835 protein-coding genes, 9 tRNA genes, 4 pseudogenes and 2 riboswitches (2 of these 850 running past the window's edge) are annotated in these 922,746 nt (G+C 35.6%); of the genes and pseudogenes, 482 read left to right on the top strand and 366 right to left on the bottom strand.

What is annotated here, in order from left to right; translation table 11 throughout:
- On the bottom strand, positions 1-587 hold the beginning of the coding sequence (locus EG344_RS05015) for a tetratricopeptide repeat-containing sensor histidine kinase (RefSeq protein ID WP_123908591.1). Its footprint begins 1,387 nt before the window's first position; only the first 587 of its 1,974 coding nucleotides appear in the window; its start codon is at positions 585-587; its stop codon lies off the left edge, out of view.
- Positions 588-790: 203 nt separating this feature from the next.
- Between EG344_RS05015 and EG344_RS05010 the strand changes: the two genes are divergently transcribed.
- Entirely contained in the window at positions 791-1,207 is a 417-nt protein-coding gene (locus tag EG344_RS05010) for a hypothetical protein (RefSeq protein WP_123908590.1), read from the top strand.
- A 298-nt stretch (positions 1,208-1,505) separates the two neighbouring features.
- On the top strand, positions 1,506-3,185 hold the full coding sequence (locus EG344_RS05005) for a helix-turn-helix domain-containing protein (RefSeq protein ID WP_123908589.1): 1,680 nt from the start codon (positions 1,506-1,508) through the stop codon (positions 3,183-3,185).
- 32 nt (positions 3,186-3,217) lie between these two features.
- Here the strand turns inward: EG344_RS05005 and EG344_RS05000 are convergent, their stop codons facing one another.
- Complete coding sequence (locus EG344_RS05000) at positions 3,218-3,424, bottom strand: hypothetical protein (protein WP_123908588.1); 207 nt, start codon at positions 3,422-3,424, stop codon at positions 3,218-3,220.
- A 572-nt stretch (positions 3,425-3,996) separates the two neighbouring features.
- Here EG344_RS05000 and EG344_RS04995 point away from each other — a divergent pair.
- The 3 genes from EG344_RS04995 to EG344_RS23790 all read left to right on the top strand — a co-directional run bounded on the left by EG344_RS04995 (position 3,997) and on the right by EG344_RS23790 (position 5,801).
- On the top strand, positions 3,997-4,461 hold the full coding sequence (locus tag EG344_RS04995) for a hypothetical protein (protein ID WP_123908587.1): 465 nt from the start codon (positions 3,997-3,999) through the stop codon (positions 4,459-4,461).
- A gap of 19 nt (positions 4,462-4,480) precedes the next feature.
- Entirely contained in the window at positions 4,481-5,482 is a 1,002-nt protein-coding gene (locus tag EG344_RS04990; RefSeq protein WP_123908586.1) for a T9SS type A sorting domain-containing protein, read from the top strand.
- Positions 5,483-5,576: 94 nt separating this feature from the next.
- Positions 5,577-5,801, top strand: a complete 225-nt coding sequence (locus tag EG344_RS23790) for a hypothetical protein (RefSeq protein ID WP_164464393.1) — start codon at positions 5,577-5,579, stop codon at positions 5,799-5,801.
- A 109-nt stretch (positions 5,802-5,910) separates the two neighbouring features.
- Here EG344_RS23790 and tyrS read toward each other — a convergent pair whose 3' ends face one another.
- Entirely contained in the window at positions 5,911-7,206 is a 1,296-nt protein-coding gene (gene tyrS / locus EG344_RS04985) for a tyrosine--tRNA ligase (protein WP_123908585.1), read from the bottom strand.
- 209 nt (positions 7,207-7,415) lie between these two features.
- Between tyrS and EG344_RS04980 the strand changes: the two genes are divergently transcribed.
- Entirely contained in the window at positions 7,416-7,976 is a 561-nt protein-coding gene (locus EG344_RS04980) for an RNA polymerase sigma factor (RefSeq protein ID WP_068941830.1), read from the top strand.
- Between the two features lie 293 nt (positions 7,977-8,269).
- Here the strand turns inward: EG344_RS04980 and EG344_RS04975 are convergent, their stop codons facing one another.
- Positions 8,270-8,899, bottom strand: a complete 630-nt coding sequence (locus tag EG344_RS04975; protein ID WP_123908584.1) for a hypothetical protein — start codon at positions 8,897-8,899, stop codon at positions 8,270-8,272.
- A gap of 114 nt (positions 8,900-9,013) precedes the next feature.
- On the opposite strand from EG344_RS04975, the gene lipA reads away from it, so the two are divergent.
- On the top strand, positions 9,014-9,880 hold the full coding sequence (gene lipA, locus EG344_RS04970) for a lipoyl synthase (RefSeq protein WP_123859484.1): 867 nt from the start codon (positions 9,014-9,016) through the stop codon (positions 9,878-9,880).
- Positions 9,881-10,138: 258 nt separating this feature from the next.
- Here lipA and EG344_RS04965 read toward each other — a convergent pair whose 3' ends face one another.
- Positions 10,139-11,044, bottom strand: a complete 906-nt coding sequence (locus EG344_RS04965; protein ID WP_123908583.1) for an AraC family transcriptional regulator — start codon at positions 11,042-11,044, stop codon at positions 10,139-10,141.
- 177 nt (positions 11,045-11,221) lie between these two features.
- Between EG344_RS04965 and EG344_RS04960 the strand changes: the two genes are divergently transcribed.
- Positions 11,222-12,424, top strand: coding sequence for an MFS transporter (locus tag EG344_RS04960; protein WP_185145590.1), 1,203 nt, complete (start codon positions 11,222-11,224; stop codon positions 12,422-12,424).
- Between the two features lie 121 nt (positions 12,425-12,545).
- Here the strand turns inward: EG344_RS04960 and EG344_RS04955 are convergent, their stop codons facing one another.
- Both EG344_RS04955 and EG344_RS04950 read right to left on the bottom strand, forming a co-directional pair.
- Complete coding sequence (locus EG344_RS04955) at positions 12,546-12,890, bottom strand: mannan-binding lectin (protein WP_123908582.1); 345 nt, start codon at positions 12,888-12,890, stop codon at positions 12,546-12,548.
- Positions 12,891-13,063: 173 nt separating this feature from the next.
- Positions 13,064-13,444, bottom strand: coding sequence for an STAS/SEC14 domain-containing protein (locus EG344_RS04950; RefSeq protein ID WP_123908581.1), 381 nt, complete (start codon positions 13,442-13,444; stop codon positions 13,064-13,066).
- Positions 13,445-13,560: 116 nt separating this feature from the next.
- Here EG344_RS04950 and EG344_RS04945 point away from each other — a divergent pair, with 116 nt between their 5' ends.
- A complete protein-coding gene (locus EG344_RS04945; RefSeq protein ID WP_123908580.1) occupies positions 13,561-14,766 on the top strand; it encodes an NAD(P)/FAD-dependent oxidoreductase in 1,206 nt (401 codons plus the stop codon).
- A gap of 174 nt (positions 14,767-14,940) precedes the next feature.
- Here the strand turns inward: EG344_RS04945 and EG344_RS04940 are convergent, their stop codons facing one another.
- The 3 genes from EG344_RS04940 to EG344_RS04930 all read right to left on the bottom strand — a co-directional run bounded on the left by EG344_RS04940 (position 14,941) and on the right by EG344_RS04930 (position 18,708).
- Positions 14,941-16,128: a VWA domain-containing protein gene (locus EG344_RS04940; protein ID WP_123908579.1), complete on the bottom strand. Its 1,188-nt coding sequence runs from the start codon at positions 16,126-16,128 to the stop codon at positions 14,941-14,943.
- A gap of 18 nt (positions 16,129-16,146) precedes the next feature.
- Complete coding sequence (locus tag EG344_RS04935) at positions 16,147-17,745, bottom strand: DUF4139 domain-containing protein (RefSeq protein WP_123908578.1); 1,599 nt, start codon at positions 17,743-17,745, stop codon at positions 16,147-16,149.
- A gap of 288 nt (positions 17,746-18,033) precedes the next feature.
- A complete protein-coding gene (locus EG344_RS04930; RefSeq protein ID WP_123908577.1) occupies positions 18,034-18,708 on the bottom strand; it encodes an SIMPL domain-containing protein in 675 nt (224 codons plus the stop codon).
- A 392-nt stretch (positions 18,709-19,100) separates the two neighbouring features.
- On the opposite strand from EG344_RS04930, the gene EG344_RS04925 reads away from it, so the two are divergent.
- From EG344_RS04925 to EG344_RS04900, 6 genes are all read left to right on the top strand, one after another.
- On the top strand, positions 19,101-20,882 hold the full coding sequence (locus EG344_RS04925) for a histidine kinase (RefSeq protein WP_228412858.1): 1,782 nt from the start codon (positions 19,101-19,103) through the stop codon (positions 20,880-20,882).
- 10 nt (positions 20,883-20,892) lie between these two features.
- Positions 20,893-21,618, top strand: a complete 726-nt coding sequence (locus EG344_RS04920; RefSeq protein WP_123908576.1) for a hypothetical protein — start codon at positions 20,893-20,895, stop codon at positions 21,616-21,618.
- A gap of 111 nt (positions 21,619-21,729) precedes the next feature.
- Entirely contained in the window at positions 21,730-22,428 is a 699-nt protein-coding gene (locus EG344_RS04915) for a DUF4386 domain-containing protein (RefSeq protein WP_123908575.1), read from the top strand.
- 6 nt (positions 22,429-22,434) lie between these two features.
- Complete coding sequence (locus EG344_RS04910) at positions 22,435-22,851, top strand: DUF6326 family protein (protein WP_123908574.1); 417 nt, start codon at positions 22,435-22,437, stop codon at positions 22,849-22,851.
- Positions 22,852-22,935: 84 nt separating this feature from the next.
- Positions 22,936-23,670, top strand: a complete 735-nt coding sequence (locus tag EG344_RS04905; RefSeq protein WP_123908573.1) for a LytR/AlgR family response regulator transcription factor — start codon at positions 22,936-22,938, stop codon at positions 23,668-23,670.
- A gap of 74 nt (positions 23,671-23,744) precedes the next feature.
- A complete protein-coding gene (locus tag EG344_RS04900; protein ID WP_123859499.1) occupies positions 23,745-24,287 on the top strand; it encodes a lipocalin family protein in 543 nt (180 codons plus the stop codon).
- Positions 24,288-24,341: 54 nt separating this feature from the next.
- Here EG344_RS04900 and EG344_RS04895 read toward each other — a convergent pair whose 3' ends face one another.
- On the bottom strand, positions 24,342-24,815 hold the full coding sequence (locus EG344_RS04895; protein ID WP_123908572.1) for a hypothetical protein: 474 nt from the start codon (positions 24,813-24,815) through the stop codon (positions 24,342-24,344).
- Between the two features lie 104 nt (positions 24,816-24,919).
- On the opposite strand from EG344_RS04895, the gene EG344_RS04890 reads away from it, so the two are divergent.
- The 4 genes from EG344_RS04890 (at position 24,920) to EG344_RS04875 (ending at position 34,353) form a co-directional block, all read left to right on the top strand.
- Positions 24,920-26,170, top strand: a complete 1,251-nt coding sequence (locus EG344_RS04890) for a CinA family nicotinamide mononucleotide deamidase-related protein (RefSeq protein ID WP_123908571.1) — start codon at positions 24,920-24,922, stop codon at positions 26,168-26,170.
- A gap of 89 nt (positions 26,171-26,259) precedes the next feature.
- Complete coding sequence (locus EG344_RS04885; RefSeq protein WP_123908570.1) at positions 26,260-29,658, top strand: polysaccharide deacetylase family protein; 3,399 nt, start codon at positions 26,260-26,262, stop codon at positions 29,656-29,658.
- 254 nt (positions 29,659-29,912) lie between these two features.
- The gene (locus EG344_RS04880; protein WP_123908569.1) at positions 29,913-31,970 is read left to right on the top strand and encodes a M13 family metallopeptidase; all 2,058 of its coding nucleotides are present in this window, start codon (positions 29,913-29,915) and stop codon (positions 31,968-31,970) included.
- Positions 31,971-32,256: 286 nt separating this feature from the next.
- Positions 32,257-34,353: a M13 family metallopeptidase gene (locus tag EG344_RS04875; RefSeq protein ID WP_123908568.1), complete on the top strand. Its 2,097-nt coding sequence runs from the start codon at positions 32,257-32,259 to the stop codon at positions 34,351-34,353.
- Positions 34,354-34,417: 64 nt separating this feature from the next.
- On the opposite strand, the gene EG344_RS04870 is transcribed toward EG344_RS04875, so the two are convergent.
- Entirely contained in the window at positions 34,418-35,464 is a 1,047-nt protein-coding gene (locus tag EG344_RS04870) for a hypothetical protein (RefSeq protein WP_123908567.1), read from the bottom strand.
- Positions 35,465-35,935: 471 nt separating this feature from the next.
- Here EG344_RS04870 and EG344_RS04865 point away from each other — a divergent pair, with 471 nt between their 5' ends.
- From EG344_RS04865 to EG344_RS04825, 9 genes are all read left to right on the top strand, one after another.
- Positions 35,936-36,382: a type VI secretion system contractile sheath small subunit gene (locus tag EG344_RS04865; protein WP_164464392.1), complete on the top strand. Its 447-nt coding sequence runs from the start codon at positions 35,936-35,938 to the stop codon at positions 36,380-36,382.
- Positions 36,383-36,402: 20 nt separating this feature from the next.
- Positions 36,403-37,767: a DUF5458 family protein gene (locus EG344_RS04860; protein ID WP_123859507.1), complete on the top strand. Its 1,365-nt coding sequence runs from the start codon at positions 36,403-36,405 to the stop codon at positions 37,765-37,767.
- 77 nt (positions 37,768-37,844) lie between these two features.
- Positions 37,845-38,300, top strand: a complete 456-nt coding sequence (locus tag EG344_RS04855) for a hypothetical protein (protein WP_123908566.1) — start codon at positions 37,845-37,847, stop codon at positions 38,298-38,300.
- A gap of 156 nt (positions 38,301-38,456) precedes the next feature.
- Positions 38,457-39,491 (top strand): A/G-specific adenine glycosylase, encoded by a 1,035-nt coding sequence (mutY, locus tag EG344_RS04850; protein ID WP_123908565.1) that lies wholly within the window; start codon positions 38,457-38,459, stop codon positions 39,489-39,491.
- A gap of 44 nt (positions 39,492-39,535) precedes the next feature.
- Positions 39,536-40,093: a gliding motility lipoprotein GldD gene (gldD, locus tag EG344_RS04845; protein ID WP_123908564.1), complete on the top strand. Its 558-nt coding sequence runs from the start codon at positions 39,536-39,538 to the stop codon at positions 40,091-40,093.
- 27 nt (positions 40,094-40,120) lie between these two features.
- Positions 40,121-41,044, top strand: a complete 924-nt coding sequence (locus tag EG344_RS04840; protein ID WP_123908563.1) for a PfkB family carbohydrate kinase — start codon at positions 40,121-40,123, stop codon at positions 41,042-41,044.
- A gap of 86 nt (positions 41,045-41,130) precedes the next feature.
- Positions 41,131-42,498, top strand: coding sequence for a peptidylprolyl isomerase (locus EG344_RS04835; protein ID WP_123908562.1), 1,368 nt, complete (start codon positions 41,131-41,133; stop codon positions 42,496-42,498).
- Between the two features lie 80 nt (positions 42,499-42,578).
- Positions 42,579-43,076: a hypothetical protein gene (locus EG344_RS04830; RefSeq protein ID WP_123908561.1), complete on the top strand. Its 498-nt coding sequence runs from the start codon at positions 42,579-42,581 to the stop codon at positions 43,074-43,076.
- Between the two features lie 76 nt (positions 43,077-43,152).
- Positions 43,153-44,142 carry an NAD(P)H-dependent flavin oxidoreductase gene (locus EG344_RS04825; RefSeq protein WP_228412857.1) on the top strand — a complete coding sequence of 330 codons (990 nt, stop codon included), beginning with the start codon at positions 43,153-43,155 and terminating at the stop codon, positions 44,140-44,142.
- A gap of 33 nt (positions 44,143-44,175) precedes the next feature.
- Here EG344_RS04825 and EG344_RS04820 read toward each other — a convergent pair whose 3' ends face one another.
- Positions 44,176-44,637 (bottom strand): Lrp/AsnC family transcriptional regulator, encoded by a 462-nt coding sequence (locus EG344_RS04820; protein WP_123859514.1) that lies wholly within the window; start codon positions 44,635-44,637, stop codon positions 44,176-44,178.
- A gap of 188 nt (positions 44,638-44,825) precedes the next feature.
- On the opposite strand from EG344_RS04820, the gene EG344_RS04815 reads away from it, so the two are divergent.
- Positions 44,826-45,599 carry an alpha/beta fold hydrolase gene (locus EG344_RS04815; protein WP_123908560.1) on the top strand — a complete coding sequence of 258 codons (774 nt, stop codon included), beginning with the start codon at positions 44,826-44,828 and terminating at the stop codon, positions 45,597-45,599.
- Between the two features lie 459 nt (positions 45,600-46,058).
- On the opposite strand, the gene EG344_RS04810 is transcribed toward EG344_RS04815, so the two are convergent.
- A complete protein-coding gene (locus tag EG344_RS04810) occupies positions 46,059-46,676 on the bottom strand; it encodes a hypothetical protein (protein ID WP_123908559.1) in 618 nt (205 codons plus the stop codon).
- Positions 46,677-46,703: 27 nt separating this feature from the next.
- Positions 46,704-47,003, bottom strand: coding sequence for a rhodanese-like domain-containing protein (locus tag EG344_RS04805; RefSeq protein WP_123859517.1), 300 nt, complete (start codon positions 47,001-47,003; stop codon positions 46,704-46,706).
- A gap of 170 nt (positions 47,004-47,173) precedes the next feature.
- Between EG344_RS04805 and queG the strand changes: the two genes are divergently transcribed.
- The 8 genes from queG to EG344_RS24500 all read left to right on the top strand — a co-directional run bounded on the left by queG (position 47,174) and on the right by EG344_RS24500 (position 56,342).
- Complete coding sequence (queG, locus tag EG344_RS04800; RefSeq protein ID WP_123860670.1) at positions 47,174-48,112, top strand: tRNA epoxyqueuosine(34) reductase QueG; 939 nt, start codon at positions 47,174-47,176, stop codon at positions 48,110-48,112.
- 359 nt (positions 48,113-48,471) lie between these two features.
- A complete protein-coding gene (locus EG344_RS04795) occupies positions 48,472-49,155 on the top strand; it encodes a TIGR02117 family protein (protein ID WP_123908558.1) in 684 nt (227 codons plus the stop codon).
- Positions 49,156-49,221: 66 nt separating this feature from the next.
- Positions 49,222-49,674, top strand: a complete 453-nt coding sequence (locus EG344_RS04790) for an SRPBCC family protein (protein ID WP_123908557.1) — start codon at positions 49,222-49,224, stop codon at positions 49,672-49,674.
- Between the two features lie 349 nt (positions 49,675-50,023).
- Positions 50,024-50,356, top strand: a complete 333-nt coding sequence (locus EG344_RS04785) for a hypothetical protein (RefSeq protein ID WP_123908556.1) — start codon at positions 50,024-50,026, stop codon at positions 50,354-50,356.
- A 59-nt stretch (positions 50,357-50,415) separates the two neighbouring features.
- Complete coding sequence (locus tag EG344_RS04780; protein ID WP_123908555.1) at positions 50,416-51,504, top strand: efflux RND transporter periplasmic adaptor subunit; 1,089 nt, start codon at positions 50,416-50,418, stop codon at positions 51,502-51,504.
- 28 nt (positions 51,505-51,532) lie between these two features.
- Entirely contained in the window at positions 51,533-54,655 is a 3,123-nt protein-coding gene (locus EG344_RS04775) for an efflux RND transporter permease subunit (RefSeq protein ID WP_123908554.1), read from the top strand.
- Complete coding sequence (locus tag EG344_RS04770; RefSeq protein ID WP_123908553.1) at positions 54,636-56,078, top strand: TolC family protein; 1,443 nt, start codon at positions 54,636-54,638, stop codon at positions 56,076-56,078. The genes EG344_RS04775 and EG344_RS04770 overlap by 20 nt, the downstream gene beginning before the upstream one ends.
- A 171-nt stretch (positions 56,079-56,249) precedes the next feature.
- Positions 56,250-56,342 (top strand): bacteriocin-like protein, encoded by a 93-nt coding sequence (locus EG344_RS24500; RefSeq protein ID WP_410493994.1) that lies wholly within the window; start codon positions 56,250-56,252, stop codon positions 56,340-56,342.
- Positions 56,343-56,530: 188 nt separating this feature from the next.
- Here the strand turns inward: EG344_RS24500 and EG344_RS04765 are convergent, their stop codons facing one another.
- The gene (locus EG344_RS04765) at positions 56,531-56,953 is read right to left on the bottom strand and encodes a cold shock domain-containing protein (RefSeq protein ID WP_047420468.1); all 423 of its coding nucleotides are present in this window, start codon (positions 56,951-56,953) and stop codon (positions 56,531-56,533) included.
- A gap of 714 nt (positions 56,954-57,667) precedes the next feature.
- Here EG344_RS04765 and EG344_RS04760 point away from each other — a divergent pair.
- On the top strand, positions 57,668-58,423 hold the full coding sequence (locus EG344_RS04760; protein WP_123859524.1) for an SDR family oxidoreductase: 756 nt from the start codon (positions 57,668-57,670) through the stop codon (positions 58,421-58,423).
- A 74-nt stretch (positions 58,424-58,497) separates the two neighbouring features.
- Here the strand turns inward: EG344_RS04760 and lgt (EG344_RS04755) are convergent, their stop codons facing one another.
- Positions 58,498-59,334: a prolipoprotein diacylglyceryl transferase gene (gene lgt, locus EG344_RS04755; protein WP_123908552.1), complete on the bottom strand. Its 837-nt coding sequence runs from the start codon at positions 59,332-59,334 to the stop codon at positions 58,498-58,500.
- Between the two features lie 199 nt (positions 59,335-59,533).
- On the opposite strand from lgt (EG344_RS04755), the gene EG344_RS04750 reads away from it, so the two are divergent.
- The 11 genes from EG344_RS04750 to EG344_RS04700 all read left to right on the top strand — a co-directional run bounded on the left by EG344_RS04750 (position 59,534) and on the right by EG344_RS04700 (position 70,101).
- Positions 59,534-60,280 (top strand): polysaccharide deacetylase family protein, encoded by a 747-nt coding sequence (locus EG344_RS04750; protein WP_123908551.1) that lies wholly within the window; start codon positions 59,534-59,536, stop codon positions 60,278-60,280.
- Between the two features lie 138 nt (positions 60,281-60,418).
- Positions 60,419-61,114: a VIT family protein gene (locus tag EG344_RS04745; RefSeq protein ID WP_123859527.1), complete on the top strand. Its 696-nt coding sequence runs from the start codon at positions 60,419-60,421 to the stop codon at positions 61,112-61,114.
- A gap of 211 nt (positions 61,115-61,325) precedes the next feature.
- Positions 61,326-61,733, top strand: coding sequence for a type VI secretion system tube protein TssD (gene tssD, locus EG344_RS04740; RefSeq protein WP_123859528.1), 408 nt, complete (start codon positions 61,326-61,328; stop codon positions 61,731-61,733).
- Positions 61,734-61,982: 249 nt separating this feature from the next.
- Positions 61,983-63,842, top strand: a complete 1,860-nt coding sequence (locus EG344_RS04735; RefSeq protein ID WP_123908550.1) for a type VI secretion system Vgr family protein — start codon at positions 61,983-61,985, stop codon at positions 63,840-63,842.
- A gap of 4 nt (positions 63,843-63,846) precedes the next feature.
- Positions 63,847-64,146 (top strand): hypothetical protein, encoded by a 300-nt coding sequence (locus EG344_RS04730; RefSeq protein WP_123859530.1) that lies wholly within the window; start codon positions 63,847-63,849, stop codon positions 64,144-64,146.
- 163 nt (positions 64,147-64,309) lie between these two features.
- Positions 64,310-65,302: a DUF2931 family protein gene (locus tag EG344_RS04725; RefSeq protein ID WP_262697854.1), complete on the top strand. Its 993-nt coding sequence runs from the start codon at positions 64,310-64,312 to the stop codon at positions 65,300-65,302.
- A gap of 10 nt (positions 65,303-65,312) precedes the next feature.
- On the top strand, positions 65,313-67,145 hold the full coding sequence (locus tag EG344_RS04720) for a phospholipase effector Tle1 domain-containing protein (RefSeq protein WP_123908549.1): 1,833 nt from the start codon (positions 65,313-65,315) through the stop codon (positions 67,143-67,145).
- Between the two features lie 2 nt (positions 67,146-67,147).
- Positions 67,148-67,852: a hypothetical protein gene (locus EG344_RS04715; protein WP_123859533.1), complete on the top strand. Its 705-nt coding sequence runs from the start codon at positions 67,148-67,150 to the stop codon at positions 67,850-67,852.
- Positions 67,840-69,198, top strand: coding sequence for a glycoside hydrolase family 19 protein (locus tag EG344_RS04710; RefSeq protein WP_123859534.1), 1,359 nt, complete (start codon positions 67,840-67,842; stop codon positions 69,196-69,198). Before EG344_RS04715 ends, EG344_RS04710 begins: the two co-directional genes overlap by 13 nt.
- A complete protein-coding gene (locus tag EG344_RS04705) occupies positions 69,179-69,658 on the top strand; it encodes a hypothetical protein (protein ID WP_123908548.1) in 480 nt (159 codons plus the stop codon). Before EG344_RS04710 ends, EG344_RS04705 begins: the two co-directional genes overlap by 20 nt.
- A 62-nt stretch (positions 69,659-69,720) precedes the next feature.
- Positions 69,721-70,101 carry a hypothetical protein gene (locus EG344_RS04700; protein WP_123908547.1) on the top strand — a complete coding sequence of 127 codons (381 nt, stop codon included), beginning with the start codon at positions 69,721-69,723 and terminating at the stop codon, positions 70,099-70,101.
- A 133-nt stretch (positions 70,102-70,234) separates the two neighbouring features.
- Here the strand turns inward: EG344_RS04700 and EG344_RS04695 are convergent, their stop codons facing one another.
- Complete coding sequence (locus tag EG344_RS04695; protein ID WP_123908546.1) at positions 70,235-70,717, bottom strand: DUF6438 domain-containing protein; 483 nt, start codon at positions 70,715-70,717, stop codon at positions 70,235-70,237.
- Positions 70,718-71,014: 297 nt separating this feature from the next.
- Here EG344_RS04695 and EG344_RS04690 point away from each other — a divergent pair, with 297 nt between their 5' ends.
- The 5 genes from EG344_RS04690 (at position 71,015) to EG344_RS04670 (ending at position 76,708) form a co-directional block, all read left to right on the top strand.
- Positions 71,015-72,955 carry a tetratricopeptide repeat protein gene (locus EG344_RS04690; protein WP_123908545.1) on the top strand — a complete coding sequence of 647 codons (1,941 nt, stop codon included), beginning with the start codon at positions 71,015-71,017 and terminating at the stop codon, positions 72,953-72,955.
- A gap of 6 nt (positions 72,956-72,961) precedes the next feature.
- Positions 72,962-73,717: a LytR/AlgR family response regulator transcription factor gene (locus EG344_RS04685; protein ID WP_123908544.1), complete on the top strand. Its 756-nt coding sequence runs from the start codon at positions 72,962-72,964 to the stop codon at positions 73,715-73,717.
- 367 nt (positions 73,718-74,084) lie between these two features.
- Positions 74,085-75,185 (top strand): hypothetical protein, encoded by a 1,101-nt coding sequence (locus EG344_RS04680; RefSeq protein WP_123908543.1) that lies wholly within the window; start codon positions 74,085-74,087, stop codon positions 75,183-75,185.
- A gap of 133 nt (positions 75,186-75,318) precedes the next feature.
- Positions 75,319-75,519 carry a hypothetical protein gene (locus EG344_RS04675; protein WP_123908542.1) on the top strand — a complete coding sequence of 67 codons (201 nt, stop codon included), beginning with the start codon at positions 75,319-75,321 and terminating at the stop codon, positions 75,517-75,519.
- 697 nt (positions 75,520-76,216) lie between these two features.
- Positions 76,217-76,708 (top strand): DoxX family protein, encoded by a 492-nt coding sequence (locus tag EG344_RS04670; RefSeq protein WP_123908541.1) that lies wholly within the window; start codon positions 76,217-76,219, stop codon positions 76,706-76,708.
- Positions 76,709-77,009: 301 nt separating this feature from the next.
- Here EG344_RS04670 and EG344_RS04665 read toward each other — a convergent pair whose 3' ends face one another.
- Positions 77,010-77,255 carry a hypothetical protein gene (locus EG344_RS04665; RefSeq protein ID WP_123908540.1) on the bottom strand — a complete coding sequence of 82 codons (246 nt, stop codon included), beginning with the start codon at positions 77,253-77,255 and terminating at the stop codon, positions 77,010-77,012.
- Between the two features lie 262 nt (positions 77,256-77,517).
- Here EG344_RS04665 and EG344_RS04660 point away from each other — a divergent pair, with 262 nt between their 5' ends.
- The gene (locus EG344_RS04660) at positions 77,518-77,706 is read left to right on the top strand and encodes a bacteriocin-like protein (protein ID WP_123908539.1); all 189 of its coding nucleotides are present in this window, start codon (positions 77,518-77,520) and stop codon (positions 77,704-77,706) included.
- A gap of 62 nt (positions 77,707-77,768) precedes the next feature.
- On the opposite strand, the gene EG344_RS04655 is transcribed toward EG344_RS04660, so the two are convergent.
- Both EG344_RS04655 and EG344_RS04650 read right to left on the bottom strand, forming a co-directional pair.
- Positions 77,769-77,848, bottom strand: a tRNA-Leu gene (locus EG344_RS04655).
- 93 nt (positions 77,849-77,941) lie between these two features.
- A complete protein-coding gene (locus tag EG344_RS04650; protein ID WP_123908538.1) occupies positions 77,942-78,709 on the bottom strand; it encodes an MBL fold metallo-hydrolase in 768 nt (255 codons plus the stop codon).
- A 54-nt stretch (positions 78,710-78,763) separates the two neighbouring features.
- Between EG344_RS04650 and EG344_RS04645 the strand changes: the two genes are divergently transcribed.
- Positions 78,764-80,191: a TonB-dependent receptor gene (locus EG344_RS04645; protein ID WP_123908537.1), complete on the top strand. Its 1,428-nt coding sequence runs from the start codon at positions 78,764-78,766 to the stop codon at positions 80,189-80,191.
- A gap of 11 nt (positions 80,192-80,202) precedes the next feature.
- A complete protein-coding gene (locus EG344_RS04640; RefSeq protein WP_123908536.1) occupies positions 80,203-80,652 on the top strand; it encodes a GAF domain-containing protein in 450 nt (149 codons plus the stop codon).
- A 49-nt stretch (positions 80,653-80,701) separates the two neighbouring features.
- Here EG344_RS04640 and EG344_RS04635 read toward each other — a convergent pair whose 3' ends face one another.
- From EG344_RS04635 to EG344_RS04620, 9 genes are all read right to left on the bottom strand, one after another.
- Positions 80,702-81,169 carry a cupin domain-containing protein gene (locus EG344_RS04635; RefSeq protein ID WP_123908535.1) on the bottom strand — a complete coding sequence of 156 codons (468 nt, stop codon included), beginning with the start codon at positions 81,167-81,169 and terminating at the stop codon, positions 80,702-80,704.
- Positions 81,170-81,183: 14 nt separating this feature from the next.
- Complete coding sequence (locus tag EG344_RS04630; RefSeq protein WP_123908534.1) at positions 81,184-81,939, bottom strand: ABC transporter substrate-binding protein; 756 nt, start codon at positions 81,937-81,939, stop codon at positions 81,184-81,186.
- 447 nt (positions 81,940-82,386) lie between these two features.
- Entirely contained in the window at positions 82,387-83,709 is a 1,323-nt protein-coding gene (gene mgtE, locus EG344_RS04625) for a magnesium transporter (RefSeq protein ID WP_068942060.1), read from the bottom strand.
- Positions 83,710-83,869: 160 nt separating this feature from the next.
- Complete coding sequence (locus EG344_RS23785; RefSeq protein WP_164464391.1) at positions 83,870-84,043, bottom strand: hypothetical protein; 174 nt, start codon at positions 84,041-84,043, stop codon at positions 83,870-83,872.
- Positions 84,044-84,073: 30 nt separating this feature from the next.
- Positions 84,074-84,223 (bottom strand): bacteriocin-like protein, encoded by a 150-nt coding sequence (locus EG344_RS23780; protein WP_164464390.1) that lies wholly within the window; start codon positions 84,221-84,223, stop codon positions 84,074-84,076.
- A 150-nt stretch (positions 84,224-84,373) separates the two neighbouring features.
- Positions 84,374-84,520, bottom strand: coding sequence for a bacteriocin-like protein (locus tag EG344_RS23775; RefSeq protein WP_164464389.1), 147 nt, complete (start codon positions 84,518-84,520; stop codon positions 84,374-84,376).
- Positions 84,521-84,553: 33 nt separating this feature from the next.
- A complete protein-coding gene (locus EG344_RS23770; protein ID WP_164464388.1) occupies positions 84,554-84,697 on the bottom strand; it encodes a bacteriocin-like protein in 144 nt (47 codons plus the stop codon).
- Positions 84,698-84,716: 19 nt separating this feature from the next.
- A complete protein-coding gene (locus tag EG344_RS24495; protein WP_410493993.1) occupies positions 84,717-84,860 on the bottom strand; it encodes a bacteriocin-like protein in 144 nt (47 codons plus the stop codon).
- 384 nt (positions 84,861-85,244) lie between these two features.
- Positions 85,245-85,793 (bottom strand): pyruvate decarboxylase, encoded by a 549-nt coding sequence (locus tag EG344_RS04620; protein WP_123908533.1) that lies wholly within the window; start codon positions 85,791-85,793, stop codon positions 85,245-85,247.
- 173 nt (positions 85,794-85,966) lie between these two features.
- Between EG344_RS04620 and rpsO the strand changes: the two genes are divergently transcribed.
- Positions 85,967-86,236, top strand: coding sequence for a 30S ribosomal protein S15 (gene rpsO / locus EG344_RS04615; RefSeq protein WP_045494446.1), 270 nt, complete (start codon positions 85,967-85,969; stop codon positions 86,234-86,236).
- Between the two features lie 89 nt (positions 86,237-86,325).
- On the opposite strand, the gene EG344_RS04610 is transcribed toward rpsO, so the two are convergent.
- A complete protein-coding gene (locus EG344_RS04610; RefSeq protein WP_123908532.1) occupies positions 86,326-86,685 on the bottom strand; it encodes a DUF4260 domain-containing protein in 360 nt (119 codons plus the stop codon).
- Between the two features lie 406 nt (positions 86,686-87,091).
- Positions 87,092-88,504: a sugar MFS transporter gene (locus EG344_RS04605; RefSeq protein WP_228412856.1), complete on the bottom strand. Its 1,413-nt coding sequence runs from the start codon at positions 88,502-88,504 to the stop codon at positions 87,092-87,094.
- 439 nt (positions 88,505-88,943) lie between these two features.
- On the opposite strand from EG344_RS04605, the gene EG344_RS04600 reads away from it, so the two are divergent.
- Positions 88,944-91,205, top strand: a complete 2,262-nt coding sequence (locus EG344_RS04600) for a polyribonucleotide nucleotidyltransferase (protein WP_123908530.1) — start codon at positions 88,944-88,946, stop codon at positions 91,203-91,205.
- 454 nt (positions 91,206-91,659) lie between these two features.
- On the opposite strand, the gene EG344_RS04595 is transcribed toward EG344_RS04600, so the two are convergent.
- On the bottom strand, positions 91,660-94,074 hold the full coding sequence (locus EG344_RS04595) for a TonB-dependent receptor (RefSeq protein WP_123908529.1): 2,415 nt from the start codon (positions 94,072-94,074) through the stop codon (positions 91,660-91,662).
- 7 nt (positions 94,075-94,081) lie between these two features.
- Complete coding sequence (locus EG344_RS04590) at positions 94,082-94,522, bottom strand: MarR family winged helix-turn-helix transcriptional regulator (protein ID WP_123908528.1); 441 nt, start codon at positions 94,520-94,522, stop codon at positions 94,082-94,084.
- Positions 94,523-94,770: 248 nt separating this feature from the next.
- Here EG344_RS04590 and EG344_RS04585 point away from each other — a divergent pair, with 248 nt between their 5' ends.
- A complete protein-coding gene (locus EG344_RS04585; protein WP_123908527.1) occupies positions 94,771-95,115 on the top strand; it encodes a TfoX/Sxy family protein in 345 nt (114 codons plus the stop codon).
- Positions 95,116-95,189: 74 nt separating this feature from the next.
- Here EG344_RS04585 and EG344_RS04580 read toward each other — a convergent pair whose 3' ends face one another.
- Together EG344_RS04580 and EG344_RS04575 are read right to left on the bottom strand one after the other, a co-directional pair.
- Positions 95,190-96,269 (bottom strand): DNA polymerase beta superfamily protein, encoded by a 1,080-nt coding sequence (locus EG344_RS04580; RefSeq protein ID WP_123908526.1) that lies wholly within the window; start codon positions 96,267-96,269, stop codon positions 95,190-95,192.
- A gap of 6 nt (positions 96,270-96,275) precedes the next feature.
- On the bottom strand, positions 96,276-97,028 hold the full coding sequence (locus EG344_RS04575; protein WP_123908525.1) for a DNA polymerase beta superfamily protein: 753 nt from the start codon (positions 97,026-97,028) through the stop codon (positions 96,276-96,278).
- 300 nt (positions 97,029-97,328) lie between these two features.
- Between EG344_RS04575 and cobT the strand changes: the two genes are divergently transcribed.
- The 3 genes from cobT to EG344_RS04560 are packed head-to-tail and all read left to right on the top strand — an operon-like array spanning position 97,329 to position 99,655.
- Positions 97,329-98,333, top strand: a complete 1,005-nt coding sequence (gene cobT / locus EG344_RS04570) for a nicotinate-nucleotide--dimethylbenzimidazole phosphoribosyltransferase (protein ID WP_123908524.1) — start codon at positions 97,329-97,331, stop codon at positions 98,331-98,333.
- A complete protein-coding gene (locus EG344_RS04565; protein ID WP_123908523.1) occupies positions 98,334-99,116 on the top strand; it encodes an adenosylcobinamide-GDP ribazoletransferase in 783 nt (260 codons plus the stop codon).
- The gene (locus tag EG344_RS04560; RefSeq protein ID WP_123908522.1) at positions 99,101-99,655 is read left to right on the top strand and encodes a histidine phosphatase family protein; all 555 of its coding nucleotides are present in this window, start codon (positions 99,101-99,103) and stop codon (positions 99,653-99,655) included. The genes EG344_RS04565 and EG344_RS04560 overlap by 16 nt, the downstream gene beginning before the upstream one ends.
- Before the next feature lie 195 nt (positions 99,656-99,850).
- On the opposite strand, the gene EG344_RS04555 is transcribed toward EG344_RS04560, so the two are convergent.
- The 3 genes from EG344_RS04555 to EG344_RS04550 all read right to left on the bottom strand — a co-directional run bounded on the left by EG344_RS04555 (position 99,851) and on the right by EG344_RS04550 (position 103,465).
- Entirely contained in the window at positions 99,851-101,605 is a 1,755-nt protein-coding gene (locus tag EG344_RS04555; protein WP_123908521.1) for a hypothetical protein, read from the bottom strand.
- A 239-nt stretch (positions 101,606-101,844) separates the two neighbouring features.
- Positions 101,845-101,953, bottom strand: a tRNA-OTHER gene (locus EG344_RS23765).
- Between the two features lie 129 nt (positions 101,954-102,082).
- The gene (locus EG344_RS04550; RefSeq protein ID WP_123908520.1) at positions 102,083-103,465 is read right to left on the bottom strand and encodes an RtcB family protein; all 1,383 of its coding nucleotides are present in this window, start codon (positions 103,463-103,465) and stop codon (positions 102,083-102,085) included.
- Between the two features lie 164 nt (positions 103,466-103,629).
- Between EG344_RS04550 and EG344_RS04545 the strand changes: the two genes are divergently transcribed.
- The 3 genes from EG344_RS04545 (at position 103,630) to EG344_RS23760 (ending at position 105,273) form a co-directional block, all read left to right on the top strand.
- The gene (locus EG344_RS04545) at positions 103,630-103,962 is read left to right on the top strand and encodes a HopJ type III effector protein (RefSeq protein WP_123860678.1); all 333 of its coding nucleotides are present in this window, start codon (positions 103,630-103,632) and stop codon (positions 103,960-103,962) included.
- Positions 103,963-103,986: 24 nt separating this feature from the next.
- On the top strand, positions 103,987-105,006 hold the full coding sequence (locus EG344_RS04540) for a helix-turn-helix transcriptional regulator (RefSeq protein ID WP_123908519.1): 1,020 nt from the start codon (positions 103,987-103,989) through the stop codon (positions 105,004-105,006).
- 129 nt (positions 105,007-105,135) lie between these two features.
- The gene (locus EG344_RS23760; protein WP_164464387.1) at positions 105,136-105,273 is read left to right on the top strand and encodes a hypothetical protein; all 138 of its coding nucleotides are present in this window, start codon (positions 105,136-105,138) and stop codon (positions 105,271-105,273) included.
- Between the two features lie 91 nt (positions 105,274-105,364).
- On the opposite strand, the gene EG344_RS04535 is transcribed toward EG344_RS23760, so the two are convergent.
- Both EG344_RS04535 and EG344_RS04530 read right to left on the bottom strand, forming a co-directional pair.
- The gene (locus EG344_RS04535; RefSeq protein WP_123908518.1) at positions 105,365-106,549 is read right to left on the bottom strand and encodes a DUF1501 domain-containing protein; all 1,185 of its coding nucleotides are present in this window, start codon (positions 106,547-106,549) and stop codon (positions 105,365-105,367) included.
- Positions 106,550-106,595: 46 nt separating this feature from the next.
- The gene (locus tag EG344_RS04530; protein ID WP_123908517.1) at positions 106,596-107,975 is read right to left on the bottom strand and encodes a DUF1800 family protein; all 1,380 of its coding nucleotides are present in this window, start codon (positions 107,973-107,975) and stop codon (positions 106,596-106,598) included.
- A gap of 216 nt (positions 107,976-108,191) precedes the next feature.
- On the opposite strand from EG344_RS04530, the gene EG344_RS04525 reads away from it, so the two are divergent.
- The 7 genes from EG344_RS04525 to EG344_RS04495 all read left to right on the top strand — a co-directional run bounded on the left by EG344_RS04525 (position 108,192) and on the right by EG344_RS04495 (position 114,802).
- Positions 108,192-109,169 carry an alpha/beta hydrolase fold domain-containing protein gene (locus EG344_RS04525; RefSeq protein ID WP_123908516.1) on the top strand — a complete coding sequence of 326 codons (978 nt, stop codon included), beginning with the start codon at positions 108,192-108,194 and terminating at the stop codon, positions 109,167-109,169.
- A gap of 212 nt (positions 109,170-109,381) precedes the next feature.
- Positions 109,382-109,945, top strand: a complete 564-nt coding sequence (locus tag EG344_RS04520; RefSeq protein WP_123908515.1) for a hypothetical protein — start codon at positions 109,382-109,384, stop codon at positions 109,943-109,945.
- A gap of 116 nt (positions 109,946-110,061) precedes the next feature.
- Positions 110,062-111,111, top strand: a complete 1,050-nt coding sequence (locus tag EG344_RS04515; RefSeq protein WP_123908514.1) for a glucokinase — start codon at positions 110,062-110,064, stop codon at positions 111,109-111,111.
- A 141-nt stretch (positions 111,112-111,252) separates the two neighbouring features.
- Positions 111,253-111,819, top strand: coding sequence for a YceI family protein (locus EG344_RS04510; protein ID WP_123908513.1), 567 nt, complete (start codon positions 111,253-111,255; stop codon positions 111,817-111,819).
- A 78-nt stretch (positions 111,820-111,897) separates the two neighbouring features.
- The gene (locus EG344_RS04505; protein WP_123908512.1) at positions 111,898-112,524 is read left to right on the top strand and encodes a YceI family protein; all 627 of its coding nucleotides are present in this window, start codon (positions 111,898-111,900) and stop codon (positions 112,522-112,524) included.
- A 185-nt stretch (positions 112,525-112,709) separates the two neighbouring features.
- Positions 112,710-113,351, top strand: a complete 642-nt coding sequence (locus EG344_RS04500; RefSeq protein ID WP_123908511.1) for an alpha/beta hydrolase — start codon at positions 112,710-112,712, stop codon at positions 113,349-113,351.
- Positions 113,352-113,458: 107 nt separating this feature from the next.
- On the top strand, positions 113,459-114,802 hold the full coding sequence (locus tag EG344_RS04495; RefSeq protein WP_123908510.1) for an ammonium transporter: 1,344 nt from the start codon (positions 113,459-113,461) through the stop codon (positions 114,800-114,802).
- A gap of 48 nt (positions 114,803-114,850) precedes the next feature.
- Here the strand turns inward: EG344_RS04495 and EG344_RS04490 are convergent, their stop codons facing one another.
- Positions 114,851-115,474 carry an FMN-dependent NADH-azoreductase gene (locus EG344_RS04490; RefSeq protein ID WP_123908509.1) on the bottom strand — a complete coding sequence of 208 codons (624 nt, stop codon included), beginning with the start codon at positions 115,472-115,474 and terminating at the stop codon, positions 114,851-114,853.
- Positions 115,475-115,534: 60 nt separating this feature from the next.
- Positions 115,535-116,113 (bottom strand): Crp/Fnr family transcriptional regulator, encoded by a 579-nt coding sequence (locus tag EG344_RS04485; RefSeq protein ID WP_123908508.1) that lies wholly within the window; start codon positions 116,111-116,113, stop codon positions 115,535-115,537.
- Positions 116,114-116,298: 185 nt separating this feature from the next.
- Between EG344_RS04485 and EG344_RS04480 the strand changes: the two genes are divergently transcribed.
- A complete protein-coding gene (locus EG344_RS04480) occupies positions 116,299-117,717 on the top strand; it encodes an L-serine ammonia-lyase (protein WP_123908507.1) in 1,419 nt (472 codons plus the stop codon).
- Between the two features lie 249 nt (positions 117,718-117,966).
- Here EG344_RS04480 and EG344_RS04475 read toward each other — a convergent pair whose 3' ends face one another.
- Genes EG344_RS04475 through EG344_RS04465 form a run of 3 tightly spaced genes read right to left on the bottom strand, consistent with a single transcriptional unit; the run spans position 117,967 to position 120,506 of the window.
- Positions 117,967-119,619 (bottom strand): serine hydrolase domain-containing protein, encoded by a 1,653-nt coding sequence (locus EG344_RS04475; RefSeq protein ID WP_123908506.1) that lies wholly within the window; start codon positions 119,617-119,619, stop codon positions 117,967-117,969.
- A gap of 6 nt (positions 119,620-119,625) precedes the next feature.
- Positions 119,626-120,207: a YIP1 family protein gene (locus EG344_RS04470; protein WP_123908505.1), complete on the bottom strand. Its 582-nt coding sequence runs from the start codon at positions 120,205-120,207 to the stop codon at positions 119,626-119,628.
- A gap of 26 nt (positions 120,208-120,233) precedes the next feature.
- Positions 120,234-120,506, bottom strand: a complete 273-nt coding sequence (locus EG344_RS04465) for a DUF2089 family protein (protein ID WP_123908504.1) — start codon at positions 120,504-120,506, stop codon at positions 120,234-120,236.
- A 170-nt stretch (positions 120,507-120,676) separates the two neighbouring features.
- On the opposite strand from EG344_RS04465, the gene EG344_RS04460 reads away from it, so the two are divergent.
- Entirely contained in the window at positions 120,677-121,348 is a 672-nt protein-coding gene (locus EG344_RS04460) for a hypothetical protein (protein ID WP_123908503.1), read from the top strand.
- A 122-nt stretch (positions 121,349-121,470) separates the two neighbouring features.
- Here EG344_RS04460 and EG344_RS04455 read toward each other — a convergent pair whose 3' ends face one another.
- The 8 genes from EG344_RS04455 to EG344_RS04420 form a co-directional block, all read right to left on the bottom strand.
- Positions 121,471-122,313 (bottom strand): prephenate dehydrogenase, encoded by an 843-nt coding sequence (locus EG344_RS04455; protein ID WP_123908502.1) that lies wholly within the window; start codon positions 122,311-122,313, stop codon positions 121,471-121,473.
- A gap of 229 nt (positions 122,314-122,542) precedes the next feature.
- Complete coding sequence (locus EG344_RS04450; protein WP_123908501.1) at positions 122,543-123,022, bottom strand: hypothetical protein; 480 nt, start codon at positions 123,020-123,022, stop codon at positions 122,543-122,545.
- A gap of 16 nt (positions 123,023-123,038) precedes the next feature.
- Positions 123,039-123,584, bottom strand: coding sequence for a hypothetical protein (locus EG344_RS04445; protein WP_123908500.1), 546 nt, complete (start codon positions 123,582-123,584; stop codon positions 123,039-123,041).
- Positions 123,585-123,900: 316 nt separating this feature from the next.
- Positions 123,901-124,506 (bottom strand): hypothetical protein, encoded by a 606-nt coding sequence (locus EG344_RS04440; protein ID WP_123908499.1) that lies wholly within the window; start codon positions 124,504-124,506, stop codon positions 123,901-123,903.
- A gap of 21 nt (positions 124,507-124,527) precedes the next feature.
- Positions 124,528-125,490 (bottom strand): tetratricopeptide repeat protein, encoded by a 963-nt coding sequence (locus tag EG344_RS04435; protein WP_123908498.1) that lies wholly within the window; start codon positions 125,488-125,490, stop codon positions 124,528-124,530.
- 2 nt (positions 125,491-125,492) lie between these two features.
- Complete coding sequence (locus EG344_RS04430; RefSeq protein ID WP_123908497.1) at positions 125,493-128,549, bottom strand: hypothetical protein; 3,057 nt, start codon at positions 128,547-128,549, stop codon at positions 125,493-125,495.
- A gap of 18 nt (positions 128,550-128,567) precedes the next feature.
- A complete protein-coding gene (locus EG344_RS04425) occupies positions 128,568-129,416 on the bottom strand; it encodes a PAAR-like protein (RefSeq protein WP_123908496.1) in 849 nt (282 codons plus the stop codon).
- A 1-nt stretch (position 129,417) separates the two neighbouring features.
- Positions 129,418-130,440, bottom strand: a complete 1,023-nt coding sequence (locus tag EG344_RS04420) for a LysM peptidoglycan-binding domain-containing protein (protein ID WP_123908495.1) — start codon at positions 130,438-130,440, stop codon at positions 129,418-129,420.
- A gap of 199 nt (positions 130,441-130,639) precedes the next feature.
- On the opposite strand from EG344_RS04420, the gene EG344_RS04415 reads away from it, so the two are divergent.
- Positions 130,640-131,281: a hypothetical protein gene (locus tag EG344_RS04415; RefSeq protein ID WP_123908494.1), complete on the top strand. Its 642-nt coding sequence runs from the start codon at positions 130,640-130,642 to the stop codon at positions 131,279-131,281.
- 156 nt (positions 131,282-131,437) lie between these two features.
- Here EG344_RS04415 and EG344_RS04410 read toward each other — a convergent pair whose 3' ends face one another.
- The 8 genes from EG344_RS04410 to tsaE all read right to left on the bottom strand — a co-directional run bounded on the left by EG344_RS04410 (position 131,438) and on the right by tsaE (position 138,777).
- Positions 131,438-131,974, bottom strand: coding sequence for a hypothetical protein (locus EG344_RS04410; protein ID WP_123908493.1), 537 nt, complete (start codon positions 131,972-131,974; stop codon positions 131,438-131,440).
- Between the two features lie 25 nt (positions 131,975-131,999).
- Positions 132,000-132,482 carry a hypothetical protein gene (locus EG344_RS04405; RefSeq protein ID WP_123908492.1) on the bottom strand — a complete coding sequence of 161 codons (483 nt, stop codon included), beginning with the start codon at positions 132,480-132,482 and terminating at the stop codon, positions 132,000-132,002.
- A 94-nt stretch (positions 132,483-132,576) separates the two neighbouring features.
- Positions 132,577-134,859: a cation:proton antiporter gene (locus tag EG344_RS04400; protein WP_123908491.1), complete on the bottom strand. Its 2,283-nt coding sequence runs from the start codon at positions 134,857-134,859 to the stop codon at positions 132,577-132,579.
- A gap of 400 nt (positions 134,860-135,259) precedes the next feature.
- Entirely contained in the window at positions 135,260-135,970 is a 711-nt protein-coding gene (locus tag EG344_RS04395) for a LytR/AlgR family response regulator transcription factor (RefSeq protein ID WP_123908490.1), read from the bottom strand.
- On the bottom strand, positions 135,945-136,718 hold the full coding sequence (locus tag EG344_RS04390) for a histidine kinase (RefSeq protein ID WP_123908489.1): 774 nt from the start codon (positions 136,716-136,718) through the stop codon (positions 135,945-135,947). The genes EG344_RS04395 and EG344_RS04390 overlap by 26 nt, the downstream gene beginning before the upstream one ends.
- 19 nt (positions 136,719-136,737) lie before the next feature.
- Positions 136,738-137,109 (bottom strand): DUF4258 domain-containing protein, encoded by a 372-nt coding sequence (locus EG344_RS04385; RefSeq protein ID WP_123908488.1) that lies wholly within the window; start codon positions 137,107-137,109, stop codon positions 136,738-136,740.
- Positions 137,110-138,300, bottom strand: coding sequence for an alanine dehydrogenase (locus EG344_RS04380; protein ID WP_123908487.1), 1,191 nt, complete (start codon positions 138,298-138,300; stop codon positions 137,110-137,112).
- 69 nt (positions 138,301-138,369) lie between these two features.
- A complete protein-coding gene (gene tsaE / locus EG344_RS04375) occupies positions 138,370-138,777 on the bottom strand; it encodes a tRNA (adenosine(37)-N6)-threonylcarbamoyltransferase complex ATPase subunit type 1 TsaE (protein WP_123908486.1) in 408 nt (135 codons plus the stop codon).
- Positions 138,778-139,378: 601 nt separating this feature from the next.
- On the opposite strand from tsaE, the gene dnaG reads away from it, so the two are divergent.
- Entirely contained in the window at positions 139,379-141,364 is a 1,986-nt protein-coding gene (gene dnaG / locus EG344_RS04370) for a DNA primase (RefSeq protein ID WP_123908485.1), read from the top strand.
- Positions 141,365-141,476: 112 nt separating this feature from the next.
- A complete protein-coding gene (gene clpP / locus EG344_RS04365) occupies positions 141,477-142,163 on the top strand; it encodes an ATP-dependent Clp endopeptidase proteolytic subunit ClpP (protein ID WP_123908484.1) in 687 nt (228 codons plus the stop codon).
- Between the two features lie 177 nt (positions 142,164-142,340).
- Here the strand turns inward: clpP and EG344_RS04360 are convergent, their stop codons facing one another.
- Positions 142,341-143,456, bottom strand: a complete 1,116-nt coding sequence (locus EG344_RS04360) for a T9SS type A sorting domain-containing protein (protein WP_123908483.1) — start codon at positions 143,454-143,456, stop codon at positions 142,341-142,343.
- 65 nt (positions 143,457-143,521) lie between these two features.
- A riboswitch (cobalamin riboswitch) is annotated at positions 143,522-143,715 on the bottom strand.
- A 257-nt stretch (positions 143,716-143,972) separates the two neighbouring features.
- On the opposite strand from EG344_RS04360, the gene EG344_RS04355 reads away from it, so the two are divergent.
- A complete protein-coding gene (locus tag EG344_RS04355; protein WP_123908482.1) occupies positions 143,973-145,241 on the top strand; it encodes an esterase-like activity of phytase family protein in 1,269 nt (422 codons plus the stop codon).
- 601 nt (positions 145,242-145,842) lie between these two features.
- Here the strand turns inward: EG344_RS04355 and tpiA are convergent.
- From tpiA to EG344_RS04320, 7 genes are read right to left on the bottom strand one after another with little or no spacing between them, the layout of a single operon-like run.
- Positions 145,843-146,601: a triose-phosphate isomerase gene (gene tpiA, locus EG344_RS04350; protein WP_123908481.1), complete on the bottom strand. Its 759-nt coding sequence runs from the start codon at positions 146,599-146,601 to the stop codon at positions 145,843-145,845.
- Between the two features lie 13 nt (positions 146,602-146,614).
- A complete protein-coding gene (locus tag EG344_RS04345) occupies positions 146,615-147,019 on the bottom strand; it encodes a hypothetical protein (protein ID WP_123908480.1) in 405 nt (134 codons plus the stop codon).
- Positions 147,020-147,024: 5 nt separating this feature from the next.
- Complete coding sequence (locus EG344_RS04340; protein ID WP_123908479.1) at positions 147,025-149,151, bottom strand: S9 family peptidase; 2,127 nt, start codon at positions 149,149-149,151, stop codon at positions 147,025-147,027.
- A gap of 25 nt (positions 149,152-149,176) precedes the next feature.
- The gene (locus EG344_RS04335; RefSeq protein ID WP_123908478.1) at positions 149,177-149,524 is read right to left on the bottom strand and encodes a TerB family tellurite resistance protein; all 348 of its coding nucleotides are present in this window, start codon (positions 149,522-149,524) and stop codon (positions 149,177-149,179) included.
- A gap of 5 nt (positions 149,525-149,529) precedes the next feature.
- Positions 149,530-150,201 carry a DUF6058 family natural product biosynthesis protein gene (locus EG344_RS04330; RefSeq protein WP_123908477.1) on the bottom strand — a complete coding sequence of 224 codons (672 nt, stop codon included), beginning with the start codon at positions 150,199-150,201 and terminating at the stop codon, positions 149,530-149,532.
- 8 nt (positions 150,202-150,209) lie between these two features.
- A complete protein-coding gene (locus EG344_RS04325) occupies positions 150,210-151,319 on the bottom strand; it encodes a BT_3928 family protein (RefSeq protein WP_123908476.1) in 1,110 nt (369 codons plus the stop codon).
- A gap of 1 nt (position 151,320) precedes the next feature.
- Positions 151,321-151,887, bottom strand: coding sequence for a DUF1599 domain-containing protein (locus EG344_RS04320; protein WP_123908475.1), 567 nt, complete (start codon positions 151,885-151,887; stop codon positions 151,321-151,323).
- A gap of 238 nt (positions 151,888-152,125) precedes the next feature.
- Here EG344_RS04320 and folP point away from each other — a divergent pair, with 238 nt between their 5' ends.
- The 7 genes from folP to ilvA all read left to right on the top strand — a co-directional run bounded on the left by folP (position 152,126) and on the right by ilvA (position 160,482).
- Positions 152,126-152,992, top strand: coding sequence for a dihydropteroate synthase (folP, locus tag EG344_RS04315; RefSeq protein ID WP_410493992.1), 867 nt, complete (start codon positions 152,126-152,128; stop codon positions 152,990-152,992).
- A gap of 364 nt (positions 152,993-153,356) precedes the next feature.
- Positions 153,357-154,229 (top strand): branched-chain-amino-acid transaminase, encoded by an 873-nt coding sequence (gene ilvE, locus EG344_RS04310; protein WP_123908474.1) that lies wholly within the window; start codon positions 153,357-153,359, stop codon positions 154,227-154,229.
- Between the two features lie 179 nt (positions 154,230-154,408).
- A complete protein-coding gene (gene ilvD, locus EG344_RS04305; protein WP_185145589.1) occupies positions 154,409-156,085 on the top strand; it encodes a dihydroxy-acid dehydratase in 1,677 nt (558 codons plus the stop codon).
- 11 nt (positions 156,086-156,096) lie between these two features.
- Positions 156,097-157,821, top strand: coding sequence for a biosynthetic-type acetolactate synthase large subunit (ilvB, locus tag EG344_RS04300; RefSeq protein ID WP_123908472.1), 1,725 nt, complete (start codon positions 156,097-156,099; stop codon positions 157,819-157,821).
- A gap of 14 nt (positions 157,822-157,835) precedes the next feature.
- Entirely contained in the window at positions 157,836-158,117 is a 282-nt protein-coding gene (locus tag EG344_RS04295) for an ACT domain-containing protein (protein ID WP_123908471.1), read from the top strand.
- A gap of 42 nt (positions 158,118-158,159) precedes the next feature.
- The gene (ilvC, locus tag EG344_RS04290; RefSeq protein ID WP_123908470.1) at positions 158,160-159,206 is read left to right on the top strand and encodes a ketol-acid reductoisomerase; all 1,047 of its coding nucleotides are present in this window, start codon (positions 158,160-158,162) and stop codon (positions 159,204-159,206) included.
- A 13-nt stretch (positions 159,207-159,219) separates the two neighbouring features.
- A complete protein-coding gene (ilvA, locus tag EG344_RS04285; protein ID WP_123908469.1) occupies positions 159,220-160,482 on the top strand; it encodes a threonine ammonia-lyase IlvA in 1,263 nt (420 codons plus the stop codon).
- Between the two features lie 132 nt (positions 160,483-160,614).
- Here the strand turns inward: ilvA and EG344_RS04280 are convergent, their stop codons facing one another.
- The 5 genes from EG344_RS04280 to EG344_RS04260 all read right to left on the bottom strand — a co-directional run bounded on the left by EG344_RS04280 (position 160,615) and on the right by EG344_RS04260 (position 168,334).
- On the bottom strand, positions 160,615-162,084 hold the full coding sequence (locus tag EG344_RS04280) for a M28 family peptidase (RefSeq protein ID WP_123908468.1): 1,470 nt from the start codon (positions 162,082-162,084) through the stop codon (positions 160,615-160,617).
- A gap of 6 nt (positions 162,085-162,090) precedes the next feature.
- Positions 162,091-162,327, bottom strand: a complete 237-nt coding sequence (locus tag EG344_RS04275) for a hypothetical protein (RefSeq protein WP_123908467.1) — start codon at positions 162,325-162,327, stop codon at positions 162,091-162,093.
- Positions 162,328-162,351: 24 nt separating this feature from the next.
- The gene (locus EG344_RS04270; RefSeq protein WP_123908466.1) at positions 162,352-164,748 is read right to left on the bottom strand and encodes a hypothetical protein; all 2,397 of its coding nucleotides are present in this window, start codon (positions 164,746-164,748) and stop codon (positions 162,352-162,354) included.
- 225 nt (positions 164,749-164,973) lie between these two features.
- On the bottom strand, positions 164,974-166,788 hold the full coding sequence (locus tag EG344_RS04265; RefSeq protein ID WP_123908465.1) for a cytochrome-c peroxidase: 1,815 nt from the start codon (positions 166,786-166,788) through the stop codon (positions 164,974-164,976).
- A 64-nt stretch (positions 166,789-166,852) separates the two neighbouring features.
- Positions 166,853-168,334, bottom strand: a complete 1,482-nt coding sequence (locus tag EG344_RS04260; RefSeq protein WP_123908464.1) for an alkaline phosphatase PhoX — start codon at positions 168,332-168,334, stop codon at positions 166,853-166,855.
- Positions 168,335-168,668: 334 nt separating this feature from the next.
- Here EG344_RS04260 and EG344_RS04255 point away from each other — a divergent pair, with 334 nt between their 5' ends.
- On the top strand, positions 168,669-169,715 hold the full coding sequence (locus tag EG344_RS04255; RefSeq protein ID WP_228412855.1) for a serine hydrolase domain-containing protein: 1,047 nt from the start codon (positions 168,669-168,671) through the stop codon (positions 169,713-169,715).
- A gap of 102 nt (positions 169,716-169,817) precedes the next feature.
- Here the strand turns inward: EG344_RS04255 and alaS are convergent, their stop codons facing one another.
- On the bottom strand, positions 169,818-172,421 hold the full coding sequence (alaS, locus tag EG344_RS04250; protein ID WP_123908463.1) for an alanine--tRNA ligase: 2,604 nt from the start codon (positions 172,419-172,421) through the stop codon (positions 169,818-169,820).
- A gap of 608 nt (positions 172,422-173,029) precedes the next feature.
- On the opposite strand from alaS, the gene EG344_RS04245 reads away from it, so the two are divergent.
- From EG344_RS04245 to msrB, 4 genes are all read left to right on the top strand, one after another.
- On the top strand, positions 173,030-173,581 hold the full coding sequence (locus EG344_RS04245) for a sigma-70 family RNA polymerase sigma factor (RefSeq protein WP_123908462.1): 552 nt from the start codon (positions 173,030-173,032) through the stop codon (positions 173,579-173,581).
- A 2-nt stretch (positions 173,582-173,583) separates the two neighbouring features.
- Entirely contained in the window at positions 173,584-173,853 is a 270-nt protein-coding gene (locus EG344_RS04240) for a hypothetical protein (protein WP_123908461.1), read from the top strand.
- A gap of 80 nt (positions 173,854-173,933) precedes the next feature.
- Positions 173,934-174,392 carry a DUF417 family protein gene (locus EG344_RS04235; RefSeq protein WP_123908460.1) on the top strand — a complete coding sequence of 153 codons (459 nt, stop codon included), beginning with the start codon at positions 173,934-173,936 and terminating at the stop codon, positions 174,390-174,392.
- A gap of 10 nt (positions 174,393-174,402) precedes the next feature.
- Positions 174,403-175,503 (top strand): peptide-methionine (R)-S-oxide reductase MsrB, encoded by a 1,101-nt coding sequence (msrB, locus tag EG344_RS04230; RefSeq protein WP_123908459.1) that lies wholly within the window; start codon positions 174,403-174,405, stop codon positions 175,501-175,503.
- Positions 175,504-175,536: 33 nt separating this feature from the next.
- Here msrB and EG344_RS04225 read toward each other — a convergent pair whose 3' ends face one another.
- Positions 175,537-176,199 carry a hypothetical protein gene (locus tag EG344_RS04225; RefSeq protein ID WP_123908458.1) on the bottom strand — a complete coding sequence of 221 codons (663 nt, stop codon included), beginning with the start codon at positions 176,197-176,199 and terminating at the stop codon, positions 175,537-175,539.
- Positions 176,200-176,394: 195 nt separating this feature from the next.
- On the opposite strand from EG344_RS04225, the gene EG344_RS04220 reads away from it, so the two are divergent.
- The 4 genes from EG344_RS04220 to EG344_RS04205 all read left to right on the top strand — a co-directional run bounded on the left by EG344_RS04220 (position 176,395) and on the right by EG344_RS04205 (position 181,048).
- Complete coding sequence (locus tag EG344_RS04220) at positions 176,395-177,744, top strand: AAA family ATPase (protein WP_123908457.1); 1,350 nt, start codon at positions 176,395-176,397, stop codon at positions 177,742-177,744.
- A gap of 108 nt (positions 177,745-177,852) precedes the next feature.
- Positions 177,853-178,968 (top strand): NAD(P)/FAD-dependent oxidoreductase, encoded by a 1,116-nt coding sequence (locus EG344_RS04215; protein WP_164464385.1) that lies wholly within the window; start codon positions 177,853-177,855, stop codon positions 178,966-178,968.
- Positions 178,969-179,154: 186 nt separating this feature from the next.
- On the top strand, positions 179,155-180,267 hold the full coding sequence (prfB, locus tag EG344_RS04210) for a peptide chain release factor 2 (protein ID WP_123911753.1): 1,113 nt from the start codon (positions 179,155-179,157) through the stop codon (positions 180,265-180,267).
- A gap of 85 nt (positions 180,268-180,352) precedes the next feature.
- Positions 180,353-181,048: a DedA family protein gene (locus EG344_RS04205; RefSeq protein WP_123908455.1), complete on the top strand. Its 696-nt coding sequence runs from the start codon at positions 180,353-180,355 to the stop codon at positions 181,046-181,048.
- A 254-nt stretch (positions 181,049-181,302) separates the two neighbouring features.
- Here EG344_RS04205 and EG344_RS04200 read toward each other — a convergent pair whose 3' ends face one another.
- The gene (locus EG344_RS04200) at positions 181,303-182,178 is read right to left on the bottom strand and encodes an alpha/beta hydrolase (protein WP_123908454.1); all 876 of its coding nucleotides are present in this window, start codon (positions 182,176-182,178) and stop codon (positions 181,303-181,305) included.
- Between the two features lie 119 nt (positions 182,179-182,297).
- Entirely contained in the window at positions 182,298-182,783 is a 486-nt protein-coding gene (locus EG344_RS04195; protein WP_123908453.1) for a tetratricopeptide repeat protein, read from the bottom strand.
- Positions 182,784-182,938: 155 nt separating this feature from the next.
- Between EG344_RS04195 and EG344_RS04190 the strand changes: the two genes are divergently transcribed.
- Positions 182,939-183,820 carry a DUF808 family protein gene (locus tag EG344_RS04190; protein WP_123908452.1) on the top strand — a complete coding sequence of 294 codons (882 nt, stop codon included), beginning with the start codon at positions 182,939-182,941 and terminating at the stop codon, positions 183,818-183,820.
- A gap of 69 nt (positions 183,821-183,889) precedes the next feature.
- Here the strand turns inward: EG344_RS04190 and EG344_RS04185 are convergent, their stop codons facing one another.
- The 6 genes from EG344_RS04185 to proS all read right to left on the bottom strand — a co-directional run bounded on the left by EG344_RS04185 (position 183,890) and on the right by proS (position 191,393).
- Positions 183,890-184,894 carry a hypothetical protein gene (locus EG344_RS04185; protein ID WP_123908451.1) on the bottom strand — a complete coding sequence of 335 codons (1,005 nt, stop codon included), beginning with the start codon at positions 184,892-184,894 and terminating at the stop codon, positions 183,890-183,892.
- A 72-nt stretch (positions 184,895-184,966) separates the two neighbouring features.
- The gene (gene dnaJ / locus EG344_RS04180; protein ID WP_123859840.1) at positions 184,967-186,085 is read right to left on the bottom strand and encodes a molecular chaperone DnaJ; all 1,119 of its coding nucleotides are present in this window, start codon (positions 186,083-186,085) and stop codon (positions 184,967-184,969) included.
- 101 nt (positions 186,086-186,186) lie between these two features.
- Positions 186,187-186,723, bottom strand: a complete 537-nt coding sequence (locus EG344_RS04175) for a nucleotide exchange factor GrpE (RefSeq protein ID WP_123859841.1) — start codon at positions 186,721-186,723, stop codon at positions 186,187-186,189.
- Between the two features lie 293 nt (positions 186,724-187,016).
- Positions 187,017-188,354: an Nramp family divalent metal transporter gene (locus EG344_RS04170; protein WP_123908450.1), complete on the bottom strand. Its 1,338-nt coding sequence runs from the start codon at positions 188,352-188,354 to the stop codon at positions 187,017-187,019.
- A gap of 113 nt (positions 188,355-188,467) precedes the next feature.
- Positions 188,468-189,799: an OmpA family protein gene (locus tag EG344_RS04165; protein WP_123908449.1), complete on the bottom strand. Its 1,332-nt coding sequence runs from the start codon at positions 189,797-189,799 to the stop codon at positions 188,468-188,470.
- Positions 189,800-189,917: 118 nt separating this feature from the next.
- Complete coding sequence (gene proS, locus EG344_RS04160; RefSeq protein WP_123908448.1) at positions 189,918-191,393, bottom strand: proline--tRNA ligase; 1,476 nt, start codon at positions 191,391-191,393, stop codon at positions 189,918-189,920.
- A gap of 142 nt (positions 191,394-191,535) precedes the next feature.
- Between proS and EG344_RS04155 the strand changes: the two genes are divergently transcribed.
- Positions 191,536-192,615 (top strand): prolyl-tRNA synthetase, encoded by a 1,080-nt coding sequence (locus tag EG344_RS04155; protein WP_123908447.1) that lies wholly within the window; start codon positions 191,536-191,538, stop codon positions 192,613-192,615.
- Positions 192,616-192,647: 32 nt separating this feature from the next.
- The gene (locus EG344_RS04150; RefSeq protein ID WP_185145588.1) at positions 192,648-194,081 is read left to right on the top strand and encodes an OmpP1/FadL family transporter; all 1,434 of its coding nucleotides are present in this window, start codon (positions 192,648-192,650) and stop codon (positions 194,079-194,081) included.
- Positions 194,082-194,161: 80 nt separating this feature from the next.
- Here the strand turns inward: EG344_RS04150 and EG344_RS04145 are convergent, their stop codons facing one another.
- Both EG344_RS04145 and EG344_RS04140 read right to left on the bottom strand, forming a co-directional pair.
- A complete protein-coding gene (locus EG344_RS04145) occupies positions 194,162-194,872 on the bottom strand; it encodes a ZIP family metal transporter (RefSeq protein ID WP_123908446.1) in 711 nt (236 codons plus the stop codon).
- Positions 194,872-195,597: a class I SAM-dependent DNA methyltransferase gene (locus EG344_RS04140; protein ID WP_123908445.1), complete on the bottom strand. Its 726-nt coding sequence runs from the start codon at positions 195,595-195,597 to the stop codon at positions 194,872-194,874. Before EG344_RS04140 ends, EG344_RS04145 begins: the two co-directional genes overlap by 1 nt.
- A 137-nt stretch (positions 195,598-195,734) precedes the next feature.
- Between EG344_RS04140 and EG344_RS04135 the strand changes: the two genes are divergently transcribed.
- From EG344_RS04135 to EG344_RS04125, 3 genes are all read left to right on the top strand, one after another.
- Positions 195,735-196,898 (top strand): class I SAM-dependent RNA methyltransferase, encoded by a 1,164-nt coding sequence (locus tag EG344_RS04135; protein WP_123908444.1) that lies wholly within the window; start codon positions 195,735-195,737, stop codon positions 196,896-196,898.
- A gap of 10 nt (positions 196,899-196,908) precedes the next feature.
- On the top strand, positions 196,909-197,076 hold the full coding sequence (locus EG344_RS04130) for a hypothetical protein (protein WP_164464384.1): 168 nt from the start codon (positions 196,909-196,911) through the stop codon (positions 197,074-197,076).
- Between the two features lie 171 nt (positions 197,077-197,247).
- A complete protein-coding gene (locus tag EG344_RS04125) occupies positions 197,248-198,252 on the top strand; it encodes a glycosyltransferase (RefSeq protein ID WP_123908442.1) in 1,005 nt (334 codons plus the stop codon).
- A 103-nt stretch (positions 198,253-198,355) separates the two neighbouring features.
- Here the strand turns inward: EG344_RS04125 and EG344_RS04120 are convergent, their stop codons facing one another.
- Entirely contained in the window at positions 198,356-199,582 is a 1,227-nt protein-coding gene (locus EG344_RS04120; RefSeq protein ID WP_123908441.1) for an aminotransferase class I/II-fold pyridoxal phosphate-dependent enzyme, read from the bottom strand.
- A 157-nt stretch (positions 199,583-199,739) separates the two neighbouring features.
- On the opposite strand from EG344_RS04120, the gene EG344_RS04115 reads away from it, so the two are divergent.
- A complete protein-coding gene (locus EG344_RS04115; protein ID WP_123908440.1) occupies positions 199,740-200,198 on the top strand; it encodes an Lrp/AsnC family transcriptional regulator in 459 nt (152 codons plus the stop codon).
- A 71-nt stretch (positions 200,199-200,269) separates the two neighbouring features.
- On the opposite strand, the gene EG344_RS04110 is transcribed toward EG344_RS04115, so the two are convergent.
- From EG344_RS04110 to EG344_RS04100, 3 genes are all read right to left on the bottom strand, one after another.
- Complete coding sequence (locus tag EG344_RS04110; protein WP_123908439.1) at positions 200,270-201,301, bottom strand: bestrophin family protein; 1,032 nt, start codon at positions 201,299-201,301, stop codon at positions 200,270-200,272.
- Positions 201,302-201,509: 208 nt separating this feature from the next.
- Positions 201,510-203,582 carry a thiamine pyrophosphate-dependent enzyme gene (locus EG344_RS04105; RefSeq protein ID WP_123908438.1) on the bottom strand — a complete coding sequence of 691 codons (2,073 nt, stop codon included), beginning with the start codon at positions 203,580-203,582 and terminating at the stop codon, positions 201,510-201,512.
- Between the two features lie 433 nt (positions 203,583-204,015).
- Positions 204,016-206,145 (bottom strand): S8 family peptidase, encoded by a 2,130-nt coding sequence (locus EG344_RS04100; RefSeq protein WP_123908437.1) that lies wholly within the window; start codon positions 206,143-206,145, stop codon positions 204,016-204,018.
- A 272-nt stretch (positions 206,146-206,417) separates the two neighbouring features.
- Here EG344_RS04100 and dnaE point away from each other — a divergent pair, with 272 nt between their 5' ends.
- The 3 genes from dnaE to EG344_RS04085 all read left to right on the top strand — a co-directional run bounded on the left by dnaE (position 206,418) and on the right by EG344_RS04085 (position 216,877).
- Positions 206,418-211,085, top strand: a complete 4,668-nt coding sequence (dnaE, locus tag EG344_RS04095) for a DNA polymerase III subunit alpha (RefSeq protein WP_123908436.1) — start codon at positions 206,418-206,420, stop codon at positions 211,083-211,085.
- A gap of 342 nt (positions 211,086-211,427) precedes the next feature.
- Positions 211,428-214,361, top strand: coding sequence for a T9SS type A sorting domain-containing protein (locus EG344_RS04090; protein ID WP_123908435.1), 2,934 nt, complete (start codon positions 211,428-211,430; stop codon positions 214,359-214,361).
- A gap of 125 nt (positions 214,362-214,486) precedes the next feature.
- Positions 214,487-216,877, top strand: coding sequence for a T9SS type A sorting domain-containing protein (locus EG344_RS04085; protein WP_123908434.1), 2,391 nt, complete (start codon positions 214,487-214,489; stop codon positions 216,875-216,877).
- A 102-nt stretch (positions 216,878-216,979) separates the two neighbouring features.
- Here the strand turns inward: EG344_RS04085 and EG344_RS23755 are convergent, their stop codons facing one another.
- Positions 216,980-217,138 carry a hypothetical protein gene (locus tag EG344_RS23755; RefSeq protein ID WP_164464383.1) on the bottom strand — a complete coding sequence of 53 codons (159 nt, stop codon included), beginning with the start codon at positions 217,136-217,138 and terminating at the stop codon, positions 216,980-216,982.
- Positions 217,139-217,181: 43 nt separating this feature from the next.
- The gene (locus EG344_RS04080) at positions 217,182-218,009 is read right to left on the bottom strand and encodes an ion transporter (RefSeq protein ID WP_123908433.1); all 828 of its coding nucleotides are present in this window, start codon (positions 218,007-218,009) and stop codon (positions 217,182-217,184) included.
- A gap of 61 nt (positions 218,010-218,070) precedes the next feature.
- Here EG344_RS04080 and EG344_RS04075 point away from each other — a divergent pair, with 61 nt between their 5' ends.
- Entirely contained in the window at positions 218,071-219,168 is a 1,098-nt protein-coding gene (locus EG344_RS04075) for a Nif3-like dinuclear metal center hexameric protein (protein ID WP_123908432.1), read from the top strand.
- Between the two features lie 2 nt (positions 219,169-219,170).
- The gene (locus tag EG344_RS04070) at positions 219,171-219,947 is read left to right on the top strand and encodes a zinc ribbon domain-containing protein (RefSeq protein ID WP_123908431.1); all 777 of its coding nucleotides are present in this window, start codon (positions 219,171-219,173) and stop codon (positions 219,945-219,947) included.
- A gap of 165 nt (positions 219,948-220,112) precedes the next feature.
- Here the strand turns inward: EG344_RS04070 and EG344_RS04065 are convergent, their stop codons facing one another.
- Positions 220,113-221,891, bottom strand: coding sequence for an AMP-dependent synthetase/ligase (locus EG344_RS04065; protein WP_123908430.1), 1,779 nt, complete (start codon positions 221,889-221,891; stop codon positions 220,113-220,115).
- Between the two features lie 367 nt (positions 221,892-222,258).
- On the opposite strand from EG344_RS04065, the gene EG344_RS04060 reads away from it, so the two are divergent.
- Complete coding sequence (locus EG344_RS04060; RefSeq protein WP_068942298.1) at positions 222,259-223,398, top strand: acyl-CoA dehydrogenase family protein; 1,140 nt, start codon at positions 222,259-222,261, stop codon at positions 223,396-223,398.
- Between the two features lie 22 nt (positions 223,399-223,420).
- A complete protein-coding gene (locus EG344_RS04055) occupies positions 223,421-223,786 on the top strand; it encodes a hypothetical protein (protein WP_123908429.1) in 366 nt (121 codons plus the stop codon).
- 600 nt (positions 223,787-224,386) lie between these two features.
- Here EG344_RS04055 and EG344_RS04050 read toward each other — a convergent pair.
- The 4 genes from EG344_RS04050 to EG344_RS04035 all read right to left on the bottom strand — a co-directional run bounded on the left by EG344_RS04050 (position 224,387) and on the right by EG344_RS04035 (position 228,850).
- Entirely contained in the window at positions 224,387-225,337 is a 951-nt protein-coding gene (locus EG344_RS04050; RefSeq protein ID WP_123908428.1) for a DUF4349 domain-containing protein, read from the bottom strand.
- Positions 225,338-225,633: 296 nt separating this feature from the next.
- Entirely contained in the window at positions 225,634-227,229 is a 1,596-nt protein-coding gene (locus tag EG344_RS04045) for a peptide chain release factor 3 (RefSeq protein ID WP_123908427.1), read from the bottom strand.
- A 192-nt stretch (positions 227,230-227,421) separates the two neighbouring features.
- Positions 227,422-228,126, bottom strand: a complete 705-nt coding sequence (locus EG344_RS04040; protein ID WP_123908426.1) for a hypothetical protein — start codon at positions 228,124-228,126, stop codon at positions 227,422-227,424.
- A gap of 1 nt (position 228,127) precedes the next feature.
- Complete coding sequence (locus tag EG344_RS04035; RefSeq protein ID WP_123908425.1) at positions 228,128-228,850, bottom strand: hypothetical protein; 723 nt, start codon at positions 228,848-228,850, stop codon at positions 228,128-228,130.
- 94 nt (positions 228,851-228,944) lie between these two features.
- On the opposite strand from EG344_RS04035, the gene EG344_RS04030 reads away from it, so the two are divergent.
- The 8 genes from EG344_RS04030 to EG344_RS03995 all read left to right on the top strand — a co-directional run bounded on the left by EG344_RS04030 (position 228,945) and on the right by EG344_RS03995 (position 241,738).
- On the top strand, positions 228,945-229,775 hold the full coding sequence (locus EG344_RS04030) for a CPBP family intramembrane glutamic endopeptidase (protein ID WP_123908424.1): 831 nt from the start codon (positions 228,945-228,947) through the stop codon (positions 229,773-229,775).
- Between the two features lie 30 nt (positions 229,776-229,805).
- Positions 229,806-230,390, top strand: a complete 585-nt coding sequence (rdgB, locus tag EG344_RS04025) for an RdgB/HAM1 family non-canonical purine NTP pyrophosphatase (RefSeq protein WP_410493991.1) — start codon at positions 229,806-229,808, stop codon at positions 230,388-230,390.
- Between the two features lie 134 nt (positions 230,391-230,524).
- Positions 230,525-231,439, top strand: coding sequence for a ribonuclease Z (locus EG344_RS04020; RefSeq protein WP_123908423.1), 915 nt, complete (start codon positions 230,525-230,527; stop codon positions 231,437-231,439).
- Positions 231,440-231,445: 6 nt separating this feature from the next.
- Entirely contained in the window at positions 231,446-232,216 is a 771-nt protein-coding gene (locus tag EG344_RS04015; protein WP_410493990.1) for a TIGR02757 family protein, read from the top strand.
- Positions 232,217-232,227: 11 nt separating this feature from the next.
- On the top strand, positions 232,228-232,782 hold the full coding sequence (locus tag EG344_RS04010) for a DUF1003 domain-containing protein (RefSeq protein WP_123859892.1): 555 nt from the start codon (positions 232,228-232,230) through the stop codon (positions 232,780-232,782).
- Positions 232,783-232,987: 205 nt separating this feature from the next.
- Complete coding sequence (locus EG344_RS04005) at positions 232,988-235,348, top strand: choice-of-anchor L domain-containing protein (RefSeq protein WP_123908422.1); 2,361 nt, start codon at positions 232,988-232,990, stop codon at positions 235,346-235,348.
- Between the two features lie 169 nt (positions 235,349-235,517).
- Positions 235,518-239,102, top strand: coding sequence for a choice-of-anchor L domain-containing protein (locus EG344_RS04000; RefSeq protein ID WP_123908421.1), 3,585 nt, complete (start codon positions 235,518-235,520; stop codon positions 239,100-239,102).
- A gap of 362 nt (positions 239,103-239,464) precedes the next feature.
- Positions 239,465-241,738, top strand: coding sequence for a choice-of-anchor L domain-containing protein (locus EG344_RS03995; RefSeq protein WP_317126488.1), 2,274 nt, complete (start codon positions 239,465-239,467; stop codon positions 241,736-241,738).
- A gap of 90 nt (positions 241,739-241,828) precedes the next feature.
- Here the strand turns inward: EG344_RS03995 and rsmA are convergent, their stop codons facing one another.
- On the bottom strand, positions 241,829-242,599 hold the full coding sequence (gene rsmA / locus EG344_RS03990) for a 16S rRNA (adenine(1518)-N(6)/adenine(1519)-N(6))-dimethyltransferase RsmA (protein ID WP_123908419.1): 771 nt from the start codon (positions 242,597-242,599) through the stop codon (positions 241,829-241,831).
- Positions 242,600-242,691: 92 nt separating this feature from the next.
- Here rsmA and EG344_RS03985 point away from each other — a divergent pair, with 92 nt between their 5' ends.
- The 5 genes from EG344_RS03985 to rluF all read left to right on the top strand — a co-directional run bounded on the left by EG344_RS03985 (position 242,692) and on the right by rluF (position 246,276).
- A complete protein-coding gene (locus tag EG344_RS03985) occupies positions 242,692-243,591 on the top strand; it encodes a cell division protein FtsX (RefSeq protein ID WP_123908418.1) in 900 nt (299 codons plus the stop codon).
- Positions 243,592-243,593: 2 nt separating this feature from the next.
- Positions 243,594-243,890, top strand: coding sequence for a DUF3098 domain-containing protein (locus EG344_RS03980; protein ID WP_123859904.1), 297 nt, complete (start codon positions 243,594-243,596; stop codon positions 243,888-243,890).
- Positions 243,891-243,988: 98 nt separating this feature from the next.
- The gene (locus EG344_RS03975; RefSeq protein ID WP_123908417.1) at positions 243,989-244,807 is read left to right on the top strand and encodes an undecaprenyl-diphosphate phosphatase; all 819 of its coding nucleotides are present in this window, start codon (positions 243,989-243,991) and stop codon (positions 244,805-244,807) included.
- A 21-nt stretch (positions 244,808-244,828) separates the two neighbouring features.
- Entirely contained in the window at positions 244,829-245,527 is a 699-nt protein-coding gene (gene truB, locus EG344_RS03970) for a tRNA pseudouridine(55) synthase TruB (protein WP_123908416.1), read from the top strand.
- Positions 245,528-245,553: 26 nt separating this feature from the next.
- Positions 245,554-246,276, top strand: a complete 723-nt coding sequence (gene rluF, locus EG344_RS03965; protein ID WP_123908415.1) for a 23S rRNA pseudouridine(2604) synthase RluF — start codon at positions 245,554-245,556, stop codon at positions 246,274-246,276.
- Positions 246,277-246,379: 103 nt separating this feature from the next.
- Here rluF and EG344_RS03960 read toward each other — a convergent pair whose 3' ends face one another.
- Positions 246,380-247,663 carry a helix-hairpin-helix domain-containing protein gene (locus EG344_RS03960; RefSeq protein ID WP_123908414.1) on the bottom strand — a complete coding sequence of 428 codons (1,284 nt, stop codon included), beginning with the start codon at positions 247,661-247,663 and terminating at the stop codon, positions 246,380-246,382.
- Between the two features lie 152 nt (positions 247,664-247,815).
- Positions 247,816-248,160, bottom strand: a complete 345-nt coding sequence (locus EG344_RS03955; protein WP_123908413.1) for a MerR family transcriptional regulator — start codon at positions 248,158-248,160, stop codon at positions 247,816-247,818.
- Positions 248,161-248,341: 181 nt separating this feature from the next.
- On the opposite strand from EG344_RS03955, the gene EG344_RS03950 reads away from it, so the two are divergent.
- Together EG344_RS03950 and EG344_RS03945 are read left to right on the top strand one after the other, a co-directional pair.
- On the top strand, positions 248,342-251,020 hold the full coding sequence (locus tag EG344_RS03950; protein ID WP_164464382.1) for a reprolysin-like metallopeptidase: 2,679 nt from the start codon (positions 248,342-248,344) through the stop codon (positions 251,018-251,020).
- Positions 251,021-251,146: 126 nt separating this feature from the next.
- On the top strand, positions 251,147-252,025 hold the full coding sequence (locus EG344_RS03945; RefSeq protein ID WP_123908411.1) for an AraC family transcriptional regulator: 879 nt from the start codon (positions 251,147-251,149) through the stop codon (positions 252,023-252,025).
- A gap of 110 nt (positions 252,026-252,135) precedes the next feature.
- Here EG344_RS03945 and ccoG read toward each other — a convergent pair whose 3' ends face one another.
- Positions 252,136-253,578, bottom strand: coding sequence for a cytochrome c oxidase accessory protein CcoG (gene ccoG, locus EG344_RS03940; RefSeq protein ID WP_123908410.1), 1,443 nt, complete (start codon positions 253,576-253,578; stop codon positions 252,136-252,138).
- A gap of 258 nt (positions 253,579-253,836) precedes the next feature.
- On the opposite strand from ccoG, the gene EG344_RS03935 reads away from it, so the two are divergent.
- Positions 253,837-254,730, top strand: a complete 894-nt coding sequence (locus EG344_RS03935) for an SMP-30/gluconolactonase/LRE family protein (protein WP_123908409.1) — start codon at positions 253,837-253,839, stop codon at positions 254,728-254,730.
- An 88-nt stretch (positions 254,731-254,818) separates the two neighbouring features.
- On the opposite strand, the gene EG344_RS03930 is transcribed toward EG344_RS03935, so the two are convergent.
- A complete protein-coding gene (locus EG344_RS03930; protein WP_123908408.1) occupies positions 254,819-256,126 on the bottom strand; it encodes a DEAD/DEAH box helicase in 1,308 nt (435 codons plus the stop codon).
- A gap of 267 nt (positions 256,127-256,393) precedes the next feature.
- Between EG344_RS03930 and EG344_RS03925 the strand changes: the two genes are divergently transcribed.
- A complete protein-coding gene (locus tag EG344_RS03925) occupies positions 256,394-257,083 on the top strand; it encodes an MBL fold metallo-hydrolase (protein WP_123908407.1) in 690 nt (229 codons plus the stop codon).
- 8 nt (positions 257,084-257,091) lie between these two features.
- On the opposite strand, the gene EG344_RS03920 is transcribed toward EG344_RS03925, so the two are convergent.
- On the bottom strand, positions 257,092-258,357 hold the full coding sequence (locus tag EG344_RS03920; protein WP_123908406.1) for a carcinine hydrolase/isopenicillin-N N-acyltransferase family protein: 1,266 nt from the start codon (positions 258,355-258,357) through the stop codon (positions 257,092-257,094).
- Positions 258,358-258,788: 431 nt separating this feature from the next.
- On the opposite strand from EG344_RS03920, the gene rpsA reads away from it, so the two are divergent.
- Positions 258,789-260,579: a 30S ribosomal protein S1 gene (gene rpsA, locus EG344_RS03915; RefSeq protein WP_123908405.1), complete on the top strand. Its 1,791-nt coding sequence runs from the start codon at positions 258,789-258,791 to the stop codon at positions 260,577-260,579.
- A 522-nt stretch (positions 260,580-261,101) separates the two neighbouring features.
- Complete coding sequence (locus EG344_RS03910; RefSeq protein ID WP_228412854.1) at positions 261,102-263,702, top strand: T9SS-dependent M36 family metallopeptidase; 2,601 nt, start codon at positions 261,102-261,104, stop codon at positions 263,700-263,702.
- Positions 263,703-263,808: 106 nt separating this feature from the next.
- Here the strand turns inward: EG344_RS03910 and EG344_RS03905 are convergent, their stop codons facing one another.
- Positions 263,809-264,711, bottom strand: coding sequence for a hypothetical protein (locus EG344_RS03905; RefSeq protein ID WP_123908403.1), 903 nt, complete (start codon positions 264,709-264,711; stop codon positions 263,809-263,811).
- A 470-nt stretch (positions 264,712-265,181) separates the two neighbouring features.
- Here EG344_RS03905 and EG344_RS03900 point away from each other — a divergent pair, with 470 nt between their 5' ends.
- The 12 genes from EG344_RS03900 to EG344_RS03850 all read left to right on the top strand — a co-directional run bounded on the left by EG344_RS03900 (position 265,182) and on the right by EG344_RS03850 (position 277,470).
- Positions 265,182-267,797 carry a T9SS-dependent M36 family metallopeptidase gene (locus tag EG344_RS03900; RefSeq protein ID WP_228412853.1) on the top strand — a complete coding sequence of 872 codons (2,616 nt, stop codon included), beginning with the start codon at positions 265,182-265,184 and terminating at the stop codon, positions 267,795-267,797.
- A 127-nt stretch (positions 267,798-267,924) separates the two neighbouring features.
- Positions 267,925-268,911, top strand: coding sequence for an EamA family transporter (locus EG344_RS03895; RefSeq protein ID WP_123908401.1), 987 nt, complete (start codon positions 267,925-267,927; stop codon positions 268,909-268,911).
- An 86-nt stretch (positions 268,912-268,997) separates the two neighbouring features.
- Positions 268,998-269,993 (top strand): alpha/beta fold hydrolase, encoded by a 996-nt coding sequence (locus tag EG344_RS03890; protein WP_123908400.1) that lies wholly within the window; start codon positions 268,998-269,000, stop codon positions 269,991-269,993.
- Positions 269,994-270,141: 148 nt separating this feature from the next.
- Entirely contained in the window at positions 270,142-270,807 is a 666-nt protein-coding gene (locus tag EG344_RS03885) for a hypothetical protein (protein ID WP_228412852.1), read from the top strand.
- 6 nt (positions 270,808-270,813) lie between these two features.
- Positions 270,814-271,134 (top strand): hypothetical protein, encoded by a 321-nt coding sequence (locus EG344_RS24210; RefSeq protein WP_228412851.1) that lies wholly within the window; start codon positions 270,814-270,816, stop codon positions 271,132-271,134.
- Between the two features lie 47 nt (positions 271,135-271,181).
- Positions 271,182-271,658, top strand: a complete 477-nt coding sequence (locus EG344_RS03880; protein WP_123908399.1) for a DUF4280 domain-containing protein — start codon at positions 271,182-271,184, stop codon at positions 271,656-271,658.
- 2 nt (positions 271,659-271,660) lie between these two features.
- Positions 271,661-274,399: a hypothetical protein gene (locus tag EG344_RS03875; protein WP_123859950.1), complete on the top strand. Its 2,739-nt coding sequence runs from the start codon at positions 271,661-271,663 to the stop codon at positions 274,397-274,399.
- Complete coding sequence (locus tag EG344_RS03870) at positions 274,389-275,078, top strand: hypothetical protein (protein ID WP_123859952.1); 690 nt, start codon at positions 274,389-274,391, stop codon at positions 275,076-275,078. Before EG344_RS03875 ends, EG344_RS03870 begins: the two co-directional genes overlap by 11 nt.
- Positions 275,079-275,080: 2 nt before the next feature.
- Positions 275,081-275,863, top strand: coding sequence for a hypothetical protein (locus EG344_RS03865; RefSeq protein WP_123859954.1), 783 nt, complete (start codon positions 275,081-275,083; stop codon positions 275,861-275,863).
- A gap of 24 nt (positions 275,864-275,887) precedes the next feature.
- The gene (locus EG344_RS03860; RefSeq protein ID WP_123908398.1) at positions 275,888-276,598 is read left to right on the top strand and encodes a hypothetical protein; all 711 of its coding nucleotides are present in this window, start codon (positions 275,888-275,890) and stop codon (positions 276,596-276,598) included.
- Positions 276,595-276,867, top strand: coding sequence for a hypothetical protein (locus EG344_RS03855; protein WP_123908397.1), 273 nt, complete (start codon positions 276,595-276,597; stop codon positions 276,865-276,867). The genes EG344_RS03860 and EG344_RS03855 overlap by 4 nt, the downstream gene beginning before the upstream one ends.
- An 84-nt stretch (positions 276,868-276,951) precedes the next feature.
- On the top strand, positions 276,952-277,470 hold the full coding sequence (locus EG344_RS03850) for a DUF3592 domain-containing protein (RefSeq protein WP_123908396.1): 519 nt from the start codon (positions 276,952-276,954) through the stop codon (positions 277,468-277,470).
- Here EG344_RS03850 and EG344_RS03845 read toward each other — a convergent pair.
- Positions 277,467-278,615, bottom strand: a complete 1,149-nt coding sequence (locus EG344_RS03845) for an MFS transporter (RefSeq protein WP_123908395.1) — start codon at positions 278,613-278,615, stop codon at positions 277,467-277,469. The genes EG344_RS03850 and EG344_RS03845 overlap by 4 nt on opposite strands.
- Before the next feature lie 76 nt (positions 278,616-278,691).
- On the opposite strand from EG344_RS03845, the gene EG344_RS03840 reads away from it, so the two are divergent.
- Together EG344_RS03840 and EG344_RS03835 are read left to right on the top strand one after the other, a co-directional pair.
- A complete protein-coding gene (locus EG344_RS03840; RefSeq protein ID WP_123908394.1) occupies positions 278,692-279,474 on the top strand; it encodes an AraC family transcriptional regulator in 783 nt (260 codons plus the stop codon).
- A 189-nt stretch (positions 279,475-279,663) separates the two neighbouring features.
- On the top strand, positions 279,664-280,107 hold the full coding sequence (locus tag EG344_RS03835) for an SRPBCC family protein (protein ID WP_123908393.1): 444 nt from the start codon (positions 279,664-279,666) through the stop codon (positions 280,105-280,107).
- A 438-nt stretch (positions 280,108-280,545) separates the two neighbouring features.
- Here EG344_RS03835 and rplS read toward each other — a convergent pair whose 3' ends face one another.
- Positions 280,546-280,902: a 50S ribosomal protein L19 gene (gene rplS, locus EG344_RS03830; protein ID WP_068942389.1), complete on the bottom strand. Its 357-nt coding sequence runs from the start codon at positions 280,900-280,902 to the stop codon at positions 280,546-280,548.
- A gap of 295 nt (positions 280,903-281,197) precedes the next feature.
- Between rplS and EG344_RS03825 the strand changes: the two genes are divergently transcribed.
- Positions 281,198-283,945: a fibronectin type III domain-containing protein gene (locus EG344_RS03825; protein ID WP_123908392.1), complete on the top strand. Its 2,748-nt coding sequence runs from the start codon at positions 281,198-281,200 to the stop codon at positions 283,943-283,945.
- Between the two features lie 365 nt (positions 283,946-284,310).
- Here the strand turns inward: EG344_RS03825 and EG344_RS03820 are convergent, their stop codons facing one another.
- Entirely contained in the window at positions 284,311-285,846 is a 1,536-nt protein-coding gene (locus tag EG344_RS03820; RefSeq protein ID WP_123908391.1) for a membrane-binding protein, read from the bottom strand.
- 376 nt (positions 285,847-286,222) lie between these two features.
- Between EG344_RS03820 and EG344_RS03815 the strand changes: the two genes are divergently transcribed.
- On the top strand, positions 286,223-286,924 hold the full coding sequence (locus EG344_RS03815) for a CoA transferase subunit A (RefSeq protein ID WP_123908390.1): 702 nt from the start codon (positions 286,223-286,225) through the stop codon (positions 286,922-286,924).
- A 497-nt stretch (positions 286,925-287,421) separates the two neighbouring features.
- Here the strand turns inward: EG344_RS03815 and EG344_RS03810 are convergent, their stop codons facing one another.
- Complete coding sequence (locus tag EG344_RS03810; RefSeq protein ID WP_123908389.1) at positions 287,422-289,224, bottom strand: ABC transporter ATP-binding protein; 1,803 nt, start codon at positions 289,222-289,224, stop codon at positions 287,422-287,424.
- A gap of 250 nt (positions 289,225-289,474) precedes the next feature.
- On the opposite strand from EG344_RS03810, the gene EG344_RS03805 reads away from it, so the two are divergent.
- Complete coding sequence (locus tag EG344_RS03805) at positions 289,475-290,128, top strand: CoA transferase subunit B (protein WP_045494942.1); 654 nt, start codon at positions 289,475-289,477, stop codon at positions 290,126-290,128.
- A 468-nt stretch (positions 290,129-290,596) separates the two neighbouring features.
- Here the strand turns inward: EG344_RS03805 and EG344_RS03800 are convergent, their stop codons facing one another.
- Entirely contained in the window at positions 290,597-291,436 is an 840-nt protein-coding gene (locus EG344_RS03800) for a DUF4197 domain-containing protein (protein WP_185145587.1), read from the bottom strand.
- A 309-nt stretch (positions 291,437-291,745) separates the two neighbouring features.
- On the opposite strand from EG344_RS03800, the gene EG344_RS03795 reads away from it, so the two are divergent.
- The 6 genes from EG344_RS03795 to EG344_RS03770 all read left to right on the top strand — a co-directional run bounded on the left by EG344_RS03795 (position 291,746) and on the right by EG344_RS03770 (position 298,197).
- Positions 291,746-294,010, top strand: coding sequence for a family 20 glycosylhydrolase (locus EG344_RS03795; RefSeq protein WP_123908388.1), 2,265 nt, complete (start codon positions 291,746-291,748; stop codon positions 294,008-294,010).
- Positions 294,011-294,029: 19 nt separating this feature from the next.
- Positions 294,030-294,656 carry a Crp/Fnr family transcriptional regulator gene (locus tag EG344_RS03790; RefSeq protein WP_123908387.1) on the top strand — a complete coding sequence of 209 codons (627 nt, stop codon included), beginning with the start codon at positions 294,030-294,032 and terminating at the stop codon, positions 294,654-294,656.
- Positions 294,657-294,812: 156 nt separating this feature from the next.
- Entirely contained in the window at positions 294,813-295,607 is a 795-nt protein-coding gene (locus EG344_RS03785; protein WP_123908386.1) for a sulfite exporter TauE/SafE family protein, read from the top strand.
- Between the two features lie 85 nt (positions 295,608-295,692).
- Complete coding sequence (locus tag EG344_RS03780) at positions 295,693-297,105, top strand: MBL fold metallo-hydrolase (RefSeq protein WP_123908385.1); 1,413 nt, start codon at positions 295,693-295,695, stop codon at positions 297,103-297,105.
- Positions 297,106-297,120: 15 nt separating this feature from the next.
- The gene (locus EG344_RS03775; protein ID WP_123908384.1) at positions 297,121-297,684 is read left to right on the top strand and encodes a YeeE/YedE family protein; all 564 of its coding nucleotides are present in this window, start codon (positions 297,121-297,123) and stop codon (positions 297,682-297,684) included.
- Between the two features lie 24 nt (positions 297,685-297,708).
- Positions 297,709-298,197, top strand: coding sequence for a YeeE/YedE family protein (locus tag EG344_RS03770; RefSeq protein WP_123908383.1), 489 nt, complete (start codon positions 297,709-297,711; stop codon positions 298,195-298,197).
- 65 nt (positions 298,198-298,262) lie between these two features.
- On the opposite strand, the gene EG344_RS03765 is transcribed toward EG344_RS03770, so the two are convergent.
- From EG344_RS03765 to EG344_RS03750, 4 genes are all read right to left on the bottom strand, one after another.
- Positions 298,263-299,663 (bottom strand): TolC family protein, encoded by a 1,401-nt coding sequence (locus EG344_RS03765; protein ID WP_123908382.1) that lies wholly within the window; start codon positions 299,661-299,663, stop codon positions 298,263-298,265.
- A gap of 1 nt (position 299,664) precedes the next feature.
- Positions 299,665-300,822: an HlyD family secretion protein gene (locus EG344_RS03760; RefSeq protein ID WP_123908381.1), complete on the bottom strand. Its 1,158-nt coding sequence runs from the start codon at positions 300,820-300,822 to the stop codon at positions 299,665-299,667.
- A 5-nt stretch (positions 300,823-300,827) separates the two neighbouring features.
- Complete coding sequence (locus EG344_RS03755; RefSeq protein ID WP_123908380.1) at positions 300,828-301,187, bottom strand: DUF3302 domain-containing protein; 360 nt, start codon at positions 301,185-301,187, stop codon at positions 300,828-300,830.
- 215 nt (positions 301,188-301,402) lie between these two features.
- Entirely contained in the window at positions 301,403-302,008 is a 606-nt protein-coding gene (locus EG344_RS03750) for a Crp/Fnr family transcriptional regulator (RefSeq protein WP_123908379.1), read from the bottom strand.
- A gap of 108 nt (positions 302,009-302,116) precedes the next feature.
- Here EG344_RS03750 and EG344_RS03745 point away from each other — a divergent pair, with 108 nt between their 5' ends.
- The 6 genes from EG344_RS03745 to EG344_RS03720 all read left to right on the top strand — a co-directional run bounded on the left by EG344_RS03745 (position 302,117) and on the right by EG344_RS03720 (position 309,456).
- Positions 302,117-303,112, top strand: a complete 996-nt coding sequence (locus EG344_RS03745; protein WP_123908378.1) for an isoaspartyl peptidase/L-asparaginase family protein — start codon at positions 302,117-302,119, stop codon at positions 303,110-303,112.
- A 155-nt stretch (positions 303,113-303,267) separates the two neighbouring features.
- Positions 303,268-303,834: a hypothetical protein gene (locus EG344_RS03740; RefSeq protein WP_123908377.1), complete on the top strand. Its 567-nt coding sequence runs from the start codon at positions 303,268-303,270 to the stop codon at positions 303,832-303,834.
- A gap of 15 nt (positions 303,835-303,849) precedes the next feature.
- Positions 303,850-304,512 carry a copper homeostasis protein CutC gene (locus EG344_RS03735; protein ID WP_123908376.1) on the top strand — a complete coding sequence of 221 codons (663 nt, stop codon included), beginning with the start codon at positions 303,850-303,852 and terminating at the stop codon, positions 304,510-304,512.
- A 993-nt stretch (positions 304,513-305,505) separates the two neighbouring features.
- Positions 305,506-305,892: a GxxExxY protein gene (locus EG344_RS03730; protein WP_123908375.1), complete on the top strand. Its 387-nt coding sequence runs from the start codon at positions 305,506-305,508 to the stop codon at positions 305,890-305,892.
- A complete protein-coding gene (locus EG344_RS03725; RefSeq protein ID WP_123908374.1) occupies positions 305,885-308,365 on the top strand; it encodes a beta-mannosidase in 2,481 nt (826 codons plus the stop codon). Before EG344_RS03730 ends, EG344_RS03725 begins: the two co-directional genes overlap by 8 nt.
- A gap of 182 nt (positions 308,366-308,547) precedes the next feature.
- A complete protein-coding gene (locus EG344_RS03720) occupies positions 308,548-309,456 on the top strand; it encodes an AEC family transporter (protein ID WP_123908373.1) in 909 nt (302 codons plus the stop codon).
- 13 nt (positions 309,457-309,469) lie between these two features.
- On the opposite strand, the gene EG344_RS03715 is transcribed toward EG344_RS03720, so the two are convergent.
- Positions 309,470-310,219, bottom strand: coding sequence for a sulfite exporter TauE/SafE family protein (locus EG344_RS03715; protein WP_123908371.1), 750 nt, complete (start codon positions 310,217-310,219; stop codon positions 309,470-309,472).
- 102 nt (positions 310,220-310,321) lie between these two features.
- Here EG344_RS03715 and priA point away from each other — a divergent pair, with 102 nt between their 5' ends.
- The 3 genes from priA (at position 310,322) to EG344_RS03700 (ending at position 316,417) form a co-directional block, all read left to right on the top strand.
- Complete coding sequence (gene priA / locus EG344_RS03710) at positions 310,322-312,769, top strand: primosomal protein N' (RefSeq protein WP_123908370.1); 2,448 nt, start codon at positions 310,322-310,324, stop codon at positions 312,767-312,769.
- 162 nt (positions 312,770-312,931) lie between these two features.
- Positions 312,932-314,401, top strand: a complete 1,470-nt coding sequence (gene dacB, locus EG344_RS03705; RefSeq protein ID WP_123908368.1) for a D-alanyl-D-alanine carboxypeptidase/D-alanyl-D-alanine-endopeptidase — start codon at positions 312,932-312,934, stop codon at positions 314,399-314,401.
- Positions 314,402-314,488: 87 nt separating this feature from the next.
- Positions 314,489-316,417, top strand: coding sequence for a M1 family metallopeptidase (locus EG344_RS03700; protein WP_123908367.1), 1,929 nt, complete (start codon positions 314,489-314,491; stop codon positions 316,415-316,417).
- Positions 316,418-316,445: 28 nt separating this feature from the next.
- Here EG344_RS03700 and EG344_RS03695 read toward each other — a convergent pair whose 3' ends face one another.
- Positions 316,446-317,324 (bottom strand): cupin-like domain-containing protein, encoded by an 879-nt coding sequence (locus tag EG344_RS03695; protein WP_123908365.1) that lies wholly within the window; start codon positions 317,322-317,324, stop codon positions 316,446-316,448.
- 158 nt (positions 317,325-317,482) lie between these two features.
- Between EG344_RS03695 and kbl the strand changes: the two genes are divergently transcribed.
- From kbl to gldG, 4 genes are all read left to right on the top strand, one after another.
- Entirely contained in the window at positions 317,483-318,679 is a 1,197-nt protein-coding gene (kbl, locus tag EG344_RS03690) for a glycine C-acetyltransferase (RefSeq protein WP_123908363.1), read from the top strand.
- 193 nt (positions 318,680-318,872) lie between these two features.
- Positions 318,873-319,424, top strand: coding sequence for a CopD family protein (locus tag EG344_RS03685; protein WP_123908361.1), 552 nt, complete (start codon positions 318,873-318,875; stop codon positions 319,422-319,424).
- 64 nt (positions 319,425-319,488) lie between these two features.
- On the top strand, positions 319,489-320,217 hold the full coding sequence (locus EG344_RS03680) for an ABC transporter permease (protein WP_123860017.1): 729 nt from the start codon (positions 319,489-319,491) through the stop codon (positions 320,215-320,217).
- Between the two features lie 3 nt (positions 320,218-320,220).
- Positions 320,221-321,891 (top strand): gliding motility-associated ABC transporter substrate-binding protein GldG, encoded by a 1,671-nt coding sequence (gldG, locus tag EG344_RS03675; RefSeq protein ID WP_123860019.1) that lies wholly within the window; start codon positions 320,221-320,223, stop codon positions 321,889-321,891.
- A 44-nt stretch (positions 321,892-321,935) separates the two neighbouring features.
- Here the strand turns inward: gldG and EG344_RS03670 are convergent, their stop codons facing one another.
- From EG344_RS03670 to EG344_RS03660, 3 genes are all read right to left on the bottom strand, one after another.
- Positions 321,936-322,232, bottom strand: a complete 297-nt coding sequence (locus EG344_RS03670; protein ID WP_123908359.1) for a hypothetical protein — start codon at positions 322,230-322,232, stop codon at positions 321,936-321,938.
- Position 322,233: 1 nt separating this feature from the next.
- Complete coding sequence (locus EG344_RS03665; protein ID WP_228412850.1) at positions 322,234-323,427, bottom strand: serine hydrolase domain-containing protein; 1,194 nt, start codon at positions 323,425-323,427, stop codon at positions 322,234-322,236.
- A 129-nt stretch (positions 323,428-323,556) separates the two neighbouring features.
- Positions 323,557-324,411 (bottom strand): hypothetical protein, encoded by an 855-nt coding sequence (locus EG344_RS03660; RefSeq protein WP_123860025.1) that lies wholly within the window; start codon positions 324,409-324,411, stop codon positions 323,557-323,559.
- Positions 324,412-324,731: 320 nt separating this feature from the next.
- On the opposite strand from EG344_RS03660, the gene EG344_RS03655 reads away from it, so the two are divergent.
- Positions 324,732-326,129, top strand: a complete 1,398-nt coding sequence (locus EG344_RS03655; RefSeq protein ID WP_123860027.1) for a phosphatidylinositol-specific phospholipase C — start codon at positions 324,732-324,734, stop codon at positions 326,127-326,129.
- 129 nt (positions 326,130-326,258) lie between these two features.
- On the opposite strand, the gene EG344_RS03650 is transcribed toward EG344_RS03655, so the two are convergent.
- The 4 genes from EG344_RS03650 to EG344_RS03635 all read right to left on the bottom strand — a co-directional run bounded on the left by EG344_RS03650 (position 326,259) and on the right by EG344_RS03635 (position 329,293).
- Positions 326,259-327,017: a T9SS type A sorting domain-containing protein gene (locus tag EG344_RS03650; protein WP_123908355.1), complete on the bottom strand. Its 759-nt coding sequence runs from the start codon at positions 327,015-327,017 to the stop codon at positions 326,259-326,261.
- A gap of 244 nt (positions 327,018-327,261) precedes the next feature.
- Positions 327,262-328,080, bottom strand: a complete 819-nt coding sequence (locus EG344_RS03645) for a DUF2314 domain-containing protein (RefSeq protein ID WP_123908353.1) — start codon at positions 328,078-328,080, stop codon at positions 327,262-327,264.
- Positions 328,081-328,117: 37 nt separating this feature from the next.
- A complete protein-coding gene (locus EG344_RS03640; RefSeq protein ID WP_123860033.1) occupies positions 328,118-328,756 on the bottom strand; it encodes a hypothetical protein in 639 nt (212 codons plus the stop codon).
- Between the two features lie 108 nt (positions 328,757-328,864).
- On the bottom strand, positions 328,865-329,293 hold the full coding sequence (locus EG344_RS03635) for a DUF4268 domain-containing protein (protein WP_123860035.1): 429 nt from the start codon (positions 329,291-329,293) through the stop codon (positions 328,865-328,867).
- 140 nt (positions 329,294-329,433) lie between these two features.
- On the opposite strand from EG344_RS03635, the gene EG344_RS03630 reads away from it, so the two are divergent.
- The 4 genes from EG344_RS03630 to EG344_RS03620 all read left to right on the top strand — a co-directional run bounded on the left by EG344_RS03630 (position 329,434) and on the right by EG344_RS03620 (position 331,322).
- Positions 329,434-329,841 (top strand): RrF2 family transcriptional regulator, encoded by a 408-nt coding sequence (locus EG344_RS03630; RefSeq protein WP_109712849.1) that lies wholly within the window; start codon positions 329,434-329,436, stop codon positions 329,839-329,841.
- An 88-nt stretch (positions 329,842-329,929) separates the two neighbouring features.
- Entirely contained in the window at positions 329,930-330,061 is a 132-nt protein-coding gene (locus tag EG344_RS24365) for a hypothetical protein (protein WP_262697739.1), read from the top strand.
- Entirely contained in the window at positions 330,055-330,942 is an 888-nt protein-coding gene (locus EG344_RS03625; protein ID WP_123908351.1) for a sulfite exporter TauE/SafE family protein, read from the top strand. Before EG344_RS24365 ends, EG344_RS03625 begins: the two co-directional genes overlap by 7 nt.
- Before the next feature lie 89 nt (positions 330,943-331,031).
- The gene (locus tag EG344_RS03620) at positions 331,032-331,322 is read left to right on the top strand and encodes a putative quinol monooxygenase (protein WP_089733115.1); all 291 of its coding nucleotides are present in this window, start codon (positions 331,032-331,034) and stop codon (positions 331,320-331,322) included.
- A gap of 76 nt (positions 331,323-331,398) precedes the next feature.
- Here the strand turns inward: EG344_RS03620 and EG344_RS03615 are convergent, their stop codons facing one another.
- Together EG344_RS03615 and EG344_RS03610 are read right to left on the bottom strand one after the other, a co-directional pair.
- Positions 331,399-332,691: a T9SS type A sorting domain-containing protein gene (locus EG344_RS03615; protein ID WP_123908349.1), complete on the bottom strand. Its 1,293-nt coding sequence runs from the start codon at positions 332,689-332,691 to the stop codon at positions 331,399-331,401.
- A 184-nt stretch (positions 332,692-332,875) separates the two neighbouring features.
- Entirely contained in the window at positions 332,876-333,691 is an 816-nt protein-coding gene (locus EG344_RS03610; RefSeq protein WP_123908347.1) for a T9SS type A sorting domain-containing protein, read from the bottom strand.
- A 94-nt stretch (positions 333,692-333,785) separates the two neighbouring features.
- Between EG344_RS03610 and EG344_RS03605 the strand changes: the two genes are divergently transcribed.
- From EG344_RS03605 to EG344_RS03565, 9 genes are all read left to right on the top strand, one after another.
- Positions 333,786-335,900: a TonB-dependent receptor plug domain-containing protein gene (locus EG344_RS03605; protein WP_123908345.1), complete on the top strand. Its 2,115-nt coding sequence runs from the start codon at positions 333,786-333,788 to the stop codon at positions 335,898-335,900.
- A 12-nt stretch (positions 335,901-335,912) separates the two neighbouring features.
- Complete coding sequence (locus tag EG344_RS03600) at positions 335,913-337,046, top strand: HmuY family protein (protein ID WP_123908344.1); 1,134 nt, start codon at positions 335,913-335,915, stop codon at positions 337,044-337,046.
- Positions 337,047-337,067: 21 nt separating this feature from the next.
- On the top strand, positions 337,068-337,946 hold the full coding sequence (locus EG344_RS03595) for a hemin ABC transporter substrate-binding protein (protein WP_123908342.1): 879 nt from the start codon (positions 337,068-337,070) through the stop codon (positions 337,944-337,946).
- On the top strand, positions 337,930-338,970 hold the full coding sequence (locus tag EG344_RS03590) for a FecCD family ABC transporter permease (protein ID WP_123908341.1): 1,041 nt from the start codon (positions 337,930-337,932) through the stop codon (positions 338,968-338,970). Before EG344_RS03595 ends, EG344_RS03590 begins: the two co-directional genes overlap by 17 nt.
- Positions 338,970-339,743, top strand: a complete 774-nt coding sequence (locus EG344_RS03585) for a heme ABC transporter ATP-binding protein (RefSeq protein WP_123908339.1) — start codon at positions 338,970-338,972, stop codon at positions 339,741-339,743. Before EG344_RS03590 ends, EG344_RS03585 begins: the two co-directional genes overlap by 1 nt.
- 2 nt (positions 339,744-339,745) lie before the next feature.
- Positions 339,746-340,396: a class I SAM-dependent methyltransferase gene (locus tag EG344_RS03580; RefSeq protein ID WP_123908337.1), complete on the top strand. Its 651-nt coding sequence runs from the start codon at positions 339,746-339,748 to the stop codon at positions 340,394-340,396.
- 4 nt (positions 340,397-340,400) lie between these two features.
- Complete coding sequence (locus EG344_RS03575; RefSeq protein ID WP_123908336.1) at positions 340,401-341,432, top strand: hemin-degrading factor; 1,032 nt, start codon at positions 340,401-340,403, stop codon at positions 341,430-341,432.
- Positions 341,433-341,569: 137 nt separating this feature from the next.
- Positions 341,570-342,442 (top strand): ChaN family lipoprotein, encoded by an 873-nt coding sequence (locus EG344_RS03570; protein ID WP_123908334.1) that lies wholly within the window; start codon positions 341,570-341,572, stop codon positions 342,440-342,442.
- Positions 342,443-342,699: 257 nt separating this feature from the next.
- Positions 342,700-343,329, top strand: a complete 630-nt coding sequence (locus EG344_RS03565) for a peptide deformylase (protein ID WP_123908332.1) — start codon at positions 342,700-342,702, stop codon at positions 343,327-343,329.
- Between the two features lie 63 nt (positions 343,330-343,392).
- On the opposite strand, the gene EG344_RS03560 is transcribed toward EG344_RS03565, so the two are convergent.
- From EG344_RS03560 to EG344_RS03545, 6 genes are all read right to left on the bottom strand, one after another.
- Positions 343,393-344,283: a chitinase gene (locus tag EG344_RS03560; RefSeq protein WP_123908330.1), complete on the bottom strand. Its 891-nt coding sequence runs from the start codon at positions 344,281-344,283 to the stop codon at positions 343,393-343,395.
- 3 nt (positions 344,284-344,286) lie between these two features.
- Positions 344,287-344,454 carry a hypothetical protein gene (locus EG344_RS23750; protein WP_164464380.1) on the bottom strand — a complete coding sequence of 56 codons (168 nt, stop codon included), beginning with the start codon at positions 344,452-344,454 and terminating at the stop codon, positions 344,287-344,289.
- A 63-nt stretch (positions 344,455-344,517) separates the two neighbouring features.
- Positions 344,518-344,667: a hypothetical protein gene (locus EG344_RS23745; RefSeq protein ID WP_164464379.1), complete on the bottom strand. Its 150-nt coding sequence runs from the start codon at positions 344,665-344,667 to the stop codon at positions 344,518-344,520.
- A gap of 37 nt (positions 344,668-344,704) precedes the next feature.
- A complete protein-coding gene (locus EG344_RS03555; protein WP_123860063.1) occupies positions 344,705-345,130 on the bottom strand; it encodes an organic hydroperoxide resistance protein in 426 nt (141 codons plus the stop codon).
- The gene (locus tag EG344_RS03550; protein ID WP_123908329.1) at positions 345,131-345,565 is read right to left on the bottom strand and encodes a MarR family winged helix-turn-helix transcriptional regulator; all 435 of its coding nucleotides are present in this window, start codon (positions 345,563-345,565) and stop codon (positions 345,131-345,133) included.
- A gap of 30 nt (positions 345,566-345,595) precedes the next feature.
- Complete coding sequence (locus tag EG344_RS03545) at positions 345,596-346,228, bottom strand: NAD(P)H-dependent oxidoreductase (protein ID WP_123860067.1); 633 nt, start codon at positions 346,226-346,228, stop codon at positions 345,596-345,598.
- Positions 346,229-346,472: 244 nt separating this feature from the next.
- Here EG344_RS03545 and EG344_RS03540 point away from each other — a divergent pair, with 244 nt between their 5' ends.
- The gene (locus tag EG344_RS03540; protein ID WP_123908327.1) at positions 346,473-347,228 is read left to right on the top strand and encodes an SDR family oxidoreductase; all 756 of its coding nucleotides are present in this window, start codon (positions 346,473-346,475) and stop codon (positions 347,226-347,228) included.
- A gap of 23 nt (positions 347,229-347,251) precedes the next feature.
- Here EG344_RS03540 and EG344_RS03535 read toward each other — a convergent pair whose 3' ends face one another.
- The 14 genes and pseudogenes from EG344_RS03535 to EG344_RS03465 all read right to left on the bottom strand — a co-directional run bounded on the left by EG344_RS03535 (position 347,252) and on the right by EG344_RS03465 (position 359,050).
- Positions 347,252-347,563, bottom strand: coding sequence for a hypothetical protein (locus EG344_RS03535; RefSeq protein WP_123908325.1), 312 nt, complete (start codon positions 347,561-347,563; stop codon positions 347,252-347,254).
- Positions 347,564-347,631: 68 nt separating this feature from the next.
- The gene (locus tag EG344_RS03530; protein WP_123908323.1) at positions 347,632-348,591 is read right to left on the bottom strand and encodes a protein-glutamine glutaminase; all 960 of its coding nucleotides are present in this window, start codon (positions 348,589-348,591) and stop codon (positions 347,632-347,634) included.
- Positions 348,592-348,797: 206 nt separating this feature from the next.
- Complete coding sequence (gene lipB / locus EG344_RS03525; RefSeq protein WP_123860075.1) at positions 348,798-349,526, bottom strand: lipoyl(octanoyl) transferase LipB; 729 nt, start codon at positions 349,524-349,526, stop codon at positions 348,798-348,800.
- 31 nt (positions 349,527-349,557) lie between these two features.
- Complete coding sequence (gene trpA, locus EG344_RS03520; RefSeq protein ID WP_123908322.1) at positions 349,558-350,292, bottom strand: tryptophan synthase subunit alpha; 735 nt, start codon at positions 350,290-350,292, stop codon at positions 349,558-349,560.
- 78 nt (positions 350,293-350,370) lie between these two features.
- Positions 350,371-351,549 (bottom strand): tryptophan synthase subunit beta, encoded by a 1,179-nt coding sequence (gene trpB / locus EG344_RS03515; protein WP_123908320.1) that lies wholly within the window; start codon positions 351,547-351,549, stop codon positions 350,371-350,373.
- 4 nt (positions 351,550-351,553) lie between these two features.
- On the bottom strand, positions 351,554-352,099 hold the full coding sequence (locus EG344_RS03510) for a GNAT family N-acetyltransferase (protein WP_123908318.1): 546 nt from the start codon (positions 352,097-352,099) through the stop codon (positions 351,554-351,556).
- 93 nt (positions 352,100-352,192) lie between these two features.
- A pseudogene (gene tnpA, locus EG344_RS23740) lies at positions 352,193-352,645 on the bottom strand (IS200/IS605 family transposase).
- A 98-nt stretch (positions 352,646-352,743) separates the two neighbouring features.
- Positions 352,744-353,454 (bottom strand): phosphoribosylanthranilate isomerase, encoded by a 711-nt coding sequence (locus tag EG344_RS03495; protein ID WP_123908315.1) that lies wholly within the window; start codon positions 353,452-353,454, stop codon positions 352,744-352,746.
- 65 nt (positions 353,455-353,519) lie between these two features.
- Positions 353,520-354,293 (bottom strand): indole-3-glycerol phosphate synthase TrpC, encoded by a 774-nt coding sequence (gene trpC, locus EG344_RS03490; protein ID WP_123908313.1) that lies wholly within the window; start codon positions 354,291-354,293, stop codon positions 353,520-353,522.
- A gap of 44 nt (positions 354,294-354,337) precedes the next feature.
- Positions 354,338-355,324, bottom strand: a complete 987-nt coding sequence (gene trpD, locus EG344_RS03485; protein ID WP_123908311.1) for an anthranilate phosphoribosyltransferase — start codon at positions 355,322-355,324, stop codon at positions 354,338-354,340.
- A 68-nt stretch (positions 355,325-355,392) separates the two neighbouring features.
- A complete protein-coding gene (locus tag EG344_RS03480; RefSeq protein WP_123908309.1) occupies positions 355,393-355,995 on the bottom strand; it encodes an anthranilate synthase component II in 603 nt (200 codons plus the stop codon).
- A 35-nt stretch (positions 355,996-356,030) separates the two neighbouring features.
- Positions 356,031-357,458, bottom strand: a complete 1,428-nt coding sequence (locus EG344_RS03475) for an anthranilate synthase component I family protein (protein ID WP_123908307.1) — start codon at positions 357,456-357,458, stop codon at positions 356,031-356,033.
- A 257-nt stretch (positions 357,459-357,715) separates the two neighbouring features.
- Positions 357,716-358,360 carry a hypothetical protein gene (locus EG344_RS03470; protein ID WP_123908306.1) on the bottom strand — a complete coding sequence of 215 codons (645 nt, stop codon included), beginning with the start codon at positions 358,358-358,360 and terminating at the stop codon, positions 357,716-357,718.
- 252 nt (positions 358,361-358,612) lie between these two features.
- Positions 358,613-359,050: a cupin domain-containing protein gene (locus EG344_RS03465; protein ID WP_228412849.1), complete on the bottom strand. Its 438-nt coding sequence runs from the start codon at positions 359,048-359,050 to the stop codon at positions 358,613-358,615.
- A 219-nt stretch (positions 359,051-359,269) separates the two neighbouring features.
- On the opposite strand from EG344_RS03465, the gene EG344_RS03460 reads away from it, so the two are divergent.
- From EG344_RS03460 to lysS, 4 genes are all read left to right on the top strand, one after another.
- The gene (locus tag EG344_RS03460; protein WP_123860088.1) at positions 359,270-359,488 is read left to right on the top strand and encodes a hypothetical protein; all 219 of its coding nucleotides are present in this window, start codon (positions 359,270-359,272) and stop codon (positions 359,486-359,488) included.
- On the top strand, positions 359,488-359,853 hold the full coding sequence (locus EG344_RS24125; RefSeq protein ID WP_123860089.1) for a c-type cytochrome: 366 nt from the start codon (positions 359,488-359,490) through the stop codon (positions 359,851-359,853). The genes EG344_RS03460 and EG344_RS24125 overlap by 1 nt, the downstream gene beginning before the upstream one ends.
- 3 nt (positions 359,854-359,856) lie before the next feature.
- Entirely contained in the window at positions 359,857-360,780 is a 924-nt protein-coding gene (gene rlmF / locus EG344_RS03455; protein ID WP_185145586.1) for a 23S rRNA (adenine(1618)-N(6))-methyltransferase RlmF, read from the top strand.
- A 172-nt stretch (positions 360,781-360,952) separates the two neighbouring features.
- On the top strand, positions 360,953-362,650 hold the full coding sequence (lysS, locus tag EG344_RS03450) for a lysine--tRNA ligase (RefSeq protein WP_123860091.1): 1,698 nt from the start codon (positions 360,953-360,955) through the stop codon (positions 362,648-362,650).
- A 36-nt stretch (positions 362,651-362,686) separates the two neighbouring features.
- Here the strand turns inward: lysS and EG344_RS03445 are convergent, their stop codons facing one another.
- Genes EG344_RS03445 through EG344_RS03435 form a run of 3 tightly spaced genes read right to left on the bottom strand, consistent with a single transcriptional unit; the run spans position 362,687 to position 365,553 of the window.
- Positions 362,687-363,202, bottom strand: a complete 516-nt coding sequence (locus EG344_RS03445; protein WP_123908302.1) for a ClbS/DfsB family four-helix bundle protein — start codon at positions 363,200-363,202, stop codon at positions 362,687-362,689.
- A 6-nt stretch (positions 363,203-363,208) separates the two neighbouring features.
- A complete protein-coding gene (locus tag EG344_RS03440) occupies positions 363,209-364,213 on the bottom strand; it encodes a cytochrome d ubiquinol oxidase subunit II (protein WP_123860093.1) in 1,005 nt (334 codons plus the stop codon).
- Positions 364,210-365,553 (bottom strand): cytochrome ubiquinol oxidase subunit I, encoded by a 1,344-nt coding sequence (locus tag EG344_RS03435; protein WP_123908300.1) that lies wholly within the window; start codon positions 365,551-365,553, stop codon positions 364,210-364,212. Before EG344_RS03435 ends, EG344_RS03440 begins: the two co-directional genes overlap by 4 nt.
- A 234-nt stretch (positions 365,554-365,787) precedes the next feature.
- Here EG344_RS03435 and gyrB point away from each other — a divergent pair, with 234 nt between their 5' ends.
- The 6 genes from gyrB to EG344_RS03405 all read left to right on the top strand — a co-directional run bounded on the left by gyrB (position 365,788) and on the right by EG344_RS03405 (position 374,392).
- A complete protein-coding gene (gene gyrB, locus EG344_RS03430) occupies positions 365,788-367,722 on the top strand; it encodes a DNA topoisomerase (ATP-hydrolyzing) subunit B (protein ID WP_123908299.1) in 1,935 nt (644 codons plus the stop codon).
- An 80-nt stretch (positions 367,723-367,802) separates the two neighbouring features.
- Positions 367,803-368,225 (top strand): DUF5684 domain-containing protein, encoded by a 423-nt coding sequence (locus EG344_RS03425; RefSeq protein WP_123908297.1) that lies wholly within the window; start codon positions 367,803-367,805, stop codon positions 368,223-368,225.
- Positions 368,226-368,739: 514 nt separating this feature from the next.
- A complete protein-coding gene (locus tag EG344_RS03420) occupies positions 368,740-370,632 on the top strand; it encodes a DUF3857 domain-containing transglutaminase family protein (protein WP_123908295.1) in 1,893 nt (630 codons plus the stop codon).
- A 3-nt stretch (positions 370,633-370,635) separates the two neighbouring features.
- The gene (locus EG344_RS03415) at positions 370,636-372,567 is read left to right on the top strand and encodes a transglutaminase-like domain-containing protein (protein ID WP_123908294.1); all 1,932 of its coding nucleotides are present in this window, start codon (positions 370,636-370,638) and stop codon (positions 372,565-372,567) included.
- A gap of 101 nt (positions 372,568-372,668) precedes the next feature.
- Positions 372,669-373,496 (top strand): RsiV family protein, encoded by an 828-nt coding sequence (locus EG344_RS03410; protein ID WP_123908292.1) that lies wholly within the window; start codon positions 372,669-372,671, stop codon positions 373,494-373,496.
- A 44-nt stretch (positions 373,497-373,540) separates the two neighbouring features.
- Positions 373,541-374,392, top strand: coding sequence for a diacylglycerol/lipid kinase family protein (locus EG344_RS03405; protein ID WP_123908290.1), 852 nt, complete (start codon positions 373,541-373,543; stop codon positions 374,390-374,392).
- 8 nt (positions 374,393-374,400) lie between these two features.
- Here EG344_RS03405 and EG344_RS03400 read toward each other — a convergent pair whose 3' ends face one another.
- The 3 genes from EG344_RS03400 to ggt all read right to left on the bottom strand — a co-directional run bounded on the left by EG344_RS03400 (position 374,401) and on the right by ggt (position 378,065).
- On the bottom strand, positions 374,401-374,904 hold the full coding sequence (locus EG344_RS03400) for a hypothetical protein (protein ID WP_123908288.1): 504 nt from the start codon (positions 374,902-374,904) through the stop codon (positions 374,401-374,403).
- 5 nt (positions 374,905-374,909) lie between these two features.
- Positions 374,910-376,190, bottom strand: coding sequence for a dicarboxylate/amino acid:cation symporter (locus EG344_RS03395; RefSeq protein ID WP_123908286.1), 1,281 nt, complete (start codon positions 376,188-376,190; stop codon positions 374,910-374,912).
- A gap of 186 nt (positions 376,191-376,376) precedes the next feature.
- The gene (gene ggt, locus EG344_RS03390; protein WP_123908284.1) at positions 376,377-378,065 is read right to left on the bottom strand and encodes a gamma-glutamyltransferase; all 1,689 of its coding nucleotides are present in this window, start codon (positions 378,063-378,065) and stop codon (positions 376,377-376,379) included.
- 315 nt (positions 378,066-378,380) lie between these two features.
- Here ggt and EG344_RS03385 point away from each other — a divergent pair, with 315 nt between their 5' ends.
- Both EG344_RS03385 and EG344_RS03380 read left to right on the top strand, forming a co-directional pair.
- Positions 378,381-379,346, top strand: a complete 966-nt coding sequence (locus EG344_RS03385) for an NAD-dependent epimerase/dehydratase family protein (protein WP_123908283.1) — start codon at positions 378,381-378,383, stop codon at positions 379,344-379,346.
- A gap of 84 nt (positions 379,347-379,430) precedes the next feature.
- On the top strand, positions 379,431-380,183 hold the full coding sequence (locus EG344_RS03380; protein WP_123908282.1) for a polysaccharide deacetylase family protein: 753 nt from the start codon (positions 379,431-379,433) through the stop codon (positions 380,181-380,183).
- Positions 380,184-380,301: 118 nt separating this feature from the next.
- Here EG344_RS03380 and EG344_RS03375 read toward each other — a convergent pair whose 3' ends face one another.
- Both EG344_RS03375 and EG344_RS03370 read right to left on the bottom strand, forming a co-directional pair.
- Positions 380,302-381,507, bottom strand: a complete 1,206-nt coding sequence (locus EG344_RS03375; protein WP_123908281.1) for a metallophosphoesterase — start codon at positions 381,505-381,507, stop codon at positions 380,302-380,304.
- Between the two features lie 70 nt (positions 381,508-381,577).
- Entirely contained in the window at positions 381,578-382,645 is a 1,068-nt protein-coding gene (locus EG344_RS03370) for a 3-oxoacyl-ACP synthase III family protein (protein ID WP_123908280.1), read from the bottom strand.
- 101 nt (positions 382,646-382,746) lie between these two features.
- Here EG344_RS03370 and EG344_RS03365 point away from each other — a divergent pair, with 101 nt between their 5' ends.
- The 9 genes from EG344_RS03365 to EG344_RS03325 all read left to right on the top strand — a co-directional run bounded on the left by EG344_RS03365 (position 382,747) and on the right by EG344_RS03325 (position 389,548).
- On the top strand, positions 382,747-383,316 hold the full coding sequence (locus tag EG344_RS03365) for a hypothetical protein (protein ID WP_123908279.1): 570 nt from the start codon (positions 382,747-382,749) through the stop codon (positions 383,314-383,316).
- A 72-nt stretch (positions 383,317-383,388) separates the two neighbouring features.
- A complete protein-coding gene (ubiE, locus tag EG344_RS03360; protein WP_250253397.1) occupies positions 383,389-384,051 on the top strand; it encodes a bifunctional demethylmenaquinone methyltransferase/2-methoxy-6-polyprenyl-1,4-benzoquinol methylase UbiE in 663 nt (220 codons plus the stop codon).
- Between the two features lie 3 nt (positions 384,052-384,054).
- The gene (locus EG344_RS03355; RefSeq protein ID WP_123908277.1) at positions 384,055-384,840 is read left to right on the top strand and encodes a porin family protein; all 786 of its coding nucleotides are present in this window, start codon (positions 384,055-384,057) and stop codon (positions 384,838-384,840) included.
- A gap of 139 nt (positions 384,841-384,979) precedes the next feature.
- Entirely contained in the window at positions 384,980-385,282 is a 303-nt protein-coding gene (locus EG344_RS03350; RefSeq protein ID WP_068942564.1) for a hypothetical protein, read from the top strand.
- Positions 385,282-385,569, top strand: a complete 288-nt coding sequence (locus EG344_RS03345) for a cell division protein ZapA (RefSeq protein ID WP_089733225.1) — start codon at positions 385,282-385,284, stop codon at positions 385,567-385,569. The genes EG344_RS03350 and EG344_RS03345 overlap by 1 nt, the downstream gene beginning before the upstream one ends.
- 231 nt (positions 385,570-385,800) lie before the next feature.
- Positions 385,801-387,366 carry a ribonuclease Y gene (rny, locus tag EG344_RS03340; RefSeq protein WP_185145585.1) on the top strand — a complete coding sequence of 522 codons (1,566 nt, stop codon included), beginning with the start codon at positions 385,801-385,803 and terminating at the stop codon, positions 387,364-387,366.
- A 74-nt stretch (positions 387,367-387,440) separates the two neighbouring features.
- On the top strand, positions 387,441-388,682 hold the full coding sequence (locus EG344_RS03335) for an MFS transporter (RefSeq protein WP_123908275.1): 1,242 nt from the start codon (positions 387,441-387,443) through the stop codon (positions 388,680-388,682).
- Between the two features lie 139 nt (positions 388,683-388,821).
- A complete protein-coding gene (locus EG344_RS03330) occupies positions 388,822-389,007 on the top strand; it encodes a hypothetical protein (RefSeq protein ID WP_123908274.1) in 186 nt (61 codons plus the stop codon).
- A 358-nt stretch (positions 389,008-389,365) separates the two neighbouring features.
- Complete coding sequence (locus EG344_RS03325) at positions 389,366-389,548, top strand: hypothetical protein (protein WP_123908273.1); 183 nt, start codon at positions 389,366-389,368, stop codon at positions 389,546-389,548.
- Between the two features lie 77 nt (positions 389,549-389,625).
- Here EG344_RS03325 and EG344_RS03320 read toward each other — a convergent pair whose 3' ends face one another.
- From EG344_RS03320 to EG344_RS03300, 5 genes are all read right to left on the bottom strand, one after another.
- A complete protein-coding gene (locus tag EG344_RS03320; RefSeq protein WP_123908272.1) occupies positions 389,626-390,561 on the bottom strand; it encodes a YeiH family protein in 936 nt (311 codons plus the stop codon).
- Positions 390,562-390,845: 284 nt separating this feature from the next.
- Positions 390,846-391,721 carry a LysR family transcriptional regulator gene (locus EG344_RS03315; protein WP_123908271.1) on the bottom strand — a complete coding sequence of 292 codons (876 nt, stop codon included), beginning with the start codon at positions 391,719-391,721 and terminating at the stop codon, positions 390,846-390,848.
- Positions 391,722-392,004: 283 nt separating this feature from the next.
- A complete protein-coding gene (locus tag EG344_RS03310) occupies positions 392,005-393,312 on the bottom strand; it encodes a voltage-gated chloride channel family protein (protein WP_185145584.1) in 1,308 nt (435 codons plus the stop codon).
- Positions 393,313-393,343: 31 nt separating this feature from the next.
- A riboswitch (Fluoride riboswitch) is annotated at positions 393,344-393,411 on the bottom strand.
- Positions 393,412-393,637: 226 nt separating this feature from the next.
- The gene (locus EG344_RS03305; protein ID WP_123908270.1) at positions 393,638-394,477 is read right to left on the bottom strand and encodes a GLPGLI family protein; all 840 of its coding nucleotides are present in this window, start codon (positions 394,475-394,477) and stop codon (positions 393,638-393,640) included.
- Between the two features lie 169 nt (positions 394,478-394,646).
- Positions 394,647-395,114, bottom strand: coding sequence for an acyl-CoA thioesterase (locus EG344_RS03300; protein ID WP_115971082.1), 468 nt, complete (start codon positions 395,112-395,114; stop codon positions 394,647-394,649).
- 118 nt (positions 395,115-395,232) lie between these two features.
- Here EG344_RS03300 and EG344_RS03295 point away from each other — a divergent pair, with 118 nt between their 5' ends.
- From EG344_RS03295 to EG344_RS03285, 3 genes are all read left to right on the top strand, one after another.
- Entirely contained in the window at positions 395,233-395,589 is a 357-nt protein-coding gene (locus EG344_RS03295; RefSeq protein ID WP_123908269.1) for an arsenate reductase family protein, read from the top strand.
- The gene (locus EG344_RS03290) at positions 395,586-395,933 is read left to right on the top strand and encodes a hypothetical protein (RefSeq protein WP_123908268.1); all 348 of its coding nucleotides are present in this window, start codon (positions 395,586-395,588) and stop codon (positions 395,931-395,933) included. The genes EG344_RS03295 and EG344_RS03290 overlap by 4 nt, the downstream gene beginning before the upstream one ends.
- Positions 395,934-396,012: 79 nt before the next feature.
- Complete coding sequence (locus EG344_RS03285) at positions 396,013-396,201, top strand: hypothetical protein (RefSeq protein WP_123860121.1); 189 nt, start codon at positions 396,013-396,015, stop codon at positions 396,199-396,201.
- A 53-nt stretch (positions 396,202-396,254) separates the two neighbouring features.
- Here EG344_RS03285 and gcvT read toward each other — a convergent pair whose 3' ends face one another.
- From gcvT to idi, 3 genes are read right to left on the bottom strand one after another with little or no spacing between them, the layout of a single operon-like run.
- Positions 396,255-397,331, bottom strand: a complete 1,077-nt coding sequence (gene gcvT / locus EG344_RS03280) for a glycine cleavage system aminomethyltransferase GcvT (RefSeq protein ID WP_123908267.1) — start codon at positions 397,329-397,331, stop codon at positions 396,255-396,257.
- A 9-nt stretch (positions 397,332-397,340) separates the two neighbouring features.
- Entirely contained in the window at positions 397,341-397,811 is a 471-nt protein-coding gene (locus tag EG344_RS03275; protein ID WP_123908266.1) for a hypothetical protein, read from the bottom strand.
- A 2-nt stretch (positions 397,812-397,813) separates the two neighbouring features.
- Positions 397,814-398,323: an isopentenyl-diphosphate Delta-isomerase gene (gene idi, locus EG344_RS03270; protein ID WP_123908265.1), complete on the bottom strand. Its 510-nt coding sequence runs from the start codon at positions 398,321-398,323 to the stop codon at positions 397,814-397,816.
- A 314-nt stretch (positions 398,324-398,637) separates the two neighbouring features.
- On the opposite strand from idi, the gene EG344_RS03265 reads away from it, so the two are divergent.
- A complete protein-coding gene (locus EG344_RS03265; protein WP_123908264.1) occupies positions 398,638-399,048 on the top strand; it encodes a phosphoheptose isomerase in 411 nt (136 codons plus the stop codon).
- 85 nt (positions 399,049-399,133) lie between these two features.
- Positions 399,134-400,093 (top strand): D-2-hydroxyacid dehydrogenase, encoded by a 960-nt coding sequence (locus tag EG344_RS03260; RefSeq protein ID WP_123908263.1) that lies wholly within the window; start codon positions 399,134-399,136, stop codon positions 400,091-400,093.
- 75 nt (positions 400,094-400,168) lie between these two features.
- Here the strand turns inward: EG344_RS03260 and mscL are convergent, their stop codons facing one another.
- Positions 400,169-400,549, bottom strand: a complete 381-nt coding sequence (gene mscL / locus EG344_RS03255) for a large conductance mechanosensitive channel protein MscL (protein WP_123908262.1) — start codon at positions 400,547-400,549, stop codon at positions 400,169-400,171.
- 249 nt (positions 400,550-400,798) lie between these two features.
- Here mscL and EG344_RS03250 point away from each other — a divergent pair, with 249 nt between their 5' ends.
- Positions 400,799-402,316, top strand: a complete 1,518-nt coding sequence (locus tag EG344_RS03250; RefSeq protein ID WP_123908261.1) for an NAD(P)H-hydrate dehydratase — start codon at positions 400,799-400,801, stop codon at positions 402,314-402,316.
- Positions 402,317-402,413: 97 nt separating this feature from the next.
- Here the strand turns inward: EG344_RS03250 and lgt (EG344_RS03245) are convergent, their stop codons facing one another.
- Complete coding sequence (gene lgt, locus EG344_RS03245; protein WP_250253396.1) at positions 402,414-403,202, bottom strand: prolipoprotein diacylglyceryl transferase; 789 nt, start codon at positions 403,200-403,202, stop codon at positions 402,414-402,416.
- 510 nt (positions 403,203-403,712) lie between these two features.
- Positions 403,713-403,928, bottom strand: a complete 216-nt coding sequence (gene yidD, locus EG344_RS03240) for a membrane protein insertion efficiency factor YidD (protein ID WP_228412940.1) — start codon at positions 403,926-403,928, stop codon at positions 403,713-403,715.
- Between the two features lie 139 nt (positions 403,929-404,067).
- On the opposite strand from yidD, the gene EG344_RS03235 reads away from it, so the two are divergent.
- On the top strand, positions 404,068-405,345 hold the full coding sequence (locus tag EG344_RS03235; RefSeq protein WP_123908260.1) for a replication-associated recombination protein A: 1,278 nt from the start codon (positions 404,068-404,070) through the stop codon (positions 405,343-405,345).
- A 51-nt stretch (positions 405,346-405,396) separates the two neighbouring features.
- Here EG344_RS03235 and EG344_RS03230 read toward each other — a convergent pair whose 3' ends face one another.
- The 5 genes from EG344_RS03230 to EG344_RS03210 all read right to left on the bottom strand — a co-directional run bounded on the left by EG344_RS03230 (position 405,397) and on the right by EG344_RS03210 (position 410,740).
- Complete coding sequence (locus tag EG344_RS03230) at positions 405,397-405,816, bottom strand: hypothetical protein (RefSeq protein WP_123908259.1); 420 nt, start codon at positions 405,814-405,816, stop codon at positions 405,397-405,399.
- 113 nt (positions 405,817-405,929) lie between these two features.
- Complete coding sequence (locus EG344_RS03225) at positions 405,930-408,161, bottom strand: DUF2339 domain-containing protein (protein ID WP_123908258.1); 2,232 nt, start codon at positions 408,159-408,161, stop codon at positions 405,930-405,932.
- Between the two features lie 106 nt (positions 408,162-408,267).
- A complete protein-coding gene (locus tag EG344_RS03220; protein WP_123908257.1) occupies positions 408,268-408,975 on the bottom strand; it encodes a hypothetical protein in 708 nt (235 codons plus the stop codon).
- Between the two features lie 359 nt (positions 408,976-409,334).
- A complete protein-coding gene (pheA, locus tag EG344_RS03215; RefSeq protein ID WP_123860132.1) occupies positions 409,335-410,183 on the bottom strand; it encodes a prephenate dehydratase in 849 nt (282 codons plus the stop codon).
- A gap of 128 nt (positions 410,184-410,311) precedes the next feature.
- The gene (locus EG344_RS03210) at positions 410,312-410,740 is read right to left on the bottom strand and encodes an acyl-CoA thioesterase (protein WP_123911744.1); all 429 of its coding nucleotides are present in this window, start codon (positions 410,738-410,740) and stop codon (positions 410,312-410,314) included.
- 136 nt (positions 410,741-410,876) lie between these two features.
- Here EG344_RS03210 and dnaA point away from each other — a divergent pair, with 136 nt between their 5' ends.
- The 6 genes from dnaA to EG344_RS03180 all read left to right on the top strand — a co-directional run bounded on the left by dnaA (position 410,877) and on the right by EG344_RS03180 (position 415,418).
- On the top strand, positions 410,877-412,331 hold the full coding sequence (gene dnaA, locus EG344_RS03205; RefSeq protein ID WP_045495212.1) for a chromosomal replication initiator protein DnaA: 1,455 nt from the start codon (positions 410,877-410,879) through the stop codon (positions 412,329-412,331).
- Positions 412,332-412,446: 115 nt separating this feature from the next.
- Complete coding sequence (locus EG344_RS03200) at positions 412,447-412,899, top strand: low molecular weight protein-tyrosine-phosphatase (protein ID WP_123908256.1); 453 nt, start codon at positions 412,447-412,449, stop codon at positions 412,897-412,899.
- Between the two features lie 2 nt (positions 412,900-412,901).
- Positions 412,902-413,402, top strand: a complete 501-nt coding sequence (locus EG344_RS03195) for a nuclear transport factor 2 family protein (protein ID WP_123860134.1) — start codon at positions 412,902-412,904, stop codon at positions 413,400-413,402.
- Between the two features lie 4 nt (positions 413,403-413,406).
- Positions 413,407-414,105 carry an SAM-dependent methyltransferase gene (locus tag EG344_RS03190; protein WP_123908255.1) on the top strand — a complete coding sequence of 233 codons (699 nt, stop codon included), beginning with the start codon at positions 413,407-413,409 and terminating at the stop codon, positions 414,103-414,105.
- A 7-nt stretch (positions 414,106-414,112) separates the two neighbouring features.
- On the top strand, positions 414,113-414,403 hold the full coding sequence (locus EG344_RS03185; RefSeq protein WP_123908254.1) for a hypothetical protein: 291 nt from the start codon (positions 414,113-414,115) through the stop codon (positions 414,401-414,403).
- 4 nt (positions 414,404-414,407) lie between these two features.
- The gene (locus EG344_RS03180; RefSeq protein WP_123908253.1) at positions 414,408-415,418 is read left to right on the top strand and encodes a DUF2931 family protein; all 1,011 of its coding nucleotides are present in this window, start codon (positions 414,408-414,410) and stop codon (positions 415,416-415,418) included.
- A 59-nt stretch (positions 415,419-415,477) separates the two neighbouring features.
- Here the strand turns inward: EG344_RS03180 and EG344_RS03175 are convergent, their stop codons facing one another.
- Positions 415,478-416,332: a DUF4349 domain-containing protein gene (locus EG344_RS03175; protein ID WP_123908252.1), complete on the bottom strand. Its 855-nt coding sequence runs from the start codon at positions 416,330-416,332 to the stop codon at positions 415,478-415,480.
- Positions 416,333-416,422: 90 nt separating this feature from the next.
- A complete protein-coding gene (locus EG344_RS03170) occupies positions 416,423-416,896 on the bottom strand; it encodes a DUF962 domain-containing protein (protein WP_123908251.1) in 474 nt (157 codons plus the stop codon).
- Positions 416,897-416,969: 73 nt separating this feature from the next.
- Here EG344_RS03170 and EG344_RS03165 point away from each other — a divergent pair, with 73 nt between their 5' ends.
- The 7 genes from EG344_RS03165 to EG344_RS03135 all read left to right on the top strand — a co-directional run bounded on the left by EG344_RS03165 (position 416,970) and on the right by EG344_RS03135 (position 426,257).
- Positions 416,970-417,815, top strand: a complete 846-nt coding sequence (locus tag EG344_RS03165; protein ID WP_123908250.1) for a helix-turn-helix domain-containing protein — start codon at positions 416,970-416,972, stop codon at positions 417,813-417,815.
- An 89-nt stretch (positions 417,816-417,904) separates the two neighbouring features.
- Positions 417,905-419,215 (top strand): TolC family protein, encoded by a 1,311-nt coding sequence (locus tag EG344_RS03160; RefSeq protein WP_123908249.1) that lies wholly within the window; start codon positions 417,905-417,907, stop codon positions 419,213-419,215.
- A 25-nt stretch (positions 419,216-419,240) separates the two neighbouring features.
- Entirely contained in the window at positions 419,241-420,359 is a 1,119-nt protein-coding gene (locus EG344_RS03155; protein ID WP_123908248.1) for an HlyD family secretion protein, read from the top strand.
- Positions 420,360-420,462: 103 nt separating this feature from the next.
- Positions 420,463-422,055 carry an MFS transporter gene (locus tag EG344_RS03150; RefSeq protein ID WP_123908247.1) on the top strand — a complete coding sequence of 531 codons (1,593 nt, stop codon included), beginning with the start codon at positions 420,463-420,465 and terminating at the stop codon, positions 422,053-422,055.
- A gap of 259 nt (positions 422,056-422,314) precedes the next feature.
- Positions 422,315-424,528 carry a TonB-dependent receptor gene (locus EG344_RS03145; protein ID WP_123908246.1) on the top strand — a complete coding sequence of 738 codons (2,214 nt, stop codon included), beginning with the start codon at positions 422,315-422,317 and terminating at the stop codon, positions 424,526-424,528.
- A gap of 108 nt (positions 424,529-424,636) precedes the next feature.
- Positions 424,637-425,446 (top strand): siderophore-interacting protein, encoded by an 810-nt coding sequence (locus EG344_RS03140; RefSeq protein WP_123908245.1) that lies wholly within the window; start codon positions 424,637-424,639, stop codon positions 425,444-425,446.
- A 106-nt stretch (positions 425,447-425,552) separates the two neighbouring features.
- A complete protein-coding gene (locus tag EG344_RS03135; RefSeq protein ID WP_123908244.1) occupies positions 425,553-426,257 on the top strand; it encodes a class I SAM-dependent methyltransferase in 705 nt (234 codons plus the stop codon).
- On the opposite strand, the gene EG344_RS03130 is transcribed toward EG344_RS03135, so the two are convergent.
- Together EG344_RS03130 and metG are read right to left on the bottom strand one after the other, a co-directional pair.
- Positions 426,230-426,895 carry a hypothetical protein gene (locus EG344_RS03130; protein WP_123908243.1) on the bottom strand — a complete coding sequence of 222 codons (666 nt, stop codon included), beginning with the start codon at positions 426,893-426,895 and terminating at the stop codon, positions 426,230-426,232. The genes EG344_RS03135 and EG344_RS03130 overlap by 28 nt on opposite strands.
- Before the next feature lie 149 nt (positions 426,896-427,044).
- Positions 427,045-429,081 (bottom strand): methionine--tRNA ligase, encoded by a 2,037-nt coding sequence (gene metG, locus EG344_RS03125; RefSeq protein WP_123908242.1) that lies wholly within the window; start codon positions 429,079-429,081, stop codon positions 427,045-427,047.
- A gap of 334 nt (positions 429,082-429,415) precedes the next feature.
- On the opposite strand from metG, the gene EG344_RS03120 reads away from it, so the two are divergent.
- The 9 genes from EG344_RS03120 to EG344_RS03080 all read left to right on the top strand — a co-directional run bounded on the left by EG344_RS03120 (position 429,416) and on the right by EG344_RS03080 (position 441,687).
- Positions 429,416-432,259 carry a SusC/RagA family TonB-linked outer membrane protein gene (locus EG344_RS03120; protein ID WP_123908241.1) on the top strand — a complete coding sequence of 948 codons (2,844 nt, stop codon included), beginning with the start codon at positions 429,416-429,418 and terminating at the stop codon, positions 432,257-432,259.
- A gap of 12 nt (positions 432,260-432,271) precedes the next feature.
- Positions 432,272-433,864 carry a RagB/SusD family nutrient uptake outer membrane protein gene (locus EG344_RS03115; RefSeq protein WP_123908240.1) on the top strand — a complete coding sequence of 531 codons (1,593 nt, stop codon included), beginning with the start codon at positions 432,272-432,274 and terminating at the stop codon, positions 433,862-433,864.
- Between the two features lie 22 nt (positions 433,865-433,886).
- The gene (locus tag EG344_RS03110) at positions 433,887-434,957 is read left to right on the top strand and encodes a SusF/SusE family outer membrane protein (RefSeq protein ID WP_123908239.1); all 1,071 of its coding nucleotides are present in this window, start codon (positions 433,887-433,889) and stop codon (positions 434,955-434,957) included.
- 81 nt (positions 434,958-435,038) lie between these two features.
- The gene (locus EG344_RS03105; RefSeq protein ID WP_123908238.1) at positions 435,039-437,192 is read left to right on the top strand and encodes a glycoside hydrolase family 97 protein; all 2,154 of its coding nucleotides are present in this window, start codon (positions 435,039-435,041) and stop codon (positions 437,190-437,192) included.
- A gap of 86 nt (positions 437,193-437,278) precedes the next feature.
- Complete coding sequence (locus EG344_RS03100) at positions 437,279-437,497, top strand: hypothetical protein (protein ID WP_123860153.1); 219 nt, start codon at positions 437,279-437,281, stop codon at positions 437,495-437,497.
- A gap of 30 nt (positions 437,498-437,527) precedes the next feature.
- A complete protein-coding gene (locus EG344_RS03095; protein WP_123908237.1) occupies positions 437,528-438,814 on the top strand; it encodes a radical SAM protein in 1,287 nt (428 codons plus the stop codon).
- Positions 438,811-439,644 carry a hypothetical protein gene (locus EG344_RS03090; RefSeq protein WP_123908236.1) on the top strand — a complete coding sequence of 278 codons (834 nt, stop codon included), beginning with the start codon at positions 438,811-438,813 and terminating at the stop codon, positions 439,642-439,644. Before EG344_RS03095 ends, EG344_RS03090 begins: the two co-directional genes overlap by 4 nt.
- Positions 439,645-439,649: 5 nt before the next feature.
- The gene (locus EG344_RS03085) at positions 439,650-440,522 is read left to right on the top strand and encodes a hypothetical protein (RefSeq protein ID WP_123908235.1); all 873 of its coding nucleotides are present in this window, start codon (positions 439,650-439,652) and stop codon (positions 440,520-440,522) included.
- A gap of 19 nt (positions 440,523-440,541) precedes the next feature.
- Positions 440,542-441,687, top strand: a complete 1,146-nt coding sequence (locus tag EG344_RS03080; protein WP_228412847.1) for a hypothetical protein — start codon at positions 440,542-440,544, stop codon at positions 441,685-441,687.
- 92 nt (positions 441,688-441,779) lie between these two features.
- Here EG344_RS03080 and EG344_RS03075 read toward each other — a convergent pair whose 3' ends face one another.
- Positions 441,780-442,772 (bottom strand): sterol desaturase family protein, encoded by a 993-nt coding sequence (locus EG344_RS03075; protein ID WP_123908234.1) that lies wholly within the window; start codon positions 442,770-442,772, stop codon positions 441,780-441,782.
- A gap of 396 nt (positions 442,773-443,168) precedes the next feature.
- On the opposite strand from EG344_RS03075, the gene EG344_RS03070 reads away from it, so the two are divergent.
- The 14 genes from EG344_RS03070 (at position 443,169) to EG344_RS03005 (ending at position 460,576) form a co-directional block, all read left to right on the top strand.
- Positions 443,169-445,031, top strand: a complete 1,863-nt coding sequence (locus tag EG344_RS03070) for a glycoside hydrolase family 13 protein (protein WP_123908233.1) — start codon at positions 443,169-443,171, stop codon at positions 445,029-445,031.
- A 9-nt stretch (positions 445,032-445,040) separates the two neighbouring features.
- Positions 445,041-445,562: a nuclear transport factor 2 family protein gene (locus EG344_RS03065; protein WP_123908232.1), complete on the top strand. Its 522-nt coding sequence runs from the start codon at positions 445,041-445,043 to the stop codon at positions 445,560-445,562.
- Positions 445,563-445,576: 14 nt separating this feature from the next.
- The gene (locus EG344_RS03060) at positions 445,577-446,959 is read left to right on the top strand and encodes an MFS transporter (RefSeq protein WP_123908231.1); all 1,383 of its coding nucleotides are present in this window, start codon (positions 445,577-445,579) and stop codon (positions 446,957-446,959) included.
- A 308-nt stretch (positions 446,960-447,267) separates the two neighbouring features.
- Positions 447,268-448,797 (top strand): GMC oxidoreductase, encoded by a 1,530-nt coding sequence (locus EG344_RS03055; protein WP_123908230.1) that lies wholly within the window; start codon positions 447,268-447,270, stop codon positions 448,795-448,797.
- Positions 448,798-448,801: 4 nt separating this feature from the next.
- Complete coding sequence (locus EG344_RS03050; RefSeq protein ID WP_123908229.1) at positions 448,802-449,968, top strand: MFS transporter; 1,167 nt, start codon at positions 448,802-448,804, stop codon at positions 449,966-449,968.
- A gap of 201 nt (positions 449,969-450,169) precedes the next feature.
- A complete protein-coding gene (locus EG344_RS03045; RefSeq protein ID WP_123860163.1) occupies positions 450,170-450,898 on the top strand; it encodes a pirin family protein in 729 nt (242 codons plus the stop codon).
- Positions 450,899-451,001: 103 nt separating this feature from the next.
- Positions 451,002-451,553, top strand: a complete 552-nt coding sequence (locus EG344_RS03040; RefSeq protein WP_123860164.1) for an NADPH-dependent FMN reductase — start codon at positions 451,002-451,004, stop codon at positions 451,551-451,553.
- A 279-nt stretch (positions 451,554-451,832) separates the two neighbouring features.
- The gene (gene purM, locus EG344_RS03035) at positions 451,833-452,825 is read left to right on the top strand and encodes a phosphoribosylformylglycinamidine cyclo-ligase (protein WP_115971124.1); all 993 of its coding nucleotides are present in this window, start codon (positions 451,833-451,835) and stop codon (positions 452,823-452,825) included.
- A 66-nt stretch (positions 452,826-452,891) separates the two neighbouring features.
- A complete protein-coding gene (locus EG344_RS03030; RefSeq protein WP_123908228.1) occupies positions 452,892-453,314 on the top strand; it encodes a hypothetical protein in 423 nt (140 codons plus the stop codon).
- Positions 453,315-453,390: 76 nt separating this feature from the next.
- On the top strand, positions 453,391-453,957 hold the full coding sequence (gene purN / locus EG344_RS03025) for a phosphoribosylglycinamide formyltransferase (protein ID WP_123908227.1): 567 nt from the start codon (positions 453,391-453,393) through the stop codon (positions 453,955-453,957).
- A gap of 175 nt (positions 453,958-454,132) precedes the next feature.
- Entirely contained in the window at positions 454,133-455,650 is a 1,518-nt protein-coding gene (gene purH / locus EG344_RS03020) for a bifunctional phosphoribosylaminoimidazolecarboxamide formyltransferase/IMP cyclohydrolase (RefSeq protein ID WP_123908226.1), read from the top strand.
- Positions 455,651-455,738: 88 nt separating this feature from the next.
- Positions 455,739-456,977 (top strand): phosphoribosylamine--glycine ligase, encoded by a 1,239-nt coding sequence (purD, locus tag EG344_RS03015; RefSeq protein ID WP_123908225.1) that lies wholly within the window; start codon positions 455,739-455,741, stop codon positions 456,975-456,977.
- A gap of 162 nt (positions 456,978-457,139) precedes the next feature.
- On the top strand, positions 457,140-458,669 hold the full coding sequence (guaA, locus tag EG344_RS03010; RefSeq protein ID WP_123908224.1) for a glutamine-hydrolyzing GMP synthase: 1,530 nt from the start codon (positions 457,140-457,142) through the stop codon (positions 458,667-458,669).
- A 398-nt stretch (positions 458,670-459,067) separates the two neighbouring features.
- On the top strand, positions 459,068-460,576 hold the full coding sequence (locus tag EG344_RS03005) for a bifunctional GNAT family N-acetyltransferase/carbon-nitrogen hydrolase family protein (RefSeq protein WP_123908223.1): 1,509 nt from the start codon (positions 459,068-459,070) through the stop codon (positions 460,574-460,576).
- A gap of 118 nt (positions 460,577-460,694) precedes the next feature.
- Here the strand turns inward: EG344_RS03005 and EG344_RS23735 are convergent, their stop codons facing one another.
- The 3 genes from EG344_RS23735 to EG344_RS23725 all read right to left on the bottom strand — a co-directional run bounded on the left by EG344_RS23735 (position 460,695) and on the right by EG344_RS23725 (position 461,627).
- A complete protein-coding gene (locus tag EG344_RS23735; protein ID WP_164464377.1) occupies positions 460,695-460,856 on the bottom strand; it encodes a hypothetical protein in 162 nt (53 codons plus the stop codon).
- A gap of 301 nt (positions 460,857-461,157) precedes the next feature.
- Positions 461,158-461,325: a hypothetical protein gene (locus tag EG344_RS23730; protein WP_164464376.1), complete on the bottom strand. Its 168-nt coding sequence runs from the start codon at positions 461,323-461,325 to the stop codon at positions 461,158-461,160.
- 134 nt (positions 461,326-461,459) lie between these two features.
- Entirely contained in the window at positions 461,460-461,627 is a 168-nt protein-coding gene (locus EG344_RS23725; RefSeq protein ID WP_164464375.1) for a hypothetical protein, read from the bottom strand.
- Positions 461,628-461,850: 223 nt separating this feature from the next.
- On the opposite strand from EG344_RS23725, the gene EG344_RS03000 reads away from it, so the two are divergent.
- From EG344_RS03000 to EG344_RS02990, 3 genes are all read left to right on the top strand, one after another.
- Positions 461,851-463,500, top strand: a complete 1,650-nt coding sequence (locus EG344_RS03000; RefSeq protein WP_123908222.1) for an ABC1 kinase family protein — start codon at positions 461,851-461,853, stop codon at positions 463,498-463,500.
- 95 nt (positions 463,501-463,595) lie between these two features.
- Positions 463,596-464,105, top strand: a complete 510-nt coding sequence (locus EG344_RS02995) for a hypothetical protein (protein ID WP_228412846.1) — start codon at positions 463,596-463,598, stop codon at positions 464,103-464,105.
- A gap of 130 nt (positions 464,106-464,235) precedes the next feature.
- Positions 464,236-465,588, top strand: a complete 1,353-nt coding sequence (locus EG344_RS02990; protein ID WP_123908221.1) for a DEAD/DEAH box helicase — start codon at positions 464,236-464,238, stop codon at positions 465,586-465,588.
- A gap of 64 nt (positions 465,589-465,652) precedes the next feature.
- Here the strand turns inward: EG344_RS02990 and EG344_RS02985 are convergent, their stop codons facing one another.
- From EG344_RS02985 to EG344_RS02965, 5 genes are all read right to left on the bottom strand, one after another.
- The gene (locus EG344_RS02985) at positions 465,653-466,618 is read right to left on the bottom strand and encodes a tetratricopeptide repeat protein (protein WP_123908220.1); all 966 of its coding nucleotides are present in this window, start codon (positions 466,616-466,618) and stop codon (positions 465,653-465,655) included.
- A 9-nt stretch (positions 466,619-466,627) separates the two neighbouring features.
- Entirely contained in the window at positions 466,628-467,284 is a 657-nt protein-coding gene (locus EG344_RS02980) for a GDSL-type esterase/lipase family protein (RefSeq protein ID WP_123908219.1), read from the bottom strand.
- Positions 467,285-467,349: 65 nt separating this feature from the next.
- Positions 467,350-467,826 (bottom strand): lipocalin family protein, encoded by a 477-nt coding sequence (locus EG344_RS02975; protein ID WP_123908218.1) that lies wholly within the window; start codon positions 467,824-467,826, stop codon positions 467,350-467,352.
- A gap of 289 nt (positions 467,827-468,115) precedes the next feature.
- Positions 468,116-469,279, bottom strand: a complete 1,164-nt coding sequence (locus EG344_RS02970; protein ID WP_123908217.1) for an iron-containing alcohol dehydrogenase — start codon at positions 469,277-469,279, stop codon at positions 468,116-468,118.
- 146 nt (positions 469,280-469,425) lie between these two features.
- Positions 469,426-469,836, bottom strand: a complete 411-nt coding sequence (locus EG344_RS02965) for a winged helix-turn-helix transcriptional regulator (protein WP_123908216.1) — start codon at positions 469,834-469,836, stop codon at positions 469,426-469,428.
- Between the two features lie 100 nt (positions 469,837-469,936).
- Here EG344_RS02965 and lpdA point away from each other — a divergent pair, with 100 nt between their 5' ends.
- Positions 469,937-471,337 (top strand): dihydrolipoyl dehydrogenase, encoded by a 1,401-nt coding sequence (lpdA, locus tag EG344_RS02960; RefSeq protein ID WP_123908215.1) that lies wholly within the window; start codon positions 469,937-469,939, stop codon positions 471,335-471,337.
- Positions 471,338-471,445: 108 nt separating this feature from the next.
- Here the strand turns inward: lpdA and EG344_RS02955 are convergent, their stop codons facing one another.
- From EG344_RS02955 to EG344_RS02945, 3 genes are all read right to left on the bottom strand, one after another.
- Positions 471,446-472,051 (bottom strand): hypothetical protein, encoded by a 606-nt coding sequence (locus EG344_RS02955; protein WP_123908214.1) that lies wholly within the window; start codon positions 472,049-472,051, stop codon positions 471,446-471,448.
- A 64-nt stretch (positions 472,052-472,115) separates the two neighbouring features.
- Positions 472,116-472,697: a peptide deformylase gene (def, locus tag EG344_RS02950; protein WP_123908213.1), complete on the bottom strand. Its 582-nt coding sequence runs from the start codon at positions 472,695-472,697 to the stop codon at positions 472,116-472,118.
- A gap of 56 nt (positions 472,698-472,753) precedes the next feature.
- Positions 472,754-473,320, bottom strand: a complete 567-nt coding sequence (locus tag EG344_RS02945; RefSeq protein ID WP_123908212.1) for a Crp/Fnr family transcriptional regulator — start codon at positions 473,318-473,320, stop codon at positions 472,754-472,756.
- A 235-nt stretch (positions 473,321-473,555) separates the two neighbouring features.
- Between EG344_RS02945 and EG344_RS02940 the strand changes: the two genes are divergently transcribed.
- Positions 473,556-476,090: a phosphoenolpyruvate carboxylase gene (locus EG344_RS02940; RefSeq protein ID WP_123908211.1), complete on the top strand. Its 2,535-nt coding sequence runs from the start codon at positions 473,556-473,558 to the stop codon at positions 476,088-476,090.
- Positions 476,091-476,186: 96 nt separating this feature from the next.
- On the opposite strand, the gene EG344_RS02935 is transcribed toward EG344_RS02940, so the two are convergent.
- Positions 476,187-477,791 carry a S8 family peptidase gene (locus tag EG344_RS02935; RefSeq protein WP_123908210.1) on the bottom strand — a complete coding sequence of 535 codons (1,605 nt, stop codon included), beginning with the start codon at positions 477,789-477,791 and terminating at the stop codon, positions 476,187-476,189.
- A gap of 87 nt (positions 477,792-477,878) precedes the next feature.
- On the opposite strand from EG344_RS02935, the gene EG344_RS02930 reads away from it, so the two are divergent.
- From EG344_RS02930 to EG344_RS02915, 4 genes are all read left to right on the top strand, one after another.
- A complete protein-coding gene (locus tag EG344_RS02930; RefSeq protein WP_123908209.1) occupies positions 477,879-479,003 on the top strand; it encodes a DegT/DnrJ/EryC1/StrS family aminotransferase in 1,125 nt (374 codons plus the stop codon).
- A 469-nt stretch (positions 479,004-479,472) separates the two neighbouring features.
- Complete coding sequence (galE, locus tag EG344_RS02925) at positions 479,473-480,492, top strand: UDP-glucose 4-epimerase GalE (protein WP_123908208.1); 1,020 nt, start codon at positions 479,473-479,475, stop codon at positions 480,490-480,492.
- A 20-nt stretch (positions 480,493-480,512) separates the two neighbouring features.
- Positions 480,513-481,277, top strand: a complete 765-nt coding sequence (locus EG344_RS02920) for a methyltransferase domain-containing protein (protein WP_123908207.1) — start codon at positions 480,513-480,515, stop codon at positions 481,275-481,277.
- Positions 481,278-481,290: 13 nt separating this feature from the next.
- Positions 481,291-481,743, top strand: a complete 453-nt coding sequence (locus EG344_RS02915; RefSeq protein ID WP_123908206.1) for an adenylyltransferase/cytidyltransferase family protein — start codon at positions 481,291-481,293, stop codon at positions 481,741-481,743.
- A gap of 40 nt (positions 481,744-481,783) precedes the next feature.
- Here EG344_RS02915 and EG344_RS02910 read toward each other — a convergent pair whose 3' ends face one another.
- The 5 genes from EG344_RS02910 to pnuC form a co-directional block, all read right to left on the bottom strand.
- Positions 481,784-484,390, bottom strand: coding sequence for a TonB-dependent receptor domain-containing protein (locus EG344_RS02910; protein ID WP_123908205.1), 2,607 nt, complete (start codon positions 484,388-484,390; stop codon positions 481,784-481,786).
- A gap of 133 nt (positions 484,391-484,523) precedes the next feature.
- Positions 484,524-485,549, bottom strand: a complete 1,026-nt coding sequence (mltG, locus tag EG344_RS02905) for an endolytic transglycosylase MltG (protein ID WP_123908204.1) — start codon at positions 485,547-485,549, stop codon at positions 484,524-484,526.
- 31 nt (positions 485,550-485,580) lie between these two features.
- A complete protein-coding gene (gene dapF, locus EG344_RS02900) occupies positions 485,581-486,348 on the bottom strand; it encodes a diaminopimelate epimerase (protein ID WP_123908203.1) in 768 nt (255 codons plus the stop codon).
- Between the two features lie 105 nt (positions 486,349-486,453).
- A complete protein-coding gene (locus tag EG344_RS02895; RefSeq protein WP_123908202.1) occupies positions 486,454-487,122 on the bottom strand; it encodes a hypothetical protein in 669 nt (222 codons plus the stop codon).
- Positions 487,123-487,126: 4 nt separating this feature from the next.
- Positions 487,127-487,798, bottom strand: a complete 672-nt coding sequence (gene pnuC, locus EG344_RS02890; RefSeq protein WP_123908201.1) for a nicotinamide riboside transporter PnuC — start codon at positions 487,796-487,798, stop codon at positions 487,127-487,129.
- Positions 487,799-487,962: 164 nt separating this feature from the next.
- Between pnuC and EG344_RS02885 the strand changes: the two genes are divergently transcribed.
- From EG344_RS02885 to hemN, 3 genes are all read left to right on the top strand, one after another.
- On the top strand, positions 487,963-489,483 hold the full coding sequence (locus tag EG344_RS02885; protein WP_123908200.1) for an amino acid permease: 1,521 nt from the start codon (positions 487,963-487,965) through the stop codon (positions 489,481-489,483).
- 49 nt (positions 489,484-489,532) lie between these two features.
- Entirely contained in the window at positions 489,533-490,543 is a 1,011-nt protein-coding gene (locus EG344_RS02880; protein WP_123908199.1) for a WD40/YVTN/BNR-like repeat-containing protein, read from the top strand.
- A 259-nt stretch (positions 490,544-490,802) separates the two neighbouring features.
- Positions 490,803-492,161 carry an oxygen-independent coproporphyrinogen III oxidase gene (hemN, locus tag EG344_RS02875; protein WP_123908198.1) on the top strand — a complete coding sequence of 453 codons (1,359 nt, stop codon included), beginning with the start codon at positions 490,803-490,805 and terminating at the stop codon, positions 492,159-492,161.
- 89 nt (positions 492,162-492,250) lie between these two features.
- Here hemN and EG344_RS02870 read toward each other — a convergent pair whose 3' ends face one another.
- Complete coding sequence (locus tag EG344_RS02870) at positions 492,251-493,630, bottom strand: PQQ-dependent sugar dehydrogenase (RefSeq protein WP_123908197.1); 1,380 nt, start codon at positions 493,628-493,630, stop codon at positions 492,251-492,253.
- A gap of 216 nt (positions 493,631-493,846) precedes the next feature.
- Here EG344_RS02870 and secD point away from each other — a divergent pair, with 216 nt between their 5' ends.
- The 5 genes from secD to EG344_RS02845 all read left to right on the top strand — a co-directional run bounded on the left by secD (position 493,847) and on the right by EG344_RS02845 (position 501,540).
- A complete protein-coding gene (gene secD, locus EG344_RS02865; protein WP_123908196.1) occupies positions 493,847-496,741 on the top strand; it encodes a protein translocase subunit SecD in 2,895 nt (964 codons plus the stop codon).
- Positions 496,742-497,374: 633 nt separating this feature from the next.
- The gene (locus EG344_RS02860; protein WP_123908195.1) at positions 497,375-497,866 is read left to right on the top strand and encodes a hypothetical protein; all 492 of its coding nucleotides are present in this window, start codon (positions 497,375-497,377) and stop codon (positions 497,864-497,866) included.
- A gap of 169 nt (positions 497,867-498,035) precedes the next feature.
- On the top strand, positions 498,036-499,301 hold the full coding sequence (locus EG344_RS02855) for a hypothetical protein (protein WP_123908194.1): 1,266 nt from the start codon (positions 498,036-498,038) through the stop codon (positions 499,299-499,301).
- A 183-nt stretch (positions 499,302-499,484) separates the two neighbouring features.
- The gene (locus EG344_RS02850) at positions 499,485-500,726 is read left to right on the top strand and encodes a TCR/Tet family MFS transporter (RefSeq protein ID WP_123908193.1); all 1,242 of its coding nucleotides are present in this window, start codon (positions 499,485-499,487) and stop codon (positions 500,724-500,726) included.
- Positions 500,727-500,745: 19 nt separating this feature from the next.
- Positions 500,746-501,540 (top strand): arylamine N-acetyltransferase family protein, encoded by a 795-nt coding sequence (locus EG344_RS02845; protein ID WP_123908192.1) that lies wholly within the window; start codon positions 500,746-500,748, stop codon positions 501,538-501,540.
- Positions 501,541-501,628: 88 nt separating this feature from the next.
- On the opposite strand, the gene EG344_RS02840 is transcribed toward EG344_RS02845, so the two are convergent.
- Positions 501,629-502,573: a hypothetical protein gene (locus tag EG344_RS02840; protein WP_123908191.1), complete on the bottom strand. Its 945-nt coding sequence runs from the start codon at positions 502,571-502,573 to the stop codon at positions 501,629-501,631.
- A gap of 348 nt (positions 502,574-502,921) precedes the next feature.
- Between EG344_RS02840 and EG344_RS02835 the strand changes: the two genes are divergently transcribed.
- The 4 genes from EG344_RS02835 (at position 502,922) to EG344_RS02820 (ending at position 505,190) form a co-directional block, all read left to right on the top strand.
- Complete coding sequence (locus tag EG344_RS02835; protein WP_123908190.1) at positions 502,922-503,260, top strand: twin-arginine translocase TatA/TatE family subunit; 339 nt, start codon at positions 502,922-502,924, stop codon at positions 503,258-503,260.
- 3 nt (positions 503,261-503,263) lie between these two features.
- A complete protein-coding gene (locus EG344_RS02830) occupies positions 503,264-503,830 on the top strand; it encodes a phosphatase PAP2 family protein (RefSeq protein WP_123860202.1) in 567 nt (188 codons plus the stop codon).
- Positions 503,827-504,639, top strand: a complete 813-nt coding sequence (locus EG344_RS02825) for a tetratricopeptide repeat protein (protein WP_123908189.1) — start codon at positions 503,827-503,829, stop codon at positions 504,637-504,639. Before EG344_RS02830 ends, EG344_RS02825 begins: the two co-directional genes overlap by 4 nt.
- A 95-nt stretch (positions 504,640-504,734) precedes the next feature.
- Complete coding sequence (locus tag EG344_RS02820) at positions 504,735-505,190, top strand: tRNA (cytidine(34)-2'-O)-methyltransferase (protein ID WP_123908188.1); 456 nt, start codon at positions 504,735-504,737, stop codon at positions 505,188-505,190.
- A gap of 37 nt (positions 505,191-505,227) precedes the next feature.
- On the opposite strand, the gene EG344_RS02815 is transcribed toward EG344_RS02820, so the two are convergent.
- Both EG344_RS02815 and EG344_RS02810 read right to left on the bottom strand, forming a co-directional pair.
- Positions 505,228-505,701, bottom strand: a complete 474-nt coding sequence (locus EG344_RS02815) for a 23S rRNA (pseudouridine(1915)-N(3))-methyltransferase RlmH (RefSeq protein WP_123908187.1) — start codon at positions 505,699-505,701, stop codon at positions 505,228-505,230.
- 100 nt (positions 505,702-505,801) lie between these two features.
- Entirely contained in the window at positions 505,802-506,791 is a 990-nt protein-coding gene (locus EG344_RS02810) for a GlxA family transcriptional regulator (RefSeq protein WP_123908186.1), read from the bottom strand.
- A gap of 116 nt (positions 506,792-506,907) precedes the next feature.
- On the opposite strand from EG344_RS02810, the gene EG344_RS02805 reads away from it, so the two are divergent.
- Both EG344_RS02805 and EG344_RS02800 read left to right on the top strand, forming a co-directional pair.
- Entirely contained in the window at positions 506,908-507,357 is a 450-nt protein-coding gene (locus tag EG344_RS02805; protein WP_123908185.1) for a DUF1569 domain-containing protein, read from the top strand.
- A gap of 251 nt (positions 507,358-507,608) precedes the next feature.
- Positions 507,609-508,622, top strand: coding sequence for a YihY/virulence factor BrkB family protein (locus tag EG344_RS02800; protein ID WP_123908184.1), 1,014 nt, complete (start codon positions 507,609-507,611; stop codon positions 508,620-508,622).
- Here the strand turns inward: EG344_RS02800 and nhaA are convergent.
- The 12 genes from nhaA to EG344_RS02740 form a co-directional block, all read right to left on the bottom strand.
- The gene (gene nhaA / locus EG344_RS02795) at positions 508,619-509,797 is read right to left on the bottom strand and encodes a Na+/H+ antiporter NhaA (protein ID WP_123908183.1); all 1,179 of its coding nucleotides are present in this window, start codon (positions 509,795-509,797) and stop codon (positions 508,619-508,621) included. The two genes, EG344_RS02800 and nhaA, sit on opposite strands and share 4 nt — an antisense overlap.
- A gap of 2 nt (positions 509,798-509,799) precedes the next feature.
- The gene (locus tag EG344_RS02790) at positions 509,800-512,010 is read right to left on the bottom strand and encodes a RelA/SpoT family protein (protein ID WP_123860208.1); all 2,211 of its coding nucleotides are present in this window, start codon (positions 512,008-512,010) and stop codon (positions 509,800-509,802) included.
- A gap of 109 nt (positions 512,011-512,119) precedes the next feature.
- On the bottom strand, positions 512,120-512,485 hold the full coding sequence (locus EG344_RS02785; RefSeq protein WP_123908182.1) for a hypothetical protein: 366 nt from the start codon (positions 512,483-512,485) through the stop codon (positions 512,120-512,122).
- Positions 512,486-512,888: 403 nt separating this feature from the next.
- Positions 512,889-514,796 (bottom strand): acetate--CoA ligase, encoded by a 1,908-nt coding sequence (gene acs, locus EG344_RS02780; protein WP_123908181.1) that lies wholly within the window; start codon positions 514,794-514,796, stop codon positions 512,889-512,891.
- A gap of 57 nt (positions 514,797-514,853) precedes the next feature.
- On the bottom strand, positions 514,854-516,740 hold the full coding sequence (locus EG344_RS02775; RefSeq protein ID WP_123908180.1) for an AMP-binding protein: 1,887 nt from the start codon (positions 516,738-516,740) through the stop codon (positions 514,854-514,856).
- Positions 516,741-516,807: 67 nt separating this feature from the next.
- On the bottom strand, positions 516,808-517,167 hold the full coding sequence (locus EG344_RS02770; protein ID WP_123860212.1) for a response regulator transcription factor: 360 nt from the start codon (positions 517,165-517,167) through the stop codon (positions 516,808-516,810).
- 9 nt (positions 517,168-517,176) lie between these two features.
- Positions 517,177-519,879, bottom strand: coding sequence for an ATP-binding protein (locus EG344_RS02765; protein WP_123908179.1), 2,703 nt, complete (start codon positions 519,877-519,879; stop codon positions 517,177-517,179).
- Complete coding sequence (locus EG344_RS02760) at positions 519,872-520,066, bottom strand: hypothetical protein (RefSeq protein ID WP_123908178.1); 195 nt, start codon at positions 520,064-520,066, stop codon at positions 519,872-519,874. The genes EG344_RS02765 and EG344_RS02760 overlap by 8 nt, the downstream gene beginning before the upstream one ends.
- A 67-nt stretch (positions 520,067-520,133) precedes the next feature.
- Positions 520,134-520,361, bottom strand: a complete 228-nt coding sequence (locus EG344_RS02755; RefSeq protein WP_123860215.1) for a DUF6814 family protein — start codon at positions 520,359-520,361, stop codon at positions 520,134-520,136.
- A gap of 43 nt (positions 520,362-520,404) precedes the next feature.
- Complete coding sequence (locus tag EG344_RS02750; protein ID WP_123908177.1) at positions 520,405-521,985, bottom strand: MFS transporter; 1,581 nt, start codon at positions 521,983-521,985, stop codon at positions 520,405-520,407.
- A gap of 251 nt (positions 521,986-522,236) precedes the next feature.
- Entirely contained in the window at positions 522,237-523,616 is a 1,380-nt protein-coding gene (locus EG344_RS02745; protein ID WP_123908176.1) for a porin, read from the bottom strand.
- A gap of 227 nt (positions 523,617-523,843) precedes the next feature.
- Positions 523,844-524,260, bottom strand: a complete 417-nt coding sequence (locus EG344_RS02740; protein WP_123908175.1) for a helix-turn-helix domain-containing protein — start codon at positions 524,258-524,260, stop codon at positions 523,844-523,846.
- A gap of 160 nt (positions 524,261-524,420) precedes the next feature.
- On the opposite strand from EG344_RS02740, the gene EG344_RS02735 reads away from it, so the two are divergent.
- The 8 genes from EG344_RS02735 (at position 524,421) to argH (ending at position 533,011) form a co-directional block, all read left to right on the top strand.
- Positions 524,421-525,059 (top strand): GNAT family N-acetyltransferase, encoded by a 639-nt coding sequence (locus tag EG344_RS02735; protein ID WP_228412845.1) that lies wholly within the window; start codon positions 524,421-524,423, stop codon positions 525,057-525,059.
- Complete coding sequence (gene argG, locus EG344_RS02730) at positions 525,031-526,227, top strand: argininosuccinate synthase (RefSeq protein WP_123908174.1); 1,197 nt, start codon at positions 525,031-525,033, stop codon at positions 526,225-526,227. The genes EG344_RS02735 and argG overlap by 29 nt, the downstream gene beginning before the upstream one ends.
- A gap of 54 nt (positions 526,228-526,281) precedes the next feature.
- Positions 526,282-527,247: an N-acetyl-gamma-glutamyl-phosphate reductase gene (gene argC / locus EG344_RS02725; protein WP_123908173.1), complete on the top strand. Its 966-nt coding sequence runs from the start codon at positions 526,282-526,284 to the stop codon at positions 527,245-527,247.
- A gap of 73 nt (positions 527,248-527,320) precedes the next feature.
- Positions 527,321-528,466 (top strand): aspartate aminotransferase family protein, encoded by a 1,146-nt coding sequence (locus EG344_RS02720; protein ID WP_123908172.1) that lies wholly within the window; start codon positions 527,321-527,323, stop codon positions 528,464-528,466.
- 43 nt (positions 528,467-528,509) lie between these two features.
- Positions 528,510-529,463 carry an N-acetylornithine carbamoyltransferase gene (locus tag EG344_RS02715; protein ID WP_123908171.1) on the top strand — a complete coding sequence of 318 codons (954 nt, stop codon included), beginning with the start codon at positions 528,510-528,512 and terminating at the stop codon, positions 529,461-529,463.
- Positions 529,464-529,539: 76 nt separating this feature from the next.
- Positions 529,540-530,334, top strand: a complete 795-nt coding sequence (argB, locus tag EG344_RS02710; RefSeq protein WP_123908170.1) for an acetylglutamate kinase — start codon at positions 529,540-529,542, stop codon at positions 530,332-530,334.
- Positions 530,309-531,391, top strand: a complete 1,083-nt coding sequence (locus tag EG344_RS02705) for a M20 family metallo-hydrolase (RefSeq protein WP_123908169.1) — start codon at positions 530,309-530,311, stop codon at positions 531,389-531,391. Before argB ends, EG344_RS02705 begins: the two co-directional genes overlap by 26 nt.
- 315 nt (positions 531,392-531,706) lie before the next feature.
- Positions 531,707-533,011 carry an argininosuccinate lyase gene (gene argH / locus EG344_RS02700; RefSeq protein WP_123908168.1) on the top strand — a complete coding sequence of 435 codons (1,305 nt, stop codon included), beginning with the start codon at positions 531,707-531,709 and terminating at the stop codon, positions 533,009-533,011.
- Positions 533,012-533,217: 206 nt separating this feature from the next.
- Here argH and EG344_RS02695 read toward each other — a convergent pair whose 3' ends face one another.
- A complete protein-coding gene (locus EG344_RS02695; protein WP_123908167.1) occupies positions 533,218-533,679 on the bottom strand; it encodes an Lrp/AsnC family transcriptional regulator in 462 nt (153 codons plus the stop codon).
- A 239-nt stretch (positions 533,680-533,918) separates the two neighbouring features.
- On the opposite strand from EG344_RS02695, the gene EG344_RS02690 reads away from it, so the two are divergent.
- From EG344_RS02690 to EG344_RS02635, 12 genes are all read left to right on the top strand, one after another.
- Complete coding sequence (locus EG344_RS02690) at positions 533,919-534,809, top strand: aspartate carbamoyltransferase catalytic subunit (protein ID WP_123908166.1); 891 nt, start codon at positions 533,919-533,921, stop codon at positions 534,807-534,809.
- 89 nt (positions 534,810-534,898) lie between these two features.
- The gene (locus tag EG344_RS02685) at positions 534,899-535,972 is read left to right on the top strand and encodes a carbamoyl phosphate synthase small subunit (RefSeq protein WP_123908165.1); all 1,074 of its coding nucleotides are present in this window, start codon (positions 534,899-534,901) and stop codon (positions 535,970-535,972) included.
- 40 nt (positions 535,973-536,012) lie between these two features.
- The gene (locus EG344_RS02680; RefSeq protein ID WP_123908164.1) at positions 536,013-536,366 is read left to right on the top strand and encodes a four helix bundle protein; all 354 of its coding nucleotides are present in this window, start codon (positions 536,013-536,015) and stop codon (positions 536,364-536,366) included.
- 60 nt (positions 536,367-536,426) lie between these two features.
- Positions 536,427-539,609: a carbamoyl-phosphate synthase large subunit gene (gene carB / locus EG344_RS02675; protein ID WP_123908163.1), complete on the top strand. Its 3,183-nt coding sequence runs from the start codon at positions 536,427-536,429 to the stop codon at positions 539,607-539,609.
- Positions 539,610-539,767: 158 nt separating this feature from the next.
- Entirely contained in the window at positions 539,768-540,229 is a 462-nt protein-coding gene (locus tag EG344_RS02670; RefSeq protein ID WP_123908162.1) for a pyridoxamine 5'-phosphate oxidase family protein, read from the top strand.
- Between the two features lie 20 nt (positions 540,230-540,249).
- Entirely contained in the window at positions 540,250-540,678 is a 429-nt protein-coding gene (locus EG344_RS02665) for a hypothetical protein (RefSeq protein ID WP_123908161.1), read from the top strand.
- A gap of 139 nt (positions 540,679-540,817) precedes the next feature.
- Positions 540,818-541,612, top strand: coding sequence for a hypothetical protein (locus tag EG344_RS02660; RefSeq protein WP_123908160.1), 795 nt, complete (start codon positions 540,818-540,820; stop codon positions 541,610-541,612).
- 68 nt (positions 541,613-541,680) lie between these two features.
- Positions 541,681-542,517: a hypothetical protein gene (locus tag EG344_RS02655; protein ID WP_123908159.1), complete on the top strand. Its 837-nt coding sequence runs from the start codon at positions 541,681-541,683 to the stop codon at positions 542,515-542,517.
- Positions 542,518-542,645: 128 nt separating this feature from the next.
- Entirely contained in the window at positions 542,646-543,140 is a 495-nt protein-coding gene (locus EG344_RS02650) for a hypothetical protein (RefSeq protein ID WP_123908158.1), read from the top strand.
- A gap of 200 nt (positions 543,141-543,340) precedes the next feature.
- The gene (locus tag EG344_RS02645) at positions 543,341-545,512 is read left to right on the top strand and encodes a TonB-dependent siderophore receptor (RefSeq protein WP_123908157.1); all 2,172 of its coding nucleotides are present in this window, start codon (positions 543,341-543,343) and stop codon (positions 545,510-545,512) included.
- A gap of 242 nt (positions 545,513-545,754) precedes the next feature.
- Complete coding sequence (locus tag EG344_RS02640; protein WP_123908156.1) at positions 545,755-547,029, top strand: PepSY-associated TM helix domain-containing protein; 1,275 nt, start codon at positions 545,755-545,757, stop codon at positions 547,027-547,029.
- Positions 547,013-548,068, top strand: coding sequence for an alpha/beta hydrolase (locus EG344_RS02635; protein ID WP_123908155.1), 1,056 nt, complete (start codon positions 547,013-547,015; stop codon positions 548,066-548,068). The genes EG344_RS02640 and EG344_RS02635 overlap by 17 nt, the downstream gene beginning before the upstream one ends.
- A gap of 100 nt (positions 548,069-548,168) precedes the next feature.
- On the opposite strand, the gene EG344_RS02630 is transcribed toward EG344_RS02635, so the two are convergent.
- Positions 548,169-549,173 (bottom strand): hypothetical protein, encoded by a 1,005-nt coding sequence (locus tag EG344_RS02630; protein ID WP_123908154.1) that lies wholly within the window; start codon positions 549,171-549,173, stop codon positions 548,169-548,171.
- A gap of 230 nt (positions 549,174-549,403) precedes the next feature.
- Here EG344_RS02630 and EG344_RS02625 point away from each other — a divergent pair, with 230 nt between their 5' ends.
- From EG344_RS02625 to EG344_RS02585, 9 genes are all read left to right on the top strand, one after another.
- The gene (locus EG344_RS02625; RefSeq protein WP_123908153.1) at positions 549,404-549,922 is read left to right on the top strand and encodes a Crp/Fnr family transcriptional regulator; all 519 of its coding nucleotides are present in this window, start codon (positions 549,404-549,406) and stop codon (positions 549,920-549,922) included.
- 53 nt (positions 549,923-549,975) lie between these two features.
- Positions 549,976-550,524 carry a DinB family protein gene (locus tag EG344_RS02620; protein WP_123908152.1) on the top strand — a complete coding sequence of 183 codons (549 nt, stop codon included), beginning with the start codon at positions 549,976-549,978 and terminating at the stop codon, positions 550,522-550,524.
- A gap of 42 nt (positions 550,525-550,566) precedes the next feature.
- Entirely contained in the window at positions 550,567-551,079 is a 513-nt protein-coding gene (locus tag EG344_RS02615) for a methylated-DNA--[protein]-cysteine S-methyltransferase (protein ID WP_123908151.1), read from the top strand.
- Between the two features lie 218 nt (positions 551,080-551,297).
- The gene (locus EG344_RS02610; RefSeq protein ID WP_123908150.1) at positions 551,298-552,062 is read left to right on the top strand and encodes an isocitrate lyase/phosphoenolpyruvate mutase family protein; all 765 of its coding nucleotides are present in this window, start codon (positions 551,298-551,300) and stop codon (positions 552,060-552,062) included.
- Positions 552,063-552,064: 2 nt separating this feature from the next.
- Positions 552,065-553,108, top strand: a complete 1,044-nt coding sequence (locus tag EG344_RS24420) for a bifunctional transcriptional activator/DNA repair enzyme AdaA (RefSeq protein ID WP_123908149.1) — start codon at positions 552,065-552,067, stop codon at positions 553,106-553,108.
- A gap of 29 nt (positions 553,109-553,137) precedes the next feature.
- Positions 553,138-553,740: a DUF2911 domain-containing protein gene (locus EG344_RS02600; protein ID WP_123908148.1), complete on the top strand. Its 603-nt coding sequence runs from the start codon at positions 553,138-553,140 to the stop codon at positions 553,738-553,740.
- A gap of 2 nt (positions 553,741-553,742) precedes the next feature.
- Positions 553,743-554,270: a GNAT family N-acetyltransferase gene (locus EG344_RS02595; RefSeq protein ID WP_123908147.1), complete on the top strand. Its 528-nt coding sequence runs from the start codon at positions 553,743-553,745 to the stop codon at positions 554,268-554,270.
- On the top strand, positions 554,267-554,626 hold the full coding sequence (locus tag EG344_RS02590; RefSeq protein ID WP_123860246.1) for a cupin domain-containing protein: 360 nt from the start codon (positions 554,267-554,269) through the stop codon (positions 554,624-554,626). Before EG344_RS02595 ends, EG344_RS02590 begins: the two co-directional genes overlap by 4 nt.
- A gap of 450 nt (positions 554,627-555,076) precedes the next feature.
- A complete protein-coding gene (locus EG344_RS02585; protein ID WP_123908146.1) occupies positions 555,077-555,460 on the top strand; it encodes a PEGA domain-containing protein in 384 nt (127 codons plus the stop codon).
- Between the two features lie 89 nt (positions 555,461-555,549).
- Here the strand turns inward: EG344_RS02585 and EG344_RS02580 are convergent, their stop codons facing one another.
- The 8 genes and pseudogenes from EG344_RS02580 to EG344_RS02545 form a co-directional block, all read right to left on the bottom strand.
- Positions 555,550-556,293, bottom strand: coding sequence for a dienelactone hydrolase family protein (locus EG344_RS02580; protein WP_123908145.1), 744 nt, complete (start codon positions 556,291-556,293; stop codon positions 555,550-555,552).
- Between the two features lies 1 nt (position 556,294).
- The gene (locus EG344_RS02575; RefSeq protein ID WP_123908144.1) at positions 556,295-556,639 is read right to left on the bottom strand and encodes a hypothetical protein; all 345 of its coding nucleotides are present in this window, start codon (positions 556,637-556,639) and stop codon (positions 556,295-556,297) included.
- Positions 556,640-557,469: 830 nt separating this feature from the next.
- Positions 557,470-557,721 (bottom strand): annotated as a pseudogene (locus EG344_RS24195) (thrombospondin type 3 repeat-containing protein); the annotation flags it as partial.
- 135 nt (positions 557,722-557,856) lie between these two features.
- Positions 557,857-558,738, bottom strand: a complete 882-nt coding sequence (locus EG344_RS02565; RefSeq protein ID WP_123908142.1) for a hypothetical protein — start codon at positions 558,736-558,738, stop codon at positions 557,857-557,859.
- Between the two features lie 83 nt (positions 558,739-558,821).
- A pseudogene (locus EG344_RS24190) lies at positions 558,822-559,085 on the bottom strand (thrombospondin type 3 repeat-containing protein); the annotation flags it as partial.
- Positions 559,086-559,278: 193 nt separating this feature from the next.
- Positions 559,279-559,893 carry an HAD family hydrolase gene (locus EG344_RS02555; protein ID WP_123908140.1) on the bottom strand — a complete coding sequence of 205 codons (615 nt, stop codon included), beginning with the start codon at positions 559,891-559,893 and terminating at the stop codon, positions 559,279-559,281.
- 117 nt (positions 559,894-560,010) lie between these two features.
- Complete coding sequence (locus EG344_RS02550) at positions 560,011-560,430, bottom strand: hypothetical protein (protein WP_123908139.1); 420 nt, start codon at positions 560,428-560,430, stop codon at positions 560,011-560,013.
- Positions 560,431-560,523: 93 nt separating this feature from the next.
- Positions 560,524-560,955, bottom strand: coding sequence for a type I restriction enzyme HsdR N-terminal domain-containing protein (locus tag EG344_RS02545; RefSeq protein ID WP_123908138.1), 432 nt, complete (start codon positions 560,953-560,955; stop codon positions 560,524-560,526).
- A 7-nt stretch (positions 560,956-560,962) separates the two neighbouring features.
- On the opposite strand from EG344_RS02545, the gene holA reads away from it, so the two are divergent.
- The 5 genes from holA (at position 560,963) to EG344_RS02520 (ending at position 566,698) form a co-directional block, all read left to right on the top strand.
- Entirely contained in the window at positions 560,963-562,000 is a 1,038-nt protein-coding gene (gene holA, locus EG344_RS02540; protein ID WP_123908137.1) for a DNA polymerase III subunit delta, read from the top strand.
- A 268-nt stretch (positions 562,001-562,268) separates the two neighbouring features.
- Positions 562,269-563,210 (top strand): thioredoxin-disulfide reductase, encoded by a 942-nt coding sequence (gene trxB, locus EG344_RS02535; protein WP_123908136.1) that lies wholly within the window; start codon positions 562,269-562,271, stop codon positions 563,208-563,210.
- A gap of 410 nt (positions 563,211-563,620) precedes the next feature.
- Complete coding sequence (locus tag EG344_RS02530) at positions 563,621-563,998, top strand: VOC family protein (RefSeq protein ID WP_123908135.1); 378 nt, start codon at positions 563,621-563,623, stop codon at positions 563,996-563,998.
- Positions 563,999-564,136: 138 nt separating this feature from the next.
- Complete coding sequence (locus EG344_RS02525) at positions 564,137-564,952, top strand: AraC family transcriptional regulator (protein ID WP_123908134.1); 816 nt, start codon at positions 564,137-564,139, stop codon at positions 564,950-564,952.
- 69 nt (positions 564,953-565,021) lie between these two features.
- The gene (locus EG344_RS02520; protein WP_123908133.1) at positions 565,022-566,698 is read left to right on the top strand and encodes a hypothetical protein; all 1,677 of its coding nucleotides are present in this window, start codon (positions 565,022-565,024) and stop codon (positions 566,696-566,698) included.
- 78 nt (positions 566,699-566,776) lie between these two features.
- On the opposite strand, the gene EG344_RS02515 is transcribed toward EG344_RS02520, so the two are convergent.
- A complete protein-coding gene (locus EG344_RS02515) occupies positions 566,777-567,625 on the bottom strand; it encodes a hypothetical protein (protein WP_123908132.1) in 849 nt (282 codons plus the stop codon).
- A 176-nt stretch (positions 567,626-567,801) separates the two neighbouring features.
- Between EG344_RS02515 and EG344_RS02510 the strand changes: the two genes are divergently transcribed.
- Entirely contained in the window at positions 567,802-568,182 is a 381-nt protein-coding gene (locus tag EG344_RS02510) for a VOC family protein (protein WP_123908131.1), read from the top strand.
- A 78-nt stretch (positions 568,183-568,260) separates the two neighbouring features.
- On the opposite strand, the gene EG344_RS02505 is transcribed toward EG344_RS02510, so the two are convergent.
- Complete coding sequence (locus tag EG344_RS02505) at positions 568,261-568,833, bottom strand: ferritin-like domain-containing protein (protein ID WP_123908130.1); 573 nt, start codon at positions 568,831-568,833, stop codon at positions 568,261-568,263.
- 229 nt (positions 568,834-569,062) lie between these two features.
- On the opposite strand from EG344_RS02505, the gene EG344_RS02500 reads away from it, so the two are divergent.
- Positions 569,063-569,377 (top strand): VOC family protein, encoded by a 315-nt coding sequence (locus EG344_RS02500; protein ID WP_250255204.1) that lies wholly within the window; start codon positions 569,063-569,065, stop codon positions 569,375-569,377.
- A 38-nt stretch (positions 569,378-569,415) separates the two neighbouring features.
- Here EG344_RS02500 and EG344_RS02495 read toward each other — a convergent pair whose 3' ends face one another.
- Both EG344_RS02495 and EG344_RS02490 read right to left on the bottom strand, forming a co-directional pair.
- Positions 569,416-570,024: a hypothetical protein gene (locus EG344_RS02495; RefSeq protein ID WP_123908128.1), complete on the bottom strand. Its 609-nt coding sequence runs from the start codon at positions 570,022-570,024 to the stop codon at positions 569,416-569,418.
- A gap of 76 nt (positions 570,025-570,100) precedes the next feature.
- Positions 570,101-570,391, bottom strand: coding sequence for a DUF1272 domain-containing protein (locus tag EG344_RS02490; RefSeq protein WP_123908127.1), 291 nt, complete (start codon positions 570,389-570,391; stop codon positions 570,101-570,103).
- 78 nt (positions 570,392-570,469) lie between these two features.
- Between EG344_RS02490 and EG344_RS24490 the strand changes: the two genes are divergently transcribed.
- The gene (locus EG344_RS24490) at positions 570,470-570,616 is read left to right on the top strand and encodes a pentapeptide repeat-containing protein (protein WP_410493989.1); all 147 of its coding nucleotides are present in this window, start codon (positions 570,470-570,472) and stop codon (positions 570,614-570,616) included.
- Positions 570,617-571,212: 596 nt separating this feature from the next.
- On the opposite strand, the gene EG344_RS02480 is transcribed toward EG344_RS24490, so the two are convergent.
- The 6 genes from EG344_RS02480 to EG344_RS02455 form a co-directional block, all read right to left on the bottom strand.
- Positions 571,213-571,575 carry a hypothetical protein gene (locus EG344_RS02480; protein WP_123908126.1) on the bottom strand — a complete coding sequence of 121 codons (363 nt, stop codon included), beginning with the start codon at positions 571,573-571,575 and terminating at the stop codon, positions 571,213-571,215.
- Positions 571,576-571,579: 4 nt separating this feature from the next.
- Positions 571,580-575,224 (bottom strand): DUF6443 domain-containing protein, encoded by a 3,645-nt coding sequence (locus tag EG344_RS02475; protein ID WP_123908125.1) that lies wholly within the window; start codon positions 575,222-575,224, stop codon positions 571,580-571,582.
- A 6-nt stretch (positions 575,225-575,230) separates the two neighbouring features.
- Positions 575,231-578,647 (bottom strand): hypothetical protein, encoded by a 3,417-nt coding sequence (locus tag EG344_RS02470; RefSeq protein WP_123908124.1) that lies wholly within the window; start codon positions 578,645-578,647, stop codon positions 575,231-575,233.
- A gap of 13 nt (positions 578,648-578,660) precedes the next feature.
- Positions 578,661-580,202 carry a T9SS type A sorting domain-containing protein gene (locus tag EG344_RS02465; RefSeq protein ID WP_123908123.1) on the bottom strand — a complete coding sequence of 514 codons (1,542 nt, stop codon included), beginning with the start codon at positions 580,200-580,202 and terminating at the stop codon, positions 578,661-578,663.
- 856 nt (positions 580,203-581,058) lie between these two features.
- Positions 581,059-581,274: an Arm DNA-binding domain-containing protein gene (locus EG344_RS02460; RefSeq protein WP_123908122.1), complete on the bottom strand. Its 216-nt coding sequence runs from the start codon at positions 581,272-581,274 to the stop codon at positions 581,059-581,061.
- Positions 581,275-581,566: 292 nt separating this feature from the next.
- Positions 581,567-581,651: transfer RNA gene (locus EG344_RS02455), tRNA-Ser, on the bottom strand.
- A 303-nt stretch (positions 581,652-581,954) separates the two neighbouring features.
- Here EG344_RS02455 and EG344_RS02450 point away from each other — a divergent pair.
- From EG344_RS02450 to EG344_RS02425, 6 genes are all read left to right on the top strand, one after another.
- Complete coding sequence (locus tag EG344_RS02450) at positions 581,955-582,539, top strand: hypothetical protein (RefSeq protein WP_123908121.1); 585 nt, start codon at positions 581,955-581,957, stop codon at positions 582,537-582,539.
- A gap of 179 nt (positions 582,540-582,718) precedes the next feature.
- Entirely contained in the window at positions 582,719-583,462 is a 744-nt protein-coding gene (locus tag EG344_RS02445) for a hypothetical protein (RefSeq protein ID WP_123908120.1), read from the top strand.
- Between the two features lie 63 nt (positions 583,463-583,525).
- Complete coding sequence (locus tag EG344_RS02440) at positions 583,526-584,548, top strand: sensor histidine kinase (protein WP_123908119.1); 1,023 nt, start codon at positions 583,526-583,528, stop codon at positions 584,546-584,548.
- 3 nt (positions 584,549-584,551) lie between these two features.
- Positions 584,552-585,319, top strand: coding sequence for a LytR/AlgR family response regulator transcription factor (locus EG344_RS02435; RefSeq protein ID WP_123908118.1), 768 nt, complete (start codon positions 584,552-584,554; stop codon positions 585,317-585,319).
- A gap of 541 nt (positions 585,320-585,860) precedes the next feature.
- Positions 585,861-587,450, top strand: coding sequence for a sensor histidine kinase (locus EG344_RS02430; protein ID WP_228412844.1), 1,590 nt, complete (start codon positions 585,861-585,863; stop codon positions 587,448-587,450).
- A 5-nt stretch (positions 587,451-587,455) separates the two neighbouring features.
- Positions 587,456-588,103, top strand: a complete 648-nt coding sequence (locus tag EG344_RS02425; protein ID WP_228412843.1) for a response regulator transcription factor — start codon at positions 587,456-587,458, stop codon at positions 588,101-588,103.
- A 477-nt stretch (positions 588,104-588,580) separates the two neighbouring features.
- On the opposite strand, the gene EG344_RS02420 is transcribed toward EG344_RS02425, so the two are convergent.
- The 4 genes from EG344_RS02420 to EG344_RS02405 form a co-directional block, all read right to left on the bottom strand.
- The gene (locus EG344_RS02420; protein WP_123908115.1) at positions 588,581-590,086 is read right to left on the bottom strand and encodes a hypothetical protein; all 1,506 of its coding nucleotides are present in this window, start codon (positions 590,084-590,086) and stop codon (positions 588,581-588,583) included.
- 198 nt (positions 590,087-590,284) lie between these two features.
- A complete protein-coding gene (locus tag EG344_RS02415) occupies positions 590,285-590,683 on the bottom strand; it encodes a VOC family protein (protein ID WP_123908114.1) in 399 nt (132 codons plus the stop codon).
- A gap of 222 nt (positions 590,684-590,905) precedes the next feature.
- The gene (locus EG344_RS02410; RefSeq protein WP_123908113.1) at positions 590,906-591,709 is read right to left on the bottom strand and encodes a DUF4249 domain-containing protein; all 804 of its coding nucleotides are present in this window, start codon (positions 591,707-591,709) and stop codon (positions 590,906-590,908) included.
- A 3-nt stretch (positions 591,710-591,712) separates the two neighbouring features.
- A complete protein-coding gene (locus EG344_RS02405; protein ID WP_123908112.1) occupies positions 591,713-594,046 on the bottom strand; it encodes a TonB-dependent receptor in 2,334 nt (777 codons plus the stop codon).
- A gap of 457 nt (positions 594,047-594,503) precedes the next feature.
- Here EG344_RS02405 and EG344_RS02400 point away from each other — a divergent pair, with 457 nt between their 5' ends.
- The 4 genes from EG344_RS02400 (at position 594,504) to EG344_RS02390 (ending at position 596,574) form a co-directional block, all read left to right on the top strand.
- Positions 594,504-595,067 carry a TlpA family protein disulfide reductase gene (locus EG344_RS02400; RefSeq protein WP_228412842.1) on the top strand — a complete coding sequence of 188 codons (564 nt, stop codon included), beginning with the start codon at positions 594,504-594,506 and terminating at the stop codon, positions 595,065-595,067.
- 34 nt (positions 595,068-595,101) lie between these two features.
- On the top strand, positions 595,102-595,275 hold the full coding sequence (locus EG344_RS23720) for a hypothetical protein (RefSeq protein ID WP_164464374.1): 174 nt from the start codon (positions 595,102-595,104) through the stop codon (positions 595,273-595,275).
- The gene (locus tag EG344_RS02395) at positions 595,275-595,760 is read left to right on the top strand and encodes an SMI1/KNR4 family protein (protein WP_123908110.1); all 486 of its coding nucleotides are present in this window, start codon (positions 595,275-595,277) and stop codon (positions 595,758-595,760) included. The genes EG344_RS23720 and EG344_RS02395 overlap by 1 nt, the downstream gene beginning before the upstream one ends.
- A gap of 223 nt (positions 595,761-595,983) precedes the next feature.
- Complete coding sequence (locus EG344_RS02390; RefSeq protein ID WP_123908109.1) at positions 595,984-596,574, top strand: hypothetical protein; 591 nt, start codon at positions 595,984-595,986, stop codon at positions 596,572-596,574.
- 123 nt (positions 596,575-596,697) lie between these two features.
- Here EG344_RS02390 and EG344_RS02385 read toward each other — a convergent pair whose 3' ends face one another.
- Positions 596,698-597,633, bottom strand: a complete 936-nt coding sequence (locus EG344_RS02385; RefSeq protein WP_123908108.1) for an alpha/beta hydrolase — start codon at positions 597,631-597,633, stop codon at positions 596,698-596,700.
- A gap of 65 nt (positions 597,634-597,698) precedes the next feature.
- Positions 597,699-598,289, bottom strand: a complete 591-nt coding sequence (locus EG344_RS02380; protein ID WP_123908107.1) for a Crp/Fnr family transcriptional regulator — start codon at positions 598,287-598,289, stop codon at positions 597,699-597,701.
- Positions 598,290-598,363: 74 nt separating this feature from the next.
- On the opposite strand from EG344_RS02380, the gene EG344_RS02375 reads away from it, so the two are divergent.
- The 4 genes from EG344_RS02375 (at position 598,364) to EG344_RS02360 (ending at position 603,889) form a co-directional block, all read left to right on the top strand.
- A complete protein-coding gene (locus EG344_RS02375; protein WP_123908106.1) occupies positions 598,364-598,927 on the top strand; it encodes a Crp/Fnr family transcriptional regulator in 564 nt (187 codons plus the stop codon).
- 98 nt (positions 598,928-599,025) lie between these two features.
- Positions 599,026-599,415: a RidA family protein gene (locus EG344_RS02370; RefSeq protein WP_123908105.1), complete on the top strand. Its 390-nt coding sequence runs from the start codon at positions 599,026-599,028 to the stop codon at positions 599,413-599,415.
- Between the two features lie 93 nt (positions 599,416-599,508).
- Positions 599,509-600,297 (top strand): SDR family oxidoreductase, encoded by a 789-nt coding sequence (locus EG344_RS02365; protein WP_123860296.1) that lies wholly within the window; start codon positions 599,509-599,511, stop codon positions 600,295-600,297.
- A 106-nt stretch (positions 600,298-600,403) separates the two neighbouring features.
- Positions 600,404-603,889 carry a DUF2723 domain-containing protein gene (locus tag EG344_RS02360; RefSeq protein WP_123908104.1) on the top strand — a complete coding sequence of 1,162 codons (3,486 nt, stop codon included), beginning with the start codon at positions 600,404-600,406 and terminating at the stop codon, positions 603,887-603,889.
- A 201-nt stretch (positions 603,890-604,090) separates the two neighbouring features.
- On the opposite strand, the gene EG344_RS02355 is transcribed toward EG344_RS02360, so the two are convergent.
- The 7 genes from EG344_RS02355 to EG344_RS02325 all read right to left on the bottom strand — a co-directional run bounded on the left by EG344_RS02355 (position 604,091) and on the right by EG344_RS02325 (position 609,791).
- The gene (locus EG344_RS02355) at positions 604,091-604,543 is read right to left on the bottom strand and encodes a hemerythrin domain-containing protein (RefSeq protein WP_123908103.1); all 453 of its coding nucleotides are present in this window, start codon (positions 604,541-604,543) and stop codon (positions 604,091-604,093) included.
- 76 nt (positions 604,544-604,619) lie between these two features.
- On the bottom strand, positions 604,620-606,863 hold the full coding sequence (locus tag EG344_RS02350; RefSeq protein WP_123908102.1) for a nitric-oxide reductase large subunit: 2,244 nt from the start codon (positions 606,861-606,863) through the stop codon (positions 604,620-604,622).
- 13 nt (positions 606,864-606,876) lie between these two features.
- Positions 606,877-607,602 carry an iron-sulfur cluster repair di-iron protein gene (gene ric, locus EG344_RS02345; RefSeq protein ID WP_123908101.1) on the bottom strand — a complete coding sequence of 242 codons (726 nt, stop codon included), beginning with the start codon at positions 607,600-607,602 and terminating at the stop codon, positions 606,877-606,879.
- A 40-nt stretch (positions 607,603-607,642) separates the two neighbouring features.
- The gene (locus EG344_RS02340) at positions 607,643-608,065 is read right to left on the bottom strand and encodes a c-type cytochrome (RefSeq protein WP_123908100.1); all 423 of its coding nucleotides are present in this window, start codon (positions 608,063-608,065) and stop codon (positions 607,643-607,645) included.
- Positions 608,066-608,083: 18 nt separating this feature from the next.
- Positions 608,084-608,860: a class I SAM-dependent methyltransferase gene (locus tag EG344_RS02335; RefSeq protein ID WP_123908099.1), complete on the bottom strand. Its 777-nt coding sequence runs from the start codon at positions 608,858-608,860 to the stop codon at positions 608,084-608,086.
- Entirely contained in the window at positions 608,841-609,302 is a 462-nt protein-coding gene (locus tag EG344_RS02330) for a hypothetical protein (protein WP_123908098.1), read from the bottom strand. Before EG344_RS02330 ends, EG344_RS02335 begins: the two co-directional genes overlap by 20 nt.
- Positions 609,303-609,359: 57 nt before the next feature.
- Positions 609,360-609,791 carry an RrF2 family transcriptional regulator gene (locus EG344_RS02325; RefSeq protein WP_123908097.1) on the bottom strand — a complete coding sequence of 144 codons (432 nt, stop codon included), beginning with the start codon at positions 609,789-609,791 and terminating at the stop codon, positions 609,360-609,362.
- Positions 609,792-610,080: 289 nt separating this feature from the next.
- Between EG344_RS02325 and EG344_RS02320 the strand changes: the two genes are divergently transcribed.
- Entirely contained in the window at positions 610,081-610,584 is a 504-nt protein-coding gene (locus tag EG344_RS02320) for a hypothetical protein (protein ID WP_123908096.1), read from the top strand.
- Complete coding sequence (locus EG344_RS02315; RefSeq protein ID WP_123908095.1) at positions 610,565-611,170, top strand: hypothetical protein; 606 nt, start codon at positions 610,565-610,567, stop codon at positions 611,168-611,170. The genes EG344_RS02320 and EG344_RS02315 overlap by 20 nt, the downstream gene beginning before the upstream one ends.
- Positions 611,171-611,216: 46 nt before the next feature.
- Here EG344_RS02315 and EG344_RS02310 read toward each other — a convergent pair whose 3' ends face one another.
- Positions 611,217-612,014: an AraC family transcriptional regulator gene (locus tag EG344_RS02310; RefSeq protein WP_123911740.1), complete on the bottom strand. Its 798-nt coding sequence runs from the start codon at positions 612,012-612,014 to the stop codon at positions 611,217-611,219.
- 132 nt (positions 612,015-612,146) lie between these two features.
- Here EG344_RS02310 and EG344_RS02305 point away from each other — a divergent pair, with 132 nt between their 5' ends.
- The 5 genes from EG344_RS02305 to EG344_RS02285 all read left to right on the top strand — a co-directional run bounded on the left by EG344_RS02305 (position 612,147) and on the right by EG344_RS02285 (position 618,030).
- The gene (locus EG344_RS02305) at positions 612,147-613,469 is read left to right on the top strand and encodes a TolC family protein (protein ID WP_123908094.1); all 1,323 of its coding nucleotides are present in this window, start codon (positions 612,147-612,149) and stop codon (positions 613,467-613,469) included.
- A 4-nt stretch (positions 613,470-613,473) separates the two neighbouring features.
- Positions 613,474-614,532 (top strand): HlyD family secretion protein, encoded by a 1,059-nt coding sequence (locus EG344_RS02300; protein WP_123908093.1) that lies wholly within the window; start codon positions 613,474-613,476, stop codon positions 614,530-614,532.
- On the top strand, positions 614,532-616,124 hold the full coding sequence (locus EG344_RS02295) for a beta-carotene 15,15'-monooxygenase (protein ID WP_123908092.1): 1,593 nt from the start codon (positions 614,532-614,534) through the stop codon (positions 616,122-616,124). The genes EG344_RS02300 and EG344_RS02295 overlap by 1 nt, the downstream gene beginning before the upstream one ends.
- 181 nt (positions 616,125-616,305) lie before the next feature.
- Entirely contained in the window at positions 616,306-617,307 is a 1,002-nt protein-coding gene (locus EG344_RS02290) for a GlxA family transcriptional regulator (RefSeq protein ID WP_123908091.1), read from the top strand.
- Positions 617,308-617,424: 117 nt separating this feature from the next.
- Positions 617,425-618,030 (top strand): DJ-1/PfpI family protein, encoded by a 606-nt coding sequence (locus EG344_RS02285; RefSeq protein ID WP_228412840.1) that lies wholly within the window; start codon positions 617,425-617,427, stop codon positions 618,028-618,030.
- Between the two features lie 179 nt (positions 618,031-618,209).
- On the opposite strand, the gene EG344_RS02280 is transcribed toward EG344_RS02285, so the two are convergent.
- Complete coding sequence (locus EG344_RS02280) at positions 618,210-619,244, bottom strand: S66 peptidase family protein (RefSeq protein WP_123908089.1); 1,035 nt, start codon at positions 619,242-619,244, stop codon at positions 618,210-618,212.
- Between the two features lie 395 nt (positions 619,245-619,639).
- Here EG344_RS02280 and EG344_RS02275 point away from each other — a divergent pair.
- The 9 genes from EG344_RS02275 to EG344_RS02235 all read left to right on the top strand — a co-directional run bounded on the left by EG344_RS02275 (position 619,640) and on the right by EG344_RS02235 (position 625,658).
- Positions 619,640-619,712, top strand: a tRNA-Lys gene (locus EG344_RS02275).
- Between the two features lie 69 nt (positions 619,713-619,781).
- Positions 619,782-619,854 (top strand) — tRNA-Lys (locus tag EG344_RS02270).
- 69 nt (positions 619,855-619,923) lie between these two features.
- Positions 619,924-619,999, top strand: a tRNA-Lys gene (locus EG344_RS02265).
- 244 nt (positions 620,000-620,243) lie between these two features.
- Positions 620,244-621,311 (top strand): glycosyltransferase family 2 protein, encoded by a 1,068-nt coding sequence (locus EG344_RS02260; RefSeq protein WP_123908088.1) that lies wholly within the window; start codon positions 620,244-620,246, stop codon positions 621,309-621,311.
- Between the two features lie 166 nt (positions 621,312-621,477).
- A complete protein-coding gene (locus EG344_RS02255) occupies positions 621,478-621,960 on the top strand; it encodes a T9SS type A sorting domain-containing protein (RefSeq protein ID WP_123908087.1) in 483 nt (160 codons plus the stop codon).
- 19 nt (positions 621,961-621,979) lie between these two features.
- Positions 621,980-623,437, top strand: a complete 1,458-nt coding sequence (locus EG344_RS02250) for a collagen-like protein (RefSeq protein ID WP_123908086.1) — start codon at positions 621,980-621,982, stop codon at positions 623,435-623,437.
- Positions 623,438-623,553: 116 nt separating this feature from the next.
- Entirely contained in the window at positions 623,554-624,357 is an 804-nt protein-coding gene (locus tag EG344_RS02245; protein ID WP_123908085.1) for a helix-turn-helix domain-containing protein, read from the top strand.
- A 250-nt stretch (positions 624,358-624,607) separates the two neighbouring features.
- Positions 624,608-625,309, top strand: a complete 702-nt coding sequence (locus tag EG344_RS02240; protein ID WP_185145582.1) for a DAPG hydrolase family protein — start codon at positions 624,608-624,610, stop codon at positions 625,307-625,309.
- A 273-nt stretch (positions 625,310-625,582) separates the two neighbouring features.
- Positions 625,583-625,658, top strand: a tRNA-Lys gene (locus tag EG344_RS02235).
- Between the two features lie 36 nt (positions 625,659-625,694).
- On the opposite strand, the gene EG344_RS02230 is transcribed toward EG344_RS02235, so the two are convergent.
- Entirely contained in the window at positions 625,695-626,177 is a 483-nt protein-coding gene (locus EG344_RS02230) for a GNAT family N-acetyltransferase (protein WP_123908084.1), read from the bottom strand.
- A 398-nt stretch (positions 626,178-626,575) separates the two neighbouring features.
- On the opposite strand from EG344_RS02230, the gene EG344_RS02225 reads away from it, so the two are divergent.
- Positions 626,576-628,006, top strand: a complete 1,431-nt coding sequence (locus EG344_RS02225) for a tetratricopeptide repeat protein (RefSeq protein ID WP_123908083.1) — start codon at positions 626,576-626,578, stop codon at positions 628,004-628,006.
- A 118-nt stretch (positions 628,007-628,124) separates the two neighbouring features.
- Entirely contained in the window at positions 628,125-629,546 is a 1,422-nt protein-coding gene (locus EG344_RS02220; protein WP_123908082.1) for a tetratricopeptide repeat protein, read from the top strand.
- Positions 629,547-630,502: 956 nt separating this feature from the next.
- Here EG344_RS02220 and EG344_RS02215 read toward each other — a convergent pair.
- Both EG344_RS02215 and EG344_RS02210 read right to left on the bottom strand, forming a co-directional pair.
- Positions 630,503-631,669: an FAD-dependent oxidoreductase gene (locus EG344_RS02215; protein WP_123908081.1), complete on the bottom strand. Its 1,167-nt coding sequence runs from the start codon at positions 631,667-631,669 to the stop codon at positions 630,503-630,505.
- 25 nt (positions 631,670-631,694) lie between these two features.
- Positions 631,695-632,450 carry a helix-turn-helix domain-containing protein gene (locus tag EG344_RS02210; RefSeq protein WP_123908080.1) on the bottom strand — a complete coding sequence of 252 codons (756 nt, stop codon included), beginning with the start codon at positions 632,448-632,450 and terminating at the stop codon, positions 631,695-631,697.
- Positions 632,451-632,732: 282 nt separating this feature from the next.
- Here EG344_RS02210 and EG344_RS02205 point away from each other — a divergent pair, with 282 nt between their 5' ends.
- Genes EG344_RS02205 through EG344_RS02195 form a run of 3 tightly spaced genes read left to right on the top strand, consistent with a single transcriptional unit; the run spans position 632,733 to position 638,443 of the window.
- Positions 632,733-633,881 carry an efflux RND transporter periplasmic adaptor subunit gene (locus EG344_RS02205; protein ID WP_123908079.1) on the top strand — a complete coding sequence of 383 codons (1,149 nt, stop codon included), beginning with the start codon at positions 632,733-632,735 and terminating at the stop codon, positions 633,879-633,881.
- Positions 633,882-633,886: 5 nt separating this feature from the next.
- Entirely contained in the window at positions 633,887-637,051 is a 3,165-nt protein-coding gene (locus EG344_RS02200) for an efflux RND transporter permease subunit (protein WP_123908078.1), read from the top strand.
- A gap of 3 nt (positions 637,052-637,054) precedes the next feature.
- Positions 637,055-638,443 (top strand): TolC family protein, encoded by a 1,389-nt coding sequence (locus EG344_RS02195; protein WP_123908077.1) that lies wholly within the window; start codon positions 637,055-637,057, stop codon positions 638,441-638,443.
- 236 nt (positions 638,444-638,679) lie between these two features.
- Here the strand turns inward: EG344_RS02195 and EG344_RS02190 are convergent, their stop codons facing one another.
- From EG344_RS02190 to EG344_RS02150, 10 genes and pseudogenes are all read right to left on the bottom strand, one after another.
- Positions 638,680-641,115 carry a TonB-dependent receptor gene (locus EG344_RS02190; RefSeq protein WP_123908076.1) on the bottom strand — a complete coding sequence of 812 codons (2,436 nt, stop codon included), beginning with the start codon at positions 641,113-641,115 and terminating at the stop codon, positions 638,680-638,682.
- Between the two features lie 29 nt (positions 641,116-641,144).
- Positions 641,145-641,663 carry a GNAT family N-acetyltransferase gene (locus EG344_RS02185; RefSeq protein ID WP_123860325.1) on the bottom strand — a complete coding sequence of 173 codons (519 nt, stop codon included), beginning with the start codon at positions 641,661-641,663 and terminating at the stop codon, positions 641,145-641,147.
- A 5-nt stretch (positions 641,664-641,668) separates the two neighbouring features.
- Positions 641,669-642,439, bottom strand: a complete 771-nt coding sequence (locus tag EG344_RS02180) for an ABC transporter ATP-binding protein (RefSeq protein WP_123908075.1) — start codon at positions 642,437-642,439, stop codon at positions 641,669-641,671.
- Complete coding sequence (locus EG344_RS02175) at positions 642,436-643,374, bottom strand: FecCD family ABC transporter permease (protein ID WP_410494007.1); 939 nt, start codon at positions 643,372-643,374, stop codon at positions 642,436-642,438. Before EG344_RS02175 ends, EG344_RS02180 begins: the two co-directional genes overlap by 4 nt.
- Positions 643,343-643,426: pseudogene (locus tag EG344_RS24485) on the bottom strand (hypothetical protein); the annotation flags it as partial. The pseudogene EG344_RS24485 and the gene EG344_RS02175, both read right to left, overlap by 32 nt.
- A 19-nt stretch (positions 643,427-643,445) precedes the next feature.
- Positions 643,446-644,459, bottom strand: a complete 1,014-nt coding sequence (locus tag EG344_RS02170) for an ABC transporter substrate-binding protein (protein WP_123908073.1) — start codon at positions 644,457-644,459, stop codon at positions 643,446-643,448.
- Entirely contained in the window at positions 644,449-644,925 is a 477-nt protein-coding gene (locus tag EG344_RS02165) for an urease accessory protein UreE (protein WP_123908072.1), read from the bottom strand. Before EG344_RS02165 ends, EG344_RS02170 begins: the two co-directional genes overlap by 11 nt.
- Before the next feature lies 1 nt (position 644,926).
- Complete coding sequence (gene hypB, locus EG344_RS02160) at positions 644,927-645,640, bottom strand: hydrogenase nickel incorporation protein HypB (protein ID WP_123908071.1); 714 nt, start codon at positions 645,638-645,640, stop codon at positions 644,927-644,929.
- A gap of 1 nt (position 645,641) precedes the next feature.
- Positions 645,642-645,995, bottom strand: a complete 354-nt coding sequence (locus EG344_RS02155; RefSeq protein ID WP_123908070.1) for a hydrogenase maturation nickel metallochaperone HypA — start codon at positions 645,993-645,995, stop codon at positions 645,642-645,644.
- Between the two features lie 117 nt (positions 645,996-646,112).
- Positions 646,113-646,475, bottom strand: a complete 363-nt coding sequence (locus EG344_RS02150) for a hypothetical protein (RefSeq protein WP_123908069.1) — start codon at positions 646,473-646,475, stop codon at positions 646,113-646,115.
- A 295-nt stretch (positions 646,476-646,770) separates the two neighbouring features.
- On the opposite strand from EG344_RS02150, the gene EG344_RS02145 reads away from it, so the two are divergent.
- On the top strand, positions 646,771-647,319 hold the full coding sequence (locus EG344_RS02145; protein ID WP_123908068.1) for a hypothetical protein: 549 nt from the start codon (positions 646,771-646,773) through the stop codon (positions 647,317-647,319).
- A gap of 392 nt (positions 647,320-647,711) precedes the next feature.
- On the opposite strand, the gene EG344_RS02140 is transcribed toward EG344_RS02145, so the two are convergent.
- Positions 647,712-648,269 carry a GNAT family N-acetyltransferase gene (locus EG344_RS02140; protein ID WP_123908067.1) on the bottom strand — a complete coding sequence of 186 codons (558 nt, stop codon included), beginning with the start codon at positions 648,267-648,269 and terminating at the stop codon, positions 647,712-647,714.
- Positions 648,270-648,422: 153 nt separating this feature from the next.
- On the opposite strand from EG344_RS02140, the gene EG344_RS02135 reads away from it, so the two are divergent.
- The 4 genes from EG344_RS02135 to EG344_RS02120 all read left to right on the top strand — a co-directional run bounded on the left by EG344_RS02135 (position 648,423) and on the right by EG344_RS02120 (position 653,212).
- The gene (locus tag EG344_RS02135) at positions 648,423-650,084 is read left to right on the top strand and encodes a GIY-YIG nuclease family protein (protein WP_123908066.1); all 1,662 of its coding nucleotides are present in this window, start codon (positions 648,423-648,425) and stop codon (positions 650,082-650,084) included.
- 240 nt (positions 650,085-650,324) lie between these two features.
- Entirely contained in the window at positions 650,325-651,119 is a 795-nt protein-coding gene (locus EG344_RS02130) for a class I SAM-dependent methyltransferase (protein WP_123908065.1), read from the top strand.
- Positions 651,120-651,334: 215 nt separating this feature from the next.
- Complete coding sequence (locus EG344_RS02125; RefSeq protein WP_123908064.1) at positions 651,335-651,913, top strand: Crp/Fnr family transcriptional regulator; 579 nt, start codon at positions 651,335-651,337, stop codon at positions 651,911-651,913.
- A gap of 363 nt (positions 651,914-652,276) precedes the next feature.
- On the top strand, positions 652,277-653,212 hold the full coding sequence (locus tag EG344_RS02120) for a ketopantoate reductase family protein (RefSeq protein ID WP_123908063.1): 936 nt from the start codon (positions 652,277-652,279) through the stop codon (positions 653,210-653,212).
- A gap of 99 nt (positions 653,213-653,311) precedes the next feature.
- Here the strand turns inward: EG344_RS02120 and EG344_RS02115 are convergent, their stop codons facing one another.
- The 7 genes from EG344_RS02115 to EG344_RS02085 form a co-directional block, all read right to left on the bottom strand.
- Positions 653,312-654,196 (bottom strand): alpha/beta fold hydrolase, encoded by an 885-nt coding sequence (locus EG344_RS02115; protein WP_123908062.1) that lies wholly within the window; start codon positions 654,194-654,196, stop codon positions 653,312-653,314.
- Positions 654,197-654,302: 106 nt separating this feature from the next.
- The gene (locus tag EG344_RS02110) at positions 654,303-654,653 is read right to left on the bottom strand and encodes a 4Fe-4S dicluster domain-containing protein (RefSeq protein WP_123860339.1); all 351 of its coding nucleotides are present in this window, start codon (positions 654,651-654,653) and stop codon (positions 654,303-654,305) included.
- A gap of 132 nt (positions 654,654-654,785) precedes the next feature.
- Complete coding sequence (locus EG344_RS02105) at positions 654,786-655,109, bottom strand: 2Fe-2S iron-sulfur cluster-binding protein (protein WP_123860340.1); 324 nt, start codon at positions 655,107-655,109, stop codon at positions 654,786-654,788.
- A gap of 5 nt (positions 655,110-655,114) precedes the next feature.
- The gene (locus EG344_RS02100; RefSeq protein ID WP_123908061.1) at positions 655,115-656,167 is read right to left on the bottom strand and encodes an NAD(P)/FAD-dependent oxidoreductase; all 1,053 of its coding nucleotides are present in this window, start codon (positions 656,165-656,167) and stop codon (positions 655,115-655,117) included.
- Position 656,168: 1 nt separating this feature from the next.
- The gene (locus EG344_RS02095) at positions 656,169-656,738 is read right to left on the bottom strand and encodes an NADPH-dependent FMN reductase (protein ID WP_123908060.1); all 570 of its coding nucleotides are present in this window, start codon (positions 656,736-656,738) and stop codon (positions 656,169-656,171) included.
- 6 nt (positions 656,739-656,744) lie between these two features.
- Positions 656,745-657,245: a DUF2480 family protein gene (locus EG344_RS02090; protein WP_123908059.1), complete on the bottom strand. Its 501-nt coding sequence runs from the start codon at positions 657,243-657,245 to the stop codon at positions 656,745-656,747.
- 21 nt (positions 657,246-657,266) lie between these two features.
- Positions 657,267-657,893 (bottom strand): superoxide dismutase, encoded by a 627-nt coding sequence (locus EG344_RS02085; protein ID WP_123908058.1) that lies wholly within the window; start codon positions 657,891-657,893, stop codon positions 657,267-657,269.
- 192 nt (positions 657,894-658,085) lie between these two features.
- Between EG344_RS02085 and EG344_RS02080 the strand changes: the two genes are divergently transcribed.
- Both EG344_RS02080 and hxpB read left to right on the top strand, forming a co-directional pair.
- Complete coding sequence (locus EG344_RS02080) at positions 658,086-658,706, top strand: helix-turn-helix transcriptional regulator (protein ID WP_123860345.1); 621 nt, start codon at positions 658,086-658,088, stop codon at positions 658,704-658,706.
- Between the two features lie 31 nt (positions 658,707-658,737).
- Positions 658,738-659,379 (top strand): hexitol phosphatase HxpB, encoded by a 642-nt coding sequence (hxpB, locus tag EG344_RS02075; RefSeq protein ID WP_123908057.1) that lies wholly within the window; start codon positions 658,738-658,740, stop codon positions 659,377-659,379.
- 71 nt (positions 659,380-659,450) lie between these two features.
- On the opposite strand, the gene EG344_RS02070 is transcribed toward hxpB, so the two are convergent.
- Positions 659,451-660,077, bottom strand: coding sequence for an RNA polymerase sigma factor (locus tag EG344_RS02070; RefSeq protein ID WP_123908056.1), 627 nt, complete (start codon positions 660,075-660,077; stop codon positions 659,451-659,453).
- A gap of 242 nt (positions 660,078-660,319) precedes the next feature.
- On the opposite strand from EG344_RS02070, the gene EG344_RS02065 reads away from it, so the two are divergent.
- The 9 genes from EG344_RS02065 (at position 660,320) to EG344_RS02025 (ending at position 672,040) form a co-directional block, all read left to right on the top strand.
- Entirely contained in the window at positions 660,320-661,267 is a 948-nt protein-coding gene (locus tag EG344_RS02065) for a FecR family protein (protein WP_228412839.1), read from the top strand.
- Between the two features lie 53 nt (positions 661,268-661,320).
- Complete coding sequence (locus EG344_RS02060) at positions 661,321-664,608, top strand: TonB-dependent receptor (protein WP_123908054.1); 3,288 nt, start codon at positions 661,321-661,323, stop codon at positions 664,606-664,608.
- 44 nt (positions 664,609-664,652) lie between these two features.
- Complete coding sequence (locus EG344_RS02055) at positions 664,653-665,942, top strand: hypothetical protein (protein WP_123908053.1); 1,290 nt, start codon at positions 664,653-664,655, stop codon at positions 665,940-665,942.
- 336 nt (positions 665,943-666,278) lie between these two features.
- Positions 666,279-667,577 carry a hypothetical protein gene (locus EG344_RS02050; protein ID WP_123860351.1) on the top strand — a complete coding sequence of 433 codons (1,299 nt, stop codon included), beginning with the start codon at positions 666,279-666,281 and terminating at the stop codon, positions 667,575-667,577.
- 76 nt (positions 667,578-667,653) lie between these two features.
- On the top strand, positions 667,654-668,580 hold the full coding sequence (locus tag EG344_RS02045; protein ID WP_123908052.1) for a T9SS-dependent choice-of-anchor J family protein: 927 nt from the start codon (positions 667,654-667,656) through the stop codon (positions 668,578-668,580).
- Between the two features lie 177 nt (positions 668,581-668,757).
- Positions 668,758-669,498, top strand: coding sequence for a hypothetical protein (locus tag EG344_RS02040; RefSeq protein ID WP_228412838.1), 741 nt, complete (start codon positions 668,758-668,760; stop codon positions 669,496-669,498).
- 6 nt (positions 669,499-669,504) lie between these two features.
- Complete coding sequence (locus tag EG344_RS02035; protein ID WP_123908051.1) at positions 669,505-670,851, top strand: S41 family peptidase; 1,347 nt, start codon at positions 669,505-669,507, stop codon at positions 670,849-670,851.
- Between the two features lie 35 nt (positions 670,852-670,886).
- Entirely contained in the window at positions 670,887-671,156 is a 270-nt protein-coding gene (locus EG344_RS02030) for a hypothetical protein (protein WP_123860354.1), read from the top strand.
- 161 nt (positions 671,157-671,317) lie between these two features.
- On the top strand, positions 671,318-672,040 hold the full coding sequence (locus EG344_RS02025) for a sterol desaturase family protein (RefSeq protein ID WP_123908050.1): 723 nt from the start codon (positions 671,318-671,320) through the stop codon (positions 672,038-672,040).
- A 237-nt stretch (positions 672,041-672,277) separates the two neighbouring features.
- Here EG344_RS02025 and EG344_RS02020 read toward each other — a convergent pair whose 3' ends face one another.
- Entirely contained in the window at positions 672,278-672,700 is a 423-nt protein-coding gene (locus tag EG344_RS02020; RefSeq protein WP_123908049.1) for a MarR family winged helix-turn-helix transcriptional regulator, read from the bottom strand.
- Between the two features lie 53 nt (positions 672,701-672,753).
- On the opposite strand from EG344_RS02020, the gene EG344_RS02015 reads away from it, so the two are divergent.
- Complete coding sequence (locus EG344_RS02015) at positions 672,754-675,003, top strand: ATP-binding cassette domain-containing protein (protein ID WP_123908048.1); 2,250 nt, start codon at positions 672,754-672,756, stop codon at positions 675,001-675,003.
- A 212-nt stretch (positions 675,004-675,215) separates the two neighbouring features.
- On the opposite strand, the gene EG344_RS02010 is transcribed toward EG344_RS02015, so the two are convergent.
- From EG344_RS02010 to EG344_RS01960, 11 genes are all read right to left on the bottom strand, one after another.
- Positions 675,216-676,259 carry a phytase gene (locus EG344_RS02010; protein WP_123908047.1) on the bottom strand — a complete coding sequence of 348 codons (1,044 nt, stop codon included), beginning with the start codon at positions 676,257-676,259 and terminating at the stop codon, positions 675,216-675,218.
- 4 nt (positions 676,260-676,263) lie between these two features.
- On the bottom strand, positions 676,264-679,074 hold the full coding sequence (locus tag EG344_RS02005) for a TonB-dependent receptor (protein WP_123908046.1): 2,811 nt from the start codon (positions 679,072-679,074) through the stop codon (positions 676,264-676,266).
- A 118-nt stretch (positions 679,075-679,192) separates the two neighbouring features.
- Positions 679,193-679,576 (bottom strand): hypothetical protein, encoded by a 384-nt coding sequence (locus tag EG344_RS02000; RefSeq protein WP_123908045.1) that lies wholly within the window; start codon positions 679,574-679,576, stop codon positions 679,193-679,195.
- A 156-nt stretch (positions 679,577-679,732) separates the two neighbouring features.
- A complete protein-coding gene (locus EG344_RS01995) occupies positions 679,733-680,092 on the bottom strand; it encodes a nuclear transport factor 2 family protein (protein ID WP_123908044.1) in 360 nt (119 codons plus the stop codon).
- The gene (locus EG344_RS01990; protein ID WP_123908043.1) at positions 680,089-680,679 is read right to left on the bottom strand and encodes an FMN-dependent NADH-azoreductase; all 591 of its coding nucleotides are present in this window, start codon (positions 680,677-680,679) and stop codon (positions 680,089-680,091) included. The genes EG344_RS01995 and EG344_RS01990 overlap by 4 nt, the downstream gene beginning before the upstream one ends.
- Positions 680,680-680,724: 45 nt before the next feature.
- The gene (locus EG344_RS01985) at positions 680,725-681,558 is read right to left on the bottom strand and encodes a sigma-70 family RNA polymerase sigma factor (protein ID WP_123908042.1); all 834 of its coding nucleotides are present in this window, start codon (positions 681,556-681,558) and stop codon (positions 680,725-680,727) included.
- Positions 681,559-681,809: 251 nt separating this feature from the next.
- Entirely contained in the window at positions 681,810-687,449 is a 5,640-nt protein-coding gene (locus EG344_RS01980) for a hypothetical protein (protein ID WP_123908041.1), read from the bottom strand.
- 99 nt (positions 687,450-687,548) lie between these two features.
- A complete protein-coding gene (locus EG344_RS01975) occupies positions 687,549-688,391 on the bottom strand; it encodes a tail fiber domain-containing protein (protein ID WP_164464373.1) in 843 nt (280 codons plus the stop codon).
- 61 nt (positions 688,392-688,452) lie between these two features.
- Complete coding sequence (locus EG344_RS01970) at positions 688,453-688,989, bottom strand: TetR/AcrR family transcriptional regulator (protein ID WP_123908039.1); 537 nt, start codon at positions 688,987-688,989, stop codon at positions 688,453-688,455.
- A gap of 184 nt (positions 688,990-689,173) precedes the next feature.
- Positions 689,174-689,896: a hypothetical protein gene (locus EG344_RS01965; RefSeq protein WP_123908038.1), complete on the bottom strand. Its 723-nt coding sequence runs from the start codon at positions 689,894-689,896 to the stop codon at positions 689,174-689,176.
- A gap of 87 nt (positions 689,897-689,983) precedes the next feature.
- Positions 689,984-690,865, bottom strand: a complete 882-nt coding sequence (locus EG344_RS01960) for a cupin-like domain-containing protein (protein ID WP_123908037.1) — start codon at positions 690,863-690,865, stop codon at positions 689,984-689,986.
- A 336-nt stretch (positions 690,866-691,201) separates the two neighbouring features.
- Here EG344_RS01960 and EG344_RS01955 point away from each other — a divergent pair, with 336 nt between their 5' ends.
- The 5 genes from EG344_RS01955 to EG344_RS01935 all read left to right on the top strand — a co-directional run bounded on the left by EG344_RS01955 (position 691,202) and on the right by EG344_RS01935 (position 697,590).
- Positions 691,202-693,769, top strand: coding sequence for a M1 family aminopeptidase (locus tag EG344_RS01955; protein ID WP_123908036.1), 2,568 nt, complete (start codon positions 691,202-691,204; stop codon positions 693,767-693,769).
- A 239-nt stretch (positions 693,770-694,008) separates the two neighbouring features.
- Positions 694,009-695,505 (top strand): sodium/proline symporter PutP, encoded by a 1,497-nt coding sequence (gene putP / locus EG344_RS01950; RefSeq protein WP_123908035.1) that lies wholly within the window; start codon positions 694,009-694,011, stop codon positions 695,503-695,505.
- Positions 695,506-695,752: 247 nt separating this feature from the next.
- A complete protein-coding gene (locus EG344_RS01945) occupies positions 695,753-696,109 on the top strand; it encodes a winged helix-turn-helix transcriptional regulator (RefSeq protein WP_123908034.1) in 357 nt (118 codons plus the stop codon).
- Positions 696,110-696,390: 281 nt separating this feature from the next.
- Positions 696,391-696,957: an AAA family ATPase gene (locus EG344_RS01940; protein WP_123908033.1), complete on the top strand. Its 567-nt coding sequence runs from the start codon at positions 696,391-696,393 to the stop codon at positions 696,955-696,957.
- Between the two features lie 72 nt (positions 696,958-697,029).
- Positions 697,030-697,590: a DUF6624 domain-containing protein gene (locus tag EG344_RS01935; protein WP_123908032.1), complete on the top strand. Its 561-nt coding sequence runs from the start codon at positions 697,030-697,032 to the stop codon at positions 697,588-697,590.
- Positions 697,591-697,813: 223 nt separating this feature from the next.
- On the opposite strand, the gene EG344_RS01930 is transcribed toward EG344_RS01935, so the two are convergent.
- Positions 697,814-698,152 (bottom strand): nuclear transport factor 2 family protein, encoded by a 339-nt coding sequence (locus EG344_RS01930; protein ID WP_123908031.1) that lies wholly within the window; start codon positions 698,150-698,152, stop codon positions 697,814-697,816.
- Between the two features lie 309 nt (positions 698,153-698,461).
- Positions 698,462-699,610 (bottom strand): tetratricopeptide repeat protein, encoded by a 1,149-nt coding sequence (locus EG344_RS01925; RefSeq protein WP_123908030.1) that lies wholly within the window; start codon positions 699,608-699,610, stop codon positions 698,462-698,464.
- A 183-nt stretch (positions 699,611-699,793) separates the two neighbouring features.
- Here EG344_RS01925 and EG344_RS01920 point away from each other — a divergent pair, with 183 nt between their 5' ends.
- From EG344_RS01920 to EG344_RS01905, 4 genes are all read left to right on the top strand, one after another.
- Positions 699,794-700,297 (top strand): DinB family protein, encoded by a 504-nt coding sequence (locus EG344_RS01920; protein ID WP_123908029.1) that lies wholly within the window; start codon positions 699,794-699,796, stop codon positions 700,295-700,297.
- Between the two features lie 76 nt (positions 700,298-700,373).
- The gene (locus EG344_RS01915) at positions 700,374-702,149 is read left to right on the top strand and encodes a S41 family peptidase (RefSeq protein WP_164464372.1); all 1,776 of its coding nucleotides are present in this window, start codon (positions 700,374-700,376) and stop codon (positions 702,147-702,149) included.
- A gap of 507 nt (positions 702,150-702,656) precedes the next feature.
- On the top strand, positions 702,657-703,007 hold the full coding sequence (locus tag EG344_RS01910) for an immunity 51 family protein (RefSeq protein WP_123908027.1): 351 nt from the start codon (positions 702,657-702,659) through the stop codon (positions 703,005-703,007).
- Positions 703,008-703,141: 134 nt separating this feature from the next.
- Positions 703,142-703,636, top strand: a complete 495-nt coding sequence (locus tag EG344_RS01905) for a hypothetical protein (protein ID WP_123908026.1) — start codon at positions 703,142-703,144, stop codon at positions 703,634-703,636.
- 77 nt (positions 703,637-703,713) lie between these two features.
- On the opposite strand, the gene EG344_RS01900 is transcribed toward EG344_RS01905, so the two are convergent.
- The gene (locus tag EG344_RS01900; protein ID WP_123908025.1) at positions 703,714-703,896 is read right to left on the bottom strand and encodes a hypothetical protein; all 183 of its coding nucleotides are present in this window, start codon (positions 703,894-703,896) and stop codon (positions 703,714-703,716) included.
- A gap of 24 nt (positions 703,897-703,920) precedes the next feature.
- Positions 703,921-704,172: a hypothetical protein gene (locus EG344_RS01895; protein ID WP_123908024.1), complete on the bottom strand. Its 252-nt coding sequence runs from the start codon at positions 704,170-704,172 to the stop codon at positions 703,921-703,923.
- Between the two features lie 242 nt (positions 704,173-704,414).
- Here EG344_RS01895 and EG344_RS01890 point away from each other — a divergent pair, with 242 nt between their 5' ends.
- Positions 704,415-705,194, top strand: a complete 780-nt coding sequence (locus EG344_RS01890; protein WP_123908023.1) for a hypothetical protein — start codon at positions 704,415-704,417, stop codon at positions 705,192-705,194.
- Between the two features lie 93 nt (positions 705,195-705,287).
- The gene (locus tag EG344_RS01885; RefSeq protein WP_123908022.1) at positions 705,288-705,599 is read left to right on the top strand and encodes a hypothetical protein; all 312 of its coding nucleotides are present in this window, start codon (positions 705,288-705,290) and stop codon (positions 705,597-705,599) included.
- Positions 705,600-705,695: 96 nt separating this feature from the next.
- On the opposite strand, the gene EG344_RS01880 is transcribed toward EG344_RS01885, so the two are convergent.
- The gene (locus tag EG344_RS01880) at positions 705,696-706,619 is read right to left on the bottom strand and encodes an alpha/beta hydrolase family protein (RefSeq protein ID WP_123908021.1); all 924 of its coding nucleotides are present in this window, start codon (positions 706,617-706,619) and stop codon (positions 705,696-705,698) included.
- Between the two features lie 355 nt (positions 706,620-706,974).
- Here EG344_RS01880 and EG344_RS01875 point away from each other — a divergent pair, with 355 nt between their 5' ends.
- The 5 genes from EG344_RS01875 to EG344_RS01865 all read left to right on the top strand — a co-directional run bounded on the left by EG344_RS01875 (position 706,975) and on the right by EG344_RS01865 (position 711,041).
- Positions 706,975-708,297 carry a hypothetical protein gene (locus tag EG344_RS01875; RefSeq protein WP_228412837.1) on the top strand — a complete coding sequence of 441 codons (1,323 nt, stop codon included), beginning with the start codon at positions 706,975-706,977 and terminating at the stop codon, positions 708,295-708,297.
- A gap of 242 nt (positions 708,298-708,539) precedes the next feature.
- Positions 708,540-708,683, top strand: coding sequence for a bacteriocin-like protein (locus EG344_RS23715; RefSeq protein ID WP_164463846.1), 144 nt, complete (start codon positions 708,540-708,542; stop codon positions 708,681-708,683).
- A gap of 33 nt (positions 708,684-708,716) precedes the next feature.
- A complete protein-coding gene (locus EG344_RS24480) occupies positions 708,717-708,863 on the top strand; it encodes a bacteriocin-like protein (RefSeq protein WP_410493988.1) in 147 nt (48 codons plus the stop codon).
- Positions 708,864-709,017: 154 nt separating this feature from the next.
- Positions 709,018-709,842, top strand: coding sequence for a GyrI-like domain-containing protein (locus EG344_RS01870; RefSeq protein ID WP_123908020.1), 825 nt, complete (start codon positions 709,018-709,020; stop codon positions 709,840-709,842).
- A 71-nt stretch (positions 709,843-709,913) separates the two neighbouring features.
- Positions 709,914-711,041 (top strand): agmatine/peptidylarginine deiminase, encoded by a 1,128-nt coding sequence (locus tag EG344_RS01865; RefSeq protein ID WP_123908019.1) that lies wholly within the window; start codon positions 709,914-709,916, stop codon positions 711,039-711,041.
- A gap of 135 nt (positions 711,042-711,176) precedes the next feature.
- Here the strand turns inward: EG344_RS01865 and EG344_RS01860 are convergent, their stop codons facing one another.
- Together EG344_RS01860 and EG344_RS01855 are read right to left on the bottom strand one after the other, a co-directional pair.
- The gene (locus tag EG344_RS01860) at positions 711,177-711,881 is read right to left on the bottom strand and encodes a LytR/AlgR family response regulator transcription factor (protein WP_123908018.1); all 705 of its coding nucleotides are present in this window, start codon (positions 711,879-711,881) and stop codon (positions 711,177-711,179) included.
- 66 nt (positions 711,882-711,947) lie between these two features.
- Positions 711,948-713,018: a sensor histidine kinase gene (locus EG344_RS01855; RefSeq protein ID WP_123908017.1), complete on the bottom strand. Its 1,071-nt coding sequence runs from the start codon at positions 713,016-713,018 to the stop codon at positions 711,948-711,950.
- Between the two features lie 255 nt (positions 713,019-713,273).
- Here EG344_RS01855 and EG344_RS01850 point away from each other — a divergent pair, with 255 nt between their 5' ends.
- Positions 713,274-714,356, top strand: coding sequence for a hypothetical protein (locus EG344_RS01850; protein WP_123908016.1), 1,083 nt, complete (start codon positions 713,274-713,276; stop codon positions 714,354-714,356).
- Positions 714,357-714,587: 231 nt separating this feature from the next.
- Here the strand turns inward: EG344_RS01850 and EG344_RS01845 are convergent, their stop codons facing one another.
- The 3 genes from EG344_RS01845 to EG344_RS01835 form a co-directional block, all read right to left on the bottom strand.
- Entirely contained in the window at positions 714,588-715,445 is an 858-nt protein-coding gene (locus EG344_RS01845; protein ID WP_123908015.1) for a hypothetical protein, read from the bottom strand.
- A 208-nt stretch (positions 715,446-715,653) separates the two neighbouring features.
- Entirely contained in the window at positions 715,654-718,140 is a 2,487-nt protein-coding gene (locus EG344_RS01840; protein ID WP_123908014.1) for a hypothetical protein, read from the bottom strand.
- A gap of 52 nt (positions 718,141-718,192) precedes the next feature.
- Positions 718,193-720,646 carry a hypothetical protein gene (locus tag EG344_RS01835; RefSeq protein WP_123908013.1) on the bottom strand — a complete coding sequence of 818 codons (2,454 nt, stop codon included), beginning with the start codon at positions 720,644-720,646 and terminating at the stop codon, positions 718,193-718,195.
- A 356-nt stretch (positions 720,647-721,002) separates the two neighbouring features.
- Between EG344_RS01835 and EG344_RS23710 the strand changes: the two genes are divergently transcribed.
- The 4 genes from EG344_RS23710 (at position 721,003) to EG344_RS01820 (ending at position 724,129) form a co-directional block, all read left to right on the top strand.
- Positions 721,003-721,152, top strand: coding sequence for a hypothetical protein (locus EG344_RS23710; protein WP_164464371.1), 150 nt, complete (start codon positions 721,003-721,005; stop codon positions 721,150-721,152).
- Positions 721,153-721,270: 118 nt separating this feature from the next.
- Entirely contained in the window at positions 721,271-722,140 is an 870-nt protein-coding gene (locus EG344_RS01830; RefSeq protein WP_123908012.1) for a helix-turn-helix transcriptional regulator, read from the top strand.
- Positions 722,141-722,240: 100 nt separating this feature from the next.
- Complete coding sequence (locus EG344_RS01825) at positions 722,241-723,125, top strand: hypothetical protein (protein ID WP_123908011.1); 885 nt, start codon at positions 722,241-722,243, stop codon at positions 723,123-723,125.
- Between the two features lie 35 nt (positions 723,126-723,160).
- Complete coding sequence (locus EG344_RS01820) at positions 723,161-724,129, top strand: MBL fold metallo-hydrolase (RefSeq protein ID WP_123908010.1); 969 nt, start codon at positions 723,161-723,163, stop codon at positions 724,127-724,129.
- Between the two features lie 700 nt (positions 724,130-724,829).
- Here EG344_RS01820 and EG344_RS01815 read toward each other — a convergent pair.
- Positions 724,830-725,651, bottom strand: a complete 822-nt coding sequence (locus tag EG344_RS01815) for a helix-turn-helix domain-containing protein (protein WP_123908009.1) — start codon at positions 725,649-725,651, stop codon at positions 724,830-724,832.
- Positions 725,652-726,184: 533 nt separating this feature from the next.
- Here EG344_RS01815 and EG344_RS01810 point away from each other — a divergent pair.
- Entirely contained in the window at positions 726,185-726,667 is a 483-nt protein-coding gene (locus tag EG344_RS01810) for an RteC domain-containing protein (RefSeq protein WP_123908008.1), read from the top strand.
- Positions 726,668-726,926: 259 nt separating this feature from the next.
- Complete coding sequence (locus EG344_RS01805) at positions 726,927-728,411, top strand: DUF11 domain-containing protein (protein WP_123908007.1); 1,485 nt, start codon at positions 726,927-726,929, stop codon at positions 728,409-728,411.
- 230 nt (positions 728,412-728,641) lie between these two features.
- Here the strand turns inward: EG344_RS01805 and EG344_RS01800 are convergent, their stop codons facing one another.
- The 4 genes from EG344_RS01800 to EG344_RS01785 form a co-directional block, all read right to left on the bottom strand.
- Positions 728,642-728,848: a hypothetical protein gene (locus EG344_RS01800; RefSeq protein ID WP_123908006.1), complete on the bottom strand. Its 207-nt coding sequence runs from the start codon at positions 728,846-728,848 to the stop codon at positions 728,642-728,644.
- A gap of 445 nt (positions 728,849-729,293) precedes the next feature.
- Positions 729,294-729,833 (bottom strand): hypothetical protein, encoded by a 540-nt coding sequence (locus EG344_RS01795; RefSeq protein ID WP_123908005.1) that lies wholly within the window; start codon positions 729,831-729,833, stop codon positions 729,294-729,296.
- A gap of 17 nt (positions 729,834-729,850) precedes the next feature.
- Positions 729,851-731,335 carry a DUF11 domain-containing protein gene (locus EG344_RS01790; RefSeq protein WP_123908004.1) on the bottom strand — a complete coding sequence of 495 codons (1,485 nt, stop codon included), beginning with the start codon at positions 731,333-731,335 and terminating at the stop codon, positions 729,851-729,853.
- Between the two features lie 137 nt (positions 731,336-731,472).
- Positions 731,473-731,775 (bottom strand): hypothetical protein, encoded by a 303-nt coding sequence (locus EG344_RS01785; protein WP_123908003.1) that lies wholly within the window; start codon positions 731,773-731,775, stop codon positions 731,473-731,475.
- A gap of 138 nt (positions 731,776-731,913) precedes the next feature.
- Between EG344_RS01785 and EG344_RS01780 the strand changes: the two genes are divergently transcribed.
- The 27 genes from EG344_RS01780 (at position 731,914) to EG344_RS01650 (ending at position 761,215) form a co-directional block, all read left to right on the top strand.
- Positions 731,914-732,639 (top strand): hypothetical protein, encoded by a 726-nt coding sequence (locus tag EG344_RS01780; protein ID WP_123908002.1) that lies wholly within the window; start codon positions 731,914-731,916, stop codon positions 732,637-732,639.
- Between the two features lie 52 nt (positions 732,640-732,691).
- Positions 732,692-733,441 (top strand): hypothetical protein, encoded by a 750-nt coding sequence (locus EG344_RS01775; protein ID WP_123908001.1) that lies wholly within the window; start codon positions 732,692-732,694, stop codon positions 733,439-733,441.
- Between the two features lie 20 nt (positions 733,442-733,461).
- Complete coding sequence (locus EG344_RS01770; RefSeq protein ID WP_123908000.1) at positions 733,462-734,193, top strand: hypothetical protein; 732 nt, start codon at positions 733,462-733,464, stop codon at positions 734,191-734,193.
- 1,186 nt (positions 734,194-735,379) lie between these two features.
- On the top strand, positions 735,380-736,339 hold the full coding sequence (locus EG344_RS01765) for a hypothetical protein (RefSeq protein ID WP_123907999.1): 960 nt from the start codon (positions 735,380-735,382) through the stop codon (positions 736,337-736,339).
- 257 nt (positions 736,340-736,596) lie between these two features.
- Entirely contained in the window at positions 736,597-737,349 is a 753-nt protein-coding gene (locus tag EG344_RS01760; RefSeq protein ID WP_123907998.1) for an SDR family NAD(P)-dependent oxidoreductase, read from the top strand.
- Between the two features lie 14 nt (positions 737,350-737,363).
- Positions 737,364-737,798, top strand: coding sequence for a MarR family winged helix-turn-helix transcriptional regulator (locus tag EG344_RS01755; RefSeq protein ID WP_123907997.1), 435 nt, complete (start codon positions 737,364-737,366; stop codon positions 737,796-737,798).
- Positions 737,799-737,992: 194 nt separating this feature from the next.
- Positions 737,993-738,886, top strand: a complete 894-nt coding sequence (locus tag EG344_RS01750; protein WP_123907996.1) for a helix-turn-helix domain-containing protein — start codon at positions 737,993-737,995, stop codon at positions 738,884-738,886.
- 128 nt (positions 738,887-739,014) lie between these two features.
- Positions 739,015-739,881 (top strand): AraC family transcriptional regulator, encoded by an 867-nt coding sequence (locus EG344_RS01745; RefSeq protein ID WP_164464370.1) that lies wholly within the window; start codon positions 739,015-739,017, stop codon positions 739,879-739,881.
- A 15-nt stretch (positions 739,882-739,896) separates the two neighbouring features.
- Positions 739,897-740,328 carry a transposase gene (locus EG344_RS01740; RefSeq protein ID WP_123907994.1) on the top strand — a complete coding sequence of 144 codons (432 nt, stop codon included), beginning with the start codon at positions 739,897-739,899 and terminating at the stop codon, positions 740,326-740,328.
- Positions 740,329-740,336: 8 nt separating this feature from the next.
- Positions 740,337-740,654, top strand: coding sequence for a helix-turn-helix domain-containing protein (locus EG344_RS01735; protein WP_123907993.1), 318 nt, complete (start codon positions 740,337-740,339; stop codon positions 740,652-740,654).
- Positions 740,655-741,564: 910 nt separating this feature from the next.
- Positions 741,565-742,407 carry a hypothetical protein gene (locus EG344_RS01730; protein WP_123907992.1) on the top strand — a complete coding sequence of 281 codons (843 nt, stop codon included), beginning with the start codon at positions 741,565-741,567 and terminating at the stop codon, positions 742,405-742,407.
- 102 nt (positions 742,408-742,509) lie between these two features.
- Complete coding sequence (locus tag EG344_RS01725) at positions 742,510-742,797, top strand: RteC domain-containing protein (protein ID WP_228412836.1); 288 nt, start codon at positions 742,510-742,512, stop codon at positions 742,795-742,797.
- Between the two features lie 466 nt (positions 742,798-743,263).
- Entirely contained in the window at positions 743,264-743,380 is a 117-nt protein-coding gene (locus tag EG344_RS24475; protein WP_164464369.1) for a hypothetical protein, read from the top strand.
- A gap of 32 nt (positions 743,381-743,412) precedes the next feature.
- Positions 743,413-743,754, top strand: coding sequence for a helix-turn-helix domain-containing protein (locus EG344_RS01715; protein WP_228412835.1), 342 nt, complete (start codon positions 743,413-743,415; stop codon positions 743,752-743,754).
- A 679-nt stretch (positions 743,755-744,433) separates the two neighbouring features.
- The gene (locus tag EG344_RS01710) at positions 744,434-746,245 is read left to right on the top strand and encodes a polysaccharide biosynthesis protein (RefSeq protein WP_228412834.1); all 1,812 of its coding nucleotides are present in this window, start codon (positions 744,434-744,436) and stop codon (positions 746,243-746,245) included.
- Positions 746,246-746,317: 72 nt separating this feature from the next.
- A complete protein-coding gene (locus tag EG344_RS01705; RefSeq protein ID WP_123907991.1) occupies positions 746,318-747,106 on the top strand; it encodes a polysaccharide biosynthesis/export family protein in 789 nt (262 codons plus the stop codon).
- A gap of 9 nt (positions 747,107-747,115) precedes the next feature.
- Positions 747,116-749,467: a GumC family protein gene (locus EG344_RS01700; RefSeq protein WP_123907990.1), complete on the top strand. Its 2,352-nt coding sequence runs from the start codon at positions 747,116-747,118 to the stop codon at positions 749,465-749,467.
- A gap of 15 nt (positions 749,468-749,482) precedes the next feature.
- Entirely contained in the window at positions 749,483-750,787 is a 1,305-nt protein-coding gene (locus EG344_RS01695) for a nucleotide sugar dehydrogenase (protein WP_123907989.1), read from the top strand.
- 23 nt (positions 750,788-750,810) lie between these two features.
- A complete protein-coding gene (gene wecB, locus EG344_RS01690) occupies positions 750,811-751,932 on the top strand; it encodes a non-hydrolyzing UDP-N-acetylglucosamine 2-epimerase (RefSeq protein ID WP_123907988.1) in 1,122 nt (373 codons plus the stop codon).
- Between the two features lie 4 nt (positions 751,933-751,936).
- Positions 751,937-753,145 (top strand): UDP-N-acetyl-D-mannosamine dehydrogenase, encoded by a 1,209-nt coding sequence (gene wecC, locus EG344_RS01685; RefSeq protein ID WP_123907987.1) that lies wholly within the window; start codon positions 751,937-751,939, stop codon positions 753,143-753,145.
- 3 nt (positions 753,146-753,148) lie between these two features.
- The gene (locus EG344_RS01680) at positions 753,149-754,513 is read left to right on the top strand and encodes a lipopolysaccharide biosynthesis protein (RefSeq protein ID WP_123907986.1); all 1,365 of its coding nucleotides are present in this window, start codon (positions 753,149-753,151) and stop codon (positions 754,511-754,513) included.
- Between the two features lie 447 nt (positions 754,514-754,960).
- Positions 754,961-755,857: an oligosaccharide repeat unit polymerase gene (locus EG344_RS01675; protein ID WP_123907985.1), complete on the top strand. Its 897-nt coding sequence runs from the start codon at positions 754,961-754,963 to the stop codon at positions 755,855-755,857.
- Positions 755,830-756,960, top strand: coding sequence for a hypothetical protein (locus EG344_RS01670; RefSeq protein ID WP_123907984.1), 1,131 nt, complete (start codon positions 755,830-755,832; stop codon positions 756,958-756,960). The genes EG344_RS01675 and EG344_RS01670 overlap by 28 nt, the downstream gene beginning before the upstream one ends.
- Positions 756,961-756,974: 14 nt before the next feature.
- Positions 756,975-758,102, top strand: a complete 1,128-nt coding sequence (locus tag EG344_RS01665) for a glycosyltransferase family 4 protein (RefSeq protein ID WP_123907983.1) — start codon at positions 756,975-756,977, stop codon at positions 758,100-758,102.
- Positions 758,103-758,253: 151 nt separating this feature from the next.
- Entirely contained in the window at positions 758,254-759,489 is a 1,236-nt protein-coding gene (locus EG344_RS01660; RefSeq protein WP_123907982.1) for a glycosyltransferase family 4 protein, read from the top strand.
- Between the two features lie 431 nt (positions 759,490-759,920).
- Positions 759,921-760,526, top strand: coding sequence for a sugar transferase (locus EG344_RS01655; protein WP_123907981.1), 606 nt, complete (start codon positions 759,921-759,923; stop codon positions 760,524-760,526).
- An 80-nt stretch (positions 760,527-760,606) separates the two neighbouring features.
- Entirely contained in the window at positions 760,607-761,215 is a 609-nt protein-coding gene (locus EG344_RS01650) for an acetyltransferase (RefSeq protein WP_123907980.1), read from the top strand.
- 153 nt (positions 761,216-761,368) lie between these two features.
- On the opposite strand, the gene EG344_RS01645 is transcribed toward EG344_RS01650, so the two are convergent.
- The 3 genes from EG344_RS01645 to EG344_RS01635 form a co-directional block, all read right to left on the bottom strand.
- On the bottom strand, positions 761,369-762,202 hold the full coding sequence (locus EG344_RS01645; protein WP_123907979.1) for a glycosyltransferase family 2 protein: 834 nt from the start codon (positions 762,200-762,202) through the stop codon (positions 761,369-761,371).
- 90 nt (positions 762,203-762,292) lie between these two features.
- A complete protein-coding gene (locus EG344_RS01640) occupies positions 762,293-762,607 on the bottom strand; it encodes a helix-turn-helix domain-containing protein (RefSeq protein ID WP_123907978.1) in 315 nt (104 codons plus the stop codon).
- Between the two features lie 20 nt (positions 762,608-762,627).
- A complete protein-coding gene (locus EG344_RS01635) occupies positions 762,628-762,990 on the bottom strand; it encodes a hypothetical protein (RefSeq protein WP_317126486.1) in 363 nt (120 codons plus the stop codon).
- A gap of 615 nt (positions 762,991-763,605) precedes the next feature.
- Between EG344_RS01635 and EG344_RS01630 the strand changes: the two genes are divergently transcribed.
- Complete coding sequence (locus EG344_RS01630; RefSeq protein ID WP_123907976.1) at positions 763,606-764,400, top strand: helix-turn-helix domain-containing protein; 795 nt, start codon at positions 763,606-763,608, stop codon at positions 764,398-764,400.
- Between the two features lie 111 nt (positions 764,401-764,511).
- Here the strand turns inward: EG344_RS01630 and EG344_RS24185 are convergent, their stop codons facing one another.
- Complete coding sequence (locus EG344_RS24185) at positions 764,512-764,865, bottom strand: hypothetical protein (protein ID WP_228412833.1); 354 nt, start codon at positions 764,863-764,865, stop codon at positions 764,512-764,514.
- 594 nt (positions 764,866-765,459) lie between these two features.
- Complete coding sequence (locus tag EG344_RS24470; protein ID WP_410494006.1) at positions 765,460-765,633, bottom strand: helix-turn-helix domain-containing protein; 174 nt, start codon at positions 765,631-765,633, stop codon at positions 765,460-765,462.
- A gap of 263 nt (positions 765,634-765,896) precedes the next feature.
- Between EG344_RS24470 and EG344_RS01615 the strand changes: the two genes are divergently transcribed.
- A complete protein-coding gene (locus EG344_RS01615) occupies positions 765,897-766,730 on the top strand; it encodes an AraC family transcriptional regulator (protein WP_123907975.1) in 834 nt (277 codons plus the stop codon).
- A gap of 637 nt (positions 766,731-767,367) precedes the next feature.
- Here the strand turns inward: EG344_RS01615 and EG344_RS01610 are convergent.
- Positions 767,368-767,452 (bottom strand) — tRNA-Ser (locus EG344_RS01610).
- Between the two features lie 483 nt (positions 767,453-767,935).
- A tRNA-Ser gene (locus tag EG344_RS01605) sits at positions 767,936-768,020 on the bottom strand.
- A 432-nt stretch (positions 768,021-768,452) separates the two neighbouring features.
- Here EG344_RS01605 and EG344_RS01600 point away from each other — a divergent pair.
- Positions 768,453-769,325: a helix-turn-helix domain-containing protein gene (locus EG344_RS01600; RefSeq protein ID WP_123907974.1), complete on the top strand. Its 873-nt coding sequence runs from the start codon at positions 768,453-768,455 to the stop codon at positions 769,323-769,325.
- Between the two features lie 138 nt (positions 769,326-769,463).
- Complete coding sequence (locus EG344_RS01595; RefSeq protein ID WP_262697616.1) at positions 769,464-770,447, top strand: alpha/beta hydrolase; 984 nt, start codon at positions 769,464-769,466, stop codon at positions 770,445-770,447.
- A 104-nt stretch (positions 770,448-770,551) separates the two neighbouring features.
- On the opposite strand, the gene EG344_RS01590 is transcribed toward EG344_RS01595, so the two are convergent.
- Both EG344_RS01590 and EG344_RS01585 read right to left on the bottom strand, forming a co-directional pair.
- The gene (locus EG344_RS01590) at positions 770,552-771,784 is read right to left on the bottom strand and encodes a TCR/Tet family MFS transporter (protein WP_123907972.1); all 1,233 of its coding nucleotides are present in this window, start codon (positions 771,782-771,784) and stop codon (positions 770,552-770,554) included.
- A 161-nt stretch (positions 771,785-771,945) separates the two neighbouring features.
- Positions 771,946-772,818: a helix-turn-helix domain-containing protein gene (locus tag EG344_RS01585; protein WP_123907971.1), complete on the bottom strand. Its 873-nt coding sequence runs from the start codon at positions 772,816-772,818 to the stop codon at positions 771,946-771,948.
- A 296-nt stretch (positions 772,819-773,114) separates the two neighbouring features.
- On the opposite strand from EG344_RS01585, the gene EG344_RS01580 reads away from it, so the two are divergent.
- The gene (locus EG344_RS01580; RefSeq protein WP_123907970.1) at positions 773,115-773,321 is read left to right on the top strand and encodes a hypothetical protein; all 207 of its coding nucleotides are present in this window, start codon (positions 773,115-773,117) and stop codon (positions 773,319-773,321) included.
- 191 nt (positions 773,322-773,512) lie between these two features.
- Here the strand turns inward: EG344_RS01580 and EG344_RS01575 are convergent, their stop codons facing one another.
- Positions 773,513-774,187 carry a suppressor of fused domain protein gene (locus EG344_RS01575; protein WP_123907969.1) on the bottom strand — a complete coding sequence of 225 codons (675 nt, stop codon included), beginning with the start codon at positions 774,185-774,187 and terminating at the stop codon, positions 773,513-773,515.
- Positions 774,188-774,459: 272 nt separating this feature from the next.
- Here EG344_RS01575 and arr point away from each other — a divergent pair, with 272 nt between their 5' ends.
- Positions 774,460-775,203 carry an NAD(+)--rifampin ADP-ribosyltransferase gene (gene arr, locus EG344_RS01570; RefSeq protein WP_123907968.1) on the top strand — a complete coding sequence of 248 codons (744 nt, stop codon included), beginning with the start codon at positions 774,460-774,462 and terminating at the stop codon, positions 775,201-775,203.
- Positions 775,204-775,270: 67 nt separating this feature from the next.
- Here arr and EG344_RS01565 read toward each other — a convergent pair whose 3' ends face one another.
- Positions 775,271-776,215, bottom strand: a complete 945-nt coding sequence (locus EG344_RS01565; RefSeq protein WP_123907967.1) for an MBL fold metallo-hydrolase — start codon at positions 776,213-776,215, stop codon at positions 775,271-775,273.
- 167 nt (positions 776,216-776,382) lie between these two features.
- Here EG344_RS01565 and EG344_RS01560 point away from each other — a divergent pair, with 167 nt between their 5' ends.
- Positions 776,383-776,925 (top strand): hypothetical protein, encoded by a 543-nt coding sequence (locus tag EG344_RS01560; RefSeq protein WP_123907966.1) that lies wholly within the window; start codon positions 776,383-776,385, stop codon positions 776,923-776,925.
- Positions 776,926-777,014: 89 nt separating this feature from the next.
- On the top strand, positions 777,015-777,266 hold the full coding sequence (locus tag EG344_RS01555) for a hypothetical protein (protein WP_123907965.1): 252 nt from the start codon (positions 777,015-777,017) through the stop codon (positions 777,264-777,266).
- A gap of 54 nt (positions 777,267-777,320) precedes the next feature.
- Here EG344_RS01555 and EG344_RS01550 read toward each other — a convergent pair whose 3' ends face one another.
- Entirely contained in the window at positions 777,321-778,304 is a 984-nt protein-coding gene (locus EG344_RS01550; protein WP_123907964.1) for an MsnO8 family LLM class oxidoreductase, read from the bottom strand.
- A gap of 90 nt (positions 778,305-778,394) precedes the next feature.
- On the bottom strand, positions 778,395-779,027 hold the full coding sequence (locus EG344_RS01545) for an NAD(P)H-dependent oxidoreductase (protein ID WP_123907963.1): 633 nt from the start codon (positions 779,025-779,027) through the stop codon (positions 778,395-778,397).
- Between the two features lie 153 nt (positions 779,028-779,180).
- On the opposite strand from EG344_RS01545, the gene EG344_RS01540 reads away from it, so the two are divergent.
- A complete protein-coding gene (locus tag EG344_RS01540; protein ID WP_123907962.1) occupies positions 779,181-779,537 on the top strand; it encodes a winged helix-turn-helix transcriptional regulator in 357 nt (118 codons plus the stop codon).
- 106 nt (positions 779,538-779,643) lie between these two features.
- Here the strand turns inward: EG344_RS01540 and EG344_RS01535 are convergent, their stop codons facing one another.
- Positions 779,644-780,846 (bottom strand): winged helix-turn-helix domain-containing protein, encoded by a 1,203-nt coding sequence (locus EG344_RS01535; RefSeq protein ID WP_228412832.1) that lies wholly within the window; start codon positions 780,844-780,846, stop codon positions 779,644-779,646.
- Positions 780,847-780,962: 116 nt separating this feature from the next.
- Between EG344_RS01535 and EG344_RS01530 the strand changes: the two genes are divergently transcribed.
- From EG344_RS01530 to EG344_RS01515, 4 genes are all read left to right on the top strand, one after another.
- Positions 780,963-782,456, top strand: a complete 1,494-nt coding sequence (locus tag EG344_RS01530; protein ID WP_123907961.1) for a serine hydrolase — start codon at positions 780,963-780,965, stop codon at positions 782,454-782,456.
- A gap of 108 nt (positions 782,457-782,564) precedes the next feature.
- The gene (locus tag EG344_RS01525) at positions 782,565-783,113 is read left to right on the top strand and encodes a hypothetical protein (protein ID WP_123907960.1); all 549 of its coding nucleotides are present in this window, start codon (positions 782,565-782,567) and stop codon (positions 783,111-783,113) included.
- A gap of 530 nt (positions 783,114-783,643) precedes the next feature.
- Positions 783,644-784,903 (top strand): hypothetical protein, encoded by a 1,260-nt coding sequence (locus EG344_RS01520; protein ID WP_123907959.1) that lies wholly within the window; start codon positions 783,644-783,646, stop codon positions 784,901-784,903.
- A gap of 467 nt (positions 784,904-785,370) precedes the next feature.
- Positions 785,371-786,315, top strand: coding sequence for a diguanylate cyclase (locus EG344_RS01515; RefSeq protein WP_228412831.1), 945 nt, complete (start codon positions 785,371-785,373; stop codon positions 786,313-786,315).
- Between the two features lie 54 nt (positions 786,316-786,369).
- On the opposite strand, the gene EG344_RS01510 is transcribed toward EG344_RS01515, so the two are convergent.
- A complete protein-coding gene (locus EG344_RS01510) occupies positions 786,370-786,789 on the bottom strand; it encodes an EamA family transporter (protein WP_123907958.1) in 420 nt (139 codons plus the stop codon).
- A 597-nt stretch (positions 786,790-787,386) separates the two neighbouring features.
- On the opposite strand from EG344_RS01510, the gene EG344_RS01505 reads away from it, so the two are divergent.
- Positions 787,387-787,977 carry a DUF1062 domain-containing protein gene (locus tag EG344_RS01505; RefSeq protein WP_228412830.1) on the top strand — a complete coding sequence of 197 codons (591 nt, stop codon included), beginning with the start codon at positions 787,387-787,389 and terminating at the stop codon, positions 787,975-787,977.
- Between the two features lie 86 nt (positions 787,978-788,063).
- Here the strand turns inward: EG344_RS01505 and EG344_RS01500 are convergent, their stop codons facing one another.
- A complete protein-coding gene (locus EG344_RS01500) occupies positions 788,064-788,990 on the bottom strand; it encodes a Dyp-type peroxidase (protein ID WP_123907956.1) in 927 nt (308 codons plus the stop codon).
- A 209-nt stretch (positions 788,991-789,199) separates the two neighbouring features.
- Between EG344_RS01500 and EG344_RS01495 the strand changes: the two genes are divergently transcribed.
- The 9 genes from EG344_RS01495 (at position 789,200) to EG344_RS01455 (ending at position 796,554) form a co-directional block, all read left to right on the top strand.
- Positions 789,200-789,949: a sulfite exporter TauE/SafE family protein gene (locus tag EG344_RS01495; RefSeq protein WP_123907955.1), complete on the top strand. Its 750-nt coding sequence runs from the start codon at positions 789,200-789,202 to the stop codon at positions 789,947-789,949.
- 20 nt (positions 789,950-789,969) lie between these two features.
- Positions 789,970-790,212: a MoaD/ThiS family protein gene (locus EG344_RS01490; RefSeq protein ID WP_123907954.1), complete on the top strand. Its 243-nt coding sequence runs from the start codon at positions 789,970-789,972 to the stop codon at positions 790,210-790,212.
- 94 nt (positions 790,213-790,306) lie between these two features.
- The gene (locus tag EG344_RS01485) at positions 790,307-790,723 is read left to right on the top strand and encodes a molybdenum cofactor biosynthesis protein MoaE (RefSeq protein ID WP_123907953.1); all 417 of its coding nucleotides are present in this window, start codon (positions 790,307-790,309) and stop codon (positions 790,721-790,723) included.
- A gap of 46 nt (positions 790,724-790,769) precedes the next feature.
- Entirely contained in the window at positions 790,770-791,642 is an 873-nt protein-coding gene (fdhD, locus tag EG344_RS01480) for a formate dehydrogenase accessory sulfurtransferase FdhD (protein ID WP_123907952.1), read from the top strand.
- A gap of 124 nt (positions 791,643-791,766) precedes the next feature.
- A complete protein-coding gene (locus EG344_RS01475) occupies positions 791,767-792,117 on the top strand; it encodes a DUF7009 family protein (RefSeq protein WP_123907951.1) in 351 nt (116 codons plus the stop codon).
- A gap of 22 nt (positions 792,118-792,139) precedes the next feature.
- Positions 792,140-794,533 (top strand): FdhF/YdeP family oxidoreductase, encoded by a 2,394-nt coding sequence (locus EG344_RS01470; protein WP_123907950.1) that lies wholly within the window; start codon positions 792,140-792,142, stop codon positions 794,531-794,533.
- Positions 794,534-794,551: 18 nt separating this feature from the next.
- Positions 794,552-795,037 carry a molybdopterin-dependent oxidoreductase gene (locus EG344_RS01465; protein ID WP_123907949.1) on the top strand — a complete coding sequence of 162 codons (486 nt, stop codon included), beginning with the start codon at positions 794,552-794,554 and terminating at the stop codon, positions 795,035-795,037.
- A gap of 31 nt (positions 795,038-795,068) precedes the next feature.
- Positions 795,069-795,986 carry a bestrophin family protein gene (locus EG344_RS01460; RefSeq protein WP_123907948.1) on the top strand — a complete coding sequence of 306 codons (918 nt, stop codon included), beginning with the start codon at positions 795,069-795,071 and terminating at the stop codon, positions 795,984-795,986.
- A 22-nt stretch (positions 795,987-796,008) separates the two neighbouring features.
- On the top strand, positions 796,009-796,554 hold the full coding sequence (locus tag EG344_RS01455; RefSeq protein WP_123907947.1) for a DUF488 family protein: 546 nt from the start codon (positions 796,009-796,011) through the stop codon (positions 796,552-796,554).
- Positions 796,555-796,689: 135 nt separating this feature from the next.
- On the opposite strand, the gene EG344_RS01450 is transcribed toward EG344_RS01455, so the two are convergent.
- The 5 genes from EG344_RS01450 to moaA form a co-directional block, all read right to left on the bottom strand.
- Complete coding sequence (locus EG344_RS01450) at positions 796,690-797,727, bottom strand: HesA/MoeB/ThiF family protein (RefSeq protein WP_123907946.1); 1,038 nt, start codon at positions 797,725-797,727, stop codon at positions 796,690-796,692.
- 259 nt (positions 797,728-797,986) lie between these two features.
- Positions 797,987-798,592 (bottom strand): NTP transferase domain-containing protein, encoded by a 606-nt coding sequence (locus EG344_RS01445; RefSeq protein ID WP_123907945.1) that lies wholly within the window; start codon positions 798,590-798,592, stop codon positions 797,987-797,989.
- Complete coding sequence (gene moaC / locus EG344_RS01440) at positions 798,573-799,049, bottom strand: cyclic pyranopterin monophosphate synthase MoaC (RefSeq protein ID WP_123860463.1); 477 nt, start codon at positions 799,047-799,049, stop codon at positions 798,573-798,575. The genes EG344_RS01445 and moaC overlap by 20 nt, the downstream gene beginning before the upstream one ends.
- A gap of 157 nt (positions 799,050-799,206) precedes the next feature.
- Positions 799,207-800,409, bottom strand: a complete 1,203-nt coding sequence (locus tag EG344_RS01435) for a molybdopterin molybdotransferase MoeA (protein WP_123907944.1) — start codon at positions 800,407-800,409, stop codon at positions 799,207-799,209.
- A 2-nt stretch (positions 800,410-800,411) separates the two neighbouring features.
- Positions 800,412-801,401 (bottom strand): GTP 3',8-cyclase MoaA, encoded by a 990-nt coding sequence (moaA, locus tag EG344_RS01430; protein WP_123907943.1) that lies wholly within the window; start codon positions 801,399-801,401, stop codon positions 800,412-800,414.
- A 339-nt stretch (positions 801,402-801,740) separates the two neighbouring features.
- Between moaA and EG344_RS01425 the strand changes: the two genes are divergently transcribed.
- On the top strand, positions 801,741-802,607 hold the full coding sequence (locus EG344_RS01425) for a helix-turn-helix domain-containing protein (protein ID WP_123907942.1): 867 nt from the start codon (positions 801,741-801,743) through the stop codon (positions 802,605-802,607).
- Between the two features lie 3 nt (positions 802,608-802,610).
- On the opposite strand, the gene EG344_RS01420 is transcribed toward EG344_RS01425, so the two are convergent.
- The 4 genes from EG344_RS01420 to EG344_RS01405 form a co-directional block, all read right to left on the bottom strand.
- Positions 802,611-803,519 carry a PhzF family isomerase gene (locus EG344_RS01420; protein ID WP_185145581.1) on the bottom strand — a complete coding sequence of 303 codons (909 nt, stop codon included), beginning with the start codon at positions 803,517-803,519 and terminating at the stop codon, positions 802,611-802,613.
- A gap of 199 nt (positions 803,520-803,718) precedes the next feature.
- Positions 803,719-804,120 (bottom strand): DoxX family protein, encoded by a 402-nt coding sequence (locus EG344_RS01415; protein ID WP_123907941.1) that lies wholly within the window; start codon positions 804,118-804,120, stop codon positions 803,719-803,721.
- A gap of 11 nt (positions 804,121-804,131) precedes the next feature.
- A complete protein-coding gene (locus EG344_RS01410; RefSeq protein ID WP_123907940.1) occupies positions 804,132-804,752 on the bottom strand; it encodes a hypothetical protein in 621 nt (206 codons plus the stop codon).
- Positions 804,753-804,817: 65 nt separating this feature from the next.
- Positions 804,818-805,417 carry a Crp/Fnr family transcriptional regulator gene (locus EG344_RS01405; RefSeq protein ID WP_123907939.1) on the bottom strand — a complete coding sequence of 200 codons (600 nt, stop codon included), beginning with the start codon at positions 805,415-805,417 and terminating at the stop codon, positions 804,818-804,820.
- A gap of 177 nt (positions 805,418-805,594) precedes the next feature.
- Between EG344_RS01405 and EG344_RS01400 the strand changes: the two genes are divergently transcribed.
- From EG344_RS01400 to EG344_RS01390, 3 genes are all read left to right on the top strand, one after another.
- A complete protein-coding gene (locus tag EG344_RS01400; RefSeq protein ID WP_123907938.1) occupies positions 805,595-806,047 on the top strand; it encodes a hypothetical protein in 453 nt (150 codons plus the stop codon).
- 553 nt (positions 806,048-806,600) lie between these two features.
- Entirely contained in the window at positions 806,601-807,926 is a 1,326-nt protein-coding gene (locus tag EG344_RS01395) for a tetratricopeptide repeat protein (RefSeq protein WP_228412829.1), read from the top strand.
- A gap of 387 nt (positions 807,927-808,313) precedes the next feature.
- Entirely contained in the window at positions 808,314-808,727 is a 414-nt protein-coding gene (locus tag EG344_RS01390; protein ID WP_228412828.1) for a hypothetical protein, read from the top strand.
- A 94-nt stretch (positions 808,728-808,821) separates the two neighbouring features.
- On the opposite strand, the gene EG344_RS01385 is transcribed toward EG344_RS01390, so the two are convergent.
- The 6 genes from EG344_RS01385 to EG344_RS01360 all read right to left on the bottom strand — a co-directional run bounded on the left by EG344_RS01385 (position 808,822) and on the right by EG344_RS01360 (position 815,570).
- The gene (locus EG344_RS01385; RefSeq protein WP_228412827.1) at positions 808,822-809,256 is read right to left on the bottom strand and encodes a hypothetical protein; all 435 of its coding nucleotides are present in this window, start codon (positions 809,254-809,256) and stop codon (positions 808,822-808,824) included.
- A 7-nt stretch (positions 809,257-809,263) separates the two neighbouring features.
- Positions 809,264-809,611, bottom strand: a complete 348-nt coding sequence (locus EG344_RS01380) for a DoxX family protein (RefSeq protein ID WP_123907936.1) — start codon at positions 809,609-809,611, stop codon at positions 809,264-809,266.
- Between the two features lie 261 nt (positions 809,612-809,872).
- The gene (locus EG344_RS01375; RefSeq protein WP_123907935.1) at positions 809,873-810,286 is read right to left on the bottom strand and encodes a hypothetical protein; all 414 of its coding nucleotides are present in this window, start codon (positions 810,284-810,286) and stop codon (positions 809,873-809,875) included.
- A gap of 197 nt (positions 810,287-810,483) precedes the next feature.
- On the bottom strand, positions 810,484-811,695 hold the full coding sequence (locus EG344_RS01370; protein ID WP_228412826.1) for an MFS transporter: 1,212 nt from the start codon (positions 811,693-811,695) through the stop codon (positions 810,484-810,486).
- A 264-nt stretch (positions 811,696-811,959) separates the two neighbouring features.
- Positions 811,960-812,571, bottom strand: coding sequence for a response regulator transcription factor (locus EG344_RS01365; protein WP_123907934.1), 612 nt, complete (start codon positions 812,569-812,571; stop codon positions 811,960-811,962).
- Positions 812,568-815,570, bottom strand: coding sequence for a sensor histidine kinase (locus EG344_RS01360; protein ID WP_123907933.1), 3,003 nt, complete (start codon positions 815,568-815,570; stop codon positions 812,568-812,570). Before EG344_RS01360 ends, EG344_RS01365 begins: the two co-directional genes overlap by 4 nt.
- An 896-nt stretch (positions 815,571-816,466) precedes the next feature.
- On the opposite strand from EG344_RS01360, the gene EG344_RS01355 reads away from it, so the two are divergent.
- From EG344_RS01355 to EG344_RS01320, 8 genes are all read left to right on the top strand, one after another.
- Complete coding sequence (locus tag EG344_RS01355; protein ID WP_123907932.1) at positions 816,467-816,826, top strand: helix-turn-helix domain-containing protein; 360 nt, start codon at positions 816,467-816,469, stop codon at positions 816,824-816,826.
- A 396-nt stretch (positions 816,827-817,222) separates the two neighbouring features.
- The gene (locus EG344_RS01350) at positions 817,223-818,479 is read left to right on the top strand and encodes an aminotransferase class I/II-fold pyridoxal phosphate-dependent enzyme (protein ID WP_123907931.1); all 1,257 of its coding nucleotides are present in this window, start codon (positions 817,223-817,225) and stop codon (positions 818,477-818,479) included.
- Positions 818,480-818,485: 6 nt separating this feature from the next.
- Positions 818,486-819,118, top strand: coding sequence for a TetR/AcrR family transcriptional regulator (locus EG344_RS01345; RefSeq protein WP_123907930.1), 633 nt, complete (start codon positions 818,486-818,488; stop codon positions 819,116-819,118).
- Between the two features lie 98 nt (positions 819,119-819,216).
- The gene (gene dnaX, locus EG344_RS01340) at positions 819,217-820,302 is read left to right on the top strand and encodes a DNA polymerase III subunit gamma/tau (RefSeq protein ID WP_123907929.1); all 1,086 of its coding nucleotides are present in this window, start codon (positions 819,217-819,219) and stop codon (positions 820,300-820,302) included.
- Positions 820,303-820,511: 209 nt separating this feature from the next.
- Complete coding sequence (locus tag EG344_RS01335; RefSeq protein WP_228412825.1) at positions 820,512-820,916, top strand: hypothetical protein; 405 nt, start codon at positions 820,512-820,514, stop codon at positions 820,914-820,916.
- Positions 820,917-821,311: 395 nt separating this feature from the next.
- Entirely contained in the window at positions 821,312-822,394 is a 1,083-nt protein-coding gene (locus tag EG344_RS01330) for a chorismate mutase (RefSeq protein ID WP_123907928.1), read from the top strand.
- Between the two features lie 122 nt (positions 822,395-822,516).
- The gene (rsgA, locus tag EG344_RS01325) at positions 822,517-823,443 is read left to right on the top strand and encodes a ribosome small subunit-dependent GTPase A (protein ID WP_123907927.1); all 927 of its coding nucleotides are present in this window, start codon (positions 822,517-822,519) and stop codon (positions 823,441-823,443) included.
- Positions 823,444-824,033: 590 nt separating this feature from the next.
- Complete coding sequence (locus EG344_RS01320) at positions 824,034-824,450, top strand: nucleoside-diphosphate kinase (RefSeq protein ID WP_048507564.1); 417 nt, start codon at positions 824,034-824,036, stop codon at positions 824,448-824,450.
- An 80-nt stretch (positions 824,451-824,530) separates the two neighbouring features.
- Here EG344_RS01320 and EG344_RS01315 read toward each other — a convergent pair whose 3' ends face one another.
- Positions 824,531-826,378 carry an alpha-L-fucosidase gene (locus EG344_RS01315; protein ID WP_123907926.1) on the bottom strand — a complete coding sequence of 616 codons (1,848 nt, stop codon included), beginning with the start codon at positions 826,376-826,378 and terminating at the stop codon, positions 824,531-824,533.
- A 153-nt stretch (positions 826,379-826,531) separates the two neighbouring features.
- Between EG344_RS01315 and EG344_RS01310 the strand changes: the two genes are divergently transcribed.
- Genes EG344_RS01310 through EG344_RS01300 form a run of 3 tightly spaced genes read left to right on the top strand, consistent with a single transcriptional unit; the run spans position 826,532 to position 828,383 of the window.
- Positions 826,532-826,756 (top strand): hypothetical protein, encoded by a 225-nt coding sequence (locus EG344_RS01310; RefSeq protein WP_123860486.1) that lies wholly within the window; start codon positions 826,532-826,534, stop codon positions 826,754-826,756.
- A gap of 3 nt (positions 826,757-826,759) precedes the next feature.
- Positions 826,760-827,857 carry a DUF692 family multinuclear iron-containing protein gene (locus tag EG344_RS01305; protein ID WP_123907925.1) on the top strand — a complete coding sequence of 366 codons (1,098 nt, stop codon included), beginning with the start codon at positions 826,760-826,762 and terminating at the stop codon, positions 827,855-827,857.
- A gap of 40 nt (positions 827,858-827,897) precedes the next feature.
- Positions 827,898-828,383 carry a DUF1772 domain-containing protein gene (locus EG344_RS01300; RefSeq protein ID WP_228412824.1) on the top strand — a complete coding sequence of 162 codons (486 nt, stop codon included), beginning with the start codon at positions 827,898-827,900 and terminating at the stop codon, positions 828,381-828,383.
- Positions 828,384-828,601: 218 nt separating this feature from the next.
- On the opposite strand, the gene rpe is transcribed toward EG344_RS01300, so the two are convergent.
- From rpe to EG344_RS01285, 3 genes are read right to left on the bottom strand one after another with little or no spacing between them, the layout of a single operon-like run.
- Positions 828,602-829,252: a ribulose-phosphate 3-epimerase gene (rpe, locus tag EG344_RS01295; RefSeq protein ID WP_065397539.1), complete on the bottom strand. Its 651-nt coding sequence runs from the start codon at positions 829,250-829,252 to the stop codon at positions 828,602-828,604.
- Positions 829,253-829,279: 27 nt separating this feature from the next.
- A complete protein-coding gene (locus EG344_RS01290) occupies positions 829,280-829,579 on the bottom strand; it encodes a hypothetical protein (protein ID WP_123907923.1) in 300 nt (99 codons plus the stop codon).
- A 2-nt stretch (positions 829,580-829,581) separates the two neighbouring features.
- Positions 829,582-830,655 carry a M28 family peptidase gene (locus EG344_RS01285; protein WP_123907922.1) on the bottom strand — a complete coding sequence of 358 codons (1,074 nt, stop codon included), beginning with the start codon at positions 830,653-830,655 and terminating at the stop codon, positions 829,582-829,584.
- A 51-nt stretch (positions 830,656-830,706) separates the two neighbouring features.
- On the opposite strand from EG344_RS01285, the gene EG344_RS01280 reads away from it, so the two are divergent.
- Entirely contained in the window at positions 830,707-831,411 is a 705-nt protein-coding gene (locus tag EG344_RS01280; RefSeq protein ID WP_123907921.1) for a DUF4294 domain-containing protein, read from the top strand.
- 23 nt (positions 831,412-831,434) lie between these two features.
- Here the strand turns inward: EG344_RS01280 and EG344_RS01275 are convergent, their stop codons facing one another.
- A complete protein-coding gene (locus tag EG344_RS01275; protein WP_123907920.1) occupies positions 831,435-831,851 on the bottom strand; it encodes an NUDIX domain-containing protein in 417 nt (138 codons plus the stop codon).
- 111 nt (positions 831,852-831,962) lie between these two features.
- On the bottom strand, positions 831,963-832,637 hold the full coding sequence (gene mnmD, locus EG344_RS01270) for a tRNA (5-methylaminomethyl-2-thiouridine)(34)-methyltransferase MnmD (RefSeq protein WP_123907919.1): 675 nt from the start codon (positions 832,635-832,637) through the stop codon (positions 831,963-831,965).
- A gap of 85 nt (positions 832,638-832,722) precedes the next feature.
- Here mnmD and EG344_RS01265 point away from each other — a divergent pair, with 85 nt between their 5' ends.
- The 5 genes from EG344_RS01265 (at position 832,723) to EG344_RS01245 (ending at position 837,405) form a co-directional block, all read left to right on the top strand.
- Positions 832,723-833,793, top strand: coding sequence for a branched-chain amino acid aminotransferase (locus tag EG344_RS01265; protein ID WP_123907918.1), 1,071 nt, complete (start codon positions 832,723-832,725; stop codon positions 833,791-833,793).
- Between the two features lie 386 nt (positions 833,794-834,179).
- On the top strand, positions 834,180-834,692 hold the full coding sequence (locus EG344_RS01260) for a hypothetical protein (RefSeq protein WP_123907917.1): 513 nt from the start codon (positions 834,180-834,182) through the stop codon (positions 834,690-834,692).
- An 81-nt stretch (positions 834,693-834,773) separates the two neighbouring features.
- Positions 834,774-835,811 (top strand): peptidylprolyl isomerase, encoded by a 1,038-nt coding sequence (locus tag EG344_RS01255; RefSeq protein ID WP_228412938.1) that lies wholly within the window; start codon positions 834,774-834,776, stop codon positions 835,809-835,811.
- 111 nt (positions 835,812-835,922) lie between these two features.
- On the top strand, positions 835,923-837,089 hold the full coding sequence (locus EG344_RS01250) for a retropepsin-like aspartic protease (RefSeq protein WP_123907916.1): 1,167 nt from the start codon (positions 835,923-835,925) through the stop codon (positions 837,087-837,089).
- A 94-nt stretch (positions 837,090-837,183) separates the two neighbouring features.
- Positions 837,184-837,405, top strand: coding sequence for a hypothetical protein (locus EG344_RS01245; protein ID WP_065394710.1), 222 nt, complete (start codon positions 837,184-837,186; stop codon positions 837,403-837,405).
- Between the two features lie 99 nt (positions 837,406-837,504).
- Here the strand turns inward: EG344_RS01245 and EG344_RS01240 are convergent, their stop codons facing one another.
- Entirely contained in the window at positions 837,505-837,735 is a 231-nt protein-coding gene (locus tag EG344_RS01240; protein ID WP_123907915.1) for a hypothetical protein, read from the bottom strand.
- A 550-nt stretch (positions 837,736-838,285) separates the two neighbouring features.
- Here EG344_RS01240 and EG344_RS01235 point away from each other — a divergent pair.
- Entirely contained in the window at positions 838,286-838,738 is a 453-nt protein-coding gene (locus EG344_RS01235) for a hypothetical protein (RefSeq protein ID WP_123907914.1), read from the top strand.
- 335 nt (positions 838,739-839,073) lie between these two features.
- Here EG344_RS01235 and EG344_RS01230 read toward each other — a convergent pair whose 3' ends face one another.
- The 7 genes from EG344_RS01230 to EG344_RS01200 all read right to left on the bottom strand — a co-directional run bounded on the left by EG344_RS01230 (position 839,074) and on the right by EG344_RS01200 (position 847,125).
- Entirely contained in the window at positions 839,074-840,432 is a 1,359-nt protein-coding gene (locus tag EG344_RS01230; RefSeq protein ID WP_123907913.1) for a M20/M25/M40 family metallo-hydrolase, read from the bottom strand.
- A 2-nt stretch (positions 840,433-840,434) separates the two neighbouring features.
- Positions 840,435-841,796 (bottom strand): M28 family peptidase, encoded by a 1,362-nt coding sequence (locus EG344_RS01225; protein ID WP_123907912.1) that lies wholly within the window; start codon positions 841,794-841,796, stop codon positions 840,435-840,437.
- 1 nt (position 841,797) lies between these two features.
- A complete protein-coding gene (locus EG344_RS01220; protein ID WP_123907911.1) occupies positions 841,798-843,204 on the bottom strand; it encodes a M28 family peptidase in 1,407 nt (468 codons plus the stop codon).
- Positions 843,205-843,259: 55 nt separating this feature from the next.
- The gene (locus EG344_RS01215; RefSeq protein WP_123907910.1) at positions 843,260-844,504 is read right to left on the bottom strand and encodes a DUF1015 domain-containing protein; all 1,245 of its coding nucleotides are present in this window, start codon (positions 844,502-844,504) and stop codon (positions 843,260-843,262) included.
- A 2-nt stretch (positions 844,505-844,506) separates the two neighbouring features.
- Positions 844,507-845,472, bottom strand: coding sequence for a D-2-hydroxyacid dehydrogenase (locus tag EG344_RS01210; RefSeq protein ID WP_123907909.1), 966 nt, complete (start codon positions 845,470-845,472; stop codon positions 844,507-844,509).
- A gap of 124 nt (positions 845,473-845,596) precedes the next feature.
- Positions 845,597-846,661, bottom strand: a complete 1,065-nt coding sequence (gene serC / locus EG344_RS01205) for a 3-phosphoserine/phosphohydroxythreonine transaminase (protein WP_123907908.1) — start codon at positions 846,659-846,661, stop codon at positions 845,597-845,599.
- 113 nt (positions 846,662-846,774) lie between these two features.
- Positions 846,775-847,125 (bottom strand): 4Fe-4S binding protein, encoded by a 351-nt coding sequence (locus tag EG344_RS01200; RefSeq protein WP_123860506.1) that lies wholly within the window; start codon positions 847,123-847,125, stop codon positions 846,775-846,777.
- A gap of 59 nt (positions 847,126-847,184) precedes the next feature.
- On the opposite strand from EG344_RS01200, the gene EG344_RS01195 reads away from it, so the two are divergent.
- From EG344_RS01195 to EG344_RS01185, 3 genes are read left to right on the top strand one after another with little or no spacing between them, the layout of a single operon-like run.
- Entirely contained in the window at positions 847,185-848,219 is a 1,035-nt protein-coding gene (locus tag EG344_RS01195; RefSeq protein ID WP_123907907.1) for an acyl-CoA reductase, read from the top strand.
- A gap of 47 nt (positions 848,220-848,266) precedes the next feature.
- Entirely contained in the window at positions 848,267-848,713 is a 447-nt protein-coding gene (locus EG344_RS01190; RefSeq protein ID WP_123907906.1) for a peptidylprolyl isomerase, read from the top strand.
- 27 nt (positions 848,714-848,740) lie between these two features.
- Complete coding sequence (locus tag EG344_RS01185) at positions 848,741-849,430, top strand: Bax inhibitor-1 family protein (protein WP_123907905.1); 690 nt, start codon at positions 848,741-848,743, stop codon at positions 849,428-849,430.
- 608 nt (positions 849,431-850,038) lie between these two features.
- Here EG344_RS01185 and EG344_RS01180 read toward each other — a convergent pair.
- The 5 genes from EG344_RS01180 to EG344_RS01160 all read right to left on the bottom strand — a co-directional run bounded on the left by EG344_RS01180 (position 850,039) and on the right by EG344_RS01160 (position 855,668).
- Positions 850,039-850,287 carry a DUF6952 family protein gene (locus EG344_RS01180; protein ID WP_062161170.1) on the bottom strand — a complete coding sequence of 83 codons (249 nt, stop codon included), beginning with the start codon at positions 850,285-850,287 and terminating at the stop codon, positions 850,039-850,041.
- A complete protein-coding gene (locus EG344_RS01175) occupies positions 850,287-850,595 on the bottom strand; it encodes a thioredoxin family protein (protein WP_123274739.1) in 309 nt (102 codons plus the stop codon). Before EG344_RS01175 ends, EG344_RS01180 begins: the two co-directional genes overlap by 1 nt.
- A gap of 126 nt (positions 850,596-850,721) precedes the next feature.
- Positions 850,722-851,354: a peroxiredoxin gene (locus EG344_RS01170; RefSeq protein WP_089733937.1), complete on the bottom strand. Its 633-nt coding sequence runs from the start codon at positions 851,352-851,354 to the stop codon at positions 850,722-850,724.
- A 145-nt stretch (positions 851,355-851,499) separates the two neighbouring features.
- Positions 851,500-854,439: a M16 family metallopeptidase gene (locus tag EG344_RS01165; RefSeq protein WP_123907904.1), complete on the bottom strand. Its 2,940-nt coding sequence runs from the start codon at positions 854,437-854,439 to the stop codon at positions 851,500-851,502.
- Between the two features lie 35 nt (positions 854,440-854,474).
- On the bottom strand, positions 854,475-855,668 hold the full coding sequence (locus tag EG344_RS01160) for a pyridoxal phosphate-dependent aminotransferase (RefSeq protein ID WP_123907903.1): 1,194 nt from the start codon (positions 855,666-855,668) through the stop codon (positions 854,475-854,477).
- Between the two features lie 172 nt (positions 855,669-855,840).
- Here EG344_RS01160 and EG344_RS01155 point away from each other — a divergent pair, with 172 nt between their 5' ends.
- The 6 genes from EG344_RS01155 to EG344_RS01130 all read left to right on the top strand — a co-directional run bounded on the left by EG344_RS01155 (position 855,841) and on the right by EG344_RS01130 (position 863,797).
- Positions 855,841-856,686, top strand: a complete 846-nt coding sequence (locus EG344_RS01155; protein ID WP_164464368.1) for a GLPGLI family protein — start codon at positions 855,841-855,843, stop codon at positions 856,684-856,686.
- 84 nt (positions 856,687-856,770) lie between these two features.
- Positions 856,771-857,406: a 16S rRNA (guanine(527)-N(7))-methyltransferase RsmG gene (gene rsmG / locus EG344_RS01150; protein ID WP_123907901.1), complete on the top strand. Its 636-nt coding sequence runs from the start codon at positions 856,771-856,773 to the stop codon at positions 857,404-857,406.
- A 62-nt stretch (positions 857,407-857,468) separates the two neighbouring features.
- Positions 857,469-857,873: a hypothetical protein gene (locus tag EG344_RS01145; RefSeq protein WP_123907900.1), complete on the top strand. Its 405-nt coding sequence runs from the start codon at positions 857,469-857,471 to the stop codon at positions 857,871-857,873.
- Positions 857,873-858,409: a DUF922 domain-containing protein gene (locus EG344_RS01140; protein ID WP_123907899.1), complete on the top strand. Its 537-nt coding sequence runs from the start codon at positions 857,873-857,875 to the stop codon at positions 858,407-858,409. The genes EG344_RS01145 and EG344_RS01140 overlap by 1 nt, the downstream gene beginning before the upstream one ends.
- Positions 858,406-861,093 carry a PD-(D/E)XK nuclease family protein gene (locus EG344_RS01135; RefSeq protein WP_123907898.1) on the top strand — a complete coding sequence of 896 codons (2,688 nt, stop codon included), beginning with the start codon at positions 858,406-858,408 and terminating at the stop codon, positions 861,091-861,093. The genes EG344_RS01140 and EG344_RS01135 overlap by 4 nt, the downstream gene beginning before the upstream one ends.
- Positions 861,094-861,430: 337 nt before the next feature.
- The gene (locus tag EG344_RS01130) at positions 861,431-863,797 is read left to right on the top strand and encodes a patatin-like phospholipase family protein (protein ID WP_123907897.1); all 2,367 of its coding nucleotides are present in this window, start codon (positions 861,431-861,433) and stop codon (positions 863,795-863,797) included.
- 159 nt (positions 863,798-863,956) lie between these two features.
- Here EG344_RS01130 and EG344_RS01125 read toward each other — a convergent pair whose 3' ends face one another.
- From EG344_RS01125 to EG344_RS01090, 8 genes are all read right to left on the bottom strand, one after another.
- Positions 863,957-865,093: a cytochrome-c peroxidase gene (locus EG344_RS01125; RefSeq protein WP_123907896.1), complete on the bottom strand. Its 1,137-nt coding sequence runs from the start codon at positions 865,091-865,093 to the stop codon at positions 863,957-863,959.
- A gap of 9 nt (positions 865,094-865,102) precedes the next feature.
- Positions 865,103-866,617, bottom strand: coding sequence for a DUF6850 family outer membrane beta-barrel protein (locus EG344_RS01120; RefSeq protein WP_123907895.1), 1,515 nt, complete (start codon positions 866,615-866,617; stop codon positions 865,103-865,105).
- Position 866,618: 1 nt separating this feature from the next.
- A complete protein-coding gene (locus EG344_RS01115; protein ID WP_123907894.1) occupies positions 866,619-867,839 on the bottom strand; it encodes a DUF4876 domain-containing protein in 1,221 nt (406 codons plus the stop codon).
- Between the two features lie 20 nt (positions 867,840-867,859).
- A complete protein-coding gene (locus EG344_RS01110; RefSeq protein ID WP_123907893.1) occupies positions 867,860-870,652 on the bottom strand; it encodes a TonB-dependent receptor plug domain-containing protein in 2,793 nt (930 codons plus the stop codon).
- 548 nt (positions 870,653-871,200) lie between these two features.
- A complete protein-coding gene (locus tag EG344_RS01105) occupies positions 871,201-873,156 on the bottom strand; it encodes a T9SS type A sorting domain-containing protein (RefSeq protein WP_123907892.1) in 1,956 nt (651 codons plus the stop codon).
- Between the two features lie 160 nt (positions 873,157-873,316).
- Positions 873,317-874,495, bottom strand: coding sequence for an acyl-CoA dehydrogenase family protein (locus EG344_RS01100; protein ID WP_123907891.1), 1,179 nt, complete (start codon positions 874,493-874,495; stop codon positions 873,317-873,319).
- Positions 874,496-874,623: 128 nt separating this feature from the next.
- The gene (locus EG344_RS01095) at positions 874,624-875,412 is read right to left on the bottom strand and encodes an NUDIX hydrolase (RefSeq protein WP_123907890.1); all 789 of its coding nucleotides are present in this window, start codon (positions 875,410-875,412) and stop codon (positions 874,624-874,626) included.
- A gap of 16 nt (positions 875,413-875,428) precedes the next feature.
- Positions 875,429-876,622, bottom strand: a complete 1,194-nt coding sequence (locus EG344_RS01090) for an MFS transporter (RefSeq protein WP_123907889.1) — start codon at positions 876,620-876,622, stop codon at positions 875,429-875,431.
- 178 nt (positions 876,623-876,800) lie between these two features.
- Here EG344_RS01090 and EG344_RS01085 point away from each other — a divergent pair, with 178 nt between their 5' ends.
- The 6 genes from EG344_RS01085 to EG344_RS01060 all read left to right on the top strand — a co-directional run bounded on the left by EG344_RS01085 (position 876,801) and on the right by EG344_RS01060 (position 887,304).
- Positions 876,801-879,716, top strand: a complete 2,916-nt coding sequence (locus EG344_RS01085; protein WP_123907888.1) for a SusC/RagA family TonB-linked outer membrane protein — start codon at positions 876,801-876,803, stop codon at positions 879,714-879,716.
- Between the two features lie 11 nt (positions 879,717-879,727).
- Complete coding sequence (locus EG344_RS01080) at positions 879,728-881,281, top strand: RagB/SusD family nutrient uptake outer membrane protein (RefSeq protein WP_123907887.1); 1,554 nt, start codon at positions 879,728-879,730, stop codon at positions 881,279-881,281.
- A gap of 2 nt (positions 881,282-881,283) precedes the next feature.
- Entirely contained in the window at positions 881,284-882,708 is a 1,425-nt protein-coding gene (locus tag EG344_RS01075; RefSeq protein ID WP_123907886.1) for a glycoside hydrolase family 30 protein, read from the top strand.
- Between the two features lie 10 nt (positions 882,709-882,718).
- Complete coding sequence (bglX, locus tag EG344_RS01070; RefSeq protein WP_123907885.1) at positions 882,719-884,941, top strand: beta-glucosidase BglX; 2,223 nt, start codon at positions 882,719-882,721, stop codon at positions 884,939-884,941.
- A 76-nt stretch (positions 884,942-885,017) separates the two neighbouring features.
- Complete coding sequence (locus tag EG344_RS01065; RefSeq protein WP_123907884.1) at positions 885,018-885,827, top strand: family 16 glycosylhydrolase; 810 nt, start codon at positions 885,018-885,020, stop codon at positions 885,825-885,827.
- Positions 885,828-885,864: 37 nt separating this feature from the next.
- Positions 885,865-887,304, top strand: a complete 1,440-nt coding sequence (locus EG344_RS01060; RefSeq protein WP_123907883.1) for a glycoside hydrolase family 30 protein — start codon at positions 885,865-885,867, stop codon at positions 887,302-887,304.
- Positions 887,305-887,385: 81 nt separating this feature from the next.
- On the opposite strand, the gene EG344_RS01055 is transcribed toward EG344_RS01060, so the two are convergent.
- The gene (locus EG344_RS01055; RefSeq protein WP_045496151.1) at positions 887,386-888,195 is read right to left on the bottom strand and encodes an enoyl-ACP reductase; all 810 of its coding nucleotides are present in this window, start codon (positions 888,193-888,195) and stop codon (positions 887,386-887,388) included.
- A 120-nt stretch (positions 888,196-888,315) separates the two neighbouring features.
- Positions 888,316-888,615 (bottom strand): hypothetical protein, encoded by a 300-nt coding sequence (locus EG344_RS01050; protein ID WP_123855610.1) that lies wholly within the window; start codon positions 888,613-888,615, stop codon positions 888,316-888,318.
- A 138-nt stretch (positions 888,616-888,753) separates the two neighbouring features.
- On the opposite strand from EG344_RS01050, the gene EG344_RS01045 reads away from it, so the two are divergent.
- Both EG344_RS01045 and EG344_RS01040 read left to right on the top strand, forming a co-directional pair.
- Positions 888,754-889,311: a DNA-3-methyladenine glycosylase I gene (locus EG344_RS01045; protein WP_123907882.1), complete on the top strand. Its 558-nt coding sequence runs from the start codon at positions 888,754-888,756 to the stop codon at positions 889,309-889,311.
- Positions 889,312-889,567: 256 nt separating this feature from the next.
- Positions 889,568-890,842 carry a hypothetical protein gene (locus tag EG344_RS01040; RefSeq protein ID WP_123907881.1) on the top strand — a complete coding sequence of 425 codons (1,275 nt, stop codon included), beginning with the start codon at positions 889,568-889,570 and terminating at the stop codon, positions 890,840-890,842.
- A 194-nt stretch (positions 890,843-891,036) separates the two neighbouring features.
- On the opposite strand, the gene EG344_RS01035 is transcribed toward EG344_RS01040, so the two are convergent.
- Genes EG344_RS01035 through EG344_RS01025 form a run of 3 tightly spaced genes read right to left on the bottom strand, consistent with a single transcriptional unit; the run spans position 891,037 to position 892,912 of the window.
- Positions 891,037-891,549, bottom strand: coding sequence for a hypothetical protein (locus EG344_RS01035; RefSeq protein ID WP_123907880.1), 513 nt, complete (start codon positions 891,547-891,549; stop codon positions 891,037-891,039).
- Positions 891,550-891,555: 6 nt separating this feature from the next.
- Positions 891,556-892,410 carry a nucleoside phosphorylase gene (locus tag EG344_RS01030; protein WP_123855614.1) on the bottom strand — a complete coding sequence of 285 codons (855 nt, stop codon included), beginning with the start codon at positions 892,408-892,410 and terminating at the stop codon, positions 891,556-891,558.
- 19 nt (positions 892,411-892,429) lie between these two features.
- Complete coding sequence (locus EG344_RS01025; RefSeq protein ID WP_123907879.1) at positions 892,430-892,912, bottom strand: hypothetical protein; 483 nt, start codon at positions 892,910-892,912, stop codon at positions 892,430-892,432.
- Positions 892,913-893,141: 229 nt separating this feature from the next.
- On the opposite strand from EG344_RS01025, the gene EG344_RS01020 reads away from it, so the two are divergent.
- The 3 genes from EG344_RS01020 to EG344_RS01010 all read left to right on the top strand — a co-directional run bounded on the left by EG344_RS01020 (position 893,142) and on the right by EG344_RS01010 (position 898,465).
- Positions 893,142-894,971, top strand: coding sequence for a cytochrome-c peroxidase (locus EG344_RS01020; RefSeq protein WP_123907878.1), 1,830 nt, complete (start codon positions 893,142-893,144; stop codon positions 894,969-894,971).
- A 285-nt stretch (positions 894,972-895,256) separates the two neighbouring features.
- Positions 895,257-897,422 carry an alkaline phosphatase PhoX gene (locus EG344_RS01015; RefSeq protein ID WP_123907877.1) on the top strand — a complete coding sequence of 722 codons (2,166 nt, stop codon included), beginning with the start codon at positions 895,257-895,259 and terminating at the stop codon, positions 897,420-897,422.
- 143 nt (positions 897,423-897,565) lie between these two features.
- The gene (locus EG344_RS01010) at positions 897,566-898,465 is read left to right on the top strand and encodes a leucine-rich repeat domain-containing protein (RefSeq protein ID WP_123907876.1); all 900 of its coding nucleotides are present in this window, start codon (positions 897,566-897,568) and stop codon (positions 898,463-898,465) included.
- 2 nt (positions 898,466-898,467) lie between these two features.
- On the opposite strand, the gene EG344_RS01005 is transcribed toward EG344_RS01010, so the two are convergent.
- Positions 898,468-898,791 (bottom strand): translation initiation factor, encoded by a 324-nt coding sequence (locus tag EG344_RS01005; RefSeq protein WP_068943063.1) that lies wholly within the window; start codon positions 898,789-898,791, stop codon positions 898,468-898,470.
- Positions 898,792-898,951: 160 nt separating this feature from the next.
- Here EG344_RS01005 and EG344_RS01000 point away from each other — a divergent pair, with 160 nt between their 5' ends.
- The 6 genes from EG344_RS01000 to EG344_RS00975 all read left to right on the top strand — a co-directional run bounded on the left by EG344_RS01000 (position 898,952) and on the right by EG344_RS00975 (position 904,927).
- Positions 898,952-899,881 (top strand): DUF2268 domain-containing putative Zn-dependent protease, encoded by a 930-nt coding sequence (locus EG344_RS01000; RefSeq protein WP_123907875.1) that lies wholly within the window; start codon positions 898,952-898,954, stop codon positions 899,879-899,881.
- A gap of 182 nt (positions 899,882-900,063) precedes the next feature.
- Positions 900,064-901,605 carry a 2,3-bisphosphoglycerate-independent phosphoglycerate mutase gene (gpmI, locus tag EG344_RS00995; protein ID WP_123907874.1) on the top strand — a complete coding sequence of 514 codons (1,542 nt, stop codon included), beginning with the start codon at positions 900,064-900,066 and terminating at the stop codon, positions 901,603-901,605.
- 150 nt (positions 901,606-901,755) lie between these two features.
- Positions 901,756-902,733 carry an acyl-ACP desaturase gene (locus EG344_RS00990; protein WP_123907873.1) on the top strand — a complete coding sequence of 326 codons (978 nt, stop codon included), beginning with the start codon at positions 901,756-901,758 and terminating at the stop codon, positions 902,731-902,733.
- 99 nt (positions 902,734-902,832) lie between these two features.
- Positions 902,833-903,264, top strand: coding sequence for a BT0820 family HAD-type phosphatase (locus EG344_RS00985; RefSeq protein WP_123855622.1), 432 nt, complete (start codon positions 902,833-902,835; stop codon positions 903,262-903,264).
- An 86-nt stretch (positions 903,265-903,350) separates the two neighbouring features.
- Positions 903,351-904,160 carry a type I methionyl aminopeptidase gene (gene map / locus EG344_RS00980; protein WP_123907872.1) on the top strand — a complete coding sequence of 270 codons (810 nt, stop codon included), beginning with the start codon at positions 903,351-903,353 and terminating at the stop codon, positions 904,158-904,160.
- Positions 904,160-904,927, top strand: coding sequence for a class I SAM-dependent methyltransferase (locus EG344_RS00975; protein ID WP_123855624.1), 768 nt, complete (start codon positions 904,160-904,162; stop codon positions 904,925-904,927). Before map ends, EG344_RS00975 begins: the two co-directional genes overlap by 1 nt.
- A 112-nt stretch (positions 904,928-905,039) precedes the next feature.
- On the opposite strand, the gene EG344_RS00970 is transcribed toward EG344_RS00975, so the two are convergent.
- Entirely contained in the window at positions 905,040-905,372 is a 333-nt protein-coding gene (locus EG344_RS00970) for a DMT family transporter (RefSeq protein ID WP_045496196.1), read from the bottom strand.
- Between the two features lie 339 nt (positions 905,373-905,711).
- Positions 905,712-906,275, bottom strand: a complete 564-nt coding sequence (locus EG344_RS00965; protein ID WP_123855626.1) for a Crp/Fnr family transcriptional regulator — start codon at positions 906,273-906,275, stop codon at positions 905,712-905,714.
- A gap of 426 nt (positions 906,276-906,701) precedes the next feature.
- Between EG344_RS00965 and era the strand changes: the two genes are divergently transcribed.
- The 3 genes from era to EG344_RS00950 all read left to right on the top strand — a co-directional run bounded on the left by era (position 906,702) and on the right by EG344_RS00950 (position 910,627).
- A complete protein-coding gene (era, locus tag EG344_RS00960; protein WP_123855627.1) occupies positions 906,702-907,577 on the top strand; it encodes a GTPase Era in 876 nt (291 codons plus the stop codon).
- A 67-nt stretch (positions 907,578-907,644) separates the two neighbouring features.
- Positions 907,645-908,073: a DoxX family protein gene (locus tag EG344_RS00955; RefSeq protein ID WP_123855628.1), complete on the top strand. Its 429-nt coding sequence runs from the start codon at positions 907,645-907,647 to the stop codon at positions 908,071-908,073.
- Positions 908,074-908,224: 151 nt separating this feature from the next.
- On the top strand, positions 908,225-910,627 hold the full coding sequence (locus EG344_RS00950; protein WP_185145580.1) for an alpha/beta hydrolase family protein: 2,403 nt from the start codon (positions 908,225-908,227) through the stop codon (positions 910,625-910,627).
- 115 nt (positions 910,628-910,742) lie between these two features.
- Here EG344_RS00950 and EG344_RS00945 read toward each other — a convergent pair whose 3' ends face one another.
- A complete protein-coding gene (locus tag EG344_RS00945; protein WP_123907871.1) occupies positions 910,743-911,432 on the bottom strand; it encodes an HAD family hydrolase in 690 nt (229 codons plus the stop codon).
- 76 nt (positions 911,433-911,508) lie between these two features.
- Between EG344_RS00945 and EG344_RS00940 the strand changes: the two genes are divergently transcribed.
- The 3 genes from EG344_RS00940 (at position 911,509) to EG344_RS00930 (ending at position 913,577) form a co-directional block, all read left to right on the top strand.
- Complete coding sequence (locus EG344_RS00940) at positions 911,509-912,069, top strand: Crp/Fnr family transcriptional regulator (protein WP_123907870.1); 561 nt, start codon at positions 911,509-911,511, stop codon at positions 912,067-912,069.
- A 444-nt stretch (positions 912,070-912,513) separates the two neighbouring features.
- Complete coding sequence (locus tag EG344_RS00935; RefSeq protein ID WP_123907869.1) at positions 912,514-913,017, top strand: GNAT family N-acetyltransferase; 504 nt, start codon at positions 912,514-912,516, stop codon at positions 913,015-913,017.
- 17 nt (positions 913,018-913,034) lie between these two features.
- A complete protein-coding gene (locus EG344_RS00930; RefSeq protein WP_123907868.1) occupies positions 913,035-913,577 on the top strand; it encodes a hypothetical protein in 543 nt (180 codons plus the stop codon).
- Positions 913,578-913,656: 79 nt separating this feature from the next.
- On the opposite strand, the gene EG344_RS00925 is transcribed toward EG344_RS00930, so the two are convergent.
- The 8 genes from EG344_RS00925 to EG344_RS00890 all read right to left on the bottom strand — a co-directional run.
- A complete protein-coding gene (locus EG344_RS00925) occupies positions 913,657-915,018 on the bottom strand; it encodes an MATE family efflux transporter (RefSeq protein ID WP_123907867.1) in 1,362 nt (453 codons plus the stop codon).
- Between the two features lie 101 nt (positions 915,019-915,119).
- Positions 915,120-916,304 carry a sigma-54-dependent transcriptional regulator gene (locus EG344_RS00920; protein WP_123907866.1) on the bottom strand — a complete coding sequence of 395 codons (1,185 nt, stop codon included), beginning with the start codon at positions 916,302-916,304 and terminating at the stop codon, positions 915,120-915,122.
- 56 nt (positions 916,305-916,360) lie between these two features.
- Positions 916,361-917,020, bottom strand: a complete 660-nt coding sequence (locus EG344_RS00915; RefSeq protein WP_123907865.1) for a YggS family pyridoxal phosphate-dependent enzyme — start codon at positions 917,018-917,020, stop codon at positions 916,361-916,363.
- A 105-nt stretch (positions 917,021-917,125) separates the two neighbouring features.
- Positions 917,126-917,986, bottom strand: a complete 861-nt coding sequence (locus EG344_RS00910; protein ID WP_123907864.1) for a polysaccharide deacetylase family protein — start codon at positions 917,984-917,986, stop codon at positions 917,126-917,128.
- 319 nt (positions 917,987-918,305) lie between these two features.
- Positions 918,306-919,034, bottom strand: a complete 729-nt coding sequence (locus EG344_RS00905; RefSeq protein ID WP_123907863.1) for a DUF72 domain-containing protein — start codon at positions 919,032-919,034, stop codon at positions 918,306-918,308.
- 4 nt (positions 919,035-919,038) lie between these two features.
- Complete coding sequence (locus EG344_RS00900; protein WP_123907862.1) at positions 919,039-921,918, bottom strand: heavy metal translocating P-type ATPase; 2,880 nt, start codon at positions 921,916-921,918, stop codon at positions 919,039-919,041.
- A 253-nt stretch (positions 921,919-922,171) separates the two neighbouring features.
- Positions 922,172-922,732, bottom strand: a complete 561-nt coding sequence (locus EG344_RS00895; RefSeq protein WP_123907861.1) for a helix-turn-helix domain-containing protein — start codon at positions 922,730-922,732, stop codon at positions 922,172-922,174.
- Positions 922,729-922,746 carry the end of an acyl-CoA thioesterase gene (locus EG344_RS00890; protein ID WP_123855640.1) on the bottom strand. The gene runs 378 nt beyond the window's last position, so only the last 18 of its 396 coding nucleotides appear in the window; its start codon lies off the right edge, out of view; the stop codon is at positions 922,729-922,731. The genes EG344_RS00895 and EG344_RS00890 overlap by 4 nt, the downstream gene beginning before the upstream one ends.

Raw genomic sequence — 922,746 nt, 5'->3', positions numbered from 1 at the left:
ATTTTTAAAGCTTTAGTATTATACTCCTCAGATTTTTTAAATTCTGCATTGTAAGTAAGGATAACGGCAAGCTGAGTGTATAAAAGTCCAAGATTCCTGCTATTTTCATATTTTTTAGCCAATGGAATACTTTTTTCAAGAATCGTTTTCACTAAAAAAGGATAACCTTCCTTGTCTTTCTGTGTGACCCCATAGCTATACCAGGCTGCTGCCTGAAGAAGATCAGATTCTTCATTTTTGAATTTTGATAATGCTTTAATCGCTTTTTGGTAAGAAATGGCGGCTTTCTCTTTATTTCGATCAAGATTATATTGTGCTTCGTAAAAATTATATTTAGCTGAAAGAAAAGCATCACTTTTGATAAGAGTTTTTGCACTTTCCAGATACTTTTTACTTAAAAGAGAATCAATATTTCTATAATAATTTGACAAAAGAAAAGTGGTATTTACTTTTGCTGCCGTAGTTCCGCCACTTCTTAGTACGTTTTGTAAGCTGTCCAAATAAGGTTTCTCATTAAGGGGAATCAATTGTTGTGATTGTAGGCCAAAGGACAGTAGTATGCTTAACAGGATCAGTAATCTCTTCATCAGGTATCAGTTCTGTAGAATATATTTTTTATAAACGGTCAATTTACTTAAAAATTTTAGCATAAAAAATACCAGAATTTAGGTAGAAAAAATTACACAATTTTCAGGATTGATAAAGTTCAATGACTCCAATAGCTTTGCAGGTACGGAATCACTAATCATAGAATATCAAATAAAGTAACTAAAATTTAAACAAAAAGATTATGAAAAAAACAGGAATAAGCCAACTGTTGAAAGGTACATTTGTAGTGCTTCTTGCAACAATATTATTAGGGTTTGTAGCGTCTTGTAGTAAAGATGACGATGATAATGTAAATGGAGCAAAAAAGAGCCATAAAGTAGTTTTTAAGGCTATTGCCTCTGCGGGAACTAATATTGATGCAGCTGTGTACGGAATTGACGGGAATGCTACAACGGCTTCAAGCCTTAGTGGAACAACATGGTCAAGTCCTGAAGTGACATCAGAAGCAGGTGCTTACAATGCTAATGTTGTGGTAAATGCAATTGGTGTCGATGCATCTTCTACTTTAAAAGTTCAAATTTGGGTAGATGGTGAACTGAAAAAAGAAGGAACTTCCAGTGGTCAGTATTTATCCGCTTCTGCAAGTTATATATTTTAAAAACTAATAATACTTTCAAAATAAAAGCCGGCGCTGAGATTTATCTCAGCGCCGGTTCTTTATATCGTTTTAAAATTAAATAACCTTCACAATGAAATAGCTTTTCTTTCCTTTTTGAAGCAATAAAAACTTGCCATCAATAAAGTCTTATTTTTTGATTCCAGATCAATATTGAATGCTCATTACAATATTTTATAGCTATAATCTCCGTATTAATGCCATAAAAAAATAAAGATTAATGTATTTACGTAGTAAAGAGTAAATTAAGTATATTGATGTACTATTTAAATACAAAAAGATGGAAAAAAGAATTACCGTATTTTTATTCTTGATTGTATTTTCTGTTGTGTTTTCACAGAAAAAGGATATCCAATTTTACAAAGATAAATTCTTTATCTATCAAAAAATAGGGGTGGACAGTGCACTGGTATATGTGGATGAAATTTTTTCTTCCCAAAATGATGCGGACCAGGCTTTTGGTTACGCAGCAAAAAGATATTTGTTGACCATTACGGGAAAAAAGGAGAATACACAGCCTTACCTCTTAAAAATTAATCATTATCTGAATAGGATCCCTGAGATAGAGAATAACTACAGAAATTTATCTCATATATATAATATTTTGGGCAATACTGATATGGCTAACCACCAACCGGAAGAAGCCCTTAAAAAATTTATAAAAGCAGATTTCTTTGCCCAAAAGAATAATGATATCTGCCAACATATTAAAATCAAAGGGAATATTGCTTATGTAAAGCTCAATATCAAGCAGACGGACGATGCTATTGTAGAGACTCATGAGGTTCTCTCTCTTTTGAAAGAAAATAAAAAACTATATGAGCCGCAAACCTTTGAGGTGATTTATAATAATATATTTTCCAACCTGGGACATTTATATTCTGATAAGTTTATTTCAGATCCTCAAAAAAACAGGGTATATGCAGATAGTGCTCTACAAAATTTTAACCAGCTGCTTCGTTCTACAAAAGATAAAAAGCTTCTAGCGGTTACGTATCTGAAACTGGGTACACTCAATAATAAGAAGAAGAACTATTCTGAAGCAACCCAATATTATTTAAAAAGCCTGAACATCTACCAGGATTTAAAGTTTAAGGATGAAATTTTCAATCTTAAATATAATTTAGGGGTCAACTTTTATGAGTCTGATGATTATGAAAGATCCAAACATAATTTTCTTGCACTTTCCCAGCAAATGGAAAAAGATTCCCTAATAAATACCGATTATATCTTTGCCCAGGATTATTTATCCAAAATATATCTTGCAGAAGGAAAAACAGACTCTGTAGCGTTTTATAATAGTAAATTTATTGGGCTTTATAAGAGAAATTCTGAAATCGAGAAAAAGAATATTGCAGATATCTACAAAGAAATTAATTCTAAAAATCTGAATGATGAGATCGATAAAAGTTCTTCGATGTTAAGAGAACGTTTGCTTTTTATCATTATCCTGTTTTTACTCTTAGGTTGTATTATTGCCTATCTCTTCTATCAAATCCGTAAAAAGAAAAAAATTAAAAAACATCTTGATGATATTTTGCTGCAGGTAAAGAATAATAGTTTAAATATACAAGCCAAAAGAAATCAATTTACAATCAGTAATGAAAAAGAAGCTGAGATTATGGAAAGGTTTCTTGAGCTGGTGGAAAAAAAACTCTACCTCAAAAAAGAATATAACCAGGCTTATGTGGCAAAAAAATTAGGTACCAATACTACTTATCTCTCACAAACAGTTAATAAATATATAAAAAAATCGTTCAGTGAATATACCAATGAATTAAGAATCAATTATATACTGAAAGAGTTGTCAGAAGATAAAAAATTAAGGCATTATACTACCCAGGCACTGGCTGATAGGGTGGGGTATAGAAATGGGATTTCCTTTGCAAGGACATTCAAAGAAAAAACGGGAGTTACTCCGTTTCAGTATATTGAAAAATTAAACGATGAAAATTTATAAGTACTGTTTTTCACGAATGAAGAGATATTTGTTTAGCACTGGGTAACATATTCTTGTTTACATTTATTATAAGAAAGGCATTTAGTAATCTTATCAAGACACGGGTTCAGAATATTTCCTGAACCACTACCGTTATTGGTCCCTCCTCCGTTAGTTCCCTCTTCATTTAGCTTTGTATTTCCGGCAATGATGCTTAACTTTTCTTCTCTAGATAATTTTTTAATGTGTTGTGTTTTCATAATGGGTATTTTTATTTATTAAAAAGTGTTGTTAGGGTCGGAATTTTGAAAATTTCCTTTTTCATCAGGTAGCCAATAAGATCCGGATAATATGCACTATTTCCTGAGCTTCCGACATTATTGTGTCTCTACCATTATTACTTATTACTGTCACCTGTATCTTCATCAACAAATCCCGAACCGGTAATGGTTTGCAGTTCTTTCTTGATAACTTTTTTGAATTAAGCTTGGTCCGGCTTTCTAATGATTTCATTATCTGGATGTAATTTTTATTCATAAGAAACTTTGAAGCCCCGGCTTTTGTTTTATAGTTGAATAATAATATAAAATTAAGAATTAAAGACTCATATTAAATCATAATTCAAATTAAGAAAGATATGAGAATGTTTTATTGTGTTTAATATATTGTTTATTAGTTGTTTATATTGTTTTTTTTGAGGCTTACTTTTTATAAAAAGTTCTGTTGTTTTTTATAAAATATTCACTGATATAGTTTTTTCCTGACTCGGATTAAACAAAATTTGTATTACAAAATAATTATAAAAACTCTACTAATCTTTAAACTGAATAATATGAAAAAAATAGTACTAATGAGTTTTGCCTTATCCGTGATCGGCATCTCATCCGCAAAAGCACAGAGCTTTTTAGACAAAATAGATAACGCAGTAAGTAAAGTAGATAATGCATCCAATACTGCGGACAGGGCTTCTAAAACAGGAGGGAAAATAAGTTCGTTATTTGGGAAAAAAAACAAGCAGAACAAAGTCACTGCTAAGGCAGATGAAAACCAGACAATCATAAAGATTTCCAACATAGACCTTACCAATCTGAAAAAGCTCAATGCCATCATTGAAGGGTCTGAAGGAGTTACTGGCAGCAGTATGAAATATAATGCTTCGTTATCTACAGTTACGGTAAAGCATTCCGGGAATTCTGAGAAGCTGCTGGAAAGTATACAGCCCAAAGCAAAGAATATCTTTACAGACAAAAATGTTGAAAGTTTTGATGAAGGAACTATAGAGATTCGAATAAAGTAAACTGAATAATAAGATCATTATGAAAAAAATATATTTTACTTTTTTAATTGTGACTATGGCGAAACTGATGGCCCAGCCGGTTATTTCAGCTGATCATGCCATCCAGCCGGGAACCACTACTTACCAGCATGCAGATCCTACAACATTAGGCAGCTTAGCACCAGGTCCATCGGGAGCCAATGTGTCATGGGATTTTTCTCAATATTCTTCTGCTGCAACAATATCGCAGACGATGTACAATTGTCCCGGTAATGCTAATTGTTCAGATTTTCCCGGAGCTAATAAAATGACAGGGGCTGGAAGCGGAAGTTCATATACATATGATTACATGTTGTATTCAAATAATGAGCTTTCCACAATTGGTAATAAATCTACTAACCCGAGTGGAGCAACTTTATACACTTTTGATGATCCTAAACTGGAACTTAAGTTTCCGGTTACCTATTTACAGTCGTTTACAGATTCATGGACCGCACATAGCACTCCTGCGGGAACATCGGAAACCGGGAATCATACCGTGACGGTAGATGCTTACGGAACACTTAAGACGCCGTTAGGTACTTTTCCCAATACCTTAAGAATGAAAAGAGTAATGAATATATCTACCAATGTAACAGGAAGTCCTTTTACTAGTTCTGTGATTGAGATGTATACCTGGATTTCGTCCGGTTATTCGGGGGCTTTACTAACAATAGCTTTTGCTGATACAACAGTGACAGGATATCCTACCGTTCATAACCGTAGCTTAAGCTATGGAAATAATAACCTTGTTTTATCTGCGGATGACATAAAAGTGGATAGGAAAATTAATATTTATCCCAATCCAAGTTCAGATTTTATTACCATAAAAAATAATGAACTTATTGACAAAGTAGAACTTAGCAATGCAGAAGGTAGAAAAATTTATGAGTCGGATACAGCAGATAAGGTTGATATTTCAGGATTCCCTTTAGGAGTTTATTACCTGAAAATGAGCTTTAAAGATGGAAAAACACAGATCAGGAAAGTTATTAAAAAATAATCACGATCAGTTTTATTCAAATCCGTTTCAAAATTATTGCTAAACTCGAACAAAGGTATTCCGTTTACAGATTGTATGTATAGTAATGATTTTCATGGCGGGTTTTATATTTTTGACTGCGTTTTCTTCCCAAAACAAAAAGAAATTTGATGAAATTGATGTTGTACGCATCAATATTCTTCAAAAGGATGGTCGGCTCAGGGTGACGATTTCGAACAAAGAGCGCTCACCAGTAGCAGGAATGACAAAAATAGATTTTCTTGATGAAAAAAGGAATGTCACTTACAGTCTTCCTAATTCTGTTAAGCAAATAAAGTAAAAACGGTGTTGATACAGGAGAAATATAAAATTAAAAGAATAAGAACTTTATTTTTAGATAAATTATCAATACAAAGAGGCGGTCTTTCGAACCGCCTCATTTATTAAAATTAAATAACCTTCACAATGAAATAGCTTTTCTTCCCTTTTTGAAGCAATAAAAATTTGCCATCAATAAGATCAGTTTCATTAGCTGTAAAAGTATCATTTACTTTTTGCTTGTTGACAGAAATTGAATTTCCTTTGATTTCTCTTTGTGCTTCACTCTTAGATTTCAAAAATCCTGATTTTTCAGAAAGAAGGTCAACAATGTTTATTCCTAATACATCTGCTTTTGCAACTTCCTTTTGTGGAACTCCGTCAAAAACTTCAAGGAATGTTTCTTCATCAAGGCTTACCAAGTCCTCCGCTGTAGAACGTCCGAAAAGAATTTCAGAAGCTTTAAGTGCTTTTTCGTATTCTTCTCTTCCGTGTACCCAAACGGTAACTTCTTCCGCTAATTTTTTCTGAAGCTTTCTTTCGTGAGCGGCTGTTTTATGCTCTTCAATTAATGCTTCAATTTCTTCTTTTCCAAGGAATGTATAGAACTTAATGAATCTTTCAGCATCTTCATCCGTAGCATTTAGCCAGAACTGATAGAATTTGTATGGTGAAGTTTTCTTTTTATCCAACCAATAGTTTTCTCCGCTTTCAGATTTTCCGAATTTAGAACCATCAGTTTTTGTAATCAAAGGAACTGTTAAAGCGAATGCTTCACCCTGAGCTTTTCTACGGATTAATTCTGTTCCGGTAGTGATATTTCCCCACTGGTCAGAACCTCCCATCTGAAGCTTTACATTGTTGTTTTGGTATAGGTGAAGGAAATCATATCCCTGGATCAGCTGGTAGGTAAATTCTGTAAAACTCATTCCATCTGCACCAGATTCTCCCGAAAATCTTTTCTTTACAGAATCCTTAGCCATCATGTAATTAACTGTGATGTTCTTTCCCACATTTTTAGCAAAATCAAGGAAAGAAATATTCTTCATCCAGTCGTAATTGTTTACCAGTTCCGCTTTATTCGGTTCATTTCCTGCAAAATCCAAGAATCTTGAAAGTTGGTTTTTCAAACAATCTACATAATGCAAAAGCGTTTCCTCGTCCAAAAGGTTTCTCTCTGCAGATTTTCCTGATGGATCACCGATCATTCCTGTAGCTCCACCTACCAAAGCAATCGGCTTGTGACCATGTTGCTGGAAGTGTGCTAAAATTTTTATCTGAATAAGACTTCCGATATGTAAAGAATCGGCCGTTGGATCAAAACCAATATATGCAGTAGTTACCTCTTTATTCAGTTGTTCATCGGTTCCAGGCATCATATCAGCAAACAGACCACGCCATTTCAGTTCTTCTATAAAGGAATTCATTGATTTTTTCTTTAAAATTTTAAGTTGCAAAGATAATAAATTCAAAAGTATAAAGGCGAAAGCCCGGAAAGGTAAAATGGCAAAAGGACTGAAATAGTAGATAAAATTAATACATTTCCTGACTGACGATTCACTTGTGAAGCAAAATTCACTATTGACAGTCATGTACGCTTTGCATTTTCAACTCAAATAATCTATATTTGTTATTAATGAACGACGAACAGCTATTTCTGCTCATTCAAAAGGCCAAAGATAAAGACCAGAAGGCCCAAACTAAACTCATCAATGTTTTTTGGGTGGATGTTTTCTCTTTTGTGATGAAAAAAGTAAAAGATGAAAACGATGCCGATGAGATTACCGTGAATGTCTTTTCCAAAGTCCTATCGAAATTGGATATGTTCGATCCGCATTTTCAGTTTAAAACCTGGATTCTCACAATTGCTCAGAATACAGTTATTGATTTTTGGAGAAAAAAGAACCGTGAAAACGAGGACGCTGTTGAAAACCTTGATGAGGTAAAAAATCAATATGCAAAATCCCCCGAAGAACTTCTCATTTCTGAAGAAGAGCAAAAGAAAATCATTAAAACCATTGAATCTCTGGATGCCAATTATCAGGATATTATTAAGCTGAGGTTTTTTGAGGAAAAAAGTATCAAGGAAATAGCTGAAGAACTGGGAATTTCTGTTGCCAATACCAAAGTTCGGGTGATGCGAGCTAAAAAAGTTCTTGCTGAGCTATTGAAAAACAATGAATTTGAAGACAATTAACAGTTTCGGAAAACTCTAAGACATTTGTTTTGCCACTAAAGATTTATGTTTGAACTTTAAAGCTTTGGGCCTATATGTTTCCATATTTTAAACCACATAGATCCATAGGAAATAGTAAAATATTTTATTAGAGACCTTTTATGGGAGATGTATAGAATTATTCGGGCATTAATGGTAATTAATATGTATTCATAATTTTATCTCAGATCAATTCCTTGCGCCTTATCAATAACCTGAAAAAGAAAACTCGCACCTTTAGGTTTCCTAACATTCATGTAAGAATTCTTGGCAAGCTATATAAAAATTTCTTCCTTGGTCTTGGGAAGTATAATTTTTACACTCTTATCATTTCTGTTCTGAAGATTAATCTTGATTCCCTTTTTAATATAAGTTTCCTTTTGCGAAGGGCCATATTCTTTAGTGTTATCAACGTCATTTCTGAAATTAATTTGCCCTGTGGAAAGATTAAAATCTACTTCTTTGATATAATCTCCCGGCCTTCCCGAACTTGAAGTATGTCCTATCAACTCAAAATGACCATTTTGATATCTGTATTTATCCGTATAGGCCCATTTCCAGCTGCTGCCACCGAAATGATTGATAATCAAAATCCCTTTCTCTATACTGGTTCCGGAATAAGGATCACCCATGATGCCTCCGGATTCACTATCAAGAATGGCATTTGTTGATTTTTCAAGAATGGTCCATTGGTTATTTATTTTTTTCAGGATTTGAATTTCGCGAACCTCACCAAGTTCACCAGTGTCTTTGGTATTATAGATGATTACTTTTTCAGGAATTTTATCTCCATCCAGATCTCCATCCACCGTTTGAAGAATAGTAGAACCTTTCGGTTGGAACTTTTGTTGCGCAAAACAATAGGTGCTGGCAACAATTGATAAAAGGAAAAAGCATCTTTTCATGGAATGGATTTTGAGCTTAAATGTACAATGATATTTTGAATTATAAGTTTCATCAATGTCTTCGGTTGATGGTTTCCATTAAAAAATCCTTAACTTTGAACTTCAATTTTAGAAATGGAAAATTCAGTTCAAGACACTACCGTTCAAAAACCAAAGTGGATTCGTGTAAAACTTCCTACGGGAAAGAACTACAGGGAATTGAGAACCTTGGTTGATAAATATAAATTAAACACCATTTGCCAAAGCGGAAGCTGCCCGAATATGGGGGAGTGCTGGGGAGAAGGTACGGCAACGTTCATGATTTTAGGAAATATCTGTACAAGAAGCTGTGGATTCTGTGGAGTAAAAACAGGAAAACCGCTTGATGTAAACTGGGATGAACCTGAAAAAGTGGCCCGTTCAATCAAATTAATGAAGATTAAACACGCTGTTCTTACTTCTGTAGATCGTGATGATATTAAAGATATGGGATCTATTCTTTGGGCAGAAACAGTGAATGCTGTAAGAAGAATCTCTCCGGGAACTACAATGGAAACATTGATTCCGGATTTCCAGGGAATCACCAAGCATATTGACCGATTGGTTGATGTTGCTCCTGAAGTGATCTCTCACAATATGGAAACGGTAAAACGTTTGACCCGAGAAGTGAGAATCCAGGCAAAATATGAAAGAAGCCTTGAGGTATTAAGATATTTAAAAGAAGCAGGACAGAGAAGAACTAAAACCGGGGTTATGCTTGGTTTAGGTGAAACTAAAGATGAGGTTTTCCAAACAATTGAAGACATCAGAAATGCGAATGTAGATGTTATCACTCTTGGACAATATTTACAGCCCACTAAAAAACATCTTCCTGTAAAGAGATTTATTACTCCGGAAGAGTTTGATGAGTTGGGTGACTTTGCAAGAAGCTTAGGTTTCAGACATGTGGAAAGTTCTCCTCTTGTTAGAAGCTCTTATCACGCAGAAAAACATATTCATTAAAATAAAAGACCGCTCAGTAATGGGCGGTTGTTTTTTTGTAATAATAAGTAATAGGTAATGGTAATAGGGTGGAAGCAGCAAACTTCTTTAACCACAACAAATAAGCAACGGCCTCCATCACTCTCATCCTCTGGAGGGGGGCGAAAATTCAAAGAATTTTCGAGGGGGTGGTTTACAATAACCTGATATCAAAACTATTCCCATTCATCTGTGAAAATCTGTGCGATCTGTGGTAGAAATCAATAACTGAAGATAATATCAAAACGATTTATTACAAGAAGACTCCCGGTTAATCACCCCGATCCGGCCATTAATTTCAATAGGTTTAAAATGCTTTTTCTTAAATTCTGAAGGCGTTTCACCCGTATGCTGCTTAAACAGTTTATTAAAATAGGAAAGGCTTTCAAATCCTACCTGAAAACAAACTTCAGTGACAGAAGAATCTTTTAACAGATAAATTTTAGCCTGATTGATTCTGTAATTATTGACAAAATCTGTGAAAGTCATATTGGTTTGCTTTTTAAAATACCGACAGAAAGCAGGTGTGCTTAAACTGACAATCTGGGCAATCTCGTTTACATTAGGCTTTTTATCATGATTTTCATGAATATAATCGTAGATGGTTCCCATTCTGATCTTATCGTTCAGGAACCATTTGATTCTTGTATCTTCTTTATTGAGCTCATTTACCTCAGTGGAATTGGCCAGAATCTGTAATATTTCAAGGAGTCCTATTAATGATTCAAATGAGTTTTTACTCTTAAGAATCTGAAGTTTTTCAACAACGATGCTTTTGGTTTCCCCGGAGAATGATAATCCAAGGTAGGAACGTTCTAAAAGATTTTTAATATCCTCAAACTCAGGAACAGGAAGAATGATATCCTGGAGAAAATTTTCGCGTATTTGCAATACTAACTGTTTACATTCTGTCTGTATCCCGTAATCAAAATTGAGATGAGGAACATTCGCACCTATCAACAGAAGTTCACTGTCTGTAAACCCTGAAATATTTTTTCCAACATGCCGGATTCCGTTTGAAGCTTCTACATAAACCAACTCTATTTCAGGATGGTAATGCCAGAAAAAACAATTCTTTAAGGAAGGGGCAAATAGTTTAAATGATTTCCCTTTTTCAAACGTTATGATTTCTTTCTGGATCTTCATTTTGTTCTGTTTTGATTGTTTATAGAGTTAAAATTAAATAAAAAGGTTAATATGGAGCAAATTTTTATCATTCAAAGACGTGTGAAATTCAATCTTTCTTTCGAATTTTGCACTTTCAAAATTAAAGATGGATTACCATTATTAATTTCAATACATTAATTCAGAAAAGAAAGTACAATGAAGATTGATAAAAGAATAATACCGTTGGCGATTGGCGGGTTGGGAATAGGAACCACAGAATTTACCGTTATGGGGCTATTGCCAGATATTGCAAAAACACTGGAAATCACTATTCCGCAAGTGGGGCATCTGATTTCTGCCTATGCAATGGGAGTGGTAATCGGAGCACCGCTTCTGATTGGATATTCGGTGAAATTTCCTCCCAAAAAAGTTTTGATTGCATTTATGATCCTGTTTACTTTATTTAATGGTCTTTCTGCTATTGCTCCCAATTATGGAATAATGCTGATTATAAGATTCATGTCCGGACTTCCTCATGGAGCTTTCTTCGGAGTAGGAACTGTAGTAGCCGCTAAAATGGCAGGAAAAGGGAAGGAAGCATTCTATATATCCATGATGTTTACAGGACTCACCGTGGCCAATCTGGTGATGGTTCCTTTGGTAACCTATATTGGGCATACTTTCCATTGGCGACTGTATTTTGCTATCGTAGCTTTAATTGGTGTTTTTGCGCTGTTATTTTTAAAATTATGGATGCCTGCAATGGAAGCCAATCAGGATACCCACTTTCTGGATGAACTGAAATTCCTTAAAAAGAAACAGTCGTGGCTGGTATTGGCAATTACAGCCATTGGGTTTGGTGGTCTTTTCACATGGTTGAGTTACATTACTCCATTAATGACCGGGATTTCCGGAGTGGAAAGCAGTCAAATGGCCTATGTAATGGTTCTTGCCGGAGCAGGAATGGTCGTAGGTAACCTTGCTGGAGGTATTATTTCAGATAAATTAGGTCCGGAAAAAACTTGTGCAGTCTTGATATTCTTAATGATGATTTCCCTGGTAGGAGTATTTTTACTTTCCGAGCATCAGAATATTGCTTTCATATTGACATTTATGTGTGGGGCATTATCAATGTCTATTGCAGCACCCATTAACATTATGATGATGAAAGCGGCACCGAAAAGTGAAATGATGGCTGCAGCTTTTATGCAGGCCGGTTTTAATATAGCCAATGCAATGGGAGCCTTCTTTGGTGGAATTCCTTTAGAATATGGATTACCATTCAATTATCCGTCATTGGTAGGAGTGGGGATGACCTTTATCGGATTTGCAATCAGCGTAAGGTATATGTACTTGTATGGTTCACCAAAAGCTAACGAAGAAGAAGTGATGACAGAGCGTGTTTCTTGTGATAAATAGGATTAATAATTTCTTATATCTGTGAGGATACAAAACAGTAAAACATAAAAAAGGCTGTCTCAAAGTTAAAAAATAGACTTGTGAGGCAGCTTTTTTAAATTAATACATTATTCTTTTTATACTAGAATTTAAATACACAGCTGCAAACGCTCATTTTGCCTTCTACAACTGTTGTCCATTGTCCGTTCCATGTACCGCCATACGATGCACAGATAGCAGGACAAATTGCCTTAGCATCTTCGTCGCTCCAAATAGGACCTGCCAATACATTTAAAGTATATTCTGTATTGCCTGTTGGTTCCGTATTTAATTCAACTTCTATAACGCTCATTTGTCCTTCTACAATGGTAGTCCATTGTCCGGTAAACTTTCCTAGGTGTGCCGCAGCAATACGTGGTCCTAATTTTTGTGCTTCGTCATTGCTCCAAAGTGGACCTGCGATAATGTTGGTTTTGAATGTTGACATGGTGTAATTTTTTGTGATTAGTATGACAAATGTAATCACTATTTAGGGATATAATTACAGTATAATGTACTAAATTTGGGATTAGGTGTTTTTACGTATCTGTTTGATATTTATTGATATATAATTAAAAAGACTGCCTTTTCAGACAGTCTTTCATTATTGTGTAAGGTTGGTTAAACTTCAACCTCATTCCCGTTTTTGCACCAGTAAAGTGCATTGTATAAATTTTCTTTTGGAAAAGATTTGAACTCTCCCGGCATCAGGACACTGAAAATCTCCGTAAAGTCCCGTACGCCTTCTTTGTCTGTAACAATAGCTGCCCGATTCCATTTTGCAAGGTTTTTTAATCCCAGCAATAGATCCTCGAGCCATGCTCCCATGGTAAATTTATCCAGATCGGTATCCAAATACAGTAAGTAATTCAGCTCACCAAATTGGTCTACTTTCTCTTTCACACGCGGAATTACCAGTTTTTCAAAATCTTCTTTCGTCACTTCCCCGGTTGCGTTAAATGCCGCAACATTCTCCGGAGCTTCTGGAATAATTGTTATCATAGTAAATATTTTATGGTGGTTGGAATTTAATAAAGCAAACAATAATTGAACCATAAATTCCTCTAAAATTGTTAAAATAGGTATAAATATTGTTATTTTTAATGTAAAATATCAATATGGATCTCAAATCAAATGAACCTTTTTGGCTATTAAAGAACGGATTGATTGCCAGTTACCCTTCTTTAAAATCGGATGAAAACTGCGATGTTTTAATTATAGGAGGTGGAATTACAGGAAGTCTTATTGCCCATCAAATGATAAAGGATGGATATGAAACCATTCTCATTGATAAACGTGAGTTGTGTAATGGAAGTACTTCTGCCACCACTTCAATGCTGCAATATGAAATAGATGTTCCTCTTTATGAATTAATAGAAAAAATAGGAGAAAAAGGGGCTGCTGCAAGCTATAAAGCATGTTCAGATGCTATTGATACTATTGAAACCCTTTCAGGGAAAATACGGTCTGGTGCTGGTTTTAAGCGTAAAAAATCACTATACTTTGCTTCCAAAAAGAAAGATGTCGAATGGTTAAAGCAAGAATATGAAGCCAGAAAAAAAGCAGGATTTGAAGTGAAATGGCTACAAGCGGATGAGGTGCTGGAGAAATTTGGATTTGAAAATACTTATGGAGGTATCCTGTCAAAGCAGGGAGCCAGCATTGATGCCTTTCTGTTTGCCCATGAATTATTTCAATATAATGTAAGGAAAGGATTGAAAATCTTTGATAAAACTGAAATGATAAAAGTAGAATATCACAAAGGTTTTAATCTTGCTAAAACAAACAGTGGCTTTCAGATAAAGGCGAAAAAAATAATCTACTGTATCGGGTATGAAAGCAAAACTTTATTGAAAGAGAATTTCGTTAATTTGAAAAGTACGTATGCAGTGGTGTCCGAAGTGGATAAAGACAAATTTAAAAATATTACGAGTACATTAGTTTGGAATACCGATGAACCTTATCTCTATATGCGGACTACTGATGATGGGAGGCTGTTGATAGGCGGTGGAGATGAAGATTTTTATGATGCCGAAAAACGGGATGCCATTCTCAATAAAAAAGAAAAGGAAATTTTAAAAAGTCTAAAGAAAATAAAACCGGATTATCACTTTTATCCTGATTTTGTATGGGCCGGGACTTTTGGGGAAACAAAAGATGGGCTTCCCTATATTGGAGAACACCAAAAGTTCAGAAACTCTTATTTTGTGTTGGGTTTTGGTGGAAACGGAATTACTTTTTCAGCAGCAGGGATGGAAATGGCTTCTTTATTTATGAAAAATAAAAAGCATCCGTTATCCGGATATTTTAGATTTGGAAGATAGAACATCTTTAATCATCATCAGAAAGGTTTTATTTTGAACACTTTAGTCCGCTAAATTATATTGAAATAAGCAGATACAAATAAGAACACTTAAGTAGAAAATCAAAAGATTCAAAACTTAAGTGTTCTTGATTTAAAAGGATTTGTTACTTAAAGAGATTTAAGGTTAATCCCTCTACAAGGTATATCCATTCTTTTTGGCCAGCTCCTGTATAGAACTTTCAATGGCTTTTCCAAGATCATCAGAATCATCAGTGCCTCTTTTTTTCATTTCACCATCAATGTAGGTCTGACGTTTTTTAGAAAGATTGTCAATTTCTCTTTGAATCTTTTCGCGCTCTGCTGATTTTATGGCCACTGCTTTTTTAATTTCCGCTTTGCTTTTCCCTTTCAGTTCATCAGGAAGTTCACTTTCTTTTATATTAGCAATAAAGCCGGCATCTTTTTCAGCTTTATCAATCAGATCCCAATGTTCATTTTTGTAAGCATTCTTTTTAGATTTGGAAACTGCTCTTTCTACCAGATTAGAAACGGATTGTACTTCTGCATTTTTATCCTGTGTAATTTGTTTCAGTTTATATTCAGAACCTCTGTTTCCATAGTAAATATAGGTGTCATTCAATTTGGCATTGCATTCGGAAATTCTGATATCGTAAGGTGTTTCAATATAGATCACTTTTTTATCACTGTCGATATTAAAGTATTTTCCACCTCCGGTTGTTGCTCCATTTTGCCAGTAGCTCTGGATTCCTTCTTCCCGGCTTCCACAGAAAATGGTATTGGTATAGATATTTTTACTTTTTGCTTTTGAGATCACTTCTTTATAATCAATCCTTCCCTGATTGAACGGCTCGTTCCCTGCAATATACATCAGTTTCATACTTTTCTCATTGCCATCCCAGTTGAGATTGGCTGAAGCATCCCGGATCACGGCACCACAATATTCACTTCCACCATTGGTTCTTAAAGCAAATAACTTTTCAGAAACCAGATCAAGATCCTGAGTGAGTGGTGTGACCTGACGGATGTAGTTTTCATCACGAATGCCATCGTTTCCATATTCATAAAGTGCAATTTCAACTTGCGGAGCCTGTCCGTTGTACTTTAAAGTGGTTAACGTATTGACGATGTTCCAGAGCCTCGATTTTGCCTGGTCAATCAATCCGTCCATACTGTTAGAAGTATCAAGTAAAAGGGCTACCTGGATTTTATTGTCCTTTGATATCCTATTTACTGTAGGTACAGAAGCATTTTGTACGGTTAAGCTTCTGTTTTCCGGATCACTTTTCGAGCAGCTAAGGGGTGCTGTTGCCCCGAAGTTTAAAAAAGCTGCTGCAATGGCTAAGATTTTTAAAGTTGTCATATTATTATTTTTTATAGGTTATCTGCTGTAATATTGGATCTGCATTTCTTTCGGATACTTAACTTCATAAGAGAAATTGATCTTATCATAACCTCCGGAACTTATATTTTTGTTCCAAAGAATGCTTCCTGTTTTTTCATCAAGGCTTCCGCCTCCAGTTTCTATAGCTTTCACTGATATTTTAGAATTTTCACTGATAGGAAGCTGATCCAGTACTTCCAGTTCAATACTTTCTTTGGTATTATTTCTGATGCTGATCTGGTAGGTTTCAGTTTCCGATTTGTTCGAGTTCATGGGCTTTTGAGAAGCTTTATCTTCCAGTTTGATTCTTTTTACCGTGATTCTTTCATCTACTCCAAGAGAAATCGGGAACTCATCTTTTACATAATGGCTGGTAATATTGGTTTTTCCGATATAATTGTCCTCAAAATAGATATTAGCTTCGCCATTAATAAGGTTGAGGTTTTGCCAGTTTTTTACGAAAGCCATCAGGAAGACCTGATTGTTAAGTTTTGGAACTGTATGGTACTTGTAAGTAGCATCAATTTGTTTTTTATCCAGAATCACATACTGTTCTTTTTCCTGACTTAAAATGGTTTGATTATAATTCAGTTCATAGATCACATTCATCTGATTATCGGAAACAGAAGTAATTGGAATCTGATTTGGTTTTGCAGCGATTTCCTGTCTCATTTGATAAACATTCATCAGTGCAGACTCTTTTTTAGATTTGTAATCGGCAACTTCAAGTATTGGATTAGGAATTGTATATTCCGCAACATACAATGGAGAAAGAATAGGGCGGTTCTGATTGTATGACGGTCTGTAAGTAGAGACAAACAATTTTATGTTGTTCCAATCCTGTCCGGTTTTTTGATATATCTTTCCTTTGTAAACCATTTCAAGAGGTTTCTTTACAGATTGAGCGCGCAGATCGTAAGACGGAATCCAGCCTGCATCAGAAACGATATAGCTGAGCCCCAGATTCAAGTTGGTATCATTATCAGCAAGAATTTCAAGCAGGAGCTCTTTTCGGTTGGTATTTTTATGGGTTTGTTCCTCATCCGATTGTTTATTAAGCTTTGCAATACTTTCGTCTAGTATACTTTTCTGCTCATTCAGTAAAAAGACCTGATTATCAATTTCCAGCATCCTTTTTCTATAAAACTCAGTAAGCTTAATAAGCTGCTCCTGAGGAGTGGATTTATCATTGGCTGATACTTTTAAATTATCATTGATAATATTCTGTTCTCCCGTAAGATTTTTAACCTGGATAGTGAGCAGACTTGCCTGTCTTCGAAGTTTTTTTCTTTCATCATCCAGTTTTTTCTCACCATCAGAAAGCTGATCTTCTTTCAGAAAATTACTTTGTGGAGTGATGGATAGAAGAGTCGTATTTTTTTCCAGATTGATTTTATAGGTGTTTTCATCCAAATTATTGGGCAGATTGACAATTCTTACCTTATTATGTCCTTTCTGAAGATTGATATTGGTACTTCCGAAGACTTTTGCTCCCTGAAGAAATACAGTAGCCTGCTTTACCTCAATTTCCTTCTTAATTTCCTGGGCCTTAAAGAGAACCACTGAAAATAGTGTGATTAAAAGATAACGTTTCATCGTTTATTATTTTAAATTATGAAGTAAAATTACCCCTATTGAAGCCTGAAATTTGGGATACTTGGTGAAGAGAGCTTTTCACTTGGTGAATAGATAAACTTATATTTTCTAGCCACGAATGCACGAAAAGGGACTTAAAAATATTTGATTCCCAAATCTATGGGGTTCAAAAAGATAAACCACATAGCCCCATAGAATTATAAACCAGCAATAATAATGGTATTCGTGCATTCGTGGCAAATCAAAAAAGGCTGCCAAAAGTATGACAGCCTCTTTTAAATTTGTAATTTAAAGGATTTCGTATCTTGTTTTGATACTGTATTTCAGTTTGATGTTTTCGATATTGTCAAAAGAAAGGTCTAAAGAAGCATCTGCCATTTCCATCTGTACATTACTCATTCTGCTTTTGTAAGCAACAGGCATTACAGTGTCGCTGGTATAGTCCTCTATTTCTGTAATTTCAAGAACATTCCCCACCTTTTTACCCATACTTTCTAATAGATAATCTGCCTTTTCTTTCGCTGCTTTTAAAGCATTGATCTTTACTGTCTTTCTGAAATCTGCAATTTTGGTATTCTTTACTTCTGAAATGTTCAGGCTGCTTACCCATTTTTGATTCAGGTCTTCAAATACTTTACTAAGGTTTGCTTTTGCATTCGCTTTAAACTCATAGTTCTTAGTAAATTTTCCGTTTTTTGCGTAAATGTTCTGATACGTTGACTTAAATTTGATATCCTCGTTTTTTATTCCTGCATTCTTTAAGATGTCAAACATCTTTTTTTCATTGTCTGCCAGATCGTTTTTGGTATCTCCTTTTATTCCAAGGCTGAAGAATACTTCATCCGGTTCTACTTCCATTTCAGCAACACCAGTTACTTCAATTGCGTTTTTCTTTACTTCCTGAGCGTTTACAAAACTTCCCAGCGTTAAAATCCCGATTAATAAAAAATGTTTCAATTTCATAATTTCTTGTTTTTACTTTTAAATTCTGATGTAAAATTAGTTCGATTTAAAGCGGAAAACCGGGAGACTTGGTGAAATGGAACTTTCACTTGGTGAGTCATACAAATGGTATTTTGATTGTATGCTTTCTGAATGAGAAGAATAAAAAGAAAGTACAAATACACTATATAGTTTCAAGTGCAAGATTTATTCTGATAACATTGATTTCTAATTATATTTTCTCGCAGATTTGTCAGATCTCGCAGATACTTTCGGATATGAACATCTTTGATTTTCAAAACTTATGTGGACTTCTTATGGATTATAACTTGGTGAAATCATGTTTTGGCTTGGTAAAGAATAGAAGCTGATCGATAAAGTTTTACTTACTTTGCAATAAAGATTTGAAATCCGTGAAATTAGTTTTTAACATACTCTTTATTTCAATGTTTGCTCTGGGAAATGTTCTCATGGCACAGGATTCTACAAAAGTTTCCCAAGTCCTGAAATCTGCTGCAAAGCTGAAGAAAGCCGTAGAAAAGAATGATGATAAAGGGGCCGCAGATGTATATGTAAACATGGGTACTGATTATTATAATCAGGGAAACTACGCCAAGAGCGAGGAATATTTTAGCAAAGCTAAAGCGCTTTACCAGAAACTTAATGACAAAAAAAATCTGGAATCTGTTACCCGGAAATTAGCCCAATCACAGGAAAAGCAGAATAAGATAACCCCAGCGCTCAGCAATTACAGTATGGCAGCGCAGATGAGCTATAGTGAAAAAAGTAAGGCTGTCAATGCTAATGATGTTGCAAGGCTTTCTTCTCCTACCCCTGAGCTTAGAGCAGAAGCCATTCAGAGTAATATTAATATAAGCAAAAAAGAAAACGAACAAGTCAATGTAGCGGAAGGATACAGCCAGTTGGCAGATGTAAATATACAACAGAAAGATCTTTATAAAGCGGAAGAAAACCTTAATAATGCGTATAAAATTTCAAAGCGGGAAGCTCCACAACAGGCATTGGCTATTAACCAGAAATTAGCTGATCTGTATGTAGGAAATAAGAATTTTGATAAGGCGATTGAAGCTAAAAAGAAAGTTCTTAAGGAGGATTTTGTAAAGGATAATTCTCAGGAAAAAGTGAATCAGATTCAGGAACTGGCGGATATTTATATCAAGAAAAATGATCCTAAAGAGGCGGTTGATCTTTTGAAGAATGCGTATGGAATCGCTTTGGATAAAGGACATACACTGGAAGCGCAGAAAAGTGTGAAGAAACTGGACAGTTTGTATGCCATCTCAGGAAATGTGGATGCTTCAGTTCAATTGTACAGAGACTTTTTGGGAAAACTCCCCAATCTGGTTTCCAAGGACAGAAGCCTCGTAGATAATAAGATTCTGGAAGATACAGAACAGAGAATTTCTCAGCTGGAGAAGGAAAAAGAATTGAAAGATGAGCTTATCCGTAAGAAAAATATTTTCAATTATGGACTGATAGCAGCTTTAATCCTGCTGACCGGTCTGATTATTTTTATTTTCAGAACCTTGAAGAAAGTTCAGGTTAAAAACAAAAAAATAGCACTTCAGTCGCTTCGGCGGGAGATGAATCCCCACTTTATTTTCAACAGTCTGAATAGTGTCAACCACTTTATTGCCACCAATAACGAACTGGAAGCCAATCAATATTTGACTAAGTTCTCAAAGTTGATGCGTGGAGTGATGGAAAATTCTACCGATGATTTTATTCCTTTACAACAAGAGCTTGATCTTTTGCAGAACTATCTGGCATTGGAAAAAACACGTTTTGCAGATAAATTTGATTATGAAATTGAGATAGATGAAAATCTGAATATGCAAAGCCTGCAGGTTCCCGGAATGCTGGTACAACCGTTCCTTGAAAATGCCATTTGGCACGGACTGCGTTACAGAGCAGAAAAAGGCTTTTTAAAATTAAGCTTTGAGAAAAATGAACGCTACTTAAAGGTCATTGTTGAAGACAACGGAATAGGAATTGAAGAAAGTAAAAAACAGAAAACCAAGCATCAGAAAACCCGCGAAGGAAGAGGTATGAAAAATACTTTAGAGCGGATTCAGCTGCTGAATGATCTGTACAAAAAAGATATAACCTGTTCTGTAAAGGATAAGGAAAATCACAATGGAGTTTTAGTCATTATTCAAATTAATCTGGCATAGAAACTTTACAATGAAAAAAAATATATTTCAAATTATACTGATGATGAGCCTGTTTTCCGGAACTATAGCAGCTCAGGATATTGACAGTGTCAGACTGACTCATATTCTTAACAGTCTGAAACTTGACAAAACCAAGATAAAGGAAGAACTCTGTACTGAAAAGAAAATGCCCAATGTTGAAGACTCTTATATTGTGGTTATTCCTGTGGTTGTGAATCAGGACGAAGAAGATTATGTTTTTACAGTTCAGAACTATATTTTAATTACAGACCGTAACGGAACCATAAAGAACAAATATCTCGATCCAACAGAACTGAATTCTGATGCTATAAGCCTAAGAAGTTTTGCTATAGATACTGGTTTATACAACATCAGTACGAACATCCGGGCATTTGGCGTAAAGGCAGATTTTGTAGGAAGTAGCAGACCCAATCCTTATGCTTCAGGCACGCTTTCAATGTATTATCCGGAAGGGAAGGCTCTTAAAAAGGTTCTTGATCAGTTTGAAATGGATTCTACAACAGGAGAATGGGATACCCGATGCAATGGAGAGTTTAAGGATGACCATTCCTATATCATTATGACTACATCCAAAACGAACCATTTTACAGATCTTAAAATTAAGACCATTTCTGTAACCACTGTAAACAAAGAAGTGAAGGGAGAATGCGGGGGAAAAGAAACTTCCAAAACAACTTATAGCACATTGAAATTCAAAAACGGAAAATATCAGTAGTTTTCCAAAATTATATTCTAAAGAAACTTTTATTATTTTTTTTTCATATAATTACTTTTTATTGTAACAAAAATTAAATAGATATTGTCTTATTAGTTTAAAACTAATCAGATGAATGTCAATAATAAAACAGCCCGATTAGCAGGATTTATTTATCTTGTTGTCATCATAACCGGTTTTTACAGCTTAATGTATGTACCATCACAATTGATTGTGTGGGAAGATCCGGAACTTACTTTTCATCATATTTCTTCGTCATCCTTATTCAGGTTGGGCATTGCAAGCAGTATGCTTTGCTATATTGCTTTTGCATTCCTTCCTTTAGTTTTGTATCAGCTGTTGAAAGAAACTGACAAAAATGCAGCAAGGCTGATGGTTATTTTTGCACTTATCAGTGTACCCATTTCTTTTATTAATCTTCAAAGTAAGTTTTCTGTACTTACCCTTGTTGAGGGAGCTGATTATTTAAAAATATTTGATACCCAGCAGCTACAGGCTCAGATGATGCTTTTACTTAATAATTATAATAAAGGAATTTTAATTGTTCAGATTTTCTGGGGACTTTGGCTGTTTCCATTGGGGTATCTGGTTTATAGGTCCGGATTTTTACCCAAAATTTTAGGTGTTTTTTTAATGTTGGGCTGTTTAGGATATGTTCTCAATGTTTTTGGAAGAACTACGATTCCTCATTTTCCGGATTATGCAATATCAGGGTATATAACATTACCCGCTTCAATAGGGGAAATAGGGATGTGCCTGTGGCTATTGATTGTAGGGGTGAAGAGTAAAACCATTAATAATCAAAACTAATATACCATGAACAATTCTACCCAACTTGAAGACATCCAGGTAAACGTCAAAATTATACTTGCCGGCCTTTGGACCTCTGTTACATTGTGTTATTTATACGGTGATTACTTTGAACTGTATACTCCGGGAAAAACACAAGGGCTTGTAGATGGCCATAATCTATTGAATGCTCCACTGAATTTGTTATTGGCGGCAGTTGTTTTGGCAATACCTGCGGTTATGGTATTTCTTTCCCTTATTCTGAAACCGGTGATCAACAGAATCCTTAATATTGCTTTCGGAATCTTTTTTACTGTGGTGATACTCCTTATTGGTATTTCATCCTTTTCAGAATGGTATCTGTTTTATGTTTTCCTTGCAGTAGTGGAATGCATTATAACAATTTTGATTGTAATGTATGCCTGGAAATGGAAAAGAGTATGACTTGATTGGTAAGATTGCATGGTTAGCCAAATATCCCTAATTTGCATCTGTAATCTATTACCTGCCATTTAATATTTAAATCCAATGAAGATCAAAGCTGTAATTGTAGATGATGAACTGATCGCAAGAGAAGTATTGAGAAGCTATCTCACCAAATATTGCCCACAGGTAGAAATTCTTGGTGAAGCGGAAAATATTAAAGAAGCCGTTCCTTTAATTGCAGAGAAACAGCCTCAATTGGTTTTTTTAGATGTAGAAATGCCTTTCGGAAATGCCTTTGACGTATTGGAAGCTACCAAGGAGTTTGCCTATGAAACCATTTTCATTACTGCATTTTCGCAATATTCTTTACAGGCTTTAAACAAATCAGCAAGTTATTATATTTTAAAGCCTATTGATATACAGGAACTTATTTTGGCTGTAAACAAGGTTGTTGAAAGCATAGAAAAAAAGGAAGAGCTTAACCGGAATAAAATTCTGTTGGAGAATTTAAAGTTAAAACCTGAAAAACAACAGCTTATCCTTCCTACTTTACAAGGATTTGATGTCGTGAAAACAGAAGATATTCTCAGACTCCAGGCAGATGGGAACTTTACTCAGGTGTACCTTACCGATGGTTCAAAGAAAATGGTCTGCCGGTTTTTGAAACATTTTGATGATTTGTTGGAAAACCCTTTTGTAAGAGTTCACCGTTCTCATATTATCAATGCAACCTTTGTGAAATCTTACCATAAAAGCGGAACCGTAATGCTTGCTGATGATACTGAAATTGAGGTTTCAGGAAGTTTTAAAGATAACTTTCTAAAGGTGTTTTCCTAGAATTTATCGTTCTTTAACAGGCCAAAGGCATTATTTTTGACGTTTTCATTACAACCACACAAAATATTTCTATCATGAAAACCCTTCATAAAATAATACTTCCCGTTTCGTTAGGAGCTTTGGCGTATATGGCTTTTCATTCTTATTCCGTAGGCATTCCGAGAGGAACTCGGGCAGTCAAGAATTTTGATGTTAAAAAATATCTCGGAAGATGGTATGAAATAGCCCGTTTTGATTACAGATTCGAGAAAAATATGGATAACGTTACTGCAGAATATTCAGAGAATCCCAATGGCAGTATTCAGGTGAGAAATAAAGGGTACGATTATCTCAAAAAAGTATGGAATGAGTCTATTGGGGAAGCTAAATTCGTTAAAGATCCCACCGAAGCAAGGCTTAAAGTATCCTTTTTCAAGCCCATTTGGGCCGGTTATAATGTCATTGATATTGATGAAGACTATCAATATGCTCTGGTAGCAGGAAGCAGCTTAAAATACCTCTGGATTCTCTCCCGAACGACAACCATTCCGGAAAGTATCCGGCAACGTTTTATTGAAAAAGCCAGAAAAATCGGTTATAATACTGATGAACTCATCTGGGTGAAACATAATCAATAATAAAGCAGAAAGGCAAATCATAACATTACGATTTGCCTTTTACTTTTTTATATTTTATCCTTTAATATATTCCTTCCATTCCTCAAAACGATAATCAATGACCTGCTTCATCAGATCATAGTTTTCGTAGGTATCTTCTATATGGTAGAAAGTTTCATATTCATAATCGTTTTCCTCGGCTTTAGTATCAAAAAGATTGACGAAATCATCAGCAAAAGAACTGTATCGGTTTCCAAAATCGGTTTCATCAGCATAATAATCCTTTGCAAAACTGTTTCCAAGATCATTCAGGTCATATTCAGAGAATTTTCCATCACAAGAATCCATAATGAATTCTGCACCTGTAATCTCTCTTCGTTTTAATTTTTCAATTTCCTCTTCATGATCTTCCTTCAGTTCATCGGAGATCAGATCATTCTGAATACACCAGTTCAGGAACATACCGGTATGCGTTGCTCCGTTTTTCTGAGGAAGCCCTTCAGGAAAATCACCACCATAATGCCATGAAGCATCATCATATTTAGACATAACTATAACTAATTTCTGTCAAAAATAGAAAAAATCAATTTATATTGCCACAGCCGCATATTTTTCCGTCATTTGCAACACAATTTTTTTCAAGAATCTCATATATGGAAAAAGCAGTCCTAATCACTATTGGTGACGAAATCCTTTCCGGAAATACGGTAGATACCAATTCCAATTTTATTGCCTCTGAACTTAAAAATATCGGAATAAAGGTTGTACAGATCTTTACTATTTCAGACGAAATAGATACCATTAAGAATACATTAAGTGCTGCCTTTCAATTAGGTGATCTCATCATTACAACTGGCGGATTGGGTCCTACAAGGGATGATAAGACCAAAAAGGCACTTGCAGAATTTTTCAATGACGAAATTGCTTTGGATGAGGTAACTTTTAACCACCTTAAAGGATACATGGAAAGACGTGGAAGAGCAGATATTCTGGAAAGAAATAAAGAACAGGCTTTTGTACCTACAAAATCTATTGTTTTTCAAAACCATTTTGGAACTGCACCCTGTATGATGATGGAACTGGATGGAAAACTGAGCTACAGTTTGCCTGGTGTTCCTTATGAAGTAAAACCATTGATAAAAGATCAGATTATTCCTTATTTACAGGAAAAATTCAATCTTAACTATATTCATTCAAGAATTGTTTCTGTAGTGGGGATTCCGGAGAGTATTCTCGCAGATACCATTGAAGACTGGGAGCTTGCCCTTCCTGAAAACATCTCATTGTCTTACCTTCCGGTAGGAACCAGGGTAAAATTGAGAATAACAGCATCAGGAAACAATGAAGAAGCTTTAAAACAACAGACAGAAAATGAAATCCAGAAACTGCTTCCTCTTATCAAGGATCATGTGATTGCGATGTCTGAAGATAAAATAGAGAAGATTCTGGCAGAAATTCTTACAGAAAGAAAACTCACTATTTCAACCGCAGAAAGCTGTACCGGAGGAGAATTGGCAAAAATGATTACTTCAGTTTCCGGAAGCTCAAAATATTTTCTTGGGGGAATGGTCGCTTATGCTACAGAGAAAAAAATCAAAATTTTAAATGTTTCCAGAGAAACGGTAGATCAGTTTACTGTAGTCAGTGAACAGGTCGCCCAGGAAATGGCAAAAGGATGTCAGGAATTATTTGATACCCATATTTCCCTTTCTACTACTGGTGTGGCAGGCCCTGGAAAAGGGGAGGATGGTAAAGATATAGGAACCGTTTTTTATACGATACGAATTAATAATCAGGAAGTAACTTCAAAATTATACTTGCCTCATCTGGAAAGAGTAGACTTTATGGATTTCGTTTCCCAGAAGGTGATTCAGGATCTTGTAGGGCTTTTGATAAGTCACTAAGTAAATGGTTATATTTTTAATTTTTTTTTAATTAATTTTAATGTGCTTTTTCACACTTTTTGAAAATCATTCATTAAAATTTTAAAATCGTGGAAAATTCCAAACAGATTTTTCAGACCAACAGCAAGAAACGTTGGAAAAGTGTACAATGGGGAAGCCGTATCTTTATTTTTGTTGCGGCGCTCCTTCTTTTAGCGTTAGGTTTGATGATGACCCTGGACAGAAGTCCAAAAATTCCTTTTAAAGAAGATTATAAAGCAGTAATTACAGCGAATAAACCTTATCTTCAGGAAAATAAAATTTCTAAAGAGTATAAAGGCTTCAGAAGCTTCATCTCTGAAAAAAACATTCATACCAGTCTTGCCAAGATTCAAAAGGCAAGAGCAGAACGATATAAAAATCAAAATAGAAACTGGGCTCAGTTTCCCGGAGGAATTCGTTCCGCCTTCTATGTAGCATGGGATCCACAGTCTCTGATGTCTTTAAAAAGAAACATCAGACACGTCAATCTGGTATTTCCTGAATGGTTTTTCCTTGATCCTAAAACAGGAGACCTGAAAACCAACGTTGACCCGGAAGGATATAAAATAATCAAAAGAACAGGAGTGGCAGCCATGCCTATTTTGAGCAATAATTCTAATCAGGAATTCCGTGCTGAAGGGCTGGGAAAAGTTTTGAATGATCCAAAGAAAAGAACGGTTCTTATTCAAAAGCTTACCCAACAGTGCCTGAAATATCATTTCAAAGGCATCAATATCGACTTTGAAGATATGAACCTTGATTCTGATGAAAACCTGATTGCTTTTATGAAAGAACTTTCAGGAACTTTTAAACAGAATCAACTGTTGGTAACCATGGATATTATGACGGACAATGATGATTATAACATTCCGAGATTAGATCCTTATGTAGATTACTTTGTATTGATGGCTTATGATGAATATTCTGCAGGGAGTGATGCTGGTCCTGTTTCTTCACAGAAATGGATCGAAGCTCAGACGGGTAAAGTCGTTAAGCAAACCTCTCCTCATAAAATTATTCTTGGGTTGGGAGCGTATGGTTATGACTGGAGTTCCAACAAGGATGACAATACTTCAGTAACGTATATGCAGGCGATCACTAAAGCAAGTGCCAGTAAAGCGGTGATTGATTTTAATGACAATACCTTTAATCTAAACTATTCTTATACAGATTCAAAAAATAATAGCCATACTGTATTTTTTAATGATGCAGCGTCCATTTTTAACACCATGCGTTTCTCTTCTGAATATCCATTAGCCGGAACAGCCCTTTGGAGACTGGGAAGTGAAGACAGCAGAATCTGGAACTTCTATGATAAGGACCTTACATTTGCCGGGCTTTCTAAGTTAAATTTAAAAACACTGGAAAATGTAAAAGGACAGACCATGGTGGATTATATCGGGGATGGGGAAGTATTGGATGTTCTAAATACGCCCCATGATGGTAAAATTGCATTGGAAATAGATCCGAAAGAGAAAATCATCACAGATGAAAACTATATTACGTATCCAAGTTCTTATGAAGTAAAAAAATATGGAAGTGCTCCGCAGAAAGAACTGGTACTGACATTTGATGATGGGCCCGATGAAACTTACACGCCTCAGGTATTAGATATATTGTCCAAATACCATGTTCCGGCAGCCTTCTTTTTAGTAGGTTTAAATGCAGAAAAAAATCTTCCGCTGGTTAGGAGAATCTATCGTGAAGGTCATGAAATAGGAAACCACACTTTTACGCATGAAAATGTAGCAAAAGTAAGCCCGGAGAGAGCTTTACTTGAACTGAAACTTACAAGACTTCTCATAGAATGTGTAACAGGACACAGTACAATCCTTTTCCGTGCCCCTTATAACGCAGACTCTGAGCCTACCACTTCAGAAGAGATCATCCCGGTGGCATTGGCAAGACAGCAAAACTACCTGGACATTGGAGAAAATATTGATCCGGAAGACTGGCAGCCCGGAATAAAAGCAGATGAAATTGTGAAACGTGTAATGGCTGGAATCAAGCAGCAAAGAGGGAATATTATATTGCTTCATGATGCTGGTGGTGACACCAGAGAAGAAACTGTAAAAGCGTTGAAGATTTTAATTCCAACCCTTCAGAAACAAGGCTATCATTTTACCAATCTTACCAGTATTCTGCATAAGAGCAAAAGCGAACTGATGCCTGAAGTTCCTAAAACCAGATCTTATTATATCATGCAGCTTAATTTAGTATTGGCAACCGTGATCTATGGAGTGAGTCACTTTTTGGTGGCACTGTTTACTATTTTCATTGTGCTGGGATTGATAAGACTATTGTTAATGGCGTATTGGGCTTTTAAAGAAAGAAAAAAAGAGAAAAAACTGGGTGAATTTCCAACGCTTGAATTGTATCCAAAGGTTTCCATTATTGTGCCTGCTTACAATGAAGAAGTAAATATAGTATCTTCATTGCATAATCTGTTGAAACAAACCTATCCGAATTTTAATATCATCATGGTAGATGACGGAAGCAAAGATTCAACATTTGAAAAGGCGAAAGAAGCTTTTCCGAATCATCCGAAGTTGGAAATATTTACAAAAGAAAACGGTGGAAAAGCAACTGCTCTAAACTTTGGGATTTCACAAACTGATGCTGAATATGTAGTGTGTATAGACGCAGATACTAAACTGCAACAGGACGCAGTAAAATATTTGATCGCAAGATTCCTGAATGCAAGTCCTGAAGAAAAAATAGCAGCAGTAGCAGGAAATGTAAAAGTAGGAAACACTGTAAACTGGCTGACCAAATGGCAGGCAATAGAATACACGACAAGTCAGAATTTTGACAGATTAGCCTATGCTCATATCAATGCAATCACTGTAATTCCTGGTGCTATCGGAGCCTTTAAAAGATCAGTAATTCTTGAAGCAGGAGGGTATTCTTCCGATACTTTAGCTGAAGATTGTGATATTACAGTAAAAATCTTAAGAGCCGGTTATACCGTTGCTAATGAGAATCAGGCTATTGCAGTAACGGAAGCTCCGGAAAGCGTAACACAATTCCTGAAACAACGTTTCCGCTGGACTTACGGAATCATGCAGATGTTTTGGAAACAGAGACAGACGTTCCTTAATCCTAAATATAAAGGACTGGGACTTTGGGCGATGCCGAATATTTTATTGTTCCAGTATATCATTCCGTTTTTCTCACCATTGGCAGATCTTATTATGTTCTTTGGAATTCTATCAGGAAACGGAAGTAAAATATTCGGTTATTACCTGATCTTCCTTTTGGTGGATGCATCCCTGGCATTAATAGCATTTATTATGCAACGGGAAAAACTAGTGAATCTGCTCTATATCATTCCGCAAAGATTTGGATATAGATGGCTGATGTATATTGTATTATTTAAAAGTTTAAGAAAAGCATTGAAAGGCGAAATGCAGTCCTGGGGCTTCCTGAAACGTACAGGAAATGTAAAAGAGATAGCAACTACTTAAAAGAATGGAGGCAGAAAGTGGGAGGTTAGAAGTTACTTTTAGTTGTATTAACTGAGAGTTCCAATAGACTTTTTTAAAAAGGAGAAAATGAGTACAATAGCCATTTTTGTGACTTTTATAATCTCCATCTTTCATCTTCCATCCTGCCAATTTATAAATTCTTATTCTGCTCTGATATTATTTGTTTAAATTTATTTGATGAAAAAGTAACAAATAAGAAATAAATCATACATATTGTATAAATTGTTATCATAATGAAAAAACTAACGCTTTCTTTGTTTCTAATAGCAGGGATCTGTTCTCAAAATACAGTGAGTGCACAAGCTAAAGCTGCTAAAGTAGCAGTAAACAATACGGATAAAGGTTTAGACCTTAGCTTAATGGATACTTCAGTGCGTCCACAAGATGATTTTTATAATTATGTGAGTGGAACATGGATGAAAACAGCTAAAATTCCAGCTGATAAGCCAACTTGGGGAAGCTTCAATAAATTAGGAGAGGATACGGATAACAATTCCATGACCATCCTGAACTCGCTTTTGAAAGATAAATTTACTGACGGAAGTGAAGGGAAGAAGATTCAGGATCTATATGCTTCTTACATGAATATGCAGAAGAGAAATGCTGACGGAATTAAGCCTATTCAGGACCATCTGAATAAAATTGATGCGATCAAAAATATGGCTGACCTTCAGAACTATCTGACTTCTGTAACGAAGGAAGGTGAAAATCTTTTCTACGGATGGGGAGTCTATGCTGACTTAAAGAACTCTAATATGAATGCTGTTTACTTAGGTGATGCTTCTCTTGGTTTAGGGAGAGACTATTATCAGAAAGTAAATGAAAAAAATACAGAAGCTATTGCTGAATATCAGAAATATGTAGCTTCTATGCTGAAGGAATTAGGATACAAAAATGCTGACGAAGCTGCAAAAAATATCGTTAATTACGAAAAAAGCATTGCAAAGACGCTCTTAACAAACGAGCAAAGTCGTGATAATACTCTTCAATATAATCCTAAAACGATGGCTGAGCTTTCAGCGTTAGTAAAAGGGGTAGATCTTCCGGCTTACCTTAAAAAAGTAGGAGTAAATACAGATAAGGTAATTATCGGAGAACTGGAATATTATAAGAACTTTGATAAATTGGTGAATGCTGAGAATCTTCCAATCATTAAAGATTATCTGAAATTCCATATGATTAATGGAAGTGCCTCTTACCTGAGTGAAAAACTTGGAGATATGAAGTTTGCTTTCTTTGGTAAATATTTAAGAGGTCAGCAGGAGCAGAGAGCACTAAACAAAAGAGGTTTCGAATTAATCAATAGAAACTTAGGAGAAGCTTTCGGTAAACTCTATGTTGAAAAATACTTCCCGGCTGAAGCTAAAGCTCAGATGGTGGAATTGATCGATTACTTAAAGAAGAGCTTTACACTCCACATCAATAACCTGACTTGGATGTCTTCTACTACTAAGGAGAAAGCAATGCAGAAATTGAATAAATTCACTGTAAAAGTTGCTTATCCGGACAAATGGAAAGATTATTCAAAACTGGAGATCACTCCTGAGTCGAAAGGAGGTACATTATACAAAAACCTTCAGAATATCGGGGAGTGGCAATACAATAAAGATTTAGCAAAAATCGGAAAACCGGTGGATAAAACAGAATGGGGAATGACGCCACAGACTGTAAATGCTTATTACAACCCGGTATATAACGAAATCGTATTCCCTGCAGCGATTCTTCAGCCGCCATTCTTCAATCCTAAGGCTGATGCAGCAGTAAATTTTGGAGGAATTGGAGCTGTTATCGGTCACGAAATAAGCCACGGATTCGATGATTCAGGTGCTCAGTTTGATGCAGATGGTAACCTTGTAGACTGGTGGACTCCGGAAGATAAGGCGAACTTTGAAAAAGCGACTAAAGCCCTTGCAGCTCAATATGACAAATATGAACCTGTAAAAGGAACATTCGTAAACGGAACCTTCACAAACGGTGAAAACATTGCTGACTTAGGTGGAGTAAACATCGCTTACGATGCTCTTCAAATGTACTTAAAAGATAAAGGAAATCCAGGAAAGATCAGTGGATTTACTCAGGATCAGAGATTCTTCTTAAGCTGGGCAACCGTTTGGAGAACTTTATCAAGTGAAAAATACATGGTCAACCAAGTGAAGACAGATCCGCACTCTCCGGGTTACTTCAGAAGTTTCGGTCCGCTAATCAATGTTGATGCATTCTACAAAGCATTTGATGTGAAAAAAGGAGACAAATTATACAAAGCTCCGGAAGACAGAATCAAAATCTGGTAAAATATATAAACCGCTCAGCAATGAGCGGTTTTTTTGTTTTTTTACAACATAGGATAAGATAACAGAATGGAGTTTACACAATATTTTAACCACAATCCCATTCTTTCGGAGGGGTGTCAAATATTTAAAGCATTTTTAACAGGGTAGTTGACATTTCCACAACATCTCTTCTCCAAACCAAACCCAAAAACTTACCACTTTCTTATCAATTATCAGTTATCCTTCATTACATATCATTAAAGTTCGTATATTTGATAAGTTTGTGTAAAATCAAAAATTATCTTCAATGAAAAAGCTAAATATTGGTATACTTGCCTTTTCGGGTATAGTATTGCTAAATTCGTGTGGTGCTGCAAAAACTGCAGGGACAGATACAAAAACAGAGGCTACAGCAACCGTTGCAACGCCGGCAAAAGAAGAAGTAAAAGAGGAAGGGATCAATTTATCTTATATGGATACAGGTGTCCGTCCACAGGATGACTTTTTTAGCTATGTGAACGGAAATTGGGTGAAAACTACTCAGATTCCTTCAGATAAAGCCAATTGGGGATCTTTCAATGCGTTGAGAGAAAATGTGGATGACGCTTCATTGGATATTTTAAATAAGATCCTTACCGAAACTTATCCTGCCGGTTCTGAAGGACAGAAAATCCAAAGTCTTTATGCTTCCTTTATGGATACTGCGAAAAGAAATGCTGATGGATTAAGCCCAATCAAAGCAGATCTTACAAAAATTGATGCGATTAAAAATCTAAATGATCTTCAAAAGTATCTTTTAGAAGCTACCAAATTAGGAGATAATTCTTTCTATGGATGGAGAGCAGGAGCAGATATGAAAAACTCTAAGATGAATGCAGTATATCTGGGAGGTCCGGATCTTGGTCTAGGAAGAGATTATTATCAGAAAGTAAACGAGGCCAATACTAAAACTTTAGGGCAATATCAGGCGTATGTTGGAAAGTTGTTCGGGGTTTTAGGCTATAAAAATTCTACTCAGGCTGCACAGAATGTAGTGGATTTTGAAAAGCAACTGGCGAACTACTTGTTGACATTAGAGCAGAACAGAGATGCTAATTTAAGATACAACCCTAAAAACGTTTCTGAGTTAGCAGGAGTAGTGAAAAATGTTGATCTTGCAAAATACCTTAAAGATGCAGGAGTAAATACTGACAGGGTAATCATCGGAGAACTGAAATACTACCAGAACATGGATCAGTTCATCACGCAGAAAAACCTTCCTTTATTAAAAGACTATCTGAAATATCATCTGATTAATGGTAATGCCAGTAACCTTGATGAAAATCTTGAGCAGATCAGATTTGATTTCTATGCAAAAGATTTACAGGGGCAAAAAGAACAACGACCTATGAACAAAAGAGGGCTAACCCTTGTGAATGGTGTTCTGGGAGAAGCATTCGGTAAATTATATGTAGAGAAATACTTTACTCCGGAAGCCAAACAACAAATGGAAACTTATATTGATTATCTTTTAAAATCATTTAAAACCCATATTGCAAATATCGATTGGATGTCTCCTGAAACAAAAGTAAAGGCTCAGGAAAAACTATCCAAGTTTACAGTAAAGATTGCTTATCCGGATAAATGGAAAGATTATAGCCAGTTAAAAGTGGAATCTCCAAAACAAGGCGGGTCATTGTATGCTAACTTACAAAATGTATCTGCATGGCAGTACCAGAGAAACCTTGATAAGGTAGGAAAACCGGTTGATAAGGCTGAATGGGGAATGTCTCCGCAAACGGTAAATGCTTACTATAGCGGATCAAACAACGAAATCGTATTCCCGGCAGCAATTCTTCAGCCGCCTTTCTACAATCCTAAAGCAGATGCTGCTGTAAACTTCGGTGGAATTGGAGCGGTAATCGGTCACGAGATCTCTCACGGTTTTGATGACAGTGGTTCCCGTTTCGATGGAGATGGAAACCTTAACAACTGGTGGACTGATGCTGACCGTAAGAACTTTGATGCAAAAGTAGCTCAGTTAGCAGCTCAGTACAGTTCTTATGAGCCTGTAAAAGGAAGTTTTGTAAATGGTAAATTTACAAGTGGAGAAAATATTGGTGACTTAGGTGGAGTAGCAGTAGCTTACGACGCTCTTCAGATGTACCTTAAAGATAAAGGAAACCCAGGAAAGATCAGCGGATTCACTCAGGATCAGAGATTCTTTATGAGCTGGGCAACTGTTTGGAGAACAAAAGCAACCAATGAATATATGATTAACCAGGTGAAAACAGATCCGCACTCTCCGGGAATGTACAGAGCTTTCGGTCCATTGGTGAATCAGGACTCATTTATTAAAGCATTTGATATCAAATCGGGGGATAAAATGTATAAAGCTCCTGAAGACAGAATAAAAATTTGGTAAGAGTACCAAAAAATTGTTAGAAAAGAAAGAATCCATCTCATTCAATGTGAGATGGATTCTCTTTTTAATAGGCTTTCTTATAATTCCGGATAACAAACTTTATTCCGGTTTCTATAATGTCTCCCATGGTTTTACAATACTTGAAATTGACATCGTAGGTAAGCTTTCGCAAAGCCGTTTTAAGCTCTGTAACATTGGCTTCCGGCGCAATATTTTCTTTTTTCATAATAGAAATGAGTTCATCAAATCTGTTTTTGCTGCTGGTCACTCTTTTTACAATTTGTGAACGTACTTCTTTACGATATTGTTCTATAGAATTAGGCTTTAGCTTTTCCATTACCATAGTAACCATCGGGTTATTTTCTTTGAAATATTGGGGAAGATACACTTTTAGGTTTCCTTCATAACTTTGCTGATCAAAATCAATGGGGCGAATTCTGTAAATAACCTGATCAAAATCGTGGATAGGAATAATAACATAATTATACGAGCGCATGTCACCCAGAAGCCCAATGAGACAGCGTTCATTGAACTTTACAAATTCTTTGGAAATTTGTGCCTTTTCTTGCTCTGTGCAGCTGGACATGTGTTTTTGAATAAATACATCTCCGGGAATTCCTAGAATATGTTCTTCAATCAGAGTGTTTTTATAAATCAGAAAATTAATCCGGTTGGGAGAAAGAAGATCTTCAAGTTCCAGTCCATATATCCGTGAAGCATCCGCCTGTTTGATATAAAAATTAGTATAATTATCGTTCAGAATATTTCTTACCCGAATTCGAAAAGGTTTAGAATTTCCAAACGTACAAAAATCAATGGTATCTACTGTAAGATAAGGCAAAGTGGCTTCATCTCCGTCAGAATGAAGAAGAGTATAAATTTTATTTAAATTAGCCTCTATTTCTTTAAACTCATATTCAGGATACATTACTCCGAGCCATAAAGTATCTTTGCCTTCTTTATCCAGAATATTCACACTATCTGTGAATCTTAGCAGGTCTTCATACAGAAACTTAATTTTGGTAGTTCTGTTATGTTTTTCCAGATACTGTTCTAATGCTTCTGAAACAGGATATATGGGTTTCCTAAACGCGATCTTTACATCTTTCATATTCTGTTTTCTTTATTTAAATATAAAGAATATTTTTTCTTCAGGTTGCAGAAATTCTTATTTTAATTTAAGTTCGGGATAAGATATTTCGTTTTTGATGATATCAGAAAGCCGAAAAAGGGGGGATTGAAACTAAAAACAAAACTGAAAGCAGTATTATTAATTTTTTTGTTTTCTATGCATGTCAACGTTTTAAACCTTAGCATGCACAACTTCCAACCTCTTGTCGGATAATATTAATTTCTAATTCTTGTTGCTTAAGTTTATTAATTTTTTCATAGCTTAGTGACATTGTAAGATTGTGATTTTATGCTAAATAAGCGTAGATAAAATTAAATAATTTAAGAAAAATTTTGTATGTTACAGTTTTTTTTTAAATTTAAACTTTGGATTAGTAGTATATTAGAATAATTTGTAAATTACTCAAAGACAGATCCAAAACCAAATAGTAAATCTCAAAATAATAATAATATGGCAATGTTTAATTATGGTGTTGGCGGAAACGAGGTAAAAGTAGACGCTAATGAAGCTATTCAGGAAATACAGGAAAATAAATCACTGATAGTAAGCCAGCTTACAACAGACGAATCTTATACCCCTGAAATTGTAACAGGATTAAAAACTGTGGAAGATGTCTTCAAACATTTTCAGCCTTCTGTGGCAGTACAACACGAAACAGAAGATGGAGGAGTGGTTGATGAAGAATTCCGTTTTCAGAATCTTGGAGACTTTACTCCTAAAAGCCTTACTCAGAAATCTGACTATCTTCAGCAGCTGAGCATGGAGCAGGAGCAGTACAATAAAATTGTACGTCAGTTAAAAACCAATAAAATTCTTCGTAATATGTTAGAGAACGACCAAACTAGAGCGGCGTTCATCGAAGTATTGAAGGATGTAGCACAAGAACTTGAAAAATAATTAAAGACTTACATTAAATCATGGATAGCAAATTACAGGCGCAAGAAAGCCAGCAGCAGGGACAGCAGCAGCAACACTCAGGTCAGCCGAAAGGTAACCCGCTTGCGGAACTCAATAAAATGGGAGGTTTTGGCTTTGTTGAATCCGTTGTAGACGGTATCGCCAATATGAACCCAACAAGAAAAGCAAGGAAAGAAATCTTTCTTAACGATGGCAATAAAGCAGAAGAAAGAAAAGAGCTTCTTCAGAAGATCAATCTTTGGGTAAGCCTTTTAGAAGGTAGCGAATCGGCAGATAAAATGGCAGATACGTGCAAAACCAAAGCACAACAAGCTGATCAAAATTTAAAGAAAAACTTAAAAAGTACATTAGATGCCGTTCGTTTGTTAGAAACTAACTATAGAACTGTAGCTCAATTCTACAAAAATACAGAATTGGATAAAGTGGATAATGTAAGTATTGTTAATGCAAGCCTGGATCAGGTTTCAGACTTAGACAATCCTTTATTCATTGATGCCATTTCTGAAGAATTTAAAAATTACTATGACCGTTTGGACCTTAGAGATAACTACTCAATCCTTGCTATCCCTGGATATTTAGGATCAAATAAAGTTATTGAAAAGTGGGCTAAAATCTGTAACGAAAACAAAGTAATGATGGTTACAGACTTTGCTAATCTTGACAAGCCGGATGATGTAGTAGACCTATTCCATTCTGCGAATCTTACAGGTGGTGAACTTCACAGAAGTAACGTTATTATGACGTGTAACTGGTTGGTAGGACGTGGAAAAGCAGAAGAAGTAGGAGAAGAAGAAAACGTGGAACTTCCTCCTTCCACTTCATTAGCAGGAAAAATTCACAAAACCCTGATGTCTCAGGTAGCAGCAGGTAAAAAACATGGTAATATCAACGAGGTAGACGCTGTAAAATTCGAATTGAAGAAAAGTGAAATTTCTCAGTTGGAAAAAATGGGTCTTGTACCAATGGTTAACGAATATGGTAAAATCATGGCTTTCTCTGCGAAGACATTATTTACAGGAGACAACATTGGTCTTCAAACCTATTCTGTAGTTCGTGTATTCGACTATGTAACAAAGGTATTACTGGACTTCCTGAACAGAAGAGCCTTCGAAAACTGGAATGCTAAAAACGAAGACGATTTGAGAAGACAAATTGTAACATTCCTTGATAATATCAAAGGACCGGACAAATTGATTGAGAAATTCAAGATCGTTCGTTTCGAACAGGATAGAGTAAACAAAGACAGAGTATGGCTTGATATCCGTATGACCCCTTATTTCCCTACAAAAAGTTTCGTTATTAAACTTGACGGACACAAAGGAGATGATGGTAACGAATGGGATGCAGAATACGCTCAGGAATAATAACACCTTATTTTTAATATAAAAACCGATGCATTTTTTACATCGGTTTTTTTCTACCAATACCTATGAATATTAAAATGAATATTAAACTGGCCATCGGTATGCCTATACTATTAATGGCAGTATTAGCAAGTTGTGAAAAAAAATATCAGAGTCCTGATCAATATGAAGATGACCTTTTTGCAGCCGAACGTCAGGAAGGGAAAGCTTATATTATGGATGAGGAAGAATGTTTTGATGGTAGTGAACTGGTTTTAGCAAGTTCGGAAGTTAAGTTAGCGGACAGTTCAAAGGGCCGTGGAAAACCATTTTTTCTCTATAAAGTAAAATCAGGAAAAGTTTTAAAAACAGTAAGAGATTCTGTGCTGGATATGCCAATGATGTTCTTGTCTCCTCACAAGCTAAAGCTGAAAGAAGATTCCATGTATCTGTACCTGAAAAAATTGGATGGTTATCGTTTTATCGCGAAGGACAGAAACCTGAAATACCAGTGGTTAAGAGGAGCTTCTGTATATTCTGTGAAGAAAAAATAAGCAAGATTCATTGTTACGATACAACTTAATAAATAAAGAATAGAAATTAAAAAATTAGATAGAATTTGAAAAAATAAAATAAACCTATCTTTGCGTTCCTGAAATGATACAGGGCGAAGAGACAAAACCTCTTCAGCGACTTAAATTGATTGGTTTTTGGAAAAGAATATTGCAGCCTCAGAATTTCTTCATGTAGGAAACAGGCTTTTGGAATGGTATCGGAATAATGCGAGAGATCTGCCTTTCAGACAGACAAAAGATCCGTATAAAATTTGGATCTGCGAAATTGTATTTCAGCAGACAAGAATCAATCAGGGGCTCAATCACTATAATAATTTCATTAAAAGATTTCCGGATGTAAAAACCTTAGCTGAAGCTGATGAAAATGAAGTCTTGCTTTATTGGAAAGGACTAGGCTATTATTCCAGAGCCATCAATATTCATAAAGCTGCCCAGCAGATCATGAATGATTACAATGGTATATTTCCCAATCAGTACGAAGAAATTTTGAAACTGAAAGGAATTGGAAAGTATACAGCAGCAGCGGTTTCAAGTATCTGCTTTGGTGGAAAAATGCCAGCAGTAGATGGAAACTTTTACCGTGTGCTGAGCCGTTTCTTTGCTGATGATTTTGATATTTCAAACTCAAGGGCGTTTACTTATTTTTCAGAATTGGCGACTTTGGTAATGCCTGATAATGTGGGAGATTTCAACCAGGCGATGATGGATATTGGTTCAGAAATCTGTAAACCTAAAAATCCATTATGTGGAGAATGTCCGATAAATGAAGACTGTCTTGCTTTTTCTTTACAAAAAATTTCAGATTACCCTGTCAAAACAAAAAAAGTAAAGGCTGAAGATCTGGCTTTAACTTATTATTTTGTTCATAGAAACGGGGAGTTTCTGATCCGTCAGCGAAAAGATGATTTTATCTGGAAGAAATTATTTGAGTTTCCGTCTTCTATTTCTCCTGAAATGAAGCCCTTTATTACCGGTTCTAAAACGGTTAGCCATAAACTGACACACAAGAATTTAACTATTGAAATATTTAAGGTTGAGGTATCTTCAGAAGACATCTGGAATCGTTTTATTACTGAAAATCAATACCAGATTACGGACGTGCAGGGTTCTCATGATAAATCCTTTCCGAAGCCTTTGGAAAATTACATTCAAAACTCATTGAAAGACTGAAATTTGTCTTCCGAAATCTGAAATCTAATTTGTACTTTTGCAAAATGATTAAAAAAGTCATTTTTATTTTTGTATCACTGCTTTTAATTTCATGTGGAAAAGACCCGGTTCCAAAACCGTATGGAGAACTGCGTCTGGAATATCCGGAACCGAAATACCAGAAGTTTGAAAACAACTGTGCGTATACCTTCGAGTATTCGGATTTCGCTAATATTACCGCAGCGAAAAAGCCTTGCTGGTATTATCTGAACTATCCAAAGATGAAAGCAAAGGTTTTTGTAACCTATTACCCGATACAGAATGACTTTGCAGAACATATCAAGGAAGCTGAAAAAATGGTATACGAACATACCATTAAAGCCAGTTCTATAGACACAAAATCATTTGAATACCCTGAAAAGAAAGTATATGGGAATTTCTATGAGCTGAAAGGGCAGAGTGCTTCCAATCTTCAATTTTACATTACAGACAGTACGAAACATTTCGTGACTGGTTACTTATACTTTAATACGAGACCGAAACCGGACTCTCTGGCTCCTGCTGTGAACTATATCAAGAATGATATGAAACATATGCTGGACTCTTTTGAATGGAAAAAATAATTACTTTTAATATACATTGAAAAATATATGAAACTTTTAGTTGTAGGAAGTGTTGCATTTGATGCAATTGAAACACCATTTGGTAAAACGGACAAAATTTTAGGCGGAGCTGCTACTTATATTGGGATCACTTCATCTATTTTAGGCGTTAAATCCGGTATCGTTTCTGTAGTAGGAGGAGACTTTCCACAGGAACATCTTGATATGTTCACGAACAGAGAAGTAAATATCGAGGGAATTGAAATCGTAAAAGAAGGAAAAACATTCTTCTGGTCAGGAAAATATCATAATGATCTGAACACTAGAGATACGTTGGCTACAGAAGTAAACGTATTGGAGAACTTTGATCCGAAAATTCCGGATTCTATGCAGGATGCCGAAATTTTATTACTTGGTAACCTACACCCTGGAGTTCAGTTATCCGTATTGGAAAAAATGAACAACCGTCCTAAACTTGTAATCCTTGACACCATGAACTTCTGGATGGATTGTGCTTGGGATATTTTGATGGATATGATTGCTAAAACTGACGTAATTACCATCAATGATGAAGAGGCAAGACAACTTTCAGGAGAATATTCTCTGGTAAAAGCTGCTAAGAAGATCCATGCAATGGGACCTGAATATGTCATCATTAAAAAAGGAGAGCACGGAGCTTTACTTTTCCACGACGGTAAAGTATTTGCGATCCCGGCACTTCCGTTAGAAGATGTTTTTGATCCAACTGGTGCAGGAGATACTTTCGCAGGAGGTTTTGCAGCTTATTTGGCTAAAAAAGGTAAAATTGATTTTGATACCATGAAGTCTGCATTGATCGTAGGATCTGCAATGGCTTCTTTCACGGTAGAGAAATTCGGAACACAAAGAATAGAAGAAGTAAACGAATCAGATATGTTCAGCAGATTGAGACAATTCAAAGAATTGACGACATTTGATGTTGAACTGCAGTAAATAAGTCTTTTTAAGAAATATTTATAATAAAAAATTGAGTGAAATTCGTTAAGAATTCTAAATTTGCAACTTGTTAAAATAGTAAAATGACAAATAAACTAAAAATCACTTATCTTCTTGGGATTTTCATCATGATATTTTCTTCTAATATGATGAATGCCCAGCTAAAACCGGGAGATTTAGTGGATGGTATTGCTGCTGTGATCGGAAATGAAATTGTTTTGGAATCAGATGTTACGGAGCAGATGAATTATGGGAAACAGCAGGGAGCTACCAACACAGATAAATGTGAGTTTCTTGAAAGCCTTATCAACAACAAACTTCTTGTATACGAAGCAAAAAAAGATACGTTAATTGAAAACCGTTCTGCTGCGATCAAAGAGCAGGCTAATCAAAAATACCGTCAGTTGCTTTCTCAATTTCCGGATGAAAAAGCATTATTAACTGCGTATAAATTCAGAAATTCTTACGAAATGAAAAACGCTATCGAGAAAATCGATACGGATCAATATTACGGACAGGCGAAATACCAAAGAGTTACTGATAAAGCAGACGTTACTCCTAATGAGGTAACTGATTTTTATAATATGTATAAAATGCAGCTGCCACAGGTAAAAGATGAGGTTACTTTAGCTCAGATTATGATGTATCCTACCTTAACGGAAGCTCATAAGCAGGATCTTATCAATAGACTGAAAAAGATCAAACAGGATATTCTTGGCGGGGAAACTTTTGAAAGCCAGGCAAGAATTTACTCTGAAGATGAAGGTTCCGCTACGAATGGAGGACTATATAAAAACATCAACAAAGGACAGATGGTGAAGCCGTTTGAAGCAGCAGCTTTAAACCTTCAGGAAAATGAAATCTCAGATCCTATTGAATCTGAATTCGGATACCACATCATTCAGTTGTTGAAGAGATCAGGGAAAGTATATGACGCAAGACATATTCTTTTGAAAGCAACTCCTACAGATGAAGAACTTAAAACAGCAAAAGCAAAATTAGACAGCATCAGAGGTTTAATCATGGACGGAAAGATGACGTTTAAAGATGCAGCGTTCAAGTTCTCAGATGATAAAAGAACCAAGTTCAACGCAGGTATAATTCCTGGAGGTGACGGTTCAGACAAAATCGAAAGAGAAAGTATTCCTGGAACAATCAGTTATGAATTGGCAGGTTTGAATAAAGGAGATATTACTTCTGCTTTTGAAGATGAAGATAACAGAAGAAAAGCTGTGAAGATCATTAAACTTGAAGATGTTATTCCTGCACACCAGATCACTCTGGAAACAGACTTTAGCCGTATCAAACAGATGGCGCTCAATAAAAAGAAAAATGAAATGGTTGAGAAATTTGTTAATTCCAAGCTACCAACCACTTTCATCTCCATTGATGGACGTTACGATAATTGTAATTTCAAATCCAACTGGAAGAAAGACTCAATCAAAAAATAAAATCAAAACCTTCAGAATTTCTGAAGGTTTTTTTTATACATCTGAATCTTAGTATTTAATATCTTTATAAAAAATAGGAGATGGATTATACTTTTTATACAAAACAATTTCATTCAGCTATAGCAAAGATTTCTAAAGAAAAATTTGAAAGTTTAGGTTTGAAAGTATCAATAGAAGTTGTTTTAGAATCTGTTGCATTAAAAGTTTATAAACCGGAATGGGCAGCAGATCAGAAGGCTCCATTAGACTCCGCCGGGAGAATTTTCTTTTCAGTCTGGATTAATGATAAGGCTTTGCAAGAAGAGAAATTATACTACAATATTCATGCTTTAAAACTTAGAGAATTTAAAAACCATAAAATAGCCAGCAGAGATTTTGCTCAGGATTTTAGAAATGAATTTTCGAAATATCAAAAAGGCTGGCCCAATATAAGCCTAAAATTTGGTCCACTTACTCTGATGCAGGGTTGGGTTAGCTTTAAGCCGGATAATATGCAGGAAAATATTCATGAGCTGGTTCAACACTTTCTGAATATAAGCTTTATTATTGATGAGGTTTTAGAGCAGTATAAAAAATAATAATATTTAGCCCTTTTAAATATATTTTTAATTGATGGAAGGATCTGATAATGGTTGTTTTTAGTATTTTTACAGCATGGGCAATTTTATAGATTTCAACGCGGCAAAAAAGCTACATGATATGCAGGCCAGTCAAAATAGAATTTCAGAACTTTTTAATATCAAATATCCGATTATACAGGCAGGGATGATCTGGCATTCCGGATGGAAGCTGGCATCAGCGGTTTCCAACTGTGGAGGATTGGGATTAATTGGAGCAGGAAGCATGTATCCTGATATCCTCAGAGAAAATATCCAGAAATGCAAACAGGCTACCAATAAACCTTTTGGAGTAAATGTTCCAATGCTGTATCCCAATATTGAAGAAATTATTCAAATTATTCTTGAAGAAGGAGTGAAGATTGTTTTTACGTCAGCAGGAAACCCCAAAACTTATACGGAAACTTTACAGAAAGAAGGCATCAAAGTCGCTCACGTAGTATCTTCTACCAAATTTGCAGTAAAATGTGAAGATGCCGGAGTAGATGCAATAGTTGCTGAAGGTTTTGAAGCCGGAGGACACAACGGAAGAGATGAAACTACCACATTCTGCCTTATTCCTAACGTAAAAAAACATATCTCAAAACCATTAATTGCAGCTGGAGGAATTGCTTTAGGCTCCCAAATGAAAGCAGCAATGATTCTTGGGGCAGACGGAGTACAGATTGGTTCCCGTTTCGCTGCTACTACAGAGGCAAGTGCTCATGAAAATTGGAAAAAGAAAATTACAGAACTTCAGGAAGGAGATACCCATCTTACTCTAAAAGAATTAGCTCCGGTAAGAATGGTTAAAAATAAATTCTTCAATGAACTGGAAGATATTTATCAGGCGGGAAGAAATAAAGAGGCATTAGTTGCTTCATTAGGAAGAGCCAGAGCAAAACGTGGAATGTTTGAAGGTGACATGGAAGATGGTGAACTTGAAATAGGGCAGGTTTCAGCTTTGATTGATGATATTCTTCCGGTGGAAACGGTTTTCAATCATCTGTTAAAAGAATTTGATGAGATTAAAATGCCAACACTATAATATTAAAGAATCCTTATAAGGATTCTTTTTTTATTAGAAATGAAGTTCAGTAGATTGCTTGATATTGCTCATTACAAATGAGCTTTTTATTTTACTAATATGGGGAATAACAGATAATTTCGTAGCAATAAAATCACTGAAAGCTTCAGGACTTTGTACAATGACTTTTAATATGTAGTCAAAGATACCTCCTGTCACATATGCTTCTACCACTTCATCAAGAGTTGCTATTTTCTTTGAAAATTCTTCCACATATTCTATTTGCTGGCTGTTAAGAGACACCGTTATGATTACTGTAAAATTTAATCCTACTTTCTTAGGATCAATTAATGCAACATAATTAGTGATATATCCTTCGTTTTCCAGCTTTTTTATTTTGTCATATATGGATGTCCGGGACATGTTAAGTTTCTCTGTAAGATCTGTAATGTCGAATCTTGAACTTTTCTGAAGAACTCTTAGTAGTTCCAATTCCTGTTTCCCTAATTTTTCCATGTGGACTTTTTCCTATAAAAGTATAAAAATAAATTTATTTTTGAACATTGTCTGGTTTTATGTTTTTATAATGGGATTTTTTACATATTTTCTTTTTAAATTTCGTATTTATTTTAGCGTTTTATATTTTTGTCCGGATTTAAATCGTTGTTGTTTTTGGAATTTCAATTTTTAAAGCCTTAAAGAAAATGGTTGAGAATAAAATAGTAAATATTGGAGATAAAGCCCTTTACGTAGAATATAATAATTCATTTGAAAATAAACCCACTCTTGTTTTTTTACATGACTCGTTGGGGTCTGTACAACTTTGGAGGGATTTACCCGCTAAGCTTTCAGAAGAAACCCAATGTAATGTCCTTGTCTATGACCGTTTAGGATATGGGAAATCTTATCCAATGCCTACTCATATAAGACCAGTAAATTATATGGAATTGGAAGCTGATCTATTAAACGACCTTTTAGTAGAGCTTAATATCAACAATTCAATTTTATTTGGACACAGCGATGGAGGAACCATTGCTTTAATTACAGCTGCAAAATATCCGGAAAGGGTAGAAGCTGTAATTTGTGAAGCCGGACATATCTTTGTAGAAGAAGTAACCTTAAAAGGCGTTTATGATGCCTGGGAAGCTTATAAGACCACAAATTTGCCTGAACGTCTGCAGAAATACCATGCTGATAAAGTAGACATGTTATTCAGAGCCTGGACAGAAACATGGACCCGTGATGATTACAGATCCTGGAATATCGAATATCTTTTGAAAGATATCACCTGCCCGCTTCTGTTCATTCAGGGAGAAAATGATGAATATGGAACTTTGGATCAGGTTGATAAGACCGTTACCCAGGTAAGTGGGAGTGCTGAGAAATACATTATTCCTGGTATTGGACATACGCCACACAAAGAAGCTCCGGAGCTGGTATTGGAAAAAGCTATAGAATTTATCGGGAATAACTCTTAGCCCTAAATAAATTTAGCAAAATAAATACATTAAGCTATCTCAATTTGAGATCGCTTTTTCTTTTTACAAACTAAGGGGAACATAGATTTTATGTATTGCTAAATCTGCATATTGGCTTTGATTTGTACAATATGTATGCATGTTTTTCGTAAAGATCCTCCTTATTGTAAAATTTGATTTGAGACGAATTAAATTATTTCTTTATTTCTAAAACAAGCTTAAATAATTTTTTAATATTTAATTCAAAGAATGAACGACATTAACTAATATCTCAGTACCTCTCCAGCCTGAAAATTACAACAAATACGCAATAAATATCTCTTCTAAGGGATATAATATTTTCTATTTTTGAAAATAAGATTTAGTGGTTGAGAAAATTAATGATGCAAATCATTAAATATTTTGTTTGATCTGAATGTGTGAAGAGATGCAATTTGCATCTCTTTTTGTTTCTAAAAACTATAATAATTGGATTTCAGCAGCAATATTTGATCTTGCCTGTATCTCATACTTTTCCTTAAAATAATCTGTCTTAAAAATACTGTCGAGCTCCAGAAAATGAGTAAGCACTTTTTTTCTGCCTGGTTTATAAAGAAGATCAGGATAAATAGAATATTCTTTTCGAATTTTACGGGTATACTCCATATAGACTTCAAAATCTTTCCCAAGGATGGAAAGGTCAGTATCTAAAAGGTAATTGGTGTCTTTATTTTCTGATTTCTCATGAAATTGGGTAGCCAGGATCTGGTCAGAAATAATTTTTATATTATTTTGATGTAAACCAAGTTCGGAAAGTCTTTCCGCGGCTTTCAGAGCACTTTTTTCCTCATTGGATTTAGAGGTAGCCTTATAGATAATATCATGATAGAAAACAGAAAAAGAAACTCCATTGAAATCAGAAAGATCACTTTTTACACTGCCAAGTTCCCTGAACATATTTTCAAGATGAAGAAGATTGTGATAATGCCTGTTTTTTTCAGCGTATTGAGTTTCAATCTCTTTCCATAAGTTGCTGATTAAGTCTGGGTCATCAGTGAAAAGTAAACAAAGCTGTTCAAATTGATCTTTTAGATTCATGGTGAATAGGTATAAAAAAAGGAACTTTTAAAAAGTTCCTCTGTTTGCTTCAAGAACAGCTTTCAGCTCAGCCCAGCCTCCGCCGTTATAACCGTCCTTTAATCCTTGAGCGCTTAGGTATTCCAATGCTTTTCCGCTTCTGTTTCCACTTCTGCAGAATAAAATTACCGGCTTTTCAATAGAAAGGATCTCGTCCTGTCTGTCTTCTACTTCACCCAGTGGAATATTTTTGGCACCATCTATATTTCCGTCCATTTCAAGCTCCATAGGCTCACGAACGTCGATCAATTCATAGTTTCCAGATTGTATTACTTCTATTAAAGACATAGTTGTTTGTTTTAAACATTAAATTATAGACGAAATTACGTATTTTTTTTTTGAAAAAAATCTTAATGAAACTATAAATTTAAGAAAGGATGTTGCATTCAGAAGAAAGTGATGAAGACGGACAAAACTAAAGATTGATAAAATAATCTTAATTTTGCAGTGTGAAATTAATGAACGCTGGTGCTGAAAAATATTCCGAACTGATAAAAACCAAGGCTAAACGTTTTGGCTTTCAGGGTTGTGGCATATCTAAAGCAGATTTTCTGGAAGAAGACGCCGGACACCTTGAAAAATGGTTGAAAAACAACTGTAATGGGGAAATGAAATATATGGAAAATCATTTCGATAAAAGGCTCGATCCAAGACTGCTGGTAGAAGGTTCTAAATCCGTTATTTCACTTTCTTATAATTATTTTCCTGAAGAAAAAATCTCCATGCTGGAGAACTTTAAAATATCAAAATACGCCTACGCTGAAGACTATCATGAAGTTATTAAAGAGATTCTTCGTGAAATGGTGGCTGAACTGCAAGAAGAAATCGGAGAATTCGGATTCAGAGTCTTTGTAGATTCAGCACCGGTATTGGAGAGAAGCTGGGCCAGAAAATCAGGAATTGGCTGGGTAGGGAAAAATGCGAATCTGATTACCAAACAAAACGGATCTTTCTATTTCCTGGCTGAGATCATTTGTGATCTGGAACTTATAGCAGATCATGAAACCACAGATCATTGCGGAACTTGCAGAAAATGTATTGATGCTTGTCCTACAGATGCCATTGTTTCTGAAAAAATTATTGATGGAAGCAAATGCATTTCCTATGCTACCATAGAATTGAAAAATGACATTCCGGATCATTTCAAAAATAAAATGGAAGACTGGATGTTTGGTTGTGATATCTGTCAGGATGTTTGTCCCTGGAATCGTTTTGCAGCTCCTCATCAGCAAAGCAGATTCAAACCCAATGAAGCCCTGAAGAACTTCAAAAAAGGAGAATGGAAAGAAATTACTCAGGAAATTTTCTCCGAGATCTTCAAAAAATCACCTGTGAAAAGAACCAAATTCGCAGGTTTGAAGAGAAATATTGAATTTTTAGAGCGGTCTTCAGATTAAATTTTGCTTACCTATTTGGTGACGATTCCTGTGTTGGAAATTGTTAAAGTTCCAAACAAAAGCTGACAACCGACCATTCCTTAGATTTTAAAAGCTAAAGAGGTTTAGATTTAATTGAATAAACTGACTAAAAAGTCTTTCCTAAAAAGAAAAATTGACCTTCAGGAGATTAAATCTCACCGAAAATCAACGTTTTTTTTGTATTCTTTTTGGAGCAGTTTTTACTCTTACTTTAAATCTTTTTTGGGATTTGGTATTTTTACGCATATTTGTGAATATTTCGTAATTAAATATAGCCAATTTTTCGATTAAAACAAATACTTTTACGAAAAATTATATATTAAATTTTATTCAAAAACATGACTGTGAAAACCATATTAATATACACGTTGAAAATCCTTGGAGTGATTCTGGGAATTGTAATTGTTTATGTTCTCCTGGGACTATTGATTCCGTTCATTCCGGTTTCTGCCAAAGATGATGGTGAAAAGAAAGATATTCCCATTTATATCTATACCAACGGTGTTCATACCGATATTGTAATGCCTGTAAAGAACGATCTGAAAGATTGGAGCTTGATGATTCCTTTTGCAAATACAAAATCTAAGAAAACAGATTATCAATATATTGGAATAGGATGGGGAGATAAAGGCTTTTATCTGGATACTCCAACCTGGGCTGACCTGAAATTTTCAACAGCTGTGAAAGCAGCTTTTTGGCTAAGCGATTCAGCCATGCATTGTACTTACTATTATGCAATGAAAGAAGGTGAAGATTGTAAGATGATTATGATTAGCAGAAGCCAATATCAAAATTTAATCAAATTTGTAGAAGATAAATTCGATAGAGATCAGAATGGAAAATTCATGTTGATTCCTACCAATGCAGTGTATGGTGATAATGATGCATTTTATGATGCCAGAGGAACATACAGTTTCCTTTATACCTGCAACACCTGGAGCAATAATGCATTGAAGGCTGCAGGACAGAAAGCAGCACTTTGGACACCATCAGATTTTGGAATTTTCCAGCATTATAAATAAGCGTGAAACCTCTTTTTTTGTTTTGTGCTATGACTTTATAGAGAGAGATAATTAAGAAGAAATAAAATGAAACATAAGCTTTTCCGTGAACAACAGCTAAACTGTGATGTAGAAACTGCCTGGAAATTCTTTTCCTCAGCCAATAACCTTTCAGAAATTACTCCGAAAGATATGGGGTTTACGGTATTGACAGAAATGAAAGATGATGAAATATATGAAGGAATGCTCATTGATTACTATGTTTCCCCATTATTTGGGATAAAGATGAAATGGCAGACCGAAATTACCCATGTGGATTTTCAGAAAAGCTTCATAGATTTCCAAAAAAAAGGTCCCTACAAATTATGGAATCATCACCATGAGTTTATCCCCAATGATGAAGGAGTAATGATGAGAGATTCTATAGATTATGAACTTCCTATGGGATTCTTAGGCGAAATTGCCCATTCCTTATTTGTGAAAAAGAAACTGGAATATATCTTTGATTATCGGTTCAGAGTTTTAAGCAGACTGTTTTAAAGAGTTCAGTTATTGTATATAGTTTGTCCTTCTGACAAGGGAAGAAATATGATTTCTCGCAGATCCCATAGATCTTGCAGGTTTTTAAAGATTTATTATCTGCCATATCAGCTTAATCAGCGAGATTAAAAAAATCAACAAGGTCTTTGTTATTGTAATGAAAGAAGAATCTTTTTTACGACTTTATGCTTTGCTATCTTCCTCAGAAAACCTTACTCATCCTAAGAAAAATGTGATTTTATCAGCATTGTTTAAGTTTTTTTAACAGTTAAAAGACAGTAACTCCATCAAAATTTCTTATTTTTGCAGCACTATCGTTTTTACTAAAAAACTAAGTATTCTGATTGACATGGCAGGTCTGAGGTCACTTTTCTATTTTTATATCATATTGGTTTTTTCCCTTTTCAATTCGAATTGGGCAGAAAAATCATTACAGAATATTCCTCACCTTCCACATGTAAACAATATCCATTTGCTGGATGTTTACGAAGAAGCAGATATGAATACGCATGCATTGCCTGCAGCGTCTAAAATTGTAAAGCATTCCCTACGCAAGGATGATTCTGCAGTTGGAGATTTTTCAGCAGCTTTAAAAGTTGCTCCAAAAATCATACTTCCTGATATTGCAGTCTCCATTATCTGTGGAGTAAAGTCTTTTCTCCATCTCCTCCAATTGTACTAGTTTAAGTTATTGAATTTCAATTTATTTTAACGAAAATTTTATAACCTAAACATTCAGAAATGTATTTTAAAAATGTAATAATTTGCAGCCTTGCAATATTATTCGCAGTGTCATGCAATAAAGACAAGAAAAAAAATAACCAAAAAGAAAAAGAAGTTCCTATACTGGAAATCAAGGAAAAAGATACCTTGGTAAGCAATCAGTTTGTAACGGATATTCAGGCTAAAAAAAATGTGGAGATGCGTTCCAGGATTGGTGGAATTATTCAGCATATTTATGTTAATGAAGGGCAATTTGTTCATCAGGGGCAGCCTTTATTTAAAATCAATGATGCCGAGCTACAGATGGAACTTTTAAAAGCCAACGCTGCTTTGAAACAAACTCAGGCAGATGTTCGTATTGCGGAAGTGGAGCTGAAACAGATTCAGAGCCTTCACGCTAAAAAGTTTGTGGCTAATAATGAACTGGAATTGGTAAAGGCTAAGCTTTCATCCGCACAGGCTAAGCATGCTTTTGCTGATGCAGAAAAAAGAACGGTACTTCAGAAGATCAGTTTCACAAAGATTACAGCACCTTTTGATGGAGTAATAGACGTGATTCCTCATAAAGATGGAAGCTTGGTGGAAAATGGAACTTTACTGACAACATTATCCCAGCTTAATGAGGTCTACGCTTACTTTTCAATCCCGGAAAATCTTTATTTTGAGCTTTTGGCCAATGACAAGATTGGAAACCATCAAAAGATTGAATTAACCCTACCAAACGGTGTAAATTATCAGTTTAACGGAGCCTTAAAGACAGCGGAAGGAGAAATCGACAGAACTACTGGATCTATCCGTTATAAAGTCCTTTTCCCGAACCCTGACCGCTTGATTAAGCACGGTACTTCAGGAAAATTGATTATTTCCGAAAATCAGGATAATGCCATTTTGATTCCGCAGAAATCTACATTCTCCATTCAGGATAAAACCTATGTTTTTGTAGTGGATAAACAGAATAAGGTGAAAATGACAAACATTAAGATCGGAAGCACACTGAGAGATTCTTATATGGTGGAAAGTGGTCTTAAAAAAGGAGATTTAATCATTTATGAAGGTACTCAGTCCCTAAAGGATGGTGATATTATTAAAATCAAAAAGAAGTATTAACCTTTCATAATCTTTAAATCAACTTATTATGGTAGAGATGTTTATAAGACGAAAGGTTCTTTCGTTGGTTATTTCCATATTATTTGTATTACTGGGAATTATGGCCTTATTAAAGATGCCCATAACCCAGTTTCCGGATATTGTACCACCTTCAGTAACGGTAACAGCAAAATATACAGGGGCTAATGCTGAAGTTTCCGCTAATGCGGTTGCTCTTCCCTTGGAACGTGCCATCAACGGAGTTCCGGGAATGACGTATATGTCAACAGTAACGTCCAATGATGGGCTTACCCTGATCCAGGTGTTCTTTGAAGTAGGAACAGATCCTGATGTGGCGGCAGTAAACGTTCAGAACAGGGTAACAACCATCCTTGATGAGCTTCCTGAAGAGGTAATTCGTGCCGGGGTAACTACTGAAAAGGAGGTAAACAGTATGCTGATGTACCTCAACATTACGAGTACAGATCCGAGCCAGGATGAGCAATTCATTTACAACTTTACAGATATTAATGTTCTTCAGGAACTGAAACGTATTGACGGAGTAGGACGTGCAGAGATCATGGGACAGAAAGAATATTCCATGAGGGTATGGCTTGATCCGCAGAAGATGGCAGCCTATAATATTTCTGCTGATGAAGTGATTACTTCATTGCAAAAACAGAATATTTCAGCAGCACCCGGAAAAGTAGGAGAAACTTCAGGAAAAACTTCCAGTCAGCTTCAGTATGTAATCAAATATAAAGGGAAATTCTTTGAGCCTAAGCAATACGAAGAAGTTCCGATCAGATCCGATGTAGACGGAACAATTTTAAAGCTTAAGGATATTGCTAAGGTAGAATTCGGGGCAATGAACTACGGAATGGTTTCCAAAACTGACGGAAGGCCTTCTGCATCCATTATGATGAAGCAGCGCCCAGGGTCCAATGCATCAGAAGTAATTGAAAGCGTAAAAGCTAAAATGGAAGAATTAAAAGGCACTTCATTCCCTCCCGGAATGGAATTTAATATGGCCTACGATGTTTCCAGATTCCTTGATGCTTCTATCAGTGCAGTATTAACAACCCTTATCGAAGCCTTTATTCTGGTAGGAATTGTAGTATTTATTTTCCTTCAGGACTGGCGTTCAACGTTAATTCCGGTATTGGCGGTTCCGGTAGCATTGATTGGAACCTTTGCCTTTATGAATATGATGGATTTCTCAGTAAACCTGTTGACATTATTCGCTTTGGTATTGGCTATTGGAATTGTGGTGGATAATGCCATTGTCGTCGTGGAAGCCGTTCATGTAAAAATGGAAGAAGGGATGAACGCTATGGATGCTACCATCAGTGCTACCAAGGAAATTGCAGGAGCAGTAGTGGCGATCACCATTGTAATGTCTGCCGTATTTATTCCTGTGGCGTTTCTGGATGGTCCGGTAGGAGTATTTTACCGTCAGTTTTCATTAACACTGGCGATCAGTATTGTTATTTCAGGGGTGAATGCATTAACGCTTACTCCGGCATTGTGTGCGATTATTTTGAAACCTCACGATCACAATAAAAAGAAAACAATTATTGATAGGGCTTTTCAAAGTTTCAACACAGGCTTTGAAAGATTGACTAATGGCTACGTAGGGATTTTATCAAAATTTGCGACAAGAACTACCGTTACTTTTGGGTTGTTATTCCTGTTTATAGGGTTAACTTTTGTAACGAGTAAATTCCTTCCAACCGGATTTATTCCCATGGAAGACCAGGGAATGGTATATGTAAGTGTAACTACTCCACAGGGAGCCACCGTAGAAAGAACGGAAAAGGTATTGGATGAAGTAACGGTTATTGCCAAGAAAATAAAAGGGGTAGAAAACGTAACAACCCTTGCAGGATACAGTATTGTTACAGAAATCGCAGGTTCATCTTACGGAATGGCCATGATTAACCTTAAAGATTGGAAAGAAAGATCCATTTCTGTGAATGATCTGATTGCTGAACTTTCAGAAAAGACAAAAGGAATTGCTGATGCCCAGATTGAGATCTTTGCTCCCCCTACTGTTCCTGGATTCGGAAATACCAGTGGTTTTGAATTGCGTTTGCTGGATAGAACAGGAGGAACCATTGAAAATACCGATAAGATCACTAAAGATTTTGTCAAAAAGCTGAATGAAGCGCCTGAGCTACAGAACAACTTTACTAGTTTTGATGCCACTTTCCCGCAATATATGATTAATGTGGATTATGATATGGCAGCGAAAAAGGGTGTGTCTGTAGACAATGCAATGTCAACCTTACAAACCATGTTGGGATCCTATTATGCTACCAATTTTATCCGTTTCAGTCAGATGTATAAAGTGATGGTTCAGGCAAGTCCGGAGCACAGAGATACTCCTGAAAGTATCCTGAATTTATATCTGAAGAATGATAAAGGAGAAATGGTTCCCTTTTCAACATTTATCACGATTGAAAAAGTATATGGTCCTGAAGTACTGACAAGGTATAATATGTATATGTCCGCCATGATTAACGGAGAGCCTGCAGAGGGGTACAGTTCCGGTGATGCTATTGCAGCGGTAGAACGTGTAGCCAAAGAAGTACTTCCAAGAGGTTTCGATATTGAATGGTCGGGGATGACGAGAGAAGAGATCTTATCAGGGAATCAAACTGTATATATATTCCTCATCTGCCTATTGTTCGTCTATCTTTTGTTAGCAGCCCAATATGAGAGTTTCCTTCTTCCGTTACCTGTATTATTAAGCCTTCCGACAGGAATCTTCGGATCCTATATCGCTTTGGTACTGGCAGGGTTGGATAATAATATTTATGCACAGGTTGCGCTGGTCATGCTGATCGGACTTTTGGCTAAAAATGCCATTCTGATTGTAGAATTTGCGGTAGCCAGAAATAAGCAGGGATATGATATTGTTCCAGCTGCAATTGAAGGAGCAAGACAACGTCTGAGACCTATCTTGATGACTTCCTTTGCCTTTGTGGCCGGGCTTATTCCATTGTGTATCGCATCTGGAGCTGGAGCAATCGGTAACCGTTCCATTGGTACTGCTGCGGCAGGAGGAATGCTTATCGGAACTATTTTCGGATTGGTTGTAATTCCGGGACTATATATATTCTTTGCGAAACTTGAAAATAAGAAGAAAGATGAAAAGATTAAATCATAGACATATATTGTGCGGAATAGCTGCATTAAGCTTAGTTTCATGTGCTGTTCCAAAGGTTGCTGATATCAAAAAGGCTCAGACACTGCCGGAAATACCTGCTAAAACGATCAATTCGGGAGAGTTTCAGCAGCTTGATCTGAAAGCTTATTTCACGGATGCTCATTTATTAGAGCTTTTTAATAAAGTGGTGCAGGCCAATCCTGATTTTCAGATTGCACAACAAAGAGTGGAAATCGCTAATAGTTTCCTGCAAAGATCAAAAATGGATCTTTTGCCTTCTCTTGAAGTAGGAGCGGAAGCTAGCGGGAATCGCTATGGAAAATATACCATGGAAGGTGTGGGGAATTATGATACCAATCTTTCCCCCAATATTACAGAAGAGCAGAAAATCAACCGTGATTTTACGCCTAATTATTGGTTGGGAGTAAGGAGCAGCTGGGAAATTGATGCCTGGGGTAAACTGAAAAATAAAAAAATTGCTGCTCAGAAGAAATATCTGGCTTCCACGGAAGGGCTGCGATTACTTCAGGTAGAACTTTTCACGGATATTGCGAACCTGTATTATCAGTTGGTAACTTTAGACAACCGTTTGGCCATTTATCAGAAGAATTATAACCTTCAGCAGAGAGCTTTTGAAATTGTCCTGGCACAGCGTGAAGTGGGAAAAGCTACCGAGCTTGCCGTACAACAGTTCAAAGCACAGAATAACAACTGGCTGGCAGAAATCGAACATATCAAAGTGGAGATCGTTACTGTTGAACAGGCAATTACCACTTTGACGGGAAGTTATGGTGGAGAGGTAAAGCGTGGTAAAGTGCTTATGCCAACCAATATGGATGTTTTAAACAAAACCATTAATGTAGAAGCGGTCATCCATTCGAGACCGGATGTAGCTGCTAATTATTATGTACTGGAAGCTTCCCAGGCAGATGCGAAGGCCGCAAGAGCTGCATTCTATCCGAAAATTGACCTTGGAGCCGGAATCGGGATGAATTCTTTTTCTGTGGAAACGCTTTTCAAACCAAGTTCATTGGCAGGACAGCTGTTGGGGGGATTAATGGTTCCTGTTTTTAATAAAGGCCAGTTGAAATATGAGTTTAAAGTAGCCAACAAGGAGCAGGAGATTGCTTTTTTAAATTATCAGAAGAGTATTACCACCGCATTTAATGAACTTCAGTCTATTTTGAAACAAACCAGGATTTATGAGAAGGTTTTAAAATTAAAATCTGAAGAGGTTGGTTTTCTTGATCGGGGTGTAGAGGTTTCCAATGATCTGTATCTCACAGGATATGCCAATTATTTTGAACTGATTAATTCTCAGAAAAGTAAATTGACCGCAGAACTGGATCTTTTACAGTTTCAGCATCAGAATACCAGAAATAATGTTCTGCTGTTTAAAGCTTTAGGAGGAAAACTGAATTAGAAATTCTATAGTTTAAAACCATAGCTTTTTCGGTTTTGTAAACCGACCATTTTTATTTTACGATGAAGAAAGAGGCTGTCTCCGTGCGAGGCAGCTTCTTTTGATTTTGATAAATAATTCTCTGTTATTGGAATATTATTATATTTATAACATCATTAAAACTATTTAATTATGAAAAATTTGAAAAAAGTATCAAGAGAACAACTAAAAGCAGTACAGGGGGGTGGAATTATGGATTATCCGAAATGTGGACCTAACAATTAAGATGTTACAGCATAGAATATTGTGATCCTGAATTTTCAGATGATTGTCAATGTGTTTGTGTTAGAATCTAATTCCTGCAAAATATTGAAGCAGGCTCAATTTTAATAAAAAAAGAGACAGTCTGTAAGACGGTCTCTTTTTGTATAGTTTAAAAACATAGCTGCAATATAATGCAGTATGTATTGATCTTATTTGACAATCTGGATTTCAACTGCAGAAAATCCTTTTGGAGATTTCTCCTTTTCAAAAGAAACTTTGTTTCCTTTCTTTACCGGTTCTACACAGTTATTATTGTGGAAGAAGATATTTTCTTTAGAATTATCTTCAGTAATGAAACCATATCCTTTTTCACTAAGGAAGGTAACGATCCCTGTTTTTCTTGGATCTTCCTCAATAATAGGAGCAGCCCCTAATTGAATATCATCAAGGTTTACTTCCTGTCTTTGTTCTGGTGGAGTAGAAGTTAATCTTCCGAATTCATCTACATACATGAATACGTCCTCCGCTCCTTTGTTGTTGTTCGTTTTACGTTCTTCGCGTCTTAGCGCCTTTTCTTTTTGCTTTTGAATTTTTTTCTTGAAATTTTCCTTTTTAGAAAAAGAATCTGCCATAAATTATTTTTAGTATTTAGTTTCTATAAATTGTATTGTTCACTCTGGTCTGCCTTAGACCTTAAAGCCCGTCGATGTTTCCTGTTCTGGGTTTCCCTAATCATACAGAGCTTTAAAATTCCGACAAGTATTGTTCTGGGTAGAAGAATAAAAGTTAAAAATATGGCTGCTCAAAAAGCAAAGACTGAATATATATATTCTAAGTCGTTACAGAAAACAAAGTAGTGACTTTGGTTAATAATATGCAAATATACAACAATAAAATGAATAAAACTGTTTTTAAATGATTGATTATCAGAAATGGATTTTATAGAAACCAGCCCGGATCTCCTTATTTACAGAGGAATAAAGAAGTATTGAGTGATTTTCACAAAAAAATCCTCAGTAAGCTGAGGATTTAAAAAAATATATTAAAAATGAAATGGTGTGTGTTAATACGGGTGGGAAGGTATCAAATGCTGTGCCTAAAACTCACTTTATCAGGAAAAGTTAAGCGTTTGTTTAATATCTAAAACAGGATGCAAACTCTATCTGTCTGGCAGATAATAGGATATTGAGAAAAAATATGTTTATATAAATTTTAAATATTTTACAGGATTTTTAAGCTCTCAATTGAGCCAATCTGAAATTTTGATGAATTCCCGAAAATTTCACCATGTTGAGACCGATGATATTGTCCAACTTTGTTTCATCAACCATTAAAAATTAAAAATAATGTCAACACAAGATGTCAACGGAAAAGTTGTTTTAATAGCCGGAGGAGGTAAAAACCTGGGCGGATTATTGAGTAGAGATTTTGCGGCAAAAGGAGCGAAACTGGCAATCCATTATAACAGTGAGAGTTCAAGAGCTGAAAGTGAAAAAACACTGGCTGAAGTTCAGGCATTGGGTGCTGAAGCATTTCTGTTTCAGGGGGACCTTACCAAAGTAGATAATATTGCAAAGTTTTTTGACGAAACCATTTCCCGTTTTGGCGGAGTGGATATTGCAATTAACACCGTAGGAATGGTATTGAAAAAACCGTTTTCAGAAACTACGGAAGCAGAGTATGATACTATGTTCAATGTGAATTCAAAATCAGCCTATTTCTTTTTACAGGAAGCTGGTAAAAAAATAAATGACCACGGTAAGATTTGTACCATTGTGACTTCATTACTGGCTGCATATACCGGGCTTTATTCCACATATGCAGGCGCAAAAGCTCCGGTAGAGCATTTTACAAGGGCTGCTTCTAAAGAATTTGGAGCCAGAGGAATTTCTGTAACGGCTGTAGCGCCAGGCCCGATGGATACTCCTTTCTTCTACGGGCAGGAAACAGATGATGCCGTTGCTTATCACAAATCAGCCTCTGCACTGGGTGGACTTACCAATATTAAGGACATTGCTCCATTAGTAGAATTTCTGGTCACTGACGGATGGTGGATTACAGGGCAGACAATCTTTGCCAATGGGGGGTACACAACAAGATAAGCTGAAACTTATTAAAAAAAGAAACTCACTGAAAACAACTTTCAGTGAGTTTTTTATGATTTGAGGAAGAAAGACTATAAAGTTTTCATCTTTCCTTTTTCCAATACACTTTTGATAATGAAGAAAAGTCCCAGAAGCACAAAAGGAATACTTAAAAGCTGTCCCATATTTAAGCTCATCCCATGTTCAAATTCTACCTGGTCTACTTTTATAAACTCAATCAGGATTCTCATAATAAAGATTAAAAGAATACTGATCCCGAAATAAAAACCTTTTCCGATTTTAAAGATATTTTTCTTATAAATAAGATAAACAATAAGGAAAATAATAAGATATGAAATCGCCTCATACAACTGAGCAGGATGTCTTGGAAGGTTATCTACCTGATGGAATATAAAAGCCCATGGAACATTGGTAGGAGTCCCGATGATTTCAGAGTTCATAAGGTTGGCAAGTCTGATAAAAACACCTGCCAGCGGAAGAACAATAGCGATGGCATCCAAAACAGTCATTAATGGGATTTTAAACTTTCTGGCATAGATCAGCAGCATAATCATCAACCCAATTCCACCACCGTGACTTGCAAGCCCTGCATAACCGGTAAAGTGATAAGCTCCATCCGGACCTCTCTGGATCGGTAAGAAGATTTCTAACGGATGCTGGGAATAATAATCAAAATCATAAAAGAGACAGTGTCCCAATCTGGCACCCACTAATATTCCGATAAGTGCATATGAAAATAAGGCATCGTGTGCCTGTGCGCTTAGATTTTCTTTTTTATAAATGCTTTTTACAATATTAAAGCATAAAACAAGTCCTGAAAGAAACAACAGGCCATAGTATTTAATAGAAACACCTAAAATATTGACGATCTCAGGATTGACATCCCAGTTGATATATAATAAACTCATTGATATTGTTATCGGATTTTACGTTTGCAAAGATAAGAAAATAGGATTTTTCGATAAATAGATGGGTTTTTGGAATCTTTATGTTTGATTTATAGGTTTTTAATGGTAATTTATGTTGCCTAGCGGGAAGGTGTAATGCATACAAAATCTATGGTTTTTATTCCATGATCCTTATTATATTTGTAATAAACTGATTTGTATGAATAAACTAGTTGTTTTCCTTGCTGGTTCACTTTTATTATTGAGTAATACTTTATATTCCCAAAAAACGATGCCTCAGTCACTCAATAAATGCTATATCTACCTAACATTCGATGATGGCCCACTTAACGGAAGTGAAAATATCAATGATATTATTCTAAAGGAAAAAATTAAGATCAGTGTTTTTATGGTGGGAGAACATGTGATTAAGGATAAACAGATGGATACTTATGCCAAATATTACGATCAGAATCCCTACATTGATGAATATAATCACAGTTTTACTCATGCCAACGATCATTATGAAGCGTTTTATAATAATGTAGACAAATCAGTACAGGACATCGTGTATAATCAGAATTTATTGAAGCTGCCTTATAAGATTGTCCGTCTTCCCGGAAGAAATATCTGGAGATTAGGCGGAAAGTCAAAAAATGATATCACCAATGGAATACAGACTGCAGATCAACTGGCTGCAATGGGGTATAAAGTAGTAGGCTGGGATGTTGAATGGCAACATCGCCCTGCTGACGGAACACCCATTCAAACTGTCAACGATATGTATACTTCTGTTCAGAAACTCTGTAGTTCTGATAAAACATTTACTAAGAATAATGTGGTGATGCTGATTCATGATGAAATGTTTCAAAAAAGCTGGGAAGAATCAGAATTAAAAGAATTGATTGATCTTCTAAGGGCAAATCCCAATTATAGCTTTGAACAGATGAGGTTTTATCCCCAATAAAAGTCATGTAATTTAAAATCATTCTTGAATAAACATTTTATAACTTTAAACTGAGTTTGGAAAGAAGACGATTTTAAAGTTATATATCTTTCGATTCCAGACTTATATTTAAAATAACACCAACACACAGATTATTGTATGCATCATCAACTGGAAAAGCACTATGTAAATAGAGTGGGCTGGCTTCGGGCAGCTGTTTTGGGAGCTAATGACGGACTGCTATCTACTACAAGTATTGTCATTGGTGTGGCAGCAGCAGAACCTGAGCGGCATATCATTATCTTGGCTGCTTTGGCAGGAATGATTGCAGGAGCAATGTCTATGGCTGCTGGAGAATACGTTTCTGTAAGCTCACAGGAAGATACTGAAAAGGCAGATCTGATCCGGGAGCAAAGGGAACTTGAAGAAATGCCGGAAGTAGAACTAAGGGAATTGGCTAAGGTCTATGAAAGAAGGGGGTGTACGAAAGAAACAGCAATGCAGGTTGCTATTGAACTTACAGAGCATAATGCATTGGAAGCGCATGCCCGTGATGAACTTGGAATCAATGAAATTACTCAGGCAAAACCTTTACAGGCAGCAATCGCTTCATTCGGATCATTTGCAGTAGGAGCATTATTACCATTTACCGTTTCTCTTTTAGCTCCTATCAAGCAGATGGTATATTTTCAATATGGTTTTTCTATTATATTTCTGATGCTTTTAGGAGCAATCTCAGCCAGAGCAGGAGGTTCCAGTATTAAAATAGCAGTGTTGAGAATCTGCTTCTGGGGTACGGTAGCTATGGGAATTACTGCTTTGGTGGGGCATCTTTTCGGGGTGAATATATCCTGATCAATAATGAACTTTTAGATACGTGTTAAAGAAAAATGCCAAGAGTAAGTATGTGATTTTCAGATTATATTTATCCTAACAAGTGTTAGTCGTAGTATTACTACACTTTTTTAAATTTCTTATCAATTTGTATTTTGCTATTGCAATTAGATCTATATTTGGTGATATAAAACAACAAATCACACAATATTAACGATTAAAATTTACAATCATGGCAGAAAGAAATTCAAGAGGAATTTTAAAATTCAACAACGGAGAAGGACAAAAATTATTAAAGCTTAACTACAGCGTATCAAGATCTACAGACGTTTCAGGACGTGTAGCATCAGATCCTTCTAACGCTCTTATCAAAATCACAGTGGAAGCAACAGAAAAATCAGACATTCTTGAAAGCTTGCTGAACGGAAAGTACAAGCCAACTGTAGGAGAAATTACCTTCAATAAATCTCACGAAGAAGGAACATTAACAACATTAAAGTGGCAGAATGGATACGTGATTCAGCACGAAGTAGACTTCGATGCAGTAGACGAAAACAGTATGTATATTACTTTTGTTGTAAGTGCAGAACAGATTGATCTGGGGAACTCTGCTTATCACGGAGCTTGGCCTAGCGCGTAAGAACCTGGTCACTTAAAAAAATCAAGTACATATAAAACAGAATGGTACAATAGATACTGTTCTGTTTTTTTGGCTCTGATGAATAAGTCAGAATCCAGAAAAATACTCTTATCAGTTTTCTGTAATTGTTAAAATAAATCGGGTAAAAGTGGATTTTATATTGTAAAAAATTTATAATTTTATAGAAAGGATATTATTTTTTAGATTTTTTTTCTGAAAATAAAAGCCTGTCAAACACCTTGCATTAATATGAATAAAAATACCTCGAATTCCGAAAAGATTTCGGAGAATCATATTCCTGGAATCAACCGTGTGGTGAAGCTGGATATCGTGATTGAAGGCAAAATACTCAAACATTTCAAACACTTCCGCTTACAGCAGAGTGTAAAGAAACACCATAATTTTGAACTGACATTGGCACATGATACCTTAGATGGGGTACAAAACCATGATCTGGAAGAAGCTCAGCAGTTTTTAGGAAAACGTTTGACTGTAGTTTTTAAATATAAAGATGTAGAAGGAAGCCCTGAAAGAACTTTTGTAGGGGTTATTACAAAAGTAGGATTCAGTCAGGAAAATCACAGTCTTGGAAATATTGTCCTGAAAGGATACAGCCCCACCATTCTTTTGGATGCTGCTCCTCATACCCAAAGTTTTGGGGGTGACCAGCCTGTCAATATGGGAATTATTGCTACCGACGTTATAAAACAAGGGATCGAAAACAGTAAATTTGATGTAAAAGTGAATGCTAAAGCATCTGCTCAGATTCTTTACAGTTCCCAATACAACGAGACCCACTACAATTATCTTTGCAGAATGGCAGAAGCTTATGGTGAGCAATTCTTTTATGACGGTGAAATCCTTCATTTCGGAAATATGCCGCCTCAAAATAAAGCTGTAGAACTCATCTATGGAAGCAATGTTTCTGATATTAATGTAGAAATGAAAGCTGTTCATATCAAGCCTCGATTTTATGGATATAACAGCAGTTCCAATACGAAACTTATTTCAGGAGAAACTCCCATTAAACATGTAGGAAATCTGGCAAAAACAGCCTATCAGAATAACGATAAAATCTTTAAGACTTCATCATTGCAGGTTGCTCCTATAAAGGCAGCCACCGATATGGACGTGGTGATTTCTCAAACCAGTACTGCCGGAAGCAGAGCGGTTGATGTTTTTACCGTTTCAGGAGGGACTACCATCCCGTTTTTACATCCGGGATGTGTTGCGGACATCAAAATGCGGAAAACCGACAGTAATCAAACCTCTTATTTTACCAAACTGATGGTCACAGAAGTGACTCATGAAGTAGATACACTGGGGCGTTATAAAGGAAGGTTTGAGGCGATCGCTTCAGATACAGGGTATATTCCGACTCCGGATTTTACACTGCCCATTGCAGAACCTCAGATCGCAACAGTTATATCCAATACAGATCCGCTGGGGCAGGGAAGAGTTACCGTAAGATTCGATTGGCAGCTGAATGATACTACCAATTTTATACGAATGATGGCTCCCGATGCCGGAGGAACAGATCAGATCACTCAAAACAGAGGATATGTAGCCATCCCTGAAGTAGGAGATCAGGTAATGGTAGGTTTTGTACACAATCATCCGGACCGTCCTTTTGTCATGGGCGGAATGTTTCATGGTGGTACAGCTATGGGAGGTGGTGTGGATAATCACTTAAAATCCATACAGACAAGAAGTGGAATCCGGGTTTTGATGAATGATGCTGAAGGAAGTGTTACCATCATTGATCCTAGTGGAAATAATTATTTCATGGATGGAAAAGGAAATATCATCGTGACAGCTCCAAAGAATATGACATTCAATGCAGGGGAAAATCTTACCATAAATGTTGGACAGGATATGAAGACCACGGTAGGAAATGATAACGCCATTAATATTACCAATAACCATAAGTTTACTTCAAGGAATTATAAACAGACCATTAATGAAAATAAAACCATTAATGTAACGGGTGATTTGAAAGAAACTACTTCCACAACCACTCATAAAGCAAAGAATGGCGACATTTTGTTACAAAGCTCGGGAGTGGCTAAAATGCTAGGGAAGATAGATGCCAAAGTGAATAAAGGATAAATATATGTTGAAAAAAGGACTTATTGCTCTGTTCTTATCTGTAGTTTTTGTCATCCTCACTGGTATCATTACATTAAGTGTTATGGATCTTACCGGGTATAGTGACGGTGATTGCGGCTGGTTGGCTGTATGGCTTTGCGGTGCTTTTCTACCCGTATTGTTTTTTCTGCCATTTATAATAGCAGCTCAGAAGAAGAAAAAAGGGATAGGTGATTTTACATTATTCGGTATCTATTCAGGGGGTATAGGTTTTATCATCATATCCGTGATCCTGTTAATTATAGTTCCCCGACTATGCTCTTGAAAACAGAAATTGTTGTGTAAAAATTAATTATGTATGGTAGTGGAGTACATAATTACTTTATAAGATTGTAAGAATGAATAAAATATTAAAATATCTCTTAAGCTTTTTATTTTTTACCCAGATGTCGTGTCAGGAAAAAAAAGCTCCTAAAAAAACTGAAACTATGACAAAATATGAATGGACTGAAGGAACTTCTGCTCCTCTGGGATATCCGATGGAAGTATATAAAGGAGGGATAGAATGTGAAGGTGGAGAATGGGTAAGTTTAGGCTTTGGGATGATACCTGGAAATGGTGCCTGGGGCTCCATCAATCATGGGATGGGAAATGGTTTTAAAAGTCTTCCTTCCCGACTGGATTTTGTATGGATATCTTATATGGAAAACCAGTTTTACATGATCGATACTACCATTGATATTGCTAAAATTAAAGAATACTTCAGTAAAGGGTATGAAACAAAAGTGACGAATGGAAGTGGTGAGACTGAACATTTAAATTATGATGAAATTGGCGTTGGAATGGCTCCCGGAGGTGTAGTAGTAGTTTGGATAGCCGGCGTCGGAATTCAGAAGGAAGTAGGACGGTATCAGGCTAAAAAAGTAACAATTCCGGAATCAGAAATTGCCCAGTTGGATAGCCATCAGAACCGTTTCTGGAGGAAAGATTACCTTGATGATGTGTTTAATAATGGTAAGGTTATCCCTGCAGAGGTAAAAGAAAAAAATAAAGGAAAAGCTATTCCATTTGGTTTATGGGATACCTATAGAATCCGATACAGCTGGAAACCTGTTTTCGAGCTGCCGGAAAATGCCAAGCTCAATTCATTAGTTAATGTTAAGGTATCTACAATTAATGGAGAAAAAGAACAATTTGACACGGCAAAAAACATATTGGCAGTAAATGAACAAAGAGCCATCCCGGTAAGGATTATGTTTGACTATATAGGAGCGGATCATAAAATGTATGGTGCTCACTGTGACCTGAATGAAAACTCAGGTTTGGAAGCTTTTAAAGCAGTGTTTGGTGATGATCCTGATTCAACTAAAGCGGACATTATCGTTAAGGTTAATGAGGCTAACAGCTATTTCACAATAAAGCTAAGAGGTGAAAATGGTAAAGAAGCCTTTATAAAGACTGATAAAGTAGAGGTTTTCTAAAAACAAAACTATGGGAAAAACTTTTGTATACAACACAGGCAATCCTAAAACTCCTCTAGATGAGCTGTATCTGGAATTCGGAGTATTCTTTGATGGTACTCTGAATAATTTGAAAAACAGCGAATTAAGGATGGATTACAGGGATGGAAAGAATAAAATGAGCAGTACTGATACGGATGATCAGATCAAGGAAAAAGAAAAGGCAATTAAAGAGACAAGAATCTTACAGGAAGAAGAATATGAAAGACTGAAAAAGAAAAAGATGCTGGATGATAATTCTGAATATCATCAGTATCTTAAATCTAGCCATCAGGGATGGTTGGATAAAAAGGGGGTTGATAATAGTTTTAGTAACGATTATACCAATGTCGCCAGAATGTATAAATGTTGCCAACAGACTACCTATGGAGTGTATGTAGAAGGAATCGGAACACTGGATAATAACAGAGATGTAGATGATGGATTTCAATATGGGTCCGGTAAAACCGGAGTGCGGGGGAAAGTAAGGAAAGGATGTGAAATGACCGCTGACCGCATTAAAAAACTTATTGCTGAGACAAATGGTAAAGTAAAATTAATGAAAATTACCATTGATACTTTTGGGTTTAGTCGTGGAGCTGCTGCTGCAAGAAATTTTGCTTACGAAATCAATGGAAATAAAAGACCCAAAGATGTTGAGATCAAAAAATCGAGAAAGATCATAGGATATACTCAGGTTAATTCTCCTTATGGTCCGGCAGCGATTCCTGAATATGGAGATATCTGGATAGATAAAGATAATATTGAAGTAGATCCGAAATATATCAAAGATGGTAAACTTCCAAAATTTGGTTTTCTGGGATATTATCTTTTAAGTAAAAAAGTTTTATCTGAGCAACAACTTGAAGACTTAGATCTTGATGTTCGTTTTATCGGGGTATATGATACGGTATCTTCTTATGAAGAATTTGGTGATATGGGAGGGCTCAGACGTGTAGGATGGGAAGGGATGAAGCATTCTGCTTTAGGACCTAAATACAATTTCGGAGATGATATAGAGCAGTTACAGCTCAAAAATCCGGGGCCTTACTTTAAGGCTGTTCATTTTACAGCAGCCAATGAGCACCGGGAAAATTTTTCATTAACGAAGTTTCCGGGAAGTATTGAAAAAGAATTTTCCGGAGTACACTGCGATATTGGTGGTGCTTATGAAAACGGAACAGAGAAAGTGGATGAAATAGAAACTTCCAATCACAAACCCGTATGGTTTCTCAATAAACGCAGACAACAACTGATTGATGAATATTGGTTTGATGGTAATCAGATCGAAATCAATAATAGCTTCCTGAATGTCCTTACCTTAGGAGGGGTGTACCGTAAAATAACCGGAACCCGATTTCTAAGGAAAGAATACAGCTATATCCCTTTGCATTTTATGGAAGAACATGGTGAAAATCTGTACGATCACCAGTTAATGACGAAAACAGAGACTACTTTTTCCATAGAAAATGATAAATATTTGCCTCATGCAAAAGATCTTTTACATGGCTATGTATTTGAGAATGATGGTAAATGGGATTTCAAATCTGATGAACAGGTTGAAAAAGAAAAACAAGAGAAAGCATTGCAAAGACTGCTACATCCTGAGCCAGTACAGGAACCTGATCCGCAAGAACCTCCTGAAGAAAAGTTGGATGAAAACGGGAATAAAATGAAAACGACAACATTGGAAGAAGTGACGGTTACCGCTTATCATCCGCAAACATTATTACGGATTATACGTAAGCAATACCTTCACTGGTCGGCCAACAGAGACTGGATGGGAATGGATCCCAATAATGATTATCAAAGAATAATATATTAAATATGATACCCAATATATTGCAGAACTTCCATCAGAAAACGTACAGACTGGAAAACATTGTAACCGAACAGAAAAATCCTGCTTACAAAATCACCAAAAGCTATGCCAGGCAGGTTGAGGTCTACTACCTTGGAAAAGTAAAGGAAGAATATCGGTTTCAGCTTTTGGTGGTAGAATTTGATTTTTCTGATGATGAAGATGCAATGGGAAAATTTATTAAAAAAATAAGCTATCTGTTTGATGAAATAGAATGCAGGGTAGATGATGAAGGGAATATTACCGCAATAGATAATTTACTTTTCTTACGGTTAAGATGGGCAAAAATTCAGGCACATTTGTCTGAGACGCATAAAGGCGATGCTGTAGACCGCTATTTCAGCCAGATCAGTGATTTGTTGGAGGATGAGACAAAGCTGATCGTCTTTTTAGGAAGTTATAAAATGTTTGGATTGCTTTTTAATGGCTTATTGAATTCATTTGATACTAAAATGAAAAGAGAATCTTCCGAAGGCTTTACAGAAATCATAAATCCTGTAAAAGACGGGAATATATTGGCTTTGAAAATATCTGCCGAAAACCTGGAAGAATCAAACATTGAACAATTCAGAGGGTTGTTTGTCTGGAAGGAAGATCGATATGAAGAAGGTTTCATAGAAATTAAAAAACAAAATTCTCATTTAAAACATTCATTATTATGGATAGGGTAAAGAATGAAGGAGAGGGAAATACTCCTGAAACTCAGAATCAGGCTCCTGCTCAGGATAATGAGCAACAGAAGGCAGAGAACAGTAAAAAACTGGACGATCAACGTGCAAAAAATGAAGAGAAGGATAAAACTGAAGAAGGTCTATTGTTGGCTATAGATGGAGCAAAAATTAAATTCAATGCGCATTTGGGAACATTCAAAGTGTTGAATAATGTACCGACCACGCAAGACAAACTTACCGGGACTGTAGTAGAAAAACAGATCCCCAATTTTATCTTTGATGATGGCTTTCAGATGATTTCTCTTACAGAGTGGCAGGATTTTGGAACTGCAAAAGTTCAGGAAAACTATGTGCTGTTAAAAAAATCCACTTTACCGGGAACAGGCAAAATGCCAGGTAACATACCGCCTGAGACAGGAAAAATAGAATTTGTAACCTCCGGACAGGTCAATGCTCCGGAAAGTATTGATGGAAAAGGGGCACCTGTACCGGATCCGGAGGAAGATAAAAAATGCTATTGCGAGAAAGAATTTACAGAAGAAGATATTAAAGGGTTTTATAACTCAAAGAAATTATTTACAGCTAAAAACTGTCCATTGCCAGAGGATAAGAAAAGCTATACAGAATTCACAAAGGCACTGAATAAAGCCATGAAAGATAATGATATAAACAGTTGTCTTCGTAAAGCTCATTTTCTGGCACAGGTGGAAGCGGAAACAGGACTGGATACCACCTTAGAATATGCTGATGGCTGGGATTACGACCCTACCACGCATCTTGAAAATTATAATAAATACCTCTTATTCAAAAAAGATAAGATAAAATATAAAGAAAATGGTACGGCCCGAATATTGAGAGGTCATAACAGGTATCTTGAATGCTTAAGCCGTGAGAACGATACAAAAGGAGACGGTCCGAAATATAAGGGAAGAGGATTAATTCAGCTAACATGGAAAGATACTTATAAAGCATATTTTGCAAAGATCAAGAAACCGGACACTCAGGACCCGGATATTGTAGCCAATGATTTGGAACATGTATGTAATTCGGCTGCATGGTACTGGAGAGAACGCTCATCATGGGGTGATTTGAATAAATTTGCTGATACCGATGATTTTATCTCAGCAGCAGTTGGGGTAAATGGAGGATTGACAGGATTTACACATAGAAAGGAAAACCTAAAAAGGATTTTGAAGAATATGAAAGTAAAGGATAACTGTAAAAATCAGAAAATAGAAAATCTGGGAGTTTATACTTACGATACAAGTGCCATAAAAGACACCAAGTGGGGGAAAAGAGAAAAAAACAAAAAAGAAATACAGGAATATGATGATAAAGAAAATTAATATATTAAGTATAGTATTTTTATCTACCTTTTTCTCAGCTCAGGAGGTTGTAGGGGATTTTAATAATGATAAAATTGATGACACTCTTATGTATAAATGTTATAAGGTTGGAGAAATTAAGGAGATTAACGAGCCGACCTGTAAAGCGACTTTGGTACTGGGTAAATCAAAAAAGAATTATAATTTTAATTTAAATTATGTCTCTTCTCCTGTTATCAGTAATTGTGGCCCCGGATGTATTATATTGTATGATGCCTCTGCTGATACAGAATATATACAAGAATACACCTATTTCCCTAAATATAACAATTGGATATTAACCAAAGATGAGACGCTCTATAAAGATGAAAACGGGAAAATAGAAAATAATCTTCCGAAAAATTTTTTGTTGTCTATTGACAATAAAAAATATCCAATAAAAAAAAATACTAAGGTTTCAAAAAGAAAGGTATCCAAATAATATAAATAGCTTGATGAAAGAACAGTATTATAAATCCTAAATGTTGCATTCCATGTATCATTATGAATTTTAAAATAAAAATAATACAGTTTTTTATTCTGAGTAGCATTAGTATTCATGCTCAGGAAATAAAGATTTTAAATAAGACGTTGAAGAATTATATTATTATTCATCAGAAAATAACTGACGATAGTACCTTTGTCTCCATAGACAGAACAGAAAATATGTGGCTGGGCAAAAATGTAAGCATAAAAACGGTTAATTACTGGAGTAATGTTCCAATAGAGATTACTGCATATTGTTGCAAAAAAAATACGTTGATACTCAAACGAGCCTTCCTTGGAAATAATATTGTTGGTGATAAAATTTATTTTAGGAAAAATAAGGAGAAATATTACTTTAATGCCCTGAAAGAGTTTGAACAAAAAGGAGAGCAATGGTAATATACAGAAGTAAGAATACAGTTTAGAAAAAAATATTCACTGGGTTAAAAAACAGAGTCAATAAAGCATATAAAACAAAATTCCTGAGACATCCTCAGGAATTTTTATATTTAAATTAAATATGATCATTATCTCAGAAACGATGAGGTTGTGTTGATTGCTTTACTTTTTTCCAGCGCAGCTTAATGAAAAGCAGATCTATGTGTTCATATAATTTTATAAGCTCAGGGGTGCCATGATTATCATGATCATGTACTTTTTTAGGTTTTCTTTTAGAAAAATAAATTTCAAGATCGGTAGAAGGAAAGTCGACATACCCAATGTTTCCATAAGACTTCTTTAGCGTAGTAAAATCCATGTGGGTAATTACTTCCCAGTCTAGATAGCCCAACGTTGAGGTGTAATCACCATTCATGTTCTTGGGTATATTTCTTCGGGCATTCAGTTCAACTTTACCATTTTTATGAATAATGATCGTATAAGTAGGGCAATCCCCAGTCATACAATCATTCTTTTTAATGATGATCTTTTCTACGGAATTATTGGAATTTGTTTTTTTCTGACTGTTGCAGACAGTAGCGAGTAAAAGAAAAATAAATGAAACGAAATATTTCATATGGTAATCTGTGTTGGTGTTGAAAATGAGGTTAAAGATACAATAATATGGGGAAGATAAAAGAGATGAAAGAATGGGAAAAGATTATTTGAGTGGCCACGAATATTTTTGTATGATAATGGACGAATATTTAAATTAAAGTTTATCTCTAAGCTTAATTTTAATTTATATATTGCGCTCCGATTTATATAATATGGAAAATACTTAACGAAAATTTAAAGAAAAAAGAAATCGGAGGAGATATAAGCTCCCAAATGCTAATTTTTGTGTCCAAAATACAATTCTTTCTTTTATTTTATGTCTAAAACTAAACTAATAACGGTAACCACATTTCTATTTTTAATTTTTTCAAGCTCTTATGGTCAGGATAGAACTATTGATTCTTTGAAGAAGGTTTTGCAGAATTCGAGAATTCATGATACAACCAAGCTGATGGGGATTGCTACTGTCATGGACCAAATACCGGCTAATGATAAGAGAGTACAGATCTTGAATGAGATGATGGGAAAATTGGCTTCGAAAAATTTAAAAAGTACAAACTCGCAGGATTTACATGTAAAATACACCAAATATCAGGCTGCTTATTATTCCAATCTAGCAGGACAATGTACCTTAAAAAGAGATGTAGTAGGAGCTGTGTCTAATATGGATAAAAGTATGTCATTGTTTAAATCCGTAGGAGCCTATGACGAAATGAATTATCTGATGGTGAATAAAGGTATCTTTTATTCTCATATTAATGATAAGGAAAGAGCTGTACAGTGTTTGTTTACCGCACTAAGGTATTTTGAGAAAAATCCGGAGAAAAATCCGGATGGAATTTCCTATATAAATAATACATTGGCAACCCTGTATGGAGACCAGAAAATGTATGATAAAGCCATTGCTTACTCGAAAAAAACCATTGATTATTTTAATTCCAAGAAAAAGCTGGCTGGAGAAGATGAATACCGGTTGAGTGAAGCATTGGTCAACTGCGGGACCTTCTACCTATCTTCAAAGAGATATGAAGAAGCTCTCAGTTATTTTAATAAAGCACTTTCTTATTTCAGGAAGGTGAAAAATGAGGCTTTTACCGGGATATGTCTGGGCAAAATTGCACAGGTAAAAATGGCGGAAGGAAAATACGAGGAAGCCGAATTCTTTCTGAAAGAAGCTCTTAAAAATAATGATGACGAACTATCAAAAGCCAATACTTATATCAATTTAGGAGATTTATATTACCGGAAAAAAGAACTGAATAAATCAGAATCCTTTTTGTTAGAAGGCTTTCATATAAGTAAGAAAATCAAGAATTTACAGCTTCAGGAAAACGCTTCAGATTTGCTGCTGAAAGTACTCAAAGAAAATAATAACTTCAAGAAAGCGCTGGAAATATATGAATTTCAGGCTAAGTTAAATGATTCCAGTAATATGGAAGCTTCAAAAAATGCATTAGCACAACAACAACTCAAATATAATTTTGAAAAAAAACAATTAGATACCGAAAAGAAAACAGCGGTTAAGAACAACTGGCTGATTGCGGTTTCAGGAATCTTACTATTAGTAGTATTGGGCGGATATTTTTACTACCGAAATAACAAACAGAAGCAAAAAATTACGATTCTTGAAAAAGACAGAATAAAACAAAAGCTCTTACTTTCTCAAATGAATCCGCATTTTATTTTCAACTCAATAGATAACATTCAGAGCCTTATTATCAACGGGAAAGAAACTATTGCAATATCCTATTTGAATAGTTTTTCTAAATTAACAAGACAAATTCTGGAAAATTCTAATGAAAACTATATCTCTTTACAAGAGGAAATTGATATGGTTGAAAATTACTTATCCATACAACAGCTCCTTTATAATAACAGGTTTAATTATAGCATTAATATGGTAAATGTATCTGATACAGAATCTTATTTTATACCACCAATGCTAACACAGCCGTTTATAGAAAATGCCATTAAACACGGGATTAGAAATAAGGATGAGAAGGGAATGATTGACATAGTTTTTTCTTTTAATCAAGAGAAATTAATTTTTGAAATAACTGATAACGGGTTAGGGTTTAATGATGAGAAAAAACAGTCCGGACATAAATCAATGGCTATGAAAATAACCAAAGAAAGATTACTGAACTATACCCAGAATAAAGATTTTGAAGTCAGCTCAGAAAATAAAATTGATGCAGAAGGAAACATAAAAGGAGCCAAAATTGTATTTGAAATACCCTACATTCACGAAAACTAATACACCATGTTAAGAGCCATTGTAATTGATGATAATCAGGAAATCAGAAAGAAAAATTGTACTTTAATTAAAGCCAATTGTCCTAATATTACAATAATTGGTCAGGCAAATTCTGTAGAATCCGGAATTGAAATAATCAGACAGTTATCACCCGATATAGTTTTTCTGGATATTGAAATGCCAGACGGTACCGGTTTCGACTTACTTCAAAAGCTAAGTCCCATTACCTTTAAAACAATCTTCATTACAGGGTATGAAGACTTTGCCATAAAAGCGTTCCGTTTTTCTGCTATTGACTATTTATTAAAGCCATTAAATGCCGGTGAATTGGTGGAAGCCGTAAAAAAAGCTGAAGAACTACTGAGTAAAGAAATTTTTGATATAAAACTCAATAATTTATTTGCCAATCTTGAACGTCCGAAGAATCTTCAAAATTTAATCCTGAAAACTTCAGATAAGATCTATTCCGTTAATATCCAGGATATTGTCAACTGTGAGTCGGATAAAAATTATACTACTTTTTACTTTATTAATGCACCTAAACTGGTGGTTTCTACCAATTTAAAGGAATATGAAAGCCTATTGACACCCTTTAATTTCTTTAGAACGCACCAATCGCATTTAATCAATATGGCCTATTTTGATCACTATATCAAAACAGATGGCGGGAATACCGTTGTGATGAAAAACAAGGTGGCCATTCCACTTTCGGTACGAAAAAAAGAAGACTTTCTTCTTTTGCTGCAAAACCTTCAGGTTTAATTATTTTGAACAGATTTATTTAAAAAACCAACGAATTTCCTCTCAATTCCGGCAAATATTCATTTGTCGGAATTATCATGATGTTTTATCCTATTATTGCATTGTAAAGATGGAAAAATAACAAGTATAAAGTCATAGATCTTTAATTGTTAAGTTCCTAAGAAAAAACAAAAACTAATAACCTTATCCCAGGCTCTGATTTTATGGAGTTTGGGATTTTTCTTTTATAAAATATCAGAAGCCGAACGAATTTCCTCCAAATCCCTACGAATATTCATTCATTAAAATTATGATTTTCTTTTGATTTATCATTGCATTGTAATTCTATTAAAGGATAGTTTATCAGTACAATAAAAAACAATATCATATGAAAAAACAAACTTTACTGTTTGGGTTGTTACTATTATCGTTTAGTAATACCAATGCTCAGCTGCTCAACAAAATTATGAATGCAAAAACTCAGGTGTCTCAAGCATCGAAGGTAGTAGAAAAAGGAGCAGAAATTGTCAAAGGAGACAAAAACAAAAAGGGAAGCAGTTCAGCGGGGTTAAAATTAGATTGGAGTACTTTCAAGCAGACTCCGGCTGTTACTTTCAACTCCCTTCTTTATGGAACTACTGCAGGAACAATTGATAGCTATACAGCAACTTTTATCCCTAATAAAACAGTAGACGGAAGAACGGTAAGTCCAATCACTGATCAGGCGGAATATTTAAGAATTAAGGTATATAAAAATAATCAATACATGAATTATTTTGAATATTCCGGGGATCAGGTTTTTGATGATGGTAAGAAAACGAAATTCAATGCACCGAGCAGCCGCTACAAACGTGATGGTGAATTTGTGGGAAGATCTGAATCGTTTATAACACAATGGGGACCAGGAAATTACAGGCTAGATTTTTATGCTGGTGATAAAATGTTTTATTCATTTGATTTTGAATTGGTTAAGTTAACGAATAATGACCCTTATGCAGCTATCAATGAAATGTATGTGACGCGTGGCCCATGGAATAATTTTGCCTACATAAATTATGCTGATACAGGAAATCTGGTGTTTGGATATTATATCACTCACGAAGAGTTTCAGCCCAATCCTGCGAACAACAGAAAAACCAACAAAAGCGTAAAATGGTCTGTAAAAATGTTTAAAGACAATAAACCGTATGCGCAGAATTATGGGAATGGTCCAAGTACGGCTCAGGTAGAGCAGGGAAAATGGAACGATGTCTCTTGTGCCTTCAAACTCATTGATAAGCCTGGTGAAGTTAAATTTTCGAGCCTTACGGACGGTGCTTACAAAATTGAACTTTCAGTAGAAGGAGAAAATAAGCCTAGAGTGTACAATTTTACTGTTAAAGATAAAAGAATCGTTCAGATTCCGGAGCAGGATAGAAGCAAAAATACTGATCCAACCAGATTAATTGAAGGGTGGAATGACTTCTTTTGGTTAAAATTGGAAAAATAATCACTTTTTCCATCAGTATCTTATGGAGTAAAAGTAACATCAGATAATAAACTCAGAGAATAAGTGCTGACTGCACTTATATGAATTATAAAAAAATTACATTTGAAAAAGTTCATACAGAATTAAATTAAAAATGGATACATTATCAATAATAGATATGATATTAATGTTTTTAGGATTTGCAAATACAGCTTGGATTGGGATACTTTATGTGTTATCACAAAGCATAGTTGGAGAAACTAGAGTTTCAAAGAAGGTAGGAACAACAAATGAAAAAATAAATGAACGCCTTGAAAAAAGAAAATTAATTTCGAATAAATTATTAAAGAACTGATCTGAGATGAGGAGAATAGGCTGCATAGGATGACCAATATTTTATACAGCAACAAGACATTTTTTAATAAGGTAAAGTCCTTCTGAAGATTTTCAGAAGGATTTTTTATGGATGTGGGATCTTTGTTTTTTATGTGGTTAAACCAGCCATTAATATTTTACTATATTTGTGTCAGTGGAAAGGTGGATTATAGGGAAACAAACTGATTTATTGCATTATATAAAGATAGCGGGTCTGTTTTTAATGTTATCCCTTTTGTTTATTCATAAAGCAGATTATAGTAGATTCTCCACAACGGTTTTAAATATTTTTCAAACCAATTCCAATCAGAAATGTAACAAGATTTATCTTGAAGAAAATAATAAAACTCCAATAAAATGCAATAGCAATTATTGTTCAAATTTCTCACTCTTTTTTACAGCTTCTTTTCCTTCTTTTGGATTTGAAAAATTTATAGGTAAAGAAGTGGGTGACCGATTCTTTTTGTATGATGATCCGCTCTATTGTTCGTTTTTTAACTCTATCTGGATTCCCCCTAAAATTTAACTTAATCGTAAGATGCAATTAATAAGGATCTTACATTGTAAAATTTTTCCGGACAATACAACAATTATATCATTCAGGATTACATGATTCACCAAGGTTCATGGGGTAAACCTGTGACTATGAATAGGTAATCAAAAAAAGAATTTAAAAAATGAAAAAAATAATATCAAACTTCGAAAAAAACAGCAGCAACATTTACATCATATGCAGGATTTTAATTGGTCTGTTCTTCTTTATTGCAGGATTTAATAAACTCTTTCACCCTATATTTCAGGGATACATGTTCAATACCATCAGTAGTATAGGATTTCCTTTTCCTCAGTTTACTGCCCATTTCACGGCTTTTTGTGAATGTATATTCGGTTTATTCTTAATGCTGGGTTTTTGGACACGAATAAGTTCTGTGTTTTTAATCATTATCATCCTGGTTGCTTTGTTTACCCACGATCTGAATTCAATTCCTAAGGAACTGAATCCTATTAAGGAGGAAACAGGAATCTATGCAATGGATCCTTTTACATGGCTGAGTTACTTCCTTTATCTGCCTCAGACATTATACCTGATGTTTTTGACGCTATTTCTGTTTGAAGGGTGTACAGGATTGGGGATTGACACTTTGAGGAAGAAAATTCATAACAAGTAAGTAAATATTCATTGAAAAGAGGCTGTCTCAAAAGGGCAGTCTTTTTTATACCTGTAGTGAATGCAGCGGCAACGATTGTTGATAATAGTAAGAAAGGGTTGATTTTATGCTTGAAATCTTGAGGCTAAATAAACATAAAAAATTGCAATGGAAATGCTAAGGCTTAATTTGTTTTTACAATTATGTATTGCTTAAAAGTAATGAAAAAGTTATTCTGAAAAAATAAACCATTAAAGTTCAGAATTTTCAGAATAACTTTTTAAACTCGCACAATTGCTGAGGTTCTGTTCTTTTCATAGCCTTATTTTTGATCTCTATTCATTCCAAACATGGAATCAATCATTTTATTAGCTACTTCCCAAGCGTCTTTAAAGCTGTCTATTATTTCATTCCAACCTCCCACAAGGTCGTCTTTGATTAATAGTTGAAACCATCCTTCCTGAGTTGCATCTTCATTGTTTCGCTTTTGGGTTTCAATGTAATTTTTGGCATGTTCTACCAAATCCATTTTGCTCTGTTCTTCTTGATTGGTGTTTTCTGAATTCATGGGTGTGTTATTTTATAAGTTTATCTCAAAGTTAGGAATATTTTGAAATGTTTTTATTATTATGACTAAATAACTAAATCCTAATTTGAAAACCGATTCTCAATTTTTACACAAAATAAATTGCAAGAAATAGAAATTAAAGGATTTATAGGTTTTATAAATAATTTTGATATTGTGAATATAAATTCACTAATTTAGGTTATGATTTAAGCGAAATACAAAAAGCTTAACCCATAGTAAGAACCAAAAAAAACTAATTATTATGAAAAATCTAAAAGAACTTTCAAGAGAAAACCTAAAAAATATACAGGGAGGATATACTCCAGAATGTGTAGCGAGTATGTATTCTTTTGGTTGCCAGCTAAACCCAGGGCCTGGTTTAACGTATATATCTGTTCCCGGTTGTCCAGGTGTTAAACGATATTGTATGATAGAAATAAATGAGGATTAACGGGAAAGTATTTCTTAAAAATCAAAAACCTCTGAAAATCAAATGATTTCAGAGGTTTTTTGTACCCAGGACCGGGATCGAACCGGTACTCCTAAGAACTGGTGTTTGAGACCAGCGCGTCTACCAATTCCGCCACCTGGGCTTGATGTTTACTCCAAACGTGTTGTTTGTTTCAAATTGGTGTGCAAATATAGGAACTTTTTTCAATGTTCAAAAGCTTTTTGAAGAAAAATTTTTAAAAATTAAGTTCCAAACCATCGTAGGCAAGGTGCATTCCCGATGGAAGTTGTTTATCTTCAATATCATGCAAGCCTAAATGGTGACTAATGTGAGTTAAAAATAATTTTTTAGGTTTTAGTTCTTCGAATAGTTTTATAACATCGGGAAGGATAAAATGAGCCGGATGTGGATCAAATTTTCTGATGCAATTTAAAATCAAGACATCCAGATTCTTTAATTTTTCTTTCTCGGTATCAGAAATAAAACCTGCATCCGTAATATAGGCCAGGTTTTTAAACTTATATCCAAAGACACTTATTTTAAAATGGATTACCTCAATAGGGGTCACTTCCGTGTCCAAAACCTGGAACGGTTTGTTTTCAATTTCATGAAGTTCAAAAGCCGGAGCTCCCGGATATCTTACATCTGCAAAAGCATAAGGAAAACGGTTTTTAATCTCATGTGCTACCCTTGAATAACAATAGAGTGGAACATCCTTTCCGCTTTTAAAAATAAGCGGACGCATATCATCTAATCCAATTACATGATCGTTGTGCTCATGAGTAATCAGGGCAAGATCTACCGTATGCTCATGGTTAGTAAGCATTTGCTGCCGGAAATCCGGACCACAATCAATGAGTATTTTTTTATTTTCATCCGTTGTTACCATAACGGAAGAACGAAGACGTTTGTCTTTGGGATTTTCGGAAATACACACCTCGCAGGTGCAGCCAATAACGGGTACACCCTGGGAAGTACCGGTTCCTAAAAATTTCAACTTCATTTTGTTTTGAGGTTGGTTTAATTTTGGTAAATTTACAAAAAATTTAATGTCCTAATGTATCAGAAACTAACTCCTAAACAAAAAGCATTAACAATTAATCTAGATCCTACTATTTATGGTACTTTCGCAGAAATTGGAGCAGGGCAGGAGACTGTTCGTCACTTTTTTAGAGCAGGGGGAGCTTCCGGTACGATTGCTAAAGCGATGTCTGCTTATGACAAAGATTTTAGTGATGCCATCTACGGAAAAGAAGTAAAAAACAGGTATGTTACCCAAAATAGACTTCGTAAAATGCTCCGTTATGAAGTAGCATTGATCGAAGAGAGAATTTCAAGGGATAACAATCCGGACAGAAAGTTCTTTTCCTATGCCAATACAGTAACCACCATCAACTTCGACAAAACAGTAAAAGGCCACGGCTGGGTGGGAATCCGTTTTCAGACTAAAGAAAATGAAGATTACAACGAAATCGTAATCCATGTGAAATTCAAAGAAAATGATGCTACCCTTCAGCAGGAAACTCTGGGAAATCTGGGTGTAAACCTTATTTTCGGTGCTTTTAATTACTTTGATAATCCAAGAACTTTAGTAGAATCTTTATACGACGATATTGCAAAAGACAACCTTGAAATTGATATGATCGATTTCAGCGGGCCTGCTTTTTCTTATGTTGATAACAGATTGATGTCTCTTCAGCTGGTGAAGAACGGAATGACTGATGCGGTGATCTTCAATTCTCAGGGAAACAATATGCTTCCTGCAGATGTTTTGTATAAGAAAAATATCTTTGCGGTAAGAGGAAGTTTCAGGCCTGTAACGAAAGTAAACATTGATATGCTTCGAAACGGGATGGATATGTTTTTTAAAGACGCTATCTGTACTCATGAAGAAACCGAGGTCCTTATTGAAATTACGATTTCCAACCTTCGGGCAGATGGAGATATTGATGAAAGAGACTTCCTGGATAGAGTAGATATCCTGGGCAAATTAGGATATACTGTTATTATTTCAAACTTCTCGGAATACTATAGACTGATTGATTACTTTGCTTCCTACACCACTGGAGATATCGGAGTAGCGATGGGGGTAAACAATTTATTGATGGTATTTGATGAGAAATACTATAAAAATCTTTCAGGAGGAATTCTTGAGGCATTCGGTAAGTTTTTCCGAAACGGAATGAGAGTTTACCTGTATCCTTATAAAGATCCTGAAACTCATCAGCTATTGGATTCTACCAATCTTAAAGTAGAAGAAAATCTTAAGGAGTTGTATAAATATTTCATGCGAAACAAACGTATTGTAGATATTACAAACTATAATCCTGAGTTCTTGGAAATCTACTCAAGAGAGATTTTAAGAAAAATAGCATGTTGCGTTAAAGGCTGGGAAACACAAGTTCCGGAAGGCGTAGCAGAAATGATTAAAGAGCGTGGAATGTTCGGTTATAAAGAAGAACTTCCTTTAAAACAATTCTCTTAAAAATTAATATAATGTCAGAATTAAAGAAAAGACTTTCCTCAATTCTTGAAAGTCCAAAACATAATACGGAAGAGAAACTTGAAAAAGTTTGCCATTTGTTGGATCAGGAAATCTCTTATTTCAACTGGACAGGTTTCTATTTTAAAAACGGAGATAAAGACGAATTGATCTTAGGACCCTATGTAGGAGCTCCAACAGATCATACGATCATCCCTTACGGAAAAGGAATTTGTGGTCAGGTAGCTGTTTCTAATGAAACGTTTGTAGTACCTGATGTGCATGAAGAAAGCAATTATTTAAGCTGTTCAATTGATACGAAGGCTGAAATTGTCGTTCCGATCTTTAAAGACGGGAAAAACATCGGTCAGATTGATATTGATTCTCATACAATAGATCCTTTTACGGCGGAAGACCGTGAATTGTTGGAATGGCTTTGTAGCGAAGTGTCCAAAATTTTGTAATTAAACACCCAATAAAAATATAGACTCCGGCTCGCATAGCCGGAGTTTTTTATGGAGTATTGGTCGTAATAACAAACATAATTAAAGGATCATCACCTGTATTTTCAATAGAATGATAGCCTATAGAGCTGATAGCGGTAATATCTCCTTTCTGAAGTGTTTTTTTACGAACCGGGCCGTCTGTTCCGGTTCTCTCCCGATATTCACCGGTTCCATGTACAACGACGTACAATTCTTCCTCGTTTCTTTCATGATGAGTATGAAACCCGGATTCATCACCTTTATTTAATAAAACCATATAAGCAGCCAGACGATTATTAGCCAGTTCTTTCTGCTCGAACATTTGTATCATATGCACAGTTCCGTTTCCACCATACATGTTTTCCCTTTTATCGATGCGGGTAATGGTTCGTTCTTCCTTTCCAAATGGCATTACATAAAGATGGATATATTTTGAAACTTCGTGTATCACGTGATCAAATTCTGCTCCTTCAGATAATATAACAGTACCAGACATATAAAGTTCAATGTTTAATGTTTAGAGTTTATGCTTTGCTGCATCATTTGAATTTCAGTCAGCAATTCTTTAAAGTAATGCTCACATTTGGCAATATGCGTTCCATACCATGAAAAGGCTTCTCCATCTACGATCATAATCTTTTTCTCAGGATAAAATGTGCGCAGTTCTTCAATATGCTTCTCTTTGAATGGGAAGGGTTCGGAAGATAGCATAATGACATCTGCTTTCTTCAGGTCTTCAGCTGTAATCTCCGGATATCTGGTTTTATCTTTAAAAATATTTTCAACACCTATTTCCGCTAATATTTTATGAATGAACGTATCTGAACCAATAGTCATATAAGGATTTTTCCAGATCAGGTATGCTGCTTTTACAGGAGTATCAAGTTTGGACTGATTGAGAATATCATAGATCTTAAGATTGAAAAGCTGGGCTCTTTCTTCTTTTCCAAGAAGCTGTCCCAGGTTTTTAAGCAGGTAATAATTATCTTCAATTGTTTCCACGTTGGTTACCATGACCTTGAAATCATCCATGAGTGCTTCTACCTGCTCTTTGATGTTTTCTTCTTTATTGGCAAGAATCAAATCAGGTTGAAGAGCCCTGATTTTATCAATATTAATATTTTTTGTTCCACCAATAACCGGAACATTTTTTATTCTTTCTTCGGGATGGATACAGAATTTTGTTCGCCCGATAACTTCATTTTCCGTAAGGCCTAAATCAAATAATGCCTCTGTGATGGATGGTACTAGAGAGATCACTTTCATATTTTAAAGATATGAAATTATATAAGTTTTAGGGTAAGAACTGAGGTTAATTTGCTTTTAATTTGAATTGAATGGTTTGGAATACGGGGATATTTTCAAGTATGTATTGCTAAATTTTCACTAATGAGTGATTGGTATTGATTAATTTATTATTTTGGATGACAGATAATAGCGTTATCCGAAAAGCTTATAGAGTAGGAAAATTAACCAAAAGAAATTTTAAATATGAAAAATCTAAAAAGTATTAAGAGAAATGAACTTAAAAATATTAAAGGAGGTGAAATAATTCCACCAAAAGGGGAATGTACAATGTTTTGTGAAATTACAGGAACTAATGTACCATGTAGGTTTATGAGTATATACTGTCCTCAACCTTAGACAATAATCATTAGCTCTTCATGATCTAGTATGTTGGTTATGAAGAGTTAATCTGATAACGTAAAGAAACTAGAGAAGTTTTCCGGTTAAGAAAAATCCAGCTACTGTAAAATAGATGATTAATCCGGTAACATCTACTAAGGTTGCTACAAATGGAGCAGAAGATGTTGCGGGGTCTAGCTTTAACTTCTTTAAAACAAACGGAATCATAGACCCTGATAAAGTTCCCCATAGCACAATTGCAATCAAAGAAACAGATACACTGAGTCCTACATATACCCAATATTGGCCATAATCAAAAAGGCCAACTTTCTGCCACAGCATAATTCTGATAAAACCGATAAGTCCCAGAATAGCACCCAGACATAATCCGGAGATGATTTCCTTCCTCATCACATACCACCAGTCTTTAAGGTTGATCTCCTGAAGGGCCATCGCACGGATAATCAATGTTGCAGCCTGTGATCCTGAGTTACCACCACTGGAAATAATCAATGGGACAAATAAGGCAAGAACTACTGCTTTTTCAATTTCTTTATCAAAATATCCCATTGCAGAGGCAGTCAGCATTTCGGAAACGAATAAAATAATCAGCCACGTTGCCCTTTTTTTAATCATTTCTGTCCATGAAGTTTGAGTGTAGGGAAGGTCTAGTGCTTCCAATCCCCCAAACTTCTGAATATCCTCGGTGTTTTGTTGTTCAATCTGGTCAAGGATATCATCAATGGTTACAATTCCCACTAAAACTCCAGCTTCCGTAATAATAGGTAATGCACCACGGTCATATTTTTCGAAATACGTTACCGCATCCTCTTTTGACGTTGTGGTGGTAATTGCTACAAAGTGATTATCTGTAATATCAGAAACCAAAGTATCTTCCTCCTCTAATAATAATGTACCGATGGCAAGGTCATCAATCAGACGATTTCTTTCGTCTACTACATATAGGTAGTTCATAGTTTCTACTCTTTTTCCTACCTTTTTGATCTGTTGAAGACATCTTTTTACGCTCCATTCCTTACGGATCTGGATGTAATAAGGGGTCATCAGACGGGCAATAGAATCCGAGTTGTAACCTAATAGTTTTAAGGCAATCCTTCTCTCCTGTGGATTAAGGTGATTGATTGAATACTTAATCAATTCATCAGGAAAGTCCTCAAAAAGAGCAGTCCTGTCATCAGGAGTCATGGCATTCAAAATTTCGGAAACCTCGTCGCTTCCGATACTTCTGATTGTATCTTCCTGAAAATCTGGATCAAGATGAGAAAAGACCTCCGCTTTGTACTCTTTCGGAACCTTCAGAAACGCGAGCAGCCGCTCGTCAGCTGGAAGTTCGCTGAGAGTTTCGGCAATATCGGCAGGGTTGAAGATAAGTTCGTCTCTAGAATTCAAAACGTTAAATTTTTAGGATATGCAAAAATAATTCAAATTTTTAAGACTGAGTAATAAACTGGGAAATTTAAGGATTTATTAAAGCTTACTACCCTACAAATAGAATAAAAAAACACCCACCGAAGCGGATGTTCAAAAATTAAATTTAAAAAATATCCTTTTAATCAAGAATAGGTTCACATTCTGTAATAGGGGAGAGAAGACAGAAACCTCCGGTACAGCATTCACCAGGATCACACGTAGGGTAGGTGTTTCTGCATTTTTTCACTTGCAGACTCCCTTTTATTTCTGTTTGCTCCTTTCTGCTGAGCTTTTTAAGATTTGAATTTTTCATGAGAATTGATTTTAAAATGTTAATAAAATACTATTCTCTATCATCAATACAGGCAAATTCCATACATACACCTTTACAGCAAGCTCCATAAATACATTGTGAATTGTCAATGCATTTTTTAGGGCCTGCTCCCTGGATTTGTTTTGCAGCTTCTCTGTTGAGTTTCTTTAAATTTTTCATAGTTTTTTAGATTTAAAATGTTATACTAAAATAATAAATATTTTCTAATTATTCATTTGATAGTGAAAATTTTTATTCGAAAATAAGTATTTGATTTTTATTGTTTTGTATAAATAAAAGCGCCTGAAATAGGCGCTGTTAGTTTCTGGTTTATTCCAATGGGCATGGATATGTAACACATGTATTTCGGCAGCATGATCCTCCCGGACATTCAAAATGTTCTGTACATCTTTTGATGATTCCACTGCCTTGAATTTGTTTTTGTTCTTGACGATTGATTTTCTTTAAATTTTTCATGTGATTTGTTTTAAATAGTTAGTTTTAATGATGCTAGAATTCAATACAAATGAATGGTGAACAGATTCCATTGCAGCACCATCCCACGACACATGGATTGGTATCACTGCATCTTTCCATCTTTCCGCCATTAATTTGTTTTGCGGTTTCTCTACTGATTTTCTTTAGATTTTTCATGTGATTTGTTTTAATGATTCTAATTTTCAATACAAGCCCGGGGTGAGCAAACACCATTACAACACCAGCCCACAGTACATGGATTGGTTCTACTGCATTTTCCTATTAATCCACCATTGATTTGCTTGGCGGCTTCTCTACTGATTTTCTTTAAATTTTTCATATAATTTAGATTTTATTGTCAGACTAAAATAGTAAATAATTTTCAATTATTCATGTATTGGTGAAATTATTTAACTGTAAATCAATCAAATGCAAGATAGTTTGTGAGTTTAGAATAGATTTAATAAAATCGAATAGAGGTGATTTTATCGAAGGTAGAATCCTTACCGTTTAGCAGTAGATCGATATATTATCATTGAATGTCTTTGGGTTTTTTGAACAAAGACAACAAATTTATTTTGAGAATTGAAATAAAAGGGAAAAAGAAAATGCAGCAATCATTGATGATTCACTTATGAATCAAAATTGCTTATAGACAATGCTTTAATAGAATGATATGCTCGGTAGAAGAGCAGTCCTAACATTGAATTTAGAACTTTAAATGCTATAGTTCTGCCTCTGTAGGCTTAAGTTTTCTTAGTTTTTTAATAATGCCTTTGATAGCACCTTCTGTACCAATTTTCACCGAATTTACGGTAGAACCTAGAAGACGCATGTTTTTACGATAAGTGTCATGATCTGTTTCTGTCACAAGATTTCCATCTGCTCCAAAAAGTTTCATGCTTACTACCACCTGATTAGAGAACACGTATTTTCCAAAACCAACTTTGAAGTAACGGACTTTGGAAACAATGGCAAAATCAGCATCATTATTGGAACAGTAATCCATAATAGTCTGTTTGTCTATGCTGTCAAAGGGAACCTGAACTTCTGCACGAAGCATTTTATTTCTTTTACTGTTAAAGTTATCGGAAACAGCATCAAAGAATGCATTGTTGGTAGGCTCCTTTATTTCATCAATATCAGGCTCTACCTCGGGATTGAAGTATAGAACTTTCTTTATTTTATCATCAGCATTTCTTTGTGCTTTTACCGAAGTAAGGCCAATGAATAAAAAAGTAGTAACTGCTGTAAAGAATATAAATTTTCTCATTTGTAATTCGAATGCAAAATTACTGCCTTTTCGTTGAATTGTGTAAAATTTATTAAGAATTTTTTAACATTTTTTTCTATCAAATTTGATTTATGAAATCAATAATGTTTGCAGATTCAAAAAATAGTCGTAATTTTGCACCCGTTACATAATAATCATTAAACAATATTGGAATGTACTTAACAACAGACAAAAAGCAGGAAATTTTCGCACAACACGGAAAATCTGCACAAGACACAGGAAGCGCAGAAGGACAAATCGCTCTTTTCACTTTCAGAATTAATCACTTATCTCAGCACTTAAAGGCTAACCGTCACGATTTCAACACAGAGAGATCTCTAGTGAAATTGGTAGGTAAGAGAAAAAGTTTACTAGATTACCTTAAGAAAAAAGATATCGCAAGATACAGAGCAATTATTGCTGCATTAGGATTAAGAAAATAATCTATAAAGATTTTCAAAATAAAGCAACTTCGAAAGAGGTTGCTTTTTTGTTGTAATATAATTAGAACCAATCACAAACTTGCTTTAGATCACTCCACCTTCTTTCCAATCTTTCCCAAATGCGTATTCTGAAAACTATCCGGGTATTTCAATCCATATCCTAATATTCTGTCAAAAGCAGAATGGGAGAATAGTATAGTCCCAATCATTTGTAAATAGGGGAGTGATAGGGCTGTTCCTATAAGATAAACAGCAATGGCTACTCCAAAATGATGAAATAAGTTGTAGCAGAATGCACCTACTTTATTGTTAACTGTATATCCCAGCATAGAAATATCTGGAGCAAGGAACAATCCAGCAAACCACCACCAGGAATATCCTGTTTGGGAAAATGCGAAAACTCCAAGGAGTAAAAAGGCTGCGTATTCAAGTTTTAATTGGGTCTTCATCAGGATTGATAATTTAAGGGATCTATAAAGTAAGTCGGTATTTTGAAAGTAATGTTACATACGGAGAATGTTGAAAGGCGAAATATTGTTCTTTATTGCAAGCGTAGATAAATAATAATGTTGGGAAATGCTAAGTTGTTAAGATTTTGAGGGGCTTTCTGTTGTAAAACGTAAGGATTTTATCTCTCATGAAATTGATTATTGATAAATGCTCTCGCAGATTTTGCAGATGATGCAGATGCTTTAAATTACTTTTTAATCATCACGAATACAATAATGATTTTAATCTATGTACCTATCTGGTTTAAAAATAAAAGATGTATTGTTCACCACATAGAAAAATGTTGGAGAAAGAGAAAGGCTGCTCCAAAGATGAAACAGCCTATAACTTTTATATATGTATTATTTAATGTCCAGATTTCGCTTCAGTAGTTTCTACATGCCCAAGATACTTGGTACAGTAAGCTCCGAAAATTAAAATCACCATATAGCAGAATACAGGAATGATGAAGGAGTGTTGTACTCCAAACTGATCGGCAAGGTAACCCTGGAAAATAGGGACGATAGCACCTCCCAAAATGGCCATTACCACTAGTGATGAACCTTGGCTTGTATATTTTCCTAATCCTGAAATTGCCAGCGTATAGATATTAGAGAACATGATGGAATTGAAAATACCGATTCCTAAAACACTGTACATAGCCATTTCTCCATGGTTAACCATCGTTGAAATCAATAAAATAACATTGATAGCCGCAAAAATAGACAACGTTCTTGCTGGCGCTGCTTTGCCCACAAAGAAGGCTGCAAAATTCAGTAAGATAAATACTAAGAAGAAGCTTATTTGTTCAAAGTTAAGGTTTACAATGCTGAAAATGACCAGGAAAACTAATGTTGCGGCCCCTAACATGAATACTGCTTTTTTAGCCTGGCTAATAGATTGGTTTAATGAAATGGCTCCTAAGAAACGTCCAATCATGGCACCCCCCCAATATAAGGAAAGGTAATTTTTACTGATCGCTTCGTTAAACTTCATGGTTTCTTCAAGGAAACTGATAATGAAACTTCCTACTGCCACTTCACCACCCACGTAGCAAAACATAGCAAAAACCCCAAATTTTAAATGGTTGAATTTCAATGCTCCCCAGCCCTGTACCGTTTCTTCGGTTTCTGTTTGAAACGAAGGCAATTTTACTCTTGAAATTAATAATCCTACCAATAGAAGGATGGCCGCAAAAATTAAATAGGGAATTCTGGTAGCAACTGCACTGAAAGTTCCATCCGGCTCAGAAAACAGTTCAAAAATTAAGTGTCCTCCCAATACCGGGGCGATCGTTGTACCGAAAGCATTGAATGCCTGTGTCATATTCAATCGGCTGGATGCAGATTCTTCTGAACCAAGTAAGGAAACATAGGCGTTGGCAGTGATCTGTAATACGGTAAATCCTAATCCTAAAATGAACAATGCTCCTAAAAATAAAGGATAATAAGAAAATGTTGCTGCCGGATAAAACAGAATACAGCCTAAGGCAGCCAAAGCAATTCCAAACAAAATTCCTTTTTTGTATCCCACTTTGTTGATGGGATCACCTTTAGAAATGGAAATCAGAAAATAAATCAGAGATCCGATAAAGTAAGCTCCGAAGAAACAGAACTGTACCAGCATGGACTCAAAAAAGGTGAGTTTGAAAAGTTGTTTCAGATAAGGGATCAGGATATCATTCATGCAGGTGATAAATCCCCACATAAAAAACAGCAGGGTGATGGTAATCAATGGAACCGTGTAATTCCTGCTTTGAGTTTGTACTTCTTTATTCATAAACATTATTTATCTCTATAAGGGTAAGTCCTTAACTTTTTTGCCTACAGCATTGTATTTGGTGAAGTAGGGCAAATATAGGGATCAACCTATGGTTTTGCAATTATTTTGATGGTTTTTATAAAGAGATGTATACTTTTTATCAAATTAAAATGTTATTTTCATTTTTTGAGACAATAATACAAAAACAACAGGATTTTTCAACACATTAACTCAAAAAAACAGATTTTTATTTTCATAAATAATGAACAGCTTTGCATTACCGATGGAAAATTTTTAAATCTTTCATCCACTGATAGCCAAAATTTTGTATTTTGAAGGCCTATTTATGCAATTGAAAAATTTAATATATCATTATTATATAGTACCTTTGCACACGAAATTTAAAGAGTTTAAATATTAATTCATACTCAATACGGAGTATTAAGAAGACAAATTTATGAGTATACCTCAAGCGTTTACAGAAATGATTACTCTTGCTGATGGCAGAGAAATCACTATTGAAACAGGGAAGTTAGCTAAGCAGGCTGATGGATCTGTGGTAGTAAAAATGGGTGGAACAATGCTTTTAGCAACTGTTGTAGCCAATAAAGAAGCAAATCCTGGTGTAGATTTTTTACCATTAACAGTAGATTATAGAGAGAAATTCTATGCAGGTGGAAGAATTCCTGGAAACTTCTTCCGTAGAGAAGCAAGACCTTCAGATCAGGAAATTTTAACAATGCGTTTAGTAGACAGAGTACTACGTCCGCTTTTTCCTGAAGACTTCCACGCAGAAGTTCAGGTGATGATTTCTCTAATTTCTTATGACGGAAAAACAATTCCTGATGATTTAGCAGGTTTAGCAGCTTCGGCAGCTATTGCCATTACTGATATTCCTTTCAACGGACCAATGTCTGAAGTAAGAGTGGTAAGATTTGACGGACAACTTTCCATCAACCCAAGCTATGAAGAATTGAAAAATTCTGAATTAGACATTATGGTTGGAGCTACTAAAGACTCTATCGTAATGGTAGAAGGGGAAATGAAAGAAATTTCTGAACAGGAAATGTTAGAAGCTATTAATTTTGGTCATGCTGAAATTAAAAAGCAAATTGAAGCTCAAGAAAGATTAGCAGAAAAAGTAGGTAAAGCTTTCCCAAAAAGAGAATATTCTCACGAAAATCACGACGAAGAAATTCGTGAAAAAGTTTGGAAAGAAACTTACGATAAAGTATATGAAGTAGCAAGAACTCCATCTGGTAAAGAAGAGAGAGGTGAGAAATTCAAAGCGGTTCGTGAAGAATTCCTTGCTCAATATGCTGATAATGAAGAAGAATTGGAAAGAATAACACCTTTCGTAAAAGTATATTATCATGATGTAGAGAAAGAAGCAATGCGTCAGATGATCCTTGAAGACAATATCCGTCTGGATGGTCGTGATCCTCAGACGATCCGTCCGATCTGGTCAGAAATTGACTACCTTCCGGGAGCTCACGGTTCTGCAGTGTTTACAAGAGGTGAAACTCAGTCATTAACAGCTGTAACTTTAGGTTCTGTTAAGGATGCAAACATGGTAGACAGCGTTATCACGCAACATGACGAGAAATTCTTCCTACACTATAACTTCCCTCCATTCTCAACAGGTGAAGCAAGACCTTTAAGAGGTACTTCAAGAAGAGAAGTAGGACACGGAAACTTAGCTCAAAGAGCATTGCAGGCAGTTATTCCTGAAGAAAATCCATATACGATCAGAATTGTTTCTGATATCCTTGAATCAAACGGTTCATCTTCAATGGCAACAGTTTGTGCAGGAACATTAGCATTAATGGATGCAGGGGTTCAGATTACAAAACCAGTTTCCGGTATTGCAATGGGATTGATCACAGATGCAAAATCTGGTAAATTTACAGTGCTTTCTGATATCTTAGGAGATGAGGATCACCTTGGAGACATGGACTTCAAAGTAACAGGTACTGCAGATGGTATCACTGCTTGTCAGATGGATATCAAAATTCAGGGGCTTTCTATGGATATCATGGAAAAAGCTTTAATGCAAGCTAGAGACGGAAGATTACACATCTTAAATAAAATCACTGAAACTATTTCTGAGCCAAGAGCAGACGTGAAGCCTCACGCTCCGAAGATGGTAGTAATGGAGATCGCAAAAGACTTCATTGGTGCTGTAATCGGGCCTGGTGGAAAAATCATTCAGCAGATGCAGAAAGATACGGATACCGTTATTGCTATTGAAGAAATTGGTGAAATCGGACGTATCGAGATTGCAGGAACAGACAGAGAGAAAATCAATGCTGCTGTTGCAAAAATCAACGAAATTACTTTTGTACCGGTTGTAGGAGAAGTTTACAACGGAAAAGTAGTAAAAGTAATGGATTTCGGTGCTTTCGTTGCGATTGCTAAAGGAACGGAAGGGCTTCTTCACATTTCTGAAATTGAGTGGGCTCGTTTAGATAAAGTTCCTTATGCTGAAGGTGATGAAGTAGAAGTGAAGTTTATGGGTTATGATGACCGTAAGAAAATGAAGCTTTCCCGTAAAGTTCTTTTACCAAGACCTCCAAGACCAGAAGGACAAGGAAGACCGGAAGGACAAAGAAGACCAGATGGACAGAGAAGACCGGAAGGACAGAGAAGACCAGAAGGACAAGACAGACCACAAGGTGAAAGACCTGTAGAAAATCAGGAACCTTCTTCAGAAGCATAAGAATTATTCTTAGATATAAAAAGATCCCTCAACTTTGAGGGATCTTTTGTTTTTTGATGGTTTAATTATACTTATTGTGCTTGTTGGATTTTAGGCAAGGGCAAAAAGAGTTTAAAGTATCATGCTGGTTTAAGGCGTAAGAAAATCAAAGATTTTCAGTGAGTACATTTTTTTTGCCACGAATGCACGAATTATTTTATTTACAAATAAATTCTATGTTATATGTGGTTACAATTAAAATGTTTTTTAAATTACCTAGTAACATAGAATAAGGTCATTGGTGCATTCGTGGCCATTAAACTTTTCCTATATCTATGTATTCAGAAAATCTTCGAGAAAATCTAACCATAATCAATTGTATCGGAGATGAAATCCGAGCGCCTTAAAGCCTACATCTTATCAGAAATCTTTGACTTATCGTTCTCCAACAGACTACCAAGTAACTCTACAAGTCCTAGCTTCCCACTCTCTGCTTAAGATCCTCAGCACCGCCAGTTTTTCTAGGTTGTCCATTTTTAGAAGAACCAAAATTGTAGGTGTAGGATAGTGTCACGACACGAGTATCTCTTTTTACTGCAAAATTTTCAATATAATCATTATAAATAGTCTGTCCTTTCAGATTACTTGTAAAGAATATATCTGTGAAGGAGAATTTAAGAGTGCTATTATTTTTGAATTTCTTTTGCGCTCCGATATTCAGGTACCAGTTTGGGCTCATATTCAGGAAGGCATATACTTCTCTCGCTTTATAATTTCCGGTAAGTTCAGCACTAAAACCATTTCCAAGTTTAAATGAATTGATACTGTTGATATTGAAAGTGAAGTTTCCTTTGTTGTTAATTTGTGTTCCGGAAACATTTCCAGTGTAGGAACCATAATAAAAATTGGCACTGTTGTTCATATCCCACCATTGGGTAACTTTTACAGGAGCTATAAGATATAATCCGTAATACGAAGCTGAATTCAGGTTCTCAAAGGTCTGAACTGTTACATTCTGATTATTTTCAAAGGTAGGTTTTATAATATTTGTAATGTTGTCTGATGTCCTGCTATAGCTTAATGTGGCAAAATATTTATTGCTCAGGCTATAGGTGAGTTCATAATTCATTGTTGTTTGTGCATTAAGGTCAGGGTTTCCGGAGCTCATGGTTGTTGGATCAAGATAAAGCTTAAATGGGTTTAACTGATTGTAGCTAGGTCTTGTAATCCTTCTGCTAAGATTTACTTCCAGATTGCTTTTTTCCGTCAGGTCATAGGATAATACAGCACTTGGAAAGAATTGAGTATAATTTCTTTTGTTCACCTGATTGGTGGCAAGCTGAGTCCCTTTTACATTGGTGTTTTCCAGCCTTAAGCCTGCTGTTGCTTTAAATTTATCCCATTTTTTTGAGACATTTCCATAGACCGCATTGATATTCTCTTCATAAATGAAATGATTGGTTTTTGAGAGATCAGGGATTAAGTTTTCATTGTTGACGCTAAAGAATTTCAGATCATTATCGGTTTTTACAAAGCTGGTTTTAATTCCGCTTTCAAGTTTCCAGTCATTTTTGAAATTCTTGGTAAGGTCAGATTTTAATGAATAGATATTCAGTTTTCCATCCATATCTCCCTTCATGATATCAAGTTGGTTCATTCCATCGGCTATTTGATGAGTTCTTGTTTCAAAATTCTGTAAAGAAGAGTTAGAATAGTTGATATAGTCAAAATCCGTAGAGATTTCTGAGCCTAAAGAATCAATCGTGTATTTATGGTTTAAATTAACTGAAATATTGGTCCATTGGTCATTGGAAGTATTTTGAGTATTAAAAGTGCTTTCCGGAGTGTAAGAATTTCCCATTGTTGTATTGGCATTATCACCATTAAGATTGAATTTGTTAGAAACTAATCCTACAGAAAATCCAAGTACATTTTTATCATTCAGGTAATAATCCATTCCAGCTTTAGCAATATGATTGTTGAATTTGAACTTCAAATAGTTATCCTGAATATAGGCTTTCTTGAAATTATTATTCTCATAAAAATTTCGATCCAGTACCAATCCGTTGTAAGCTTCCCTGTAAGCAAAGCTGTAGTTGGCAAAAATATTGATCTTTTTATTTCGGTGATTGATGCTGAGGCTGTTATTGTTTTTCACATATTTACCCATTCCCAAAGAGGTAGATATACTTCCGTTTGTACCTTTTCTCTGCTCTTTTTTAAGTTTGATATTAATAATGGAAGATCCGGCCGCATCATATTTTGATGAAGGATTGGTAATAAACTCTATTTTATCAATTGTTGATGATGGAATTCCTTTAAGATAGTTGGCCAGATCACTTCCGGTCATTGGGGTATTTTTTCCATCAATCTGAATGAGAAGATTTCCTTTTCCGCGGAGGCTGATATTATCATTGTTGTCAATACTGATTCCCGGAGCTTTTTCCAATACTTCAAAGGCAGAATTTCCGGTGCTGACTATACTGTTTTCTACGTTCATAATCATTTTGCCATCCTGTCTTTCGATCATAGGCTTGGTTTTAGTGATTGTTACTCCTTCAATAGATTTTATAGTAAGATCAATGGAAGGTAATGTTGTATTGTTAACTAATGAAATATTGTCTGAATGGTATACCTCAGATCCGTTTCTGCTGATTTTTAAGTGGTAAGTTCCACCTTTAAGACCGTTGAATCCGAATTTTCCGTTAGAGTCAACAATTTCGGTTTTAATCAATTTATGATCAGCATTCAACAGGTTGATTTCCATTTGTTCTGCTTTGTCCGATTTAATATTTCCTGAGAGGGAAAAATTCTGCATAGTCTGGGCTGACAATAAGCTGGTGAACAGCAGCAGTATCCAGATAAAAATGAGGGCGAATATTCTGGTCATGGCGTTTTTATTTTTTAGGGTTGAGACAGTTTTCTGAAATTTTCAGTAAAGCTGAATACATCATTTCAAGCTCATCTTTTGAAACTCCCTTCAAAGCAATCTCGCGATTATTTTCTACGATATTCTGAACCTCTTTGATGACTTTTTTTCCGGAATCTGTTACTTCCAGATTTGTTTTTCTACGATCATCAGGGTGAACATGCCTTGTGATGTATTCGGATTTTACCATTAGATCAATAATTCTCGTTACAGACGCATTGTCCTTGAAAACAAGATCACCAATTTCATTCTGTGTAATTCCCGGGTTTTCCAGAATTGCTTTGATGATAAGCCACTGATCGATAGTGATTGTAAAACCGCTTGCTTTCAGTTGGCGTTGGGCATAGTTTCTATAGGCTCTGATGGCTCTGTCTATGTTGTAGAATATGATTGAATTTAATTTTTCCATGTTTTTAGATTAATATGACTTATCAATTATTGATATATCAATTAATTAGTTGGTGACATTTGTTCTTTGTTACAACTTTCTGAAAATATTTTTATTAAAAATTAAAAACACTTGATAGAGTAGGGTGTTTTTCTGATTCAAAAAGTGTCCAAATAAGGGAATCACTAGGTGATGTAAAATAAATTCAGTCAAAAAAAATAAATAGAATATAATTTTTAAATAGCTTTGAAAGATAAAATATAATCATCATGGCTTATACTATAGAATTGGCTGACAGGGTTAGAGAATGGCTAGCCCAAGTGAATGATATTAAAGTGGAAGAAAAGAAAATGTTTGGTGGCCTGGCATTTTTGGTGAATGACAAAATGTGTATCAATATCAGTCACGACAACCTGATGTGCCGTTACAATCCTGAAAAGGAAGAAGAAGTAGCGGAGAAAACAGGTTTTCTTCCTATGATGATGAGGGGAAAGCAACTAAAAGAATACTGTTATGTAGAACCTATTGGTTTTCAGAAACCCGAAGATTTTGAGTATTGGATGAGACTTTGTCTTGATTACAACAAAATTGCCAAGGCTTCAAAGAAGAGGTAGGTTTGAAGGTTTGAGAGTATTAGAGTATTAGTTAGAGTGGGAGGGCACAGTTGTAGCTTCCCACTATATATTACTTATTGCTCATTATTTATGATTTCCTCATATAGTTTTTCTCTTATTTCAACCAGAATTTTGGTGGTTTTTTCCAGATCAGGGCTTTCAGGAAGATGAGAAGCGTAATGATGATGCTCAATGGATTGAATAAGATTTTCAGCCTTTTGCATTACTGCTTCATACGACCAATTTCCGGCTTTGATATCTAGCAGTTCATCCCGGTTCTCTACACGGGTTTTAAGAAATTGGGTTCTAAAAATCTGTTCACATGACTGCAATAAACGGATGGTGTGCATCATATTTTTGCTGTCGTAGTTCTGCCCATGCGTTTGGTTAACATTGTATCGGTCTTCATTGCGTTCTTCTACCCACTTCCAATATTCTCTATAGTCTTTGCAGTATGTAGAGTAAGCATCCAGGTTACAAAACAGATAAGCATCAGGCTTTTCATCCTTGGGAACAGAAGATACTGAAACCTGATTCGCTTCTTCATGCTGGATAATTCCTTTATAACCCAATATTTGAGAGTCATCATAAAATAACGCAAACATTCCTTTGGTATGGTCAATATTTGTTAAACCACATCTTTCCTGAACTTTTCCGTTTTCCAACAACCATCTTTTCAAAGGAAGAGAACCTTGTCCGTCAAGAATAAAGCAGAAGTCAAGAACGGATTTTCTTTCTTTGTCAATAGGATTCAGTATCTTTTTGTTAAGACCTTTTGATTTTTTAATCTGGGAAATGGCATATCCGGCAAAGGTGTCCTTACATAATTTAGAGAGGAAATCCTCAGGTTTAAGCAGATCCATCAACGGATCTTTATGAAGAATACAATTCTCAGGACTTGCCAAAACCTCCAGAATATTAGGGTTATTCTTTTGCAACAGTTCCACAAACCTTCCGATCTCATAATAAGTAATATCATTCGTCTCATTGGAAATCTGCGGAATGTAGTTCAGCCCGAAGAAATCTTCCTTCGGTAAGTAGTACACTCCGCGGATATCCGTATCCGAAGTTTCCGTTGCCAGCCCGAAAGCACGGCTTCCGGAGATGGCTTCGAAGAGGAGGAGGTTGTGCGTTTTTAGGTCTTGGATGGTCATGATAATTTATTTTTTATTTAATATTTCCCTAAAAACCCTCTCCATCTCCTTCTTATCAGCATTTCCACCTTTCAAATCCTTAGACTTTTCCTCATTCTCAGCTATCGTTTTCTCTAAAAACTCAAATAATTCCCAATCATTCGGGTGATAATAAGCTTCTCCTTTGGTAGCTTTTAGGGTTACTAGGTCTTCTATTTTGGTTTTCGTTTTATCATCAACTAAAACAAGTAATTCACTGAACAACACTGGTGGAACCGTTCCTTTCTCTATGATCCATTTTCCGGTTAAGGCAGTTCGCAGACAATAAAAATAACTTTTTAATTTTACTTCATCAGCTCTGCAGGCTTCCAGATATTTTTTACTCATGCTTAAATAATGATATGAAACTGCTACCGGTGAAAAGCAGGCATCAGCCAATGGTTTGAAAAGCTCTACAAACTTTGTATTTTCTGTATAAACGATAGGAGAGTAGAACCAGCTCAGTAAAGCGGCATTTGATTTCAGCAAAAGATGAAAGGTTTTCCTAAGATCCCATCCGGAACCATCCAGGTCATCTTCGGTCATAAATTCTATCGTTTCATCCTTACCCCAAGGCGAAAGATACCAGTCTTTTTCATGCCGGTATATAAAACGTATATCATAATCACTGTCCGGAGAGGCAAAACCCCACGCTCTGCTTCCGGATTCAACGGCAAGAAGGACTTTTACCCCTCGTGTCGCTTCTACTTCTTTTATTTTTTCTAGTATTTTTGGTGTCATTGTTTTCAATTTTATACTGCAAAGTAAAGTGGATTGTGCGCAATGTTATTACGTAGTTGTTTTGAGTTTGAGAATGGTAGGGTTTGAGAGTAGGAGTGTTCTGGAGTGCTAAGTTCAAGGTTTAAGGTTTAAGGTTGGTGGGCATTGAATAGGCTCATTATCTAAAATCCGGGATTTTTGTCTTTCATCTCTTCGTCTATTTTCTATTTTCTCACCAATACCTCCTTGAGCCATTACCCAAAATACTCCTTATTTCACTAATATTGCATTTTCTCTATTTAACATAACTACTTTATATCCATGTTGACAACCGAACTACAGCATAAAATTGATTTCAAGACCAAACCTTTAGGTGCATTAGGACATCTGGAATACCTTGCCCACAAAATAGGAATGGTTCAAAATACCACGTCGCCTCAACTTACAAATCCTCATCTGGTGGTTTTTGCAGCAGATCATGGAATTGCAAAGGCAGGTGTAAGTGCCTATCCACAAGAAGTTACGTATCAAATGGTGATGAATTTCTTAGGCGGTGGAGCAGCGATCAATGTCTTTTGTAAACAACATAATATTGAAATCAAGATTGTAGATGCAGGAGTCAATTTTGATTTTCCGGAAGGATTGGAGTTAATCGATCATAAAGTCAGAAAATCCAGCCGTAATATCCTGGAGGAACCTGCCATGACTTCTGAAGAATATCAACAGGCTTTACAGAATGGAAGCGCAGTAGTGGCAGATATTGCTAAAACAGGCTGTAATATCATTGGCTTTGGTGAAATGGGAATCGGAAATACTTCCGCTTCTTCTCTGATGATGAGTCAATTGTTTGATCTTCCTATTGTAAGTTGTATTGGACGTGGCACAGGACTGAACGATGACCAGTTTCTGAATAAAATCAATATTTTATCAGCTGCCATAGAGAAATATCCGGATAGTAGAACTCCGGACGAAATTGCGCAGACTTTTGGCGGACTGGAAATTGTGCAAATGGTTGGTGCTATGGAAGAAGCTTTCCATCAGAATATGTTGATTATGGTAGACGGATTTATTGCTACCGTTGCAGTAGCCACCGCATGGAGAAAGAATCCTGATATTCTGAATAACTGTATATTCTGTCATGTAAGTGATGAGAATGCGCATCTCCAGCTTTTGGAATTATTGGGACAGAAAGCTTTACTCAATCTTAATTTACGCCTGGGCGAAGGAACGGGCTGCGCATTAGCTTATCCAATTATTCAAAGTGCCGTAAATTTCCTGAATGAAATGTCCAGTTTTGAAGATGCTCATGTTTCAAATAAAGAATAAATGAAGACCTTAAAGAATGAATTGATCTACTTTGCAACGGCTCTGATGTTCTTCACCAGAATTCCCGTTCCGTTTACCATTCCGTATTCCGGTGAGATCATGAATAAATCCCAGAAGTATTTTGCGTGGATCGGACTTTTGGTAGGGTTGATTAATGCAGGGATTTTATATCTTTCTTATCAGCTTTTTAACCTGGAAATAGGAATTGTTCTGATGATGATTAGCAGTGTTTTGCTTACAGGAGCCTTTCATGAAGATGGCTTTACAGATATGTGTGACAGTTTTGGAGGTGGATATGGAAAGGAAAAAATTCTTACCATTATGAAAGACAGTAGAGTAGGAGCTTACGGAACCATCGGAATTATTTTATTGTTTGCTTTAAAATTTCTCAGTATTCAGGCCTTGGTAGCTATGGATCTGTTAAAGACCCTGGGAATTATCGTCCTGGCACATACTTCAAGCCGTTTTATTTCCGGAACGATGATTTACACTCATCAGTATGTGACGGATATTGACGTAAGCAAATCAAAACCTCTGGCCAATAAACCTTTGGATGGAATGGCTCTGTTGGTAAGTTTTATCGGGGTTGTAATTTCTTTTGCTTTGATTCCGGACTGGCGCTTGATATTGGCTTTTGCATTGGCTTATTTTGGAAAGATCTGCATGGGATGGTATTTTAAAAAACATATCGGCGGCTATACCGGAGATTGTTTAGGAGCTGTACAGCAGGTTACTGAAGTTTTATTGTATTTAGGAACAATGATCGTATGGAAATTCATCTGATTCGTCATACTGCGGTAGATAATCCGGAAAATCTGTGTTATGGATTTGCCGAAATGCCTTTACGAAAGGAGTATTCGGATGATTTTAAAAACTTAAATCTGGATAACGGTTTTGAGCTGGTAATTTCAAGTCCGGCACAACGTTGCTGCCTTTTGGCTGAACATTTTAAGTTTAAGTTTTCAACTGATGAAAGGATTCGGGAGATGAATTTTGGAAATTGGGAATTAAAAAAATGGACAGAGATTCCTGAGGAAGAAATTAATCCCTGGTATAAAGATTTTATTAATATAAAAGCTTCAGGGGGCGAAAACCTTATTGAAATGCAGACCCGCGTTATCAGTTTTTGGAACGAATTGGTTGCTAAAAAAGATATTGGAAAAGTCCTGATTATTGCTCATGCAGGGGTCATCCGTCTGATTCTTCAGGCTGTACTGCAGTTCCCGCTAGAGAATATATTTAAGATTCAGATCGGATACGGAAAGAAAGTAATTATTCAGGAAAATGATGGACATCTTTCTATTGTAAGTATAAATGTATGATAAGCAATTAGTTTTAGAATAAATCTGTGTTATCTGCAAAATTTGCGAGAGTAAAAATCTATGACATCTGCGCGAAATAAAAAGCTCCCACAGATCACACAAATGTTTATGCTTAAGAAAATCTGTTCAGTCTTTGAGAGATAAAATCATCTGTTAAAAGAAAAAACGCCATTCAAAATTTTGAACAGCGTATTTTTATTTAAAGACTTTAATAAAACTATCTTTTTCAAGCGTTTCCAGTGAAAAATCAAAATCAGCTTCCGCTTTTTCTGTGGTAATCTCTGCTCCAAGCTCTTTTATAAGCTCATTGAAAGACATCGCTTCATACCATTGTTGATATAATGCACTGGTTGCCATCATAGACACTTCATTATTTCCGGAAACATGAGAGTGCCCTGCTCCGAAATTCAACAATACGAAACATTGCTTTCCACCTTTTGGTAAAAGAATTCCCAGAATCGTTTGTTTCTGAACCGAGTTACATCTGGCCTCAGCAAAGAGATTATTCGGATTCATCATATAGTCATAGGAAATTTGATCTCCTTTTCCGATGACAATTTTATACCCACAATTTGCATCTCCGCTGAAGACATTATTCATGACAAGCGTTGGGGTGCTTAAGCCTTTATCGGCATAAAGATATTCAACAGCACCGTTGGGAGCAGAAGTCATATCTCCGGAATACATCAATTGTCCTTCACCATAATTATAAGCTGCATTCCAACCTATTTTTCCGGAAATATTCAATCCTGAAAGGTCAAGGTCACGAGCACCCCATCTATCTTCCCAATAAATACCAACAGCCAGTCTATCCCCATAGAAACGGGTTCCGGTAGGAATATTCCCAACAAACATTTTTTCAGAAGTTGGTAATGCAAACTCTACATTCTCAGGGAAATAGAATTTCTTTCCGGAAAAGCTTTCATATTTCAGTTTCAGAAAATCTAAAATAAAATCATAGTTGAATTGATTCACATAAGTTTCCTTACCCTTTTTAACCCACGATTTTCCATTTCTGATTCTATACACAAAAGTATCCTGACCATACATTCTTGAGTGGCATGCTGACAATGCTTTGAATAAGGCAAATGGTGTTGCATTTTCTAACCAATGCCAATCGGTGGCTTCTAATAATGTATGAGTAGCATCATTCAATGGGTTTGAAATTAATGGCTTATGACAAACTTTAGATAGCTTCGAAATTTTATTAATTGTTTTCGGAGCCCTGTTTTTATAAGCAAGAAATAATGGTTTAAATCTGTTGAAAATTTCTCCCAGTTTTTCCAGTCCGAAGTTTTCGAACAGATATGCTGGATTAAATTTGCTTTGTTTAATTAAGCCAATCAATTCATCGTTTTTAATTAAAAGCGTTGTTTGAGTGGTTTTATAAATCACATAACGGAAAAACTCAACAGGATGTTCTGGATAGATCTCATATAAATCGGCTATTTTTATAATAGCTTCCTTATTTCTGATATTTTCTGTTCCTGTAAAATCATAATCAAGCTCTTCTGTAAGGATATATAAAAGATCATTGATTGTTTCTTCTTTTAAAGCAATTCCGGATCTCAGCAGAGAAAGGCACTTTTCCTGCATTTCTTCTACAGTATAAGCTTTGATCACTTTAAAAATCATCTTCACATCAGGAACATTCAGTATTTCCTGAGGAATATAGATTTCACTCTGGAAATTACTTCCATAGGTTGAAATATAATGCTGAATCTGTTCAAAAAATAACTCAATTCTGGATGTATTTTTTATTTTCTCCCAGGATTTATGAAAAGTTTTATTCAGATCATTTCCATTCAGTTTTTCCTTTGCATAATAAGAGATGATCTCTTTTTTAGCCCAAAGAGCATCAGATTCAATAATGAAACCTTCATTGGAAATAAATGGCGTTTCATCTGATTTTTTAGCCAATACAGCATTGAATAATTGTAATGTTTTCATTGTTTTAAGTTTAAAAAATAAGTGAGGAGTAGGTTCATTAAAAGTGAAGTGTATAGGAACTCCTTTTACCTATAGTTTATAAAAAGCGGGGAGTAATTTATCCAAAAAATAGAGGAACCCCCTTTGCCTTGTATTTTGAAAAAGCGGAAAGTAAATCAGGAAATATAGGAACTTTCTTTGCCTTACATTTTTTAAAGTATGAAATGACAGATACGGGTATATACCATTTCATTCTATTGAGGAGCAGACAGGACTCGAACCTGTGACACACAATTGGGATTCATAGGAACTTTATATGCCTGTAGCGAAAAGTAATTTTGTTGCTCTAACCATCTGAGCTACTGCCCCTGCCGTTATGAAAAGTTTTCATGAACCTTACAGGCTTTTACCCCGGTAAGGTTTTATTATTAGTTTTTTGACAACCTTATAGGTTTCTAAAACCTATAAGGTTTATATTGAGTCATATTAAATAAGAAATTATGCCTTTCTATATTTCTTCTTTTTCTTCCATGGTGCATTCTTCTGAACATCACCTGCCATGATACATCCATAAGGCATCACTTCATCCAATACTTCACAAAGTCCGTATTCCTCAATCTGTGCTCTTACATTCGCTGCACTTTTATAAGCAGTTGGTAATTCGGAAATATCAATTTCATTCGAATAGAATCGGATATCCAGTCCTGCCGTTTCCTCTTTGAAGATCTCTTCAGTGGTTTTATGAGCCAAAGACTTTTTATGCTGGCTTCTGCTGAAATTTCTTCCCGCTCCGTGTGGGGCAAAACCAAGGTTTCTTTCATTGGTTTTTCCCTGAACGATCAATACCGGTTCTGCCATATTCAATGGAATCAGTCTTGGTCCTGTGATATCAGGCATAAATTTATCATCCAGAGGAGTTGCTCCTTTAGCATGATAGAAAAGGTCACCATCCTTGAAAACAAAATTATGTTCATTCCAATATCTGTCTTCTTTTTCAATTCCTATTTTATTTAAAACAGCATCGTGAATATTGGTATGGTTTTCCTTCGTCCATGTTCTTATCAGCTGAAGGGCTTCCCAATAAGATTTTCCTTCCTCGGTATCATAAGGGATCCATGCGTTTTCTTTTAATGTTTCAGGAGAAATATCCTGTCTGAAACGGTTGGCAACCTTCATTCCTTTATCATATAATGCAGCTCCCGGTGCTCTGGAACCGTGATGGGTTACCATCATTGTATTTCCCGTATTTTTAGAAATTCCAACAAATAAGAAATGATTTCCGTCTCCCTGTGTTCCCATATGAGAACGGGCAATACTGATTAATTTTTCATCATTTAAGAATGCATTTTCTCTGAAAGCATCCATCAGCTCCTGAGACATTGGCATCTGTTCCCCTCTTGGTCTTCCTCCATATCCAAAATGGGTCACAGAATGAGCAGCATCCAGAATATCTTTAGGATTAACCTTTCCAAAATCAGTCAGCATTACAGAACAACAGATATCTGCGCTATGAAACCCTGGATGAATGGCATTTTTTGCCACCACTACACCTCCAACAGGAATCTGACCTTCAGGACCTGTAGGACAGGCATCAGGCATCAAAGCTCCGGCTGTTAGTGTAGGTGTTTTCATCAGCACTTTCATCGTTTTGATTACTTTTTCTACATTGTCAGTCTCATTTTCATGTTCAGCTCTGATATTTATAATAAACTCAGGAGCGGTTTCTTGAAGCGGAATAAGTTCAGGTTGTTTGAACTGTTCCAGATATTCTTTGATCTGAATTTCATCCAGATGATTTTCATTAATATAAATAATGGCATCTTTAAACCATTTAGCAGGTCTATATCCCAATTCGATTAAGTGATTTCCATTAAATTCCATTGTTATGTCATTTTGTTGATGCAAAGTAAATACCCTATTGCGCAATAGTTTTGCGTAGATAAAATATTTTTGATTATTTTTACAAAAAATTTTAAAAAGACCAATTCAATGATTTTAAAATTAGCGTATTGGCTTATGTAAAGAAAATTAAACTTACAACTATGATGTTATTAGAACAATTAAAGCATTTTCCGGAAACCGTTCAATTCAATGATGTGATTGCTCATATAGATGCGAATTACGATTTTACACCTACAGCATTCAAAAACGGAAATACAAGAAATGAAGAAGGACAGAATAACGGATCATGTAAAATATTTGGTTTTGCATCTTACCATGGGCTGTCTAAAGAAGAAACACTTCCTCTTTTCGGAGAGTTTTATAGAGAAGATGTTCTTAAAAATCCTGATGGAACAGATCATCAGAATATCAGAAACTTCATGGAATTCGGATGGGACGGATTGATCTTTGAAGGAAATCCGCTGACAGAGAAATAGTTTTTTAGACGAAAAAGAATAATCATGTCATCTAATAAAAACGCTCTGATCCGTTATAAAACATTAGATAAATGTCTTAAAAACAAATACCGGAAATATACTTTGGAAGACCTTATTGATGAGTGTTCCGAGGCGTTATTTGAATTTGAGGGTAAAGAATCTTTTATAAGCAAAAGGACGATTCAGCTGGATCTTCAGAATATGCGGAGTGAAAAATTCGGGTATGAAGCTCCCATTGAAGTATATGAAAGAAAATATTACCGATACAGTGATCCCGAGTATAGCATCCATAATATTTCTGTGAACGAAAGCGATCTGAAGGCGATGAATAATGCTGTTCAGATCCTGAAACAGTTCAAAGATTTCTCCATGTTTAAAGAAATGAATGGTGTGATCCAGAAGCTGGAAGACTCTATTCATTCTACCAGCCAGAAATCAATTATTCATTTGGATAAAAACGAACAGCTGAAAGGGTTGGAGCATATTGATATTCTGTATGAAGGTATTCTCAATAAAAAGGTACTTCAAATTTTATATAAAAGTTTTACTGCAAGGGAGTCCAATATGTACACCGTTCATCCACAGTTATTAAAAGAATACAACAACCGTTGGTTTTTGATCTGTCTTTATAAACAGAAAATGTATAACCTGGCTTTGGACAGAATGGAAAATATAGAAATTGATGAAAAATCCTCTTATATTGATAAAGATCTGGATGGCGATGAATATTTTAAAGACATTGTAGGGGTTACCGTTGCAGAATCAATAGTTCCCAAAAATGTCACTTTCTTTGTAGATGCTGCTAATGCTCCTTATGTAAAAACAAAACCATTGCATAAAAGCCAGGAAATTGTCAGCGAGACCAACGAAGGAACTGTTTTTAAAATCTGTGTACAGATCAACTATGAATTAGAAAGGCTATTACTGGGATTTGGAGACTCTCTGGTTGTCCATAAACCTCAAAAGTTAAGATTGAGGATGGAGGAAAAATTTAAGGCAGGAAGCAAAAATTATCAGGAGTTGGTAATTCCCGAAAAAAAATAATTTTATATAGGTTTAATGGGATTGTATATCAATTAATGCTGTTATTTTTAAATTGATGATTCATTAAAAATATACCACATATTTCTATATTGGCTTGGAAATTGTAGTGATTAGGTACAAAATCACCCTATGAAATCAAGAATATTTAAAGCACTTATTGCCATTATAGCACCTATAGCGATAGAGTATATCGTTAAAAAAATATCTGAGAAACTTGATAAAAAAGAAGATCAGAAAGGGAAAGAACCTAAGCAGATTACTGCTTAAACGTAAAAGTAGTTTAAAATTTAAAATTATTGAAAAGAGACTATCATATGGGATGGTCTCTTTTTTTATGGTTACATAGAGCTGGGTCTATTTAGATAAAATCATAAACCCCGTTTTTCCATCCCAATACTTTGGAAGAATCGGCCTTTAACCAGTTTTTAAGAATGGTCGCGTATACTTTTCTGAAATCTTCAGTGTAGATGAGGTCACCTTCCTTCAAATTCTGTAAATCAGGAAGACTATTCAATAATCCTTTCTTTTTAAGGTTTCCGCTGATGAAGAACATCTGGTTGGCTGTTCCGTGATCCGTTCCATTGCTGGCATTTTGAGCTACGCGCCGACCAAACTCAGAGAAGGTCATCAAAAGAATATTATTAAAGAGTCCATTACTTTTCATATCAGCAACAAAAGATTTCACTGCTTCATTAATATCACCGAATAGTTTTTTCTGTCTGTCATTCTGATTCACATGCGTATCAAAACTACCAATAGAAAGATAGTAGACCTGAGTGTTGATATCTGATTTAATTAAGGAGGCTACTGTTTTGAAATCCTTTCCCAGCTGAGAATTAGGATAAATCTGATCCGTTTTTTTAGCTTTACTTTGATCAAAAATATAGCCCGCATTATTAATGGTGGAACCTAAAGTCTGATAAAGATAGGAAACGGTTTCATCATCGTGATGATGGTCATACAATGATTTGAAATATTTTTCCTGGCTGGTCTGATATAATCTTTTAGGATCTTTAAAGGCAAAAGCTTTATTGTTTTGTCCCTTCAGGGCAAGGCTGAGCATGTCATCTACTTCCAGTGCCTGAGTAGGATGTTCACAACGGTAGCATTCCTCATCCAGGAAGCGGCCCAGCCATCCGGTATCCAGGAATTCATCACTTCTGCTTGCAGATTGCCAGATATCCATACTGCGGAAATGAGACTTGTCCGGATTGGGATAGCCTACATTATTCATCACAGAAAGCTCTCCATTATCAAAAAGCTCTTTAAAATAAGATAGAGAAGGATTGATCCCTGCTTCATCCGTCAGAGATAAAGAGTCCTGAACAGCCAGTGTTTTTCTTTCTCTGAAATAGATGTCATTTTTGGCAGGAATAATCGTATTCAAACCATCATTTCCACCTGTAAACTGAAGAACCACCAGTATATTTTGGTTTGGATTTAAGGCTTCATCCAGCGTCATAGCCTTCAGGAAATTAGGCATTAAGAACGATGCTGTAGCGAGTGAACTTATTTTGAGGAATTCTCTTCTTTTGATTAACATAGTGTTGGATTTAGTGGATGGGTTGCAAATGAATAGGGTATATACATTACATTAACTGATATTCCGGAGTTGACATCAGATTAATAATGGTCATTTTCGTGCTTTTATCGGAAAAATTATTCACGGTATTCATGTCCAGACTTTGGGTGTTTTGAATTAGATAATCTTCACAGTTTTTATGGGTGAAAATCTGATCTACACGGTTCCAGTCTATAGTGATATTGGGATTTTTAAAGCTTTTGTTCAAAGCTGTTTCTTTAGATTTCATTCCCATATCAATGTCATCATCCTGTCTTGGACTGTATTCCAATGGGCGTAGTCCCGACCAGATCTGTGGTACCTGAAGTCTCAGCATCAGTGTAGAGCTATCAATCCAGGACCTTCCATTGGGCCATCCTGCAACATTAGGTGGATAGAGCAGCATTTGTCCTAATAGCTTTTGATAGATGATGAGGTTTTCAGGATTCTGAATATGCATGGGAAGCATCCGCATCATCCCTGCCATCAGTTCTATGGGGGATTTTATCCTGTTTCCGATATTTTTCTGATCGTAAAACCATGAGCTTGAAAAAATATCCGTCATCAGCTTTTTTATATCATAGCCGGAATTGTAGAAGCTTATACTCAAAGTGTTCACAATATTCTGGTCTACATTTTCATTGACAAAAAACTTATAGATTTTGGCTGTGATAAATGTTGCGGTCGCTTTTTGTTCTAGAATGATATTTAAAGCATCAGTTCCGTCAAAATTACCTGTTTTTCCTAAAAAGTTTTTGGTTCCCTCGTCATGCTGATTTTTTCTTTCCTTAAAGTTTCCTTCTTTATCATAGCTCCATCCCGTAAATGCTCTTGCTCCTTCTCTCACATCTTTTTCCGTATAGTTTCCTCTTCCCATGGTAAAAAGTTCCATGACTTCCCTTGCAAAATTTTCATTCGGATGATCTTTTTTATTTTGCTGATTATTCAGGAAATTGAGCATGGCTGGAGACTGGCTTACTTCAAAAAGCAGATCCTTGAAGTTACCTAATGCATTTTTCCGGATGGTATTTAATAATTGTCGATTGAATTTTGGGTTAAGAACTCTTGACGCAAAATGTCCATGCCAGAAAAAAGCCATTTTTTCTTTCATTTGTTCCTGGCTGTTCACCATTTTATCCAGAAAATTGAGATTCAACTCTTCGTTTTGTGCTCTATAGATTCTTTGCATTTCCTTCTTTTTTTCCGCAGGAACCGTACTGTTCATATAGTCTGTCGTAGGATCTATATCTGGTGTATCATAAGAGACTTCTGTAAAATTTCCTTCTTTAAATAATTCATTAATGAGCGTTTTAGTGTTTTTATTTTTCAAATCGTCGATTTGATTAATTCCAACGCCGAAGCCTGAACGCCAAAAGAGATGTTTGTTTTTTAATAATGAATCTGCCATGGTGAGAACATTTATTTTTTTGATGTTTTTGATGAAAAAAGGTTAAAATGATAACGAGTTAAGGATTGTTAATATTTCTTTCCGATCATTTCAAATTACTTTTCAGAGTCTTTTTTTTGTAATTTTAATACACAGAAAGACTAAATAATAAGCCGAATTACGGATACTTTCAAAGGCAAAAAAACTAGTACTAAAAAAACTACAAATAAAATAATTATGAAAAAATATTATTTAACCCCTGAATTTTCCCAAAGAATTCAGGGAATGCAGCAAATGATTGCTGCCGCAGGGATCAAAATAAGTTTTGAAACCCTTGAAGATCTTAAAATGCTTCGACAAATGGAAGAGGCTTCTGCAGGAGAACCCATGCAGATGGAAGGGGTAAGCTTTTATGATAGGTTCATTCCAGGGCCGATAGGTGATATGAAAGTTAGAATTTATAAACCGGATCAGCCTGCTTCTGAACGTCCTGCTTTTTTACTTTATCATGGAGGGGGAACGGTAATTGGTGGTCTTAATACGGAACATGCGAGGGCATTGCATCTCAGTAAGGGGTGTGGTGCTGTAGGAATAAGCGTAGACTATCATTTGGCACCAGAATATCCGGCACCGGCAGGACAGGAAGATTGTTATGCAGCTTTAAAATGGGTGAATGATCATGCGGATGAACTCAACATCAATTCTAAATATATAGGAATCACAGGAGGTAGTGGAGGAGGAATGCTTACCCTGTCTGTTGCCCAGATGGCCAGAGATAGAAAAGAGGTAACTCCGTTTATCCAGATTCCTCTTTATCCCAATACCGATGATAGGGAGCAGGATAAATTTCAGAGCCGCATTCATGGAGAAGATACCTATATTATCAACCGCGGGAATATAACGCATGTGATGAAGCATATACTAGGAGATAAGCTCAATAACCCACCAAAATATGTCATTCCTAACCGGATGGAAGATCTGTCTGGTCTATGCAGGTCTTGTTTTGTCCTTAGTCAGAATGATCCGATGATTGATGAACAGATGGATTATATACAAAAACTTCTAAGAGCTGAGGTCGTTACAGAAGTTCATCTGATGCCGGGCATTACCCATGCTTTTGACGGAGTCGGATGGGACACAGAAATCACAACTGATATCCTGGATATTATTTGTAAAGCTTTTACCAGAGCAATAAAGGAGAGTGAAAGTGTTTAAATGAATGGATTGGATAATCTAATTGAGGAGTTATTGTCGTTTTTTGTATTCTTTTTTGATAATTTTTGTTAAACAAACATTTAAATTTTGTTAAAAATAAAGTATTGATATTCATTATTTTATGGTTTTTTTGAGTGTTAAAATCAAAAGAAAAGCCTTGCTTGGCATGATTTTTACATCCTCTTGTTTAGTAAAATTTAAAAATTAGAGTTATGAAAATGTTTAAACAAGCAATATTGCTGGCTGGAATTTTAACAGCAGGTATAGCAAGCGCACAGAGTTCACAAATGAATAATATGATTAAAGTGGGTGCGAATGTTGGTTTAGCAGTTCCCGCAGATAACCTTTCTGCTGCAGTAGGGGTAGATGTATCTTATCAAAACCTGATTACACCTGGATTTGGATTAGGTATCGCATCTGGATATACTCACTATTTTGGAAAAGAAAACAATGGGTATAAAAATAATGATGTAGGCGTAGTTCCTGTAGCAGCTTTAATCAGAATTTACCCTAAACAAACAGGTTTCTATTTCGGAACTGATTTAGGATACGGATTCTTAGTTGGAGACAAAACGGTTGCTTCTAACACGAATGTTGAAAGAGCAAGCGGAGGTTTCTACCTTAAACCGGAAATCGGATACCACAACAGAGACTGGAATTTCTTCGTACAATACCAAAAGGTTTTTGTAGGAACTAAAGGAGATCTAGCTGGTCAGGACTATAATGTGGGGAATATCGGAGTAGGATTCGGTTATAATATTCCATTAGGAAAGTAGTTAGATTTAATATATAAACAATTATTAACCAAAACCTTTTCACGAAAGTGGAAAGGTTTTTTTGTTCTGTGCAGGATTTACGAAAACAATTATTATATTTGGTAAAATTTGAGGTTATGATTCTGAATCCAAAATTTCCACTTTATTTACCAGGAGTAGAGAACAGTAATAATGATAATGTTTCTATCATTGGAGCAAGTCTTCGTGAAGATATGACAATCTTAGGCTATTTTGTTTCCGGTAACGGAGGTCTTGAGATTAAAGTACAAAATACATATTCTACCAAGCAATATGCTTCTTTTAATGACATCTTAAAGAAATTTATTGAAGATAATCAGTTGGAGAATGTAAAACGTCTGGGAATGGCTGTGCCAGGACCTGTAATTGACGGAAAAAGTAGCCCGGCAAGATTAGGCTGGAACTTAGATGTTGAAGAATACAAAAGAGATTTCGGTTTTGAAAAAGTAGAGATGCTGAATGACCTGGAAGCTTCTGCTTATGGGATGGCTCTTCTTGAAGATGATGATCTTGAAGCCATTTATACCAGCGGTCATCTTGAAAAAGGGAACGTAGCGATTCTTGCTCCAGGAAATGGACTGGGAGAAGCTGGGTATTTCTTTGACGGGAAAAATTTAAGACCTTTCGCAACAGAAGGTGGGCATTCTGAATTCTCACCAAGAACGAATGTGGAAGTTGAGTTTTATCAGTTCCTTAATAATATCTATGGGATTGTAAGCTGGGAAAATGTATTATCAAAATCTGGATTATTCAATATTTACAGATTTCTGAGAGATGTAAAAAGACATCCGGAGCCTGAATGGCTGGGAGAGCGCCTTGCTAACGGTAATTTCGTTGAAGAGCTTTACAAAGCGGCAGTAGAAGATAACGTATTAATATGTAAAATTGCGCTGGATACTTTCCTTGAGTTCCTGGCAAGAGAAGCTAATAACTTAACGTTAAAGGTAAAAGCTACCGGAGGGCTTCTGATTGCAGGGGATATTCCTCAGATGGTAAGAGAATATATTGATAAAGCCAAGTTCTACGAAAAATTCAAGATCAGTGACAAAATGGAAGGAATGCTTAGAAATATTCCGATTTACCTGGTCAAACAAAATCATACAGCATTGAAAGGTATGGCACTCTATACAGCCTACTATCAAGAATAATAAAAAGCTCCGAAGAAATTCGGAGTTTTTTTATGGGATGATATTATTCATAAAAATAATTGATATTCTTGATATACATCAATGAAATCTATCAAATAAGTTGGCTACCTTTGTTAAACTTAATTAAAATAATTCTAAACAATGAAAAAAATATTTTTATTAGCAGTATTAGCTGGTGGTTTAGCTTTCGGACAGTCCAAAAAAGTAGTAGCATCTGATGTTCACTGGTGGGGATATAAAGTTGCAAAATCTGAAGCAAGTTCTCACGATGGAACTGTGAAAGTAAAATCAGGTGATATGGTAATGAAAGGGAACCAGCTTGTAGGAGGAAACTTCGTATTGGATATGACTTCTATTAATGCTACGGATGTTTCAGGTGATTCTCAACAAAAATTGAACGGACACCTTAAAAATGGTGATTTCTTTGAAGTTGAAAAATTCCCTACTGCTAGTTTTACCATTACAGGAGTAAAGAAAAACAACGATAAAATTTACAACTCTTTAGTAACCGGAAATCTTACGGTAAAAGGAAAAACAAACGCAATTACTTTCCCTGCAAAAATTGCTTACAGTAAAGGAGTTGTAAGCTTAGTTTCAAACAAATTCTCTTTCGACAGACAGAAGTTTGACGTTTCTTACAAGTCTTCTATGCAGGATGTATTTTTGAAAGATGACATCGATATGCTTGTTAAGGTAACTGCTCAATAAATTAATCAAAAAAAGATTATTAAAAGTGTAGAAGTTCTACACTTTTTTTTATTTTTGTTGAATTGTAAATAAAAAAGAATGAAAAGATTACTATTGTTTGCTGTGGTGTGCGCAAGTATATCATTTGTTTCTGCCCAGAGAAAATTTGATAAGGTTTCGAAAGTGACTTCATCAGAGATCAGGTGGTGGGGATATAAGGTTGTAAAAACTGAGGCTTCCTCCCATTCAGGAACGGTAAAATTAAAAAGTGGAAAATTCAACTTCGATCATACTGTACTGGTAGATGGTGAGTTCATCATAGATATGAGAAGTATGATGGCGGGTGACGTTTCTGATGAAGATCAGATCAAACTTACCAATGATCTGAAAAGTACCAACTTCTTTGAAGTAAAGAAATTTCCGGTTGCGAAGTTCCACCTGACTAAAATTATTCCATTAGCAAACAGTGAGTATAACTCTACCGTATACGGTGACCTTACCCTTAAAGGAGTAAGAAAAACAATTTCTTTCCCTGCGAACGTGTATGTCACTCAGTTTACAACATCTATTGAATCTGCGAAGTTCTCTCTGAACAGAAGAGATTTCAAGGTATTCTACCAGTCTTCTCTGAAAGATTACTTCATCAAGAACGAAATGGATATTCAGTTCAAAGTATCTACTGAAAAGCTGGATAACGAAAATAGAGTTCCTGCAAAGAAGAAATAAAATTAAATAATGTTGATAAAAAGAGCGGTTCCCTGGAACTGCTTTTTTTGTGTAATAGTTTGAGGATTAGTGGAGTCAAATCTCTAATGTATAAAATTAGTCTCTAAAGGAGTGTTTAAAATGATAATGGTTTTGTCAATCAATTTTTTTAATCCTAATAGTAGCTTTTTTTATAAATTAGTAGGATGAAAATTTATGTTGTAAGCGGTCTTGGAGCAGACTTCAAGGTACTTGAAAGATTACAGTTTCCTAAAGATTGTGAACTCATTTTTATTGACTGGCTCATTCCGGAAAAAAATGAACCTTTTCATGCTTATGTGGAAAGAATGGCAGAAAAAGTAGATTCTTCAGAGCCATTTTATCTGTTGGGATATTCTTTTGGAGGTATTATGGTGCAGGAGATCAATCGTTTGAAGCCCGCTGAGAAAGTCATCATTTTGGGAAGCATAAAATCTGATAAGGAAAAATCAAAATTTATAAAGACAGGAGAAATAACTAAAATCCCTAGACTATTACCCGTAGGGCTATTTAACACAAGGGCAGCCAATGTATATGCTGTTCTCAGAAAGTTGTTTGATCCAAAGAATCCAAGAGTTCTTCAATATTTCAGGGTAAGAGATCCTTATTATCTGAAATGGTCTGTAGAAAAGGTTGCTGAATGGAAATTTGAAGAAAATCCAAAAGTGATTCAGATTCTGGGAGACAAGGATATTGTTTTTCCCATTCGAAATTCAAAGCCTGATTACATAATCAAAGGAGGAACTCATCTGTTTCCGGCGACAAAAGCAAAAGAAGTTTCTAAAATTCTGAATGAAATATTTAGTTAAAAAGTAATAATATTATTTTTTGAATAGTTTTTTATGGGGTATATTTTTAATTAAATATATTTTTATAAGATTTATGTGTAATTTTGATAGGGTTAAATATAAATTTTATGAAAATAGGTTTTAAATGGATCGTTTCATTCTCTATGATAGCATTGGTTGCCATTGGAGGTTTGTTCTGGCATCCGGCTACAGATATTTCCGGTAAGGGCGCATTTTTAACTGAAGATAAAATTGTAGGAGCAGATGTAGCCTGGATTCTGGCAGCAGCAGGACTTGTATTATTAATGACACCGGGATTATCCTTCTTTTATGGAGGAATGGTAGGTAAAAAGAATGTAATTTCTACGATGCTGCAAAGCTTTATTGCTTTAGGAGTGATCTCTATCGTATGGGTGGTGGTTGGTTTTTCATTATCCTTTGGTGAATCTTTGGGGATTACCATTGCCGGGAAACATTATGGAATCATTGGAAATCCTTTAAGCTATCCCTTTTTTAATGGAGTGGGAAGTCTGCCACATCGCATGATGGCACCTACTATTCCTTTTATTCTGTTTGCTTTATTCCAGATGAAATTTGCTGTGATTACCCCTGCCATTATTACAGGGTCTTTTGCGGAGAGGGTTCGCTTCATTTCTTACCTTTTATTCATTGTTCTGTTCAGTATTTGTATTTATACTCCGCTATGCCATATGGTTTGGCATCCTGATGGCCTTTTAAATAAATATTTCGGAGTGAAAGATTTTGCCGGTGGAACTGTTGTACACATGAGTGCAGGTTTTGCAGCACTCGCAGGAGCTTTGGTATTGGGAAAACGGAAAAATCCGCATCATGAACCTTCCAATATTCCTTATGTGCTTCTGGGAACAGGAATGTTGTGGTTTGGATGGTTTGGGTTCAATGCAGGATCTGCTTTAAGTGCTTCTGCGTCTGCAGCAACAGCTTTTGGAACAACCACCATTGCTTCGGCTTCTGCCATGATGACCTGGATCTTTTTTGACAGGATTAACGGGAGAAGTGTATCTTCTTTGGGAGCCTGTATCGGTGCAGTGGTTGGGCTTGTAGCGATAACACCCGGATGCGGATTTGTCAGCATTCAGGAGAGTCTTTTTATAGGGTTTATTTCTGCCATTGTTTCTAACCTGATGGTCAACTGGAAAGCTTTAAATAAGGTAGATGATACCCTGGATGTTTTTGCCTGTCATGGAGTAGGTGGTATTATGGGAATGATTCTGACTGCTATTTTTGCTCATGGTGAGAACGCCAGTCTTCTTCATGGAGGAGTTGATGTATTTCTTCATCATCTGGCTGCATTATTTCTGGTGTCTGTATTTACTTTTTTCGGGTCTTTATTGTTGTATAAAGTGACCAATGCGATGATTACATTAAGGGTTTCGGAGGATTCTGAAAATATGGGGTTAGATCTTTCCCAACACCGGGAGCGTTTTAATTAATAGATAAAAACTAGAGCCTTCAGGAGACCCTAGTTGAAAAGTAGTGTCTTATTCAATAGAGTGAATGGCCTTAAAGATTTCATTTTTTGAATTTTCAAAAATTTCACCACCAAATTCTTCATTATCCAATGAAAAGGTAGTAACGTCTGTAACTCCCATAATCCCTAAAATATGTTTCAGATAGGTAGTCTGAAAATTGATGTGTCCGTTTTTTTCATTTTCACCATATCCAGTGTCACCACGCGTTGATAATAGAAAAGCTTTTTTGTTTTCCAGCAGCCCCGCATAATCACCATCAGGAACTCCGGATCTGAATTTCCAGGTTTCATTAATTCTCATTATCTGATCGATATAGGCTTTTAATCCTGCTGGAATAGACCAGTTGTACATTGGAGTTCCTATTACATATATGTCATGTTCTTTGAGTTCTTTTACCAGCTCATCGCTTAACTGTAAGGCTTTATGGTTTTCTTCTGTTCTGTCTGAGGGCTTTTTAAAGGCACCGGCAATCCAGCGTTCATCTATATTAGGAATACTGTCAATTCCGGTTTCTCTATGAGTGAATGTATCGGATGGATATTTCGTTTTCCAGTTTTCAACAAAAAGTTGGGTTAATTTTCTGCTGTAAGATCTTCCGTTTCTTACACTTGCATTGATAATCAGTACTTTCATTTGTTATGATTTTATAACCACAAAATTCATGATTATTCATTGGGAAAAAATTGATCTAGTTCAAGAGGATTTATTTTTTTTCCTGATCCTGCTTATAAATTCCGCAGATACTCCTAAGTAGGATGCTATTAAATATTGAGGAACTCTGGAGGCCACATCCGGATAGGTATCCAGGAAATCATAATATTTCTGTTCGGCTTTATACATGTGATTAAAAACAATTCTTTTCTCAAGAGTTCCCAAATAACCTTCTAAAATAATCCTGAAATATTTTTCCAAAGAGGGAATTTGTTCCAGCATTTTTTGAAAAGAGAGATGACTGATCTGTAGGAGTGTTGTTTTTTCAACTGCCTGTATGTTGTAAATGGATGTTTTTTGTTTGGAGAAACTGGAGATATCGGTAGCCCACCAATGGTCAATTGCTAAAAAGAGGATCTCTTCATTTCCATTTTCAGAATTGATACAAAAAGCCTTTAAAACCCCTGAAATAATATAGCTGTCATGCCGACAGATCTCTCCATTTCTTAAAAGAGATTCCCCTTTTTCCAACGTTCTTTCTGTCCAAAAACTTTTACAAAGGGAAATCTCTTCCGGACTAAGCTTAACATGCTCTGTAATGCTTTTAATTAATGTTTCCATTCAAAATAATTTAAAGAGAACTTGGTGCTGGCTCTGAATAAGGTAAATGATATTGGCTAATTTACAAAAATACGGGTTACCTATTTATTATATTCATGATGAAGGGCTGCTAATTGTGAGATTTTACTATGCTTATTATAAGATTTATCATGTATCTTTGCTTTGAGGAAAATGAAGAATCATTTATGGAATCAATATCGGTTTTTGAGATTATTAAAGTAGGGATAGGTCCATCCAGTTCGCATACGATGGGGCCATGGAATGCAGCATCTGCATTCATCAGGATTATAAAAAGAGAAAGATCAATAGAAGAAGTGAAAGAAGTCTTTCTTGAATTCTTCGGTTCACTTGCCAAAACGGGAATAGGGCACGGAACAGATATCGCAGGAATGCTTGGTCTCAATGGTGAAGATTATAAAGTGATTGATACCACCAAAATTGATGAAAAAATAGATTATATCAAGAGTACTCAAACCCTTAATCTTGGAGGGGAAAAGGTGATTCCATTTATTTATGGACATCATTTGATTCTCAATATGAAAAAATCTCTTGATTTTCACCCGAATGGGATGATTTTCAGAGCTGTTTTTGAAGATGGAACCGAGCTTGTTCAGGATTTTTATTCTGTAGGAGGAGGTTTTATTGCCAGCCAGGAAAAAAACTCAATTCAGAAGCAATGTGTAAGAACATTGTACCCTTGCCATAAGGCTTCAGATATTGCAAAATATTGTGAAAAACTGGGCCTTAAAAAGATTTCAGACTTAATTTTTATTAATGAAGAAAGCTGGAGAACCCAGGAAGAGACGAAAGCAGAAGCATTGTATATCTGGCAGCAGATCAAAGAATGTATTTATAAAGGAGTCAATAAAGAAGGTATTCTTCCCGGAGGATTAAATGTCACCAGAAGAGCAGCGGGAATCAACAGAAAGTTGTTGGGAGATAAAATTTATAAGAATAAGGATGAATGGTTCCAACAGGTTGTGGATGCTGAAGAAAATTTCACCAATATCAATAAATGGATTGCCTGTTTTGCACTGGCAGTGAATGAGGAAAATGCAAGCTTTGGAAGAATTATCACAGCACCTACCAATGGAGCAAGTGGCGTAATTCCGGCAGTTTTGATGTATTCTCAGGCGTTTACAGATTCTATCAGTGAAGATGATATCATTCGTTTCTTATTGGTAGCAGGAGAAATTGGGACATTATTCAAGAAAAATGCAACCATCTCTGCTGCAATGGGTGGATGTCAGGCAGAAATCGGAGTTTCATCTGCAATGGCTGCAGCAGGTCTTACAGAAATTTTAGGAGGAAGTGTAGGACAAGTATTGATGGCCGCAGAAATTGCGATGGAGCATCACCTTGGACTAACATGTGACCCTATCAGAGGACTTGTACAGATTCCATGTATTGAAAGAAATACAATGGGGGCAATGAAAGCTATTACAGCCGCCAATATCGCACTGGAAAGTGATCCTGCCAAAGCAAAAGTAACTTTAGATGAGGTAATTCAGACGATGTGGGAAACGGCTCTTTCTATGAGTGACCGCTTCAAAGAAACTTCTGAAGGAGGCTTAGCGATTGCGGTGAATGTTCCGGAATGCTAGTGTAGCATGTATTTAAGGGTATATATAACCTATTATCAACCAATTTTGTTCTGTCATTCTGATGAATGTAACGAAGTAAGATGAAGAATCTAAATGAAAAGAGATTCCTCCTTCGTCGGAATGACAATAGCTATAAAATTGTATATCAACTCCATTATTTAAAATAAAAAAATCCTTAGAGAATAATCTAAGGATTTTTTGTGGGTTATTGTTAATGGTTACGTCTCCAATTATGGTATTGGGCATAAACTATTGGTCAGAAGTCTTTTTACTGAACAAAAACGTTTTTCCGCCTTGGGTCAAGTTGAGTTGTTTCTTTTCCGGTATGAAAGAGATTTTTAGGCCTGCTTTTTCAAAGGTGAACTGGTCTTTTTCTGTTGCAGTGAGTGGAAATTCCGGCTGGTTGGTGCCCTGGGCGTATAATGTTTGATCTTTAATCAAAATCTTTAAGCCTAGAGCAATATCTTTTGAAGTGTAATCGCCTATATATTTTTCAAGATCAGCAACAGGTATTTTAGCAGTATTAAATACCGGATATTGATAATCTTTGCCGTATATAAGGTTCATAAGGGCAATATAGAAATTATTATGAGGAAAGTTTTGCCCATTAATGGTTACAGCGTAAGATAGTTGATCTGTCGGTTCGAAGGTTACTATTGAATGACTTCCTGCCGTATCACCGCCATGTCCGTAGGAAATTATATTGTAGAACGGAACTTTCATGATTCCCGAACCAAATACTTTTTCTTTTGGATTGGAAATCATCATATCAACAGTTTCTTTCTTGATCAATTTACCATTGAATAGCGCATTGATAAAGGTATTCAGGTCTTCAGGAGTAGAAGTAATGTCTCCTAAGCCGATACAATTATGAAAATCAAAATCTTTTACTTCTGTCCAGGTATCTTTTTTAAATTCATACGATTTAAAAATATTCTTTGGATTGTCAAGAACAGAAAACGTGTTGGGCATTGAAGTTCTTTCCAGAATATTTTCCTTTAAAACTTCATTATAAGGCTTGTTATGGATTTTTTCCAGTATCCTGCTTAATAGAAAATAGGCAGAGTTGGAATATCTCAGTTTCTCCCCGGGTTTAGATTTTACCCCTTCTTTTTTGATGACTTCGATAATGGCCTTATCACCTACTGCTTTTCCAAAAAGCCAGTTGTCTTTAATAGATTCACCTGCATAATCTCCCAATCCGCTGGTATGGTTCAGCATGGTCTGGATAGTAATGTTTTTAGCATTGGGAATTTCAGGATAGAATTTGGAAAGAGGATCGGAAAGGTTTAATTTTCCCTTTTCTATAAGCTGAAAAAGCATCACAGCAGTAATAAGTTTACTGATAGAGCCTATCTGATACCCTGTGTTTTGATCATAAGTAGTGTTTGCGGGTAAAAGATTCTGACCGAAGTCTCTTTTATAGATGGAGATTCCGTTTCTGAAAATGGCTACACTTCCGATTTCCTGATTATTCTGAACCATATAGTTTAAAAAATCATCAATCTTTTGTGTGTTGATTGATTTCTCGCCAAGATAAGCGACATCAGAAGTTTCCGGCTTTTTATCCCTGTAAAGGTTTAAAGAAATGGTTCTGCCATTCTGAATTAAATTTCCTTCAAAATGATCTGTTTTATAAACTCCTTTGTAGCCTGCATTGATGCTGCCTATTTCAAAACTAAGTTCATTATTATTGAAATCTGTTTTCTCTACAGGGATTTCTCTTGAACTTTGTTTTGGGCTTACAAGAATGGTAGTATAAGCTTTTGATTTCTTTGTTATTGTAAAGATAACAGGAAGTTTCATATTCTGAGTATCCAACTCACCATTCCAGACTCCTTCAATTTGGGCGTAAGAAAGCTGTGCCAGACTCACCAGCACTAATAATAATTTGATTTTCATGGTATTTTAAATGATTTTATTAATGAGAATTTGGCAGACTAAAGTGCTGATCAATGAAACAATACAAAAGAGTACAATATGCTGCCATTTTTTAATATTGGTTGCTGTTTTGAATCCGTTATAGAAAAGGGTAATGCTATAGATAAGTGTGGTAATGGAAAAAACCGTCATGCAAATCATAATCATAAAATCAAGAAAGGGAAATGCTCCCGAAGGATCAGACTGATACTTGATGATATTTTTTCCGGCCAGCCTAATGGATGATATTTTTCCGATGCATTGAAAAAGGATCAGAACAAGCTGAGAAATTAAAACCGTATTGACAATGTCAATAATCCTTGTCTTGCTATTTAGAATTTTGCCTAAAATAAAAAGAACCGCAATGGCCGCTATAAAGCTTAATAAAGTAGAGATTACAATGGTCTGAAATGATGCATTTTCTACAGAGCTGATTCTGTATATACTGGTGAATGTAGTACCTGTCCAATATCCTGCAACTATAGACAGAGCGATTGCAAGGATTCCGACAAGAAGTAAAAGTTTTTCATCGAATCTTTCAAACGGATTAAAAATGGTTTTCCAGTTCATTATGAATTGAGTTTACAGGTTGTTATTTATAGTTTATTTTTCAATTGTTCCACCTTTGTGATCAGATCATCCATTTTATTTCTCATCGTAGGATAGGATAGACCTGCTTGTTTAGCCATTTCTTTAATGCTTCCACTAGACAGGAAGAAATTGAGTACAAAATCCTGCTCATCACGATTGAGTTTAAGCAGAACAGGAAGTTCATAATCTCCACTTACTTCCGTTTTACAACTTGGGCATTTCATCTGGCTTACATTAAGTGTGCTATCACAGCTTGGGCAGACTATCGGTAACTTCATTGAATTTATTTTTTTACTAAAGTAATAATATTTTTAATAAAGTTAAAATTATTTTTAATAAAATTAAAAAATGCTTGTAAAAATGAAGAGTATATTAATTTCTTATTAAGGTAAATAAAAGTATTGGCTATTAAAACAAAATCAAATATTTTTGCCGAAAACTAATTAATATGAAAAAAGCCTTAACCCTTCTGTTTATTGTATCATCATTGGCTGTATATTCACAGATCAGTATTCCGGAATCTTCAGCAAAAGGGATCATTATTACCCAAGATAATCAGAAGATATTTTATACTAAATTAACCTATAGCAAGGGAAAAGTTACCTATACCAATGCTCAGAATGGAGCGGAGGAGTTTCTTTATGACAATTCTGTAAAAGGAATCCAGGAAGATGGGAAGGCTGTGATAGGAAATGTATCTGAAGAACACCTTGCCGGAACTGTTAAAAATACTGAAGCTCCTAAACTGACCTCTAAAAAAGAGATCAAAGAATACCTGATTCAGACCAATAATGTGCAGTATAAGAAAGGAAGAACTGTAAATAACATTGGGACAGCTCTTGTTGCAGGTGGTGCAGCCTGTTTTGTGGTTGGAGGAATATTGAATCTCTCAAAGTCGGACACGAATACAACGAGTGGCTTAAAGAATGGGGAAAGTACAGGATCTTCAGTACCACTTGTTATTGGGCTGATAGGTGCTGGTGTTGTTCTTAAATTGGTGGGACATTCACAGATGAAAAACGCTATCAATGATTACAGGACTGCCGATATCAAAAGGTTTAAGCCTGATTATTATGTGCTTAATGACAGAAATGGTGTGGGAATGATGATGAAGTTTTAAAGTAAGAAAGAGCCAGCTTTTAGAGAGTTCTTAATAGCAAAAGTCATAAAACCTTAGTAGTAAAGTTTTATGACTTTTTCTCTTGAATATTTTGTTTTTAAAACAGAACTGATAAAATAGCTTTACCTTAATATCCCTCTGATTCTATTCGCATTGGTAATCAATTCTTCAAGATATTCATAGTTTTCTTTTTCTAAAGCAGATTTGAATTTTCTCAGCTGGGTAATATGTTCATTCAAAACATCTAATACATTTTCTTTGTTTTGCTTAAAAATGGGAACCCACATTTCAGGGTGTGATTTGGCAAGACGAACCGTACTTGAGAATCCGGAACTGGCAAGCTGGAAGATGGTTTCTTCTTCGCGTTCCTTTTCCAGGACGGTATTGGCCAGGGCATAAGAGGTGATGTGAGAGATATGGGAAATATAAGCCGTGTGGATGTCATGGTCTTCAGCATTCATATAAATGGTGTGCATTTCAAGAGCATTCACAATACCTTCAACGATGTTCAGTGCATCTTCTGCGGATTCTTCTTTGTTGCAGATTACTCCGGCTTTGCCAGAGAAACTTTCAGCAATGGCAGATTTTGGTCCATTATTTTCGGTACCCCACATAGGGTGAAAGGCTACAAATCTTGATCGTTTAGGATGGTTTTTAACGGCACCCACAATTCCTGCTTTGGTAGATCCGGCATCCATAACGGTTTGATGGTCTGATACAAGATCCAAAACATTGGGCAACAGTTTTCTTGCAGCATCTACAGGAATGGCCAGGATAATAAGATCTGAATCTTTCACTCCCTGTTGCAGATTTGTTTCGGCATCAATTATTTTTAAATCCAATGCTTCGTCAATATGCTGTTTGCTGTTATCAATTCCATAGATGAAGCTGGCGATGTTTTTTTCTCTCAATTTCAAGGCCATTGAACCTCCGATTAATCCTACTCCAATAATACTTATTTTCATCTTTCTAAATTTTTTTAAATAAAAAAACCTCGTCCTAGGACGAGGTTTTAAATTATGTTCATAAGAATCCCTATCCCAGATCTGAGTTAAAAATTCTATAATAATATGTTCCGTTGTTAAAATTCACAAAGCAAAATTAAAAAATATTTTTTAAAGTTGAGAATTTTTTATGATATCTTTTTGAAGTGAATTGAAGGATTCTATTATCAAGCGTTGTTTGGAGTGGTTCTTAATCAGCGCTGTGAATGATCGTTCTTTTTACATGGTCCTCTTTCTGCTCCAATTCAAGAGTGGTAATGCCACCAGCAAATAAGAATTCAATTTCAACTTTATTGGGAGATACTTTATAGGTAATGGTTTCCAGACCATCCTGATGAATTTCTTTTTCATTGCTTTGTTTTGGTAATTCTGCAAGAAGAAGGTCTGCTTTTTCCACTTCTTTTTCCTTAATCGTTTTCCGGTATACCTCTGCCATTGTATTTTTAGGGAAAAGACATTCCTGCTGCGTTTCATACTCAACCGTTTTTTCCGTACATTCTTTTAATGTAGGAATTTCCTTGCTTTCTTCAGTGAGTTTTTCTGCTACCGGTACTTTTGCTACAGAGCTGTCTTTCTGTATAGCCTCTGTTTCGTTGACCGATTGTTTTGGATCGTTTTTACATCCTGTCATCAGGAATAAAGTAATAGCAATTACGCTTATCTTTTTCATTAATAATGGGTTATAATTATCTTGTAAATGGTTTTTTTCTGCCTATGAAATGGTACCCTCTGATTGGTTTTGGAACATCTTTGTACAAATTGCAAATTTCAGGAATGGAAGATTGTTCAGAGGATTGTATCAACTGCCACACCATTTCATCGTAATTCGCATTCCAGCTTGAAAGCTCTGCTTTCCCTTTACGGGCATTAGGATTGGAAGGGTTGTAAAATTCTACTATCATCTTTCCATCGGTTATGATTCCGGTCATAATGCCTTGCTCCAACTTTCCTTCAGCAGTAAACTGGTAAGTTCCTGTTACACTGTCATTGTTTTTTACAGTTTCTAACTTCATCTTGAATAGCTCAAACTGATAAGTAGATAGAGCTTTCCAGGTTCCGGATATCGTATCTTTAATCCGATGGTTCATGATCTGCTGAAAGTAGCCCTGAACAGCCGTACTGTCTCGGGTATTGATTTTTTCTTCCGTTGTCATAGGCTTATTTTCCATGGATTTATTACAGGAAAGCATTCCTAAAATGAACACTATAAGTACAATTTTTTTTATGTTCATATTGTGCTGGCTATGAATTTTAATGATGGATGATTATCGGACCATGGTCTTCAAATGTTATTTTCTGAAGAATGAGTTTGGAGGTTTCAGTTGCTTTTAACATCATGTTTCAGTAATAAAAAAACAGAATGGAATTATCTTTTTCATGGGGTTCAATATACCCTTTTTTATGAATAGACTTATTCCCTGTTTATGGGGATTTTTGCCTTTTAGCAGTATAGGGCTAAGATTAAATGCCCTTCTCAGTACTTTTTATGCTGAGAAGGGCAGATGATGTTGATTATTTAATATCAACTTATATATTTCCTGGGGAATTTTAAATTTTTGAAATTTTACCGTTGGTGGCAATTTTATATTTTTCCTTTTTCTTCTTATTTGAACTGTCTGTAAAGCTAATTTCATAGATGTCAACAGTCATATCAGGGTTCATAATAAATGTTTCGTAGGTTTCCTCTTCAGGCATAGCGTAGCCTATTGACTGACGGCTGATAATTTTATCATTATTTACCGTAACCAGTTCTTGTGAATTAGAATCACCTTCAAAGTTCAAAACATATATATTGATAGGGCTTCCGGAAGCGGACTGTATTTGAAAAATAGACTCAGGGCTGCCTTCTGTAATGCCTATAATTTTAATTATTTTATCAGATTCTGATTGACCCAAAACCGGATATTTTTTTGAACAGTCCGGAGAGCCTTCCTGTATACAGGTTTTTTTATATTCTTCATAATTAAAGGGAAGAGAGACATATTGAGTGTTGGCTGAACTTTCATTTGCTGGTTCAGCAGTTTCTTGGGCAGGTTTTGAAGAGACTAAGGTATCCTGTGCTTGTACAGCATTTTGATTTGTATTATTAGGTTCAGGTGCTTTCTTACATGATATCAATGCAAAAAATACAAATGGCAATACTAGTTTATTCATATATAATATATTATTTCTAATTTATTTAGTTCGGTCGTACACTCTTTGAGGAATTTTTGAAGTATCTTTTTTCTGACTTTTCATCAAATCAATATATTTAAGATATGCTTCTTTTGCTTTTTCTTTATTGTCAAAGGTCCAATATGAATCTCCTAAATTTAAATAGGCTACAACTCTGTTTGGATATTTTTCAATGATTTCCTTTAACAAGAAAATAGAGGAGAGATTCCCATCTTTGGTATAAGCATTATAATAGGCAATATCATTATAATCATTTAAATTATTTTCATTGAGAGGATTGAAATAAAGCCATTCAGCAATTGTTTCAATATCTATCGTATTTTGCTTATTTAAGGCATTGGTTTTACTTGCTGATTTCAATAATACTAAGGATTTACTGAAATTTGATAATGAGTTTTCTTTTGATTCCTTGATATCTTTATTGTAAATATCGTTATTGTCCGCTGTTTTATTATCAATGCTGTTGGATAAATTATTCATATCCATTGTAATGTTAGGAATGAAATCATCATCAACTGTTGAGATTGATGTTTTATACAAATACCAGTTATCCTTAATAAATTTGTAATAGTGGGTTTCTGTTGTTTTAAAATTTCCACAACAAGAAGCTCCGACGATTATTTCACCAGGCTTTATGCTTGAAATAAATAAATTGTTGACAGGATCTTCTACCTCTGTGAAATCATCATTATTGACCATAAAGGATTTTGTTTCCGAAAACTTATTGTTGGCACCTTGTAAGAAAATTTTAACTTGTTTTTCTTCTGGTGATTTATCCAGAATCTGAAGATAATCAACTTTATTGTCTTTATTAAAATCTCCTCTTACAGTATCTTTTAGAGGTTGATGGTTTTCAACCTCTTTCTTAGAAGATAGATTGTCATTTTTTATAGGATTGTTGTCTGCCTGTTTACAGAAAACAAACTGAGTCATTACTGCTAAAAATAAAATAGGTTTAATCATTTTTATTTCTTTAAATCATTTAATCTTTTTAAAGCTGCTTTTCTTACGTTTACAAATTTCTTTGTTTTTTTGTCTACTATTTTTGTGGTTACTAAATCAGAAAAGTAACTTAAACCTTGAATTCCGTAGTAATTCGTTGTGGTGTCAGTATCTTTAGTTAAATCAACAACTCTTTGGTAACCCTCAATGGCCAGTTGTTTGTCTTTTTTGCAGCCTTTTTTATCAAATTGAGGATCATGCCATAGTCCCCAGGCGAAAGCTGCTTTTTTATTATCGTAAGCCTTACTGTCTTTAAATTTATAATCTGTGGTTTTTCCTTTACTTGTGGTACATTTAGAATATAATGATTCAAATCCATTTTTTACACTCTCAAGCCTGTCGTCAATATGATTGAATCCTCCGTTTACACAATAGCAAATGTAAATAAAATCATTATTATCAGCATGACTGTTGAGAACAGCCCTTTTGTCCCAGAACCAACCTGCTGAATAGGTAGCATAAGGAGATTTAGCAACTTTATCTCTAGCCTCTGCACTTGAGGTTACATCTTCTCCAATTGCAGCTTGAAAGGCTTCATAGTTTTCTTTACCTGTTAACTGAATTAACCCTCTTCCATGCCAGCCTTTGTATGGGGCAAGATAAGCGGCGTCTCCCAACTCAACATTATACTTGAAACCTTCCGATTCTTTATTAATCTGAGCTAAGAAATGTATTTTTTGTAAACAGGAATTGATATTAAACTTCTTGAATGTTTGATTGAAACCATCGAAATATTTATCAATATTGGCTTGGCTGGCACCTGTAGCAATGCCTTTCAATTGTTCTTTTGTTATATCCTTATTACATGCACAACTTCCAGCAGCTTGTGGTGCCGCTGCCTGGCTTTGATAGCTTGAATAACAGCTGCAGGTATTGGCATAACCTGCTTCAATAGCTAATTGAACAATACTTTTTCCGTTTAAAGCGGTTAAGCTCTTGCAGAAATATTTATCTTCAAGATATTGAGCATCAAACTGTCTTACATCCATGTGAATCCAGCTGAAAGTATGGTCAAATCTTACTTTTCCTTTACTATTGTATAATAAGTCAATAGGTTCTATTGAAAATAGGTTGGTATTAGGCCATTCTTTTTGAGCACCAAGATATTTAACAAATAGAGTATCCCTCATATTTCTTAATTCTACAAGGTTCTTTTTGTTTTCACCTCTAATCGCCCAAGTGCCTTTACTGAACTGCATATCAATAGCCTTCCCCTGGTGATTGGTGGTTGAATAGTTTTTGAATCTACATCTGTATCCTGAGGTAAAATGATCTATTTTGTAAGTCGTTTGTTTACTAAAGTAGAATTGCAATGCCTTGAATCCGAATAAAAGGGATCTGTGAATTCCAGGATATTCATATTTATGATAGGCTTCCGTTTTACTTGTACTTTTATAGGTTCCTTTTCCGGTTCCGTCTCCAAATCCGTCACAGCTGTTGGTTTCCTGAATACCTCTTAAAACGCTGGTTGCTTTTTTTCCTTTTGTAGAGCAGTCACACTTCATCTGGTTCCAGAATGTAGTACTGATATCAAAGTTTTTAGAAAACTCATCAATGGCTCTTAATACATTTCCACATACTTTACCCGTTTCAGGAACTTTCATATAATCCTTCTGAAACTGTTTCACCATTTTCTCTGACCGGTCTGTAAATTTATCCGTAGGTACATTTCCTCCAAATCCGGATAAACGGATATTGATTTCTCTTATCAGTTCGCTAGGCGGAGAGTTTTTGTCAATACAGAATTTCCCGCCACAATTTTTTGGATCAGCTTTTGGCTGATTTTGTACTCCACTTGGGGTCGTTCCATTATTTTGTGGTTTCGGAGCTTCAATAATATCCACATCAATAGTCTGAGACTTGGATGAAAGATTCAGGAAGATAACTTCTGCAAAGATTTCCTGTTGTCCTCCTTTCCAATATTCACCACTATCAGGGTTTCTCGGATTGTTTCCTACTTCTCCCGTTTTTTGCATAGCAGGAGTGAGTGGCATAGAAAGGTTTATTTTATCAGCCAGGAAAGTATGCTCATGACTATATAACAGGTCATTATCTCCTATAAGGTCATGTTCCCATATTTTAAGAATATATTTTTTGCCTACAAGATTTTTTGATTCTATATGGACGATTATGGTTTCTCCATATTTAGGATTTTTGCCAAATTCTTTACCGTTTTTATCCGTTAGTTTTACCTGGGTAATTACTCCTTTCTTATCTGGCTGGTTATTAGGAGAATTAGGTCTGGTGGATCCTTTTGGAGAATTGGGATTAGGCTGAGGTTTCGGAGCATTGGGTTGTCTGGACGGTGCAGCAGGAGCTTTATATTCCGGATTGTCAGCAGTAGCATTATCTGAAGCTTTCAGTTTTCCATTATATTCTGCTGTCACATAATATTCATGCTGCTTTTTATCATCTTCCCTTTGATTGGCAAGAGCAATATAAGTATTAAGAAGTGTAAAATTCCAACGGGCATTTCCCTGGCTATCCACCAGTACGGGAGGAGATTTTACGATAGATTGATTTTTGTTATTGTGCCCATCACCATTTTCATCATCTTCCCATAAGGTAAAGACAATATGTTCTCCTTCCAGACCCTGGCATTTAGCTGTTGCTGTCAGGCGATCTTTATAGCTTAGTTTTTTATTGACAGCTGTTCCATCCTGAAAAGTGAGTTTTACCTCAAGAATATTTTTTTCTGTGGAAGGCTGCTGCTCATTTTTTTGAGGCTGTACAATAATAGACATAGGTTCCTTACCTTCAGGGCTATTAAGATACCCTTCAACTCTGAAAGTTTCCTGCCAGGAATCTTTGCCAAAAGTAAATTCTCCGACTTTTTTCTTAATGTTAGTAGTGGTAAACTGCCCATCCGGCCTTTTCCTGAACAATTCCCAGGTGACAAGAGCTTCATTTTTTTCATTAGCAGGGGTATCAGGATACCATTCTGTTACTTTATAGAAGGTTTTTTCTCCTGTTTTAGGAGAAGTATTGCCGGAGATTCTTAAAACGCCTTTTTTTGCCATGATCTTTAGTTTTTAGGGTTACCAGGCGTATGCCTCCTTTCCATCAGTTTCTGCCTTGAATTTGTCAAAATTTACAACAGGGTTATACACCTGTTGCTCTTGACTATCAGCATTGTTAACCTGACCTTTTCCCGTCTCGTTTTGTTGACCATGTTTTAAGATGGTAATCTTTCCTCCTGTAGTACACATCAATTCAGATATTTCAGTCAGGCAGCATTTCCCCATAATCTTTACTTTTTCGTAAGGTTTTTGCCATTTTCCTGCAGGGGCATAAGCACAAGGAAGATATCCTCCAGGAGTGGGCTTAAGCTTACATTGTCCAAAAGGCTGCGCAGGAGGGTCAAGCTGTACATCATCTTCGGTTACCGCAAGATAATCTGCTTCTCCTTCCTTATTGTTCCAATAGTGTTTTTGCTGGCTGGTTACCTTAAATTTAGGAAACTTGAAGCCCTGGTTACACTGTACAGTTCCTTTTTGTATGATAAAATATTTTCCATCATGCGGGCTTGAACTGCTTTCGCCAGCTTTATCTTTCTTCTCTTCTTTTTGTTCTTGCTTTTCGTCTGCTTTTTCAGAGGATTGATTTTCACCAGATGACTCTTCTGAAGAAGGTTCTTCGGGAGTTCCTTTATCCTCAGTACTTTCCTGAGATCCGGCAGCAGATGAAGTTTGGGATTCCTTTTCCTCTGCGATAAGCTGAGGATCTTCCGGAATTATTATTTTCTTTCCCGGAATAGGTTCCTGCATCATATCCTCCTCTGAGCAGTGGAGATTGTGATAGGTCTTTAAAATACCTTCGTTTTTCAGCTTAAATTGCTGAGCCAGCGAGCTGAATGTGTCGCCTTGCTGTATGACATAACTTTTCATATTATCCTTGTGTTATCGTGATTGTGTGTTTTTGAACTGACTCTGCTTCACGCCATAAGTTGATAGTAGCTGAGGCCTGAAGAAGGTTTTTATTTTTCTTATGAGTGGTGTATTGAATAATAATGCTTCCAGAAACGGGATCATCAACCGGTTTATTGTATTGGTTTCCTGTTCTTAGTTCCTGTAAGCTGTAAAGCGCTGTAATATTTCCCGTTAAAATGGTTGTAATATGATCCTGATTTTCATCTTTTTGCTCAATTTCCATAGTGCATTGAACAGGAAAAGAGTTTTGTAAGAAATAAAATGATTCTGCCCATGCTGTTTTCTTATGAAACCATTCCATTCTGGGGAACAGGGTCTGAAAGAGTAGGGTACTTTGTAATTGACGTAGGAAAAAAATTTCATCTGAAATATTTTTTTCAAAAGTATCCATATAACGTTCAGAAATTTCTCCGACAAAGAAATCAAGGTCTTTTCGTTTGCCAGCAAATTTTTCAGTAATTTTTTTATGATCTGCAAATCCGGTTATTTTGCCTGAATCATTTAGGATAATATCAATAGGCATAATGCTCTTCATACAGGTAATTGATAGATTACTCATGGTTGCATCCGGAGGGTTTCCGTTTGATGTAAATTGATCCTGGTTATAAGACAATATATAATGATTTTGTTTTTGGTCTTTATATACATCAAGATTTACATGATAATCTATTTTTAAAGGAGACTCAAATGGACTTTCAAAAGCTTCAGTAACTTTATAGGCTTTTTCAAAAAATGAATCGGACAGTTGTGAAGAAGGAAGTAGGTTTTTTCTTTCCAGATTTTTTTGTTTTTCAGTTTTAATATGGATCGGAACGAAAACATTTTTAACTTCATTAAGGTTTTCAAACCAAATTCTGTCCATTCTTTGGCAATGAGAATTATGAAATAGCTTGAGTTCCTCTCCGGTTATGCCCAACCGGGAAGCAATGGAATTCAGGGTGTCCCCGTTGCGAACCTTATATTCTAAAAAATCAATATCCATTCAACGTGAATTATAGTATAAAGCTATTAAAAAACTATATTTGAAATTAATTTTTAAGGTTAAATTTGAAAAATTGTAGTAAAACTACGACAAAGAATCCTCAGGAATTTTGACCCAAAATCATCAAAAGATTTGATAATTTTGTGAGAAAAGCAAGTAATGATGCTCAATATAATCCCATTCCCATAAACATAATGATATGAAAAATAAATATTTACAAAGCATTTTTATTCTATTGATAACATTCCATTGGGGATATGCCGGGAGTTTTTCTGATGAATGGTTTTCAACAAAAGAAGATACGATCAGCATTAAGGAAAGTCTTAACGAAGAAGATATTGAAACTAATGAATACCTGAAAGATCGTTTGAAACCTATTCAGTCTAATTTTAAAAGAATCAATTCTATTTTAAAATGGACTTCCATTAAAAAGAAAAACATTGAAGGCGAGTCAGCTGAAGGTGGAGAAGCTACCTATTACTATAAGAATAAGCGTCTGGAAAAAATTATGGCCAGACATTATGGAGAAATGGGACAAGTTTTGATTGAATATTATCTACTCAACGGAAAGTTATCTTTTGTTTTTGAAAAAGAGTATCAATACAATCGTCCGCTTTTTTATGATACAAAAGCTATGAAGGAGAATAATGATACGGAAGCTTTTGACTTTGAAAAATCAGAGATTACAGAGACGAGAAATTACTTTGAAAAGGGATCTCTGCTGCATATTGTGAACAGCCAGGACTGTGTTGCTCCTTTCAGTGGGGAGTACATGAGAGAAGAGGATAAAAGCATACAAAATGATTTTAAAAGGCTTTTAAAGCTGGAGAAAACAAAGTAATATTTTTATTTTACCAGATATGATGGAAGTGTTCATTTTTACAACTTTAGTGATCTTTTCATGCATGAAAATTTAAACTTAAAAAACTTTAGAGTTTAAAATTCTTTTGTGACTTTTGACTTCTTCAAATCTTCGATTTGTGGTTGAAAAAATAAATTATTTGGTTTCTTTAATAAGAGTAAGACGTTCCTCAACCTCTTTGATCTTCGTGATCCAGTAATTAATTCCTTCCTGATTCGTCACTGTTTTCTTAAATGCATTGCGGCTCACCGTCCATAGCTTAGAACCATTTTGCTGATATTCAATTTCACGCTCCCTTTTGGTTTCCGGTTCTATGCGGTATCTCCAATACACCAAGGAGTGCATGTATTCTGCACGGATTTTTTCAAGATAGGAGATGATGGCTTTTCGGTCCTGGGGAATATATCCCGGCCCTGAACATCCACAGGAATGAAAGGTAATTCCTACAGTGTATAGATCTTTAATATGTGCCCATTGCTTATGGTCATTTTTTGCCGGTGATTCAAAGTCCAGGCCCATATTGGCCATAAGATTCCCACATTCGGGGCACTTGGCTTCCACGGAGATCTGAGCATCTCTGTCTACATCTTTTAAAACACGACGTTTGAAGGTTTTCTGACAGTTGAAACAAGCATAATGACATTTATAAACCATCATGGCATATCGGCACATAGTTAATCTTTTGTTTTTTTAGTTATTAATTATTTTCTTCTTCTTCATAGCTGATTCCCATAAAGCTGTTGGCACTTCTCGGGTCATAAACAGACCAGATATTTCCCCATGGAAAGTTGAAAATACAGCTTGGGTAAGGCATTTTCTTTTTCCGGGTGGGAGGGGCTCCCAAAATTAAGCTCAGAAACTTATTATTCCGGTGGAATACCTGCATTTCTTTTTCTTCCGTCCATTCATTCCAGTCTTTGGCGTCCGTACTTTCCCATGTATTCATGTGAATGCTGTGCAGCTGATCTCCCAAAAAACAGAGACTGAAGGAAAGCTGATGGCCTTCAACTTCTATAGTCTTGAAATAATACCAAAAATATCCGGTTTTTACATCCCATCTATTTAGATATTTCTTCTTATAAAAATCAGTCTGTTTCAGCTGTTCAAGCAACATTCCCTTATGCAATTGAGTATGGAAATCTATCAGTTCCAGGCTGCCATTTTCATTGTTAACCAGCATATTCAAAAAAAATGAAGCTATAAATATACCCGTTTTTTCTTTACAGACAACGAATAATATTTACAGCTTCCAGTAGAAATAGAAAATATCGGTGTTACGGATTTGATATAATTAATGTTGAAGGAATATCGGAGAGCCAAAGACTCTTCGTATCGATCAGGTTTTTCCAGCTTTTGCTGCTGATGAGCATCAGATTCTGAGAGTTCAGGAATTCTTTTTCAATTTTTTTCTCGTTATACAACGTAATATGATTAGGAGCTACCTGTTCAATACTTCTGATCAGTTCTTTTACCTCAATATTGTTACGAATTTGTCCTGCGGCATCCAGAATGATAATCTGTGAATTATTATTGTTAATCAGTCTTTTGGCATATTCAAGAAGGTAAAAATCACTTAAATTGAAGATCGGAACGAATACTTTATCAGCAGCAGTGAAGCCTTTCTCTACCAAAACTCCTACAGGAATATTGGTTTTATCCAGGATCTGTAGCGTGAAGTCATCAAAAGGAGAATTGTTAAAGATATTTCCTTTGCCTTTTACTGTATTCAAAAGTTTTTCAGGATTAATAATCTTGGTAGTGAAACCTAATAATCTTCCCAATAGACTTCCTTCATACATAGATTTTCCAAGCATGATAAGGAGAAGGTCATAATGACCTTTGTTGGTAATGCTGGTCAGATCATTTTCTATATCTGTAGAGGCTTTAAAAAGAGTAGTGACCTCCAGATTCAACTCATGTGATTTTTCAATGACGTTTTGAAACTGAGATTCTTCATATTCATCCATATCATAAGCATGCATTTCATCAACAGGAGCAATATTCATAGCGGTAATACTTTTATTGCCATTCATTTTATGGGTGAAATCATGAGCCAGCTTCAATAAAGTGCTTCCGGATTCCGGTTTGTCAAAAGATAATAATACCCTGTATTTTGAATCGTTGGCTGGATCAATAGGTTCATCTGCCTCTTTTTTAGATTTGAAAACAAAATTAATGAAGTCTAAAGCCGGACCCGTCATAAAAGTTGTAAACAGGGCCATAATCACAAGCATTGCAAAGATTTCTGGACCTAATACTCCCAGGTCATATCCAATATTCAGAACAATAAGCTCCATTAACCCTCTGGTATTCATCAAAGCACCTATGGTTAAGCTTTCTTTCCAGTTGATTCCAACAAACTTGGCGGTGAGTGCACTTCCTGCAAATTTTCCAATAACAGCTGTTAAAATAATAAATCCGGCGGTCATCCAGAGGTGGCTGTCATTCAATAATCCGATTTGTGTACGCAATCCTGTGAAGACAAAGAATAAAGGAAGAAGAAGAACCAGCGCTACATCTTCTACTTTATCAATAAAAAGGGTACGGAATTTTGCATTTTCCGGCATGATAGCTCCTGCCATAAATGCTCCGAATAAAGCGTGAATTCCAATGACTTCAGTGATGTATGATGATAAGATCAGAGTAAGGAAGAAAATGGCTACCATCGGTTTACTGATGGTGTTTTTTCCTGCCTGAAGATCCCCGATTCTTTTCAGGAACGGCCTTACGATTTTAATCATCAGGAAAACATAGGCAATAGCCATGATAATAACATAAATTGAACTTGTAAAAGAACCTGCTTTTACAATAGCAATTACCGCTGCAAGAATACACCACGCTGTAATATCATCTGCTGCGGCACAAGTAATAACGATAGTTCCGAGCTTGGTTTTCTGAAGGTTTCTTTCCTGAACGATCCTTGCTAATACCGGAAAAGCCGTGATACTCATGGAAATAGCAATAAACAAAGCAAATGATGTAAACTGAATTCCCGCAGGTGAAAATTCCTGATAAATGAAATAAGATAAACCAATTCCCAGTGCAAAAGGGATAATAATACTGGCATGACTGATGACTACAGCATCATGAGCTTTCTTTCTTAAAACACTCAGATCCAGTTCCATTCCTACGATATACATGAATAGGATAAGTCCTATCTGGCTCAAAAATTGTAAGTTGCCCAGTGATTCTTTTGGGAAGAGAAAGGCAGAGAATTCAGGAAAATACATTCCTAAAAGTGATGGCCCCAAAACAATACCGGCAATCATTTCTCCAATAACAGAAGGCTGTTTGATCTTCATACAAATCCATCCGAAAAGCCTTGCGGTAAGGATGATCGTAACAATCTGTGCTAGTAATAATGCTAAAGGGTGATGAAGATTTGTTTTAAATGACTCCTGAAAATTATCCCAGGTAGATCCTGTGCTGGTTTTAGCAACAATATTCTCCTTAATTTCCAATGTTTGTCCTTCAATAATGAAGAAATACATCAGACAGGAAAAGATCGCTATGGTAGTGATGTAGAAAATTAAATTTCTGTATTTCCCCCAATTCATGATTCCTTTATTTTGATGCAAAGGTGATAAGAAAATGTTTACAGTAAAAGAGCTTGTTTTTAAAATGTAATGAATACGGTGAAAAATGTAATAAAATCCTGGTGTTGAAATTTTTTTGAATTTTGTGATTTGAGTATGACTTAGGAAACTGGAGCGTTAAGAAAATGAAGTCTGTGAACGTTAAGAAAACTTTATTGTCTGAGTGTGGGACTATTTTTGATAATAAAAATACAATGCTACCGCACGAGTTTAGAGCTTTTAGAGAACTGATTTCATTTTTAGCGGAAGGGTCCAGGTCTTGAATTTTTCGTTCTTTTGTTTCAAGACAAAAGAACATATAGAATAAGATTCCGTAATTTGATAATAAAAGAGTACTGCGTTAGGAAAACAGAAAAAAGTGTTATTTTGTAAACAATTCCATTAATGAGTTTTTGTAAGCATCACCCATCTGAAGCTTTAAAAAATGGCCATCTTCTGAAAGAATGGTAGTGATAATTTCATTGGTTCCTAAAACTTTGATAGAAGAAAGGGCAACGATCTCTTTTTTATTAATTTGTGCAAAATCCTTGGCAGGAAGCATTTCCAGTAGGCTTTTAAAATTGAGATTCTTTAAAACGATGGTGATTCCGTCATTCAGAATAATATCCTTGTCACGACTGTCGATTTCTGAAGTCTTGATATAGGCTATCTGTTCTGTGAGAATAACGGTTTTCCCGATATTGCTATTCCACTCAATAAATGTTTTTTTCTGAGGGGTGCTGATTTGTTCTTTAGCCTTTTCAAAAGCCTGGATCAAACGCTCTTTTTTGATGGGTTTTCTCACATAATCCACAACGTTGAGGTCAAATGCTTCCGCTGCATATTCTTTGTAGGCGGTAGTGAAGATTATTTTTTTAGAACCGGAGATAATTTCCGCTACCTGAAGCCCTGTCATTCCGGGCATTTCAATATCCAGAATACAGAGGTTGCAGTCCAGAGAATCAATTTCACTTAAGAATATTTTAGGATCATTAAATGCCTTTACGACTTCTACGTCATCAATCTGTTCACATAGAAGTTTCAAATAACTGATGGCTAATAATTCATCATCCAGAATAACGCATTTTATCATAGAATTCTCCTAAATTGATTTTTAATTCTGCCGTGAAGATACCGTTTTTTGAACTTTTTTCAAGCTGGTAATGGGTGTTGTAGATCATTTTTAATCTCTGATCCAGAGATTGGCTTCCAAAACCACTTTTTTCCTTTTCCAGACTATTCTTTAATGAAGCCTTATTACTTACTTTCATAGTAAATACCCGGTTTTCCAGTTCCATGAAAATGGAAATAAAGGAATCCTGTGCCAGAAAATCCGTATGTTTAAAAGCATTTTCTATAAGATCTACGGAAATAAGAGGGGCAAAAACCTTTTCCTCATATATCGAATCCGATTTATTGATCTTGAATTTGATTCTGAAGTCGAAGAGAGGGTTTACCTTAATTTTATTGATCTCAATAAGGCTTAGGGCAAAGTTTAATTCCTCTTTTGGACTTACATATTTATTATTGCTTTCGTATAAAATATAATCCAGTACATTCGCCAGTTTATCCAGAGACATATAAGTCTGGTAAGCATGAGACTGAACAGAATTGAGGATGTTTTTAAACAGATGTGGATTTAGTTTTGTTCCGATATGTTCCAAACGAACTTCATTCAGCCTCTGTTCGATGATTTTATTGGATTCTGAAAGCTTGATATTTCTCTGATTCAGCTTTTGATTTTTACTGAAGAGATAGATACTTACGGCTAGAAAAAGGAAAATGGCAAAAACTCCGATGAATATCAGATAATCATGAATCATGTAGTAATTACCTTCCATAAAGCTATGATTTTTGAAACTATTTTAGCTTCTTAAGAGCATTTACAGTTACGGTTTCCTCACACTTTTCAAAAGTAATCTCGTAAGACGGATTTTTTTCAGGATAGGTTATAAGATAATTGGGGCATGGCTTCTTTTGGGCATGACTTCTGTCAAAATCTACCTTTCCGTTGGTAATGATGCTGTCTTTTATAAACTTCTCATCAATCTTATAAGTGCTCATCTCTGTTTTAGCCTCTTCAGAGTATTTGAATTCTTTAGAAAGGGATTCTGCAATCACACGGCTGTTGGGTAAGTAACCGCTGCAGCTTGCCCCTTTTTTGTTTAATATAAAAAATACGATAAGTAGCCCCGGAAGGAAGCCTATTGCATAAAATTTAAGTTTTTTCATTTAGAAAATTAAAAGATTGATATCGTGGTACGTAAGTCCGAAACGGTCACAGATGATCTTTTTGGTATGTCTTCCCTTGTACATATATAAGCTCTGCTTCATTTCATTTTTGCGGATCAGCATGTTTTCAAAGCCGCCCTCTTCGTCATAATTTAAAATATAGGAAAGGAAGAAATTCGAGATAGCCTTGGTAGTGGTTCTCGGCATTCTTGAAGTAAGGTTTGGAAGTCCGCAGTGGATCACTCCGTGTTTGATAATATAAGGGTCTTCCATTGTGGTAAGTTCAGAGGTTTCAATAACCTTACCGTTGTCTATGGTAATATCGATGATGACACTGCCTTTTTTCATTTTCATGACCATATCTTCAGTCACAATAGGCGTCATATTTAATCTTGGAAGAGCTCCAATGACTACATCAGCACGTCTTAAGCTTTTGCTGAGTTCTTTAGGATCAATGATGGAAGTAGGTACACGGCTGTCTACCATGGTGTGGAGTCTTCTTAACTTTGACAATGAGTTGTCGAATACTTTTACACTTGCTCCCAAGCCAATGGCAGCTTTTGTGGAAAATTCTCCTACAATTCCAGCTCCCAGGATCACTACCTCAGCAGGCCTTACCCCTGTAATTCCGCCAAGCATTAATCCATTGGATAGTGCTAATAATTCAGAAGCATATAAAATAGAAACGGTTCCTGCAATTTCACCGATTAATCTTACCAATGCCAGCTGCTTATATTCATCCACGATAAATTCAAAGGCAATGGCATTGACCTTTTTCTCTGCAAGCTTAAGGAAATACTCCTTGTCTCGAAGATTGATCTGAAGAGCTGACACCATATAGGTATTAGGTTTCATATAATCAATTTCATCCAAGGTAGGAGGGTTGATTTTCAGGATCAGGTCCTGTCCGAATGCTTCTTTAGGATCATTGGTAATCTTTGCCCCAGATTCAGAATACTGTAAATCTGTAAAAAATGAACCTTCTCCGGCTCCGGCTTCTATGATAATTTCATGGCCGTGCTCTACCAATACTTGTACAGCGTCCGGAGTAATGCAGGTTCTCCTTTCGTTGAGACAAGTTTCCTTAGGAATTCCAATACTGAACTGTTTTCCCTTCTTTATAACCTCCAATTTTTCCTCTTTCGGCATCAATTCTTCTTCTGTGAAAGGAGTAAAAATATTTGTACTCATCCTTAAATTAAATTATGTCTTACAGATTGTTATTTTAATACTGAATTAATAAGCAAAGATACATAATATTTAATCGAATGACACTTCTCTGTTTTCACCCGTATTCACGATGCTCATTGTGTGGTAGTTAAGGCCATACAGCTCTTCTTCATACACTTCAGGCCACTCAATAATGCATAGAAAAGAGTTATCAAGGTATTCTTCGATTCCAATATCATATACTTCTTCAATGTTTTTTAAGCGGTAAAGATCGAAATGGAATACTTTTCCTTTAGAAGTATTGTATTCATTAACGATAGAATAGGTAGGAGAATTTACTTCGTCCTCGCTTCCCAGATTTTTTAGCAGAAATTGAGAGAAAGTAGTCTTTCCAGCTCCAAGATTTCCCTTAAGCAAAAGGATATTATGTTTTAATTGAGGAAGAATACTGTCAACAACTTCCTGCCAGTCTTCAATTGTATGTATAGTGAATTGCATAGGCTAATTTGTTTGCAAAAATAATGAAATAAGTTTTAGAGTGGAAGGTTTGAGAGTATTAGAGTGAGAAGGTAATAGTGTTTTAGAAGTAAGCAAGTCAATAATATGAAAATTACCATATACGATTTTACCCCATTGTCATTGACTACGTCGAATCTTCGATTTCTGAAGAAGGAAGAACTTCATATATATCTTAGATTCTTCATTTCACTTCTGAACTACGTTCGCAGACCTTCAGCCTGTATTCAGAATGACAAGGTCATAATAAGAAGATTTGTATAAAATTGTATGTCGGCTCCTTATTTTTTAAAGATAAAAAGTGTAGCTGCTTAAGATTTTTTTAGATCCAAACTTTAAACATAATAAGAACATCTAGGTTTTGCGAAAATTTCTAACTCTTCATCTTATGTGAGCTTTTCTGCAGAATTATTTTAAACTTACTTATGTGAACTAAAGTATTTTAAAATAAAACTTTTGTGACTTTTGTGGCTTTGCAAAGTTTAAACAACTTTGTTATTTGATGCCCAAAGTCTATGATTTAAAGTTCACGAACTTTTGGCAAACTTCACAAACTTTTGCTTAAAATACCTAATTTTGCAATATGATTTCGAAGCAGACAATAGACAAAATTTTCTCAACGATACGAGTAGAAGAGATAGTAGGAGAGTACGTTCAGTTGAAGAGAGCAGGGTCTAATTTTAAAGGACTCAGCCCTTTTCACGAGGAAAAGTCTCCTAGTTTTGTAGTCTCTCCAAGTAAGCAGATCTGGAAAGATTTCTCTACAGGAAAAGGAGGGACAGCCATTTCTTTCCTGATGGAAATTGAAAACTTCACTTATCCTGAAGCCCTTCGTCATGCTGCCAAGAAATATGGAATTGAAATAGAGGAAGATCTGCGTGAAATTTCTGAAGAAGCAAAACACGCCCAAACAGAAAAAGATCTGTTATATAAAATTCATGAAGTTGCCAATACTTATTTCCAGGAAATCCTTTGGGATGATGAAGAAGGCAGAAGTATAGGGTTTGCTTATTTTAAGGAAAGAGAGCTTAAGGATGATATTATTAAAAAATTCCAGCTTGGATATTCTCCTGAAAAAAAGAATGCTTTTACTACTTATGCAATAGAGAAAGGGTATACTAAAGAAATTCTTGAAAAATCCGGACTTTCTATTTTTCCCGAAAATACTCCGGCAGGGGTTGACAGATTCCGGGAAAGGGTTATTTTCCCGATTCATAGTTTCTCAGGAAGGGTTTTAGGTTTTGGTGCCAGAATTCTTAAGAATAATGTAAAAACAGCAAAATATCTTAACTCACCGGAAACGGAGATCTATCATAAATCCAATGTTCTTTATGGATTAAACCAAAGTAAGCAGGCTATTTCAAGAAAGAATGGCTGTCTTTTGGTAGAAGGGTATATGGATGTGATCTCACTTCATATGTCCGGAATTGAAAACGTTGTAGCGAGTTCGGGAACTTCCCTGACTACGGAACAGATCAAACTTATCAAGAGACTTACAGAAAACGTAACGATTCTTTTCGATGGAGATAATGCCGGTATTAAAGCTAGTTTCCGAAGTATTGATATGTTGCTGACAGAAGGGATGAACATTCGTGTTCTGCTTTTCCCGGATGGTGATGACCCGGATTCTTTTGCCAGAAAACATCCGCAGGAATATGTAGAAAAATACATCGAAAATGAAGCGATGGATTTCATCGACTTTAAAGCAGAAATTCTGTTGCGGGATGTAGGAAATGATCCTATCAAAAAAGCAGAAGCCATCCGTGATATTGTAAAATCGGTTTCCTTTGTACAGAATGCACTGAAAAGAGAGGTATACCTGAAGGAGGTTTCCAATAAATTCGGACTCTCTGAACAGAGTCTTTTCAATGAACTGGATGTTCAGAAGCAGATTACCCAGAATCAGACCCATCATGTTCAGCAACAACAGAAGGAAAAAGTAGCACCAAAGCTGGAGATTGTTCCTTTGGATAAGGAAAAGGAAGATCCTTTTTTATTCGATGTTCTGTTTATGGAGAATAAACTGGTAGATCATATGCTGATGTTTGGAGATATTGTCCTGAAAAGAAGAAATGAGAATAATGAAGAGTATCAGATTACAGTCATTGAAGAGATTCTTCATCATTTTGAAGAAGAGCAGTACGCATTTTTAGTCAAAGAAAATGAGATCATTATCAATCAGGTAAGAGAGGGAATTCAGAAAGATGAGTTGAGAAGTGGAAACTTTTTTGTATCTTTTATGGACGAGGAAATTACCACAAAGGTTGTAGATGCTTTGATGCCACTGGATGAGCTGGAAAACTGGGCTTCAAGAAACATTTATCCGCCTAATTACGGGGATAAGGTGGCAGATCAGATTCAGGGTGATGTTTTACTGCATAAATACAGATATATTGATTATCTGATCACAGAAACAGCTAAGGAACTGGATCAATATAGCAATACTGATGAAGTAAAATACTATGAGCTGATTAAAAAAATCACTTTGTTGAAACAGGCTTCCATCAGATTAAGTAATATCATTGAATATTCCCCGATCAAAGGAATCTATGGGAATAGAAAAAGATAGGGCAAAGACAAAAAAGTTCCGGATTCTGTGACAAAAAGTCCTATAAAATTTTAGGAATAAATATTGTAATTTAAACGTTGAAAATAGTATTAAAATAATACATAATATAAATATGGACATTAAAAAAGAATTCAGAGATTTCTCTGTAAAACATTTAGGAAACAACGGTCTGGTTACCGATCAGTATATGGGAATGTATGGACCAACGAATCTTACTCCATACATCATGGAAGAAAGAAGATTAAACGTTGCTCAGATGGACGTTTTCTCTCGTTTGATGATGGACAGAATTATCTTTTTGGGAACAGGAATTGACGATCAGGTAGCGAATATCGTTACTGCTCAGCTTTTATTCTTAGAAAGTGCAGATCCTTCTAAAGATATTCAAATCTACATCAATTCTCCTGGTGGTAGTGTGTATGCAGGATTAGGTATTTACGACACTATGCAGATCATTAAGCCGGATGTAGCAACAATCTGTACAGGTATAGCTGCTTCAATGGGAGCTGTATTATTGGTGGCAGGAGAAAAAGGAAAACGTTCTGCACTTAAACACTCAAGAGTTATGATTCACCAGCCTTCAGGAGGAGCTCAGGGAGTTGCTTCTGATATGGAAATCAACTTAAGAGAGATGTTGAAATTGAAGCAGGAGCTTTATGATATTATCGCTCTTCATTCAGGACAGACTTATGAGTGGGTAGAGAAATCTTCCGATAGAGATTACTGGATGACTTCTGAAGAAGCTAAAAACTTCGGAATGGTAGATGAGGTTTTACAGAGATCTACAGAAAAAAAATAATTGATTGTATAATCATATTGAAAAACGCATCCAATTTGGATGCGTTTTTTTTGTTTGCCACGAATGCACGAATTGCTATAACGAAAATAACAATTGAAGACGTGATATTCCCCTCCTCCGGAGGGGTGTCAAAAATTCAAAGAATTTTTGACGGGGTGGTCCAAACCATAGCCCTTTCTACTTCTTCACAATTTTATGCACCGTAGAGCCACTTTTCGTCTTAACCTCAACCCAATAGATTCCGGTATTTAAGGCTTTAAGATTAATCTTTGTTGCCTGTGAAGTCATTACTTTCTGCCCTAAAGAAGAATAAATATTTACTTCTTTCACCTTTTCAGAACTTTCAATCTGAATAAAATCACTCGTTGGATTAGGATAAATATTGAATAAGGCCTTTTTATTTACAGAAGAGACGGATAGTGTAGCGTTACTTGCCTCAGTAGGAGTGAAAGGTCTTCTTTCTCCGAAGCTTAATCCCAACCAGCTATTGTTACTCAATTGTATCTGGCTAAGATCATTCTTTTTCTGCCAGCTGGAAAGATCTTTTCCTGTATATAATTTCCAGTTTTCTGCTCCAGAGTTGTTTCCCGTGAAGGCATTTAATGACAGACTGGAAATTTGATTATTGCCAGAAGTGAAATGGAAATATGAAGCTTGGGATTGAATTAGCTGTAAAGCCTGTGCTGCTGTTATACTGCCATTATATTGAATTCCAAAAACGAAGGAGTTGGCTTCACCATGAGAGTTATTGGTTCCAAAATCTACAACAACAAGACTTTTATTAGTTCCTGTACCAATCCAATTGGTAATTTGAGATGAGGTATACCATTGGGAGCTGTAAGCCGGTACAGGAGCTGATGGTGGAGTGTCGATTTCATCAATACCATAGGTAATACCAAACCACAATCCATCTGTTAAAGCAGTATAACCTACACCATTATTTTGATTGGACATATTCCCGGCATTGGGACCAGACCAGGTAATCCAGTAATCATCTGTACTTGGAGTATGGTTATTGTATGCGAAACTGTATAAAAACCCTGAAGGAATATCAGCCTCTATTGCAGGTTCTGCCGCCGCAATCGCATTAATCATGTCTTCCGCCATTAAATTATTACCATCAAAACGATAGCCCCACGCATAGGAGGCAGGTGTATTAGTGTCATTGAAATCGGCAATGAAGTAAGCCTTTTTGGAGCCGGTTCCTACCCAAAACTTAATGTCGTTTTCAGTGAATTGAGCAAAGAAAAACTGCATACAAAGCAGTAAGAAAAAAAGAGAGATTTTTCTCATAATATAATTAAATTAAAGTTTTATTCCCGAAACTTATTTATTGACAGGATGATTTTTCATCCTGAAATTAAATGGGTATTTAAGGCAGGTCTCCTGGCTCGCATCCTATAGCCAACCTTCCCGGATGTTGATCCAGTGGTATAATTAATAGCTATAGGTAAAAACAGCTTACAGTTGCGGGTACAGCTCAAGATTTGAATAATATTCTCACTTGATTCCCTATTGTGAACAGTGTTCAACCTTAAAAACGGTGCAAATATATCATATAAATTTTTGATGTCTGTTTTGTGAATTACATAGCAATGTTCAGTTTTTTCTGATGTTGAATTGTATTTTTAATAATGGGTTTTATTGATTGATAATGAATTGGGTTTTAATTTTGGGTTTTCGAAGTTAAATTTCAATTTTTATTGTTTATATTGAATTCATCTCAAGGTTATATTGTTAAAATACAATTAGCATTACATTTAAGATCAGTTTATAATCAAGTTATACTTTCGCGCCATAAAAGTTAATATGAAAAAACTACTATTATCTGCTTTGATGATGGCTTCATTATGGTCATGCAGTAAAGATGATGACAACAATGTAAATAACCAGGATATTAATTATTCTAAGCTTCCTCAGGAGTTTCCGTTTTCAAAAATGGCAACAATAAACGGAGTGGATGTTATTAATGGCGGATTTGGATCCGGCGCAGCCGCCCATCCTACAAGAAAAGGAGAATTTTATGTCATTACAGACCGTGGCCCGAACACAGATTACCTAAGTGGGAAAAAGTTTTTAACCCCCAATTTTACACCAACGATAATGCATTTTAAAATTAATGCAGAAGGGAATGTGGAAGTCATTAAATATATTAAACTTAAAAACCCATCCGGTCAGCCTATTACAGGACTTCCAAATCCTGTAGGAATGGGAAGCACGGGAGAAGTGGCTTATGATGCGGCTGGAAATATTCTGGGTACGGATAAATATGGTTTAGACAGTGAAAGTATTGTGGCAGCACCCGACGGGACATTCTGGGTTTCTGATGAATACGGACCACACATCGTTCATTATAACGCTGATGGAGTAGAGTTAGAAAGAATAAGTCCGATTGGGGTAAATACAGGAAACAGAAAACTACCTGCAGTGTTAGCTAAAAGAAGAGCGAACAGAGGGATGGAAGGCCTTTGTATGACTCCGGACGGAAAAACACTGGTAGGAACCATACAATCGATGATGTTTGTTCCTTCAAAGGCGCTGGCAACGAATACAACCTTAACGAGAATCGTAACTTTCGATATCAGTACGGGGCAAACGAAACAATATCTATATAAACAAGATGGTGGAGCTTCCGATTCGGTTTGTGATATTACAGCATTAGGCAATAATGAATTCCTTGTCATTGAAAGAGATGGTAATTTCGGAACACAGGGCGGAATTAAAAAAGTATACAGAATCAACCTAAGTGATGCAACAGATGTAACCGGAACCGACCTTGCAGCGGTAGATGGGATGAAGGTAAACGGAAAAGCCCTGGAGCAGTGTACATGGGATGAGCTTACCAAAGCAGGAATTAAACCTGTTTCAAAAAAAATAGCCGCAGATCTGGTTGCAAAATTAGGATATGAACATGATAAATTTGAAGGGATTGTTTATTTAGGAAACAATAAACTAGCTGTTTTCAATGATGATGATTTTGGGGTGGTAGATGATGGAAACGGAAATCCTAAAGCGAAGATACTACCTAAAACGGGGAAGGTAGACAAGGGAACTATGTATATAGTCGATATTCAATAATTAGATTTTTTTAACGGAAAGCGGCGGGATTTATCCCGCCGCTTTTTATTGTATAGATTAATAGAAATGGACTTTATCCTGTTTTAATAAGAATAGATCTTCCAGAATCTTTGTCATTCCGTCGGAATCTAAAACGGAATGTTTAGAATAGCTGTGTAGAGATTCTTCCTTCGTCAGAATGACAAACTGTATGGTTATTTTTTAGTTTTTAAATTGAATGTTTGAAGAATATATTCAATAGAAACGGGCTTTAGCCCGTTTACATGATCAGTGAAATTTCCATTGGCTTTAGCCAAAACCTAAAAAAGCCCCTACAATTATCTTCCAAGAGTTTTATTTTGCAGAATCTTTGTCATTCCGTCGGAATCTAAAACGGAATGTTTAGAATAGCTGTGTAGAGATTCTTCCTTCGTCAGAATGACAAACTGTATGGTTATTTTTTAGTTTTTAAATTGAATGTTTGAAGAATATATTCAATAGAAACGGGCTTTAGCCCGTTTACATGATCATGAAATTTTCCATTGGCTTTAGCCAAACCTATAAAAGAAGCCCCTGAAAGTAATTCTCAGGGGCTTTTGTATATATATTGTTCTTCTCAATATTAATTGAAAGCCTCAATAATCTTAGAGAAATCCTCCAATTTCAAAGCAGCACCTCCAATCAGACCTCCGTCAATATCAGGCTGAGAGAAGATTTCTTTCGCATTATCAGGTTTCACAGAACCTCCGTAAAGGATGGAAACCTCATCAGCAACCTCTTGCCCATATTTAGCAGCAATGATATTTCTGATGTGTGCATGAATTTCCTGAGCTTGCTCCGGACTTGCTGTTTCTCCTGTTCCGATAGCCCAAACCGGTTCGTAAGCAATAACTACTTTTTTGATCTCTTCAGCAGAAAGCGTGAAAAGAGCTACTTCAGTCTGGTTTTTCACCACTTCAAGGTGTTGTCCTCCTTTTCTTTGTTCAAGAGTTTCTCCGTTACAATAGATTGGAGTAAGACCTCTATCTAAAGCTAATTTTACCTTTCTGTTGCAATGAGAATCTGTTTCTCCGTGGTATTGTCTTCTTTCAGAGTGACCGATTAAAGAACCTGTTGCATCGATAGATTCCAGCATATCCGCAGAAATTTCTCCTGTGTACGCTCCGCTTTCGTGCTCACTCATGTCCTGAGAAAATACCCCGATCTCATCCTTTTCAAAGATGTCTTTAGCCATCATTAAGTATAATGAAGGAGGAGCGATCCAAACCTCACAGTTGGTAGCATTGTTGTTTTTATAGCTTAGCAATTGAATCATTAATTGTTGTGCATCAATTACATTTTTGTTCATTTTCCAGTTGCCTGCAACTATTTTTCTTCTCATAATTATTTTTTATTTAATCTTCGTTTATTTTTGTATCAATAAAAGTATAGGTAGTGTCTTTTTTACCCATCGTTTCAATAGATTGAAACTCAACATCACCAGTAGGTAGTACTTTATAATTATAGATATCAGTAACATTATCAGTGTTATGAAGTTCGTAGTACTTTCCATCTTTAGTCCACCAGCTACCGTTTTCAGTATTCTGTATTACTTCACCATCCTGATTAATGGCTACGAACATTAAGATGCTTTTACCTTTTTCAAGTCTACATGATACCCAATATTTTGAAAGCCCTTCTTGTTGCTGGTTTACCTCAGAACCTTTATAACATCCCATTACTTTTGGATCGTATTCCTTCTTTTGTGCAGTGAGCCCCATTGCAATGGAAAACAGAGCCAAGACTAGTATTTTTCTCATTTAGATTATTTATTAATTCCTTCCAATTTAAACATGAAAGCATAGACCAAAGCAATATCCTTCAGATAATCAAATCTTCCGGAAGCTCCTCCGTGACCGTAATCCATGTCTGTTTTTAACAATAAAACATTTTTATCTGTTTTCATATCTCTAAGTTTCGCCACCCATTTTGCAGGTTCAAAATATTGCACCTGAGAATCATGAAGACCTGTTGTTACCAATAGATTCGGATAGTTTTTCTTTTCTATATTTTCGTAGGGCGAGTATGATTTCATATAGAGATAAGCTTCCTTGTTGTTTGGATTACCCCATTCGTCATATTCGTTGGTTGTTAAAGGAATACTTGTATCAAGCATGGTGTTAATAACATCTACAAAAGGGACCTGTGAAATAACACCGTTCCATAGGTTAGGGCTCATGTTAGCTACAGCTCCCATTAAAAGACCTCCGGCACTTCCTCCCTGAGCATATAAGTGTTTAGGAGAGGTGTATTTCTCTTTTACAAGATATTCTCCGGAATCAATAAAGTCGGTAAATGTATTTTTCTTTTTCATCATTTTCCCGTCTTCGTACCATTGTCTTCCCATTTCCTGTCCTCCACGGATGTGAGTAATAGCATAGGCAAAACCTCTGTCTAAAAGGCTTAATCGATTGCTGTTGAAGGTAGCATCCATAGAGCTTCCGTAAGAGCCGTAAGCATACAGTAATAACGGACTGTTACCATCTTTCTTGAACCCTTTTTTATAAACAATTGAAATAGGAATCTTAGTTCCGTCTTTTGCCGTGGCAAAAAGTCTTTCAGTAGTATAGTTTTCTTTATTATAACCGCCAAGAACTTCCTGTTGTTTCAGAAGAGTTCTTTTTCCGGTCTTTAAGTCTTGTTCATACTGAGAACTTGGAGTAATCATGGAAGTATATCCGAAACGGAAATTATCTGTGTTATACTCAGGATTTCCTGATGGATAAACAGTGTAAGCAGCTTCATCAAATTTCAGAAAATCTTTTTTACCTGTTTTTCTATCATAAATCACTAATTGAGCAAGCCCGTTTTGTCTTTCACTGAACACCAGATAATTTTTAAACTCGGAAATTCCTTCCATCAGAACCTCTTTTCTGTGGGGTATAAAATCTTTCCAGTTCTCAACACCTGTTTTGTTTAAAGGAGTTTCTACAACTTTAAAGTTAAGAGCATCCTTATTGGTGGTGATCAAAAATTTATCTTCCAGTGGAGTGACCTCATACAGGACATCTTTTATTCTAGGCTGGAAAACCTTAAATGTTCCATTGGCATCATTGGCATCAAGATATCTTGTTTCGGAAGAAGTAGTAGCTTGAGAATAGATCATGATGAATTTCTCATTCTTGGATTTTCCTACACCAATATAGTTGGTTTTATCCTTTTCCTCATATACAAGGACATCCTTTGAAGAATCAGTTCCCAGAGTATGTCTGAAAATCTTCTCCGTTAAAAGAGTTTCAGGGTTTTTGGAAGTATAAAATATTGTTTTGTTATCATTCGCCCATGTGGCTGATCCTGTGGTGTTTTTAATGCCAAGATCAACGGTTTTTCCTGTTGACAGATCTTTTAAAAATAATTTATACTGTCTTCGGGATACATCATCCACACCATAAATCATTTTCGTATTATCCGGACTGATGCTGAAGCCTGAAGCTGAATAATAAGAGTGACCCTCAGCCTGTTGGTCTACATCCAGAAGAATTTCTTCAGGAGCAGTAAGGCTGCCTTTTTTTCTACAATATTTAAAATACTGTTTTCCTGCTTCTGTACGGGTATAGTAATAATATCCGTTTTTAAAAACCGGAACCGATTCGTCTTTCTCTTTGATTCTGGCTTTCATTTCCTGGAAAAGCTTTTCTCTGAAAGGTTCTGTATCTTTCATCATGCCTTCCCAATAAGTGTTTTCAGCTTTTAAATAATCAACAACTTTGGTAGAATCTTTTCCTTTTTTGAAATAATCGATCATCCAGTAATAAGGATCATTGACCTTATCACCGTGAATTTCTCTGATATGTTCCTGCTTTTCTGCAACAGGAGCTTTCAAATCCGGAAATTTCTGAGATTGAAATGTAGATGCACTCATTACTAATAATCCTAGGTAAATTTTCTTCATGGTATTTTTTTGTTTTTGGGAGAAATTATAATCCCCATAAGTTTTTCAGCAGAACATAGAAAGTGTGTTCTTCTTCAGTAACCTTATTGTCTGCTTTAATCAGTGACTTGGCAAACTGAACAAACTTTACACGTTCATCCTCTGTAGAATCATCAAGGAAACATCTTCCATGAAATTCAAAGTGATCTTTCCATTCTTCAGGTTGTAAAAGAGCCAATGTTTCCAGCTCATTGTCAAGGTTCATTCTGAAGGGGAATTCATCCGCCAGATATTGCTGTACCAGCATTCCTTCTTCAGGAGCAAACTCTCCGTCTACAGAAGAAAGGATCATTAGTAAGTGGTAACCTGCGATTGATTTATTTGATTTTTGCATAATGTTTAATATTTCTTTATTAAATAGCTTAAGCTATTGCTTTCTAAAATTTTGTCGAGGTATTTACCTCTGCTACTGGACGCTCTTTGGTAAGGAGCAAATCTCTCAGCGACTTCATTGAATTCTTTATTCAGCTGTATAAGTTCTTCAGTCTCATTTTCATTCAGTGTTTTTTGAGAAAATAAGGTGTTGAAATGTATTAATTTTTTTACAGAAATTTCCTTCTTTACAATTTCTTCTTCAGTAGAATTGATGGTACATATTCCATATATCCCGTTACAATAAGCTTCCCATTCACTCTCAAAGATCTCCTCAAGTTTTTCCTGATCATTATTAAAAACATTATGATAGGCAACGTTTCTATCAGGATGCTTCATGAGATTTTGAATGAATTTTTCTCTGAATTCTGCTTTATATGTATGGAAATCTTTCGTTTCTTTATTCTTCTGAATCAATGAAACACAGTTTTTACTAAAGTACTTCTCCGTAATTTCAGCTTGAAATTCATCATTAAGAGGAGAGGTAATTTTTATACTTCTGGAGACTACATAAGAAGCTTCCGGAACCAAATGATTTTTAATAAGTACATTCAGTTTGTCCTTCGTAATTTCTGTTATATCACATAGTTTTTCTTCTGTAATATAATTTCCGCTGATGTATTCAAAATTTGATTCCATAACTTGGCTTATTTAATGTAATCTTTAGCAGGTTGCTTGTTAATTATTTTTCCATTTTGAAGAATCAATACAAATGGATTGCTTCTTGCGATGGTTTTAATGGCAGTACCATCCATCATTGCATTTTTAATCGTTTTGAAAGTATTCTGATCCGTTGAAACTCCGTAGATAAGGGCTCCTTTCTGAGCATTTACTTTAGCTTCTACCTTTTGAAGAAGATCCGCAGAAACCTCTTTCGGATGATAAGAAAATACCAGAATTGCTTTTGGAGCTTTGATGATTTCATCGGTAAGTTCCATTCCTGTAGGATCTTCAATCTTGAATTTTACAATCTCAGATTTATATCCTTCCTTTACAAGAACAGATTCATTTTTTCCATCTTCAATTTTCCATGGAGAACCTTCTGCCCAGTATTTTGTTTCTTTGATGTAATCATCCTGGTTTACCTTTACAACTTCCCCTGTTTTTTGATTTTTAAGGGAGTAAAAAGTCTTGTACTCAGAAGGGTTTTTATTGATTTTTTCTTTCTCCCCTTTAATATCTGTCCCGATTTTATAATCACGGAAATCAATCATTGGTTCATGCATAATTCCCTGAGCCATAATGTAGATCATCACCAGAGAAAACGCAGCGAAAATATAATATTTGAATTTGCCTGTAGATTCTTTTCTGTTAGTACCATATTCATCCGTTTTACGGAAATCTTTTTTATACAAAACAAACAGAAGAATAAGCCCTATAAGGAGGGCTACATCTTTAAAGAAGCTCTGCCAAGGCGTAAATTTAATAGCATCTCCGAAACATCCGCAATCTGTAACCACATTGAAATAGGCAGAATAGAAGGTAAGGAAACCGAAGAACACGCAAAGGGCTATTAAAGCTGATAAGGTAAATTTAAGCTTCATTTTCAGCAGTAGCATAAATCCAAGGAAAAGCTCCAGTACAACAACGATAATTGAAAACAGCAACGCAAATTTTTCAAAAAACGGCATATTGAAGACTGCAGGTGAAAAATACTCCTCCATCTTAAAGGAGAATCCTACCAGATCCACAGCTTTTACAAAGCCGGAAAGGATAAAAATGACAGCAATAATAAAGCGTAATAAACCTTTGATCATGTTAAATAGTTTTGGGGTCGAATTGGTTTTTTTGTTCAGAGAATTTAATCAGGCAGAAAACAGCATAATTCAGCATATCGAAATAATTGGCGTCAAGGCCTTCAGATACAATAGTTTTTCCCTGGTTATCCTCAATTTGTTTGGTTCTTAATACTTTCTGATAAATCAAATCTGTAATTGAAGAGATTCTCATATCCCTCCATGCTTCCCCATAATCATGATTTTTTCTTTCCATTAAAGCCTGAGCCTCCTGGGAATATTTGTCATACAAACTTAAAATTTCTTCTTTGTTTTCATTGAAATCATTGGAAAGCCCTTTTTCAAGCTGAATAAGTCCAATGATAGAGTAGTTGACAATCGCAATAAATTCATCTTCCTCACTTTCATCCACCATTTTTACATCAGTCATTTGCAGTGTACGGATTCTGTTGACTTTGATATAAATCTGATCCGTAATGGAACTGGGTCTTAAAACCCTCCACGCTGGCCCGTAATCCTGTAGCTTTTTACTGAAAAGATCACGACACTGACTGATAATTTTCTCGAACTGTACTGATGTTTTTGACATAAAATTTCTTAATCTTCCAAATATACGAATTCGGTTTTGTTTATGAAACGAGTCTGAGGGGAATCATGTTTGAGAGTTATAGGGTTTTAGAGTAGGAGTGTAAGAGAGTGTGAGAGTATCGGGTGGAAATAAGTAATTAAAGAGATCTAATTTCTGGACATTAGCTTCGCATTCCAAGTGCAAATCACTAATTTTGCAGGAGATAAAATCATTTATCATTCATCATTTATAAACTCCTATGATTTCAAACCCTCAAACCCTCGAACCCTTAAACCCTCAAACCCATTCTATTAACTGTAATGGCCGACTGGTACAACTGGATACTCCAAAGATCATGGGAATCCTGAATCTTACTCCTGATTCATTCTCAGATGGTGGAAAATTTAACAAGGAGAAAAGGGCATTGGAACATGCCGAGAAGTTGTTGAAAGAGGGGGCAGAAATTATTGATATCGGCCCACAGTCTACACGTCCCAACGCTGAGTTTTTGACGAGCGAGGAGGAGATTGATAGGATTGGAAACCGTATTTCTCAGATCAAAAAGACGTTTCCTGAAGTACTGATTTCTTTGGACACATTCTATGCTGAAACGGTAAGATTCGGTTTCAATGAAGGAATAGACATCATTAATGATATTTCAGGCGGCCAATATGATGAGAAAATGTTTGATGTAGCGGCAGAAACAGGACTTCCTTATATTTTGATGCATGTGAATCCATCTTATGAAGCCATGCATGATAAAATAAAGTTTGAAGATATAACATTGGAAGTGAACCGGTATTTTTCTGAAAAGACCGATAAACTGTTACAAAAAGGGGTTAAAGATATTATTCTGGACCCTGGTTTTGGCTTTGGAAAAACGGTAGAAGATCAGATGAAAATGATCAATGAAGTGGAATATCTTGGGTTTGGTAAATTTCCTTTGTTGATCGGAATCTCAAGAAAATCATTTATCTATAAACCTCTTGAGAAATCTCCACTTGATATCAATGAGGAAACGCAGAAATTACACATGAAAGTTTTGGAGCAGGGCGCTAAAATTGTAAGAGTTCATGATGTGGCTGAAGCAAAGGAAACAGTCAATCATTTTTTACAGAAAAAATAAAAAGTGATAAAAAAACTTGTGGGTTTTTAAAAAGTTTATACATTTGCAGTATGAATTTTACGAATCAGAAAAATATTATTGTCATTTCTATTGCAGCTGTTGTCATTTACAACAGTCAGGAAACGGCATTTTAGAATAGATTTTTCTTTAAAATATATAAGCCGTTTCTTATTTGAAGCGGCTTTTTTTTGTTTAATTTTTTAGAGTACAACTATGTATCAGTTATTCGCAGTAATTATTATCGTCATTATTATTCCCTTACGTGTGTGAGACGGAAGATGTATGACTGTACATATATTGAGCCCTCTCACACTGTGAGAGGGCTTTTTTTATTCCCTTTTATTAATTTTTAACCCTCTATAACATGTATTACAACGACGACACGGTCATCTATTTTGATGGAAGCTTTATGAAAGCCAAAGACGCAGGAACCAATCTTTACGGACAATCTCTTCACTACGGATATTCAGTTTTTGAAGGCATTAAATCTTACAGCACGGCTCATGGAACCAGAATTTTCAAGGCAAAAGAACATTATGAAAGATTGAAAAGATCAGCAGAACTCATGCATATTCCCTTCAATTATTCCGTAGATCAGCTTACAGAGCTTACTTATGAACTATTGGAGTTGAATGGCTTTGCAGATGCGTATATCCGTCCTCTGATCACCTGTTCGCCCAATATGTCACTTTCAAAAGGCAAAGAATCTTACCTATCCCTCTTGGCTTGGGAATGGAGCAACGGCTATCTCGCAGATAAAATGAAGATCATGACTTCTGGTTTTCAGCGTCCCAATCCTAAGGCCTTTAAAGTAGAAGCCAAAGTCGGCGGACATTATGTGAATTCAATTTTAGCTTGTCAGGATGCAAAGGACAAAGGGTATGATGAAGCTTTAGTACTCGATGAAAATGGAAATGTGGCAGAAAGTTCAGGGGCCAATGTTTTTTATGAAAAAGACGGGACATTATTTACTCCGGCAAAGGGAAGTATTCTTCCCGGAATTACCCGTCAGACTGTCTTTGAAATATGTGATGAACTGAATATTCCGGTTAAGGAAACCTTCTTTAAACCTGAAGAAATGAGAGGTGCTGATGCTGCATTTTTCTGTGGTACGGCGGCTGAGATTGTGGCATTGGATTCATTGGATGATGTGCCTTTCACTAAAGAATGGGAAGATACAGCAAGTGAAAAAGTACAACAGGCTTATTTGAAATTAGTAAGAGTTTTGTCATTGTAAATTTTTAAATTTTAAATTATTGATTATTAATATGATATGTCTTTTTTCTGAACGATTGGATATTGTAGTTTTCCTGAAAATTGAAAATGAGGAAAATATTACAAGCAGTAGTTTTGAATGAAATTTAAACAAAAAAAGATCATTTTAAGAGATAATAAGAATAGTAAATGTGGGATAATATGTTAAATAAATATTCAAAAACATTCACACAAAATAGTGAACAGCCAGCCGCAAAAGCAATGCTATACGGGATTGGTTTTACAGAAGAGGACATGCAGAAAGCACAAATCGGCATTGCAAGTATGGGCTATGATGGAAATACCTGTAATATGCACCTCAACGATCTAGCCAGGGTGGTGAAGAAAGGGACATGGAATCATGGATTGGCAGGGCTGATTTTTAACACGATTGGAGTAAGTGATGGGATGAGCAACGGAACTGATGGGATGCGCTATTCACTCGTAAGCAGAGATGTGATTGCAGACAGCATTGAAGCTATTTGTGGAGCCCAGTATTATGACGGACTTATTGCTTTACCCGGATGTGATAAAAATATGCCGGGAACTATCATTGCAATGGGAAGACTGAATAGACCATCACTGATGGTATACGGTGGAACCATTGCCCCAGGATGCTACAAAGGAGAAACTTTAAATATTGTTTCAGCTTTTGAAGCCTTAGGGAAAAAGATTGCAGGAGAGATCTCTGAAGAAGACTTTGATGGGGTGGTCAAAAATTCCTGCCCCGGGGCAGGTGCATGTGGCGGAATGTATACGGCTAATACAATGGCATCTGCAATAGAAGCACTGGGAATGAGCCTGCCGTACTCATCTTCTAATCCGGCTTTAAGCAAAGAAAAACAGGATGAATGTCTGGAAGCCGGAAAATACATAAAGATTCTTTTGGAAAAAGATATTAAACCCTCAGACATTATGACCCGAAAGGCTTTTGAAAATGCCCTTCGTGTGATTGTTGTTTTAGGGGGTAGTACCAATGCTGTTCTTCATTTTATTGCCATGGCCAAAAGTGTAGGAGTGTCCCTTACTCAGGATGATTTTCAGACCATGAGCGATGGTACCCCTATGTTGGCAGATCTTAAACCCAGTGGGAAATACCTGATGCAGGATTTACATGAGCATGGTGGAATACCTTCCGTAATGAAATATCTGTTGGAAGAGGGTTTGTTACATGGAGATTGTCTTACTGTTACAGGAAAAACACTGGCTGAAAACTTAGAACATATTCCGACGCTGGATTTTAATACCCAGAAGATTATAAGACCCTTATCAAGCCCTATAAAACCTACCGGGCATTTAAGAATTCTATATGGAAACCTTGCTGAAAAAGGAAGTGTTGCCAAAATAACAGGTAAAGAAGGAGAGCGGTTTGTAGGAAAAGCCCGCGTATTCGACGGAGAGAAGAACCTCATCAAAGGAATTGCAGACGGAACAGTACAACACGGAGATGTGATTGTGATCCGTAACGAAGGGCCTAAAGGAGCTCCCGGAATGCCGGAAATGTTGAAGCCTACAAGTGCTTTGATAGGCGCAGGGTTAGGAAGCAGTGTCGCTTTGATTACGGATGGCAGGTTCAGTGGTGGAACTCATGGTTTCGTGGTGGGGCATATCACTCCCGAAGCTCATGAAGGTGGTCTGATAGCCTTTGTAGAAGATAATGATCTTATAGAAATAGATGCTATACGCAATACGATACAACTTAAGGTTTCAGAAGAAGAAATCAAAAAAAGAAAGGAAGGCTGGCAAAAACCTGCTCTGAAAGTTAAGAAAGGATTGCTCTATAAATATGCATTAACCGTATCATCCGCTGCTGAAGGCTGTGTAACGGATGAAATTTAACCTCAAACATCATGAAGAATTTAAATCAATCAACAGCAACAGAACTGAGCGGAAGCCGGATTATTCTTGAAGCATTTCTTCAGGAAGGCGTGAAAACTGTTTTCGGGTATCCCGGCGGGGCAATCATTCCTATTTATGATGCGCTTTATGATTATAAAGATCAGTTGGAGCATATTCTTGTTCGTCATGAGCAGGCAGCTGTACATGCAGCACAAGGATTGGCCAGGGTTTCCGGAAAAGTAGGAGTCGTTATGGCTACCAGTGGTCCGGGGGCTACCAATCTTGTGACAGGATTAGCAGATGCTTTATTGGATAATACACCATTGGTATGCATTACGGGACAGGTGTTTGAACATCTTTTGGGAACAGACGCGTTTCAGGAAATTGATGTGATGAACATTACAAGCCCTGTTACCAAATGGAATTACCAGGTAACAGATGCCAATGAGTTGCCCGAAGTTCTGGCAAAAGCATTTTATATTGCAAAATCGGGTCGACCGGGGCCGGTACTTATTGATATTACAAAAAATGCCCAGTTACAGAAAGCTTCATACAAAGGATATCATCCTTGTCATTCCTTAAGAAGTTATAAACCTGATCCTGTTCCATCGCTGGAAAGTATTGAACAGGCAGCGGAACTTATTAACCATGCAGAACGTCCTTTCATTATTGCCGGGCAGGGAATTATGCTGGGGAAAGCAGAGCGTGAGTTCTTGGAGTTTGCTGAAAAATCAGGAATTCCGGTAGCGTGGACTGTTTTAGGAATGGGTGTTCTTCCTACAGATCATCCACAGGCAGTTGGAATGGTAGGAATGCATGGAAATTACGGCCCTAATATTCTTACCAATCAATGTGATGTACTGATTACCATAGGAATGCGTTTTGATGACCGGGTGACCGGAAGGCTGGATCAATATGCAAAGCAGGCCAAGATTATTCACCTGGAAATTGACTCATCGGAAATCAATAAAAATGTAAAAGTGGATGTTCCGGTTCTCGGAAATTGTAAAGAAACCTTGCCACTTCTTACAGCATTGATCCAAAAAAGAGAACATCCGGAATGGCATCAAAGGTTTAAAGACTGCATGGAAGTTGAAAGCATCAATCTCATCAATGATGAGCTGTATCCTAAGGAAGAAGAGATCACGATGGGAGAGGTGATCAGATGTCTCAATGAAATCACAAAAGGGGAAGCGGTTATTGTAACCGATGTAGGACAGCATCAGATGATAACATGCAGGTATTCCAATTTTCAACATTCAAGAACCAATATTACCAGTGGTGGATTGGGAACCATGGGGTTTTGTCTTCCTGCGGCAATAGGAGCAACTTATGGAGAGCATCATTTCCCTGTTATTGCAGTAATGGGAGATGGTGGAGCTCAGATGAATATTCAGGAATTGGGAACGATTATGCAGTATCATCCTGAAGTTAAAATTTTAATCCTGAATAACAGCTATCTGGGAATGGTAAGACAGTGGCAGGAGCTGTTTCATGAAGAGCGCTATTCTTCCGTGGAAATTCAGAGTCCGGAGTTTGTAAAGGTAGCAAACGGCTATCATATTCAGGGAAGGAAAGTGACCCAGAGAGAAGACCTAAAAGAAGCGCTTGATGAAATGCTTACTCATAAAGGTGCATTTCTGCTGGAAGTAATGACAGGAAAAAAACACAATGTTTTTCCGATGATTCCTCAGGGGAAAAGTGTTTCGGAGATTGTATTAAATAATCAACCATAAAATAAATAGAAAATATGAAAACAGAAAATAAAGAATATACCATAACAGCCTATACAGAAGATTGTTTGGGACTGATTAGCAGGATCAACGCTATTTTTTCAAGAAGGAGAATTTCGATGACAAATTTTAATATGGGACCCTCTGAAACGGAGAACATAAAAAAGTTTGTGATTACGATCAGAGAATCCGAAGAATCTGTTCAGAAGATCACCAGACAAATGGAAAAACAAGTAGATGTACTGGAGGTTCATTATCATAAAAATCCATATTTCACAGCAATAGAACACGCTAGCTAAGGCGAAATCAAAATTATAAACAATAAAATAAAATTATAGAAAATGGCAAAATTAAATTTCGGAGGAGTAGAGGAAAACGTAGTAACAAGAGAAGAATTTTCGTTGAAAAAAGCTCAGGAAGTATTAAAAGATGAAGTAGTAGCGGTAATCGGGTATGGTGTACAGGGGCCGGGACAGGCACTGAACCAGAAAGACAATGGAATTAATGTGATTGTAGGACAAAGAAAAAATTCTAAATCCTGGGATAAAGCAGTGGCGGATGGCTTTGTTCCGGGTGAAACTTTATTTGAAATAGAAGAAGCTTTAGAAAAAGGAACGATTATCTGTTATCTGTTGAGTGATGCTGCGCAGATTGAATACTGGCCAAAAGTAAAGCAACATCTTACCCCTGGAAAAGCTTTGTATTTCTCTCATGGGTTTGGAATTACCTTTAATGAACGTACAGGAATTGTTCCTCCGGCAGATGTAGATGTCTTTTTGGTAGCTCCAAAGGGGTCAGGAACTTCATTAAGAAGAATGTTCCTTCAGGATAGAGGACTGAATAGCAGTTTTGCCGTTTATCAAGATGCAACAGGAAAAGCAAGAGAAAGAGTAACGGCTCTGGGAATTGCCATAGGAAGCGGATATTTATTTGAAACAGACTTTAAAAAAGAAGTGTATAGCGATCTTGCCGGAGAAAGAGGAACCTTAATGGGAGCGGTACAAGGAATATTTGCAGCACAATATGATGTTTTGAGAAAAAATGGTCACAGCCCATCAGAAGCTTTCAACGAAACGGTAGAAGAACTTACCCAATCATTGATGCCACTGGTAGCAGAAAATGGAATGGATTGGATGTATGCGAATTGCAGTACGACTGCTCAAAGAGGAGCTTTGGATTGGTGGAAGCGTTTCAGAGATGCAACTTCGCCTTTATTTGAAGAATTGTATGATAATGTGGCTAAAGGAAATGAAGCACAAAGGTCCATTGACAGTAACAGTAAGCCTGATTACCGGGAAAAACTGGAAGTTGAATTAACAGAATTGAGAGAGAGTGAAATGTGGAAGGCAGGAAAAACTGTACGAAGCCTGAGACCAGAAAATAATTAATATCAAAAGAAAAATGAAGACGGGAGAAACCTATTTATCTGTATTGGATAAAGTTTACCAAGCGGCCGAAAGACTTAAAAATGTTTGTGTCAGAACTCCTTTAGCTGTTAATAATAATTTATCAGGAGTTTATAATGCTCAAGTACACTTCAAAAGAGAAGACCTTCAAAGAGTAAGGTCTTATAAAATTCGTGGGGCTTATAACAAAATGTCAACCATGCCAGAGGAAGAACTTTCCAAGGGAATTGTTTGTGCCAGTGCAGGAAATCATGCTCAGGGAGTTGCTTTTGCATGCAGTACCATGAAAGTGAAAGGAACTATTTTTATGCCTTTACCCACTCCGGGTCAAAAACTGGAGCAGGTTAAAATGTTTGGTGGGAACTACATTGATGTTGTTTTGCAGGGAGATACCTTTGATGAAGCAAAAGATGCTGCGATGAGGTTTTGTAATGAAAATGACGGAACATTCATCCATCCATTTGATGATCCTGCGATTATTGAAGGGCAGGCCACAACAGCATTGGAAATCCTTGAACAGTCTGATGAATCCATTGATTATCTTTTTGTACCAATAGGAGGTGGTGGATTGGCGGCAGGCATTTGTTCCGTCTTTAAAGAATTGTCTCCCCAAACCAAAATCATTGGAGTAGAACCTTCCGCAGCGGCAAGCATGAAAAAGGCTCTGGAAAATGGTAAACCCGTTCACCTTGAAAAGATAAGCCGTTTTGTAGATGGTGCAGCAGTGCAAAAGGTAGGGAGTCTCACGTTTGAATTTTGTAAAAATAGATTGTATGATGTAGTTACGGTAGAAGAGGGGCTTGTATGTGAAACGATTCTTTCCTTATATAATAAAGATGCTATTGTGGTGGAGCCGGCCGGTGCTCTTGCTGTGGCTGCCTTGGAAAAGTATAAAGATAAGATTGAAGGAAAAAATGTGGTTTGCATTATCAGTGGAAGCAATAATGATATTACCAGAATGGAAGAAATTAAGGAGAAAGCTTTGCTGTATGCTAACTTAAAACATTATTTTCTGGTAAGGTTTCCACAGCGTCCCGGAGCTTTGAAAACCTTTGTGATGGATGTGCTTGGGCCTAATGATGATATTACTTTTTTTGAATATACCCAGAAAAATTCAAAAGAAAAAGGAATTGCAGTAGTAGGAATTGCACTGAAACAAAAAGAGGACTTCACACCACTAATGGACAACATGAAAAGGCAGGATTTTTTTGTCAACTACCTGAACAATGATCCGTCTTTGATGAATCTGCTGATTTAGTTGTTATAAAGATGATTCTAAAATCTAACCCTATTTTTATTAACCACGAATGCCCTAATAATTTTATTGGTGTACCCGTGGAATTAAAACAAAAAAAATCCGGCTCACTGAAGTGAGCCGGATTTGGTCATTTTATCGTTCAAGCGTAAAATTTGAAATTATTTTCGGACGTTCAGTCTCATTGGCAACTTTCCAGGAAGTTCTGTACATCCATTCTGTCATTTTATATAATTTCTTGTAATTGATGTTTTCAGATTCATCCTGTGGAGTGTGGTACTGATCATGCAGTACACTGGTGAAGAATATGGCGGGAATACCCACTTTAGCATACGGAAGATGGTCACTTCTGAAATAAAAATATTCAGCATGATTAGGGGAATCCCAATCTTTTAAATATTTAAACTTGGTACTCTCGTTATTGGCATCTTCAGCCATTTTTACAAGTTCCTCAGAGTTTTTATGGGGAGCATTTCCTCCTAATAAAGCCGCTTCATTATTATCATTTCTTCCGATCATATCACCATTTAACACAGCTACAATACTCTCCTTCGGAACTACGGGGTGAGAAGCATGCCATCTTGAACCTAGTAAACCTCTTTCTTCAGCCCCATGGAAGACAAACAGGATACTTCTTTTTCCTGGTTGCTTTTTGTAAGCTCTTGCCATAGCTAACATCGCGACGCAGGTACTGGCATTATCATCAGCACCGTTGTAAATGGTGTCATTTTTTACAGGATGTCTGATCCCGTCATGATCCTGATGTCCGCTTAATAAAACATATTCTTTTTTAAGAACAGGATCTGTTCCTTCAATTTCCCCAATGATGTTTACTGAAGGATATTTGTACGTTTCAGTCATCAGGTTAAGAGCAACTTTAGGGTTGTTTTTTACCCAGGCAGCATTCTCTTTTTTGATCCAAAGAACAGGAATATTGTTCGTTATTTTTTCTCTAAGTCCTTCTACACCATAGGTTCCTCTGGTCATTTGAGGAAGAACTTCTACCCAGCTTTTTTCAGAAATATCATCTGTGATGAAAATGATTGCTTTTGCTCCCAGTTCAGTCGCTTTGTTGTAGTATTTTGTTCTCACAAATCCTGGATATCTTCTTACAAAAAGAGTCATTTCTTTATCAATGTTTTTGTCAGAAGCATTTACTGCAAGAACTTTTCCTTTAAGGTTGAGTTTAGAAAGATCTTCCGGCTCTGTATTTCCTGCATATACAACTTCAGCATCTATAGAAGCGTTGACAGGTTCCGCAACAAGAAAATCCTTCCATAATTTCAATGGAGTATCTCCGATTTTTAAACTGCTTTGTGGAGTAGTCTGATGTCTGTACATATCAAAAAACTGGAAAAAAGTTCCATGATCACCCGCTGGCTTCATTCCAGCCTCCTTGGCTTTATCTGCTAACCACATCGATACTTTTAACTCATCCAGTGTTCCTGCTTCACGGCCCCAGAACTGATCCGCAGCCAGTTCATACATATCTTTCCTGAGATCAGCTTCTTTGATGGCTGAAACTAAAGGCTTTTTATAGCTCTGAGCATTTCCGATACTGAATACAAGGAGACCCAGTAAAGAAAAAATATAATTCTTATTCATTGGCTTTTAATTTAGGCTACCAAGTTTATCAGCAAACTGTTTGGAGAACTCTTTTCTATCTTCTTCCAGTTTTTCTGCATCAGCTGGTAAAATATAGTTGAAAAGGATCTTATCCTCTTTATCTAAAAATATAATTTCTTTTTCATTCCCATCAATCATCTGTGAGAAAATAGCCCACATGGAAGTATCTTTTAATTTTAATAATTCAAAAAAGTCTTCCGCTTTTATTTCTATTCTTTGCATGTTCTTGTATGTATAATTTTTTGATTAAAACTCAAGGAATTTTAATTTAAACTGTATCGCAAAATTCTGTTTAAATTGTGGAGTAGCATAATAACCCACTCTGTAGAATAACCCCAGATTGAAATAGCTGGAAAGGAAGTTATTCCATTCCAATCCGACTTCCTGATACAGGTGATCCAATTTTTTAAACCTGAACTGGTGGTATTCCGGATGCTTCATGTCTCCAATCGTTCCACGAAGTACAAAATCAAAGCTGGAAACATTGTGTCCGAAGCTTTTAAAGTACAAAGGCAGTTTGTGTGTGAAATAATAAGCAACAAATTTATCGTTGTAATATTTTCCGCCTTCCAAAGTAGCAAATCCGAGGAATGAAGTAAGGTTAAAATTAAAATCTTTGCCGGGAGAGGCTAGCCCGTTCATCGTAAAGTTCTTCCAGATAGGAGCTTCTCCTAAAACCACTCCACCATACAACCTGAAACCTGTTGTTCCGATTGCTGTTTTAAAATTATGAACAAAAAGGGCATCAAAACGGGAATAATTGAAACTTCCACCTGCCATTTTATAACTTTGTTCATAATTGAAATACAATTCCGGATATTTCTGATCAATCAGAGATTTTCCCTGAGGGGTCATAATATTGGTAGAATTCGGTGAATACTTTAAAGTAAATAAGGTATTGAAATTCTTGAATGAAGATCCGGCATCCATGAACTGATAATCAAACTGAGCTTCCTCAATATTTCTTCTTACGGCAAGTGCAAGGGTAAGACCGTTTGTTACATCATTCAGGTAAGATATAGAAGCACCTTTGAAGTGGAAATATTTATCATTGTTAAGGTTATTTCCAAAATTCATCATCCTCATCTTGAAATTCCATAGTCTTCTGTAAAATTCCCCTGAAGCCGTTACATCATCATAAAAATCAAATCTGAAAAATGAATTTTTTTCCAATGTTGTTTTGATATCTATTCCCATTCCGTATTTCCATCTTCTATCTTTTACTCCGTAAGCAAAATAATAATCAGGAGAGAAATAAGGATTGAAGTTTTCATTGATCTTTGCCTTCAATCCCAGTCTGAATCCTTCGTAGGAGTTATAATTGGCAATTTCATCCACGGCAAAATCTACAACACCCACTCTGATCTGTCCGTTAAGCAATCCGGAAATGATCTGGGCTTTACTGTCAATTTTATACTTTTTACCAAGACTGTCAATGGTTTTATAAGTATTCTGTTCCCTTTCAGTGAGGGGTTCGGCTCTGTATTGGTCAAGAGAATGCCCGTCAATACTTTTTACAGAAAAGGTATATCCCTTAAAATCCTGGGCTTTTTCTTCAATAGGAGACTTGAAATCAAAATATTTTGAGGTAAGAAAGGCATAGGTGCCAAAACTTTTTTTATCCTTTTTATCGGTATGCTCCTTGTCATCCATTGCCATTTTACCCATTTTAAGCTTGGTGGTTTCATGGGCAAGGAACCATTTGTTGTTATAAAAAATCCAGGTGCTGGTAATGATTCCGTCGTTTTTACTTTTACTGAAGTTCTCAATCTTCTTGATTCCATACGTCTCAGTATCAATATAGATGGCTCCGGTGTATTTTCTTTTTTTATCAGGATTTTTATAATTAACCTCACGAAAGCGGATTACAAAGTTTTTTCTTCCGTCAAGTTCTATGGTATCGGAAAGGAAGTATCTGTAAAGACCTCTGTTTTCCGGTTTTACCTGTTCCGGAACAATATCTCTGTTACTTTGCTGAAGAGCGATCATTTCATAGACCGGCTGCTTCAGGCCTGAAATTCTGTTATCAAGGATATTGATTTTTTCACCATATTTTTTAGAGTATAAAAACTCCTGAGCTCTTTCCCAAAGGAAGAGTTTACTGTTTGCAAAAATTTTTCTTGCACTGATGTTATTCAATGAATCCTTTTCTCTTTTTTTCTTGAAGAAGTTTAGGTCATTAAAATATTGATTGAACTGAGTCAGACTGTCCTGATCAATATCAAGAGAAATTTTTTCGTAAGATTTATAAGCGTAAGAACCTAAGCTTTTAGGAGAATTTTCATTGAAGAGTTTATTCACCTTTTTAAGGATTTCTAAAGCTCTCGGATCACTTTTATCTTCAATGACTACCGTTTCAATATTGGTAGTTTTTGAAGTTTTTTTGGTCAGAAAAACTTCCATACTACTTTCTACAGTGGACGTTTCCTTTTGGTATGATTCTGCTTCAACTTCTATGTTTTTGCATTCCGCTTTAAATTCCAGAATTCCCTGTGTGTCGGTATAGCCAAGAACGGTACTGCCACAGAAAATCTTTGCTTTGGAAACGGGCTTTTGACTGGCAGCATCAACAACCTTAATTTTAAGCTGTGAATACCCCAAAAAACATATCAGGAAAAAAAATAATTGTAAACCCTTTTTCATGTAAAAAAACTATGTCAAAATTAATAATATTTATTGTGCTAGAAAAGTTTTTAACAGAGTATAACATTGATTTCATCTAATATAAGGATGAATATTTTCCTAAAACACTCGTTTCAAATTCTGCCTTTAGATGGTGTTTCTATATTTTCTTAGAAATTCCAATAAAAAAACTCCTGAATTCTGTCTGTTCAAGAGTTTTTTACCGTTGTTTAAATACCGGATTATTTATTGGTCATCTAAAGCCTTCATAAATTCAATAATATCATCTATTTCAGGATCAGTCAGCTGCAGTGGGGTATCAGAAAGTGTTTGGTTTTCTACCTTAAATCCGAAACCTTTTCCACCACCCTTATTGTAAAAATTCATGACCTCTTTCAGTGTTGTATAGCCTCCGTTGTGCATATAAGGAGCTGTTTTATGAATGTTTCTGAGAGTAGGCGTTTTAAAGGAATGCTGTAAGGCAGCTACTGTTTCATGAAACTTTCCTCTTCCCAGATCATTATCAAATGTTTTATTTTCTCCATTGATAGCTATTCCCAATACTTCCTGCTCTGTTTTTTTGAAAGTTGGGGGAACGGTACCATTAAATAAGGGAATAAAATGACATATCGCGCATTGGGCTTTCCCGACAAATAAATTAAAGCCACGCTTTTGACTTTCGGTCATTGCCGATTTATTTCCCCGCATATATTCATCAAAATTAGAATTGAATTTTGCTAAAGAACGTATATAACTTGCCAATACATTCTGAAGCTGCCACACCTCAGCCTTTTGTGAATGATAAATCTTTTTAAATGCCGCCTGATAGTTTTTATCTTGGTTAATTTTAGCAAGAATGATCGTTAAATCTCCATGCATTTCTTCTTTATTAGAGATAACATCTGAGCTTTGCCCCTCCAGGTCATCCTTCCTCATATCCCAAAACTGACCATGCTGAAACCCTGCATAGTTGAGGGAAGGAGCATTCCTGGCAAGTTCTGAATTTTCGAGCGACATTGATTTCGCAAGACCATCAGTAAAAGCTTTTTCAGGAATATGGCATGTTGCACAGCTACGGTTGTTGTTATTTGATAGCATGTTATCTTTAAAAAGCTGCTGTCCAAGAGCTGCCTTTTCTTCAGAAAAAGCATATTCTTTTCCAGGAGTGAAAGCATTAGGGTTGAAGGCATTTTTAGAGAAAAATGTAGCTGCATTTTTGTTTAATGCTGTCGTTACCTCCACATCCGGGATTTTTTCCTGATTTTTAAAATCAAGCAACAGCGTAGTGATCTTATTGAGATGATCCGGGATGAAGTTGACATAATCGAATGTATTTTTATCCGTATTTTTTTTCAGGATTTCTGTAGCTGCATTAATCTCCGTGATAATACTTTTCAGGGCTTTATTTTTTGATCTGTCGGTAGATATTTGTTCCAATGTTTCTTTAATGCCTTCCAATGAAGAAGGGATTTCTTTTAAAAACACTCCAGAAATGGGGGTGTCAAAACCTGAAATTCCCAGGCTGGAAATTCTGAAAGCTTCCTGCCTCAAAGCATCAAAAACCTGATCTTTACTAATGGTTATGACCTGGAAATTAGTTTTTATGGTATTGCTTTTATTGATGAGTTTGTTGAGCATTCGGTTCACCTCATCTTTATTCTCTTTCTGGTAAGGATAAAACATTTCCTCTAAAACCTGCAGTCCTTCAGGTTCTATTTCTGTATGTTCATCCATTTCTATTTCAGGAAGTGCCGGTCCGTTGATGAATCTGGCAGAGTGGGGAAGGAAGTACTCTATAGCCCATTCCATTTTTTTATAAGTCTTTCTGATACTCTCAAACTTCTCCTGAAGAAGCTTTTCATCAGAGTCTTTAGAAACAAGGGCTTTCAGTTCATTGATCTGTTTTTCAAAATCAGTGTTGGTGGTAATGATCCTGCTTTTTACAGAACCCAGGTCTTCATATATTGGCTGCTGTTTTTCACTTTTACAATAGGAAAGGACAAAAAGAGCTGTTGCAGAATATAAAAGAAGAAGTATCGGATATTTTGAAAGTTTCTTCATAAGTATGAAAAAGTATCAACAGTGATTTTCTGTTGATACTTTGATTAATAGAGAGTAATTAAAACTATTTTTCTACGTTTCTGATAATTACGATTTGCCCACCTTCTTTATTGGTGTTAACTCCGGAACCGTCAGGATTTTTAAATTTATCCAGCTGCCATGTGTGAGAGTGAATATTCACAGCAAATGTATTAGGAACGCCGATGATATCAGAAATATCAACCATTGCTCCATATTCCCATGAACCGAATTTCTGAAGATCTCCGGATTGGTTGTATGCTGTATTCCATGCAGAATTCCCTCTGTTATGTTTCATATTCAGCCATGGCTTATATTGCTTTGTAGCGATATTCAATTGCCAGATATAAGAATCATGGTTCGCTGCTTTGTAATAGGAGTCTCCATCTTCCTGAATGTAAACATAGTTTTCAGTTACACATAAATTATCAGGATTAATCAGGTTATTACCCGGGTTAGAATCTCCTTCCGCAACTACTTCTAATTTTCCTGTCAGCATATTTCCGGAGTTAAGAACAAGTTTGTAAACTCTTCCCCACATCGTTAATCCCGGCTTTGGATTTACACCGTCAGAAGATTCTCCAGTTGCAGTAAAGTAGATCTCTCTTCCTTTTCCTGCCCCTTTTCTATAATCTACATCTTCAACCCTTGAAAAACGGATAGCATTATTATCAATGTTTTTCTGATTGATTTGAGCTCCGGTAAGGTTTTTGGCGTTAGGAATCTCAACAAACTCTACATCGTAAGAGCTTCCTTTCGTCATATCCGTTTCAGTATAGTTGTTATTTGTTCTCTTCAGCGCATATAATTTACCATTGTTCAGGTCTCCCTGAGTGTCTGCTACATACATGATAAGCTGTCCTGCAGACTGGTGAGAAGAAGAATAAGACTGATCTTCCCCAATTAAGATATAAGATTTTCCATTAGAAACATCTTTAGGAAGAGGAACTGCATTTTCCATAGAAGCTTTTCCTAAAGCAGGTTTTACTCTGGTTTTATCCGATGCTTGGGAGGCTGGTGCTAATGGATCCAGCGCATGGACCATACTTTCTTCACCAGATTCTCCGGCAGTAAGAAATGCACTGAAGCCATGAATTTCAGGAGTTGCCAAGGTAGCAGAGCATAATCTTGTCATTCCTCCGGTCCCATTTAAAATATATTCTCCTTTTACAGGTCTGAACGTTTTATCCAGATATACTCTTGATACAGATTGTTTGATCTCGTGGTTGGTAATCATCAGATAACCGTCGGATTTAGGATCTTTCATAATTCCCATTCCGTCCGGCTGTCCTCCAAAAACGAAATCAGGAGAACCTGGAAGAACATCAGAACTGGAAATAAGCGTGGTAATATTTAAGTTCTCAAAACCAGTCATCCCATACACAAAAGCGGACTCTTTAGAGAAGTTTTCAATCTTGATTTTGTCGTTAGCAGAAGAATTATTGTCACTTCCGTTATTGTCTTCACTGCAGCTCTGGAAAATAAGAGCGGCAAAGAACAAAGCTCCAATAGTTTTGTTAATTTTCATAATTACTTTTTTTGAATTTCGATTATGACAAAACTAAAGACCTAGTGTTAATTAGACTTTACGGCGAGAAAACAAATAGTTTAAGATTAGGTCAGGATTTGTTAAGCGAAGTTCAATAATTAGAACGGTTATAAATAATTTACTGCCTGTTGTAGCAAAATCAGGATTTCCACTATCACCTTTTTTGCAAGGCCCTTTACCCTAAGTGAATAAAATTACTTTCTTAATGGATAATTATTTATTTTTAACAAATTTATAATTTGGATTAACGCATTGCCGAAAATCAAATATTATGTACTCTTTAACCGCTTAATCAGAAAACTAAATTCTAACCATGAAATATTTTATCCCTATTTTATTTTTATCCCTAGTCGGGTGTAAAAGTGTCCAGCAAGTCAGTAAACAGAATGTTGAAAATGCAATAACAAAAAATGCTCTTCAGCTATTAGAGGACAAAAGATTTCATTCTGTTTCCGTTGCAGTGCTTAAAAATGGCGAATCCACCATAAAGCATTTTGGAGAATTAACGATTGGAAAAGGAAATAAACCCGACGATTCTACACTTTATGAGTTAGCTTCTGTAACTAAAACCTTTACAGGTTATATAGCCGCTAAAGCTGTGCTTGATAAAAAAATAAATATGGATGATGATATTAGAATCTATCTTAACGAACCTTATCCCAATTTAGAATTCAAAGGGGAACCTATAAGAATTAAGCATCTTATCACGCATACAAGTGGATTTCCTAATTTTCCAATAAAAAGCGAAAATAAAGAGGCCTTTTTTGAAGGATTAAAGCTTATCAAAATTGAAACGAAACCTGGAGAAGTATATTATTATTCAAACACAGCTCCTGAGGTGACAGCGTATATACTTGAAAAAGTGTATCAAAAACCTTTTGAGGAATTGGTCACTGAATTTGTTTTGAAACCCAATAAAATGAACCAAACCAAGTTTACACTCAATGAAAATGATAAGACAAGATTGGTAAAAGGCTATAACGATAAAAACGAATTAATGCCTAACTTCAAAAGAACTTTATGGGGTGGAATTTCAGGATTGCACTCTACGGCTCCGGATTTAGTGAAATATATGAAATTACAACTTGACCAATCCAATCTTATTGTCAATGAATCTCATAAAAAATTATATAAAGAAGGTTCTGATTTTTGGGAGGGTTATCATTGGTACATCATAGAAAATGGGAATAAATTAATCTATAGACATCATGGAGGCATATACGGAATGCAGAATTGGTTTGTGATTTATCCTAAACAAAATATAGGAATATCCATATTGACCAATACCAGCTTTAATGAAACGGGAGAAATTCTAGAAAAAGTAGTTGATAATTTGTATGATGACTTACAGGTAAACTAAATTTAGCAAATACAAATAATCCCTTTCAATTTTTGAAAGGGATTATTGTTTATATTAAATTAGGATAATGAAATCCTTAAAACCGCAAAGGGTAAGAATTAATTAAATATTCAAAGCTTTCTGATAAGCGTTTTCCAATCCATCAAGGTTTTTACCACCTGCCGTAGCAAAACCAGGATTTCCACCACCACCACCTTGGATTTCTTTAGCAAGATCTTTCACAATAGCTCCTGCCTGATAATCTGCTGCCAGATCATCAGAAACTCCTACGGTAATCATTGGTTTGCCATCCGCATCAGAAAGAATGATCGTTACTGAAGTTGGAATCTCTTTCTTCAATTGGAATACAATATCTTTAACAGATCCAGCATCTAAAGAAGTCTTTTTTACTAATAACTGTTTGTTACCTTTCTGCTCATAAGCATTTTTCCAATCACCGATTTCTCCTTTTGCCTTTTCTTTTTTAAGAGCGTCAACTTCAGATTTTAATGATGCATTTTCCTCGATTAATTTTTCGATAGATCTTACAACATCTTTAGACTTCAGCAATTGAGAAAGTTCAATAATCTGTTTTTCAAGACCCTTGAAGTATTCTTCTGATTTGTCTCCTGAAATAGCTTCAATTCTTCTGATTCCCGCTGCTGCAGAACCTTCAGAAGTAATTTTGAAGTGACCGATTTCACTGGTATTTTTTACGTGAGTCCCTCCGCAAAGTTCCTTAGAACTTCCGAATTGGATCATTCTAACATTATCTCCATATTTTTCACCAAATAAAGCCATTGCTCCTTTCTCTAAAGCTTCTTTAATTGGAATACTTCTGAATTCCTGTAATGCAATACTTTCTTTGATTTTGTGGTTTACTTTTTCTTCAATTAAGGCGATTTCTTCTTCAGTCATTTTATTAAAGTGAGAGAAGTCGAAACGCAGATAATCAGGACCTACGTAAGAACCTTTTTGCTCCACGTGAGTTCCTAAAACATCTCTTAATGCCTCATGCAAAAGGTGAGTTACAGAGTGGTTACCCTGAGAGTTCTTTCTGTCTGTTGCATTTACTTTAGCATAGAAAAGAGCTCCTGCATCTTTCGGAAGACCGTTAATCAAAGAAATGATTAATCCATTTTCTTTTTTAGTCTCCAGTACTTCGAAGCTTTCAGTGGCATTCTCAAGAACACCTTTGTCTCCAACCTGTCCACCACCTTCAGGGTAGAAAGGAGAGCTGCTTAATACCACCTGATAAAATTCTCCGTCTTTATTTTCTACCTTTCTGTATCTTGTAATATAGGTTTCAGATTCAATCTGGTCGTATCCAACAAATGTTTCAGGTTTTTCTTCCAATGTTACCCAGTCATAAACTTTCTGAGCAGAATCCGCTTTTGAACGAAGCTTTTGTTTCTTCATTTCAGCTTCAAATCCTTTTTCATCAATCGTTAATCCTTTTTCCTCGGCAATAATTCTTGTTAAGTCATCAGGGAAACCATAGGTGTCATACAATTCAAAAACCTCTTCGCTTGGTAATACTTTCAGATGATCAGCAATGGTCTGTTGAATCAATTTATCAACTCTGATCAGACCATTTTCAATAGTTTTTAAGAATGAATCTTCTTCACTTTTGATGACTTCTGTTACCAAAGTTCCTTGCTTTTCAAGCTCAGGGAAGAAAGCTCCCATTTGTTCCTGAAGAACAGCAACCAATTTGTAAAGGAAAGGTTCTTTCATATCTAAGAATCGATAAGAATAAGAAATTCCTCTTCTCAAAATTCTTCTGATAACATAGCCCGCTCCTCCGTTTGAAGGCAATTGTCCGTCTGCAATCGCAAAAGAGACAGCTCTGATGTGATCGACAACTACACGAATGGCAATATCTTTTTCATCTTCTAAAATTCCTGTATATTTTTTCCCTGAAAGTTCTTCAACCTTCGCAATTAATGGAGTAAAAACATCAGTGTCATAGTTGGATGATTTCCCTTGAAGCGCCATACAAAGACGCTCAAAGCCCATTCCTGTATCTACATGTTGAGCAGGTAATTTTTCCAGAGAACCATCTGCTTTTCTGTTAAATTCCATGAAAACGAGATTCCAAACTTCCACCACTTGAGGATGATCGTTGTTCACTAGTTCCAAACCAGAAACTTTAGCTTTTTCTTCCGGAGTCCTTAAATCAATATGAATTTCTGAACAAGGTCCACAAGGTCCGCTTGCGCCCATTTCCCAGAAGTTATCCTTCTTATTTCCGTTGATGATTCTATCCTCTGCAATATGAGATTTCCAGAAATCATAAGCATCCTGGTCTCTGTTAAGGTTTTCAGATGCATCTCCTTCAAAAATCGTTACGTATAAATTCTCTTTTGGTATTCCGTATACTTCAGTCAGTAATTCCCAGGCAAAAGCAATAGCCTCCTTTTTGAAGTAATCCCCGAAAGACCAGTTCCCCAACATTTCAAACATGGTGTGGTGGTAAGTATCTCTACCTACATCATCCAAATCATTGTGCTTTCCTGAAACTCTTAAACACTTCTGTGTATCGGCAATTCTTGGGGCCGTAGGTGTTTTGTAGCCAAGGAAAAAATCCTTGAACTGCGTCATTCCTGAGTTGGAAAACATAAGGGTAGGGTCGTCTTTCAGCACAATAGGAGCTGAAGGAACGATAAGGTGCTCCTTACTTTTAAAATAGTCTAAAAATTTTTGACGTATCTCTTGTGATGTCATAGTATTGCTTTTGCTTTTTTTAATATCAAATTTTGATAAGATGCAAATTTAAGATTTTTAGGTGATTTAATATCCAATATTTGATATTTTCAAGGATGTTTTATCAAATGCCGGATATAATATTTACTTATGGTTAGGAATATATGCTCTTATTAGACTCTTAAATTTTTATGGTAACTCTAATTTTATATTAATTTATTATCTCGCTCTGTCATTCCGAATGTAACGAAGTGAAACGAAGAATCTAAATTCATCAATGAGATTCTTCCTTCGTCAAAATGACAATAGGTAAAAACTACCTATTGAATATCATTTTTTATTTTACGGATACATGCAAAGACCAGCATTAATTTTTGCCATAAATGCACGAATTATCTTCTTTACATAAACCCATAGAATAAGGTTATTTGTACATTCGTGGCCAATATAACAGTGTATAATTTTACCGGAGATAAAATCCTTGTGCCTTAAAAACAGTCTCATGATCTGAAATCTTGCGTCTTTACGTTTTCCAACAACAAGCATTCACTCCAAGAAAATTTTTGTCATTTCCATTTAACTTATTACCTTCGTTAAGATCTGAAATAAGATAAGAACAACCTATTATAATGATGAAAAACGAAATTCTGAAAAGCTGGATAGATCAATATTCCGGACCGCTTTTGAAGAAAGCTTTATATATGCTTTCCAATAAAGAAGATGCTCAGGATGTTGTTCAGGATGTTTTTATTGCTGCCTTTTCCAATTATGATTCTTTTGAAGGGAAGAGCCAGCCACTCACCTGGCTTATGGCTATTCTTCAGAGAAAAATTGCTGATTTTTACCGGAAAAAATATAAATCTGAGCCTAATGTAAGGCTGGATCACTTTTTTGATGAGTCAGGGTCATGGAAAAATAATGATGTGTTGAATGACTGGAATGTTTCTACCGAATCTGAATTGTTAGACAATCAGGAATTTAATAAAACCCTTGAAGAATGCATCGAGGAATTGCCTGCCAGATGGAAAATTTTACTAAAAATGTATTATCTCGAAGAAAAAAAAGCACCCGATGTGAGTCAGGAATTGAATGTTTCCACGACTAATCTTTGGAAGATCCTTCAAAGAACCCGGATGCAGCTTAGAGAATGTCTGGAGTTTAACTGGTTTTCAAAAGTATAGAGATGATAAGAAAGATTCTACATATATTATTTTTACCATGCAGTGAAGCCACTTTGCTGATGGAAAAGCGTAATGCCCAAACAATCTCTCCCAAAGAAAACAGGAGATTGAGCCTTCATATTGCTGTCTGTAAATGGTGTAAGGCCTATAATGAAAAGCTGAAGTTACTGGATAAGATTTTTAGAAAGACACTGACAGAAAAAAATGCTGAAATTAATGAATCTGAAATTCAGGATTTTAAAAATAAAATGATTGAAAAACTAGATTTCTAAGAAAAATTTTGTCAGGATTTTGAAATAGTTCCGACTATACTTTTGAAAACAATAAAAGTATTAATTCAAAATCTAAAAAAATGATCGGAACAGTAAATCAATCGGATAAACATTCATCAAGGTATTCCCTGGGATATTATATTTCTCTTTTCGGAGCAGCGCTTATATTGCTTTGGATCGGGGTTTTCAAATTTACTCCAACTGAAGCAGCAGCTATAAAGCCTTTGGTGGAAAACCATTTCTTAACCTTTTTCGTATATAAGATAATGAGCGTCCAAACTGTATCAAATCTTATCGGAGTGATAGAAATTATCATTGCTTTATTACTGATATTTAGTGCGAAATTTGCTGTACTAAAAAGATATGCAGGAATAGGAATGGTGGTTACTTTTCTGGTGACATTAAGTTATTTATTTACGACTCCGGGAATGTGGAAAATAGTAGATGGAGTTCCTGTTACAGACTTTTTTATTTTAAAAGATCTAATGCTTTTAGGATTTGGATTCATGATATTAGAAAAAAAAATAAATAATGAATAAAAAGCTAAATATGAAAAATATATTAATTGTACTCGGAATTGTTCTGGGTATTGCAGTCTTTGCTGCCGGAAGCGGGCTTTTTAAAAAGAATAAGCCTAATGAAACAGACATAAAAAAAGAAAAACAGGAAATTATGGATAATAAAAATGTCAGGGAAATTTATTTTGCAGGTGGATGTTTTTGGGGAACAGAGCATTTCTTTCAGCAGATTCGTGGGGTTGTAGGAACAGAAGTAGGATATGCCAACGGAAAAACTCAGAATCCAACCTATGAAGAAGTGGTGAGCCACACAACAGGATTCGCAGAAACAGTGAAAGTGAAATATGATCCTGAGCAAGTAGATTTGAAGCTGTTAATTGATTTATATTTTAAAACGATTGATCCTACGAGCCTTAATCAGCAGGGAAATGATAGAGGAGACCAATATAGAACAGGAATTTATTATACTGATAAAGCCGATGAGGCTCTTGTAAAAAATGAAGTTCAGAAATTGGCAAAGGGATATAGCAAACCGGTTGTAGTAGAAACTATTGCTTTGAAAAACTTCTATAAAGCGGAAGACTATCACCAGGATTATTTAGATAAAAACCCTGGAGGATATTGCCATATTGAACCGGGACTTTTTGAAATGGCGAAAAAAGCCAACCCACTTCCAAAAGCAACAACGTATCAAAAGCAGGATAAAAAAGCTTTAAAGCAAAAACTGACAGCAGAACAATATAACGTAACGCAGGAAAATGGTACCGAAAGAGCTTTTCAAAATGAATATTGGAACGAAACCCGTGAGGGAATTTATGTAGACATTACTACAGGAGAGCCTTTGTTTGTTTCTACCGATAAATTTGAATCAGGCTGCGGATGGCCAAGCTTCTCAAAACCAATTACCAAAGGTCTGATTGATGAAAAGCTAGATCGTACTCACGGAATGACAAGGGTAGAGGTAAGAAGTAAAACCGGAGACGCTCACTTAGGACATCTTTTTACAGATGGGCCAGAGGATAAAGGAGGACTTCGTTACTGTATCAACAGTGCTTCTCTGAAATTTATTCCCAAAGCTGAAATGGAAACAAAAGGATACGGAAAATATCTTCCGTTGTTAGATAAAAAGTAAATTGAAAGAAAGAGGCTGCCACATGGCAGCCTTTTATTTTAAATGGTATGTAAAGGATTGATATCTTTCTTTACAACTTAAGATTGAAAGATAAGATAGGATAAGGAATCCCATTATCAAAAAATAAGCTTCTTTGGTCAGGTGAGAGAAAAATGCCTGTGTTTTTTCAAAAAAATTAGGCTTTGGAATATCGCTGACAATGGAACCGTCATCTATTCTGTAAATAACATCATCACAAAGTTCACAAGGTCCTGTTGGTAGATTTGGATAAGCAATAGTAATAGGAACAAGTAAATTTCCTGTTTTTTCCAGATCCACCGCATATTCTTCATGTTTAGAAATATGCATATCATTAAGCAGAGAAACAAAATCTCCATAGGTATTTTCATTCCCTAAAATAAACTCTATGCCGGTGTATTTCTCATTTTTTCTTTGTAAGGCATTGACTTCTGAAACATATAAGTCTGAGTTTTCTTTTGCTTTACCAGCCGGAACCTCTATTTTTTTGAGATTCCAGCTTCTGAATGGTTCAAGACCACCATTAGGGTTGCTTTTGTCTTTATCTAATTTAGGAGGAATGCTGATATCCACCACTGAAGTAGTTATTTCTTCAATTTTTCGGTTTCCGAAATGCCAAAGCAAAATAGGAATAACTAAAGCACTGATAAGCCCCGGAAAGTAATATGTTTTTTTCATTCCTTTCGTTTTAATAAAATTAGAAAATAATGTCCGAATGAAAAAGTAAATTACCAGATCACTTTACTATTTAATGGAATTGAATACAAAATAGAGTTGTTTTGATAAAAAACAAATTAAAATGATATTAAATTCTGATACTTTCATAGACTTTCAAGATTAAAATATTAAATTTGATAGAACTAATAGGGAATTATGAAGTTAATTGAACTCGCAGAAGAACTCAATGTCTCTGCAGAAGCGATAAAACAGTTTATACAGGATTTTGATCTTGAATTAGTAGACTGCGTCAGTACCAACTTTGAAGTTAAGGAAGATTTTGAGAAATTTGCCCGTGAAAATGTAGATTTTTTAAGGCTATACGAAAAGGACCTGGATAAAGATAAAACCTTGGAACAGATTGCTGAAGTTATCAATCAACCAAAGGAGAAAGTTGAAAAAGTGATAAAAGATAATAATCCTAATATTTTTGACAATGGCTTTTTCAAATCTTCGATTTCAAGCTATGGCATCGATAATAAACTGGGTGGAAATTATCAGTTTGTGTATGATTATTTCGGACACAAAACCAGTCTGCAGAAAAGAGATTTTATAGGCTACAGAGATTTGTTTTTCTACACATCAGCGGTTCTTGAACCATTTTTAAATCCGCAGCAGATCAAAGATTGGGGCATCAATAAACCGGCAGGAATTATTCTGTATGGCCCTCCCGGAAGCGGTAAGATTTTCTGGGCCAATAAAATTGCTGAAATCATAGGCTATCAGTTTAAAGAAGTGAAAAAGCATTATCTGGGGACTTCACTGATTGACGGAAACCATATCAATTTTAGTGATTTTCTTTTAACCATGATGAAAGAAAATAAGATGCTGCTTTTCCTTGATGATTTTGATGAAATTATGATGGAAAGAAAGGTAGATAATGATATTGCGTCCTGTAACCTGGAAGCTCAGGAACTGATTCTTCATTATATCGGAAAATTTGAAAAAGAAGGCGTACTAATGGTGGGTTCTGCTAATTCTGTATCCGAAATTGATGAAGAAATTTTAGCACCCGGAAGGTTTGATGTGATGATTCCAATATTTCCACCTAATGCCTCCGAGCGTTCAGAAATTATTTTATATGCGATGACCAGAGGGCTTGAAGAAGACTCTCTACTGTATAAAATCCTAAAAAATAATAAAGCAGATAAGGTTCCTTTCTGGCATGAAGTTTCATCAAGAATGAAAGCCTTTAGTAATACCATGCTTATTGATTTTACCCAAAGTTTAAAGAAAAGAATCAAAAACCTTTACCAAAGAACCCGAAATGAAAAACTAAAAATTGACCAGAAACTTATTAATGGAGCTTTACGGGATGCTGCAGCAAAACTTACAGAAGAATATCTGGATCAGGTAGCTCGGTTTTTGGCAGATGCTATCATCAATAACTTTGACGAATTCCAGTTTAGAATTCAAGCTCTGAAAAATGAATTAGAAACTTACAAAGTGGTTGAAGAACCCAGACGTGCCATTGGGTTTCAGCATAACGGAGAGAAAGAAGAGTAGGCGAGATTCTGGGGTTCAGGGATCTAAGATACAGGCTATAAGATGCTAGGATCTCTTTGTCTATTATCTTTTTTGTCTCATTATAAACACATCAATTACTCATCACTCATGATCAGCATTTGGGAACAGGAAACCTTTTATCGTAAAAGAGATATTGTCATTATTGGAGCAGGATTCTCCGGACTTTGGACGGCTATTTCCATTAAGGAGAAATCTCCTGAGAAATCTGTATTGATTATTGAGAGAAATGCCGTGCCATTAGGTGCTTCAACACGGAATGCAGGTTTTGCATGCTTTGGGAGTCTGACAGAAATTATTGCCGATTCCCAAAAAATGGGTTGGGACAAGACATTAGATATCGTTAAAATGCGGTTTGAGGGACTTCAGAAGATCACACGATATTTTAAAAATAAAGAAATAGATTTTGAGTTGAATGGAGGACATGAAATTTTGAATAATGAAGAATCCCTGCAGCATATCAAGCAAGTTAATCAAAAGCTTAAATCTATAACCGGACTTCAAGAAACCTATTCCTTACAACAGCATAAAATAAAAGAATTTGGACTGCATAAATCTCAATTTTTGATTGAGAATCCCTGTGAGGGAAGTCTGCATTCTGGAAAGCTAGTACAGAAACTTTTAGAAAGATGTCATGAATTGAAAATTGAGTTTTTGTTTGGAACTGAAGTGAGACATATTGATGAGACATCCCAGCAATTGAATGTTGGTCTTTCGGAAGAACTTTCCATTCAGGCTAATCAATTAATTCACTGTACCAATGCATTCAGCTCACCATTTTTGGAAAATGAGAATATAATTCCTGCCAGAGGACAGATTTTACTTACTGAGCCTATAGAAAACTTAAAGCTGAAAGGTACTTTTCATTATGATGAAGGGTTTTATTATTTCAGGAATGTAGGAAACAGAGTTTTGTTAGGCGGCGGAAGAAATCAGGATTTTAAAACCGAAGAAACTACAACACTTGAAACCACAGAGTTCCTGCAGTGTCATTTAGAAAACTTCTTACAGGAAGTTATTTTGCCTAATCAGGATTTCAAAATTGCACTTCGATGGTCAGGAATTATGGCGATGGGGAATGAGAAAACTTCTATCGTAAAGCAAGTTTCAGACAGACAGTTTTGTGCTGTACGACTTTCCGGAATGGGAGTAGCATTAGCCCCGAAGATTGGAGAGATTGTGGGAGAAATGATAGGGGAGAGATAATAGACAGAAGACGACAAATAAGAGATAGAGAAAAGAAGGCTAAGATCTACAATTTTATACTCTTTATACCCTTAAACTCTAACCCTTGAACGTTAAACGTCAAACTTTAAACTTTAAACCCTGAACATTGCATGCTTAGCTTTCCACTCTGAAAGAAAACCCTTATTTTTGCAAAAAGAAAAAATCGTGATTAACAACGACCAGATAAAAGAAGTTCAATCCAGAATTGGTGAATTACACAAATACCTTCAGATTGAAAAGAAGAAGATAGAAATTGCCAATGATGATGAAAAAACTGCAGCACCTGAGTTTTGGGATAATCCTAAAACGGCGGAGGCTTTCCTGAAACAGCTTCGTTCCAAGAAAAAATGGGTAGAAAGCTATGATGAGATTCATTCACAGTTTGAAGATATGCAGGTATTGGTAGATTTTGCCAAAGAAGATCCTGACTCTGAAAAGGAACTGGATGAAACATTCCCTCAATTGGTAGAAAAAATCGAAGATCTGGAGTTCAAGAATATGCTTTCCAATGAAGGAGATGAGCTATCTGCAGTTCTTCAGATCACTGCTGGTGCCGGTGGAACAGAAAGTTGTGACTGGGCATCCATGTTGATGAGAATGTATACCATGTGGGCAGAAAAACAAGGGTATAAAATCCGTGAACTGAATTTCCAGGAAGGAGATGTAGCCGGAGTAAAAACCGTTACCCTTGAAATTGAAGGTGAGTTTGCTTTTGGATATTTAAGAGGCGAAAACGGAGTACACAGATTGGTAAGAATTTCACCTTTTGACTCAAATGCCAAACGTCATACCAGCTTTGTTTCTGTATATGTTTATCCTTTAGTAGATGATACGATCGAAATTAATATCAATCCTGCTGATATATCCTTTGAAACGATGAGGTCTTCCGGAGCCGGAGGTCAGAACGTAAACAAGGTAGAAACAGCTGTACGTCTTCGTCACGCTCCAACCGGAATTATCATTGAAAACTCAGAATCCCGTTCGCAGCTTCAGAATAAAGAAAAAGCGATGCAGCTCTTACGTTCCCGATTATATGAAATGGAATTGGAAGAACGTATGAAGGCCAGAAATGAGATTGAAGCTAACAAAATGAAAATCGAGTGGGGAAGTCAGATCAGAAACTACGTCATGCATCCTTACAAACTGGTAAAAGATGTACGCTCAGGTCATGAAACATCAGATGTGGATGCTGTAATGAATGGAAACCTTACTCCTTTCCTTAAAGCATTTCTGATGGCCGATGGTACCGCGGTTTCCGATGATGACTTAGACTTATAAATATCATATAAAATTTTAGTTAAAATCTTATAATTAATTTTTGTTTCAGACATTTTAGACTTATTTTTGTTGTTCATCAATATATATGGAAGATTTCAATAGCTGGAAGGATTTATTAAACCCTGAGTTTTACATTAAAATGGGAGGGTTTTGGCTTATTTTATTTATTGTGTTTGCTGAAACAGGTCTTTTTGTAGGATTTTTTCTACCTGGAGATTCACTATTGTTCGTTTCAGGAATTTATGCCGTTGAAATCATCAAAGAGACTTTTGGTTCTACAGGAAGTGACTTCTTAGATACAACAATTCTTGCCTCCGGAGTAGCTCTTGCTGCTATTATTGGAAATGAAGTAGGATATTATTTCGGAAGAAAAGCAGGACCTGCTTTATATAAAAGACCGGACTCTATGCTTTTCAAGAAGAAGTATCTGTATCAGGCTCATGACTTCTTTGAAAAACATGGAGCGCTGGCAATCATTATGGCAAGATTCTTACCTGTGGTGAGAACCTTTACTCCGATTGTAGCAGGAATCGTAAAAATGGACAAAAAAGAATTCTTAAGAGATAATATTATTGGGGCCGTTTTGTGGTCATTTATCCTGATCTTCGCAGGACATTATCTTGATAAACTTTTCATGGAACAGTTTGGAATCAATCTGAAAGAAAAACTGGAATACATCATCATTGTTATTGTATTGGTAACAACGCTTCCGGTGATTATCAAATTTATGTTTGGAAAGAAAGAAGATTTCTCTAAATACGAAAATAAAGACTTTGAATAATATTCAAAGATCTACATACAATGTAAGGCTATCCCGAAACGGATAGCCTTTTTTATGGGAATTAAAGTATACTCTATTGTTTAGAGTGAGCTAAGAAGAAATCGAATCAACTCCATTCTTTGCTTCCTAAAAGTATACATGGAGATGATAAAACCTTTGCATGACAAATTGAAGGCATTACACCATTAAGAAAGATGAATTAAGAAGGCTTATCCTTTTAATTATTTTAATTATTCTAAACCCTTTAAACAATCTTAATGGTTCTTTTGTATCCAATCCAGAATATTCGGGTAAATAATACTGTCTCTTTTTCTTTTGCTGAAAAATCTGGGAGCATGCCCAGTTTTCTCCATAAAGATAAATTTATGAGGAACATCCATACGGGTCAATGCCGAATCCAGCGCAATTCCCTGGTGTTGATTCACCAAAAAATCATGATTTCCCTGAAATAAAAGGGTAGGAACATGGGTAATATTAGCAATAGGACTGGCTTCTTTAAAGGCTTCTGAGAAATTTTTACGATCAAACTTGGTTCCCACTACTTTTTGAAGAGTAGGTGAAGTATATTTTGAATAAAAAGAATTCAGATACTCCGGGCTATAAAAATCTGTAGGACCGCTTAAAGAAATGATCTTTTTAATTTGGTCCGGATGCTGGTAGCCATACAATAAGGCGAGGTGTCCACCGGCACTTTCACCAAGAATAATATAATTGTTGGGTTGAAGCTCTGCTTTTTCAGCTAAAGAATTAAATTTCTCAATCACCGAACCAATATCTTCAAGCTGTTGTTTATAAGTGATTTTTTTCCTTTGGGAAACCAGGCGATAATTCATATTGATGCTTGGAATTTTATGCTGGAAAAGCATTTTCTGAATCTGGATCATGTGCTCCTTTTTTCCCAATGTCCAGGCTCCACCATGTACAATAAGAATAACCGGAGAATCTACAGCGTAATCTTTGGGTAGAAAAACATCCATTTTCTGTCTTTTGTGCTCTCCGTATTTTAAGTTGTAGATTTTCTGCTGACCATCAGGGCCAACCCAAACTCTGAATTTTGTATTACAGGATTGCAAAAGGAAACTGATGCATCCCATAACGAAAAAATGATACCTGAGAATGAGCTTTTTCATAGAGTAAATGTACAGAAAAAGAAACAGCAGAAATAACGAAAAGATATGATTTTTATGATGTTTTTATTTGTTTTTCAGGATGTTGTACGGTGTTTTTTATTAAAGAATATTTTTTAGTATCATTCTTTATGCAAAGCATTCGCGTAATTATACAAAGATCGGTTATATCGGGGTAAATGTTGAGAAATTGCTTTTAAGGTGAGTGATAATGCCTCCTTATATTGTCCTGCTGAAGAAAGGGAAAGAGCTAGGAAAGAGTCGATAGCATCATTAAGCTCATCAGAATAGTTTGCTTTTTCTTCTCTCAAAATATGAATGCTTTCTTCTATTTTTCCATTATTCCTTAGGGTACTTGCCAGTTGAATCCTTGCTCTTCTTCTCCGTAAACCTGATAATCCCAGATCTAATGCTCTCCTATATAAGGGCTCTGCCTCCTTTTCATATCCGGTTGAATCAAAAGCACATGCCATTTCAAAATCTGCAATAGCTTGCGAATCTACAAGTAGGAGTATATGATCTTTAAGTTGTTGAATAAATTCTTCGTTATTTATTGTTCCAAGCTTCTGCCATATAGCTTGTAATTGAAATTCCCAGTTTTCATTCATTGCATAGAATTTAAACAAAGATATAAAATATTGAAAGGGAAGTGCTGCTTTATGATTCTCATCATTCTTAAAATTATTGTCATATTATGAATCAGAAAATCGAATTAAATATTTATTTTTGCTGAACTTAACAAAGATTAAAAAAACATTAAAATATGGCATCAGGCTTTTTTGCAATTTTAGATGATATTGCAGCATTGATGGATGATGTAGCTGTTACCAGTAAGATAGCTACACAGAAAACAGCAGGAATTTTGGGAGATGACCTGGCTGTAAATGCAGAAAAAGCCACAGGCTTTCTTTCTTCCAGGGAACTTCCTGTATTGTGGGCTATTACTAAAGGTTCCTTTATCAATAAATTGATTATTCTTCCCGTAGCGTTTCTGCTCAACTGGCTTTACAAACCTGCCATTGAAATAATCCTTATTTTGGGAGGTCTATACCTTGCTTTTGAAGGAGTAGAAAAAATTATTGAGTTTCTATTTCACCGTTCTAAAAAAGGTCATGAAGTAGTGAAGGAGAGTAAAGAAGAAGAAAACTCAGAAGCTTCTGAAAAGGCAAAAATTAATTCCGCAATCAGAACAGACTTTATCCTTTCTATTGAGATTGTCATCATTGCTTTGGGAACGGTAATCCAACAAGAGCATCCACTTCTTACGCAAATTCTTACCGTAACTTTTGTTTCATTCATTGCAACGGTAGGGGTTTACGGAATCGTTGCTCTTATTGTGAGAATGGATGATGCAGGTTTTAAATTAATCAAAAAAAGTCACGATAAAGGATTCTTTTCCAAACTTGGACATTTTTTGGTAAAAGCGTTACCGGTAATCATTAAAATCTTAGGAGTGGTCGGAACAATTGCCCTGATTTTAGTCTCAGGAGGTATTTTTGCTCACAACATTCACTACCTGCATGAATTATTACCAACGTGGCCAGCTATGCTAAAAGAATTTACTTTCGGAATCGTAGGCGGACTCGCTGCAGTTCTTGTTTTTACAATAGGGAAAGCGATCTATTCACTGGCTACGAAAAAATAAAAAGATACTTTTAGATAATAAAGAAATCCTGTACTATTTTCAGTATAGGATTTTTTTTGATTAATCATTTTACTTCATATTGGCTTTGATGAGCTCAATCGCTGTGATAATTTTTGATCCAAACATATCCTTTGCCCAGGTTTTAGAAGCTTTTAGTCGTTCTAAAATTAAGAAAAGAGCCAGCCCTTCCTCCTGTGACCACCATTTTTTATTCCGTCTGACTCCATCCAGCGCAATATTTTTATCCATCTTAGCACCTTTAGGATGGATCAGCCATAAGTACATGGAATATTGTCCCATCCCTTCCATGGTAAGGAAAATATCATCTATTTCTTTTAGTCCTTGATATTGATCTTTAAAATACTTTGTCTGTCTGTCATTAATTAAGGCCAATCCTTTTATAAGTTGCTCTGTATTCAGTTCCTTATCCCTAATACTGTTATAAAGAGTATTTATTTCTGACTGGTATAGATCAAGATAATCTTTATTTTCACTAAAAATAGCTTGAACCATGTCATCATTGAAAGGGACTCCAAAATTATTTTGTTTTTCAAGTTGGGTAATAATCTTTCCAAAGTTTTGCATTTGTTGAGTATGGGAAAACTCATGAATGAAAACTCCTGTGATTAAATTATCCAGCCCCAGTTCCTTGCTTTCGACGCCTGCTTTTTTCCAGAAACTAGGTAAAGGCATTACAAAAAATGATTTTTGACCCAAAGGGGCTTCTGATGCAAATGATATGACTCCTACAGGAATAGTCTTTTTATTAGGTAGGGTAAGGGAATTATGATGAGGCTTTTTTTTCCAGTTTAATTTCAGATTTAGGAGATTATAACCTTTTATTGACTCACCTTTAGGAATGGTTACCGAAGAGGTTGAGTATACATAGGTTTCATCAAAAAATACAAACTGTACAGGATGAATTTTGTCAATTTTATAAATGTCTTTATACAATAATGACCATGCAGAAAACCACTGATTCACGGCAGTATTAAACTCTCTGTTATTATTTTGTTGTCCAAATGCTTTTAATGAGATTGTAAAAAGCAATAAAAAAAGTACTATTCTTTTCATTTCCGGACTTTTAATAAAGAGCTAATATACAAATAGATGAAATAAAAAAGAGACCCTAAGGCCTCTTTTATATTAATTGAATAAATCTTTTACTTTATCAAAAAAAGTTTTTTCCTTTCCGGATGGTTCTGCAACCATTTCTCCGCTGGACATTTGCTTTTCAAAGAAGTCTTTCTGCTCCTTAGTAAGCTTTTGAGGTGTCCATACATTGATATGAATGAACATGTCTCCTTTACCATAGCTGTCAATGCTTGGAAGACCTTTTCCTGCTAATCTTAAAATTTTTCCGGATTGAGTTCCTGGATCAACGGTAATTTTCACTTTTCCGCCTACTGTAGGAATTTCTTTTTTCGTTCCTAAAGCAGCTTCAGCAAATGAAACATACAATTCCTGGTGAAGGTTATCACCTTCTCTCTTGATGGTTTGGTCTACTTCCTCTTCAATGATGACTAATAAATCACCCGGAACTCCACCAAATGGAGCGTCATTCCCTTTTCCTCTTACATTAAGCTGGATGCCGTCTCTTGCTCCTGCTGGAATATTAATAGTAATTTCCTCCTCATCTTTGATAAGACCTTGAGCATTAGCTCCGGCAGGAATTTTATCAGCAACCTTTCCGATTCCCTGACAAGTACTACAAGTAGTCTGAGTCTGCATTTGACCAAACATCGTGTTCATCACTTTAAGCTGAACACCGGAACCGTTACAGGTAGGACACGTTTTTGAAGTGGCACCTTCTGCCACCTTCATTTTTTTTACTTTAATGGTTTTGTGAGTTCCATTTACCATTTCTTCAAGGTTCAGCTTGATTCTGATTCTTAAATTAGAACCTTTCACCTGCTGACGGCCACCGCCGCCACCGCCAAATCCTCCGAAACCACCACCGAAAATATCTCCAAACTGGCTGAAAATATCTTCCATGTTCATTCCGCCTCCGAAGCCTCCGCCTCCGAAACCACCATTTCCACTCATTCCGGCGTGACCGAATTGGTCATATCTGGCACGTTTCTGATCGTCGCTTAATACTTCGTAAGCCTCAGCAGCTTCTTTAAATTTTTCCTCAGCCTCCTTATCCCCTGGATTTTTATCCGGGTGGAATTTAATGGCCATTTTACGGTATGCTTTTTTTATTTCGTCGGCAGATGCAGATTTGCTGATCTCAAGAACCTCGTAATAATCTCTTTTTGACATGACAATTTAATAATTGATTGTTGATAAATGATAAAAGATATTGTAAAGCTAATAAGTGAAACATTCATCAATTATCACTCATCATTTATCATTTATGAATTCTAGTTTCCTGTTACTACTTTTGCAAAACGGATTACCTTATCATTCAAAGTATATCCTGTTTCAATAACATCTACGATTTTCCCTTTCAGCTCTTCTGATGGAGCAGGAATTTGAGTAATAGCTTCATGGAAATCTACGTTGAAGCTGTCACCAGCATTCACATCCATAGCTTTTAGTCCTTTTTCTGTAAGTTTATTTTTGAACTTCTGATAGATAAGCTCCACCCCTTGAAGGTCAGATGGATTTCCATTTTTAGCGATTTCTTTTAATGCTCTTTCAAAATCATCTAAAACGCCCAACATAGAAACCATCATATCCTGATTGGCATATTGGAAGAATTCTATTTTTTCCTTAGAAGTTCTTTTTTTATAGTTTTCGAATTCAGCATATAATCTGATGTAACGGTCTTTTTCTTCTGCCAAAAGTTCCTCAGCAGAAGGAGTTGCTGTCACATTGTCCTGAGACGTTGCCTCATTCTGAATGTTGTTATCTTCCTGATTATTGATGCTTTCTTCGTTGATATCCTGATTTTCCATAATTCAATATTTATTTACTGAATTGTTTGACAAAGACTCTGCCAAAGGAAAAAAACAGGACATTAAGGCAGAAAAACAACGGGAATAAATGGGCTATTTTGACAAGAGATGATTAGACATGAGGTAGAAAGATAATAGATGAATAAATAAAAGATAAAAGACTGGGAAAGAAGGAAATGAATTCTAATTTTAAATTTAAGTAGATTGAATAACCCACACTTAAACACTAAACCTTAAACCTTAAACTTTGAATCATCATACCCTAAATCTCAAATCATAAAATCCGATATCAATTATTGCTGTCCTGTAAACGTCTGATACAACAGGTATAGGTTTAAAACAATGATAATTGCCGAGATTACCCAAACACAAACCTTTAAGAACGGTTTATTCACAAATTCACCCATTTTAGCTTTGTCATTGGTGAACATGACTAACGGAACTACGGCAAAACTTAACTGCATTGATAAAATAACCTGGCTTAAAACCAATAATTCTGTTGTTCCCTGCTCTCCATAAAGAATAGCAACAATTAATGCAGGAATAACTGCAATAAGTCTTGTGATCAATCTTCGTAGCCATGGTTTTAATTTAATATTTAAAAAACCTTCCATGACGATCTGACCTGCTAAAGTTCCTGTAAGGGTAGAATTTTGCCCGGAAGCCAATAACGCAATTGCAAATGCAATACTGGCCATTGAAGCTCCTAAAATTGGAGTTAGCATTTGGTAAGCATCATGGATGTCAGCAACATGTTGATTTCCTGTAGTATGGAAAGTTGCAGCTGCGAGGATCAAAATGGCAGCATTGATAAAAAATGCCAACATCAAAGATACTGTGCTGTCTAAAGTGGCAAATTTAATAGCTTCTTTCTTACCCTCCGTATCACGGGTGTAATCCCTTGTTTGTACAATACTGCTATGAAGGTACAAATTATGCGGCATCACAGTAGCTCCTAAAATACCAATTGCAATGTAAAGCATCGCAGGATTTTGAATGATCTCTTTTTGTGGTACTAATCCACCTAGAATTTCACTAAAAGCAGGCTTGGAAATAACAATTTCATAGGCAAAACAGGCTAGAATTACAAAAATAAGTCCACCTACAATACTTTCGATCCATCTGAAACCCTTTGCCTGAAGGAGAAGAATAACAAGTACATCTACCGTCGTAATTACAATTCCCCAGGTCAACGGAATATGGAATAACAGATTTAGGGCTATCGCTGAACCAATGACCTCGGCGAGATCACAGGCGGCAATAGCTATTTCACAGAAAACCCAGAGAATAAAATTGGTAGTAGGATTGAAATGATCCCTACAGGCCTGTGCTAAATCCCTTTCTGCCACTACACCAAGCTTAACAGATAAGTGCTGTAAAACCACTGCAAAAATATTGGAAATAAGAATGACCGAAAGTAGGGTATATCCAAACTGAGCCCCTCCGGCAATATCTGTAGCCCAGTTTCCCGGATCCATATATCCTACAGCTATCATAAGTCCGGGCCCTGCAAACGCAAGGTACTTTCTCCAGAAGCTGGCTTTTTTAGGAACTTTAATAGAAGAATAAACTTCTGATAAAGAGTGTGATGTTTTATCTTTTCGCCAGGCGCTTTTTAAATTGAAATTCATAAATGTTAGAAATGACTAACAAATTTAATTAAATAAATGTAAACACAAAAATAAGGACATAAAAAAATCCCGGAAAGTGATTCCCGGGATTTAATTTTTATTGATTCTAAAGATTATTTAGAAAATCTTACAGACATTTTTCTGTCAGCAGCTCTTTCAGCATCAGAAGCTTTTGCATCTACTTTAGCAAATTTACTTCCGTACCCTTCCGCTCCAAGTACCTGAGCACCAACACCTGCTTTTGCTAAAGCAGCTTTGATATGATCAGCTCTTGCCTGAGATAGTTTTACGTTAGAAGCTTCGTTTCCTGTTTTATCAGTGTATCCACCAATTTTAATTTTTGCATCAGGGAAAGCCTTAAGAATAGCTACTAAGTTATCCAACTGTCCTTGTGATCCAGTTTCTAATTCAGTAGAGCTACCCATTTTGAAGTTTACATGGTCGAAATCGTACCATTTATCTTTCAATGCTGCATCATCAGCTGCATTTTTGTATCCGTCAGATTTCAGGAATGCAATCATCTGATCTTCCATACCTCCTTTGTATCCTTTCAGCATTACTCCGTTAAGGTCGATGTTTTCATCGGTTTTAGTTGCAGGAGTAGCTGTGGTAGCTGGTGTGGATGTCGTTGCAGAAACTGTATCTGTGTGTGTTCCTGTGGAGTCTGAGGTTGAAGTCATTGTAGTTGTCGTTTGCTTCTTCTCACACTGTTTCCAAAGGAAATATCCAGCTGCGATTAATAATAAAAGCGGAAGCAACCATTTCCAGATTGAGCCTCCGCCTTGATTATTATTGTTATTATTTTCAAATTGTTCTCTTATTTCTCTTGCTCCTTCACTCACGTTTTCTCTTGCTGTAGCAACACCTTCAGCGATGTTATCCTTAGCAGTAGATGTTACTGAAGAAACGGTTTCTTTAGCCTGACCAAACCAATTTTCAGCTCCTAATCCAAAAGAAGCTAAAGAAAGACCTGCCGGCAGTAAAGAAGAAATAATGCCTTTCTGATCATTCAGTAAGCTGGAAATACCCGAAGCCCCCAAGTTATTGTCGGCTGCATATTTTCCTACTGTGCCTACTGTAGCCCCGGTAACCAGGTTTAACAAAGAACCTGCAGAATTGTTGCTGATTCCTGAAAAACTGGCAATGGAATTCACTAATCCGCCTACTTTATCTCCAAATAGAGAAGATAATAAGTTAGTAATGATAGGATTACTAGACGATCCGCCTATTAGATTTCCTAAGATTCCACTTGAAGAAGCTTTTGTGATAGCATCCACAACGCCAGGGTTGTCTGCGTTATTGGCTAATCCACCTACTACAGCAGGCAATAAGCCACCAATTGCTTTAGAAATACCGGATTCGCTTTCTCCAAACTGTGATGCAGCCTGTGAAACCAAAGCGGGACCTAATTGTCCTTTAATTAAATCAATGACATTTAAAGACATAATAATAAATTTTTTTGATTAATGTTGAGATAAATTTAAACAAAAATCCGTCCAAATGTCACTTTTTTTTGAATATTTCTTTGAAAATTAATGATTTTTTTTAAAATTGTTAAAATTATTAATACGCTTTTGCGAATAATACACGTCTCGTAGAAGGTTTCCCAGAAATCAACGAAATACCTTCTTCGATATCATCATCTAAAGGAATACATCTGATTGTCGCCTTCGTTTCGTTCTTGATTTGTTCTTCCTCTTCAGCTGTACCATCCCAATGTGCGTAGATAAAACCTCCTTTTTCTTCAAGAACTTTTTTGAATTCTTCGTAAGTATCCACTTTGGTAATGTTATCTTTTCTGAAATTGGCTGCCTTGTTATAAATATCCTGTTGAATGGTTTTCAGTAAATCTTCAATATAAGAGTCTAAACCTTCGATGGAACGAACTTCTTTAGTAAGATTGTCTCTTCTCGCAATTTCCACAGAATTATTTTCAAGGTCTCTTGGTCCCATTGCAATTCTTACCGGAACACCTTTCAATTCATATTCAGCAAATTTCCATCCCGGTTTGTTCTGAGTATCATTGTCAAACTTCACAGAAATGCCTTTAGCTTTTAATTTAGCCTGAATTTCCAGAGCAACTTCGCTGATTTGAGCCAATTGTTCTTCCCCTTTGAAGATAGGAACAATTACGACCTGAATTGGAGCCAATGTTGGAGGCAGTACCAATCCGAAATCATCAGAGTGCGTCATAATTAAAGCTCCCATCAAACGGGTAGAAGTTCCCCATGATGTAGCCCATGCATGTTCGATTTTTCCTTCTTTATTAGTGAATTTTACGTCAAATGCTTTTGCGAAATTCTGACCTAAGAAGTGAGAGGTTCCTGCCTGAAGAGCTTTTCCGTCCTGCATTAATGCTTCGATACAATATGTTTCATCTGCCCCTGCAAATCTTTCAGAAGGAGTTTTTAATCCTTGAATGACTGGTATTGCCATAAAGTTTTCTGCAAAATCTGCATATACTTTGTTCATTTTTTCAGCTTCTTCAATTGCTTCATCTTTTGTAGCGTGAGCAGTATGTCCTTCCTGCCATAAGAATTCTGCTGTTCTAAGGAACAGACGGGTTCTCATTTCCCAACGGACAACGTTTGCCCACTGATTGATAAGAATAGGTAGATCTCTGTAAGACTGGATCCAGTTTTTATAAGTATTCCAGATAATTGCTTCAGATGTAGGACGAACAATAAGTTCCTCTTCCAGTTTTGCATCCGGATCTACAATCAGTTTAGAAGGATTATCAGGATCCGTTTTTAATCTATAGTGAGTAACTACCGCACATTCCTTTGCAAAACCTTCTGCATTTTTTTCCTCAGCCTCAAATAAGCTCTTGGGTACAAAAAGCGGGAAGTATGCGTTAACGTGACCTGTTTCTTTGAATTTTTTATCCATTTCATCACGCATTTTTTCCCAGATTGCATAGCCATACGGTTTGATTACCATACATCCACGCACTCCTGAGTTTTCAGCTAAATCAGCTTTTACAACCAGCTCATTATACCATTTGCTGTAATCTTCGCTTCTTGAGGTTAATTTTGCCATTATCTTTTAAAATTTTTTTAACTTTTGCACATTATTGTTATCTAAAAATAAAAATCTATTTTTGATAGATTTTTTAATCAGTATTGGTACATTTTTGGTACAGATTGCAAATATAATTTAAATTAAAAATTTTTACGTTATCATGAAAAGAAATATACATAAAAATTTGCTTGGTCTGCTAAAATCTAAAGGGATATTAGCAATTTCAGGCGGATTATTGCTTATGTCTTGTGGTGCTCAGATGGGAGGGTATAGCGAGACAGATGGGGTATATTATGACCCCAATAAGGATACGCTGCCAGAAGGAGTTATCATTAATGGTGGCGGAAATAGAGTAGGAGATTATTACGACTACTATCAGGATTCTAATGTGATTCAGAATGCACAGACGAATTCCAGAGAACAGCAAAATAGATATAATGAATGGAGTGATGTGAATGCCAACTGGGGAACTGCAACCAACTCTGATTGGGGAATGTATGCAGGCTCACAAACCAATTACTATGACAACTCCTGGGGATGGGGATCTCCTTGGGGCTGGTATGGAGGATATAGTCCTTATTGGGGCTGGAACCGTGGCTGGGGCTGGGGTGCTGGTCTTTCATGGGGTTGGGGCGGATCATTCGGCTGGGGCTGGGGAGGTTCTTTCGGATGGGGAAGCCCATGGGGTTACGGATATTCTCCTTATTGGGGAGGATTCTATGATCCGTTCTGGGGCGGTTATTATGGTAACCCATACTGGGGCTACGGAGGTGGCTACTGGGGTGGTTATAACAGACCTTATAGAAGAAGTGGTACTGACAGCGGCTTCCGCAATTCAGGTATAAATAATGCTGTATATAGAACAAATACAGCAAATACAGGATTTAGAAGTAACGGTTTCAGAAATACCAATGACGGTGGTTTCAGAAACTCTAATTCTAATGGTGGTTTCAGAGATGGAAATACAGGTGGATTCAGAAATGGTAATTCAGGAGGATTTAGAAATGGAAACTCCGGTGGTTTCAGATCTGGTGATGCAGGTGGATTCCGTAATTCTAATCCTCAAACAAGACCGAATTACCAACAATCACAACCAAGATATAATAATGGTGGTTTCAGATCTAATGATTCAGGAGGTTTTAGATCCGGCGGTGGATTTAATTCAGGCGGCGGTGGCGGCTTCAGATCTGGTGGTTCATCAGGTGGAGGCGGTGGCTTCAGATCCGGCGGATTTAGGTAATTTAAAAATTAATAAAAACTATTAAGAAAATAATGTTAAAAAAATCTTTAGTATTAATGAGTATTTCTGCTGCTTTTTTTGCGCAGGCTCAGGATATATCAGTGATTAGAAACTCTGCTGAGATTTATTCAAATTCTCCTAATGTTGGTTCTTCTAAGTTTAATGCAATGGCAGGAGCAAATGGAGCATTAGGAGGTGATGCAAGTTCATTATTAACAAACCCTGCAGGTTTAGGAGTTGCTATTTCAGGAGATGCTTCAGGGACGCTATCAATTAACAGTAATAAAAATACCAGTTCATTAGCAGGATCTTCAGTAAATTATACTTCTAATAAAACAGATATTGGAAATGCAGGTGGAGTAATAGCTATCCCATTGATGTCAAAGACCGGATGGAAATTTATCAATATTGGGGTTAACTATTCTAATCAATCTATTGAAAACTATGTAGAATCTCCGGGAAATCAAAATGTAATAATTTCTAAATCACTTAAGGATTCCAATGGGAATAATGTGAATGGAAAAATGTCTTATCTAGGACATAATTACGATAGATTGGGGAATCAGTCTAAAATGAATATTGGTGTTGGTGCAAACTATGAAAATCGTTTATATATAGGTGCGGGATTAAATTTCCACTATGCCAGCATTGACCAAAGTGAACATGCTTTATTCGGATTGGATTTAGATAATTCTGTAGATAGCTATAAAAAACAGTTTACTCCTTATTCTGAACGTTCAAATGGATTTTCAGCAAGTATTGGGGTTATTGGGAAGATCAGTAATCAATTAAGATTAGGAGCCTCTATAGAAACTCCTACCTGGTGGAATATTGACAGAGCATACAGTGAGTATTATGTAAATAAGGACGATAATAATAATATTTATTATAATAATTATGGTGAGGACAGATCGTTCAGATCACCTATGAAAGCTACAGTGAGTGCTGCTTTTGTTCCTAATAAAAACTTTGCATTGAATGTGGATTATACTTTAGGACTTACTAAGCCTAAATATACAGTAAGAGGTGGTGCTGAAGCAGACTTGAATTCATTTTTCAATGACCTTTACAAAAATGTATCGGAAGTAAAAGTTGGAGCAGAATATAGAATTCAAAATTTCAGACTAAGAGGAGGTTATGCTTATGCTTCAAGTCCTTTTGATGCCTTTTCAATTAATGCATATAACAATGCGGGGGCAATTGGAAATACCAATTACAGTGATATGATCCTAGGTTCAAGAAATACAATAGGAGCTGGTATTGGATATGATTTTGGACAGTTTTATGTAGATGCAGCATATCAGAATATTACTTCTAATTATAAAAATGTATTTTTATATGGAGATGCAGATGCGGGGACAGGATATTATTCCGGTAATTTTGATGTGGCATCCCCTGCCTCAGTAGTATCAGACGTTAAAAATAACAGAAATAACTTCTTTGTTACTGTCGGTTGGAAATTCTAATTTCCAGTTGAGATAATGAAATAAAAATAAAAGCTCTGAATTTCAAAATTCAGAGCTTTTTTTATGTCTAAAAATAAGTTTTAATGATGATGGAAAATATGTATAAACAGAGCTAGAGAAACTCCTAATACCACCAGTCCTATTTTAATCCAATCAATATTGTGATTTTTATTGCTTTCAAAAATAATTACCGATGAAATGTGAAGGAATATTCCGCCCACAATCGCCAGGAAATAAGGTTGAAGATCCGGATTGAAATAATTTCCCAATAACATTCCCATAGGGGATGCCAATGCAAAAAGAGCTACAATCAATAGGGATGGGTAAGAAGATGAACTCTTTGATTCTCCTTTTCTGTTGAATAAGAATGCGCCCAGAATAAATGAAATAGGAAGATTATGAAAAACGATTCCCAAAAGATAAGGAGATAATTCATGCTCTTCATTGGCCAATGGAATTCCTTCAATAAATGCATGAATGAAAAGCCCTACCATTAAAGCCATGGGTAGAATATTGTGCTCACTATGATGATGGAAATGCCCATGCTCAAACCCTTTGGTAAGTGCTTCCAGGATCATTTGGAGAAGAACTCCTGCAATAACGAATATTCCCAGACTGCTGCCTGCTGAAGAGGTATAAACTTCAGGGAAAACTTCGTTCAGGCAGATCGTAATCAGGAAACCTGCACTTAATATCAATAGATTTTTAGCCAGCTTTTCCTTTTTACCAAAGTGTTTTCCCAGCACAACTCCGGCTATTACACTTACAATCAGTAAAAGTACTGTTACCATTATTTTTTCTTAAATAAATTGATGCAACGTGGGGAACTTTCTTTATTAAACTCATTGAGCTGATAATCTCCCCATATTTTTATTCTTTCAAAACCACATTCTGAAGCATAAGCATGAATAGCATCCAATGTGTGAAGCTTTACTTTTTCAAAGAAATGAAATGACTGACCTTCTGTTTCAAAACGAATATCTTTAATCACATGTCTGCCTTCGATTTTTTTCAAAATCTTAAAATCAATATCACCACGGGTAATTACTGTTTCGGGAACTATTGAGTTTCTGACATATTCTTCATTCAAATAATCTAAAACAAAATATCCTCCCGGTTTCAATACATTGTACACCGACTGAAATACTTTTTTGTCATCATTTTCATTGTCAAAATACCCGAAACTTGTAAACAGGTTGAAAACAGCATCCATAGGATCTGCATCAATTGGGTTTCGCATATCATGTACCTGAAAAATCAGGGTTTGATTTTCATATTGTTTATCAGATTCAATACTTTGTCTTGAAAGATCCAGACCTAATACATCATACCCCAATTTGTTGAGGAAAACAGAGTGTCTTCCTTTTCCACAGGCAAGATCAATGATCTTGGATTGAGGCGGAAGCTGTAGATCCGCAGTAAGTTTTGTAATGAAGTTTTCAGCTTCAGTATAGTCTCTATTGCTATACAACAAATGATAATAAGGGGTATCAAACCAAGATTCAAACCATTCCATAATGCAAAAATAACTAAATTTGTGGTCTTAAAAGCAAAGTATTTTACAACATGGAAAGATTGAAAAATTCAATTGAACAATAAGTTGGATGGTTAATCTTTTAATTATTAATGCTTTAAAACTTTTAATTCAAAATTATGGATATAGAAAATCTACCAATACAGATCAAAACATTCTTCGGACTTGAGCAGATTCTGGCGGAAGAAATCAAAAAACTAGGGGGAAGAAAGGTTGAAATTAAAAACAGAGCGGTTAATTGTGAAGGAGATCTTGGTTTTCTTTATAAGATCAATTATTCTGCAAGAACAGCGTTGAAGATTTTAGTGCCGATTCACGAGTTCAAAGCTTTTAACCAGCATCAGTTTTATGACCGGTTATTCAAATTTGATTGGGCTGAATTCATGGATGTCGATCAGTCTTTTTCGATTGATGCTACCGTAAATTCTGAAACCTTCAAACATTCTCAGTTTGTAACCTTAAAAATGAAGGATGCTATTGTAGATTATTTTCAGGATAAATTTAAAAGACGTCCGAATGTAGAAACCCGAAATCCGGATATTAAATTCCATCTTCATATTGACAGAGAATTGGTAATGATTTCTATGGATTCTTCCGGTGATGCTTTATTTAAAAGAGGATACCGAAGAGAGCAAGGAGAAGCACCAATTAATGAAGTTCTTGCAAGCGGAATGCTTCAGTTGGCAGGCTGGGATGGAAAAGGGAATTTCCTTGATCCGATGTGCGGTTCCGGAACATTACTGATTGAAGCAGCAATGATTGCTATGGACCTTCCGGCTCAAATTTTTAGAAAAAGATTCGGATTCCAGAATTGGAAAAACTATGATGCTGATCTATTTTCAAAGATTAAAGAATTCAGAATCAATAGAGTGAGACAGTTTGATGGAAAGATTGTAGGCTATGATATTGATGCAAGAATGCTGAATGCTGCCAGAATGAATGTGGAAGCCGCAGAAATGGAAGATGTGATTGAGATCAAAAAGCAGAATTTCTTTGATTCCAAAAAAGAACTTTTCCCATTATTGATGGTATTTAATCCGCCTTATGATGAGAGGATTTCGATCAATGATGATGATTTCTATAAAAAGATAGGAGATACGTTTAAAACGAATTATCCGAACACACTTGCATGGTTGATTTCATCTGACCTTGAGGCTGTGAAGAAAATCGGATTACGTCCTTCAAGAAAGATTAAGCTGTTCAACGGAAAGTTGGAAACAAGATTCCTACAGTACGAGATGTATGAAGGAACAAAGAAAGTACATAAATTGGAAAATAAATAAAGATTTAGATATGTCCTGGAATTTGTTAGAGATATTTGATATTGTTTTGGATGTATTTGGTCTGTTTAGTTCCGGATCAAAATCATCACGTTCAAAACCTAAAAGACAGGCTTTAAATCATAATGTAATATCTCAAAAGAAAGAGCTAAAAGATCCTGATATTTCACAGAAAAAATAACTGCAACAGGTTTAAGTTTAATTAACGGCTGTAACTATAACAGAAACCATTCTGGAAGTATTATTTAATATTTTTATTATTTACAATTGATTGAAAGTAAATTTACTTGAATAAGCTGTTAAACTGTTTGTAGGTTGTTCTGCGAATAACTAATTTTGAAAAATTTTCAATTTGAAGCCTAGTATTTCTATTATTGTTGCCATTTACAACCGAAAGGATGAACTTTTCGAGTTGCTGACTTCTTTGACTCAACAGACTGACAGAGCGTTTGAAATTATTATTGTTGATGATGGCTCAATCATTGATCTGAAACCTACCATCAGGAATTTCGAAGAGATACTGGATATTAAATATTTCAGGAAAGATAATTCTGGACCAGGGCTTACAAGAAATTATGGAGCACAAAGAGCAGCTAATAAATGGCTGGTATTTGTAGATAGTGATGTGATTGTAGAAAAAGATTATATCGAACATATAAAAAATGATATCCTAACGATTCCTTGTGATGCATTCGGAGGAGCAGATAAGGCTCACAAAGGCTTTAATCTGATGCAGAAAGCGATTTCATATTCCATGACTTCTGTTTTTACTACCGGAGGAATCAGAGGAAGTAAAAAGGCGGTTTCAAAGTTTCAGCCCAGAAGTTTTAATATGGGAGTGAAAAAGTCAGTTTTTGAAAAAGTAGGCGGTTTTTCTGAGATGAGAATAGGAGAGGATCCGGACTTGTCGATGACGCTATGGGAAAACGGATTTACAACTGCTTTTTTTGATGATATTGCAGTGTATCATAAACGTAGGGTAGACTTTGGAAAATTTTCCAAACAGGTATATCAGTTTGGCTGTGCAAGGCCAATTCTTAATCAGAGGCATCCGAACTATGTGAAAATATCCTTTGCATTTCCTACCTTGTTTATGTTAGGCTACGTTATGGGATTTATTGAATATTTTATGCTTGGAAAAGGATTTATTCTTTCTTTCTATGGATTGTATACATTTTTGGTGTTTTTCCATGCTTTATTATTGACTAAAAATATCAGCATTGCCGGAATGGCGGTGATCTCCACCTATATTCAGATGTTTTCCTATGGATATGGATTCCTGAAATCCTGGGTTCTGCTAAATGTTTTCAGAATGAAACCTGAGGATGCATTTCCAAATCATTACTATAAGAAATAGTATTTGCCTCCCACAGATACACGGATTTCACAGACGTGGATTTTACAATAAAAAATAAAGAAGGCTGTTTCAATAGAGACAGCCTTCTTTTGTACAATAAAATTTAGGATATAGAGATGTTTTCATGGGTAAGAACTCCTACTTTCAGCATACATTCTTTCATTTTATGATAAGTTCTTTTGATGTCGTGGTCCAAACCGATCGAGAATCTGATTAATCCATCAGAAATACCGATTGATGCACGTTCTTCTTCCGGAATTTCGGAAGAAGTTGATTTTCCTGAGCAGGAGAACAGGGTTTTATAGAAACCTAAGCTTACCGCCAGATACCCAAGGTTTTCTGTCTGCATCATTTCCATCAGTTCATTGGCTTTTTCTGTAGTTCCTGCATCTAGGGTTAATAATCCTCCGAATCCATACTCATCATCAATCATGCTTTTCATGAGTTCATGATTCTTATGAGATGGTAAGCCTGGATAAGAAACTTTTAAGCCATCCTGTTCAAATCTTTCTGCAAGATACATGGCATTATGGCTGTGTTGTTTTATTCTGATATGAAGGGTTCTCAGGTTTTTCAGGATGCTTGATGCTCTTAAACTGTCCATTGTTGGTCCCAAGAGCATACATGCTCCGGAGTTTACATTTTTAGTATCATCAATAAACGCCTGCGAGCTGCAATATACACCCCCCACAGTGTCACTGCTTCCGTTGATGAATTTCGTTAAGCTATGAATGACAACATCTGCTCCAAATAATTGAGGGGAAATAGAAAGCGGTGAAAATGTATTGTCTACAATCAGTTTTAGATTATGTTTTTTACAGATTTCAGAAAGTTTTCTAAGGTCTGCCACTTCAAGTAAGGGATTACTCACGCTTTCGCAGTAAATCACCTTTGTATTGGGAGTAATAGCGTTTTCAATAGCATCAAAATTATTAATATCTACAAAGGTAGTCGCTACATTAAATTGAGGTAAAAAGTTTTTAAGGAAAGCATAGGTTCCCCCATAGATGGTTCTGCTTGAAATGATATGGTCACCACTTTTACATACCTGCATCAAAACCGAAGTAATAGCTCCCATTCCGGATGCTGTAACGTTGGCAGATTCTGTATTTTCCATTTTTGCTAAAGCCTGAGCCAGATAAAGATTCATGGGTGATGAATGTCTGGAGTACAGGTAGCATCCTTCTGCGTTTCCTTCAAAAGTGTCAAACATAGTCTTTGCAGAAAGGAAAGTATAGGTAGAGCTATCAGAAATAGAAGGGTTTACTCCTCCGAATTCGCCGAAATACTGAAGATCCTGGATTTCGTTGGCTGCGTTAAAGTTTTCCATAAACATTGTTTTTATTTTACGAGCCTAATTTGCATCATTTTCCTAATTATTACAATATAAATTTGAATTTATAGAATATAAAACTGTGAAATGTTGTTTATTTAGAAAATATAATTGCTATCTTCGGAAATATTAAATTTTCACCAAAAATTTATCTATGGAACTTGATGATACTGATAAAAAACTGTTGCTGTTTTTGCAGGAAGACTGTAAACAAACTACCAAACAGCTAGCCGGTAAGCTTGGGCTATCGGTAACAGCTGTTTATGAGCGAATAAAAAAGCTGGAAAATGCTGGTGTTATTTCAAAGTATGTAGCCTTATTGAATAAAAGCAAGGTGCAGCGTAATTTTATTATTTTGTGTCATATAAAACTAACGCAGCATAAGAAAGAGTTTGTTTTGCAGTTTGAAAAAGAAGTGATGAACCTCCAGGAAGTCACAGAATGTTTTCATGTAAGTGGAGATTACGATTATATTCTTAAAATAGGAGTAAAGGATATTGAAGACTACCGGAATTTTATGTTGACGAAGCTTACGACACTTCAACACATCGCAAGCACGCACAGCTCATTTATGATTTCCGAAGTAAAAAATACAACTGCAATTGTTTTGTAAGTGATTATAGTGATAAAATTTCCTATGAAAAGTCACTATTATTATTCATTACCAATTGCTTATTATTTATCTTAAACTAAGACTCCGTTTTTAGAGGAAATCGGATCAGGTAAATCTGTTTCGCCCACCATTTGTAAAAGATCAATTTCAATGGTTCGGCAGATGGAAAGCATCGGAACATCAAACATAAGTCCTGCAAAGGGATTTTCCGAATAATCTCCTACGAGTTCCATGATAATGTAGATCCATCCAATAATAATACAGAAAGGAATAGAGGTCCAGATTCCCCAATCTCCTAATTTTGCAAATTCGTTCACCAGTCCAAGAGGAAGGAGTGTAATAAACAGAATATTAAATACGAAAGCAGTGCTGGCAAACTGTCTTGGAGAAGGAAATTTTTTAATTCTCTCTGCCTGCCCCTGAAAACCATAAAACTCATTCAGGCTGTTTTGTAGCTGTGTCTGATTGAAATCTGTGATGGCATTCATATTTTTCAACTCATTGATATCTTTAGCCTGTTGTGAGATGAGGTAAGTCGCAAAGTTTTTATAGGTGCTTTTCAGATCATATTCTTCTTCTGAAAGATACTTATGTAAGAAAATAGGAGCTCTTCCATAATCTGGAAAGCCTGCTTTAATTAATCTGTTTCTTCTGAGATTGATATTTCCGAATTTATTATTTTCACTACTGATGTGTTCCCATTCTGTAGGAACTAAAAGTTGTTCGCGGAAAGTATATAGCCATGCAATATGACGGTTGATGATTTTTTTCTTACGATCTTCAAGATCAAAAACACCTATTTCTTCATTTTTGGTATCGAAGGCCTGTACCATTGATGCAAATGAACGACTGGAGTTCACGATTCCGCCCCATATTTTTCGGGCTTCCCAAAGTCTGTCATAGGCCTGGTTATTTTTAAAACCTACTAAGAAGGCTTCCGCAGTACCAATCAATGCTACAGGAACCCATGGAATGGTCATCCAGTGCCAGTTAAAAAAATAAAAAAGTACAGCGATCAGGGTACACCAGATAGAAATTAAGATAAGATGTAAACCGGATAGATTGAGAACCTGTTTATAATTGACATATTTGGTTGTAATCATAAAAATGAATGTGTTTTGCGTGTACAGACAAAATAAGTACCAAACTTTTTAAGAGTTTATCGAGAAATGTCTGTTATAAATTTAATTTCAGTTTTTGTTCAGGTTTAATGTTCTAGGATTGAGTTTGATAAATCCTAAATAAAAGTAATGAAAAAAATGCATAAAAAAACCTCTAAATAATTTTAGAGGTCTCATATTTTATATTGAATTAATATTGTAGCATTTCTTCGATCTTTTTGGAGAGTTTTTCAGCATTTGGAAGCATTTCTTTTTCCAATACAAGATTGATAGGAACGGCAGGTACATCTAAAGATCCCATCGTTTCAACAGGAGCGTCAAGATATTTAAAGCAATTCTTAGAAATTCTGTGTGCGAATGCTTCTGCAAAAGAGTTGTTTAATTGCTCTTCTGTCAATACAATACATTTTCCGTGAGCTTTTGCTCTTTCAAAAACCAATTCTTCATCCAATGGAATGATCGTTCTTAAATCAATTACTTCAACCCTTCCGTTAAAGTTCTTAGCTGCTTCTTTCGCCCAGTAAACTCCCATTCCGTAAGTTACAACTAATAAGGTTCTGCCTTTTTCCGTTTCATCTTTATCAGCTTCTATGATGATTTTTCCTTTTCCGAAAGGTAAAACGTAATCTTCAGCCGGTTCAATGGTTTTAGCATCCTCTGTTCCAGGAACTTTACTCCAGTATAATCCTTTGTGCTCTAGCATAACCACCGGGTTCGGATCGTAGTAAGCTGCTTTTAATAATCCTTTGAAATCTGCAGCATTACTTGGGTAGGCTATTTTGATTCCCTTAATATTGGCCAGAATGCTTTCAACACTTCCACTATGGTAAGGTCCACCGCCTCCATAAGCTCCGATAGGAACACGGATAATGTTGCTTACTGGGAATTTTCCTCCACTTAAGTAGCTTGATTTTGATATTTCTGTGATTAATTGGTTGATTCCAGGGTAGATGTAATCTGCAAACTGAACTTCAACAATTGGTTTTAAACCTACGGCACTCATCCCGGTTGTAGACCCGATAATGTAAGCTTCCTGAATTGCCGTATTGAAAACTCTTTTGCTTCCGAATTTTTTACCAAGAGTCACTGTCTCACGGAAAACACCACCAATTCTTTCTCCTACATCTTGCCCATAAAGGAGAGCTTCAGGATGCTTCCACATTAGTTCCTGTATGGCATGAATGGCAGCATCTACCATCACGATCTTTTCTCCGTTAGCAGGTTCACGAGTTCCTGTTTCCTCTGTAATTGGAGTAGGAGCAAATACATGCTGCATTACGGTTTCAGGTGTTGGATCTTCAGCATTTTTAGCTTTTTCAAAAGCTTCTTCAGCCTCAAGACGTGCCTTTTTTGTGATTTGTTTTAAAAGATCTTCGTCTGCACCTGTTTCCAGTAGGTGTTTTCTAAGGATTTCTCCCGGATCTTTAGCTCTATGTTTTGTTAAATCTTCTTCGTCTCTATAAAATTCTCTTCTTACTCCTGAAGTGTGGTGTCCGATTAATACTGTTTTTGCACAGACAACCAAAGGTTTTCTCTCTGTTCTTACAAAGTCTACAGCCTTTTTCATAGCTTCGAAACTTTCCACGAAATCAGTTCCATCAACTCTCATTCTGCTTAATCCGGTAAATCCTGCTACAAAGTCATAAGCATCACAAGTTCTTGCTTCCTCTTTGGTTACAGAGATTCCCCATTCATTATCCTGAACAAGGAAGATGATAGGAAGTTGATGTAGTGCTGCAAATTGTAATGCTTCACTTACTTCACCTTCAGTTACAGAGTTGTCACCAAGACTGCAGACCACTACAGGATTATTTTCAAACTGTTGAAGATCGAAATCCTGGATGTATTTTATTCCTTGCGCAACACCTGTTGTAGGAATAGTCTGCATTCCGGTTGCAGAACTCTGGTGAATAATCTTTGGTTTATTTTCATCCCTGCTTGAAGGGTGGGAGTAATAGGATCTGCCTCCTGAAAAAGGATCATCAGCTTTAGCCAGTAGTTGAAGCATCAATTGGTAAGGCTCAAACCCAATTCCTAAAAGAATGCTTTCATCTCTGTAATAAGGGGAAACCCAGTCTTCCTTTTTTAATTGGTAAGCCGTTGCTAATTGGATGGCTTCGTGGCCTCTTGAAGTACTGTGAACATATTTACAGATGTTTCTGTTTTCCTCATAAATGTCGGCCATTGCTTTAGCAAGCATCATATGATTGTACGCTTTAAGTAAAATATCCTGAGAAACTTTTTCGTGAAGTGCATTTTCCATAGGAAGCAAATATATATAAAAAAAACAAAATACTAACAAGTGTTAGTATTTTGCAAAAAAAATATGAATTCATTGATTATTCTTCAATGAATTTTTCAGAAATAACGTCTTTGTTAGGTTTTGCTTTATGATGTGAATTTATTTTGTATGAGCTTATAAATTAACTACTTGCTTATTACTGTTGATTTCGCTGTTATCTATTTTTGGGGAAGCTGGTCATCAGGTATCAAAGTAGATTTTTTAGGAACTTGCTGGGTGTTTTTTATGTCTTTTGTAACGAAAAGATAGATGTTTAATCTATTTAAAACCCCCAATTTAGACTCTTTGAATTCTTTTTGAAGGAAATTCGATTGAAGGTTGGACTCTGGTAAAAAAATAAAAAAAGGATACCAACATTTGTTGGTATCCTTAATAGATTTATAATGTGTTAAGATTACTCTTTAATCACTTTTTTAACTACTACATCTTTATCAGATTTTACTTCAATAATGTAAATTCCTTTTGGATGAGCGGATAAATTAATTGCTTCTTTATCACTATTAATATTTCCGTTTTGCAATTTCTTACCAGACATATCATAGATAGTGAATGTTGATTTCTTAGGAGCGTTTAAGATATTGGTTACATCTTTGGTCACAGAAGGAGCAACAGCAAAATTGCTTAAAGCGCCTTTTGTGTCTTCTTTAGTTCCTAATACTTCAGTATATCCTGTAACTATAATTGAATAGTTTTGAGGAGCTGTTACGCTTGGAGTAGCGTTATTAACCAATGTACCTTTGTGAAGGACTTCAATCTTGTAATTTCTTCCTGCTACTGGAGCATCAATGATTACTTGTTCTACGTTATCTACAGTATTGTCACCTTTAGTTGCAGGAGTCATAGGATTGATTGCGTTAAGCTTCCAAGGCATGTATACTGTATTATTGGATGTATCCGTAATTCTTAAGTCTAGGTCATTTACAAGTCTAGAGTTTCTGTTATTGTATGCGCCTTCCCAATCAATATTTTCAGGAATCTTAAATTCTGGGTCAATCCATGAGATCGTCACTTTAAGTGGTTCACTTCCTGAAGCTTTTACTACTTGAGAGTTTGTGGTTCCATTGTTTAGTACCTCATCTTTGAAGATTACTGATCCGTTAGATTTCCCAACTAGAAGTTCAGCTCCCTTTTTTGCGTTAATGAATCCCCACCCGAACCATGGATCTGGTCCTACATTTCCTGCTTCAGAAGCAGAGTGAATCATTAGGGTTTTTGCAGAAGCAGCTTTTAATTCAGCGTTTTGAAATAACTGCTTGTTGATCTGTGTCCATAGACCGATGATACCAGTAACTACTGGTGCAGAATACGACGTTCCGCTACCTACTGTTAAGCTAGCACTACCAGTTGTATTTTCTGCCGTTGATGCACTACCAACGTCAGTTCCAACTGCTGCGATGTCTGGTTTTATACCACCATCATCTCTTGGACCTGCACTACTGTAGTCTGAGTGAATAACATTTGCAGCGGTAACATATCTGCCATCATTAGCTGTGATTCTATCTGTAGCTGCTACTACGATAATATTTTTTGCCAATGATCCAGGGCCAATACAGTCAAAACCTTGGCTGCAGTTTTGCGTAGGAAGGGTATCTGTTGCTGTAAAGGCAACATTGGTATTGTTGCTGCCTCTATAATATGACGTAGCAGTGCTTCCGGCAGCTGGTCCCATTCCAAAATAGTTACCTGATGATTTTACGATGATGTAGGTTGGGTTATTGTAAACAATGGCATCATAACTTTCATCATTGTCAAAATAGGTACCTTGTAAATCCATAGAGGTGCTTGGGCTGGTGAATGCACCATTCCATACCCATGAGTTAACTCCGTTAACTGCTTTTTCTGCCCATCCTTGGTTAGTTCCATAAGAGTGATTGGAAATCTTTGGCTGAGCAATTAGTATTTTTTCAAATACAGTGCTAAGGGCTGTGTTTCCAGGTAATACAGAATCACTGAATGCATAAGAATCTATTGTAGAATTTTTTGCAATTCCTTGGAAGTTTACTGATCTGGATGTCCCGTCTGTGAAATTTAATGTCTGAGTATGGGCTCTTGCTCCCATAAACCCGGAAACCGCAGTAGAATGAGCACTGTAATTCATTGTACTCGCTTCTTTATTCGTAACTCTTCCGGTCATGTTATCAAAGAAAGGGTGTGCCGCATATACTCTTCCGCCATCAAAAAGTGTGTATTTGATGTTTTCTCCATTGAATGAACCTGTAAGTCCGGTAATCGTTCCGTTTTGAAGAAAATCGGAGTTGGAGTTTTTAATCTGATCCATATCTTCTACTTGATTGAAGTATGGAATTCCACTTGGTGTAAAGCCTGCAAGGTTGTTTCTCTGTTCTTGAAGTTCCTTTAAAACCACTGAATTTTTGCTTGTTGCAGAAATTCTTCCTACATAAGAGTCAAACTTAGCGCTGTTCTCTTTGTTTTGTCTTTCAAATTCTCTTTTTAATCCTTCATTGTTTTGCGCACTTATCATCGAAATGGCTAAAGTGCTGACCAAAAGTAAATGTTTCTTCATAATGGTTAGTAAAATATTAAAAATTGTAACGGTTCAAATATAGTGTAAAATATTTTTAAAATGTCTTTTTAGTGAATTAATGTTATTTTTTTTATTATTCCTTTTTCTTTTTACTGCTTTTTATTGCTTTGTTTTGTTTGAATTGTTAATTGTGTTTTATTTCTATATTTTTAAATTGATTTATTGTTTTTAAGTGATGTTTTAAAGACAGTAAATTCGAAAAAATGAAGTAACTTTACATTCTCTTTTTTATAAAAAAGTTAGAAAATTATATGTATTTAATTTTTGACACAGAAACAACAGGTTTACCAAAAAATTTCAATGCTCCGCTTTCAGATTCTGATAACTGGCCAAGAATGGTTCAGATTGCATGGCAGGTGCACGATGATGATGGTAATTTAATTGAAAATCAGGATTATATAATAAAACCTGAAGGATATGATATTCCCTTTAACGCTGCTAGAATTCACGGGATTACGACGAAAATTGCTAATGAGGAAGGACGTGATCTGGAGGAAATCTTAGAAGAGTTTTCTAAAGTTCTTGAAAAAGTAAGGGTAGTTTCCGGTCACAATGTTGAATTTGATTACAATATTGTAGGAGCAGAATTTTATAGAAAAAATATACAAAACAACCTGCAAGAAAAGCCCAGAGCTGATACGATGATTCTGGGAACTGATTTCTGTCAGTTAGGAGGAGGTCGTGGAGGAAGATATAAATCTCCAAAACTTGAGGAGCTTTATGAAAAACTTTATGGGAGTAAATTTGATGAAGCCCATAATGCGGCGGCTGACGTAAATGCTACTGCCAGAGCTTTCTTTGAAATGATAAGAATTGGAGTAGTTCCCGCTGAAACGTTAAAGATTTCAGAGGATCAGTTAGCTTATTTCAAGAGTCTTTATCCGGATCCGATCAAGCCTTTCAATATTGTCATCAGAAGGCAGGTTGCAGATTTTCATAATAAGAAAAAGCAGCAGGATTTTGGAAGTATTGATGAAATTGATTTAGGAAAATATTTCAATTTTGATAATCACAGTGTTTTTTCAACATTAACAGCTACTTCAAGTATTAATGATCTGATTAAAAAGGCTTCTGATGAAAACTTTCCAGCGGTCGGAATGGTGGATCTGGGAAATATGATGGGAGCTTTCAAGTTTGTTTCTGCAGTGGAAGGAGCTAATGGAGACAGAGCTAAAAAGCATAAAGAATATCTGGCTAAAAAACAGGAGGCTGAAGAAAATGAAACCGAATTTAATGAAGAAGAACCTGTTTCTGCTCCGTTAATTCCTGTGGTAGGATGTGAATTTTATATTTCAGAAAGGTATGAACAAAAGCAGTTTACCAAAGATGACCCGGACAGGAGAACTCAGGTGGTACTTTTGGCAAAAGACTTTAATGGGTATAAAAACTTAGCAAAACTTTCAAGTATTGGTTTCTTAAAGGGGTTCTATTTCGGGGTTCCGAGGATCAGCCGCGAACTGATTGCTGAGTATAAAGAAGGTATTATTGCCCTGACTTCCGGAATTATGGGAGATATCCCTGATGCTATTTTAAATACCGGTGAACAAAAAGGGGAGGAACTTTTCAAATGGTGGAGTGATACTTTTGGTGATGATTTTTATGTTCAGCTTCAAAACCACAATCTGCCTGAAGAAGAACACTTAAATGAGGTTCTGCTGTATCTGGCAGATAAATATAGCGTTAAAATTCTGGCTCAGAACGAAACTTTTTATACCAATAGAGATGATGCTAATATTCAGGATATTGTAAGCTGTATCAAAGACGGTGAAAAGCTTACAACGCCTATCGGGAAAGGGTTTGGAAAAAGGAGAGGGCTTGCTACCGAAGAGTATTATATGAAAAGCTCTGATGAGATAAAAAAAGCTTTCCTTGCTTATCCGGATGCATTTGAAGCATATGAAGAGTTTTTTGCAAAATTTAGACCTTATACCTTAAAACGAGATGTTCTTCTTCCGAAATTTGATATTCCTGAAGAGTTTATCCATGCAGAAGATGAGGTAGATGGAGGGAAAAGAGGGGAGATGGCTTATCTTACCCATTTGACCTATGAAGGAGCGAGAAGAAGATATGGAAATGATGGAATTACAGCTGATGTCAAAGAACGTCTGGATTTCGAATTGGAAGTAATTGCCAATACCGGATATCCTGGGTACTTCCTTATTGTTCAGGATTTCTGTAATGAAGCCCGTAATATGGGGGTTTGGGTAGGACCGGGAAGGGGATCTGCAGCTGGATCTGCCGTTGCTTACTGTATCGGAATTACCAATGTTGACCCTATTAAATATGATCTCCTTTTTGAGAGATTCCTGAATCCGGAAAGGGTTTCAATGCCGGATATTGATATTGACTTTGATGATGAAGGTAGAGATCGTGTTATCAAATGGGTAATTGAAAAATATGGGCAAAGCCAGGTAGCACAGATCATTACCTATTCCGTATTGGGAGGGAAATCTGCCATTAAAGATGCCGGAAGGGTACTGGATGTTCCAATTCCTGATACGAACAATATTGCTAAACTTATCCCTTCTACACCAGGGATGAATATTGCGAAAGCATTAGCAAAATATGATAAACTGAAACCGGAAGAACAGATGCTTGTTGATGAGATGAGGTATGTTCTTGAGAGTCCTGATGATTCACGTCATGGAGTACTGGCAAGTGCTAAAAAGATGGAGGGATGTATCAGAAATACCGGAATTCATGCCTGTGGGGTAATTATTACTCCGGAAGATGTAAGTAATCTGGTTCCGGTAACTATTGCTGCTAAAGATGCTGATATTCTTGTATCTCAGTTTGATAACTCGGTGGCGGAAAGTGCTGGTCTTTTGAAGATGGACTTCCTGGGTCTTAGAACTCTTACAATCATTAAAGATGCTCTAAAACTGGTGAAAGCAAGATATGGGTTAGATATTGATCCGGATCTTATTCCATTGGATGATGCTAAAACATATCAGTTATTTAAAGAAGGGAGAACGGTCGGGATTTTCCAGTATGAAAGTCCGGGTATGCAAAAATACATGAGGGAGCTTAAGCCTACAGTTTTTGCGGATCTTATTGCCATGAATGCATTGTATCGTCCGGGACCCATTAAATATATTCCAAACTTTATTAACAGAAAGCATGGTGTTGAAGAGATTGTTTATGACTTACCGGAAACGGAAGAATATTTAAAGGAAACTTACGGAATTACTGTTTATCAGGAACAGGTAATGCTTTTGTCTCAGAAACTGGCCAACTTTACAAAAGGTGAGGCAGATACGTTGAGAAAAGCAATGGGTAAGAAGCAGATTGATGTTCTTAACAAAATGTATCCTAAATTTATTGAAGGAGGAAGAAAAAACAATCTTAATGAAGAAAGGCTGGAGAAAATCTGGAATGACTGGAAAGCCTTTGCAGAATATGCCTTCAACAAATCTCACTCAACATGTTACGCTTTTATTGCTTATCAAACAGCCTATTTGAAAGCGAATTATCCTGCAGAATATATGGCGAGTGTAATGAGTAATAACATTAACAATACTGACTCGATTACCATGTTCATGGAGGATTGTAAGAGTATGGGAGTGGATGTTCTGGGCCCAGATGTGAATGAATCTCAATATAAATTCTCTGTAAACGAAAAAGGTCAGATCCGTTTTGGTCTGGGAGCTATTAAGGGGATCGGAGAAGGGCCGAGTGAGGCGATTACGAGAGAAAGAGAAAACGGAAGGTTCAAAAATATTTATGATTTTTTTGAAAGAATATTGCCTTCACAAATGAATAAAAGAGTAGCTGAAAGTTTAGTGGTTGCCGGAGCGTTTGATGAATTGGATGCTTTTCATAGAGGTCAGTATTTTGATATTGATATGGCGGGAAGAACCAATCTTGAAAGATTGATCAGATACGGACAGAGCTTTCAGGAAAGTAAAAACGAAATGGAGTTTTCTCTGTTTGCAGATTTTGCAGATGAAGTTCAGATTGAGCAGCCTAAATTACTGCCTTGTCCGGAATGGCCGAATATGCATAAGCTAAACAAGGAAAAGGAGACCATTGGATTCTATCTTTCTGCCCATCCGCTGGATGAATTTAAGTATCAGTTCCAGTTTATGCAGGGAAGACTTTCTAAGAAATCAGTTCTGGAAAAAGATGAAGAGGAAAAAACAGTAACCGATGAAGCTCCTGTTTTGGAACAGGATTCACAGGATGAAACTACCGACATTACTGAAATTGTTTCTGATGAATTATCTGTAGGAGAAGAAGAAGTGATAGAGGAAACCACTAAAAAAGCAGAGCCAAAAGGAAATTTCTTATTCTTAAATCTGGATGAGGTAGATGCTTACAAAGAGCAGGCTTTTGCCAATAAACAGGAAGAATTGTTTGAAGAAAAAAAGAAAGACTGGAAAACACTTCAAAAGGAAAGAGAAAATGGTGGTGGTGGAAAAGAATATACTGTAGCAGGTCTTATCACGGAATATAGAGTTCAGGATGGTTTCAGAAGTGGTGAAAAAGTAGCTTTTGTGACCTTGGAAGATTATTCCGGTTCTTATTCTTTCAGATTGGGGGATAGGGATTATATGAGGCTAAAGGAAAAGCTTGAAGTACAAAGATTTGTTATCTTTAAAATCAAATTTGCTCAGGTAAAAGATGGAAGGGTCTTTGTGAATGTAAATGATGTGATTGAGCTTCAGGAAGCATTTGAGAGATTTGCTAAGAGTATTTCTTTAGTGATGGATGTGATGGATGTAAGATCGGAGGATCTGGATTTCTTCAGGACGGTATTGGATAGAAATAAAGGAAATCAGAAATTAAAATTCTTTATTAAGAATATTGAAGATGATTCCCAAATTGAAGTTCAATCTATGAAGCATTCTGTAGATTTAAATGGAGATCTCATTAAAGAAATACAATTACTTAATAAATATGAGTTCTATTTGAACTAAAAAGATAAATTAACGAATAAAAAAAGTGGCCTAAAGCCACTTTTTTTTGGTAGATGACCTAAAGACTTGATAATATTTGTTTTATGTGGAAAATATTATTTTATGTTAAGTTGTAATTTTTTCACAGGTAGGGTTTTAATTTTATTTATTGTAATAAATTGATAATTAATATTTTAAGTGGTTTATTTTAGATTGATAAATAATTGTTAAAATTAAATAATTGTTTAATTTTATTCAAAAATAATAGATATTTATAATTCACTAATTAATGTTTTTTAATATTTTATGATATTTATTTAAATATTTTTTACTTTTACCGCCCTAACTATTATTATTACTATTATGAAAAGAATTCTACTGATGTGCATGATGGCTCTTGGTATGGGAGCCTCAGCACAGATCCTCGTTAATGAGGGATTTGAAGGTGGGTCGTTATCTCCTGGATGGACCTCTTCTGCGTTACCTACTACTGCATCACAGACACCATCAATAGGAATGTGGTCGTCTGGTACTGCTTGTGCAGGATCAAATATGGCTTATAGGAACCTTTACAGCAGTGTAACGTCTTATAATCTTGTTTATTCTTCTCTCAATTCCAATGGCCTGGCTCTTGATTATTCATTCCAGTATGCAGCTAAAGGATATTCATCCACCGCAAGTACCAAAGGAAACTTCACAGCTGAGTATTCCTTAGATGGTGGAGGGAATTGGACCACTTTGGTTGCTCCTGTCAATCTTGATAGTCCGGGCACTACTCCCATTTCTTGTACTACTGTTTCAGGAACAATTCCTGCGGGAACAATTCCTGCCGGGGCGGATTTTAAATTCAGAATTACGGCGAACTATGTCTCTCCTGGGGATTTTTATTTAGGATTTGATGAAATCAAATTAAGCCAGCCAATTACAACGCCTCCAGGATGTACCACGTTAGTGGCGCCTGCAGCAGCGGCAACCGGAGTTTCCAGAACTCCTACACTAAAATGGAACAGTGCAGCCGGAGCTACCGGGTATTTGATTAATATAGGAACTACTCAGGGTGGAACCGATGTATTGAATAATGTAAATGTGGGAAATACGCTTAGTTATACTCTTCCTGCAGCAAATATCCTGAATTATTCAACAACATATTTTGTAAAGGTAATTCCTACCAATGATCTTGGATCTAATACAGGCTGTTCAGAAAGTTCTTTCACGACTTTGAATATTGGTTGTCCTACTGTTTCAGCACCTAGCTCAGCGGCAACTGGAGTTTCTGTACTTCCTGCTATTACCTGGTCATCAGTATCAGGAGCTACCGGGTATAAGATTTCGATAGGAAGTACAACAGGTGGAACTGATATCATGAATAATGTAGATGTAGGAAATGTTACCACTTATACTCTTACAACACCATTGTTGTTTAATACTAAATACTATTATACGGTTAGTAGTTATAGTCCTACATCTGTAAGTTCAGGTTGTACAGAAAGAACCTTTACAACAGCTACTTTATGTCCTTCCGTTTCAGCACCTAGCTCGGCAGCAACAGGTGTATCGGTACTTCCTACTTTCACATGGACTGCAATTGCTGGCGTTACCGGTTATAGAATTACGATTGGTACTACCACTGGCGGAAATGATATTATGGATAATTTTGATGTAGGAAATGTTGCAACTTATACGCTTACTACACCATTGGCTTTCAATACGAAATATTATTATAAAGTCATTGCTTATTCAGGAAGTACGGTAGGAACTGCTTGTTCGGAAAGAACCTTTACAACGACAGTTCTTTGTCCTACAGTTTCTGCACCTAGTGCAGCGGCAACCGGTGTATCAGTGCTTCCTACTTTTACATGGACTGCAATAGCCGGGGTTACGGGATATAGAATTACTATGGGAACTACCGCAGGAGGAAATGATATTATGGATAATGTGGATGTAGGAAATGTAGCTACCTATACGCTTACTACACCATTGGCTTTCAATACGAAATATTATTATAAAGTCATTGCTTATTCAGGAAGTACCGTAGGAACTGCATGTGCGGAAAGAACCTTTACAACAAGTACTTTGTGTCCGGTAGTGACAGCACCTAGTTCATCAGCTACTGGAGTTTCAGTATTGCCTGCCTTCACTTGGGATGCAATAACAGGAGCTACAGGTTATAGAATCTCTATGGGAACTACTTCTGGTGGGGTAGACATTTTGAATAATGTAGATGTAGGAAACGTTACAACCTATACACTTACCACGCCACTAGCTTTCAGTACGAAGTATTATTATACAGTGACTGGTTATGCTGGAGGCTTAACGGGAAGTTCTTGTACAGTAAGAAACTTTACGACCCAAGGAACATGTCCTTCTGTAACTTATCCGGCAGATTTATCTGCTATTCAACCGGTAAAACCTACATTCAAATGGAGTCCAATTGTGACAGCGACTTCTTATACCTTAACGATTGGAACTACTGCTGGTGGCTCTGATATCATGAATAATGTAGATGTAGGAAATGTTACATCATATACACTTACAACAGCTTTGACGCCAGGAACAAAGTATTACTATAAAGTAAATACAACTACTTCAACAGGCTGTACTGAAAGATCATTTACCGTAAATGCTAATCCTGCACCAGTTAATGATGACTGTGTAGGAGCTTTGGTAGCGTCTTCTTTACCATATACTTATTCTCAAACTGATGGGGCAGGCTCTACCAATGGAACCGGATTTATTACTGCCTGTTCTTCTGCTTCTAATGATGGTATGTGGTTTAAATTTACAGGAAACGGAAATGAAATCACGGTAGCGGCAAAAAATACTACAGCGTGGGACCATAAGATATCTGTATATAGTGGAAGCTGTGGTGCTCTTACTTGTGTAGGCACTGCGGATGCAGTGTTCTCAAGTGTAGGTAGTACAGAAACCTACACCTTTAATTCAGTGGCGGGAACTGTATATTATGTAAATGTGGGATATTATTCTTCGTCAGTAGACAATCCGGAAGGAAATTTTGACCTCAATATTACAAGCAGTTCACTATCAACATCTGAAGTGGTTTCTGAGAAAGTAAAAGAAATAAAAGTTTATCCTAATCCATTTACTGATACACTTAATATTTCTGATATTTCTAAAGTGCAATCTGTTTCTGTTATTGATCTTGCGGGAAGAGTAGTGAAAACAATTGAAAAACCTTCTTCTGAACTTCAATTAACAGACCTGAAACAAGGAATGTATTTGATCGTGTTACATCTGAAAGACGGATCAAAACAAGTGGTTAAATCAATTAAGAGATAAAACCAATTAATATAAGAATTTAAAGCAGTAACTTAACGGTTGCTGCTTTTTTTTAATATTTTTTTAATGTTGTATTAAAATTATTATTAATTTGGTAATATATTAACACCTTAAAAAAATTGTATATGAAGAAAATCTTACTCTTGTGCTTGCTGATGGTAAGCATGATTTTAAATGCTCAAATCACCTTAGGTGGAGGAAGCTCAATGGTTGGAAAAGTTCCAATCGATAACTTTTGGGAATATTCCTATTCCCAACAGATATTCAAAAAACAGGAAATTAACACGAATGCTGCAGGAAATATTACGGGACTTAAATTCTATGTGAATCCCAATGTAAATATAACTGACGCATCAGATTGGGTTGTCTACCTGGGGCATACTTCGAAGTCTGAATTTGCTTCTGAGTCTGATTGGGTTGCTCTTTCAGATCTTACAGAAGTATATGCTGGTACAATCAGTGCTGTAAATGATGTGGTAGAGCTTACATTTTCAGTTCCTTTTCCTTATAACAATACGCAGAATTTAGTCGTTGCAGTTGATGAAAATAATCCGGAATATAATTATTCAGAAGATCGGGCATTTTATGTTCATAATCTTAATAATGTCCCTAAAAGTGCAATTAGTACAGTAGGTTATTTTGAAGATTGTGATCCTGCTGATCCTAATGAAGGTGAATTGTTAGGGTATAGATCTGTTATTACTTTTATAGGGCTTACTCCCAATGCAGTGCCTTCCTGTACTAATGTGATGTCTCCGATAAACAATGCGGTGCTAGTTCCTATATCTCCTGAAATTAGTTGGTATGCATCATCCGGGGCTACAAGCTATAAAATCTCCATCGGAACCACTCCGGGAGGATCAAATATTGTGAATCAGCAAATTGTAAGCACTACAAGTTTTACTCCGTCAACTCCTCTTTCTCTTAATACAACTTATTACGTAAGAGTAGTGGCAGTGGGATCTGGAGGTGAGTCTTCGGGTTGTTTTGAAACAAAATTTACCACTACACCACCGCCGCCATCTAATGATGAATGTGCTGCTGCTATTACTTTGACGGTGAACCCGGACTTAAGCTGTAGTGCCGTCACTGCAGGAACTACCATTGCTGCAACAAATTCAGGGTTAGATACAGACCCTTGTTATGGAGCTGCTGATGATGATGTATGGTATAAATTTACTGCAACAGAAGCCAGCCATATTATTTCACTTAGAAATGTAACCTCTGTTGGATCAGAATTCGATGACAGTGCTTATTTCCAGGTGTTGAGCGGTGACTGTACAGGTTTAGCAAATGTTGTATGTTCCTCATATACTGGATCAAGTGTTGTTACAGGGCTTAATGTAGGTGAAACTTATTATGTAAGAGTTTACAGTTACAGTGAAGGGGGAGAGTATGCTCAAAGTTTTAATATATGTGTAGGTACATTGCCACCACCTCCAACCAATGATGATTGCGCTACAGCGGTTACATTGACGGTAAATCCAAGTATAAGCTGTGGAGCAGTAACTGCTGGGCATACCCTTGGCGCAACAGACTCTGGAGTATCTTTGGATACCTGTTCAGGTAATCCTGATGATGATGTATGGTTCAAATTTACCGCTACTTCAACTAAACATGTTATTACACTGAGTGATGTAGTTTCTATTGGAGATTACAATACTACGGATACTTATTTCCAGGTTTTCAGTGGAGATTGTGCTACTGGATTGACAAATGTTGTATGTTCAGATCCATTATCAAAAATTGTTGATGGGCTTACCGTAGGTACTATTTATTATGTAAGAGTATTTTCTTATGGCGGAACAGGTCGGGCTATAGGCTTTAATATATGTGTAGCAACACCACCTCCACCTCCGGTAAATGATGATTGTTCAGGAGCTTTGATTGCATCTGTATTTCCTTATAGCTATACACAGGCTGATGCATTGGGAGCTACTAATAATAATGGTGTGATTGATATTTGTTCAGACAATATGAATGATGGAACATGGTTTACTTTTACAGGAGATGGTACTGTTTATGATATTAAAGTTACGATGCCTGCAGGAATTGGTTTTGACCCTCAGATAGGGGTGTATAGCGGTACATGTGGTAACTTATCTTGTGAAAATACGGTTGATAATGCTGGTGCGGGAGGTGCAGAAACAATTTCGGTATCAACGGCCGCAGGAACTGTATATTATGTGAATGTAGGACATTATGATAATACGGACGATCAGGCAGAGGATGTGTTTACCATTACTATTAATAAAGAAAGTCTTGGAACTTCAGAGGTATCTAAAGCTAAGAATGAAATTAAAGTATATCCAAACCCATTTGCTGATGTTCTGAATATTGCAAGAGCAGATCAGGTGAAGTCGGTATCTGTTACAGATGTTTCAGGAAGATTGGTGAAAACGATTGAAAGCCCTTCATCTGTCCTTCATTTAGGAGACTTGAAACAAGGTCTGTATATGGTGATTTTGAATATGAAAGACGGAACCAAACAAACAGTGAAAGCAATTAAAAAATAAATATGAGTCTATCATTCATTATACAATGAATCTTTTATTTAATTCAAAAAAAGATGAGCGAAAGTTTCGCTCATCTTTTTGTTTTTAAAGATCTATCCCTTATTATTTGTCCGGTACTGGTTGTATGTCTCCTGTATTCATAAGGTCGAAAACAGTTGGGAAGAACATTACAAGGATAAAGTAAATAATAATCATCAGTGCTATTAATGCGAAAAGAATAATTACTAAACTATTCGGTTTATTTTTCTTTTTTGGTTCCATGACTTTGTGGTATTTGGTGAATAGATTAAACTAATATTCACTATCAAGCTAATTTCTTGCCACATTGTTTGCAGTATCTTGCATCATCATCAATATCTTCATTACCACAACGGTCACATACCTTTTCCAGGTTTTGTCTTTTGTTTCGCATTTCTGCCGTTACAATTCCCGTAGGAACAGCAATAATGGAATAACCAGCCAACATTAGAACGACTGCGAAAAACTTTCCCAGTGGAGTGATCGGGGAGACATCTCCGTATCCTACGGTAGTCACAGTTACTACGGCCCAGTAAATTGATTGTGGGATGGTTTCAAAGCCCTGTCGGCCGCCCTCCACCATAAACATGAGAGAGCCTACAATCACTGAAAATATAATCAGAAACAGAAGGAATATGTAAATTTTTCTTGAGCTGTTTTTTAAAGCCCTTACAATAAGATATCCATCATTCATGAAATCCAGCAAATTGAAAATCCTGAAAACCCTCAGCATTCTCAGCATTCTGAAGATCAGAAAATATTTAGTAACGGGAAAGAAGAAACTTAGATAAAACGGAACTAAGGCAAGGAAGTCTATGATTCCGAAGAAACTGAAGATATAATGTTTTTTATTTTTTAATACGGAAATCCGCATACAATATTCTGCGGTAAAAAAAATAGAAATAATCCATTCAATAATCAGGAATGTATAATGAAATCTTTTGTCAAGCTGAGGTACACTTTCCATCATAATAATGGCGGTACTTGCAAGAATTAAAGATAATAAGATGATGTCAAATAATTTTCCGAGCCTGGTATCAGAACGATAAATTATCCGGTAAAGGTATCTTTTCCAAAGCCTATCTTCAGGAACAAGATTATGCTCTCTTTCCATTTTGAATGTTTTTTAAAATTAACAAATTATCGTTATTTTCGTAGCAAACATACAGAATAAAATGACAATAAGAAAAGTAATTGCAGAAATAGATAAACTCATTCCTTTACAACAGGCAGAAGGCTTTGATAACGTAGGTTTGTTATGTGGAGTTCCCGATCGTAATGTTTCAGGAATTTTGGTTTGCCATGATGCATTGGAAAATGTGGTAGATGAAGCTATTAAGAAAAACTGTAATCTGGTTGTATGTTTTCATCCTATTATATTTTCTGGGCTAAAATCTTTAACCGGGAAAAATTATGTAGAAAGGACGGTTTTGAAAGCTATTGAAAACAAAATTGCTATTTATGCCATTCATACGGCTTTTGATAATGATTTCTTTGGGGTGAATCATGGGATTTGCAGTCAATTGGGTTTAAAGAATATGAAAATTCTTCAGCCTAAAGAAAATAACTTAAAGCAATTGACAGTTTTTGTTCCTAAAGATTATTCTGAAAAAGTAAAAGAAGCAATGTTTTCTGCGGGAGCCGGAAATATAGGATTTTATGATGAATGCAGCTTTACAATCAATGGAAACGGAACATTCAGGCCTGTTGAAGGATCAAATCCATTTTCCGGACAGCAGAATATTCGGGAAAATGCTAATGAAGATATGATCTCTGTAATTTTTGAAGCTTATAAAGAAGGTCAGATCATTGGAGCAATGAAGACGGCACACCCTTACGAAGAAGTGGCGCATCAGGTCTATAGCTTAGATAATAAAAATCATCATGCCGGACTCGGAATGTATGGTGAACTGGAAGAAGAAATGGATGAAAAAGATTTCTTAGGATTTGTGAAAGAAAAATTCGGGCTTGACATCATAAAACATTCTGCTTTTAATAACAAAAAAATTAAAAGAGTAGGAGTGCTTGGAGGTTCCGGAGCCAGTGGAATACGTTCTGCAATTTCCAAAAAATGTGATGCTTATCTTACCGGAGATCTTAAATATCATGACTATTTTTTAGCAGAGACTAAAATGCTGATTTGTGATATAGGACATTATGAATCAGAACAATTTGTAAGTCAACAATTATTTGAAATTTTGTCACAAAAATTTAGTACATTTGCAATTTCAAAATCTATTGAAAAAACAAACCCAGTAAATTATTTCATTTAAATATGGCAAAAACCAACGATATTTCAGTTGAAGAAAAATTAAGAGCTTTATACGATTTACAGATCATTGATTCAAGATTGGATGAAATCCGAAATACTAGAGGAGAATTGCCAATTGAAGTTGAAGATCTTGAAATCGAGATTGAAGGTCTTGAAAAGAGAGCTGAAAAATTTCATGCAGACATCAAAGATCAGGACGATCAGATTAAAACAAAGCATGAAGTTATTAACCATGCAAAAACTTTAATTGAGAAATACAAATCTCAGCAGGATAATGTAAGAAACAATAAAGAGTTTGAAGCATTAGGGAAAGAAATGGAATTCCAGGATTTGGAAATTCAACTTGCTGAAAAAAGAATTAAAGAATTCGGAGCTAAAATTGCTCACAAAAACGAAACTTTAAGCGAATTAACTTCAAAGATCGACGATTTAAAAAACCACTTGAAATTCAAGAAAGAAGAATTAGAAGGGTTGATCTCTGAAACGCAGAAAGAAGAAGAATATCTTATTGAGCAGTCTAAAGAATTCGCAGGTAAAATTGATGAGAGATTATTAGCTTCTTATAACAGAATCAGAACAAACTCTATCAATGGTCTTGCAGTAGTAGGATTAGAAAGAGGAGCTCCAAAAGGATCTTTCTTCACCATTCCACCACAAAAGCAAATGGAAATCGCTCAGAGAAAGAAAATCATTATTGATGAACACTCTGGGAAAATCCTTGTTGACGATGAGTTGGTAATGGAAGAAAACGATAAAATGAAATCTGTAATTAAATTCTAATTATTGATTTTCAACAATACAAAAGCTGTTTCATTTTGAGACAGCTTTTTTTGTTATTATTTAAAAAAATAAAAAAATCCATTAGCTTTAGCCAAAACTTAACAATGTCCATTGCTATTAAAACCCACAAAAAAAACCGCTTCAAACGAAGCGGTTATATTTTATTTAATCCTGATGCTCATACATTTTATTGTAAAGACTCATAAACTTCTCTTTTACGGCCTTTCTTTTCAGTTTCAGCGTAGGAGTCAGAAGTCCGGTTTCAATGCTCCAAACCTCAGGAGTCAGTTCAATTTTCTTGATTTTCTCCCAATTTCCAAGATGTTCGTTAATTCCGTCAATTTCTTTTTCAATTCTCTGTTTCAATTCTGCACTTTTTGCAATTTCTTCAGGAGTAGAACCAATGTTGAGGTTATTTCTCATGGCCCAGCTTTTAGCAAATTCAAAATCAGGCTGTACCAACGCACACGGCATTTTTTCACCATCACCTACCACCATAATTTGCTCAATAAATTTCGAAGCTTTGGCTAAGTTTTCAATCGTCTGAGGAGCTATATATTTTCCACCGGATGTCTTGAACATTTCTTTCTTACGGTCGGTAATCTGTAGGAATCCATCACTGTCAATATGACCAATGTCTCCTGTTTTAAAGAATCCGTCTTCTGTAAATGCTTCTTTGGTCATTTCTTCATTCTGAAAATACCCTTTAAACACAGAAGGTCCTTTTACTGTAATTTCACCGTCCTCCTGAATTTTCACCTGTAAATTATCCAACGGAATTCCAACGGTTCCAACTTTCATTTTTTCAAAGCTGTTTACAGAAATTACGGGTGATGTTTCCGTTAATCCATATCCTTCCAAGACAGGAATTCCTGCATTCTGGAACATTAAATTAAGCCTTGTAGATAAAGCTGCTGACCCTGAAACCAAGGTAATGATTTCACCGCCTAAACCTTCTCTCCATTTTGAGAATACCAGTTTATCAGCAATAAGTTGCTGGATTCCTGATGGCTTGGAAACAGTCTTCTTTTTGGTAATTAAATTTAAAGCCCAGAAAAATATTTTTGATTTTAGTCCTCCGGCAGAAGAACCCGTATTATAGATTTTATCATATACTTTTTCTACCAGCCTTGGAACAACAGTCATGTAATGAGGCTTCACCTCCTTTACATTTTCACCCATTTTTTCGATACTTTCAGCGAAGTAAAGAGAAAAACCGTTATATTGATAAAGGTAAAAAAGCATTCTTTCAAAAATGTGGCAGATCGGAAGAAAGCTTAATGCTCTTGTTTCCTTATAATCCAGGCTCTTTTTCTTAGGAATCCTTGGGATGGAGCCTAATACGTTGGAGACAATATTATTATGGGTAAGCATTACCCCTTTCGGTCTTCCTGTAGTTCCTGAAGTATAAATAATAGTAGCTAAATCTTCTGTATTAATAGCATTGGAAAGGTCTTCCACTTCAATTTGTGTAGATTCATCCTCACCAAGATCGAGAATTTCGCTCCAGTTGGCAGCACCACTTATTTTATCAAAAGTAAAGATCCCCTGTAGAGTGGGAATGTTGTGCTTTACTTTCATGACTTTATTAAGCAGTTCTTTGTCAGAAACAAAACAGTATTGTATTTCAGCATTGTTGAAGATAAATTCATAATCTTCCGGAGAAATACTTGGATAAACCGGTACTGAAACAACACCGATTTGAGAAAGACCAAAATCCATAATAGCCCATTCCGTGCGGGAATTGGTAGTGATCAAAGCGATCTTATCACCCGGTTTTATACCTAGCTTCAGTAATCCTCTGGATATCTTATTTCCCTCATTAATAAACTCCTGTGTAGAAGTTTTTTTCCATTCACCATGATACTTCGTTACAAACATATCCGTTTTAGGATATTTAGCTAAAGCGTAGTGCGGAATATCGAATAATCTCTTGATCGTCATGATTTTTTAAATAATTTATAAAGAAATCTAAATATAAGCATTTTTTTTAATTGTATACATCTGAATACAATAATTAGAGATAAGTTAAATGTGTGCCATAACAGTTTTGGCTGAAAGCGGCTCTGGAGGCTGTAAAACCGGATTAACGATCTGGTGACACCAGGAAATATCTCTTCATCACCAATGGGTTTTATAAATCATATCAGTATCCATTTTGTAAGTCATCAACATGATAAATGCTGCATCCCAAACCTTGTATCCAGGATCACTTCCATCTCCCTTTCCATCAGTATTTTCCCTACTTTTAATTTATTCTTTCAGATTTGCTTAAAAAGTGTAAATTTACGGCTATCTAATTATTTTTTTTATGGACTTTAATTTATCGGAAGAACAGCTGATGATTCAGCAGGCGGCAAGAGACTTTGCACAGAACGAACTATTACCTGGGGTTATTGAAAGAGACCGCGACCAGAAATTCCCTGTAGAGCAGGTGAAGAAAATGGGAGAAATGGGACTTTTAGGAATGATGGTGGATCCTAAATACGGTGGTGCAGGTATGGACAGCGTTTCTTACGTGCTGGCAATGGAAGAAATTGCAAAAGTAGATGCTTCTGCGGCGGTTGTAATGTCTGTAAACAATTCATTGGTTTGTGCCGGTCTTGAAAAATTTGCTTCTGAAGAGCAAAAAGTAAAATATCTTACCCCTCTTGCAAGCGGGCAGGTAATTGGAGCATTCGCTTTATCTGAGCCGGAAGCAGGTTCTGATGCAACATCTCAGAAAACAACTGCTGAAGACAAAGGAGATTACTACCTTTTAAATGGTATTAAAAACTGGATCACCAATGGTGGAACAGCTACGTATTATATCGTTATTGCACAGACTGACCCTGAGAAAAAACATAAAGGAATCAACGCTTTCATCGTAGAAAGAGGTTGGGAAGGTTTTGAAATCGGGCTAAAAGAAGATAAATTGGGAATCAGAGGAAGTGATACACACTCTTTGATCTTCAACAACGTAAAAGTTCCAAAAGAAAACAGAATCGGTGCAGACGGGTTTGGTTTCAATTTTGCAATGGCTGTATTGAATGGAGGTAGAATCGGTATCGCTTCTCAGGCATTAGGTATCGCTTCAGGAGCTTACGAATTGGCCTTGAAATATGCTAAAACAAGAAAAGCGTTCAAAACGGAGATCATCAACCACCAGGCTATTGCATTCAAATTAGCAGATATGGCGACTCAGATCACGGCAGCAAGAATGTTATGTTTCAAAGCAGCTTGTGAAAAAGATGCTGGAAAAGATATCTCTGAAAGTGGTGCTATGGCAAAATTATACTCTTCTCAGGTAGCTATGGATACTACTATTGAAGCGGTACAGATTCACGGTGGATACGGATATGTGAAAGAATACCACGTAGAAAGATTAATGAGAGATGCAAAAATTACTCAGATCTACGAAGGAACTTCTGAAATCCAGAAAATTGTGATCTCAAGAAGCATCGCAAAATAAATAATAATAAAACACACACTCTATGAAAAAATCTTTGTGGATCATCCTCGGTGTCGTACTGCTATTGTTAGGAGTATTTGTATGGTATAAGTTCTTCTTCGTTTTCGGAGAAGGGGTAAAATCCGGATACCTGAATTATGCCATGAAAAAAGGCTATGTCTTCAAAACGTATGAAGGAAAATTGATTCAGGAAGGATTTGGAAAAGGAAAAACAGGAGGTATTACAAGCTATGAGTTTGAATTTTCTGTAGATGACCCTGAGGTTTTCAAACAACTGGAAACCAATAGTGGTAAAACCTTTGATCTTCATTACAAAGAATACAATGGCGCTCTTCCGTGGAGAGGAAACACAAAGTTTGTCGTAGACAAAGTTGTGAACATGAAATAATAGAAAAGGCTTCCGTTTTGGAGGCCTTTTTCTTTTTAGGAGCTTTTCCCGCTATCCACTCATACTCCTCGCGCCATGCTGCCTCTTTGAGGGCTAATCCATGCTGTGGGGTAACCGTTCTAGTTTATGAGTAATGAGTAATGATTGATGAATGATAAATGATATTGCGGTTAAGTATCAATATTTGCTTTACTATATTAGTCGAAGAGTGTTCGCATCATAACTTTTATATCTCTCTCCAATTTTGTCATCCTGTAAGGATCTCACCCCATTCATTTTTATTAAATACCAATTATCCATCCGCATATCAACATCAATAGGAGTGGGCTTTAGCCCGCTCAAATAAATCATATTCTTTCGGCTTTAGCCAAAACCTAAAATCAAACACAGATCCCACAAATAGTTTCACAAATATCACAACCTGTCATTGCTGGTGTTGTGAAACAATTTCATCTCAGAATTCCAGACACAAATTCCTTGTCGCCTTATCCATTAAAAAAATCAGAAACATCTGTGAAAATTCGTGCCATCTGTGGTTTAAAATAAGCTTCACTTAAAGATAAAAACAAAAAATCCATCACAAGGATGGACTTTGAAATTCTAGTGAGAATCCTGATTAGGAATATTGTTGTTTTTTTTCTTTTTATAAAAATAGTATCCAATACCACCAATCAGAAATACCGGCCATAAAGGAAGAAGAAAAAGAAAGATTGAAGTAATTACATCCCAGCCCGATTCAATAGCAGCCAATGATTTTCCACCAAAAGTTTTAGGCTCTTTTTCTGATGCTGTTTTATCGGTGATATTGATATCGATGCTACAGATGGTGTTGTCTGCATAATTACGCCCTGTAACCTGAATATCTCTGGTTTCAATATCTCCTATATTGCTGTTTAATGCTTCCATTAATCCATCAAAATGCTGGATTGGAACTTTGATGTTCAGACTGTAAACCTTTTGATTTTCATCACGAGGATTGGCTGATTCAATATAAGACTGGTTTTCACTTTTAACATATCCATTGTTCTTGATAGCTTCTTCTCGGATAATTTCTTTTACCGTTTCAGCATTATCTGCTCTTACGACAAGATATCCTGTTTTTACCATTTTATCTTTTGGCATATTCAGTTCATAGCTATCATTCTTCGGTTTCTCTTTGTAAATGATTTTGGTTTCCTTAATTACCTTAGGAGCCGGAACATTTGTGGCCACTTTCTCAGCCTTTTTGACTGTAGAATCCTTTTTCTCAATCTTTGATTCCAGTTTGGTAGATGCAATTTTATCAGATAGTGAATCTACCATTTTGGAAGTGCTTTCTATTTTATCCTGGATATCATTTTTAGCCCCTTCAATATCTTTTATTCTGATACTTGCTGAATCAAGAGCCTGGTTTGCCGTTTTGCTGGCATTATCAATAGCGTCTGAAGCAACAGAAGCAACACTGTCTATACTGTGGGCTGCATCCTCAATATTGGATTGAGAAGCTCCACCTTTTTGACTACACGCAATAAAAGTACCTGATATAGCAACGAGTAAGATGAACTTTTTCATAACATTATTTTTTTGATGAAGTAAAATTACTCACGAAGATTCTGAAGTATTTGTAAATGGGATGTATTCTGGTCGTAAAATGATAACTATAATATTTTCAGTGTTTTGTATTTGTTTTACAAGGGATTTACAAAATGCTTTTTATACTCAATTTAAGACAATTGCGATTTAGATGATCTTTTTCCGAATAGTAAAGTTGGAGATATGAACATTCCATTCCTTTGGAGGAGTGTCAAAAAAAAATCCGCAGAAATTTTTCTGCGGATCTATTATATTTTAGCTGTTTACGCTTTTAATTATATTTCTCTGAACTCACTGATAAAGTGAAGCTTCACATTCGGGAATTTCTCTTGTGTCATATGAATGGTGAAAGAAGAATCTGCTAAAAATACAAGTTGATTGTATTTATCTCTGGCAAGGAATCTTTGCTTTAATCTTGCAAACTCCTTAAACTCTTCAGACTTCTCATCAGCTTCTACCCAACAAGCTTTATGCATAGATAGTGGTTCATAAGTACATTTTGCACCATATTCATGCTCCAAACGATATTGGATAACTTCGTACTGAAGGGCTCCCACAGTTCCGATGATCTTTCTTCCGTTCATTTCAAGAGTAAATAACTGGGCAACTCCTTCATCCATCAGCTGATCAATACCTTTAGCCAATTGCTTAGCTTTAAGTGGATCGCTGTTGTTGATATAACGGAAATGTTCCGGAGAGAAACTTGGAATTCCTTTGAAACTTAGTTTTTCACCACCCGTTAACGTATCACCAATTCTGAAACTTCCCGTATCATGAAGACCTACAATATCACCAGGGAAACTTTCCTCTACTACCTCTTTTTTATCGGCAAAGAAAGCATTGGGTGAAGAGAACTTCATCTTTTTACCTTCTCTTACCAATAGATAATTTTCATTTCTTTTGAAAGTACCGGAAACAATCTTTACGAAAGCCAGTCTGTCTCTGTGCTTAGGATCCATGTTTGCGTGAATCTTGAAAACAAATCCTGTAAAAGTGCTTTCCTCAGGTTTTACCATACGGGTATCACTTTCTTTAGGCTGTGGCATTGGAGCAATGTCAATAAAGGCATTCAATAACTCACGAACCCCAAAATTATTCAATGCAGAACCGAAGAATACCGGCTGTAAGTCACCTTTCATATAATCTTCACGATTAAATTCAGGGTAAACAGACTGAATCAGATCAAGCTCTTCTCTTAAAGTAGCCGCTGCTTTTTCTCCAATTACATCATCAATTGAAGTATCGTTAATATCATCAAACTTGATAGACTCCCCAACTTTTTGCTTTTTCTCCTCTAAAAATAGCTGAATATTGTTTTCCCAGATATTATAAATTCCCTGGAAATCACTACCCATACCAATTGGTAGAGAAAGTGGGCAAACTGTTAATCCTAATTTCTGTTCCACTTCATCCAAAAGATCGAAGGCATCTTTACCTTCACGGTCAAGCTTGTTGATGAATACCAACATCGGAATGTTTCTCATTCTACAAACCTGAACCAGTTTTTCAGTTTGTTCCTCAACCCCTTTTGCAACGTCAATCACAACAATTACCGAATCTACAGCCGTTAATGTTCTGTAAGTATCCTCAGCAAAGTCTTTGTGACCAGGAGTATCTAGAATGTTGATTTTATGATCTCTATATTCAAAAGCCAATACGGAAGTCGCTACCGAGATCCCTCTCTGTCTTTCGATTTCCATAAAGTCGGAGGTAGCTCCTTTTTTTATTTTGTTGGATTTTACCGCACCCGCTTCCTGGATTGCACCCCCGAAAAGAAGCAGCTTTTCCGTAAGGGTTGTTTTTCCGGCATCCGGGTGGGAAATGATCCCGAAGGTCTTTCTTTTTTGTATTTCTTTGATTAAGTCTGACATATCGTATTTTGAAGTTGCAAAAATCGTGATTTTTTGCGAGGTTTTCAAATTTAAATGAGGACAATATTAATCAGAGGAAAAAGAGAGATTTGATAATAAGAAGTAAAAGTTGAAATGATAAGCAATTTTTCGTTTTGTTACGGTCTGTTTTACTTTGCAATTAAAAGATGTGATGAACCTCTCAATATAATTTTAACGCCATATAAGCAGCGAAATAGAGTAAATTAACGCAAGAATAGCAAAAGTAATAAGAAATGCGATAAGAAATTCTAATAGACGGGGATCTTTTACCGGCGGAAAGTCCGGTGTAAGACTATATTGTTCAATCGTTTGTGGGTTTATCCTTAGATCTGGCCGGAAACACTGGATTCCTCTTAAAAACTGACGGTACATTTCAAATTGATTACTCAGAATAACATACTCAAAGTTGAAATCTATACGGGTCATTGCAGTTTCACCTGATGGATTTTTAAGATATATATTCAAATACGTTTTGGGATACTTTCCACCTGTGCTGTATATATAAGTGTCGTATGATCCATTTTTAGCCCTTTGCAGGTCATGATATGAAACGGTATTGATAATATTGCCTGAATTACTATAAAAAGTAACCCCTTTTTTATCTATAATAGCGGTTCGGATGTGTTCTTTTTTCCGGTCCATTAATCCCATAATCAAAGCTATCAGACAAAATGCCAGTAAGAACTGGGCAAAAATAAGAATGAAAAAAGTACTGAGGGAATTTTGTAAATAGTCTTTAAAGTGGCTGTACATATTTTCAAAAATAACTCCGATGATGACAACAATAATGAGGACAACTACCCACATCAGTCCCATCAAAAGATAAGTGATGGGTTTATCAACTTTAGAGGTGACGGTCTGGAACTTTTCTGTCATATCAGTTTTTAAATTTATACAATAAGAATGGAATTCCCACAAGGATGCAGGTAATAACAATCATAGCCAAAATAAATAGCCAACCGCCCAATGAAACTCCTTTTTTACTGTTAATATGCCAGGTGTTTGGGTCAATGGAAAAGCTTTTAAGAGCTATTGGATCTATTTTTAAATCTTGACGAAAAATTGAGATTCCATACAAAAAATGGGTGTACAATGTAACTTTATTTTTCAGAACACGAAGAGGAAGGTTCATATCTATACGTCTGGTTTCGACATCATTTTTTTCTTGTTGGACGGTGACTTCCAGTAAGGGAATAATGCTTGAACCTATTGGATTCACTGTATAAATGTCAAAATTTTGTTTTGAAGAGCAAAGCTCTGTATACAATATTTGTTGTATGATTTTATTTTTTGCATTATAAAATAAAAGACCTGTATGGTCTATAACAATTCTATTGGCAATATTCTCTCTTCTTATGATGTATTGTCTGATGACAGGAATTAAAATCAAAATCGAGGATCCCCAGGATATTAGCGCTACAGAAAGCATCATTTTAGTCCCTTTGTTATAGATTCCATAAGCTGGGCCTATAATGAAAAGACAGAAGAAGAAGATAAGCATTCCCCAATAGGTGGTCTGTAGAATAAAAGTAACCCATCGGTTAATTTCAGATTCAACGCTGGGGAAAGGGATTTCTGTATTTGTTTTGGTGATATTCATGGTAGTGTGGCTAAATTAAGTATTTTATTTTTTAGTTGCCTGTGGCATTCAAAAAAATTATCTTTGTTTCAATAAACTTTTACAGAGAAAAAGAATGGAAAATAGCAGGTATCCGAAGTTTACTTTCACATGGCTGGGCGCTGTTACTTTAGTGGTTGGATTGTTTGTGGGGACGATGGCTGTGTCTTTATTCAGTACCTTTTGGAAAGTAGTATTCAAAGAAAATCTTGAATTGAAAGACTGGTTCCTGATGGTAGCCAATTCTGTAGGATTTGTTATGGCAATTGCTTTCTTTGATTTTTTTATTGTAAGAAGAACCACCCAACAGAAACTTAATTTTAACCTTTCCTCCGTTAACTTTTCTACGTATCTCCTTATTTTTCCAATGATGGCCGGGATGATGTTTATATCAGAGTTTACCACAACACTGATTCCAACTTCAGGGCCTTTTTTTGGAGATTTCTATGAATATTTCACTCAGCTTATGAGCCAATTAACAGATAATCCTGTCGTTATGATTATCATGACGGTGATTATGGCTCCTGTTTTCGAAGAGATTATATTTAGAGGAATTATTCAAAAAGGATTGATTAATAAAGGAGTTGCACCTTGGAAAGCTATTTTATATGCATCTATTATTTTCGGAATCGTTCACGGAAATCCCTGGCAGTTTATCAGTGCTGTAATGCTGGGATGTGTTTTGGGATTGGTATATCATAAAACCAAGTCTTTATTGATGCCCATATTATTACATGCATTTAATAACCTGACGCTATCCTTATTGGTGCTGTATGGTAAAGAGGAAAGTTTTGCAAAAGTTTTTAATGTTTCAGAATGGCTGATTTTAGCCGTAGGAATTGTACTTTTTTCTTTGTTCTACTATCTTTTTATGAAGAAATATAAAGTACATTACTCTGAGATGTAATCAACAGCAATTATAAAAGTAAAATTGAAAATGAATATAGAAATGGAATTATTGGTAGCTACCCACAACGAGCATAAAAAAGAAGAGATTCAGCAGATTTTAGGCGATGACTGTATTGTTAAAAGCCTTACAGATTATAATATTCATGAAGAAATTGTAGAAGATGGAGATTCTTTTCATGCCAATGCTTTGATTAAAGCTAAATACTGTTTTGAAAAGACAGGCGTTCCCAGTTTAGGCGATGATAGCGGACTTGTGGTAGAATCTTTAGAGGGAAGACCGGGAATATTTTCTGCCCGTTATGCCGGAGATCACGATTTTGCTAAAAATATCGAAAAAGTGTTGGAGGAAATGCAGGGAATAGAAAACAGAAAAGCTTATTTCGTGACTGTTTTATGCTACTATGATGAAAATGGAGCCCAATATTTTGAAGGAAGAGTTCATGGAAATCTATTAATGGAAAATAAAGGATTTAAAGGATTTGGATATGATCCGATATTCGTTCCTGAAGGGTATGAGAGAACCTTTGCAGAAATGGATCCAGCAGATAAAAACAAGATTAGCCACCGTAAGCAGGCACTAGATTTGTTTATGGATTTTTTAAAAGTAAAGTAATCCGTATTACAGATAAATATAAACCATTTCCTTTTTATAGGAAGTGGTTTTTTTATGCTTTTCCTGCTTAAATTTAGCGGTAAAATATATGTTTTAAAATTTCTGTCGTACATTTGTTACAATAAACAATTGATTTGAGTACTTATTTAACAATATTAGGTTTTAATTCAGCAATTCCTACGGTCAATACCTCACCAACAGCCCAGTTACTGGAAATGGAAGAAAGGAACTTCCTGATCGATTGTGGGGAAGGAACCCAGGTGCAGCTGAGAAAAGCCAAAGCCAGATTTTCAAAGATCAATCATATTTTTATTTCTCATCTTCATGGAGACCATTGTTTTGGACTTCCGGGGCTTATTGCTTCTTTCCGTCTTTTAGGAAGGGAGAACCCATTACATGTTTATGGTCCGAAAGGAATAAAGAAAATGTTGGAGACGATCTTTCAGATTACAGAAACACATCGTGGCTTCGAAGTGGTTTATCATGAACTGGATAAGGATTATTCCGAAAAAATCTATGAAGATAATAGAGTAGAGGTATATACGATCCCATTGGATCATAGAATCTACTGTAATGGCTATCTTTTTAAAGAAAAACCAAAGGATAGACATCTGAATATGAAAGAAATTGCCAAATACAGTGAAATCGAAAGCTGCGATTATCATAACATAAAAGCAGGAAAGGATTTTGTATTAAGCGATGGTTATGTTCTTAAAAATGAAGTGCTGACCCTTGATCCGGCTCCACCAGTATCATACGCATTTTGCAGTGATACTCGTTATCTTGAAAGTGTAATTCCAATCATTAAAAATGCTACGGTTCTGTATCACGAATCTACTTTCCTTCATGATCTGAAGGAAATGGCAGATTATACGGGCCATACCACTGCATTGGAAGCGGCTACAATTGCCCAGAAAGCCCAGGTTGGAAAACTGATTTTAGGTCATTTCTCCAACCGATATGCTGATCTGACGGTATTTACCGATGAAGCAAGAAATATTTTTCCTAATTCGTTTCTTCCAAAAGCGTTGGAAAGTGTAAAAATTTAAATAAATATGTTGAAGTTTGAAGAGCTTAGAAGCTTTCTGGATGAAAAGGCAGATCAATATAATGCTCCTGATTTTATAGAAAATGACCCCATACAGATACCCCATCGTTTTTCATTAAAGCAGGACATTGAAATAGCAGGTTTTTTAGCGGCAACTATTTCGTGGGGAAACAGAAAGTCAATCATCAATTCGGCTAATAAAATACTTGATATCATGGGAAATTCTCCCTATGATTTTGTATTGAATTATTCCGAAAAAGATTTAAAAGATATTCAGGATAAAAGTATTCACAGAACTTTTAACGGAGAGGACTTTTCTTACTTTATTAAACAGTTCAACAGGATTTATAAAGAAAATGAAAGCCTGGAAGAACTGTTTAAGGTAAATGACTCTGAAACCAACTTCCAGCATGCGATAGAAAGATTCAGAAGTGGTTTTCTGGAAACGGAAAAACATAGAAGTCATAAGCATATCAGTTCACCTTACAAAAATTCTTCGGCCAAAAGAATCATTATGTTTCTGAGATGGATGGTACGTAAGGATAAGCGCGGTGTAGACTTTGGAATCTGGAAAGATATTGATCAGAAATACCTGTCTATCCCATTAGATGTACATACCGGAAATATTTCAAGAAAACTGGGATTGCTGGAAAGAACACAGAATGATTGGAAAACGGTGGAAGAACTGGATATAGCCATCAGACGATTTGATGATAAAGATCCTGCAAAATATGATTTTGCCTTGTTTGGATTAGGCGTAACTAAAGAACTGTTGTAAAAATATAAAGGATGAAAAAATATAGCGAAAAAGGTGAAGTTCTTGAGAAAATAGCAGATAGTATTACATCATGGATAGGATCTATTCAATCTCTGATTGTACATACTCTATTGTTTGTGACTTCGTTTTTGCTTCCGATGCTGAATATTGTTGATTTTGATAAAATGCTGCTGATTCTTACTACGGTACTTTCCCTGGAGGCTATTTATCTCGCAATCTTTATTCAGATGTCTGTCAATAAAAGCCATGAGAAAATTGAAGATATCCAGGAGGATATTGAAGATATTCAGGAAGATATTGAGGAAATTAGTGAGGATATCGAAGAGATTAGTGAAGATATTGAGGAGATTAATGAAGATATCGAAGATATTCAGGAAGACATTGAAGAAATCAGCGAGGATATTGAAGAAATTAACGAAGAAGAAGAGGAAGAAGACCACAATGAAAAGGCTAAAAATGCTATCCTGAAAAGCAATGTAAGTTCAAATAAAAATGAAATAAAGGCTTTAAAGGATATTATTGCTCAACTAAAAAATGAAATCGATCAATTAAAAAATGAAGAGTAAATAATTTTTGAAAAAAAAATCAGAAATACAAAAACAGGTCAATGCGATTGATCTGTTTTTTTGTGATCGAATTTCTTTTTATTTGCAATTTGTTTAAAAATAAAATATATTTATTGTTGATTTTTATGGAAAAGTGAATAATAAGTGTCTGGAATGCTGATTTTATATCGTTATTTTTGCTACATTTGGGCAAAATCATATCAAAATGTTGCATTATAGATTTAAACACTACTTTTTTCTTTTCACATTTTTACTGACTTCTGCTTCTGCATTCTCACAGGTAAGTCCCAATAGAAAAACTGCAAAAACAAAGCCTACAGGACCAAGTGCGAAAGCAGGTAACTTTATAAATGTAAATGTTGCACCCTATCCGGCTACAGGGTATTTTCCGGAACAGTTAGTAAAAGATATTCTGATTAATGGGGGAAGTACCTGTACAACAGCAAATATTAGCAATGTTACAGTGTCTCCTAACCATACCATATTTAATCCCGATAGATTTTGGGGGTATTTCAATAGAGGAACAGCAGATTTTCCCTTTAAAGATGGGATTGTACTGACGACCGGTTATGCAAAAGATGCCGGAAATAGCTTTACTACTGATATGAGTGGACAAGTAGATTCAGGAAGTGATCCTGATCTTGTAGCTGCTACTAATCCTACTGTAGAATTGAAAGACGCAGTTTCTCTTGAATTTGATTTTGTACCTAATTCTACTCAGGTAAGATTTAATTACATATTTGCTTCTGAAGAATATTCCGGAGGCTACCCTTGCCAGGGATTTTCTGATGCTTTTGCACTTTTGTTGAAAAAAGTAGGGGATCCTACTTATACTAATTTAGCAGTATTGCCTGGAAACGCAGGACCGGTGAGTGCAACGAATATTGTTCCGAGCGGACCAGGGTTTTCCTGTGGTCCTATCAATGAAGCTTATTTTGCTGGAATTAATGTGCCGCACTTAGGAATCAATTATGCTGGGAGAACAATCCCTTTAACTGCTATTGCGACTGTAATTCCTGGGGAAACCTACCACTTCAAAATGGTTATTGCGGATGGGAAAGACCAAAGCTTAGATTCTGCAGTTTTCCTGGAAGGAGGATCGTTTGATGTTGGGGTTAAAATTGTAGATGAAAACGGAGCAACTCTGCCAGGTACAATCAATATGTGTGATAATACCCCTAAGACATTGAAAGCTCTATTGGAACTCGTGCCGGGAATGACCTTCCAGTGGTATAAGGATGGCGTTTTGATCCCTGGAGCAACCAGTGCGATCTATGTTGCTACTGAGCCGGGAGTATATTTGATAAAAGTAATGACTCCGGGAAGTCAGTGTCCTGGAGAAGCTACGGTTAAAGTTATTGGGGGAACAAGCCCTACGGTACAGGATGCTGTACTTAAGCTTTGTACAACACCTGCGGTAACTACTTTTAATCTAGACGCAGCAATACCTATGATTACTACGACACCGGGAGCGGTAGTCCGTTTTTATTCTAAATTGCCAGATGCACAGGCTCAAAATAATAATAATATTAAAAATACGACCAGCTATAACGGAAATGATGGGGAAGTGTTACATGTTCTTGTCACTAATGGAGGATTCTGTAGCAGGATCGCAACATTGACCCTGAATAAAGAAGCAACGCCTACAGCTGGTCTGAATGTCGCAAAACTGAAAATCTGTTTAGGAGAATCTGTATTGATGACTGCAACGGGTGGAGTAACATATGAATGGAAGGATACAGCATCTGTTACAGATGGAACCAGAACAGTGAGTCCAACTAAAACAACCACTTATTCAGTATATGCAATCGGAGCACAGGGATGTAAGTCTCCAACGCCTGCAGAAGTTACCATAGAGGTAGTACCAGCTATTGTTTCTACCTTGAAGGGTGGTCATATCTGTGAAGGTGACAGGATTACTTTAGATGCAGGTTCAGGGCCTGGATATACCTACGAATGGAATACTGGTGATACTACACAGAGTATTTCGGTTAATAAGCCGGGAGAATATACAGTAACAATTAAGAATGGAGTTTGTTCTAAAGAATTTAAAACACAGGTTATAAAGGCTGTAGTTCCTGAAATTATTAAAGTTAATTATAATGACAGAGGAACTATGATTCTTACGGCAAGCAATCCTAGTAATGGGGTGCTGGAATATTCAGTAGATAATGGGCTGACATGGCAGGCTTCCAATACGTTTACCAATGTGCCTAAAAACGAGATTATTTCTATTCGTGTAAGAGTGAAGAATACAAGCTGTGTAGGCTTCCTTGAATACTTTACTTTTGTGATGAAAAATGTAATTACTCCAAATGGGGATAACATTAATGATATTATTGACTTCAGAGGAATTGTAAAGTATAAAGGATTCAGTGGTATGATCTTCGATCGATACGGAAAAGAAGTCTTCAGAGCAGAGAAGTTCAGACCATATTGGGATGGTTATTTCCAAGGAAAGCGACTGCCGTCCTCATCCTATTGGTATCAGGTTACCTTCGAAGACCCTGCAAGTAAATTACCAACGGTAAAAACAGGTTGGATCCTGCTTAAGAATATAGAATAATTTAAAATCATAATTGAAAGACTGACTGCTTTGTCAGTCTTTTTTTATGATATTAAAATAAATAAAGTTGATATTCTACGATTAATAAATTTGAATTAGTAATAATGTAAATAATGTTAAACTGCATTTCAATCAAAAAAAATAGTATTTTTGTTTAAAATAATATAAAATGTTAAATAGGAGGAAAGGAAGTTTATTTTTAGTGTTATTTTTTGTTTTTATAGGGAGCTTTATTTTTGCCCAAAATAGGGTGGTAAAAAAAGGAGTGCCCTCAAAAAATAACAGTGCTACTGCAAAAGCTGGAGCTTTTATAGATGTAAACACTTCCAATTATCCTGAGTCTTCTTACAGTATTACTCAGTTGGTAAAAGATGTCCTTATATCAGGCGGAGGATGTGCTAGTAACAATGTAAGCGGTGTGGTGGTATATCCGAATTTGCCTCCATCTAATCAGAACCGAAGCTGGGGGTACTTTAATAAAGGAACTACAAATTTTCCATTCAATAGAGGAGTTATTCTTTCTACAGGATTTGCCAAAAATGCAGGGAATTCTTTTATAGCTGACCTTAATGATGATCTGGGAACAGGCGGAGATTTAGACTTGGCGACAGCTTTGAATATTCCTAATGACAAGCTGGCTAATGCTACTTATATAGAATTCGATTTTGTTGCTGTTTCCTCTGAAATAACCTTTAAATATATATTCGCTTCGAAAGAATATCAGGATAACTTCCCATGTAATATTACGGATGGTTTTGCTTTGTTATTGAAAAAAGCCGGAGATCCTACATATACCAATATGGCGGTATTGCCGGGGGGAGCAGGACCAGTAAGTGTAACGAATATTCGTCCCGCATATCCTAATTGCGGACCTAAAAATGAGGCTTATTATGGAGGAACAAATACCGCTCAAATAGAAACCAATTTTAATGGCCGTACAATTCCATTAACAGCAAAAGCGACGGTAATTCCTGGACAGAGTTATCATTTTAAAATGGTATTGGCTGATTTTCAGGATGCTAATTATGATTCGGCGGTGTTTTTAGATGCTGGATCGTTTGATTTAGGGGTAAGCATTCTGGGGCCAGGGGGAGTGAAGCTTCCAAGCTCAGTAAATATGTGTGATAATACACCACAAACTTTTACAGCTTCTGTTCAGGTGCCTAATGTAACCTATCAATGGTTTTTAAATAATAATCCTATTGCTGGAGCTACCAATGCTAGTTATACGGCAACTCAACCTGGAGTGTATACCGTTAAAGTGTATATACAGGGAAGTTCTTGTCCTGGAGAGGCAACCATCACTGTTGTGGGAGGAACTTCTCCTACGGTACAGAATGCTACATTAACGGCTTGCTATGCTGCTGGAAATGCTACATTTAATTTACCTGTAGCACAGCCCGCAATAAGTACAACAGCAGGAGCGGTCTTTACTTATTATACAACACTGGCTGATGCTAATGCAGGAAATGCCAATACAATTCCGAATCCCACTACTTATCAAAGTGCGGGAGGAACTGTTTATGTAAGAGTCAGAAATGGTTTCTGTGCTAAAGTCGCTGAGTTGACTTTGGTAAAAGCTCCGCAAATGACAGGATCTATTGTACCTCCTTCAGTATTGACTTGTGCTAACTCTCAGATTACCTTGGATGCTTCGGCTTCAGTTTATCCTACGGGGGCTACATTTAGCTGGACTACTACAGGAGGAAATATTGTTTCAGGAGGAAATACGCTAAATCCTGTAATTAATGCACCGGGAACATATACATTAACGATATCACAGGTATATCAGCCTGGAAATATCAACTGTACAGCGACTGCAACAGTAACGGTGACGGGAAACAGTGCGCCACCCAATCCATCCCTTACAGCTCCTAAATTAAAGATTTGTAAAGGAGAATCTATGACATTAACAGCTTCAGGAGGAGCAACATATAATTGGGGAGGAGGTCTTCCGGGAAATGGAAATACACAAACTGTATCACCAACAGTTACTACAACATATACTGTGACTGCTATTGGTGCTAACGGATGTGCTTCTGCTACACCTGCAACGCTTACTATAGAAGTGTCAGAACCCTTTACCGCACAAAATGCAATTCTACATAAGTGTTATCAGCCAGGATTAACCTATAACCTTAAAGAATCGGAAGGACAAATTACTACAGCCACAGGGGTAACATTTACCTATTATGTAATTCAGGCTGATGCTAATGCCGGTAATGCTAATTCTATTGCAGCTCCTACAACATATTCACCTACTTCAGCAAATCAGACAATCTATGTAAGGGTTAGCAACGGCGGTTGTAGCTATGTAGTTTCTCTACAATTATTGAGAACAGCAGAAACAACCCTGACAATTGCAGCACCGCAGACTATTACCTGTACAACTCCTCAAATTACACTTAATGCATCAGCTTCTGTACTGCCAGCTGGATCTACAATTACCTGGACTACAGTTGGAGGTAATATCGTGTCAGGGGCTAATACACTTACCCCAGTCGTGAGTGCAGGCGGAACTTATACATTGACTGTTGCCAATGTGTTTCAGCCTGGAAATCTGAGTTGTTCCTATAATTCCACGGTAACAGTAACTCAGGATAAAGTAGCACCGGTTGCAGCGCTTGTATCGTCTCATTCTCGTATATGTGAGGGGGAATCAGTAGTTTTAACTGCCTCTGGTGGGACTACCTATGCTTGGGGGAATGGGCTTACAGGTACCGGAAATACACAAACTGTATCTCCAACAGTTACTACGACATATACCGTAACTGCTATAGGAGCTAATGGATGCCCTTCTGCTACACCGGCAACTGTTGTAGTTCAGGTAGGACCTCCAATAGCGGGAGTTTCAGCGGATAAAATGAAAATATGTGCCGGTGAATCTGTTACTCTTACCGCTACAGGTGGAATTACTTATAATTGGGTAGGTCTTGCCGGGAATGGAGATACGCAGGTAGTAACTCCTACAATCACTACAGAATATTCTGTATTTGCACTGGGAGGAAACGGGTGTAGTTCTCTTGTTGCTGCTAAAGTGAAAATTGAAGTAGTTCCTGCTATTGTGTCTACATTAGAAAATGTATATGTATGTGCTGGAGATAATGGAATTCTTGATGCAGGAGCAGGGCCAAATTATACCTACCTATGGAATACGGGAGCTACTACCCAGACGATTACTACAAAAGTTGCAGGAACTTATTCTGTAACAATTAGTAACGGAGTATGTTCTAAAGTCTTTACTGCACAGCTTATCAATCCTGATCTTCCTGAAATTATTAATGTTGTATATGATAAGAATATATTAACACTTACAGCGAGTAACCCAACAGGAGGTACCTTAGAATACTCTATTAATAATGGAGTGACCTGGCAAAGCTCAAATGTGTTTAATGGAGTTCTGGATAATACAATGTATCATTTAATGGTTAGAGTAAAAAATGCAAAATGTGGAACTTCAATAGATTATTTCACCTTTGTACTCAGCAATGCCATTACTCCTAATATGGATGGGATAAATGACACCATAGATTTTAGTGGAATCAGTGGATATAAGGATTTTGCAGCTTCTATTTTTGATAGGTATGGAGCTGAGGTTTTCAAGGCAACAAAAGGAGACGTTATATGGCGAGGATCTCTAAAAGGAATTAATTTGCCTACAGGGACTTACTGGTATAGAGTTCAGTGGGAAAATCCTGCCAATAAGAAACTGGAACAACGTTCAGGTTGGATTTTATTGAAAAACAGAAATTAAAATTATTTATAAATATTAAATAAACAGCAAAACCTTCCTTTTTTTTGGAAGGTTTTGTTGTTTTTGGTATTGAACTTTAATTGTTATTTTAATATTTTCCAGATTGGTGATGAATTTTATAAATTATATTTGGAATTTGAATTATCATTTTATTAAAAACGGTTTAATTATTGGTAAATGTGTATTGTTGCTTGAAATGTTGTAGTTTTTTTATAAAAAACATAAATATGTGTATGGTATATTTAAAAAAAAATTAAATTTGTTGAAACAAAAATATTATGATAAGATACCTACCGCTTTGTTTGTTTTTTTTATTCATCTCGAATTTTTCGTTTTCTCAGAATCATCAGCCTAGGCCATTTATGAAAAAGCAGGCGACTGCTCAGTCTAAAAAGGCCGGAGCTTTTATTGATGTGAATGCTCCGGGATACCCGGAATCCAGTTTTAGTATAGAAAAATTGGTAAAAGATGTATTGATTTCATCTGGAACAAATACCTGTATTACTCCTAATGTAACCAATGTGAAAATCACACCTAATCATGCTGTAGGTGATGCAAACAGAGCCTGGGGATACTTCCATAAGGCAACAACTAATTTCCCTTTTAAAGACGGAATTGTTCTTTCGACGGGATATGCAAGAAAGGCTGGTAATAATTTTGAAGCCAGCAATAGTGATACCAATGGTGGTGGAACGGATACTGATTTGGCACAGGTTATTGGAGTGCCGGAAGCTGATTTAAATGACGCGGTACTTCTGGAGTTTGACTTTGTTCCTACCACTTCTCAAATTAAATTTAATTATTTACTTGCATCTGAAGAATATACGGGGACATTCCCATGTAAATATGCGGATGCTTTCATTATATTACTGAAGCCTACATCGGGAGGCCCTTACACAAACATGGCAATATTACCGGGAGGAGCCGGACCGGTAAGTATTACCAATATTCACCCTGCAATCGGAACTACTTGTGGAGCTGTAAATCAACAGTATTTTGGAGGGTATAATACTGCCAATATTGAAACAAACTTTAATGGAAGAACGGTTCCGCTTACAGCAGTAGCTGATGTAGTAGCAGGACAGCAATATCACTTCAAAATGGTTATTGCTGATTATCTTGACCATAGTTATGATTCCGCAGTATTTTTGGAAGGAGGATCCTTCAATATAGGCGTAGATCTTTTAGGCCCTGGTGGAACAAAATTACCTAGCGATATTAATGTATGTGATAATGTACCTCAGATACTTACCGCTTCTGTAAATGATCCGAACTTATTATACCAGTGGTTTTATAACGGAACTTTGATTCCTAATGCTACCACCAATGTAGTTACCGCTACACAACCCGGGACCTATACTATTCAGGTAAGTGTCCCTGGAAACCCTTGTCCGGGTAAAGCTTCCATAGAAATTCATGGAGGGACAACACCTCAGGCAAATGATGCTACATTACTGCTTTGTACTACGCCGGATATTACCACTTTTGATTTAAGTAGCATTAAACCAACAATTAGCACAACTCCGGGAGCTATATTCAAGTTTTATGAAAATAAGACGGATGCTGTTGCTGAGAATAATAGTTATATCCAAAATATCCTTAACTACAATGGTAATGATGGTCAGATATTATATGTGGTTGTTTCCAACGGAGGTTTCTGTAGCAAATTGGTTGAGTTGAAATTACTTAAAGAAGAAACCCCAGTTGCTAAACTGAAAACATCTTCTATACAGATATGCCCGGGAGAATCTGTAACACTTACGGCTGAAGGAGGAGATACTTATCTTTGGAGCAACTTCCCGGGAACAGGCAATATGCAGACGGTTACCCTACACCAGACTACCGTATTTACTGTATATGCAATAGGAGCAAAAGGATGTAAATCTCTTAATCCTGCAACCATAAGAATTGAGGTTGTTCCTGAAATTAAAAGTACATTGGCAGACGTTGAAATATGTGACGGAGATCGTGTTACTCTTGATGCAGGAGCCGGACCTAAATATAAATACAAATGGAGTACAGGAGCTACTACCCAAAAGATAGATGTTGAGAAATGGGGAATCTATACCGTTGAAATTGATAATGGATATTGTAAAAAAATCTTCTCTGCTAAAGTATTAGGAGCTGCCATTCCTTATGTAACCGGAATAGATTATCAGACATCTAAAAAAACACTGACAGTTACTGCAGAAAATCCTCCAATGAATAATACGCCAAGCAGTCTGGAATATTCTATTGATAATGGAATTACATGGCAGGAATCTAATGTGTTTTCTGGACTTTTAGATAATGTGAATTATACCATTCTGGTAAGAAGAGTAGGAACTCACTGTGTAGGAACTTTTGACTTCTTTACTTTACAGATCAATAATTTTATTACTCCCAATAATGATGGAATTAATGATGTATTAGATCTAAAGGCTTTGGGTCAGTTCAAAAACTTTACAGGTTCTATCTATGACAGGTATGGAGTAGAGATGTTCAGGTTCACAAAAGAAACACCAATTTGGGATGGTACTTTACTGGGTAAGAGATTGCCATCTGCAACGTATTGGTATAAGTTTACTTATGAATATCCAAAATCTAAAACTCAGATGAACTGGTCCGGTTGGATCATGTTGAAAAACAGAGAATAATATAATAAAAGAAAGCCTTTCATCTGAAAGGCTTTCTTTTTATAGAAATACTGATAAAAGCTCCTCATTAAAGGAGTTTTTTTATATATCTTATTGGTTTTCTTTCCAGAGGTTAGCAAAGTGGATGAAGTCAGAAACACTAAGTTCTTCTGCTCTTTTATCTAAAAATTCATGACCTTTCAAAGCTTCAGGAATGTTCAGTGTCTTTAATGCATTGGAGAGTTTTTTTCTTCTTTGATTGAAACCTGTCTTTACAATCTGCTTAAAAAGAATCTCATTACCGGTTAGTCCTTCTTTAGGATTTCTTGTAAGGCGGATAACGCCCGATTTTACCTTTGGTGGTGGATTAAAGACATTCTCATGGACCGTAAACATATAGGAAACGTCATAATAAGCCTGAATAAGAACGGAAAGAATACCATAATTTTTAGTTCTTGGAACAGCAGCGGTTCTTTCAGCTACTTCTTTCTGGAACATTCCCACCATTTCAGGAATCAGCTCGTAATAATCAACGATCTGGAATAATATCTGCGATGAAATATTATACGGGAAGTTCCCGATAATCGCAATCTGCTCATCTTTGATAAAATTAAAATCCTGCTTCAGGAAATCTCCTACAAAAGTACTTTCCGTAACCTTAGAATAATTATTTTTCAGGTATTCTATAGATTCCGTGTCAATTTCGGCAAGATAAATGTTCTGATCTTTTTCAAGAAGATATTTGGTAAGAACCCCCATTCCGGGACCTACTTCCATGATGTTATTATAGTTCTCAAAACTAAGACCTTCTACAATTTTTCTTGCGATGTTTTCATCTGTCAAAAAGTGTTGACCAAGATGCTTTTTTGCTTTTACACTCAATGTTTTTTATGATTTTATTAACAGTGATTTTCTCTTTTTCGTTCCCAAATTTCGGAAGATTTTTTCTATTTTAGCCAAAAATTTTAATATTAATGGCTAAATCTGTAGATGAGTTTAATAAGAAAAGGCTTCGGTCCAGCAATATTACAGTAGTGATAAGTATTGCCTTAGTGTTATTTTTGTTAGGATTAATGGGACTTATTTTAATTAATGCCCAGAAGTATTCTGACTATATCAAAGAACAATTGGTGGTGAACGCTTACTTTGATGAAAATTATGACGCTAAAGATTCTGTAAAAATTGCAAAACTAGAGGAAGAAACTTTTAAAAAGGTACAGACGTTAGCTCCTGTAAAAAAAGCAACCTATATTTCAAGAAGCATGGCTGCAAAGGAAGCTAAAAAGAGTATGGGGATTGATAGTGATGCGTTATTTGAAGAAAATATCTTCCCATCATCTATTGAAGTTGCTTTAAAACCTGAATATGTAGATCCTGCGAAAATTGATGAAGCGATCAAAGTCATAAAATCAGTTCCTGGCATTATCGATGTAAAGAATGACAGTACTTTGATGGTAGATGTGTACAATAACCTGAGCAGAATTTTAAAATGGATCTTTGGATTTTCATTGTTGTTTTTAGTATTGGCTGTAGTGTTAATTAACAATTCTATCCGTCTTAAAATTTTCTCCAAGAGATTTATTATTAAAACGATGCAGCTGGTGGGCGCAAAAAGAAGATTTATTCTTAAGCCTTTTATCATTGAAGCCATTGTTTTAGGGGCTATTGGTTCTGTAATTGGTCTTATTGCCTTAGGGGGTGTTTGGTATTATTTTACAAGCCAGATAGGATCCGCTTTTGTACAGGACAATAATCAGTATTTCTGGTTGGTAATCTTAGTATTGGGAGTAGGAATTTTTATTTCCGTCTTAAGTACTATTTTTGCAACATGGAGATTCTTAAAATCAAACGTTGACGACTTATATTACTCTTAAAAATGAGCAAAAAAACAAATAAATTTTCTGCTTCAGACTTCGGAAGCGAAGCAGAAGTGCCACAGGAAAATACATTCTACTTCGGAAAAGAGAACTTTAAATGGATGCTGATCGGGCTGGCATTTATTGTGGTTGGATTTCTTTTGATGATGGGAGCTGATGCCAATACCGTAGATGGTAAATTTGACCCCAATTCTTGGAATGACGATATCTTTTCTATCAGAAGGATCAGAATTGCTCCGTTATTTGTTGTGATAGGTTTTGTAATAGAAGTCTACGCTATTTTAAAAAGAAAATAAATTAAAAATTTATATTTTGAGATTAAGAGATTAAGACATTTAGAGTCCAGTACTTTAAATATCTCAATCTCTTAATCTTTTAATTTTTGTAAAAGAATATGGATTTAATCAAAGCAATTATTATTGCCATTGTAGAGGGATTAACAGAATATCTTCCTATCTCATCTACAGCACACATGGGATTCACTGCCAATTTATTGGGAATGCCCGATGATGAATTTTTGAAAATGTTTCAGGTTTCCATTCAGTTTGGGGCTATTTTGTCAGTTGTAGTGGCGTATTGGAAGAAGTTTTTCGATTTGAATAATATTCAGTTTTATTTTAAACTGGCCTTTGCAGTAGTTCCTGCATTGGTATTAGGATATTTATTCGATGATAAAATTGAAGCCGTTCTGGGAAATCAGATTGCTATTTCTTCAGTATTGGTTTTAGGTGGAGTAGTTTTATTGTTTGCTGATAAATGGTTTAAAAACCCTAAAATTGATGATGAAAAAGGAATTACGATAAGAAAGGCGGTAACCATAGGATTCTGGCAGTGTCTGGCAATGATGCCGGGAACAAGCCGTAGTGCAGCATCTATTATTGGAGGGATGACACAGGGACTTACCAGAAAAGCAGCTGCAGAATTTTCTTTCTTTCTTGCAGTGCCTACTATGTTGGCGGTAACAGTGTATTCTGTTTTTGTAAAGACATGGGGAAAAGAAACGGCTAATCCACAGAAAGGATATGAAATGATTATGGCTTCACAGGATCACATTATGATCTTCGTGATAGGAAATGTGGTGGCATTTATTGTAGCTCTTATTGCTATCAAAGCATTCATTGGTGTACTTAACAAATATGGTTTCAGACCTTGGGGATGGTACCGTATTTTCGTAGGAATTGCTTTACTAATCTATTTTTATTTCTTTAAATAAAAAACATTCATATATCCATTAATGACGGCGGAAGAACTGAAATCAGGATACATTTTTTTATTGGATAAGCCTTTGGACTGGACTTCCTTCCAGGCTGTCAATAAAATGAAATATAAACTTAAAAGGGAGTTTGACCTTCCTAAAAAATTTAAAATCGGACATGCAGGAACCCTGGATCCAAGAGCAACCGGGCTTCTGATTGTTTGCTGTGGAAAATTCACGAAAAAAATTCCTGAAATTCAGGATGCTCCTAAAGAATACTGGACAGAGATTAAAATAGGAGTACAAACTGAATCTTACGACACTGAAAAGCCTGAAATCCTTCATCAGGATATTTCGCATATCACTGAAGAACAGGTAAAAGAAGCATTGGAAAAATTCGTTGGCGAAATCGAACAGAAACCACCGGTTTATTCTGCAATAAAGATTGATGGTGAAAGAGCCTATAATCTGGCTAGAGCAGGAGAAGAAGTGGAAATGAAGTCCAGAAAAACAACCATTCATTATCTTAAAGATATTGTAATAGAGTTTCCTTTGATAAGCTTTACAGTGGGATGTTCAAAAGGAACCTACATCAGAAGTCTCGCTCATGATATTGGGCAGGAATTAGGAGTAGGAGCTTATTTAACACAATTGAGAAGAACAAAAATCGGAGATTATAAAATCGAAGATGCTACAGCTCAGTTTTTAAATAATGATTTTAGATTTCAAGGAGAATAAAATAATTCCGGTTACGGAAAGAATTCATGGAAAAGACACGTATCAATAAATATTTATCAGAAGTAGGTTACTGTTCAAGAAGAGCAGCTGATAAGCTGTTGGAAGAAGGAAGAATAACAATTAACGGTAAAATTCCTGAACTGGGAACCAAAGTTTCTGATGAAGATCTGGTAGAAGTAGATGGCAAGCCCATTAGAGAACCGCAGGAAAAACCAGTTTATATTGCTTTCAATAAACCTGTAGGAATTGTATGTACCACAGATACCAAACGTGAAAAGAATAATATCGTAGATTATATCAGCCACCCCAAAAGAATTTTTCCAATCGGAAGGCTGGATAAACCCAGTGAAGGACTTATTCTTTTAACCAGTGATGGTGACATTGTAAATAAAATTCTACGAGCCAGAAATAATCACGAAAAAGAATACTTGGTCCGTGTAGACAAGCCGATCACTCCAAGGTTTCTGGAAAAAATGAGAAACGGAGTTCCTATTCTGGATACTGTGACCAAGAAATGTGAAGTGGAGAAGATTGATGAAATGAATTTCAGAATTATTCTTACCCAAGGTTTAAACAGGCAAATCCGCAGAATGTGTGAATACTTGGGCTATGATGTAAAAAAGCTGAAAAGGATTCGTATCATGAATATCAAACTGGATCTCCCAATCGGAAAATGGAGAGACTTAACCGAGGATGAGCTTAATGCATTAAACGGTTTGCTTACAGACTCAAGTAAAACAATTGATTAAGATTCAATAATTAATAAGTTATCAATAAAAAAGTAGGAAGTGGTTTTCCTACTTTTTTTATGACGTATGGGTAATGTTTTATATAAGCAAGGATGACTTGTTTTTATTTTAAGTATAATTTCATTTTTTCTTCATATTCAGGTTTTAATTTCAGAAATTTCAAAATTTTCTTGTCATCAGGATAGGTGATGCGATAGAAGATAATTTTGTCAGCAGAATATTTAAAATAAGGATGATCTTTCAACCATTCTTCAGGAGCATCTGTTAATGTGTATTTAGGAACGCTGGAAGTATCCAATGGGGCAATGGATATTAATTTTTGAACCCCTTCCTTATCAATATTATAGGTATCCAGAATCTGTTGTTTATTAACAAATCCCCTCAGCTTTTTTCTAAAGCCAATCATAGAGCCGGCACTCTTTTCATCCAGTCCAAACTCTATAAGCTGCTTAAAGGTAATGGTATTGAGATCTGTTTTTGAGAAATCAGTTTTTTCTTGCTGTTTCTCTTCTTTCTTTACAGTCGCTGGACTGAGCTTGATAAAAGGTTTCATCTCCTGAAATTTCTCGGCAGAAATTACAAAGCATTTTTGTAGATCATCAATATCTTTAAAGCTACCTCCGAGATTTCTATCGCGGTAATTCACAATAATCTGAGCCTGTTTCTCAGAAAAACCAAGTTTTTGCCATCCCTCAACATCCAGACGGTTCGGATCAAAAGTATGATATTGTATTTTTATCTTTTCAGGATAACGGGCTCCAGAGGCTTTAAAGTTCTCAGAAGTTTTTGCCGGCAACAGTAAATAAGATTCCAGCTTATTATAATTTTCAGGAGAAATGATAAAGCATTCTCTGAACTTTTCTTTACTGATAAAGCTTCCTCCAAGATAGTTTTTATATTTTAGAATAGCTTCCGCCTGTTTTTCACTGAATCCCATTTTAATCCAATCACGGACAGTTTTCATATCTGGATTAAACTTTCCGGAAACCTTAATTTCTTTCTTATCAAAGTTGTTAGCAGGTTGGGAATTATTCTTTTCAGAAGCTTCAGGAAGCAGAATGAAGGGTTTCAGTTCTTCAAATTTTTCATCTGAAATAGCATAACATTTTTTCAGTTGTTCTTTTGATATAAAAGTCCCGCCTACAATGTCTTTATATTTAAGAATAGTAGATACCTGTTTTTCAGAAAAGCCGAGCTTTTGCCAACGTTCCGGACTTAAAATATTGGGGTCAAAATCTGTTAAGTTGACATTAACTGAAGTTTCGGCAATGAATTTTATCTTCGAAAAAGGCTCCTTATCTTTTCGGGTATATTTCTGAAAAGCTAATAGAATAGCCAATACAATGACCATAAAAGCCAGTTTTTGGTAATAGTTTTTTCTCATCATGTGTATATAAAGTATAAACATATTGATAAAAACCATACTTCACAATAACGAAGGTTGTAATGGTTGATATTAGAATATAAAAAGTACAGTCTGTTAAAAATTAAGACCTTAATATTCTTTGGGGTAGAATTATTTAAAGGAAGGTGAAGAAACTACTCAGTGTCCCTATCACCCAATGATTCTTTCAGTTTTAAAAGTTCGGCTTTTACAAATTCGAGACGGTCAATGATAGTAATGGTTTCTGAAATCTTACTGTTGGTAGTTAAAGCAACACGGGCTCCATCAAGTGTGTATCCCTTCTCTTTTACCAAATGATAGATCATCTGTAGGTTTTTGATATCCTCAGGAGTGAAGTAACGATTTCCTTTTCTATTCTTTTTAGGTTTGATGATAGGAAATTCCTGTTCCCAATATCGTATTAATGAAGTATTTACATCGAATGCCTTAGCGACTTCTCCTATAGAATAATACAGTTTATCAGGTAAGTTTATTTTCATTTTACAGCTCCTAAACTTCAAAGATAAAAATTTTTTAAAGTTTCATCCAAATATATCTTGCAAAGTCCTGTGATAACCTGGTTTTTAATTGAAATAAAATATATTTTCATGATGTTGTGAAAAAATATAAAACAAATGTTTTTTTTTATAACTTAGTGAAACACATTAAAATATGACGATTATGAAATATTATTTATTCATTTTTGCACTGGTAATTCCTTTCTTTGGGTCTTCACAGTGGACAAGAACCGAACTTCGGGCTCAAAAAGTTAAAAAATCACAGGAAAAGCTTGAATTTGCAGGACTTTATTCTCTGGATGCCAATCAGCTTAAACAGCTTTTAAAAAATGTACCGGCCCGTTTTTCAAGTCAAAAAGGAACTATTATTTCTCTTCCTACAGCCCAGGGGAGATTGGAAAAATTCCAAGTTTGGGAGTTTTCCAATATGGCTCCTGAATTACAGGCAAAATATCCAGATATTAAATCTTATGTAGGTACCGCATTGGAAGATCCAAGTGTCTATTTAAGATTTAGTTTATCTCCTGTAGGATTTTCTTCTATGATTACCCGTTCCGGGATATCAGAGTTTATAGAACCTTATACTGAAGACAGAACAATTTATGCTGTTTTTGATTCCAATGGAAGAAGAGGACAGGAAAAAGAACCTTTCGAATGTTCCACAGTAGAGGAGGTGGAGAAGAACGCTACCGAAAAAAAAAACGATGCTGTAAATAAAAAAGCAGTTGGTTTTAATATTTTCAGATTGGCATTATCCTGTACGGGAGAATATGCACAGTATCATTTAACGGCAGCCGGAACCCCTACAACAGCTACAGATGTAGAGAAGAAAGCTGTAATTCTGGCCGCAATGAATGCTAGTCTTACCCGTCTTAACAGTGTTTTTGAAAAAGATCTTTCTTTTCATTTTAATCTGATTGCGAATAATGAAACTATCATTTTCTTAGATCCTGCATCTGATCCTTATATCAATGGTGGCCCTAGCGAAGCCCATGCCCAGATATCAGCAAGAATCCCTACTGAAGATTATGATATGGGACATCTGATTGATAAGAAAGGCGGTAACGGATCTGCCTTCGTAGGAGTTATTTGTGGGAGTAGCTCAAAAGGAGGAGGATGGACTGCTCACAATTTTCCGGAAGGAGATAAATTTGATATAGACTATGTCGCTCATGAAATGGGGCATCAGCTGGGAGCCGGACATTCTTATACCTACAGATCTTCGCAGGCAGATCAAAAAGTAGAACCTGGAAGCGGAAGTACCATAATGGCATATACCGGAATTACTACGGCTTCTGATGTTCAGTTTAATTCTAACGATTATTATCATACCAATAGTATCACCCAGATCAGAACTAAATTAAACAGCCTAAGCTGTGGAACTAATACCCCTTTTATAGATCCTGCTCCTACTATTAATGCCGGACTCGATTATACAATTCCTAAATCAACAGCATTTGTTTTAAAAGCATCTACTAACGATGTTAATACTATTTCTTATACCTATAACTGGGAGCAAACAGATCAGGCCGCAGCGGCTCAAATTGGAGCGGGAGATATTTCCTCAGCTTACCCTGCAAAGCCAACAGGCCCTACTTTCAGATCTTTTCCTCCGGTAAACTCATTAGTAAGATATTTTCCGGATTTCAATAAAGTATTGGCCGGTGTTTTATCAACCCGTTGGGAAAGTGTATCAAGTGTAGCTAGGAATCTTAATTTTGCAGCTACTGTAAGAAATAATAATCCATTACAGCCACAAGTTTCAAAAGATGGAATGGTAATAACCGTGGATGCTGTATCAGGACCTTTTCAGGTAACAGCTCCGGTGTTTGGTCAGTCATTGAGCTCCGGTGCAACTGTGAATATTACCTGGAATGTTGCCGGTACAAATACAGCGCCGGTGAATACAGCAAATGTAAATATCAAATTATCTAAAGATGGTGGAAAGACATTTAGTATTATTGCCGCTAATACCCCTAATGATGGTAATGAACAAATAACGATTCCTGTTGGTTCTACTTCGTCCAATGCTTATATTTTGATTGAAGCAGTGGATAACATCTATTATGCAGTAAGCCCTAGTTTTGTGATTGATTATAATGTGACAGGTGAAATTTGTAATACTTATACCTATAGCGGAGGTCCTGTAGCCATTACAGACGGTCCAGGCGGTAGCGGTATATCAGCTCCAAGAATAACAATTCCTTTAATGGTTAATAATACGGGAACCATTACCAAAATAAAAGTGACTCCAGCGGTTACCCATCCAAGTGTAAGCCAATTGGCGATTGGTATTGAAAGTCCGGTTGGATCATCAGCTCTTTTCTGGAACAGACAGTGTTCGGGACAATCGGGTATTACGGCTTCATTTAGTGATACAGGAGCTGCAGTTACCTGTACTTCTCCAGTTCAGGGAGAGACCAAATCAAATGAATCTTTGGGTATATTTAAAGGACATTCTGCACAAGGAGAATGGAAGCTTTTTGCAACAGATAATAACGCAGGAAATGCTGGAACTATTACCGGATGGTCGCTTGAAGTATGTACTCAGGAAACCCAGAATCAGAGCCTTGCAACCAGAGAGGTATCTTCTCTGTTAGCTGATGATATTAAAGTGTATCCTAACCCAAGTGACGGTAATTTCTTTATCAAATCTCAGAATATAAAAGGGGAAGTGAAAGTCACTTTATTTGATTCAAGTGGAAGATTGATTTATTCATCAGTCTATCAGAGTGAAGGAAATAATACCAAAGAACTGAATGTTAATGTACCGAAAGGAGTATATGTAATCAGTATCAGTTCTTCGAAAGGAGTATACAACAGCAAACTGGTTATAAAATAATAATCATTACATTGTATAAAAAGGATCGGCAATAGTCGGTCCTTTTTTATGTCGTAATTTGTAGCTTGGTTTTATTTATAGTATTTTTATCCCCCATTTATTAATCCTTTTCTTATAAAATATAGGATGAATTCAATTTCTGTTCTTCATATTGATCTTTTTCAGGGTAAGAATCCTTCTGATTTTTATTTTAATACGATGAAAAACCATTTGATTGTAGGGCATCAGCATATAGAAAAACCTCATAGACATGACTTTTATGCTGCTGTGCTTTTTACACAGGGAAATGGAATTCATGAAATAGATTTTCAGCGGTATGAGGTTTCAGAAGGAAGCCTTTTTTTTCTATCACCAGGACAAATTCACAGCTGGGAACTTTCGGAAGATATAGAAGGATATATTTTCTTTTGTTCTCAGGAATTTTATGAAATGCATTATGTGAATCAGAAACTGAGAAATTTTCCTTTCTTCGGATCAGTTTCTTTTCCTAGAAAATTGCAGTTGGATGCCATAGAACTGCCAAAGAAAATTCATTTATTTAAGGAACTGGAAAAAGAACAGCAGTCTAACCATCTGATGAAAAATGGACTTATCCTGTCATTAATGTCGCAGATTTTTATCAATTCAACCCGTTTGTTTTCAAAAGACTTTGATACGCTGACTTCTTCTGCCGGCCTTTCTTATTTTAAGCATTATCAGGATTTTGAAAGCCTTATAGAGCAGTATTTTACGGAACATAAATCCATTGCTTATTATGCGTCTTTACTAGGGATTTCATCAAAGCACCTGAATAGGACTGTACAGGCTGTCGTACAGAAAACAGCTACAGAAGTTATTACCGAAAGGGTAGTGCTTGAAGCCAAAAGAATGCTGATGTACCTCGATGAAAACCTTGTTGATATTGCTTTCAGACTCGGCTATGAAGAATATTCTTACTTTGTAAGAGTCTTCCGGAAAAGTTCCGGAATGACCCCTACTCAGTTTATGAGGAAATATAAGGCCTAATTTGGTTTGAAGTTCAGGGCTCAAGGTTTAAAATTTATAGTGATGGTTATCAGTGAATGGTTTTATAATACCTGTTCAAACCTAAAAACCCCGAACTTCACCTCTCTCTATTATAACGCAAGCTTAAATGGTCCCTCAAAAGTAGTTTCAAATGAATCTACCAGTTTTCCTTCTTCATCAAAAACCCCAATGACCATATTTTGTTTAGAGAATTTGATTTTGTCTTCAGGGAAGGATATGTTGATATTTCCTTTTAAGATCTGGTCACCCTTCAAAATGATTTTTTCAGATCCGAAATAAGTGATTTCAGCATCCTCAGGACTGACTACTTTAATGGTTAGAATCTTTTTCTCATTTGATTTATTCAGAAGTGTATAAATGAAAGTATTGGTGATTTTACCCTCTTTGATAAAGAACGTAGAGCCCGCTGGTTTAATAAACTTTGCTTCCATAGATCCACGATCATACATTAAAAAGCCAAGAAATCCGATCAATAGGGCTAAAATAACAGTGGTAGCCTTCATTCTTGACGTAAATTTGAATTTCTCACGATTTTCAATTTCAGATTCAGTAGCATAACGGATCAATCCTTTAGGCAAGCCCACTTTATCCATTACTTCATCGCAGGCATCAATACATGCCGTACAGTTGACACATTCCAATTGCTGCCCGTGTCTAATGTCAATTCCCGTAGGACAGACTACAACGCATTGATTACAATCTATACAATCTCCTTTACCAGCCGCTTTTCTATCTTCATTATTTCTCCATTTTGAACGGCCTTCCCCTCTTTTAAAATCGTAATATACGTTGATGGTCTGTTTATCAATTAAAACTCCCTGAAGTCTTCCGTAAGGACAAACCAGAGTACATACCTGCTCACGAAGCCATGCAAAAACAAAGTAAAAAGTCATCGTGAAAAAAATCATTGTGATAAACTTTAAAGGATGTTCTGCCGGCCCTTCAATCATAATCTGAAAGACCTGTTCGTAACCTACGATATACATGAACATAAAAGTAGAAATGACCATTGAAATCAAAATAAATACAGACCATTTCGTAACTCTTTTTCTGATCTTTTCAGCATCCCATTCCTGTCTGTCGAGCTTCATTTGTTTGTTCCGGTCTCCTTCAATCCAGTATTCTATTTTACGGAATACCATTTCCATAAATAAGGTTTGCGGACAAAGCCAGCCACAGAATATTCTTCCGAAAACTACAGTAAATAACATGACGAAGATCACAGAGGTAACCGCTCCCAGGGCAAGAATGAAAAAGTCCTGAAGATAAAATGGCTGCCCAATAATAAAGAACTTTCTATCAATAACATTAAATAGGAAGAAAGGATTGTTATTGATCTTCATAAAAGGCAATCCAAAGAAAAGGGTAAGTAAAGCATAGCTTGTATAGTTCCTGTAATTGGTATATTTTCCTTTTGGTTTTCGGGGGAAGATCCATTTTCTTTTTCCGGTTTCATCCATTGTTCCTACCGAATTTCTAAAATCTTCATTTTCAATTTCCAGGGATTTGATGTTGTTGGACTCTGCGCTCATTATCGTATGCTATAAAAGTATTTTGGTAATATTTTTCATCCGGAACAATACCTGTTTTCAAACTGAACTTCTATAGATAAAACGGTATCGATTCCTCTACTGCAAAGCTCTGAATTATATCCTTCAACTACTAATATGATCTACTTCAAAAATAGGACAATTGGGACATTATATGTTTTGGAATACAATGCATCAAAATGAGAAAATATTTTTGAAACTGATAAAGCATGTTGTAAATTGCAGGTCTAAAAATGAAGTATGAAGAATATCAGTAAAATAGGTCTGATTGGTTTGGTTTTCGCATTGGTAAACTGTCAATCAGTAAATAGTAGTAAAATGTTTTATGAAGGTTCAAAACCACAAATGGTTTCTGACAAGTTTAGCTTTACAGAAGGCCCATCAACCGATAAAGAAGGGAATGTATATTTTACCGATCAGCCTAACGATAAGATCTATTACTGGGACTGGAGAAGCAATCAGATTATAGAATTTTTAGGCAAAACAGGAAGGGCAAACGGAACTCATTTTGATAAAGACGGCTTCCTGATTACCTGTTCAGATGATAACGGAGAGATGTGGAAGATCTCAAAAGATAAAAAAGTAGAAATTTTATTCAAAGATTTTGAAGGGAAAAGATTAAATGGTCCTAATGATGTATGGAATGACGTTTTTGGAGGAATGTATTTTACCGATCCGCTATATGAAAGAGATTATTGGATAGGTTTTAAGCAGGAGCTGTCTAATAAAAGCCTTTATTATAGAAATAAAAATGGAAAGATTAATAAATTAGACACTTTCACGCAGCCTAACGGAATTGTAGGAAGTGAGACTTTAAAGAAATTATACCTTTCTGATATTGATGCCGGAAAAACCTATGTTTATGACATTCTAGGAGAAGGAAAACTATCTGAAAAAAGATTGTTTTGTGAAATGGGTTCAGATGGGATGACACTGGATAAACACGGAAATCTTTATTTAACCGGTGATGGAGTACATGTCTTTAACCGTGAAGGAAAAAAGATATATCACATTTCTATTCCTGAAAAATGGACGTCCAATGTAACATTCGGGGGAGAAAATAACGATGTTTTATTCATTACTGCTTCAAAATCGGTGTATACTTTTCCGATGAGAGTGAGAGGAATAAAATAAACGGTAAGATCATTTTAAAATATTTCTATGTGCTTATGTGGTTAATTTTTACCACATAAACACATAGGTTTTTAAGAAGTCGTTAAGCTTAATAAGCAACCTCCATCTTCACTTTTTTTCCTTTCAGTTTTTCATTCTGAAGTTTTCTTAAAAGAGCATTCACTTTATTTCTCGAAACGGCAACATAAGACGTAGTATCTTTTACTTCAATAACACCAACATCCTCTTTTTGTAGTTCCCCTTTTTTAAGCAAATAGCCTACAATATCCACTTTATTCACCTTGTCTTTTTTTCCGGCGCTGATGTAAATCGTCTGGAAAGGTGTTTTTTGCGGAACTTTAGTAAATCCGGCAACGCTTTCTTCAGGGGTATCGTTTTTGATGAACGGGAAATTTTCCTCTTCCGTCATGATAAGGTAGACAAAACCTTTGGCATTCATCCTCGCAGTACGTCCGTTTCTGTGGATGAAAGCATCTTCTTTTGGAGGCAATTGATAGTGTACAATAGATTCTACCTCAGGAATATCAAGCCCACGGGCTGCCAGATCAGTTGTGATAAGAATTCTTGCTGAATCATTTCTGAATTTCAGTAAGGCACGTTCTCTTTCATCCTGTTCCATTCCTCCATGGAAGGTTTCTCTGTCGATTCCCATCTGATGAAGAAGCTCAGAAATACGGTCTACTGCATCACGGTGGTTACAGAAGATCAACGTTCTTTTATTCCCTATTTTACAAACCAAATTGAAAAGTGTATCTAGTTTTTCTTCTGAGATAGTCATTACTTTTCTCAGTTGAATATCCGGTTTTACTTCATTTTCTTTGAGGAAGCTGATGATTTTTTCATCTTTTAATCCTGTAAATGCAGGAATTTCATCCATTGCTGTTGCAGAGGTTAAAATTCTTTGAGAAAGGCCTTTTAAAGAATTACAAATAAACTCCATATCATCATGAAAGCCCAGTTCCAAAGCTTTGTCAAATTCATCCAGAACTAATGTTTTGATGGTTTTTGGATCAAAATTATTATTCCTTACGTGATAGGTAATTCTTCCCGGAGTTCCGATTAAAACAGCCGGAGCTTCAATTAAATTATTGACTTCAATCTTTTTATCATGTCCACCATAGCAAACAGAAACCTTAAAATCCGTTCCCATCGACTTGAAAACCTGTTCAATCTGTAACGCCAATTCTCTGGCAGGAACTAATATTAATGCCTGAACACCCTGCACATCCTTTTTCAGATTTCTGAGAACAGGAAATAAAAAAGCAAGGGTTTTTCCTGATCCGGTAGGAGAGAGCAGAACAATATCCGTATTGTTTTCAGATGCTTTATAAGTAGATTTCTGCATCTGATTCATATCCTGAATCTGCAGCTTTTGATAAATTGATTGTAGTTCCATGGGTGCAAAGGTAAAATAAAGTAATGGTTAAATAAAACAAACTGCTTTTATTAGTTTAATACCTTACTCTGGTTGTGATAAATTTTATGATCAGTTGCTGTAAGACTTTTAAAAAAAATATATTTGTGTAATAATTTGATTTTCATATTTTTAAATAGTATTTAAGGAAAGGTGAAGGCTCCGTATTATTAGAGATGTTCTGAAAGGGTTCACTGCTTTAGATAAGAGCTCAACCAAAATAGCAATGGAATAATTAAAAATCATACAATGAATACACTTAAAAGATTAATACTGCTCATTGTTTATTTACCTTGTATGTTTGCATGCAAATCAAAAACAGATACCCTTTATACTAAGTTGTCTGAAAATATTTATGAAATTAACAATCAATATTTTTATGATGAAAAAGTACATATTTACCTGATAGTGTTGAAAGATAAATTACTATTATTTGATATTCCTGCCTATTCCGAGGATTTGGAAACGTTTATTACTTCGTTCAAAAAACCAGTATATGCTATTCTATCCCATGGGTCTTGTGGTATAGAAGATGGTACAAAATGGCAGTCCAGAATTAATTTAAAAGTTTATGCCCATAGTAAAGATGAGAATCATCCCTGGTTAAAAATGAAACCAGATTTTTTCTTTTCAGAAATTCCTTTTTTTGCTGACAATATAGAAGTTATTTATACTCCTGGCCATAGTAGAGGGGCGATTTGTCTTCTGGAAAAGAAATCGAAATCCTTATTCACCGGGGATACTGTCTATGGGGATAAAACAGGAAACATCAAAGATTTTAGAAAGGAAAGTTATACTGAATATGAAAATCTAAACGATAGACTCTCAAGCTGTAAAAAATTACTTAAATATGACTTCGAAAACATCTATCCATTTCATTATGAAATGATAAAAAAAACAGCAAAAGAACGTCTTCAAATTTATCTTAACGTTAAATAGAAAAGCATTTATTTATTTAACCTGTTCATGATTTCGTTTCCTCTAAGTAAAGTGACTTTATAGGTTTCATCCGGATTACAGATTGATTTACTATAAAATTCTTTCGCGGTCGCTGTCTTTCCCTGTGCCAGATTAGTAAAGCCAACGATTTCGTACATGAAATTCCGGAGTTTAAGATCTGTAGTTTCTTTTGAAGATAAATATTTTAAAAGCTTTTCTGCTGAGGTAAGTTTTGGGTCTTTGTATTTCTGGATATCATATCCATCAGGTTTACTGAACCAATAATCCCATGAACTGCCATAATGATGTTCGTTCCATGAATATTTAATAAGCTGTAGTGCTACTTCCAATAATGCAGAATTTATTTTTTCATTTTTTGGAGATAGTTTCTCGCTTTCCATAATGTAATGATCAATGGTTATATCTATACCTTTCTCTTTCATTTCCTGAAAAATAGATTCTTTAAGATATAGAGAATGATTTTTTGAAAAGCTTTCATAAGCAAATGTCGGAGAAAAATGATCTGCCAGATTTTCTATCCTGTATCCTTTTTTCAACTCAGCTTTCAAGTCAATTTTATATACCATATTGTAATCATGGAAAAGATAGACATAGATTATTCCGTTTTTCAAATCGCAGATTGTAGAATATAATGTGTTCAATTCTCCTTCCTGATGGGTTTTATCCAGAATACTTTTCAGGAAATTAATATTGTTTTCCTTAGATCCGGAAAGCATTTCATTGGCAATTTCTGGTCTTCTGCATGCTAATTTTCCATTGATCATATTACAATTTGAGTTGATCTGGAAGTCTCCTTTTTTTTCGATAATCCCCTTAGGGTTAATCAAGATGGAATTTCCTTCTTTATCGGCTAATAAGACCTGGGACTGAGAGATGTAGTCATATTTTTTTAAAATGACCATTGCCTCCTTTACATTTTTACATTTTCCCAGAACCTCCCACATAATATCACTTTTATAAGGATTTGTCAGGTTAAGTTTGCTTAAATCATAGTTTGCTGCTGCATAATCAAAAAATAATCCATGTTCATTCATTGCGGCTGCAATCTGCATATCCGGTGCACCAAAACAAATGGAAGCATAACGGTCTTTAGTTGCCGGGTTGTACCATATTCTTGTAAAGGGTGTTGTATCGTCTTCATTAGCTGCTGCAAATACTTCGCCTCCTCTGGAACAAGATAATATAGTACATGCTTTTAGTGTATGTACGCACCCTGACAGACTGATTAAAATTAAAAGGAAATACTTTTGCATTACATAGTTTTTATAGGTTTCCTTGTTTTGATTGATAAAAAAATATTTTGTTAAAAGATTTTTTGGAAATTTTACATTTGGTTAAAGAATAAATCATTCCAGATTAGGATGTAATCAACAGAAAAACGCTTTTAAAAATAGAAAATAAGATATTCAAGATCCTAGTGGCAATATGTTTTGCATGATGATCTCAATTTTTGGTTTTTTATTCTTTTCATAAAAATAAATAGACCTTGACAATCAGTTGTTTAGTGGAAGGTTTGGTAAAAGAAAATCTCTTGTTTATCTCAAATAAAATTTTTATCTTTGCACCCACTTTTTGTGTGAAAGGTTTGAAAAGGTAAAATATTAAAAATTAATTACTTCCGTATTTTTTAGATCCACATTTATTCGAACCATTAAAAAAGAAGGAATACAAATTTTATTAGAAAATGTCAAAAGAGACAAATTCAGCAGAGGTTTTATTAAACCAAAACGTAGCACCAGAACAATTTGATTGGGATTCTTTCGAATCAGGTCTTGATGCAGATGCGAGAAAAGAAAAAAGCGATTTAGAAGAAATCTACAACGGATCTCTTAACAGTCTAAACGATAATGACGTTTTAGTTGGTAGAGTTGTAAGATTAACTGACAAAGAAGCTATCGTAGACATCAACTTCAAATCTGAAGGTGTTATTTCTCTTAACGAATTCCGTTACAACCAAGGCCTAAGTGTAGGTGATGAGGTAGAAGTAATGGTTGACAAAAGAGAAGACAAAACTGGTCAATTACAATTATCTCACAGAAAAGCTAGAACGCTTAAAGCTTGGGATAAAGTAAACGAACTTCACGAAACTGGAGAAATCGTTAACGGTTTTGTTAAATCAAGAACTAAAGGTGGTATGATCGTTGACGTTCACGGAATCGAAGCATTCTTACCTGGTTCTCAAATTGACGTTAAGCCAATTAAAGATTACGATCAGTTCGTAGGAAAAACTATGGAGTTCAAAGTTGTGAAAATCAACCCTGAGTTCAAAAACGTAGTTGTATCTCACAAAGCATTGATCGAAGCAGATATCGAAGGTCAGAAAAAAGAAATCATCGCTCAACTTGAAAAAGGTCAGGTTCTTGAAGGTACTGTTAAGAATATCACTTCTTACGGTGTATTCATTGACTTAGGTGGTGTAGATGGATTGATCCACATTACAGACCTTTCTTGGTCTAGAGTGAACCACCCATCTGAAATCCTTGAGGACGGACAAACTGTAAAAGTTGTAATCCTTGATTTCGATGATGAGAAAACAAGAATCCAATTAGGTATGAAGCAATTAGAAGCTCATCCTTGGGATGCTCTTTCTGCTGACATGAAAGTTGGAGACAAAGTAAAAGGAAAAGTAGTAGTTCTTGCTGACTATGGTGCATTCGTAGAAATCGCTCCAGGTGTTGAAGGATTAATCCACGTTTCTGAAATGTCTTGGTCTACTCACTTAAGATCTGCTGGTGACTTTGTGAAAGTAGGTGATGAAGTAGAAGCTGAAGTATTAACTTTAGATAGAGAAGAAAGAAAAATTTCTCTTGGTATCAAGCAATTATCTAAAGATCCATGGGAGAACATCGAAGCTAAGTATCCGGTAGGATCTCAGCATGTAGGAACTGTAAGAAACTTCACTAACTTTGGTGTATTCGTAGAGTTAGAAGAAGGTATCGACGGATTAATCTACATCTCTGATCTTTCTTGGACTAAGAAAATCAAGCACCCATCTGAGTTCTGTGCAGTAGGTGATAAATTAGATGTTGTAGTTCTTGAATTAGATATCCAAGCTAGAAGATTATCTCTAGGTCACAAGCAATTGACTGAAAACCCATGGGATAAATTCGAAACTAAATATGCTGAAGGAACTATCCACGCTGGTAAAGCTGTAGAAGTTCACGATAAAGGAGCTTCTGTACAATTCGAAGATGCTGAGGTTGAAGCATTCTGCCCTTCAAGATTATTAGAGAAAGAAGATGGATCTAAAATCAAAAAAGGTGAAGATGCTCAATTCAAAGTAATTGAATTCAACAAAGAATTCAAGAGAGTTGTAGTTTCTCACACAGGGATCTTCAGAGACGAAGAAAAGAAAAACGTTAAAGAATCTTCTTCTAGAAACGTATCTTCTTCTTCAAACAACGAAGAAAGATCTACTCTTGGAGACATCGATGCATTAGCAGAGTTGAAAAGAAAAATGGAAGAAGGTAAATAATCTTTGAACCATTTATAAATAAGGAGCCGCTCATTTGAGCGGCTTTTTTTTTTGTTTCAAAAAGAATTGGTTGTAGATAGATCAGGGTTTCCGAAAAGAAGAAGTATATATCGTTACTATAATAACAGATAAAAATGAAACCTATTCAGAAAGAATCATTAAGAAATAAATAAGAGTTAAACTGTCCATCTGGACAGTTTTTTTATGCTGATAAATGTTCATACTGGATAGAGATGTTTTAGGAAAATATTAAAATAAAATTAAAATTTTCAAAAAAATACTATATATAAAGTCTGTGTTTTTATGTTTTTTTTCTCTGATATGTGAGAATGTTATAATAGAAATCATTGTTATATATTCTGTTTTAGGGAATAATATAGAATTGGATTCTCCTTATTGAGATATATTTTATTTTAATGTAATTTTAATTTTTCATTTATTATTTCTTATTGTTGATTATGATTTAATGTAATTGAATTTTGATTACGAAATATTTGTAGATTAGCAACTTTAATAATGGATATGAAAAATAAAACTCTACCTATTTTGTTTGCGGTTTTCTCTGTTTTTCCTGCTTTTATGTTCGGACAGGATAATGAAAGATTGCTTAAGGATTATATTTCTCAAAATAAAACGAGAGAATATAAAAAATCTGATTTAAATAATATTATTATTGATAATGTAGATCCGTCAAAGTCTTTGAATGGAAATGTCGTAAAATTTTTACAAACCTATAATGGACTTCCAATATATAGTTCTGTGGGAACTGCACTTATTCGGGATAATAAGATTGTTTATTATACGGATAATTTTGTAAAAGATTATAAGGAGTCTGCTTCAGGTAGTGCTTCTGTTACTGCAAAAGATGCTTTACAGAGAATTGCTGACCATTTAGGGAAGGATGAGGTGAAGTCTTATTATATTCTTGGATATTCAGACACTGATCCTGAAAAGGGATATGCGGCAAAGCAGAGGTTAGTATATGCTGAAGATAAAGGAAGTTTGAAACTGGCTTATCAATTCTCATTTCAGGATCCAAAATCCCCAAGTTACTGGGATATTCTTATAAACGCGAAAACCGGGGAAATTATTAGTGAATCTGATCTCAATCTTTCCTGTAATTTCAGACACGATGCCTTTTCACATGATGAATCAACACTTGCGCACAATGGTTTTATAGGACCTGTGCAGATGAGTGCTCAGCCGGCTTTATTGGCACCGGATATGGCAACTTATAATGTGTTTCCATTGCCTATAGAATCTGCAACATTTGGTTCCAGGTCAATAGTGACAAATCCATGGCTGCCTACTGCTTCTCCGGAAGGATGGCATTCTGATGGAACAAATCATTATACATATACACGAGGAAATAATGTGTTTGCCTACGATGATAAGGCTAATACTAATGCTCCCGGTACTTATGCAGATGGAGGGGCAAGTAGAAATTTTGATTTTCCATTCAATATTAATGGTACTCCGGCCAACAATTTAAATGCTGCTATTACCAATTTATTTTATATTAATAACAAGGTACATGACATCTTTTACAAGTTTGGATTTACCGAAACCTCAAAGAATTTTCAACAAAATAATTTTGGATTGGGAGGTTTAGGAAATGACTATGTAAATGCTGAAGCGCAAGATGGTGGAGGTACAGACAATGCGAACTTTGCAAGCCCTGCAGATGGTAGTAAACCAAGAATGCAAATGTATTTATGGAGCGCGATAAACCAAAAATTCTATTATAATGCACCAAGTGTGGCTGTTCCAAGAGCTCCTTTAGTGGGAACGGCGGATTTTGGTAGTCCTTTGAATGCTAATGGGGTTACAGGTAGTGTAATGTTATCTGCGGTTTCTGACGGATGTACAGCTTTACCTGCAGGATCGCTTACGGAGAAAATTGGACTGGTGGAAAGAGGGACGTGCTCATTTGTGGTTAAAACTAAAAATCTTCAGGATGCGGGGGCTATCGCTACTATTATTTATAATAACGATGCTAATGGTAATTCATTGAGTAATATGACTGGAGTTGATGCAACGGTTACTATTCCTACTGTGCTGATTGCAAAATCTGAAGGTGATTATATTAAAGGCTTACTTGCTGCAAATACACCAGTAAATGTGACTTTAAAAAATGATCCCGCTACCAGCATGACTCCAGATGGAAGTTGTGATAATGGTATTATTACTCATGAGTATGGACATGGTATATCTAACAGGCTGACCGGAACAGGATCGAACTGTTTAAATGCGAGTGTTAGTATGGAACAGATGGGAGAAGGTTGGTCTGATTTCTTTGCTCTTATGGTAACGAACAAGCCAGGAGATAATGCTTCTGTGGCCAGAGGTATGGGTACTTACGTAATAGGACAGCCTACAACAGGTTTAGGAATCAGACCTGCTAAATATTCTCCTGATTTTACAATCAATAGCTACACTTATGGAAACACAAATGGAATGGTATATACCAATGCAAGTGGTGGTTTGTCTCTTGATGTTCACTCTATAGGGTTTGTATGGGCAACTATGTTATGGGATCTTCATTGGAAATATGTTGAAAAATACGGATACTCTTCTGATGTATTGTCTGGTACGCCTAATGGAAGTACTAAAGTATTGCAACTGGTTACGGATGCTTTGAAGCTGCAGGGTTGTAATCCAAGTTTTGTTGATGGAAGAAATGCTATTTTAGCTGCAGAAATGGCAACTACAAACGGACAGGATAAATGTATGATCTGGAAGGTTTTTGCAAAGAGAGGGCTGGGGGTAAATGCTTCGGCAGGTCTTAAAAATAATATCTATGATCAGGTTGAGAGCTTTGACTTACCGTCAGAATGTGCTTCATTATCAACTGATGAGGTGAAGTCAATTAAAGAAAATAAAATTTCTGTTTATCCTAATCCGGCTAGAGATGAGTTCTTTATCAGTTTCCCGGTTAATACCATTGGAAAAGTAAGTGTAGAGATTTATGATATGTCAGGTAAGATGGTTTCTTCAGAAGATAAAATTTCACCTGATGCTAAGAAAGCAATTTCTACAAGCCGTTTGGTAGATGGTACTTATATGGTAAAGGTGAAAGGGTTGGGCTTTGAAGCAACATCAAAAGTGATGGTAAGAAAATAATTTGAAAAGATTATTGAATAATAATAAGTAAAAGAAGCTGTCTCCAAAAGGGATAGCTTCTTTGTTTTATATTGATTTTTCTTGTTAGGATATGCATTAATCTATACTATTCTACAATAATATTCAATGCATTAGATTGTGGGCTTATCCTGTTTTTTGTGCGCAAAACTTCCTCCGGGCCAAGCATTTCCTCTCGGAAAGCTTCTTCATAAGGATAAATTTTATAATCGAAATGGCTTTTAGGTATGCTAAAAGTGCCTTTTTCTTTAGCCGTCATTTTTATATAAAAAATCAGGTTTTTTATATAAGATGTACCATCTAGTGTGGCCATCTGCTTGCCTGCATCGTTTACATTCCAGTGATAAGTTGCTACCTTAAAATTGGCGTCTATGTATTTTTTGAAACCCACAATGCCTACTTCATAATCTACATTTCCTGCATCAATCACTTCAAATAAAGCCTCGGGTGCGCCTTTTTTAACCAGATCTGCCGGAGTAAATTTAGAGATCTGAGAGAATTTAGAATATTCATACAGGGAGAGCTTAATCGTGTCATTCACATGGTAACGGCTTTTATCGGTTTCCAATACCAGTCTTACTGCATTATTGTCTACATCTTGTTTTTTCACAACCTCAATGGTTGCCGCTTTGCTTTTGTAGGTTTTTCCATTTATTTTTGCTTCTACAACGGGGAGATCTGATTTGCCCAACGCTCCCGCTTCAAAAAAGATATCATAGAAATAATATTCCCCATCCGATTTCATTTCTTTTTCGATTTTTGAACCATCTAGTTTTGTATCTGTCTTTGAGGAAGCAGAGAGGACTTTGATGCTTCCGTTATCCGGTTTGCTCCTAAAGAACAATTTTAGGGTTACTGATTTGTTCTGTTCTACTTTAGGTTGAAATACCAGCCATATTCTTTCCTCATCCTGAGTCTGTGGTGATCCGCTGCAAGACAGCAGGCTGAATAAGAAAAATAAACATAAAAATTTAATTGTGATATTCTTCATTTTTTCGGTGATTAAAAAAAATTATATAATGCTTTGTGATCTTCATTTCGAGATTAAGTGTACCTAAGATATTAAAAGCAAGTGAATAAGAAATCATGAAAACTCAGAAATAAAGAAAAACGTCGGCTTCTGTAAAGGTTTTTTAAAGTAAATATTCCAATTTTAGAGTCTTCTCTTTAGCCATTTTTATAGGTTTAGTTTTATGCTTGTTGTTGTTTGAGGTGCTTTAAGCATCTTATGATAAGGGAAAGGGGGAGGTTATCTCTAAAAGTGAGATGAGCTTTTTAGAACAAAAGAAAGATAATTTTATTGTCAGGTAGTTGTAAATGAAATCGATATTTATGAAAAAATAATAATTTTTATAAATAAGATGGGGGCTCAGATCAGAAAGTTATTTTTTTTATTCATTATTTATTAATATTGATCTTTTTATATAAAATATTTGTAGATTCGCGTCTTTAATAATAGATATGAAAAATAAAACTCTACCTATTTTGTTTGCGGTATTTTCTGTTTTTCCGGTTATTGCATTCGGACAAGACAATGAAAAGCTTATTAAAGATTATATTTCTCAAAATAAAATAAGAGAATATAAAAAATATGATCTCAATAATTTTATTATAGATAATGTAGATGCTTCAAAATCTTTAAATGGGAATGTTGTGAAATTTATACAGACTTATAAAGGCTTGCCAATATATAATTCTGTGGGGACAGCACTTATTAAAGATAATAAAGTAGTTTATTATACAGATAATTTTGTGAAAGATTATACTATATCTGTAATTGGTAATGCCACTGTCAGCAAAACCGCTGCGCTTCATACCATTGCAGAAGATTTGAAGAAAAATAATGTGAAAGACTTCCTTATTCATGATTTTTCCGGAGAATCTGCTGACAGCAAAAAAGTTGCAAAACAAAGACTTGTATATGTAGATCATAAAGGGAGTTTGAAACTTGCTTATGAATATCTGTTAAGAGAACCAAAATCACCAAGCTATTGGAACTATCTAATAGATACAAATACCGGTGAAATCATTGAAAAAACAGACTTGAATTTATCTTGTAGTTTTCATCCAGGTGCTTATTCTCATAGCCATGAAGAGATGGATTTTATCCAAAATAAGCAGGAGGGACCGCAAAATAATATGGCTCAATTTACCCCTTTCCTGGCACCTGATAATGCCAGTTATAATGTTTTTCCTTTACCAGTAGAAGCCCCTACATTCGGTTCAAGGCAATTAATCTCTAATCCATGGAATTTAGTAGCTTCACCAGAAGGATGGCATTCCGATGGAGATATTCATTATACTATTACAAGGGGGAATAATGTATATGCTTATGAAGATACAGGAGATGTAGACGCTGGTCTTTCTCCTGATGGTGGAACGACCAGAAATTTTGATTTTCCATTCAGTATCAACGGAACACCTGCTGCTAATCAAAATGCGTCTATTACTAATCTGTTTTATTTGAATAATAAAATTCATGATGTATTTTATAAGTTTGGATTTACAGAATCAGCGAGAAACTTTCAGAAAAATAATTTTGGATTGGGTGGGCTCGGTGATGATTATGTAGAAGCGGAAGGTCAAGATGGAGGTGGACTTAATAATGCCAATTTCGGCACCCCTCCGGATGGAAATAATCCGTACATGCAGATGTATTTATGGTCACCCGTAAATCAGATGTTCTTTTACAATGCTCCGGGAGCTGCTGTTGTACGTACACCTATTAATGGAACTGCTGAATTTGGTCCTGCATTAACAGCTACCGGCGTGACAGCCAACGTGCAGTTGTCATCAAATATATATGCCTGTACAGCGTTACCAGCTGGATCACTTGCAGGGAAAATAGGACTTATTGAAAGAGGAGGAGGCACAAATTGTGGTTTTGCTGTAAAAGCAAAAAATGCCCAGGATGCCGGAGCTATTGGTGTTGTAATATATAATAATGCAGCTGCTACCAGTTTTCCGTGGGGAATGGGTGGGACGGATCCTTCTATTACAATTCCTACAGTTTCCATCGAAAACTCAGAAGGAGAGTATATAAAAACTCAACTTGCTGCTAATACAACAGTGAACATTACCCTTAAAAATGATCCGGCTACCAGTATTACTCCGGACGGAAGTTTTGATAATGGAATTGTAACCCATGAATACGGACATGGAATATCAAACCGATTAACGGGTACAGGTTCTGGATGTTTGTCTACCTCTGCAAGTAGAGAGCAGATGGGAGAGGGCTGGTCTGATTTCTTTGCTTTGATGTTGACCAATAAGCCTGGTGATAATGCTTCGGTGGCAAGAGGTATGGGAACTTACGCAGGAGGAGAGCCAATAACAGGAGGCGGTATCAGACCTGCTAAATATTCCCCTAATTTTTCAGTGAATGCTTTTACGTATGGAACTACCAATCAAATGCAAGTTACCAATACCAATGGGAGTGTATCTACAGATTCTCATTCTATTGGTTTTGTTTGGGCTACTATGTTGTGGGATTTGCATTGGAAGTATGTTGAAAAATATGGATATTCATCAGATGTAATGTCAACGACTCCTAATGGAAGTACAAAAGTACTGCAACTAGTGGTGGATGCCTTGAAGCTTCAGGCATGTAACCCTAGCTTTATTGATGGAAGAGATGCGATATTGTCTGCAGATATGGCAACAACAAACGGTCAGGATAGATGTATGATCTGGAAAGTCTTCGCAAAAAGAGGGCTTGGAGTAGGAGCTTCCGCAGGCGTGAAGAGTGTGGGTACGGATCAGGTAGAGAATTTTAATATACCTGAAGACTGTGCTTCACTGGGAACTGATGAAGTAACTTCAATTAAAGATAATAAAATTTCTATTTATCCAAATCCTGCAAAAGATGAGTTTTATATTAATTTCCCAAGCAAAACTCTTGGAAAAGTAAGTGTAGAATTATATGATATGTCTGGTAAATTGGTTTCTTCAGAAGATAAAATTTCACCTGAAAATAAAAAGTCAATTTCTACAAGCCGTCTGGTAAGCGGTACTTATATTGTGAAAGTGAAAGGACTTGGTTTTGAAGCTAATTCTAAAGTGATTGTGAAAAAATAACTAACTATATAATCAATTGGAGAGATCGCCGCAAGCAAAGCTTGCGGCGATCTTATTTATCTATCATAACAACACTCCAAGGTATTTTAATTTATATGTTGTACCTTTGCAGGCTGTTAAAAAAATTATGAAGAAGAAAAATATACTAAAAGGTGTTTTATTTGTAGGGATTGGTGCTAGTATATACGGAATGTTGGCCACTTTTGTGAAAATGGCCTATCATGATGGTTTTACAACGTCTGAAGTGACGACCTCCCAATTTGTATTAGGTTTAATAGGGCTTTTGATCCTGAATCTTATTCAAACGTTAACCTCGAAAAAGAAATTATCAATGCCAAGCTCCAAAGAGGTCAGAATGCTGATGCTTGCCGGAACGTCATTGGGAGGAACAAGTTTGTTTTATTATATAGCAGTGCAGTATATCAACGTTTCTATTGCGATTGTATTGCTGATGCAGTCTGTTTGGTTCAGTGTAGTAGTGGAAAGTATTATCACCAAAAAGCTTCCTAATGCAAGGAAAATTGTTGCTGTAATTATTGTATTACTGGGAACGGTTTTAGCGACCAACCTTATTAATATGGAAATCGAACTGGATTGGCATGGAATCTTCTGGGGATTGATGGCCGCAGCTTCATATACATTAACGATGTTTACTTCCAATACTTTGGCGACGCATTTACCTGTTTTCAGAAAGAGTATTATTATGTTGGCAGGAGGTTCTATTGTTGTTTTTGCCTTTCTGTTCTTCGCACAGATAGGACCCATGTATTTTGATGGATTAAAAGCTTTTTATCTGAATTTTACAGAAAATACAGAGCATATCCACTCTTTCAATTATTCAATATTTTTAACATACGGTTTTGTATTGGCTTTATTCGGAACCATCATTCCACCCATTCTGTTCAATATCGGTTTCCCGAATGCAGGATTAGGATTAGGAAGTATTGTTTCTTCACTGGAACTCCCGGTTTCCGTAACCATGGCCTTTGTTCTATTGGGTGAACAAGTATTTTTAATACAATGGGTAGGAATTATATTGATTCTTTTTGCCATTGTTTTAATGAATCTTCCTTCCAAAAAAGAAAAAGAAGTTTCTATGGCAGAAGTCTCTTAAAAAATAATATTTAACTAAAAATAACAGTTGAAAACCGTTCCTTTTGGAGCGGTTTTTTTAATTTTAAAAACTTAAAGTAAAATATAATGAGATATTTCAGAAATATAGCGACTGCAATAGTATTAGTAACCGGATCAGGAATCCTGTTTTCACAAATAAAACCGTTGGATGCCATGCTATCTGAGTATCAATATCCTTATGAGGTACATTTTAAGGACTTAAAATCTCAGGATAACAATCTGAAGATGGCTTATATGGATGTAAAACCTCAAAAGGGCAATGGGAAAACCATTCTTCTTCTCCATGGTAAAAACTTTAACGGAGCCTATTGGGAAAGAACTGCAAAAGATCTTTCGGAAAAAGGATTCAGAGTGATTATTCCGGATCAGATCGGGTTTGGAAAGTCTTCAAAACCGCATAGCTATCAGTTTTCCTTTTCGCAACTGGCAGAAAATACAAAAGCTGTTTTGGATGAATTAGGAATTGATAAAACCATTGTTCTGGGACATTCAATGGGGGGGATGGTAGCTACAAGGTTTACGTTGCTTTATCCTGAAAAAGTTCAGAAGCTGATCCTTGAAAATCCTATCGGACTTGAAGATTATAAAACGTTTGCTGCCTACCAGAATATAGATCAGGCTTATCAATCGGAGCTTAAAAATACAGCGGAAACTTATAAAAATTATCAGTTAAAGTTCTATTATGATAATAAATGGAAGGCGGAATATCAACCTTGGCTTGACCTTGTTGCCGGATGGACATTACATAAAGACTATCCACAGGTAGCGTGGGATGCTGCACTGACCTCTGATATGATCTATAACCAGCCTATTTGTTATGAATTTAAAAATATAAAAGTTCCCACTTTACTCATCATTGGTACCAGAGACAGAACTGCAATAGGGAAAGATAGAGCTCCAAAGGAACTTCAGCCTAAAATGGGGCAGTACCAGGAACTGGGTAAGAAAACCCAGCGTGAAATTGCAGGATCTCAACTGGTGGAATTAGAAAACGTTGGTCATCTTCCGCATATTGAAGTCTATCCTAAGTTTTTTGAGGCTTTATATAACTTTATTAAATAATCTGAAGAGGGTTTTTAACGACATCATTTTTACGCAATCAGGTTGTAACAGAGAGCTCAGGCGGTTGTGTGGATTTCTATTTATCCAAAACAGGTGATAAAACAGAAATTTGTTAACTTTGGCGATATAATAAAGTCACACTGAGTTAATGAAGTCGGAGATAAGATTATCTAAAAAACAAATTCTACACAGATTAAATACGATCAAAATAAGACCTTCCGGACTTCAAGGGAGAAAGTATGGAGTGTCTGTAAAATATTTTTCCGGTAACGATGAAAAGCCCTCCAAAAGGATAGATTATACTGTAGCTGCTAATCTGAACATTGAATACGGCAAGGGAACATTAAGCATCAATAAGGAAGATATCTTGTACAATCAGCATGAACCGGATAAGATCAGTGAAATTATTTCATCAGCATTATCAGCCACCATTTACCCTGTGGAAGTAGATATTAATGAAAAAGGAACAGGTACAGGCGAGATTATCAATCACGATAAGATGCTGGAAAGATGGAAGATACAAAAATCAAAAATAGCTGATAAATACAGCAGTAAAGAACTGGATATTTTTATTGATAACTTTGAAAATAAGCTTCAAAATAAAGCCGTTATTGAACAAAGTCTGCACAATGACTGGTTCTGGAACCTGTTTTTTCATCCTAAGTTTATTGATTACGGAGATACCAGAAAAGTTAAAAGAGATCTGTATCTTTCCGTGATTCCTTATCGTGGACCGTTGAAATTTTCAGGAATACAGACTATCGATAAGTTTCCTACAGATTACCATTCCTTTGTCATAAAATTTGAAAGTTAAGAATTATTGGCTCCAAGATACTTTTATCCTGAAGGCCATGCTGATGATGGTACTCTTTATATGACCCTTAAAGTGATCTTCGATCATGATCTGTATCATCATTTTCCAATGCATACAAGAGCTTATTTTGAAGTATTCTCCAGAGATTGGTCGGGGAAGAAAGTATTCGTGAAAAAGATTCATTATACCCAATATCAGTTGGGATCAGAGGAATATAAAGGCAAAATATTAGATGAAAGCAGTCCTTTTATTACGGGTGGTCTTGTCAAAGTTCCGCCTAATAAATGGGGATTTGATAATTTCGAAAGGATCGAAAATGACTGGTAACGCTTATCGGTTCAGGAAAAAGACTTATTTTTACAAAAACACACCAAATGTCACTAAAAGAAAAAGTAGTACAGGGAGCAATCTGCCAATGTAAATTTGGCTCTGCTCCGGATAAACTGAAAGTGCTTACACAAACCAAATATTATGTGAATGATAATGCAGGCAGCAGTAAGCTTGCCGCAACTCATAAAGATATCGGAGCTACCTTTGAGAAGAATACTTTCGGTTCATGCTCCAAAAAAAATAATACCCCATGTTCAGCCGTAGTCACCCAATGGAGTGGTTATTACGAAAAAGAGCTCTACGATCCACCCGGAGGTTATATCCTGCTGCAAGACAGCAAAGCAACCTGTCCCATCGGAGGTACAGACTGTATTTCTATTATTAAATCCGGACAAATGGGAGAACCTACCAAAAAGAATCTTCAGAATTCGGATAGTGAATTGCAGTCGCATGTGAATCCTTTGATGGATATGAAGAACCTTGATAAAAAAGATCCTTACAAATTCTTAAATGCTGAATAATTATGCCGGATAATATTGAAAATACAGTCGGACTACAGTTTTGTCTATGGAAAGAAAACAATAAGGTAAACTCCGTCCCTAAAGGAAATACCTATCCATTATATTTAAATAAGCGGAATGAATTTTTTGTTGATGAAAGCTGTGTGGGAAAGAAAAGCAAAAATCCCAAACATACGGTGGAGCAGGCTAGATGGGCTTTTATTTATGACTTTTTTTATAAAAATTTAGAGAAAGCTAAACAGGAAGATATTACTGAAAACTTATGGGGCCCCTTGAGTGGAGGTAAGGAAAAGATAGCCAAATATGGACTAGGACTAAAATATAAACAAGGGAGCAGCCTTGTCTTTAATCCTCAGGCCTATAGCTATTATTTTGGATTTAAACAGAGGGTGGAACTTTTTAGTGAAAATCCAGGAACGGGTTTTTATTTTTATATTGTTCCCGTAGATAAACCTAAAATATCCTATGCCTATTTTACCAAGAGTGAAGAAGTGAAACACTATGGAGAAAGTGTTACACTACAAATTATGCTTCATGCCTATAATTTGGATGAGAAGAATAAATATAAGGCAAAGTTATATCTGTTAGAAGAAACCTCAGCAAAAGGACTTACGGAAACTGATGATTTTGAAGATAATAATCTTTGGAAAGAGCCTAAGGTGTATAATATCTCAAATAATGTGAGGGCAGATGATGATTGGAATTCTTATATCAATACTACATTCCCTATAGAAATTGAATGGAAAAAGAATCAAAATGTAAAGAAGAATTTTACGGTTATATTGGAAATCTATAGATATTGGAACGAGCCAGGTATGATTTATGGAACCAATTCCAAGGAAGAAAGGGTAAATTATAAAAATTATGCAGATGATCCTACAAGTGATCTTATAGAATACGATCCCAAGGTATTGGGCTTGAAGGATATCGATGATAAAAATTCGATTTCCAGTAGATTCATTGTGTCTGAAGAATTGATGGATCATTATCTTACTCGTATTGAACAGGAGAAAAATAATATGATTCAATATATTGGGGATATTGAGTACAATCAAAGGGAGTTTGATCCATGCGGATATTCAAAGATTACGGTAAAAGATGAGGATGATAAAGATAGAGAAACTTTTGTCATATTTGATGAAACGGCAACCGTAGGTCCGATAGATAAAAGTAAGGAAAGTTTTAATATTATAACCGGAGATAGCCGGAAGAATATTTCCATTACTTTAGACAAACTTACTACTCAAGATACCTTTTGTCAAGGATTATTGCTGGATGAAGGGCAAAAACATTCTGAGAAGAAGAATGTCTTCCAAGTAGACAAAGTTTATGCTGCCTTAAAAAATGGAGCTACACATGTAAGACAGGCAGATACTACCCATCATGAACAGCAGAGAAGTGCAGGAGTTGCAACAACCAAAGAAAATGAAAGTGATACAGATGTTTTAAAAACAAATAATGCATATCAGGTAGCTGTAGCTCAGCAATGGAAAGAAGGAGTTGACTATAAGATTGACAGCAATGAGAAGATTACCTTGATGTTGAGGTATATGTATAATAAGACTGCTTTTGAAAGTTTTCAAAACCCTGATAATACAAGAGCAAATAATGCAATAAATTTATTATGGATTTTCAGATACTTTTGGTTTACGGATAAAACTGCCCAAGTTTATTTTTTACCTGTATCTACTTGCAGATATCCCAATCAATTGGTTAAGATAAATGTTTGGCCGGATATTGAATGGGAAGTTTCATTCATTATTTCAACCAATGAATCTCATACTTTGAGTTTCGGAAAAAAGGAGGATTTAACTAGTTATCCTGCAGGACAAGGATTGAGATTCTCAGATAAGTTTAAGTTCAAGAGTGAATATAAAGGATTTAGCTTTTCTACAGATATTTCTGTAAAGGTGAATGGTGATGTTCACAAATTTGGAATGGAAAAGATTGAAAATATCATAAAAAAACTTGCTGATTTGAAGTCGTTTTTAGATAAATTTAATCCTGAAAATTCAGCAAATGCTAGTACTGGAGGCTTTAAGGAATATTTTAGCTTTAAGCTTGTCTCTCCAAATGTGGTATTGGCTTTTAAATGGAACCTAGGGAGTGTTGTTGAAAAGGAAAATAACCATAAAGTTGTAACAATGCTTAACGGAGCTTTCAAATTGGCTCCTCTTATCGGAATAAACTTTGAAGTGGATTTATTTGTTATTACAGATAGTATCAAAGTGTATGGTATTGGTGATATTACAAAATTTATCAGAAAAGCTATTGAATGGGTGACTGAAACAGACATATATTTGCTGGCTTATGTAAATATTGAATTGAATGGAGAATTCACTATAGTATATAATTCAATCAATGGTATTGATGATAAGAAATCTAACAAGAAGGCTATTTTAAGTATTCCATTCGGTGTTAAAGGAGGTATAAAAAGTAATGAGGAAAACGTCATCATACTGCCTACAGGTGAGAAAAAAGAAAGATTCGAAGCAGAAATCTCCATCAACTCAGGAATTGAGATTGTAGAAGAATTAGGAACCGATAATACTGGCCCTTATAAAAAGAATAGCTATGTTTTCAAAGGTTTGAACGTAAAGGTTGTTATAGTGGAAAATGTCTTCAGTAGAAATAGAATCTCAGTAATACCAAAGATTGACGAAACTTTTGAGGTAATGAAAGAGGACAAGATCGGTCCTGAAAGTATTGAATATTTAAATAATAAAAAAGATGAGAAATAAAAATAAGTATATTGCTATCCTTCTTCTGAATCTAAATCTAATAATGATTTCTTGCCAATCCAAATCAGAAAAGGTTGATTTGAACATTGTACAGGAATCTTATGTAAATCTTGCAAACGGTAAACAAGCTAATCAATTAAGATACCGAGATTATGTTGATCATCTGCACAGTCGAATCGTTTTGCAAGGAAATCAAATCCAAGAGAAATGGCAGCCTTTTAAAAATAATGGTAAGCTGGATTACATGGATGTTTATTTCAACAAAGAGAAAATCATTGGATTTAAAGGATATTTTGCTGATTCAAAGAATAATTCTGATGAGATATATAAAGATATTCTTAAGAAAATCTCAAGTGATAAGCAGTATCAGGAAATTGAATTAAAGAATGAAGATTCCAATATTGTAAGGAATGAATGGGAATCAAAGGAAATGATAGTAGGTGTCAAATATGAAAAAGTAAATAAAAGTATTGCTTTAATTGCTGTTAACAAAAATGAACTCCCTTATTTCTTTGATAAAATTTTTTATAGTGAGTTTTTAGATTTAACGAAATTCAGAAATAAGAATTCAGCTATTCATTTGAAGGAATTGCAAGTTCAACCGTCAAGCAACGATAAAAGCTTTTATAAAGATAAGTTCAATGAACTAAAAGGTGAGTACAATAAAAAAACAAAGTAAGAATGAACCAACCTATCTATAAAGTTGAAGTGAAAGCCTTTCTATGTTCAATAGAAATTGAAGTTAACGGCATACCTTGCTTTTCATACTTTAATGAGCCTCAAATTGCCACGGATATTCCAATTAATAATTTATTGTTTTCTTCCGGTGAACAAGACCTTAAATTTAAGATTTCACCGCTTTTCAATAATAAGGACTTCCATAAAGATGCTCAAATTGAATTGAATATTTTTGTAAAAGAAGCAAATGATTTTTATTTGAAGAAACAGGTAATACATTCTTTTGTACTTGATGAATCCCTTGAGAATAAACCCTTTTATGAAAACATTCTAAACTTTGATGCCAGTTTTCCATACCATCTGGATGTCAGTAAAATAAAGTATGATTTTTCCAGAGAAGAGCAAGATGAGTTGTTTTCTGAAGTATATCAGCAATATGAAATGTTGGCGAGCTATATTAAAGATGATGATTTGAAACAATATAATCAGTTTACGACAATTCGATTTGATGACTTTGTTAAGGCTCATTATTTAGAGAAAGATAGAAGACAGTATTTTTTGAATAAGGCGCTTTTTTCATATAAGGACTATGAACTGTCGTTGGTTCCAAAAGAAGAATATACTTTGAAATATTGCTTTAATAATAGATTAGTTTATCTGGAAAAATTGAATAATGCTCCTGGATTGGTATTGGAGGACAAAAATTCAAAAGAAGAAGGACTGCATTTTATAGAAAGTGCAATATTTTTTAGGAATAACCAAGGTCACTTAGAATTATTCAGATAAGGATAGTTTTCAAACTAATATATTTTGACAACTAAATCACAGCATATTTTAAGCTTTATGGCAAGAAACTTCTTGCTGTTCTTCCAGATATATGCAATTGTATATGTTTTTATAAACTCTTATATCGATGTATGGTTTACCTTGAATAAGGAAACCTTCTTTGAATTTGAGAAGGTGGTTGTCATCAATTTTTTTCAAGCAGAAGCGTTATTTCTATATATTCTCTATCATAAAATTAGGAACAAGAACTATGATGAGTTAAAAACCATGTATTTGAACTATCAGAAAGATATGGAGAGTCAAGGCTTCAACAAGCGTAAAGCAGCCATGGGAATGCTGGTGGCAATCCTCATTTTTGTAACTCTTTTTGGTGTTGTGATATTCAAATCTCCGCTTGGGGGTGTTATAGAGGTTGTGATAGGACTTAACCAGATCCTTTTGACTAATATGGAGATATTGATACCGTGCTTGTTATTAGCAGTCTTTCTTTATCTTCAACTGAAATCTGAAATCAAGGATTCTTCTTTTAACAATGCTATTGTTAGATTAGGAGGCATAATATATAGTTTTAAGATTTCAATATTCATATTCATTGTTCTATTTGTGATAAGGATTCTTTTCTCAGGGAGGGCAGAGGATTCCTTTGCCCCAGCAGGATTGTTAGCCATTAATATTGCTTTTTTGATTACAATTATTAAGCAAAAGTCATTTAATGCAATCAATAGTAAATCATGAAAAGGTTCTATTCTCCAATAATTAGCTATTATGATGCTTTCAATAGATCTTATAATTTGTATGCTGATTATAGCAGTAACAGCAAAGAATGGTCAAGTGAAGTAACCATTTATTATGATAAAGAAATTCCTTCAAAAGCTATTCGGGGTGGACTTTGGTATTTATGGTTTTCACCATTTATCGTATTATGTCTGTCTTTGATTCCATTAGTGTTGGGATTATACCTGCTTAAATATAATATCAGATTGATGATGGGTGAAAAACAATAATAATTTACTTTTTAACATGAGCGAAAATAAGAGTTCTAACTTTTTAATTGATTTGAATAATGTTGAAAGATCTGAAAAAGGAATATGGAAGTAAATAGTACAAAAAATCAATACAAAACAGAGAAAAAAAGAGATAGTCGTTTAGTCGCTATTCTCGCTACTGTATTTACACTTTTATTCCTGGCAATGGGGGTTGGGGGAGTCTATTACAATGGTAGCAAATTGTACAGGCATATCAATTTAGTATTTGGTGGAGTCAAAACGGAAGCAAGGATTACAGGATATAAAGAAAGCTGGTCGAAGGATGGTGACGAGATTAATTATACCAAAATGTATTCTCCGGTTATCACTTATTATGATTCTTCCAATCATTCGTATATCCTTCATGCAGATTATAGCAGTAATAGCAAAGAATGGTCCAATGATGTAACCGTGTATTTTGATAAAAAAGATCCTTTCAACGCTATTCGTGGAGGATTTTGGCATCTTTGGTTCTGGCCATTTCTATTCCTGTGTCTTTACATGATCCCACTAGTAATTGGATTGTTTGTTATAATATATTACATGGGAACATTAAAAAAGAAAAAACCGTTTATAACTTAAACGGTTTTTTCTTTTGGTTTGAATGCCAGTAAAGTGATTACTCCAATTCCTGAAAAAATAAGGCATGAAATTCCCAGATGTTGAATGAATCCTATACTTACCAATCCGCTTCCTATCAGTACATAATAAATAAGCCCCAGCAATGCTCCTGCACTTCCGGTTTCATTTTTATAATTGATCAGTGCGGTACTCAGAATATTTGGAATAGCAATACTGAAGGCCATTACAATAAAGAAGTACGGAATCAGGAAATAAATACCATGATCAATCAGGAGCCATACAAAAACGGAAGCTATGAATGATCCTATTACACTTGATGTTACTAAAATCTTAGGAGTCCTATTTTTCAGAAGTAAAAATCTGTTAAGCTTAGCTCCAACAAATGTTCCTGCTGCTAATACAATGCTGCTGTATCCAAAAACATACGATGAATACTGCTGTTCTTTGAAAATAAAAGGAGCCAATGAATAATATGAAAACAACAAGACATTAAAACTCATAATCAATAGGCAGCATCTGATGATTTTCCGGTCTCCAAGCATCCGTCGTAATAAATCAAATAACATTTTAAAACTGATTACCCTTTCGGAATGATGGGTTTCAGAAACGTTTTTTCTGGAAAGAATGTAAAATACAATTGCCGTCAGGCATAAAGTGATAAAAACTCCCTGATGACCTGTTGAAGAAGCAAGAACTGAACCTGTGGTCATTCCAATTACCGGACTGATGGATAAGCCAATCCCAATCCATGAAAATACTTTGCTGATATGGTCTTTGTCATAAGTATCCCGCAAGATGGTCTGAGTAACGATGGACCCGACAGCAATACCAAAAGCGGAAGTAATTCTGGCAGCCAGTAAAAGGGTAAAAGTGGGCGCGAAAATAGCGGCTAAAGTTCCAACTCCATAAGTGAGTAGCCCATATTCCAACGACTTTTTTCTTCCAATTCTATCACATTGTACACCCCAAAATGCAACTCCCAAAGCAAAAGCAATAAAATAAAGGCTTATCGTTAAGGTAGCAGATTCTTCATTCACCCTAAATTTCTCCTGAACCATTGGTAATACAGGACTGTAAATTGTTTCCACAAACTGGGGAAGCATTACCAGAAGTGTCAATAGCCATAGAGGATTTGTCTTTTTCATTTTTTTTCTGCAAAGTTTTGAAAAAATCACTGTATATTTATAATGATATAAAAACAAAAAATATCGAAAATAGGACATGGCGATATTGAAACAAAATGAAGAATTTGATGCAGATGCTCTAAAAGAAAAAGTGATTGGAATAGCATCCGATATGGTCATGCACGATTCCGGATTTCACGACCACAAAACCAAAGCACAGCTGTTGTATGCGCCTTCAGGATGTATGACCGTAACGACTTCTGACAGGCAGTTTGTATTACCACCATTCAGGATGCTGTGGATACCAGCATGTGAAGTTCATAGGGTGAATTTCCGGAATATTGTAGCCTATAGATCTATTTATTTTGATAACGAATATGCTGAAAAGTATATGAATTCCAGTCTCAGAGTTTTGCATGTAAACTCTTTATTAAAAGAAATTATTGAAAGAATCTGTTTCTGGGAATGGAGCTCGCTGAAGGTTGACCAAAAGAATGTTTTAAACGTATTTTGGGATGAAATAGCAAAAGCTCCTGAAGAAAAACTGGAACTTAAAATGCCTGTTGACAGACGTCTTAAGAGAATCGTAGAGGAGTGGACAATACGGACTTCCACACCACCCATGCTAAAAAAACTGGCAGAAGAAACCGGAGCTGTTGAAAAGACTATTACCCGTATTTTTAAAAAGGAAACCAGTCTTTCTTACCAGGAATGGAGACAGCAGTGGCGACTTCAACGGTCTATTGAACTTTTGGTAGATGGAAATACAATAGGAGAGGTATCTCATATTTTAGATTTCTCTTCAGACAGTGCTTTTATTGAATTTTTTAAAAAGCATACTGGTTCTACACCCCTACAATATCTAATAAAAAACGAGTAAATCTATTATTTATCCATAACATTCCAGTTGAATACGGAATCATTCCCTTCCTCTGGAGGGGTGGTAAAAATTCAAAGAATTTTTAACGGGATGATCAATGCATTGTTCATCAATCTATTTCTTGTCCTATGTAAAGCCCATTGGTAATTAATTTCCATAAAATTGTATAACCAAACTAAAATAAATACCATGGATAATTATACCAATACAATAGAAGTAAAAACTACTGCAGACAAATCTTATGGTGCTTTAGCTCGTCAGATTCCACTTTGGTGGACTGAGATGTTTGAAGGTTCCTCCGCTCAAACCGGAGATGTATTCACCATAAGATTTGGAGTTAATATTCACAAAACAATGCGGGTGAAAGAATCGATACCCAATTCAAAGATAATCTGGGAGGTAGAAGACTCGCTGATTGCTCTTCCAGAGTTAAAAAATCAGACAGAATGGATTGGAACCACCATCGTTTGGGAACTAGTGCCAACGGGAGAAAATACACAAATAAAAGTTACCCACCTTGGTCTAAATCCGGATATTGAATGTTATGATATCTGCTCCAATGGTTGGGTGCAGTTTCTGGGCAGCCTAAAACTCTTCCTGGAAACTGGAAAAGGAACTCCATACAAAGAATAATAGCATATTCAGGATGTAAAGATTAGGTGTAAATATTACCTATTACTCATATTATTAACCACAGATGACACAGATTTTCACAGATGTTTGAGAATCGGAGTAAGGGGAGCTCTCCATCGACCTGGGAATTAGGAGCGTTGGGGAAATTTCAATTAATCCGTTAAAAAATTTCCACGGTCTGGGTATGACTCTAGTCTTGAATCGAAAGAGTACCAACTGGACTATACGAGTTTGGAAATTTTAGAAGTCCGTTTAAATTTTTAGCGGATAATTCCAGTCTTGAACTTTTGTATACTTTTGTTTCAAAACAAAAGTATAAAGAGATAAAAAATTCTACACAGAAATAATATCATCATTTATTACGCATTACCAATTGCCCATAAAAAAAGAAGCTGTTTACGTGTAAACAGCTTCCTTTTGCATTTATTGTTGTCTGAATTATTTCTTCTTGTAAGCAGCGTCTTTAATTCTCGCTTTTTTACCTCTAAGATCTCTGAAGTAGTAGATTCTAGCTCTTCTAACTCTACCTCTTCTGTCAACCTCAATTTTTTGAAGTGCAGGTAAGTTGATAGGGAATACTCTTTCTACACCTACATCACCAGACATTTTTCTGATGGTAAAAGTTTTTGTAGAACCAGTACCTCTTAATTGGATAACTGTCCCTTTGAAGAACTGAGTTCTAGTTTTTTGTCCTTCTTTAATTTCGTAATACACAGTAATTGTATCACCTGCTTTGAATTCAGGGAATTCTTTTTTCGCAATGTACTTGTCTTGTACGTACTTTAATAAATCCATTATTAATAAAATAAAATGTTAAAGCTAAGCAACTTACACGTTTATCGTCAGAGGTTGAATAACAGGTTGCAAATGTACAAAATAGTTTTTGAATATACCAAATATTTAATGTGGTAAAAACTATAAATTTTTCATTCCGGTTTCATCAAAAAATTAACAGATTCTTTAAGATTCCATCAGGCAGAGTTTATATGGGACTTCTACTTTTGCCCGAAATAAAAATCAGCATAATGATTTTTTTAAATTATTGATTTACAAATTAAAACTCTATATGTCATTTTAAAATTAAGCGATTATGAAACATTATTTCTTCTTTTTTTGTTTCGCGGCCCAAATGGCATTCGGACAGGTTTTGTTCCCATATCTGCAAAACCCGACTCCGAATTCCATGATCGTTAATTGGAAGACCGCTTCCGATAACGAAACAACCGTGATCTACGGGGATTCCCCAACTAATCTGAATGTAACGGTAACCGGTACTACTAATATTTTTTCAGATACAGGCTACAACAATAATTACTATTATCACACCGCAAAAATTGGTAATCTTCAACCGAATACCAAGTACTATTATAAGATAAAAACCGGAGGTAATGAATCTGCGGTATACAATTTTAGAACACTTCCTTTACCAGGACAGCCGGTAACAGCCAATGGAAAGATCCGTTTTCTGATTATGGGGGATAACCAGATCAAAGCAGAACCTAGATACGACAGTCTTACTTTGAATGCTTTTAAAAAATTAAAAGAAAAATTCGGAGCGGGTTCTGATCCATCGGATAATATTGCTCTTACTTTCATGGTAGGAGACCAGGTGGATGTGGGAACACTGGATCATTATGAGAATGTTCACTTCAAAAAGAATATTAAACTATCACCATACCTGCCTATCCAGACCACTGTAGGAAACCACGAAACCTACGGAACTCTCGGAATGAATTCTTATTATGCCCATTTTTATATTGATGAGATTAAGTATAAAGGGATTACTTCAGGAAACGAAAATTATTACGCTCAGCAGGCAGGAAATGTATTGTTTATCAGTTTAAGTTCAGAACATACCGGATCTGCTCAACAGACTTGGCTGCAACAGATTTTAAATGAAGCAAACAATGATTCTACAGTAGACTGGATCATCTCGTTAAGCCACAGACCTTATCAGGCAGAGCAATATGTAGGTGATATTTCCACATGGGTAAGAAATAATGCCGTTCCGCTTTTGGTAACATCTGATAAATACCTGATGCACGTTGGGGCACACCACCATTTATACCACAGAGGACAGTTGAAAAACACGCCGAATTACCAGATTATTTCAGGAGGAACAGCCTGGGATCAGTATTGGGGAATGTCTAATGAACAGGATTTTGATGATGTTCAGAAAACACTGACAGACTGGACTTATCAGATCGTTGAGGTAGATATTCCAACAGGCAAAGTAGATGTAGAATGTTATTCTATTGGTGGAAAATATACCAAGAAAAATAATGTACTGGTAGATTCATTCCACAGGTATAAAAATCAGCCAAAGCCGGCAAAACCTTCTGTTACAAATACCTTCTCAGGGCCAATTACATTGCCTTTAACCTTGAATGGAAGTGCCTTTTCATCATCCAATGGAGAACTTTTGAATACAACCCAGTTCTTAATTAGTAAAGCAGCAGATTTTTCTGTAATTGAAAAGGAATTCTATCGTGATTTTGAAAACTGGTTCGGAAAAGATGGAAACGGAAATCCGGATAAAGCCAAGAATTTAAATGAAGGAGTAGATATTACAAAGGTGAGTTTAGCTGCGAATGCAATCCCGAACGGAATTTATTATGTGAAAACCCGTTACAGAGACAGAAATCTGGAGTGGAGCGACTGGAGCGAGGTGAAACAGTTTGAAATTACAGGAAGTGTGGTTTCGAATCCTACCTTCACTTTAGATAAAACGGAATATTCCCAAAATGAACCTATTGTTGCTACTTTCACCGGTGGCCCTGGAAATCAGCAGGATTGGGTGGGAATCTATAAAAAAGGCCAGACACCAGGAGGATCTACAACTTCACAGACCTATGTTTACACCAATGGGCAAACAGCTGGAACGGCTACTTTCAATAATGGTTTACCTAATAAAGGTCAATATTTTGCAGGCTTTTTTGCCAATAACGGTTACACAGATATTACTGCAAGAAAAAGCTTCTATGTAGGTCCGAAAGTTCAATTACAGGCTACAGCAGATACGTATCCGGTAGGGGGAACAGTAACGATCAATTTTACAAATGCTCCAAGTCTTCAGAAAGACTGGATCGGAATTTATAAAATGGGACAGACTCCGGGAACGACAACCTCAATAAAATGGAGTTATGTAACCACAGCATCGGGAACCCTTAATTTTACAGGGCTTCCAAAAGGATATTATTATGCTCAGTACTTATTGGAAGACGGATACAATGGAATTGGAGAAAAAGTATTCTTTAAAGTAGGAGATATCGTTACCGAGTTGTGGATCAACAAGCCTGTGTATTCATTAGGTGAAAATATTACAGCTTCCTGGACGGATTCTCCGGGAATTATTAAAGACTGGTTAGGAATCTATCCTCAGAATATTCAGACACCGGATGATAATTTTGTTTCTTATACGTATTTTGATGGGGTAACACAGGGAACCAAAGCAATTACAGGAAGTGTGAACGGCGTGCCAGCCACACCTGGAAATTATTATATGGTGATGTTTACCAACGATTCTTATACGGAAGTTTCAAACAGGGTACAGTTTCAGGTAAGTTCAGGATCTTTAGGAGTAGAGGAGGCAAAAAGTACAGAGAAAAATGTAATCCTGTATCCAAACCCTACAAAACCGGGTGAGCCAACCTTCATCAAAAGTGATTATCCCATTGATAAAATTGAGCTGGTATCAGCAGCAGGAGAATTACTGTATGAATCAAAGAATATTCATAATCAGCGCTTCTCTTTAGTGAATGAAAACCTTCCAAAAGGAGTGTATTTTGTAAAAGTTCACGCAAGAAAACTATTTACTTTAAAACTGATTATTCAGTAACGACATAACATAACCATGAAGTATACAGGCTGTCAAAAAATGACAGCCTGTTTTGTGTTGTATTAAATTTCCCACAGATTTAGAATCTTACATCTCCCTATTAAGACACCTCTTAAATGAAGTTTCACTTACCTTAAAATTTCATTTTCTTAATGATTCAAATCCTCATAGACATCTGCGAAATCTATGTGTTTGCTAAAGAATTAAAATATTCCATTCTCAATAAAAACTTTAGGTGTGAGCCTTGTCAAGGTTTTAAACCTTGACAAGGCTACATCATCTGCGAAATCTGAGTGATCTGCGAGAACAAAATAAAAAAGCAGTTCCAAAAACTGAAACTGCTCTATATTCAAATGATCTGTTGATTAATCAACAACACTGTACAATTGATCTTCCTGAATGACAGTATTGCTATCACTAGACAAGTAATTATCACCGGTGTCGGCCAGGATTTTAGAATCCTGAACAAGTTTTCCGTCTGCATTATAAACCTTTAATAAAATCCATTTTCCATTACGTTCAAGCTCCTTTGCTCCATAATAGTCTTTTATTCTGATTTTTCCGCTTTGAAGAATACCTCCTTTTACAGAAGACTTGTTGGCAGGTTTACCTTTTACATATTGTACAATCTGAGCCGTGAAGCTGTAGTCATACTCTTCTTCATTTACAGGTTGGTTATAAGTATATAAAATAGTTCCTTTATTGTCATATACTGTTGCATCATAAGCGGTTTGCTTAGCGTTTAGTTTCTTTTCAAACTTCAGCTTATTCTCATCCGTATAATTTCTTGTATTTACCAGAACACCATCTTTATACTGCATTTCGGTAAGACCTTCGTGGGCAATACCATTGTAAGGCATATCATCCTTATACGTTAATGTAGATTTTAGCTTTCCATCCGGAGCATAATATTTAATCTCCTGGGTTGAGCCCTCTTTTAGGATTTTTTCTGTAGTAAGTTTTCCATCTTCATTAAATTCTTTATTAAGAACCTGTAAACCTCCTTTATAAATATCTACGGTTGAGATATGGCTGTAATCATAGGCGAACTGATAATCTTCACCATCCATAGGTTTGTAGGTATCATTCTCTTTTTCATATTGATAAGTAAGATCGGCTATTTTCTTTCCGGATTCATCATAGGTTGTTTTAGAGCCATCTTTTTTACCTCTTTTCTGCTCCTGTAGAACTTTTCCGTTTTTACCATAAATTATTCCTTCTTTGATGCTTCCGTCGCTTTTATACTTTTCGATTTTAGAAACCCTCATCGGATTATAATAATAGTCTACCTGGGTACTTTCACTATTGGATTCAGAGTTACCGCTGCCAATATATTTGCCTTTTTCACCATAGTATTTATTTTCGTATCTGCCGTCTTTACCTATAATACTTTCGGTTCTGATTCCTTTGATATCCTCATCATAAATAATTGTTTGGGTAGGAGTAGAGTTCTCATAGACTGTAAGGGTATTATAATAATACTCATTTTCCGGATCTTTATAGCTGAATGATTTTCCTGAAAAAGTACCATCAGCCTTATAAACCAGGTCTTCAATTAATTTCCCTTTAGCATCATAATTCTGAGAAGCTCCAAGCTGTTTCCCTTTAGAATAGTTCACCACACTCATTACTTTTCCTTCGGGAGTGTACCAGGTTACTTTACCATCAAAAACTTCGTTGCTTGGAGTGATATCAGAAGCCAGACCTTCCATTTGAAGTGTTCCGTTTTTATAAAAGTCTTTAATTAGAGTAAGTTTTCCTTTAGGAGACGTTTCACGGTAATACTCCATTTTTTCCTGAGTTGTCTTTTCCCAGTTTTCATCGAAATAAGTTTTTTCTTGCGCATATACGTTGATGCTGAGTACTAATGCAAGCAACGCTGACGTAAATAGTTTTTTCATGTTTTATATTAAGTTCTGATTTTAGGGTTGTGATGATTTACTTTTGTGTACCAATACGAAGAAAGTAAGAGGTAAAAGCATTGGAGAGACAGCGGCTACACTGTCAGAAATAATTTTTATACTAATATTGTGTTTATATCCGAAGATTAAAAGTGTGATGTTTTTTTGAATTTAAAACCCCAAATATAAATCAATTTTACGAGATATATAAAAAAAATGAACCGATTTGTTCACTTTTGGCTGTAAATGTTTGATAATTATATTTTTAATACAAAAAATGGCTAGTCAGGATGGGATAGGGATTAGGAACTTTTTCCAATCATCGCAGATACGATATTTTTTATTAAATTTAGCCAACAGAAAAATCTAATATTTCATGATAGATAAAAGAGTAAAAAATGCAAAGGAGGCCATCGAAGGAATTAAAGATGGAATGACACTGATGCTGGGCGGATTTGGACTTTGCGGAATTCCTGAAAATTCAATTAATGCCTTAGTGGAAAGTAATGTGAAAGATCTTACCTGCATTTCAAACAATGCCGGGGTAGATGACTTTGGGCTGGGATTATTGCTTCATAAAAGACAAATCAAGAAAATGATCTCTTCTTATGTTGGGGAAAATGCTGAATTTGAAAGACAAATGCTTTCAGGAGAGCTGGAGGTTGAACTTACTCCACAGGGAACTTTAGCAGAAAAATGCAGAGCAGCACAGGCCGGAATTCCTGCTTTCTATACTCCTGCAGGTTATGGAACTGAAGTAGCGGAAGGAAAAGAAGTAAAAGAATTCAAAGGAAAACCACATATTTTAGAACATGCTTTTGATGCAGATTTCTCTATTGTAAAAGCATGGAAAGGAGATTACGCAGGAAACCTTATTTTCAAAGGATCTGCCAGAAACTTCAACCATCCGATGGCTGGTGCTGGAAAAATTACCATTGCTGAGGTAGAAGAATTAGTAGAACCGGGAGAATTAGATCCTAATGAGATTCATATTCCGGGTATTATGATTCAGAGAATTTTTCAGGGAGAAAAATTTGAAAAGAGAATTGAACAAAGAACCGTTAGAGCTAAAGAATAATTTCTGAAGAGATACGATTGACAATATAAAAGGCGCTGAATGTATTTTCAGCGCTTTCTTTATTGAGTAAACTTAACTTTTTTTAGTGTCTTTTTGTTGTGCTGTCATTCTGAATATAGGCTGAAGGTCTGCGAACGTAGTTCAAACACGGAATGAAGAATCTCTTTTTTTAAGCGTGTGAATATACATCCAGCTTCATAGGCGACTTGTCGCTTCTCTTTTGCTTCCTTAAAATAAAGCAGGAGAATCATTAGAACTTTGCGTTTAAGCTTATTCTCACAATTTTAATGACTAATAAGACATAATTTTGTTCTCTGTCATTCTGGATGAAGCGATGTGGAATGAAGAATCTCAAGATAAAAGTTTCTCGCAGATCTCACAGATCCCGCAGATTTTTAAACGCCACGAATGCACGAATTCTTTTTTATTCGTGCATTCTTGGCAAAATATAATACAGCTTAATCAGCGACTTTATCACCATCTTTACTCATTTATTTCTAAGATTGTGGAACAGTTGTTTTCCTTTCTCCAATCTGTTGTCTCCACATCGCATAATAAAGACCTTTTTCAGCAATCAGATGATCGTGAGAACCGGTTTCTACAATTTGTCCACGTTCCAGGACATAGATTTTGTCTGCATGCATAATGGTACTCAATCGGTGGGCAATCAGAACCGTAATTTGTTCTCTTTCCTCTGAAATATCTTTTATGGTAGAAGTAATTTCTTCCTCAGTAATACTGTCCAAAGCGGAAGTGGCTTCATCGAAAATCAATAAATGAGGTTTTCTTAAAAGGGCTCTCGCAATAGCAATTCTTTGTTTTTCACCACCACTCAGTTTCAATCCACCTTCACCAATAACGGTTTCTATTCCTTTCTCAGCTCTTTCTAACAAGGCAGTACAGCTCGATTTCTGTAAAGCAATGGCAAGTTCCTGTTCTGTAGCATGGGGATTCACGAAGAGAAGGTTTTCTTTGATGGTTCCAGCGAAAAGCTGGGTATCCTGAGTGACAAAGCCAATCTGATTTCTCAGTTCATCAAAATCAAATTCCTTTCCATTAATCTCATTGTAAAAAATATTCCCTTCCTGTGGCCTGTAAAGACCAACTAGTAGTTTTACCAATGTACTTTTTCCTGATCCGCTTGGGCCCACAAAAGCAATCGTTTCTCCATTTTTAACATCAAAAGAAATATTATTCAATGCTTTATATTGAGCCGACTGATGTTTGAAAGAGACATGTTTGAATTCCAGTTCTTCAATAGCACCAATCTGCTTGGGATGAAGTGGTTTTTCTTCCACATCTTTTTTCATTAAACGATCGAAATTCTGAAGAGAAGCCTCTGCCTCCCTGTAAGAGATAATGATGTTTCCTATCTCTTGCATAGGGCCAAAAATAAAGAACCCATAAAACATCAGCGAAAGGTATTGCCCCGGAGTCACAATATTTTTAAAGATCAGATACAAAAGCGTCAGGGTAATCATCTGTTGAAGAAAATTAACCATTGTTCCCTGAATAAAACTCAAAGAACGGATGCTTTTTACCTTTCTCAGTTCAAGTCCTAAAATCTTATACGTATTGTTATTCAAACGGATAACTTCCTGATTTGTCAACCCTAAACTCTTAACAATTTCTATATTTCTAAGACTTTCTGTAGTACTCCCGGCTAATGCTGTCGTCTCTGAAACAATATTTTTTTGAATGCCTTTTATTCTCTTACTCAATAAATTAGTAATGAAAGCAATCAGAAAAATTCCACAAATGTACACCGGCATGATCGACCAGTGCAGACGGATAGCATACACCGAAACGAAAATAATACTTACTAAAATCCCAAAGAAAATATTGATGAAATTGGTGATAAACTTGACAGAATCCTCTCTTACTTTAGTTAAAATTGATAAGGTTTCACCACTTCTTTGGTCTTCAAACTCCTGATAAGGCAATGCCATTGAATGTTTTAGACCATCTGTAAAGATCTTAGCCCCAAATTTCTGAGTAATGACACTCACTACATAATCCTGAAAAGCCTTAGCAATTCTACTTACCATGGCAGTTCCGATAAGTAAACCTAAAAAGTAGAAAGCACCATGATACACTGAATTCCCATAAAGGTATTCATCTATATTTCTGGGTAAAAGTTTTTCCTTGTCGAAAAAATTAGGATGAGTGACCAACTGGTCCAGTATATTCCCTGTAATTGCAGGAGCAAATAAAGAGAAAACCTGGTTAATGGTTGCCAGAAGCAAAGAAATAACAATCAGCCATTGATAAGGTTTAAGGTATCTTAAAAGTATTTTCATTCTGTTAAATAAGGATACAAAATTAATGATATTATTTTTACTAACGATGTTAATTATTAATGACAAACATCTGTTGTTGAGGAAGATTTGAAACTGGATGCCGGAAGGCATAAAATATATAAGTAACTGTATTTCTTTTCTGGCTCAAATTAACCTTCAGCTTCCTTCTTTCAACTTCCAGCCTCCTTATCCACAGAAATCCCTTTTGTATTCGGTTGAAAATAATTAAATTGCAGTCTAAGTTTTAATTATGCTTACAAAAGAACAAATTGCCAAAAGAATTTCAAAAGAACTGAGAGATCGTTATTATGTAAACCTGGGAATCGGAATTCCGACTTTGGTTGCCAACTATGTTCCGGAGGGTATTTCCGTAGAATTCCAGAGTGAAAACGGAGTTCTTGGGATGGGGCCTTTCCCCTTTGAAGGAGAAGAAGATGCAGATATCATCAATGCCGGAAAACAAACCATTACTATTTTAGAAGGAGGTTCATTCTTCGATTCTGCCTTTAGTTTTGGGATGATCCGCGGTCAGAAAGTAGATCTTACCATCCTTGGAGCGATGGAAGTTTCAGAGAACGGAGATATTGCCAACTGGAAGATTCCGGGAAAAATGGTAAAAGGAATGGGAGGAGCAATGGATTTAGTAGCTTCTGCTGAAAATATTATCGTTGCCATGATGCACGTAAATAAAGCTGGAGAAAGTAAGATCCTTAAAAAATGTACACTTCCTTTGACAGGTGTAAACTGTGTGAAAAAAGTAGTGACTGAATTAGCCGTATTGGAAGTGACTCCAAAAGGGTTCAAACTGCTGGAGAGAGCCCCGGGCGTTTCAGTAGAAGATATTATCAAAGCAACAGAAGCAGACCTTATCATTGAAGGTGAAATTCCTGAAATGCAATTCTAAATACAATACAAACCTTGCCCACCGCAAGGTTTTTTATTTCAATTTCCATAATATTCCAGAAATAAAAGAGAATTTGAATCAGGAATTTTTCTGTCATTCTGAATGAAGCAATGCGGAATGAAGAATCTCTTAAAACTACATTTTTATCTCGCAGATTTTGGAGATTACGCAGATTTTTAATCGTCACGAACGCACGAATAAACTTAATTCTATGTGACTATGTGGTGAAAAAATTAAACCACATAGGTTTCACATAAGCTTGTTTTTTAACTGACATAGGAGCTTGGAGCGTTAAAAAAATAATTTCTGTGAACGTTAAGAAAATTTTTAGAGAACAGAATTTATTTTTAGCGTAGAAATCCAAGTCTTGAATTTTTGTTTCTTTTGTTTCAAGACAAAAGAAATTAAAGCATAAAAAAGGTTGTTTCACAAAAGAAACAACCTTTTTAGTATTTAGAGTTACCTTCTCTATCTGTTAGCATCCTGCGCTCCGAAAACCTTCTGCAAAATGCTTGTAGTTCTCATAGCTGGTGTATTTCTGATTCCGCTTTCCTTATCCGCAACCATTTTGAATACTCCATTGATGGTTTCTGTGGTCACATATTCGTTAAGATCAGTGGTTACAGCTTGTCCTGTAAAGGTGTTGTATTTTGAAATCAAATTCTTCCAAACTGCATCAGCACCCACTTTTCCTAAAGAAGCTTTTACTTTCGGTTGGAAAGCGGTAAATAACTGAGATTGGGTTTTGCCTTGTAAGTAACTTGTTGCGGCATTATTACTTCCTAACAAAATATTTTTAGCATCTGTAATGGTCATAGAAGTAATGGCATTCGTAAAAATAGGTGCCGCTTCTGTTACAGCATCTTCAGCTGCTCTGTTTAATAACTTTACCCCTTCATCCGCCAGACTGCCTAGACCTACAGAACGCAGCGTTGCATCCACCTTTCTTAATTTTTCAGGCATTAAGATTTTTACCGCCTCATTTTTCAGAAAACCGTCTGTTAATGCCAGTTTCTTTACCCCATCTGTGACTCCGATACTTAAAGCTTCCTTTAATCCGGAAGAAATCTGTGTTGAAGTAAGATTTCCAACATTAAGAGGAGATGTTTTAGTTGAAGTAGAAGTGGGAATCGTGGTAGTGGTGTTCGTATTTGTCGTTGTAGCGGTTGTGGAACCTTTGGGAGCCTGTGGATTATTGATATCAATTCCTGTTTTGTCTTTAACTGTTGATTTTAGAATATCAAGAAGTTGTGCCTGTGTAGAAATTGAAAGGAATAATCCAGCTGCTATAAAAATGCTTTTTCTCATTGTATTTTTTTACAAATTTAGATGTTTAATCTTTTAAGTGACGTAAGCTTATCAAAAAATAAACCACAATTTTTTTTGATTAAAAAAAAGAGGTTTTTATTAATGTAAATGTTTGATTTTTAAATTTATAGAAAGTTAAATAATTATTGTGTATTAATTGAGTTATTTACGGGGACAATAGGTTTTTTAAGTTAGTTTTTATCATTTTTCAGGCAGTTAAATCCCGGTTTTTAGGGCTAAAATATAGAATGTGAACCATTTGAAAGTTTTGAAAAATAAGTATATTAGCTAAAACTTTAACCCCATCCAATGGTCCGAACCTTTTTAGTATTTTTTGTGTTGATTTCAAACCTGCTATTTGCTCAAAATAAATTGAATGTTATTCCTTACCCTCAGAAAATTGAATTTTTAAAAGGAGAATTCATCATTCCTAAAACTTTTAAATTTGAAGACAATACTCCAAAACCGGAAACGGAATACTTCAAAAAACACTTTGCAAAGCTTTTCACTTTTGGTTATGGAAAAAAAGATGGAGCTAATTTGGTAAGGGTATTGTTTCCGCCATCGTTGGTTCCTTTAACTCCTGAGCAGGAAAAAGAAAAATATGCCATTGAAGTTTCACCCAGAGGCTTTGCCATTCAGGCCTATACAGATCAAGGCTATTTCCTGGCACTTCAGACTATCATTCAAATCATTGAACAATATAAAGAAGTAGGAAAAATTCCTGCTATGAAAATAGAGGATCAACCAAAATTTGCATGGCGTGGAATGCATCTTGATGTCTGCCGTCACTTCTTTACAGTAGATGAGGTAAAACAATACATTGACTATCTGGCAATGTATAAGCTGAATACTTTTCACTGGCATTTAACCGATGACCAAGGATGGAGAATTGAAATCAAAAAATACCCAAAACTTACACAGGTTGGTTCCAAACGTAAAGAATCAATGATTGGAGCTTATGTGGATAATACATTTGATGGAAAGCCTTATGGTCCCTATTTTTATACTCAGGAACAGATCAAAGATGTGGTGAAATATGCTCAGGAAAGACATATAACAGTAGTTCCGGAGATTGAAATGCCTGGTCATGCTTTAGCTGCCTTATCAGCATATCCGGAATTAGCCTGTACCAAAGGACCTTTTGAAGCTGCTACAAAATGGGGCGTCTTTGATGATGTTTTCTGCCCTAAAGACGAAACATTTAAGTTTCTCGAAAACGTGTTAGATGAGGTTATCAAGTTGTTTCCATCTCAGTATATTCATATCGGAGGAGATGAATGTCCTAAAACAAGATGGAAAGAATGTGCCCATTGCCAGGAATTAATCAAAAAGAATAATTTAAAGGATGAGCATGGATTGCAAAGTTATTTCATTCAGAGAATTGAAAAATACATCAACAGTAAAGGACGAAAAATTATAGGTTGGGATGAAATACTGGAAGGTGGATTGGCTCCTAATGCAGCGGTAATGAGCTGGACAGGTGTACATGGAGGAATTGAGGCTGCAAAATCAAAACATTTTGCTGTGATGACACCGGGAGCATACTGTTATTTTGACCATTATCAGGGAGATCCACAGTCTGAACCTAATGCATTCGGTGGATTTACACCATTGGATAAAGTGTATTCATATAACCCGATTCCTGCTGAGTTAAATGCTGAACAGTCTCAATATATTTTAGGGGTTCAGGCTAATTTGTGGACAGAATATATTCTGGATTTCAAACAGGTGCAGTACATGATTTTTCCAAGGTTGATGGCGCTTTCTGAAGTGGGATGGGGAACTTCAGACCCCAAAAATTATAAAAACTTTGAAAACAGAGTCATCAGCCATTTCAAAATTCTGGACAACATGAATATTAATTATGCTAAAAGTATTTATAATATTTCAGGAAAAGTAATTCCATCAAACAACGGGATTGCCTACGAACTTTCTACTTCACAAAATCCAAACGGTATCAGATATACATTGGACGGAAGTATTCCAACAATACATTCTAAAGTCTATGAAGGTCCTGTTTCCATACCCAACTCTTTGACTGTAAAATCTGCTTATTTTGAAGACGGACAATTGAAAAGTGCTGTTTCTTCACAACCATTTACGGTGTCAAAATCAACAGGTAAATCAATTACCCTTGAGCAGCAGCCTAGTGAAAATTACTCATTCGGTGGAGCTTTTACTCTGTTAGACGGAATTATCGGAAATGTAAAACAATTAGGTAAAACATGGCTGGGTTTCCAGGGAAAAGATGTAGTAGCCACCATTGATTTCGGGCAGAAAACCGATTTTTCAGAAATCTATTTTAATACACTGGAAAACAAAGGAAGCTGGATTCATCTTGCAAAGTCTGCTAAAATTTTTGTTTCTGATAACAATAAAGATTTTAAAATCATCAAAGAAATAGGAAAGGAGGAAATTCAAAATGCCAAAGGAAAGATACAATTGAATTTCGGAAAACAACAGGCGAGATACCTGAAAGTGATTATTGAAAATGCAGGCATTATTCCAGCCGGAAATCCTGGGGCTGATTCAAAAGCGTGGCTGTTTGTTGATGAAATTGGCGTAAATTAGCCCTATTCAATATAACAAAATGCAAGATAACATACTTTCTTCTGAATTCTCCTCTTCACCTGATCTGGTAGAAAAACTATACCAGTATGGCATTACCAAAAACTACCGTGAAGGAGACATTATTTTAGACGAAAATGCATCTGTACGTTCTATTCCCATAGTGATGAAAGGAATGCTGAAAGTGATCCGGACGGAAGAAGATGGACGTGAAATTCTGCTATATTATATCAAAGCAGGCGAGAGCTGTATCATGTCTTTCCTGGGCGGAATGCATAATGAAAAAAGCATTGTAAAAGCAGAGATAGAAGAAGAAGCCGAAATCCTTTTCCTTCCTGTAGATAAAGTTTCATCATTCATTAAAGAACATCCGGAATGGCTGGATTATATTTTCAGGCTTTATCATAAACGGTTCGAAGAATTACTCGATATTATCAATGCCATTGCCTTTAAAAAAGTAGATGAAAGACTGTTGAATCTTCTCCGGAAAAAATCTGAGCTTACAGGTTCTGATAGGATTGTAATTACCCATGAACAGCTTGCCAACGAATTGGGAACTGCCAGAGTAGTAGTATCAAGACTTCTGAAACAACTTGAAGATGACGGAAGACTAAAGCTGGGAAGAAACAAAATTACCCTTCTTGTATAACTACAAAAAGCACAAAAGTGTTATAAAAATAAACTTGTGTGTTTAGAACAAACAGATAAATATTAACGGTATCTGTATTCAAAATTCTGTTATGTAACAAAAGTAACTGTAGTTCTCCCCAAACAACTCCATTTTTGCATCAGAATATTGGAGCAAATGGAAATTATAGGGTATGCGGCATCTGTTTTAATCGGTGTCTCTTTAGGTTTAATTGGTGGAGGCGGAAGTATTCTGACCGTTCCTGTACTAGTATATCTTTTCGGAATCGATGCCTTACTGGCTACAGAATACTCTCTTTTTATTGTGGGAGTGAGTAGTGCGGTAGGTTCAATCACGTATTTTAAAAAAGGGCTGGTCAACTTTAGAGTAGCTTTGATATTTGGAATTCCTTCTGTTATTTCCATTTTTTTAACCAGAATTTATCTTCTTCCTCTAATTCCGGAAGAACTTCTCAGTATAAAAGATTGGAGACTAACCAAAAACATTTTTCTACTGTTAATTTTTGCCGTTTTGATGATTCTGGCTTCTTATAAAATGATTAAGAATCAGGCTTCCGGAGAAATGGATGATAATGAATTGAATAAAAATAAAGCTTTGCTGGCTGCCGGCGAAGGAATGTTAGTCGGTATTTTAACCGGACTGCTAGGTGCAGGAGGAGGATTTATGATTATTCCGGCATTGGTGAATCTACTGAAAGTTCCCGTGAAAACAGCAATAGGAACTTCATTGGTTATTATTTCTCTAAATTCTTTGATAGGATTTTTTTCATCCATGAATAACGCAAAAATAGAATGGGATTTCCTTGTTTCCATCGCAGGTATTGCTATTGTTGGAATTATCATTGGCTCACAAATTTCAAAAAATGTTGATGGAAAAAAATTAAAACCTGCTTTTGGATGGTTTATTCTGGTAATGGGTGTTTATATAATCACCAGGGAAATATTTCTTTAAACCTTTCTTATGTAACAAAAGTAGCTGTAGAGGAGAATAGAAACCAGGAAATTTGTATCTGAAAACAAAATCTAAAATAAATAAGATGAAAATAGAACAAATGTATACAGGATGTTTGGCGCAGGGAGCTTATTATATTACTTCAGCCGGAGAAGCTGCCATTATCGATCCTTTACGCGAAACCCAGCCTTATGTAGAAAGATTAGAAAAAGATGAGGTACAGTTAAAATATATTTTTGAAACCCATTTTCACGCTGATTTCGTTAGTGGACATATTGATTTAAGCAATAAAACAAATGCTCCAATTGTCTATGGGCCTACTGCAAATCCCGAATTTGAGGCTATTATTGCCGAAGACAATCAGGTATTTGAAGTTGGAGATGTTAAGATCAAAGTGATTCATACTCCAGGACATACCTTGGAGAGCTCTTGCTATCTGTTGATTGATGAACAAGGAAATGAGAAAGCTCTTTTCAGTGGAGATACCCTTTTTCTAGGTGATGTAGGCCGTCCCGATCTTGCCCAAAAAGCAGCAAATAGGACACCGCAAGAACTGGCAGGGCTACTGTATGATAGTTTATACCATAAAATATTACCTTTAAATGATAATATTACGGTCTATCCGGCTCATGGGGCAGGTTCGGCATGTGGTAAGAATATGCAGAAGGAAACTGTTGATACATTAGGGAACCAAAAAGAAACAAATTATGCGCTTAATCAGATCGATAGAGAAAGTTTTATTCAGGCGGTAACAGACGGGCTCTTCCCGCCACCAGCTTATTTTGGAATGAATGTTATGATGAATAAAAAAGGATCCCATAGCTTTGATGAAGTTTTGTCGAAAGGATTAAAAGCTCTTACCACTCAAAGGTTTGAAGAAGTAGCCGAAGCTTCCGGGGCTTTGATACTGGATGTGAGAAACAATGGTGAATTTTCTAAAGGATTTATCCCGCAATCTGTCAATATAGGATTAGATGGTGATTTTGCTCCATGGGTAGGGGCATTGATTGCAGATGTAAATCAACCTATTCTGTTAGTAACAAAACAGGGAGATGAAGAAGAAGCTGTAACCAGATTAAGCAGGGTGGGGTTTGATCATGTTCTGGGCTTTTTACAAGGCGGCTTTGAAGCATGGAAGAATCATGGAAAAGAAACTGATACTGTGAACCGTATTTCTGCTGAAGAGTTTGAAAAAGAAATTGAAGGCAAAGAAGTAAAAATTATTGATGTAAGGAAAGAAAGTGAATATGCAGCCGAACATGTGAATGAAGCTTACAGCAAACCTTTGATGTATATTAATGAATGGATTAATGAGGTTCGGCCAGAGGAGCATTTCTATCTGCATTGTGCCGGAGGATATAGAAGCATGATGGCAGCCAGTATCCTTCAGGCTAGAGGATATAGAAATTTTACAGAAATTGAAGGGGGCTTTAAAGCGATTGCTGCTACTGAAGTTTCCAAAAGTGATTTTTTGTGTCAAACTAAAGTTTTAAAATAAAATAATACAATAGATATGTTGGAGATTATAAAAGAGCCGTGGCCATGGTATATTGCAGGCCCGTTAATTGGGCTTACCGTTCCTGCCTTACTGATAATGGGTAATAAATCCTTTGGGATCAGTTCCTCATTAAGGCATATTTGTGCAGCTTGTATACCGGCTAACGTCAACTTTTTTAAATATGACTGGAAAAAAGAAGCCTGGAACCTGTTTTTTGTACTAGGAATATTCTTCGGAGGAATGATTGCAAATAATTTTTTAATGAATCCATCTGAAATGAGTGTTAATCCCGGTCTGAAAACTGAATTAGCACGCTACGGAATTACAGATTATACCAATCTTGTCCCGTCTCAGTTAATGAATTTTGAAAGTCTTTTGACCCTAAGAGGATTCATCATGATGGTAATAGGAGGATTTCTAGTAGGTTTTGGAACCCGATATGCCGGTGGATGTACCAGTGGTCATGCTATTATGGGACTTTCCAATCTGCAATGGCCCTCTTTGGTAGCGACTATTTGCTTTATGATTGGTGGATTTTTAATGGCCAATCTTATTTTACCAATAATCCTAGCCCTGTAAGTTTAATTTTTAAGAATCAAATCAATGATAAAAGAACAAGAGCAAAATATGAGTCATCAGGATACTCTTTGCGTCAATGAAAGTACATTAAAGCATCCGTGGTATTACCACTTAAAATATTTGGCAGCGGGAATTATATTTGGAATTATTTTCGTGAAGGCTGAAGTCATCAGTTGGTTCAGAATTCAGGAAATGTTCCGCCTGCAATCATTTCATATGTATGGAATTATTGGAAGTGCTGTTTTAGTGGGAATGCTTTCAGTGTGGCTGATTAAGAGATTCAATATCAAAACAATGTACGGAGAACCCATTACATTTACCTCTAAAAAATTCAATAAAGGTCAGATTTATGGAGGATTGATCTTTGGTTTTGGCTGGGCGATTACCGGAGCTTGCCCAGGGCCGCTTTTTGCCCAGATCGGAACAGGAGCCTTGGCAGTATCTGTTACTCTTTTAAGTGCTGTTGCCGGAACCTGGGTGTATGGGTATTTCAGAGATAAACTTCCCCATTAAAGCTAAAGGAATAAAATGAATAAAGACTGGTGATAATATTTCAACAGTCTTTATTGAGTATAAAATTATGAAAATATGAAGTTCTTGGCACCCAGAGCCATATAAAGGTTGATGCGTTCCATTTTGTCCTGAAGCTCAAGATTGATGAGGTTCATTTCATTTTTAAGAAGATCCCGTTGTTTCCGGATCAGGATAAAACTGTTATTGGTTCCTACCTTAATTTGCTTTTGGGTAAGGTTTATATTAGTGTTCAGCTCATTGATGGCTTTTCGGCTGAAATCACTTTGTTTTTCAATAGAGTTCAGATTGGCTAATGATGATTCCACTTCGTTTAACGCATTTAGAACTGCTTTTGAATACTCTTCAACAATCTGTTTTTGCTGAGAAGTTTTTATTTCTACATTCTTTTTAAGTTTTCCATTATTGAAAATAGGAGAGACCAATCCACCACCCACTCTTAATAATGGGTTCGAGAATAAAGAGTTGATCGCTTCTACATTACTTCCCGCGGTTCCTAAAGAAGTATTTATATTAAGAGAAGGAAGCCTTGCTGCTTTAGCCTGCTGTACTTCGTAAAAAGATTTTTCTATCTGAAAATGATAAGCCTGAATATCAGATCTGTTTTCCAAAAGCTCTAATGGAAAAGTCGAAGGAATGTTGTTCTGTACAGGAATGAAAAAATTCTGTGTTTCCAGTTTTCCTTCAGGATATTTTCCGGTTAAAAGCTCAAGAGATCTTCTGGACTGTGTGTTGGCATTTCTGATTTTTTCAAGATATCCTTCCAAAGAAATAATTTCGGCAGCAATATTAGATAGATCCAACGCATTGGCTGTTCCTACTTTCTTCTGAATAGTATACAGCTTTTCAAGTTCTTTGGTTTTCTGAATATAACCTTCAATCTTATTCTCCTGAATATTCCCTGCAATATTAAGATAATATGCTTTGGCAATCATGGCAGCAATTGACTGGTATAGGAGTGTATTCTGATGTTTGGCAGAGAAATAATCACTCGTACTGGCCATTTGCGCAGATTTATTTTTACCCCATAAATCAATTTCCCAATTGGCCTTCAATGCAAGACGGCGGATCTGACTTTCGCTCACCAGATTATTAGAGGTATTAGCTACAGCACTCACACTTGGATAAAGATTACTTCCCGCAATTTCCATTGCCAGCTCAATCTGATTGAGCTTTTCTTTAGCAATGATGATGTCAGCATTATATTGCATTCCTTCATTGATAAAAGTTTCCAGCTGAGGAGTCTTAAGATCTGTAATCCAGTCATAAGAAAGTGATCTTATGTTGGCATTTCGGTCAAAAATCCAGTCATCCGGAATCGTAATAGGAGACGCTATTTCACTATTTTTCTTCAACTGGGCAATATTTTCTTTGGTAGGTTCTTTGTAGCCAATGCATGAACTAAGTCCCAAAGAAAGCATTCCCAGTATCATTAATCTTTTATACATATTAGTGAAGTTTAAGGATCAGGAAGTTGATTTTACTGTTGATTCGTACCATTACTTTTCGGATAAGATGTAAAGGTTTGATATGGTCCGAATAGATCACCGCAGTTCCTCTGGCACCCACAGTCAATTGTTTTTGATGGTCTTCCAGTATAAATTTGGCAATGAGTTTTCCGTCTGTTTCCGGCAGTTGTCTGGCAGTATCAGGAAGACCTGCAGTAGAGCCATTTCCACCCAGCATTCCTCCGGCATTATTCATAATTCCCTGGCTGGTAGCATCAATAACGTATTCTAGTTTGGCTTTAACCACCTTTCCCGGTTCCGTTTTAAGAGCCAGCTCTACTTCATCACCGTTTTTTACCGCTTCAAGTTCATTCTGTGCAAAGAATCCGATAACAGATTGTTGTTTCTGGATCAAAACAAAAGCAGATTTAAATGGAGCCATAATTGCTCCTTCATTAAGCTGAACATTCGGGATGGTTCCATCTGTAGGAGCTAAAACAACAGTTTGAGACAGATTCCATTTTGCCTGATCCAGTTTTGCCTGAATCTCAGATACTGAAGAGTTTTCTCCATTGTAAGAAGCATTAGATTTTGTTTCCAAAGATTGTTGTTGTGCTTGAGCTGCACTGATTCGCGACTGAAGATCATTTACGTTGGTTATTGCCTGTTCCAGATCAAATCTGTTAGCAGCGCCTGCATCCACAAGTTCCTTATATTGATTCACTCTCTTATTAGCTAAATCCAACTGTGATTGTAATCCTGCAATATTTTTTTGGGAAGCAGAAATATCTGTATTGTAAGAGCTCACGGTAGCTTTCATATTGCTGAGTTTCGCTTCCAGCGATTTAATTTCCTGTACATAGGGCTCTCTGTCTAATACAAATAAAGTATCCCCTTTCTTTACTTCCTGATTGGTTTTTACGTATACCTTTTTTACCTTTCCCAGCACCTGAGTAGTAATATCAACACTTCTGTTCCCGACCTTCACGTCAGAAGTAATGGGACAATAGTAGTTGAGGCTTAATATTAAAGCGATAGATCCAAAAATGGGAAGAGAGTATACCACAACCTGAGTGGTAAATGTCCAGGGAATTAATTTTAACTTTTTAATGAGAAGCCAGCAGATTCCGGCATATATCGCAATGAGTAATTCTAGCATGTTGGTTAATTTTCAATTGTGTTAATTTCTTCAGGTTCAGTAGTCTCCGAATCTTTTTTTTGTTCATTCTGATTGGTGTAATCATAATTCGCCCAGATTAAGGCAATCGGCCATAAAAGGCCTCCAAAAACAAGGGAAAGGAGGCACATACTTTTTATGGCGTTGAGCTGAGGATGATTCTTTTTTTCGGCTACTTTCTCCGGATAAATGTGAACTTTCCAGAAAAGGTAGATCCCGGCAAAAGGTAAAACAAGTAAGATGAGCCAGGATGCACCATCAGCTATATGATCTTCTATGCCGCCTGTAGATGCCTGAACAAAATTGCATGAAAGTAACAGGCAGAGAAGTATGGATATTCTTTGCATAATATAATTGTATAAGGTAGAATGAAATGTAAAACAAGATGGTAACCGAAACATTAATCAATGTCAGTTGGTTAACTTAAAGTCCTAATAATATTTCTATAATAGATAGTGTTTTGTAAATGATATTTTTCTCATTTTTGCTTTTAATAATTTGTGTAACAGTATTTTGAGTAAGCAAAAATAGATCGAATAAAGTGAGAAAAAGTATTCCTAAGTTATTTTTTTCTTTCGTTTCTTTTTTTATGAACCCTTGCAGTCATCCTTGAAAGCGAATTGGGAGTGATGCCCAGAAAATTAGCAATATACTTTCTATTGGCGTTTTGAGAAGTGAAAGGACGGGTTTCCAGAAAGTCTTCATATCGTGAATGAGGAGAGGTGGAGCAAAGCTGCTCGGTGCGTACCTTTAAAGTGTTAATGATCTGTTTTAAAGATTTCAGATACGCGTTATAAATTCCTCTGTGCTGGAATGCCAATTCTTCAAATTCAGTTTTGTTAAATAAAAAGATCTGAGATTCTATAACAGCTTCAATCGTATATTTTCTTTCACTTTTTTCCGAAAATGATTCCGGACTCTCCATAATAGCAGCTTCTTTTTCTGAAGGTAAAAAAAGATTAGTTTCAATACCATTTTCATCATCAAAGAAAAATCTCAGTAATCCGTTGGAAAGAATAAATAACTGATTAAAAGACTGTCCCGGTTCTGCCAGTATTTCTTTTTTTCGAAGAAGTTTGGGCGTACTGATGCTTACCAAAACATTAATTTCCTCATCAGATAAATCCTGAAAGAAAATAATATTCCTGAAAGTTTTAAACGCATCCATTACAGCAGTAAAGATAGCTAAAAATAGTATATCAATATTCGTTAAGCGAGACTAAGGATTTCAGAGAAGTTTTTTTTAGATTTGTTCATACTATAATTTTGATATACAATGAATAATAACCGAAGAAGTTTTATCAAAAAACTGGGAATCGCTACAGCAGCACTGGCTGTAAATCCATTGGATCTAATGGCGAAAGAATTACCTGAAAACAATACCGTTGCCAATAAACCTATCGTTCTTTCAACCTGGAATTTTGGGATCAAAGCCAATGAAGAAGCCTGGACAATCCTTGGAAAAGGAGGAAAAGCTCTGGATGCGGTTGAAAAAGGAGTCCGACTGGTAGAATTAGATCCTAAAGAAAGAAGTGTTGGGTACGGTGGACGCCCAGACAGAGATGGCAGGGTAACATTGGATGCCTGTATCATGGATGATAATTACAATATCGGTTCAGTGGCTTGTCTGGAACATATTAAAAATCCTATTTCCGTAGCAAGAGGGGTAATGGAAAAGACACCTCACGTCATGTTGGTAGGAGACGGAGCATTACAATTTGCCCTTTCACAGGGCTTCAAAAAAGAAAACCTTCTTACGGAAGAATCCGAAAAAGAATGGAAAGAATGGTTGAAAACAAGTAAATATAAACCTATTGCTAATATTGAAAATCATGATACCATAGGAATGATTGCTCTTGATGCGCAAGGAAACCTTTCAGGAGCTTGTACAACCAGTGGAATGGCTTTCAAAATGCATGGAAGAGTAGGAGATTCCCCTATTATCGGAGCAGGGTTATTTGTAGATAATGAAGTGGGAGCTGCAACAGCAACCGGACATGGGGAAGAAGTGATCAGAACAGTAGGAACACATCTTGTGGTAGAATTGATGAGACAGGGAAGAAGTCCACAACAGGCTTGTAAAGAAGCGGTAGATAGAATTGTAAAGATCAACCAGAGAAGAAATAAAAACCTTAAAGATATTCAGGTAGGCTTTATCGCTATCAATAAAAAAGGAGAATATGGTGCCTATTGCATCCAGGATGGATTTAATTTCGCAGTATATGACCAGAAAGGCAATCGCCTGGAAACACCTGAGTTTGCAGTGAAATAATACACAATTTTTCTATGGCCACGAATGCACTAATGAATTATTCTTGTATTCATGGTTAAGAAAGCAGGAAATCTTTAATTTACCTGTATCTGCATATAAACCAATACATATAAACTAAATATAAGCGGCATTGCCAAAAAATAGACCAATAGAATATGAAAAGAACGATCATCGCTTCATTATTTTTAATAATAGGATGTAAAGAAGAAAAGAAAGAAGCAATTGCAACCCAACCAGAACCTGAAGTGAAAGAAAAAGTGGTACTGCATACGAAGGCTCAAACTAATGAAGCAGAAGAAGCGAAAAAATGGCTGGAAAAAAGTATTGAAGAGTACTTTAAGTCAGATCTTGGTAACCTGGATAAGAATATGCAGAAAATAACCACCAAAGAGTATTACGATTATAAAGGTGATGCGATGAGTGTTGATATGGATGTAGATGGAAGTCTTACAGAAAAAGAATTCAATGACAAATGGAAAGGGAAGTTCGATACTAAAAAGGCGGGCATAGGAGTTGGATTCTTAATCGCAGGCCAGGATTGGGATAAAGTGCAGGTAACAAAATGCCAGTTGATCTCTGAAAATGATAACAGCTACTTGTTTGATGTTGTTCTTAATGATAAAGCATTAAAAGCTATATATCCTGTAAAAGTTAAAGTTAGAAAAGATAAGGATTCTTTTTTGATAGCCGATGTACTGCAAGATATTCCCGAATTTAATTAAAAGATAAAAAAGACGATGTCAAAAATAGAAATAGCATGTTTTAATCCTGAATCAGCAATGATTGCTTTTGAAAATGGAGCTGATAGAATAGAACTTTGTTCAGGATTAAGTGAAGGAGGAACAACTCCCGATTTTGAATCTACAAAAAAATTAAGAGAGAAAATAAATATTCCAATCTTTGTGATGATCCGTCCCAGAGGAGGTGATTTTACTTATTCGGATAATGAATTTGAGCAGATGAAGACCGACTTAACCGCATTGAAATCATTGAATATTGATGGTTTCGTATTCGGTATTCTGGATGAAAATGATGAGGTGAATAAGGCACAGAATAAAGCTTTGATTGAATTGGCTTCACCACTTCCTTGTACATTCCATCGGGCCTTCGACAGGGCAAAAGGCCTGGAAGAATCTTTGGAAAAAGTCATTGAATGTGGTTTTACAACCATTCTCACATCAGGGCAGAAGCCTAATGTTTCAGAAGGAAAAGAAAACCTGAAAAAATTAGTTACCCTTTCCAATGGAAGAATTGAAATTCTTGTAGGCGGTGGTCTTCGTTCCTCAAATATTGAGGAGATAAGACAAGCTACAAAAGCCGGTTACTTCCACTCTTCAGCGATTACTGATGGAGGATCTTTTGCTAATCCTGATGAGGTGATTGCTTTGAAGAATAAATAATCACTAAATATCTAATTTGTCATTCTGAGCATAGCGAAGAATCTGGATTCCTCCGTCCCTCGGAATGACAAAACTACTATTAGTTTTTTGGGAGATTATTTTTTGAAAAGTAGATAATATTGAAAATATATTTAAACGCAAAGTTTTATCTAATAGTGTATTATGTTTTAAGGAAGCAAAGTAAGGCGGCAAAGCCGCTAAATAAGCAGATGGATAATATCCGCTTCATCATAATCGATTGCAAATCGATTCCCTCTTAGCCCACTTAAAAGGAATACGTACGCAAAATAAAACTTTGCGTTTAAAAAAATATACAAACACAAATGACCGAGAATAAATTATTTTACAAAATAATAGGAGCAGCTATAGAGGTTCCTAAGAAATAAGATGTAGGATTATTAGAAAATGTATATAAATAGCCTACTATAAGAGGAAGTTTATTTGAAAAGTATACGATATTAGAATTAATTTAGACGCAAAGTTTTATCTAATAGTGTATTATGTTTTAAGGAAGTAAAGTAAGGCGGCAAAGCCGCTAAATAAGCAGATAGATAACATCCGCTTCATCATAATCGATTGCAAATCGATTCTTTCTTAGCTCCCTTAAAGATAATGCGTACTGTAAATAAAAACTTTGCGTTTAAAAAAATATACAAACACAAATGACCGAGAATAAATTATCTTACAAAATAATAGGAGCAGCTATAGAGGTTCCTAAGAAATAAGATGTAGGATTATTAGAAAATGTACATAAATAGCCTACTATAAGAGGAAGTTTATTTGAAAAGTATACGATATTAGAATTAATTTAGACGCAAAGTCTTATTAATATATTTTTAAGGAAGCAAAGTAAGGCGACAAAGTCGCTAAATAAGCAGATAGATAACATCCGCTTCATCATAATCGATTGCAAATCGATTCTTTCTTAGCTCCCTTAAAGATAATGCGTACGCAAAATAAAAACTTTGCGTTTAAAAAAATATACAAACACAAATGACCGAAAACGAATTATCTTACAAAATAATAGGCGCCGCTATAGAAGTCCATAAAAACTTAGGTGTTGGGCTACTAGAAAACGCTTATGAAACAGCATTAGCTTACGAATTAAGAACCTTAGGTTTTAATGTTAAACAACAAGTTGCTTTATCACTTCAATACAAGGAAATCTCGATAGAAAATGCATATAAAATTGATTTGATTGTAGAAGATAAAGTAATCATCGAAGTTAAGGCTGTCTTGGAACTGCATCCTATTTTCAATGCTCAGGTGTTGACTTATTTAAAACAAACTAATATAAAACTCGGACTTCTTATTAATTTCAATAGTGAACTTATTAAACACGGAATCCATAGAATTGTAAACAAAATCATTGATGCGTAAAACTTTACTTTTTGCTTTCCTTTTTATTCAGAATATTCTTTTTGCTCAGTATTCGGAAAGAAGCCTGTCCTCTGAAAACTGGCAGTTCAAAAATTCAAAAGATAAAAACTGGTTTCCGGCTAAGGTTCCAGGAACTGTTCATCTGGATCTGATGGCGAATAAGCTTATTCCGGATCCTTTCAAGGATGAAAATGAAAAGAAGGTTCAATGGGTAGAAAATGAAGATTGGGATTATCAGACTAATTTTGATATATCATTCAAGGATTTTGATTACGACAATATTGATCTTGTTTTTAACGGATTAGATACATTTTCTGACATTTATCTTAATGGGAAACTACTGAAGAAAACAGATAATATGTTCAGGATTTGGGAGATTCCAGTGAAAGAATATTTGAAGCAGGGAACAAATCTGTTACAGGTAAAGTTTAAATCTGCGGTCAATGAAGGAAAAGAACGGGCAAAAAAGGTTCCGTTTACCATGCCGGAATCGCCACGAAGCTTTGTAAGAAAAGCACAATATCAGTTTGGCTGGGATTGGGGTCCAAGATTAGTAACAGCAGGAATCTGGAAGGATGTAAAACTGGAGTTTTGGAGAAACGCAAAAGTTAATCATATTCAGGTTGAGCAAAAGTCACTTACTGATTCATTGGCTCAGGTATCATTTAATATGAACATTTTCGCTGAAGAAGAGGGGGAGTACTTTACGTGGTTTAACTTAAATAGAGGAATGCATAAATTTCATCTTAATAAAGGTTTTAATACAATTAGACTTCCTTATAATATCAAAAATCCGAAGAGATGGGAGCCTAATGGAAGAGGAAAGCCTACTGTATATACTACAAAGATTTCCTTATACAAGAAAGGAGGGCGAATTATTAGAGATATCAATGTTACGTATGGTTTGAGAGATATTGAACTTATTCAGGAGAAAGATGAAAAGGGTAAATCTTTTTATTTTAAAGTTAATGGAAACCCATTATACATCAAAGGAACAAACTGGATACCTGCAGACAGTTTCTCTCCAAGGATTACGAAGGAAAAATATCAAAAATTAATTAAGGCTGCCAAAGAAGCCAATATGAATATGATCCGGATCTGGGGCGGTGGGATCTATGAAGATGAAGAATTCTACAAAGCCTGTGATGAAAACGGAATTTTGGTGTGGCAGGATTTTATGTTTGCAGGAAGTTTTTATCCGGCAGATAATGAATTTCTGGAGAATGTAAAAGAAGAAGTGAAAGATCAGGTCAACAGACTGCAAAACCATCCATCCATTGCCTTATGGTGTGGAAATAATGAAATTGATGAAGCGATTGTCAATTGGGGATATCAGAAACAGTTTAAATACTCAAAAGCAGATTCTTTGCAGGTCTGGAAAGATTATAAAAAGCTGTTTCATGAAGTTATTCCTAATACATTGAAACAAAGCCTTACGCCGGATAAAAATCTGTATTGGCCAAGCTCACCATCTATCGGATGGGGACATAAAGAAAGCCTTACAGAAGGAGACTCTCATTATTGGGGTGTTTGGTGGGGTGAACAGCCTTTCGAAATGTATCATGAAAAAGTAGGCCGCTTTATGTCTGAATATGGTTTTCAGGGAATGCCAACTTTAGCTACCACAAAGTCAATGTTTTCAGGAGTTGCTGATCTGGACTTACAAAATCCCACTATTAAAGCCCATGAAAAACATGCAAGAGGCTGGGAGATTATTAATAAATATATGGGACGGGACTATGCAATACCCACAGGTTTTGTGAAGTATAATTATGTATCCCAACTGCTACAGGCGAGAGGAATGCAGATTGCAATAGAAGCTCATCGTAGAGCAAAACCTTATAATATGGGAACATTGTACTGGCAGCTTAATGACTGCTGGCCGGTAGTTTCATGGTCGTCCATTGATTATTTAGGAAATTGGAAGGCTTTTCACTATCAGACAAAAAGAAGTTTTGAGCCTGTACTGATTTCTGTTGCTGAAAATAGTAAAGCTTATGAAATCTATCTGATTAGTGATGTATTGAAAGAGATAAAAGCTGATATAAAATTTGAGCTCATTGATTTTGAAGGAAAACAGCTATGGAAATCTAATATTAATAAAGAGTTGAAAGCTGATGTGAGTGAGAAAATTTTGAGTATTAACAAAGCTGATCTGGCAAAATTTGATGTATCGAAAGCTGTTTTGAAAATAAGTTTAGATAGTGAAGATGTGAAATTTGAAAAGCTTTTCTTTCCTGCTAAACCTAAAGATTTGAAACTCTCAAAACCTAATATCACCATTAAAAAAATATCGCCAACAGAAATTGAAGTATCAACAGATGTTTTGGCAAAGGACGTATACCTGATCGGAGATACTCATTTCAGTGATAACTTCTTTGATCTGTTACCTGTGACATCAAAAAGAATTACCCTTTCGAAATCTTTGGATAAGGTTGAGGTGATGAGTTTGTTTGAAATTTTTGAAAATTAATGAAGAAGTTATTTAACAGTACCAAAACGTTATGGGTTTCAAAAACCTATAACGTTTAGAAAAACTAAGCTATTTATCTAATTAATGTTGTTTTCAATCGAACTCTTACTCAAAAAAATATAAATTTTCCTATTCCCAACTCAGAAATCAGCCGTAACTTTGCAGCATATTTCTTTATAGTTATGGTAAATTTTGTTCTGATTGCAGTGTGCATTATTGCAGGAATGATATTCAAAGCAACAAAATCTATCCACCCGGATGCCCACAAGGGGATCAATACCTGGATTCTTTATCTTGCTCTACCGGCAGTTTCATTCAAATACCTGCCGAAAGTACAATGGACAACGGAAATGCTTTTTCCGATTGCAGCCACTTTCTTAGTGTCTGTATTTTGTTTCTTTTATGTAATGTTTTACAGTAAAAGTAGAGGATATTCAAGGCGGTCAAGAAGCACGTTGGAGTTGGCCAGCGGTTATAGCAATACTTCTTTTATCGGATTTCCTTTGATCAGTGCTTTTTATGGGGAAGGTCTTTTGAGTATCGCGATTATTTGCGACCAAACGATGTTTTTTGCCCTTTCAACGTTGGGAATTATTGCAGCTGTGAAAGGAGGAAGTAAGTCCGGAAGAGTAAACGCCGTATTTATTCTGAAGCGTCTGATTACATTTCCACCATTAATAGGCTGTATTTCAGCATTGGTATTATCTCAATTTATAGATTTAACTGTTGCAGAACCTCTTTTTGATAAATTAGCCGCTACTGTAAGCCCGTTAGCTCTGTTCTCAGTTGGATTACAATTGAAATTTAATGGCTGGAAAAAGCTTATTCCTCAGATGTCAGCTTCCATGTTATATAAATTAATTCTGGCACCTGCAATTGTATTGGGAATGGCTTTATTGTTAGGAATAAAAGGAGATGTCGCAAAAATTACCATATTCGAAGCAGCCATGCCAACATTAGTGACTTCAAGTATCATTGCAGAACAGTTCAGGCTGAATACAAAGCTAACCAACCTGATTATCGGAGTCAGTATTATTGTAGGGTTTTTTACCTCTGCAATGTGGTATGAGATAATAGATATTATATTCTAAATATAGGTTTCTACTAAGAAAAAGTTTTAATAAAGAAAACGAAGGTAATCAGAAAATTGAAGAATATAATTCCGGTTCTTAACTTTACCGGATCAAGTTTTTTGGTGAAATGAGCACCAAAATAACCGCCTAAAATTGTAGCAACCATCATGGTACAGGTTTCCGGCCAATATATTTTACCCGCTGAAATAAATAAAATAACTGCTGCAGCATTAGCTATTCCTGTAAAAAGTGTTTTATTAGCATTGATGATTTTGATGTCTGATAAGCCGAATAATGCCCATACAGCCATCATCATAATTCCTACTGCACCACCAAAATAACCGCCATATATTCCTAAAATAAACTGAGCACCTAAAACTAATCCGGAACCAATCTTAATTCTTTTTCTAAGCCAGTTACCGGCTTGTTTTCCAAATGCAAATGCGAGAGAACCTAATAAAAGAAGCCATGGAACTATTAGCTTAAAATCTGCTGATGGAGTATATAAAAGAAGAAAGCCTCCTGCACATCCCCCCAAAAGAGTAAAAATAATCATTGTCGTTATTGAAATATTGGGAAAAGGCTGAATATACTCTTTGAACTTCCAGGCACTGGCTAAACTACCAGGAAATAATGCTACAGTACTGGATGCATTAGCCTGAATCGGAGGAACGCCTGCATAGATAAAAGCTGGAAAAGTAATGAATGATCCACCACCAGCTGCCGCATTCAAAGCACCAGCTATAAGTCCTATCAAAAATAATAAAATGTAATTTTCCATGAAAAAAATGGTGAATAAAGATAATACAAAATAGGCGTAATCATTAACAAAAAATTGCAGTTCTCTTCAGAAACATCTAATTTTACACTTTAAATATTTCCCTTGCAATACGCTCAAATTGTTTTACCACTTAATTTAAAAGGATCCTTCACCTATAAGGTTCCAGAAGAACTAATGCCTGAAATTCAATTAGGAATGAGGGTTCTGGTACCATTTGGAGGAAAAAAGATCTATACGGGAATTGTTTTTGAACTTCATGATAATGCTCCGGATAACTTTGTGGCGAAGGATGTCATCAGTATTTTGGATGAAAGACCTATTCTTCCGGAAGAACAAATTCGTTTCTGGAACTGGCTTTCCGATTATTATCTGTGTAACCTCGGAGAGATTTACAGGTTAGCTTTTCCATCTTCCTTAAAACTGGAGAGCGAAACGTATTTAAAATTAAAACCCGGTGTAGTTATTGACTTTGAAAACCTGGATGTCAATGAAATGTACTTGGTTCAGGCGCTGGAAGTAAGACAATTGGTCAATCTTACAGATATTGAAGCATTTATTCCCAAGAAAGAAATTATTAAAACCATCAATTCTCTGATCGATCTGCAGTATATTGAGATTGATGAGAAAATTGCCGAAAAATATAAGGCGAAAGAAGTAGCTTATGTAAGAATTAATGATAGTGTTTTAAACAATCAGAATCTTACAGAAATTCTTTTAAAGCTGAATAAGGCTCCTAAGCAAAAAGATCTGTTCCTTTTAATTTTAGAAAAGCAGACTGAAAACCCTGATCTTCATATTAAAAAAGCCGAATTGTTTGAAGACGGCTATTTTGGAAGCTCTCATTTCAAGGCATTGGCAGACAAAGGTCTTGTGGAGGAATATTATATGCAGAAAGACAGGATTGAAAGTTATGAAGGCGAAATTGAAGAGATAGAAGAACTTTCCGAAGAGCAGAAAATAGCAAAATCTGAGATCGATGAAGCTTTTGAAGAAGGAAAAAATGTGCTGCTTCATGGCGTAACATCGTCAGGAAAAACGCATATTTATTTAGAGAAAATTGAAGAATGTATCAGAGAAGGGAAAAACGTTCTCTTTTTACTTCCTGAAATTTCTCTGACTAAACAGATTACCCAAAGACTTGAAAAAAAATATGGCAGGCAGTTAGGATTTTACCATCAGAAACTGACAGATTTCGAAAGGGTAGAGGTGTGGAGAAGAATTAAACAGAATGATATCCGTATTCTTGTGGGAACCAGAAATGCTTTGTTTTTACCTTATCAGGATCTGGGATTGATTGTAGTAGATGAAGAACACGATTCTGCTTATAAACCAAGGGAAGTTACGCCCTATTTTAATGCTAAAGATGCTGCACTGGTTTTGGGTGGTTTGTATAAAGCCGGAGTTATTCTGGGCTCTGCAACCCCTTCTGTTGAAAGTTATTACAGAGCCAGAAAAGATAAAATGAAATACATTTTCCTGAATGAAAGGTTCGGGAATGTGAATCTGCCTGAATATGAACTGATTAATTTCAAAGAAGCTCAGGAATCTAAAAACGTATCTGGAAATTTTTCTACAAGGCTTATTGACGCCATTAAGCACACAATTGATGAAAAGAACCAGGCTATCGTTCTTCACAACAGACGTGGATATGCCAATGTTATAGAGTGTGAAACCTGTGGTTATGTTAATTATTGCTCCAATTGTGATGTGGTAATGACGTATCATAAGGCGGCCAATGAAATGAAATGTCATTATTGTGGTCAAAGAGCTTCAAAGCCTAGAACCTGCCCGAAATGTAACTCGGAAAACCTGAATGAAAGAGGAGTAGGAGTAGAGCAGATTCACGAAGAAGTATCCAAACTGTTTCCTGAAAATGAGGTGGACAGGATGGATGTAGATTCTATGCGTAAGAAGTTTGCCTATGAAAAGCTGTATGAGAAAATTGAAGATGGAGAAACCGATATTGTAGTAGGAACACAGATGATTTCCAAAGGTCTCGATTTTGACCATATAGAATTGGTAGCTATTCCTAAAGCTGATTCCTTATTATATGTACAGGATTTCCGGGCAGAAGAAAGGGCCTATCAGTTAATTACACAGGTTTCCGGAAGAGCGGGAAGAGTTTCAGGGAAAGGTAAAATCCTGATTCAAACTTATAATCCTGATCATTCCGTATTTCAGCTGATTAAAATGAATAATCCGGCGAAAATCTATAAGTATATTCTTACCGAACGTCAGAAATTCCACTATCCGCCGTTTACCAAACTGATTATGATCGAACTGAAACACAGGAGAGATGATAAGGTAGACCGTGCCTCTCAGTTTCTAGGTTCTATTCTGAGAAAATATCTTCCTGAAGAATGTATTTTGGGACCGGAAAGAGCTCAGATTGCCAGGTTAAATAATTTATATCAGTTCCAGATTTTACTGAAGTTACCCCGTGGGAAAAACTATGAAAAGTTTAAAAACATGGTTTTGATAAGTTTGAAAGAATTCGATGAAATTACTGCTTATCAAAGCATTAAAAAGGATGTTTTTGTTGATTTTTAACAATTTTTAACAAACTTTACACTCTTTTATAAGACCTCTGTGGTCCGTTGTATAACAATAATTTCTACTTTTGGACGTTGATTAAGTGTTTGGCTTTTTTATTGAATGATTTAACTTATCATTTTCTACAGGCTCAAACTATAGAAAACAAAAAAAGGATAGATGGTAAATTTCAGAAAATATATTTCAAGTGCAGCGGTGTTGGCTTCCGGTTTCTTCCTGGCTCAATCTACCGTTTCTACTGTTCTTTACTCTCAGAATTACGACAATCAGAAAAACAGCTTAAACCTTCCGTCGCCTGTAAGTTCGATGGTGGAGAAAAGTGTTTTGTCGGCTAAAGAACTTGTAGACATTAATGTAAACACAATGATGGCGGATCCTGTGCTGAAAAATGCAACCTGGGGATTCGTAGTGTATGACCCGAAAACGAAGAAGGTCATTTCTTCGTACAACGAAAGCTCGCCGTTAGTCCCAGCTTCCACAACAAAATTACTGACTACTGAAACAGCATTGAATCTCCTAGGGGAAAACTATCGTTGGATGACTCAGTTGGAGTATTCAGGAACTGTAGATGAAAACGGAACGTTAAACGGAAATTTGTATGTAGTAGGAAGTGGAGATCCATCTCTGGGAACAAACAAAGCAGGAGCAGGATCTTATAGAGACATTATTTCAGATTTCATAGGTGGACTTTCGCGTGAGGGAATCCAAAAGGTAAATGGTGATATTATCATTCAGACAGCGCTTTTCAAAGGCAATATTGCAATGCTTCCGGAAAATGTTGTATGGTTGGAAAATAATAATTATTATCTGCCTGCAGGAACCACACATGCCATTAATCCGGCTAATGAAAAACTCATCGTAAAGAAATCCGGTTTTTCTACAGAAAAGAAATTTTTCTACGTTTCACCTTATGCTCATCAGATGGTATATGCTGAAAAATATGATGGAGATGGAATTTTAACAACAAAACTTCCAGATGCACCAGCATATCTGGCAAATTCTTTCAGAACTACCTTGGTGAAAAGCGGAATTCCTGTTACCGGAAAAGTATCTGCAAAGATGACGGACCCAACTCCGGAAAACAGAAAAATGATTTCTGCTTACAAATCTCCAACATTGGGTGATATTGTATATTATACGAATCAGCATAGTGATAATTCATTGGCAGAAGCGTTATTGAGAACAGTAGGTTTTCAGAAATTAGGAGATCAGACTTCAGAATCAGGAAGAATTGTAGTGACAGATCACTTAAAGGATGCTGGTTTTGACATGTTGGGTCTAAATTATATAGATGGAAGCGGACTTTCAAGAAGCAATAATGTGACTCCCATTTCTCAGGTGAAGTTTTTGACTTCTTTAATGGATGAAAAATATTACAGATCTTACTTAACATCTTTACCTATCGGTGGACAATCCGGAACCTTGAAAAGAATGTTCCTTGGAACGGGGAACGGACAGGTTTTTGCAAAAACAGGAACTTTAAATAAAGTGAAAACACTGGCTGGTTACCTGAAGACCAATTCTGGTAAAACCTTAGTTTTCTCTTTAATGGTGAACAATTATTCAGGATCAGTAGATATGGTGAAGAAAAGAATGGAAAAGATTCTTGAACCGGCTCTGGATCTTTAGAACCCGTTTATTTTATATATTATAAGAACCTTTTAATCAATGATTAAGAGGTTTTTTTTATATTTGAATATTACAATATTTCTGCATATGAGAAAATTTTACCTGCTGATGTTGAGCTTTTTGATGGTTCAGCAGCTTTATAGTCAAAAAGAGATTCATACTATTGAAATGAAAGGATTGGTAGAACAGGAAATGAAATCTTTTACCAAAAAAATGGGAATCGGAAGTGTGAATCCCAATACTCTGAATTATGATTTACAATACCAGAGAATGGATGTGAGTGTTGATCCTGCTGTTCATTATATTTCCGGATCTGTGACCTCGCATTTTAAGCCTAATCAGAGTATGGCGAGTATTTATTTTGATCTTACCAATCTTCTGTCGGTTTCTCAGGTACAATACCATGGCAGCAATATTCCGTTTCAGCAGCTTTCTACCCAGGAGATTAAAATTGATTTTCCGGCTTCTATTCCGGCAAATACCTTAGATTCACTGACAATACATTATTCCGGTTCCCCGGCAAATAATACGGTCAGAATTGGAACTCAGGGATCTAATATACCTGTCTTTTCTACTTTAAATGAACCGTATGGTGCACAGGACTGGTTTCCTACTAAACAAAGCTTAAATGATAAGATCGAAAGATTTGATTTTAAAGTGACTACGCCATCACAATATAGTGTAGCTGCCAACGGAAAATTAATGTCTGAAATCATTTCTACAACAACCGGGAAGAAGCTGACTTTTTGGAGAACGATGTATCCTACTGCTGCTTATCTTATAGCACTATCTATCACAAATTTTGCTAAAACGAATAGCACCATCGGAAACCCTCCATTTCCATTTGTCAATTATATTTACCCATCAACAGCCGGAGATCCTGTAAAAGTATCCAATATTGAATGGACAAAACAGATAATGGATATTTTTGAAACGTATTTTGGATCTTATCCTTTCCGTAATGAAAAATATGGGCATATGGAATATCTTAATGGCGGCGGAATGGAACATCAGACCATGTCTTCCATGAGTGGTTGGACTAAGTCTCTTATTGCCCATGAACTCGCTCATCAATGGTTTGGAGATAAAGTGACTTGTGGAATATGGAATGATATATGGCTGAATGAAGGTTTTGCAACTTTTGGAGAACATGTTGCCAATGAAAAACTGATTATGACCCATGATGAGTTTATGAATTATCTTGTTAATCAAACAGCTTTAATTACCAATAATGTGGGGGGAACTACTTATGTTCCTGATACCGGACTTAATGATATCTACAGAATTTTTGATAGTAGGCTAACCTATGCGAAAGGGGGGTATGCTTTAAGAATGATAAAATGGATCTTAGGTGATGATATTTTCTATCAGGCACTTAAAGATTATCACGGAAGACCTGCTTTGGCTTACAACTATGTGAGAACTGCAGACTTTAATGCATCTTTACTTCAGTCTACCGGAAAAGATTTTACAGAATTTTTTAATGACTGGATCTATGGAGAAGGGTATCCAACTTATGCGATAAAGTGGAAGCAAACGGGTAATCAGATTACATTGAATGTTTCTCAGACACAAAGCAGCCCTACAGTAAGCTTTTTCGAAATGCCTCTGCCTGTAAAAGTTACCGGAACAGGTGGACAGACTGCTGATTTAGTATTGAATAATACTTTCAATAACCAATATTTTGCTGAAAATATATCGTTTCCTATAGCAAGTGTTCAGTTTAATGCTGAACATCAGATTCTGGAAAAGAATTCTACTGTCGTCCAGGATAATACATTAAGTGTATCTTCTGTAGAAAAGGATAGCTTTGGTTTATATCCTAATCCAGCAAAAAATGAACTTTATATAAAGGGAATAGATAAAGCAACCGAGTTTTCTATTCATGCTATAGATGGAAAATTAGTAAGAAAAGCTATTTATCAACCAGGAAAAGCTATACAGATCGGAGAACTGGTTCCGGGAGCCTATGTTATTACAGTGAATGAAAAACATATCAAATTCATTAAGCATTAAGGAGACGCTACAGAATATAAAAAAGCTTTCATATCAGAAAGCTTTTTTGTTTTTTAAAAGCTTTTGTGCCCCTTTTCTTTGCTGCTTTTACTTTGTACCTGAACCATTTTTCTTTAAAGATATTTCGCATAATATTATCAAAATTTCTTGTGATGACCAGGTTTTTAAACCCACGCCACTTTTCAAGAAGGCTTGATGGCAGCGCTCTGACTGATACGGAATATCCTCCGGTTTCATATTGTATATAATGCCACCATCCGGACGGAATATAAAGGGTTTCCCCTGGATGAAGGATGGCTTCATACCCATTTAAATAAAGTAAGGCTGGATACTGCCGGTAATCTGGTGTCTTTATATTAGGCAAACTATGGAAATTATAAGGTAATTTATACATCAGATCAGATTGTTCCCAAGGAAATAGCCAGATTCTTTTAATTCCCTCAAACTGCGTGATAAAAACATGGGACATGTCAATGTCAATATGATTCCGGGTAGCAGAACCCTGGCCTCCGAAGAACATAAAAGGTAACCATTTTAATATTTTACCATTGGTAACATCATTATAGATGATATCATTTTTAAGCTCCGGTTTTATGCTTAGTAAATTAAATAGAAATAATCGATGCTCAGTAGGAGTGGAGTCTATCAGGTCAAGATATTCTGAGAATGTAGTCTGTGCTATAGGCTGGCTGGCCACTCTGTCCATAGAATCCATTTCACTGCCGTAAATATCTACCTTTTGATTGCCTGCTATATCTTTGAAATATTCATAGTTCCATTTTTTGAAGGCCGGGCTTTCGGGATCTACAAAATCTTCAATAATGACAGGAACCTGAGCTTTCATGTGGTGGGTTATAAAGTTTCTTGAAACGAGTTTCTTTGTTTTCTTTACCGGAATCAATTGCATATTCAGAAATTTTAAACAAATATAAATATTATCCTACTAAATTAGTAGACTAATAATGTTAAAAATGAAACTAAAGATCAAATTTTAGAATTAAGGGGATAAAAGGTTTTATTTTACTGCCTTTTTAGTAAATTAGCACATCTAAAAAATTACTAAAAATGATTTCTGAAAAATACCTTCAACATTTACAGAACGAACTTCAAAATATTGAGAATGACGGACTTTTTAAAAGAGAAAGAATCATTACTTCTCAACAAAGTGCAGAAATTGAAGCCAACGGAAAAAAGCTTTTGAACTTTTGTGCCAATAATTATCTTGGATTATCCAACAATCCGGAGGTCATGAAAGCTTCCCAGGATATGATCCAGTCTCATGGTTACGGAATGTCATCTGTACGTTTCATCTGTGGAACTCAGGATATTCACAAAGATTTAGAGAAAAAGATTGCTGATTTCTTAGGACTTGAAGATACCATTCTTTATGCTGCCGCTTTTGATGCAAATGGTGGTGTTTTTGAACCTTTATTTACAGAAGAAGATGCTATTATTTCTGATGAACTGAACCATGCCTCAATTATTGATGGAGTACGTCTTTGTAAAGCAGCAAGATATCGTTATAAAAATAACAATATGGCTGACCTTGAAGCTCAATTAATTGCTGCTTCAGAAAAAAATCACCGTTTCAAAATTATTGTAACGGATGGTGTTTTCTCAATGGACGGAATTGTGGCAGACCTGAAAGGAGTTTGTGATCTTGCAGATAAATATGATGCTTTGGTAATGGTTGATGATTCCCACGCAACCGGATTTATCGGGAAAACAGGGAGAGGAACGCATGAAGCGAATGAAGTAATGGGTAGAGTAGATATTATTACCTCTACTTTAGGAAAGGCTTTGGGTGGCGCTTTAGGTGGATTTACTTCTGGTAAAAAGGAGATCATCGATATGCTGAGACAGCGTTCCCGTCCTTACTTATTCTCCAATTCATTAGCACCTGGAATTGTAGGAGCTGCTTTGAAAGTATTGGATATGATTTCTGATGATACTTCTCTTCGTGATAAGGTAATGGAAAATGCAGACTATTTCAGAACAGAAATGAAAGCTAAAGGATTTGATATTCCTGATGGAGATGCTGCGATTGTTCCGGTAATGTTGTATGATGCACCGCTTTCTCAGAAAATGGCTGAAAAACTAATGGACGAAGGAATCTATGTGATTGGATTCTTCTATCCGGTAGTACCAAAAGGAAAAGCAAGAATCAGAGTTCAGCTATCTGCTGCTCATACCAAAGAACATTTGGATAAAGCGATTGCCGCTTTTGAAAAAGTAGGAAAAGAATTGGGAGTGATCTCTTAATTTCTGAGTTGAATAAAATCAATGAAATATAAGCTTCGGTTCGGGGCGGCAAAGCCGCCCCGAACCGAAGCATTTTTTTATATAGATATAATTTTAAATGACTTTTGATCGGAATATTAGCTTTTCCCAATCAAAAGAAAATTATTTTTAAAAATTATAGAATAAGCTTATCTTTGCTGTTAATTTTTTCTGAATGCTTTATACAATCATCAAAGCGCTGCACATCATTTTTATGGTAAGTTATTTTGCGGGAATTTTTTATCTCGTAAGACTTTTTGTTTACTATAAGGATACCGATGAATTTCCTGAAGAAAAAAAGAAAATTCTGAGGGAGCAGTATACATTCATGGCCAGAAGGCTATGGAATATTATCACCGTGCCTGCCGGAGTCATTATGGCAGTATGCGGATTGGTTATGATCTTTTTAAATCCGGGGCTGATGAAAATGGGATGGTTTCATTTAAAGCTGACCTTCCTGATCGGGCTTGCCGTCTACCACTACTGGTGCTGGAAAAAAGTGTTGAAACTGAAAGCGTTGAACGGAAATACACTGGAAACAGCGAACATCAAGTTAAGACAGGCTAACGAAATTGCTACTTTTATTTTATTCCTGGTGGTGTTTACTGTAATCCTGAAATCGATGGCAATTGAATACTGGTGGCAATTAATTGCAGGATTTTTCGTTCTTGTATTTCTGATTATGATGACCGTAAAACTTGTTAATAAGAATAAAAAAAACAAATAATTGTTTAAGTAAAAGAATAAGTGTGTCTTACGCTTTTTTACTTTTTACATTTTACTAAAAAACTATGATTGCAATTTTAAAGAAAGAACTTTGGAGTTACTTTGGAAACTGGAGTGCATGGGTAATTATTGCCGCTTTCAGTTTAATAGGAACTCTATTTCTGTTCTTTTTCGACAACGATTCTAATATTTTTGAGATCGGGGCAGCGTCGCTGCAAAGCTATTTTGTGTTGGTTCCATGGCTTTTGATGTTCATTATTCCGGCGCTTTCCATGAAAACTTTTGCTGAAGAACAACAAACGGGAACGCTGAACTGGCTGTTTTCACAACCTTTAAAAGTTTCAGAACTGGTAACAGGAAAATTCCTGTCTGTATGGATTGTTGGGATTTTATGCCTGATTCCATCACTAGTTTACCTTTATACTGTATATGTTCTTGGAGTTCCGGAAGGTAATATTGACCTTGGAATGACCTTGGGAAGTTATATCGGGCTGATTATTTTAATCGCAGCTTTTTCAGGAATCGGAATTTTAGCTTCTTCATTATCACAGAATCAGATTATGGCTTATCTGCTAGGCGTTTTCATGTGCTTTATCATGTATTTTGGAATCGAACAGCTGGCAAGTTATAAACTTTTGGGCGGAGCAGATTTTATCCTGCAGAATATAGGCTTTTACCAGCATTTCCTGGGCTTCACAAGAGGTCTTATAGATGTAAAGGATGTTGCCTATTTTATTCTGGTCATCAGCGCGTCATTAGTATTGTCTAATCATTTTATTAACAAAAAGAAGTAGCATATGAAGAAGATCAATACTAAATCTCCGTTGGGGATTTTCTTAATTGCGATTATCCCTTTGGTTATTATTCTTACCTATTCAGGAATAAGATTTGATTTAACAAAAGAAAAAAGATATACCCTTTCTGAGAGTACCATTAAAGTACTGGAATCCGTTAAAAAACCTTTGACTGTAGAGGTTTATCTTGAAGGTGATTTCCCGGCAAGCTTTAAACAGCTTCAGGGAGAAACGAAGTTTATGCTGGAGGAATTCAGGAAAATTAATCCGAAAATTGATTTCAAGTTCATAGATCCATTGAGACCTAAAATCCCGGAAGATAGTTTGGCAGCAATGGGTATGCAGGCTTCTTTCCTGCCAGATTCTAAGGATGGAAAATTTACTCAGATTACAATTTATCCGTATGCAGTGATCAGGTATAATAAAACAGGAGTTTCTATTCCTTTGATTGTACAGCAGACAGGAATAGATGCAGATCAACAGCTTACAAGATCTATAGAAGGATTAGAATATAACCTGGTTTCAAACATCAAGAATATTGCTGCTGATAAAAGGAAAAAAGTAGGTGTTCTGATCAATCAGGACGAATTAAGTCCGGATGAGTTTCAGGGATTTATGCAGCTGGCATTGGAAAATTACGATGCAGGACCTATTATTCCTAAAAATCAAGTCGAACTTAGCCTTCAGGACCTGCCTTTATTGAAGCAGATGAGTGCTTTAGTGATTGCAAAACCTAGAAAAGCCTTTACAGATAATGAAAAGGTAATTCTTGACCAATATATCATGAATGGTGGGAAAACACTTTGGATGATTGATGCGGTAAATGCTGAAATGGATACCCTGACAAGATCTAAAAAAGTAATGCCTTTCCCGGTGGATATCAATATGACTGACTTCTTTTTCAATTACGGACTAAGAATCAATACTGCGTTGGTGAAGGATGTGAAGAAATATGCACTGCTGAAGCTGGTAACGGGAGAGGTAAGTGGAAATCCTCAGTTTACAAGCCTGCCATGGCCTTATTTCCCTCTTGGAATTGCTGAAAATAATAATCCGATTACTAAAAATATCAACCCGGTAAAATTCGAATTCCCAACTTCTATTGATACATTGGGGGGAAGAAAGAATATTAAAACAAAAGTTCTTTTCGAATCCAGTGAAAGAACATTGCTGAAACAGGTTCCGAATTATGTTGATCTGAAAGAAATTGCCACTGTAGACAGCCTCGGGCAAATGGAGAAACCAAGTACTCCAAAGATCTTTGCGGTAGCATTGGAAGGGAAATTTAACTCTGCGTATGCTTCAAGGATTGAAAGAAAATCGTATCCTGGTTTTAAAGCAGAAAGTCCTGAAAATAAAATGATCGTTATTGCAGACGGAGATATAGGACGTAATAAAGTCATTAAAGGAAAACCACTTCCATTGGGAGTAGACATGCTGACAAATGAACAGTTTGGAAATGAACAGTTCCTTAGAAATGCTTTGGATTATCTGTTGGATGACAGTAATCTGATGGAATTAAGAAACAGAAACATCGAAGAAAGACTTCTTGACAGACACAGGATAGAAGAAGAGAAAACCAATTGGCAATGGCTGAATTTATTGCTTCCATTGATGGTTATTGGCCTTATCGGAGGATTATTCTTCTGGCTGAGAAAGAAGAAATTTGGATAGAAATAATAAAAGAGAAGCTATTGAGCTTCTCTTTTTATTTATAGTTAATATAGTTTATCATTCATGATCCCAAGATCTACATTTTTTCCTTTTTCATCTCCCTTCCATCCATTCGAGATTCCATATTCAATAACTTTTCTTACCACTTCAGGAGTAATTTCCATCCGAATATTTTCATGTTCTGTTAAAGTCATATAATCGAAATGAGCAAATAATTTTTGCCCGGAATTTTCTTTGAGTGTAATAATCAAGTTAATAATATCATCATTTCCTGAAGCCAGCCAACTGTATTCAATATCATTAATTATTATATTTCTTGAAGCCTTTTTTGGAAGTCCCATTTTAATTGTTTTTCTTATTCAAATGTAACTGATATTTCTCCAACACATTCCATATTCCATAAAAAGCATCATTGCCTTTCTTGTCCGAGAAATTAGTATTGAAGATCATAATTCTACCTAAATTATTTTTAGGATCAAAAAATAGCATTGACATTACCCCAGGATCTCCACCTGTATGACCAATATAGCCTGTATAACCAAATCCCATGAATATTCCTACATTGTAAGATTCGTTGTAAGGATTTTGAGTATTTCTTTCGGTAAAATTCGTAGCAGTAAGTTGTGGTGTGAAGTATTCTTTATAGCTTTTTGGGTTCAGGATTGTACCTTTTCCATTGTATCCTTTGATTAATTCAGTTAAATATTTACTTAAATCAGAAATATTGGTGATAAATCCTCCGTCAGGATAAGTTGCTGAAAGGTAATAAGGCAGAACCGTTTTAGGATTTTCATAAAGTCTTGAGAATTTAGAAAACTGAATATCTTCGAATTTCCATCCTGAATCGTTCATTTGTAAAGGTTTCAGAATATATTCTTTGGTAAACGCACTGAATTCCTGACCGGTTGCCTGCTCAATAATAAAAGCAGCTAATGCAGTTCCCACATTAGAATATTCATAGATTTCTCCTGGTTTATGAGTGGAAAAACTATTTTCATTCCATTTTCCATGTTCTGATAACACATTTTCTAAAAAAGAACCCATTGTCAGGATAGAATCAGAAGGATTGAATACTTGCTCATCATCAAAAGTAAGCTTTGCTCCATTCAGGTTTTGTTTGGGCTTTAGAAAGTAATTTTTTGATAAATAAAATTCATTATCCAGAATAGAAGAAGTATGGGTAGCAAGTTGGCGGATAGTGATGGTTTTCTGAGGAAAATTAGGATTCACAGTTTTAAATGGTAAATACTTTTGTATCGGATCATCCAATTTCAGTTTTCCCAATTCCTGAGCTTTCAAAAGAGCGATTCCAACTAATGTTTTAGAAACAGAAGCAATATTTTGAATGGTATTGAGGGTGTAGGGTTTCTTTTCTTTTATATCTGAAAAGCCAAATCCTTTTTGATAAAGAGTGGATTGATCATTAACTATAGCCACTGAAAAACCATTAAAATTTCCTTGTTGATATATTTTGTTGATTTCCACATCTAAAGAATTTTGAACTTTATGATAAGCAGAAGTTGAATTGTTTTTCATGCCGTGACATGAAATCAAGGAAAGAGAAACTATTAAAAAGATGATAATTTTTATCATAAAATTTTAATAATAAGACATTTGAGTAATATGTTTTGTTACGGGTTATTAAGAAAATACTTCTCTACTGCATTAATATAATTCTTTTTTAAAACCTGAAAAATAATCCTTTTTTAGTTTTTCAGCATGCTTTAGTGAAGGCAGTCCTATGCTTTTTCTGTGTTTGTTTATGGTTGTAGAATCTATTTCTTTTAGAAAGGAACGTCCCATTCCATAGTAGGTACTTTTACCTAAAGAATGTTTGCCACCATCAACCATCATAGAGTAATATAGCGGCGGGCAGTCTCCTGATTTTATATATTCAAGTACCTTCTTTTCGAAATAAGGGTAAGAACTTTTAGAGTCGGCTATATGACTTAGCAATGTAAGCATAGGAAAACTGCCTATCTTCTGTTGTGAAGGGAACCCAAATTTTTCAAAGGTCCATTTGAAAAGAGCTGCATTTTTTTCTACATTTCTTCTCACCAGTGCTGTATCAAATGGTCTTCCTAGTTGGTCTCTTTTGAAGGCAACACGAAAAGAATCTATTAATTGCTGATTCAATTCTTTTTTCCAGTCTGCTATTTTCTGTATAACTTCTGTACTGTCTATATCATATTTTTTAAATAAGGGTAAGTATTTTTTATATTCATTATCGTAGGGAGATATCAAGGGAATTAATTTATATAGGCTTTTTTTTCCTCCAAAATCTTTATTGTATTTGTCCGAAAGTATAAGATAAGTGGAATATTCTTCAATTCTTTCCTGATTTTTAGGTTCGAATTCTTTAAAAAGTTCTTGATATTGCTGAATGGCCAAATTAGGATTATTAGCCATTCTGTAAATGCTGTCTATTTGATTTACTTTGTTATAATAAATAATATAGTTCTTTTTACATGAAGTTAATGTAAAAACAAAAATGACTAATATATAGAGAGAAAATTTCATATTATTAAATTAATTAAGAAAAGACTTTAACAGGTCTCTTTTAAGCTTTTATAATTGATTTTGTGGGCAGACTAAAAATATAAAATATTATTCAATTAATTCTAATAGGGTGTGAAAAATATACTGTATTAAATTGTTTATAAATAAGCAAGAAAAAGGAATAAAATGAGTTATGGTTTTTATTTATAATTAAGTAAAAATACCCGAATTCAAAACACGTATTTATACGCTATGAAAGTGCTTGTATTCCATCTAATTTTGTCTGGCAGGATAGGCTAATCTATCTGCTTTCTTCGGAAATATCACTAAATCATCATATCATGCCAACAAAACAACACAACAGATTTCTTCTCCAGATGATGGAGGGAGTGAGTAACTTAAAAATGGTCATTACAGATCATAGCGTTTCCTCTGGGCAACCTTGGGAAAATACGCCGGATATTATTCAGAAATCCGGAAATACTTGGGAAATTGACGTCCAGGCCGGAAGACACGGCACCGATACGGTGGCTCAATGGTTCAAAAGTAAGATATCAGGAGGTGATGCTATTGGATGCAGCTCTAATGATGCTTTGCCGGCTAAATTGAACTTTGCATTTACCTGCATCTTATCTTTCGATTACCAGAACAGGCATTGTGAGCTTCGTGATGTACAGATTGGGCAGGGGCACAATTCAAAATTGGAGAATAACTGGTGGATTGGGAGCCGAAATATTAAAAAGATATCGGGTACCTATATCTTAAGAACAGATGGTAATATGCATTTTAACTGTAATGTTTCAGTGTCCGGTGTGAACCAGTTTTATCTTAAGTTAAATGAGTCGGAGTGGATGAGTAAATTGGATCAAAATGTCTCACTGAAAGCTTTAAGTATCCCCGGAACACACGATTCAGGAACGTATAAAATCTCTTCTGCATCATTTGGAGCAAGGTGTCAGAACTATGACATTAGACAACAATTGGAAAATGGGATTCGTTTTCTGGATATCAGACTCGTGAATTCGTCCAATTCTTCTGATCCGCTAGATCTTTATCATGGTATTATTTCCTGTGGAGTTACTTTTGGTAATGTATTGGATGCCTGTCAGGCGTTTTTAAAGGATCATCCGTCTGAAACTATTTTAATGTCTGTAAATAATGAGAAAAGCGGCCAGGACATTTCTGATAATTTCATTCAATACCTTAAAAAATACAATACCCTTTACTTTCAGGGAAATGCCATTCCAAACTTAAATGAAACGAAAGGAAAAATTCTCTTTTTATATAGATTCGAACTTAATGCAGGAAACTCAGGAATTGATAAAAATAAAGTAGGAGTGAGGTTTGGAGCATGGCAGGATGATACGACTTTTGAAACAACGAATGCCAATGGACAGAAATTCTATATTGAGGATAATTATGAAAGTTATGATACCCACAAAAAAGTAAAATATGTACAGGAAAACCTGGAACGGGCTATGCAGAAAAATGCTAATAATGATGCTGTTCTGTATGTAAGCTTTAACAGTATTGCCTATGGCGTCTTCCATCATACTCCTTATCAATATGCGTGGGGAGGCTCAGGAGTTGATCCGGCCATGAATCCATGGCTGAAACAGTATACCCAATATTCAGGAAAGAAAAGATTGGGAATCATCCCGCTTGATTTTTATAACAACGGTGGTGGAAATCCAATTGAAAACGGGTTGGTTGATAATATTATCCAATCCAATCATTAATTTTTTTAAGCACAAAATTGGTTAAAAATACTTTACTCAAACGTTATATCTGTGGTTTTATATCATAATATGTAGATAAAAAAAGAGAAACGTTATAGTTTCTCTTTTTTGTTAATGAGTATTTTAATTTTATTCTTTGATAAACTTAGAGCTTAAATCTCCGATTTTATAAATGTAAAGACCATTAGTTAGGTTTTGTACATTCAGGGTAATAAGATCATCATGGCTGGAAAAAGTCTGGTTAATCACCAACTTTCCTGTTGTATCAAAAACTTCAACTTTACTAGCATTGTTTTGAGGATTATTGATCTTTAATGTAGTTTTCGCAGGAATAGGAAAGGCTGCTAATTTATTCTTTACCGTCATAATCTCTTTGTTCGCAAGAACCGTCGTAGGTAATGAATAAATTTCTGTTTGCTGAGTCGTCTCGTTAAGTAGTTTTATCTTGTTGGTGTTATCTATTGGATCGTGATAGATTTTGGTATATTCAACCCTGTAAGTTCCTGGGAAATCTTTGATAATGGTACCATCTTCGTCAATGATTTTTAGCTTCGAATCAGGTGTGCCACTTTTATGGAAATAGACGATAAACTCAAGTTTGTCATTCGTATTGAATATATTTTTAGAAACCTGATAATCTAAATCAGGATGAAAAATCATCCATTCATAGCCTGCTGGCATTGTGATATTAAGCGTTTTGATATAATCGTAGTTTTGTCCGTAAATTTTTATGATAGGTTGATCTATCACTTGTGTACAATACAATAACTGATTGTCATTAATGTAAACGGCAGCATCTTCGTTAGCCGGAAAAGTATGTACTAAATTTATTTGTCCAAAAGCAAATCCTGTCGCTAGTAAGGCGATCGAAAATAAAAGTTTTTTCATGGTTAAGAATTTAATGAAATATTGAAATTTATTTGTTTTGAGTGTTTATAGAATGATGGAAGTAATGGTTATGTTCTTTCACGATTTAGTTTCACAAAAATAGTAAAATAATTAGAATTAATCATGGATCAAGCAGCTTTGACGATGAAATTAAATGTATTTAGTTCTTAATAAAAAAGAGAAGCTGTAAAGTTTCTCTTTTATTTTGTCTAATATTTTTCTAAGTTTTTACTCCTAATAGTTATTAATAATTTTCCAATACTGGAATAAGATGTTCCCAATTCAGCTGTTTAGCATAATCCAGTGCGGTTTTCCCCACTTTAGATTGAACCGTTTTATCTGCCCCGGCCTCCAGTGCAGTCTGTACTGTGGTTAAGTTTCCGGCAATAGTTTCTCGGTGAAGAAGGGTCTGTCCATTGTCATCAATAAGTTTGATTTCATCCGGGTATTCCTGTAAGAATTTCGCAAAATCGTCTTTCATATTTCTGCTCATAGGATGCTCTACAAGATTTTCAGGCTCTTCTTCCTGGTTGTTTACCATAAGAATATTGTTGAAATCACCAAAATCCAGCTGCCAGGCATTGTCATGATCCTTTCTCTCTGAAGCAGACATATCTGAACGCATTTTCTGAATGGTAAAACCACCATAAGCTTTAGGAAGAGGTTCTGTAGATGATGAGAATAATTTAGAAAGACCTTTAGGCTTCTTTACATTGGGAGTAATGGCGAAAAGCCAGTCACTGATACCAGTAAGAGGAATATCAATATAATCTCCCACCTGAACATTCTTTAAGGTGTTGGGTTCATTGATCAGATATCCTGTTACACGCTCACCGTCAAATCCAATATCATTGATCCACATGTGTTCAACGATAGTTTCTCCCGTTTCGGTGGTATCTGAAAAAAGAGCTTTTACACATGATACATTAAGTCCCGGAATGATTCTTCTGTATTCCCAGGATTGTTCACGCCAAAAATATTTAAAAGTTTCCTGTGCTTTCTTGTACGCTTCAATCATTTGCGGATCATCTCCATCCGCCCAAAATATAGGATTTTCTTCCATATAATAAATTGTGGTTTGGTGTATTGTTGAAATGTTTTTAGTTCTGATAGGTTTCCTTTGGAAGTAATGCGGCCGTTTTGTAATAGGTTATATCCACGGGGAATTGTTTCTGAAGCTCATGAAATGTTTCATAATCATAATGAGCCCAGTTCTGTTCGTTATCGGGATCTGAAGTTTTATCAATAGCAAGTTCCAGTTTTCCGTCTTCCTGATAACTGCACTCTATAGCGGCATATTTTTCTCCGTTTTCATCCTTAGTATACCAGCATTTTACTGTTCTTTCAAGCTGTGGCTCATGAGTTTCATTGTCAATCACCTGTGAGCATATAAAATTTTCAGGGTCGTCAGTTTTAAAAACAGTTTTGGAGATTAGAGGTTTCTCGTCTACAGACAGTGAATATAGTTTATTGGTAGTAATGATAAATCCGTCAGCAGTTTCCTTTTTTTCGATGTCAAAAAAATCAGATTTTTCCTTTAGGTATTCCAGAACTTCATCCTCATTGTCTCCTTCATTTAAAAAATAATTGATGTTATATATACTTTCATCGTTGATGAATTCAATTTCTTTCAGTATATCGGAGTCATTTTCGTAATAATAAAGATGGTATTCATCTAGTTTGGTAGCTTTGCTTTTGGAGATGACTTCTCCAAAAATGTTTTTGTACACTTTTCTCATTTTTAATCATGTTTAGTTTCATCTATTAGTTTAAGTGGTATAGAGCAAAGATAGTTTTCTTTTTTATCTTCTTCCAAAGTGTAAAACGGTATTTATTTCGTAATTATTTTATATGTCCTTTATAAAATCCTCATATTCGTAATAAAACCTTTCGAATCCATCCATTTTTTCGACAAAGAATTCAAAAATTTCCTGCCATGTGTTTCTATTGAAGACTGAAACCCCATGTTTTTCTACCCAAATACGGCTGATGACCTTTCCATTTTCCAATGTAAAATATTCGTCTTTCTGAAAATCTCCGATAAAGTCTTTTAAAATATCTTCCAAAGACCATATCTTTTCATAATAAGCATTACGAAAAATCTCATCTTTCATTTCGATTTCAAGAGAAACCTCTGCTTTTTTGTTGTCTGCAGAGAATTTAAATGACATATCCTTGATCTTAGTATCATACAGGATCCATTTTCTTGGAAAGGATTTTCCAAAAGCTGTCCAAAATTCCTTTTTGAGTTGTTGTGCTTCTTGTTTACTGAACATAGGACAAACATAGCAATTTAATAGGAAAAAGGCAAAACTGCAATGCAACAAAACGATAAAAAATAATGCGATTAATGAGCTCTTTTGCAATTTTACCTTTTCGGTTAAACATGTTAAACAATTTTCTTATTTTTGCTGTGATGCTATCAAAAAAATCTCAATATGCGTTTAAGGCACTTTCATATCTTGTAGAAAAAAGAAATGAAGGTCCGGTTCTTATTTCCGAAATAGCGGAACACAAAAAGATACCTTTAAAGTTTTTAGAAAATATCCTGCTTGAACTGAAAAAAGCGGAGATCCTTGACAGTAAAAAAGGAAAGGGAGGAGGATACTTCTTGAGGGAAAATCCTGAAAATGTGAAATTAGCCAAAATTATCCGTCTTGTGAACGGTCCCATTGCCATGCTTCCGTGTGTAAGTCTCAACTTCTATGAAAAATGTGAAGACTGCAACGAAGATCATTGTGGCTTACATGATGTATTGATAGAGGTTAGAGATGCCTCACTGAATATTCTTGAGAAAAAAACTTTAATGGATTTGGTCGACTGACCTGATCCTTTTTTTTGAAATAATAGTCTACTTGTTTTGTAGGATAATATTTTTATTGGATATTTGCATGACTTCAAAAGAATAAATTATGATTCCAAAAGAAGATGCAGGTACTATAAACCCATTGCGGGCAGGAGATTTGCTGAACAGAACTATTGTTCCGGTAAACAATTCAGGGAGTGATAAACAAAACAAACTTACAATTTCAGAGCTATGGTGATTACAAAAAAGATTCAGATAAGGCTCAATATATTGTTAGTAACGATTGCCCTGGTATCAGCAGCCGTTTTTTCCCTATATGAGCTGGGCTATTTTGATGAGTTGCAGCAGATGTTGGCAAAAGATCATTATATTTTTTACTGGATGCTTTTGGTGGGTGTTTTTGCAGAGATTGTAGCAGGATCAATGGGGATGGGCTATGGCGTGATCTGTACCACCACACTGATGTTTCTGAACATTCCGCCTCATATTGTAAGCGCCAGTATTCATTCTGCGGAAAGCTTTACTACAGCAGCAGGAAGCACAAGTCATATTAAGCTTAAGAATGTAAGCATAAGCCTGGTGAAGAAATTAGCTGTTCCTGCGGTCATTGGAGCAATTATAGGGGCTGTTAGTCTTACTTATCTTGGAGAGTATTACGCAAAGATCACTAAAACAGTGATTGCTTTTTATACCTTATATCTTGGATTCCAAATCCTTTCCAATGCTTTTAAAGACAAACAGAGTAAAGCATTGAAAAGAAAGACTAACCTGACAAGACTTGGCGTGATTGGAGGATTTATAGACTCTTTTGCCGGTGGTGGTTGGGGGCCTTTGGTAACCGGAACACTTATTAAAAATGCTTTTACTCCAAGATTTGCAGTGGGAAGTTCTACTGTTGCGAAATTTATCCTGACCATTACAGCCGCTGTTACCTTTTTCTTTACTCTTGGAATTCAGCACTGGAATATTATCCTTGGGCTTTTAATAGGTGGAATTATTACCGCTCCTTTTTCCGCAATGCTTACTGCAAAGCTTCCGGTGAAGAAAATGTTTCTGGTCATTGGAGTTTTGGTGATTGTGATGAGTTCTATAACTATTTATAAATCAGTGTTCAGTTAAAAAATATGCTTGTGGATGTAAAAATAAATGGATCAAAAATAAATTTGATTTTGAAAATATTCTACTTTTACATCAATAAATATTAGAATATGAACTTACATATCATTGCACTTTTTAAGTTTAATGAAAATTATCTGATGGAAGCGGTAGAGCTTTTTCAAAATCTGGTGAAGGAAACAAGAAAAGAAGAAGGATGCCTACAGTACGACCTTGTTGAAGATAAAGACAATAAAGGAACATTTTTCCTGATTGAACTTTGGGAGAGTGTGGATCATCACAACAGACACAACGGTCAGGATCACCTGCTGGACTTCCGTAAAGATGCTTCCAAAATCATGGAAAGCGGGGTGGAGGTTTACAAAGGATTTAAAATATATTAATGAAAATAAAAGGCGGCTTCAGTATTCTGAAGGCCGCCTTTTTATTAGAAAAAATAGAAAGTATTTGAGTAAAATATTATTTTACGATAAGTTTTTTCGTTTCCGAAGTTCCTCCAAAGTTAATTTTTACAAGATAATTTCCTGAAGGAAGATGAGCCAGGTTCAGATCTTGTCTGTAGAACCCTGTCTGATTGGTTAATTCAGCAGCATGTACCTTTTTTCCGGTTAGGTCATATACTTCTATACTTCCTTTATTGCTTGCTTTTTCTTTAACATCAAATAGAACCGTTACTTTTTTATCCGCAGTGGTAGGGTTCGGATAGATTCCAAAAGAAGCTTTTTTACTTACCTCTGTAATTCCCAGTGATCCGGTAATCTTTTTGTATTTAAAATACATGTTTCCAGTGCTTGAACCATCACTTTGTGTGAAGTACATTCTGTAATAATCATTCCCTTTTTTGACATAATACACAACGTTATTCTTCAAAGTAGTAATCACTTTCCATGAATGCCCAATTGTAGTAATATTGGATGAAAAATTACTGGCTGCAGGAATGTTTCCATCAGCTACCTGTTGAGTTTCAGGATCTACCATGGCAACTTTCAGACCTGGGCCCTGAATGGCTCCTGCAACAGGATACATCTGAACTCCATTATAGAAGGTGAAATATTTTGTAAATACTAAGTCCCACGCATTTTTTGAAGGTTCCATATTAGGAACTTTTGCTCCGGTATCAAATGAGAAATAGTTGAAATAAGCGTCATCAGTTCCGTTAGCTAAAGTTCTTGTTTCAGTTGGTGTCCATGCAGTACCATCCCACTTGGAATATTTAAAAGTGTATCCTGAAAATGCATCTTCAATAGCAAATTTAATATAAGTTCCTGAAGCATATTTTAGAACAAAAATTGCTTTTCCATTAATATGGTGGTTCACCGGATTATAAACTCCCCATCCTGTAGAAGGAATATTGGGGTTAGGACCTGTAATAGGACCCTGTTCAAAGGCTCCCTGACTCCAGTCCGTAATTTGATCAGGGTTATAAAGTGGCTCTCCCCAAGAAGCTTCATTGTTTATATTGATATTATCCCATTCTGCTAAACTGGTTGCAGCGGTATATACTTCAATGTTCTTAGCATCATTAATTCTTGTTCCTGTTGCATAAGGAGAAACTCTATAGAATGCTACATCCCATGTAGTAGCAGATTGAGAAACGATATTTCCATCAGAAAAATTAAAGAATGAACGATTTTGATACCCACTTCCCAACGTCATATTTGCTTGTGTGTACCCTAATGCATCTGTCTGCGCTAACACAGTCTGTTGAACAGTAAGAGCAAGCAACGATGCCAATAATAGTTTTGTTCTCATAATTTATTTTTTAAATTCTTATTTAGAATGATTCAACAAAAGTATATAATTATTTTTAATCATTCTAAATAAAAACATGATTTTTATCGTGTTTTATTAGAATGATCTTAGAACTTGGCTATAAAAAAGCCGAAAGGAATGATCCCTCCGGCTTTATTAAAGGCAAATAATAGTCTGATAAACCTTATTTTTTGATGAATTTTGATTGGATGGTTTTTCCTTCAGCAGTTTCAATAGCGATGAAGTAAACCCCGGTCTGAAGTCCATTGATATTAAATCTTAGTCCGTTCAGTTTTCCTTCTGCTACTTTTAACCCAGCAGAAGAATAGATCTGGATGTTTTTAGGATCTTTTTTCGCTACAAAGTCAAGGGTCATATTATCTTCATTAACAAAGAACTTAACTTCATTTTGGGCAACTGCCTTGTCATTAACTGCCAAAGAACCTGTTGTATCATAGACAACATCATCAATTTGTACAGCTACGTGCATCGCTGAAGGTGTAAATTTAAACACAAGATATGACGATGTAGATGCTGGTATAGGTACATTTATATTCAGAATCGTTCCAATTGCAGATACTGTAATAGGATTTCCAACAGGAACAAAAGTTGACATATCTGTAGGATTAGAAGCTAATCCTATCTGAATAGTTCCAGGACCAGGGGATGGAGATACCAAAGTTGTTGTAAACTTCAGTGTTTTGTCTCCTGCAGGAGCCTGGATCTGTGGAGAAATTAAATAAGATGGATTTGTAGGGTTTGTTCCTGAATATGATTGAACAACTCTGTTGGAACTAGTGTTCGTTACGATCATTCTTGGTGGAACTGGGAATGGGGCTTCATTCATAACCAGTGGGGCTACCACGGTAGACCAGCCAAACTGAGGGAAAGTGGTGTTTCCCGCAGTGAAGTTATCGAAGTTTTCGTTGATAGTTGATACTTGTGCCTTAGCGGTAAAGGCTGTAAGTATCAATGCTCCTAAAAGTAATTTTAGTTTCATGCTGTTATATTTATTTAGAATTATTACACAAAAGTATATATTTATTTTTAATCATTCTAAATAAAGTTTTATATTTGTCGAAATTTTTACCCTTATGAAGAAGAAGGTGCTTTCCGTTCTGTCATTATCCATTGTTTTTTGGATGAATGCACAAGAAAAGGATTCTCTTAATCAAAAGAAAATAGAAGAAGTTGTCATTACAGGGCAATTTACACAACGATCCATTAACAAATCTATATATAAGGTTGAAGTAATAGATGCTGAACAGATCAAAAACATGGCGGCAACCAATGTAGCTGATGTTTTAAATCAAAGTCTTAACATTCAAATCACTCCGGATACCCGTTCAGGAAATTCTACAGCCACTATGATGGGATTGGATGGAAGCTATGTTAAAGTTCTTATTGACAATATTCCGGTCGTAGGAGATACAGGTTTAGGAAGTAATATAGACCTTACCAAACTGTCATTGAATAATATCGAAAGAATCGAGATTGTCAAGGGAAGCATGGGGGTAGAATATGGAAATGGAGCACTTGCCGGGGTGATCAATATTATTACTAAGAAAGGCAGCTCAAAAAAGATCAGTGTAAGAGCTTCTGCTCAGGAAGAGACCGTAAGAAACAACTATGATATCAAGAAAAAAGGAAATGGAAGGCATATCCAGAATATAAATATTGATTATAATATTGATAATAACTGGTTTGCGAATATCAACTTCAACCATAATCAGTTTATGGGCTATGAAGGAAATAAAATGGGCTATAAATATCTAGAAACTGATCTTAAAAGAGGATATGAATGGAATCCTAAAGATCAATATGATGCCTCTGCTTTGATTCGATATTCAAAAAATAAAACTTCCTTCTATTATAAACTTTCGTATTTGAATGAAGGATTCAATTTCTACAATCCTGAAGTGAATGTAGAGTCACTTAATGACGGAAACGGTGGGGCTTTGTATCGAAGTATGGACAGAAAATATAATACCAACCGATGGATTCACCAGTTTAATATTCAGACAAACCTGGGGCATATTCAGTATATGGGAGATTTTTCTTACCAAAACCAGGATAGAAAGTTTCAGGATTATAATTATGATATTCCAAACAGATCTATTCTCAATAAAGAAGAAGAGCTGTCTTACTATAAAACAAATGTAATCTATTCAAGAGGGATGTTCAGTAATTTCCTTGATAATAAAACTTTCGACTTTCAATTGGGGTATGAATTAGATTATACGGATGGTTATGCTTCATTAATTGCCGGTAAATTTTTTACTAAAGCTATCAACAGAACTCTTTTTACCTACTCAAACTTTATTTCGGGAGAATGGAATATTTCTGATAAGTTCTCTGTAAGACCAGGTGCAAGGCTTTCAGTAAGTGAAAAATTCAATAATCAGTTTAATTATTCCCTTTCTGCAAGATATAAAATTTCTGAGAATTCAAACTTGAGATTAGTGGCTGGTACAGCAAACCGTTTTCCTACTTATGAAGAGCTTTATACATATTTTGTAAATCTTAATCATGACATTCAAGGAAATCCTGACCTGAATCCGGAAAAAGGTTTCTCTACAGGAGCATTTTGGGATCAGAGTTTTACAACAGGAAATGATTGGAAGATTGCCTATAGTGTCAGTGGTTTATATCTGGATGTAAGGGATAAGATAGAAATGCTTCTTATCAAAGAACCTTCTACTTACCAGTTTAGAAATATGGATAAATATAGAAATATGTTATTCTCAGCAAATGTTGATTTCAAAAAGGACCAATTGGCACTTTCCCTGAGAAGTGCTTTAGGGGGAACTTCGGTATCCATGAACTCAATGTATCATACTTCACCTACAGATTATCAGTACCAGGTACAGGCAGGGGCCACAGTTAACTATAAACTGAAAAATCCGGGAACTTCATTTGCCCTTTACTATAAATATACAGGTCCTGGAAGGATTTATGTATTTGAAAATGAAACGAGTGGATTTAAGCTTGGAAGAACAGATGGTTTTCATATGATGGACTTTATTGTAAGCCAGCCGTTCTGGAAAGATCATCTGGAGCTTTCAGCTGGAGTGAAAAATATCTTTGATGTTACCAGTATTAATTCTACAGCGATGAAGGCTGATGCTCATGCTACAACAGCTCCTACAGGTATTGTGAATTTATATTATGGCAGAAGCTATTTTGCCAGATTAACGTTTCAATTTTAAATAAAAGTTACTATGAAGTATTTAAAAATATTTTCGATTCTTTCTGTAATGCTAGCGGCACAGTCTTGTATTTCTGCCGATGAAGACAAAGTTCCTGCGCCCCCTATTACCGGTTCTTCGGTGAATGTACCTGTGGGAGGAGCTACTGAGCCCAATCAGGTGTGGATTGATCTGAGTGATATGGTTAAGGAAGAAAAAGAGCCTAGAAAAACTATTAATAAACGAACGGATTGGGACTTAGGATTTTATACAGGCGATGATTTCAGGGTAATTATGAACGGGTCTCTTGCCATGACGGTCATTAAAATACCTAATGCTAAAGATATCAGCAAGGTAAAAGAATCAGATGTAACCAACTTAAAAGATATTGCGCAGGTTGGAACATTTGATGCTGAAAATATGAAGTATGTAGATAATCCAAATGGTCAATTCCTGACTCAAACTTCTGGAATTGAACCGATCAAAGAAAATGATGCGGATAATCCTGTTTATTTAATTAATTTAGGAAGAGAAATTCCTCCTGCCACTAATATTGGAGCGGGTTCTGTCTCATTATCAGGTGAGCCGAGAGGATGGAAGAAAGTCCAGATTCTAAGGGCTACTAACGGCTACAAAATTCGTTATGCAGATCTTAATGCCGGAAGCGATGGGATTAGAGAGTATATCATAACAAAAGACCCTGAGTATAACTTTGCTTTTTTCAATCTTAAAACAGGAACTCCTGCAAAGATTCAGCCTAAGAAAAAAAGCTGGGATTTAGCCTTTACTACATTTACTAATGAAGTATTTATGAGTCCAGGGAACAGCGCAGGTAGTTACTTTTATGCAGACTTTGTAACTATTAATAGCCTAGATGGAGTGAAAGCATATCAAGTAAATGTTACAGGAAATCTTGAACAAGCGTATGCCGCATTTAAATTAAAGGATGTGGACAATAATAAGTTTATTTTAAACGATCACAGAGCGATTGGAGATAAATGGAGAACAACTACCGGGACAGCAGATAATCCTGTTCCATTTGTATATTCAGATCGTTTCTTTATTCTGAAAGACCCAAACGGTTTTTATTTTAAACTGAAATTCACTTCTATGAAGAATTTAAAAGGAGAGCGTGGCTTTACATCTTTCGCATTCGATCCATTATAATAAATCAAATAATAGTATATCATGAAGAAATTTATCCTTGCAGCTTCTGTTCTTGTAGCAGTATATTCTTGCAAAAAAGAAGAAGGTGCTCAAAAAGAAAATACAACGGAAGCGACTTCTGAAGCTCCAAAAAGCAACAATAAAATCGTCACCTTAAATGGTGGAATTACAGAAATTGTAAGTGCCTTAGGTCACGAAAAAGAAATTGTAGGAACAGACGTTACCAGTACGTATCCTGTAAGTTTAAAAGCTACAGCCAAAGATCTTGGACATGTAAGATCAATGACTATTGAGCCGATCATGGCAGTAAGTCCTACTTTAATTCTAGCTTCCGATAAAGATATCAACCCTGAATTGATGGGGAAAATCAAAGCTTCTGGCATTAAAACAGAGATCTTTAAGCAGGAATATACTGTTGATGGTACTAAAAAACTGATTGAAGATGTTGCAAAAGCCATTGGAAATACAGATTATAAGAAATTAACTGATAAAATTGATGCAGATTTGAAGCAGGTTCAGCCCTTAGCTAAAAAACCGAAAGTATTATTTATCTATGCTAGAGGAAATATGCTAATGGTAGCAGGTAAAAATACTCCAATGGCCTCTTTAATTAATCTGGCAGGAGGTGAAAATGCAGTGAATGAATTTGAAGATTTCAAACCATTAACTCCGGAAGCGGTTGTAAAAGCTAATCCTGATGTGCTTTTCTTTTTTGAAACAGGATTACAGGGAGCAGGTGGAAACGAAGGAGCATTGAAGATGCCGGGAGTTTCCCAGACCAATGCCGGAAAAAATAAGAAAATCATCGCAATGGATGGAGGGTTAGTTTCAGGTTTTGGACCGAGACTAGGAGAAGCAGCAGTTGGATTAAACAAACTTTTAATTGAAAACGCAAAGTAAACTATACTTTTACATGACAATAAGTACCATACTGCTTATTATTATAGCAGTATGGTCTATTAATACAGGGGTTTACGATTTTGGTGGTAAATCTGCATTTAACGTTTTAGGAAAAGTGATACAAGGAGATTCCAGTTTGTCATTGAGTGATAAATATGTAGTATGGGATGTAAGGGCAGCCAGAATTATTATGGCTGTTTTAATTGGAAGTATGTTGTCTGTTTCAGGAACAAGCCTTCAGGGATTATTCAAAAACCCTTTGGCAACAGGAGATTTAATAGGTCTTACCTCAGGTGCGACCCTATTGGCTGCCATTGCCATTGTTTTAGGAGGACATTTTAAAGAATATCTTCCTGAAGCCGTACAATTTTCGCTGGTAGGAATTTCTGCTTTCATAGGATCTTTTTTATCCATGATGCTGGTATACAGAATTTCAACAAGCGGCGGAAAAACCAATGTGGTTATGATGCTGTTGACCGGTGTTGCTATTACAGCAATAGGATTTTCTATTACTGGTTTCTTAATATATGTATCAAAAGATGAACAGCTTAGAGATTTGACATTTTGGAATTTGGGAAGTTTAGCTGCAGCAACATGGACGAAGAATATTATTCTTGGCATTGTCATGATGGGAGCCTATATTATTTTACTGCCTAAAGGAAAAGCTTTGAATGCCATGATGCTGGGAGAGAAAGATGCGCAGCATTTAGGAATCAATGTAGAAAGGCTGAAGAAGCAGATCATTATTATTGTTGCATTGATGGTGGGAAGTTGTGTTGCATTTTCAGGAACCATTGGCTTTGTAGGTCTTATCGTACCTTATATCTTAAGACTTTTGTTCAAATCCAATTATACTTTTATCCTGCCTTTGTCTGCCGTATTTGGAAGTATTTTGCTTCTGACAGCAGATACCTTCAGCAGAAGTATTGTAGAACCTTCAGAATTACCGATCGGGATTTTGACCGCTTTAATGGGGGGACCTATTTTTATCGCTATTTTGGTTAAATTTAAAAAATCACTGTAATGATCAAAGCACATCAAATTAACTATAAACATAAAGAGTTCTGTATTCTGGATGGGGTAGATGTCTCATTGGATTACGGAGAATTTTTAGCCATTGTAGGTCCTAATGGAGCTGGAAAATCAAGTCTTTTAAGTGTTTTGGCTCATGAAGTGAAATCTGAGAAACGAAAAGTATTATTTAAAGATAAACCTATTGAAGACTGGAATGTAAAAGAACTTTCTATGCATAAAGCAAAGTTTTCACAGCATAACAGTAATGATATTCCTCTTGAAGTAAAAGATGTAGTCATGATGGGAAGGTATCCTTATTTTGATGCACAGCCCGGAAAAGAGGATCTTGAAGCCATGAATAATAAGATGTATGAAACAGATATTTTTCATCTGAAAGAAAGAGAATATAACTCTCTTTCAGGAGGAGAAAAACAACGGGTGCATCTTTCAAGAGTAATGGCGCAGCTGGAAAATAATATTGCCCACAAATTGGTTTTTCTGGATGAACCTCTGAATAATCTGGATGTAAAACATCAATATAAGGCACTGGAAATTATCAAAAATTTCACCAAAAAAACAAACAGTGCGATTGTTGTTCTTCATGACCTGAATCTAGCCGCTCAATTTGCGGATAAAATTTTATTAATGAAATCAGGACAGGTTTCAGCTTATGGAACACCACAGGAAGTTTTTACAGCAGAAAATATCAGCCATGCTTATAACTTTCCATGTACCATCTGTGAACACCCTGTTACGAATAACCCAATGATCATTTTCGGATAACCATGGAAAAAGAAGAATTAAAAATCCTCGCAGAGAATCTTGCCAATCCTCAGGGAGAAAAAGGCGTAGAGATCGGTGAAATGATGAATGCCACTAACATCGGTATGACGTTAGAAAGTATCAGAACCCTTTTGATAGAAGACGATGAAAGAATCCTTGAAATAGGACATGGAAATGCAGATCACGTAAAAAGTATTCTCAATCTGGCCAAAGGGCTGAAATACACGGGTATCGATATTTCTGAAACCATGCATCTTGAAGCCAAAAGACTGAATCAGAAGTTTGAAGATCAGGCAGATTTTGTTCTGTATGAAGGGGAAATACTTCCTTTTGCAGATGAGACTTTTGATAAAATATTTACTGTAAATACTGTTTATTTCTGGGAAAATCCGGTTGGTTTTTTAAATGAAATCTGCAGAGTTTTAAAGGATAACGGGACTTTTGTTCTGACTTTCGGACAAAGAGATTTTATGGAGAAACTGCCCTTTACAGCCTATAATTTCACTCTTTATAATAATGATGATATGGAAGAACTGGTTTCAAAAAGTCATTTCAAAAGAATGAAAACTTCAGAAAGAGAAGAAGAAATAAAAAGCAAAACAGGAAACGAAACAATACAAAGAATCTATACAATTTTAACTATAAAAAAATAAAATAATGAGCATATTAGTGAATGATTTAAAGGAAAAATGGGAAGCTCTGAAAGCAGAAAATCCACATATAAGAATAAGAAATGCTGCAGCACAGTTTGGCGTAAGTGAAGCTGAATTACTGGCAACAGGGATTGGAGAAGGAGTAACTGTATTAAACCCTGATTTTCCGGGAATTCTTACAGAAGCAGAGAAATTAGGAAAAGTAATGGCTCTTACCCGCAATGATGAATGTGTTCATGAAAGAAAAGGAATTTACCAAAACGGAGACTTCAGCAGCCCGCATGCTCAGCTTTTCGTAGGAGAGGATATTGATCTTAGAATTTTCCTTAACCACTGGAAATTTGCATTTGCAGTAGTGGAAGGAGACAAAAAAAGCCTTCAGTTCTTTGGAAAAGACGGGTTGGCATTGCATAAGATTTATTTAACTAAAAATAGTGATGAAGCTGCCTTCGATGTTATCGTTGAAAAATTCAAAGCAGAGGATCAGAGCCAAGCTTTCACATTTGAGGCAGTAGCTCCGAAACAGGCAGAAAAACCGGATACAGAAATTGATGTTGAAGGATTTAAAAAGGCATGGACAGGATTAAAAGATACTCACGATTTCTTTATGATGACCAGAAAGTTTGGGGTAAGCAGAACTCAGGCTTTAAGATTGGCTCCGGAAGGCTTTACTCAGAAAATTGATAACTCAAAAGTAGTTAACATCCTTGAAGAAGCTTCAGAAAAGGGTACACCAATTATGGTTTTCGTTGGAAACAGAGGAATTATCCAGATTCATACCGGAAACGTAAAGAAAACCCTTTGGCATCAGCAGTGGTTCAATGTAATGGACCCTGATTTTAACCTACACTTAGATGTAACGAAAATTGCAGAAGCATGGATCGTGAAAAAACCGACTGAAGACGGAGAAGTTACAGCGATTGAAGTATTCAATAAAGAAGGAGACTTTATCGTTCAGTTCTTTGGAAAAAGAAAACCTGGAATTCCTGAACTTCAGGAATGGAAAGATCTTGTAGCAACTCTTGAACAACAATAATAATTAGATGATTTTAAGAGAGGCCGTTTTGTTTGTAAAATTCAAGGCGGTCTTTTTCTTTTAGATTTTGGGAAGCATGATAAAAAGCCCCAAATATTATGTAATTTGTCATTAAATTAAAATACTAAAGATAAAAAATGAAGAATCTTTTAATAGCGGTTTTGCTGGCGGGTTTCTGTTCACTTAAGGCACAGAACTTTAAAGCATATCAGTTCTATGACCAAAAAGGTAAAGAAATAAAAACGGATAAATTGGTGAAGGAATTGGCAGATTATGATGTAGTTTTCTTTGGTGAAAATCATAACAGTTCTATCAATCACTGGCTTCAGCTTAAAATAACAGAAGCTTTATTTGAAAAGAAAAACGGACAGCTTATTCTGGGTGCTGAAATGTTTGAAAGAGACAATCAGGCTCAGCTGAATCAGTATCTGAGTGGAAAATTTGATGCTAAAACATTGAAAGATTCTGCCCGCCTTTGGAATAATTATGCAACAGATTATAAACCGTTGGTTGATTTTGCTAAAAATAAAAAAATTAATTTCATAGCAACCAATATTCCGAGAAGATATGCCTCACAAACGGCAAAAGAAGGAATTGAATCTTTGAATAAGCTAAGCGATAAAGAAAAAACATATATTGCTCAATTACCCATCAAGGTAACCTTAGATACTCCGGGATATCCGGAAATGAAAGCCATGATGGGGGATCATGCGGAAGGAACTAAAGTAATGAACTTTATTTCAGCGCAGGCTACAAAGGATGCTACCATGGCTGAGTCTATTCTGAAAAATATCCAGTCAGGAAAGACGTTTATTCATTATAACGGTAATTATCACAGCAAGGAATTTGGCGGTACCTATTGGTATATCAAACAGAAAAATCCAAACTTAAAAATGGCGGTGATTTCTGTTTTTGAATCAGAAAATCCTGAACTGAAGGTTCCTTCAAAGGATTATATTCCAACAGAATTTAATCTGATTATTCCGAGTGATATGACGAAGACTTTTTAATTTTGTTTCCCGCAAATCACACAGATTACGCAGATTTTTAAATAATCAGAACAATATCAAATTCAATAGGAACGGGCTTTAGCCCGTTCTTCTTTTATATAAAAATCCAATGGCTTTAGCCAAAACCTAATCACCCATAAAATCAAAGCTTCAACAGTAATTTCCAGCCTCCCTCTTTCAGCTTCCTATTCTAAAACTCCAAAACAATGATCCATTTTCAACAGACAATCTCTACCTTTGCATCACATTCAATTTGTATGAAAAAACTATCTATTCTATTGATACTTTTTGCAGGAGTATGTAATGCTCAAAAATTCACTTCAGATGAAATTTCCCTAATCAATAAAGGGGATGTAAATGCGGCATTACCAATTTATCAGACTACAGACGCTCATCAGCATAAAACCTTGTTGAATCTCTCCTCAGAAATCAACCCAACTGATCCTAATACGGCTGTTCTCGTGAAAAGGATGAAGGAATCTCTTCTTTCAACTGATGGTGGAGTAGGTATTGCGGCTCCGCAAGTAGGGATCAACAGAAAAGTGATTTGGGTACAACGTTTTGATAAAGAAGGAACCCCTTTGGAATATTTCATCAATCCGGTGATTGTATGGAGATCTGATCTGCAAAATCTTGGACCCGAAGGAGATTTGTCAATTCCTGATTTCAGAGATCAGTTTTACAGAAGTAAAGTCATTCAATTCGAATATGTGGATTTGAAAGGACAAAAATATTCAGAAATCGTAGAAGGATTCACCGCTGTTATCTTGCAACACGAAATAGATCACCTTTTCGGAATCTTGATCTCTGACAAAAAAGAAAAAGAGAAAAATGATTCCTATAAAAAGGTAGATGCCTATCAGAAAAGTGATTTGAATAAGAGATAGATTCCAGATAATATAATAAATTCTATAAAAAAGGCTACAAGCATTATGTTATAGTCTTTTTTCTTAATTGCCAAATGGCTTTTGCGTACTGCAGCTGATGTTTTTTCCGGGATCCACTCCAAAATATTGACAAAAATAGCGGTAGTATTCATAGCGGTATTGTGTTTTGGGCTGTGTGGTAGATTGCCCACATTCAATACCACCATTGATAATATTTACTGTAGTTCCAAAACCGGGAATTCTTCCGTTTTCTTTGTCTTTTTCTGTAGGCAGCCATTTTCCGGTCATCACTTCATGACAAGAGGGCTTAGGAAATTGGGGAGTCATCCAGAACCAGATGGCAGAGGCAAAAGATAAAACATTGTTTTCAGCCAGAAGTCCGGGATTTTTTAAAAGTATATTTTTATCACCAAACCAAGCTTCACTAAATTGTCCGTAGTTGTAATTCCAACTCAGCTGCTTAGGACCACGGCCGTAATAAGCCTGTCCTGCTACCGGCGGATAGTTAACCTTAGAAGGATCAGAATAATTATTTCCATTTCCCTTATTGTTTTCTTCGATAAAATAAAGTCCCCACTTATAATAGCCTCCCGGAGCATCATCCCAGCCGCCACTTGTTTCCTGAGCGATATTGGCCAGAAATGCAGCGAGCTCTCTCTTCTGATCCTCCTGTGTTCCTTCATTCAGAAAATGAGGGAAGTGGGCAGCTGCTTTTATAAATGCCTGATAAGAATAAAAATCCTGGTGATTCCTGTTTTTTCCCTGGATATTATTCCTGTTGGGGAATAATAGATTCCAGGTTTTAGCATCTATAAGTTGGTTAATATGCGTTGCTGCTTTAGTATCATTAATCTGTTGCAAAGGGGTGTCATTCTGCCGGGATTGGGCACAAGACCGGCTGTAAGAAGTCAAAAAAAGACCTAAAGAAATTATTATGAATGGTAATGTTTTCATTATTTATTTGTATTCGATACTTTTCTGATATCTTAAAACAAAATCTTCACCATTTTCATAATCCAGCGGATTCACGAATGAAATAATTCCTGTATTGGACTGTAAAACATCTTTAAGTTTATTGAAATATTCTTTTCCTGTTTCCAGACTTGCATCCAGAGTTAAGCTCATAATTAGTTTATCATCATTAGTAATATTGGCTCCAATCATTATTCTATAAGGATTATTATGAGATTAATTCCAATAAAAGGTTTGATCCAGTCCTTTATTTTCAATAAAATAGTTTACCATTTCATCTTCGGTGGTAAATACATACTCTTCATATCTGTGTTCATCTGAGAAAATCTGTGGTAAAAAATAAAAATGAGCTGTTTTGAATTTCAAAACAGCTCATTTCAAATATAATTATAAAAAAATTGGATTAATCATTGTTGGTTACAGAAAGCTTAACCTCAATATTGTTTCTTGTTGCATTAGAATAAGGGCAGATCTGGTGAGCTTTCTCTGTTAAAGACTGAGCTTCTTCGATAGAAACTCCCGGAATGTTTACATCCAGTTCCACAGCCAATCCGAAACCTCCGTTTTCAATCTGACCGATGCTTACCTGAGCAGTCACAGTTGTTTCACCAGTTGTTACTTTACCTAAGCTGATTACTCTGTTCAAAGCACTGTCGAAGCAAGCAGAATATCCCGCTGCGAAAAGCATTTCAGGATTAGAGAAGTCATCATTGGCTCCTCCTAGTGCTTTTGGCATTTTTACTTCAAGATCCAAGACTCCGTTTTCACTTTTTACATGGCCATTTCTTCCACCTGTAGCAGTAACTTTTGTTGTATATAACGTTTTCATTTATTTTTCGATTTTGTTTAATATTTTTAAAACTGTTTCTTTAAGCTCCAACAGTTCTTCAGGCTGTATCCCGATTTTTTCCTGGATCTTACCCGGAATTTCGCAGGCCTTTTTCTGAAGCTGTTTTCCGGCTTCATCTAAAAATACTTCAACAACTCTTTCGTCTTCTTTTTTTCGTTTTCTTGTAATAAACCCTTTTGCTTCCAGCCTTTTGAGAAGTGGAGTTAATGTTCCGCTGTCCAGAAACAGTTTTTCTCCGATATGGCTTACCGTAAGTCCGTCACCATTCCATAATACCATCATGACCAGGTATTGCGGGTAAGTGATGTCCAGCTCATCAAGAAAAGGTCGGTACAATCCTGTGATTTCCTTAGCAATTACATATAACGGGAAACAGATCTGGTTTTCTAATTTGGGTGTATTTGAATGTTCCATAAGATTGAATACGAAAGATTCGTGAAGGTATTACTTTTTAATGATAAATTCATCCATTGGAATACGGACTTTTTTCATAGAAGACAGCCAGTCATTGGCTTCGTCACGGTATCCAAGATATAAAAGGCTTACACTTTTCAAGCCTAATTCTTTTAATCCCAATACTTCATCTACTACTGCATTACTGAATCCTTCTGCCGGAGTACTGTCGATTTTAAGTTCAGCAGCCTGTGCAAGAGCAATTCCTAAAGCAATATAAGTCTGGCGGGCTGTGTGAGCAAAATGTTGTTCAGGAGTTTGTGCTCCATACATCTCTTTGATCTTATCTGTATAGCTTCCAAAACGTCCTCTCGGAAGATCTCTTACATCAGTATGATGGTCATATACTTTGTCGATTTTATCATTAGAATAGCTATCCCATGCAGCAAAAACCAATACATGAGAAGAATCTCTCATCACTTCAGGGTTTAAAGCACCGGCAACCATTTTATCTTTTAATTCCTGATTTTCTACTACGATAATACGGAAAGGCTGTAGCCCTGATGAAGTAGGAGCCAGTCTTGCTGCTTCAAGAATCGTATTTAAATCTTCGTTTGATACTTTTTTAGTCGGGTCATAAGCTTTTACGGCGTGTCTCCAGTTTAAGTTTTCTATTAATGACATTTTCTTTTATTTTAAATTAAACTATTTGTCAATTGTTGAGTTCCAAATTTACTTTGTGTTGAATTAACTATGCAAATATATAGACAATTAAATTGTGTGCAATTTAATTTTGAAAGATTTTATTGATGACTATTATTTATTTTATAAAATGGATAGAAATAGATTTATGTTTTTCCGCATGTTTCGGATTTTTTACCATGATAAGTATTCCAATCTTTGTCACACAATTTTAAACTAAAAAACGATGCAGAGATTTAAAAACAAAACAGCAATTATTACTGGTGGAACTAATGGGATGGGCTTAGCAACGGCTCAAAAATTCCTGGAAGAAGGTGGTAAAGTTATCATCACCGGGCGAAGTGAAGAAACGGTTAATAATGCTTTGAAGAAGTTAGGGGAAAATGCTTTCGGAATTATATCCAATGCAGGAAATATGATAGACTTGTTAAAATTACAGGAAGAGGTAAGAAAATATACTCAACAAGTAGATGTTATTTTTGCCAATGCAGGCTATGGAAAGTTTGCACCCGTTGAAAGTGTAAATGAAAGCCATTTTGATGAACTCTTTAATGTATTGGTAAAAGGACCCTTTTTCACAGTTCAGCAGTTGTTACCATTGATGAAAACAGGAAGTTCAGTTATTTTTAATACTTCTGTGGCTACAGAGATTGCTATGAATAGCTTTTCAGTATATTCTGCAGCAAAATCAGCCGTACAGTCGTTCATTAAAACATTTGCGGTAGAACTTACAGAACGTGGAATTCGTGTGAATGGAGTAAGCCCGGGGCATATCAAAACCAATATTTTTAACAATACAGGGTTGGCTCCTGAACAAATTGATGCTGCAGTTCAGGATATTATTCCTACCATCCCTTTCAAAAGACAGGGTGATCCTGATGAAATTGCCAGTGCAGTTCTGTTCCTTGCTTCAGAAGACGCATCTTATATTCATGGTGCAGAGATCAAGGTAGATGCCGGAATTTCTGTAATAAGGGCATAGGTAGAAGAAAATGAAGAAAAAAATTATTTCACCTCATTGATCTCTTTGACCATATTGGTTTTACTTTCAACCCCTATATTATAGGTTTTACCTTTTTTAAAACTTAGATTAGCCTTTTCCATCAAGGTTTTATAATCAGAAGACTTTTTTGAAATATAAAAAACCTGAGCACTTATTCCAATAGCGATACGTACAACTTCTTCCGGCTTATCCGGGTCTTCAAGAATATTGTTGATGGTTGCATTATTATACCAGGTTAATTTCTGGGATTCAGGGTTGGAAGAACAGGATGTAATCATGGTAAACAGTAACAATAAATAGGTCCAGGCTTTCATAATAATAAAGTATTTGTAAAAAGCTCCTGCAATTTATCAATACATGCAGGAGCTTCTATAAAAGTGAGTTAGAATCCGCAATGTGCTGTACTAGGTACTGGAGCTGAACAGCCTGAAAGGGCTGAAAAAGCTGTTAATGTACAATTGGTATTGACCAGGTTGTTATCATATAATAAAGATCCTGATGGACTTCTGTAGTAAACATTTCCTGCTGTGTTAGTAAAAGATGAAACAGAAGTAGAACCACAAGTAGAGTTGGTGCATGCCGCTCTCCATGCAGTATCCGTGATAGGACCTGTTCCATTTAGAGAAGGGTCAATAATTCTTTTTTCAACCACTCCGGAAGCATTTTTAAAGCTTACAAGGATAGCCACGTGATACACCCATGATACACAACAAGTTCCGGTAGAAGCTCTTAAGTTTCCATAGACGAATTGCTTTTCACATTCATATCCGGCATTGTTTAAGATCTGTCTCATTTTGTGTGCTCTTGCATAGCAACCGTCTACAGGATATCTGAACGTAATACATGGAGAAGATGCTGTAGAAGTTCCACAAGATTGATTTTTGATCTGTGTAAATAAGCTGTTCAAAGTGGCCAGATCAGGAATAACACTGGCTAATTTTCTGGTTACCTGATTTCCTGCTTTTTCTTCTTTTGTTAAAGCAGATTTAAAGAAACGAATATCTTCCAGTGTTGGACTTTCTACCTTCGCAATTTCATTGGAATTGGCCTTAAGGAAAATATGAACCGGGGATTCATTTTTTACAGCCTCGCTAATCATAGAAATATAAGCCTCATTCTCCTTAGTATCTTTAATTTCATAAGGCTGGGCTGAAAGAATAAAGGAAACCTTATATTTTTCCCCTTCTTTATCTATCCCTACAGGAACAGTTCTTCCGAACTCTTTCATCGCAGTTTCTTTGGTCTGTGAATTCACAGCTTCCTGATTCGCATTGGAATCTGAACAGGAGTTGATGGACAGTACGGATACAAATACCATCATGGATAGCAAAAATTTTTTCATAGTTCTCATATTTTGGTGGTTAATGATTTTTAAGCTAAACAGTGTTTTCTTTATTCACTATTTAGTGATATTAAAATTATGAAAAATTTAAATATCTGCAAGTTTTTTTTGAAAAAAATAATTTATAATTCATTTTTGTGAATCATATTCATAAAAAATCCCTATGTATTGGCTACATAGGGATGATATCTTGTATGTTGTTAAAACTACTTATAAATCAGTTCTGCTTGAAATACATCCGCAAAATGCTTTCTGATTTTTGCTTTTACATCTTCCATTTCTTCCGGTGTCAATTCTCTTTCCAGTTCTCTTTTTAAAGAAGTAACCTGCTTATCCTTGATTCCGCATGGAACAATGTATTCAAAGTAACGCATATCTGTATTCACATTCAAAGCAAAGCCATGCAAAGTTACCCATCGGGAAGCTTTTACGCCCATTGCACACATCTTTCTGGCATAAGGTTTCCCAACATCCAGCCAAACACCGGTTTCTCCGGGAGAACGTTCTCCTTTCAATCCATATTCGGCAATCGTTCTGATGATAACCTCTTCAAGATTTCTCATATATAAATGAATATCTGTAAAGAAATTTTCAAGATCCAGAACAGGATAACCCACAATCTGACCATAGCCATGATAGGTGATGTCTCCGCCACGATTGGTTTTTACATAAGTGGCTTCTATTTCCTTCAGTTTATCAATTCCGGCCAGCATATTTTCTTCGTGTCCGCTTTTTCCCAATGTATACACATGCGGGTGTTCTACAAAAAGAAGGTGGTTCGGGGTGGTAATATGCTGTTCTGCAGGCAGGTCGCGGTTCTTTATTTTGGTATCAATAATACTCTTCATCAGCTGTTCCTGATAATCCCAGGCGGGCTGATATTCTTTAATACCTAAATCTTCAAATTCTACTGCTTTATTTTGATTTGTATTCATTTCAATTTTTGATATACAAATTTAGTGAATTTTAAGCTTTTATGGAATGGATAAAATCTATGGCATTCTTCTTCCAATCTTTATCCTGCAGCAACACATTCACAAAGGCTGTTCCAATGATTCCGCCATCTGCTTTTTCAGTTACATTTTCAAAATCTTCTTTTGATTTTATTCCGAAACCGATCATTACCGGATTCTTAAGAGGAAGATCCGATAATCGGGTCAGATAATTTTCATTCTTTAGAACAGTGTTTTCATTTCCTGTAGTGGAAGATGAGCTTACTGCATATAAGAATCCTGAGCTTAATGAATCCAGATATTGTATTCTTTCATCAGACGTTTCAGGGGTAACCAAAAAGGTGAAATTAAGGCCGTAGTTTTTCAGAATATGCTGATAGTTTTTCTCAAATTCAATAGGAGGGAGGTCAGGAAGAATAAGTCCTGAAACTCCGCTTTCTGAGCATTCTTTACAAAACTTTTCAAAACCAAAGCTCAGTACAGGATTGATGTATCCCATTAAGATGACGGGAACTTTTATTTTATCTTTTATGGTTTTTAATTGAGAAAAAAGTTTCTCAATAGTCATTCCGTTTTGTAAAGCCAGTTCGTGGGCTTTTTGAATCACAGGTCCATCGGCTACGGGATCAGAATAGGGCATACCGATCTCAATCATGTCTGCTCCGGAGTCCTGGATAAGTTGTATGATGTCAGCAGTATCTTCCAGTTCTGGGATTCCTGCGGTGAAGTATATATTTAGTTTTTTCATTTTTTTATTGTATTGATGTATTCATGCAAAATGTATTTATGATCTGGTTTGTCATATTACATGAATACTTTTTACATTTTACAAATTTTTAAGATAGGTCTCCATATCCTTATCTCCGCGCCCACTTAAGCAAATAACGACAATATCCTCTTCATTGAATTTTTTCTTGTCCAAAACTGCAAGAGCATGAGAACTTTCAAGAGCAGGAATAATTCCTTCCAGTTTGGTTAGTTCAAAAGCACATTTCAAGGCTTCATCATCATTAATACTGAAAAACTCAGCTCTTTTTTCCTTGAATAAATTCGCGTGAAAAGGTCCGATTCCAGGATAATCAAGCCCCGCAGAAATTGAATGAGGTTCAATGACCTGTCCATCTTCAGTTTGCATTACAAGGCTTTTGCTTCCATGAAGTACCCCCAGCGTTCCTAAGAAGGTCGTAGCTGCGGATTTCCCAGAGTCCACTCCATGACCTCCAGCTTCAGCAGCAATGATTTTTACTTCTTTTTCATCTACAAAATGGTAAAATGTTCCGGCAGCATTGCTTCCTCCACCTACACAAGCAATCACATAATCTGGATTTTCTCTCCCGATTTTTTCTTTAAGTTGCTCCTTAATCTCTTTTGAAATGATGCTTTGAAATCTTGCTACAAGATCCGGGAAAGGGTGAGGTCCTACCACACTTCCAATCACATAATGAGTCGTAACAGGATTATTGATCCAATCTCTTAGAGCTTCATTGACTGCATCTTTCAGTGTTTTTGATCCTGAAGTGGCTGCTATAACTTCTGCACCCAGCATTTTCATTCTGGCTACATTGGGCGCCTGTCTTTGGATATCAATTTCTCCCATATATACGATACACTCAAGACCAAGCAAGGCACAGGCTGTTGCTGTTGCTACACCATGTTGTCCGGCTCCGGTTTCTGCAATAATCCTTGTTTTTCCAAGGCGTTTTGCCAGAAGAACCTGTCCTAAAGCATTATTAATCTTGTGAGCTCCGGTATGGTTGAGATCTTCCCGTTTTAAGTAGATCTGTGTATTGTATTTGTTACTTAAGTTTTTAGCAAAATACAACGGAGTTGCCCTGCCTACATAATTTTTAAGCAAATCCTGGTATTCATTCTGAAAATCTTCCGACTCAATGATTTCAAGATAATTCTTTTGCAGTTCTTCTACATTCGGATAAAGCATTTCGGGGATAAAAGCTCCTCCAAATTCTCCATAATATCCATGTTCATCAGGGTTTTTATAATTCATTTCTTTATTCTTTAGTAATTAAATAAGCATTATTTTGTGGGCTCAATGTAGTGAGCTGTTCTTTTTCTTTTTGAGAGATATTAAATATTAAAATATCATCATCTTCCGAATTGATCCATTCCGAACCTGTATGTTCCTTAATAGCTTTTGCTTTATCATAAAGGATTTCAATACTGCATTTTTCATAAAACGGACGAAGGTCAGTATGGCAAAAACCTATGGTCTCCATCTTTCTTTGGGTAATATTTTCTTTAAAATATTTTAACAGCTTTGCTCCATATCCTTTTTTTTGATGGGCAGCAACCAATCCTACAACTTCTGCGAAAGGGTATTGTTCCCCGGAGATTTCCAGTGCAAAATCAAAATTAAGCCGGAGAACGGCCAGAATTTCAGAATGTAAATCCATCAGAAAATGAAACTCCGAATCTTTAAAAAAGGTGCGGAAATAGGCAGGTTTCATCGTGTTCCATGCAGAAACATCCCAGAGCGACAGAATATGTTCAATTTCTTTATCTGTTATTTCGTTGGCTTGTTTAATCTGATATTTCATAGTTTATTACATAATAATCAAAATTCATAAGGATTCTCGAAGGGACGACTTAACCCTAGCAAAGGATAAAATCCTTAGCCATAATCATTGCATCTAATCCCACAAAAATTTTTCATCATAATCCATTTTATGTTTTTCCAATATCTCCACAAGTTCATTTTTAAAATCCTGTTTTTGATGATGCTGGCGTTGATTTTTAATATATTTTGACACAATGTGAACATCTTTGTCACCTACTGAAAACGCACCATAACCATCCTGCCAAAAGAAATTCTCATATTTCCTGCCTTTTGTTTTGATCCATTTTGAGGAATGTGCCTTTATTTCCTGAACCAATTTCATTAATGCAATTTTCCTGGACAATCTACAAAGAATGTGAATATGATTGTCTGTTCAGCCAATCTGTAATGCATAGCTTTCAAAATCTTTACATAATGTAGCAATGTAGGCGTACAATTCATTTTCTATGTTTTCATCTATAAAATCATTCCGGTATTTTGTACTGAATACGATATGAATGTAATTTTTGACTAATGATTGTGGCATTTGTGTGTTTTTTGGTGGTTGGTATTTATGTTGTCATGAATGGGTTGGTCATTGATATATTGGTTGCTAATATTGATTGGAATGTTTCCAATTCTGGGTTAAATCGTCCTGTTGGGACTCTTTGGAATGATGGTTTTAAATTTTTTAATCCTGTTTACATCCTTATCACCCGGAGCTATCTCAAATTTTGAATTAATATCTAAGGCAAATGGCTTCTGTTTTAATCCTTCCATATTCTTGATATTCTCTTCTGAAATACCACCACTCAGGAAATAGGGTAGTAGAATATCAAAGTCATTTAATAAATTCCAGTCAAATAGTTGACCTGTTCCTCCAAATGCCTTGCTGTCTGTATCAAACAGGTAGTAGTTGATAGGTTGTAGGTTGTGGGTCGCCGCATTATCATTGAAGATCTTTGCTATTTTCTCTTTGTTTTCAGCTGTATTATTTCCGATTCTTATCACTTTGATGATTTTAACATCTGGGTTCAGTTGTTTTCTTAGTTCAGTAATTAGGCTGTCATCCTCATCACCATGCAATTGAATCAAATTAAGCTTTCCTTTTTCAGCTATTTCAACAATGGTTTCAATTTTTTCATTGACAAAAACCCCAACTTTTCCCTGATGATTAATCTGTGCAATATCTTCAATGCTCAAATGATTCAGAACATATCGTGGCGATTTTTCGTAAAAAATAAAGCCTAAGAAATCTGTATTGATGTCAATCAATTCCTGTATCTGGTCGAGATTTGTCAGACCACAGACTTTAAGGGCAGGAGAGGTGTAATGGGTTGCTTGCTGTTGGTTCATGATAGTTATAGACTTTTGATTATCCAGAGTGAAATCCATTTTCAAATTTTCAAATTGACACATTTTCAAATTAGTAAAGAAAACTCTTCAAATGCTTTTGCCGGATCTGTATTCCTCATAAAATATTCTCCCATCAGGAAACCATCAAACCCTTTTTCCTTTAAATATTTAAAATCTTCAAGATTATAAATCCCACTTTCTGCAATAGATAATGTGTCTTTAGGAAGTTGATCTTTTAGCTGAACAGAATGTTGTAAATCAACTTTAAAATCCTTTAAATTTCTGTTATTAATTCCGACTAAATCAATTTTAGAATTAAAATGTTTCAGTTCCTCTTCCGTATGAATTTCCAATAAAACTTCCAGATCCAATTCATGAGCCAATTCTGTAAACTCCTGAACTTGATTAGGAGAAAGACAGGCTGCTATCAGTAAAATAACATCAGCTCCCATGCTTTTGGCCTCATAAAACTGGTATTCATCAACCATGAAATCTTTTCGTAAAATTGGTACGCCAAGATGATTTCTTACGGCCAGAATATCATTAGAACTTCCTCCAAAAAAGTCATTATCCGTAAGAATGGAAATCCCACTTGCCCCAAAGTTCTCATAAGCAGAAGTAACTTCTAAAGGCTGAACTTTATCATTGATGATTCCTTTTGACGGAGATTGCCTTTTAAACTCAGCAATAATTCCGCTTTTATTTCTAATGGATTCTTTTAATGAAGAGCTCTTTCTTCCAAAAAATGCTGTATTTTTTAACTGATCGATGGAAATATTAGCCTTTGAAACCAAAATCTCTTCTTTTTTTCTTTCAATAATTTTATCTAGTATGGTCATGAGTAAAGATTAGAAATTAGAATGTTATTAGGTAAATTAAATTCTTAATTAATTAAAAGATCAAATGTTTTTAATGCTTTTCCACTTTCTAAGCTTTCCTTAGCCAACATAAGACAGTCCTCATACGTCCCGAATTTATGAGTATGATAAAGTGCTACGGATGCATTGGCTAAAACCACGGAGTTTTGTTGTTCCGTTCCTTTTCCTTCCAGAATATTCATGAAAATTTTTGCGGTTTCCTGAATGGTGTTTCCGGCCTTAATATCTTCTAAGGTTACAGGATTGAATCCTAAATCTTCTGCAGAATAGATTTCTTCACCTTTTTTGGTGATGATTTTGCTGTCGTGGGTAAGGCTGATCTCATCATAACCATCCAATCCATGAACTAAAATAAAATCCTTTTCCTCTTTTTGTAAAAGATATTGATAAATTCTTGCAATTTCCAGGTTATATACTCCAATCATGGAATATTGAGGTTTTGCAGGGTTTACCAAAGGCCCCAGAAGATTAAAGAACGTTCTTAATCCAAGGGATTTTCTCAATAATCCAACGGATTGAAGAGCAGGGTGGAAGTAAGGGGCATGTAAAAAGCAGATATTCGCTCTTTCAAGATCTTCATTCAGCTGCTCTGAACTGTTCTTGAACTGATATCCAAGTTCTTCCAGTACATTGGATGAGCCTGTAGTGGTTGAAGCCCCATAATTTCCGTGTTTTGTTACCTTCTGCCCGGCTCCGGCCACCACAAAGCTGGCCAATGTTGATATATTGATTGTGTTTTTTCCGTCACCTCCCGTTCCTACGATATCAATGGCATCACTGGAATCAATATGGATAGGAACCGCCATCTGCAACAGAGCTTCTCTAAAGCCTTCTAATTCTTTTAATGTGATATTTCGCATCAGAAAAACACTGATGAAGGCTGTAACTTCTGCTGCATTGAACTTGTTCTGAGCAATTTCAATCATCATGGCCTTGGCCTCAGACTTTGATAAGGTATTGTGATTGAACAGGTATTGCAATATTTCTTTCATTTGAGGAGTTTTTATGATGGATGGATCTTGTGTTGTTGTTTTCATACTTGGCTTACTTCATTAAACTTTTACTGATTTAAAAAGTTTCGGATGATTACCTCTCCGTCAGGAGTTAAAATACTTTCGGGATGAAACTGTACTCCATGTACATCATAGGTCTTATGCTGAAGGGCCATAATCATTCCGTCTTTATCAACTGCTGTAACTTCCAATTCATCGGGGAAGTTTTCAGGATTAACAGCCCAGCTGTGGTATCTTCCTACTTCAAGCCCTGATGCTAGATCTTTAAAAAGTTTGGTGTTTTCCTTTACCAAATCAGTAGTGGTAGCCACTCCGTGGAAAATTTCAGTCAGATTGATTAGATTTCCACCAAAAGCTTCTGCAATGGCCTGCTGTCCCAAACACACACCTAAAATACTTTTAGTAGAAGCATATTCTTTAATAAGTTCCAGTAAAATTCCTGCCTCTTCCGGAATTCCAGGTCCTGGAGAAAGTATGATTTTATCGTATTTTCCGACTTCTTCCAAAGTGATCTGGTCATTTCTTACCACATCTACCTTCTGATTCAGGATTCTTTCGATGATCTGAACAAGGTTATAGGTAAAGCTGTCATAGTTATCAAAAACTAGAACCTTAAGCGGTGATTGTTGAGTGTTGATATTGTTATTCATTTCTTTTTTGTTGAAGGTTAATTGATTTTTGATGCTTAGCTTTCTACGACAATTTTTTCTGCCTTTTCTACTGCTTTTTTCAGGGCATTTAATTTGTTATTGACTTCCTGCAACTCATTTTCAGGGACAGATTTTGCAACAAGACCGGCTCCTGCCTGATAATATAGTGTATTGTTTTTGCTTAAAAAGGTTCTGATCATAATGGCTTGATTGCAGGTTCCGTTTAATCCGACAATCCCTATACAACCTCCGTAATACCCACGGGAATCTTTTTCATATTGATTGATGAGTTGAAGAGCTTTATGTTTTGGGGCTCCACTTAAGGTTCCCTGAGGGAAAGTGGCAGAGATCATGTCTAGAGGATTGATTTGCTGGGGAAGGTCTGCTGTTACTTCACTTACCATGTGGATGACGTGAGAGAAAAGCTGAATTTCTTTAAGTTTAGTCACTGTTACATTTTTACCCAGCTTTCCAAGATCGTTACGAGCTAGATCTACCAGCATTGTGTGTTCAGCATTTTCTTTAGGATCATTCTTTAAGACTTCAATAGCTTGAAGGTCTGTTTCTAAATTCCCTGTTCTTTTGGAAGTTCCGGCAATCGGATGAATAATAGCTTTGTTGTCTTTAATGATTAACTGGCTTTCAGGACTTGATCCGAATAGTTTATAGTTTCCATAATCAAAATAAAACAGGTAAGGAGAGGGGTTGATGTTTCTTAGAGCACGGTAAACATTGAATTCATCACCTTTGAATTTCTGCTCAAATCTTCTGCTCAGTACCAATTGAAATACATCACCTCTCATACAGTGTTTCTGAGCTGTTTTTACCAATTCGATATAATCTTCATCAGTAATATTGGACGTTTCCTGACCGTTTTTTTCAAATGGATAGACTGGGGTATTTTGATTTTTAATGAGGTTTTCTAAAAGATGTAGTTCAGATTTTACACCATCCATTTGGTTTTCAATAATATGCATTTCGTCATTGAAGTGATTGATGGCAATTACATATTGGTATAATCTATATCTCAGAATTGGAATTTCTACTTCCGGACTTTGTGCTTTTAAATTGATGTTTTCAAAAAACTGTACCGCTTCAAAGCTTGTATATCCGAAAAGGCTCTGTGCAGTTTGTTCAATAGGATCATTGGTTTTTTCACAATCAAAAATAGTACGGAACTCTTCAAATATCTCAGAGATATTGCGCTCCATAATGAATTGCTTTACCGGAGCAGAGTCAGGAAGTTTGATTTCAAATTCATTTAAGTTTTTTACTTCAATTCCTGCAACGGCATTGATGGCTATAAAGGAAAAGTTGTTATCAATACTTTTTGAATCTGAGCTTTCCAGAAGGATCGTGTCTCTGAATTTGTCTCTGATCTTAAGATAAATATTCATTGGAGTATGAAGATCTCCAAGAGTTTTTTTCGAAACGGTTTTTATTTTGATTTTTTGTGTAAACATCTGCTGTTTTATTTTTTTTAGATTGTAGGAATAAAAAAAGGCTTTAACGGTATCCGTCAAAGCCTTATATTGTGTATTGTTTTACTTATATCTGCTGTTTGTTTAGCAACATGACAATAACTTCAGACCCGACGAAGAGTTTGAAAGCCACCACCAAATATTGTTGCTCATTGTAAACATTGGGACAAATGTAGAAATTTTTTTAATACAAAAAACAAAAAATTCAAAAAAATAAAAAACTTAATATTAAAGTAATTCTATTTCAGTTGTTTAAGTTCTTCTTTGAGCTCTTCCAGCTTTATTTTATAACTTTCTTCATCATAAGATGCCGTATAACCTTCCAATGCTTTGATATATTCTGCAATGAATTCTTTATTGGTTCTGTCTGCTTCATATTTAATTCTTGCAGAGTTTACCGGAGCCAGTTTTGAGTATTTAAGGACTGCTTTTCCTTCCTCGGACTGATTATAAAGAATAACGATATTTTTTTCGTATCCCGGAATGTATTTTACAGGAAAAGGAATCTCTACTGGAGGGATCCTGATGGTATTTTCAATAGGATAGATCGTTGCGCTTGTGGTAGAGAAAAATGTTGAAACATATTTCCCATCCTGTTTTTTAACAACTGCCTCATAATCGTGAATGTACATGTCATTCAATGTAGAATTGGTTTCTACATCGGAAGTAATAATAGCGGTACTTTCTATACCATATTGATTCAGAAACCAGGCATTTAGAAACTGTCCGCAAAATCCATTTAAAATAGAGAGAGGAATTGCCAGAATTAAAAACCATGCTTTTTTAGTGAGGTAGGATAGTAATCCAAAAATCAGAAAAAGAAGGATCACCGTATAAAAGCCGTGATGGCTGGTGAAAAACAGTATTTTCGAAATTAAAACCATAACTTTTATCTTATCATCAAAAATCTATTTAAAATTATAAAAAAAATTAAGAGTACAATGGGTATTTTGAAGTTAAGATAATGGAAATTAATTTGTAAAAGTAAATAGCCTATAATACTAAGTTCACAATGAGCTTATATCACAGCAATAAACAGTTCAGAAAGGTATTTTATTTAGAAAGACACTATTTTTTGGCTAAGCGAAATGATTATGTAATCAGAAAGACTCTGTGTGAACTTAGTGGCTTTTAATTTAATGTACCGGTTCTGAAATAGGTATATCGGGAGATCCACTGTAGAAGACAATTAACGTTGCTCCTTTATCTCCGGTTTTGCCTCTGTGGGCAATGTTCACCATTTCCGGAAGTACTTCGCCTTGTCTTATCCATTGTGTTTTACCATCTTCCTTCTTTTCAATCTGAATTTCACCTTTTTCTATATAGGCTGCGTTAATCACCGGATGTTTGTGCCAGTCTAAAGCTTTATGAGGTGGGACGGAAATTTTAAGTACAGAAATTTCAGGTTGTCCACTCGGATAGTTGGGGTACAATGTTCCTTCCCATGATTTTGTCGTTTTTAATAAGGTTACGGATTCGATTTTATCAGAATATTCAGAGGATTGAATATCTGATGAAGAATTGTCACAAGACAATGAAAGGGCAGTGAGTGCAACAAAAAGAGTTTTACTCAATAAATTCTTTTTAGTCATAAGTTCAAATTAATAGTTATGTTTTGGTGTAAACAATTAATATCACAAAAGTAATAAGTGAATTTAAATTTCCCTAGTATTTGAATTATTATTTTTATATGTTGAATTAAGTATTGTTGTTTAAAAATATTATTCAAAGAAAACATTTGTCATAAGCTGAAACGTTTATTTTTTATATTTTTGCTTTCAAATTAGAAAAAAATGAAAAAAGTATTCGCAATCGCATTTATTGGAGGTTTATTATTAGCTAGCTGCTCTAAAAAAGCTGATCACTCATTACAGGACAGCAACACTATGCTTGAAGAGCCAGAAGCAACTACAGTGGTAGATTCAACTGCTAAAACTGCTGCTCCGGCTGCTGCAACTCCGGCTACCCCTGCTCCTGAAGCTGCTAAAACAGATTCTACAGCGAAGAAATAATGAAAAACTTATTTTTGGCAGGAGCTTTAGGTCTTCTGATCTTTTCCTGTTCTAAAAAAGAAAATACAACAGAGGTAGCGTCTTCAGATGCTGCATCAGCTCCAGCTCAGTCCAATCTTTCCGGTGATCAGATCATGGAAACATTGGACTGTTCGGGGTGCCACTCTGTTAATGAGAGAATGATAGGACCTTCTTATCAGGAAATCGCAGCCAAATATTCTGACAAGGATATTGAGTTGTTGGCTTCCAAAATTATAGAGGGCGGCAGTGGAGTTTGGGGAGGTGTCCCTATGGCTGCTCATCCACAGGTGTCTAAAGAAGATGCCAAAAAAATGGTGGAGTATATTCTAAGCCAGAAAAAATAAAAAATGTCCACAGAAAAATCTAGTCTGCATACAAGAAATCTGCACCGTAATCCTTATGATTTTGATCGGCTTATTTCTTGTGTGCCAGAACTGAAACATTATGTTTTTGTGAATATTCATGGGACAACAACTATTAATTTCAGCATTCCTCAAGCTGTAAAATTACTCAACAAGGCTTTATTATTCCATTTTTATAATGTTAAAGATTGGGATATTCCCGACACCAATTTATGTCCACCTATTCCTGGTCGGGCAGATTACATTCATTATATTGCTGATCTGTTAGCAGAAAAAAATGGTGAAATTCCAACCGGCACTTCTGTAAAAGGACTTGATGTTGGAGTAGGAGCAAACCTCATTTATCCTTTGATTGCCCATAAATCTTATGGTTGGAAGATGCTTGGGACGGATATCAATGAAGATTCTTTAAAAAATGCACAATATATCCTGGATCAGAATCCGGATTTGTCCTCATCAATTGAATTGAAACATCAGCCTGATTCCAAGTATATTTTCAAAAATATACTAAATCCTGAAGACCGGTTTACATTTTCTATGTGTAATCCCCCTTTTCATGATTCAAAAGAATCTATGATAAAAGGAAATCTTCGAAAAACAAAGAATTTAAATAAAGGAAAAGACAGGAAAACGTTGCTCAATTTTGGGGGACAACAATCAGAATTATGGTGTGAAGGCGGAGAATTGAAATTCATTACCAATATGATTAATGAAAGTGCTCAATATTCATCACAGATTCTTTGGTTTACTTGTCTGGTTTCAAAAAAAGAAAATTTATATAAATTAACTACCCTTTTAAAGAAAGTAAAGGCTGTAGAGGTGAAAACCATTGATATGGCTCAGGGACAGAAAATAAGTAGAATATTGGTGTGGACATTTATTCCTCAACAGAATAGGAAAAGCTTTTAAAGTTCAAGTCTAAGGCTTAAAGTTAATAACACATCAATTTATATCTCTTATTTCAATACCTCATATCCCGTATCTCAACTCCATTCCGACTGACATTTTAAAATTTCTGAAAAAATCAATTGACGGTCAACTCAAAAATGCCTAAATTTGTACGCTTTTAGAAAAATAAGAAATGCAATTATCAGAACAAGAAATCATTAGAAGAGAAAAGCTGAATAAGCTTACTGAAATGGGGATTAATGCGTTCCCTGCGGATGAGTATACCATTACAGATACTACAGAATCTATAAAACAGGACTTTTCTGAAAGTAAACAGGTGAAGATCGCTGGTAGATTAATGTCCCGCAGAATTCAAGGGAAGGCTTCTTTTGCAGAATTGCAGGATTCTAAAGGAAAAATTCAGGTTTACTTCAACAGAGACGAGATTTGTCCGGGAGATGATAAAGAATTATATAACGAAGTATACAAACACCTTTTAGATATTGGTGATATCATCGGTATTGAAGGAGAATTGTTTACTACTCAGGTAGGAGAAAAAACGGTTTTAGTAAAGAATTTTACGCTTCTTACTAAAGCTTTACGTCCACTTCCTCAGGCAAAAACAGATGAAAACGGTGTTGTACACGACGGATTTACAGACCCTGAATTAAGATACAGACAGCGTTATGTAGATTTAACAGTAAATCCACAAGTGAAGGAAATCTTCGTGAAGAGAACAAAATTGTTCAATGCGATGAGAACTTTCTTCAATGATGCAGGATATTTTGAAGTGGAAACTCCAATTCTACAATCAATTCCTGGTGGAGCAGCGGCTAAGCCTTTCATCACGCATCACAATGCATTAGATATTCCATTATATTTAAGAATTGCTAACGAATTATATCTGAAAAGATTGATCGTAGGTGGTTTTGACGGAGTATATGAATTCTCTAAAAACTTCAGAAACGAAGGAATGGACAGAACTCACAACCCGGAGTTTACAGCTATGGAAATCTATGTAGCTTATAAAGACTACAACTGGATGATGGATTTCACTGAGAAATTATTGGAATTCTGTGCTATTCAGGTAAACGGAACTACAACAGCTACGTTTGGAGAACATGAAGTAGATTTCAAAGCTCCTTATCCAAGAGTTTCTATGACTGAAGCAATCCTGAAATTTACAGGTTTCGATATCACTGGAAAAACAGAGAAGGAATTATATGATTTCGCGAAGTCTATTGGAATTGAGGTGAATGAAACGATGGGTAAAGGGAAATTAATTGATGAGATCTTCGGTGAGAAGTGTGAAGGAAACTTCATCCAGCCGACTTTCATTACAGATTACCCGGTTGAGATGTCTCCATTGACTAAAAAGCACAGAAGCAAAGAAGGTTTGACTGAGCGTTTTGAATTAATGGTATGTGGAAAAGAAATTGCCAACGCCTATTCAGAGCTTAATGACCCAATTGATCAGAGAGAGCGTTTTGAAGCTCAAATGGCTCTATCTGAAAGAGGAGATGATGAAGCAATGTTTATCGATCAGGACTTCTTAAGAGCCCTTGAATATGGTATGCCACCAACTTCAGGATTAGGAATCGGTATGGACAGATTAATTATGTTCTTAACGAACAATGCCTCTATCCAGGAAGTATTATTCTTCCCTCAGATGAGACCGGAGAAAGCAGTTCCTCAAATTGAACTGGGAGAAGATGAAAAAGTAATTCTTGAAATTCTTAATTCTCAGGAAGAAGCAATGTCTTTGGCTGAAGTAAAAGAAAGAAGCCAGTTATCTGGTAAAAAATGGGATAAAGCTTCTAAAACTTTGACAAAGAATAATATTGTGAAAGTAGAGAAGATTGATGAGAATCTATTGATGAAACTAGCTTAGTTTTATACATCATAATAATAAAAAACCGGTACAGAATTATTCTGTATCGGTTTCTTTTTTCCATTTTCTTAGCTGTGACCTGAAATTTTTAAAAGGGGCAACTGTATTGATATGGATCCATTTCCAAACGGGCCATTTAGCTGATGTTGTTGCCCATTTTCTCTGTTCAGGAACAAATAGGGTATTATCATTAAGACTTTCAATCCATTTTATGATTTCATTGACTTGCTTTTTTAGGAGTTCTCTTTGATCTGATAAGCTATAGGAGCCATATTGTTCATAGAAAGACTGGTATAATCCTTTTAAATTATTCCATTTGTATTCTGGAGTTGGTGTTTTTACTTCAATTCCTTTTTTCTCATCAGATTCCCATTGAAGGATGAGATGTGTCCAACCAATTTGATAAGATATATTTTGGGATGGAGTTTTATCCACTCCTGGTTTTAACAGATCTTTTTCAGCTTCTTTAATATCATCAAACTCCTGATCATAAAGATGGTATCTTGTTTTGATCTCTTCAATAAGCTCTGTTTTGTCCTTATAACTTTGCATATTTACTTATTTTCTCAGCTTACTGAATGAAGCCATCAGGTAAAATAAAAACGGAAGAATAAATAATGAACCTAGCATCAATGCCCATCCCAATGCAGAAATAGTCTTGGGAGGTGCCATATGTTCTAACAGTGAAAGATGTTGCCCATTACCTAATAAGATAATATCCGGGTTGTGCTGATAAGTTGCCGCCACAAGGATCATAACCATTTGAAAGCCTGCCAGAGCTCTTACAGGAAGTAATTTCTGGTTGTTGAGAGCTCTTAAAATAAGCAATAAAGCAACCGTGGCAAAAGCAATCGCCATGATTCCTAAAGGTTTTGAAAATACCCAGGTTAAAAGAGGAATATCCGAAAGGTAAGCTGTAGCGAATACAAGAACTCCTGTAATGACAACAAAGATCATTGTTTGTTTTGATTTTCTGATCATTAATAGCAATTCTTCTTTCCCACGGGTTTCTCTCAATGAAAAGATAGAGGCAAGATAAGCACACAATGCTACAGTGAATAAACCTACAGAAACTCCAAACCAATTCAGCCAGCTGTAAACATACAGATCCAAAAAGGTAGTAGCATCAGGATTGATAGAATATGAAACCGTTGCTGCTGCAATTAATCCCAAAAAGAATGGGGTTAAAAGACTGGCATAATAGAAAATCTGAGTATATAAAACCTGCCAGTTGTCCTTTACTGCATCATAGTGCCTGAATGTAAAGGCTGTTCCTCTTGCAATAATTCCTACAAGCATTAAGACTAAAGGAATATGAAGGTAGGTAGACATTGTAGTATAAATCTCAGGAAAGCCCACAAAAAGGATAACAATGGCAATAATCAGCCACATGTGATTGGCTTCCCAGACGGGGGCAATTGATTCATACATAATTTCATGAGTTTTATGGCGGGCTTTTTTATTCGTAAAAAGTTCTACAATACCTGCCCCAAAGTCAGCCCCGCCCAGAATAATATAAAGACAGATGGAAAGCCAGAGAAATCCTATAACAATGTAGATCATGATTTTTTGTTTTTATCGTTAAACTGTGGGTCTGTTGGATCGTAAAGTCTAGGGACCATTTGGACTTGTCTTCTTAAAAGGAAGATCAGAATCAATGATAAGGATATAAAGATTGCGGTGAAAAAATAGAATGAATACTGTATTCCCGGCATTGGGGTTACGGCATCTATTGTTCTCATCACTCCATAAATAATCCAAGGCTGTCTTCCTACTTCAGTAACAGTCCATCCTGCTTCCAGGGCAATATATCCAAATGGAGTAGCAATTAGAAATGTTTTTAATAACCAGTTTTTGGTCAGCCATTCCTTTTTAAAGAAGAAAGCATAAAGATATACTGTTCCTATGCAGATCATTATTACTCCAAAGAAAATCATAATCTGAAAAGCATAATGGGTAACCGCTATCGGTGGCCATTCGTCTCTTGGGAAGTCTTTAAGCCCTTTTACTTCAGCATTGAAATCATTGCTTACCAGAAAGCTTAATACTTTGGGGATTTTAATTGCATATTTTATTTCCTCCTTCTCCTCATCAGGAATTCCACCAATTACAAAGGCAGCCCCTTTTTCCGTTTCAAAGTGAGCTTCCATAGCTGCTAATTTGATAGGCTGCCTTTCTGCAACAGACTTTGCAGCTACATCTCCACTTAAAGGGGCTCCAAACGCTCCAATTAGAGCAAAACCCACTGCAATTCTGAATGCTTTGGTATGAAACTCCACATTCTTTTTTCGCATAATTAAAAAGGCATGAACTCCGGCTACTGCAAATCCTGTAGCACAAAAAGCAGCAACGGTCATGTGAAGAGCCTGTGGAAACCATGCATCATTAAACATGGCTTTAATAGGATCTATATTAAGGTATTGTCCGTTAATATAATCGAAACCGGCAGGAGAGTTCATCCAGGCATTGGCGGCTACTACTAAAATACCGGATGCCAGCCCGCTTACTCCTACAAGAAAACCGCAGAACCAGTGAAACCACTTATTGAACTTATCCCATCCATATAAGAAGAATCCAATGGCGATGGCTTCAATAAAGAAAGCAGTACCTTCTAATGAGAAGGGCATTCCGAAGATAGGACCTGCGTGTTTCATAAATCCGGGCCATAAAAGTCCCAGCTCAAAGGAAAGCATCGTTCCTGATACAGCACCGGTAGCAAATAAGATCGCAACTCCTTTGCTCCAGGCTTTTGTGAGGCCTTTATACACTTCATTTTTGGTTTTCAGGTATTTCCAATGGGCAAAAGCCATTAAGAAAGGCATTACCATTCCCACACAGGAGAATATGATATGGAAGCCCAGAGAAAGCGCCATCTGGGCGCGGGCAGCTATAAAATCATCCATAATATCAACTTTTCAGTAAATAAATTTACGCATAAATTATTGATGTTGAGTATGATTTAAAACAGTTGATATTTCAGTAATACATTTTAATTTTGAATCTTTTATTGGCTAGCCATTCCTTATGTTTTCGCTAAGAAAACTCTACATTTTTTTGACACTTTTTAACTTTCATACCTCGAAAAAAATCACGATATTTGTAAGTCTTTGCATATAGCAAGATTTTTAATATTTAATATGAGTCAAAAACAATATACAGCTAGTAGTATTCAGGCATTGGAAGGAATGGAGCACGTACGTATGCGTCCTTCAATGTACATTGGTGATGTGGGATTAAGAGGTCTCCATCATTTGGTTTATGAAGTAGTAGATAACTCTATCGACGAAGCATTGGCAGGATTCTGCGACACGATCTTTGTTGCCATTAAAGAAGGTAACGGGATCGAAGTGAGCGATAACGGTAGAGGTATTCCGGTTGACTTCCACGAAAAAGAACAAAAATCTGCTCTTGAGGTTGTAATGACAAAAATTGGAGCCGGAGGTAAGTTTGATAAAGACTCTTACAAGGTTTCAGGAGGTCTTCACGGGGTTGGAGTATCGTGTGTGAATGCACTTTCCAACGAGATGATCACTACGGTTTACAGAGATGGAAACGTTTATCAACAGATCTATTCCAAAGGAAAAGCACAAACAGGTGTTGAAGAAATTGGAAATAGTGACAAAAGAGGAACAAAACAGTTTTTCCAGCCGGATGATACTATTTTTACAGAATTAGTTTATAATTATGATACTTTAGCAAGCCGCTTAAGAGAACTTTCTTACCTTAACAAGGGAATTACGATTACCCTTACCGATGAAAGAGAGAAATTAGAAGACGGTTTTTTCAGATCAGAAATTTTCCATTCTGAAGGAGGATTAAAGGAATTTGTTGCTTATATCGATGGAAATCGTGAATCTATTATGGAACATGTGATTTTCATGGAAGGAGAAAGAGATAATATTCCTGTAGAAGTAGCAATGCGTTACAATACTTCCTTCAATGAGAACCTTCACTCATATGTAAATAACATCAACACTCATGAAGGAGGAACTCACTTAGCAGGTTTCAGACGTGCTTTAACGAGAACCCTTAAGAAATATGCTGATGATTTGGGGATCCCACAAAAAGAAAAAGTAGAAATTACAGGGGATGACTTCCGTGAGGGGTTAACGGCTGTAATTTCTGTAAAAGTAATGGAACCTCAGTTTGAAGGACAAACGAAAACAAAACTAGGAAACTCTGAAGTTTCCGGAGCTGTAGATAAAATTGTAGGGGAAATGTTAACGAATTTCCTTGAAGAAAACCCTAATGAAGCAAAACAGATCGTTCAGAAAGTTGTTTTGGCTGCAAAAGCAAGACAGGCTGCTAAGAAAGCTCGTGAAATGGTTCAGAGAAAATCTCCAATGGGAGGTTCAGGGCTTCCTGGGAAACTATCTGACTGTTCTTCCAAAGACCCGGCAGAATCTGAAATTTTCCTTGTAGAGGGAGATTCCGCAGGTGGAACAGCTAAACAAGGACGTGACAGACACTTCCAGGCTATTCTTCCATTAAGAGGTAAAATTTTGAACGTAGAAAAATCTATGCTTCATAAAGTATATGATAACGAAGAGATCAGAAACATCTATACTGCTCTTGGAGTTTCTGTAGGGACAGAAGAAGATAGCAAGGCATTGAATATGGCTAAGTTAAGATACCATAAAATTGTTATCATGACCGATGCTGATATTGATGGATCTCACATTTCTACCTTGATTCTTACTTTCTTCTTCAGATATATGAAGGAGCTTATTGAGAACGGGTATATTTATATTGCTCAACCTCCTTTGTATTTATTGAAAAGAGGGAACAAAAAAATATACGCTTACAACGAGAAAGAGCGTGAAGAGTTTACTTTAGAAATGTCTCCGGATGGGAAAGGTGTTGAGGTACAGCGTTATAAAGGTCTTGGAGAAATGAACCCTGAGCAGCTTTGGGAGACAACTCTTAATCCTGAACACAGAATTCTGAAACAAGTAACGATTGATAATGCAGTAGAGGCTGATAGTGTTTTCTCAATGTTGATGGGAGATGAGGTTCCGCCAAGAAGAGAGTTTATCGAGAAAAATGCAAAATATGCAAAAATTGATGCATAAACGTTTTTAAAATATCAAAAAAAGCTTCTAATTATTTAGAAGCTTTTTTTATATTTGGATAAACCAAAAAAAATAATAATATGTTAACTCTTTTACAAACAGACTCCTACAATGGAGTAGACGCGGTTTCTGGTGCAGCTGGTGCAGGATTAGGGATTGGATCAATGTTCATGAGCTTACTAATATATCTGTTTTACGGATATTGTATGTTCAAAATCTTTAAAAAAGCAGGTAGAGAAGATGCCTGGGCAGCTTTTGTTCCTATCTATAATGCGGTTGTGATGTTGGATATTGTGAAAAAGCCAATATGGTGGATCATCTTATTCCTAATTCCATTTGTAAATCTTTATGCTGCTTGGGTAGTCAATGACAGATTGGCGAAAGGTTTTGGAAAAGAAACTCCGATTTACACAATCTTGCTGTTTTTCTTTGGGTTTATTTTTATTCCGGTTCTGGGCCTTGGAAGTGATACCTATGACAGTAAAAGAATTCCGAATGATTAAAAAATAAATAGAAAATTTAAAGACTTCAGAAATGGAGTCTTTTTTTATTGGATATTATAATGTTTTGTAGTATTTAATGTTTTGTAGTATTTATTGTACTCTTCTGTATAATTAATTCTATAATCATTGAATTATAACAATTGAAAATTATTTTAAATTTGAAACCGCAGACAATATGAAACTTACCGTTTCATATTAAAATATTTTTAATTTTAAATGATTCAAAAGACCTATACATTCAAACCGTCATTTTTGCTTGTATATAAAGAACCTTTGATTATTTACAACCTTATTTAAGGTAAATTTAGGATAATGCTTTTTTAAGTATTAGTTGAGGCTTCACGATGTGGAGCCTTTATTATTTCATTAAATTGGGAGATTTTAATAATTTAAAATTTTGAAAATCAATATATTGTAGTTATTGTTTGGGGTATTTAATTTTACAATGTTATTTTTTTTTAGTTTTCTTTAACAATTATCACTATTTTATTATTTTTGTCCAATTATAATAACCATGATGAAAATATTATTTCTTGGGGCATTGTCTACAGCCTCAATGTACCTTGCCCAAATCTATCCGGCTTCTACAATTCCAGAAAACTTAAGGAAAAATGCTAATGCTGTTATCAGAAAAGATTTTACAACAGTTCAGATCAATAAGATTGATGAAATAAAATACCTATACAAAACAGTTACTACTGTTTTAAATAAAGATGGTGATGAAAAAGCTATAGCCTATATTCCTTACGATAAATCAAGAAGTATTTCTGATATAAAGGTTACCATTTATGATGAATTCGGAAAGAAAATAAAAAGTTATTCTAAATCTGACTTTAGTGACTTTGCTAATAATAAGCAAGGCGTATTTTATTCTGATAATAGGGTAATGGTGCTTACATATACGGCTGTTCAATATCCTTATACTATTGATTTTTCATATCAGTCCCAAGATAAAAACACTATTTTTATCCCCGATTTTGTGCCATTTTATTCTACTAATACTTCTTTGGAAGAGGCAGAAATAAAAATTATAAATACTTCAGGAATTGATCTTCGAACCAAGATTTATCCATCAAAATATAATTATACTTCAGTAACTGAAGTAGGAAATGGAAACGAAAAAACATATTCTTATAAAAACGTTCCGGCAATAGATGAAGCTTCAATGATTCCGGAACCCATTAAGATATTACCTAAAGTAAGTTTTGCTCTCACAAAGTTCAACCTGGCAGGAAAACAAGGAACTTTAAATAACTGGGCAGATTTCGGAACTTGGTATTATAACAATCTTATTGAACCTGCAGCATTATCTACTCCTGATATTAAGGCCGAAGTTGCGGCCTTACGGCTTCATGGTTCTGTAGAAGAGAAAGTAAAGAAGATCTATCAGTATATGCAGACCAAAACCAGATATATATATGTAGGGCTGGGAATTGGCGGCTGGCTTCCTATGATGCCGGATGAGGTTCATAAAAAAGGATATGGAGACTGTAAAGGTCTTACCAATTATATGAAAACGCTTTTAAATGAAGCAGGCATTCCTTCTTATTATTGCGTCATCAATTCAGGCCTTTCTCAGGTTTCTTTTGACCAGGATTTTCCTAAAATGGGTGGAAATCATGCTATTCTCATGGTGCCTACAGAAAATGGAAACATTTGGCTTGAAAATACTTCACAACAGACCGCTTTTAATCATCTGGGATATAGCACGACAGACAGGAATGTACTTTCTGTAAAGAAAAACGGAATAGAATTGATTAATACTCCGGTATATACAGCAGATCAGAATAAAGAAAAACAAAAACTGAAAATAAAGATAGGAGAAGATAACAGTATTACTGGCGAAGGAAACTTTTTCTACACAGGAAATCAATATGATTACAATCTGGGATTTGTAAATCTTAGCCCAAAAGAAAGGAATGATGCCTTTAAAAAAAGATTTGATGTATTAAACTTTGAAAGAGTTGAAATGAAAAACTTTATCAATAATAAAGATAAGGCTATTATTACCTACGACATAGATTTTAAAACCCATAATTACTGTAAGAATGCAGGACGCAGTCTTATCTTCAGAGCTGTCCCGATTTTCTCTGATAATATTTATAAGACAGATGAGAACCGTGAACTTCCTTTTGAAATCAGACAATCATTTGAAGATGAATATGAAATCAGTTTTATAATTCCTAAGGGTTATAAAACCGATGAAACTCCTAATGATATCAGTATTAATTCAGAATTTGGTCATTATAAACTTAGCTTTGTGAAAAGTGGGGAAGAGATAAAGGTGAGCAGAAAGATTCAGGTTAATAAAGGAACGTATCCTAAGGATAAATACAATGATTATGTAGGATTCAGAAAAAAAATACTCAACATGGATAACTCAAAAATTTTAATCACAAAAATATAAAAGATGAAAAAAATAGTATTAATACTGATGTGTTCAGCTAATGTCATGATCGTAAAAGCCCAGAAACATGAGTTTTTGAATCCACCTAAATTCTCTGATGCAGACCTTTCCAAGACAAAATCATTACTAGATGAAAGTGCTCCGGCGGAGATTCTATATAAATCTGTGCATTTTATGATTGATCACACAACAGGAGATTTGCATAAAAAATATTTTTACAGAATCAAAATTTATGATAAAGATAAAGCTGAAGACTGGCTGAATCTGGAAGTGCCAATTTATCAGTACGGAAATAACAAAGAAAGCTTAGGAAAGTTCAAAGCTTTTACCTATAATCTTGAAAATGGAACTACAGTTCCTGTAAAAGTTGAGAAAAGTTCCCAGTATAAGAGCAAGGAAAGTAAGTATGTAAGTGTAACAAAATTTGCCTTTCCTAATGTGAAAAATGGTTCTGTACTGGAGTATCAGTATGACATTGTATCCCCATTTTTATTCAATATTCCAGAGTTTTTAATTGAATCGGATACACCCTCTCTTTACACAGAATATGTTTTAGATACTCCTATCCATATCTCTTATAATATTAACTATACTGGAAATCTGGGACCTAAACACAGAATAGTGGAAGAGAAGAGTATTTACGGTACTCAATACAAAACATATAGATTCGGGTTTGAAAATGTAAAAGGTTTCAAAGCCGAAAAATTTGTGAGAAACGATAGAAACTATAGAACAAAAGTAAGTGCAGAGCTTCATTCTACCAATTTTAAGGAAGTAAAGCTTTATTCATCCTCATGGGATCAGATTGGTAAAACCCTTTATGAAAGTGAAGATTTTGGTGAAGAGTTAAAGAAGACAAGATTGGCTAAAGATAATATGCCGACAGATGTGCTGCAGATGAAAACCGATCTTGAAAAAGCTAATGCTTTATTTTCTTATGTTCAAAAAACATTTACCTGGAATAAAGACAAAGGAGTTTATACAGATAATGGCATCAAAAAAATGCTAGATACCAAGGTTGGTAATGCTGCAGAAATTAATCTGTTCCTGGTAATGCTTCTTCGCGAAGCTGGTATTAAAGCAGATCCGATGGTGATTTCCACTGTAGACAATGGACTGATCAATCTGTCTTCACCCAATATCTCTAATATGAATTTTGTTTTGGCATCAGTAAGTATAAATGGGATTTATCATATTTATGATGCTACTTCTAAGCAATCTTCTATTGACGAATTACCTTTAAGAGACTGGAATCAGTATGCTGTTTTATTAAACAAAACTAAAACAGTGCAGATTCAGATGGTAAACATGAAGCAAAGTAGCACACTCCTGACAGTTGATGCTAAGCTTAGTGATGACGGAAGTATTTCCGGATCTTATTCTGATAAAGATACTGGATCTTTTGCCATGTATGTAAAAGATAATTACGATGAAAACCCGGAAAAATATAAGAAGCAGTATAAAGATAATTTCTCCATAGATTTTACTGGAATTGATTCTAAAATACTTAATAATGGCGAATTTGAAAGCACAATGAAGTTTTCTTCATCCAATTTAATAGACAGGGTAGGAAAGAAGTTGATCATTAATCCAATGTTATTTTTAAGCAAAACATCTAATGAATTCGATCAGGTAGATACTAGAAAATATCCTATTGATTTTGGCGGACCTACTACAAAAGTAAAAAAAGTAATACTGGAAATTCCAGAAGGATATATTATTGAAGAAATGCCCAAAAATAAAAAAATAGTTACTCAGGATAAAGAGATCGCATACAGTTATATTATTGAACAAAAAGGAAATAGGTTAGAAGTAACTACTACTACAAAAGTTTCCAGTGCTAATTATCCTAAAGAATACTATCCTGCGTTCAAACAAATTTGGGAAGTGGCTTCCAAACAGGAAAATCAGGTTATCAGCTTAGTAAAGAAATAATTATGGGTTGTTTGTAACCTTAATTTTATTTTTTTAAATAAATTTTCTAAAACCATTCATCTTTTGAATGGTTTTTGTATTGAATACCCAAAATTAAAATTATGAAAAATACGATTTCCGTTCTTGCACTTTCTTCATTCTTTGTTTTTACTGCCTGTAAGAAAAATGAAGTAACAGCAACGTCAATGGAGAAAACGGAAAATAAAAAATCCGAAGAATTTGCAGTAGATTCAGTAGTAATAAAAGATTCTACAAAAATTACAGATTCGTTAAAACTTACGTATACATCCAAATTGTTAGTATTTCCTACTATAAAAGATAAAGCGCTTTTAGACAGTATCTATTTCCAGAATGATAAAATAAAAGATTTTTCTAAAGCTGGACTTCAAGCTTATTTGGAGAATGAAAAAAATAATTATTTCAATTCTGTAAAAAAAGACAGTAAAGATTGGGCTTCAGACATTACTTATGCTCAGGACTGGTATTCAAGCTCTCATATGAATTTGGTATCTAACACCAATGGATATGTTCATATTCAATATACGGGAAGCGGATATGAAGGAGGAGCACATGATAATTACGGGTTCTCAGAAAGGGTTTTTGATCTTAAAAATAATAAGAAATTAGAATTAAAAGATATTACTTCCACTCCAAAAAGTAAGCTAGAAGCGATGCTCATGAAAAATATTGATAATATCAATAGTGGTACAATGGATGGAGACGGAAGCGTAAAGAATTCCGAAATGTTGTTGGTGGAAAAAATTCCGGCCTCAGATAACTTCTATTTTGATGATAAAAACCTGTATTTTCACTATAGTCCATATGAAATTGCGGCATTTGCAGCAGGAGATATTACAATTCCTATTTCATGGGAAGAGCTGAAGGGCACATTAAATGCAGAATTTAAAGAAAGAATGAAAATTAAATAACTTAATGCTTCCGGGTTCAGGAAGCATTTTCTATTTTTGTGGTAATGGAAAAAGTAGCTTTTATCATCAATCCTTTTTCGGCCAAAAAGAATTATCAGCCGTTTTTGAATGAACTTAAAAATAAGGTAGGTAGGCCTTTGTACTATGTCTCTGAATCTATTCCGGGAACAGACGAATTTATTAAAAAGCATTTTAATGAAGTCGATATTTTTGTAGCTATTGGAGGAGATGGAACCATTTCTACCGTAGCCAAGAACCTGATTTTTACAGACAAAATACTGGCAATTTTCCCGGCAGGTTCAGGAAACGGATTTTCCAATGAGACCCGTTTCAGTAAGAATCTGGATGAACTTTTGGAGAAAATAAAAGCTAAGCAATCCAGAAAAATTGATACATTTACGGTCAATGACAGGCTTTCCATCAATGTTTCAGGAACAGGTTTTGACGGGAAAGTGGTAAAAGAGTTTGAAAAGACAAGCCGTGGATTTAAAAACTATATCAAAGTTTCCCTGAAGACATTCTTCAATTATAGACCTATCAAAGTTACTTTTTTTGAGGAAGAATATAAGCAGTACAACGGCAGGTACCTGATGCTTAATGTTGCCAATACCCGCCAGTTTGGGAATAACGCCTATATTGCACCCCAAGCAAGCAAAAGCGATGGGTTGGTAGATATGGTTTTGGTAAAAAAGTTCCCTTTGACCTATTCCGCATTGTTCGCTTTCAGAATGTTTACGAAGAAATTAAAGGATGATGAATACGTAACTTATCTTCCTGTTTCAGAAATTTCATTTAAAGTAAATACCAAAAACTGGCACCTTGATGGTGAGTTTAATAAGATAGAATCACCCATTCATGTGAAAGTACAACCAGCAAGTTTGAATATTTTGGTGTAAAGTGTTATTTAGTTTGTTCCGTCAAAGCCGTAAATATCACCAAAATCTTTTTTACATTTTCTAAAGAATCTTTGAGGTAACCCATTTTTCAGGTTCACTCTTGTGATTGTATTTTTATCACAACTGGCATCTGTATTTTGAAAGATCAGAATTCCATTTTTTAATTTGGTAGGTAAATAGGTGGTTAAGGTCAAATAATAATTTCCAACATACTGATTCTTTTCATTAAAAATTAAAATTCTGTTTGTGGCTCTTTGAGATAGACCCCAAACCCATACAGAATTCATGATTTTAAAAATTTTCCCTTGATTTGTTTTTACAGCTCCCAAATAGGTTAAGCGTGTTTCCATGCCTCCTTTTTCATTCCATTTTCCAAAAACTAGTTCTTTTTCAATTAATTTTTTCTGGAAGACTTTTAATCGAATCTTATCATCATTAATCTGAGATTTTCCAAGAGCAGGAACTAATGTAAGTAAAGCAAATAAAATCTGAATTCTATATATTCTTCCCATACAAATCAATCCTCCAATTGTTTTTCAATTTCGTAGGGATTATCCAGGCAATATTGTAACTGCTCTTTGTCAAGTTGTTTCTCCCAATTTGCTACAACAACAGTGGCCACAGAATTCCCGATAACATTGGTTAATGCACGACATTCGCTCATAAACTTATCAATTCCGAGAATCAAAGTCATTCCGGCTATAGGGATTTCTGGAACAACGGCTAATGTTGCTGCCAATGTTACAAACCCTGCGCCAGTAACACCCGCAGCCCCTTTTGAGCTTAGCATGGCTACTAAAAGAAGCATCAGTTGTTTTTCAATAGGAAGATGAATATTGAGGGCCTGTGCTATAAATAAGGAAGCAAGAGTCATATAGATATTTGTTCCATCGAGATTGAAAGAATAACCCGTAGGAACTACAAGGCCTACTATAGTTCGTGAGCAGCCTGCCTTTTCCATTTTCTCCATGATTCCAGGAAGGGCAGATTCCGAAGAACTTGTCCCTAAAACCAAAAGAAGTTCTTCTTTTAGATAAAGTAATAGTTTGAAAATGTTAAAACCGTTATACCATGCCACTGCTCCTAACACTAAAACTACAAAAAGGAAAGAGGTAATATAGAATGTAGCCACCAGGAATATAAGATTCAGAACAGAATGTAGTCCATATTTTCCTATAGTAAATGCCATTGCCCCGAAAGCACCTACGGGTGCAAGTTTCATCAGAATATGGACGATTTTGAATATCGGAGCAGACAGAGCCTGAAGAAAATCGGTTACTTTTTGGCTTTTTTCCTTCGTTAAAACCAAGGCAACGCCTGTTAAAATAGCAATAAGAAGAACCTGAAGGATGTTTTCACCTACCAAAGGACTGAAAAGTGTTTCAGGGATAATGTTCATAATGAAACCCGTAAGTGTGGATTCATGAGCCTTCTGCTGATATTGTGATACATTTCCGGTAAGGGTTGCCGGATCAATATTTAAACCATGACCAGGCTGTAAAAGATTTCCAACCACAAGGCCAATGATAAGAGCTAGGGTAGAGAAGGTGAAGAAATAAATCATGGCTTTTATGGCAATTCTTCCTACTTTTTTGAGATCCGTCATATGGGCAATTCCCAGGGTGAGGGTAATGAAAATGACCGGAGCAATAATCATTTTTACCAATTTGATGAAGCCATCTCCTAAAGGTTTCATTTTTTCTCCCAGTTCAGGATAAAAGTTTCCAAGAAGAATACCTGCAGTGATGGCGATAATAACCTGAAAATAGAGCTGATTGTATATTTTTTTTGTTTTCAATGAACAGTCGTTTTGTTTTTTTAAGGGCGAAAATTAAGAAATTTCATCTTAAAAACTGACAAAAGTCATGAAAAATAATCTGTGGTTTCAGACTTGGGTGGTGCAAAAAAGACTTCGGCTTCATTCCCTGTAGTCCATCTGGTCTTTGGAATGAAGCCGAAGCTATATGAAGGGGTATGGTAATGTTTATTCTACTGCTACAGAGTCATCTCCACGTCCGTCTGCCACAGCATGGATGTTTCCGTTTTCATCAAGGACAATAACTTCCGTTTTTCCAATCTGTTTTACCTTTTCAAAGGTGTAATTTTTCTTTTTAAGTTCAGCAATAGTACTTTCAGGAAAATTATTTTCAACCTTTATCGTTTCCGGAAGCCACTGGTGGTGAAACTTAGGTGCATTCACTGAAATATTAGCATTTAATTTAAAATCAACCACATTGACAATAGATTGGTATACTGAAGTAGGAATAGTAGTTCCTCCCGGAGTTCCTACTACCATGTAAGGTTTTCCGTTTTTAAGCAGAATCGTAGGAGTCATGGAAGAAAGCATTCTTTTATTTGGCTGTATAGCATTTGCCTCACCACCTACAGCTCCAAACATATTTGGAACTCCTGGTTTAATAGAGAAATCATCCATTTCATTATTTAAGAAGAATCCGGCTCCGGAAACCAAAACTTTACTACCATAATAGCCGTTCAGCGTAGTGGTTACGGAGGCTGCATTTCCATCCTTATCAAGCACAGAAATGTGAGTGGTTTGTGTAGATTCTTTAGGTTGTTCTATGATTTTTCCAACTTCTGAACTTGGAGTGGCTTTATCAAAGCTAAAGCTTTTCCATCTGCCTTTTAAATATTCATCAGAAATAAGGTAAGAAGTTTTATCCTGGATAAAATCCGGATCACCCATATATTCTGCTCTGTCGGCAAAAGCTCTTCTTTCTGCTTCAGTCATAATTTGTACAGCCTGTGCTGAATTTTGCTGGTATTTTTCAAGGTTTTCAAAGCTGGCCATTCTCAGCATTTGAGCAAGAAGCAGCCCGCCACTGGAAGGTAAAGGCATGGAAACTACATTGTTTCCTTTATATTCAAACTCCAGGGCTTTTCTTTCAGCAACCTTATAATTTTTAAGATCTTCAAAAGTAATGATTCCGTTCCCTTTTTTCATTTCAGCAATCAGGAGATCGGCTGTTTTACCTTCATAGAATCCTTTTGCTCCGAGTTTTTGGATCAATTTCAGCGTTTCTGCAAGATCTTTCTGTACTAAAAGGTCGCCTGCTTTCCATGGAGCATCCTTTACAAAAATGATAGCAGATTTATTATGTTTCTTAAAATGTTCTCTATTGTTATTAAGCATATCAGCTTCCTGTTCCGTGATGGCAAATCCTTGTTCTGCCAGATCAATAGCGGGTTGAATGATCTTTTCCATCGGAAGTTTACAGTATTTCAGGGTAGCAAAGAACCCTGCCACACTTCCCGGAATACCTACTGCCAGACGTCCGTTTTGAGATAGGTCTGTGTTGGCTTTTCCATTTTTATCGAGATACATATCCCTGGAGGCTTTTTTAGGAGCCGTTTCTCTGTAATCCAAAGTGAATCTTTCACCATTATTTTTTACACCCACCAGAAATCCACCACCGCCAATGTTTCCTGCCTGAGGATATACTACAGCTAATGCATACTGAGTAGCTGTAATGGCATCATAAGCATTTCCTCCCATTCTCAGGATTTTTGCCCCCGCTTCACTAGCTAGTGGATGTGCAGATACCACTACACCTTTATTCTTAACCTTTACCTCTTTTACAATATTGATATCTGTAAATTGGGCCCAGCTAAGCTGACTGGCTAAAATAATCGAAGCTATTAAAATCTTCTTCATAATGATTGTTTTTCTTATAACAAAAATATGGAAATTACATTAATAACTTAGGGTTGGAGCCAGGAAAGTAAGATAGAGGGATGAAGAGGTTTTCTATGGGTCTTATAGCTTATATAAGTATGCTCAATAGAGAATACGTTTGATTTTCCATTGTTGTAAAGACTTTAATGGCTTCTCTCATCAAGGTTCCTGCTTTTCTCAGAATTTACCTTAAAAAAAAATCATGGCAATTGGGGAATGTATTTTAAATACACCTTTATTATTATGGTTGACATGTTTTTTTTACTTTTGTACAATTCTAAAAAAATCTAAAAAATGGAATCCTATACGGAAAGAATACTGATTACAGGTGCTCTGGGACAAATTGGCACCGAGCTTACCAATAGACTTGTTGAAATTCATGGAGCGGAAAATGTTGTCGCTTCAGGGCTGGACAGATGGCAGGAAGGAATTACCTCTGCGGGGCACTATGAAAGAATGGATGTTACCAATACTCAATTAGTGAGACAAGTTGTAAAGGATTACGACATCACTACAGTGTATCACCTTGCATCGCTTTTATCCGGTACTTCGGAAAAGCAGCCTATTTTCGCATGGAAATTAAATCTTGAACCACTTCTTCATTTTTGTGAAATGGCTAAAGAAGGGCTTCTTAAAAAGATCTTTTGGCCAAGTTCTATCGCGGTGTTTGGAAAAGGAATTCCAAAACATGATGTAGGACAGGAGGTAGTGCTGAACCCAACAACAGTGTATGGGATTTCTAAGATGGCAGGGGAGAAGTGGTGCGAATACTATTTCGACAAATATGGCGTGGATGTAAGAAGTATCAGGTATCCTGGGTTGATCTCCTGGAAGACTCCGGCAGGGGGGGGAACAACTGACTATGCTGTTGAAATTTTCTATAAAGCTATTGAAGATGGTAAGTATACAAGTTTCATTTCTGAAGACACAGGAATGCCAATGTTGTATATGGATGATGCCATCAACGCAACGCTGAAATTAATGGATGCGCCGAAGGAAAGTTTGACCGTTCGTTCGTCTTATAATTTAGGGGGAATGTCATTTACGCCAAAAGAACTGGCAGAAGAAATCAAGAAAGAAATTCCGGATTTCAGCATTGATTATAACCCTGATTTCAGACAGGCAATTGCAGATTCTTGGCCTGCTTCTATTGATGATTCTGTTGCTAAAAAAGACTGGGGATTAGCTTATGATTTTGGAATTTCTGAAATGACGAAAGACATGATTAAGAATCTAAGAGTAAAATTAGCAAAGAATTAATAATGTAAAGTAATACTTTAAATAATTAATCCTTTAACATTTGATTTTTAGCTTATTATAGTTTTTATCTAAAATTTAATTGAAATGATATTATTGACTTTTAACATTGCAAATATTGAAGCTGGAACAAAAAATGGCTCTCAGATTACCAGTGATGTAAGGTTGAAAATTACAGAAGAGAATACAAAAGCAATTCTCAGAATTTTAGATATTCATGATATAAAAGCAAGTTTTTTTATTGAGATTTCTCTTACTGAAAAACTGCAGAATCTTATAAAAGCAATTTCATCCAAAGGGCATGAAATTGCTTTTTATAATCAAGGTTCAAATCTTGAAGAAATTGAAAATGCCAAGAAGAATATTCAGGATCTTTTGGAAAAACAGATTAGAGGTATTCGTCAGAAAGATGTAAAAATTCCACAGGAGAATCTGAAGCTTTTGGAGTTTAATTATGTCTCCAATATCGATAATGCGAATATCCTTTTTCCGTTCAAACGCCTGAGAAGAGATACAGAAATTACAGAAGAAGATGGGCTGAGTATTGTGCCGGAAAGTATCTCTCCTTACAGCCAATTACCTTACAATGATTTTGTATTTCAGATGCTGCCAATGAAGTATTATGAGAACATGGTACTAGAGACATTGCAGAATGAAGAATTTGTGCTCATTTATCTTAATGCATGGCAGTTTACAGATTTCAAAAAACATCCCTTTGATATTCCTTTTTACCGAAGCTTATTTTCGGGCAAAAAAATGGAGGACAAATTAGATGCCCTCCTTACTTTTCTTAACGAGAGAGACATGGCTACTTCCCGTATGAAAGATTATATTTTTTAGGTTGCAGATGGTAGTTGTCAGATTGCAGGTATTGGAGAGTGCCCGTTTGTCATGATAGCCAATTTTTAATTCCTTAATTTCCAACCTTAAACCTTAAACCTTAAACCTTAAACCTTAACTAGCTTAGTTCAAAAAGTGTGATTTCTGGAAGAACACCAACTCTTCCCGGATATCCCAATACACCAAATCCTCTGTTTACATACAGTAATTTTCCTTCACTTTCATACAGATCCGCCCATTTTGGATAACGATATTGAACAGGGGACCATTTGATATTTTTAAGATCCAGCCCAAACTGCATTCCGTGAGTATGACCTGAAAGGGTCAGATGAATGTTTTCTGGGTGTTTTTTCACTACATAATCAAAGTGGGTAGGGTCATGGCTCATTAAGATCTTTGTAGCGGATTCTGGAACACCTTTTAAGGCATCGTCAATTTTTCCAAACTGAGGAAAAGGTTTCAGTCCCCAGTTTTCAACCCCCAGAATGTAGAGTTTCTCACTGTCTTTCTCGATGACTCTGTGTTCATTTCTAAGCATATCAAATCCTGCCTGCTTTTCATAATCAATCAAAGTGTCAAGGTTTTCTTTTTTAGCTGCAGGTGATTCCCAGGTTACATAATCACCATAATCGTGATTTCCTAACACTGCAAGCTTACCATCCTTAGCTTTAATCTGTGAAAACAAAGGAATAAAGGGTTTGAATTCATCTGCTACATTATTTACCATATCTCCGGTAAATAAAACAAGATCCGGTTTTTGCTCATTAATCAGGTCAACAGCGTGTTGCAGTTTACTTGGATCGGGAAAGCTTCCACTGTGAACATCAGAGATCTGAATGATTTTATATCCTTTAAAAGCCTTTGGTAGATTAGAGAACTTTACTTTCACTCTTCTTACCTTGTGACGGTATTTCCCGAATGTAATTCCGTCTATGAACAAGGCGGAAAGCACACCGCTCATTCCCAATCCTACAAGGCTCAGAAATTTACGCCTTTCCGGAAAAAAGTTTTCAGCCGGTTTTGCAAATCCTATCAGATAGCCTCCGAATCTAATGAGGTCATCAATTAATAAGAATAAAACAATAAATATTTTTGGAAGTATAAATACCAGAAATAGTGAGATCATGATCTGGGCTCTCAGTGTGCTGCGGTCTGATCTCTGGTAGTGGGTAACTTCATAAGCAAATATTCCATAAATAATTAAGGAGATTACCCAATAGCTGGTTCTTATCCAGAAATTGTCGGTCAGCGTTCTGACAGCCTGATAAATATAAACTTCCAGAAATAGGAAGATTCCGGCAATGATTAAAAAATTCTTTTGCATATTGTGATTCAAAAAAAGCACAAAAGAAGACTTCCTTTGTGCTTTTTTATATTTTTAATTAAAATTATTTTTAAGGAAATCTGTAAACGATAGCATTAATGTTCATTCCGGCACCTACCGAAGTCATTATAATGTTACCATTCTCTTTAAACGATTGACCTTCCATTTTTCCTTTAATTATTAAATCATACATAGTAGGAATGGTTGCCACAGATGTGTTTCCAAGGTTTTGGATCGTCATAGGAGAGATTGCGTGATCATATTCTTTCACATCATAAAGCCTGTGAAGTCTTTCAATCATAGCATAGTCCATTTTTGCATTAGCCTGGTGGATAAGAATTTTGTCGATATCTTCAATAGAAAGACCGGCATCGGTAATCGTATCTTTGATGGCTACAGGAACATTTTTAAGAGCGTATTCGTAGATTTTTCTACCTAACATTCTTACATACAAACGTTTTTGATCTACCTCCTTGTTGATGGAAGGTTGGTTTTCAAGGTAGTTTAATTCAGGGCCATTATCACAAATGGTATTGTGGGCGATGATTCCTACATTTTCTTCATCTGTAGCTTTTACTACTACTGCACCAGCACCATCAGCAAAGATCATTCTGTTTCTGTCATAAGGATCTGTTACACGGCTTAATGTTTCAGCTCCGATAATAAGGATGGTTTTGGCAACTTTAGCCTTAATCAGGTTGTCTGCTAAAATCATACCTTCCACCCATCCCGGACATCCGAAAATCATGTCATACGTTACGCATTTTCTGTTTTTAATTCCCAGTTTATTTTTCACTCTTGCTGCCATCGTTGGCATAAAGTCTGCGTATCCGTTCTCAGTAACTTCCCCGAAATTACTTGCGTAAATAATATAATCCAGTTCTTCGCCGTCAACTTTTGCATCCTCAAGGGCAATTTTTGCGGCTTCATAACCGATCTGTGAGTTGGAAAGATCATCCTCAATGAATCTCCTGTTTTCGATTTCTGTAATTTCTACAAACTTCGCAATGGTCTCTTCCACAGGCTTTTCAATCTTTACTCCGTCTTCAGTATAGAACTCGGAATTCATGAAGTAATCTCTACCAATAACTCTGTTCGGAATGTAAGATCCAGAGCCAATAATGATCGTATTCGGCATTCGTTTATATGATTTTTTTAAAGATGCAAAGTTAATAATTAATATTAATAACGGAGAATTAAAAATATTATTAAATTTGCAAAAATTGTACTTTACAATCTATGAAAAACAACCCATCCTTAAAAGGCTTACTTATTGCAGGTGTGGCGTTTATCGTTGCCTTTGGGATCTACTTCCTTTTTTTAGCCAAGAAGAATTATTATGTGGTAGATAATCCTACCCCGAATACGTATTACTTTAAAATCAATAATGGTTCTGAAGGAATTATATCAGCGGGGCAGTATGTGCATGTGGATTTGAATAAGGGAAAAAACTCTATTCAGGTTTTCGATCAGAATAAAAAAATGCTTTACGATTCTGCATTTGAAGTCAACAAACTTCGTGGTCTGCTCAATATTGCGCATCAGGATTACTACGTGAATGACCAGTACTACGGGTATAACCTTAAAAAAGATTCGTTATTAACGGCTCTTGACAAAACCGTTATTGACGGGAAGGACTACTACGGAGGAGCAAAGCGTTTCAATAAGCTTTACACAGAAGATTTTTATTACAATGTAGATGAAGACTATGACAAAGTGATCAAAAATGTCCAGCAAGTGGAATCAAGATCAAAAGTCTTCAGAAAGCAGGATTTCCTAAATTATTATAAAGAATATTATAAGTTTTAAGTTTTGACAAAAGATATCACTAAAGTTACTCCCTACAATTCTGAGGCTACTAAGAAAAGCCAGGTAGAGGATATGTTCGACAATATTGCGCCGAAGTATGACCTTTTGAACCGTGTTTTATCCATGAAAATTGATATTTTATGGAGAAATAAATTGGTAAAATGGATGAAAAATGATAACCCGCAAGAAGTGCTGGATGTGGCTACTGGAACGGGAGATCTGGCAATTACAATTGAAAAAGGAACCGGTTCAAAAGTAGTTGGTTTAGATTTATCACAACAAATGCTCAATGTTGGCGTTATTAAAATAAAAAAACTTAAATTAGACGGCAAAATTTCCATGCAAAAAGGAGATGCAGAAAATTTACCTTTCGAGGACAATAGATTTGATGCTGTTTCCGTTGCATTTGGAGTAAGGAATTTTGAGAACCTTACCAAAGGTTTGGCAGAGTTAAGAAGAGTAGTTAAAGATAACAAGAGTGTTTATATACTGGAGTTTTCAAAGGTTGAGGGTTTCATGGGACCATTGTATATGTTTTATTTCAAAAATATATTACCTGCAATAGGTAAGCTGGTTTCCAAAGATAATAGGGCGTATACATACCTTCCGGATTCTGTAAATGCTTTTCCTTTTGGGGAGAAGATGAAGCAAATTCTTTTAGATACGGGATTTAAGAAAGTTGAATATAAAAAATTAAGTTTGGGTATAGCCACAATTTATAAAGCAACAAAGTAACCTATGAATAAATTTCTATTAAAAGCACTGGTTTTAACCTCAGTAAATGTTGCCGTTTTTGCAAACGCGCAATTTAGAACCCGAAACAGAATGGACAAGTTGGAAGATTTCGACGAGCAGAAATTCAGTTGGGGTTTTTATTTGAACGGGAATAAGCTGGACTACCGAATCGTATTACATCCAACCTATGGGATGAAAGATAATCAGAATCTTGTTACCAGTACCAAAGAAAGTTACAGCTTCGGTGCCGGGCTTATTGCAAAATGGAGACTGAATGATTATCTGGATGTAAGAGTAGAGCCGGGGTTGCAGTTTGCACAAAGACAGCTGACTTTTAATACACAATCCAATGATGCGTATGCAGGTGGATCTGTAACGAATCCTCCTTTCACGCCGATCCCTTTACAGGAAAAAGATAAAGTAAGGGATATTAAATCTACATTGGTTGACATTCCGGTACTTTTGGAACTTCACGGAAGAAGATGGTATAACTCAAGACCTTATGTTGCAGCTGGGGTGAATTATGTAGTGAATCTACAGTCTAATTCCAGTTCTACAGATGACAACATGCAGCAGATCTTTAGATCTACCACTCACAACTTTGCGTGGTCTGCAGAAATGGGAATCCAGTTTTATTTCAACAAATTTAAACTGACCCCTGCCATTAGAGGAACATTCTTTATGAACAATGAAAAAGTAGCTGATAATGCTACCACACCTCCTTACTGGGCTTCTGCAGTCTCTACATTACAGACCAGAGCTGTAATGTTTGTACTGAAATTCGAATAAGAAATTATCATATTAAAAATATTCAGGAGATGCTTTTGCATCTCCTTTTTTGTTGGCAGATCAAAATATAGGACTATTTATTTTTGTTAGTGTTAATATTTTTTTATTTTTGCTTCTAGTTAGAATATACAAACCTGAAATGCTTCAAGATTTAGAAAACAATTTTTCAGAATTAGAGAGAAAAATTTTGGCTCTGCAAAAGAATTACAGAAATCTTACTGAAAAGTTATCAGAATTAAGTAGTGAGCATGAAGAGCTGAAGGTGAAATATGATGAGGAAAGAAGAAGAAATCAGGTATTAGCAGAAGAACAAAAAAATATAAAACTTTATTCAGCAATATCAGGAAATCCTGAACACAATAGGTTAATGAAAAACCATATCAACAGATTGGTAAAAGAAATTGATTTCTGTATTGCTCAGCTTCAAAACAGTGGACTATAATGGAGGTAAGGAGAATAACCGTAAACATTGCAGGAAGAGTGTATCCGCTGAACGTACCGGCAGCAGAAGAAGAAACGTTGCGTAAGGTAGGGAAGCAGATCGAGAATATGATTAAAGATTTTGAACAAAACTTCGATGTAAGAGATAAACAGGATGCTTTAGCGATGTGTGCCCTAAAACTGGGAACCAATGCGGAAGTAGTTTCTCTTAACTACGAAAAAAATATTAATTCAACCAACGAAAGATTAGAACAGATCAATCAATCGTTGAATGAAATCGGGAAATAGATTTTTTTTCCTGAACAAGCTGCCTACAATGATTCTAACACATTAAAGGTAAACTCAACGCTAAACAATTACCGAACAAATGTCCTCTGAATGGCGTGCCGGTCTTCCGGATTACAGACAGTGGAAATCAGTTCAAATCGTGTTGATTAGGAGTTTACTCTCAATCTCTGGATTATTGTGGGCTTTTTTATTTTTAAAGGATATGAATACAATTAAAACTCAATATACATTATGATAGAAGTTATAGTCGGTGTTGTTTGTTTAGTAATTGGTGCAGCAGTGGGAATGTTTTTCTCAAGAAGCTCTCTGAATACTAAGGCAAAATTTATTATAGATGATGCTAATAAAAACGCCGAAAACCTTATAGAAAAAGCTAACGTACAGGCTGAATCCATAAAGAAAGAAAAGAATCTTCAGGCTAAAGAAAAATTCCTTGAATTGAAATCACAGCACGATGCTGATATCCAGTCCCGCGAAAAGAAAATGCAGGAAGTTGAAAAAAGGACTAAAGACAAGGAACATAAGCTGAATGATGAGCTTAGTAAGACTGGAAAACTTGAAAAAGATTTAGACAGACAGATTGCAGATTACGCTAAGAAGAACGAGATTCTAGACAGAAAACAACAGGAATTAGATGTAGCTACCGCTAAAAAAGTAGAAATACTTGAAAAAATCTCTAATTATACTGCTGATGAAGCCAAAGCAGAATTGGTAGAAACCATGAAAGCTGAAGCTAAAACAAGAGCTCAGGCACACGTTCAGGGTATTATGGAGGAAGCTCAGATGAATGCTAAGAACGAAGCAAGAAAGATTGTTATCCAAACGATTCAGAGAATCGGAACAGAACAGGCTATCGAGAACTCAGTATCAGTATTCAATATTGAATCTGACGAGGTAAAAGGTAGAATCATTGGTAGAGAAGGTAGAAACATCCGTGCTTTAGAAGCGGTAACAGGAGTGGAGATCATTGTTGATGATACCCCTGAAGCAATTCTTCTTTCATGCTTCGATCCTGTAAGAAGAGAGATTGCAAGACTCTCACTTCACAGATTGGTTACCGATGGTAGAATTCACCCGGCAAGAATCGAAGAAGTTGTAGAAAAGACAAGAAAACAAATTGAAGAAGAGATCATTGAAGTAGGAAAGAGAACTATTATTGATTTAGGAATCCACGGATTACACCCTGAATTAATCAAGATTGTTGGTAGAATGAAATACCGTTCTTCTTACGGACAAAACTTATTACAGCACTCAAGAGAAGTGGCAAATATCGCTGCAACTATGGCTGCTGAATTAGGATTAAACGTTAAATTAGCTAAGAGAGCAGGTCTATTACACGATATTGGTAAAGTTCCTGAGCAAGAATCAGAATTACCACACGCTTTATTAGGAATGCAATGGGCTGAGAAATACGGTGAAAATCCAGAAGTAGTAAATGCTATTGGTGCTCACCACGACGAGATTGAGATGAAGTCTCTATTATCTCCAATCATTCAGGTAGCCGATGCGATCTCAGGAGCAAGACCGGGAGCAAGAAGACAAGTATTGGAATCTTATATCCAGAGACTAAAGGATCTTGAATCTGCAGCATTAAGCTTTGATGGCGTATCAAGCGCTTACGCAATTCAGGCAGGTAGAGAATTAAGAGTAATGGTAGAGAGTGGAAAAGTAAACGACGAAGTTGCTTCTCAACTTTCTTACGACATCTCTGAAAAGATCCAGAATGAACTTACTTACCCTGGACAGGTGAAAGTAACTGTAATCAGAGAAACAAGAGCCGTGAATATTGCAAGATAATAAGCGGAACAAGATATTTTATAAAAACCTTTCAAGAAATTGAAAGGTTTTTTTATTTTTATCAAAACTTAACAATGCAAGAATTATCTCTGTCTTCAAAATTGAAGTACATTTTCTCTATTCCCGTTATTATTTCAGCCCTTGGCTATTTCGTAGATATCTATGACCTGCTCCTGTTTGGAATTGTAAGAATTCCCAGTTTAAAAGCATTAGGACTGAATCCCGATGCCGACGGAACTTTTATCCTGAACTGTCAGATGGTAGGGCTTCTCATCGGAGGAGTATTCTGGGGAGTCTTTGGAGATAAAAAAGGAAGGCTTTCCGTGCTCTTTGGATCTATTCTGGTTTATTCCCTGGCAAATATTGCCTGTGGTTTTTTACCTTATTTTCCAAAAGAGCATTTAGTATATCAATATGCAGCTTTAAGGTTTATTGCAGGAATAGGTCTTGCTGGAGAGCTTGGAGCCGGAATTACCCTGGTTTCTGAGAGTCTGCCGAAGAATTTAAGAGCAATAGGAACCTCTGTGGTTGCTGGTTTTGGATTAATGGGAGCGGTTGTGGCTCAATTAACGGTAGAATTAGCGGGAGGCTGGAATATCTCTTACATCATTGGCGGAATAATGGGAATTCTGCTGTTATTACTGAGAATAAGTGTTTCAGAATCCGGAATCTATAAAAATATTGAACATAAAAGCGTTTCTAAAGGCAATTTTCTGTCTTTTTTTACCCATAAAGATAGGTTGATACGATACTTGAAATGTATTGCTGTGGGATTGCCTACGTGGTATTGTATAGGGATTCTGGCTGTTTTAGCCAATCAATTTGCGCCTGAATTCGGAATTGAGGATCTTAACCCTGGAAAAGCAATTATGTGGGCTTATGTAGGTATTTCCGTTGGTGATCTGATGAGCGGTTTTATTTCGCATGCTTTGAAATCGCGTAAGATGGCCATATTTTATATGCTGCTTTTCACTTTGGTTGGGGTAGGGATTATGCTGTTTGGAAATACCAATACGGAGACAAAGTACTACTTATTTTGTGTATGGCTGGGCTTTGGTACCGGATATTGGGCGATGTTTGTTACGCTGGCAGCAGAACAGTTTGGAACCAATATCAGAAATACAGCAACCACTACTGTTCCGAATATGGTAAGAGGATTGGTTCCTGTAATGATTTTGGCTTTTGATTCTCTTAAAGGTAATTTTTCAGTAGTGGGAAGTGCTGCGATTGTAGGGCTGGTAGTATTTGGATTGGCATTTTATTCTTCATTGACGATCTCAGAAACTCATGACAGAGATCTTGAGTTCACTGAATAATATGATAGACAGTTTTTTATCTGTTTTTAAATATGTGAAATTGAGTTAATTAACATTTTTTTATGTCTTGAATAACTTTTATTTATTTAATTTTAAAAACGAACTAACAAAATATATGTCTAATTAAAATCAAATCATCATGTCACAAAACATTTTTAAAAATGCTAAAAAGCTGGAAAGACATACTCTTAAAGATATTGTAGGAGGTGTTGGCGGTGCAATTACTCCAGATCTTTCAAAATGTGGCTGTAGCTGCACAGGTGCAGTGACGGGCCCGTCGTATTGTATAGAATATAAAAGATGTTTGCAGGTCATGACCTGTTAAATGAAAACATTATCATTGATTAAAAAACCTTTTGAGAAATCGAAAGGTTTTTATTTTTTATTAAAATTTAAGAATAGGTAAGGTTGCAGACATTTATTAAAATCACCAATTTCTTATATTAGTTTTATTCAAATTCATTTTTACTTGCTATTAAAGCTTATTTCGGAAGCTTTATATTGACCATTATATTTAACTTGTTTAATAAATAGAGATGGATTTTTATGTTTTTTAATATATTAATTTATTTGTAATCAGTCTTTTATTTAAAAAATTAATAAAATAGGTTGCATGTGATTAATATTTGTTTAACTTTGGAATGTAACTAAAACTATATTGTTTAATCAAAAAACTAAATCACATGAACATTATTAAAAATGCTAAAAAGCTAAAAAAACAAAATCTTAAAAATATTACAGGAGGAGTAAGCGGAAAACCAGATTTATCTCTTTGTGGGTGTAGTTGTTCAGGTGCTGTAACAGGCCCGGATTATTGCTCAATATATATGGGCTGTCTGCAGGTTTATACTTGCGGAGAGGTTTAAGAAATTGTTATGAATGAATAAACATTTCCACATTTAATAGGCAGCACCCTTCTGATTTCAGAAGGGTGCTGCTGCTTTTAATGAATAATATATAGCAGGCTTCCAATACTAATAGTTACCCAAAGCAGTACAGCTGTAAACAGAGGCTTAAAACCTATCGTTTTCAAAGTTTGAATGGAAAGAGTAGAACCGATAAAAAATAAAGTCAGATTCAGCCCGGATTTAGCAAAAGAGGTAATAATAGTACTGAATTGATCCATAACGGGAAAATAAGTATTTAGCAGAATAGCCAAAATGAAATAACCAATAAACCATGGAATTTTAATTTTTGAATCTTTGCTTTTAAAAATGAACATGGTAATCAGAGAAACCGGAATAATCCATAAAGCACGGGCTAATTTAACCGTAGTTGCAATTTTTAGAGCCTCATTACCATATTTACTGGCTGCTCCTACCACAGAACTTGTATCATGAATTCCTACTGCACACCATAATCCGAACTGTTCCTGGGAAAGATGCAAAAGATGTCCAACAGCAGGATAAACAAACAATGCAATAGAGTTCAATGTAAAAACAATAGCCAATGCCAAAGAAATTTGCTTTGTGCTGGGTTTGATGATAGGAGCAACCGCAGCAATGGCACTTCCTCCGCAGATGGCAGTTCCGGCAGACAGGAGATAGGATAATGGTCTTTCAAGTTTAAAGATTTTTCCTAGAAAATATCCCAGGATCATTACACTGATAATACTTACTACAGTTAACATCAATCCTGTTTTTCCGGCATGAAGCGCTTCATCCAGTTTTAATCCAAAACCTAATCCGACAATAGAGATCTGTAACAACAGATGAATATAGTGATGCAAATGTTTTTCAAATGGATTTCCCATAAAAACAGCCAGGGCAAAGCCTAATGCGAGAGCAATGGGAGAAGAAACTAATGGAGTCAGGCATAAAACCGCCATTCCAATAAAAATTACTTTTCGTGTTGTTTCATTGAGAATGAAATCTTTCATATAGCGAACTTTTTAAATCTGGTTCAAAATTCGGCAATATGTTATTATAAAGTAAATTGTATTTTGTTATGTTGGATAACTATAAGTTATAAAGTAAAAAGTATTGTCGTTAAAGGACAATTATCCATGCAGATATCAAAATCAATAGGGATAGGCTTTAACTCATCTAAAAAATTAATCTATTCATTGGCTTTAGCCAAAACCAAAAAAAATAATGTGGTCAACATACCACAAATAATAGTTTTTTGTCATGGATAGATCTTTCTGTGTATAGGACAGGCAATTTACTCTGCAAACCTTAAAAACAACTCGATCAACTCAGACTGTTCTCCTTTAGGCAGAATAAAATGAAAATCTCTTTCAATGCTGAAATTTTTTATGTCAATAACCGTAAGAATATTATTTTTCAACTCATTCAGAATGGTGCTGATGGAAAGAAAAGCCATACAGTCCGAATGAAGAAGATAATTTTTGATACTTTCGCTGCTTCCCAATTGGATAACGGTATTCAGTTCATTGATGTTAATTTCTTTTTCCTTTAACCGATTTTGTATGAATTCAAGAGTTCCCGAACCTTGCTCACGGAAAATAAGATTAAGCTGATAAAGGTCTTTAATATTTAGTGTTTTATGGGCTAAAGGATGATCTGACTTGGCAGCGAGAACAATTTCATCAGGTTTAAAGGTCTTATAGTCAAAATATGAAGACTGTGATTCTCCTTCAATGATACCCAGATCAATTTTTTCTTCTTTTAAAAGAGCAGAAATGGCTTCTGTATTTCCGGTCAGAAGTTCTATTTTAATGTCTTTATAGTAGGCATTAAATTTAGCAAGGATTTCAGGTAGGATGTATTGGGCAACAGAGGTACTGGCTCCAATAATCAGTTTTCCCTTATGCTGTTGATTGATCTGGCTGATCTCAAATTCCAGATCACGGTAGATGTTTCTGATTTTTTCAGCATATTCAAACAGGATTTTGCCGCTTTGTGTTAACTGTATAGAAGTTCCTTTTCTGTCAAATAATTTGGTGCTCAGCTGAACTTCAATTTCTTTGATGTGTTTTGTAACGGCCGGCTGTGAAATATGAAGCTCCTCAGAAGCTTTGGTAAAACTCAGTCTGGAAGCTACGGTATGGAAAACTTTTAACCTGTAATCGAACATAGTGCAAAAGTACGGATTATAGTTGTATTTCGAATAGCAGTGCTTGAGAATGGAAGAGGATTAGGAGAGATTCGAGATGCGGATTTCGTGGTCCGTGATTTGGGTTAATGACGAAGAAGAGATTGAACGTTTGGAGTATTTATATTATATATGAAAACCAGATTTGCCAATCAATTTTTAATTTTAACATTATCCTAAAAGGAATAAAATTCGATGGAGAATCATTTCTTAAGTGGAGAAGAGACCAGATTTTTTTGAATGTTTGTCGAGGTGGTTTACCATCTTAAAGAAAATCCGAAATAGACCTATTCTGCATGTTCTCATATCTTCTGTTTTTAGCTTCACCAATCTTTTGTCTAGTGTAAATACTATTATGTCCTGAAAGAAGGTAAGAAACCACACATGCAATGGCAATATATACACCACATTCAGCTCCAAATAATTCAATTCCCATAAGCATACAGGCTAATGGCGTATTGGTAGCTCCGGCAAATACGGCAACAAACCCCATTCCTGCTAATAAACCAAATGGCAGTGGGATAAATAGGGATAATGCACTCCCTAATGTAGCTCCGATAAAGAACAATGGAGTAACTTCACCTCCTTTGAATCCTGCAGAAAGAGTAATGATGGTAAAAGCCATTTTTAAGGCAAAATCATACAACGGAAGCTGCTTTTCAAAAGACTCGAGAATTACAGGAATTCCAAGACCGATATACCGTGTTGTCCCCATGAGCAAAACAGCCAGAGCGATAATAATTCCGCCAACAACCGGGCGAAAAGGGGGGGATTTAATTTTTAATTTAAAAAGAGAACCGGTCCAATGAATAATTTTACTGAATGCCGCAGCACAAATTCCAAAAGCAATTCCAGCTAAAATACTGTATATAATTGGTAGAAACTCTAGTTTGGGGATAAAGTCAATATGATAATGAGTGTGTTTTACATTCCATAGATTGGTAGCCCAATCTGCGAGTATGGCTGATGCAAATGCTGGAAATAGGGCATTGTATCTTATTCTTCCAACCAGAAAAACCTCAAGTCCGAAAACAGCTCCAGCCAAAGGAGTTCCGAAAACAGAGCCAAAGCCGGCAGCAATGGCAGAAATAATTAATATTCTTCTTTCGTTTTTATCGAGCTTAAATGGTTGGGTAAGCTGATCTGCAATAGCCCCGGCCATCTGAAGGGCTGTTCCCTCACGACCTGCTGAACCTCCAAAAAAGTGAGTAGCAATAGTTCCCAAATAAACAAAAGGAGCCATTTTGAACGGAATAATCCCTTTCGGATCATGAATATTGTCGATCAGAAGATTATTTCCGGCTTCTACCTCTTTCCCCCAGTAATAATATAAAAGGCCAATTAAAAAACCAGCAACAGGAAGTAAAGCAATCAGCCATACATGGTTTTCCCTGAAGCGGGTAGCCCATTCTAATGATTGTAAAAATCCTGCCGAAGCACTTCCTACCAAGGATCCAATAATAAGGCTGATAGCCAGCCATTTAAAAATATAAGGGATCGCCGGAAATTTTCTGAAGAAAAACTGAGTATGAAAAGCTGCTTTTTTACCAAGTGTTCGTTGATTTTTTGACATAATAATCCTGATTAGTTATTTGTTAATAATCTCTCAATCAGGCGTCATCAGCTTTTGTAAAGCGGTTGGGTAAGGAAGAACACCATTTCCTTTTGATGTTACAAAGATATAAATTATGATTAAAAGTAAAAAGTAAAAAGTAAAAAGTAAAAAGTAATATCGTTAAACAACAGCTGGCCATGCGGGTAACATCAATAGAGGTGGGCTTTAGCCTGCCTTACAATAAATAACAACTCCATTTGGCTTTAGCCAAAACTTAAAAAACATCACATCACTTTCATCAGAAGATTCAATCGAAATCTAAAAGAATTGGTAATATTTATATTTAGTAAATAGGATAATGCATCGCCTTATCGATCTCAATAGGGTTATTATATTTTCTGATAACCTCCTGCATACTCTTGGTTTGAGTATTCAGCTCATCTACATTATGAATTTCTTTTCCGTTGATGTTAATTTTCAGATCATTATTAGATTTGCTGAAATTATTTCTTTCAAAGGCGAAAGGATCATTGTAAAATTCCATAATCAGCTTATATTTTTGCTTTTCATTGATAGGGATGGCTTTGTTTCCGAAATTGGATTCCAGAAAATCTGCAGTAGAGTAGTTTTCCGTAAGTTTTTTGCTTTTGACAAGAGTATAAATGAAATTTTTCTTAGCATCTGATAATTCAAAGATCAAACCAGGTAATCCACGAAGTTTAAAAGGGCCCTCATTAAATGGAATCTCTTTACAAAACCACGCGGTCCAGTTTCTTCCTCCAAACTTTGTGGTTGCTTTTTGTAAGGTGTAATTTTCTATCTTTTTAGTTTCATCAGCAATCAACCAATTGATTTTATCTGTCGTTTTAAATGAATAGTACCCATTTTTAATGTTGATATAATTTTCATTATCAAAAGAATTGATCTTTCTTTTCACTACTTGACCTGTCATATCAGTATAGCTGGAATTCATTCCGAATTTTTTATTCAGAGAATCCGTAGTGGCGAGACCTTTCCCATAGAATTTTACTTCTTTCGGTGTAATATCCAGAATCATATTCAGCTTTTCATAACCTATTTCCGTAGAATCCATCTTATATTGAAGTTCATAAATAAACCTGTGGGTCTGTGCCTGGGTAAAACCTGTCAATAGGATGACTACAATGGTAAGGATATTTTTCATATTATGGCTGGAATAGGTTGATACTAAATTAGATAATCCTAATTTATTGTACAATAAAATAATATGAAAAGTAGATTTGGGACTTCTGTTTTAATTTTGAGGTGTATTTTTTCAATCAATAATCATCACGGCTAAAATCCGCACCTCTTATGCTTAAATCTTTCAGCTCTTATAAAAACGGCTTCATCTCATCTTCAATCTGCGTTCTCAATTCCATCAGACGCTTGGCGTATTGTTCTTTTTGTTTGTCTTCTTCCGTTTCAGGAATCCATTTGGGAACTGGAAGCTTTTTACCATTTTCATCTACAGCAACAAAAACAATGATGCAGTGAGTTTTTTTATCAAAAGTAGGCTGTTTTAGATTTCGGGAAAAGACGTTGATAGAAATATGCATGCTTGAACTTCCCGTATAGATAACCTGCGCATCTACTTTTACCACTTCACCAATTTTAATAGGTTCATAAAACCGGATTCCTCCAACATATACTGTCACCGAATAATTTCCACTCCAGGTAGTAGCACACGCATAGCCTGCCTGATCAATCCATTTCATAACGCTTCCGCCGTGTACATTTCCACCGTAATTGACATCTGATGGCTCCGAAATAAATTGAAAAGTAATAGGTTTGTTCTGCATCTTTATAAAATTTGAATAAAGTTATTTAATAATTTCGAAAGTTTTAGATTAAATCCTACTTTTGAAAGACGAAATAATAATGAAGTAGAATTTTAACAAATAACAGACAAGAATAACAATGAAGAAAGTATTTTATCTGAATACGTGCGATACCTGCAGAAAAATTTTAGCACAATTTGATCTTACAGACTGGGAGCTACGTGAGATTAAAAAACAACCTATTACCAAAGAAGAATTAACAGAAATGCATAAACTGACGAAGTCTTATGAAGCTTTGTTTAGCAAAAAATCTACTCAGATCAAGTTGAGAGGTTTAGACGTAAAGTCTTTGGGTGAAAAAGATTTTAAAGAATTGTTACTGGATCACTATACTTTCTTAAAACGCCCTGTCTTTATGACGGATAAGGATATTTTTGTAGGAAACGATAAAAATAATGTAGAGGCTTTAAGAACATTCTTTGGCGTGAGTGAATGAAATTCCTGATTTCCATATTGCTTTGTTTTGCCATCAACTTACAAGGGCAGATCGTTTATAGGACTCCTTCAGGCTCAAAGTTTCATAGCTCATCATGCAGAATGGTAAAAAATGTTTCTTCCAGCCTTCCTTTAAACAAAGCATTGGAAATAGGACTTCAACCCTGTAAAATATGTAATCCGGGTACTGCATCATCTGTGTATGGCATGGTTTCTCACCCTAAAAAGACCAGTGGAATCAATAAAGGAAACCAATGTCTGGGGATAACAAAGGCAGGGACAAGATGTAAACATTATACCCGTATCGGAAATGATTATTGCTTTCAGCACTTTCCGAAAAACTAAGTTTATCTATGATTTGTGATTTATTTTTAATGAGTTAATTATTAAATAGTTAACTTTATAATGACTAAAAAATAAAATCATGACAAAAAACTTTTTACAAACGAGAAATCTTAACAGATCAGCGTTAAAAGAAATTATCGGTGGAGTAAGACCTCCTTTGGTTAATTGTTTCACCTTATGTGGACCCGCTGGAGGCGTACTTTCTAATACACCCGGAGTAGGAGATGCCTGTAGTCCGGACAGAAAGGTCTGCTGTATCTGCTATTAAAAATAAAAGAGGCCGGAAATACTTCCAGCCTCTTTTTATATTGTTAAAAAACCTTATACAAAAGGAGCTTTCACCACTTTTGCAGGAATGTTTTTATTTCTTACCTGGATAAAGATCTCAGAACCTAATTTAAAATGAGGCTTGTCTACATAAGCAAGACCTAACCCTATTTTCTTCATCGGAGACTGAGTTCCGGAAGTTACTTTTCCAATTACATTTCCTTCTGCATCTACAACAGGGTAGTCGTGTCTTGGAACTCCCTTGTCCGTTAATTCAAAAGCTACTAATTTTCTGGTAACACCTTCCTCTTTCTGTTTTGCGAAAACTTCTTTAGAAACGAATTCTTTATCAAATTTAGTGATCCATCCAAGACCTGCTTCAATTGGAGAAGTTGTATCGTCGATATCATTTCCGTAAAGACAGAATCCTTTTTCAAGTCTTAAAGTATCTCTGGCAGCCAAACCGCAAGGAACAATTCCTTCAGCTTCACCAGCCTTCATTACTTCATCCCAAAGCTTTTCTGCGTTTTCATTTTTGAAATAGATCTCAAAACCTCCGCTTCCTGTGTATCCTGTATTAGAAATAATAACATCATTTACTCCCGCAACACTTCCTACAGTAAAATTATAGTAAGGAATTTCAGAAAGGTTTACATCAGTAAGTTTTTGAAGAATTTCAGTCGCTTTAGGACCTTGAACTGCTAACAATGACATGTCATCAGAAGCGTTGGTCATTTTTGCTCCGAAAGTATTGTATTTTGAAATATGGTTCCAGTCTTTGTCAATATTGGAAGCGTTTACAACTACAAAGTATTTGTCATCCTCCATTTTGTAAACGATAAGGTCGTCTACGATTCCTCCGTTTTCGTTGGGAAGACATGAGTACTGAGCTTTTCCGTTTTCAAGAGTATCTACATTGTTAGTGGTCACAAATTGCAAAAGATCTTTAGATCCCGGACCTTCGATGAAAAACTGTCCCATGTGGGAAACATCAAATAATCCTGCTTTTTCTCTTACTGCAAAATGCTCTTCTGTTACTCCTGAATATTGTACAGGCATTTCAAAACCTGCGAAAGGTACGATCTTAGCTCCTAATGAAACATGTTTGTCGTACAAAGCTGTTTTCTTCATATTTAATTTTTATTTCTTTATTTTAAAACTGTTAAAAGTCTCATTAAATAGGGTCATATAGTTTCCGTTCCAGAATTTCTGGCCACAGTTAATGGTTACCAGATACAAATCTTTATCTTTTTGAAAAGCTCTTGTAATCCAGAAAAGTTTTTCTTTTTCATCAAAATATTCATAGAAATACTCTGTATATCCTTTTTTACCTCTGTTTTCCTTTACCTTTTTTTCTTCATCCTGAGATTTGTAAAGTGCCAGGATGAATTTTTTCGTTTCAGCCTTGGGAAGGTTTAGGTCGTGGTACTCAGAAATAGTAATCGCTCCGATCTCACTCGTAGGGAAAATATTGATGATATCACTGTCATTGGTTGATCTCCAGCCTTCAGGAACGTTGATAGAGTAGTTGGCACTATCATAAGTTGTTGCTTTTTGGGCAAAAAATAAACTTCCAGATAGGATGGCGGTTAAGAAAAGAATTTTTTTCATCGTTAAAAATGGTGTTTATATTCTTCGAGAATGATTTTGAACCATTCTGTAAAGTGTTCAGGATTTTCAGAAATTTCTTGATCCAAATCTTCGGGGGAAATAAATCTTACTTCTTCCACTTCCTCTTTGTTCAGATTAAAGTCTGATTCATAATTTCCTACAAAAACATAGTCAAGTTCATGTTCCCAAAGGTCACCTCCTACATCTGCTTTGTAAATAAAATTGAATTTTTCCGAAAGGTCAGCCTCAATTCCCAATTCTTCTTTTAATCTTCTTTGGGCTCCGGCCAGATAAGTTTCCCCAATTCTGGGGTGAGAACAGACAGCATTGGTCCATTGATTGGGAGAATGGTACTTTCCTGATGCTCTTTTCTGAAGAAGCATTTCGCCTTTCGAATTGAACAGGAATACAGAAAAAGCACGGTGTAACAGGCCATTAACGTGAGCTTGCTGTTTTTCCATCAAGCCCAAAACCACATCATCAGGATTTACTAAAACTACTAATTCTTCCATTTCTACAAATGTAAGTGTAATTAATGTATTTTGGAAATTTTTAGGAAAACATTATATCTTTTGAATGGAGAGGAAAGAAAATAAAAAAGCAATTTAAAATTTATGGTAAGATTCATTAACCCCCAAATATTCTCTATTTCGATAGCTAAATTAGATTTTAAAAAGAAAAATTTTAATCATAAAGCATTAAAAGATGAATAAAATGTTTATATTATTTGTTAAATAACGATTTTTATAGTAAATTTTTAACATAAACTAAGATTAATACATCTGGTAGGTATAAAAGCCTTAACTTTGTTACACAAATTTTCGTGATGGAATTAGAATACGTAGAGCATATCAGTCCTATTCTCAAGGATGGAGTTAAAAATTACTTAATCGATATAGACGGAACTATTACAGATGATGTTCCTAATGAAGAACCGGAAAGAATGGTTACCTGTGAACCATACCCTGACGCGTTGAAAACAATTAATAAATGGTATGATGAAGGGCATCAGATCTGTTTCTTTACCTCAAGAACCGAAAACCTGAAGCAAATCACAATCGATTGGCTGGATAAACATGGGTTCAAGTACCACAGTGTACTTTGTGGAAAGCCAAGAGGAGGTAATTATCACTGGATTGATAATCATTTGGTACGAGCTACGAGATACAAGGGAAGATTTACTGATCTGGTAGAAAAGCAAGTAACCATAGAAGTTTTCAAAGAAGACGAAGAATAAATTAATATAAAGAAAGATTTAAAAATTGAATGGAGTGTATCCTTTAATTTTTAAATCTTTCTACTTTTAAAACATAGTTGTATTTATGAAAGTTTTAGCTAATGACGGCCTGGACCAATCTGGAATTGATGCATTAACAGAAAAAGGATTCGAGGTGATTACTACAAAAGTTCCACAGGAATTTTTAGTAGATTATATTAACGAGCACCAAGTTCGTACTTTATTGGTAAGAAGTGCTACACAGGTGAGAAAAGATATTATTGACGGTTGCCCATCGCTCGAAATCATTGGAAGAGGGGGTGTAGGAATGGATAATATTGATGTAGATTATGCAAGAGAAAAAGGAATCCATGTCATCAACACGCCGGCGGCTTCTTCGGAATCAGTGGCTGAACTTGTTTTTGCCCATTTGTTTTCCGGAGCTAGATTTCTTCAGGATTCCAACAGAAAAATGCCTTTGGTAGGAGATACAGAATTTGCAGGTCTTAAAAAAGCATATGCAGCAGGAATTGAGCTAAGAGGAAAAACCATCGGAATCATTGGGATGGGAAGAATAGGCCAGGAAGTCGCAAGAATAGCTCTTGGGCTTGGGATGAGAGTGGTTGCTGCAGATAATAATGTAGGAAAAGCAAGTATCAAAGTAAAGTTCTACAACAATCAGTTCATCAATGTAGATATAGAAACGGAACCATTGCAGGAAGTTTTGAAGCATTCAGACTTTATTACACTTCATGTTCCGGCTCAGAAAGACGGATATATGATTGGTAAAAGTGAGTTTGAAATTATGAAAGATGGAGTTGCTATCGTTAACTGTTCCAGAGGAGGAGTGATTGATGAATCTGCTTTAATTGATGCTTTGGATTCCGGTAAAGTAAGATTTGCAGGACTGGATGTTTTCATCAATGAGCCAACGCCTTCTAAAGAAATTTTAAACCATTCTAAAATATCCCTGACGCCCCATACAGGTGCTTCTACGCTTGAAGCTCAGGATAGAATCGGTCTTTCTCTGGCAGATCAGATTTCCAGTATTTTACAGATCCAATAATCAGATCCATAAGATAAAAGCAAAAGCACCTTCTGCATGAAGGTGCTTTTATATTGTAAACCGTTAATGAACAGATTATATATTGTTTTTACTTTTCAGTAAATCTCTGATCTCAGCTAATAGCTTTTGATCTTCTGTAGGTCCTGCTGGAGCCGGAGCTTCTTTTTTGTTGACTTTATTAGCTCCTTTAATGATAAAGAAAAGAACCATAGCAATACACAGAAAGCTGATCACTGCAGACAGGAAGTTTCCGTAAGCCACACCATTCCAGGTTAGTTTAGCGATATTTTCTGCTCCCGCTGCTTTAAGAGCAGGGTTTAAGATCAAAGGGGTGATAACATCTTCAACCAAAGACGAAACAATTTTACCAAATGCTGCACCAATGATTACACCGACAGCAAGATCGAGAACATTTCCTTTAAAGGCAAACTCTTTAAATTCCTTAACAAATCCCATAATTTATATTTTTTTAATTAGTATACACACAAAAATATAATTAAAAAATGTAAAAAACACTACTTTTTATAGTTTTTTATTCCAAAAAGGCGGACTTTTATTCTAAATTCATATTATCTGTTTTAATAGAAATTGTAACTTTATCCTTATATTTTATCTCATTAATGGTGTCCATGTATTTTTGTTATATGGGCTTTATCATAATAAAATATCTTTTATATATAATTTATTTAATAGTCAGATGTACTTATGAAAATATTCACTGCTGAACAAATTCGAAGCTGGGACCAATTTACGATTTCTCATGAACCTATATCTTCTATTCAATTGATGGAAAGAGCTTCAACAGTTGTAGCGAATTGGATATCTGAACATTGTAAGGTTCATAGAAAGGCTGTTTTGTTTTGTGGTGATGGTAATAATGGTGGTGATGGGTTGGCAGTGGCAAGAATGCTTTATCTGAAAGGATTTGATGTAGATGTATTTGTTAATGATCCTAAAGGGAAATTCTCAGAAGATGCTTCCGTGAACCTTGAAAGATTAAGGGAAATTTCGGGCATTTCTGTTCGAAAGTTTGATGAGGTGGAGCATTATTCCCTTGATGATAACACAATTATTATTGATGCGCTTTTCGGAACAGGATTATCAAGACCTTTAGCTGATGGGTACAAAGAATTGGTAGATTGGATTAATAAAAAAGATACTATTAAAATTTCAATTGATGTTCCATCCGGACTTTCTGCTGATGTTTTTTTTGATCGTGATTCTGTGGTTTTAAAAGCCAATTATACCCTAAGTTTTCAATGTTGGAAACGAAGTTTTCTTCATCCGGAAACAGGAAGGTATACTGGAAAAGTAATTATTCTAAATATTGGACTGAGCGAAGAATATCATGAAAGAACCGAGACTGATTATTGGGTGATTGATGACTCTTTTGCGGAATCACTTTTCAATCCTAGAAATGAATTTGCCCACAAAGGAAATTATGGTAAAGCAATTATTATAGGGGGAAGTTATGGTAAGATAGGAGCCGCAGTACTGGCCACAAAATCTGTTTTGAAAACGGGTGCCGGACTTACTTTTACATTAGCTCCCCAGTGTGGATATGAGGTATTGCAAACCTCTTGCCCGGAAGCCATGTTTATAGAAGGAGGACAACAGTTGATTAACGATTTTAATATAGATAAAGAGAATACCATAGGGATAGGTCCCGGCTTGGGAACCCATGAGGATACTCAAACGGGACTTTTGAAGTTCCTGAAAGATTATCAGTCTCCATTGGTTTTGGATGCCGATGCGTTAAATATTATTTCTGAAGACCAGAGAAACCATCAGTTAATTCCAGAGAAATCAATTATCACCCCTCATCCCAAAGAATTTGAAAGGTTGTTTGGAAAAACGGAAAATTCATTTAAAAGATTGGAACTGGCAAGAGAGAAGGCTAAGGAACTTGGAATTTATATTGTATTGAAGGATCATCATACACAAATCATTACACCGGTAGGAGATGTTTATTATAACCTGACTGGAAATGCCGGATTGGCCAAAGGAGGAAGTGGTGATATTCTGACCGGGATTCTGACCTCACTTTTAGCACAAGGATATTCAGAAAAAAATACCTGTATTTTTGGAGTATGGCTACACGGAAAAGCCGCTGATTTTGCTGCTGAAAAACATTCAAAAGAGTCCATGCTTCCTACGGATGTTATTGATGAACTGGGAAATGTTTTTACTGAACTGAATAATAAGGTAGAGCGAAGTTTATGAACATAAATTAAAGCTTAAACGTAAAAAAGGCAAATCTGTAATTTACAAATTTGCCTTTTATATTTTAAATCAAGATTGATTAGATGTTCTATTTATTTTATTCAGGTTTCTCGTTTTCTGCTTCCGTAATTTTAAATTTTTTGGAAACAATCATGATAATTACCCCAGCAATCATAAAAGGGATAGACAGAACCTGCCCCGTATTTAAACCACCGATCTGAATAAATTCATCACCTTGAGGTTCTTTCAGGAATTCTACAAAGAATCTGATCGCCCAAAGAATGATAAAGAATAGTCCGAATAGCCATCCTTGCTGGTATTTTTTATTAGTTTTTCTATAAAGAATCCATAATAAAATGAACAGGGCAACATATCCTACTGCTTCAAATAACTGGCTCGGATAACGTGGAACTGTAAGCCCATATTCGCTGCTTTGTTGTGGAAACAGTAAAGCAAACGGAGAGTTTGGATCAGCTGGTTTTCCTACAATTTCAGAATTGAAGAAGTTTCCCATTCTTACAAAGGCACCTCCTAAAGCTACCACGATTCCTAATCTGTCATATACCCAGAAAGGATTTTTTTTGATAATTTTATATGAATAATAAAGAGTGGTAAGAATTAAGGCTATGGTTGCCCCGTGGCTTGCCAATCCGGAGAACCCGGTGAATTTGAGACCGTTTTTGGTACTGATAGGTAAAAATACACTCCAGAAATCTTCTTTAAACAGTTCTGGCTGATAAAAAATAACGTGTCCTAATCTTGCTCCCAGGATCGTTCCTATCAATGTCCATGTGAAAAGAGGTTCAAGGTATTTTTGGTTAACATTGTCAATCTTAAAGATCCTTGTCATTAAAATATATCCGAAACCAAATGCGAAAACAAACATTAAGCTGTAGAAGTGTAATGTAAATATCCCAATATTAATACCCTTTGAAGGGTCCCATATTTTAAAGGATGTTTTAAGTTCTACTTTATCCGCCTCAGCAATAGGTTTTGCAGACTTTACAGCATATTTGAATGTTGTGATATTGTCTTTGGTAGGAGGGGTATTGATGAGTTTAAAGTTCTTATCAAAAAATTGGTATTGGGAGTCTTTGAATCTTGCCAGTGTTGAAGCACCATAGGTATAGTAAGCAGGCTCAAAATTAGATTCGTTAAGGATAACAAGAACATTGTCTTTAATCTCCCTGTCAGGAAATGCTGCAAGGTCTCCTAACTCTGTCGTAGAATAGATCTTTACTGGAGTATTGTTGCCATTGATATCTAAAGTCCCATCAGATAAACCTCCAGGGTACTCCTGTGCAAAAAGGCACTGGGTAACCAATGCAAATATGACAAGGTAAATTCTGAAAAAAGTAGTACTCATTTTTCTATTGATTTAATAGTTTGTTATTTTTTATGGATGCTTATGTTTTGGTGGAACAGGATCGTAGCCACTTCCTCCCCACGGATGACATCTTAAAATCCTTTTAAATCCCAGCCAGAAACCTTTAAATAGACCATGAACCCGTAAAGACTCTATCATATAATGAGAGCAAGTAGGTTCGTAACGGCAATTTTTAGGAAGTAGGGGCGAGATGAACCATTGGTAAAATTTTATCAAAATTACCATAGGAAATGTAATGATTTTATTGAATGTAAGTTTCAAAACAATGCAAAAATAGGGTAAAAAAATGAAAATTAGTTTAATTTTGTTAGAAGTTTCAGAGCTTAGAAATCTGAAATATTGATCTTAAAAAAATAAAAGTACTTTGAATCAAAATATTCCATTAGCCGAGAAATTAAGACCTAAAACCCTGGACGAAGTTTTGGGGCAGGAACATCTTACCGGCGAAAAAGGGACGATCAGAAAAATGATCGAAAACAATAGCCTGAATTCTCTGATCTTTTGGGGACCTCCGGGAACAGGAAAGACTACGCTGGCAGAAATTATTTCCGAAAGCTCAGGAAGGAAGTTTTATAAGCTTTCTGCTGTTTCTTCAGGAGTGAAAGATGTTCGCGATGTAATTGAAGATGCTAAAAAACAGAATTTATTTTCCGGAAAATCTCCCATTTTATTTATTGATGAGATTCATCGTTTCAATAAATCCCAGCAGGATTCGTTGTTGCATGCTGTAGAAAAAGGCTGGATCGTTTTGATAGGAGCTACGACAGAAAATCCAAGTTTTGAAGTTGTTTCTGCTTTGTTATCCAGAAGCCAGGTTTATGTTCTGAAAGCTTTAAGCTATGAAAAACTTGAGGAACTTATTGATATTGCTTCCGAGAGATATAATAAAGACGAAGGAACAGATTTTAAAATTCTTGAAAAAGAAGCCCTTATCCAATATTCAGGAGGAGATGCCAGAAAACTGATTAATTCCGTAGAACTGGTTTTGAATCAGTATAAAAATACAGACACCAAGGAGATTATTAACTCAGATGTACTGGAAGTCCTGCAGGAAACCATGGCGTTGTATGATAAGAATGGTGAGCAGCATTATGATATTATCTCTGCTTTCATTAAATCAATGCGTGGAGGTGATCCAAACGGAGCGGTATATTGGTTGGCGAGAATGCTTGTTGGAGGAGAAGATATTAAGTTTATTGCAAGAAGAATGCTGATTCTGGCAGCAGAAGATATTGGGCTGGCCAATCCTAATGCGCTGGTGATTGCCAATAACTGTTTTCAGGCTATCAATGTGATCGGAAATCCTGAGGCAAGAATTATTCTAAGCGAAACGGCTGTGTATCTTGCTGTCTCTCCTAAGAGTAATTCTGCGTATATGGCTATTAATGAAGCAATGGCTTTAGTAAAGCAAACGGGAAATTTACCTGTACCTCTTCATTTAAGAAATGCTCCGACCAAGTTGATGAAGGATCTGGATTATGGAAAAGAATATAAGTATGCCCATTCCTATGAAGGAAACTTTGTAGAGCAGGATTTCCTTCCTCAGGAAATTAGAGAGGTAAAACTGTATGAACCTGGAAATAATTCCACAGAAAAAAAGATCTATGAAGAACTGAAAAAGAAGTGGGGAAAAAAATATTAAATAGAAAAGGATAGCATGAAAAACGCTATCCTTTTTTTATATTGTTTAAAATTACTTCGTTGTATAGATAAAATAAGTTGGCTTTCCGTTGTAATCCTTTTTTTCTGTCTTTTCCATAATTGACGTGAATATTTTAGTAGATGAATCTGTAAATTCTTGGTCGTCAATGAAAACAGAATTGTTGGCAGGGATGTCATTTTGCTTATTCAGCTGGGCTAATGTCATTCTATCAAGTCCATTACTGCTCTTGAATTTATATACAGTAACTCCGTTTGTAAAAACAGAACTGTATTTTTTTAAATTGGCAGGAAGGCTTGCTGCATTGTTATAAACTTTCAGGACCTGCATCTGAGCGGCATTCGATTTGAACAGGTCTTCAGTTCCAATGATATTATCAGCAACTGCAAGCTTTTTTTGTGCAAATAAAGTTGCAGATGAAAGTATTAAAAAAGAATAGAGTAATTTTTTCATAATCAGAATATGTAACTGTTAAAAACGTGATAAATATAGTTATTTTTTATAAAATGTGAATTAAATATTGAAATGTTTTAAATTTTATTTAGAGATAAAAACTTTTAGTCTCATTATAAATCCTTATTCTCTTCGCTTTTTTCTTTTGTGTCAACCATATTTTTGATAATATTCTTAACGCGCTGGAAAGTGAATGAACTTAACAGCAAAATAATTCCAAGGGCAATAAACGCACTGATTCTTGAAATGTTATCCATTTGCCATACATCGTAACCATAAAGTTTTAACACCATTAAACCAATCAGAGTAAACCCAATCTTGTTGTATTCCTGAATGTTTTTTCTTAATCCTATATAAATAAATATACTGGCTAGGAGGGCCCAGATGATAGGAAGGTAAAGGATATTGAAATGATTTTTCACAGGATAGGAGTCTGTCACATGGTGAGAATTGGCTAATACGTATAAATGATGTAGCTCACAGCTGATTGAGACAACGAACGCCAGAGAAATGATCCAATATGATATTTTAGACTGATGGAATTTTGTATCAGGAATGATTTTTATACATACATATATAAAAGGGATCCATTGAAGTAAATGTAAGAGATAAAAACTGTTTGGAAGCTGTTTCGATAAAATATCTGTAACTACTGATGAGGTGGAAACAGAAATATTAATCATAATAAGGAAAAGAAACAGATAGATCAGCCCTGTTTGTAGATCATGAGCAAGGCTTAGTTTTTTTCTGAAAAGCAACAATATAAAAATATAACAGATGCTGTATAATAATCCTACACTGGTAATTGCAGCCCAGGGCATGGTATTAATATGATAAATGATTTCAAGAAGAAGGGCTGTATAAATAACTCCATAGCTTGCTGCTGTAGTTAGATCTTCAAAAAAAGTTTTGGTTTCTGATTCTGCTTTTTCACGGGTATCTTTTAATAAATATAAGTTGATCCCGATGGAAAGAATGGTTACCAGGCTGGTTAAAAATACAGGATTGAATATGATGCTGAGGTTTTTGGTATTATAATACTCACACCAGGTAATAAGCTGTGCGAAAATGACCAATGGAAAAAGAATATGAAAACAGGTTTTGAAAATTTTATACCCTGTTTTTTTCCATATAAAAAGAAGCAGGGTAGCTTCTATAGCCCAAACACTGGTTATAAGATGAGCTTTAAACTGTAAAGCAACAGCTATTGTAATCAGGCTGACTGTTATTCCGGCAAAAACAGAAAAAGGAGTTTTAAAATTTCTTTTTCCATATTCTCTGAAAAGAAGGATAGCATTTACCAAGGCAAAAATAAGAGGGAAAATAATGACAGGTTCATACTGTAATTCATTGAAGATATAAGTCAGTCCTATAATACTTGAGCAGTTAATAAAGGCAAGCATTAAAATATCGGGTACCGAAAGTTCGTTTTTCCTGAAGTAATCCTGAAGGGCAAAAATGTAAAAAATAATATAATTGATAATATAAAAAGCAATGCTCAAAAGTTCAGGCAGATCTATAGTCCAGTACAAAAGATAAATACTGGTGAAAATATAGGCGGTCCATCCAACGCTTTTCCAGTGTTGTAGGAAGGCCGCAACCAACATACCTATATTTAATAAAGTCAGATAAGTAAAAAGGAATAAATAATTGCTTTCTCTTGTGCTAATCATCAGAGGTGCTGTAAATCCACCTATTAATGAAAAGATAATTAAAACTTCACTTTTGTAATAGTAAGATAGAGCAATAGAAACTGCGGTAATGATTGAAGTAATCACAAAGGCTGTATTCTGGGTGAAAAGATGATATTCTCTGAAAGCAATGGTGGTTGTGAAATATAAAACGGCAATTCCGCCTCCGGTAATGATGGAGGCAAATATTTTGTAATTTTTTCTGAGAAAATGCCCTGTAAGTATAATGGCAGCTCCGGTACAAAGCCCAATTCCTGATCTTGCGGTTTCTCCGATCCAGTTTTTATCAATGGCATATTTTACAAAGTAGCCTATTCCCAGAACTAAAGTGAAAATACCAATTACGGTAAGAATATTTTGTTTTAAAAAATCAAAAACAGGACTGATCCAGTCTTTTTGAATGGTTGTAGAGGGCTGCGCGTTTTCACCAGGAGTGATAACTTCCCTTGGAGGTTCGTGAACTTGGGTTTGTGCTGGAGTAAAGATTTCTTCAGCATGAGTTGTTTCCTGAGGTGCTTCAGGTTGTAGTGCTTTTTTATTGATTTTGGAATTAAGATCTGATACCTCTTTTTCAAGTTTCCTGATTTTGGTATTCAGGTTGTTGAAAATAATGGCAATAACTACAATCAGGATCACCGCAAGATATTCATTCATTATTTAGTTTTTATCAAATATAAAGAAATTTAAATGGTATTAAAAATTAACCCATCGCTTATATTGCGATGGGCTAACGATATAGATAACTAACAATATGTCTCTGTTAATTGGATATTTTATAAATGTAGAATGAAGCGATACTGGAACCTAGTAATCCTACGTCAAGAGCGGTAGATCCTACAAGTCCGAATGAAACTTTGTCACCTGCCTGGAATGAATATGCTGAATTAAGTGAACTTTCAGAAATTGTTAAACTTAACAATACCAGGTTGGCTCCACTAAAAGCACGGCTATCAATCGTTGCAGCAACTCCGGCTCTGGTTCTTACGATACCAATTCCCGGGCTATTTGCTAAGATAGAAGCTTGTAGCCCTGTTCCATAACGGAAACTGAATCCTATTGCATAAACACCTGTAGAAGGAATTGTATAAGTATTATCGGTATCATTGAACAATGCTGCTGATCCAAGAGTTCTTTCTGCTGCAAGGAAATTAACTGCTCTAAAACCGGAAGGAAAGAGTCCAAGGCTTAAAAGACTGATACCAGCGGTTTTTTTGGCAGCATAAACAGAGGTGTTTGTATTAGAGGCGCCTATTAAAAGCTGTGGGTCCATTGCAAATACCTCAGTAGTGGCGGCGTCCTGGGCTAAAATCTGATATCCGGTCACTGTAGCTGCAGGAGGGGTAACTCGAACTCTCATTGTCCCATTGACATCCAGTGTTGCTGTTGGGGCATTAGTATTAATTCCTACTTGTGAAAATAATGGCAATGCTGCACATGCCAACATTAGGCTGTAAAGTTTAGTTTTCATGATCAAGATTTTTATTTAGTTGCTAACAAATATACAATAAAATTATACTCTAAATTGTGAAATTTTCACAATTAACATTAATATGATGTAATATTTTTAAACGTATGTTTATATTTTGGAATATATTATTACATATTTTAATTACGAGTTATTTTTATTTTATTTTTCTAAACTAGTGTATTTGAGAGGGTTGGAAAAAATAAATATCCCTATTGTGTGGGTTATTTTTTTTGAGTTATAAGCTATTGCTCTCAGGATCTTTATGATGAAAAAAAATATTTTTTACTGAAAAAATTCAATAAAAAAGCACTATTATTTTGATAATAGTGCTGGTTTTGGGTTGATATGTGTAACTATTTTTAGCTTTCTAAAAGAAATTCTTTATAATTTCCAAGGAAATCTACTTCTGCGTTAATAGATTCAAGCTCCTTCAGGGCATTCCCGTGAAGGATATCCTTCCATGGGCCTTCCACATTGATAAAAAAGAAATAATTACCTAATCCGGTTTTTAATGTTCTGGATTCAATTTTGCTGAGGTTCATTTTCCTCCATGCGAAAACTGACAGCACTTGATGTAACCCTCCTGGATGATCTTCAGGAAGGGTAACGAGCATTCCTGATTTCTCTCCTAATGTTTCCAGCTGGCTATTGTCGTATTTGTTTTGCTGTTTGGAAATGATGATAAACCGGGTATGATTCTGTTCAAAATCCTGAATATTACGATTGATAATTTTCAAACCATATAAGTTAGCAGCAAACTGATTGGCTACTGCAGCAATTTTAGTGTCCTTATTCTCTGAAACGAACTTAGCGGCAGCGGCTGTAGAAGAAAAATCCTGTTTGGGAATTTCTTTATAATGAGTATCTAAAAAATGAAAGCTCTGAGCCAGTGCCTGTGGATGTGAATAAATCCTTTCTATTTCCTCAACAGAATTTTCAGGATGAATCATTAAGTGGTGGGCAATGGGCATTACTGCTTCTGCTTCAATTTTAATAGACGGTGTCTTATATAAATAATCCAGCGTCATGGATACAGTGCCTTCTATAGAGTTTTCCAAAGGAACAACAGCTTTGAGTGTATCCCCGTTCTCTACCGCTCCAAAACAGTCCAGAATGCTCGCCTGTGGTAAAAGCTCATCATCAGGAAAGAGCTGTGCAGCGGCAAGCTGGGTAAAGCTGGCATGAGGCCCCAAAAATGCAATCTTCATAATATTGATATAAGGTTTAGGTTAATAAAAATGCAAAGGTGCAAATTATACTCGAAAGTTAAAGGATGGAATAAGGTTTAAAGTCGTTGGCGATAGAGTTATTGTCTCATATTTTTTATCACGAACTCTTATAATTCATCTTCTCCTGGCTTCTCCCAATTTGCTTCAATCATCTCCATCAGGAAATCCGGGCATTTAATGACTTTATTTGTTTTAGCATCTAAAAAGAAAAGAGTAGTAGATGCTTCGGTAATTTTAATATGCTCTTCATTGTAAATTTCATACTCAAATTCAATTCTTACCCCTGGAATTTTTTTTACATACGTGTGAATTTCTAATTTTTGGTCATATAAAGCTGGGCGAATATACTTAATTTTGTAGTCTGAAACAGGCAGCCAAATTCCTTGGTTTTCAATTTCATCGTATGAAATTCCTATACTTCTGAAGAGTTCAACCCGGCCTACTTCAAAGTACTCGGCGTAGTTGCCATAGTATACATATTTCATAGGGTCTGTTTCTGCGTAACGTACTCTTATTGAGTGTGTTGTATGTATCATTTTAGGTCTTAAATTATACATACAAATATATTTTTAAATAATCAATACCTGCAATATTTTTTTTTAAAAAGAAAATATTGGACCTTTGTCTCCCTTCTAAAAACAGTACAAACAAAAGAATAATCAGGGCATAAAAATGGATGACAATTTAATGATGATATGGCAGAAGTGCCTTCAGTTTATGCGCGATAACTTGAACGCAGCTGAAGATAATTCTGACCTGAAAAAACTTGAAAAATCTTTCGATATGTTATTCGATAAGGTGCAGCCACTTTCATTAGTGTCTAATAACCTTACGCTTATCGTACCGAGCGATTTTTACAAGGAATATATCGAGGATAATTACTTGTCCTTACTTTCTGCTGCCCTGAAGAAAAATGTTGGAAAAGGAGTGAAATTATGGTATTCTGTAATGGAAAACAGACCAAAAGGTGAGGAAAAGCCGGTTACCATGAATATGAAGGGACAAAGCGTTCCTACTCCAAAAACACAGGAAACAATGCCACAAGGATTCTCTGCTAATATTGTAAACCCTTTTGTGGTCCCTGGAATTAGAAAAGTAAATATTGATTCTAACTTGAAACCAGACTATTCTTTTGATAGTTATGTAGAAGGAGAGAGTAATAAATTTGCAGCTACCGTAGCAAGATCTATTGCAAAAAGACCGGGAGCTACAGCATTCAACCCATTATTCTTATATGGAGGATATGGAGTAGGAAAAACACACTTAGGACAGGCTGTTGGTCTTGAAGTTAAGAATCAGTTTCCAGACAAAGTAGTTCTTTATTTGTCTTCAGAGAAATTCATTCAGCAGTTTATTTCAGCTGCAAAAGCACATAAGCAAACAGAATTTGCTAATTTCTATCAAATGGTAGATGTCCTGATTATTGATGATATTCAGTTCTTATCAGGAAAATCGGCAACGCAGGACAGTTTCTTCCATATTTTTGATCACTTGCACCAAAATGGAAAGCAGATTATCCTGACTTCTGATAAAGCACCTGCAGACATCATGGATATCCAGGACAGGATTGTTTCCCGTTTCAAATGGGGACTTTCTGCAGAAATCAAATCTCCGGATTTATCTACAAGAAGACAGATCATTGAAGACAAACTAAGCAGAGACGGAATTGTACTTCCTGGTGATATGCTTGATTTCCTTGCTGTTGAAACTAAAACAAATGTTAGAGAATTAATCGGGGTTATCAACTCGGTAATTGCATATTCTACAGTATATAAGAGAGACTTAAGTCTTGAATTATTAAAGGAAACCATCAACAGAATTGCTGCCAACCAAAAGAAGGTCATCAATATTCCTTATATTCAGGAAGTAGTGTGCGACTATTTTGGAATCAAAAAAGAGCAGCTTCTTTCTAAAACAAGAAAGAGAGAGATTGCATTACCAAGACAGTTGGCTATGTATTTCTCAAAAGAATTTACCAATTCCACATTCACTAAAATTGGTGAAGAAATGGGAGGGAAGGACCACTCTACAGTAATGTATGCTTGTGATACCATCAAAGATGTATCGAAAATTGATAAAGAAATCAAGAAATACGTTAAGGATCTTACCGAAAGAATTAAGCAGTAAGATGATCTTAAGCTAAAATATTAAAGAATGAAGAATAGTTATATTCTTCATTTTTTATTTAGATTTGTTGAAACAATACATGTTGATTGCAGTTTAATTTATTAAATATCAGACTATGAAAATCCTGATGGTTTGTCTCGGAAATATATGCAGAAGCCCTTTGGCAGAAGGAATTATGAAAACAAAAGTACCCGAAAGCTTTATGGTAGATTCTGCCGGAACCATTTCCATGCATGAAGGAGAACATCCGGATAAAAGAGCCATTAAAACAGCAGCTAATCATAGTGTTGATATTTCCAGACAAAGATCCAGGCCTATCACAAGGGCAGATTATGAAACTTTTGATAAGATCTACTGTATGGATATAGACGTGTTTGAAGATGTTGTTTCCAAAGCTAAAAATGAAGAAGAACGCCAGAAAATATCATTGTTTCTGGAGGTGTTGGGAGATCGCGAAAATGCTGAAGTTCCGGATCCGTATTGGGGAGATATGAAAGATTTTGAAGATGTTTTCCAACTTTTGGAGAAGGGATGTGATATCATCAGAAAGCAAATCCTAATAACATAATCATGAAAAAACTATTATTATTACTTGTACTTGGCTTTAATTTCTCTTTCGCTCAAACCAAAGATGAAAAAGAAATACTTAAAGTAATGAATGACTTTATGGAAAGTATTAAAACAAGAAATGAAGCTCAATACCTGTCGTTATTTCAGGAACCTGTACTTTGGACTGGAATCTATAAAGATAGGACACAGGCGAAACGTCTGGAGAAAAATCCTAAAGCAGAATATTATTTTGCTGATGATTATAAAGCTTTCATCAAAGGCTTTAAAGACGACAAGTCTGAAGAAAAATTTGACAATATTAAAATCGTTGAAGATGGAGCAGTAGCTTCTGCCAATTTCGATTACAGTTTTTGGTATGACGGAAAAATGGAAAACTGGGGAAAAGAGATCTGGATGCTGATGAAGATTAACGGAATCTGGAAAATAACTTCTGTAACCTTCTCCATGGACCTTGCAAAATACTTCCCACAACCATCATTAAACGAAAGAACTAAAAAATAAAACAATGCTTTTTTTACTCCCTGCTTACTTATCAGAAAATACTTCTATCACTCATTTTGCGCCGGTTATTAAGGAATATATCATGCAAACGGATTACTTCTTTGTGGAAAATGAGAAAACCGCCAGAAAGGTGGTTAAATTCTTTGCTCCTGAAAAGAAACAGGCTGATCTGAAACTGTTTTTATTGGATAAGTATACAGAAAATGCTGACATCAAAGAAGCGCAACATCTGATGTTGAAAGGGCAGGACTTCGGGCTGCTTTCAGAGGCAGGATTGCCTTGTATTGCAGATCCGGGAAACCTGATGGTAAAATGGTGCCATGAAAAAAATATCAGGGTCATTCCTATTTCAGGACCATCATCTATTATTCTGGCGTTAATATCCAGTGGATTCAACGGGCAGGAATTTACATTTAATGGATATCTTCCGATTGATAAAAGTGAAAAAAAGAAGCAGATTCAACAGCTGGAAAGTGTAGTTCAGAAAACAGGATATTCACAAATTTTTATGGAAACTCCTTACAGAAACAATCAGCTTATTGAAGACCTGACGAAGTTTTTGTCCCCCAATACAAAACTTTGCATCGCTGCTAATATCAATGATCCTGAGCATGAATTTATCAAGACGAAAACAATAAAAGACTGGCAGAAACAAAAGCCTGAGCTTCATAAAGTTCCTGCTGTATTCGTATTAGGAAAATAAAAAAATAATGATGAAAAATAACCCATTTCTTACCGTTTTTCTATTGTTTTGTATTCAGGTATTACTTATTAAATACTTGGATTATGTAGATATTGAGGTTAAGATAGGGGAAGGTTTAAGTTTTGCTTTTGTTTGTTTTTTAATACCGGTAGTTTCTATTTTTCTTACTATGTTTATTGGAGAATCCAGATATAAAAAATCATTTAAATATTTTACTATTTTTATAGTAATTATTTCAATTTTAGGTTTTATAGCATTGAGTTTTTTAGCAGCTTTAGGAAGATCCTTTAACCACTAAAAACATGAAGAAAACGGTCATCGATTACTTGAATTTTTGTTTGGCAGGCATTTTTATATTGCTGGTTATTCTGTATGGAATTACGTTGGTGAAAAAAAAGGAATTTGATAAATTAAGCTGGTCAGCAAAGATCATAAGCCTAGAACCGAATTCATCAGATGAGAAATCAGGAATGTTGAAGATTCTTGATGCTGTTTTTATCAATACTTTTAATCAATCTGAAAATAGATTAGAGTTCGATTCTCCTAAATTAATTGTTTCAAAAAAAGGATCTGATTCCGCTTATTTTTGGACTCAGGATGATTTGCTGCCCGATTCTTTATCCGTTAAATACTATTCTGTTGAAGAGAAAAAGTTCTATCAGCTGAATGTAAGGCTTCCTTTGGATAAAATGAAGACTTTATTAGAAAATAAAAGCTTGGGAGCAGATTTGAAGGTAGAAATTCAACCGGAAGGGAAGGTTTTGATGATGGTTGAGCAGTCGAAGAATAAGAGTTTTGGATCAAAATTAGTTGAAAATTTTCAGGCAAAAGAAATACCGGGAATCTTGAAAATGTTGGTGTACAGAAAGTATGCCGGTAACGAGTATAATGAATTTCCTTCCCTGAAAGAAGTATCAGATTATTCAGATATTTTAATCCAAAAGTATTTGTGGGGAGTGAAAATTGAAACTGAAGATGCTGAGGAAATTTCAGAAATTTCTGCCTATGCTTTTGATGGTAAATCAATGAGAACAGACAATGAAACCTTTGAGGATGCAAAACGCAGAAATATTCCAAATAGGATTTTAATAGATTGGGGAAATACACAGAAATACGGAAGTAGTTATTCCTTTGACAGCCAGGAAATTTTGGACGCTTTTAAAGAGTTGAACATGATGAAGAGTAGTGAACCTGTTTTTATTACTTTTAAACTGTTTAAAAACGAGCATCCTAAAGCTGAAATCTCTAAAGGAGGAAAAACGATCCCATTAAAAGATGATTATCCGGATCTTCCAACAAAATATGCCCAATAAAATAAAAGCCGAATCTCAATAGTGATTCGGCTTTCTTATGTATGTTTATATTGAAAAAATTACGGTTTTCTCTTTTTCCATTTTTTCCATAGGAAAATCACCAGGGGAATTAGCAAAAAGAATGGCCAAAAGGAAATAATCCCTAATAAAAAGGCTACAAAACTGTTCCATCCTTCTGTCAGAGAATCTACAAACCGGCTTCCGAATCCAATTTTAGACGTTGCAGAGCTTCTTACTTTTTCTTTATATAAACTTAAATTTAAAGTGCTGTAATTCACCCTGTCGTCTATAAAGCGGAGTCTGCCTTCAGCCACATCAATTTCATCTTCCAGTATACGGATCTTTTCCTGAATTTCCAGCATATCTTTAGTGGTTTTCGCACTTTTAAGCATATCTCTATACTTTTCAAGATAGATTTTTTTGTTGGCCAGTTTTATGGATACATCAGTATATTCCTCTGTCACATCATCTGATGAAATATTTTTAGATAACACAGAACCTACACCATCAGAAAATGAGTTGATAAGTGCATCAAAATTCTTGTGAGGAACCCGGATGGTTAGATTCATGGTTTCATTCATATCGGTATTCTGAAATTCTTCTTTCTGGATATAAGCATTGTTCTTTTTCAGAATGTCATTGACGAGGGTTTGCGCTTTTTTTATCTCACCAACCTGAATTCTCATATTTCCGTTTTTGATGATTTTACGGGATATCGTATCTGTTTTAATTTCAGCAGAAGTGGACGATTTATTATCAGGAAGAAGTTTTTCAGAAAGGGAAGAGGGCGGACGTGGAGCTTCATCTTCCATTATTATTTCTGTAAGAGCAGCATTCACGGAATGCTTATCAGCATTAGATTTACTGCAATTGATAAAGGCAATGAAAAGTAAAGGTAACAGTATTGTTCTCATGAATAGTTAATTTTTCATGAATACTATCAAAAACCATGCTTAGAAAAAATAAGGGTCTACGAAATTGTTTAAAAGAATAAGCCCAATAAATTAATATCTTATTCCTGTCTTTTTAAGAATAAAACTTAAAAGCCATATCGGCCCGATCAGTAAAAACTGAATATCTTTAAGAAAAGAAGGCTTTTTACCTTCAATTTTATGTCCGATAAACTGAAGAATCCAGGTAATTAAAAAGACACTCAGATATATGATCCAGGACTGTTTACCCAAACTGATATTGGTACGATAAATAAAGTGTTCTGCCAACAACATTGTAAAGATCATTATGAAACCAATGAGCAGGGATAGTCTGATATAATACAAACTGATGATGACAATGGCAATTAAACTGATGATACTAATGCATCCAAAATAAGAAATACAGAAATGGGGGGAAGGAATCAACGAAATAAATCCGAGGATAGAACAAAAAATTAGGGGTACGCAAAACCAGTGAATGAACTTGTTAGTCGCATTTCTATGGCTCTTGCTATATTCTGCAAATAATAAATCAACCTTTCTCATACTGACAGGAATTGGATTAATGCTAAAATAATAAAATTTTGTAATCGGTGATAAGATTGCTTACATTTGTGTTATGTCTGCCTTAGAAAAGTTCGGAGTTGAAATCTCTACGGAACGTAATATTTTTGAGAGAATTGCCGTTGATAAACCATTCCGGCCCGAAAATCCGGCATTTATTTTTATTAAATCAGGAACCATAAAACTTCGTCAGCACTTTAGCGATCTGGAGGTTTCTGCCAATATGTTTATGGTAACCGATCCGCAGACTATTTATGAAGTAGTCGCAGTAAGCGATGACTTTCAGTCGAGAATGGTTTCTTATAAAAGGGATTTTATTTCTGCTTTATCTTTGAAATTCAATAGATTGATTACATATCGATACTTCAGGCAGCAGATGAATAAAGGAGTTCCTTTTCCGGAAGATGAAATGGAGGTTGTGTGGAAAAGCGTCAACTTCCTGAAATACATCCTTGATTCTGAAACAGAGATGCTGTACAAAAAAGAAATGGTGGAACATCTTTTTTCTGTATTCTGCTATCAGATGGCGGGAATTATTTCCAAAGAAGATAATAATTCCATGAACCAGATGTCCAGACAGGAAGAAATTGTCTTTGTTTTTCTTACAGACCTTTCTGAATATCACCTTACAGAAAGAACCGTTGAGTTCTATGCCGAACGACAATCCATTACAACCAGACATCTATCATCGGTGGTGAAAGACGTTACCGGAAAGACCGCAAGTCACATCATAGCTTTAATCGTTATCAATGAAGCGAAAGTGCTTTTAAACTCTTCTAGTAAACCTGTTTCTGAGATTTCTTCGATCCTCGGCTTTAGCGATCAGTATGCATTTTCTCACTTTTTTAAAAAACATCTGGAGGTAAGCCCAAGACAATACAGATATCAGTTCGAAAGTTAAAATCTTACATTTGAACATCTTTTTCCAAAAATCAAACATTTGATTGAATTTGTTGTTGTTCTAACTTTGCATCTGTAAAACAAGGTAAAATGACAAAGAATATAAAAACAGCACTATCAGTTCTGATAGCAGCTTTTCCTGCGCTGTTTTTTTCACAACAGGTAAAACAGATGACCGCAGGTGAGATTGCCGAACTGGCAGTCCAGAATCATCAGCAGTTGAAGGTTTCAGCTCAGAATATTGATATTGCAAAACAGAATATCAACGTTGTAAAGCTTCAGAAACTTCCAACCATCACCGCTTCTACAAGCCAATTCTATTTGGGAGATGCTGTAGCTATCGATAAAGACTTTTCTAATTCTACAAAAGTTCCGATGCCTCACTACGGAAGTTCTTACGCTGTTCAGGCAACACAGCTGATCTTCAAAGGAGGATTGGTAAATAAATCCATTGAAATGGCAGGGCTTCGTAAACAGCTTTCTGAACTGGATTTGGAGAAAAATAAACAGGATGTAAAATTTTTAGTGATTTCAAACTATCTGGATGTCTACAAGATTATCAATCAGGAAGAAGTGTTTCAGAATAATAAGAAGTTAGCTCAGGAACGTCTTAAGAATATTCAGAAATTCTATCAACAGGGAATGGTAACCAGAAATGAAGTAATTCGTGGAGAACTTGCCCTTAAAAATCTGGATCAGGGAATTCTTACCCTTTCCAACAATAGAAAAATTCTTAATTATAATCTGAATATTGCATTAGGGCTATCTTCTGATACTGAAATTGTTCCCACTGAAAATTTGACGAACAAAGAATCAGGAATCGGAATGGATTATTATATGAGTCTTGCTCATGACAGCAATCCAGTGTTAAAGTCTGCACAGAAAAATATTGCGGTAGCTGATAAGAATATTGAAATTATTAAAACTGATAATTCACCTACTGTGGCAGGATTCGGTGGATATACCTTACAGAGACCCATTACTACGAGAAATCCTGTCTTGGATATGTATTCAGGAGGTTGGCAGACAGGTGTTTCTCTTAGTTACAATATTGATACCCTGTATAAAACTAAAGAAAGAGTAAAATTAGGTGAATTGCAGAAGAACCAGGCTAATGATGCTATGACTTTGGTACAGCAGAATGTAGATATGGGAGTGAATGCAGCGTATACCAAATATCAGGAAGCGATTCAACAGGCAGACATTCTTAATGATTCCAAAAGGCTGGCAGAAGAAAATTACAAAATTACTGAAGCCAAATATCTGAACCAATTGGCTGTGCAGGCGGAAATGATTGATGCACAGAACCAGAAACTGCAATCGGAGCTGGATTTTGCCAATGCAGAGATCAACGTTTTGTATCAATATTATAACCTTTTGAAATCTACCGGGACACTTTAATTTTTTAAAACTGAAAATCAACACAATGGAAAACAAGGAACAAACCACTCAAAATACCACATCCACTCCGGCAACACCAAGTGGAGAAAACAAAAAAAAGCAAAACAAAAAAAATAAAATCAGAGCCATCATTTCCAATATCATCGTTTTTCTGGTGATTGGATTTGGGTTATTCTGGCTCATCCGTGAATATTTCCATATCGGAAACAAAACCTATACGGAAGCTGCTCAAGTAGAAGAATTCATCAACCCTATCAATACAAGGGTTTCTGCTTACATCAAAGAAATTAAATTTATTGAACACCAAAGAGTAAAAAAAGGAGATACGCTGGTGGTTTTGGACGAACGAGAAATCCTGACACAATTGGGACAGGCTGAGGCAGCTTATCAAAATGCTATGGCTCAAAAAACAGCAACCAGTTCTTCTATCAATACTGTTTCCAACAATGTAAATGTAATGCAATCTAATATTGCCGGAGCAAAAGCAAGACTTTGGAATGCTGAACAGAACCTGAACAGATACAAAAATCTTTTATCTGCTGAAGCAGTTACAAGACAACAATATGATCAGGTAAAAACAGAGTACGATGCTCAAAAGGCGGCTTATGAGACATTAGTAAATCAAAAACAATCCGCAAACCTTTCTACTACAGAAGTGAAAAGCAGATTGGGAATCAATGATGCTGAGATCAAAAGAACAAAATCTGCACTGGATATGGCGAGAATTAACCTTTCTTATATTGTAATCACAGCACCTTATGATGGGGTGATGGGAAGAAGAACGATTTCTGAAGGACAATTGATTCAACCCGGCCAACAAGTGGCAACTATCGTATTGAACGGTCAGAAATGGGTAACAGCCAACTTCCTTGAAAGCCAGATGCCTAATATTAAAGTAGGAGAGAAGATGACCATGACGGCAGATGCTTTAGGAGGAAAGACATTTGAAGGAGTAGTAACTGCTGTTTCTGCAGCTACCGGATCAAGATATTCAAGTGTACCAACCGATAACTCTACCGGAAACTTTATTAAAGTACAGCAAAGAATCCCTGTAAGAATTGAATTCACTACTTCCAATACAAAAGAAGACCTGGATAAGCTGGGGGCAGGAATGAATATGAATGTGAACATTAATAAACACTAAAAGATGGAAGATATCAGGTTCCAGACTGTATGCCGGATGAAAAGGGAAGGTTGAAAAGCAAAAGTCTATTATCTGATATCTGAAATCTATTATCTAAAAAAATATGTACAACAAAGGATTATATAGCGACTGGGTACCTAAACCGGTACAGCTTCTGCTGATTGTATTGCTGCTCGCCGTAGTAATGCCGATTGGTGGAGTGTATACTGGGAATATCAGCTATTTGGTGAGTGGTACCGGGGCTATGACAGAATATTTTATGTGGGCGAATTATGCAACCACTATTGGAATGGGAGCCTGCATGCCTGTTGTCCTCAGAATTAAAATGAGATTCAAAGTAAGAGATAAAATGGTATTGCTTTTAGTGCTTTTAGGACTACTGAGTTATATCAACGCGACCACTTTACAGCCAATGATCTTCGTGTTTTCTGCCTTACTGATCGGATTTATGAAGATGATGGTAACCATTGAACTTTTCCTGCCATTGATGGTAATGATTGGAAACCGAGGAATGTTTTATGGCGTGTTTTATACATTTGTTCTGGTGATGAATCAGGTAGCAGCTTATTATTCAGCAGAATTTGCACTCCTTTACAACTGGCAGCAGTTTTACATTTTTGCTGCGGTTCTATGCTTTGTTTTAGCATTAATCCACTGGATTTTTATGCATGATAAATATTTTGCCCTGAAAGTTCCATTGCATTATATTGATTGGCTGAGTATCTTACTTTTTGTGTCCACCTTTATGTTTTCGGCCTATGTATATGCTTTTGGAAGACAGCAGGATTGGTGGAACTCGAAGAATATCATTAATGCAAGTATTGCTGCATTTGTGAGCTTTGCATTACTTTCCATTCGTCAGTTAACATTAAAAAGACCTTATCTTTCATTTAAAATTTTTACAAAAAGTAACGTACAAAATGGCTTATTTATGTTGTTTTGGTTGGGAATGTTCCTCGGAACAGCTTCTATCCAGACTACTTTTGCCGTAGGAGTTTTAGGATATGATCAATTGACTAATGCCAGGCTGAACATGCTGATGATACCGGGAATCATTTTGGCTGGAGTGATTGCTATATTTTGGTTTAAGAATGAAAAACCATTGAAAATGTATATTTTTTCAGGGTTTGCAGGAATGGTAGGCTATGCCATCATTATGTATTTTTCTATGGTACTGGAATTCAACTATGATAACTGGTATTTACCCATGTTTTTAAAGGGCTATGGAATGTGTTCGTTGTTTATCTCCGTATGGTTTTATACTTTAGATAAGCTTGAAATGGATGAAATGCTTGCAGCCATAGGATTGGTATTGGTTTGGAGAACCTTTTTAGCCGTAGGTATTTTTTCAACTTTATACTCATGGTTACAATACCGTTTTCAGATTACAGCAGTAGGAGATCTTGCTGTTTATATGGATGGAATGACGGTAACTCCACAACATGTGATGGGTAATATGAAAACCATCCAACTTAATGCTATTTTAATAGCAACTAAAAAGATCTTCGGATTTATTGTTCTGATTGGCTTTGGGGTCTTATTGTATGTAATAACCCACCATTTCGGAGCCAAACGATTCCAATATTTCAGATTTATCAGAGTACTTAGTGGTAAATCTGTTATTGCAAGAAGGAGACTTCGTGAACGAAAAAAATTATTAGAAGAAATAAAAGACGCAGCCGGGCCTGCGATATAAAGATACCTTGTTTTTCACTGTAAAATCCTGGTCCTTTGTTGGGCTGGGATTTTACTATTTTAGGAGGGAAGCTGGAAATAATGAAAGAAGATTAAAGCCTATTGTTCCATCAATTAATTATAAGACAAATGAAGCTTCCAACCTTGGTTACTTCTTCCAGCCTTTTAATTCAAAAAGTGAAAAATTTCAGTCTTCATTGTTTTTATTAGTTCTAAATAAGAATTATATTTGCAGGATTATAAAACTTTGATTTGAAGGAATGAAAAAGCATTATGCATTCATAGGTCTATTAGCATCGGGATTAATGTTTTCCCAAACTGTTAAAGATTCTGTAGCCTCTAAAGGTATAGAAGATGTGGTTATCGTAGCATCAAGAAAACCTACTAAAATTTCTGAAATTCCCGGTACCGTTTGGGTTGTACAGAAAGAAAAAATTCAGGAACAGGCCAAAAGTGGAGTTCCGATTAAGGAAATGTTATCCATTTTAATTCCAAGTATGGATATTGGTCCACAGGGAAGAACCAATTACGGACAGAATATGAGAGGACGTTCTGCATTGGTAATGATTGATGGGGTTTCTCTGAATAGTATCCGTGCCATCAGTCGTCAGCTGGATGCTATTGATCCATTTAATATTGAAAGAATTGAGGTACTTTCCGGAGCCAGTTCTATCTATGGTGGAAATGCAACCGGTGGTATTATTAATATTATTACGAAAGTACCTTCTAAAAAAGGAATCAGCGGGGAAACTGAATTGGGAGTTCGTACAGGTTTTATGGGAAAAGATGATCATGATTTCCGTGCGGCTCAAGCTATTTCAGGGAAAGGAGAGAAGTTCTTCGGGAGACTTGGAGTTGCTTACCAGCAAAATGGTGGAGTATACGGCGCAGATCAAAAACAGCTTTTTACAGATATTACCCAAACCGATCTTCAGTACAATCAATCTATTGACGTTCTTGCGACTGGAGGGTATCAGTTTAACAATAAACATAAAATAACAGCTTCTGTTCAATATTATAACTCAAAATTCAATGGAGACAGAAGTTTGTATTTAGGCCAAAACTTAAGTGCTTTTACCAAGAAAGACGGAAGTTTGCTGGAAATGAGAGATGGTTTTTCCTCTGATAAAAATATAGGAACAGAACGTTACATGGCAACCGTTGCCTATAACGGGAATAATATTTTAGGAGGTCAGGATCTGTATATTCAGCTTGCGACGAGAGGAGAGAAGCTAGGGTTTTATCCTTTTCCTGGCAATGTAGCTTTAGCAGATAAAAAAAGCGCAGCTTATATGTCTTCATCTCAGCAGGATACCTATTATTCGGGAATAAAAGCGTTATTGTCAAAATCATGGAAAGGATTGAATGTAACTTATGGAGCTGATATAGATTTTGAAAAATTTGAAGGGACACAATCTGTATATGATATTACTAAAACAATGTCCAGCGGCGGATTAATTAACCAGACTCAATACAGGTTGGGAAGATATCCTACTAACCATTCCCAAAGTTATGCAGGATACGTTCAGGCAAAATATAATATTATTCCTAAGTTACAGCTTAATGCAGGAGTACGTTACCAGCACATCAACGTAAAAATGGATGATTTTGTAGGCTCTGTACAACAGACACAGATTGCTATGGGATATGGAGCCTCTGCTTCAGCCATTCCGGGAGGAGAAAGCTCGTATAATGTCACATTAGCCAATGCAGGATTACTGTATAAAATCAGCGAGCAGCACCAGGTATGGGGAACATTTTCCCAAGGTGCAAGCTTAGCAGATCCTGCTAAATATTATGGAATAGGAACCTATAAACTGAACGGAACCCATTGGGATGTAGTTTCCAGTATCAATGTCAAAGAGCAACCTTTACAGGCCATCAAAACCAATCAGTTTGAAGTAGGATACCGTATTAATAAAGGTGGGCTGAGAGCACAGGTTGCCGGATTTTTAAGTAATTCTGACAAAACTGTAGCTGTAGATAAAAATACATTCCAGATTCTTGTTAACGATCTGAAATTAAGAAATATGGGAATCGAAGCAGAGATTTCTTATTCCATGAACAATGGAGTTTATTTCGGAGCAAGCGGATTATTAATCAAATCTGAAGTAGACAATAAAGGAGAATGGCAGAAACAGGAAATTTATAATGCTTCGCCATCCAAGTTGGTTACATACATTGGGTATAATGTGAAAAACTGGTCATTTAGATTCCAGTCTTTACAGAATTTCAAGCAGAAGGATGAACTTAAGAACGTAATTGAAGGATACAATACCTCAGATCTAATGATAGGGTACCGATTCCAGTTTGGGAAGTTCAACCTTGGAATTCAGAATCTTTTCAATACAGATTATCAAACCATCTGGAGCAAACGTTCCCAGGTTTTATATTCAAGCTATGGAATTCCGGACCTGTTTAATTATAAAGGAAGAGGCAGAACATTTAACCTGTCTTACACTTTTGAATTTTAAAAAATAAGATTAAGGTACTACTGCTTTAATCTGAATTAAATACTTTCTACAAATCCGGTTTCTGATATTGATCGGAAGCCGGATTTTAATTAAAAAAACATTTCAGTTATGGCTCAAATTTCAACAGGGCAGTTCATTGCCGAAGTCACCAGAAAAGAATACATCACGGATCATTTCATCAGAGTGTATCTGTATTCTCCTGAAGTTCATTTGTTCAAAAATACCACGATAGGAGACAATAATAAAATTGCCATTCCTCCGGTTGGATTAAATGAAGTGCATTTTCCGACTATAGAAAATGATGAATGGGTGTATCCGCCAAAAGAAGTGGCGCCGGCCATCAGAACCTATACCCACAGAGGAATTGATTTGGAAAAAAATGAAATTTTCATTGATTTTGCAGATCATGGAGACGGAGGACCAGCTTCAAAATGGGCAAGAGAAGCAGAAGCAGGGGGGAAACTTGGGGTAATGATGCGCCTGGATGGAAAAGAGCTGTATCCTGAAGCAGAATGGTATTTATTGGCAGGTGATGCTACGGCAATTCCTGTTTTGAGTGCTATTTTAGAAACCCTTCCTGAAACCGCAAAAGGAGTTTGTATTATCGAAGTTCATGGAAAAGAAGATGAACAGATATTGAACACCAAAGCAGATATTGAATTTAAATGGCTTCATAATGCCCAGCCTCAGTTCAGTAGTGAGATTGCTGATGCCGTAAAAAGTATTGATATTCCTGAAACTTCAAAATTCGGATATGTAGCTTGTGAATTCTCTAGCGTTAAAGAAGTAAGAACGTATCTCCGAAAAGAAAAAAACTGGACTTCAAAAGAACTTTACGCATTTTCTTACTGGAAATCAGGAAAAGCCGAAAACGAGTCACAAGCAGACAGACATGAAGAAAAAGAATCGATAGCATAGTAAACTCTAGATTAAGAGGCTGAAAGAATGTAGATGGGGTAACAGGAACCTTAAGCTTTAACCTTGAACTTTGAATTTTACGCTGTGAAGCCGTATCTTTGCCATTATGAAAGATTTAATGGGCCAAGCCATCTGGGATTATTACCATGATGCAAATCCTGAAGACCTGCAGACAGAAACATCAATTTCTGAATTGGATGAACTTCCTGTAGATTATTTATTCAGGGATTTTGAAGATATGAATGAAATTGAGCAAAAAGCTTTGCAGTTATCCAGAGGAAAAGTTCTGGATATTGGTGCCGGTGCCGGTTCACATGCTTTGTATCTTCAGAATGATGCTGACCTTGATGTTATCGCTTTGGATATTTCTCCGAAATCTATTGAGGTTTGTCAATTAAGAGGAATCAACAAGGCTGTTTGTGCAAATATCCTTGATTTTTCAGGAGAAACATTCGATACTGTTTTACTATTGATGAACGGAACCGGAATTTTTGAAGGATTATCTAAAATTGATACTTATCTTCAGAAATTAGGAAGCTTGTTGAATGAAGGAGGGCAGATTCTGATTGACAGTACTGATATTCTCTATATGTTTGATCGTGATGAAGATGGTGGAGTATACATTCCTGCCGGAGGATATTACGGAGAGCTTGAATATATTGTTCATTATAAAGGTGAATCTGAAAAGCCGATTACATGGCTTTACCTTGATTTCAATACGTTGAAAAATGCTGCTGAGCATAATGGGTTTAAAATGGAGAAGGTATTGAAGGATGAAGACTCTTATTTGGCGAAGCTGACCAAGATATAACTTGAAAATAGCCCCTGATAATTGATGGTGATTAAAACAGCCATTGTTGCACAGATAATAAGGGGTAAAATATAGGAAGCTGCTCGGTAGGGCAGCTTTTTTGGTGTAAAGATTACCCAAAATATAAATAAAATAAATGCTCCTAATCCTGCAACCATAAACTCAGGACTTCTTTTAATAGTAAAAAAGTCTTTAGAACTAAGACTATGTATCATAGGGACAAGAAAACTCTGAATGGGAACAAATATAAATCCGAAAATAATGGTGATAACAGCAGGGAAATATTTTTTAAGTTTAATAAAATTCATTCCCAATAAAATAGCTCCTGGAACGGTTCCTAAAATGAGGCTGATAACGAATATCATTTCTCTGGGGAAAAGCTTTATGGCATTAGGATCCTCTGTTATATGATCTCTCCAGAGTTCTTTCTCTTCTAAAGATTTTGCTTCCTCTGCTTCTTTTTTTCTTTGAATGAGTTGCTGAACGGCAGTTTCTTCTTGCCCAGTAAAAATTTGCCCTCTTTCTTTAAGGATTTCATAAGCCATTTGTACCGCTTCCGGCACAAAACGATTGCCTTCCTTTAAATATTTTTCTAATTCTGAGTCGGGGAGTTTCCTTAAAACGCTTTTATTAACCATAATGATGGCAGCAAATATAAAAAAATACCAAATGTTTTCTAAAAATATTTTCGGGATGATCTGCAGAATCTGCGAGAACCTATTGTTTATCATCAAAAAGAAAGGCTGCTTCCTATAGAAACAGCCTTAATCTTTATAGTAAGGAGTAATTATCCAATCTCAATACCGTTTTCAACATTGCTGTCATCCGGTGTTACGAAAGATAATTTACCATCCGGTTTAGTCGTTAATAATAACATTCCCTGAGATTCAATACCTCTGATCTTTCTTGGAGCAAGGTTTAATAGGATCATGACCTGCTTACCAATTACCTCTTCCGGGGTAAAGCTTTCTGCAATTCCTGAAACTACAGTTCTTACATCTACTCCTGTATCTACAGTAAGTTTTAGTAATTTATCTGCTTTTTCTACCTTTTCAGCTTCTACAATAGTTGCTGTTCTAAGATCTATTTTAGTAAAATCATCAAAAGTGATTTCTTCTTTCATTGGGTTAGCGTTAGGGTTTGTTTTCTTATTATTTTGTTTCGTGTCTTCCAGCTTTTGAATCTGAGCTTCAATTACACTGTCTTCAATTTTGTTGAATAGTAAAGGAGCTTCTTCAATCTTGTGACCAACTTCAATATGTATTTCAGTATTTTTTAAATCATTCCAGTTCTTCTTTTCGATATTGAAGTATCCAAATAACTTTTCAGCTGAAAATGGCATAAATGGTTCACATAATTGAGCAACAACTGCCGCAATTTGTGCTCCAACGAACATTGCTTGTCCTGCTTCATTTGGATCATTCTTAATTGTCTTCCAAGGTTCTGCATTTTGAAGATATAAATTACCATAATCTACTAAGGCCATGAATGCGTTGAGTGCATTTCTGAATTCGTATTTTTCTAAGTAATTATCAACTTCTTCAATTGCTGTCATTATTGCAGCTTTACTTGTATTATCTAAAACACCACTCGGTACTTTTCCTTCAAAGTTTTTATTGGTAAAAGAAATAACACGATTAATGAAGTTTCCAAATTTGTTAACCAATTCAGAATTGTTCTTCGTCTGAAAGTCTTTCCATGTAAAGTTATTGTCCTTAGTCTCAGGAGCTGAAGAAAGAAGAGCATATCTTAAAACATCCTGTTGTCCAGGGAAGTCTTCTACATATTCATGTGCCCAAACTGCCCAGTTTCTTGATGTTGAGATTTTATCATTCTCTAGGTTCAGGAATTCAAAAGCAGGTACATTTTTAGGCATGATATAGTCTCCGTGAGCTTTCATCATCGCTGGGAAGATAATACAGTGGAATACGATATTATCCTTTCCGATAAAGTGTACCAAGTCACTGTTTTCACTTTGCCAGTAATCTTTCCAGTCTTTTCCGTTTTTCTCCGCCCATTCTTTAGTAAATGAAATATACCCGATTGGAGCATCAAACCAAACGTAAAGAACTTTTCCTTCTGCATTCGGAAGCGGAACGGGAACTCCCCAGTTCAGATCTCTGGTCATGGCACGTGGCTTTAACCCATCGTTTAACCATGATTTAACCTGGCCGTATACGTTAGGTTTCCAGTCATCTTTATGACCTTCGATAATCCATTCGTTTAAGAAGTCTTCATATTCGTTAAGAGGCAGATACCAGTTTTTTGTATCTTTAAGAATAGGAACATTTCCGCTAAGCATTGACTTCGGGTTGATCAATTCAGAAGGAGAAAGGGTAGAACCACATTTCTCACACTGATCACCGTAAGCGTTTTCATTACCACAATTCGGGCAGGTTCCTACAATATAACGATCTGCAAGGAATTCTCCTGCTTGTTCATCAAAATATTGTTCAGAAACCTCTTCAGTGAATTTTCCTTTTTCATAAAGAACTTTGAAGAAATCCTGGCTGGTTTCATAATGCTTTGGAGAAGTTGTTCTTGAATATTCATCAAAAGAAATTCCCAGATCAGCAAAAGATTTTTTAATAATCCCGTGATATTTGTCAACAATATCCTGTGGAGTAACTCCCTCTTTTTTAGCTCTTATGGTAATAGGAATACCGTGTTCATCCGAACCACAGATAAACGCTACATCTTTTCCTAATCTTCTTTGAAATCTTGCGTAAACATCCGCAGGAATATAAACACCTGCCAAATGTCCTATATGAACCGGACCGTTTGCATAAGGCAAAGCTGCCGTAATCATCTTTCTGTTTGACATTTATAGTAAAGTTTTGACTACAAAGATAAGGATTATCTCTTGAATACCGCTCTTTGTGGAGTTATTATGGTGAAAGTTCCAGTTTTTCGAAGTTCAATATGAAATTAAGTTAAACGTATGTTTAACTTTTTGTTAATGTAAAATAAATATTATGCATAGCATACTATCGTGTAAAATATTGAGGCGTATAATTTTAACTAAAAAGGGTTTCGTAATATACATAATTTTTTCATAATTTATATTAAAATTATGATAATTCTAATTTTTTTTTAAATTGCAACACTGGCTACAAGCCGGGTTTAAGACTGAAAAACGAAACTATAAAAATAAAATTGTGAAGAATTTTACAACGGTATTAAAAATAGCGCCCGCTTTTTTACTGGCAAGTACAGTAATGCATGCGCAGACTAAAGACACTGCCACCAAAGAGAAGAAAATCGAGGAGGTTGTCTTGATTGGATATGGTGCTAAAAAGAAGTCGGATTTAACAGGTTCTGTAACTGCTGTTTCTGAAAAAGACTTTAATAAAGGAGCAATTGTTTCCGCAGACCAATTAATTAATGGTAAAGCACCAGGGGTTAGGATTACCAGTGATGGTGGTGCTCCGGATTCAAAACCTAATATTAGAATTAGAGGAGGAGCTTCATTAACTGCTAACAATAATCCTTTAATAGTAATTGATGGTGTTCCTTTAGATTCTGGAAACCCTGCTGGAGTTTCCAATCCATTATCGTTAGTAAACCCGAATGATATTGAATCATTCTCAATATTAAAGGATGCATCTGCTACTGCTATTTACGGTTCCAGAGCTTCCAATGGGGTTATTATTATTACTACGAAAAAAGGTTCCTCTGGAAGAATGAGAATCAATTATAGTGGAAATATTTCGATAGGTAAGGTGACTAAGACGATTGATGTAATGGATGGTCCTACTTTTGAGAAATTTATACATGAATACAACCCAACCTATGCCAGTATGCTAGGGGTTACGGAAAATGGAAAGCAGACCATGTACAATACCAATTGGCAGGATGCGATTTTCAGAACTTCCGTTTCTACAGACCATAATTTGAGTATAAGATCTAATTTGTTTAAATCAATTCCTGCGAGATTTTCATTTGGATATAATAATACACAGGGGATTGTAAAGACTAACGACTATGATCGATATACAGCGTCAATGAAATTGACTCCCACTTTATTTGATAATCATTTAAAAGTTGATATTAATATAAAGAATATTTTCTCCAACAAAAATACAATTGATGCAGATGGAGCAATTGGATCAGCAATAACAGCAGATCCTACGAAGCCTATATATAATCAGGATGGAAGTTATTATCAGACTTTTAACGGGTATGTAATGGCGGGTGCAAGAAATCCTGTTGCCATCTTGATGCAACGTACAAGACCTGAAAAAGTACAAAAGTTCCTTGGAAATGTTGAATTAGATTATAAAATGCATTTTCTACCGGATTTAAGAGCTGTTGTTAACTTGGGAGCAGAGTCTTCTTACGCAAAAATCCGTGAGGTATATGGAGATAATGCTTTACAGTCGTACAGAACTGTTTACCAGAATAATGTTGCTGTAGGTGGAATTTATAATCCAGGCCTGAATTATGGTGAAGAACAGAATATTTTCAACAAACTATTGGATGCTTATTTAGTGTACAGTAAAAAGTATGATGATAAGTTTATTTCAAAGTTTGATGTTCAAGGAGGATATTCTTATCAGAATTTTGATAATAAAGGGTCGAAACAGTTATTTAACATGGATGATCCGTCAGGTGTTCGCCAGGAGTCTCCATATAATAAATATATTAACAATTACAGGAATGTATTAAATATCCAGTCATTCTTTGGAAGAGCAAATATTGACATCCAGAATAAATATTTATTCACACTGAGTTATCGTGCTGATGGTTCTTCTCTATTCCCTTCAAATAAAAGATGGGGGCACTTCCCGGCAGCAGCTTTTGCCTGGAAACTGAATGATGAGAAGTGGATGGAGAATTCAGGATTCTCAGAACTGAAATTAAGATTAGGATGGGGGAAAACAGGACAGCAGGATATTACCGGATCAGCTGGATTCTATCCTTATAATCCTTTATATGAAATCGGAGATACCAGATATTTCTATTTCCCAAGAACTATTTTGCCGAATGGAGCTATTATTCCTGAATTATTTACTGCTCTTCCATACAACCCATACTTAACTTGGGAAAAAACAACTACTTATAATGCTGGGGTCGATTTTGGAACTAAAAACCGAAGAATATCCGGATCGATAGAGTATTATTATAGAAAAACAACAGACTTATTGGCTAGAGTGCCTTTCCCATCAGGTCAGATGCTTTCAAATGAGTTTATTGATAATGTGGGAAGCCTTACAAATAAAGGTTTTGAAGCCTCCTTTAATGTTAACCCTGTAAGAACGCAGGATCTTAATTGGGATCTGAACGGAAACATCGCCTATAATATAGGAACAGTAGATGATTTGAAAGGAAGAGATAAAGTTGGAGCTAATGAATCTTCTCTTGCGTTTGCAGGAACAGGAGTACTTTTAGCCTATCATGCTGTTGGGCAGCAGCCTTACTCTGCATGGGTATACCAACAGGCTTACGATAGTAATGGAAGAGTAATTCCTGGTGCTTTTGTAGATAAAAACGGAGATGGAATTATCAACGATGCAGATAAATCTTTTGTACCTCTTAGACCTAAATGGACATTTGGATTCGGAACATCTGTAAATTATAAGAATTTTGATTTATCAGCTAGTTTTAGAGGTCAGATAGGAGGAAAGGTTTATTATGCTGCCAGAGTAAACAGAGGATACACAGAAGCTTCTAACCCGGTAAACAGTAATAGTTTATTCAATGTTCTTAATTTTTATGATGGAGCTGCCGATCCTAGATTCAGAACAAAAGGAGATGCAGAAGGGTTGTCAGATTACAACTTGCATGATGCAACTTTCTTACGTTGTGAGAACATTACACTAGGATATAAGTTTGATAAGTTGTTTAAAGGTACAAGCTTAAGAGTTTATGGTGCTGTAAATAACGCATTTCTTATTACAAATAAATATGTAGGTCAGGATCCTGAAAACTTCAATGCGATAGATGCCAACTTCTATCCAAGACCTAGAATATACACTTTTGGAGTAAATCTTGATTTTTAAAATTTGACACACATGAAACTTAATAAATTTAAAATAATACTATTATCATTCGCTTTAGTTTCTACAACTTCATGTCTGAATGAATTGAATACAGAGCCTGAATACCTTTTAACTTTAGAACAACTTCTTGAATCTCAGCCTAACGCTGCCAATGGTCTTTTAGCAAAAGTGTATGCATCACTGTCTATGTCAAGTGCAAAAGGACCTGGTGAGGCAGATATTACAGGAGATGACAAAGGAGAAACTGTTTTTCTGAGAGGAATTATTAATCTTGAAGACTTTACAGCTGATGGAATGAAGAACAGATGGGGGGATAACGGGCTAGACCAGTTAACAACTACAACCAAATGGACTTCCGATAATAAGTTTTTCAGATATCTTTTTGATAGAGTTTATTATACTGTACCACAAGCAAATGCACTGATTGATGCTTTTGGGAAAGCTAATATTAGTAATAAAGAGCAATACATTGGTGAGCTGAGATTCATCAGAGCTTTTGCTTATTTTTATATGATTGATTGCTTTGGGAAAGGAGTAATTGTTACAGAAAAAGACCTTGCCAATCCAACACCTAAGGAACAGGCTTCAAGAATAGAATTATTCAAATATGTAGAAAGCGAATTGTTGGCCATAGAACCTACTATTGCCAGTAAAACTGAATATGGTCACGTAAACAAAGCCACAGTACAGATGTTATTATCCAGATTGTATCTTAACGCTCAGGTGTATACAGGTACGGCAAGATGGAATGATGCTGCTACTTACGCTAAGAAAGTAATTGACGAAGGAGGGTATACTTTAGATACTAATTTTGTAAGAATGTTCTCTGCAGACAATAATACTTCTCCTGAAATCATTTTCCCATTAATTGCTGACCCGATCGGGACACAAAGCTATGGTAACTCTACTTATATCATTAATGGAAGTACCGGAGGATCTCCTTCTACTTTGAATCCTGCTCTTCTTGGAATTAAAGGTGACGGATGGGGAGGTCACAGAGCTTCAAAAGCTTGGTATGGCCTTTTTGGAAACAGCCTTACTGATTACAATGGCGGTAGTGCTAATGCTGTAACTACTACTCCGGATCAAAGAGGAAAATTATTCTGGCAGACAGGCCATGAATATGAAATGACAGATTATAAAACATGGACAGATGGTTATCCTTCAACAAAGTTTAGAAATTTAAGAACATCAGGACCTTCAGAAACAACAGATTTTTCTGGAGCAGATTTTCCTGTATTCAGATTGTCAGAAGCATATCTTACGTATGCAGAATGTGCAATAAGAGGAGCTTCTACGGCAAACTTGGGGCAGGCTTTAACCTACATGAATGAATTGAGAGGAAAGAGAACAGCATCCACAATCAACGCAGGTAATCTTACTTTAGATTTCATTTTAGCGGAAAGAGCAAGAGAATTCAACTTAGAAGGGCAGAGAAGAACTGATTTAATTAGATTTGACAAGTTTACAGGAGGTTCATACCTATGGCCTTGGAAAGGAGGGGTGAAAGATGGAACTGCAATTTCACCTAATTATAATGTATTTCCTATTCCGAATACAGCCTTATCTTCTAACCCGAATTTAACACAAAATCCTGGGTATTAATTTTTTAAAACTGAAACTGAAAATGAAACATTTTTTTAAAATATTCACAATAGCCATTCTTGGGATGTTGGTTGCTTCGTGTAAAGATGAAGACCAGGCAATACTTAATGAAACGGCTCAGAGCAAAATATCATCCGATAAGACGACTATAGTTTTAGATAAGACTCATTTAGATGATACAGCAGTTAATTTTACATGGGCAAAATCAACTTTCGATTTGGCTGTAGTTTCTGCTCCGAAAATAGAAATAGGGCTTAAAGGAAATAATTTTAAAGATGGTAAATCTTTAGATGTTGTAACGTCTCCTTATTCAATGACCAATAAACAATTGAATACCTTGTTATTGAGTTTAGGAGCTACTCCTAACGAAGTTAACCAGGTAGAAGTAAGGGTAAAAACAGTGGTAGGAACAGCATCATTTTATTCCAATGTAATTACATTAGCTGTAACACCTTATATCTTAGGACCTATATATAATTATACAGATCTTTATCTTATTGGTGATGCTACTGCTGCGGTTTGGGATAACTCAGCAACCAATGCAAAATTATATCCTTTACAAAAAACGGCTACTGCTGGAGTATACTCGTATACAGGATATTTTGCTGCAGGAGGGTTTAAGCTTATTCAAACTCCTGGATCTTGGGATAATCAATACGGATTAGGGGCTTCAGCTGGAGCTTTGCTTGCAGGCGGAGGTTCTTCAAATATTCCGGTAGCAACGGCAGGGTATTATAAACTGACTGTTGATGTCAATGCATCAAAATATACTTTAACATCTATGGGAGATCCTACAATAGTATATACTACTATTTCTATGATTGGATCTGCTTCAGGAGATTGGAGTACTGATGTAGATATGGAAAAATCAACTTTTGACCCTCATATCTGGGTGAAGAAAAATGTAAACCTAAGTTCAGGTGAATTTAAATTCAGAGCCAATCATGATTGGGGAACAAACTGGGGAGTAGCCAAAGAATTTTTTGGAGTAGCAGATCTTGGGGGAGGAAATATTCCTGTAAGTGAAGCATTCAAATACGATGTGTATTTCAATGATATTACAGCAGAATTCTCTGTAATCCCAGTATATTAAAAAAAATCAAATTAAAATAAAGCAAAGTGCTGCTTTACTGCAGCACTTTATCTATTTTTTTTAAGTTAATAAATAGTCATTATGAAGAAAATTACAGTTGGAGCACTCTTGCTCTCAATGATGTTTACAGGTGTGAAAGCACAATCTTTAAAATCGCCGGATGGTAAATTTGAAATGAACTTCCAGTTAAAAGATGGAGTTCCTTTCTACAATTTGAAATACAATGGTGCGGTGGTAGTTGAAGATTCAAAATTAGGATTGAGATTATTTAAAGACACAGCCATAAAGTTTGCTTCTGAAATTGCCAAACCAGAAGATGCAAAATACGATCTTAACAACGGTTTTGCCAAGGTAGATGAAAAAAGAGATTCCAAAAACGAGACTTGGCAGCCGGTTTTGGGAGAAAAGAAAAACTATATCAACCACTACAATGAATTGGCCGTTACGCTAAATCAATCTTCTACAGATAGAAGTATTGTAGTAAAGTTTAGATTGTTCAATGATGGTCTTGGATTCAGATATGAATTCCCTCAACAGAAAAATCTTAATTATTTCGTTATCAGAGAGGAAGATTCTGAAATCGATTTTCCAACCGATATGAAGGCTTGGTGGATCGTAGCAGATTATGATTCCCAGGAATATCAATATCAGGAAACAAAAGTTTCTGAAATTCCTGCAAAATGGGATAAAGCATATGATGCCAATGCTTCACAGAGTTTGGTGAAAAATGCAGTTCAGTCTCCATTAATGCTTAAAAAAGAAGGAAAATCACCTTTATACATCAACGTTGCAGAAGCAGCAGTATTGGATTATCCGGCTTCACACCTTGAAGTAGATGCTCAGAACTTTAAGTTCAAAACGCATTTAACGGCTGACAGACAAGGAGCGAAGGGATATATCCAGACGCCATCAGTAACGCCTTGGAGAACCATTATCGTAGCACCAAAAGCTGAAGAGGTAATGGATTCTAAAATGATCTTTAACCTTAACGAGCCTACAAAATATACGGATACGTCTTATATTCACCCTACAAAATATATGGGAGTTTGGTGGGAAATGATTATTGGAAAATCTCAATGGGCATATTCTACAGCCGAAAATGTTCATTTAGGTAAAACCGATTTTACGAAGTTAATTCCTAATGGGAAACATGCGGCTAATAATACAAAAGTTAAGGAATATATTGACTTCGCAGCTGAAAATGGATTTCAGGGATTATTGATCGAAGGCTGGAACATTGGCTGGGAAGACTGGTTCGGACACTCTAAAGAGTTTGTTTTCGATTTTATTACTCCTTATCCGGATTTTGATATCAAAATGCTGAACGATTACGCTCATTCAAAAGGAATTAAACTTATCATGCACCACGAAACTTCTGGTTCTGCCACGAACTATGAAAGATGGGCCGATAAAGCTTTCCAAACAATGAATAAATATGGTTATGATGCTGTAAAAACAGGATATGTAGGTGATATTATTCCAAGAGGAGAGCATCATTATTCTCAATGGACCATCAACCACTATTATAGAATTGCTGAAAAAGCGAACGACTATAAAATCATGGTAAACTCTCACGAGTCTGTTCGTCCTACAGGAGAAAGCCGTACCTATCCGAATTACATCTCAGCAGAGGCTGCACGTGGAACAGAGTATGAAGCATTCGGAGGAAATAAGCCGGATCATCAGACTGTACTTCCATTTACAAGATGGATGGGTGGTTCTATGGATTACACACCGGGAATTTTCCAAACTAAATTAGATTATTATTTTCCTGGAGATACACGTTTTGTGAAAACTACATTAGCAAAACAGCTTGCTCTATATGTAACGATGTATATGCCGCTTCAAATGGCTGCCGATCTTCCTGAAAACTATAAAAAGCATATGGATGCGTTCCAGTTTATCAAAGATGTGGCTGCTGATTGGGATGATACGAAGATTTTATCTGCAGAACCGGGAGATTATGTAATCACTGCAAGAAAAGCAAAAGGTACAGAAAACTGGTTTGTGGGAGGAATTACTGATGAAAACAAACGTGAATACACGGTAGATTTCTCATTCCTGGATAAAGGAAAAACTTATGAGGCTACCATCTATGAAGATGGTAAAGATGCTGATTATATCGATAATCCTCAAAGTTATCATATTTATAACAAAACAATCACGAGTAAGTCAAAAATTAATTTTAAAATGGCTAGAAGTGGCGGTTTTGCAATAACCATTAAAAAAAAGTAATTATTTTGTAAAAGTTTCTTTTTTCGTTTGATAAAATATCTATATTTGGAGAATTATTATAATTTATTAACCAAAACTATTTTAACATGAAAAAGAAATTAAAAATTACAAGTAACTTAGAGCAAAAGAACATCCTTAAAAAAGCGATGCAGTCTTCTGAAAATGTAGATTTATACAAATCTATTTTTGGTGGTGGTAATACAGTTATTATCTCACCTGATAATTGTAGCGTAACAGCGAGATCAGGGGCTTCTGCTGCTTATAATAGAGCTGATCAATTCTTATTAGCTACTACTAAATTGTAATTGCTAAATTAAAATGTATAGTTCTTCGCTATGGCGGAGAACTATTTTTTTTCCAATAAGATAAGATATGATATGATTACATCTTTTGTATTAAAGGTTGCAAGTAGATGCAATCTCAACTGTTCGTATTGTTACATGTATAATTTGGGTGATAAAACTTATCTGAAGCAACCTAAATTCATGTCAATTGATACCATAAAAGCTTTCGCAACTAAACTTAATGAATATTGCCTGGAAAATAATTTGAATACTATACAAATTGTCTTTCATGGAGGAGAGCCTTTATTAATATCCAAAGAGTTTTATCGTGAATCTATCAAAATTTTTAAAGAAATACTTCCAGATCATTACTTTGACTTTGTGATCCAAACCAACGGTGTTGGGTTAGGTGATGAGTGGTATCAACTCTTTAATGAATTAGATATCAGAGTAGGAATAAGTATAGACGGGCCAAAAGAATACCATGATAAATACCGTGTTTTTCATAATGGAAAAGGTTCTTACGAAGAAGTAAAAGAAGCCATTATGCTGGGCCAAAATTATGGACTCAACGGAATATTGTCTGTAATTAATCTTAAAATACCCCCTCAGGAACTTTATGATGAAGTGAAAAACCTTCAAGTAAAAGGCCTTAATATTCTTCTACCAGATGGTCATTTTGATCAGCTTCCTGAAGGAATGGAAAAGGAGTTCGTTAATACCAAAAATTATACTCCCTATGCAGATTGGCTTATAGAGCTATTTAAGATTTGGAAGAACGATAATGATAGGATGAGTGTAAGGTTTTTTAAAACACTTATTGACCTGATTGTAGGCGAGGATGAAGGAGATCAGATTTTAGGTAAAAATATCAATGGTGTTGCCGTATTGGAAACCAATGGTAATTTAGAGGTTGCAGACTTTATACGAGCTTGTTATGAAGGAATAACCAGAAATGATATTAATATTCACACCCATGCTATTGGCGATGTTTTCAAAGATAGACTTTTTGATGTGTATATGAATGCTCATGCCATGGTATCACAGAAATGTCTTAACTGTTCTATTTATGATTTCTGTGGCGGTGGATTTTTAGGAAATCGTTATTCTAATGAAAAAGGTTTTGATAATCCTACCATTTATTGCCATGATATGATTAAACTTATTACCTATATTCAGAATGATATTATAGATGGAATTCCAGCAGAAGCGCAAAAAGAAATGGAATTGTCAAAAGTTTCGTATGAAGATATAGTACATGAGTTGGAATTTGACAATGAAGAAATTATGATTGAATCTGAGGTTAAAGAAAAATTAATGCATTATCGATTAGCATGAATCTGAAGAAAGGAATGTATCTGGCTGGAGATTCCGGTTCCAACTGGACCCGTCAGCTTAAAATTAATACAGGAGTGATTGCTGAGAAAGGAGTCAACACAGGAATTGAGTATTTTGATAACGCTTATTTACCTGATGATCAATGGCGGGATCTTACTGAAACTGAATATAAAATGCTTTCTACTTCAGGGAAGCATAATAAAATGTTCAATACTTTAGGATTGGGTGAGATTCCGGATGAATTGAAAACATTATTTAAAGCCATAAAACTGGAGGAGTGCAAGACCCTTTTTGATGTTCAGCCCAAATTTCAGGAAGATGAAAAACTTACATTAAAGCTTAATGAAGTTTTGAATCAATTTCTTAATCAAAAATCTGATACTCAAAGATACAGGTTTCATCGCATTACAAGATGTCTCCCGGATATGCATACCACGACTTTTCATCTCTATAATAGGGAACATATAAAATATACCGGTTTACATATCGATCAGAGTACAAAGTTTACGCCTAATACAGCATATAAATCAGACAATAGGATCTCTATCAATATTAGCGAAGAATCCAGATATCTGTATTTTGTCAATTTAACATTGAAACAAATTTATAATGATGTTAAGAAGCATTACCATGAGGTTTCTGTTACTTCGGATAATATTGTAGAATTATTCTTTTCACTGTATCCTAATTATCCGGTGATAAGAATAGAAGTAAAACCTTACCAATATTATATTGCTCCTACAGATAATTTCATTCATGATGGAAGTACACTGGGGAATAAAAAGTTTGATATAACAATGGTGTTTGTGGGAGAATTTAATAATTACTAATGACTATGAAATTAAAATCAGGAATCAAAATATACGGTGAGAATTTAGAAGATGTTTTAGAAATCAATTCCGGCCTTGTTCATCATTCAAAACAGGAGCCTGTAGAAATTGTATTCAAAGATATTAAGTTCAAGGCACAGTATGAACCCAATGCCCATTTAGCAAAAAGGGACTGGAGAAAACTGTCCGAACAGGAATTGGGCACCATAAAAGGAGATCACATTAATAAAAAGGATTATAATTCTGTTTTCCTAGGAGAAATTCCTGAAGAACTGAAGGATGTCTTCCATAAATTAAACCTGCATTCAGCGACTTCAGATGGGGATGCATTTCAAAAATTTATCGAAAATAAAGAGTTGGTTCAGGAATTAAATACTCATCTTAATGAAGTATTAGACGAAATTTCATTAGCACCTTATAGATTTATGAGTGTGGCAACCAATTATCCTAATAGTGAAGTGGTATCTTTAAATAAAAGAAAACTGCCTGAAAATTATACATTCAAAGATATTCATTTTATTGGAGTTCATAAAGACAGTTCTAAAGATATGACTTTGCATACCTGTTATCAGTACGGGAATAGATTTACCATAAATTTAGGGGAACAGCCTCGCTACTTTTTATTTGTTAATCTTACGATGAAACAGGCACATAATATGCTTAAAGAAAAAGAAGAACTTAAGGATGTGGTGATAACAAATGAAAATATTACAGATTATTTTCTAGAGCACTATCCAACCTATCCTGTGATTAAAGTGAAGCAAGAACCCTATCAGTTTTATATTGCTCCTACAGACAACTGTTTTCATGATGGCACTACAATAGGAAATACCAAAATAGATGTTGTAATGACCTATTTGGGTAAATTTTGTATTTAATTTTAAATAATATCGAGAAATGAAATCTTTTTTATCATTATGTATTGTCTCGTTTTTAACTTCTTTTTCATTTGCCCAGAATACATTACCTATTCTAAAAGCAAACGGACCTAAAGCTGTCATTTATGAAAAAGATAATGGCTTAAAAACAGATTGGAATATAGATCCTAAAATTAAAACGGATGTATATACGGTATCCAAAATAGCGAGTTCTAACAAACGGGTTACTATAAAAACAGATATCGACTCTCTTGTTGTAGACCTCAAAAAAGGAGAAAAAAAAGATTTTATCATTCTTTTGAAGGGTAAAGATTCAGCGCTTACGAGAATTGAATCCTTGCCTCCGAAAGATTTTAGTAAAATGTCTTTTAAAGATACGCTGAAGCTTCATATGAATGAGCAGAATACAATATTCGTAAAAACAATACTCAATAAAGTGGATACCCTTCTGCTTAACTTTGATACAGGAACAAGTGATCTTGTCCTTACACAGGAGACACTAAAGAATAAAATCAAAAGCTCATTAAAATCGGGAACCAATATTCTACAAATCGGAAAAAAAGAATACAAAGATTTTAATATCTACCCGGCACAACTTACCGGTCATGGTACAGATGGTAGATTTGGTTGGGATTTATTTGATGGAATGATTGTAGAATTAAATCATGATAAGGGATTAATGGTTGTACATTCTAAGCTTCCATCTCATGTAAAATCTCAATATTCGCCGGTTCCAATCAAGTATTTTAATAACGTTTTCTTGGTACAAGTGGGCATTGCTCAAGATAAAATTAAAAATAATGATTGGTATTTGTTTGATACAGGATACCAGAGAACAGCAATGTTGGATGGCCCTTTATTAAATGAGCAGGGATTCCCTACGGATAAAATGACGGTCATTAAAAAAGTAATCATGAAAGGGGCTCAGGGAAATGAAATTCCTGTCATGACCTCCAATCTCCAATCTTTATCGTTAGGAAAAACAAAACTAAAAGACATTCCTGTACAGCTTTTATCTCAAAGCAGACCCGTAACAGGCTCCAGAATGAATATTCTGGGCAATGAAATTCTAAAAAGGTTCAACTTATTTTTAGACTTTCAAAAAAATATCGTTTATCTAAAACCTAATCAATTGATTAGTGCTACTTACATTGAAAGTAAATGAGTGTTTTGATTTCACTATTATCAATTATATTCAAATAACATAGCAAATAAAAATTCCCCAGGCAGGTCAATTGCTTGGGGAATTTTTATTGTTTAATTTGGAGTGTATTCAGGCTCAGTAATTTCTGTTTGTTCTACCTGTTCTATCTGTTCTGCCTGAGCAGGTTGTGGTTTATTTCTGATTTTTTCTTTGTATTCCTTCTGGAATTGTTTTACGGTTTTGCCAGTGCCGTCATGTCTCCACCCCGGAGAATAGAAGAGGTATTTCAGACGATCTTTGAAAGAAAGCCCTGGCTGTCTAAGATCCTTTCCAATTCTTCTCCATTCGTAAAAAAGAACGGTGGCCGGATCTTTAGACTTCATTTTAGGATAGATCCCATATTTTACAGGTACTTCCGGGTCTTCCTTTTCAAATGTTCCGAAGATTTTGTCCCAGATAATTAATCCCATTCCCATATTACGGTCCAGGTATTTGATATTACACGCATGGTGCACACGATGGTGGGAAGGTGTTACTAGAATATGTTCCAGGAAGCCCATGCTTTTTATAGATTGCGTATGCACAAAAGTTCCATAAATCTGAATAGCAGAATAAGCAACCATAACATGTAGCGGATGGAACCCTACTAATGCTAGGGGAGAAAAGAAAAGATATCTGTACAAAGGCTGAAATACAGGACTTCTGAATCCTGTGGTAATATTAAAATAATCAGAATTATGATGGGTAATATGTACCGCCCAGAAGACACGGGAATGATGATCTACATAATGGTGAACGTAATAGGCAAAATCCTGGGCCAGGAATACTGCAATCCAGTACCATATTCCAACTTCCCAATCAAAAATGCGATGATAGTAAAAGAACATCATAACAAGCATGGAAAACCCTTTCATAATGATATCCAAGCTGTAATTTAAAAGCGCTAAAAGCACATTGGTCGCTACATCTTTAGTTTCATAAAGCTTTTCTTTATTGAAGTGGCTGTATGCCATCTCTATAAAAATAATGCCCGCAAACATAGGGATGGCCCAGGGATAAACAATGTCCGGTCCATCACTTTCAAACATTTTACTAAAATCAAACATTTTTTCTGTAAAACTAAGCATTAAATAGATAAAATGGGAATTTTTTAGATTTAATATTGTGTTTTACCAGCGTTTTAATGAAAATTTAATAAAAAAATAAGGTGATGATAGTGAAATATTGCTATTTTCTTTCAATATGAGACATAAATACTGCTGTATTTTAGTATAGAATTTTACCAAACCAAAGAGTCCCGGTAAGGTTGATAAATAAAAGAGAATTCTACACATTATTTTGTAATAACTCTAAAGTTTTTTCGTAATTTGCTGCTAAGTTGTTCATACTTAAAATGTTGTGTGTTTTAATGTAACTTGCTGTTTTCCAAAATGATGAGCAGTGTTCTTAATAGCATTTCAGAGTACACAGCTGATGATTAAACGGAAGATTAAGACTAAGTTATGAGAAGAATATATACAATTTTTGCCCTTTCCGCTGCTTCAGTAGCTTTTTCCCAATCAAAAGTATTGGAAAAAGTAGAACCGGCTTTCTGGTGGAAGGGAATGAAAAATCCTGAACTTCAAATCCTTGTTTACGGAAAAGGAATTGCCAATAATGAGATCTCTCTTTCAGATGGTGTAAAAATTAAAGACATTCAAAAAGTAGAAAATCCGAATTATGTTTTTATTACAGTCAATACCAATGAAATCAACGTTCCGAAGTTTACCATTAATATTGAAAAAAATAAAAAGAATATTGGATCTTATACCTATGAGCTGAAGCAGAGAAATTCTGGATCTGCAGATCGGGAATCCTATACCTCAAGAGATGTGATGTACCTGATTATGCCGGATCGTTTTGCGAATGGAGACGAAAAGAATGATTCTGTTCCGGAATTAACTGAAAAAGCAGATCGCAGCTTACCCAATGGAAGACATGGAGGAGATCTTCGGGGAATTATCAACAATCTTGACTACATCCAAAACCTTGGTGCAACGGCTGTTTGGTTAACACCTGTCAATGAAGATAATGAAAAAGTATACTCTTACCATGGATATGCTCAAACCGATCTTTATAAAATTGATGCCCGCTACGGAACCAATGAAGATTATAAAAAACTTTCCCAGGAATTAAACAAAAGAAATATGAAGCTGGTGATGGATTATGTTACCAATCACTGGGGTGTTTCACACTGGATGATAAAAGATCTTCCCACAAAAGACTGGATTCATTGGTTCAAAGAAGGAGATAATGGCTTCAAGAGATCTAATTATAAAATATCCACGCAATTTGATCCTAACGCTTCGGAAATCGATAAGAAATATGCACTGGATGGATGGTTTGATAAAACAATGCCTGATATCAACCAGAAAAATCCATTGGTTTTAAAATATTTAACCCAAAATGCTATTTGGTGGATTGAATACGCTGAATTAGGAGGTTTCCGGGTAGATACCTATCCTTACAATGACAAGGAAGCTATGGCAAAGTGGGCCAAAGCAATTACTGATGAATATCCGAAATTTAATATCGTAGGAGAAACCTGGCTGGGAACAGCAGGACAAATTTCAGCCTGGCAAAGAAATTCAAAAACAGGAGAAGCTGCCGGATACAATTCAAATCTGCCCTCTGTAATGGATTTTACTTTGTTTGGAGATATGCCGAAAGCTTTTAAAGAAGAAGAAGGGTGGGACAAAGGCTTGATAAAGCTTTATGATTCATTTAGCAGTGATTTCCTTTATCCGGATATCAATAATGTCATGGTCTTCTTTGAAAATCATGATACCGAAAGATGGAATGAGATCTTCAATGCAAATCCTAATGCCTACAAAATGGGATTGACTCTGATCTCAACGGTCCGTGGAATTCCACAGATCTATTACGGATCAGAAGTAGGAATGCGTGGAAATAAAGAAAAAGGAGGTGATGCTGATATCCGCAGAGATTTTCCGGGCGGCTGGAAATCTGATAAACAGAATGCTTTCAATCTTGCAACACAGACTTCTGGACAAAAAGAATTTTATCAGTTTACACAAAAACTACTGAACTGGAGAAAAGGGAAAGAAGTCATTCATACCGGAAAAACAAAAAACTTTGTTCCTAAAGATAATGTTTTCACTTATTTCAGATACAATGAGAAGGAAAGTGTAATGGTAGTCATCAACAATAATAAAAAAGATCAGACGTTAGACTTAAAATATTTTGAAGAATCATTAAAAGGATTTTCCAGAGGAAAAGACGTTATTTCAGGAAAGGAATTCACTTTACAGAATACTTTGACAATTCCTGCTAAAACACCACTAATCATTGAACTTGAAAAATAAATAATACCTATGAAAAAATTAATAGCTGTTCATACACTCATCCTGTTTTTATTTGGGTTTACAGTAGTATCAGCACAATCAAACAAAACATTTGAAAAAGAAAAATCAGAGATCAGCACTATGCTTGATGCTTTCAATGCAGCTGCTGCAAAAGCTGATTATACGGAGTACTTTAATTTTTTTGCTGATGAATCCACCTTTATCGGAACAGATGCTACTGAAATCTGGAATAAAAAAGAATTTATGGTTTGGGCAAAACCTCATTTCGATAAAAAGAAAACCTGGAATTTTACAGCATTAAAAAGAAATATTCATTTCAATAAAGATGGAAAATTGGCGTGGTTTGATGAATTATTGGACACTCAAATGAAAATCTGCCGTGGTTCAGGTGTTGTAGAAAAAATCAACGGCCAATGGAAAATCAAACAATACGTCCTTTCTATGACAGTCCCTAATGATGTTGTAGATAAAGTAGTGGCTGATAAAACAGCCCTTGAAGACGTTTTGATTAAAGAATTAAAAACAAAATAAGCATAAAGATAACGATGGCTGGAAAAATGAAACCGGAACTTTCACTTACTCAGATTATTAACATGAGTATGGGGTTCCTGGGAATCCAAATGGCATTCGGATTACAGAATGGAAATGCAAGCCGTATTCTTGCTAATTTAGGAGCGGATGTTCACGAATTATCCTGGTTCTGGCTGGTAGCTCCCATTACGGGACTCATTGTGCAGCCTATTATCGGACATATGGGAGATAATACCTGGAGTCCGTTGGGGAGAAGGAAACCTTATTTCCTGATTGGTGCTGTTTTATGCGCTATAGGATTGGTATTGCTTCCGAATGCTGCTTCTGTAACTCAAATGTTTGCCGCTAACGCCCTTTTATTAGCTGTAATTTTCCTGGCGATGATGGATGCTTCCGTAAATGTTGCCATGGAACCCTTCAGAGCTTTGGTGGGTGATATGCTTCCCAAACATCAGGGAACAATCGGGTTTTCGGTACAAACGATTCTGATTGGTTTTGGAGCTGTATTGGGGTCTTATTTACCGGATTGGCTGACTAAATTAGGAGTTTCTAACGTAGCACCTAAAGGTTTTGTTGCTGACAATGTAATTTATTCCTTTTATGTAGGAGCAGTATTACTGATTATTTCTATTCTGTATACCATTATTACAACTAAAGAATACTCTCCTGAAGAATTTGCTGCATTTGAAGATGGAAAAGAGATAGAGCATGAAAAATCTAAATTCTCAGATATCTTTAAAGATTTTGCAGGTATTCCTGCTCAAATGAAAAAACTGGGAATTGTTCAGTTCTTCTCATGGTTTGCATTATTTACGATGTGGGTATTTACCACTAGTGCTTTGGCCACCCATCATTTGGGACTCTCTCCTGAAGATACCCATTCAAAAGCATTCAATGACGCCGGAGATTTAACAGGTAAGCTGTTTGGAATGTACAACCTGTGGGCCATTCCTTTTGCATTTTTATTGACACCGATTGCTAAATGGATAGGTAAGAAGCAGACCCACGCTTTAGCTTTATTATGTGGAGGTTTAGGATTAATTTCTATGTATTTTATTAAAGATGTAGATAATCTATGGATTTCAATGATTGGATTAGGATTTGCCTGGGCCAGTATCCTGGCAATGCCTTATGCAATGTTGATTGAAGTGATTCCACAGAGAAAAATGGGCGTTTATATGGGAATATTCAATTTCTTTATTGTCATTCCGCAGATCATCAATGGTTTATTTGGAGGACCTATTGTAAGCAGTATTTTTGGCAAACAAGCCATGGATTATGTGGTTGTAGGTGGTGTCTGCATGCTGATTGGAGCTGTAGTAACGATGATCTTTGTTAAATCTGAGGATGAAACACCTAAAGAGATTGAAGAAGAGATCAAGCAGGTACATTTTTAGTTAAATATATAAAGACGACAATCGACAAGCATAACATCTATAATAATAGTATCAAAATTCACTAGAAGCGGGCTTTAGCCCGCTTTCATATTTTAAATCCCTTCCAAAACCTATATCATTTTTCATTATAATTTATAATAATCTCACAGATTGGATTAAAAATTAAATTGAGTAATACCTTATTACGTAGATAAAAATCTGCGGAATCTGTGGGAAATGAAAATATATTCAATTGATTGAAAATTAACATTTTGTTAAGCTGGTTCTGACTTTTTTATCTCTAAATTAGATACACCAAATTCTAAAAAATGTACGATATCATCATCATAGGAACCGGAGCCGGGGGTTCTACTATGGCTTATAAACTGGCTGATAGTGGAAAAAATATACTGATTCTGGAAAGAGGAGATTATGTTCCGGTGGAAAAAGAAAACTGGAATTCTGTAGAGGTTTTTCAGAAAAACAGATATACAACAACCGAGGTTTGGCTGGATAAACACGGAAAGACTTTTCGACCAGGAATGCACTATAATGTGGGTGGAAATACCAAATTCTATGGAGCAGCTTTATTTCGTCTAAGAGAAGAGGATTTTAAAGAAATTCAGCATTATGATGGTGTTTCTCCTGCCTGGCCTATCCAATATGATGATTTAAAAGCTTATTATTTGGAAGCCGAAAAACTTTTTTATGTGCATGGAAAAAGAGGATCTGATCCTACTGAGCCTTTTGAATCGGAACCTTATCCTCATTTGCCATTACCTCACGAGCCAAGAATTCAGGAAATTGTTGATGAATTAACAGATTATGGACTGCATCCTTTTGAATTGCCCATCGGAGTCAACTTTAAGCCTCACAGCACTGCTAATGCTCCTTATACATTAGATCGTTTTGATGGCTTCCCCGATGCTTCTGAAAGAAAAGCAGATGCTCATCTTTGTGCCTTGTCAAAAGCATTGGAATATCCAAATGTAGAATTGATGACGAATGCAAAAGTTGTAAAGCTCAATACCGATAGCTCAGGAAAAAGAATTACTGAAGTTATTATAGAACAGGGAGAAGGCACCAAAGCATTGACCGCAGAGTTTGTTGTTCTTTCAGCAGGAGCAATTAACTCGGCAGCAATATTGTTGCAAAGTAAAAACAATCAGTTTCCCAATGGACTTGCCAATACTTCAGATCAGGTGGGAAGAAATTATATGTTTCATCAGAATACAGCTTTGATCGCTTTGTATACGGAGCCTAATCCTACCAAATTTGGAAAGACATTTGGAATCAACGATTTCTATCATGCCGCCAGAGGATATGAATTTCCTTTAGGACATATTCAGATGTTAGGCAAATCAGATGAAAACCAGATTAAAGCAGACAGCCCGATTCCTGCTCCGGGCTTTACCTTTGATTTAATGGCAAAACATGCGGTTGATTTCTGGCTGACCTCAGAAGATTTACCGGATTCTGAAAACCGGGTAACGGTCGAAGACGGACAAATTAAAATTAGTTACACAGACAATAACCAGAAAGGACATGAGTTTTTAAAAGCAGAATTGATCAAAGCTTTAAAAGCATCAGGGAAATTTGAAAGCTTCCTCTTCAAAGGATATTACTTCAGTAAAGGAATGGATATTGCATCACCCGCCCATCAAAATGGAACAACAAAGATGGGGATTGATCCTGAAACTTCGGTAGTTGATACTTACTGCAAAGCCCATGATCTGGAAAACCTATACATTGTGGACGGCGGATTCTTTGTTTCCAGCGGAGCGGTAAATCCGGCGCTCACGATTATTGCAATGGCCTTAAGAGTGGGAGAGTATCTCAAAAATGATGTTTTAAAGTAAATTGATGGATTCTAAGAAAGTTATTATCATTGTTGTTTTCTTATTGGCTTTCCTGACCGGAGTAAATTTTGTGATTTTTCCGGCATTGGGAAATGCTTTTATGGATTCTTCTTTGTTTGCACTTTCTTCCTCTCAGTTTGGTAATTTATTTGTACCTCAGGTAATCTGTATTATTATTTCCTGTTTAAGTGCTCCGTTTTTGGTTAATAAATGGGGACCTAAGGTAATGCTGGTCATTGGGGTGTTGTTAATGCTTGCCTCAACAGGTACTTTATGGTTTCTGCATTATTTTATAACTGAAAAATCGTTATTGTTTCCTATACTCTTGATTTTAGTTGCCTGTACAGGAATGGGATTTGGGTTTTCCATTACAACCCTCAACCCTTTGGCCGCGAGTTTATTTGAGAAAAAAAACTCTTCAGCTATTTTAATCCTTCAGTTTCTGGTAGGGTTGGGGACGTCAACCTCTCCATTGATGATGAATCTGATAGGAGATGTTAAATATTGGATGTATGTTCCCGGATTAATATTCATTGTGGTGAGCTTTGTTTTCATTGTCTTTTTATTGCTTAAAATTGATAAAGGAACATTTTTCGAGCTTCCTGATCATTTTAAAATTCCTAAAAAGCTATGGATATTTTTTGCTGCTATCATTTTATACGGTTGTGTAGAAGGAACTTTTGGGAGTTTTGGAGGGGTGATTCTTAAAAATAAAGGGTTGGATAATGGTAATGCAAGCCTTGGCTTATCTTTATTCTGGGGTGGAATTGCTTTAAACCGGCTTTTATTCGGAGTTTTTTCTAAAAAATTTGACTTGTCTTTATTCTTTATAACCGCTCCACTTTGGGTAGGTCTTTTACTTTTACTGCTGCTGATCTATCCCAATATCCATATTTTGTTACTGATGATGTTCTTAATAGGCTTTTTTATGGGAAGCATATTTCCGGGTTCTATCGGATGGGGTACGGTTGAATTTCCAACCTATTCAGTGTTAGTTTCAGGATTTCTTATGGCTGCCAATCAAATCGGAACCGGGATTGTAACGAATGTTCTTGGGCATTTTTCTAATTATATCTCTGTCATTCTTGGAATACTGATAGTGCTGATGTTGATTATCTGTGTCTTATTCTTTTATTTGAAGAAAGGGTCTAAAATTAAAGAAGCATTTTAGGAAAAGGAGATGAGAGTTGGCTGGAATCTGAAAAACAGGAAGAATAAACATAAACATCTGTAAAATTTGTGTGATCTGCGAGACAACTACCCTAATCATTATCTTTCACAGCCTTCTTTGCCCTTAAGTTTCCTTTCTTATCTTACATCAACTTTTTATGACCATTCCATCCCGTACATTTGTACCATAAATAATCAAGAAATGAAAACAGTATATCATAAAGCAGATTCAAGAGGCCATGCTAATCATGGTTGGTTAAACTCTTACCACACATTCAGTTTTGCAAACTATCAGAACAAAGACAGAATGAATTTTGGAGTATTGAGAGTATTGAACGACGATACCGTTTCTCAGGGAATGGGATTCGGGACACACCCGCACAGGGATATGGAAATTATTTCCATTCCTTTAGAAGGAGATCTGGAACATAAAGATTCAATGGGTACTACGGCGGTAATTAAAAAAGGGGAGATTCAGGTGATGAGTGCCGGAACCGGAGTACAACATAGTGAATACAACAAAAATAAAGACGAAGAAGTAAAGTTCTTACAAATCTGGGTGTTCCCTAAAGAATTGAATGTTGCGCCAAGATATGACCAGAAAAGCATTAAAGAAGGTGAAAAGATCAATGGATTCCAACAGATTTTATCACCTAATAAAAATGATGACGGAGTATGGATTCATCAGGATGCGTGGTTTAATATCGCCAACTTCAAAAAAGGAAACGGTAAAAATTATATGTTGAACAAAAAAGACAATGGAGTGTACGCATTCGTTTTAAAAGGAAGTGCAAAAGTAGGAGACCGTGTACTGAATGAAAGAGACGGATTGGGAATCTGGGATACCCAAAGCTTTAATATTGAAGCTATAGAAGACACTGAAATATTATTAATGGAAGTACCGATGGAGTTGCCTTCTTATCTTAAATAAAAAACTAAATTTGTATCCTTAAAAATTAAAAATAATATAAAATCAACATGAGTGAAATCATTACACATGTTGATTTTATATAACTTAAAAATAAATACTACATATGAAAATCTTAGCAATAGCAGGAAGTAATTCAGAAGTTTCAATGAACAAGCAGTTGGTAGCTTATGCGTCAACATTATTTGATAAAGGAGAAGTAGAAGTGATTGATTTAAATCCTTTCGAAATGCCAATCTATAAGCATGAAAGAGAATTAGCAGGAGGAGTTCCTCAGGAAGCACATGATTTTGCTGCAAAAATTGATGGCGCAGATTTACTATTAGTTTCTTTGGGAGAGCATAACGGTACGTATTCTACAGCATTCAAAAATGTATTTGATTGGGTATCCAGAATCAAAGACAGAACCGTATGGAATGAAGTTCCAATGCTATTGATGTCTACATCACCAGGAGGTAGAGGTGGAGCAGGAGTTTTGGAAGCTGCCTCTAAGCGTTTTCCTTTTCATGGTGGAAATGTGGTAGAAACTTTCTCACTTCCTTTCTTCAATGATAACTTTGATAAAGCTGAGCAAAAAATCTCTAATGCTGAGAAAAACAGTGAATTAAAAGAAAAAATAAAGAAGATTGCGGCGATTGAAACCATCCTTGAAAAATAGAATTTGAATATTCATTTAAAATTACTATTTTTGCAAAAAGAAAAGAGATGAAAATTCAGACCTCCTATAAACAATGTTTTTCTCATAAAGGGAAAATTGTGGGCTCTGAAATTCTGAGATAAAATAACGGCCGATAATCTGAAAAGATTGTCGGCTTTTTTGTTTTCTAAATTTGAAATAAAAAGTAAATTGAAATATATAAAGATAGTAAGACTACAGGCATCAGATCATAAATAATCTGAGAACTGGAATCTGATAATCTAAAAAATCTAAGCAGACATGAGCAACACTTACAAATCAGCAGGAGTAGACAAAGAAGAAGGATACAAAACGGTTGACAAGATTAAAAAAGCAGTTGGCGAAACCCACAATTCCAATGTGTTGAATCACTTGGGAAGTTTTGGTGCTTTCTATGAAATCGGTGGATATAAAAATCCGGTTCTTGTTTCAGGAACAGATGGAGTAGGAACGAAACTGAAAGTAGCTTTGGATACCAAAAAATATGACTCTATAGGAGTAGACTGTTTCGCAATGTGTGCCAATGATATTCTTTGCCACGGTGCTAAGCCATTATTCTTCTTAGATTATTTAGCTTGTGGAAAGTTGGATTCTGAAATTGCAGCTGAAATTGTTCTTGGAATGGTAAATGCTTGTAAAGATAACAACTGTGCATTAATCGGTGGTGAAACTGCTGAAATGCCGGGAATGTACCAGCCTGGAGATTATGATGTTGCCGGATTCTGCGTAGGAATTGTAGAAAAAGACCAGATCATTGATGGTTCAAACATCAAAGCAGGTAACAAAATTATTGCATTGCCAAGCTCAGGATTTCACTCCAACGGATTCTCTTTAGTAAGAAAAGTATTCCCGAACTTCGAAGAGGAGTTTGAAGGAAAACCTTTATATGAAACTCTTTTAGTTCCCACAAGATTATACTTCAAAGACATTCATAAAGTATTGGAAGAAGTAAAAGTAGGTGGAATTGCTCACATTACAGGAGGAGGATTGTACGAAAACGTACCAAGAATTATTCCTGAAGGGCTTTGTGCTTCTATCGACGGTTCTAAAATCAGAATTCCAAGTGTAATGCTTGAGCTGGAGAAGAGAGGTGGAATTGCTCGTGAAGAAATGCACGGTACTTTCAACATGGGTGTAGGAATGGTAATCGTTGTAGATGCTGAACATGCTGAAAAAGTATTACACCTTTTAGATGATGCTTACGAAATCGGAGAAATCACTGAAGGAGCAGAGAAAATCAATTTATCACTATAATAATTTAACAATGTACCAATTAAAATCATTGTTACATTGCTAGACTGATACATTGTTACATTCAAAATGAACAAATCCATCCGCTACTTTCTCATAATAATAGTACTTCTCGGAGTCGGATATTGGGGATTTTATAGCTGGAAACATAAAACATCTTTAGGAGAACTCATTACCATCGAAGCCACATTTATGCAATATGCCTGCGGAGATGAAAATGATGATGCAAAAGTTGAAAAAGTAAGTGATCCGAGATATAACCTTTTATTAGGAAAAGATATAAATCCTGAAACGTCGGTACCAGAAGGATTTCAGACTTTAGAGTTGAAGGATTACTTTTATGATAACCGTACCGATCAATACCATATGACCTATAGGTTGAAGGGACGTTTGGAAATCAATTCAAAATCAGGATGTGATGATTTTGCTCCAAGGTTTTATGTTGAGGAAATAGAAAGACTGGATGGAACACATCGGGTAATAATAAAATAAATCAAACAGGAGACTGTAAGATGTAAAAAAAGCCTTGTCAAGGTTTTAAATCTTAACAGAAGGCTATCAAATAAATATGAAGAACATTGTAGTGCTTGTATCTGGTTCAGGAACCAATCTGCAGAGAATCATTGATACCATTGAAGCTGGAGAAATTCAGAATGCAAAAGTGTCTTTAGTCGTGGCAGACAGAGAATGTTTCGGATTGGAAAGAGCGAAGAATCATAATATAGAAAACATAGTGATTCCAAGAGGAAAGAATTTCAGCAGCGAATTGGCTAAAGTAATTCCACAAAATACAGACCTTATTGTATTGGCAGGGTTCCTATCCATTTTAAAACCTGAATTCTGCGAAAACTGGAACGGTAAAATAATCAATATTCATCCGGCATTGCTTCCGAAATTTGGAGGAAAAGGAATGTGGGGAATGAACGTTCATAATGCTGTTATTGAAGCTAAAGAGGTAGAGAGTGGGGCAACAGTTCATTTTGTAACACCGGGTATTGATGAAGGAGAGGCTATTCTTCAGAAATCTTTTGAAGTAACGGCAGAGGATACTCCCGAAACCTTAGCCCAGAAAGTTCACCAGATTGAATATGAAATATTTCCGTTAGCGATCAATAAAGTCCTGGGAAATAAATAATATACCAATATAACAATGTATCAGTTTACCAATAATTGTAATTGTCATTCTGAGCATAGCGAAGAATCTCATTGTTATATTGAAAAAAAAATCTAAGTAAAATAAAAAGTAATCCGGAGGTGAAAGACCCGGATACAGTTTGAAATAACTGTGAAAAGTAAAAATCGAAAGTAAAATGAGTAAAAAGAGAGTTTTAATCAGTGTTTCTGACAAAAGTGGATTAATTGAATTCGCACAGTTTTTGGAAGCTCAGAATTATGAGTTGATCTCCACAGGAGGAACGTTCAAACATTTGAAAGACGCTGGTTTAAATCCAATTCAGATTGATGAGGTAACCAATTTCCCTGAAATGTTGGACGGAAGAGTGAAAACTTTACATCCAAAAGTTCACGGTGGACTGTTAGCGGTTCGTAACAACGAAGAGCACATGAAAACTGTTCAGGAGCACGGAATTGGTCTGATTGACATGGTGATCGTAAACCTTTATCCTTTCTTTGAAAATGTGAACAAAAACATTTCTTTACATGAGAAAGTAGAGTTTATCGATATCGGAGGTCCATCAATGCTTCGTTCTGCAGCGAAAAACTTTGATTCTGTTACGGTAATTACTGATGTAGAAGATTATACAACAGTAAAAATAGAAATGGAGCAAAACGGGGATACTTATATTGAAACCCGTAAGAAGCTTGCAGGAAAAGTATTCAACCTTACATCAGCTTATGATGCTGCTATTTCAAGAATGCTTTTAGATGAGGAATATCCAACGTATTTAAATGCATCTTACAAAAAAGTTTCTGACCTTAGATACGGTGAAAACCCTCACCAGTCAGCAGCTTACTATGTTTCTACTTTCGAGAACGGAGCGATGAAAGACTTCGAACAGCTTGGAGGTAAAGAGCTTTCTTTCAATAACCTTCGTGATATGGACCTTTGCTGGAAAGTAGTTACTGAGTTCAAAGAAGAGATGGCTTGTTGTGCAGTAAAACACTCTACCCCTTGTGGAGTAGCGATTGGTACATCTGCATTAGAAACTTATCAAAAAACTTTCGAATGTGATCCGGTTTCTATCTTTGGCGGAATTGTTGCTATGAACTATAAGATCGATGCTGCAACGGCTGAAGAGCTGAATAAAACATTCCTTGAGATTGTAATGGCTCCGGATTTCGACGAAGAAGCTCTTGAAATTTTAAGAAAAAAGAAAAACCTGAGAATCATCAAAATCGTAAACCCTGTTTCTGACAAGAAAACATGGGTAAAAGTAGACGGTGGTATCTTGGTTCAGGATAATGATTTACACTTCTCGGATGACATCAAAGTAGTTACTGAAACTCAGCCTACAGAAGAACAGAAAAAAGCATTGCTTTTCTCTCAGAGAGTTGTGAAATATGTGAAATCTAACGCTATTGTGGTTTCCAACGGGATCCAGGCTTTTGGAATCGGAGGTGGACAGGTAAACAGAATCTGGGCTACACAACAGGCAATTGAAAGAGCAAAAGAAAAATTCACAGGAGATTTGGTACTCGCTTCTGATGCATTTTTCCCTTTCCGTGATGTCGTAGATTTCTGCGCTCAGGAAGGTATCAAAGCAATCATTCAGCCTGGAGGAAGTGTAAAAGATCAGGACAGTATAGAAGCTGCTAATGAGCACAGTATTCCAATGATGTTTACTGGGGTTAGACACTTTTTCCACTAATTAAAATAGAATTAAAAATAATTAGGGATTGTAATTTTAGCATCCAAAATTATATATTTGTAGAATAAGACTAGATAATAAATAAAGTATGAGAATATTAATCATAGGTGAAGGCGGTAGAGAGTCTGCTTTAGCAGCAAAGCTTCAGAATGACCCAAGAATTTCTAAAATGTTTTTTGCTAACGGGAATGCTACTACCGATGCAATAGGGAAAAATGTTCATTTATCAGAAATCAAAGAACTTAGAGATTTCGCTATTAAAGAGAAGGTTGATTTAACCATCGTTGGCCCGGAAGCTCCATTGGTAGCAGGGATCAAGGATGAGTTCAAAAAGCATGACCTTAAGGTTTTCGGACCTACTCAGAAAGTAGCAAGCCTGGAAGGAAGTAAGGCTTTCTCTAAGAAATTTATGCAGACCTATGATATCAAGACAGCTAAAGCGGTAGTATTTGATTCATATAACGAAGCAAAAGAATATATCCAGACACAGCCATATCCTTTAGTGATTAAGGCAAGTGGTTTAGCAGGTGGAAAAGGGGTTGTTATCTGTGACAACCTTGAAGAAGCTGAAGCTACGATCCACGACTTCATGATCAGAAGAATCTATGGAGACGCTGGTATCCGTTTGGTAATCGAAGAATATTTACAAGGTTTTGAAGCATCCATCATCGCTTTCTCAAACGGTGAAAAATTGTTCCCTTGTATTGCGGCAAAAGATTATAAGAAAGCTGGAAACGGAGATACAGGACCAAATACAGGAGGGATGGGTTCAGTGGCTCCAAGCCCGGAATTCACTCAGGGACACTATGCTGATTTTGAACAAAATATTTTAGAACCTACTATTAAAGGTCTTAAAGCAGAAGGATTCAGTTTCAAAGGAATCATTTTCTTCGGATTAATGGTGACTAAGAACGGAGCTTATCTTCTTGAATACAACATGAGATTCGGAGATCCTGAAACTCAGGTATTGATGGCGCTTATGGAAAACAATCTTTTAGATGTGATCCAGGACTGTATGGATGGAAAAGACATCCAGCTTAAGTTTAAAGACGAAAAAGCAGTTTGTTTGGTAATGTGTTCAGGAGGTTACCCAAGAAACATTGAAACAGGCTTCGAAATTACAGGAGAAGACAAAGTAAAACACAGTAAACTGTTATATGCAGGAGCTATCACAAAAGGAGATAAAGTAGTTTCCAATGGTGGTAGAGTATTGAACATCGTAGCTACAGGTGCTACTTTCGAAGATGCCCGCAAAAAAGTTTACGAAGACGCAGCCCACGTACATTTCGATTACGGCTTCTATAGAGAAGACATCGGAAAGTTTTAATAAAAATCACGAAAAAAGATTTGGAGTCATTCCAAGTCTTTTTTTGTAAAGCAGTTAATAATTAGAAATAAGAACTCAGGTGACAGTATCCGGACTTCAGATTAATAATCTGAAATCTGAGGTCTGAAATCTGATATCTTTCAAACAAATCAATCATCAAAAATGAACAACGGTATTATTATTTTAGATTTCGGATCCCAGTACAACCAGCTTATCGGAAGAAGAATCCGTGAGATGGGTGTGTACTCTGAAATCTTACCATTCAATACACCTTTACAAGATATTTTAGCAAAGCAGCCAAAAGGAATTATCCTTTCCGGGGGACCAAGTTCTGTAAACGCAGAAAATGCTCACCTGGTTGAAAAAGAATTATACGAACAGGGAGTACCTGTTTTGGGTATTTGCTATGGAATGCAGATGACTGCTCACCTTTTAGGAGGAAAAGTAAACAAAGGAGAGAAAGGGGAGTATGGAAAGGCTAATCTTGAGATCGTTAAAGAGAGCTCTTTATTAAAAGGAGTAACTCAGAACTCTGTAGTTTGGATGAGCCACTTTGATGAAGTTGGAGAACTGCCCGCAGGTTTTGAACTAAACGCAAAATCAGGAGTTATTGCTTCTATTTCCAATGAAGATAAAAAAATCTTCTGCGTTCAGTTTCATCCGGAAGTTTCCCATACGGAAGAAGGAGGAAAAATGCTTGAAAACTTCGTATTCGGAATCTGTAATGCAGAGAAAAACTGGAAACTGACCAACTATATTGAGAAAACAGTTGAAGAAATCCGTGAAAAAGTAGGAGACAACAAGGTTATCCTTGGTCTTTCAGGAGGTGTTGATTCATCTGTAGCGGCTGTTTTAATTCATAAAGCAATCGGAGATCAGCTAACTTGTATTTTTGTTGATACAGGATTACTGAGAAAAGATGAAGGGAAAAAAGTAATGGATCAGTATGGAGAGCACTTCCATATGAACATTAAAATGGTAGATGCTAAAGAAAGATTTCTTTCAAAATTAGCAGGAGTAGATGATCCTGAAGCGAAGAGAAAAATTATCGGAAACGAATTTATCCATGTATTTGATGAAGAATCTCACAAAATTGAAGGCGCTAAATTCTTAGCTCAGGGAACAATTTACCCTGACGTAATCGAGAGCCAGTCTGTAAATGGACCTTCTGCAGTAATTAAGTCTCACCACAATGTTGGAGGACTTCCTGAAGATATGGAATTCGAGCTATTAGAGCCATTAAGAGAACTTTTCAAGGACGAAGTAAGAAGAGTGGGAGAAGAATTAGGAATTCCTCATCACTTGGTATACAGACACCCGTTCCCTGGACCTGGATTAGGAATCAGAGTATTAGGTGCTGTAGATGCTGAAAAAGTAAGAATCCTTCAGGAGGCTGATGATATTTTCATTGAGGAATTATACAAAAATGACCTTTACGAAAAAGTATCTCAGGCATTCGTAGTATTACTTCCTGTAAAATCTGTAGGAGTAATGGGTGACGAAAGAACTTACGAATACACAGCAGTAGTTCGTTCGGCTAACACGATCGACTTTATGACGGCAACTTGGAGCAGACTTCCTTATGAGTTCTTAGATACTGTTTCCAGCAGAATCATCAACGAAGTAAGAGGGATTAACAGAGTAGCTTACGATATTTCAAGCAAACCACCTGCAACAATTGAGTGGGAATAATTTTGATCTGAATTTTAAATATAAATCCTATCTGTTCATTCAGGTAGGATTTTTTATTAGAATTGTTTTAATGAAAAAATGATAAGTAAAATATTTAAAGTGATTAATAAACAATATATTAATTTGAACAGCACATGCTTATGGTAGATAAGATAGTTTAATAACAATGCTCCTCTTAAATAAAAGTAAAGAATACTTTTACCTCTTGAATATTTATTTCAGATGCTGAAAATATCTTGCCCTTTGTCTAAAGTTTTTTACAAATAGGGCATTCACTTTGATTTAAAAAATTATTACCATTTTTATTTGATGCTTTGGTTAATGTTTTGCTTAATGTTTTGCTTAGTAATTACCTGTTAAAAACAAATTTTCACTAAATTTAAGTAAAAATACACCCAATGCAAATAGAAACAAGACCCCTGACTGTTCAGGATTATGAAGAGTTGGCAGCAACAATGAAAAGAGCGTATCCACAGATGTCGGAATCCATATGGTCTAAGAAAAGTATAGAAAAACTCACAAGAATGTTTCCTGATGGGCAAATCTGTATCACAGTAGATGGAAAACTGGCTGCAGTGGCGCTTTCTATTATTGTAAATTATGACGAATTCGGGGACGATCATACTTATAGTGATATTACAGGGAATTATACCTTCAATACCCACACCTCAAAAGGAAATGTTTTGTATGGAATAGAAGTTTTTGTAGATCCTGAATATCGTGAATTACGTCTTGGGAGAAGACTATATGACGCAAGAAAAGAACTTTGTGAGCTTTTGAATCTGAAATCCATTATTCTGGGGGGTAGAATCCCGAGTTATCATAAATACAGTCACGAACTTTCTCCGAGAGAATATATACGAAGAGTGAGGGACAAGGAAATTTATGATCCTTTGTTGTCTTTTCAGCTTTCAAATAATTTCTTGCCGATCAGGGTGTTAAAAAAATATCTTCCCGAAGATGAAGCATCCAGAGAGAATGCGGTCCTTCTGCAGTGGAATAATATTTATTACAGCAAAAACCCGAATACCATGCAGGATAGTATTATCCGTCTTGGATTGGTACAGTGGCAAATGAGACATTTTAAAGACATAGAAGCCTTTTACGAACAGGTAGAATTTTTCGTTAATGTAATGGGAGACTACAAATCAGATTTCGTGTTGTTTCCGGAACTTTTCAATACACCATTGCTGGCCCCTTTCAATAATCTTTCAGAAAGGGATAGTATGATAGAGCTGGCCAAGCTTACCGAAGAGATTAAAAAGAAAATTTCTGAATTGGCCATCAGCTATAACGTTAATATCATTTCCGGAAGTATGCCTGTTTTCGATAATGATACAAATGATTTGTATAATGTCAGCTATCTTCTTCACCGTGATGGCCGTATGGATGAATATAGGAAAATTCACATTACCCCAAACGAAAAGAGGTATTATGGAATGAAGGGAGGAAGTGAAATAAAAGTTTTTGATACAGATTGTGGTAAAATAGGTCTTGTGATCTGTTATGATGTAGAGTTTCCCGAATTGCCAAGAATTCTTGCGGATCAGGGAATGAAAATACTGTTTGTCCCATATCTTACCGATACTCAGAATGCTTATATGAGAGTTCGCCATTGCGCAGCCGCCAGAGCTATAGAAAACGAATGCTATGTCGCTATTGCAGGTTGTGTAGGAAATCTTCCTAAAGTAAACAATATGGATATTCAGTTTGGGCAGGCAGCTGTATTTACTCCTTCAGATTTTGCGTTCCCATCCAATGCGGTAAAAGGAGAAGCTACTCCTAATACGGAAATGACATTGATTGTAGATGTAGATTTGAATTTATTGAAGGATCTCCATCACAATGGCTCTGTTCAGGTAATGAAAGACCGACGTAGAGATCTTTATGATACTTACCTTAAATAAGTGATATGAACTTATTTTAAATAAAGAAAATCCTGCATAAAAGCAGGATTTTTTAATTAATTTTTAAAAATACGGGTCGCGACCAGGTAATGAATCCTGCTCCTAACGGATGGCAAAGCTATACATACTTCGGACATACTACAGCAGGGCAATAATAACCTGGGCAAAGAGGTCTTCCGTCAGCTGGACAGCACTCATATGTGCAGCCAATGATATGACCTTTTCCTGAAATATCTTTCAGCTGTTCTCTTGACAGTTTGTTTTTGTGTAAATTTTTCATTTTTAATATTTTTTTGGTTAAGTTGTGTAAAATTTAAGAAGACTATTCTTATTAGAAAAACGATATTGTATCCTTTTTATTGTTATAGAGTGTCAGATATAAAAGTTGTTGACTGTGCGGAGCTTAAGATATAACCTAAATAAAATGAATTTTTATATTTGAAAGATTCTGAATAATCACTCTGGGTTATATTTATTGATATTGAAGTAGCCTACAACAGATGTTTTTACTTGTTTAAAAAAAACAAAGCAGAGTGCTCCTGCACTCTGCTTTAATTTTACCTAAAATTTAAAAAAATATCTTATACATACTCCGGGCAAAGAACATCAGGGCAAATAAGTCCTGGGCATGTTGGTCTTCCATCAGTAGGACAGCACTGATTTGAGCAGTTGCCACCGATAATAATACCATTTCCTGAAATTCCCTTTAATTGTTCTCTCGAAAGTTTGCTTTTGTGTAAATTTTTCATATTATTTTTTTGATGAGTTTAATAGTACCTTATAAAATAGGATCTCTTATTTCTTAAATAACGAAGTTATATTGCAAAACAGAATGCAAAAGCATTCTGTTTTTGTTTTACCTAAAATTTTTTGAGCCTATTATTTATATTGCGGGGCAAACCACTGCAGGGCAAATTAAGCCAGGACATTTTGGAAGTCCATCAGTAGGACAGCACTGATATGAGCACTTTCCACCACCGATAATGATTCCGCTTCCTGAAACATTTTTTAATTGTTCTCTTGAAAGTTTGCTGTTGCGTAAATTTTTCATGTTTTAATACTTTTTATTGGTTTGTTTTAAGTTTGTACTTTGTAAATATATAAAATATTATTATATATAGCATTGTTTTTTCACTATGTTTAGAAATAATGATATAAAATGTTGATTATGTGATGAAATTTTTAATCCTATGATCGTAATGTTATGTTTGCCTTTTAATTAAAAATGATTAGGAATAGTTTTTGGAGTAAATTGCACTTATTATTGATACACTATGTTTGATAAGCAACAAAGAAAACTGAAAAGATCCGCAAGACTGATCTCCGTGTTAAGTAAATACGGCTTTAAGGATATTCTTGCAAGAATGAATGGAGGGAATAAACAGGAAGATCTTTCCGGTAATTCTGATGAGATTATTTCAAAAGGAACCGTTTACGAAAGAATCAGGCTGGCTTTAGAAGAATTGGGACCTACTTTTGTAAAGCTTGGACAAGCATTCAGCAATAGGGAAGATCTGTTGCCTCCGGAACTGATTCAGGAATTGCAAAAACTGCAGGATAAAGTGGAAACCGTAGATATGGATGTAGAAGATGCACTGGAAAGTGAGTTTAATATCTCTGTAAAGGATCATTTCATGGAAATTCAGAAAGAGCCTTTAGCCACAGCCTCTATCGCACAGGTTTATAAAGCTGTTTTACTGGATGGAAGCCCGGTTATTTTGAAACTTAGAAAGCCTGATGTTCAGTCAGTGATTGAAGATGACCTATTGCTCATTAAAGATATTGAAAAATTAATTTCAACCTACTCGGAAATAGGAGAGAAGCTGAATCTTAAGCAGGCTATTTCTACATTTGAAAAATCTTTATTAGAAGAAGTTTCTCTAATTAATGAGAAGAATAATATCCAACAGTTTCGCCTCAATTTTAAAAATAATAAAGAAACCTATGTTCCTAAAGTGTACGAAGAATTTTCAAACAACAATATTCTTTGCATGGAATTCATTGATGGAATCAAGGTTACGGATAAAGCTGTTCTTCTGGCTAATGATATTGATCCTGTAAAAGTTTCTGAAACCGGATTAAGACTTTTTGTTTCCCAGATTTTAGATTACGGGTTCTTCCATGCCGATCCGCATGCAGGAAATATTTTAGTAAAAAAGGATGGAAAAATTGTATTTATCGATTTTGGAGCGGTTGGAAAGATTCAGCCCAATGATAAAGAGATTTTGGAAAACCTGATTGTAAGTTTTGTTTCCAAAAATTCACATAAAATAGTCCGTTATCTTAAAAAAATGGCGGTGAGCTACGAAATTCCTGACGAAAGAAGATTTGAAAACGATGTGGAAGACATTCTGAACTTTGTTCACAGCTCATCATTAAAGGAAATCAATGTTCAGGTCATTATCAATAAGATGAAGGATATTTTAAAGGATAACAGGTTGTATATGCCTGATTATTTCTATCTTTTATTTAAAGGAATCAGCCTGATAGAAGGAGTAGGAAGAAATATCAACCCCGATTTGGATATAGTAAAAAGTCTTCATCCATATACTCGAAAGATATTCACTAAAAAGATCAGTCCGAAAAATCTTTTAAAAACCGGAATGGACCGGATGATGAACTTTACAGATAATGTAGATGAAATTCCTAAAGAACTTCGCTCAGTCCTTCAAAAATTGGATGAAAATAAATTTACGGTTTCCAGTGAGATTAAAAATATTGAAAAGACCAATCAGCTGATAAAATCAAGTATTATTAATCTCATTTTAGCCATGATTTTAGGAGCTAATATCATTGCAACAGCAATTGTTTTTGTTTCAGAATCAGGACCGAGAATTGGAGAATTATCTTTAGTGGCTGTTTTAGGATTTGTATTCTCAATTATTTTAATAATCATACTTTTACTCAGAGTAACCAGGAAATAATCGTGAGACAAGTTAAGTGATTCAAGTTGTTGGGACACATATTTTTTGCTTTGAACCCCGAACTTCGTGTCCCACACCAATTTAAAAATATAACAATGAAAAAACTAATGATACCTATTATGCTTTTCTGTGGCGTATTTGCTATGGCTCAGGAAGGAAATCAAGAGAAAATTCAAGGGGATTTTGACGGAAACGGAACGAAAGAATACGTTTATGCTAAGATCAGTGACTGTACCGATGACTGTGACGGTAAATGTGACACTACCATCTATTTCAGTGATAAAAATATAAAGCCGTTCACGATTTCGATGGCTAAAGGAGGAGCTTTATACAATCTGGGAGACCTTAACAATGACGGAAAGGATGAGATTGGTTTTTATCCCAATTGGTGTACAAGCTGTTGGCATTCTTTTTATGCCTATACATTAGGAAAAACAGGATGGAAACCACTTGTAGATCCTATTTCAACACATTGTAACCAGTGGGAAGAAGATAAATTTCCGATTAAAAAAGATCCTAAAAAGAAAGGAAATGTGATTATCACCACCAGTGAATGGAAAGATGATGATATTAAAATAAGCAGTAAAAGTGTAAAGGTCAATTGATAGTTTAAAGATTTCTGGCTTAAATCTTAGGCTTCAACTTTAATTTTGGGGCTGCTTTTTTTTTAAAACCATCATTTCTGTTGCCTGAAACCTGATTTTACATTTTAATATTAATACCTATCTTTGCAAAATGGAAAAACTCACTTTTGCAGATTTTGACCTGCCGGTTAAAATTCTTGATGTTTTAGCAGATTTAGAATTATTTGAACCTACTCCTATTCAGGAGAAGAGCTTAAAGCCTATCCTTTCCGGGAGAGATGTAATGGGAATTGCACAAACCGGAACAGGGAAAACTTTGGCTTATCTTTTACCTGTTCTGAAGACTTGGAAATACAGTAAAACAGGAAATCCAACGGTTCTAGTACTTGTTCCTACAAGAGAATTGGTGGTACAGGTAACAGAAATTCTTGAGAAGCTGACTGAAAATATTACAGCAAGAGTTATTGGAATATATGGTGGTAAAAACATCAATACACAGAAACTTTTATTCAATGACGGATGTGATATTTTAGTAGGAACACCAGGTAGAGTGATGGACCTTTCCATAGACAATGCTATTTCCCTTAAAGAAGTTCAGAAGCTTATCATTGATGAATTTGATGAAATGCTTAACCTTGGGTTCAGACCACAATTGACTCACATTTTTGAAATGATGAAAGAGAAGAGACAGAATATACTTTTCTCTGCAACCATGACAGAAGCTGTAGATGATATGTTGGATGAATATTTTGCAAATCCTATAGAAATTTCATTGGCAAAATCAGGAACTCCGCTTGAAAAAATTGAACAGACTGCTTATAAAGTTGAGAATTTCAATACCAAGATCAACCTTCTTGAGCATTTACTGAAAAATAATGCAGATATGTCTAAGGTGTTGATTTTTAATAATAATAAAAAACACGCAGACCTGCTTTTCACTAAGATTGATGAGCTTTTCCCTGGGCAGTTTGATGTAATTCACTCCAATAAGTCTCAAAACTACAGGCTTAAGGCCATGAAGAGTTTTGAAAATGAAGAGGTCAGAGGTTTGATTACAACAGATGTAATGGCAAGAGGTCTTGATATTTCAAATATTACCCATGTTATCAACTTTGAAACCCCTGATATTCCGGAACAGTATATCCACAGAATCGGTAGAACAGGTAGAGCAGATAAAGAAGGTAAGGCAATGACTTTTGTTACTAAAAAAGAAGAGCCTTTACTTTTGGATATAGAGCTTTTAATGGATAAAGATCTAAAATTTAACGACTTCCCGGAAGATGTTAAAATTAATCCTGTGAAAATTGCTTCTGAGAAAGATGAAGTGGTAATGAAAAATCCTGCACAGGTAAAACTGAACGAGGGTGGAGGAGCTTTCCATGAGAAAAAAGCGAAAAATACCAAAGAAAACTGGGGTGGTCCTTCAAAAAGAAAAGCACCTAAGAAGTTTGGAACCAACAGAGCACAGCAGAAAGCAATCTCTAAATCGAAGAGAAAAAAATAATAAAAAAACGATTCCTGATTTTGGAATCGTTTTTTTTATCAATTTTGGTGATGGGTTTTCATTTTTACTCAAAGTCAATTTTGTTGTCTTTCAAAATTTCTTTAAATCTATCCATTTTATTTTCCTCTTTCATGCTTTTATAGATGTAGCCTATTATGGTTTCTGCATCAGAGCGGTAAGGCGATTTCTGTTCAGTATAAACCCTGTAAGCCTTACAGATGTAATCCAGTCCTTTTTCATTATTTTTCAAATGAGAAAAATAAGTTTGCCCTATTCCATAATAAACCTCCGGATCACCAGGATATATTTTATCGAAATCATTATAAGCATCAATAGCCTTTTGGTATTCCTTTTTATAAACATACGTCAATGCAATATTCTGTAAAGGCATTTTACCTTTTGGATCGATAGCTAAAGATTGTTTATAAGCATTCAGAGCTTTATCATATTCACCTATTCTTCTATAGCAAATACCAAGATTATCCCATGCATATATAAATTTTGGATCAGACTTTACAGCTTGTTCATAATTTAGAATAGCTTCCTTCCAGTTTTCCTTTTTTGAAGCTTCAACAGCTTCCTGATAGAAATCAATGGCAGCTTCATTTTTTGAAAACTTGTCATAATTGGTTTCTGTAGTTTGTGCAGCCTTTTTTACACTTTCACAGTTTTGCAGCAGATAACGTTCAAGTTTATTGTAGCTATCTTTGTACTGTTGTGAGTTTTTATTGGTATCATAAGTAAGGGTAATCTTCTTTTTTCCGTTTACTTCAGGCGTTTTTTCTGAAAGTTTTTCCGCTCCTGATAAAAGAGAGGAAATCTGAAGAGCTCCTGTATATTTGTCAATACAATCATGAACATCTTTTATGATTTCTTCCTTCTTTCGGTTAGAAAAAGCAATAGAATCAGTACATTTACATGCATTCTCTGAAAGTTCCTGGATAATCTTTTTTTCATCAGATTTCTCTTGAGAAAAAGAAAGATAAAATGGTAAAATAAAAGATAAAATGGTTATTGTTTTTTTTATCATGAGATTGGGTTATTTCATATAAGGAGTGATTACTTTAGTCCAGATTTGATATCCTTCCGGTTTAAAGTGAAGCATATCTTCCACAAAAATATCTTTTCTTACCTTTCCGTTAGCATCTTCCATTGCTTTGGTAACATCTATAAACTCAGCATGAGACTGTTTTTTCATAAAAGCTTCAATCCTGGCGTTGGCTTCTTTGATTTGAGGCCAAAGCTTCTCTCTGCTAGGAGAGTATTTCATTGAAATGTAATCTACTTCAATATTAGGGAATCTTTCACGGATTTTTTTGTAAAAGCTTTTGTATCTCTTTACTACTTTTTGTGCCTTCAATTGATGATTATCAGCAAAATCGTTTTCTCCGCAATAGATAATAATTTGCTTAGGTTGATAAGGCGATAAAAGATCATCCGCAAAATAATTAAGATCTGTAAGCCTTGAACCCCCGAAACCTCTGTTGATGATGGTTTTGGTTGGGAAATAATCCGCTACATCAGTCCATTTGGTAAAAGACGAGCTTCCTATTAATAAAATAGCGTTTTGAGGCGGCGGGTTTTGTTGATCTTGTTTTTTAAATTCCTGGATGTCCTGCCAGAACATTGGCTTTTTTTCCTGAGAAAAGGCAATAGTGAAACACAGCAACAGAAATGCTGATAGGATCTTCTTCATTGTATTCAGTTTTAAAATTTGAGATAAAAATAATAAAAAACTCCCGATCAGCGGGAGTTTAAGTTTTATCTTTTATAAGTAATGTACGTGATATCTATAATCTTGTCTTTATCTTTATCATAATTCCCTACTAATTGTGCTAGCCTAAGCTCAGTTTGCGTAAGCATATCAACTCTGAAGCTCATATTTTCAAGCTCTTCATCTCCTGAAAGTTGGATATTCAGGACCTTAGAGTCTGCATTATAAGTGTATTTTCCTTCATTTTTAGCGGCAAATTGGCAATTGGTTCCATCTGGATTTCCGTCATACGCAGTATAACTTACATAATAATCCGTTCTGAAGAAAAGTGTATTTTTAGCACTACATCCTTCCGGAGTTGTTGTTTCAAGCACAGTTTTATTATCTTTTCCTGAAATAATTTCTGTCTTTACTTCTTTCCAATCCCCTTTCATAATATCCATTTCATAAGCTGTAAGGTTATCATCATTACATGAAGTAAGTGCCAGAGCTGAAAAGGCAAATAAAAGTAGCTGTTTTTTCATTTTCACAAATTTAAGAATATGCTAAAATATAAATAAATTTGAAATATATGTAATGAAATGATCTTTTTTTAAACGAATGTTTGTAAATAATATGGCTTAAGTGATTGTGGAGTTAAAAGATTTAGAAATTGGAAATAGGGTATATTATTAGACATTTTTCATTCATTACTATCTAAGATCTAATATTAAGAAGAGCGGACCAAAGCCCGCTCTCTCTTTCATTTTTATCATATGCTTTAGCCAAAACTTAAAGTAATAAAATAACTCTAAATTTTGAATTTTAAACTTATTAATAGCTCATTTCCACAATCTTGGAAGCATCCTGAGGAGTCAGTTTTTTATATTCTCCAAGTCCCAGCCACTTTCTATCTGTAAAAGCTTTTTCCACCCTTTCAGCAGTTCCTTTATAGTCTTCTGTATATTCTGAAAGTTTGGTTTTGATATGCAGGCTGTGAAAGAATTCTTCAAGTTTTTTAATTCCTAATTCCGCTTTTTCTTCAGTGCTTCCTTCTTTAATTCCCCATACTCTTTCAGCATATTGAGCCAGTTTTCCTTTTTTATCCTCAAAGTTGTAACGATAGTGAGAAGGTGCAATGATCGCTAGGGTTCTGGCATGGTCTATACCGAAGTAAGCTGTTAATTCGTGGCCCATAGCATGTACAGCCCAGTCTGTAATAACTCCTTTTTGAATCAAACCGTTTAATGCCATAGTACAGCACCACATAAAGTTTCCGGCAGCGTCATAGTTGAAATCATCAGCCAGTACTTTTGGAGCCGTTTCCTGAAGGCTAATCAGGATGCTTTCAGCAATTCTTTCCTGAAGATCAGCAGAAGATGGAGCAGTCATATATTGTTCCAACACATGAGTATAGGCATCCGTAATTCCGTTTACAATCTGGTTTTTAGGAATAGATCTGATGACTTCAGGATCTAAAACAGAGAATTGTGGGAAAAGTCCCGGACCTCCTGAAGATAACTTTTCATTGGTTTCTCTTCTGGAAATTACATATCCAGAGTTCATTTCCGAACCGGTTGCAGGAAGGGTTAGAATACTGCCAAACGGCATTCCTTCCCCTTCAAAAGTTCTTACCTGCTTTCTCAGAATATCCCACGGTTCACCATCATAATGGGCTGCTGCAGAGATGAATTTCGTTCCGTCAATTACAGATCCACCACCCACGGCAAGAAGATAGTTGATATTATTTTCCTTGATGAAGCTGATGGCATTAATTAAAACTTCATATTCAGGATTGGCAGGAACTCCACCGAATTCATAAAGATCATAGTCTTTTAAAGCTTCTTTTACCTGGTCATAAACCCCATTATTTTTGATGCTTCCACCACCGTAGATCATTAATATTTTGGCATCTTTAGGAATTTCATTGGAAATTTTAGCGATTTCGCCCTTTCCGAAAAGTATTTTGGTCGGATTTTTAAACTCGAAATTAAGCATTGTTCTAAATTTATTTAACCCAAATTTACGGAATGAAAAGAGAAAATTAAGTTAATGAAATTTTAAAATTGCTATGACTTAATTTCATGAAAGCTATCAAATACTTATTTCCCAATCCGGTTCTAATGATAATGGTTTGAGTGTCTTTATTTAACCTCATTGGAAAGATAAGTTTTTGCCCTTTTGATGAAAGCTTCTTTATCTCTTTTAATATCTTCCAATAGTTTTTTTCTTTCCTCGGGAATTATCAGATACTTGTCTCCCCACAGATTGATCTCAACAATAATAGGAATCAGATCAATGCCTTTTTCTGTAAGATGGTATAATATCTTCAACTTATTTTCAGGATGATCTTTTTTATCAATAATTCCATTTTCCAATAGATTCTGAAGTCTTGTCGCCAGAATATTGGATGCTATTTTTTCATCAGCTTTCTGAAGGTCTCCGTAGGTGCATTCTTTATTCAGCATCAGATCACGGATGATTAGCAAAGACCATTTATCACCCCATATTTCCAGTGAACAGCTGATAGGACAGTCTGACCTTTTTTTACTCATTATTTTTTATTTTAAAAATATTACTTGCAAAATGAAAGTATTTAATTAAATTTACTTTTATTTTGCAAGTAAATTTAATCATAAATAATTAATAAATCAAATGGAATATTATGACATTGCCGTGATTGGCTCAGGACCCGGAGGATATGTTGCAGCGATAAGAAGTGCACAATTAGGTTATAAAACAGTAATTATTGAAAAATATGAAACATTGGGCGGAACCTGTACCAATGTAGGCTGTATCCCAACAAAGGCTTTGCTGGATAGCACTCATCATTATGCAGAAGCGCATCATAAATTTAAAGAACATGGAATTCAACTTGATAAGATTGAGCTTGATTTTGCCCAGATGTACAAAAGAAAATCTGAAGTAGTAGCTAAAAACACCAGCGGACTTGATTTTTTAATGAGTAAAAATAAAATTACCCGTCTGAAAGGCACCGCTGGCTTTATCAGTAATACAAATATTAAAGTTGTTAATGAAACAGAATCCAAAGAGATCACTGCCAAAAATTATATTATTGCAACAGGTTCAAAACCCTCAACCATTCCGGGAGTAGAAATTGATAAAAAGAGGATTATTACTTCCACAGAAGCCTTATCTCTGAAAGAAAAACCGAAATCTATGGTTATCATTGGCGGAGGAGTCATAGGAGTAGAAATGGCTTCCATCTTTAATCGAATTGGCACTCAGGTTATCATTCTTGAATATGCAGATCATCTGATTGCGGGGATGGATCATGAATTAGGAAAAACCCTTCAGAAAATCCTTAAAAAAGAAGGAGTTGATATCCGCTTAGGACAGGCTGTTTATAAAACTGAAAGTTCAGATGCGGAAGTTAAAGTATTCTTTAAAGATAAAAATGGGACAGAAAATAAATTAGAGGCTGATTATATTCTGGTAGCAGTTGGAAGAAGTCCCTACGTAAAAGGATTGGGATTAGAAAATACAGATGTACAGCTGGATGATCGTGGATTCATTAAAGTGGATGAAAGCAATCGTACTTCCGTTTCAAATATCTATGCGATAGGGGATGTAATAGGCGGAGCAATGCTTGCCCATAAAGCGGAAGAAGAAGGTGTTTTGGTAGCAGAAACAATTAACGGACAAAAACATCATATCCATTATGACAGAATTCCATCTGTGGTATATACCTGGCCGGAAGTAGCATCCGTTGGATACACTGAAGAATATCTAAAAAAGAATAATATAGCTTATCATGTTGGTAAATTCCCGTTTTCAGCGAGTGCAAGAGCAAGAGCTTCCATGGATACGGATGGGTTTGCAAAAGTATTAGTGGATCCAAAATATGGAGAGGTACTTGGGGTACATATCATCGGAGCACGAGCAGCAGATCTGGTTGCTCAGGGGGTAATTGCGCAGGAATATGAGGTGACAGCAGAAGATATGTTCCGTATTTCTTATGCGCATCCAACGTATTCAGAAACATTGAAAGAAGCGTATCTGATGGCATCAGGACAAGGAGCGATTAATATCTAATGCTAAATGCTTTAAATTGCCACGAATGCACGAATAAAATCGTTGGTGCATTCGTGGCAAAAAATAACATATATTTTTTGTGAAAAAAATGGGGGTATATTATGAAAGTTATAAAGTGGTACAATCTTCACTTTTTGAATAAATACCCTTGCTTTTGGCTTCCAGTTTTCCTGTCTTTCTATTGATCTTAATTAAAAATGATTCCTTCGTCACAGGACAGCCTTTAGCCTGTAAAGCGTACAGTGAAATAAATTGGTCTTCAATTTTATAAGACCCTGTAAAACGGTTTTGCGTATCAATAGAGTAACCATACGTCTTAGCCATTAAAATGGCTTCGGGAAGGTTGTCAACTGTTCCGATGAAATCCCTTAATTGCTGTTCATTGGAAAAATAAACGGTTCTGTCTTTTTTGCAGGCAAGAATATAGGAAAAGCAATGATTGCCAATACATTTCTGAAAGAATCCTTTTTCAGGAGCCGGATCATTAATCGTCATAAAAAGAGGAGCCTGGCTTTCATAGATAATAGCTTTGTCCGGATCATCATCATTGGTAAGTACTCTCCAATATTCGTAATCTTTATTGGGAATGACAAAAGGGTAAAGGTATTCTGTGGTATCCAGAATATTCGGGATCTTTTTATAATCATCAGGAACCGTGATCTGTGCAGAAAGCAGATTGGTAAGGATCAGGGAAAGTGTGATGATAATTTTCATAAAGAAAGGTGTTTTCAGGACAAATTTACGAAAATTACTGATGCTTCTTAATGCCTCAGAAAGATTATAAAAATTTCATTGGATACCCTGTTTTAATATTTCCATTGACAATCTTTTTGAGTTTCGACTCTATCATTTTTCTTGTCAGTGATTTTAGGCGATCAATATATAAAACACCCTGTGTATGATCGTACTCATGCTGAATAATTCTAGCCGTTAATCCAGTGAAGGTTTTGGTTTGTTTGATAAAATCCTGATTAAAATATTCGACAGTGATTTTCCAGGGTCTTTCTACCTTTTGAGACAAACCGGGAATACTTAGGCATCCTTCATAATCTTCCCAGGTTTCTTCAGAGGTATCAATAATCCTGGCATTGATAAAAGTTTCTTTAATTCCTTTGTCATTCTTTTCGAAATAAACAAGTTGACTCTCAGTGTCGAGGTTTTCAAAAGTAATCTGGCTGTCAACGATAAAAAGCTGTAAAGGTTTATTGATCTGAGAAGAGGAGAGGCCGCACCCGTTGGAGTTTTCCATGGTTTCCCACATGTTGGTAATCAGGTCCTGGATTTCCGGGCTGTTTTTGTTAATCTGTATACATTTTTGCTTTAAAATGCGATTTCCATAGGCAATAATAGGTAAATTCATTGAAATACTTTTCTGCAAAGTTCAGCAGAAGACGAAAGATATACAATGAACCTATGTTAATTAATGTTTTTGCGGATTCTGCTTAAAGCCTGCGGAGTAATTCCGATGTAAGAAGCAATATATTTCAGAGGGACACGCTGTAGCAGTTCAGGCTGTTCGGTAAATAGCTTTAAATAGCGTTCCTTCGCGGTAAGTTTCAATAAAGAAAGCTCTCTTTTGCTTTTAGCCAGGAAAAGTTTCTCGGAAGCAAAACGCCCTAAATGATTGCCCACATTGGTTTGACTGTAGATTTTCTGTAAATCATCAAAAGAAATTTGCCATACCACTGTTTCGGTAAGTGCCTGCATCTCGTATTCAGAAGGAGTTTGGGTAAGGAAAGAATCATACGCACAAGTAAACTCCTTTTCAAAACTGAAGCTGAAAGTATAGCCATATTCATCATCAGGAATATAAAATCTTACCAATCCGGATTCAATAAAAGACAGAAAGTTTTCCGTATCACCTTGTTGGGTAATGATCTCGTTTTTAGCATACACTTTTCTACGGAAATACCCTGCGATGAATTCCCATTCAGATTCCTGTAGTTTGACGATTTGTTCGTAATATTCTCTGATGTAACCCATTTTCGAAAAATTTTAATACAACTGATAATGTTATATTCAAGTCTTAATTAAAATTCAAAGTTACGAAATGTTTAATTGAAGATATAGATAGAATGATTTATAAATAACTTACTTTCTATGTTTTAAATAAACCGTAATTACCATCACTATTTTTTAATTTTAAGCTTATAATAAAGTTTTTATTTTTTGTCATTTGTCAACTCAACTAATTCCAAAATCGCTTACATTTGTTATTATGAGACACGACCAACGCGCAGAAAAATTCAGGCAGATCGTGGAGAACAAATTCCAGATCTACAATTCATTATTTATGAGCCTGCCCTATGATAAAATGACGAATATCGGGATGTTGCTTCCTTTTCTTTATGAGGAAAGCAAAACCGGCTATGATGCAGGGAAGACCCCCGAAGAAATTGTTGAAGAATTTTTTAAAAACCATACGGATCTACAGAACGAAGAGCAGAAACTTGAACTGCTTTTTAAGATTATCCAATATATAGAAAGACAAGTAGTTTTATTTGATAGTATCGAAGATGCTGCATTTCCAAACCTGCACTCAGAAAGTGATAGTGGAACCGTTACCAATCTTTTTGAACGTTCTTTTCAGGATCATAAAATTGAAAAAGTACGTGAAAAACTAAAAGATTTCAGTGTGAAAGTGGTGTTTACAGCGCATCCAACTCAGTTTTATCCAAGTTCAGTGCAGAGAATCATTCAGGATTTGAGAGGAGCCATTACCAGTGATTCTGTTACACAGATTGATACGCTTTTGCAGCAATTAGGAAAAACTCCTTTTGTGAATAAAGAAAAGCCAACACCTATTGACGAGGCTTTGAGTATTATTTCCTATTTGAGATATGTATATTACGATACCATTGGGGAGCTATTTACCAAAATTAAAAAGACTTTTGGAAATGAACATTTCCATCTGCATGAAGATATTATTCAGCTTGGATTCTGGCCGGGAGGAGATCGTGACGGAAATCCTTTTGTGACAGCAGATGTTACCAAAAGAGTAGCAGAAGAACTTCGCTCAGCAATTCTGAAATCTTATTACAGTCATTTAAAATTTATCAGAAGAAGATTAAGCTTTAGAGGGGTTTCTGAAGTCTTGACAGCGTTGAGTGAGGAGTTGTATGCGGCCATTTTCAACGGAAAGGCCATTACCGCAGAAGCAATTTTAAAGAAAGCCGATGAGACTGAAAAGATATTAATTAATGAGCACAATGCTCTGTTTTTGGATCTTTTAGTAAATTTTAGAGATCGTGTGAAGATTTTCGGAACTCATTTCGCGACGTTGGATATCCGTCAGGATAGTAGAATTCATCAGAAAGTTATTGATGAGGTTTTTGCAAAATTATATGGAAATGAAGAAGCGGATTACGAACAAAAATTCAACAGATTGATTCAGACTTCAGATTTTGTAAATGCAGATGATTTTGAAGACATTGTAAAAGACACCTTATTAACTGTATCTCAGGTTTCTGAAATTCAGAATCTCAACGGATTAAGAGGAATGAACCGTTATATTATTTCTAATTCTGATGCAGTGAAAGATGTAATGAATGTTTATGCCTTCTTTAAGATCTGCAGATATAAGGATGAAGATATCAATATGGATATTGTACCGCTTTTTGAAACTATGGAAGGGCTTGATAATGCAGAATATGTGATGAATGAACTGTATCAGAATCCTGTATATAAAAGACATCTTGAAAGAAGAGGAAATCAACAGACAATTATGTTGGGCTTCTCTGATGGAACTAAAGACGGTGGATATTTAAAAGCTAACTGGGAAATTTATAAAGCTAAAGAAGTTCTGACAAAACTTTCAGAGCAGAATAATATCAAAGTAGTATTTTTTGACGGTAGAGGCGGGCCTCCGGCAAGAGGTGGAGGAAAAACTCACGATTTCTACGCTTCTCAGGGAAAAACAATTGCTAACAATAAAATTGAACTTACGATTCAAGGACAGACCATTACGAGTATTTTTGGAAATAAAGAGCAGGCACAATACAATTTTGAACAGTTATTGACAGCAGGAGTTGAAAATGATGTATTCAAGAATGCTAAAAAAGACCTGACAGAAAAAGAAAGAGCATTGATTATTGAGCTGGCTAATATCAGTTATCAGAAATACTCAGACCTGAAGGCTCATCCAATGTTTGTTCCTTATCTTCAGGAGATGAGTACCTTGGAGTATTATGGGAAAACCAATATCGGAAGCCGTCCATCGAAGAGAGGAAACGGAAGTGAACTGAAGTTTGAAGACTTAAGAGCTATCCCATTTGTGGGTTCATGGTCACAATTGAAGCAGAATGTTCCCGGATTTTTTGGTTTTGGCTATGCCATGCAGAAGATGAAGGAGCAAGGAAGGTTTGAAGAAGTAAGAGAATTGTATAGAGGTTCAGACTTCTTTAAGACCTTAGTGTTGAACTCAATGATGAGTATGAATAAGTCTTACTTCCCGTTAACTTACTACATCAAAAACAATCCTAAATTTGGAGCTTTCTGGAACATCCTTTTCAGTGAATATGAGCTTTCAAAAGAAATCATGTTGGAACTGACAGGTTTCAAAATGCTACAGGAAGAGGACCCGTTATCCAGAAAATCTGTGAAGATCCGTGAGAAGATTGTTCTACCATTGCTAAGCATTCAGCAATATGCCCTGATTAAAATTCAAAAAGGAGAGGGAAATAAAGAAGCTTATGAAAAATTAGTGACAAGATCCTTATTCGGAAACATTAATGCAAGCAGGAACTCAGCTTAAATTATCCTTAATAAAAGGATATTCTTAAGAGTCTATATAAAGAAAAAAAACGGGCTTCAATGCCCGTTTTTAATTTATAATCAGTTCAAAGAGAAGTTATTCCTTTATAAATTTCTCATAATATACTTTATCATTGGTCTGAATTTTCAGATAATAAACTCCTTTTGCAAAATCATCAACCTTTACAGATTTTTGATGGTCTGCTTTTCTTATTAATCTTCCCAGGTTATCATAAATTTCCAGCGAATTGATTTCATTCTCTGATGCAATATTCAGGATGCTTTTAACAGGGTTTGGGAATAGGGCAAATTTCTCTTTTTTAACAATTTCAGAGGTATTGAGAACACTGTTATACAGACTTCCGAAATTTAGAATGCCGTATCCCATTTGATCTGTGTGATTAGGATAAATAGAAGCGGTTTGCCTCAATTTTGTTTTGAGCTGATCTCTATTCATAACGGGAAATGCCTGAAGGAGGCAGGCTACACCTCCGGCAGCAATAGGGGTGGCAAGAGAAGTTCCTGTACTGGTATAAGTTGTATCACCTAAAACAGTGGCTGTAGCTGTTCCTCTTGCGCTTCCGTCCGGCTTAATAACCCCAGCAGAATTAGGACCGAAAGATGAAAATACAGATGTGTTTCCTGAAGAATCCACAGCTCCGATTGTAAATACCTTAGCATTATCTGCCGGGGTCAGAAGATAGTGCCAGGGTTTATCTCCGGAATTTCCTGCTGCAGCCAATACAAAGATTCCTTTTTCAGCGGCAATTCCTGCTCCTCTTGCAATAAATGAGGTGCTCCCGTTCATATCAGCATACGTGTAGCTGTATTGAGGATTGTCATAAACATTATATCCAAGTGAGGTCGTAATAATTTCCACTCCTTTTCTATCTGCTTCTTCAGCGGCTTCAATCCAGTAGAGTTCTTCTTCGGGAATTTCAGCAGCAGAATTTTCACTGCGATACAGGTAGAAATCAGCATCGGGAGCAGAGCCTACAAATATATTTTCCAGATAACCACCTATAGCTCCCAGTACAACAGTGCCATGCGCATTCAGAGATGGATTGTAAATGTCATTGGATTTAGTAACAAAGTCATATCCTCCCTTTATTTTGTTATTGTTTCGTAATCTCAGAAAAGCATTTCCTGTATTTACAGTAGGAAATCCGCTATCAATAACAGCGATAGAAACTCCGGTCCCGGTATAGCCAGCAAGATGTAGCGGTCTTATGTTGACTTGGTCAACCTGCAATTCTCCTGAGCCATATTCAAAATTGGTAAGTGTTTTTTGAGTATCTGTAGTATTTTGCCATTTATTTACAGCCATTGATTTTAATACAGGTCCTCCATTTCGGATAAAACTTTCTACAGAAAGTACAAAAGGCTGTGCTTGTAAAAGGGTGATTTGTGCCGTGGTAGCATTTACAGCGGCTCCATTAAGCCATTTTGAATAATCTGTAACGGTAAATCCCAGATTTTGAAGATTTTGTATGTAAGATTGTTCTATAGGGGCATCTTGATCATTAAGAGATAGACCTAAGGTTGTACGCCTGTTAAGGGATTTTTGGCTAAGTTCAGAAAGAGGATTGGCGTAAAATGCCGCTTTATTAGGCTTATCTTTAAAATAAACAAAAACAAGCTGAGTTTGGGCAAAAGTATAGGAGTAACCTGTTAGGAAACAAAAGAGTAAAATTTTTTTCATATAAATTTTTGTATAAAGATAAAAACAAAATCAATAAAATTTTTGATAGGATTTTAAAATCCTTATTTTTACACAAATAATTTATTTATGAAAAAAATTCAGATGGTTGACTTGCAAAGTCAGTATTACAAAATAAAGAATGATGTAGACAATGCAGTTTTAAATGTAATGGATTCCGCAGCTTTTATCAACGGTCCTGAAGTGAAGTCTTTCCAGAATGAATTGGAGTCTTATTTAGACGTAAAACATGTGATTCCATGTGCTAATGGAACTGATGCATTGCAGATTGCTCTTATGGCGTTGGATCTGAAGGAGGGAGACGAAATAATTACTGCTGATTTTACCTTTGCAGCAACTGTAGAGGTGATTCATCTGCTTAAATTAAAATCAGTTTTGGTAGATGTTGATTATGATACATTTACCATTTCAACAGAGGCTCTGAGAAAGGCAATTACGCCAAAAACAAAGGCCATTATTCCTGTACATATCTTCGGACAGTGTGCGAATATGGAAGAAATCCTGAAAATTGCTGAAGAGCACAATTTATATGTGATTGAAGATAATGCACAAGCAATTGGTGCAGAATATACATTCTCTGACGGAACATCAAAATATGCCGGGACAATGGCAACAGTAGGAACAACTTCTTTCTTTCCTTCCAAAAATCTTGGATGCTACGGTGACGGAGGGGCTATCTTCACCAATAATGATGAACTGGCACACCGTTTAAGAGGAATCGTAAACCATGGAATGTACGAAAGATATTATCATGATGAGGTGGGTGTAAATTCTCGTTTGGATAGTATTCAGGCTGCTGTTTTAAGAAAAAAATTACCACACCTGGATTCATACAACGAAGCGAGAAGAAAAGCAGCTGATTATTATGATGAGGCATTTGCAGGTCACGAAAATATTTTAACGCCGCAGCGATCTGAGAGTTCTACTCATGTATTTCATCAGTATACATTGAGAATTCTGAACGGAAAACGTAATGAGCTTCAGAAATTCCTTACTGAAAAAGAAATTCCTGCAATGATCTATTATCCGGTTGCATTAAGAAAGCAAAAAGCATATTTCCAGGAAAGCAATGCTGCTGATTTTGTGAATACAGATAAGCTTTTGGATCAGGTAATTTCTCTACCAATGCATACTGAATTAGACGAAGAGCAGTTGAAGTATATCACGGATGCTGTACTTGAGTTTATGGGATAAGAGATGCTTCATGATGAGAGAATATTAAAGCATAAGTTTGCTTATTTTTTTGCAATTATTTTTGTCCTTTGCTGGATGATCTTTTTTGCATATAATATGTTTAAAATCTTTGTAATAGGCGCTGGATTGAGAGAAGAGTATAATACATTTAAAATACCAATTTATGTATTGTACTTTTTAATCTTTCCCTTATTGATTATTACATTTGTGAGTATTTTTAAAGAATCAAGAAAAATGTTTACTTACTTAAATATTTCTTTATTCTTAATGATTATTTTTCATGCAATTATTTTTTATGTTAAATATCAAAGAACGACAAATCATGAAACATATTTATTTTTGTATATAGTTTCAAATGTTTTATTTGTTGTAGGCCCAGTAGTCCTGATAAATTATTTTAAACATTATCCCGCAAAAAGCGAAATAGAAGAAATAGGAACACATAATGAGTAAAAAAGAATATTAAAAAATGGCAATACTTGTTACCGGAGGACTTGGATATATTGGTTCTCACACTGTAGTGGAACTTCTTAATAATGACTTTGATGTTGTTATTGTAGACGATCTGTCTAATTCGGAGAGATTTATTTTAAATAATATTGAGGAAATTACAGGTAAGAAACCCGTTTTTTATCCTTTTGATTTGAAGCGTAAAGAACTTCTTAATCAGGTTTTTGACGCTCATAATATTGAGGGTTGTATTAATTTTGCAGCTTTTAAAGCTGTAGGAGAGAGCCAGGTAAAACCTGTAGATTATTACGAAAATAATCTGTTCTCTCTTATTAATATTTTACAAGAATTTAAAGAAAGAGAAATCTCCAACTTTATTTTCAGCTCATCATGTACTGTATACGGACAGGCAGAAGTGATGCCCATTGATGAAAATACTCCTTTGAAAATGCCTGAAAGTGTTTATGGGAAGACCAAGCAAATGGGTGAGGAAATCCTTATCGATTTTGCTAAAGCATATGGCCGTAAAATATCTTTGTTAAGGTACTTTAATCCAATTGGGGCACATCCATCTGCAAAACTTGGAGAGTTGCCAATAGGAATCCCTAATAATCTTGTTCCCTATGTAATGCAGACTGCTTCAGGAGTTCGTGAGAAATTAAGTGTTTGGGGGGATGATTATTCAACAGAAGACGGAACAGCCGTTCGTGATTATATCTATGTTGTAGACTTAGCCAAAGCTCACGTAGCAGCCTTGAAAAGGCTGATGAATGACCAATCTGTTGAAACAGTGATTGATACCTATAATCTGGGGACAGGGAAAGGATCTTCTGTTTTGGAAGTCGTAAAGGCTTTTGAAAATGCAAACGGAGTGGGTGTTCCTTATCAGATCTGTGAAAGAAGAGCAGGTGATATTACGATTGCTTATGCCAATCCTTCTAAAGCAGAAAAAGAGCTTAACTGGAAATCTGAAACATCTCTGGAAGAGTCTTTAAGGACAGTCTGGGAATGGCAGAAATATCTTAATTCGAGAAATTAAACTCATAAAATAGCATCATTATGGCTTGGAATCCTGAAGTATATGACCAATTTAAAGAAGAGCGTTCAGCACCTTTTTTTGATCTGTTAAAGCTTGTAGAATCAAGAACAGGAGTATCTGTTATAGATCTGGGATGTGGAACAGGAGAACTTACCTCAAAACTTTTAGATTATTTGGAAGATTCAAAGGTTTTAGGCATAGATTCCTCTGAAGAAATGCTTGAAAAAGCAGCTCAGTTCAAGACCAGTAGATTGACCTTTGAAAAAAGAAGTATTGAAGAGCAGCTTCATTTGGGAGATACTTATGATTTGATTATTTCCAATGCTGCCATCCAATGGTGTAGCAATCATAAAGAGCTTTTTCCAAGAATCATAAGCAAGATCAAGGAAGGTGGACAGTTGGTAGTGCAGATTCCTTCTAATCACGAATATGTGGTACATCAACTCCTCAGAACAGTTGCAGATACAGAACCCTATAAAAGTGCCTATAATGATTGGAAAAGAGAATATACAGTTTTAACAATTGAAGACTACGCCCGGATATTGTTTGAAAGTAAAGGAAGAGAAATTACGGTATATGAGAAAGTATTTCCTCATATTCTTAAAGATGCAGAAGCTGTATATACCTGGGCTTCCGGAACAGCAATGCTTCCTTATATAGAAAGGCTTCCTAACGAATTGAAAGAAGAATTTAAAAACGATTATAAACAACAATTACAAAACACCTTCCCTGAATCACCGGTCTTTTATCCATTTAAGAGAACGTTTATTTCAGCGAAATTTTAATTTTAACATTAATATGAAGACACAAAGAATAGGTATTACATTTTCCTCATTTGATTTATTACATGCTGGGCATATCAAAATGCTTGAAGAAGCAAAAACAGTGTGTGATTATCTGATTGTTGGTCTGCAGATTGATCCATCCCATGACAGACCCAATAAGAACAGGCCAAGCCAAACAATAGTTGAACGTTATATTCAACTAAAAGCAGTAAATGCTGTAGATGAAATTATCCCTTACTATACAGAAGAAGACTTGCTGGATATCTTAAAATCATTTGTAATCGACATAAGAATCATTGGTGATGATTATATGGACAGAGATTTTACAGGTAAGCAATACTGTGAAGAAAAGGGAATTGAAATTTTTTATAACAAAAGAGATCACAGGTTTTCCACCAGCGACTTAAGAAAAAGGATCTACGAAGCTGAAAAAGAAAAAGCAGAAAGAGCAGAACCAGTAAAATAAAATTAAAAGCCCCGAAATTTAAATTTCGGGGCTTTTTGTATTACATTGGACCTTGTTGGTCATCTTTATTTTCATTGGAGTTAATATCCTTTTTCCTTTTAGGTTGTTCTATTTTCTCACCTTGTTTGAATCTATAGGTTAAAGAGATAGAAAACTGTCTTGGCTGCCATTGCATAAAGCTGCTTCGGGTATAGTCACTAGTGTAATTAAATACTTCCATACCTCTTGTATTAAAGATATCCTGAATATTGAAAGTAATAGTTCCGTCTCCTTTCCATATCGTTTTGGAAGCCCCAAAGTTTAGAGCATACATATCTTTTCTGTCCTGGTTTACCGTTTTCTGTCCTCCTCTGTAGAACCCTTGCAATTGTACACTTAACGTTTTATCCAGTCTGAAGGTTGTATTAAGACGTAACCTTGTAGAGAAGCCACTACCTGTAAAGTCTAATGTTCTTGTCTGGGCTAAGCCATCTCTATCTATTGTAGCGTAAGAAGTGATTCCTGTAGTTTTGTATCTGAATATATCCGCACTACCCATGATTTTGAACCATGCAAAAGGATCATAGGTAAAGTTCAGATCCAAACCTATACGATCATCATTACCCAGGTTTTCCGGTTTTGTATAGAATACCGTTTGTCTTTCATCCGGTCTGTAGACTAACATTTTCGTATCTTCTGTGGCATGTCTGTAATACAAAGTAGGGTTCAGGGTGAACTTCTTCTTTGTAAGGTTATAACCTACTTCATAAGAATCTACATAGGATGGATTTAAATCAATATTTCCCGCAAAAATATTCTGGTTATTGACATAATTTGAGAAAGGAACCATAAAGAATGATCTTGGTCTGTCTATCCTGCGCGAATAGTTCACTAAGATCTGATTATTTTTAGCAATATCATAGCTTAAGAATACACTTGGAAATAAATTATTGTAATTCTTGGTTTTATCAATTGGGGGTGTGTTTGGATTTTGGCTGATATAATTGATCTTAACATTGGAAACCTCGTCTCTTAATCCTACCTGGTAGGCAAAGCTTCCAATTTTACTTTTAAATTGTAAATAGAACGCATTGAACATTTCCTTATAGTCTGTATTATTATTATAATCTAAAATAAAAGGATTATTAGATGTCGTGCTTACAAAATTATCATAGGTATTGTTATTAATATCCAATCTGTAACCAGCTTCAAGTTTGGAATTTTCACCGATTGGTAATTCATAGTCTGCTTTTCCTATCACGGTTTTACTTACAGAATGTCTTCTTGTAATATCTTGTACAGAAAGAACATGGTCTACACTTTCTTGGATGTCACCATTGTTATTGCTTCTGTTTCTCTGTAAACTTAATGATACGGATAAATTCTGACCTTTATCATCAAACTTATGATCCAAACCTACATCTCCCTGGAAAGCAAGATTGTTAAATATCGTCTTAGAATCCCTCAAAGTGTAAGTATTCATAGGTTTCCAGAGGTTTGATGTATCTCCTGTATATTTATAAAAGGAGTCGTAAGTATTGACAAGTTCATTTCCGTCACCTTCAAAAGTTCTCACCAATCCTGTTAAATTAACAGAGGTCTTATCAGAAATATCATATACAAAACCGGCACTTACGTTATAGTTTTTATTATATGTTTTATTGGTGGAATTTTGAAGCTGGTGAGCAGGGATCGTAGGAATTTGATCTATTCCTGCCTGGGTAGTGGGAATAGGATCTATTTTCGGGAAAGTGATATTATGGTAAGTCGTTTCAGAATTACTTTTGGTTTTATTTTCGGTATAACCACCACCACCGTTTACAAACCAGGTCCAGTTGTTTTTTCTCCAGCTTAAATTAGTGTTAAGAGAGGTTCTCGGAAAGTATCCAAGACTACCGACTACACTACCATTAAATCCTACTTTTTTGCTCTTTTTAAGAATAATATTTAAAATACCGGAGGTTCCACTTGCTTCAAATTTTGAAGAAGGGTTGGTAATGACTTCAATTCTCTCAATTTGGTCAGCGGGAATACTCTGCAAAGCATTTGCTCCATCATCAATACCCAATAGGGAAGAAGGCTTACCGTTGATTAGGAATTTTACGTTTGAACTTCCTCTCATAGAAACAGTTCCGTCTGTATCTACTGTAACTGATGGTACATTGGTAAGAACATCCTGAAGACTTCCTCCTTTACTCACAATATCCTGAGAAGGATCATAGGTTTTTTTATCCAGTTCTACTTTATAAGGTTTCGCTGCGGAAGCAGTAATAACAACACCTTGCAGTTCCTGTGTCTTTCCATCTAATGTAGTGGCAGCTTCAGGCTCAATAGATAATGCACCAATATTTCCGGCTCCGGTAATATTTTTGTTGATGCTGCTTTTTTTGTAATCAATAGCTTCTACAGCAATATCATAACTTCCAGGAGTAAGTTGTAGTTTATATTGTCCCTTTTCATCCGTCAATACTGCATCGCTTAATGATTTGTTGGCTTTGTTGCTAAAGGTTACAGAGGCATAAGGTACCGGCTGGTTTTTCTTATTGACAATGGTTCCTGAAACATCAGCCTTCTCCTGAGCAAAAGCCATAGCAGCTGCGGAGAGTACTAAAGTAAGTCCTAGTGTTTTTCTGGTGAAAATATTGACAATTTCTGTCTTATTCTTCATAGGTTATTTTTTTGTATAAAATCGTGAAAGGATAACCCTTAATATGTTGAAAATTAATATTTATTTGATTTTCAATATATTATGATTTAATTATTGTTTCTTAATCTATAAAATTATGGTGTCTGCTAAAAGCTTATTTTATATTTTTTGAATTGAGCCAGTCCTGATAAGCTTTTGCATTTACAGCATGTTCTTCCGCACTTGCTGTAAACTTATGATATCCAAATCTTGCAGGATCTGCACACATAAATATATAATTGTTGTTTTCTGCATTTAAAACAGCATCTACTGAATTCTTATCCACTACGCAAATTGGCCCTGGAGGAATTCCCGCATTGGCGTAAGTGTTGTATGGAGATGGAGTAGACAGGTGTTTATATAATACTCTTTTGATTGATTCTTTAAAATTCGTCTGTTTATTGATCGCATAGATTACGGTAGGATCAGATTGAAGTTTCATCCCTTTTCTATAGCGGTTTAAATATAAACCTGCAATAGTTTTCATCTCGTCTTTCTTTCCTCCTGATTCTTTATATACAATAGACGCAAGAGCATAAACCTGTTCTCTTGACAGTCCGGATTGTTGTTCTTTATTTTTCCTTTCACTGGTCCAGAACTCATTGTACTGGTCTTCAAATTTTGAGAAAAACTCTCTTGGGCTTACAGTCCAGAAAAAATTATAAGTATCAATGAAGAAATACTTCTTTAGATCTTCAACATTTTTATATCCTTTTTGCTGTGCTACCACATCAAGATCATTGACAAAATGAAGGGAGTCCAGTTCTGTTTTTTTGGTAACTTTTCCAATCATTTGGTACATATCTCCAAAATCTCCGATTCTGAATGAGTTTGCTGACTGGTTACCTGCTTTAATCATATTAACAAGGTCCGTATTTCCTTTTCCGCTTTGGATGTGATAGCGCCCTGCCTTGAAATTGGCAGCAAGACCTTTATCTTTAGCGACTGTTTCAAAAGATTCACGGTCTTTAATGTAGGGAGCAATAGAATCCATGATCTGATTCATGTTCGCCTTATGAGGGATCAAAACATAACCCTCCTTTTCTACATTGTTTCCAAAATATTTATTATAAAATCTCAAACCAAAAAATCCTGCTACTACAAAAACGAGCAGAATGATAATGAGAATAGCTTTTTTCATTCCTATATTATTGATTAAAAGTTTTTTGATTTTAAAGAAGCTCTACCTTCCCTTTAAAAACTTGCTTTGCAGGACCTTCCAGCCAGATATTACAGAAAGAATCATTATTTTTTTCAGCATATACCTTAAGATTTCCGCCCAGCGTTTTAACTTTTACGGAAGTTAGATTGTCTTTTTGAAGAAAAGTTAAAGCAGAAGCTGTAACTCCTGTTCCACAACTGTAAGTTTCGTCCTCAACTCCTCGTTCATAGGTTCTTACAAAAATTTCATTATCAGAAATTTTTTCTACAAAGTTGACATTGATCCCTTTTTCTTTATAATTTTCTGAATTTCTGATCCCATGTCCTTGAGTATAGACATCATAATCGGCAAGATTTTCTACATATTTTACATAATGAGGAGAGCCTGTGTTCAAAACAGCATCACTTCCGTCATAAGAAATGGAGTCTACATCAATCATTTTTAATTTAATGATCCCGTTATGAATTTCTGCGTCATGTTCACCGTCTATCGCCATGAACTTACACTTGTCTTCAAAAACGTCAAGGAAAAAAGCAAAAGCGACAAGACATCTTCCGCCATTTCCACACATTGTGCTTTCTCCGCCATCAGAATTATAGTATACCATTTTAAAATCATAATCAGGATCGTTTTCCAAAAGGATAAGTCCGTCGGCACCTATTCCGAAACGTCTGTCACATAATTTTTCAATAATTTTTTTATCTTTAGGAAACTGAAGGTCACGGTTATCTACCATTACAAAGTCATTTCCCGTTCCCTGATATTTATAAAATTCCATATTGTTTTTTGTCTAAATGAAGAAACAAAATTAATATATTTAAAATGAAAAACGAACAGTGTTAACTGTTCGTTTCCTTATTTATAATCGTTATTTATAATTAATCTATCTAAAGCCACCACTGTTCTGTTGTCTGTTTGAATTAGAGTTTGAATTTGTGTTTTGGCTGCTGCTTGAGTTGTTTCTAAAACCTCCACTTGAGGATTCTGATCTTGTGCTACCCGTACTTTCTGAATTTCTGAAACCACCCGAATTTGAATTGGAACTTGAACTTCTGTTTTCAAAACCGTTTTGAGTTCTGAATCCACCACTGCTTTGATTATTCCTATTTCCTTGGTTATTTTGATTTCCTTGGTTGTTCTGATAACCACTGTTTGGATTTCTGAATCCGCCACGATATCCACTATTGTTATTGGAGTTTCCGTTATTGTATCTTCCGTTATTGGAACCGTTATTACGGAAACCATTATTAGGTCTTTGTGAAGTAACCGTAGTTCTTCTTTCTACATATACTTTTCTTCTGGAGTTATTATAATTGTCATAATAGTAAGGAGCACCATTATCATAGTAGTAATTAATATTGTTTCTATAATAATAGCCGTCATTACCATAATATCCGCCACTACCATAATATCCTGAAGGAGCATAGTAATATCCATTGTTATAATATGGGTCACCGTAGCCATTGCTGCCATACCCATCTGTATATGCCATACAAGATGTTAATGTACTTATTGCAAAGATACTAACTGCTATTTTTAATAAATTTTTCATAACTTTATTGTACTTTTTTTTCTTTAAAACTTTTTTTCCAATTAAGGTATCCTAAGATAGCCATTATAGTAAATACCAAATATTGAACCGAAGTGATGCCAAGCCCCTTAAAAATCATCATAGGGATGCAAATAAGATCTCCAATAATCCAGAAAATCCAGTTCTCAATGCGTTGTTTGGCCATAAACCACATTCCTACTAAAAATATTGAAGTGGTGAAAACATCCATCCAATTTGCCCAATCCAAATGATATAATCCGAGATTGGTTCCTTTCATTGAAAAATGATTGTCAATATAAGGTTTATAATAATAAATAAGAGTAACCAATGCCAGGCTCAGGATAAAAAGGATGGATGCGTAATACCATTCCTTTTTTGTAGCCCATGTAACATCCACATGGATATGATCTTCTGAATTTTTAGCCCATAATATCCAGCCATAGACACTCATCACAGTATAATAAACATTGATAAGACAGTCACCTAATAACCCGAAGTTAAAAAGAATATATACATAGATCAGGGTTGAAATAATGCCTGTAGGATATACCCATATATTTTTCTTAATTGAAAAATATACGCTCATAGTTCCGAAAATAGCACCTGATGCTTCAAGCATAATCTGTAAGGAATCATAGCTTTCGTAAGGCTTTACAAAAAGATCATATAAATTCATGCGATCAAAAATAAACAAAAATATGGACTTTTTAAAATGAATTAAATAATATGTTGCTCAGGTTTTTAAAGACTTAATGTAAAATAAATGATGAAAGTTTAACGATAAACGTGAGGATTCCTAAATTTTTTATATTTTCGTAAATCCTTAATAAATAAAAAAACATGTCGAAAATTTGGGTTAAGAAACCACTAAGTGCCTATGAGGCAGATATGAAGAAAAGTGAGCTGAAGAAGGTCCTTGGAAAATGGAGTTTAACAGCAATAGGAGTAGGTGCTATCATTGGAGGTGGAATCTTTGTTCTTACAGGAACAGGAGCCTATTATCATGCAGGACCAGCGCTTGCAATCTCCTTTATTATTGCAGGAATTGCCTGCGTTTTTGCAGCATTATGCTATGCGGAGTTTGCCTCCATTATTCCTGTTGAAGGATCTGCGTATGCCTATGCGTATGGTACAGTAGGCGAAATTTTTGCGTGGGCAATGGGATGGTGTCTCATCCTGGAGTATGCCATGGCCAGTATGGCCGTTTCTGTGAGTTGGTCCGGATATTTTACCAAATTTTTGAAGATTTTTAATATTCATTTGCCGGCTTATCTTACCTCGGATCCTGCAAGTTATACAGGAAGCGGTTTTTCTATGAACCTGCCTGCATTTATTCTTGTTCTTTTGATTACAGCCTTATTGGTAAAAGGTACTAAAGAAGCTGCCGGAGCTAACAACCTGATCGTTTTAATGAAAACTTCAGCTGTAATTTTTGTAGTTATTGCAGGAGCTTATATTATTTTTTCGAATAGCGATCTTTACAATGCTGTGGATGGTGTGAAAAACTGGAATCCTTTTATTCCGGATCAGGTTACGATCAAAAACTCTGAGGGAGATATGGTTTCAGCATATGGTATCCAGGGAATTATTTCTGGAGCTGCCGCTATTTTCTTTGCCTATATCGGATTCGATGCTGTTTCCACTCAGGCGGGAGAGGCAATCAATCCTAAAAAAGATGTACCGTTTGCAATCATCGCTTCATTATTAATCTGTACAGCTTTATATATCTGTGTATCTCTTGTATTAACTGGGATGATGCATTATACAGATTTTAACCCGAATGGAAAATATCCGGATGCCATTAAAGCACCTGTAGCCTATGCATTTGAAATTGCAGGAAAACATTGGGCAAGTAATATTGTAACGATTGCTGCTACTGTAGGATTAATTTCTGTAGTAATGGTAATGATGATGGGACAATCCAGAATCTTTATCGGTATGTCAAAGGATGGTTTGATTCCTAAATTCTTTGGTGAACTTCATCCAAAAACAAAAACGCCTTATAAAGGAATTATTTTATTGGGAATTATTGTGGCACTTATTGCAGCATTTACCCCTATTTCCACTTTGGCGGATATGACGAGCTTCGGAACTTTATTTGCATTTACATTGGTTTGTATTGCTGTTTGGGTAATGAGAAAGAAAGAACCTAATTTGATCAGACCTTTCAAAGTTCCTGCATATAAAATTGTAGTAGGATTAGGAGTAATTATCAACCTATATCTTATTTATAACCTGAGTGATCATGCAAAAGAACTTTCCGGAGGTTGGTTATTGTTAGGTGGAATTGTTTATTTCCTTTATGGTAAAAGAAACAGTAAGCTTAACAATCCTGAGAAATATCAAAAAGATGAACTATAATATAAACCGCTTCGGCGGTTTTTTTTGTAAATAACCAATAAATAGAGATATGAAAAAGATTTTTTCCATTGGATTCCTATCCTTAGGAATGCTAGCGTTTTCCCAACAGGTGGAAAGCATTAAAACAATATTTACGGATAAAATAAGCATCAGAGCTCTTGAACTCTATGATCATAAAGTTTGGTATAGCGGTTCAGACTCCAAATTCGGTTTTGTAGATCTTAAGGATACGAAGAATCAAAAACAAGTTAAGCTTTCTGATGAAAAGCTTGAGTTCAGAACTCTTGCACAGGATAAAACGTCATTCTATGCCATTAATATTGTAAGCCCAGGCCGTTTCTTCAGGATTGATAAAAAAGATTTGAAATCACAGATTATTTTTACAGACTCTGCAAAAACAGCATTTTATGATGCTTTGCATTTTGTAAATGATAAATTGGCGTATGCTTTCAGTGATGCAGACAGTGACCAGTTATTAAAATTAGCAGTCTATAAAGAGGGTAAATGGGGAATGTTTAAAAATACTTTAAAACTGAATGATGGTGAAGCGGCTTTTGCAGCCAGTAATACCAATATTTCTTCTACAAAAAAATATGTATGGATTGCTACAGGGGGTAAAGCTTCAAGAATCTTAAGATTGAATCTTAAGAATGAAAAACTGGAAGTTTTCAAAACACCATTTATTCAGGGAGAATCATCACAGGGAATGTATTCCATTGATTTCAGTGATGACCAGTTTGGAATTGCAGTAGGTGGAGATTATACGAAGCAGGGAGCTAATGTCAATAATATTGCTACCACTCATGATGGCGGAGAAACCTGGCAGATTCAGGCTTCAGGTCAGAATGCAGGTTATATGACTTGTGTGAAAATTAAGCCAGGTTCAAAAGGGAAAGAGATTGTTGCAGTAGGAGATCAGCATGTCAGTTACTCTTCAGATTTTGGAAAAACATGGAAGAAAATTTCTGAGGAAAAAGGACTGTATGTCTGTCAGTGGATTGACAAAAATAGAGTGGTTTTTGCGGGGAAGGATAGGATTGTGGAAATGAAAATAAAATAAAATTTTTATCATTAAATCATAAAAAAGGTTCAGTTTTATTTTTTAGGGATAATGATTCATTATTCATATCAAAAAAATAAATGAAACTAATAGAATTTATCATTACTTCTCTAACAGGTTTAAATAGTGTATTTAGACTCATTCTAAACTATAACCTAATATAATTCATAGGTAAAAATTCATAACTAATGGTTAATTTTGTAGGATGGAATTTTAATAATGTTAAATTTCCCCACCTTATAAAATTTTATTTTTCAAAATGAACTCTTTAATAGATAAATATAATATCCCCGGACCCCGTTACACTTCTTATCCTACCGTTCCTTATTGGGATGATTCTACATTTTCACCAGAAGGATGGAAGGAGAGCGTAATCAGGTCATTTCATGAAACGAATGCAGAGGAGGGGATTTCTATTTATATTCATTTGCCTTTCTGCGAGGCGTTATGTACATTCTGTGCATGTCATAAGCGTATTACCAAACAACATAGTGTTGAAATTCCCTATCTGGAAAGTGTTTTAAAGGAATGGAAACTTTACCTGGAGCTTTTTAATGAAAAACCAAAATTAAAGGAATTACACCTTGGTGGTGGTACTCCTACGTTTTTCTCTCCTGAAAATTTAAAAACATTGTTGGAAGGAATTTTTACTACTGTAGAGATTGCAGAACATCCGGAATTTTCATTTGAAGGGCACCCGAATAATACTACGAAGGAACACCTTCAGACTTTATATGATCTTGGTTTCAGAAGAGTGAGCTTCGGTGTTCAGGATTATGATCCTAAAGTACAGAAAGCGATCAACAGAATTCAGCCTTTTGAAAACGTGAAAAATGTAACGGAATGGGCTAAGGAAATTGGTTACAGAGGAATCAGTCACGATTTGGTATTTGGGCTTCCACATCAAACCTGGGAAGCAATGGAACATACCATCAGAAAAACGATGGAGCTGAAGCCGGATAGACTCGCATTTTACTCTTACGCTCATGTTCCATGGGTAAAAGGAGTAGGGCAGAGAGGTTTTGATGAAAATGATCTTCCAAGTGGAGAAGAAAAACGCCGTTTATATGAAGATGGTAAAAAACTGCTTCAGGATTTAGGCTATATTGAGGTAGGAATGGATCACTTCTCTTTAGAGCATGATGATTTATACCAATCTCTAATCCATAAAAAACTTCACAGAAATTTTATGGGGTATACTTCAAGCAATACCCAGCTGATGGTAGGACTTGGAATGTCTGCTATTTCAGATTCTTGGTATGCTTTTGCCCAGAATGTGAAGACGGTAGAAGAATATCAGACGATGGTGGAAGAAGGTAAAATTCCTGTTGTGAAAGGACACGTTCTGAATGAAGAAGATTTGATTGTAAGAAGACATATTTTAAATCTGATGTGTCAACTTGAAACGACTTTTACGATAGACAATTCTTTCCCTGAACTTGATAATGCATTAGATATGCTGAAGGAAATGGAAAATGATGGATTGGTAGAGATTTCAGGTAAAGAAATTAAAATTACAGAAGCGGGGAGAGCTTTCACCCGAAACGTAGCAATGGTTTTCGACCTCAGAATGATGAGAAATAAACCGGAAACGAGAATATTCTCCATGACAATATAAAATAAAAAGCGATTCAAAACTGAATCGCTTTTTATTGGCTTTGATTTTTAGCTTAGAATAGCAAGTTCAAATAGATTTTTATCAGTTGTTTACTTGATGATTAATTTCTGGCTGTAAGACTTTAAATTCCCTGATTTCAGATTGATAAAGTAAACCCCGGAAGGTAAACCGGAAATATCAATGCCTTTACCACTTGTGATCTTATCTGTTTCCAGTACTTTTCTTCCTTCTGCATTGATAAGTTCCAGTGTCACATTTTTATCTTTGATTCCATCAATAAAGATTTCTTTGGAGGCTGGATTAGGATAAATTTTTAGGGCATTTGAAAGATTGTTTTCGTTGGTACCTAATGTCCCTGTTGTAATTTTGAAAATTTTCCCGCTCTCCACTCCTGCTACATAAAGTTCTTTTTGAGAATCTTGTCCAAAGGAGGAGAAACCGTTTCCGCTGTAGGCAGCTGTCCATGTGATAGAATTATCAGTACCCAGAATACCAATTTGATTGGAACAGTAGTCTGCAAAGAAATATTTTCCCTGAAGTGAAGGATATTGAGTTCCTCTGTACACATAACCACCCGTGATGGAACATTTGCCTCCGGAATGATCGTAGACAGCGATAGGAAATGTCATTGATGACTGAGCTGGGCATCCTGTTGTAGTGTTATAAGCATTATTTCCTTCATAGCAGCGCCATCCATAATTGATCCCGGCCTGTGTGATAGGCATTTTGTTGATTTCTTCAATAGCTCCCTGGCCTACGTCGGCAATCATAGCATTTCCTGTGGAAAGATCAAATGAAAATTTCCAGGCATTTCGAAGTCCGTATGCCCAAATTTCATCTGCTCCATCAACTCCTGCTCCTGCAAAAGGATTGTCAGAAGGGATATTATATGGAACCGGATCTGCAGCATCCACATCTATTCTCAGCATCTTTCCGAGAAGAGAATTCTTGTTTTGAGCATTATTATTGGGATCACCACTACTTCCTCCATCTCCTGTTATGATCCATAGCTTTCCATCAGGAGCAAAATGAATACTTCCTCCATTATGGTTGGCAAATGGTTTGGGAATGTTCAGTAGGATTTTTTCAGAATTGGGATCTGCTACATTGGGATCTGTGGTGCTTACTTTATACCTTGCGGTTACAACATTTCCTGCTGTGTTATTGTAATACACAAAAAAATACCCATTGGTTGAGTATTGTGGATGGAAGGCTAGTCCTAAAAGTCCTCTTTCCCCTCCATATAGAATTTTTGATGAAATATTCAGAAAGTTAGTCGGATTAATGGCTCCATTGGGTTGGATAATCTTTATCATACCGTTCTGCTGAACAACGAATATCCGGCTGTCATTGACATTCGTAATCTCTACCGGGCTAGTTAATCCGGTGGCAAATTCTTCTAGATTAATGCTTTGAGCATTAAGAATTAAAGAAGAAAAGATACTTAAGGTAAAAAGTAAATTTTTCATAATATTGTGATAATTAGTGTATTGAAGTATGAATGAAAATTTTATACCAATTAAATTTTGAAAACTTCACTAAGATACCTTGAAATAATTGTTAAATCTTAAATAGAAATCAGAATGCTGATATATCTGAAAATAAACCATTTCTGTTGTTAAAAATTCATAAAATACAAGAAAATCATTATATTTGCCGACTTAATTTAACGTAGTTATAACAAAATGCAAGGAAAAGGGCTTATTACAATTGTTGCTATTGTCCTGGGGTTGATTTGCTTAAACGAGCTATTACCAACCTGGTACGCCAGCAAAATTGAATCGCAGATAGAAGCTGCGAAAGGAAACGAGAAAGAGATCAAACGAATCAAGGAAGATACTCTTAATCTTGGGTATACAAAGCTTTATTATTCAAAAGCTAAAGACAAGGAAATGAAATTGGGTCTTGACTTAAAAGGAGGGATCAATGTTCTATTGGAAATCAACCAAAGAGATTTGGTAAATGATTTAACCAATTATTCTACAAATCCTGTTCTTATTGACGCTTTAAATAAGACTGATGAAGCTCAGAAAAACTCAACAAAATCTTACATCGACAATTTCTTTGAACAGTTCGATGCAGTAAACAAAGCAAAAGGAACAAACCTAAAGCTTGCTGATCCGGAACTTTTCGGAAACACAAACTTATCTGAAATCAAGTATAATACTACTGATGAACAGGTGAAAAGTATTGTGAAGAGAAGAATTGACCTTTCTGTAGGAACGGCTTTCGAGGTAATCAGAACGAGAATTGACAAGCTAGGAGCAATCCAGCCAAATGTTCAGAGAGTACCTGGTACCGCTAGAATTTCTGTAGAAATGCCTGGTATGAAGGATATTGACAAGGTGAAGAAAATGCTTCAGACTTCTGCAAAACTTCAGTTCTGGGAAGTACAACAAGTTCCTGAAGTTGCCCCTTATTTCCAAACATTGACAACTATGGTTGCTGCGAAAGGAGATTCTATGGGAGTTGCAAAGAATGTAAACTTCATGAACCTTTTACAGCTTGACAAATTAAGAAGTAATGGTGTTGCCAACGTAAAATTATCTGATACTGCTGCTGTAAACAAAATCTTGAACAGCAAAGTAGGAATGGCTTCGCGTCCTGCCAACATTAAATATACACAGTTTATGTGGGGTTACAAGCCTGAAGCTACAAGTCCTGATGACTTAGTGCTTTATGCGATCAGAAGTAACATCAACCAAAAAGCTCCGGTAGACGGTGCCGTAGAAACTGCAAGCATTAGCTATGACGAACTTGGAAGAGTAGTAGTAGACATGCAGATGGATTCTAAAGGAGCAAAAGAATGGAAAACTTTAACGGAGAAAAACGTTGGAAAACCAGTAGCTGTAACTCTTGATAACAGAGTATATACTGCTCCAAATGTTGTAAACGCTATTCCAAACGGTAGAACTCAAATCTCTGGTAACTTCTCTCAGGAAGAAGCTAAAGAATTGGTAGACGTTTTAGGTGCGGGTAAATTACCTGCTGGTGCTAAAGTAGTTCAGGCTACTCAGGTAGGTCCTTCATTAGGACAGGAGTCTATCAACGCAGGGATGATTTCATTTGCCATCGCATTCTTAATCATCATTGTTTATATCATTTTCTATTATGGCGGTGCAGGAGTATACGCTGTAATTGCAATGGTAATTAACCTTTTCTATATTTTCGGAATTATGGATTCCGGAGACTTTACTCTTACGCTTCCTGGTATTGCTGGTATCGTATTGACGATGGCTATGGCAGTAGATACGAACGTAATTATCTACGAAAGAACAAAAGAAGAATTATTTGCTGGTAAGAGCATCTTAGAAGCTTATAAAGATGGTTTCAAACATGCATTAAGCGCAATTATTGACGGTCACTCTACTACGTTATTGACTGCTGTTGTATTGTTCTTCTTTGGAACAGGACCTATTAAAGGTTTCGCATTGACATTAATGATCGGTATTATCATGACATTATTTACTTCTGTATTGTTGTCAAGAGTAATGATCTTTAGTAGACTGAACAAAGGTAAACACCTTTCTGTATGGACTCCACCTACGAAAAATCTATTCAGAAATACTTGGATCGATTTCATTGGTAAGAGAAAATATGCATACATTGTTTCTGCTGTATTAACAGTGATTTGTATTGTTTCTATGGTAACTCACGGATTCAAATATGGTATCGACTTTACAGGAGGTAGAAACTATGTAGTAAGATTTGATAAAGAAGTTAATGCTAATGATGTTGAAGAAAAATTAGTAAAACTATTCAAAACAGAAGATGGTAAAAACTCTTCTGTAGAAGCTAAAACTTTCGGAAACTCTAACCAATTGAAGATCTCTACCGATTATCTTATTGAAGATGAATCTTTAAAAGCTGACCAGACGATTGAACAGAAGTTATATGAAGGATTAAAAGGAGATCTTCCTGCTAATATTACTTTAAATGACTTTAAATCTGCAGACAAAGATCACGCAGGTATCATTTCATCTGAAAAAGTAGGTCCTACGGTAGCTGATGATATTCAGACTCACGGTATTCTTGCGGTAGTTGCTGCATTGGCAGGTATCTTTATCTATATCCTATTCAGATTTAGAAAATGGCAGTTCTCTTTAGGTGCAGTTGCAGCATTATTCCACGATGCGGTAATTATTTTAGGAACGTATTCATTACTTCATAAATATATGCCGTTCAACATGGAGATCAACCAGGATTTCATCGCTGCGATCCTTACAGTATTAGGGTATTCAATTAACGATACGGTAATTATCTTCGACAGAATTAGAGAATATCTAAGAGAGAAGAAGTCTTTAACATTAGCTGGATTATTTGATGACTCTATTTCAAGTACATTGGGTAGAACGTTCAACACTTCATTCACTACGATTCTTGTGATCCTTGCGATCTTCATTTTTGGTGGTGATAACCTAAGAGGATTTATGTTTGCTATGTTAATTGGTATTGGATTTGGTACTTACTCATCTATCTTTATTGCATCAGCAATCGCTTATGACTTCCTTAAGAAAGGAAAAGAAGATGAAGTACACGGAAAAACTACTTCAGATAAAGAAGTACTTGCTTCAAAATAATACAAACTACAATAAATTAGTAAAAGCCTTTCGAAAGAAAGGCTTTTTTTATTTCTATATTTTCAATGGATTATTTTCTATTGATGCCAAAATTCTTACTTTTTAACGCTACATCATACTTCTGCTGTCCCTTACCAATGCAACCTCATAACCCAACTTATTATTTATCATTTATTACAATCTGAGCATTTTTCAATTCCATGAAAGCCATGATGCTGATTTGGGAGGACTTTCATCCATTTGGATATAAAATAGGAAAGACAGGCTTCACTTTAATTATTTTACGATGGAGAAACCCGGACTTGGCTAAATAATCCGTATTTATTCCACTCGTTGAAGCAATGATAGATAGGCTGTCGGATTATTTTTTCTTTTGGAAATATTTTCAGAACCAGCTCTCATCACTTATAGTCTGTTTTCAAGTTATTTACGATAAGTTGACGAACTTTTCCTGAACCAAGTTTTATGCAAAACCTCTTTTCCTCCTTGCTGTGACAAGGTAAAATCCAATTGTATGTTTTATCTTTGTCGAAGAATTTTGGATTATTGGTTGTTTAAAATAATTGATTTTCCCAGGATTCTTTTTACTTGAAAAAGTGTAAAAAATTTTTTCATAAATATAAAAAAACAAAAATGAGATTCGAAAAATTATTCGTTGCTACGGCATTATGTGCTGGTAGTATTATCAATGCGCAGACAGGAATTGGTACACCTTCCCCAGATAAGAGTTCTGCTTTAGATGTTACCGATACCAATAAAGGTGTATTGATTCCCAGAATTTCCGATTTATCAGCAGTGGGTACTCCCGCAAATGGTCTCTTGGTTTATGACCTTAAAAGGCAGGCACTGACCCAGAACATAGGAACACCTGCCAATCCCAACTGGGTTCCCATCAGTGGAAACATCGTTAAGTTCTTCTACATGCCATCCATCAGTATTGATACATCAAAACTGAGTACTGGTAAAACATTGGATTTGTATCAACTTTATAAGACCCAGTTCTCAACTCCAAAGGTCACAAGTACCGGAGCTCCCGCAGCCATTCCTTTCTTTGTGAGTGCGACAGACCTTTACTACTATGTGACAGATTTTGATGGCAGGCGTTTTGAGGAATGTAAGCATTGATGCCAATGGGATACTGCGTTATGATGTAGCAGCTACGGCTACGGCATGTTCTTTTATCAATATTGTATTTGTAGTCAAATAATTTTAGAATACTTCTGGTCATTATCATCATCCTTAACCAAGGATGAGTATTCTCTTGTGTACAATTAATTACTTAAAATTATTCGTGATGAAAACAAATTCAATGTTACGCTATATCCTTATAGCCTTATGTCTTTTTGTGTCAGACAAAATGATATCCCAAGAAATGGTTTCCCTTCCTAATGGTGGTTGTGGAAGATTATTAGATACCAATACTTCAAGCGCTAGCAATGGTGGAATTCTTTGTTTTAGATTTGGAAAGGAAGCAATCAATCCAGGTAATATGACTGATATGGATGTGAACTCTTTTGCTTCCTTAAAGCCGGGAACCGGAGTTGGAGCTTTTTGTTCAATGTATATTGGAGTAGGAACTACAAGAGCGGCTTTTCCTGCTAAACCAGTGTATATAGACTTTGCATCAGATGGATTTAACCTTAATCCAAGCTTTAATGCTGGAAATTTTGTTTTCTACAACAATAAAAAGGAGGTTTACAGAACAGGAATCAATGGGCATTTTTTCTTTGATTTTGGTGATAATAAGGAAAGACGAATCATAAAAGTAGAACCAACGGCAGCATGGAATGAAGTTCGGCTTGAATTTGGCGAACTTATTGGTGTGGGTTTTTCGTTTAGCCAGATGCGGGTTTATAATATTCTTTCGGAGTATTATATAGATCCCATGACTTATTTATCCCAGCCCTCTGATAGAACGGTTGCTATAGGTGAATCTACCTCCATGACAGCTGTCATCAAAAATACAGATACTGATGAGACTCCTGATAATATCACCTATCAATGGCAAGTACTGAATGGAGCTGTATGGACAGATTTGACAAATGATACCCATTATAAGAATGTTACTAGCTCAACGCTTACCATTAATAATGTTCCTGGAGAGTTCAGCAATAATCAGTATAGAGTGGTGGCTCAGTCAAGCTTCCATACCTGTTCATTTCAGGCGATTTCCAATGTAGGTAAACTGTTTGTAAATGGAGTGGATAATTCCGGAACCATTGGAACGGACCAAGTCGTTTGTCAGGATATCAATAGCAACCCAGATGCACTCACAGAGATTGTTACAGCCCAAGTGACAGGTTCTGCCAGCTATCAGTGGCAAAGCTCAACTGATAATATAACATTTGTAGATATTGCCAATGCAACCTCTGCAAGTTATGGTGCTCCGGCAATTACCCAAACTACTTATTACCGCCGCGGAGTAAAATCTACCCTTAACGGAAATGTTACCGGATATCAATACAGCAATACTGTTAAAATTACTCTTAAAAAAAACTGTCTCATCAAATGTATTACATCCAACCGGATGATTTCAACGAGGCTTAATAATAATGAGTAGGATACTTAAAAATAAGATTTGAAGAAGACCTATTCCACTTGTTTGGAAATAGGTCTTTTTGTTTTATCACTGCTGAATATTCAATTGTTTTTTGATATGATTCTGTTGTTCAATGTTATACTTCTTTAATATAATGAAATTTAGAATCATTATTTTTTAAGATTTGATTAATTTTGCATCATCATGGAAAATTCAAAGAAAAAAGCAGCGATAGGCTTTATATTTATTACTTTACTAATTGATATTACAGGGTGGGGAATCATTATTCCCGTTGTTCCTAAATTAATAGAAGAATTGATTCATGCAGATATCAGTGAAGCTGCAAAATATGGCGGCTGGCTGGGATTTGCTTATGCATTTACACAATTTATCTTTTCTCCACTGGTTGGAAACCTGAGTGATAAATACGGTCGTAGACCTATTATTCTGATCTCGCTTTTCGGATTTGCCATAGATTATATTTTTCTTGCTTTGGCTCCAAGCATCTGGTGGCTGTTCCTTGGAAGGGTTATTGCGGGAATTACCGGAGCAAGTGTAACCACGGCGAGTGCCTATATTGCAGACATTTCAACAGATGAAGACCGGGCAAAAAACTTTGGATTAATTGGAGCTGCTTTTGGTCTGGGATTCATTATAGGACCGGTTCTGGGAGGTGTTCTAGGTCATTATGGAGCCAGAGTTCCTTTCTATGCAGCCGCAGGTTTATGTCTTCTTAATTTCCTTTATGGCTATTTTATTCTTCCCGAAAGTTTGGATAAAAATAAGAGAAGAGAGTTTGACTGGAAACGTGCCAATCCTGTAGGATCTTTTAAATTTTTAGGAAAACACCCGGAAATTTCGGGGCTTATTACTGCATTGATCTTGATCTATATTGCTGGACATGCCGTGCAGAGTAATTGGAGTTTCTTTACCATGTATAAATTCAACTGGACAGAGAGAATGGTAGGTATTTCATTAGGAGTTGTAGGGCTGCTTGTTGGTTTGGTGCAAGGTCTTTTAATCAGATGGACTACACCAAGGCTGGGAGAGCAGAAAAGTATTTATTATGGTCTGGCCATGTATGCAATAGGATTATTATTATTTGCTTTTGCTTCAGAAGGGTGGATGATGTTTGCCTTTTTAGTTCCCTACTGTTTAGGAGGAATTTGTGGACCGGCTCTGCAGTCAGTGATTACGAAAAGCGTACCTTCCAATGAGCAGGGCGAACTTCAAGGAGCATTGACTAGTTTGATGAGCGCCACTTCAATTATCGGGCCTCCCATGATGACCAATTTGTTCTACTTCTTTACGCATGATGAAGCCCCGTTTGAGTTTTCAGGAGCTCCGTTTTTCCTTGCATTTATTTTAATGGCAATTAGTGTAGTTATCACTTATTCTGCTTTTAATAAAAAAGAAATATTTAATAAAACTAAAGAGAAGTTGTAAAACGGCTTTCATTTAAATTATGGATGATTTAAAATTAGAAAAATACCTCAAAAGAATCCATTATTCCGGAGATTTGGGAGCGAATATGGAGTTTTTAAAAAGAATCCATCAGCTGCACCCTCAGTATATTCCTTTTGAAAATATAGATTCTTATACGGGAACAGTTCCGTTGCTGGATTTCGAAAATATTTTTGAGAAATTAGTGGTGGAATCCAGAGGTGGATATTGTTATGAACAAAATCTGCTTTTGAGTGAAGTTCTGAAATATTTTGGTTTTAAAGTGCAATTGCAGTTGGGGAGAGTACTATGGAGAAAAGATGAAAACAGTAGCGCGGCTAAAACACACTTATTGCTAATTGTAGAATGGGAAGGACAAAAATATCTTGTAGATTGTGGTTTTGGAACGGCTACATTAACTGCTCCTTTGTTGCTGAATAATGTTGAACCTCAGGATACGCCCAATGAACAGTTTAAAATCTTACAGAAAAATGGAGCCTACACACTCTGGACCTGGAGGGAAAAGTGGCTGCCGGTGTATCGTTTTGAATTGGAGGAAGTAGAGTCTCCTGATCTTGAGATTTGTAATTGGTATCTGGCTACTCATCCGGAATCTAATTTCAAGAAAAATCTGGTTTTTTCAAAGGTTGATGAAAATGCAAGGTATACATTCAGTAATGATACTTTGAATATCAGAAAAAAAACGGGCGGTAAAGAATCTGTTTCTATTGAAAATGATGTTCAGCTTTTCCAGATGCTGAAGGATGTTTTTGGCTTGAAGGAAAATGCGATTGAGCTTCTGAAGCAGAAACGATAAAATAGATCAATCTAATTCTATAATCAATAAAGGGAAGCTGTTATCAGACTTCCCTTTATCATTTTGAAAATTTTATATTCTATGAAAATTAAGGATATAATGATTTGTATCCATTGCTTACCATATTGCTGCCTAATCCGGAGAATGAAACAGAGAATTTGCTGGCATTAAAGCTTAAAGACCCCGTTGGAGTACAAAGTCCCAATGCATATTGACATTGTCCGTAAGCGCCTGTTTTTTTGGTAATCTTGCTTTCGCTTTTTGCTTTTCCTAAGCTGATATTGGCCCAGTCATTCACATCTGCATTAGATACTGATGAACCAGTATAATAGATGGTAATCTGATATCCCATTTCACCTCTTTTAGACCCCCAAAGCCAGCTTGCTGTCCACCATTCTTTATACCATTTAGAGGCAACTTTTGCTGCTGCTGCATTTGAATTTTCTACAGTACCTCTGGTGTCCATCATAATCAAACCTCCAAGAACATTATCCCAGATAATTCCTGAATCATTATAGAAACAAAGGCTTGTAAATCTTCCGTTTTTGTTGCTCCAGATTACTTCCATAACGTTGGTTCCTGTTTTTATTGCTTCAGTTACCATTTCTTTTAATCCGGTTTGAGCTGTGCTAAGATCATCACCTACGTATAGATCACCAATTCTACCTAATTTTACAGTAGAAAGATCCATAAGGTTTCCTATAGCAATAAACTGATCCTTATCTGCAACAAGGCTTTTTGAAATTTCAATTCCTTTTTGCGTTGAAATTTGTCCAATCACCTTTACTCCGGCAATCTGTAAATCACTTTTCAAATATTTTTCAAGATTTTTTTGTGATTCATCTAATTGAGTTTGTACAGTACCAGGAACGATGAGAGAAATGGCAGTAGTTTCCTTTTGCAAATCAGCAGTGGTGATTTTTGCCTGAACCGCTTCCTGTTTTGTGATTTCATTGTTCTCATCACTACAACTGCTGAGCGTCAAAACCGTTAATACGGCCATAAATTTAAAGGCAGTAACTAATTTTTTCATAATATATTTTATTTAGGTTGTGTATAGTAAATATACTTAAATGTTGTGTAATTCTCAATATTTTGAATTAATTATTTGTTAATTTGAGGGTAATTGCTGTTTTAAGGAAAGGATTTGAGAAAGGGATTGAAGCTTGGAAACAGAAAGATCATAGACAAATAGATGAAAGAAGTTAATGGAGTAATCAAGTATCAAAATTTTGGATTATTGAATGGATCACAACCTTAAGCATCAAACTTTGAGCTAAAAACCTTGAACTTTAAAAGAGTCTTTCACTCAAAATCTTAAAATTTGTTTAAATTTTTAGTTTACCGCAAATAAATGTATAATCTTTCGTAATTTTACAACATGGAATTAAGCATTGGAGAAATGGCATTGATTGCAATAGCAATCGTTGTATTGTTCGGACCGGATAAACTGCCTCAGATTGCACGTGACTTAGGTGCGGGTGTTAGAAAAATGCGTGGCGCAGTGGAAGATATCAAGACCGAGATTATGAAGGAAACAGATAACCCTGTTTCTGAGATTAAGCGCGAAATTGAGAAAGTAAAAGATGCTGCCAAAGATTTCAACCCGATGAAGGACATTGAAAAAGATGTTCTTACAGAACCTGCTTCTACCACTCAGGAACCTCCAAAACCAAAGCCTGCCGATGATGAAACTTACGAAGGGCCTGTAAGCAGATAATGTATGGAGGAAATTATTCAGGAAGATAAGCAGGTATTTTTATACCTTAATAACTTGGGAGACCCAGCCTTTGATCAATTTTGGATGCTGATATCCAGCACTTGGATCTGGGTACCGCTTTACATTATATTCCTATATTTTTTATACAAAAACTATAAACTAAAATCTTTAGTTTTTATTCTTATATTTTTAGCACTTGGGGCAACGGTTTCAGACCAGCTTGCCAGTGTATTCAAATATGGAGTGGCAAGGTTGAGGCCATGCCATGATCCTAGTTTAGAACATTATATGAGAATTGTGAAATGTGGTGGACAGTTTGGATTTTATTCTGCACATGCGTCCAATACATTCTTTTTAGCCGCCTTTTTAAGTATTTTGCTTAAAAATAAACTTAAATGGTTTCCTTATGCTATATTTGTATGGGCTATAGTGGTTTCCTACAGCCGAATATATTTAGGAGTGCATTTTCCAATTGATATTTTGGTGGGGGCGTTTGTTGGATCTTTATTGGGAGTGATATTTGGTGCACTCGCTAAAAAAGTAATCAACAAACAAAATATAACTTCATGAAAAAATCTTTATTACTGTTAGCTTCTGTTAGCTTTTCTTTAAATGTCTTTGCACAGGATAAAAAAATGGCTGAAGAATGTTTTAAAAAAGCAGATTATAAATGTGCTGAAGAACAATATTCCAAACTGGCAGAGAAGGAACAGATCCGAAAAATTCAATCTGAATATTATAACAATCTCGGAACGGCTCAAAGAAGGTTAGGAAAGACCAATCTTGCCTTTAAATCTTATGATATGGCTTTAAAGACCAATCCGATGTCTATTTCTGTGTATGAAAATCTTTCTTCGCTATACAGCCAGAAAGGAGATAAGAAAAAAGCATTGGAGTACATTGAAAGTGGTCTTAAAGTAAACGATAAAAGCCCTGATTTATATCTTACACGCTCTAAAATCTATGAAACGCAGGACAAAAAAGATTTGGCTAAAGCAGATCTCAATCATATCCTGACTTTTGCACCGGATAATATTTTTGCTAAAACAGGATTAGCCAATCTGAAAAAAAATCATGGCGAACTGGAAGATGCATTGAAAGATTATAATAAACTTATTGCAGAAAAACCCGAATCATTACTGTATAACGGAAGAGCAGATGTTTATTTGAAGATGAAAAGAAATAAAGATGCATTTGCCGATGTAAATAAAGCGATTTCTATAGATCCGAAGTTTTCCCAGTCGTATGTAACCAAAGCGATGATTTTATTTAATACAGCGAAACCAAAAGAAGCCTGTGAAAACCTTGATAGAGCCGTAGGTTTAGGCTATGAAAAAGCCATATTAGCTGAGTATTATGCTAAGTGTGTTAAAAAATAATACAATATTCATTATTATTAATCATCAATAAAAAAACAGCTGAATATAACAATACGATTATCTTTAGCTGTTTTCTATTCATATAAAAAATATACATGTTAAATGTTGTTCTTGTAGAGCCTGAAATCCCTAATAATACAGGAAATATCGGACGTTTGTGTGTGGGTACAGAATGTAAACTGCACTTAGTTCATCCTTTTGGATTTGTAATTAATGATAAAAACCTGAAGCGATCCGGATTGGATTATTGGGTACATCTTGACGTTACTGAATATGCCAATGTAGAAGAATGGGTTAAAAATATTCCCGATCCGTCACGTGTTTTTCTAATGAGTTCACATGCCGAAAAATCCTATTTGGAAAATGATTTTCAGGATGGTGACTGGCTTGTTTTCGGAAAAGAAAGTGTTGGCTTGAGTGAAGAGGTTTTGAACCAATTTGACCAACATTTAACCATTCCGATGTCGAAGCTGATCCGAAGTTTTAATATTGCCAATTCTGTTGCTTTTGTGGTAGGAGAAGCGAAAAGGCAGATCGGATTAAAAATATAATCTGCTATTTAAGCGGTATTTGTAAAATAAGTGACTTTTAATCATTATGATAAGGCTTGCCCTGAAGAATTTGATCTGCACGGTAAAGCTGTTCCACAATAAATAAACGGATCATCTGATGGGTAAAAGTCATTTTCGATAATGACATCTTTTCATTGGCTCTATTATACATATCTTCCGAAAAACCATAGGCTCCTCCAATCAGGATATGTACTTTTTTTACGGAAGAATTCATCCATGTATCAATTTTCTGAGAAAATTCACGGCTTGTAAACTGTTTTCCTTTTTCATCAAGGATGACAACAAGATCATTTTTATCAATATGATTCAGAAAAAGTTTGGTTTCTTCTTTTTTAAGAAGATCCGGAGACAGGTTTTTAGCATTTTTAACATCAGGAATCTCAGTAATTTCAAAATTCCAGTGCTTAGGAAGGCGGTTAAGATAATAATTAATCAAAGAGGTAATCTCTTTATCATCCGTTTTGCCGATACAAAGTAAGCTGATTCGCATTATAAGAAGTTTCAGGCGGCAAAGATAGTGATTTTTACCGGTTAGAATTAGGTGATAAATGTTTCTAATTGGTGGTTTAAAGTAAATCTCTCCTTGATTTTTAATCTATTAAATTGCCTTTATACTTGTTTTTGTAGTCAATGGGGGTAAGGCCAGTCACTCGTTTGAATAAGGTCCTGAATGTTTTCAGATCATTGTAACCAATACTGTAAGTAATATCCGCAATATTGAATTCTCCGGTTTCTAGTGCTTTTTTGGCTGCTTCCACCTTTACCCGCTGAATGTATTCTATAGGATTCAACGTAGTAGCATTTTTAAATCTGCGGATAAAGTTTCGTTTGCTCATATTGACGCGCTCTGCAAGCTGTTCTACAGAAAGATCAGTTTTAATGCCTTTTTCAATATAATTTTGTGCCTGATGAATTTCATGGTCATCATGAAGACGCTGTCCGGAAAAAATACTGAAAATATTCTGCGAAGTTCGGCCATAGTCCAGTGCATAATATTTGCTGAGTTCTATGGCAATTTCCTTTGTGGAATTCTTTTCTATAAAATAAAGCAGGGCATTTAAAGAGGAAAATCCACCACCACCTGTGATGATTGCCTTGGAATGGGTAACAACATGATCTGGTTTAAAGTCAATCAATGGATATCTTTTCCGCAGGTCTTCCATAGCACCCCAGTGTGAAGTGGCAGGCATACCGTTTAATAGCCCGCATTCAGCTAAAAAATAAGCGCCTGTACACAAACTGATGATTTCAGCTTTTTGATTATATTTTTCTTCTATCCATTTAAGAAGCTGATGATTTTCAGCCAATAATGTATCGATCTGTTTTGGTGAAGTGATATTATTGGGTGAAATAATAACTACATCTGTCTTGAACTCTTCAGCTATGGTTTTTGAACATTGAAACTGTATAGGAAGATTAGATTTTACTTCTTTTTTGTCAATTCCGACTATTTCTATTTGAAAAAGAACAGGCAAATGATTCCTAAGGGCCATATCATTGGCACTGGTAAGCAATGCAATAGTGTTGGAAACTGCCGTACCCATTACATTGTCATATAATATAATTGAAATGTGTTTCATATCAGTATATTAATACCTAAAGGTATATAAATTTTGGCACAAAATACACCGTCATATGTCGTTTTTGCGTAGTAGAACTATTTTTTAAGTATAATAATTTTACAAAAATATTTATTATGAAAACAATATTTGATTCTAATGTTAGAGAGGAACTTATCAGCAGGATTGATACGCTTTCTCAAAAGAATACTGCACAATGGGGGAAAATGAACCTCTATCAAATGGTAAAACATTGTACTGTATGGAATGACTGGATGCTTGGCAGTAGTCATTATACCTATAAGCAGGATTTTTTAGGGAAACTCTTTGGTAAAATGGTCCTGAAGGGAATGGTAAAGGATGATAAACCTATGAGCAGAAATTCTCCAGCAGGAAGTTTTGCAATAAAGGAATCATCAGGAGATACTGAAGCTCTGAAGAAGAACTGGAAAGAACAGATTGCTTCCTATGTGAATTACACCAACCCTAATTTTATTCACGACTTTTTTGGAAAGATGACAAAAGAGGAGATTGGTATTTTTGTTTACAAGCATATGGATCATCATTTAAGACAATTTAATGCATAGTCGTCCGATTATTATTTTTATTATTTTAATGGTTTGCATTTAATTTGAAAAGGATGATATCTATAAAAGGGAAATGATCGGGATTTTTATTGTGAATGTCTGTAAGTCTCCATTCTATATAATTCAGATTGAGAAACAGGAGAGGGAAAATGTTTATATTTGTAAGAGAGACAGAGAAAATATCTTAAAAAATACTCGTAATTTGAGTCATTTGGTATTTGATCTCTTAACTAATTACGAAATTGCAATAGATGAGTGTAAAGGTTCCCCGATTTATCCTGAAGGTTCAGGAGTTTTTTGACGACATCCATATTCCCGTTTTGGGAATATCACTTTGGCAGATGTTTCAGATCTATATCTCCGGGATTTTCAAAGGAAAGATAGGGCGAAAAGCAGCAGCAATTTCCTGGAGCTTTACCATGAGTTTATTCCCTTTTATCCTGTTCCTGCTTTCGGTATTGCCTTATATGCCGCATTATGATAAACTTCAATTTTATATTTTTGAGGTGCTGATGCATAATGTTTTTCCTTCTAATATGGAAGGTGATGTGAGAGGGTATATCGAAACCAATATCATTCCCAATATGAAAGGGATTAGTAATCTGACTATCGTATTGGCACTTATTTTTGCAACAAATGGTACTTTTTCCCTGATTAATGGATTTAATGAAAATACAGAAGAAAAGCTCAGTGATGTAAAGGAATTTATTCTTTCATTCTTTATTACAATAGGCTTTATTACCATTGTATTTTTAACGCTTTTCGGAGTCTATTATGTAGAAGTTGTGATGAAGCTTTTTGCTCCCGCTTATGATGTAACATGGTTGGTGGATAACCTTTCCAGTATCATTGGTTTCGTTTCTTTTCCGTTATTTTATTTTATTCTTTTAACCTTATTTTACTGGTTGGGAACCGTAAAAATTACCAGATTCAGACAGGCTGTTCCGGGGGCAATTCTTACAACCGTATTATTTTTGCTTACGACCTATATTTTTGCCATCTATGTAAAAGATATTGCCCGATATAATGTGCTTTACGGATCTATTGGAAGTATGATCCTGCTGATGGTATGGGTAAATGTCAATGTATATCTTTTACTCTTTGGAAACGAACTGAATATGGCGATCAGGAAACTTAGAATAGAAAAGCTGCTGTCAGATGAAATTCAGAAAGAAACTGTTCATTATCACACACCTGTTACAGAGCCGGATTTTGAAAGTGATGAACAGCACAGAAGAAAGCTGGGAGACCAGAAGAAGAATTAATCTTCTTCCGGTTCCATATTTCCTTTAGAACTTAGACTTAAAATTAGATATCCCAAAATTGCTGCAATAAAAGAAGCAATCAGGATGGCAAATTTAGCTTCATCCTGAATCTCAATCTCTCCTTTAAATGATAATAAGGCAATGAAAATGGACATTGTAAATCCGATCCCGGCCAGAAGTCCTACACCTATCATCTGAGTCCAGTTACTGTTTTGTGGTAAAGAGCTAAGCTTTAATTTAATGGCAATTAAAGAGAATAAGTTAATTCCAATCAGTTTTCCAAGAATCAATCCGCAGATAATTCCTAGTCCTAATGTACTCGTAACACCGGCTACCATTTCATTTGAGAAAGTAATATTGGTATTTGTCAGAGCGAAAATAGGCATGATTAAAAAGCTTACAGGAATATGAAGCTGATGTTCCAGTTTTTCCAATGGTGAAATTTCTACATTAGATGCATTCGTAGGAATTGAAAATGCCAGTAAAACTCCTGCAATGGTTGCATGGATTCCCGAGTGATGAAGGAAATACCATAAAAATAATCCAGGGATAATATAAAATATTGTTTTGGTAACCTTTAAAAAATTTAAAATAAACAACAGAGCTGTTACACCAAAAGAGAGTAGGAGATAAGTCCAGTGAATCTGTTCAGTATAAAAAATTGCAATCACAAGAATGGCCCCCAGGTCATCAACGATCGCTAATGCAGCCAGGAATATTTTAATTGAATTAGGAATTTTCTTTCCTAACATCGAAATAATCGCTAAAGAAAAAGCAATATCCGTAGCCATCGGAATTCCCCAGCCATTGCTGTATTCTGTTCCGGAATTGAAAATACTGTACACAACAGCAGGTACAAGCATTCCGCCCACTGCTGCAAAAATAGGCAATGATGCATTCTTGAAAGAAGAAAGCTCACCTTCTACAAGTTCTCTTTTAATTTCCAGCCCCACCAAAAGGAAAAATACGGCCATCAGACCATCATTGATCCAGATGCTGACAGGATATTCCAGCTCAAACAGATGGGTTCCTATTTCCTTGTCTAAAAAGCTTTGAAAGCTTCCGGCAAGAGAGGAATTGGCAATAAGTAATGAAATAAGCACGCAGAAAATAAGGATGATTCCTGAGGCTTGACTGTTGTTGAAAAATTTTTTAAAATAGAGTGATAAATTCATGTTTATGATTGTAGTCGTCTCACCCTGGAGACTCCATTAATATTCTTGAGCTTCTTGAAGGTTTCCTCCAATTGCCCCTTATTTTTAACTTCAAGATTGATATTTCCGGTGAAAACGCCGTTGTTGGATTCAATAGACATACTTTTCATGTCCATTCCCATACTCCCACTAATGACTGTGGTAATGTCATTAATCATTCCCATTCTGTCAAGACCTTCGATTTCAATTTTCACTCGGTTTTTGAAACTTTCTTCGTTCACCCATTTGGCAGGAATGACACGGTAGTCATATTGTGCTCTAAGATTAATGGCATTCGGACAGTTATCACTGTGTACCTTGATTCCATCAGAAATAGTGATAAATCCGAAGATCTTGTCTCCCGGAATTACAGTACAGCATTTTGCATAGGTGTAATTCAGTTTTTCCTCATCTTTTCCAAAGACGATCATATCAAGGTTTTGCTCTTTCGGTTCCTCGAAGTTAACGCTTTTAGATGGAGACTTTCTGAATCTTGAGAGTAAGTTGTTGAATACGTTCTTACTTTCAATGTATTTTCTTAAGCTACTGACATCCAGTTCGTTGCTTTGGAATTTAAGGAAAAGTTCCTGAGAAGATTTTAAGTTAAAAAACTTTTGTAATTTATTAATTTCTTCATCATTAAAATTGATTTTCGCATGACGAAGTTTTCTTTGTAAAATTTCTTTTCCTTCTTCTACCAGTTGATTTTTCTGGGAATTCAGGTAGCTTTTAATCTTTGATTTAGCTTTCGAAGTGACAACGAACTCCAGCCAGTCAGATTTAGGTTTCTGATTCTGAGAAGAAAGGATATCGATCTGATCACCATTTTGTAGAATATAGGAAATAGGAACCAATTTTCCATTGATTTTGGCCCCCAAACACTTCATTCCCAGGTCAGAGTGGACGGAAAAGGCAAAGTCCAGAGCGGTTGCATTGGTTGGTAGAATTTTAATTTCTCCTTTTGGCGTAAACACAAATACTTCTTTGGAATAAAGGTTCAGTTTGATATTATCCAAAAGTTCGGAAGTAGACAGGTTTTGCTGCTGCTCAAGCACTTCACGGATCTCCGTAACCCATTTTTCAAAATTACGATCATCAGAACTTTGCTTATAGCCTTCCTTGTATTTGTAATGAGCAGCCACCCCTTTTTCAGCGATCTCATCCATTCGTTCTGAACGGATCTGTGCTTCAATCCATTTTTTATCTGGGCCAAGAACGGTCAGGTGCAAACTTTCATATCCTGTAGAACGGGGTTGGGTAATCCAGTCACGCATTCTTGATGGGTTACTGTGATAAACATCCGTAACAATGGAATAAATCTTCCATGCCAGGAATTTTTCGTTTTTAGCATCCGATTTATAGATAATTCTGATCGCATAGTTGTCAAAAACTTCTTCAAAAGAAACCCCCTGCTTCAGCATTTTTCTGTAAATGGAAGAAATAGCTTTTGCACGTCCTTTGATGGTGAAATTTAAACCTTCTTCTTTCAGTCGTTCAGAAACTTCAGTTTTGAATTCTTCAATATATCTTTCGCGGCTTTCTTTGGCCAATTCCAATTTCTCCGTGATTTCATTGTATACCTCAGGATTATTGTATTTTAGGGAAAGGTCTTCCAGCTCGGATTTGATATTATATAACCCAAGACGGTGAGCCATCGGAGCATAGATATAAACCGTTTCTGAAGCGATTTTTTTCTGCTTGTCCGGAGCCATACTTTCCAATGTCCGCATATTGTGAAGACGGTCTGCAATTTTGATCAGAATAACCCTGAAATCCTCAGACAGTGTCAGCAACAGTTTTCTGTAGTTTTCTGACTGTACAGAGATATTCTGATGATTCATGATGGATATTTTGGTTAATCCATTCACGATATTGGCGATTTTTTCCCCAAAGATTTTTTTCAGATCTTCATAGGTATAGTCAGAATCCTCAATCACATCATGAAGCAATGCACAGGCAATGGAAGTTGCGCCCAAGCCAATTTCTGTCGCTACAATTTTGGCTACAGCGATAGGATGGTAAATGTAAGGCTCCCCGGATTTTCTCCTTTGGTCCTTATGAGCATCCAATGCAATATCGAATGCTTTCCGGATAAGTTTGTTATTTTCCTCATCCAGCGTTCTGTAGGTGTTAGAAATCAGATCCTTATATCTGGCAAGGATCTCTTTATTCTCTTGTTCTAAATCGTAACTCATTTGTGCAGATGCCTATAATTAAACGAAAATACGAAAATTTTTACTTTTTTCAAACATAAAAAATCCGCAGTATGTACTACGGATTTTCGGTTATTAAGTTTTATGTCGTTTAGAATTTCACTTCTGAATTCATGCCGTCACTGGACGTTTTAATTTTAATATCAGGACTGTTATGGATTTCGGCCCTGTTTCTGGCATCGATATACTTTTTTATGGTATCATAATTTGCCTGATCAATGCTCATATTTTCGAAGAAATAAGTCTTTATAACTGCATTTTTCGTGAAAATGCTCCGGGCACTATCCGCCTGGCCGCTATCCTTTACCGCCACACTTGCCAGGTATTGGGCGTTACTCGCTTCACTGTTAAGGTATACAATGTAATCTGAACTAGGAATTCCTGAATTTTCCAGATCACTTTCAAGCTTTTTGTAATCGCTATTGTGCTCAAATAGCCCAGCTAATATATTTGACATAATTAATGGGTTTTAAAGTTCTGATTAAAGTTAATAAAATTTTCTTATTTTTTTGATGTATAGCCAAAAAAAAATATCTATTAATATTTTATCTATATTATAATGTTAAATTATTTGAAGATATCTATTGAACGCGTGTTTAAATTTGTAAAACTGATAATTTTTTAATCATTTGATAAATCTGTGATAATTCATAAATCACCCTGATGAAAGGTACTGCGAACATTTTTTATTATTTAACTCTAACTTTCTGATATGAATTACTTATTGCTCCCGCAGATTTGGCAGACCGTTCAGGTGTAAAATCTACAGATTATATTTTATACTTCATCGTTCTTTCTATAGATAAAAAAAGACCATTTCGTATAGAAATGATCTTTTTGTTTTACTATTTGAGATTCGATTAAATTCTTTCGTTTTTAATTTCATCTACAATTTCCGGATTTAGTAATGTGCTGATATCTCCGAAATTACTGAAGTCTCCCTCTGCAATTTTCCTAAGAATTCTACGCATAATCTTACCGGAACGTGTTTTTGGAAGTCCTGAAACGAATTGTATTTTATCCAGCTTAGCAATAGGCCCAATCTGATCGGAAATCAACTGATTGATTTCTTTCTTAAGGTTTTCCTTATCACGACCTTCGCCGGTTTCTTTAAGTGTTACATAGCCATATAAAGCATTTCCTTTGATGTCATGTGGATAACCTACGATGGCAGATTCTGCAACGGCAGGGTGTTGGTTGATGCTGTCTTCAATAGGAGCAGTTCCTAAATTGTGTCCGGAAACAATGATTACATCATCAACACGGCCGGTAATTCTGTAGTAGCCTACTTCGTCTCTCAAAGCGCCATCTCCCGTAAAATATTTTCCAGGGAAAGCGGTAAAGTAAGTTTCTTTATATCTTTGATGGTCACCCCAGATGGTTCTTGCGATTCCCGGCCATGGAAAACGGATACATAAGTTTCCGGTTACCTGATTTCCAGTAATTTCATTACGCTTATCATCCATCAAAACGGGTTGGATTCCCGGTAGAGGAAGAGTGGCATAAGTTGGTTTGGTGGGAGTTACAAAAGGAAGCGGTGAAATCATGATTCCTCCCGTTTCGGTTTGCCACCAGGTATCAACAATCGGACATTTCTTCTTTCCTACGTGATCGTTAAACCAATGCCATGCTTCATCATTGATAGGTTCTCCTACAGATCCGATTACTTTCAAAGAGCTCAGATCATGTTTGTCTACCCATTCAGTGCTTTCTTTAGCTAAGGAACGAATAGCAGTAGGAGCGGTATAGAATTGGGTGATCTTATGTTTTTCAATCACTTCCCAGAAACGATCCGGCTCAGGATAGGTTGGGACTCCCTCGAAAATAACAGTAGTAGCTCCATTCAATAATGGTCCGTAAAGAATGTAAGAGTGGCCTGTGATCCAACCAATATCTGCGGTACACCAATAAATATCGTTTTCTTTATAATTAAATACATTTTTGAAGGTATAAGCGGTATAGACCATGTATCCGGCACAGGTGTGAAGCATTCCTTTTGGTTTTCCAGTAGAACCGGAAGTGTAAAGAATGAAAAGCGGATCTTCAGAATCCATAATAACGGTTACGAAATCAGTGGAGGCTTTTTCATACAGATCTGCCAGCCAATGATCTCTTCCTTCCTTCATCTTGATTTCATTGTGAGTTCTCTTCACCACCAAAACTTTTTCAATAGTTGGTGTTTTTTCCAACGCTTCATCCACAATACTTTTCAGATCCAGAACTTTACTTCCTCTATAACTTCCATCTGAAGTGATTATCATTTTAGCTTCACAATCATTCACCCTTGAAGATACGGCAGAGGCAGAAAATCCGGCAAAAATAACAGAATGAACAGCTCCCAGTTTGGCACAAGCCAGCATGGTAATAGCCAACTCCGGAATCATCGGAAGGTAGATGCAGACTCTGTCTCCTTTTTCAATACCCATATCCTTTAAAACATTAGCTGTTTTATTAACACGGGTATACAATTCGTTGTATGAAATATGCTGAGCCTCTTCTTTAGGATCATTCGGTTCCCAGATAATGGCTGTTTTATCTCCTCTTATGGCGAGATGCCTGTCCAGACAGTTTTTGGTGATATTAAGTTTGGCATTTTTAAACCATTCGATTTTAGCTTCATTCATATCGTACTTAACAACCTTGCTCCATCTCTGATACCACACAAAATTTTGATCGGCTACCTTATCCCAGAATTTCTTCGGATTTTTGATAGATTTTTTGTAATCTTCAAAGTATTGTGGTAAATCTTCTATTAAGTAATTTCTCATATCCCTTTCGTTTTTTGAAATTTGAATTGTATTTTAAATATATGTTTAATTTTTCGCTTACCCCCTATATTCCCTGATCTTTTCCTGGATTTCTTCAATAATTTTTTCATCATCAATGGTAGACGGAATCTGAAAATCTTTCCCGTCCAGCAATGTTCTGATAAGCTTTCTTAAAATCTTTCCGGATCGGGTTTTGGGTAATCTTTTGACAACCATTGTGTTTTTTAAAAAAGCTACAGCGCCAATCTTTTCACGAACCATCTGAATGATATTTTTTTCGATGTCCTCTTCGGTAATGGAGGAACCATTTTTTAGAACCACCGTTGCAAACGGAACCTGTCCTTTTAGATCATCATCAATTCCCACCACAGCGCATTCCGCAACATCAGGATGTGAAGAAACAATTTCTTCCATTTCGGATGTTGAAAGTCGATGGCCGGCTACATTGATTACGTCATCCACTCTTCCCGTGATGAAAATATAGCCATCTTCATCCTGTATAGCGCCGTCACCGGAAAAATAATATCCTTTGTATTGGGATAAATAGCTGTTCTCAAATCGATCATAATCCTTCCAGATTCCTAGCATAGCTCCTGGCGGAAGAGGTAACTTTATAACTAAATAGCCTTCATGGTGCGGGTTCAGCTCCAGTCCGTTTTCATCAAAAATTTTGATGTCATATCCTGGAATGGGTTTTCCTGCAGAAGCTCTTTTGATGTTGTAATTGTCGTCAAATGTTAATAAGCCGAGCATTGGCCATCCGGACTCTGTCTGCCACCAGTGATCGATAGCTGGAACCCCGATATGCTCACCAAACCAGTCCAAAGTAGCTACATCACAGCGTTCACCGGCAAGAAACTGCTTTTTGAAATGAGACAGATCATATTTTTTTACCAGTTCACCATTAGGGTCTTCTTTTTTTATTGCTCTGATAGCAGTGGGAGCTGTGAACATAACAGAAACTTTATATTCAGAGATAATTCTCCAAAAAGTTCCTGCATCAGGTGTCATAATAGGCTTTCCTTCAAAAATAATTGTTGTATTTCTATTGAGGAGCGGCCCATAAACAGAATAACTGTGTCCAACAGCCCAACCGAAATCAGAGGCAGCCCAATAGGTTTCGCCGGGTTCAACACCGTACATGTATTTCATGGAGAACTTTAGTGCTGTGGCATAGCCGCCCGTGTCACGAACAATCCCTTTAGGTTTTCCTGTAGTTCCGGAAGTATAAAGCAGATAGAGTGGGTGAGTGGATTCTATAGAAACACAGTCAATAGGAGCTGATTTTTGAACCAATTCTTCATAATCGATCAGTCCATCAAACATTTCATCCCGATTATCTACTAATTTTCTGTCGTAAACGATAATATTGTCTACTTTATCCTGTGCCAATTCAATGGCCTTTTCTACCAATGGAAGATAAGGGATTCTTTTGGCGATCTCTATTCCTGCGGTTGCCGTGATTAAAACTTTAGGCTTACAGTCATCAATTCTTACCACCAGCTCATGAGGAGCGAATCCGCCAAAAACCACATTATGAATAACGCCAATTCTTGCGCAGGCAAGCATAGCAAAAAGGGTTTGTGGGATCATCGGCATATAAATAACCGCTGTGTCACCTTTTTTTAGTCCTAAAGAAGTTAATCCTCCTGCCAATTTTGATATTTCTTCCTTGGCCTGATTGAATGTATATATTCTCTTTTGACCTGTAACCGGAGAATCGTAAACAATAGCATTCTGATCGCCAAAACCATCTTCAATATGTTTGTCAATACATAAATAACACATATTAAGCTCTCCATCAGCAAACCACTGTGGATAGTCGTTGGGGTCTTTTGATAGGATTTGTTGAGGGAATTGAAACCATTGTATAGCTTCGGCCTGCTCTTTCCAAAATTTTTCTTTGTCTTCTATGCTTTGTTTAAATAGAGTATCTGAATCCATAGTAATAATCGTGTGTTTGGTGTTTTTTTTTGCTTCTTCTTGTCAAAGTGAGATGCTTCTTGTCTCCCTAAAACATCTCCTCAATCTGCTGCATCAGTTTTTTAATAGAATAGGGTTTTGTTACATAGGCGTCCGCCCCCATTTCAAGCCCTTTTTCAATATCTCTTGGATTGTTTTTCGCGCTCAGGAAGATCACCTTGGTGTTTTTCATTTTTTCATCCTGTTTGATGAGGTCTAACGTGCTGTAACCGTCAAGATTCGGCATCATGATATCGAGAAGAATCACATCCGGAACCATGGTTTTTAAAAACTCCAGAACCTCCGTTCCATCACGGGCAATATAAACGTCATAACCGTTCTTTTTAAAACTATATTCCAGTGACATTAATATTTTGTGTTCATCATCCGCAATGATTATCTTTTTCATAAAGGTTTTTTAAAGGTGTTCAACTTCATTTTTAATCTCTTTTGTTATACTGTTAGGAAGGCTGATGGTAAAAGTTACTCCAAGACCGCTGTTTTCCGCTTTTATACTTCCGTTGTGGGCTTGTATTATTTTCTTGGAAATGGCAAGGCCAAGTCCGCTTCCTGTAGGTTTTAAAATATTTTGATTTCTGGATTGATAAAACTTGTCAAAAATCATTTCCAGATCCTCTTCCGGGATGTGCTTTCCGGTATTGAAAATGGTAATTATCAATTGATTTTCCTTTTCAAATAATTTAGTTTGTATCGTTCCCTGTTCATCCGTAAATTTTAAGGCATTTCCCCATATATTCTGAAGCAATTGAATCATTCTGGCTTCATCATACTCAAATATAACCCGATTCAGGAGATTGACCTCACTTAAATGAATGTTTTTCTGTTGTATCAGGTGAAGGAGGGGGCTTAATGCTTTTTTATAGGTTTCAAGAATGTTATTTTGTTGGATACTTAATAAGATTTCACCATGTTGAAGCTTATCAAGATAAAGAATATCGTTGATGATTTCACTTAATCTGTCAGATTCGGTGATGATATTGTTTAAAAATTCCTGTTTAATTTCAAAAGGAATGTCATCATCATCAGCCAGTATTTCCCCGGCTGAGCGGATCGCTGTGATGGGAGTTCTCAGTTCATGGGCAACAGAATCCAGAAAATCATCTTTTTGACGGTCTTTAACGATTAAGTTTTCATTAGCTGTTCTGAGGTCATTAGAGAGCTTTTGTAATTCTTCAGACTGTTCTGTAAGTTTTTTGTTTAAGCTGATATTTTCCTTAGATTCTTCAAGGATATTCAAAACTTCCTTAAGAGATATTTTATCTTCTTTGGTGACCCCTTCAATCAGAATTTTAGCTGATGCTGTCCCGATTCGTCCTGCCAGAAGGTTTTCCGAGAATTTGATGAATCTTGAATCGGCAGTCTCTGTTTTAGAATCAATATTATATTTTAAATTGAAAATTCTCAAGGCCTGTTCGGTCTTGTTTTTACCTAAAAATCTCTCCAGTATATTTTGAATGTCAGAGATGTAGGCTGTTCCCCTCCAGATAAAAGCATTTTCATGATTCTGAATGTATTTGTCGATATCTACATACAGTTCGGCAAAGTTTCTTTCACGGTAATTTCCTTTGGTACTCACGGAAATAATGGTAAATAAACCTGTATTCACCAGCATTGACCAAAAAAATATTTGCGGAATCCTTGCCAGATAAGGAATGGTGAAGAAATTGAAAGAATTGTACATATCTCTTAAAACCCCTTTGAGTTCCTGGTTGTATGAGAAATAATACTGCGGGATGATTAATCCGAAATAGCATATGGCTAATCCTGCAGCAAGACCAATCACTGCACCTTTGTAGCTTCCTCTTCTCCAGAATATAGCGCCGAAAAAGGCAGGTGCAAGCTGTGCAATGACTACAAACGAGATTAATCCAACAGAATCCAGTGATGTTTTTAAAATGAAATATTTATAGAACACAAAAGCCATGATAATCAGTGCGAAAATGCTGAATTTCCTAATGTTAGTGATGCTTCTTGTATTTTGTGCTTCATTCTCAGATTTCAGTTTTCCAAGTAAACCATAAGGAATGATAAGGTTGTTGGAAAGCATAATGGATAAAGTGATGGCCGAAATAATAATCATGGAAATACACGAACTCAATCCGCCAAGGAAAACCAAAACGGTGATTAAAGTATTGTCAAAATGCTGCGGAATTAAAATAGAGTAGAATTCAGGGTTTACCTTTTCTCCATCAAAGATCAGTCTTCCACCCCATGCAATCGGAAAAATGAATATAGTGAAGGTCAATAAATAAAGCGGAAAAAACCAGATGGCTGTTCTGATATGCTTTTCCTGTCTGTTTTCAACAATCGCTGTGTGAAATTGTCTGGGTAATATGCAGATTGCTGTTGCTGAGATCATGCACAGAACCATCCAGTTCATGGCTCCTTCAATCCCATTAAATGTATTTTTTTCTTTAAAATCTTCAAAATGACTGGCTTTCTGATAAATATCTGTAAACCCGTCAAAAACATAATAGATCACAAAAAGCCCAAGAATGATAATAAAGAATAGCTTTAAAAAGCTCTCCAGGGCAATGGCAGAAATGATTCCCAGTCGTTTTTCCGAAGCATCTACATATCTCGTTCCATAATAGGAAGAAAACAAAGCGATTAGAACAACAACAAATGTGGCATTATCGGTCAGGATATCCTTTGACATAGGAGTTTCCGTTACCAGATGGAAGGTTTCAGATATGGCTTTGATCTGTAATCCGATGTAAGGAACAATTGCTAACAGGCAGACAATCGTAATGATGGCACCCAGACTTCTGCTGTTTCCATATCGTAACGAGATGAAATCTGCAAGACTGCTTATTTTATTAACCCTGGCGATTCTTACAATCCTTGTATTGATATAGATCCAGGCAGGGATAATCATGGCAGGGCCAATATAAATAGGTAAATAATTTAATCCGCTTGTAGCAGCTACACCAATACTTCCGTAGTAAGTCCATGCTGTACAATACACAGCAAGAGACAATGCATAAATGTAAGGATTGTTGATCCAGAACTTACTTCTTTTCTTCTCTGCCAGGTGAGCAACTAAGAACAGAAGAGCCAGATAAAACAGAACCACAAAAAATAATGCAATACTACTCATTGTATTTTTTAACAATTACAAAGGAAATTATGATAGAGATCATCCAGACAGCGAACAGGTAGATAAGGAACATGGGATATCCAAACACTTCTTTTTCACTGTTGAAAAGCAGCGAAATAGGGATGCTGAAGGCAATCATCAGTCCAATACTCAGGATAACCAGTTTTTGTTCGTGTCTCTTTTTCATAAATGATGATGGATAAAAAGATAATTGATGAACAGTATTATTCACCAATTACCTTTATCTTTTATAATTATATTTTTTCATCAGAATATTCTCCGGTTAAGGAATAGTAACCAAAAACAGCCATTCCGCCTGAGATAATCGGCATCAGTACAAACATAATGATGATTCCGAAAACCAAATCTTCCTGTTTTCCTGAAGTGATCTTGGGGATTCCCATTACCGTAATTCCAAAATACCCTACGACCACTGCTATTGCGATCCAAAGTATACCTAATATTTTTTTTAGTCCGTTCATTTTAGTAGTTTTAAAATTAATAAAAATTTGAGTGATTCAGTGATTAATCGTGAAGATTATTGTTCTTATTTTTAAGATAAATTAATCCGATAATCAAACAGACTGCGGCCACTCCAATCGGATACCATAATCCTTCCAGATACCATGTGGCATGTCCGGCTTCTTTTCCGGTGGTTACAAGATAAGTAGCTACGGCAGGAAGAAGTCCTCCAAATACCCCATTTCCAATGTGATAAGGCAAGGACATCGAGGTGTAACGGATTCTTACCGGGAACATTTCAACAAGGAACGCAGCAATGGGACCGTAAACCATGGTTACAAAGATGACCTGGATGAATACCATGAATACCAAATACCATTTTGTGCTGTCACTTACTTTTACCGATTGTGAAACCTTTGGTTCTTCAGCTTTTCCCTCTTTCATAACCGGACCGCTTGGTGACCAGTGAACGATGCTGTCTTTTTTTATTAAAGTACCATCGGTGAAAAGTGTTTCTTTATGGAAGGTAACAAGGCTGTCTGTTGCAATATCCTTGTGAATTTTTGCCGTTCTCTTTTCTGTAATTCCGTTGGTGGCAACTGTTTTATTTTCAAGGCTGACGCTTTTGAACATAGTGTCGTAAATAGGTCTGTAAGCTAAAATAGCAATCAGCATTCCGGTCATCATCACCGCTTTTCGTCCGATTTTATCTGACAGCCAACCGAAAAATACAAAGAAAGGAGTTCCTAAAAACAAAGCGGTTGCCATTAAATAATCTACCTGCGTAGAATCAATATTCATTACTTTTTGCATGAAGCTCATGGCGTAGAATTGTCCGGTATACCAGATTACCCCTTGTCCCATAGCTGCTCCAAAAAGGGCAAGCAAAACGAATTTGAAGTTGAATTTATTACCAAAACTCTCTTTTAAAGGATTTTTAGAAGTTTTGCCTTCACTTTTTGCCTTGGCAAAAAGCGGAGACTCTTTCATGTTTTTTCTGATGATATATGAAACACCTACCATTAAAATGGAAATCCAGAAAGGAATTCTCCAACCCCAACCATCGAATTCTTCCGGAGAAAGGGTGGTCTTTGTGATTAAAATAACAATTAGTGAAATGAAAAGTCCTGCGGTGGCTGTAGTTTGGATCCATGAAGTCCAGTAACCTCTTCGATGTGGTTGTGCATATTCTGCTACATAGGTTGCGGCTCCTCCATATTCACCCCCAAGAGCAAGTCCTTGTAATAATCTTAGGATTAAAACCAAAACCGGAGCAAGGAACCCGATGGTTTCATAACTTGGGATACATCCGATCAGGAACGTGGAAAATCCCATAATGAGTAGCGTGACGAGGAAAGTATATTTTCTTCCGATAATGTCACCCAATCTTCCGAAGAATAAAGCCCCAAAAGGTCTTACCACAAATCCTGCGGCAAAAGTAGCTAAAGTAGACAAAAATGCTGCTGTCGGATTGTCAGCCGGGAAAAACTTGGTCGCTAAAACGATGGCTAAACTTCCAAAGATATAGAAGTCATACCATTCTATCAATGTTCCGAGGGATGAGGCGGTGATCACACTCCAAATAGTGCGGTTTTTCTGCCTGTCGGTCATATTTTCGTAGCTTTCGTGATGATTTTCGCTCATATTGATTAGTTTTTGATGTTAATAGAAAATGGAATAGTGAGGCGTTTTATTCTTAATATCTTATTCCTATGACTCTGTCATTTTGAATACAGATTGAAGGTCTGCGAACGTAGTTCAGAAGTGAAATGAAGAATCTAAGCAATATTATGAGATTCTTCCTTCGTCAGAAATCGAAGATTCGACGTAGTCAATGACAGTGATGTAAAATTGTATAGAGTCATTATAATTTTTATAGCCTTAGTGTATTCAGATTATAAATAGATCTGGAATTGCACAATGAATTCTCCTTTTGAAGATGGGCTTTCAGAAGGACTTGTGTAAACCGGTCTTGTAGAATATTGCGTAGTGATTTTTGCGTGATGTCCATCAATAAACCAATTGGCTCCAACATCAAACTGAGAAGATGATTTATCAAAAGCTTCAAAGTTTTTATGAGTATAAGCTGCAAAAGGTTGTATTCTGATCTTTGGCTTTTCTGCCTGACTTGGTAACAGTAAACCAGCCTGTGCGTAGATAATATTGCCTGTTCCGATGGTGGGTTGTAGATTTCCTGGCCCTGCGATGGCTTTGTTGCCAATGAAATTAGGATCTGTTGCTGCAATATTCATTGTTCCCAGATTTCTTACATAGTTTGGGCCGAAATTGTAATTATAATATCCTGCGTAAGCCGAAACGGCCATTTTGTTTTTTGCTTCTCCTAAAGGAATATCTGCGAAAGCATCTACTGCGAAAAGAGTAATGTCGTGTTTTTCAACATTTGAATTTACGGAAGTTCTGGTGCCGTCTGCCTGATGGTAAAACCCGGCTCCTACATTGAAAACCTTCTTTGTTCCCAAATAAGACCCTACTTTGAAGGGTAATGTGTTGGATTCCTCATCAAGAAATTGATATTCCACATATCCTGCTTTTGAGAAACTTGGATTTCCATTATTGTCTACAGCTACAGCTTTTGATGGATCGGTTACGTTGGCAGGAGCAAGATCTGTAGCAAAAGGTTTATTTAAACTAAAACGATACTCTAGTTTTCCGTATTTCCCCTTGGCGAACATTCCGATTTGTCTTCCAAACTGATCCGAATTATCAATTAATGGCCAGGAGAATACCGGAGAATCTACCGTAAGGAAATTAAGAGTGGAGGCCATGGTCATACGGGAAAGTCCCATGTAGTAATGAAGTCCGGCTCCTAAAGATAAACTGAATTTTCCTGCTTCTCCAGGTAAAATAACTGCATATTCATTCCAGGCGTCATGAAAAAACATCTGGGTTTTCTTTCCGTTTCCATACCCTCCTGTTCCTGAAGTACCTGTAGCACCTCCGTTAATGAAAGTCTGATTATTGATCCCAAAATGAAGAAGAATCATATATCGTTTGGAGATTTGTGCATATGTTAAAGCGCGTAATCGTCTGTTTCCCAGGTTCCATGTGTTGTCTGTTGGTTCATTTCCAACCATGCTTCCGGGATTCATTGCGCTGTTTCTTAGCCACAGCTGATCCCATAAAATAAATCTGATGAATTTGTCTCCCTCAGGGTTGAGGTTTATTTTTAATCCACTGCCGTAATCAGGAGAACCCTGCGAATACATAGATCCGCTAATTAAGGCTACTCCAATGAATGTAAGTAATTTCTTCATAAATTATCAATTTTTGGCGTTGTTTTTTGTGAAAGCCAAATTGGAATTAATAATTTATTTACGAAAATTTAATATATATTAGTGGTAATAGTATAGTTATAATTTGATACGTGTTACGTGTTCGGGATTTTGTGTTCCTGTTTTTGGGATTTTTTTTTATTTTAACCTGTTGATATTTAGTAGTTTTTTGTATTCTCACAACGCACTATGAATCTCGTACCTTAAAATTACTTCTTAAATCTTTCCCATTTAATCAACATATATTTATCTGCAAACTGAGTAATAATAATCCCTGAGTTTTTGATATTGTCCTCCTGAGCAATATATTCAATTAATTCATTTTGTTTCAGTATTTTATATACAGGATGGAATTCGGAATGAGGAGGTCTTGTAATATTATATTTTTTGATCCATGAACTTATCGTGACATGGGAAACTCCTATGATTCTTTCGATTTCACGGTAGCTTAGCCCTTCAAGATAGAGCTGTAATGCTTTGGTGACATAATAGTCATCAATCTGTTTTCCCAGTTTTTTAACAGTAAAATAATAGTTGCAGCTCTTGCAGAGAAACCTTTGTTTTTCATTAACGATACCACTTTTAACTACTTTGTTACTCTTGCATTTAGGGCATATATTTTCCATAGCTATATTATTTTAGCAAATATATAATAAATTAGCAAATATACATTTTTGAAGAAAGATAATTTTACCTGTGTAATTTTTTAAAACAAAAAAAATATCTTTTTTATTTGCATTCTAAAGAAAATATATTTTAAATTTGCCAAAAAAATTAGATAAATAAATGGAAATAGAAATTTCCTCATGCGAACATCTAATGTATGTGAGTGAAATACAGCAGGAAATGTATGATTCTGCACAGCGCAGAGGAACGGGAATCGCAAAACGTTCCATAGAATATTTGAGTAAGAAGATTTCAGAGGGCAATGCTGTGGTAGCCACTGAAAACGGTGAGTGGGTAGGCTTCTGTTATATAGAGACCTGGTCACATGGGAAGTTTGTGGCTAATTCGGGATTGATTGTATCTCCCAAATTCAGGCATGGTGGAGTAGCTACTCAGATTAAGCATAAAGTTTTCCAGTTATCTAGAGAAAAATATCCGGAAGCAAAAGTATTCGGATTAACAACAGGTCTTGCGGTAATGAAAATCAACAGTGATTTAGGATACAAGCCGGTCATCTATTCTGAACTGACTCAGGATGAGGAGTTCTGGAGCGGTTGTAAGAACTGTGTGAATTATGAAATTTTAATGAAAAAGGAACGTAAAAACTGCCTTTGTACAGCAATGCTTTTCGTTCCTGAAAATGTGAAAAAAGATAAGGTTGTAAACAATCAGCCTGATAATAATAAAGTAAACAGTGTTGTGAATGAGCAACCAGAAATTAAATATTGCAATGAACAAGAAAGTCATCTTAGCGTTTAGTGGAGGTTTAGATACTTCCTACTGTGCAAAATATCTTAGTGAGACTCTAGGGTATGATGTGTATGCGGTTACTGTAAATACCGGAGGTTTTTCCAAAGAAGAAGAAAAAGAACTGGAAAGAAAAGCTTTAAACCTTGGAGTAAAAGAGTACAGGTGCGTAGACGCTCAGGAAGATTATTACAATTCTTGCGTGAAGTATTTAATTTTCGGAAATGTGCTGAAAAATAACACATATCCTCTTTCTGTAAGTGCTGAACGTACGATTCAGGCGCAGGAAATTGCAAAATATGCCATTGAAGTGGGAGCAGATGCTATTGCCCATGGAAGTACAGGAGCTGGGAACGATCAGGTTCGTTTTGATCTGATTTTTCAGGTGATGTGCCCAAATATTGAAATCATTACGCCGATCCGTGATATGGCTTTGTCCCGTGAAGAAGAAATTGAGTTTTTGAAAAGCCACGGATATGAAATGGAATTCCATAAAGCACAATATTCAGTGAATAAAGGACTTTGGGGAACTTCTGTAGGAGGGAAAGAGACTTTGACATCAAGAAACTATCTTCCGGAAGAAGCTTTTCCGTCTCAGGTTCAGGAAACTCAACCTTCAGCATTAGAAATTGAGTTTAAAAATGGAGAAGTGGTAACGGTAAATGGTGAGAGCTTTGAACATTCTGTATATGCTATCCAAAAAATAGAAGAGTTGGCTTCTGCATACGGAATCGGACGTGACATCCATGTAGGAGATACGATTGTAGGAATCAAAGGAAGAGTAGGATTTGAAGCGGCAGCAGCTTCAGTGATTATCAAAGCGCATCATTTATTGGAGAAACATACGCTTTCAAAATACCAGCAAATGATGAAATCTCAGTTGTCTGACTGGTATGGAAACTGGCTTCACGAAGCACTTTTCTTGGATCCTGTGATGAGGAATATTGAATCTTTCTTAACGGATTCCCAGAAAACAGTGAGCGGAAAAGTATTTGTAACCCTTCATCCATACCGATTTGTTTTAAACGGAATTGAATCCAATCACGATTTAATGTCGGATAAATTCGGAAGCTATGGAGAAGCTAACAGAGCGTGGACAGGAGAAGATGTAAAAGGATATACCAAGATTGTGAGTAATTCTTTAAATATATATCACCAGATTAACCAAAATATCAACTAGAGTTCCGAAAGAACGATTTAACAAAAGATAGGATATGGTCCTATCGATTAAAACATGAAAAAAACAGTAGGAATAGTTGGTGCCAATGGTTATACAGGAAGCGAGCTAATACGTTTGCTGGCTTTCCATCCCCATGTGACATTGAGTTTTTTATATAGTCGTTCGAATTCGGGAACAAGAATTTCTGATCTGTACCCGGATTTAACGACCGTTTGTGAACAGGTTCTGACGGATAAGCCTGAGGAGGTGGATATTCTTTTTTTATGTCTTCCTCATAAAGAAAGTCAGAATTGGTTAACTCAAAATCCGGTTAAAGAAGAAGCCCTGGTTATTGATTTAGGAAATGACTTCCGTTTGGATGGAAATTTTGAAAACAGAAATTTTATCTACGGATTACCGGAAATCAATAAAAAACAACTGTCGGGTTCAAAAAGTATTGCCAATCCAGGATGTTTTGCTACAGCAATTCAATTGGCATTATTACCATTAGCTGAAAAGGAAGTTTTGGATGAAGTTTTCACAACAGGGATTACAGGATCTACAGGAGCGGGACAGTCTTTACAGGCAACCACACATTTTACCTGGAGAAATGATAATGTATCAGCTTATAAAACGTTGACTCATCAACATGTAGATGAAATTTTACAACAAATAGTTTTGTTTAATCATAAAAATGTCAGCCTGAATTTTGTACCATGGAGAGGGGATTTTGCAAGAGGGATTTTTACAAGTTCTACAATGAAAACAGATTTGGGACTTTCTGACATCTATCAATTGTATCAGGATTTTTATGCAGAAGCACCGTTTGTTACGGTAAGTGAAAAGGCAATTGATTTAAAGCAGGTTGTCAATACCAATCGCTGTGTGATCCAAATTGAAAAGAGTGGAAATGTTGCCGTTATTCACTCAGCGATTGACAATTTGTTGAAAGGAGCTTCAGGACAAGCTGTACAAAATATGAATATTGCGATGGGCTGGGAAGAAAATACAGGCTTGAATCTGAAACCGATAGCATTTTAATGCACCAACTGATATTTATGGGGACTCGAAACTCGAATCCCATATCATTAATCAATTATCATTTATAAAAGACATGAATTTATTCAACGTATATCCATTATTCAACATAAATCCGGTTAAAGCTCAGGGATCTTTCCTTTGGGATGATAAAGGTGAAAAATATCTTGATTTTTACGGAGGACATGCTGTTATTTCTATCGGGCACAATCATCCGCATTATCAAAATAAATTAAAAGAACAGCTAGAGAAAATTTCTTTCTATTCTAACTCAGTTCAGAATGAATTACAGGCAGAGCTGGCTGAAAAACTTGGGAAGCTTTCAGGATATGAAGACTACAATCTTTTCCTGTGTAATTCAGGAGCAGAAGCTAATGAGAATGCATTGAAATTGGCTTCTTTTCACAATGGAAAAAGTAAAGTGCTTTATTTCTCAGGGTCATTTCACGGGAGAACTTCCGCAGCTGTTTCTGTAACGGATAACCCAAAGATTGTTGCTCCGGTGAATTTTTCAGAACGATTCATTAAATCTGATTGGAATGACATTGAGCAGCTTGAAGAAACCTTTGCAATACACGGAAATGAAATTTCTTCCGTAATTATTGAAGGAATTCAGGGTGTAGGAGGAATTATGATTCCAACAACAGAATTTTTATCTAAAATTAAAGAATTATGTGATCAATATGATACGGTTTTGATTTTAGATGAAGTACAATCAGGATATGGAAGAAGCGGATACTTCTTTGCTCATCAGGAATTCGGGATTCAAGCAGATATTATTACCACAGCTAAAGGAATGGGAAATGGATTTCCGGTTGGCGGGGTTTTAATCAGTCCTAAATTTCAGGCTAGTAATGGTCTGTTGGGGACAACATTTGGTGGAAATCATTTAGCTTGTGTAGCTTCTATTGCTGTTCTGGATGTAATGAAAGATGAAAATCTTATCGAAAATACTCAGCAAATGGGTGAGTATATTGAAAATGAAATTAAAGATTTGCCCCATATTAAATCCATCCGAAGGAAAGGATTGATGATTGGAATAGAACTCGACAGGGACTGTTCAGAGGTAAGGAAAAGCTTACTTTTTGATCATCACATTTTCACAGGAAACTCAAACGATAAAAGTGTTTTAAGGATTCTTCCGGCACTTAATATCAAAAAAGAGGAAACGGATCTTTTTATCAATGCTTTGAAAACAGTATTAGAAAATATTGAAGATTAAAAAGACTAAGAAGGTAAAGGAAAATCTTTAAAATCAATTCAAAATGAAAAAATTCACTGCTGTAAGTGATGTAGAAAACTTACAGGAAATCATAAAAAAAGCTTTAGAAATTAAAGCGAACCCACTTTCAGAAACAGAAAAAGGAAAGGGGAAAACTATAGGACTTGTATTCTTAAACTCAAGCTTAAGAACCCGTTTAAGCAGTCAGATTGCAGCACAAAACCTTGGTCTAAATGTATTGACTTTAAACGCAGCGCAGGAAGCATGGAATCTTGAGTTTGCAGATGGTGCGGTGATGAACGGAGATACAGTGGAGCATATCAAAGACGCTATTGAAGTTTTAAATCAATATTGTGATATCATCGCTGTTCGTTGTTTTGCTGGAATGAAAAGTAAGGAAGATGATGTAAATGAAAGCATTCTGAGTCAGTTTGAACAACATGCAAAAGTTCCTGTTATCTCTTTAGAATCAGCAACGCGTCATCCTTTGCAAAGTCTGGCAGACTGTATTACGATTACAGAAAACTGGAAAGAAGACCGTAAACCGAAAGTGGTATTAACCTGGGCACCGCATATCAAACCGATTGCTCATGCTGTAGGAAATTCCTTTGCAGAATGGATGCAGGAAATGGATGTTGAATTAGTAATCACTAATCCTGAAGGGTATGATTTGGATCCGGCTTTTATAAAAGATACAAAAGTGATTCATAATCAGGAGGAAGCCTTGAAAGATGCAGATTTTATCTATGTGAAAAACTGGTCTTCGTTTGATGATTATGCAGCAATGCCTGAAGTAAAGGAAGATTGGATGCTGACTAACGAAAAACTGGCGAATACCAACCAGGCAAAAGTAATGCACTGCCTTCCGGTTCGCCGTAATGTAGAATTAAGCGATGAAGTAATGGACGGAGAAAATTCAATCATCTACCAACAGGCAAAGAACCGTATTTTCTCAGCACAGGCAGTCTTCAGCGAAATTCTAGACAATATAAAATAACATCCAATGAGTCCCAAAGGGACGATTTAACCCAAGATAGGAATAGATTCCTATCAATTCTAAATGTAAAATAAAAATGAAACAGAAAATATACATCATAAAAATAGGCGGAGCGCTCATTGATGATGAACGATTACTGGATCAGTTTTTAGATCAGTTTTCCGAAATTAAAGAAAAGAAGATCCTTGTGCATGGCGGAGGTAAGTTAGCCACAACATTGGCTGATAAGCTAGGCATAGAGCAGAAGATGATTAACGGAAGGAGGATTACGGATAAAGATACATTGGATATTGTAACGATGGTGTATGCTGGTGGAATCAATAAAAATATTGTTGAAAAACTACAGCAGAAAAAATGCAATGCTATTGGGTTTTCCGGGGCAGATGGAAATCTGATTAAAGCAAAAAAAAGAGAGCATTCGGAAATAGATTTTGGATTTGTAGGAGATGTCAATAAGAAAAGTGTGAATAAAAAGCTTGTTTCAAAATTGATTAAACTGGATCTTATTCCTGTATTTTCTGCTATCACGCATGATAGAAAAGGAAACCTTTTTAATACCAATGCAGATACTATTGCCTCTGTAATTGCGCAGGCTCTGTCTGAGAAATATGAAGTAGAACTCCTGTATTGTTTTGATAAAAATGGAGTCCTGGAAAATGTAGATGATCCCGAATCTCTTATCAAAAGTATTTCCGAAGATGATTTTACAGCATTGAAGGAAGAAGGAAAGCTTCACAAAGGGATTTTACCCAAATTAGAGAATGCTCTTGGAGCTATAAAGAATAATGTAAATAAGGTGTTTCTGATTAAAGAAACAGAATTAAAAAACCATATAGAGAATCATCATGCAGGAACTGAAATCTGTTTATAATAAAGAAGAATTATTGAATAATGCTGTTGAGCTGCTTAAAAAGCTGATTGAAATTCCTTCGTTCAGTAAAGATGAATTCAATACGTCGGTAGAGATTGAAAACTTTTTTAAAAAGCATCAAATTCCGACGAAGCGTTTTAAAAATAATATTTGGGCGGTCAATAAAAACTTTGATGTATTTAAGCCTTCAGTTTTATTGAATACACATCATGATACGGTAAAACCTAATAAAGCTTACACACTTGATCCATTTGTACCGGTTGAAAAAGACGGTAAACTTTTCGGGTTGGGCAGTAATGATGCCGGAGCTTCTCTGGTTTCTATGGCGCAGGTTTTTTTACATTTTTATGAGAAAGAAGATTTAGAATATAATTTAGTGATTGCGTTGACAGCAGAGGAGGAGATTTCAGGTTTTGACGGAATCGAGGCTCTGTTTCCACAGTTGCCAAATATAGAGCTTGCCATTGTAGGAGAACCCACGCAGATGAATCTGGCAATAGCTGAAAAGGGACTGTTGGTGATTGACGGAGAAATGAAAGGAACTCCTTCTCATGCTGCTCATCCTAATGATGATAATTCCATTATCAAATGTATGGCGGATCTTCAGGGAATATTAAACTTTAAATTTCCGAAGGTTTCAGACTATCTGGGCGAAGTAAAAGTAACCCTGTCCGGAATTCATGCCGGAGTACAGCATAATGTAGTACCGGAGTCCTGTCATTTCACACTGGATGTAAGGGTAACGGATGAATATTCCAATAAGGAAGCCTTTGAAATGATCCAGTCCCAGATGAAATCAGCACTTACGGCAAGGTCTTTCAGGTTGAATTCTTCAAAAATAGAGATGGATCACCCGTTTGTTAAAGCCGGACTGGAAATAGGAAGGACAACCTATGGTTCACCAACGTCTTCAGATCAGGCGATTATCCCGTGTACATCTGTGAAATTAGGACCTGGAGACAGTAGGCGCTCGCATACAGCGGATGAATTTATCTATATCAATGAAATCGAAGAAGGTATTGATATTTACATCCAGATTTTGGAAAAAGTGTTATAAAGAAGAGATGGGAATAGGAAGATGGAAGAATGGAAGTTGTTATCGTTGGTTATTAACTTCCAGCCTCTAGCTTCAGGCTTCCAGCTTAACATATATTTTGACTAATGCTCAGCAGGCAATAAAGTTTACATTTTAATAAGGATTTATGCAAACGATACCATTAAGAAGTGACTTTATATATTAAGGAAATGTTTTTTTATAGTTAATAATAATAAGGATAGTCTTGCTGGGCTTGTCAAAATCAATCAAATATTTTAAATCGGGCTGTTACGCAATCAATATATGATAGCAGTCTTAGAAAAATCAATCATACTTATGAAAAAAATATGGCAAAAGGATGACCTGGCCACCAATATATTAGTCAATAACTTTACCGTAGGAAAAGACCTTGACTTTGATGAACGTTTAGCCAAATATGATGTTAAAGGTTCTATGGCACATTGTATAATGCTTGCAGAAACCGGAATTATTTCTCATGAAGAATCCGAGCAGATGCTGGTAGTATTAAATGATATTTTACAGCAAATTGAAAATGGCAATTTTGAAATTGATAAAGAAGCTGAGGATATCCATTCTCAGGTAGAAGCAATCCTGATTACAAAATTAGGAGATACGGGAAAGAAAATTCACACGGCAAGATCAAGAAATGATCAGGTTTTATTAGATATAAAATTATATTTACTAGATGAAATCCGTGAAATTACCGCATTGACCGATGAATTTTTCCAGGTTTTGATTCAATTGGCAAATCAGCATAAAAATGTGCTGCTTCCCGGGTATACGCATTTGCAGATTGCGATGCCTTCATCCTTCGGATTGTGGTTTGGAGCATATGCAGAAGCCCTTTTGGATGATGTTGAAATGTTGTTCTCAACAAAAAATATCATTAATAAAAATCCGCTGGGTTCAGCAGCAGGTTATGGTTCATCTTTCCCGATCAACCGTGAAAGTACTACTTATAATCTGGGGTTTCAGTCCATGAACTATAATTCAGTCTATGCACAGATGACTCGTGGAAAATCTGAGAAGATGCTGGCAATGGCAATGGCAACTTTAGCAGGAACTTTAGGGAAATTTGCATATGATGTATGCCTGTATCTGAATCAGAACTTTGATTTTATCAGCTTTCCAAAAGAATTTACAACAGGAAGCAGCATTATGCCACATAAAAAGAATCCGGATATTTTCGAATTGGTTCGTGCACGATGCAACAGAATTCAGGCGTTGCCTAATGAATTGATCCTGTTGACAAACAATCTGCCATCAGGATACCACAGAGATGTACAGTTGACTAAGGAAATTTTATTCCCGGCTATTGATTCATTAAAGGAATGTCTTGAGATCTTAAGCTATACCTTGCCCAATATTCAGGTAAAAGACGGAATTCTCGAGGACGAAAAATATAAATACCTGTTCAGTGTAGAGAAGATTAATGAAGAAGTGAAAAGCGGAAGTTCTTTCCGTGATGCTTATGTAAAAGTGGGACAGGAGATTGAAAACAATGAGTTTGAATTCGAACCGGGAAGTTTAGATCATACTCACCAGGGAAGTATAGGAAATCTATGCCTGGATAAAATAGAATACCAGTTTAATAAACTGAAGAATAAATTATTAGGTTAAAAATCTGAACCATTAAGATATATAAAGGCTTGAGTTGACATAAAAAATCTAAAAATTACTTTAGAATCGCCTTATGTTTTATCGTTGTGAAATCCTTAAATCTTAATTGCTTAAGCTGTCTTAATGGTTGGATTTTATTTTGATCTTTGAAATTGATGATTGTGATGAAATCACATAAAGCTTCTTAAGGCTTAATAGTAAAAGAATTATTCAAGTTCAATTTTGAATTTAGTAGATTTTTTCACCTCATGAAGTACGATGGAGCTGTGGTACTGTCCGATATTAGGAACGTTTGAAATCACATTGACTGCAAACTCATTATAAGAGTTGATGTCTTTGGCAATAATTTTCAGCATATAGTCATACTCTCCGGAAAGACTGATGATTTCCTGTACTTCATCATATTTTCCGATATGCTTCTCAAAGGTTTCCAATACCTTCTTGGATTGCTCTTTAAGACGTACATTACAGTAGACTACAATATTCAAGCCCAGCTTTTCACGGTTTAAAAGCCCTACATACTTTTGAATGATCCCCTGCTTCTCCAATTGTTTGATTCTTTCATACGTCGGAGTAAAGGTAAGACCTATCTTTTCTGAAATTTCTTTCACCGATAAAGTAGAGTCTTCCTGTATAATGCTGAGAATCATTTTGTCTTTTAAATCCATAGAATAATGTTGTGTTGTAACAAAAATATTAATTTTAAATGAGAATAAGAAGTACTGAAGTTTTTAATTTATTTTAAACTTAATTTTTGTAGGTTCATAAAATTGTTGTATCTTTGCACCTAATGAATAAAAAAGCATTTATATCATTAGATTTACCGGGCGAAAGCGCCCTTTACGATATTTATTGTTATTAGCGAAGATTGTTGTCTTCGCTTTTTTTATGCTTAAAAATTAAGATTATGTTTACGATTACAGAACTAAGTACCGAGAAAATCAACAGTATACTGACAGAAGCACTAGCTTTCAGAAATGGAAAAACTGCTAAAATTGAAGGCGAAGTTTTTTGTTCCAATCTTTTCTTCGAAGACAGCACAAGAACAAAGACAAGCTTTGATATTGCAGAAAGAAAATTAGGATTACAGGTTGTTCCTTTTGATGCTTCACACAGTTCTGTAAATAAAGGTGAGAGTCTTTATGATACAGTAAAGACCATTGAAAGCCTTGGAGTAAATCTTGTAGTGATCCGAGATAAGAAAGACAGATACTTTGAAGAACTGAAAAATATTAAGATCCCTGTAATCAATGGAGGAGATGGAACAGGAAACCATCCTTCACAATGTATGCTGGATCTGATGACCATCTATCAGGAATTCGGAAAGTTTGAAGGACTAAAAGTAGGAATTGTAGGAGATGTAAAACACAGCCGTGTTGCCAACTCAAATGCTGAAGCGTTAAGAAGATTAGGAGCTAAAGTTTATTTTTCAGGACCTGAGCAGTGGTTTGATGAAGGAGCAATAATCAACGGAACTTATCTTTCAGTAGATGAACTGATCGCTGAAGTAGATGTTCTGATGTTATTAAGAATCCAACATGAGAGACATGATGCGGCCATGAGTTTCACAGCCTCTGACTATCATAAAAGATATGGTCTGACTAAAGAAAGAGAGCAAGCTATGAAAAAAGAAGCAATCATCATGCACCCGGCACCTATCAACAGGGGAGTGGAAATAGATTCAGACCTGGTAGAATGCAAACGTTCAAGAGTCTTCAGACAAATGGAAAATGGTGTTTTCGCCAGAATGGCCATTTTAAAAGATGCACTGGAAGAAAAAGGATTTACCTTTAAATAAAAGAACTAAGATAAAAGTAAAAAGTATTCATAAATCCATTAATACGTGAATACATTGTAAAAAAATAAAAGAAAATCTAAATAGAAAAAATGAAGAAAAAATTAATACTGGAGTCCGGTGAAGTGTTTCATGGAGAAGGTTTCGGAGCAGAATTGGAAACTGCAGGAGAAGTAGTTTTCAATACCGGAATGACAGGGTATCAGGAATTGATCTCTGACCCATCATACTGCGGTCAGATAGTTTGTATGACCTATCCGCTTATCGGGAATTATGGTATTAACCGTGATGATTATGAGAGTATTGAGCCGGCAATTAAAGGACTTATCGTAAAAGAACTTTGCGATCTTCCCTCCAATTTCCGTACTCAGATTACTTTAGATGAATTATTTAAGAAGAAAAACCTTTCAGGAATTTCAGGAATTGATACAAGAAGACTGACAAGAATTCTTCGTAACGCCGGAGTAGTGAAAGGAAAAATTGTGAATGCCGATGCAGACGAAGCAGCAACAGCTGCAGAACTGAAAACCACGACTTTCCCAATTAATCAGGTAGAAGAAGTTTCTACCAAAACACCTTATGCTAACCCTAACAGAGGTTTCAAAGTAGTATTGGTAGATTTTGGTGCTAAACTGGGAATTATCAGAGAACTATCTCAAAGAAACTGTGATATCATTGTGGTTTCTCAGGATACAACAGCAGAAGATATCCTATTGATGAATCCAGATGGAATTATGCTTTCAAACGGTCCTGGTGACCCGGAAGATGTACCACACGCATTAGACATGATCCGCGGATTATTAGGAAAAGTTCCAATCTTCGGAATCTGTTTAGGACACCAGTTAATTGGTCTTGCTTGTGGAGCTAAAACATTCAAACTGAAGTTCGGACACAGAGGCGGAAATCACCCTGTATTGGATTTAGCGAAAAACACTGTAGCAATCACTTCTCAGAATCATGGATATGCGGTAGATCAGGAAAGTTTAAAAGGTACAGACCTTATCGAAACGCACATCGCACTAAACGATAGAACCAACGAAGGATTAAAGCACAAAATCCATCCTTGTTTCTCTGTGCAGTATCACCCTGAAGCGAGCCCAGGTCCTGAGGATGCAAACTACCTGTTTGATGAGTTTATTGAAATGATGGAGGATTTTAAGAAGTAATAAGATTTCAGATATTAGACATCAGATAACAGACTTTATTATGCATAATTTTGAAAAACTGGTTTTTTGGCAGAAATCTATAGAACTTGCAAAACAGGTTTATATTATTTGTGCTGAGTTGCCTAAAGATGAAAAGTTTGGTTTGATTTCTCAAATTAAAAGGTCTGTAATCTCTATTCCTTCTAATATAGCCGAAGGAGCAGGGAGAAATAATGATAGAGAATTTTATCATTTTCTTGGAATAGCAAATGCATCCTCTTTTGAACTACAGACACAGTTAATTTTAACAAGAGAATTGAATTTACTTGATGCAGAAAAAGTAGATCGTTTAATATCGAATCTGAATGAAATTCAAAGAATGATTTATACATTCAAATCTAATTTAAAAAAGTAAAACATCCTGTTGGAAGTCTGAAATCTGACATCTAACATCTTGTATCTAAAAAAAAGAAAAATGGCAAAACGTACAGATATAAAAACAATTTTAGTAATCGGTTCAGGACCTATCATCATCGGACAGGCAGCTGAATTTGATTACGCAGGAACGCAGGCTTGTCTGTCTTTGAAAGAAGAAGGCTACAAGGTAATTTTGATTAACTCAAACCCTGCAACGATCATGACAGATGTAGAAATAGCTGATAAAGTATATATCGAGCCGATTTCATTACAGTTTGTAAGTCATATCATCAGAAAAGAGCGTCCTGATGCATTACTACCAACGCTTGGAGGTCAAACTGGTCTTAACATGGCGGTAGAGCTTGAAAAATCGGGAATTCTTGAAGAATGCAAAGTGGAAGTATTGGGAACTAAGCTTTCAGCGATCAACAGAGCAGAAGACAGAGACCTTTTCCGTGAGTTGATGAGAGAGTTGAATGAGCCGGTTCCGGAATCTGATATCGTAAACACGGTAGAAGGAGCACTAGCTTTCGCAGATGCAATCGGATATCCTGTAATTGTTCGTCCTGCCTTTACAATGGGTGGAACAGGTGGAGGTATCGCTTCCACTGAAGCAGAATTAAAAGAAATTGCTGAACTGGGACTAAAACACAGTCCGGTTACACAATGTCTTATTGAGAAATCAATTGCAGGTTTCAAAGAAATTGAGTACGAAGTAATGCGTGATGCAAATGACAATGCGATTGTGGTTTGTAACATGGAAAATATTGACCCGGTAGGAGTTCACACAGGAGACTCTATCGTAGTAGCACCTTCTCAGACCCTTTCAGACAGAGAATATCAGTTACTGAGAAATGCCTCACTAAAAATCATCAGAGCTTTAGGAATTGAAGGCGGATGTAACGTACAGTTAGCATTAGATCCACATTCATTTGATTACTATATCATCGAGGTAAACCCTAGAGTATCCCGTTCATCAGCTTTAGCAAGTAAAGCTACAGGATATCCGATTGCAAAAATCGCTGCGAAAATTGCAGTAGGATTAACACTGGATGAAATCATGAATCCGGTAACAGGAAAAACATACGCATGTTTCGAACCTGCTCTTGATTATGTGGTGACTAAATTCCCAAGATTCCCATTCGATAAATTCGAAACAGCAGACAGAAGACTTTCTACTCAGATGAAAGCGACTGGGGAAGTAATGGCGATTGGAAGAAACCTTGAGGAATCTTTACAGAAAGCAATCCGTTCATTAGAAACAGGAATCAAGCATCTTGGATTAAAAACAAAGCAAGCTCAGGCACTTACTGCTGAAGAAATCGAGAGAAGAATCAGAGTGTGTGATGATGAGAGATTATTCATTATCGGAGATGCTTTAAGAAGAGGATACGACTGGGAACAAATCGTAGAATGGAGCAAAATTGATAAATTCTTCATCTGGAAACTTAAAAAGCTTGTTGATTTCGAAAAGGTAATCGCAGCTAACAAATTTGATAAAGAAACCTTAATTGAAGCTAAGAGATTAGGTTTTGCAGATATCAACATCGCGGTTCTTTGGGATGTAAAAGAACGTGAGGTATTCAACTTCAGAAAAGAAAACGGGGTAATGCCGGTGTACAAAATGGTAGACACTTGTGCTGCTGAGTTTGAAAGTGAAACACCATATTTCTACGGAACTTACGAAGAAGAAAACGAAAGTGTAGTTTCTGATAAAGAAAAAATCATCGTGTTAGGTTCAGGACCTATCAGAATCGGACAGGGAGTTGAATTCGACTACGCAACGGTACACTCAGTATGGGCAATCAAGGAAATGGGGTATGAAGCGATCATTATCAACAACAACCCTGAAACTGTTTCTACAGACTTCTCGATCTCGGATAAATTATACTTCGAACCATTGACCGAAGAAGATGTAATGAACATCATCGATCTTGAAAAACCTAAAGGAGTGGTGGTTCAGTTCGGAGGACAGACAGCGATCAACCTTGCAGATAAATTAGCTTCTCACGGAGTACAGATCTTAGGAACTTCATTAGAAGACCTTGACAGAGCTGAAAACAGAGATAAATTTGAAAAAGCACTTCAAGAGATGGGAATTCCTCAGCCAAAAGGAAGAACTTCCACTTCGAAAGAAGAAGCCATTAAAATTGCTAACGAAATCGGTTACCCGGTATTGGTGCGTCCAAGTTATGTTCTTGGAGGTAGAGCAATGGAAATTGTATACGCAGAAGCAGAATTGGCTCATTATATGGAGCACGCAGTAGACGCAAGCCCTGAACACCCTGTTTTGGTAGACAAATACATGGTAGGAAAAGAGATTGAAGTAGATGCAATTTGTGACGGTGAAACAGTGGTAATTCCAGGAATTATGGAGCACATTGAAAGAGCAGGGGTTCACTCCGGAGACTCTATCGCAGTATATCCGCCACAGAATATTTCTCAGAGTGAAATCGATACTTTAGTAGACTATACTCAAAGACTGGCAAAAGGACTGAAAGTGATTGGATTAATGAACATCCAGTACGTTCTTTTCGAAGGAAACGTATATGTGATCGAAGTAAACCCACGTTCTTCAAGAACAGTTCCTTTCTTATCTAAAATCACAGAAGTTCCAATGGCTAACCTTGCAACGAAAGCGATCTTAGGACAGAAATTAACGGATCTTGGTTACAAAAACGGGTTGGTTCCGAATAAAGAAGGAGTTTTTGTAAAAGTACCGGTATTCTCTTTCTCAAAACTGACAAAGGTTGACATCTCTTTAGGCCCTGAAATGAAGTCTACAGGAGAGGTTATGGGGAAAGATACTACTTTAGAGAAAGCCCTTTACAAAGGATTGGTTGCAGCAGGAAGAAAAGTTCCTATGCACGGTTCTATCTTATTTACTGTAGCTGATAAGCACAAAGAAGAAGCAGCTGATTTGGCAGCAAGATTCCATGAAGTAGGTTTCAGAATCTGGGCTACGGAAGGTACAGCGAAATTCTTCGAAGAAAAAGGAATTCCTTGCAAAATAGGATACAAAATAGGAGAAGAAAGCGTAAATCTGATCGACCTGATCCAGAAAGGAAAAGTTCAGTATGTGGTAAATACCACTACAAAAGGAAAACAAGCAGAAAGAGACGGATTCCAGATCAGAAGAATGAGTGTGGAAAATGGTGTTCCTTGTTTAACTTCAATGGACACAGTAGAAGCCATCTTGAAAGTAATTGAAAGCATGAGCTTCAAAATGGAGACCATGTAATTTCGAAAAATAGATATTTCAAATCCCGTAAGTTTTCTTGCGGGATTTTTTATTGGATGAATTATAAATAAGATAATATAAATAGATTTTGCTACGCAAGAAATTCTGTTGTACATTTAAAATATTGTAGAATTGTATAACCTATACCATGAATAAAGATGTTAACAGAAGAAGTAAAAAATTATATTGATAAAAGTGTCTTATGCTGGCTGGCAACTTCTGACAGGAATAATGAACCCAATGTTTCCCCCAAAGAAATATTTACCTACAAAGATGATACAACATTTTTAATTGCTCATCTCGCTTCACCCAACAGTGTAAATAATATTAAAGAGAACCCGAATGTTTGTGTCAGTTTTGTGGATATATTCGTACAGAAAGGATTTAAACTAAAAGGTCTGGCAACCATTATCGAAAAAGGGGATGAAATTTTTGAACATGCAGTACAACCTCTCATCAATTTGTTTACAGATCAATATCCTATCAAGGCTGTCATAGAAATATCAGTGACTAAAGTAGAAACAATACAGGCTCCGAGTTACTTTTTGTATAATGATATTACGGAACAATCTCAGGTAAATAGTGCAATGAAAACGTATAATGTAAAGCCAATGGAGTAAATAGTATGAATATAAATGTAATGATTAGAGTATTATTAGTAGGGTTATTTTTATTTTTATTTTGGGGATGTTCCTGGATAACAGATTTTTATATTCAAAACCTGACTGGAACTAAGAAAATAATAAAGATCAATTATAATTACCTAGTCTCAAAAGCAATTGCCAATGATCCTGACAGCTTTGAGTTTAATTATGAAAATGAAATATTATCTTCTAAAGCTTTTCGAAAAATCAAAAACCTGAAGTCTCTTGAAAAGATAGAAGTGAAAGATTCTGCTATTGTTTTGGAAGTTCCACCAAATTCGACAACAAGAATTGACCAAAGCCATAACGGAAGATGGAGATATATGATTAAAAGTGTTGAGATTGATGGAAAAGCCTTTAGCCCCGAAGAATTGAAGAATAAAACTAAGTTTATTAGTAAAGATTATGTTTATAAAATTGAATAAGCATTTTATGAGATATAATTTATTATTAACACTTAATAATAAACCTAACAGGTTTTAGAAACCTGTTAGGTTTATAAATCGGAACTCTTTTATCAACAATAATCCATAGTTTTGAAAACCACTTTATAATACACCCAAAATGAAATACAAATATTTAGTTTACATTCCGTTATTGACGATTGTTTCCTGTAATAAGTCTGAGCAAAAAGAGAAGACTTCCAATCCTGTGATTCCTAAAGAATCAGTCACTTTGGCATCAGAAAAAAGTCAGGGAGAGAAAGAAATATCCTGGAAAGGATTTTTGGATGGGAAAACTCCTGTGTTTATGCATTACCAGATTGATGGAAATGTAATTGTTGGTGAAATTACCTATCTGAATACTAAAAACAAATTACCAATAACACTTGTAGGAACCATTGATAGTGATAATAATTACAGGATTTTAGAATTTGAAAAATCGGGAAATATAACTGGTGTCATTACCGGAAAGCCAACGGAAAGTGGTTTCAAAGGAAGTTGGTTTTCACCGAAAACAAGAAAGGAGCTTACTCTTACCCTTATGAAGAAGGATACTGCTCTTGTTTCAAAAAGAATAGAAACAAAAGTTGAAGATCTGTTCGGACGTTATCATTATCAATATAGTGAAGCAGGATATCAGGGAGATTTGGAAATTAAGAGATTACCAGATTCAAAAGCTGTTTTTGGAATAACATCCGTTACCGGAGAACCGGCAAGAAATCTTGCACAAATAGACGATGACACCATCAGTCTGAAAACAACCAATTTTACCTACAAACTGACAGATGCCGATGATTGTGAATTTAGAGTCAGGTTTTACAAAGGATTTGCTGTCGTTCAGTATACTCAGGGAGTATGCAGCGGACAATTCGGAATGAATGCCACTATTGACGGAATATATTTGAAGACAAAATAATCAATAGTAGCTTGACTATTTATTGCTTCGGGGGTGAACAAAATAGGTAACATTATGATCAATAACAGATGGACGAAAAAGCAATAAAAATTCTACTCAAAACCATAAAAACTGCTCAGGATGAAAGCTTAAGTGACTGGTTTTACTGGGATCATTATATGCAGTATATTACCAGAGAAAACTTTGAGTACGCTAAGAAACATGGTGTAATGTATGAACAGGAAAATATCAATCATGATGAAATTTGCAGAAGAATTAAGGCTGCTGTAACTAAGATTGAAAAACAGGATGTTGTAAACGCTTTTCTTTACAGTTTAAGTACAAGACAATTAGAATATCGTTCTTTTTTGTCAAGTTATTGTATTGCAAAATCATTAGCGGAGCATAGTTTTACACCGAGTCCGGCTCCGAATGAAGGCATCTGTGCCGTCTGTGAACTTCATACATACGAATTCGAAGAACCGATTGAATTTAATACGATTAATTATTTTAAATATAAAGATGGTTCTTGTTTTGATAATTTAATCCAAATCTTATTTGATCTGGAACAATTTCCAAAACTCCCTCTAGTGAAGCCTTGTGAGAATGATGACAAGATACTAAAAGAATTGAAAACGATTATTGAAACTTCAGAACCTGGCGATAGAGTTTCTCAACTTAAAAAACGAATTTCCAAAACATTCAAATCAAATGATGGGGAAAGAGTAGCTGTGTTGGAAATTTTGGGAGTTATTGGTGTTTTGCATGATGATGAGCATTTTGGGTATGCAGACCAGTATATTACTTATCCGGAAAGAGAGCATAGGCTGATTAGGAATGATGATGTGGGGTATCCTGCCCGTTGGTGGCAAGGTAAATTTGGAATTGATACTGAAAAATGGAAATACTGGTTTGGGGAGAATTAATTGTACAGGTAAACCTATTGAATTTTTTTTTGCTGATTTATGTAAGAGGTTGTAAATTAGGGGATCATAAATACGTTATTCAATCTTTATGATAAATTGATCGAATTTCACCAAACTATATAACAACCATGGCAGAATATTACGCAAAATCCAACGATTCTTTATCTTTTGAACTTACCCATAATGATAAATTGACAGGGAAAATTACCTATAAAAGTTGGTTTAATTTTAATGCTGTGATTGAGTTGGCCGACCATCAAAGTTATCAGATTGAGCCTAAAGGTTTTTGGGGAACAACCATTGAATTGAAAGATAATGAAAAGGTTCTTTTGAAATTCAGAATGAACTGGAATGGGGAAATCATAGTGCAGACCTATTTTGATGGGATAAAAGAAAGTTTTGTGTGCAAGCATCGTGGAATTTTCAAAGATTCATTTGTGCTTACCGATAAAGTAGGGATGGAACTCTTGGTGATGAAGCCTCAATTTAAATGGAATCTTCTGAATTATGAATACCAGATTAGTACTTGTGGTGACTTTGAACAGTATCCGAATAAGGAAATACTTCTACTGACCTCATTACACTGCGCCAATTACTATATGTCTATGATGGTTGTGGTATAAAAGTACAGAAATTTTTAGTTAAAATATTTATATACATACAATGCTGAATGTATGCAGTATTGAAATAAAGGGTTTTCGGTTTTCCGGAAACCCTTTATTGATGGCCTTTGCCAAAATTTCAATTTTATGATTTGTGTCATATTTTTATTTAGAATTAATAAAAATAAAGTAATTTTGCGGCACTAAGCTTAATTATAAAAATGAAAAAAACTATTATTTCTGCATCATTATTAGCAGTCACCATGTTAAGTGCACAGGAAAGTGATACCCTTAAAGTAGCCGAAATCCAGTCCGTTTCCCTTCAGGGAACCCACAATTACAGAACCAAAAAATCCGAATCAGTAGCAAGACTTCCATTGGAGAACCTTGAAAATCCAACGGTTTACAATCTTGTTCCTAAAGAGATTATCAGTGAGATGAATGCTACAGATTTTAATACAGCTATGGCATCTGCTCCGGGAGTGGTGGTAAGCAATAGTGTTAACGACAGTGGAAATGACATTTTTCTGAGAGGATTCAGCTCGAATGCCAGTTTCAGAAATGGATTAATCCAAAACCCAAGAGTACAGTCGGAAATAGCGAATATTGAAAGAGTAGAGGTCATCAAAGGACCATCAGGAACCTTATTTGGAGGAACTTTGGCCAATTATGGCGGAGTTGTGAATATAGTGACCAAAAAACCACAGGAAAACTTTGGTGGAATTATTAACTATACCACTGGAAGCTGGGGAATGAACAGAATCACAGCAGATGTGAATACTCCTTTGAATAAAGAAAAAACAGCATTGGCAAGATTCAACGTAGCCGGTTATTCACAGGATTCTTTTCAGGATGCAGGATATAATAAAGGAGTATTCTTTTCAGGAAGTATCCTATACAAGGTAAGTGATAAAACTACAGTAACCTTAGATACAGAATTCCATGCACCGGAGAAAACATTGAATGCCTACGTGAGACAATCTGAAAAACTGACCCTTCACTCAATGAAAGATCTTTCTGCAATTCATGGCAGATCATTTACCAGTAATGATGTGGGCTCAAAAAGAACCAATTTTGTGACGATGGCTGAAGTTACGCATAAATTTAACGACCAATGGACTTCCAGAACATCTTACCAAAGAGGAGAAGCTAATGAGAAAGAATCTATCTTTTTGGTCTTAAACTATATGGATAATAACAGGGTGAGCAGAAGTATCCGACCGTTTGACAATTATAAGATTACCACAGATAATATTCAGCAGAATTTTATTGGTGATTTTAAAATCGGAGGCTTAAGAAACCGTTTGGTAGTAGGGTTAGATTATTTCCAGCAGACCAGCAAAAATCAATATCCGGTATTTACAGTAGGTAAAAATACAAACTCAGCTTTTGCTCCTTATCCTCTGAATGGAGTAATTGGAGAAAATTACGGTACTGAAAAAGGAAATGATATTGTTGCATTGAATGCTACTTCCGATTGGACTCCTATTTCCCGTGATGTGGTGAAAAAACTACCAAGAACCGCTACGAAATATGAAATTTCTCAATACAGTACATACAGTGCCTATGTTTCTAATGTGTTAAATGTTACAGATAATTTTCTTGTAATGGCAAGTTTAAGAATGGATCATTACAAAAATGAAGATATTAAAAGAAATGGAGTAGCCGGAACCGAAGGATATAGCCAGACTCAATTCTCTCCAAAATTTGGTTTAGTGTATGAAATTAAAAAAGATGAAATTTCATTCTTTGCCAACTATGTGAACGGATTTAAAAATATTGCTCCAGGACCTAATCAGGATGGTGTTCTTACCAAATGGGATCCGGAACAGGGGAATCAGTTTGAGGCCGGATTCAAATTAGATCTGTTTGGTAAAAAATTATTATCAACCATTTCTTATTATAACATGAGAGTTAAAAATAGAGTCATTTTAGATCCGGGAGGTTTGGGAAGCAGACAGGACGGTAATATTAAAAACCAGGGGCTTGAAGTAGATATCGTAATCAATCCGGTAAAAGGATGGAACATCGTAGGAGGATATGGATTTAATGATAACCGCTATGATGACAGAAGTAAAGATGCAGGAAAGAGAGTGGCATGGGCGCCTAAACATGTGGCAAATCTATGGACAAGTTATAAAATAATGGATGGAACCTATGAAGGTCTTGGCTTCGGGGCAGGATTCAATTTTGTAGATAAAACGTATATCAATATCACAAACCATTTCCTTGCACCGTCCTATACGACAGTAGGAGCCACAGTTTTCTATGATAAGAAAAAATACAGAATCGGTCTGAAGATGAACAATGCTTTGAACCAAATGTACTGGAACTTCTACGGACAACCACAAAAACCAAGAGAATTCCTGGCCAATTTTGCATTTAAATTCTAATCTTTTTTAAAAACAAAAACAAGTTGTCTCAAACTTAAAGTTGATTGGAATAACGCAACGGCGTTAAAAGAACAAAGATTTTCAGCAGCAAAATAGTCCATCGGTATATTGATTTTTACAAATTTAAATAGGTTATGATATTGATTTTCAATCATTAGCGTAATCTGTGAAATCTGCGAGAGATAAAATCTTTGCGCCTTGCGTTTTCCAACAATGATACTCCAAAGGCAACCTTTTTAGATATGGAAAATAAAAAAACGAACTCCAAGAAAAAACAGGGAAAATCCCTGACCAAAAGAATTACAGGATGGCTCCATCTCTGGCTCGGACTTGTTTCCGGGATTATTGTACTTACCGTTACGCTTTCCGGAACGGTTTTCGTCTTTTGTGATGAGATTGTTGACCTTTGTGCAGGAAGTGCCAAATATGTTCAGGCTCCAGTGAATGCAAAAAAAATGACACCGGAAGAATTACTGGTTAAATTTCATGAACAGGTTCCGGACAGAAAAGCTTTTTACTTTGATACTTACAGGGAAGCAGACCGAACATTCCGCGTAGCCTCTGCTACGAAACCTCCTAAAGATAAAAATGCTGAAAAAGCGGAGAAACCCAAAGGGAAAGGACGGGGCCCGAGAGGTGTTTTTGCTTATCATTATCTTGATCCTTACACCGGAAAAGTAATGGGCTCTACAAAAAGTTATGAGTTTTTCTATGTGGTAGCTCATATTCATGCCCAACTATTAGCAGGTAAATTCGGAAAAACAGTAGTAGGAGTAGCTTCTATTATATTTTTTATTCAATTGATCGGTGGACTGATTCTTTGGTGGCCAAAAAAATGGAACAAAACAACAAGAACAACCGCATTTAAGATTAAATCAGGTACAAAATGGCGCAGAAAGAATTACGATTTCCATAATGTTTTCGGATTTTATTCTCTGTTACCAGCAGTTTTTATTACAATTACAGGGCTGATTATGGCTTATAAAATTTTGACAGATCTTACCCAGGCTGCCTTTGGAGGAGTTGCTGATGCTCACAAGATTGCAGAAAAGTATGAGCCGAAATTTGATCCTGATAAAAAAGCATTGTCTTTCACTGATTTTATTGACAGAAGTTTGAAAGAAATTCCCCAGGCAAAGCAAGTCAGAATGAGTGTACCCCGTAAGGATTCTTCCACCGTTTACAATGTGGTAGCTGCTAAATTTATAGGCTTAAAAAGTATTGTAGACGGGAAAAGTAAAGAAGTCAATAAGTATACTGGAGACGAAATTAATTACCCAAAAGAAGTTCTGATGCATGAAGTGATTGAGCATATGAATTTTGATCTGCATGTAGGATATTGGGGGGGAATGTTCGGGAAAATCTTCACATTCGTTATCGGGATTATCTGTACCAGCCTTCCGGTTACCGGATTTTTAATCTGGTGGGGAAGAAGAAATAAATCAGGAAAAAAAGGAAAAGAAGTTAAAAATATTCATCAACACAGAAAAGAATCACATCATGAACAATTGGTTTAAAATTTTATATCTATTTGTATTTTCATTTTTCACATTGGGAAAAGCTCAGGAAAAGCTTATAATAGGAGAGAAGCAGACTTTATTTTCGAAGGTTTTGAATGAGAACAGGGAAATCTGGGTTCATCTGCCTAAAACATACATGGATACCACCATCAATCCGGCAAAATATCCGGTTATCTATCTTTTAGACGGTGAAATTAACTTTGAATACTATACGGGATTAACGGATTTTATCGCGAGAACTCCTTATGCTGATATTCCGGAATGTATTGTTGTGGGAATTAAAAATACAGAACGCACAAGAGATCTTACCCCTACAAAATCACAAAAGAAAAGTCCGGTAAATCCTACAGTAACGCTTTTTGCGGACAGTGGCGGAAGCGAAAACTTTGTAAAATTCATGCAGAACGAACTGAAGCCTTTCATCAGTAAAAACTACAGAACACAGGAGTATTCTGTTTTGGTGGGACATTCATTTGGCGGCTTGTTTGCTATCAATACTTTTCTTACCCATCCGGAATATTTCAATGCATTTGTAGCCAATGATCCGAGTTTATGGTGGGATAATGAAGTAACGATTTCAAGAACACAAAATTATCTGGAAAAAAATAAAAAGTTTCCTACTCACAAATCTTTATACGTTTCTCAGGCTGATAATGAAGAACAGCAGAAAAACTGGAATTCTGATATGACACAAGCCATTGAGAAGTTTAAAGGGATCGTAGAGAAAAATGGGACTCTGAACTACAAACACCGTTTTTTTGAAGGCGAAACACATGGAACCGTTTCTTATCCTGGAAATTATGAAGCTTTAAAATTTATATTCAAAGGTTTCAGAACAGATATTAAGCAGATTGCTAAGAATCCATCTTTATTGGAAACTGAATATAAAACATTCTCTGAAAAAATGGGGGCAGAATTCAAACCTTCAGAATCCTATCTGAATGTAGTTCTTAAATTTATGAAAAGTAATGATTTCAAAGAATCTGAAACTTATTTTATGAACCTTAAAAACAAACTTTATCCTAAGGTTAAATAATTGAAATATACTGTATATAGGATGAAATATGGGGTAGATTGATTTAAATTCAATGTACCCCATTTTTATTTTTATACATCGTTAATAGATTTCCCTGGGATTAATGTCTGTTATCGCAATTAATGCTAAGCTCGGTTTTTTCTTTATCTAGAAATGTAATGACAGGGCATCCGAAAGAAGGTGCAGTAAAATTAAAAACCACAGGTGCTTTTCCTTTAAAAAGAATACCGGTCCACTGGGCATAATAATTGGTTTCCTCACTTCCTGTTTTTTCCAGAGGATTAAACTCTGCACCATCCTCAATGGTAAATGTTTTCTCAAATATTTTTTCATTATGGTCATTGATGACCACTAATTTACGTTCCTCAGTACCATATTCTTCAAGAAGATCCTGCACATAATAGGTAAGGTTTCCATATTTATATTGATAAGTACCACCGTATTTAAGGGTTGAACCCGGAAAATATTTTTTCTGAATATCAGGACCCGCTTTCTCCCATTTAATCATCTTCATTTGATTTTCTACAAATGGACTTTTGCTTCCGAAATAGGCAATCACATTCATATACTTATCAAAAATATCAGTGCCTTTTTGAGTGTCAACCTGAAATCCCATCATATAAGAATCCGAATCCACTTCATCTCCTTCTACAGTGTAAGGAGAGAGATAAGCTATTGCCTTTAATTTATTGACAGGAATTTTTTGCAGCTTATTGGTTTCGTAGTTATAAAGGTACAGTGAATCATTTTCAGTAATGTGAATGCCATCCAGCATTTTTTTTCTGTAGGTACCATCCAGTTCAATATAAGAGATCTTTTCAAAGGGAAGCTCCTTTTGTTTTTTTAGAATATCCATCGGAACAGCATTCTTCTCATTATAAATGTCAGAAACTGAGATAAAGGTATCCATAAGATCCTTTCGCTGCATGGTAGAAACGTTGAAAATATGAAAATTCTTAAAATCTATTTCCTCTTCTGTTGTGGCCGTTTTTACAGAATCTTTTACGATAGTTGGTTGATTCTGGGCCGGTTTCTTATCGTCCTTTTTACAGCTGATTATTATCAGTTGTGAGCATAAAAGCACTAAGGCTGTATTAATCTTCATTATTAAGAAAGTTTAGAATTTATAGTCAGTTTCAGAATAATATATGTTCAAATCTTTTTACAATGTTATGATGCTTTATATTCTGGTAAGGAATGATTGGCTGAGTTTTCATGTTAAAAAATCCAGCGGAAAAAAGCAATAAGAAACTTGTTTTTTTGAGCATTATTCGTGATGGTGTTTAAACCTTTAAAATTACCCATTATCTTTGGAACACCAAATACTAAAATGAAATGGTTGAAAAATTACTTCAAAGCGGAATTCATTGGGAGCATAAGGAATTTAAACGGAATGAGTTTCTGAAGATCTCGGGAAGTACAGATACCCAGATTTATTTTATAGAAAAGGGGAGTGTGAGGATCTTCATGACGGATGACAATGAAGAAAGGATTATCCGTTTCGGATATACAGGAAATATTATTGTTTCTCTGGACTCTTTTCTTTCCGGGAAACCATCGGAGCTTTATATTCAGGCGATTAAGAAGACTATTGTAAAAGTGGCTTCAAAAAAGGATTTCTATGAATTTATTCATTCTAGGGAAGAGCATATGGAATTTTGGATGAGTGTTTTGGAGGATCTTGTATTGCAACAGCTGGAAAGAGAAAAAGACTTATTAATTAATGCTCCCAGTGAACGTTTTGAAAGAGTATTAAAACGGAGTCCGAAGTTATTTCAGGAAGTACCCAATAAATATATTGCCAATTATCTCAGAATGTCACCTGAAACGTTATCCAGGCTTAAAAAATCTTGAGTTCAATCAATATTTAAGAATAAACCAATCCGGAAATTTGCAAAAAAGCAATAATGAAAATTTCAACCATAACTTTATTAGAGGAGTTAAAAGACAGAACCGGACAACATTTACAATGTGCTGAAACTCTTTTGTTGAAGTCAGACAATGATCTGAATTTCAGAATGGATACTGATAGCTGGAGTGTACTGGAATGTCTTGAACATCTCAACCGCTACGGAACCTTTTATATCCCTGAAATTTCCCATAGGATTTCTTCTTCAAAAACAAGCTCAAAATCTGATTTTAAACCAGGAATTCTTGGGAACTATTTTGCTAAAAGTATGCTTCCCAAAGATAAACTCAATAAGATGAACACCCTTAAGGCGATGAACCCCATTCACAGCCAATTGAATAAAGAGGTGGTGAATGAATTCATAAAACAACAAGAACAATTACTTGATCTATTGGACAAAGCAAGCACTATCAATCTGGAAAAAACAAAAACAGCGATCAGTATTTCAAAATTAATAACCTTGAAATTGGGAGATACTTTCCGTTTTGTGATCTATCATAATGCCAGACATATAGCTCAGGCAGAAAGAGTTTTAAGGAATATATAAAAGATGAGGTATGAATTCCAGAAAAACAGTACTTTTAAACTAATGGAATTCATACATCAAAAAACAATACAGACTCCGTTGGGAGAGATGATTGCCTGCGCAACAGATCAGGGAGTCTGCCTGCTGGAATTTACAGACAGAAAAAATTTTGAAAAACAGCTGAAAGCATTATCAACAACACTGAAAGCCGAAATTGTAGAAAAAGATCATCTTCATTTTCAGCAATTGGAAGAAGAACTAAAGGAATATTTTGAAGGAAAAAGATCTAAGTTTGAAGTTCCTTTATTCACCACAGGTACTGAATTTCAGGAAAAAGTATGGCAATTGCTCAGGGAAATTCCAATGGGAGAGACCAGAACGTATAAACAACAGTCCGAATTTCTGGGAAACCCAAAAGCTATACGTGCCGTAGGAACAGCTAATGGGATCAATAAAATTGCGATTTTAATCCCGTGTCACCGTGTGATTGGTTCCAATGGGGAGCTGGTAGGGTATGCAGGTGGAATCTGGAGAAAACAAAAATTGCTGGAACTGGAAAAGGCTATTTTGTTTTAAATGAATGGGAGAGGGAAGACGGAGACGGCAAACTCTATAAGCTGTTCAATAGATTTATTGTAAAATATAGTACATAAACCTCCGGAATTATCTGTTGAATTTTAATTATTAATCACCTCGAAAAGCATTTGGCTTTCTTAGCTTTTTTTCTAAAATACTTGTTCATTTTTCGGTTGCAGCCGCCTGAGCTATCTTCCTATTTTTGAATAAAAAATATTATGATCGGTTTCAAAAATCTACATCACGAAGAAGAACCTTTATTATTAGGTAACGTGTGGAATGTGCAGAGCGCAAAAGTATATGAAAATTTAGGGTATAAAGCACTGGCCACTTCAAGCTCAGCTGTAGCAATGAGTTTAGGATATGAAGATGGAGAACAGATGAGTTTCGAAGAGTATTTTTATATCATTAAAAGAATAAAAGAATCCGTTTCCATCCCATTATCTGTAGATCTGGAAGGAGGTTATGGAAGTTCTCCTCAAATAATCGCATCCCATATTATCAACCTCTTGGAAATAGGTGTAGTTGGGATCAATTTGGAAGATTCATATATTAATGACGGCGAGAGAAAGCTTTTAGACAGAGATGTATATTTTGAAAAATTAAGCAATATTCTGTCAATGCTGAAAAAGAGAAGAAGTGAAATTTTTATCAATGTAAGAATCGATCCTTTTTTATTAAGAATGGAAAATGCATTAGAAGAAACTTTATTAAGAGTCACGCTATTTGAAAAACTTGCTATTGACGGAGTATTTATTCCAGGTATGACCCAAGAAGCTGATATTAAAACAGTGATTAATGCAACAACACTTCCGGTTAATGTAATGGCTATGCCTGACCTTCCGGATTTTGAGACGTTAAAAAGAGCAGGAGTAAAAAGAATTACTTCAGGAGCCTTTTCAAACAGGCATATTTATCATGAACTGGAAAAAATCAGTGATACAATTATTAATAACAAAAGCTTTTCAGCACTTTTCATCTGATTATGGAACTTACAGAAAAAATAATGTATGAAGCTTCATTTCGTAAAGACTCTACGTTTGAAGGCATATTCTGGATGGGAGTAAAGACCACCGGAATTTTCTGTCGGCCAACCTGTACTGCCCGCAAACCGAAATTTGAAAACGTAGAATTTTTTTCCCATACAAAAGAGGCTCTATTGAAAGGATACCGTCCCTGCAAGGTTTGTAAACCTTTGGAAATGTTAAATGTGACTCCTTTGTATGTTAAAGAACTTTTACAGGAAATTTCTGATGATCCTTCTTTAAAATTAAAAGATTTTGATCTGGTAAAAAGAGGATTGGAACCGGCAACGGTCCGACGATGGTTTCTGAAATATCATGGAGTGACATTTCATGCTTTCCAGAGAATGTCTAAGCTGAATACTGCATTTAAAAAGCTTCAACAGGGAGAGCTGGTTACTGAAGTTGCTTTCGACTCAGGGTATGAAAGTTTGAGTGGTTTTAATGAAAGTTTTAAAAATATTTTTGGAGTATCACCCAGCCATAACAAAAACGAAAAGATCATTGATCTGAAAAGAATTGAAACGATGCTGGGAACTATGGTAGCCTGTGCCGATGAGCAGGGAATTTGCCTTTTGGAGTTTTCTGACAGAAAAGCACTGCCCACGGAACTGAAGAATATTTCAAAACATTTTAAGGCCAATATTGTACAGGGTGAAAATTCTCATTTTATAAAGCTGGAGGAAGAACTCTCCGAATATTTTGAAGGTAAAAGGACTGAATTTACCGTTCCTCTTTCCCCTGTAGGAACTGCTTTTCAGAAACAGGTTTGGGAAATTTTACAGCAAATTCCTTATGGAGTAACCCGAAGTTATCAGGAGCAGGCTGATATTCTCGGAAATCCTAAATCGGTTCGCGCTGTAGCCAATGCCAATGGCTTAAATAAAATATCTATTCTGATTCCCTGTCACAGAGTGATTGGCAGCAATGGGCAGCTAACAGGGTATGGTGGCGGAATCTGGAGAAAACAAAAATTATTGGAGCTGGAGAAAGTTATTTTGTTTTGATTTTTGTAATTTTAAACAAAAATTTACACGTGAAAAAGTTATTAATAGCAGTTTGTATTTCAGTTTCAGGATTTGCTTTAGCACAGGATTATTCCGTACCGGCAGCAAGTCCGCGCCAGAAGGTAGAGCAGCAGTTTTCAATGTCCAAAATATCAGTTGATTACGGAAGACCCGGAGTGAAAGGTCGCAAGATCTTTGGCGAATTGGTTCCTTATGGTCAGATTTGGAGAGCAGGAGCTAACTCATCTACAAAAATTACATTCGGACAGACCGTTAATTTTGGTGGTAAAAATGTTCCGGCTGGAACTTACGGATTATTCATTGTTCCTACAGAAAAAGAATGGAAAGTAATTTTGAATAAAGATTTCCAGCAATGGGGTGCTTATACTTATGATCCTAAACAGGACGTAGTAGATGTTACTGTACCGGTAAACAAATTGGCCGACAAGCAGGAATGGTTTGAAATTACCCTGAACCCAACAGATGAAAACTCAGGAAACCTTGTCATCAAATGGGATATGAATCAGGCTGAAATTCCATTGAAACCAGCAAAATTAGATACTGTAATCAAGATTTCTGATAAGTTAAAAGAAATCCAGAGAATAGAATCAGACTCTAACAAAAAAGGATAAACATGAATTTTTCTGTTCAGTCTGTTTTAGAGAATGAAGAATTTCAATTAATCCCCTTACAGCAAGGGGATTTTGAATCTTTATATGAAGTAGCTTCGGACCCGAAAGTATGGGAACAGCACCCTAACAAAGACCGTTATCAAAGAGAAGTTTTTGAAAACTTCTTTAGAGGAGCCATAGAAAGTAATGGGGCTTTTAAAATTGTTGAAAAAGCAACCGGAGATGTCCTGGGAAGCAGCCGTTATTATAATTTTGATGAAGATGACAACCATATTTTTATCGGTTATACTTTCTATGGGACAAAATCCTGGGGAAAAGGGATTAATCCTAAAGTTAAGAAGCTGATGTTGGATTATATCTTCCAATATGTAGATAAAGTTCATTTCCATATCGGAAAAGAAAATTTCCGTTCACAGAAAGCATTGGAAAAACTTGGCGGGATAAAAATAGCGGAAGAAGAAGTCGCTTATTTTGCAGAACCTACAAGAACCAATTTTGTATACGAGATCAAAAAAGAAGATTGGGTATGAAAAAATATAAAATCCAGCAATCTCCATTTGTAGTACCTACTACAGATGGAAAACTGATTGAAGAACATTGGGGGAACTCTACAGGAAATGCTAATGTTTCCATTGCCCATATGGTAGCTCCTCCGGATTGGAGTGAGCCGCATCAGACTCCGGAATTTGATGAATTTACGTACATCATCTCAGGGAAGAAGCAGTTTGAAATTGATGGCGAAATTGTAGTTCTTGAAAAAGGAAGCAGTATCCTTATTGAAAAAGGAGCCAGAATTCGTTACAGTAATCCATTTTCAGAACCTTGTGAATATCTTGCCATCTGTCTGCCTGCATTTTCTATGGAACTGGTAAACAGGGAAGAGTAGATTACTCTATTTATGGCGACACAGATTTGCCCTGAATGTAAGGAAGATGCTTTTTATGGTATGTAGAGGATGAGCCTGAGAGCCCATTGGCTACGTCTTTCCTGTAGCTATCATGCTTTGGAAAACGAAAAGGATGAATGTATTTGTAATGATGGTGTAGAAAAGACAAAAACCAAGCTGAAAGACCTTTCAACAGAATACTGGTGAAGATCTAGCTATAATACAATAGAAAATAGATAAAAAGCTGTCTCTAAAATGAGACGGTTTTTTTGTTTTAAGGTTGAATACAATATTTTTAGATTCAAAACAATCAAAAAAATAGTTAGATAATCAGTGAGTTATTCTTTTAATAAAGATATTATCGCTGGTTGATGCCGGTTGTTACTAATTATTTTGTAAGTTCACGCGCCGAAAAAATGAGTCGGCAGACTTAACTTTTTAATAAAATATATGAAGAACAATCTATCAATTGTATTATTGTTAGGGATCGCGCTTTCCACTACATCTTGCGCCACTATTTTTACAGGAACTAATGACAAAATTTCCTTTAACTCTACTCCTGAAGGAGCAACAGTATTTCATAAAGGAATTGAAAAATGTGTAACTCCTTGTACCACAAAAATTCCAAGGTCATTGAGTAAGCAAATGGTAACGTTTGAAAAAGAAGGTTTTAATAATCAGGAAGTAAAGCTGGATAAGAATTTTAATGCTGTAACACTTCTAAATATTCTTTTTGGGGGTGCCATAGGGGTTGGAATTGATGCAGCAACGGGTTCACTAACAAAATATTCTACTAAGAAATATGATGTTGAATTAGAAGCAAAACCGCAATAATTTAAAATTTCATTCATATAACAACAATGTACTAATGAATAGTGATCTTACTTCAAGCATTAGTACATTGATATCTTATTATCTTGAATTTATTTCAGTATTTCTTTCAGAAACATTAATGTATGATTCCAAGCTCTTTTAGCCATTATTTCATTATAATCCGGTGATTTAGGATCGGTAAAAGTATGTTTGGAATGAGCGTAAGTAATGATCTGCCAGTCTGCATTTCCTTCATTCATTTCTTTGATGAGGTTACTGTAATCATCAGGCGTTACACTCTTATCATCTGCAGGATTTTCAACTAAAATTTTAGCATTTATCTTTTCATTTTTTCTGCTCTGATCTCTTCCCAGACTTCCATGAATGGAAACTACTCCCACAACAGGTAAATTTCCTCTTGCGGATTCCAATGCACCCGTTCCCCCAAAACAATATCCGATAACGGCTGTTTTATTAGCAATAGCTCCGTTCTTTTTCAGTTGTTCCAACGCTAATGAGATTCTTTTCTGATATTCTGCATAATTCTTTTTGTAATATCCAGAGCTTTGGGCTGCCTCCTCATTATTGGCTGGAATTTTCCCTTCCCCATAAATATCAGCGATGAAAGCGATATAACCTTGTTTTTCAAGTTCAAGGGCTGCTGTTTTAGCTTCTTCATCAATTCCTTTCCAGGCAGGAAGAATCAAAACTCCCGGAAGTTTTTTTCCTGCATTGGACGTGATTAAACCTTTCAGCTTTTGCAAACCGTCCTGATAGGAAACTGTTTTAAGGTTTTGGCTTAAAAGGGTTCCTGAGGCGATAATGGATGCGGTTAATAAGATTGAACGTATCATATTATTTTGTTTTTGGTTTGAGTTTAAGCGAATCTGCATGGATGATCTGACCACATCCTCTAGGTGGGGGCTTACGGAATCCAAGGATAATAACATCACCTAATTCAGCTACTTCTGTGGTATCTTTATGGGGTATTACCTTTACCGGGCAGCCCTTATTTTGGTTTGGACCCAATTGTTTAGGACATGCATCAAGGTAAAAAGGAATTCCGTCACGATCTTCATCTGAAAGGCAGATTTTTTTACTGAATGCTTTTTGGCATTTTTTGAAAGCCTCTTTGTTTTCAGTATTTTGAGCCTGAAAATAGGTTGCTGTCAATACCAGAAAAAAAATAAAGCTCCTCATGTTTGTTTAAATAATAATCTAAATTAATAAAAAAAAGTGGCTATATACAATTTTACATCGATGTCATTGACTACGTCGAATCTTCGGTTTCTGACGAAGGAAGAATCTCATAATATCGCTTAGATTCTTCATTTCACTTCTGAACTACGTTCGCAGACCTTCAGTCTGTATTCAGAATGACAGAGTTATAGGAATAAGATAACCGCATTAGTGTAAAATTGTATATAATTACCTAAAAAAATAAATGGTTATGGATTTTTCTTTTTCTGCATTTGCCATTTGTTATTTTTATACTCATATATTGTGTTATTTTGGTAGCTACTTACTTTTATCTTGTAAGGAGTAATGAAGTCTACCATGATCTGAATAGGGTTTTCAAAGGTTGCATTTTGTTTTCCCTGTATTTTTATCCTGGTAGATTTCGAATCATAATATTTCATCATATAGTCAAACGTTTTGCCATCTATCATTTTATGATATTTTTCAAGGTCTTCAGATGGCATTGCTGTTGAAATATAGATGTTTTTACTGTGTTTTTTTCGGGTATATTCAAGTACATTTTGATTCCAAAATCTGGTGATCAAAAAATTGTATCCTGGGGAAATCCCATCATCAGGAGTATTATCATCAATATAAGATTTAGGGTCTATATATCGGATGTAGAAAAAAGTTCTTGAGTCTACAAAATCTTTTTTAGGAAGTTTTTGTACAATATTATCTATTACTTCTTTATTCACAAGGTTATAGATTTCCTCAATATTTTGAACATCCATATCGAATTTTTCCATCAGGATGTTAGGTTCGTAACCAAAAGTACAGGAAATTACACGACAGCCATTGGAGGAAGCTGGACCTGGAATAGTAGGGCATTTATCATCTTTATCCAGAATTCCATCACCATCTGTGTCTTCCCACGGGCAGCCTTTATTTTCAATGGGACCTGCAACTGTTGGACAAAAGTCATCTTTATCTATTATCCCATCTTTATCGGTATCAGGCCATGGGCAGCCAAGATTTTCTATTGGGCCAGATTCGGTAGGGCATTTGTCAAGGTAAAAAGGAAGATTGTCTTTATCTTCATCTGCAAGACAAATTTTTTTGTTGAATTCCTTACGGCATTTTTTGAGTGTTTCATAATCTTCAGTATTTTGAGCGTAAATACAGGCTCCGGTAAGTATCAGAAAAAAAGTAAATGACTTCATACATTCAAAATATGATTAATTGTCAGGTTGTTGTTTATTGAATTTCCATTGGCCATCTTTATATTCATAGCTTATAATCATCTCTTTTTTAGCGTCTTCTACTTTAATTAGGTAGGGATTAATGAATGTGACAATAATAGGCATTGAGAAATTAGCACCGATTGTACTTTTATTTTTGCCTGGAATTTTTATTTTCATGGTTTCCTGGTCATAATATTTTATGATATAATCCAATGTTTCATTGTTGGCACGCAATGCATTTAAATCTTCATATGGGAATTTTGTGGAAAGATAGATGTCCTTACCATATTTTGTATGAGCATATTCAAGAACATTTTTATTCCAGAATTTTGTGATCAAAAAATTGTATTCGGGATCAGTTCCATCATAGCAGGAATGTTCATCAAAATAAGCATTATTGCTAATATACTTGATGTAAATATAGGAACTTTTGCTTGCCAACGTTTTGGTGTAGCCCTTCATCATGTAGTCTAAGGCTATTGTGTTGATCTTATCATATATTGGTTCAATATCAGCATAATCTGTTTTGAACTTTTGGAATCTTGTGTTAGCTTTTTCCCGATATTCTTTACAATCGTTTTTTTTAGAGGGACAGCCATTCAGTTCAGGAAGTCCCGGAATAGCGGGGCAGGCATCATCTTTATCCAATATGCCGTCCTTGTCAGTATCAGGCCATGGGCAGCCAAGATTTTCTATTGGGCCGGATTCGGTAGGGCATTTGTCAAGGTAAAAAGGAAGATTGTCTTTATCTTCATCTGCAAGACAAATTTTCTTATTGAATTCTTTTCTACATTTTTTGAATGCTTCCTTATCTTCAGTATTTTGAGCATAAAAATAAGCTCCTGAAAAGATCAGCAAAAAAGTGATTTTCTTCATGTTTTTTACAAAGATTTGGGTACTGTTCACATGGAAATGATGTATTTTGTCTGAAATAGGTTATTCTACATGATGCAGCCCATTTTGGGAGGTGGGCATCCGTTATATTCCTTTTCTCCCTTTATTGCCGGGCAGGCATCATCTTTATCCAAAACGCCATCTCCATCAGTATCTGGCCATGGGCATCCTTGATTTTCAATGGGACCTGCAACAGTAGGACACCAATCATCTTTATCAGGTGCTCCGTCTTTATCAGCATCAGGCCATAAGCATCCGTTATTTTCAATAGGGCCTCCTTCTTTTGGACATTTATCAAGATAATATGGAATATCGTCTTTATCTTCATCTGAAAGGCAGATTTTTTTGTTGAATTCCTTGCTGCATTTTTTGAACGCTTCCGGGTTCTCAATGCTCTGTGCATGAAAGTTGATCACAATAAATAAAAATAAAAGTAAAATTTTTCTCATATTCATAAAAAATCCTCAGCCAAATTAATGAAAATAACTTAACTGAGGATTTTTTTTAAGATTTATAGTAAAACTACTGGATTTTGATACCCATATTTATCAGTTCCAGCTTAAGATCCGTATCCGGTAGAACATGAATGGTATTGAATCCCATTGATTGTGCCATTTCAATATTTTTGGGGTTATCATCAATAAATACAGACTCTGTTGCCTGGATGTTATATCTTTCCAACAAAACATGCCAGATTTTAGGATCAGGCTTAATCAGTTTTTCTGTTCCGGAAACTACGATCTTTCCATCGAAAAGCTGGAAGAAATCATAATTTTCCAAAGCATAAGGAAAGGTCTCCGCAGACCAGTTGGTTAATCCAAATAATTGATAATCTGTGTTTTTTAGTTTCCTTAAGACGTCAACATTCTGAGGGATGTCACTTTTCAACATGACCGTCCAGTTATCATAAAAAGCTCTAATCTCCTTTTCCCACTCTGGGAATTTTTTTACCTGAATTTCAGTTCCTTCCGAAAGGCTTCTCCCTCTATCTTGTTCAATATTCCATTCATCATGAACGATATTTTCCAGGAAATATTCCATTTTTTCATCATCATTGAAATAGGTTTTGAAAAAATACCTTGGATTCCAATCCATTAATACACCACCAAAATCGAATACTATATTTTTAATTTTCATACGAATTATTATGTCTTAAAATTAAACAATTTTTATCGTGATGGAGAATAATCAGCATACATTTTTTATATTCGAACATTAAAAAACCGGAAGAAATTTTCCGGTTTATATTATTGTTTATCCATGATGTTCGCGATGTCTATCATGATGATCGTCAAGCCTTCTGTCATACATTTGGGATCTGTTTTGATATCTTCTGTAATCGTTATCATATTTCAATCTTGGATTTTGGCCGCTATAATACCTTGAATAAAATTTTTTGTATTGTTCAGGGGTCATTATTCTCTCAATTTCATAGTATCGGTCATTGTACCATCTGTTAGGTTCTTTAGCATAGACATGATTCCATGAGTTGTAATCCGGATAACGGTTATTCAATACAGTCAGTTGATTGATCTGGTTTCTGTTTAAGCCCAGAAAAATAGCTACCTGACCCCAATTAATAGAAGAAACGCTTCCTCTGTAATCATTGTAATAATTTTGTGAAAAGCCTAATGTGAATACTCCTAAGGCTGCCACAATTAATAACTTTTTCATGACTAAAATTGTATTTTAAAACTAATTAGAGAATACCCAAAAGTATACCATTATCTATCGTTTTAACATACATTTATCATTATATAATACGCTTTATTGAGGGCGGCAAAATTGATACTGTCCGTCTTCGTAATAAGCATTAATATGCTGAAGTCCATTGGTTAAAATAATTTCCTTAGCTCCGATAATAGAGTTGTATCTGGCGGTCTGTTCAAATGTTTTTTCGGTTAGCTTGATTTGCGGGGCTTTACATTCTATCAGGATGACAGGCTCTGTTTTTTCAGTAACTAAAAGATCAATTCTTTTGGTCAAGCCATTGAGAATAATCTTTTTTTCAGTGATTAATGCCGATGCAGAGTAGGCTTTTACCGTAAGATAATAGTGAATCCAGTGCTGCCTTACCCATTCCTCCGGAGTGAGCAGCAGATAAGTTTTACGAACCAAATCATAAATAAAAAACTTATCTTTGTCTTTCTTGAATTTAAAATCAAAAGTTTCCTGAAAATTCAGTTTTGGAAGTTCCATTAATAAGATGAAAGAATTAGATTTAATCCTCAAAAATATTAAAAATAAAGAAGTTTTACCTATTTATTTTTTCCACGGAGAAGAAGCCTACTTTATTGATGTTGCTGTAAAAGCCCTTGAGCACAACTTTTTGGAAGAGGATGAAAAAGCCTTTAATCAAACCGTTACTTACGGAAAAGATACTTCTTATCAGGAAGTTCTTTCCCTGGCAAGACAGTTTCCTATGATGGGAGATAAACAGGTGATAATCGTAAAAGAAGCTCAGGATCTGAAGTTTAATGAAGAGGAAAACAGAATTCTGGATGCCTATGTTGAAAATCCTGTTCCTTCTACAGTACTGGTTTTTGCTCATAAGCATAAGAAGCTGGACAGCAGAAAAAAAGCGGCTAAAGCATTGGACAAAGCGAAAGCACTTTTCCTGAGTGAATCAATAAAAGAAAACAACCTTCCGAAATGGATTTCTGATGAGTGCCTTAAGCTTAACATCAAAACGGCTCCTAATATTTCCCACCTTTTAGCAGAATATCTTGGAAACGATCTTTCAAGAATTGCCAATGAGCTAAATAAACTGAAGATCATTCTTAAAGAAGGAGAAATACTTGACGGAACTATCGTCGAAAACCATATTGGCATCAGTAAAGAATACAATATTTTTGAACTTCAGAAGGCACTGGGAACAAAAAATGCAAATACGGCCTTTAAAATTGCTCATTTTATGGGGAAGAATCCCAAGAACAATCCTTTTGTGATGATGCTGGCAAGCCTTTACAACTATTTTTCTAACGTAATTATTTACCAGACGATGGCAGGGCAGTCCCCACAAACAATAGCCTCTCAAATGGGAGTGAATCCTTATTTTGTGAAAGATTATGCAGAAAGTGCAAGATTGTATCCTTTAAAACATGCTACAAGAGTTATTTCTATTTTGAGAGAGTTTGATATGAAAGGAAAAGGCCTTGGAGCGGTGAATATGGGAGAAGCAGAACTGATTAAGGAACTGGTGTATAAGATTATCAATGTAGATAAGATTAAAATGAAGATTTAGTGTTTAGGCTGAGGAATGAGGAGAGGTAGACGGAGAGATAATAGACAAGAACAGATCTCTTAAAAATAAATCAACAGCTTTTATTAACTCGCATCACAAATCTCACCATCTTGTATCCTGCATCCCATAAAATCCTTATCTCATATCTTCATTGACAATCCGCATATCTCTTATTGACAACTATCATTAAAATAACTTTAAAAAGACGGCAAAAATTACGAAATTAGCGGTCTTAATTTAATTATATCTTTTTTCGAACAAGTAAATTATGGAGCAAAACATTTTAGATTGTGTGATCGTTGGATCTGGACCTTCTGGTTTCACAGCTGCTATTTATGCAGCAAGAGCAGACTTAAAACCTGAATTGTATACAGGTTTGGAGCCAGGTGGACAATTAACTACAACTACTGAGGTTGATAACTTTCCAGGGTATCCAGCAGGAATTACAGGTCCTGAAATGATGATGGATCTGCAAAAGCAGGCGGAAAGATTTGAAACCAAAGTGCATTACGAAATGATCACTAAAGCTGAGTTTTCAAAAGAAGTGGGCGGTGTTCACAAATTATATGCTGGAAACAAAGAGATTTTAGCAAAAACGGTAATTATTTCTACAGGAGCTACCGCAAAATACTTAGGTCTTGAAGATGAGAAAAAATATGCAGGAGGTGGTGTATCTGCTTGTGCTACTTGTGACGGATTCTTCTACAGAGGAAAAGATGTAGTGGTAGTAGGAGCAGGAGATACAGCAGCTGAAGAAGCTACTTATCTTGCCAAATTATGCAGAAAGGTAACTTTATTAGTGAGAAAAGATGTTTTCAGAGCTTCAAAAGCAATGGTTCACAGAGTAGAAAACACTCCGAATATTGAAGTGAAATTTCACCATGAATTAATTGGAATTGAAGGAGAAAACAGTTTGGTAGAAAGAGCTGTAATCATCAACAATCAAACTCAGGAGAAATCTACGGTAGATGTTGAAGGAATTTTCATCGCTATTGGTCACAAACCGAATACGGATATCTTCGTAGGTCAGGTAGATCTTGATGAAAACGGATATATTGTAACAGAAAAAGGTTCTACAAGAACAAATCTTCCGGGAGTTTTTGCTGCGGGTGATGTTCAGGATCATATCTACAGACAGGCTATTACAGCAGCAGGAAGCGGATGTATGGCTGCAATGGATGCAGAAAAATATTTAGCTGAATTACACTAATCATTCAGCTTTTAATGATACAAAGCGCACCTATTAGGTGCGCTTTTTCTTTTTCGATACTAAAATTTGTCGGAAATCTAAAAGGAATAAACTTTATTTTCATGCTGTTCTTAGAACGCAAAAAAGATTAAAGTTTTCAAAAAGATGCAACGGCTGATTTTGCTGCAAATAAAGAATTAATACCTATAAAAACTAGGTGATTATGTGGTTAGATTTTTTTTAACCACATAGTCCATAGAATAAAATAATTTGTGTTTCAATGGCGATAAAATATACATTGTATATTTTTTTGCAAATGAATCTATTAAACATTAGAACTTTAATTAAATTCGTAAATGTATAATGAAAACATTGATATATTTGTGAAATTTCAAATTGATTTAATATAGAAAACTTAATAAATAAAAGGCATGAAAAAAGTAACCGCAATAGGAGGGATATTCTTTAAATGTAAAGATCCGGAACAGGTAAACCATTGGTATAAAACCCATCTTGGAGTGGAAACCAGTCCCTATGGAGCTAAATTTGATTGGAGAGAAGCCGAATCTGATAAAAAAGGATACACGCTATGGAGTCCATTTAAAGAGTCTACTCAATATTTTGAACCTTCAGTAAAGGATTTTATGATTAATTATCATGTGGCAGATATTGAAGCATTGGTAGAAGAATTAAAAAAGGAAGGCGTTACAATCCTGGATGAGATTGCAACGTATGAATACGGAAAGTTTGTTCATATTATAGACCCTGAAGGTAATAAAATCGAATTATTTGAACCGGCAGGAGAATAAAATTCCATCAATACTAAAAACTGTTTCCGAATGAAGCAGTTTTTATTTTTATATTTTTTCATAGGTTTGTGAAGTAGTGAATTATTGTGTATATTTAATTGTTCGGTAATATTTTACACAAAATTGTTATGAAAAGAAATGCAGGAAATTTTTAAAACATTCAAACCCAAAAACGCTATTGTCAGTAAATACGTTGAATATTATTATCTGGACATTAAGGAAGATAATATTATCAATGAGTTTCAATGTTTTCCGCACTTTAATAACTCGATTTCTCTTTACAAATCTCATATCCGGTTAGAAAACGGAGAAGTGGTTTATAAAGAAACGGCTCTTCCATGTCAGATTTTTACACCCATCCGGGAAAGGGTTCTGCATGTAAAACAGTCTGGAAAAGTGCATAGAATTGTTGTTGTATTCCATCCTTTAGGAATTCATCAGTTTTATGGAGACTTAGATTTTTCCGGTTATATTACAGATTATGAATTTTTTACCCAGCATGAATTAAGTCAAATTTTCTCAACAACAGATACTGAGATTCAAGAAAGTCTATTGGATGGATTTCTTGAGAAAAGATTCAAGAGATTCGAACACACCATCCTGGAAAAATCCATTGATTATATTTTCAATCATTACGAAGATTTTTCAGTTGAGGTATTTTCGAGGAAAATTGGCGTCAGCCGGCAACATATAAACCGCCTTTTTCAGACCTATTTGGGCGTTTCTGTTAAAAAATTCAACGAAATTGTTCTTTTCAGGCAGACTATTAATAAGAAACTTTTTGAAGATCCTGATCGTAATTTTACAGAGCTTGCGCACGAATTTAATTTTAACGACCAATCTCATTTCAATAAGACTTATAAAAATCTTACTGAAAATTCTCCGAAATCTTTTTTTTCTAAAGGAACTGTATTAGGACAGGAAGATACACTTTTCTGGCATCTGTTGTCTTAAATGATAATGTTCCATTTTTACAAGTTTTTCTGATTTGTTGTTATTAGTTTTGTCTCATAAATTTTATTGATGAAATATGGTATAACGATGCTTCTGATGGTGTTGGGTCTTTTGGTAGGAGCGCAGGAAAATTATTCTGCATTGACTGAAAAGGCCTCGGAAGTAATGGAGGAAGCTAAAGATGAAGCCGGGTACAAAAAAGCACTTGATTTATATGAAGAGGCATTCAGAATTTATCCTGAAAATATAGATAGCGATGGATTGTATAGCGCATCAATTCTGGCTTCAAAACTAAAAAGTAATGATAAAGCATTTCAGTATCTTATACCACTTTCCTCAATAAAAGGCGTTGGGTACAGCTTTCCTGGCTGGAATTATATTCTGGAAAAGGATGCTGAAAAAGAGTACAAAAATTTGTTGTCAGATCCAAGATGGACTTCATTGAAGGAGCAGGCGGTGAAATACAAAACTCAATTTTATAATGAGTTGAAAGAAAAAGAAAATGAATTTTACAATGTTAATAAAAACAGGTTAAAGGAAATTAAAGATTCTGAGGCTTTGTATAAAGAAATCAGAAATCTTACTCCTTATCTACCGAAAAAGGAGCGTGATTATTCTATTGCATTTAAAATAAATGATTCTGCTACCACTTCATTTTTTATTCATTTTCCTCAAAATTATAATCCTCAAAAGAAATATACTTTACTGTTTTTTCTTCATGGGGCTGTAAGAAATAATGAGCTGATAGATTATCAGATGGCTGGCTGGAATTTAGATGGCTGGAACCGATATTATAAGAAATATGCGGATCAGAATAATGTTATTATGGTTTTTCCGAGAGCCAGTAAAAAATATAACTGGATGTTGTCTGATGATGGATTTTTTATGATTCCTGAAATGCTTAAACAGATTAAAAAGACGATTAATATTGATGATAACAAAGTTTTTATAGCAGGACATTCGAATGGAGCAACGGGTTCATTTTCCTATCTGATGAAGCAGCCTACGCCGTTTGCAGGGTTTTACGGATTTAATGCTTATCCTAAAGTTTTCACAGGAGGAACGTTTGTAGAGAATATTAAAAACCGCTCATTGATGAGCTTTTCAACAGATAAGGATTATTACTATCCCCAAAACGCAAATGATGATTTTAAAAAGCTAATGAACGGAATACAGGCTGATTATAAAGAATATCGCTACCATGGGTTTCCACATTGGTTTCCACAGTTTGACGAATCGGAACCAGCATATCAGATTCTTTTTAAAGACCTGAAAAACCGGAAAAGAAATCCGTTTCCCAAAGATATTTCGTGGGAATTGGATGATGAAAGAAATGGAAATATAGACTGGATTTCTAATATCAAACTGGATACGCTAAGTAAGAAAGCCCACTGGCACAAAAAATTGAACTTTAAAATCAATAAATGGCTGGCTTATGATGAAAAAGATAGTTTAATCGTGAAGAATGTTGATAAAAATGCATTTGATTTCCCAAGGAAATCTGGAAAAATAAAAGCAGAATATAGAAATAATGTTTTCCGGGCTGAAACATCCAATGTTAAGTCATTTTCAATCAATATCTCACCGGAAACAGTGGATTTGAAAAAAAATGTAAAAGTATATGTGAATGGAAAACTATATTTCGACGAAAAAATAAACTATAACCATGAATACTTACTTGAGAATTTTTTTAATACTCAGGACCGGGAGCAAGTCTGGATCAATTATATTGATGTAAAAATATAAGATCCTATTGATTTTCCGTAAAGTAAAAACCTGTCTCTTCCAGAGGCAGGTTTTGTTTTGTATATCCATTGAAAATAATTAATCCAAAATATAGATTTTCTTTTCTTTCAAATTAAAACCAAGCTTTTTGCCCAGCCAGTTGATGCTTGTTTTTCCCTCATATATTAAGCCTTCAACAAAAAGTACATTGGGTTTTTCGACTTTGGTAAAAGAGTTGGAAACGGAATGTACACTTCCTTTGTAGAACTTATTGATAATCGAAGGATTGAACTCGCTTTTCTTTTCAATAAGCTGAAGACCTTCTTTATTAATTCCTAACGTATTGATAAGACGCTCACTCAGCCAGAAAGAATCATTACCAGCACCGGAATCCAGAAGAACATTGATCTTAATATTGTTGACGTTAATATAGGTCGTGATATCCAGAGATTGGTCTGCATTGGTAGACAGTTGAATATCTACTACTTTTTTTCCGGTTAGCTTCTCTTTTGGAAACACAATTTCTTTAGTGGTATAATCTATAATGAATTCCGTATCATAAAGCATGGGAAGCGAAATAAGACCGTCAATTCCTTTTATTTCCATGTTGTGGGTAGCGTACCAGGTATCTTTAAATTTTTTACCGTTAAAAATGATCTCTTTTGATTTGAACATAGGAACTGTAAGCTGTTCTCCCGTAGCGCGGAAAGCAGTCAGGAAGTTATAGGATTCCTTTTGGTTCAGGTCTTTGGAGAAGTTGTTAAGAAAAAGATTGACACCACCTCCGGTATCAAATATAAAATTTCCTTTTTTACCTTCCACTTCAGCCTGAACAACCAGATGTCCGGATGGAAGAATATTGAGCGGCGATTTTTGTGCGAATGCCGTAACCGAGTATAGAAATACAGACGCGGTAAGGATCGGTTTTTTTAATGATTGATTGAGCATTGGTAATACAGTTATTGTTTTTAATACTATTGCTTATGAATAGATGAATGTTACAAATATAAAATAAAGTCATTGAATCTGAGCTTTTATAATCATCGATTCTTGCCATAAGACAAGCTTTCTGGAGAATCAATTGAATAGCTTTATACAATCAATTAAAACAAAAAATATCAGATATGAGTATCCAATTTGAGGCAGGGATTAATATTGCCATTAAAATTCCAAAGAATAAATACGAGAAAACCGTTGCTTTCTACAGAGATATTTTAAAGCTACCGGTAGAAGAGAAGAAGATTGATAATCCAACAGTTTCCCGAACCCACGAAGTGAAGTTTGGTAACAATATCATTTGGTTAGATTGTGTGGATAATTACACTCATTCTGAAACCTGGCTGCAACTAACGGTTCCTGATGTTGAGGAAGCAACCCAATATCTGCAATCGAACGGAGTTGAAACCTGTGACGAAATTGAAGAACTTCCGGAAAATATGCACTGGATCACAGATCCGGCGGGTACTGTTTTTAACTTGCAACAGACTCCATCTCAGAATCATTGATGAAAATTTGTCATAAGCTCATAACAAAATATCCTCCACTAAAGGAAGATATTTTGTTACCTATATGAGCAATGATGGCTATAATGCCTTGCTGTTTAATCCTATATCAGCAACCTTTGTCAGGAGCTTATCACATTTTTTTTCTTCATTAAGAGTGGCCAGGAAATTCTTAAGACATACATTTTCTTTTAAAATCTTCGCATAGGCTGCAAGAGTTCCATAAGTTGCAATCTCATAATGTTCTACCTTTTGTGCTGCTGCAATAATTCCGGCATCTCTTACAGATCCGGGCTTTGTTTCTTCCATGATACTTTTGCCTTCGTCCAATAGACCTTGCATTGCGTCACATTTTTTTGCCTGTGCCCTTTTTTTGATGGATTTAAAACACTCTTCAAGCCTTTTAACGTGTACTTGTGTTTCCATCAGGTGATTTTCAATGGCTGTTTTAAGTTTTTTGTCCGTTGCATTTTTATACATTTTGGGTAAAGCTTTTACCAGAGCCTTTTCAGCCCAATAGATATCCTTCATACCATCTTCAAATAGATCTCTCAGTTCTTTTGCTGCATTTTTCTTTGCAGGGGTTTTCACCGTTTTTTTCGTTGCGGTAGATTTAGCCGGAGTTGCTTTTTTTGTTACTGTTTTCGTTGCCATAATATTAAATTTAGTGTGATGATTATTATAGTTGCAATTCCGGTACCACTTATTGGTATGATCGAATGTTTTATATGCCATTGGCTAGATGACCGGACTCATAAAATATTATTTTCCAACAAACTATATTCGTTAAATTTATGGTCTGTATATGAAAAAATACTAATTTATATAATAAGAGGAAAATATGAGCTTAAAGATATTGTCAATTGTGTGGGGAGTACAAAATATGGATACAGCTATAGCTTTTTGGTCTGAAGCTTTGCACTATAAGCTCAAAAGAGAACCTGAGCCTGATTTTGCCATTCTGATTTCCAAGACCGGACAGGGGATTCAACTTTCATTAAAACTCACTACTTCATCGGAGCCGAAAAGGCATCATATAGATCTGATAACAGACGATCAGGCAACAGAAGTAGAACGGCTACTCAACTTAGGAGCCACACGAATGAAAGATTGGGATTATGAACAAGATGCAGACTATGTAGTTTTGCTTGATCCTGATGGTAATTCCTTTTGTGTTGTACAGGCTCCTGAATTTTAAGCATTTATTTGGTCCCGAAAGATATTAAATAGAATATTTTAATATTTTTCCAAATCAGAAAAACTTAGATTGTGAATTTTCGGCAACGCATTGATTTTGATTTTTTGAGTCTTTTTATTTAAAATTTTATCTGAACCTAGTTCTTGCTGAAATTCTAATTTAGTTTTTGCTAGTAAATCAATTTCTGTTTCGGACGTAGTATTTTTTCCATCCCAGGATACCCTTGATATTTTAATCAGTTCAAAATTATTTTGCTTCAACCTGAATTCATAACTGCTTTTCCGGTTATTAATATTGGTAAGCATTTTTAAATTTCCGTCTTCAATAATAAAATACGGAATGTTATTTCCGTTATGCTCTCTTTTTTTATAGGTGGGATATTCGCTTTCAATGATTTTGGTAGAGGATATTACGAGCTGAAGTTTTTTATCAGGTTGTGAGTGAAATATCTGTAATTTTAAGGGTCTGGTTTCATCCTTCAAATCCATTTCTACAACCACTTTGTCATTACACTTATCCTTATTCAGATCTCCTTCTTCATTTTGTACCTGAAATGTAAAATTCTCTTTATCTGCAGTTTTTTGGGAATAGGCATTCACTGTTGATAAAAGAAGAAATAAGACAATATACAGTGATGATTTTTTCATGTTTTAATCTGTAGTAATGGATTTAATTGTAGATGGTGGTGTATGCAAATGGAAGTCAATCTATGACGATTAGATTTTATCGTTCGCCTAAAGGAATGTCTATTAACCTTTCTTGTTTAATTTTGAATTCAGCTTCGTTAATTGGTTTATATACCACTTCTGAACTTACAGGATATTTTGTAAGAAGACTTTTGGGTCTTATGGGGCGCTTTTCTAATCCACCACCACAGTTCGGGCATACATTTTTAAAAATATGGTCAACGCAATCTTTACAAAAGGTACATTCAAACGTACAGATCATAGCTTCAGAGGAATCGTAAGGTAAGGGTTTCTGGCAATTTTCGCAGCAGGTTCTGATCTCTAACATGTATTTGTTGTTTTGATTATTGGTGATACGAAGTTAATTTAAATTGGGGATAGATCGTAGTATTTTGTAATATTCGGCTTGCTTATTTTGACGAATCTTAGAAAAACAATTTTTGAAAACTGTGAATTTGAAGATGCTGATTTTAGTTCTCCAGATATGAATGATCTTTGTCTTGATGGGCAACCCTTCATTAATGTGAATGTTGAGAATGCCGGATTAAAGTGAGGGGGTGTAATAAAAATATAGATTTATATTAAAACAAAGAAAAGCTAGGAATTGTTATAAAAACTGCTGATAAAGTCATAGGTTATGCATCTGTTTAGAAAGAATCAATGCAATTGATTCCATCTTTGCCTCCCCAAAAATAAAAAGCCTTAGAATTTTATTCTAAGGCTTTTTTTGCGGAGAGTGAGGGATTCGAACTTTTTAATGTAATCAATTGAAAATGAAATACTTTTCAATTATTCTTACAACGATAGGCACGAATTTGCCACAGCTCTGTTAATATTTTAATCTACAAAATCTAACAAAAAGATTTAAAGAACGTTCTAATTTGATATCACAAATATAGTAATTATTAAATAAGTGTTAGACTACGAAGCTTAAAACTTTTGAACCACCGTCACGTTATGGCATCATGATGTATTTTCATTATTTTACTTATACAACTTAGTAAGATTTCAGAAAGATCGTTACTATACCAAAACAAGCCGCCTCATCCTAAATCCACTATATACATCTTTACTTCATAATCATAGATACCCGTCGCTTGAAGTTCTTTTCCATTGTACGTATAGTTATAGTAACGTCTAACATCTGAACTATTTTGTTATGCAAATATTTTGCTTTTTCTCTAAAGTATAATAATGATTATAATTAATTGTAGTTGAATCATTTAAAATGTATTCATTTGGAGATTCGACACCGTGTTGTATTAAGTCACTAACTGGAATTATTTTTAAAGAATAGCTTTTTCCTAATTTAATTTTTTTACATTTATTAGACATATTTTCTTTAAATACTTCTATAATATCATTATTGTCAGCTATTAATACCCTAACTTCATTATTCTCTTTAAAGGAAATTATTTTTCTCTTTATATAAACAGGCTTAGAACTAACAATTACATTGTTTGTTTGGCAACTACAAATAAAGGAGAAAAATAAAAAAAATATATTTTTCATATAATTATCTTTTTAATTTTTTATCATCCGAATAAACTTTATACAAAGGTTGTGTCTGAATTTTTCCGTTAACATCTTTTTTTCCAGCAAAACCTTCATAATACTTTCTTGTCATTGTCCCAACAGTCTCAAATCTTGTCCTAGCTGATATGACTAAATTATCATATGGCATCATACTTCTTGTTTGATCATGGAATTTATCAAATATTGGGCTAGGATTTAATGCTGTTTTTATTGTAACATCTGTTTTTGTATTTAAAGATTCTTGTGTAATCAGCACATTTTCGACAACTTCATGTGTTATTCCAGTTCCTTTTTGAGTTCCTGTAAAACTTTCCGCATTTCCTAATACATCAGGATTTGTATATTGAGTTCCTGTACTAATTCCCGTTGCTGAATCATACTTAGCTCCACCAAAGGATCCTCCTGGAATCAATCCTCCATCCGGTGCTATATTATTATTATCAGCATAAATTCTAGAATCAGTATTTGGGCTATTTTTTATACCATCATATAACACCTTATCCGTATCTGATAACTTATTATAGGCGCTTTTACTTAGCCGTGCAGTATCTAATTTTCCATTGGAATCCTTAGTCATAGCAAGGCTACTATTTGCATTTAATTGCTCAAGTGCTTTATCTGCTAAATTTCCCAAAAGGTGGATGTCTTTATTTTGCATACCATCAGGATCAATAAATCTGATTGGGTTGTTGTATGCATAAGTATATGGACTCCATCTTTTCGAAGTTTCTGCCAATGGATCCACCGTACCCCATCTACCTAAATCCGGCATATAAAATCTCGCACCGTAATCATACATCCCTGTCTCCTGCAGCTCTTTGCCGTTGTACTTATAGTTTTGGTAGGTATCACGTCCAAAAAATGCATTTCCTGTATTGAGATGATTCATTCCTAAAGGATAATAATCATTGCTATCGGTTATTTCCAGAGCACCTTCGCTGTTTCTTAAGAAACTTTTTCTCACATTTCCAAGGTGATCCTTGTACTGGTAAATATACTTCTTTAAACCGTAATCATAAAAACCTTCTGCTGTTGGAAAAAAACGTAGCCCTGATGCTATCACTTTTTGTGTACTTATATTAGTAGAAAATGCCTGTATTTCCATCGCCCTATCAGTTTCCTGACTCAGTGCAAAACTTTCAGAACTACCGCCGCCAATAGGATTTCCCTTATTGACATACTGAAAACCATCCAGATAATCCGTATAAATAGGGATCATATTGCAGCCTGCAAATCCACATTCTGTAGACAGATAGTACTTTTGTAATTTACTACCATCAGCCCTATAGAGATAGGTTATTGTTGGCAATGTTGCATTTATATTTTCAATCTTATTCTGAAGGTTAAGAAAATTATAGCTGATCTTCCCTATATTTTTATCCTTCATATTGGTCATATTTCCATTGAAATCATAGATAATTGTATTTCCACCACCTTCATAGCCCGTGGGATTCTGCTGGTCATCAATAATACTGGTCAGTTTATTGCCCCCTGCTGCATATGTATATCGCAATCTGTCAATGACAGTAGCTGTTGTTCCGGTTTCTACTAACGAAGTACGATATAGATTGATAATGTTTCCATTGATATCATAATCAATAGATTCGGTATTTTCCTTACTGTTCGGATTTTGTGGATTTTGATAATAGCCTGCTGTTAATCTATTAAGTTTATCATATACATACCCATAGCGTTTTGGAGTTATAGTCGGATTAGCGCCTACATTTTCCACAGCTCTCCAGTCTACCTCTGTGATATTCCCATTAAATTTAGATTCTACATTTTTACCAGAAAATAAAGCAGGGTCCGGATTTGTAATTCCCTCTCTTTGGGTGTACTTTATTTTATAGGCAAACAACTTTCCTCCCAGATTAGGCGTAGCCATGTCGTCTTTGTTGATATCAGTAAGCCAACCTCTGATGTTGTAGACATAGTCCATACTTTGTAGATTGTTACCTACCTTTTTATTGGAAAGCTGCGATAATTCGTCATAGGTATTATCTGCCAATAATTCCTCCGGATTACTATCTACCTGGTGATAATGCTGCTTTAGCCTGTTCTGGGCATCGTATACAAAACGTTCTTTGATTATAACAGCCTGTACTCCCGAAGATTTTAGATGAACAGTATTTATCTTTAAGGGAGTTCCGACAAAGTCCAATTGAGATTCATTTCGGGTATATCCTCCCAGGTGATTAATGGAATGGGTTCCAATAATTCTTCCCTTACGGTCGTAGTAATTAAAGTTCTTAGTCCAATTATCGTTTTCAACATTTTTCAACAGACTTACTAACGCAAGTCCCTTAGTGCTTATTCCATCTGCTGTCGCATTGACATCCTGAGACAAAGTAGGTTCACCCAGAATATCTCCTGGAAAAGCTGGGGTAAAATCATATCCAGGATAGGTATCATAATAGTTGACACTTAAAAGCTGAGTAATGGTCTGAGGATAGCTGGAGGCTGTATTGTCATAATATACAGGCATTCCATTCTGCGTAAAGGTTACTGCTGAAGTCCTGGTCACCTTATTTACGATTAAGGCGTCCGCCAACACCTGTTCGACAGCTCTTCCCGCTGGTCCATAGTCCTGAGTGGAGGTATAAATTCCGGTATAGGCAATCCTTCCAAAAGAATCATATTTGGTAAAAAGCCACTGTTTATTGGCTCCCATCAAGGCGTCCTGGGTCATGATCACACGATCAGCTTTATCATACACCATGTATTCCCAGCCTTTAGCCGGAAGTTTTTTAAGCACAACCCTGTTTCTACCATCATAACGGTATTGGTAGCACATCTCATTTAAAATATTAACAGGTATCGCAGTTCCTGCCGGCACGTCATTGATAGCTATTACAGCCTTTGGAGAGATCACAAAGGCTAGCTGGTCAAAGTTATTATAGACATAGTAGGTATCTGCATTTTGCGATGTATCAAGTACTTTTCTGACCAGAATAACCTGTCCCTGACCGTTTTTAAATTCAATGGTCTGATTGCCATCTTCGTCAGTGATTATCGTTTTATACAGTTGATTGGCAGGATAGTTCACTATAGTAGCATCCAAAACAGAGGCGGTAGTTCCATTTGACCATGTTGCTGTGGCTGTAATTCTTTTTACTTCCCCCTCAAGATTTGCTTCATATTTAAATTTAACAGGTTTATTTGACCAATCATTACCCACCTGTATCTGCTGTTGGATTCTGTCTAATGGGGAATTCTCCAATATCTTTTCGGCATAAATTTTCTCAGAACCATACAAAGCAGGCTGAGTGGCATTGACCAAAGGATTGGGAACAATTGCTCCATTCAAAGTATTGGCTTGCGGAACAGGTAAATAATCTTTTACCTGTCGGCCAAATTGATCATATTCAATGTGGGTTACCACATCCCGGCCCAACGGAGAGGCTTTTACGTTTACGATTTGTTTGGGTCTTCCGAGCCCATCAAAGTATTGTACACTCTGTATCTGTCTGGCATTGGCGTCACTCTGAGTTTTTGCCTCAAGATAAGTTCTGCTATAAATATAATTCTCATTCGTTAAACCTGTAAGACCACTAGGCAATTGAACCTGTGCCTGTAGGGTAACTGCTAAAAAAAGAATTCCTATGGGGATTATTAATTTTTTCATCAATTATTAGTTTTTATAGTTGTATTTCATTTCCTTCAATACCTTTCCATTTGCATCAACTACCTTGTCAAGCCTGTTTGCTGTGTCATATAGGTATACTTCTCTGATACCAGATGGTGCTGTGATACTTCGTACCCCAACCATTGGATCATAAGTGTATGTAGTGATCTGATAATTAGGTAAATTATTCCTGAAGTTTTTGAAGGCATTTAGCAGTGTTGTTTCATCATTGTTAGCTCCTGCATTACCATCCAAATCAGAAGCATTCATAATAGAAGTTATCAATGATGATTGAATATCAGCAAGTTTTACATTTTCGATTTTAGCAATAGGCTGAGTCCCTTTGTAGCCCCAAATAATTACCGTCGAAATACCCTCCTTAGTTGTGTATTGCAGAAGATTTCCATTCGCATCATATGAATCAAATGTGGCATCTATCATCGAAGCATTATTCTGAAGATTATAAGATAACACAGAACTTGGATATACATCATTGGGGTTCTCATATTTCACTTCATTTTTATCGATTATTTTTCCTGAATCTGAAATATTCATTTTTTTTATCAAGGTGGTTTCTAATGGAAAACCTATCATATTAGCCATAACCAATTTTTGATTATTTTTATCATGCGCGTATGACAGTAATTTCTGATTTACTGACTCATCTGGAAATGTTGTTGTTTCTCTTGTTATTTGATAATGCAGAGGGTTCGTATACTGATAATTTATTTTAGTCGTAAGAGAATCTTTTTGAGATCCATATACATAATCCGTAACTTCTTTATTAAGTAGGGACTGCCTACCAACAGAAACGTAATCATTGAAATAATAGAATCTTTCAGGATTGCCTCCTATCGTAGTTACCCCTGGCGTCCCAGTCGTCCCTGAAGTAATATATGAAAGAGCCTCTGTATCACGCTCAAAAATATTGAGTGTTCTTATTCTGTTTTCATTCATTTTTGAATATTGATAAGTTTCTTTATTCACTGGAAAATAAATGTTATTATCGTTTTTATAAGTAATGGTTTTTACTAGGTTTGTTTTCTTCCAGTCAGGATAAATATATCTTGGGTATGGAACCAAAGTGTTACTGGTATATATTCTATCAACCCCCTTTTCTTCATAATAATATTCTTTTTTTCCCAGCTTAATATTTTCCTGGTCCTTATCAGATATAAATTCAGTAACCTTGTCATAAAATACTGGTGATCCATTACTATATGATATTTCCACCATTGGATTTGAACTTATGACATTCATTTCTGCTGTATAGTTAGTAGCATTTACATTAAAACGTGTATATCGTTTATAATAATTTTCAAATTCAAATGGATTTGTAAGTATTTTACCTATTCCAATACTATTAATTTGTTTTGATCCATACTTATAGGTTTTTTGGGCTAATACTGTATTGTTACTGTCCATATTTAGGATTTTTTTCACCCTTAAACCTCCAGCCACTTTAGGTACAATGTTTTCAGAGGGAACAGGTGCATAATATTTATATCTGCCAGAAACCGAAATAAAAGGGCTGTTACACGGGCTTCCAGGTGAAGGACCAGTTGCATTCTTTGTATCCAAATCGATTTTAATGTGAGAACCCTGATGAATAACAAAAGTAAATGTTTCGGTTTTTATATTACTTGATCCAGTTGGACCGTGTGTTACTGTTTTGGTCAGCCCGTCAACTTCAATAGTGGCTGTTAGTGGCTGGCCTAAACTATAATGACCGGATAGCATAATATCAAATGTTATAACCCCAAAAGCCTGTGTTGTAATATTATATTCCTTTATAGTATGGGGTGATTCTTCAGGACCAAATTCTATGCATGTAGCAGCGCTCTTTAATGCATATGCACCTGCAGCTCCATCAAAAACCTCTAAAGAGGAACCTTGTTCTTTGGTCAAAAAGAAGTTAGGTTCATACTCATATGTAGTCGAACCACCTGTAGGATAAATAATTTTATTAAGAACCCCTGATTTCATGAAGTAAAATTCAGCCTGACGATTTTCATTTGTCAATGTCCCGGCATTTACTACATTGTCAAACAATACAGTAGGCAGTAGAGTAGTATTGCTATTTTTTCCATTGTAATATCCCCAAAAATCGATTCCATAAGTAGATTCCCTTGCAGGTAAAGGTGTGGAATAATCATATCCAAATTGATATTGGTTTACAAAAGTGTTTTGTCGATCATAAAATTTTACAGCATTTAGCTTAAGACTCTTTTTATAATATTCTTGAAATAGGTAGTTTATGTCTGCAATTTTGGGCCTTTCAAAATAATCGTTATTCTCAAAAGTAACTTTCTGAATCATTCTATTTTGAAGGTCATATACCACTAATCCCGAAATACGTGGAGATTTGTTACTGAGAGGATGGATATCCAGGCGGTCATCATTCATTAAAAACTGTACATAACCATCTCTGTATTTAATTTTACTTATAACATACGCATCTACTTCTGTGTCTAAATACTGCTTTCCGTAGCCTCCTTGATGATTGGGATCCATCGCTATTACGTTTGTTTTACTTTCTGAGGCAAGTGTAAAATAGTTCTTAGATCTATATTTATTATATTCAATTTGAATGGTATCTTTTTTATCCGCAGAAATAATGGCCGTCAATTGCCACGATGAGTCATAGAAGCCAGGTTGTACATCATAAGTTGTCCCGGAATTTGATTTATCAATACGAATTTTGGTGTCATACACCATTTCAGTTTTAAGATTATTCTTAAAATCTTTTCCAAACCTGTATGTGTTTCCATTTTCATCCGTGATATTCATTAATGCACCTAATAAGTCTATATCCAATTTATGAGGATTTAATTCACTGCTAACAAATTGTCCGCTATTGTTTAAGCAGAATGAACCAGAAAGACCTAAATTAGTTACAATATTGAAAAAATCGGGAGATGTATCTTTGTGCAATATGTTTGGACCTTCTTCCATTACGTTGGCGCTGTTATTGTAATAGCTCTTAATCGTTGGATTATTTCCAATTATTCCTGCTCCTGAAATTAGAGGTTGGTCAATATCATTGTAAACAGGGATATTATTACCTACTGCTAAAAATCCATTACCTGGTTTGTCATCAGGAACATCTCTTAGGTTTCGTTGTATCATTCCTCCTGCATTTAAAACCCATCCTAACCCCACTGTCGATGATTCCTGATTTACTTTTATACCGCTAGCATGATAGGATATTGAAATGGGAAAGGACAATTTTCCACTTTTGATGGTGTACAATGGGATATCTATTCTCGGCACTCCAGTTGAAGGATCAATGGGATAGTTACCATACATTCCTAAGTTATATGCATTGGGAGATTGTACCTTTGGAATGTAGGGTATTAAATAACTTTGTGAAAAGATTACAGAATGTATAAGCAATACTGTAATCAATAATATATTTTTCATTTCTAATCTTTGTCTATTTTTTTATCAGCTTTGCATTTGCTGTTTTATTATTGTCAGTTTTTATGGTCACCAGATAAGCACCTTGTACAAGAGTTTGTGTATTAATTTTAGTAACAGGATTTTTTGTTTTTAGATTCTGAAGCTGCCTTCCACTCATATCATATAAAAAAATATCAGCTTCTTTAAATTCAAAGCCGATTTCCACATAGGCATAGTCAGATACTGGATTAGGGTAGATCTTGATATCATATTTCTCGACAAGGTCTTTGACCTGTTTATCTCCAAGTTTGACAATTTTCCAGTTTTCTTTGCCTAATTCTTCAGCACTTGTTCCGGCAAGAATAATAGAGCCATCTTTATTTAATTTAAGATCTGAAAGTCTTTCCTCTCTTTTTCTGGATTCTCCTTTGACATGTTTTCTCCACTGCTCATTTCCATTACCATCAAGGTATAACATCCAGAAAGTCTCATCATCAGTTTCAATTCTTCCTTCAGCCTGGGTATATCCGCCTAATAAAATTCCTTTTGATGATTTGTCATCAGAAGAATGAATGATATTCATTCCCATCAAAACATCACGGTTTTTGAAACTGTAAGACTTTTGCCATTGCTCTTCACCTCGTTCGTTTAAGGAAATAAACCAAAGATCAGTTCCTTCTTCCAGGTCAACAGACTTATTTCCAGATTGTTCTGATCTGGATTCTCCACCAATGACAAAACCATTTGGGGTTAAAGCCAGGGTTCTAATATGATCATCATCTTTTCCTCCGAAATTCTTTTCCCACTCAATCTTATTGTCCTTAGACAATTTTACAATCCAGTAATCACCCTCACCATAATTTTCGGTTTTCTTGGATCCGTTAGCAGTGCTTCTGGAATAGATGCCGAGTAAAACGCCACCATCTCTGGTAGGAATCATTTTCTCCACTTCGTCAAGTCCTTTGCCTCCTAATATCAATTGAGAAAGTTCTTTGCCGTCTTTGTCCAATCTTATAATCCATGCATCTTTAGATCCGTAACCCTTAGGTGCATTCTGAACATTTCCAGCAACAAAAAATCCAAGATCTGTAGATTGAATTACGGCTCTAGCTTGTTCATCAGAGGGACTTCCCAAGCTTTTTTGCCATAGTTCGTCCCCAAATTCATTAAGTCTGATAAGCCAGATGTCAGATCCACCTTTGGAATCATCTTTTTTATCAATACCTTTTTGTGAATAAGAAGTCCCGGCAACCAAAAAACCTCCTTCCTGAGTGGCAACAGTGGCAGCTAAGTAATCATGTTTATTTCCTGAGAAATATTTTTCCCATAGTTGTTCTCCCTGCTGGTTCAATTTAACCAGATGAAGGTCATATCCATTATTTGATTTACCTTGTTCAGCTATCCTAGACGACTGTATTGAACTTCCGGAAATCAAATACTGTCCGTCTATCGTTGTGGTAACCTGATTAAGAAAATCCTGAGTGGAGGATTTGATGTCTTTTTGCCAAAGGACTTCCTGTCCCTGCAATTGAAGGGTCATACTGAGAAATGATACCCAGAGTAAATGTTTTTTCATAGTTAGTTTATCGGTTGATAATATCAACGCATTAAGTTGTTTACTTTTTGAAGAGGCAACAAAAATAAATAGGTTGAGCGACAGATCTCGTCGTATTATATATTTTAAATTTTAGGATTGTATAAGAAAAATCAGGGAATAAATCTTAATAATAATGCTTAATGCAGATCTTGAGGAGTAATTACGAATATTAGTCACAGGTTATTGTTTTTCGACAGCTAATCTATAAAAAAAAACAAACAAGTCAATTCATTATTTTATTCCAATATTTATCAATGTCATAATTATTATGCATAATACTTGTAAAATAATGATAAAATAAATTTGTCATGATATTATTATTGCAAAATTCACGTAGATTAAGTAACCTTAGTTATTAGGCTAACTAGTAAAAAAGATCTGTAAAGCAAAATAAATTTTACACCATTCAGAGAATTAATTAAGCTTAATTACTGACATTCAAATTATTTGTTTTAATTTTAACATAATGAATACAAGCAAATCACAATTAACTAGATCTGATGGAAGCGCCATATACCTTGGAATTAAGTATAAGCGGCCCATTAAAAGGGCCTAGCCACCTACCTGACTGGTGTAAATATGAATTGTCATTTGCCGATGAAAAGAAAAACTACGTATCAGAAAATGTGCATCTTTCTAGCCAGAGGGTAATCAATAAGCCATTTTTTATTGACCTAGCGCATCTTAAAGTATCAAAACCTGCTTATATTCCTTTCAACATTCCCCGTAAGCGCCATTTGTTTTTATTTTTTATGTTTAAAGGGAATCTCCTTTACTGCACAGCTAACAATAAGCCTATTATAAAAACACAATCCAACACTTTTTTAATGGCCTACTATGATTCCAGGAAAGTATTGAGTGTTTTGGCATCTTCTTTCGTCCCAATAGCTTTGCCTTCCTTTTGATCCCACCTGTCGGGATACCATTTTCTTTTGGTAGAGGTTTCTTTTGGAATACCATCGACTGTTATCCGCACATAAATGTGGCGAATCTTTTCATTTTTCGAGCTCTTTAAAAAGAAGGTGAGCCCATAGCTTTGTTCGACTAACATAATTCAACATTTTTAAGGGTTAAATGTCAAGCTAAAAGTCATTCAAATTAAGATGTTTAGATTTGCAACACGTTCATTATAAATTAATTAAAAGTGTTTTTATGGTGTTTTGTATTCTATTTTTGTGGCAATTTGTCATGTATTTAAAAATTGCCACATAATTGCCACAAACTTTTGGAGTATTTTTGGAAATTACAGCATTTGCTATAACAAAAAAATCCTGCAAATCATTGATTTTGCAGGATTTATCTATTTTTTGATGCTTTTTGAAAACTTTCGTTTTCACATCTTGCGGAGAGTGAGGGATTCGAACCCCCGGACCTGTTACAGTCAACAGTTTTCAAGACTGCCGCAATCGACCACTCTGCCAACTCTCCTTCAACTCCGATTGTATCGTTGTTTTCAGTGGTGCAAATATAGGACGATTTTTAATTCCCACAAAACTTTTTTCATACAAATTTTAACAAAACTTAATAATCAACTAAAAATCAGAATAGTTATTTTTGTTAATTCCTATAAAATGATTCTGCTAATTCTTTATTTGCTCCTGTTTATCCGGTTTTGAGAGGAAATGATTCTGTATTTTGAGAGAAAAAACATAAGAAATAGAATTTGATCTAAGAGTTTTCATTTGGTGTATTTTTTGCAATGCCTGTGGGACTAAAAAAAATTAATTATTTATGAAATTATCTTATCTGGGAGCAGGTATTTTAAGTGTTGCACTCACATGTACTTTAGGATCTAATCTTGTTTTTGCCAGTCAGCCATTGGAAAAAGAGATAGAAATGATACAGAATGATTCTGATTCTATAAAAGTTGAGAAACTGGCTAAAGATCTGAAGAAACTGAAACCTATCAGTTCAAATGATTTTAAAAGTAAATTTAAAAAAGAAATTAACGGATTTAAGCTTACTGAAGTTACTGCTTTTGAAGACAAAGAAACGGGTTCTTATGCTACGGCAAATTATGCAAAAGGATCTCAAAGTGTTTATTTAATGGTAACAGATGGTGCCGGAGCCGGAGCAGAGCAGGTTAAAGGAAGTCTTTTAAGTTATCTTGAACTCAAATCAATTGAAGAGCCAGGTGATAAAACCAACATTAAAAATTATAAAGGCTGGTTCGTTTACTTTGACCACAGTATGTATGAAAATGATAAAATGACAAGTATTCAATATTTGGAAGGAAACAGATATGGAGTAGTGGCTTCCGGGGATAATATCTCCCTTGAAGAACTGAAAAATCTTTTAGATAACGTTAATCTGTAAACCATTCTAACAATAAAACAAAGCTCCGATGTATGAAAATAAGTCGGAGCTTTTTATTTATTCCCTAAATTCCTTTATTCATTTCTTTATTTCATTGGTTCATTGTTTTTTCATTGTGTAAGCTGTGTGGTTGCAATAGCTTTGATTTATTAAAACAAAAACAATAGCAATATACTATCATGAACCGAGAATTAATTTTTTTAAGAACATTTGCTTTTACAGCAGCCATTGGAATCATTTTCTTAACCGCTTCAGCTTTCAAAGCAGATGGGCATCAGAAATTTGCAGAAATTGATGTGGAAAGAATCAACGTGGTGGAAAAAGACGGAACTGTAAAAATGATTATTACCAATGTAGACCGATTTCCAACAGGAGAAGAAAAAGTAAATGGAAGTGCTCCCAATACAACAAGGAAGAAGCGTTCCGGAATGCTTTTCTTCAATGAAGAAGGAATTGAATGTGGTGGTTTTATTTATGATGGACAGAAAAATAAAAACGGGCACAGCTCAGGATTATCTCTCACTTATGATCAATATGATGGAGATCAGGTGATGCAATTGTTGACACAGGATTATAAGAAAGGTGATAAAAGAGTAGTATCCAGCGGGCTTTATTTCAATGATCGCCCTTCAAAGGAATCTCAAATTAGAACAGGCGAAATTATGCAAGAGCTGGATAAGCTGGAAAATAATCCTGAAGCTTTTCAGAAAAAATATAAAGAATATGAGAGTCAGGAACTCATTGGAGGAGCGCCTCGTATGATGTTGGGAAAGACGAAAGATGAAAATAATGGACTGTTTTTATTTGATAACAAAGGATTGCCGCGTGCCAGATTCTGTGTAGATAAAAATAATGAAGCCAAGCTGGATTTTATGGATGATAAAGGAAATATTACCGCTTCATTTCCGGAAAAGAAAAAATAATGAGTAAGAATCAGCCCTGTAAAAAATATAGGGCTATTTTTGTGAAAGATAACTGATAGCTGTATGAAAAACATTTCAAAACAAATTCATCAAAACAGATACTTTCTGCTGTTTGTTCTTTTGTTTGCCTATGTACAGTCTATTCATGTACGGATTGCTATCAGAGGAACGCTGAATCAATATATTTTTACACCTGAAGCGGCTGTCGCTAACTTTGTGAGTGCTTGTATCCTGTTTTTTGTGATTGATTTCTTTATTAAAAACTGGCAGAGGTCATCTACTTTCAAGATAAAAGAAATTCTTAAGATATTCAGTTCCTCACTCCTCGTTTACCTTTTGGTGATGAAAATGGTAGGTTTTCTGATTGCACTGGTATTTGGAACTGTTGAGAGAAACTTTAACAGGGAAACACTTATTTTTTCCATCTTTTCTGATCTGATAGACGGATTTATCTATGGAAGTTTTTTTCTGGCTTATCATTATTATAAAAAGAATGTGGTGTACCAGAAACAGCTGTTATTGTATGAGCATGCGTTGTCCGAAAATAAGATCAATCAGCTGAAGACCCAGCTTAATCCTCATTTTCTGTTCAATAACCTTAATATTTTGGATCAGTTGATAGAAGAAGATAAGCATAAGGCTTCCGATTTTCTAAATGAATTTGCAGAAATCTACCGGTATGTTTTGGAGGCTTCTGATAAAAAGCTAGTTTCAATAAAGGAAGAATTGGCTTTCGTTGAAAAATATTTTAACCTGATATGGTACAAATATGAAAATGCCTATGCATTGCAAATAGATCATGAAAATATAGCAGGAAATATAGTTCCGCTTTCTCTGCAGATATTGTTGGAAAATGCAGTTAAGCATAATCTGGGAAGTCAATCTAATCCTGTTCTTATTACTATTTCTGTAAGAAATGGTATCACTGTAACTAACAATATAATTCCTAAACGAAGCGTCAAAAGGATCTCAGGAAGAGCTTTGAATAACCTTAAAGAACAATACTTGGTACTGACCGATCAAAAATTGGAGATTGTAAAAACAGAAACAGAATTCACGGCTATAATTCCTATAATCCCGGAATAAAATATGATAAAAGTTGTTATTATTGAAGATGAAATCCCTGCCAGAAATAAATTAAAGCGCTTTATCAGTGAGTTGGAGTTGCCAGTGGAGCTGGTCGCTGAAATTGATACGGTAGAAGCAGCCGTGGAGGTCCTGAAAAATTCAGCAATGGATCTGATTTTTTCAGATATTGAGCTTTTGGATGGAAATGCTTTTGAGATCTATGATCAGATCAGTATTACCTGCCCGATTATTTTTATCACAGCATACGATCAGTTCTGGATGAACGCGTTTGAAAGCAACGGGATTGAATATCTCTTAAAACCCTTTACTCAGGACCGTTTTAAAAAAGCGTGGGATAAATTCTTAATGTTTAAAAAATCAGATTTTAAAGAAAATGAGGTACTGACTAAGCTTCAACAGCTACTAAGCAATAATCAACTGGAGAAAGAGTCTAAAAAACGTTTTACAGTCAACTCTCATGGGGGGATTTACTTTCTGAATACGAAAGATATTGTCTTTTTTGAAGCGGATGAGGGGATTATCTTCGCTGTTGATATATTCGGTAAGAAGCATTTACTGAATGAATCTACGTTGAAGGATATAGAAGCACTTCTCAATCCCTCAGAATTTTTCAGAATCAACCGCAGTCAGCTTGTCCACAAACAACATGTTGAAAGAGTGGAACGGTATAATAAGAATACATTGGCTATCCAGATGAAAGGATTTCAAAATCATCTGATTACAAGCCAGGGAAATTCTGCAGCTTTTCGTAAATGGGCTGAGGAGTAATAAGATGCTGGTGAGAAAGATTCTACGTTGTTGAATGTCGTATGAAAAGATGAAATTCAAACCCCTTTAATAATCCTAAATTATTAAAAATTCTGTCCATTATTTGTAGGTCCCAATCCCTATGAAAACATCTCTCAAAATATTTTTGATAGGGGTGTTTTTTTTACATCTATTCTAAAAAAAATAATTACATTAATGAAAAGCTTAGGTTTTATAGGCTTTTTGATGTAAATTAGATCTTGAATTGCCTGTTTTTATCAGAAATTTTATATTATTAAGTAGACGAAAATTAATTTAACTTTGCTAATTGAACAATATATGATGATTATTAAGTTTTTATTAATAATATTATATTGTTTAAGACTAATAAAAGAGGCTTAAGAAAAACAGAAGGTTAATTTACCTGGCAGTAGATATGAAATATAAATTCTTAAATTTTAAATTGAGGAAGGTTGTTCATTACTCGTTGATTATATGTATCTTGTTAATACAGGTAATTATAGGAGTATTTTTTTACAATGAGTTTGTAAATGAGAAAAAGTTGCAGTTTATCAAGACGCAGCTGGAGGAAAGCAGGGCTCTGGGTGGACTAACCGATAATTCAAGAAAAGATTTCATAGATGCACAGAAGCATCTTCAAAGATACATGGTGAGCCAGGATAATAAGGATCTGCAGCTTTATTTTGAATCATTGAGGAAGCTTAAAAAGAATTTTGATAAGATTGGGGAGTATGAAAATACAAGCCCAAGATTGAAAAAGACCCTGGCCCAGAAGAAAATGGATACCCTGAAGGTAACTAAGCTGAAATCCCTTATAGATTCTGTATACGAAACTTCTTTGAAGCCCCCTACAAAAATTGAGGATAAGCAGTATGAGCCGGCAAAATATAAGAATGACTTTGAAAATCTCAATGTTCAGACCCATACCTATGCTGATACGATCAAGAAGAAAGGTTTCATGGGGCGTTTGAAAGATGCTATCACAGGAAAAGTAAATATTCAGAAAGAAAGTACAGTTATTACTTTAACGAATAATAAAACCATAGACATTTCCAATGTAAAGACTGAAATGGATAAGGCTTTAAAGTCGATGGATAAACATTATGCAGCGGAAGTAAAGAAAGCGCAGCAATATGCGATCAAAAATCAGCATGAAAATATACAGTTTTACAGCAATTTCAGTAAACTATTGGTATACAGTAATAGTTTGATTGATGTGTATGAAAATGCCATTAAAGATTTCAAATCTGAACTTGAAAAAGAATATACCAAGCAAAGCTCCGACAATAATAAAATCAGAAGATATCTTGTGCTTGGGCTAATGGTTTTAATGTTCATTGTATCCATTCTGATTATGTACTTTACAAGGGTTGCCTTCATCTATGAAAGGAAACTTGATGCTGCCAATAAAGAAATTAAAAATAATCTGAATTTCAAGAACAGAATATTGGGGATGCTAAGCCACGATTTAAGATCTCCGCTGAAGATCATTAATATTTTTATTGATAAGATTTACAGATCAACAAGTGATGAGACAATCAAAGATTATCTAAAGTCGATTAAATTTACCAACAGCACGCTGCTTCTGCAATCTAACCAGATCCTGGAGTACACAAAGAATCAGGATGCCGAGAAGAAACTGATTAAGTCTGTCTTTAATCTTAAAGAGGAAATCGGTTCTATTGTAAAGGTTATTTCTCCTTATCTGGAAACCCGGAACAATAAGTTTGCCGTAACAGACAGAATTCCTGAAGGAGTTGTTGTATTTTCAGACAATATCAGAATTAACCAGATTTTTATGAATATTCTGGGCAATGCGAATAAGTATACAGAAAACGGGAAGGTAGATCTTGTCATGACGACGGAACCTTTAGGAAATGATAAAATTACCTTGATTACAACAGTAGGAGATACCGGAGTAGGAATCTCGGAATCTGATCTGAAAAAGATTTTTGATCCTTATTATCAGGGAACCGTTTCAGATGAGGTAGATAATCTAGGTGTAGGATTAGGGCTGAACCTTGTTAAGGAAATTGTAGAATTGTTTGATGGAGAGATTTCGGTTTCCAGTAAGTTACATAAAGGAACGCAGGTGACATTCAGAATCAATTTAAATATCAATAATAAATAATGGAAATGCCAATTGAAAACAGGGAAATCATATTCCTTTTAGCAGATGATCACAGTATCGTAAGACAGGGAATGGAGATCGTTATTAGTGATATTGCTCCTAATGCTAAAGTATACCATACTTCTTCTTTACAGCAAGCCGTAGAGCTGATAGAGACAAAGGAAATTGAAATGGCCATTATTGATGCCCATTTTCCCGAAGGAAACAGTCTGCATATTTTACCACAAATGAAAAGTGCAAATCCGGATCTCAAGATTCTTATTTTTACAGGACTTGAAGAAGACCTGTATGCACTCAAGTTTATAAAAGCAGGAGCCAATGGTTATCTGAGTAAACTAAGTGAAGAGGAAGAAGTAAGAGATGCCGTTTCTCAGTTTATTCAAAAAGGAGAGTATTTTTCTGATCTGACAAGAAATTTATTGGTACAATTTATCTACGACCCTAATGTAATAAGCCCACTGAGCAGCTTAACCAAAAGAGAACTGCAGATTGCAGAACTGTATGCCGAAGGATATGGAAATCTGGAAATTGCGAATAATTTAAATATAAAGCAAAATACGGTAAGTACAATCAAAAAAAATATCTTTGAAAAGCTGAAAATAGAAAATATTGTAGAGCTGATTGATCTTATCAAAATACATCACAAAATATAGATTTATTACGGTCTATTCTACGCTTCTTAAGTGTTCAACTTGTTTTATCGATAAATATCTATATCGCATCGGAAATGTATCTATGGGTTTTATAGATGATATTATCCTGCGATGTCGTTACTTTGTAGTATAAAATTTACCAAATGAAATGTAATTGCTTTTTTTAGTTTTTTCACTTCATAATAACGGGTAAAATGAAATAACTGTAAAAATAATAAACTATAATTATATAAAACACAATAGTTATATAGGACACAAGTGATGAAGAGGGATAGCAAGTGATGAAATTAATATAGAAGTGTATGAATGACCTTACACGTGGATTTCTTGAAAAAAACCAAATGATAAGAAAAAAACACAAATAAATATAAAGAAATTCAAGGTCGGGTTACGAGTACAAAAGAAAAGGGAGGCAATAAATGCCTCCTTTTTTTATGAGTATGGGGTGAAAAAATTATAAGTAAGAAAATAGTATAATTAATTCTTTTGTTTTTTGTACAAAGTAAGGGTGGTGGTGTTATAATAAGACAATTCAATATTTTGTGTTCCGTTTTCCCACTTAGCAGTCATATAGGAAGAGCCATTAGTGGTTTCAGAAATAGGTTCTCCTAATTTCTGTTTCAGAAAAGCATGAAGCCAGTTATATTTGCTCTTAAATATCTTTTGGGTGTCAAGAGATTCCCGGACCTTGATATCATCTTCATTGGAGAGTGTTGAATGGGATTGTGGTGTCCATTCGAATTTAATAAGTTTTAATGATTTGTTTTGATGAGAATAATAATAGGAGGTTATTAAATGAATATACTTCCGTTCAATTTTTTGATACACTGTTGGGAAATCATCAGATGGCACGGTAGGGAAACCATTATATAATCCAAGTTGAGTTAGGTTCAATGCATTTTCTTTTTCTTCAATACGATCGGTTTGGTTGATAGATAGTGTATTAAAATGGGTATAAAAATCCATGAAATTTTTCTCAACCCAGGCTTTTGTGTATGGCTCACCCAGTATAGGTTCCCGATATTTATTTTTGAATGTAATCACATTGAACTTATTCTTATCAATTTCAATCAACCCATAAGTATGGGGATTATTTGTAGAAAACCGAAGGGTTTGATATTCATTCCCCGGAATAAAACTCATACCGTCATAATGTTTTCGGTAAGGGCGAATATCGTCTTTAAATTCAAAAACAGGGAAGAGTTCTTTGTTTTTTAAAACTGCAATTTTGGTGGTACCATCTTCTGAATATAAGTGATACAGTTGGTTTTTTACAACAAATGATGTCGATATAGAAAATTTGTACATGGTGGGAAGTTCATTTTTATATTGAACTTCAGCTCCCTTCAAAGAGTCAATATGTTGTGTTGTACAATAATGATCCTTGGAAGTTGACTGTCCTGCTATTTCCATTTTCCTTGGATCTGAAATTTTTAAAATATAATCTGTAGAGGTTATATAATAAGCATTGTTCAATGGATTGATCATTGGGTTTTCCGCGTAGATTTCATACTGCTGTCGTGTTGTATGATCTATGAACCTCGTTTTATAGCACCCGATATTTGAAGTACTGCTGACTACTGTATAGTTTTTATCTTTAAAAACAATATCCGGTGTCTTGGGGGTTTTTATCCATTTCTTTTTTTTCTCATCAAGATAGAATGCAGAATAATTATTGTAATGAGTGGTGAAAACAGTATCATTCTTTACAGATAAGTTATAATCTGAAAATAAAATGGGTGGGGGAGGAATATGGGCTTCTGTTTTTCCATTTTCATCCAGAATATAAAAATCTACAATGGTGTTGGAACCTAATGGATTGTCTTTTTCAAAATAACAGTAATATTTTGAACCATGTTTTAAAGAAGGACCTAAGCTTCCCGGAATATTGATTTCGATTGTTTTAAAGCTTACTTTTAACTCATCTGACTCACAAGATTGTAAGAGAAAAAGACCAATAAAGGCCTGGAGAATATATTTCATGGATTGGTTTGAAGTTTCAACTTACGAAAAATAGCGCAATCGGAAAAATAAAATCAATAAGAATATATCTCTATTTAAAGGGAAAGAAAACCGGAAACCATTTCACTTTTCTGGCTAAATGCTACAATTTACTTTTATTCATTAATAGCTAAAAGCAACTTCCATCCTTCATCTTCCGGCTTCCCAGCCTTTTATATTTTATCTAAATTTTTGAATCGCTTCAGAGCTTACAGGGGTAAAAAAGTTAATCAGATTCCCATCCGGATCGCAGAAAAGGAGAGAACGATTCCCCCAAGGCATTGTTGTAGGTTCCTGTACAATATGATGGCTCAGATTTTTAATGTTTTCATATTCGCCATCAACATCATCTACTAAAAACTCGATAATGGTATTGGTAAAACCTTTAGATGCTGTAAGATGTTCTCCTCCAAACATTTTCATGGTACGCGTGCTTCCGATGGCTATCGTAATAGAGTGGGTATTAAGTTCAGCAAAATCTTCCGTATACCATTGAGCCGTACATCCTGCTGCTTTCTCATAAAACATAACTGATTGCTGGATGTCTTTTGTAATGATTCTTAGTGATGTTAATTTCATATAATCTTGTATTTACATTAATTGGGTACAAAATTAAGTATGAAGTATGACAACAGGATGTCAGGAGGATTTTGAAATGTCACTAATGATTAGAAAATTGGATTTCATTTAGAACTGTAGTCCTTAACGTCTGGGATAGAATAATTTTACGCCAGTTCGTAAAAAAATAAACGGTTATTCCAATACACTGGAATAACCGTTATTATTGTAATAATAGAAAATCTATTGAATCTGTGTAACCATAGATCTTACAGTATGTGCGGAGAAATATCCTAAAGCTCCATTACTGATATTACTTGGCGGGTTAGCAGGGGTAACACTGCCTCCATATCCTTCTGAGATCTTAAGAAGAGCACTGTAATATGTGAATATATTGGTGTCAATAGACTGCATTTCAACATCAATAACATCACCAACGATCACTTCGTGATCCCTACCTTTATTATCATCATTAGGAAGTCCCAAAGTCCATTGATTGGGTAATCCGTTGTTTAAATTATCAGAAAGTACACTGATGTACTTTTTAGGTAAATTATTGATGGTAAAACTGAAAAGATATCGGTTACCTAATTCAGCAGGATCTGTAAAAACAGGTAGAAGAGTATAGGTCTTCTTACTTCCGAACATAAAAGTATCCTGTACAAGACCTTCCAGTTCAACGGCCTTAGGCATAGTACTTTGAGCAGTATATTGTTTTCCTTCTGCTACAACTTTAAGAGTATATGTTCTGCCTGGTACTCCAAGAAAAGTACTCGTTTTGTATTCTCCTCCTCCTGCATATTCCAGTGTTTCTGTTTGTCCTGTATTATCAGTTAGAATAACCTGGGCTCCCGTAACAGCCGGATATTGGTTAGGTTGGGCAAAACCAACAGATTTGGTAATTTTTACGGTATATGATCCATTTTTATCGGTGATATTTCCTTCAATGACAATGTTTCCACTTTGATCAGCCAGATCCAGATCAATCTCTTTTTCACAAGAAGTTAATGCAATGGCAGATAATATGATAAAGAATGCTTTTTTCATGATTTAAAATTTGAAATTGTAAGTGATATTAGGGACCCAACGGAATAGGGAAGTCTGCATAGCGCGGGTTGTTCCCGGATTGTTTGGATTGTCTTCGAAAGTAATGGTGTAGGCGTTTTCACGGCCATACAAGTTGTAAATTCCGAATGTCCATGATCCGCGGAAACGCTTATTCGATTCCGGTTCGTAGGTGGCACTAAGATCCATTCTGTGATATGCTGGCATTCTGTCAGCATTTCTGCTGTTATACTGGAATACCGTCTGCCCGTTCAGTTCATATTTTCCAACAGGGAAGGTTACTGCATTTCCTGTGCTGTAAAGAAACAGCCCGGAAAGGGTCCATTTTGGGTTAAGCTGATAAGTGGCAACGATAGAAATATCATGGGTCTTATCCATTCTGGCATTGTACCATTGATTGTCATTAATTCCGTCGATCTTTCTTTCAGTTTTAGATAGGGTATAAGAGATCCAACCAGTCAGTTTTCCACTTTTCTTTTTGGCAATAAGTTCCAGTCCGTAAGCTCTTCCTTTACCAAACAATAACTCACCTTCTACATCTGCTGCAGTACTGAAGCCAATCTGGGCTCCGTTTTTGAAATCGATCTGGTTTTGCATGGATTTATAATAAATTTCAGCATTCAATTCATAATTGTTGTTATTGAAATTTCTGCTGTAGCCTACACTCACCTGATCTGCAATTTCAGGCTTCACCGAATAGCTGCTTCCAATCCATTGGTCGGTAGGATTTCCACTGCTGCTGTTGCTCAAAAGATGGAGGTTTTGGGTGTTTCTGGAGTATCCTCCTTTCACACTGCTTACTTCATTAATGCGGTAATTAGCTGTAATACGCGGCTCAAGGTTGGTATACGTTTTTCCGAATTTCCCTTTTTCTAAATATTGACTTCCCATAAGTTCTCCGTTTTCGTAAGTATTGAAAGTGTCGCCACCCAATACACTGAAGAAGGAAAGTCGCATTCCGTAATTAATGGTAAGCTTTTCTGTTGCTTTGAAATCATCATTGATGTACAGGGCATTTTCCCATGAATATCTTGGGTTTCTTGAATAAGAATTCACAATTGTTCCGGAAGCACTGCTTGGTGTCAAAGTATGGTAAATAGACTGCAACCCGAATCGTACAGAATGCTTGTTTCCTGCAAACCAGGTAAAGTCCTGTTTAAGATTCCAGTCCTGAATCTTTGAATTTAAATTAAATTCGCTCTCGTTATTTTTCAGGCCAATCTTGTAATCATAATTACTGTAGATAATAGATGTATTGGAGAAAAGCTTACTGTTGATAATACTGTTCCATCGTAATGTTGCAGTAGTATTTCCCCAATCGGTATTGAATGTATCTCCCAATCCTAATACATCTCTTCCGAAATATCCCGAAATATAAATACGGTTATTTTCATTGATCTGATAATTGGCTTTCAGATTAAGATCATAAAAATATAATTTATTGTCTTTATAATCCTTAGAAGATTTAAGGAATAAATCGGCATACGTTCTTCTTCCGGATACAATAAAAGAAGATTTTTCTTTCTGAATCGGCCCTTCCACACTCAGCCTGCTGCTAATCAGTCCGATTCCACCATTTACATTATAATTTTTGTTATTTCCATCCTTCATTTTCACGTCCATTACTGAAGAAAGGCGTCCTCCATACTGAGCAGGGCTATTTCCTTTGATGATGCTGGCATCTTTCAAAGCATCACTATTGAATGTACTGAAAAACCCAAGTAAATGTGACGCATTATACACCGGAGCTTCATCCAAAAGGATCAGGTTTTGATCTGTAGCACCCCCTCTTACACTGAAGCCGCTGCTTCCTTCACCGTTACTTTTAATACCCGGCAGAAGCTGTATGGTTTTCATAACGTCCTTCTCACCAAATAAAACAGGAAGTTTCTCTATACTTTTGATATTTAAAGTTTCAGTTCCCATTTGGGCACTGGTAAGATTTTTATCCTTTTTAATCCCGGAAACAACTACTTCATCTATCGTATTGGATTTTTGCTCTTCCTGGTTAAGAAGAATATCCAGTTTCATGTTCTGATCAACGTTGATTTGTTGCTCAAAATCCTTGTAACCGGGATAAGAAATAATGATGGTATGGCTCCCTTCCGGCACTGATAGCGAGTAAAATCCATATTCATTGGCTACAACGTTAATCGAAGGATCATCGCTTACTTTTACCGTTACACCAATCAGTAATTCGCCGTTTTTTTTATCTTTCACTGTTCCGCTTATGGAGCGGGATTGCTGTTGGGCCATCACCAGAGTGCTGAAACAGAGCGCAGCAGTGGCTGCGGTAATCTTGAAAAAAGATGTTTGCATTAGTTTTTTTTAAAGTAGTAGATCTCTTCTATATTGAACCGGAGTTATTGTTTTCAGTTGATTAGTTGAAAGAATAAGGAATTAGTTACAGGCAAAATCCCCATTTTGGTGAAAAAATTGTGGTTTTTGTGTTGTTAATGAGTGTTTTTGGAGATTTTAATACTAAAGATTGTAAGAATTTGATATTGGAAATTGATTAGATGTTAAGTTGTTGTGTTTTTACTGAATGAAAAACTAATTATGATAATAAAAAATGTAAGTGAATAAAATGATGGTTTTTTATTCATTTATTTGATTTTTTAATGAAGAAATAAATAAAATTGTTTAATATTTTAATTTTTTTTGATTCAAATGAGGTGTTATAGTAAAAGATTTTTACTCTTCCTTAATCCAAATATTAAACTTATCTTGCCTGGAAAGAACAATGAAGAGTATGGATAATCTTAAAAAGTGGGTCATGAGTAATCTTTCCACTCTACTATTAACGGTTTTGTTCATTATCATATTGGTAAATCCGGATGCGAAGGCATGGCTGATGAGACAGGCCGCATCCACAGGAATACTCAATTCCAGTATTTCTGAATCCGTGAAGAAACCAGGAAATGCTGTAGCTTATACAGGTTTGATGCTAAAAAATGAAGATGGGACGCTTATTGATCCCTTTGATCTGAAAGATAAAGTGGTCTTTATTAATTTCTGGGCCTCATGGTGTCCTCCCTGCCGGGCTGAGTTTCCATCAATTGAAAAGTTGTATAACCGATACAAAACCCATCCGAATATCATATTCCTCACGATAAATCTTGACGATAACCCCGATTTGGGAAAAGCTTATTTAAAAGAAAAAGGATTTACAGTTCCTTTTATAATTCCTGCAGGTAGTATTCCGGGAGAAATTTATAACGGTTCGTTGCCAACTACTGTTGTACTGGATAAAAAAGGAGAAATCCGCCTTCATCACACCGGAGTGGCAGATTACAGCAAGGATTCTTTTTACCAGCAAATTGATTCTTTACTGAAATAAAAAAGGACAATAAACACTTTGAGTAACTAGAAGTATGAATTTGTATACCTTACTTTCATTTCATCCACAGGAAGATTATATGCTGTTCAGTGCTGTTCAGAATGAAAATAAAGGAATCAAATTCGTTACCCAGGCTTTTTTAGAGCTGATGAAGCAGCATAATTTGAAAATTGAGTGTAAACTGAAAACCCCTAATAAAGCTTACTGATGATTTCATTTAAAATACGATCCATTGAAGAAATAGAAATTGAGATTTTAAAAGCAAAAGGGAACGTACAGAATTTCCCTAAAATCATTGATTTTCCTTTTCCTGAACATTATAAAAAGCTTGTTTCTGTAATCAAAACAACGGAGATCGCATCAGAAGCTATTCTATATAATGCTGTTGAAGCGGTTAATGAAAATAAAGAATATGCCCTGTCAGACTCTTGGTGTTTTGCAGGAAATGGGCAAGGAGATCGATGGTTTCTGGATAGAAGCGGAACTGTTTTCTTTTATAATCATGATGATGAAAAATCAGAACCCATGAATATCAGTTTTGAAGAATGGTTGCAGATGGCATTCATTGTTCAACAATTGGATTTTTACTTAGATGAGTATGATGAAGTTTCAGAACCTGTCAGACAAAACTTTTATGATACGCTGAATGCCATTCATCCCCAATTAGGAGAGAATTACCCTTTTATAGTTTAGTAGTTTGAACGGAAGCTGGAGGCTGGAAGAAGGATGTTCTTGAAGTGTTCGTAGAGATGTTTTCTGCTTTATTACTTTTATACGAGTCTATTGAGTAGATTTTATAAATCATTCAAATAGCTGTAAGTAACTTCTATCTTAATTCCCAGTAATGATTGTAAAGCCCGATAAAAAGGCTTATTTTTGAATAGAAAGAAAATTACTGAACACCATTTCACTACTTATGAATATAGACCAACTGAAGGAGAAGGCACAGCCTATGGTCCGTAAAGCCAAATTGTTTATTTCAGCGAATGATGCGGATGAAAAAACAGCTTATACTAATGAAGATGAACCACTTCGTTTTATTGTAAAGCACTCACATCAATGGATGGGACTTATGGAAGAACAGGATGAGTTTAGCTTTGTACCAGTTCATATAGAATCTGTTGACTTAAGCTCCTATACAGCTTTAACAGAAAAAGAAACAGATATTTACCCGCCATTTGAAACATTGATGCATTACGGAGATGAAGAAATCCAACAATGGATTGTTGAAAATGATGGAGATAGAGATGATCTGCCAAGCTTAATGGCTTTTGCTCCGGATGACTATACTGATATCTGGATAGATTCACATCCTATTTACTCCAATGATGATGTTTTTGCCTATAAGGGCGGTTGGGCAATGACTTGGCCTGAAGATGACGTTCCTATGCAGTGGAACGAGGACCTAGAGTTTCTTTTTCAGATCGGATTACAGGATGAACCGTTTGTAGAAATATTTTATGACAAAAAGAAATCTTCTTATATCTGTATGGAGCGTAATACGTAAACGAGGTGGAGGAAATACAAGGTTTAATTATACAAAATCTCGAAAGTCATAAGTATCTCGGATAAAATTTTAAAAAGCCTGTAAATCAAGATTACAGGCTTTTTTGTGGATTGTCTTCATGAGTTATTTCAAAGATGTAATAAACTCATCCGCATATTGAATAAGCTGCACCAAAGCTGTTTTTTCCATCGGATAATGTCCACCATTTTCTAATAATTTTACTGTAAAAGGAGCTTTAATGCCTTTCATCGATCGTTGACTCAAATGCAGTGGTGTCCATCGGTCTTTATCAGGTTGTGTCAGCAGAATAGGACATTTGTTAAACTCTGTTACAGGAATAGGCAAATGATAATTCATATATTCATATAAAAACTGCATCTGAACGTTAGCACCGGCTGATGCATCATCATTCAGAAAGATTTTCAAAGCCTTTTCATTATTGGTAAGAAAATTCATTTTGGAAACTGCTTTCATCGGCAACTGAAATCTTTTAAAACCTATTGTATTCAGGAGATTCATCATGGGAAACATAAACCCATTAGCCCATCCGAACTTTGCTGTTTCTTTTCCAACGGTTTTATCATCATTTTTCAGGAAACACATTCCGATAATTCCATGGACTTCATTCATAAAACATGCCGAGTTATAGCACACCATTCCTCCGGCGCTTAATCCGTAAAGAACAGGCTTTTTATAATCACGCTTCGTTTCAGAATTTACAAAATCTGCGAAACAATGTACCCAATCATCATAAGTAATATCTTTTTGATTAACTTCCGTCATCCCATACCCAAGATTATCAATAGCAACTACTTCATATCCAAGTGCAGCCATCTGGTGACCGAAGATCATATTCATCTGCCGGCCGTTGGTTCCTACCCCGTGATGCAGAAAAATCCTGTATTCAGCAGTAGGATTAGGGTAGCGGTCAAGGTGAATGTTGTTGCCTTTCCATTGCCATACTTCTTCAAGGGGAAGATTGTGGTCTGTAATCTGAAAATCAACAGGAAGCAATTCGTTCAATTGTTTCCAAGCTTTATTGGTTTGATACGTTTTCATTTTTTACTGATTTAAATTAACACCACAAAGTTCAGAATCAGAAAAAAGAATTCGTTTAAAGTAATTTAAAAAGTGATCTTGGCTTTCAGACTGCTGAGCCATACATTCGTGATTCCCATAAAACTGGCGATATTTTGACCTGAAAAGCGAAGGAACAGAAAATTGTAATGCTCATAAAGCCATTTTAGGTACTCCTCACTGGTCAATCCCAATTGGAAATTCCGGAAAAGGTCAATGGCCAGAAAAAGTTCCTCAGTTTTATGAGTATAAAAACGAAGGAGCTCTATATCATTTTGAATAAGATTAAAAAAGAAATCATAATCTACCGCAATTACTACCGATTTTTCATTCGCTTTTATTTCATAATTGGTTTTTTGATGAAAATACACCGAATCATAAGATTTGAAGAATTCGCAGAAAGATTCAGTATGGAACATAACCGTTTTCTCTTCCCCTCTCGAAGTAATGATATTTCGGATAAAACTTCCCTGTAGAATACAATATATTTTCCTGTTGTTAGACTGAAAAGCAATTAAAGGTTCCCCTTTCTCAAGATTAATAACCTCATATTGGTTTTCTAAGGTATTTAAAATAGCCTTGTCATTAATGGGAGGAAGTTTGCTAATCATGATGTCAAAATATTGATGGGTGTCCATTACAGTGTATTTACTACTAATATACAAACTTCCTTTATGAAAAAATAGTACTTTTATACTTTAAGAAATAGCATATGCCGGATCGTTTAAGAACCCATATCGAAAAAATACTTCCTCTCAGTGAAGAAGAGTTTGAATATATATCTTCCTGTTTTATCTATAAAAAATACAAGAAGCATCAGTTTTTAATACAAGAAGGAGAGTGGGTTTCCTATAATTATTTTGTGTTGAAAGGACTTTTGAAATTAGTCTATACGGATGAAGCCGGAAAGGAGCATATCGTAGGGTTTGCCATGGAAGATTGGTGGGAAACTGATTTCCCTGCCTATTATCTGAGTCAGAAAGCCACCATGTCATTGGAATGTGTGGAAGATACGGAAGTATTGTGCCTTAGCCTTGAAAATTATAGGAAGATATGTAGTATCCATCCTAAAATGGAGCATTTCTTTCTGGAAAAAGCCTATATGGGATTTATTTCAGCACAACAGCGCATTATTTCTACCATGACAACCGGAATAAAAGAACGATATGAACAACTCCTGGAAAAATATCCGTCTCTTGTTCAGCGTGTTCCCAAATCATTGCTTGCCGCTTATCTGGGCGTTTCCCGCGAAACACTCAGCCGTTTATCTTTATAAGATGTGATTTCGGTCACTGAATAATCGTGATTCCTGTCACAGAGTTTTGAGATGCCTATTCTGCAATTTTGCAGAGTAATGTATAACAAAATTCAACAATGGAAAAAAGAATTGTAAACCCATGGAAATGGCAGGAAGCACGCAGTTATTCACAAGCTGTGGAAGTCAAAAACACAGAAGCAACTTTATACTGTTCAGGACAGGCTGCCATTGATCCGGATGGTACCTCGAGTAATAAGGATATGAAAAGCCAGCTGGAGCAAGCCATCGCTAATCTTGAACAAGTGATTACCACAGCAGGGTATGCGTGTAAAGGAGTTGTAAGATTAAATATCTATACCACTTCAACCCAGGAATTATGGCCTCATTTTCCTATTCTTCAGGAATGGATTGCAAAACACAATATTGAGCAGGCGGTCACTATGCTTGAGGTGAATGGTTTATTTGAAACCTTAAAAGTAGAGTTAGAAGCCACGGTTGTAAAGTAATTTTCACAGCAGGGTTAAAAATGTTGCCTCCAATGTATTTTGGAGGTTTTTTTCTTACCTTTATATAAGATAATTTGTAATCAGATAGAGTGTATGAATATTCAACTTTTTTCAAAAAATGCTCTGGTAGGAGGGGCTACGCAGGGAATAGGAGCAGGAATTGCCATTGAACTGGCAAAATGTGGGGCTAATGTGACTATAATGGCTAGAAATGAAGCAAAACTTAAAGATTTTATGGCTTCATTACCGACTGTTCATCCGGATCAGAAACATGAATATCTGGTTGCTGATTTTTCTGATTTTGAAAGCTATAAACAAATCATCGCAGGATATTTTAAAACCCATTCCATAGATATTTTGGTGAATAATACCAATGGTCCGGAACCGGGGCTTGCCCTTGAAAAAAATGTTGAAGATTATCAGAAAGCTTTTGACCTTCTGTTTAAAACGGTTTGTGAAACAACTTTATTGGCTTTACCTCATATGATTGAGCAGAAAAACGGCCGTATTATCAATGTTTCTTCACTCTCTGTAAAAGAACCCATCGGAAATCTGGCGCTTTCCAATTCTATCCGTTCGGCAGTAATGGCTTGGGCCAAAACCTTATCCATCGAAGTTGCCCAGCATCATATTACAGTGAACAATATCTTAACAGGATATTTTGATACAGCACGCATTCAGAATTTAATCAGTCATGATGCTCAAAAAATGAATTCATCTGTAGAAGAAATTAAAAAGACCAGGGAAAGTAAAATCCCAATGAAACGATTCGGAAAACCGGAAGAATATGGTCATCTGGTGGCTTTTCTGGCTTCAGAATATGCTTCTTATCTTACCGGGGCTAATATTCCTTTGGATGGGGGATTGAATAATACATATTAGACTATTTTAAGTTTTCATCCTGATTCATCATTTTATGGAAAAATTCACAGTTTGATGTAATATTCCTTTCCTGCCAATTGTCATATTAATATTGGAAAATATTAATATGAAAAACTGGTCTTTTAAAAAATGGAACACCGTACTGGGATGGTTCCTTTTTGCTATTGCATTAATTACTTATTTCTCCACCATGGAGCATTTTCTGAGCTTTTGGGATTGCGGGGAATATATCTCTTCAGCGGCGAAACTTGAAGTAACACATGCTCCTGGAGCTGCTTTATTCCAAATTGTAGGAGCTGTGGCAAGTATTTTTGCATTGGGAAACAGCAGCAATTATTCTATTGTGATTAATGCGATGTCAGCGCTTTTCAGTGCATTGACGATTTTGTTTCTGTTTTGGACTATTACCCATTTTTTAAGAAGACTTTTACATAAGGATTTTGAAGATGTTACGAAGCATCAGGAAATTTCCATTCTGTTTGCCGGAACTATAGGTGCTTTATGTTTTATGTTTTCAGATACGTTTTGGTTTTCAGCGGTAGAAGGAGAAGTCTATTCAATGGCTTCTTTATTTATCGCAATTTTAGTATGGCTGATTACCAAATGGGAAAACGAATATAAAGCAGCAGATAATGAAAGATGGATTGTTCTTATCTTCTTTATTATAGGGCTTTCAGTAGGAGTTCATATGATGTGTATGCTGGCCATTCCTGCAATATGCCTGGTGTATTATGCCAGAACCTATACGTTTACCTGGAAGAGTTTTATTTTGGCCAATCTGATAACGCTTGGAGTGTTAGCATTTGTCTTTAAAATTATTTTTCCGCTGATTATGACGATGTTCGGACAACTGGAAATCTTCTTTGTCAATGGGTTAGGGCTTCCTTTTCATTCCGGGACGATCGTCGCTTTTATTTTGATGGCAGTACTTTGTTATCTGATGATTACGTATGCGAGAAAAACAAAAAAAAATATCTATCAGACCATAGTTTTATCTGTAGTGTATATGGTAATAGGCTTTTCATGCTGGCTGGTAATTCCCATCAGGGCAAATGCCAATCCGCCTATGAATCTTAATGATCCTGATACAGCTATCGGGATGAAGGATTATTACAACAGGGAGCAGTATGGGGATTGGCCTACAGTTTACGGACAAAATTACACAGCAGCTCTTGATAAAAAAGGGCTTGAAAAGAATGAAGACGGAAGCTATAAAAGAAAAATAACCGGAGATATCTACGAAAAAGATGAAAAAACTAAGACTTATAGAAAAACAGGGGAAAGGTTTAATTATGTATACAATAAATCTCATATAAGCTTTATGCCCAGAATGTTTAGTGAGGACAAGGAGGTGATGGCGAATTACATTTCGATGTACGGAGCTCCTGATTTTACATTCAACTATGATAATGAGGATGTGGCAGATAATCCGCAGGCTAAACAGATTTTTGATGAACTAAGAGCCAAATATGAAGATGATTCCATTACGGTTGAAGATTATATGAAGGTAAAACCCTATGATCTTATTAATGTGCAAAGACCTTCATTGGGCCAGAATATGAATTATTTCTTTTCTTTTCAGAACGGATATTATTTTGTAAGATATCTGATGTGGAACTTTGTAGGAAGACAGAATGATTTTCAGGGTCACCTGGAAAATACTCATGGAAACTGGATTTCAGGTTTTTCTTTTATTGACAATGCTTTATTGGGGAATCAGGATAATATTCCTGCAAAATTTAAAAATGAGAGCACTGTGAAATTCTTTTTCCTGCCATTGATCTTGGGATTGATTGGTTTCTTCTTTCAGTTAAACAGAGATTTTGGAAGGTTCTATGCTCTTCTTTCCCTGTTTATTGTCACCAGTATCGGAATTGTTTTCTATACAGGCGTTAAACCGTTTGAACCCAGAGAAAGAGATTATGCAATGGTAGGGTCATTCTATGCCTTTGCCATCTGGATTGGGTTGGGAGCCGGATCTGTTCTATGGTTTATTCAGTCCAAAGTAAAATCTGATGCAGTAAATATGATATTCGGGATAGTTTTGTTAGGAATTCCTTTTATGATGGAGTTCCAGAATTATGTTCCACATGATCGGAGCCAGAAGTCAGCGGCTTATGATTCGGCCTATTCCTTCCTGGTGTCATTGCCTAAAAACGGAATTATTTTTACCTATGCTGATAATGATACGTATCCGGTTTGGGGAATTCAGGAAACAGAAAGGGTAAGGGATGATGTGAAAACCGTGAATTTCACTATGCTTGCCACTCCGTGGAATATCGATCAGGTAAAAAGAAAAACTTATAATGCCATGGGAGTTCCGGGTGAATTAACCCATGAGGATTACAGAGACGGCGTCAACGATCAGGTTTATCTGATGAAAAAAGAAGACTGGGAAGGATTGTTTGCTATGTTAAAAGAGCAGGGAGCTCCTGAAACTGAATTTCAGGAATTCAGAAAATTTCTGACTCAGGATTCAATGACCTTAAAAGATGCGATTAAGTTTCTGAAATATAAATCTCCGGCAAAAGATGAGTTACTGAAAATGTATTTCGGGGAAAAAGAATATGAAAAATACAATATCATTCCGGTACATCAATTCATTCTTCCTGTCAATAAGGAAAATGCAGTGAAGTCTGGAATTATTAATCAGGCTGATCTCCCAAATACAGTAGATCAGATTATGATTAAATATGAAGCCAATACTCTTTATAAAAGCCATCTTATTATGCTGGATATTCTGGCTAATTTTGATTGGAAGCGTCCGATCAACTTCTCTTCCGGAGGAATATATGATAGCGAAAATATTTTTTACCTTGATGATTACCTGCAGTTCGATGGTTTTAGTTACAGACTGATTCCTATCCATACTCCTCAAAGCCCGGATGGGGATAAAGGCAGAGTGGATGCTGATTCTCTTTATCAAGTGGTGAAAAATTATAAATGGGGTAACTTTAAGGACCTGAATGTTTATTATGATGAAACGGCTACTTCCAATATTATAAATTACAGGACGTCTGTAAGCAGAGCTGTTTTAGCTTTAGCAGCAAATGGACAGAAAGAAAAAGCATTGGAATTACTGAATCTGGCAGCCAAAGAAATACCTGCGGAGAAATACAATGATCCACGTTCATTAAGTGCTCTTGTTACAGCTTATATCGTGGCAGGGCAGGAACAGAAAGGAATTCAATTGGCAGAAAATCTGAAAAAAGAAATTTTTAGTGAATATGATTATTATCTGAATCTTTCTTCTAAGTTTAGGGCTGTCGCCAGAAGACAAATGAGATCCAAACCTATGGAATATGCTTTTGTTGTTTCCGGAGTAACAGAAGCCTACAGAACATTAGGCCAAAATGGAAAAGCTCAAGGCTATCTGTTGAAATCGGTGGAACCGGTGGATAAAAAGTTTAATGTTTTTGTGAAAAATTTACAACAGATGGATAAAGAAAGAGCGATGAAAGAATCTGAAAATGTTCAGCAGATCACTCCTTTTTATCAGTATTTATTCAATGTCATGGAGCCTTTTGATTCTACTTATGCAAAAAAGAAAGAGGAACAGATTACTGCAGCAATCATAAAAGCAACACAATAGTAAAAATATAACCATTAAGATGAGGTAAGGCTTTCAGAATAAAGGATTTTGTTTTTATAGTTTCGTTTTTAAAATCTTTGATTTTACCTTGTACATTCTGAAAACTTATCTCCTTAATGGGTTTTATTAAAAAATACTGTTTCAAAAGTGCTGTTTCTTCGAATGTTGAAACAGTATTTTTGTTTTTGATATGTATAGAAACTATTTCCAGAATTCATCATTGTACATTTCTTTTTTCTCAACATGAATATGATCCAGGTCTTTTCCAATCTTATTCAGGTCGGAACTATCTAGCGTTTTTTCTAAATGAGGAAACCAATTCCGTTCTTCAAAGCGGATATGCTGCTCAAGAAGGTCTGCGAAATCAGAAAATAAATAAGGCGCTCCTGAATCTTTAATTTGAGAAATCAATATCTTTATTTGTTGGTGTTCTGATCGGATACGCTCTGTATATTCATCCTCAAAAGAAGGACAAAGAATTTCTTCTTCCTCTCTGAAATGATCTTCCAGATGATGTTCAAAAAAATAAATAATGTACTTTTTAATTCGCTCAGATTCAATTTCTTTCTTTATTCCTTGCCTGATCTTCCAGCTGCAAAGCAGTCCGGAATGATGATCTCTTGAAAGGAGTACTATATTTTCATTGCGTTTCATGACTTTTTAATTTGAGAAGAAATAAAAATATTAAACCCTATAGATTTTCAGGTCCATAAGGTTTAATGAAGATGGGTTAACGTTTTTCTTTCAATGACCATCCAAATTTTAACCCGATGATGAAAATAACAAGTAACAGCTCTCCGGCAGCTAATAAAATATCGCCCGGAACTCTCATCCATCGTAAGAAATGCATAATATCTGTTTGCATAAACTCTGCGGAACGCGCATACCAATATCCTTCTTTAATAGAAGCTACAGATTGCATAATTCCTATAGGAAGAAGACTAATGGTAACCATCACCAGCAATCCGATATTGGTTAACCAGAAAGCCCAGCCTATTAATTTGTCATTCCATTCACGATCAGGATAAAGCCCCCGGAGTACAAACATCATCAATCCGATTCCTAAAATTCCATATACTCCAAACAGAGCGGCATGACCGTGCACAGCAGTAGTGTTTAATCCCTGAATATAATATAAGGCAATAGGAGGGTTGATGGCGAATCCAAAGATTCCGGCTCCCAGAAAATTCCAGAAACACATGGCAATAAAACAGTAGATGGGCCATTTGTAAGCTTTGATCCATTGGGTAGATTTACTCAGCTGGTAGTTCTGATAAGCTTCATACCCAATCAATACAAGAGGTACAATTTCCAACGCACTGAAAGTAGCTCCTAATGCAAGTACAGCGGTAGGCGTTGCACTGAAATACAAGTGATGGAATGTTCCCAGAATACCTCCTGCCAGGAAAATAATAGTGGAAAATAACACTGCATTAGTTGCCGATTTTAATCGTAATAAACCTAATCTGGTAAACAGGAAAGCAGCAACTACTGTGGCAAAAACTTCAAAAAACCCTTCTACCCAAAGGTGAACCACCCACCATCTCCAATATTCTGCAATCGCCATGTGGGTTTGTCTTCCATACATAAGTCCGGCACCATAAAACATAGCAATAGCAACAGAAGAAAGCGTAAATAAAAGCAATAAATGATGATCGCCATCTTTACGTTTTAAGGCAGGAAGGAGGGCTCTTACCATTAAAACTAACCAAAGGATCAATCCGATAAGCAATAAAATCTGCCAGATTCTTCCCAGTTCTACATATTCATATCCCTGATGGCCCCATAGGAAGTTATCTACCAGTCCCAATTTTTGCATGACCCCAAGCCATTGCCCGGTTAAAGATCCTAATACAACAATCAATAATGCTCCAAACAAGACATTGACCCCTAATTTTTGATATTTCGGTTCATGTCCGGATACCGCTGGAGCTATGTAAAGTCCTGTAGCCAACCAGGAGGTAGCAATCCAGAATATGGCTAATTGTACATGCCAGCTTCTGGAAACCGACTGGGGAAGAAACTCATCCAGAGGAATTCCATAGAATCCGCTTCCTTCAACTCCATAATGAGCGGTAATGACTCCGGCAAGCATCTGCACCAGTATCAGTAATGCGACTACCCAGATATATTTCAGCGTAGCTTTCATAGAGGGAGTGGGCTTCATATTTCGTAATGGGTCTTCAAGAGGAAGAGCCTCACTGATTTCTTCTTCTTTATTTCTGGCATGATAGAATACCAACAACCCCACGGAAGCCAGTAGTAATAATACACTGAATCCTGACCATAAGTGTAAAGAAGGTGGTGGAACATTGCCTACAGACTCATCGTGCGGCCAGTTATTGGTATAGGTAACAGTATCCCCGGGACGCTCTGTAATGAATACCCATGTACTCCAGGCGAAAAAAGCACTCATTTGAGACATTCTTCCACTATCTTTGACTGTATTTTTGGGAATAGCATACTGATCACGAAGCTGCGCCATGGAAGGATCATTCATGAATAATTTTGAGTAATATTGAGAAAGCTGCTTCTGTACTTTTGCTCTTTCCGGGGAGAATATGATTGCATTTTTTCCTTCATCAAAAGTATTGGTGCGAAGTTCCTTTTTCAGCAATACCTGATATTTTGCCTGTTCGTCATCAGATAATTCTTTATAGATTTTATTATCTTTTTTAGCCAACTCATCAAGCAGAAGAAGAGATTCTCTGTGGAGGTAATCAGCAGTCCAGTCAGGGGCAATATAGGCACCATGTCCCCATATACTTCCCACGGTTTGACCTCCAATAGACTGCCAAACATTCTGACCGTCTTTAATGTCCTGTCCGGTAGCAAGCACGGTACCATCGGTACTTACGACCTGATTAGGAATAGGAGGGATTTTCCTGTAAATTTCAGTTCCGTAAAATATAAGGACAGCAAACGAAGCAACCATTACTACAGCAAGCCATCTCCAAAGTTTTTTAGGTGTCATTTGGAATCAGTTTTTAAGGTTCAAGACTAAATTCTTTTTCCAATTGGATGGCTTTCGGGAAAAGAATATTATTTTCAAGATGAATATGTTTGTGAAGGTCATTTTCAAAATCCTGGAGCATAGCAAAAGCCACTTTATACGTATTGCACGCATCAGCAGGAGGAGTGTATTCATGTGTAATCTCTGCTATTTTTCTGAAACGGTCTCCTTCTACTGTATGTTCATGCTGCATCATATGCACCGGATTTTCTACTGTTCCGAATGGGGGTTGTAGCAGGTTTTTTCCGGATGTTTTGGATTTTATCATATTTCTTACAAAAGGAAACAGGATCAGTTCTTCTTTTTTCATGTGAGCTGCCAGATCGTGAGCAGATTCATTAAATATGGCGTTGATCTCAAATAATTCCGGATGTCTGCCTCCGTGAACTTTGCATAATTTATCAAGAAAAGCCTGTAAAACGGAAGTTTTTTCCTCCACATACCGATGGTGTGTTTTCTCGATATAATCTGCCAGAAGATCCAGTGGCCAGCTATTGAAGTCGATAGAAGTGCCTTCATTTTTTGGGAGAGCTTCCAGCTCTTCATAAATTTTTTCCGGATTAAGCTTTTTATTGCTACATGCTTCTTCTATTGTTCTTCCGCCTTTACAGCAGAAATCGATTCCGTGTCTTTTAAAAATAGCAGCAGTTCTGAAGTCTTCAGCTACCATATTTCCTATAAAATCTGTCTTTGTGTTCATAATATAATACTTTTTTGTCTTTTATTATTTTAAATTTTTTTTACTTCTTTAATGAAAGAATATACTTCACCATAAGTTTTGCGTTGTCTTTACTCAAGCCATTATGAGGAGCCATTGGAATATCACCCCAATTTCCTTTTCCGCCTTCAATGATTTTCTGAGCCAGCCTATCAATATCTGCTTCAGTATATTTTGCAGCGACTTCCTGATAGGATGGACCTATTAATTTTGAATCTGTTTTATGACAGGTAAGACAATCCATTCCTTCAATTAGTTTCAGGCCTTCCTCTACAGAAACTGTACTTGCAATGGGTGGTGCCGGGGCTGTCTCTACAGGTTGGGAAGATTGCTGTGCAGAATATGGATCTGCTTGTGGAATCGGTGTAGTTTCAGGCTTTGAGCAGGATAAGAGAATAGAGGCTAAGGTCAGAATGATTCCGGTATTAAAAAGTTGTATTTTCATAATGCATATCATTTAAAATTATTTTTTCTGAGCAAGAATAGCTACGGCACAGAGGTAGTCATCATATTTTTTAAAAGCCTTCCTGATCTGTTTGATCCGGGATCGGATTTTAGGCTGCGTTATGATATTCCCTGCAATTTTCAGGAATCCGGAAAATCCTTCATCACTGATGATTCTTTGAGGCTTTAAAAGATGCATGGGAGCAGTTTCTATTTTTATCACCTGAAAGCCTTCCTTTTCTAGTAAACAGGTCCATTCCGAGACAGTTAATGGTCTTGTGTTTACTTTTAGGGATAAGGCAAGTTCTTTCTGTATCTGTAATTTTACATTTTCATCGAGGTTGTCAGGAGTTAAAGCAAGTTCATGAATCGCATAAAATCCCTGAGGTACTAAAATCCTGGAAGCTTCCTGAATAATTTCAGATTTTCTGTGATCCGCATGCATGCTCAGCATGGCTTCCCCGTATACTTTATCTGCAGACTGTTCAGGTAGAGCGCTTAGTGCTGCGTTTCCCAATCGGAATACTGCAGGACTTTGTTCAAACTTACTGTTCAAATAACTTATGGCATTTTCGTCTGCATCAATCCCTGTGTAAGATTTTGGTCTTTTTTTCAAAGTTATTTCTGCTGTCAGCCCAAGGCCGGGAGCAAATTCCACTACATCATCATTGATTGTTATATTTAACATTGATAACATTTTATGAGTAAGGGCAATACCCCCTGGGCGAAGTACTTTTTTGCCAATTTTAGCTAATAGCCAATGGGCGGACATTTTTTCAATAGGATCTGTTTTCATGAGACTGGATTTTAAATTGTAATATAATGGCAAGCATCAGAAGGGCAGCTTTTCCTGCTTCAGCATAAATAAAATAATCATGCAGTGGAGTAGGTGATAAAGGTTTGCCGGATGAAAGTAAATCAACTCTTGAATTCAGAACCGGTAACATCCAAAGATGTTCTGAAGCAAGTATAGTGACTAAGGCTATGAGAATCATAAAGTCGGTTTTGGTGTAGTTCTTATAGCTAACTATCATAAGTATCAGAATTAAGATCAGAAATATCCATTGTATGTTAGTAGAGATTCCAAACATAATTTTTCCCAACCCTAAAGCTGTTGTTAAGGTCATTCCCTGTACCTGAAACTTCAATGGAGTTTCTAAAAAACTGACCGTTATAAACATTCCTGCCATAAGGCTGAATAACATCAGTACGAAAGGGTTTTTGAGATGAATCTTCATTTTTTTTAATTTAAATATATTAAGACCTTTTTATCTTTTATTGTTTTAAAATTTTTTTTACGTTTTAAGATAAGTCAATTCTAAATCAAGGTTATCTACAAACATCTGTATTTTAGAGGTTTCAAGCATAATGCGAAGGTTCTGTCTGATGCTTTTGAATTGTTCATGAAGCGGACAGGGATGAGTTTCTGAGCATTGCTTAAGTCCAAGCCCACAGCCTGAAAATAATTTATCACCATCTATTTCCCTTACAATATCTGCAATGGTGGTATTCAGATTTCTAGAATCCATATAAAATCCTCCGTTTGGGCCTTTTGCAGATTGTACAAATCCTTTTCTGCTCAGATCCTGTAGAATTTTTGCAATAAAATGTTCGGGGGAATTGATGCTTTTGGCAATATCCTTAATACCGACCCTGCTGTCATTTTTAGATTGCTGGGCAATGTAAATTAGTGCTCTTAAGGCATATTCGCAGGTTTTTGAAAACATTTTAGCTGAATTTTATAGGACAAAGGTATAAATTTATTTTTAATAAAAGATAAAATAGTCTTTTATTTTAAGTGGGTTTGATAAAGATCATAAATTGAGGTTTTCTTTAACAGCAAAAGACACAAAAGATTTTTTACTTCATAAATTTCTGAAAACACATAATTTTCATATGTATTACTGACGAAGTGCTACATATTTCAATTCTCCACCTTCTTCAATAACAAATGGGGTAGATCTAATTAAGAGATCACTACTTCAATATAGTGAATATAATGATTTTACTTTAAGAGTGAATTCTGATGATCTTATCAATGGTTTAATAAGAGAATATATTAGATCAAACGGGCAAGATGAAAGAGGAATTTTGATTTTTTTAATTCCTTTTACTATAGTTGAATATAATGGTTTAGATAGTTCAGGAATGGAAATTTACAATAATTTTAAAGGAAGAGTAGATCAAGTTTCTTATGATAGTAAATATTTAATTTTAGCAAGGTCATTACTGGAAGAAAATGCAAAAGAAGTCCCTGCTCATGAGGTAGGACATTCATTAGCTTTGCATCATCCATTTGTAGACTTTACTGAAAATAGTAATAGGCATCATTTTATTAAAAGTGAAACTCTTAATGTAATGGATTACCCAAAAGATTCTAGTATTGTAACTATTCCTGTAGATTTTGGAATATATTTGTATAAATATCAGTGGGATATTATGCTTGGAGATGTAAGAACATCTTCTCAAAGAGGAGATTTAATTAAAATAAACGCAACTAATGGTACAGAGATTTCTTAATTATATTCTTTTATTAGCATTATTTGTTTCGTGTAAAGCAAACTCAAACATTAATGTTAAAGTAGATTCAATCCCTCAATTGAGCTCCTCTGAAATATATTGGGGAAATTGTATGCGTTATAATGAATCATTTTCTGATGGAGTGACTGTAATTAAAGCAGTAAAGGATAAAAAATCATTCAATTTTGAAGGTCCAATTTATATTAAACCTAATTGTAATGATAAATTACTGCTAAGGAGTAATCAGACGCCCATAAATGGAACTTATAAGATCGTAAATATTAATGAATCATGGAGCGAGTATAGTCCATATAGCATAGTTGCAGTATTTAAAAATGGAATGAAAGATGGAGTTTGGAAATATTATAGGAATGAAGATTTCTATTCTACAGAAAACATGGACGCTATAAAATCGTTGTCAGGGGATAAAAATTATAAACAAACTATTAATCCCATTAAAATAGAAATATATGAGAATGGTCTACCTCATGGGGAATGGTGGCAGAAGTCAGGAAGCAGAATTGATTATTTTATCTATAAAAATGGAGAATTAATTCACAGCAGAACAAAGTTCGTTAAAAACTAAAAAAGGTGGAAATTGATATGGTAGTTCTATCCTACTATTCAAAAGATTAAAAAGTCTTACTGCTTTTCCTAAGATCAGAAGGTCTGGATTGGGTAAACTCATGAAAGGTATCACTAAATGCACTAATTGAGCTGTAACCAACATCATCAGCAATTTCGTTAATAGGTTTATCTGTATTGAGAAGCAGTTCAATAGCTTTAATGATCCTTAATGTTTTCAGGTATTGAAGAAAAGAAATATCCATATCTGCTTTAAACAATCGGGACATAGAACGCTCACTCAATCCAAATCGGGCGCTTACATTAGCAAGAGTCAATTTTTCTCCCATATTCCATTCAAGATAAGAGACTATTTTCATCATTTGTTTATTGTGGGTCGCTGGAAGAATTATAGGTAGAGGCTGTTTATGAGTTTTAGGCAGGATCTTTTTTAATGCGACCAAGAACTCAAAATTTTCATCTTTATCAGTGACATGTTTCTCATCCCACATTTCCGTATATTTAATCATCTGGATCAAAAGTTCCGAAGCGGGATATATTCCCAGTCTGCCATAAAAAGCATCTGAAACATCATCATGAGCATAAAAATAAAGAGAACGCAGAACAGTGGCAGTATGCCCAATTTCCAGAATATGTTCCATACCCTGTGGAATCCAAAAGAAATGTCTTGCAGGTACCACATATGTCCTGTTATCAATGGTGATATAAGCAATACCGCCTTCTACATAGCTTAATTGCCCTTTTGTATGTTTATGAAACGGAATCAGTTTCTCTGATTTTTCATGCATGACGAATACACTTTTCTCATGTTTGTCGATGTCCGGAAGTGCTGCAATTAATCCCATATCAAAACTAAAATACTGATGAAAATGCAAATATAATCATTTGGCCGGAATCATGTAAAAGTTGACTATTTTAGATAAAAATAATTTCAGGATTGCCAATAAATTTGCAGTGCAATAATTCGAAAAATTCAAATGAAAATTTATGTCACCGGACTGCTGATGTTGGGAGCTTCCTACACTTTATCAGCTCAGACAGGCAGTCCACGAAATGATACCATCCGAATCTCTCTAAAAGACGCATGGCAAAGAGCTGAAGAAAACAGCCGTCATATTAAAATCAACACCATCAGTGTAGACATTGCCGAAACAGAAGTAAAAGATGCCAAACGAGAACGGCTCCCGGAAATACAAGTCAAAGGATCTGCTGAAAAAGCTTCCAACATCCCTATCTATGAAAACGGAATTTTTTCCAAACCTACCCAACACGAGGTGATCCACACCCTTTACAGAGTCGGAGCCGATTTTTATCTGAATATTTACAACGGAAATAAGCTCAATCTTAAAATCAAAGAAAACCAAACTTTGCAGAAAGTCAAAGAAATTAAGAAAGAACAGGCGATTTCCGATATCCATTACAAAACAGCAACCCTTTATCTTGAACTTCAGAAAACATTAATCTTCAGGGATCTTATCAAACAGGATATAAAAGATCAGGAGGTACAGCTTAAAGAAATTAAGTCTTTATATAAAAACGGAGTAGTTCTAAAAAGTGATGTTTTAAGAATAGAACTTGAACTTTCGAAACGTAAAATGACCTTGGTGACTATTGAAAATGATATTCTGATTGCCATGCAGAAACTGAATATTATTTTAGGAGTTCCTGATGAGGAGGTCGTTATTCCGGAAAACCCTTCTAATCAATGGGATGCCAATACTACTTATGCAGATTATCTGAAATTGGCGCTGGATCATTCATTCGATTATCATGTTTCTGAACAGCAGACTGAATTAAGCAAGCTCAGACTGAAACAGGTTAAAGCCAATGTAAGCCCTAAAGTCGGGATGTATGGTGAGTTTTATTACGCCAATCCGCAGATCTTCCTTTACCCATACAATCCATATTGGTATTCATTGGGAATTGTTGGGGTAAAGGCTTCATTTTCGATCTCATCACTGTATCACAATACTAATAAAGTAAAGGCGGCTAAGCTTGAATTTGAAAAAGAAGAGGAAGTTCATAAAGATACTGAAGACAAGGTAAGACAACAGGTAAAAGAAGCTTATTTGAGGTATCAGGAAGCGCTTGAACAGATCAAGGTTGCTGAAACCAATGTTGCGCAGGCTAAGGAGAATGCACGTATTATTAAAAATACTTACTTCAATCAGACTTCCCTTATTACAGAACTTTTAGATGCGGATATCCAGCTACTTCAGACAAAATTTGAATTGGAAGCGGCAAAAATCATGGCACAGAACAATTATTATTTACTACAAAATATTACAGGCGTTTTATAATACAATGAAAAAAAAATATACCCCTACCGATAGGCTGATCACAAAGATCACAGGATGGATTTCAGTTTTAATCGTTGCCGCACTTGCTGTTTGGGGCGGTTTTACCCTAAAAAATTATTACAGATATGAGCAGACCAATGACGCTCAGATTCAGGAATATGTGAATCCGGTTATTTCAAGGGCTGGCGGTTTCATCGTGGCTGTAAAATTTGAGGAAAATCAGGAAGTTAAAAAAGGAGATACTCTTTTATTGATTGATAACCGTGAGTATGTTCTTCAGCAAAAACAAACTCAGGCAGCCCTTCAGAAAGCCCGTGCACAGCTAAAAGTTTTACAGAGTAATACGGGGACCACAGAGAAAGAAGCTGCAGCTGCACAGGCACAGGTAGATGCCAGTAAGGCAAAAGTCTGGAAACAACAGCTTGATTACAACCGTTATAAAAAGCTTTACGATGAAGAATCGGCTACAAAACAGAGACTTGAAGATGTGAAAGCAACCCTGGATGTGAATGAAAGTGATTATCAATCGTCTAAGGATAATTATGCGGCTTCTGTATCTAAAATTAATGATATTCAGGCTGAAAAAACAGTGGTACAGGCTGAAATTGCAAGACTGGAAGCTTTATTAGACCGTCATAAATTAGATGTAAGCTATACCGCAGTAGTTGCTTCTTATGATGGAAGAATGGGAAGACGAACCGTTGAAGTAGGGCAGATGATTGATGCGGGAGAAACGCTGGCATTCATTGTTAATAATGAAACCGATAAATGGGTGGTTGCGAATTACAAGGAAACCCAAATCAAGGATATGAAAATTGGAGATCAGGTGAAAATTGTTGCAGACTCTTATCCTGACAAAGAATTTCAAGGAACTATTATTTCATTATCACCGGCTACAGGCTCCAGTTTTTCATTATTGCCGCCTGATAACTCCACGGGGAACTATGTGAAAATTGTGCAGCGTATTCCTGTGAGAATCAGAGTGGATGGAAAAAGAAGAGATATAGATATTCTCAAAATGGGAATGAATGTGAACGTGTATGCCCATAAAAAGCATTCCTAATGGCTAAAAGACAAATGCCTTTTTTTAAAAGATGGGTGCCGGAATGGCTGGTGAAAATTATTCTTTTCTCCATGACTTTACCGGGAATTATCATCTTCTTCCTGCCGCTGACCAATATTAATGCCGCAGCAGGATATTACGGAAGCGAACCTGCTGATATTCAGTTTTCAGTAGCATTATTCTATGCCGGATATGTTGGGTTTTACTGTCTGGAAAGAAGATTTTTTAGTTTTCTGGCGGCGAAGGAGTATTTTCTTTTATTTACCACTTTACAGATTATAGCTTGTCTTATATGTTACTTTACCCGCGAAGTTTACGTTCTTTTTCCTACACGTTTTATCCAGGGAATGTTGTTTGCGGGGAATGTCAATCTTTCATTAACTCTCATTTTTACCCGGTTGAGCAGTGAAAGAGGGCGGGAAATCAGTTTTTCCGTATTTTTTGGAATTCTGATCTGTGCTTTACCCTTTAATAATCTGATTACAACAGACCTTATAGACTCTTATAATTTTAATATCGTTTATAAAACTGCCATCTTTTCATATCTGCCAGGTCTTATTTTTCTAACATTGGCCATGACGAATTACAGACCTAATGTGAGATTTCATTTGTATAAACTGGATTGGCAGAGCTTTGTGGTTTTCAGTATTATTTTGGTGTTGGTAGGATATATAACCATTTTCGGACAGGAATATTATTGGCTGGAAGATAGCCGGATTTTAGGAAGTATAATAGGCATCATTGTATTGGTAGGAATATCGATTTTCCGTCAGCGTTCGATTAAAAGACCTTATATAGACCTCCGGATTTTCAAATACAGAAATTTTAAAGTAGGATTGTTGATTCTCTTCGTCATGTACATTTGCCGTTTCGCATCAGGAATTACAAACAGCTTTTTTGCATCAGAACTGCATTTGGATCCGTTTTATATCTCTTATATTAATGTTTTTAATCTTTCTGGATTAATCGTTGGAGTCATCATTGCCTGTTGTATGGTTTTACAGAAAAAAAGAATACAATATATCTGGGGACCGGGCTTTTTGATGTTGCTGCTGTTTCATGCATTGATGTATTATTCCTTTGATGTACAGGCTGATGAATTCAATTATTATATACCATTATTTCTTCAAGGATTAGGGGTGGGATTAATTATGGTTCCAACGATTATTTTCATTATATCATCAGTTCCTGCTTCTATTGGTCCATCTGCTGCTGCAACAGCATTAGCGATCCGTTATTTTGGCTTCTGTGCCAGTATCGCATTGATCAATTTTTTTGAACTTTTCGAAAAAAGCCGTCACTACAATGCCTTTCAGGATCATATAACGGCGGTTGATCCTTTTGTAAAAGACTTCCTTCATAAACAAACCTCTAAACTTACTGCGAAAGGTATGCTTGAGGACCATGCGGTAAAAGCTTCCAATAAATTATTGGTAGGAAGATTAAATGTTCAGAATCATGTACGTTTTGCTATGGATTATTACGAAATGATGGTCTGGCTGTTAGCAGGTGTTTTACTGTTGATTATTCTTTTTCCCTATCTGAACCGTACCGCACTTTATTTGAAATCCCGCAGGTTATCTCCTGCATAAATATTTAGTTTAAAAGTATAGCTTATTAGCTAATTTTATAGTGAGAGTGCTGAGACTGTCTTTTAAGGCAGTCTCTTTTTTTGTTCAGGAAGGTAAAAACATAAAATGGCCGAAACTGTCTGTTATTTGTCATTGCAGCCATGTATCATTCTCAGTACATTTGTAGTATACAGATTGATACATGGAAAATGCAGGAAAATATTCAGGAATAAAAAATATAGCAATTTTGGTCTTGCCCCAGGTCCAGTTGTTGGATGTTGCCGGTCCCTGCGATGTATTCACAGCAGCCAATTTCTTTTTGACGGATACCCAATATGGTTTAAAATATCAGGTCCGTCTGATATCCGGCACTTCAGATAAAATAATTTATTCCGGTTCGGGAATTCCTTTAATCTGCAGTTATACCATTTATGATATAGATTTTCCGATAGATACTTTGTTGGTTGCGGGTACTGATTTGAGCACATTAGATGCCGTTAATCCTGAAATTTATGGTTATTTACAAAATATAATGGGAGAAGTAAGACGGTTAGGATCAGTATGTGTAGGTGCATTTATTTTAGCGAAAGCTGGGTTGCTGACGGGAAAACAAGTGACAACCCACTGGAAATATGCTGATATTCTACAGCGGACTTATCCTGATCTGAACGTCAATATCAATCCTTTTTTTATCTGTGATCAGGGAATATACACTTCAGGAGGCGTTTCTTCCGGAATAGATCTGGCACTAGCTTTATTGGAAGAAGATTTTGGAAAACCAATAGCTTCTGAGGTGGCAAAACATCTCGTTTTGCATTTAAAAAGACCTGGAGTGCAGTCTCAGTTTGGAAATGCTATTTCCGATTATGGAACATTGTCTCCGCTCACCAAGGAAATCAGGGATTTGCTTAAAGATAAGCTCGGGCAGGTCATCAGTATAGAATTTATGGCAGAATCTGTACATATGAGTGTCCGTAATTTCTCCAGAGTATTTTTGAAAGAATCAGGAATGACTCCCGGTAAGTTTCTTGAAAAAATGAGACTGGATCAGGCTAAAAATATGTTGGAATATACAGAAATGAGTATCGATATGATTGCTGAAAAGTGTGGTTTTGGTACTGTAGTTTCTCTTCGGCGGTTATTTTTGAAATATCTCTTTATTTCTCCGTCACAATACCGGAAAACATCTAAAGAAACAATGTAATTCTTTTACTTTTTTAATTTTTAAAGCTGATAATCAATGGTCAGCGAGGAAAACTGTGCCCTTATTTAAACTATTAATTTTTTAGAATATTATATGAATCAACAAAAGAACAAGACAATGAATGTAGCATTTCTGATTTATGATCAGGTAGAAGCCCTTGATCTGAATGGTCCATTGGATGTATTTATTAAGGCGAATGTAATCGCTGAAGGAAGCTATAACTGTTATACTGTTGGAAAAACTAAAGACGCCGTATTTATGGAAGCAAATACGATGGCAATCATTCCAACATATACTATACAAACAGCTCCCCAACCGGATATGATTGTCATACCGGGTGCCAATCCGGACCGTGTGATGGAATATCTGCAGGATGATGGCTTTCAGAAAACGGTGATGCAATGGGTAAAAGATTTGTATCATAAGGGAACTACTGTTTTCACTGTCTGTACAGGAAGTATGCATTTATCTAAAACGGGCATTTTAGATCATCATGAAATTACGACCCATTCTATGTTGCTGGATACTTTAGAGCAACATAACCCGAAGAGTACGGTGAAAAGAAATGTGCGTTTTGTCGATCAGGACCAGTTGATTACTACAGCGGGAATAACAGCAGGAATAGATGCTGCGTTATATTTGGTTGAAAAACATCATGGGAAAGAATTGGTAGATACTATTGTGTCGCTTTTTGAATATCAGCAGAAGGAGTTTAGGCACTAATGTTACAAATTATTAGGTATTTTATTATTTAAAAATGATTTGGATAATAGTAGAATATAAACCTATCATGTAATGAAGATTAAAAATCTGCGTAATCTGTGAAATCTGCGTGAGATTCTAAATTAAGAAGTTTCGGCGGGCCTTTGGCCCGTCGAAACTGTTTTATAAAAAATAAGCCTTTACAGAACTCCGCTTTCCAATATAGAAAAAGTCTTATCTACACAATTAATTTCTGCCAATCTTCCATAAGGAATGGTAAAAGTAGGGCAGGTGTGGCCAAAATCCATTTGTGTAATGACGGGTAAATCATATAAGCCCTCTTCATCTAATACTTTTAATAATTCTATTTCATATTCTTCAGCATACAGATTGTCATAAGGTCTTCCGAAAATAATTCCTTTGGCATTTTTCAGAATTCCGGTTGCGGCATAATTCCGAAGCCAGTATCTGAAATAATCAGGGTGTGGCTTCCCTTCTGATGTTTCAAAAAACAGGATGCAGTTTTTCCAGACTTCGGCATCTGGCCAATATTCGGTTCCTTTAAGCATTTCCAATACTTCCATACAACCACCAATCAATGGTCCCTGAACGATAGAATTTCCTCTGATAAAACGCCAGCCTGATGGTGGGGTCAGTTTTCTTTTTATTTCCTGTAAGGAAACATCAAACCAATCGAGGAATTCAGTAGTCCAGCCTTCTGGGTTCGGATGAATTTGTCCAATAATAGAAGGAGAGAACAGTGTTTGTCTGATATCATTGATTTGGTAATCATGCATCATTACATTTTCTGCAAAACCAACCAATAGGGAAGTACCGTAAAATGAGCTTAGACCTGCTTTGAGGCATATGAAATGGGTAATAGTACTGTCGGAAAACCCAAGAAATATTTTAGGATTATTTTTAATGATATCAAGATCAATGTATTTCAGCATCCGTATACTGTCATCTCCACCAATATTTGAGATAATGGCTTTTATGGCAGGATCTGAAAATGCTTCCATAAGGTCATTAGCTCTCGCTTCCGGATTTTTATAGATCCATTGCGCAGATTGTAGTGCATGTTTAGTTTCGGTAACTTCCAGATTAAAAACCTGATTCAGTCGTTTTTTACCTTTTAAATATCGGTGTGGCAGTTCGCCGGCAGCACCCCATGACATGGAAATGCTTGCCACTTTATCACCATCAACTAATCTGTTGGGAGTAATTAATTTCATAAATATTGACTTATAAAGCAGAAAGCTATGATTGATAAAGGTTTATTTTGTTGGAAAACTAAACCCATCATGAATCTCTATGACCATTTTGTTCAAAAATAGAACATCTTTATAAGAAATCCAATGAACAGTAATAGAAAAGAGAATAAAGTGGATTTTATTGGGGTCTTAATCGATACAGATCCTAATAGAAATTGCCAGCGATTTCAATAAGCAGTACCATATTGTATTTTTTTGAAAAAAAATAATTTTCATAATTAATTTATAAACAGATATTTGCCGGTTAGGAGCAAAATTTTATGATAAAAAAGCGTTATAAATCTTGGATTTAAAAGAGATTTTTCTATCTTTGCAGTCCCTTAAACAAAGGGATTTACTTAAAAAAGTAAGTGGCCGACTCGGTAGCTCAGCTGGTAGAGCAATACACTTTTAATGTATGGGTCCTGGGTTCGAATCCCAGCCGGGTCACAAACAAAAAAACTCCTGTTTTAGTGGTTTTTATTTAAGAAAAATATTTACTTGAAAAAGTAAGTGGCCGACTCGGTAGCTCAGCTGGTAGAGCAATACACTTTTAATGTATGGGTCCTGGGTTCGAATCCCAGCCGGGTCACAAACAAAAAAACTCCTGTTTTAGTAGTTTTTATTTAAGAAAAATATTTACTTGAAAAAGTAAGTGACCGACTCGGTAGCTCAGCTGGTAGAGCAATACACTTTTAATGTATGGGTCCTGGGTTCGAATCCCAGCCGGGTCACCAATACAAAGAACTACTGTTTCAGTAGTTCTTTTTTTGTTTGGTCAATTATTTTGGTGAACATATACATTTTTACTTCCTCTTATTATTTGTTTTTATCTCTTTGATATGTATCATCCTGAATACAGACAGATGCTTTGGAGTATATTTCAAGAGTTTAGAGTGCTATTTTCAATAAGAATTCCTATTCATTAATATCTACAATTAATACTAGTATATTTATATCCATAAAAATTACTAGAAGTCCATGAAAATAAGTTTGTGCTTAATTGTTAAAAATGAGGAAAAAGTTTTAAGCAGATGTTTGGAAAGTGCAGTAAGATTTGCAGATGAAATTATTGTTGTAGATACAGGATCTACCGATAAAACTAAAGAAATTGCTGGAAAATTTACAGATAAAATTTTTGATTTTGAGTGGATTAGTGATTTTTCGGCTGCACGTAATTTTGCATTCTCTAAAGCGGTTATGGACTATCAGATGTGGCTAGACGCAGATGATGTTATACCTGAAAAATCAGTTAAGGAAATTAATGAATTGAAGAAAAGACTGAATGGTGATGTTGAGATTGTTACTATGAAATACGTTTTGTCATTTGATCAAAATGGTCATCCAGCTTTTTATTCCACCCGTGAAAGATTATTCAAAAAAAACAAAAATTATCAATGGATTGACCCTGTTCACGAATGTATCCCTTTAGTGGGCAATATACACTATACTGATATTGAAATTTGGCATAAAAAAGCAGAATCCGGAGTCATATCAACAAGAAATATTGATATATATAGAGCTTTAGAGCAAAGTGGAAAAGAGTTTTCTGCAAGACAGCTGTATTACTATGCAAGAGAATTGAAAGACCACAATGAAACAGCTAAAGCAATAACTTTTTTTGAAAAATTTTTAGCATCCGGAGCAGGCTGGATAGAAGATGTGATTAGCTGTTGCCATCAATTAGCCATTGAATATAAAAATAATAACATCAAAGAAAAAGTTCTGCCCACTTTACTAAAAAGTTTTGAATATGATATTCCTAGACCGGAAATCTGTTGTGAATTAGGCTATTATTATAAAGATAAGCAAGATTATCATCAGGCTTTTAAATGGTTTGATATGGCGACAAGATTACCAATATCTCATTCAGTAGGTTTTGTATTTTCTGATTACTTTGGATATATTCCTAATGTTGAAGCTTGTGTCTGTTTATCTTTTTTAGGAGAATATAAAAAAGCTAATGAATACAATGAAAAAGCAGCTCTTTCAAGACCAGACTGTCCTTCTGTAAGGCAAAATAGAGATTATTTAAAAGAACTTATATAGTTGTTTTAAGAATCAAAAATAAAATGTAGAAACTATTAATGATAAAATGAGTAAAGAATAGGCTATATCACTATTGGTATATTTATATTTTTAATCATATATTAATATAGTTGTCATAATATAGTTATATATTTGAATAACTAATAAACATATACATCAATGTGATATGAAAACTACATTTTTTACACTTTCATTGTTTCTTATTAGCTTCTCTATTCAGATTTCTGCACAGGAAACTTTAAATACCAGTGGTAATAATATGTCTGGTAGTACGGGCAATGTCACAGCTACTGTTGGTCAAAGCTTTTATGAAACAATATCTTCTCCTGCAGGAAGTATTGCCGCTGGTGTTCAGCAGTCTTATGAAATTGTGCCTACATTAGGAGTTGACATTACTGAAATCAATTTGAGTCTCAATATTTTCCCCAATCCGACAACAGATATTCTTAATTTGAAAGTGGGATTTAAAGATTACAATAAATATCGCTATGAGCTTTTTGATAGCAGTGGTAAATTACTGACAAGTCAGCCTATCACTCAACCACAAACTCAAATTACAATGACGTCTTATCCTGCTTCGGTTTATTTATTAAAAATATCAAGAGAGGGAAAAAATATCAAAATTTTTAAGGTTATAAAAAACAAATAAACTATAAAACTAATTACCTATGAAAAAGCTTTCCATTCTAGCAGCCTCTTTAGCTTCTGCTGTAATGTTCTCGCAAGTGCAGGATGCAATGAGCTACCAGGCTATTATTAGAAATTCAAGTAATCAATTGGTAAGTAACCAGAATGTAGGAATGAAGTTTTCTATATTGAAAGGCTCAACAACTGGAACTGTAGTATACTCAGAAACTCAAACTCAATCTACCAATATTAATGGTTTAGTAACTGTAAGAATTGGTGCAGGTACCTTGGTTAGTGGCTCGTATTCCACAATTAATTGGGGATCCGATATTTACTTTATAAAAATAGAAACAGATCCTAATGGAGCAAATAATTATACCATAACAGGAATATCTCAATTATTAAGTGTTCCTTATGCTTTATATGCGAAAACTTCAGGAAGTTCTATTCCTGGCCCTCAAGGTATTCAGGGAGTTACCGGTCCAACAGGACCTGTAGGTGCTCAAGGATTAATAGGTGCTACTGGTGCCACTGGCGCTCAGGGGATACAGGGTATTCAGGGAGTTACCGGCCCAACGGGTCCTGTAGGTGCTCAAGGATTAATAGGCGCTACTGGTGGCACAGGTGCTCAGGGGATACAAGGTATTCAGGGAATTACGGGTCCAACAGGAGCTGTAGGAGCCCAGGGATTAATTGGAGCTACTGGTGCCACAGGTGCTCAGGGGATACAAGGTATTCAGGGAATTACGGGTCCAACAGGAGCTGTAGGAGCCCAGGGATTAATTGGAGCTACCGGTGTCACTGGCGCTCAGGGGATACAAGGTATTCAGGGAGTTACCGGCCCAACGGGTCCTGTAGGTGCTCAAGGATTAATAGGCGCTACTGGTGCCACAGGTGCTCAAGGGATACAAGGTATTCAGGGAATTACGGGTCCAACGGGACCTGTAGGCGCTCAGGGATTAATAGGAGTTACTGGGGCTGGTTTTTCTAATGGAACAGCCGGCGGACAAATTATTTTGACTAATTCAGCTGCACCTTTTGCACCGGGAACTCCTGTAAATATGAGTGGGGACGCCACAATAAATACTTCCGGAGTATTAACTATTGGAGCTAATAAAATAACTACAACTAAGATTGCAGATGCCTCTGTTACAGTCGCCAAGATATCTACAACTTCAGGTACTGCAAGTTCTTCGACTTATCTTAGAGGTGATGGAACCTGGGCTGCACCAAGTAGTGGCGGGGCACAACTGTTAACAGGAACTGCGACTGCAACAATGCCGGCTGCGGGTAATGCTGGGTCATTTACAATTACAGTCAATGGAGCTGCGGTAGGAGATGCAGTTATTGTAAACCCAACAGGTAATATTCCAGCAGGAGATTATCCGCCAATCTTTACCCCTAAAGTAACTTCTGCAAATACCATAACTGTTTATGTATATGACGCCGGCTCTGCCGGGGGTTCATCTTTTTCTTTCAAAGCTACAGTGATTAAATAATGTGATATTAAATCTTTTATCAATAATAAAGAACTATTGTTTCAGTAGTTCTTTATTGTTTTATTCCAATCTTGTAGTCCCGTATATTTGTATAACATTATAAATTGAACGCGGATATGAAATTCATTCATCAGATCGATCCATCGAAATTTACCTTTTTTGAATTCCAAAACTGCCCGGATACCTATATGGAGAGTTCTCAACGGACCCATCTTTTTGAAATGATGTGGTTTAGAAATGATCGCAATTCGATAAATAATGGTCACTGTATATATCTTATTCCTCTATATCGTTCTGAAAAAATAAATTTTGAAGGAAAGAAGGGATGTGTGATTGCTTTCAAAAGGGACTATCTGGAAGAAGACAATAAAGAATTTGCACTGGATGTTTTCAATCTTTTCAATATACATGGGCAGTATACCAGCCTTCATTTGGATGAGGATGTTGTAGAAATACTTCAGTACCTCAGTATATTGATTGAAAAAGAATACCAGAATTCAAGGGGTAGCTATTTGGTTTTAAAATCCTTACTGAAAGTCTTTCTCCTGAATTTAATCCGTGCCAGTCAACACTATTTTTTAAACCAGGATATCCATCAGAAAAGAGTTTATCAGTTCATTATGCTGATGGATGAACATTACAAAATTGAACGGAAGGCAGAATTTTACGCTTCAAAAATAGGGGTGAGCGAAAAAAGAATCAACCAGATTCTAAAGGAAAAAATGAATAAGACCCTTACTCAACTACTGCATGAACGAGTAGTTGTAGAGGCAGATAGGATGTTGATTTCCGGAGAGCTCACAATAAAAGAAATTGCATTTGATCTTCATTTTGATGATCCGGCTTATTTTTCCCGGTTTTATAAAAAACAAACAGGACAAACTCCTGAGGAATTCAAGAAACGTAATGCCTGTTTGTAAAAGCAGTTAGATTTTCATCTTTTTAAATTCATTTTATGCTTTATACATGAGATTGGTAATCTTATGACAAAACATTTCCAAATTGTACAGATCGATTAGGAAATAGTACAATAACCTGAGTATCCTACTGAGTTAAATTTGTACAACAATCAAAGGGGTAAGAAGTGCATGGTGAAAGAATCAAAATAATTTCAACCTGCTTCCCGGCTGTTCGATTGAAAGTTCAGATAATGTAATTAAAATATCAAGTATGAAACCAACAAAGGAAACTGAAGAACTAATGTTCAGGGATATTAATACACTTTTATCTCCTAAACCCATAGCCCTTGAAGCTGGGATCAGGAGACTCGAGAACGGAATGCTCCATATTGCAATGAGAAATGTTCTGCATAACTGCAAAGGAAAAATGCTGGATTGGTGGTTCAAGTATTTTGAAACAACAGCAGATCTTAAACTATGGCATCCTCATGACCATGTGGAACATGGCGGTTGGGACAGAAAATGGATCAAAAATGAAAATTATATTGGGGCTACCATACATGCTACAGAGTCTTTAGGGGATATTCCACCTGTACCTGCGACGATAAAATTCCACGATCCGGCAGAGATTTTTGATGCTGATATTTTAAAGCAAGCCTATGCTGATAAAGCAGTGAGTGCGGTGGTTTATGCTAGAATAGGTTTTGGTAAAGATACTCTTATAGATACCAATGGTGATCCTATTGATGGTTATATGTTCCATGTAGTCAGAGATACGGGACAAGGATGTACATTGAGAAGTCATTTTTATCTTGGAGCATTAATAGCAGACAGTGAAAACCCGTTATCGGATGAAGTAGGATTCGGACTGATGGAACATTGCTATAGTGAATTTACCTATCTTGCTCAGGTTCTTCCTTCTCTTTATTACGCTGAAAATAAAAATGGAGACAAAGCCCCGCTTCTTTGGTAATCATGGTAAAAACATGTTCCTAATATGTTAAAACAGTAAAATTATTACAATGCGACATGAAAAATTTTCATGTTGCATTTTATTGATAAACATTTATTTATCAGTCTCTTGTATGGTAGGCTTTATTTAAGACAGTAAAAACAGTATTGGTCCTTCTAATGGAGAATAGCGAAATTTTAGATAAAAAAGCTTTAGAAGACTTGGATTCAAAGGATATTTTTCTATCTTTGCAGTCCCTTAAATAAAGGGATTTACTTGAAAAAGTAAGGGGCCGACTCGGTAGCTCAGCTGGTAGAGCAATACACTTTTAATGTATGGGTCCTGGGTTCGAATCCCAGCCGGGTCACCAATAAAAAGAACTACATTTTTGTAGTTCTTTTTTGTTTTATACAATGTATTTCATGACAATAATATGGGAAGTGTTCGTATCATTTTTATCATTAATTTCTTTAAACCCATTCTTTTTGTATAGCTGGTAAGCAGAGTGATTTTTAGGAGCGACTTCTAAGGCTATTTCAGTGATGGTAAATTTCTTTTTGGCTTCCTGAATAACTGATTGTACTAAGCCGGAACCTATGCTTTTTCCCTGAAACCCCTTTTTTACATACATCTGGTAGATATTTCCGGAATTGTCTTCATTTTTAACAAAAGTACAAAGGCCAATAAGGGTATGATCTGCAAAAGCTCCAAAGACAAACTTTTCAGGAGTTTGATTTTCAATATCAATTTCCATTCTGAGTTTCTTTGTATTCAGCGCTTCCTGATAACTGGTTTCAAAAGAGTCGGGGAACTGTTCTAGGCTTTCCAGCCGGATGTTTCGGTATAGGGTGCTCTCATGGGATAAAAGTTTTCGATATATTATATTCATGATTAATTTTTTGGATGATAAAGGTAGAGTTAATTTTCTTTAACTGCATAAATTGATTAGAGTGAGGTTATATTGGTTTTAAATAAAAATGGAATAAAATTCATCATTTAAGTGGAATTAAAGTGTAAAATGTTTCGTTTTAACCTGTCTTATAGTAAGAAATAAATCGGTATTATTTTTCACCTTAGGATCTGTGGGAGATTATGATTTTATATGAAAATTGATGATATAAATTATGTATATTTATAAAATGGATTGGTAAAAATATCAATTTGAAGATCGTTTTATGAATCCATTAAGTGATGGGTAAATATGGGAATTGAAGTGGGCAGAAAGAGAGAAATTAAAAATCGATCGTTATTAAAAAAAATAAAACATATACAATAATCTTACGAAAGATGATGATTTGTGTTATAAGCATAAGTCTGCTGTTGTATATGGTTTCCTGTAGTACAGATCCGCAGGATAAAGAGAAGGAAGCCTTTGATGTGGCTTTGATCAATAAAAGTTCAGATCTGCAGCTTTCCGGAGAATATGAAGCACTTATTGAACTCAATATTGAATATTTGAAAAAGGCCACCAAAATGGGGTATAAAGAAGGAATAGGCCTTTGTTACCTTAATATGGCAGAGGTAAATGTATCTGCAGGAAACTATGAAAATGCACTGTTTTTTTTTAATAAAGCGAAAAAAGACCTGGAAAATTCCCCCAATAGTTTCCATAAAGCTGCATTTTATGATGATTATAGCCAATATTATTCTCATCTTAAATTATATGATAAAGCTATAGCATGTAATAACAAAGCATTCTTATACCTGAAAGAAGCAAAGGATTCTGAGCTTAAAAAAAAGCTTTTTTCCAGACTATTCATCAATAAAGGGATTCAATATGCATGGAAAGGCTGGTATGGAACATCACTGAAATCTTTTCTGAAAGGGAATGAATTAGAAAACTCAGCATATAGCAACTGTATGGTAGCCCAGTATTATCTGTTCAGACATCAGCCGGATTCTGCAGGAGTCTATATTATAAGGTCAGAAGAAAAGATGTTCAGTCAAAAAACAAGCGATGCAGAATCTCTCTGGGTATACTATACCATGGGATATTATTATAATGAAATTAATAATAATGACCAGGCAGAAAAAGCGCTTAAAAAAGCACTGGAAATTAATATAAAAACAAGACGTACTTATTCTTCGCATATCAATAATGTGTACAAATCTCTCGCAGAACTTTATAAAAAGAAAGATGATGGCGGTAAAGCTTATTATTACCTTAAAAAATATATGGAAGAGGAGGGACGTCTGGATGTAGCCCGATTAAATACCATGAATAAAGCAACAGAAAGCTTCATCTCTGAAATGAAGCCGGAAACCGACTGGCATAGAAGTGATTTACCTTTAGCCATTGCCTTATCCATCACGATACTTACAGTCTCAGGAATATTTGTTCAGAAAACTATTCAGTCTCAGAAGTTAAAAAAGAAAGCTTTAAAGGAAGAAACCGAGGAATTGAAAAACCATGTTAAAATAAAAATGCTGGAAGATGTTAATGAGCTTGCCAGAAGAAATGATTCCTCATTTCTGATGAAGTTTAAAGAACTGTATCCGGATTTTATAAACACCCTTTTAAAGATCAATCCAGATCTTGAGAATTCTGAACTGTCATTTTGTGCCATGCTGAAACTTCATTTTTCATCTAAAGAAATTGCAGATTATACCTTTGTTCAACACAGATCTGTTCAACAAAAAAAATACAGGATTAGGAAAAGACTGAATATTCCGGGAGAAGAAGATATTTATGATTTTTTCGATAAAATAGGTAATTAAAGAATCATGATGAGTTTATATTGAAAGATGATTTAAAGAAAATGTAATATTGTAAATTCGGGAAGCTCCGTTTTAAATCTTAATTTATACAAAAATTCAGTTAAAGGGAAAAAGCATTATGATACGCGCTCTTCTTTTTATATTATTGCTTCTTTTCATTTCCTGTAGCCCTGATTCCAGTAAATATGAAAAGAGTTTTGATATTCCCCTGATGAAGCAGAATGAAGAATTTCGGCTTGCGGGTGAATATGACTCCTTGGTTAACCTCAATAAAAAATACTACAAAAAAGCACAGGAAATAGGATATGAAGACGGTAAGGCGTTATGTTATATTAACTTAGCCAGAGTTAATATGTCGCTGGAGAATTACCGGAAATCCAATATTCTTTTTAATAGTGCTAAAGAAATTTTGAAAGACTCAGACAATCCTTTACACAAGGCTATGTTTTATAATATTTATAGCAGATTCAATGCAGAACTGAGAAGAGTAGATAAAGCATTTGAGTACAATAATGAGGCATTAAGTAATATTGAAAAAAGCAAAAAGTCTGAATTAAAAAAGACGGTTCTTTATTATATTTATCTGCAGCAGGGAGACTATTATATACAAAAAAAGAAGCCTAAAGAAGCTTTGGAATATTTTCATAAAGCAAGAATGCTGGATAACACCGGAATTGCAGATTGTGTAATAAGTGATTATGTTTACAATCATAAGAATAAAGACTCGGCTTATAAGTACATAACAAGAGCTTATCATACCATGAGTATGAACAAAAAAGATGATGCTATAGCGCTTAATATTCACACGGTTATGGGTGAGTATTATGTTGCTTATGGTGAATATGATAAGGCAGAAAAAGAATTTTTGAAGGCTTTGGAAATCGATAAGAAGACCCGGCGCATTTTTGCACAGTATACCAAATATATTTACAATGATCTTAGGTCTTTATATGCATCTACTGGAGATCAAGAAAAAGCTTATTTTTATCTGAAAGCCTATACAGAGGCTAAAAATAAGACCAATACAGCTTTGCTAGCTAGCATTAACCACGATATGAAATCTTTTATTTCAGAGGACAAAAATGATACTGAAAATCATAGAAGTAAGATGCAGTGGGTTGTTTTTCTGTCTTTTGCCGGGCTCTCGTTGTTGGCTATGTATGCATGGAGAATCATCAATACATTAAGAAAAAGAAAAGCGGATCTGAAATCAGAGGCTGAAAATCTGAAGATCAGGATTAATGATAACAGACAGGAGGAAATTATGGAGATGGCCAAGAGGAATGATCCTGAGTTTCTTTCTTGTTTTAAAGAAGTTTATCCGGGATATATAGATCAGCTTTTAGCTATTAATCCCAACCTTGAAAACTCAGAATTGATTTTTTGTGCTATGTTGAAACTGCATTTCAGTTCTAAAGAAATTGCGAATTATACCCTTGTTCAGCATAGAACTATTCAGCAGAAGAAATACAGAATCCGAAAAAAAATGAATATCCCTACAGAAACAGATATTTATGTTTTCTTTGATAATATCAAATGATCGCTAAACGTTCCCTTATTTATAAGGTATTTCAGTAGTAAGAAAGTATTTATCCTGACCTTGAAGATTTTGAGGTGGAGTTCTATGTTCTGTTTAAGCTTTTCTTACGAGGTAATTATATTTTTATTCAGTGTCCTACAATTTGGCGAAAAATATAAAATCCGGAAAAGATTCAATATTATCATCAGTACTTAATACTTACCTTTTTTGATCATGTTGATGCATAAAAAAACTGCCTGATTCATCATATCAGACAGTATTCGAAATATTTTTTTTCGCCACTCAGGTTTCTTTGTGGTCTCTTGATTCAAATTTGAATAAATTTCGTTAAATAATAAAAAATAGGTCTACTACATGAATACTACAGTTAATTATTTTGAATTTAATACATTGATAATTAATGTTTTGTATTTTAGTGCTAATATTTTTGAATTTGAATACCATCAGCAACATGTAGTCTTATATAGACCCTATATTGAGGGGTATTTAAGAAATGTTTTCTATGTATTTTTTACACTTTTTTTCTGCATATTCTGATTTTAAGCAATAGACTTCTTTTTTCTGGGTGTATTTAATTTATTGATTTTTAATATTTTGTTTTGGTGATGTATTTGTGTAGTAGGTTAATTTTTTACTTTTTTAGATTTAAAATATAGATTTGTAGGTAAGTTAGATAAGAGATTATTTCATCTCAATTGATAAGGGAAGATCGTGAATAATATTTACAGTGTAGAGGTACAATTTTTTTATAAAATTCTTAAATCATTTCTTTACTCTGTGAACATGACAATCATAATGAATACTAAAAAATAAACACCAATATATGAATCCAAAAAACACAGATGAATCTCCGAAATCAGGATCTTAAGGAGAGAGAAAATATTTATTTTTTAGAGGGAAAAATGGCTGTTTCAAATGAAGCAGCCTTTTTCATTACTATAAATGAAATAATAGAATCAAGAAGCAGGAGTATGTCCGTTAAAGAACTCCAACATGGTTGCTAATGATGTTTCAGAATGCATCCGCTCTCCGTTTTCAAGAGATTCCTTTGTTGCAGCGGCAGCTCGGTTACGCATATTGGTTTCATAATGGAAAATAGCTTCCTGCAAAGTAGTATAGTGGTGATCTGTTAGATGTTCACTCAGTTCCAGAGCATCAAGCATTGCCATGTTGGCGCCTTCTCCTGCAAAGGGAGGCATAACATGAGCGGCATCACCCATTAAGGTTATATTGGATTTTGTTTCCCAAGACTGATCCAAAGGCATGAAGTAAATAGGACGGGGAATGAAAGGAACAGTAGCTTTTTCAAATAGTTCATACCATATTGCATTCCATTCCGGATATTCTGTCTTAAACCATTGAAGAACCGCAGTATTATCGGAGAGATTCAGCCCGGTAATAGCTGCCCAGTTTTCATCAGCTTTAAAGCTTGCGTAAAAACCGAGATCACCGTTCCCTTTCTGACCCATCAATATATTTTTGGAGTTCCCAAAAGCCATTATTTTTCCACCGTTAATCAATGCATTGATGCGAGGGGCATGCTCTTTCGAAATAATTCCTTCCAGCATAATCACTCCTGAATAAACAGGTTTGTTATTGGTGAGATAAGACCGGATTTTGGAATGAGCTCCGTCCGCTGCAATCACCAGATCAGCATAGGCAGAGGTTCCGTTTTTAAAATGAAGCAGCCACCCTTCATTTTTAGGTTCCATTGATATAAAATGACTGTCCCATACTACGGTGTTCGGCTGAAGAGATTCCAGCAGCATATTTCTCAATGGACCACGGTCTATTTCGGGACGGAAATGCTCAGCTCCGAAATCCTCTTCCGGCTTGGTATCATGATCACTGAAAAGGATTTCTGCCTGTTCATTCACAATAAGCATTTTATCGGCACCCGGACGGTATGTGTTTTTAAATTCTTCTAGCAGCTCAGCTTTACGTAAGGCCGCCAACCCCGAATCTTCGTGCATATCAAGTGGCGAACCCTGTACACGGGCTTCTTTATTAAAATCTCTTTCATATACTTTTACATTGGCATTTTTCAGCTGTAAAAGTCTGGCCAGTGTAAGTCCTGCAGGACCACCACCAACGATAGCTATTGATATATTGTCTATCAGCATTGTATTTGAATTTTACAGGACAAAATTACAGTCCTTTCAGCACGGATAATAGTATAAATCGGTCGTTTTTATTTTTTGATAATTCTTTCGGAGCCACTCCTGAAAATTTTTTGACTTCTTTAATAAAATGATTTTGATCCGTATAATTAAGTTCCGGAAATAATTGACCTTGTGCAATATGTTCCAAAGAAGCTCTGAAACGTAAAATCGTAGAATAGGCCTTTAGGGATAATCCCAGTTGTTTCGTAAAATAACGATTGATCTGTCTGCTGCTCCAACCCACTTTTTCAGAAAGTTCATTCACACTCATTTCGCCTTTTGATGTATAGATCAGCTCAAAAAGTTTATGTTTTCTCTCGTCCGTTTTTTGAGGAATCAGCTCCTGTATTTTTTGTATGGCTTTGGTGCAGCAAAGTTCAAAATCCTGTAAGTCATCAGCTTTAAAGCCCCAGAAATCATTAGGAAGTTCTTTTGCTGTATTTAATACGTCAGCAATGGTTGTATTTAAAATATATTCCACAGCGATAGGTCTAAAACTCACTACAAAAGCCTGGGTATGTGGCTGGATCTGTCTTTGTTCAGGATAAGTTTCCAATCCGATGAGAGCAACGTGAAAGGGCTCTGAAGGCGATTGCATAAAAAATAAATCAACCCTTCCATCCGGAATGATAACGACTTCTTTTGCTTCATCCGACTGGTTATGGAATGTTCCCAGATTTTCTACAAAATCTACGATGCTTAGATCTGGCTCAATGAAATGAAACTGGAAATCATTATCCATATCTTGATTTTTAATGAATTAAATTACAAAAATAGGCCTAATCTCTGATAAACTATTTGAAGAATAGTTTTTTTAATGTTGAAAAGAAGAGTTATTATAAAAGTATATTGTATTGATAAGAGTTGGTAGTTGTTTTATCAATATTATTTTATTAGATATATGTATTTTTTAATTAAAATTTAAAATTTTCTTTAAGAAATAACCTGTTAAAATCTTATTTTTATATATATGAAATAAAACAGGAATGTCCCTCTTATTCCCGTTTTAGCCAATTACATCAATATGAAAAAAAGCTGCTATATCCTTTTTATTCTGGTTATACTGTTGTCTTGTAGTAAAAAGAAACTCCAGAAAACCCCGGAGATACAAAGTTATCAGGTATTGACTTTAACCCCTGGAGAAGTTACTGTTTATAATGATTTTCCAACATCTATACAGGGACAGAATGTCGTGGAGATCAAACCTATGGTGTCCGGATATCTTCAGGATATTTATGTTCCGGAAGGAGCTTCCGTCACCAAGGGGCAATTATTGTTTCGAATTAAAAACCCTCAGTATGAGCAGGATATTATTACTGCAAAGGCTGCTATAAAAATTGCTGAAGCCAATGTGAATGCTGCAAGGATGAACGTAGAAAAGGCCAAACCTCTGGTACAGCAGGAAATTGTAAGTAAATATGAACTGAGTTCGGCACAGTATACTCTGCAATCCCAAGAAGCTGCGCTCTCGCAGGCAAAGGCTACTCTTGCCAATGCTCAAACCAATCAGGGATATACCTACATCAGAAGTCCCCAAAGTGGAACAATTGGTCTGATTCCTTATAAAATTGGAGCTTTGGTAAGCAGTACTACTGCAGATCCACTGACCACACTTTCCAACACCTCAAACATATTTGCTTATTTTTCATTAAGTGAAAAGCAGCTGCTGAGTTTTATGAATAGCATGAAAGGCCGTACCACAGCAGAAAAGCTCAATAATATGCCGCTTATTACCTTAGTGTTGGCAGATGGAACGATATATCCGGAAAAAGGAAAGATGGAAACAGCCAGTGGCGGAATCGATAGCAGTACCGGAACCGCTACTTTTAAAGTGATATTTAATAATAAACTGGGAATTATTCAGAATGGAGCGAGTGCTACGATCAGGATACCTGTTAATTTGGATAATGCTTTATTGATTCCACAGACTGCAGTGTATCAGATGCAGGATAAATCTTTTGTTTATAAAGTAATGAGTGGGAATAGGGTCATGAGTGAAGCTGTAACTACTTCACCTACAGATGATGGTAATTTTGTTGTGATTAACAGTGGGGTAAAAGCAGGAGATAAGCTTGTTCTTAACGGGCTTAATATCAGTGATAGTACAGTAATTAAACCTACACCTGCCAATGCCGCTGAAATCTACCGTACTATGAAACTCAAATCAAACTGATTGCCATGCTGAAATTATTTATACGAAGACCGGTACTCAGTACGGTGATTTCTGTAATCATCGTTGTATTAGGGATTTTAGGGATCAGTGGTTTACCGGTAGCTCAATATCCCAATATTGCACCTCCTACCATCCAGGTTTCGGCATCTTACCCCGGAGCCAATACTACTACACTTATTAATAGTGTGGTTTTTCCACTTGAACAGCAGATTAATGGGGTAGAGGGAATGACCTATATGACTTCTTCTGCCAGTAACACAGGTTCTGCCAGCATCAGTGTTTATTTTGCGGTAGGGGTGGATCCTAACCAGGCTGCGGTGGATGTGCAGAACAGGATCAGTACCATTCTTTCCAAATTGCCTCAGGCAGTAACACAGGCTGGAGTTACGGTTAGAAAACAACAGAGCAGTAATGTGTTGATATTAGGACTGTTCAGTGAAAGGGCACAATACGATCAGAAATTTCTGCAGAATTATGCGGCAATTAACCTCGTTCCCCAATTACAGAGAGCCAATGGTGTAGCAGGAGCCAATGTTTTTGGTGGAGCCATGACGTATGCTATGCGGATCTGGTTACAGCCGGATAAGATGGCCGCTTACGGATTGGTTCCTTCTGATGTAACAACTGCCTTGAATGCTCAGAACTTTAATGCTGCACCGGGTAAGATAGGAGATAACCTGGCGCAGGCATTTCAATATGATATTACCTATTCAGGGACTTTGTCTTCTTTAGAACAGTTTCAGAATGTTATCGTTAAATCTATAGGAAACGGACAGTATCTTTATCTGAAAGATATTGCACGTATTGATTTGGGTACACAAACTTATACCAGTGCTACTGCCATTAATGGTAAACCTGCTGTTGCTATTGCTATCAGCCAGACTCCGGGCTCCAATGCACAGGAGGTTATTATAGGGGCTCAGAAGGTAATGGCAGATGCCGCTAAGAGTTTTCCGTCAGGAATCAAAACAATAGAACTTGTAAATATTAATAATTTCCTTAGTGAAAGTATTTCCAAGGTACTGCATACGCTGGTAGAATGTTTTTTATTGGTATTTCTTGTGATTCTTATTTTTTTACAGGATGTACGCTCTACAATTATCCATGGTGTATCGGTTCCGGTATCTATTATAGGAACATTCTTTTTTCTGTATTTATTCGGATATAGTCTTAATCTACTTACTCTGTTTGCCCTTGTTTTGGCAATTGGGATTGTGGTGGACGATGCTGTGGTAGTTGTAGAAGCGGTTCATAGTAAACTTGAGCATGGCTATACTTCTCCACGTAAAGCGGCAATTGATGCTATGGGAGAAATTGCTCCGGCTATTGTTTCCATTACCTTGGTAATGGCATCCGTATTTTTGCCAGTAACTTTCCTTGGAGGATCGGCAGGGGTTTTCTATAAACAATTTGGAATTACCCTGGCAGTAGCGATTATGATTTCAGCCGTAAATGCACTTACTTTAAGTCCTGCTTTGGCGGCTATGTTTCTTCGTCCACCCAAACACAATGAAAAAGAAGAAAAGAAAAGCTTCCTGCAAAAAGCTAAGACTGGTTTTAATTCAAATTATGATAAGCTGATCAATAAGTACATGAAAGCGGTCAGTTTTCTGATCAGAAGAAAATGGCTGACTATTGGACTCGTGATATGTTTTGGAGGTCTTTTTTACTTTACGATTAAAAGTGTCGCTTCCAGTTTTGTTCCTTCGGAGGATATGGGAACTGTGTTTGTGAATGTTACCCTTCCGGCAGCTGCTACTAAAGAACGAGTGCAGGGAATTAATAGTCAGATAGACCGTATTGCTCATACCATTCCTCAGATCCAGGCATCGATGACTACTTTAGGACAAAATCAGCTGGGCGGAAGCGGTAGTTCTTATGGAATGCTAATTCTAAGGCTTACACCCTGGAGTGAGCGTCCTGGAGTTACGGATAAAGATGTCATACAGCAGTTGACTGAGAAAACAAAACATATACAGGGAGCTTCCATCAATTTTATGCAGCAGCCTACGATAAGTGGTTTTGGAACAAGTGGTGGATTTACTTTCCAGATTGAAGACCGTGGTGGACATAGCATCAATGATTTTTTTGGAGTGGCTCAAAAATTTCTGGCAGAACTTAATAAAAGAAGTGAAATTCAATATGCTGCTACAGCATTTAATCCGAATTTTCCGCAGTATGAAGTGGATGTGAATGTAGCCAAGTGTGAAGATAATGGAATACAGCCATCAGACATTCTGAATCTTATGAATGTATACTACGGAAGTTCCTATATCAGCAATTTCACCGAATTCGGGCAACAGTATCAGATCATTCTTCAGGCGGATAATCCTTACAGGGGAACCGTTGAACAGATGAACAATATCAAAATAAGAACGAAAAGCGGAACGATGAGCCCTATTTCTGAGTACATCACCATGAAAAAAGTATACGGGCCTTCTTCTGTATCAAGGTTTAATATGTACAATGCTATTTCCGTGAGTGGTTCACCCAATAACGGCTACAGCACCGGGCAGGCTATGGAAGCCATCAATCAGGTGGCTGAGCAAAGTCTCCCTCCGGGATATAGTTTTGAATACAGTGGAATTAGTAAGGAAGAGCAAAGTTCAGGATCACAGGCCGTTGTTATATTTCTGTTAAGCCTTTGCTTTGTTTACCTTCTTTTAAGTGCGCTATATGAAAGTTATATTCTGCCGTTGGCTGTTATTCTTTCTTTACCTGTAGGATTAAGCGGAATTTTTGTATTTGCCAAATTATTTGGAATTGATAATAATATTTATGTGCAGATCAGTATGATTATGTTGATCGGGCTTTTGGCTAAAAATGCCATTTTAATGGTAGAACTTTCACTGGAAAAAAGACATGAAGGAATGAGTTTGTTTGATAGTGCGCTGGCAGGAGCAAAAATAAGAATCCGGCCTATTTTAATGACTTCACTGGCTTTTATTTTTGGATTAATGCCTTTGATGTTTTCAACAGGAGTGGGAGCCAATGGAAACAAGTCCATAGGAATAGGTTCCATTGGCGGAATGCTGTTCGGAACCTTGTTGGGAATATTTGTAATTCCCGGATTGTATGTGATTTTCCAGGGATTGCAGGAGAAAGCAGGAACGAATAAATATGATGAAAACGATGAGCTGATTGTTGAAAATAAAAATAATCTATCGTAAAGTATGATACATTGGTCAAAACAATATAACCATTTTGTGCAGGCTGCATTTTTATCAGTGATGCTTTTTAGTTGTGATGTTACTAAGCCCTATGCTAATAATCAGGTTGTTCCGGATGGTCTATACGGAGATGCAGTAACAGATTCCAACAACAATATGGCAACACTGTCATGGAAAGAAATTTTTAAAGATCCTTTGTTGCAAGAGCTTATTACTGAGGGGATTTCTAATAATCTGGATCTGAAAACAGCAGCTGCTAATCTTAAAGCGGCAGAAGCGAATTTTGTACAAAGTAAACAGGCATTTTTGCCATCTTTGTCAGGGAATGCTTCTGCCGGAGCTTATGATCCGGCCAGTGCTCAGGCTTCTGCTTCCCAGGTGTATCAGCTGTATGCGCTTTCATCCTGGCAGGTAGATGTTTGGGGTAAGTTGAGAAGTACAAAAAGATCTATGTATGCTGCTTATCTTGGCAGTGAAGCTTACCGGCAGGCAGTGCAGACACAGCTTGTAGCTAACATAGCAGCCACATATTATCAGTTGCTGGCTTATGATGAACAGTTGAACATTGTACAACAGTCTCTGGAGGTATATTCCAAAGACACGGAAACAATGAAGATTCTGAAAAACAGTAATGTAGTAACAGGAGCGGCTGTAGTACAAAGTGCAGCTAATTATTATGCGGTAAAATCTACAGTACCTGATATTAAAAATAATATTCGTCAGGCAGAAAATACACTTTGTTTACTACTGGGAAGAGCACCCGGATCTATAAAGAGAGATTCATTGTTTAGTGAACAGGTTTATAGTGAACTCTCAATTGGAGTTCCTGCTCAATTATTGGCTAACAGACCTGATGTGAAGGAGGCTGAGCTGCAGTTGAGAAGCAATTTCGAACAGGTTAATGTGGCAAGAACAGCTTTTTATCCTGCATTGACCATAACAGGACAGTCCGGGTTATATGCGACACAGCTAAAATCATTTTTCAATGCCGGTGCTTTCTTTGCCAATATTGTAGGTGGATTAACTCAGCCCATTTTTAATAACGGACTGAATAAACAGAAATTAAAAGTTGCTCAGGCTAATTATGAAGCTTCAGAATACAATTACAGGAAAGTGTTATTAACAGCAGGGCAGGAAGTTTCGAATGCTCTTTATCAGTATCAGATGGTGGATGAAAAAGCAATCTCCAGAAAGGAGCAGATTGCCAACCTTGAAAAGGCAGTATATTTTACAAAAGAATTATTGAAATATACAAGTGCAACCAATTATACAGATGTTCTTACTTCAGAGCAAAGCCTTTTAAGTGCAAGACAAAATGCTGTTACAGATAAGTTGCAACAGCTTCAGGCATTGGTTAATCTTTACGCAGCTTTAGGCGGAGGCTGGAAATAATTGAACATTCATAAAACTATATAGATACATAGGTTTTAAGAATTTTAAATTAATTTATTCGTGCATTCGTGGCTATTAAAAGTAACCTCACTCAATCATCTTCGTAATCAGCAAAATCTGCGTGAAAATATCTTTCCGATTCAATGTATAAAACGTGAAATCCTTGCGATATACCGCACAATAAAAAGCCCGGACTGTAAAAAACAGCCCAGGCTTTATCAAGATTAAAAATAAGTTTAAAAAGAATACCCCACAGAAACCGTTACATTTCTTGGAGCTCCCGGAAAGGCTCGTGTATAATCAAAACCACCAAGAAAATAATAGGTATCGAAAATATTGTTGACATTCACTGCCATTTTCATTTTTCCGATATGATAATATACGGCTGCATTTACAGTGGTGTAAGACGGCCATTCTCCCCAAAGGGCAGTTCCATTGCTGTCTTTTCCAATGCTGTTATCCATACGTCTGGTGTCTACATAATACACTCCGGCTCCGAAACCAAGCCCTTTTAAGGCAGAGGTTGAGAAAACATATTTCAACCACATGCTGGCCATGTTTTTAGGAGCTCCCGGTAAGGCTTGTCCTACTTCAGAGGCAATGGAGGAAGATTTTACTTCTGTATCATTATAAGTATAATTCGCCATGATCTGAAACTCCTTTGTCAGCTGTCCACGGATATCCAATTCCACTCCTTTAGATACGGCTTCTCCTGATTGTCTGTAGACAGGAAATCCTGTTGTACTGATTTCTCCTGTTGCAATCAGCATATTTTTGCGCTCAATCTGGAAAAGAGATAAGTCCATTTGTAATTGGTTCTTAAAAAATCCGGTTTTAAGACCTGTTTCCACCTGGAAGCTATGTTCAGCGGTGAATGGTTTATCAGCACCATAATCCTGATAGTTCTGGATAAAGTTGGCGCCAACGGGAGCAAATCCCTGTGAATAACTTGCAAAATAATTGATCTGATCATTGATCTGGTATGTTAATCCAATACGAGGCAACCAAGCATTTTGAGTAGCACTAAAACGGTCTTTACCACTTACAGTTTCAGAATAATAATGCTCATGACGCAGTCCGACAATAAGTTTTAATCTGTCTGCAAATGAAATCTGATCCTGTACATAGATTCCGGTTGTTTTATAAGGACTTAAAAAGGGATAATTTCCCTGAGATAACCATACGTAATTACTAAGGTCGTGAGTGGTATACGTAGGATTGTTAAGGTCAAATGTCAACGGAACTATTTTTCCATCTATTCTTTGTTGCCTTGCCTCTCTTTGCTGATTATTGCTGTCTCCTTCATATTGGGCATAATCTACTCCTGTTACAATATGATTTTCGATTTTATGTCCGGTAAGATCCCATTTCAGATACACTACAGAGTTATCCGTATAATCTTTTCCATGACGGTCAAAAAAACGCATATTCATGATCGTATTATTGGGAGCGTCCGCATAGCTGTTCAGGGTACGGTGCTCATTCACATCTTCCTGATAGATAGACTTCATATAGCTTGCATTCAATGAGAGGTTATGCGTAAGACGCTGGCTTAGTCTTGCACTGAATGACAACGTTTTAGTATTATAAAAATCCGATGGCTGACTTAAAGTAAAGGAACGGTCCAGGGCATAAAAATCATTGTTTCTCAAACCCATTCCGCGGTCAAGATATCCATGAAACTGGTCATATACCAGATCAATATCTACCTGAGTTCCGTCAAATGGTTTAAAAGTAAAGGAAGGAGCAATCATAAAGTTTTTCTGCTGATTGACATTTCGAAAGGTTTTGCTGTCTTCATACCCTGCATTCAGACGGTACAGGATTTTCTTTTCTTTATCCAATGGCCCTGTCAAATCAATGCTGGTACGGATAGTCTGAAAACTCCCAACGGAGAAATTGATAGAACCTTTTTGCTTATCCAACGGCTTTTTAGTCACCATATTAATCGTTCCTCCGGGAGTCACATCTCCGAATAATGAGGCGCCAGGGCCTTTTAAAACAGAAACACTTTCCAGATTGATAGTTAAGGGAGAACGATAGTAACTGTTTCCGTAACTATATCCTGATCGGAGTCCATTCACAAGTCGGATTCCGGTTTCGTAGCCGCTTTTAAAACCACGAATGATAAGATCATCATAAGAAGAGGCTGTGGTTACCCCGGCCAAATCCTGAGCCACATCGCGGGTAGTATAGGCTTGTTTGTCTTCCATAAACTCACTGCTGACAATAGAAACGGATTGTGGAAGGTCTTTTAAATTCCCCGAAAATTTTCCACCCAATTCCAAATTATTGGTAAGGTAAGAATTGTTTCTTCTGGCAGTAATTAAAACCTCCTGAAGAGCCGTTTGATTTTCTACCAGGCGAATGGTAATTCCGTTTTTATCATCATAAGAAAGGGAATCTAATGTGATATTGGATCCGGAATACCCTTGGGCATCAATCATTAATTGAGCGGGATATTGAACCGGAGTTTCAAACTGAAATTTACCGTCTTTACTCGTTGTGGTCATGGTTCCCTGGTTGATGGAAACCGTGGCATTAGAAATTATTTTCCCTCCCTGATTCAGGATTTTTCCAAAAATAGGATGGGTTTCCTGTGCCGATAGGGCAAAAGGAAGTAAGAGCATTATACCATTGATGTATAATACTTTTTTAGTGATGTGCTTCATTGTATCTTTCTACGCTGTTGTAGTATTTATTATTCTGCGGTAATCATTAATTCCATGTGAAGAGTTGGGTAGGTACCTTCATAACATGATTTTAGAAGTTTAAAATCCTGTTTGAGCCAATAATCATACGCTCCCTGCAGAAAAGGATGGGTATGCAGGTATAATCGTTTTATATTTTTCTGTTGTGCAGTTTTAATCAGTTCCTGAAACAGTTGGGTAGCAATTCCTGCTCTTCGGTACTCCGGGTTGACGAATAATCTAGCCACTTCTACGGTTGTTTTTTCATCAATGTCCAGATGAGGAAAACGATAATCATAGGGCATCATACCAATAACACCTATCAGTTTTCCGGTTGCGGTTCGGGCTTGTAAAAAAGCTCCGGTAGGAGAGAGTAAATAATTCTGTTCAAAATTGACAAGATCTTTAGGGACGATCAAGGGATCTAATAAAGGGTACAATTGACGTCTGAATTCCATGACATAAGGAAGAACTTCAAATACCTGGTAATCCTGTACCAACGAAATCGTTATTTCTTCATGATTTTTCATATATTTTATTTTAGTTGTGGGGCAAACATGGGAGTTCCCTGATTATTCAGGGCAAGTAAAGGAACCTGATATGTCTCTTCAAGAAGCCGTTTCAATTCATCTGTTTCCAATGACTTAACAGCTACCAGTTCATGATGGCGCATGACAAAAAAATCATCGCCAAACTGAAAAGCAAGATTAGGATCATGCATTACACATAAAACGGTAGTTCCTTCACGGACTAACTGACGAATAACTTCTAATACAGCTACCTGATAATGAAGATCCAGATGGTTGGTAGGTTCATCCAGCATCAAAATATCCGGCTTCTGAACCAATACCCGGCATAACAGTACCAATTGGCGCTCGCCGCCGGAAAGAGAAGTATAAGGTTTATCTTTTAAGTGGGTTAAATTAAATTTTTGAAGAATGGCTTCTACTTCCTGATGGTCCGATTGTTTGGGTGAAAACCTGGAAAAAGAAGCTCTACCTGTTAAGACCACATCAAACACTTTAAATGGAAATGTAGTCTGATGAAATTGGGTTAAAAACCCTATGCGAACTGGAGTAGATGTCCCTATTTTTATTTTTCGGCGTTCCTTATCGGCAATCCATACGCTTCCTTTGTAATTTTTTTCTAACCCGGCAATAATCTTAAACAAAGTAGATTTACCACTTCCGTTTCTTCCTAAAATAACCGACAGTTTTCCTTTTGCAAATTTTGCATTAACATTATTCAGCACCTGATCTTTTCCATAATCAAAAGAAAGCTGTTCTATACTAATCATAGTGTTCATGAGTTCCAGTTTATGACATTTTTACGCATTAAATAGATGAAAATAGGGGCTCCGATAATCATGGTAAATACTCCGATCGGAATTTCAAAAGGCATTACAGTACGTGAGAAATCATCGATCAATAATAAAAATGCACCACCAATACTAATATTAGCCCAAACGGTAATGCTGTTGTTCGGACCAAAAATCATTCTGCTGATATGAGGAACGATTAATCCGAACAGGCTGATGACCCCAACAGCGGCAACAGATGATGCTGTAATCATCGTGGCTACTGCCATCAGAATCAGTTTCAGCACTGTAGGATTGACTCCAACAGCCATGGCTTCATGATCTCCCAAGGCTAAAAGGTTGAGTTTCCATCGAAGTACAACAATTACGGTTAAACCAATAAGAATTGGGAATACAGCAGTATGAACTTTCTGCCATGAAGCAGTATGCAGATTCCCCATGGTCCATTGTACAATAGCCTGTAATTTATAAGGATCACTCAGATATTGTAAAACGGTAAGAAATGCTGTAAATACTCCCGATACGATCATTCCGGCTAGAACCATACTGACAATGGATGTTTTGGCCCCGGCATACGAAACCAGATAAGTGATACCCACTGCCACAACTCCGAAGATAAAAGCAGAAATATTAACCGCCATTATGGGAAATAACATGGCTAATGCCGCTCCAAATGCGGAACCAGATGAAATTCCCAATGTAAATGGGTCAACGATAGGATTTCTGAAAACAGCCTGCAAAACTCCTCCGGAAGAAGCCAGAGAAGCACCTACGAGAAAAGTAAGGATGATGCGTGGTAGACGAACCTGCCATAAAATCGTATGCAGACTTCCCTGCAGAACGGCTTCATCTTTGGAAATCCCAAACTCCAGGGCGATATGATGAAACAGTTCTCCCATTCCAATATTCTGGCTGGAACCTATAACCAGTGAAACAAACACCAAAAGTATAGGAAGCAGGATGAGTAAGGAAGATGTTTTAATGCTTTTTATCATCAGATCAATCCTTTTTTGCCATAGATTATCTCGAAAGCTTTTTTTACATCCTGATCCAGCTGTTCCTGTGTATATTCAGGCATACACCAATGACGAAGCTGTTTGGCAAACAACATAAACTTCACCGTATGCGGGTCGTACGGAAACGATGGAGACATTACAAATACCTGCTTATTTTTAACGGCAGGAAGTGCTTCCAATTCCTTAAGGCTGTAAACATCCGATAACTTTGAATTCCACAGAATGATAAGATCAGGATTCCACTTATACATGGTTTCAGCACTGATATTGGGGGCTTCTACCGGAACAGGACAGGCATTCTGAGCTCCGGAAAGGGTAATGGCCATATCAATCAGGCTTCCTTTTCCTGAAGTAGACATGATACGTCCTTTTGACCACGCATAGTAGATCTTTTTAGGAGAAGTGGCTTGCGATGCTCTCATTTTTTTTACTTCATCAGCAACATATCCTGTAATTTCCTCAGCTCGTTTCTGTTTTCCAAGCAGTTTCCCAACATTTTTTAATTCATCAAGAATCTTTTCATCATTTAAAGAAGAAAAAGTAAATACCGGAATTCCAAGGTTTTCAATTTGATTGATATTATCCTCATCTGTATTGAAGGTGAGCACCAAATCAGGCTTCAATCCTACAATACTTTCTGCATTACTGGATTGGCCACCAAAAGTAGGTGTGGCAATGCTTTTATTTTTAATACGGTCATCAAGCTTGGAAAGGAAGCTGTAAGTATCTTCCATTTCGTAGATCTGTTGGGGGATTCCTACAATTTTTTCGCCTGCCTGAAGCATATAAACATCATCCACCAATGCATTGTATAAAACAACAACGCGCATCGCTTCATGAGGAAGGATGATCTTTTTACCTCTGCTGTCTGTTGCAGATACTTCCGCATTCGCTGAATTTTCTTTAGTACCGGAATTTTTCGGGTTATTACAGCTTTGCAATGCCAGAAGCAGAGCAGAACAACTTATAATAAACAGACTTTTAATTTTCATAGATTCTATTTTTTGCCAGATAACGTAAGGATTGATGAGATAAAAGCTGGGCATCGGTAAGCTCAATACGTCCACTATACCTGAAAGACAGCTGTTCATAAAGTTTTCCATCATAAGGCACTGCAAACTGTTGATTAGAGGTCATGAATACAGGTAAATGCTGATTCCCGATAAAGTAGCAGAAGTCTGCAGCTTCGGCATCATTTTCTGCGGGAAAACTTATGGTAAGACAGGGTTTGATTTCAATCGTTGCCATCAGTTGCCCATTATGATATAAGCCGTCTCCCTGCTGCCATTCCGTGCTATTTCCTAATCTCAGTTCCAAAACAAGCCCGGATCTGGTAGTCCGGGTTAGTTTTTGCTTTTTGTTTTCAAACCATTCGAGTTCCAGAACGTCAGAGCATTGATGGTTCAGATCAATTCCTGTTTTTATTTCATCAATTACGATTGGTTGTACTGTATTCATATTAAGCTTCTTTAGCGCTTTCTTTTTTCAGTTTTACTTTTTCCTTCAGCCAGTTGCACCATTCTTCAATTCCGTCACCGTTGAGTGTGCTGATGGTCATTACTTCAAGATTAGGGTTTACTTCATGGGCATCTTTTGTTACCGCTTCTACAGAGAATGGAACATAAGGAAGCAAGTCTGCTTTAGAAACAAGCATCAGTTCACTGGTTAAGAACATACGGGGGTACTTTTTAGGTTTATCATCGCCTTCAGTAGAAGCCAGAAGAGTGACACGATAATCTTCTCCAAGGTCAAATGCTGATGGGCAAAGAAGATTTCCTACGTTTTCGATGAATAATAAATCAACACCTTCTAAATCGATGTGATCCAGTGCCTGCAAAATCATCTGAGCCTCAATGTGACACATGCCACCCGTTACAATCTGTAAGGCATTGATTCCTACCTCACGCATTCTGATCGCATCACGCTCTGTTTCCGGGTCGCCTACAAGAATTGAAATATTAAGATCCTGCGCCAGTCTTTTTCCGGTTTCCTGCATTAATGTTGTTTTCCCGGATCCCGGAGAGGAACATACATTGATAACGCAGACATCTTTCAGACGGTCTCTGATGGCTTTGGCTACAAAATCATTAGCCTTTAATAAATGAAGAGTGGTATTATCACATTGAACCGATCCTACGCGGTTTCCTAGACTTTTTGGATTAGCTGTTGACATATTAATGATTTTTTTGTTTAAAAATTACTTTTGAAATAAAGAGTTCGTTTCCCTGAACAATATGAGCAGAGGGAGTTCCGCAGTCGTCGCACACAAATTTGTGGTACCTGACCGGAAAATCTTTGTGGCACCGGTCACAGTGAGCTATAATATCGTTGACGCGCACTTCAAGTTCCATTTCCTGGTAGTACGGATGGTCGGTAATGAATGCATCAAACGCATTCTGAATCAGGACAGGCTGCACATTGGATAATAGTCCTGCCGTTACCTGAACCTGTTGGATATCTTCTACTTTAGCATGATAATGCTCTTGCAAAGTGTCAAAGATATCCTTCACTATACTCAATTCATGCATAGCTTATATTTTTATAGGTGAAACTGATTACCTGAATTTTTCGGATAACCTTAATAAGAATTATAGATGTGAAACCCAATATTGGCGGGTGTTTAAATGTAGATTAAAGCATGAAGCTTATATTCTGATCTTTAGATTATGAAATAAAAGATATTTGGGAAGGTGATAATGATGTGCCCATTGTGTTTCAGAACTCATTATCGTAGTAGAGTTTAAGGGAGATCCCCATGAAAACATTTCTTTTTCAAAAAGGATAAAAGGCAGATCAAAAAAAGTTTTGTCAACATCAAAATCATTTTCAACAATCGATGCGATGAACAAAAGATCATGCTGCTGAACGGAATTAGATACTTTAAAACTTATTTGATTCTCTGAAGAATGAACAGAAATATTACTTTTTTTGTGGTGAGCGAATCCCAGTAGTAATGTAAAAAACAGGACAAGCATAAAAGTAATTGATATGTAAAGAGACTTCTTCATTGAGTATAGCAAATTTACATCATTTTAGCACCTGCATTCTTACCAAAAACCTTTTAAAAATGTTCAAAATCAGGACGGAATAGACTTCTTTATAGAATACTTGTTTTATGCTTTTTTTATGTATTTTAATTGTTATGTTTTTGCAAATCAATGTATTAATTTAATGTTTCTCGCTTTTTAAGGTTTAATGAGAATGTTGAAAAAAATGACTTTTTGATTTTGAATATAAAAAAGTAGTAATTTTGAGTAAAGCACCTGTATGATAGGCTAATTTTAATTTAAAAATGATAACAAAATGAATATATCCAAGTATCAGTTTATCCTGTTTTTTATATTGATTTCCATCGCTGTACCTGCTCAGAAAAAGAAAAATAAAGAGGCTCCACCAACGCCTAAAAAAGTGGAGTATATGTATCCTGAACCTAAAGCAAAAGAAGCGGCTCTCAATGCTGAAATGGAGGGTAACACAGCATTCAGATGGAAGAATGAGCCCGAAATATTAACCACTTTCACTCCTGATGACCTTGTGGAAAAGATCTATGATTTCAGTGGAATGTATGCTGTACGTATTATGTCTCATTATCCATTGAAGACCGTAAGCTATAAAAAACCGGATAAAGGAGATGATCGTGTTGTTCTTCTAGGATATACTGTAAGATATGAAGATTACGATACCATTGAACTAAAAGGAAGTAAAATGACAATTTCTGATAAAAAAGATCCTAAAAAGGAAAAAATAATCCTTGAGGTGATAAAAAAAGGAAATAAAATTATTAAGATCAAGGAAGTAAAGACAGGAAGAGTATTTAGTAAATCGGAATATTCTCCCTCTCCATCCATATAAAGTTTCACCATATTTTCTATGTGCTTCTATTTTTTTTAACCGTATAAGCACATAGATTTTGACCTGGATGAAAGTTATTTATTAATTTTATACAGGCCGGCTTTTATGATTGTTTATTGAAGATATAGACAGAACCATTTTACTACTGGAAAAGAAGTTTTATAATTCACAAAGGTAATTATATACAATTTTACACTAATGCGGTTATCTTATTACTATGGCTCTGTCATTCTGAATACAGACTGGAGGTCTGCGGACGTAGTTCAGAAGTGAAATGAAGAATCTAAGCGATATTATGAGATTCTTCCTTTGTCAGAAATCGAAGATTCGACGTAGTCAATGACAGTGATGTATAATATAGCCACTTTCACAAATATTTGGTTTTTATTAGTTTACGCTTTCGAAAAATAGTCTTCTTCAAGAATAGCATATTCGTAATTATCACTCCATCCGCTTTTTAAGGGGAGTAGTTTTCTGCGATGTGCCTCTCTTATCATACCACACTTTTCCATGACTTTATAGGAAGCAATATTGTCAACAGCACAACCGGCTTCAATCCTATGCAGTTTTAAATCTTCAAAACCAAATTGAATGATTCTTTCTAACGCTTCCGTTCCATATCCTTTTCCCCAGACTTCAGGGCTAAGCTTATACCATGTTTCTGCATTTTTGTAATGAAGCTTAATAAGATCAATACCGATAATGCCTGCAAAAGTTTGGTCAATGGCCGTTTCTATTAAAAAAGTAAACTTTTTCCGGTCTTCACCATATTTTGCTTCTGATTGCCATGTGTTTATCAATTTTTGGGTTTCTTTTTCGTCATCGGCGTAAGAAGTAGGATTAAATGCTGTACTTTCTGGTTTTAAAAGCATTTCATGCACACTTGAAACATCACTTTCTTTGAATGGACGCAGGGTTAACTGTTTTGATTTTAATATAAGGTCGCTCATTGAATAATGCATTTTTTATCGAATATAAAAATAGTCAGAATTCAGGGGATCAGAAAATGTTCTGAAAAATAAATAAAACTAGATAGATTACGGTTTCCCATACATCAAGGCTCATGATTTTGCCTATTATTGTACCCTAATCTCTAATTAACCATGGAAATCGTATTAATTATTATTTTGCTTCTGTTAGTGTTTTATGCATTTGGAAAATCTGGAACATTAAAAAAAGAATCTCTTAAAAAAGATACTAAGATTGCAAACCTGAACCGTGAAAATAGTCAATTAAAGACTGATGTATTAAAATTACAGACAGATAAAGGTGTTTTAAGCAAAAAAAATGCAGAGTTATTACAACACAATGATGCTTTAAGAAAATATCAGGATATCATTGATGTTAAATTAGAGTGTGAATATCTATTGCAAAAAGCACAGAGAGATGGTTTGAAGATAAAGGCAAGGGCAGAACTGGAACTTTCTGATGCACAGGGACAGGCACGAGAAATGCGTAGAAATGTAAAGGAACTCACAGATAAAAGATCGAGGGAAATTGAATTACTGTATGAAAATGCTGTAAATGAGGCTAAGCGTATTGTTGATAATGCAGAAATAAGGGCCGAATCAATTGGCGGTGACGCGTACCGAAGCTTAAGAGAAGCCGATCAGATTGCAGAGAGGGTTAAAGCCATGAAAAATGTCATCAAAGGCTATGGAAATGAATATTTAATACCAACCTATACTTTACTGGATGAGCTGGCTGAAGATTTTGGACATAAAGAAGCTGGAGAAAATTTGAAGAAACTGCGTCAGAATAATAAGCTTATGATTGTAAGCAGACAAGCTGGAATTTGTGATTATATGGATGAATCAAGAAGGAACACAGCTATTGATTTTGTTATTGATGCTTATAACGGAAAAGCAGACTCTATTTTATCTTCCGTAAAAAAAGACAATTTTGGAACATTGAAACAAAAGATGGATGATGCTTTCCAATTGGTTAATTTTAACGGGCAGGCCTTTAGAAATGCAAGAATCTCAGAGGTATACCACAGCGCTAGAGTTGAAGAATTAAAATGGGCAGTTGTTGCTCAGGAACTGAAGTGGCAGGAGCAGGAAGAGCAAAGACAAATTCGGGAACAGATCCGTGAAGAGGAGAGAGCCCGTAAGGAATATGAAAGAGCTATTAAAGAAGCTGAAAAAGAAGAATTGACTTTAAAAAGATTGATTGAAAAAGCAGAATCTCAGGTCGCAAGAGCAAATGAAGAGCAAAAGCTGCAATTTCAACAGAAACTGGAAGAGCTACAGCAGAAGCTTACTCAGGCAGAAGAAAAAAATCAAAGAGCTATATCCATGGCTCAACAGACCAGAACAGGAAATGTCTATATTATTTCCAATATTGGGTCATTTGGAGAAGATGTTTATAAAATTGGTATGACAAGACGTCTGGAACCTTTAGACCGTGTCCGGGAATTAGGAGATGCCAGTGTTCCATTTGAATTTGATGTTCACGCGATGATCTATTGTGATGATGCACCGGCATTGGAAAAACAATTGCACCGGAAGTTCTTGAAAAGGCAGCTTAATAAAATCAATCCAAGAAAAGAGTTTTTTAAATTAAATATCCATGAGGTAAGAAGTTATCTGGAATCTATGGGGATTAGCTGTAAATGGACCCTATCTGCGGAAGCCAAACAATATCGTGAAACTTTGAAGCTTGAAGAAGAAATGAAAACGAATAAACAACTTGAGGCTGAATGGGAACAATATCAGGAAATTGAAGATCCTGTTACGTATGATGAAGTAATGAGTGAGGAATAAGATTCTTTTTTCAATACACCAGAGAAGATTGTGAATGTCATCTATAAAGTCTTTAAACATATACGGTTTAAAGACTTTTTCTGTAATAAAATAATCTAATACAGCCAAAATACAATCATTTATCAGTCTTTTTCGCGAAAATAGACAGCCTTTTCAGCGTTGTTGGGTATTAAAGTCTCTATATTTGGATACTGTAATGCATTGTAAGTGTTTTATAATGCCAATGAAAAAGATAATAATATGCAAGAAGAAAAAATTGACTTTTTACACCACAATGAGTCAGCCTGGGACAAACAGGCATTGGAACAGAATGAATGGTCTCAGGCAGTAAGTTCAGAATTAATTAATGAGGCAAAGGAAGGGAAATGGGAAGTACATCTTACCCCAAAACCTTTAAATAAAGCCTGGTTGGGAGATATAAAAGGAAAGAAAATTTTGTGTCTGGCATCTGCAGGTGGGCAGCAGGCTCCGGTGCTGGCTGCTGTGGGAGCAGAGGTTGTTGTGTTTGATATTTCGGAAGAGCAGCTGAGACAGGATGACAAGGTAGCAGAACGCGACGGATTATCCCTGAAAACGGTCCAGGGAGATATGAGAGACCTCAGTGCTTTTGAAAATGAATCTTTTGATATCGTTTTTCATCCCATCTCCAATCATTATGTGGAAGACGTAAATCCTGTCTGGAAAGAAGCTTACAGAGTCTTAAAAAAGGGTGGATCTTTATTGTCCAGTTTTTTCAATCCGGTTGTTTTTGTAGCGGACCGTAATCCACAGGATATGGCAGAAGGAATCATCAGACCTAAATATACTTTGCCTTATGCAGATATCAGAGACCTGAATCAGGAGCAGATTGCCAGAAAAATGGAGAATCAGGAAGCACTGGTTTTTGGACATTCTCTTTCTGATCTGATTGGTGGCCAATTAAAGGCCGGCTTTGTGATTGCCGATTTTACAGAAGAAATGCAGCCCCATCCAAGATTTTTAATTGATAAATACCTGCCGACCTTTATAGCAACAAAAGCGGTAAAACTAAATTAGATGTAATCATAAAAACTGTAACTTTTTAAATTAAAGTTTCTCATCATTACTGATATCACAGTTGAAGACGTAATCATTCCCTTCCACCGGAAGGGTGTCAAATCGTAGAATTGATGGAGGGTTTATTATCTGTTCTTCAATTTATATTTTCACTGAAAATTCACAGAATTATCCCTATTTTAGACAGCTAAAAATATATAGCCTTGTACTTTGCAATGGATAAATCATCGATCAATAATTATTTTCATTCCCTGTTCAGTATTAAAGATGAAGTGGTTGAGAAAATTACAGAAACCTTCAAACCGTTTGAGCTGAAAGCTAATGATATTGTGTTGGATCAGAATACCATCAGCACTAAAACCTATTTTCTGGAAAAAGGTTACGTTCGTTCTTATCTGCTGAATGAAGATAATGAAGAAATTACCACAAATATTTATGCTGCCCCTTGTTTTGTGAATGATTTTTTATCCTTTTTCAGGCAGCAGCCCACCAAAGAGATCTATCAGGCTGTTACAGACTGTATGTTCTGGGAAACCGGTTTGGAGAATGTACAGTATAATTTCCATAATATTCCTGAATTCCGGGAATTCAGCAGGCTGCTTTTTGTCCTGAACTATCACAACATTCACGACAGACTGATTGAGATGGCGAGCCAGAAGGCTTCTACCCGGTATTCTAATCTGATGAAGAAAGATCCCAATATTTTTCAACATGTTCCGCTTAAGGTAATTGCTTCCTATCTTGGAATTAAGGACAGCTCATTAAGCAGAATCAGAAGAGATATTCATAAGTAAAGAGGGAAGCTGGAGGCTGGAAGGTATTGCAGACGAATAATTTCTGATATTTTTTTACTTAATTAAGCACTTATGAAATCTACAGCATGCAATTTTATCGGAGATAAAATCGTTGTGCCTTAAAAAATTGTCCACATCCAAAACCTCTTGCGCCTTCGCGATTTCCAACAAACCTACCCCTATAACAAGAGAAAATCTGTAAAAATAGAATGAATTTTGTTTTGGAATCTCCATAGCTTCCTACCTCCGGCTCCCAGCTTCCATCCCGTCAAAACCCCATTATTTCCTCAAAATCTACCATTTCTTTTCATTTGTCAAGTGATAGATTAAAATTTGTCATTCATCTTTGCTAAAAATAATTTCATGAACAAAAAACATATTGTAGTTGTAGGATTAGGAGGCGTAGGGGGATACTTTGGTTTTAAAATCAATCAGATTAACGAAACTTCCGGGAAATATACTGTTTCTTTTGCGGCTAGAGGAGAAACTTATGATAAAGTAAAAGAAAATGGATTAGTATTACTTTCACCGGAGCATCCCAATGACCGGACTCGCCCTAATGCGATTGAGGAGAATATCAGCGATATTAAAAATCCCGATCTGGTTTTGATCTGTGTAAAAGAATATGATCTTGAAAATGTCTGTAAACAACTTAAAGAGGTTATTACCAAAGAGACAATAGTACTTCCCATGATGAATGGAGCAGACATTTATGACAGAATCCGAAAAATAATTCCAGACCACATTATTCTACCAACCTGTATTTATGTAGCGTCTCATATCAAAAAAAGAGGGACAGTGGAACATAAAGGAAAAGCTGGGAAAATGATTGTAGGAAGAGATCCTGAACATTTTTCAAGTGATGTTGCATGGGTAACAGAGCTACTTGAAGAAAGCAAGATTGACTTTGACTTTAAAGATAATTCCTTAGCCGATATCTGGACGAAGTTTATTTTCATTGCCAGCTTTGGACTGGTAACAGCCAAACATAATTCATCCATAGGAACCGTATGTACTGATGAACAGCAGAAAGCTGAAGCAACGGAAATTATGAAGGAAATAAAACAGATTGCAGATAAAAAACAAATTCACCTTTCGGAAGATATTATAGAAAGAACCTTTGAAAAAGCATCTACATTTCCTTTTGAAACTCCAACATCCTTACAGTTGGATATTCATTCCGGAAAGAAAGATAACGAACTGGAATTGTTTGCCGGAGCGGTTTTAAAATATGGAGCAGATGTTCATCTTGATACACCTTTTACTCAAAAGATATATCATGAAATTAAAGGAAAGTAAGTTTGGACTAAAACCGGATTAAATACTAAAAGGCGGATTGAAACCCGCCTTTATAGATTGAAGAAATTTAAATATAATGTTGATTATGCGTGGCTATTATTAAAACTCACGATCCCGATCTTTAATAGTTCTGAATTTTGTTTTAAAAAAAGTATCTGCTTTAGCATTGAATTCATCTGTATAAACCACTAAAGTAGCATGTCCAGAGTTGGGTAAAATCCAAAGATTGGCTTTAGGGATATTTCTGAAGATTTCCAGGGTATGTTCCGGTTTTATCACATCATTATCTCCTCCAATTACAAGAACAGGAACCTTAATGCTCTTTAAAGCTTTTGGATCTATATTGGGCTGTTCACTCAATAATCTTTTAAGCTTGAAAACCATATCATCCAGATCTGTTTTGTTTTTTTTATTGGCAAAAACCTCTTTAAATTTTGCATAATTATCACTCACTCTTTTAAATACATCAGGTTGTACTGCTGTAGAATCAGGTCTTAAATTAGCTCCGGTAACAATGAGTTTCTTTACCTTTTCCGGATGTCTCATGCTTAGCAAAAGTCCGTTAATTCCTCCGTCACTCCAGCCCATCACAAAAGCAGAATCAATTTTCATTGTCTGAAGGAGTGCTGCATAATCATCAGCCATCATTTCGTAAGTAAGAGCGTTTCCTTTATCTATTGATTTTCCCTGTGCTCTGCTATCGGCAACAATCACTTTATAATGTTTGGAAAAATAGGGGATTTGTTTAGAAAAATCTACAATTGAGCCCCCATTTCCATGGATGAGAAGCAAGGGCTGGCCTTCTCCATAGATTTCACAATACATTTTGATTCCATTAATATCATAATATTTACCTGCTTTTGGATTATTACCATAATTGGATTTTTCTAAAAGCTGAATATATTCTTTTTTGAGCTTTGGAACATCTGTCTGAGCTGATATTAAAGCAGAGAGCATAACGAGAAAAAATAATACCGGTTTCATAATTTATAGTATTGGGTTTAAATTATTGATGATATTTCGTTTCCCGATTAGTAGAAATAGGTTAAGTCATTGTTACAAAATAAATTAATGAATAATATATGAAAGATTAAACTTCATGCATAAATTTCTGCCGGTCAAATAATACTTCATCACTTTCACGATGGTCCGGATCATCAATACAGCAGTCTACAGGGCAAACAGCCTTACACTGAGGTTCTTCATGAAAACCTTTACATTCCGTACATTTTCCAGAGACAATATAATAGACCTCATCCGAAACCGCCTGATTATAAGCTCCTGCATCAGCTTCAGTTCCATCCGGGAAGGTGATATGACCCGAAAGTTTGGTTTTATCCTGCCAACGCCAGTCGATGGCGCCTTCGTAAATGGCTGAATTTGGGCATTCCGGTTCACAGGCTCCGCAATTGATACAGTCATCAGTTATTTTAATTGCCATATTTTTATTTTTAAAATGTTGTAAAAAAGGGATTTCTTCAACATACTGTTTTAGAAATCCCTACTAAACTTAATTAAAACAGTTCCAACAATTTATTACATCATAAACTGTGCAAACTTGATCTTGAATCTGTTAATTTGCTGCAATTTCTATGGAGAGTCCATCCATTTGACCAGTCAGATAGATTTGACATGCCAATCTGCTGGTTTCCTTGGTGGTGAATAATTCTGAAAGAAGGGCCTCTTCCACATCATTTTTCTCAGATAATGAGGCCGCTCCATTCAGAATATAGCAATGACAGGTGGCACACATCGCCATACCACCACACATGGCTTCCATAGGAAGTTCATAGGCTTTACAGATGTCTTTTAAAGTAAGTCCCATCTCCAGTGGACAGATCAGGGTATGTTGAATACCAGTCTGATCTGTCACTGTAATTGTTATTTCGTCTTTCATGGATATTAGTCAATCGTTGCTACTACTTGTTTTTCTGCTTGTTTCTTCGTTCCGTCAAAACCTTCAACACCGCTTACAGTAGTGTATTTTAAAACAAACTTTTTATTAGGATTCAGCCGCTGGTAAATGCTTTGGCAAGCAATGGCTGCTTCATGAAACCCACATAAGATTAGCTTCATTTTAAAAGGATAAGTATTGATATCGCCTACAGCATAAACGCCTCCAATATTGGTCTGGAAATCTGTACCGTTATCCACTTTAATTGCGTTTTTTTCAAGTTCCAGCCCCCAGTCAGTCAAAGGTCCAAGCTTAGGAACCAATCCGAATAAAGGAATAAAATGATCGGCTTCAATGGTTTGAATGGCTCCTTCTTTTTCCACTACAATTTCCTGTAGAGAATTTTCGCCTTTAAGGCCAATAACCTCTGCCGGAGTCACCAGATTGATCTTTCCTTCATGCTTTAATTTTTTTACTTTTTCTACTGAATCCAGAGCTCCTCTGAATTCATTTCGTCTGTGAATTAAAGTCAATGATGATGCTTTTTCCGCAAGATGTATAGTCCAGTCCAGGGCAGAATCTCCGCCTCCGGCAATCACCACACGCTTTCCTGCATAATCTTCCGGACGTTTGATGAAATAATTGACACCACGGTCTTCATACAAGGAAATGTTTTCAATAGGTGGTTTTTTAGGTTCAAAACTTCCCAGGCCACCGGCAATTACAACAGCCTTTGCTCTATGTTTTGTTCCTTTATCTGTAATTACTTCAAAAAGATTTTCTTCCAGTTTCAGGAGATGTACAGCGGTTTCATTAAATGTAAATCCGGGTTCAAACTGTTTGATCTGTTCATAAAGATTATCAATCAGGTCACCAGCCAATACACTCGGAAATCCCGGAATATCAAAAATGGGTTTCTTGGGATATAATTCTGATAACTGGCCTCCCATCTGTGGCAATGCATCAATAATATGACAGTGCATTTTGAGAAGGCCGGCTTCAAAAACCGTAAATAACCCTGCAGGGCCGGCACCAATGATCAGTATATCTGTTTCTATCATGTTATGATTGATTTATTATCATTTTTTCTATTTTCTTTGTGGTAGCTATGCTGATAAGCTTATCAAGTTTACCGGAATAGAATGCTGAGATCTGCTTTGGATTCTCGTTGTCAAATAATGATGTTCTGAGAATCGGAACACTGAAAGGAAGAGGCCATGCCCGTAATGATTTGGCAATGGCATCCATCGCATTGATTCCCTGCATGGCCTGTAAACCATCTGCCCAGCATACCAGACCTATGGTTTTGTCTGTAAGATAAGGCTCATAGGTATTAGCTGTTACTTCCAGCCAGTCTAGGCAATTTTTCATTACTCCCGGAATACTTCCATGATAGAGTGGAGCTAGCCAGAAATGAAGATCTGCATCCTGAAACATTTGTGTCATCCGTTCAACAGCCAGAGGTGTTTTGTTGAGTGTGACATCAAATAAAGGAATTCCGGAATCTGCAAGCGTAAAAACATCAGTGTGAATTCCAAGCGCTTTCAGCTGCTCTGATAGGTAAGCAGAGATCAGTCCGGAAGTGGATTCTGTTCTTCTTTCCAAAGATCCGTTGAATATGATTGCTTTCATTTTGTTTTATTTTTTGAAAATTACTTTGGGTAACCCTATTTCGCCATACATCAGGCTTTTGACTAATGGTTTTAAAAGTTCAGTGGCTAATAAATACAGCGCAGGATCATGGGAGGTATTAGCTCTAACAACTACTTTCTGGTTTTTAAAATGTCTTAGGTCTGCATAAATTAGACGACGTTTCCAGAGATCAAGGAGAACGGTTTCAGCGTTGTTTAAATCTACATAAGCAGCATAAGGAGATAGTTTTTCCATGAGAAACATGTAGGCCCAAGGCGGAATAATAGCGTCGGTTGAACAAATAATTCCAACAGCTTTGTTTTTGTACACAGAATAATCTACTGCTGCAATTGATTCTTTAAATTCCTTTTCCTTGACGATCATTCCCATAAAAAGATGATTCCTGATATCTAATTCCACAATTTCAGTAGTGGGTTTATAGTCTAAAAAGTCAAAAGCAATAATGCCGGAAGCTTTTGCTTTATTTACGAAAGTCTGGGTATCCATTGTTAGCAATATTTGTATTTACTATCTTATTTTTGAAAGAGCTTCTTCATATTTTTTCTCTACAGATGCCCAATCTAATACAGACCAGAAAGAATCCAGATAATCTGCTCTTTTGTTCTGATAAGCCAGATAATAGGCATGTTCCCAAACATCAATTCCAAGGATTGGAAATCCTCTGTTCACCGGAAGAATATCCATCATAGGATTGTCCTGATTAGGCGTTGAACTTACCGCAAGAGATCCATTGAATTTTACATACAACCAAACCCAGCCGGATCCAAATTGCCCAAGTCCTGCCTTCTTCATTTCTGCCTTAAGTTCTTCAAGACTTCCGAAGGTGGAGATAATGACTTCATTCAGTTTTCCCTCAGGGATTAATTTAGGTTGTGGAGAAAGGATTTCCCAGAATAAAGAATGATTGAAATGTCCACCACCATTATTTCTTACGGCCGGACTATATTCACTGATTCTTTGTAATAAGGAATCAAGATCAGGATTGGTTTCATGGGTCTGTTCTAAAGCAGCATTCAGGTTATCTACATAGGCCTGATGGTGACGCTGGTGGTGAATAGTCATTGTATTTTTATCGATAAATGGCTCTAAAGCATCATAAGCATAAGATAATTGAGGTAGTGTAAATGGTTTCATGTGCATTTATTTTTGATTAATGTTGGACAAAGGTAGCAATATATTTGAATAAAACAACTTTTTGGTTGTTTTATAGGTCGCATGATTTGTATTTTTAATGTGTTGGTAATTAGTGTTTTGTGTTTAATATTTTAAGATTATAGAAAATGACTATCTTTGTTGTTGAAAATAAAACAACCTAAATATTGTCAAATGAAGAAACCGGCAGCAGATCGTATCCTGATGTTTTTAAAGATGAGAGGGGAAGCTACTTCACTTCTGATTGCTAAAGAATTATCCATCACGAAAGAGGGAGCGAGAAAGCATTTACTGAACCTTGCAGAAGCCGGATTGATTGAACCGACAATGAAGAGTGAAGGAGTGGGCCGGCCATCTACTTATTATATCCTTACGGATAAGGGATTGGCTCAATTTCCGGACACTCATGCTGAAGTAACGGTTCAGCTTTTGAAATCTGTAAAAAATATTTTAGGGGAAAATGCATTAGACCTGTTAATTAGTGACCGGGAAAAAAATACCCACGAGCGATATGAAAAGGCCCTTGCTAAGACAAAAAATTTAGAACAACGCCTGGAGGTTCTTGCCGAAGCCCGAAGCAAAGAAGGATATATGGCAGAATGGAAGAAAGAAGGAAAAGAATATTTCCTGATCGAAAATCATTGCCCGATTTGTGCGGCGGCTACAGAATGCCAGGGATTTTGTAGGGCGGAACTATCAAACTTTCAGTCATTGATTGGTAAGGAATACACTGTAGAAAGGGTAGATCATATTATTTCTGGGGGACAACGATGTGTGTATAAAATCAGCCAGTAATAGACTTCATTATTTAAATTTATTTTTATCTATGGTTTTAAAAGCTGTGATTTTTGATATGGACGGAGTTCTTGTAGACTCTGAAGGTTTCTGGGCAAAGGCAGAACGGGAAGTATTCTCGTCTTATGGAGCTCAGATAACTGATGATTTGGCTGCACAGACCAAATATATGACTACAACAGAGGTTACAGAGTTCTGGTACAGGAAATTTCCATGGAAAAATTTGGATGTTTCTTCGGTAGAACAGGAAGTTGTATCTAAAGTAATTGAACTGATTCAAACTGAGAATTGTACCATATCCGGGATACAAGAATTTATTAAAGATCTTAAAGGTAAAGAATATAAAATAGGACTGGCTACCAATGCCCCTTTACGTGTTGCAGATGCTGTTCTTGAAAAACTGCAGGTTCGTGAGTGTTTTGATACCATTCATTCATCAGAATTTGAGGAACAGGGGAAACCTCATCCAGCTGTATATCTTACGTCTGCTCAACAGTTAGGGATATTACCTGAGCATTGTATTGCGATTGAAGACAGCCATTCAGGATTGAAAGCCGCTAAAGCAGCCGGAATGAAAACTATTGTTTTTACCAATAATGATGAAAGTATAGATTTTGAGCATGCGGATTTTAAAATTCTGAACTTTACATCAGCTCAGTGGCCTGTTTTCTAAGTTTGTTGAAGACTTTTACAATAACTGTTATTTATAAATAAAAAGTAATTACTTTCATCTTCAGGCTTTTATCAATATTTTGTGAGGAGTTCCATCAGCATTAAAATGGATATTAATTTTTTAGAAGATTGATAATCCGGATTAAGCTGTTCGCGAATTTCACCAAGGGATTTGCTTAGTTTATTACTAACCGTCTTATTGCTTATTCCAAGTGCTTCCGCTGTTTCATTAACAGACATATTTTTTCGGATCCTCATATCATAGACCTGCTGTTCAGTGGTTGGAAAGTGAGAAACTACTTCATCAATCATAGATAGTAAGACCGAGATCTCATTTTCCTCAAGAATCTCAAAATACTCAGTGTCTGAAATATCTATTTCTGAAGGGATATCAAATTCATCAATACTCAATGTAGGGGGAGCTTTTTTAAAGCTATTATAATAATCAAGGATACGATAATGCAGATGTCGGAGCAGGTAACCTTTTGCACTTTCCGATTCATCCGTTTGTATCATCTCTGTATTTTCAAGGATCTTTATCCATAAATTCTGAAGCAGCTCTTCAGAGGCTTCTTTATCCTTTGTCCTTACAAATACAAAGCGGTATAAACTATCCCAATATCGGTCATACAACAGCATAAATGCAGGGCGGTCGCCTGATTTTATTTTCTTTAATAAAGTAGAGTCTGTTAGATTCATATTAATGCAACAAAATTACCTAAAGGAAAATTAACTTTTTGTGAACTTTAATTATGGTATGGTTAAATATTTCTGAAAATTATCCCTTAATTGTGAATTTAATGTTTAGTAAATGTAAAATAGGTTGAAAAATATCTGAGTTTTAGCCTTAATATGAACGGAACGTTAAAAATGCGCTGGGGAAGTTTCTCATTTTCATAGTCTTATTGATAGAAGTATCGGTGAATACTATGAAATATTTTATGAGACGTTTTAATTATAAAAATATCGAGGCCTTTGTTTTCAAACTTTGGACACGTGAAGTTTCAGGGGAAAAAACTTCTGAAAAAGAAATGGAAATTGTAAAGAAATGGAAAGCCCATGCAGAAAAAGGTCTGGATGAAGTTCATCTGCAGGAATCTAAAGAAAGAGTATTGGCAGGTTTGGAGCATTATTTTGTGCCTTATGAAAAAATAGGATACAGAAATCATCTTCCGAAGAATGCCTACAAAATTGCAGCGGTCATTATTCTGTTTTTAACACTGGGAGGGATTTTGACGTATCATACACTGATAAAGCCGGATGTTTATCTAGCAGTATCAGAAAACAGAATTGTTCATCTTGAAGACGGATCTGTAGTGACTTTACTGCCCGGAGCAGAACTTACGGTAGCAAAATCATTTCCTGCATCTACGAGAATGGTGGATTTAAAAGGAGATGCTATCTTTTCTGTAGCAAAATCAAAATCTCATCCATTTATTGTTCATGCAGAAGGTTTCAGTACAAAAGTATTGGGAACAATATTTAAAGTTTCTCAGTCCGGGAAGAAAAAAGCAGTAGATCTTTATGAAGGGAAGGTGGCTGTATCTTCCATTGGAGTTCCTGTTTCTTATCTGAAACCGAATCAGAAATGGACGAATCTGGGCGTTGCCCGTACCACAGCTATTATTTCATTCGCTCCTGACAGAGTATCAGGGAAACAGCATCCTAAGCTGTTGTCTTTAAGCTTTAACGATGTTCCTTTAAAGGAGGTAATTACAGTATTGGAAGGTAATTATAGTACAAAAATTCATTACCCAAAAGAAGTGGAGGATAAAAAAATCACAGCAGATTTTACGGGAGGAACTGTCAGTGAAAATATTGATGCCCTTGCCTTTATCCTGGGATTTGAAGTTCAGAAAAACGATAATATCTACATCCTGAAAAAATAACCATCAAAAAATTAAATAATCAGATAACCTTAATCAAAAGAGAACACTTACGTATGAAAAGTTTGAAATGTGGTTTTACCATAGCAGCCCTATTTTTTACTGTTGCAGCAGAAGCACAGGAATTGGTTCAGAAAGTTTCGTTTTCTGCTCCTGCAAGCAGACCATTAATTGAAGTTTTGGAAGAATTTGCAGGAAAAACAGGAATGAGACTGGCTTATTCAAAATATGATATTAAAGAGCTGAAGGTAAAAGGGGTAAAATGTGAAAATTCTTCTATTAATAATTGCCTGAAAGATATTATCAATGGGCTTCCTGTAATATTCCGCTTACATGGGGATCTCATCTCAATAAAATATGAAAATTCTAATGTTTCTGTACCGGGAAACGGGCGTATTTCCGGAAAAATAGTGGATGAAGTGGGAAATCCTGTTGTGGGTGCAGAAATAAATATTGCAGGAAGAACAGCGGTAACAGATAATAATGGAGATTTCTCTGTAGACCTTCCTTCAGGACTTTATAACATGACAGTGAAAGCGTCTAAATATAACACACTCAGGGTAGAAAAATTATCAATCATCAATAAAGAAACAAATACTGTTTCCTTTGCACTGAACAGGGTTTCTGATAAAATTACTGACATCAAAGAAGTGGTGGTAACGGCAACGCGTAAAGCAGATACTCAGGCAGGATTGTTGGCCCAGCAAAAGAAAGCGGCCCAGTTGAGTGATGGAATCTCTGCCGAACAGATTGCTAAAACTCCTGATAATGATGTGGGCGGAACCTTGAAGAGAGTAACGGGAATCACCACTATAGATAACAAATATGTAGTCGTAAGGTCTATGGGAGAACGATGGAATACCGCAGCGATGGATGGGATCAACCTGCCCAGTACCGAAGCCTATAATCAGAATTTTTCTTTCGATATTATTCCTACAGCAATGGTGGAAAGTGTGGTTGTAAGTAAATCTGCAACGCCGGATATGAATGCCAATTTTGCAGGAGGGTTTGTAGAGGTAAGAACTAAAGATATTCCTAATGAAAATTTTACTACTGTAAGTATGGGAACTTCTTATAACGATCAGTCTGCTTTCAAAGAATTTCTGACCCGTAAAAGAGGAAAGTATGATTATTTCGGGTACGATGACGGAACAAGAGATTTTCCTCAGGGTCTTAAAGCGATGAACTGGAACAATCCTATGTTTTTTGAACAGTCCAGCCAGTTCAGGAATGATAATTTCACGACATATAAGACAAGGGGAGATATGGGGTCCAATTGGCAATTGGCATTAGGAAGAACTTACGCTCTTAAAAATAATAGCAAATGGGGCTTTGCCGGAGCATTCATTATCAGAAATGAACAGAATAAGCTGGATATAGATCATACAGGAAGAGGAAGCTGGCTGGATACTACAGAGACTGCTTTTGATGCCAATGGAAAAATGCCTTTTTATAATTTTAAGAATACAGGAGCATCCTATAATTATAATTCGACGGTGGCAGGAATGCTGAATTTTGGATTACAGTTGGGAAAGAGTAGAATTTCATTCCGTAATTCATATACCCATATCTATGATAATACACTGACAAGAATTACAGGATGGGATGAAAACACCAATGGAAGTGGTTCGCCAGCCAATGCAGAAGCTGCCTATAATTATTTTTATCACGGGATAATTCCCAATAATGATCCATCAAAAATTCCATCATTAGATAAGCCTTTTACGGAGAATACAGTATATCCTGTTTATCAGATGTTTTTACAAAATAAGCTGGAAGGAAGCCATAAGATAGGGAATATGGAAATCAACTGGTTTGCTGCCCGAACGGGAGTTTCATCAGACACTAAGGATTATACCCAGCACAGGACTTTATACAAATTTGTAGGACGTGAAATCATGAATTATCATGTCGCCAATAATTCTGCAAGTGATTTTGCAAGAGGATATATTACCAGCAAAGAAACAGATTATAATTATGGAGCTTCTTTTAAATGGGGTTTTGACAGAGGAAATTTTAAAAATGATATTAAAATAGGATATGCCGGAGCCTCAAAAACCAATACAAATCAACAGCAGAAATTTTTATTGAGAGTAGATGGAAACCGGGATGTTCCGAATCCTAAATTTTTGGAAATATATGGATCTCTTGCCGATTGGTTTGATGGCTCTCATTATGTACCCGGGGGAATTGGATGGGAGACCAGACCATTGTACATGGATGATGGTAAGTATGAGGGTGAAGTTGAGCAGCATGCTGCATACGTGATGTTTGACAACCGCTGGAACAATAAATTCAGGTTAGTATGGGGATTACGTGCGGAATATTTTCAATATGATCTTATTTCTCAGCAAATCGAGTCTAAGAATGATTCCAATAATTTTGCCAGAGTAGGAGTTGATGATAAACCATGGCAATGGATGCCTTCTGCCAATTTTACTTATAGTCCCACCAATAAAATAAACCTTAGGCTTGCTTACAACAAGACTGTTATTCGTCCTCAGTTTAATGAGAGAACCGGATTACCTTATTTTGACCCGATAGCGAATGGACAGATTTTCAATACACAGATGGTATCATCTACAGTGAACAATTACGATTTTAAATTTGAGTGGTTTCCTGGATTGGGGGAGATATTCTCTGCCGGATTGTATTATAAGGATATTGACAGACCTATTGAACGTGAGGGCCGCCTTTCCAATGATGGAAATCTATCCTTGTACAATGGAAATTCAAAAAATGCAAAACTGAAAGGAGTAGAAGTAGAGGTAAGGAAAAACCTCGGATTTATTGCGGAAGGATCATTATTTGAAAGACTTTTTGTAAGTGGAAATTTCACCTACAATACAACGAAAGTAATTGCTTTTAAAGATCAGTATAAAACAGGTGAGAATGACGAAACCTATGAAGTGGATAGACCTCTTTACGGACAGACTCCTTATGCATATAATGTAGGATTGATGTATGATGGAAAAAGGCTGGGATTTAATTTTTTATACAATGCAAAAGGAGATCAGTATATGACAGTAGGATATTCTTATAATGCAGAAGAAATTCAACGTCCTTACGCAGTGGCAGATGCACAGGTATCCTATAAACTCTTAAGAAACAGAAATCTTGAAGTGAAGTTTAATGTAAGGAATCTCTTCAACAGGGTAAAAGAATATTACAACAACTTTAATTCTTATTTAGGCTATACTGACAATACAGGAAATAAGACAGCCAGAGAATTGCAGCAACTTGTGCCGGGTGCCACGAACAGGTATGATAAAGATATTGATAAGATCTTATTCCGTGCTTATAGCGGAAGGATTTTCGGGTTAAGTGTTAATTATACATTTTAATGACGCATTGAAATCATAAAGAAAATTAATAAAACTATTAAGAAATGAAAAAACTACTATTCATTGGAATAACGTTACTCTCCCTTACAGGGTGTCAAAAAGATGATCTAGCTGATTCTTCCGCCCCTTTCGAAATGAAGCCTACTTCAGCAGAATATATTACAGCTTCTGCACTTCCTGTAACCAAAGTAAACTATCATATTACCTCTAATACAACATGGAGTGGAGTCATAGAAATTGATGGTACTGTAGCCGTTAAAAACGGAGCAACACTTACCATTCAGCCGGGAACCTTTATCAAAGCAAAACCTAATGCCATAGGAGAAGGTCCGGGGCTCCTGGTTATTACCAAGACAGGTAAAATTAATGCGGTAGGAACAGAAACCCAGCCTATTGTTTTTACCAGTTATAATCTGCTGGATGGCACCGAAGATACGGTCCCACATGGTGGCGATTTTGCCGGTGTTATGATTTTGGGAGATGCATGGACCAATGTGCCTTCCACAACAACAATTGACGGGCTTTTCGGGTCTGATTACTATTACGGAGGAACCAACAACAATCATAATGGAGGAATTATGAAATATGTACGGATTGAATTTGGAGGAGCAGATATTCTTCCTGGTCTGATTCATGAAGTTTCGTCCCTTGTATTAGCAGGAGTTGGAAAAGGAACCACTTTAGACCATATTCAGGTATCTCACGCACAGGACGATTCATTTGAATTCTATGGTGGGAATGTCAATGCTTCCAACCTGGTTTCTTTTGCTGCTGAAGATGACCATTTCGATTGTATTCTGGGATATACGGGAACTATTACCTGTGCACTTGGTTTGGCAGATTATAATTCGCCACATCGGGTTCTTGGAGGGACGTATGATTCTCAGGGAATAGAGGTGGAAAATAATATTCATGGTACAGCTACATCCTTAATCACTCATCCTACCTTCAATAATCTCAGTATTATAGGAGTATGGAAGGAACCGTTTAGCAGGATGTACGCCAACGGAATCTACGTCAGAAGAAATGGAAAATTAACGCTGAACAATGCATTGATTACAGGGTATCCTACAGGAATCAAAGTAGAAGGAACAGGTTCTGAGCTTTCTGCCAACTCTGATTACAACAGCCTCCAGGTACATGCATTCAATCTTGCTGCTATCGGAGCGGGAACTGCCGGAATTCCTACTTCAAACCTATTGACTACAGCTACTTCACCTACCTGGGGAATGACCCAGCCTTTCTACAATGAAGGAAGCTGGAATATTGCTCCTAGAGATTGCGGAAATTTCCGGGGAACGTGGACAAAATATGACTTCTCTATTGTAGAATAAATAATAAATGCAGAGATCCCGGAAATGAAGAATCTTCAGTTTTTGTAAAGATAAAAAGAGCTCTCTATATAGATGTGTACAGGTTTCGGAATCCTGAAAAATAACCCGGAATACTACTGATGATGCGCACAGCAGTACCGAACCAAACAAATCCGAACGCTATTATCTTTTCCCGGAAAATAGGAGATCAACAGGGAACTCAGACAGCTCAGCTCCTCCTGGCCTGTAGGATGAAAACAATAACCAAATCGCAGAAATATAGAGGCGGATATTTCTGAATATTAAAAATTTCCGGTCATAAAAATAAATAACCGGATCTACCAAAAAATTATAACAATGAAAAGATTAACTCTAATTGCAGCTGCTGCATTATCTCTTACAGCTTGCCAAAACGACCATTTAGCAGATTCTTCAACTCCTTTTGAAATGAAACCTACTTCAGCTGAATATCTTACAGCTTCTGCACTTCCTGTTACTCAAGTGAGTGGGCCTATTACTTCTAATACAACGTGGAGCGGAGTCATAGAAATTGATGGTACTGTAGCTGTTAAAAACGGGGCAACACTTACCATTCAGCCTGGAACTTTTATCAAAGCAAAACCTAATGCCATAGGAGAGGGTTCAGGAATCCTGGTGATTACCAAAACAGGTAAAATCAATGCTACAGGTACTGAAGCTCAGCCTATTGTTTTTACAAGTTACAGACTTTTAGACGGTGATGAAGATACTACCGCTACTCCTGGAGATTTCGGAGGGGTTATCCTTTTGGGAGATGCACCTACCAATGTACCTTTTACAACAACTATTGAAGGGTTAACGGGTGATGATTATTATTTTGGAGGAACAAATCCTTCTCATAATGCAGGAACAATGAAATATGTACGTATCGAGTTTGCAGGATATGACTTTGTAGGAGCTAACTCAGGTAACGAGGTAAATGCTTTATCATTAGGAGGTGTTGGAAATGGAACTACTTTAGATCATATTCAGGTATCTTACGGGCAGGATGACTCTTTCGAATTTTTCGGAGGAACTGTTAATGCTTCTAACCTGATTTCTTTTGCAGCAGAAGACGATAATTTTGACTTTGACAACGGATATACAGGAACTATTACATGTGCTCTTTCTTTGGCTGATTACAATTCAGCACACACTGTAAGTGGTGGAAGTCCTGATTCTAACGGTATTGAGCTTGATAACAATGCAACAGGTACAGCTACTTCTTTAATCACAAACCCTGTTATCAATAATCTTACGATTGTAGGTCCTAAATTCGGTACTGCAGGACAAGGAGCTGCTTACGAAAATGGAATCCACATCAGAAGATATGGTAAATTAACCTTAAATAATGCTGTCGTAACAGGATATCCTGTAGGAATCAAAGTAGAAAATACAGGATCTGAGCTTTCATCAGCTTCAAACTTTGCTTCCATCCAGGTGCATGGCTTTACAACTTCTGTTACAGGAGCGGGTACGGCAGGAATTCCAACAGCTAACCTTCTTACAGGAAGTACAGCTGCATTATGGGGAATGAGCCAGCCATTCTTTAACGAAGGAAGCTGGAATGTATCTCCAAGAAACTGTGGCGGATTCCAGGGAACCTGGACAAAATACAATTTCGCTATTGTAAACTAAAATCTATATAAGCAAGGAATCAGCCTAAGCTGTTCCTTGCTTTTTTTCTCTTTAAAAAATCTTAATAATCAGTATCATGAAAAAAATAATTTTATCATCTGTTTTGTTTTTATCTCAGCTGGCTACAGCACAATCTCTGGTATGGGGAAATACTTTTGATACTCCTGCCGACCTTCAGGGATGGACATTCCATGATCTGAACAGCAATAATAACGGATGGATTCAGGGGCCTAATATCTATCACAACGGTACATCTTTAACCTATGGAAATGCAGGCGTTCTGAGACATTCTACCAACCTGGTTCCTACGGGAAGTGCAGTAGGGTTTGGAGGTGAAGATGACTGGATTATTTCTCCTCAGATTGACCTTACGAGTGCTTCGGGAACAATCACTCTTGCTTCTTATATAGGAAGACAGAGAGCAACCCATACTATTGTGAGCAGAGATCTTTATATCTATGTAAGTACTCCTCAAAAAGCAGTCCCTGTTTTAGCAGATTTTCAAGCTATGACAATAGATGGATCTGGAAATTATCAGCAAAGTCCCTATAAAATACAGGTAGGGTCTTCCACCAATCCTTTTCCAGCAGATCTTACCCAATTTGTAGAAAACCTTGTAGACCTTTCAGCTTTTGCAGGAAAGAAAATTTATATAGGAATGTGGGCCAACAGAAATGCAAGTGGGAATAATATCATGAATATCAATATTGATGAAATGGCAATCTATGCGACAACTACGACCCTAAGCACAAAAGATGTAAAAAAGAAAGAAAATCTGACGAAAATTGCAGAAAATCCGGTAAAAGAATACTTACAGTTACAGCTTAATCCTGCATTAAAAGACAATAGAACAATGATTCACCTTTATAATGCAGCAGGACAGAAGGTTCTTACAGCTCAATACTCAAGATTAATCAATATAGCAGGTTTATCAGAAGGGGTATATATTGCGGAAGTAACTGACGGAAAAACTACGGAACGTTTGAATTTTATTAAAAAATAAACATTCTGTTTTTATTACTGATCATGAGACAAAACATGAAATCTTAATATACAATAATGGATGGCCGCTTTGATAAGAAAAGGCTATCCAGAACATATCCAACTAGTTTTTTTATAATTGTGTATTGCCCTGCACAATGGGCGGGGCAATATTTTTAAGTTTAAAATAATATAAAAGATGAATAAGATCTTTGCATTCCTATTATTAATCCTATTATTTTCCTGTAAAGACAATACAGCGATGGAAAGATATGACCAGATACAAAAACCGGGAGAAGTGACCATTAAAGGATACTCTAAACCTGATGTGCTTCAGTTGAGGTTTAATGGTGAACCTGTATCTATTGATGGGAAAACCTCTTATACCAATAAAATCGAAACCCAACTTCAGTTTGTACTGGATCAGGGAGAAATCAATAAGCTGGAAATATATAACCATGAAACAGGGAAAGAAATCATACAATATAAAATTACTTATGATAATATAGAGGAATATAAAAAATTATACTTCTTCAATCTTCCGGGAATCTTTTTGCAGGCTGAGGTGATAAAGCCACAGGTCAATCTTGGGAAAATAGGTTTTGAATTTATTTTTCCGAATCTGGGAGAGTTTTCAGGATCAACCCTTAAAAATGTCAAAGGAGTTTTAAAAAGAGAAAATGGTGTTGTACTGGCAGAATTTGATAATATCGGAAAAAACAGCTTTACTCCCGTTAAGATTTATAGCTCTTTCGGCGTTACAGCTCCTGTCTACCTTGAGTTGTACAAGCCGGGAACTACAGAGCCTTATGCCGGATCAGCAATGATTAAGGTAAAAATAAAACAGGATATGGGCGCTAATATGATCATCCTGCAGGAAAAATCAGAAAATGGAGTATGGGTTGTAAAAGGAGATGTTGACGTGGCAGAATACTTATAATCAGGGATGAGAAATTTTTTTACACTTCAATGCATAGCGATCATCATTCTCTTTATCTCCTGTTCGGATCATGATGAAAATGCACCTGTCTTTCCGGAGGGAAGTACAGAGTCCATTAACCTTTGGGTACAGGACAGCCTGAAACGATATTATTACTGGGCAGATCAGATGCCTGCTAAGCCGGATTATCATCTTCCTGTAAAAGATTTTTTTAAAAGTTTGCTGGCTCCTCAGGATCGGTTTTCTTTTATTGTCAATACAGAAGATCCTTCCAGTTATCCACGTTCAATCCGGAATATGTATGGTTTTGATTATACTGTTATTCAGCAGGCTAACGGAGAAGTGGTAACCGTCATTAAACTGGTTCTTACAAACTCACCTGCCTTCAATGCGGGATTGGAACGAGGAATGATTATCACCAAAATCAATGGAAAAACAGTCACAGCAAGCAATGCTGAGGCTATGACTTCTTCCATGAAAGATCTCACAGTTCTGGATCTTACCGTAGGAGGTTGGAACAATGGAAAGATCATTGATGAAAAAGAGATCAAAGTATATTATGGACTATCTTTTGAGCAACCTCTATTATCTAAAGTGTTTGAAAAAAACGGTAAAAAGGTAGGGTATCTATATGTTTATGATTTTCCAGATGGGATGACACAAACCTTCAGCCAAAAGTTTGCCGAATTTAAAGGTGCCGGAGTACAGGAACTAATTCTTGATCTGAGGTACAATTATGGTGGATCCGTATCTGCAGCTGCTGCTCTTTGTTCCCTGATTCCTTCAGGCCTATCATCGGCATCTCCCTTCATTATTTTTAAAGGAAATAAAAACGGAGGTGAGGTGAAAAGAACATTTTCCCAACAGATCGCCTATGATCCGAAAGCACTTGATTTTAATACTTTACGCACCAATGCTTTAGGGTTGAATAAAGTCTATATTTTAACTTCAAACAGTACGGCTTCGGCAGCTGAAATAGTCATCAATAATCTGAAACCTTATATGCAGGTGATCCAGGTTGGAGATGTAACGCTGGGAAAAGATATGGCAGGTTTCACTATAGAAGATAAACGGAAACCTCAAAAGATCCGTTGGCAGATGCATCCGGTAATTTATAAAGTTTTTAATGGAAATGGAACGGGTGAATACAGTAATGGAATTTTGCCGCAGGTTTCAGTGAACGAGTATGTTACGTTGCCTTTATTGCCTTTAGGTGATCCCAATGAAACCTTAATTTCTTCTGTTTTGAATGGAACTTATTTTAAGTCTGCCCATCAGGGAGGGTCTTCCGAAGAAGCTAAGATTTTATATCAGAGTGATGTTCCTCCTATTGCTGTTGGCAAGGATTTATAACATATGCATTGACATTAAAAATTAAAATTAAAACCATGCAGGGAATAGAACCAAAACTTCACACGAGCCTCACCAGCCGTATCGAATATTACCGCCTCCTGATTGAAGCTGCAGATCATTCAGAAACCTGTTCATCCGACGTCATTACACAGATTTCCGAGTTGGGAAATTTGTATGAAGAATACCTGATTAACAAAAAGAACCTTGAACAAAGTATAAAAAACTACAGGGACTATCATAATGACCTGAGAAAAAAACTGACGATGAGACTTCGTGAAATCAAAAGAAAAGCGAGACAGAAATAATTTATTTTATTGCTTAATTGTGACCATCAGATAAACAGCATTGTAAAAAAGAAGAAATCATTTAAAATTTATATCCTAAATGCTGTTCAAGTTCTCTTTCATACCTTGTTTTATTCCAAAATTCATACATTTATGATTTCAAGTTGAAAGAAGATGCTTTTATGAATTTTAATGAGACAGCGCTTTCCGGTTATATCAATATGTTCTGGCAGTTTTCCTGGCCACAATGGGTTGTGTTCAGTGTGATTAGCAATCTTCTTTTATATTTATTTTCAATAGGACTATATGTTTTCATTGATAAAACCTGTCGTAAAAGCCCATTGCAAGAGAAAGATCATCCTGTTTCAGCATCAGATTTTTACCTCAGTCTTTTTACGGTTGTCTGTAATAGCCTTGTTATGCTGATAGGTGTTTTTTTATGGAAGAATGGCTGGATTGAGTTGGGAACTACCCAGTCAGGAATGAAGATAAGCCTGGAGGTTATTGCTTTACTTCTTTTAATGGATCTGTGTATGTACTTCTTTCACTATGCTGCCCATTTACCACTTGTATATAAAATGATTCACGGAAAGCACCACGAGCATGTGAGCACCAATTATCTGAGCCTTTTTGTTCTTCATCCTTTTGAAACCATAGGATTTGGACTCATAATGCTGGTCTTATTACTATGTTATAATTTTTCTGTTATTTCAATTTCCATTTATTTGTCTATCAATCTTATTTGGGGAACGATAGGGCATCTCAACAGAGAGTTTTTTCCCGCCAGTTTTGATCGTTTTTTTGTAGGAACCACCAGATTTCACAATCACCATCATCTGGATGAAACCAAGAATTTTGGATTTTATACTTCCATCTGGGATAGGCTGTTTGGTACATATAAATAAAAGCAACAAATGCCAGAATAATAGTTTGACTTAGTTCAAAAAACTAAAGTGTACTTAGAATATTGATAGGCAGAAAATATTTCTTTTGATTTTCCAGATCATCATAAATACTTATTCATAGGCTGGAAATAGTTTGATCAATTCATTCATGGAGTCGAAATTAATTTTTAAATGATTGTAGTGTTACAGCATTCTGTGCTTTCCAAAAATACAATTAATTATAAGGAATCCGATGGATTAAAGCTTGATTTCATTCAAAATCTTATTCAGCAGGGAATTAAACTGTTTAAGTTCAGCCGAAGTAAGTATAGAAGCAGCCTGTTGAGTCATGCTTTTCCGGAAGGTTTCAGAATTCTCAACTATAAATTTTCCTTTTTCAGTGACGGACAGTATGAACTTTCTACGGTCTGCCTCATCCTGTTTCTGAGTAATAAAACCGTTGTTAATAAGGATCTTCAGTTGCTTAGAAACGGCTGCAGGGGTGATTTTAAAAGCAGTTGCGATCTCTTTTCCTGTTAATCCTTTTTTACGAAGAATAAATTCGATTATATTATAATGAGAAGCTGTTATTCCGTTAATATCTCCTCTGTTCATATGGGCAAGAATAAGACACTGGAAATCTGTAAATGTGTCAAAAAATTTTTTTTCAATAGGTTTCATGGAATGAATTTTGATTAACTTAGTTAACTATTAACAAAGTTAATGATTTTAAAATGGAAAACATAGAAATTACTAATGCAAGACAGAATAATCTCAAAAATATTTCCATAAAAATTCCAAAATATAAGATCGTAGTTTTTACTGGAGTATCGGGATCAGGGAAATCTTCCTTGGTATTTGAAACCATAGGAGCAGAGGCACAGCGTCAGATTAATGAAACGCAGAACAGTTTTATAAGAAACAGGTTACAGCATTATGGCATTCCGGATGTAGACAAAATCGAAAATCTGAATGTTCCCATTATCATCAACCAGAAGAGACTGGGAGGAAATGCACGTTCCACGGTGGGAACAGCTGCTGATGTTTATGCTTCTCTGAGGCTGCTTTTTTCAAGAATGGGACATCCTTTCGTAGGATATTCCAATGTATTTTCGTTCAATAATCCACAGGGTATGTGTCCGGAATGCGAAGGACTAGGTATTGTACAGACGGTAAATGTTAATAGGCTGATTGATCAGACGAAATCTTTAAATGAAGGAGCCATTAAATTTCCAACTTTTCAACCGGGAGGATGGCGTTTAACAAGATATACACAATCAGGCTATTTTGATAACGATAAAAAGCTGAAGGATTTTACAGCTAAAGAATGGGATATCCTATTATATGAACGTAACCATATACCTAAACATCCTGATAAAAGCTGGGGTAAAACTGTGAAATATGAAGGAATTATTCCGAGGATTGAAAAGACATTTCTAAAAAAAGATTCCAAAGAAAATAGTACCCGAAAAGATGCTTTAAATAATGTAATCATCACAGAATCCTGCCCATCATGCCATGGGAAACGTCTGAATGTAAAGATTCTGAGCTGTAAGATCAAAGGTAAAAATATTGCAGATTGTACTGCACTTTCTATTGATGAGCTATTGGAATTTATTAACAACCTGAAATCTGAAGCTTATGAAGTTATCATTAAAGAGCTTTCCGGAAAGCTTCAGAATATTATTAATATTGGTTTGCAGTATCTTACATTGGACCGAAATACAAATTCTCTTTCAGGAGGCGAATCCCAAAGGATAAAAATGGTAAGGAACCTGGGAAATAGTCTGGTAGATTTATTGTATATCTTTGATGAACCTAGTATTGGCCTTCACCCAAAGGACCTACAGAATATTAATACCATTATCCAGCAGATCAAGGATAAAGGGAATTCTGTTTTGGTGGTTGAACATGATCCGGATATCGTTAAAATGGCTGACTGGGTGGTGGATATGGGACCAGGCTCCGGAAAAAGCGGGGGTAAAATTATCTATGAAGGAGATCTCGGCGGATTAAAAAAATCTAAAGGAAAAACAGGCTCTTATTTTAAAGAAAAGCCTGTTATAAAAACCCAATTCAGAAAACCTGATGGGTATCTTGAAATTAAGAATGCCAGTCTGCATAACCTTAAAGATATAAGCGTAAATATACCTACAGGCCTTATGACTGTTGTTACTGGGGTAGCAGGATCAGGAAAAAGCACCTTGATTAATCATATTTTACCTTTATTTTATCCCGATTTAACAGTGATAGACCAATCTTTATTTACAGCAAGTGCCCGATCCAATCTTCTGACATATTTAAATATATCTGATACGGTGCGAAAACTGTTTTCAGAGTGTAATCATGTTTCAGAAAAGCTGTTCAGTCGGAATAGTGAAGGAGCCTGTAAAAACTGTAAAGGATTGGGAGTAGAAAAAATAGATTTAGCTTTTATGGATGATATTGAACAGCCTTGTGAAGTATGTGGTGGTTCAGGATTCGACCCGAAAGTTCAGAAATATCAATATCATCAGAAGACTATTGTAGAAGTGATGAATATGACAGTTCTGGAAGCTCAAGATTTTTTTTCGGATAAAAATATCATCAGAAACTTTGATTTGCTGGTAAAATTGGGCTTAGATTATCTCATGCTGGGACAACGTCTGGACAGCTTTTCGGGTGGTGAAAGACAGCGTTTGAAACTGACCCGGGAACTGAAAAATACCCATCAGATTATTGTTCTGGATGAACCAAGTACAGGTTTGCACCCAAGTGATACCCAAAAACTGTTGTCATTTTTTAATGATCTTGTAGACCAGCATAATACATTAATTGTTATTGAGCATAATCTGGATATTATTGCTCAGGCTGATTGGATCATTGATATTGGCCCTGGTGCTGGAAAATTTGGTGGAAAAGTTTTGTTTGAAGGAACTCCTAATGCGTTATTGAAAAATAAAACCTCATATACTGCGGAATTCCTGAGAAAACATATTGAATAGAAAATTAAACCATTAAAATTTTAAAGAAAATAAGCATAATTAAAAGAAAATCCTGCGATTGTAAATAAACTCTACTTAAAGTGAAGATTCTTAATTATCCTTAAACCCTTATTGAATTTTAATGGTTTAAACCTATATTATAACCACAAATATCTCTAATGTTAATCATTGTATTATTGGTGACAACATGAGTGTTATTCATGTGTAAAAAATCATTTTGTTTGTTGTGCTTTTACAGCTGCCTGAATTCTTTCTTCAATCATCCTCCAGTCATACAAATGAAATACCCGGCCATTGCTCATGGCTACAAACACACCTTTCGGAAATTTGGGGCCTAAATTAACATTCGTAACTTCAGAGCCATCACTTTCAAGGGTAGAAACAGGAATAGCTGCAATTCTCCCTTTAGCCGGATTTTCTCTTAGATAGACATTGAAGGTATCATTCTGCTGATCGGAAACCAAAATGTATCCCTTTCCTTTTGAGGTAGGATAGATTGAGATCCCTTCCACATCAGATTTAAAATCACCTTGCCCGAAAACAAGAAGTTCTTCATTTCCTTTTTCCGGGTCTGCATAATATTGGTGAACTCCAAACTGTTCATCAGAATAATAAATATATCCCAGTTCATCATCTACTGCGATACTTTCAATCTCCTTCAATCCGCTGTATTGTCCAAATTTACGGACAACATCTCCATTGATTCTTCCTCCTTTTTCTGAAAGCTTATACTGCCATAGATAGCCATCCTTTGGTCCGGATTTTCTTCCTGCAATCACATAAATTTCTCCTGTTTCCGGATTTTTATACATGGATATTCCCATTGGGCCACGTTCTGTTTCTCCGTCAAATACAGAAATTTCACCCACTTCCTTCAATTCAGGAAGAGAGTAAAGCTTTATTTTATTCGTTTCCCGCTCGGTAACGGCTGCAATGTCTGTTTTTTTTCCGTTTAAAACAAAACCGTATTCAATATCCACATTATTAGGACGTTTAAGACCTAAAACTTTATGGATGATTTTACCATTCAGATCAAAAGCATACAGTCCACCATCCGTATCTTTATCTGTTCCTATGATGATACTTTTTGAAGCATCCTGAGGATTGATCCAGATGGCCGGATCATCGGTATCATGAACCACAGTTTCTGTAATAACGGTTGGTTTTAATTTTTCTCCTAATTGATTCTGTCCTTTACAGCCTATCACCAAAGGAAAAATGGCAAATGCTGATATATAATATATTATCTTTTTCATGTTCTTAAAAGTCGAATTTCACTCCTAGGGTAAATCGTGGTCTGTAATACTCTGCCTGTGCGGTTCTGCTTGGAATTCCCTGATAGTATCTTAACGGTTGGTTTGTAAGATTATTGGCTTCAGCGAAAACTCTTAGTTGGCTTGTAATCTTGTAGGAAGCATTAGCATCCAGAAAAAACTGTTTATCATAATAACGGTCATCAAAGGCTTTCCCACCCAACTCATCAATATAATGAGAAGCATAATTCATAGAAACCCTTGCTGAGAAGCGCTTGTTTTCCCATGAAAGCGATCCGTTGAACATGTGAGGAGCTGCTCCCGGAAATCCTACATCCGTTCTTTCAATTCCTTCATCATTAGTGATTCCCTTTGCTTTTGAATGGGTATAAGTATAGTTGACGTAGATTCCCATACCTTTCCAGAATGCTCCGGGGATGAAATCCAATTGTCTCTGCAAAGCCACTTCAAAACCATAAATACTTACATTATCTCCATTGCGCTGCTGGGTAAATTTCCAATTGCTCTCACCAGCCGGAATCGGGTTGGATTGTCCTGCAAAATCATTCGCAAAGTCATTTGCTGTATAATTTCTTCGGGAAAAAGTATAGATAAAGTCTTTCAGATTTTTATAGAAAATACCTCCTGAAAGAATTCCCACTGATTTAAAGTACTTCTCTGCCATGAAATCAAAATTGTAAGCGTAAGTTGCCTTCAGATTAGGATTTCCTGCTGAAACGATCTCATCCTCTGAAACAACATTAAGATAAGGAACCAACGAGTAATAGTTCGGACGGGCAAGGGCAGTGGTAAATGCCGCACGTAATACAAGGTCCTGAACCGGAACATACTTGAATGAGATATTCGGAAGTACATTGGTATAGGTATTTGTATTATTGATTTTTCCCACCAGGTTACTTTCATTCATGACGTAGTTTCCGGTATAATCAATCTTGGTAGTTTCCACACGTGCTCCCACGATCATGGATAGTTTATCATTGAAATCCTGGTCCCAACGGATATATCCTGCATAAATCTGTTCTTTTGCACTGTAATTGTTAGAAAGGAATTTTGAAGGCTTGGATTTTCCATTGAATAAAACGGGATTAAACAAATCTAATCCTCCTAAATACGCAGGATCTACAAATGCTCCCGGAACATAATTCCCCGGTTGAAAGTTGTGTCCGTCAAGATATTGAGTGGGTACAGACAAAAGACTTCCCATGCTGCTGGTAGGGGTGAAGGTATAAAAGTCATTTTCTCTTTCTTTTTCCTTCAAACGAATTCGTGCACCAGTACGAAGTCTTCCTTTTTGACCCTCAATTACAGAAAAAGGGAAACGTACATTCACCTTGGCTCCAAATTCTTTTTCCTGAGTGAAGCTGTTGGCATCTGAAAGGTCACTGAGTTTATAGCTACCCAGGTTGTCTGCTGCAAGAAGATTGAACATGGGAACTCTTGGATTACTAAGGTCCGGAGAGAAGCTCATTTTACTGTTTTCGAATTCAATATAACGTTGATGAGGCTTATCTTCACTAGCTGTAGCATAATTCATAGACCAGTCAAGATCTATTTTAGACCCCAGTAGATGTTCTCCTCTTAAGGCATAATTCTGAACTTTTTGCTTCTCAAGACGGGTATTGTCATTATGGGCATCTCCACCTTTATTTTGTCTTGTAATACTGCCTTTCCAATCTATAATTTCGGATTCGTCAGCATTGTAAACCGGTTTTATTTTATATCCTAATGCGAATCTGTTTTCCTTATCATTTCTGAAGTTGTACATCGCAGAAGCATAGATCTTGTTTTTAGAATTGAACTCATAATCCATATTCAGGTCAAAACTATGTCTGATCCGGTGTTCATTATAAGAACGCACCCCCATTTTACTTATATAAGCAGTTTGGGCCTTATCATTAGCCTGGCTCCATACAGGTTCTATATTGTCTGAACCAAAATTATTATTGTTATAGGAAAAACTGAATACTGCTCCCAGTTTTTTGTTCAGAAAACGATTCCCATAGACAAATCCTGCAGTATAATTTCCTTTTTCTCGAATGGGATTGTATCCTCCAGCCAATGTTGCAGATATTCTTTGTCCATTAGGGGAAGCTCTGGTAATCAGGTTAACAGAACCTCCAATGGCATCAGCATCCATATCAGGAGTAAGCGTTTTATTGACTTCAATGGTGGAAATCATATCAGAAGGGATCAGGTCCATCTGTACATTACGGTTATCCCCTTCAGCAGAAGGAATTCTGTCACCATTTAAAGTTACAGAGTTCAGATTGGGAGCAAGGCCTCTGATAATAAGGTTTCTGGCTTCGCCCTGATCGTTCTGTATGGTAATCCCCGGAACACGCTTTAGCGCATCTCCGATATTGGCATCAGGAAAACGTCCAATCTGATCGGCAGAGATTACATTGGTAATATTGGCATTGTTCTTTTGTTTGTTTAAGGCTCTTGCCTGGTTTTTCAACGTAGCTCCGGAAACCACAACTTCACCAATACTTGTTTCCTTTTTATCAAAAATGATATTTTGTTTTGTATTTTTTTCAGATTCTACAATTACATTATATTGATGAATTCCGTACCCAAGGTAATCTACCTTCATGGTGTAATTTCCGGGAGGAACATTCAGGAAAACGAAATTTCCATGCTCATCAGAGGTGGTGTATATGTTTCCCGGATATAAGGAGATTTTGGCTCCAGGCAGGGCGATCTTAGCGTCGTCGTTTATGTTTCCGGAAAGAGTACCGGTTTGTGCATAGAAAAAAATGGAAGCACAAAGCCAAACAGATGTAAAAATTTTCTTCACTTTATTTTAATTAGATAAAAATCAGAACAAATTTAAACGTCTGTTTGGAAAATGGGTTGAAGTTAAAATTAACGTTGTTTTAAGATTTGTTAATACAGAAGCGGTCTATAGACATTTTTTAGATTTCAGATCCTAAATTTTTAGATGAAAAATCTCCTTCCAATAATAAAGTCAGTTCATCACATTGTATGATCTTGTCATTTTGAATGGTAAACTCTGCCAATACTTTATGTACCACTATACTTCCATCTTTTAATACTGATTTTGCCATGTGATGGGTGAAAATGATATTCCCGTTTTCAGCATAATTAATGATGTCAATCTTCTGCTCAGCTACTTTGTCTTTGAGTTTTTTAATATGAAGAATAAACTCATCATAATTGAGCTGATGATGATCTACAAATTGGATATAGTCTTTTGAGAAATATTTCTCAATGGATGATAAATCAAATACCGGGTTTTCTAAAATATCATGGAAAACTTGCTGAATAATGTGTTTCATAAATATATTGTTATGGATCAAAATTACATCTGATATGTATGCGTAACCCATAACATTTGTAAACAGTTTATTGAAAAAATAATCATAAAGTTTAGCCACGAATGCACGGATAAAAATACATGAGCAATGTTAATCCGTTCATTCGTAGCCTATGAATTATTTAATTTCTATAGAAGGAACATTGGTGATAACCTGCCATTTTCCGTTTTCCTGTACACACGTGATGAGGGATGAAAATCGTAATGCTGAACTTTCTAACGAAACCTGAGCATAAGCAATGTTATTTTTCTGTTGCAAAGAATGATAAGTAATTTTACGAGGTTTTCCACCAAATATTTTATCCTTTACCAGATTGATATATTCCTGTTTGGGAATAATAAAGATTCCGGATTTGTCAAAAAACCCGTCCTGAATATTCTGATAATTTTCGTGGAGAATTTCTTCCAAAAGCACCGGATCACTATTGTCGCCACCTTTAATGAATTTTTCAATGGCTTGTTTAATCTGTTCCATCATTGATTGAATTGTTTTAAAATTTTGGATTGTTGTAATGCTATTTTTTCTGTATTGCTGACCTCATCGATGACGGTACCATTCAATGGAAAATAATAGATATCGGTGATTCCTACATGATTTAAAAGAAAAGTGAGATGGTTTTCCAACGGATTTCGATGATGAGGGTCAAGAGCTATTCCTCCCATAGAAGAAATGATATAAGCTTTTTTGTTTTCAAGCAAACCTTTCAGAGAAGTATTTCCTGTAAACGTTTTTTTTGTTCTGATAACCGTGTCAAAATAAGCTTTTAAGGAAGATGGAATTCCATAATTGTACATAGGGCAGGTGATTAAGATTTCATCAGACTGGTATAATTCATCAATCAGTTCATCAGATAGATGAATACTTTTCTTATCAGGATTTTCGCTAAAAAAAGCATCAATGGTCTGTTGGGTGATATGAGGAATAAGCTGTTGGTTAACATCCCGTTCCAGAATATTTCCATTCGGATTGTGGAGTATCCATTGCTGAATAAAATAGTTACCTAATGTTCGTGAATAGGAATTCTCTGTTCTTAAACTGCTGTCGATTCTAAGGAGTGTGTTCATACTTTTTTCTTTAAAGACACACTATATTTCTGAAATGTGACAGATTTATTGCAACCTTTTTAACTTTTCAGGATCTACAATAGAATAAATTTCACGAATCATTCCTTCTGCATCAATATCCAGGATGTGACAGTTATAAATACGACCATCCTGCCAGAAACAAATAGCCGGTTGATGATTAAAGAGATGGAAGGTATGAGGCTTTTTGCCAAGAAATTGTTGTTGTACATAAGCCAAAAGCTGTGCGGTAGCCGATTTTCCAACTTCCACAGCTTTGATAACACGAACACGTTTTCCTCCGTCTGCTGAAAGCCTGATCTCATCAATAAGCAGTTTTTCAATATCGGGAATGTTGCCTTCACTCAACGCCAGCTGGTATTTCTGGAGAATATCAGTTCCGGAAGATAGGCTGATGTTATCCGGTGTATATTTTACATGCTGCAATTGCTTACTTGCACGGCTTAGCAGTTTTCGGGAGTTTTCTACTGAAATATCGAGCGTTTCTGCGATCTCTTGATGAGAATAATCAAAAGCTTCCTTTAGAATGTAGACTGCGCGTTCTTTAGCGTTCAGTTTTTCCAGAAGAACGAGTAGGGTATAGCGTGTCGTTTGCTCCTTAATGAGCTTATTTTCTGCATTTTCAAAAGAAAGAGGTTCGGGCAACCATTCGCCATACACCATTTTTTTGCTGTGCCTGTTTTTAAAATTAATGGCATGATTAATAGTACTTTTGATCAGGAAATTGGTTTCATTTCTGATCTCAGATTTATCTAAAGAAATATATTTTTCGATTACATCCTGTACCAAATCCTGAGAATCTTCATAAGAACCGGTAATATTATAGGCGTAGGTTAGGAGCCTGTTGTAATTTTCCTGCATGGTATTTCTTTTTAAGACAAACTTAGTGAAGAAAACGTGACAAGTTTAAGTAAAAAGTATTGTCATTAAACATCTATTATCCATTCAGGTATCAAGATCAATAGGATCGGGCTCCAGCCCCTTTTTCCTGAAGATAGAATTCCATTGACTTTAAATCTAAAATAACTATTGTATTCAAACAAAAACCGCATTGAAAATACATCAATGCGGCTCATGGTTATTAGTGGGTTTGAATGAATTTCTGATTGTTTTTAATCATTATCTACTCTGATCCATTTTCCGTTTTCTACTCCTTCATAGAAATGGTTATTGTGATAAATAATTGCTCCTTGAATATAAGATTTATTGGCAGGAAGAGTAAGAGTTTCAGGTAAGGCATTGCTATTTCGGATCATAAATACCTCATTTCCTTCTTTCACGACTATTCCTGTCCCTGAAATAAGTCTTGTTACGCCTGCGTCAGCTGGAGGATTAGATATGGTTATTGGGTTTAACTCTGACAGACGTCTTGCTCCCATATCAGAAGTACATCCTCTAAGAATATTATCCATTAGCATTACAACACCTGGAGTAGGGCAGTCCGGATTGATATTCACAACAATTTCTTTATTGATCGCAACCGGACAAGCTTCTCCTGTAGCAAAACGAATATTTTTAAGACGATAAACCATTGTTCCTGACTGCCCTTTGGAGTGGAGTACAATTGCCTCTCCGTTAGGTGCAGAAGTAATCATTTGATCCGGACCATTATTTATGGTATATGTGAAAATATAGGTTTGGGCAAGTGAGCCTTTAAACTTTACCTGTATATCTCCTGATGCTTGTTTTGCCGTACTTATGGGTGAATATGTGGTATTGTCAGCAGGTAAAGCAATAGAGGAAATGGTAAAATCCTCCGTAATATTACATCCATCCTGGCTATAGGTTACGTTCACTCTATAATTTCCCGGTTGTGTAAAAGTAACCAAGCGTCCGGTACTTATGATTCCTGAATTAGGATTATTAAGTTTGGTCCAGGTATAGGCAGCATTAGGATCTGTACCATATAAAGCAGAAGCATCATAAGTTTTAGGGAATTCCGAAGCACAAATTGCTTTGTTACCACCAAATCCTGCGGCCTGAACATCTGTAGGAATAATCGAAAGGTTAGCCGTATTTCCAAGGTCCTGGCTGTTTCCGTACGCACTTACCGCACGGGAGAAATTCATATCTCTGATAGAGGCATAGAACATGGTATACATTGCTGCAGGGTCCAGATTAATTGTGTTTTGTCCTGCTGTAGATCTCAGCACAGAAATTCTGTTGCAAGGAGTTCCTGTCATGAAGAGATTTTCAGTGACGGTCTGGTTATTGTCTACCTGATAAGAACCGGGATTGAAATACAGTGTTTTGTATTTTCCTGCGGAACTCAATGTGCTTACACTATTGGTAGTGCTACTTCCAAGAAAGGTCATTTTGTTGAAATTCCAGATTCTTGTTCCTGTATTTACAATTCCGTCTTTCCAAACGGTCAGATCTCCAAAATTGAAACCTGCCGGAGTATTGGTTGTAAAATATCCCATGTCGGCTTTTGCCTCAGTGGCATTTAAGGTGAGAGGATTATTTCCGGTGCTGATATAAAAATAAGGACTGTAAAAATTATAGAAAGGAATTGAAGGCATATAATAGTTTGCAATACCTGCACTATTCGTCCTCGTTCCTGTAATGACAGATTGTCCAAGATCAACCACTGGGTTATTGTTGATACTTTGGTTCCAGCTAAAGTTCACCAGTGTCATAGGGAAGTTATTAGTTTTGAATCCTGCCGCATTCAGAAAGTTAAGGTCTCCCTGATATGGACTTTTCAATTCAAAATAGTCCTGTGCATTAACATTCAGGTGAATGAAGGCTCCTTTGGTATCAATATATCGTGTTTTCCCGGAAGCAGTCCCCTGAGCCATAATAATATTTCGGGTAAGCCCAAAAGTAGACATCGGAACGATGATCTTTGTATCACTTTGCAAAGTAAGATTGCCATACACAGACAGATAATAAGGATTTCCACCATCTGTAGTAAAATCAAGAACCGGCTGGTTGAGCGCATTGTTGAAAGTAATGTTATTAGCTTTTGAAAGATAGGCTCCTCTAATTTGTATTTTATTTAAAGTAGCAGTAAATCCTGAATTCTGATCAAAGAATACATTATCAATGGCTGTTGGGATATCACAACCTGTAACAGGAACTCCTCCTGAGGTTAGTGACCAATGCTGAGGATCTCTCCATAATCCCTGACCTCCAATCCAATAAAGATTTCTTGACGTAGAAGGAATGGCATCCTGAAAATTAATTCCGGTATTGCTGCCAAGGTCTGTACTTCCAGTAGCAGTATACGTTTGTCCGCCGGAAGAAGAGATCGACTTTAATTGTATTTTATCTATAATATAATTGGATGGACTGGTACTGTAATCAGTAAGGATTAAAGTTCTTGATGGTGCATTGATTCCTGCAAAAGTAAGCCTGTCCAAACAATCTCCAAGCATTTTTAAAGATTGGTTTACCTGCAGATTACCTTCTAAAGCAACATGATTATTTTTCTCAATAGTCAGATTATTGACTGACATAGTTGTTTTAAGAACGATGGAAGGGTTTACTTTATCAATTCTTGAAACCACCGCTGAGCGGATGATGAAATTATTGATAACCCCGCCAGGAAAACTAAAAGAGATGATATAGTCAGTATTCGTTGTGGAATTGGTATATTCTATTCTTTCAAAATAATGATTAACGTTGCTGAAAGCAATATCAGCATCGGAACCTCCTGTAGATCTGAATAATTTGATTACGCTATTGGCCGTGTTTACTACCGGTTGTTTGGTATTGATGGCGAAGCCACTATTTACAGTAAGATCTGCGTTGTCCATCACCAGCTGTGAACCATTGAGATTAAAAGCATTGACATTCATTATCGTACCACTTATATCTAAACTGTTACCAGGTACATTGGTTTGGCTGATGCTTGAAGATCCGATAAGGTCATACTGTGACGTTCCTCTATTGATTTTCCATTGAGCATCTCCTGAGAAAGTTAAGGCAGATGTTGCTCCGTTGGGAGTTACATTTTTTAAGGCACCTGTGGGTTTATTAATGTTGACAAACGTAAATCCACTGAAGTATCCGGCATCATAATATCCAGCATGTAAGACCATATTTCCATTGACATTCATTTTGTAATAATTGTTATTTCCTGCAAAATAAGATCTTGATCCTGGAGTGAGTCCACTGAATGTGATATCATTTACTGAAACATCATTGGTCATCTGTATAGCTGTAATTCCAGTAGTGTAGAACCCTGAATACTGGTCAAAGAAAACATTATCGTTAATTGTAGGAAGGCCACAATTGGCTGTTGCTCTGGTGCTTGATGGGTCCAGGGACCAGTGGTTGAGGTCATTCCAGGTTCCGGCCCCTCCTTTCCAGTAAAAGTTTTTAGAAGCGCTGGCCTTGAAATTAATTCCGGAATTATTCCCACTGTCTACGGAATTGCTGGCATTGATAGGTTTTGCACCTGCAACAGGAGTGATATAGCTTGCGTTAATCCCTGAAATATTCATTCGGTTGAGCTCAACGAATCCATTTCCGTTAATGTTGTTGCCTAGGATCAGATTATTTCCACCCTGACCAGTAAAAGTAAGAACCAAATCACAGTCTGCACGATTAAAAATCCAGCTGTCTGTGATGGTAAGTTTTACCGTAGTATCAGAAATAGTAATATTGGAAGCTGCATTAATAACTGCATTTTTTGTTTTGTTGTTTCCAAAAAATCTGATGTCACCACCATTCACCTGAAAGTTGTCAGTAGTAAGGTACTGTATATTTCCAATACTGCTGCCTTCTTTATAGGCTTTACCAAAAAAATGATTGGTATTTCCTGAACCGGAATAACGCCCGTTGTAGTTTTGGAAGTATACAGAAGTATTGGGAGCCGTAATGGTCTGTTTTGTTAAAATATTGAGAAGATTCTGACTTAGCAAAGCATTATCTATATTAACATTATTTCCTCCCAGCCAAAGCTCACCGGCTTTTATTTTTCTTCCGTCAGCATAAAGATTACTTGTTAAGGCATTGTTGTCAAAATTGAAAATGCCAGCCACTTCTACATCATAAGGAGTTCCTGAATTAGAGGGCATAAGATAAAAATTATCATTTCCGTAGATAACCAATTGACTTACTTTCTGACCTTCGAAATTCATATAACGATTTGCTGCCGGATCTCCTGGATTATATTTAATAAAACTAATGCTAACAGGAGCAGACACGTCCTTCTGAAGATAAAGATTACCATACAAAGTCGTGTTAATATTCAAAACAGGACTGGCAGGAGCATTATTCCAGGTCATATTCCTTATTAAGGCAACTGTCCCGCCATTATTAATAGTGTTATTTCCTGAAGTAAAACCTGAGTTTTCATTAAAGATAACATCGTCATACATGATAGGAATGCAGTTAGCAGAAGGCCCTCCAGATGTGAATGACCAATGGGCAGGATCATTCCAGTTACCTCCGCCACCTATCCAGTAATATGTCTTTGCGGCAATCCCTGGATAAGTAATAGTGCCAGTATTATTTCCTCCATCTATGCCTGCTGTTACAGATGCCCCGCCTGTAAGCTTTACCGAAGCTAAATTATAACCATTAAATGAAACGGCTCCATTTCCATTGATAGAACCTGGAAGAATCAGGTTGACAGGTAATAAAGGTTCTACAGCTACAAACTTTGGGATAATTCCGTTACATGGAGTATTGGCCGTAAGACTTTGATTAACCTGAAAATATGTATTGGATGAAGTTTGTCGGAAGCTGTATTGTCCGCCATTCAAGATAAGATTATTGATGTCAAATTGTGATGCTCTGAATATATTATTTCCCTTTCCAAGGGTCATATTTTTTATTTCAAATCGGGTTCCTATCATTTCAGCACTTCCATCACCCAAAACCATATCATTGGCATTATATAAATTTGCATTAATGTAGCAGGCATATAAATTAACTTTGTTAAAATTAAACTGCGTTCCGGTAAAATTACCTCCTGCGGCACCTATTCCTGTTACCTCATCCACTGTCAGAAGATTTCCGCCTGTTATCTGAGAGTAACCTGAGGAAGTAAGAAGTATTTTTTTGATATTCTGGGTAGTCTGTATATTCAATGCAGGAAAGGAAACTGTAGCCTGGGTAAGATTAGCCGCTGAGTTTAATGTCATCGTACTGGTGGTAGTCACCGTTGAGGACCTGAAGTTGGAAGCTGCTGTAGAACTATAGCTGAATACCATAGAATTGATATTCTTATTATCCGTATCTAAAAAAGCACTGTCGCTGATGTTGAAATAGAAAAACCCGTTGCTGGCAAAATTTTTCACCAGTTTAAAGGCTCCGTTTCCTTTAAGATTAATAGCAGATTGATAACTACCGTTGATATATGAAGGATCAATCATATTATCGGGGACGTCAATCATATTGGGGGTAGGATTGGAGCTTTCTGAAAACAAATTCATCGTAAGATTATAGAATGCTGTGGCGTTGGACTTCCATTTCAGATTCCCATATATATTAAAAACACTTGCTGATGGAAAACTTAGCTTAGTAGTAAATGAATCATCTATAATGAAATCTTTACAAGTAGCTGATGATGGGATCGTTAATGTACCTCCACTAATAGGAAAACCACTTCCTGAAGTAATATAGACATTATCATACCGTGAAGGAATAATAGTAGCTGCCTGCCCTGATGCTGAGCCTATACGCCAGTGATTCAGATCACTCCAGCTACCGGCACCGCCTACCCAGTAATAATTATTCTGAGCAAAAATAATTTGGGAGGCAAGGAATAATAATATGAAATATAATTTGTGTTTCATGTTCTTAGAATTACAAAATTGGTAATAGATTGAGAGAGAGCTGTCTCAACCTTTGCTAAACATAATACCTCTTTGACTAGAGGCAATCCGTCATGAAGATTATTTGGATTTTTTTAGGTGTTGCAATGCTTTTTGTAATTCTTCTATTTTTTTTCCCTGCTCCTGAACCGTTTGTAATAAAAGGGGAATCAATTCATTATAGTTGACAGATTTATATCCATCATTATCGGTACTTACGATGTTGGGTAGTACTTTCTCTACTTCCTGAGCAACAAGACCATACTGAAGCTGAGCATTTCCGCCTTTCTTTTTTCCGGTTTCATTCCAGAAATAGGAAACCGGTCTTAATCTATTAATGATTTCTGGGGATGATGTTATTTCTGTAATATTTTGTTTTAATCTTTCATCAGAATTATAATCTATGGCGCTTGCTTTTACCGTTCCGGCAACATCCAGTTTTGCCGTTGCAGAAGGAGCTGTTCCAATCCCTACACTGCCAATGCCGGAAAAGACAAGGTTTTTACCGTTCAGATCTACATTTCTTGAAGCCAAAGCGGTTGTAATAGCTCCATCTGAAGTGTAAATATTAGAATTAACTCCCATACTTTCCCAGCTGGTTCCGTTCCAGAAATAATATCCGGGTTGGGTTATCTTGGCTACTTTTGAAGTAGGGGAAGCTGGTGTGGCAGTAGCGTAAATCATTAGAGATTCACTTCCGGACTGGATGCTTGCCGTCATTGTTTGAATCTGATCTCCGGTAAGCCTGGGAATCATAAGCCCTTCAGCCTGTGAACTTCCATTTGTTTTAGCGGTAATATCCAGTGTAGCTTTTGGATCTGGAGTGTTTATCCCGATTCTACCGGCCTGAGAATAAAATAATGAAGAGATGGAAATACTTCCGATGAGGCATAGCCTGAACACTGCAGAATGAGTCTTCTGCACAAAAGTAGAGTTTTGCATAGTTTTTTTAATTGTTTTTTATTTGAGTATGTTTAATCTTTCCTTAGTGTGAGGAATGAAGTATATTTTTAATAATAGTTTTAGAGGTTTCAATAAACTCATTGGACCTATAGAGCTGGCTGGTAAGTATTGAGCTTTCAAAAAGGAGATAGATATGGGCTGCTACCTTTTCATCCTTCATTTCATCATTGAAGAAGATTCTCAGCTTATTCTTATGATAGCGGAGAACGGAATGGATTTCCTCTTTATCAGCAGGTATTTCAGATAAGATATTCCAGAAACTGCAGCCTCTGAAATTTTCTTTTTCATTCATATACATCAGAAAATCAAAAGATTTCAGAATCTTTTCTTCAGAGCCTAAAGCTCCGGAGATGAACTTTTCCAGTTCCGAGACCCAATAATCATATCTTTTGTTGAGGAATTCAATACACAGCTCATCTTTTGACTTAAAATGCTGATAGAAGCTTGCCTTTGAAACATTGGCTTCTTCAATGATCTGATTAATGCCGGTACTGTTAAAACCTTGCTTGTGAAACAGAAGCAGGGTGGTACTTAATATTCTTTCACGAGGTTTGGACATTGGTTATGTTTTTCACAAATTTAAACAAAATATGAACAGACTGGTATGTTTGTTAAAAAAACATCAATATTCCTATGAAAGATGGAAGAAATAAAGCAATTATATCAAAGATTTAATAGGTAAAGTGCAGGTTTTAAATGAAATAGCGTTGGTATGCTTAGCATTGTTTTTTATGAATAGTTATTTATACAAAGCCTTTTGCATAATAAAGTTGTATAAGAAAAAACAATAGGGTAAAGAACCATACTACATAAGGATGATAGCGGAAATTTTCTTTCAGGATATAATGAAGGGCTTTGAATAGTTTAAACAATCCAATCATTCCTATAACAAAAAAGAGTAAGAAAATGACAAAAAATGTATATTCTCCGGAACTGTAATCTCCAGACAATGATACTTTATCCAGATGATCTATGTAAGACTGTACATTGATAGTATGTCCCAGAAACATGGTAGAAAGAATCAGGATAAAAAATGGAGTAGAAGTGTAAACTGTAGTATAGATAAAAGAAAAGAGTAAGGTACGGAAAGCTATAGTATTCACTTTTTCTTTTTTATACCACAACAATATTACACTAAACACCACAGCAGTAAAATTGTTCATCAGGAATATAAATAAAGCTTTTTCTACCATACTTAATCCCTTGATCTGTGACAGGAAATTTTGTTCTCCACCATAATCCATTAGCAGAACTGATACAATTACTGAAGTATATACGGAGAGTTTGATGGGTGATAGGTAGTCATGAAACCGTTCGGTTTCTTCCTTCTCCATTTCATGAACGGACAGATCATAGCAACGGCGGGGATCCTGAAACAATTTAAAAATAGTTACCGGCACCAGCAATATTTCAATAATAATCTGAAGACACAGCTTCTCGAAACTGTCAATCAATTTTTCGAACATACACAGGTATTAAGGGAACGGGTTCACTATGCAATTTAATCATTTTTAAATTGCATATCGCATAAAACCAGTGAAGTAAGATGTAATTTATTTTGGAAGTCCCTTCTTCAAAGCTATATTGGCTCTTTCAACAGATTTTTTTTCTTTCCAGTCCATGTATCTTTTTTTATACCTGCCTTTCATGAAGTTGTCAAAATTTCGCTGAACAGTCAGATTCCATAAAGAATGAGCTTTTACAGCCCAGCTTTTGTCCCATGCACGAAGTGAAAGAGAGAAAGAACCATCCAGATATTTCATCCAGTGCCACCAGCCGGTAGGCATAAACAGGGTATCACCATGCTCAAGATAACATTCTATCCCTTCAATCCCATCCAATGCCGGGAATTTTTCAAAATCAGGATTGGAAATATCATAATCTTCCAGGGCATACGTTGCATAAGGAAGCTTATACAAACGGGTTTTCCACTTGTATTCGAAGAGAAGAACATGCTTTCTTCCGTTGAAATGAGTATGGAAGATATGAGGCATATCAATATCATAATGAAGGAAAGTCACGGAACCTTTACCCCCGAAGAACATACTCGGGTATTTATCCAAAAATCCACCCATCAGATTCTTTGGCGGGATATAATCATCCAACAATTTAGGAGCAAACTTAATAGGATCAAAAAAGAAGATTCTCAGATCTGTAGGTTCCCGTTGGATCAGATCAACGTATTCACCAAATGGCATTTTGGTAGTGGGCGTGTTAATAGGAGCTGCAGGATCGGCTTTAGCACTGTCATATAAAGGTACAACTACATCGCCAACCACTTCCTTCATGTACTCCATTGTCCATTTTTGATATGCTGGCCAATTTCTTGCCATGTTTTTGATTACCACTGGCTTGCGAGGCTTAAGGTATTTCTCACGGAAATCTTCCTGTGAAATGTCATCTACAATATCAATTGGTTTAAGGAGTATGCCCATTCGTTTTTAATTATCCTGCTAAATTATTAATAATTTATGATAGTAAGTGAAAATAATTTCGTTTATCTGGAATTAATATAAATAGATGAAAAATTAATAAGGCTGACTTTTTTGTAAAGCATTTATTAATAGGGGTATTTGTATGTTTTTGTTGGAAAATAAACTGCTTATATGAAAGAATAGTATTCCATAATAGATCACATTACTTACTATCAATGTCCTAACGCTGGCGCGAGCGTCACGCTCGTGCACATTAATAAAAAGTAACCTTAAATTTTACAGGTATAATTTATAATTGGAATTTTCCCCTTGGATTCCAATTCTTATATTTGATGTATGAAAAAAGTACGTCTATTAGCATTATTTCTTGTCGTTTTTAATAGTGGGTATCATGCACAAACGAAATCATTATCTAAAATTGAATCCGGAGTGTCGTATGAACTGGCTCAGTTTAGAAAAAGTACATTAAGTGAGATTACATATGAACTCAGTCTGAAAATTCCTGAAAGCAAATCGGAAAGGATTTCCGGAACTGAAGTTCTTACTTTTAACTATAAAAAACAGGATGAAACGTCATTGTTAATAGATTTTAAAGAAGACCCTGCTTCGCTTTTATCAGTATCGGTGAATGGCCAGACGATAAAGCCGATTCTTGAAAACGAACATGTGGTGATTGATGCCAAATACCTGAAATCAGGTTCCAACCAGATTAATTTCAATTTTCTGGCAGGAAATGGTGCATTAAACAGACGTGATGGATATCTGTATGCCTTATTTGTACCGGATCGTGCCAGAACCATGTTCCCATGTTTTGATCAGCCTAATCTAAAGGCTAATTATTCACTGACCTTAACCATTCCTGAAAAATGGAGTGCCATATCTAATGGAAAACTGAAAGATACCACGGTACAACAAGGACAGAAAACGCTGCAGTTTAATCAGTCGGATTTGCTTCCTACTTATCTTTTTTCTTTTGCTGCCGGAGATTTTAAAAATCATACCGAAAAAATCAGTCAGCAGGATTCCAGAATTTTATATCGTGAAACTGATTCTGCAAAAATTAAGAACAGTATGGACTCTATTTTCTCGCTATATAGAAATTCTCTGGCTTATTATGAAAAATGGACCGGCATCAAACATCCTTTCCAAAAGCATGGAATGGCAGCCATTCCGGATTTCCAATTCGGAGGAATGGAACATCCAGGAGCCATACTATTTCAAAACTCCACATTGTTTTTAGATAAAAATGCAACACAAAATCAGCTGAATAACCGTTCTAACCTGATTGCCCATGAAGTGGCTCACCTTTGGTTCGGAGATATGGTGACGATGGATTGGTTCAATGATGTCTGGATGAAGGAGGTTTTTGCCAATTTTATGGCAGATAAAAGTACCGGAGCATCCTCAGATAAAAGCATTTACGATCTGAAATTTTTAACAACCCATTTTCCGGCAGCCTATTCTGTAGACCGTACATTGGGAGCGAATCCTATCCGTCAGATTTTAGATAACCTGCAAAATGCAGGAATGATGTATGGGCCAATTATCTATAATAAGGCACCCATTATGATGCGCCAACTGGAATTGCTGATCGGGGAAGAAGACTTCCGAAAAGGAGTCAATGAATACCTTACGAAATATGCTTACAACAATGCCAGCTGGCCGGATCTTATCACCATTCTGGATAATCATACCCCCAAAGATTTACAAAGCTGGAATAAGGTATGGGTGAATGATCCCGGCAGACCAGTGATTGACTATGATGTAAAATACAAAGGCAATACAATAGAACGTTTTACCATATCCCAAAAACCGGAATATGGAAAAGAAGCGAAATTGTGGCCTCAGGAATTTGAGATCAGTTTATTTTACGCTGACAGAATTGAGAAAGTGAATATAAAACTGGATGGAAAGCAACAGGATATTTCTGAATTAAAAGGAAAAAGAAAACCTCTGTTTATTCTGCAAAATTCATCGGGAATAGGGTATGGAGTCTTCAGGACAGACAAAACAATCATATCAAACTTTTCCCTGGTAAAAGATCCGATCAATCGTGCCAGCGCCTATATTTCGTTATATGAAAACATGCTGAACGGCTCAGAAGTGAAGGCTCAGGAATTATTGCACTTTTTTGCAGAACAGTTGCCAAAGGAAACTACGGAACTGAACCTTCGTTTAATTACCGGATATATTTCTTCTATTTATTGGAACTTCTTACCTGAAAATTCCAGACTGAAAGAATCAGGAAATATGGAAGATAAACTATGGAAAGCGTTACAGATGCAGACAGCAAAAAACAATAAGAAAATTGTGTTTGATGGATATCAGAGTATTTTCCAATCTCAGCAGGCGTATGATAATCTGTATACGATCTGGAAGTCTCAGACCCCACCACAAGGAGTATCGCTTAATGACGAAGACTTTACAAATCTTGCTCTTGCCTTATCATTAAGGAATTCAAATAATAATGATTTGTTGCAAGAACAATTGGGTAGAATTAAAAATCCGGATCGGGTGAATCGTTTTAAGATCATTATGCAGGCTGCTTCATCAGAACAGAAAGTGCGTGACGATTTCTTTAACGGATTGATGCAAAAACAAAATAGATCCAATGAATCTGCTGTTGGTTCCGCATTAGGCTATCTGCACCATCCGTTAAGACAACAGACATCTGTTCATTATCTTCCTAAAACCTTGGAGATCTTACAGGAAATTCAGAAAACAGGAGATATCTTTTTCCCGGATAACTGGCTCCGTTCCACATTCATCAGCTATCAGAATCCAAAAGCACTGGAGGTGGTCAATCAGTTTCTTCTTAAAAATCCTGATTATAATGTTATTCTGAAAAATAAAATTTTACAGGCAACCGACAACCTGCGAAGAGCTCAGAATCTGATAAAGTAAAATATTATTCGTAATGAAGAGAAATGAAGTATTATGAAGATGTAAATAATTATTATTTAACAACGTATTTAGATTCCAAAGCAATTGAGCCCATGACAGGTGCATGGTGCTTTTAAGATCCTGCTGAGGAATTAAGGCTGATTAGGTAGAGATTTTGTATTTGGTGTATAATGCTGTTTGTTGGTAAAATCTTCTCATTTTTTAAAAAATGGTTATCTTCGGCTTCATAAAAAAATAATATGCAAGTATACGAAGGGATTTCTGTGGGGTTGTATCTGTTATTGATGATAGGTATAGGCATATATTCTTATAGAAAATCAACAAGCAACTCGGAGGAGTTTTTAATTGGAGGAAGAAAAATGGGAGCAGCTGTAACAGCACTGTCAGCAGGCGCTGCCGATATGAGTGGCTGGCTGCTGATGGGAGTTCCGGGAGCGATGTATCTGTCCGGTATTTCCAGCTCATGGATCGCAATAGGGTTAACACTTGGAGCGTTTCTTAATTATATTATTGTTGCACCAAGGCTCAGGATCTATACTGAAGTTGCTCAAAATGCCATCACATTACCCGTATTTTTTGAAAACAGGTTTAAAAATAAAAACCATCTGCTGAAGATCACTTCCTCTATTTTTATTCTGGTATTTTTTACCCTTTACACTTCAGCAGGAATGGTGTCCGGTGGGAAACTTTTTGAATCCGCTTTCGGGATGGATTATACTGTTGGATTGCTTTTAACAAGTTTAGTTGTAGTTTTATACACCTTCTTAGGCGGATTCCTGGCGGTAAGTCTTACTGACTTTGTACAAGGAACCATCATGGTATTGGCTTTAGTGATTGTACCGATTGTAGCTATAACTCAGATTGGTGGAGTAGGTGAAACCCTGTCACTCATTGAGGCTAAAGACCCAAATTATCTGGATTTGTTCAGAGGAACCACTACAGTGAGCATTGTATCTTTATTAGCTTGGGGATTAGGATATTGTGGACAACCACATATTTTGGTTCGTTTTATGGCTATTGATAAACCAAAAGACCTGGTTAAAGCGAGAAGAATCGGGATTACCTGGATGATTTTTACTGTGGCCGGAGCTTTAGCAATTGGATTGGTAGGAATTGCTTACCTGCAAAAGTTTGACATAGAAACGATGATGAAGTTCGATGGGTCAAAAACGGAGGCGGAAACTATTTTTATTTACTTTTCCCGTGTTTTATTCCATCCGTTTATTGCAGGATTCCTGTTGACAGCGATTCTTGCAGCGGTAATGAGTACTATTTCTTCTCAGTTATTGGTCACTTCAAGCTCTTTAACGGAGGATATTTATAAAGCGTTCCTGAATAAAAAAGCAACATCAAAGCAGCTTCTGGTTGCCAGCAGACTTTCCGTTTTATTGGTAGCCGTTATTGCGGTACTTTTATCATTAGATCCTAAAGACAGTATCCTTAATCTGGTAGGAAATGCCTGGGCAGGTTTTGGTTCTGCATTCGGGCCGTTGATTTTATTGTCTCTTTTATGGAAAAAAACAACATGGCAGGGAGGATTGGCCGGAATGCTGGTTGGAGGAATTACGGTGTTAGCATGGGTATATCTTCAGCATCCGTTGAAAGACTGGTATGAAATAATCCCTGGATTTATTCTTTCTTTAATCACCAATATTATCGTTTCCTTATTAACTTATAAGCCTGATACGATCATTGAAAATGAATTTAATGAAGTTAAAAAAATTATGCAGGAATAAATAACTGTCCAATCATTTTAACTGAAATACAATACTAAAAACAAACCCTTGCCAAAGCGAGGGTTTTTGTATGTCTATTAGAAATTGCAGGCTGAAAAATAGCATCCAGGCTCCCTCTTTTAGCTTCCCTATCAAGCACATAAAGATTGCTTTTCGATTTCATAATTTTTTGTGCAAATTTGCAGAATAGACTATTAGAAAGTTATATACGTACCTTTTAGAAAGTGTAACGATAAAAAATAATAATATGCCTCAGTTTTTCCATGATAAAAGATTGTATTATACGCCTATTGAATTTGCTTTAAGTCATATTGGCGGTACCTGGAAGATGCCTATTTTGTGGCGATTACAAGAAAAGCCGCTTCGTTTCAGTGAGCTGAAAAAGGATATTCCTCATATCACAGATAAAATGTTGACCAGTCAGCTTCGGGAACTGGAAAGCAAGGAAATGATTCACCGTGAAGTATATCCTGTTGTTCCTCCAAAAGTAGAGTACAGCCTTACCGAGAAAGGTAAAAAAGCAATTCCTGTTATTGAAACCATTATGACGTATGGGTATGATCTGATTCAGGATGCGGGAATTACTTTTCCACCTAAGAAATAATAAATCCTTCAGTTTTCATTTTCATAAAAATAAATTATCTTTACAAGTAGGAGCTCCGGTAGATTCAAGGTTTTATTGAGTTTCTATTGGAACTATAATATTACCCCTACAATATTCTGATTTTCTACAACCATTGTCTGTTGGGACATTCACTTCTTCCTGATTTTACTTTTTATCACTCCTCGTATCTACAGACTTGTAAAGCAAGATCTTTTTTCTGATTTTATCTCCCTATCAAATGTTGATCTTTACTAATGATTAAACCCAATACAATTTGAAAAATGAAAAATAATAATACCGTTCAAAACTTCTATATCCTCACGGGAGGTCCGGGAGCCGGTAAAACAACCTTGCTGAACAGGCTAGATGATATTGGTTTCACTACCGTACCTGAAGAAGGGCGGAGAATTATCAAAGAACAGCAAAGTTCCAATGGGGAAGGTTTACCATGGCTCAATAAAAAGCTTTTTGCTGAATTAATGTTTGATGCTTCTGTAAAAACTTTTCAGAAAATGAATTCAATTGCTGGTGCAGATCCTGTTTTCTTCGATCGGGGAATAGTAGATACTATCGGTTATCTGAAGCTGGAAAAGATTCCTGTACCCAAAGAAATGGAAATTACAGCCCGTAAAATGAACTATAACGGCAACGTTTTTATCCTTCCGCCCTGGAAAGAAATCTATGAAAATGATCCGGAAAGAAAGCAAACGCTGGAAGTGGCTCAATATACCTTTGAATGCATGGATAAAACTTATCGGGAATTTGGCTATCATCTCATTGAAGTTCCCAAAGTAACGGTAGAAAAACGAATCAGGTTTATTCTTGATACTGTTAAAAATATTTCATAAAATACAAAGTTGCTTATCTCTTAAAGTCATTTTTGTAGCTTTGAGAGACCGCTAACCTTAGTTGAGAATAGAATGGAATTCAAATTTGAAAAAGAATTAATAGATCTTGCAGAACATGATCTTGCAGTAAGGGAAAAACTATCTGCTGAAGGGAAGTTAACAGGAGGATATCATCCGGAAATGGAGCGTATTCATAAAGCCAATGCTAAAAGACTTCGGGAAATAATGGATAAAATAGGGTTTCCAACGATTTCAAAAGTTGGGGCAACAGCAAGTGATGCTGCATGGCTTATTATTCAGCATTCCATTGGTGAACCAGAATTTATGAAGGAATGTTACAAGATGATGTCGGAATACAGTCATGACATTAATCTAAAAAATAAAGCCTATTTGTATGACCGGATTCAGTTTTTTCAGGGAAAACCTCAAAAATATGGAACTCAGCTTATTGCCGGAGGAATCCCATTTCCAGTGGAACATAAAGAAAACCTGAACAGAGAACGGGAGGAAATGAATTTGCTGCCATTATCCGAAAAAGAAATAAATCAGATTCCTGATCCGGAAAAAATTCCGGAAATTGATGGAAGGGATCAGGAATATGTATCCTGGAGAAAAAAAGTGGGGTGGACATAAGTTTCAATATTCGAAGTTCAAAACTTAACAAGTTTAAAGGTATTGGGGCATTTTTTGATTACTCTTTATTAGCTTATATTTACAAAGAAACGGACTAAAGTCCGTTCCATAAACCATTTGATACCTACTCTGGATTCAAAATCTTTAATTCAGAATAATGATTACCCATCTCATTCTATTTATTTGAACAGGGTTGACGGTTGATATGCTATTTGAAAGATGATTACTGATCGTTCAGCAGCGGTCTTGGATCAAATAATACTTTAAAGGAATGGATCTTTCCTTCAATGATTTGATACCATCCTGAAGCCTCTACAGTCTTGTTTCCCATATCAATGGTATACCAGAGACAAGTATCTTCATCGGCTGTAAAGGTCTTTATCATCTGATATTTAAATTTCATCTCCCTCATGTCTTTCATATACACTGAAGCTTTCTCTCTTGTACCCAAAACTCCAATAAATTTAAAATCAGGATCAAGACAGCTTTCTGCCTTATCGAAATCTTCTTCATTCAAGTACTGAATAAATTGCTCTGCCACATTTTGGTTTATATTGCTCATATAGATTGTTTTATAAAAGCAAAATTAATGTATAAAGAGCAGTTATCTTTGTGACTATCGTCACAAAAGAGCATACAAAAACTGGATTATCATAAATATTTTACTTCACCTACTGATCTTAAGTGTGTGAAAGTATAGGAACAATTGATTGAAAATTTTCAAATACCGGCTGTAATTCAGAAGTTACAAAAAACTGTAAATCTACTCTCAAAATCAAAAAACTGTTGAACCGTACAGAAATCCAGTATTTTGACGAATTGAAAATGGTATATTAAGGCTGGTCTTTACATTTTATTTTAATCTGAAACCCTATTTTACAGCAAGCAAAGTAATCCTGTCTCTGGCATAAGCAATCTGTTCTTTTTCCTTTTCCTTTTCCTGATCCGGAATGTTCTTGAGGTACAAACGATAATAAGTAACTGCATTTTTAGGCTGCTTCAGGTTAATATCATATAAAAGTCCCAAACGATAATGAATAATATTGCTGTTTCCAAAGGTCAGACCTCTTTTATAAGCTATTACCGCATCGTTGTACTGTTTTTTAGCTTCGTAAATCCCTGCCAGTGCAGCATAATAAAGAGTGGTGTGGTCTGAAATGGCCTCATCAATTGTTTTCTGTGCATAGATAGCAGCCTTGTCATAATCTTTCAGTTCCCGGTAACTTAAAGCCATGTAATATAAGATCCCTTCATTCTGCATTCCCATATCTTCCAGCATTTTAAAGAGGTCAATGCATCGCTGGTAATTCTTCACATAAAAATAGGCCTGTCCCATTTCGTTCATGATATTGGCATCTGCATGAACCTTTAATAATTTCTCACCTGTTTCAATCACTTCCTCATATTTTCCCAATCTGTTGGTGATCGGTAATTGAATCTGTTGTAAAGTGAAATTTTCCGGATCAGCAGCGATGGCGGTTTTCAATACATCATAAGCAGGCTGAAATTGTTTGAGTCCGCTGTAAACGGTGGCCAGATCATAGGCGATATCTGGATCTGTAGCATTCAGGCTATGGGCTTTTTTAAGGTATTCAAGCTTTGCTTCGGGAGTATCTGCATACGTCGCCATTTGTTTGTAAGCACTGAAGTTTTTACGGTCTAGTTGAATGATTTGTTGAAGATAGGTCTTTGTATTCGCACTATTTCCTCTTCTTGAACTAATGCTGGCTAGACTAAAGAGAACCGGAATAGTGTTGGGCTGAAGTGTGTTGACTTTCATATAATTTTTTTCTGCATCCGGAAGTTTACCGGCCATCATCTGGCAATAAGCAATCTGAGTTAATGCTTTTGCGTCTTGTGTGTCTGTAGGGTAGAGGCTTTGGAGGTATTGAGCGGCCTCTGCGTAGCGCTGAGTTTCGTAATATTCAAGCAGTTTTTCAGTATCAATTTTCACAGTCTGAGCCACAACCGTTTTGAAACTGATTCCAATAAGCAGGATAGAAAGCCATATTTTCATCATTGTTCATTTTTTAATAACTAAAATATTTGTTATTTGTTAGGCTGGCAAGTTTTGTAATCACTTATTAGGGATTTTTTTAATATGATTTGTAAATATGTGTTATGAAACGAAATAAATGTCCCTGGATTTCTTATATTCACCATACGGAAAATCATAATTATTAAAGATTATAAACCTTTTGAAATGGAAATTACCTCTGTAGCATCATTTATTGATTATTATGAAAAAATCAGGTCCAGAACTCATCGGATTATTGAAATTGTTCCCCCTGAACATCTTGATTTTTCTTATAAACCAGGGAAATTTACTATTGGGGACCAGATAAGACATATCGCTTCTATAGAAAGGTATATGTATGGTGAAACCATTTCAGGAAGAAAAAGTGCTTATGCGGGATGTGGAAAAGAGCTGGCGGACGGGTATGAAAATATCATCTTTTTTTTCAATGAAATGCATAGGCAGACCCTGGAAATTATTAGAGGCCTTTCAGATGAGGATCTTAATCGTAAATGCCTGACCCCCGGAAATAATCCAATTTCTATATGGAAATGGCTTAGAGCGATGGTAGAGCATGAAATCCATCACAGGGCCGAACTCTATATTTATCTTAATCTTTTAGATATTAAAACCCCGCAGATTTTTGGCTTTTCAGCAGAAGAAGTGCAGGACTTGAGTGTTAAGTTATAGTTCTCAATACAATCAATGATTTACGGTCATTAAAATGGTGAAGGTTAATTTGTATATTGCCATCCAAAAATTAATAATGACCAAACCTTTTATTATCCATTTATTACTGCTGGTAAATTCTGTATATGCACAGAGTAATATTGAATTAAAACCGGGAGATACCCTAAAATATTCACCACAATCTCAGAAACCGGTATGGGTAACCGTTCAGTCAAGCGATGCCAATGTTGCTGTCGCTTTGTTTATGGATAATAAAAAAATAAAGGAACAAGATGATTCCAGAGGGATAAAAAGCATAGAACGGTTGTTGTATACCCCTGAAAAAGGGAAGAAATATGAAATTAAGATTTGGGGTAAATCTTATATTGAAAAAAGTAAAGCCTCGAAAATTTCCATCACTGAGTCCAAAAATGTTCCTATTCTGAATGGGCAGTTCACGCCAGCTCAGTTTGTAGAAGATTTGCGTATTTTTCGCTCCATCAGAGAACAGGCGAATTCGGGATTATATGTTTACAGAAGCAAACAACAGATAGACAGTATCTATCAAAAGGCAGAGGAAGCAGCCGCTAACAGTAAAAATATTTTTGATTTTTATAAGATAATCGCTAAAGTTACAGGCTTTGAAGGCAGCTGCCATAATTATACAGACCTTCCTAATCATGCATCTTACTATTTAACACAAGGGCCGGAATATCTGCCCATCACGCTGAAAAATATTGATGGTCGTTTATTGCAGGATTCAAAGGATAATAAAATTCCACTTGCTGCTGAAATTATTTCTATTAATGGCATCTCTGCAAAAGAGATAATTAATCGTTTTTCCCAATATTATTTTTCTGATGGATATTCTATGCCTTATAGGGAAACAACAGGTTTTGAAAGGGGAATGCTGGATAAATTTTATATAGAATTCGGTACTCATAAACAATATGATATCAAGTATCAATGGAATGGCCGGATTGATGAGGTAACCATGTCGGGAATATCATTGGAGAATTTTAAAAAACTCCAAGAATCAAGGCATTCACTTACCCTTGATAAAAAGCTTATGGCTGAAAAATACAGTTTTACCAAAGAAGGTGAGAATAGGTACCGTTTGTCAGTAAGAGGTTTTGATTTTGCAACAGGTAAGGAAGATCCGGCTTACCAAAAATTCAGTGTTTTCCTTAATCAGATGATGGATACTCTGGAGCGTGAGAAGGTAGGAAATCTTATCATTGACCTGAGAGGAAATACCGGCGGAACCGGAGCACTTTATGAAAAAGTTTTCTCTTACCTTACTCAAAGACCTTTTCGTGACAGTCATTACGCCTATACCTGGTTCAATGAAGTTCCTATGGAAGAAAAACTGGTGATTACTCCTCTTTTTCTTTCCAACGGAGTAAAGGATAAAAATGGAATCAATGCTTATCTGAAACAGCTTTATCCCAAACAGGTCCAGGGAAAATATTATTGGGCAGATGACAAAAATACTTCGATCTTACCTAATGAAAGAACTTTTAAAGGACAGATTTATCTTCTGGTAGATCAACGGGTAGCTTCTGCTGCGTCTCATTTAGCTTCTTTAATAAAATCTTATACCAATGCGATTGTGATTGGAAAAGAAACGGTTGGTGGATATTACGAACATAATGGACATCTTCCGTTAGTGTATGAACTTCCCAATACAGGAATTCAAACAGGTTTCTCTATCGTTCATGTGATCCAGGATGCTCAAAACCTTCCGGATCAGAAAAAAGGGCAGGGAATTATTCCTCATTATGAAATACGGACAACCCTTCAGGAATTTTTGGACCAGTCTGATGTTTATCTGAAAAAAGTGCTGGAACTTCAGAAACCCACTAATAAGTAAAGGAAGAGTAGTTGCAAAAGGTTGATTTGCAACTATTTTTTTTAATAAAGATAAAAAGGTTGATTATTTCTCTTATTAGTGTAAAATTTAAGATTTTTATCAATTTATTGTGTTGTTTGTATTATTTTAAAACAGAGGGAGTTGTTGGATTTAATATATCCAAAATGATGGAATTATTGTCAAAAAGTCGTAGAACTACTACAATTTTTCAGATTGGTGCTTTAAAATTTTTTGAATATAAATAACCGCTTTATATTTGTTTTACCATCACACAATAACAAAGTATTAATAACGATTAAAATTTACAGACTATGACGGCAATTAAAGAGAAATCCTAACATTCAAAAATGGAAAAGAGCAAAAGCTGTTAAAGTACCATCTGGTCCGCAGCAGTTCATAAAGCTTGCCATTATCCATTAGCTAATTCATTTTTTAATATTTTCTGAGACTTTTGTTTCAGGGGTATTGGTTAATGCCGAAAAAGAAAACTTATAAAATACTAAGAATATGGACAGTAATCATTTTAAGGAAACCATTAAACCCTTTTTCTGGGTAGAACATGCCAACAGCTTTTCGGTATGTCTGGATGTGGGAAGTTATAAACAGGAAATCTTTGAGGTAAGAGCAGAGGAAGGTTTTGAAGGAAGCGGCTATGACTGGGGCTCGTTAGCTCAGGTCTTTCTGGATGAGAAAAGGCAGGATCTGAGCGAAAGTATACGATTGGACCCTGAAGCCGGAATGTTCTGTGCTTATTCCTCTGAAGAAAGCCCGCTGAAAGATTTTATTCTGGATTTTAAAAAAGTTTGTGAAGACGAAGCTGTGATAAGAGATTTGTTTTCAAGAGCAGAACTGGATTGATTTTTAACAATAATCATGGATTATTGAGCATAAGGAGTTGATCCTTTCAGAAGATGAGGTCTGTCAGCTTTAATAGAAAAAGAAATACAGCCATTTTTGGTAAACAATATTTAAACCAATCTAATAAAAATAATATGAAGAAAATATTTTCAGAACTCAAAGGCTTTGTTATATACAGTCCTGAGCTTTTAGCGAAATATCTGCAGGATCATAATCTTCCGGGGAACAATATCCTAAAATATTTTGTGGAAAATGAGCACGGAGATGAAATAACAAGATCAGGAATTGCCATTCCCGTGATAGGTGTAGAAGAAGGTTTTTATTCATTCTGTATTTCTGCCAATGAAGATCAGGTATTAGGAAATGAAGAAGTTGCTGCACAATCTGATGGCTGGATATTTCAGACTTCTAATAATGAACTGAGAGTTGTAGGTATTGGTTATTTAAAAGATATTTCAACAATTAACGATGAGAACAGCATACAGCTGAATCTGGAAAACGGATGGTTTTCACTAAGAATACGTGCCGGCAATAAAAATGGAGAAAAACTCTTTGAGCTGAATGCAAAAAAACAGGAAAACAGACCGGATTTTACCGGCGATCTTACGACAACGTATTATTTTAATTGACCATAGAAATTTTACGATTTTATTTTTAGAGCTGTTCAAAAAATATTCATATCATAGAAAAGAATAGAACAGAGAAACTAAAATCCGAATAATCCACTGAACATTATAAAACAATATATCCCTAAGGCCAAAGCCAGGTTAATAGTGGTTTGTTCATATTTTTTCTTGGTATATAGTAAGAGGGATTCAATAATACCATAGATCAGGATCGCATAGCCGAAGACCATCATTCCCAAAAAGAGTATATTTGCTGTTCCCATACCAGAGTTTTGATCTTTAAGAAGCTACACAGAAATAGTGGCACTGAGCAGGAAAAGCGTCAGAATTCCCAGCCTTAAGAATAAATGTTTTTTAAGCTTGTTTTCCGGGATGATAGGACGATAAATCAGGGTATAGATTCCATAAGCATAGGCTATTAATAAAATCAAACCAATGATGGGACGAATCTGATAAGATACAGGTATCCAGTTTTTTGTGAAAATAAATCCTGCAATCAAAAAGGTAATAAAGAAGTATTTTATTTTTTTGAAATCCATAAAATGTAAATTTATTTATGATACTGATAAGCCGGATTTAATGTATTTATATTGTGAAGATCATTCATCTGGTTATAGTTTAAAGTTGTTTCTCAAATTTAATTAATATTTTTTTGTATACAGCTGTTATATTTTCACTTTCAATAGGTTGGGGAATACAGGTAAAGGTTATCAGGTTCTGGAGCAAATTGATACCCATATCAGCAGTATTGGTATCCTATGTATAAATCTAAATTTTAAAAATGAAAAAACTATTTCTTTTAACAGGGATCATTCTTTCCACAAGTTTATATTCTCAGCAAAATATTATTTTTGAACGGGCTACTCAGCTTTTTGACTTTATAGAGTTGAGCTTTGAAATGGATAATAAGCCCAGTGATAAGTTTCATTTAATAAAATTTGATACCCTTACAGCCACGGATAAAAAAGGAAACCTATTGATTGATACCCATGATGCAAAGAATATCTATAGAAGAGCTAACATACTGATACGTTATGAACTGCCAAAAGAACAGCTAAAAACTGTAAATGCTAAAGGAATCGTTAAATATTTTAAACCCTCAAAGGAAAATAATTCCTACTTTATCCTGGGTAACATAAAGGATTTAAAAAAAGATGTGAACCTTATTGATAAAAGTATTCTAGCTAAAAATTCAGGACTTTATTTTGGTCTTGTGTCTATAGAAATAGCGAATAAGATATTTAAGGACTTTATTAGTTACAAGGCCAATCAAAATACAAAGATAGACTTTAATGACTACGACCTTATCATTGCAATAATAGATGATAAAGAGCATGAGATGGTACCTGTGGTGTCTATGATGAACGATGAACTGGATTTTGGCTACAACAATATGACACTGAAAGATCCTAAAACGGGGACTGTCTATAAGTTTTATAAAATTAAAAAATCAATGACCACCAAGGAAAGAGGGGATATTCCTCTTGAACTGTTCATTGAAAATGAAAAGTCTGTACAGAAAGTTCCTTTTGATTTCAAAAATTTTCAGGTAAAGCAGTAAGACAATATTTTAATATATTTTTACCTTCTTTTACATGCTGTTATTTATCATAAAATTTTCTATTTTAGAGGAATAACCATGACTATCTTTTTTATGAGCAGACTATCTTTCATTTTTGTTCTGATTCTAACGTTTACATTCCAACTTGTTAACGGGCAGGGGAGATCCCTTGAGAGTGTAATTGATATAGCTGAAGAGAGCAGTCATGTAAATAGAAGCTGCATTGAAATTAAGAACTATTGTTGTCATTATGCTGCTATGAAAACGAATAGCCATCCAGAAGAACATTATGAAGAGTTTGTTAGTAATTCAAGATCATCAGCCGGGAATATCTTCTTTGGACCTATATTAATTATTATAAGCCTGTTGGTTTTGAGGGCTTTTTCCAAAAGAGTAGAAGAATAGCCGTTGTTTATTTCTATTAACTTTTTGTAGATTAGTAAAGCAGAAATTCACTTTTAAATACTAATGCATCATATGAATATTTTATTTTAGATTTTTCTATTTCGATAATTTCCTATTTGCTATCCACTTAATAGCGTAATCAATAGGTTCACTAGAGTTTGAAAATGCCGTATTATGACCTAAGGCTGGATATAGCTTATATTCATATTGTTTATTACCGGATTTTAATGTATTCAGATGCTCTATGGATAGGTTAACAGGAACTTGTATGTCCTTACTGCCAAAAATCCATAATCCTGGAATTGATATTTCCGCAAGGGTAGTGCAGGGATCAGTGTCTGTAAACTCATATCTATCCGGATCAGTCATGGTATGCATTCGTGCATCATCTTCCGTATGTGTAGCCCAAAAATTTGAATTTCCATTGGTGTAAAATTGAAAGCGAAGTTGCTGTTTCGCCGTAATAAGGGCACCACTGAATATCGTCATAAATTTAACTTTCTTATTTTTTTTTGCGGCCAAAGGAATTATCCATCCGGCTTGGCTGGCACCAATCAGACCGATCTGTATCTTATTATTCTGTAAGTCCTTAGATAATGTATTTACAGCAGCACTTGCATCTAAAGACAATAGATTAAGATTTGAAGCATCTACATTATTGGTACCCACCTCAGGTCCTGCATACACCCCTTCGGATTCACCTACACCACGTTTGTCATAAGTTAAAACAGCAATACCGTTGTTTGCCAGAAGTGTTGCGAATTCTGTCATTCTTTTTTCTTGCCCTGACCCATGAACAATTACAACAGCTGCATAAGCATTTTGGGGCTTGAAAATGGTTCCTGAAAGCGATATCCCTTCACTGCTGAACGTTATATTCTTAGTCGTGAAATTTGGTAAAACTGCTGATAAAGGAGTGGTTGCAAAAAGAAATAACACAAGAAGGAAGTTCATTGAAAAAAGTCTCGTATACATGGAATTTTTGAGAAGAGTCAATGGGCTTAGAATAGCATGTTTCATTTTATTATTAGTTTATTATTTTCCAGTAGCATTTAATAAAGTTTTGAAGTTATTTGTGCTACAGGAGGGCTATGTTTTTAAGAGGCTAATGTACATAAATTTGGCAGAATTCGATACGCTAATTTTACAGGACAACATGGTTATTGGTTTTTAAGATACAAAGGAATTTCCGACCTCATACAACAGGAATCTGATGCTATGAATCGAATCAGATCAGATCTCTGGATTGGTATAATCAATTTCCACAAGATTCTATTATGATATTGTAAATAAGTGTTGAAATCATTATTTTGATGTATTATTTATCAATTTGTGTATTTTTATATTGTTGAGAATTAACAAACTAGATCTAGTGATGATGACAAATTTTAAAAATAATTGCATTTCCGTCAGATTGTGGCTTTTGTTGGTTATGTTATGCTCCTATAGCCTATATAAAGCTAGCGCCACTTTAATAGAAGATTCAACTCCAACGATAATAACCCTCAATGGTCCATGGAAATTCAGGACAGGTGACCAGATGGAATGGGTTGCCCATGATTTTGATGATTCGGAATGGGAAACGGTTGACCTTACAGCTCCTATTGGAGCACATGATGGAGATGTAGGTCTTTCCGGTTACGTTTCGGGCTGGACTCATAGAGGTCATTCGGGATATTCAGGCTATGCATGGTATCGGATGAAAGTTTCGTTAAAACAAGTCAAGGGAAATATACTGGCCTTAGCCGGCCCGCCTGCTGTTGATGATGCGTATCAATTATTCGTTAACGGAGTTTTATTAGGCAGTGCGGGAGATTTTTCAGATCCGGTTCCCACAGCTTACAGTATACAGCCACGGATGTTTGTGCTGCCGGAAAGTGTAAAGAAAGAAGACCAGATGACGATTGTATTCAGAGTGTGGATGAGTGAAGCTACATTAAGCCAGTTACCTGATGCAGGAGGAATTCATATTGCTCCGGAGCTTGGTGATAAAAGGAGTATCGAAGCGAAATACAGACATCAATGGGGACAGACCATAAAAGGCTATATTGTAGAAGTTATTGAACCTATACTTTTCATTTTATTAGCAATCATGGTCTTTGTTCTGAAACCTGTCAAACAGTATCTATGGTTTATTATTGCTTTGATTTTGTTAGCTTTGGTACGCGCTAATCAGGCTTTTTTCTATTGGTTTCAATTCGAATCTGCCCACGGAATTGACATTGTCACAACGGTAATTCTGATGCCCTTAGTCCTTTTTTCTTGGGTAATGGCATGGAGAGATTGGTATGGATTATCCAAATTAAACTGGATTGCCAACATTGGTGTAGTGCTCACCTTGATGTATATAGGTTCGCAGCTTTTAGGTCTTCCCTGGCTGTTCAAATCTGTTCCTCATAGTTCATTTCAAAAAATATCTCAATACATAAGGCTGTTTTTTGTATTCTTAATGATCTACACACTGTATAAGAGTATTCAAAAGCAGGGAATAAAAGGCTGGATTTATTTGCCTGCTGCAGTACTGGTTTCTATAGGCTTATTTTCGCAGGAAGTATCAGCTCTTCATGTTCAGGGGATCTGGTTTCCGTATGGCGTAGGAGTATCTCGTACTCAGTACGTGTATGCAGCTTTTGTAGTCGTTATGTTTATAGTATTAATAGTTGAGAAGAGGTCAGAAACCAAGATTTTAAGAGTATAAATAAGGCAAGGCATTTAAGATTATCCACAAAGGAAAAGCATTAGAATAGATTTTCTAAAGCTTTTTTACGGAAATGGAAAGACCATAATTGAACACTTAATTTTTCCTCTTCACATTCTTAGAAGTTGCTATATGATTAAAAAATCACAACATAAAGTAAATTTTATAGAAATATTATCAAAATAAATTCATTTAACCTGAGGAAAATTGATTAATTTAGACTTCCATTAAATCTAAATAGTATGAAAAATTTAAAAAAAATCCACAGACAGGAAATGAAAACAATTAAAGGTGGTATCAACTGCCCTGGTGGCCAAATATGTTTGATTAACGGAAAATGGCAATGTATGCCATACGATGGATGTGGCGGCGGAAATCAGCCCTAGATTCTAAGTGTAACCTAATAATTTGACTTGACTATGAAAAATTGTAAAAAAATTTCAAGAGATCAGCTGAAGAGCATCAATGGAGGTGCATTAAGCTGCTCAGAAGCATGTTGCCCTCCTCCGGGAATAAAAAGATGTCCTTGGGTCTATTGTGTAGCACCCTGTGATATATTAAGCTGATAGCTTGTATACCATTAGTAAAAAAGCCTTAAATCAAACAATTTAAGGCTTTTTTTGTAGTAAAGGAGAAATTTTCTATACCATTATAATTGTATTTTATTTCTTTTATTTGCAATTTATTTCAGACCATTTACCTCCCAAAATACCATTGTTTATGGAAGACAACCTGAACTGTATTTATAGAGTCATCAATTTTATTGAGAAAAATTTTGATCAGCAGATTTCTGTAAAAGATTTGGAAGATGTATCAAATTACTCTTATAGAAATATTCAGCGTATCTTTAAGTATAGTTGTGGGGAAACAATAGGCGCTTTTCAACAAAGGCTGAAAGTAGAAAATGCTTATAAACGAATACTTTATACTCAAGAAAGTCTTACATCTATAGGGGTTGAAGTAGGATTTTCCACGATCGCTTCCTTTTCAAAAGCTTTTAAACAGCATTTTGGGATATCTCCTAAAGAAGCGAAACGAAGTAAGCAACAGTTACTTTGTGCACCAGATCTGATTCCGGTAACCTCTGACATTTTGCTGGAACCCGAAATTGTATACCTTAAACCAATACAGGTCTATTATCAGAGTATTCAAACCTATTATAACAATGAGGAAATTGAATTGCTCTGGGAAAGCTTTATCCACAATGAATTTCTCAGTTCCGATGCAGAATATTTTGGAATTATAGCAGATGAGCCTTTAATCAAGACTGAAATAAACTGCCGATATGACGCCTGTTCAACCAGACAAGCTCAAAATAAAAAACTCCCTTCAAAACCCATATTGGGAGGTCAATATGCTCGTTTTATCCATTCCGGAACCTATGAAACAATAGATGAGACTTATACAAAAATTTATTCCCGATGGATTTTTAATTCCGGACTTGAGTTTTCACATACTCCTATCATAGAGAAATATGAAAGGTATGCAGATGATATGGAAGATCAGGAGAAACAACTGACTTATATTTTACTGCCTTTGAAATAGATTGTCAATTTTGGACAACTTTGACACTATTTATCGATCTAATTTTGCCCTATCAAAAAAATAGATCACCTATGCAAAAAAAGAAAATCATGTTCTTATTGTTACCTGTTATCATGTTTTCCTGTTCCCAGGAAGAGACACCAGTTCCTCCCACTTCAGGTACACCTGACCCAACTTCCATTGTTTACAAAATGCCTGAGGAATCAGCTCCACACGAAGGAACCTGGCTTCAATGGCCCCACAAGTATCAATACGGTATTACTTACCAGAACCGGTTGGATCCTACCTGGGTAGCAATGACTAAGGAGCTTGTACAAAGTGAAAAAGTGCATATCATTGCTTATGACAGTACAGAAAAGGACCGCATTGTGGGACTGTTGACACATGCAGGAATATCACTCAACAATATCGACTTTAAACTGTATCCAACTGATGATTTTTGGGTGAGAGATAATGGCCCAATCTATGTAAAAGATAAAAATGGTAAGTTGTTTATTCAGGACTGGGGATTTAACGGTTGGGGGAATAAAGCTCAATATAGCAACTGTAATACAATTCCTGCTAAAATTGCTGCCGATAATGGAATTCCAAAAGTAGATCTTAATTCAGTAATGATTAATGAAGGAGGAAGTGTTGAAATTGATGGAAATGGAGTGCTAATGGCTTGCAAAAGTTCTATTCTTAACGAGAACAGAAACCCTGGAATGACCCAGCAGCAGGCAGAAGCTATTTTCACTAAGAATTTAGGAATTACAAAATTTATCTGGCTGGATGGAAAAGCCAACCTTGATATCACGGATATGCATATTGACGGGTTTGCCAGATTTGCGAATTCTACTACTATTATCACCATGAATACTGATGACCTGGCTTACTGGCAAGTTCCAACCAGTGATATGAGTAAACTTTACAGTGCAACACAAAAAAATGGGGCTGCTTATACATTTGTGAAAGTTCCTTTAACGAAATATGACGTGACAACCACCTATGGGAAAAATGTAGGAAAGGCATCTTATATTAATTATTATATTGCTAATAACCGTGTATTGGTTCCTAATTATAATGATCCTAATGATATCATTGCTAACCAGATTATACAACAATTATATCCTGATAAACAAGTGATTGGAATTGACTGCCGTAACCTTTTTGCTAATGGAGGAATGGTACATTGCGTAACCCAACAGCAACCAAAATAGATCATCTTACAAGAAAAGCAAGACCTATTGATATTCAGTAGGTTTTTGCTCGTTTCTGTAGGCTGGGAGGGATCTGAGGCGAATACTTAATCACAAAAAACCGGGTTTTAAATAATAATAAGATTCGGATTTTTACTATTTTAGAAGAAATGTTTCCAAATAATTCAGCCAGTTTTCCTTGTAGCTAATTCCAATGGGAATTTCGACGGAGTTTATTTCAATTTCGTTTTTAGTATAAGCGGTTATTTTTTTTGTCTGAATAATAAAAGAACGATGAACTCGAATAAATTCAGAATTCAGTAATTTTTCAAAAACCGAAATATTCTGTTTTACATGATGTGATTTTCCATTTTCCAAATGAATAGTGATGTAATCTTTCAGGCTTTCGATATACAAAATTTCATCAAAGATAATTTTAATATTTTTGCTGCCACTTGTTATGAAAATATGATTTTCAGACGCTGGAAAACTTTCTTTCCTGGGAGTTTGAACCTGCTTAAATTTTTCTATTGAAACAAAAAAACGGTCAAAAGTAATGGGCTTCAAAAGATAATCGATCACATTAAGTTCATAGCCTTCAACCGCATATTCTCTGTAAGCAGTTGTAAGAATTACTTTAGGTGGATTTTTTAGTTTTTTCAAAAAATCATTTCCTTTCATTAGAGGCATTTCAATATCCAAAAAGATGAGGTCAACGGAATGATACTCTAAAAAAGAATAGGCTTTTAATGCATTTTCAAAAGAATCTATTACCTCAAAATTTTCGAAGTTGGCCAAATGAGAAGCAATTAATTCTCTTGCAAAAGGTTCGTCGTCAACAATAATACACCTGTGTTTCATTTGAGATAAATATTTTGGAATTTAAAAGCTAATTTAATGGTTTTGAACGGTCTGTTGGCTGCCTTGTCAAAGTTCTTTCCTGTTTTGATTTTTCAAACAAAGGTTGACTTTATAAAATAGCTGGGTTTCTTCAATTTCTAGCTGATGTCTTTTGGGATATAATAAATCCAATTGTTTCTGGACGTTTTCTAAGCCGATTTTAGATTTGTTTGTCATTTGAGCCAATTCATTTTGAGGCTTTGTGTTCTCAATACTAAAAATAATGTGTTCTTTCTTGCTTTCTAAATTCAATCTGATGGTTGCTTTTTCAGTTTCATTAATGACGCCATGTTTAAAAGCATTTTCGATAAATGTCAATAGAATCAAAGGTGAAATTGTATTGCTTTCCTGGATATCTTTTGTAAATAAAATATCCAATCTGTTTTCACTATACCGTAGTTTTTCTAAAGCAATATAATTTTCAATCAACGCTATTTCTTTTTCAATAGAAACATAATCTTCATTGCAGCGGTATAAAACAAAGTCTAGGATCTCAGATAGCTTAGCGATTATTTCAGGCGCTCTATCATCTTTTTTTAGGGTTAAAGCATATAGATTATTTAAAGTATTGAACAGGAAATGAGGATTCAGCTGATTTTTCAACACCTTTAATTCGATTGATTTTTTTTCTTCTTCTAATTTTAAAAGTCTCTGTTGTTTGCGATTAAAGCTAATAAACCCTAAAATAATAACAGGATAGGTGATAAAAGAAACCTCCCTTATCATCAGACTGCCTGAGGTAAGACGTTCAATAACCGTCATTGTATGTCCGGGCCAATCATGGAAGAAAGTTGGAAATTGGGGTTCGAGATAATAAAACTTTAAAATCATTAAAAAAGCAAATACAATATAAATCCAGCCTAAGGCAAAAATTATAAAAAGTAAATATTTTTTTTTGTTTAATGTTTCCGGGATAATCCAATAGATTAAGCCATAAGCGGCGGCGGCTTGTGCTAAAATTTTACAGGAATAAATAAAAATGAATTCATAAGAATCTTCATGGTCAGATTTGTTTGAAAAGAAAAACAGCAAAAATAAAATCCAGTATAGACAATGGAGGGCTATTCTTTTTAAGCCAATTCTGTTGATAAAGCTCATATTCTATTTTAATCGGCAACAAAGTAACAAAATATAGGAATAAAGTTCATTAATTAATATGAATAGTACGTTTTAGCTTCTAAAAACTATATTTCAGCATATGAATTCGGTAAAATGTAAAGATCTCTTATTTGAATGCGTAAACGGGTTCTTCATCTGCGCATAAAATGGGACCATAATGACGCTGCTATATTTGCTTAAAGTAACGATATAATCAACCTAATATCCGTAAATGAAAACCCAATTTAAAAAGAAATGAAAAAAGTACTTAGTATTCTGATTCTAATTCTAATGAATAGTTTAAACTTGTTTTCACAAGTGAGCAAACAAGAAATAATATACAGCGAAACTTCTAAACTCATACAGCCAACTCTGTTTGCTGATCTGGGAGAAACCTGCCAAACGCCCGACGGAATGGCTTTAGATAAAAAAGGAAATTTATTTTTATCGATCACAAACCCCATTTCATTTGATAAATATGGCAGCAAGATTCTAACTTTTGATGAAAATGATAAACCCGTAACTTGGTTTGACCGGCTCCCATTGCATCCTATTACTAAAAAAGTACATCCAATGGGAATGGAATTTGGTCCCGATGGAAATTTATATCTAATGGATAATCAGTTTTTTACTGGAAAAGAAAATTTTTCAAGATTGATTAGAGTTATTGTAAAAGACGGAAAACCTTTAAAGGCCGAAGTTTTGGTTGAAGGATTTAATTTTGGAGAAGCTGTAAGATGGTATAAGGACAGGGTCTATATTACAGATGCTTTATTTGAAAACAGAAGAGAAAGCGGAATTTACAGTTTCTCATTGAAGCAATTAAATGCTAAAAATATCATTTTAGATTCAGCTAACAAGAAAAATTACATTATTGCAACTTTTACTTTAAAACCAGAAGTTACTAAAAAAACGATAGGAATTGATGGGATTGCTTTTGATAAGAAAGGAAATCTGTACGCAGGAAATTTTGGAGATGGTGTTATTAATAAACTGGAATTTGACAAGAACGGAAAAGTAGTATCGAATAAAATAGTTTTTGACTCAGATCAGTTAAGATGCTGTGATGGATTTTTTTATGATGAAAAAAGGAATTCAATTTTTATTGCCAATTATGATGATAACAGCGTATATCAACTGAACTTAGATACCAATACAATTTCTTTACTTTGGAAAAACGACAATGCTGACGGTTCTGATGGAAAACTGGATAATCCTTGTGAAACTATTATCTATAAAGGAAAATTATTAGTCGTTAATTATGATACTTTTCAAGGTGAAAAAAATACAGAAATAGATGCCTTTCATACTATATCAAGCTTTGATCTTGGAAATTAAATAATAATAAAAAAACAAATAAAGCCGCTGGGATACAGTGGCTTTATTTATTTCTGCGGAGAATGAGGGATTCGAACCTTTTAATATAAGCATCCGAAAGAAAACCTGCTTATTAAGCTTAATTTCAAAATAGTCACGAATCAGCCACAAATCCATTGATATTTATTCTTAAAAATCGTAATCAAAGATTCAAAGAATGTTTTAGCTTTTAAGGAAAAGCCGGAATGTTCATTAATGGGTGATCGTCATAGTGTATTGACGGGATGCTTCTTTAGGTGGACTGATCCAATCTACTAATGATGATGCACCAGCACTTGCTCCAACTGCACCGGCTATTGCACCCCCTATAAGAACTACACCGCCCGATACAGCTCCTGCTGCTGCACCGCCCGATATTCCACCTGCAACATCAGCCAGACCTACTGCTACCCATTTCCACCAAGGTTTTTTTGCGATGATACTTGATGGTGAATAGCCATTAGCTAAAGCATCCAAATAGATAGTATTCCAAAAATAGGCAGAGTGTCTGCCAATAGAAGTTACGGATAAAATACTTGCTTTATCTTTATCATTAATCGCACTGTTATTGATAATTGAGGTTTCAAAAGAGATTATTGTTTCTTTTAAAGCGGCATAATCATTATTGTTGGTTGCTTCAAAATCTATTAGTAATTTTATAAAAATGGACATCTGATTTCTTACCACTGGGCTAAGGTTTGGATTATTAAGAACAGTAGCATAATTATTGTCCGAATCCTCCAAAATGCTTTTAATTTTTATGTTGGGGAAGAATATCTCTGGATTCTCCCCAGGATACAACTTGAAAAATTCCTCTCTGGAAATGTTAATATAATCATCCGTTGTCAAATTTTCATCCCATTTTTCTACTACTTTTTGAAGGATCTCATTATGAACTTTACCTGCATTATCATAAGGGTTTAGCGCAAAATCAGCAGAAACACCAAATTTATTGGTTACTGCAACGGCTGGGATTTCGTTTTTAGAAATCTTTGACTCCTGATCCTCTTGACAGGCATTAATAGAAAAAAATAAGGTTAGGGCTACCGAAAGTTTTAAAAGTTTTCTCATGGTTTTTAGAATTTAGGTGTTATTAAGTTTTTTATTATTTGATCTTTATTAAAATCAATAATCTAATATATTGATTTTATTTTTAATAAACACATTTTTAATTGTTTATGAAATTATCAATATTGTATTGTTGAGTGAAATAAGAATGAACAATTCTGATGTGATAAATTAGGAAATGATATACTTCTAAAATAAACTCCTAATTACATTAAATCAGATATTTCTTAAGCCCTTCCATAATACCCTGCCATAAGGTGTTGAAAAAACTTCTGTTCGGGTCACGCTCTTTTTCTACTTCCACATGATCCGGCTCCCCTTTGGAATCGTTTTTCACAAAGATATTGGCGATGGCGGTCAGCAGCTTTCTCTCTTTTCCTGTATTCTTATTCATGAAGTTAACATGCATATCAGTATATTTAAAATAAAAATTTCCTCCTATTTTACTGCTGTTTCCTTTATAATCAAATTTCAGGTAATGAATTTTCCCGTCAAGTGTTACATTCAGGTAAGGCCTTACAAAGAGATTGGCGTTATCTACCGAAAGATCTTTGATGGTTCCGTTGATGGTATAATCATCATTTCTATTGGCCACATCAAACTGCCAGTGGACGTCTGTAGGAGCATCTCCAAAGAATTTAAAGTCAGTGTCTACTTTCACAATGGTAGGCTTTCCTTTCATTTTGGCGCTGTTTACGTTAGAGATTTTTGCGTTAAATTGCTCAAACGTGATTTTCCCGGGAATCTGTGCTTTCTCCGCAATTTCTTCATAGGCCAGCTTTGAATTTTTAATATCTACCTGTCTTATATACAGCGGGAATTTGACGTCACGGAGTTTTTTGCTGAACATATAACGGGCACTGTTATCATCGGGTGGCGCAAGATCGTGATAAATATTACAGTCTATCCCGTCCAGAACAATATGATCCAGGTCTATACTTGTTTTTCCGCCTATTACCGAGTTTTTATCCGTTATGTTGATTGACTTCGCTTTGATTGTATAAAGATCTTCCTCTACAGCAATCATCCTGTTGAACTGCTTTCTTGAGTATTTGGGAAGAAAAGCAAAATTACCGATATTGGTTTTCTTGCCTGAGTTTTTTATATGATCTGCTTTCAGCCGGTAATATTTTCCGGCATCCATATCAATGGCTTTGGCAGTGATCAGGTGATTTTCACTATGAAAAGGAATCGTCTCTTTCAGGATGTCTTTGTTTGTGGTAATAGTATTCAGGTTGATATTAAAATTTCCAACCTTCATTTTCTGAATGCCCTGCTGTTTTTGACTGAACGTTCCGTTAATTACATTCAGTGCTCCGAGATGTAAGGTCAGGTTAGGGGTAGGACCTTGTTTTTTAGAAGCAGTTTTCTTCTTTTGAGCGGCGGCAATGATCTGGATATCGGGAGCATATACATTGATGGCATCCAGCTTAAGCTGCAGTTGCTGCCCTGCAAATTTTGAAGTATTGTTAAGGATCTCAATTTTCTCTGTTTTAATGTTGAAAACATCTTTTGTACTGCTGATTCCAATTGCCTGGAACTGTGCATTATTAATGAAAATATCAGCATTGTCAGAACGGATGTTTTTAACGCTTACCGCCTGTAAAGGGTCTACCTTGAAATAAATATCCTCAAGCTCAACATTGTGGGTAGAAAATGCAAAAGGTACTTTCTCTTTCACCGTATTTTTATCAAAGACAATATCTTTGAGGTTCACGTGGAAGTTCTCTATGGAAGCTGTTTTTGTTTTATCCTGCTGCTGTATCAGCACAGAACCCTTCTGTAGATCCAGGTCTTTGATTCCGATTTTCAGATTGACTTCTTTCGGGTTTTTTTTTACTGTCTTTTTATCGGTAGAGGTGACGGTCAGCTGAGGTTGGACAAACCTGGTTTTATCAATGATGAGGGAGTCCTGGTCAATAATGAAGTTCTCAGCGGAAAGCTGGCTTACTTTCAGATCGAATACATTTTTAGCATTATACAAGGCAGGACTTTCCACAGGCTTCAGGTGAAACGCCGAAATATTCAGCTGCTTGTTTTTCGCATCGATCTTACCTGCAGAAATGGTATAAAAATCATTGACAGTGATTAGCACATCATGGGCATCGATCTTAAAATCTTTAAAGACTACAGGTATTTTGGAAACATCCTGGCTCTGGCGGATATCCGTAAGCTTGATATTGATGTTTTTACCGGTAAAAAGATCTTTCTTATCACTTTGTTTTACGGAAATATTACCATTGTTTATGAGGATATTTTCAATACCGAAGTCTACCTTCTTCTGTGCTGAATCTTTTTTATTTTTAGACTTGCCGAGAGCCATCTGAATGTTCGGGTCAATAAGTTTAACGGTATTTACTTTGTAGGATTTATTGAAAATAGCTTTCCATATCCCGAAGTTTTCAACCTGAAGACTTTTAATATTTCCAGATATCCTGGCCACGGTAGAATCATGGGTCGGTTTGGTTTTTATAGTTATGGTATGGGCCGAAATATCGCCCTTGAAGAGATTCATATCAAAATCCTTAAGGGTTATCTGATATGGGGTTTTCTCATTGATGAGGTCAGGTAATTTGTGTTTAAGATAAAGGTTCAGCAAAAATGGGAAAATAAGGGCTATAACGACCACTATTCCCAGTACAATCAGTGCGGTTTTTTTTCTTTTCTGAAATTTTGACTGGCCTGAGTTTTTTTTCATGTTTGTTTTTTTGATAAAGATGAATAGAAAAATAAGGTTGTCAGTCCTGTGTTTAGAATCCTAACAATTTAAACTTAAACTGGATTGCAAAATTATCTTTGAACTTTGGAGTATTGTAATAGCCTACCCGGTAGAAAAATCCTAAATTAAATTGGGATGATAAGAAGTTATTCCATTCAAGACCCACTTCATTATACAAATGGTCCAGCTTCTTGAAATCGAACTGGTGAAATTCCGGATTTTTCATATCACCAATGGTTCCTCTGTAGATAAGGTCGAAGCTTGAAGTATTTTTCCCAAAGCTTTTAAAATACCATGGCAGTCTATGGGTAAGGTAAGCTCCCACAAATTTATCATTATAGTACCTTCCGCCTTCCATGGTGGCAAAACCAAGATAGGAGGTAAGGTTGAAATTCAGTCCTTCTCTTCCATTACCCAATCCGTTTAGGGTAAAGTTTTTCCATACAGGAGCATCACCGGTAATCAGACCTCCGTAAAGCCTCACACCTGTTACCCCAAGCTTTGTTTTGAAGTTGTGAACAAACAGGGCATCAAATCTACTGAAGTTAAAATCGCCGCCCAGGGCTTTATATCCCTGCTCATAGTTCAGATAAAGTTCCGGAAGATTCTGCTCATACGTATATTTACCGGTAGGGGTCATGATATTCTTTGAATTCGGAGAATATTTTATGGTGATGGTAGACGATGCAATATCAAACCGACTTCCAAGGCCTTTAAAATTGTAATCAAATTTTGATTCTTCCTGAGTTTTTTTTGCCGAAACATTAATGGTCAGTGCATTGGTGATATCATTTTCATAGCTCACTCTAAAACCTTCGTAACCATAGAAAACGCCATTATTCAAAGCCACCCCGGAATTCATTATTTTCATCCTGAAGTTCCATAAGTTTTCAGAGAAACGACCTGCTGCCATGACATCATTGAAATACTCCACCCTGAAAAACGAATTTTTTTCCAGAGTGGTACTGATATCCACTCCGGCTCCGAACTTCCAGTCCTTATCATAGATACCATAGGCAAAATAGGCATCCGGGGAAATATACCTGCTGAACTTTTCATTCAACTTGGCTCCGGCTCCAAGCCGGAAATGCTCGTATTTGTTGTAGGCGACTACTTTAGAAAGGTCAAAATCTACCATTCCCAGCTTTATTTTACCTTTCAGCAAACCGGTTAATGCTTTCGCTTTTTGGTTCAGCTTATACTTGCTGCTTAAGCTGTCAATTGTTGTATAGGTGGCTGCTTCACGGGCGGTAAGTTTCTCTGTACGGTACTGATCTATGCTGGTTCCGTCAGAGTTTTTTACGCCGATAGTGTAGCCCCTGAAATCTTCCGGCTTTTCTTCGATCGGGGTTTTGAAATCAAAATAATCAGCAGTTACAAAAGCATAACTTCCAAACCTTGTGGTATTCTTTTTATCCGCCTCTTTCTCTTCTTTGCTTTTATTTTTTTCTTCTTTATCATCATTATCAAAGATGGTGGATGTCATTTTCAGCTTATAGTTTTCCTTTACAAGAAACCATTTGTTATCCATGGGCTTCCAGATGCTGGTAATACTACCTTCACTTTTGACTTTACTGTTGCTTTCAATCTTTTTCAGGGCATAGGTTTCTTTGTCTACATACAGATATCCGTTGAACTTCCTCTGCTTTATAGTTTGTTTGTAATCTACCTGACGGAAACGGATGACGTAATTCTGCCTTCCCTCAATTTCTATAGAATCTGTTAAAAAGAAACGGTAAAGGTTCCTGTTTTCTTCACGAATCTCTTTGGGTATCTGGTTTCTGTTGGACCGGAAAGTCATCAGCTCATAGATAGGATCTTTGATACCCGCCATCTTATTGTCCAGGATATTGATTTTTTCGCCGTATTTTTTTGAGTACAGGGTCTGGGAAGCTCTTTCCCACAGAAAAATTTTACTCTCTCCTAAAAGCTTCATCAGATTCACAGATTGTAGGGAATCTTTTTTCTCTGCAGCTTTCATAGGGCGTTGTGGAAGTTTTTTTAGCGAATCGATACGGTTGGCAATATAGGCATTATACGCATTGATGCTGTCTTCATCCAGATCCAGGGAAATTTTTTCATAAGATTTATATGAATAGGAATCCAAGCTCTGAGGAGAATTCTGCTTGTAGTTTTCGTTGACTTTCCTGAGAATTTCCAATGCTCTGGGATCACTTTTGTCTTCCAGAACGATGGCCTGAATATTTTTGACATTGGGATCAGCCTTGGAAAGAAAAACTTCCATCACTTTGTCTACCACTGCATCCTCCTCCTGAAAGCCGTTGGCTGAAATTTCTACTTTTTTACATTTTGTTTTGAAGTTTAAGGTCCCTGTTGCATCTGTTTTGCCCAGCAGCTTATTGTTGCAGGAAACAGTTGCATCAGAAACAGGGGAATGATCTCCTGAACTTCTGACGATAATCTTTGATTGCGAAAACACGCTGAAATATCCAAATGATAATAGCAGGACGAAAAGTTTTTTCATACAAAGTTTTTTGATAAGTGTGGTTTGGGTTTATAATTACATCACCATCTCCCATTTGCAGATATAAACTATAGAGATTGTGGCAAAAAAGGTGCCGTCAATGTATTTTTTTATTGAAGTTCATAAATAATTCCTTTTATGATAGTTGATATATTATTATACATGAGAAGATTTTAGCATCTCATAAAATGACAAATAATGGGAGACTCATGATCATTTTAGGAATGATTTTTTTTGCTTATTCAGTTCAGGATAGATTAATGGAGTAGGGCATTAAATTAGGATGTTAATGTTTGTGATGGTTTTTATATGTTTTAAATATTGCCACGAATCTGCCACAAACAATTGGAGTATTTTTGAAAATTATAGCAGCTGCCATAAACAAAAAACCTGCAAAATCATTGATTTTGCAGGTTGCATCTTGCGGGGAGAGAGGTGCTTCAATCGAACTTTTAATACCACTTTTGATATTTTTAAATGAAATAAAAGAAGACACGGTGAGGTAGCAGAAAGCATCTGTAGTAAATTCTGATTCTATTTATACAAAAATGAAAGAACATCAGATTGAAGAAGTCGCTCTCAATGTAGGAATATTCACTTTATAGAAAAGCGTATATTAGATTCATGAAAAAGTTAAGGCAATATCCTTTTTTACATACATTAAATCCTGTTCAAAAGATTAATGCTACAACAATAAGTGAGAGGCTTGGCAGAAAGCCACATCAGTTATTTCAGCCGCATATGACCGATTTTTATATGGTCTATCTTTTTACGGATGGTTCCGGAAAGCATTCTGTGGATTTTAATGATATTGAGGTGATTCCCGGACATATTTTATTTATGAGCCGAGGGCAGGTTCATCATTTTGATCCATTGGAAACCTATGATGGTCAAACCATCGTTTTTACGGAAGATTTTTTTTGCAGATCTGAGATACATAGGAATTTCCTTAACCGAACCACACTTTTCAATGATCCCTTACAGCTGGCTTATTTTGATTCTGGTGCTTATTTTAATACTTTTTCAACCCTCTATCAGTTCATTATTGATGAATTAAAAAATGTACCTGACGAGAATCAAACAGAAATTCTTCATAACTATCTTTTTAATGTGCTTTTGACAGCAGAGCGGATTTATAACCCAACACAAAAAAAAACATTACCTTCCCGAAAACAGCTATTAACATATGATTTTAAAAGGTTGGTGAACCAAAACCTTTTTAATCACTGGACTATTGAAGAGTATGCTGTTCTTCTACATGTAACTACACGCACACTTCAGGGAGCTTTTTCTGAGTACGAAAATAAAACTCCAAAGGGCTGGCTAACCGAAAGACTTGTTCTTGAAATCAAAAGATTACTAGTTTATGAAACCATGTCCATAAGTGAAATTGCCTATGCTACAGGATTCAAAGAATTATCGAATTTTATAAGCTTTTTCAAAAAAAATAGCGGACTTACTCCGGCAGAATTCAGGATGGGTTTAAGACCATAATTTCGCATTTTCATAATTTAAATACCCTTATCTATAATTTGTTTTCCAGCCATTGCTTTTAATATTGCAATATAAAATTTCATGATTAAATCGGAAAAGAATGAAAACATCAATAGCTAAAAAAGTTCAGGTAGATAGTATAATGATAACGGTTTTGTTATTATCTTTTTTACTCTTTTTTTTTCTGCTCTTAAATGCATGTGGAATGCTTTTAGGAGATGAGGAGACACACCTTAAATATCTCAATATATACTCACGTGAGCCTATGGCAGTAATTTCGCCTTTACAGAACATGATTTTTCGGATCATAGGATTTGTTATTGGGGTTGCTGCCATATTTTATTTTATCTCACTTTTAACTGCAGAAGCAGTACGCTCACGCGGCCATTATTTTTTTCTGGAATGGGCTGTTTATATTTCTATAGTGGGATTATCGCTATTCGGAGGATTGCTTAGAAGTATTGGAAATCAGCTTGGAGCTGCTAATATTTATTTCTTTACCATATTCCTTTATCTTACACTTCTTTTTCTGATAAAAAAGTATGGGAAGGAATTAAAATTTACCTTGAAAGGATTCTATCTTTTACCAATTTATTTTATATTATTTTATACTATGGGACTTCCGGGATGGGCAAAGTTGTTCGGAGATTCAAAGGTGATTGAAAAATATGAAACAATGTTTGCCGGTAGCTTTTTGTCTAATCTGCCAGGTGGAACAGCTGTTATGATTTATTTATTGGGAGTACTTGAACTTAGCATCCCGATTCTTCTATTGATCAGCCTAATAAAAGGCGAATTTAAACCAGGTAGAAATAAGTTCTGGATGAAGATATCATTAGTGATAACCTGTTTAACATTTATGATGCTTTGTTTTGGCCTTACCATAATTTTCAATTTTGCTGGTGCTACTAATCTTCTGTTTTATTTTATATTCACATTTCTTATCTTAGTATCAATAAGTTATGATTGGTGTTTTCATTCATAAAACGCCAATTTAACTAAAGATAATAATCTATTATTATGAAAGTAAATACAAAACATTTGTTAGTTTGCCTGATTGTTTTTGCGTTGTCAATTAGACTTCATGCACAGGGCGATAATCACCTAATAGGTGCACAATATATAGACCGGTCTCTTTATAATTCCAGAGAAGTGCTACCGGATGTTTTTGACAAGCCTGGTGAAAATCTCGATAAAAGCCTCATTCAGGTGAAGGGTAATTTGTACCGGCATACCAATGGTACCCTGCCAGCTCTTCACAGTGGCCTGGTTCTGATCACTAAGGAAGGTGCTATAGTTATCGATCCAGCCTTAACCCAAGCAGCAATTTGGCTGAATAGTGAAATTAAAAAGAGATTTAATGTGCCGGTAAAGTATGTTATCCTGACCCATGCGCACTATGACCATGCCGGAGGCTCACAAATTTTTCAGCAAGATGGTGCTAAAGTTATCATTCAGAAAAATGGGCTTGAACCTATAATAGGAGAAAAGTTGCCTGTTGCTGTTCCGGATATAGTATATGACAAACAGCTTACCATTAATCTTGGAGGGGAAACTGTTGTTTTAAATCATATTGCTCCCAGCCATTCTAATAGCCTGTCAGTAGTGCTTTTTCCAAAATATAAAGCCATGCAGTTAACCGATGTCGGGGAAGCGAGAACGATGCCTTACAATGATTTTCTTGATTTTTATTACGACGGCTGGATGGAAACATTGGATTGGGCTGTTAAACAAGATGTTGATTTTATTGACGTTGGACATTATACACCTGCTACCCTTGATGACATTCGGAAAGAAAGAGTGTATATGGCTGATCTGCATCAGCAGGTTCTTGATCTGGTGCGAAAGGGCCAAAGCTGGGATGAACTATACAGAAATATCAAATTTTCAGATGATGTTAAAAAATGGGGCGGATTTGAAACAATGAGCAAGCTGAATATCCTGGGAATGTACCGTTGGATCACCAACCACAGAAGAGGGCTTTGGTGATCATTAGTTTCAAAGTTTAACGTTTTTTTGCTAGACATTTTATTAATGGATGCCTGTACCGTTGAGAAAGATTTCAAAACGAGGGACACACTAAGTAAGACATTTGTATAGGTTGAAGTACTGGAACTGGTCTATGAAGTTTAACAGTTTTAGTCTTTTTCCGAGATAAAATTGCAATTTGCCTTTTGCAACTCTTCCAAAGAGCGGTAGATTCCTAATTTTTGATTTTTTGCTAATCCGCATAAATGAAAATGTACTTTTATGTCCCTGGAGCTTGTTTTGAATTTGAGGACCACAACTTGTGTTAAATGATCTCTGATAACAAAATAATGGACTAGATAAGTGCAAGGCATTGTAAGTGATGGCTTTACAGATTTTCTTTTCCAATATTTAAGAACGCTGAATTTTCTAATAACAATAAAATTTCCGTCAAACTCATATTCAAAATAGTTTCGTTTTGAAATGAGATATAGGTTAATAAGGCTTAGAATAAGAAATATGTAAATGCAGAAGCCCTTAAACAGGAAAGCGATGATACCACTAGCCAAAAAAATAAGAAGGGTAGTAGTCAAAAAAATATTCACCACTAAATAATTGTTAATCTTAAGCATTGTGGGCTATAATAAAAGTTGGGAATAGAAAATTTGGCGACGTTTGCCGTTTAGTTACAGGTTGGAGCAGAAAGGATGATATAAATTTCTTATTCACGATATGCCACAGGTGTCAAACCTGCATTTTTTTTGAAGAAAGCTGTAAAGGAAGAAGGACAGGCAAATCCAAGATCGAAAGCAATCTCTTTAATATTTTTTTTGCTGAAGCGAAGCTGTTGCTTAGCTTCATACATGATTTTCTGATTAATAATATCTGAAATTGTTGTGTTCAAAATCCTTTTGCAGAGAATATTCAAATAGTTGGGGGTAATACATAATTTTCCAGCATACCACGATACATTTTTTTGAATATTGCAATGTTGGTTTACAAGTACCCACAGTTTTTTAATCGTTTGATTCACATCTGAATTCTGGATATTTTCAAAGTACTGGACTACTTCATACTTAATCACTGAAGAAATAATGTCAATTCTTCTTAAAAGTATCTTCTTAAATATTTCATCATTTTTCATTAATTCAAGATCACCTTCAATACGTAGCATTTCATGACGAATGGACTCAAAAACCTCCTCATTAAGATTAAATACAGGTGAATAAGTATGTTTAATATAATAAAGTTCTTCTATGCACGAAAATTCTTCGAACAGCATAGTACTGATGACTAGTTTATGGGCCTTTGTTTCGTAACTTACTTCTAAATGATGTTCTTGTCCTGGAAAGACAAAATGGAGTTGTCCTTTGGAGATTGGGTATCCGATACCGTCAATATAATGCAGGCCGCTACCTTCGGAAAAAAGAACGATCAAAAATCCTGTTGATGTACTCATGTCATTACGTTTGTCCATTCCGTTGAATGAGCTGTAGATGACTTCTTGATAACAATTTTTGTTGCTGTAGTAATTATTATTCACTGGTGTTTTTTAGGTTAATTAAGGCAAGTGTAATTCTAGCAATACTTTATGTAGTATTCTTAGTTCTCACATTACACTTATCTCATGTAAAATTAGGGGGAGTAAGACGGAAATTAACTACATAATTCATCGGAAATTATTTTAAAAACATTCCTTTTTCACTGTTTAAGTGATCATTCAGGGTTCTTTAGCAGGATAATTATAATTTCAATTCAGATTCCAGCAAATATTTGTGTGTGATTAAAAGGTGCTCATTCATTGCATATAGAGATAAAATCAATAAGTTGAGGAAGCATTCAAATAATAATGTTGGATAATAGTATCCTTAATTTTGACTAATTGTTAAAATAAGGCCAGTAATTTATTTTCATGATCAATCCTATACTGGCCTTTTTCTAAATTTCCACTAAAAAATAGATCACATTTCATTCAAAATAATTTTAATTATTTTCACTCAGGGGTTTTGCAGTAACAAACTGTAAAACCTCATTTATGATAATATTGTGGCGTTTCCTTTTAGAGTACCAATATTTTTGATTAAAATTGAGGAAAAGGAACAGTTCTTTTCAATGCATGCGATGAACGTCATTGAGGAAGCATATAATATGGCAGTATTTCTTCAGGAGCTATTAAAGGATCTGAAAACACGCATACTAAGATCCGGCTTTAAGAATCATAATGAAGAAGTATTCTTTTTTAAAAGAATAAAGCCACCGCTATTGGGAAAGCTCATCTACTACAATAAGATATTCAGGATAGAATCGCTAAGCCCGCAGAGCACAGAAATGTTTCACATTTATTATGAGCAGCACATTCGGATACTTGAAGAGGAGTTCAAAGAACATATTGACAGGTCTGATTTTCACCAATATTTCAGGACAGAAAGGACAGATCTCGATGACAAATACTTCTGGCGGGGGAAAATTGATTTAATAGATGGAGTCAATAGCTTTTATCAGCAGAATAAAGCCCATTATTTTGGCAAGGCCTCGAACATCATCTTCTTGCATAAGTGAAAATTTTAAGCATAATTAAAATGCAATAATCAAAACTGGAGTAAATAGGTACAGGCACGTATAGATTTGCTATCATGTTCCTAAGCCAGCAAGAAATTTCAGCTTAAAAAGAGATTATTGTAGAAACAATGGATTGAGGTTCATATGAATAGGATATAAGATCATCTAAAAACTGTGATACATTAAATAATCAATAGAATAATCTGATAAGTCCCTAATTTTTATTGTGTTAATACTTTTGCATTCTAAAATACATTATATGAAAATTTTTACTATTTCTCTTCTTATTATAGGATTATTTACATTTGCCAGTTCCAGGCTTAAAGCGCAGTCGTCACCGAATTTAGAATTTGCAGCTCATCCAGCAGTGCAAAATCCACAAGGGAATGGACCTACCTACAATGCCAGTATTAATTTCGTCAAGAACATTAATAATCCAAATGGAAACACCTATGCAGCTTATCAACCAAATCTTAAAGTAAATTTCTCCATCATCAATCAATATTATAGCTCAGCAATAATCATGGGATATAATACCAACAACACCAGTGCTCCGATTTATCCAAAGATAAACTATATCGGTACGCCTACGAATAGTGATTTTACTTCTTCAGGAGCAGCTGTGGGAAATGGAATCTCAATAGCTAATAATAATGGGCTTGCCTTGTTCTACAATACAACTGTTCTTGGAAGCAAAAATACGGCATTGGCTTATCCAATGGCTGATCTATTAATTACTTTCAACCGTCCGGTGAATGATCCAACTCTTCACATTGGGACTATGGGTGCATTTGAAAATCAATTGGGTATAGCTGGAGGCTTTGATCTGATTGACTCGAATGTGCCCGTCACCTTTACCAGGGTATCAGGAAATAATTCGAATTTTTCGGTCACTTCCACTAGTATAAAAAATTCTGCTCTTCACCCTAATGATAATGGTCCTCAATCGGCGTCTGGTTCTGTGCTGGTAAATGGAAAAGGGATAACCACTCTAAAATTAAGGATGTCTGTAAGAGGGGATGGTGGACAGCCAAATTGGGGTTTAGGTTCCGGAGATCTAGTCACATTCGGAATTTCAGTACTCGAAAGTGATTTGTCTGTCAATACTACTGTTAATAACAATACTCCTCATTTCGACGATATTATTACTTTTACCGTAAAAGCAAAAAATCTGGGGGCATCTAACAATACAGGTGTTAAAGTTATCAATCTAATTCCTGACGGATATGAGATTTTAAATGCATCCACACCTGCAGGTACTTATAATATTAATACCGGTGTTTGGAATATAGGTAACTTATTGGATAATACGGAAGTGGATATGGTCATTCAGGCAAAGGTAAAGAGTACAGGTTCCTATACCGTCACTTCATCAATTTCCGGAGGACTCCGTGATCCCTATTTAGATAATAATCAATCAACACTTACTCCTTTGATTGCCGGGAGAGCGGTTTGCTATAATGATCCATTACTCAATGGAACAGGGACTAATTCTAAATTTGGGATCACCACTTTGCAACGTGCCGGAACCAGTGGCGGAAATTGGCCAATGGTACGAAAGTCTGCCCATCTGGTATTAGAATCAAATAACAAAGGATTTGTTATTACGAGAATGACCAGCACTGAGATTACTAGTATCACCATTCCCGTAGAAGGCATGATGGTGTATGACAGCACAGAAAAATGTTTAAAAGTTTATGCTGACAATGTATGGAGCTGTTTTTCTACAGCGACCTGTCCATAAAATCTACATAGATTTTTAATATATCGATTTTAAGGTAATTATACGCCAGTTTACACCAGCTTAGTTAAAAATAAGAGGGCTAAAAATTAATTAGTCCTCTTTATCATTTATATTTAAAAGTTCTTATTAATTATCTTCAAGACTTTCTAATTGTGGTTCAGTAAATTCTGCGGATTTAACATCTGTCCCTACAAACCAATCTACTTTAATCCTGGCATAAACTATTAAAACTACTTATCTTTTTTCATAGGCTTGAAATTCAAAACCTTTTTCATATTCAAATCAAATTCCGTTAATTTAACTACATATTTGCTGTCAATTAAAGGAATATTATCAATGTAAATTATTTCTCCACCATTAAACATAAAGTATTCAAAATTTTTCTCTATATCTTCTACATAAAAATAATCTACACCATCTTTCGTAATATATCTCATATTTTTTCTTTAAGTGCTTCGCCTAATGATATAATTCTTTATACTTAGTTCGGACATTTGAAATTGACAACAAATATCTGAATTTTTCTTGGTCTGTGACCTTTCTCAGTTTAAATCTATACACAAACTCATCAACATATAGAATCTATCTTTCAAGATGTTTACACAAATAAGGACTTAGTTTGAAAAGCTTTTGCGACAAATAGTTATCAAAATGATTATGTCAGTTTTCTATCGGCTGAGGATTTTAACGAAGCAAGAAGGAATAGGTAATTCCAATAAAAACGAAAAATATTTCTGCTATTAGAAATTCTTTAGGTTCGAACTAAAAAATGGAAGACTGTAGTCTACAGCCTTCCACCAAACCACCTAAACCATCACATATGATGTGAATGTCTTTGTGGAGAATATATAATAACCTTTGTGTTTATTGCGTATGGATGTCTTAAGGCATCCAGTAAGACCATTTGCTACCGTTAAAAACGGCAAGTCGCTTACTTCCTGTTTTATTGATAAAGACAATCATTCCTGGTGAGGGATCAGGAATATTATCCGTATTATCAACAGCAGGGAGTACCATTGCTTTTGTGCTGGATTCAAGTACCAGTACTCCTTCAGCGGCTGATGTATTAGAACCGATAATGGCTCCTGCGCTGTTTAGTTCAGTAACCTGTGTGGCTGTTGGCTGGCTTGTCATTGCGGAACTTACGTCTGCATCCTGACCGCTGAGGTCCATCCAGCTGCCGTTATAATATTTCACACGTGCCAGTGATGGATCAGTTGCATCCAACAGCAATGTGCCTTCAGCAGGTGAGGAGGGAAGATTTCGTGTGTAGGGCATAATGATACCTTTATTCTGTCCTTCAAACTCGAGCAATACAGAAGTTTTATTGACTGCGGTTCCGGTTGTGCCACCGATGATTACCTGTGCATAGAGGTTTTGGGTCACAATTAAAATTGCAATTGAGAATAGATATTTTTTCATGTTGATATTTTAAAAAATTATGGACAAGTTGGGGTTGTAAAACAGCTCCATCCATTATCAGTATACAACTTTAGACACTTAGCAGTTTTGTCATACACCATCATGCCTTCTACGGGTACTGCGATGTTGTCAATATCGGCAGCGGTCATTCTCGTAATAACAAATCCTTTGTTATTTGATTCTAATACCAGATGGGCAGACTTTCGTACCATCGGCCAATTATTACTTTCAGCACCTGCCCGCTGTAATAATGTTATTCCAAATTTTGAGTCTGTACCTGTTGTCGACTTATTGGGTTCATTATAACATGCACATGGTTGAGGATTAATATTCGGGGTTACCGATGCGCTGTTATTTCCTATTATATGATCGAAAAGATCACCTGAAATGTTTGCCGTATTGGTATAGTCTCCTATACAGTTAACTTTTGCCGTAATAGTGAGATTGGCGCTCGCTCCAGCATTGAAATTTCCCAATGTCCATTTTCCTGTTGCGTTGTTGTAGGATCCCGAAGTGGCAGATGAACTGACAAATGTGTATCCTGAAGGAAGCGCATCCGTAACGGAGACGTTGGTATTATTGGAAGGACCATTATTTACCGCATTGATGGTAAAAATCACAGTTGATTGCCGGTCTGGATTCGGATTATTAATGGTTTTAGTCACGGAAAGATCACTTTCTAAAGTAGAAATACCCATGGTTACCACGTCGCCACTTTGCGTCGTCCACGAGGTATCATTACCATCACCTCTTGCTGACATTCGAAGGACAAGCGTTGTAATTCCTTTTCCACTTACCAGGACAGATCCGGATGCAGAATTAACCCCAGTGGAGGTGGGATTGGCCGCTGTATTTTTTATAGAGGTGGATGTAACCGTGAAATTGCTTGAACTTCCTGATAACCTGGTAAAGGTAACCGGGACATTGGACGAAAGATAGTCAAAACCTCCGGTGAATCCGAGATTGTTGTGAAATCCTCCCATACCACCAACATGAAGGATAGGATTATCAACAGGTCTGTTGAATGTAATGGTTAAATCTGCCATTTGATAAGTTGCATTTGTAGATCTTCCATTGAGCGCTGCGGTGTTAAAAAACAATCCGACTCCTCTGTTACTTGCCGTATTAATCCCGGTACCTGTTGCAGCTCCTGAAGCGGTAAAACTATTATTAGAAGGTGAGCCTGCTGCATTCATCAGCGGATAAATAGGAGCGGACACATTAAGATTAGCATAACCAATCCTTCCTGCATTCGTATACATCTGATTGGAAATGGTAAAGGTAGCACTTAATGTGGGGGTATAGGTCTGAAATGTATTTCCAGAGGGATTATTGGGATTTTGGACAAAATTAATGGTTGTTGTTGTCACCGGTCCATTACCTGTAGGATTGTTTGTTCCCTGAGCGGAGGCAAACTCCAGATCGGGAGAATTTTGGGCTGTCAATTTGATGATTCCAAGTGGAATCAGAAGAGGAATTAAATTCCTAGTGAGTTTATTCATTTTAGTGTTTAAAAATTTCAGCCACAAAATTATATGCTTTACATATTATCTTAATTGAGTAGATTATTTGTACTGTTATGTGATTCATCACATATTTACTTCAATGAATTGTTTTTTGCTTCTTTATTGTATTGAAGTCATTTATCATCAGAGAAAGAATTCAATAAAAGAATGTCCAATAACCCAGTGTGGGAGCTTAGTACATTGCCGGCAAACAAAAAGTCGAAATGAGGATGGATTTGATCGTTTTCAGAGGTGGATTGGGAAATGTTAGCTATATTTTCTTGAGTTGGTACATAGACATTGTATGCAAATTCGGTTTTAGAAGGTTGGGTAAATAACTTGTTAAATCTGTTGGCAGAAAATTGTTTGTCTAATTGAGAACCATTGAACACATTTCTTCTATGATGATTGATGATGATTTGAATTATAATTTGCATAGCAGATGTGATGGATTGGCTAATAAAAAGGAGGTCGACATTCTCTAATTTTGTTTAGGAATTTATACTAATCTGGTTTTAATTATGACTGAATGGATTCCAATCTGAGGATTATAATAACACTAAATGTAAGTATTTATGAAGAAAAGAAACTTTATAGCGAGCGGTATGCTGCTGATTTCAATCTGGGGTTTTCCACAAATTGGAATTAATACTACAACTCCCCAAAGAACCCTTCATGTTAATGGCTCCTTACAGGTTACCAATGAAATAAACGTGGGTGGAGATGCCGCCACAGCAGGAAATTCAGGTACAGCAGGTCAGGTTTTAAAATCAAATGGACCTGATCAGCCACCTTCATGGCAAGCACCTATCGATGTTCCTGACACTGCTGGTACTCTAATCGCAGTAAACGGATCCTTTTTTGTAGCGCAGGAAATAGTTGTTCAAATGTCTAACAATTTTACCGTCACGGGCGGAACTGCTTCTGTAATAGGAAATCTGGATGCCGAAGCCATTGATAATGAAAGTAAATATTCCGGCACCGCAACAACAAATTCTTTTCAGGTAAGTGTAGATGGTACTTATCAGGTAATCATGAATATGCAGCTTTCGACTGTTAAAGGAAGTGGTCCTGTTATTGGAATCTGGGACAATACGGAAAATAAATGGACTGCAAGGGTCAATGATACTTATACTGCTGTTGATGGCACACTTCAATCATATACACTAATAACAGGTATACCGATGGTAGCAGGGAGGGTCTATTCTTTCCGTGCTTCTAGTAATGGGAACTGTACCATCAATAAGGGAGGTACTGGGACTGTCCCGATGTCTTATGTGTCGGTAAAGCGAATGAAGTAAAATGTATTGAAACTGTAGAGTACTTTATTCATTTTCATAACCAAATATAAATATGATGCGAAAAAAAATCATCTTTCTTTTAAATTTTGCTTTGTTTTCTATTTGCAGTGGTCAAATGGGAATCAATACGGTGTCCCCTCAAAAGACATTGCATGTCCATGGGGGATTACAAATTACCAATGAACTTAATTTGGGAGGGAACGGTACCAGTGCTGGAAATTCTGGTAATGTAGGTCAAATTCTAAAATCCGGCGGTCCGGGGCAACCTGCCATCTGGGGTACACTAGCAGGCACACCCAATGCTACAGGAACCGTTATGATTGTAGATGGACATTATGTTGTAGCACAAGAGATTACAGTAAACCTATCAAGCGACTTTGCAGGACCAGGTAATCCAGGAGCAACATTAGCCATCAATATTGGTAATTTAACCGAGGAGCTTATTGATAATGAGTCCCAATATTCAGCTAATAATACCTCCAACCTATTCAGGGTAACCAATGATGGAGTGTATAAGGTTATGATGAATATGCAGATTCAGACCACTAATAACACGCAGCCAGTAATCGGTATCTGGGATAATTCAACAAACCTTTGGGTTGCCAGAGTCAATGATCTTTTTACAGCACCAACGAATACTGGATTACAGACTTATACCTTACTCACAGCAGTAGAAATGTTTTCCGGTAGAGATTACTCTTTTCGTGCTGCGAACACTTCAGGCTTTACGATTAAGGCTTTGAGCTCAGGAGCGACCGGTGCTGGTCCAGTTTCTGAAGTGTCTATAAGACGCTTAAAATAGGTAACATAAAAATGATCATTATGAATAAACTGTTGTACATTATATTAATAATGCCTTTTCCTGTCTTGGCGCAGGTTGGAGTTAATACTACAAGTCCACAAAATGAATTGCATGTTAATGGGAGTCTGCAAGTTGTTAATGAGATTAATGTTGGAGGAGATGCACAAACGGCAGGGGATTCCGGAACGGCCGGGTTTGCTCTTGTTTCCAATGGATCGGGACAGCCCCCCAAATGGAAAGATATAACTGAAACTTCGGATGCTGTGGGTACCATGATTGTTGCTAACGGTCAGTTTGTTGTAGCGCAGGAAATCACCGTTCAACTGTCAGCTGATTATGCAGGGACAGCAGCCACCGGATCGACGCTGCCATCGGCTATCGGCAATTTGAGTAATGAAATCCTGGATAATGAAAATAAATATACAGGTGACGCTTCGTCCAATTCGTTCCAGGTGGCTAATGACGGAGTTTACGAAGTGTACCTTAATATGCAATTGTTGACCACAGCAAACACTTATCCAACTATTGGGATTTGGAATAACAGTACCAACAATTGGGTTGTCAATGTCAATGATCTGTTTGTAGCGAATGGGGCACAGACATATACCTTAATTACAACTGTTACTTTGTCATCCTCCAGCACTTACTCATTCCGATCTATCAACACTGCCAATTATACAATCAAACACCTGAGTGCGGGAACAACAGGATCAGGCCCAGTTTCACAGGTTACAGTAAGAAGATTAAAATAATGGACTAGCATCCATATTTGTCATACTATGTTATAAATTACACGATTTAAGAGATAGTATGAATAATCTCAAATCCGGTGAGTATTGATAAATTTGTACACTGAGGCTTCAAACCTTACACTACAGTTATAATCCATTAAAAACTTAATGGGAAATTTGTTTAGGCACCGGCGGAATGGAACAATTTCTTATTTCGCCGGATTTTTGTTGGATAGCATCTATTTTAATGTTTTAAACATCACTTAATTAATATTTTTTTCAATCCTCTGTCAGGTTTTTCAGTTCCAACATTGAAAAGCCTGATTTTAAGAGCAGACTACACAATTGTTACATTGTAATAATCTGAACAAAAAAATAGATCAATTTGATAACTTCCTGTTGTAAAAAGCACCATACATTTGCACTTATAAAATGGTTTATCATTGTGGATCGAGATTTCAGGCAATCTCCACATGAGTTTTTCATCTTACCGGCGAACTCATTTTCGCCGGTTTTATATAGAGTAAATTTATTTAATATCTTTTTTTCATCATTACCAAAGCTTTTTAGTAGAAAACGACTAAGAAGCTTTTTATTGAAGATTATTACACAGATCAAATCGATTGTAGTAACGGCGAATGTCTTACTAAGTATGCAAAACAGGGGTCTCTTACATCCAAGATAAGTTACTCCTCAGTTGTCTGATCGGCGGACCAACACCAAAATTGTTGTTTCGTCGATTTTTTTGACTACAAATGCCTTAATCCAACACTGAACAATGACTAAAAGTATTGGTTTACCACCAGTTGATCCTGGTGGATTTATAAAACAAATAACAAGATGAATAATCTGCAAAACCCTTATGAGAGTGAATAGATATATTTTTGTCCTAAGTTTTTAAAGTAGGCCAGTAAGTTTGTTTTTAAGGATCATTTTATTGGCCTTTTCTATTTGAACGACAATAAAAACCGTAAATAATAATCCATAGGCTTTATTAACAAAATACTTTTTTTTATTATTGGAAATTCGGCTTCTCCCAAAGGACGTAATACCAATATGTTTTATACTTAAATTATTTTTTTTCACCATTTGTCTTGGCTTCCCAGTTCTTGTGCTGGGGGCCATTTTTAATTGTTTACTTTTTATGAAGTGTTGTGGACAGATGTTTTAGGATTAGTAAATTGTAATGATTCGCAAAATATTATAGATGAATTTTGTACTCTATAATGGTGTTAGTAGAAATATTTTTGCAGAAGCTTTCATCGTGAAAGATAAGGTAATCAAAAAAAACACTATGAACAATATGGAAATATCTGTAAAAAAGTTTGTGTGTATTTCTTTTATGCTAGTTGCAGGAAAGTTTTATACACAAGTTGGAATCAACAATACAACACCAAGTGCGACGCTGGATGTTACTGGCCAACCAGCAATTACGACAACAGCAGATGGTGTTATAGCTCCAAGAATTACAGGAGAGCAGTTGAAAAGTAAAGATAATTCATACAACGCTGCACAAGATGGAACAATTATTTATGTTACCCAGGCTTTAGCAGCCAATCAAACAACAGCTCGTACAGTCAATGTTTTGGATAAAGGGTATTATGGATTTAACAGCAGTTTAGGAACTACAGGTCAATGGGTTTCTTTGTTCAACAGAGATCCAAAAGTAATTTCCGGAGGTAATATCCTCAACCGTACCATGATTTCGGAAACTACGTTAAGTACCACTGGACCGGCACAGGCCACATTATACACCCAACAATTTGCCTTAACCCGCAAGTCGGTTATTGATCTTTTCTTTTCGGTTCCGGTAAGTACTGTTGCTCGAGCCAATGGACAGGCTCCGGTGGATGGAACGTCCAAATTATTTGGATTAAACGTTTATTTATCCAAAACAGATGCACCGACCTTTACCAATCAAAACATATTGAGAGATACTGAATCATTCACCAATTCAGGTAATTTTTATGCCAATGGAATCTACCAAGTAGGAGGAAGTCGTAAGTTTGTTCTGGAAGCTGGTACTTATACCATGTCATTCGTTGGTTTTGTTTATGCCAATCCCAATGAAAGTGTAGGTGTCAGAGCGACCTTTGGAACAAATGGAACTGGAGCCTCGGACTTGAGATCTGTTATTGATATTATTGCGACACCACTTGATAAATAAGATATATAACGCACGAATCTAGAAACACAATGATTATCCTTTCAGAATTTCTGAGAGGATTTGTTGTCTACTGCTATAAAAACTCCGAATTATCATCATTTGGATACGCTGAATTTCCAGATTATTAAGTCTGTTATAATGGCTGTATAACAGACTTTTATAAAATAAAAATCAATTTTAACATTATTTATGACTAGACATTAATGATTAGTCATTAATTTTATCACATCAAATTATAATAATTAAAATAGAGTATTATGAAACGTTTCGAAAACAAAGTAGCTTTTATTACTGGCGGAAATTCCGGGATAGGTAAGGCGGTGGCGGTACTGATGGCAAGAGAAGGGGCAAAAATTGTTATTGCTGACATCAAAGAAGATAAAGAAACTCTGGATGACGTTATGAAGGAGGGGACAGAGGTTCGGTTCTTTGCATGTGATGTTTCCAGACCTGAGGAAGTTAAGAGGGCGGTAGAGGAGACGGTCAAAATTTTCGGAAGTCTTGATGTGGCAGTAAACAATGCTGGAATTGTTGATTCTTCTCCGGTCCATGAGAAATCTATAGAAGAGTGGCAAAAGGTAATTAACATTAATCTCAGTGGGGTATTTTATGGAATGAAATATCAGATTGCGCAAATGAGAAAACAGAAAACAGGTGGTGCTGTGGTGAATATGGGTTCCATAATGAGTGAGGTTGCAGAATTTGGGATTTCATCATATGCTTCTTCTAAACATGGATTAGTCGGACTTACAAAAGTAGCTGCTTTAGAAAATGGAACTGAGAACATCCGTGTCAATGCAATCGGCCCGGGATATATAGAAACTCCTTTATTGATAGACAATGCCGCGCAAAGTGAGGAATACCGATCATATATGGAATCCAAGCATGCGATGAAAAGATTAGGAAAACCTGAAGAAATTGCAAAAGCTGTATTATTTTTGGCATCTGAAGATGCAAGTTTCTGCACAGGGGTTTATTTACCTGTTGATGGCGGGTATCTCATACAGTAATTAAAGAGTAAAGAATGAAAAAAACAAAAGGAGAAGAACTTCCAATTCGCAGGCAGTTGGGGATCGCAATGGTAGAAACGTATAATATTGTCTATGAAAGATCGCAGGATTTTTTTGCGGTGTATGGGCTAACTTCACAGCAATATAACGCGCTTTCTATTTTGCATGATGCGGGAGAACCTTTGTCTACCTCGGATATATTAAAGAGAATGATGGAAAAGAATGCAGGGGTATCCAGACTGGTAGATCGTCTGATTATCAAGGAGCTTGTAGAAAAAAATGTTAATACGCTGGATAAACGTCTTATTGATGTAAATCTAACAGAAAGGGGCAAGGACCTGTATAATAAGGTTACTACAGAATTGTCTGGTGTTGATGATGTCTATAAGGGGCTGACAGATAAGGAGGTGGAAGTTCTTCTCAACCTTTTGGACAGGATGAAACAATAAAAGTTTCAGGATTCTTTTTCAAAATTGAGATAAATTGCTAAACTTTTTCGATCAATTTTGATGCTTATTTTATGCTGAAACAAATATTTTTGTTTTAAAGATTCACTAAATACAATGATGAGGAAAATGCAGCTGACTTTTGGTTGAAGTAATATGATTATTTAAATAAAAAAAAACCAAATACTATTATCTTCATGCAACGATCATTCAGTTCTTATAATAATAACCATTCCCAACACCTTAATTATAATGCAGCGGATCCAGGAATTGTTTCTTACCTGAATATTGGTAAAGATCATATGGAGGGTGGAGTTGAAGAAAGAGCATTTTCTATGTTTCTGGTAGGTAAAGGGGTTGGAAGTCATGTGATAGATGGTAAACCAAAAGATGTTCATGAAAAGCAACTGCATTTTGTTTTTTCTGGACAGGATAGTAATTGGGCCCTAAATGAGGATAAGGGTCTTGAAATTGATACATTACACCTTTCAGAGACGGTATTCGAAACCTTTGGAAGTTATCTGAAATATCCATTTTCACACTACATGAAAGTGGGAGCAATTACTTTAACAGAGGAAAGCTTTGAAAAATTCAAGTATGAGTTTATGAATATTGCAGAGGAACTTGAAGACAGACAAGGAGGTCTACTGACTGCTGAATTCAGGCTTAAGGTGATTATGCTGATGCTCAGTAGGGAAATTTACAAGATGCATTATGAAAAACGTATGGACTCCGCATGTCTGCTTTCAAGATTTATTACCTTGGTGTTTGAAAATTTCAGGGAACACAGAGATGTGAAATTTTATGCAGACGAATTGGCGGTAACCACCAATTATTTAAACATCCTTTGCAATAAGCACCTGGATAAAACAGCTACTGCGATCATTAATAGGGAGTTATTAGCTGAAATCAAACAATATTTGATAGCTTCTAATTTATCAATAAAAGAATTAGCAACGTTGATGCACTTTAGATCGGTCAGTAGTTTTCATACATTCTTTAAGAAGAATACTGGTCTGACGCCAAAAGATTTTCAAAATAAATATATGGGTACTGATATTTCGACTACAATATCTGAAGACCTATCATAATAAAAACTAAGTTTTCCATTAAGATTTCGATTCTGAGAAGCATATTCTTATCCGGTTGGTGATAAGGACAAATTTGTTGTCTGAAGTCATGACGATTTCGGCAAGATTAATCAATAAATATGTTTGTGATGATTGAGAAAAATGTTCCGATTCAACGCTTTAGAGAAATACAAGACAGGCTGCAGATGTACCATAATATTGTTTTTCATCAGCCAAAAGGATTATGTCCTTTATATTATCCCATTAGCCATGACTTCTTTTCATTGATTTTATTCGAATCTGCCGAAGGGAAACATATTATCGATGGTAAGGAATATATAATACAGGGTACCCAACTTCACATGGTATATCCGGGACAGGTACATCATTGGGATTATCAAAGTGATCATGGGATATATCAGTTATTTATCAGTGGCGATATTTTTGAACGTCTTGGCGGACTGATGCAGCTACCGGTTTTCATCTACAAAAAAAGGCCCGTCATCGATATGGAGAGAAGTGTGTTTCATCGTCTGGTGCATGAATTTAAATACATTAGGGATGAACTTATTACTCCTTCGCCGGTGATGAGTGAAATTATATATTCTAAAATGAAGATCATAGCCAGAGAAATCTTCAATGAAATACAGAAGAATGAGGAATATTCTAAGGTGTATGAAAACCATCCTATATTGTTTGATTTCATGCTTTTGTTAAATAAAAATTTCAGCCAGGAAAGGAGCAAGAAGTATTATGCAGAGCAGCTGAGAATTAATTCCAACTATCTCAATATTCTCTGCAAAAAATATCTTGGCAGAACGGCATCAGAAATTATAGAAGGTCAAACGATGGAAAAGTTAAAATACAAATTAATGGTAGATCAGGAACCTTTGAAAGACCTCGCTTTTGATTTTAATTTTAACAATTATGGCCACTTTTCAGGTTTTATAAAAAAGCATACAGGGTTAACACCTAAAAGGTTTCGGTCCCTCTATGGTGTACGGGTAGTAAAATAGTAATCAGTAATAAAAATGATATTTAAAGACATCCACATAGGCAGCTGTATTGAACAAAAGATAAAAGAAGATGACGTTGAAATGGATCGTCTCACAAAGTTTTTCAATAGAAGTGAAGAAAAGATCCAGGAAATGCTTGTACAGGATGAATTACCAACTGGCACCCTTTTGATGTGGTCTAAGATTCTTGAATATGATTTTTTTCGGATTTATTCTCAGCACCTTATTTTATATGCACCCCAAAAGAGACAGGAGGATGAGATAAGGAAGAATAATAAAAGCTCTGCTCTTCCTAAGTTTAGAAAAAACATTTACACCAAGGAGATTATAGATTTTATTATCGACCTCATCAACTCAGGACAGAAAACAAAGCAGCAGCTCATCGATGAATACAGGATACCCAAAACAACCTTGTATAAATGGCTCGACAAGTATAACGATAAATAAGAACCACCATGAAATCACTGGCACAGGGTCCAAATTATAGAAAAATTTTTGCTGATATTATAGAGATGAAGCATCCTGAAAAGAAGCATCGCTGCAGTAATATTCTGGAAAAGAAAAAGCTTTCTGTACTGGATGTTGTTGAATTAAATACGATTATATTCGGATATCAACCTGAAAGTCAGAAATTCAAGTCTTACGATGAAAAAGCGATCAAAGAAATCCTTAATCATCAGCTAAAATCTAAGCTCAGCAATACTCAATTGGCAGAGATATACAAGCTGAGTAGGAATACAGTAACTGCCTGGAAAAGAAAGTATCGTTATTAATATCAGTATAAAATGAACTAAGGTAATTAAATGCTTGGTCTAAGAATATATAGCAGCAGCTTGATCAAATTCAAGCTGCTGTTTCATTTAACTTCCCTAAGTGCATAGGTTATTATAATGCTGCTAATACTTCTTCTAATTAGTGGAAATTAATGTTAATTAGATTATAGATTCGGTTTCTCTTTACTTAAATTTCATGGATAATTAAAACGGATAATCATAATAAATTGCATATCGTTTTTAATCTATTTGTTAGATAACAATTTGAGTAATCTATTTTAATATTTTTTAGCCATTTGAGTGATTCTTTAAAATCCGATTTTAATTTTGTCACCGTTCTAGATGAGAACGAAACATATAAACTTCTATTCCCACCAAAAGAGGTAGGAATGACCATTGTAATAATTTACGAGCAAATAATCAATAAGGAGTTTGTTGACGATAAGTTCACCGAGAAAGATATTCATATTGCATTTGAAAAGATCTATCGCACCAATATTCGGTATCCTAAAGAAGTTTACAGTGGTCATATTATGGATCTTCAGAAGTATTTTTCGATTATGACCAGGAAAAGCAAAAATATTTTTTCAAGGATTACGCATATAAATTCTGCTTACACGCAAAGGAAACGCTTAAGGGTGTCTAATTGCTGTTAAAACACCTTCAGATGGGGATAAATGGAGTTCCAAATAGCCTTTTTGAAATAGTTTCTGAACTTCAATTAGCTATTTTGTTATTATTATTTGAAAGTTAACATTGCATTTGCAAACTTACACGGGAATCTAACTTTTTATGTTTATAGATCAGAGAATATAAAATATTTAGAATACTTTAAATAACTGATAGAATAATATAGGTTAGTCTTTTTTTGGAACTGGTTCTAAATTTGTCCATAATAAATACAATTAAAATGATAAAAGAAATTAAATTAAAAAACACTTTCTTCTTTTTAACGTTATTGTTTTATAGCATTGCATTTGGACAAGTAGGTGTAAATACAGTGGAACCGAAAGGGACTCTTGATGTAGTGGGCGATGCCAGTAATTCATCAAAAGTTGATGGAGTCATTGCTCCAAGACTGACTGGACAACAGTTAAAAGATAAAGATAATGTTTATAATGCAGCACAGGATGGAATAATAGTTTATGTAACAAATCCTCTTACGGAGGACAATACTAGTACAAGAACTGTAAATATACGTGAAAAGGGATATTATCATTTCGATTCTACAAGAGGGCCAGATGGACAATGGATAAGGATGTTTAGCCAATATGCAACTATTCTTGGAGGTGGAGTAAAAGGTAATGCGAGTAATGGTAATTCTGTTGAAGTTATTTCTGCTAATGAGACAGTTGGAACAACAACTTTAGTTACAAGAACTTTTACTCTTACAAGGAATTCTATTGTTAGTTTTAATAGTTCAGTACCAGTAGAAAATGTTAGATATGCTAATCATCAACTTATAAATGATGGAACCAGTAAGCTTATAGGTACCAATATTTTAATGACAGGTCCAAGTTATAATAATGTGGTAATATTCAGATCGGCAATTCCATTCTCAAGTTCAGGAAATGACTATACAACTGGAATATTTCAAGTAAATGGGCAGCGAGTTTTGAATTTGGCACCAGGAACCTACACTGTTAGCCTAAATGCAGTGGTGTATGCCGATGATCAAAGAGGTATCAGTGCTATATTTGGAGGGACTTCAGCTGATACAGTTTTAGATATTATTTCACATCCATTACCTTAGAACTATATAGGAACAACACTAATTAAGATTACTAACTGTATCGATATATAAAAGATTGCTTGAGTGGTCATCTATTCATTTAATTTACAATTTATTTGAATATTGCAAATTTCAACGTTTTATGATTATAAAGTTGCGCGAATAATTTCATACGATCTACTTCAAGCATATTTGTCCTCAAAATTTACCAAACCTGCCTATCAGGAAAATGAAGTCCTAGATATCAATGAAGATGCTGAATTTTCCTGGACAGATTCAAAGAACGCTCTTATTGAACTAATTTACGCCCTCCATATTTCCCGTAGTGTATCGAATGGGAAAGCAGGAATTACACGGACCAGGCAGATACTTTCATTGAGATATAGATCTAGTTATAAAATGAACAATTAATGAATGGTTTTGATATGTTTTTTTGGGGAAATTGTTTATTAAGTTTACAATATGTTTAACATTCGTTTAGAATGTGCTTAGGTTGGTTTCATTTTCGGCAGAAAAGGGTTTTTAGTTATTATTTATTAATTCTGCCGGAGTTTTGAAATTTTTAATGTAGTTTTTTTATAAAAAAAGAGACCAGCTAACTTTTTTATCACTTGTTTTTTTACTTTGCTTTTCAGGAAGTCCTGAAAAGCATTTTTTTTGAATAAATCTAACATATAGTGGAATAATATTGTAAACCGTTGTATCATGATATTGCCTTAGTTTTGGCTTGTTTAACAAGTGGTCACATGTCTGTATGTGGCTAAGTTTTTTGGTGATAGTCCAACGGAATCCGTTCCGTTGGTTTTTTTCTAAAAATGTAAATGCTTAGATAAGTATCATTAATTTTATTGAGATTGTACAGCAGGCGGAAAAAACATTGAACCTTTATCTGGGAAATATTTATCAAATAATTTGGTATATAAAAAACAGAAAATATAAAAGAAACTTGTTTTTAGAATTTTTGAATAAAAATCTCGAAAAAATTCTTGATTAAGATAACTGTTGATATTGAAAAAAATTTGAATTATGAATATTGAAAGAATGGAATTTATCAGATGGATGGAGAAAATTATGACCAGATTTGATATTCTTCATGAAGAAATAAACTCGAAACAAAATGAAATTTTTTCAATTGATGGTGAGCAATTGCCTGATAACCGGGATGTACTTCAGTTCCTTAAGATAAGTTCAATATCGCTTCAAAGGTACAGATCGAATAAGATGCTCCCTTACTATAAAATCAGTGGAAAGCTATATTATAAATTGTCAGATGTTCATCAGCTGATTAGGTATAGTTTCAACGGTCAACTGATCCATAACCTAAAAGCCTTTAATAATGTTTTGGTTATTTATTACATGGGAAAGTGAAATGTATGTTTGTTATTATTTTTAGGATAAGCAATGACTATTAATGAATGATAATTCTTTTGCATATCTATATTTTGTGTTTGGTAATTTATGTGATATATACTGTCCTTAAGAAACTTGAAAAGTTAAAGAAAATTGTTCCTGGCTGTGGAGGAAATACAATCATGCGGTTCATATGGTAATACCCATGATATGATAAGAAAAAGTACTGGCTTTAAGACAGTACTTTTTTTATCGGTAATAGATATTATAAACGCATAATTAATAAAGTGATACAAAATCATAGTATTAAAATTAAATTCATGCATTTTAGTTAGATAATTTAAGCAACTAATGGAATAAAATACATAATTAACGCAGCTTCCTTTAAATCTAATTTTGCTAATATAATTTTAGATAATGCACACTTTATTATACCGATTGAAATACGAGGACTTTAGTGATAAGTCAAGCGTATTGTTTTCTGTCATTAAGTGACGATATAACACAAAAAGGGGTATATGGCTGTTTTGTCAATTTAATCTGATAAATATTCAAGTTGAGAGGGATTGGTACTATTTTTTTTAGTAAAAAGCACATTTTTAAAGTTTCGTATTTAAGATACATTCCAAGGTGGTTGGTTCTTTTTATTGATGTGGTAATTATTCTATTTTCTATGCTGCTTTCACATTTGTTCTTGTTGAACCTAAATGTAAAAGTTAGTTTTCAAGATTATGTGATTGATGAAAGAAGTGTATTGCTGGTTGTAAATTTGGTGTTTATCTTACTATTTAAAACATATGCAGGTATTATTAGGTATACTACTTTAATTGATTTTTTGAGAATTTTAGCAGCGTCGGGAAGTACTTTTTTATTTTTTTTGTTGGCTAATTCCATATCAAATTTCGTATTAGGAAAATCAATTTATTTCAATTCTTATTTATTCCTGTATTTTTTGATTTCTGTATCTCTGATGTTCTTTTTTAGGATGATTTCAAGATACCTATTTTATGCTTTGAAAGATATTCAAGAGGATTTAGCAAAAACTAAAATTGCAGTGATTGGAGTAGGAGAAGAGTCGGTAGCAATTGCAGCTGCAATTATGCATAATTCTAATCACTCCTATAGGCTTGAGTGCTTTGTGACAAATAGGTCAGATTCAGTATATGTATCAGTATTAGGACGTAGGATAATTCATAAAGATCAGTTTCTTAAAAACAAGAAGATAATCCACGATCTGGATGCTCTGCTTCTTACTCATGAAACTTTAAAAAAACAAGAGTTAGAAGAATGGATGACATTGGCGCTGGATTATGACTTAAGGATTTTAAAATCTAATTTACTTTATGAAGCCGGTGTCGGTAATATGGTTGAGGGAATTGGCGAGTTACAGATTGAGGATTTGTTGGATCGGAAACCCATTTATATTGAACGAGAGAAAGTAAAGGAATTTCATTTTGAAAAAAATATATTAGTTACTGGTGGTGCGGGTTCCATAGGAAGTGAAATTGTCAGGCAGCTCTCACTATATAAACCATCAATTATTGTAATTATTGACCAAGCTGAATCACCATTATATGCGCTAAAGCTTGATTTACAAGACTTATTTCCTGGACAAAAGTTTGAATTTATTTTAGCGGACATTTCAAATCGAAGTACATTGAACAAAATATTTGAGAAATACAGCTTTGATATGGTGTATCATGCTGCTGCGTATAAGCATGTACCCCTGATAGAAGAAAACCCGCAGGAAGCAATATTTGTCAATGTATTAGGTACCAAAAATCTGGCTCTTTTGGCAAAGAATTATAAAGTTAATCGATTTGTAATGGTTTCTACTGACAAAGCAGTAAATCCATCTAACGTAATGGGAGCTTCTAAAAGAACAGCTGAGCTCTTTGTTCAATCACTGCAAAACACTCCTGATAATATAACTCAATTTATTACTACCCGTTTTGGAAATGTCCTTGGTTCAAATGGATCTGTGATTCCCCATTTCAGAAAACAGATTGAAAAAGGCGGGCCTGTAACGATTACCCATCCTGATATTATTCGTTATTTCATGACCATTTCAGAAGCTTGTGAATTAGTTCTTCAGGCAAATACAATGGGAAGTGGTGGATTAATTTATGTATTTGATATGGGAGAACCTGTCAGAATTCTAGATTTGGCAAAAAGAATGATCAGATTATCTGGTTTTACACCTGATGTGGATGTGAAAATTACATTCATTGGTTTGCGACCCGGCGAAAAGCTATACGAGGAGCTGTTGAGTAATAATACGATGACAATGCCAACCTACCATGAGAAAATCTTGATATGTAAGGACTATTCAATGGAATTTAACCAAATAGACACTTTAAGTAAAAAGTTAATTTCTGCTGCATTAAAAGAAGATCAGTTATGCGTTGTAAAAATACTTAAAACTATAGTGCCTGAGTTTAAAAGTAACAATTCAGAGTTTGAAATTCTGGATAAGGATATTTCCAATTTCAAAAATACGACTTCTTAAAGGAGTATAAGGAATTCACTCTTCTAAAATACACTCAAAAACATTCTATCACCTTAATATTTTAATAGGACTATGAAGAAGACAATCATTAATTACCTTTTCCTTCTTTCATTTATTGTTTTATCATGTAAGCCTAAGCAAAACATGGTTTATATGTCTGACAATCAGATGGAGGAACAAATTGTACAAGCTAAGTTTAAAGGATTGAATATTCAGGAGGGGGATGTACTGCTAATTTTAGTTTCCGCCATGGATGAGAATGCAGTAAAACCTTTTAATTTGAATACAATAAATAAAGTAGGTAGTGAGACAGCAACAGGTTTAAACCAATATGTACAGCCAAGTGAATATCTTGTTGATGAATATGGTAATATTAATTTTCCTGTTCTGGGAAATGTTTACACAAAAGGTCTGAGCAAAGTTCAGCTTAAAGATCACCTGGAATCACTTTTGAAAAAGTACCTCACAGATCCTTTGGTAACGATAAATTTAAAAAATTTCAATGTCAGTGTTTTAGGGGAGGTCAAAGTACCTGGGCAGAAAGAAAGTACAACGCAAAAGCTTAATATTTTTCAGGCATTAAGTCTCGCTGGTGATATGACTGACTTTGGAGATCGTAAAAAAGTAAAACTGATTCGTACGGGAGACAATGGATTAGAACAAGTAATAAATCTTGATCTCTCCAGATCGGATATAGTTTCTTCACCCTATTATTATATGAAACAGAATGATGTTCTGTATGTAGAACCTGACAGAAATAAACAGGTTCAGGCTAATTCAAACCCTAACAGGGGATTAACTTTTCAGATTATTGCCACTGCGCTTGGAGTTGCTACTTTAATATTTTCTCTAACCCGATAAACAAAACTTATGGAGCAAACAGATCTTTATGAAAAGGAAGAGAAAATTGATTTCAAAAAATATATCATTAAATATTGGGGGAAATGGCCTTGGTTTCTGGCTTGTATTCTTTTCTTTAGCATAATAGCTTTCCTCTATCTCAGATACAGTGTGTTACAGTATGAATCAAAAACTACCCTTAAGTTTGACAAGAAACAGACCGATCTTACCTCTGCACTCGCTGATTTGGATAACTTAGGAATTGGTATAGGTAATGTTGATGAGCTAAAAAGTGAAACTGCAGTAATAGTATCTCGTCCCATTTTAATGGAAGTGGTAAAAAAGTTGAACCTCAGTGTTCAGTATTTTAATACTGGAGATATAAAAGATTCCGAGTTGTTTGCAGAACTTCCTTTTACTGCACAAGTTATACATTATATGAAAAATAAGGATTTTGTTTCTTCTCAGTATACTGTAAATATTGAGAAAAACGGAGGCTTTACTTTAATTGATGAAAAGAAGAGACGTATTAAAGGAAGTTTTGACAAAGCGCTGCAGCTTGATTTTGGTACTGTGATTTTGCAGAAGGCTGTTGGGAAAGTTTTTCGCTCGGAATATAAAATAGTTTTTTGGAATCCCATTGAAAGAGTAAAGCGGCTGGAAGAAAAGATTATAGTTGAATTACCTGATCCAAAAGCAATGCTTATCGAAGTCAGCTTGATCGGATCTGTACCGGAAAAATCTGAAGCTATTCTCAATGAAGTAACCCGACAATACAATTTGGACGGTTTAAGAGACAAAAATCTTCAAGCTCAGAATACGCAGGAATTTATTGATAAGAGACTTGAGGTAATTACCCGAGACCTATCCGGTGTCGAGAATGAAAAAGAAAACTTTCAGAACCGTAATCGTATTGTCGATTTGGAGGCTCAGGCTCAATTAGCGTTACAAAATACAAATGAGAGCACTAAATCTTTATTGTTGCAACAAACTCAACTGGAATTACTAAAATCTCTTGATACAGAAGCTTCAAAAGGGGGAAATAATCAATTAATGCCTTCGAATTTGGGACTTAATCCATCATTGGAAAGTAGTATTGCTAAGTTTAACGAATTGCTTATCAGCCGTAATAAAACTTTGAAGCAGGCTACCCTTGAAAATCCCGCTGTTATAGAAATGAACAAGCAGATTGCTTCATTGAAAGAAATTATACGTGAAAATATCCAACAGCAAAAGTCTGTAGTACAAGCTTCGATCAATCAACTTAACGGGCAGATTTCATCAAATAATAAAATGGTAGAAAAGGTTCCCGGACAGTCGAAGGTTTATCGGTCAATTGAGCGTCAGCAGAATTTGAAGGAGCAGCTTTTTCTTTTTCTTTTACAAAAGAGAGAAGAAAACGCTATTAATCTTTCTGTGAATGTTCCAAAAGCTAAAATTGTGAATCCTGCTTTTACTTTGGATCCTCCTGTCTCGCCTAAGAAGAAAATTGTATTAATAGGCTCTTTACTTGCTGGTGTTGGAGTTCCCTTAATAGCTTTTTATCTTTTCTTTTTATGGGATGATAAAATTTATAACCGGAATGATATAAAGGATCGTTCTTCACTTTCGGTTCTTGCCGAAATTCCAGCACTAAAAGTTGAAGATGTGCATCTGGTACAGCGTAATGATTTTTCAGTATTGGCAGAAGCTTTTAGAGTACTTGTATCCAATTTAAAATTTATGCTTCCGGCTAAGCAGGATGCAAAAGTTATTTTAGTAGGATCTTCAGTAAAAGGCGAAGGGAAGACACTTGTGTCTGTAAATCTTGCGCTGACCTTAGGTAATAAAAATGGGCGTTCCTTACTTATTGGATCGGATATCAGAAATCCTCAGATTCAGAGGTATGACAGCGAGTCTGTTAAAAGGCAGGGGCTGACTGAGTACTTATATGATGAGCAGACTGATGTAGAGCAGCTGCTGCATACTTCAGATACGAATCCCTATTGTGATATTATTTATGCGGGCAGTATACCTCCTAATCCACAGGAACTTCTTTCTAATGGAAGGTATCAGCATCTTATTAAAGAGGTATCCGCAAGATATGCATATATCATTATCGATTCTGCACCACTAATGCTGGTTACCGATACGCTAAATATTTCAGATACCGCAGACGCTACATTGTATGTAGTCAGATCTGGTATTTCCAAGAATATTCTAATTGAATTTGCAAATAATCTGGTTAGTGATTCGAAGCTTAAAAACGTTGCTTTTGTTATTAATGGAGTTGATAAAAATGCTGGGGGCTACGGCTATGGTTATAACTATGGTTATGGATACGGTTATACTAAAGATCAAACGCAGAACTGGTGGACAAAGTTTTTTAAGAGAAAAAACTAAAATACAATATGTTATATGGATAAACAAACTCATATCGTGATCATTGGCCTTGGGTATGTGGGGCTTCCATTAGCCCGGTTATTTGCTACCCAGTATAAGGTGGTGGGCTTCGATATTAATGATGCTAGAGTAGCCGAGGTGAATAATGCTCAAGATCATACTTTAGAAGTTTCGAAAGAGCTGTTAGAGTATGTTCTTATTAAAAAAAATCCTTTTAAAACAGATACTGTAAAAGGGCTATACTGCTCATCGAATCTTGATGACACTAAAAAAGGCAATGTTTACATTGTTACGGTTCCAACGCCGGTAGATAAACATAACCGTCCTGATTTAACTCCTTTACAAAAGGCCTCAGAAACAGTGGGGAAAGTATTGAAAAAAGGTGATATTGTTATATATGAATCTACGGTTTATCCAGGAGTAACGGAGGAGGAATGTGTTCCTTTATTAGAAAAAGTATCTGGATTAATTTTTAATAAAGATTTTTTTGCCGGATATTCTCCGGAACGTATTAATCCTGGTGATAAGGAACGTACTATCGAAAATATTTTAAAAATCACCTCAGGTTCAACTCCCGAAATAGGAGAAAAAGTCAATAAGCTTTACCAATCCGTAATTAAGGCTGGAACCCATTTAGCACCTACGATAAAAGTTGCGGAAGCAGCCAAGGTTATAGAGAATTCTCAACGTGATATCAATATTGCTTTTGTTAATGAGCTAGCTAAGATTTTTAACCTTTTAAATATTAATACAAACGATGTGCTGAAAGCAGCCGGAACAAAATGGAACTTTTTGCCGTTTAGGCCAGGTCTTGTCGGTGGACATTGTATTGGGGTCGATCCTTTTTACCTGGCACAGAAAGCTCAGGATGTAGGATACTATTCGGAGCTCATTCTTACAGCCAGAAGATTAAATGATTCGATGGGAAGGTACATTGCTTCTGAGTTCATTAAAACTATGATTAAAAAGCAGATTCAAGTTATAGGAGCTAGGGTTCTTAATCTTGGAATCACCTTTAAAGAAAATTGTCCGGATGTTAGAAATACCAAAGTGGTAGATGTTATTAATGCAATGGAAGAATATGATGTTACTGTAATAACTTTTGATCCCTGGGCAGATCCTCAGGAAGTAAAAAAAGAATATGGTATAATCTCATATAAGGATTTAGAAAATATTAGAAGGCTTGGTAAATATGATGCCATTATTCTGACGGTTGCCCATCAGAAGTTTTTAGAGCTTGATCTCATTGAGTTTTTAAATGAAGGTGGAGTTATATATGACGTAAAAGGAATATTAAAAGCAGCAGATAACAGACTTTAAAGTCTTCTTAATAAACTAAATGTATGAAATCAAGACACTTGATTATTTTTGGAACCCGTCCGGAAGCCATAAAAATGGCCCCCTTAATAAAGCAGCTGATTAAAAATACTGATTTTGAAACAAAGGTGTGTGTGACAGCACAGCACAGAGAAATGCTGGATCAGGTTTTAGATTTTTTTGAAATAGAAACTCATTATGATCTGAATTTAATGAAACCGGATCAGAATTTATACTCATTAACAGCAGATATAATCACTCAATTGAAACCTGTATTGGAGGATTTTAAACCGGATTTTGTTTATGTACATGGTGATACCACAACTACAATGGCAGGAAGCATTGCCTCATTCTATTCTGGAGCAAAGATCTGTCATGTGGAAGCGGGGCTGAGAACATATAATAAACATTCACCATTTCCAGAAGAAATGAATCGACAAGTAACCGGCAGGGCTGCTGATTATCATTTTGCTCCTACTGAACAGTCAAGAATAAATTTGTTACGGGAAAATGTTCCAGAGCAGAATATAATTGTAACAGGTAATACAGTTATTGATGCATTACTTGAAAGTTCCATGAAAGTAAAGACAATTGAAAATGAAGAGATAAAAAAACTTAAGGAATTTCTTTCTCCTGACCAAAAAATAATTTTAGTTACAGGGCATAGGAGAGAAAATCATGGTGAAGGATTTATCAAGATCTGCACAGCATTAAAAGAAATTGCAACTGAAAATCCAGATGTACAGGTTGTATATCCTGTTCATTTGAATCCAAATGTGAAAAAGCCTGTTTTTGAAATTTTATCTGGAGTAAATAATATTAAACTAATACCTCCCTTGGCTTATCCTGCTTTTGTATGGTTGATGACCCAATCTTACCTTATTATCACCGACTCTGGAGGGGTTCAGGAAGAAGCTCCAAGTTTGGGTAAACCTGTCTTGGTTATGAGAGATACCACAGAACGTCCTGAGGCAGTGGAAGCTGGTACAGTCATTTTAGTTGGAACGGACTCTGAAAAAATAGTTAGTGAAGCCCAAAATCTGTTAACCAATGATTACCAGTATCAATTAATGAGTGCACTTCATAATCCATATGGTGATGGGAAAGCCTCTGAACGTATTGTCGAATTTATTAAAACAAAGCATTAATAGTATGAAGCCAAAAGTAGTTACAGTAGGGTTGGGATATATAGGATTACCGACTTCGGCTTTAATAGCCAATAATAATATACCTGTTTATGGTGTTGATATATCTCAACAAGTAGTTGACACCATTAATGCCGGTAAGATTCACATTATAGAACCTGATCTTGAACAGGCTGTATCAGTTGCCGTTAGTGGGGGATATTTAAAAGCTGATATCAAACCTGTACCTGCGGATAATTATCTTGTTGTTGTTCCTACCCCTTTTAAAGGGAATCATGAACCTGATATTTCCTATGTGAAAGCAGCGACTAAAGTATTGATTCCGATTTTAAAAGAAGGGGACCTTTATATTATTGAATCTACATCACCTGTTGGTACAACTGAAAAAATGATGGAATATATATTTTCGGAACGTCCAGAGCTTGATGGGAAAATCTATTTAGCCTATTGTCCTGAAAGGGTACTTCCGGGAAATGTAATGTATGAACTTGTACATAATGATCGTGTCATAGGTGGGGTTAATGAGGAGTCTACTTTAAAAGCTATTGCGTTTTATCGTCAGTTTGTAAAAGGAAAACTTCATCCTACCAATGCACAAACTGCAGAAATGTGCAAATTAATAGAAAACTCGTCTAGAGATGTACAGATTGCCTTTGCCAATGAGCTGTCATTAATTTGTGATAAAGCTGGGATTGATGTTTGGGAGCTTATAGATCTGGCTAATAAACATCCGAGAGTGAATATTTTACAGCCTGGATGTGGAGTAGGAGGCCATTGTATTGCAGTTGATCCTTATTTTATAGTTGCAGATTTTCCTATGGAATCACGTATGATATCTCAGGCAAGAGCGACCAACAATTATAAATCCTTTTGGTGTGCTGAAAAGATAAAATCAGCACGATTGGAATTCGAACTTAAACATGGCTATACACCATCTATGGCCATTATGGGACTAGCCTTCAAACCTAATATTGATGATTTGCGTGAGTCTCCGGCTATTCACATTTTGGAACGTATTATTCAAGATAGTGGAGATGCAGATCTTTATATTGTTGAACCTAATGTAGAGCAGCATAAAGTATTCAAATTGTCAGATTACACGTTGGCAGCAAAAAAGGCAGATATTATTGTTATGCTTGTAGCGCATGATGAATTTAGGGATTTAACATTTAAAGACCATCAAGTCATTTTGGATTTTTGCGGCATAAATAACTAACAGATGCTTAAAAAGATTTTCACATATGGCTTCGTTGAAGGTATTTCAAAAGGATTAAATAAATTAGTCCTTTTGCTTCTGCCTTTATTGATCTCAACCATTGATTATGGAAAGGTCGGCTTAATTGTCTCCATTGAAATATTAATTCCTTTATTTTCATTTTTAGGGCTCGAGCGGGCAGTGTTGAGGTTCTATAGCGACAAAGAAAATTATCCTTCATTTTTAAAATCGATTACTTTACCTATCTTAAGTTTCCATGTTATGCTTGTGATATTTGGTTTAGGTCTATACTTTTTAGGCTTTAAATCAATTTTTGGTATTGAAGTTTTACCAGATATTATTTTAGTAATCATTCTTGTTTATCTGCAAGGAAAGAATAATATCATTCTTAACGTACTGCGTGTCGAGGAAAATCACAATAATTATTTTAAAGGAAGGATAACTATTCAAATTTTGAAGTTTATTCTTGCTCTTGGACTGGTAGCCATTTCTAAAAATTATTTAGGATATATCTTAGGATCTATAATTTCTGCGTGTATTGCCAACATCATCTTTTCCAGATTGATTAATCATAAGGAAAGTAAAATGAAGTTTAATCATTTGACTTTTAAAAAAATGTTCTCTTTTTCCTGGCCTTTTATATTTCATGGTATTGCAATCAATTTGTTAGGAAATGCTGATAAATTTATTATAGAAAGGATGATGAATATGGAAAAGGTTGGACAATATACATTTGCTTATTCTTTAGGAACTACCATCAGCTTTGCTTTTTTAGGTATTTCAGTATTTATTGAACCAATGGTGTATAAAGAGCATCATGCTGGGGCCAGAGAACGTTTATTAAATAAGTTTTTGCTCTATACCTTAACGATAGGTTGTTTGTTTTACTTGGCATTAGCTCTTATAAGTGAATTTTTTCTTCCCTTATATTTTAGCCAATATGCTAAGGTGCTGTATCTAATTCCGCTGATATCATTGTGTTATTTGTTAATTCCGTTTTACTTTAAATCTAATTATAAATTAGTATACCTTCAGAAGAGCAAAGAGTTTGCGGTTCTATCGATTATCTCATGCAGTATAAATATTCTGTTAAATATTTTCCTAATTCCTAGATTTGGCCTTTTTGCCGGAGTACTGGCAACACTTATTTCCTTTGTTATTCAAGGAATCCTGTTTAACATTGTTGCTGAAAAGAAAATAGCTAGTATGGAGCTTATTTACTTTTTAATCCTATCAGGAATAATCTTTATCGCAGTAAGAACCAATCTACATTTCATATATGTATTTGTGATATTATGTATCTACATCATCCTTTTTTATGTGTTTAAAGTTAAAGGGAGACAAAATGAAATTGAATCCTGTCCATAAGCTTAATGCAAGGCAGGAGTATAAATGACGATAATAAATTAAAAAGCTGTGAGTTTAGAAAAAGGTAAAAATATAGTTTTGGTTTGGGTTTATATAAGCATTCTATTTTATGCGGTTTATAAACTATCATTCGCTTGGAGCTATCAGGGGATATATTTTTATACTCCCCATATAGAAGGGATATTATTTTCATATCTGACAGCAATCATTCCTGTTTTTTTTCTCCCTAAAAGATTAAGATTACCAAGTGATTATGTTAATATTTATATTTATGTATTTACGTTTATTCCTTCAGCCTCTGTCCCATTTGTATTGATTAATCCAAGTAAATTCAATTACCAATACTATATCTTTGTTATCGTTTTTCTAATTTCGCTGCTTTATTTATTAAGAAAATCTGGGTATAGGCGACATTTCTTATCATCTATTAACCCCCTGTCTGTAAAAATGATGCCTATTATTTTCATTGGGGTCTATATTATTTCATTTGCATTATTTATTTCAACTTTTGGTTTAAGGTTTAGTATTCCCAGCCTTTCTGATGTTTATGACGTTCGCGCCCAATACAAAGAAATTACGGAAGGAAATATTTTAACAAGATACCTTGTTGGCTGGATGGGATATGTAGTGAATATATTTCTCCTGCTTTATGCTTTACAGACCAAAAACCTGAAGTTATTGATATTTTCTGTTGTATTTCAATTGTATATTTTTACTTTGATGGCACTTAAAAGCCATCTGGCAGCCTATATACTGGCAGCTTTGCTATTTTTTGTATTTAAAAAGTATCGAACACTCAGTAGTTTTAAGTTTCTGGCTTTTACAGTAATTTTTATTCTGTCATTAAGTTTTGTGGATTTTATAACAGGAAATGATCTACTTGAAATGCTTATCACCAGGCGAATTATGGTAGTTCCAAGCCAACTTACCTATTATCATTTTGATTTTTTTGAGCACCGCTCTAAAACATACTGGGCCTTTTCAGTTTTTAAAGATATTTTTAGTTATCCCTATAAGTTGCCTCCCCCGAACATCATCGGTGAAAAACACTTCGGAAATGAAAAAATGACAGCAGTTGTTAATTTATTTATTGAAGGATACACTGCATTTGGCTATTGCGGTGTAGTGATGGTTACTCTTCTTCTAAAAGAACTTTTAAAAGCTATTGATTATATGTTCATCAAAAGAAGTGGAAGAAATATGATCATTGTCATTATTCTTTTGGGGCTATGTAATATTATCAACAGCACCTCTATTTTCACCATGTTATTGACACATGGCTGGTTTATTCTAATCCTATTAATAACAATATTTCCATGGAAAGTTTTAAAAGAATCTTCGTAGCTATTGTATTATGTGCTTTTAGCTCATTGAAAGCAAATGATGTCAATGCTTTAATCAATACTTTGCAGCAGTATCATACTCAATTGGAAAATGGAATTACATCACAAAACAAAAATATACCCTACACAATGGTACATCAGTTTTACATTCCCCTTTTGAAATCAGAACAATATCCGGAACTCAAAAAGTGTTTTGATGACCTTGTCAATATGAATGTTCTAAAAAATATCAGTCAGAGTGCTGTTTTGTCCGATTTAGATAAACAGGTATTTTATTTTTTTGTTGCAGAATATCTTCGTCTTTATTCTGATAATAAAGAATATAATCAGCTTTTAATTTTAATTGGAGAAAAGATAAAGGAGAACTGGTTGTATAAGCCTGGAAAAGTCTGGTCAGCTGAATATCTTACGACTAAGGGTAAAAAAGAACGAATCGAAAATATACTCAATAATAAGTTTAACGGAGATAAGAGCTACTATAACGCTATAACTGATAATGAACTTTTTCTAATGGCTTCAGGAACCTCTCTAAGTATTAGTGATAAGAAGGATCAAGATTTTAGGGATATAAGAGATACTTTTTATAAGGTGTTGAAAAATCTTGTTGTTTTCCAAGATATGGATCAGTGGGCGCTTCAGCCTAATATTTGGAAAGATCACCCTGACTACGTATCGGTTAGAAATAATTCGACAGTTGACTGGGATGTATCCCACTTTTCGAGAGTTCCTGCTTACCTTAATCTGTTGGAAGTTTCCATGATTTCACCTGATGAAAAGCAGTATGTCAAAAGGTTGCGGACAGGTTTAGCTTCAAAGTTTTTATCCAAGGTTGTTCAATACAATACTAAAACTAAACTGTACTCTTTTAATAATTATATGAACGGTGTTAATGTCAGTTATAGGGTAAATTATAAATCCAAGTCTGGAGGATATGCACCAGGTGGTAACTATATGCATATTTTTTATGGATGGTGGAAGCTCCTTAATAACGAAAGTATTACCACTATGTATCAGAGCTTACTCATCAATTTTGATAAGTATTCAGCACAGAATGAACAAATTAATGTGCGTAAAGAATTTTATAGAGAATTATTGTCATTATAATAATCAATCTAATAATGAAAGTACTGCATATTTGTAATGATTACTCTTATTCAAAAGTGTATAAGAACCTTTATCAGGAGCTGGACAACCACGGAATTGAGCAAATCATTTATCATCCGCTTAGAAAGGAATCAAATAAGGGTAAAAATAGTTTTGAGTTTAAAACTCAAAATTCAAAACTCATCTATTCTTCATTCTTACTAAAGACCTATCATAGGATATTATTTCGGGTAAAAATAAGAATACTTTTTAAAGACATAAAGGAAAATATTGATATTCAGTCTGTTGATGTTACTTATGCAACTACCTTATTTAGTGATGGTGCGATAGCATATCAATTGAAAAAGAAATTCGGGATCCCCTATGTTGTTGCAGTCCGAAGTACAGATGTGAATTTCTTTCTCAGATATCGGCCTGACCTAATACCTTTAATGCAAGGTATTTTGCAAAATGCATCCAAAATTATCTTTATAAGTAAGGGTTTAAGAGATCTATTCTATAATCATCCAAAAATTAAAGAAATTGTTTACAGGCATAGAGAGAATACAATTGTAATTCCTAATGGTATAGAGAATCTATGGTTAGAAAATTTATATGTTAATAGAGTTCAGAATCATGCCCAAAATTTGCTTTTTGTTGGACGTTTTGATACTAATAAGAATGTAGAAAATGTGATAAAAGCACTTGTCTATCTGAAAGCTGACTATCCCAATGTCAGACTTAACCTTGTTGGAGGTGGTGGAGACAAGGAACAACTTGTTCATGACTTGATTGTACGACATAAAGACTGGATTAGTTATTTAGGTTATATCTATGATAAGGTGGAACTACTACATATCTACAGACAAAATAACTATTTTATTATGCCATCAATCTTTGAGACATTCGGTCTTGTTTATATCGAAGCATTATCTCAAGGGCTACCCGTATTATATACGAAAAATCAAGGGATAGACGGAATATTTAGTGAGAGAATTGGAATTGGTACTTCTCCGGATATCGAGGCGCTGGTGCACAATTTGAGAGAGTTGCTCGATAAGGACAATTTTGATTTATCATCTATTGATTTTGACTCTTATAACTGGTGCAATATTGCGGTAGATTATGTAGATATCTTTGAAGAAGCAATAAAAGGCTGTTGAATATAAAATATTGATAGTGAGTGTATTAATAGCTTAAAAACACCTATAAAATTCATGAGTTATTACTTCATATCTCAAATGAAGTAGCTAACGGACTAGTCATCTGAAACCAATATTCTTAAAACAAGATCTAATTTTTAAATATATAAATATGAAAATTTTATTGCTACATCAGTATTTTCTAGAAGAAGAAGATCCTGGTGGGTCCCGGTGGAATGAAATAACCAAAACATGGACAGAGGAAGGACATGAAGTTACGGTTATAGCCGGTATGGTTCATTACAATGGTTTTACAAAAAGAGAAGAGTATAAAAAGAAATACTTTGTAAAAAAGAAACAGGGAGCAATCACAGTACATCGTACTCATGTTTCAGAATCTTATAATAGCGGTTTTATAGGCCGCTTATGGGGGTATTTTTCTTTTATGTTTTCTTCTTTATGGGCTGGTTTGTTTAAAGTGAAGGGGAAATTTGACGTAGTAGTGGTTACGTCCCCACCATTATTTGTTGGAGGAGCAGGGTATTTGATTTCAAGGTTTAAGAGAATTCCTATGATCTTTGAAGTACGGGATTTGTGGCCGGAGTCAGCCATTGATATGGGGATTCTTAGCAATAAATTAATTATTAAAATGGCCTATTGGTTTGAATCTTTTATGTATAAAAAGGCTACTCTGATCAGTGTATTGACGCCTGCTTTTTATAACTCTTTAATTAAATTAAAAAAAGTTAAGAAAGAAAAACTAGCAGTGGTACCCAATGCTTCTAATTTTGCTCTATCAGATGGTTTGCTTCATGATTTTGATCGAGAACAATTTAGACGAGATAATGATTTAGACGAATATTTTGTGATTATTTATGTGGGTGCCCATGGGGTAGCCAATCATTTGAAACAGGTCTTAGATGCAGGAAAGATATTGGAGGATACTAATGTTCTTTTTTTATTGATTGGTGAAGGTATGGAAAAAGCAAAATTGAAACAAAAGGCTCTTCAAATGAATGTTTTTAATGTACGATTCCTTGATTCCGTATCAAAAAAAGAAGTGTTAAAATATATAATTGCGTCTGATATGGGTGCTTCTATATTAAAAAAAATAGACACTTTTAAGACCGTATATTCTAATAAAACATTTGATTATTTTTCATGCAAAAAGCCAGTTTTGATGGCAATTGATGGAGTGTCGCGAGTGTTAATCGAAGAGGCAAGGGCAGGGGAGTATGTTGAACCTGAAAATGCTGATGAATACAGTCGTGTGATCAGAAGTTATATGGCTGATCCTGAAAGGTTGTTGAGAGAAGGTGAGAATGGTTATCAGTATGCCAAGATTAATTTCGATAGAGAAATTATCGCCAAGAAATATCTAAATATTATTCGTGAAAGTATTCAATAATAAGAAAGACCGTCGCTCACCGCGAAGGTCTTTTTATTATTAATAATCATTAGTTTGCGATTATGGAGCTATGAATCTATAGAGAAAACCTAGGTTACCATTCTTGTGAGAATTATTTATACTGTCAGTTTAGAAGACAGTGAAAACCAGATTGGATTGATAAACAGCAATAAAAAGAAATAAAAATATAAAGAATTAGAATAAAATAGACAATTTTTTGTAGACTATAGATTTTACCTTTGGTATTAGGAATTCATACATGAAGGAAGACAGATTCTTCTGTCTAATCTGAAGTTTCGCTGATCTTATGAATAGCTTCATAACAGACATCAATAAATAAAAGATAAGTGTTCTGTACAATCTTGCTTTTATTTATTAATTAATAAAGTCAGAATCTTTAAGCCTTTAAACATATTATATCACACTTAAGAATGTATAGACATTTTTTTAAACATTTATTTGATTTTATAATGGCTGTTATAGGTCTAATGATCTTATCTCCAATTTTCATAATTATTTTTATAGGTCTATATATAGTAAATGATGGCTACCCTTTTTTCTTTCAAGAACGCCCGGGGCTCAATGGGAAAATTTTCAACATTATTAAGTTTAGGACGATGAATAATAAAAGAGATGTACATGGTAAGTTATTAGAAGATGCTCAGAGGTTAACGAGGGTAGGACGAATTGTTAGAAAGACTTCGTTAGACGAAATTCCTCAATTAATTAATGTTTTGAAAGGGGAAATGTCTATTGTAGGACCAAGACCGTTTCTACCTAATTATTTACCGTTATATTCTGAACAGCAGATGAGACGTCATGAGATTCGTCCTGGTATAACTGGATGGGCGCAGATAAATGGTAGAAATCTTATTTCATACACGAAAAAAATAGAATTGGATATTTGGTACGTTGATCATGTATCTTTTGTATTGGATGCTAAAATATTAATACTAACCTTAAAAAAGGTTTTTAAAAGTGAAGGTGTCAGCCAGATTGGACATGTAACTGCGGATGATTTTAATGGGTATAATTAGGATATCTTTTGAATAAGCGAATGGTGTTGAATTTACATTTTAAATAATAATCAGTTTTCAATAATTATAATAGTAGTTTTATGTATTTATATGGAGCAAGTGGTCATGGAAAAGTCGTTTTAGAAATTGCTGAAGAAAACGGATACAATATTGAAGGTTTTATTGATGAGGATATTTCTAAAATAATGTTATTAAATTACACTGTTACTCACAGTGTTCCCCTTTATGCTATTGATGTGGTGATTACAATTGGAAATAACAAAATAAGAAAAAAAATAGTCAATGGAAACCCACTATTTAATTATATGACATTAATTCATCCTAAAACAACAGTGTCAAAAAGAGTGAAAATTGGAGAGGGGACAGTTGTAATGCCTGGTTGTAAGATTAACTCCGAGGTCAATGTAGGAAAACACTGCATAATTAACACAAATGCATCTGTCGATCATGATTGTGCTATTGAAGATTTTGTTCATATATCTCCAGGGGCATCATTAGCAGGTGCTGTATCAGTGGGTGAGGGAACACATATTGGAATAGGAGCTGTAGTAATACAAGGTGTTAATATTGGCAAATGGTGTACTATTGGAGCAGGAGCAGTGATCATTAGAGATGTTTTGGATGGAGCAACTGTTGTTGGAAATCCAGGACGGGTTATTAAAATGAATGAATCAAAATATGATCAATGATTTTCTGTACTGAAAATCCTTAGTATACTATATAACAAATCACAATTTGATCAACAATTTAATAACTGTCAATGATGCCCTATTATGTATTCATACAGGGTTATGAAAAGCTTTTATATTCTCAATAATAAAAGAAGGTGATTATGATAAAATCTAGCCTTTTAACAACACCATTAGTTTTAATTTTAAACGATACAAAATACTGACCTGGTAATTTAATAGCTGGAAAATTTCTTCCGGATAGACTAAAGTATCAGGTACTTTATTATGATTAATATACTTTATATTTCTTCTTTTTAAAGTGTCATGAATAACTAAGGCGAATGATTTTTTTGCATCAGCTTTTCCTTTATTTTGAGATATTCCTTTGTCATGAAGTCTATATTTATATAAAGTTTGTTTAATAAACTTTGCGTTTCCGTGTTCTAATATTTTTAAGTATAAATCTTGATCTGCAGCAGTCCTTAAATTAGGGTTGATACCTAATGTTCTATCATAAATATTCTTTTTGAAAGTGAAGAAATGTGCCATTTGTATGGGGCAATTAAAGAAGAGATTATCATTATAGATTTGCTTGGTTTGGTGGAAAACTTTTTGTGGATTTAAGTTCTCATCACAAAGCATCATTTTAGAGTATGTACAAACAATATTTCTACTTTGGTCATACTGTCTCATGGATTTTTCTATCGCTGAAGAGTAAAGTGCATCATCAGGATCTAGAAAAGCACAGATTTCACCAGTGGCATAGTCCAGACATTTTTTTTTAGTAAAACCACAACCTTTATTTACAGTATTCTCTATTAACAAAAACCTATTATTACCTTTAATTAGCTGTTTGATTATATCTACGGAATTATCAGTAGAACAATCATCAACAATAATAGCTTCCCAATTAGTATAGGACTGCTCTAGTAAAGAGTCGTAGCATTGCTTGAAATATCTTCCATTATTATAATTAGCAATTAGAATTGAAATTTTCTTTGTCATTTCAAATTGGTTTTAGTAAGTTATTTTAAGTTTTTAATACTCTAATTGAGTAAGGTTAGATGTGAAAAAATAATTGATTAGGAGAGTGTACTACAATTTAAATTTGATCCTTTTCCATTTGGAAATTGTGTTTCTACTTAGATTGAAATGTAGAGCTGCTTCTTTATTATTCATTTTTTTTTCCTTTTGATATTGCAGCATTTTAAATATCGATTCTTTATCATATGATTTATATTTTTGATTAGATTCACCATGACCAAATATTATTACATTGAGCGCAAGTACATCAAGTGAAATAAGCTTTTTTTTGCTAAGAATTTTTTCGCAAGCTGTTCGTTTTTCAGGATGGCGCAATGCTATAATATCTTCGTAGATTCTCTTGTAATTTGGGTCTTCGTTGTACATATATAAAATTAATTGATATCTTAATTATTACTTTCGTGGCCGTATTTAAGGACCCATTTATGTAAAGTTGCTTTTGGTATTCTATAATCTGTAATAATATCTTGTTTCGTTTTTACTCCGGTTCTTAAAAGATCCAAAATAAAATCAATCAATTCTTGGGTATAAACTTTTTTTCTAAAATTTGGAAGAACTTTAGACTTTTGATTTTTATTAGATCCTTTTTCTAGAGAGTACAGAATTAAGTGTTGGGAATACAATCTGAAGAAATCATACTCAAGGAATTTCGACCATTTCAATAAAAGTCCTGTAGGTAATTCCTCTTCCTCGTACATGTTTAGAATTTCATGCTCAGGAAGTTTGAATAAAGATTTTATTCTATTCATCTCTATATTATTTTCATTAATCTTTTTGCTAATACAGCTTCCTATATGTAAATCTTTGTAATTCATAATGTTCAAATTTATAAAGTAGTATGAAGAAAAATGTTATGGTAATTATTCCAACACATATTGATTTTATAACATTATAGCGGAGGCTGATAGTACTTATAATAAGGCGATATATGTTGTATCCAACGTTGCTTACGAATAGTACTTGTGTTGGGTAGATACTATATGAAAACAGCTGCCTTCAGTAGTATAGGCAGCTGTATAGGTACTATAACTTAGATAATCTAAATTTGATGCAAATAAGGTAATTTTAGCGATGATTTGGTTATTAAATCTATCCCAATGATTGTTATTATTATATATTTTTCTTTGTTTGGGGTGTGTTGAGTGATTGAAGTATGAAATATAATGTGCTCTGGTATGAAGGATTATATTTTAGATGCCCTTTGCAGATATTCATGTAATGGAGTTGTTACTATTTACTTTATAATAATTGCCTGTTTATGTGATGAAACATCTTTTTTTGTTGTTAAAATTATTCATTATTTAAAGTTTTTTTTCAAAAGTTATGAAAGTTGAATATTACAAAAAATAGCAAAATTGTACCAAATGAACGATGAAATTATTGAAAAGGATCTTGATCTAGAGGCACAGATAAAAGATCATATTGCTTATTTTCCATTAGCAGGGGCAAGCGAAATATCTGGTTTTAGATCACCGGATAGTTATGTTTTTATTTTTTTTGAGAAAGCTGGTGGTAGGCATTCTGTTGACTTTGTGGATTATGAAGAGGAAGATAACCAAGTTCATGTTTCCTTTCCCGGACAAATTCATTCCTGGAAGACGAAAGCTGAAGCAAAGGGACATAAGTTGATTTTGTCTAAAAGATTTATTGAAACTAAATTATGCAATATGAAATTTTTATCATTATTGTATAATAAGTTTCCTGTTATCAATATACCCATTGAAGTGAGTAGGAAATTATCTCTGGAATTTCAGTTAATGAAAGGAGAGCTTGATGCGGAATTTGTCAATTCAGATGTGATAAGTTTTAGAACAAAAATTATAGTCTCATTTATAAAATCGGTTATAGAGGAGCTTGAAGAGCAGGAGTTAACTGTAACCAAGCGCCATCCAATTATCCTAAAGTTTATGGAGTTGGTTGAAATTAATTTTACAGAGTCTAAATCAGTGTTTTTCTATGCTGAGAAACTTGCAGTAACTCCAAATTATCTCAATGTGCTTACAAAAAAGACATTAGGTGTTACAGCAAAAGAACTTATCGATGCACATGTTGTACTTGAAGCAAAGCGGCTTTTAAAAGGGTCTGACGAATCAATCAAGCAGATTGCGTATAACTTGGGATTCTACACTATTGGATCGTTTTCTAGTTACATATCCTAGCAGGTTTAGGGAATAGACAAAAAAGCGGCCTATTAAAGCCGCTAACGTTTGTGTTTAATTGACAGAATATTGATTGTATCCTGTTTGCATTTGTGAGGGAAAGGTATATTCTTAATTATTATGCTGCCAGTAAGACCATTTAGCTCCATTATAAACGGTAAGTCTTTTAGCACCGGTTTTATTGATGAAAACAAGCATTCCAGGAGAAGGGTTAATAATATTATCGGTATTTTCGACTGTAGGTAGAAGCAATGCCTTAGTCTGCGATTCAAGTACCAACACGCCGTCTGCAGCTGAATTATTGGAGCCAATAATCGTTTTGGCATCTGTATCTTCATTTACTTGATCTGTATCAGGCTGTTGAGCAAGTTCAGCTGTAACGTCCGCGTCTTGCCCACTGAGATCAATCCAACTTCCATTATAATATTTAATTCTAGCAGTTGTTGCGTTTTCTGCATCAAGCAATATTGTACCTTCTGCTGGGGTGGTAGGTAGGTTACGAGTATAAGGAAGGATGATTCCTTAATTCTCTCCTTGGGCAAACTCCAGTAGGACGGAAGTCTTGTTAGAAGCGCTGCCAACATCATTACCTACTGATGACCTGTGCGGATAGTAGGGACGATACCATAGTCATCATGGCTAAGCCTATTGTTTTTTTCATTATGTAGTTTGTTTTTTATTTCTTTTTTCTTTTTAATTATGGAGTTAACTTAATACATATAGATGAATATGTTCAGAAAGTTCGGATCCTTTTTCATTTGCCAAAATTATTGGAAATAAGATAGGAGACTGTTATTTAAATCATCCTTATGTTTAGTATATTTATAAATATCCTGAATTTTAGATGAAATTTTAAACACCTGAAATAATTTCAATAATATAGTTTGTTTCCATTGAACTATTTTTGATATGGAAATGACAGAAGTAGATGTATAATATTATCTTTTATTTCTTCAATCACTACTATTTCATAAGTTGAAGCCGGTCATATAAAACCAGCTTCTTTTTATAAGCAATTATTTTAAAAAACCATTTGGTTTAAAACTAATTATTTTTAGTTTAGATCACTGCAGCGTGTTCTCTAAACTGAGTTGGCGTCATTCCTAATTTTAATTTAACAAACTGACAAAAGTGAGCAGTTTCTACAAAACCTAGTTCAACACAAATTTGTTTCAGATTCAACTCTGTTGATAGTAGCAGCCGTTTGGTTTCCAGTAATACTCTGTCTTGGATGATTTTTTTTGCTGTAAATGTAGTATGTTCCTTACTTAGAACATTGAAAAAGCGGCTTATACAGCGGCTTTTTTTATTTATGTATGTAATTTAATTTTCATTACTGTGAATCTACTTTTTTAAAAATGCGGGCAATTTTTTTATAATTTAAATATTAAATAGAATAATTCAATTAACCGTACTTGGTTTTTTGTTGTTTAATTTTGGGTAACTTATAAAAAGTTATAAAAATTGAATTTTTACATAATGTAAAAGATTACTGAATGAACGATGAATTTATTGAAAATGGTTTTGAATTTGAAGCAAGGATAAAAGACCATATCGCGTATTTTCCCTTAGCAGGTGAAAGTGAGAATTTGCGTTTTAGAGCACCTAATAGTTATGTAATTATTTTTTTTGAACGGGCTTCTGGTATTCATACTATTGATTTTGTAGAATATGAAGAGAAAGATAACCAGATTCATATTTCCTTTCCCGGACAGATGCATTCGTGGAAGACTCACAAAGGAGCAAGAGGGCATAAGCTGATTTTATCAAAAAGGTTTGTTGAAGCTAAATTATACAGTTCAAAAGTTTTATCTCCTTTATCTAACAAATTTCCAGTTATTAATGTACCTCAGGCCATGAGCGAAAAGTTATCATTTGAGTTTAAGCTGATCAGCGACGAATATAAAGATGATAATTACAATTTGGATGTGCTAAGCTTCAGGACTAAGATTATTTTCTCTTTTATTGATGAATTACTTGGTGAAGAGGAGAGGAAAGAACTTTTAACGACTAGAAGGAACCCAATTGTTGTAAACTTTTTTGAATTGATCGAAAAGAATTTTACAGAGTCCAAAGCTGTTGCTTTTTATGCAGATAAATTATCTGTAACGCCAAATTATTTAAATGTTATAACTAAAAATACGCTTGGAGTAACTGCGAAAGAGCTTATTGATTCAAGAGTGGTGTTGGAAGCAAAACGTCAATTAAAAGGGTCAACCCAAACTATCAAAGAGGTTGCCTTTAATTTGGGGTTTTACAGCATTGCTTCTTTTTCGGTTTTTATACGGAATAGAACGGGAATATATCCATCAAAATTTCGAAAGACTTAATAGAAATAACATTGAAAAAGCGGCTTATACAGCGGCTTTTTTATTTATGTATGTAATTTAATTTTCATTACTGTGAATCTACTTTTTTAAAAATGCGGACAATTTTTTTATAATTTAAACATTAAATAGAATAATTTAATTAACCGTACTTGATTTTTTGTTGTTTAATTTTGGGTAACAAAGTTTCTTAAGTGAATGATTATTAATGAGTTTTGTTAATTTTTCGTATGCCCTTTTGCAAATCTTTGCGAATTACATTAACACCAAACTATAAATTTTATACGAAACAAAAGTTTACTATTTAGTCGACGGTAATTCTAACATACACTAAGCGCATCGCTCTGGTTTTGACTTTTGGGCTTTTCAAAAAGAAATTGAGCCCATAACTTTGTTCTAACATAATTAAACTTTTTAAGGGTTATTAATATCGAACTAAAGCCTAAAGTAATCAAGTCGTTAATGTGTTTATACAGTTTGATAACTAGTGTGTTAAGATTTTTTTTGTGGCACTTTTTCTTAATTTTCAAAAGTGCCACGAATGTGCCATAAACAAAAAAAAATCATGCAAATCATTGATTTTGCATGACTTATATATTTTTTTTTTGATGCTTTTTGAAAACTTTCGTTTCGCATGTTGCGGAGAGTGAGGGATTCGAACCCCCGGACCTGTTACAGTCAACAGTTTTCAAGACTGCCGCAATCGACCACTCTGCCAACTCTCCCTAAACCCCGATTATATCGTTGTTTTCAGTGGTGCAAATATATAAAAAATTATAATAAGTCTACTAATAAAAAAACAAACAAAATCCTATATATCGGGCTATCAGGAAGTATTATTTTTATTGATGGACCAAATTGGAGTTTTCAACCTTCATTTTGGTCCTTTTCTGCTTCATTTTTCCAGTTTAAGGCTTTATAGTGAGTAAAACTTATAAGCTGAAAGGTGGGGTTATCATGAAAATGCTGCAAAAATTATTCTTGTTAAGAAAAAGGTTGTCGGAGGATTTTACTTTTTTATTTTTCTGAATACGATGATAAGCTTTCCATAAATTACTGATGTCTGTATTCATGATTTTTTGACCCTTTGAATCATTGAGAATAAACAAAACAGTTAATGCATAGAGTATGCGTTTCATCAGGATTGGTTATTGTCCAGTTTTTATAATAAAAAAAAGGTACAAATCATTTGATTTGTACCTTTTTTGCGGAGAGTGAGGGATTCGAACCCCCGGACCTGTTACAGTCAACAGTTTTCAAGACTGCCGCAATCGACCACTCTGCCAACTCTCCTTCAACTCCGATTATATCGTTGTTTTTAGTGGTGCAAATATAGGAAGTTTTTAAATATTGGCAAAATATTTTTTAATAAAATTTGATGTTTTTTAAATCTAAACAAACAAAGACCTTTTGTAGGGCTCTATTTTAAAATATTTATGGCCTTTAAAGAGTTTGATTATCATTGTTTTGCATGTAATGAATAAGTGGAAAAAGAAATGAGCCAATAGAGTACTCTGTCTGATAAAAATTTCCTGTTGATATAAAAAAGTAAAAAACAATCATGAATGTATCAGAAGGCGTAGAATAAAATTTAAACCGTAATGTGGTTGAAAATTAATCATTCACAAGAAAAAAACTGTAATTTTATCAGGAGTAATTATAGGGATTGTTTTTTAGTATTGATTTGTAAATCTGTATTGTATCCCTATTATTCAAATTGAATGTATGATTGAATTTCAACAATGTCTCCTTGAATCATTTTATAAAAAAATGGGACTGCACAGGGTTAGTCAGACTGACCTAGAGGAAGTTAATTCTGAAAAATATAAATCCTATATTAAGATTCTATATTTACCGGAAGGCTATACGCTTACTGTCGATTTTAAGCAGTATACAACGGAAGAACCAACGGTTTTCTTTATCAATAGCAATCAGCATTTTCATATTGAAAATATAGGAGCAGAGCCTGGTCTTATGATTTATTATAACCGGGACTTTTATTGTATTCAGATACACGATTCGGAGGTAGCCTGTGATGGCCTTTTATTCAATAATCTAAGCAATATGCCAATGATTACTTTAAATGCTACCGATACAATTGTTATTACCTATATTCTGAAAGCTATACAGAATGAATTCAGAGTGAAGCAGGCTCAGCAGGAAGAAATGCTGAGAGTGTACCTGAAGCAGATCATCATCCTTTCTACAAGACTATGGAGTGTTCAGCATCTGGACAAAGTAAATGACGGAATTGACCACGATACAGCTTTCTACCGCCAGTTTAGCCTGTTGGTGGAAAACCACTACAAAGAAAAGCATGCCGTTGCAGACTATGCAGATATAATAGGGATTGCTCCCAAAACACTGACCCACCGGTTAAAAAAAATGAATATGACTCAGCCCAATGAAGTCATCAAGGACCGTATTATTCTTGAGGCCAAAAGATTATTGATTCATACCGCGATGAGTGCCAAGGAAATTGCTTATCACCTCGGATATGAAGATCCGGCGTATTTTAACAGATTATTCTCGTTAAAAGTTGGGAACACACCTTCAAATTTTAGAAAAAAGTATGACGAGGGAAAAAAGTACAATTAATAAAGCCGTTTGTGTCTTATTAAATTGCTTGGCCGGGAGTAGATTTGCAATATCAATTGAGTATTACAATTCAGAACAGATAAAGTGGTATATTTTAAAAGCTTTAGGTTCTTTTTATTAACATTAAATACAAATATCATGGCACAACAAAGACCTTACAAAGGAGAAAATGATCCTCAGATTTTTACTGAAGTACGCACGTTTTTACAGGCATTGAACTCGGGAGAGGGTACACCCATGGAGTTATTAAGCCCGGAAGAAGCCCGTCAGATCCTGGTAGGTGCTCAGAAATCCGTTGAAGTTGATTATTCAGGAATTGAAGAAACAGAACAGATAATCAATCAGAACGGATATGAAGTTAATATTCACATTACCAAACCTAAAGGAAGTCAGCCCAATGCACCGGTATTTATCTTCACTCATGGGGGAGGATGGGTGTTGGGAGATTATCCTACTCACCGCAGACTGGTAAGAGATTTGGTTGTGGAAAGTGGCGCAGTAGCTGTATTTCCAGATTATACCCCTTCACCGGAAGCAAAATATCCGTTGGCAATCAATCAGATTTATGCAGCAATGCAATGGGTTGCTGAACATGGAGAAGAAATTGGCGTTGATGGAAAAAACCTTGCCGTTGTCGGGAATAGTGTGGGAGGAAATATGACTGCTGTAATGGCATTGATGGCAAAAAATAACAACGGTCCACATATTAAACTACAGGTACTGCTATGGCCTGTTGCTGATGCGGATTTTGAAACCGTTTCCTACAATGAATTTTCGGAAGGTAGATTCCTTACCAAAAATATGATGAAATGGTTCTGGGACAACTATCTTCCAGACACAGAAAAACGTAAAGAAATCTACGCATCTCCTCTACAAGCTTCCTTAGAACAATTAAAAGGATTACCTCCTGCTTTGGTTCAGACGGCAGAAAATGACGTACTTCGTGATGAAGGAGAAGCCTATGCAAGAAAATTAAATGAGGCCGGGGTAGAAGTAACCCTAACAAGATATGGTGGACTTATTCATGATTATGGCTTATTAAACCCTTTAGCTAACATACCAGCTATACAAACATCAATTTTACAGGCTGCAGCAGTGATAAAAGATAAACTTAGCAGATAGGGTATCAGAATATTTTTAGAAATAACACCAGTTCATTTTTGAACTGGTGTTGTTATTTGAAATAGATTCATTTTGATTTTTCATGAAAAGCGTTGAGGAACTTTCTAATTCTTGAATTTATTTCCCTTTTTTTGATGGAATACAGAATGAAGAATTATTACACTAACTAGCATTAAAATAGAAGCAAACAGAAAAGGAGCTCCCGGAAGTTTGAAAGGCGCTTCATCATGTGTGAAATAATAAAATAAATTAGTCATTATTGGAGGCCCTAGGATGGAGGTAGTACTTACTAAACTTGTTAATGCCCCCTGAAGTTCACCTTGTTCATTGGATGGGACATTTTTGGTGATAACTGATTGCAATGCAGGACCGCAAATTCCACCTAAACTATAGGGGATAAGGAAGATAAGCATCATCCATTCCTGTGTGGCAAAGGCAAATAAAGACAATCCTACTGCATAGCAAATAAGCCCATAATAAATGCTCTTATGTTCTCCCAATTTAGGAGTTGTCCATCTTATTAGAATACCTTGAACCAATCCTAATAATAATCCAAGTACCCCAAGAGAAATTCCGACCATTCGTTCAGTCCAGCCAAATTTATACATGGTAAAAAAATGCCAGTTGCTCTGTACAGCATGAATTCCAATATAGATTAGAATTAAAACAATAATCAAACCCGATATTTCATGGTGCTTTCCTAAAAATTGAAGTGATCCGACCGGATTAGCACGTTTCCAGTCAAATTTTCTTCTTTTCTCTTTATCTAAACTTTCAGGAAGAATAAAGTATCCATAAAGAAAATTTAAAATACACAGACCGGCAGCGGCATAGAACGGAACTCTTGCTCCATAATGCCCCAATAGCCCTCCAATAACAGGTCCGATAATGAACCCCAGTCCCAGGGCAGCCCCAATCATACCAAAGTTTTTAGCCCTGTCTTTATCTGTTGAAATATCAGCGATATAGGCACTTGTAGTTGATATGCTGGCTCCAGTAAATCCTGCAATGATTCTTCCTAAAAATAACCATCCGATAGAGGGAGCAAGCGCCAGAAAAATATAGTCTACAGCAAATCCAAAAAGAGAAATTAAAATAATAGGACGCCTTCCATACCGGTCACTGAGATTTCCTACCACAGGTGAAAATATAAACTGTGTAAAAGCATAAGCAAAACCAAGCCAGCCACCATATTGAGCAGCTTCACTGATATCACCATGAATAAGTTCTTTGATTAGCTTAGGGACTACCGGAAGAATAATTCCCCAGCCTGTAATGTCAATCAGTAAGGTTACAAATATAAACCCGATTGCCGCTTTTTTTGTTGAATTTTTCATGGTGTAAAAGTAGGATTAGGCAAGCTCTATTTCTTTTACACTTTGATGGTATTTGTATACAATTTATAATGTGTCATTTTTGTTTTTATGGAAGAAAATATGGTAAAAATGGTCTTTTTGTAAGATTGTACAACATATAATTTAGAAGTAGATATTGTTCATTATCTATTCCTGAAACTTCCTGGTGAAACCCCGGTAACTCTTTTGAAAAATCTGCAGAAGACACTCGAATCTTCAAAATTTAATTCATGGCTAATCTGTTTAACAGATAAATTGGTTGATTTGAGTAATGTTTTAGCATGTAGAATCATTACATGATCAATCCATTGTAATACTGATTTTCCTGTTTTTTGTTTCAAGAAAGTTGAAAGGTATTGTGGTGTTAAATGAAGTTTTTCCGCATAAAATGTAACACTTCGTTGTTGGTTTGCATATTTTGAAATCAAGACATAAAAATCATCAATGATTTCATGAGTACGGTTTTTGGTAAAGCTATTTTGATTTATTAGTCCAGAATAGGCTTCAGAAATCAGACACATTAGAGCAATTACAAGATGACGTAGCATTTCAGCCTTTTTGGGAGTGGGACTTTTATGGTAAAAATTTTGTATCAGGGTTACCAATTCTTTTTGTAAGCCTATTTCTTCAGATTGAAGCCTGATAACAGGCTGCCATCGGACCTCGTTGTTCATAACAAATTCACGTAGGACTGGGAACTCTGTAATAAAATCTAAAGAAAGCCCAATCGTTATTATTTCTGCATCTTCGCTTAGGGATTTTGTGTCAATCATCAGTTGGGGTTGCAATACAGCAATATCACCTTCATTGAGTTCATATTCCTGAAAGTGGATCTGAGCTTTCATAGATCCCTTTATCATAAATCCTAGCAATAACCCATCAAATATACGGGTGTTCTTTGTATATTCCTTTTCGGGATGGTTTTGTTGATGCAGAATAACAATACCTTCCATCTTTTTTGAAGGATCAATATGGTACAGCTTATAGACATTGTCAGGAGTTAGGAATAGAGTCATATTCAAATATCTGAATAAATGCACATTTATTGCAAAAATAAAGACTTGATATTTAATAGAATGTTATAAATTGTATATAAAGTCCATTAAAGCGTCAATAAATATCTATATTCAACGGAATAAAAATTGTCTTTTGATATGTTCACAACAAAAAATGAGAGGAGGCTAATTTTTCCTTCTCATAAAATTCTTCAACGGGAATATCTACGATTTCAAAGTAAATAAGACTGATAGAAGTTCCGTCTTTTATTCTTTTTGAAAATAACTATTTTTGCTCAAAAGCATTCACAAAGATAATGATAGGAGCAAGGGAATTTATTAGTAAGGAAATTGAAAAACTGAACGGTTTAATCAGCAATGGAATAGATAAAGAATCCAATACTCAGTTAAAGAAAGAATTATCAGAGCTTATGTATTTACTGGCTATCTCTGATCGGTATCAGATCAGTAAAAAGACCATTGATACCATGTTGGAACTGCCGGATTCTAATACCGGATCATGAATGATTGTGAATCGGATGATCCAGCTCAATGGATTGAAATAAGGATCAACAATAAGGAAATTAGATTATCAGAAGGAGATATCATTATCAGGAAAAAATAAAGATCAATATTTTTTTGAATTTGAAAAAGCCTGATAACCAAAATTGGAAACTTGACTATCAGACTTTAAAATTATGTTTATCGCAAAAATTTATTCTAATAAATTTTTACGGTTATTATCAAAAATATCAGGAATATTACCCGCAATCAATAAGTCGAAAAACTTACCATACCCGTTTTCTATTTTATACTCCAATTCATTTTGGTAGAGTGGGAAAAGGGTGTACAGGGTAATGATTCTGTCATCACTGGCAATTTGCATAAAATCGTCATCAAAAGTAGCGGAAGGCAATAAAATACTGCTTGTAAACTGAGTATTTTCATCATAAGGTTCCGAAACATCACTCCACGCCTGCAGAGAGTGTCCTTCGGTTAAGAACGTATCCTGATGATGAGGAAACCTTGCCATATCTTTTATCATGCCTATGATCCAATCATTTTCTCCCTCACTTGGATATATTTTTTCAAATTTTAGATCTTTAGGAAGTATCATCAAAAGCTCTGCAAAAGTGTAGTCTTCCTTGTTTTCGATGGCATCGGGAACCTGCATTTCCAGTAGACTCATACCAGAAGTTATTAGCAGATTAAAGTCTTCATCTTCAGGTTGGATAAAATAAACATCAAGATGAAAATCGAGAGACAGCATTTCATGAAAAACAGTCATTTCCTCACTTTTGAAATGCTGATCTAAATGTTTTTCCAAAGCCTCAATATTTTCGTAATAATGTTTTTTGTCTTGTATTTTCTTGATTAGTTCCTTGTCCATATTTCTTATTTTTGATTTCTTTAGGCCTTCATGGTATTTTTCAGTAACAGAAAAATTTTACCCCAACATACTGCTCCTTTAAATATAATATTATTTTTTCAATCATGGAAAATGTAGGATCTTTTGTATCAAATTCATGTGAGATCTTAAATGTTTTTATGAATCCAAGTAATTGAATCAATACGATTGACGTATTTGTGTAAATTTACCGAAAGTGAATTGAAAATCTTAGCATCGGAATTTAAAAAAATCTGAAACAAAATATGTATACTATGGAATTTTCACCATTTAACCATGTAGTTAAACTCTGTATCCAGGGAATGGGTATGGAAGAACAAAACAAATCTGAAGAAGCTGAAAAATTATTTATGCAAGGCTGGAATGAAGCAACAGACGATTTCGAAAAATTTCTTGCAGCGTATTACGTGGCCCGACTTCAAAAAAAAGTTTACAATCGGCTACAATGGTTTGAAATAGCTCTACAACATGCTTTAAAAGCAAATGATGATACGTCTAAAAGTGCTTTTCATACTCTTTATTTAAAGATTGCCGAATGTTATCATGAGCTTTCAGATCCGGAAAAAGTAAAAGAATATAATGCGCTGGCAATATCGGTAAAAGATAAAATCTTTGATAAAGGTCCTTTTTATCATGGAACCAAAGCTGATCTGAAAATAGGAGATTTCTTAACAGCAGGGGGCCATTCTAATTATAAGTCTGAATTTATCATGAATCATATTTACTTTACATCCTTAGTCAATGGAGCTGGACTTGCTGCTGCATTAGCAAAAGGAGATGGATCAGAAAAGGTATATGTGGTAGAACCAGTGGGAAGTTTTGAAAATGATCCGAATCTGACTGATAAAAAATTTCCGGGTAATCTGACCCGTTCCTATCGCTCTGAAGCTCCATTGAAAATTATTGGGGAAGCAACCGGTTGGAATAAGCCGGACCCTGAAGAACTTCAGAAATTTCGTGGCAAATTGGAAAACAATAAAGGAGAAATAATTAATTAATCAGTGGAAGATTTGAAGAATGTAGGATAAAAAAGCGATGAAGGTTATGTTTCATCGCTTTTTACTATTAAGGTAAGTTAATTCTTTTACCCTGTTCAGGGAAAACATATTTTACCTTTAAAGGATTGTTTTTCAATAATTCTTGTTTGATGATCTCAGGATTGTTACCTGTGGGTTTTCTGTGGGTAACCACAATAGTAAGGTCTTCCAGATCTTTTTTTCCGGTTTTTTCCTTCAGTTTTTCCAGTTCTTCTACTAAAAGATTAGGGGTAAGGTGACCAAACAGAAGATTTTCAGGCTGGCTGTTTGGGAAAGAAACTTCAATCAATAGGGTGTTTAATTGTTTTTTTTGGATCAATGGGGCTACATTTTTCCAAAGATTGTCCATGCGGTCAGACTTCTCAATTCTGTCGGCACCAGTATCTCCAAGATAAAGAAGGTAATAGTCATTATTTCTGACCAATGCAGCACTGCTTTTATATGGATTGACATGGCTTAATTCAAATCCTGTTAAGAAAAAAGAAGTCTTCTGTGTTGGAGTTTCTACTCCCTCCTGAAGTTCATTATAATGATATTTTCCAAGGATAGGCTTCTGTCCCTGATCTGCGAAATTGATCCAGGTATCTGTAATAAAATAATGATTCTGCAGAATCTGAATTACCGATGGTATGGCAAAAATATCTTTTTTGGCATCAGCCGGAGAATTGATAATAAGACCGGCTAAATGATCCAAATGGCCGTGGGAAATAAAATATCCCTTGATCTGGTCTTTCAAAACTGTTTCCTCTGAGCCGGTAAGGCTTTTTTGTTGAATTGCTTTTCGGATTCCGGTATTTACCGTTCCGGCATCCAGGCAAAGGAATGTATTGTCTTTGGTACCTCCAACTAAATAAGCAGATAAGTTATCTTCCTGTTCTCCTCCATAAATACCTAATGGAATAACGTCAAAATTTTGTGCCTGGCAGGCCAGATGTAACAAAAGCGCCAGTAAAGAAAATGCTGTTTTTTTCATTATATTAAAAACTAAAAACTTAACCTTTGCGGTAAGATAGGACAAATTTACATTATTTTTTTCCGGTTTCGCTTATCAATAACCGATCATTCTTGAACTAAAAAAGCCTAAAACTGAAATCGCTAAATTTAATATCTTTAAGTCCGAAAATCATTAAAATAGTCAATATGAAAATAAAACCGTTTACTCTGGCACTGGCCGTCCTTTTTCAATTCTTAAGCGTTACTGCATTTTCACAAAAAACAGCAGATTTGAATTCCTTATTGGATAAAAACTCAGGATTTGTTTTTCCACAGACACCAGATAAAATTTCGAAAGCCTTGCATGTGGAAACTGTTTTCTATGAAGATGCTAATGAAGAGAAATATGCTAAATGGCTTACGAAATCAGGATTAGAGCTTTATAGTAGTCTCGGAAAGAATAATGTTATTAACGAAATGTTTTTTGACGTATCCGATAATAAAGACTTGGTCATAAGTGGGTTACCATACGGTCTTGTGATGAATAAAACTACTTTGGAGAAAGCTAAAGTTCAATTCAAAAAAAATGACGCAAAAATTCAAAAGCTTGGACCTGATAGTGAATTTCCCGGCGGAGCAAAACTTATTTTTAAGAATGGAAAGCATTTTACCACATTGTTTTTCGACGATAAAAATCTATTAAAATCCATAAGAATAACAACAGAACTTGTTGATCCTGCAGCTAATTAATCAAATGCTGTACACTTTTTTTCATTTATAAAGGTAAAACTTTTGTAAGTTAGCGAGGATTTCAAATCAAAAAACTAAAACCAATAATCATGGCAGAAAAAGAATTAAATGAGTTAACCGATCAGGAGTTATTAGAAAAAAAGAATAAGTCTAAATCCGACAAAATAACCAATGCTGTTCTCATCGGATTTTTTGTGGGTGTTGCAGTATATAGCTGTGTAACCAAAGGAATTGGGTTTTTCACCTTTTTCCCCTTGTTTTTTGCAGGACTCCTGGCAATTCAATGGAACAAACGTAATCAGGCATTACAAAAAGAACTGGAAACAAGGAATTTGAAATAAGGATTAGCATATGAAAACAGGTCTGCCTATTGTTGAAAACAGGGCAGACTTTTGCTAAATAAGACTTTCATAGGTGAAGATCCTGTCTTCTTCCCTGAACATATTGGATAATATCACAAGGTCATTGGTTCCATACTGCAATGCTTTTTCTTCCAATTTTGAATGGATGGTATCTGGAGTGGCCACTACAACTTTATCCAATAAGGAATTAAACAACTCTTTATCTTCACTTTTAGCAATAAGAGTTTCAACTTCTTCAGACGATTTCAATGCTCCGGGAGCCAGAATTTTTCTGGATTCTACAAACTGATAGACCATTCCAAATGCATTACGGCGTGCCTGCTCTGCATTTTGGGCCACGGAAACAGAAATTGCTGACTGAAAGGATGGCTGGCTTCCATATCCTTTATCATTAAATGCCTCCTGATACATTTTCTGGATCTCTGCATTGGATCCATCTACTATGAAATCAGCCATAGAGTAGGATATACCATATTTAGCTGCTTCTTTTGCCGAGTTTTCTCCGGAACCCAACCAGGTAATTTCCGGTAATGTCAAAACATGAGTAGGCTGAGCAAACAGTTCTGTATCTTTATAGTTTTGCTCTTTTAGATAGGTGATAATTTCTTCCAGTTTATCATTGATGTTATTAAGGATGGGAAGTTTATGTCCATTCAATGCTAAAATAGCATCTTTCGGTCCTCCGGGTGCTTTTCCCAGGCCCAATATAAAACGATCGGGGTAAAATGTAGCGAGCATTTTTGCCCATTCAGCAATTTTAAATGCAGAATAATTACGGAGCATAATTCCTCCGGTGCCTACTTTAATGTTTTTTGTATTGGCAAGAACTGTTGTTGCCAGAATTTCCGGACTGGAACTTCCATAGGCTTCCACGCCATGGTGCTCCGAATACAGAATACTGTGATAGCCTAGTGTATCAGCCATTTTTGCTAATGCCAAACTGTTGTTGAGGGCAGTAGAAGCATTACCATCTTTTATAATAGGTGTTTGGTCTAGGATGCTTAATTTTAGTTCCATTGTAATGATTTATGGGACCCTTAATGTAAGACAAAAAAAGGGAGACCTTTAAAAGATCTCCTGAATTTTATTATTAATTTTATGCTTAATTTAGTTGATCTCCACAAATAACTCTTCTTTCGATCTTCTTACTCTGTCCAGCTTTCCCCACCAGTCTGTTTCTTCATCTTTATAACCAAGAGCCATTAAAACGGTACTTTTTAAGCCTTGTTCCGGTAAATTCAATAGTTCATTTACAGCTTCATTGTCGAATCCTTCTATGGGAGTTGCATCTACTCTAAGGTCTGCTGCTGCCAAAAGTCCGAAACCTAAAGCAATGTAGGTTTGTTTGGAAGCATTATTAAAATGCTGGCCTTTGGTTTGCTTTTCCAGCATTCCCAATAGATTCAAACGATAATCATCAGTGGCACTATGGGGTAGGTTTCTTACCTGATTGCTGAAGGCAAAAAATGAATCAACTCTCTCGGGGGTATATTCGTCCCAGGCAGCAAAGACAAGAATATGTGAGGCTTGTACAATTTGATCCTGATTGCAGGAAATCGGCTGTAATTTTTCTCTCAGTTCTTTATTTTTAATAATTAAAACTTTAAATGGCTGTAATCCTGAACTTGAAGGGGCAAGACGAATGGCCTCCAATATCTGCTCCAGTTTTTCATCCTCAATGATTTTTCCGTTATAGCCTTTTGTTGCAGATCTCCAGTTTAGTGTTTCTTGTAGTGACATAATTGTATGATTTACTTACTGATTGTGATGCAAAGTTACATCTTAAGTGGTTGCTGTTATATACCTGTTACCTATAGGTAATCAGTTACCTGGAAGTAACTAAGTTCCATGAATAGCTGATAATTATCTAACTTTGCATCCTAATAATTAAGTATGAAAAAGGAGAGAATGGAACTGGGACCGGAATGTAAAAACCATATCCGTGGCGTAAAGGACACGGTCTATTTACTCGAAGGGAAATGGAAAACGATTATCATCAGTCACCTGTATTTTGGAGGTAAGATGCGTTTTATGGATTTGAAGAGACAGCTGGAAGGCATTGCAGCCAAAACTCTTTCAAAGGAACTTAAGGATCTTGAGATGAATAATTTGGTGAGCAGAACCCAAAACAATACCATGCCTGTGACGGTAGATTATGAGCTTACAGAATTTGGAAAAAGCCTGCATGATATTATTGATACGATGGCCAAATGGGGAATAGAATATAGGGAGCAACTGCTTAAAAACTAAAAACAGCTATAAAATGGAAAAGACGGAAAAAGTTGTTAAAATAGAAAGGAAAAGAAATCTGTAACTCTTGGGATTGTAGATTTTCACTATAGATATGTTTTATAAATTAATGAGACAAAGCTTTATTGATCAGACTTTTCAGCTTTGGTGGGCTCACTTGGGTCAGCAGCAGTGATTCACAGCCATTAAAAACAGCAAAGCGCTTTACAGCATCGGTAAAAGAAGGTATCCAAAGTTCCGGAATAATATCTGTATTCTCAATATGCAGGTGGATCAGCTCAAATTTCTTATCCTTCCTATGGGCTTTACAGTCTACTCTTCCAATAAAGGTGTTGCCAAATAAGATGGGCAGACAGAAATAGCCATATTGCCTCTTTTCTTTGGGAACATAGCACTCAAGACGGAAGTCAAAATCAAAAACTTGTTTAACACGGTCACGATGAATAATGGAATTGTCAAATGGAGACAGCAATCTGACACCTGATCCGGTTATCTCATCAGATTTTTCAAGTAAATCATTCTGGATGAAAACATAAGAAAGACCTTCAATAGAAATTTTTTGTATTTCGCCCTTTTCAAGTAAGGATTGTAAAACCAAATTCACATTTTTTTTCAATGTATCACCTTTCCTGAGATGGGTGATCTGTTTTAACGTTGCAAAACCATACGCGCGGAGAGAAGTTTTGACCAAATATTCAGCAAATTCAAATGGAGTAGGTACTGTTGTATTGATGGATGAAGGCAATACCTTTTCTGTAAGATCATAGGTTTTCTGCATACCACTGCGCCCGCTTATCATCAGGTCTCCCTGCATGAAAAGTCTTTCCAGAGCCAATTTTGCAGGTTTCCAGTTCCACCAGCTTCCTGCTTTATTCTTTTTACTCTCAAAATCTCTTGCCATTTTGGGGCCTTCTGTGCGGATCGTATCTACTACATATTCCATGATCTTTTTATCTGCATTATAATAATGAGAATCATTTTGCTTTACATGAAGCATTTGGGGCAATGCATAGCGAAAATCCTGCATTGGAAGATAGGACGCGGCATGAAACCAGTATTCAAATACTTTACGTTCCTCTACCAGTTCTTCCAGGTAATTAGTCTGGAAATCAGGAATTCTTGTCCATAGAGTATGATGATGAGCCCTCTCTACTACAGATAATGTATCAATCTGTATATATCCGAGACGTTCCATAGCAGTAAGCACGGCTTTTTTTCCAGTTCCGAACGGAGTAGTTTGTGTCAATCCCTGACGCTCTAATGTGATAAGCTGTAATGTTTGTAATGAAGGCATCATTTTCATATTCATAGGATTATAAATGTATTTGATTCATTTTAAGTGGAATAAGTGTAAATTTATTGCACTTGAAATGATAGCAAATTTAAAAAGTAAATAGGTATTACTTCACTTAAAAACTTAATACTATGAAAAAAATAATGTATCTGCTCAGCATATTATGCTGCTCTTTACTATTAAGTCAGGAAATAAAAGAAAATCTGAAAGGATTGGATGAAGAAATCAATAAAATTTTAAATGATTATAAAGGAGTAGGTTTATCAGTAGCAATTGTAAAGAGCAATAAAATAATATATACCAAAGGATATGGATATAGGGATTATGAAAATAAACTTCCGGTAACTCCCCATACCGTTTTTGGTATTGGAAGCAATACAAAGGCATTTACATCTGCTTTAATAGGGATGTTGGGAGATGAAAAGAAATTATCTCTTCAGGATAAACCTTCCAAATATATTCCAGGTCTTACATTTTCAACAGATAAAATGAATAGTTTAGTTACCATTGAAGATTTGCTGGAACATAGGAGTGGATTAGGGAGTATAGATGGTACTTATATCTTTTTTCCTGCTGCCAAAAGAATTGATCTAATGCAGAGACTTCCTTTTTTAAAAGAAAATGGTGAACCGAGGAATAGCTGGAAATACAGTAATTTTGGATACCTCATGTTAGGAAGCATTGCAGAACAGCTTAATAACAAGAGCTGGGATAACCTGATCACAGAGAAAATATTGAATCCTCTGAAAATGAATAACAGTAATACATCAGTGGATGAAATGATTAAACAGAAAGACTTTTCTTATCCCTACGGACTTTACCACAACACTATTGAAAAGGTATTATTTAAAAAACCGGATAATGATAAACCTGGAGCAGCAATTAATAGCTCTGCAACAGATATGGGTAATTGGATCAGGCTTTGGTTAAATAATGGCAGTTTTGAAAATAAAGTAATCCTCTCAAAAGAGTATGCGAATAATGCAATAAGTGCTAAGACGATAATTGATGGGACACCGCCTGTGAAACCGGATCAGAAAAACTTTTTATTCGCACATGGCTATGGTTGGTTTACCCAGATTTTCAAAGGCCATTATAAAGTATGGCACGCTGGGGCAGTATCTGGTTTTAACTCCAGTGTTTTTCTCTTTCCGGCAGAGAAATTTGGAATCGTTGTATTAAGTAATCAGCATAACTCAGATCTTTCCGGTACAATCGCCAATATGATTTCCATAAGGATGCTTGGATTGGATTATAACAAACCATATCCTTATGAAAAAGAATTATATGATATCATAAAGCCCGATAGAAAGGTAAGTACATCTGTTAATGATAAGAAAAAGCCAACGCATGAGCTGGATTCGTATTGTGGTGAATACTCCAATAAAGGATATGGGACTTTTATTATTTCCAGAATTGGGAATGATCTATATATAACTTTTCCCACGTTTAAATTTATATTGGTTCATAAGCAGTATGATCTTTTCTCTTCAAAACTTACAGAAGATGTCCCTCAGCAAATGAATCCTGATTTTGATTTCAATTTCAATCTTGATGACAAAGGCAATGTGAGTGGAGTGATGATGGATATACAGGGCGGAACACTATTTAAAAAAGTGAAATGATTTTATTAAAAATGATTATCTGCCGGTAATTATTCCGGTAAAGTTGCTTTTTGAGCAGAAGATGAGTATTTTTATGAAATTAATAGTAAAAAAACTAATCAATCTCCTATGAATACGATGAAGCTGAGCTTTAATGAAAAAACAATGTTGGACAGCTTACTGTATGAAGCCTCAAAATCTGATGAAGTGAAACAGTCGAAAAGGGTAAGTGGCTATGTTTTCGCAGGAATGATTGCTGTAATCGGACTGTTCATGATGCTTTTCGAACCAATATTAGGTGTAGCAATCCTTATTGTGGGCGGCCTTTTTTATCTGATTTATCCAAAATTTGCCAGCCGTTACTATAAACGTTATTATACAACCATTGCTTTAGGAGAACAGTATAAAAGTAGTGAAGCCAATACTTTTGATGTAGAATTCAATAAAGAGTATATTTTGATTAAGAATGCTCAGCTTGAGGTTAAACACGCAATAGCTCATTTTGAATGGATTTCAGAAACCGGTGAAAATTTTTTTATTAACATGAATGCAGGAAATTATCTGATATTTCCTAAGAAACAGGTTCATAACCTTATTGAGCTAAAAAACTATTTCCATGAAATCTGTAGCGACCAAAAAATTCCCTATCATGAAGAACTGAATTGGGAATGGAAATAGTAAAAAATGATATCTTAATGATTAAGACTTATCTTGGTTACTTTGAAAGCATAGGATATTAAAACTAAAATTTTGTTTTAATTTCAAATATTACGACATTTCCCCTGGTTCTGAATGAAGTTTTCCTTTGGAAATTTTACTTTTTTTAAAATATATGGAATAAAACGCTCTATGAAACATACTTCATAGAACGTTTATTTTTAAATCCCTAATGTAAATAATCTGAATTTTTGTAAAACTAATTTTTTTTATTTTAATTATTTCATTTTCAATATGTTGATGTTTATTGTTTGATGCTAGACGTATCTGTGACGTATGTAATAATGGGCTTGTAGTGTATCTATAGCGTATTGATTTTCTTGGGTTGAGAAGCGAATAACTCTAATCTTGCATTGAAATTTTAAACAACAATATGGATTTAGAAAAAGCAGTTTAGAGCTATGGAAAAAGTACTCAGTATGCTCTATGTAACAAAAAACTTCTTTAGCTAAAACCATTGTAATACTCAATTTAAATACAATAAACACAGAATGAAAAAGCATCTTCTTCCATTATTTATAATGGTTTACTCGCTCAACTATTCACAGGTTGGCATCAATACTCCCAATCCACAGGGAATCTTCAATATTGATGGAAAAAAAGACAATAATGCAACTGGAAGTCCTACTGCAGGACAACAAGCCAATGATTTTGTAGTTATGGCTGATGGAAGTGTAGGGGTAGGAACTACATCCCCTGATCTGTCTGCAATAGTAGAACTTAATGTGAGTCAATTGGCATCAGGAAAGCAGAAAGGTTTTCTGGGGCCAAGAGTAGCTTTAACAGCCTACAATGATTCTTCTACAATTCCTAGCCCTGCTACTGGACTATTGGTTTTTAATCAGGGAACACAATCTACATTTACCTATGCAGGATATGTATATTGGGATGGCAGCCAATGGAGACCTTTGGATGGGCGTTTATTGCAACAGGGGGTCATAGGCGCTTTACGATGTGCTGATGCTAATCTGGATCCGCTGACCTATACAGCTGGAACTCCTTTTCAAGGAACAATGACTATTCCTTATACAGGAGGAAACGGTGGAATATATTCTACCCAGACATTAGGACCTGTAAACGGGCTTACCGCAACCATTACCCAGGGAAATTTTGCACAAGGTTCAGGCACTTTAATTTATACTATTTCCGGAACCCCGACAGTATCCAGTCCTAATACAACAGTGTTTCCTATTTCTATAGGCGGCCAGACGTGTAATGCAGAAGTTGGGGGAGGGAAAAAGCTCAGTCCGGGAGAGTACCAGTTTTTCACGTATGAAGTTCCAGCTACTACAACAGGTTTGCTGAGTACGATGATTTCGAATCCTCCTATTTTAGGAGGAAAAGTTAGGCTGGATCTTAGTTTTTGGTCCAGTTCCAATACAGGATCGGGTGGAGTAACTTACAACCCTAGATTGGTAAATGTATCTTCCAGTAATGTTAAAATGTGGTATGCGGCATTATCCAGTGTAGACCGTTTTCGCCGTGCTAATATTTTAGTAGCTCCGGGAGGATATGTGGAAACGGATAACGGGATCTACCTTAACTGGGGAGATAATATGAATAGCAGTTCCACACCTATAAATTCTACAAGCAGTTCTGATGATTCACAGGAAATAGAAACCATAGATCTGGCGATTGACGGCGTTTGGTACCGGTTAACCATTTTTGTGTATGTAGATAACTTAAATGATACCATTCCTGCCAATAACATCAGGCGTATTCATATTACAGCACAAAGAATGTCTTCTTAATGTTTAGTTCCGGCGGGGGGGAGCCCCGCCGGAACCTTTAAATACTCTGTCTGATAAGAATAAGAAAAATCAAAATCAAAATATTCTTTTGATTGTCAGACTTAATTGATCTATTAAAACAAAACATAAACTAATTATAAATACTGTTCCTCTTTAGGATTCTAATCGTATTTTAAAAGAAAAAAGAAATACGAATTATAAAAACATTCATATAGGAAATCTGATCGAGAATGCTGTTTCTGAAGCAATATAGAGCTGTCCTATATCTGTAATTTTCTTCACTGTACAGAAAATGAGGCCGGTGAAATGTATGCCTGCAGTTTTATAGCAGCCAGACGTTTTTAAATATAATAAAGAAATTCTGTAAATGTATTTTTTAACCAAAATTGACTATTTGAATGAAATATAAAAGCATTTTATTTATTTTTGTATTGAATTTCATGTTTTTTGCTCAATATTTATAAATTATGTTTCGTAAAATCTGGGATTATATAGCGAACAGACATATTGCTCCCAATACAGATCCGCTTGAGTTTATTGAGGCGCAGAGAATGAACTTATTTGCATTTTCCCTTGGAGCTGTTTTGATCTTTAACGGATGCAGAGATTTGTTATTTGGCTTGAAGGTCAATTTTTTCGCTTTAACGGCATTGGGGATCTTTTATCTCTTCCTTTTCTTCTTTACAAAACTACGTTATAACCATTTTGTGACGCTGTTTAGTTTGGAACTTTTGTTATTTATCATCTTCTTTTTTTCATCTACCACAGGTTTTGAAAATGGACTGTCATTATATTATTTTGTCATTATGCTGGCTTCACTGTTTATTTTTAACTCCAAAAAGACAGTCTGGTATAATCTTCTTGTTTATCTTACGGTACTTATTCTTTTTAGTATCAGTCATTACTATGATTTCAGAATATTTACCATTAAAGGAGCAGATAATGTTCTGTTTTCAGAAAATCAAAGACTGATTACTTTTTTGCAAGTGTTTTTAGGCGTTAGTATCCTGGGGTATTTTATAGTCTCCAAACAATTCAAAATTGTGAAATTATACCAACAGGCTATAAGAAGTGAAAAGATTATTGCAGACATGAGAACAAAGCTCAATAGCAAAGATCAGATAGACCTGGAAGGTATTGTAAAACTGGCCATGAATGATGATATTGCCTTTATTCCTAAAGTAAAGCAGATGTTTCCCGGCTTGTATGATAATCTGATGGAACTTAACCCTGATATGAGTGGTGATGAATTTAAGCTTTGTGCTTTAATTAAGTTAGGTTTCACAACAAAAGACATTGCAGAGTATAATCACCTGGCAGTCCGAACCATTCAGACCAGAAAAAGCAGACTCAGAAAATCGTTTGGAATTTCTGCTGATGTTGATCTGTATAGATGGATTGATACGATATGATGAAAAATAAATGTTTTGAATTCTCTTCTTGCGAATCTCGCATTTAAAAGCCAATCACTGTTCAAAGATGAGAACTATGGTTCCTATAATAATCAATAAGGCACCAATCGCTGTTTTTAAAGTAAGAGATTCCCCAAGGAATACCACGGAAAGAATAATTGTTAAAGCGATACTTAATTTATCTACAGGAGCTACCTGAGTCACTTTACCGGCTTGTAAAGCTTTAAAATAAAAGATCCAGGAAAGTCCTGTTGTTAATCCGGAAACCACAAGATAGATAAGATTATGTCGGGAAAGGACTGGGATCCCTTTATATTCACTTCGTGCCAGAACAATTCCCCAGGCTACCAGCAAGATAATCACACTTCTGATAGCAGTAGCAAGATTTGAGTTCACGCCTGTAACACCAATCTTGGCAAAGATGGCAGTCAGTGAAGCAAAAAATGCGGAAAGAATTGCATATACCCACCACATATGGTCTAGTTTTAAATAAATTCGTTAAAATAATAACACACTGTAATACTGAAATCTAAGCTACAAAATAATATTAAAACTTTCCTTGATCTGTGGATTTAAAATGAATTCAAAAACTTATTATTTTCCTCATCATTCGTTGACGACTCCACGTACATTTTTTTGTATCTAATAGAAGCTGTTTGTGAGTAAGGATTTGGTATTTATTTTCTGAAATGGAATAAAAAAATTGTTTTTTGTAAAGAATTAACTAATTTTATCCCAACCAAGTAAACAATTTGTTTTGAGAACAACTCTTAAACCTATTATAGCTTACTATTAGCCTTCCAACCACAGGCTAATTATTCTTTCGTTTGGGTAAATCTACCCGAACAGGTTTCCATTTAACCCTATTATTTAATTGCATTGCTGATATAGGCAGTTTTTGTTATTCCCGATTTTGACGGCTATACCGATCAGATAAGGAATAGGAGAAGCTATTTCTGTTATGACTTTATAATGTTGAATAATAGGTGAAAAAAATTCTAAGAATAGTAGGCACCCATTATAATGAGTATAGAGTATACCTGGGTAGTAAAAGCCCAAAACACCCCCCTTTTGAAAAAGAAATGCAGCCATTGCGACAGCGAAAGGTTTCATTGCAGTGATAAATTCAGGCTGAATGCCCAAAAAAAGAACATCGATATCTGGTTAATTTACAGATGTGTAAAATGCAGCCACCGATACAATATGACTCTGTTTTCCAGAATCAGAACAGAATCCATCAGTAAGGAAATCTTTAATCGCCTTTCGGAGAATGATACGGATCTGGCCTGGGAATATGCATTTTCCCGGGAAACAAGAAAGAAAAATAATGCAGAGGTAGATTTGGAGAGTGTCGCCTATGAAATTCAGTTTGATGAAGTCTCTATAGAGCAAATGATGGCTTCTGATAGTGAAGTATTGAGTTTTAGAATCAAATGCCCTTTTGAGTTTAATCTCAGATTATCAACCGTGATCAGAACCTGTTTAAACCTTTCATCAAGCAAACTGAATCAATTAATGGAAGCAAATACTGTTTTTGTTCATGAAAGATCTTTACAAAAGAAACATAAAGTTCAGCACGGAGATGTTGTCAAGATTCGTAAGGATACACTGAAGAATATTTTATTTAGTGAAGAAGCACACGCTGAAGTTATTTTAAAATAAGTTTGACTTTTATAAAAGATGAACCATTTCTTGTGAAATGGTTCATTTATTTTATGATTCAAAATAACTTTTGTATACAACTTAATTTAAGAAGAAAATTCATCCAGCATATCTGCTGAAGGAACAAAAAATAAAGTTCCTGTTTGGGCAGTACTGAAATCCAGAATTCGGTCGTAGTTTCCTACAGGATCGCCAATGAACATATTGGTAAGCATTTTTTGCACTGTACTGAATGTACTTGCATAACAGATAAAATAAGTTCCCATGTCATTCGTGGAAACATTTCCAAAAGGCATATTGTCTCTTACCACCTTAAAATCATCACCTACATTGGCCAAGGCAATATGAGAATTTTTAGGTTTTACATCATCATCCATTTCAATATCCTGTTCCTTTGATCTTCCGATCACCTTTTCCTGATCCTCCACAGAAAGAGATTTCCAGGCATTCATATTATGGATATATTTCTGTACAAAAAGATAGCTTCCCCCTTCGTATTCAGGATCTGTATCTCCGATAATGGCAAAAAAATCACGGTCTTTTCCATGTGGATTTTCCGTACCATCTACAAAACCTAAGATAGATCTGCTGTCCCAATACCGGAATCCCTGAACTTCTACAATACAGTCTGCAATTTCAGTCATGAAATCCGAAATGGTAGAGGCCATGTCATACGCCAGACTTTTTTCATCAGAACGGATATGAAAATGAAGATCTCCTCTTGTACTTACTGCAGTATGTTTACTGCCTTGTATTTCTTCAAATTTCTTAAATTCTTTAGGCAATGGAGTAGGCAGCTCAAGCTGTAACCATGCCTCATACCCAATCCCCAACACACAGCTCGCTTTAGAATTCGGAAAACGGTCAAGAGCTGAATTGTTCAGATTGGTGACTAAAGCACAGATTCTCTGGAATACAGATTTAATTTTAGAAAGATCTGCATCCTGTTTGAAATTCCAAACCAGAAAATAGGTGTTGTTGTTAGGATAATCGGTGACATTTTGAGAATTCATGTTTTTTTGTGTTTCGTTTGCTGGCATTTTTACTTTTTCTAATGAATCAAATTTAATAAATGATAATGGTACCCCAATATTTTATTCTTGCGATAAACAATGTATGACATTTTTTTCACAAATCATTGTAAAGACTTTTCTGTTTTCTATCATTAAACAAGCTTCAAAATGAGTATTATTGTAATAACATTAACCTTCAACAAAATAATATGGAGCATTGGGAGATTTTTCTGTTGTTTTTGATAATTGCTTTTGTATACTCATCGGTAGGATTCGGTGGTGGATCCAGCTATCTGGCGGTATTAGCAATGTATAGTCTCCCTTATCAGGAAATTCGCTTAACAGCCTTGATCTGTAATGTCATTGTTGTAGTTGGGGGCGTATATATTTATATTAAGAATAAACAGATTGATTGGAAAAAAGTGATTCCTATTACTTTAGTAAGTGTTCCCATGGCCTATTTAGGAGCAATACTGAAAATAAGTCAGGAAACATTCTTCCTGATTTTAGGGGTTACCCTTATCATCGCTTCAATTTTATTATGGATTAAAACAGAAACTAAAGACAAAGAGAAACTGCTGCTGGAATCGAAATCTGCAGTGTTGGGAAATAGCTTTTTAGGAGGCGGAATTGGCTTCTTATCAGGATTGGTAGGAATAGGAGGCGGAATTTTCCTTTCACCCCTGCTGAATCTTATGAAATGGGATACCCCAAGGAAAATTGCAGCCACTTCCAGTGTTTTTATATTAGTAAATTCTATATCTGGAATTTTTGGTCAACTTTCAAAATTATCCGTAGATATGGATTATTTCAGGATTTTAAGCTTATGTCTTGCCGTTTTTATAGGCGGACAAATTGGATCAAGAATGTCCCTGAAATGGAATCCTTTGATTATAAAAAGAATGACTGCAATCCTTGTATTGGTGGCAGGCATAAATGTTCTCATGAAATATTGGTAAAACCTTAGTTTAAAAATAAAATGAAACTTAAAATATTGGCTTTTGGAATCATAAAAGATATTTTCGGAGCATCAAAAAAAGAATTTGAGGTACAGGATAATCTCAATGTTAAAGAACTGAAAATGATCCTTGAAAATGATTTTCCCCAGCTCGTAAAATTGAAATCCTATTTCATTGCAGTGAATGAAGAATATGCAGAAGAGCATCAGATCATTACAGAGACAGATGAAATAGCGGTTATTCCTCCGGTGAGTGGTGGGTAAAACCTGTGAATACTCAAACATAACTTGTGTATTCGTGGCATTGTTTCACCCCAAAAAATATACTTTATAGCATCAAAATCAAAAACGAAAAGAAATGATGGATATCAGAATAACAGAAGATACATTAGATATCACCGAATGCCTTACTCTGGCACAGGATCTGAGTAGTGGAGGGATTGCGACATTTATAGGAACTGTCCGGAACGTTACCCAAAACAAACCTGTCATCCGTTTGGAATATGAATGTTATCAGTCTATGGCGATAAAAGAAATCAAGAAGGTGGCAGATCAAGCTATTACATTGTTTTCTGTCCGTAATATTGTTGTTCACCATCGTATAGGAAATTTGTTTCCCGGTGATGCCGCCGTAATCATTGTGGTAAGTGATGGGCATCGGGATGCTGTTTTTGATGCATGCCGTTACATTATTGATACCATAAAGAAAACCGTTCCTATATGGAAAAAAGAGATTTTTGAAGATGGTGAAGAATGGGTTTCTGCTCATCCATAATTAAAGACCGGAAATTCGTATATTTACTATAACAGATTATTCAGATATGAAAACCAATACATTAGAAAATAAATCTGTACAGAAAATAGATATTGTTAAAGTAAAAGAAGACAAAAGTTTTCCCTATACTGATGATATTTCTGTAGAAGAACCGCTGGAAATCCGGATTTCCTATGGCTCAAAAGGTCAGAGGGTCAGTAAAAATATATCGGTAACGATGAGAACTCCCGGCAATGATGCGGAATTGGCTGCCGGTTTTCTATTTACAGAAGGAATTATTTCAGGATATCATCAAATCCAAACGATAGATCATCCACAGGCAGAATGTTCCAGAAACCGGGAAAATATTATTGAAGTGGAATTGGCTGAAGATTTTAGTCCTCAATTAAATCATGCAGACAGAAACTTTTATACCACATCCAGCTGTGGAGTATGTGGAAAAGGCTCTATAGAATCTATAAAAACAGTAAGCACTTTTCAGCATATCGAAAGGGAGCAGCATACCTTATTATTTGAGGTTTTATACCAGTTATCGGGAAATCTGCAGTCCTTTCAGAATAATTTCAGTGCTACAGGAGGGATTCATGCTTCCGGGATTTTTGACTTTGAAGGACAACTGCTGGCTCTAAGAGAAGATGTAGGAAGGCATAATGCATTGGATAAACTGATTGGACATGCATTATTTACCGGGCAACTTCCACTAAAGGATCAAATTTTGGTACTGAGTGGAAGAGCAAGTTTCGAACTTATTCAAAAGGCCGCTATGGCAGGAATTTCAGCAGTTGCGGCAATAGGAGCACCATCCAGTCTGGCCGTAGATTTAGCAAAAGAGTTTGATATGACGTTATTAGGATTTCTTCGAGACAACCGGTTTAATATTTATAACGAAAGTAGTTTTCATAACATCGTTGAAAAGTAATCCCTATCAATGGACGAATAAGAATAAACCATTGATAAAAGCCTATGTATCTATGTGGTTTTAAAAAATAAATTTTACCACACAGGTACATAGATAAGAAGAATTAATCATTAAAAAGAAACAAATGAAAATAAGAATAAAAGACAACTCCATCAGATTTCGTTTAACCCAATCCGAAGTATCAGAATTAGGGAAAACCGGAATTATTTCAAGCTTTACAGAATTTGTAGACCGGCCGTTTATCTATACCATAGAAAAAACAGAAGACACCACATTGTCTGCAGCATTCATTGAAAATAGAATCGTATTGAAAATGCCCGAAGCCATGGTAGAAGAATTGGTTTCTACAGATATTGTTGGATTTGACGGGCAGACAGGAGCAGTAAAACTTTTGGTGGAAAAAGATTTCGTGTGTATAGATAATACTGTGGAAGATCAAAGCGATAATTACCCGAATCCCAATCTTAAATGTTAATCACTTTACAAAATAAAAGGTTATGGAAGAAAATAATAAAAAGAAAATAGAAGAAGAAATCAGCAGAGAACCTAATGCTGAGAATCCATTCACTTTACTTGACCTTAAGTTGACCCATGTCGAAAAATCAGCGGCAGGAATGCCTGCGGTACTGGCAGCTTTTAGTGATTTATTTGAAGAAAAAGCACCTATCCGGGGAATGAGAGCCCTGTTCAAAATGAATCAGATGAATGGTTTCGACTGTCCAAGTTGTGCCTGGCCTGATCCTGATGATGAACGCTCAGTTCTTGGAGAATATTGTGAAAACGGAGCAAAAGCCCTTGCAGAAGAGGCTACAACGAAAAAAGTGACACCTGAGTTTTTTAAACAGAATTCTGTATATGATCTTGCCAAATTAGATGATTACCAGATTGGAAAAATGGGCCGACTTACCGACCCCATGTATCTGGCTCCCGGAGCCACTCATTATGAACCCATAAGTTGGGATAATGCCTTTAAAAAGATAGCAGCACATTTCAATGCATTGGAATCTCCTGATGAAGCTGCTTTCTATACATCGGGTAGAACAAGTAATGAAGCTTCATTCGTTTACCAATTGTTTGCAAAAGAATTCGGAACGAATAATATGCCCGACTGTTCCAATATGTGTCACGAAACTTCAGGTTCTGCACTACGTCCAACCATTGGAATCGGTAAAGGAACTGTAACCCTGGAAGACTTTTATGATGCTGAAGTAATTGTGATTATCGGGCAGAACCCGGGAACCAATGCCCCAAGAATGATGAGTGCTTTGGCAAAAGGAAAGAAAAATGGAGCCAAAATTATTGCCATCAATCCATTACCTGAAGCTGGGCTGATGGGGTTTATCAACCCTCAGAGTGTGAGAGAAATTCTTACCGGAGGGGTACAGCTGGCAGACCTTTATTTACCAGTGAAAATCAATGGAGATATGGCTTTATTGAAAGCGTTGGAACTCCTTTTAATCGAGTTTGAAAAACAAAATCCGGGTAAGGTTTTTGATGAAGATTTCATTAAAAATAAAACAGTAGGGTATGAGGATTTCATGAAGCAATTTGACCAGTATAAACTGGAGGAGTTGGCTGAACTTTCAGGAGTATCCAAGGAAGCACTTCATCAGGCCGCTGAAATGATGGCATTCAAAAAAAAGATTATCGTCAGTTGGGGAATGGGGCTTACCCAGCAGCCTAATGGAGTTGATATGATTCGCGAAATATTGAATATCCTTTTGCTGAAAGGAAGTATTGGTAAACCGGGAGCCGGAGTATGTCCTGTTCGTGGTCACAGCAATGTTCAGGGAAACAGAACGATGATGATTGATGAAAAACCTACGGATGAACAGCTCGATCGCCTTGAAAATTTCTACGGCTTTAAAGTTCCCCGCAAACATGGATATGATGTGGTACGAGCCATAAAGGCAATTCACGAAGAAAAAATAAAAGTAATGTTCTGTATGGGTGGGAATTTCCTTTCTGCCACACCAGATACTACATTTACTGCCAATGCCTTGAGAAAACTTAATTTACTGGTATGTGTTTCCACTAAACTGAACAGAGGACATCTTGTACATGGTAAAGAAGCTCTCATTCTTCCCACTTATGGAAGAAGCGATAAAGATATCGTCAATGAAGAAGTGCAAATTATTACAACAGAGAACTCAATGGGGGTTGTTCAGAGTTCAAAAGGGATGCTGGATGCCATTTCAGATAACCTCATCAATGAAACGCAGATCGTATGCCGCATGGCCATGGCCACGCTAGGAGACCGTGCTGTAGTGAATTGGCAGCGTTTCCATGATAGTTATGATGCGGTAAGAGATGATATTGAACAATGTATTCCAGGTTTTACAGATTATAACGTTCGTGTCAGACAAAAAGGAGGCTTCTATCTTCCCAATGCAGCAAGAGATGAACAAAGCTTTTCAAAGGAGCTTGGCGGCCGTGCACCATTTACATTAACAGAAATTCCAGACAATACATTGGCTTCCGATGAATATATGATGGCTACCACCCGAACTCATGACCAATTCAATACGACGATTTATGGTTTGGATGATCGTTACCGTGGGATTAAAAATGAACGCCGTGTTATATTCATGAACCAAAAAGATATTGATAAAGCCGGATTTAAAGCGGGGGATAAAGTGGATCTTTTCAACTATGATGATGGGATAGAAAGAGTGGCTCCTCTGTTTATTATTGTCTCCTATCAGATTCCTGAAAAGAATACCGTTACTTATTTCCCGGAAACCAATGTTTTGGTCTCGGTAAATAATGTAGTAAAAGAAAGTAATATGCCGGCTTCCAAGTATGTGAAAATCAAGATTAAAAAACACGATCCTGAAGTCTATAAAAAAGTAGACGAAATGCTGTACCAGGGAGCGATTCAAAAACCATAATTATTCTTATATTGTTCTATGAAAAAAATACTGCCTATAACGCTGTTATTGCTTTCCGGCTGGGCATTTTGTCAATCCGGATTCAAATTGAACGTGAGTGGGGAAGTTTCCACACCTTTAGAGTTGAGTCTCACAGATTTATCAAAGATGCCTAGAAAAGAAGCGTCCCTGAAAGACAAGGATGGAAGTGTTCACAGGTATACGGGAGTTGCCGTTCAGGATATTCTTGCAAAAGCCGGAGCTCCTTCCGGAAAAGAGCTTCATGGAGAAAATATATCAAAATATGTATTGGCAAAGTGCACAGACGGGTATCAGGTTTTATTTTCATTAGCAGAGTTGGATGCTTCTATTGCAGATAAAAATGTTATTGTGGCAGATACCATGGATGGAAAACCATTGTCCGAGTCAAAGGGACCGCTTCGTCTTGTGGCAGAAGGGGAGAAAAAACCTGCCCGCAGCTCTTATCAGCTGGAATCTTTGGTAATAGGCCAGATTAAGAAATAAATTTTAAAATAAAAGCTTTACAACAAACAGTATGATTATAAGGAAGAAGGAACATTGGTTTAAAATGCTTTTTGTATGGCATGGTTCAGTATTACCCGGACTGTTGCCACGCCTTTTTTTGCTTTTTATTTTATCGTTGGGCGTAGTCTATCTGCGCGGGGTTATTTTTTCCTTTAAAATTCCGCTTAATCCGGCTCCATTAACATTATTTGGTTTTGTTCTCGCCTTATTTTTAGGATTTAAAAATAATGCCAGCTACGACAGATTTTGGGAAGGGCGTAAATTATGGGGAGCATTGTTGAATACAGCTCGTTCATTGACCAGACAGGCTTTAACTTTGAAAAAAATAAAGGAGAGCAGTGTTTCTGTTCCTGAATTTATCAATTTATTAGGCGCTTTTATTTTTGCATTGAAACATCAGCTCAGAGGAACAAATGCTCATGAAGATTTAAGGGAAAGACTGAATGAAGATCAGTTAAAAATAATTTCTGCAGCAAAGTATAAACCAGCGGTCATTATGAAACTATTGGCAGAATGGGTTCAGAGTGCAAAAGAGGAAGGAAGTATAGATACGATCCAGCAGTCCCGATTTGACGAAAATTTTGATAAACTCTCTGATATTGTGGGAGGGTGTGAAAGAATTGTTTCTACTCCGCTTCCTTACAGTTACCGTGTTTTACTGCACCGTACTGTATATATTTACTGTTTTCTTTTACCGTTTGGATTGGTTGATTCATTGAGATGGTTTACTCCGCTTATTGTAGTGTTTGTCGCCTATACATTTGTGGCGTTTGAAGCGATAGCAGATGAAATTGAAGAACCATTTGGGACAGAAGCCAATGATTTGGCTCTGAATAGTATGAGTGTGATGATTGAAGAGACGATTCATGAAATGGCAGGACAGGAGATTACTGTATCTAAGAAAGAGCAACAAACAATCATAGACTGATTATATAGCATATTGTCAACGTATGAAATCTTCAGAAAAATTGGTTATTTACACGATTGGACATTCCACTCGTTCTTTAGAAGAATTTATTGAAATGTTGAAATCATTCAATATTGAAGTTCTTGCTGATGTTCGGAGGTTTGCCGGATCGAAGAGATATCCTTGGTTTAGTAAAGAAAATCTGGAGAAGGTATTGCATGAACATACTATTGAGTATATCCATTTTGAAGCATTAGGAGGAAGGAGAAAAGTTCAGTCTGATTCAGTTAATAGCCGCTGGAGAAATGAATCTTTCCGTGGGTATGCTGATTATATGCAAACTGAAGAGTTTACCAAAGCTGTTGAAAAGCTTGAAAGCATTGCAAGAACAAAAACAACTGCGTTTATGTGCTCAGAAGCGGTATGGTGGAGCTGTCACAAGTCTATGATCTCAGATTATCTCAAAGCAAAAGGGTGGAATGTGGAGCATATTATGAATATTGGAAAAGCAGAAGAACATCCTTACACTGCCGCTGCAAGAATCAGCGATGGACAAGTCTTCTATTCAGATGCAAGTTTATTTGATTGATAAACTTTTACACACCTTATCTTTTTTGAAAATTTTTGATTTTCATCTTAATATGAAATTGTTTGCCATTTTATTATCAACTTCTGGTGTGAACTCAAGTATTCAAAATAAAAACTTTTGTGATTAAATAAACTATCAGTGCATTCCAGCAACGCCATTTTTCAGAGAAAACACCTTTTTTCCAGGAAATTTTTTTGTGATTTTTCTTGCCGCTTCCATACTTCGTTGACCCGATTGACAATAAATAACGATGGGATTTGAAATCGAAGAAATAAACGAGTAGTGATCATCCAATTCATCCAATGGAATGTTTTTTCCTCCAATATTAAAATCTTGATGCTCTTCTTTCGTACGGACATCTATGGTTTCAAAATTTTTCTGATCCTTCATAAACTCTTCAAAATTTATAAGCTGGATCGTCTGAGACAAGCCTGTAATCTGAACGGAAGTTTTCCTTAACTTAATGATTTGTACTCTCCCTGTCATCACATTCATCATCCATAGTTTTCCTGCTAAAGTTTCTTCAGATCGGATGAGATATTTTATAGCCTCGTTAGCTTGCATACAACCTACCATCCCTGCTAAAGTAGGAATGACACCGCCTTCTCTGCAATTAGGAACCTGAGATTCTTCTGCGTTAGGAAAAACATCACGGTAGTTGGGAGAATAGGTGCCGTCTTTTTGTAAAACATTCCAGATGCTTGCCTGGCCCTCATGTTGGTAAATTGCTCCATATACCAAAGGTTTTCCCACTAAAACACAGGCGTCATTCAACAGGCATTTCGTTTCAAAATTATCGGTTCCTTCAATGATGATATCAAATTCCGAAATCAGTTCCATCACATTGGAAGAAGTAATTCGTAATCGATAGGGGATAATGGAAACAGAAGGATTTTGCTGCTGTAATCTTTTGGCTGCAATATTTACTTTGTAGGCTCCTACATCATCAGGTGTATATAAAATCTGACGATGGAGGTTGCTTAAAGAAACAATATCATCATCTGCAATACCAATAGTACCTACACCGGAAGAGGCAAGGTATTGAGCAGAAGGACATCCAAGACCTCCCATGCCTACAATAAGAACTTTAGCATTTTTAAGCAGTTCCTGGGACTCAATGCCAAATCCGGGTAAAGCAATCTGACACTGATAACGTTCAAATGATGTACTCATAATTTGTTTCTTTTTTTTCACTTTTCTTTTAGCACGAATGCACGAATTTTTTAATATTTATGATTCAGTTTATTCCTTTTAATTTATCTATAAAAAGCCTAATCTTTATTATCAATTCCAATCACTACATTTTAGAATCTTATTCGTGTATTCGTGGCTCTCAATATATCTGCCTAATTGGCGTAATCAACGAGAGAAAAAATCCTTGTGCCTTAAAACATACAGATAAGCAATTTTTGCTTTCGCGTTTCCAACAAAATTAATTTTTTAGAATTCGTTGTGCTTTTTCAGCATCTTCAGGTGTATTCACATTCATTAAAGCATCTGGATTTTCCGGTTTTAAAATAAGTGTATCACTATTAATTAAAACTTTTCGTGGACAAGTGTTCCCAATCCCCAGAAAATTCAGCAGCAAAGGATAGCTTTTAGGTTCCCAAATAGTAATCAATGGTTCAGGTAATCCATCAAAAGGACTTTCATAAGTTGTGGCAATCTTTTCAGGATTCCGGGACTGTACTAAGAACTCCAAAGATTTTGGATCCAATAACGGGAGATCACAGGCTACCACCAGCCACGCCTTATCTCTTTGAGCCCGTAATGCGGAAAGTATTCCACCAAAAGGACCCATATTCAGGAAAGTATCGGTAAGCGCGTTATAATCAGGGTCAAAATTATCTAGTTGATCCTGTCTGCAGGAAATAAAAACCTCATCACAAAACGGAGCCAAAAGATCTGCCGCAAAATAACGCTGTTCTTTTCCATGCCATTGAAGAAGATCTTTAGGTTTTCCCATTCTTACGCTTTTTCCACCGGCGAGGACAAGACCGTTGATTCTGGGAATTGTATTAAGCTCGTCTGAAATCATTTTTTCCACCTGATTTTTCTATTAATTTAATTTCTTTGATGACAATATCATGACTCAGTGCCTTGCACATATCATAAATGGTTAATGCTGCAACAGATGCCCCGGTTAATGCTTCCATTTCCACACCGGTTTTAGCTTCTATACTTGCAGTGCATTCAATGACAATTTCGTTGTGGTCGTTCAGTTCTATGTGTAAATTACAATTATCAAGTCCAATTGGGTGGCAAAGAGGAATGAGGTCACTCGTCTTTTTAGCACCCATAATTCCTGCAATCATAGCAATCTGGAAGACAGAACCTTTTTTGGTTTTGAAATCGTCTTGTTGTAAAGCCTCTAATACATTGTTTGGTAAAGAAATAATGGCTTGTGCAACGGCTTTTCTCTTGGTTACACTTTTTCCACCAACATCTACAATGGCAGGCTCTCCGTTTTTATTAAGATGGCTAAATTCTGACATATATTCTTTTTTAAACCACAGATATAAATTCTATTAGCTATGAATGCACGAATTTTTTAATGTCTTTTGCATTAGTCCAGTGGTAAAAAAGTAACCACATAGGCTCATAACTTTTTAGGAACTCATTAATTTTATTTGTGATATTGTATACGTTATTTTAATTATTATACTTCCATACCCGGTATACTTCCCCCTTTTTAAAGCTATTCTGTTCTAAAGGAAGTTCCATAAAAGCATTGGTATCTGCAAGATGAGAAAAATCTCCTGATCCATTGGTATTAACTGATTCAGCCGTGAGCTGTCCCAGTTGGTTCGTTCCCAGTTCCACCTGTACAAAATATTGGAGTGAGAAAGGAACTTCAATATCATTCTGTAAAACAGCAAACTGTGGTGAGTTTCCAGTTATTTCCAGAGACTTTTCCAACCATGGAATAAAATACCGATGCAGGCACATAAATACCGAAACCGGATTTCCCGGAAATGCAAAAACAAGTTTCTGAGCATTATTTTTACCGAACCAAAAGGGCTTTCCTGGTCTTTGTTTTATTTTGTGAAATAGCTTTTCTATTCCAAGCTCCTCACAAACCTGAGGCAAATAGTCAAATTTCCCCATAGATACTCCGCCACTCATCAGGAGAACATCATATTCTTGAATGCAGCGGGAAATTTCTTTTTTGATCTCTTCATAGTCATCGTTGAGATGAAGAGTATCAGCTTCAATATGGTATTTTTTTAAAACAGATTGTACGGTGATTCCATTGGAACGCCTTAACTGATAAGGAGATGGGGTTAATTCCGGGTTTACCATTTCATCTCCCGTAGAAATGATAATGATCTTAGGCAATTTTTTAACAGCTATAGTAATTTTTCCAATAGATGAGGCTATTCCAATGATCGCTGGAGTAATTGTCTGATTAGCTTTTACCAGAACTTCGCCTTCTTTTTTATCCCTGCCTCTCAGATGGATATTCTGTCCTTTTTTAATATCAATAATAATACTTGCGACCCCGTTATTGATGGATAGATCTTCATATCGGATGACAGTATCTACTGAACGGTCTAAAGCAGCCCCGGTCATGATTTCTATACATTCGGTTTCTGAATCAATAGCTACAGAAGGTTCTCCTGCAGGTTGTATAGCTTTAATAGGGAAGGAGCGGATTCCTTTTTCATAAGCACTATATTGAATGGCAATTCCATCTACAGTAGGACGGTCAAAAGGAGGTAAATCCCGATCGGCTTTGAGGTCCTCGTCCAAAATTCTTCCTAATGCGTGGTCATAAGAAATATATTCTCTTCCAAAGTTATTCGTTTGGGAAAGTATAATCTCTTCTGCCTGTTGTACGGTAATCATTTCCATAGTTATCCTCCTATTGTTGCCATCGACTGATGAATGGATAAAGCGTTCAGACTTTGTCGTTCTGCTTCCCATCCGTCTTTGGGTTTATGATGTATGCTGTTGATAATTATATTTTTCAATTCGTTATCGGTTGCTCCTGAACGAATGATATCTTTTAAATTAATTCCACCCCCTTCGTAAAGACAGGTTCTCAATATACCGGAAGGAGTTATCCGTATTCTGTTACAATCTCCACAGAAAGAACGTGTATAAGCGGCAATAATGCCGATATTTCCTGTAAAACCAGGTATTTTGTAATTGTAAGATGTGGAACTTTTAGGATCTTCTATTTTTTCTATCTCAGGAAAATGATTGCTGATGTAAGTATAAATTTGTGGATAATTCCATTTTGGAACTATATCCGCATTATCATTTCCATTGAATGGCATCTCTTCAATAAAACGGACATCCACCGGAAGCTCTTTTGTAAGTTCAACCAAAGGAATAATATCCTCAGTGTTTTGATTGTCCATCACTACTGTGTTAATCTTTACTTTGATGTGATGTTTCAATAAACCATCCAATGTTTTCATCACTTTATCAAAGCTTTTGCGGCGGGTTATTTTGAAGAAACGGTCTTCATCCAATGTATCAAGGCTAAGGTTAACCGATTTTATTCCGAATGCTTTCAGTTGCGGAATATATTGCTCGGTAAGAAGCCCGTTTGTCGTTAAACTTATATCCGTAATTCCATGAAGCTGCGATATTTTTTCAATAAGACTGATACAGTTCTTTCTGACAAAAGGTTCACCTCCGGTTATTCTGATTTTGTCTACACCAAGATGGGTAAAGACGGAACATATTCTAAGCATTTCTTCATCAGTCATCAGGTCATTTTGCTTGATCCATGCAAGCCCGTTTTCCGGCATACAATACGTACATCGGAGGTTGCATCTGTCTACAACGGCCAGCCTTAGATAATTGATATGTCTTCCAAATTTGTCTGTTAACATATGAGTATAGGAAAAAGAACCTTACACAAATATACTTATTGTTTTAACGATAAACTAGAAATATAAATATTGAAAATGAAGCATGATAGAGTAGAGATGTTGGCTTTAAAAGCAAGATATATAGAATGATAGAGTTAGGGTTGATTGTTTTTTAATGCCCTTATTGATAATAAACGATATGAAAATATGATATTCTTATCACAGTTTATGATATTTCCGGACGGAGAAGAAGAGTGTATCTTTGCACCCTGCTAAAAATAATAGGAAATAAAATATATTGCAATGTAACACAAAACAATATATGAGGTATTTTCATAAATTAGTATTGAAAAGAATGGGATGATAATAGATAAAGAGTTGATTAATAAAAATTCAGTAGAAGAAGTGTTTAATAAAGGAATTGACGTTGTTTTTCAGGATGAGATCAGTGGTGATTCACTCAACTTTTTTCCTGAGAACTGTTTTACCATTATCTTATTGGATCAATGTGAGGGTGGAAAATGTACAACCGGTCTGAATCAATATGGTTTAAAAGCCCAGCAATTATTCATCCATCTTCCCAAAAGAGAATACAAATGGGAGCTGGCTCCTCATACTATCGGAAGAAGACTGATTATTAATGATGCTATTTTGAAGACATTTTCTCCGACCCTTAAATTCACTTTTTCTTCTTATAGTAAATATGAAATGATAGCGCCTGATGATGAAACCTATCACAGATTCAGTCTCGAATTTAATGCCATCAGGAAAGAAATTGCAGCTGATGTTGTATTTCCGGAACTTATTAATGCACGGGTGCGTCTTTTGGCACTTATTATCAACTTATGGGTAGAGCATGCTTTTGGGAATAAAGCATTAAGCACGCCGGATAATCTTGCCTTTCGTTTTCACATGCTGGTGGACAAATACTATAAAGCGCAGAAAAATGTGTCTTTTTATGCCGACGAACTCTGCATAACCCCTAATTATCTGGGAGTTATTTGCAGAAAACAGTATAATATTTCCCCTCTTGAGTTTATTAAAGAAAGAATTATTCTTGAAGCCAAAAATTTACTTCACAGCTCAGATAAATCAATCAAAGAAATAGCGTTTGAACTTGGATTTCAAAACTTTTCTCATTTTTCGTATTTATTCAGAGTGAAAACCGGATCCACTCCGAAAAATTACAGGAAGAGATTGGAGGAAACCAAACTGGGTTCAGAATAAATATCAGACCTGCATCACTGTACGGAATGCACTTACAGCATTCCCTGTAATTCTGATCAATTCAGGAATATGATTTTTTATGGTGACCTCAACTTTCATCTGTCCGATTCTGTTGATAGCTTCTCCCTGTCTTCCAGTGAATTCAAACGTTTCATCAGAGACTTTTACAATTTTATTCTGAATAAGATAACCTCCTAATGATCCATTCGCATTTCCTGTAACAGGATCTTCCTGGATACCGATAGCAGGAGCAAACATTCTTCCATACGTTAAAATATCCTTATCATCAGAATCAAAAGTAAATACAAAGTAGCCATTACAGTTGATTTCTTTACTAAGATGGGCTAAAGCAGTAAAATCAGGAGTAAGATTATTGAGCAGAGCTCTGTTGTTAATACCAATCATGACTTTAGAGTGACCCGTTGAAGCAATCTGTATTGGACAATCTTTGTTAAGATCATCCATTTTTAATCCTAAAGCCTCAATGATTTTCTGAGTGATTGAAGGATCAAAAGCTGGTTCCAGACTAAAACTTCCCTGAGTCATCGTAATCAGATAGTCATTATTTTCTTTTAAAATATCAATAGGTAAAATACCAACCTGAGTGTTGATTTTGATGGTACAGGAATCTAATTTATCTTCTATCGCTTTTGCATACAGAGCACCAATGGTAGCATGTCCACAGATAGGAACCTCAGTGGTGGGAGTGAAGTACCGTACATGATAATCAAAATAGTCATTCTGATCAGGTTTGAGTACAAATGCTGTTTCAGAATTATTGAGCTCCCTTGCAATAAGCTGCATTTCCTCAGAGGTCAGGTTTTCAGCACCTAATACAACCCCTGCAGGGTTTCCTTTGAATTTTTCCTTTGTAAAAGAATCAATTTGATACACAACTACTTCCTTCATCATACCTTATTAAAATCAGGATAAAGATAAGTATAAATGAAACGATTTACATAATATTTAACCACAGATGCACGAATAAAATCATTCGTGCATTCGTGGCTTAAAATAAAAATAAGCGGTCAAAATTGTATCACAGATAAAATCCCTGGACCTTAAAACGTATTGAAAAGAAAAATAACATCTTTACGCTTTCCAGTAATATTTAGTCCCATTTATTGGCTGTTGAAACCGAATATTTTCCGGCTCCGGTAAAGAAGAAACTTATACCCACCAACATATAGATCACTAATAATTCAAGCGCCCATCCACCAAAATCGTTAAGTTTGAAAATATTAGCCGTTTGAGCAAGAACGGTTGCTGTAAAACAGTTGGCAGCAAAGATTAAACCTGCCAGACGGGCCCTGAAACCTACAATCAGCATAATTGGAGCAATAATTTCACCCGCAAATACTCCGTAGGCGAAGAATGAAGGTAAGCCATGCATCATCATCATATCTTCAATAAATCCAACCCCGTGGATCAACTTGTTAACTCCATAAACTGACATGGGGAATCCAATAGCGATTCTGCTGATTAATAGTCCTAAATCAATGTCTTTTTTCATTTTATTATTATTTAAAAGTTATATTTTACAAATGCCCCAACATTTTCAAGGGTCTTTTTAGCATTGTTGAACTGGTCGAAGTTGGAAGCCACTCCATACATTATTTTGTCCTGTTTTACTCCCAGGCGGATAAACTGAAGGCCTCTCGGATAACCGCTGTCATCCAGATTACCAATGGCTAGCAAACTGAAATATCCCTGTAAGTTTTCCTTCAGATAAGGTGTATATTCAAATGATACCGACTGTTCAAGAGAAAACCCTTTCTGATAGGTTGTTCCAATAGAGTAGGAAAGGGAATAACTGGGTTTTGCAATGCGGTACTGTACATAAATACTGAAAAACGCCCCCGGATTTTTCATTCCTAATGCTGTATTTACGCTGAATCTTTTGGTCAGATTATAAGCAAGTGTATTTCTAATAAAGAATATATTTTCTTTGTCTTTGGTATATTCTGTATCAAATAAAGTGAGATTGTTGAGCTTTAGCCGATCATTAAAATAATAATTGACATTGTGCATATAGGTATAGGAACGGTGCCCTAAAACAAGATCCGGGGTAAAGTTTAGTTTCTGTGCATTCAGACTTAAAGAGACTGATGCAAGAGCTGTTATGGCGATAATTTTTGCCTTCATATTGCACTCATTAAATTTCTGAGAGCAAAATTATTCAGGCACGAACGGAATAAACTTAAGATATCTTAAGAAACGTCAGACAGGTGTTTTTTTCTTAAATAGCTCAGGTATTCTACAGTAATTCCAAGGTAGGAAGCAATCATATACTGAGGAAAACGTTGTTCGATATTACGGTAACCCGTTACAAAATTTCTATATTTAGTGTAGGCATCTACTCTTGAGTGTTCAAAAGTTCTTTCCTGTAAGGTAACATAAGCTGATTGCATTTTCAGACGCCAGAATTCTGAGATAGCAGGAATTTCTTTATACAGTAACTCTAAATTACTTTTACTGATCTGAACGATCACAGCATCTTCATTAGCTTGAATAAACATTCTTGAAGGAAGTTCACTCAGATAACTGTACAGATCATTGATCCACCAGTTTTCAATACCAAGCTGGGTGATATTTTCTTTGCCTTTTTCATCGATGTGGTAAGCGTACAGACTTCCCTGGGCAATGAAACGCATATGTCTTGAAACTTGTCCTTCCCGAAGCAGATACTCTTTCTTTTTGAGCTGAATACATTCCAGTTTTTGAGTCACAAGATCAATTTCTTTTTCCTTTAAAGGGACTATTTCCTGAAAATGTTCTGTCAGTTGAGAAATAATAATATCTGTATCCATAATGAAGTTGTAATATCGCCTGTTTTGCTTACTGGCAGGCAGATAATGCCCAAATTTACGTAAATATTATGGCAAATATCAAGAATGATTTGTACTGAGATTAGGTCTTAAGATATGCTGAAGCCCGGATGACCAAATTTTACTATCTTAACTGAAGCAATTGTAAATCCTCTAAATATGAGCTATTTCGATAATGAATTTCAAAAATATCTTGCAGAATTAGTTGAAACAGGTTTTGAATTTGTTTGTAATAATTCTGAAGAAGTAGATGCTGTTTATATTATCGGATTAATAGAATCAGGTTATTTTTATAAAGTTTTTTTTGAGATTAATGGGTATTTGGTGAAATCTCATAAAGTGAATGAAGTATCGGACACACAGTATGACATCAGCAATGAAAAAGCTTTTGGTATGTTAAATAAAGGCAATCAGATTTTGAAAAATATAGAAGAGCTATTTCAAAATGACGGGAGAGAAGCTCCAAGAATGTTTAAGTTATCATATCATCCTAAAACCGATAAATTCAATAGTGACTTTAGCTATGATAAAACGTTTACTGGGCATCAGATCAAAACGGCACAGGATGTCTATGAAGAATGGTTTATTCAAATTGAAGAACTGAATGGGTAATATTTAGTTTACCGTTGTGTTGGAAGGTAGTGATTTGATAGCCAAGGGTACTTTAAATCGGGATGACAGATTGTATCCTCTAAACCAAAAAAATCTATAGATCTTGAAAATCCTTATTCAATATCTGAAGAAACTATCCACAAATCATAGTAAAGAATCTCAAATCATTGATTACTAATAAGATTATTCCTTCGTCAGAAATTGAAAACTCAATGTAGTCAATGACAAAAGCCAATTTATATAACTTTTGAAGCAACTTCTTCTTTCTTATAAAAATTCAGAGAGGAAGGATTTACTTTAGAATTGGAATACTATTTGTAATGCAATACCAAAACTTAAAATGATAGAATTTGTTAGCAATCAAATGTTTATGTTGAGCTGGCAAATGATTTGAAAATTTAACAATGGTTATTCTAAAGTAATTAAAAAAATGTTCTCTTCTCAATTAAACACAATATTTTATTCATATATTTTCTTTTTTTTATTTCTGCTGTGTTGTACCGGATCGGCGTATGGTCAGAGATCCTTTTCATATCAAAGATTTGATAGTATTTTGCTTAAGAAAACAGAATCACTCCGAATTCAGGGAGATTATGAAAATCTTGTCCGGCTTAATAAAAACTATCTGAAGATTGCGGAAGAAAAAGATTATAAGGAAGGAATTATCCTTTGTTATATCAATATCTCCAATATTTCAGCAACCATCGGAAATTATAAAAGAGGGTTGTCTTATCTTTCCCTGGCTGAAAAAGAACTTAAGAAAGTCAAGAGTTCTGTTTTAAAAGCAAGACTCTATCAGGAGCAAAGTCAGCTAAATGGTGTAATAGGCCTTTATAAAAGTGCTTTGGATTTGAATGCGAAAGGTTTATATTATCTAAAAAATATTCCAGATACAGAGAAAAGAAAATTTTATCTGTATAGGCTTTATGCCAACAGGGCAGACTTTTTATATAAAGTAAATAAGGCAGATTCTTCCTATATTTATTTACAGAAAGGAAAAAGAATTGACGGGCAGGGAGTTTTATTGAATACCCTTTTAGCCAAACATCATTTGATGTACACCAAAAGAAAAGATTCTGCTCTGATTTATCTTCAGAAAGCTTCAGAAAAAATTGTCAATACAGGTAAAGCGAATGTTCAGAGTGGATTTGTCTATCTCACTTATGGAGACTATTATTTTACCCAGGAAGACTATAAAACAGCATTGGAGTACTATAATAAAGCATTGGATTGCTACAGTAAAACCAACAGACTCTATAATATTCCCGGCATCTATGAATCTATAGCAAAAACGTATAAAATGCTCAATGAACCTCAGAAAGAAGAAGAGGCGATGCAAAAATATACAGAAGAAAAAACTGCTCTGGAAGATATTCAGAATGAAGCGATCAATATTTCAATAGATCATATGCTGAGCGATAAAGAAGAAGAATCTAATGGAGCTCAGAACAAAATTTATCTTTATATCGTCTTTATTGTTATTTTATCTCTAATTATTGTTATTTTATTCTATCGACATAACAGAGCATTAAGACAAACGAAAGATGAATTCAAAAGCGAAGCACTTTTGTTGAAAAGCAGGATCAATGATTCTTTCGATGAGTTGGTAGGTTTGGCCAAAAAGAATGATTCTACATTCTTAGTAAGATTCCAGGAAATTTATCCTGAATTTTGTTCAAGACTTCTGGAAATCAATCCAAAACTTGGGGCTTCAGAACTGACATTTTGTGCTATGATAAAGCTTAATTTCACTTCAAAAGAAATTGCCGAATATACCTTTATTCAACATAAATCTGTACAACAGAAAAAACACAGATTAAGAAAGAAACTTAATGTTCCTACTGAACAGGAACTGTTTATTTTTTTTGATTCTTTATAAATACAAATTCTCATAGTGAAACAGCAGGGGTTCAAAAAAGTAGTGTTAGGATTACTCATAATCGTTGCAGTAATCTTTTTTTGCAGATTTTTTATAGATATTTTTCGATAAATGCTTTATTTATGGCAAAAATAACAAATGTGGTATAAATGTAGTATGATAAAATTGTTGTTTTTTAAATAAGTTTTTAAAATTTGCAAAAGAAAAAAGGATGCAGAAATAGAAACCTTAAAAACAATGAAGATTCTAAAAACACAATAATGACCCCTCTTTATGATCAAGAAATTGAAGTAAAAAGGAGACTGAAAAATGATAAGATAAATTTAATGGCTAACTGAAATAAATGTTAGAAAAAATAAGTAAATTCATCTATTAAATTAAACATATATGAAAAATGTAAAACAATTTATTACAGCAATGACTGTTGTAATTTTCGCTTCAGGAGTTTCTGCTCAACTTAGTCCCAAAGGTGCCGGTTCAGATAAAGATAAGCACGGATGTAAAGGATCTGCAGGATACACATTCTCAGTAATAAAAAACGACTGTGTAAGAATTTTTGATGAAAAGATACAGTTGAAAGAAGTAGATTCTAAAAAATCTTATACTTCTAATGCAGCAGTAATTCTTAGCGAGGACAGTAAAAAAGCAGAAATATTCCTACCTGCATCTGATGGAAGCTTAGTGCTGGATAAAATTGCTTCTAAAAAAGGAGTGATCTATAAAAAAGGCCAGTATACTCTTACAAAAAACAAAAATGCTTATACATTAAGACTCGCTAAAAAAGTAGTGTTTAAAAGCTAAAAAAATCATTAGTATCAAGTACGATTGATTTTTAGATATAAGTACGTGAAGGCTATCTCAAACGAGGTAGCCTTTTCTGTTGTGAAAAAGCTCTTTATCTATCTTGCCCAATGTCTAGTCGGTCAAATTTTCCTTCAGTATTCTTATGAAACCTGAAAAATACAGGAAAAGTTCCCCATTGTCCGGCTTTAAAATTTCCGTGAATGTTCTTACTGTCATTTTCAACACGGTCTATGCTGAGAAACATTTCTTTGCCAAGGGCATTGGCAAAAAAGGCTTTAAAATCTACTTTATTGCCATCATCAGTCATGGCGGGATTTTCAATAAAGAAACTATACCAGTTTTTATCTCCCGTCTGAAGAGCTTCTATAGCTTGTTTTACTTGAGAATCTGTTATTTTTGATAAATCCATGGTCTGTTGTTTTTTTGAAGTTAATGTTGAGGTTTGTTTTTCTTTGGCTGTATTCTGGCCACAGGCTGTATTGGAAGATCCTATAACCAATAGTATGACAAGATTAAAGTATTTCATACCAATATTAATTTTTAAGAGGATGTTGAAGATAAATAATCACCAGATTGAGGAAAAGAAAGGGGAGTTCTATCAAGACTCCTTTAAAATCCTTATCCATAAGATGAAAACAGATAATTAACAAAATGCCTGCAGCCATTAAAAAGTTTCCCCAGATAAAGGTTTTAGGAAATAGAATCAGCAAGGAGGCAAGGATAGTAATGGCACCATTAATTATCAGTCCGGTTTTATCAAACCCCCATTTTCCGAACATGGCCGTCATTTCAGGTTTACCGGAAAACATAGCAATTCCCTGTTTAAACCCCATAAAAACAGCGGTAAGCATAAGGATAGAAATTATAATTTTAAAAATCATATCGAGTGTTTTTTATATTAATTTAAATAATAAATGAATACAAATATGCACGAAACGAATGAAGTATGTATGGTGAGTTTTTCGGAATTTTAAAATTCAGTCGTGATGCTAAAGTTTCCAAATATTATTAAAAAAATAACAGCTCTTATTTTCTTAGCCTGAGATTATTGATTAATTATCAATCATTTCTCATTTCTTATTCTAAAAAAACCACAGCTTATGTAACTAAACTGTGGTTTTTGATAACTAAGAACTATTTAACTATGACTCTGTTTTCAGGTAACCAAAATGTAATGCAGGTTCTTTCCCGAATAAACACGACAAAATATTTTGAAACTCGTGGATATATTTACATTTTATGGCATTCCCATAAATTTTCAACCCTTCCAGTATTTTTCTGGAACTCAGGTCGATGTCATATTTTATAAAAGCTTCCGGTCTTTCATATCTGATACTTTGATCGGAACTGTACGTTTTTGAAAATCCCAGTTTCTCAAGCCATTCTTCCGTTATTTTAATAGGCTTTATGGAATCAGTCGGAACTGAAATACTGTGAATATCATTTTCAATTTTAACAAAATATGCCTGCTCTATACTCTGAAAAATTTCAGTGATCGTATAAATCTGATTTTTGTACTCGACTAAGTTTTTGATTTTAAGATCTGCTGCGTTCATAATATTTTGAATTTTTAGTGATGATATGGAAATTTATAAGTATCAAATAGTATGCCTCGCATTGTAATGTAAGACCATGTTTTCGTGAAGATTAGGTTAAATTTTTAATATAAAAAATTAAGAATATGTTAAAATAGAAAGGAATAAGTGTTTAACGTGGTTTTTCCTCTAAAATAAAATGTGGTACGTGTGTGGTATTAAATTTTTTTTGCTTTTGGAGAAGTATTGGCGGTTGCCAGCAGAAGTGCAATGAGTACAGCCACAACAAGAAAAGCAATAAAAGTGTTCCAGGAATAAGAATGAAGAAGATATCCGGTACCGCTTCCCAAAATACTTGAACCAAAATAATAGAACAGCCAATAAATGGACGTTGCAGAAGATTTCCCCCGTTTGGCATAAAGTGCGGCCATCTGGCTTGCCATAGTGTGTGCGGCAAAAAATGAAAAAGTAAATAATCCAAGACCAAAAATGAGGAGATAAAGATTCTTTGACAGTAATAATAAAGCACCGGCTACCATACAAAGGATGGCACATTTCAGAATCGTGTTTGCAGGAAATCTTTTAGAAAGCCGGCCCACAGCCATTGTCCCAAAAACTCCGAAAATATACATCAGGAATATGAAAGCAATGATAAAATGGCTTAACGAAAACGGTTGAGCCTCTAGCCGGAAGGTCAGATAATTGTAGACGCTCACAAAAACTCCCATGAGAAGAGCCGCTATAAGGTATAACCTGAGCATATAAGGATTGGTAAGGAAAAACTTCATTTGTTTTACCTTAAGATGGTAATCTGTTTTCTGAGGGTTAAAAAAATTGGACTCAGGAAAAAGCTTCCAGAATATTGCTCCCAGGATAAAGCTTTCTATTCCAATCACTAAAACGGCATTGCGCCAACCAAACTCTCCGGCTAAAATGGTAGCCAGTATTCTTCCACTCATTCCTCCAATAGTATTTCCGCTAAGATACATGCTAATAGCAGCACCTATAACAGCAACACTTACTTCTTCTGTGAGATAAGCCAAAGCAACTGCTGAAACTCCCGAAACTACAAATCCTTTACAAATCCCGATAGCAATCAGAAGACTGAGACTAGGGATCCATGTTGAAATAATGGTGAGTAAAGCAGATGAAATCAATGAAAAGGTCATGAGACCCTTCCTGGAATAGCTGTCTGCTTTAAAAGCAAAAAACAATAATCCGAGTGCCATTCCAATAGTAGATGATGAAACCAGTAGAGAGGTATCTCCAACAGATACATTGAAATGTTCCGCAGCCATAGGCAGCATCGGCTGAAAGAGGTAAAGCTGCGCAAATACCGAAAGGCCGGAAAAAAAAATACAAAGTTTTATATATCGGAAACGTCGGCTTCCCTGATCTGCTTTTTCCAATGGATTTATGATTTTTTTCAATTAAAATGCAGTGATATCATAGAAAATAAGGTGCTGTAAATTTCCCGATTATTTTTTAATTATAAAAATCATTATTTCAATCATTGTGATAGGAACAGATTATTATAGTATAGGGTAGGGATACTGGAAGAGGGAAGCAGGATATTAATATTGAACATTCACGACCAATTAGACCAAGTGCTTTTCCCAATTAATAAAATGAGATTACATAAGCTTTTGAAAACTCAATAACTTCCTTCTTTCAGCTTATTGATACACTGACGATTAATGCATCATTTCATACACTTTAATGAGCTCTGCAATATTGGCTACATCAAGCTTCTGGAAGATCCTTTTTTTGTAAGTACTTACTGTTGACATCTGAATATTGAGCCTGTTAGCAATTTCAAGGTTTCCGTTTCCGTCAGCTAAAAGCTTAAAAATTTCATATTCTCTGGATGACAGTTTTTCAGCAGGGTTGCTTTTTTTATTCTGAATGATAAGTCCAATCAGCTCTGTAGGATAAAAATACCCTTTTTCAATAACGGTGCGTACTGCATTTTTAATTTCTTCCTCACTGCTTTGCTTGTTCAGGTAACCCTCAGCACCTTCCCGGATGTATTGTATGGCTACATCTTGGTCATATCCTGAAAAAACGAGAATTTTTATTGTATTCTGTATGGCTTTAAGTTCAGAAATCATCTTTTTATATTGAGTTCCGGGCATGTCAATATCTAAAATAATAAGACCGTAATCATAGGATTCCAGCATTTTCTTTACTTGTGCATAGTTCTCTGCAAAATCTATCTTCAGTTCCGGAAATCCGGTTTCAAGGACCAATGCGGTACCTGCCCTGACTACATAGTGATCATCAGCAATTAAGATTCTTTCGTTCATGGTAAATTAGTTTTATTGAGCATTAATTCCACAATGGTTCCCTGGGGCTGGTTATGTCTGAAACAGATTTCAGCATCTATTTTTTTTACCAAATGAATAACCATGTGCAGCCCAAGACCTTTTCCTTTAAAACTTGGAGTCTCTAATTTAGGGTTTTTAAATAAATTCATGTACATGTTAATCTGTTCATCCGGCATTCCTGTTCCAGTGTCAGAGATCGTTATGGTGATTTTTTGATTAATTTCTATTGCATTAAGGTATATTTTGCCATCAAAAGTGTTTTTTACTGCGTTATCAAGAATATTATGGATAATCGCAGTTAAAATACTTTCATTAACATTGGAATATACATTGTTTTCAGCTGTACTAATGATTTGGGTTCCTCTCTCTTTTGCTATTTCACAGAAGAGTTTCTTCTTGATCTCCAAAATCCTGTTGATGGGGTATTCTTCTTCTTCAAAAATATTCTCAGCCTTGTAAAGTTCAGTATATTCCTTTAAATTCAGGGTGAATTGGTAAAGCTGTTCAGAAGACTTATAAATACTGTCAAAATACTTTTTCTGAAGTTCCAGATCATCAGATTCATGAAGTTTCTGAGAAAGCATCGCTATAAATCTGATAGGAGTGGTAATATCATGGCTGATAGTTTCCACCAGCTTCTTCTGATATTCGGTTTCCTTTCTTAAATCACTTTTTACTCCTTCAAGAGTAAGTGAAGTCTCTTTTAATTCTGAATTCTTATTGTGTACAATCTGCTTCAATACTCTATTTTTTATTCTTAAAAAGTTAGTCATCAGTTGAACAATCACAATGATGATAACCAGAATAATGATAGATGCAGAAACACGGAACAGCAAAGTCTGATAAAAAAATGGTTGAATTTTGAACTTGATAGACTTCTGTTCAAATTGCCCATCTGGAGAAACCAACATTCTTACACTCAATGTATAATCTCCTGGAGCAAGATTGCTGATGGTATATTTTAGCTCCTTTCCAGTAATGACAGGTTCCCATTCAGAATTTTCCTTTCCTGAGATTTTTGCCTCTAAATAAAGGTTTTCCAGATTAGAATAATAAGGAATATCAATAAAGACTTCTGCTGTTTTGTAATGGCTTTGAAGATCAAGAATATGATGAAAGTATTGAGGTTCAGCATTTCCGATCCTTACCCTTTCAATATAAATTTTATTTTTGTCAGGATAGAAGGTTCTGACATGGTCCGGATTGAAAAATACAAATCCGTCCATCGAAGGAAATACAAAATCTCCATTTTCAAGCGCGTAAGCATTAGGTTGCGAACTTCCATTGAACTCATTAGTCAGGAAACCATCTCTTTTGGTAAAGCGATAATAATAGACAGGACTTTTCCCATCCTGTGCATGTTGCAGCAGTTGTTTTTTGGGAACCTTGAAAAGCCCGTTATTGGAAGAGATCCAATAGAACCCTTTTTTATCCTCCAAAATATAATGGGCAGACATCAGATAATTATTTCTATCAGTCGGCATTTTAATAAGCTTTCGGTCTCTGAAAAGATAAAACCCATTTTTATTGGTCATCACCCAAATCAGATTATCCTTTGTTTTGATAATGCTTTTAATATGGATGTTTTTGTGAATAGGAGTAATGGTTTTGCTTCCCAATACTACAGAATATAAACCATCACTGTTACCGATTAAGATTTCATTTTGGCTATATTGGAAGAAAGTATTGACAAAGCTATCAAATTCATAAGTATAGTCCGGTTTTGAGAATGTATCTTCTTTAAAGATTTGAAGCTGGCTTTTTGAAGAATCTGAAAATGAAGCTCCATAAAGGTTTCCACTCTGTAAGAAAGCCTGAAATCCCTGCTTAATAAAAGCAGAATCTTTCTTTTTATAACCAGAATTTTTGTAGAACTTAATGACGCTGCTTCTTTTCCGGATCAATATATTTCCGGCTTTGTCATACATCATAAGATAATTGTCATTATTCCCAAAAGGATATTTTTTCACAATTCCGTCTCTCCCGAACTCCGTTCCGTCTTCTGCAATAATTGTATTCTTGCTAAAGGGTAGGGAAGCATAATAAACGTTGTTGGCGAAGTCCTCTTTTTTCTTTGCCACATAAAAGTCAGAGAGCTTCAGGACATTCAAACCATTGTTTAGAGTTCCGAGGTAAAGTTTGTTGAACTTCCATCCATAAAACATAGAACAATAGGAATGACTACCTATTTCATTATATTTTACCAGGAACTTAAGTGAAGGCTTCTTTTGATTACCTACTACAATGTAAATATCATTATCATTGATGACAAAGGTTTGATTGGTAATCTGTTGCCAATAAATTCTTGTATTCGGATCATTAAGAAGGTTGGGTTCATCATGGATGGAAATGTTCCCATTCTCTATAGAATAGGTTTTTCGGTGCCTTACGTCATTAATGAAAAGAACTTCATTGAATACAAACATATTATTCAGATCCTTATTGGAAAAAGGAATAGATATTTTTGTTTCATTCCCTTTATCATCCTTGTAAGTGATGAGGTTATTTTCAGTAAAACTGTAAGTCGAATTTTTAAGCTTTACAAAATATTGAATATCGCTGTAAAAATTACAGGCCAGGATGTTATTGGCAACCCGGTGCACGAATTCATTTCCTGTTGTGTAGGTTATCTTGTCACTGCGATGAAGTTTTGTCAGCTTAGGGAATCTATTTTTAATAATGACTTTGTTCTCCTGAAAATCATTAAGGACTGTAATGCTGTCCTGCGAAGGATCACCAATGAATTCACCAAAGTGAAGATTGTTTATTTTAAAATTATTGAAAGTAATAAAAGAACTCCCATCATACCGTACAAGACCGTTTTCTGTAGAGATCCAGATAAAGCCATATTTATCCTTAACAATAGCCTTTGCACTGCTTTGTGGAAGTCCATTGTCAATATTATACCACGTAGATGTATAGCGTTGTCCGTATATGTTGAAATATAAGCAAGTAAAAAACAATGCCCAAACTCTCATGCAAAACTGATCTGTGCTTCTTGCCTTAAAGCAAAAAACGGTTAATAATAGTTTTTGTACAAGTCGAAGTTTTTTTAATAGGTAGGAACGATTGGAAATAAATTTTTGTCATTAGTTTTTTTGCTTCTGTGTTTTTAGCGTTAAAATGTTTTGTTTGATGGTGTAAAAATAATGAAATTATACAGATAAATTAGCATGTTTTGATTTGTTTTATTATGAGTTTTGTCTTTATTTATTGATAATGACACTGATATTAGTCTGCTTTTTTGTAGTAATAATTCTACATATTGTGATAATTTGTTTACGAAATCGGTTCTCAGAGGCTTTTTGATTTTCATATTTGTTTAAAAAAAAGGGATTTATTGCAGAATTCGGATCTTTTATTAATAATAGATAAGAACTTTTTGGAACTGATCGTTTCCGTATGATGAATTAAAATAATTGAAATACAATAAGATAAGTTTTATGGATGGATTATCAATTTCTATTCTATAGAACTTGTTACACATAGTCTTTATTTATTAGGAGTTTGTAGTAAAAGTTTTACAATAATATTGTGTTTATTCTACAGCTTTTTTTTGACTGGGGATAACAGGTTGTATACTTTTGCAAACAGTTCCTGCAATGATGAAAAATAGCTATTTTCTGCAATAGGATTCTAAAAATACAAACGATTTTATCTCAAAAAAACAAAGATCTCTTGAAGGGGTCTTTTGTTTTTTTTTCACAAAATCAAAATGTAATAAGTGTAAAAAAGATTAAAAATCAATCCAGTTTTTAGAGGGTAAAAAAATGTAGAATTCTTGCTTGATATACTTCCCCGAAAAGTTCACCATATCAATTTTAATTCATATTTTTAATTTTATAATTTTAACTAATTATAAGAAAAAAGCAAGATGAAAAGAAGTGAAGAGATTACTCATCAGTATTTTGATTTTTTAGAAAATCATATTCAACAGGTGATTTCGGGAGAGGTATCGGAGTTTATGGAAGTAAATGAAATTGCAGGGCACCTCGCAGTTTCCCACAAGCATCTTACCGATACCATTAAAAAAGGGACAGGTCAGCATCCCTGTCACTTTTATGATCAGGAAATTATTCGACAAGCCAAGAAAATGCTTACTGACTCAGACTGCTCTGTTGCAGAAATTGCTCGTATCTTTACTTATGATCCTTCCAATTTTTCAAAATTTTTCAAAAAAATGACAGGAGAAACACCAGGTGATTTTAGAAAATTATCCAGAGGAAGAGTTTGATTCTTAAAAAAACCTAAGATATAGTATGGTTTTATATAATTTATTTCTTTATTTTGTGATTAAATATAAAAAGTGTAGTTATTAACATAGTTGCCTGGTATAATATTATTCAATTTATAAATTATTGAGAAAATAATCTTTTATAAATGAGATGGTTGTATTAAGTGTAAGGTTTTTTTACGATTTCTTTATTTATATTGCTTTATGGATTTATTTTTTTTGTTAAATTTAAATCTAGAAAATTAATTAAATCAAAAATTGAAAAAATAGCTGATATGTAGATAAATTGGGGCGGAAAATGATAGTCTTTAATTATTTTTTTAATCATATTATTCTCCTGATGCCCTTTTAATAATTATATATTTGCTAGATAGAAACACCACTAAATAACTTAGGATGAATATTGATTTTGCAACCGCAACATTTAAAGATTTTGAGAATATCCCAGATTACGATATTGCTCAAAGGGCAGATTATTTTTATGAATTTCTAGATGAGATGAAATCTAGAGGCCACATGAATTACAGACTGAAAAATACATCGGGTACCGATGCAATATTAAATATTGATATTGCTAACCAGAATAAACAGTATGTAAGCTTTGTAACCAGCGATTACTTAGGGCTGACACAACACCCGAAAGTAAAATTGGCTGCTATTGAAGGAATCGAAAAATATGGAACAGGTACAGGAGCATCACCTCTTATTGGTGGGTATTTTGATTATCATAATGCAATAGAGAAAAAAATTGCAAACTTTTTCGGAAGAAATGATGATGAAGTAGTTCTTTTTACTTCCGGATATGCAGCTAATAGCGCCACTTTACAGATTTTAATGCAGAAGGAAGATATTGCAATTTTAGATATGGGGGTACATGCCAGTGTGCATGAAGGATGTGCTTTTACAAATAAAAAAACATTTCCTCATAATAATTTGGAAGCTTTGGAACACATTTTGAAGGTATCTGAAAATACGTACCGTACAAAGCTTGTTATCGTGGATGGAGTGTACTCTCAAGAAGGGGATACTTCGCGCGCTAAGGAAATTTGTGATCTTGTGAAAAAATACAACGCTTATCTGATGGTAGATGATGCACATGGAGTAGGGGTTTTAGGAGAAACCGGAAGGGGAGCCCTAGAAGATGATGCCTTATTTGATAAAGTAGATTTTATGACAGGAACATTCAGCAAGACTTTCGGTAACCTGGGAGGATATGTGATTGCAAATAAAAAAATTGCATCATTTCTTAAGTTCCAGTCTCGTCAGCATATTTTCTCAGTGACCCCTCCACCATCTTCCTTCGGAATTTTAAAAGCAATTGATTTGATTGATGAAGAACCATTCTGGCAACAGAAGCTATGGGATAATATCAATTACTTTAAAAAGGGACTTAACGATTTAGGTCTAGATACCGGTATTACCTGTTCTGCAATTATTCCTGTGAAAATTGGAGATCAGAATAAAATGTGGGATGTAGGACGAATATTACTTGAAAATGGAGTGTATACAAATCCTATTATGTACCCGGCCGTCGCCAGAAAAGATGCACGTATCAGAATGAGTGTAACGGCAAGACACGAGAAAGAACATCTCGACAAAACACTTAATGTCTTTGATGATATTAATAAAAAAATGCATATTGCAAAAAAATAATAAATTATGCCTAGAAAAGTAGTGCAGGGCCCAATTAGGGACAAAGAAAAAACCAAACAAAAACTGCTCGCAGCAGTGGGTAAAATTTTGAGAGTAAAAGGGTATGCTGGTCTGAAAGTAAGTAAGATTGCAGCAGTAGCCGGTTTTGATAAAAAGCTTATCTATGAATACTTTGGAAGTACAGATAAGCTGATTGATGAATATATCAAATCTCAGGATTATTGGAGTAAATTCAGCCCGGATATTGAAGAAGAAATACATGTAGGTAAATGGAAAGATGCTTTAACTCAAGGAATTCTTATGCAGTTTGAGAATCTTAAAAAGAATAAAGAACTCCAGAAAATTATTCTTTGGGAACTTTCTGAAAGTAAACCTATCCTTAAAAATATCCTAAAACAAAGAGAAGATGTAGCTGCTAATCTTTTTGAAAATGTGACTGATCCTTATTTTGGGGAAAATGCTACCAACGTTAGAGCCATGTTAGCTTTAATAGCAGCAGGAGTTTACTATCTGAATCTATTCCCTGCATACAACGGGACAGAGTTCTGTGGTATTGATATGAGAACTGACGAAGGAAGAGATGAAGTGAAAAAAGTTATCGTAGAGATTATAGATCATTACTACAATACAAAAAAATGATAATTAAAAGTTTTCTGATTGGACCAAAAATAAGTTTTTGTGGATAATTTGAAAACTTTTAATTTTCAAATTAAAACTATATTTCTTATTTTTGACCAATGGAAAATTTTATAGTATCTGCAAGAAAATATCGTCCTCAAGAGTTTGACACAGTTGTAGGACAATCTCATATTACAGATACTTTAGAACATGCAATTGAAGAGAGCCAGCTTGCTCAGGCATTGCTTTTCTGCGGTCCTCGTGGTGTGGGTAAAACGACCTGTGCCAGAATTTTAGCAAGAAAAATCAATGAGAAAGACGGCTCTGTTTCAGAAGATGGCTTTGCTTATAATATCTATGAATTGGATGCTGCATCCAATAACTCTGTAGATGATATCAGGGAACTGATAGACCAGGTACGCTTTGCACCTCAGATTGGTAAATACAAAGTATATATCATTGATGAGGTTCATATGCTGTCTTCTGCCGCTTTCAATGCTTTTCTTAAGACTTTGGAAGAACCGCCAGCTCATGCCATTTTCATTTTGGCAACTACGGAAAAGCACAAAATTATTCCAACCATTCTATCCCGTTGTCAGATTTATGATTTTAAAAGAATCATGATTGAAGATATTCAGGGACATTTGAGAAATATTGCTCAAAAAGAAAATATCCAATACGAAGATGACGCCTTGTATCTGATTGCTCAAAAGGCTGATGGTGCATTAAGAGATGCACTTTCTATCTTCGACAGACTTTCTACATTCTCTCAGAGAAATATCACGCTGGCAAAAGCTGCAGAAGTCCTGAATATTTTAGACTACGATCAATATCTGAATATTGTAGATCTTGCCAAGGAAAACAAAATACCAGAAGTTCTTTCCGCTTTTAATGATATTGTTAAAAAAGGTTTTGATCCTCATATTTTTGTTGCAGGTCTTGGAAATCATTTCAGAGATTTAATGATGGCTCAAAATGCTTCAACCATAGATCTTATTGAAGTAGGAGAGAAGACGAAATCTAAGTTTGTGGAGCAGGGACAAAAATGGGCCGCACAGCAACTGATTGATGGTATTGAGATTTGCAACCACGCGGATATTAATTATAAAAATTCCAAGAACCCAAGACTTACTGTTGAGATTGCATTAATGCAATTGGCTTCGCTGACTGCTAATTCAGACGTTGCTAAAAAAAAAAATTCCTGATACTGGCTCCGTTTCTCAGTGAGAAGCAGGAAGTAAAAATTCCTGAAAAAGTTCAGGAGAAAAAAGAGCCCGTTAAAACAGAACAAACTGTACAAGCAGAAAATGTTCAGGCTGCTGTTATTAGCAAAACCACAAAACCTTTATCCAGACCAGGAGTCTCTTCAGGCTTTAGTATCAATTCCTTTTTAAATAAAGAAGAGAAAACTGAAGTGGCAGAAGATGTTGCTGTGAAGACCGATCATCTTCCTAAAAATCATTTTACAGATACAGATCTTCTGGCAGAATGGAAGATTATGCTTAAGCAGCTCCAGATTAAAAACAATTTTGTTTTTAATGCAGTAAAAACATTTAAGCTTGAGAAAAAAGAGGAGAATAAGATCAGGGTTTTGTTCCCTTCTGACTCTGCAAAAGTGGAATTTGATAAAATAAGTGGAGAATTTTTTAATCATTTCAGAAGAAAAGTTCAGAATTATTCAATTGTGGTAGAATACGTGCGAGACGTTGAAAATCTGAAGATTGAGGTAGTTACCAAAAGAAAAATTTACGAAAAATTTATAGAGAAAAATCCACTTTTGAAAGATCTTGATGATTTAATGAAGTTTGATTTGACATAATTTTTATATATTTGCCAAAGTTTTCTGCTGAAAATAACTTTTCAACAAAAACAAATTATAGTAAGAAACGCTAAAACAAAGACATTTCCAGAACAAAATGGAAAAATTATCTAATACATATCTGTCTTTCTTTGCACCCGCTAATTATTTTAGCGGTTATTTTAGCTTTTCTGCTTCTTATTTTAGAAATTTTAGAACGTATTACCGATTTTATTGGTACTGTTAATAAAATTTCTTTCCAAAAAATACAGGAGAAGTAGAGCCCTTTTATTTTCCTGATTCCTTTAAACAATTTTGAACGGCATTTTTTGAAAAGAATTATAAATTAAATTTTATAATCAAAGGGCTATTGCTGTGAACTTAACAAAAAATATAAAAACAATAAAATTTAGAATATGAATTTAATAGATTTAAAAAACGAGTGGATTGATGGGCTTACACAGCCATTAATGATTGCAGGACCATGTAGCGCAGAAAGTGAAGCTCAGATGCTTGAAACAGCGAGAAGAATTAAAGAATCCAATGCTCAGGTATCAGTATTCCGTGCAGGAATATGGAAGCCTAGGACGAAACCTAATGGTTTTGAAGGAGTAGGAGTGATCGGTTTGAACTGGCTAAAAAAAGTAAAGGAAGAGTACGGTTTCAAAACCGCAACTGAAGTTGCCAATGCGCACCACGTATTTGCTGCTTTAGAAGCTGATGTGGATGTTCTTTGGATTGGTGCTCGTTCTACGGTAAATCCTTTCACAGTACAGGAAATAGCAATGGCCTTAAGAGGAACAGATAAACCTGTGTTTGTTAAAAATCCTGTAAATCCGGATCTTGCCTTATGGGCGGGAGCATTGGAAAGACTTTTAGGTCAGGATATTAAAAACCTGGGAGTGATTCACAGAGGATTCTCAACATACCAAAAAACAAAATACAGAAATAACCCTAACTGGCAGATCGCTCTTGATTTCAAAAGCCAGTTTCCAAATATTCCAATGCTGATTGACCCTTCTCACATTTGTGGAAACAGAACAGGATTGGCGGATATTACCCAGGAAGCACTTAACGTGGGTTACCAGGGGGCTATTATCGAAACGCATTCTAATCCTGATGAAGCATGGAGTGATGCGGCACAGCAGATTACTCCTGAAGTATTGGCAGAGCTGATCGGGAACTTAAAAGTTAGAAGTACCAACCTTGCCGGTTTCGAAGGTGAAATGGGAAGACACAGAACGCTGATCTCTGATCTTGACTTCCAATTAATTGAGCTTCTTTCTCAAAGAATGAAAATCTCAGAAAAGATCGGAAAACTTAAAAAGGAAAATGATATCGCGATCTTCCAGCCTGAACGTTGGAAAGTAATTACAGAATACGCGACTCAAAAAGCAAAAGAAACAGGAATGTCTCAGGATTTTATTGAGAAAGTATTCAAAGCGATTCACGAAGAATCTATTGAAGTACAGAACAGTATCATGATTGATAAGAACTAAATCATAATTGCTGATAATAGGAATAGGGCTTAGGGAGAAAGAATTTAGGAAATCGGAACATTTGTTTTCTCCTATATTCTCAACCCTAAGCCCTAATTTCTTATATTTGCACCATATTATCTATGAAAGGAAAAATCATTAAATCTACAGGCAGTTGGTACCAGGTTTTGGAATTGGAAACAAATAAGATTTTCGAGGCCAGAATCAGGGGGAAATTCAAATTGATTAAAACAAGACTTACCAATCCACTTGCTGTAGGAGATTTTGTGGAATTTCAGCTGGAACAGGATGATATTGCATGGATTACGAAGATTGAACCACGCAGGAATTATCTGATCAGAAAATCTGTTAACCTTTCAAAAGAAGCTCATATTATTGCTTCCAATATTGATCTAGCCTGCTTTATTTTTACCTTGAAGCACCCGGAAACCTCATTAGGCTTTCTGGATAGGTTTCTGGCATGCTGTGAAGCATACAATATAACCCCATTAATTCTTTTCAATAAGATTGATGTTTTACATAAAGAAGAAATTGAAATTGTAAAAGAGGTTGAATTTGATTATCAGAAAATAGGGTATGATACTTTGGAAATTTCATCCTATTCAAAACTGAACCTGGATAAGCTTCAGGAAATGCTGAAAGATAAAACTTCTGTATTTTTCGGACATTCAGGATGTGGGAAATCTACTTTGGTTAATGCTTTACAACCTGGGTTAAACTTAAAGACTTCAGAAATTTCAGATACTCATCTAAAAGGAAAACACACCACTACTTTTGCACAAATGCATTTCTGGCATTTTGGTGGAAATGTTATTGATACTCCAGGGGTTCGTGAATTCGCGATGATTGATATTGAAAAGGAAGAAGTACAGCATTATTTCCCCGAAATATTCAAAAAAAGAGAAGAATGCAAGTTTCATAACTGTTTACACATCAATGAACCGAAATGTGCTGTAATAGATGCTCTTGAAACCGGAGAAATTGAACACTCCCGTTATGCAACCTATATAAAGCTGATGGACGAAGCAGAAGAAGCGGCTCAAAAATAATTGTAAAATACCTTTATCAAATAAAAAACCTTCATATTAATAATATGAAGGTTTTTTTATTATTGTACTGATTCTATATCTATAAAATTATGTCAGGTTTTAATCTTCATAATTTTTTCTGAAAAAGATATAAAAGATAATTTCAGGAACCTGTTTTTCATTTTTTAAGAGTAAAAAATAAATGAGCTGTTATAATAACTCTACTTTTTGGCATGGATTATTTGTGTAATAACTCCACTTTTTTATATCAAAATCTATTGAAATAAAAAAAAATAAAAAAATATCAATTATTTCATTGATTGAAATGGAAGCAATACTATATTAATATACTTTTATATGGTTTTCAAATTTATCAAATTATCAAAAAAAACATTGATTTTTTGCAAATAAAAAACCCAGCCGAAGCTGGGTAAAAACTAATAACCATGAAAACTCAAATTAAACATGAGAATCGTAATAGAATTAACAATTACTGTGCCAAACGGCGGTTCATGATTTCTTAATAAAAGTTATTTTTATGTTAAAAAAAAATTAAAATAAAAATCAAAGATATTTTTTGTAATTTTGCACCATTAAAAAAATATACATTTATGTCTAACATTACATTCACTATGATTAAGCCCGATGCAGTTGCTGACGGACATATCGGTGCAATATTGGGTAAGATTGCTGAAGGAGGTTTTAAAATCAAAGCTTTAAAATTAACTCAGCTTACAGTTGCTGATGCAAAAAAATTCTATGAAGTACACGCTGAAAGACCATTTTATGGTGAATTAGTTGAGTTCATGAGTTCTGGTCCAATCGTAGCTGCAGTTTTAGAAAAAGACAATGCAGTTGAAGATTTCAGAACATTAATCGGTTCTACTAATCCTGCAGAAGCAGCAGAAGGTACAATCAGAAAAATGTTTGCTAGAAGCATCGGAGAAAATGCTGTTCACGGTTCAGATTCTAACGAGAATGCATTAATCGAAGCTCAGTTCCATTTTTCAGGAAGAGAGATTTTCTAAGAGAATTTCTTACACCATAAAAGATCCGGAGAAACTATTCTCCGGATTTTGTTTTATATGAATTCTTATTTCAGAGTGTATTACAGGTTGTTTTCAAGAGCTCCTACATTTTCTCTGTACAATTCAACAGGCTTATTAAGCAAAACGGCTATGACAGTCATCTGTTGATCCAGTCTTTCTTTTGGGATATCAATGTAAATAATTCCCGGTCGGTCACTCCAGTAAAGTTTATTGTAAATCGTATGGGTAAGCATACTGCCATCGCCTACGATTCTTATTCTGGCTATGTCATTTTTTATTCCTTTTAGAGCAATTGGGCCGGTAGGAGTTCCCTCCACAAAAAGATAAAGCGTCTGTTTGTCTTTCGATATGGCACTTATTCCTGAGAAATGACCCTCAGGTAGTCCTTTTCCTGTCTCAAACAAAGCCTCTGCATGTTTGCTGATCCATTGCTGGGTGTCTGGATTTGTTTTAGGCGTTTTTTTTATTTTCATGTCAAGTCCGTCCTGGGTCAGTCCATCCTGGGTTAATAGATTATGATTATCGTTCAGGGCATTGGCTATATCATAAACGGCTTCCTGAGTATTTTTCATTTCCAATATTTCAGCAAGAGAATGTTCTTCTTTCTTAAAATCTTTCAGAAATACAGGAGGATTGTCGAAAATAACTTCTGCCACAGTGACATCTTTGTCAAATTTTACGTTGGAGAAGTTCAAAGTCAGGGTTTTTTCAGTATTATAATCTATTTTAACAACAGCGGATGGATCTCCAATGATTTTTACTGAAAGAGGTTTTGTTGCCAATCCATAGATCTTTGTGAAGGTTTTGCTTTCGTCAAGATAAAGAAATAAAGATTTTTTAGAAGTTGACAGAGATGATTTCCCTTTGTAGTTGTCAAAAGGAATTCCGCGGGTCGTTTCGTAGATGGCATGCTGATTTTTGGCTGTCCAGCGTCCAAGGTTTTTAAGAATTTCAATCTGTTCCTCCGGAATGGTACCGTCTGATTTCGGACCAATATCAAGCAAAAGATTTCCTCCCATACTGATCACATCTGCCAGTGTTCTGACAATCATATTGGAAGTCTTGTACTTTTTGTCATATGGCTGATATCCCCAGGAATCATTCATGGTATAACAAAGTTCCCAATATGGATTTTGTGGCGGAACTACCGGAATACCCTGTTCCGGTGTGTCATAATCCCCATGATTGTTGAGCCTTGAGTTGATGATAATATTAGGATTGTATTTTTTGAGTAAATCCAAGGTTTGAGTAGCTTTCCATTCCTCAGAAGTATGTTCCCAGTCTCCATCAAACCAAAGAAGATCCGGGGAGTATTGGGCGGAAAGTTCATTAAGCTGACTTTGATAATAGTTGATGAAATTTTGCCAGCGTAATGATTCATTTTTTATTTCGTAACGCTTTTTTATGCGGGTGTTGATATCATAATACGGATGGCTCCAATCCGGTAATGAGAAATAAAGTCCTGTTTTTAACCCTGACTTTTTCAGAGCAGAAATAAAAGGGCTTAGAACATCCTTTTTTGCCAGAGAGTTTTGAGGAATGCTTGTCGCTTTTTCTGCCTTGGTGTTCCACAATGAGACTCCGTCATGATGTTTGGTTGTAATGACAGTATATTTTGCTCCGGATTCCTTAATAAGATTGACCCATTGCTCTGGCTGATATTTTGAAGCTGAAAAACCATTCAGCTGTTTCATATAATTTTCGTGATTAGTATAATTATTGAAAAATGACCAGGATTCGGAAATTCCGTTGACAGAATAGATTCCCCAGTGAATAAAAATACCCAGCTTTGCATTTTTAAACCATTCCATTTTTTTGCTGTTGTCAACTGTTTGAGCCTTTGTGTCGATGCTATGTGCGCATAATATCAATCCAAGGAAAACAGCTTTAATCAGACTGATTTTCATATATAGATTTATTTACCATTAAATATAAATAAAGAAAACATTACAATATAAAATAGTTTCTAATATTTGCTGATAATTGTTATCAAAAGGTTTTTTATTATTGTATTTTTATAAATGGAACATTTATTGTAAAATTCTTTTAAAAAAAGCATTATGAAAATTCCAGCATTATTAATGGCAAGTTTATTAGCGGTAGGAGTTTCTGCACAAACTACAAAACCTGCTGCAAAAACTAAAAAGCCTATAAAGAAAGTTAAAAAAGTGGCTCCGGCTCCTGAAAGCCCGGAAAAACCTAAACCAACCACCCCTAAAGCTATTGTTAAAAAAGATACAGTTAAGCTTAGTCATTTTTCTTGTCCAGCCTGTGGAATGGGGTAGAGTATGGGAAGGCCACTGTTAGGATTATCCATGATGGCAGAATCTGAGTTTATTTCAGCTGTTTTGCCTTTATTACAAAGCAATTCTATTGAAGTGCTTGAATGGTCGTTCGATACGTTCTATAATACGGAAGAACCTGTTTGGTTGAGTGAGTTGCTTAATTTTTATTCCGAAAACAATCGTTTGATCGGGCATGGAGTCTATTATTCATTATTTGATGCTCTATGGACTGAAAGACAAGAGCTTTGGCTGGAAAAATTAAAAGAAGAGTTTCATAAAAGAAAATACAAACATATTACGGAACATTTCGGTTTCATGAATACCGAAAATTTTCATCAGGGAGTACCACTGCCGGTATCGCTGCATTCTAAAACATTAGAAATTGGAAAAGACAGACTGTACAGGTTGCAAGATGCTGTAGAGGTTCCTGTAGGAATAGAAAATCTTGCTTTTGCATTTTCATTGGATGACGTAACTGAGCAGGGCGTATTTCTTGATAAATTAACGGAAGATATTGATGGATTCCTGATTCTTGATCTTCATAATATCTATTGTCAATCTTGTAATTTCAATGTTGATATGCGGGATATCATCAAACTGTATCCCTTGAATAAAGTCAGGGAAATTCATCTCTCAGGAGGCAGCTGGCAGGAAAGTGTATACAGTAAGACACCGGTAAGGAGAGATACTCATGATGATGCGATTCCTAAAGAAATTTTGTCTATACTTTCTTCGGTTGTGTTCCAGTGTAAGAACCTGGAATATATTATCATTGAAAGGCTGGGACACACTATTAATACAGAAGAAAAAAAGAAAAATTTCCTGGATGATTTTGCACAGGTCAGAACACTGATAGATTCATCTGACTGGGAAGGAGCGGATAAAGACCTCTGGAATAAAAAAAAAGTGCAATTTCAAAAAAACCCTTTAGAAGATATGATTCTGCATGAAGAGCAAACATTGTTAACAAAACTTTTATTTGACAATGCCGGAGTTGCCTCTATTAAAAATCATGAATTCCATTATTTTAAAACAAAAGACTGGGATCCGGAGATGATTCTTACCGCTCAGAATATCATTAAAAAATGGAATCCCTATTGAAAAATGATTCTCTAATAACCACAAACCAAATTATATGAAAATGACAACTCTATTATTAATCATAACAGCTGTATTGACGGCACTTATTGCTGGGCTTTTCTATGCATATTCATGTTCTGTAGTCTTAGGATTAGGAAAATTGCCTGATGCGGAATATCTGAAGGCAATGCAAAATATCAACCGCGAAATACTGAATCCTGTATTTTTTATGAGCTTTATGGGGACTGCAATTCTTCTCCCTGTGTCTACTTTCTTTTTTCGGGGAGAACAACCGGTTTTTATCCTTCTTTTATTGGCTACATTGGCTTATTTGATCGGAGTTTTCGGGGTTACAGTGGTAGGGAATGTTCCTATGAATGACCAACTTGATCAATTTGATATTTCCGGTTCTGCCGTTGAAGCGATTAAGCAAATGCGTGAAAATTTTGAAAGCAGATGGAATTTTCTGAATAATATAAGAACTGGTTTTTCAGTAGTCAGTATAATATTACTGGTTTGTGCTTGTATCTGGCATAAAGAATTATAGATGTAATTTTTATATTAGGTAAAAATACTCGAACTTAAATTCCGTATTTCTACGGATTGACTGGAATGTATTTTATACAGAACTTTGTGTTGTTAGTAAGAAGAAATCTAAGACATAGAAAAATTTTGAAAAAAATTAATAACCAGGACGACTCAGATTCAAATTGAAAAGGCAGCTCTATTAGAGCTGCCTTTTGTGTGTTTACACTTATGTCCTTTTTAGATTTTCAAAAGTTCAATAGTTCTTTCCGGGCTTTCAGCAGAGAATACTGCATTTCCTGCAACCAGAACATCAGCTCCGGCTTCGAAAAGTTTAGAAGCATTGTCAAGATTAACTCCGCCATCTACTTCAATAAGTGCTGTAGAGTTGTTACTTAAGATAAGATCTTTTGTTTCAGCAATCTTTTTGTAAGTATTCTCAATGAACTTCTGTCCTCCAAATCCGGGATTTACACTCATTAATAAAACAAGATCTACATCTGCAATAATATCTTCAAGCATGAGAACAGGAGTAGATGGGTTTAAAACAACCCCTGCCTTTGCCCCTTTACTTTGGATATGGTGGATGGTTCTGTGAAGATGAGTGCATGCTTCATAATGTACAGATACAAGGTCCGCACCATGGTTGATGAATTCATCAACATATTTTTCAGGTTCCACGATCATCAGGTGAACATCCACGAATTTTTTAGCATGCTGCTGAACTGTTTTCATCACAGGAAAACCAAATGAAATGTTAGGGACAAATCTACCGTCCATTACATCAATATGGAACCAATCTGCCTGAGATCTGTTTAGCATTTCAATATCTCTTTGCAGATTCCCAAAGTCTGCAGATAAAAGGGATGGAGCAATAAGCTTCGTTTTCATTTTTACTTTTTATACTTTTACTTTATATTATCCTATTGAAAATGAATGGTCATGGGTGAAATAGTAATAGATCAAATAGCCTGTTACTAAAATCACTTCAATAATTGACAGTTTTTTATTACTGATACTTCTGAGTAAAAATCTGTCGGTAACCAAAAGTCCGAACAAAATGAGAAGGCCAATGATTTCTATTGTGATTCCTAAATTTTCACTGCTGTGAAAAGTAAATAATTGATAAACAATTAAAGGGACACCAAACCCTGTCAGTATGATGAATATGATAGAGATGAAAGTCGGCTTCTTGATTAAGTCAGAAATTGCGTTCATTCTTAATGATATTTCAGTTTCATTTCCGGTTTAATCTTCAGAACCGTTTCGTAGATCAATTTGATAACATTGGCTACGTCTTCTTTAGATACCATTTCCACCGTTGTATGCATATAACGCAAAGGTAAGGAAATTAGCGCGCTTGGTACACCTCCGTTAGAGTGAGCAAAAGCATCAGTGTCAGTCCCTGTAGATCTGCTTGCCGCAGCTCTTTGGTAAGGTATTTTTTTTGTTTTTGCTGTGTCGATAATCAATTCTCTGATTGTATGGTGAACACTTGGAGCAAAAAATACTACCGGTCCTGCACCACACTTTTGGTCTCCTTCTTTTTTCTTTTCAATCATTGGAGTGGTAGTATCGTGCGTTACATCAGTTACAATGGCAATATTAGGTTTAATGGTATCGGCAATCATATCTGCGCCATACAAACCTACTTCTTCCTGTACAGAATTGGTAATATAAAGACCGAATGGAATCGATTTTTTATTTTCCTTTAAAAGTCTTGCCACTTCAGCAATCATGAAACCTCCGATTCTGTTATCAAGGGCTCTGCATACAAAATACCTGTCATTCATTTCGAAGAATTCGTCAGGGTAGGTAATCATGCATCCTACAAAAATTCCCATATCTTCTACTTCCTTTTTGGAAGTTGCTCCACAATCAATGAAGATGTTTTCGATTTTTGGGGTAGGTTCATTCTGATTTGTTCTTGTATGAATAGCCGGCCATCCGAATACTCCTTTTACAATTCCATTTTCTCCATGAATGTGCACTACTTTTGATGGGGCAATAGTCTGGTCTGAACCTCCGTTTCTGATTACATAAATCAATCCGTCATCCGTAATATAGTTAACATACCACGAGATTTCATCAGCATGGGCTTCGATCACTACTTTAAATTCTGCTTCAGGATTGATGATACCATAGCATGTTCCGTAATGATCCACTTCAATCTTGTCCACATAAGGTCTGATGTAGTCCATCCAAACCTCCTGTCCCTTGTGTTCGTATCCTGTTGGAGATGAAGTGTTTAAATATTTCTCTAAAAATTTTAAAGATTTCTTTTCAAATTTCATAAAAAGGAATGATTTTTGCGTTTAATTTTTGTTCTTATAAGTGTAAAAATAATGAATTTTAGTAAGATTATCTGTCTTTTTATGTTCTTTTTTGGAGTCAGTGTTTTTGGGCAGAATGATACTGTGGTGGCAAAACCATTGAATCAATACCCCGCTGAATCTTTGAAAGTAGATGAATTTGGCAATAAGTATTATTACGACGAACAGCAGAAGGTTAAGATTTATGAAGTAAATGGGGAGCCTGTAGTTGTAATGGATGAGTTGGTTTTAGTTAATAAACCGAGGTTTAATAATCAGTTGGATAAAAATTACTATTATTTCTTAAATAAGAAGTTATACAGAGTATATCCGTTATTTGTAACTGCTTTACAGCAATACAGAGACATTCAGGAAGATATGAATGATATGGATAATAAAGCCAAGAGAAAGTTCATAAGAGAAAGGCAAAATATGCTTGCCGATCAATATGAAAAGCAATTGAGAGATCTTACCACTACCGAAGGACAAGTTTTTGCAAAACTTATGAACAGGGCGACCGGTAAAAATGTATATGAGATTATTAAAGAGATGAGAGGCGGGTTTAGTGCCTTTTGGTGGAATCTTAAAGGGAAAATGGCAGATATTGATTTGAAAGATCGATATGATCCCCATAAAAACAGAACAGACGAATTTGTAGAGTCATTACTACAGTCTAACTGGAATTCAGGGTATTTGAAACCTTATCCCGGAGCAAGTGATTTTAAAGTAAAAAGATAATAAAAAAATTCCTGTAAGCTCACTTACAGGAATTTTTCTTTTAGTTTATCAAATACGATTTTATCTATAGGAAGTGGGAAAGGGTTATCCGGTCTGTCAATATCCATCCATTCCGTTTTTTCAATACAGGGATCCAAAATAAGGAATTCCTTTTCATCTATAATATTTACGATGTAGTAGATGGTAAGAAGCTGTTCATTTTCTCTGAAGCGGGAAACAAGAAAGTCTTCCTGGGTATAGAAATGTTCTATAATATCTACTTTTACATTCAGTTCTTCATCGAATTCACGGTGTAGACATTCCAATGTTCCTTCACCATATTCCAATCCGCCACCTGGAAATTTCACTAAAGGTTCGCCGGCATATTCTTCAAATAAAGTGAGTACTTTTTTATCTTTTACCACACAGCCATACACTCTAATGTTGATCTTGTCTATCATATATATAATGTATAATATTTTGTATAGCTAAGGTAATAAATTTTGTGAGGAGTATAGTGATGAAAAAGATAAAAATACGGAAAAAGTAAATTGTTCCATATGTCTTATCATTTATAGCTTTATTGCATTAATCATTTCTCTTTTTCCCGGAGGTCCCTGCTTTTTCTCAACCTGAAAGTCTAACTCCTGAAGAATTCTTCTTACACTTCCTTTAGAAGAGTAGGTTGTTAATAATCCGTTAATGGCCATTTTGTCAGATACCAGTTCAAATAATGGCTTTTCCCATAAATCCGGCTGTACTCTTGCTCCGAAACAGTCGAAATAAACAAGGTTGATTTTAGGCAGATCTATATTCTTCAGGTCAAAAAAGTCACATTCTATCTTTTTAAGGTTGAAACCACTAATGATTTCTACTGAGTTTTCCCAATCTGCCAGATGAATTTTCTGATAAATATTTTTAAATTCTGGGTTATCAAAAAGTTCAAAATAAGCTAAATCGTTAACTTCGGATTCATTTATGGGGTATTTTTCGAGCGAAAAATAATTGATGACATGATTTTTGTCAGTTTTTAAATATTCATTAATTGTTACTAAAACATTCAAACCTGTTCCAAAACCTAGTTCTAAAATATTAATTTCGCAATCATTGATTAGGTTTAGTCCATTTTTGATAAACACATGTTCTGCTTCCTGAAGAGCCCCGTGATGGGAATGGTAATTTTCATTTAAATCATTGATAAACAATGTTTTACTTCCGTCGTTTGTAGTCTTAATTTCTCTTTTCAAACTAAATTTTTGTCAAATTTACTCTAAAATTTTTATATTTAGAAAATTATATTAAATTTGTAGAACATCGTAAAAATTTTAAAAAATGATAATTCAAAAAACTGAAAACTCCAGAATTTCTACATTTGACCCTAACAATTTTTCGTTTGGTGGAACTTTCATAGATCATATGATTATATGTGAGTACGAAAACGGAAAATGGGGTGATGTAAAATTAGTTCCTTATGGTCCGATACCATTTACCCCTGCTATGATGGGAGTAAACTATGGGCAAGCTTGTTTTGAAGGTATGAAAGCCTATAAAGACAAAGATGGGCAGGTTTTCCTTTTCAGGCCTGAAAAGAATTTTGAACGTATCAACAAGTCAGCGAAGCGTCTTGCTATGCCTGAGGTGACTGAAGAAATGTTTTTAGACGGATTAAAAGCATTAGTAGATATTGACAGAGACTGGATTCCTCAGGGAGAAGGAATGTCTTTATATATCAGACCATTGATTTTTGCTACAGAAGAAGCTTTGAAAGCAAGAGTTTCTGAAAAATATATGTTTGCTATCGTAGCAACACCGGCGAAGAGCTATTATTCAGAGCCTGTTTCTGTAAAAATCTCTGATCACTATTCAAGAGCAGCAAATGGGGGAGTAGGTTCTGCTAAAGCAGCTGGTAACTATGCAGCTTCTTTCTATCCAACTCAATTGGCTATTGAAGAAGGATATGAGCAAATCATCTGGACTGATGATGCAACTCACGAATATTTTGAAGAGAGTGGTACAATGAACGTATTTGTAAGAATCAACGATACCATCTATACACCACCAACCTCTGAAAAAATTCTTGACGGAGTAACAAGAGACAGCTTCCTTCAATTGGCTAAGAAAAGAGGTATCGAAGTAAAAGTTGAGCCAATTCCGGTAAAAACAGTAATCGAGGCTTTGAAAAACGGTTCTCTTAAAGAAGTATGGGGAGTAGGTACAGCAGTGGTAACCACTCAATTCCAGGCTTTAGGGTATGAAGGGGAGAAATTATCACTTCCAAGATTATCAGACGAAGAAAGCTATGCAGCGATTCTTAAAAAAGATTTAGTAGATCTTCAAAACAACCTTTCTGAAGATCCATTCGGATGGAGAGTAGCTGTAGATCATGTACTTGAAACAGTTTAAGAGTATCTAAATACATTATAGGAAGCCGGGAATTCTCCCGGTTTTTTTATTATTATATTTTTTAGATTAAATTTTACACAAATTAAGAAATAGGGACGTATATTATATTTTACCCGTAGATTGCGTAGATTTACACAGATGTTTGCTTGTAATTTTGTTCAAAGGTTGTGAAGATTAGTGTATCAAAAAAATCTTTGATTTTTAAACTTAAGTTTTCTTACCAACACTATACTTTTAACTTATAAAACTTAAGTGTTCAAAACTTTTGTATCTTTTGTGGTTAAGATTTTACCCATAAATGGTAACAGAGGTTTTTATATAATTTACATTTATGGTTTAAAAGCTTTTGTAATTGATTCGCAAAATGTGTATTTTCGCAAAAGTTTATGAAAAAATTACTCTTCATATCAGCCATAAGCTTGCTGAGCTGTAATAGAAATACGCAGACTGCCCACCCTCCGGTAGGGGGTGTTTTGAGCCAGAAAGATCTGGATGTTTCTAAAAACAGGATGAAAAGCCTGAATACCATCGAAAGAGGGCAGATTCAGGATTGGATCAATGGGCAAAACGTAAAGTTTTATCCTACACAGCTTAATTATTGGGTGACGGTTGACAGTTTTGATCGTAGAGAAAGAAGAGCAGATAATACTCTGATTTCCTATTCTTATGAATTGTATGATTTTGACCAGACCAGGATCTATGATCAGCCATTTGAAAGAAGAGATGCCAAATTTGGACATTTTGATGAACTGAAAGCGGTGGAAAATGCTTTACGTTTTATACATGATGGAGAGGAATTGACGCTTTTGGTACCGTCTTCTTTGGCTTATGGAACTTTTGGAGACGAAAAGAAAATAGACAACGATATACCTTTAATCATAAAATTAAAAGCTTTATAATACATGAAATTGTTTAACAAGAATATAATTCTGGCAGCGGCAAGTGTTTCGCTGATGAGTTGTACCCCAATTTATAAAAAAATGAACGTAGACAAAGAAACTTACGAAGGTCTTAATGACGGACTTTATGCCAATCTTCAAACTACAAAAGGTAACATGATTGTTAAGTTTGAGGACAAGAAAGCACCAGTAACTGTAGCCAACTTTATCGGTCTTGCAGAAGGGAAAATCGATAACAAAGCTAAGGCTAAGGGAGTTCCTTACTATGACGGAACTATTTTCCACAGAGTAATCAAAGATTTCATGATCCAGGGAGGTGATCCTCAGGGAACAGGAATGGGAGATCCTGGATATAAATTCGAGGACGAAAGAAACGATCTTAAACACACAGGGAAAGGTATTCTTTCTATGGCGAACTCCGGACCAAATACAAACGGTTCCCAGTTCTTCATTACTGAAGTAGCTACCCCTTGGTTAGACGGAAGACACACAATCTTCGGAAAAGTAGTAAAAGGTAATGATGTGATTGATACTATTGCTAATGTTGAAAAAGGAGCTCAGGATAAACCTAAAACAGATATCGTTTTAGAAAAAGTTTCTATCTTCGGTAAAGGTGATGAGTACAAAAACTACGATGCAGCAAAAACTTTCAACGAAGGAAAAGCTAAAATCGCAGAAAATAATAAAGCTTTTATTGCTAAAGAAGAAGCAGAAAAAAAGAAAAAAGAAGAAGAATTCAAAGCAAACCAGGAAAAATTAGTTGAAAGCTTAAAAGCTGGAATGCAAAAAACTGAATCAGGTCTTTACTATAAAATCACTAAAACTGCTGACGGTAAAGCTCCAAAAGCAGGTGATAACGTATCTGTACATTATGCAGGTAAATTAGTAGATGGAACTGAATTTGATTCTTCATTCAAGAGAAACGAGCCTATCGATATTCCAATCGGAATGGGAAGAGTAATCAAAGGATGGGATGAGGGAATCCTATTATTAAAAGAAGGAGAAACTGCTACATTATTGATCCCACCAGCAATGGGTTACGGAGAAAGAGGTGCAGGAGGAGTTATCCCACCAAACTCTTGGTTAGTTTTTGACGTTGAGCTTGTAAAAGTAAAATAGTTGAATCTTTAAGATATGAAAGCCGTCCTGAAAAGGGCGGCTTTTTTGTTAATCTATAAGTGAAGGTTTTGTCTACACTCTAAAAATGACTACTTTAGTAAAAACTACTTCATGAAAAAAATCTTCTACACTCTTTTTATATTCTCCCATCTTAGTCTTATTGCTCAAGGGAAGAAGTTCTTTGAAAACGGAGACGTTCAGCTAAAGTCAGCCGTTGAAAAAATTAATTTAAAATATTCTACAGACTTACCTTTTGTAAAAGTAAGTATCAACGGGAAAATATATAATTTTCTTTTAGATACTGGAGCTCCAACCGTTATTTCTACGGCAATTTATACAGATTTGGGTCTTGAAAAGAAACATAAAAGCAGTGTAAAGGACTCACAGAAAAATAAACAGGACCAGATATTTACGGTATTGCCTGAAATGATTATAGATCAGCTAGCTTTTAAAGATATTGGAGTTATGGTGATGGATCTTACGGCAACTGAATTTGAATGCTTTAAAATAGATGGAATTCTTGGTTCTAATCAGATGGCTAAACTTTTTTGGAGAGTGAATTATAATGAGAATTCATTGGAAGCAACTCAGGATCTTTCTACGTTTGATCTTACAGGTTATGATATTGTGATTCCTTTTGATGTAAAAGATCAGAAAACACCTATTATAGAAGCCAATGTTTTTGATAAGAAAATGAACCTTATATTTGATACAGGGTCTTCAGGAAATATAAAGATAACGACCAATAATTACAATTCTAAAAAAGTAACTGAGAAAGTAGATGTTTACGGAAATAGCTCTGTAGGGGCTTTTGGGACCGGAAATCCTGTGCTGGGATATATTTTTAAAGCTTCTAATGTTACTTTGGGAAATAAAAGTTTTAGCAATGAAGTAATAACAACAGGCAATTCAGGCTTAGTAGGAAATGATTTTTTGAAAAACTTTGTATTTGTTCTGGATTGGGAATCTCGTAAGATTTATATGAAGCAAATTAAGGAAACTATTCATAAGCTGGAGTCTTTTGGTTTTGGGTATCGTTTTATAGACTCTAAGCCTATTGTAGCCTATGTATTTCAGGAAGAGAATTTTCCTTTGAAGGTGGGAGATTCTATCATTAGTATTAATAATATAAACCTTGATAATCTTGACAAAGAAGGTGTCTGTCATTATTTCCTGAACAGAATAGAAAAAGATAATGTTGTTATGGACTTGAAAATAAAAAGAGGCGGAGCTGAAATGAATGTGAACCTTAAAAAGAAAGTCTATTTAAAAGGGTAATGATTAAGATGTAAAATACCGTGGAAATACGGTCTCTTGTGAAAATAAATTATCCCTATCTTTATCCCACACCAACGAAATAAAAATATAAAATATGTTTGATTTGAATTACGATTTAATAAAGCAGACAATAGAGGCTGAAGTTTGTAAAGAACACAACTTACATCCGGAGTTTGTAAAAACTGATGACGGCTTTGGGATAAAAGCTTGTTGCCAACCTTTTCATGCGGAATTAGTAGCAAAATCTGAAAAAATGGTCGAGGAGGAGACGACACAATTCCTTGAAAAGATGATGAAAGATATCTTCAAAGAATAATCTGTGAAATTGTAGATAAACAATGTATAAAAAAACCGCCCTTCAATAAAAGGGCGGTTTTTCAGTAAAAGAGTGAAATAAAAGTTATATGTTTCTACCTTATCTTTTCTTCATCCCTGTTCCAGCAAGGGAACTGATGAATACAAGACCAAAGCCGATATAAGCGGCAAAGGCGGTAAGATATACTATTAAGCTATTAAAACTTGGTTTTGAACTGTATACCAGTACAGAAAAAGCAGCAAAACTTAATACCAAAAGCAAGCTCCAGATATGCATTTTTGCAGCGTCTTCATTTCTCTTAAAAATCATTTCAAAAAAGGCTCTCATCATTACTAACATTTTAAGGGTTATACATTAATTAATTGAGAATAAATTAGGTATAATTATCATGGTATAAAGAAAGCATACTTCTTTACTGGGCTAAGGTTCATGATAACTTTGCCGTTTATTCAATATTATGATACCGGGCTTTGAAGTCCGGAATTAATAATCGTTTTTGAATCAATACATGATTCACGGTTTCTTATTGATGATACCTGTTAGATACGGGGCATAAATCTGCTGTGAAAAATCAACCGGAGGGCCAATCAATCACGTACCCGTATCTTTTACGGCATCGTAGAAAAAAAAGGATTCATATACGAGATATGAACTTTGAATCAGTGGAAAACTGAAAATCCACAGAAAACCTTTTTTCTCATCCTTAGTGCTTTTTTTAATTTTTTCTCAATAATTTACATGCCAATATCATGCCAAAGTGATTATTTCACGATTAACACATTATTTTAAAAGGGCGTATGCTGTTGTTTTTTAGGAGGTTTTTTAACTTATTTCCTTAAACAAAGAAAAAAGCTTTATTTTTAGATTATAATTGTTTGAAATGAATAGAATATATATTGGGTTAATTTTATTTTTCAGCAGCCTAGGATATGGACAGCAGCTTTCGGAAACAGAAAGAAAAATGACTGAATTGGTAGGAATCTGGAAAACTGAGGTAGAAGGAAGTTCACTATCTTTAATCATAAGCTTGGAGAAGGGAGAGAAAGAACATTTTCAAATTGTATTAATTAATATAAACGGAGAAAAATTCATAGTGAATGAAAGCAAAATTTCTTCCTCTGCACCATCAGAATATCAACTAAAAGTTATTAAAGCTGCTTTTGAAAAGTATCAAGATTGTACCATCAAAGATGCTGTCATTGACCTTAAAAAGCTTGAGAATAATACGATTGCTTTTGGCTATCATTCTAAAGTTTCAGACTGTTCGTTTGGTTCGGATAATGGATTGGAAATTCCTGATATTGATGGGCTGATTTTTAAAAAAGAAAAATAGATCTTGATTATAAAATTCTTAGATATAGGTTTTGGCTTAAATCCAATGGAATTTATTGTATGATTTGAATGGGCTATGCTTCGATTATGTTCAGAATTATGCGTTTCTATTGAATTTTTTACACGCAGTTTGTCATTCTGTAAGAATCCAGATTAGGTTTTTAATTGAATAACAAAGGCTGTACTGAAACAGAAGCTCAATTTCAAACCTGATTTAAATGGAAATCTTGGTGTAATTTGTGGTATCATATTTTGGATCTGTGTTTTTAAAACAAAGAAAACCCATCAAATCTTATCAAGACTTAATGGGTTCATTTATATCAAACTGGCATTTCACTACCAGTTTTTATCAATCATATAAATAATATGGGTCATGGCTACGGCTCCCAATAAAAGCTCTCTTCTGTTAACTTTCTCAAAGGTGTCTTCTTCAGTATGATGAATATCAAAATAACGTTGAGAATCTGGCATCAATTCAGCCGCGGGAACTCCCATATCATGAAGTGGATAAAGATCTGTTCCGGAAAATCTTTCTTCAAAGTTGTACACTCCATACGGTAGGAATAGTTTTGACCAGCTTTGAATTTGTTTTCTTTTGGTATCATCCATGTCCAGAGCGATTCCTCTCGGTGCAAAACCTCCGGCATCGGATTCTATGGCAAAAAGATGTTTTTCATTCTTTTCTTTTACCATTTTACCATATTGAATACCGCCTTTCACACCATTTTCTTCATTGGCGAAACAAACGACTCTGATCGTGTGGTTGTTTTGTATTCCTAATTTTTTAAATGTTCTCAGAACTTCAATACTCTGAACAATTCCGGCACCATCATCATGAGCCCCTTCACCTACATCCCAGGAATCAAGGTGACCACCTACAACAATTACATTCTGGTCTTTTTTACCGGTAATTTCACCAATGACGGAGTGGGAGAGTTTCTCTCCTTTCATTCCACAGTTGGAGTTCAGTTTTGCCGTAATTTTTTGATTCTTTAATAAGGTTTCCAATTCATCTGCAGTAGTACTTCCGATAGCTACAGCCGGTATTTTGGAAACGTTTTCTTCATAGCGCATAGCTCCGGTATGAGGTACATCATCAAATGCTGAAGAAAGTGACCTGATAATGGCAAACTTTCCACCTTTTTTAGCCGTTAAAGATGCTGCGGTTGTTCTGTATTTGGATGCATCTCCATATCCTTTAAACGTTTCTATGAAGGATTGTTTGAAAGCATAATTGAAGAACAGTATTTTGTCCTTTACCTGTTCCGGGGAGAGCTTATTGTATTCATCCATAGATTTTACCATGATGATTTCCCCTGAGATATCTTTTCCGCCTGTTCCTTCAGAATTTCCCAGGGAAAGCATTTTAAGACTTTTCCAACTTCCGTTGGAGGTTTTGATGTGTAATGATTCTTTTCCCCTTACCCAAACAGGGATCATTACATCCTGAAGCCATACTTTGTCTGCACCGGCATCACGAAGTTTCTGTGCTGCCCATTGTACAGATTTCTCATAGGCTTCGGAACCGCTTAAACGGTGACCGATATTTTTAGTAAGTTCACGAAGATCGTTATATCCTTTTCCGTTATTTAAAACTTCAAGGGAGATCTTGCTGAATTGTATTGAATCTTCTTTAGCCTGGCCAAAAGCTGCCATTCCAAAAAGTAATAATGAGGTTCCTAGTATCTTTTTCATGGTTACCAATTTTTATCAATCATATAAATAAGTTGTGTCATCACCGTTGAGCCCAGAAGGAGTTCTCTACGGTTGACTTTTTCAAAAGTATCTTCTGCAGTATGGTGAATGTCAAAATAACGCTGTGGCTCCGGAACAAGTTCTGCGGTAGGAACACCCATTTCATGAAGAGGAGCAATGTCTGAACCCGAATACTTTCCTTCAAAGTTGTAAACCCCATAAGGCAGAAATAAGTTTCCCCAGCTTTTAATCTGGTTTCTTTTGGAATCATCCATTTCCAGGGAAATTCCACGGGGAGAAAATCCTCCGGCATCGGATTCTATGGCAAAAAGATGTTTTTCATTATTATCTTTTGCTGTTTTTCCGTATTGCTTTCCGCCTTTGGTCCCATTTTCTTCATTGGCAAAACAGACTGCTCTAATGGTATGGTTATTCCGGAGTCCTAATTTTTTGAATGTTCTTAACACTTCAATACTTTGAACAATTCCGGATCCGTCGTCATGAGCGCCTTCACCTACATCCCAGGAATCCAGATGTCCACCCACTACGATTACATTCTGGTCTTTTTTGCCTGTAATTTCACCTATTACGGAGTGGGAGAGTTTCTCCCCTTTCATTCCACAACTGGAATTGAGTTTGGCTGTGACTTTCTGATTTTTTAATAAAGCTTCCAGTTCATCTGCAGTTGTATTTCCAATCGTAACGGCTGGAATTTTAGCAATATTCTCTTCGTATCGCATATTTCCCGTATGTGGAACATCATCGAACGCTGAAGAAAGAGATCGGATAATTGCAAATTTTCCACCTTTCTTTGCGGTTAGAGATGCGGCAGTTCTTCTGTAAGCGCCCGATTCTCTATAGGAAATAAAAGTTTGTACATTTCCCTGATTAAAAGGATAATTAAAGAAAACAATCTTATCTTTTACCTTTTCAGGAGGGAGTTTGTCATATTCTTCTAGGGATTTAACCATAATGATCTCTCCGGAAACATCTTTTCCGCCTGTTCCTTCAGAATTACCTAAAGAAAGCATTTTAAGACTTTTCCAACTTCCATTCGAAGTCTTGATGTGTAAGGATTCTTTTCCTCTTACCCAAACCGGGATCATCACTTCCTGAAGCCATACTTTGTCTGCACCGGCATCACGAAGTTTCTGTGCAGCCCATTGTACAGATTTTTCATAGGCTTCGGAACCACTTAAGCGATGGCCTATATTTTTTGTAAGTTCACGAAGTTCATCATATCCTTTTCCGTTATTTAAAATCTCGGTGGAGATCTTGCTGAATTGTATAGAGTCTTCTTTAGTTTGGCCTGATATAAAGGTTATTCCTAAAGTTAATAATGATAAATTTACAATCTTTTTCATATTACCAGTTTTTATCAACCATAAAAATCATCTGTGTGATGGCAACCGCTCCCAGTAAAAGTTCTCTTTTATTTACTTTATCAAAAGTGTCCTGTTCAGAATGATGGTAGTCGAAATATCTTTGTGTGTCTACCACAAGTTCTGCTAAAGGAATATCCAGCTTTTTCAAAGGTGAAATATCCTGAATGGCATCTGTTTGGTCAAAATCATAAACGCCATAAGGAAGAAAATATTCTTTCCAGGGAGAAACGAGTCTTCTTCTTTGAGGAGACATATCCAATGAAAACCCTCTTGGAGAATAGCCTCCGGCATCTGTTCCTAAGGCGAATATATGTTTTTCGTCTCTCTTTTTCACGTAAGCAGCATACATTTCACGACCTTGTCCTCCGTTTTCACTATTGGCATACAGAACCACACGGATGGTATGATTGTTTTCATAACCAAGCGCTTTCAGAGTTCTTAAAACCTCGATACACTGAACAACCCCGGTTCCATCATCAATGGCGCCTTCGCCTACATCCCATGAGTCAAGTTGAGCCCCTAAAACAATCACTTTAGCATCTTTTTTACCCTGAATCTCAGCAATAATATTGGGATTGGTTGTATTGCCTTTTGATTCGGCAGTCATATTAATTTTAGCCGTTACTTTTTGCTTTTTTAATGTCTTTTCCAGTTCATCTGCCGATCTTACTCCTATTGATAAAGCAGGAATTTTAACTTTATCATCTGATTCATAGTAAATCATTTTGGCATGTGGAGTATCATCATTAGCCGTTGTTAATGATCTTATAATTAAAGCTTTTGCACCTGTTTTAGCTATGACAGAAGCAGAAATTAATTTTGATTTTGCGGTCTGTAAATAGGAGTCACTGGTGTTAATGATTTTCGGATCCATAGGAACATTCACGAAAACTATTTTGTCTTTTAACTGACCTACAGACATTGCATTAAGTTCTGAGGTAGAGTTAATTAAAACAATTTCGCCTGTCAGATCTTTTCCACCTGTTCCTTCAGAGTTTCCGAAAGAAAGCATTCTGATGTTCTTCCAATCTCCATTTTCTACTTTTATCTGTAAGGATTCTTTTCCTCTGATCCAGACCGGAGCTTTGGCTTCCTGCCTCCAGATCATATTAATGCCAATTTCCTTGAATTTTTTTTCAGCCCATTCTACTGCTTTTGTATAACCGGGAGTGGCACTGAAACGTGGCCCGATACCTTTTGTGAGTTCTCCAAGATTTTCATAAGCCCTACCGTTGGTCATAACCTCGTCTGAGATCTTTTTAAATTCATCGTGATAATTTAATTTTACAGGAATTGCTGTTCTGCCAGCAGGCTTTTTGGGGATTTTTTTTTGAGAAAATAAAAATCCACTCAAAAAGAGTGGAAGTATAATGAATATTTTTTTCATTTTTTATTTACCTTTCTTTTTCCAATGATAAAAGTAGGAAAAAAATAGGAATTTATTAAGGTTTCATATCGTACATTAACAGTGCTGTAATCAATTTTGGCTCAATGAATGTACATTTTGGAGGCATGCTTAATTTTAAGTCTGAAATTTTAATCATATCATTAAAACTTACAGGATAAATTCCGAAGCCGGCTTTTCCTTCTCCGCTGTCTACCTTTTCTTTTAAAATATTAATTCCGCTGATATTAGAAGTCCCTTTTACGTAAGAAATCAGATCAGAGCTATCCGGATCTTCTATTTTTAAAATACCTTTAAAAATATATTTATCCAATAAATGGTGATCCAGGTTATCTAAAGACATTTCTTTAGAGCGAAGGTCGTGCTTTACGTGAAGAGAGTAGAACTTACCATCCAGATACATTGAAATATGGAATTTCTGGGAAGGGAAGTATGATGTTTCTCCTTTTTCGTGAATTAGGAAATACTGTTCAAGTTCTTTCAGGAATTGTTCAGTGGAAAGGCCATTCAGATCGTGTAAGATTCTGTTGTAGTCGTGAATCTTGATCGATTGGTTTGAAACAATAAAGCTGTACACAAAATTATAAAGCTCTGTACCGTTGTGTCTTTTGTTTTTATCCTTATGTTTTTTTGCATTCAATGCTGTGGAACCAATTCTATGGTGTCCGTCAGCAATGTAGAATGAATCAATCTGATCGATGACTTCTTTAAACTGTTGAAGTTTCAAACGGTTGTCTATTCTCCAGATTTTATGTCTGATTCCAATTGTATCTATATGATTGAAAATTGGAACATTCTTTTCTTCATGGTTCATCAACAACTCAATTTTCGAGTTGGCAGGGTAGGTTAGCAATACTGGTTCAGCCTGAAGATTTACTTTTTCAAGGTAATGAGCCAGCTTTTCTTTTTTCTGAGGAATGGTACTTTCGTGCCTTTTGATTTTTCCATTCCAGAAATCTTCAATACTGGCAAGACCTAAAAGTCCTCTGAAAATTTGCTTGTTAGGATATATTTGTTCATAAAGATAATATGCAGAATTATCCTGAACGAGTTTCTTTTCGTCCAGAAGTTCTTCAAATGTGGAACGGATCTTTCTCAGATTTCGGTCTACATCCTTAGATTTACTTACAACATAGGGCTTTATCATGTTGATGTAAGTATTTTCAACTTGAGCTTTTTCTGCTATTTCTTCCTGGGTAAAATTATCCAGTGGATGGGTAGGGAAAGTATCCTCAAAATCTCTGTGAGGTCTTATTCCACGGAAAGGTTTAAAAACAGGCATATTTATCTTATAGTTTCTTTTTGTAGCTTAATAATTTGTTCTGCAAGTTCGATACCGATTTTCTCTTGCGCGTCTACCGTATTCCCGCCTACATGAGGAGAGAGTGAGAGTGCGGGATTCATCAGTAAAGGAAGTTCAGGATTGGGCTCGCTTTCAAAAACGTCCAATGCAGCTCCTGCTACTTTTCCTGACTCGATAAAATCAATTAGTGTCACTTCATTTATCACACCGCCTCTTGCAGTATTTACAATATAAACTCCATCTTTCATTTTTTCAAATTGTGGGGTGTCTATAATGTACTCATTCGTTTTTGGGGTATTGATGCTGATGAAATCTGATTCTTTAAGGAAAGCGTCCATATCATTGGTGGAAGTGATTTCAAAGTTTACCGACTGCCCGTCAAAGAAATTCAAAGTAAGAACTTCTGTTTTTGGGCTTCTTGTCAGAACCTGTATTTTCATCCCTAATGCGATTCCTATTTTTACGACTTCCTGGCCAATACTTCCAAAGCCGATTACTCCTAATGTTTTTCCTGAAAGTTCATAAGCATTGCTGAATGACTTTTTCATGGCATTGAAATGAGTTTCTCCTTCCAAAGGCATCAGTCTGTTTGATTCGTGAAGGAATCTGGCTAATGCGATGAAGTGTCCAAAAACCAACTCAGCAACAGATTTTGAAGATGCTGTTGGGGTATTGATTATTTTAATCCCCTTACTTTTTGCATATTCAACATCAATATTATCCATTCCAATACCGCCACGACCTATGATCTTAAGTCCCGGACAGGCATCAATCAGGTCTTGCCTTACTTTTGTGGCGCTTCTTACAAGAAGAACATCTACATTATTATCGTTGATAAAATTAATAACGTGATCTTGGGCTACTCTATTGTCCAGAATTTCAATTCCGGCGTTTTTTAAAGCCTGTTCTCCTGCTTTTGAGATTCCATCGTTTGCTAAAACTTTCATGTGTTATTGGATTTAAAGATTGAAAGATTTAAATATTTCAAAATTTTAAAACTGGGGTGCAAATTAATAAATTTAAATTAACTGTTTTTAAATCTTTCAATCTTTGAATTTTTAAATGCTTAAATTATTTGATAGATTTCATTACATCCACCAATACCTGTACGCTTTCAATAGGTAAGGCATTATATAAACTGGCTCTGTAGCCACCAAGGCTTCTGTGACCGTTAAGTCCACTGATTCCTGCAGCTTTCCATGCATTATCAAACTCCTCTTTTTTACTTTCATCTGTAATTTTGAAAGAAACATTCATTAATGAACGGTCTTCTTTCACGCAGAACGTTTCAAATAATGGATTGCTGTCAATTTCATCATATAAAAGCTTAGCTTTGGCTTCATTTCTCTGTTCTGCTGCTGCAATTCCACCATTGTTTTCAAGGTATTGTAGTGTTAACAGAGATGCATAGATAGGAAATACCGGTGGAGTATTGTACATTGACTCTTTGGAAATATGCTGAGAATAATCAAGCATAGACAGCATATTTTCTCTTCCTGTTTTTCCAAGGATTTCTTTTTTGATAACGACTAAAGTAACTCCTGCAGGTCCCATATTTTTCTGAGCTCCGGCATAGATTAAGTCAAATTTTGAAAAATCAAGTTGTCTTGAGAAAATATCAGAACTCATGTCACACACCATCAGGGTGTCCACTTCAGGAAATGATTTCATCTGAGTTCCATAAATTGTATTGTTGGAGGTACAGTGGAAATAATCGTATTCCGAACCTACCGTATAATTTTTAGGAATGAAAGAATAGTTTTCTTCTTTTGAAGAGCCCACTACATCTACAGTTCCTAGTTTTTTTGCTTCTTTGATGGCTCCGGCTGCCCATGTTCCTGTATCAAGATAAGCTGCTTTTCCGCCTACTTTCATTAGATTGTAAGGCACCATCGCAAACTGCATACTTGCTCCGCTTCCTAAATAAAGTACCTCATAATCATCACCCAGGTTCATCAGTCTTTTTACAATTGCACGTGCTTCGTCCATTACTGCAACGAAATCTTTACTTCTGTGCGAAATTTCAAGAAGAGATAATCCGATACCGTTAAAGTCCAAGATTGCCTGTGCTGATTTTTCAAATACCTCTTGTGGTAAGATACATGGCCCTGCGCTGAAGTTGTGCTTTTTGTTCATATTTTTATTTTTTGGTTGCTTTAGAAATTTAAATTCCTGTCGCTTTATTTTTTTGGTTAGGTTGGGTTTTGATCAAAAAAAGCCGCCTCACAGATGATGAGACGGAATTATTTTTATTCGCCGTGTAAGAATGCTTTTTTATTAAGCAGTGCTTCTTCAGATTCTACATGGTCTTCATCCGGAACACAGCAGTCTACCGGACATACTGCTGCACACTGTGGCTCTTCATGGAAACCTTTACATTCAGTACATTTGTCAGTTACGATAAAATAAACATCATCACTTACTGGCTCCTGTGCTGCATCTGCATCTACAGTAAGTCCTGACGGCATTGTAATCGTCCCTTGAAGAGACGTTCCATCAGAAGCTTTCCAATCTACAGCTCCTTCATATATTGCATTGTTTGGACATTCCGGTTCACAAGCCCCACAATTAATGCATTCATCAGTTATTTTAATAGCCATCGCTAATTTTTTTTAAATTTGCACAAAATTACAAAATATTCCCCAATTTTAAAGTAATTATGAATACCGAAAATCAAGTTTTAGGACTTATTAAATTAAGTGATTATATAAAGGCGTTTTTATCGAGGAAAACGGAAGATCACAATGAAGATGATGTAAATATTGAATTATTATTAAAGAAATCTGAAATAGGAAATCCGTGGTTTACGGTTGATAATCAGAAATTTGCTTTGCAACAATGGTCGGATCTTCTTACGGAAGAAAATATTAAAAACTGGCTTAAAAATTATTCAATCTCTAAAATTTCCAAGAGAGTAGGATTGATTTTAGCCGGAAATATTCCTTTGGTAGGGTTTCATGACGTGATTTCTGTTGTGCTCAGTAATCATATCCCTTTAATTAAGCTGTCATCTAAGGATCAATATTTGATTCCGTTCTTATTAAAAAAGTGGAAGGAATTTTCCGGAGGCGAGGTTCAGTTTGAATTTGTAGAGAAATTAGAGAATTTTGATGCCGTTATTGCTACCGGAAGTAATAATACCGCAAGATATCTTGAGTATTATTTTAAAAATCATTTGAGTATTATCCGTAAAAACAGAACTTCTGTTGCTGTTTTGAAAGGAGATGAAACTGATGAAGAACTCCAGCTTTTAGCAAAAGATATTTTCCAATATTTTGGATTGGGATGCAGAAATGTAACGAGGATTTTCATTCCTCAGGATTTTGTGATCGACAGATTGTTTGAAAACTTTTTAGGGTTCAAGGATATTATCAATCATAATAAATATGCTAATAATTATGATTATAACAGAGCTGTTTATCTTTTGAATCTGGAGAAATTCTGGGATAACAACTTCGTGATGCTGAAAGAAGATGATAAGTTGTTCAGTCCGCTTTCTGTGATTAATTTCAGCCGATACGAATCATTGGATGATGTTAAAAACTTTATCGCTGAAAACGATGAAAATATTCAGTGTGTAGTAGCTAAAGAAGAGTTAAGATTAAACTCAATTTCTTTTGGTGAAGCGCAAAATCCGGGTCTGGATACTTATGCAGACAATGTGGATACGATGAAGTTTTTAGAACTGGTCTGATTTTCGTATCTTCCATCACTATTTCACCCAATTACAAAACGAATACTATGAAAAAAATATTTTTAGGTCTGGCGATTGTTGGCACACAGGTAATGTTTGCTCAGAAAGTCACAGGGCTGAAGGTTGAGAACAATCAGAAGAAAGAACAGCCGGCTACCATAAGTAAGGATAAAGTCAATATTTATAATGATAATTTTCAGAAGTTTATTACCGCTTTGCAATCTTCGGATTATAAAACGGTGAACGAAACGCTTGCTGATAAGGTAAAGGAAATTGTCACAGAAGATGTTCTTAAAAAAGTAAGGGATGGTATTGATCCCAATAAAAAACTTGAGATTTTAAAAGTAGGCTATTATGTAACGATGGATGGTGTCAGTCACCCTAATATTAAATACAAATATGCCGGAGATTCTTCGTCAAAAGAAGTGATAAGTGTTGTATTTGAAGATGATGGGAAGATTCTGGGCGTATTGCCTGTTAAAAAGGATAAATAAATTTCGATTAATAAAAAAATATTAACTATGATGACAGATGTTTTAGTCGCTCATTCTTCGGAAGTGGAGAAAGCGAATTTTTACAAGAAGACCTATTTGCATGTTGCATTATCAATTCTTGCATTTATTGGAGTTGAGACTATTTTGTTGAAGACTGTACCTGCAGAGATTATCGCAATGATGTTCAGTGGAAGATTCACCTGGCTGTTGATTATCGGTGTTTTCTGGCTGGCTTCTATTTTAGCCTCTAAATGGTCACTTTCGCAAAGTCAGTCTACTCAGTATCTTGGGTTAGGGTTTTATATTGTACTAGAGGCGGTGATTTTTTTACCATTGCTTTTTATAGCTACTAATATTGCTGGCGGTGCTAATATCATCTTCCAGGCAGCTACTTTAACGGTAGCAATGTTTGCAGGTATTTCTGCGGTTGCTTTTACTTCCAAGAGAGATTTTTCTTTTTTAAGAAATATTATCATTATCGGAGGATTTATTTCAATCGGATTAATTGTTGGAGGAATGGCTTTTGGATTTAATCTTGGATTGTGGTTCTCTGTAGGAATGGTCATTCTTGCTTCTGCAGCGATTTTATATCAAACCAGTAAGCTGAAAGACTCTTATGCTACGAATCAGTATGTGGGGGCAGCATTACAGCTTTTTGCTTCTATTATGCTTTTATTCTGGTATATCCTGAATATTCTGATGAGTAGAAGAAGCTAATTCGAATATCTAATTAGTATTAAATAATAGTCCTGGTGATTTTTTTCATCAGGATTTTTTTATTCCGAAATCTGATGTTGGGAAGGTTTTTATTACTCTCGCAGATTTTGCAGATAGAGCCGATTTGAAAAGTATTCTTAATTTTTTTTGACTGTATTGAACCTATGATTCAATATTCGAGGATTAGACTTTACGATCCTTGTCAAGGATAGGTCAAAATTCAACATCAAAACCATCGTAAATTGGTGCGAAAGAACACTAGGAAATTAGCATTTAAATGGATGTACTTATCTCAATTTATTGCGGTGTGTCATTCTGGAAGTACGGAGTAAAATGAAGAATCGAAGCAATGTTTAGGGTTCTCTTTCGTCGGAATGAAGATAATTGTAATAAGCCGTGAACCCAAAAAATCCTGATGACATTTCACCGGGATTTTATTGGATATTCTTTAACTATTCAATACTGAATATCACTTCGGTAGGCTTGGGTAAGCTGCCGGAGTTTTGTTTCAGATAAGAAAGTAGAGTAAGAGGTAAAGAATAGGGAAGTATGGTGTTGAGGAAAACCTCAGATCTTTTGTGTTTTTATAGAATATTAAATGATAAAAACTACTTATCAATAGATCCTAAAACCTTTTGTGCAAAAGAGTTTAAAGCATCTTTTTCGCTCATTCCGTTTTGTACGTTAGCGTGAACCTCCAAAGCTCCGCAAATGTTGGTAATAAGTTCTCCTGCAACATTTAAATCCTCGTCACTTGTTCCTCTGAATTCGCAGAAGCTTTCAAGAACTTCTAATGTTTTTTCTAGGTTCTCAGGAGTCTGATTCTGGTAGAATTGTCTGATTACTGGTAATTTCATTATGCTAATTCGTTAAAAAGGTTAATTAAACTTTCAGCCTGGTTAGATTGAACCTGGTTTACCAATTCACCATTTTTAAAGATAGCGAATGTAGGTAAGTTGTCTACTTTTGCTAATTTTCTGCTTTCAGGAAGTTTCTCAGCATCTACATATAAGAAAGGAATAGATTCGTTCTCAGATGCTAATTTTTTGAATTTTGGCTTCATAATTCTGCAGTTTCCGCACCATGTTGCGCCATATTGAACAACTACTTTTTCGTTGTCGTTTACGATATTCTGTAATGTATCTTCGGTTAATTCTGTGTACATGATTGTAATTTGAAAATTTGTTAATTTGAAAATGTGCTAATGCTTTGTAAAGGAGAAAATGAGATAATTTTTAACCATTCTGAGATTAATTTTCAAATTATCTCATTTTCAAATTAACACATTATATTAGTTCTTAGCTAAGTATTCTGCTGTAGAAGTTCTGTCTGCTTTCATAGCATCTTTACCTTCTTCCCAGTTTGCAGGACATACTTCACCGTGTTTTTGAACGTGAGTGTAAGCGTCAATTAATCTTAAGAATTCTTTTACGTTTCTACCTAGAGGCATGTCATTTACCGCTTCGTGGAAGATTTTTCCAGTTTCGTCGATAAGGTAAGTTGCTCTGTAAGTTACGTTAGAACCTGTGAATACTTCTTCTCCTTCTTCATTGTATTCGAAATCCTGATCTACAATTCCTAAAGTGTTTGCTAATTGTCTGTGAGTATCAGCTAAAAGTGGGTAAGTTACTCCTTCAATACCTCCGTTATCTTTTGGTGTGTTTAACCAAGCGAAGTGTACTTCGTTTGTATCACAAGAAGCACCAATTACTTTAGTGTTTCTTTTTTCGAATTCACCTAAAGCTTCCTGAAAAGCGTGAAGCTCAGTAGGGCATACGAAAGTGAAATCTTTAGGGTACCAGAACAAAAGAACTTTTTGTTGGTTGTTAGTAGCTTCTTCAAGGATGTTGATTCTTAAATCGTCACCCATTTCAGACATTGCGTCGATTGTTAAATTCGGGAATTTTTTTCCTACTAAAGACATAATTTTCTGTTTTTATATTTAAATTTCTGATGCAAATATAGAGAAGTTTTATCTATCGAACAAATAGTTTTTGATAAATAAAATCTATAATTGTTTTTGATGTGTTGTTAAATAAAAAGCCCTGAAACCAGGGCTTTTTGTTATTTTAATAACCAAATATTTCAGTTAAATTGAGTTTTTTAATCTCTCCTAATTTCTGCATATCGGCTTCATTTACTTTGTCTTGTGATGCCACGATACAATAGGTGTAGTTTTTGTTTTTCATCTCGTTATCATGGAAAGTGTTGATGTCTGCAAATGACAATTTAGGTGCCTGTTCGTAGACATTCTTTCTTATATCAGCGTTATTTCCAAGTCTTTGGGCTTTCAGATAAGAGAAAATGATACCATCCTGAGAAATTCTTTCAGATGCGATTGTTTTTTTCAATCCGCTTTTGGCTGTTTCAAACAATTGCTCAGACTTTGGAAGGGTAGTCAGGAGTTCATTCATGGCAGAAGAAGCTTCGTTGAATTTATCAGCCTGAGTCCCCACATACGCCATAATAGAGTTTTTATCTGCTTTCTTACTTGGAAGAGCAAAATAGGAATAAGTAGAATAGGCTAGTGCTTTAGACTCTCTGATCGTCTGGAAAACAATAGATCCCATTCCGCCTCCGAAATAGTTATTGAATAAACTTACTGTAGGGGTAATACCGGCGTTGTACTGTTCAGAGTTTCTTGCCCAGAAAATTTCAGCCTGTACCATGTCGTAATGAGCAAATAGAACTTTGTTCTTATCTGTCGGGATCTGTTCAAAGGTTTTTGTCTTTGGAAGTTCCTTAAGCGCTGAAGGAAGTTTATGAATAGGTTTTAAAGAAGCTACCGTCTCAGCTCCGGTTTTAGGTCCATAATACAAAACTCTATGTTTGAAGTTGAATAGATCATGAAGGATATTCACAAGGTCTTCAGCTTTCAAAGCATCAAGTTCAGAATCACTTAAAACATTGTTGAACGGATTCTGTGCTCCATATTGAGCGTAGCTTCTTAATCCGGCCATGATGGTGGCTTTATTCTGCTTTGCGTTGGCTCTGGCTTTCTTAAGTCTTGCTTTGTACGCATCTAATGCTGCCTGGTCTGCTTTACAGTTTTTAATCAGATCTTCAAATAAAGCAATCGTTTTATCGAAGTTTTCATTCAAACCTTCCAGAGAAACATAAGTTTCCTCGTTCCCTGCACTTACTTTAAAGCTTGATGCAAGTTTATAGAATTCTCTGCTAATAGTTTCCGATGACTTATCATTGGTTCCCAGGTATTGAAGGTACTCTGCAGCTAATGGAAGCATCTTATTGTTCCATTTTCCGGAATCAAAGTGGTAGTACATTCTGAAGAGAGCATTGTCTGTATTTTTTACAGAAAGAACCTCTACGTCACCTAATTTATTTTTAGCAATATCCTTGTTGTAGTTTAACCATACCGGAGCGATTGCTTTTTCAGGCATCTCATCAATCTTCTTAAGAAAAGAGGATTGGTCTTCTCTGTTTACAGAAACAGGGGTGATAGTTGGTTTGTCAACCTTGACAATGTTCTTATCTTCTCCTTTTTTCTTATAAACCGCTACATAATTGTTGTTTTGAAGATATTTGGAAACGAAGTCCATAATGTCTTTCTTGGTAAGCTTAGAGATTTCTTCAATATACTCCAGGTTGGCTTTATGATCTACTTCAGAAGTGAATTCATCCATTAAGATGCTTGCTCTTGAAGAATATTTTTCATCCTTTTGAATCGTATTCTTTTTTTCGTTGTTTACGATAGACTGAATAAGGTCATCAGAGAATTCTCCTTTTCTTAGTTTATCGATTTCCTGAAGAAGAAGATTTTTTACTTCATCCAAAGACTGTCCTTCAGTTGGTTTTCCTTGCAGAAGTAATACCGAATAATCTTTCAGGGTATAAGGATAAGCAAAAGCTCCGAGTAATTTTTGTTTTTTCACCAGATCAAGATCAATTAATCCAGCTTGCCCGTTGGTCAGCATGCTGCCTACAAAATTTAATAGTCTTGCATCTTTTGTTGAAGCACCGGGAAATCTGAAACCAAGCATTACACTTTCAGAGTCAGGTCCTACCACTTCTTTTATGACTGGAGAGGTAATCGCTTTTTCCTGTCCTACTTTGTATTCCGGAACCGGTTTAGATTTCATATAAGAGAAAGCTTTGTCAATCTTGGCAATAGCTTCATCCGGATTGAAATCTCCCGACATGATGATTCCCATGTTGTTGGGAACATAATAATTGTTATAATAATCTCTGATCGCGTGCAGAGAAGGGTTTTTCAAATGCTCAATGGTTCCGATGGTAGTCTGCTTCCCATAATTGTTATTAGGGAAAAGATTAGCAAACATCATATCATACACCTTGTCTCCATCATCATCAAGCGTTCTGTTTTTCTCCTCATATACGGCTTCTAGTTCTGTATGGAATAATCTGAGAATGGGCTCTCTAAATCTCTCTGACTGCAAAGCCAGAAATTTATCCATAACATTAGAAGGGATGTCTTCCGTGTATACTGTTTGTTCAAAAGAGGTGAAAGCGTTTGATCCGTCAGCACCCATACCAGCCATCATTTTGTCATATTCATTGGCAATCGCGTATTTGGCAGCTTCTCCGGAAACCCTGTCAATTTCTTTGTAGATTTCTTTTCTCGTAGCTTCGTCTTTGGTCTGGTTGTATTTCTCATAAAGAGCATCAATCTGGTCTAAAAGAGGTTTTTCCTTCGCCCAGTCTTTAGATCCGAACTGATTCGTTCCTTTGAAAAGCATATGTTCCAGGTAATGAGCAAGACCTGTGTGATCTGCGGGATCGGTTTTGCTTCCTGCTTTGGTAGCAATATACGTTTGGATTCTCGGTTCTTTGTTGGTTGGACTTAAGATAACCGTTAATCCGTTCTTTAAAGTATAATATCTTGCGGCGGTAGGGTCATTGGTGACAAACTTATATTTGTATCCATTGGAAGTTGCTTCCTTCCATTGATAGTCCTGTCCAAAAGCATGGCCTGCAAAACTTGCTGCTGCAATACTGGTAACGATTGTTAATTTTTTAAACAAATTCATTGGTATGGCTGTGTTTTATTTTAGTTTTTTGATTTTTAGTTGAATTGCTCTAACAAATCTTTGATTCGCTTCATTGCTTCTCTTAATTCTTCTTCAGATGCTGCATAAGAGAATCTGATACATTCCGGACTTCCAAAAGAGAATCCTCCAACGCATCCTACGTGAGCGTTCTCCAATAAAAACATGGCGAAATCATCAGAGTTTTTGATTTCTGTTCCATTCAGTGTTTTACCGATGTAATGTGAAATGTCCGGGAAGAAATAGAAAGCAGCCTTTGGAAGTAATACTTTGAACCCTGGAATTTCCTTGATAAGCTCATATACAAGATCTCTTCTTTTTTTGAAAGCATCAATCATGTATCTGTATTCTGATGGATCGGTTTTTAAAGCAACAATGGAAGCTCTTTGAGCTACAGTATTAGCTCCGCTTGTCATTTGTCCCTGTACTTTTTCACAAGCTTTAGCCAGCCATTCCGGACATGCAGAATATCCGATTCTCCAGCCGGTCATTGCAAAAGCTTTTGACATCCCGTTGATTACGGCAGTTTGCTCATAAACCTCAGGGAACTGGGCAATGGAAGTTGTTTTTGTTTCATAATTGATGAACTCATAGATTTCATCTGAAATAATGGTTATATGAGGATATTTAGCAACCACTTTAGCAATAGATTTCAATTCATCATACGTGTAATATCCTCCTGATGGGTTACATGGTGAACTGAAAAGGATGGCTTTTGTTTTATCGTTAATCGCTTCTTCAAGTTGTTCAGCAGTTACTTTGAAATCTGTAACATAAGAAGTGGGAAGCATTACAGAAGTTCCCCCCATCATTTTAACCATTTCATCGTAGCTTACCCAATAAGGAGCTGGAAGTAAAACCTCATCATCATCATTGATAATCGCTGCTAAAACATTTAAAATAGCCTGTTTTGCACCATTTGAAACACAAATCTGTGTTGGTTTGTATTCCAGATTGTTGTCTCTTTTTAACTTATAGGCAATCGCTTCACGCAGTTCCAGAAATCCCGGAACAGGAGAGTAGTGACTGTAGTTCTGATTGATGGCATCGAATGCTGCCTGTTTGATATTATCCGGAACATCAAAATCCGGTTCACCAAGGGTCAAGCTGATAACATCAATTCCGTTCGCTTTCATTTCCCTTGCTTTATTAGACATTACAAAAGTCTGTGAGTATCCTAGTCTTTTTACTCTATCTGAAAGTTTGTCCATGTATTTTTTGAATTTTAACAAATATATAATAAAAAGGCCTTGCAGAAGTAATAAAAAGAGGGCAGGTTTAAAGATTTTTATCAGGTTTAAAAGGATTTATTATATTTGGAGTTAATGTTCTTTTTTTATGCAATTTGTCTTGAAAGTACTGTTTAATCAAAAACTTAACTCTATGAAAAAAATCTATACTCTTTTATTTCTGGCATTAGTCTGCAGTGTGTCTGCCCAGAATTATCGTTTTGTGTATGAATACAAAATGAAATCAGATATTGATAATGAAGATTCTTATATTACAGATTATATGAATCTGGATTCAGACGGAAAGAAATCTTATTTTTATAATGCAGTGAAATATGAAAGAGATTCTATTTATCAGGCAGACAAAGATCTTAAGATGTTATTTAAGAGCAAAAATTATGATAGAAACTTAGGGTATATCGTTGAAAAAGACTATTCAAAAAGAGAAGCTAATTTATATGATAAATATAAAACTGCAAATCTTGTTATTGCGGATCGCGAAGTTCCAAAATGGTCTGTACAGAAAGAGTTTTTAAAGATCAATGGAATAGATTGTCAGAAAGCGATTGCCCAATACAAAGGAAGAGAGTGGGAAGCATGGTTCTCCAAAGAGTATCCTATCAGCGATGGGCCTTACAAATTCAATGCCCTTCCAGGGCTCGTGATAAGGATTAAAGATATGGATAATCATCATGTTTTTAATATGATTCAGGTGAAAAAAGTGAATTCTATATTTAGTTTTGTTCCTAAAAACAATAAAAAGATGTCTGATCAGGAATACCGGAAACTTCTGAAAAATGAGACATTCAGTCCTGAAGATATTGAAAGTATCAACATAGACAGGCAAACCGGAAAGATGGGTGTGCAATTGAAAGATGGGTATGCTACTCAATTGGATATGGGGCAAATTAAAAAAGCGGGTAAGGGAAATGAAGATGCGGAATTGGCAAGGTTGCTTAAGAAAAGTAACAATCCTATTGAAAAAGAAAATTCAAAATAAAATGGCGTTATTTTTTGATATACTCTTTCTGAAAATTTGAATAAAGCCAATAAAAACTTACTTTTGCAGATTATAATAATTCACATGTCTACATCGTTACTATTAAAATATTTTCCGGATCTTACCGAGACACAGCTAGAACAGTTTGCAAAACTGGAAACCCTGTACCATGAATGGAATGAAAAGATCAACGTAATTTCCAGAAAAGATATGGAATCGTTGTATGAAAAGCATATTCTTCACTCGTTAGGAGTTGCTAAAGTGATGGAATTTGCTCCTGGAACGAAAGTGTTGGATATTGGTACCGGAGGTGGTTTTCCGGGAATTCCATTGGCAATTCTGTTTCCTGAAACACAATTTACTCTTATTGATTCCATAGGGAAGAAAATCAGTGTAGTAAATGCTGTAGCGGAAGGAGTGGGGTTGAAAAATGTAACAGCCATCCACGGAAGAGCAGAGAAATTAAAAGAAAAATTTCACTTTATAGTCAGCAGAGCGGTCACTCAGATGCCTGAATTTTTAAGATGGCTGAAGGGAAAATTTGAAAAAGAACAATTTAACCCTAAACATAATGGAATTTTATATTTGAAAGGTGGAGATCTTGCTGAAGAACTTGCCGGACTTAAATGTGAAATTTTCAGCCTGAAAAACTATTTTGAGGAAGAGTTTTTTGACACTAAAAAAGTAGTTTATCTATCAAAGGGTAATTTTAATTCCTGATTTTCTTGGAATAAAGAATAATTTTTGCTAAATATGTATTGGTAATCAGAAAATTAAAGATTATGAAAAAGTTTCTAAATATTGGATTTTCAGCATTATTGTTTGGCTTTGTATTGATTTCATGTAATGATGATGATTATCAGACCATAGAATCTATTGATAAGGTCAAAATAGACAGTGTAAAAATTACCAATGACACCATGGATGTCTTTGCGATACAGCGAATAAAAACTTATTCTACCTATTCATCTCAGTGCCAGGGGTTTTATGGATATGATTATATTCATAACGGTGATTTTGAAAGAACGGTTACTGCTTATAAGTACATTAGTAATGGTCCTTGTGCTCAAAAAAGTTACTCAGCGGTTAATCAGATAAATTTTAATCCACAAAAGATAGGGAAATATACTTTTACTTTCTGGAACGGAGGAAATAACTGGATTACAAAAACGATTGTAGTGAAATAATGAAATTGACTTTTGTATTCTGTCTATTGGTGGCAAATGCAGTGTTTGGACAGAAAATTATCTGGCAGGAAGGGCAAAAGCTGGTATGGGACAATTTTAAAAGTCCTGTCAACAGAAAAAACAATCCGGATGTTGCAGCTTATACCAATTGTGGTTGGGAATATTCTGTAGTGAAATCCTCCAATCCAAAGTCTCCAGTAACCATTGAAATAAAGACGATATTCAGTGAAGATAAATCCTGGAAAGACGTCAAAAAGATCAATGATTATATTTTATTGCATGAGCAGAAACACTTTGATATTGCGGAGCTTTTTGTAAGAAAATTCAGGAAGGCTGTTGCTGAAAATATCAGGAATTCCGGTGATTACGATAGATTATTTAAATCTATTTATAACTCGATATCCAAAGAGTACAAAAACTTTCAGATGGCCTATGACAGGGATACCCGTCATGGAATGAATGAAGAAAAACAAACAGAATATAATCTGGCCATCTCTCAAGAATTAGAAAACCTTAAAAGCTACCAAGCCCCTTGAAATTCCTCAATAAGATCATTCACGAACTGTTGGCACAAAACACAGATCTGTCTGCGTTTAACATCATCCTGCCCGGAAAACGTCCGATTGTATTTATCAGACAGATTCTGGAGGAAAACAACTATTCCGGATTTCTTCCCAACTTTTTTACCATCGAGGAACTGATTAACTCTATTGCTGACAAACAGGTTATCCAGGGAATTCCGCTTTGGCTTTTTTCATTCGATGTGTACCGAAGCCTGAACCTGATCCCCAGAGATAATTTCTCTGACTTTTTGAAGTGGTTTCCAACCCTGCAGAAGGATTGGGATGATATTCTGAAGTTTTCAGATAGTGACCAGGCGGTTTTACAGTACATGTTTGATGAGGAAAGGATTAAAGAATGGGCCCAGAACCTGGGTGAAGATGATGATGTACCCAGAAAGAAGTTTCTTAATTTCTGGCAGAACATGAATGTTTTTCTTCCCGAATTAAAAAACAGGTTACAGGAAAAGAACTGGGCGACTTCAGGAATGATTCACGAGGCTGCTAAAGCGAGTATCTCAGACTTTGCGAAGAATACCTCGGAGCATTTTGTTTTTTGCGGATTTAACGCCTTTACGCCGGTTGAAGAAAAATTGGTAAGAAGTCTTTTGCGGTGGAATAAAGCTCAGTGCTTTTTTCAGGCAGACCGTTATTACTTTAACGATGAAAGACAGGAGGCCGGAAAATTCCTCAGAAATCATAAGACATGGAAAGAATTTGATGATAGCAGGGCTTTCCAATGGATAGAAGATGACTTTAACCAACCTAAAAAGATCAAAGTATATGAAGTTTCCGGAAATGTAACGCAAACTAAAGTGTTGCCGGAGATCTTTAAGGAAATCAATAATAAGACTTACTCAAATACAGCGGTAGTTTTGCTGGATGAGAACCTTCTTCCTGCGAGTTTGGATGTGATGCATGGAGTAGACAACCTGAATATCACGATGGGGTTCCCATTGAAGAACCTGTCTTTTTCCAATGCTGTAAAACGACTTTTCTACCTGCAAAAACAGCTGGAAAAGAATAAAACTTCGTATTACTACAGGGATGTATTTCCTATTCTTGAAGAGCTTCCGAAATCAGCCAAAGATGAGCTAATCATCAATGATTTTAAAGCAAAGATAGAAGAAAGAAATATCGTTTATATTTCTAAAAAGCTTTTGAATGAACTTCTTGGAGAGTTATCTTACTTTGGTCTTCTGCAAAAAGCTGCAAGCACGAATGCTTATCTGGATATTCTGATATCGTTTTGTCATCAGGTGAAGTGGTTGGAAATAGATGATATTCAATATGAAAATGTATCTCATTTCGAGAATGCCTTCAGGATTATTAAAAACCAATTGACTCCGTATAATATCGAGATTAAAATGGAAACGCTGGAAATTCTCATCAACCAGCATATCAATTCTGAAAGTATCGATTTTCAGGGTGAGCCATTAAGAGGGTTGCAGATTATGGGATTGCTGGAAACACGTCTTCTGAATTTTGAAAATGTGATTCTGCTTTCGGTCAATGAAGGGAAACTTCCATTGGGAAATTCACAGAATACTTACATTCCTTTTGATATCAGAAGATTTTTTGATCTTCATACGTTTTTGGAAAATGACAGTATTTATGCCTATCACTTTTACAGGCTGATTCAGGATGCGAAAAATGTTCATTTGTTGTACAATGCATTAAGTTCGGGAGTGAATACGGGGGAAAAGAGCCGTTTTATTACCCAGATCGAAATGGAAAGTTCCCATGAGATTGAACACTTGATTATTGAGAATTCTTCAGAGCCCATTATTACAAAACCTATAGAGATTTCCAAGACGGAAATTGTAAGACAAAAACTTCAGAAATGGAAGGAGAAGGTATCAGCTTCCCACCTAACAAGCTACCTTTACAATCCCATTGATTTTTACTTATCTAAGATCTTAAACACTTCTGAGTCAGACGAAATTGAAGAGGAACTGTCGGTGAAAAATTATGGAAATTTAGTGCATTATACACTTCAAGAAGTTTATGAAGTATTGAAGGGTAAGGTTTTAAAAGAAAGTGATTTAGAGAAGTCAGTTAAAGCAATAGATGAGTATATTAATATTGCCATTGAGAAGCTGAAGCACCAGCCGGAGTTCTATGAAAAAGGGATGAACTATATCCACAAGGCGATTGCGAAAAAAGTAATTGAAAACGTTCTGAATCATGATCTGGATCTGGTTAAACAAGGCAATAAATTAGAGATCATTGACATCGAAAGAAAGTTCGAAAATGTAGAATTTTACCTCGATGGAAATGATAAAATTTCGTTCTTAGGATTTATTGACAGAATTGATAAACTGAATGGGACATTAAGGATTATTGATTATAAAACGGCTAAAATTAAAAACCTCCACGTAAAAATTGATGAGGATAATGTAGAAGGGTATTTCCATAACAGTGATAGAAAACAGGCGCTACAGCTTTGTATTTATCATTATGTGATACAGCATCTTCCGGAATTCTGGGGCTTTCCGATTGAAACCGGTATCTGGAGTTTTGCAGAAGCTAAAAAAGGAATGGTTCCTTTGGTGTTTGATAAGGGAGATATTGATGATGCAATGAGATCTGTTAAAAGTCTTATTCTGGAAATCCTGAATCCTGATATCAATTTTGTGGAAACAATAAAGTCTTATTAGGCTTATACAATCTTTTATCTTAGCCAGCGACCTTGCCAAAAGAATATGCTTAATAGACTTTTGCTTTAAAATTAAGTTATTTGCTTTGTCATTCTGTATTAGAAATCGAAGATTCGATGTAACCAATGAATGGTGTAAAATTGTAAATAAGTATCTTAAATTATTATAAAAACAACTTTCTATTTTTCCCAAAAATAATATTAATGAAAAGTATTTTTGGCGATATTTTTTTTACATTCTTCTTCAATAAGGAAATAGATAATGTTTTTTAGCAGCTTTTACGGTATAATTGTATATTTACTGTGAATTTTTTATACACATAAAAACAGGCTGTCTCATGAAAAAATTCCTGCTTTTGGGAACTGTCATTTTTTCTCTTTTTCTTAAATCCCAACAGATTAACGACTCTCTGAATATCAGATTACAAAATGTAACGAAGGACACCAAATTTGGTTTGGCTCTGAGTGGAGGGGGTGCCAAAGGATTTGCTCACATTGGAATTTTGAAAATGATAGATTCCTTAGGAATTAAGGTAGATTATATTACCGGAACCAGTATGGGGGGGATTTTGGGAGGTTTGTATGCAATGGGATATAATGCCGACGAACTGAAGAAAACTATTTACAAAGTAGACTGGAACAGGATTCTGAGCAATAAAATCCCCTACAGCAAAGTGAATATCAGTGAGAAGGATGAGTATGATAAATATATTCTTGAATTTCCGGTCGTAAAAGGAGTTCCAACGCTTCCCAGTTCCTACATTGAAGGGCAGTATATGGGGGAGGTCTTGAATACGCTAACCTTTAACGCAAAACATATCAATGATTTCAGTAAATTGAGGATTCCTGTAGAGCTTACTTCTTCAGATATTGAAAACGGAGGGCTGATTATGCAGAAGAAGGGATCTCTTCCCTTGGCTATTCGTTCTACTTTGGCTATTCCTGCAGCTTTTGCTCCGGTGTATATTGATGGAAAGTTATTAGTTGATGGCGGATTAGACCGGAATTATCCGGCTAATGAAGTTCGTCAGATGGGAGCAGATTTCGTTATCGGTGGCTATACCGGATTCAGGCTTTTTACCAAAAAAGAGATTGAAAATCCTATGAAAATGATCTACCAGACGCATGCCATCCGTTCTGTAGAGGATTTTAAGCATCAGAAGGCTTTATCCAACATTCTGGTTGACTTTGTAGACCCGTTGGGGGATATCACCACAAAAGACTTTGCAAGGTTCAGAAGGATCATTAAAATAGGAGAAGTAGAAGCCAGGAAGCATCTCCCTGAATTTGTTGCATTGGCAGAAGCTCAGAAAAGATTAGGGATCAAGTATGAACATGAAAAAATTGAGGAAGTAAAGCTTCCTACCACAAAATTTACCTTTAACGAGGAAAACGGAACTCCGCTTAGCGATGAAGTAGAAATTGCTGTGATTAAAAAGGAACTTGGGCTGACGGAAGGGAAGTATTATGATGTGAAAACCGTCAATGAAGCAATAGACAGAGTGTTTGGAGTGCGTCAATACGAAAAAGTTTATTACACTTATACCAATGAGGGCGATGGACTTACAATGAATATTTTCGTTAAAAAAGCTAAGAAAGGAGCTTTTAAGTTGGCTCTTCATTATGATACAGAGCAGTCGGTGGGGATTATTGTAAATTATACGTACCGGAATATCCTGGCAAACAGATCAAGGTTCCTGGCTACTATCGATATTTCAGAGCGTTTTAAGGCAAGGCTGGCTTACCAGCGTTTTTTGGGAAGCGGTGACCATTGGTGGATCGATCTTGAAGCTAAAATGGTTCATCTTAAAAGTAATGATTTAACATTTAGAACATTGGGATATGATGATGAAGATTACACCACAAAATTTCCTAACCACATTTATAGAAATATCACAGGAAAAGTAGCTTTAAATTATAATATCAACCCTAATGCTTTTATTTCTTTAGGAACAGAATTTAGCACGGAAAGAATGTATACTTTGCTGGATAAAATAGATCAGGCAAGGGCAGATATTTTTAGCAAAAAGCTTTATAATCACAGTAATTTTAACGCATTTCTTAAATTTGAGCAGAATAACCTGAACAAGAGATACTTTTCTACCAAAGGGAATCATCTTCAGGTAAGCACAAGATTGTATTTTGGAGATGAATATAAGTTGTATGATCTGCAAGTAGTACAGCCTCAGTTGTATCCCATCTTAAACCCTAAGAACCCTGATTATTTTGTCCCTAAGAACCTGGTATCATTTACGCTGAATGAAAACTTTGCCTATCCTATTACAAGAAGATTGGCAGCAAAGGTAAATCTGTTCCTTGGAACAAGCTTTGGTTCATACAGAGAAGACACAATACCTTACTTTTTTCTGAACCAGAAATACAATTTAGGAGGAAGTGAGTACAATTATGATTTGTTAAATCCTGAATTTAATGGACTTCGCCAGAAAGAGCTTCCTATGAACTCTGTAGCTAAAACAGGAATATCCCTTCAGTATAGAATTATGAAGAGATTATACATAACCCCTTCATTCAGTTATGGAAAAGTGAGTGAAGAGTTTTCTCCTTTTAATGACAGTTTCGAAATGTTCGGATATGGAGTCAATCTTGGCTATGAATCCCTTATAGGTCCTATTAATCTTAATATTTCCAGAAATAACCAACTTGATTTTTCCAGAATCTATTTCAGTATCGGGTTTAAGTTTTAAGAGAGTAAGGAACCCAGAAGCTGGAGATTGTTTTAAGGTAAGGAAGCCAAAAGATTAGGGAAGATGCTGCTTACCCCCTTTAAATTAATGAAAAAAGGCTGCCGGAAGTCATTTGTTCATCGTAACTTCCAGCCTCCTTCTTCCAGCTTTTAGCCCAATTTATTGTCTTGGAATTTCAGGTCTCGGCATTTTATAATAACTTCCTGACATGCTTTTCAGAAAAGCCACAATGGCATCTATCTCCTCATTATTGAGCTGTAATGCCTTCATCCTTTGATCGGTGACCGGAAATTTAGGATCAGCCTTCTTTTCTTCAGGACTGGGGTTAATCATTTGCATTCCGCTATTGTATAAATTAACAACTCCATGCAGATCATCCATTAATCCGTTGTGCATCCAAGGAGCGGTGTAATTCAGATCTCTTAAAGAAGGAGTTTTAAACTTGCCTACATCATTGGGATTGTTGGTAATATGATAAAGCCCAAGGTCTTCATATTCACGTTGGTAATAAGTGAGTCCTATGTTGTGAAATGATTCATCAGTCAGATATTTACCGTAATGACAATTCATACATCTTGCCTTAGTACGAAACAGGTGCATCCCATAGATTTCCTTATCACTCATGGCTTTGTGATCTCCTTTAATGAATTTATCCAGTTTACTCGGCTGGCTTCTGAGAGTACGCTGGAAAGTAGCCAGGGCACTGGCAATTTGGTTAAACGTAATCTTATCTGTATGATAAACATCCTTGAAAAGTTGTTTGTATTCCTTATATTTTGAAAGTTTCCCGGCCAGTTTTTCCGGTTTCATATTCATTTCGTTGTGAGCAGAGATGGGACCAACAAGTTGTTCTTCCAGCGTTTTAGCTCTTCCATCCCAGAAATAAGAAGCTCTGTCTGCAATATTATAAAGGGACTGTGTATTTCTTTTTCCCAACAGATGGTCGTTTCCTAATGCCACTTCCTGCCCGTCACTCCAGCCTAATTCAGGATTATGGCAGCTGCTGCATGAAACCTGACTTGATGAGGATAATTTCGGGTCAAAGAACAGTTTTTTTCCCAGCATTACCTCAGGAAGCTCCTGAGTTTCATAATAATTGGAATCCCATTCTATTGCTTCAAATTCTTTCCAGTTGACATCTCCATCTATGGAAGGTTTAGGCCAATACTGTATAGGTTTTTTGTATTGTGCTGCCACCTCTCCATAATCTGTAGTGTAGGTTCGTAAAGTATGTTGCATGCAAAATAGAGCAATTACGCCTATCAGCAGTATTAATTTAATATCTGAAAATTTCATGTTTTTTACTTAAAAAATACCTCCTATGGTTGCTGCAAAAAGCATATTGTTACCATTTTGGAAATTACTGTACATCATTTTACCCCCTACATAAGCATTCTTAATAACCGGAGCGTTGAAATGAAAATTAAGATCAAGTTTGGCCTGCCAGATGTCAGAAGACTGATATTTGTAATTTTCCTGTAGCATTTGCTGAATAGCAGGTTTTCCGGAAATATTGAAGACCGAATTTTTTTTATAGACATCCGTTACAGAAACTCCCGCAGAAATAGAAAGTGCAAGTTTGTCTGTGAATGTTTTCAGCCATTGAAAATCTGCGCCGTAGACCAGTTTATTTAAATCAATGATAGAAAGAGGAGTGTTATACTTTTCTTTTTCCTGAATCCATCCGAAGAAAGGAATCAGGGACGATTTTGCATCTTGATGTTCCATTGTTAAGAGCCCTTTTAATACCAGATTGGTTATCTGATGGGTGTATTTTTCTGCAGAACCAATTTGTATATAATTCCTTGAATTGTCATTAAGAAATAAGTTCTCAGTTCCTTTTCTGTTGGTATGGTTTCCGATGACAGAAAGTCCCCAGGAGATTCTGTCTGTTTCAAAAAACTTTCCTAATGAAAAATTAAATTGTTGTTCATCAATTTTGGAGGCATTAAGATCTGCATATTCGGTCAGAAGCTTATCAAGATTCAGTTTCTTGATTCCCGCAGTAAGATACCATGATCTGTTTTCTGCTTCAAAAATTTGTAAACCACCACCATAAGTCCAACCCTCATAATACGCCTGACGAAGTTTTCCTGAAAGCAGTTCATTATAGTTTCCCAGACCGTTCATATTGTAGATCATTGGAAATCCCTGATTGCTTACAAAACTCAGATAATGCTTTTGGGTATATTTTTCAGCTTCCACATAAGCTCCGATTTTAAACTTTTCAAACATCATTTTATTAACTCCCAGAGCCAATGAAAAGGTAGCAGAAGTATTCTTAGGCCTCGGATCAATATCACGATAGCTCAAACTAGCGCTGTAACTTCCCGTAATCCCCAGGGTATATGAATTGATTTTCTTAGAATATCCCCCTGAAAATGCATAATTTTCAAACTTCATGTCGCCCCCCACACTGTCTGCTGCTACGTAAGGGTAAATGATGTCATAATCAGCATTTTCATTCCATACTACCTGCTTGTTTTTTCCTTGTGAATAAGAAGCATTCCCCCAAACTACAGTTTTCGGATCCAATATCTGGTGGGTACGTGCTTCTGCACCCCAGAGATTTTTTCCTTTGCCCTTTTGCTGGATTTCATTGGGAGTATCATTGTTTTGGGTGAATATATTAAAAACTGTAATCTGATACTTCCTTGAGCCCAACCTATTGGCCGGATTGGTGTTGATGTCGTTTTTGAGTAGCCTTTCATAGCTATACTCCTCACGAATCTTCTTCATGATTGTATCATTGTCCTGACCATATATTTCAGAACCAAGAAAAAGAGCAGGCAGGATCAGTATGGATTGAAAATGTTTCATTTTAGTTGAATAATGACGGTTTTACACCATGTTCAAAATCTGCGGTGGAGTTATTGGTATCTTTTAAGATGTCTTTACCTTCTGCATTTTTTCCGATAACTTTTCTGCGGACTGCTTTTCCAAAACGGTTTTTATCACCATCAAAAGATGTTACTGAGGTCCATCCCATGTCTAAAGAAGGAGAAGTAACCAACCATAGGAAAGAATCCTGTACACTTAAGTTCACTGCATCTGTGATCCATTCGTTCGGAATTTTAACAGCTGTTCCGTCCATAGGATAAACATCTCCTTCGAAAGTAAGATTGTAAGTATAAGTGTATGAGTTCTGACTGATTAATGACTCATTGGTCATTCCCTGTGGCATACGTGCTAAAGCGTAAGCATAATATCCCTGCGTGTGGATCACCATTTTTTCAAATACATTTACCATTTTAGGGACTGCAGGATTATCAATATCATCAGAGTCTTCCTTGAAGATCTGGAAATTAGCGTGAGATAAATTGATGGATGACGGATTGAATTCTTTATGATTAATGGCATCTTCTGCAATGATAATAGAGGCTCCAGGTAATACCGGATACGTTGTTCCATTTCCTGGAATTCTGATGATGGCTCCGGCAGAAAATGTGGTTCCCATAATATTAGGACTGTAATCCTGCTTTTCATTCGTCATAAATGCAGATTGTATCAGCAACATCCCGTCAGCATATAATGTTTTGTCTGTATTATTGGTTATTTTAAAATATTGGTCACCAAAATACATGGCTCCTTGTGGAGTTTTAGTTCCCGTAAAGAATACTTCTTCAAGGATAAGGTCGCTGCTTCCTGCTTTCATTGAAATGTCAATAATTTTGGTCTGTTCAGTGCCATTGATGACAACACTGGTCTGAACTCCACCTACTTTTGCTTCTATGGCCACCGAATTATCAGTATAGATAATGCTTCCTTCCACAGTAATATTATAAGTTCCCGTTGGAAGAACCTTTTTCAGAGAATTGGTGTTTTTAAGCACCTCAGTAGCTGTAAAACCGGTATTCAATTCCTTAAAGCTTATCGTAAGAGTTTTATATTCTTTGACCTGAATGTTTTCCGGAACTACTTTCAGCTGAAGGTTTAACGTAGTTTGTGCCTGAGTTTCAGGGGCATCGGAATCTGACGAACATGCCGCAAGACTTAATACAGCACACAATAGTAATAGTGTTCTAAATAATTGTTTTAACATAACTTATTGGTTTGAAATTGTTATAAATTGAAATTGATCTCCATCCCGAAATACGGATCATAAGTCCCTTTTCTGTTGATCGTAAATCCATTAACGCTATAAGGAGCGTAATAACTGAAAAGTCTGTTGGCAAACATGGAAACGATAACAGTCTTATTTCTGAAGCTTTTGGTTACCTTAAGATTAAGATTGGCTTCCAATGGTCTTCTGGTAGCGTTATACCGGTCCCCATTCTGAGCAATAATCAATCTTTCAAGAATGGTTTCTCTGGCTGTACCAGGGTCGAATGGGAATATATTACCGTTTTGATCTACATAATGGCTTGGAATTCCGTTCATCGGATCTAGTTTTCTCATCGAATACCATGAAAACTGGAAAGAGGTAGAGAAGATCAGATCTAACTTTGGAATGTAGGTATCCATCATCAGATTTGTATTCAGTATTTCGTTTACAGAATTAGGCTCCATTCCATTATAAAGACCAAGATAAGGATAAGGTCTCCCGTTAATCAATAGATCAGGTCTTTTGTAGGCTGGCAGGCTGTTCCCATATTTTGTACGAAACCAGGCACCACTCAATGTAAATCTTGTATTAATGGCAGGTATTCTGTTGGAAGAATATTGAAATTCCACCCCTTCCTTGTCTATTTTACTTCCATTTCGCTGGGCAGAATACATGAAGTTTTCTGTTATAAGCTGATAGGGAAGTGTGTTGACATCTGGTGGAGAAGTTATGGTTTCGTGGTTAAGAGCAGAGGTATCGTATTTTTTATATTGATAGCCAGCATATTCATTCATAGACCGGAATGCGTTGTGCATCTTTTCCTTAAAAACAGTTACGGATAATTGATGAAGCCCAAGGCTAAAATCGATCCTTGCCTCAAACTTTTCATTGACAGCAGGCTCTATTTCCGGGTTCTGAGGATTATAGATCATCGTTTTATAGTTCACTCTTCTATAATTCTGATTAGAATGGAAATAATTGAGTTGCTGGATATCTTTATAAATCAATTCCGGGTATAGCAGATTAAGGTCCGGGAATAAACTCTGTTTACCATAGCCTAATGTTAATGCAAGTTGAGCCTTTTTATGCATCAGGCTGAATTCCGGAAGATTCCATTGAAGGTTGATTCTTGGGTCCAGATATACTTTTCCGTTCATTTTAAACTGAGTAGGAAGATTCAGCATTGAGTTTCCTCTTAATCCCAATGCTAATGCCAGCTGATGCTGACCAAGATTTGCCGTGCTGATCGTTTCTAAAAACAAGGCAGAAGTAGAATAGGCCGGAACATCACGATAGGCGCGTGGTCTGAAGGTTGCTTTAGGATCTATAGGCTTATAAACATCAAATAATTGTCCCTGACCCCAGTTTTTGCTTAATTGCCAGTCGAATCCTGTGTTGATTTCATTTTTTATAGCTTTAAAATTCCATTGGAAATTATTAACCATTTTCACAAAAATATCAAGCGGTTTACCATCTACCGTATAGTCTGAAATGTATCGAGCTTCAGGATAATAACCATCGTATTCACCCTCAGTTCTTGAAAGTGGGAAAGCAGTGGCGTTTTCCAACTGGATAAATTTGGTTTGTTTTATTTTGTCGAATCTTTGATTGACGGTTGCCTGAATCTCTGTTGATCTGTAAAAAGAAGGTTCTGTTTTTGTGTAATTAAATACATTCGAAAGGCTTACCAGATGATTGTTGACTTCATATGAATTTAATTGAGATAGATCTACATCCGGATCGGTCTTTGAACCATCCAGTGAACCTGTATAACTCAAATGGGTCTGCCATCTGAATATGCCATGATTGCGTTGTTTTTCTTTTGCTAAAGCAAAATTGGCTGTAATTCTTTTATAGTTTTCCAGCTGGTCTCTTGGATCAGATTTAGCATTCAGATAATCAATTCCGGCATTGATTTTTAGGTTTTGCTCCTTATCTTCAAATCCCTTGCTAATAGCAAATAATTTACTGTAACCGTCTGCTTTAAATCTGGATTTCCATGGGGTATATCCTGATTTATTGGTGATTTTAACAATTCCGGAGGTAAGATTTCCGTAAATTACTGAAGGAATCCCACGCAGAATCTCCACTTTTTCAATCTGGTCTGTTGAAATGCTTCGCATATCTACACCGCTTGTTAGATTGAGCCGTCTTTTCAGTCCGTTATTGCTCTTGTCTAAAAAATCATAGGTATATTGAAGGTTAGCCCCGGAGTTCAATGGAGCACCATCTACCAGAAATGTAGTTCCCATGGCAGAAGTATTGTAATCATTGCCAGGGTTACCTGTTTCACGAAGCGTTATTTTATTCACCTGATTCAGAACTGGGTCTCCGGATCGTCCTCCCGGAAGAAGTTCCAGAAGATCTGTAAAACTGGAAGGCTGCAAATGCTGCATAGCACGCTGATTGATGACAGAAGATGAAGTTAGCCCCTTACTTTCTTTGGCTGTAATAATCACTTCTTCAATAGAATTGATTTTGTCTGCCAGTGAAAAGGTAAATACTTCAGGTTTTGTGATGGTAATCTTACCAGAATATTGAACGATATTATTTTTATGAATTTCAATAGTATACTGACCGGGGATAACAGAAATAACTGCAACACCTTTATCGTTGGTAGAGGCGGAGTATATAGTTTTAGCGGATAGAATTTTAATTTCTGAATCGGCTGCTGGTTCAGAATGATTATTTTTTATTTCAAATGAAACAGTCGCAGACCGGTCTTGCGATTGAGCTGTTGAAAATGCAGTGAGAAATAAAAATGTGAAAATTTGTGTTTTAAAAGGGAATCGAGGATCGTTTGGTACCATCTGGCATTATTCTTCCGGCAAAGGTAGGAGGCCACAGATAAGATTACTAATTTTATTTAGAATAATTTAAAATAATTGATAAAAATCAGTTTACTTGCTTTATTGATTTTATCATTTTTTGATCTTAAAAATTAGGTTTGTTTTGGTGTATGTTGTTGTTTAATAGTGTTTTATTTTTATTTCATATGAAAGTTGTGAAATTGTATTTCTAATTTTTATTGTTAGAATTATTCTTTACAGAATGAGGTGTTTTTGTTAAAGAATAGCATAAATTTAAACCATTATGACCTAATAAGATTTTAAGTAAAATTAAGTTTCATCAAAGATGACAGGGAAGGTAGCTTAACCAATAGTTTTTAGCTATGATCTTCACTTTTCTTAATCCTTAAACAGAAGCTTAATGGCTTAAATTATCGTAAACGCCTTGGAAATTCGTGTAATCTGTGGAAGATAAATTATTGTAAATAAAATAGTTGGTTGATCAAAAAAGCACTCCATTGCTGGAGTGCCAAAATTAACTTGAAAATGATATATAAAAAGGATTGATGCTATAGTTTAACTTTTTTATTGATTGTTTTTCCATTGGAAAGAGTCATTTGTACTACATAAACTCCCTGTTCCATGTTTTTTGATTCGAATTGCTGCGAATTCACATCCTGCTGAAGGAGTAAAGTTCCTGAGATACTGTATATGCTGATATTTTTAATATTATTATTAGCTCTGGCTCTGATCTGTTTGTTCTGAGCAAAGATATCTGTACTGTTTTCCAGTTTGTTACTTCCAATATTTTTATTGAACTGCAGATTATAATAGGAGGTCACTATTTCGAATGTATATTTCTGTGCATCCAGATCTTGTAAGTTAATGCCATTGTTTTCCTGATACTGATCTTTGGAAATGGTTTGAACCAGATTTTTATTTTCATCAAAAATATGAACCGCTGAAAGTTCGTTCTCATCAATCTTTAATTTTAAAACTGAATTGTTTTCCGATTGTACAACTTCATTTTCAGCCACTTCTTTAGGAGTATTCTTGATGTATGGAAGCATTTTATCCTTATGGTTTTCCGATACTTTTAACAGATATACACCATCTTTTAAAGTGGTTAAGCTACGATCATTTGCTGATCTGCTGCTAGCATTTTCTGTATTGAAATCAGTAACTTCAATCAACTGCATATTTCCGAGGTCAGGTTTTATCTGGGAGGAAAATAGAGTAGGCGTTTCTGATGAAGATGCTGTTGACTGTTTTCCAAAAATAGATCCCACTACAGCCCATTGATTAAAAAGACCGCCGCTTCTTAAGGTGTTGAATTTAGCATTAGAAGCCAGAACAAATGGAACAGTACCTCCTACATGCCCGATAGGTCCCCAGTAGAAAGAGTCCAGTTTATATTTATTCAGATCCCACCATGCATAATAACCACGTTGTACATCAATAGTTTTGGAAGTATTTTCAGGTGGAATGGCTAAATCTACTGTAGAATGGCCTAGCGTCATAGGAGTTTTATTATACCAGTCGTATACATCTTTAGGTTTCAGACATTGTCTGAATTTATGATTGGGATTATTGGTCACATCATTCACAAAATTGGTTGTGAACATTTTTCTCCATAGAAACGGTCCCCACAGCAGACCTCCGTTGTCCTGAACAACATGATAATTGTATTTGTCAAGATATTCTGCGGAAATAACTTCCGAAATATCATTAGTATATGTTTTATATCCTGTATTGTTACAGCTGTGAAGAACATTGGCCAGGAAGGAACTAAACGGATAAATATCTTTTTCTAAAACACCTTTCTTTAAAGTGGTTTCCGACATGTCGTAAGGTCCGTCTCCCATATAAGCATACTTAAATTTCAGGTTGCCGGGATTGGAAACGTTCAGCCTTTTTAGAGTAGACATTGCTGCATGAGCCCCTTGTGAATAGCCTGCTAAGAAATATTCATCATACCGTTTTACTCCCAATTGGGTCAGTGCTTTATTAGCTGCAGTAACAAAATCAATCGTAGCACCCGCTTCAGTAGCATAATCTACATAAGGATGTACACCATCTCCGTCACCCATTCCTACATAATCGGGAGCCATTAAAATGTAGCCGTTGAGAACATAAGAAAGTTCTACAACAAATCCAGCTGTCAGGGTTCCTTTAAAATTGGAAGGAACATTATGCCTGCTATCAGTAGTTCCGTGGTCAGAAACTACGGTGGAAAGTTTCATATTGACATTAGGATACATCAGGAGACCTGTTGCTTTTACAAGAATATTGTTTTCATTTTTGGTATAATAGGTTATTTTATATCCTTTTAAACCCACATTGAAACCATTCAGATAATTTACAAAGTCCGGAGCATTTTGTTCACCAAGATTATTGGCAATAAAATTAATAACTCCCTGCGGCGTTAAATCCAGTTTCTGTTCGGCGCTTACAAGGTCTCCTGCCTGTTGAGCAAAGTAGAATGGAGCTGTAAGTCCTATTAAAAAAGTTGTTATTTTCTTCATATAGTGATTTTTTAATAGTGTTAAGGTAATAACTTTAATAAATTCACAAAAATATTCGGACAATAACAATTATTCATTGAATATTAAATTCTCTGGAAGGTGAGTAAAATAAAAGAGCCTGATCCAAAGACCAGACTCTCAGTTTTATATTTTACTTTTCTTAGAAAGCGTTGATACCTGTAATATCTAAACCGGTGATTAACAAATGAACGTCATGAGTTCCTTCATAAGTAATAACAGACTCCAGATTGGCAGCATGTCTCATCATCGGGAATTCCCCCATGATACCCATTCCTCCCAGAATCTGTCTTGATTCTCTTGCAATGTCAATCGCCATTTTTACGTTGTTACGTTTAGCCATTGAAATTTGTGCTGGAGTTGCCTTATGTTCATTTTTAAGGTTTCCTAATTGAAGACATAGTAACTGCGCTTTTGTAATCTCAGTTAAGAATTCAGCTAATTTTTTCTGTTGAAGCTGGTAAGAACCGATAGGCTTACCAAACTGCTTTCTCTCTTTAGAATACTGAACAGCTGTACAGTAGCAGTCAATAGCTGCTCCGATTACTCCCCATGAAATTCCGTATCTGGCAGAGTTCAGACAAGATAAAGGACCTTTTAGCCCTGTCACTCCCGGAAGTAGGTTTTCTTTAGGAACTTTTACGTCATTGAATACCAATTCTCCGGTTTTTGAAGCTCTTAAACTCCATTTATTGTGTGTTTCCGGAGTAGTGAATCCTTCCATTCCTCTTTCAACGATTATTCCCTGTATTTTTCCTTCCTCATTCTTTGCCCATACCACTGCAATGTCGCAAAGCGGAGAATTCGTGATCCACATTTTAGCCCCATTCAAAAGATAATGATCGCCCATATTTTTGATATAAGTCTCCATAGAACTCGGATCAGAACCATGGTTAGGCTCGGTTAATCCAAAAGAACCAATCATTTCTCCTGCAGCAAGCTTTGGAAGGTATTTTTTCTTTTGCTCTTCAGAACCGAACTCATTAATGGGAAACATAACCAAAGAACTCTGTACAGAAGCTGCAGAACGAACTGCAGAATCTCCTCTTTCCAACTCCTGCATAATAAGACCATAAGATATCTGATCTAATCCGGAACCACCATACTCAACCGGAATATATGGACCTAATGCTCCTATTTTTCCTAGTTCTCTCATAAGACCGGGAAGATCTGTATGATTTTGAGCTGCCTGATCTATCTGCGGCATTACAAAACTTTCAACCCAGTCTCTGATAGATTGGCGGATCAGTTTGTGTTCTTCAGTAAGTAAAGCATCAATTCCATAATAATCAGGGATGCTTGTAAGAGGATAATATGACATGATTTTTTGATTTTGTTAAAAATAACATTTTTCGTGGTGTTTGAGAAATTTTTTTGAAAACTTATCTAAAGACTGGTTTTCAAAGAGATAATGCTTTTTTTTCCTGTTTAAGGGATAAAATTAACATTTTAAGTTACCTCATCGTTGGAGATAGGGTACTGATTAGTGGCATTGTGTACCTCAGTTTTAAATTTATAAAGGTACGGAGCTTTATTAGCAGAACCGTCGTATAGTTTTTCTAATCTGTCAAGAATATTGAGGCTTAATATTTTTCGTTGGAAATTATTTCTTCTGAATTTCTGCCCTAAAATAGTTTCATAAAGAGCCTGAAGATCCTTCATGGTAAATTTTTCAGGAAGAAGGTTACTGGCTGCTACTTCGGTATTGATATTCATTCTAAGGTATTCCAGCCCTGTTTCTATGATCCTGTCGTGGTCGAAAGCCATCTTGGGAAGATTGTTCACTTCAAACCATTCACAGCTTTCATTAAAAGCATCCGGAAAAGTATTGGTCAATGAAAAATCGATAAGGCTGCAATAGCCTACCGTAATAAATCTTTGAAAGATCCAGTGATCTTCCGGTACTTCTATCCCTTTATTTCTAAGAAGGATTTGGTGAACATTATTTTCTGTACGGTCAATCCTTCCAAACGTATGGAATTGTTTTAAAAACAAATCTTTAAGATGGGTTCGTTCGTACAAAACCCGTTCTGCAGCTTCCCTAAGATCCTCATCATTGAAAACAAAACCACCTGGGAGCGACCACAGATCCAGATCGTGATACTTCAATAACAATACTTTCAGAATGTTATTGTGAAATCCGAATATCGTACAGTCTACAGAAATATGAGCAACGAAATCCTTGGTGTCGATCAGTTCCTGAAGTGTTTCTTTACTTTTTGTGTCTTTGATTTTCATGGTTGTAAAAATAAAACTATTTTCTATATTTTCTTTTTGAGACGTTAAAATATATCAAACTAATCACAAAAAGAAGAATTACAGAGCATAAAATATATAATGGATAAAAGTTTAATAGCTGCTTTCCAAAGAGTATAGCCATAATAATGGAGCTCACGGAACTTCCCAGAGAAGAGAAAATAACAATAAGAGAGGTAAACAGATTGATCTTTTCCTTATCTACTAAAGCAATCATTTTTGAATTGACAACCGGATAGAGTGGTGACAGAAATAATCCTATCACTGGAAACAGAAAGAGAATCATTTTAGAATCTTCAGAATCAAAATACTGAATTCCTAAAATTACAAGCAATAAAGCAATAATAAGGGATATGCATGTGATATAATATTTTGATAGTGAAAATCTACGGATAATATTAGCAGTAACGGTTCTTCCTGCATAGGAGAAAAGGGATAGGAAGGAGGTTGCCTGGAGTGCAAAAAATGAATTCACTTTCAGATGGTTCTTATAAAAAGAGGGAAGCCACGAATTGAATCCTTGTTCTACAAAAACAATAAAGAAGATCACGGCAAGAAATAAAGCAACCACAGGGGTTGTGAATCCGGATAATTCAACGAAAATACTTTTGCTTTCCGATGGCTTAGATTCTGTTATTTCTGCTTTTGAAAGTAGGAATATGGTTACAGCTGATAAGGCGGCAATCAACAGAAATCCAAATCTCCAGAATTCAGAATACTGGCTGGAGATGAGCCATCCAAAACCTGTATTTACTGCAAAGATCCCTATCATAAAGGACGCTTCCACACTGTTCATCGTTTTGGCTAAAGATTTTTCATCCGAAATATTATTTCTGATGATTCCGAATACACATATTTTCCCAATTGCAAAACAAGCTCCGATAATAGCAAACCATACTTTATAAAACCAAAATTCTTCTATAAAAGGAAGCAGGCAAGAACAAAATCCTACGATAGCCAAAGCAGCAATCAATGCTCTTTTTGATCCTGTTTTATTGATAAAGCTCACGGCAAACAGAGAGATAAATGCAATAGGAAGATCTTTAAAAGATTCCAAAAATCCGAGCTCTCCATAGGTGATATTGGTATCTGCAAGCTGAAGAATAATAAGTCCCATACAGTTTAGCACCATAGAGAAAATAAGGAAGGTCAGTTTTAACGGAAGAGAAATTTTAGAAAGCTTAGCGGTCATTTCGGGAGTTAACTTTATTGAATTTTTAGAGCTTTTTGTGAATAATTGATGCGAAGATATGGCTTTTAACCCTCAATAATAAACGAAATTTCAAAATATTTATTAATATAATGTTAATTAATTGAAAAAAAATATATTTTTATTGTCTCAATTTGAGAATTAAAACAAATAGCTGTATATGAATGTAAGAATATCGAGAAATTTAGGAGTGATCGCCGTCCTCTATTTTACGGCTAACTTCAGTGGCCAGACAAAAAAGGACACGCTTTCTAAAGAGAATAAAATAGATGAGATTGTAGTCATTGGTTACGGAACTCAGAAGAAGTCTAATGTAACCGGAGCTATCGCAAGTATTAAAGCGAGTGACATAGAAAACATTCCAACCGGTAAGCCGGAACAGGTATTACAGGGAAGGGCTGCAGGGGTTTCTGTCGTTACCAATTCCGGGCAGCCCGGTGCTGCTGCAACGGTTCGAGTCCGTGGTATTACCAGTTTTGGAGCCGGAAGTAATAGTCCGTTATGGGTAGTAGATGGTATTGTAGTGGATAATATCGGGTGGCTTAACCAATCTGACATAGAAAGTATTGAAGTGTTGAAAGACGGGGCATCATCCGCAATCTATGGAGTTTCTGCTGCAAAAGGGGTAATTCTGGTTACCACAAAAAAAGGGAAAAAAGGGAAACTGGTACTTTCTTATAATGGATTTTATGGGTTCTCAAATGCGTCTAAAAAATTGGACCTTCTGGATGCCACTCAGTATGCAAAAATTATTAATGAAGGTTTTGTAAATGATGGACAGGCCCCACGTTTCACCAATCCTGAATCATTTGGAAAAGGTACAAACTGGCAGGATACTATTTTTGGAACAGGAGAAAAATCCTCTCATGAAGTAAGTATTACCGGAGGCAATGATAAATCAAGCTATTATACATCGTTTGGATATTTTGATCAGACGGGTATTGTAATGACTGATATATCCTACTATAAAAGAATCAATGCCAGATTCAATTCCACTCACAAGGTTACAGATTATTTAACGTTAGGACAAACGTTTGCTTATACTCATACCAAATCTCAGGGAGTAAGTGCTAATGAAGAATATGGAGGGCCTTTAGCTTCTGCAGTGAACCTGGATCCAATTACACCGGAAGTGGTTACAGATTGGTCGAAGGTAGATCCAAGTGGTTACACAGATCCTTATATCATTCGTGATCCCAATGGTAATCCGTACGGGATTTCGCGGTATGTAAACAATGAAATGACGAACCCAAGAGCTTTTCGTTCCATTCAGCAGGGAAATTACAACTGGTCTGATGATTTTGTAGGAAATGTTTTTGCTGAGCTTAAGTTTCTTGACCATTTTACCTTCAAGTCAAGTTTAAATGGTAAAAAATCGTATTGGGGAAGCCGCACCTTTACTCCTAAATATTATTTAAGCCCCAACTACAGAAATACAGGTTTCAACAGTCTGAACAAAGTGGATGAAAATAAGTTTGAATGGAGCATGGAAAATACATTGACCTATCAGAATAAATTTGGGGATCACAACTTAAGCATTTTGATAGGACAAGGAGTATATCGATATAATGTATCAGGTGGGGCCAGCTTAACTTACAGTAATTTACCTATTGATAGCTGGCAGGATGCTTCTTTTAATTTTGATATTCCTCAGGATGATATTACAGCCAAAGGATGGGATGGGATTCAAACCCGTAAAGCTTCTTATTTTGGTAGAATTATTTATGATTATGCTGATAAATATTTATTTACAGGAACCATTCGTAGAGATGGGTCTTCAAAATTTGCCACCAACCAGCATTGGGGAACTTTCCCGTCTATGTCTTTAGGATGGAATGCGCATAAAGAAGATTTCTGGCCAGAAAATAAGGTGATTAATAGCTTGAAACTAAGAGGAGGATATGGTGTTTTAGGAAATGATGAAATGGAGAACTTCAGATTCGCAAGTTTTATGGTTTCAGGAAGTAACTATACCAATTCAGGAAATAATATCATTATAGGATATGCTCCAAGCACATTGGAAAACCCAAATCTGAAATGGGAACAAACCAGCCAGCTGAATATTGCTGCAGACTTTAAGCTATTCAATAATTTCACTCTTACCGCAGATTGGTATAAGAAGAAAACGACTGATATTTTAAGACAGATTAACATTCCCGGTTATGTAGGGGTTCCTAATTTACCTTGGTCAAACGTAGGGGATATGGAAAACTCGGGATTGGAACTCGAATTGGGATATAAAAAGAATTGGGAAGACTTCAGTATATCTGTAAACGGAAATTTTGCAACAATCAAAAACAAAGTTTTGCGATTAGAGAATGATATTGATTATTTCAATCTTGCCTCTTTCCAGACGATGGGAGCTGTATCAAGAGTCGCGGTAGGGCAGCCTTACGGATCTTTTTACGGACAGACCTACAGTGGTGTGTTTCAAAATCAGGCGCAAATTGATGCCTATGTAAATGCTAGTGGTGGTAAGCTGTTGCCTAATGCTAAACCAGGAGATTTTATCTGGCAGGATAATAACGGTGATGGTAAAATTGATGAAGAAGACAAAATGAATTTAGGAAGTTCTATCCCAAAATATACCTTTGGGCTTACCGTTAATATGAATTATAAAAACTTTGATTTCATGATATTTGCTCAAGGGCAAGCTGGCAACAAAATTTTCCAGGGATTAAGAAGACTGGATATTCTTGACGCGAATTATCAGACAAAGATTTTAGACCGATGGACAGGAGAGGGTTCTACCAATACAAGTCCGAGAGTGACCAGGGATGATCCTAACCATAATTATTCATGGATGTCTAACTATTACCTTCAGAAAGGAGATTATGTACGTATAAAAATTATTCAGTTGGGGTATACACTTCCTCAAGACGTTACCAGCCGATTTGGAATGAGTAAAGTGAGATTATATATCACCGGAGAAAACCTTTTCACTTTTACAAAATATACTGGATATGATCCGGAAATTGCAGGAAGAAATAATTCTGAACAAGATATTATCGGAGTTGACAGAGCTTACTATCCACAGGCAAGAACATTCTTACTGGGGGCAAACATTCAATTTTAATACATAATAACATGAAAAATAAAAGTTTTATATATAAAGGGCTTGCTGTAACTTTTTTGGCAGGTCTGAGCTTTAGCAATATTGCTTGTAGTGGTTCTTATCTGGATGAGGTACAGAATTCAGGAGCTTTTAAAACAGAGACTTATTTTCAGAATGAGAGACAGTCATTTAGTGCACTGGTTTCTGTATATGATATTTTAAGAAAATATTCCGGGGGATTTGAGAATACAGTTACCTTTTTTAATGCCGGATCTGATGATTTTTATTCCGGAGGTGGAAATTCTAATGACGGGGCAGGTATTCAGGGAATCAATAATTATTCACTAAACCCTAATACAATGCCTGCAAGCTATTGGAGAGATTATTATCAGGGTATAGCACGTGCCAATCTTTTAATGGAGAGAGTGTCCGGAGCGAATATGGATGAAGGTCTCAAAAAACGATACAGTGCCGAAGCAAAGGTTTTAAGGTCTTTATATTACTTTGAATTGGTAAGGATGTTTGGAAATATTCCTTTGGTTCTTAAGAGTGTAAAATTTGATGATGATTATTGGAACATTCCACAGGCAAAACCAGGCGAAGTCTATACGCAGATAGAAAACGATATCATTGCTGCACTTCCTGATCTTATGTTAATAGCTACGGGTAATGATAGAGGAAGAGTTACACAGGGAACAGCCAGAGCAATATTAGGAAAGATCTATCTTTATGATAAGAAAATGCCGGAAGCCGCAGCACAATTTGAACAGGTGAACGGTACACCGGGAGGTACCAGCCAATATGGATACAAATTGGTAGCAAATTATGGAGATTTATTTAAAGTAGGGCCAGAAACGGTAGATCCTTATAAGTTTTCAACGGAATCTATTCTGGAAGTTATGCATACCAACAAAGGGAATTCTGACTGGGGTTTCTGGGGACAGGGAAAAGATGAAGGAAACTCTATCAATGCAATGCTGGGACCCCGTTCTTATTCCATTAACAAAAAGATTAAAGATAATGATGCTCCTGATTTATATCCGGGGTGGGCATTTAATACAGTGACTGAAGACCTGTTTAATTTTATGCAGGATGACCCGCGAATGAATGCAACTATTTTTAATATGAAACCGTTGTTAGCAGAGGATAAGGTTACTTATAGCCCTGCATTTTCAGATACCGGATATTTTTTAAATAAATATTTACCTACCAATGATTTGAAAAGTTCACTTCCCGGAGCAGCGGAACTCAACTTCAGACAAAATTATGTAGCCATAAGATTAGCTGACACCTATCTTATGGAGGCAGAGGCTTTGGGAGGATCAGGAGCGAGAGCTCAGGCTTTATTGGATGCGGTAAGAGCAAGGGTAGGATTAAGCTCGGTTCCGGTTTCTATGCAGGCAATAAAAGATGAAAGAAGGAGAGAACTTGCCGGTGAAGGACACCGATGGTTTGATCTTGTAAGATGGGGTGATGCTCCTATAAAGCTTGCGTTCAAAGGATTTAAAGCTGGTAAAAATGAAATTTTACCCATTCCGTTTAATGAATTGCCGAATACAGCGTTGCACCAAAATCCGGGATATTAAATATGGAGTTTCACAACTTATATAGTTTCTTTAAAGGTACTGCACTGCTTTGCGGTGTGGTACTTTTTCCTTTATCGTGTACCTCAGTTACTCAGAATAAAGGAAATGAAGTGAATTACTGGCTTACTAAAGGAGATGAAAGTGTAAGGTTACAGTTTCAGACCCCCATCAGATTTGTAAATACATCTAATAGCCTTCAGAATATTGAAATTGATGATACCCAAAAGTTTCAATATGTTGATGGTTTCGGATATACATTGACAGGAGGGAGTGTTGAGGTGATTAACCGTTTATCTCCAGCGAAAAGAAAGGATCTGTTGAATGAACTTTTTGGAAACGATAAAAATTCTATTTCCATTAGCTATCTGAGAGTAAGCATTGGAGCTTCAGATCTTGATGGGGAAGTTTTTTCCTATGATGATCTTCCGGAAGGGCAGACTGATGTTTCTCTTTCCAAGTTTAGTTTAGCAAAAGATAAAGCTCTGATTGCTATGTTGAAGGAAATTTTAGCTATCAATCCTAAGATTAAAATTATTGCAGCTCCGTGGTCAGCCCCGGTTTGGATGAAAGATAACGGAAAGACAAAAGGAGGGAGTTTAAAACCTGAATTTTATGAAACGTATGCCCGCTACTTTGTAAAGTATATTCAGGGAATGCATAATGAAGGAATTACTATTGATGCCATCACTCCTCAGAATGAACCTTTACATCCGGGAAATAATCCGAGTTTGTATATGCCATCAGAAAAACAGAGAGATTTTATTAAGGGGTATTTAGGACCTGTTTTTAAAGAAAACAATGTCAAAACGAAGATTGTTGTATACGATCATAATTGTAACAAACCTGAGTATGCTCTTGATATTTTAAAAGATCCTGAAGCCTATCAATATATTGACGGTTCCGCTTTTCATTTATATGAAGGTGATATTTCAGCATTAAGTACAGTACATAATGCCTTCCCGGATAAGAATCTCTATTTTACTGAGCAGTGGACAGGTTCAAAAGGAACTTTCAATGAAGACCTGAACTGGCACATGAAGAATGTAATTATCGGATCCATGAGAAACTGGAGCAGAATAGCTCTGGAATGGAACCTGGCTAATGATTCAAAATATGGTCCCCATACAGACGGTGGATGTACGGAATGTAAAGGGGCAATAACCATTGCAAACAATGAGAATTTTACCAGGAATGTTGCCTATTATATTGTAGCACATGCCTCTAAGTTTGTACCTGCAGGATCTCAACGTATTGCTTCAACCCAGACAAAATATTTATCAACTGCAGCATTCAAAACTCCAACCGGAAAAACGGTGCTGATTGTTCAGAACGATAGTAAAGAAATTGAAAATTTTAATATTAAATTTGCCGGAAAGATCGCTACAGTAAACATTCCTGGGCAATCTGCCGCAACTTATATTTTTTAACCGAATAAGTATGAAAAGAGTTTATTTCTTACTGGCATTCTCAGCACTTGGAATGAATGTCTACGGACAGAAAACAACAGATCAGAAAGTCGCAGAGCTTTTGTCTAAAATGACACTGGAAGAAAAAGTAGGGCAGATGGTGCAATATAGTGGATTTGAATATGCCACAGGGCCTCAACATTCTAATTCAGCTGCAGTGTTAGAAGAAATAAAAAAGGGAAAAGTGGGCTCTATGCTGAATGTTGCCGGAGCAGAAGAAACCAGAGCATTTCAGAAGTTGGCCATGCAATCCCGATTGAAAATTCCTTTATTGTTCGGACAAGATGTTATTCATGGATACAGAACTACTTTTCCTGTTAATATTGGACAGGCTGCAAGTTGGGATCTGGGAATGATAGAAAAATCAGAAAGAATTGCTGCTACAGAAGCCTCTGCTTATGGTATTCACTGGACTTTTGCCCCGATGGTAGATATTGCCAGAGATCCTAGGTGGGGAAGAGTGATGGAGGGTTCAGGAGAAGATACTTATCTGGGAACTCAAATCGGATTGGCAAGAATTAAAGGATTTCAGGGGAAAGGATTAGGAAATCTTGATGCGGTTATGGCTTGTGCAAAACATTTTGCAGCCTATGGTGCAGCGGTAGGCGGCAGAGATTATAATTCTGTTGACATGAGCCTTAGGCAATTGAATGAAACTTATCTTCCGCCCTTCAAAGCTGCTGCCGAAGCAGGAGTGGCTACGTTTATGAACTCTTTCAATGACATCAATGGAATTCCAGCTACTGCCAATCAATATATCCAAAGAAATTTATTAAAAGGAAAATGGAATTATAAAGGTTTTGTGGTTTCGGACTGGGGCAGTATTGGGGAGATGATTCCTCACGGATATGCAAAAGATGGTGCTGAAGCCGCTGAAAAAGCAATTCAGGGAGGCAGTGATATGGATATGGAAAGCAGGGTATATATGGCAGAACTACCGAAACTTGTTAAAGAAGGAAAAGTTGATCCTAAACTAGTAGATGATGCCACAGGAAGAATTTTAACCAAAAAATTCGAGATGGGGCTTTTCGACGATCCTTACCGATTCAGCAATGAAAAAAGACAAAAAGAACAAACTAATAACCAGGAAAACAGAAAATTCGGAAGGGAATTCGGGTCTAAAAGTATCGTTCTCCTTAAAAATAAGGACAATATCCTTCCGCTTTCAAAAACAGTAAAAACAGTGGCTTTGATTGGTCCGTTTGGAAAGGAAACCGTAGCCAATCATGGGTTTTGGTCTATTGCTTTTAAAGATGATACCCAACGAATTGTTTCACAGTTTGATGGAATTAGAAATCAGCTCGATAAAAACTCTACCTTATTATATGCAAAAGGCTGCAATGTAGATGATCAGGACAAAACGATGTTTGCAGAAGCAATAGAGACCGCCAGAAAAGCAGATGTGGTGATTATGACTTTAGGAGAGGGACATGCGATGAGTGGTGAAGCAAAAAGCCGAAGTACTATTGGCTTTTCCGGAGTACAGGAAGATTTGTTGAAAGAAATTGCCAAAACAGGAAAACCAATTGTGCTCATGATTAATGCAGGAAGATCTTTGATTTTCAACTGGGCGGCAGACCATATTCCGGCTATTGTTTATACCTGGTGGCTGGGAACAGAAGCGGGAAATTCTATTGCCGATATTCTTTTTGGAACCGTAAATCCTGGTGGAAAGCTTCCTATGACTTTCCCGAGAACTGAAGGGCAGATTCCAGTGTATTATAATCACTATAATACGGGAAGACCTGCAAAAAATAATACGGACAGAAATTATGTTTCAGCATATATCGATCTTGACAACGATCCGAAATTTCCATTTGGATTTGGGTTAAGCTATACAAATTTTGTCTATTCCGATATGGTTTTGAGTTCTGAAAACCTGAAAGGAAATCAGAGATTGACCATAAATGTTACAGTTTCCAATACCGGGAAATATGATGGTGAGGAAGTGGTGCAGCTTTACATAAGAGATCTTTTTGGAAAAGTAGTAAGACCTGTAAAAGAATTAAAAGGATTTAAAAAAATATTCATTAAGAAAGGAGAAGCTAAAAAAGTAGAATTTACATTAACTCCTGAAGATCTGAAATTTTTTGATGACGAACTGAATTTTGACTGGGAAGCAGGTGAGTTTGATATTATGGTGGGAACCAACTCTCAGAATGTACAAACTAAAAGAATTAATTGGGTGAAATAAATATTTAGTAAGATCGGGCTTTGGCCTGGTCACAATAAACTAAAGAAATAAAGAGGCTTTAGCAAAAACTAACAATATGAATATTAAATTTCGAAATACCATTCAATTTTGTGCAGCAGGAATATTAGCCTTATTTGTGTCGAATTGTGCTTCCAATAAAGCAGATTCCGGGAGAAAACTGATCTGGAGTGATGAATTTAACGGAAAAGGCCATCCGGATTCACTAAAATGGAACTACGATGTGGGTGGTAATGGCTATGGAAATGATGAAGCTCAGTTTTATACCAAAAACAGACTGGAAAATGCCCGTATGGAAAATGGAAACCTTGTTATTGAAGCTAAAAAAGAAAATTGGGAAAATAATGCATACACTTCTGCCAGACTTTTAACCAAAGGAAAATTTTCTTTTCAATATGGAACGATAGAAGTGCGTGCAAAGCTTCCGAAGGGCCGGGGAACATGGCCGGCGATCTGGATGATGAGTGAAAATATGAAAAAATGGCCGGATGATGGTGAACTTGACATTATGGAACATGTAGGATTTAATCCAGGATACATCCATGCTTCGGTACATACTAAAAAATACAATCATATTCTGGGAACTCAGAAGACAGATACTTTGATGGTAAAAGATGTAAGCGAAAAATTCCATGTGTATAAAGCAGATTGGACACCGGAAAAGATAGAGGTTTATATTGATGATCGGAAATTTTTCACATATGAAAATAAAGAAAAAACCTATGAAGCATGGCCTTTTGACCAGCCTTATTTTATCATTTTAAATCTGGCAGTAGGCGGTTTCTGGGGCGGAAAAGAGGGAATAGATGAGAATATCTTTCCACAAAAGTATTATATAGACTATGTAAGAGTCTATCAAAATAAATAATGAAAAAGAGGACATACGGTCCACAAACAAAAAAATCATGAGAAAACTAATTGTAAGTTGTTTTGTAATCGGGATTGCCATCAATGTCAATGCCCAGAATTATTGGAAAAAGCATGAAGGAAAAACAGCTAAGGTCATTGTTACCAACTCTAAAGTGAATGAAAGAATGGTAGATAAAGGTCCCGTAAAATTTGAGCAGTTCGGACAGCCCAAAGAAACGGAAGCCTGTATTTTTGTAGCTCCTGGTTTTAAATATCAAAAGCTGATCGGAATTGGAGGGGCTATTACGGATGCATCCGCAGAGACATTTTATAAAATGCCAAAAAACAAACAAAAAGAAATTCTGGAGGCTTATTTTGGGAAAAATGGATTGGGATACACTGTGGTGCGTACCAATATGAACTCTTGTGACTTCTCCAGTGATTCCTATACCTATGTAGAAGATCATGATACTTCTTTGAAAACATTCAACCTTGCTCATGACGAAAAGTATAAAATTCCAATGATTAAGGAAGCTCAGAAGGCAATCGGAAACAATTTTACATTTTATTTCTCCCCATGGAGCCCACCGGCCTGGATGAAGTCCAATAAAAGTTTATACAAAGGAGGGAGATTGGAAAACCAATATTATCAGACCTGGGCAGATTATTATATTAAATTCATTAAAGAATACGAAAAAAGAGGAATTAATGTTTGGGGGTTAACCGTTCAGAATGAACCTATGGCGACCCAATCCTGGGAATCATGTATTTATACTGCTGAAGAAGAAGGGGAGTTTTTGAAAAACCACCTCGGTCCAACCCTTTGGAAAAACGGGTATAAAGATAAAAAAGTAATGATCTGGGATCACAACAGAGACCTGATCTATCAAAGAGCAACTACCACACTTGGTGATCCTGAAACTTCAAAGTATGCTCATGGAATCGGCTATCACTGGTATGAAACCTGGAATAATAAAACTCAGCTATTTGATAACCTCGCAGAAACCCACAGAGCTTTTCCGGATAAGTTCCTTGCTTTCACGGAAGGTTGTAAAGAACAGTTTGCTATGGACAGGATTTACGATGTAAGTCTTGGTGAACTGTACAGCAAAAATATGCTGAACGATTTTAATAAAGGAAATGCTTTATGGACAGACTGGAATATTCTTCTGGATGAAACCGGAGGCCCCAACCATAAAGGAAACTTTTGTTTTGCTCCTATCATTGCCGATACGAAAACAGGAGAGGTATTTTATACTTATGAGTATTACTACATCGGACACGTTTCAAAATACATCAAACCTAATGCTCAAAGGATAGGCTCATCTTCCAACAGAGCGGCATTGACATCTTCTGCTTTTATGAATGAAAACGGTCAGCTTGTTACTGTGATTATGAATGATTCCGATAATGATATCGAAACAAATCTTTGGATTGAAGGGATGGCAGCTAAGCTAAATGCCCCGGCACACTCTATACAAACCGTAATTTTATAACATCATATTAACATTATTTTAAGCAGGATCGGCGGCCTCGTAGAGGCCGCCGATCTTTATTTTATCATATAGTAAATGCTATTATTCAGCATCATATTTACCAATCACTTTCTGAGTAACCCCTGAACTGCTGAATCCTCCATCATGGAAAAGATTCTGCATCGTTACTTTTTTAGTAAGATCAGAGAATAAAGTTACACAATAGTCTGCACATTCAAGAGCTGTAGCATTTCCTAGTGGAGACATGTCTTCAGCGTAACCAAGGAATCCTCCGAAACCTTTCACACCGCTACCTGCAGTGGTCATTGTTGGAGACTGAGAAACCGTGTTAACACGTACTTTTCTTTCTCCCCAGTAATTTCCGAAAGTTCTTGCGATACTTTCCAGATAAGCTTTGTTATCAGACATATCGTTGTAGTCCGGGAATGTTCTCTGAGCTGCAATATAAGTAAGTGCCAGGATGCTTCCCCATTCATTCATACAGTCTTTCTCCCAAGCCACACGCATTACTTTATGGAAAGAAACTGCTGAAATATCCCAGCCTTTTTCCAACCAATCGTAATTCATTTCCGTATAATGTTTTCCTTTTCTTACGTTGATAGACATTCCGATGGAATGAAGGATAAAGTCGATTTTACCAAATTTTGCAACAGCAGCATCAAAAAGTTTCTCAAGATCTTCTATAGAAGTAGCATCTGCAGCAATCACTTCAGAACCTGTTTTTTCAGCTAAACCATTAAGTTCTCCCATTCTCAAAGCGATAGGAGCATTAGATAAGATGAATTCTGCACCTTCCTCATGACATCTCTCAGCAACTTTCCATGCGATAGATTGTTCATTAAGGGCTCCAAATATAATTCCCTTTTTGCCTTTAAGTAAACCGTATGACATAATTTTTTAATGTTTATTGAAATACAAATGTAGCAATAATTGTGGTTATGACATAATAAAAATGGAGCCTTATCAATTATAAGACCCCATTTTCTTGAAAATATTTATATGACTGAAATTTTAATTCGTTTTCTTATTCCATTCTGCCTTCACATCCTCTGCTGCATCTTTTGTTTTTTCCCACGCTTCATCCGCTTTATCCTTAATATCTTCCCATGCATCGGATACATTAGCTTTTACCCTGTCCAACCAGTCTTCCTGTTTGGCTTCTTCGTCATTATTTCTTTTTTCATTAATATAGTCTTTGGCTCTGTCTGCCAATTCATTGATTTTCCATTTGGCTTTGTCCGATGCATTCTGTAAAGAATTTTCTACATTGTTTACTGCATTTTCCGCTTTGTTATAATCTGAATTGTTCATAATAGTATAAATTTGGTTTGGTAGTATTGAATAAACAATAACCATTCCTAAAATCAGATGGCTTTGTTAAACTTTTCATAATCTTTTGTTATATTTTTATAAATCAACCTTACCTTTATCCTACAAAATTTGATAATTATGGAAAAAATGCGTTGCGGGTGGTGTGAAAAAGATGATCTTTACAGGAAATACCATGATGAAGAGTGGGGAAAGCCCGTTTACGATGATGAAACTATTTTTGAATTCCTTATTCTCGAAAGTTTTCAGGCAGGTTTGAGCTGGTATACCATCCTTTCTAAAAGAGAAAATTTCAGAAAAGCATTTGATCATTTTGATTATCATAAAATCGCTGATTATTCTGAAAAGAAAATAGAAGAGTTGATGAATAATTCAGGAATTATTAGAAACAGACTTAAAATATTAGCTACAATAACCAATGCTCAAAAATTTATAGAAGTTCAGAAAGAATTTGGAAGCTTTTCAAAATATATCTGGGGATTTATTGGGGGAATTCCCATTGATAATACCCCAAAAACTTTAGCGGATATCCCCGCAACCACAGAAGTTTCGGATATAATTTCCAAAGATCTGAAGAAAAGAGGATTTAAATTCGTTGGCTCAACAGTTATTTATGCCCATATGCAGGCAACAGGTATGGTCAATGACCATATAGAAACTTGTTTCCTTAGAAGGTGATAAATTGTATTTTATTCAATTTTTTGTGATGTTTTTTATTGAAAGTGTAATATCTGGTTTTCATTGAGGTATCCTTTTGATTGCCAAAACATGAATGGATAAATAGATATGTAAGGTATTGTAAGGGAGTATTTTTCATCTTTGTGTGAGTATGAATTGTTTTAGTCACATCAGAGTGTTTTAAATTATTAAATTTATAATAAAAGTATTGTTTTATTAAAAAGTTTGTATATTTGCACCTCCAAAAACATAGGTGATGCAAGGAAATTATAAATTAAGATTTAGTCTTCTCTTTTTACTCTTTTCACTTTTTATATATGCTCAGGTTGGTATTGGTACTCCAAGTCCTGATACCTCTGCTATGCTTCATGTAAGTGCTAAAGATAAAGGAGTACTTCTTCCAAGTATTGCTTTGACCTCAGATACGGATGTTGCTACAGTGCCTTCTCCCGCAGATGGCCTTATTGTATGGAATAACGGTAAAGCTGGATTAACAGAAGCTGGATTTTATTATTGGTTTGCTTCCAAATGGAATAAACTTTCAACGTCTGCCAGCACTAATAAAGGTAATGATGGCACCGGATGGAACACAATAGGAGAGAATGCCGGAACATACAGTGGAGCCAATACTACTTTATCTTTAGGTACAAAAACTATGGATGACCTGGTCTTTAAAGTCAATGCTGCCACAGCGGGAAGATTAGGAGTAGATAACTCTGTAAGTTTCGGATTGGGAGCGAACGCTGGTCAGAACGGAATTGCCATTGGAAGTTCAAGCTCTGCATTTCAGGGGATTTCCATTGGTAGTGCAGCAGCAGTTACTGCGAATGATGCCTTGGCTATAGGAAATAAATCAACAGCAGGAGCTTTTAAGTCAACAGCTATTGGGTACAATGCCCAAACCAGTAAAAATGAATCCACAGCGATTGGTAATAATGCCTCAGCAGGAGGTTTTCAATCTATTGCAGTGGGATATAATGCAAAAACAAATACAAACAGTGAAACTGCTTTAGGATATAACACAGTTACCAATAAAGAAAACTCTACAGCAGTAGGATCAGAAGCAAATGCTCTGGGACAATTTTCAACTGCGATAGGATATGGAGCAACTACCTCACAGGCCAATGCTATAGTGTTGGGGAATAATAATGCAAATGTAGGCATTGGCACGGGGGCTCCGAATACTTCTGCAAGATTAGATGTGAACGGACAGTATAAACTTGGAGAAAAAGGGAGTGTACAGAAAAACCAGATCAGTTTTGAAGTATGGCCCGGTGTTTCCATTAATAATATGCCTCCGGGAAAATCTGCTACACTGGAAATTGCTGTTCCATCAGGGTTTCAGCCAGGTTCAACAAGAGCCGTTGTAGTGGTTTCACCTGCCGGAGATTTTGCGGGGAATTCAACGTTTTCGATTTCTAATCCAAGAATGACTTCCACTTCAAGTATTGTAATTAATCTTACCAATATTTCAGGAAGTGCAAACAGTCTCTACTCAAGTCATTTTTATGTGATGATTAATGAGTTTTAAATTTGATAATAAATTTTTATTATAGTTGATATGGTGTTAAAGACCTCCGGTTTTGGAGGTCTTTTCTTTTTAATTATTAGGTATGATAAATATGATTAGCCAAATGTTTTTTTAAATATTGACCTATAAAAAATCCTCCGGGATAATCTCCGGAGGATTTTATTTAATAGAATCAGCATACACTATTCCATTGTTTATCTAAAATATTCCTTTTCCGCAAAACTATAGGCATGAAATTTATCCATTCCTATCCAGTTGAAATTAAGTCCAATTTTTTCGCGGTATTTTTCAATATTAGCGTAGTTCATTTTAGAAAAATCATTTTCATCAAAAACAATGGAATCTTTTATGATTTTACCATCCAATACGGCCAGAAAATAATCATCCATTGGCATGCTGGCAAAATCTGCAGTGTGTTCAATGATGAAATTCCTGATATCATGATCTTCAATGAGTTTTATGATATCTAAAACGGTGTGTTTTTCATCTGTATCCCATAAGATCAGATCATCAGGTTGATATTGCTTGAAATAGCTAAATAGATCTTGCGCTGTTTCATATTGGTAAGCATCTTCAATCAACCAGGAAATAGAAGAGCCCATAATGTCGAAAGGAACAAACAGGACATCTCTGATCTTAAAATGAACAATGTCTTTATCCAATTCAAGAGGTTGATCGGTGATCAAGCAAGTGATGTCCTGTCCCATAAATATTTATTTAATAATTCTGTCAAGAACCCAGGTAATAAGGTTTTTCTCAGAATTGTGGTGGTCTGTAGAGAACTCTCCACGTCTTCTGTTAGCCACTACGTTATTTACGGTAATAGCTTTGTGTCCTAATAGTTTTGAAAATGCATAGATCGCGGAAGTTTCCATTTCAAAGTTTGTAACTCCAAGGTCGTTCAGTGTTTCAAGGAATTGGTCATCTACCGCCTTTAGACGAAGCTGTCTTCCCTGGGGAGCATAGAATCCCGGGAATGTAGCCGTATTTCCGTGGTATTTGGCATCTTTGTAATATTCACCCATTTCTTCTGCCCAGTCTGAGAAGTACAACATAGGTTTGATTTTTTCATAAGGAAATCTCTCCATGAAGCTTTTTGAAAACTCATTCTCAAAGCTGTAGTCTTGGTAGAAGTGCATTAAACCATCTAATCCTACTACGTTTTGGGTAACCAGCATATTATCAACCTGTACATCAGGATTTACACTTCCACAGGTTCCCATACGGAATAATTCAAGGGCTTTGTGCTCTGTTTTGAATTCCTTATTTTTAAGATCGATGTTTACTAAGGCATCCAGTTCGTTCATTACGATATCGATGTTTTCTGTTCCGATACCCGTAGACATTACTGTGATTCTTTCCCCACGAAGCGTTCCTGTATGCGTGTAAAATTCTCTTTTATTTTTTTTGATTTCTACGGTGTCAAAGTATTTTGAAACCTTTGCTACTCTGTCCGGGTCACCCACAAGAATAATTTTATCAGCAATATCTTCAGGTAAAAGATTCAAGTGGTATACACTTCCGTCTTCATTCAGAATAAGTTCTGAAGCAGCAAGTTTGTTTAGCATAATTTATATTTTTTTGTTTTTAATTAATGAAAATTGCTTCTTTATAAGGGGAAGCCATAAGTTGGTAAATAGAATCATATTCTTCAACAATCCTTTTTTGACCGTCCATTATCTCATATACGGTAACAACAGTTTTTTCAAAGTTTTTCGGATCCTTTCTCTGTGAAGTAATTTCATAAAAATGATTATCTTTTTTAAGAACAGAAACCAATTCTTCTTTGGTTGAATTATTAGAAGACATCATTCCTGGAAATTCCATAACAACGTCTTTAAGTTCTCCATAGTTTTTATAAGGTTTGGTGATTCCGTTAGAATATACATACACATTGGGTACTGCTTTATCCTGTTCCAGACGGATCAGATAATAGTCATTTCCTTTTTTCTCAGCGTATATAGCCATTTCCTGTTGTTTTGCAGATTTTTCTGCTTGCTTTTTCTTTTGTGAAAATGCAGTAAGCGAAAGGAAACTTGCTGCAACAGCAAACAATAGTTTTGTTTTCATACTTCTATTTTAGTTTTGATGTGTTGAATTTAATTAAAAAAATCCTCTCCCAATAACCTCTCGCCATTATTTTACCGGTATTTAGAATAAACCGTTCCTTAAAGAATAATGAATCTGATTTTCGGGGTTTAAAATTAGTGAAAAATATTATATCAAAAATATAAACATTATTTAATCTGCTATTAAAATTGAGATAATATCAGATTAATAGTTTTGCCGCTAAAAATTCATGAGATCTTATCCACTGCTTGTTGTCATCCTTTTGATAGGATTTGCAGTAATGTCTTTTAATCCTGTTTACAAAGGAAAAGTAAGTGAGAATACAGTTATTAATAAAGGATTATCTGATTTTAAAGGGAAGCTTGAACAGCTGAAGTCAGATGTCCATAATTTCTCTGAAGATCGTATTTCCCTTGAAGAGCTGCAGGAATCATTAAGGAACACAAGAAATTCATTTAAGGAAATAGAATTTTATATTGCCTATCATTATCCCGAATTCACCAAGTCTCACCTCAATGCAGCTCCTTTGTTTCATATTGAAGCTGCGGGCACATCAGCTTATACACTTCCGCCGGAAGGACTACAGGTTTTAGATGAATTGATATTTTCTGAAGAAGCAGGAGATGAGAAAGAAAAGATCAAAACAATTACCGATTTTTTATACAACAGTTATTCAGGCTTTTATCTGAGTGCTATGAAAAACGGGATGAGTAAAGGAAACAACAAAACATTGCCATTGCGTATAGAATTGATCAGGATCTATTCTCTGGGAGTAACAGGTTTTGACACTCCGGGCTCATTGAATATTTCTGAAGAAGCCAGTCATGCCCTTTCAGGAATGCAAAAATATATCAATGATGATGCTTATTTCAAAAATTATAATACCCAAAAAGCAAATCAGATATTAACAGAGGCTATCCGTTATCTTTCAAAAAGTAGAGATTTTGAAACCTTTGATAGAATTGAGTTTTATAAAAAATATATTCAGCCTTTGTATGAAGAATTAGGAAGGTGGGATGGCAGACCTGATGATCTGAAAGAATTCTCAGGCTGGAATATCAATAATAAAAACCTTTTTAGCAGTGATTTTTTAGATCCTTATTTTTATACATTACTGAAATCTTCAGAAGATAATCAGGATCTCCGTAATCTTGGAAAATCGATTTTCTATGACCAGAATTTAAGTGGTAATGAGAAAATGAGCTGTGCAACATGCCATCTTCAGGAAAATGCTTTTACAGACCTTAAAGCTAAGTCGGCAAGTAACGTGGAGGGTAAAACAGTATTGAGGAATTCACCGTCTTTATACAATGCCGTTTTTGCCAAAAGATTTTTTTATGACCTGCGTGCTTTTTATCTTGAACAGCAGGCTGAACATGTGATTTATAACGCAGATGAGTTTAATACAAGCTACGAAAGTATCATTCAAAAGTTAAAAACAAAACCTGAATATAAAAAAGCATTCCGTACCGCTTTTAAAGATGGGAAAATTAATAAAGAAAATTTTTCAAAAGCTGTAAGCTCCTACGTTGCATCCTTATATTCTTTTGATAGTGATTTTGACCGTTTCATGAGAAATGAAAAAGATGTTTCGGAAGAGGTGAAAAAAGGATTCAACCTGTTTATGGGAAAAGCGAATTGTGCAACCTGCCATTTTGCACCTCATTTTTCGGGGTTGGTCCCACCATTTTTTAATGAAAACGAATCTGAAGTGCTGGGTGTGACTACTCAACCTATTAAAAAACTTCCTATAGAACTGGATCAGGATTTGGGAAGAGGAAACAGTCCTGTGAAAAAAGAAAAATCATGGATTTATGATTACTCTTTCAAAACCGTTACTGTAAGAAATATTGCCCTTACAAAACCTTATTTTCATAATGGAGCATTCAATACTTTAGAAGAAGTTCTTGATTTCTATAATGAAGGCGGAGGGGAAGGATTGGGGCTCAAGATGAAAAACCAGACACTGGCTCCGGATAAACTAAATCTTACCCAAACGGAAATGAACCAAATAATTGCCTTTCTGAATGCACTTACAGATGTGAGTAAAGCAAAGTAGAAGAGTTTCGGGATACAGAAGTTGAGCTATAGCTTTTTCTTGGATATCTAATTTAAACCTAACAGGTTTCTAAAACCTGTTAGGTTTTCTTGTGTATGGAATAAGAATATTCACCATAACAATTCATGCATCATAAAGAAGACATTCCGCAATTTAACAGAAACTTAATCCCCTTAACATTAGGTTTTAAATTAGTTAATATTCTCCTGTCGATATTTAAAATCCTATTAACAGGAAGATCATCTTTAAAAAATAGTTTTGCAAGGTCTAATAAATCAAATTAAAATGAAGAAAAAACTACTAACAATTGGAGCTTTAGCTCTGCTTGCCGGGTCAACTATTCAGGCACAGACCATTATTTTTGATAAAGGAACGTCCTGGAGCTACAAAGATCTGGATCAGGCACAACCGGATGCATGGAAAACTCAAAACTATGACATCTCTTCATGGCCTGTTGGTAATGCACCATTAGGATATGGTGATCCTGTTACTACTACCATTCATGGAGGGGCTACCGGATTGGTTACAGCATATTTTGCAAAAGATTTTAATGTAAACTTATCCACACTTTCCGATAATATGGAGCTTGGAGTAATGAGAGACGACGGTATTGTAGTGTATCTTAACGGGGTGGAAGTAGTAAGAGATAATATGCCTGCCGGAGTCATTACATTCAATACTTTGTCCAGTACAACCATTGATGGGGCTGCAGAGAATGTATATAATATTTTTTCTATTCCAAAATCAAAATTCATAAACGGAGTTAACAGAATTTCTGTTGAATTGCATAATAGAAGTGTAACCAGTTCAGATCTTAGAATTGATGCTTATCTGAAAACAACATCTACCAGCACACCTACACCTGTAGTGTGCAACGGATCACATATCAGCTGTTTTACTTCTATTGTACCTACTGCACAGACTGGTAAACTTATCATTCCTGCAGAACATAAATACCAGCTTATCCTGAAGGAAGGCGATAATTATACTGAAGGTGGCGGATTGGTAGGAGGCCAGAACGACTTTACAGCTTACGTAGCCAAATCAGGAAGTAGTACAAATGGATATCTTTCAGTAAACCACGAAACAAACCCTGGTGGTGTTACCATGGCTGAGGTTAATTATAATGCTGGTACAAAACTTTGGCAGTTAACAAGATCAAGAGCCGTAAGTTTCTCAGATCCTAGCTTGGTGCAGACGATCAGAAACTGTTCAGGAGGAATTACTCCCTGGGGAACTGTCATAACAGCAGAAGAATCTGTAACCTCTAATGATGCAAATGGAGACGGATATAAAGACTATGGATGGCTTGTAGAAATTGATCCTGCAACAGCACAGGTTATTTCTAAAAATGCTGACGGTTCTAAAGGTAAACTTTGGCAAATGGGAATCATGAACCATGAAAATGTGGTGATTAATAGTGCTGGAACTACTGCATATTATGGAGAAGATGGAGGAACTCACATGGTGTATAAATATGTAATGGATACTCCAAATAACCTTTCTTCCGGGAATCTTTATGTATTAAAATTAGATCAGGGATTAACAGCAGCAGGAGATCCGGCGGGAACTACAGCAACATGGATTCCAGTGCCTAATAAAACAAAAGCAGACCAAAATAACACCGCAAACCTTGCTCAATCATTAGGAGGAACAAGATTTAATGGAGTAGAAGATGTAGATATAAGCCCATTGGATGGTAAAATTTATTTTACGGCAAAAGGATTAGACAGGGTATATCGTTTAAAGGATGACGGAACTACAGGTTCTCAGGTGGAAACATTCGTAGGAGGTGCTAATTCTGTATACTCTTTTGAAACCGCACAGGGAACAAAATCTGAATCGTGGGGAGATGGAAATGACAACCTTACTTTTGATGAACTTGGAAACCTTTGGGTACTTCAGGATGGGGGTAAAAACTATATCTGGGTCATTGCTCCGGATCATACACAGGCCAATCCAAAAGTAAAACTATTTGCTTCTATGCCGGCAGGATCTGAACCTACAGGATTAACGTTTACTCCGGATCATAAATTTGGTTTCTTCTCTGTTCAGCATCCGAATTCTACCATTTCTACAGATGTTGATGCTACAGGAAATACTATTGATTACAGAGGGAAATCCGCAACGGTTGTCATTGCTCTTAAAGATAACTTAGGAACCCAAGGAACACTGGGAACTATTGAAAATATAACCGCTGAAAATACAGTAACGGTAGCTCCGAATCCTACTTCAGGAATGGTGAAGATCAATTCGCCAAAAGGCTTAAAAGATATTTCGGTAACCGCTTATAGTATAGATGGTAAAATTGTTTATACTAAGAAATTCAATGGAGTGAACAAGGCATTAGACCTTGACTTTACCTCACAATTGGAAGGATCTCGTGTTTTAATTCTGAATATTGAAGCAGAAGGAGGATTCCAGAAAACGGTAAAACTTTTAAAGAAGTAAAATTATTAATCATTCTGCCTGCTGGTAACGAAAGTGACTGGCAGGCATTTTCTGTTGATGAAATCGCTATGATTTGCAAAGACAAGTACAGATTAAGATGATGCAATTCAATATGGCCTTTAAAAAATTATAAACGTCTTCGTATGAAAAAGTTTTTTTTACTCATTTCCATTTTATCACTTTCTCAGGTCAGCGCTCAGATTGATCCTGTTAAATATCCTACTTTTACCAATATTGAAGATGCTCTGAATAGTAAAAAAGCTGTTTACAGCATGAGTTTCAGAGAAAAAGGATTGTTTAATCTTCCTCCTCAGATTGTAAAACTGGATTCATTATTCTTTCTAAATATGATGGCGAATAAGTTTGAAAGAATGGATAAGGAGCTTTTTACACTGAAAGAACTGGAATTTTTGAATGTAAATGAAAACAGCATCAAGTATATTCCGGATGAAATTAGCCAGCTTAAAAAGTTGACTACATTTTCTATGAATCTGAACAGTCTAACCAGTATCAATCCCAATATTGCAAAGCTGCAAAATCTGAAAGTTGTTCATTTTGATGCCAATAACCTTAATACATTTCCTGAGGCATTGATGGAAATTTCCACTTTAGAAGAAATAAATTTACAGGGAAATCAGATTAGTTTTATCGCTGACCGGTTGTATCAGATTAAAAATCTAAAGTTTTTAAACCTGGCCAATAACCAGATCAATGACATAGGAAGTCTCTCGTTTCCCAAAAAAATTAAATATCTTGAATTGCAGCAGAATGCCATTGTCACACTGTCGGAGAACTTGTTTAAAGCTGAAGAACTTGAATTTCTGAACATAAGTGACAATAATATCACACAAATTTCATCCAGAATAAAAGGATTAAAGAAGATTGTCAGTATGAATCTGGCCAACAATAAACTGAAAGATATTCCTGTAGAAATCAGCCAGCTTAAAAACCTGAAAACTTTGATTCTTACAGGAAATCCTATAGAAAAATCTAAAATTGAAAAATTAAAAACGTTACTGCCGGAAACCCAGGTTTATTTCTAAACCTATCCGCCAACACGTTTGGTTTTATAACCCATATCTTTAAGGATAGCCATTATTTTATCACGGTTATCTCCCTGGATGATAATCGTTCCGTCCTTTTCAGAACCGCCTATTCCTAAGGTGGTTTTTATTTTCTTTGAGATTTTTTTAAGGTCCTCCTCACTCCCTTCCCAGCCTTCAACAATGGTTACAGGCTTACCATTTCTTCCCTTCTTCTCAAATTTGCACACTAAAGGTTCTTTCTGCTTGAATTCTTCTTCAGGCATTTCAAAATCCTGCTCTTCATGTTCAGGAAAAAGATTCTTCAATTGATCACGTAAATCCATACCGCAAAATTAAAAAAGATTTATGGATTTATAAAAGAACTGTTTCTGAAATTATAAACCTTTTTAGAAGAATAGGAAAGTTTGATGCTGAAAAATATGTTTTCAAATTTAAATGAGGGGCAATTTTTCATATTTTTGATCGTTAATTTTAAAAACTAATATGAAGACTCATCATATCCTTGCTGCCTTACTTTTGACCTTCGGGATGACAAACGCTCAAACCGGTTTTTCTACAGATCCTTTGGGTGCTGTTTTTGAAACAAAAGATACCGAAAACTTCTGGAAAGCATTTGATAAAATGGATACCTCAAAACAAAATCCTTTTATAGACTATATGAAAAATGGTTCTCCTGGAGTGAAGGGTTTTACGGAAAACCGAATCATCAATGCTGATTCCTTATATACGATGGTAAAAAAGAGAAAAGCAGATTATCTGGAAAGCCGTAATGTATTGTCAGGATTAAAGCAAAAAGAAAAAAGAATCCGATCTATTTACAGTGGAATGAAATATTGGTATCCTCAAGCTAAATTTCCACCAATCTATTTTGTATACGGAAGATTCAACACTGGTGGGACTTTTACTAATGACGGAGTGATGATTGGAACAGAAAACCTTAGAAACCTGGATGGAATTGTTGGCCTTATTTCTCATGAATTGGTTCATTTTCAGCAAGACATTAAAGGGAAAGATAATTTACTGAAATACTGCCTTATGGAAGGAAGTGCAGATTTTATCAGTGAACTGGTCTCAGGAGAGACGAATAACAGCCCATTTTATCAATATGGTGAGGCTCATTCTGATGCATTATACAGAGAATTCGTAACCGTATTAAAAACAAGCAGTCCTATGGATTGGCTTTACGGAACTACTAAAAAGGACGACCGTCCCAATGACCTAGGATATTGGATGGGATATAAGATTAGTGAGGCCTATTTCAATAAACAGCTAGATAAACATAAAGCGGTTCAGGATATTTTACATATTACAGATCCTTTAAAGTTCTTAAAAGAAAGTGGTTTCCTGGATTCCTATATCAAAGAATACACTAAGAAAAACAATATGAAATTCGAAGACTTTTTTAAAGAATAATCGTATTGGAAAATTAAATCAAGATAATGATATATGTAAGATCTGCCAGATATTACCAAATTACAAACCCTGGCCTTGTTTCAAGGGTAGGGTCTTGACTATGAGAGTGGTATAAAATTGGAGGTTTCAAATTCGTCTATTCATCGGAAATTCAATAAATTTGTGTACTAAAGTTTTACAAAATGTCAAAAAAAGCAATATTAGCAATCCTTGACGGATGGGGACTAGGAACAAACCCTGAAGTTTCTGCCATAGACAAAGCAAACACACCATTTATAGATAGCTGCTACCAAAAATTTCCACACACTACTCTTGAAGCAAGCGGTTTAGCGGTTGGTCTTCCTGCAGGACAGATGGGAAATTCTGAAGTAGGCCATATGAACCTTGGAGCCGGAAGAGTCGTTTACCAAAATCTGGTAAAACTGAATATGGCTGTTGAAAACGGAACCCTGGGACAGGAAAAAGTGATTCAGGATGCTTTTGATTATGCTAAAAAAGAAAACAAAAAAGTACACTTTATAGGACTGGTTTCCAATGGAGGAGTACACTCACATATCAATCACCTGAAAGGATTATTGACTGCAGCCAAAGAATTTGGGTTAAATGAAAATGTTTTTGTACATGCATTTACAGACGGAAGAGACTGCGATCCGCATTCCGGATTAGGCTTCATTGAAGAACTTCAGAACCATATGGAAGCAACTACCGGAAAACTGGCTACTGTTGTAGGAAGATACTACGCAATGGACAGAGATAAGAGATGGGAACGTGTGAAATTGGCTTATGATGCACTTGTGGAAGGAATTGGATTCGAAACAACCGATGCATTAGCAGCGATCAAAGATTCATATGACAATAATGTGACAGATGAATTCCTTAAACCTATCATTTTAGTCAATACAACCGCTACAGGAAACGTTGTTCCGGTAGCAAAAATTATCGATAATGATGTGGTAATCTGCTTCAACTTCCGTACAGACAGAGGAAGAGAAATTACAGAAGTACTTTCACAGAAAGACTTTCCTGAATACTCAATGAAGAAACTTAACCTTAATTATATTACGTTGACCAACTATGATAAAACATTCCAGAATGTTCAGGTGGTATTTGATGAAAATGTATTAACAGAAACAATGGGGGAAGTTTTGGAGAATAACGGGAAAACCCAGATCAGAATTGCTGAAACAGAAAAATATCCTCACGTTACTTTCTTCTTCTCAGGAGGAAGAGAAGAAGAATTCAATGGAGAAAAAAGACTGTTATGTCCGAGTCCAAAAGACGTTCCTACATATGATTTAAAACCTGAAATGTCCGCTTACGACATTACCAATGCGATTGTTCCGGAACTGGAGCAAGGAACTGCAGATTTTGTATGTCTGAATTTTGCGAATACAGATATGGTAGGCCATACAGGAGTATTTGAAGCCGCTGTAAAAGCTGCAGAAACAGTAGATGCATGTATTGAAAAAGTAGCTACAGCAGCCTATGAAAACGGATATGCCGTATTTATTCTGGCTGACCACGGAAATTCAGATGTTATGCTGAATCCTGATGGAACTCCTAATACTCAACACTCAACCAATCTGGTCCCTTTCATTGTCATGGATAAAGACCGTACATGGAACTTAAAACCAGGAAAACTGGGTGATGTAGCCCCTACAATCCTTAATGTAATGGGGGTTGAAATACCAAATGCAATGACAGGAGATATTTTAGTTAGTTAAAATTCAATAATATTGTTATAATAATGCCGTTATACTTGTATATCGGCATTTTTTTATGATTTATGTCAGATAAGGTATGAGTTGCATACTTTATTATGCGTTAAATAATAAATAAATCATATCTTTGCTAATTAAAAACTGAATATAAAAATGTATCAAAAGCTTGTTAGGAAAGAAGTAATGGGATTATTGGAAAAGGAAGTAGGTTCTTTTCTTGATAAATTTTTAACGCCAATTGAAAAAATTTGGCAGCCTTCTGATTATTTACCAGATCCTTCAAGCGATGAATTTAAACATGATCTTGAAGAAATTCAGACTTTTGCCCGTGAAATGCCTTACGACCTTTTTGTAACCTTGATTGGAGACTGTATCACAGAAGAAGCTCTTCCTTCTTATGAGTCTTGGTTAATGGGGGTTGACGGAATTAATCAGGAAGAAAAAGTAGGCTGGGCAAACTGGGTAAGAGCTTGGACTGCAGAAGAGAACAGGCACGGAGATTTATTAAACAAATACCTTTACCTGTGTGGTAGAGTAAATATGAGGGAGGTAGAAATTACCACTCAATATCTTATTAATGATGGATTCGACTTGGGAACAAGCATGGACCCATACAGAAATTTCATTTATACAAGTTTCCAGGAAACAGCAACCAATATCTCTCACAGAAGAGTAGGAACATTAGCAAAACAATCCGGAAACGGAAAATTAGCTAAAATGTGCGGTGTAATTGCAGCAGACGAAGCGAGACACGCAAAAGCTTACAAGCATTTCGTAGCTAAAATCCTTGAAATAGATCCATCAGAAATGATTCTTGCTTTCGAAGATATGATGCGCAAGAAGATTGTAATGCCTGCTCACCTGATGAGACAATCAGGACAGAAGGCAGGTGAACTTTGGGGACACTTCTCAGATGCAGCACAAAGATGTATGGTATATACCGGTCAGGATTATATCAACATTATGAAAGATCTGTTGGATGAATGGAAGATTGAGCACGTAAAAGGTCTTACAGAAAAAGCAGAAAAAGCTCAGGAATACCTGATGAAGCTTCCTTCAAGACTACAGAAGATTACAGACAGAGTTTCTACTCCGGATCTTCAGTTCCAGTTTAACTGGGTTAAGAGCTAGTAGCCCATATTATTATTTTAAATTATAAAAGTATTGAGTGCCTTTCTATTTGGCACTCTTTTTTATTTCTTATCTTTGCAAAGCTAAAAAAAGAACAAAATGTTAAATAATAAAAAGATTGCTGTTGACTTTGACGGAACTATTGTTGATGATGCTTACCCAGGAATTGGAAAGGCAAAGATCTTCGCTTTCGAGACCTTGAAAAGATTACAGGCAGAAGGATTTAGGCTTATTCTTTGGACATACAGACACGGAAAAACGTTAGATGAAGCAGTAGAATTCTGCAAAAAGAACGGATTGGAATTTTATGCAGTGAATTCAAGCTTCGAAGGAGAGGTTTTTGATTCCGCAAATCAATCGAGAAAATTAGATGCAGACTGGTTCATTGATGACAGAAATATTGGTGGGTTCCCGGGATGGGGTGAAATCTACAATATTATTCAGGAAAGAATAGAATTCCGTGTAGAAGGAGGAGAAGTTTTGGCTTATTCAAAACTTAAAAAAGAAAAGAAAAAAGGACTTTTCTGGTAAAATAAAAATATAACAATTTAACAGTGTACCAATTTATCGATCAATATGGATACACTGATACATTAATACATTGGTAAATTAATACAATGATTCAATTAAAAACAATAGACGAACTGCGTCTGATGAAGGAGAGCGCCCGATTGGTTTCTAAAACATTGGGAATGTTGGCAAAAGAAATTAAACCGGGAATTACAACTTTATATTTGGATAAGTTAGCACACGATTTTATTAAAGATCATGGTGCACAACCTGCATTTTTAGGATACGGAGGTTTCCCGAACTCTCTTTGTATTTCTCCTAATGAGCAGGTAGTTCACGGTTTTCCGAATAATGAAGTGGTAAAAGAAGGAGATGTTCTTTCCGTAGACTGTGGAGTGATCCTTAACGGATTTGTGGGAGATCATGCCTATACTTTTGAAATCGGAGAAGTAAAGCCGGAAGTTAAAAAGTTGTTGAAAGTTGCGAAAGAATCTCTTTATAAAGGGATTGAGCAATGTATCAGAGGAAAAAGAATCGGAGATATCTCTCATGCTATCCAGGCACATTGTGAAAAAGAAGGATATGGTGTCGTAAGAGAGCTTGTAGGACATGGTTTAGGAAGACAGATGCACGAAGATCCACAGGTTCCTAACTATGGAAAACAAGGAAGTGGAAAGGTGATTAAAGACGGTTTAGCCATTGCTATTGAACCGATGATTAACCTTGGAACTGAAAAAGTAAAATTCCATAATGATGGCTGGACGGTAACTACTTTAGATAACCTGCCATCTGCGCATTTTGAGCACGATGTAGCGGTAATCAATGGTAAGCCGGTATTGCTTTCTACATTTGATTATGTATACGAAGCGTTAGGGATCGTAAGTGACGAAGAGAAGCCTTTCCAACTGGATTTTTAATGAAGAAGATAACTAAGCTTTTACTGAATAAAATTCCACGTCCCATGCTTATTAAAATGAGCATTTGGGCAAGACCGCTTATTTATCAGTTTTTCAAAGGAGATGAGTTTTATGATCCCATTGATGGAAGGTCATATCGAAAGTTTTTGCCTTATGGCTATGGGAAACAAAGAGAGAATGCTCTTTCTCCGGGAACCTTGAGTCTGGAGAGACATCGCCAGATGTGGCTGTATCTTCAGAACGAAACCGATTTTTTCATTAAAAATTATAAAGTACTACATATTGCTCCCGAACAGGAATTTTTGAGAAAATTCAAGAGAATGAGTAATCTGAATTATATTTCGGCAGACTTATATTCTCCTATTGTAGATGTGAAGGCTGATATTCTTGATTTACCTTTCGAGAACGACAGCTTTGATATTGTTTTCTGTAACCATGTTCTGGAACACATTGAAGACGATGCAAAAGCAATGAGCGAATTGTACAGGGTAATGAAACCCGGAGGATGGGGAATTCTTCAGGTTCCGATGAAAAATTCACTGGCAACAACCTATGAAGATTTTACCATCAAAGATCCGAAAGAACGCCAGAAACATTTTGGTCAATACGATCATGTACGCTGGTACGGAATGGATTATTTTGACCGTTTAAGAAATGCAGGATTTGAAACAGATATCAATTTCTATTCGCAGAAATTTTCAGAAGAAGAAATAAAGAAATATGGGTTAAGAAGCAATGAAATCTTACCCTTAGTCTTCAAAAAATAATAAGAAATATAAAGTAAGAAGCAGAGCATTCTGAAATATAATCAAAACAAAACCGTCTTCATAACGAAGGCGGTTTCATTTTTAAATATAGATAGAAGTTTATATTTTTATCTTAATGTGATGAAGAAACAGCTTTTAAACCTACAACTGATCCAATAAGTGTTACAATAAAAAATACTCTCCAGAAACTTACAGGGTCTTTAAAGAAGATAATTCCCATTAAAGCTGTTCCTACCGCTCCAATTCCTGTCCATACCGCATAAGCAGTACCAATAGGTAATGTTTGCGTAGCTTTGATCAGAAGAAGCATACTGATAGTCATCGTTATCAGAAAACCGGTGTACCAAAGATACATTTCCGTCCCTGATGTTTCTTTTGCCTTTCCTAAACAAGAGGCAAAGGCAACCTCAAATAATCCTGCGATAACTAATATTATCCAATTCATTTTTTAAAATTTTTCTGTTACAAATTTCAGAAATTGAACGGAGAAAAAATTTTACAATTGTTAAAAAATGAGTTTTTTTAGGAAGTAGGCCGGAGGTTGGGAACTGGAATAGAGGTGTTATAGTAGTTAGAATGGATGATGTTCTGTTGCTTAATTCATGAGGGCTTTTTAGATAAAAGCTGTTAGCTGCTTGTTTTTATTTCAATAAATAATCATCAATATTGCTATCACATACACCATAATGTGAATAGGAGCGGACTTTAGTCTGCTTTCAATATAAATTAGCTTTCCTCTGGCTTTAGCCAAAACTTAAAACGCTTCTATCCTTAAACATAATTTTTACTTAATCTCCGCACGGATTCTGCTCAGACTCACCTGTGTAATTCCAAGGTAGGAGGCAATATATCCAAGCTGAACTCTTTTGAGTAACTCCGGTTGATACTGGATAATATCTTTATACCGTTCCAGTGAGGTTTTAAATTGTCTTGAGATAATCAGCTCTTCAGATTTTATCATTTCCAATTCCGCCAGCTTTCTACCCCAATTGGCAATATGAATATCCTCATTAAACAGTTTTTTGAGATTTTCGGTTTCAAGTCTGTACAGATCACAGTCTTCCAGTAGTTCAATGCTTTCATAACCTGGTTTATCTTCCACATAACTTTTCATAGAAAGGACGCACTGACCTTCACTGCCGAACCAGAACGTAATATCATTATCTGAAGTAGAAGAGTAGGCACGGGCAATTCCTTTACGGATAAAATAAACGTAAGGGATAACCTTATCTGCTTCCATCAAACAGTATCCTTTGGGATGGGAAACTTCAGAGATATAGGTTTTTAAACTATTTTTCGAGTCTTCAGGGAGTGTATAAATCTGGTCAAGAATCTGGTCTATATTCATAAAAGATGAATTCTAATATTCAAAAATATCAGTTTTAGGTAATGCAATACAAGATTATTTTGTAGTTTTTTGTGAGAAAGGTAGAAAGAAAGTGCCTATCAATCTGTAACTCCATTAAAGGAGGAGAATATTAAATTTTTGATATTCTGTTGCATATCCATGAAAATCTTAGATTTTCAAAACAAACTAGTGTGTTCTTCTTGCAGCATCATTTAAAATTTTCTAAAGTAAGCTTAAGGTTTTAAGAACTTTTGAGACTTGATGGTAAAATGTATAAGTTCAAAAAACTAGTGTTATAATTTTTTCAAAAAATCTTTTTGAAATGTACTCCAAAGACAAATAACTCGCTTTTTTCTTTTAAATATTGAGATTAACGGTAAAGACCAATTTTGTTTTACTAACTTTGCAGTTCGTAATATTATTTTTATGCACAAAGCTGGATTTGTAAACATAGTTGGAAAGCCCAATGCGGGAAAATCAACACTTCTAAACCAATTAATGGGAGAGAAATTGGCGATTGTAACGCAGAAAGCCCAGACAACCCGTCACAGAATTTTTGGTATTTATAATGAAGAGGACCTTCAGATCGTATTTTCCGATACTCCGGGAGTATTGGATCCTAAATATGGATTGCAGGAAAAAATGATGGATTTTGTAAAGGATTCCCTTCAGGATGCCGATGTATTCCTGTTTATTGTTGATGTAACGGACAAAGCTGAACCTTCCGAGTTCTTAATTGATAAATTAAATAAAATCCCTGTTCCTGTCCTTTTGTTATTAAATAAAGTAGATCAGACTGATCAGGCAGGACTTGAAAAATTAGTAGAAGATTGGCACAATAAGATTCCAAAAGCGGAAATTCTTCCTATTTCTGCTCTTAATGCCTTTAATACTGAGGTTATTTTACCTAAGCTAAAATCTTTATTGCCTGAGAACCCACCTTATTATGATAAGGATCAGTATACAGATAAACCAGAAAGATTCTTTGTAAACGAGGCCATTCGTGAGAAAATTCTTTTGAATTATGATAAAGAAATTCCATATTCTGTGGAAGTAGTGACTGAGCAGTTCAAAGAAAAAGAAGGTATTATCTTCATTGATTCTATCATTTATGTGGAAAGAGATACCCAAAAGGGAATTATTATCGGACATAAAGGAGAGGCTATCAAAAAAGTAGGTACAGAAGCAAGATTAGACCTGGAGAAGTTCTTTTCTAAGAAAATTCACTTAAATTTATTTGTTAAGGTGAAAAAAGACTGGAGAAAGAATGACAGAGATCTTAAGAATTTTGGTTACAGATAGACTAAAAATGCTGTAAAACCCGTTGTATTAAAAGATTTTTATTACCTTAGTCTAAATTTTTTAGTAAATGAACTACAATAATTCAAATTCGAGCTCAATACCTAAAGATATTATTTTATTAGCAGTAAGAGTATTTGTTGGTTTTGCAATGCTTTCTCATGGATATCCAAAACTTCAGATGCTGTTGGCGGGTGGAAAAATTGAATTTTTTGACTTCCTGGGAATGGGACCGCAAATTACCCTGATCCTTACAGTACTTGCTGAGTTTGTTTGTTCAATTCTGCTGATATTAGGGCTTTTTACGAGAGTTGCCTTAGGTTTCTTGATCTTTACAATGGTCATTGCCGGATTTGTAGTTCATGGAGCAGATCCTTTTGAAAAAAGAGAGATGAGTCTTATCTATCTTTCTGTATATCTTCTTCTGATGATTATCGGAGCCGGAAAAGTTTCTGTAGATCATATGATTGAAAGAAGAAAAAGAGCTTCAGATTGGTAAAAACCTTATTATATATAATAAAAAGAGCATCCTCGGGTGCTCTTTTTTATTGGAGTTATTTTTATAAATGTCTTTATTATTGGGGATTATAGATGTATTTTTATGGTAAATTTATCTTAAAAATCACTACATTCGTAGAAAATAAATCTATATGAAGATAAAACTGACAATTTGCCTGCTGGCATTTCTCAATTTTTATGATGCACAGGAGAATATTACTTATCAAAAACCTTCTGCTGAAATCCTGAAACTTGCAGATTACGAAAGACCGCCATCTGTCTTAATGAATAACAAAAAAGACTGGGTAGTTTTTACCTATCGTTCAACATATAAGACGTTGGATGATCTTAATCAACAGGAAATGAAACTGGGTGGATTAAGAATCAATCCGGTTACAAATATTGCCAGTACGGTAACCTATTTTAACAATCTTAAAATAAGAAAGTTCAGTGATAAAAATGAAGTTCAGGTAAAGAATTTGCCTGCAGGAGCTAAAATTGCTTATGTTCAGTTTTCACCAGACGAAAAGAAACTGACTTTTACCAATACCACAAACAAAGGAGTAGAATTATGGCTTGTAGACCTGGAATCTGCTACAGCCAAAAAGATTACAGGAGATATCCTGAATGCCAATTTAGGAAACCCATATCTTTGGTATAATGATTCCAAAAGTCTTCTTATTAGAACGCTGCCTCAAAACAGACCTGCTCTGATTGATTCAGGAAAAGACCTGCCTACAGGACCCATTGTTTCTACAGCAGATGGAAAAGTCTCCCAAAATAGAACATACCAGGATCTTTTAAAGAATCCTCAGGATGAAAAGAACTTTGAAACATTAGTAACCTCTGAAGTCTTCAACGTAGATCTTAATGGTACTCTTAAAAAGGTAATGAACCAGGATTTGTACACAGGATTAAGTTTTTCCCCGGATGGAAATTACCTGCTGTCTTCAGTCATTAAAAAGCCATTTTCTTATATCGTCCCGTTAAACAGGTTTCCTATGACTACAACGGTATATGACACGAAAGGAAATACTGTAAAAGTTGTGAATGAAATTCCTTTGAATGAAATTATGCCTAAAGGATTTTCATCTGTAAGAACAGGAAAAAGAGAAATGACTTGGAGAAGTGATGCTCCGGCGACTTTAGTTTTTACAGAAGCCCTTGACGGTGGAGATCAATATAAAACTGCAGAATACAGAGATGAAATCTTTACCTGGGATGCACCGTTTGCAGCAGCTCCTAAATCATTCTTCAAAATCAAACAGAGATTTGAGGATATAGATTGGACGAATGACCACTATGCGTTAGTATCTGAAGAATGGTATGATACCAGAAATACCAAAACTTTCCTGGTTGATCTTAACAATGGAGAATCAAAGGTTATAGATGATAGAAACTCTCAGGATGTATATAGTGATCCAGGAAATTTCAACACTGTGAAAAACCAATACGGTAGATCCGTTATCGATATGAAAGGCGGAAAGGCATATCTGATCGGGGATGGGTTTACAAAAGATGGGCAGCATCCGTTTATTGATGAAATGGATATCAAGTCATTGAAGAAAAAAAGACTTTATTCTTCTAACCTTAAAGGGGCTAAAGAAAAGATTGTGGATATTTTAAATCCTTCAAAAGGAGAGATCTTAACAACACAAGAATCATCCAGTCTATATCCGAACTTCTATAAAAAGAATATTAAGTCTAATAAAGCTGAAGCAGTAACTCACTTTGCCAATCCTTTTGAAAGCATTAAAGATGTCTATAAAGAAGTTATTACTTATAAAAGAAATGATGGTGTTACATTGACGGGAACTCTTTATTTGCCGGCAAACTATGACAGAAAGGCAAAGAAAGAAAAATTACCTTTACTGATCTGGGCTTATCCAAGAGAATTTAAAGATAAGAATACAGCGGGACAGAGTACTCAGAATGATAACGACTTTACTTTCCCATATTACGGCTCTTTCGTGTATTGGGTGACTAAAGGATATGCTGTTTTAGATAATGCTGCATTCCCGATTATCGGAGAAGGAAAAACAGAACCCAATGATACCTTTATTACACAACTGGTAGCCGATGCTGATGCGGCAATTAATGCTGTAGATCAATTGGGGTATATTGATAAAAAGAAAGTTGCTGTTGGAGGTCACTCTTATGGAGCATTTATGACAGCTAACTTATTAACACATTCTAATCTTTTTGCTTGTGGTATTGCACGAAGTGGTGCTTATAACAGAACGTTAACACCATTTGGATTTCAGAGTGAGCAAAGAAATTACTGGGATGTTCCGGAGATCTACAACACCATGTCTCCGTTTATGAATGCAAACAAAATGAAAACCCCTTTGCTTCTGATTCACGGTGATGCAGATAACAACCCGGGAACCTTTACCTTACAGACGGAAAGATATTTCCAGGCTTTGAAAAACCTTGGAGCACCGGTAAGAATGGTTCTTCTTCCAAAAGAGTCACACGGATACCAGGCCAAAGAGAATATATTCCACGTTTTATGGGAACAGGATCAGTTCCTTGAAAAATGTCTGAAAAAATAATAGAAAAAGGCTATTCAGGAATGAATAGCCTTTTTTATATCTTAGAACAATAAGAAAATTTAGAGCACGGTGAAGCCTTACTCAATATTCTTAAAAGCGTAATCAACCTCTAAGCTTAAATAAATTGTAAGATCTCATTAATACTTTTCAATTCCATAAAGTTTTCATGATCAAGATTCACGTCATGCTGCTCATGGTCCCAGGTAACATGATAAGGAATATGAGCTGCTGATCCGCCGATTTCCAGTACAGGTAAGATATCTGACTTGATAGAATTTCCAAGCATAAGGAAATTTTCCGGCTGACAATCAAGATGCTTTAGCAGTTTTTTATAATCATGTTCCTTTTTATCACTCATGATTTCAATATGATGGAAATAGTTCTGTAATCCTGAATTTTTCAACTTACGTTCCTGATCTAGTAAATCTCCTTTTGTAGCCACAACGAGCCTGTATTTTCCTTTCAGACTTTCAAGCGTTTCTGTGACTCCATCTAATAATTCAATCGGTTTTTGGAGAAGTTCCTGACCTAATTCAATGGCTTTATTAACCAATTGTAAGGATGCTGTATTATTTGATACTCTTCCAATAGTCTCAACCATACAGAGCATAAATCCTTTTACTCCATATCCATATAGATGAAGGTTTTTCATCTCTGTTGCAAAGAGTTCCTGGGAGACAGAATGCTGAGGAAGATAATCTTCAAGTAATATACAAAACTCCTTTTCTGCTTCCTGAAAGTAAGGTTCATTGATCCAAAGAGTGTCATCTGCGTCAAAGGCTATTGTTGTAGTATGATTATTCATTTTTGTTTTGTAAATTTCTGTTCGCAAAATTCAGAATAAAAATTAAACCGGCAAAGGACAATTGTCCCGAAAATATATGTTACGAACGAATCAGTCATTTTTAAGCCATCTTGAAGCACTTTACCAAAAACAAAGGGTGGGGAATATTATCCTGGAATCATTCTCCAAAGGGCAGAAATTATTGATTCAGGATCATTCCGTTTCTAAGGTCATGTTAATTAAAGAAGGGATTACAAAATGCTACTTTGAAGAAGAGAACGGAAAAGAATATATCGTTGAATTTCTGGGAAGCGGCGAGATCTTAGGAGAAGTGGAACTGATCAAAAATATTCCTTGTCTGTGCGGGATTGAAGCATTAACGGAAGTTGTAGTGTACACCATAAGGCTGCCTTATTTCAATAAATTGATGCAGACAGATCTTATCCTGAATAACTTGTTACTAAATTCTTTTGCGGAACGTATTATTAATACCACTAGCAGAGCTTCTTATCAACAGCTTTATACAGTAGAGCATACTTTGACACAGCTACTTAAAATGCAGTCTAAACAAAATATCCTGATTTCCAAAGAAGATATGGCTGCGTATTTAGGAATCACAGTGAGAAGCCTGAACAGGATCTTGAAAGATTTGAATTAATTGTGTTGGTAAACGCAAATGCACAAAGAAATATAATGCTAACTGTTGTTAAGACACAAGAGAATCAAAGATCCTTAGCAAGGAAAAATAACACTTTTAAACTAACTTTTATTCACAATATTCTATATATCTATGTGGTAAAAATTATTCTTTTTAACCCATAGCCACATAGGTTTTATACGCTGATAGATTATTCGTGCATTCGTGACATTACAAGCCGCTTTCAATTTTATCGTAAATAAAATCTTTGCAACTAAAAAATATCCAATCTTCATATCTTATTAGTCTTTGCGTATTGTAAAAAAATGATTGTTTTATCTTTGTATGTTATTTTTATAAGGGGTGATTTTGTTTTTTTTAATTAAAAATATTTAATTGATTAAAATAAATGGGGTATTTGGAAAAATTATTATTTTTGCATCATAAAAGTTGAATACAATACCAATGGAATTACTAAAGTTCAGAAATGCCGAATTAGCCGATTTAAATACAATTGTAGCGATTTATAACTCAACCATTGCCTCAAGAATGGTGACTGCAGACGTGGAAGAAGTTTCTGTAGAGAGTAAAGTACAATGGTTCAAAGAGCATAATGAGGAGACCAGACCGCTTTGGATCGTAGAAGATACAGATAGCCAGATTGTAGGTTGGGTAAGTTTCAGTTCATTTCATGAAAGAGCAGCTTACAGTGGAACGGTGGAAGTAAGTATTTATCTGGATGAAAGCTGTAGAGGAAAAGGCTATGGTAAAACGATTCTTCAGTATTGTATTGACAATGCAGGAAAGTTTGGGGTGAATAACCTGGTAGCGCTTATTTTTCTTCATAATGAGCCAAGTCTGAAGCTATTCCGATACTTTGGATTTGAAGATTGGGGAACTCTTCCGGATGTAGCCATTTTGGATGGTATTGAACGAAGTCTGAAGATTTTAGGAAAAAGAATAGGATAAATATTTAATTATTTCTCATGCGTAAAATATTTATAAGCTCATTGATGCTGCTCTTTTTTATTAAAGGGAAAGGACAGACAGAAGATATCAATAGTGGGAAATATTACTCTGCGAAAGAACATTTTGAAACCCAATATATAAAACAGGGGTATTCAAGATATCTCAAATCTCAGATTAAGATTGAAAATAATAAGGTAATTATTAATGTAGTTTATCATATAGAATTTCCTGAAAATTTAGATAATAAGTTTAAATTAATTCTTGGAAGTGGATTATTATACCCAATGGTTATTAATAGGAGTCCAATGGTAAAGATTTCAATGATGGATGAATTGCCTTTGCTGGATATAAATCCTAAAACTAAAAGATTCAAATTCTGGGTATTCCGTAACAATGAAACCTTACAAAATGGGATAGTAGAAAAAATAGGAAATAGTTCTAATCCTGAAGAGTATTATTTTGAACTTTATAATGAAAATGCTGATACAAATACAAGTTTTAATGATTTTGTTGAAGGTGCAAAACTGACTTATATTGGCTATGGTGGAATTATAATTTAAAATAATAAGAAATCTGCGTAATCTCCGAGATCTGCGAGAAAAATAAAAGGCTGTTTCTACTGAAACAGCCTCTTAAATATTATGTATTCTGCTTAATTCGTTTAGCAGACATATTCAGGAATCGTTTAACGAGGAAGACGGCAGAAACCGTTAATCCTAATCCAAGAGCGATCCACATTCCGAAAGCTCCCATTTCCAATGTTACACAGAAGAAATAGCCTAAAGGAATCGTAATCACCCAATAGGCAATAAAAGTATAGATTGACGGGATCTTCACATCCTGTAGCCCTCTCAGCATTCCTAAAGCTGTTACCTGGATACCATCTGAAAGCTGGAATAAAGCCGCAATAATCATCAATTTGGAAGCCAGGGTGATTACTTCAACCTCTTCTTTTTTCGTGAAGAATGTTGGCAGTATGTTTCGTCCCAGGATAAAAACCAATCCACAGATACACATAAAGATAAAAGCAATCTTTAGGTTATTAATCCCGACTTTTCTTAGCTCAACAAAGTTTTGTTCACCCAGTTTTCTTCCAATCATTACCGTAGAAGCCACACTAAATCCAACGCAAAGGTTGAAGGTGAACGAAGCCATACTCAAAGCAATCTGGTGAGAGGCAATATCATGTGCAGAAATTAATCCGCAGATGAATGCTGCACCGGCAAAAGCAGTTACCTCAAAGAACATCTGCAATGCGGTAGGTAATCCAAGTCGTACCATTTTATTAAACATTGCTTTTGAGAAGCTTTGAATTTTTAGCGAAAAATCCTTGATATAACGTCTTGTTCTCTTTTCCTTCAGCAATACAAAATAAAGGAAGACAACCATGAAAATTCTGGATATTAAGGTTGCTAATGCAGATCCTTTTACACCCATTGGAGGAAATCCCCAAAGTCCTTTGATGAATACATAGTTTAAGACAATATTGATAATGTTGGCAATAATGGTCGCCTTAGTTACTCCAATAGTGTACGAAAGACCTTCAGAAACCTCACGAAGGGTCTGAAAGGCCATAAATGGAATCATACTGATGACCATAATGCTTAAGAAGTCTACCGTATCAGGAATAATCTTTGCTGGCTGTCCTGAGTGGTAGAGCAGGGGCATTCCCAATAAAAGAATAACCATAAGCAATATTCCCACCGTCATATTAATTACAAAACCATGACTGAACACAGAGTTAATCGTATCATGATCATGCTTTGAATGTGCTTCTGAAACCAATGGTGGTATGGCAAATGAAAATCCAAGGGCCAATACAAATATGGAGAAGAACACGGCATTACCTAATGAAACAGACGCCAAAGCATCAGCGCCTAAAAGTTTCCCGACAATAATATTGTCGAATAAATTCACTGAAACTTGCCCTACCTGGGTAAGCATTACAGGTAGAGCCAAAGTCAGGCATTCTTTTGTGTAGTTTTTGTTTAAAAATTTCATAGTATTTTAAGATTCATATCGTTTATCATTCAAAATAGTCCAAAAAAAAAATTTGCAGTAGTGGTACTGCAAATTTTTATAATATTGTAATAATAGTTGTATTATTTCCTTACAAAACTTGCAACGTCACTTTCAGAAACAGTATTTCCACCAAGAATAATCAATCTTTCCACAACATTCCTTAGCTCCCTGATATTTCCAGTCCACGAAAGAGCTTTTAAAGCATCAATAGCTTTATCATCAAACTTTTTCATAGCAGTACCATGCTCATCAGCAATCATACCGGAGAAATGTTCAACCAATAATTTGATATCGTCTTTTCTGTCATCCAATGGCGGAACATAAATTTCAATCACAGAAAGTCTGTGGTAAAGGTCTTCTCTGAATTTCCCTTCCTCAATCTCTTTCTGCATATTTTTATTTGTTGCTGCAATGACTCTCACATCAACTTTTATCTCTTTGTCGCTTCCGACAGGAGATACTTTACTTTCCTGAAGGGCTCTCAATACTTTAGCCTGAGCAATAAGGCTCATATCTCCAATCTCATCAAGGAAAATCGTTCCTCCGTTAGCCTGTTCAAATTTCCCCTGCTTGTCTTTAATAGCACCCGTGAAAGAACCTTTCACATGTCCGAAAAGTTCAGATTCAATAAGCTCAGACGGGATAGCAGCACAGTTTACCTCTACCATTGGTCCTCTTGCACGCTCACTTTGATTGTGAATGGCATGAGCTACCAATTCCTTTCCGGCACCGTTGGGTCCTGTAATCAAAACTCTGGCATCAGAAACCGCTACCTTTTCGATCATATCCTGAATCTTCTGCAGGGCAGGAGAGTTCCCGATCATCTGGTATTTTTTATTGACTTTTCTCTTTAACGTTTTGTTTTCCGTCTGAAGGCTTTTGTTTTCTTTCTTCAGAGATTCTTTTGCTAAAGCATTCTTTACACTGGTAATAAGCCTGTTGATGTCAATAGGCTTGGAAATAAAGTCGTATGCACCCTCTTTCAGGCAGGAAACGGCAGAATCAATATCAGCATGACCTGAAATCATAATAAATGTAGTTTCAGGTTTTAATACCATACTCTGCTTTAAAAGCTCGGTTCCTGAAAGTTTAGGCATCTTGATATCAGAGATCACCAACGCGAAATCTTCTTTTTCTACCTGTTTGTAACCTTCAAGGCCGTCTTCGGCGATAACAAATTCATAATCTGTGAGTTCGTCAGAAAGAATACTGTGAAGTACTCCTGAGATTGCTTTTTCGTCTTCTACTATAAGGATTTTTTGCATAGTCGCAAATTTAAATTTTTTGTTTCAATTATTAGCAAAAACCGTACCTAAATATTCTATTGGGAATAGTCTCTTCTTCCGAAAATTGCAGATCCCACTCTCACAGAGTTGGCACCACATTCAATAGCTACAGGGAAATCATCACTCATTCCCATTGATAAGGTTTTTAAAGGTTTTAGTTGATTTAATTCATCAAAAAGCGTCTTTAAAGTTAAAAATTCTTTTCTGATTTGTGCTTCATTATCTGTAAAAGTGGCCATTCCCATCAATCCTGTAATTTCAATGTGAGGGAAATTCCCATCGATGTATTGTTGGAAAAGGGCTTTTGCTTCTGGAATTTCAAGCCCGAACTTACTTTCTTCCGCCGCAATTTTTACCTGAAGCAAGGTTTTAATAGATCTATTGTTTTTACCTGCCTCTTTGTTGATTTCAGCCAACAGTTTTTCTGAATCCACACTTTGGATGGTATCGATGAACGGAGCGATATACTTCACTTTATTAGTCTGCAGGTGTCCGATCAGATGCCATTGAATATCCTGAGACAGGAGAGGAGCTTTTTCCATCAGTTCCTGGACTTTGTTTTCTCCAAAGACTCTTTGTCCAAGATCATAGACTTCCTGAATAGCAGAAACCGGATGCGTTTTTGAAACGGCAACCAGTTGAACATCTGACGTAAGCTGATCTTGTATCGCTTTATAATTTTCCTTAATACTCATAAATGCAAATTTCTGAAATTTAGCGTAAGGTTCAAAGCTTAAAATGATAGAAAACAGGTTTTTCTTGTGAAGAACCTGTTTCAATCTATTCTTTAAATTTCTGAACTAGTTCAATATTTCATTGATTTTCGGATACTGAGAAATCTTTCTGAAAACAAACTTGTTGCTTTTTTGTAGTTTTTCAATAAATAAATCCAATTCGTTAATAGAATCTGTATCTCTCAGGTATTGGTCATGGGTAAGGAAAACAAGATGTCTTGAAGTTTTTTCAAGATCATTAAGGAAGATGCTGTCTACTTTTTTCAGCATGGCTTCATGGCTTCCTTTCAATGTCATCTTGTGAGTAGGTCGCCATTCCAGATCCCACCCAATGACTTTGTATCCAGCTCTTTTAAGGCCATCTGCAGCGGCAGTGGAGCTTTTGATATCCGTTACATTAATATTGTTAAGTCTCCAGATATTTCTTCCGGGAGTTCTTGCTATTTTATCGTGAAGCTTCAGACTATCTTTAGCGATATCAAAATCGCGAACAACAGCATCTGCAGTTTTGTAAAAATCAGAGTATTTGTTGTGAGCATGGGTGAAGCTGTGGTTGGCCAGTTCAATTAGAGGATTTTCTTTTAGAAGCTTGAAGTCATTTTTTTGTTTTGTGCTTCCATAAGCATGTCTTCCAACCAAAAAAGCGGTGGCACACACATTTCTTTTGTCTAGAATTTTTAAAAGATTTTCGGTTCCCTGATTGGGACCATCATCAAAAGTAAGATAGATCACTCTTTTATCCGGATCTACACTTTCATCGTCCATTTTAGGGGCGGTTTTTGCGGTAGGATGTTCCTGTGAACTGAGCATTTCGTTCACATCATTTTTAAAATTACAGCTGTTTAATAGTACTGAAGTTGCACTCATCAATGCAAACATCCCGAGAAAAGTCTTATTTGTTGACTTTCCCGCAAAAATTTTTCTCATAAAGGTAATTGAAATTGTGTTGTTAAAAATTGTTAAAAATAACAATTGAATGTTAACAAATTATATGCCATATTTCGTTGTATTTTCTCTTTTTAAGATTATTTTAAGAACTTTATTTTAAGGTGTTTTTTGATTAAAATACTGATTGTTAATTTATGATTTGGTTTTCCATAAATCTTAACATTTATAAATGTTAAAGCGATAGTCTTTCTCTATTTTTATTGAGATAACTATATTCTTCCTTTGCGTGGGAATTATTCTATTTTAACAGATTACGATACAGTATAGGTCGTCAATGTAAGTTAAGGTAATATTGTGCTTATTTTAAAAGACTTTTCAGGTAGGTTGCATTGATAATAGCAGCAGTTCCCCAGGTATTATTAAAGAATATAAATGCAGTCTGCCGGGTATTGGCAAGATTTTCTGCAAGGTTATTAAGGAAGTTTTCGCTGTATTCGGATTTATACAGTATCGGTTTTCCGTGAAGTCTGTAGTATATTATATCAGGATGATTGATGATGACATTTTCAGAAAGGTTTCCGGGGAAACTGACTCCTGAGAAAACAATATTATTGCTTTTCAAAAGATCAAAAATTTCATTTTTCCACCAGGATTCGTGACGGAACTCAATGACATTTAAAAAATGGTTGTCCATATTGTTCATGATCAGATCTATATTTTCCGGAGTATTTTTAAAAGATGGTGGAAATTGATACAAGAATCCGGAAAGTTTTTGTTGAAGGTGACTAGAGATATGTTGGCAGAATTTTATAACCTCTTCTTTTGTGTCTGCCAAACGTTTTTGATGGGTGATGGTTTTTGGGATTTTGATAAAAAATTTGAATGCTTCCGGAGTTTCATCATACCATTTTAAAAGTGTTTTAGCGGTAGGAATTCTATAAAATGTGGAATTGATTTCTACTGCATTGAACACTTTCGCATATAAAGAAAGAAAATCTTTACTTGGTGTATTTTCAGGATATAATGACCCTTTCCAGTCATTATTATAAAATCCCGAACATCCGATGTAAAGATTTTCTTTTTTCATACTATTATTTTATATCCAGATTCACTGAGTTTAATCTCAACGAATTCAGAATCACAGATAATGAACTCACGCTCATTGCAGCGGCGGCAATCATCGGTGATAACAGAATTCCAAAGAATGGATACAATAATCCTGCCGCAACAGGAATTCCTAAAACATTATAAATAAAGGCAAAAAACAGGTTTTCTTTAATGTTTTTAAGAAGCTTTTCACTTAGTAATTTTGCTTTTGCTACTCCTAAAATATCTCCTTTTAATAAGGTGATCTCTGCGCTTTCAATAGCTACATCGGTACCGGTTCCCATAGCGATGCCTATATTGGCTTGGGCTAGGGCAGGAGAGTCATTAATTCCGTCTCCGGTCATGGCAACAATTTTACCTTGTTGTTGTAGTTTTTTTACCTCATTGAGCTTATCCTCAGGAAGACAATTCGCTTTAAAATGTTTGATGCCTAATTCTTCTGCAACAGCTTTTGCGGTGTGTTCGTTGTCTCCGGTCATCATGATGATATCAACTCCTTCACTCATTAATTGGTCTACTGCTTTTTTAGAGCTTGCTTTAATTTTATCTGTAAAGCTAATAAATCCTAATACATCCTGACCCTGTGCAATATAAGAAATGGTATGGGCTTTAGATTGTACTTCTGTTGCTTTCTGCTTTAATGCATTGGGAATCTGGATCTGGTGGGCGGTTAACAGGCTTTCATTTCCAAGGTAAGCTGTTTTTCCGTTAATATTTCCTTTCACCCCTTTTCCTGAAACGTTTTCAAATTGTTCTACTTTTTCAGCAGAGATATTTTCATCCTTTGCTCTTTTAATAACTGCATTGGAAAGTGGGTGTTCAGAGTTTTGATTCAGTGAGAATGCCAGTTTTAGAATCTGGCTTTTATCTTCATCGTTTGCTGTTTCAATATGCTCTACAGAAGGCTTTCCTTCTGTTAAGGTACCTGTTTTATCAGTAATCAGAACATTTACTTTATTCATTTGCTCAAGGGCTTCTGCATTTTTGATCAGAATCCCGTTTTTAGCTCCTTTTCCAATTCCTACCATTAAGGACATTGGGGTGGCAAGGCCTAAAGCACAGGGACATGCTACAATTAAAACGGCTACAGCATTCACAAAAGCAAATAAACTTCTTTTCCCTTCCGGACCAAAGAATTGCCACAGAATAAAAGTAAGAACGGCAATAAGAATGACAACGGGTACAAATACTTTTGATACCTTATCTGTCAGCTTTTGGATAGGTGCACGGCTTCGGCTGGCTTCATTCACCATTTTAATAATTTGTGAAAGTAAGGTTTCATCACCTACTTTTTCAGCCTTCATGATGAATACCTGGTTTCCGTTGATGGTTCCTGAAGATACTTTATCATCAACTGTTTTTTCAACAGGCACGGGTTCACCAGTAATCATACTTTCATCCACGATAGAGTTTCCTTCTATGATCTTTCCATCAACCGGAATTTTTTCACCTGGTTTTACCTTTAAAAGATCCCCGATTTTCACCTGAGAAAGCAATACCCGTTTTTCTTCACCATTGACCATGAGATTGGCTTCATCCGGTGAAAGGTTCATGAGTTCTTTAATAGCATTACCCGTTTTTTTATGAGCTGCAGCCTCCATCAGCTGGCCCAGAATAACAAGGGTCAGAATAACACAGACCGCTTCAAAATACAATGGGATTTCATGATTATGTCCACGGATTTCATGAGGAATAATATCCGGGAAAGCTAATGCGATAATACTGAAAATAAATGCAGCAGCTACTCCAAGTGCAATTAAACTGAACATATTAAGATTCCATGTTTTGAATGAAACCCAGCCTCTTTTTAACAGAAACCAGCCGGAATAAAACATAACCGGAAGCGTTAATGCCAGCTCAATGAACCCTTGAATCTGATGTGAGAAAGGAAAATCTATAAACATTCCACCCATGGATAGAATAAAAACAGGAATGGTAAATGCCAGTGAGATCAGAAATTTTCTTTTCAGAATGTTGTAGGTTTCATCTTCTTCATCGTCTCCACTGTCAGGCATTCTTACCAGATCCATTCCACAGATCGGGCAGCTTCCCGGTTCATCACTAATGATTTCAGGGTGCATAGGGCAAGTGTATTTTGCCGTTTTCTTTTCCGGATATTTCACCAGATCCATTCCACAAACCGGACATCCTACATTGGAATCATAGGTTTTATCTCCTTCACAATACATCGGGCAGTAATACTTTCCTGCCATTTCATCTGTAACCTTTGGCGCTTCATGGTGGTGGCTGTGATTATGATTATGGTTGTGATTGTGATTGTGATTGTGATTGTGAGAATGGGCATGGTGTGAAACTGCATTTTTAGCCATATCTTCAGAGATCTCTTCCAGGTGCATGTGGCATACAGGACAGTCTCCTTTTTCATCATATACTTTATCTCCTTCACAGAACATTGGACAATAGTATTTTCCAACACTGTCTTTAAAGTTTTCCGGAAGATTCGTTGCTGAATAAGTCGGTTTGTGATTAGGATCTTTTGCCAGTTTTTCTTCGATTGGAACTAAATACATTTTACAAACCGGACATCTTTCGCCCTGTTTGAAATATACTTTGTCACCTTCGCATTCCATAGGACAATAGTATACAGAAGATGGTGATACTCGATCCTGAGGTTTTATAAAAGCTTTTTCAGGATTATTAGGATCTTCAAGTCTGTACTTTCCTATTTCTGCTAAGGAATCATTTAAAACGGAAAGAGCAACCGCGTGCTCAGAGACAATAGTAGCAGTATTGTTTTCCAGGTTTACATCGGCTGTAACTCCTTCAATACTGTTCAGTTGATTGGATATTTTTTTCTGGCAACCGGAACAGGTCATTCCGAGTATTTTATACTGTTGTTCCATGATTCTTAAATTTATACTGCAAATTTCCAAAATGAAAATCTAAGGCTGTTATAAATTTAAGGATAATAGTTATAGAATTTGGGTTTGAGAGTATTAGGGTTTGAGAGTATTAGGGTTTGAGAGTATTAGGGTATTAGAGTGGAGGTTATGGGGTGATTGTTTATTATAACATTAAACTCTCTGACTCTAACACTCCCAGACTCTCCACCCCTCCAACCCTCAAACTCTAATACTCTCCACCTCTCAAACTCAATTAAAGGCTGTCAAGAGACTTCCTGTGATGATCTTTTAATTTCTTAAACTCTGTAGGGGTGAATCCGGTAACATTACGGAATTGGCTAGAAAGATGCTGAACACTTTTGTAGCCCAGTTTTCCTGCAATTTCCGTAAGGTTGAATTCATTATATAAAAGGAGTTCCTTTACTTTTTCTATTTTCTGAAGAATAAAAAACTGCTCAAGAGTTATGTTTTCATTCTGTGAGAAGGTTTTTGAAAGGGTGCTGTAATCCTTATGAAGCTTTGAGCTTAAAAATTCAGAAAGAAGAAAATCTTCATCAATGTCAAGTTCACTAACTTTTACAATAATGAGATTTTTAATTTTCTCAATAAGCTGATATGAAGAGTCCATGATTCTTTCAAAGCCGGTTGCAAGCAATTTTTCTTCAATAGATTGCATGATGGTTGTGGAGACATCTGATTCCGTTTCCACTTCTCCCAGAATAATAGAATTGGTCTTTATATTTGCATTATTAAAAATGGTTTCTACTGCAGCAATGCATCTGTTGCAAACCATATTCTTGATGAAAATTTTCATATTCCACTGTTTAA

This window comes from Chryseobacterium sp. G0162 (assembly GCF_003815715.1).
GTDB lineage: Bacteria > Bacteroidota > Bacteroidia > Flavobacteriales > Weeksellaceae > Chryseobacterium.
Note: the sequence above shows the minus strand (reverse complement) of the source record. Positions and strands in the feature narration are given on the sequence as shown.

What these genes read in the sequence shown, in the direction of transcription:
- EG344_RS05010 (WP_123908590.1), top strand. Translation starts at nt 791, where the DNA reads ATGAAAAAAACAGGAATAAGCCAACTGTTGAAAGGTACATTTGTAGTG.
- EG344_RS05005 (WP_123908589.1), top strand. Translation starts at nt 1,506, where the DNA reads ATGGAAAAAAGAATTACCGTATTTTTATTCTTGATTGTATTTTCTGTT.
- EG344_RS05000 (WP_123908588.1), bottom strand. Translation starts at nt 3,424, where the DNA reads ATGAAAACACAACACATTAAAAAATTATCTAGAGAAGAAAAGTTAAGC.
- EG344_RS04995 (WP_123908587.1), top strand. Translation starts at nt 3,997, where the DNA reads ATGAAAAAAATAGTACTAATGAGTTTTGCCTTATCCGTGATCGGCATC.
- EG344_RS04990 (WP_123908586.1), top strand. Translation starts at nt 4,481, where the DNA reads ATGAAAAAAATATATTTTACTTTTTTAATTGTGACTATGGCGAAACTG.
- EG344_RS23790 (WP_164464393.1), top strand. Translation starts at nt 5,577, where the DNA reads ATGGCGGGTTTTATATTTTTGACTGCGTTTTCTTCCCAAAACAAAAAG.
- tyrS (WP_123908585.1), bottom strand. Translation starts at nt 7,206, where the DNA reads ATGAATTCCTTTATAGAAGAACTGAAATGGCGTGGTCTGTTTGCTGAT.
- EG344_RS04980 (WP_068941830.1), top strand. Translation starts at nt 7,416, where the DNA reads ATGAACGACGAACAGCTATTTCTGCTCATTCAAAAGGCCAAAGATAAA.
- EG344_RS04975 (WP_123908584.1), bottom strand. Translation starts at nt 8,899, where the DNA reads ATGAAAAGATGCTTTTTCCTTTTATCAATTGTTGCCAGCACCTATTGT.
- lipA (WP_123859484.1), top strand. Translation starts at nt 9,014, where the DNA reads ATGGAAAATTCAGTTCAAGACACTACCGTTCAAAAACCAAAGTGGATT.
- EG344_RS04965 (WP_123908583.1), bottom strand. Translation starts at nt 11,044, where the DNA reads ATGAAGATCCAGAAAGAAATCATAACGTTTGAAAAAGGGAAATCATTT.
- EG344_RS04960 (WP_185145590.1), top strand. Translation starts at nt 11,222, where the DNA reads ATGAAGATTGATAAAAGAATAATACCGTTGGCGATTGGCGGGTTGGGA.
- EG344_RS04955 (WP_123908582.1), bottom strand. Translation starts at nt 12,890, where the DNA reads ATGTCAACATTCAAAACCAACATTATCGCAGGTCCACTTTGGAGCAAT.
- EG344_RS04950 (WP_123908581.1), bottom strand. Translation starts at nt 13,444, where the DNA reads ATGATAACAATTATTCCAGAAGCTCCGGAGAATGTTGCGGCATTTAAC.
- EG344_RS04945 (WP_123908580.1), top strand. Translation starts at nt 13,561, where the DNA reads ATGGATCTCAAATCAAATGAACCTTTTTGGCTATTAAAGAACGGATTG.
- EG344_RS04940 (WP_123908579.1), bottom strand. Translation starts at nt 16,128, where the DNA reads ATGACAACTTTAAAAATCTTAGCCATTGCAGCAGCTTTTTTAAACTTC.
- EG344_RS04935 (WP_123908578.1), bottom strand. Translation starts at nt 17,745, where the DNA reads ATGAAACGTTATCTTTTAATCACACTATTTTCAGTGGTTCTCTTTAAG.
- EG344_RS04930 (WP_123908577.1), bottom strand. Translation starts at nt 18,708, where the DNA reads ATGAAATTGAAACATTTTTTATTAATCGGGATTTTAACGCTGGGAAGT.
- EG344_RS04920 (WP_123908576.1), top strand. Translation starts at nt 20,893, where the DNA reads ATGAAAAAAAATATATTTCAAATTATACTGATGATGAGCCTGTTTTCC.
- EG344_RS04915 (WP_123908575.1), top strand. Translation starts at nt 21,730, where the DNA reads ATGAATGTCAATAATAAAACAGCCCGATTAGCAGGATTTATTTATCTT.
- EG344_RS04910 (WP_123908574.1), top strand. Translation starts at nt 22,435, where the DNA reads ATGAACAATTCTACCCAACTTGAAGACATCCAGGTAAACGTCAAAATT.
- EG344_RS04905 (WP_123908573.1), top strand. Translation starts at nt 22,936, where the DNA reads ATGAAGATCAAAGCTGTAATTGTAGATGATGAACTGATCGCAAGAGAA.
- EG344_RS04900 (WP_123859499.1), top strand. Translation starts at nt 23,745, where the DNA reads ATGAAAACCCTTCATAAAATAATACTTCCCGTTTCGTTAGGAGCTTTG.
- EG344_RS04895 (WP_123908572.1), bottom strand. Translation starts at nt 24,815, where the DNA reads ATGTCTAAATATGATGATGCTTCATGGCATTATGGTGGTGATTTTCCT.
- EG344_RS04890 (WP_123908571.1), top strand. Translation starts at nt 24,920, where the DNA reads ATGGAAAAAGCAGTCCTAATCACTATTGGTGACGAAATCCTTTCCGGA.
- EG344_RS04880 (WP_123908569.1), top strand. Translation starts at nt 29,913, where the DNA reads ATGAAAAAACTAACGCTTTCTTTGTTTCTAATAGCAGGGATCTGTTCT.
- EG344_RS04875 (WP_123908568.1), top strand. Translation starts at nt 32,257, where the DNA reads ATGAAAAAGCTAAATATTGGTATACTTGCCTTTTCGGGTATAGTATTG.
- EG344_RS04870 (WP_123908567.1), bottom strand. Translation starts at nt 35,464, where the DNA reads ATGAAAGATGTAAAGATCGCGTTTAGGAAACCCATATATCCTGTTTCA.
- EG344_RS04865 (WP_164464392.1), top strand. Translation starts at nt 35,936, where the DNA reads ATGGCAATGTTTAATTATGGTGTTGGCGGAAACGAGGTAAAAGTAGAC.
- EG344_RS04860 (WP_123859507.1), top strand. Translation starts at nt 36,403, where the DNA reads ATGGATAGCAAATTACAGGCGCAAGAAAGCCAGCAGCAGGGACAGCAG.
- EG344_RS04855 (WP_123908566.1), top strand. Translation starts at nt 37,845, where the DNA reads ATGAATATTAAACTGGCCATCGGTATGCCTATACTATTAATGGCAGTA.
- gldD (WP_123908564.1), top strand. Translation starts at nt 39,536, where the DNA reads ATGATTAAAAAAGTCATTTTTATTTTTGTATCACTGCTTTTAATTTCA.
- EG344_RS04840 (WP_123908563.1), top strand. Translation starts at nt 40,121, where the DNA reads ATGAAACTTTTAGTTGTAGGAAGTGTTGCATTTGATGCAATTGAAACA.
- EG344_RS04835 (WP_123908562.1), top strand. Translation starts at nt 41,131, where the DNA reads ATGACAAATAAACTAAAAATCACTTATCTTCTTGGGATTTTCATCATG.
- EG344_RS04830 (WP_123908561.1), top strand. Translation starts at nt 42,579, where the DNA reads ATGGATTATACTTTTTATACAAAACAATTTCATTCAGCTATAGCAAAG.
- EG344_RS04825 (WP_228412857.1), top strand. Translation starts at nt 43,153, where the DNA reads ATGGGCAATTTTATAGATTTCAACGCGGCAAAAAAGCTACATGATATG.
- EG344_RS04820 (WP_123859514.1), bottom strand. Translation starts at nt 44,637, where the DNA reads ATGGAAAAATTAGGGAAACAGGAATTGGAACTACTAAGAGTTCTTCAG.
- EG344_RS04815 (WP_123908560.1), top strand. Translation starts at nt 44,826, where the DNA reads ATGGTTGAGAATAAAATAGTAAATATTGGAGATAAAGCCCTTTACGTA.
- EG344_RS04810 (WP_123908559.1), bottom strand. Translation starts at nt 46,676, where the DNA reads ATGAATCTAAAAGATCAATTTGAACAGCTTTGTTTACTTTTCACTGAT.
- EG344_RS04805 (WP_123859517.1), bottom strand. Translation starts at nt 47,003, where the DNA reads ATGTCTTTAATAGAAGTAATACAATCTGGAAACTATGAATTGATCGAC.
- queG (WP_123860670.1), top strand. Translation starts at nt 47,174, where the DNA reads ATGAACGCTGGTGCTGAAAAATATTCCGAACTGATAAAAACCAAGGCT.
- EG344_RS04795 (WP_123908558.1), top strand. Translation starts at nt 48,472, where the DNA reads ATGACTGTGAAAACCATATTAATATACACGTTGAAAATCCTTGGAGTG.
- EG344_RS04790 (WP_123908557.1), top strand. Translation starts at nt 49,222, where the DNA reads ATGAAACATAAGCTTTTCCGTGAACAACAGCTAAACTGTGATGTAGAA.
- EG344_RS04785 (WP_123908556.1), top strand. Translation starts at nt 50,024, where the DNA reads ATGGCAGGTCTGAGGTCACTTTTCTATTTTTATATCATATTGGTTTTT.
- EG344_RS04780 (WP_123908555.1), top strand. Translation starts at nt 50,416, where the DNA reads ATGTATTTTAAAAATGTAATAATTTGCAGCCTTGCAATATTATTCGCA.
- EG344_RS04775 (WP_123908554.1), top strand. Translation starts at nt 51,533, where the DNA reads ATGGTAGAGATGTTTATAAGACGAAAGGTTCTTTCGTTGGTTATTTCC.
- EG344_RS04770 (WP_123908553.1), top strand. Translation starts at nt 54,636, where the DNA reads ATGAAAAGATTAAATCATAGACATATATTGTGCGGAATAGCTGCATTA.
- EG344_RS24500 (WP_410493994.1), top strand. Translation starts at nt 56,250, where the DNA reads ATGAAAAATTTGAAAAAAGTATCAAGAGAACAACTAAAAGCAGTACAG.
- EG344_RS04765 (WP_047420468.1), bottom strand. Translation starts at nt 56,953, where the DNA reads ATGGCAGATTCTTTTTCTAAAAAGGAAAATTTCAAGAAAAAAATTCAA.
- EG344_RS04760 (WP_123859524.1), top strand. Translation starts at nt 57,668, where the DNA reads ATGTCAACACAAGATGTCAACGGAAAAGTTGTTTTAATAGCCGGAGGA.
- lgt (WP_123908552.1), bottom strand. Translation starts at nt 59,334, where the DNA reads ATGAGTTTATTATATATCAACTGGGATGTCAATCCTGAGATCGTCAAT.
- EG344_RS04750 (WP_123908551.1), top strand. Translation starts at nt 59,534, where the DNA reads ATGAATAAACTAGTTGTTTTCCTTGCTGGTTCACTTTTATTATTGAGT.
- EG344_RS04745 (WP_123859527.1), top strand. Translation starts at nt 60,419, where the DNA reads ATGCATCATCAACTGGAAAAGCACTATGTAAATAGAGTGGGCTGGCTT.
- tssD (WP_123859528.1), top strand. Translation starts at nt 61,326, where the DNA reads ATGGCAGAAAGAAATTCAAGAGGAATTTTAAAATTCAACAACGGAGAA.
- EG344_RS04735 (WP_123908550.1), top strand. Translation starts at nt 61,983, where the DNA reads ATGAATAAAAATACCTCGAATTCCGAAAAGATTTCGGAGAATCATATT.
- EG344_RS04730 (WP_123859530.1), top strand. Translation starts at nt 63,847, where the DNA reads ATGTTGAAAAAAGGACTTATTGCTCTGTTCTTATCTGTAGTTTTTGTC.
- EG344_RS04725 (WP_262697854.1), top strand. Translation starts at nt 64,310, where the DNA reads ATGACAAAATATGAATGGACTGAAGGAACTTCTGCTCCTCTGGGATAT.
- EG344_RS04720 (WP_123908549.1), top strand. Translation starts at nt 65,313, where the DNA reads ATGGGAAAAACTTTTGTATACAACACAGGCAATCCTAAAACTCCTCTA.
- EG344_RS04715 (WP_123859533.1), top strand. Translation starts at nt 67,148, where the DNA reads ATGATACCCAATATATTGCAGAACTTCCATCAGAAAACGTACAGACTG.
- EG344_RS04710 (WP_123859534.1), top strand. Translation starts at nt 67,840, where the DNA reads ATGGATAGGGTAAAGAATGAAGGAGAGGGAAATACTCCTGAAACTCAG.
- EG344_RS04705 (WP_123908548.1), top strand. Translation starts at nt 69,179, where the DNA reads ATGATGATAAAGAAAATTAATATATTAAGTATAGTATTTTTATCTACC.
- EG344_RS04700 (WP_123908547.1), top strand. Translation starts at nt 69,721, where the DNA reads ATGAATTTTAAAATAAAAATAATACAGTTTTTTATTCTGAGTAGCATT.
- EG344_RS04695 (WP_123908546.1), bottom strand. Translation starts at nt 70,717, where the DNA reads ATGAAATATTTCGTTTCATTTATTTTTCTTTTACTCGCTACTGTCTGC.
- EG344_RS04690 (WP_123908545.1), top strand. Translation starts at nt 71,015, where the DNA reads ATGTCTAAAACTAAACTAATAACGGTAACCACATTTCTATTTTTAATT.
- EG344_RS04685 (WP_123908544.1), top strand. Translation starts at nt 72,962, where the DNA reads ATGTTAAGAGCCATTGTAATTGATGATAATCAGGAAATCAGAAAGAAA.
- EG344_RS04680 (WP_123908543.1), top strand. Translation starts at nt 74,085, where the DNA reads ATGAAAAAACAAACTTTACTGTTTGGGTTGTTACTATTATCGTTTAGT.
- EG344_RS04675 (WP_123908542.1), top strand. Translation starts at nt 75,319, where the DNA reads ATGGATACATTATCAATAATAGATATGATATTAATGTTTTTAGGATTT.
- EG344_RS04670 (WP_123908541.1), top strand. Translation starts at nt 76,217, where the DNA reads ATGAAAAAAATAATATCAAACTTCGAAAAAAACAGCAGCAACATTTAC.
- EG344_RS04665 (WP_123908540.1), bottom strand. Translation starts at nt 77,255, where the DNA reads ATGAATTCAGAAAACACCAATCAAGAAGAACAGAGCAAAATGGATTTG.
- EG344_RS04660 (WP_123908539.1), top strand. Translation starts at nt 77,518, where the DNA reads ATGAAAAATCTAAAAGAACTTTCAAGAGAAAACCTAAAAAATATACAG.
- EG344_RS04650 (WP_123908538.1), bottom strand. Translation starts at nt 78,709, where the DNA reads ATGAAGTTGAAATTTTTAGGAACCGGTACTTCCCAGGGTGTACCCGTT.
- EG344_RS04645 (WP_123908537.1), top strand. Translation starts at nt 78,764, where the DNA reads ATGTATCAGAAACTAACTCCTAAACAAAAAGCATTAACAATTAATCTA.
- EG344_RS04640 (WP_123908536.1), top strand. Translation starts at nt 80,203, where the DNA reads ATGTCAGAATTAAAGAAAAGACTTTCCTCAATTCTTGAAAGTCCAAAA.
- EG344_RS04635 (WP_123908535.1), bottom strand. Translation starts at nt 81,169, where the DNA reads ATGTCTGGTACTGTTATATTATCTGAAGGAGCAGAATTTGATCACGTG.
- EG344_RS04630 (WP_123908534.1), bottom strand. Translation starts at nt 81,939, where the DNA reads ATGAAAGTGATCTCTCTAGTACCATCCATCACAGAGGCATTATTTGAT.
- EG344_RS23785 (WP_164464391.1), bottom strand. Translation starts at nt 84,043, where the DNA reads ATGAAAAATTCAAATCTTAAAAAGCTCAGCAGAAAGGAGCAAACAGAA.
- EG344_RS23780 (WP_164464390.1), bottom strand. Translation starts at nt 84,223, where the DNA reads ATGAAAAATTTAAAGAAACTCAACAGAGAAGCTGCAAAACAAATCCAG.
- EG344_RS23775 (WP_164464389.1), bottom strand. Translation starts at nt 84,520, where the DNA reads ATGAAAAATTTAAAGAAAATCAATCGTCAAGAACAAAAACAAATTCAA.
- EG344_RS23770 (WP_164464388.1), bottom strand. Translation starts at nt 84,697, where the DNA reads ATGAAAAATCTAAAGAAAATCAGTAGAGAAACCGCAAAACAAATTAAT.
- EG344_RS24495 (WP_410493993.1), bottom strand. Translation starts at nt 84,860, where the DNA reads ATGAAAAATTTAAAGAAAATCAGTAGAGAAGCCGCCAAGCAAATCAAT.
- EG344_RS04620 (WP_123908533.1), bottom strand. Translation starts at nt 85,793, where the DNA reads ATGAGAAAATTTATATTCTTTACAGCAGTTACTACTTTTTTATTCATT.
- rpsO (WP_045494446.1), top strand. Translation starts at nt 85,967, where the DNA reads ATGTACTTAACAACAGACAAAAAGCAGGAAATTTTCGCACAACACGGA.
- EG344_RS04610 (WP_123908532.1), bottom strand. Translation starts at nt 86,685, where the DNA reads ATGAAGACCCAATTAAAACTTGAATACGCAGCCTTTTTACTCCTTGGA.
- EG344_RS04605 (WP_228412856.1), bottom strand. Translation starts at nt 88,504, where the DNA reads ATGAATAAAGAAGTACAAACTCAAAGCAGGAATTACACGGTTCCATTG.
- EG344_RS04600 (WP_123908530.1), top strand. Translation starts at nt 88,944, where the DNA reads ATGAGTATACCTCAAGCGTTTACAGAAATGATTACTCTTGCTGATGGC.
- EG344_RS04595 (WP_123908529.1), bottom strand. Translation starts at nt 94,074, where the DNA reads ATGACCAGAATATTCGCCCTCATTTTTATCTGGATACTGCTGCTGTTC.
- EG344_RS04590 (WP_123908528.1), bottom strand. Translation starts at nt 94,522, where the DNA reads ATGGAAAAATTAAATTCAATCATATTCTACAACATAGACAGAGCCATC.
- EG344_RS04585 (WP_123908527.1), top strand. Translation starts at nt 94,771, where the DNA reads ATGGCTTATACTATAGAATTGGCTGACAGGGTTAGAGAATGGCTAGCC.
- EG344_RS04580 (WP_123908526.1), bottom strand. Translation starts at nt 96,269, where the DNA reads ATGACCATCCAAGACCTAAAAACGCACAACCTCCTCCTCTTCGAAGCC.
- EG344_RS04575 (WP_123908525.1), bottom strand. Translation starts at nt 97,028, where the DNA reads ATGACACCAAAAATACTAGAAAAAATAAAAGAAGTAGAAGCGACACGA.
- cobT (WP_123908524.1), top strand. Translation starts at nt 97,329, where the DNA reads ATGTTGACAACCGAACTACAGCATAAAATTGATTTCAAGACCAAACCT.
- EG344_RS04565 (WP_123908523.1), top strand. Translation starts at nt 98,334, where the DNA reads ATGAAGACCTTAAAGAATGAATTGATCTACTTTGCAACGGCTCTGATG.
- EG344_RS04560 (WP_123908522.1), top strand. Translation starts at nt 99,101, where the DNA reads ATGGAAATTCATCTGATTCGTCATACTGCGGTAGATAATCCGGAAAAT.
- EG344_RS04555 (WP_123908521.1), bottom strand. Translation starts at nt 101,605, where the DNA reads ATGAAAACATTACAATTATTCAATGCTGTATTGGCTAAAAAATCAGAT.
- EG344_RS04550 (WP_123908520.1), bottom strand. Translation starts at nt 103,465, where the DNA reads ATGGAATTTAATGGAAATCACTTAATCGAATTGGGATATAGACCTGCT.
- EG344_RS04545 (WP_123860678.1), top strand. Translation starts at nt 103,630, where the DNA reads ATGTTATTAGAACAATTAAAGCATTTTCCGGAAACCGTTCAATTCAAT.
- EG344_RS04540 (WP_123908519.1), top strand. Translation starts at nt 103,987, where the DNA reads ATGTCATCTAATAAAAACGCTCTGATCCGTTATAAAACATTAGATAAA.
- EG344_RS23760 (WP_164464387.1), top strand. Translation starts at nt 105,136, where the DNA reads ATGAAATCAAGAATATTTAAAGCACTTATTGCCATTATAGCACCTATA.
- EG344_RS04535 (WP_123908518.1), bottom strand. Translation starts at nt 106,549, where the DNA reads ATGTTAATCAAAAGAAGAGAATTCCTCAAAATAAGTTCACTCGCTACA.
- EG344_RS04530 (WP_123908517.1), bottom strand. Translation starts at nt 107,975, where the DNA reads ATGGCAGATTCATTATTAAAAAACAAACATCTCTTTTGGCGTTCAGGC.
- EG344_RS04525 (WP_123908516.1), top strand. Translation starts at nt 108,192, where the DNA reads ATGAAAAAATATTATTTAACCCCTGAATTTTCCCAAAGAATTCAGGGA.
- EG344_RS04520 (WP_123908515.1), top strand. Translation starts at nt 109,382, where the DNA reads ATGAAAATGTTTAAACAAGCAATATTGCTGGCTGGAATTTTAACAGCA.
- EG344_RS04515 (WP_123908514.1), top strand. Translation starts at nt 110,062, where the DNA reads ATGATTCTGAATCCAAAATTTCCACTTTATTTACCAGGAGTAGAGAAC.
- EG344_RS04510 (WP_123908513.1), top strand. Translation starts at nt 111,253, where the DNA reads ATGAAAAAAATATTTTTATTAGCAGTATTAGCTGGTGGTTTAGCTTTC.
- EG344_RS04505 (WP_123908512.1), top strand. Translation starts at nt 111,898, where the DNA reads ATGAAAAGATTACTATTGTTTGCTGTGGTGTGCGCAAGTATATCATTT.
- EG344_RS04500 (WP_123908511.1), top strand. Translation starts at nt 112,710, where the DNA reads ATGAAAATTTATGTTGTAAGCGGTCTTGGAGCAGACTTCAAGGTACTT.
- EG344_RS04495 (WP_123908510.1), top strand. Translation starts at nt 113,459, where the DNA reads ATGAAAATAGGTTTTAAATGGATCGTTTCATTCTCTATGATAGCATTG.
- EG344_RS04490 (WP_123908509.1), bottom strand. Translation starts at nt 115,474, where the DNA reads ATGAAAGTACTGATTATCAATGCAAGTGTAAGAAACGGAAGATCTTAC.
- EG344_RS04485 (WP_123908508.1), bottom strand. Translation starts at nt 116,113, where the DNA reads ATGGAAACATTAATTAAAAGCATTACAGAGCATGTTAAGCTTAGTCCG.
- EG344_RS04480 (WP_123908507.1), top strand. Translation starts at nt 116,299, where the DNA reads ATGGAATCAATATCGGTTTTTGAGATTATTAAAGTAGGGATAGGTCCA.
- EG344_RS04475 (WP_123908506.1), bottom strand. Translation starts at nt 119,619, where the DNA reads ATGAAAATCAAATTATTATTAGTGCTGGTGAGTCTGGCACAGCTTTCT.
- EG344_RS04470 (WP_123908505.1), bottom strand. Translation starts at nt 120,207, where the DNA reads ATGAACTGGAAAACCATTTTTAATCCGTTTGAAAGATTCGATGAAAAA.
- EG344_RS04465 (WP_123908504.1), bottom strand. Translation starts at nt 120,506, where the DNA reads ATGAAGTTACCGATAGTCTGCCCAAGCTGTGATAGCACACTTAATGTA.
- EG344_RS04460 (WP_123908503.1), top strand. Translation starts at nt 120,677, where the DNA reads ATGAAAAAAGCCTTAACCCTTCTGTTTATTGTATCATCATTGGCTGTA.
- EG344_RS04455 (WP_123908502.1), bottom strand. Translation starts at nt 122,313, where the DNA reads ATGAAAATAAGTATTATTGGAGTAGGATTAATCGGAGGTTCAATGGCC.
- EG344_RS04450 (WP_123908501.1), bottom strand. Translation starts at nt 123,022, where the DNA reads ATGAAAAAGATAAGCGTAATTGCTATTACTTTATTCCTGATGACAGGA.
- EG344_RS04445 (WP_123908500.1), bottom strand. Translation starts at nt 123,584, where the DNA reads ATGAACATAAAAAAAATTGTACTTATAGTGTTCATTTTAGGAATGCTT.
- EG344_RS04440 (WP_123908499.1), bottom strand. Translation starts at nt 124,506, where the DNA reads ATGAATAAACTAGTATTGCCATTTGTATTTTTTGCATTGATATCATGT.
- EG344_RS04435 (WP_123908498.1), bottom strand. Translation starts at nt 125,490, where the DNA reads ATGATTAAACCTATTTTATTTTTAGCAGTAATGACTCAGTTTGTTTTC.
- EG344_RS04430 (WP_123908497.1), bottom strand. Translation starts at nt 128,549, where the DNA reads ATGGCAAAAAAAGGCGTTTTAAGAATCTCCGGCAATACTTCTCCTAAA.
- EG344_RS04425 (WP_123908496.1), bottom strand. Translation starts at nt 129,416, where the DNA reads ATGAAAAGTTATGTCATACAGCAAGGCGACACATTCAGCTCGCTGGCT.
- EG344_RS04420 (WP_123908495.1), bottom strand. Translation starts at nt 130,440, where the DNA reads ATGGATATTGATTTTTTAGAATATAAGGTTCGCAACGGGGACACCCTG.
- EG344_RS04415 (WP_123908494.1), top strand. Translation starts at nt 130,640, where the DNA reads ATGAAAAATAAATATTTACAAAGCATTTTTATTCTATTGATAACATTC.
- EG344_RS04410 (WP_123908493.1), bottom strand. Translation starts at nt 131,974, where the DNA reads ATGTGCCGATATGCCATGATGGTTTATAAATGTCATTATGCTTGTTTC.
- EG344_RS04405 (WP_123908492.1), bottom strand. Translation starts at nt 132,482, where the DNA reads ATGCTGGTTAACAATGAAAATGGCAGCCTGGAACTGATAGATTTCCAT.
- EG344_RS04400 (WP_123908491.1), bottom strand. Translation starts at nt 134,859, where the DNA reads ATGAATTGGGGGAAATACAGAAATTTAATTTTCTACATCACTACCATA.
- EG344_RS04395 (WP_123908490.1), bottom strand. Translation starts at nt 135,970, where the DNA reads ATGATAAAATGCGTTATTCTGGATGATGAATTATTAGCCATCAGTTAT.
- EG344_RS04390 (WP_123908489.1), bottom strand. Translation starts at nt 136,718, where the DNA reads ATGGAAGGTAATTACTACATGATTCATGATTATCTGATATTCATCGGA.
- EG344_RS04385 (WP_123908488.1), bottom strand. Translation starts at nt 137,109, where the DNA reads ATGAAAAAACTTAAATTTTATGCAATAGGCTTCCTTCCGGGGCTACTT.
- EG344_RS04380 (WP_123908487.1), bottom strand. Translation starts at nt 138,300, where the DNA reads ATGAGTACAAATATTTTTACTCCTTTCACAGAAGAAGAATTGATGCCG.
- tsaE (WP_123908486.1), bottom strand. Translation starts at nt 138,777, where the DNA reads ATGCAATTCACTATACATACAATTGAAGACTGGCAGGAAGTTGTTGAC.
- dnaG (WP_123908485.1), top strand. Translation starts at nt 139,379, where the DNA reads ATGATTTCGAAGCAGACAATAGACAAAATTTTCTCAACGATACGAGTA.
- clpP (WP_123908484.1), top strand. Translation starts at nt 141,477, where the DNA reads ATGGACATTAAAAAAGAATTCAGAGATTTCTCTGTAAAACATTTAGGA.
- EG344_RS04360 (WP_123908483.1), bottom strand. Translation starts at nt 143,456, where the DNA reads ATGAGAAAAATCTCTCTTTTTTTCTTACTGCTTTGTATGCAGTTTTTC.
- EG344_RS04355 (WP_123908482.1), top strand. Translation starts at nt 143,973, where the DNA reads ATGAAAAAACTACTATTATCTGCTTTGATGATGGCTTCATTATGGTCA.
- tpiA (WP_123908481.1), bottom strand. Translation starts at nt 146,601, where the DNA reads ATGAGAAGAAAAATAGTTGCAGGCAACTGGAAAATGAACAAAAATGTA.
- EG344_RS04345 (WP_123908480.1), bottom strand. Translation starts at nt 147,019, where the DNA reads ATGAGAAAAATACTAGTCTTGGCTCTGTTTTCCATTGCAATGGGGCTC.
- EG344_RS04340 (WP_123908479.1), bottom strand. Translation starts at nt 149,151, where the DNA reads ATGAAGAAAATTTACCTAGGATTATTAGTAATGAGTGCATCTACATTT.
- EG344_RS04335 (WP_123908478.1), bottom strand. Translation starts at nt 149,524, where the DNA reads ATGCAAAAATCAAATAAATCAATCGCAGGTTACCACTTACTAATGATC.
- EG344_RS04330 (WP_123908477.1), bottom strand. Translation starts at nt 150,201, where the DNA reads ATGGAATCAAATTTTGAATACATCAGCGGAAATTATATTACAGAAGAA.
- EG344_RS04325 (WP_123908476.1), bottom strand. Translation starts at nt 151,319, where the DNA reads ATGATCAAAGGTTTATTACGCTTTATTATTGCTGTCATTTTTATCCTT.
- EG344_RS04320 (WP_123908475.1), bottom strand. Translation starts at nt 151,887, where the DNA reads ATGTCAAAAACATCAGTACAGTTCGAGAAAATTATCAGTCAGTGTCGT.
- folP (WP_410493992.1), top strand. Translation starts at nt 152,126, where the DNA reads ATGATTTCAAACCCTCAAACCCTCGAACCCTTAAACCCTCAAACCCAT.
- ilvE (WP_123908474.1), top strand. Translation starts at nt 153,357, where the DNA reads ATGTATTACAACGACGACACGGTCATCTATTTTGATGGAAGCTTTATG.
- ilvD (WP_185145589.1), top strand. Translation starts at nt 154,409, where the DNA reads ATGTTAAATAAATATTCAAAAACATTCACACAAAATAGTGAACAGCCA.
- ilvB (WP_123908472.1), top strand. Translation starts at nt 156,097, where the DNA reads ATGAAGAATTTAAATCAATCAACAGCAACAGAACTGAGCGGAAGCCGG.
- EG344_RS04295 (WP_123908471.1), top strand. Translation starts at nt 157,836, where the DNA reads ATGAAAACAGAAAATAAAGAATATACCATAACAGCCTATACAGAAGAT.
- ilvC (WP_123908470.1), top strand. Translation starts at nt 158,160, where the DNA reads ATGGCAAAATTAAATTTCGGAGGAGTAGAGGAAAACGTAGTAACAAGA.
- ilvA (WP_123908469.1), top strand. Translation starts at nt 159,220, where the DNA reads ATGAAGACGGGAGAAACCTATTTATCTGTATTGGATAAAGTTTACCAA.
- EG344_RS04280 (WP_123908468.1), bottom strand. Translation starts at nt 162,084, where the DNA reads ATGAATAAGAATTATATTTTTTCTTTACTGGGTCTCCTTGTATTCAGT.
- EG344_RS04275 (WP_123908467.1), bottom strand. Translation starts at nt 162,327, where the DNA reads ATGCAAAGAATAGAAATAAAAGCGGAAGACTTTTTTGAATTATTAAAA.
- EG344_RS04270 (WP_123908466.1), bottom strand. Translation starts at nt 164,748, where the DNA reads ATGAAAAAGGGTTTACAATTATTTTTTTTCCTGATATGTTTTTTGGGG.
- EG344_RS04265 (WP_123908465.1), bottom strand. Translation starts at nt 166,788, where the DNA reads ATGAAGAAACTTTCAAAATATCCGATACTTCTTCTTTTATATTCTGCA.
- EG344_RS04260 (WP_123908464.1), bottom strand. Translation starts at nt 168,334, where the DNA reads ATGAAAATTAACAAAACTATTGGAGCTTTGTTCTTTGCCGCTCTTATT.
- EG344_RS04255 (WP_228412855.1), top strand. Translation starts at nt 168,669, where the DNA reads ATGAAATATTTTATCCCTATTTTATTTTTATCCCTAGTCGGGTGTAAA.
- alaS (WP_123908463.1), bottom strand. Translation starts at nt 172,421, where the DNA reads ATGACATCACAAGAGATACGTCAAAAATTTTTAGACTATTTTAAAAGT.
- EG344_RS04245 (WP_123908462.1), top strand. Translation starts at nt 173,030, where the DNA reads ATGATGAAAAACGAAATTCTGAAAAGCTGGATAGATCAATATTCCGGA.
- EG344_RS04240 (WP_123908461.1), top strand. Translation starts at nt 173,584, where the DNA reads ATGATAAGAAAGATTCTACATATATTATTTTTACCATGCAGTGAAGCC.
- EG344_RS04235 (WP_123908460.1), top strand. Translation starts at nt 173,934, where the DNA reads ATGATCGGAACAGTAAATCAATCGGATAAACATTCATCAAGGTATTCC.
- msrB (WP_123908459.1), top strand. Translation starts at nt 174,403, where the DNA reads ATGAAAAATATATTAATTGTACTCGGAATTGTTCTGGGTATTGCAGTC.
- EG344_RS04225 (WP_123908458.1), bottom strand. Translation starts at nt 176,199, where the DNA reads ATGAAAAAAACATATTACTTTCCGGGGCTTATCAGTGCTTTAGTTATT.
- EG344_RS04220 (WP_123908457.1), top strand. Translation starts at nt 176,395, where the DNA reads ATGAAGTTAATTGAACTCGCAGAAGAACTCAATGTCTCTGCAGAAGCG.
- EG344_RS04215 (WP_164464385.1), top strand. Translation starts at nt 177,853, where the DNA reads ATGATCAGCATTTGGGAACAGGAAACCTTTTATCGTAAAAGAGATATT.
- EG344_RS04205 (WP_123908455.1), top strand. Translation starts at nt 180,353, where the DNA reads ATGGAAGATTTCAATAGCTGGAAGGATTTATTAAACCCTGAGTTTTAC.
- EG344_RS04200 (WP_123908454.1), bottom strand. Translation starts at nt 182,178, where the DNA reads ATGAAAAAGCTCATTCTCAGGTATCATTTTTTCGTTATGGGATGCATC.
- EG344_RS04195 (WP_123908453.1), bottom strand. Translation starts at nt 182,783, where the DNA reads ATGAATGAAAACTGGGAATTTCAATTACAAGCTATATGGCAGAAGCTT.
- EG344_RS04190 (WP_123908452.1), top strand. Translation starts at nt 182,939, where the DNA reads ATGGCATCAGGCTTTTTTGCAATTTTAGATGATATTGCAGCATTGATG.
- EG344_RS04185 (WP_123908451.1), bottom strand. Translation starts at nt 184,894, where the DNA reads ATGAAAAGAATAGTACTTTTTTTATTGCTTTTTACAATCTCATTAAAA.
- dnaJ (WP_123859840.1), bottom strand. Translation starts at nt 186,085, where the DNA reads ATGTCAAAAAGAGATTATTACGAGGTTCTTGAGATCAGCAAATCTGCA.
- EG344_RS04175 (WP_123859841.1), bottom strand. Translation starts at nt 186,723, where the DNA reads ATGGAAAATCAGGATATCAACGAAGAAAGCATCAATAATCAGGAAGAT.
- EG344_RS04170 (WP_123908450.1), bottom strand. Translation starts at nt 188,354, where the DNA reads ATGAATTTCAATTTAAAAAGCGCCTGGCGAAAAGATAAAACATCACAC.
- EG344_RS04165 (WP_123908449.1), bottom strand. Translation starts at nt 189,799, where the DNA reads ATGTCTTTAAATGTCATTGATTTAATTAAAGGACAATTAGGTCCCGCT.
- proS (WP_123908448.1), bottom strand. Translation starts at nt 191,393, where the DNA reads ATGGCAAAATTAACCTCAAGAAGCGAAGATTACAGCAAATGGTATAAT.
- EG344_RS04155 (WP_123908447.1), top strand. Translation starts at nt 191,536, where the DNA reads ATGAAAAGAAATATACATAAAAATTTGCTTGGTCTGCTAAAATCTAAA.
- EG344_RS04150 (WP_185145588.1), top strand. Translation starts at nt 192,648, where the DNA reads ATGTTAAAAAAATCTTTAGTATTAATGAGTATTTCTGCTGCTTTTTTT.
- EG344_RS04145 (WP_123908446.1), bottom strand. Translation starts at nt 194,872, where the DNA reads ATGGTAACAGTACTTTTACTGATTGTAAGTGTAATAGCCGGAGTTGTG.
- EG344_RS04140 (WP_123908445.1), bottom strand. Translation starts at nt 195,597, where the DNA reads ATGGAATGGTTTGAATCTTGGTTTGATACCCCTTATTATCATTTGTTG.
- EG344_RS04135 (WP_123908444.1), top strand. Translation starts at nt 195,735, where the DNA reads ATGGATATAGAAAATCTACCAATACAGATCAAAACATTCTTCGGACTT.
- EG344_RS04130 (WP_164464384.1), top strand. Translation starts at nt 196,909, where the DNA reads ATGTCCTGGAATTTGTTAGAGATATTTGATATTGTTTTGGATGTATTT.
- EG344_RS04120 (WP_123908441.1), bottom strand. Translation starts at nt 199,582, where the DNA reads ATGGAAAACTTTAACGCAGCCAACGAAATCCAGGATCTTCAGTATTTC.
- EG344_RS04115 (WP_123908440.1), top strand. Translation starts at nt 199,740, where the DNA reads ATGGAACTTGATGATACTGATAAAAAACTGTTGCTGTTTTTGCAGGAA.
- EG344_RS04110 (WP_123908439.1), bottom strand. Translation starts at nt 201,301, where the DNA reads ATGATTACAACCAAATATGTCAATTATAAACAGGTTCTCAATCTATCC.
- EG344_RS04105 (WP_123908438.1), bottom strand. Translation starts at nt 203,582, where the DNA reads ATGGAAAATGCACTTCACGAAAAAGTTTCTCAGGATATTTTACTTAAA.
- EG344_RS04100 (WP_123908437.1), bottom strand. Translation starts at nt 206,145, where the DNA reads ATGAAGAAACATTTACTTTTGGTCAGCACTTTAGCCATTTCGATGATA.
- dnaE (WP_123908436.1), top strand. Translation starts at nt 206,418, where the DNA reads ATGTATTTAATTTTTGACACAGAAACAACAGGTTTACCAAAAAATTTC.
- EG344_RS04090 (WP_123908435.1), top strand. Translation starts at nt 211,428, where the DNA reads ATGAAAAGAATTCTACTGATGTGCATGATGGCTCTTGGTATGGGAGCC.
- EG344_RS04085 (WP_123908434.1), top strand. Translation starts at nt 214,487, where the DNA reads ATGAAGAAAATCTTACTCTTGTGCTTGCTGATGGTAAGCATGATTTTA.
- EG344_RS23755 (WP_164464383.1), bottom strand. Translation starts at nt 217,138, where the DNA reads ATGGAACCAAAAAAGAAAAATAAACCGAATAGTTTAGTAATTATTCTT.
- EG344_RS04080 (WP_123908433.1), bottom strand. Translation starts at nt 218,009, where the DNA reads ATGGAAAGAGAGCATAATCTTGTTCCTGAAGATAGGCTTTGGAAAAGA.
- EG344_RS04075 (WP_123908432.1), top strand. Translation starts at nt 218,071, where the DNA reads ATGACAATAAGAAAAGTAATTGCAGAAATAGATAAACTCATTCCTTTA.
- EG344_RS04070 (WP_123908431.1), top strand. Translation starts at nt 219,171, where the DNA reads ATGGCAAAAACCAACGATATTTCAGTTGAAGAAAAATTAAGAGCTTTA.
- EG344_RS04065 (WP_123908430.1), bottom strand. Translation starts at nt 221,891, where the DNA reads ATGACGATCAAGAGATTATTCGATATTCCGCACTACGCTTTAGCTAAA.
- EG344_RS04060 (WP_068942298.1), top strand. Translation starts at nt 222,259, where the DNA reads ATGGACTTTAATTTATCGGAAGAACAGCTGATGATTCAGCAGGCGGCA.
- EG344_RS04055 (WP_123908429.1), top strand. Translation starts at nt 223,421, where the DNA reads ATGAAAAAATCTTTGTGGATCATCCTCGGTGTCGTACTGCTATTGTTA.
- EG344_RS04050 (WP_123908428.1), bottom strand. Translation starts at nt 225,337, where the DNA reads ATGAAAAAGTTCATCTTACTCGTTGCTATATCAGGTACTTTTATTGCG.
- EG344_RS04045 (WP_123908427.1), bottom strand. Translation starts at nt 227,229, where the DNA reads ATGTCAGACTTAATCAAAGAAATACAAAAAAGAAAGACCTTCGGGATC.
- EG344_RS04040 (WP_123908426.1), bottom strand. Translation starts at nt 228,126, where the DNA reads ATGACAGAAAAGTTCCAGACCGTCACCTCTAAAGTTGATAAACCCATC.
- EG344_RS04035 (WP_123908425.1), bottom strand. Translation starts at nt 228,850, where the DNA reads ATGAATATCACCAAAACAAATACAGAAATCCCTTTCCCCAGCGTTGAA.
- EG344_RS04030 (WP_123908424.1), top strand. Translation starts at nt 228,945, where the DNA reads ATGGAAAATAGCAGGTATCCGAAGTTTACTTTCACATGGCTGGGCGCT.
- rdgB (WP_410493991.1), top strand. Translation starts at nt 229,806, where the DNA reads ATGAATATAGAAATGGAATTATTGGTAGCTACCCACAACGAGCATAAA.
- EG344_RS04015 (WP_410493990.1), top strand. Translation starts at nt 231,446, where the DNA reads ATGTTGAAGTTTGAAGAGCTTAGAAGCTTTCTGGATGAAAAGGCAGAT.
- EG344_RS04010 (WP_123859892.1), top strand. Translation starts at nt 232,228, where the DNA reads ATGAAAAAATATAGCGAAAAAGGTGAAGTTCTTGAGAAAATAGCAGAT.
- EG344_RS04005 (WP_123908422.1), top strand. Translation starts at nt 232,988, where the DNA reads ATGTTGCATTATAGATTTAAACACTACTTTTTTCTTTTCACATTTTTA.
- EG344_RS04000 (WP_123908421.1), top strand. Translation starts at nt 235,518, where the DNA reads ATGTTAAATAGGAGGAAAGGAAGTTTATTTTTAGTGTTATTTTTTGTT.
- EG344_RS03995 (WP_317126488.1), top strand. Translation starts at nt 239,465, where the DNA reads ATGAAAAAGCAGGCGACTGCTCAGTCTAAAAAGGCCGGAGCTTTTATT.
- EG344_RS03985 (WP_123908418.1), top strand. Translation starts at nt 242,692, where the DNA reads ATGGCTAAATCTGTAGATGAGTTTAATAAGAAAAGGCTTCGGTCCAGC.
- EG344_RS03980 (WP_123859904.1), top strand. Translation starts at nt 243,594, where the DNA reads ATGAGCAAAAAAACAAATAAATTTTCTGCTTCAGACTTCGGAAGCGAA.
- EG344_RS03975 (WP_123908417.1), top strand. Translation starts at nt 243,989, where the DNA reads ATGGATTTAATCAAAGCAATTATTATTGCCATTGTAGAGGGATTAACA.
- truB (WP_123908416.1), top strand. Translation starts at nt 244,829, where the DNA reads ATGACGGCGGAAGAACTGAAATCAGGATACATTTTTTTATTGGATAAG.
- rluF (WP_123908415.1), top strand. Translation starts at nt 245,554, where the DNA reads ATGGAAAAGACACGTATCAATAAATATTTATCAGAAGTAGGTTACTGT.
- EG344_RS03960 (WP_123908414.1), bottom strand. Translation starts at nt 247,663, where the DNA reads ATGATGAGAAAAAACTATTACCAAAAACTGGCTTTTATGGTCATTGTA.
- EG344_RS03955 (WP_123908413.1), bottom strand. Translation starts at nt 248,160, where the DNA reads ATGAAAATAAACTTACCTGATAAACTGTATTATTCTATAGGAGAAGTC.
- EG344_RS03950 (WP_164464382.1), top strand. Translation starts at nt 248,342, where the DNA reads ATGAAATATTATTTATTCATTTTTGCACTGGTAATTCCTTTCTTTGGG.
- EG344_RS03945 (WP_123908411.1), top strand. Translation starts at nt 251,147, where the DNA reads ATGAATTCAATTTCTGTTCTTCATATTGATCTTTTTCAGGGTAAGAAT.
- ccoG (WP_123908410.1), bottom strand. Translation starts at nt 253,578, where the DNA reads ATGAGCGCAGAGTCCAACAACATCAAATCCCTGGAAATTGAAAATGAA.
- EG344_RS03935 (WP_123908409.1), top strand. Translation starts at nt 253,837, where the DNA reads ATGAAGAATATCAGTAAAATAGGTCTGATTGGTTTGGTTTTCGCATTG.
- EG344_RS03930 (WP_123908408.1), bottom strand. Translation starts at nt 256,126, where the DNA reads ATGGAACTACAATCAATTTATCAAAAGCTGCAGATTCAGGATATGAAT.
- EG344_RS03925 (WP_123908407.1), top strand. Translation starts at nt 256,394, where the DNA reads ATGAATACACTTAAAAGATTAATACTGCTCATTGTTTATTTACCTTGT.
- EG344_RS03920 (WP_123908406.1), bottom strand. Translation starts at nt 258,357, where the DNA reads ATGCAAAAGTATTTCCTTTTAATTTTAATCAGTCTGTCAGGGTGCGTA.
- rpsA (WP_123908405.1), top strand. Translation starts at nt 258,789, where the DNA reads ATGTCAAAAGAGACAAATTCAGCAGAGGTTTTATTAAACCAAAACGTA.
- EG344_RS03910 (WP_228412854.1), top strand. Translation starts at nt 261,102, where the DNA reads ATGAAAAATAAAACTCTACCTATTTTGTTTGCGGTTTTCTCTGTTTTT.
- EG344_RS03905 (WP_123908403.1), bottom strand. Translation starts at nt 264,711, where the DNA reads ATGAAGAATATCACAATTAAATTTTTATGTTTATTTTTCTTATTCAGC.
- EG344_RS03900 (WP_228412853.1), top strand. Translation starts at nt 265,182, where the DNA reads ATGAAAAATAAAACTCTACCTATTTTGTTTGCGGTATTTTCTGTTTTT.
- EG344_RS03895 (WP_123908401.1), top strand. Translation starts at nt 267,925, where the DNA reads ATGAAGAAGAAAAATATACTAAAAGGTGTTTTATTTGTAGGGATTGGT.
- EG344_RS03890 (WP_123908400.1), top strand. Translation starts at nt 268,998, where the DNA reads ATGAGATATTTCAGAAATATAGCGACTGCAATAGTATTAGTAACCGGA.
- EG344_RS03885 (WP_228412852.1), top strand. Translation starts at nt 270,142, where the DNA reads ATGAAGTCGGAGATAAGATTATCTAAAAAACAAATTCTACACAGATTA.
- EG344_RS03880 (WP_123908399.1), top strand. Translation starts at nt 271,182, where the DNA reads ATGTCACTAAAAGAAAAAGTAGTACAGGGAGCAATCTGCCAATGTAAA.
- EG344_RS03875 (WP_123859950.1), top strand. Translation starts at nt 271,661, where the DNA reads ATGCCGGATAATATTGAAAATACAGTCGGACTACAGTTTTGTCTATGG.
- EG344_RS03870 (WP_123859952.1), top strand. Translation starts at nt 274,389, where the DNA reads ATGAGAAATAAAAATAAGTATATTGCTATCCTTCTTCTGAATCTAAAT.
- EG344_RS03865 (WP_123859954.1), top strand. Translation starts at nt 275,081, where the DNA reads ATGAACCAACCTATCTATAAAGTTGAAGTGAAAGCCTTTCTATGTTCA.
- EG344_RS03855 (WP_123908397.1), top strand. Translation starts at nt 276,595, where the DNA reads ATGAAAAGGTTCTATTCTCCAATAATTAGCTATTATGATGCTTTCAAT.
- EG344_RS03850 (WP_123908396.1), top strand. Translation starts at nt 276,952, where the DNA reads ATGGAAGTAAATAGTACAAAAAATCAATACAAAACAGAGAAAAAAAGA.
- EG344_RS03845 (WP_123908395.1), bottom strand. Translation starts at nt 278,615, where the DNA reads ATGAAAAAGACAAATCCTCTATGGCTATTGACACTTCTGGTAATGCTT.
- EG344_RS03840 (WP_123908394.1), top strand. Translation starts at nt 278,692, where the DNA reads ATGGCGATATTGAAACAAAATGAAGAATTTGATGCAGATGCTCTAAAA.
- EG344_RS03835 (WP_123908393.1), top strand. Translation starts at nt 279,664, where the DNA reads ATGGATAATTATACCAATACAATAGAAGTAAAAACTACTGCAGACAAA.
- rplS (WP_068942389.1), bottom strand. Translation starts at nt 280,902, where the DNA reads ATGGATTTATTAAAGTACGTACAAGACAAGTACATTGCGAAAAAAGAA.
- EG344_RS03825 (WP_123908392.1), top strand. Translation starts at nt 281,198, where the DNA reads ATGAAACATTATTTCTTCTTTTTTTGTTTCGCGGCCCAAATGGCATTC.
- EG344_RS03820 (WP_123908391.1), bottom strand. Translation starts at nt 285,846, where the DNA reads ATGAAAAAACTATTTACGTCAGCGTTGCTTGCATTAGTACTCAGCATC.
- EG344_RS03815 (WP_123908390.1), top strand. Translation starts at nt 286,223, where the DNA reads ATGATAGATAAAAGAGTAAAAAATGCAAAGGAGGCCATCGAAGGAATT.
- EG344_RS03810 (WP_123908389.1), bottom strand. Translation starts at nt 289,224, where the DNA reads ATGAAAATACTTTTAAGATACCTTAAACCTTATCAATGGCTGATTGTT.
- EG344_RS03805 (WP_045494942.1), top strand. Translation starts at nt 289,475, where the DNA reads ATGCTTACAAAAGAACAAATTGCCAAAAGAATTTCAAAAGAACTGAGA.
- EG344_RS03800 (WP_185145587.1), bottom strand. Translation starts at nt 291,436, where the DNA reads ATGAGAAAAAGCATTTTTATAGCAGCTGGATTATTCCTTTCAATTTCT.
- EG344_RS03795 (WP_123908388.1), top strand. Translation starts at nt 291,746, where the DNA reads ATGGTCCGAACCTTTTTAGTATTTTTTGTGTTGATTTCAAACCTGCTA.
- EG344_RS03790 (WP_123908387.1), top strand. Translation starts at nt 294,030, where the DNA reads ATGCAAGATAACATACTTTCTTCTGAATTCTCCTCTTCACCTGATCTG.
- EG344_RS03785 (WP_123908386.1), top strand. Translation starts at nt 294,813, where the DNA reads ATGGAAATTATAGGGTATGCGGCATCTGTTTTAATCGGTGTCTCTTTA.
- EG344_RS03780 (WP_123908385.1), top strand. Translation starts at nt 295,693, where the DNA reads ATGAAAATAGAACAAATGTATACAGGATGTTTGGCGCAGGGAGCTTAT.
- EG344_RS03775 (WP_123908384.1), top strand. Translation starts at nt 297,121, where the DNA reads ATGTTGGAGATTATAAAAGAGCCGTGGCCATGGTATATTGCAGGCCCG.
- EG344_RS03770 (WP_123908383.1), top strand. Translation starts at nt 297,709, where the DNA reads ATGATAAAAGAACAAGAGCAAAATATGAGTCATCAGGATACTCTTTGC.
- EG344_RS03765 (WP_123908382.1), bottom strand. Translation starts at nt 299,663, where the DNA reads ATGTATAAAAGATTAATGATACTGGGAATGCTTTCTTTGGGACTTAGT.
- EG344_RS03760 (WP_123908381.1), bottom strand. Translation starts at nt 300,822, where the DNA reads ATGCTAGAATTACTCATTGCGATATATGCCGGAATCTGCTGGCTTCTC.
- EG344_RS03755 (WP_123908380.1), bottom strand. Translation starts at nt 301,187, where the DNA reads ATGCAAAGAATATCCATACTTCTCTGCCTGTTACTTTCATGCAATTTT.
- EG344_RS03750 (WP_123908379.1), bottom strand. Translation starts at nt 302,008, where the DNA reads ATGGATGCGTTTAAAACTTTCAGGAATATTATTTTCTTTCAGGATTTA.
- EG344_RS03745 (WP_123908378.1), top strand. Translation starts at nt 302,117, where the DNA reads ATGAATAATAACCGAAGAAGTTTTATCAAAAAACTGGGAATCGCTACA.
- EG344_RS03740 (WP_123908377.1), top strand. Translation starts at nt 303,268, where the DNA reads ATGAAAAGAACGATCATCGCTTCATTATTTTTAATAATAGGATGTAAA.
- EG344_RS03735 (WP_123908376.1), top strand. Translation starts at nt 303,850, where the DNA reads ATGTCAAAAATAGAAATAGCATGTTTTAATCCTGAATCAGCAATGATT.
- EG344_RS03730 (WP_123908375.1), top strand. Translation starts at nt 305,506, where the DNA reads ATGACCGAAAACGAATTATCTTACAAAATAATAGGCGCCGCTATAGAA.
- EG344_RS03725 (WP_123908374.1), top strand. Translation starts at nt 305,885, where the DNA reads ATGCGTAAAACTTTACTTTTTGCTTTCCTTTTTATTCAGAATATTCTT.
- EG344_RS03720 (WP_123908373.1), top strand. Translation starts at nt 308,548, where the DNA reads ATGGTAAATTTTGTTCTGATTGCAGTGTGCATTATTGCAGGAATGATA.
- EG344_RS03715 (WP_123908371.1), bottom strand. Translation starts at nt 310,219, where the DNA reads ATGGAAAATTACATTTTATTATTTTTGATAGGACTTATAGCTGGTGCT.
- dacB (WP_123908368.1), top strand. Translation starts at nt 312,932, where the DNA reads ATGGTAAATTTCAGAAAATATATTTCAAGTGCAGCGGTGTTGGCTTCC.
- EG344_RS03700 (WP_123908367.1), top strand. Translation starts at nt 314,489, where the DNA reads ATGAGAAAATTTTACCTGCTGATGTTGAGCTTTTTGATGGTTCAGCAG.
- EG344_RS03695 (WP_123908365.1), bottom strand. Translation starts at nt 317,324, where the DNA reads ATGCAATTGATTCCGGTAAAGAAAACAAAGAAACTCGTTTCAAGAAAC.
- kbl (WP_123908363.1), top strand. Translation starts at nt 317,483, where the DNA reads ATGATTTCTGAAAAATACCTTCAACATTTACAGAACGAACTTCAAAAT.
- EG344_RS03685 (WP_123908361.1), top strand. Translation starts at nt 318,873, where the DNA reads ATGCTTTATACAATCATCAAAGCGCTGCACATCATTTTTATGGTAAGT.
- EG344_RS03680 (WP_123860017.1), top strand. Translation starts at nt 319,489, where the DNA reads ATGATTGCAATTTTAAAGAAAGAACTTTGGAGTTACTTTGGAAACTGG.
- gldG (WP_123860019.1), top strand. Translation starts at nt 320,221, where the DNA reads ATGAAGAAGATCAATACTAAATCTCCGTTGGGGATTTTCTTAATTGCG.
- EG344_RS03670 (WP_123908359.1), bottom strand. Translation starts at nt 322,232, where the DNA reads ATGGGACTTCCAAAAAAGGCTTCAAGAAATATAATAATTAATGATATT.
- EG344_RS03665 (WP_228412850.1), bottom strand. Translation starts at nt 323,427, where the DNA reads ATGAAAAACAATTCAACTTCTGCTTATCATAAAGTTCAAAATTCTTTA.
- EG344_RS03660 (WP_123860025.1), bottom strand. Translation starts at nt 324,411, where the DNA reads ATGAAATTTTCTCTCTATATATTAGTCATTTTTGTTTTTACATTAACT.
- EG344_RS03655 (WP_123860027.1), top strand. Translation starts at nt 324,732, where the DNA reads ATGCCAACAAAACAACACAACAGATTTCTTCTCCAGATGATGGAGGGA.
- EG344_RS03650 (WP_123908355.1), bottom strand. Translation starts at nt 327,017, where the DNA reads ATGAAAAAACTTTTATTTTCGATCGCCTTACTAGCGACAGGATTTGCT.
- EG344_RS03645 (WP_123908353.1), bottom strand. Translation starts at nt 328,080, where the DNA reads ATGGAAGAAAATCCTATATTTTGGGCGGATGGAGATGATCCGCAAATG.
- EG344_RS03640 (WP_123860033.1), bottom strand. Translation starts at nt 328,756, where the DNA reads ATGAGAAAAGTGTACAAAAACATTTTTGGAGAAGTCATCTCCAAAAGC.
- EG344_RS03635 (WP_123860035.1), bottom strand. Translation starts at nt 329,293, where the DNA reads ATGTTCAGTAAACAAGAAGCACAACAACTCAAAAAGGAATTTTGGACA.
- EG344_RS03630 (WP_109712849.1), top strand. Translation starts at nt 329,434, where the DNA reads ATGCTATCAAAAAAATCTCAATATGCGTTTAAGGCACTTTCATATCTT.
- EG344_RS24365 (WP_262697739.1), top strand. Translation starts at nt 329,930, where the DNA reads ATGATTCCAAAAGAAGATGCAGGTACTATAAACCCATTGCGGGCAGGA.
- EG344_RS03625 (WP_123908351.1), top strand. Translation starts at nt 330,055, where the DNA reads ATGGTGATTACAAAAAAGATTCAGATAAGGCTCAATATATTGTTAGTA.
- EG344_RS03620 (WP_089733115.1), top strand. Translation starts at nt 331,032, where the DNA reads ATGAACTTACATATCATTGCACTTTTTAAGTTTAATGAAAATTATCTG.
- EG344_RS03615 (WP_123908349.1), bottom strand. Translation starts at nt 332,691, where the DNA reads ATGAGAACAAAACTATTATTGGCATCGTTGCTTGCTCTTACTGTTCAA.
- EG344_RS03610 (WP_123908347.1), bottom strand. Translation starts at nt 333,691, where the DNA reads ATGAAACTAAAATTACTTTTAGGAGCATTGATACTTACAGCCTTTACC.
- EG344_RS03605 (WP_123908345.1), top strand. Translation starts at nt 333,786, where the DNA reads ATGAAGAAGAAGGTGCTTTCCGTTCTGTCATTATCCATTGTTTTTTGG.
- EG344_RS03600 (WP_123908344.1), top strand. Translation starts at nt 335,913, where the DNA reads ATGAAGTATTTAAAAATATTTTCGATTCTTTCTGTAATGCTAGCGGCA.
- EG344_RS03595 (WP_123908342.1), top strand. Translation starts at nt 337,068, where the DNA reads ATGAAGAAATTTATCCTTGCAGCTTCTGTTCTTGTAGCAGTATATTCT.
- EG344_RS03585 (WP_123908339.1), top strand. Translation starts at nt 338,970, where the DNA reads ATGATCAAAGCACATCAAATTAACTATAAACATAAAGAGTTCTGTATT.
- EG344_RS03580 (WP_123908337.1), top strand. Translation starts at nt 339,746, where the DNA reads ATGGAAAAAGAAGAATTAAAAATCCTCGCAGAGAATCTTGCCAATCCT.
- EG344_RS03575 (WP_123908336.1), top strand. Translation starts at nt 340,401, where the DNA reads ATGAGCATATTAGTGAATGATTTAAAGGAAAAATGGGAAGCTCTGAAA.
- EG344_RS03570 (WP_123908334.1), top strand. Translation starts at nt 341,570, where the DNA reads ATGAAGAATCTTTTAATAGCGGTTTTGCTGGCGGGTTTCTGTTCACTT.
- EG344_RS03565 (WP_123908332.1), top strand. Translation starts at nt 342,700, where the DNA reads ATGAAAAAACTATCTATTCTATTGATACTTTTTGCAGGAGTATGTAAT.
- EG344_RS03560 (WP_123908330.1), bottom strand. Translation starts at nt 344,283, where the DNA reads ATGAAAACATTACCATTCATAATAATTTCTTTAGGTCTTTTTTTGACT.
- EG344_RS23750 (WP_164464380.1), bottom strand. Translation starts at nt 344,454, where the DNA reads ATGAGCTTAACTCTGGATGCAAGTCTGGAAACAGGAAAAGAATATTTC.
- EG344_RS03555 (WP_123860063.1), bottom strand. Translation starts at nt 345,130, where the DNA reads ATGAAAACGTTATATACAACAAAAGTTACTGCTACAGGTGGAAGAAAT.
- EG344_RS03550 (WP_123908329.1), bottom strand. Translation starts at nt 345,565, where the DNA reads ATGGAACATTCAAATACACCCAAATTAGAAAACCAGATCTGTTTCCCG.
- EG344_RS03545 (WP_123860067.1), bottom strand. Translation starts at nt 346,228, where the DNA reads ATGTCATTAATAGAAAACTTAAACTGGAGACACGCCGTAAAAGCTTAT.
- EG344_RS03540 (WP_123908327.1), top strand. Translation starts at nt 346,473, where the DNA reads ATGCAGAGATTTAAAAACAAAACAGCAATTATTACTGGTGGAACTAAT.
- EG344_RS03535 (WP_123908325.1), bottom strand. Translation starts at nt 347,563, where the DNA reads ATGAAAGCCTGGACCTATTTATTGTTACTGTTTACCATGATTACATCC.
- EG344_RS03530 (WP_123908323.1), bottom strand. Translation starts at nt 348,591, where the DNA reads ATGAAAAAATTTTTGCTATCCATGATGGTATTTGTATCCGTACTGTCC.
- lipB (WP_123860075.1), bottom strand. Translation starts at nt 349,526, where the DNA reads ATGAATACAAATCAAAATAAAGCAGTAGAATTTGAAGATTTAGGTATT.
- trpA (WP_123908322.1), bottom strand. Translation starts at nt 350,292, where the DNA reads ATGAAAAAACTAAATATATACTTCACCGCAGGAATCCCAGAACTGGAA.
- trpB (WP_123908320.1), bottom strand. Translation starts at nt 351,549, where the DNA reads ATGAATTATAAAAACCCTGATGAACATGGATATTATGGAGAATTTGGA.
- EG344_RS03510 (WP_123908318.1), bottom strand. Translation starts at nt 352,099, where the DNA reads ATGAAATATCAGATTAAACAAGCCAACGAAATAACAGATAAAGAAATT.
- EG344_RS03495 (WP_123908315.1), bottom strand. Translation starts at nt 353,454, where the DNA reads ATGAACCAACAGCAAGCAACCCATTACACCTCTCCTGCCCTTAAAGTC.
- trpC (WP_123908313.1), bottom strand. Translation starts at nt 354,293, where the DNA reads ATGACCATACTAGATAAAATTATTGAAAGAAAAAAAGAAGAGATTTTG.
- trpD (WP_123908311.1), bottom strand. Translation starts at nt 355,324, where the DNA reads ATGAAAGAAATATTGCAATACCTGTTCAATCACAATACCTTATCAAAG.
- EG344_RS03480 (WP_123908309.1), bottom strand. Translation starts at nt 355,995, where the DNA reads ATGAATAACAATATCAACACTCAACAATCACCGCTTAAGGTTCTAGTT.
- EG344_RS03475 (WP_123908307.1), bottom strand. Translation starts at nt 357,458, where the DNA reads ATGTTTACACAAAAAATCAAAATAAAAACCGTTTCGAAAAAAACTCTT.
- EG344_RS03470 (WP_123908306.1), bottom strand. Translation starts at nt 358,360, where the DNA reads ATGGTTTTAATTTCGAAAATACTGTTTTTCACCAGCCATCACGGCTTT.
- EG344_RS03460 (WP_123860088.1), top strand. Translation starts at nt 359,270, where the DNA reads ATGAAAAAAGTATTCGCAATCGCATTTATTGGAGGTTTATTATTAGCT.
- EG344_RS24125 (WP_123860089.1), top strand. Translation starts at nt 359,488, where the DNA reads ATGAAAAACTTATTTTTGGCAGGAGCTTTAGGTCTTCTGATCTTTTCC.
- rlmF (WP_185145586.1), top strand. Translation starts at nt 359,857, where the DNA reads ATGTCCACAGAAAAATCTAGTCTGCATACAAGAAATCTGCACCGTAAT.
- lysS (WP_123860091.1), top strand. Translation starts at nt 360,953, where the DNA reads ATGCAATTATCAGAACAAGAAATCATTAGAAGAGAAAAGCTGAATAAG.
- EG344_RS03445 (WP_123908302.1), bottom strand. Translation starts at nt 363,202, where the DNA reads ATGCAAAGTTATAAGGACAAAACAGAGCTTATTGAAGAGATCAAAACA.
- EG344_RS03440 (WP_123860093.1), bottom strand. Translation starts at nt 364,213, where the DNA reads ATGATCTACATTGTTATAGGATTTCTCTGGCTTTCCATCTGTCTTTAT.
- EG344_RS03435 (WP_123908300.1), bottom strand. Translation starts at nt 365,553, where the DNA reads ATGGATGATTTTATAGCTGCCCGCGCCCAGATGGCGCTTTCTCTGGGC.
- gyrB (WP_123908299.1), top strand. Translation starts at nt 365,788, where the DNA reads ATGAGTCAAAAACAATATACAGCTAGTAGTATTCAGGCATTGGAAGGA.
- EG344_RS03425 (WP_123908297.1), top strand. Translation starts at nt 367,803, where the DNA reads ATGTTAACTCTTTTACAAACAGACTCCTACAATGGAGTAGACGCGGTT.
- EG344_RS03420 (WP_123908295.1), top strand. Translation starts at nt 368,740, where the DNA reads ATGATGAAAATATTATTTCTTGGGGCATTGTCTACAGCCTCAATGTAC.
- EG344_RS03415 (WP_123908294.1), top strand. Translation starts at nt 370,636, where the DNA reads ATGAAAAAAATAGTATTAATACTGATGTGTTCAGCTAATGTCATGATC.
- EG344_RS03410 (WP_123908292.1), top strand. Translation starts at nt 372,669, where the DNA reads ATGAAAAATACGATTTCCGTTCTTGCACTTTCTTCATTCTTTGTTTTT.
- EG344_RS03405 (WP_123908290.1), top strand. Translation starts at nt 373,541, where the DNA reads ATGGAAAAAGTAGCTTTTATCATCAATCCTTTTTCGGCCAAAAAGAAT.
- EG344_RS03400 (WP_123908288.1), bottom strand. Translation starts at nt 374,904, where the DNA reads ATGGGAAGAATATATAGAATTCAGATTTTATTTGCTTTACTTACATTA.
- ggt (WP_123908284.1), bottom strand. Translation starts at nt 378,065, where the DNA reads ATGAAGAAGATTTTAATAGCTTCGATTATTTTAGCCAGTCAGCTTAGC.
- EG344_RS03385 (WP_123908283.1), top strand. Translation starts at nt 378,381, where the DNA reads ATGGAATCCTATACGGAAAGAATACTGATTACAGGTGCTCTGGGACAA.
- EG344_RS03380 (WP_123908282.1), top strand. Translation starts at nt 379,431, where the DNA reads ATGATATTATTGACTTTTAACATTGCAAATATTGAAGCTGGAACAAAA.
- EG344_RS03375 (WP_123908281.1), bottom strand. Translation starts at nt 381,507, where the DNA reads ATGCAAAAGAATTTTTTAATCATTGCCGGAATCTTCCTATTTCTGGAA.
- EG344_RS03370 (WP_123908280.1), bottom strand. Translation starts at nt 382,645, where the DNA reads ATGCCGAATACGATCATTATTGGCTCTGGATCTTACATTCCGAACAGA.
- EG344_RS03365 (WP_123908279.1), top strand. Translation starts at nt 382,747, where the DNA reads ATGAAAAACAACCCATCCTTAAAAGGCTTACTTATTGCAGGTGTGGCG.
- ubiE (WP_250253397.1), top strand. Translation starts at nt 383,389, where the DNA reads ATGTTCGACAATATTGCGCCGAAGTATGACCTTTTGAACCGTGTTTTA.
- EG344_RS03355 (WP_123908277.1), top strand. Translation starts at nt 384,055, where the DNA reads ATGAATAAATTTCTATTAAAAGCACTGGTTTTAACCTCAGTAAATGTT.
- EG344_RS03350 (WP_068942564.1), top strand. Translation starts at nt 384,980, where the DNA reads ATGCTTCAAGATTTAGAAAACAATTTTTCAGAATTAGAGAGAAAAATT.
- EG344_RS03345 (WP_089733225.1), top strand. Translation starts at nt 385,282, where the DNA reads ATGGAGGTAAGGAGAATAACCGTAAACATTGCAGGAAGAGTGTATCCG.
- rny (WP_185145585.1), top strand. Translation starts at nt 385,801, where the DNA reads ATGATAGAAGTTATAGTCGGTGTTGTTTGTTTAGTAATTGGTGCAGCA.
- EG344_RS03335 (WP_123908275.1), top strand. Translation starts at nt 387,441, where the DNA reads ATGCAAGAATTATCTCTGTCTTCAAAATTGAAGTACATTTTCTCTATT.
- EG344_RS03330 (WP_123908274.1), top strand. Translation starts at nt 388,822, where the DNA reads ATGTCACAAAACATTTTTAAAAATGCTAAAAAGCTGGAAAGACATACT.
- EG344_RS03325 (WP_123908273.1), top strand. Translation starts at nt 389,366, where the DNA reads ATGAACATTATTAAAAATGCTAAAAAGCTAAAAAAACAAAATCTTAAA.
- EG344_RS03320 (WP_123908272.1), bottom strand. Translation starts at nt 390,561, where the DNA reads ATGAAAGATTTCATTCTCAATGAAACAACACGAAAAGTAATTTTTATT.
- EG344_RS03315 (WP_123908271.1), bottom strand. Translation starts at nt 391,721, where the DNA reads ATGTTCGATTACAGGTTAAAAGTTTTCCATACCGTAGCTTCCAGACTG.
- EG344_RS03310 (WP_185145584.1), bottom strand. Translation starts at nt 393,312, where the DNA reads ATGTCAAAAAATCAACGAACACTTGGTAAAAAAGCAGCTTTTCATACT.
- EG344_RS03305 (WP_123908270.1), bottom strand. Translation starts at nt 394,477, where the DNA reads ATGAAAAATATCCTTACCATTGTAGTCATCCTATTGACAGGTTTTACC.
- EG344_RS03300 (WP_115971082.1), bottom strand. Translation starts at nt 395,114, where the DNA reads ATGCAGAACAAACCTATTACTTTTCAATTTATTTCGGAGCCATCAGAT.
- EG344_RS03295 (WP_123908269.1), top strand. Translation starts at nt 395,233, where the DNA reads ATGAAGAAAGTATTTTATCTGAATACGTGCGATACCTGCAGAAAAATT.
- EG344_RS03290 (WP_123908268.1), top strand. Translation starts at nt 395,586, where the DNA reads ATGAAATTCCTGATTTCCATATTGCTTTGTTTTGCCATCAACTTACAA.
- EG344_RS03285 (WP_123860121.1), top strand. Translation starts at nt 396,013, where the DNA reads ATGACAAAAAACTTTTTACAAACGAGAAATCTTAACAGATCAGCGTTA.
- gcvT (WP_123908267.1), bottom strand. Translation starts at nt 397,331, where the DNA reads ATGAAGAAAACAGCTTTGTACGACAAACATGTTTCATTAGGAGCTAAG.
- EG344_RS03275 (WP_123908266.1), bottom strand. Translation starts at nt 397,811, where the DNA reads ATGAAAAAAATTCTTTTCTTAACCGCCATCCTATCTGGAAGTTTATTT.
- idi (WP_123908265.1), bottom strand. Translation starts at nt 398,323, where the DNA reads ATGGAAGAATTAGTAGTTTTAGTAAATCCTGATGATGTGGTTTTGGGC.
- EG344_RS03265 (WP_123908264.1), top strand. Translation starts at nt 398,638, where the DNA reads ATGGAATTAGAATACGTAGAGCATATCAGTCCTATTCTCAAGGATGGA.
- EG344_RS03260 (WP_123908263.1), top strand. Translation starts at nt 399,134, where the DNA reads ATGAAAGTTTTAGCTAATGACGGCCTGGACCAATCTGGAATTGATGCA.
- mscL (WP_123908262.1), bottom strand. Translation starts at nt 400,549, where the DNA reads ATGGGATTTGTTAAGGAATTTAAAGAGTTTGCCTTTAAAGGAAATGTT.
- EG344_RS03250 (WP_123908261.1), top strand. Translation starts at nt 400,799, where the DNA reads ATGAAAATATTCACTGCTGAACAAATTCGAAGCTGGGACCAATTTACG.
- lgt (WP_250253396.1), bottom strand. Translation starts at nt 403,202, where the DNA reads ATGTTTGTTTTCGCATTTGGTTTCGGATATATTTTAATGACAAGGATC.
- yidD (WP_228412940.1), bottom strand. Translation starts at nt 403,928, where the DNA reads ATGGTAATTTTGATAAAATTTTACCAATGGTTCATCTCGCCCCTACTT.
- EG344_RS03230 (WP_123908259.1), bottom strand. Translation starts at nt 405,816, where the DNA reads ATGAAAAAATTACTCTATTCTTTTTTAATACTTTCATCTGCAACTTTA.
- EG344_RS03225 (WP_123908258.1), bottom strand. Translation starts at nt 408,161, where the DNA reads ATGAATGAATATCTTGCGGTGATCCTGATTGTAGTTATTGCCATTATT.
- EG344_RS03220 (WP_123908257.1), bottom strand. Translation starts at nt 408,975, where the DNA reads ATGAAAACTAAACTTTACAGCCTAATGTTGGCATGTGCAGCATTGCCA.
- pheA (WP_123860132.1), bottom strand. Translation starts at nt 410,183, where the DNA reads ATGAAGATTGCATTTTTGGGGCCTCATGCCAGCTTTACCCAGCTTGCC.
- EG344_RS03210 (WP_123911744.1), bottom strand. Translation starts at nt 410,740, where the DNA reads ATGATACATACAACACACTCAATAAGAGTACGTTACGCAGAAACAGAC.
- dnaA (WP_045495212.1), top strand. Translation starts at nt 410,877, where the DNA reads ATGGATGACAATTTAATGATGATATGGCAGAAGTGCCTTCAGTTTATG.
- EG344_RS03200 (WP_123908256.1), top strand. Translation starts at nt 412,447, where the DNA reads ATGAAAATCCTGATGGTTTGTCTCGGAAATATATGCAGAAGCCCTTTG.
- EG344_RS03195 (WP_123860134.1), top strand. Translation starts at nt 412,902, where the DNA reads ATGAAAAAACTATTATTATTACTTGTACTTGGCTTTAATTTCTCTTTC.
- EG344_RS03190 (WP_123908255.1), top strand. Translation starts at nt 413,407, where the DNA reads ATGCTTTTTTTACTCCCTGCTTACTTATCAGAAAATACTTCTATCACT.
- EG344_RS03185 (WP_123908254.1), top strand. Translation starts at nt 414,113, where the DNA reads ATGATGAAAAATAACCCATTTCTTACCGTTTTTCTATTGTTTTGTATT.
- EG344_RS03180 (WP_123908253.1), top strand. Translation starts at nt 414,408, where the DNA reads ATGAAGAAAACGGTCATCGATTACTTGAATTTTTGTTTGGCAGGCATT.
- EG344_RS03175 (WP_123908252.1), bottom strand. Translation starts at nt 416,332, where the DNA reads ATGAGAACAATACTGTTACCTTTACTTTTCATTGCCTTTATCAATTGC.
- EG344_RS03170 (WP_123908251.1), bottom strand. Translation starts at nt 416,896, where the DNA reads ATGAGAAAGGTTGATTTATTATTTGCAGAATATAGCAAGAGCCATAGA.
- EG344_RS03165 (WP_123908250.1), top strand. Translation starts at nt 416,970, where the DNA reads ATGTCTGCCTTAGAAAAGTTCGGAGTTGAAATCTCTACGGAACGTAAT.
- EG344_RS03160 (WP_123908249.1), top strand. Translation starts at nt 417,905, where the DNA reads ATGACAAAGAATATAAAAACAGCACTATCAGTTCTGATAGCAGCTTTT.
- EG344_RS03155 (WP_123908248.1), top strand. Translation starts at nt 419,241, where the DNA reads ATGGAAAACAAGGAACAAACCACTCAAAATACCACATCCACTCCGGCA.
- EG344_RS03150 (WP_123908247.1), top strand. Translation starts at nt 420,463, where the DNA reads ATGTACAACAAAGGATTATATAGCGACTGGGTACCTAAACCGGTACAG.
- EG344_RS03145 (WP_123908246.1), top strand. Translation starts at nt 422,315, where the DNA reads ATGAAAAAGCATTATGCATTCATAGGTCTATTAGCATCGGGATTAATG.
- EG344_RS03140 (WP_123908245.1), top strand. Translation starts at nt 424,637, where the DNA reads ATGGCTCAAATTTCAACAGGGCAGTTCATTGCCGAAGTCACCAGAAAA.
- EG344_RS03135 (WP_123908244.1), top strand. Translation starts at nt 425,553, where the DNA reads ATGAAAGATTTAATGGGCCAAGCCATCTGGGATTATTACCATGATGCA.
- EG344_RS03130 (WP_123908243.1), bottom strand. Translation starts at nt 426,895, where the DNA reads ATGGTTAATAAAAGCGTTTTAAGGAAACTCCCCGACTCAGAATTAGAA.
- metG (WP_123908242.1), bottom strand. Translation starts at nt 429,081, where the DNA reads ATGTCAAACAGAAAGATGATTACGGCAGCTTTGCCTTATGCAAACGGT.
- EG344_RS03115 (WP_123908240.1), top strand. Translation starts at nt 432,272, where the DNA reads ATGAAACTTAATAAATTTAAAATAATACTATTATCATTCGCTTTAGTT.
- EG344_RS03110 (WP_123908239.1), top strand. Translation starts at nt 433,887, where the DNA reads ATGAAACATTTTTTTAAAATATTCACAATAGCCATTCTTGGGATGTTG.
- EG344_RS03105 (WP_123908238.1), top strand. Translation starts at nt 435,039, where the DNA reads ATGAAGAAAATTACAGTTGGAGCACTCTTGCTCTCAATGATGTTTACA.
- EG344_RS03100 (WP_123860153.1), top strand. Translation starts at nt 437,279, where the DNA reads ATGAAAAAGAAATTAAAAATTACAAGTAACTTAGAGCAAAAGAACATC.
- EG344_RS03095 (WP_123908237.1), top strand. Translation starts at nt 437,528, where the DNA reads ATGGCGGAGAACTATTTTTTTTCCAATAAGATAAGATATGATATGATT.
- EG344_RS03090 (WP_123908236.1), top strand. Translation starts at nt 438,811, where the DNA reads ATGAATCTGAAGAAAGGAATGTATCTGGCTGGAGATTCCGGTTCCAAC.
- EG344_RS03085 (WP_123908235.1), top strand. Translation starts at nt 439,650, where the DNA reads ATGAAATTAAAATCAGGAATCAAAATATACGGTGAGAATTTAGAAGAT.
- EG344_RS03080 (WP_228412847.1), top strand. Translation starts at nt 440,542, where the DNA reads ATGAAATCTTTTTTATCATTATGTATTGTCTCGTTTTTAACTTCTTTT.
- EG344_RS03075 (WP_123908234.1), bottom strand. Translation starts at nt 442,772, where the DNA reads ATGTTTGATTTTAGTAAAATGTTTGAAAGTGATGGACCGGACATTGTT.
- EG344_RS03070 (WP_123908233.1), top strand. Translation starts at nt 443,169, where the DNA reads ATGAGAAGAATATATACAATTTTTGCCCTTTCCGCTGCTTCAGTAGCT.
- EG344_RS03065 (WP_123908232.1), top strand. Translation starts at nt 445,041, where the DNA reads ATGAAAAAATTAATAGCTGTTCATACACTCATCCTGTTTTTATTTGGG.
- EG344_RS03060 (WP_123908231.1), top strand. Translation starts at nt 445,577, where the DNA reads ATGGCTGGAAAAATGAAACCGGAACTTTCACTTACTCAGATTATTAAC.
- EG344_RS03055 (WP_123908230.1), top strand. Translation starts at nt 447,268, where the DNA reads ATGTACGATATCATCATCATAGGAACCGGAGCCGGGGGTTCTACTATG.
- EG344_RS03050 (WP_123908229.1), top strand. Translation starts at nt 448,802, where the DNA reads ATGGATTCTAAGAAAGTTATTATCATTGTTGTTTTCTTATTGGCTTTC.
- EG344_RS03045 (WP_123860163.1), top strand. Translation starts at nt 450,170, where the DNA reads ATGAAAACAGTATATCATAAAGCAGATTCAAGAGGCCATGCTAATCAT.
- EG344_RS03040 (WP_123860164.1), top strand. Translation starts at nt 451,002, where the DNA reads ATGAAAATCTTAGCAATAGCAGGAAGTAATTCAGAAGTTTCAATGAAC.
- purM (WP_115971124.1), top strand. Translation starts at nt 451,833, where the DNA reads ATGAGCAACACTTACAAATCAGCAGGAGTAGACAAAGAAGAAGGATAC.
- EG344_RS03030 (WP_123908228.1), top strand. Translation starts at nt 452,892, where the DNA reads ATGAACAAATCCATCCGCTACTTTCTCATAATAATAGTACTTCTCGGA.
- purN (WP_123908227.1), top strand. Translation starts at nt 453,391, where the DNA reads ATGAAGAACATTGTAGTGCTTGTATCTGGTTCAGGAACCAATCTGCAG.
- purH (WP_123908226.1), top strand. Translation starts at nt 454,133, where the DNA reads ATGAGTAAAAAGAGAGTTTTAATCAGTGTTTCTGACAAAAGTGGATTA.
- purD (WP_123908225.1), top strand. Translation starts at nt 455,739, where the DNA reads ATGAGAATATTAATCATAGGTGAAGGCGGTAGAGAGTCTGCTTTAGCA.
- guaA (WP_123908224.1), top strand. Translation starts at nt 457,140, where the DNA reads ATGAACAACGGTATTATTATTTTAGATTTCGGATCCCAGTACAACCAG.
- EG344_RS03005 (WP_123908223.1), top strand. Translation starts at nt 459,068, where the DNA reads ATGCAAATAGAAACAAGACCCCTGACTGTTCAGGATTATGAAGAGTTG.
- EG344_RS23735 (WP_164464377.1), bottom strand. Translation starts at nt 460,856, where the DNA reads ATGAAAAATTTACACAAAAACAAACTGTCAAGAGAACAGCTGAAAGAT.
- EG344_RS23730 (WP_164464376.1), bottom strand. Translation starts at nt 461,325, where the DNA reads ATGAAAAATTTACACAAAAGCAAACTTTCGAGAGAACAATTAAAGGGA.
- EG344_RS23725 (WP_164464375.1), bottom strand. Translation starts at nt 461,627, where the DNA reads ATGAAAAATTTACGCAACAGCAAACTTTCAAGAGAACAATTAAAAAAT.
- EG344_RS03000 (WP_123908222.1), top strand. Translation starts at nt 461,851, where the DNA reads ATGTTTGATAAGCAACAAAGAAAACTGAAAAGATCCGCAAGACTGATC.
- EG344_RS02995 (WP_228412846.1), top strand. Translation starts at nt 463,596, where the DNA reads ATGAAAAAACTAATGATACCTATTATGCTTTTCTGTGGCGTATTTGCT.
- EG344_RS02990 (WP_123908221.1), top strand. Translation starts at nt 464,236, where the DNA reads ATGGAAAAACTCACTTTTGCAGATTTTGACCTGCCGGTTAAAATTCTT.
- EG344_RS02985 (WP_123908220.1), bottom strand. Translation starts at nt 466,618, where the DNA reads ATGATAAAAAAAACAATAACCATTTTATCTTTTATTTTACCATTTTAT.
- EG344_RS02980 (WP_123908219.1), bottom strand. Translation starts at nt 467,284, where the DNA reads ATGAAGAAGATCCTATCAGCATTTCTGTTGCTGTGTTTCACTATTGCC.
- EG344_RS02975 (WP_123908218.1), bottom strand. Translation starts at nt 467,826, where the DNA reads ATGAAAAAACAGCTACTTTTATTTGCCTTTTCAGCTCTGGCACTTACT.
- EG344_RS02970 (WP_123908217.1), bottom strand. Translation starts at nt 469,279, where the DNA reads ATGCTTAATTTCGAGTTTAAAAATCCGACCAAAATACTTTTCGGAAAG.
- EG344_RS02965 (WP_123908216.1), bottom strand. Translation starts at nt 469,836, where the DNA reads ATGAGTAAAAAAAGGTCAGACTGTCCTATCAGCTGTTCACTGGAAATA.
- lpdA (WP_123908215.1), top strand. Translation starts at nt 469,937, where the DNA reads ATGGAATATTATGACATTGCCGTGATTGGCTCAGGACCCGGAGGATAT.
- EG344_RS02955 (WP_123908214.1), bottom strand. Translation starts at nt 472,051, where the DNA reads ATGAAAATTATCATCACACTTTCCCTGATCCTTACCAATCTGCTTTCT.
- def (WP_123908213.1), bottom strand. Translation starts at nt 472,697, where the DNA reads ATGAATTTACCTATTATTGCCTATGGAAATCGCATTTTAAAGCAAAAA.
- EG344_RS02945 (WP_123908212.1), bottom strand. Translation starts at nt 473,320, where the DNA reads ATGGGTTACATCAGAGAATATTACGAACAAATCGTCAAACTACAGGAA.
- EG344_RS02940 (WP_123908211.1), top strand. Translation starts at nt 473,556, where the DNA reads ATGAGACACGACCAACGCGCAGAAAAATTCAGGCAGATCGTGGAGAAC.
- EG344_RS02935 (WP_123908210.1), bottom strand. Translation starts at nt 477,791, where the DNA reads ATGAAAAAAATTTTACTCTTTTGTTTCCTAACAGGTTACTCCTATACT.
- EG344_RS02930 (WP_123908209.1), top strand. Translation starts at nt 477,879, where the DNA reads ATGAAAAAAATTCAGATGGTTGACTTGCAAAGTCAGTATTACAAAATA.
- galE (WP_123908208.1), top strand. Translation starts at nt 479,473, where the DNA reads ATGGCAATACTTGTTACCGGAGGACTTGGATATATTGGTTCTCACACT.
- EG344_RS02920 (WP_123908207.1), top strand. Translation starts at nt 480,513, where the DNA reads ATGGCTTGGAATCCTGAAGTATATGACCAATTTAAAGAAGAGCGTTCA.
- EG344_RS02915 (WP_123908206.1), top strand. Translation starts at nt 481,291, where the DNA reads ATGAAGACACAAAGAATAGGTATTACATTTTCCTCATTTGATTTATTA.
- EG344_RS02910 (WP_123908205.1), bottom strand. Translation starts at nt 484,390, where the DNA reads ATGAAGAATAAGACAGAAATTGTCAATATTTTCACCAGAAAAACACTA.
- mltG (WP_123908204.1), bottom strand. Translation starts at nt 485,549, where the DNA reads ATGAAAAAAGCTATTCTCATTATCATTCTGCTCGTTTTTGTAGTAGCA.
- dapF (WP_123908203.1), bottom strand. Translation starts at nt 486,348, where the DNA reads ATGGAATTTTATAAATATCAGGGAACGGGAAATGACTTTGTAATGGTA.
- EG344_RS02895 (WP_123908202.1), bottom strand. Translation starts at nt 487,122, where the DNA reads ATGAAAAATTTATTAAAAATAGCAGTTAGTATCTTTGCAATAAGTACA.
- pnuC (WP_123908201.1), bottom strand. Translation starts at nt 487,798, where the DNA reads ATGAATTTATATGATCTTTTTGTAAAGCCTTACGAAAGCTATGATTCC.
- EG344_RS02885 (WP_123908200.1), top strand. Translation starts at nt 487,963, where the DNA reads ATGTCGAAAATTTGGGTTAAGAAACCACTAAGTGCCTATGAGGCAGAT.
- EG344_RS02880 (WP_123908199.1), top strand. Translation starts at nt 489,533, where the DNA reads ATGAAAAAGATTTTTTCCATTGGATTCCTATCCTTAGGAATGCTAGCG.
- hemN (WP_123908198.1), top strand. Translation starts at nt 490,803, where the DNA reads ATGAACTCTTTAATAGATAAATATAATATCCCCGGACCCCGTTACACT.
- EG344_RS02870 (WP_123908197.1), bottom strand. Translation starts at nt 493,630, where the DNA reads ATGAAAAATTTACTTTTTACCTTAAGTATCTTTTCTTCTTTAATTCTT.
- secD (WP_123908196.1), top strand. Translation starts at nt 493,847, where the DNA reads ATGCAAGGAAAAGGGCTTATTACAATTGTTGCTATTGTCCTGGGGTTG.
- EG344_RS02860 (WP_123908195.1), top strand. Translation starts at nt 497,375, where the DNA reads ATGAGATTCGAAAAATTATTCGTTGCTACGGCATTATGTGCTGGTAGT.
- EG344_RS02855 (WP_123908194.1), top strand. Translation starts at nt 498,036, where the DNA reads ATGAAAACAAATTCAATGTTACGCTATATCCTTATAGCCTTATGTCTT.
- EG344_RS02850 (WP_123908193.1), top strand. Translation starts at nt 499,485, where the DNA reads ATGGAAAATTCAAAGAAAAAAGCAGCGATAGGCTTTATATTTATTACT.
- EG344_RS02845 (WP_123908192.1), top strand. Translation starts at nt 500,746, where the DNA reads ATGGATGATTTAAAATTAGAAAAATACCTCAAAAGAATCCATTATTCC.
- EG344_RS02840 (WP_123908191.1), bottom strand. Translation starts at nt 502,573, where the DNA reads ATGAAAAAATTAGTTACTGCCTTTAAATTTATGGCCGTATTAACGGTT.
- EG344_RS02835 (WP_123908190.1), top strand. Translation starts at nt 502,922, where the DNA reads ATGGAATTAAGCATTGGAGAAATGGCATTGATTGCAATAGCAATCGTT.
- EG344_RS02830 (WP_123860202.1), top strand. Translation starts at nt 503,264, where the DNA reads ATGGAGGAAATTATTCAGGAAGATAAGCAGGTATTTTTATACCTTAAT.
- EG344_RS02825 (WP_123908189.1), top strand. Translation starts at nt 503,827, where the DNA reads ATGAAAAAATCTTTATTACTGTTAGCTTCTGTTAGCTTTTCTTTAAAT.
- EG344_RS02820 (WP_123908188.1), top strand. Translation starts at nt 504,735, where the DNA reads ATGTTAAATGTTGTTCTTGTAGAGCCTGAAATCCCTAATAATACAGGA.
- EG344_RS02815 (WP_123908187.1), bottom strand. Translation starts at nt 505,701, where the DNA reads ATGCGAATCAGCTTACTTTGTATCGGCAAAACGGATGATAAAGAGATT.
- EG344_RS02810 (WP_123908186.1), bottom strand. Translation starts at nt 506,791, where the DNA reads ATGAAACACATTTCAATTATATTATATGACAATGTAATGGGTACGGCA.
- EG344_RS02805 (WP_123908185.1), top strand. Translation starts at nt 506,908, where the DNA reads ATGAAAACAATATTTGATTCTAATGTTAGAGAGGAACTTATCAGCAGG.
- EG344_RS02800 (WP_123908184.1), top strand. Translation starts at nt 507,609, where the DNA reads ATGAGTGTAAAGGTTCCCCGATTTATCCTGAAGGTTCAGGAGTTTTTT.
- nhaA (WP_123908183.1), bottom strand. Translation starts at nt 509,797, where the DNA reads ATGAATTTATCACTCTATTTTAAAAAATTTTTCAACAACAGTCAAGCC.
- EG344_RS02790 (WP_123860208.1), bottom strand. Translation starts at nt 512,010, where the DNA reads ATGAGTTACGATTTAGAACAAGAGAATAAAGAGATCCTTGCCAGATAT.
- EG344_RS02785 (WP_123908182.1), bottom strand. Translation starts at nt 512,485, where the DNA reads ATGTCAAATATATTAGCTGGGCTATTTGAGCACAATAGCGATTACAAA.
- acs (WP_123908181.1), bottom strand. Translation starts at nt 514,796, where the DNA reads ATGAGAAATTACTTAATAGAAGATTTACCACAATACTTTGAAGATTAC.
- EG344_RS02775 (WP_123908180.1), bottom strand. Translation starts at nt 516,740, where the DNA reads ATGGATTCAGATACTCTATTTAAACAAAGCATAGAAGACAAAGAAAAA.
- EG344_RS02770 (WP_123860212.1), bottom strand. Translation starts at nt 517,167, where the DNA reads ATGAAAAAGATAATCATTGCGGATGATGAACACAAAATATTAATGTCA.
- EG344_RS02765 (WP_123908179.1), bottom strand. Translation starts at nt 519,879, where the DNA reads ATGAGTAGTATTGCATTATTTTTTGTGGTTCTGTTTTATCTGGCTCTT.
- EG344_RS02760 (WP_123908178.1), bottom strand. Translation starts at nt 520,066, where the DNA reads ATGAAAAAGAGACACGAACAAAAACTGGTTATCCTGAGTATTGGACTG.
- EG344_RS02755 (WP_123860215.1), bottom strand. Translation starts at nt 520,361, where the DNA reads ATGAACGGACTAAAAAAAATATTAGGTATACTTTGGATCGCAATAGCA.
- EG344_RS02750 (WP_123908177.1), bottom strand. Translation starts at nt 521,985, where the DNA reads ATGAGCGAAAATCATCACGAAAGCTACGAAAATATGACCGACAGGCAG.
- EG344_RS02745 (WP_123908176.1), bottom strand. Translation starts at nt 523,616, where the DNA reads ATGAAGAAATTACTTACATTCATTGGAGTAGCCTTAATTAGCGGATCT.
- EG344_RS02740 (WP_123908175.1), bottom strand. Translation starts at nt 524,260, where the DNA reads ATGGAAAATATATGCCCTAAATGCAAGAGTAACAAAGTAGTTAAAAGT.
- EG344_RS02735 (WP_228412845.1), top strand. Translation starts at nt 524,421, where the DNA reads ATGGAAATAGAAATTTCCTCATGCGAACATCTAATGTATGTGAGTGAA.
- argG (WP_123908174.1), top strand. Translation starts at nt 525,031, where the DNA reads ATGAACAAGAAAGTCATCTTAGCGTTTAGTGGAGGTTTAGATACTTCC.
- argC (WP_123908173.1), top strand. Translation starts at nt 526,282, where the DNA reads ATGAAAAAAACAGTAGGAATAGTTGGTGCCAATGGTTATACAGGAAGC.
- EG344_RS02720 (WP_123908172.1), top strand. Translation starts at nt 527,321, where the DNA reads ATGAATTTATTCAACGTATATCCATTATTCAACATAAATCCGGTTAAA.
- EG344_RS02715 (WP_123908171.1), top strand. Translation starts at nt 528,510, where the DNA reads ATGAAAAAATTCACTGCTGTAAGTGATGTAGAAAACTTACAGGAAATC.
- argB (WP_123908170.1), top strand. Translation starts at nt 529,540, where the DNA reads ATGAAACAGAAAATATACATCATAAAAATAGGCGGAGCGCTCATTGAT.
- EG344_RS02705 (WP_123908169.1), top strand. Translation starts at nt 530,309, where the DNA reads ATGCAGGAACTGAAATCTGTTTATAATAAAGAAGAATTATTGAATAAT.
- argH (WP_123908168.1), top strand. Translation starts at nt 531,707, where the DNA reads ATGAAAAAAATATGGCAAAAGGATGACCTGGCCACCAATATATTAGTC.
- EG344_RS02695 (WP_123908167.1), bottom strand. Translation starts at nt 533,679, where the DNA reads ATGGATTTAAAAGACAAAATGATTCTCAGCATTATACAGGAAGACTCT.
- EG344_RS02690 (WP_123908166.1), top strand. Translation starts at nt 533,919, where the DNA reads ATGTTTACGATTACAGAACTAAGTACCGAGAAAATCAACAGTATACTG.
- EG344_RS02685 (WP_123908165.1), top strand. Translation starts at nt 534,899, where the DNA reads ATGAAGAAAAAATTAATACTGGAGTCCGGTGAAGTGTTTCATGGAGAA.
- EG344_RS02680 (WP_123908164.1), top strand. Translation starts at nt 536,013, where the DNA reads ATGCATAATTTTGAAAAACTGGTTTTTTGGCAGAAATCTATAGAACTT.
- carB (WP_123908163.1), top strand. Translation starts at nt 536,427, where the DNA reads ATGGCAAAACGTACAGATATAAAAACAATTTTAGTAATCGGTTCAGGA.
- EG344_RS02670 (WP_123908162.1), top strand. Translation starts at nt 539,768, where the DNA reads ATGTTAACAGAAGAAGTAAAAAATTATATTGATAAAAGTGTCTTATGC.
- EG344_RS02665 (WP_123908161.1), top strand. Translation starts at nt 540,250, where the DNA reads ATGATTAGAGTATTATTAGTAGGGTTATTTTTATTTTTATTTTGGGGA.
- EG344_RS02660 (WP_123908160.1), top strand. Translation starts at nt 540,818, where the DNA reads ATGAAATACAAATATTTAGTTTACATTCCGTTATTGACGATTGTTTCC.
- EG344_RS02655 (WP_123908159.1), top strand. Translation starts at nt 541,681, where the DNA reads ATGGACGAAAAAGCAATAAAAATTCTACTCAAAACCATAAAAACTGCT.
- EG344_RS02650 (WP_123908158.1), top strand. Translation starts at nt 542,646, where the DNA reads ATGGCAGAATATTACGCAAAATCCAACGATTCTTTATCTTTTGAACTT.
- EG344_RS02645 (WP_123908157.1), top strand. Translation starts at nt 543,341, where the DNA reads ATGAAAAAAACTATTATTTCTGCATCATTATTAGCAGTCACCATGTTA.
- EG344_RS02640 (WP_123908156.1), top strand. Translation starts at nt 545,755, where the DNA reads ATGGAAAATAAAAAAACGAACTCCAAGAAAAAACAGGGAAAATCCCTG.
- EG344_RS02635 (WP_123908155.1), top strand. Translation starts at nt 547,013, where the DNA reads ATGAACAATTGGTTTAAAATTTTATATCTATTTGTATTTTCATTTTTC.
- EG344_RS02630 (WP_123908154.1), bottom strand. Translation starts at nt 549,173, where the DNA reads ATGAAGATTAATACAGCCTTAGTGCTTTTATGCTCACAACTGATAATA.
- EG344_RS02625 (WP_123908153.1), top strand. Translation starts at nt 549,404, where the DNA reads ATGGTTGAAAAATTACTTCAAAGCGGAATTCATTGGGAGCATAAGGAA.
- EG344_RS02620 (WP_123908152.1), top strand. Translation starts at nt 549,976, where the DNA reads ATGAAAATTTCAACCATAACTTTATTAGAGGAGTTAAAAGACAGAACC.
- EG344_RS02615 (WP_123908151.1), top strand. Translation starts at nt 550,567, where the DNA reads ATGGAATTCATACATCAAAAAACAATACAGACTCCGTTGGGAGAGATG.
- EG344_RS02610 (WP_123908150.1), top strand. Translation starts at nt 551,298, where the DNA reads ATGATCGGTTTCAAAAATCTACATCACGAAGAAGAACCTTTATTATTA.
- EG344_RS24420 (WP_123908149.1), top strand. Translation starts at nt 552,065, where the DNA reads ATGGAACTTACAGAAAAAATAATGTATGAAGCTTCATTTCGTAAAGAC.
- EG344_RS02595 (WP_123908147.1), top strand. Translation starts at nt 553,743, where the DNA reads ATGAATTTTTCTGTTCAGTCTGTTTTAGAGAATGAAGAATTTCAATTA.
- EG344_RS02590 (WP_123860246.1), top strand. Translation starts at nt 554,267, where the DNA reads ATGAAAAAATATAAAATCCAGCAATCTCCATTTGTAGTACCTACTACA.
- EG344_RS02585 (WP_123908146.1), top strand. Translation starts at nt 555,077, where the DNA reads ATGAAGAACAATCTATCAATTGTATTATTGTTAGGGATCGCGCTTTCC.
- EG344_RS02580 (WP_123908145.1), bottom strand. Translation starts at nt 556,293, where the DNA reads ATGATACGTTCAATCTTATTAACCGCATCCATTATCGCCTCAGGAACC.
- EG344_RS02575 (WP_123908144.1), bottom strand. Translation starts at nt 556,639, where the DNA reads ATGAGGAGCTTTATTTTTTTTCTGGTATTGACAGCAACCTATTTTCAG.
- EG344_RS02565 (WP_123908142.1), bottom strand. Translation starts at nt 558,738, where the DNA reads ATGAAGAAAATCACTTTTTTGCTGATCTTTTCAGGAGCTTATTTTTAT.
- EG344_RS02555 (WP_123908140.1), bottom strand. Translation starts at nt 559,893, where the DNA reads ATGAAAATTAAAAATATAGTATTCGATTTTGGTGGTGTATTAATGGAT.
- EG344_RS02550 (WP_123908139.1), bottom strand. Translation starts at nt 560,430, where the DNA reads ATGAAAAAGTTATTAATTGTGGCAGCCTTAGGAGTATTCACATTAGGC.
- EG344_RS02545 (WP_123908138.1), bottom strand. Translation starts at nt 560,955, where the DNA reads ATGGAACTTCCAAAACTGAATTTTCAGGAAACTTTTGATTTTAAATTC.
- holA (WP_123908137.1), top strand. Translation starts at nt 560,963, where the DNA reads ATGAAAGAATTAGATTTAATCCTCAAAAATATTAAAAATAAAGAAGTT.
- trxB (WP_123908136.1), top strand. Translation starts at nt 562,269, where the DNA reads ATGGAGCAAAACATTTTAGATTGTGTGATCGTTGGATCTGGACCTTCT.
- EG344_RS02530 (WP_123908135.1), top strand. Translation starts at nt 563,621, where the DNA reads ATGAAAAAAGTAACCGCAATAGGAGGGATATTCTTTAAATGTAAAGAT.
- EG344_RS02525 (WP_123908134.1), top strand. Translation starts at nt 564,137, where the DNA reads ATGCAGGAAATTTTTAAAACATTCAAACCCAAAAACGCTATTGTCAGT.
- EG344_RS02520 (WP_123908133.1), top strand. Translation starts at nt 565,022, where the DNA reads ATGAAATATGGTATAACGATGCTTCTGATGGTGTTGGGTCTTTTGGTA.
- EG344_RS02515 (WP_123908132.1), bottom strand. Translation starts at nt 567,625, where the DNA reads ATGCTCAATCAATCATTAAAAAAACCGATCCTTACCGCGTCTGTATTT.
- EG344_RS02510 (WP_123908131.1), top strand. Translation starts at nt 567,802, where the DNA reads ATGAGTATCCAATTTGAGGCAGGGATTAATATTGCCATTAAAATTCCA.
- EG344_RS02505 (WP_123908130.1), bottom strand. Translation starts at nt 568,833, where the DNA reads ATGGCAACGAAAACAGTAACAAAAAAAGCAACTCCGGCTAAATCTACC.
- EG344_RS02500 (WP_250255204.1), top strand. Translation starts at nt 569,063, where the DNA reads ATGGATACAGCTATAGCTTTTTGGTCTGAAGCTTTGCACTATAAGCTC.
- EG344_RS02495 (WP_123908128.1), bottom strand. Translation starts at nt 570,024, where the DNA reads ATGAAAAAATCATCACTGTATATTGTCTTATTTCTTCTTTTATCAACA.
- EG344_RS02490 (WP_123908127.1), bottom strand. Translation starts at nt 570,391, where the DNA reads ATGTTAGAGATCAGAACCTGCTGCGAAAATTGCCAGAAACCCTTACCT.
- EG344_RS02480 (WP_123908126.1), bottom strand. Translation starts at nt 571,575, where the DNA reads ATGAAAAATATATTTTTTTTATTTTTCTCCTTTATTTGTAGTTGCCAA.
- EG344_RS02475 (WP_123908125.1), bottom strand. Translation starts at nt 575,224, where the DNA reads ATGAAAAAATTAATAATCCCCATAGGAATTCTTTTTTTAGCAGTTACC.
- EG344_RS02470 (WP_123908124.1), bottom strand. Translation starts at nt 578,647, where the DNA reads ATGAAAAATATATTATTGATTACAGTATTGCTTATACATTCTGTAATC.
- EG344_RS02465 (WP_123908123.1), bottom strand. Translation starts at nt 580,202, where the DNA reads ATGAAAAAACATTTACTCTGGGTATCATTTCTCAGTATGACCCTTCAA.
- EG344_RS02460 (WP_123908122.1), bottom strand. Translation starts at nt 581,274, where the DNA reads ATGTTAGTCGAACAAAGCTATGGGCTCACCTTCTTTTTAAAGAGCTCG.
- EG344_RS02450 (WP_123908121.1), top strand. Translation starts at nt 581,955, where the DNA reads ATGAAATTATCTTATCTGGGAGCAGGTATTTTAAGTGTTGCACTCACA.
- EG344_RS02445 (WP_123908120.1), top strand. Translation starts at nt 582,719, where the DNA reads ATGAACCGAGAATTAATTTTTTTAAGAACATTTGCTTTTACAGCAGCC.
- EG344_RS02440 (WP_123908119.1), top strand. Translation starts at nt 583,526, where the DNA reads ATGAAAAACATTTCAAAACAAATTCATCAAAACAGATACTTTCTGCTG.
- EG344_RS02435 (WP_123908118.1), top strand. Translation starts at nt 584,552, where the DNA reads ATGATAAAAGTTGTTATTATTGAAGATGAAATCCCTGCCAGAAATAAA.
- EG344_RS02425 (WP_228412843.1), top strand. Translation starts at nt 587,456, where the DNA reads ATGCCAATTGAAAACAGGGAAATCATATTCCTTTTAGCAGATGATCAC.
- EG344_RS02420 (WP_123908115.1), bottom strand. Translation starts at nt 590,086, where the DNA reads ATGAAATATATTCTCCAGGCCTTTATTGGTCTTTTTCTCTTACAATCT.
- EG344_RS02415 (WP_123908114.1), bottom strand. Translation starts at nt 590,683, where the DNA reads ATGAAATTAACATCACTAAGAATCATTACAAAAGACATCCAGCAATCA.
- EG344_RS02410 (WP_123908113.1), bottom strand. Translation starts at nt 591,709, where the DNA reads ATGAAAAAAGCATTCTTTATCATATTATCTGCCATTGCATTAACTTCT.
- EG344_RS02405 (WP_123908112.1), bottom strand. Translation starts at nt 594,046, where the DNA reads ATGCAAACATCTTTTTTCAAGATTACCGCAGCCACTGCTGCGCTCTGT.
- EG344_RS02400 (WP_228412842.1), top strand. Translation starts at nt 594,504, where the DNA reads ATGAGTAATCTTTCCACTCTACTATTAACGGTTTTGTTCATTATCATA.
- EG344_RS23720 (WP_164464374.1), top strand. Translation starts at nt 595,102, where the DNA reads ATGAATTTGTATACCTTACTTTCATTTCATCCACAGGAAGATTATATG.
- EG344_RS02395 (WP_123908110.1), top strand. Translation starts at nt 595,275, where the DNA reads ATGATTTCATTTAAAATACGATCCATTGAAGAAATAGAAATTGAGATT.
- EG344_RS02390 (WP_123908109.1), top strand. Translation starts at nt 595,984, where the DNA reads ATGAATATAGACCAACTGAAGGAGAAGGCACAGCCTATGGTCCGTAAA.
- EG344_RS02385 (WP_123908108.1), bottom strand. Translation starts at nt 597,633, where the DNA reads ATGAAAACGTATCAAACCAATAAAGCTTGGAAACAATTGAACGAATTG.
- EG344_RS02380 (WP_123908107.1), bottom strand. Translation starts at nt 598,289, where the DNA reads ATGGACACCCATCAATATTTTGACATCATGATTAGCAAACTTCCTCCC.
- EG344_RS02375 (WP_123908106.1), top strand. Translation starts at nt 598,364, where the DNA reads ATGCCGGATCGTTTAAGAACCCATATCGAAAAAATACTTCCTCTCAGT.
- EG344_RS02370 (WP_123908105.1), top strand. Translation starts at nt 599,026, where the DNA reads ATGGAAAAAAGAATTGTAAACCCATGGAAATGGCAGGAAGCACGCAGT.
- EG344_RS02365 (WP_123860296.1), top strand. Translation starts at nt 599,509, where the DNA reads ATGAATATTCAACTTTTTTCAAAAAATGCTCTGGTAGGAGGGGCTACG.
- EG344_RS02360 (WP_123908104.1), top strand. Translation starts at nt 600,404, where the DNA reads ATGAAAAACTGGTCTTTTAAAAAATGGAACACCGTACTGGGATGGTTC.
- EG344_RS02355 (WP_123908103.1), bottom strand. Translation starts at nt 604,543, where the DNA reads ATGAAACGCAATGAAAATATAGTACTCCTTTCAAGAGATCATCATTCC.
- EG344_RS02350 (WP_123908102.1), bottom strand. Translation starts at nt 606,863, where the DNA reads ATGACACCTAAAAAACTTTGGAGATGGCTTGCTGTAGTAATGGTTGCT.
- ric (WP_123908101.1), bottom strand. Translation starts at nt 607,602, where the DNA reads ATGAACACAAAGACAGATTTTATAGGAAATATGGTAGCTGAAGACTTC.
- EG344_RS02340 (WP_123908100.1), bottom strand. Translation starts at nt 608,065, where the DNA reads ATGAAAATACAACTTTTTAATACCGGAATCATTCTGACCTTAGCCTCT.
- EG344_RS02335 (WP_123908099.1), bottom strand. Translation starts at nt 608,860, where the DNA reads ATGAAAACAGATCCTATTGAAAAAATGTCCGCCCATTGGCTATTAGCT.
- EG344_RS02330 (WP_123908098.1), bottom strand. Translation starts at nt 609,302, where the DNA reads ATGAAGATTCATCTCAAAAACCCTTTCGTACTGATGTTATTCAGCCTT.
- EG344_RS02325 (WP_123908097.1), bottom strand. Translation starts at nt 609,791, where the DNA reads ATGTTTTCAAAAACCTGCGAATATGCCTTAAGAGCACTAATTTACATT.
- EG344_RS02315 (WP_123908095.1), top strand. Translation starts at nt 610,565, where the DNA reads ATGGTACAGAGATTTCTTAATTATATTCTTTTATTAGCATTATTTGTT.
- EG344_RS02310 (WP_123911740.1), bottom strand. Translation starts at nt 612,014, where the DNA reads ATGGGATTAATTGCAGCACTTCCGGACATCGACAAACATGAGAAAAGT.
- EG344_RS02305 (WP_123908094.1), top strand. Translation starts at nt 612,147, where the DNA reads ATGAAAATTTATGTCACCGGACTGCTGATGTTGGGAGCTTCCTACACT.
- EG344_RS02300 (WP_123908093.1), top strand. Translation starts at nt 613,474, where the DNA reads ATGAAAAAAAAATATACCCCTACCGATAGGCTGATCACAAAGATCACA.
- EG344_RS02295 (WP_123908092.1), top strand. Translation starts at nt 614,532, where the DNA reads ATGGCTAAAAGACAAATGCCTTTTTTTAAAAGATGGGTGCCGGAATGG.
- EG344_RS02290 (WP_123908091.1), top strand. Translation starts at nt 616,306, where the DNA reads ATGGAAAATGCAGGAAAATATTCAGGAATAAAAAATATAGCAATTTTG.
- EG344_RS02285 (WP_228412840.1), top strand. Translation starts at nt 617,425, where the DNA reads ATGAATGTAGCATTTCTGATTTATGATCAGGTAGAAGCCCTTGATCTG.
- EG344_RS02280 (WP_123908089.1), bottom strand. Translation starts at nt 619,244, where the DNA reads ATGAAATTAATTACTCCCAACAGATTAGTTGATGGTGATAAAGTGGCA.
- EG344_RS02260 (WP_123908088.1), top strand. Translation starts at nt 620,244, where the DNA reads ATGAAAATAAGTTTGTGCTTAATTGTTAAAAATGAGGAAAAAGTTTTA.
- EG344_RS02255 (WP_123908087.1), top strand. Translation starts at nt 621,478, where the DNA reads ATGAAAACTACATTTTTTACACTTTCATTGTTTCTTATTAGCTTCTCT.
- EG344_RS02250 (WP_123908086.1), top strand. Translation starts at nt 621,980, where the DNA reads ATGAAAAAGCTTTCCATTCTAGCAGCCTCTTTAGCTTCTGCTGTAATG.
- EG344_RS02245 (WP_123908085.1), top strand. Translation starts at nt 623,554, where the DNA reads ATGAAATTCATTCATCAGATCGATCCATCGAAATTTACCTTTTTTGAA.
- EG344_RS02240 (WP_185145582.1), top strand. Translation starts at nt 624,608, where the DNA reads ATGAAACCAACAAAGGAAACTGAAGAACTAATGTTCAGGGATATTAAT.
- EG344_RS02230 (WP_123908084.1), bottom strand. Translation starts at nt 626,177, where the DNA reads ATGAATATAATATATCGAAAACTTTTATCCCATGAGAGCACCCTATAC.
- EG344_RS02225 (WP_123908083.1), top strand. Translation starts at nt 626,576, where the DNA reads ATGATGATTTGTGTTATAAGCATAAGTCTGCTGTTGTATATGGTTTCC.
- EG344_RS02220 (WP_123908082.1), top strand. Translation starts at nt 628,125, where the DNA reads ATGATACGCGCTCTTCTTTTTATATTATTGCTTCTTTTCATTTCCTGT.
- EG344_RS02215 (WP_123908081.1), bottom strand. Translation starts at nt 631,669, where the DNA reads ATGCTGATAGACAATATATCAATAGCTATCGTTGGTGGTGGTCCTGCA.
- EG344_RS02210 (WP_123908080.1), bottom strand. Translation starts at nt 632,450, where the DNA reads ATGGATAATGATTTCCAGTTTCATTTCATTGAGCCAGATCTAAGCATC.
- EG344_RS02205 (WP_123908079.1), top strand. Translation starts at nt 632,733, where the DNA reads ATGAAAAAAAGCTGCTATATCCTTTTTATTCTGGTTATACTGTTGTCT.
- EG344_RS02200 (WP_123908078.1), top strand. Translation starts at nt 633,887, where the DNA reads ATGCTGAAATTATTTATACGAAGACCGGTACTCAGTACGGTGATTTCT.
- EG344_RS02195 (WP_123908077.1), top strand. Translation starts at nt 637,055, where the DNA reads ATGATACATTGGTCAAAACAATATAACCATTTTGTGCAGGCTGCATTT.
- EG344_RS02190 (WP_123908076.1), bottom strand. Translation starts at nt 641,115, where the DNA reads ATGAAGCACATCACTAAAAAAGTATTATACATCAATGGTATAATGCTC.
- EG344_RS02185 (WP_123860325.1), bottom strand. Translation starts at nt 641,663, where the DNA reads ATGAAAAATCATGAAGAAATAACGATTTCGTTGGTACAGGATTACCAG.
- EG344_RS02180 (WP_123908075.1), bottom strand. Translation starts at nt 642,439, where the DNA reads ATGAACACTATGATTAGTATAGAACAGCTTTCTTTTGATTATGGAAAA.
- EG344_RS02170 (WP_123908073.1), bottom strand. Translation starts at nt 644,459, where the DNA reads ATGAAAATTAAAAGTCTGTTTATTATAAGTTGTTCTGCTCTGCTTCTG.
- EG344_RS02165 (WP_123908072.1), bottom strand. Translation starts at nt 644,925, where the DNA reads ATGAATACAGTACAACCAATCGTAATTGATGAAATAAAAACAGGAATT.
- hypB (WP_123908071.1), bottom strand. Translation starts at nt 645,640, where the DNA reads ATGTCAACAGCTAATCCAAAAAGTCTAGGAAACCGCGTAGGATCGGTT.
- EG344_RS02155 (WP_123908070.1), bottom strand. Translation starts at nt 645,995, where the DNA reads ATGCATGAATTGAGTATAGTGAAGGATATCTTTGACACTTTGCAAGAG.
- EG344_RS02150 (WP_123908069.1), bottom strand. Translation starts at nt 646,475, where the DNA reads ATGAAGAAGTCTCTTTACATATCAATTACTTTTATGCTTGTCCTGTTT.
- EG344_RS02145 (WP_123908068.1), top strand. Translation starts at nt 646,771, where the DNA reads ATGAATATATCCAAGTATCAGTTTATCCTGTTTTTTATATTGATTTCC.
- EG344_RS02140 (WP_123908067.1), bottom strand. Translation starts at nt 648,269, where the DNA reads ATGAGCGACCTTATATTAAAATCAAAACAGTTAACCCTGCGTCCATTC.
- EG344_RS02135 (WP_123908066.1), top strand. Translation starts at nt 648,423, where the DNA reads ATGGAAATCGTATTAATTATTATTTTGCTTCTGTTAGTGTTTTATGCA.
- EG344_RS02130 (WP_123908065.1), top strand. Translation starts at nt 650,325, where the DNA reads ATGCAAGAAGAAAAAATTGACTTTTTACACCACAATGAGTCAGCCTGG.
- EG344_RS02125 (WP_123908064.1), top strand. Translation starts at nt 651,335, where the DNA reads ATGGATAAATCATCGATCAATAATTATTTTCATTCCCTGTTCAGTATT.
- EG344_RS02120 (WP_123908063.1), top strand. Translation starts at nt 652,277, where the DNA reads ATGAACAAAAAACATATTGTAGTTGTAGGATTAGGAGGCGTAGGGGGA.
- EG344_RS02115 (WP_123908062.1), bottom strand. Translation starts at nt 654,196, where the DNA reads ATGAAACCGGTATTATTTTTTCTCGTTATGCTCTCTGCTTTAATATCA.
- EG344_RS02110 (WP_123860339.1), bottom strand. Translation starts at nt 654,653, where the DNA reads ATGGCAATTAAAATAACTGATGACTGTATCAATTGCGGAGCCTGTGAA.
- EG344_RS02105 (WP_123860340.1), bottom strand. Translation starts at nt 655,109, where the DNA reads ATGAAAGACGAAATAACAATTACAGTGACAGATCAGACTGGTATTCAA.
- EG344_RS02100 (WP_123908061.1), bottom strand. Translation starts at nt 656,167, where the DNA reads ATGATAGAAACAGATATACTGATCATTGGTGCCGGCCCTGCAGGGTTA.
- EG344_RS02095 (WP_123908060.1), bottom strand. Translation starts at nt 656,738, where the DNA reads ATGAAAGCAATCATATTCAACGGATCTTTGGAAAGAAGAACAGAATCC.
- EG344_RS02090 (WP_123908059.1), bottom strand. Translation starts at nt 657,245, where the DNA reads ATGGATACCCAGACTTTCGTAAATAAAGCAAAAGCTTCCGGCATTATT.
- EG344_RS02085 (WP_123908058.1), bottom strand. Translation starts at nt 657,893, where the DNA reads ATGAAACCATTTACACTACCTCAATTATCTTATGCTTATGATGCTTTA.
- EG344_RS02080 (WP_123860345.1), top strand. Translation starts at nt 658,086, where the DNA reads ATGAAGAAACCGGCAGCAGATCGTATCCTGATGTTTTTAAAGATGAGA.
- hxpB (WP_123908057.1), top strand. Translation starts at nt 658,738, where the DNA reads ATGGTTTTAAAAGCTGTGATTTTTGATATGGACGGAGTTCTTGTAGAC.
- EG344_RS02070 (WP_123908056.1), bottom strand. Translation starts at nt 660,077, where the DNA reads ATGAATCTAACAGACTCTACTTTATTAAAGAAAATAAAATCAGGCGAC.
- EG344_RS02065 (WP_228412839.1), top strand. Translation starts at nt 660,320, where the DNA reads ATGAGACGTTTTAATTATAAAAATATCGAGGCCTTTGTTTTCAAACTT.
- EG344_RS02060 (WP_123908054.1), top strand. Translation starts at nt 661,321, where the DNA reads ATGAAAAGTTTGAAATGTGGTTTTACCATAGCAGCCCTATTTTTTACT.
- EG344_RS02055 (WP_123908053.1), top strand. Translation starts at nt 664,653, where the DNA reads ATGAAAAAACTACTATTCATTGGAATAACGTTACTCTCCCTTACAGGG.
- EG344_RS02050 (WP_123860351.1), top strand. Translation starts at nt 666,279, where the DNA reads ATGAAAAGATTAACTCTAATTGCAGCTGCTGCATTATCTCTTACAGCT.
- EG344_RS02045 (WP_123908052.1), top strand. Translation starts at nt 667,654, where the DNA reads ATGAAAAAAATAATTTTATCATCTGTTTTGTTTTTATCTCAGCTGGCT.
- EG344_RS02040 (WP_228412838.1), top strand. Translation starts at nt 668,758, where the DNA reads ATGAATAAGATCTTTGCATTCCTATTATTAATCCTATTATTTTCCTGT.
- EG344_RS02035 (WP_123908051.1), top strand. Translation starts at nt 669,505, where the DNA reads ATGAGAAATTTTTTTACACTTCAATGCATAGCGATCATCATTCTCTTT.
- EG344_RS02030 (WP_123860354.1), top strand. Translation starts at nt 670,887, where the DNA reads ATGCAGGGAATAGAACCAAAACTTCACACGAGCCTCACCAGCCGTATC.
- EG344_RS02025 (WP_123908050.1), top strand. Translation starts at nt 671,318, where the DNA reads ATGAATTTTAATGAGACAGCGCTTTCCGGTTATATCAATATGTTCTGG.
- EG344_RS02020 (WP_123908049.1), bottom strand. Translation starts at nt 672,700, where the DNA reads ATGAAACCTATTGAAAAAAAATTTTTTGACACATTTACAGATTTCCAG.
- EG344_RS02015 (WP_123908048.1), top strand. Translation starts at nt 672,754, where the DNA reads ATGGAAAACATAGAAATTACTAATGCAAGACAGAATAATCTCAAAAAT.
- EG344_RS02010 (WP_123908047.1), bottom strand. Translation starts at nt 676,259, where the DNA reads ATGAAAAAGATAATATATTATATATCAGCATTTGCCATTTTTCCTTTG.
- EG344_RS02000 (WP_123908045.1), bottom strand. Translation starts at nt 679,576, where the DNA reads ATGAAACACATTATTCAGCAAGTTTTCCATGATATTTTAGAAAACCCG.
- EG344_RS01995 (WP_123908044.1), bottom strand. Translation starts at nt 680,092, where the DNA reads ATGATGGAACAGATTAAACAAGCCATTGAAAAATTCATTAAAGGTGGC.
- EG344_RS01990 (WP_123908043.1), bottom strand. Translation starts at nt 680,679, where the DNA reads ATGAACACACTCCTTAGAATCGACAGCAGTTTAAGAACAGAGAATTCC.
- EG344_RS01985 (WP_123908042.1), bottom strand. Translation starts at nt 681,558, where the DNA reads ATGCAGGAAAATTACAACAGGCTCCTAACCTACGCCTATAATATTACC.
- EG344_RS01980 (WP_123908041.1), bottom strand. Translation starts at nt 687,449, where the DNA reads ATGAAACACAAATTATATTTCATATTATTATTCCTTGCCTCCCAAATT.
- EG344_RS01970 (WP_123908039.1), bottom strand. Translation starts at nt 688,989, where the DNA reads ATGTCCAAACCTCGTGAAAGAATATTAAGTACCACCCTGCTTCTGTTT.
- EG344_RS01965 (WP_123908038.1), bottom strand. Translation starts at nt 689,896, where the DNA reads ATGTTCGAAAAATTGATTGACAGTTTCGAGAAGCTGTGTCTTCAGATT.
- EG344_RS01960 (WP_123908037.1), bottom strand. Translation starts at nt 690,865, where the DNA reads ATGGGCATACTCCTTAAACCAATTGATATTGTAGATGACATTTCACAG.
- EG344_RS01955 (WP_123908036.1), top strand. Translation starts at nt 691,202, where the DNA reads ATGAAAAAAGTACGTCTATTAGCATTATTTCTTGTCGTTTTTAATAGT.
- putP (WP_123908035.1), top strand. Translation starts at nt 694,009, where the DNA reads ATGCAAGTATACGAAGGGATTTCTGTGGGGTTGTATCTGTTATTGATG.
- EG344_RS01945 (WP_123908034.1), top strand. Translation starts at nt 695,753, where the DNA reads ATGCCTCAGTTTTTCCATGATAAAAGATTGTATTATACGCCTATTGAA.
- EG344_RS01940 (WP_123908033.1), top strand. Translation starts at nt 696,391, where the DNA reads ATGAAAAATAATAATACCGTTCAAAACTTCTATATCCTCACGGGAGGT.
- EG344_RS01935 (WP_123908032.1), top strand. Translation starts at nt 697,030, where the DNA reads ATGGAATTCAAATTTGAAAAAGAATTAATAGATCTTGCAGAACATGAT.
- EG344_RS01930 (WP_123908031.1), bottom strand. Translation starts at nt 698,152, where the DNA reads ATGAGCAATATAAACCAAAATGTGGCAGAGCAATTTATTCAGTACTTG.
- EG344_RS01925 (WP_123908030.1), bottom strand. Translation starts at nt 699,610, where the DNA reads ATGATGAAAATATGGCTTTCTATCCTGCTTATTGGAATCAGTTTCAAA.
- EG344_RS01920 (WP_123908029.1), top strand. Translation starts at nt 699,794, where the DNA reads ATGGAAATTACCTCTGTAGCATCATTTATTGATTATTATGAAAAAATC.
- EG344_RS01915 (WP_164464372.1), top strand. Translation starts at nt 700,374, where the DNA reads ATGACCAAACCTTTTATTATCCATTTATTACTGCTGGTAAATTCTGTA.
- EG344_RS01910 (WP_123908027.1), top strand. Translation starts at nt 702,657, where the DNA reads ATGGACAGTAATCATTTTAAGGAAACCATTAAACCCTTTTTCTGGGTA.
- EG344_RS01905 (WP_123908026.1), top strand. Translation starts at nt 703,142, where the DNA reads ATGAAGAAAATATTTTCAGAACTCAAAGGCTTTGTTATATACAGTCCT.
- EG344_RS01900 (WP_123908025.1), bottom strand. Translation starts at nt 703,896, where the DNA reads ATGGGAACAGCAAATATACTCTTTTTGGGAATGATGGTCTTCGGCTAT.
- EG344_RS01895 (WP_123908024.1), bottom strand. Translation starts at nt 704,172, where the DNA reads ATGGATTTCAAAAAAATAAAATACTTCTTTATTACCTTTTTGATTGCA.
- EG344_RS01890 (WP_123908023.1), top strand. Translation starts at nt 704,415, where the DNA reads ATGAAAAAACTATTTCTTTTAACAGGGATCATTCTTTCCACAAGTTTA.
- EG344_RS01885 (WP_123908022.1), top strand. Translation starts at nt 705,288, where the DNA reads ATGAGCAGACTATCTTTCATTTTTGTTCTGATTCTAACGTTTACATTC.
- EG344_RS01880 (WP_123908021.1), bottom strand. Translation starts at nt 706,619, where the DNA reads ATGAAACATGCTATTCTAAGCCCATTGACTCTTCTCAAAAATTCCATG.
- EG344_RS01875 (WP_228412837.1), top strand. Translation starts at nt 706,975, where the DNA reads ATGATGACAAATTTTAAAAATAATTGCATTTCCGTCAGATTGTGGCTT.
- EG344_RS23715 (WP_164463846.1), top strand. Translation starts at nt 708,540, where the DNA reads ATGAAAAATTTAAAAAAAATCCACAGACAGGAAATGAAAACAATTAAA.
- EG344_RS24480 (WP_410493988.1), top strand. Translation starts at nt 708,717, where the DNA reads ATGAAAAATTGTAAAAAAATTTCAAGAGATCAGCTGAAGAGCATCAAT.
- EG344_RS01870 (WP_123908020.1), top strand. Translation starts at nt 709,018, where the DNA reads ATGGAAGACAACCTGAACTGTATTTATAGAGTCATCAATTTTATTGAG.
- EG344_RS01865 (WP_123908019.1), top strand. Translation starts at nt 709,914, where the DNA reads ATGCAAAAAAAGAAAATCATGTTCTTATTGTTACCTGTTATCATGTTT.
- EG344_RS01860 (WP_123908018.1), bottom strand. Translation starts at nt 711,881, where the DNA reads ATGAAACACAGGTGTATTATTGTTGACGACGAACCTTTTGCAAGAGAA.
- EG344_RS01855 (WP_123908017.1), bottom strand. Translation starts at nt 713,018, where the DNA reads ATGAGCTTTATCAACAGAATTGGCTTAAAAAGAATAGCCCTCCATTGT.
- EG344_RS01850 (WP_123908016.1), top strand. Translation starts at nt 713,274, where the DNA reads ATGAAAAAAGTACTTAGTATTCTGATTCTAATTCTAATGAATAGTTTA.
- EG344_RS01845 (WP_123908015.1), bottom strand. Translation starts at nt 715,445, where the DNA reads ATGAGAAAACTTTTAAAACTTTCGGTAGCCCTAACCTTATTTTTTTCT.
- EG344_RS01840 (WP_123908014.1), bottom strand. Translation starts at nt 718,140, where the DNA reads ATGAAAAAAAACTCAGGCCAGTCAAAATTTCAGAAAAGAAAAAAAACC.
- EG344_RS01835 (WP_123908013.1), bottom strand. Translation starts at nt 720,646, where the DNA reads ATGAAAAAACTTTTCGTCCTGCTATTATCATTTGGATATTTCAGCGTG.
- EG344_RS01830 (WP_123908012.1), top strand. Translation starts at nt 721,271, where the DNA reads ATGAAAAAGTTAAGGCAATATCCTTTTTTACATACATTAAATCCTGTT.
- EG344_RS01825 (WP_123908011.1), top strand. Translation starts at nt 722,241, where the DNA reads ATGAAAACATCAATAGCTAAAAAAGTTCAGGTAGATAGTATAATGATA.
- EG344_RS01820 (WP_123908010.1), top strand. Translation starts at nt 723,161, where the DNA reads ATGAAAGTAAATACAAAACATTTGTTAGTTTGCCTGATTGTTTTTGCG.
- EG344_RS01805 (WP_123908007.1), top strand. Translation starts at nt 726,927, where the DNA reads ATGAAAATTTTTACTATTTCTCTTCTTATTATAGGATTATTTACATTT.
- EG344_RS01800 (WP_123908006.1), bottom strand. Translation starts at nt 728,848, where the DNA reads ATGAGATATATTACGAAAGATGGTGTAGATTATTTTTATGTAGAAGAT.
- EG344_RS01795 (WP_123908005.1), bottom strand. Translation starts at nt 729,833, where the DNA reads ATGAAAAAATATCTATTCTCAATTGCAATTTTAATTGTGACCCAAAAC.
- EG344_RS01790 (WP_123908004.1), bottom strand. Translation starts at nt 731,335, where the DNA reads ATGAATAAACTCACTAGGAATTTAATTCCTCTTCTGATTCCACTTGGA.
- EG344_RS01785 (WP_123908003.1), bottom strand. Translation starts at nt 731,775, where the DNA reads ATGCAAATTATAATTCAAATCATCATCAATCATCATAGAAGAAATGTG.
- EG344_RS01780 (WP_123908002.1), top strand. Translation starts at nt 731,914, where the DNA reads ATGAAGAAAAGAAACTTTATAGCGAGCGGTATGCTGCTGATTTCAATC.
- EG344_RS01775 (WP_123908001.1), top strand. Translation starts at nt 732,692, where the DNA reads ATGATGCGAAAAAAAATCATCTTTCTTTTAAATTTTGCTTTGTTTTCT.
- EG344_RS01770 (WP_123908000.1), top strand. Translation starts at nt 733,462, where the DNA reads ATGAATAAACTGTTGTACATTATATTAATAATGCCTTTTCCTGTCTTG.
- EG344_RS01765 (WP_123907999.1), top strand. Translation starts at nt 735,380, where the DNA reads ATGAATTTTGTACTCTATAATGGTGTTAGTAGAAATATTTTTGCAGAA.
- EG344_RS01760 (WP_123907998.1), top strand. Translation starts at nt 736,597, where the DNA reads ATGAAACGTTTCGAAAACAAAGTAGCTTTTATTACTGGCGGAAATTCC.
- EG344_RS01755 (WP_123907997.1), top strand. Translation starts at nt 737,364, where the DNA reads ATGAAAAAAACAAAAGGAGAAGAACTTCCAATTCGCAGGCAGTTGGGG.
- EG344_RS01750 (WP_123907996.1), top strand. Translation starts at nt 737,993, where the DNA reads ATGCAACGATCATTCAGTTCTTATAATAATAACCATTCCCAACACCTT.
- EG344_RS01745 (WP_164464370.1), top strand. Translation starts at nt 739,015, where the DNA reads ATGATTGAGAAAAATGTTCCGATTCAACGCTTTAGAGAAATACAAGAC.
- EG344_RS01740 (WP_123907994.1), top strand. Translation starts at nt 739,897, where the DNA reads ATGATATTTAAAGACATCCACATAGGCAGCTGTATTGAACAAAAGATA.
- EG344_RS01735 (WP_123907993.1), top strand. Translation starts at nt 740,337, where the DNA reads ATGAAATCACTGGCACAGGGTCCAAATTATAGAAAAATTTTTGCTGAT.
- EG344_RS01730 (WP_123907992.1), top strand. Translation starts at nt 741,565, where the DNA reads ATGATAAAAGAAATTAAATTAAAAAACACTTTCTTCTTTTTAACGTTA.
- EG344_RS01715 (WP_228412835.1), top strand. Translation starts at nt 743,413, where the DNA reads ATGAATATTGAAAGAATGGAATTTATCAGATGGATGGAGAAAATTATG.
- EG344_RS01705 (WP_123907991.1), top strand. Translation starts at nt 746,318, where the DNA reads ATGAAGAAGACAATCATTAATTACCTTTTCCTTCTTTCATTTATTGTT.
- EG344_RS01700 (WP_123907990.1), top strand. Translation starts at nt 747,116, where the DNA reads ATGGAGCAAACAGATCTTTATGAAAAGGAAGAGAAAATTGATTTCAAA.
- EG344_RS01695 (WP_123907989.1), top strand. Translation starts at nt 749,483, where the DNA reads ATGGATAAACAAACTCATATCGTGATCATTGGCCTTGGGTATGTGGGG.
- wecB (WP_123907988.1), top strand. Translation starts at nt 750,811, where the DNA reads ATGAAATCAAGACACTTGATTATTTTTGGAACCCGTCCGGAAGCCATA.
- wecC (WP_123907987.1), top strand. Translation starts at nt 751,937, where the DNA reads ATGAAGCCAAAAGTAGTTACAGTAGGGTTGGGATATATAGGATTACCG.
- EG344_RS01680 (WP_123907986.1), top strand. Translation starts at nt 753,149, where the DNA reads ATGCTTAAAAAGATTTTCACATATGGCTTCGTTGAAGGTATTTCAAAA.
- EG344_RS01675 (WP_123907985.1), top strand. Translation starts at nt 754,961, where the DNA reads ATGATGCCTATTATTTTCATTGGGGTCTATATTATTTCATTTGCATTA.
- EG344_RS01670 (WP_123907984.1), top strand. Translation starts at nt 755,830, where the DNA reads ATGGAAAGTTTTAAAAGAATCTTCGTAGCTATTGTATTATGTGCTTTT.
- EG344_RS01665 (WP_123907983.1), top strand. Translation starts at nt 756,975, where the DNA reads ATGAAAGTACTGCATATTTGTAATGATTACTCTTATTCAAAAGTGTAT.
- EG344_RS01660 (WP_123907982.1), top strand. Translation starts at nt 758,254, where the DNA reads ATGAAAATTTTATTGCTACATCAGTATTTTCTAGAAGAAGAAGATCCT.
- EG344_RS01655 (WP_123907981.1), top strand. Translation starts at nt 759,921, where the DNA reads ATGTATAGACATTTTTTTAAACATTTATTTGATTTTATAATGGCTGTT.
- EG344_RS01650 (WP_123907980.1), top strand. Translation starts at nt 760,607, where the DNA reads ATGTATTTATATGGAGCAAGTGGTCATGGAAAAGTCGTTTTAGAAATT.
- EG344_RS01645 (WP_123907979.1), bottom strand. Translation starts at nt 762,202, where the DNA reads ATGACAAAGAAAATTTCAATTCTAATTGCTAATTATAATAATGGAAGA.
- EG344_RS01640 (WP_123907978.1), bottom strand. Translation starts at nt 762,607, where the DNA reads ATGTACAACGAAGACCCAAATTACAAGAGAATCTACGAAGATATTATA.
- EG344_RS01635 (WP_317126486.1), bottom strand. Translation starts at nt 762,990, where the DNA reads ATGAATAGAATAAAATCTTTATTCAAACTTCCTGAGCATGAAATTCTA.
- EG344_RS01630 (WP_123907976.1), top strand. Translation starts at nt 763,606, where the DNA reads ATGAACGATGAAATTATTGAAAAGGATCTTGATCTAGAGGCACAGATA.
- EG344_RS01615 (WP_123907975.1), top strand. Translation starts at nt 765,897, where the DNA reads ATGAACGATGAATTTATTGAAAATGGTTTTGAATTTGAAGCAAGGATA.
- EG344_RS01600 (WP_123907974.1), top strand. Translation starts at nt 768,453, where the DNA reads ATGATTGAATTTCAACAATGTCTCCTTGAATCATTTTATAAAAAAATG.
- EG344_RS01595 (WP_262697616.1), top strand. Translation starts at nt 769,464, where the DNA reads ATGGCACAACAAAGACCTTACAAAGGAGAAAATGATCCTCAGATTTTT.
- EG344_RS01590 (WP_123907972.1), bottom strand. Translation starts at nt 771,784, where the DNA reads ATGAAAAATTCAACAAAAAAAGCGGCAATCGGGTTTATATTTGTAACC.
- EG344_RS01585 (WP_123907971.1), bottom strand. Translation starts at nt 772,818, where the DNA reads ATGACTCTATTCCTAACTCCTGACAATGTCTATAAGCTGTACCATATT.
- EG344_RS01580 (WP_123907970.1), top strand. Translation starts at nt 773,115, where the DNA reads ATGATAGGAGCAAGGGAATTTATTAGTAAGGAAATTGAAAAACTGAAC.
- EG344_RS01575 (WP_123907969.1), bottom strand. Translation starts at nt 774,187, where the DNA reads ATGGACAAGGAACTAATCAAGAAAATACAAGACAAAAAACATTATTAC.
- arr (WP_123907968.1), top strand. Translation starts at nt 774,460, where the DNA reads ATGGAATTTTCACCATTTAACCATGTAGTTAAACTCTGTATCCAGGGA.
- EG344_RS01565 (WP_123907967.1), bottom strand. Translation starts at nt 776,215, where the DNA reads ATGAAAAAAACAGCATTTTCTTTACTGGCGCTTTTGTTACATCTGGCC.
- EG344_RS01560 (WP_123907966.1), top strand. Translation starts at nt 776,383, where the DNA reads ATGAAAATAAAACCGTTTACTCTGGCACTGGCCGTCCTTTTTCAATTC.
- EG344_RS01555 (WP_123907965.1), top strand. Translation starts at nt 777,015, where the DNA reads ATGGCAGAAAAAGAATTAAATGAGTTAACCGATCAGGAGTTATTAGAA.
- EG344_RS01550 (WP_123907964.1), bottom strand. Translation starts at nt 778,304, where the DNA reads ATGGAACTAAAATTAAGCATCCTAGACCAAACACCTATTATAAAAGAT.
- EG344_RS01545 (WP_123907963.1), bottom strand. Translation starts at nt 779,027, where the DNA reads ATGTCACTACAAGAAACACTAAACTGGAGATCTGCAACAAAAGGCTAT.
- EG344_RS01540 (WP_123907962.1), top strand. Translation starts at nt 779,181, where the DNA reads ATGAAAAAGGAGAGAATGGAACTGGGACCGGAATGTAAAAACCATATC.
- EG344_RS01535 (WP_228412832.1), bottom strand. Translation starts at nt 780,846, where the DNA reads ATGAATATGAAAATGATGCCTTCATTACAAACATTACAGCTTATCACA.
- EG344_RS01530 (WP_123907961.1), top strand. Translation starts at nt 780,963, where the DNA reads ATGAAAAAAATAATGTATCTGCTCAGCATATTATGCTGCTCTTTACTA.
- EG344_RS01525 (WP_123907960.1), top strand. Translation starts at nt 782,565, where the DNA reads ATGAATACGATGAAGCTGAGCTTTAATGAAAAAACAATGTTGGACAGC.
- EG344_RS01520 (WP_123907959.1), top strand. Translation starts at nt 783,644, where the DNA reads ATGAAAAAGCATCTTCTTCCATTATTTATAATGGTTTACTCGCTCAAC.
- EG344_RS01515 (WP_228412831.1), top strand. Translation starts at nt 785,371, where the DNA reads ATGTTTCGTAAAATCTGGGATTATATAGCGAACAGACATATTGCTCCC.
- EG344_RS01510 (WP_123907958.1), bottom strand. Translation starts at nt 786,789, where the DNA reads ATGTGGTGGGTATATGCAATTCTTTCCGCATTTTTTGCTTCACTGACT.
- EG344_RS01500 (WP_123907956.1), bottom strand. Translation starts at nt 788,990, where the DNA reads ATGAATTCTCAAAATGTCACCGATTATCCTAACAACAACACCTATTTT.
- EG344_RS01495 (WP_123907955.1), top strand. Translation starts at nt 789,200, where the DNA reads ATGGAGCATTGGGAGATTTTTCTGTTGTTTTTGATAATTGCTTTTGTA.
- EG344_RS01490 (WP_123907954.1), top strand. Translation starts at nt 789,970, where the DNA reads ATGAAACTTAAAATATTGGCTTTTGGAATCATAAAAGATATTTTCGGA.
- EG344_RS01485 (WP_123907953.1), top strand. Translation starts at nt 790,307, where the DNA reads ATGATGGATATCAGAATAACAGAAGATACATTAGATATCACCGAATGC.
- fdhD (WP_123907952.1), top strand. Translation starts at nt 790,770, where the DNA reads ATGAAAACCAATACATTAGAAAATAAATCTGTACAGAAAATAGATATT.
- EG344_RS01475 (WP_123907951.1), top strand. Translation starts at nt 791,767, where the DNA reads ATGAAAATAAGAATAAAAGACAACTCCATCAGATTTCGTTTAACCCAA.
- EG344_RS01470 (WP_123907950.1), top strand. Translation starts at nt 792,140, where the DNA reads ATGGAAGAAAATAATAAAAAGAAAATAGAAGAAGAAATCAGCAGAGAA.
- EG344_RS01465 (WP_123907949.1), top strand. Translation starts at nt 794,552, where the DNA reads ATGAAAAAAATACTGCCTATAACGCTGTTATTGCTTTCCGGCTGGGCA.
- EG344_RS01460 (WP_123907948.1), top strand. Translation starts at nt 795,069, where the DNA reads ATGATTATAAGGAAGAAGGAACATTGGTTTAAAATGCTTTTTGTATGG.
- EG344_RS01455 (WP_123907947.1), top strand. Translation starts at nt 796,009, where the DNA reads ATGAAATCTTCAGAAAAATTGGTTATTTACACGATTGGACATTCCACT.
- EG344_RS01450 (WP_123907946.1), bottom strand. Translation starts at nt 797,727, where the DNA reads ATGAGTACATCATTTGAACGTTATCAGTGTCAGATTGCTTTACCCGGA.
- EG344_RS01445 (WP_123907945.1), bottom strand. Translation starts at nt 798,592, where the DNA reads ATGATTTCAGACGAGCTTAATACAATTCCCAGAATCAACGGTCTTGTC.
- moaC (WP_123860463.1), bottom strand. Translation starts at nt 799,049, where the DNA reads ATGTCAGAATTTAGCCATCTTAATAAAAACGGAGAGCCTGCCATTGTA.
- EG344_RS01435 (WP_123907944.1), bottom strand. Translation starts at nt 800,409, where the DNA reads ATGGAAATGATTACCGTACAACAGGCAGAAGAGATTATACTTTCCCAA.
- moaA (WP_123907943.1), bottom strand. Translation starts at nt 801,401, where the DNA reads ATGTTAACAGACAAATTTGGAAGACATATCAATTATCTAAGGCTGGCC.
- EG344_RS01425 (WP_123907942.1), top strand. Translation starts at nt 801,741, where the DNA reads ATGATAATAGATAAAGAGTTGATTAATAAAAATTCAGTAGAAGAAGTG.
- EG344_RS01420 (WP_185145581.1), bottom strand. Translation starts at nt 803,519, where the DNA reads ATGATGAAGGAAGTAGTTGTGTATCAAATTGATTCTTTTACAAAGGAA.
- EG344_RS01415 (WP_123907941.1), bottom strand. Translation starts at nt 804,120, where the DNA reads ATGAAAAAAGACATTGATTTAGGACTATTAATCAGCAGAATCGCTATT.
- EG344_RS01410 (WP_123907940.1), bottom strand. Translation starts at nt 804,752, where the DNA reads ATGAAGGCAAAAATTATCGCCATAACAGCTCTTGCATCAGTCTCTTTA.
- EG344_RS01405 (WP_123907939.1), bottom strand. Translation starts at nt 805,417, where the DNA reads ATGGATACAGATATTATTATTTCTCAACTGACAGAACATTTTCAGGAA.
- EG344_RS01400 (WP_123907938.1), top strand. Translation starts at nt 805,595, where the DNA reads ATGAGCTATTTCGATAATGAATTTCAAAAATATCTTGCAGAATTAGTT.
- EG344_RS01390 (WP_228412828.1), top strand. Translation starts at nt 808,314, where the DNA reads ATGAAAAATGTAAAACAATTTATTACAGCAATGACTGTTGTAATTTTC.
- EG344_RS01385 (WP_228412827.1), bottom strand. Translation starts at nt 809,256, where the DNA reads ATGAAATACTTTAATCTTGTCATACTATTGGTTATAGGATCTTCCAAT.
- EG344_RS01380 (WP_123907936.1), bottom strand. Translation starts at nt 809,611, where the DNA reads ATGATTTTTAAAATTATAATTTCTATCCTTATGCTTACCGCTGTTTTT.
- EG344_RS01375 (WP_123907935.1), bottom strand. Translation starts at nt 810,286, where the DNA reads ATGAACGCAGCAGATCTTAAAATCAAAAACTTAGTCGAGTACAAAAAT.
- EG344_RS01365 (WP_123907934.1), bottom strand. Translation starts at nt 812,571, where the DNA reads ATGAACGAAAGAATCTTAATTGCTGATGATCACTATGTAGTCAGGGCA.
- EG344_RS01360 (WP_123907933.1), bottom strand. Translation starts at nt 815,570, where the DNA reads ATGAGAGTTTGGGCATTGTTTTTTACTTGCTTATATTTCAACATATAC.
- EG344_RS01355 (WP_123907932.1), top strand. Translation starts at nt 816,467, where the DNA reads ATGAAAAGAAGTGAAGAGATTACTCATCAGTATTTTGATTTTTTAGAA.
- EG344_RS01350 (WP_123907931.1), top strand. Translation starts at nt 817,223, where the DNA reads ATGAATATTGATTTTGCAACCGCAACATTTAAAGATTTTGAGAATATC.
- EG344_RS01345 (WP_123907930.1), top strand. Translation starts at nt 818,486, where the DNA reads ATGCCTAGAAAAGTAGTGCAGGGCCCAATTAGGGACAAAGAAAAAACC.
- dnaX (WP_123907929.1), top strand. Translation starts at nt 819,217, where the DNA reads ATGGAAAATTTTATAGTATCTGCAAGAAAATATCGTCCTCAAGAGTTT.
- EG344_RS01330 (WP_123907928.1), top strand. Translation starts at nt 821,312, where the DNA reads ATGAATTTAATAGATTTAAAAAACGAGTGGATTGATGGGCTTACACAG.
- rsgA (WP_123907927.1), top strand. Translation starts at nt 822,517, where the DNA reads ATGAAAGGAAAAATCATTAAATCTACAGGCAGTTGGTACCAGGTTTTG.
- EG344_RS01320 (WP_048507564.1), top strand. Translation starts at nt 824,034, where the DNA reads ATGTCTAACATTACATTCACTATGATTAAGCCCGATGCAGTTGCTGAC.
- EG344_RS01315 (WP_123907926.1), bottom strand. Translation starts at nt 826,378, where the DNA reads ATGAAAATCAGTCTGATTAAAGCTGTTTTCCTTGGATTGATATTATGC.
- EG344_RS01310 (WP_123860486.1), top strand. Translation starts at nt 826,532, where the DNA reads ATGAAAATTCCAGCATTATTAATGGCAAGTTTATTAGCGGTAGGAGTT.
- EG344_RS01305 (WP_123907925.1), top strand. Translation starts at nt 826,760, where the DNA reads ATGGGAAGGCCACTGTTAGGATTATCCATGATGGCAGAATCTGAGTTT.
- EG344_RS01300 (WP_228412824.1), top strand. Translation starts at nt 827,898, where the DNA reads ATGACAACTCTATTATTAATCATAACAGCTGTATTGACGGCACTTATT.
- rpe (WP_065397539.1), bottom strand. Translation starts at nt 829,252, where the DNA reads ATGAAAACGAAGCTTATTGCTCCATCCCTTTTATCTGCAGACTTTGGG.
- EG344_RS01290 (WP_123907923.1), bottom strand. Translation starts at nt 829,579, where the DNA reads ATGAACGCAATTTCTGACTTAATCAAGAAGCCGACTTTCATCTCTATC.
- EG344_RS01285 (WP_123907922.1), bottom strand. Translation starts at nt 830,655, where the DNA reads ATGAAATTTGAAAAGAAATCTTTAAAATTTTTAGAGAAATATTTAAAC.
- EG344_RS01280 (WP_123907921.1), top strand. Translation starts at nt 830,707, where the DNA reads ATGAATTTTAGTAAGATTATCTGTCTTTTTATGTTCTTTTTTGGAGTC.
- EG344_RS01275 (WP_123907920.1), bottom strand. Translation starts at nt 831,851, where the DNA reads ATGATAGACAAGATCAACATTAGAGTGTATGGCTGTGTGGTAAAAGAT.
- EG344_RS01265 (WP_123907918.1), top strand. Translation starts at nt 832,723, where the DNA reads ATGATAATTCAAAAAACTGAAAACTCCAGAATTTCTACATTTGACCCT.
- EG344_RS01260 (WP_123907917.1), top strand. Translation starts at nt 834,180, where the DNA reads ATGAAAAAATTACTCTTCATATCAGCCATAAGCTTGCTGAGCTGTAAT.
- EG344_RS01255 (WP_228412938.1), top strand. Translation starts at nt 834,774, where the DNA reads ATGAACGTAGACAAAGAAACTTACGAAGGTCTTAATGACGGACTTTAT.
- EG344_RS01250 (WP_123907916.1), top strand. Translation starts at nt 835,923, where the DNA reads ATGAAAAAAATCTTCTACACTCTTTTTATATTCTCCCATCTTAGTCTT.
- EG344_RS01245 (WP_065394710.1), top strand. Translation starts at nt 837,184, where the DNA reads ATGTTTGATTTGAATTACGATTTAATAAAGCAGACAATAGAGGCTGAA.
- EG344_RS01240 (WP_123907915.1), bottom strand. Translation starts at nt 837,735, where the DNA reads ATGATGAGAGCCTTTTTTGAAATGATTTTTAAGAGAAATGAAGACGCT.
- EG344_RS01235 (WP_123907914.1), top strand. Translation starts at nt 838,286, where the DNA reads ATGAATAGAATATATATTGGGTTAATTTTATTTTTCAGCAGCCTAGGA.
- EG344_RS01230 (WP_123907913.1), bottom strand. Translation starts at nt 840,432, where the DNA reads ATGAAAAAGATACTAGGAACCTCATTATTACTTTTTGGAATGGCAGCT.
- EG344_RS01225 (WP_123907912.1), bottom strand. Translation starts at nt 841,796, where the DNA reads ATGAAAAAGATTGTAAATTTATCATTATTAACTTTAGGAATAACCTTT.
- EG344_RS01220 (WP_123907911.1), bottom strand. Translation starts at nt 843,204, where the DNA reads ATGAAAAAAATATTCATTATACTTCCACTCTTTTTGAGTGGATTTTTA.
- EG344_RS01215 (WP_123907910.1), bottom strand. Translation starts at nt 844,504, where the DNA reads ATGCCTGTTTTTAAACCTTTCCGTGGAATAAGACCTCACAGAGATTTT.
- EG344_RS01210 (WP_123907909.1), bottom strand. Translation starts at nt 845,472, where the DNA reads ATGAAAGTTTTAGCAAACGATGGAATCTCAAAAGCAGGAGAACAGGCT.
- serC (WP_123907908.1), bottom strand. Translation starts at nt 846,661, where the DNA reads ATGAACAAAAAGCACAACTTCAGCGCAGGGCCATGTATCTTACCACAA.
- EG344_RS01200 (WP_123860506.1), bottom strand. Translation starts at nt 847,125, where the DNA reads ATGGCTATTAAAATAACTGATGAATGCATTAATTGTGGGGCTTGTGAA.
- EG344_RS01195 (WP_123907907.1), top strand. Translation starts at nt 847,185, where the DNA reads ATGAATACCGAAAATCAAGTTTTAGGACTTATTAAATTAAGTGATTAT.
- EG344_RS01190 (WP_123907906.1), top strand. Translation starts at nt 848,267, where the DNA reads ATGAAAAAAATATTTTTAGGTCTGGCGATTGTTGGCACACAGGTAATG.
- EG344_RS01185 (WP_123907905.1), top strand. Translation starts at nt 848,741, where the DNA reads ATGATGACAGATGTTTTAGTCGCTCATTCTTCGGAAGTGGAGAAAGCG.
- EG344_RS01180 (WP_062161170.1), bottom strand. Translation starts at nt 850,287, where the DNA reads ATGAAATTACCAGTAATCAGACAATTCTACCAGAATCAGACTCCTGAG.
- EG344_RS01175 (WP_123274739.1), bottom strand. Translation starts at nt 850,595, where the DNA reads ATGTACACAGAATTAACCGAAGATACATTACAGAATATCGTAAACGAC.
- EG344_RS01170 (WP_089733937.1), bottom strand. Translation starts at nt 851,354, where the DNA reads ATGTCTTTAGTAGGAAAAAAATTCCCGAATTTAACAATCGACGCAATG.
- EG344_RS01165 (WP_123907904.1), bottom strand. Translation starts at nt 854,439, where the DNA reads ATGAATTTGTTTAAAAAATTAACAATCGTTACCAGTATTGCAGCAGCA.
- EG344_RS01160 (WP_123907903.1), bottom strand. Translation starts at nt 855,668, where the DNA reads ATGGACAAACTTTCAGATAGAGTAAAAAGACTAGGATACTCACAGACT.
- EG344_RS01155 (WP_164464368.1), top strand. Translation starts at nt 855,841, where the DNA reads ATGAAAAAAATCTATACTCTTTTATTTCTGGCATTAGTCTGCAGTGTG.
- rsmG (WP_123907901.1), top strand. Translation starts at nt 856,771, where the DNA reads ATGTCTACATCGTTACTATTAAAATATTTTCCGGATCTTACCGAGACA.
- EG344_RS01145 (WP_123907900.1), top strand. Translation starts at nt 857,469, where the DNA reads ATGAAAAAGTTTCTAAATATTGGATTTTCAGCATTATTGTTTGGCTTT.
- EG344_RS01140 (WP_123907899.1), top strand. Translation starts at nt 857,873, where the DNA reads ATGAAATTGACTTTTGTATTCTGTCTATTGGTGGCAAATGCAGTGTTT.
- EG344_RS01130 (WP_123907897.1), top strand. Translation starts at nt 861,431, where the DNA reads ATGAAAAAATTCCTGCTTTTGGGAACTGTCATTTTTTCTCTTTTTCTT.
- EG344_RS01125 (WP_123907896.1), bottom strand. Translation starts at nt 865,093, where the DNA reads ATGAAATTTTCAGATATTAAATTAATACTGCTGATAGGCGTAATTGCT.
- EG344_RS01120 (WP_123907895.1), bottom strand. Translation starts at nt 866,617, where the DNA reads ATGAAACATTTTCAATCCATACTGATCCTGCCTGCTCTTTTTCTTGGT.
- EG344_RS01115 (WP_123907894.1), bottom strand. Translation starts at nt 867,839, where the DNA reads ATGTTAAAACAATTATTTAGAACACTATTACTATTGTGTGCTGTATTA.
- EG344_RS01110 (WP_123907893.1), bottom strand. Translation starts at nt 870,652, where the DNA reads ATGGTACCAAACGATCCTCGATTCCCTTTTAAAACACAAATTTTCACA.
- EG344_RS01105 (WP_123907892.1), bottom strand. Translation starts at nt 873,156, where the DNA reads ATGAAGAAAATAACAACTTTTTTAATAGGACTTACAGCTCCATTCTAC.
- EG344_RS01100 (WP_123907891.1), bottom strand. Translation starts at nt 874,495, where the DNA reads ATGTCATATTATCCTCTTACAAGCATCCCTGATTATTATGGAATTGAT.
- EG344_RS01095 (WP_123907890.1), bottom strand. Translation starts at nt 875,412, where the DNA reads ATGAAAATCAAAGACACAAAAAGTAAAGAAACACTTCAGGAACTGATC.
- EG344_RS01090 (WP_123907889.1), bottom strand. Translation starts at nt 876,622, where the DNA reads ATGACCGCTAAGCTTTCTAAAATTTCTCTTCCGTTAAAACTGACCTTC.
- EG344_RS01085 (WP_123907888.1), top strand. Translation starts at nt 876,801, where the DNA reads ATGAATGTAAGAATATCGAGAAATTTAGGAGTGATCGCCGTCCTCTAT.
- EG344_RS01080 (WP_123907887.1), top strand. Translation starts at nt 879,728, where the DNA reads ATGAAAAATAAAAGTTTTATATATAAAGGGCTTGCTGTAACTTTTTTG.
- EG344_RS01075 (WP_123907886.1), top strand. Translation starts at nt 881,284, where the DNA reads ATGGAGTTTCACAACTTATATAGTTTCTTTAAAGGTACTGCACTGCTT.
- bglX (WP_123907885.1), top strand. Translation starts at nt 882,719, where the DNA reads ATGAAAAGAGTTTATTTCTTACTGGCATTCTCAGCACTTGGAATGAAT.
- EG344_RS01065 (WP_123907884.1), top strand. Translation starts at nt 885,018, where the DNA reads ATGAATATTAAATTTCGAAATACCATTCAATTTTGTGCAGCAGGAATA.
- EG344_RS01060 (WP_123907883.1), top strand. Translation starts at nt 885,865, where the DNA reads ATGAGAAAACTAATTGTAAGTTGTTTTGTAATCGGGATTGCCATCAAT.
- EG344_RS01055 (WP_045496151.1), bottom strand. Translation starts at nt 888,195, where the DNA reads ATGTCATACGGTTTACTTAAAGGCAAAAAGGGAATTATATTTGGAGCC.
- EG344_RS01050 (WP_123855610.1), bottom strand. Translation starts at nt 888,615, where the DNA reads ATGAACAATTCAGATTATAACAAAGCGGAAAATGCAGTAAACAATGTA.
- EG344_RS01045 (WP_123907882.1), top strand. Translation starts at nt 888,754, where the DNA reads ATGGAAAAAATGCGTTGCGGGTGGTGTGAAAAAGATGATCTTTACAGG.
- EG344_RS01040 (WP_123907881.1), top strand. Translation starts at nt 889,568, where the DNA reads ATGCAAGGAAATTATAAATTAAGATTTAGTCTTCTCTTTTTACTCTTT.
- EG344_RS01035 (WP_123907880.1), bottom strand. Translation starts at nt 891,549, where the DNA reads ATGGGACAGGACATCACTTGCTTGATCACCGATCAACCTCTTGAATTG.
- EG344_RS01030 (WP_123855614.1), bottom strand. Translation starts at nt 892,410, where the DNA reads ATGCTAAACAAACTTGCTGCTTCAGAACTTATTCTGAATGAAGACGGA.
- EG344_RS01025 (WP_123907879.1), bottom strand. Translation starts at nt 892,912, where the DNA reads ATGAAAACAAAACTATTGTTTGCTGTTGCAGCAAGTTTCCTTTCGCTT.
- EG344_RS01020 (WP_123907878.1), top strand. Translation starts at nt 893,142, where the DNA reads ATGAGATCTTATCCACTGCTTGTTGTCATCCTTTTGATAGGATTTGCA.
- EG344_RS01015 (WP_123907877.1), top strand. Translation starts at nt 895,257, where the DNA reads ATGAAGAAAAAACTACTAACAATTGGAGCTTTAGCTCTGCTTGCCGGG.
- EG344_RS01010 (WP_123907876.1), top strand. Translation starts at nt 897,566, where the DNA reads ATGAAAAAGTTTTTTTTACTCATTTCCATTTTATCACTTTCTCAGGTC.
- EG344_RS01005 (WP_068943063.1), bottom strand. Translation starts at nt 898,791, where the DNA reads ATGGATTTACGTGATCAATTGAAGAATCTTTTTCCTGAACATGAAGAG.
- EG344_RS01000 (WP_123907875.1), top strand. Translation starts at nt 898,952, where the DNA reads ATGAAGACTCATCATATCCTTGCTGCCTTACTTTTGACCTTCGGGATG.
- gpmI (WP_123907874.1), top strand. Translation starts at nt 900,064, where the DNA reads ATGTCAAAAAAAGCAATATTAGCAATCCTTGACGGATGGGGACTAGGA.
- EG344_RS00990 (WP_123907873.1), top strand. Translation starts at nt 901,756, where the DNA reads ATGTATCAAAAGCTTGTTAGGAAAGAAGTAATGGGATTATTGGAAAAG.
- EG344_RS00985 (WP_123855622.1), top strand. Translation starts at nt 902,833, where the DNA reads ATGTTAAATAATAAAAAGATTGCTGTTGACTTTGACGGAACTATTGTT.
- map (WP_123907872.1), top strand. Translation starts at nt 903,351, where the DNA reads ATGATTCAATTAAAAACAATAGACGAACTGCGTCTGATGAAGGAGAGC.
- EG344_RS00975 (WP_123855624.1), top strand. Translation starts at nt 904,160, where the DNA reads ATGAAGAAGATAACTAAGCTTTTACTGAATAAAATTCCACGTCCCATG.
- EG344_RS00970 (WP_045496196.1), bottom strand. Translation starts at nt 905,372, where the DNA reads ATGAATTGGATAATATTAGTTATCGCAGGATTATTTGAGGTTGCCTTT.
- EG344_RS00965 (WP_123855626.1), bottom strand. Translation starts at nt 906,275, where the DNA reads ATGAATATAGACCAGATTCTTGACCAGATTTATACACTCCCTGAAGAC.
- era (WP_123855627.1), top strand. Translation starts at nt 906,702, where the DNA reads ATGCACAAAGCTGGATTTGTAAACATAGTTGGAAAGCCCAATGCGGGA.
- EG344_RS00955 (WP_123855628.1), top strand. Translation starts at nt 907,645, where the DNA reads ATGAACTACAATAATTCAAATTCGAGCTCAATACCTAAAGATATTATT.
- EG344_RS00950 (WP_185145580.1), top strand. Translation starts at nt 908,225, where the DNA reads ATGAAGATAAAACTGACAATTTGCCTGCTGGCATTTCTCAATTTTTAT.
- EG344_RS00945 (WP_123907871.1), bottom strand. Translation starts at nt 911,432, where the DNA reads ATGAATAATCATACTACAACAATAGCCTTTGACGCAGATGACACTCTT.
- EG344_RS00940 (WP_123907870.1), top strand. Translation starts at nt 911,509, where the DNA reads ATGTTACGAACGAATCAGTCATTTTTAAGCCATCTTGAAGCACTTTAC.
- EG344_RS00935 (WP_123907869.1), top strand. Translation starts at nt 912,514, where the DNA reads ATGGAATTACTAAAGTTCAGAAATGCCGAATTAGCCGATTTAAATACA.
- EG344_RS00930 (WP_123907868.1), top strand. Translation starts at nt 913,035, where the DNA reads ATGCGTAAAATATTTATAAGCTCATTGATGCTGCTCTTTTTTATTAAA.
- EG344_RS00925 (WP_123907867.1), bottom strand. Translation starts at nt 915,018, where the DNA reads ATGAAATTTTTAAACAAAAACTACACAAAAGAATGCCTGACTTTGGCT.
- EG344_RS00920 (WP_123907866.1), bottom strand. Translation starts at nt 916,304, where the DNA reads ATGCAAAAAATCCTTATAGTAGAAGACGAAAAAGCAATCTCAGGAGTA.
- EG344_RS00915 (WP_123907865.1), bottom strand. Translation starts at nt 917,020, where the DNA reads ATGAGTATTAAGGAAAATTATAAAGCGATACAAGATCAGCTTACGTCA.
- EG344_RS00910 (WP_123907864.1), bottom strand. Translation starts at nt 917,986, where the DNA reads ATGAGAAAAATTTTTGCGGGAAAGTCAACAAATAAGACTTTTCTCGGG.
- EG344_RS00905 (WP_123907863.1), bottom strand. Translation starts at nt 919,034, where the DNA reads ATGAAAAAAGAAAATCTTTACATCGGATGTTCGGGATTTTATAATAAT.
- EG344_RS00900 (WP_123907862.1), bottom strand. Translation starts at nt 921,918, where the DNA reads ATGGAACAACAGTATAAAATACTCGGAATGACCTGTTCCGGTTGCCAG.
- EG344_RS00895 (WP_123907861.1), bottom strand. Translation starts at nt 922,732, where the DNA reads ATGAAAATTTTCATCAAGAATATGGTTTGCAACAGATGCATTGCTGCA.